Genomic DNA, 922,746 nt, shown 5'->3' with positions numbered 1-922,746 from the left:
AAACTGGGTTGGGATAAAGATCTGGACAGTCATTATGTAAGACTCCATAATACCGCAGACAATATTATTAATTGCTCTGTATCCAGCAGTGATGTAGAAAATGGCAGACCTGAACCGGATATGATTTATCTTGCGATGGAAAAATGTCAGATCCGGGATGCGGGTACGGTGATCAATATAGGCGATACCCCTTCGGATCTGCAATCTGCGCATCGTGCTCATGTAGCTTATTCGGTAGGATCACTCTATGGAACACATGCAGAACATGAACTGAATTATTATCCGTCGGATAAACTTATACATCAGCCATTGGAAATTATAGAACTTATAAAAGCCTTATAATACAGGAATTACGGCTAACAATAAAACCAGTTATGATAGACAGAAAATCATTTTTAAAAATCGGAGGACTTGGGATCACCGGTCTGCTGATAAACCCGGCATTTGCCTCTGCCCAAGCAGGTACAGATAAAGCCAGTCAAAGCATAAAGTTCGGTGTCATCACGGATCTGCATTATGACCTGATGCACGACAGTGAGAAACGGGCAGCCGCATTTATTGCAGCGATGAAACAGGAAAAACCGGATTTCATTATCCAACTGGGGGATTTCTGTATGCCCAAACCGCAGAATAAACCTTTGATGGATATATGGAACAGCTTTAAGGGAGATAAATACCATGTGTTGGGTAATCATGATACCGACGGAGGATATACCAAAGAACAGACCTTAGCGTTCTGGTCTGTTGATCGTCCTTACTATTCGTTTGATAAGAATGGTTTTCATTTTGTGGTCCTTGACGGTAACGAGAAAAGTGAAACAACCGAGATACCGGGTTATCCGCGTACAATAGCAAAGAAGCAACTGGAATGGCTTAAAGAAGATTTGAAAAAGACTTCCTTAAGGACCATAATATTCTGTCACCAGGGTCTGGAGAATACCTTAGGAGGACTTGATAACGGAATGGAGGTTCGTTATCTGTTAGAGCAGATAAACGAAAAGGCCGGGTTCAAAAAGGTCATCCTCGTATTGACAGGACATCATCATATGAATTATCATAATGAAATAAACGGAATACATTATGTACAGATCAACAGTGCATCTTACTACTGGGCCGGAGAAGAATTCAAAAGCCGCGCATTTTCAGAAGACTTTTATAAAAAACACCGGATACTACAGTACACACTGGTCTACGAGGAGCCGATCTGGGCGATGATCGATATTAACAACAAGAATAGAATCTCGATCAAAGGCAAAAAAACCAGCATGGCCGGCATACCGCTGGAACAGACAGGGATTGATATTTACAAAGATGTCTATCCCATTAGTTCGGAAATCGATTCCCGAGTACTTAAATACTAAACGACAACGCCCCTGAATAGATTTCAGGGGCGTTGTCATTTTTAGGAAATCAGCTTTTTCAGTACGATCAGTACTTTAAAACCGTCTAAAATTTATAGCTGCTATTTCATCTTAAAACAATGTACATTACCTGAAAAATCCGCTACATACATATAATGATCTGCAAGAGTTGCCTCGGCAAATACAGGCGCTCCCAATGTAATAGCCTGTACGAGTTTACCCGTCTGATCAAGCACATAAAACTGTCCGTCTGAAGCTCCGAAGTACAGATTGTTTCCTACAGCAATGACACTGCTTTCTACTGTACGAACAGGTTTATGCTGATCCGGACTGGTATAGGCTGAAGTATATACCAGCGCTTCTCCGGTATTAAACTGCCATTTTTCTTCCAGCGTCTTGAGGTCGTAACTTTTCACACCACTTACAGATGTAGGCATGATCAGTTCACCGTTTAAAAGCAGAGGCGATGCCATTACCTTAAATTCATCCTCAAAAATTTTCTTTCTAATGGTCTCTCCGCTTTTCAGATCCAGGACAAACAAACCGTTAAGTCCCGTGGTGTATACATATTCACCATCAAAACTCACACCGCCGCTTCTGAAACGAAGTCCGTCATCATTTCTCTTCCACAACAGTTTACCGGATGCAAGATCATGTGCAAATAAGCTATTCCAGTTGCTGCCTGTAAGCAGTACATCTTTTGCAATCAGCATAGATCCGGGCATCCCTTCACCGCTATTCCAATCCTTATTCTGCCAGATTACATCTCCTGTTTTGACATTTAAGGCCGACAGGTATTTACCATAACCGGTATAGTAAATACCTTTATCTATTACCCCTCCTGTTACGTACACCGGCAGCGTTCCGCCGCTAAGATCCTTTGTCCATTTAGGTTTTCCGGTTTTGACATCCAGCGCATATACATTGCCGGCACCATCCGTAGCTAACACTAGTCCTTCAGCTACGTTCAACTTATTTTTAACAGAGCTTTTTGTACGATAAGACCAGATCTCTTTTCCAGTTTTTTTGTCCAGCGCAACGATCTTGCTTTTGTCAGTCATACCGTCATCAATAGTCGCAGCCAGTACCAGATCATCCACAACAAGCGGACTTGCTTTCCATACACTCGCTCCGATATTGGCACTCCATATCAGCTGCAGAGGCTGATCAGCAACATTCCTGGCTAAGGTGAAAGGTTGTTTCTTTAATTCGCGCTCGCCGTTAGTATATACCACTTCAGTAAGCATTTCATAATTTACGCCATAAGCTACTTTGCCTAATGCCCCCTGCCCTCTCCAGTTCCAATCACTCCGTTGTTCCAGTGATTCTTTAGCGATCTGTTTTCCATGCTGGTCATAGATATACGTATGGACTCCGGTTACAGCTCTTTCACTATCATAGATATTGACATTTAACTCGAGTTTATTACCATTCAGGGTATTCGTACCAGCCGCAGCAGGACTTACTACAGCCACATGTCCTTTCAGATTAGCATATACAGGCTGCACATGAGTAACTCCGTTACTATCGATGTCAATAGCCATAAACTGACCAGCTGAATTATCGATGCCTCCTTTATTCGGAGCTCCGGTAGAGATCACATACACATTGCCTTCGCCTACGCGTTGTACAAAATTATTATGCCAGTGCCCAAACAGCCAGGCTTTCAGATTATACTGTTTGAGGTCAATCTGTTCTGTCTTACCTTTCATCACAAAATCTTTCCCTACTGCAAAGTCATGATTGATAAAGATCAAAGGCTTATTCTTATCCTTTGCAGCCAGATCCTTTTTCAGCCAGGCGATCACCTGATCCTGTGTATAGCTGGGTGCATAGTCGCCACCGGCCATAGGTGTTACCACAAAATGTGCAGGACCAGCATCAAATGAATAATAAGTAGGACCAAACAGATCCTCAAATAGTTTTTCACCATATTCCCCTTTTACGAGATCATGATTACCAACAGCGTAATAGGTAGGTCTGCGCATCAGTTCTGAATTGACCTGACGCGCATGAAACTGCATACCCGGTTCGTAACAGATGTCGCCGGTATGCATAATTAATGAAGCTCCCTGTTCACGTGCGTAATTACGGACATTGTCTATCCATTGCCCGTAGAGGGGTGTTTCAGTATCGGTAATCTGAATAAAACGTAATTTATCAGCCGATTGATTTTCATCCTTTACCAAGCTGAAGTCATATGTTTCATCCGCTTTGGAAAGTTTAATATAATGTGTTTTCCCGGCCTTATAACCCGATGGAACAGTAATGAAAAGAAAACGGGCTTTTTCATGAGGTTTAATATCAAATTTGCCATTCGCATCCGTTTTGACCATATCATATCCGTCCGATACGAGGATATCTCCTACTCCTTTTTCATTCAGATCCGGTTTCTTATTATCGTTAAGATCGATGTAAACCTGTCCGCGATACTGTGCATGTACCAGTTGAGCAGTTAAAATTGCACTGATAAGTAATATTTTTCTCATGATGACGTAGGGGCAAACTTTGCATGTGCAGCAGCTTGCTGAAAATTATTATTTTAGAATTGATTATTCGTTTTTTAATGATGCAACATACTACAAACTACACCAATTGTTTATAAATATTAAAAAATACAAAAACGAAAGGCATATATTCTGGCAAAAGTAAGCGCTGTAGTTTAGCATTACTTAAACTCAATGTTAAATAAAAAATTTTATCCCTGCAAAATAATTTTATTTTTAGTCTTTTGGATCCTCCTCTTTCTCAGATGCGGAAGTAATATGAAGATCCTGTTGCGGAAATGGGATAACAATACCTTCTTGCTGAAAGAGCTGATGTATGGTCTGCATAAGGTCACTACGGATCTGCGAAGCATCTCTCAGGCTTCGTACCCAGAAATATATATCCATATCTATAGCGCTATCAGCAAACTGATTGTACTGTACGACAGGCAAAGGAGACGTCAGAATACTTGCCTGTTTGCCAATCACAAGTAACAGTAAGTCCCGGATATGTTGAAGATCGCTGTCATAAGCTACCCGCAATACGATGTGCATGCGCTTTTTATAGCCACCCAATGTCCAGTTGATGACATGAGAATTGAGCAAATCCCCGTTGGGTAAAACAAGATCAGCCCCGTCAACAGTTGAAATAACACTGCTTCTGAAACCAATAGACTTGACTGTCCCGCCTTGTCCGCCGACCTCGATTACATCTCCCACATTGACAGGTTTTTCAAAAGCAATGATCAATCCGCTCACCAGATTATTAACCAGCGTCTGCAAACCAAATCCAACTCCTACGCCTAATGCTCCCAGGATCAGCGTAATCTTATCCATCGCTATACCTGCTGCAGCAAAGGCAAGAAAAAGTCCAAGTACAATAATCGTAATCCGGATTAGCAACAGCCAGCTACCTACTTTCAATTTTTGCTTACGTTGCCCTTCCTTGCTGTTCCATTGCTGATCAGATGCGAAATATGAAACGACTTTTGAAACGACTGTTGTGACGATCATAATAACAATAAAAGTCAACAGATTGTTGATCGAAAAAGTATAGCTTCCTAAGGTATGTTCCTGTTCGAAAAAGTTCTTTAGCGGCTCGGATATCTGCCTGAACTCGTAGAAGTTACGACCAAATAACACAAACCAGCCAATCACAAGGAAGATGTAAAAAAATGCTGGCGCCTGTGTGCCTACCCGGTTATAGTTCAGATAAAACAATCGCTGCTCCTGATGTGTATAAACCAGAGAGGCATACTGCAGGCCTTCATTAATTAACCGCACAACCCACAAAAACAGAATTGTGATGATCACACTTAACAATCCCGATACCATCAGCACTTTAGCCAGATTGTACTGGCCAAAAACAACACTGAAACATGCTGTCAGTGTAAATGCTGTCATAAGCCCTATGGGATACAATATCCATCGTTCCCGCAACTCTTCGTGTTGCTTTCTATTGATCAAGGCATACAGTCCGACACCGAAACTCCATGCAGAAATAATCAGGATAAACCATCGTTCCGGTCTGGAGGCTTGCAGAATCATATTATCCGTACACGCCAGCACAAAGAATATAAAGAGAGCCAGCCATATCTTCATCCAGTAAGCACTTATATATGTACGAAAGATAACGGAAAGTAATATACCGGAGAGTATCCACAGCAGCGCACTGAAAATAAAAGGCGGAGCCGGAAATATAAACTGAAAAATACTGCAAACAATAATAATCGCTGAACAAACCGGATGACGGATTACTAGTCCTTCTGCTTTCTTCTCTGCTTTTTCCTGTTGACTTAAGAATACCTTTTTCAAAGAAGTAAGGTAATAAGCGGAGCATAATATCAGGAAAATAAGAAAAAGCAGTTTACCCCAATGTGCTTTGAAATAAAACACCATTACTAAGTAAGCCTTATGCACAGAATAATAGAGAAGCTCAGAAAATGGACGGTCAAAAGTGTTAGGCTCCCATATATTTACAAACTCCTTATTAAAAATCCGCTCAGAGATCTCTTTCTGATAAAAGTTAATCTCTTCCATATGTGCATTCAGCCGAAACAGTTCCAGATTAATCTTCGTTTGTAAATGCTGAATATTATAAATTGCTGTCTTTAAGGATTGGGTAACAGGAGATATCTCTACTGCAACAGCACGCAACTGCTGAATATAATTAACAAGTTCTGCCGAATCTGTCGGAAACTGAAATAAGGAAGGATCATTCGACAAGGAATCCAGTGCAAAACGAAATTGTATAAGTTGAGTCTGGTACCGGTCTATTCTGTTTTTCTGAACAGCTACATCTTTTGAAAGTCCGACAAGTACATTGTAGGATGTCGTCAGGTTACGGGAAGTCTGTGCCGTTCCCAAATGATTAAAAACTCCATCACCGGCTATTTCGTGCCATTTTATAATATTATCCAGATCCGAATTTATCTGTAAGGAGTCTACACCGTTTTTAAGAAAAGCACGCGCTCGCTGATTAGTTCGCTTGATCTGCTCGAAAATCTCATTTTGACGTACCATAGCACGATCAGCATCATAATCCTTCCGGCTTCTGGCAGCCGATTGTTTTGCAAAGTCCTGCATCTGACTTACAAAATCCTTCTTCACAGCACTATCCTTCGCCAACGTATCGGTCTGCAAAGCATCTGCATACGCCCGGCAGAAAAGACTACAAAAAAGGATAATGATTATAAGCTGTTTCATATTCGGTTGGTAGATATTGCATAAAAATAAAGCATTTCATGCATATTATCTGCATCGAGAACAAGAACTTAACCTATATTTTGATAAGCAGAAGGTTTAATAATCTCTGCGGCTTTCGACGGTATAGGTAAAACTTTCTGCTCTGTAATAGCCCAGATTATATTCAATAGGACGTCCGGACTGATCATACACAAAACGCTTTCGGGATAAAATGGGATCTCCCTGATTGATTTCCAGTTTGTCTGCTATAAACTTATTTGCGGCTTTAGCGTCAATTTCTTCCTGAGAAAGATCGGCTATAATATGGTGATCCTGTTCCAGAATCTCATACAAAGGACGTTTGAAATCCTCCTCACCGGTCAATCCGACACGAGGATGAAAATAGGAAACAAAGTACACAAAAGGATCGTCCTTCTTCCCTCTCAGGCGCTCCAGTTTCAGTATCTTCTGATCTTCCTTTATATCAAAGAAATGCATAATACTTTTCTCCGGTACTACCCAGCTCACATGCAATTCAAAGTTCTTGACTTCTATTCCTCTGTTTTTCATCTCCTGTGAAAAGCTGAGCCAGTTTTTAGACTTTGAGCTGAATTTGGATGTGACGACTTTGGTACCTACTCCCTTCTTACGCACCAACAGTTCTTCATAAACCAGCTTATTGATCGCAAGGCGCAGTGTCGTACGTGAAATAGCAAGACGACGCGCCAGTTCTACTTCATTAGGTAATAACTTGCCGTCAATATACTCCGGATCCTTGATAAGTTCGCGAAGTAACATTTCGGCCTGTATGTGTAAAGGAACGGGACTCTTGTGGTCTATCTGAAGATTCATAATACGCGGATAAAATTTTCTGCTTTGCTGTTTCAATAGCTAAAGTAACATTATTTGGAGAATTAAAAAAATACACATATGTTTGTATGTATGTACATATTAAAATAACCAATGTAAATTTATGAACACACTCTTTAAACTTATTATTGCAACGGTCTCTTTGGGCGGGCTGCTTTTTGGATTTGACATGGCTGTTATTTCGGGTGCAGTACCGCTGATTAAAGCTCATTTCAATCTGACACCCGGACAGGAAGGTATGTTTGTCTCTTCCGCATTGGTAGGTTGTATTATAGGTGTGCTATTTGCCGGACGCTGGAGTGACCGCTTAGGCCGAAAATCCACGCTCGTCATTGCGGGTACATTGTTCCTGGTTTCTGCAATAGGCTGTACTTTCAGTCCGGATTTCATCTCTCTGCTGACCAGCAGATGGGTTGGTGGTCTCGGTGTGGGTATTGCGTCCATAGTTGTCCCCCTTTACATTGCTGAAATATCACCGAGTCAGTACCGTGGCCGTACAGTGACGATCTATCAGTTAGCAATTACGATAGGTATACTGGCGGCATATGTCAGTAATGCACTGGTACTAAAATATGACATCAGTATCGCTTCCGAACATTGGCGCATGATGTTTCTGCTTGGTGCAATTCCGGCCTTATTGTTATGTCTGGGACTATTTATAGTACCCGAAAGTCCAAGATGGCTCATCCTGAAGGGAAAAGAAAATATGGGATACCAGATACTTGCCCGATTAAATATAACCGACCCTATCACTCCTGTAGCTCAGGAAGAACGACAAAAAGTATCTCTTTTCTCGCCGGTCTACAGAAGAGCTTTTATACTGGGACTTTTACTTCCTTTATTTTCACAATTGAGCGGTATAAATGCCATCGTCTACTTTGGTCCGAGTATCCTGCTTCAATCCGGCCTTTCACTGGACAGTTCTGTGCAGGCACAGGTGTTTTTCGGACTGGCGAATGTGATCTTTACCTGTGTGGCCATCTGGAAAGTAGATACCTGGGGCAGAAGACCGCTGTATCTCACCGGAACATTGGGAGCTACGATCAGCTTACTGTTAACAGGCTGGTTTCTGAGTCAGGATATCCATACCTATGGTAATCTGCTCATCGTATCCATCCTTTGTTTTCTACTGTTTTTTGCCTTTTCTATAGGTCCCTTAAAGTTTGTGGTTGCGTCGGAGATATTCCCGGCGGCTATCCGTGCGCGGGCTATGGCAGTCAGTATCCTGGTCATGTGGGTTGCGGATGCCATCATCGGCCAGCTCACTCCTATCCTGCTCGATCAGTGGGGAACAGCATGGACATTCCGGGTATTTGCCATCTGCTGCGCGGTTGCCTTTATTACAGTCTATTACCTGTTGCCTGAAACCAAAGGAAAACGTCTCGAAGAAATAGAGGCATACTGGAAATCAAAAAGTAATATTAAAAAAGATAACATTCATTAGTCATATCATAACATGGAAATCGAAGTAAAAGATAACAGCGTAAACTATACTATATTACCTACACATAAAGCCAAAGGTCATATCTACAGTGGATATGATTCACTGGCCACAGCTTTGTCTGCCGAATCGCTTTATATACTTGACGGATATATCGGAGTGAACTGGCAGGAAATTGTTGAAGGGCTTGAAACTGCTTTTCGCAAAATTGCGGTAAATGTCCGTTTTATACCTTTCGAAACTGCCCTGAAAGAAACACATGAAATCGAGGATATGGTACAACCCTTTTTAGGAGGTGACGATCCTTTGTTCGGTTACAGAACTAATCTTTTCATCAGCGATTTTTACGATCTGGCAAAAATAAAAATGCTCGTACCTGCACATGCTGAAGGATTGACTATACTTTACGGTACTGGAGCAGCATGTTACGATACAAAAGCTCCTCTCGCCTACTTTGACTTGCCTAAAAATGTACTTTCTCATCGAATGCGTCAGGGTTTGGTCAGCAATCTCGGAGCAGATATTCAGGAAGACAAGAAACAGATCTACAAACGATTTTATTTTGTGGACTGGGTCGTATTGAATAAACATAAGAAAAACATACTTCCGCGGACAGCTATTATGGCTGATCAGCAGCTTACAAACCACATCACCTGGATGTATGGCAAAGACCTGCTGGATACATTGAAAGATATGTCTGCCTCCTTCTTCAGAGTAAGACCCTGGTTTGAGCCGGGTGTTTGGGGCGGACAGTGGATGAAAAAGCATATGAAACAACTGGATCAGAACGTCGAAAATTATGCCTGGTCTTTTGAGATGATCGTTCCGGAAAACGGACTGGTACTAGCTGACGGAGATCATCTTCTGGAAGTTTCCTTTGATCAGTTGATGTATACTGCCGGCGAACAGGTACTGGGTAAAGCATATAGCCGGTTTGGAGATGAATTTCCGATACGCTTTGATTTTCTGGACACATTTGACGGAGGCAACCTTTCTATACAGTGTCATCCGGGAACACAATATGCCAAAGATAAGTTTGGAGAGAATTTTACACAGGATGAGACCTATTATATTGTGGATTGTGAAGAAAATGCAGAGGTATATCTGGGCTTTCAGCACGATATACAGCCCGATGATTTCCGAAATGCATTGGAAGAAAGTTTTAAAAACAGTACGGCTATTGAAATTGAAAAGTATGTTCAGAAATTCACGGCTCAGAAACATGGTCTCTACCTGATCCCCAACGGTACGGTACACGCATCCGGAAAAAACAATCTGGTGCTGGAAATCAGCGCCACACCTTATATTTTCACATTTAAGATGTACGATTGGGTACGTCCGGATCTGGACGGGAAGCCCAGACCACTTAATATAGCACGTGCATTTGAAAATCTGGATTTTTCACGCAAAGGAAGTGTAGTACAGGATACATTAATATCCAAACCAAAGGAGAGGGTATTGGATGCCCATACAAATTATATTGATCTGCCCACTCACGAACAGCATTTCTACACGATATGCAGATACGACTTTACGGATCAGGTATATGTAGAGACAAAAGGCCAATGCCATATTCTTATGCTCGTAGAAGGATCAGCAATCGAGCTGACTACTGCAGACGGAAAACAAGAGGTCTTCCATTTTGTAGAAACTTTTGCGGTACCTGCTGCTGCCGGTTCATACAAGCTGCGTAACCTGGGTGAAAAACAGGCAAAAGTAATTGTCTCATTCGTCAAAGATGAAGCCTGTTAAATCATGTAAAACAATCACTTATAAACTATAAAAAATAATGAATAGAATAGCCTTATTAGCCTTAGCAGGTCTACTCACAGCATGTGGTTCGTCTAACGGAAAGAAAGACGCAGCTTCACTGTCCACACGTATGGAAGCGGATTCGTCTCTTCAGATCGTCAAAGATAAAGCATTGGAAATCGTTAAGTCCGGATTCAATGCCGGAGACGGATACAGTGAAGTATGGATCAGAGATTACAACACATTTATCACTGTTGCTGCAAAAGTACATCCACACGAATTAATCAAGGAGCAATTGCTTACATTCTTCCGCTTACAGGGGGAAGATGGCAATATTGCGGATGGTTTTGTCACAAAAGCAAGCCTGAAAGGCAAGCCCTCAGATTATTATACCATTACCAATGTGCTGGCTCCACAGTTTGCAGCTCATAAGAATACCGTCGAAACAGATCAGGAAACATCACTGATACAAGCTGTCCACAGATACATCAAAGCGACAAACGACACCAGCTTTCTGGAAACCAAAGTGGGTACCGCAAAGGTGAAGGAACGTATGGAACAGGCTATGGATTTTTTGATGAAGCACCGTTACAATGAAAAGTATGGCCTCCTCTGGGGAGCAACAACCGCAGACTGGGGAGATGTACAACCGGAACATGACTGGGGTGTACATCTGGATGAAAATTCTCATCTCGCTATCGACATCTATGACAATGCCATGTTCCTGATCGCATTGGACAATTATATGGATATGGTGCCTGCAGCCGCTACGAAATGGAATTCAATACGGGAGGAGATAGCAGGTAATACAATGAAATATTTATGGGATGACAAGAATCAGAAGTTTATACCCCATATTTACCTGACCAGCTCTCCGTTTGACAAAAGTTTTGATGAAAATCAGATTTACTACCACGGAGGGACAGCTGTTGCCATAGAAGCTAATTTACTGTCAAAAGAACAGATCAAAACGTCTCTTGATAAAATGATTGCTAATGTCAAAGCCTCAGGAGCGGCGACCATAGGACTGACCCTCTACCCAACCTATCCGGAGGGGTCATTTAAAAATAAAGGGATGTACCCTTACGGTTATCAGAATGGAGGTGACTGGACCTGGTTTGGCGGAAGAATGATTCAGCAACTTATCAAAAACGGCTTTGAAAAGGAAGCCTACGAACAGTTGAAACCGATGCTTGATCGCGTCATTGTCAATAAAGGCTTTTTTGAGTGGTACACCAAAGACAATAAGCCTAAAGGATCAGGAACATTCCGCGGAGAAGCGGGTGTATTATATGATGCCATTGTATTACTGGAAGAGACACAGAAGTAACAAAAAAAACAGCATCCGGTAAAACTGGATGCTATGTAACATTAAAAGATAAATACATTTAAATATTTCAAGTGTCCGGGGATTAAGTCCTGGGCACTTTTTTTTCAGGTATCTACTGGGCTACAGGAATACCTCCTGTTCCCCAGTTTTCGTTGGGTATTGGTCCCATTTCAAGTATGAGTGAACCACCTTTCAAAACCTGTGAGGCAGGAAACCAGCAGTTATCAAGTTTCACCCCATTTAATGTAGCTTTCTGAATATACTTATTCTTTTTGCTTGTATTTCTGGCTTCGATCACAAACTCTTTCCCTCTTCCGTACCGGTTACCCAGATCGACAGTTACTTTCTCATATAGCGGACTTCCTATCTCATAGATCGGATCTACTCTGGATCCTCCGTCCATCTGAAACAATCCGAGTGCATTCATCACAAACCAGGCGCTCATCTGTCCCTGATCTTCATCTCCCAGGTACGCATTAGACAAGCCATGTCCGTAATAACGATCCATAATCGCCCGACTCCATTTTTGAGTAAGCCAGGGCCGGCCCACCCAGTTAAACAGAAATGCAAAATGCATAGATTGCTGATTCCCCTGTACAACCGGATAATCCCAGTATTGATCATTCGGACCATTGAAGCGCCATTTGTAACTCTCCTCAAATCCCCACTCCAACCGTTTCAGAAATGTATCCTTGCCGATACGCCTTGCTAATCCGGGGATATCCTGTGGCACAAAAAAAGTTAGCTGCCAGGCATTTCCTTCTACATAGTGCTCGTTGGCACCTGATTTGAACGGATCAAAGTCCTTATACCAATCTCCCTTTGCATCCCGCATACGTGCGTAACCGGTCACAGTATCAATGGCATTTTTCCACCAGGATCCACGCGCTCTGAATTGATGGAATTCCTTCTCCTTATCTAAGGCTTTCGCCATCTGCGAAACAGTCCAGTCGTCAAAGCTATATTCAAGGGAATTGGAAAACCGTCCCTGATCATATGGTACGTACTGATGTTGCAGATAGGTCATCAGATCCCTGTTGCCCGCATAACCGCCTTCTACAGGAGCAGATGCTGTAGTCTGCATTTTGACCATTGCTTCAAACGATTTCTGCACATCATAATCCCGGATTCCCATCTGGTAGGCACTTACCATAAGGGGGATTTCATGCTCTGCAACCATGACCGGGATATATTCCATACCGGCAGGACCTTTAGCCAGCCAGCCATTGGCATCATACATCGCCAGCTGGGAACGCACCCATTTGCTGGACCATTCCGGTGTCACCAGATTCCAAAACTGGTTCAGGTTCCAGAACGTATTCCAAAAAGCATCACATCCGAGTGCTACATCTGTAGATCCCGGAAGTTTACGGATCTTCTCATCAGCTGATACCCAGCTTCCGTCTACATCGCTGAATGTATTTCTGCTCGCAAGAGAACGATACATATTGGTATAAAAACGCTCTTTCTGTAAGTGGTCATTTGAGTTTATAGAAATTCGGCCCAATTGTTCATTCCAAATCTTCCTGTGATGGGTATATACCTTATCGAATGACCAGCCAAATGGCTTACTGATCTCCTGTTGCAGATTCAAATCTGCATTTGCAATACTGACATAAGAGATTCCGGTTCGCAATTGTATTGTTTTATTTGTTTTGGTATCAAACTCGACATACATCCCGGCATCGGTCACTTCCGATTCATCCAGTGTTTGCTGCATCAGCACCTCCCCGTTTTTCCAATATCCGAAATTCCGGATCGGACGATCAAATTCCATTACAAAATGTACATTATACTCCTGGTCAATACCTCCTGACCATACATGCTGGGACAGTTGCCTGCTCACTCCCTCAATCCGGTAATCGCTTATTTTGGTCAGCTTTACGGCTTTGATTTTGTAATCATACTCCGTAGGCAATTGCAGATCAATCATGATCCGCCCCGTATCCGCACGATGATACGTATACTTCTGGAAGCTCGTTCGTGTTCCCGCTGTCAGTTCAGCCGTAATATCATAATCCGTCAGATCCACACGATAATACCCTAAAGGAGCCTTTTCGGTTGTCTTATCGATGCGTGATCTGTATCCGCTATCCGGATTATCCTGATCACCCATATGAATATTAAGCTTTCCTGATACCGGAAAAGTACCCAGACCTGTCATCGTCCATTCATGGATATGGCTGAATGTTCCGATAGATTCTATAGTAGGATCATATCCGGCCTGCCATCCGCTACGCTGATTATCCGGGCTTAGCTTGACCATCCCGAATGGCATCCAGGGTCCTGGGGCAATCATCCATCTGGAATGCGCCACTCCCATCATCGTGTTGACATAGTCGGCCGGACTAACGAGCTTTTGTGCCGACCGTTTCACCGTCCCTGCTCCTATTTTCAATCCGTCTGCACGGATTTCGTAACGACTTGTTTTGGAATTTTTCACTGCCGGCATAAGGGCTTCCAGCACATACCTTCCGGTATCCAGATGCTGCTTCAGAATGCTGCTTCCATCGAGCATAACCTCTAGTTGCGCATGTTCTTTCAGAGATGATACATCCACTAAAAGAGCCTGAAATTTTTTATTTCCTTTTTCTGTCTCATAATCTGCTGCAGACACGGTTTTCAACCAGGCTGTACCAGGCTTTAAAAGATTAACATGTGCCGGGCCATAGAGTGCTAAATTATCAAATATCAGCCATCCGCCCTGCAGGGTAGTCAATGTGATATGGTTTGAGCCGTCTTTCAATAGTCCCTCAGGGATTTCAATCCGAATGTTTTGGTTTTCGGCCCGGTCAAACGGACCTACCGGATTTTCGTGACCATTTCCCTTCTTTAGCAGAAAGTAGTACGGTTTACCATTGACAGAGATCTTAAATGAAGGGGCTTCTTTAGGATCAGTCTGTAAAATATTGACTTCAAAACCGAACTTATCCTGTGCAGACAGATGCCCGAGTCCAAAATCAATATTCAGAAAATGGGAACGTATACCTGCAGTTGGTCCCGTTCCTCCCCAGCTGTTGACCGGTCCGGGTAAGACATAAGGCCATTCGGTCTGACTATCAGAATGACCGATCATAAATGACCGGTCTTCAAATCCAAAATCATTCTCAATAAAGTGTTTATAACCTTCCGGAGCCAGCGCCATTCCTGCCGGACTACGATCTTGTTTTCCAATCTGCCAGATCACTTTACCACCAGGCTGTGCCATTGCCTGAAAGACAGCACCCAACAGGAAAAAAAGCAGGTAACTTATTTTAATTATTTTCACTTTAGACTGTATACACATATTTTTTCTTCTTTAATATCCCGGATTTTGCTCCAGAAGCGGATTTCGCTGTAACTCATCTGTAGGAATAGGCAACAACAGATTTTTCTCCAGAATAGTAGCTCCTTTATCATTTGCATGGCCGATCACCGCTTCAAAATTAATATTTCCGTCAGTTGTTCCTGCAGGCACCGGAAACATTCTTGTACGTTGTATATCAAACCATTGTCTTCCTTCAAATACAAGTTCGCGATACCGCTCTTTCCAGACTTCCTTGACAAACTGATCTGCCGGAAGACTTCCCAATTGCTGGCGGATAATCGCCGGATCTGTCTTCCAGTACGCCCTTGCTCTTACCTGACTGAGGTAATCCACCGCTTCTGCTGTGACACCTTCCGAAAGTGCTATCGCCTCTGCGGCCATCAACAAGACATCAGGATAGGTATATATCGGTAAATCTTTGCCTGAGGTCGCTGTCTCAAATGATGCCTGATCATCCTGCCACATATAAGGCGCAGTCGGAAAATTAAGGATCGTTCCGTTTGCCCGTTCCAGTGAGGAATGAAAAAACTGCTTTTCCTGTATACGAAGATCATCTGCAGCACCATAACCCTTCAGAAATTTAGACGAAGGACCATAAGCATTATTGGTAATCGCAAATACAGTAGCAGAAGTAGCTATCGTTGGAAAGGCCCAATGTGCATGTGTGGAAGTCGCAATTCCTACAGTAAATTCATAAGAATAAATATACTCATTGCTTACATTATCGACCAGACGCAATTTATTATAAGCTGTGCTTTTCAGGTTGACAGAGCCATCCGGATTGCGGTCATGTGCCGTAAGCTGATAAATCCCGCTCGTGATAATGGAACGTGCTACTGCCGCACTTTTAGCATATTCATTCTGCTGTAACGGATATCCGCTCATAGTCAGATAGACATCGGCCAACAGCGTTGCAGCCGTACCTTTACTTACTCTGCCTGCATTTGCGGACATGGTCTTATCCGGAAGATTTCCCTGATTGACAGCAAAAGTCAGATCCTGTACAATCAAAGCATAAACATCTTTTACCGGAGAACGTTTCACATTGATATTTTCCAGATTCTCATAAGGTTCGGTTATCAAAGGCACATCACCAAACATCCTCACCAATTGAAAATAGCCCTGTGCTCTGAAAAAATAAGCTTCTGCCAGCAATTGACTTCGCTGAATATCAGATAAACCCGGTGTTGTCGGGATGTATTTGATTGCATTATTTGATCTCGATATACCCCTGTATATGGTACTCCAGATGTCGTGAAAATAAGTAGATAAATTGGTAGCATTAAAGGTCATGTTCTGTGCATGCTGTACATGTACTTCCTGCCCCTTGAAATCATTGTCTATATATCCGGTAAGATAAGGCCCGAAGAACATCTTGGAGCCGGAATAATGAGCACCCGAACCATCATACAGCTGTGGAGCTCCATTTCGGTACAAACCGTTTACAGCGTTAGTAGCATGCTCAGGTTGCGTGAAATACTGGTTGCCGGCGAGTTCATCCTTTGGGTTTTCTTCCAGAAATTTTTTACAGGAAGTCATCATGGCAAGTGTGATGATTATTAATATTATAGTCGGTTTCATGAGTTGTTATATTAAGATTAACATAAATGTTGGATACTAAAACTGAAAGCTTGTACCTATCGTAAATGTGCGGGGTTTTGGATACTGGTGAAAAAAGATGTTTTGTCCCCATTGATTATCACCCCATGAAGTTGCTTCCGGATCATATCCTTTAAAGCTGTCCGAAGTAATCAGAAATGCATTTTGCACACTTGCATATACTCTCCAGTTCTTAAGACCCCATTTTTGCAACTGATCGTTGTGAAATGTATACCCCAGACTAATGGCATTTACACGTAAGAAAGAACCGTTTGCCACCCAATGATCATCTACTTCACTGTTTTGTCCCGAATACGGACCGTTGCGGATCTGCTGGATCATTGTATTTTGATTTTGCTCGGTCCAGCTATCGTACAATGTTCTGCGAAATCCGTTGGAATAGCCTGTACGGTCTTCTGTAGAATGAAAAAACTGCTGCAGGATATCCACTCCATATACAAACTGCATATCTACCCCAAGATCCAGTTGTTTGTATCTGAAATTGTTAATAAAGCTTCCTGTCCAGTCCGGCAACCCTTTACCGATAATGGTCCGTTCTGCACTGCGTTTGGCTTCACCGGGAATAGCACCGACTTTAGCCGCTTCTGCCGCCTCCGCAGTACCCCAGGTACCTAACCTTCTGTATCCCCAGAATGAGCTCAGACTTTCACCGACACGTAAAATAGTCTGACTGCCGGATACCCAGCTGGGACCCGGAAAAATATCTTCATTATTCGCTCCGAGTGCCTCTATCTGATTTTTATTGTATGTAAAATTCAAGGTAGATTCCCAGTTGAAGTCGGAAGTTTTGACCGGTACAGCACTTACCAACACCTCTACCCCTCTGTTCGATACAGAACCGATATTATCCCGTACAGCCATAAATCCGGTAGACGAAGGCACAGGTCTGTCCAGCAACAAATCTGTAGTCAGCTTGTGGTAGTAATCCAGCCCCAGTTTCAGACGTCTGTCAAACAAAGCCAGATCTATTCCGATATCAAATTGCTTTGATTTCTCCCATTCCAGATTAGGATTCGGAAGTCTGTTGATATAACTCTGGGATACACGTGTACCATTAATCAGAGTCGTTTCAGAAGATATGGTAGCTAATGACTGATAGGTCGGAATTTCCGTATTTCCGGTGACCCCATAACTTGAGCGCAGCTTCAGCTCATTGATGGCAGATACATCTTTCAGGAACGGTTCTTCTGAAATTACCCAACCGATACCTGCAGATGGGAATACACCGTATTTGTTATTTTCACCAAACCGTGAAGATCCGTCAATACGTCCTGTAAAAGTGAGAAGATATTTACTTTTATAGCTGTAACTTCCCCTCAGAAAGTAAGAATTCATTGCCCATCTGTCATATAATGAGCCCGGAGCACCTGGTTGACTTGCAGCCTGAATGCTATTGTAACGGAAGAAGTTATCGGAAAATCCCTTTGCTGAAATCCAGTTATTCTCCGCTCTTCTTTCCTGCCAGCTGAGACCGATCACTCCGTTGATACGATGATCTCCAAAATCCTTGTTATAATTCAGATACGTCTCTTCCTGCCAGTAAAAAGAATGTTGATTTTCTATATATGCATAACCCAGCGGAGCAGAAATATTAATCAGGTCTGTAGGATCATAATTCTGGATCAGATTATCATTTTTATCAAATCCGAATTGGGTGCGCAGATCCAGTCCCGGAAGAATATGAAAAGTCAGATAGGTATTTCCGAAAATTTGCGTGCGTTTGCGTAAGCGGTCCTGCGTAGTCAATACATGTACCGGATTCGGAATAGATTCCAATGAATATGCATCTGTGATCATCCCACTGTGTGCCCAGGTTCCGTCCGGAAATCTGACCGGAAATATCGGAGGCATTTCCAGCATAGAACGTCGGGGCATCTGATGACCTCCCTCTTCTTCAAACTCATTCCCACGGGTATAGTTTACGAGTACATTTGTACCCATAGACAACCATTTTTTAGGTTTGGCATCATAAGCCAGTTTACCATTGATCCGTTCCAGCCAGTTGTTAAGCATAATTCCTTCGGTCTTGGCATAATTCATAAAAGCTCCGAACGAGGATTTTTCACCCTTACCCAATACAGACAGCTGATGATTGTGGGACAATGCAGTACGGGTAGCTTCATCCTGCCAGTCTGTGTCATACAAGGGATTGCCCTGTGCGTCAAACAGTCTGGGATCTGAAGTTGTAAATACCGGGGCCGTGCCGGTAGGATTATATTTGCTGTAATTGTCAAAACCCCTTTTTATCACTTCCAGAAATTCCTTTGCATTCAGCAATTCCAGCTTTTTAGGTAATACCCCTATGCTCACAAAACCATCATAACCGACCACTACTCCATCTGTAGACGCGCCACGTCTGGTGCTGATCAGAATAACACCATTGGCTCCTCTGGCTCCATAAATAGCAGTAGAAGAGGCATCCTTCAAGACTTCCATACGTTCGATATCATTGGGATTTAGAAACTGCATATTCTCCATGACCACTCCGTCAATGACATATAGCGGACTTGAAGACGAATTAATCGTACCCAGACCCCGAATCAGTACACGGGGACTTCCGGTAGGAGATCCGGAATTGAGAAATACATTTACTCCGGCCACTTTGCCCTTTAAAGCTTGTAAAGCATTATTAACCGGAACATTCAGCAGTTCTTTGGAAGATACTACCGCAACCGAACCTGTAAGGTCAGATTTACGCTGCGTTCCATACCCCGTGACAACGACTTCTTCCAGTTCTTCTCCAGATGCGGATAAAAGGATACGCAGATTTCTTTGCGCTCCGATGGTAATCTCCTGAGATTTCATACCGATAAAACTGAAGATAAGTACCGCTCTTTCATCCTTCACTTCAATCTGAAACTGTCCTTTATCATCTGTAGTCGTCGCATTGGCGCTCCCTTTCTCCAGGATGCTGACACCTGTTAAAGTAGAAGACGAATTTCCGTTTTCAGAGACCATCCCTCGTATCACGAGCCCACTCTGAGCGGATGCAAGATAAGGACAGGCGAGCAAAAAGAGCAGCACTGCCCGGAAACAGGACATAAAATGTCCATACATTTTGTTTTGATTCATGGTTAGTTAGTTTAAATTGGAAAAGTATAAGTTTATGGTTATTTGATTCGTTCTGGAGATAAAAAAATGGTCTCAACACTGCACTCAAGCACATTTTAAAGAGCATAAGAGCGCAGTATCTGATACTATCAGAAATAATCGATGATGAGATTTATTTTACAGAAAACTGTAGTATTTCCCCGATTGATGTAAACAGGAATCCTCATAACATTGGTTTTTGTAATGTCGCACATTAAATGTACATACATACAAACATATTAATATATTAAAAAGATTCCAACTTTTTTTTTCATTTTTCAGTAAAACGCGGTTATGTCGTTGTTTCCGGATCTTCTGGTGAAAAAAAATCAGACACCATGTAACTTTTTATTTATTTCAAAAAACAGACATTTTTATTTGATAATTAGCAATAAAACTCTATTTTTGATCCGTTATTAATACAAACATGATTTATACTCACGTACATCATTTTCATTTCCATCATCGCCCCTGCGGCGATATGTAATTGATATGTTTCTACGTGAAGCATTTTTCCCCTTGTGTTTGAATCCTATTTATTAATAATTTACTGCTAACATTATAAAGCGTTGAAAAATCTCAAAATAGCTATCCAGAAATCGGGTAGATTAAATGAAAAATCAGTCCAATTACTCAAAAACTGCGGTTTAGATTTCGAAAACTACAAAAGTTCACTGATTACCTCTGTTGCCAACTTTCCTCTTGAAATACTGTTCTTAAGAGATGATGATATCCCCGGATATGTGGAGCAGGGTATTGCAGATCTGGGCATTGTAGGAGAAAATGTGATTGATGAATCCGAAGCACAGGTTTCTTATGTCAAACGTTTAGGTTTCGGAAAGTGTACACTCAAATTAGCGGTGCCGAAAGACAGCAAGATCGAAGATCTGAAAGACCTGAATGGCAAGGCTATTGCGACCTCATACCCTGTTATCCTGAAAAATTTTCTGGATGAATACCAGATCACAGCAGATATCCGTTTAATATCAGGATCTGTAGAGATTTCTCCCGGTCTGGGATTGAGTGACGCGATCTGTGATATCGTATCTACAGGCGGTACATTGAAAAGCAACGGTCTGAAGCCATTTGCAGATGTACGTCGCTCAGAAGCAATCCTTATCGGAAGAAAAGGTCTGGAAGATAATCTGATCCTGACAGAATTGGTGCAGCGTATAGAATCTGTACTGCTGGCCAAAGAGACCAAATATGTGGTTCTCAATGTCGAGAAAAAGAATTTACCGGCGATTACCTCTCTGCTGCATGGTGTAAAGAGTCCTACAGTCGTTCCGTTGGCCGAAGAAGGCTGGGTAGCCGTGCATACGGTTATTTCGGAAGATGATTTCTGGGAGAAGATCAATACACTGAAATCTGCAGGGGCACAGGGAATAGTAGTGATGCCGATCGAAAAGATTATCTTGTAGGTGTAATCAATAAGAGAAAACAACATGTTGAAAAAGTATAACTACAGTCAGCTATCTGCACAGGAAATTGCTGATCTGGTAGACCGTAATACAGACCCCTCATCTGCGATACAGGATACTGTCCTGCATATCATTGACGAGGTGCGCCGGCACGGAGACCGTGCATTAGTGGATTATGCGCATCAGTTTGACAAAGTCAAGCTTGAAAAACTGTATCTGGATGCGGATGATATTGACGAACTGGCTTTCACGATCAACAGAGAACAGCAACGGGCACTGGAAATTGCTTTCCAGAATATACACAAATTTCACAGTTATCAGCTAAAGCGTGAGCGTGTAGTCGAAACTATGCCCGGTGTAAAATGTTGGCGTGAGCCCCGCCCTATCGAAAAAGTAGGTCTTTATATCCCGGGCGGATCTGCTGTATTACCCAGCACACTGCTTATGCTTGGCTTACCGGCACGTATTGCCGGATGTAAAGAGATAGTGGTCTGCTCTCCTCCGCAAGCCAGTGGCAAGATCAATGGCTTTGTGGCCTATTGCCTCAAATTATTAAATATAAAACGTATATATCTGGTCGGTGGTGCTCAAGCTGTGGCAGCAATGGCCTTCGGAACAGAGAGTATTCCAAAAGTGGATAAAATCTTTGGGCCCGGAAATCAGTTTGTGACCAAGGCAAAAAGTATGCTGCAGGGTATGACAAATGTTAGCATTGATATGCCTGCAGGACCGTCTGAGGTATTGGTGCTTGCTGACGAAACGGCTAATCCGGCATATATAGCCGCAGATTTGCTGGCACAGGCCGAGCATGGAGTGGATAGTCAGGCCGTACTGGTTGCTACTTCCGACACTCTGATAGATGCCGTTAATAAACACCTGGACGAACAACTGGCGGTATTACCACGTAAAGAGATGGCACAGAAAGCATTGGAAAACTCTTACGCTATCCTGGTCGGTGACCTTACAGAAGGCATGAAATTTTCGAATGCCTACGCTCCCGAACATCTGATCATAGAGTCTGATCAATGGAAATCTATTTCCAACCAGATTCTTAATGCCGGATCTGTATTCTTAGGCCACCTGACACCGGAAAGTGCAGGAGACTATGCTTCGGGAACAAACCATACGTTGCCTACTTCAGGTTATGCGCGTTCTTATTCGGGAGTATCAGTAGACTCTTTTGTCAAAAAGATCACGTTTCAGCATATCTCGGAAGAAGGTCTATTACAGATCGGCTCTACTGTAGAAATACTGGCCGAACTGGAAGGTCTTCACGCTCATAAGAATGCGGTCAGTATCCGCAAAGGCTGATCCGGAACTTTTTCTCTTAGTTCTCTATCGAGACATATTAAAAACTTGTGCGTCTGTTCATACGATTCCGTCTGCAGACGCACATTTCTTTTCCTCTCTCTATCTCTCTCCTGTCTATTCCCAACATTTTGTATCATTATTTTGCCATTATTGTAACTTTGGGATTCTAAAATTATTGGCTCTGCTATTATAATCTTAAATTTACATCATGAGTATTTTAACGAACTATTTTGACACAGTACATAATACTGCGCCATTTTCCCAGATAAAGAATGATGACTATATTCCAGCTTTTGAAATTGCGATAGAAGCAACCCGAAAAGAGGTAGATACTATAGCACAAAATCCGGAAGCCCCCACATTTGAAAATACAGTCGCTGCCATGGCTTATTCAGGAATGACACTGGATCGCATATCCAGTATCTTCTTTAATCTGCATTCGGCCGAAACAAGTGATCAACTGGAGCAGATCGCACAGGAAATTGCACCTAAACTTTCTGAACTAAGTAACGATATCACGTTGAATTTTGATCTTTTCAAGCGTATAAAAGCGGTATATGAACAAAAAGATCAGCTGGACCTTACCACAGAGCAACAGACATTGCTGGAAAAAAGTTATAAGGACTTTGTCCGAAATGGCGCGCTGCTTAATGATGAACAGAAAGAACGCTTACGTAAAATAGACACAGAACTGTCGGTATTGAAGCTCAAATTTGGTGAGAATGTACTGGCAGAGACAAATGCTTACCAGCTTCATATCACAGATGAAAACGATCTTGCAGGACTGCCGGAAGGAAGTATTGAAGCGGCAAGAGCATTAGCACAGTCTGAAGATAAAGAGGGATGGATATTTACACTTGATTTCCCAAGTTACCTGCCTTTTGTCACCTATGCTGATAACCGTGAGCTACGCAAAGAGATCGCTGTGGCAGCAGGAAGAAAAGCTTTTCAGCAAAACGAATATAATAATGAAGAGATTGTTCTTAAAATCGTCAACTTACGTTTCCAGCGGGCGCAACTGTTAGGTTACAAGACGCATGCAGATTTTGTACTGGAAGAACGTATGGCACAGCGTCCTGAAAAAGTAGACGCTTTTCTGAAAGAATTACTAAGTAAGGCTAAGCCGGCCGCTCAGAAAGAATTTGATGAACTGGCTGCATTCGCAAAAGAAAAAGATGGTATTACTCAACTGGAAAAATGGGATGGTTCGTATTATGCTGAAAAATTAAAACAGGAAAGATTCAGCCTGGATGACGAAAAATTAAAACCTTACTTTAAACTGGAGAATGTACTGAACGGGGCTTTCGAAGTTGCAGAAAAATTGTTTGATATCTACTTCAAAGAAGTTCACAATATAGACAAGTACCATGAAGAAGTACAGACATTCGAAGTATCGGATAAGGAAGGCAAGTTAGTTGCTGTCTTTTACGCTGACTTTTTCCCGCGTAAAGGAAAACGTAACGGAGCATGGATGACATCTTTCAAACCTCAGTATGTAAAAGATGACACACAGCATCGTCCACACGTATCTATTGTCTGCAACTTCACCAGACCTACCGCTACAAAACCTTCTCTGTTAACTTTTAATGAGGTCACCACCTTATTCCATGAATTCGGACACGCTTTGCATGGAATGCTGGCGGACACGATATACCCTACACTGTCAGGCACTTCCGTTTTCTGGGACTTTGTAGAACTGCCCAGTCAGATCATGGAAAACTGGTGCTATGAAAAAGAAGCGCTCGCCCTGTTCGCCAGACATTACGAGACCGGTGAAGATATCCCGATGGATCTGGTAGAAAAAATCAAGGAAAGTGCTTCTTTTCTGGAAGGAATGGCCACGATACGCCAGCTCAGCTTTGGTATGCTGGACATGGGATGGCATGGCCATGATCCGGCACAGATCAAAGATCTGAAAGCATTCGAGACCGAGCAATTCTCAGATACACAGCTTTATCCGGATGTAAAGGAAAATGCGATGACTCCGGCATTCTCACATATCTTTAATGGCGGATATTCATCCGGGTACTACAGTTACAAATGGGCAGAAGTACTGGATGCTGATGCATTTGATTACTTCAGTCAGAATGGTATTTTTAATAAAGAAATTGCAAAAAAATTCAAGGATAATATTTTATCTAAAGGAGGTACAGAACATCCTATGGTTCTCTACAAACGATTCAGAGGACAGGAGGCTACACCTGACGCACTGTTAAAACGGGCAGGTTTACTATAGAATAAGAAAGGGCGGAAATAAATTTCCGCCCTTTCTTATTTTTTTTTGGATGGTTAAGCATCCTTTTTATCTGCATCTGTAGTAGCTGTACTTGAAGCTGCAGGCGCTGCTGCTGGTTTAGCCGCAGAAGAGGCTGTCGTTGTCTTTGCAGGAGCTGCCTTCGCTGCTGCCGGTTTAGCCGCAGAAGAGGCCGCTGTTGTCTTTGCAGAAGTTGCTTTCGCTGCTGCCGGTTTAGCTGCAGAAGAGGCCGCCGTAGTCTTTGCAGGAGTTGCTTTCGCTGCTGCCGGTTTAGCTGCAGAAGAGGCCGCCGTAGTCTTTGCAGGAGTTGCTTTCGCTGCTGCTGGTTTAGCTGCAGAAGACGCTGCCGTAGTCTTTGCCGGAGCTGCCTTGGCTGCTGCTGGTTTAGATGCAGTAGAGGCCGCCGTGGTTTTTGCAGGAGTTACCTTTGCTGCCGCAGGCTTAGCTGCAGAAGAGGCTGCCGTTGTCTTTGCAGGAACTGCTTTCGCTGCTGCTGGTTTAGCTGCAGTAGAGGCCGTAGTCTTTGCAGGAGCTGCCTTCGTTGCTGCCGGTTTAGCTGCAGATGATGCCGCAGTTGTTTTTGCAGGAGCTGCTTTTGCTTTTACTGCTTTAGTTTGAGCAGACTTCTTTTCTTCTGTTTTTTCAGGTATAACTTTATCAACAACTGATTCTACATTTGTTTTAAGTTTCCCAACAAGTGTTTTAACTTCTTTACTTAATTTTTTATAGGCTTTCTCTAGTTTCGAATCTTTTTTGCCTTTGCTCGCCTTTTTAACTTTCTTAACTTTTGCTTTTTTAGGTTTCTCCTTTTTAGCATCTAGTTTTTTCTTATCTGTCTTTTTTTCTTTTGCTACAGGAGCGCCATCTTTAGCCTTTTTGTCCTTTTTTTCTTTTGTTGGTTTTGACTTTGCCATTTTATATTTTTTTAATTTTTTATGTATATGATAATTTTATTAAAACGTAAACAATCTGACAATGAATTTGTTTGAGTCCCACAAGCGTTTATCCTTACAATATATAAATTTTTATTCGTAAATTTGTATTCTTACAATAATCAGGGGTCGACCGGAATTGACAGGATGGAGACGGTTATGTAAGCATGCAGTGCATTGTTAGTCTAGCACTTTAATCTGAACTTTCAGAATTACAACTGGCGAAGAAAACTACGCCTTAGCTGCTTAAGTTAGACTTAACATAGCTATTTGTCCCGTCAGACTCTGTTCTTTGGTCTGACATTAGGGGCATCGAACTTTAGAACTGGCAGATGTGATGTTGCTAAGCATCTGTAAGAAACAGCAAATACGAAGAACGGTACAGGTAAGCGACTCACCTTCCCTCTTCCGACAATCAAAGAGAAGCTAAGCATGTAGAAAGCGTATACAGTACCATGACTGGACGAGAGTTCGAATCTCTCCGGCTCCACAGAGAAAGGCTCAACTAAAAGTTGAGCTTTTTGTTTTTCAAAAAAGATGCAAGCCCGACAAAAGAGTTTGTAATATATTCGTGATAAACAAGAGTAAGAGGTTGTACGACCCAAGAAATCTCTCCAGATTAAAAAAATTTCCCTCAAATTACGGATTCCCGTAAAAACACAATCACCAATAACCCTACATTCGGATTTTAAACAAAACTTTAAGTACGTACTATTTGATACTAAAAAGAAGAAAATAAAATCATGTTAAAAAACTATTCTAACTTTTAATAAATAATTATTAAATTGCTCTAAATAAACAAACTATACTTAAATCAAACCCCCACAAAGTATATCTCACACTTACAGATATACTGTAAAAAGCACATTACAAACTCCTTCTTTATATCAAAATAAAGAACATACGACTTTGCATTAACTTTTTATCGTGAGGCCATAGGTTTATTTTATCATGCATATTTAAAGATTAAATAAGGCCAAACCAGAAATTATGAAAATCCTCCATACTGCAGACTGGCACATAGGTCAGCTATTTCACGAGTACGACCGCAGCTATGAACATCAACAGTTCCTGGACTGGCTGGTAACGCTATTACTATCAAAACAAATCGACGTCCTGCTCATCAGCGGAGACATATTCGACATATCCAATCCGTCAGCACAGTCCATCAGAATGTTCTACACCTTTCTGAACCAAGCCACAACTGCAAATCCGAATTTACAGATTATCATAACGGCTGGAAACCACGATTCCGCTTCCAGATTGGAAGCACCAAAACCATTGCTGCAATCCTCCAACGTCCACATCATAGGACTCGTTGAAAAAGACCCAGAAGGCAATATCGATTACGAAAAACTAATCGTACCCATACACGATACCACTGGAAATGTCAAAATACACTGCCTTGCCATACCCTTCCTGCGCATGGGCGACTATCCAGCCCTGCCAGACAGTACCAACCCCTACACCGAAGGCGTCACCGCATTATACAACGAAGCATTCAAACATGCCGAACAGAAAAAGCAAGACGGACAAAGCATCATCGCCATGGGACACCTGCACACCCATCATGCCGAAATAACCGACCTCGACAAAACCGAACGTCTCATCATGGGAGGAGTAGAATGCATACCCGCCACCGCCTTTCATCCTGACATCAAATACGTAGCGCTCGGGCACATCCACAAAGCCCAGAAAATAGGCGGAAAAGAACACATCCGCTACTCAGGTAGCCCGCTACCCATGTCCTTTTCAGAACTCAATTACAAACATCAGGTCATTATCTTCGAACTCGATCAGGAAATTAGCAACCTCGAAAGCGTAGAAATCCCTCTATTTGTACCACTACAAAGAGTTCCGCTAAGCCATCAGCCATTGCATGAAGTTATAGCCCTGTTAGAACAACTGCTGAAGAAGGATTCAGCTCCCGAAACAACTCCCTATCTCGAAGTAAGAGTATTACTCGAAGGTCCCGAACCCGCCTTACGACACAAAATAGAAACCGCACTGGCAGGCAAAAAAGTCAAACTGGCCAAAATTGATGTAAAATATCCCACTTCCACACAAGAAGCACCAGAGTTTATCACACCCGAAAAACTAAACGAGCTACAACCCGTCGACGTATTCGGTAAAACATACCAATCCAGATACAATAGCGAAGTACCCTCCGAAATCCTGCAACTTTTTCAGCAAGTAGCACAGGAAATTAATCAAGCAGCCGAATAAATGAAAATACTAGCCATACGCATCAAAAACCTCGCTTCACTGGAAGGAACTACCGAAATCGACTTTACGGCCGAACCGCTGTGCTCCGCAGGAATATTTGCCATTACCGGTGCCACCGGAGCGGGCAAATCTACCATATTAGATGCCCTATGCCTTGCCCTGTACGGCAAAACACCCCGATATCTGCAGGCAAAAGAAATAGGAATAGAAATTCGTGACGTACAAGGCAGTACCTTAAATCAAGGAGACGTACGCAGCATCCTGCGCGACGGAACAGCTGACGGATTTGCCGAAGTAGATTTTGTAGGCACAGACGCACAACACTACCGTGCCACCTGGAGTGTAAGACGTGCCCGCAATATGGCCGATGGCAACATGCAATCTGACAACATCACCTTAAAAAACATCAACACCAACACCGATATACCAGGCAAAAAACAAGAAATCCTAAACGAAATAGCACGACTTGTTGGCCTCAATTTCGAACAATTTACAAGATCCGTACTTTTGGCGCAAGGTGATTTTACCGCCTTTATGAAAGCCAACAGAGACGAAAAATCTTCCCTGCTCGAAAAACTGACGGGAACACATATCTATTCCGAAATTTCTAAAAAGATTTACGAAAAATACAAAGCAGAAGAACTCCTGCTGCGTGACCTTAATCTTCGTAAAGAAGGTATCTTTACCCTTTCGGATGAAGAACTTAAAGCACTGTCGGATGAACAAGAAACGCTGGAAACCCAAATCAAAAGTCTGGAAAAAGACATCGAAAAACTAACCGCAGAAATCAACTGGCACGAACAACTCGCCAAACTGCAAACCAGCCACGATGAAGCCCAGACTGCAGTACAACGTGCCACCGAAGCTAAAATACTAGCCTCGCCACGCAAACAAAAACTGCAAACCGTAGAGCAGGCACAGCAAACCAAAAGCTGGGCCGACGCCCTGAAACATGCACAACAGCAGCATTCCGAAAAAACAGCAACCTTTACAGCACTAAAAGCAACCCTTGCCACCCTGCAAGAGCAAAAAGAAAGCCTCGAAACACAGTTGCAACAGGCCGAAAACCATCTTTCAGAAAAAAACAAAGCGCTTACCGATGCCCTGCCCTTATTGGAACAGGCCAGAAAACTCGACACCCTGCTGGCAGAGAAAAAAGAACAGGTAGAAAAACTCAAAGAAGAAGCTCAAAATGCTTCTGAAGCAAATAATCAGCACCAAACCCTACTAACGGCCAAACAAGAAGATTTTACCAATCTTATTACTCAAATAAAAACCATTACCGACTGGAAAACAGAACACGCTGACCGTAGCCCAATTGCCGAAAATAAAGATCTCATCCTGTCCAAACTACAAGATGCCCAAAAGCTTTTGGAAATCTTGCAGCAATCAGCTACAAAACTAGCTCAATTACAGGATCAAATCCAGACCGACGAAACCCAAAAGGCAACGATGGAGTCAAATTGGAAACAGCAGTTAGAAGGCTTGGAAAATGTAAAGAAAAGCTATGATGCGCAGTCCAAAGAACTGCTATTAACCCCTATCGAAACTTTAAACCTCGATAAATCCGAAACAGACCGACAAGTAGAAAACACCATACAAGCACAAGCCCATTGGCAGCTGCTTTATACTGCCCTGACAGAATTGGAAGCACTAAACCAGAAACAACTAAAAGACCAATCTGATTATCAAACAAAACAGGAAGCCCTACAAAAACTAACCCAACAACTCCCGTTAGAAAAAGCGCAAAAAGAAACGGCTTACCAGCTCCTGCAGCAAGCACGTCTGGCATCGGCCGAAAATGTAGAAACACTTAGGGATGCTTTAGTTGATGACGAGCCTTGTCCAGTATGTGGTAGCACCAGTCACCCCTATGCCGTACATAATCCGCAATTGGAAAATGTACTGGCACAAATCGAAAAATCCTATCAGGAAAAAGAACAAACCTATCTGGCAAGCCATAGTCAGCACAGTGCCTTGGAACAGGAAAGCAACACGCTACAGCAAACCATCCAACGCCAAAGCGAAGACAGTACAGCAAAACAATCGACATTAGCAACCAAAAAGCAAGTCTGGGAACAATTCGATTGCGCTCAGGAATGCCAGGCCCTAGCCGATGCAAAAAAAGCAGACTGGATTGAAGAAAAATTACAAACCCTTAAAACCAAACAAGCCAATTTATTGGCACAGATACAGATTCATACGAGCAAAAAGCAACAACTGGATATAACCAAAACCCAACTAGAGCAACTTAAAGAAAACACAGATAGACTTGCCACCCAAATAAAAGACATCCAAAGCAAGCTTTCTGTTTATCACGAACAGCAAAGCAGCAATACAAAAGAACGAGACAAAGCTACCGCCGATTTAAGCAGTGTAGAACAGCTCCTCACACCCTATTTTACAGCACCAGACTGGATGGAAAACTGGAAAACTGCCCCTGCAATTTTCATAGAACGTATTGACACCTTTGCCCGTAACTGGAAAGAAAACACTGAAAAGCTGGAACAACACACCCGCCAAAAAGCAGCACTCGAAGCCACACTAAAAGAGCTGGAAAACCAAGCCAAAAGCCTTGCCTCAGACCTCAGCAAAAAAAAGGAAGCCTACCTTGCCCAACACAACATCCATCTGGGCTTGACCCAGCAACGCAATGCCCTATTTGCGGGACAAGCTGCTGATGAAACCGAAGCAAAACTAAAACAGGCCCTAAACGAAGCCCAGCAACAGCTCGAACATCTTAAAACAAACCAACAACAACTCAATATCAATAGCACCAAAGCCCATACCCAAAGCGATGAATTGGCTGCCACATTAAAAGCTTTGGAAACCGAAGCCCAAAACGCATTACAAAAAATGCAGGATTGGCTTAATGATTTCAATCTAAAAAACAATCAATCGCTAAACATAGAAGCACTCCACGAATTATTGGCGTTGAGCAACGATTGGATAACTACAGAGCGAACGGCTTTGCAAACCATTGATGAAGAAGTAACTAAAGCCAACAGTATTCTTACAGAACGGAAACAGGCTTTCGACAGCCATAAACAAAATCGTTTATCCGAGCGCCCGTTTGAGGAATTGAATGCCCTTAACAACATGGCCAAATCAGAAGCTGAACAAAAGAGACATAAAAAAGGAGAAAACCACTTCCAAATACAACAAAACGAAGCCAACAAAAATAAAATAGGCGACCTGCTGAAAAACATCACAGCACAAGCCACCATTACCGAAAACTGGAGTAAACTGAACGAAATCATAGGCTCGGCCGATGGTAAAAAATTCCGCCAGATTGCACAAGAATACACCCTCGATGTCTTGCTGGGCTATGCCAACATTCATTTGCAGGCACTCACCAGCCGATACAAAATCGAGCGCATCCCGTCATCTCTTGGCCTGCAGGTCGTCGATCAGGACATGGGCGATGAAGTACGTACCGTCTACTCCCTTTCGGGCGGAGAATCATTTTTGGTGTCGCTTGCCCTCGCCCTGGGCCTCGCCTCCTTATCCTCCAGCCGTATGAAAGTAGAATCTTTATTTATTGATGAAGGTTTTGGCTCGTTAGACCCTACTACGCTCAATATCGCCATGGATGCCTTAGAAAGGTTGCATAATCAGGGGCGTAAAGTGGGTGTTATCTCCCACGTGCAGGAAATGACTGAGCGAATTCCTGTGCAGATTAAGGTGAGTAAGCAGCAGAGCGGGAAGAGTAAGGTGGAAACTATTGGAAACTAAACACATATATATATCATGAGCAGAACAGCAGATTATACAATACAAGGATTTATATATCAATTCATAATAACGTTCCATGAATTATTACTTTCGTCAGAAGATACTGAAATCACCGTTGAAGGAATTATAGAAGATATTGATATCAGTAGTACTACGGGACAAGTAGCCGTTCAATGTAAATATCACGAGAGTAAGCAAAAATTTACACTCTCAAGTATTTACAAACCGGTATTGCAGATGTTTTGTCACTACAAAAATAATCCAACAGCAAATATAAATTATCGACTTCATGCACACTTCCCTAATGAAACTGTAGGTTCAGAAAAAATACTAACGAAAACTGAATTAGACTCTATATTAGATTCAAAAGCAGCAGATTTACAAAAATATATAGCTGAACTTTCTGGTTTTAATGGAGGAGATGAATTTTTGAAACGGTTCAAAGTAGAATTTGGAGCTTCTCTGTCAGATACTGAAAAAGCAGTTATTGTATGTCTTTCAAATGAAGGATTTACAACTGAAGACGCAACTGAAATATTTTATCCTAATGCAATCCATGCTATAGCCGAATTAAGCATTCAGCATGATGAACAAAAGCGAAAAATTAAGAAAGTAGATTTTTTGAAGGAACTTAAAAAGAAAAAGAAAACCGCTATAAGTAGATGGACAAAAGAACTACAAGATTATACTAAGTTTTTAAAGCAACGACGGAGACAAATAGGAGAAGTATTAAATAACAATTCTCGGAAAAGAGTTGTAATTCTAGATGCAAGTTATATAAAAGATTTTGAACGTAATATTCCATTACTAGTACAAGATTATGTAACGAAATACAATAGTAAAATACGATTAAATCAATGTCCTGTTTTTAGTCTTGTCTGTAGTGAAGATATGCTAAACAGTATATGGAAATCTCTCGATCAGAAAAAACTCACCTTAGAAAGAGGACTAGTTGCAGGTACATTTAATAGCATTCGTTTCCTTAGAGATCCTCTTAAAGTTATTAAGGATGGAACTATTGAGTTCAAGTTGAAATTATGTAATCATGAAAATGAGTTTGATTCCATAGTAAATGAAGCAGGTTTTGATGATGCAATTATTATATCTGATCAGGACTTTTCTTTTGAAAATACGATAGGTTGTAATATTGAAAAATTAAAAACGCAAGAAATAAACGAAATAAAATATTTATTATCATTAACATCTGGTTTATGAGTACAACTAAAATAGGTAAAGTATTGGAGAGTTCTCCTAACGCAATATTAATCGAAATCAATGACGAAAAGATATTTGAAACACATAAGAAAGATTTCCAAATTGGAAAGTATCTGGAAATTGATGAAGGGAATTTAAATAAAGTAATAGCAGTTATTCAGAATATAAAGTCAAATGCTTCTGATACAGGTTTGAAGTTTTTTATTCAAACACAGCCAATAGGTTATATTGAAAATGAAGAATTCCATAGAGGTAGTGCTGTTATCCCCAGCCCTACAGAGCCTGTTTCTATTGTTGAGGATTCTACCATTCAACTAATCTATGATTCTAATAAGGACTTTAACTTTCCGTTCGGAAAGCTAGTTCAAAATAAAACTATCGATCTTAAAATTGATGCGAACAAATTTTTCGGGAAGCATATAGCACTTGTTGGGTCAACTGGATCCGGAAAATCGTGCACGGTAGCAAAAATACTTCAGGATGCAGTAGGTATAGATAAAAAAAAGAATCAAAATGCCGCTCAACAAAAAAATGCACATATAATTATATTTGACATTCATTCGGAATACAAGTCTGCTTTTGATCTCCATAGTGATGAAAAATTCAATCTGAATAACCTTGATGCAGAAAGTTTGAAATTACCGTATTGGCTGATGAACTCTGAAGAATTGGAATCGTTATTTATCGAAGGAAATGAAAACAACCATCATAATCAAGTTTCACAATTCAAAAGAGCGGTCATTCTTAATAAAGAAAAACATAATCCAACTTTAAAAGACAAAGTAAATTATGATACACCTGTTTACTTTGATATAAATGAGGTCTACAACTATATCTGGAATCTTAATCATGAGGTGATAGGAAAGTTAGCTTCTGAAAATTGCCCGAAACTGAGCAATGGTACTTTGCTAACGGATCCAGAGAAGAAGGATTATTTCAATAATAAATTAGATTTTATAACCCAATCTACAGCTGCAGCGACAAAGGCTTCCAATGGAGCTTTTTATGGAGAATTCAATAGATTTATATCTAGACTTGAAACAAAACTTTCTGATAAAAGACTACATTTTATTTTAAATGCAAAAAAAGGAAGTGGGTCATCCTTTCAAACATCTGATTTTGGAGACATTCTAAAACAGTTTCTTGGTTATTTAGACAAATCAAATGTTACAATAATTGACCTAAGTGGAATTCCATTTGAAGTATTAAGCATTACAGTAAGCCTAATTTCTAGATTAGTGTTTGATTTTGCCTTCCATTATTCGAAAATTAAGCATTCAAGAGACGAACAGAATGATATTCCATTTATGATTGTTTGCGAAGAAGCTCACAATTATATTCCAAAAGCAGGTGGAGCAGAATATAAAGCTTCAAAAAAATCAATTGAGAGGATTGCCAAAGAAGGTAGAAAATATGGATTAAGTCTTATGGTTGTCAGTCAACGACCTTCAGAAGTATCAGAAACTATTTTTTCACAATGCAATAATTTCATATCCTTGAGGCTCACTAATGTTAATGACCAAAGTTATGTCAAAGCCCTAATGCCCGAAAATTCCAATGCTATTGCTGACATTCTACCCAACTTAGGTTCTGGTGAATGTCTTATCGTTGGAGATGCTACCTTAATTCCTTCAGTTGTAAAATTAGATTTACCAGATCCACAGCCTAAATCGCAATCTGTGAGATTCAAAGATGAATGGCATAAAGACTGGAAAGATGTGAGCTTTGAAGAAATTATAAAAAGATGGAAAAAAGAGGATTGATAAATCTCGCAGTAAAAATCAAAATCAAGAATAGATTAATGTATATAACATGGTAAACATAGACATACTAACTCATTTTGAAGAATCGTCAAATGAAAATGGAATAACTATTTTCACTTTAAAAGAAGCAGAAAGAAATGCTTTTTTTAATAAATTACCACAACCTTTTAGGTGTCTATATTTAACAGATGAGGACTTAGATTGGCGGACGAATGAATTTGGAACATCTAGAGCGGACGAAATAGTTGACAAGATACCGGACAACCCTACTATTATGTCAGGAGAGTTTTCGGAAATCTTATGTTATTATATTATTCCTGAGAAATATTTACCGTCCTCTCATTTAAGACCACCTAAATGGAAATGGAAAGAGAGTAAAAATAATCCAGCACATTTTACCGATGTTATTCTTTTTTCTCAGAATGACCTTGATAATCCCAGTATCGATGATAGCCTAATATCAATTGAATCAAAAGCAAGAGCTACAAGACCAACCAGCACAGAAAGCTCTCTTCAAAAAGCAATTGATGATGCTCATAAAGATTATGTAAGTCGTTTAGGGGAAAGTTTATTTCATTTAAAAACTCGTTACAAAGATGATAGAAATGCGGAAGCTGTAAACAGATTAAGTCGTTTCATGGATGCGGCTAATTATCCTACTTTCCTAAAACACTTTAAAGCAATAGCAACAGTTGACGGTTCATTTGCTGACACTCATTTAAATAATGTTACTGCAATTCCTGATGATATCAGAGATACGTTTGAAGTAATACTTATAAGAATTGAAGACTTAAGAGGAGCTTATGAGCATACTTTCACTCAAATTTTAGCAACATGATTTATCAGGAACTTAAACGATGGATTGCTCAATCTGAGTCATGGCAGGCGTTCATAGATTATAACATAGCTAATGAAGAACAAGCGAATTATACTTTCTATAATCGGCCTCAGGATTTTTACATTTCGCTTTTAACCAAATTGCAGGATATTCTTGATCAGTTTGAAGAGGAAGAATCAGATAACGTGAAAAGAGATTTGCTCTCTATAGCTAAGGGATTAGAAATATATTCGTTACAAGGGAAAAGAGAAAATTTTTCTGGCGTAAACTACAACCGAAATATGTTATATGCCGCATCATTATATTATTTGGCAGACTTTCCCGCAACTTCATTTTTATTGCTCAAACAATTTCAGCAAGAAGAATTTGAAACTAACATTGAAAAATTTATTTATTATTTCCTTTCAAGAAATTACACACGAAAGCAAAGCCAAGAAAATCCCTATTTCCAATATATAATAGAGTATCTAAGAGTAGGAAACTACGAATCAATAAGCACACTTCGAAGTATTTTTGAGAACATACTTTCTCCGGATAATCAAATAGAAAGTCATTTATTTGTGCTGACCTATATAGCAAAGTCTATCTTAAAAAAATTTTCAACCAACAATCTTTGGTACGATTTAACAGAGTATGGGAAAGAGGTAGATTGGAAAACTTACGTCAGGTTTAATATAGGAAAAAGTCCGCAAATTTGGAGCTTTTTTCCTTCCCAACAAACAGCAATTAGAAGTGGTCTATTAACTTTTGATAGAGCATTTAGCTTACAGACGCCTACAAGTTCTGGCAAAACATCTATCGCTGAATTAGTAATTTATAACGAATTATCCAGAAACCCTGATAGCAAAATACTTTATTTAGCTCCATTTAGAGCTCTCGCCTCTGAGTTAAAGAATAATTTGGGTAGAAATCTCACCTCTAAGTTGGGAATAAAGGTTAAGACTATTTATGGTGGCAATATTGTCACAGATTCTGACAGATTAAGTATTGAACAATCCAATGTTTTAATATCAACACCCGAAAAATTTATGGCAATCGAACTAGGATTATCAGGAACTCTTGATGATTTTCGAACAGTAATTTGCGATGAAGGACATTTAATAGATAATACAACTAGAGGAATCAGCTACGAGTTATTACTTTCAAGATTAAAAAACAACGAAGATGTTGATAGAAGATTTATTTTTTTATCTGCAATTATCCCCAACATAGAAGTTATAAATTCGTGGCTTGGAGGATCAGACAATGACATTGCCCGATCAAATTATAGGCCTACTGAAATAGAACTGGCATTTTTAAATCAAGTTAGTCCAAGCCACTTTAACTTGGAAGTAAATCCTAATGAAGAATTACCAATTAAATATATTCTTAATCGCTTTTTATCTTCTCAGGATTTTACCACCCAAAATGGCATCTATAATATTAGTACATTTAAATCAAAAACGGTAGCGGCTGCTCTTAAATCGTTAAATTCTGGAGCGGTTGCCATTTTTTCTCCAACCAAAGACAATAGAAGAGGGGTATCAGGCCTTGCACTGGAAGTAATAAAGCAGCTTGAAACTGAATTACCGAAACCTATTGCTTTTTGCGACATATCAGAAATAGAAAAAGTAGTAGAATATTTTAAGTACATTTTTGGAGCCGGATATTTATTGACTATTTGTGCTGAAAATGGCTTTTTATATCATCACGGAGATTTACCCCAATTCATTAGAGAATTAGTAGAAAGCACTGTTAGACGTGAAAAAGTAAAATTTCTTATCTGCACAAATACTTTAGCTGAAGGAGTTAATTTACCAATTAAGACACTTGTAATTAGTACTGCTAGACGCTATGTTAGTCAACAACAACCTGATGAACCTTTACCATTGCGAGATTTAAAAAATCTTATTGGAAGAGCAGGAAGAGCAGGAAAAGAAACAAAGGGTACTATAATAGTAGTTAACCCTAAAGATCAGTCTATACTATCTGATGTTTTAGCAAACAGAAATTTGGAAGATGTTAAAGGTTTTCTTTATTATGTAGTACAGGTAATTGAGAACTATATAACAAGAAATAGAACTTTCCTAAGTAATGAATTACTAGATCAATTAAAAGAAGCAGATTATATAGACAACTCGATAATACAGTTATTAGCAGAAGATCTACCTGTTGAAAATTTAGAACAAGAGATCAATACACTAATAGAAAACACGTTGACCTTTTATCAAAGCAATGATAATTTAAAAACAAGATTGAGAGAACTTTTTTCACTTCGTGCAGAAAGAGTAAGACCATTAATTGAAAATGGAAATATTAATTTAATTAGATACACTGGCATTCCTTTAAGATCGTTTAGTAGAATAGAAGAATTGGTTGACCACAAGCAAGATTTTTTTTCAGAAATAGAAAATCCATTAGATGGTCGTTGGATAGATTTTCTATTCGACATACTTTATCAATTTGAAGATTTCAATAATAGTATTCCTTTAGATATATCAAGAGAACAATTCATTGAAGCATTGGGCATATGGATTAAAGGTGGATGGTATTATGATGTAGCACAAGGTTTAAATTCAACGGTTGATAATGCTCTAATCTTTATAAGATTCTTAGAATATGGGTTACAAAATTCTGCAAGTTCAATAATCAAGTATATTGAATCAAAGCGTAAAGAAGATGACCAAAAGACTTCTGACACCATATTGAATTGGCCTAACTATCTTATTCATGGCGTAGATAGTAGATTAAAATTAGACTTATCAGAAATTAACATTCCAGATAGAATATTAGTTCAGCAAATAGCCAATTGGTTTATAGGAAATGGAATAGTTTATGATAATCAGGAAATGCTTAGATCAATTATTTTAAAAAATCAATTGTCATTAATTGAGTATTTAGACGGAAGAATTCCCCAAATCTCAATTGAATTGCTAAATCAATATTTTTATAGAGTTATATAACATAAATTGATGTAATAAAAGGTCTTTAAAATCTCTTCTCCATGAAAGAACTCGATCTCTATTCCGAAGCAAAACCACGCTACTATCAGCTCATCCCAAATCGAGAAGATGGGCTGATACTGCTTGCTTTATACCAAAAATACCAAAAGCAGGAATTTACGGAAGACCAGATCCTACAAATCATTAATAAAGTACTTAGCGATCTACGCGGAACCAACATCAGAGATGAAGGCAACCGAAACAACAACATCATCCTCCGTTTACAGGAATTTTTTCTGTGGCGTGACAGGAAAAGAAAAGTATATGGCTTTAAAAACTACGGAGAAGAATTTTGCCAAAAAGTATTCAAACGCCTCTCCGAAAGCTACCAACCTGCCAAAATAGAACGCTTATTCAAACACCTGCTAGACACCCTAAAAACAAGCCTTGAAAAAAGTCCGACGGAGCTGCTCATTTGGATGGACGACCATTTCAACGCCCGAAGCACCGAATTGGCACAACAAATAGAAATACTCGACCAGCAGGTAAGCGAATCGGTAGATGATTTTCGTTTCCAGATCAAACAGCCACAGGCCAACATCCTGCAAGTAATAGAAACCATCAGCACAGGACTAGACCACATCAAAAAGCACGTACATGAACTCACCACTGGATTTCAGATCACTTACGATATAGACGACATTATACAGGACATGCTCAAAGACGCCGCCAACATTGAACTTCTCGACAGCATTAATCTTGTACTGCAATACAACCAAAACGTACGCAACCATTTAGATCAGGTAAGCACTCGTATCGACAAAATAAAGCCCCGCATACGCGAATTTATCTTCGAATTTAATCAACGGGAACTCGACAGAAAAACAGATGATTTTCTGCATTATCTGCTGGACAATGCCACCTATGTCCGCGAGAACAACCAACCAAAAAAATTGATTTTTCCCGAAGAAATTGAACCCTTTAGCATCAGAGTTCCAGAATCCGTGCCTCGTTTCTATATCCTGACCGAAAGAGACTTTGCCAGAAAAGCTCCCCTTCCTCCTGCTGTAAGATCAGTAGATATAGAACAGACTAAGGAAATGATGGCCAAAAACATCGAAAAGCTCGAAATCAAAAAAAGGATACAATATTGGGCAACAGTAGCCCTCAACCAGATAGATAACGAAGGAAAGCTCGATTTCTCGCCCTTCTTTTTCAACATTCTCAACCACGAACAGCACAACTTGAACATAGCCGTACGGACAGCCCAAAAACTGGTAAAACAGTGCAATAGCTGGCAATATGAAATCACGGTAGACCAAAACGAATATCACGACCCACACTATCTAAATCTTTCACTATGGAATATGACGATACTGAAAAAGACCTAAACGTACGGTATGCGTTTATGCTCGACAAAACGGCTAAAAATACATTTGCCAAGGTAGACTATCTCCTGAAATCGGGAATGCACATACAGCGCGACTTTCCAAAACCAACTTCGCTCTATGCCTTTTTGGATAAACATTACCGAAGCCTGCAAGCTTATTATAACGATTTCTTTGAAATGCTGCTCAAAAAAGAAGGCGAAGAATGGAACACCTATTTCTATATCGACTTTCACGAAGGCACACGGGGCAAAGTCCCAACCGACAAACAATACCGAACGTACCTCAAATCGGAATACATCCTCATAGGCCTTATCTTTTTCAAAATCTACAAACTCGACGGCAACATTGAGCTCGCTAAAATATCTGATTTCATCAACCTCCTCTATCAGGAATATGACGAACTCCTCAACAAAATGCAACGTGTCGTATCGTCCATTGAAATTGATGCAGGATCAGACCTGAACGATGAGAAACTAAAAAATCTGGTCTACAAAGCCTTTGCCGAATTTGAACAACTGGGCTGGATAGCCAGAGACACAACCGACAGCGACTACTTCACCTATCAACCCTCGTTTGAAAGACTCAGAAGAATATACTACCCGCAGATAGAAACCATTGATGAAATCATAAAACGAAAAGAACATGGCTAAATTTCAACCCAAAATCTATAGTCTGTCAACCCTCAACATCAGGCAGCACTTTAACTGCGACTACCGTTTTAATGACTTCCGCACCGATTTTAGTGGCGAAAGCGGAAGCGGCAAAAGCCTGATTGCCGATTTTATTCAACTGCTTCTGGTAGGCTCCCGTGTATTCAAATCAGGAACAGAAGGCGTAAGCAATAGAGACACAAGTGGTCTTGTCCTCAAAAATAGTGGAAGCAAATACGGACGAGGCTATATTTTTATCAACATCGAGATACAAGCCCGCAAATACATCACTCTGGGAGGCTATCTGGACACCACCAGCACCCAAATGCAATTTTTCATCATACAGGCAGGCTACGATTTTGACGAAACACTCCTGCCCATGAATGAACCCCTATTTTACAAAGACCTGTTGCTGGATGGACAAATCGAAACACTGGAAAATCTGGAGAAAAGATTTTCGGAAAAAGGCTATCTCAAAGGAGTAAACAATAAAAAATACCATCACCTGCTTTTTAACAATGGCATACTCGCCGTAGACCTTAGCCAAAACCTCCAAAGCCTGAAAAGCTATGCCGCAATTATTCGAGCCTTCTCCAGAGGAAAAGGTTTTTTTACCGATTCAGACGTCCTCAAAACATTCCTGTTTGGTGACAGCGACCATAAACAGCTTGTTACCAAATACCAAGAAGAAGTACAAAACATTAATGTAGACCAACAGCAACACCAACGCCTGCTGGAAGAAATAGCCACTATTAGAAACAAAGAGCAAAAAATAGAACACGTGTTGCGGGATTTCAACACCTACAGTCAGCTGAAAAAACAATTCAGTCTGGAAAACGTCAGTTTCTGGTATCAAGAAAACGAGCGCTATGCTGCAAAACTCAACCAGGCTACGCAAGACTATCAAACCACGCAGATCAAAAGGCTCCTGACCAAAAAGAAACTGGCCAATGTTAAACTAACCGACATCAAAGACCAACATAAAATCCTTTTCGAATTAAAAAACAATAACAAAAATGCAGAGCAGGAAAAAGAAAAATTTGAAATAGAATGGCAACAAGCCAAAAAACTGCTCGATGAAAGCACCAAATACAAAGGCAGCATAGATAAAGTAAACAGCTGGCTTACCGAAGACCGACAAGATGCTGATGCCATCAGACAATGGCACCAGACAGAACGCTCCAAAATAGCAGACGCAGAAAATCTAAAAGCATTCGAAAAATTTCTTACGGAAAACAAACTGCAACAGCAATTTGAACAATCTGACTGGTACAATAACTATGCAACCGCAGGAAAATTGACTTTGCAAAAATTGAAGGACTTTGAAGAAGCTATCAGCAAACTGAACACTCAACTTGTCTTCTCAGATTTGGACAATCCAGCTTCACTGGCCCATTGGGCAATAGAACAGCTCGATTTGCCGCTCACGCTTGAACAAGAAAGCCTGCTCATCCATTTTCAACCCCTATCGCGGACAGCGCCCAATCCGCCACAAGAACGCTACCTACCCTTTCCTGAAAAACTATTTAAAGAACCGCTTACTTTCGAAGCAGACGAAAATGGATTTTGGCTGGAATTAAAAGGCATTCATGAATTTATAAGCAATGTACCCAAACAGCACCTCAACGTACCTGCCAACCAGATCAAACTGGACAGAGAACCGCTTGACGCCTTGAAACAACAGCTTAAAAATCTGGAGCAGCAACAACAAAACCTACAAAATCTAAAAGAAAAACTGGAAAGCTATCCTGCATTAGAAAAAGTAATTTCCCTTTACAAAACCAGTGAAGAGGAACTATTTACCAAAATCGATGAAATTGCAGAACTTACAGCCTCAGAACTGGAAAAATACCTATCTGTTTTTCATGATGCCGAACAACATCTAATAACTTATAAGGAGCGTAATGAAGCCCATGAAATAGCTTTTGCCAAGTATAGTCACAGTAAGCAACAAAACAAGGACAATCAGGAAAAAATTGATCAGATTGAAAGCTATATGGTCAAACAATACGGTTCAACCGACTTTGACCACCTGGCTAAGACAGAAGAAAGCGAGCTTCTCTACTTTGAAACAGACTTAGAAAACCTTATAAAAGCTGAAAAAATAACACTTCCAAAAATTCATAAAATGGAAGATGATCTGTTTAAAACCAATCCGCCTATCAACAAGCTTTACGAAATGCATAATGCCATTAATACAGAACATACAGAAGCTAAAACACGATTTGAACAGTACCAAAACAGCTACAATACCAGTATTTTTAAACTTGATGAGGCAAAGATAAAATTTGCAGGAGAGCACCATCGTGATTTTATTGCCGAGCAGGATTTGATTAAAATAGAACAACAACCAGCAGAAACACCGAGTACGGATGCTTATAGTAAATTCAAAGCCACCTACGACTCCGCCTCAGAAGAAATAGAAGACAAGACCATTTTAAAAGACTACTCCGTAGGCGTACTCGCCAACAAACTATTGCCTACCGTTTTCCCTACACAACAAATACAAGAAGAACTGATTGGCGAGCAGATTGAAAAGCGACTGACCGAACTCACAAACGATTTGCAGCGCATTGGCTCCAGAAAAATAGAAATCCTGCACAATACTTTTAAAGAATTAACTACGATCTATAACGGATATCTGACCAAGGTCCAGAAAATAAGCGACTACCTGTCAAAAAATAAGATTACAGGAGCTAATTATGCAACACTGCAACATGCACCAGCTACTGGATATCCAGACGATTGGATGAAAGTTTTCAGAAAACGACTCACCAACGAAATGCAGGAAACAGGCCTATTTGCAACAAATAACAAACAAGACATTGACGACATCATGATTAGTGTATTCCGCGAAGCAAACGGAACAAGAGAAGCTACAGTAAACGACCTGCTCAACCCACGCTCTTATTTTGATCTCCTTTTTGAAATCAAGCAAGACGGGCAAAAAAATTCGGGAAGCAATGGACAAACCTATACCGCCAATGCACTGCTCTGCCTTGCCAGACTATCACTCATTGAAGATGAAGGCCGCACGGGAATACGGATTATGCCTATTGATGAGGCAGAAGGTTTGGGAAGCAATTACGAAATGTTGCATAAACTGGCAAAAAAAGAACAGTACCAAATCGTTACCATGTCAATTGAAACTGCGGGCGACATTAATGACGAAGGACAATATATCTATATCATGCATGACAATAAAGATGCAAATGGCCTAACCTATGTGCCACCACTAGGCATCTTCCACAGAGGACAATTAACAGAAAATATCAATGAAATCTTTGAAGAAACTACATAGTAAGGATTTTACATGGCCCGTATTAAAAGCCCTGAATGACCTGTATGAAAAAAAGAAAACGACAGCGAAAATTCAACAGGTAGACTATATCCGTTACTTAATGACACAAACAGAACTGATTGCCCAAAAAAAGGGCAATAGCAATGTTCTGGTTGCAGGCGATGGCTATGAAGAATATTACGAAGCCAATTTTCAATCTGCTTACCAATACTACTACAACTTTCTTAATCAGGTAGGCATCCGACCAGACGGCGGTAAAAATTTCACCGAAGAAGATATCCGTACCTTGATGGTTATTTACGAAAGCAGGAATGAACTCAGAGGCAACCTCACAAACATAGAGGACTTTTCGGGTAAAGTGTTTGATTATGCAGGCTCAAAATATTTGAAATTCAGGAACAGCGTTCGCAACGCAGTACTGAAAATCCTGGAAATAGATGAATTTCCGCAAACCTCAAAAGACCTGCAATACAGACTGGTTGTTGATTATCCCACCCCAAAAGCCATTATACTCTGTGAAAACAAATCCTTCCTCAAACAGCCCTGGAACGCTAAAGAACTGGAAGTTAAGCTATGGCATGTGGGCGGAAACAATATCACAATTTTAGACAATATTGATGAAATGGAACTGGCATACCCAATGTATTACAGTTGCGACTGGGATTTTCATGGATTAGAAATATTCCAACGCATTAAGCGTAAACTAAAAAACCGAGGCGCAGAAATCCAAATCCTGACTCCTCCATCCCCGCACCAATACCTTCCATCAGATTCTTTCAAGCACAACAGCAGGTGGAATTACAAAGTTCCTTTTTCTGGATTAGATAAAGAGGTATTCTCATCCAACGAACAAGAAATAATAACCAAACTCATTAAAGAAGATCTGTGGATTGAAGAGGAAACGAATGTATTAAAGGATATGTATTATTATAATACACGGTTAAAATAAATCGTTTCGTATTTTCTGTTTATAATTGACTAAAATTAATAGATTCATAGTTTCTGGTTACGAACGTAATCCTTTCCTCTTTTTTGGCTTAGACACTTCCTTTGACTTGCCCACAGCACTAAGATTCTCTCCTATAAAATTTTGCTTTACAGAATTTTCATCCTTATTTTTTAGCCGTTTAAAGAAGTATAAGAGGGATATAAGGGTTCATCTGAGGGTTCATCTGAGCCTCCATCCACTCCACAAAAAAAGTCTGCAAATATAATGTTTGCAGACTTTTTGTTTATATTCTTATATATTCACGTTTACATAGCGTTATCTAGTTCATATTTATATAAATCCATCTAGAACAGAATATAATAATTCTACAATATAATCTAAGCCTCCCCTCTTTCCTATTAAAGTCTCAAGCCAATAAGCCAACAAAAAGTCTTATATTGCTTCTCATAAAAACCATTAATTATGGTTTCCCGTAAAAACACATTCGCCAATAACCTTACTTTCGGAATTTAAACAACATTTTTAAATTCTATCAGACGCAAAAAGAATCTAAAATCATATTAAAATACTATATTAATGCTTTAATCCAAGTTTAATCAGGCGATCGGTTCACACATACAATGGCTCACAAAGATCAAATACAATTATTAGAATACTGGCGCAATACCCTGGCCGATGGCTCACGTGTAGAAATAAAGGTAGACAAAACCATACACCTGCATAATCTGCCTATTGACTATGCCAAAGGCTATGTGCCTTCAGCATCTGCAGCAACATTACTCGATGACGTTGAGAAAAAACAAAACGAAGCAAAAGGCCGATCAAACAAAAATGATCCGGATTGGGAAAGATTAGAAGAAACCAGTATCCTGATAGCCCCATTCAGAGTAAGCCCCGATCCGGAATACACCATATACTCCGGAGAAACAGGCATCAGTTATCCATTCTGGATCAGAGCCCTACTCAGCAGAAGCGGATTCTTAAAACCCGATGAAGACACCTTCCCTTACATTCCACGCATACATCTGGAGCCCCAGGTAAATGAAGCCGTAAATTTTATTTTTTCGGACGTAGATAAAATAGACAGCGCATTTGCCAGACCCTTTGCAGATGAAGCAGGATGGGCTGAATATTGGAAATATATTCAAGATTGTTTCCAACTGATTACCAGAATGCAACTACAGGAATATGTTTCAGAAAACCATACCGTCAGTTTCTCAAACACCATAGTTGCCCATGAAAACCTTACAGCTGCAGCAGACGGTATCATAAAACTATACGACTACCTGATCCGTGAAAAAAAAGTACCGCCGTTATTGGAAAAACTGGTAGACAGATCCAATACAAAACTAAGATCTTTATTAACCACCAACGACTTTGAAGACACATCTGCCACTCATCTTGGTCAGATGGCACATGCCTATCCCCTCTCCATTTCACAGAGAAAATCGCTTTACCACTTCCAAACCTTACAAAAAGGCGAAGTACTAGCCGTAAACGGCCCGCCCGGAACCGGAAAAACAACCCTATTACAAAGCATCGTAGCAAACGAAGTGGTACAAAGTGCCGTAAAAGGTCATGATCCCGCAGTAATAGTAGCCTGTTCCACCAACAATCAGGCAGTAACCAACATCATAGATAGTTTTTTCAGCGTGACGCAAAAACCGGGACTGTTGTATGAACGCTGGTTGCCAAATCTGAAAGGTTTTGGACTCTATTTGCCTTCACAAAGCAAAATAGTATCCGAAGGCATACCCCATCTAAAACGTGAAAAAGGCAGGCTGAGCGGAGCACATACAGATAAAGAAAATCCTAACTATCTGGCCAATGCAGAGCAAACCTATATTGAAAAATCTCAACGTTACCTTCAGCAAGAAGGACTGAATGTTTCGAACATCACCAAACAACTACAAGCCACGCTACAACATAAACAAAAAGAGCTTCAGGAGGGCATCAAACTATGGCAACAATACAAAACAATACCGATGCTCCTTCAAAAATTAGGAGCTACAACCTCCAGCGGTTTATTCTCAGGACAAAAATTAGACGAAAAAGCACTTGACCAAATAGAAGCAAACATTAAAGACATTGAACGAAAACTCAGCGATTATCTGGATCAGGAGTCATTCTGGATAAAACTCTTTTCATTTCTACGTTTTGTAAAAGAAAAAAGAGCCATCCGACTAAAACAATTATTCCGTGAGTGTCCGGTAAATTATGACACCGTAAACTTTTATAAAATCAGTTCCTTCCACCATTTTTTTGATGAAAAGCTGCAATTAATCCAACAAATCAAAAAGCTTTCACAAGCCTGGAAAAGCTGGAAACAAAACAATAATATTAAGTCCAATCCGCCCATAGACGACGAAGGATTTAAAATGGCCGAAAACAAAAAAAAAGAAACTTTCTTCTATGATGAACTGGAAATGGGATTAAAATACGACCTGTTTTACCTCGCCATCCATTATTGGGAAGGACGCTGGATCATGGCCACCAAAGACGTGATACTGGAAGATCGGGTGTACAGAAACGGAGAAAGAGATGCCCGGAAACGCTGGCAACGCTTTGCCATGTTGAGCCCCTGCTTTGTCTCCACATTTTTCATGGCGCCCAAATTCTTTTCCTACTCAAAACTTGTCAGAAACACAGAAATAGGAAGCGTCTGGGATACACCACCCCTACTGGACTACATAGACCTGCTAATTGTAGACGAAGCCGGACAAGTTTCGCCAGAGGTAGGTGCAGCCACTTTTGCATTGGCAAAAAGAGCCTTGGTAGTAGGCGACACATTACAAATAGAACCCGTATGGAACGTACCTGCCAAAGTAGACCATGCCAACCTACATCGATACAAAGTAATAACCGATATCAATGACCAGAAATCAATAGCTAATCTACAAAGCAAAGGTTTTCTCAGTAGTGCCTGTAGTATGATGCAACTCGCCCAGAAAACCACTCCATATCAATTATATCCCGAAATGGAACGCGGTATGATGCTCACCGAACACCGACGCTGTTTTGATGAAATCATTGAGTATTGCAACCGTCTTGCCTATCATGGTCTGTTGGAGCCTAAAAAGGGTTCGGCAAAAAATAGTCCGTTTGCCCCTATGCAATTTTATGCAGTTAGCGGGACCTCCGTAATCAGAGGCGGTACAAGTCGGGCAAATTCAGAAGAAGCCACTACCATAGCCCAATGGATACTCGCTAATCAGCAGCAATTACTTAGCCATTATCAGGACATCGAAAACAATACCGCAGCAAAAGAAAAAAGACCGCTAAAGACGCTTCGCATAGCGGATATAGTAGGTATAATCACCCCTTTTACGGGACAAAAACACGAACTAGCCCTCACGTTACGCCGTGCAGGAATTAACCTCTCCGGATTGACCATAGGCACCGTACATGCCTTACAGGGAGCAGAACGTCCCGTGGTTCTATTTTCCGCTACCTATGGTACTAATGATTTGGGTAAAAGCTATTTCTATGACAGAGGCGTCAACATGCTGAATGTGGCCGTATCTCGTGCAAAAGACGTTTTTATTCTATTCGGATGTAAAGAGATATTATCGCAAAACGCTACAACTCCATCAGGGCAGTTGTATCGGTATATTGAAAGTAAAATGTAATTATTGAAATTCACATCTGTTGAGTACAGGCAGTTTTAAATCTTTGTTATTTTATATTTAATTCAAAAATACCATTTAGGATTAAAATTTCAAACCGTCTAAGAATATAGGCAATAAGCATTCGAAAGAAATTTCTTCACGCTTACACACAAAATTTACTTAATTATCAAGTATTTACCTCTTTTTTACTTATATAGGTCACGAATTGGGTCACGATTTAAACAATCATTTATTACACTTAAGGAGTGTCTCAGCCTTATACTTATTATCAGATCCAAGTTTTAGCTTAAGGTTTTTGTTTACTTAGATTGTGATACTAACTTCACCAAAAGTGCACTTAGTATCACGACCACTATTGCCACATAATCTATCGCGGTTTTCAGAGAAGACATTAAAATTAATTGGTTTTTTACGATCCTCCCCAAAGAGGCCTTCTTGAAAATTTTTACCTTTTTACCAACTCTTCTACTCCCAAAGACACTCCCAACTGTATAATGATTAGTTAATGGTATAATACATCTGGATTTTGACCGATGGAAAGGAACTTGGCTTGCCCTGCAGAAGCAGATTGTTTGGTCCAATCCAATTAATTTCTTGTAATAAAGAATATGGAAATAAGTTTTTAGGGGATGTCCAATGACCATAATGAAGATAAAAGTCTTGTAATATGCTTATCGAATTTAAATTGAGAATTATGGAAAAGAAAAACAGGCATCGATATCCAAAACAGACAAAGGAAAATGTGGTGAGTGCCATAGTGAAGGGCGAGTTATGGCTTCATGAGGCCAAAGAGAAATTTAAAATTACCCATAGTAGGACAGTTATTTCCTGGCTAAGGGAATATCTGCATGAAAAAAACATAGATCAGAAAAAAGCAGATAAATAAGCTAACTATATCAAATCGGTCTGTTTGCTAACTTAAATAGGTTCACTATATTTCAAAGGGTTTTAATTAATTTTTATAAGACAGGCAAAATTGAGACCTGAAAAAGGGCCATCGTAAAATAACGAGGCCCTGAGAAACATTATAAATAATTTACCTGAATTTTGAAGAAACGATATTAGTATCCAAATATTTCACTGAGGCTGACTTTTTTGATATTACCTACACTTGAAATATCACTTTCTTTTAGGCTGCTCTCATCTCCTACAATACAATAGACATAAGGTTTATGGCTGATTTTATCAGCATGAAAAACTTTAAGATCATTGTAAGTAAGTGTTGGTATTTTTTCAAAAATGGCTCTCCTCGGGTCTTCAGAAAGACCGCGACGCTGTGCCTGCAAGTAGCTTGAAAGAATACTGGCACCTGTGATACGCTCACTTGCCAGTGATTTCAGCAGATTTTCACGAACAGATGCTACCCCTACCTTAGATTCAGGCAATTCATTTAGGAGCGTATTCATTCCATTCACCGCATCTTTAAACTTATCGGACTGTGTCCCGATATAGGCACTCATCATTTCATAATTTTCCTTCTTTTGAGGCTGTCCATAATAAGCATACGTTGAATAAGCCAAAGCTTTGGATTCGCGAAGGGTCTGAAAAACAATACTTCCAATCCCTGCACCAAAGTATCCGTTAAAAAAGGCTATTTCTGGCATCAGATGGCGGTCAAATACTCCAGTGTTTCGGATCCAAAACACCTCTGTCTGTTTCATTGGATAATGCGCAAACAACACCATATTAGCAGCTGTTGGCTTTTCTTTGAATTTTTCTCCCTTATCCATTTTGTAATATGCGCGATTGATGTTTTTTAACGGTTTCAGATTCTTCATCAGTTCGTTAACAGGCTGAGGACCATAATATAAAATACGCGGTTTGACATTTACCAGATTATGTAATACCGCTACCAGGTCTTCTGCTTTTAGCGCATCGAGTTCCGCATCTGTTAAGGTGAAATTAAAGGGATTCTTTTCTCCATATTGTGCATAAGCCTTTAATCCTTCCATAATAGCACCCTTATTTTCTTTTGCATTTTGCCGGATTTTTTTTAGGCGGTCAATGTAAGAGTTAAAAGCAGCTTCATCGGCTACACAATGATGGAGAAGGTCATGTAATAAATCAACAGATTCGTTAAAGTTACTGTTCAATCCGGAAATACTGATCATACTCTCTTCATCACCAGTGGAAACACTAAAGTCTGAAGCAAGCTTATAAAATTCACGGCTGAATTTTTCGCTGCTCCTGGTCTTTGTTCCTAAAAATTCAAGATAACCGGTAGCAAGATCCAATAGCTTATTGTCCCATTGACCAACATCGAACTGATAGCTCAGATTAAAAAGTTCATTCTCCTGATTAGTCACAGCCAGAACATCAAGATCCCGCAATTTGAATTTTGAGATATCTTGGTTAAAATCAATCCAACGGGGTTGTATAGGCTGCTCAGGCATCGCATTGATCTGCTTTAAAAAACCTGATTCTGCAAATTGGTTTACAGTAATTGGCGTTATTGCAGGCTTAATTACTTTTACCACGTCTGTATCGATACCCTGCCGTTTATAAACAGCAATATAATTGCGATCAGAAAGATACGTATTAGCAAATTGCATAATATCCTTCTTCGTTATTTTCGACAATCGCTCTGTGTAACCTACTTCGTTTGCCCAATCGAGTTCTGAAGTAAAACTGGACAATAAATCATAAACTACACCAAGACTACTTGCCCGTTTCCTCAGCTCGGATTTTTTCTCATTGTTGACAATTGAAATAATCAAATCTTCGGAAAAATCGCCATTCTGTAATTTATGGATTTCAGCCAATAACAGTTTTTTCACATCATCCAATGTCTGCCCTTCTATTGGATTACCCTGTAGTGTAAGTATTGAATAATCTTTTAGAATTTGAGGATATGCATCAGCACCTAATAGTTTCTGTGATTTTACCAGATTGATATCTATCAAGCCAGCTGCTCCGTTTGACAGCATGCTAGCAACAAGACTGAGCATTTCTGCATCCGCACTTGCGGCACCCGGAAAACGAAATCCCATCGTCAGGTACTCAGCGGATGGCCCGGTAATCGTTATGGAAACTGGATGAGTTATAGGTTGTTCTTTTTCGAAAATATATTCAGGAACAGGCTTGGAAATCATGTAACCAAAAGCATCATCAACTCGCCTGATCACTTCATTGGGATCAAAATCACCGGACATAATAATCGCCATATTATTGGGTACATAATACGTCTCATAATAATGCTGAATCGCTTTTAATGATGGATTTTTAAGATGCTCTACCGATCCCAAAACAGTTTGTTTTCCATAATTGTTGTTCGGAAAAATGGCTTCAAACATAGCCTCGCTTACTTTTCTATCATCTTTATCCAGGCTGATATTCTTCTCTTCATAGACAGATTCGAGTTCCGTATGGAACAGCCGCAAGACTGGATTTCGAAAACGCTCAGCCTGTACGCTCAGGTATTTATCAATGACATTATTAGGAATATCTTCAATGTACACTGTCTGCTCAAAAGAAGTAAAAGCATTACTACCTTTTGCCCCCATATTGCTCATGAGTTTATCGTATTCATTAGGCAGGGCAAATTTGGAGGCTTCCCCGGAAACCAGATCTATCTGCTTATAGATCGCATTTCGCTCTACCGAATCCGTACTATGATTATACTTTTCATAGAGTGCATAGATCTGATCCAGCAGAGGCTTTTCTTTATTCCAATCCAGACTGCCATACTTGTCCGTACCTTTGAAAAGCATATGCTCGAGATAATGTGCCAGTCCGGTGTGCTCTTTGGGATCGGTTTTACTTCCTGCTTTTGTTGCGATATAGGTCTGAATACGTGGTTGCTTCGTATTTTTACTCAGAATAACCGTTAATCCGTTTTTTAATGTATAAAAACGTGATTGGGTAGGATCGTTACTGACATACCTGTAGTCATAACCTCCAGAAGAGGCAGTTTTCCATTGATAACGGGATTGCGCCCACATGGAATCAGCGAATAAGAATACAAAAGCACATAAAAGTAAAGCTTTATAGTAAATATTGGATTTCCTTATCATTCGAGTATTATTTTATTATTTTGCTCAATTCCTTTTCAATATCCTCTCCGCGTAGATCCTGTGCGATAACAATACCTTCCGGATTGATCAGGAAATTACGTGGTATCGCGCTGACGCCATATTTTAGGGCGGCATCATTTTTATATCCTTTTAGATCGCTTAACTGCACCCAGGACATTTTGTCCTCTTTGATTGCTTTTAGCCAATGCTCTTTTTTGCTGTCAATTGAAACTGCCACAACTTCAAAATTTTTGTCTTTATACTTTTGATAGATTTCATTTAGGAACGGCATTTCAGCACGACAGGGACCGCACCAGCTAGCCCAAAAATCAAGCAGCACAAACTTGCCTTTAAAAGACGACAGCGAAACTGGTTTTCCACTGTCATCGTCCATTACAAAATCAATAGCATGATTTCCAATCGCAACAGTTTTTTGTGCATTTAACTGTGTTTGAAGTGTTTTTGCTAATGACAAGCTACGGACACGCGGACTCAATTTATTGAAACGTTCTTCAAATTTTGGATTCTCCACACCCATTTGATCATTGACAACAATAAGACTGGCAAAAGAATTGGGGTTCGCATCAAGGAACTTCAGTTCAGCATCTTCTACGGCTTTGGCTGCATTACTATATTTTGGACCAAGGTCTTTGTTTGCCTCCCTGTTACCAGCTGCAGCATTTTCCATCATCTGTTTTGAAATGGCAAGTGCTTTATTTTTAAGCGGCTTCACAATATCCGATAGAACCAGATAGTCGGTCTGGACAGGACCACCTGTGATGCGGGCTTGTTTTATATTGGGCCCGGTAACCTGGAAATCTGCATTTTGAAGCATAAATTCCTGCTGATCCAGTTTATGATAGTTTTTCCAGTCCAGGGGATCCAGTTCTTTTCCAACAGCGGTCATATGCAAATCAGCACTGACCATATCACTGGCCAATGTACCTTTCAATATAAAATTACCATCCTTGACATACGTTGAATCTACGATAAACTCTTTAAGGCCATTCGGATTACTATAGCGTAAAAAGACTTTATAGCCTTCATAATCACCAGCTAACTTTCCCTGAATTGAAAAACTTTCTTGTGCATTGGCATAACATGCCGTAAGACTTATTAATATGGTTACGATTAACTTTCTCATATCTTAATATTTATTGAAATGTGATCTATTATGGGTTGCTTTTAGATACCAATACTTCCGTTAACTTTTCCTCCAGCGCTTGATGCTTCAGCTCAATGGCAATGATATTTCCCTCCGGGTCAATCAAAAAATTCTGTGGGATGCCTGTTACACCATATTGCAAGGCCGCTGCATTACGCATTCCTTTCAGATCGCTCAATTGTATCCAGGGCAATCCATCTTGCGCAATAGCCTCTAACCAAGGCTCACGTTTACTATCCAGCGAAACAGCAATAATTTCGAAGTTGTACTCTTTAAACTTCTCGTAAGCTTTAACCATATCGGGATGCAGATCACGGCAAGGGCCGCACCAGCTTGCCCAAAAATCTAGCAGCACATATTTGCCTTTGAATGAAGATAGCCTGACAGGACGCCCCTGTGTATCATTCATCTCAAAATCCAAAGCTGGTTTGCCAACTGTAACTTTCTTCGACGCTTTTAGCTGGATATCGAGTTCGCGACCCATATCGGTATTTTTTATACGATCAGTCAGAGTATTGAACAGTGACTCAAACTCAGGATTAGAGATACCCCCATTAAACAGAAGTAAATAAAGACTGACATAAGAATCCGGATGTGTCAGGATAAAATCTTTTTGTATCTTTTTTCTGGCCTCATTAAAATCAGGTGCCTCAGCACGCAATTTCGCTATTGCTACTGTATCATTGGTTCTATGAAACTGCTGCATTTTTTCTGAGAAAGATTTCATCTGTTCGTCTGGTTCTTTTGTTTGTTCTTTATACAATTGAAGATCAGCTTGTGCCGTAGTCCCGGTTATCCTTGCGGTCTTCATATTTTCGCCTTTGACCACAAATGCTTTATTTTCCAACATAAAATCCTGTTGATCAATCTCATAAAACCTTCTCCAATCGCCAGGATCGATTTCTTTTCCCACAACACTCATAGTCAAATTGGCCCTCGTCAGGTCTCTGGCTAATTTTCCCTGAAAGGAAAAAACACCATTCTTAACGAGTGTGGAATCTCTGATTTTATCCTTAACCCCTGAAGGATTCGGGTATTCGAGGATTACTTTTTTCCCTTCGTGGTTTCCGGTAAGCTTTCCTTTAATGGAAAAACTTTCCTGTCCATTGGCGCATAGCGCTGCCAGGCTAACTAATGTAGCTGTTAAATTTTTTTTCATTACACTTGATTTTAGCTAAATTTTTAAATCATTTATTTCACTATGGATTATTCTGCATACCGGGATTCTGATCCATTACCTTTTGTGGAAACCGAAGTACCATGCGTTCGGGTTTTAAATCATAGGTAGCCATGACTGCTCCCGTTTCGCTATAGAGCCTATGCGTATAATGGATATCACTGAATAAAGGGTCAACAGATAAACGGCGCATATCAAACCAACGATAGCCGCTGAGTGCGAATTCGCGGACACGCTCTGACAGAATAAATTTGAGCAATGCCAATTGTTGCCCTGCAATGGATGCCGGGACAAGGGCATTTGCTTCAGGCATCCTGTTCTTGCGCAACGCTTCCACATCGAGCCTTGCACCAGCCAAATCGCCCATCCTCGCCTTACATTCTGCCCGGAGCAAATACAGATCAGGCAGCACAACTCCATACTGAAAAGTAGTTGGCCCCATTTTCCGAAGTAGACCTGTCGGATAAGCTGGTCCATAATTTGCGGACGCGGAGTAGAATTTTAACCGGAGATCAGCGGAATCAAACAATGCAACTGTCGGCTTGTCGATGACCAGTTCATTATAGATAAAAGTCCAGAAATTACTAGACTGCTTATTATATAAGATCTCCCGATTGTTTGCTGTATTTGGATAATTAGGCCCATAAATACCCATTGGTAAAAACTCACCGCCAGGAGCCAGAGTTTTATTGTAATCATACAGGGCGATGGGAATAGCAGAATTATTCACAGCAAGCAGCGAAGCATTTAAATGCGGTAAGGCCAGGTCCGGTTTTCCCATAAAGAGATATACCTTGCCCAACAGACCCTCAGCCGCAGCCTGGGACATCCGCAGGGAATGCGTCGTTCGAGCCGGTAAATGGGGAATTGCCTTGACCAGATCATCGACAATAAAATCATAGACTTCGTGGACGGTAGCTCTGGTAAATTTCGTTTCGGTGACATCTGCCTTAGTTATAATCGGATAGCCCGGATCTGTTGCTGCCGTACTGCTACTATAGGGTTTAGCAAAATAGTTGACCAGCAAAAAATATGTCCATGCTCTTCCAGCCATTGCTTCAGCGGCTATCGATTGTTTCTGCTGTTCGGTCCCATCCGTGGCCGCAGGCAATTCATTTATAATCTTGTTATAGGTATAAATATTTCTCATCGGCATATCCATTTCTATCGCATCCTGATCGCGTTGGTAAATCACATCCTCCCAGCGGAAAAGCCGCTGTGTCCTTTGATCAGAACCATCAAAATAAGGTTGTACCGCAGCTATTTCATCACTCATAATCACTTGAGAGCTGGTACTTATATTGGAAAGATCCAGGTTGTTGAGCAGCAAGTCATAATCGGCCACCTTTTGTGCAATAAGGCGCCCCTTAGGGGTGACTTCCAGAAAGTCCTTTTTACAGGAACATACAAGAGCAACAAAAGCCATCAGGGCTATTCCTGTTTTATGTTTATTTTTCATTGTCATCTGTACTTTAAATTAAAATTTTACATTCACGCCGAATGAGACGGTTCCCTGATTGAATCGCATGCTGCGTATTCCTGAGGCTGCATCTATAAATTCTGGATCTATATCATCTTTATTGGCTTTCCACAGCATGAGGTTGGATAACTGCATACGCAGGGTAATCTGCTGCGTGTGTAGCCTTTCCAGTAGAGAAGAAGGCAGACTATAGGCTAAAGTAATGTCCCGAAGTTTGATATAAGAAGCACTTACCACATTTAAATCGCCATAAGTATAATACCCTACATCCCGTCTCGTAAAACTCAATGAGGAATTAGAGACATAAGAAGGGATCGAGGTAAGCAGCTCATCACCCGGCTGTTTCCACCTGTTGGCAAAATCACTGTGCAGATTTCCACTTGTAAGTCCTGCCCGAAGAGCATCCGAATGATAAAGCCGATATGTGTAGACCGTATTGACATCTTTGCGCATCACATGCCCCAGATTGAAGATTGCATTCGCACTCAGGCTCAACCCATTATAGGAAATGATATTCGACAAACCACCACTCCACACAGGCTGAAAGGTTCCTTTGAAAGAAACATCGTCCGCGGCGGCAGCATCACGTTCGGTTGTGACCGTCCCATCCGCAAGACGAATTCTGGGATCGCCAAGTTCGTTCAGACCGGCAAAGTTGTAAGCAAATAACGCGAAGGCGGGAAATCCTTCCACATAGTTTTGCCAGATACGGTTCATACTGGAGAAAACAGCCGATTCATCATTCAATTTAGTTACCATATTCTTATTGTAAGCAAGATTCACTACAGTGCTCCATCGAAATTTCCCTTTTGAAATGTTTAAGGTATTCAGATTAAGTTCGATTCCTTTATTCACCATATCTCCCAGATTACCTACAATACTGGAATAGCCGCTGAAGGCATTGGTAGGCAATACACCAAGCATATCGGTAGTGGATTTTTTGTAAAGATCCAGCGTACCGCTGATACGATTGTTGAATGTTGCAAAATCAACCCCTAAATTTATATTTCGGGTACTCTCCCAAGTAAGCTTTGAATTGGATGGTGTAGCAATAACGACCCCGGTTCTATTGGGCAGGAAACCATTTTGGACGGCGCGTAAAATATCCTGCGAGGCCGCAATCCCAGGATCGGGAGAGTTACCGGTCAAACCATAAGTCGCCCGCAAGGCAAGATTATCCAGCCATTTTGTATCGGCCATAAAAGACTCGCTACTTAAGATCCATTTGCCGCCAATGCTCCAGACAGGTCTGTTTTGTGCCGACTTATCCAATCCAAATAAATTACTTCGGTCCACACGAAAGCTTCCGTTTAAAGCATATCTATGTTTATAGGTATAGGCGAGATTAGCATAATAGGAAATAAACCGGGTCAAGCGCTCGCTCTGAAGAAAATTATCATTGCTCAAAAGACTGCGGTTACCAAAATTTGGCATGACCGGATTTCCTACTCCTGTGATACCAAGCGTAGCATAGTCGATGGCACCATAAGTCTGTAGTAATTCATTATAGCCCCGCACTGTACTGCCATTTGTATTTATCAGTGCTTCCTGCACCTCCTGCCCGGCCAAAGCTGTTAATTGATGTTCATCCTCATTCCAATTTTTAGTATAACTCAATAAGTTCCTGACCGTCCAGCTCTGTCTATGCTGATTACTAATCGTGTACTTCCCTCCACTAGTGGGTAGGTAGTAAATTGGGGTGGATTGGGCTGTAGGTGCGACAGTAAATTGCACGAGTTCATTCCTCACCTGGTAACTTTTGGCATCATCATACTCCTCGGTTTTACTCGTACCTTTTGTGAACCCATACGTTCCCTCAAATTTTAACCCATCCCATAACTTAATACTTGTATTTAGCACATTACGGCTCAGGAAATTGCTCCCACGGTTATAACCATAATTGACTTCTTCTAAAGGACTGTAATTCAAATTAATACGGCTTCGTTGTTCAAAATCAGCTCTGACTTCTTCACTTAACGAACCCATATAGGGTATGGACAGGTTTACACCGTTATGATCTTGCAGCAATTGATACGGATAGAAATTGTAATCAGCCATCACATTTCGTTTGCTGCTGTTAACGCCATAGGTCAGATCACTGATCAGATTGACCTGCATAAATTTTCCTATCTGTACATCCTGCCGTAGATTTAGTTTATAAGTGTTATCCTTCGCACCAGGGTAATTACTGACCAAACCGGTATAAGCTCCTGACCCGTAAAAAGAATAGATATCTCCCCCTTTTGACATCGATAACGTATGATTCATCAATGAAGCATTTCGATAAGCAAGATCTTTAATCTGCGACCTGTTGTCCAATGCGGATAGACTGTCCAAACTTGCTTTGGCCATTGCCGGGCTGATCAAACCTCTTGACAAATCATACTGAATCCTTTGATGAGGTGCTATTCCACTGCCTCCTGATGTATAAGGAAATACAGTTTCCCAGGGATAGATTTCCGGATCAAATGTCTCGATAGCGGCCTGGATAAATTCAGGGCTGTTCAGTGTCTTAAAATAAGCCAGATCGGGTTTGCCCTGAAAATTGATAAATGCGTCATAGGTAATCTTCAGTTTGCCATCAGGAGTGCCTTTTTTTGTGGTAATGACAATCACCCCATTAGAGGCTCTTGCCCCCCAGATGGATGCTGCAGTTGCATCTTTCAAAACGGTCACGTCCGCTACATCCTGTGGATTAATACTCGAAACATCATCAATAGGTATACCATCTACAACATATAGCGGATTTCTATTGGTACCAATATAAGCTGGATCATTGGGTCCCCCATTTTTATTACGCACACCAATGGTCGAAAGTCCTCGGATTAAAAATGGGTTTTGGCTTGCACCGGGCGAATTATTGACGGTCAGACCAGCTACTAAACCATCCAGACGCTGCAAGATGTTCATGCTTCCGGTCCGGTTTTCGAGAATAGTCATATTAGGCTTGGCGTAGGATCCGGCACTACGTTCTTTGGAAATCGTCTGATAGCCCGTATTGATGACCTGAACTTCCTCCAGTACCCCTACAACTTTCTGCATCTTGATCTGTCCGATATTGGAAGATGCCGATACCCTCCTTGGTTCGAACCCCACATAGGATATTAGTAAAGTTGCTTTTTCGTCAACGTCTTTGAGTGTAAATTCACCATTTGTATTGGTTCTTGTGGAATGCGTGCCCCCTATCACAGAAATAGAGGCATCCGGCAGTGGCCTGCCATTTTCATCCACAACTTTTCCGGTGATGTCAATCGGATTATTTGAGCCGGAAAAAAGATCGCTCGCTTCTTCCGGAGGTTTTCTTTTAGCCGTTTTTTCAGCGTTTAGAGAAACCTGTTTGGAGCTTGCGTCATGTGTGCTCGTAATCACGACCGATTTACCCTCAATTGAAAAGCTGAGATTTCGACCTTTAACAATGGATTGTAAGGCCTGAGTAAGGCCTACATTTTTCAGCTCCACGTTGATCGATCGATGTTGTTGTAAAATATCTTTATCTAACAAAAAGTCATATCCCGTCTGCTGTCGCATCTGTTTTACTACCCTTTCCAAAGTAGCATTTCGCTCCGATATCGTAACATGCTGCGCATACGTAGCCCCATAGGTATGCATTAATAAACATGTCATGATAAAAAAGATTAATTTCATAATCAACAATAATTTAGGTGATGACCGCTTGTGGTAAAAAATACCCAATAGCGCATTTTTTTTCATACTTTTGTCTTGGTTAGATGGTTCATAACTGATTTGTGTTGTTTGTCTTTAAATGGCATTTTCAGGTCCTGCATCATTTTTCCACATATCCGCGAGGTGGTAGGACACCTTGCGGTCTTTACAGAACTCATAATAAAATTTTAATTGGTCACTATAATTGTCCTTTCTTTAATTTTAAATTTCACCTTATTTGTTCTCTCAATTTGTCGTAACGTTGTGATCAGGTCATTTGACCTGGAGATGAATCCCCATAACTTCAGTTCTTTGGTCGTATTTTCCGTAAATTGTACTTCCATATTGTACCAATGTCCCAGGGATAACATGACTTCGGAAAGTTCCCCATCGATTTTAAAATATCCATTTTTCCAGGCAAGTATATCTTCGGTATCTTGCTCGTGAACGTCAATATTACCGAGCCGGTTAACGGCCTGTTCACCGGGTCTGATCGTCTGCTCACCTTTGGCTGTTACCACATTGACCCGACCCTCCACAAGTGTAGTCCGGACAAGTCCTTTAGATTCTGAATATGCATTGACATTAAAATGGGTTCCGAGAACGCGCACCTGTTGTGATGCTGTCGCAACAATAAACGGACTATGGTTCTTACTAATCTCAAAATAGCCCTCACCTACTAGCTTAACAATACGTTTTTTACCATTCCCAAGATCAGAACCAAAGGTCAGACTGGATCCTGCATTAAGCCAGACTTTGGAACCATCCGGCAAAACAATCTGGTAGGTTTCACCATTTCTTGTTGTAATGATATTGTTGATGGCTTCGTCTTCATTTTTTATTACAGTATTCGGGCTGTAAACAACCACTCCCTCCGCATTCTTAGAAATTGTTATCCCTTGTTTACTCAAGAGTTGCCCCACTTTAGCGTTAGATAGATCTATCACCGAACCGTCCGACATCGTCAGAGTTGCTCCGGACTCCCCTGCCTTAATTTCCGGACCAGCGTATTCGTCTACCGTGTACACCTGTTGTTTTTCATATATTTTATAAATTCCAATACTCCCAATAATGATTAAGATAGCGGCTGCATAAGCAATCCACCGTCGCTTTGGCAACATTTTTACAGGACGCTGTGGTTGTTGGTTAATTGCATTCCACATCTCCGACTTTATCCGTATAAAATCTTCCGGGGAATCAATTGCAGATTCTCCCATACGGCTGAAAGCATACCATTCTTCGACAACACATCTTTCTTTATGTGTTGCTGTGCCCGAAAGATATTTTTTCACAAGTTGTGCTCCAAGTTCCTTTTCCATAGTCGAAATGAAGATTTATAACCGTTTACTAATATTATACAGTTAAGAAAAGCTTTGGGAGTAGAAGAATTAAAAAAAAAATAAAAGTTTGTTAATAATAAGGATATGGAAAATATTAGAGGCTTAGCTACCTCGCATAAAGACCAACAGCAAGACCCCGAGAGAATGATAATCGGAGAGTCTGACTTTTAGAATTTTAAGCGCATTCTGTACTTGTTTTTTCACTGTGGATTCGCTCACATTAAGTCTTTCCGCAATTTCCCGGTGTGACAGATCTTCCAATCTGCTTAATTCAAACACCTCCCGCATCTTCGTTGGTAGTTTTGCGATTTCATCTGTGATCAAAAGCATGAGATCCTTTTCATCTAACATTTCAAGTGTTTCATCGCTTACTTGCAGGCTATACTTCCCGATTTCAGCCAAATAATCGCTCTTTGTTTTTCCCCTTTGGATATAGTTCAGTACCCTGTTGCGCGAGGCGACATATAAGTAGGAAGAAATACCGACATTATCTCTGATGAGATCTGACTTCTCCCAGATTGAGGTAAATAGATCCTGTACGAGATCTTTAGCAGCATTCTCATCACGAAGCATTTGGTTGACCTTATAATAGATCATCATGCTGTATCGATCGTAAATTTCGGCAAACGCCTCCCGATCCCTTTGCTTGAGCAAAGAAACAAGATCACTATCAGTCAAAACTTTATATTTGTCCATTTAAATTACAGAACCGCATGAAAAAATACGGGACATTAAACAACATAGGAAATATCAAAATTTGTTTATGTACTACAATAGTAGGAAAATAATATAAAATAAGTTTGATTTTTGCAATTTTAATGTTTTAGATATGGTCCTGAGTAACATCACTATGACGGTATTTTGTTTTCATAAAAAGTTTAAATAAACAGATATAACCAAGCTTTTTTATTATATTACAACAAAGTAAAACAACGATTCGATTCCTAATATTTTAAAAACAATGCTGTGTACTATAATGGGCAAGTTAATGTACAATCCAGACTTGATCTATTGAAGAGACGCCATAAAAATTTATAATATGACTAAATCACTCCTCCTCTTCTTAATCCTGATACTGGGGTACACATGTTCTTTTGCTCAGGAAAATAATGAAAAACTTATAAAATCATTTTTAAAGGATATTTATGAAACAGAAACTATTACTGATACATTTTTAGACCACTACTTTACTCAAGGCATTGATCCTGCTAAAAAAGAAAAGATTATTAATAATCTGACGAATCTAAGGAGCACAATCGTCCAAACAATTGATAAAGAAAAACTTCCCTCTCTGGAAGTAAAGAGCCCTTCTATAAAATCAGAAAATCCCAATGCTAACACAAAACCTTTTGTAATTCCATTAAATGCAGATTACAGTCTGGGATTTTGGGTGGGTGATAACAAAATCAAAACGATTCTATGGTTAAAACCGTCCGATTTTTCGACCACAATTTACTATGATGTAAACATGTAACAGATTAGACATGAAATAAATAATACAAATCCCCGTTATGATATCAGGCGACTAAGCTTTGCACCTGCCGGGCAGAAATAAATCTAACTGGCACAAACAAAGTAAGTTTCTAGATGTTAAGTAATTATGGGCTTTCAAAGTTTGGAAATCAGAGAGCTAAAAACATATTTCGAATCGCATAAAATACCGTATGAAATAATGTTGCCGAAGAACGTTCATATACGTGACGTTAAAGGTTTTATCAATGTATGTTTTGAATACATTGAGGATTGGGGAGTAGAGCTAGAAAAATGTCCATTATGGATAAAGTTATTAGAGATTAAAACGATTCTAGATTCTTCAAAATAATAAATCAGAAGATGCGAGGTTTATTTATGTAAAATAATCAGCGGGATTAATGTCCCGCTTTTTTATTTACACTACTTCTTACACCTTACAAAAGACTTCAGAAGGAAATAGCACAGTTGCTCATTTATGAAGATGTGATGAGAAAAAGCAATCCGGTAAACGGAACAGTTTTTGTTAATTCCTATGGAAAAACAGAAATGACTTTAACGCCCTATTTTTTACTTCTTTTCCACTTATCTTTTCTCCCGCATAGTAATAGCCACATTGTACAGCAGAAACCCGGTATACAAAAAAAATGGAAGATCGTTTCGGAAGAAATTACGTATCTGAATCCTGATCACAGTAGAAATGACAGTCTCAGGGGCAGAACTGATTATTCAAGGTCTGAAAAGGACACTATACACTTTCTTGTGGATGGTAAATTCAATTCAGTCGATGGGAACGGATCTTACACTTTATCGGGAGATTCGATACACATGAATATAGGAGAGGAAAAATCTTCTTTCGCATACCAAGTATCAGATTCGACCCTCACCATGAGTCAGGATTATAAAACACCATCTTATCTGAGAAGAGTGACACTTCATTTGAAAGTCCTCCAAAAATAAAAATCAGTATATAAAAAAAGCGAGGCTTAAAGCCACGCTTTTTTTATACAAATCACTGTATTAAATATAGTTAACAACTATAAAAGATAATAATCAATCATGATCACCGAAATATCCTTTTTTCCTCTCTACCAGCAAAAAGACAAGCGTTAAAGCTGAAGACAAGCAACTGCTGATAAGTATCCATTTTAGATCGACACTATCATCCCAGAAATAGGACAGCAGATAACTTACTGCAAAAAAGACAAGAAAAAAGATGAAGATATATACAAAATTTCTCATATGATCAGACTATTTTCAAGTCATTAAGATATATAATTTTTATTGGATTTTCGGATCTAGTTTTAACCACCATAATTATAAGGTGCAGAAAACTCCCCATCAGTAACAGTGATCAGACTGTTGTCATCTCCTTTCAGCACGCCACTGAATTTACCTTTTACACCCCAGTCACTTAAGCTTGTAATCGTGAGTTTAAACGAAGTACCCTCTGTACGTCCCCCACTCCAGGTAGAAGTTCCGGTGTTCGTATTGCCGTTATAGTTTTGTACAAAATAATTCGCATCCAGTTCAGGAACTAAACCTCCGGCCACTTCATATGTTTTTTCCTGAGCTCCTTCCGGAAGTACCAGACTAAATCCAAATCCGGGCGATCTTGCTATATCATCATTTTCTCTACCAGCCACCACGACAAAATGAATCAGTTTTTCAGATGGCGGATCATTTGCATTCACATGAAAAGCAAACTCTTTCAATTTACCATTGAATTTACAGCGCAGAAATACATCCTGATTATCATTATCAGGTTTACTATCACTTTTTGAACAACCCACAGACAGAGCTAAGACGGAAATAACGGAAAGCAGAAAGAAAAACTTATTTTTCATATTTTTAAATTAGATGTTAATTGTTTGCTCCGAAATTTATCAAATATCATACCCAAATAAGGTTATTTATTATTTAAGATCATTTTCCATAAATGCCATTGTACTGCCTATCCAGATCGCATCTTTTTTATTAAAGTTCACATTTACCATTTCAGCTTTAGTCATCCTTACAATATTTACTAAAATTTCTAATTCGCTACTTCCCTCCGCTTTTCCAAATAGCAGTCTGATTTCAGCTTTAGAGAATTCCCCGTTTATATCCTCAAATATCGGAGCATAGTTTACCTTTTGTTGCAGGATATAATTCTCTTTATCCTCAATTTTGTCAACATCTTCCTGAGTCGGATGTATATTTACACCGCTCCCGGCAAATGAGAAAAGTGGTTTTAACACATACTGGCTATAGTCCAGATTTTGAGGGCTCTCCTTCAAAAAATAGCTTTTGGGTACATATGCATGATTCAGCTTAGGCAGAATAAATTTAGAAACCTTAAAGAACCAGTTCGGGTGCGTTACCCATGTCACATCTACATCATCAGTAAAATGAAAATCTGTTTTCAGATCCGGAATATGATCTATTTCATCAAAGATCACCCTATTGTAAATACGGTTTACTCTTATTTTTTCACCATTGTTTTCATAGAAAAGTCGACGTCCCTCTTTGATAAGTTTAGTGAGACAAACGGTTTTTATGCCCAGAAAACTTTCCGTAACCTTAAAATCTATGGCTGTTTTCTGTTGCTCCGGATATATTTCCAGCAGAATAACATTTTCGGGATTTTCGTCTCCTACAACGATCTTTTTCAACTTTTCTATATATGCATCTAGTGGAATACGCCTTTTGAAATTATCCAGAAAAGGATATACAGAACGAAGATTCTCTTCGTACTGACGCTGAAAACCAAATAGCGAAGGGAAAGCCTGAAGTTCAATAAGCTGAGGCTCCAGCTCTCCCGATTTATTTTTGCATATTCCGAAATCAACAGACAGAAAATGACAGTGTGTATCATCTCCCGGCACAAAGGAACCAGATGGTATGGCTTTACCAAGCTCCTCTTTAGAAAAGGTATCTATCTGCTGAATAATAGATTCAGCAGCATCAAATAGTTTATTCTGAAAGGATTTATCAATGAAAACCGGACTTTCAGAAAGTCTAAAACCAATATCAGTATCCGAATACTGCTGGCAGATATCTATTAATTGCTGATACTTCTCTGATGAGAAAGCTTCATTAAATTGTTTTCTGAAATGAGCTATCATACGGTTATGTTTTTATACCAGAGAAATAGATTTGAGCACCTGTTTGGCTGCAAATGCTAAAAACCTGGGCAAAATTTCTCTTCTTGTTAATACTACTTTATCCTGATCATTAATACGATCAACAGTTTCCTGATATTTCTCCAGTCCATGATCTTCGATAATACTGTTTCTGTATTTTTCAATCTTTAGTGCTTCCATGAATCCTGTCGGATCTGCTTCCGGATGAAACTGTGTGCCGAATATTTCGTCAGAAAACCGGATAGCCATTACAGCTCTTTCCAGATCAACATGCGGCCGTATCTTTTCCAATGCGGTAATCTTCATTCCGTATTTATCAAGATGATCGGATTTAGGGCGGACAATCTGATAGGCTCTGGAATCTACAGCATAAAAAGGTTCCGGAAGATTCTTCAACATAAAATCCTGTTCCGCGTCTTCTGTTTTGTGAATAGGCATAACTCCGAAAGAGTATGATTTTCTTGGTATGACTTCTGCCAGATCCCAGTAAATACAGGCCAGCTGGAAGGAATGACAGATTAGAAACAGGTATTTTTTAGCTTCATTTTCTTTATTATGTTTCCATATTGCATTCAGAAAACGCAAAAAGCTTTCTTCCCAGGCATACCCTTCTTTATGAGGATTTCCGGGACCACCGGAGGAGATAAAAATATCAAAATCCTGAATATCCGGCATTTCATATCTGGAACGGACATCAAAAAGCTCTATGCAGACTGCATAATCTGCATCTGCCTTAAAAGCTTCTGATATATCTTTAATATTACGCATTCCCTGATTGGGGTAATTATTGTTCATATCGAGTAAAGCGATCTTCACCTCATGATTTATCATATATAAATTTTCTATTGTAGAACGATATAAAAAGCTGTTAATTCATTAATGCAAATATCAAAGCACTGATTTCTCGGTTTCGCAGATCATGTAATCGACAACCTTCTTTATGTCTCCCGTATCCTGAAAAACCGATAGCTGCCGGTCTGCTCCTGTTCCCATTTTGACAATCTGACGGGCATATTCAACTTCCTTACGGCAACCTAATCCATCTACAACATCATCTATAAAATCCAGTAATTCATCTAATAAAATCGCATAAGGGACACTTGCTTCTTTACCAAAATCTATCAGATCAGCATGTATTCCGTCTTTAGATGCTCTCCATTTATTTTCGCTGAGCAATAATCTGCGATAAGAGCGGTAACTGATATTCTGCTGGTGCATTTTATAGATCTTTGCGACTAAGGATTGCATGATCGCAGCCAGACATATTGTTTCATCGATAGTGAAAGGCATATCACAGATTCTGAACTCTATGGTCGGATAAAACGGATGTACCCGAAGATCCCACCATATCTTTTTGGCGTTATCTATTGTACCGGTTTTGATCATCAGATTGACATAAGCATCAAATTCAGCCACACTGCCAAAGTAACTGGGAATACCTGTTCGGGGAAATTTAGCAAAAACTTCCTGACGGTAGGATTTAAAACCAGTAAGACGTCCTACCCAAAAAGGCGAATTGGTAGAAAGCGCATAGACATGTGGCAGAAAATAACGCATCACATTCTGTATTCGTATTCCTTCTTCCCGATCAGGAATTCCGATATGTACATGAAGACCAAATATCAGGTTGGATCGTGCCACATCGCCCATATCGTTCACAATTTTGTTATAACGTTCCGCTTTGGTAATGATGTTGTCTTTCCAATGGGAAAACGGGTGTGTCCCACCTCCTGAAACCCGGAGTCCCTGATCGTGCGCTATTTTTACCAGTTGTCGCCGGAGTCCCGTCAGTTCTTCCCGTGCATGTTGAATATTCTCACAAATACCGGTTTCCATTTCCACCATGGATTCGTGCATTTCATGTTTCAGATTTTCACTTAAAATAGCCTTTCCGCTTTCAATAATCTTGGAAACATGTGATACCAGATCTCTGCTCTCCGCATCGATTATCTGATATTCTTCTTCTATACCTATTGTAAACTTGTGCATTTTGGTTAATTTTTTTGGTTTTACCTTCTGAGAAAAATCACTGTATTCTTATCGGATTGAATCCTTGACAAATGTTCCCCACGAGATATTCGGGTTACCGGGAGTATATTCCTTTGCCTTCTCTATGGCAAGCTTAGCAGCATGCTCCACTATCCAGGCAAAATTTTCCTCTCCCACCGAGTTTTTGTCCGCATCCGGTGCGGGATTACAAAAATCAATAGCATAGGGTATACCCTCCCGAACTGCAAATTCCACCGTATTGAAATCATAGCCTAAAGCCTGGTTCATCTTAATGGTATAGTCCTGAATAGTTTTTAGCAGATCCTTCAGCTGTTTTCCGGAATATTGAGACTGGGCAGCATATCGCAAATGGTGAGGATTCCGCGGTTCGTAAGGCATAATATGAACATATTTCTTACCTAAGCAATAAACACGGTAATAGTCCTCGAAGATGATCTCCTCCTGTACCATCATCACCAATTGATCGGTCTCTTCAAGTTTTTTCCATAAGTCTTCAGGATTTTCAACACGGTACACATTTCTCCAACCGCCTCCGTCATGGGGTTTCATATAGGCCGGGAAACCTACATAATCAAAGATATATTGCCAATCGTGTGGAAAGCTGAGGTTTCTGAATGATGTTTCAGAAGTGTTTGCAGGTCTTTCATGCGAAGGGAGCAAGACTGTCTTGGGTAACGGAATACCCAACTTACTCATTAATGCATTGTTGAAGAACTTTTCATCAGCACTCCACCAGAAAGGATTATTGATGACGTAAGTCCCATTGAGAGCCGCATTTTTGAGATAGGCTCTGTAAAATGGCACATCCTGTGATATACGGTCAATAATAACAGCATATCCATAATCTGCACCCTGTTCCAAAATGTCTATTTTTACAGGCTCAGCGATTATTTTACCTTTTCCCAATTCATTTACTTTATCAATAAATGCCCACGGAAATGTATCTTCCATTCCGAAGAGTATTCCAACTTTCTTTGCCATAACATTATATTTTTAGGTTAATTGTATTTGTTTTATTTCCTTTTTATGAAAAATAAGCCGCTATAAATCTGGGGAAGACCATCCTCCACAAGGGCCAGTCATGATCAATCCATTTGGCTTCATCATACCAGTGATCAATTCCTTTGGATCGTAAGATATCTGACATTCTCAGATTCTTATTCAGACATACATCCTGATCAGAGGTACTGAGTACAATATGCATATGACCAAACTTCCAGGAAGCATCGTTCTGCATAAATTCTTCAGGGCAATTAAAATAAACGGTGTCACTGCTGAATCCATCCATAAAATTACGGATGGAAAATGCACCAGACATAGCAATCAGATGTGACACTACATCAGGAAACCGAAAGGCAAAATTGGTAGCATGATAGGCTCCGAAGCTACATCCGGCAACAGCTACACGATGTACATTGTGGGTCTTCTGAATAAAAGGAATATACTCCAGGAAAAGAAAAAGCATATAATTTTCATAACGGGCTATTCGCTCATGTGGGGGAATATGTGTGTTGTAGAAATTGTCCTGATCCAGTGTTTCCAGATTAAAGAGTTTCACTTTACCATTTTTAGTAAAATAATTCACGGATGCATTGAGATTAAAATCAGCATTCTGAACAAAACTACCCTGAGAAGTAGGAAACATAATAACGGGGTAGCCGTAATGTCCCGTTACCTGTATATTAATAGTCCTTCCCAGCATATGGGAATAGTAGTCTGTATATTCTACTTTTGGCATATTTTCATTTTTTAAGTTAGGAAATTGGTTTAGCCTGCGGTGGCAGAATACTCAGATGATGAGTATAGATTCTTTCGGCAGCATTATCCAGAGCTTCGTTGATTTTGTCTGCAGAATCAGACCGGTACAAAAGGCTGATATGATATTCCAGATCCAGCGATTTAACGAGCTCAGCTATCCGGAAGTCCGTAATATCAGGAAATTTATCTTTTGCCAAAGCTATAATAAGTCCGGCAAAACAATCTCTTTTATAGCTAAGCTCATAACTGGATTTATTCAATACCGCAGTTTCAATCTTCACCCATTCTCTCCAAAGATTAACATGGGTTGAGACTTCTATCATATCTGCGATATGTGCTCCGCCCACCCTGCAGGAGGTTTCGAGAAAATAAAATTTCCCGTCTTCGTTTCCTTTTATAAACTCCGAATGTGTTGTCCCGTGTACAATACCAAATTTTGATAAAACCTGTTGATTTATCTTTTCGAGCGCTTTGAAGTCTTCTGAATTTTCTGCCAGTGTCTTGGTTCTGAAGACTCCTCCTTCATGAGACACAGCCATTGGCGGAGACAAATACTGAGAGCAGGAAATAAATCTGATTTCTTTGTCATAGATGAGACAATCAACATGAAAAACATCTCCCGGTTTAAACACTTCCAGCAGAAAGTGAATCCGGTCGTCATTAAGATGCTCCATAGCCTGCCACAATCCGACTGCACTGTGAATTTTTTTTATTCCGCTGGCTGAGGCTTCCGAGCGGGGCTTCAACACCCAGGGTGCGGGGTTTTCTTCCATGAATTTTGTAATAACAGCATCATTAAAAACCGGAACAAAGGGAGGAATATGAATGCCGCCATCTTTTGCCATCTGCCGCATTGCCAGCTTATCCCGGAAATATCGGTAAGTCGTTTGCCCCATCCCCTGTATTCGGAAGGTTTCCCGGATTAAGGCCGCTTTTTCCACATCGAAATCATCTAAAGCAATGACGGTATCGATTTCATGGAATTTCATAAGATAAGCGAATCCTTTGATCATGTGATCAGAATTCCAGACGGAAGGTTCAGTTTCCGGCATGTAATAGACTTCATCAATAGCATGCCAGGGCCAGTTTTTGTCTTTCAGGCTTTCAGAAGTAATCAGGATGACTTTATTGCCCAGCTTTTTGCATTCATCCATAAAGTCATAGCCCTTATAATAGCTGGAAAGGCATACAAATGTTCTCATAACTATCAGGTTTATAAGTTTTTCATAAAATCCAGTAATAGACGCACACCATATCCTGTAGCCGCTTTCTCTTTAGCATAGCCCACATTTCCGAAGCACATTGCTGCAATATCCAGATGCGCCCATCTGGGATGCTCATTAATAAAATGTTTCAGAAAAGTGGCGGCTACAATACAGTCGCCAACAGGTTTAAGGGATATATTCTTAAGATCAGCTACATCAGATTGAATCTCCTCTTCCCAATCTTCCCACAAGGGTAAATTCCAAAGACGCTGACCGGTTTTCTGTCCGGACTTGAGCAGTTGATCCTGTAATGTTTGATCGTTTGAAAAAAGAGCTCCGCATGTACTGCCAAACATTCTTACGGCACTACCTGTAAGTGTTGCCAGATCGATCAGATAATCCGTTTTGTAATTTTTTGACAGATAACTCAGTCCGTCAGCAAGTGTCAGGCGTCCTTCGGCATCTGTATCCAGGATTTCTATAGTCTTTCCGTTATAAACAGTCACTACATCACTTGGCAGGTAAGAATGATTGGAGACCGCATTATCCGTTATTGGTAATATGGCTATAATATCAACCGGAAATTTCATCTTAGCCGCAGCAATGAGAACCCCAAGTACAGCCGTAGCACCTCCCATATCACTTTTCATATAATGAAGATTTGCAGAAGGTTTGATAGAGATTCCTCCCGTATCAAATAAGACACACTTTCCCACCAACCCTACGACAGGAGCTTCCTCTGTGCCACACCTGTATTCCAAAATAGTAAAAGATGCTTCCTGACTGCTTCCCTGATTAACAGCCAGAAAAGCACCAAGACCATGAATTTCACTATCCTGTCTGTCAAATGAGGTATATTGTAAATTGTATTCCTGCGATTTCTCCTTCAAAAAAGCATTCAGCACAGTTGTTCGTTTAAAGTTAGCCGGCTTGTTTAACCAGTCCATACAGATAAACTGCCCCTCACAGATGGCTTTTATTCTAGCCAGGCTGATCTTTTGATCATCCAATCCCTCCCACTGAAACTTATCATCCCATATCGGATGCTGCGCTTCAAAAGGATATTGATAAGTTCCCAGATAGAACCCGAGCAATATATTCTCCAGACCTGTTATATCCAGCACGTCATGATGCAGATAGGTAGAAGCGGGCAATAGTTTTTCTCTGTTGTCGCCGGAGAATTTATGACCGATGTCTACCAGTACACTTTCAGAGCAGGAAGAATTGCCGATTCCCAGAAAAAAAGTTACCTCCTTTTCTGAAGCTATCACGAAACTTTCACTTTTCCTGCCCGAAAAGAACTTATCCATAGCATCGGGATAGGCAGACTTGTGTGCTATCCATGAAGCTTCGGAATAGATATAGATATGTTGAATTATCTCAGACATTTTCCTTTTCTTTAGTATATCTTTTCTTTCTCTCTATCGGATTTTCCAGTTTATCAAAAAACAGCCATTCCAACGCCCGGGGAAATTCCTGAGACCAGTAAAACTCTTCATGCTTTCCTTCCGGATGTATACTGGTTTTCACATCAAATTCTATTGATTTACTCTCTTCCCATCGGCTCATAGCAGTTTTGAACAGCTTAATACGCTTGACCATATCAGATCCTTCCAGTTCGCCACCATAGACATATACTTTGGTATAATAAGGCTGATGGAAGCTGAGCATCGGAAAATTATTATTGGGATTCAGCCACAATGATGGTGAAAACAACATCAGCTTCGAATAGACTTCCGGATATAGAAAACCACCATAAATACTGATAAGTGCGCCCAAAGAGCTACCTCCTATTCCGGTATGTTCCCGGTCTGGCAGCGTCCGGAAATGTTGATCAACATAAGGCTTCAGTGTATCTGTTATAAATCGGATATATTTCTTACCCTCCGCTTTCACTGCATACTTATTATCATCTTCAAATACGTATTCCTGTATACGAAGTTCACTGCCGTGTTCTACTGCAATAATGATGATATCACCAATTCCGTATTCGGCAAGTAGTGAAAGTTTTCTATCGATCTCCCAGTTACCGAACGGACTTTCTTCATTAAACAGATTTTGAGCATCCTGCAGATAAAGAACAGGATAACTTTTTTCTGTTGTTTCATAGTCATAAGGAAGCAGAGCCCATACTTTACGGGTTTTATTCAGTTGAGGAATGTAAAAGTTTTCGGAGATCAGCTCTATTTTGGGAAAATATTCTTCTTTAAACGGAGCCCAGTTGAGACGCCAGTCTTCCACAATATCTTCAACGACCTTTGCCTCCTTATTCACTTTCCTGTTAGGTGTGAATTGTGCATCACTATCGATTTCTACATTTTCCCAGCCACCTTTGGTAAATTTATATTCTATTTCGGATGGCAAGTTTTCGTCATTAATATCTATACAGTATCCTTCCTCAGTCTCCTGAAGACTAAAGCGCTTGTCCCTGGGATTCCAGTTATTGAAATTCCCGGTGATGAATACAGTTCTTTCATCGTTATGTTCTGTTTTCAGAAAAAACTTCATTGAAATCTTTTTATAAATGGAGTTAATTGTTTTAATAGTTATGCGTATCTATGTCAAACTATTGATTGACATATTCTACATCTTACAAAAGTTTATAATGCATTTACTGCAAAAATCTGTTTAAGCAGTTGCGGTAAAAACAACAAAACATTGTTAGTTAGCGTGTTTAAAAAAAAACTAAATAAAATAACTAAATAATGATTATAGCTAGTGTGTGAATAAAGTAAGGTATATAACCCGTTATTAGTTAGTTTAAAATATTGATAATTATATAATTAAAGAATTTACAATATAAGTTCCTTAAAGAAATATTAATCATCATTATAAATATATACAATTAATGATATTGTTTCAAACGTAATGTAATAATATTTCAATATTTGTCGTTCCAGCGCTACATTGTACGAATCAAGACATCATTAAGAGAGTATGCATTGATATTCAATACAGGTTTGGCAACTTCGTAAGTCGGTTGAAGAGTAACCTTTTAACCGGTTGAGGAAAGCTATTCCAGGAGAGATAATTAGCCTTATTAGTTATAAATCCACATCAGGACCGGTTTCTTTGCACCTCTCAATCTGGCATCAATAATTTTCATAGCCTCGTTCGAAACCGTAGGACAACCCCAACCCTCTGGACTCCCCTGCGGAAAGGTCTCTGCATCATTCATTTTTTCCCACGAATGAAATACAATTATTCTCTTTAATGCATTATCATTGGTTTTTTCAAGACCGTGCAGGATATATTTTATATTTATTCCCCAATTGCTATACCCCCTAGCCCCGATTTTATACTTTCCAAGAGAAGAAAGATGGCTTCCGTCTTTGTTGCTAAACTCTGCCTTATCTTTGGATTCATCGGAAGACCAGTTATTAAGTCCGCAACCGTGTCCGACCAGATACTCTTCCAGGATTCGCTTATTCTTAAAATCCCAGATAAAGAACCTGTTAATACCGGAATGGAGTTTCATATCAATAAGAATACAAAAGTCCGTACTGAATTTCTTCTGCTTACAGAAGGTCAGTGCTTCCTCAGCCTTTTCTTGCAACTTTACAGAATCAACTTTAGGTCTGCTGCTATCCTCTTGTACCTGTTTTGCAACCGGAGTTTCTACTTTCCTTTTATCTCCCTCCGCCTGACAATTAATCATCGTCAGCGAAACAAACAAAACCAAACCGGCAACTTTAATATTCATAATCAGAACTTTCTTTATACTTACAATATACATTATTTTAAAGACATTTATCCATTCACTCCATCTACGTTTTAATCTGCAGAAAAAAGCCTGCTCTCCATCTGGAAAATCAGGAAATATAAATATGCTGTTGTTCGAAAATTTCCCTTATATTTCATCTGTTTACTGAAGATTATGAAAGATTTAAAAAACAGCAATACAGCAACGTATATGTGGCAATACGCCAGAATAGTATTTGCTTTACTCATCATATTGGCTAAAAACACGGCTTCCCATGCCCAAACAGACTCTTCTGTTTTTAACAATAAAAAATTAGTAGAAAAGTGGATAAAAGATAATAAAGTTCCAGTCCTGGGTCTGGGTATAATTGAAAATGGAGTACTTCAACAGGCAACAGTATACGGTGATCTCAAGGAAGGGGTCGCAGCACCAAAAAACACAATTTTCAATGTCGCTTCCCTGACAAAGCCGGTAACTGCCATCGTAGCATTAAAATTAGTGAGTCAGGGTAAATGGGATCTGGATGAGCCACTCTATACCTACTGGACAGATCCTGATATTGCCCATGATCCCAGAAACAAAAAACTTACTACACGACATGTACTGAGCCATCAGACAGGTTTCCCGAATTGGCGTTGGGAGAACGAAAATGAGAAACTCGGATTCCAATTCGATCCGGGAACAAAATATCAGTATTCAGGTGAAGGTTTTGAATATCTGCGAAAAGCTTTGGAAAAAAAGTTCAGAAAATCATTGCAACAATTAGCAGATGGACTTGTATTTAAACCGGTAAAAATGTCGGATACACAATATATCTGGAACAAAAGTTTAGACAGTACAAGGTTAGCTCCAGGCTATAACGAAAAGGGTGAAATTTATCCGGTAGTAAAGAATACTACGCCCAATGCAGCAGATGATTTAATGACAACTATAGAAGATTATGGTAAATTTATGATCAGTGTTATGAATGGTGAAGGGCTAACGAAAAAAGTATTTGATGAAATGATTTCCAGACAGGTATCGACTACAAGAGGAAAACACTTTGGTCTTGGATTTGAAATTTACGATTTTAAAGATAGCACATACGCGCTATCACATGGCGGGTCAGACAAAGGGGTAAGGACAATTGTATTTATGCTTCCGGAGACAAAACAAGGCATATTGATTTTCACAAATTCGGATAATGGTGTAAACCTGTATGTGGATTTATTACAGTATTACTTAAAGGAAAAAGGTCGTGAAATAGTAGATATAGAAACCAAGAATACCCTTTAAAACTTATGAAAATAATTATACAGCGACATTTCCGGTAAGAGATGTCGCTTACTTTTTGTAGATTGACGGCTTATTTAGCTCTAAACCTAAGAAAACCTACAGTCTGAATCTATTGCAAAAATTTAATGTGACGGAGGTCTATCGGGGTCAAAAAATAAACATTCAATATCAGGTAAGTCAGATTCCTTGTTTCCTGATCAGAGAAGACAATTAAGTCATTCTGCAGATCAGGAACTGTAAAAAGCAAATGTGCCGCACAATTCTCTATATTATGTCTGAAACTACTGGTTTTTAAGCAGCAAACTCATCTTATTCTCTTATCTTTGCGGCTGATTTTAATACGAGCATATAGTGATCAATGTAAATAATATCTCCGTATCTTTTGGAGGAACAACACTTTTCAGCGATGTATCCTTTTCTATCAATGAAAATGATAAGATCGCCCTTATGGGGAAAAACGGAGCTGGTAAATCCACCTTATTAAAAATAATAGCTGGTGTAGGCAAACCTACTACAGGTAATGTGAGCGGGCCCAAAGATGCCGTAATTGCCTACCTCCCTCAACACTTGCTGACGCAGGATAATATGACCGTATTTGAAGAGACGTCAAAAGCCTTTGAAGAAGTCTACAGCATGCGGGATGAACTGGAAACACTCAACGAACAATTGAATATCCGGACAGATTATGAAACGGACGATTATATGAAACTGATCGAACGGGTCTCTGAATTAAGCGAAAAGTTCTATTCGATCGAAGAAACCAACTATGATGCTGAAGTCGAAAAAGTGCTGAAAGGACTTGGATTTGAGCGTACAGATTTCACCCGTCAGACTTCAGAATTCTCCGGAGGATGGCGTATGCGGATAGAGCTGGCCAAAATTCTTCTGAAAAAGCCGGACCTTATCCTGTTGGATGAGCCGACTAACCACATGGATATTGAAAGTATACAGTGGTTGGAGGACTTTTTGGTAAATTCGGCCAAAGCTGTTATTGTGATCTCCCATGACCGTGCATTCGTTGATAATATAACCAACCGTACCATAGAAGTCACTATGGGTAAAATATACGATTACAAGGCTAAATACAGCCATTATCTGGAATTACGTAAGGATCGCCGTCTGCATCAGTTGAAAGCATACGAAGAGCAACAACGTTTTATTGCCGATAACCAGGAATTTATTGATCGCTTCAGAGGTACTTATTCCAAGACGCTACAGGTACAGTCCCGGGTCAAAATGCTGGAGAAATTAGAGATCATTGAAATTGATGAAGTGGATACATCTGCTTTAAGGTTGAAATTCCCGCCATCACCCCGATCAGGTCAGTATCCGGTCATTGTAGAAGAGCTCACAAAATTGTATGGAGATCATACTGTATTCGAAAAAGCGTCGATGGTAATCGAAAGGGGTGAAAAAGTAGCCTTCGTCGGTAAAAACGGTGAGGGTAAGTCTACGATGATAAAAGCCATCATGGGTGAAATAGACTTTGAAGGAACATTGAAAGTTGGCCACAATGCCAAAATAGGCTATTTTGCACAGAATCAGGCAGCCTTACTGGATGAGGAGCTGACCGTTTTTGAAACTATTGATCAGATTGCTATCGGTGATGTTCGCGTCAAAATAAAGGATCTGCTGGGTGCATTTATGTTTAGCGGTGACGATACCACTAAAAAAGTGAAAGTTCTCTCTGGAGGTGAGAAAACACGTCTGGCCATGATCAAATTATTACTGGAACCGGTGAATGTATTGATACTCGATGAGCCGACCAACCATCTTGATATGAAGACAAAAGATATTATTAAGGATGCTTTACAGGATTTCGATGGTACGTTGATACTTGTATCGCATGATCGTGACTTCCTGGATGGATTGGCAAAAAAAGTTTTTGAATTTGGCAATAAGCGTGTTCGGGAGCATTTTGAAGATATCAAAGGCTTCCTGGAATATAAGAAAATGAATAGCCTGAAAGATATAGAAAAATAAGATTCAGGAAATGGCGAATAAAAATGCCCGGAGTTACAGTACTTCGGGCATTTTTTTTATTGGGGCAAAAAAGTCATAGGGTTGATCAAGAGGAGTCTGAAAAATTAATCTAAATCAGCTAATGACATCAAGAATATTATCTGTTCTTTTCCATATCTTTACATAACAAGCATACCTGCAATATTAATTATGAAAAACATACTAATCTCTCTTACACTTATCTGCGTTTTACTTTTCACATCTGCGACCGCTGAAAATAAAACACGGTTTACGGGTTGTGAAATGGCTTCCACGTATGCAGAGCTGGCTTTTATGACCTTCAAAAAAGCCTATCAGTCTACTTCCATTGAAAATGCCAAACCCCTGTTAAAAGACGGAGTCGCCAAAGCGGCAGAGGCATCGGCATATGCGATTATACCATCCTGCAACTGTGCCAATGCAAAAAATTATGCACTCAATGCAGTTACCTTTGGTAACAAAGCACTTAAAGAATCCGACCTGGAAGGTATGAAAAAATGGACTAAAAAAGCGATGGATATGTCACTGGATGTCTTAACGGCGACACCGAACTGTAAGTAATATCTCCCACAGTCAAGCTCAAAAGTCCGCATTTGAATGAATAAGATAGAATAAACGTTTGTAAAGATTCCTTCATATTCATCAGCTTCTCTTTGATTATTGAAATAGTTTTTTTTAATTTGGCGGATTGAGTGATTTATCAGTCTAAAAAGCGAAAAATAATGGAAAACAAGAAGATTGCGGTATTATACGTGGATGATGAGGAGAATAATTTGCTTTCCTTTAAGGCGACTTTTCGTCTCAAATATGACGTCTACACGGCTATAAGCGGTGCAGCTGCCATAGAAATTGTTAAAAAAAATCCTGTCAATGTTATTATTACCGATCAGCGTATGCCTGAAATGACAGGAGTAGAATTTTTAGAAGAGATTATCAAACTTGATCCGCATCCTATGCGAATCCTGCTGACGGGCTATACCGATATGGCTGCAGTCATAGACGCAGTCAATAAAGGAAAAATATTTCATTATCTGAATAAACCCTGGAGTGAAGAAGAGCTGGATCAAACAATAATACGTGCTTTTGAAGCTTATAATGAAAGAGAGAAAATAATAGAGACAAATTCACAGCTGGAAACTTCCAACGAACAACTGGAATTTCTTCTGCGTCAAAAATTACTTTCCTGACAAGTCATACGAAGACACATTACTTGCTCGGAATGATAACCTTAAATGTCGTTCCGGTGCCAAGTTCTGACTGTACATCAATTATACCCTTTAATTTCAGCAGGGCATTCTGTACATTATAGAGACCAAATCCCATTCCTTTTGCCTGATCACTACCTCTGAAAAATAATTTGAATATATCACTTATATGTTCGGAAGAGATTCCGATCCCGTTATCCACAACGGTAATTGTTGCCTCTGTTTCTGTTACGTCAACAGATAAATTCACCACCTTATTCTCTACTTCCCTGCGCTGATACTTGAAAGCATTTGACAACAGATTATGCAGAATCAGTTCCAGAATAGCTTTGTCACTTTTGAATACATGGGCTTGCTCTACGGTGATTTTAAAAGCAACTTCTTTATTCTGGGTATACATTTTATAGAACTGGGCTATATTTCCGAATAATTCTTTAAAATCTATGTCAGATAAAAACAACTCTCCTCTTCTTAACAGATAATAGTCACGTAAGCTATCAATATAAGCATCCAGACTAATCAGTGAATCGTCCATCAACCCCAACAGCTCATGAATACGTTCAATACTATCAAACTCCGAGGCAAGTCTCACCGCTGACAACACCCCTGTCAGCGGATCACGGAGGTCATGGCTCACGCTGTAAGCAAACTTATCCAGTTCGTCATAAGCCTTCTGTAGTTCTTCATTCTTGATCTCCAGCATCGAATTGGCGATATAAAACTTATCCGCCTCTTCCACTGCAGAGATAATATCTTCCTCTACCCACGGTTTACGAACAAACCTGAAAATATGTCCCTTATTCACCGCATCTATCACTGTATTCATATCAGCGTAGGCAGTTAATAAAATACGAATAGGCTTAGGAAAATCTTTCTTTATACTGTGTAAGAAGTCCACACCCAGTTCTTCCGGCATACGCTGATCACAAAAGATAATACGTATATCAGGATTGGCAAGAAGTATCTCCCGTGCTTCTGTCGTATTTGATGCTGTGAGAACAGTATAATTATATCTGAAATTAGCTTTAAAGCCAATCAGATTGTTCACTTCATCATCAATATATAATATTACGAGTTCTCTTTGCATAATTATCTATTATGGTATTTCCTCAACAACCCTATGAGCGAAGTTAATGATAATTTATCGGACATTTAGGTTTACTTTTTAATCAAATATTTTGTTGGATCGGAAGAATCAAAGTAAAAATTGTTCCCTCTCCGACTTCGGATTCGACAAGGATCTTACCGTGATGTTTAGCAATTGTATTGTAGGCTATTGACATTCCCAGTCCGGTACCTTCACCCACATCTTTAGTTGTAAAGAATGGTTCGAAGATTTTTTCCCGGATTTCTTCTGGAATACCTATGCCATTATCAGCTATTTTTATGTAAATAAAGGATTCGTCGTCATATATACCAGTCTCAATTTTTAACTTCCCACCTGCCTTATTATCAAATTTCTTGTTAATGGCATAAATCGCATTTGTCAGAATATTTAGAAATACCTGATTGAGCTTACCGGCATGACATTCTATTTTTGGCAAATCACCGTAGTTATTTTCGACTTCAACACCTTCTCTTACCAGACTATTGAGAATCACCATCGTAGACTCCAAACCTTCGTTTATATCGGCAAATTTGAGTGTATCTTCATCTACACGTGAAAATATACGCAGGCTTTTTACAATCTCAGCTGTACGGTGCGCACCATCATGCATACCTTTCAGTAGAAAATCAACTTCTGTTTTCAGATAATCTACATCTAATTCCTGTTTATAGGCTTTGATCCTTGCCTGTTTTTCACTATTGCTCAGCTCATCTGACAACGCCAGACGTTCGACTTCCTCTACCATCTCCCAGATCATCCGGATGTCGCGCTTAAGCGGTGCCACGTTAGAAGTTACGAAATTGATAGGATTATTGATCTCATGAGCCACACCAGCCGTAAGCTGCCCTAAGGAAGCCATTTTTTCAGCTTCTACCAGTTGTGACTGTGTCTCTTTCAGATGGGTCAATGTAGTCTGCAGAGATTCGTTGGATTCGGTCAATTCCAGTGTACGTTCTTCTACTTTCTGTTCCAACACTATATTCTGTTCCCGGATCAGGCGCTCGTTCTCCAAAGAAATAGCCAGTTCCCTTGCCTGAGATACTTCCTTTTCTTCTTTCAGGATATTAATACTGTAAGCCAAACCAAATGAAAGGAGAGCCATCTCTATGACGGAAGCTAATTGTACAGCATTACTTGTGAAATTATCATACTCGAGTAAACCATAATCTTTTAAAAGAAAAACGACTGACCCCAAAAGGAGAATCGTCCATCCAAACACAAAATATCTTGCCGGACGGAAACCATTGATCATGACGCGGTAAGAAATATAAAGCACGTATAAAGATGCTACCCCTGTAACGAGTTGCATACAGAGAAATGCCTGTTGCTCCAACCCGAATATCACCATAAACAAGCTTATCGTGAAAAAGATAATAAATACGCAGAAAAAACGTCTTGCTTGCGGAGCATTCTTCTTTAACTGAAGAAAAGTATAGGCAAAGAGTAGCGCACTCAGGCCGGACAGACATCCGAAAATAATAGGTCCCTTTGTTGCAAAAGACGGCCAGTCAGGCCATAAATACTGAAAGCTGTACCCTTTTATACCCATTTGCGTGATTCCGGCAGAAACGACATAAAGTACATAGTAGAGATAATCTCTTTCCCGAACGGAAAAGAAAAGAAAAAGGTTATATATCGCCATAATAAAGACAATACCGATATAAATACCACTTACCAGGTTATCTCTGTTTACCTGCGCTACAAAGCCAAGCTCATTACTGATATGGACGGGCAAGATAATCTGTTCTGTACTATTGATCCGCAGGTAAAAAACCTTCGAACTGTTTTCCGGAAGATGAATATCAAATACATAATTCGGTATCTTATATTGTCGTTTTGAAAATATAAGATGCTCCCCCAGTTTGATAGAATGATATTCACCTGAATCAGAAGGTACGAACAACTCGACCTCATCCAGTAAAGGATAAGCGATTTCAAGCAGAAGATCTGCTGCATGACCTTGATTTGTAACCGGCAGCCGCAACCAGATATCAGATGAAGAAATACCCAGATTAGGCACCTCGCTGTTTAATGCTATAAAATCTTTAGAAGCCCGGATCTCCGCAAAGGAGACCCCATCTTTGCCCATATAGCGTTCGAGACTCTTTCCAACAGTTAGCCTATGGGTAGCATCATTAATGATTACCTCAGCATAAGATTGAAAATTGCTGGCAAATACAAAGAAAGATAACAGGATAATCCACAGCCTCATCTCAGTTGCTTTATTTTACAGCTTTAGTTATAACAAGGTTCATGGAAACCGTAAAATAACCATTATTATCGGCAGCTAATAAGCTATTTATAAAATCTTCCGATTCTTCTTTTGTCAATACAGTTTTATCTACCATTTCAGCCAGTATAAGATCCAGAAATACGTAGCGGTTGGCTTCTTCCTTTGTACGGACAACCATGCAAAAAGTATCCAGCTGGATATTTCTGAAACCGTTTGCATTCAGATCCGCTGTCAGTTTATTTCCTGCCCAGCCATTATTTACTTTTTGTCCGGTCAGATAATTACGGATCTTCTGTTCTGTTGCGATATGCTGTGTATAAAAATTAAGACTGTCCCATATGGTTTCTACAACAACAAAGGGATGATCAGTTTTCAAAACACGGTATACTTCCTTAAATGTGGCTTCCGGCTCTGTTAAATGCTGAACAACACGCTCCATACGTATTCCTGCAACACTATTATTTTCAAAATCAAGCTTATCTACCCCACCCTGAACAAAATCAATGTTTTTTCTTTCACCTACGGTAGTTCTGGCATGTCCGATCATAGTCTGATCATGGTCAATACCGATAACCTGACCCTTCTCTCCTACCATATCCGCTATGTTGATAGCGTCCATACCGGTGCCACAGCCCAAATCTAAAATCACACCCTGCGGAAGATTTGCAAAAGGCGTATACGAATGAATTTTTAACTGTTTAAGAAAATCGCCCGTGTCCATCAAATAACCGGCACCATAGTGTTTATTATCCATTTATAATATATTTAAATTTCGATCATCCAGTTTATAATCATTTGGGGCATATTTCAGGTTGTTGATGACCTGCTGCAGATCCCACTGATCCAGATTTGGAATATCAATCTGATAGTGGATTTCAATCTCCTTATTGCGGAGAGTCTCCACACGCACAATATTCGAATTCCCGCGAAGCGATAAAATAGCATCTTTATTTTCCTGATCCGCCTCTGTCAGTGTATCCAGATTTCTCATAATCATCACTGTTGCCAGAAGATCCAGCTTCGGATAATAAAAAGTTCCGTTGTTGCCCACCGTTGTATCTATACGATATCCCACACTTTCGGCAAGTTTGACTGTATACGGAGCGCAAAGCGCAAATAAGGATTTGATCCCAACCTGCGTACTGATCGCCGCACCTGCTCTTGTCAGGAAGATACTTCCAATTCCATATCCTGCAATTTCCCGGGAATTCCACAAACCACAGCCTTCTCCTGTTCCCTGTTTTGCATATTGATGCACAAGATCATATACACTTGCATCCATTGCTCCTGTTGCCTGCTCTATCGGAAGCGGTTCGCTACCACCCGCTACATGAATGCGGACACCGCCATACACCCTCTCTCCATCTAATGATTCGACAATCAAAACGAAAGCAGCAGGATTGTACATCCAGTCGTTTTTAGAAGATGTAACCTTCTTTACACCTATAGCGGTCAGGACATGAGCATGCCCTTCTATAAAACGTTCACAGGTCTGTGGATCATCAATAGCACGAAATGCTCGCAATCTCACTACCGGACGTCCATCGTTAAATACTAATGCCACGGAAATGTTATAAAAATATTCAATTGAAACACAAAACTAATCAATAAATACTAAAGCTGTTACTGTTCCGAAAAATAATATGATGGTATATTCCATTTCTGTAATACTGCTTTTATTGCTCCAGTGTGAGGTACTGAATTTGACATGCAAAATCCGAAAAACACTCTCAAACCAGCAGTAAATATGCATCTGTTCTGAAGAACCGCCTAAACTTATGTATATTTGAGAGTGAACTAATACAATTACCCTATATCAATCTATGAAAACAGAAAATCTAAAAGAAATGAGCGATGAAGAATTGCTTAAAAAACAAAAACTTACAAGTACAGTAACAGGTATTCTTGCAGGAATGCTGCTTCTGCTTTTGATTTTAGCCACTTACATTTCACTCACAAAAGGATTCAGCGCATTGATCGTTATTCCTATTGCACTGTCGCCGACACTTATGATGAATTTTAAGACCGTCAAAGACATAAAGCAAGAACTGAAATCCAGAGGGCAAGCATAAACTATTTATAAGCAGATAAAAAGCATACCTTAACTAAAGATTATCATTAGATTCTTCATCTGAAATCAGTTCGCTTTATATATATCAGGCGAACTGATATTTTCGTTATTTTACTCTTCTTTTTTGACCTTGGGTGCATTATACCATTGTACAGCTTTCTGCTCTTCCCGTTTTATGAAAGAATCTTTAGCTGCATTATAATCATTCCCATCTATCCATTCTTGTGTACTCAGTTTTTCTTTAAGCACTTGATATTCTTCCCTCACAACTGCATGATTACGCAAATACTCCCTGAATGCGATATGACGGTTCCAGTGTTCGGAAGCTAAAGGTAATATATGAATATGGGCAAGACGCCATTTGTGATTGTGCAGCTCCTCAGGCACATTTGCTAAAGTGGTAATATGCACAGGCAATCCCAGCTTACCAGGAGATTGATTCAACTTTACAAAGAATCTTCTATACGGCATATCTGTATTATAATTTTCATAATAGATGTAATCCTGAGCCATCAGCAGCGCAGGAATATTATCCAGGTTTTCAGGATTCTTTAACCCGATCAGAATATCAATGATTGGTTTTGCAGACAAACCTTTGACAGAGGTACTGCCAATATGTTCAATCTGTACATCAAATTCGTTCAGATAAACCTTCAGTTCAGCTTCAAGAGCTTTAAAAGCTGTCGTCCACAATGGATTATACTTTTCAAATGTTACTTTCATATGTATATAATTGTCCTTAAAGAAATAATGAAGCAGTCAGATTATACCATCTGCAAATCTAAGATAAAGATTGGTTTGAAACTGTCTATTGATAACAGAGATAATGGAAATCGAATACAAATTCTTATAAACAGGGTCCTAAGCCATAGATTGCTGAATGCAACATGTTCTGCTGTTCTCCTCGCATTGTTATATAATACAGATTATTAATATATCATGATTACAGGCGAATATTAAATGAAACCGGACAAATTTAAGGCGGCTGTTATATTATGCTGTTAAATAACTTATATTTAATTCAATTAAGCATCTATACTATGAAAACGATAGAATTTAATCAACGAAACCTCAAGCAGGTTAAGATATTATTATTACCACTTGCTATTTACATGATCCTGTACTTTTGGCTATTGTCCGGCAATGACCGTGTGATCGAGTGGATTAATCAGTATTCAGGACCTACACTGGGTCTGGCCTTGATCTTTGCTACACCTGTATTTTTACCGTTATTTATAATTCTGGCAAGATTGAAATCTTCAACTACCGTCTCATTTGATGAAAGTAAACTGACCATTCAACTTAAAAACGGAAAGCAGGAAGAGATAAACTATTCGCAGATTCAGGTATTAAAGCTCAACCATCCACTACCTAATACACTGACAGTAATAGGATTAAACAATAAAGTGATTTATACTTTTAGACCCATGAATAACGACACTCCCAATAAAGAGATTCTGGCGGAGTTGTCACGGCATATCAACTTCAGAATAGATCTGTTAGCCCCTGTCAAATATTTTAAAGTAACATTTGAATCCAGAATATATACCAGATTATAAATCAGCTATTAACGATAAAAAACATATGAATAAATATCTGAAAGGCTGTTTAATTGTTTTCGGCGTTATTCTTCTTATTATCATGCTGATCATCGCCTGGATATGGTGGTCTTTAGAAAACAGGCAGAAGGATGCTGAACGGGACCGTGTAGAAGTGTCTGAGATGTGTGATACAGTAAAAGTGATCACAGAGCAACCCACACTGGGATTCATAAAATTTGAACCAAATGAGTTGAAGACACTTAAATTTGAAATTTTAAGAGATGGCAAATTTATAGATGAAAGAACGATCAGGACAGACTTTACAAAAAAGAATGATGATATTTTCTGGAAAGTCAATATCCCATATAAACATTTCTTCAAAACAGACACGATAGTACTGACAACTACTAACAATCTCAAATATTATATATCTGATTACCATCACTATGCCTATCTCCAGTACGGCATGTTCGGTTATCTGGGATCACACGATTGCCGGTTTAGTGAAGATTGCAAGATTAATAACCGCGTTTCAAGCGGTATTATTGATCGGATGGACGGATGGGTAGATGTGGAGAAGGCGAAGCAGATAAGCTATATTGACCCTTCTACGGATGAATTTAACGCCTTTTCGAGAAGTTTACCTGTAAAAAACAGAGACGCTGAAAATATCTTTCAGGATAACAGAGAAAATAAAACCTTATATTCTATGTATTCCTATGGTATAGAAGTAACTCCAAACGGAAGTTACTATGTATTTGCTGAAGAACTGGAAAACCGCAGAGGACATATGGATGTGATCAAGATTAACACTAAAACTGGTGCTTATAAGCGTTATAAGAACTATCCTTTTGAAAACTAATATATTAATAAAGCCTGAAAACTCTGGCTTTCAGGCTTTATCATATCAGGGATTCTGCAGCTATCCGCTACTATTCTTTCGTAAAAATAAACTCTCCTCCTCTTTGCTTCAGTACAAAGGTTTTAGTATCCGGATTAAACTCCATTACAATTCCCGCCTGATCAAACTTAAATTTGTGTTTTTCTACCGCTTCCAGTGAAAAAGAAGGTTGACCTGTAGCCTGTGCGATAAGAGTTTGATTGTTTTTCGTAACAGTAATTTTTATCGGGATCTGGGTGGAGGCATAAGTCCCTAAATAAACATCCAGATCTTCAGTGCTATTTTCATATGTCCGGAAATCAGGGATATCAAAAGGCTTATTGTAAACGGCACTCAGTGCTGCAATTGCAATATTATTATTATTAAAGTTTGATGCGTTTGACGTAAGTGCAAAAGTTACATTACCACTTTCAAAACGGGAAAATGTAGAAGAAAAACCATCTATACCACCCGAATGCCCGTATCCTTTTTTATCATAAAAGGGTACCTGAAATAAACCCAGTCCATAACCGTCTTTTATGGTTTGCATCAGTTCAACACTTTCCTTTTTCAACAGTTTTCCAGTAAAGAGAGCATCACTGAATTTTGTCAGATCTGAAGGCGTTGACAGTATACCTCCGGCTCCCAGTGGTATAGAAATATCTGTTTCAGACTCCGGTTTCCAACCCGCTTCAAAATCATAAGATTTAGCCTCATTATTTTTAACATTAATCTTGCCGCCAAGATAAGTATTGCTTAATCCGAGTGGCTTAGTAATATAGCTGGTCAAAAGTTCTGCATACGACTTTTTGAACGTTTTCTCCAGAATGAAAGTCAGCAACACAAAATTTGAATTACTATACTCCCCCTTACTATCCGGCTCAAAATCACTTCCGCCTTTTGTAATTACATCAAGCATATCCTTTTCTGACATCGCCTTTGTATTCCAGGTCAGGTAATCTGTATCGTCTGTAAAATTTTGAATACCACTTCTGTGATTTAACAAATGTCTAACAGTAATCTTATCTGCATTTTTTATTGCCGGAAAATACTTTTTAATAGTCTGGTCAAGAGATAGTTTTTTATCTTCCACCGCTTTCATTACTAACACAGTAGTAAATGTTTTGGAAATGGAACCAATTCTGTATTTTGAATTTTCATTGGCTTTGATCTTATTTTCCAGATCGATATATCCAACAGATTTAGTATACACAATTTCACCATTTTGTGCAATTGCGAGACTTCCCATAAACTTGTTATTATCCTCCAGGGCTTTGATATACAAATCAAGCTTTTCTGTGTCTATTTTTTGTGCAGATGCAAAAGACGTCAGACAAAAGACAGCTAAGTAGGTTAATGATTTTTTAAACATAATGAGTTATTTAATAGTTCTTTTTAATTGAAGTAGTAAAGTTATGAGTACATAAAAAACAAACACCAGCAGCAACATAGCCGGAATAAACCAATGACCTAATTGCTCATACTGCTGATAAGTGATTCCGTTTTCTCTGTAATAACCCAGAATAAAAATTTCGTTGGGTTTGAAGAAAAAGCCAACATTTTCGGGATCTACCAGCTTTGCACCGATGAGGAATATAAAACCAAACAGCAGCAAATATAACAGCGTGAAGATCACATAAGACACCCCGTTGCCGATATTCAATATAAGTGCTTTCAGAATATGGAGAGGATTGAATGACTTCGTTGCTTCTTCCAGTTTTTTTTCAGCGACCAAAGGCTTCAGAAAGGTTTCAGGTTGACCCAGGTTTTCCAATACATCCAGCAGTCGCTCCACTTCCCCTTTTTCGATAGCCACTGAATCGGCAATACTTTCGTAAATGTGGCTGTTAATCTCCAGCAATATCTCTTGTTGATTAGTCTTATCAAGCGATTTTGTAGCCTGCTGAATTCTGAAGATATAATCCAGATAAATCCGTTTTGAATTTTTATCCTTAAAAGCGATCTCTTTAAATTTCATATTTGATTTAAGGTTGCATTGAGGTTGTCCCAATAAGTTTTCATTTCGTTTGCAGTACTTAATCCCAAAATTGTAATCTTGTAATACTTTCTGGGAATACCGGAGTCCTGCTCTACCCATTTGGATTCTACCAGTTCTTCCTTTTTTAGTCTGTTCATCAAAGGATAAAGTGTTCCTTCAGCAATTTCAATACTGGTTCTTCTTTTTATCTCATTGATGAGGTCATATCCGTAATATTCCTTTTCATCTTTCAGAATACTTAACACTAAAAAAGACAGGGTGCCTTTCTTAAGTTGGGATATCCATTTAGTAGTAAAGTCTTCATTCATCAAACAAATATAAAACAAAATACATAGCATAACAAAGTACTATGTTTAAATATATAGCAAACAGTACAAACAAAAATCATTAACGATTGATTACCAATACAATAATTCTATACTGTCTGAATAAGCTAGCTAAAATATATAGTTACAATGAAGGTATGGACGGATTATTATTTAATAATATATAGTTTTCGGAGGCTGTTGGCAAACAGTTTATAGTGTAGATTTTTATTTTCGAAATACAGATAGGTCGTAAAAAAATCATTATCCGGTCTACTTAATGTACCGAACAATTGGCCATTTATAGTAACAGGAGTCTGTTGCCATTCTTCATCCAGATAAAACTGATCTTTAAACTTCAGCGTATCTTTACCGACGATCAGGTTAGTATAAAGATATCCCAGCCATTCATCCGATTTTGAAGCAGGTGTATTCCCACCTATAATATGTGTTAGTCTGGTCAATTTTATCTTCTCAAAATACAGTGACTCTATATTTGTACTGACATTGTCCACCCAGTCGAGTCCGTTTTCGGCCGGATGGCCAAATATGTTGTTAATAGTTTTTCCCCGGCTCCGCACATACGGATATCCTTTTTTATCCTCATTCAGATTCTCGAAAAAGATAAACCAGTCATCCCCTATTTTATAAACAATTTTTTGAAAATAGATAGTTTCCTGACCTTCCTTGCGCAGGGAATGGTCATAATCGGTATAAAATACAGAAGCATCACCCTGTATTCTGCGATAAAGTTCTATTTGCCGGCCTTCATCCCATTCGAGATTTTCATTTTGAATGATTATATTTTTTCTGGAACTGTCTCCATCGAGCGGCCATGTCTTGTAATAAGCTTGATTTGCATTGATCAGATAACCCTCAAAAAGTAATTCTTCATCTTTATAGCTTTTCTGTACGTAGCTGTACGTATCAGAAATATTCCCCGAAGGATCCAGTTTTGTAAATTCATACTTCGCAAATACATGATCCGAATTTTCCTCTCCCTTCTTTTCTCTTTTGATAATCAGATTATCATTTATCGTAAGGTAATGATCAATGTTTTCCTCGCTTTCATACAACAAGTTTATCGTTCTGCTTCCGAATTTTAAAGGCGGCTGGTTAATGTCCCGATATCCGGCATATAATGAAGGTAGTTTGTTGGAATGAAACTGATTTCTAAGCCATATATCCATATTCCAAACACCGGAATTATACATTATCAAAAACAACAGGATACCGGATACAGAGAATAGCCACGGCAGTTTGTGTATAGATTTGAAGTAATCAAAGATATAATAAAACAGAAATCCGCAAATAAATACTACAGGAGTAAAAAACATATAGGCCAATCCGTCAAGACCGCCTTTCGGTATAAAGTAAATGATAATACCATACACTACTGTAATGCCTAATGCACAAAGAAGCGCTTTTAGTACTTTTTTATGTTTCCGCTTATTAGGTGATACCTCTTCCATACGTAGAGTTTAGCTATAATTCTAAGATATAAACAAAAATTAACAACAGATTCTCCGTATTCCAACAAGATCAGTTTATTTAAAAAGTTCCAGAATCTCAGCTACACTTACCCTCCCAAAGTAAGCTGTAAGATCTGTGGAAGATAACAATTGTTCAATTTGATCAATATCATGCTTCTGGCCGGTAATTGCCGCTTCCAGTTCCTCAATAGGCTTGGACGCAAAGAAATCACCGAATATTTTAACTTTTTCTATCACCCCCTTATCTACATCCAAATGCAGTTCGATAAATCCGGCTGGTATTTTGATCGATTTTTTAAAATTATAATTAGGAGAGAAACCATAATTCCAATCCCATGTGCTATACTTCTCTGCTACCAGCTTTTCAATTCCCTGAATATCTTCCTCTGTAAACTGATAGACGCTGGCTCCTGGATTATTCTGCAACATCTCATCAATCAACAAGTGCTTTAGAACTTCAGTAGTAGTATTTTCAGGTAAATAATCAATTAAGTTAGTCACTCTTGCTCTGTTGGATTTAACCGCTTTATCTACAAATTTCAGCGGGTTTACCTTTATCGCCTCGACCAGAACATTCATCTGAGAATTAATCAAAACCGTCCCGTGCTGAATTATTTTCCCATTTTTAGAAAGCTTTGCATTGCCACTAAACTTCTTCCCATCCACCAGTAAATCATTACGCCCTTCAAGTTTTGCAGGGACATTCATCTTATTTAACAAGGCAATTACAGGTTGAGTAAACTGAGAAAAATCCATAAAATCATTTGATCCGAGCAATGTATGAAAAGAAAAATTCAGATTCCCCGTATCGTGATATACCGTACCACCACCGGACATTCTTCTCACTACCTTGATATGCTGCTCTCTGACATAATCCAGATTAATCTCCGCTAATGTATTCTGAAACTTACCCACAATAATGGAGGGGGCATTGACATATAACAGAAAAATATCTTCTTTCGGATATTTGTACAACAGATATTCCTCAGAAGCAATATTAAAATAAGCATTAGTAGAAGGTGAATCAATGATGAGCATAATACATACAGTTTTAGCAAAGTTAGCAAGTTTTTCTAAAGCACTCTCTCAGATGACTGTCATTACCCGTATATAATCTGATAAAAAAATCGCAGTTATTTTTACAATAATTGCGATTTTTTAATAGTAACAACAGGAAGTATAGATCTACAGCTCAATCTGGTAAATCCGGGATTCTGCCTCCCATGGATGATATCCCTGACCAATATATTGAAATCCATACTTTTCATAATAACCAATATGATCGGTACTGAGGTTAAGATACCGGAAACCAAATTTACGTGTATCTTCTTTTGCTCTGTCAATAAGTAAAGTAGCATATGCATGTCCCCGATGCTCTTCTGCAATATAAATGGCACATATCCAGGGATAAAGATCCATCCGGCTAATAAAATCATTGGTGATCAATCCGGCACAACCGATAATCTTCTGATCCTTTTCTAATAAATACCACTGGGGTAATTCCTGAACTGCATCTATACAGTGCGTGATACAATCTTCATAAATAACAGGGGAAACATCAGGCCATGACTGTTGCAAAAAACGGATAGCAATCTCTTTATATTCGGGATTTTCGCGTACTGATATAATGTGCATAGGGCTGTAAAATAAAACAACCACAATTATAAAGAATTTATACAGATAAATGATGGTAATTCTTAATGATCAGAAATTATGATGGTTCATATCTCTGTACATCAGGATAGCTGCATAAATAATACAAGCTATCAATCCTGTTCCCAGAATAAAAAGTAGTATCATGATAGGTAGATTAAAACAGCACTAAAATACAAAACCTAAATGAATGTATCAAGTTTGTTGCACAACAATCTTACCTCGATTCAAAAAATACTTCAGAAGAAGAAAGAGAGAGACTCTTTTAAAAAGAAAAGACACTATAGGAGACTTGTTGGGAGGGTCTCAGAAAGGCACTAATTCTGCTCTGTTCGCTCCCCCTTTATTAATAAATATCCTATAGAAACTATACATGTCACAATCACCACTGCAAAAAATGTCAACACTACAATCATTGTTTTTATATTTGTTGCAAACATAATAATATGTCATTTTTCAAACAAAAACAACACGAAATTCTGTGTAGAAATAACTCTACAGAATTTTATATTTAACAGTCTGTCTCCGCACGCAGCAACAACACCTACTGTCATTCTTAACAATTTGATCATTTTTGCTTTATCCGTTATTAATAATGAGTCAGTAGATTTGTATTAATAAATAGAATAAGGACGTTTAAATAACAGGTCATGATTAAAGATGAATTATTTGTAACAGAGGTCCTGTCAGATGGAGTAGAATTTACATTTGATGGTGACGATTATCTTTCAGGTGAAGATTAAGTAAAAAGTAACCCCGAAAGAATGACGCTTTAACAAGAGATTGTTAAAGTTTTTTTGTTTTATAGCTTTATGTTTTACGCTTATCCGAATTTCATTCCCTCCTTAATAAACATTCATTATAGATTTTTGATAAAATAAATTTAATTCAAACCTTGCATAATTAAAGTTTAAATCACATCTTTACTGATTCTCAATAAAGACAGAATTATTAACTATTGACCTTTTTTTTCATGCAAAAAATATTTTGTGTTGCTGCACTCATGCTATGCAGCATATCAGGATTTGCTCAGGATTTTTCTTTTGGAAAAATTACTAAGGAAGACCTAAACTTTAACCGAAACACAATTGACAGCAATGCCAATGCAGTAGTACTTCGCGAATACGGAAATGCCAGTATCATTATCGATCCTGCAAAAGGAGGTCTGATGCTTGAATTTTACTATCACATCAAGACCAAAATTTTCACAAAAGAAGGGTTCAGCAAAGCTGATTTTACTATACCTCTATATACATCCGGGAACTCAAAAGAAGTCATTTCCTCAATTAAAGGAGTGACATATAATCTTAACGGGGAGAAGATAGCAGAATACGATCTGGATAAAAGCAAGATCTTTAATGAGAAATCGACCAAATCCGTTGCGCTAACCAAACTGACCTTACCCAACATTCAGGAAGGCTCGATTATCGAACTTCGTTATACGATCAACTCTCCTTTTCTCTACAATTTCAGAACATGGAAATTTCAGGAAGATATACCGAAAGTATACAGTGAATTTGTTTCCAAAATACCTGAAATATGTATTTATAATCAGAATATGAGAGGGTCGTTAAGCATTTCCAAGCATAATAAGGAAAATTACAACACGGATATGCGTAGTGAAATCGGAGAAGTACACGGATCCAAAACGACCTATGGAATGGAAAATATTCCGGCCTTCATCAATGAAGATTATATGACTTCGGCAGACAACTGGCGCTCTTCCTTATCTTTTGAACTGGCCAGCTACAGAATCCCGATGGGCGCAAATTACAATTACACCAGAACCTGGGAAGACGTAGAGAAACAGCTGTATACAGATGAAGAATTCGGTGGTCAGATCAAGAAAAAAGGACTTTTTAAAGCGATTTTACCATCTGTAATAGCAGACAAAAAAACAGATCTTGAAAAAGCCAAAGCTATCCACAGTTATATCAACAAACAAATAAAATGGGATAAGACAAATGGAGTATTCACAGACAAAGGAATAAAAGATGCATTAGAGAAAAGATCCGGAAACGTGGCAGATATTAATTTAGCTCTTATTGCTGCATTAAATGCTGCAGATATTAACGCCAATCCTCTCATACTTTCCACCCGTGCCAATGGCTACCCGAATATCGCGACTCCTGTTCTATCCGACTTCAATTATGTAGTCGCGCAGGTGAATATCGATTCGACAGTCTATTATCTGGATGCTACAGAATCCATTATTCCATTTGGCAGTCTGCCTCTACGCTGCATCAACTATCAGGGTCGCTTATTTCCAAAAGGAGGCGGATCCGAATGGGTGGAACTCAAAGCAAAAGAAAAATCTACAGTTTACTATGATTTTTCAGGAAAACTGAATGACAAAGGAAAGCTAACCGGAAATCTACAGATCAGAAGACTTGGCTTTGATGCCTATAACAAGAGAAAAGAGATCCGGGAATATAACTCACTCGAAGAATATTTTGAAAAAGTAGAAGAAAATAACAGCAAAATAAACTACTTAAAATCAGATGTTACGCATATAGATAGTACAGAATATTTCTTAGTAGAGACATTTGATATTGAGATAGACAATTTTTGTTCTACCCATCAGAATGATCTCCTTTTTAATCCGCTTTTTATTGGCAAAACAAGTAAAAACCCTTTTAATCTGGAACAGCGTAATTACCCTATCGACATGGGCTCTACCATAGAAGAAGTTCTTACTATGGAAGTAGAATTACCTGAAGGATACCAACTGAAAGAAAAGCCTAAGAACGTTATTATGTCCTTACCAAATAAAGATGCAAGGTATTTTTACACGTCTAAGATGGAGGATAATAAACTCCACATCAATGTTGCTACGCAGATCAATAAACCATTCTTTATGCCTGAAGAATATTTTGACCTGAAAGAATTTTTCAGCCGGATTATTCAGTCCCAAAAACTGGAAATCACCGTATCTAAGATATAATCAAGAGATAGAGAAGGCACAAAAAAGGGATGACTTAATCAAGTCATCCCTTTTTATATTCCTATAATATTCAGGCAGCTTACCCAAAGATTTCGTTCAGCACCTTCGCCAGACGCAGTCCGCCCTTTAACAAAGCATCTTCCACTACATATTTATTATCATATATATAACGATAAGACAGATTAGAATTCTGCTCCACATCTTTATAGATTTTATTGGCTACTATATGCGTGTCGTATAACCAGGAAGCAAAATCACCCTCTGTCAGCCTTTGATTCTCCTGTTTAGTATGAATATCAAGAACATTTGCATATTCAGTATAGCTGTATTTTTCATAGTCTACCAGATTAGAATCCCATACACGATGAATATTATCCGGTTTTCCAAACCACATCACTTCAATTTTATTACCACCCAGGTCTGCTGGTCTTCCCACATGCATAGGCTGATGCGCATCTCCTATCAGATGGATCAGAAAATAAAGATTCTGTTGCATTTCTGTCAAGCCCTTATCTTTTGCTTTCAAATCAGCAGACAAACGAATTAGCTGTTTGTATATATTATTATCAGGCGACTGCTGCAGTGCGGTAGCAAACTGTTCCTTCGTCAGGTTTCCGTCTGTATTGATATAATGGAAAGGTGATGTCTCATCAAAAGCATGATCTGATTTCACAAAATCCGGCCAATTTGCCCAGTAAGCAAGATGTTGCTTTCCGATTAGTTTGGCAATATTCTTCTTTGCCTTATTAGTCAGGTGGCGCTCTGCAATTTCTGTAACGACACGGTGACCCGTCATTCCCCAACCCCACACCGATGATGTCTGAGCAAAAAATGCCAGAAGCAACAACAATTTTATTATTTTCTTCATAGTATTGAATTTATATGCAAAAATATAGATAATATGGCATTCCTATTTAAATAAATCAAAACCATATTGGGCATCATTCCAGAATTCATCCAGAGCACTTATCCGTGGTTTTAGAAAAGAAATAAGTTCCGGCCAGTCTTTTTCATTATAGATGCTAATGCCTGACACTTCCGTATAAATTCTGGATATTTTTTTTCCGTCTGCATCATAACCCTCTTTTTCCCAATTCCACTCTTCACCGAGCACCCCATGCAAAAGTTTTTTGTACTGTTCGAATTGCTCATACATAAGCAGACGAATGCCCGAATCAGGATGTGATATTTCAATCATGATCTCTGCATTTCGTTTGTCAGCGTTCATTCTGAAATAAAGATGTTTGATTCCGGTGCGGTAATTGATCCAATTAATTTTTGCACCTTCGCTATTGGGCTGTAAGCTCATAAATTGACCAAATTTGGTCCAGAATGTTTCTTTGATCCGTTTAGATTCTTCTCTTGAATACAATGTAAAGCCCTGTAATTTTTGTTCAAAACTATTGAAAAATTCAAACATATCGAAGTCCGGGACGTTATAATTATATAAACGTTACGCTATGGACAAGAAAAAATCACTACTGCTTCTATCCGCCACTGCTGTTGGCACCTTGTTATACCAGGCATTCAAGCCTGTCAAATCGGATATCAGAGGAGTCTCAAATTTTAATCTTGACAGTTACCTTGGACAATGGTACGAAATAGCCAGACTGGACTTTAGGTGGGAGAAAAATCTCAAAAATGTAACAGCAAATTACAACCTTAATGAAGATGGCAGCATTCAGGTAGTCAATGAAGGCTACGATATGCGCAAGCAGAAACAGAAGAAAAGCATAGGAAAGGCAAAATTTATGCGCGACCCGAATGAAGGGGCATTCAAGGTCAGTTTCTTCCCTCCTTTTTCAGCGGGCTATCATGTCATGAAAATAGATCCCGATTATAAGTATGCTTTGGTATTTGGCGACAACCTCAATTACATGTGGATTCTATCCCGGGAAAAATCAATCCCCGGCGATATCAAATCAATCTATCTGGATTTTGCATTACGAAGCGGATTTGAAATCCACAAACTAGTATGGACAACACAGGATTAATACCCGTCAAAAATCGGACTGAGAACGGTATAATCAAGGGTAGGATCATTCGCAAACTCAATAGACATTTCTTTCATATCTGCAACAGACATCATATTCTTAAGCCCTTTATTATATAACTGGCACAGATAAAATGCAGCATTTACTTTTTCGTCAAGTGTCAATACGGAACTGCCGACGTAAAAGTTAAGCACGGAAGTCACATAATCTCCGAAAACATCAAAGCCAAAGGCTCCTGATACATGCATGGAGTGGCGCATAAATTTTTCAAAATCAGATTTAAGCGTTGCGTAGACCGTATCTTTCATGAGGACAAAAATGCAATAAAAAATGTACTTAACCAAAAAATGGCACAGCTTAAGCCGTGCCATTACAATTAGGGTTATAGTTAATTGGTTTGGAATATCTTATTATAACTCTTCATCGTGCTGTGTAATATCCAGCCCCAGTTTTTCCTCTTCTTCATGCACACGCAGAGGTGTTATCAGATCCGTGATCTTGATCAGCAAAAGAGAACCAAAAAATGCAAACAAGGAAACGGCTATCAATGCAACGACATGCGCCAGGAATAAGCTGGTCTCCCCGAAATACAATCCGTTAGCAGTCACCACGCTGTTGACGTTGCTATTTGCAAATACACCTGTCAGCACCATACCAACCATACCCCCCACTCCATGACAAGGAAATACATCCAGCGTATCATCTATACTGGTTTTACTGCGCAAAAACACAACCAGATTACTGACTAAAGCGGCTACAAGTCCAATGACGATCGAATGCGGAATACTCACAAAACCGGCTGCCGGTGTAATCGCCACCAAACCTACGACAGCACCTATACAGGCACCCATTGCAGACGGTTTTTTACCTCTGATAATATCTACAAATATCCAGGCTATTGCAGCCACAGCAGAAGCGGTAGTCGTGGTCGCAAATGCATATGCAGCAAGACCATTTGCAGCACCAGCAGAGCCGGCATTAAACCCAAACCAGCCGAACCAAAGCAACGCTGTTCCTAATATGACATAACTGATACGAGCGGGAGAATGCGTAGGTGTTTTTCTTCCTTTCAGATATACAGCGGAAGCTAACGCAGCCCAACCTGCAGACATGTGTACTACTGTACCTCCAGCAAAATCCAAAACACCGAATTTAGCGAGTATCCCTTCTGGATGCCAGGTTGCATGTGCTAAAGGCATATAAATAAAAATACTGAACAAAATAATAAAGACCATAAACGAATTGAACCGCACGCGTTCTGCGAAAGCACCTGTAATCAAAGCAGGAGTGATAATTGCGAACTTCAGTTGAAACATAGCAAATAACACCAGTGGAACGGTAGGCAAAGCTCCCCAGGCCACATTCCCAAGCATTCCCTTCATCATATAAAAAGTACGTGGATCACCGATCACTCCTCCGATATCATCTCCGAATGCAAGACTAAATCCTACAATCACCCATAGTACCGAAATAATACACATACAGATAAAGCTTTGCATCATCGTAGAGATCACATTCTTCTTACTCACCATACCACCATAAAAGAAGGCCAAACCTGGTGTCATAATCAATACAAGAGCGGAAGATGTCAATAACCAGGCTGTATCTCCGGAATCAATCTTTATATCTGCTACATTAGTTACATCAATAGAGGGAGTTAACAAGCCTATAATAGCCAAAATTGTTAAAATAATCAATGGAACGGTTTTTTTCATAATATTTTAATTGTTTTTAATTCAAATTTTGTTAATAAATAATGGTTTTAGATGAAAAACAGATAAAAATTGATGTATAAAATTAAATTCAAAACAAATATATGATCAAAAATTTATAAATCAACAAATTATTTTAAATAATATTCATACATTTATAAAAAATCAACTCAAAATCTAACGAAAAACCACAAAACAGACAAAATAAAAATTAAATTCACCAATTATTAAACTAAAATTAGATGAAACAAGGTTTTTAGATTTAAAAAAATAAAAAAATCAACCATTTAAAACTAAAAACATGAAAAAATTAATCACTTTATCAATTATTTACTGTCTATTTCTAAATTTTACCAAAGCACAGGAAGAAAAACCCACATTATTAGGGTTAGAAATCTCAGGATCGGTAGATACTTATTGGAAATATGATTTCCAAAATCAGCCTAATATCAAAACTTACTTCACAGAAGACAATAATTCCGTATCTATAGGCATGGTAGATCTGGCACTAAAAAAGAAAACTGGCCGAGCCTCTTTCGTTGGGGAACTTTCCTTTGGCCCCAGAGGACAGTACAGATCTATCCTGAACGGAGACGGACAAGCCGGCGACGACAACAATAGTTTTCATATCCAAAACTTGTATGTATCCTATGATCTGACGGAGAAATTAAGTATGACTGCCGGATTTATGGGCACATTTGTAGGGTATGAGGTTATATGCCCATCCAACAACTTCCACTACTCCACTTCTTACCTTTTCGGAGCCGGGCCATTTCAGGATGCCGGATTAAAAGCAAACTACACATTTTCGGACAAGGTGGCCCTGATGGTAGGAATTTTTAACGACTGGAATGTTTATCAGGATTTTAACGGAGTTTCTCACTTTGGATCACAACTCAGCGTCATTCCAAATGATGCTTCGAGTTTTTACCTTAATTTTCTTACCGGATCTTCTGTAGGTGGAGCAGAGAACTACAGTTCAGGTACATTGTTAGATCTGGTTGGAAATTACAGCTTCTCTCCACGCTTCACGCTCGGACTCAATGCCACCAACTACAATCAGAAAGGTGATGCAGGCTATTCTGGAATAGCACTTTATCCGAGAATAAATATTAATGAAAACATAGGTATTGGTGTACGGGGCGAATATTTCAAAACTAAAGACTCTCCTGTATTAGCAATTGAAGAAAACGAAATATGGTCAGCAACACTAAGCGGACACCTCAGACATCATGGCTTTTCATTTATACCAGAAGTACGGTTTGACAACAGCAAAAACGAAATGTTTGTTAAAAAAGATCTGAGTCCCGCTAAAAATGCAGGACAATTCTCTATGGCACTCGTGTATGCATTCTAAATAACAAAGGCTGTCCGCATTATTCGGACAGCCTTCTTATTGTAAAATTAAATTTTCAGTTCTTATTTACGAACACTTACAGAAACCCTGCGGTCTTTGATCCTGTCAGACTCAGGTGCCTCCGCCGGATACCGGGCAATTTCAGACCCGTACCCTTCTGTACCGGCAACCTGCGTTCCCAGTCCCTGCTCCTCTAAAAATACTTTTACGGCATTTGCGCGATCCAATGACAACTTCTTGTTAAAAGCCTCATCCCCTGTCTTGTCCGTATATCCACCGATCTTAACTTTCGCATCCGGGAATACTTTTAATATAGCAGCAAGATTTAACAATTGATCTCTGCTGGCAGGCAATATCTTAGCGGTACCAGTCTCAAAATTCAGATTATCAAAATCAAACCATTTATTTTTAAGCGTATCATCCGGAAGTGCCTTATAGTCTGACTGCAGGAATTTAATCAGATTATCTTCTATTCCTCTCGGATAAGCACGAAGTTCCTGCCCGTCAGGTAATTTTAGAATTACCGGTTCCCGGCTGGACAAACCATCTGATTCATCCAATGAATCTGCCGGATTCGTCATTGATGATCTATCCTGACTATTAGCAGTAGAGTCTGCCGTACCAGCTCCATTACCAGCACAGCTTCTGCCAAATAAAAACCAAAGAGCGACAAGTACCAACGGTATCAGCACCCACCATAGCCCGCTTGATTTTTTCACTTCTCTCACAGCCTCCTGTGTATGTATAGCCGGTTCAGGATTAACTGGCGGCACAGTGAGCACAGGCGGTTCTACAACAGGAATATCCGCAGGAGGAATAGGTGTCTCTACAGCAGGACGTTGAATATCACTATCTGAAAACAGGTTACCAAAAGCTCCCAGTCCTAATCCTGCAGGCAGAGCTGCTGCAAAATTACTTTTATTCTCATTCAGTAAATTAGAAATATTGCCTGCATCCCAGTTGCTTCCATTATTAGTCAGACTGGCAAATACTGCAGGTAGTGCCGAACTCAGCAGCTTCTGAATGGTATCTGATTTAATTCCGATAAATCCGGAAATAGCAGAAACCACTGCCTCCAGTTTATCTCCAAATATACGCTGCAACAGATGCTGATGCTCAGGATGCTGACTATTTACGTCTTCTGCTGTTTCTTCAGATGAGGGTGAACGCTCAGGATTAAACCATTGCTGAAAATCAAAATTGCCAAAATGACTCTTAGCTTGCTCCAGTACAGTACTTAATCCACTTTCATTTTCGCTTTGCAAACCTAAAAACAAAGCTGGAATGACTAAATCTGTTCCCTGCTTAAGTTGAGCAGAATCCACACCTACCGATCCGGATAGCTTTGAAAGTACATCCTCATTGAAGAATGCCTTTGCGTTATTTAAGAGATTGTTTTCCATAATATTGATCCATTGTTTAATAAACTAATTAACAATCAGCAGGATAATTTGTTTTGGGATAACCCTGACCGCACTTAATATTACGTTAACACTAATGCACTATATTTGATCACTGTATTCCATTTATTAAAAACTGATACACATACTCATAACATGAAAAAACTATCTTTATTATTTGCATTATCCATCCTCAGTCTGCAGCTGGCTTTTGCCCAACAAAAACCTAAATATATTTTCTTTATGATAGGTGATGGAATGGGTTTGAATCAAGTGAATCTTACTGAAATGTATCTTGCCGAAAGAGAAGGGCGGATTGGTATTTCACCACTTGTATTTACAAGCTTTCCCGTTGCATCTTTCGCTACTTCTTATTCTACTTCAAACGGAGTAACAGACTCCGGAGCAGGTGGTACAGCACTCGCTGTAGGTCATAAAACGAAAAACGGTGTCATCGGCATGGACAGCACCAAAACAAAATCACTGAAAAGCATCGCTTATCTTGCCAAAGAAAAAGGGATGAAAGTCGGTATCACGACAAGTGTCAGTATAGATCATGCAACACCAGCTTCCTTCTATGCCAACCAACCGGATCGCGATATGTACTACGAAATTGCTGAAGATATTCTTAAATCTGATTTCGACTTTTTCGGAGGTTCCGGATTCTTAAAACCTGAACAAAACTTCAAAAAAGAAAAAGTAACTCCCATTACTCAGATTTTACAAAAGGGAGGTTATTCATTAGCTGAAGGTTACAAGGAATATGAAGGACTTAAAAATAAAGCAGGAAAAATAATATTGTCCAATAATAAGGGAGCTGATCAGGTATCCTTAAAATATGCAATTGATCAAAACACAAATGACCTGACACTTAAGCAGATTACATCAGCAGCCATTGAATCCCTGACAAAAGAAAACAACAATGGCTTTTTCCTGATGGTAGAAGGTGGTAAAATTGACTGGGCCTGTCATTCCAATGACGGAGCAACTGCTGTAAAAGAGGTATTGGATTTTAATGAAGCCGTAAAGGAAGCATTTGATTTCTATAAAAAGCATCCGGAAGAAACCCTTATTATTGTTACAGCTGATCATGAAACCGGAGGAATGACACTTGGAACGGGCAGTTCCAGATTATCTTTTAAAAATCTGGAGTTACAGAAAAAATCACAAAGCGAATTGTCTGCACAGATTTCTAAATTAAGAATTTCAAATCCTAAAACTACCTGGGAGGAGATTAAACAATTGCTTTCAGATCAACTCGGACTATGGTCTGCGATCAAAGTAAGCAAAGCAGAGGAACAGAATATGCACGAAACCTATCTTCGCAGTTTTGTAAACCATGAAACACAGGAATCCAAAAGCCTGTATGCTACTGACGATAAATTAGCGACTCTTGCTGTAAAAGTCCTGAATGATGCATCGACTCTTGGATGGGGTTCCGGTAATCATTCGGCAAGTTATATCCCGATATTTGCTATTGGAAGCGGAAGTGAATTATTCACACACAAAATGGAAAATACAGATATTCCCAAAAAAGTAGCCAGGTTATTAAATGCTCAACTGGATTAACAATATAGTCTATAAATAATAAAAGCTCCTTAATGGAGCTTTTATTATTTATTTCGGTCGTTGCAACACCTTGTTGAAGAAAAGAAATGTATTTGACATTCTTTATAATTGTAACCATCTGGGAACAATAAATTCTTCTGCCAGATGTGCAAGTTTGTATTCCTTGTAATTAAGCTGATCTACCCAGACTGCCTCTTCTAATTCTGCCTGTGGACATATTTCCTGAATTTCAGGTAATATAATTTTAAAAACATGTCCTACTACTACTGTATTAGCTTCATTCACAGCCTCAGCTTCATGTGTGCCCAGAAAAAGTAATTCTTCTCCTGCTACTCTTAATCCGGTCTCCTCTTCTATTTCTCTTATTACTGTTTTGACAGACGTCTCGCCTTCTTCTGCTTTACCGCCAGGTAACTGATAATATAAAGAACCTTTTTTACGAACAAGGAGCAATTGCTTCGCAGGATTCAGCACCATTGCAGCGCATATTTCTATTCTCTGTTTCTTCAAAGCAGATAATCCGTTATTAGTATTTTACCGGATAATCGCGCATATGCTCAAAGTGGTAGTTCGGATTAGACTTTAAACTGTCAATCAGATCAGACAACAACTTCTGCCCTTTTCTATTCTGAAACATATCATCATGCATCAGTAGCACAACATTATTGGCAGTAAATGAATCTTTCTTTTTCAATCTGTTTTTCATGCGTTGATATATTTCATTAACAGATTGTACGGGCTGTCCTGTTAGTCCGTGGATTTTCCACTCCACATCCCATCCCATGATTTCATATCCATTTGCATAAAGCAAATCTGCGGTACTGGTTCCACTCTGCAAATCAATCCTTCTTCTGTCTTTAAAATACCAGATATTACGTCCCGGCATACGGGTAATCTTATATTTCAAAGCCAGATCAGCTTCATTTTTTTCAAAATCCGAGAATGCATGATCCGGATTGCTGTAAAAAACACTGAATTTATTATTGGCATGCGTATAACTATGGTTATAGCAATCAACCAATGGATTGTTATAATATCTCAAATAATCCTTTTTGAGCCTTTTACTCATATTTGCGTGTTTACCGATCAGAAATACATTGATCTTAATATTCTTTGCTGTAGCAATGGAATCAATTGCTGAACTTCCGATCAGTGGTCCGTCATCAAAAGTCAGGTAAATGTGCTTTGGAAGGCTATCTAATTTTGCATTAATAGAGTCTCGCTGTGCCTTAGTCAGCTTTGCTTTATCAACAGGTTCTTTTTTCTTAACCGAATCTACGGTTAATGTATCTTTTTTTGTCTGAAGATCTTTTTTCTCGGGACTATGCTCTTCCTTTTTCACAACCGAATCCTGATGCTCAACAGTAGAAGTTTTTTGAGAAGACTGATTATTTCCGCAGGACTGCGTACTTAAAACAAGTACAGATAGCGCCAAAGCTGCCGCCACATTTCCAATTAATCGCATTTAATATTATTTTTTATATTAGACTTTTTAATAAAAGTTACGCAAAAATAACATATTAAATCTGACTTATCTAATTTCAAAGAAAAGTTGTTTCAAAAAACAACAAAGGAATCCTGATGTGGGATTCCTTTGTTAATAAAGCTATAAATTTATATCTGGACTAGTCATGATGACGTCCTTTATTCTTGTAGCGGTGCTTATTTCCCTTATGATTATCCTTACGGTCGTGACGATCATACCGATCCCGGTCATGACGATCCGAACGGCCTCGCCCATCTCTTAAATTTACCTGACTGTAATTACCGGAATATCTGCGATAGCGCTCATGATAATGGCTATGACGATGCCAAGGATTACGATCATTTACCACTACCTTATATGTCCTGTACATATTATAGCGACGGTATTTGCTTGGCAAGCTACCTCGGGTAACCCATCTGTTTCCATGATAATAAGTATAGCGACGATGTACAACATCATAATATACATCCATTTCCGGCATATAATAATAACGTACATAATCGTATCCTACTGGTCCCCAAAGCGGCTGATTTCCGATATTGACATTGATTCGAACCTGAGCCTGAGACGGAGTGAAAGAGAAGATCCCTCCGATAAGCAATGTAATGTAAAGTAATTTTTTCATGGAACCCTCCCTCTTTAATGTTTTTCTAATGTATGTGATTACTCTTTGCTCTTTATGACTGCATATTATTTATAAAAGATTAATCGAAAACAAAAACAAAGTGACAATACACTGATAATGTGGGTATTATTTTACTTATTTACACTCAAAACTTATTTTATCAATTTCTAACCTTATAAACTCTATTAACCTTTTCAACTCTATAAACTCCACTAGTCAACCTCTCTGCCCTGTGGGCATCTCTCCTTAAAAAGGAGAGAACAACTGTAGATCATACGGATTCCCTCTCCTTCATAAGGAGAGGGTTAGGGTGAGGTTCTGAAATTGTGTTTATTAACCCTATCAACTTCACCTAATCAACCTCTCTGCCCTGCGGGCATCTCTCCTTAAAAAGGAAAGAATAACTGTAGATCATACGGATTCCCTCTCCTTTTTAAGGAGAGGGTTAGGGTGAGGTTTTAAACTTTTATTTATAAGCTCTCCCGAAAAATCAGAATCTCTTTTAGGATAGAATAACTATGTCAAACAGTTGGCGAAGAAAGCAGTAGAGAGAATTTTTATAAAATAACTTTATTATATTTGGCTATAATCGATTATCTCTTAGGATAAGACATATGTATGGCTTATCCTGAAGTAAATAGCATCTGTATTCTCCAAATTTCTGATCTATGAAAAAGTTCTTTATTATCCTCTTTTTTCTTCTTGTCGTTCTTATCGGTGTAGTTGTGATCAAAACAATTACTTACCCATTTGGAAAAATTCCGGCTTCAGCTGATACAGATACGCAAACCGCTGTACCTGTCAGTGATTCGGCAGTATACCGTTTTGCTCAGGGTATCCGAATCCCGACGGTGTCCACAGGCTCTATGGGAACATTTAATTTTGAACCTTTTGAGCGCTTTATGGCTTATTTGAAGGAAGCTTATCCTGAAGTTCACAAAGGCACTAAGCAGTATACAGTCAATAATCAATACGGCCTGGTATTCCATTGGAAAGGCAAAAACAGTTCACTAAAACCAATTTTGTTTTTATCGCATATGGATGTAGTGCCTCCGGGTGATGCACCTGTCAAAAACAATGATTCTACAGTAATATTTAATATTAAAGACAAGCCACTACCAGCTGCAGAAGAGATAGCTAAAGAATGGTCCTATGCCCCATTTTCCGGGGCTGTCAGTGACGGGCGCGTATATGGCCGAGGCACACTGGATATGAAAAGTATGCTTTTTGCATTACTTGAAAGTATGACAGCTCTTATGAAGAATGGATATGTACCTGAAAGGGATATTTACCTGGCTTTTGGCTGTGATGAAGAAGTTGGAGGAAGTAAAGGTGCCAGCGAGATCGCTGCAGACTTCAAACGCAAAGGCCTACATTTTGATGCGGTCTATGATGAAGGGGGAATTATTATGCAAAAGGGTGCTGTAGAAGGTATTAATACAGATATTGCTTTGATTGGCTGTGCAGAAAAAGGTTTTCTGTCTGCCCGTATTAAAGTCAACGGTCTGGGTGGTCATTCTTCTATGCCTCCTCTACAGAGCGCTATCGGCAAAGCTGCAATCATTATGCAACGTCTGGAAGAAAATCAGATGAAACCTTATATTTCTCCTGTGATTGGAGATTTCTTTACGAATGTTGGAGGTGATATGAGTTTCACTACCCGCATGGCTATTGCTAACCGATGGTTACTGGAATCTGTACTTTTGAGCAAACTTACCACAAATAATGCGACAAATGCACTTGTGCGTACCACTACAGCTCTGACCATGATGGAAGGTAGTGATGGTACAAATGTTTTATCCCCACAGGTGGAATTTGTGGTCAATTTCAGAATATTACCGGGCAACACTGTCGCTGAGGTAAAAAATCATATTGCAAAAGCTTGTGAAGGTTTCGATGTCAAGGTAGAAGAAGTCGATAATACACGGGAGGCTTCTAAAATTTCCGCAACGAATACAAGGGCATATGAGGTTATGGAAAAAACTATTCGCGAAATTTATCCTCATGTATTGATTACACCCTATCTGACTGTAGGAGGAACGGACGCCTATAAGTATGAAATTGTAAGTGACAATGTGTATCGGTTTATTCCTTTTTCCATTAATACTGCTGAGCGCCAAAGTATACATAGTACCAATGAATATATCAGTATAGAAAATTACGGGCGTATGATTCAGTATTTTTCTTCAATAATGAAAAACTATGATATGAAGCAGTAAATAGTGTACATAAATCTTAGGTTCATGAAAACATTATTCCTTCTTCTTTCTAACCTTATAAACTCTATTAAACCCTATCAACTTCAGATATTAACCTCTCTGCCCTGCGGGCATCTCTCTTTAAAAAGGAGAGAATAACTATGTTAAACAGTTGGCGAGGACGCCAACTGACGCAAAAACAAATAATAAATCCACTCATTCGCGTTTGCTGGTGTCCTCACCAGCAACTGAGAAAGATGTGAAGCTTATAAACTATATTAACCTCTTAAACCCGATCAACTTCAGATATTAACCTCTCTGCCCTGCGGGCATCTCTCCTTAAAAAGGAGAGAATAGCTATATAAAACAGTTGGCGAGGACGCCAACTGACGCAAAAACAAATAATAAATCCACTCATTTGCGTTTGCTGGTGGCCTCACCAGCAACTGAAACAGATGTAAAGCTTATAAACTCTATTAACCTACTAAACCCTATCAACATCACCTATCAACCTTTCTGCCCTGCGGGCATCTATCCCTAAAAAGGAGAGAATAACTACAGATCGAACTCATCCCCTCTCCTTAACAAGGAGAAAATTAAATTTTAACTTCAATGTCAGGATTGTATTTCAATGCTTCAGTCTCTAATATTACAACCATTTGTGGTTCTCCGACCGTAAAAAAGCAGGTCTTCTCTTTGACTTTTACTCGAACAAAATAACCATTTCGTGGAGCACTTGTGGTCTTGATGGACTTGATTTCAGCCCAGGGCAACACAAGTATTCTCGCTAACTTAAATACATACAGATTAGACGATCCTATAATAAATGGTGCATTCATCATAAACTGATTGACCAATCCCAGATAATTATTTACGCTTATCATTTTTTCAAAATGTATGTTATCCAGCTCCATTATGACTTTTATATAGTTTTGGACTGTCTTTTTGAAAATCATCCAGCTAAAAAAGCAGGTTAGCAAACCTATTCCTAACATACATACAAGCAGTAAATAACTGTCTCTCATTCTGGCCTCATATCTTTCCGGATCCAGTTTACCATTAAAGCTAAGCGTATCTGAGACTGTTATGAAAAACGGCATAAAAGCTGTAATCAAAATAATTCCGATGATAACCCATTTTAGTTGTTGGTATCTGCGTATGATTTTTTTTATATAAGCATCTCTCTTCTCAGTATACAAAAAACCATTATGTGCTTCAGAAAAATTTTCGGCTACAGTTTCGTCTCCTGTACCAACACCTGAAATCTTCCAAAGAAAAGCTAAGGTGAGTACCATGACGCCAATAATGATGAGAAGTATCTGCATTTTGTTTTTCTTGAAATTATCTTTACATATATCTGAAGCTCATCAGTTCATTTCTCCGAACAGATTCAAGATTCCGATTTACCTGTTTACATTGCTCTCTAATATAAGACCCTTTGCATAATTATTTGTAACATACTCAGAAAATAATAAGGCAAATGCTGCTTATACGTGAAAATTAATAAACAAACTGAAAAAAGTACCCGGCAAACAGCATCAATACAATCAAGATCAAACTGATTAGTATCAGACTTGCATTTCGTTTTTTAATCTCTTTCCTTTTATGAAACCTAAAGGCTTCGTACATAAACAGACCAAGACTGATAATAGCTAAAGCAAGGGTCATCTGAAAAAAAGCGATTACGCCTTCGAAATTATAATCTCCGTCATCGACAACCGTATGCTCCTGGATATAATCACTGACGTAATAGATAACCAGTAACAGCAGCAACAGCAGTACTATTCGTATACCGATATATTTCATAGATTAAGGTTTTTGTCTGTTGATTTTATTAAACCGTTTCATCCAATAGATTATAAAAATGATCAAAATGCTGTATAACGTCAAAACAATAGAAAGAAGCTGAAAAAATGCTTCTCCCACAGCTTGGTTCTCTCCGGAGCAATCAACCTCGCTTCCCCATATGTCCATAACCTTTTCTCCCTCATACATACAGCTCGTACAGGCCAGATATTCGGGGACCACGAGTCCCAGATAAAAAATTAGTAAGACAGCGTATACCGTCAGCAAGAATATGAAAAGGATTTTTCTAATCATTCCACACTATTACGCTATCGGTTTCTATGTAACTGGCTTCTGTTTTCCTTGTTGGAATTATTTCTATCACCTGATCATCTGCGTATTCTTCCGGATCAAACATTTGCCTTACTTCGATTTCATAATAACCGTTATCCAGATTCATATACCAATCAGCCTGTTTTTTGAGAGGTAAGGTTTCATCATCAAACTGAGCAGCCATAGTGAGATCTGTATAGTTAACGAAATAGATCCTTCCGTTTGTCACTTCTATTTCTCTTTTGAATTCTTTATAGCTTTTCTGAGAAGAAGGTTCAGTCATTATTTGCAAAAGCCAATCCCCTCCTTCGTCACTCACCTTCCATACAATACAATGTAGATTGTTCATTTCCCGGACAAAGTGTGACTGTAATTGTTCCAGTGACCAGTCTTCATGTACAAAAGACCTGTAAGTATCATTATTTACTATTGCAAAGATGCCATCTTCATCATATACTTTTAGTTCCATTATCCGTGTATGTTTTAGCGTTTAGTTTTATTTTCTTTGTATTGCGATCAGTTCCGGTGTAAAGATTTGTGGTTCAAACTTAAGCTTTACTTCCTCTCTTTTGTCAATCCACTGCGCCCGTTTCTCTACTATAAAACGCAGACGCTGTTCTGTAGTCAGATCAGGAAGTGTGTACAGGTTAGTATGTTCTCCTTCCAGGCCTTCCATCTGTGAGTAGGTTCCTGTAATTTTTACTTTATACTTTTTTTCAAACTGTTCTATAAATACAGGATATTCCCCGATTATATCCCACATCGGATCTTTCGGACAACACCTGGATCCATAGCTTTCACGTCTGTATACAGCCGTCATCTCAGCAGGAACTAGAGGTTTTGTATACGTTATCTTTGGTTCTGCACCACTGGTCAGATAGGCACTGTCTATTTGTATCTTATCTGCATTTCGTATAATCCGGTAATAATAATGTGCTGTTGGCGGTTCTGTATATATGCTAGTTCCAAAAGTCCCAAAAATGTCCTGATCATATCTGTTTTCAGGTATAATCAGGATAAATTGCCGGATAGAAGGATAAAAGCTCAAGGGATTGCGGAATAGAGATATAGGTATCTTTTCATGCATATAGAATACATAAGTAGCATCAGACTTTTCCGACAAAGGAATATCCAGCAGATAATTGCCTGATAACTTTGCTATATGCTTCTGCTCTACAGGGATCACATGATGATACGTTTCTGCCAGCCATACCGGGCGTATACTGTCTGGCACATGATAAGACAGCATATCTATTGTATGTACAGCTTTAACGACTGATTGTGCAGGAGTATCTTTGCAACTTGTATATATGAAAATTATACAGGCACATGAAACATATTGAGCGAATAATCTCTGCATCTTACATTGAAAATTATCGGATACGCTTACCCTTCTGTATTTATTTTGATTCCGGCTTTATTAAGAAATTCGATCTGCACCTCTTTAGATTTGTCTGCAGCTTTATCGATACTTTCTTTTTTGAGAATCAATTCCTTACGGATGGCATCTCTTGACACCGAATCCTGCTCTTCTATATACTTGACCAGCAAGGGAGCGTATCCGTCTCCGATTTCTGTCATATAAGCGATTGACGCATCGTGAAATTCATTGGCGATCTCACTATGTGTCAGTTCCTGTGCTTCTGCCTTAATTTGGTTAGTATATCTACTAAGGCCTTTCACACTATTTAATGCCATATCATAAGAGATTTCGTTATTTGCTTTGCTGATATTGTATTCTCCATTCATGAGCTTTTCGTGGCTCTCATCCACTTTTTCCATACAATTCAGAAACAGGCTGGACATTTTTTCGTTATATCCATAATCGTATTTACCGCCACATGAGGTCAATACTAATAAAGCAATAATTGCTGAAAATAATGTATTCTTCATATTTTTTTAAGTTTTATACTGCAAATAACAACTTCTTATATAAAGTTGTTTAGCTCAATCAAAATTCGTTGTGCTTCTTTTATTATTCGTTTGTAAAGAAGCTTTAACCGATTTGTATAAAACATAAAAAACGCGCTACTTAAGGTTAGCGCGTTCATTATATCCTAAACATTCTCTGCTTTATGCAGGAAATCTCTATGTACGATTTCTTCTTATTGTAATTGAGTTCCAAACAATTGTACCCAATAAAAACCAGCTCCGGGTGAACGGGCTGCTCCCATTTCTTTGACATCTGCCAGCATAATGTTCTTACAGTGACCATAACTGTTTAACCAGGCTTCTACCACTTCCGCTTCTGTACGCTGTCCTCTGGCAATATTCTCTGCCGCCAGACGGTAATTGTATCCGTTATTTTTCAACCGTTGGCCAAAGGTTTCTCCTTCGGGACTTGTGTGAGAAAAGTAATTTCTTGTTTCCATATCCTGCGCATGCTTAACAGCTGTGCCGGCCAGTTTTTCATTCCAGATGAGTGCCGGTACCGCAGGCATTCTGTCCACCTGCTTAGTATCTTTGTCTGTACATTCACAGCCTCCTACTCTAACCTTATTGACCAGCTGCAGGATAAGTGTATTATCTAAATTTGTTTTAATTTCAGATTTATTTTTATCAGTCTGTGTCTGATCTTCGGTTGGCTCAGCTTCTTTATTATCTACCGATTTTTCACAGGATATTGCACAAAGCCCTAAATAAATACTCCCTAAGAGTATGAATAATCCCCTTTTGTTCATTTTGTATTGTTTCTAATAGTAAGTGTTCTTTTTTTCGGGTTTACAAACAGGCTTTGTCTCCCCCTTATTAATATGCATTATTTTGTATAAAATCAGGCCATACTCAAATTATTCAAATACTGTAACCCCAGATGCTATCTGCAGTAAGTCTGATTTTTTCAACTGCAAAGATAGAAAGGAGAATCATAATGTTGAAAAAACAATCTGTTATCCTGTATTTTTTAATAGCAGCTACAGTACAAATATCTATCCAAAATTTAAATATGTTTAAAAACAGCTTTTAACAGATCTTTATGACCACTTTAGAAAACGCTGTTTTTTATTTACATGTAACGGACAATCGGCAGAACCTGCAAAACAATAACATTTGTTAAATTTGACATATAGTTTATCAACTTTCATAGTGGAATCATGAAAAAAATAGGTTTTTTATCCTTTGGTCACTGGGCCAATCATCCTGCGTATAGCACACAGACAGCAAGTGATACCCTTCTACAGTCTATAGATCTGGCAGTAGCAGCAGAAGAGCTCGGTATAGATGGGGCTTACTTCAGGGTACATCATTTTGCAAAGCAGCTGGCTTCTCCTTTTCCTTTGCTTTCAGCTATCGGAGCGAGAACCAGCAAAATTGAGATTGGCACCGGAGTGATCGATATGCGCTATGAGAATCCGTTGTATATGGTGGAAGATGCCGGAGCAGCCGATCTGATATCGGGCGGGCGGTTACAGTTAGGTATCAGCAGAGGTTCTCCCGAGCAGGTTATCGATGGCTGGCGTTATTTCGGCTATGCACTTTCTGAGGGTGAAACAGACGCAGATATGGGACGAAGGAAAGCGTTGGAATTTCTGGAAGGACTTCAGGGAAAAGGTTTTGCTGAGCCCAACCCCTATCCTATGTTTCCAAATCCACCGGGTTTGTTACGTTTAGAACCTCATTCGGAAGGCCTCAGAGATCGTATCTGGTGGGGTGCTGCATCAAATGCCACAGCAGTGTGGGCGGCACAGAACGGAATGCTTCTTCAAAGCTCCACTCTTAAATACGATGAAAGTGGTAAGCCTTTTCATGTACAGCAGGCAGAGCAGATCAGGTTATATAAAGAAGCCTGGAAAGAAGCGGGACATACGCGCGAACCACGTGTATCGGTGAGCAGATCTATATTTGCACTGGTCAATGATCAGGATCGTTATTATTTTGGCCATGAAGCTGAAAGAGACGATAAGATCGGAATGATTGAAGCAGATAAACGGGCCATTTTCGGCAGAAGTTATGCTGCAGAACCGGATCAGCTTATCCGTGAACTGGCACAGGATGAGGCCATACAAGAGGCAGACACACTCTTGCTTACTATCCCCAATACATTGGGAGTAGAGTATAATGTACATGTACTCTCTTCTTTTTTGGAACATGTAGCTCCTGGCCTGGGATGGCGGTAATCTCGATATATGTATGGTAAAAAATCTCCGCTTTAAAACTAAGATTGTTGTTATTGGTGCCGGTCAGGCTGGTCTTTCATCAGCTTATCATCTCAAAAAAATGGGTCTGGAAATTGGCCGGGATTTTATTATTCTCGACGAAGCTCCGAATCCGGGTGGTGCATGGCAATTTAGGTGGTCCTCACTTACACTGAGTACAGTCAATAAGATTCACGACCTGCCGGGAATGTCTTTTGAAGAAACGCTGGATACTGATGAAAAGGAAGTACAGGCTAATGTCGCTGTTCCGCATTATTTTGATGCCTATGAAAAAGAATTCGGGTTGCAGGTATATCGCCCTTTAAAGGTCGAAACCGTCTATAAGCATGAAAATAGATTTTATATAGATACAACTGACACGCTTTTTTCTGCCCTGGGTATTATAAATGCCACAGGAACCTGGGAAAATCCTTATATCCCGGAATACCCGGGACAAAATTTATTTAAGGGAGAGCAGTTACATACCAAAGATTTCAGGAATGCGGATTACTTCCGGGGCAAGCATGTTGTTATTGTTGGTGGTGGTATTTCTGCCATTCAGCTACTGGATGAAATCTCTAAAGTCACTTCGACTACATGGGTTACACGCCGCCCTCCGGTATTCAGAGAAGGCCCGTTCGATGATGTTGCCGGACATGAAGCTGTAGCTATGGTGGACGAACGGGTGAGGCAGGGATTGATACCGCTGTCCGTGGTATCTGTAACCGGATTGCCCTATTCTGAAGCTGTTCGGGACATGGAAAAGCGTGGCGTACTGAATCGGTTCCCGATGTTTAGTGAGATAACGGCTTCCGGTGTAAAATGGGAAGACGGGAGAGAACAAAATGCAGACGTTATACTTTGGAATACGGGCTTCAAAGGATCGCTTGAGCACTTGAATCCGGTAGTTCCAGGAGAGGACGGTGGTGGAATCCTGATGGATGGAAGACTGGCAACCCAGGTTGCAAAAGAACCCCGGATTCATCTGGTAGGTTACGGTCCCTCCGCCTCTACAATCGGTGCAAACCGGGCGGGAGGAGCTGCTGCCAGAGAACTTATCAAGACATTAGGGTTGTAAACCCTTTCTCTGAAGAAACAGCTAAAACCAAATAAAGACGAAAGTTTATAGGTATATACATAGCCGAAAAGGATTTGTTTGCAATATTCAAGACGTAATAGTAAATTAGTAAAACCATTATTTTACAACCAAACCTAATTAAACCTTTTAGTTTATGAACATTAAACATCCTATTGTGGCTCAATTTCTATGACAAAATCTCTATAAAAAGGAATACACATACTAAAAACAACAACTAAGAAAAGCAACCTTATATCAGGAATGGATTCCTACATTAAAAAACTCAAACATATTATCCCCATATTTCTGATATCCGTAATAGCATGTACTTTAATTTTACTGCTTGGAAGATGGATTTTTACTATAAAATTTCCACTGCTTAATATTAAGGAAAGCATATGGGAGTTTTGGATCCCAATAACTCTCCCGGCAATACCCATTATATTCTGGTTAAGACAGCGCTTCCGTCCACTTATTTACAAGAGAAATAAAGATGATGGAAAAATATTTTTGATTATGCTGTGCTGGTTAACCATGACAGCAGTTTCAGCTATTACTCAGAATTATTTCACAACATCAACCGGAAAAATTAAAAGGCCGACAAGTGTAAACGAAATAACAGCTACAGACAATATACGTTACTATCAATTAGGTAATTTCAATATAGACACCACTTTTACAGGAGTTTATGTAGAAACAGACATAGGAGGAAAGTATGATCAGGACCTGAATTTTACTGCTTATTTTGTTGTACCTATAATGGATTATACCAATGCTGATTTATCCGCAATTCCCAAACATTGGTATGCAATACAATACTCTAAAAAAATCAGCAATAGCCTTAGTATGGATAAAAAAGAAAAACTATACGCTGATTTTTTCAAAAAATCTGTCAATAATATCAAAACCTACAATTTTCATAATCTTAATCATTTCGAGAAAACTCCAAAATCCGATACTAAAGAAAATTTTCAAAAAGCTATTGCATCAATTATTCGTGTTCCAATAGATGATTCCTTTATTATTTTAGAACCTCAACAGGGAAAATATGAGAATCGGAATGGCAATAAATTTATTTGGATCTTCGGATCTTTTGGTATAGGTCTGCTTATTTTACTAATTGGTCTATTAAAACCTGGTTTTAGTGAACTGGAAAGCAGGAGATTAAAAAGCACAACGACTCATAAAAAAGATGATTTTATACTTGCATTACGCTATCTGATACCCAAAGGAGATCATTTCGGAACCAGTATTATATTAGATCTCAATATTATTGTTTTTCTTGCAATGATTTTCTTTGGAGTAGATATGATGTCTCCGGATACAAATGAACTCATGAAATGGGGAGCTAACAGACGTTATGAAACCACGCATGGTGAATATTGGCGTTTATTGACGTGTGTATTTATACACGGAGGCCTTCGCCATCTCATACTTAACATGTTTGGTCTTATATTGGCAAGTATTATGTTAGAGCCACTTTTGGGATGGAAAAAATATTTTATGCTATACATATTGACAGGTATTTGCGCCAGTCTTACAAGTATATACTGGTACTCTAATACTGCAAGTATTGGGGCTTCAGGAGCTATTTTTGGTTTGTATGGTGCCATTCTAGCTCTGCTTATCTGGGATGTTGTTAAGAGTAAAAAGCCAAGTTATGGAATGCTGTTTTTTGCTATTATCTATGTAGGAATAAACTTATTATGGGGAATGATCGGAGGAATTGACAATGCAGCTCATGTAGGCGGACTCATTAGTGGGTTAATAATAGGCAGTGTACTGCTTAAAACACTGCCAGTTTCAAGTTATTCATAAATAAATTCCGGGATCTTATCTTTTATGAAGTATCTCTTTGTACAAGTCATAGTTTTCCTGATCATAACACACAAAAATAACCTCCTCAATTTGAGTTGCATTATTTAAAAATTCAGACACGGTTTGTATCGCAATTGTAGCTGCAAGATTCTTCGGAAATTTATAAATACCTGTACTTATATTTGGAAATGAAATGGATTGAACTTTATTTTCTTCTGCCAATACCAGACTATTTCTATATGCTGAAATAAGCAATGATTCTTCATTATGCTTGCCGCCATTCCATACAGGCCCGACAGTATGGATTACAAAATTAGCGGGTAGATTACCTGCAGTAGTAATAACGGCCTCTCCTACTTTACAGCCACCTTGTTTATTTCTGATTTTTTGGCATTCGTAGAGAATTTCACTACCACCCGCCTTATGTATAGCTCCGTCTACACCACCGCCTCCAAGCAGTGAAGTATTTGCAGCATTGACTATGGCATCTACTTTAATTTTAGTAATATCTCCTTTTATTAACTGAATCATTATTCTCTTTATTTCATATGAACTATACAAGCATACTCTTACTTAGGTAAAAAAATGATATTATACATCTCCATCTATACTTTTTTACATACTTCAAACATTTTTATTTCCATTCATAAGAAAGTGCTCTGACTATATTTGCAACAGCCATATCAGCTAAATTATAATGTTTTTTAATGTATGTTTGACTGGCTTTACATCCTGAAATCAGATCCTGGTTCTTCCATAGTTCGCCATCCCCTGCCTCTGTCCATATTTTGTTGAACAGATTTACTTCATCCTCTCTTAACGCATTGTCCATTAAAACAAATGCGTGGAATGTCCAGGGTTTTGACCAGTCATTAAAGCTTAATATTTTATCTTCAAGAGTTTTCATAATATGGTGAACACTCCATAAATATGCGAAAGTTTTCACAAAAAAAGCATAAATAATAATCTATCTACCCATTTATAAATAGCTTATAATTTTTATTCTAAAAAATCAGACTTCAAACAATAAGTCAGTGTCATCCAGCTGTTTTTTCCATTTGTTTATAATATATTTGGCCATTAAACAGATTTTATAAAATAAAGCGTCTAAATACCTATGAAAGCCAGAAGAGCCTTTTTCATCAGTCTTGTATCTGTTATCATCGGTTCCATACAAATGGCCTTTTTCCTGCCGGATGGTGTATCCTGTATTGATGGTACAAGCTCCTTACTGGATGGGATTTTATTCTATATGCCAATCCAGTTTACAGGTGTATTCTTACTGAGCCTGCTGAATCAGAAAACAATGGATTACTTTCTTTTGGCAGCTGTACTGTTTTTTTGGATATGGATAAATAAAGTCGAATTTACGCACAGGCACGCCTGCTGGTCTACCTACACTGATGCAGAGCTTATCAAAGCCGTATTATTAAAATCGGTCTTTACCTGCGGAGTTTCCATTGCCTTGTTAGGTGTATTTGTGAACTGGTACAACCGATTATCTGTTAAGACCGGAAACAGAGAGTAAGAATTGCCCTCTTTATTTTTTTAGGTTAGGTCTCGTTCTCGCCCATCTGTCAGCAGATCAATTATCCGTTCTGTGGGACGACCAATCACGGCCTTACCATTTCTGACAACTATAGGACGTTCTATAAGAACAGGATATTGCAGTATAATATCAATCCATTCTTCGTCTGAATGCAGAGCATCTTTAAACTTGTCCTCAAATACAGCTTCATTGCGTCTGATCAGCTCCAGAGGTTTGAGTTGAAGCATATCTAAAAGCCCGATGAGTTCCTCTTTACCAGGAACATCCTTTATATACTCCTTTATTTCTACTTCCGGTGTATATTCTTTCAGCAACTCCAGGGCAGCCCGACTTTTACTGCACATATTATTATGATATATTTTGATCATACTACGATTTAGCGGTATTGGGTTTCAAAAAATCAGATTCTTACGATGATCAAATGTATGAAAAACGGCTTAGAATGAAAAAATAGCTGGTTCGGAAGTAGGATCAGAACCAGCTAAGGAATTTTTAGTTAGTGAAAGTATTTTGTGTATACCTTATTCACAGCCGGACTAAACTGCCAGCAACCATCTCACATCATATCGATCCGTTACTTCAATCAACGATTTTGTTTCCTCATCTTTTGTCCATGAACTTGTGAAAGCTGGCATCAACTTTTCCAGAAGCAGTGTCCGGGATTGAGCATTATTACACAACAGAAAAACTGCAAGGTAATTACCTGTCTGCCGGCCTTCATCCGGTATTAAATCCGAGCCGTAAATAGAAACACTATCTGAAATCAATGAACCACTGATAACCGGAACTTTTTCAAATCCCTCCAGATGCTGTTCCATCATCTGGAATTTCAACTGCCCGCCAAAACAAGATTGATAGTAAGTCAGCGCTTCTTTACAGTTGCCGGCAAAGGAAATAAATACCCCACTTTGAAAGATATTATGTGATTGATGTAACATCTGCCGTTAAATTATGCATCCGGTATTTGTGGTTCTACAAGTCTGATCATTTTATCCAGCGATTCCTGCCAACCCAGATAGCACATCTCTACTGGTATCATATCGGGAATACCACTCTGTTCGATATGAAGCTCTGTACCACAGGAAACCTGACGTAATGAAACCGTAGTTGTCATTTCTCCCGGCAGATTGGGATCATCAAACTTATCGCTGTATTTGATAAACTGATTGGAGATAATTTCCTGATATGTACCACCAAACGAATGCCCGTGACCAGTGCTGAAATTAATAAATGTCATACGGAATTTTCCTCCGACTTTGAATTCCATTTCCTGGACAGTACATAGAAAACCATAAGGTGGTATCCAGGTGGCGTGTGCAACCGGATCTGCGAAAGCACGAAATACTTTTTCAGGACTTGCTTTAATTACCCTATGAAGGGAAACAGTGTTAGTTTTCATCTTGATTGAGATTTTAAGTATAAATATTCAATTATTATAGCTGATAACGCTATTTTACATTACTATCTTATTTTGCAGTTCTGCTATGAATAATCTTCGGATTATAACAGTAAGAAAGAATGAGTAAAGCTAATACAGCCAATGGCATGAGCATATATGCAACTACCTGATCAACATATGCATGACTGATAAATGCAAAAATCAGGCTGAATGTAAGTCCTGCATATGCCCATTCTTTTACCTTTACCGGAATAGCCGGAAGAGAGATCGCTATCACACCCAGTACTTTACAAATAATAAGTGCATAGGCAAAGTAATCCGGATAGCCTAATGGCTTTGTTCCGGCATTGACATATTGTGGTGCAAAAAGCAGGGTACCCAGTGGCATTAGACCTTCCCAAAGAATGAGAATGGCGGTAGTTATCCAGAATATTATTTTGTTCTTTTTCATAAGTATATAATTTGGTTTTTAATGCTTAAATGGCAACTGTATTCATTACTGTTGTTTGTGCGAGTTGAGATTCCATCTGTAAATCTAATAAGTGGATTCTACATATTTCGTGAAATTGCTTATTATAGCCTGCCAGCCCTGTTTCTGAAACTCGGGATCGTTCTCCGTTTCTGCATCAAAGGTTGTTGTGATTGTTGTTGTATCTCCCATACCGCTGAATAATGTACTGACTTCACGCCCGTCCGACATGGTATAACTGATCTTTTCATGCAAGTCGACCTGTTGATAAGTTCCTTCGAAATCGAAGCCAAAGCTTCCGTCTCTGGCTTCCATCCTGTTACTAAACTTACCATTCACACGAAGATCATTTTGGCTGGACGGGCAGTGCCAACTTGGATCTGCAGCATTCCATTGCATAATATCTTCAGGTGTATTCCAGGCTTTCCAGACGATTTCTACGGGAGCATTGACTGTTGTTTCTACTGTGATTTGTGGTTGTGTTTTCATTGCTTTCAATTTATCGTTTATATTGTTATTACAAAGTTGCGACAGTTTCTGGAATTCCTGACATTGTAAAAACGTCAACTTTAGGGGTAGATTACGACAAAAACTATATGTATCTTTATCTGACTAAATTAATAAACCATGCAAATTTCCGTTTTCGTCCCTCAATACGGTACAATAGAAGGTATCACCCCGGCATTCAGAACCTTTCATACAGCTAATGAATTTCTTAGTGTATTTGGTAAAAAACCTGTATTTGAAGTAGAATATGTAGGATTACAGGAATATGTACCGGCTAATAGCGGAGAATACAGTATCAGGACTAATCGCTTACTGCGGGATGTAACACGTACAGATTTGCTGATTATCCCACCTGTTTTTGGCAGTATAGAAGCAGGTATTGCCGCTAATGCAGAGGCTATTCCTTACTTTACCAGACTCCATGCACAGGGAACCAGTCTCGCAAGTCTTTGTGTAGGTGCATTTTTACTGGCAGAAACTGGATTGCTTTCCGGCAAGAAGTGCTCTACACACTGGGCATATATCAATGAGTTTAAAGAAAAATATCCGGATGTTGAAATCGAAGACGGTGCGGTAATAACAGCACATGATAATATCTATAGCAGTGGTGGTGCGAGTAGTCTGTGGAATCTGATTCTCTATCTCGTTGAGAAATATTCTGACAGGGAGACTGCAGTGTTAATAGCAAAATATTTTGCTTTGGATATCAGCAGAGACAGCCAGTCTCAGTTTGCTATTTTCAGGGGACAACGTAATCATGAAGATACCGATATCCAGAAAGTACAGGATTATGTAGAAAAGCACTATGAAGATAAGATCACGATTGATGATCTCGCAAACCTTAGTAGTATGGGGCGCAGGACCTTTGAAAGACGGTTTAAAGAGGCAACCAACAATACGCCAGTCGAATACATCCAACGGGTCAGAATAGAAGCTGCTAAAAAATTTTTCGAAGCTTCGCGAAAGAATGTATCAGAAGTGATGTATGATGTGGGATACAGCGATACAAAAGCCTTCCGGGATATTTTTAAAAAGATAACGGGGCTGACACCGATAGAGTATAGAAATAAATTTGCAAAGGTAACCAGCGAGATCTGATGATGATCAGCCCCGATTACGATGCGATCACTCATCATCCAGTCCTTTACCATCCAGAATATGCTGGTAGTATTTTTCTATCCTTGACTCTCTTGTTGAGGCTTGCTTCGCCTGATTAAAATAAAATAAATATCCCTTTTGCCGTCCGGGGGTCAGATTATGAAAAGCTTTTTCCAGTGCTGCATCGTCATCCATTGCCTGTTGAAATTCAGCTGCCACAGGATAATCAGCTGTTTTTTTCATTTCCACTTTTTTTCCTGATTGTTCAATTTCTACTGCTTCCCGAATATAATCGGCTATAACAGTTCTCAGTTCCGTGATCTGTTCGCTGTTTGTGAATCTGATTTGTCTTGCAGCCTGTACATTTGCTGTCTGTTGGATTAAAACATGTTCAGGATCTGTCATCAGAGCACCTTTATGAAATAATAATGCACAATATTCTTTGAACCCATGAATAAGGACAATATTCTTTCCATTAAAGGTATAACATGGATGCATCCATTTAAAATCTTCCAGAAGGTCTGTATTTTCAGAGATGATTTCGCGCAGTAAATGAAATTCTGTACTCCATTTTTGGTTACGCTCAAAAAAGTGTTCGGCAGCTGTATTCATAAGTATCAATTTATATTTTGTCTGACATAATTTTTCTTTCAGAAGGTCTGAAATACCAGGATATAAGGATAAGTAGTATAAAGGTAAAGGACGCAATAGCTTCTGAAAAACTATCTCCCGCAGCAATATGCGAAAGCGTTGCTCCGGACATAGCAAAAAAGAAGCCGGCATAGGCCCATTCTTTAAGTAACTTAAATTTAGGAATTAAAATAGCGATGACACCTGCTATTTTCCAGATACCCAGAATGTACATCAGGTATACAGGATAACCCAGATGTATTATTCCTTCGGCACTTTTTTGTGCTCCGGATAATTGTGCCAGACCTCCTGATAGCATTCCTGCGGCCAGTAATCCTGTAGCTGTCCAGTATGTCACCTTTTGCAATACTGAAGATTTTGCAATGTTTATTTCTCCTGTCATAATCGTATTATATAAGTTTATTACATACACTTTGCAACCTGTCATGTGCAAGACTAATCCCCTGAGCAAAAGGCATCTGCAGCAACTGATTCCGGTATGCTACCGATTTAAAAACAATCTGCATGGTAAGCCGGCTACTCTCTTCTGTTATTTTTTCAAATGAAAGGTATTCAAGCTGAACAGGAAAAGGACTGTTTTCCATCTCAAAAGTTCGTGTAATTCGTTGATTGGGGACAAATTCATGAATTGTTCCGTTTGCACGAAAGACCACATTGCCATTATGAGAGGTTTCGAAAGCATATGAGCCATGCGGCTTACTTTCCAGTTTCAACACTTTTGTCCCCATCCATTGTTCAACAATATGCGCCTCTTCATACGCTTTGAAAAGCAGATCTACAGGGAGATCAAATGTTCTTGTGATACTAATTTCCTGCTTGTTATCTTCAGCACTCACTTTTGTTTTATGTTCCATTTTATTTGGTTTTATATTGTTTCATAATGGCTTCCAGTTTATTAAAACGTTCGTCCCACATCTGACGGAATGGTTCAATAAAATCAGCTATCTCCTTCATTTTGTAAGGATTCAACTTGTAGGTAATCTCTCTTCCGCTTTGTTCAGATGTCAATAGTTCGCATTCCGTCAGAATCTGCAGGTGTCTGGAAACTGTAGGCCTGGCGGTATCAAAGTTGGAAGCAATAGCTCCTGCCGTCATAGATTGCGTTGCCACTAAAAGAAGTATGGCTCTTCTTGTCGGATCTGCAACGGCCTGGAAAACATCTCTTCTTAAGTTCATTTTATCAGTTATATAAATGTCGATGTAAAAGCTCAGGACTTCAATATGAAGCCATTTGACTACAAATATAAATGTAGCCATTTGACTACGCAAATTTTTATGAAAATAATTTTAAGGATACATTAATGTATCCCCGGAGGATTAGGCTTAGTTATAAGAAGTAATATAGGATTCTGAATATAAAAAAGAACACAGACACGACTGGCATGTCGTGTCTGTGTCAAGATTAAGGAAGGATATTTTTTCCGGAGATCCAGATATTCTCACTGCCGTACCCGGAAGGTTCGGAACTGGCGTCAATTTCTAAAAGACCTCCCCCGCTAATCTCTTCGTGCGATAACCATAAGCGTTTAATATCCTTACCGTTGAGTCTTACCCTTGCAATATATTTATTTTCATCGCCAAAATTATGTACCCTAATCTGCAAGGTATGCTCTGCTCTGTGAAGATTGATTTCCGGAAATAAAGGTACATTGAGATAGTATAACGGATGGCCGATCACAGGTTGATGCAGTCCTATGGCTGTGAGCACAAACCATCCCGACATAGCACCGGCATCATCGTCCATTGTCCGGATATAGGCTTTGGGTTCATTTTTATAAATCCGGTCTATAAAAGGATCTATTCCTCTGCTGTTGTCGTTGAAGTAATATTGGATAACTGTATCTACGGCTAGCTGATGAACCAGAGACTGATATTTCCAGGGTTTTTCACTGGCATAATACAACGTAGGAGACTGCATATCCGGTTCATTGGCTCTGTTAAAATAATGCCGATCATAGAATTCATCCAGTTGATTTGTAAATGCCTTTTTTCCTCCGGCCAGATCTACCAGTCCCCCAATATCAAAAGGTACATTCCAACGGTACTGTCTGATCGTTCCCTGATACATATTTCTTGCAGACATACGATCTACATCGTTTCGGGATAAATCTTTGAATTCTTTCTGCCAGACAGTTTTATAACTACTGGCTCTCTGTGCATAATGTATCCCCTTTTTATCAAAAAGCTGTGCCATAGCCCACATATCGTAAGCTGCTTCTAAAGCTTTATCCGGTTTTGAGAAATCAAACCGGGCTGTATCGCTCACCAATGAATCTTTTATAGCATCAAAATGGATATCGTATCCTTTATTTCTGGCATCCAGCAGCACTACTGCTGCATGTTCGGTACGAACTGAATTGGCAGGTTCATTTGGGCCGGCAAAGTCAAATTTACCGTATCGGTACAGGTCAGAAATGGATGAGACCACATCCTGATACAATTGTGGATAAAGCAGTTCTAATAAAGGCAGTTGTGTTTTATAATTATCCCATATAGCCCAGCCATGATAACGTTTTCCTTTAGCCAAGTGAATCTTTCCATCGGTACCGGAATACTGTCCGTCTGCCTCAGAGATTTGATAAGGAGACTGCAGGGTACGATAAAACAAGGAATAAAATAGTTTTTCTCTTTCAGGATTACCTTTTACTTCGATACCGGAGAGATAGGTATCCCACTGTTGAAAAGAGGCATTCCTGACATCACTGTATGAACGGCCTGTATTACGTTTAAGCGTCTCGGATGCTTTTTGTACACTGACTGCAGAAAAAGCAATCTGAAGGGTTATTTTTTCGCTGTTTTCTTCCAGATGAAGGGTTAACTGATCCCCTTTCCCCTGCCAGGTACCGGCTGAAGAAACTTTAATAGCATAATGGATCGTATAAATCCCTACTCCACATGTTGTACGTGCTCTGACCGAACCCTGGAGTATTCCGTCCGAACCGATTTGATAGGTGTTGGACACAAAAGCATTATTGAAAGCATGAGCAAGATCTAAACGGAATCCCTTCTTCCCTTTTGGAAAACTATACTCATGAATGCCAAAGTTATTATCAACAGCAAAAGTTGCTTTGATAGTATTACTTAATCCGATTTCATAAAATCCGGGGCCGGCCTGCTCAGTCACTTTTAACAACGGTTGATGATCATCCTGCTCCCCAAGAAAAGGTTTGACCAGAATCAGCCCGCCACTTCCCTTACAGCCTACTCCTTCAAATCTGTTATGTGTGAACCCCAGTATCTCTTTTGCAAGATACTCATACCCCATATGCAAGGTCGGATAGGTCTGTGGAGCAATACTCATCTGATGAAAAGCAGCTGATGCTGCAGGTGACATTTGTCCGTGGTCTCCGGAAGAGCCCAAAAACACATTTATAAGCGATGCTTTGGATTGAGCGTGTACAAATGGCTGCGAACTTAGCATCAGCAACATACAAATGGAAAACAGGCGAATAAAATTTTTCATAGATACTAAAAGCAGGTCGATCAAGACCTGCAAAATACTTTTAATTTTTAATAGTTAATAGCTTCTTTGGTAAAAAACTGCTACATCATGCTGCATAACTTTCAGGGATCCATAGGTTCATCCGGATCAATAGTCAAGGCCTCTTCACGTGGTTTGAATTCAATAATGACTTCACTGATTCGCTTACCTAATACATAGGGTACATATCCCAGTTCTCTTACGCAACGGTCAGCCATCTTCTCCACCGCATCGATATGAGGTATGCTGCTGTTAACGATTGCGTATTTGTCTGCCGGAAATCCATAATGTAGTAAGATGCGAGCTGTATTGCGCATATTAGTGGTTGTATGTCTGGCATGCGGATCAATAAGAATAGCTTCTTCCGGGACATTCAATGCCTGCATCAGATACTTTTTCATCTCTATCGCTTCTATGTAGGGAGTTTTGTAAGGATGTACACGTCCGCCGGAAACCACAATGAAAGGTGCAAGTCCCTGAAAATAACTCCGGGCAGCCATCCGGCAACGCAGCATACCACCAGGACTTATAGGCTGATCATACACCTCCGGTCCGGCTCCTAATGTCAGAAGCAGACTATAAGGATAGCGTTCAAAGTCTGTTTGTCGGATCGCATCATAAGCTTTCTTGTTTTCCAGCTGTATCAACGGTTCCAATTGTGCGGCATCCCAACGTTCATTGACTTCTAATAGCCGAACAGCTGTCCACAGGGACTCATAAAAAGCTTCTTCAGGGTTACGCACATCTTTAAGAATATCCTGCGCTACATCTTTGAGCAGATACAGATATGCTTTTTTTGTGACATCAAAAGAAATAGAATCAATCTTAGGATAGTTGGGTTTCTTTCCTCCCGCATATACATCGATAACATAATTCATAGCATTCAGATCCTGACGAAGTGCCTTTTCCAGATAAGCACGCTCTCCTGCAGACACATCCATACCATATGTGCGTGATGGAATTATTTTATTCGCGACAAAAGCTTTTAACTCTTTATTTGTTTGAAACTTCCTGCTAAAAACAGAGATAATCTTTTCCACTTCCTGTTCTTCCCATCTGAATGCCCGGAGAAAACAGGCTACATCTTTGCAATTAGCAGATTCGATATATCGCGCATGTCTTTTTTCCAACATACTGTATATATCCTGATCGGACAAAATAGTATGGGTAAGCCCGGAATCCTGCGCCAGCAGAAATGTGGCATAATAATTCTTGGCAATTACCCAATCCTGAGGTGTCTGATATGCAGAAAAATCCTGAGCTCCGGAGACATGACTAAAGCATGTCCCCAGTGTCAGCATTATTAATTTCAAAATAGTTTTCATGATTCAGAAGAACTTAATATCCTTGATTCTGATACATTTTCTCCGGATTCAGTTTGTGTTCATCAAAAGGAATCGGATAGTAGCGGTCTTTGGTCGAGATATTAGATATTTTGGCGTTGCCGTAATCAGCCTGTTCTTTCTTCTTGAAGTACGTGACCAGTTCCTGAGCATTGTAATTACGGATCAGATCAAACCAACGGTGATTTTCAAAAGCGAGCTCTACTCTGCGCTCATGCAGAATAGCATCTTTCAGGGTCGGATATTTCGTATTATAGACGGCATTAGCTTTTGAAGTTGCATAGGAAGGTAATCCTGCACGTTCTCTCACTTCATCCAGTAATACGATAGCTTCAGCATCTTTACCAAGGCGCATCTTAGTTTCCGCTAATAACAGCATGACATCGGCGTAGCGGATCAATATCCAGTCATTTCCACCAAAACCCTGTTTACCGGCATTATTACTGTTATCTCTGAATTTCGTAATAAACCAGTCATTGACCTGAGTACTTGCTGCAAATTTGATAGAAAAAGCTTTACGGATATCGTTATCCTCATAGTCTTTTACCAGATCTCTTTTGACATTTCCTCCTATCCCTGTAGATGCAAACTGCGAATTGATTGTTTCTCCTCTGGCCTGATTATTACGCGCAATACTGGAACTGTAGTTCTGATCACCTTGCAGATATTGAACCTGAAAGATCAATTCCTTACAGGTATTCTTTTTGGTTACATCAAATACATCTGCATAGGGGATTTCATTCAGTTTACCAAAGGTACGCATACCGTATGCTGCAGTCAGATGTTGTTCTGCTTTCAGAAAATTTTCATTGGTACTGCCTGCTAAGGTAGCTCCCATTGTCAGATAGACCTGACCCAATAGTGCATTGATAGCAGCCTTAGAGGTGCGACCTACGGCATATTGCCCTTGCTGATCCGGCAGATTACTGGTCAGTGCATCGGACAGGTCTGTTACTATCTGCTGATAAACGACGCTTTCTTTCTGACGAAAAGCAAGTTCATTGGCCTGTTCTTTAGTTGTAATCTCTACCGTAGACAAAGGAATATCTCCAAATTTGCGAACCATATGAAAGTACAATAAAGCACGGACGAATTTTGCTTCTGCAATATAGCGTTGTTTCACTGCCGCATCACCAAACGTTACTTTATCAATGTTGGACAATAATGTATTACAGCGTGCAATCCCGTCGTACATGGTAGACCAGTGCGTCTTGAGATAAGAATTGCTGGCCAGTATAGAAAAATCATTGAACTGAAAAGGTTCTCCAGCATTAGACTGATTGTCATCACGACCAGTATTATCCGAACGTTCTTCACTATACAGAGTGCTGGATTCGCCTATACTGCTTCCTGAACGCAGTGCCTGATAGAGTCCGTTAACGGCCAACAAGACATCATTCTCTGTTTTGAAATAGGATCCCACAGATACTGCATTCGGATCTTGCTGATTTAAAAAATCTTTTTTACAGGAAGTAATTCCCAAAAGAATAAAAGGTAATAAATATCTCTTTTTCATTAGTATATACTTTTTTATTTGAATAAAGAAATCAGGTATTAAAGATTCCTGTACTCATTTGTTATATCTTTATTAGAATGTCACTTTTAATCCCAGATTGTATGATCTGACCAGAGGATACAAACCATAGTCTACTCCCGGAGTGAGGTTACCTCGCTGGTCATAATCCGGTTCTGGATTATATCCTTTATATTTTGTGATTGTAAACGGATTATCTACACTCGCATAAATGCGGACGCCGGACAGCATAAGTTTTTGTGCTGTTTCTTTTGGCAGGCTGTAGCCCAGAATAATATTGGTCATACGCAGAAAAGATCCGTCCTGCAGGTAAAAGGAAGAAAGACGTGTACTGTTACTCTGTGTACCACCTCTGGCTGCCCGGTAGACACTACCGTTGCCCGGATTGGCAGATGATCTCCAGCGTTGTGCTACGTCGGCATACTGATTGCCGGACCCTTCCATGTTATACAGATAATAGTCATAACCATCCAGTACCTTGTTTCCTTGTGAACCATTAAAAGAAGCTCTCAGATCAAAATTCTTATAGCTGGCATTTAACGCAAATCCATAAGTAAAGTCAGGGTGAGGATTTCCGATAATACGCTTATCCTGATCATTAACAACACCATTACCGTCTACATCTTCAAAATAGAGGTCTCCCGGCTGAAGGGGATTTGTAGAAGCTGCTGAAGGTGCTACTGTCTTATAATTTTCTTCTGTAGCTATTCCCAATACTTTAAATCCGTAAAACATACCGATCGGACTTCCCTCCTGCGTGATATGGGTGATATAAGAACGTTCGGCTCCGTTAGTCATAATAGTAGAAGCTCCTCCCAGATCCAGCACTTTATTACGGTTCACATTGATATTTCCGCTAAACCCAAGTTCGAAATCATTCTTACGAATAAGGGTGGCATCGATTTGTACATCAAAACCTTTATTCTGAACCTTACTATCTGGCAGATTGGTAAAAATTGTTGTTGCCCCCGAAATGGCTGTAATAGGTTGATTAAATAAAAGATTAAAGGAACGGCTCAGATAAAAATTAGTCATTACATTCAGACGCCCGCGCAGCAAGCCCAGGTCAAGTCCTGCATTGTATTGTGATGTAGACTCCCAACCCAGATTAGGATCCCGCAGATCGTCCGGCCATAATGCTGTAGCAACCTTATCAGCAATGATAACTCCGCCCGGTGAATTGTAAGCAGTTATCGCCTTATAGTCCGGAATGTTGTTGTTTCCGCTTTTACCCCAACTTGCTCTAAACTTCATTGTAGATCCTTCACCTAACCAATTGTCGTAGAACCCTTCATTTGATACTGTCCAACCGGCAGAAACAGACGGGAAAGTTCCCCACTTACTATTAGGCCCAAACCTGGAAGAACCATCTGTACGGAAAGAGGCTGATAAGAAATATTTGGAATCGTAACTGTAGTTGACACGACTAAAATATGACTGTAAGGTCGTGATACGTTTGAATGTTTCTCCGTTGTCCTTTAACAATCTGAAATTGGAAGGATCTGCTCCTTTATTGGTGATCTCTCCGATCGCATCATTCTGGAATCCATTAGCGCGAACGGTCATCTGGTCAATATCTGTCCGCTGTGCAGAATAACCCAACAATACATTTAACTGATGTTTTTCCTGAAATGTCTTGCTGTAATTAAGAGTAGCTTCGACAAGTTTATCAATTTCGCTTCTGGTACGCGCATCGGCATAAGCAGCTGTTTTTGCAAGATCAGAGTAAGGCGCGTTGTTACCATCCGAAATACTGGTTGGACGATAGTAATCGTATTTTTCATCGTAAGTAGAAAGTCCCCCGTTGATCTTCAGATTTAACCCTTCAATAATAGAGAAATCTGCAAACGCATTATACAATCCTCTTTTTCCTCTTTTATTGTTTTTGATTTCCGTGACATAAGCCAGCGGATTTTCAGGGTTCTGTATTCCATAGTTGTTAGCTGACAGATTAGCCATTAAGTATTTGGCATAACTACCATCTTCATTATATACAGGCAAGGTAGGCAGATAAATCAAAGCTGCCATGGAAGGACTCCGGTCGTATCTCCCTGTAGTCACCTCGTTATTATCATTATAGGTAAATGACACATTGGCTCCTACGGTGAGTCGTTTACTTACTTTAGAATCCATATTGGCACGGAAGTTAAACACCTTCTGGTCTGTTCCCAGCATGATTCCTTCCTGATTCTGATAAGATCCGCTCAGGAAATAGCGGCTTTTATCATTTCCGCCATATGCGGATAAATTGTGACGTTGGAAAGGTGCATTTCTGTATAAGGCATCCTGCCAGTCTGTATCATATTTAGATGCTTTGGCTGTACCTGTCGCAAAATCATAATATTCTTCAGGAATGGTGACTGAACCTGCATTTCCTACTGCATCTACTCTGGCCTTGTTATTGTCCAGTCGTCTCTGATCAGTCCAGGTCACACCCTTCGTGGCAAGCAAATCTCTGTAGGTATTATTTCTGCCATCAATAAGCAAGTCGATAAATTCTGCAGCATTCAATACATCTATTTTCCTGGATAACTGCCCAAAACCTCCAAGTACTTCATAATCTATATTACTACGCCCCTCTTTACCGCGCTTAGTAGTAATCAAAACTACACCTCCGGCTGCTCTTGAACCGTAAATCGCTGCTGAAGCCGCATCTTTCAGGACGTCAATTGTCTCTATATCATTGGGGTTAATATTGAGATTGTTTCCTGCAGGATATCCATCGATAACATACAGCGGATCCGAACCGGCATTGATAGATCCCATTCCCCGAACTCTTATTTTAGTACCGTCATAAGGTGCACCACTGGTCTGCATCACCTGCACACCAGCTACTTTACCGACCAGTGCCTGTGAAAGTTTGGGTGAAGTCAGATTCAGTTCTTCAGCCTTTACACTGGCTATCGCTCCGGTTACATCTGCTTTGCGAACTTTCTGATACCCGATGGACACGAGCACTTCATCTAGCTGCTGACCCTCTGCTTCCAACGTAATCGTTAATCCCTGAAGGGAAGAAACAGACTGACGAACCTCCTTGTACCCTATATACCGGATAGAAATGCTGTCTCCGACTGTACCGGCAAGTGTGAAATTTCCCTTTTCGTCTGTCTGAAAACGTTGCTGTGTACGGATATTCGTAATTGTAGCTCCGGCAACAGGTTTGCCGTCGATATCTACTACTTTTCCCGAAATCTGCTGTTGATTCTTTAGCTCTATTTTCAACAGTTCGACCTTCAGGTTACTTGCTTCAGTGGTTAATGAAACTGTGGTTAATGGCAGTAGAAGCCATAATAGTTTGGTTGATTTAAAGTACATGTTTTTATTTTTTCAACTTAAAATAGATTTGAGGCAAATCTAATTCTCTCGTGTTAAGCGAGTGTTGGGTCTGGTTTATAGAATAATTAACACTTTGTTTCTGTATTAACAAATCATGAAAATTGTGTGATCAGGAAGTCTGCAGAATTAGCTAAAAACTTAATACTCTCTTAATATAAGGTATACAAAAACAGCGTAACTTTATATTGTAAGTATATGTAATACTGTAATTTAAAATATCAGCATTATGAAAACGATCGCTTATTTTTTTCAAAAGATGGTCTTCCGTCTATTTCTAACACAATTCAGCTCCTTCTATTCTCCGCTTAGGTTTCATAAAAACTAAACGGTATATTCGAAAAATGTTTGTGTTATTAACTTATCTTCAGTGTAAATGCATTTGACGAAGGAAGCCTTTGGCAAAGATTTTATCTGGGGAGTATCTACTGCTGCATATCAAATAGAAGGTGCACATAATCTGGATGGAAAGGGAATTTCTATCTGGGATAAGTTTGTCCAGAAAAAAAACAAGATATTTCAGAACCACCACGGGGAAATTGCATGTGATCACTATAACCGATACATGGATGATCTGCGTCTGATGCATAGCCTGAATATCCGTAACTATAGATTTTCTATTTCCTGGAGTCGTATTCAACCGGAAGGGTGCGGCGAAATCAACCAGGCAGGTCTGGATTTTTACAGCCGGCTTATTGATCTGTGTCTGGAGCTTGAGATTACACCATGGGTTACCTTATATCATTGGGATCTTCCTCATGAACTCGAAAAAAAAGGCGGATGGGTGAACCGGGATATAAAGGATTGGTTTGGTGAATATGTTGCCATCTGTGTAAGGCAATTCGGTGACCGTGTCAAACACTGGATGGTGCTGAATGAACCTACTGTATTCACTGCTGCAGGTTACTTCTTTGGTGTACACGCTCCCGGCAGAAAAGGTATAGATTGTTTTCTGGCGGCAGCTCATCACGCGGCTTTGGCTCAGGCACATGGAGCAAGAATTATCAAAGCGTTGCAACCGGATAGTGTTGTTGGTACTACATTTTCATGTTCTCATGTTGAGCCCTTCACAAACAAAGAAAAAGATATAATCGCTGCTAAAAAAGCAGACGTATTGCTGAACAGGTTATTTATTGAACCTTTGCTGGGGATGGGCTATCCTACGAAAGAAATCAAAATATTGAGAAGGATTGAGAAATATATCAAACCAACAGATGAAAATAACCTGAAGTTCGATATGGATTTCATCGGTATTCAGAATTATACAAGGGAAATCATACGTCATTCTTTCTTCGTTCCATTTTTACAGGCCAAAATAGTTCCTGCTAAAGAGCGTAAGGTAGAATTGACCGCGATGAACTGGGAAGTTTATCCGGAATCCATGTATCAAATGTTGAAAAAATTTCAGGCTTACGAGAATATCCCTCCTTTAATAATCACAGAAAACGGAGCTGCTTTTCCTGATCTGCAGGAAAATGAACTTGTGCACGATCATAAAAGGAAACAATACATGCAGGATATACTGCAGCAGGTACTACGTGCTAAAGAGGAAGGTGTAAATGTCAAAGGTTACTTTGTATGGACTTTTCTGGATAATTTTGAATGGGCCGAAGGATATCACCCCCGCTTTGGATTAGTGTATGTAGATTTCCTGACTCAACAACGTATTGTCAAGTCCTCCGGACACTGGTATGCCGATTTTATTAAATAAATAACTCTGCACCCAATCTTACTGTAGATATTTGCCGCATATTCATTCATCTTTTAATCATCAAAAAGAGAAGGCATTTTATATTTGTTTTCCAGATGGAGCAAAATAGTTTTATTGGCGATACCTCCTGCAAAACCAATCATTTTCCCGGATGCCCCCACGATTCTGTGACAAGGAACAATTATTGCGATCGGATTTTTATTTAATGCACCGCCTACTGCTCTTACCGCTTTGATATCGCCTAATACCCTGGCTAACTCACCATAAGTCTTCGTCTTACCGAAAGGCACATTCAACAAAGCGTTCCATACTTTTTTCTGAAATTCAGTACCTGAAAAATCAAGCGGAATATCAAAAGTTGTTCTTGCTTTTGCGAAGTATTCTTTCAGTTGCTGTTCTGTTTTTAAGAGTATAGGATTTTGATCGTTTCTTTCCGGAGTGGATAGTTTTGCTCGTGAATAGTCTTCTCCTTCCCATAAAATGGCTGCAAGTCCCGCATCCGTGGCCACAAGTCTGATTACTCCAAGTGGTGATGGCATATCTTTATACTCTGATTTCTTATTACGCTCCATTTTTAAGATTTGGTTCCCAATAGCTTTTATTCCCTATGCGATGCATAGGGTTAAATATAGAAAAGCCTTACAGGCTTCTCTTTCTTAATATTTTATCTTTATAATACCCCAATGCGAGGCATGGGGCTAAATATAGAAAAGCCTTGCAGGTTTCTCTTTCTTGATATTTTATCCATATAATACCCCAATGCGATGCATAGGCTAAATATAGAAAAGCTTGCAGGCTTCTCTTTCTTAATATTTTATCCTTATAACACCCCAATGCGAGGCATGGGGCTAAATATAGAAAAGCCTTGCAGGCTTCTCTTTCTTAATATTTTATCCTTATAACACCCCAATGCGATACATAGGGTTAAATATATAAAAGCCTTGCAGGCTTTTTCCTCTTGATATTTTGTCCTTATAACACCCCAATGCGATGCATGGGGCTAAATATTGAAAAGCCTTACAGGCTTGTCCTTCTTGATATTTTATCCTTATAACACCCCAATGCGATGCATAGGGCTAAATATAAAAAGCCCTGCAGGCTTGTCACACTTTCAAATAAAAGGCTGAAAGCCTTTCTTATACCAACCCAAGGTTTACCTTGGGGAACTAATGATCAAATTTTAGTTGCGCCCTGAAAGGGCAGCATACCTATGTCCATAAATAGTCTTCATCGAAATCAATTCCGTATTCTTTTAAAAACGCTATATATTCATCCTGAAATGATTTTGTTTTATGGTGTTCCTTTTGGTTTTCAATATACTTTTTCACCCGTCCTACTACCGATTGACTTACTGAATAACCTGCATAACCTCCTTGCCAGGCGAACTGCTGATAGTTTGCACCTTTAGATTTTATCCAGCGGCTACTGTTTCGTTTTATGTGTTCTACAAATTTTGCCAGCGCTATATTTTTTGACATTATTGCAAGAATATGGATATGATCTTGTGTACCATTGATTTTTACAGGTACAGAATCATTTTCTTTAATAATCCCACCGATATATGCATACAGTTCCTTTTCAACCTCTGGCTGGATAAGTGGCTGATTGTATTTTGTATGAAAAATAATGTGTACATACATTTTTGACAATGACTGGGACATATCTATTTATATAATGGCACTTGAAACTTATATTTATACTTCACTATAAATCAATCTGACTTCATCCCGACACACTTTATTTAGCTAATTGTATAATATCGTCTACCTCTAATATTTGTTTTGGATACCCTTTAGATACAGCATGAATCATGGCTCTTCCTACATCTGCCAGTTTCAAAGTCTTTGTTGAAATAAACGGGGCAATAAGCGGCCCCATTATTTTGTATATTAATTTTACGTTGACTTGTCCTTTTGTAGCTTTCATTATGGCCGGACGAAAATTATACTGGCCTTTAAATGGCAATCTCATCAGTTCATTTTCAGTCCGCCCCTTTACTCTTGCCCACATCACCGTCCCTTTTTCCGTACTGTCTGTCCGGTTACCGGATACGTAGATGAAAGTCATTTCAGGATTAATTACAGCCAGTGTTCTTGCAAATGGAATCACAAAATCGTAAGTCTTTTTAGTAAAGCTTTCTTCATTTTCGCCTACCGAACTTACGCCAGCACAGAAAAAGCAGCCATCGTAATCCTTTAACAAATCCGAATGATCTCCTATTTCCGAAAAATCACGTAAAATCAACTCCTTCAGCTTTGGATGCGATAACTGGTAGTTTTTTCTTCCGATTACCAATATTTCCTCTACAGCGCTGTTATCTAAACATTCAAATAGTACGCCTTCGCCTACCATCCCTGTTGCACCTGTAATAATTACTTTCATCTGTTTATAATTTGGTTTTATTAAGGTAATAAATTATCCGGTTTTTATCGTCAATTGAATTAGTTTTTGCATTCAAAAACTCTTCATCCACTTAATAAGACTTTGAATTTTCTAAATGCAGGCAACTCTTATTCATCCTTCAATATTCCCTTTTTAACACCTTCGTTAATCAGTGTTTCGGCGTATTCCCATATCTTTTCCGCACCTTCTTTTATCACACTTTTCTTTGCATACACTTTGCTGTAATTTACCCCGGGCTCATTCCATGTCCCTCCATTATTGGAACTATTTTGCAGAAGAGGCTCCAGCCTGTCCATTGCTCTTGCAAATTTAGCTTCTGCTGTCTCACCAGCTTCAAATTCTTCCCACACGGCAATAAATTCCTTTCCCTGATCTTCAGGAAGCAGTCCGAAAATACGATTGGCAGCCAATCTTTCTTCCTCTGTATTACTATGATTTTTCTGCATATCGTAGATAAATGTATCACCGGCATCTATCTCTACAATATCATGAATAAGCACCATCTTCATGACTTTCAATAAATCAATCTTTTCATTAGCATGCTGTACCAAAACCATTGCCATTAATGCAAGATGCCAGCTATGCTCTGCATCATTTTCATTCCGGTCGCTATTGAATAGCTTTGTTTTACGTTGAATATACTTGAGTTTATCAATCTCTTTAATAAAATCTATTTGCTTTAACAGTTCTGATGAAAACATATCCGGAGGGTTTTAAATAATTCTATTTGTACATGACAAAGATAAATTATTTGCAAAGATCAGTCCAAATATCTGTTATCTACCTGTAGTTATACGGATAGTATTCTTCCCATTTCCAGGGTGTGAATGTATCAGCAATCAGCGTTTCAAGGAGCTCTTTGAAAACCTTTGAACCGTTGACACTGTTGGTCATTATGATGATAGAAATTCCCTTATCTATAAAATTAATATTATAGTTTTTCCACGCATCATCTCCTCCTTCCTTGAAAAATGCTCTTCCATATTTCGTTTTCATTATTCCCCACCCCAGTCCGTAAGCCAGATGAATAGCTCTGTTGGCTGTAGTGGTTTCCATAGTAATCGGAGGAAACTGAGTCTTAGAATGAATGTCTATCTGTGGAGAAATCATTTCTTCAAAATATTTCTTCTTCAATCCGCTGCCTTGTGTGACATACGCTATAAACCGTGTATAATCTGCAAGAGTTGTGACCATAGATCCCCCTGCAACTGCTACGGTTCGCTTTTTCTTTATATTCTGCCATCCTTTTTCATTATGTCCTATAACGAGCTTATCTCCAAAATTATCATGCCATACATAACCTGATCGGGTCATACCTATAGGTCTGAAAACCTTTTCTGTAGCCAGTACATCCAGACTTTTACCGGTGATTTCCTCTACAGCTAATTGCAACAGCTTAAATCCTTCTCCGGAATACGCATATTTTGTTCCGGGCTGAAAATATATACGAATTACACCTACAGAATCAAATACAGCATTGGCATCCCGTGGATCAAACCATCTGACATTAGGTAATCCGGTAGTATGACTCAGGCACATACGTGCTGTCATCATTTTCCATCTGTCATCATTCTTTAAATCTGAAAAATAAGGATAATCAGGGACAGGTTTGCTCAAATACTGGTAAAGCGGTCTGTCCAGATCGAGTTTCTTTTCCTGCACGAGCAGCATACAAAGATATCCGAAGACTGCTTTACTAAAGGAAGCTGCATAGACAAGAGAAGTGGTGTCCATTAATTCATTTTGCAATTTGTCACGGAAGCCATATGATTTAATGAATACTGGTTTATAATCATTGAGAATGGCAATATTAAGTCCGGGTATACCCGCACTGTCCATCACCGCACGCACCTTATTGTCAATTTCGGATATGGATAGTTTAGTTTGATCTAACCGGGTAATGTATTCTTGCTGCGCATGGGAAAGCTTTATGCAGCATATGAATACAAGTAACAGGACAGATGTCTTTATACAAACTTTCAAAAACAGACTCCGGCAGAACGACAGTTCTGCGGAGAGCCTGGAGTAAAACGGGGTTACAACAAATCGCTTCATTTTCTTTTTTTATTCAAAGTTCCCGGATCATCCTGATGCTGTCAACGACAGAACGACGACATGTTGACGACAAATAAGAATATCTGCATAAAAAAAGATAACAAATGCTGTTATTCCGGCGAGTTTTCCGGAATACGTTTAAGAAAAGGGAAGTAACAGTAATAGATTGGTTTTAGATTTTTAAAGCTACGGATACCATTGAAAACACAGAGTACAACAGCACTAACAGTTGTCACAACTAATAGAAAAAATCCTGCAGGAAAATATAAAACCAGTAATATTATAGCAAATAGCATAAATATGGTGACTGTCAATTGAAAGTTTAAGGAGATACGGCCATGAAAATCATACTGTGAACTTTTTTGTTTATAGAATATCCATAGAAATAGAGGAAATAAGATATTACCAAATGGAAATATAAGCCCTGTGAGTGGTAAGAAATGAAAGAGTGAGGCGATCTCACGGGTGTACTGCTTGTTGTAATCGTTTTGCCTGATTTCAGCATTCAGCTCTTCTATGTTTATACCCAGCGCTTCGGCTATCCGTTGTAAAGTATATCCTTGAGGAATTACGTCTCCCCTTTCTATACGTTGGATTGTACGTGTCGTCAGACCTGACAATTCTGCCAGCTTTTGCTGAGTCAGCCCCTTGTCCGCTCTCCTTTGTGATAAGTTAATATTGATGCTGTTTTCTTTCATAAAGAATCATAACTCATTTAAACAAATGTAATTATATTCTTTATGAAATTATTTTATCTAAAAGCATTTGCTCTAATAGTCCAATCCCTATACACTCTTCCGATCATCAGACCGGAAAAGTGTATAGGGATAGAATCTTGGGATGTAATCACCAGCCTTACAACCATTCCTTAAATCTGCGGATATACCAGTTCTTGACAACTTGTGTCAGCAGGCAGTAACTAAACAGAATACCGATAAGCCAGGGGAAATAGGTCCATGGCAAAGGTTGCATTCCTAATGCAGATGCTATCGGTAAAAATGGGATAAGCATTCCTAACGCTATAACCAATGACGTCATTGCCACTACAGGAGCAGTAGCCCAGCTTTGTATAAAGGGAATCTTGCGTGTACGAATCATATGAATAATTAATGTTTGCGACAGTAGCCCTTCCACAAACCAACCACTCTGAAACAAAGACTGATGTGCTGGACTATTGGCTTTAAACACATAAAAAAGAACTGCAAACGTTATAAAATCAAATACAGAACTGATAGGACCTATGTATAACATAAAACGCTGTAAGCCACGGGCATCCCATTTTTTAGGTTTGGCCAGAAAATCTTTATCCATACTATCCCAGGGAATGGTAACCTGCGAAACATCATATAACAGATTCTGAACCAGAAGTTGGACAGGCAACATGGGCAGAAAAGGCAGAAATGCGCTGGCTCCCAACATGCTAAACATGTTACCGAAATTACTACTTGCAGTCATTTTGATATACTTGACAATATTACCAAACGTTCTTCTGCCGTAAATCACTCCCTTTCTCAGTATGGTAAGGTCTTTTTCCAATAAAATAATATCAGCGCTTTCTTTGGCTATATCTACAGCAGTATCCACACTGATACCCACGTCAGATTCTTTGAGAGCGGCAGCATCATTGATACCGTCACCCATAAAACCTACAGTATGTCCTTTCTCCCGGAGCACCTGTACAACTCTTACTTTCTGCATGGGACTTAGTTTGGCAAATACGGAGATATCATCTACCTGTATTTTCAGTTCTTCAGCAGACAGCAGATCAAGTTCATCACCAAGCATAATATTTCGGATCGGAATGCCGACTTCCCGACATATTTTTCGGGTTACGATATCGTTATCTCCGGTCAGCACTTTTATAGCTATACCTAATTCCTGTAAAGCTTTTATGCTGGGAGCTGCTGAAGGCTTTGGCGGATCCAGAAAACCAATAAAACCTGTCAGAATAAGTTTGTTTTCATCTTCAACAGCGTAAGTAAGCGGGTGATTGCCATCAAATTCACGTATCGCAACCAGCAGCACCCTCAATCCGTCTTCATTGAGTTCACGGGCCGTACGCAACACCTGTTTCCGCATAGTATCATTCATAGCCACAACATTATCCTGCTCTCTATGAATACTGCGATCCTCGCCAGGATCGAAAGTATGTGTACAAAGACTAAGCATCTCCTCTACCGCTCCTTTACAGATTAATAAGTGACTGCCATTTGCATTTTTAAGAACAACGGACATTCTGCGTCGCTGAAAATCAAACGGAATTTCATCAATCTTAACATAATGCTCTTCCACCTTCAGATAATCATGTAATTCCACATGCTCTAATACCGCTTTATCCAGCAGATTTTTTAAACCCATCTGATGGAAACTGTTCAGATAAGCCCATTTCAACACTTCATCATCTTCGGCTCCGTATACATTGAGATGTTTTTCTAATACAATTTTGTCCATCGTAAGTGTACCCGTCTTATCTGTACACAGGATGTCCATTGCACCTATATTCTGTATAGCATTGAGTCTTTTGACAATTACCTTACGTTTACTCATATTCAGGGCTCCCTTTGCCAGATTAGCTGTTACGATCATCGGCAACATTTCGGGTGTAAGCCCTACAGCCACTGCCACAGCAAACAGTAAGGCATTCATCCAGTCACCTTTCAACACTCCATTGATGAGAAAAATAACGGGAACCATGACCAACATAAATCGGATAAGCAGAAAACTAACCTTATTAACTCCCTTATCAAAGGCGGTTTCCGGACGTTCACCCACAATTGTTTTGCTGATCGTTCCGAAATAAGTTGAACCTCCAGTTGCCACTACTATCGCAGACGCAGAGCCACTGATTACATTAGTTCCCATAAAACAGATATTGGAAATCTCTATTGGCGAACACTTGTCGGCATGTTGTACTGGCAGCCAGTTCTTCTCAACTGGAAGAGCTTCTCCGGTAAGCATGGCTTCACTCACAAAAAGATCTTTACAATGCAATATCCTGCAATCGGCTGGTATCATATCTCCGGCTGACAGGAAAATAACATCACCCGGCACCAATTCTTCAATAAGACGTTCGTGCTTACCACTATATTTACGCAAAACAGTAGCTGTGGTCTTAACCATACTTTTTAGTTGTTCGGCAGCTCTGTTGCTTCTGTACTCCTGCACAAAACGCATCAGTACACTTATCATCATCATCGTGAATACCACTATCACCGTCTTGTAATCACGTTCTTCCGGTAAAGCCATCCATATATCCAATACAAAAGATATAAGTGCAATCACAAGTAAAATCAATATAAACGGATTAGCAAAAGCTTGTATAAGTTGTTTCAACCATGAAGGTGCACGATCATGCTGTACGACATTTTTCCCGAATCTTTGTGTTCTGTCCTTTGCTGTAGCAGATGTAATACCTTCGGCAGAACTCTCCATCATAGCATAAATAAACTGGTCTTCCTGCCTGGCGATATTATGAAGTTTAATTGCTGTTCCTTCATTCATTCCTGATCTGCTGAATGTTTCATTCGCTTTTTTTGGTACAATTATATTCTTGTTTTTCATTTTTCAATCTTTTATTACGAACCGGAATTATACTTAAAAAATAATCTTATGCAGCTAATTATATTACACATACATACTATTAAATACATTATCACTTTAACATATAGAAAATTATAAATCGCTTTGTGTGCCAATAATTTCCCAACTTACCTTTGTTACTTTTTCTTCTATAGTTAACAAACTGGCTACACGTTCCATAATGCTGTCCTGCTGTGATGCTGCATGTATCTCTGCTGTAATTATAGCTTTCTGAGGATCTTCATAATCGTCACTGCTCAATGATTTGAGCAGTAGCTTTTCATGATTGCCCAGTTGCTGGAGCAAAAGAATACGGATATGGTTTTCCACTTCGGCCCTGCAGATAATCGAAAAACGATAGTCTGTCTGAATCAGGGACGATTTGATAAAATGAGATTGTCCGATGCGCTGACCTAACGGACGCATAAGCAAATGAATCAGTACTACAAAAAAACTGAGAATAATGGCCTCCCTATATAGTCCCACTCCTACAAGTGAGCCTATGGCAGCAGAACACCATATAGTAGCAGCAGTATTAAGCCCCTGCACACTCATCCCGTCTTTCATAATTACTCCCGCACCGAGAAAACCTATACCACTGATAATATAGGAAGCGACTCTTCCGGTAGCGTCTCCACCGATACTGACTGATAAGAGGATAAAAGCAGTTGATCCAAGGGAAACTAGTGTATTGGTACGCAGACCGGCACTCTTCTGTCTCCATTGACGCTCAAAACCAATAGAAGCTCCCAATAACAGGGATAGTGCCAGACGAATAGTAAAATCGAGTGTGTTCATTGTTCTTTTGTATAATACAAACAGGAGCTTAGGTACGCTCCCTCAAGAACAGTACGGATTAAGCTGTCAGCTTGTGAATAAGATAATAGGGACCTGAATCCATGTTGTTTTATTTTTTGACGTTGCAAAAGTAAAACAGCTACTGTCAGGGAGCTGTTAGAGATCTTTTAGAAAAATATTAGAATTTCATTAGAAGGCAACTCCAAAAAGCAGAGGTTGATATTACAATTTCAGAACCTCACCCTAACCCTCTCCTTAAAAAGGAGAGGGAATTGTTTTTGCAGATACATAAAAGGTTGACAAGGGATTTTATAAGGTTTAAGAGGTTAATAAAGTTTATAAGTTTCACTTTTGTTGCAATTACGGGTTAGGAGAAATAAAAAAGGGTTCTGAAATTAATTTCAGAACCCTTCCTATTTAATATAGGATATGTTATAATTACAATCTTGATCTGCTTTGATTTCCGAATCGCACAGACAGTCCCAGTTCATGGGTACTGTTAGCGATGTAACGGTTCAAATCACTGTTCTTCAGGTTCTGCTGATAACTGTAAGCGACCCGAAGTCTGCCCAGATTGAATTCAGCCATTCCCATCAGATCTCCACGCTGTCTGTAACCTCCTCCGATACCAAATTTCTCATGAAAGAATAACATCACTGTACCATCAAACTGAACCCCTGTAACAGGACGGTAGCTCGCCAGTAAACTCGGACGGATGTACATCTGATTGTCCAGATCAAAGATCACTCCCGAGGATACGTAAAACGTATTGTCACGACCAAACTGACGCACATAGTTGGATTCCTTTGATCCGAAAATAGAACGTGGCATAGACACGCCTACATAATATCGATCAGGTCTCACTAATGACGCTGACAATCCGTACAACAATGTTCCGTATTGTTCCGTCTGAAAGGCAGGATCACCCGGATCAAGGGAGCTGTAATCTCCACGCTGCTGCGTGTAGCCCAGGTTCACTCCCAGACCAATGTATTCCTCATCTGAGATCTGAAGTGTTTTGGTAAAATTCGCCGAGGCTTCTGTACTGCGTTCAACACCGATCTTAAACTGTTTGAAATTTACACCTAAAGCAATGCCGCGATTACCAACAGCTATATTACCGTTGAACCAGATACTCTTGGGAGCTCCGTCAACTCCGGCCCATTGGTAACGGTAAAGAAGCGCTGCATCTCCTTCGCCTCCTTTCAGCAATGCATTGTAACTCGGATTCAGCATCTTCCCAAACGAACCGGAAAGCGCCGGATCGATATATTGCTGACCCAAGGCCAGGCTGACACATAGTAACGATAACGTGCCTGATATTATCTTTTTCAAGTTCATAGCCCTTGTTATTTCTGTTTTTTTATACTGTTACTCTACTAAAGAAATCCGGTGTTACAGCTCATCCTGGAGCTGCAACACAGATTTCCTCTGATTAATATCTGACAACGAAGAAGCCTTTGTCATAAACCCATTTACCGTTGATCTTTACTTCAAGCATATAGAAGTATGTACCGGCAGGGACTGCACGACTTTCCTTGTAACCGTCAAATCGGTTGCTATGGTTATCGTACCCTTTGAGTTCCTGAACCAGGTTACCGTTGGCATCAAAGATTCCGATTTTGTTCTCCGGATATTCATCTATGCCCTCGATACGAAGGTAATCGTTGATACCATCTCCGTTTGGTGAAACTGCAGGATGTACACGTACCGGTAATTTAGCTCCGTCTTCATTGCGGACACGAAGTTCACGGGTCACCGCATCAGCTGCGATATAGTTTGCATCTCCTGCCTGCTCTGCACGGATAAGGGCTAAACCTACTCCTCTCACGGTCACCTCCTGATTACCTGTAACTTCAGCAACTAAGGTATTATCACTGTAGATACGGATCGGCAGCGGGCTGTTGCTGGTAATATCAAGTGTCAATTGACCTGCATCGCGGTACACCGCAGGGATTTCTTTGAAGCTAATCACCTGTTTGGCTTTATTGATCTTCAATGTAGCCTGCAGAGAGAGGTTATTATAATTGATACCTCCGTCTATATTAGCCGTAACCGGATAGCTGCCGGCAGCTGTCTGATTATTACCGGTGTAACTCACGGTTGTACCTGAAGGAAGAGTACCAGTTACAAGAATAGATTTAGAACTTCCATCGTAAGTGAAACTGGCATCGCTTAACGTGATACCTGTAACAGTTGCCTTCGTAATGGTAAGATTGGCTCCTGTATAGGTGATCGTATAGTTAGAAGCGGTCAGATCGTTATTGCTGATCGCATACGTTCCTACATTCTCTCCTGCTGCACGTTTCAATGTTCCTGTTACTACAGTAGCCGCATCATTATTGACCATACCTGTGACTTTATAAGTCAGAGCAGGATCTGCCGTTCCAAATACTTTAGTCTTCGCATCAGCCATAACCGTTAAGTTGGCTTTAGTGATTGTAAGACTGCCATCCAGATAGGTAATGGCGTAATTTGCGGAAGTATATCCTCCCGGTGTGATGAAATAGCTACCCACATTTTTGGCCCCAATTGCCGTACCGGTATAACTTAATGCGCCCTGCAAATTTTGTTCATTTTCTCCATTTACAAAACCATTATAGCTTACACCATTACCAGTTGAATAACTTTGCGCGTCGTACATTTTATTAAAATTGTTGGCAGTAATGGTTAATGCTTTTTGTACAACATTTATATTAAAACTTACCGGGGATGCCGCGGCGTGGTTGACATCACCCGGTTGACTGGCTGTAATGGTTGCTGCACCAGCTGACAAAATTTGTACCTCCCCCGAGGCATTTACAGCAGCAACTGCCGGATTACTGCTCACATAGCTGACGATTAGCCCCGAAGAAGAAATTGCCGAAGCATTAACGTCTGCACTGCCATAGGTTAATTGCAAATTAGCGCCTGGTACCTGACTGTTGAACGTAATAACATTTGCCCCGGACTGTACAATGCTCAGCGTACCATTTTTATAGTCGAAATCGTAATTTCCAGAGGATAGTCCACCCGGCGTAATCGAATAAGTACCTGTATTAACTGCAGCCTGAGCAGTACCGCCGTAGGCTAAGTTGCCCCCTAATGCTGCCGGTGAATCGTCATTTACAAAACCATTAAAACTAACTCCGTTTCCACCAACATAGGCAATGCCATCATAGGTTTTACTGAAATCGTTTGCCGTCACTGAGAGCCTTTTCTTTGCCACCTGTAAGGTAAAACTGACAGGTGTTGCTACACCATAATTGTTATCACCCTCCTGATTTGCTGTAATGATTGCCGTTCCTGTACCCAAAATACTCACCTGACCGGTAGCACTCACCGTAGCTACAGCAGTATTGCTGCTTTGGTAGCCGGCCGGCAAGCCGCTACTGGCATTGGCCGAAGCATTCAGATCAGCATCTCCATAAGTTTTATTTAAGATACTGCCTGCTGTTTGAGCATTGAATGTTAATGTATTTACACTATTTAGCGAGATGGTTAATTGTCCGCTTACAAAATTAAGTGCATAGTTGGCAGAGGTCAATCCGCCAGGTACAATGGTATAATTACCTGTATTGACAGCTCCCTGTCCGGTACCCGTGTAAGCCAGTTTGCCGACAAGTACTGTTTGGTCTTCGCCCAGCGCAAAAGCACTGAAGCTTATTCCATTACCACCATAATAAGCAGCACCATCGTACACTTTACTGAAATTGTTGGCGGTAACTGTTAGTGCTTTTGGCGTAATGGCAGCAGTGACATTTGAGAGATCGCTAATATTTGATACTTTATAATTCCCGGCTTGTGCTCCTGTTAAAATTACATTTCCTATTGGGAGAGTAATCGTTTTTGCCGTTCCAACATCTTTGGTATTGTATTGAACTGTAGCCGAGCTTAGGCTCAATTGTACATCATCGCTATTGACCACATCGCCATTGGCCAGCATCAGGTCTATAGCCTGCACCGTTCCAGCCGTACCCGCATCGTACACTTTGGTAAACACGGCACTAGGCTTGAAACTAACCGTAACCGGTTTTTGGCTAATAGTTAAGCTGAATATTACATCTGGAGCAGGGCTAAAAGCACCATTTCCCGGCTGACTTGCGGTAATATTTACCGTGCCTGCTTTTTTGATATTCAGTTTCCACTTATTGGCATCTGCTGCATCCTGAAAAGCTTCGGCAATACTGTTATCTGCTGAGACATAACTTACCGTTAAACCAGAACTTGCTGTGGCTCCGGGTTCAAAATCAGCATCGCCATAGGTTTTTGAAACATTAGCGGCTGTAATGGTTTGTGGCTGGGTTTGCAGTTCATAAGCACCTAAGTCGATATTACTACCCATTAAGCGAGCATTACCATCTAAATCTTTGGTATTGGCATTTAAACCCACAAATAATGTTTGGTCGCCTGCATTGGCCAAATCGCTTCCTATTTTAGGCCTGTAATCTCCACCAATAGATAAAGCAGGTGAGAGCGGAGCTACAAATAGGTCTGCAGCAGTTCCGTTAAACGTAATTAGCCCTGCACCATTGGCACCCTGTACTAAGCTATTTCGGTAAACTGGCACATCAGCCCCCGAGCTGTTTACAACGCCTGAGTTATTACCAAAGACCACCGTGTTTTGCAGTTGTGGCAACGAAGTGTTTGTATTATAAATTGCGCCATTCACATTGGCCTGATTTCCACTAATGGTAACATTGGTTAAAACTGGCGACGAGTTGTTGTTATAAATGGCGGCACCATAATTAGCCAAGTTACCGCTGAACAATACATTATTGAGGACAGCAACTGCTCCTGAGCCGTTAAATATAGCACCTCCGTTTACATCAGTACTGTTTCCTGTAAAGATGACATTATTTAATGTGGCTGTTTTATTACCAAAAATGGCTAAACCACCGCCTCCGCCAAATAAGCCTTTTGAAGCATTATTACTAATGGTGACATCGGTAAATTGTACTTCCGAAGAAACATTAACAATGGCACCACCAAACCTGCCACCTGTTACCAAATTTCCCACAAAACTACAATCGGTAATTATTGGATTTGAATTGACGTTGTACATCGCTCCTGCCCCTTCATCGCCCCAGCCCTGACCTGCAATGTTAGCGCTTTTATTATTTAAGAACTTGCTTTTAGAAATGGTTGGTGCCGCTATGATGGCTCCATTAGGCGTGTTTATATAGATAGCCCCTCCCAAACCAGTTTGCACATGGTTGTTTTCAAAAACACAATTGGTAATTGTAGGGCTTGATGCGGTAATGTTCATGCCTCCACCTTGGGTTTTGAATATGTTTAAAGTGTTTACTGTCAAAATGCCACTACTACCACTGCCGCCTCTCACTACAAAACCATTTAGCTCGGCGGTACCTACATCACCTGCGGAAAGCAATACATGATATGTGTTTTCGCCATTGCCTGAAAAGCTGAGCGTTGCTCCTGCGCCTGTAACCACATCGTCATTATTAAAATCACCACTTAAAATACTCTGATTAGCTGCAATGGACAGATCTCTTTGCTGTAATGTAGTTTCGATACCTGCAAAGCCACCATATAGTTGTACATCTTTCACCAATAGAAAGGTATTATCCCGGGTTTTATCCGTACCAAAGTTTGCCCCGTCTTCAGGGCTGTATAAGGGTAGGTATTTCCCACCAGCTACCCAGATCTGCTTTACCTTACCAGGCGTAACCGCATTTAAGGTTTTGGCCATCACCAATGCATCGGCCAGTTCTGAGACGGCATTTGCCCAGCTACCGCCAAGGCCGTTACTTCCTTTTTTGACATAGAGTATGCCATTTGCATCTGGTTTGAGCACTTTAACAGTAATCTGAAACTGTTGAGAAGTACCTGCGCAACTTGTTGCACCCGGACTATAGGTTCGGAAAGCATAATCATAACTTGGAAACGACTGATAGCCAGCATTGGCATATACTTGTCCATCAGGATAGGGATTGGAAGTGGAACCTGCAATACAGTTGAGGTTATTCGTACCTGTAAACACCAGGTAATAAGTGTTGCCGGGAGTAACAGAAACCGGAGACCAAAAAACATTAACCCAAGAACTTGGAGAAGAAGCTGCCGTACCGGTGGCCAGCTGCACGCCACCGGCATTAGGCAATTTATCCCATAAGGAAATGGTTATACTTCCATTACCTCCAGTTGCATTCAAAAAAATACTCGCTCCCATAAGCGAATTGGTTACAGGCTTAAAAGATTGGGCCAGGTTGGATTGTGAAATATTTGCAGTACAATTACTTGCTATCGATTGGTCAATATCGAGTATACCTTCTGTTAATTTTGGCGTAACGGTAAGCGTTGCCGTTATCGGTTCATTAGTGGCATTTACTGTTGTAAAGGCGGGGATATTGCCTGTTCCATTGGCTGCAAGGCCTATAGCTGGGGTATTATTGATCCAATCGTAGCTTACATACCCTCCGGTAGTAGGACTGCTGAAGTTTACAGCTGCAGTATTGGTACCCGTAAATACGCTTTGGTCTTTCGGTTGTGCAACAACTGGCGTTGGGCTAACGGTATAAGTAAAGGCTTGGGTTGCCGGACTGGCACAAGACATATCATAAGTAATGATGATTTGACCATCGCCATCCTGAAAACCTTGTGTATGTTGTACCGAAATAGCCTGCGGATTGGTATAACTACTGCCACCACCGCCACTACCATAAGCTGCACCACCCCCGCCATAGTAACCGCCCCCACCACCGCCGGCAGCAGTACCGAATAAGATTCCTGCATTACCACCAAGTCCCAGTTGACCTGCAGTTGCAGCAACGTTGCCTACTTGAGTACTTTGGCCAGTTCCTGGCTCACCGCCTTGTGTTTGAGTCCCCCCTTGTCCTACCGATATACCTGTTAGGCTCCCGCATTGATTCCCTGTTCCACCCGTTAGTTCGCCACCAGCTCCGCCAGGTTCGGCAGTATTGCTACAATTATTACCAGCACCACCACCACCGCCAGCAACGATAATTCTATTTGTTAATGCCGTTCCTCCTATACGAATATCTGAAGCACCGCCACCATTAGGTTGTGCAATACTGCCACCACCGCTTCCACCACCATTATAACCGTTGCTACCACCAACCATTACGTAAATTGTTTGGCCAGGTGTAACCGGATAGTCAGCTGTAACTCTTCCACCTTTGCCTCCCAAATCATCAGGCTTCGTACCTGGCTGGTTATAGATGGCACTTGCGCCTTGCGCACCTCTTGCGTCTATTTTAATATTGGTTACCCCCGCTGGCACCACAAATGTTTGCACCGCCCCGGTATAACTAAAAGTTTGAACGGTTTCCAACTTTGGTGTAACTGTTATATTCGCCGTTAGCAGTCCTGTTCCGGTGTTTACCGCGTTAAAAGCGGGGATATTACCTCTTCCATTAGCGGCAAGGCCTATTGCCGGATTGGAATTTGTCCAACTGTATACCACATTAGCCGTACTGCTGGTAAAATTAACCGGAGCAGTGGTCGTTCCATTACAGACCTGCTTATTTTGTGGCTGGTCCATTTGCGGACATTGGCCAAAACTCAGGCGGGTGATAATAAGGAACAGTGAAAAAAGTAATTGTCTCTTCATAAGACACAAGAGTGTTTTATTCATTATAGTATTTCTTGATATCAGGTAATTTTAGACTAAAATCATTACCTAATTTCTGCAAATGAAAATGATTCTATAATGTATTTAAGCGGACAAAAAACGGACAATTGCTATTTGCAAAAAAAGGAGTATCTAAGTAAACCAGACATTTTTTAACACATATTCTTCGCTCCTTAAAAAGGATAGGAATTCGTTTTTAAGATTATCAGATTTGCGCCAGTTGGCGTCCCCGCCAACTGTTTGTTATAACTTCCCTCTCCTTCCAAAGGAGAGATGCCCGAAGGGCAGAGAGGTTGATTAATCCAGTACGGGCAATGTAACTGTAAATACTGTTCCGGTATGCGGTGAAGAAATGACAGTAATATCTCCTTTGTGAAGTGAAATAATTTTCTTGGTAAGCGGGAGTCCTATTCCGTTACCATCAGCAAACATTTTATTCTGCCCTCTAAAAAATGGGGTAAAAATATGCTGCAGGTCCTCTTCCGGGATACCAATACCCTGATCAGAAAAACGTAATGTCATGATAGTTTTTGTAAAGGAAACAGTCAGCCGGCACTGTTTATCATCTGAAAACTTACAACCATTTTCAAACAAATTGGCAAATGCAACCGTCAGCAGGTAACTATTGCCTTTGACAGATATTTGTTTATCATTTTCAAACTCCTGTTCAAAGTGAATAGATAGTCTATAATTCTTATTTACCTTTTGCACCTGCAGCTGTGCATCCAGCAAAATTTCATCCACACGTACGGGTTTAAAAGATATTTCTACAGGATCATAAGTAGCTTTTGCAAAATCCAGAAGGCTGGTAGCCAATCGACCTAGTTTTTTTGCATCGTTCAAAGTATTACGGATAACTTCCTGATATTCAGCCACACTTCTTTCACGGGAGGTAGACAACTCCAGTTCTGCAGTTATCGCAGCAAGTGGGGTACGAAGTTCATGAGCAACATTTGATACAAACTGTTTTTGCGCATCAAATGAATTTTCAAGTCTGTTCAACAGATCATTAAATGTCTCCGCCAGTTGTGTTAGTTCATCTTTGGAATGCCCAGTATCTAATCTCATATGCAGACTGGTTGTTGATATTTGACGAGCCCTTTCTGTCATTTCCTGTACAGGAGCAAATGCTCTCCGTGAAAAGAACCGACCCGCACCATAAATAAAAAGGATAGAGATCACAAAAACAGTAATACTAACCCATAACATATTAGCCAGTTTATTATAACCATACTGGTCATAGGCTGCAGCCGTAATTATATAAGTTTGTCCTTTGTATGTATGTCTGATACCTATTACCTGCCAGTCATTAAGATAAAATCGTTCTTCACCTTTATGATAAATCCGGTCAATCATTGAAAAGTCTTCTTTCACGACGTCTATATCTACCGCATCATGATATAAAAGATGGAAATCATGTTTATAGATAGCAACTTCTACCTCATTGATTATCTTACGGTTATTATGATAAATATTTTGTAAAACTTTAGCATCTACTCCTGCTTCAAAAAATAAATTAGCCTTTGTAACAGCTTCTTTTTTTAACAGATCATAAAATTCTTTTTGACGGTTTTGTTTGGCAGAAAAATACAAGACAGCCCCAAAAATCAGTAATATTGCAGCCGTGATACACGTAAATAACAGGGTTAATCTTGCTCTTGCTACCATCAGGCCTTTCTTAAGATAAATCCCATTCCGGGTTTAGTATGAATCAGTTTATGATCAAAATCCCTATCTATTTTCTTACGGAGGTAATTAATATATACATCTATAAAATTGGTACCTGTATCAAAATGCGTTTCCCATACATGTTCAGCTATATCTGATCGGGAGAGCACTTTTTCAGGATGACTTAAAAAATACTGAAGCAGGTTAAATTCTTTGGGTGTAAGTTCGATTTCCAGACCACCCCTCTTTACCATTTTGGTATTGAGATTCATTTCAAGATCATGATATCTCAACACGAAAGATGCCACACTCGCAGACTGATCCTTACGTTTCAACAAAGCACGTACACGAGCGATCAACTCCCTCGTTTCAAAAGGCTTGACCAGATAATCATCTGCTCCGGCATCAAATCCTTCAACTTTATTATCAGTAGTACCCAATGCTGTCAGCATAATAACAGGAAGATCCGGTTTCAACTGACGCACCTCTTTACACACGTCCAATCCATCCATCTTTGGCAATACAATATCCGTGATAATAAGGCTAAAATCATGCTGCAAGGCTAATTTCCTGCCAGACATTCCATCATAAGCAATCATCGTCTGAAATCCCTGTTCCTGGACAGCACGCTCAATCAGCTGTGCTACTCTGAGATCATCTTCAATAATAAGAATATCCATACTTGATTTTTTTCAACATCAAATTTCGGCATTATTCTTAATATAGACCAATAAAGTTGATATCCAAACAAATATTAGACGCGATATTCAGAAAGAATACCTGGTATAATCCTGAATATCACAGCCACACTTTCATAAATACTTATCTCTTATAAAGAGTCTAAGGCCTCCAATATCGTTTCATAGATATAAGCCAGATCTTCATCTGCTATGCAATATGGAGGAACCAGATAAATAATATTCCCCAAAGGGCGAAGCAGAATCCCTTTGTTTAGAAAATAAGGATACAGTTTTTCGTGCATATCGCTGAAATAGGAAGTTTCTTCTCCTGTTCTCCATTCTAACGCCAGAATAGTTCCCTGCTGTCTGACAACTACCACCTGAGGATGCGATTTTAACTCCATAGCAAAGCGTTCATGCTGCAATACTATCCGTTGAATATTCTCCAGCGTATGCGCTTGCAACAGAAGTTCCATACTTGCTAAAGCCGCAGTACAGGCCAGAGGACTGGCTGTAAAAGAATGACCATGAAAAAGTGCCTTTTTCTTATCATCAGAATAAAATGCTTCATATATCGCATCTGAACAGGTCGTCACCCCTAAAGGCATAGTCCCTCCGGTCAGCCCTTTAGAGAAACACATAACATCGGGATATGCAGACAAATAATCCGCAGCAAACAGACGTCCTGTACGACCAAAACCTACAAATATTTCATCCTGTATCAGCAATATACCTTTGCTACGGCAATAATCCATCAGCATACTCAAATCCTCCGGTCTATGCATTAACATTCCTGCAGCTCCCTGCACAAGCGGTTCATAAACAAAACAAGCCAGCTCATCTGCATACCGGTCTATAATGCCAAACAGTACGTTTATATTTGCTTGAGTGGGAACATCAATAAAGATAACCTCAAAGAGCATATCTGCAAAGGGAGCTGTCCATACCCCCCTTCCGCTAATAGACATAGCTCCAAATGTATCTCCATGATATGAATTCTTAAAAGCCAGTATTTTAGATCGTTTCCGATCTTGGTTATAGTGATACTGTATACATATTTTGAGTGCAACTTCTATTGCAGTAGAGCCATTATCCGTATAAAACACTTTCTGCTGAGTGGACGGAAGCAGCCTGAGCAGATTTTCAGAAAGTCTGATCGCTGGTTCATGCGTAAATCCGGCAAATATCACTTGCTCTAGTGTAAGTAACTGCTCAGAGACACGCTCAGCAATATAAGGATGAGCATGCCCGTGCAAAGTCACCCACCAGGAAGAAACGGCATCAATATAACGATTGCCTTTATCGTCGTAAAGATATGCTCCGTTTCCACGGACAATGGGTATAGCGTCTTCTGCACCTTTCATCTGCGTATACGGATGCCAGTTAACCTTTCTGTCACGCTCTTTTAATGTACCTGACATGAGCTTTCGCTTTTTTTGTTTTCCATAGGTTTCAGTCCCAGGTTCCGGAACATCTGCATATCCTCGGATACTCCCGGATTGGGCGTTACAAGCAAGGTTTCGTGTTCTCCTGTAAAAATAGAATTGGCACCCGCCATAAAACACCAGGCTTGCTCCGTCTCTGTCATCTCGATACGTCCGGCACTAAGACGCACAACGGATGCCGGCATTACAATACGGGCTGTAGCTATCATACGTACCATATCCCATATATCAACTTTAGGATTATGTTCTAATGGTGTTCCTTTAACCCTTGCCAATGCATTGACCGGAACAGATTCAGGATGCTTTGGCATAGTAGCCAATGTCAGTAACATAGAAATACGATCTTTATGGGTTTCTCCAAGGCCTATAATCCCCCCCGAACAAACAGTAATACCTGCTTTACGCACATGGTTGATTGTATTGATACGGTTATCAAACTTACGTGTCGAGATAATCTCCTCATAATACTGCTCTGAAGTATCCAGATTATGATTGTAAGCATGCAAACCTGCGTCCCTTAACCGGACAGCCTGCTCTTCAGTCAACATACCCAGTGTACAACAGACCTCAAGCCCCAGGTCATTTACACCCTTTACCATATCGATAACCCGGTCAAAATCACGGTTGTCACGAACCTCTCTCCACGCAGCAGCCATACAAAAGCGGGTAGAACCCGAATCTTTGGCTTTCTGTGCATGGGCAATAACGGTCTCCGTCGGCAACAAAGCTTGCACCTTGATGTCCGTATGATATCGGGCAGCCTGTCCGCAATAGGAACAATCTTCAGGACAGCCTCCGGTTTTGACAGATAATAAGGTACATACCTGTACTTCTGATGCACGGTGCCATTCTCTGTGTACGGTAGCTGCACGATAGACCAATTCCAGCAACGGCTGATCGTAAATTTCCTGAATCTCTTCTTTCGTCCAGTTGGTTCTGATTGCTGTATTCATAATTCTTCTCATAAATTTGTATTTTTTAATATTTCGGTGGTACGGTATATCTATTGTACCTTATAACTATGTGATCTGTTCAACCAGATCCCGACACACGCTGTCCAGTTCCTGAGAACTTAAAGATTGGAGGTCCGGTATACGTAAAATGGCTGTTGATGAATCTACTGCTTTATGGATAATCCTTTCGCTATGCGAATTGAATGACCCGTTGAGTATAAGATAACGAAGTGGAATATGACGCTGCCGGAGTGCTGCGATAGAAAGCAAACTGTGATTGATACAACCGAGGTAATCCCTGACAACAAGTGCAGCCGGAATGGATAATTTTGAAATCAGATCAATGATAAACGCTTCCTCATTGACCGGAACAAACAACCCGCCTGCACCTTCTATCACCAATGACCGGGGAGTAACCGGAAGTTTGAAATCTTCTAATGTTATCTGTAAATTTTCAGCAGCAGCTGATTCATGAGGAGAAACAGCTAATTTTAGCTTAAAACGCTCGGGGTGAATAACAGTATCGCGACCAGTCAGTTCACTTACGAGCATGCTGTCTGAATGATGGAGATCACCGGATTGTATAGGTTTCCAATAATCGGCACCCCATAATCTAACCAATACAGCTGAGCAAATAGTCTTACCTATACCTGTTCCGATTCCACTAATAAAAATCTGTTGCTTCATTCTGAAAATGCTCTTTTATTTAAATTGCTCAGTATTATCTTATAGTACACTATTAATTTCTGCGGTCAGCGCATCTATCTCTTCTTCCGTATTATACTGATGCAGACAGATACGCAGACGCTCCTGCCCTTCCCTTACGGTAGGACTATAAATAGCATAGACCTGTAGTCCGTTCTTCTGGAGCTGTTGCTGCAGATGGATCAAGACTTCATGCTGCGGAATGATAACAGCCTGAACAGGACTCAGCGGATCTGAAGCGGAAGAAATCTTCTTCTGCCTGAAATAAGCTATACGTCTTTTCAATTGAGCTGAAAGTTCAGAATGTTCATTCAAAAACGCATACCCCAATCGTATATGACGAGCAAACAGATCCGGACATGCAGTACTATAGATAAAGGCAGATGCAAAATTGACAAGGTAAGATTTGAGCAACTCCTCCCCTAATACAGCTGCACCATGTGCTCCTAAAGCCTTTCCATAGGTAATCACCGTTGCAAATACGTGCTTCTGTAAACCATAATGGTGTACCAGACCATATCCAAAGACACCAAATGCGTGTGCCTCGTCTACAATAAGCGCAGCATTGTATCGTCGGGTCAACACAACAAGCTCATTCAAAGAAGCAAAATCACCATCCATGGAGTATAAACTCTCCACCACGACGTAAATCTGACCGCTGGCTCTCCGCAGCTTATCCTCCAGGCTATTCAGATCGTTATGTCTGAATTTCCATTTTTGGGCTGCAGATAAAGCCGCTCCGTCATGCACGGATCTATGAATCAGTTCGTCCATAATAATGGTATCTCCCCGACCAGGTAAAGCAGACAGTAGCGCCAGATTGGCCATATAACCGGAGGCAAACAACAGACTTGCCGGATATCCGTGAAATACAGCAATTTCCTGTTCTGCACGCATTTTCTCAACAGAATTACCGCTGATCAGCCTGGATCCTGTAGCGCCTCCGAGAATTGACGGATCAGCATGTATCTCTTCTGACAGTTGTTTATGAAATGCAGGATTCCGAGCCAAACCCAGATAATCATTGGAAAAAAAATCAATTCCCTGCTCTGGAATCTTTAAACTCCTTAGATTACCCTTATCTGCTCTTAACTCCAGCTTATCGTTCAGAAGTTGCGAAAGATTATTTATCATGCTTTACTTCCAGCGCTATCGCTGTTACCCATTCTTCGAATAATTGCTGTTCCATATCCTGTATCTTCTTTGCATGTACTTCCCAGTCGGACGCAAAGACTTCGAGCTGATGGATCATCTCTTCCAGATGCCCCTCTTCTTCCAGAATAATAGATTTGACCATGACCTTACTCTTCGATGCATCCAATACCTGTTGATAGATAGGATATAAGTCATCTGCACGTACTTCAATAGCATAGGTTACAAACAAATAAGCCGCATACTTGAGTTCATTATCCCTTAAATCAAATGTATTTTTAAGATAGCGACAGGCATGTATATCCAATTGCTGCAAATAATGACGTGTACAGGCTGAAGCAATAAGCTCATCAGTCCTGTATGTATTACAGGTATCAACATTGGTCTTCGCAATTTGTTTTTTGAGGTAATAGGCATGCCGATGCTCTTCAGCGGCATGTTTTAGTTGTATCAGATTTACATCTGTTGTATGTTCACAGGCAGATATTTTTCGCGCTCCTGCATTTTCCATAAAGGAAAGCGTATTCAGCCATTTAGCATGAAGCATATCATTATCCACAATGTGTTGAAGTAGATTGTACATATCGATCTCTTTAATTTGGGTCAAATGTAGTATCTTGCCGGACATTAAATATGTACCAGTTTTTATATTATGGCTAGTCCGGTTAGTGTTCCATACCAAAGTTTTATTGAAATTGATCGAAATTTAGAGACTTCTGTATACTTACAGATCAGCAATCAGCTGATAAATGCTATACAAAGAGGTTTTCTGACAGCGGGAACTAAACTACCCGGCACAAGGACTTTAGGCATGTTACTACACATACACAGGAACACCATAGTAGCAGCTTATGACGAATTACATGCACAAGGCTGGGTAGAAATGCGTCCTAATCAAGGTACATTTGTCCTGGCTAAGTCCGATGATAAACCTCAGAAAATCCGGTCTGCCCAACAAAATCAACTTGCCGTATATCCTTCTTCTACAGGATATTCATTCCGGAAATCGATGTTGCTGGATAACCCGTTCGAACATTCAGCCTGTGAATATGTCTTTAATGACGGCATACCCGATATACGGCTAACACAGATAGATCATCTTTCCAGTTTATACAGTGCCAACCTGAAACGTAAGAGCAACCGTAAAAAATTAGGGTATTACAACCATGACGGAAGCGAATACTTCAAAAAGAATTTATCCAATTACCTCAATCTGTCTCGTGGTCTGCATATTTCAAAAGATAATATCCTGATCACTCGCAGCACAGAAATGAGTGTGTACATTGCTTCTGAAATCCTGTTATCCGTTGGAGAAATCGTATTAGTGGGTGAGATGAGTTATTTTTCGGTCAATATGATCTTTCAGAAATCCGGAGCACATATTATGTCTGTCCCTATAGACGAAGAAGGTATAGATGTGGATGCTGTCAGGGAAATATGTGAACGACAACAGGTGCGTATGCTATATATCACGCCGCACCACCACTATCCAACGACAGTCACCCTAAGTGCAGAGCGTCGTATCCAATTGCTGCATTTAGCCTCCCAATTTGGATTTATTATACTGGAAGACGATTATGACTATGACTTTCACTACGATAAAGCTCCGGTACTTCCCTTAGCGAGTGCTGATACTAATGGCATGGTAGTCTATATCGGTTCTTTTGGTAAATCTCTGGCACCGGGATTCCGGACAGGTTTTATCGTTGCTCCGGAAAATCTGATGACTGAAATGCGAAAACATCTGGGCATTATTGACCGGCAAGGGGATATTATGATGGAGCAGGTACTTGGTGAAATGATAGAAGAAGGAGATATTCATCGCTACCTCAAAAAGTCACTTAAAATATATCAGGAACGCAGAGATTATTTCACCTCTCTTCTGGAAGAACGGCTGCATGAATATCTGGATTTCAGAAAACCTTCAGGAGGACTTGCGGTATGGGCAACCTGGAAACAACCGATCAATCTACTGCAATTAAGCCGTTCCTGTGCCAGAAACAATCTTTTTATCCCGCGCACTTTACTATACCAAAATGCATCACTTACAGCCGCCCGATTAGGGTTCGGGCATTTTACTACAACAGAAATGGAAGAGAGTATATCCATACTTCATGACGCTGTTATATCTCTACAATAAAACTTGCCAAGTTTGACCGGACTACTCTTCTCTCCTTTCTAAGGAGAGATGCCCGCAGGGCAGAGAGGTTTGAAACTTAATAAGATAAAACGAACCAACGAAAGCGTTTGCCGGTTTCCTCACCGGCAATCTACAGAGGCACAAGCAACATGACTTGCGCCAGAAACGGAGATAATATAGAGATTTCACCGGACTACTCTTCTCTCCTTTTCAAGGAGAGATGCCCTAAGGGCAGAGAGGTTGAAGCCTGTAAGATAAAAACGAATCAACGAAACGCGTTTGTCAGTGTTCTAACCGGCAGCCTACAGAAGCACAAGCAATATGCTTGCGCCAGAAAAAACGAATAAGACCGTATGTGCTATACAGTTGGTGGGGACACCAACTGACGCATAAAAACAGTTTGTTATTATTGAAGAAGGCACAAGCAATATGCTTGCGCCAGAAAAAGCTAGTAAGACCCTAATGTGCTATAACTGCACGCAAGAGAAACCGTCTTATTTCCATAGAAAATTTTAAACAAAAGAGCCAGATTTGAACATATTCAAATCTGGCTATCACTATTCAAGAGTCTGGTAAAACGGCCAGTTACATTTTCGCATCCATTAGCTTGTCTGTTTTTACATCGCCCTTTTTAGTAGCAATCTTAATAACAAAAGGCTTCTCGGATTGGAAATCTTTAGGCAGAATAACATCGAAATACGTACTCTTATCCAGATCCAAACCGATATCACTGCGTTTCAATGTTAAAGATTGTCCATTAATTAATAAAGAAGCACTTTCAGGTATTTCCGTAGCTTTCTTATCAATCGCTATGCGCACTATATTATTAACAGGTCTGTTAAACACAGTCAGGTATACCTGGTCATTTTTACGTGTAAAGTATCCATATTTAGATGGTGCAAGTCCTGCATATTTGACACCATACACCGCTTCAGCATTAATTTTCATCCAATCTCCCAGTTCTTTCGCTAATTTATCTTCTCCGGGATGCATTTTACCATTGCCGTCAGGACCAAAGTTTAGCACAAAATTACCGCCCATGGATACAGAATGCATGAGCATATCAATAAGATCATCTGAAGTCTTGGTATATAATCCTGTCCAGTCTTTCATATACCCCCACCCATTTGGAGGAATGGTCATGACACAATCCCAGTCCCTTCCTTCCAGCCAACTGTATTCTTCAGGCAGTTTCCGCTCCCATCCCTGTTCATAATCACCTAACATATCTCCGTTGGAGTCAAAATGACGTTTTCCGAATTCATCATTCCGAAAACGGCTTCCGATAATAAGTCCGGGATGTTTTTCACGCAATTCTTTTTCCAGTTTATAAGTAAAATCATAGCTTTTGATCCAGGACTGATCCCATGTACCATCAAACCAGAATCCCTTTATCTGCGGATAGTTTTTCAATAATTCGAGCAATTGATTTTTAGTGTAGGTCAGGAACTTCGTATATTTTGCCTTTTCCTCTTCTGTTTTAGGTTCTTTACCCATATAATCAGGGTTATTCCATTCCAGAATAGAAAAATACAGATACACATCAATACCCTCTGCGGTGTAAGCATCCACTACCTGCTTTACAATATCTTTTTTATAAGGTGATTTTGTAATGTTGTAATCCGTATATTTTGTAGGCCATAAGGCAAATCCGTCATGATGTTTGGTAGTGAATATTACATATCGGGCACCCATATCTTTCGCCTGCTTTGCCCATTGTCTGGCATCAAAGTCTTTCGGATTAAACTGTTTGTAAAGATTATCATATGTATTTCTCCAATCTTTAGGTGCAGTAGTTCCGCTCCATGTACGTATCCATTCAGATGCAGCAGCGCCACCTCGTGCACTTACTCCTTCCCATTCATTTCCGGGAATAGCATATAGCCCCCAATGGATAAACTGTCCCAGACCATACTGACGAAAACGCTCCATATCCTCATCTGTACGATGAGCAGGTGTTAGTGGTCCGTATTTGACTTCGATTCTTTCTTTTGGCTTTTGTTTAGGCCCGGTCCATTGTGCATGTGCGGAAAGCGTACTGAGCAAACCTGCACCAGCCAGTAAGGCCGTATATAATTTGTTTTTCATATTCATTATTATTCAGGGTTATCGATATAGGCGCGCTGTGTTTTGTAAACAACAGGCTCCGGATTGGTCTTATTAAACGGATCAAAATAATACAGATCTGCAGCTCTGTACAGCCGGAGATGAGCGGGAAGGTAATCGCAAAAGCGTTCAAAATTCTTCACTTTATCTGTACTCCACGCTACTTCAGCCATAGCTGCAAGTCTTGGAAAAATCAAATAATCCAGTCTATTCGTATTGGTTACAGTTTCCGTCCAGAGATTCGCCTGTATTCCCAGTATCTGATCCTTGCGTACTGTCAATGAATCGTATTTTGACGGACGAAAATGATATACATCTGCAAGAGCATTGAAACCTTTTCCCCATTTACGTCCATAACGGTGATTCTCATCCTGTACAAAATCAAAATAAAGCGGAAGACGCGGACACAATATGGTAGGATATCCGTTTTGAAGGACTGTTTTCAACTGGTCCGGCTTGTCATGTCGCCACCACATCAGGATAGTCTTATCTTTGGGTAATCCGGCATCAGCCATCTCATCCCATGCTATTACCTTTGCTCCCATATTATAAACGCTATCTGCCATACGGCGCATAAAATAGGTTTCTACCTGTTTATTATCTGTCAGCTGATATTTAGTTTTCAACTCCTTAATTTGCAAATCATTATTCCAGGCTTCACTACCAAAAGAGACCTCATCTCCTCCCAGATGCAACATCCGGGCAGGAAAAAGCACATTTGCTTCTTTGAGTATATGCGTCAGATATGCGTATGTACCCTCCTTACCAGGATGGAATGTAAAATCTGGATGTTTATCATTACCACCTCCGCTATATTGCGGATAAGCACGGTTAGCCGCTGTGGCATGGCCTGGCATATCTATCTCCGGTATTACTTCAATATTACGATCTGCCGCATAGCGGACAATCTCTTCTATATCAGACTGTTGATAATACTGAGCAGCAACAGTAGCATTTGTAAACGACCCTACTCCCCCGACAAGGGTAAGTAAAGGGTAACGCAATATTTCCAGTCGCCATGCAGGTTCATCTGTCAGGTGCCAGTGAAATTTATTCAATTTGTAAAAAGCCATCCAATCGAGTAAGGATTTAACCTTTTGCTTTCCAAAGAAATGCCGGGACTCATCCAGCATAAATCCACGCCAGCCATAAGCAGGCTGATCCTTAATTTCACAATAAGGCAATTCCATTGTCTTTGCAGAATTGGTAAGGATCATCTGAAGTAAACTAACTGCTCCATATAATGCACCTTTACCTGTAGATGCACGAATTTCTACTTTATCCTTAACAATTCTGATTACATAACCTTCTTCAGATACTTTCGTATCGGACACAAAATGAATAAGTGCTTTATTGGAATCTTCACCTGCAAACCAGGTGGCAGATTTATTTTTCAGTACCTCCAGCTGAAGGTACTGCACTGCGCCTGTAAATTGTGTACTTGCCGACCAGATATGTGCAGACTGCTGTAACTTCAAAACACCGTCTCCGATCTCCACGGATTGTGGTTGCGGTATAATCCGTATACTGTTCTTTACCTGTGCAGCACATATGCATGTAAAGCATAAAAGAAAGCTAAGAATCAAATATTTACGCATAGGTACTCACAATTAGAATTTATAATCAGGTTTAACATTCTTTAAATATATCAATTATGTCCTTGAGTTCGCTTCACACAAACGTTTGCATAATTTCCGAAAACGTTATCGTGTAGCATTTGTTACATTGCTGACAGGTCATTTATTTAAAATATATCCATAAAAAAAGGACTCGTTGTGTACGAGTCCTTCTATATTATCATCAGAATGACGTCTAAAGCGCATCCGGATCATCTGTACGATAAGGTGCTTCTTCATCAAATTCCCCTTCCCACTTTGCAACCACTACGGTAGCCAGACAGTTACCAATCACATTGACAGATGTACGCGCCATATCCATCAACTCATCAATACCTAATATGGCAGCAATGACAAATACCGGAAGACCAAACTGATCTGCTGTAGCAATCAGGATAATCAGTGATGCACGAGGTACTGCTGCTACTCCTTTGGAAGTAATCATCAGGGTAAACGCAATCATCAACTGTTGTCCGAATGATAGGTGCATACCTGCTGCCTGTGCTACGAAAATAGCTGCCAAGGACAGGTAAAGTGAAGTACCATCCAGATTAAAACTATATCCTGTAGGAATGACAAAGGAAACAATACGGCGGGGAACCCCAAAACGCTCCATCGCACTCATTGCTTTAGGCAATGCAGCATCTGAACTGGTCGTCGCAAACGCAATAGATACAGGTTCCTTGATCGCATTAACAAACTTAAGAATAGGTATTTTGAGATATAATGCCACTGGAAGTAATACCAAAAGCAGGAAGAATATGAGCGCCAAATACAGTGTTGCCAGCAACATAAACAGATTCTTGAGTATATCGACTCCAAGATGCCCGACAGTATAAGCCATCGCTGCCCCCACTCCAATAGGAGCAAAATACATGATGATATTGGTAAACTTAAACATCGCTTCGGAAAGACTTTCCGTAAAATTGACCAGCGGCTTTCGTTTCTTTTCTTCAACCAGTGCCAGACCTATTCCAAACAGCACCGAGAAAACAACAATCTGTAAAACCTGATTTTCATACACTGACTTTACAATATTTTCCGGAAACAGGTCTCTGAAAAATGCGGTAAACTTAAATACACCATGTACATTTTCCGGCAAATGATCCAGAGAGTTCTGGTCCGGATTTTCCTTCTTGACGGGAAGTTCTTCATGTGGCATATGCTGTATATCTATACCTACACCTGCATGTGTAATATTGATGGCGGCCAATCCTATAAAAATAGCACAGGTAGTAGCACAAAAGAAATAAAGCATAGATTTCCAGGCCATACGACCTACCTGCTTCAAATCAGAGTGTCCCGCAATACCGTAGACTAAAGTAGCGAACAGAATAGGACCTACAATTGTTTTCACCAATTTGATAAACCCTTTGCTCAAAGGCTGTAAAGCAATTGCAAAATTAGGAAAATCTATTCCCACAAAAATCCCGAGAATCATACAGGTAAGAATCCATGAAGTGAGATTCTTACGTTGAAAAGCATTAATAACTAAAACAACCCCAACAACCCACCGAACTACCATCATTACATCAGGAGAAATACTCACCCAATTAAACTCGTAAAGAACTGTTAATATAGTGGCTATTGAAAGAACTGCAAAGGTCAAAAGACCCATTTTTGATTTAAACATTCAGTATTTATTAAGGTTATTTAATGAACAAAAATAAAAAATATGGTAGTACCGACAAATTTTATTCGCGGATTATCCTTTTTACCGCACATTGTTTTATCGCAAGTCGATAAAAACAGGACTAAATAAAAAAGGCTTATTCCGTTAGAAACAAGCCTTTTATATACAAATTAGATAAAATCTTTATTATTCGCCGTGAAGCCAGGCTTTCTTAGCCAGTAATTCTTCTTCTGTCTCTCTGATGTCTTCATCATCCACACAACAGTCTACCGGACACACTGCTGCACACTGTGGCTCATCGTGGAAACCTACACATTCTGTACACTTATCAGAGACGATATAATATACCTCATTAGACATGGCATCCTGTGTTTCGTTAGCATCCAATGTAACACCATCTCCAAAATCGATAACTCCGTCCAAAGAAGTTCCTTCCGAAAATTTCCAGCTTACTCCTGCATCATATATTGCATTATTCGGGCACTCCGGTTCACAAGCACCACAATTAATACATTCGTCTGTAATTTTAATTGCCATTTATAACCTCTCAATTATGATAAATAAACTATTTTTGCATTGCAAAGATAATACATTAGATTTTTAATCGTATAGAATTAAAGTAATATTCAGTAAGTGAATCCTTTGCTGCGACAAAGATATGACAATTTGATGTTTTTAACATATAAGAATTAAAGATTTTGACAAAAGAACAACGCATTCATGCATTTGCGGAGCTGGGAAAGCAGCTCCTGCATCCATCTTCAGAATTTACAGAGATAATGACAAGAGCTGAGACCAGAAACCCATGGTATACAGTCTCAAATGTTCAGAATGCGGTGACAGCCCTGGCAAATAATCTGACAACAGAACAACTTAACAACTGGCTCGCTCCTTACCCGGATATTACTTCTGACAAAACGGTGGGTATGGTATTGGCCGGGAATATACCTTTAGTAGGTTTCCATGACATTCTGTGTGTACTTATTGCCGGATTCAGAGCTCAGATAAAGGTGTCTTCCGATGATGCCGGACTCACTGCTGCAGTATTACAACTGCTGACTGCAATCGAGCCCCGTTTCTCCGAAACTGTACATATTGCAGACCAGCTTACAGACTTCGATCTGGTCATCGCTACAGGAAGTGATAACAGTTCCCGCTATTTTGAATATTATTTTGGTAAAAAACCACATATTATCCGCAAAAACAGAAACTCAGTAGCCGTAATTTCGGGATCGGAGACGAAAGAGCAGCTGGAAGGTCTGGGACATGATATCTTTGATTATTTCGGATTAGGATGCCGATCCGTATCTAAGATATTGATTCCGAAAGATTATGATGTAGCACATTTATTTGAAGGAATAGCATCATTTGAAGCTATACAGCATCATTATAAATATGTAAACAACTATGATTACAACAAATCATTATATCTCATCAACAGGGATAAACATTATGACAACGGATTTGTTTTGTTGAAGGAGGACTCACGTACGGCTTCTCCTCTTGCAGTTGTTTTCTATGAAGAATATGACAATATAACAGATGCAGAGAATTATCTGAATCAGCATGCTGAGCAGATTCAATGTGTCACATCGTCACTTGATCTTCAGATCAATATACCCTTATTCCGGCTAGGTGGTAGTCAGTGTCCTGCTTTGAATGATTACGCTGATGGAGTCAATACGCTGGAGTTTTTATTTGCAAACGCTTAAGTATAGCTTTATTTTAGCATTCATAAGTCAGGTTTATCAAAAAATTCTAACTTTGTATAGATATGTATATCGTTAAAGTAAAAGGAGTCGCTAAAATACCGGATTACGTACAGCTCAGAGACGATGAGTTTACGCTGCTGGCTTACTTTAGAGTCGATAGACCCGACAAATCTTTAGAAAAAATTGGCCTTGGGGATAAGGCAGCATATATTATGCAGATTGTGCAGGAGCTTCCCTTTGGTCAGATTAAGAAATTAGAATTATAAGCATAAGATGATAGGAAATACCGTAATTACGCTCAAAAACGTTGATATCTACCAACAAAAACATTTAGTTCTGTCCAATGTCAATCTCAAAATAGATCAGGGGGAATTCCTTTACCTTATCGGTCAGTCCGGTAGTGGTAAAAGTAGTTTGCTGAAGATTATCTACGGAGATCTTTACATTGGCAACGGAGAAGGAATGGTAGCAGGATTCGACCTGAGAAAGCTACATGACAATGATGTACCCTACCTCAGACGTAAATTAGGCATTGTCTTTCAGGATTTTCACCTTCTTAACGATCGTACTATCGAAAAAAATCTGGAATTTGCACTTAAAGCGACCGGCTGGACAGACAAAGGATTGATTCAGGGCAGAATGCTGGATGTACTGGAAAAAGTAGGTCTTCGTTCTAAATTAAAGAAAATGCCGCATGAGTTATCAGGTGGTGAGCAGCAGCGTGTTGTTATTGCAAGAGCACTGCTAAACAATCCTGAAATTATTCTCGCAGATGAGCCTACCGGAAACCTTGACCCTGCTACATCAGAAGAGATTGTGCTCTTATTACGTGACATCGCCTCTTCAGGTACGGCGGTACTGATGGCTACACATGATTACCAGATTATACGCAATATGCCTGCCCGCATCCTTAAGACTTCGGATGGCGCACTGCATGACAATGTGGAAATATAGTCGCACTGACGACATGACATAAAAAGACTGTAATCCGACAGTTTGTTAGTTCATTTTAATTTAAACTGACAAGCTGTCGGATTTTTTTCGTTTGGCAACAACTTTGAGCCAGCATCAGCAGGTATTTTAACAACTTAAAGTATTATTATATTCTATAGCGATCATGAGTGAAAAAGAACATATAAATGGTGAGCAGGAAGCTCCGCAAGAAGAAAATCAACCCATTGAAAACACTTCTGGTGAACAGGCAGAAAACACAGCAAATGAGGTAACATTGGAACAACAGTTAGCAAATGCACAGGATAAATACACTCGTCTGTTTGCTGAATTTGACAACTACAAAAAACGTACTTCAAGAGAGCGTGTAGAACTGATCCAATCAGCAGGTAAAGATGTTATCGCTAAATTACTATCTGTACTGGACGATTTTGACCGTGCACTGAAATCCATGGAAACAGCTCAGGATGTACAATCTGTAAAGGAAGGTATTGAGCTGGTCAATAATAAATTCAGAAAAACACTGGAACAGGAAGGATTAAAAGAGATGGATGTCATCGGACAACCTTTTGATGCAGATCTTCAGGAAGCTATCACATCAATCCCTGCTCCTTCTGCAGATCTCAAAGATAAAGTCGTGGATGTAATTGAGAAAGGTTACTATCTCAACGACAAAGTAATCCGTTATGCAAAAGTGGTAGTAGGAAAATAATAAGGAAGACGATGTCAAAAAGAGATTATTATGATGTATTAGGCGTGGCACGCGGAGCAGATGCTTCGGAGATCAAGTCTGCATACCGTAAACTGGCCATCAAATATCACCCGGATAAAAACCCGGATAATAAAGAGGCGGAAGAAAAATTTAAAGAGGCTGCTGAGGCTTACGAAATATTAAGTAATCCCGAAAAACGCCAACGTTACGACCAATTCGGTCATGCCGGTAATTCGGCTTCCGGATATGGTGGCGGAGGTATGAATATGGATGACATATTCAGCCAGTTTGGTGATATTTTCGGAGGCGGCAATCCTTTTGAAAGTTTCTTTGGAGGTGGTTCACGCGGTGGCGGTGGCAGACGTGTACAGAAAGGTACTAATCTGCGCATCAAAGTAAAACTCACATTGGATGAAATTGCCAAAGGAGTAGAGAAAAAAGTAAAAGTAAACAAACAGGTAAGCTGTACTACATGTAATGGTACGGGAGCTAAAGATAAATCTTCTTATCACACCTGTAATACCTGTGGAGGATCAGGTTCTGTAAGACGTGTCACCAATACAATATTGGGTCAGATGCAGACAACAAGTACCTGTCCGACCTGTAATGGTGAAGGTGTAGAAATCACTGCAAAATGTACAACCTGTAAAGGTGAAGGACTGACAAGAGGTGAAGAAACAATCTCTATCAATATTCCTGCAGGTGTAAGTGAAGGTATGCAGCTTTCCATGAGTGGTAAAGGTAATGCAGCTCCGAGAGGCGGTATACCGGGTGATCTGATCATTCTGGTAGAAGAAGTACCTCATGAGCAACTGAAGCGTGACGGAATAAACGTGATCTATGATCTGTATATCAACTTTGCAGATGCAGCGCTGGGTACATCTGTAGAAATTCCAACTATAGATGGAAAAGCAAAGATCAAAATCGACCCTGGAACACAGGGTGGTAAAATCCTGCGTCTGAAAGGCAAAGGTATTCCTGAAGTAAATTCTTACCACAAAGGAGATCAGCTGATCTACGTCAATGTATGGACTCCAAAGGCAGTCTCTTCAGAAGAAAAAGCTCTTTTGGAAAAACTAAGAGAATCGCCGAACTTCAAACCGCAGCCCGGAAGAAGTGAAAAATCATTCTTTGAGCGTATCAAAGAATACTTCGAGTAAGCAGATTACTATATTTAATTGAAATATAAGAGGGTATCCATTCGGGTATCCTCTTTTTTTTGTATGCTCTGACGTAAACTATTTCCCTGATTCTTCTACAGATCATGATCTGCCGGTAATTCTATTATTTCTTTATTTTGCAACAATGTTACTTTTATAAGTCGAATCAAATCAGTATTTTCGAAGATTAAGATAACTCTTAAACTTTTGAAATAACCCTTTCACCGGGAATTTTTGAAATAAGAACAGATACGATTCATATCTGCCGGTTGGCGGATAACCATTTGAAAAACAACTTGTATACATATGAAAAAACGTCTTACTTTACTTTTTATAGGCCTGGCGACTTTTAGTTTTGCTCAGGAGAGCATTACTTACCAGAAACCATCCGCTGAAATATTACAGCTTGCTGAATATGACAGACCACCTTCTGTCTCTATGGATAGCAAAAAAGAGTGGATGATCCTCTCCTACCGCCCTACCTATAAAACCCTTGAAGATCTCAGTCAGGAAGAAATGAAACTGGCCGGCCTGCGAGTGAATCCTATTACCAATATCTCGAGTACAGCTGTGTATCAATACAACCTGAAGATCAAAAGAATAAAAGACGCAACGGAAACACAGGTACAGGGACTTCCTCAACAGGCAAAAATCACCAATTTATCATTCTCTCCGGACAGAAAGACCCTAGCCTTTACAAACACCACTGCCAAAGGTGTGGAACTGTGGATCATCGAACTGGCAACAGCTCAGGCTAAAAAACTGACTTCGGATAATCTCAATGCTAATCTCGGAAGTCCTTACTCCTGGTACAGGGATTCAAAATCGCTGCTAGTAAATGTACTTCCGGCTAACAGACCTGCATTACTGGATGAGAAAAAAGATCTTCCGGCAGGACCTACCGTATCCACAAGTGACGGTAAAGTTTCTCAAAACAGAACCTATCAGGATTTGCTGAAAAACCCTAAAGATGAAACTAATTTTGAAACACTGGCTTCATCAGAACTTTTTAAAGTAGACCTGAATGGCACGACAACCAAATTTAAAAATGCTGCTATCTACACTTCCGCTTCTTTTTCTCCGGATGGCAAATACATTATGCTGACAACAATCAAAAGACCTTACTCCTATATTGTGCCGTTAAATCGCTTTCCTATGGAGAGTATCGTGTATGATATGAACGGTGAGGAAATCAAAAAAGTAAACGATGTACCTCTGACAGAGATCATGCCTAAAGGGTTTTCTTCTGTCCGCACCGGTAAACGTGCAATGGGCTGGAGAGATGATCTACCCTCAACATTATACTTTGCACAGGCGCTGGATGAAGGAGATCAGGCTAAGAAAGTAGAATATCGTGATCAGGTATTTACCTGGGATGCCCCTTTTACTTCTGAGCCTAAAGCGTTGGCTAAAACAAAAGACAGATATGCCGGTATCCTATGGGGAGATGCTACACGTGCTTTTCTGTATGAAAGCTGGTATGATACCCGCAACCGAAAGACGCATCTGCTGAATCCGCAAACCGGAGAAACGAAACTATTTAACGATCGCAATTTTCAGGATGTGTATAATGATCCGGGAAAAGTACAGACAGAACGAAATCAATATGACAGAAATGTACTTCAGATCAAAGATGGTAAAACCTACTGGATAGGCGACGGATTTACAAAAGAAGGTCAGTTTCCGTTTATAAACGAAATGGATCTTACAAACTTCGCAACAAAACGTTTATATACGTCCAACTTGAAAGATCAGAAGGAAGATATCAACGATATTCTGGATTCAAAAAAAGGCGAAATACTGGTCATGCTCCAGTCTAAAAATGACTATCCGAATTACTTCATCAAAAATATTAAAAACAATAAAGTATCAGCACTGACACAGTTTGCCAATCCTTTTGCAAGTATTAAAGATGTGCATAAGGAAGTAATCAGCTATAAACGTAAAGACGGAGTCGATCTTTCAGGTACTCTTTATCTGCCGGCTGGCTACGACAGAACAAAAAAGGAGAAACTGCCTTTACTGATCTGGGCATACCCTGCTGAATATAAAGATAAAAATACAGCAGGTATGAGTACTGCCAACCCTAATGAATTTACATTCCCTTACTATGGATCATTTGTATATTGGGTAACCAAAGGTTATGCTGTTTTGGATGATGCAGCATTCCCGATTATAGGAGAAGGAACGGAAGAACCCAATGATACTTTTATTCCGCAGTTAGTCGCCAATGCAGAGGCAGCTATCGATGCAGTGGACCAACTCGGTTATATAGATCGTAGTCGTGTGGGCGTAGGCGGACACTCTTACGGAGCATTTATGACGGCCAACCTACTGACTCATTCCAATCTGTTTGCAGTAGGAATAGCACGCAGTGGTGCATACAACAGAACATTGACACCATTCGGATTCCAGAATGAGCAACGCAATTACTGGGACGTACCTCAGGTATACAACGAGATGTCTCCGTTTATGAATGCAAATAAAATGAAAACCCCAATGTTATTGGTACATGGTGAAGCGGATAACAATCCGGGGACTTTCACCCTTCAAACAGAGCGATACTTCCAGGCATTAAAAAATCTGGGTGCTCCTGTGCGTATGTTGCTGCTTCCGAAAGAATCACACGGATACGCCGCCAAAGAAAACATCCTTCACCTCTTGTGGGAACAGGACCAATTCTTAGAAAAGTATCTTAAAAAATAATGTGATCAACTCCCGGAAGACCTCCGGGAGTTTTTTTATAGCTTCTTTTCATTTATTGACATTTGTCAATGCTTATGAATACAGAGCACTGCACTTTTGTGCCATTCAATATTAAATAATTAACAGAATGAAACAGAAGTATTTTAAATATGTCAACACTTTATTTGTTGTCATTCCAATGACCCTTATTATGGCTATTGTAGGCCTGATGCGAACGTATGGTTTTGGAGAAGAATGGTTTTTCAAATTTCTAAAATCGTGGACAACTATGCTTCCGGTTGCCTACATGGCTGCCTTTATTATTATTCCTAATGCGCGAAAAATTGCTGAAAAACTACTTATTAAAGAATAATGGAGCAAAGAACACTTACCGGTTTTGGAAATAGCAGTCAGCAACGGGTAGAGCAGGCACTTACCGATCTTCAAAAAGGAAAAGGTGTGCTGCTTATTGATAATGAAGACAGAGAAAATGAAGGAGACCTTATCTATTCAGCTCAGCACATACAACAGGAAGACATGGCTCTGATGATCCGCCATTGCAGCGGAGTCGTTTGTCTGTGTCTGACAGATCATAAAGCAGACGAACTTAATCTTCCTTATATGGTTGCGGAGAATAACAGCCTTTTTCAGACTCCTTTTACCATCAGCATAGAGGCCAGAAAAGGAGTCACGACAGGACTTTCCGCAGCAGATCGTGTTCAAACCATAAAGGCCGCTTCAGCCAGAAATGCAAAACCGGAAGATCTGGCAAGGCCAGGGCATATTTTTCCGTTAAGAGCAAGAAAAGGTGGAGTACTGGAACGTAACGGACATACCGAAGGGAGTATTGATCTTATGCTATTGGCTGGATTAGAACCGCAGGCTGTCCTCTGTGAACTTATGAACGATGATGGTAGCATGGCCAGACTCCCGCAAATCATCCGTTTTGCAATCACTCACGGATTAACGGTCTTATCAATAGAAGATATTATTTTTTACCGTAGTTTTGTCTGTGATTATACAGATAAATGAGAGAACAACTTAGCAGATACATCCAAAATACCATTAGTGTAAATACAGACGAACTTCAGACTATATTGTCTTATTTTAAACCCTTAAAACCCAAAAGGAATGAGTTGTTGCTTCTTCAGGGTGAGACCAGCCAACGGACATTTTTCGTTGGCAAAGGTTGCTTAAGGATCTACTTTATTAATGAAGACGGCCAGGAATCTACGCGCTACTTTGCCTTTGAAGATCAGTTTGCAACAGCACTGACCAGTTTTATTACAGGTGATCCTTCTGATGAATTTATACAGGCGATAGAGCATACTGAGCTTCTTTATATTAATCACAATGACTTCTATCACCTGCTGGACATTATCCCTCAGTGGGAAAAATTCTACCGCAAATACCTGGAGTTTGGGTATGTCAACAATACCCGCCGGTTACAGTCTTTTATATCCATGGACGCTTTAGACCGCTACCGTAATCTACTGATCCAAAGCCCGGTAATTGTGCGCCGATTACCTAATAAAATCGTTGCCTCTTACCTTGGTATCTCGCAGGAAACACTAAGCAGACTGAAATCCAAAGTTTAATATCAACAGTAAACTATCTTTCAGCCAATAGATCCGGAATAATAATATTTTCCGGTTTACCTGCATCATAGAGAATATTGATCTCCCCGCTACGCGGAATAAGAGGTAAATCAATAAGACTAATAATCTTCTTGTATGCAGCATACCGCAACTGACCTTTGGTATCTGTGAAAGAAACCTCGAAGCGTACTTCAGGCTGATCGTTGATCATCAGTCCTGTTTGCCTGACCTGATTAATACGGGCTATAGCCTGTGCTCCTGAATACAACAAATTCCGATCTCCTTTTTTTCCGAATATAAATTTTTTCACCAGTCTTTTATAAAGAAATACCAGCACAAGCATCGAGAATCCTGTCATAACAACGGGATGGGTGAAAGAAACAAAATGCCAGCCGTAACCTTTAGATTCACGATGGTAGAAATAGATATATAAACCTGCTATATAGGCAATGAAAAGTATCAATATCGCCACCCTGATCAGTATTCCACTTGTATTATATTGGGTGCGCTGCTCTTCCATAATAAAATAAGGCTCTTTATCAGGCTCATCATTTAAAAGAACTTTAACTTCTTTTCCTTTTTCAAACCGGTATTCATAAGGTTTGGTATCCCAAAACATCTGTTCATCCGATATAGATACTCCATTCCTGTTTTCAAACTGTAGTTTTATGCGCATCAGATTTGATTCCCTTTTATCATCGTACTTGACAACAGTACTTTCCGTAACTACAGCTCTTCTCCTGATCCCGGACTGAAAGATTCTGGAAATCTCCTGTTTCGTCCTTACATTTTTGATTAAAAACTGATTGATATAAAAAGAAAGCAGATATATCCATATAACTACCGAAAAGGCCAGAAAAACAGAACTCCACAACACCGAATTACTGGGCAACTGGGAATCATCGTAAATAGCAAGATGCAGACCTATAGGAAAAGGAATACAGAAAAATAACATGTACAGTAGCCAAAAAAGAATCATTCCCTGCTTCATAAGTATATTGTTTTACTTATAAAATAAGGATTACGGCCTTTTTGTTCTCGGCAAAATGATATTTTTCAAGCTTCAGACCGTATTCTTCTCTGTCAGGCAGTGTATTATTCTACTCCCTCCCACCATTTTTTAAATCCCTGATCCGGATCGGTAAGTCTCACCACTTCGCCTATCATCGGTGTTACCAGAGATATCCCCTTTTCAGCTGCTAATTTGGACGTACGGGACAAAGGTTCATCCCAGGGGTGCTGTGCCAGCATAAATTTGGATGAATGGACAGGAAACAATCGCTTGGTATGTAGATCTGCTGATGCTTTTATTACTTCTTCCGGCAACATATGAATAGCCTGCCATGCTTTGTTATATTGACCGTTGTCCAGCAACGCCAAGTCTATCTGGCCAAATTTATCACCGATTTCTTTAAAATGTGTATCATAGCCACTGTCTCCACCAAGATAAAGGGTCAGACTTGGTGTCTTCAATATAAAAGAAAGCCAAAGCGTATTATTACGTTTGAATCCACGGCCTGAAAAATGTCGGGTTGGCGCTGTATCCAGAGAAAAACCAGGGGCTAAAGAAATATGTTCATACCAATCCTTTTCTATAATGTGATCCACAGCGTATCCCCATTTTTCAAAATGAGCGCCGACTCCCAATCCACAGATCACCGTATCCACCTTACCTTTCAATGCAAGTATCGTTTCATAGTCCAGATGATCATAATGGTCATGTGTGATGAGTAAATAATCGATTGCCGGCATATCTTCCGGTTTATAGATATCTGCTCCTTTAAAGGCCGTGTTTGTACCCGGAATAGGCGAAGCATTACCACTGAATACAGGATCTATCAGAAAACGTTTTCCATCCAGCTGGATAAAATAGGAAGAATGACCAAACCAGACTAATACATTGCTATCAGGAGCCAGGGCATGTAGATCTGTCTTAACAGAAGGAAGGCTGTCCACAGGACGTCTTCTTGGAAAGTTCTTAAAGAGCTGGTCACTCATTACGCCAAACATACTGTAGCCTTCAGTCAGTGTAGGGGTATAATGTACATTTTGAAAGGCACCTTCTTTATAATGTGTGGATTTTGTTACTGCCTCAAGGCGTACACCGGAAGGCACCTGTCCGAAAACAGCTTTTTGCATATAAAAATAAACGGCAGCCGATACCAGAGCCACGATTATAATAAAAATAGTCATTGTCTTTTTAATAATTTTAATTGTTCTTTTCATGAAAGGGATTAAAAACCAGCAAGTCCTGTATTTAAGCTGATATAGTGTTAGTGTTCATTAGTTTTAATTATCTGTGTCCTTCTATATTGTAATCTGTCATCTAAAAGGAAGACGGTCTACCTGCTGAATTACTTTATCCGGAACCATCTTTTTTTTAATGAGCTTTCTTTATTCATTTCAGGCATTTTTAAGCTCCTTTTTTTTATCCGGATTATAACTTAAAAAGTCCTTTGAATATTATTTTGAAGGATGAAGTTAAGGTCATAAAGCTAATGAAAAAAATCACTTTTTGAAATCCGAACATATCCCTTTAAAACTCACTTATTATTAAAGAATAATACTAATTTAGCGTATCAAACAAAAGCATCATGAAAGTTCCCTTTCCTTTAATCCGTGTTGAAGAATTAAACCAGCTGTATCAGGATAAAAAAGATTTTGTACTGATAGATGCTTCTGCAGGTACTCAGGCCTTAGATCAATACCGGACCGGACACCTACAGGGAGCACTATTTATGGATCTGGAGACACAACTTGCAGCAGTACCTCAGAATGCAGCTGACGGAGGGCGACATCCTCTGCCAGAACCGAAGATCTTTGCAAATATACTATCAGAATCAGGTATACTTCCTTCACATCGTATTGTGGTATATGATGATAAAAACGGAGCCAATGCTGCTGCCAGACTATGGTGGATGCTCAAAGCAATCGGACATGAACAGGTACAGCTATTGGACGGAGGATTGCAGGCGGCAAAAAATTATGGCATTGCACTTACCAACAGCTTACCAACTCCGCTACCGGCATCCATATATCCTGCAAGAGACTGGTTGTTACCTATAGCTTCTTTCACTGAAGTACAACAGGCTTCCACCGATGACAGCTATACTATTATAGATGTACGGGATCAGGTACGCTATGATGGTATTACAGAACCTATAGACCTGATTGCCGGACACATCCCTAACGCGATCAACATTCCGTTTCACTCCAATCTGGATAGTACAGGGATATTTCGTACACCGGAGCAACTGACAGCTCAATATCAGCCTTTACTGGAATCCAAAGGAGCATCTCAACTTATCATTCATTGCGGCTCAGGGGTCACGGCTTGTCACAGCCTTCTGGCATTTGCAGCAGCAGGACTGGAAATACCTAAGCTCTATGTAGGCTCGTGGAGCGAATGGTCCAGAAACGATCTGCCCATGATTACTAAAGCCACAAATTAATCTGTTATGCAATTCAAACATGCCATTTTATCCGATCTGATCAGGATCGTTGAAATTTATAACTCTACTGTAGCATCACGTGTCGTCACTGCCGATACCGAACCGGTAAGCACCAATAGCAGAATCCCGTGGTTTGAAAAACATGATCCTGAAAAAAGACCGCTGTGGGTTCTTGAAAATGAAGAAGGTTTTATCATCGGATGGATCAGTTTTCAGTCTTTTTACGGACGTCCGGCTTATCAGGCGACTGTAGAAATCAGCATCTATCTGGATGAAGCTTACCGTGGTCAGGGGCTTGGAAAACTGGCAATTGATTACGCTATACAACAGGCGCCCGCTTATGGCATCAAAACACTTCTCGGATTTATATTCGCACATAATACAGCAAGTCTCCGCCTATTCGAGCACTTCGGCTTTGAAGAATGGGCCATGCTTCCGGATATTGCCGAACTTGATGGAATAGAACGAAGTCTTAAAATCTTAGGAAAAAAAATCTAATGATTCTCTACAACATGAATAAAGAAAACAACTATATAGAAATAAACAAATCCTCGTGGAATACTAAAACGACTGTACATATCAACTCAGACTTTTATGACGTTGAAAATTTTAAGAAGGGCAAATCATCTTTAAATGATATTGAACTGGAATTGCTCGGCGATATAAAAGGTAAGAAAATACTGCATTTACAGTGTCATTTCGGACAGGACACACTTTCACTTGCGCGTATGGGTGCAGAGGTCACAGGCGTCGACCTGTCAGATAATGCGATACAGGTGGCTCAGGAATTAGCCACCGAATTAGAGCTGACAGCACGCTTTATCTGCAGTGATGTATATGCCCTTCCTGAAGTATTAGATGAAGAGTTCGATATCGTGTATACCAGCTATGGCACTATCGGCTGGCTTCCGGATCTGGACAAATGGGCTTCTGTCATTTCAAAATTCCTGAAACCTGATGGAAAATTTGTTTTTGTCGAATTCCATCCGTTTATGTGGGTCTGGGATGACGATTTTAAGCATGTCCAATATTCTTATTTTAAAGATGGAGCTATTATAGAAAGTATAACGGGCACATATGCTGACCGTGAAGCTGATATTACGCACGAAACAGTATCCTGGAATCATGCGTTAGAAGAAGTATTCGGCAGCTTAATAGGGCAGCAACTTACTGTTACATCATTTAAGGAATACAAATATTCTCCATATAGCTGTTTTAACAATCTGGTAGAAATAGCTCCTCAGCAATTTCAGGTGAGAGGAATGGAAAATAAAATTCCAATGGTCTACTCTCTAATAGCATCAAAGCCTAAAGTATAAGCGTATAAACAGTAAAGCCACGACAAATATCGTGGCTTTGTTATTTCAGATAAGTATCAGCTTATTTTTTAGCAACTTTTACCAGCCATCCGGCATCTGTTACAGCAAAAAGTTCTCCGTTTTTACCTTCAATTACAGCACGGAAACGTTGGCCCTGATCAGCCAGCAAACGTTCTTCACCGACTACTTTATTATCTTTGATCACTAATCTGGCGATATGTGTACCACTTAATGCAGCGATAAAGAGATTATTCTTCCATTCCGGAATTGTATTGCTGCTATAGAAGGTGATTCCACTTGGTGAGATCACCGGATCATAATAATATACCGGTTGTTCAAGACCGTCTTTTTGTTGAATAGCCTCTCCTATTTTAGCTCCGCTATACTCCAGTCCGTAGGTAATAGTCGGCCAGCCATAGTTTTTACCCGGCTTCACAATATTTACCTCATCTCCACCCTTCGGTCCGAATTCTGTTTCCCAAAGATCGCCGGTTTCAGGATGCAGCGCCAGCCCCTGTACATTACGATGTCCGTACGAATAAATTTCAGGACGTGCATTCGCATTCCCTTCAAATGGATTGCCCGGGGCAGGCTTACCCTCCGGAGTGATACGGATAATCTTACCCAGTGCCGATTGCAGATCCTGTGCCTGAGGACGGGTCTCCAAATCAGAACGCTCTCCGGTACTGAAAATAATATTTCCCGTTTTGTCAAATAAAATACGTGATCCGTAGTGCAAAGTACCATTATATGCAGGAGTTGCCTGATATATAATCTGTGCATTTTGAATACTTTTTTCATCATCCGCCAGCTTACCTTTACCCACAGCAGTCAGATTCTTACCATCGACTTTATGTGAGAAAGTCCAGTACACCATCCGATTGGAAGAAAAAGACGGATCTAAAGCAATCCCCAAAAGTCCCCCCTGTCCTTTTGCATCTACCGGAGGAAGTCCGGTGATCGGCTCGCTTAGTTTTCCGTCCGCCGTCGCAATACGTAATGTTCCTTCTTTTTCTGTAATCAACAAACGTCCGTCAGGCAAGGAAACAAGACCCCATGGAGATTTGAGATCACGGCTTAAAATCTTGACTTCATATGCTGTAGCTGTCTTTACTCCTTTGATACGGGTTTGACCTACAAAAGCAGGTTTATAGTCTGTATTTGCAGGGTTCTTTTCTACAGAAGGATAAGAAGTCGTATCTGTACCGGATACTTCCTCCCCGTTTTTCGCATTCGAATTACAGGATGAGAATAAAGCTATCCCCGAAAGTAAATAAGCTAATGGAAGTTTAGTTTTCATAGTATATGCGTTGTTTAAGTAGTAAATATAAAAATTTTGACGGAAAAACAGGTTTACTATCAGAGGCTATAGAAGACTCTCCTGATAAACAGTATGTAATAATAAGTAAACGCAGTTTTACTTATATTGTTTATACCGAAGGATATTTTGCTATTAGAAGTACCTGAGTGACACCCTAATTGCAACCTCTTAAAGTTTAAAAAGGTTTATAGGAAAGTGATTTATCCGCTATTTCTTCAGCAGAAAGATATCCAGCAACTCGTCATTATCGGCTTCATATACAAAAAGACAAGAGTTCAGCGGGAGCAGCTCAGAAAAGTAAAAACTGCATATAACAAAAAAGGCAGAGAATTGATCTCTGCCTTTGGGTGGAATATGGGGCTCGAACCCACGACCTCCTGAACCACAATCAGGCGCTCTAACCGACTGAGCTAAAACCACCGTCTGATTTGATGTCACAAAAGTAGAATAAATAGCGATACTCTCCAAATGTTTTGACAAAAAAAATCCTCATTATTTTCTATCATAATGAGGATTAAGCAATTATTTTTAAATAAATATTATATCAATTCTACGCTTCTTTTCACAAAGGCGGTCAGATCAGCTCCTGTCAGCAATCCTCTTGACAATAATGCCAGATCGAAGGCTTGTTTAGCCAATTGCTCACCTTCTGCTTCAGGAGAAGTAAGAATACGTTTGATCAAAGGATGATTACCATTTACCGTTACTTTATAGTTATCCGGCAGCGTTCCGTAGAATCCCATACCTCCACCAGTCTTTGCCATATCTTTCATACGACGCATAAATTCATCCAGTGTGACAGACACAGGAGCTTCATCAGCAGACATAGCTTCCACTTCAACTTTCATATCCTGACGGCTGATCGCCTTTTCAAATAATCCTGTCGCCTGTTTAGCTTCTTCTTCAGACAAAGCCAATTCCTGTTTTTCATCTTTCTGAATCAGCTTGTCAATTACATCCGCATCTACACGTTTCAATTGTACTTTTTCACCACCTTTTTGTTCCAGATAAGAAACAAAGTGCGTATCCAAAGGACCATCCATCACAAGGACATCATAACCCTTCTGTTTTGCAGCAGAAATAAAACTGTCCTGCTGTGCTTTGTCATGCGTATACAGATAGACGATGTTACCATCTTTGTCTACTTGTATATCTTTTACTTTTTCGTAATATTCCTTGATGGTAAAGTGATCGTTGTCTGTATTTTTCAACAGGCAGAAATCAGCAGCTTTTTCTGCAAATTTCTCATCACTCAGCATACCATATTTGATAAACAGACCGATGTCGTTCCATTTTTCTTCAAAACCTTTGCGGTCTGACTTGAATATTTCCTGCAACTTATCCGCAACCTTTTTTGTAATGTAATTATTGATTTTCTTCACATTACCATCTGCCTGCAAGAAAGAGCGCGAAACGTTCAACGGAATATCAGGAGAGTCAATCACGCCATGCAGTAACATCAAAAACTCCGGTACAATATCTTTTACCTCGTCTGTAATAAAGACCTGACGGGAATACAATTTGATTTTGTTACGCTGAATCTCCAGTTCATTTTTGATTTTCGGGAAATACAAAATACCAGTCAGATTGAACGGATAATCTACATTCAGGTGAATCCAGAATAAGGGTTCATCCATAGAATACGGATACAATTCACGGTAAAAAGCAAGGTAATCTTCATCTTTTAATTCCGAAGGTGCTTTTGTCCATGCCGGATGTGTATTATTGATGATATTGTCAACCTCTACAGATTTGTATTTAGGTTTACCTTCTTCGTCCTCTCCATCAGCTTCAGAAGAAGTCTTGGTACCGAAACGGATAGGAACCGGTAAGAATCGGCAGTATTTATCCAGAATCTCCTGCAGACGAGCTTTGTTCAAAAACTCGGCAGATTCATCATTGACATGCAGGATAATATCTGTTCCTCTTTCTGTGCGAGTACCCTCAGAGATCTCATAGGAAGTACTTCCGTCACAGACCCATTTAGCGGGCTCAGCTCCATCCTGAAACGACAGTGTCTGTATTTCTACCGTATCCGCAACCATAAATGCAGAGTAGAATCCTAATCCAAACCGACCAATGATTTCATTTGCATCATTAGCTTCTTTGAATTTTTCCATAAACTCCGTTGCTCCTGAAAAAGCAATCTGGTTAATGTATTTCTTTACTTCCTCGGCAGTCATCCCGATACCTTTATCGGAGATCGTGATTGTCTTTGCAGTCTCGTCAAATTTGACATCCACCGTCAGATCACCTATCTCACTCTGATACTGTCCAAGGGAAGCCAATCTTTTGATCTTTTGAGATGCGTCTACGGCATTGGACACCAGTTCACGCAGAAAGATCTCATTATCTGAATATAAAAACTTCTTAATGACAGGGAAAATATTTTCCGTGTGTATCGAAATGCTTCCTTTTTCTGTATTCATATATACTTATTTTTATTTTATCAATTTACAGGAAAGCAACATCAAGGAATATTCCAAAAGCAGTTTTTTGACTTCCACAAGACATGTTGACAGTCTCTAATGACAAAATATCCAGAAATACTATTTAAGGAACAAAGGTTCATCCAGTTTGATCGCTATCCTGTAGGCTGCATTCATTAATCCTACATGACTGTAAGCCTGCGGAAAGTTACCCCACTGACTACCGTCTTCTTCATCAATATCTTCACTGAACAGCATCAAATGATTACCGTATTTCATCAGATTTTCGAAAATCTCCTGAGCCTCCTCAATGCGTCCCACACAAGCCAACGCCTCCACATACCAGAAGGCACAGATCAGAAATGTAGATTTAGGCTTTCCAAAATCATCCTTATGCAGATAGCGGTAAAATAATCCCTCTTCCGTTTTTAGTTCCTTTTCCAGTCCCTCCAAATGTTTTTTTGCACGTTCACTGTCCGGATGCAGATAGTGCATCATAATAAGCTGCAATGTACTGGCATCCAGATTTGAACTTCCCCTCGCACTGGTATATACCATACGCTCCTCATCATAACAGCTCTCAATATATTCAGCAGCTTTTGCCATCATCTTTTGCGCTCTTGCCATAATATCCTGATCACCGATCTGTTTGGCAATCTTCAATGCCGCAGCACTGCCGGCCCACTGAAAAAGGTTACTGTAGCAATGATGATTTTCAAAATTTCTAAATTCCCAGATACCCGCATCTTTTTCATCAATTGTCTTTTCAATGCGTTGCAGAAAATAATCCAACCAGTATCCTACTCCTGCCCGCTCTTTATAGGTAAATCGGTGATCTGTAAATAAGGGAAGTAAAGCAATGATTGCCTGGCCATATACATCATTCTGGATATGTTCATAAGCCTGGTTGCCGATCCTTACCGGCTGATTACCCTGATATCCGGATAAATAATCAAGCGTATGTTCCGTCAGTGTATGCTGACCTAAAATACCATATAACGGCTGAAGTCGCCCCTGATCAGACTGTGTGATGCCCGTAATATAGGAAGCATATTTTTCCATTTCTTCAAAATGTCCGATATACTCCAGCGCATTCAGTACATAATAACTATCGCGAAGCCAGCAATATCTGTAATCCCAATTACGTCCACTGCCCGGATGTTCAGGCAGACTGGTAGTACTTGAAGCAATAATAGCCCCCGTATCTTCATACTGGTGTATTTTCAGTGCCAAAGCAGAGCGTATTACTTCTTTCTGATAGAAATGAGGAATAGAAGCCTTCTTAATCCAATTGCGCCAGTAGCGTTTGGTATTATGAAAGAAATCCTCAGAAGTCTTGATCAATGGTGCTTCCAGAGAACTGCCATACGTGAGTACCAGATATTTTGTTTCATTGAGCGGCAAAGGCAGATCCGAAAAAAAATGACTGATGGGTACATTAGTAGTCAGTCTTATTTTTTCCTGATCATTGGTAAATTCTACATGATTGCTTCCTCTGTGGCGTTCAAACATTCCTTTACCATAATCATATACCGGCTGGCAGTTGATTCGCACACGGGGACGCCCCGATATAACCTCCACCTTCCGGATCAGCATCAACGGTTTGTAATACCTGTTGTATTGCTCATAACGGGGAGCAAAATCCGTGACCTGATAAGTACCTTCGTCTGTCGTGATGACGGTCTGTAAAATATTAGTGTTTTCAATATAAGTCTGTACACTTTCAAATGATCCCGCAGCAGGCGTAATCGAGAACTCCCCTCCTTTTTCGCGATCTAATAATCTTCCAAAAACAAACGAATTTTCAAAAGAAGGCCAACATAGCCAGTCTATATTTGTATCCTTATTAATATGTGCAATAAAAGCACAATTACCTATAATTCCTGTATTGTAAACATGTCTGTTCTGATTCATTCTTTATCTATTTTTGCAGTTCATGATATCATTCAGTAAGGGTAATACCTCCGGTTGTCCCTCTATATAATAACGTGCGGCTGAAGCTTTATTGCCTACCTTAATCGTAAATGTCTCTTCCGGAAGCGCATAAAACATATCTTCATCGGTCATATCATCACCAATGGCCAGAACAAATCCGGGCTCAAAATCCTTATAGATTTCCAGTGCAGCACGTCCCTTATTGACCTCCGAATTTTTCACTTCTATCACATCATCCCCATCCAATAACTGCACGCCATAGTTAGGGACAATATACCGCAGCCTGTCCATCAACTCCTGAGCCCGTAGCCTTCCAAGTCCTTTCTGCACCTTACGGTAATGCCAGGCTAAAGAATAATTCTTCTCCTCTACAAATGCACCGGGTGTACGATCGGCATACTTCACCATTGTTGTTTTTATAATATCCTTCCAAACAGTAGACAAGCCTTTTTTAGCTTTCCATTCCCCGTCCGGATAATTAGACCAGGCCCCATGTTCGCCCACCAGAATCATATCCCTGTCCAGAAACCATTTTTGCAGAGTCTGATGTTTACGGCCACTGATAATAACGACCAGATTTTTCGGATCTTCACTGATTTGTTCGAGAATCTGATATAGTTCGCTTGTTGGGGTTGCCTTTTCAGCCTCTTTATTAAATCCGACCAGCGTACCGTCATAGTCTAATAAAATAAGACGTTTATCTGCACTTCGGTAATTTTCACACATCTGTTCTTTGATTTTGTCACCTACTTTTCGGGACAATTCCTTAACCTGCAAATCTTTAATCTCACGGAGTCTCTCCAGAAACTGATTTACCCAATGATGAATATTAAACTTACGTACATTTTCCAGCATAGATTCCATCCGCTCAGACTGTTCTTCTTTGGTCATTTCCAATGCCTGCATCAGGCTTTGAGCGACACCATAGGCATCATTCGGATTCACAATCAGCGCATCCGGCAGCTCCCGCGCGGCACCTGCCATCTCACTTAATACCAATACCCCATGTTGCTCCGGATGACTGGCAATATATTCCTTACAGACCAGATTCATACCATCCCGTATAGGAGTTACCAGACATACATCTGCTGAAACATACAATGCGGATAACTCTTCCATCGGATAGGAATTGTAAAAGTATGCAATTGGTATCCAGTCTTCTGTACCATACATCGCATTCACTCTACCTACAGAACGGTCCACTTCATCCTTCAGCATCTTATACTGTGGCACCTGATCTCTGGATGGAACGACAAGCATATAGTAGACAACCTCTTTCATATAAGCCGGATATTCCTTAAGCAGATTTTCAAAAGCGTGAATACGTTCCAATATACCCTTACTGTAATCCAGACGATCTACGGACAGAATAATTTTGCGGTGTCTGAAATTATCTCTGATTGTCTCGGCCCGTTCCCGGATACTATTTTCCCTGGCCAGTTTTTCAAACTTACTGTTATCTATACCCATAGGATAAGCTTCTACAAACACTGTCCTGCCGCCGTGTTGCAAACTGTTGTCCTTATTTTTAGTTCCCAGAATGTGCGAACAGGCATCAATAAAATACTGCGAATCATTAAACGTATGAAATCCGATCAGATCCGCTCCCAGTAAACCATTCAGCAGTTCATTTCGCCAGGGAATCAAACGGAAAAGCTCATGGGAAGGAAAAGGAATATGTTGAAAGTAAGCAATGGAAATCTCATTCTTAAAAGCTCTTATCTGACTTGGGAGCAACATAAGCTGATAATCATGAATCCAGACTTCATCATTCTCCTGAATATAGCTTTTGATAATATTTGAAAATTTAACATTTACATTCAGATAAGTTTGCCAATTCGCTTCATCATATACTGCGTAACTCGGGCGATAATGACAAATTGGCCATAAAACCTCATTTGAAAAACCTTCATAAAAACCTTCCAGCTCCTCCTGATCAAGAAATACAGGTACAAGATTCAGTGTCCGTAACTTTTCCCTGATCTCCTCTTCTTCTGTTTCATTTTCAGGAACGATACCCGGCCATCCTATCCAGATATTTCCACCAGTATTGTAGATAGACCCTAAACCCGTGGCCAATCCTCCTTCGCTGGGCATGAAATTAAGTCCTTGATCGGTACGTTCTATTTTTATAGGAAGTCTGTTAGAAACTATGATAGTTTTACTCATTTTATTTTTTATTTTTTTGAAGCTCAAATACGATTTTGAGCAGATACATAGGTGAGAAGTTTAGGCGTATGCCAGATATACAGTAAACAACAAAACCTCATTTTTGTTTAGAATAATTGATTTTTAATATCAAAAAGGCCTTTTTTCTATTGGATTGATTCATTATAAGCTACTCCTGTTCAGTATCTTGTTTTACTGAAAAAGAATTAAAAAATCAGTTTCCCCGACAAGTCTGAAAAATATTTATGAATAAAAATTTGGATTACTAAAATAAAGTCTATAATTTTGGTAGAGTATTCAGAATTGTTCGAAACAATACCAACCGAGTGGAGTCACCACGGTGGTAAAATAATACGGGTGTCCGCCAAAATAAACGTCAGTCACGACTTATTTTAAGCCCAGGTTCTGAATACGATTTATGGTTAAACGTTTTTAATTTTAAATGGTATGTCAACACCGATTCAACTTTATCAGGATTTTTTGGAAATCTTTCAAAAGTACAGCGTACAGGAATTAATAGAAGTCAACAATCAGGATATACAGGCACATGGCCGGCCGGGTTCCAGCGGAGCTTTCCGTACGGCATTATTACACGCATTTTCGTTAAGGGGATTGGATCTTTCCAGAATAGTTTCTAAAGAAGATGGATTTACTTCTATCACTATTTCAGCACTACGGTTGGAGGATAATGTCCTTATACCTATAAATTAAAGAGTATAGCGACTGAATCTGTATTTCATACTAACATTGAGCAAAGCAAAAGATCCTTAATGCAGCTTAGCGTATGCTACAGTTAGTTTGATCGTGTGTTATTTATCTAAATACTCTTACACAGTCTAATAAACAATCTGCCTGAGCCATCATTTTTACAGCGGTCTCAGGCAGATTGATACTGTTCTCTGAAAAGTCAAGACTATAAATCTGATGCTTTACCAGCCGGGATTTTGAGTCAGATTGAGATTGACGGTAACATCTCTCTCCGGAATACCCCAAACAAATTTATTATCACCTGCAGTCACACGCTTACTTTCAAAATCAACTCCTTTCATAATCATATCCATAGATTGTGGATTTTTCCTTTCAAACCCTTCTTTCCATCTTTTTAAATCGTCTAATCTAAAACCTTCAAAAGCTAATTCCCGAAAACGTTCATCTTTGATTTCATTTAACAGCATTTGACCCGTAAGGTTTATTGGAGTCAGCCCCCTTGCTTTACGCAGCTCATTTGTGCGCTTCATGGCATCTTCCTGCTGATCAATCATATAGGATGCTTCTGCTGAGATCAGGTAGTATTCTGCTATTCTGAAAACTTTCTGTGAGTTATAATTGGTATTAAGATCAGTCATTAAAGAACGGTTCCCTGGCCACTTGTTTACAATCCGAAACCCTTCATATCTACTTCCCTGAATAAATATAGGTACTACTTTAAAATAAGCTGCCTTACGGTAGTCCGTATTACTAAATTTATCAATAACCCATTGTGAAGGCAGGAAATCAGGTCTGTAATTTCTTCCTCCGGTATTATAACCATAGAATATACTCATTGTATTTGGCCTTTCGTCAGGAGACCTTACAGCAGGTTCAAAGATAATTTCATCTTTAGTATCTTCTGACCACATTTTCAAAACACCTTCAGCTGAATTATAAAGCGTATACTTTCCGCCTTTTATGAGTTCTTCTGCAGCTGCCTTAGCTCCTTCCCAATCTTGCATATACAGCTTCACTCTGGCCTCTAATGCCCATACGGCATCAATTGTAAATCTGGTCGCTCCCTTAGTCCCCTGTACATTCTGAAGATTTGTTTTTGCTATACCTATATCCGATAATATCTGTGTATATATCTCACTTACAGTAGATCTTTTAGGCTTTAAATTTACATCAGGTTCTAATATCAGTGCAACACCCAGATCTGCCTTTGAAGTTGATGGATCGTAAGCCTTCGAAAATCGCAAGACAAGATTAAGATAGTAATATGCCCGTGCAAGATGTGCATCTCCTGTATACTGATTAAGACTTTTCTGTTCTGCCTCATTAGCAGGACTGATTTTTTTGAATCCCCTGATGGCAATATTAATATTATTTATAGCTGAATAATAATTACTATATATAGTACTTATATTACCGTCTCCGGAAAGAAAGTCGGTCCATCTGTGTGGAGCTCCGTTACGGTTACCGTAGCCAGCTGTTGCGTTCAACATATCAGCTTGTACTTCAGTAGTAAAACTATATACACCATACACGTTACCCCTCAATTGACGGTAAAATAGATTATCCCAGTTTCCGGCATCGGTTACTGATTCAAATGCGCGGGATAGATCTATTTGATCTTCAGGTAATCTCTCCACATTACATGAAATCAAACCAAACGTAATAGTCAGATATGTAATAATAGATTTGAGCTTTATCATTTGTTTCATTTTCTTATTTATTAAAATTGTAATTCAATTCCCAAAACTGACTGCTTCGTATTGGGGTTTGCTCCATATGTGACATTGGTATCAATTTCAGGATCCGGCCCTTGATATTTTGTAAAGAGCAGTAAATTTCTTCCTGTATAATAGACCCTTGTTCCTTTGAAAAATTTCATATTCTGAAATAGTGACTTGGGCAGATTATACCCAATTGTCAGCCCCTTGAGTCTTATAAAAGAAGCATTTTCTATGAGTCCGGAATCAAATTGATTCACCTGTCCATATTTTGGAAACCGGGTCTGATCGCCTGGAGCTTTCCAGTAATCGCGAACGTTACGGGATTGATTGAAGCCTGCAAAATTTGAAGCATTCTCAAAGAAATACCGATCGTTGTTAATCAGGTATTTTCCGGATGAAAAAATTAAATCTGCATTCAGATAAATACCTTTATAGCCGGATTGAAAACCAAAACCTCCATTAAACGGCGGATATCTTTTTATACCCGTACTCTGCTGCAAAGCAGAGGAGCTAAACACAGAAGTAATCCGGCCGGGATCTTTTGTTGTCTGAGAAATATCATCTCCCGGCATAAACCATTCCATCAGACCAGTTTGAGGATTTACACCAGACTGAATCGGATAGAAAAACTCGATAGGCTTCCCGACAGCCCAGCTCACCCCTGTATTAGGGATAATCCAATAATTTTTCCCCTGAAATAATTCCGTTACTTTCTGTTGTACTAGCCCCAGATTGACATAGGGACTAAAATAATAATCGGAAGATCTGACAATATCTACACTAAAACTGATATCCATCCCTCTGTTTCTGAGCGAACCTACGTTTTCAGTAATAGCAGAAAATCCAGAAGTATATGGATATGGTACATCAACCAGCATATTTTTAGTCACTCTGTTAAAAAATTCTATGTCCAGATTTAGCCTGTCAAATAGCCGTACTCCGAAACCAAAATTGGTTTTGATCTGTTCTTCCCAGGCCAGATTAGGATTACCAGGTTGAGCTATTCCCCACGAAGTCTGTCCGTCATAGATATTTGCAGAAACAGTGTTAAGGGAATTATAGTTACCTATCGCAGAATTTCCAGAAGTTCCTGCACTTGCTCTAATCTGTAATGTATTAATCCAGTCAACATCTGATAAGAATTTTTCTTTTTTCATATTCCACATACCTCCGACTGACCAGAAAGTAGCTTTCCTATTCTCCCGGCCAAACCGGGAAGATTCATCCTGCCGGAGTGTACCATCGATATAATAGGTATCATTATATCCATAACTCAACCTTCCAAAATATGAGTTATAAGCATATTGTGTTTTAGTCTGTCCAACATTCTTGTTTTTTGACCCCGCAGATAACAGTATTAAGGCATCATCTGTCAATCCCTCAACGGATGCAGAAAAATTCTGCTCATCATAATCCGAGAATTCATGCCCTCCCAGGATACCCAGTTTGTGTTTATCTTTTAAAACCAGCTTATATTCTATTGTATTGGTCAGCGTACGCGCTACTCCTTGTGTCCAGCTTTCATTACCTGTACCTTGTCGGGGTGAAGCTGCATAAGATGGCATTCGTCTGGATGAACCTCTGTAATTAAAGTAATCTATACCAGCCTGAGAACGTAGTATCAGATTCTTGATCGGTATAGCCTGAACGAACACATTCGGATTGAATTGTTGATTACGTCCTCTACTCGGATTTTTATCTGCCAGATATTTTGGTGAATATCTTCCCCAACCAGGGATCTGTTCTTCATAATATTCCTTACCATTCTTATCGTAAGGTGTGTACCAGGGTAAAGCTAAAAGAGCCAGACCTCCGTTCGTACTATTTAATGTCCATCCATTGGTTTCTCTACGGTCATACCCACCAGCTAGATTAGCACCAAGTTGTATCCAGTCATTGATATGAGATGTCACATTGCTTCTGAGCGTGATTCTGTCAAAGCCAGATCGGTACATGACTCCTTTCGCATCCATATATCCTGCCGAAATATAGTATTGTGTCCTGGCGGATCCTCCGGAAATATTCAGGTCCATCTGTTTTAGGGGTACATTTTTCTGAAAATAATAAGTATCCCATTTAAAATCATTCGGCCAGTTTTTCCTGATTTCATCGATCTCTTGCTGCGTTTTGTATTTAGTTTCTAACCAAAATTCCTGCAACTCTGAAGACGTCATTAATGTATTCTGCATTTTACGCGATGCGAGATCCGTCCAGCCGTATTGAGCTCTTGCTGTTACCGTAGCCCGGTCAGCAGCTTTTCCCTTCTTACTGGTAAAATAAATAACACCGTTAGCAGCCCGTGATCCATAGATAGAAGTTGCAGAAGCATCTTTCAGCACTGTTATACTTTCAAAATCTTCCGGATTCATCGAGACTATAGAACCTGTATTTATCGGAATTCCGTCTAATACATAGAGTGGTGTTGAACTTGCCCCCAAAGATCCCACACCCTGTAATCGTACAGATTGTGTTACGGAAGGTTCTCCCGAAGATGTAAAGACTTGCAAACCGGGAACTTTTCCCTGTAGGGTTTCCAATGCATTAGCAGACGGTTTACCCTTTATATCGTTAGTTGTCACCTGAACATAAGATCCGACAACAGATGAACGGCTCCTGCCGGCTCCATATCCAACTACTACAACCTCATCTAAAACGGATTCAGATGGCACCAAAGTAACGTTGTAGATATCCGAAGAACCAACAACAATATATTTATCTGAAAACCCTATATACTTAAAAATTAAAGTCTCACCCGGTGAAACCTGAATACTATATATTCCGCTACCATTTGTTCGTGCTCCTCTCGATGTACCCGATACGGCTACTGTGACATCAGGAAGATTTTCATCTTTAGATGATGTGACCCGGCCTGTGACGTTTTTTTCCTGTCCAAATGCAAGTGAATTAAAAAAAACGATACAGACTAAAAGATTGAATAACTTTTGTTTCATATGTAATTTAATTATGGAGTGACCACATGAAATATCCGAATCAAGCAAAACAAGTTTGTTCTATAATTTATACCCTCTGTTATCGCTGTAAAGATTTATGTACTACTCGGATATTTCATATTTTTACATTGTTAATAATTCGAAAATCTGATCATTAAAATCTAACCGGATTATCTTCCCGGAAAGACATACCCTAAAATTGAATAACTGAACTTTTTGACCAATGAATTTTAAAATCAATGCAAACCTCGGGAACAGGCAAAAGGGATCCGTGCAATCTTTTTTGTATAAAGTCGCATACTCCAAATTTTCATCGGATTAAAATAATTGGCCTAAACTTTACCGGTCCTGTTTCCCTTGTTAAGAGTAATAAGAATACATTAGGCAATAAAACATCTCCAATGTCCCGGATTTTAGTCAGTAAAAAATAAAGTCAACACTTGTATTATTCCGGATGCTTAATAATTTTCCTGTAAAGCTGTTTTAATTGATTTCTCATAACTATGGAAATAATATAGAGTGATAAAAAAGATTAATAAAAACAGAAAGCAGACTTTCTAAAGAAATAAAGCAGTTTATAAAATTGCCTTAGATAAACAATATTAGCGTGATTAAATAAAAAATAAATCTACAAAACAATGATAGACAATATTTTAATAAAATACAAATTTATTTACATCCAAAATATTAATAAACAACGAGTGATTTTCGGTAAATGAAAAAACCGGTATATATCTCTTCAGTTGCTCTTTTTACAATCAATATGGTCAGATCGTGGAGATTGACACTTGGACTTACACAAAGGGAAGTAAGTTCGGAAATCAGCCCTGGATCAGACAGCAACACCTTAGGGATAATTGAAAACAATTTTCGAACTGAAAAATATACAGACAAACACTTAAATAAGATAGCGCAATTGTTTACAAAGACCGCACATGAAATGGGGATAATCGAAGAATTTTCACTGTTTACATTTTATCCGGAACAACCTATAGAAGAATTGATGGTAGAAAAACAGGTAGTTCAAAGACCCAAAGAACTTACGCAAACCTCAACCATATTTATATTGTTGGAAGAAAAACAAGATCCATTTTTTAACGACTGGCATACAGTAGCTCAAATAGCAGCTCATTGTAGCGCTTACTCCGGGAAAAACTGGACTAACAACGATTTTACTGCTGTTATCAAAACAGCAACTGAGAAGAATAAATTAGAGCGAAAAAGTGAAACAGAATCAATTTACCGTAGACATCAATAATTTATAATATTAGATTTATCGGATTAAAGACATGCCCAAAACTAAGCAAACTCATGATCAGGTATTTCCTGCTATACTTTTTCGAAAAATTTTCATGTTTCATACCTATCGGATAGAGATCGGCTATTCCGCGTATGAATGTTCATTTCTACTGGGAAAACATGATTTTTTTATAAGAGATGCTGAAAATCCTCTGAAAACTACACATATAGATCCTGTTGACAGCAATTATCTGGCATCTATATTTGGAGAAAGTATAGAAAAATTTACCCCTGATGTGACAAAGCATGATAATTACCAATTAAAGATAACTGTCAGTCAGACTGAAAACAGGAAAACCTCCTTTCAGATTCTAATCCGGAATGAACAGTTAAGCAAATCAAATCCATTTACGCTCATAGAAGAAGAGAAACTCTGTGCCCTTCATACTACTAAATTTTTGTCCACATTAGATAGAGTAAAGGATTTTATACTCCATTTACTAAATAACGACTATTTTGATAATACTCGCACAGCATTAGACATCTATAATGAATGTCGTAAAAATGACGATTTCGGAACCAATTTCCATGTCCGGAATCTGATTAAATCTTTAAATTACTTTACCAATAAAAAAAGCGGACATGCTTTATTGAATAATGAAAGAACAAACCTGTTTTCCAGAAGATTATATTTCAAACCTTTCAATTTTGAAATCAGAGGCAACAGCAAGGTTTCAGATTTGTTTTTAAGTAAGGGAATAGCTGATTTTGAATCTGCTGTCAAATGGGTAATTCAGCTTCCCTACAAAAGAAATACAGATAAATCAGATTCTGTAATTCTATTTCAAGAATTTGCAGGAACCTGTAGTACAAAGCACGCCCTGCTTAAACGATTAGCTGATGAAAATGGTCATAACCAAATCAGACTAATGTTAGGTATCTTTATGATGGATAAGAAAAATACTCCTGCTGTTGCAACTATATTAAATAAATATAGTCTTGAATATATCCCGGAGGCACATAATTATCTCCGAATTCATAACTATATCGTTGACGCAACAGGGATTGGAGTTAATGAAACAAAATTTGAGTTGGATCTGTTAATGGAAGTTGATATTTCAGCCGATCAGATCACCGATTATAAGACAGACTTTCATCGCAGATATCTTACTGAATGGTTAGCACAAAATAACATTCCTTATTCTATAGAGGACATCTGGTATATCAGAGAAGAATGTATAAGAGCAATAGCTGAACAATAAACTTTCCTCACTGTAATATATTAAGAATAAATATAACAGAAAGAAGCCAGATTGTTCAGCAAATTTACCTAATCCTGATGCGCTAGTGCATAGAGAGCAAATGTACCTAGCCAATGACTGCCCATATAATCATCATTTGAGATATTAGGTAGCGAGAAAGCAAGATGCTCATGTCCTACCTTTTTGAGATGGTGCAACTCAGGCAAGGCCTTTGCAATACCATTAAGACAAGTGGCACGGCTGAAATTCAAACCATCCAGATGAACCAGCTTGCCGTCTGTGCGATCTTTTACGACAGCCGGCTTTAATGAAAAATCGGCTTCAAACAATTGTGGCATAAAAGTCTTTAACCAGGTTTTATACGCTGCCTGTGGCAATATTTTACTCATGACAAGCGCCTCTTCCAGACAGGGAGACAGAAAATCAGAGCCACTTGGCTCATAGGCCAGATCACAATTCTTGTCCTGAGTATATAAGCGTTTTGCATGCTCTGCCAGTATATTTTCAAACTCTTTATTGCCTACAGCTCTTGCATAGTCCAGTGAAAGCGAGAAACCAAATGCAGAATTATCATGCTGTCCGGAACGGATAGGATAGACTAATTTAGGCAGATAGGTTTGGTATCGGTCTACCAATATATCTACTAAGGGCTGTAGATTCTGCGCCCACTGCTTGGCATCCGTATCATTCCAGCTTAGCAGCTCTTCCTGCAATTTGAATAACCAGGCCCAGCCATATGTACGCTCAAAACCGAGGTTATTTTTATCCTGAAAAAAAGCCAGCTCTACCTGTACATTTTCAGGAGTGATATGTTGCTTCAGTAACTGACGATTATGACCATCTTTATCCAGATCAGGATGTGTTTTTAAAATTTTGATAACAGACCAATATCCGTGTACAGAAGAATGCCAGTCAAAACAGCCATAGAAGACAGGTCTTAATTGCTTAGGTGTTTTGAGATCCTGCTCACTACCTATCACCTGTCCGAGTTTATTCGGATACTCTGTAGTCAGACAGTGGAGAGGAAGATCCAGAATGCGCTGTGCCTGCTGCGCATCCAGCTGAATACTTTTCACAGAATCCTGAGCAGCATTATTCTTATTTTCAGTTGATTGGCAGGAAAATAGCCCAAACAAAACAGGAAGCATCAAAATAATTCGGTTCATCATTTCAAAATCATAGTTTGGCTAAATATAGTCAAATTAAGCTCATAATAACAAGACAGACTTTTAATTTGAGAAAAGGACTCTTACTTTTAGGAAAGTAAAAAAACGAACGCTATGAAATATCGGAAAATTGGAAAAAGCGATCTTCAACTATCGACTATTACTTTTGGCGCCTGGGCTGCCGGAGGATGGATGTGGGGAAGTACAGATCGTAATGAGGCTATAAAAGCGATACAAGCTGGCTTGGAAGAAGGGATGACATCTATAGATACAGCACCTATCTATGGGCAGGGCACAAGTGAAGAAATCGTTGGTGAAGCTATTAAAGGATTGTCGCGCGACAAGATTCAGATTCTGACTAAGTTCGGAATGCGCTGGGATACAGATCAGGGTGATCTTGTAGGACCCAGTAAAAACAATCAGGGACAGGATATTACAATCTATAAATATGCAGGTAAAGACAGCGTGATATACGAATGTGAGCAGTCGCTAAAAAGACTGGGAACAGATTATATTGATCTTTACCAGATTCACTGGAATGACAAAACTACAGCAATTGAAGAAACTTTTGAAGCCGTAGCCAGACTTATAGAACAAGGTAAAATAAGATATGCAGGAGTCTGTAATTATGATAAAGATCAGGTGGCAAGAGCTGCTTCTGTATGTCCAATTATTTCCGATCAGATTCCTTACTCTATGGTCAACAGAGGCATAGAAAAGGAAACCGTTCCCTACTGTATTGCTAACGATATCGGAATACTTGCTTATAGTCCTATGGAAAGAGGTCTCCTTACCGGAAAAATGAAACCCGGACAACAATTCGGAGCGGGAGACCATCGTGCTAATCTTCCGTTTTTTACAGATGACAGTATTGCCAGAACAAATGCATTTCTGAAAACGATAGAACCTATTGCAGATAAATACGATGTGACCCTCGGACAACTGGTATTAGGCTGGACAGTGGCTCAGCCCGGTATCACTATTGCACTGGCAGGGGCACGCAATGCATCACAGACTATAAGCAATGCAAGAGCGGGTGATTTGGAAATCGAACAGCAAGATATTGATACGATTACTAAAGAACTTCATACTATGCTTCCATAACCTACGTACAGGAAACATAAAAAAATCCAGACGATATATTACATTCGTCTGGATTTTTTTATTTGATATTCGACGGTTTTAAGAAGTTGGCGGTAATTTAACACGATAAATACGGTACGGAAAAGAAGTTTTATCTGTACCTCCGTTCCATTGCGGTAATCTGTTGACCTGAGCACAGGAGAAATACAGGTATCCGTCTGTACCTATACCTAAGGAATCCGGCCAGATCAACCGTGGATCCTGCACAAGCGTGATCAGTTTGCCGGCGGGTGTGAAATATTTAATACTGTAATCCAGAGAGGAAGTGATATAAATATTGCCGGCTGCATCCGCTTCCATACCGTGGCATACAGCAGTCTCTCCCATATCCTCCACATAAGAACTAAGTTGCTGTTGAGAAAGCTTATCATCTGCCAGATATTTAGTTTCTATACGATATAAATGAAGACCATTAATAGGTCTGTAATAAAAGTATCTTAAATCTTTGGTAAGTGCTATTCCATTTACATTGGACCTGAACATATTTCCGGACTTGTCCTCCATTTTTTTACCCTCATAAGTTAGCACCATACCGGAATCTGCCAAAGTCGAAAAATGATGCTGCAAAACAACCCGGCTCTTTCCACTTATAAGGTCAAGAATCACGATGGCAGCTTGCCCCGGATCCGAAAGGTAGGCCAGTTTTTTATCCGTATCCACACGCACATCATTCAGACCGGATTTGCCCTTATCCAAATCATCAAAATTAAAGACATGGAGAACCGAATCGGTATGCAAATCGATTTGCAACAGTTTAAATTGTCCGTTTTTCTTCTCACCGGATCCGTCATTTCCGAATACCGAATTCTGAGGTGCAGGTTTAGAGTCCAGTACCCACAGATGATCGTTGCCATCTACATATATATCCTGCACATTGACAAATACTTCGTCCTCATTTCCTTCTTTGCGGTTCCATTCTACATTTGGATAAGCTGTCCGCTTTCCATTCTTTACTTCTGCCAATCCCATTTCATAAGGCTCCCGCTTAGGAAAAGAAACAAAAACACGATTATCAGATGATACCGATACACCGATCGGCTGAGATTGTCCGAAGGCTGCCACAACCTCTAGGCGGTCATCTTCCGGAAGTGTACCCTGGCCCCGAGCAGGCGTTAGTGAATTCATTGTAATAGCTAAAAATATAAACGTTAAACTTCTCATTATTAATCAAACAAAGCAGTTGCAGAAATTGTTTAATTTAAAAACCAACATTTAACAAACATCAGAATCTTTGGAATAGATTTTGCAAAAATCATATAAAAACACTAATACTATAAAATTATGGGAATGATTGATTTAATTACGGGCGGCATTGGCACAAAAGTCATTACTGCACTGGCTGGAAAACTGGGTATCAGCGAGACCAAAGCTAAGTGGATGGTTGCGATTGCAGTACCCTTGATGATTGCAGCACTAAAATACAATTCCAGCAAAAAATCGGAACAAGCAGAAAGCCTGAACAATGCATTGGATAACAAACATACAGGAGATGCATTGGATCGTGTAGATCAGATTGTAGAAGATGGCCCCAGCGAGGATGATGACAAAATTATCAATCATATGTTTGGTAAAAACTCCGATCAGGTAAAAAATGAAATTGCTTCCAAGACCGGAATAAGTTCAGAAACAGTTGGTACAGTACTTTCAACTCTCGCTCCTATTGTGATGGCTTATGTAGGTAAAGAAAAAGCAGCCCAAAGTAATTCGGGCGGAATCGGAGACTTGCTGGGTGGATTGCTAAACGGGGGAGGAAATGATAATACATCGGCTAACAGTCAACAACAGCAGTCATCAGGTGGTGGTCTTGCAGATCTGGTCAGCGGATTCTTTGATAAGAATAAAGACGGAAATTTTCTGGACGATATTGCCGGAATGTTTACAAAGAAATAAAGTAAAAATGCCCCGCTTAGCGGGGCATTTTCAGTAGTATTGAAAGGCATACTTTATAAGCCTTTCTTTGGAATGTTTTATAAGGATTCCCAGTTTGTAATAATACGTTCCAGATCTCCTATATCATAAAAAGTATAATCTGCATCTTTCGTTTCCTCTTCATCATCCCCCTTCCAGCCTTCGCCTTTCAGCCAAAGCGTCTGACAACCGCAGGCCTTTGCAGGTACCATATCTTTACTGTAAGAATCTCCTATCACCAGACAGTCTGCCGCTGGCAGTCCGATCACATCCACCCCTAAAGCATAAATTGCAGGGTCTGGCTTACGCACACCTACTACTGAGGATTCTATAATCTTGTCAAAACAATTGTAAATTCCAAAATCCCGTAATACAGATGTGAGATTACCATAAAAATTTGAAACCATCACCACAGGATACTTTTCATGCAGACGATTCAGGCTCTCCGTAACACGTAGCACATTATCTTTAGCCAGTTCATATCCATCATTTGCAATAAGATCAGCCAGTTGATTATCAAGTCTGATATCCTGAGAAGCCAGATACTCAAATTGTACATTTAATTTAGCCTGAAGTACCTGAAGAAAATTAAAATCTTCCGTGATAATAGGATGAGTGGCCATTTTACGCTCCGCATATACATAAGCCTGATCAAACTGTTCCCTTGAAATTCCGGCTTCATATTTCTGATAGGATGACCAAAGCACGGCAGCCCAGTGCTGTCCGTTAGAATCTAATGTCCCTCCGTAGTCAAATATTAACCCTTCTATTTTTTTCATGTATTTAGTATTGTTTTATGTACCGGATTTCTAATTCATATGGGTCTCCATATCAGTTCTTCCGGTTCATTTAATTTCCTGATTCATTTAACTGTGCTTCTCTCTTGGTTTTGCTCCTCTTGGCAAAGCTCATCATAAGAAGACCTATAGCAATCCATACCAGCTCACGGATACGGGTTGCAATACCGATAAACACACCTACTGAAGCCTGATATCCTACACTGGCGACAGCCATAGCCATCCCCCCTTCCCGCGTGCCTAATTGCATAGGGAAAAAGAAAATCAGATTGGCAAACAGAGATGATCCGGAACTTACAATCAGACATTCGATATAAGTCATCGGAAGTCCCAATGCGTGGGCTATAAAATAAATTTCAGCACATCCAACTACACGGGCAAAAAACTCCCAGCATAAAGAGGTGTAGAAATTTCTCTTACGATCTACATATAACGACCTCACCTGATTATCTACATCTGTCAAAAGTTCGTGATGCTCCTGCTCATACAGCGCTATTTTCTTTCCTACAAAAGGCAGCTTACTAAGAGACTTCATCAGACTCACTGTAATTCCCTTTTTGTATCCTTTTGAAAACCACCACACCCCCAGCACAGCCATCAGAATAATAGTCACACACGCGATTACGACAATTTTACTTGCAGGTACAAACCAGAGAATAAGGCCTACCGATGCTACCCAGAATACAAGATGAGAAAGGATATGCATCATCGTGTACAGCAAAATAGAGGATCCGGCTTTAGAACTCCCTACATAGGGCTTCAGTTCCATAATACGGTATGGTTCTCCTCCTAGTGCCACAAAAGGTGTGATATAATTGATAGAAAAACCGGTAACAATCAATTGAAAGATTTTACCAAATGGCAGTCGTGTCTTAGGGTTATCCTTTTCCAGAAGAATATCTCTCAGAGCCATAGCATTCATCAGGTAGATGACCAGCCAGCTCAGCAGAACCGGTACAAACCACCACCCTGTCTTTTGTATATTTTCCCATATTACTTCCGGACCAAGGGAATAGACCATATAGCCCAAAGTACCAAGACCCAGAATAAAGAAAATAATTTTATAGATTTTACTCGCCATTCGAGTCTAACTTTTGAGTTTATTTACAAAGTATCCGCTTACCTTTTCCTGTCTGTTGATCATATAGATCAGAATAGGATTTAATACAAACATATCAAAGAAAAAGTATAACCACACCTCTCCTATGAAAAGCCATAAAAATAAAAAGATAACACGGGTATTGAATTGAACAATATTGGTATACTTCATTAGTGGTTTGTTCATGGTTCTGAACTCTGTCACCAATGCCTGCGGTAAACTGTCAACATACTTCGCTTTGATTAAGCCCAAAAGTTGCTGAAGGTTGGGAGATAAACGTTCCTGCATACGTGTATACCCAAGGTAACCATTCAATACAAATTTGCTGAATGCTTGTTTACTCCAGCTCATCTGATCAAATTCTGCCTGCAGATCGCGACTGTTATCCAGTTCGCTACCTGCTTTTCCTTTGATAAAATATAAGTGTACATTACGGTAATAGTCAGCCATTGCAGATTGGAAAACATGCGATACCCCGGCTAATACGCCCGGAACCCATACCCATGCAGACCATCCTTCATTCATCAGTCGCAGACATAGTGCAATATGAATGGAAGCAAACCAAAAATCACCCGCAAATCCATCTAAAATACGTCCAAAACGACTTTTATTGTCTGTCATCCTGGCCAACTGGCCATCTGCCGAATCCAGTGAATTGGCAAACACCAGTAATAACATCCCAATCACATTAATCCAAAGTGATGGATAATAAAATAAAATACCGGCTCCTACACCAAAGAAAATACTGATAATAGTAACCGCATTGGGAGTGATTCCGATCTTTGCACAGACCTGTGCTATTTTGAATCCGATCGGTCTGTAAAACCAGATGTCAATTCGTTCTTCTGTATCATTGGATTTGAGAGATTGTTCAAATGCCGTTTCTTGTTCTTCGGGAGTATTAGGATTGTTGTATACCGATGTCTCTCTTTGCATGTTGTTGAGTTGTAAAGACGTTAACGAGTAGACTACAGATAGCATCTGCAGCCTCAGCCCTGCATGGGGCAAAACTTGGCCAGTCATTCAGGTCAATAATGTGAAAATTGCCATCCGGTCCGATGATAATATCTCCACCATAGACATGAACACCCAGAATCGTGGCCGCACGGTCAGCGATTAGTTTTAATTTTTCTTCATCAAAAGGATAATGAACCGTCTCCCCATTAATCTGCTCATATACAGCATACTTGTGGTGATTATGTTCATACGGATAGAAATAGTGAAAGAATCCAGTGTCTTTTACAGCATAGAATTTCAGCAGATCGCCTACCAGATGCTCAGAGATCACCGCTTCTTTAATCCCTCTCAGTGCGTATTCATTGAGAATATATTTTGCCTCTTCAGCAGAGGACGCAAATGTCACGTCTTCTTTATGAATGGCATGAAAATCTCCCCTTTTTATCCAGACACCTTTCCCCTTTAAAGAGTTAAAAACTTCTGTAATATCAGAAGTTGTAGAGACCACATGGCTCGCCGGATAAGGAATCCCTCCTTCCAGCAATACATTGGTCATATTTTTGCGAAAACAGTTTTCTATTCCCCATCCGGAATTGATAACTGTCTTTCCTTCTTTTTCTAATTTTTGTAACCTTTTTACCAAGGTTTTGGTACGAGCCATTGTGACAATAAAATCCTGCGATACAGATTCTTTTTCCATGAATTCATCTTCATTACAAATCTCTATATCGGCACCTGTTAAAGTCAGCTTTTCACATACTTCATTAAATATGGCAGCATCATTACCTATATGATTTGGCGAGAAACGGCTCTTTCTCGTCACTCCCAAAATCTTAATCTTTTCAGCCATTTTTCGCACTAACTAAATGTGTTTTTTCTAAAAGGAATGCTTCAGCCATTTCCTTGTCTTTGAGATGATCGACATCTACGACCTTCCCAAAAATATGCCCTTTCACATTTAAATGATTAAGCAATAAATCTCTTTGATAATTACGCATCCGTGTATTCCCTTCCTCAACAGAGCGTTTCACTAACTCAATAGCATTCTTTCTCAACCCGTAAATACCACCGGATACATATTGAATATCTTCCGTATGCTGATCCTGAAAGCTCAGGATATTCTGCTGCTGATCAGTTTTTACATATAACGGACTTTCATCATCTATAAATGGAGTGATTCCCATATAAGCATCTGCATGTGCTGCTGCACGGAATCCATTCAAATAAGATGCAAAGTCTTCTTCTTTAAAAATAGTATCAGTAGTCGTCAGGCAGCAGGCTTCCCAATCCGGATTTGCCTCAATAAGCGCATGAAAACTATGAAGAGAGCTGGGTGTATCTTTTATAATCAGGCTAATGGGCACATCAAAGCTTTCTTCCGTAAGGTAAGCTTTAAGCTCAGGAGAATGATTATTGATAATAATGTGAACGACCGGAGCACCCTGATCAGCAAAAATACGGATTAATCTTGCGATCATAGGAACACCGTTAAGTGTCAATAATGGTTTTGGAAGATCGACCCCCTCCTCTTTAAGACGGGATCCTTCTCCGGCAGCTATAATAGCAAAGTGTATCATCTTCATTATTAAAAATTACCATCACCGGAAAAGTAATGGTAAGAAAGGGAGACAAATCGCCTCCCTTTGAAAAATTATATTGTCAAAATCATTATTGGATACTGTCTACCAACTCCTGGTAATAATCCAATCCCAAATGAGTAATCAAATCTTCCCCCATCATATGACGCAATGTATTCTGCAATTTCATAAGTTGTTTGAAGATATCATGTTCCGGAGGTAATCCAGGTGCTGTCTGAGGTGATTTCAGGTAGAATGACAACCATTCCTGAATACCGGACATACCCGCACGCTGAGCAAGATCAATGAATAAAGCAAGATCTAATGCAACTGGTGCTGCAAGAATCGAGTCTCTACACAGGAAGTTAATTTTGATCTGCATTTTGTAACCCATCCATCCGAAGATATCGATATTATCCCATGACTCTTTGTTGTCACCATGCGGAGGATAGTAATTGATTCTTACTTTATGGTAAAGATCACCATATAATTCAGGGTTTTTCTTAGCATCAAGAATCTCTTCCAATACCGATAATTTAGAAACTTCTTTCGTTTTAAAGTTTTCAGGATCATCCAGTACCAGACCGTCACGGTTACCCAGAATATTTGTTGAGAACCAACCTTCTACACCTAATGCTCTAGCCTGCAAACCAGGGGCAACGATTGTTTTCATCAACGTTTGTCCTGTTTTAAAATCTTTACCGGCAATAGCAACACCATTTGTCTGCGCCAGCTCTTCAATAGCAGGTACATCACAAGTCAGGTTTGGTGCACCATTTACATAAGGTACTCCTTCCATCAATGCCGCATAACAATAAATCATACTTGGCGGGATGCGCTTGTCGTCATTATCCAATGCTTCTTCCAGTTTTGCAACAGTAGAAAATGCATCATTAGTTTCGATATATCTTTCTGTAGAACCACACCATACGATCACAACGCGGTCAAGGCCATTCTGCTCTTTGAAATCACGGATATCCTTACGTGCAGCATCCGCCAGTTCACGACGGGTAGTTTCAGTTTTAATATGTGTCCCATCCAGGTTTTTGACAAAGTTTTTGTCAAAAACAGCTTTCATAGGTTTAATATTTTCCAACACCTCTTTTACCTGATCCAACTGACCTTGCTCCAATACTTTCGCTTTAGAAGCAGCAACATACACATTGTCTTCGTAAACATCCCAGCCACCAAAAACGATATCTTCCAATTTTGCCAATGGAACGAAATCTTTGATTAATGGATTTCTGTCTTCTGTACGTTTGCCCAGACGAATACGACTCAATTGAGAAACTGAACCAATAGGCAACGATAATCCTTTGTTAATAGCGGCTACACCGGCAATCAAAGTAGTAGCAACAGCCCCCAGGCCCGGAATTAAAATCCCCAACTTACCGTTGGCCTCTTTAACCTGATTTTCCATATTATTTAATAATCTATTGTTTTGTTTGTAATATTGATAACATTGTAACTAAACTTTAGGCAAGTTAAGCATTTTAGGTAATATTTTATTTATACAAATATAATATTTGACAGTTTTACCAAAAAAATAAAAAAGTCAAATTTTTATTTTTTTCCTTCCCTCAAAAATCACATTTAATAATTCATTGATAACAAAAGAAATATCCATTATTACAGGTCGTTATTATACACTATTCTCGACAAAACTAATAGTCTTTTATATTGCCAAAATCTGACAATTCCAAATACCTATAAAAGGAGCACTTTTGAGACATTCCGGTACAAATAAGAATGTTGATCCCTATTGCAGCTATTCTCACAGACCAGACATCGAATTTGCTTTGAAAAAAAAGAAAGATTTGATACCTTTGGCGCATATAACACCTATTAAGTATAAGCCTTTCAGTATGTAATGAAAGGTTTTTTTGTACGAAATGTTATTAATATAGTTAAATGGTAGAGTTAGTCAATATTTCAAAAACATTTAAGAGTAAAGGCATTTCTACAAATGCACTGGCAGATGTTTCGATAAAGATCAGCGAAGGAGAAATTTATGGAGTTATTGGAAGCTCCGGAGCAGGAAAAAGTACACTGATACGCTGTGTCAATCTACTGGAGCGACCGGATAAAGGCGCAATAGTGATTAACGGTCAAAATATTATGGTTCTTCCACAACAGCAACTTACCGTCAAAAGAAGAGAAATAGGTATGATCTTCCAGCATTTTAATTTATTCTCTTCCCGTACCGTATCTGAAAATATAGCTTTTCCGCTGGAATTGACAAGTAAGCCCAAAATATGGATCAAGGAACGGGTAAACGAATTATTACAACTTGTTGGTCTGGAATCCAAAGCAAACGATTACCCGGCAAACTTGTCCGGAGGACAAAAACAACGTGTAGCCATCGCACGTGCACTGGCCAATAACCCTTCCATTCTGTTGTGTGATGAGGCTACAAGTGCACTTGATCCGCATACGACTAAGTCTATCCTGCAATTATTAAGATCAATCAATAAAAAATTGAATCTGACAATATTGCTGATCACACACGAAATGGAAGTGATAAAGACAATTTGCGATCGTGTGGCGGTCTTAGATCATGGCAGACTCATAGAACAGGGAACAGTAGAACAGATATTCACCACTCCCAAAGAGGAGGTTACAAAACAATTCATCGCTTCATCTTTTAATGCCGAACTTCCGCAAGCAATTCAGCATAAATTGAAAGAGACAGGAAACCCGGTTGTTAAATTATTTATTACAGGTAACGAACAACAGTCTCTGCTGATTTCTGATCTGCAACGATTGTATCATACAGATGCCAAACTGATAAGTGCACAAATCGAATACATTGGTCAGTCCAATTTTGGGCTGATGTTTCTGGAACTTGGAGGAGAATCTCAGGCTATACAAGAAAGCCTGACTTATCTGAAAACTAATTATTCATCTTTTGAAATTATAGGATATGTCTGATACCATAGTTAAACTATTATTAGAGGGGACCTGGCAAACACTGGTCATGACATTTGCCTCCGGTTTCTTTGGTTTTTTATTAGGACTTCCTACGGGAATTCTTCTCTTTGTCACACGCAAAGGACAGATAATGGAAAATAGAGTTATACACCAGGTAACTTCTGTAATAGTCAATATTTTCAGATCCATTCCTTTTATTATTCTGATCGTCTGGATGATTCCCTTTACCAGAGAATTGGTAGGTACATCTATTGGTGTATCAGCAGCATTAGTTCCGCTGAGCATTGGGGCAGCTCCTTTTGTTGCCCGTCTTGTAGAAAACAGTCTGTTGGAAATTCCTGCCGGACTTATTGAAGCTGCCAGAGCAATGGGAGCGACTCATAAACAAATAATACTAAAAGTATTGTTGCCGGAAAGCTTACCCTCTATGGTCAATAATGCAACCATAACGCTGATCACTTTAGTAGGATATTCAGCCATGGGCGGAGCAGTAGGCGCCGGAGGATTAGGGCAAATAGGTTATCAGTATGGCTATATAGGATATGATGCTTTTATTATGAATGCAGTATTGATCCTCCTGATACTGATCGTATTTATACTGCAGTTTACCGGAGATTTTATCGCAAAGAAAACAAATCACAGATAATACAAATATTAAGATATGAACATACGCACAAAACACATATGTATTCTTGTTGCAGCAGTACTGACACTCAGTGCGTGTAACGGAAATAAAAAAGACAGCCAGACATTGAAAATCGGCATTGTGGCTGGTCCCGAGAAGGAAATCGCAGAGACAGCTGCAAAGGTCGCCAAAGAAAAGTACAATCTGGATGTGGAGCTGGTGACGTTCAACGACTATGTTGTGCCAAACGAAGCCCTGAATCAGGGAGATTTAGATGCAAATGCTTTTCAGCATCAGCCCTATCTGGACGAACAGTCTAAGCAGAGGGGATATAAGCTTGTTCCGGTAGCCAAGACATTTGTATATCCTATCGTAGCCTATTCCAAAAAGATCAAAAATATCAGTGAACTGCTTCCGGGACAGACTATCGTTATCCCTAACGATCCTACCAACGGAGGCAGATCTTTACTGCTTCTTCAAAAGCAAGGTCTTATCAAATTAAAAGAGAATACAGGTATTCTGCCTAAGGTCACAGATATTCTTGAAAATCCGAAACAAATCAAATTCCTGGAGCTTGAAGCACCTCAGCTACCAAGAGTATTGGATGATAAAGAAGTCTATGTCGCTATTATCAACAACACATTTGCATCTCAGGCCGGACTTGATCCGGAAAAAGACGGATTATTTGCTGAAGATAAGGAATCTCCTTATGTCAACCTGATCGTAACCCGTACAGATAATAAAGATGATGAACGCATAAAGAAATTTGTACAGGCTTATCAGTCTCCGGAAGTGGAAGAAGTGGCCCATAAAATATTTAAAGGAAATGCGGTAAAAGGCTGGTAAGAATAAGCCTGCTATATATTAAAAAATAACAAATTAACGCTGCTGCAATTGTGAAAATATTAACAATTGCAGCATTTTTTTTATATATTAGCAACTATATTTAATAAACTTCCTAATACCTTATGTCTAAAGTATATAATACATTTATTGATTACATCGAAAAGCGCAACCCTAACGAACCCGAATTCTTACAAGCTGTGACGGAGGTTGCGGAAGATCTGATCCCTTATATTGAACAACATCAACCTCAACTGTTAAAGATGAAAGTTCTGGAACGCTTAGCTGAACCTGAGCGTGTGATCTCTTTCCGTGTAACCTGGTTAAACGATAAAAACGAAATTGAGGTGAACCGGGGTTACCGTGTACAAATGAACAGTGCGATAGGTCCTTACAAAGGAGGATTACGGTTTGCACCAAATGTCAATCTGAGTATACTTAAGTTTCTGGCTTTCGAACAGGTCTTTAAAAACAGTCTGACCAGTCTTCCTATCGGAGGTGGTAAAGGAGGTTCTGATTTCAATCCGAAAGGTAAATCGGACACGGAGATTATGAAATTTTGTCAAAGCTTTATTTCCGAACTTTACCGTCATATCGGAGCAGAAACTGATGTTCCTGCCGGAGATATAGGTGTAGGAGAACGCGAAATCGGCTATATGTTCGGACAATACAAGCGTCTTCAAAACAACTTTACAGGGGTACTTACAGGTAAAGGCGCCAACTGGGGTGGCTCTTATATCAGACCGGAAGCTACAGGATATGGATTGCTATATTTTGTATCCTGTATCTATGATTACCGCAATGAAGAACTGAAAGATAAGATTGTAGCCATTTCAGGAGCAGGCAATGTAGCTTTCTATGCTGCAGAAAAAGCGATACAACTGGGAGCTAAAGTAATTACATTATCCAATAGTCAGGGCGTATTGTATGACGAACAGGGAATTACTGCAGAGAAACTGGCTTTCGTTGCCACTATAGGTCGTGATCTGGATAAATATATTTCAAAATATCCGGATGCAAAATATTATGAAGGTAAAAAACCATGGGAATTCAAGTGTGACATTGCATTACCTTGTGCTACCCAAAATGAACTGGATGGAGAAGATGCTCAAAAACTAATAGCTAACGGTTGTACCTGTGTAGCTGAAGGAGCAAATATGCCTTCCACCGCTGAAGCCATCAAACTCTTTCACAAAGCACGGCTTATCTTTGCTCCGGGTAAGGCAGCCAACGCCGGAGGTGTAGCTGTATCGGGATTAGAGATGTCTCAAAATTCGATCAGAGAGCAATGGACTAAAGAGAAAGTAGACAAAAAATTACATGGTATTATGGAAAATATCCATAGAACCTGTGTGAAATACGGTCATGAGGACAACTATATTAATTACCTGAAAGGTGCTAATATAGGCGGGTTTCTAAAAGTAGCTAAAGCAATGATTGCACAGGGGGTTGTATAACATAACCTCTGTGCGGAAAATATATAAACGTAAGCAGTTGGCGGGGACGCCAACTGACGCGTTTAAGAGTTAACAAGAATACCTTCTGACGACTCATTCAAGAATTAAAGATACAGCACTCCCCCCCATTGCGTTTTCCTCACCGGCAATATCTACTACACTTTATCGTTCTTAGCAAGAAGATCCACTGATAACACATTCAGAATAACAGCTAGGTAATTATCTCTGACGTTTGCTAGGTGTCCTCATTAGCAATATCTACCATATCAGTCTTAGTAAGAATATCAACTAATGACGCATTCAGGATAACAGATAGGAAATGAGCCATGGCGTTTGCTGAGTGTCCTCACCAGCAATATCTACTACACTTTATCCGTCTTGCTATATATTAATTATACTTTTTTACAGAGATCTATCCAATAATTGAGAGAATCGGGATTTTTCACCACATCGATACTAACAGCCCGGTCTATGGGTACGCCCATCATTAGTTTCTTAACAGGAATCTCCAGCTTCTTTCCACTCATTGTATAAGGGATATCCGGTACTGCCAGGATTTCATCGGGTACGTGTCTGGGACTATAAGTACTTCGTAGTTGTTTTTTGATCTCCGTCCGAAGTTCATCCGTAAGTTCCACTCCCGCTTTCATCTTGACATACAATGGCATAACAGAATCCCCGTTATCCAAATCAATACAGATCACAAGACTGTCTTCCACATCTTCAAACGTATTCAGCACATTATATACCTCTGCGGTACCTATACGTACTCCTCCCCTGTTTAAAGTGGCATCAGATCTGCCATACATAATGATACCGTTATTATTTCGGGTTATTTTGATCCAGTCTCCATGACACCAGACGCCAGGATATTTATCAAAATAACTTTCCAGATATTTAGCATTATCCTTATCCTTCCAAAAGTAAAGCGGCATAGAAGGCATAGGTACTTCGATTACCAGTTCTCCCACTTCATCGTATACCGCGACACCATCTTCATTATAGGCTTCTATTTTTGAACCTAACGTACGGCACTGGATTTCACCGGCAAAGACAGGCAATAATGTACTACCCGAAAGAAAAGCACTGCAGACATCCGTACCACCACTTAAAGAAACAATTTGTACATCCTTCAGCTGTCCTTGCAACCATTGGAAAGTATCCGGAGGCAAAGGAGAACCTGTGGAACCAATGGTTTTGAGTTTAATATTAAGTTCTGATAATGACAGATCCTGACAGGATGTAAAGTAGGCTGCCCCGGCACCAAGATGATCTACATGCTGATCAGCAACAAAATTCCAGATAGATTTCCGCTCCGGAAAGATAGGAGAGCCATCATAGATACACAAAGTAGCTCCAACCAGAAGAGATGAAATAGCATAATTCCACATCATCCAACCCGTAGTCGTATACCACATAAAGCGATCTCCCTCCTGTACATTTTGGTGTAAAGCCAGCGCTTTATAATGTTCAATCAAATTACCGCCTGAACTATGTGTGATTGCCTTAGGTTTTCCGGTTGTACCTGAAGAATACAGTATCCAGATAGGATGATCAAATGGAACTGGCCGAAATGTGAGAGGCTGTGCAGGATCAGCCTCCTGTATTATTAAATCCCAATCTGCCCCATTTACCATGACAAGATCGGTAATGGAAGGAATCTGTTCTTTAATGGTTACCGCAGTTTCCTGCTTATCATATTTCTTTCCGTTATAATCATAACCCGAATCTGCAAAAAGAATCCTGGGTTCAATCAAAGTAAAGCGTTCGACAATACTTGCACTTCCGAAATCAGTTGAACAACAGGACCATATAGCTCCAATAGCATTCACCGCCAAGAATATAGCAATGGTTTCTGTTGTATTATTGAGTATACCCGCTACCCGATCTCCTTCTTTAATACCCTTTCTGATCAAAAACTGTTGTATAGCACGTACCTGATCTTTCAACTGAGACCAGGATACTTCTTTAACAGGCGTCTGTTCAGCCTGATAGAGAATAGCCGGACGTTTATCTGTCTCATTGCGAAAGACATGTTCAGCATAATTGAGTGTCGCACCCCGAAACCATTCTGTACCGATAAATCCCTGTCTGGAGTATGTAATAACAGCATCAAACGGAGAATGGGATTTAAGATCGAAATACTGAAATACAGAATGCCAAAAATCTTCAGGTTCAGAAACAGACCATTTCCACAACGTTTCATAATCTCTAAAAGAAAGCTGATAACGCTCTTCAACAAAGGTTTTAAAATCGAATAATGCAGAATTTTTCTGATAATCAGCAGAAGGTGTCCAGATCAGCTCACTCATAAATATATTACACTTGGTTATGTCCCAAATGTAATGAAAAGTAACGCCAGTACAAAGTTTTTACCTATACGACATCAATTACAGTTCCATCTTCGGTCGGATGCCCGGTACATAATAAAATACGTCCGTTAGCGACTTCCCTGTCTGTCAATACTTCGTTATAATCCATTCGCACATTTCCGGATGAACATTGTGAAATACAGGTACTGCACATACCCGATTTACAGGAATAAGGCAGTTTGATTTTATTCTCTAACCCTACATCAAGAATTGTTTTGTTATAAGGTACAGACAGTTGGTGACGTTGGCCGAGAAAGTTAAGCGTAATGGAATAAGTTGTTTTATCTACTTCCTTTTCTGTTTCATCATCGTCATCTTCTTCATTTTCCGGCAACAGAAATGTCTCTCTTTTGATTTGACTGTCTGCATAGCCCATACCCAATAAAGTAAAACGGCAAAGATCCATATAAATAACAGGTCCGAAAGTGTAGAAAAGGGTATCCGTTTTGAGTTCTTCTACATATTGTTTCAAAATATCATAGATAAAATCTCTGTTCAGACGGGCTTTCATCAGGTTTTTGCTGTTTGAAAAAATCCATATGATATGAAAACGGTCCGGATAGTTTTTCTGCCAACTGTCAAGTTCTTCCAGAAAAGGCGTCTGTTCCGGAGAACTGTTGCTGTACACTAATACGATTTTGGATTTCCGTTCTCTTATTAAAGCTGTCTTCAGAATGGAAAATAACGGAGTAATGCCAATACCTGCAGCAAACAAAAACACAGTCCTTGTCGTATCAGGTACAGGTTCATATATAAATAAACCCTGAGGATCCAGTACTTCAATCTCTTCTCCGACTGTAATCTTATGATGTAAAAAACGAGAAATCTCACCGTTATCTACTCTTTTCACAGCAATACTTAAAGGTTCGTCTACATCTGGTGAACTTTTAAAGGAATAAGAGCGACGGACTTCGCGGTCTCCGAAAGTGAAAATCAGGGTTAGAAACTGCCCGGCTTTATACACAGGATAAGGCCCCGATACCGGTTCAAAATCTATAGAAATGTTATTATTCGCCTCTGGAGTTAATGCGGAAATCCGAAGTTTATGCATGTTTCAAAGATAAGATGCTTTTGAAATCCAAGCAAGTAATAAATAGGATTATAGGTTCAAAAAGTCTGTTTTGGTATAAATTCATTTAGATTCTATACCCTCTCACGTTGTATTACAGATTTAACCGAAATAGCTGTTTTCGGATTCGATTATAAAAGGAATCCCCTTTCATTTTGCAATGAAAGGGGATTCTTTATACTTGTTATTCTTTTCAGTCTTTTACAACTTACGTTTAACTTCGACTTGTTCGAAGGCTTCCACGATATCTCCGACATGAATATCATTGTATCCCTGAATATTAAGACCACATTCGTAACCTTGAGATACTTCTTTCACATCGTCTTTGAAACGTTTCAGTGAGGCAAGCTTTCCGGTGAATACAACCACACCGTCACGTACGATACGGATATCACTGTTTCGGTTGATCTTACCGTCTAATACCATACATCCGGCAATAGTACCCACTTTCGAAATTTTGAAAGTCTCTCTGATCTCGACATTCGCCACGATCTTCTCTTCCAGTTTCGGAGCCAACATACCCTCCATCGCAGATTTAAGTTCTTCAATAGCATCGTAGATGATAGAGTAAAGGCGGATGTCAATCTGCTCCTGCTCTGCAATCTTACGTGCATTTTGAGAAGGTCTTACCTGGAAACCGATGATGATCGCATCTGATGCAGAAGCCAGCAATACGTCTGATTCGGAAATCTGACCTACTGATTTGTGGATTACATTTACCTGAATCTCATCTGTAGATAAGTTTAATAATGAATCTGATAATGCTTCTATAGAACCATCTACGTCACCTTTCACAATTACATTCAGCTCTTTGAAGTTTCCGATTGCCAAACGGCGACCGATCTCTGCTAACGTAATATGTTTCTGAGCACGCATACCTTGCTCACGCTGTAACTGCAGACGTTTGTTAGCCACCTGACGTGCTTCTGACTCACTTTCCAATACATAGAATTTGTCACCCGCTGTAGGCGCTCCTGCCATACCTAATATCTGTACCGGTGTAGAAGGACCAACCTCTTTCACGCGTTCTCCGCGTTCATTGGTCAATGCTTTTACTTTACCACTATGTGATCCGGCCAGGATTGGATCTCCGACACGAAGTGTACCTCCCTGTATCAATACTGTAGTAACAATACCACGTCCTTTATCCAGAGCAGCTTCAATAACAGATCCTACAGCACGTTTTTTAGGATCGGCTTTAAGATCCAGCATTTCTGCTTCCAGCAATACTTTTTCCAGTAATAAATCTACATTCAGACCTGTCTTACCTGAAATTTCCTGACATTGGTATTTTCCTCCCCAATCTTCAACAAGGATATTCATTGCTGATAATTGTTCACGGATACGATCAGAGTTTGCTCCCGGCTTATCTACCTTGGTGAATGCAAATACAATCGGTACTCCTGCAGCCTGTGCGTGGTTGATAGCCTCTTTGGTCTGCGGCATCACACTATCGTCTGCTGCGATTACGATGATCGCAATATCTGTGATTTTAGCACCACGGGCACGCATTGCTGTAAAGGCTTCGTGACCCGGTGTATCTAAGAATGTTATTTTTCTTCCGTCTTCCAGTTTTACGGCATATGCACCGATGTGCTGCGTAATACCTCCGGCTTCACCACCTGTTACATTCGCTTTACGAATGTAATCCAGAAGGGATGTTTTACCGTGATCGACGTGACCCATTACCGTTACGATAGGAGCACGCATAATCAGATTATCCGGATTATCGACTTCCTCTAATTCTGCAACTTCTTCATCTTCCGGTTTGATGAATTCAATCTGGTATCCAAATTCATCTGCTACAATTGCTAATGTCTCTGCATCCAGACGTTGGTTGATAGACACGAACAATCCCAGACTCATACACGTAGCGATAATTTGCGTTACGGATACGTTCATCAGGTTTGCCAACTCATTTGCAGTAACAAACTCTGTTACTTTTAATACATTGGCCATCATTTCCTGTTCCAATGCAGCTTCTTCAGCATGGTGAGCGACTTCGTCACGTTTCTGACGACGTAATTTCGCACGTTGAGCAAACTTACCAGACTTACCAGCTCCACTTAAACGGGCAAGTGTAGCTTTGATTTGATCCTGGATTTCTTTTTCCGATGGTTCTTCCTTGTTTTCTACAGGCTTATTTCTACCCTTGAAATCAGGTCTGTTACCACCCGGACCTCTGTTACCCTGATAATTTCCTGGACCTCTGTTGCCCTGGTTGTTACCCGGACCTCTGTTCCCCTGATTATTACCGGGACGGTTTTGGTTATTACCTGGTCCTCTGTTACCTTGGTTGTTACCACCCTGACCGCCTTGTTGGTTTCCACCTTGCTGGTTTCCGCCTCTATTCTGATCCTGGTTGTTTCCACCGGTATTCGGACCGTTATTAGTACGCTTACGCTTACGTTTCTGATCGTTCGCATTACCTGTTGCATTGGAAGAAGATGCTACCGGTCTGTCACGGTGTGACGGTCTTGCCGTAGGCAATTCGATCTTACCGATAACTTTCGGTCCGCTTAAGCTTTCAGCACGCGCACGGATGACATCATCCTGAGGTGCTGCCGGTTTAGCGGGCTCTGCAGGTTTAACCTCTTCTTTTTTGACAGCCTGAACTTCCGGTTTCACTTCTTCCACCTTTGGTTTAGCAGGTTCCACTGGCTTCTCCGCCTGGGGAACAACAGTTTCTTTTGGAGCTTCTACTTTTTCAGCAACAACAGGCTGAACAGGCTCTACGGGTTTTTCCACGATCTTTGGAGTTTCCACTTTTACCTCTACCTTCACAGGTTCTTCTATTTTAGGAGCAACTTCGCTCTTTTCTTCTTTTTTAGGCTTTCCTTTGCCTATGCTGTCCAGATCAATCTTCCCGACGATCTTCATACCTGAAAGATGAGGATGATCCTCAGCAGGTTTCTTCTCTTCTGGCACATCAGCCTTTACCGGAGTTGGTTCTGCTGGAGCATTCTTTATCAGGATCTCCTTTACCTCTGCTGTATCTTCATTCTCCGAGACAGATTCTTTAGGCGCAGCATTGCTACTTCCAGCAGGCGACTCATCACGACGAATTTTACCAATTACGATTTGCTTTGCCTCGTCCTTAACAATTTTGTCTCCCTGAAATTCGCTCAAAAGAACATTGTACATCTCGCCCGATAATTTAGTATTAGGTTTAGATTCAACATCAAATCCCTTTTTTACTAAATAATCCACAGCGGTAGCTATACCAATATTTAGTTCTTTTGCTGCTTTTAGTAAGTTTATGCTTTTACCTTCTGTCATTTATTGTGTCCTGTAATTATAAAGTATATACAAAAATATGTTTTTTTTACATGTTACTAACAATTTATTCGAAATTGCTGAGATAATAAATTGTTAGACCGGGTTCTATTCAAACTCGGACTGTAAAACGCGAACAATTTCCTGAATGGTATCTTCTTCAAGATCTGTACGTCTTACCAACTCTTCTTCCGTAAGTGAAAGAACAGATTTAGCGGTATCCAGACCTACACGTTTCAATTCGTCAATAACCCATCCTTCGATTTCGTCGCTGAATTCTTCGATGTCCACATCCTCATCAAATTCGTCATTCTCACGATACACATCGATCTCGTAACCTGTCAGTTTACCTGCCAGTTTAATATTGTGTCCTCCACGGCCAATCGCCAGAGATACCTGATCTGATTTCAGATACACAGCTGCCGTCTTGTTGTCTTCATCAATTTTGATAGAGCTGATACGCGCCGGGCTAAGTGCACGGGTGATATATAAGGAATGGTTTGTTGTAAAGTTGATAACATCAATGTTTTCATTTCTCAACTCACGAACAATACCGTGGATACGCGATCCTTTCATACCAACACAAGCTCCTACCGGATCGATACGGTCATCATAAGATTCTACGGCCACCTTAGCACGCTCTCCCGGTTCCCGGACAATCTTCTTGATAGTAATCAATCCGTCAAAGATCTCCGGTACTTCCAGTTCAAACAAACGCTGTAAAAATGCAGGTGCTGTACGAGAGATAATGATCTTAGGATTGTTGTTCATCATATCTACCTTATGTACTACCGCACGGATGCTATCTCCTTTTTTGAAATAATCCGCAGGAATCTGTTCTGTCTTAGGCAGAATCAATTCATTACCGTCATCATCAAGGACCAGAATTTCTTTTTTCCAGATCTGATACACCTCACCGATCACTAACTCTCCTTCACGATCTTTATATTTTTTGAAAACTTCGTCTTTCTCAAGTTCCAGAATTTTAGAAACCAATGTCTGACGTGCAGCCAGAATAGCTCTGCGTCCGAAGCTTTCCAATGTGATCTGCTCAATATAATCATCACCTACTTCAAGATCTGCATCATGCTTAACTGCTTCTGCCAACTCGATCTCCAGATCATCATCTTCTGAAAATTCATCTTCCACGACTACACGTGTTCTCCAGATCTCTAAGTCACCATTATCAGGGTTGACAATTACGTCTACATTTTCATCTGTACCAAACCGTTTGCGGATCATGCTACGGAATACTTCTTCCAACACAGAGATTACCGTAGGACGGTCAATGTTTTTAAACTCTTTAAACTCCTGAAAAGAGTCAATCAAATTGATATTGCTGCTCATTTTTACTTAAATGAAATTAACACCTTAGTTTCCTTTATTTGTTCAAATGGAATCACCGACTCAACCGGAACGGCTTTCTTCCCTTTTTCTTTTTTACTTTCCTCGATTGTAATGTCGTTTTCTGTCACATTCAGAAGCTTTCCTTCTCTCTTCTCTCCCTCGTGATTCTTGACCCGGACATTACGTCCTATATTCTTCTCATACTGACGATTCAGTACCAGAGGACTGTCAATACCCGGAGAAGACACTTCAAGACGGTAAGCAGTTTCTATTACATTCTCTTCTTCCAGATGAAAACCAACATGACGGCTTATCTTTACACAATCATCAATCGCAATCCCGGAGTCCCCGTCAACAAGAATTTCAAGTACGCCATTGCCTTGCATTTTTATACTGACAATAAACAAATCCTCACGGTCTCCTATTTTTTCCAGCACTAACTCTTCAACCCGCTGTTCTACCTTTGTCTTCATCTATTACTGTTATTTTAAATCAATAAAGAATTAAAAAAGGGGGCATATGATGCCCCCTTCCTTTCAGATAGTACAAAAGTACAAAATATTTTTAAAAATCCAAAACATCTTTTTTATGCCTTATTATTATCGACTACTGCACTGATGGTTTTTTGCATTTGTGCCATCATCGAGGTCAGTGTTTCCATAGTAGGTTCGGGACTTGGCTCCGGCAGTTCAGTACTTATAAACGCCTTTGCTTTCCAGACTTCCAGAATATCATCTGAACCAACCCAGTATGCTTCATATGTCTTGTTATCGGATACCAGCTTCAATCCTTTTTCTTCTTTATATTTAAAGGCAATACGCTTATACACGACACCTTCTTCTTTAGAGACAATTATATAAGTCTGTCCGGGCTTGATGTCATGCCAGTTTTCTACATACTCCCCTATTATAACAGAGCCAGATGGCAAGGGCAACATAGAATCTCCCTTTATTTCAAAAGCACGGTATGTACCCTGATTAAACATTGGAAGTGAAAATTTAGGCAATTCGGCTACATATTCCGGATCACCATATCCATTCAGATATCCTGCACTCGCCTTGACAGGTACCAATTCAATATTTTCACGATCCTTTTGATCTACCGTTACACTAAGAACACGCAGATTGGAAGCATTACTCCGTGGAGTAGGCTTCCACTTATCATCTATAATATCGTTTGCCAGTTCATCCATCGTCAGATCAAAATATTCAGCTATTTTTTTTAGCAACTCGTATTTAGGCTCTGCTCTATCCTCTTCATACGCCCCCACCGAAGCGCGCTTAATTTCCATTAAATCAGCAAATTGCTGTTGTGTCAATCCTTTTTTCTTTCTGATGTATTTCAGATTGGAGGCGATGTTAGACATAATAATTTTTTAAATAAAATTTGTAAATACTAAAATTGTTAGTATAATTGTACTATCAAAATTAGCAAATAGATTTAGAAAAACCAAATTTATTAGCCAAAACAAGAAGAAAACATGAAAAAATACTGCATTTACATCGCCTCAGACAGCAATCGTCATCATCTTGAAGTCAATCTGACACAAGATGTACAGTCGACATATCAGGAAATGAGAACTGTTCACGCTTCTTTATTTAATCAGGTTATCAAATTAAGCAGTATTGTTTATCTTGAATATGTCGACACTTTCGAGCAGGCAGAGAAACGCAGAAAAGAACTTACCTCTCTCCCCCGCATTGTGAAAGAAAGAATGGTCAGAAAACAAAATCCAAACTGGAAAAATCTTTGTTCCCTGCATATGCCCTTAACTATCCTACATAACAAAAAAGCCGTTGCTTATCTCTCATAGATAATGCAACGGCTCCCTTTTGATTAAAACACGCTACCAACCCGGAGTGAAATTCACTCCGAACGTCCCGGATTTAGAATTTGTCTTTACGAAAGGAAAAGCATAGTATGGCTCCAGAATCATAGCTCCGAACAAATTGATCCGTAGTGAAACCCCGGCACTCATAACCGGAATCTTATAATTAGGATCATATCCCATCTCCGGAAGATTTGTATCCGGATTCACAATTACATTTCCCTTACCATCCTTTAATGGTACAATAGGTCTGTCATCCGAAGACCACACCACCTTGTTTCCTTTTGACCAGGCCAGTCCTGCATCAAAAAACAGATTTAAGTCCGAGAACAAGAATCCGGATTTTACAGCAGCCAGTTTTTCCGGCCCTGTAAACGGCAACCTTACTTCAAAATTAAATACCGCAGTACGGGATCCCATAAGATCTGATATTCTTACTTTGCCATTTCTGTCAAAATCACCACTTTCATATCCGCGGATCAGATACGGATATCCGATATAAAAAGGATAAAGTGCATTTTCATTACTGCCAAAACGCGAATAAGAATACAGTCTCGCGGCTATAGTGACAGGCTTGTAGCGGTTATACTTTCTCAGGTCAATATTGACTGCAGAAAAAGTGTAATCACCAAAATACTGCTCTACTCCCAGACGATAACGATACCCCTGTAGAGGAGCTGCAATACCGAATACAGAATTATCTCCTACCAAAGCAGTATTGACCTGTTGTACTACAAAAGGTTTCAGATTGCCAAATCCTAATTGTGAAGCCTCTTCATTACTTAGCTTACGGCGATCACCATATCCGGAATAGTAACTCTGGCGCCATTTGTCCACCCGGTAATTATATCTTACAACAGCTGCTCCGAGCTCCACTCTGTGGTGCCTGTTAAACGGATAGGCAACAAAAACATCAGCCTGTTGCTGAAAAGTACGTACTAAATAGGTATTGTATGACAACTCATCTCCATATCCAAAATCCTCAAATTCATTTGTGTTGTATCCCGAAATATATGGAATATGTGACAACGAGGCTCCCCAATTGAAGCGTCCCTTCTGATTAATATAAGCGATCTGCCCTCCGAAGTCCTGAATTTCACCATTCACATTTAAGGCCGCAAAAATCTGATTATAACCAAGAATATCCGAGAACATCCCCTGAATACCACTGGATATTCCGGCTCCGTAACGACTTCCAACAGAAACTCCAACTCCACTGTTGGCGAGATAATCGAGTTTAAACTTAGGTTTATAAGCAATCGTATTAATCTGATCATCTCCAATACGCTCAAAAGCGTTGAAATTACGCAGATTGGTATTGACAACATTCACACCGCGGCTTACCGGAGGAGGAAGCATAGCTGCATCAAAATTAACAGCCCCTGCATCTACTACAGTCCCTGTAAAATCTGAACTCTTTGCATAATATACACTGTAAGCATTATTTTTAAAATACGAATAGACGATCTCATCTGTAGCCGAGATACTCATCGCAGGAGAGTACTCTGTGATACCACTGATACCTGTAAAATAATCTGTCAATTTCTCCACCTGAGCAGATGCGACGGTGTAGCGGTACATATTACGATATCCATCCCCGTTGGACAGAAAATAGATTTGCTCTCCGTTAGAGGAAAAGTGTGGATTGAGATTATTTGCTCCCGGAAAAATGTCCAGGTTTTGAATATTTTTCGTCCGGATGTCTACTACAGCCAGATTCATAGGAATGTCTACCGACCTGCTATCTGAAGCCAGCGCTACCCGATCGGTACTGAATACAATAAATTTTCCGTCTCTGGAGAAACTGGGTTGAAAGTCAGAATATACATCATTTGTCAGCTGATTCAGTTTTTTGGTCTTCAGATTATAAATGTAAATATCACTATGTCCGTTTTTCAGACCGGAAAAAGCAACATGATCTCCATCTGCGGCCCAGGTAATATTTGTAAACTCTGTAATATCTCCCATTGCCTCTACTGAAAGTGTTTTACCGGTCAACACATCTACTGTCATTAATTTATTTTTACCTGCACTAAATACTGAAAAAGCAAACTTGCGGCTGTCAGGAGAGAAAGTACCCGCAGATTCCAAAAAACTAAACTCGTCTATATCTTTATTAGTGAGCCGGCTCCCAAGCTTCCGTATGACTTTGCCCGTGTGGGCATCTGCAAGGAAGAGGTCGATGCTGAACATATCTTTTTCAGATAGAAATGCGACATATTTGCCGTCCGGAGAAATTGCAGGTGAGACATTCATCCGACCGGAGTTGCCGGTATGGAGTATCGCTGTACCGACCGGTCTTGAAACTGTATCTTTACCGGAATTCTTATACATATTCTCCATACTGTTTTTCCACAGATTGGACATGGTCTGTGCATCATAGCCGAATACCCGCTTCATAGCAACCTCATAACCATATTTAGCCGTTTCGATAAATAATGGCATAATCACAGTATCCCCGTAGGTAGACCCGACATAAGACCAGAATGCCTGACCGTATCGGTAAGGAAAGTATTTGTAAGACTGTTCTGTCATCTGCTTAAGCGACGGAATATCTTTATTCAGATAAGCATCACGCATCCACATGGAGGTAAAGGCATCCTTTTTCCCTATAGAAAAATATTCGGCCATCCCTTCTACCATCCATAGAGGCAGATTCATAATATTCTCCAGACGGGTAGAATCGCCACCATCAATAAGTACCCGATATTGAAAGGCATGCACCAGCTCATGCCCCAGTACGTGACGTGTTTGCTGATTGATCTGCATGACCGGCATCACCACTCTCTGCTTGAATGCTTCTGTTACCCCGCCGGTACCGACACTGATCTCTCCCTGAATAGCTGTAGTTTGTTGGAATTCGGGATGATTACTGTATACAATAACAGGATTCTTCCGTAAGAAAGTATCCTGGAATACCTGCTGATGTAATTCGTACCAAACTTCGCTTTCTTTAGCCAGCCACCTGACCATACTGTCATTTTTCAGATAGTAATAGAGATCAAAATGCGGAGTTTCATAAACCTTAAAATTCAGCTTTTTGTAGCGCATTTTGTTCTGACCAAAATATTGAGCCTGACTTATGTTGGGCAACATAAAACAAAATGCAATTAAAGCGAACAGTAGCCTGGCACTGTTCGACAATTGACTACATAACGTACTTTTCATGAAGTTAAATTAATAAAAAAACAGATACCCTGACTACGTATTAATTTGGGGTCGAGTCTGTATCCAAAGCAGGTGGCTGAGGTGTGGTTACCGGCTGTTCACCGTTTTGCTCTCCTCCTTCACCTTCTAAAATTTCCCCTTCCGGAAGATCTACCGCTGTACTATCAGCACTTTCTGTCCGCTCAGGTAATCTTGGACTTTCACATTTATATTTTTTGGTTATCTCGACTGTAGGATCAGGGAATTTACCAAATGTATATCCGAGCTCCGGACGTTTGTATAATTCTTCCAGAAACATACCGAAAATTGGTAATGCAGTCTTAGAACCTTCTCCGGTGTGAGAGTTTTTGAAATGGATGCTTTGCTCATCACAACCGACCCATACACCTGTCACCAGATCTTTTGTCACACCCATATACCAACCATCTACATAATCCGAAGATGTACCGGTCTTTCCACCAATCTGATTTTCTTTTTTAAAGAGATCCCAGTCCCAAAGAGCCTGAGAAGTTCCTCCCGGTTCCTCCATACCTCCACGGAGCATATAGGTCATCAACCAGGCATTTTCTTTCGTTAGGGCTTCTTTTTCTTTCTTTTTGAATTCAGCAATTACATTTCCGTCAAAATCAACAATCTTGGATACCAGGATCGGATCCAGTCGCTTCCCTTCATTCATAAATGTAGCATATGCTCTTACCATTTCAAACACAGATACATCATTGGATCCCAGACTGACTGAAGGCACAGATTTCAGATGGCTGTCTATACCACACCTGTGTGCGGCTTCTACAACTTTATCCCAGCCTACTTCTTCCGTAATCTGAGCAGTGATAGAATTGACTGAACGTGCCATAGCCCAACGCAGAGACATTTCTCTGTAGCTAAAATTCCAGTCTGCATTTTTTGGTTCCCAATACTCTTCTACTCCGTCCTTAAGACCGGCGTAAATCCGTACAGGCTTGTCTGTATACTTATCACAAGGTGATTTTCCGGACTCCAGCGCTGCCAGATAAGCAAAAGGCTTGAAGGTAGAACCTGCCTGCCGTTTGGATTGATTGACATGGTCAAATTTATAATACTTGTGGTTGATACCCCCTACCCAAACTTTGATTTCTCCTGTTTTTGGCTCCATAGACATCATTCCGGCATTTAGCATTACGACATAATGTCTGATAGAATCCATCGTAGACAGCTCTTTCTTCTGATTACCATTCCACGTAAAGATCTCCATCTCTTTTGGTTTATTGAGATAGTAATTCACGCTATCCATGTTATTCGGATATTTTTTAACCAGCGCAGCGTAATAAGGGGTTTTCTTAGCGAGATTCTCAATAAAATTCGGGATTACATTTCCTTCTTTATCTCTCCAGGGATCTTCACTTCCCCAGGCATTCTTCAATCGCTGCTGCAAAAATTTCATCTGTTTACCCACCATTTCTTCTGCAATCTTTTGCATGCGGGAGTCAATAGTGGTATAGATTTTCAATCCGTCTTTATAGATATCAATATCATTTTCCTTGCTCCAGTCTTCCAGCCAGCGTTGCACGGCGGCTCTCAGATAAGAATCATTGGCATCCTGACGATCGACATTGTTTGTATTGAGATTCAGATCCTGCACAGAATAGGTATCTACCTGTTGTTTGGTCAGATAGCCTGCTTTTTGCATTTGAGCAAGTACTACATTTCGTCGCTGAAGCGCATTCTTAGGATTTCGCAATGGGTTATATAAAGTCGTTCCTTTCAGCATTCCGATCAGCATAGCTGATTCGTTAACGCTTAACTGACTTGGCATTTTATTAAAATATCGCAGAGAGGCCGACTTAATCCCGTAAGCATTATTACTAAAGGAGACGGTATTAAGATACATCGTAATAATTTCCTCCTTACCATATTTACTCTCCAGTTTATAAGCCGTCATCCATTCTTTAAATTTATTAACGATCAGCCCTACTCCGGGTACCTTACCTAAAATACCGGCTGAGGTATTGTAACGGGTACGGTAGAGATTTTTGGCCAGCTGCTGAGTAATGGTACTGGCTCCGCGCTTGTCACCCGTAAGTGTAGACACTATACCGGAAGCAAGTCCAAGAAAATCTATCCCATTATGCTTATAAAAACGGATATCTTCTGTAGCCACCAGGGCATTCAGAACATTGGGTGAAATACTATCATGAGGCACCGGATCACGGTCTTCTTCAAAATATCGTCCGATAAGAACAGAATCGGCAGTATAAAGCTCTGTAGAAATATTAAGGGATGGCATGACAATATCCTTTTTTGTCGGGGAATAGCCAAATAGCCAAAGAAAGTTAATCTGTACGGCACAAACAATCAGTACAATAGAATAGGCAGCGATAATAAAGTAACGCAAAAATTTATTTTTGATACCTCTAAACATGATGTAAATATGAAGAATAGTTTTGGTAAAACTGTAGTCAGACGCAATTAATTAGTAATAGTGCTTAAAAAATTAACGAATTTTAACATTTATACCAGGTAGCTTTTGAATCAAGAAGATTGGAGTTTTTTTCTCCTCAAAAAGTATACCTAAAGATGATATTTAGCAGAATAATGTTAACATTTAAATATTTATTCTCTACTTTTACAGTCAATTTAGTGACCAGAAAACATGTTGAAGCAAACTTTACAACAGAAACTTTTACAAAAACTTTCGCCACAGCAGATTCAGTTTATTAAGCTGTTGCAGGTACCTACTGTTTCATTAGATGCCCGTATCAAAGAAGAACTTGAAGAAAACCCGGCATTAGAAGACGGGAGTTTGATCAACATGAACGAACCTGTACAGGAATATCCGGATAAAGACCCTGATGAACAGTATGAAGGTGAAGATAATTCGTTCGATGAAGAGTTCAGTGTGGACGAATATATTCAGGATGATGATTTCAATGATTATGGTAATTCTTACGGAGGAGACGACGAAGAAGATCGCAAAGAAATGCCTATTGCTATTCAAAGTTCATTCTTTGAAAGTCTTCAGAACCAACTGGACTTACTGGCTTTAGATGATAAGAATTTTCTGATTGGTCAGCAGATTATTGGCAGTCTTGATGACGACGGATATCTTCGCAGACCTATTCTATCGCTTATCGATGATCTTGCCTTTTCGCAGAATGTGATTGCTGAAGAAGAGGAAGTACTCGAAATGCTGAAAATCGTACAGGATTTTGAACCTGCCGGCATTGGAGCGAGAGATCTTCAGGAGTGCCTTCTTATACAATTAAAAAAGAAAAACAACGATAATGAAGCTGTTAAAAAAGCTATTCTTGTTGTTCAGAATTACCTGGAAGAGTTCACAAAGAAACACTATGATAAGCTTGAAAAAGCATTGGGTCTTAACTCAGAAGAGCTTAAAAATATCATTCAGGAGATCCTTAAATTAAATCCTAAACCGGGAGATTCAGGAGCTGCAGCCGGAAAACAGCTTCACATTATCCCCGACTTTCATATCAGCAATAATGATGGTGTTCTTCACCTGACCTTAAACGGCCGGAATGCACCGGAATTACGGGTTTCCAGATCTTATCAGGAGATGTTTGAACATTATGAGAAAGTCGAAAAAACGGATAAGAAGATGAAGGAAGCAGTACAATTTGTGAAACAAAAACTGGATTCGGCAAAGTGGTTTATCGATGCCATTAAACAGCGTCAGCAGACATTGTTAAAAACAATGAATGCGATTATGGAATATCAATACGAATATTTCCTGACGGGCGATGACCGCATGCTTAAACCTATGATCCTTAAAGACATAGCAGATCGTATAGAAATGGATATTTCAACTGTTTCGCGTGTGGCTAATTCCAAATATGTACAGACAGAATTCGGCACTTTCTTACTTAAATCGTTTTTCTCTGAAGCTATACAAACCGATTCAGGTGAAGAGGTTTCCAATAAAGAAGTCAAGAAAATTCTGGAAGAATGTATCTCGAATGAAGATAAACGAAAACCTTTAGCAGATGAAAAACTGACTGATATTCTAAAAGAAAAAGGTTATTCTATCGCCCGCCGTACAGTAGCCAAGTACAGGGAAGCATTAAATATACCTGTCGCAAGATTAAGAAAGGAGTTGTAATCAACTCCTTTTTTCTTTTTATCACTTCGTTCTTCCTCAAATCTGATATTTTCAGTAAATTGGAGTAATTTTCAAATCTTCTATGCTAACAGAAATTATAGTAATACTTATCCTGATCCTTCTAAACGGTATTTTATCGGCTTCCGAAATAGCTATTGTATCGAGCAGAAAAGCTCGCCTACAAGCGGAGAGTGACAAGAAAAACCCGGCTGCAAAAATCGCGCTAGACCTCAAAGAACACCCTAATCAATTTCTTTCTACTGTACAGATCGGTATTACTCTTATCGGTATTCTGACAGGTTTTTTCAGTGGAGGAACGATTTCTACATTTATAGACACCAAACTTCAACTGATCCCGTTTTTTGCACCTTATAGCCAGCAACTGTCTGTTATAGTCGTCGTTATCATTATCACTTATCTTTCATTGGTCATTGGTGAACTGGTTCCTAAACGGATCGGAATGGCCATACCGGAGCGCTATGCGACGCTGATCGCTTTCCCTATGCACTTTCTGAGTAAGATCATGAAGCCTTTCGTATGGTTTTTAAGTATTTCTACAGATTTCCTGGTCAGATTACTGAACATTAAAGTCAGCAAAAATGCCGTTACTGAGGAAGAAATAAAAGCATTGGTAGATGAGGGTGTCGATAGTGGTATTATCGACAATATAGAACATGATATCGTAGACCGCCTTCTTGCCATCGGTGATAAAAAAGCAATCAACCTGATGGTTCACCGAAGTAAGATCGATTACCTGGATCTTCAGGATTCTTTTGAAGAGAACAAGAAAGTAATTACTGCTACTCAACATACTGTATATCCTGTCTGTGATGGTAATTTTGACCAGATAAAAGGTGTAGTGCATGTCAAAACATTACTTCAGCAGTATCTTAATAATGAAGAAACTGACCTATCTGCTCTTATCACTCCTATTCCATATATCAATGAAAATAGCGGTGCACTCTCTGTGCTTGAATCGTTTAGAAATTCAAAAGCAGCTCAGGCCATCGTGATTGACGAATATGGTATTCCTCAGGGAATTATCACTTTAAAAGACATCTTAACGGGTCTTGTAGGAGATTTTGAGGATTTGAATAATATTGAAAACAGCAAAATCCGCAAACGTGAAGATGGTTCATTCCTTATTGACGGACGCTATCAGCTGGACGATTTCATGGAAAGTCTGGAAGTGGGACTATCCGAAAAAGATGAAGAAGAAATCCGCAATATCACTACTGTTGCAGGTCTGGTATTCTTTTTACTGGATCGTGTACCCGAAGAAGGTGATAAGGTCGTTTATAAAAATCTTGAATTTGAAGTACTGGATATGGACGGTAACCGGATAGACAAACTTCTTGTCACCAGACTTCCTTTGTCTTCCGATCAGGATTATGAAGATTAAAAATGTCTGAAAGTCCTAAACCGATCTTTAATATTAAAGTCATTTATACTTTAGACAAAAAGGATCAGATTTGAAAATTATATTCAATCAAATCTGATCCTTTTTTAATGCTTCGCTTCCCGGATATTTCCGAAAAATCCTGTCAATTTGTACTTTTAACGATATTGATCAATGACTTGCACGAGATTGTTTTTCATGAGTAGTCCGGATTGTCTCCACACCTGCTCTCCGTCTTTAAAAAGTATAAGTGTGGGAACTCCCTGCACTTTATAATTCGAGGCAAGTGACTGATTTTTATCCACATCAATTTTGATTATGGAAAGATCTTCCCCATAATGTTTTTTGACGTCTTCCAAAATAGGAGCCAATTGCTGACAAGGACCGCACCAGGTCGCTGAAAAATCGATCAGCGCCAGCCTGTGCTTTTGTAATATTTCATTAAATGTTGCCATATACCTAAATCTTATTTCTGTTCCGTATCTTTCACTGCAGAAACAGCTCTGTAACCGCCTTCTACATTGAGAACATTATGTATACCCTTAGCGTACAATAATGATGCCGCCAGACTACTTCTGTAGCCGGACTGACATTGTAGCAGATAGGTTTTTTGCGGATCTGTATCCACGTGAAAATCCGATGTATTTAAAGGAATATGAAGTGACGTTTCTACATGGCCTTTCGCATATTCAGGAGCTGTCCGTACATCTATATATACATACTCTGTTTTCTGCATATGCTCCAGCGCCTGAGTAGCGGTCACACTGCCAATCCGTTCAACCGGTTTATGCGCTTCTGTCCATGATTCTAATCCTCCTTTAAGATAGCCTATGACATTCGTATATCCAAGGGCATGTAGTTTATCTACAATCAGTTTCTCCTGTCCCAACTCTATAACAAGAAGAAGCTTTGTATCCTTATTGGCTACAACTTTAGTCATCCAGCTATCGAATGGCCCTTCCCAACCAATATTAATACTTTTAGAAACAAAGCCCTTCAGAAAATCATCCGCCTTCCGGGTATCGATGATCAGATGTTGATCCGCTGCTCTCGCAAATTGCTCAACAGATAATGCCATACTGTCCTGCTGAGCAGCATCTGCTATACTGCTATGGCTGAATACGGACATCAGAAACATGAATATGAGTGTTATTTTTTTCATTGGTAAGTGAAGTTTAAAAACCAAGATGCTCTTATTGTTTGAAAATTTTAAAACCAGATAGTATGGTTTTAGTTATGGAGATATCAGTTGCGGTACGGTATAGCCAGTGCTTCCAGGTTTTCGATATCGCCATTATAGATATTTAAATCTACATTACCTTTTATGCCCCGAACGGATCCCTTTTCAGAAAATTGCCAAAAATCCCAGTGATCCTTCAGATCATCTATCCAGAAGTTATAATTTGCAATCCAGATGACATGATCTGAAAATTCCTTCTCCAGAAAGTCTGTAAAAAACTTATCTCCTGAATACAGAATAGGCTTGATTCCGTAATGAGCTTCTACAAATCCAAGCCAGCGCTTCAATCCTGTACGCAGACTGTCCATAGACTGATTGACAGGCATCTCCTCAATATCCAGCACCGGCGGCAGATCTCCTGCTTTCAGGTGAACTGTCTTCACAAAATTCCGGGCTTGTTTTAATGAATTTTCATTTGGTCTGAAATAATGATAAGCTCCTCTGATCTTGGCTCTGGAATTTGCTCTTTTCCAGTTTGTTTTAAATTTAGAATCCACCCCGGATTCTCCCATAGTCGCCCGGATAAAAATAAAATCTACTGGAAATTTGTCATTGATTGTATTGACTTGTACCCAATCTATATCACCCTGATATTGACTGATATCTATCCCAAATATCTTATCATCATGCTTACTCATGAGTTCGACATTACGAATGTCGTATTTCGCATCTTTCCATCCATTCTGCTCCTTACCAGAAACAACTTCCCTGATATAATAACGGATTCCTGAACGATAATGCCAACTTACAGCAAGCAACACAATGATAACAGGAATGACGATACTCCATATAAGATATACTTTTCTGTCATCCTTTACCACCTTTTTGGATGGTGCTACCCTCTTCACAGCCATTTTCGCCATGCCCTGAAATTAATGCATTACACGGATACTTTCAAATTAAATTTGAACAAATTATATTTGTCCAATGCAAGTGTATAATCCTAAAGAATGGTTCAAAGCCACCTTTTACCTCCACAAGTCGGACACCGTCCGCAAACTCCTGCCCTACCTGCTTTTAGCTGCTGTTTTTTCAGGAGGTATTGCTTATCTGGAACTTGAATATCTCAGGTTGTCGGATAAGAGCTGGATCAAAAATATTACGATTGTACACAGTTTATTGGGTTTTGCATTATCGTTGCTTCTCGTGTTCCGCACGAATACGGCTTACGACAGATGGTGGGAAGCCCGTAAACAATGGGGCACATTAACAAATATAAGCCGTACGCTGGCCTATAAAATGAACGCATTCCTGCCGGAAGATGACCATATAAACCGCTCATTCTTCAGAAAAGCAATCCCTCTCTACGCTGAACTGACACAATCTTTCCTGCGATCAGATTACACAACATATATGCTGGATGATAAGGAACATCCGGAACTGGGAAATCTGGACCTGAAAAAACATGCACCAAATCAACTGGCTGCATTGATTTTCAAAAAAGTAACTAATCTCTATAAATCAGGCATCCTATCAGGTGAACAATTTATTATCCTGAATGACGAACTGCAATCGCTGACGAATATCTGTGGGGCATGTGAACGGATTAAAAATACGCCTATTCCCCAATCATATAGCTCATTTATCAAGAAGTTTATCGTATTCTATGTATTTACGCTCCCTGTAGGCTATGTGTTTTCTATAGGTTATTTTGTTATTGCAGCGGTTCCTTTTGTATTCTACGTACTGGCTTCGCTGGAATTGATTGCTGAATCTATTGAAGATCCATTCGGAATTGATTCAGACGACTTGCCCCTGGAGAAGCTAGCAGCCAATATTAAGAAGCATTCACATGAAATTTTACATCCTTAAGCCCCTTTAAAGGCACTTAAATAAAATATTAAGCTCATTTTCAAGGGTATAAAAAATAAGTTTTGCAGAACAAATGAATATTTCTACTTTTGTCGCGGAGAGTTGGCAGAGTGGTCGAATGCGGCAGTCTTGAAAACTGTTGACTGTCACAGGTCCGGGGGTTCGAATCCCTCACTCTCCGCAAAAACCTTCATCTTTCGATGAAGGTTTTTTTATGCAGTATCCTTCCTATTTTTGATCCCAAAAATATAGAAAGCAATTACAGACTCCAATCTGAAGCGTTCCCTACTGTAAAAAACTATTCAAATAGCTTAATATTGTTTGTGTTTGCATCATCAGGCTTCTGTGCCCCTGCGAAGGTACAATCGCCAATTGTGATGGGGGTAATTCTCCAAAATCAGCACAGACAGCTCCGCCCAGCAGTTGATAAGTTTTTACCAATTCAATCTTATCCAGTCCATCATTGTCACCCGCGATCAGTAAGACGGGAGAAGTTATTCTCGCTATATTATCGTCGCCCAAATCGTAAGGTTCTCGGGCTGAAGCCATCATCTGTTCCAGAAATTTTGTCCATTTTGTTTTGTCGGGTGCTACTGCTTCATATGCAGTTTGCAAAGGCGAATTAGTAAATAATTCGGGTTTCAAACCTTTAAATGCATTAGTCACTTCCGGCATCCAGCCACTGCTTTTATAAGTGGAAGAGATAATTACTAATTTTTTAAGTCGTTTCGGGCTTTGTATGGCAAACTGATAAGCTACTGAACCCCCAAAACTGTAACCTACGACATCCGCACTTTCAATCTTAAGGTAATCCAATATTCCTTCCACATCGCTTGCTAATGCAGCACGGGATAAAATTCTATCTGAAAACGGGGTATGACCATGTCCCTGCAATTCAAGAGCAATGACTTTTCTTGTCCTGGAAAGCTCCGGAATTAATTGACCCCAATTCAAATCAATAGTCATATAGGCGCCATGAAGCAAAATTACAGGTCTGCCCTCGCCATATATTTCATAATATACTTTAGTTCCGTTGGCAGCGGCATAACCACTGTCTGTTGGTTTAATTTGTTGTCCGTGTGATGAAGATGCCATAGTCATAATGATTGTGATTAGGTATATTACAATAAGGTTTCTTTCGTAAAGTAAATTTATCATAACCTTTTCAAGTTTAGTCTTACTATTTAGTAACAATACAAAATTGGGAAACATTTTCAAATGCTATAGTATGTAAAAACGACAACATGAGGGGTAGATTCCGACAAAAAAGTTCTTTTATTTACTTTATCTAATACTATGGATAATAAAATACGTATATTATATTGTCTAAAAATTCATGCAATCAATATAAATTATAACCTGCTTAGCAAAAAACTATACAGGCTACTAAAACTTAAATATAACTACCATTTTCAAACAATACTGATATGAAACAATTATATAAATTATTGACTATCTTCTTATTTATTGTTTGCTATATATCGGTTTACGGACAAGGAACATTTACAATTACGGGTTACGGTCAAAAAATAAGAGAAGGCGACTCCCTGTTTCTCTCGTACAAGGAAAATGGCAAATTTATACAGAAGAGTACAACTGCATCGCGTCACAAATTCACGTTTACAGGCTCTGTTAAATATCCGACAAAAGCATACATTTCCCGAAATCAAAATCCTGCTTATGCTTATTTTATCACGGAAAGCATACATTTATTTTTAGAGCCGGGGAAGATTGAAATAAATAGTCCGGATACCCTCACAGGAGCTGTAGTCAGCGGAACAACATTAAACGAAACATTACAACAATTTCAAAATCAACAAGCACAACTGAAACAAAAAAAGAGACTCATAAAGGATCCGGATCAATTTACCGAGTCAGAGAAAAAAGATACTGCATTGGTCAATTACAACAAAAGAGAACTTGAAAAATTATATTACGAAGAGGCAGATAATAAACTGGAATTTGCTAAAATGAATCCGAACTCATACGTAAGCCTTGACATGCTTTATGACTTATCGCGAATTAACACCTACATTTTTAAAGTAGAAGAAGCCTATAATATACTGATAGACAGCTTAAAACAGACAGAATATGCTGCAATAATTCGAGAACGGATTAAGGCAAAAAAGAAATTAGTACCTGGAATGAAAGCCTTTGATTTTTCCATGAAAGACGTAAATGGTAATACAATCACGTTATCAGAATTCAAGGGAAAATATGTTCTTTTAGATTTTTGGGCTTCTTGGTGCGGACCTTGCAGAGATGAGCATCCTAGTCTTCTCCGCATTTATGAACACTATAAAACTCGCAATTTTACTATTCTAAGTGTATCCATTGATACAGACAAACAAAAATGGACAGAAGCAATTACTAAAGATAAACTTCTATGGACGCAGGTATCGGATTTAAACGGAAATAATAGCGAAGTGTATCAGAAATACGGTATAACTTCCATCCCTGCAAATTTTCTGATTGCTCCTGACGGAACCGTCATTGCAAAAGATCTGAAAGGAGATTTTCTAACACAGGAACTGTCAAAGATCTTCTTTAAAGAGCCTCTTTCACATCAATAATTCACAAAAATCTCTTTTTTCTTCTGCATGAATTATACTTATCTGTAGCTGTTATCAACCAATCAGAAATTCATATAACAATTTATAAGTTTACGCCTATTCAATATCATTTTTCGTACTTCTAACCATATTTTAGTTAAGAAGATCGATAAAATAAAATATATCCTTACATTCTTCCTTTATATCTTAACCTCCAGTTTACACAAATAATTCATGAAATATTTTATATTTGGGTATAAATCACACTTAAATTCATGATTGTAAGAAAAACGCTTAGTCTTACCGCTATTTTCAAATTCGCAGGTCATCACCTCTGGTGGCTGGTGAGTTATATGGTTCTGATATCCATTCTTTATAAAGTAGCCGGATGGCACTGGATTTCTATTCCCTGGCTGCCTGTATCATTAGTCGGTACCGCATTGGCCTTTTATATAGGCTTCAAAAACAACCAGTCTTACGACCGGGTGTGGGAAGCGCGAAAAATATGGGGTGCAATCGTCAACAGCAGCAGAAGCTGGGGAACGATGGTAAATGCTTTTGTATGCAACAGTACAGATGCACAGTTTACACCGAATGAGATCAGTCAGCTAAAAAAACAGCTTATCTATCGCCATATTGCATGGCTGTATACTCTTCGGGAGCAATTACTTGTTCCAACCCAATGGGAACATGTAAGCCTTCGGGGACATTTTGGTAAAATAGCCCGGAAACGTCAGGAAAGTGGCGGAGTTGGTTTGTACAAGGATTATCTGAACGAAACACAGAAACAAAATTATTTTTTTGATGATCAGGAACTCCATATTGCCGCAAACAAAGCAACCCAGCTTATCAACCTGCAATCGCAGCAACTGGCAGTATTGGAAGAACAGTCGGTCTTGCATATGCGTAAACAACTGGATCTGCAGAAAGTGCTTGCTGACTTTTACGATCATCAGGGAAGAGCTGAACGGATTAAAAAATTTCCGATACCCAGACAATATGCCAATCTGAGCTTTATTTTCAACTGTATTTTTATATTGCTCCTGCCCTTGGGGATCGTAGCAGAATTTTCAAAACTGGGAGATGCAGGAGTCTGGTTGATGATACCTTTCGGAACAATTGTAGGCTGGATCTATGTGCTGATGGAATTGATTGGGGACTATTCCGAAAATCCCTTTGAAGGTTTAGGTACGGATATCCCCATGCTTTCTATCTGCAGAACTATAGAAATTGATATGTTGCAGATGCTCGGAGAAATGGATATTCCAAAACCTATACAGCCCATCAATGATGTACTGATGTAAAAATATTTCAACTTAAAAAAGAAGCCAACGAATCCGATGCATACTTTCTTCCCTCTTATTTTGGCTATGATAGCCATCATTGTATTACTGAATATGTGGGCTACCAGACTTAAAATTGCTTACCCCATACTTCTGGTTATTGGCGGACTACTGATCAGTTTTATACCGGGATTACCGGTAGTAAGAATTAATCCCGATCTTATTTTCTTTATATTCCTCCCCCCGCTCCTGTTTGAAGCCTCGTGGTCTATATCATTTAAAGAAATGAAAAAATGGTGGCGCATCATTGGCAGCTTTGCTTTTCTTGTTGTCTTTTTCACTGCACTGTCTGTAGCTTTAGCTGCTAATTACTTTATTCCCGGCTTCACGATTGCGCTTGGATTTCTGTTAGGTGGTATCGTATCACCTCCCGATGCTGTGAGTACAGGAGCCATCACAAAATTTGTAAAGATTCCCAAATCAACATCCGCAGTATTGGAAGGAGAAAGTCTGCTGAATGATGCTTCTTCATTAATTATATTCCGCTTTGCATTAGTTACAGTAGGTACCGGACAATTTATATGGCAGCAAGCAACGCTTAGTTTTCTATGGATGGTAGTTGGCGGTGCAGGTATAGGACTCTTACTGGGCTGGCTATTTGTAAAGGCGCACAAACTCCTTCCAACTGACGCCGCATCTGACATCACTCTTACCCTCATAGAGCCTTATATAATGTATTGGATAGCTGAGCAGGTACACAGTTCGGGAGTGATGGCTGTCGTATGTGGCGGATTGTATATGTCTGCCAGAAGGTTGATATTCCTCAACAGCACCAGCCGTATCAGAGGTTACAGCGTATGGGAAAGCTTTGTGTTCATCCTCAATGGTATTGTGTTCTTTATCATAGGGCTTGAACTTCCTGAGATCGTAGAAGGTTTACGCTCCAAAGGAATCCCTTTAAGTACAGCTATCGGATATGGAGTATTGGTAACGCTTGTACTTGTTGCCGCACGCATCATTAGTGCTTATGCAGCTATGATGGCAACTTATATATTTCGCCGCAATGTCGTTCCCCGTGCATCTTCCAGAAAAAGGCAGTTACTGATGCCGTTATTATTAGGATGGACAGGAATGCGTGGTGTAGTTTCCCTGGCAGCTGCATTGTCCATACCTGTTGCTTTTGACAACGGTGAAGCATTCCCCTATCGTAATCTGATCTTATTTATTACGTTCGTAGTTATATTGCTTACTCTTGTCGTTCAAGGACTTACTCTTCCGTACTTTATAGAAAGAACCGGGGCATTCGGAGGATTTATAAATGAGGAAAAAGAAATTTCAGCCAGGCAAAAAATGAAGCAGGATCTTAAACAACATACCTATCAGTTTCTAAAGCACAAATATGATAATGAATTGAAAGGGCATGCAGGTATGGATCTCATTATGAAACATTGGGAAGAAAAGACGAAAGCCGCTGACGACAGCTGGATGAATGAAAGGACAAAAGCCATTTTCTACGAACTGCTCGAAAGTCAGCGTCAGTTTCTTACGGAATTAAATAAAGATCCGGCAGTAAATGAAGAGATCATCCGTCAGCAACTGTATCAGATCGATCTGGAAGAAGAACGATTAAGAGTTATTTAAAACATAAGATATGTCACCAAAGCAATATGTATCGGTATATATGACATCAGGATATAAACTGTTTCTCTTTGTTTTAAGTATTTGTTGTATGAGCTGTTCCTTTGATAATGCAGAACATAAGCAGAGCAGCATTATTTCAAAAATAAAATATAAGAGTGGTTCTTCGGAAGCGGATACACTATGGGTATCACAGCAGGATACAGCTGTTTTCAGAAGAGAAGAGATTATGACACATCGTCCCTGCAGCAACCCGGAATTAGAAGAGCGATTTGAATTGAGAACCCCGGTAAATGGTGCTTACTATTATATTTACGACGATCACCAGCAATTACTAATGGAAGGAAAGTATACTTTTGAATTCACTGTAGAGGGTAGTACAGTAAAAGAAGGAAACTTTTATAATTCGAAAACTTATTCTTACAAAACGAACGGAGACCTGAAGGCAATACATTACAGGGAAGATGGCAGGGATGTCAAAACAGAATCTTTTGATGGTAATAAAAGATTAAAAGAAATCTTGTACAGAGATAAAAAATCAGGAAATATCCAGAAAGTAGAAATTTACAGAAACGGAAAACTAAAAGAAACAAGGGTATATAAAAGTTTTGATACTTATACTACCATCTTGGCTGACCAGTAAAATGACGATTTAGTGCGCAGCAATGAAAAAGGAATGCAGCACTTCTGCATTCCATAGCCAATACGCAAAGTCTATATTATCAGTTTGTTTCTAATCCTGGCCCTAATTACTTACCTGTGTTGCAGCTTGTCCTGTGTAACGCTCTCCGACAATCCGGATTTCAGATGCGGCCTTCGAAAATCTGTTAAGTTCATCGGGTGTAAAGAGAATTTCTACAGCACCAATATTTTCCTGTAAATGTGCTGATTTAGTTGTTCCGGGTATAGGAACAATAAAGGGTTTCTGTGCCAGCAACCATCCCAAAGCTACCTGAGAAGCAGTCAATCCTCTTTGATTTCCAAATGTTGTCAGTAAGTCTATCATAGTCCAGTTCGCTTTGATTGCTTCGGGACTATACCGAGGTAAAGTCGCTCTGTTATCATTGCTTGCAATAAATTTCGTTCTCTCATTGATAAAACCCGAAAGATATCCTCTACACAACGGACTATACGGTACAAACCCAATACCCAGTTCTTCACATACTGCCAGAATATCTTCTTCAGGATTTCTCCACATGAGCGAATATTCACTTTGTAAAGCTGTCACAGGCTGTATGGCATGTGCTTTACGAAGATTAGATACACTCGCTTCACTCAGACCAAAATGTTTGACTTTTCCTTCCCTGATAAGGTCTTTGACAGTACCGGCAACTTCTTCTATTGGCACCTGCGGATCGACTCTATGCTGATACAGCAGATCTATATGATCTGTTCTCAGCCTTTTTAAGGATTCTTCAACAACCTTGCGGATATGAGCAGGTTTACTATTCAGTCCTGCCATGGTACCATTCTCTATATTAAAACCAAATTTGCTGCAAATAAGAACATCATTACGCAACGGCGCCAACGCTTCACCTACAAGTTCTTCGTTGATATAAGGTCCGTAGACCTCAGCGGTATCAAATAAGGTAATACCCGATTCTACAGCTTTACGAAGCAAAGAAATCATAGCCTTTCGGTCAGGCACAAAGCTGCGGTGATAATTCATTCCCATACAGCCCAGTCCTATGGAAGATACTTTAAGACTATGTGCGCCTGAACCCAGCACCCTCTGTTTAATAAGAGATGAGGGAATTGCTGCAGGACGCGGATTTAAATTATTTGCAGTATTGCCCATACTGAAAGCCGAAGTCGCAAACAGAGATGTGCCCAACGCTGCACCTGTTTTTAGAAAATTTCTTCTATCCTGATTTTTCATATGTTCTGTAATTTTAACCTATTCAAAGATCATGTTTACAGATTCTGATCCTTGTATACAGATTACGGAATTATATACCAAAATCACTGATCGGTAAGGAAATATCTATATATAAAGCAAAAGTTGACTGATTTGCAAATGAAATCAGCCAACTTATAAGCACCGGATTACCCTGAAAAACTAAAAACTCAATTATGAATATTTTAGACGATTTTTATAGCACACTCCTTTCAGAGTGATCGACATTTTTTTGTTCTGTTCCTGAATTATACCTCCATCTGTTCAGGCATCATATTTTTTGCTTCCATTTTCTCTCTCTTACGATGTCTTCTTTCGTAATGGTACCTGATCATTTTCAATTTATAGTAATCGTAAAAAGCAATAACCAGCAATACAAAACAGACCACATAAAAGGCCTTATTTCCGATATAGTTGTAAACCAGTCCACTGGTCAATCCACCAATAATATAGGCGAATAATATCGTGAGCAATAGGTGAAATTTTTGTACTAATGCCTTATTTCGACGATTTTCTCTTTTAGCAAACATCGAAACCAGAATAGCGAGATCCGTAGACAGACCCGTAAGGTGTGTCGTCTTGATTACAGAGTTGGAAATACTTGCTGTAAGACCATTTTGAAGTCCCATAGCAAACAACAACGCACCTACTAAAAATTCTGTTTCCTGTAAAGTCTCCTGATAGAAAAATTCCAGATAGATTCCTACGCCCAGTATACTGATAATCTCCAGCATGATGGGCACGGCATGCGATACGTATTGGCTCCACCTTCCTTTTCCGTGAATAATCAGACTATTGGAAACCAGACTTCCGATAAAGAAAAGTAAGATCCATAATAGTACAACCGCACCCTGATACCAATTACCCTTGGATACTTCCTGTGAAAAAACAGCATAATACCCCGTAATATTAGAGGTAAAGGAGAAAAAGACAATCACCGACACGACATTAGTCATGCCCGCTGAGAAGGCTGTCAAGCCACCCAGCCACATGTTGTCCTGTTGTGTTCTGTGATTACTATACTTTCTTAGCATAATTATTTTCTAATTCTTTTCTTTTTAAAACTATTTTTACAACTCCTTTTACTTGCAGATCCAGATTAAAATGTAACTCCATTTTATCTCTTGTCAGATTTTGAATCTGAAAACTCTCAATTTTTCTTCCGTCCTTGCGGAGTTCGAGAATATGACCCCGACCTTTGATATACCATTGCAGGCTATCTGCATCCTGTTCGGATAGAATATTTCCATCCTCTGCAAAATGCCATACATTCATATGATACGGCACCACCTGATCAAAGATTTCCAATTTCATCTGTTCATTGATATAACCGCTTTGACTACTGGTTTTATTATTGTAATCGGACTTTTCAAAATACCATCCCACTTCTTCCCATTCCCCCTGAATAAGTTTTTCAGGGCTTCTGGAAAACAAAACTCCTGTCAATGCAATCATCAACAAGGAAATAATCAATACATAATTGACCTTCGTTAATGTAGATTTACTAATACGTAACATCATATTGACTTCTAAAAAATAAATCAGCAATTTCATTCTGTTCAGCATGCTGCTTCTCTGAAAGTGAAGAGTCAGACAGTACGGATAAAAATGGCGCAGATTTCATCAAAGGACGATGAAGGTCCAGATAATGTTTATGCGTACAAGTACTGTAATGCTCTTCGTGTAATATGACTTCGTGAATATGATTTCCTTTGAGGTAGTTTCGGATATAGTTTGGATTATCGGAAGTAAGCACATCTGCATACAAGCCGCTCACCTTCTCGCCGAAACGATTTTCTATCATCTGACATCCTTTTATAAACTCTTCAGATTGTACCTTTTGCAGATACTCTTCTTTCGAGAAAATAAACAGTTCTGTCATAAGTGAACTGGAACGCATCCCATATGCGAGTACAACTTCTACCGGAGTAGCTTGCTGCTCTTCTAATACGGTAATCAGAAACTGTAAAGAATGGATGCTGAAATCCGTCGGTATCAATATTCTTTTTGCCTTTGCCATAATACTTACAAAAGTATTACAGCATTATTGCAGCAGCATTAACCGCACATTAGAAGTTCATTAGACTTTTAAGGAAGAAATTAAAATGAGATTAAAATGCTTAAAACAGATTAAAACCGGATTAAAATCAGACAAAAAGAGAAGGCAATTCGATCGTAACAGTAGTTCCCTGCCCTTCTACCGAGCTCACCCGCAGCTGACCGTTGTGCATATGTATAATGTTACGGGCAAGTGGTAAACCTATTCCGTAGCCAGAATAATTGAGCGTATTTGAGGCTCTGAAATATGGATCATAGATATGTTTTAACTCTTTTTCAGGAATACCGATCCCATTGTCTTTGATGACAATAACAACCTTATCCTTTGAAGCTCCCAAAGCGATATATGCAGTCTGGTCTGCAGAATACTTGCAGGCATTGGAGATAATATTAGAAAAGGCCAGATGCAACAAGGGAAGCACACCATTTACTTTCAGACGCATGGAATCTTCCGGCAGCAAACTGAAATCTGTTTTAATCCTGAACTTATTGTTTATTTGCTTGACCATTAATTCAGCATCCATTACGGCCTGATCGACACGCGTTGGTTTGAAATTGATTTTATTTCCTTCATAGCCCGTACGTGCCAGTAACAACAGAGCATGTGTTTTTTTCTCCAGATGTCCGGCCGCATCCATTATTCGTGTAAGTGCCGTTCTGTATTCCTCATCTGTTCTCTGCTTGGAAAGCGCGAGATCAGCTGTTACGATGATAGACGTAAGTGGTGTATTTAATTCATGCGAAGCATTACTTATAAAATTCTTCTGGGTTTCGAAAGAAGTTTCTATCCTGTTGAGCATACTGTTGAATGTGGCCGCCAGTTTATTAAGTACACTCTTGTCCTTTGATTCATTCAGTCGGAGATAAAGATTCTCTGAGCCTATAATCTCTACTTCCTTGATGATCTTATGAATAGGTTTCAGAAAAGAACGTTTCACAATCATTGAAATAACGATGATAAGCAAACAGGCAAAAAGAAGACTGATAAACAACAAATTACGAAGGTAAGCCAAATGGTGCGTATAGAAATAATTTTCAGCAGATACGCCGATCAGATAATTACGACCGTCCTTTTGGTAAATATTAGTAGAATAAAAGATTTTGCCGTCTTTAAAATTGCTAGGGCCATTTTTGCTGATCTGGCCGGACAGATCGGTCGGAAACTCTACAATAGAACGAAAGTAACCCTGCTTATCAATCTCAGCCATGAACTCTTTTTGATTAAACAGATTCTCAATGTATTCTGTCTGAAGATGCTGCTGATCTCCGCTGTGATCCGTATTTAACAAGCGTTCGGCAGCAAGTTTGCGCCGGAGCTCCAGCCGTTTATAGAAATCACTGAATGCAAAATTAGAAATAGAATAAAATATGAATGTGACAAACAGAACGGTATAAACAATCAGGATGCCAATAGAAAAGTAAAGTGTCTTGTTGTAACTGCGCATAAATTTATTTATTCATCTCCTTTGAGGACATATCCCATACCGATTACCGTATGGATCAGTTTCATGGGGCTGTGTTTTTCTATTTTACGGCGCAGGTAGTTGACATATACATCAACAACATTTGAGCCTATATCAAAATTAATTCCCCATACTTCATCCAGCAATTCGCTTCGCATAAAGACTTTTTTTGGTGATCGCATAAAAAGCTGTAAAAGACGATATTCAGTAGAAGTTAGATTGAGTTCCTCGTCATTACAGTAAGCTACTTTTTGATAATCATCAAGTTTTAATACACTATAACGATATACTTCATTTTTCATCTGGCTTTGCACAGATTTTGAAATCTCGGACTTACGGCGCAGCAGCGTTCTTATTCTTGCCTTTAACTCGATAAGTTTAAAAGGTTTTGACATATAATCATCTGCACCATTATCCAATCCAAGCACTACATTTTCGGGACTTCCAAGAGCAGTCAGCATCAGCACGGGAAGATCCGTATATCCCGAATCACGGATAGCTTTACACACATCGAGCCCGTTCATCTGAGGTAATAAAATATCCAGAATAACCAGATCAACAGCCTTTGTGCGCACTATTTCTAATGCCTTAAGACCATCCATCGCATGAATGACTTTATATCCGTCCTCTTCTAATCCCTGAATAACCAGTTCAGCGACATTTTGTTCATCCTCTACTAACAGTATTTCGTTCATTTCTTAGCTTCTTCTCTATTATTATATCTTCAACAGATACCCCAAGCTATAAAAATAATTATTTAACACTGATTTACCAATTATCCCTAACTTTTCTTTATTCTGTAAAATAAAACATAAAAAAGGGGCTTTTAACAAAGCCCCTCAATCTACTATTTTATCCTATTTCTTATCCCACCATACTTTGGACAGGAATGAATCTCCGTTAGACATCCGCTCCACTGCAGCTTTATAATTTGCTTCATTAAGCTGAGCCTCTTCTGAAGAATATATCGCTCTACGCGGAATCTTACCATTTGTAGAGCCTTGCATAGGTCCTGGAGTCAATACAGGATAACCTGTTCTTCTCCATTCTGCAAAAGCTTCAAAATTACGACCAAACAAGTGTATCCATTTTTGGGTCTGGATTTTTTCTAACCGCTGATCTGTAGATAAACCGTTAAAAGATAAAACCTGATCGATATAAGTTTGCGGAACAGTAACCATATTGTAGGGGGACACAGCAAAAGCCGCCTTCACAGCATCCTGAAATGTTTTTTCTGCATCTACCTGATCCCAACCTAATAAAGCTGCTTCTGCTCTGAAAAAAGCAACTTCAGAATAAGTAAGAGCATAACTCGGAATCGGCGCAAAAGAGATGCTAAACCAGGTTTTTGTAGAAGCGGTAGAATAATTAGCACGAATTATCTGTGCTAACTGGTTATCTGTAAGAGCAACCCCTATTCCTTCATACTTATCTGTCCCGGTACCGGCAGAGCTGGCTGTAGGGGCTGCTATCAAAGGTAATCGGGGATCATTGTAATTTTTAAGTGTGGTAACCAGGGTATTAGCCAGATAACGAATATCCGAACTACCGGTAATAAACTGACGCAACATTGGATTGTAGTTTTCGGCCTGTGCATTATTAAAAGTCGGAACCGCAGCATTATCCGCATTTGAAGTCAACAACCCATAGGGAGATGCAATAGCTTCCGTAACCGTCTTCTGTGCCAGTTGGGCATTGGCATACCGTATACGCATACCCAGTTTCAGTTTAAGAGAGTTCCCAAACTTTGCCCATTTCGCCACATTACCTCCGTAGAAAAAATCAGCCGTTCCGTAAGAATTATCTGCGGCATTTAATCTGGCAAGAGCTGCATCCAGTTGCTGAATAAGCGCCGGATAGATATCCTCCTGTTTGTCAAATGCCGGAGTTCGCTGTATCGCTCCAGCATCCTGAGTCACTGCAGAAAAAGGTATATCTCCGAATAAATCTGTCATACGTTGCCAGATATAGGTTTCATAGATTCGCGCTATCGCCAGTTTACTACGTCCTTCCGGCAAATCTTCTTTACCTTTTAATTCCTGACGGATCTGCATCAGATTTTTCAGCAAATCATAGTGCTGTGACCAGATTGCATTCTCAGGAGCTTCAATATATCTTGATGTAGGTACAATCGGACCTCCGGCCCAATGCTGTACCCATGATCCAAACTTATTATTTGGCAATTCACCGGACTCATAAAAACTGCCATCCCGAAGGGAACGCGACAACAGAAGAGCCGGATCTATTGTTGTGACAGAGGTCGGCGGTTTATTGATCTGTTCAAAATCTTTTGTACAGCTGTTTAATAGGACAGAACCGATAAATAGTCCCAAACTTATTTTATATATGTTACTACGTTTCATTTTTCCGAATATTAAAAGTTTACTGATAAATTGATTCCAATATTACGCATCATCGGTAAAGATGTAGACTCTATACCGATCGAAGAGTTATTGGTATTGAATGAAGCTGATTCAGGAGAAAATCCATCTGTTTTACGCTGAAAATAGAATAGATTGCGTCCATATACTCCGACTTTAGCGCCTTGTATATATTTCGGCGGCAGTATACCTTTTGGCAGACTGTAGGACAAACTGATTTCGCGCATAGCAATATAACTTCCGTCATTAAGCATTTCTTCGGATACCATAACTTCCTTTTCTCCGGCCACTACATTCCAGTAATCCTGAGCACGTACCTGCATCGTATTCTGTACACCTGAGTTTTTCCAGGTATTATCCGGCTGTAAAGTACCAAGATATCCCGATGCTACATAGGTACCATCACGGCCTTCGACTGTCTTATTAGATACACCGTAGATAATTTGCTCCCGGTTAGATTGAGAGAAGATCAGGCCTCCCTGACGAATATCCACCAGTGCATATAAGGCTATACCTTTGTATCGGAATGTATTGGAGAATCCGCCCAGCCATTTGGGTTGCGCATTACCCAGATCAGTAGTAACACGCCCTGCTGTACGAAGTGGCAGACCTGTATTAGGATCAATCAGTCTGTTTCCGTTTTCATCTTTGATCCAGGCAAACTGAGTACCTATAAGCTGTCCGAAAGGTTTACCTACTTCAGCTACAACATTGATCCCCCTGTCCGATCCCAGCAGAAAAATATCTACGCCGGGAGCCAGTGATTTAACCATATTGCGGTTGCGGTTGAAGTTGAAAGATGTTTCCCACTGAAACCCTCCTGCTGTTTTTACCGGAGTACCACCCAATACAAATTCTATCCCTTTATTTGAGATTTCTCCGGCATTGATACGATTTACCTTAAACATACTTGAAGGCGCAATCGGAATATCTAAGATCTGATTCTTCGTATTGGCATTGTAATAGGTAAATGAAAAATTCATACGGTTATTCAGAAACCGCATGTCAGCACCAAATTCGACAGAAGTGGTCAGTTCATTTTTCAGGTCAGGATCAGGAATTACTTCTGTAAAAGTAGCCAGCGGAATACCGCCGTGTGTATACTGATTCAGACTATAAGCTCCTGTAAGCTGATAAGGGTTACCTGAACTACCGGCTTGTGCCCATGAAGCTCTGACTTTCAGAAATGAAAGTGCTTTTGTATTGAATTTCCATATATCCGACAGAATCAAACTACCACTGACGGAAGGATAGAAAAAGGAATTGTTATTCTTCGACAAAGTAGAAGACCAATCGTTACGTGCTGAAAAATCCAGAAAAGCATAATCTTTATAGCTGATCTGTCCCGATCCGTAAACTGAATTAATCTCTGACTCAATAAGATTGAAGATATATGAATTTGTAGTGGTATTATTGATCACGTACAGATCCGGAACAATAAACTGATTACCTGTGTTTCCGGTATTTCTCATAAACCGGCTGAGATGACTGGCTCCGGCATTCAGTGAGATCTTGATATCTTCCGTCGCACTAAAACTGGAACTTAATAATGCATCCAGGTTATTTTCTCTGGACCGGATAATTTCCTCCCGGATATCGCCTTTACGATTCAAACTCTGATATGTTCCGATCGGACGGTAACGGAAACGCTGATCCGTATACAAATCCGTACCTCCGGTAGCTGTCAGTCGTAACCAGGGTGCAAACTCATACGACAGTCTTAACAAACCTATCAAACGATCACGTCTGTCTGTATTTCTGTTTTCATGTATCGTCCAGTATGGATTGGCTGTAGAACTATTCGTTGCATAGGTTTTCTCCAGTCCCTCAAATAAGTTGGAAAATCCAAGCTGATTATCAATATCATGTTTCGTCCATTTATAATCGGCCAGTACATCCATTCCCATACTTCTTGGCTGAGAAATCAGCAGATAAGCCGGATTGTCCGATGCATCAGATAATGTAGGCCGGTTAACGCCTTCCTGCATAATATAATTCGCTTTCACATCTATACTGAATTTATCCGTGATATTGGCTTGTGTGCGTAGGTTCAGACTATTTCTGTTTATAGTATTAGTCGGCACATATCCTTTGATATTTGTATTGGCATATGAGAAACGGTAGTTGATCTTTTCATTACCACCGTCTACACTCAGATCGTTTACAAATTGCTTTTCTGTGTCAAAAAAGTCGTCATAGGTATTCGGTTTTGGAGTAAAACTTAAAACATTTCCAAACTGGTCCTCATACTGCTGTCCCTCCATTTTCGCTCCCCATGAAGACCTCATCAGTCTGTCCCGGCCAGCACTCATTTTGGGCATACCCGTGTAATTGTTGGCAATAGCATCGGCCATTGTCACAATCGTACCATCGGTCTTTCTGAAATGCGTAAAATTACCATTTAAACCCTGCCCGTACACATTCTGAAAATCCGGGAGTACAAGAGCCGTACCTATAGAAAAATCACTGTTGAAATTGATATTTAAGCCTCTGCCTGCTTTTCCTGTTTTAGTTGTGATAAGAATAACACCATTTGAACCCCGCTGTCCATATAATGCAGCCGCATTAGGACCTTTCAGAACCGATATTGTTTCGATATCCTCCGGATTAATGTTACTGATACCATCGCCGTAATCTGTACCTCCGGAACTCCCTGCGGCACCGTAATTCTGATTATCAATCGGTACACCATCCACGACATACAAAGGCTGACTATTGCCGATCAATGAATTATTACCACGGATAATTACTTTGGATGAACCACCTGCTCCTGATGCTGCACGGCTCACCTGTACACCTGCGACTTTACCCGACAACGCATTAGCCACATTAGCCTCTTTCCCCTGTGTCAGTTCATTTCCTTTTAATTCGGCCACAGTATATCCCAAAGCTTTTTTCTCCCGTTTGATACCCAAAGCTGTTACCACGACCTCCTCCAGCACATCATTCCTTGATTCCAGTGTAACACTGATTGCAAGTTTGTCATTACTTTTGATGGCATAGCCTGTAAGCTCTTTTCTACTGTAACCCAATGAACTGATTACAAAAGTGTACCCTTCACCTGCAGGAATTCCTTCAAATACAAATACCCCTTCAGCATCTGTTGTACTGCTTCTACGAAAAGCCGTCAACTTGTTTTCTATCGTAATAGTAGCACCGGATATTTTCATACCCTGCTCATCACGCACCAGACCGGATACGGATGCATTCGTCTGTGCTTCCGCCATCGATACTCCGATCAGCATAGACATGGCCAAAGCACAAGACAGCTTTGGATTTAAGGATGGCCGCTTTATCCATAAGTGAAAGGTAAGCCCCATCCCAGGCATAAAAAGTCTGTTTTTTTTCATAATCTGAATCAATAAAGTTGTTACTGTAAATGTTATCGCTTATACATGAATGTTCTCTTATTCGGATTTATTTATTTCTTGTTTCAACTGTGCTCCCTTCCCATTATCATCTATCTTCAGACTCAGATGATGTAAAACAGCAATATCATTCAGAATGATCCGGTAATTGTCCGAATTCCGGTCATACTTTCCTGAAAAATGGAGTTTTTCTATACCTGCTATTGTCCAGCGTGTATCGGTACCATAGGCTCTGTCTATTTCCCTGAATACTTCCGTCAGCTTCTTATTCTTAAAGGCAAGTTGCTCTGGTTTTGCTTCCATACGAGTCCCATTTTTATCCTGCACGGGAGCTTTCGTAGGTGCTTCAGCCAACAGAGAAAGCGTAGACAGCCGAATATTTACTTCTTCTCCAGGTTTGAGTATCTGACTTATATATTGACCATTTTTATTTTCCTCATAATCTTCCACACGAATAGAGCCTTCTATCAATCGTATAGCCACCTGCTTACCTTGCCGTGGAGCATCTACGATAAACTGTGTTCCGAGTGCTGTAGTAACAAGCCGATCCGAATACACCATAAATGGCTTTGTTTTATCTTTATGAACAGAAAATTTTGCTTTTCCGATCAGCCATACCTCCCGTTTGTTTTTCCATTTAAAATTTTCGGCATAGCGCAGCTCTGCATTCGGATAAAGTAATACCGAACTGCTGTCACTCATCACTATATTCATGGGTTCATTACTCGCATTTATACGATACAGGGTAGGAACTTCTCTCTGAATTCCGGTTATAAGAGGAGACTGATCATGCCGGGTAGCACGTTCTCCCAGTGCACAAATAAGAAGCAATACGGCAGCAGCAGCCACCCTGTACAAAAATGACAAATACAGACGTGGTTGCGTCTCTTCCTCCTGTAACTGCTGAACAATCAGTTGAAAGAGATCTTCCTGCCGTGACTCATCATACGATTTATCTTCTGACCATTCTTCCCACTCTTCTTCCGGAAAAAACGCTGAGGCTTCATCACTATGCTCTGCCAGATACGTTTGTACAAAAGCATGCTCTTCAGGCGTACACTGGCCTTTTAAAAATTTATTGATTAGTTCTTTACTGATGTTCATCTGATAGGTATACGATGCCAGTACGCATACCCCCTAGTCTACAGATAAAAAAAATTAAAAAAAGAATAGCAGAAAGAATAAAGTCTTTTTGAGCACCTTCAATGCAGAAGCAATATGATTCTCTACGGTACGAACAGAGATTTGCAGACGTTCTGCGATTTGAGCATAACTCTGATGTTCAAAACGACTCAACCGGAATACAGTCTGACGTATAGGAGGCATACGATCTACTTCCTGTCTTAATCGTTCCATATTCTCGCGGTCTTCGACTTCCGTCTGATAGTGATAATCCGGAGATCCTTCCCACAAACTATCATTACGGCTGTACCGGGCAGATTGCCGCATATAATCAATCATTACCGAACGGGTAATACAGAATAATTGAGCTTCCCACTTGATATGTTTCAGATCGTATTGGCTGTTCTTCCATATTTTGATAAATACAAGTTGAACAACCTCTTCTGCTACAAAAGTTGAGCCCGTTTTTTTGAGCACATAGGCATACACACGGGTATTCCATGCTTTGTAAAGCGATTCAAAAGTGGTAAAATCAGAGGTCTGATCAGTAAAATCAGCCGACATAACTAAATATTAACGTGTGAACTGTGGCTAAAAATAGGTTTATCATTTTACCGCAATGTAAAGCGTATATTAACATTGCACTTTGCAAACATTCGAATACAGCTATGCGGCTGATATAAAGATAGAAATGATTTTTTAATTTTCCGATATTATCCCCGACTACCAAATAGTAAAAGCCAGATCATATGCTGATCTGGCCTTATATATTAAAATTCACAAAATACAGAAAATGGCTTATCACAGTCCATCTTCATAATATTTATCAGACAGGGACACTGTTCTTTACTTTCCAGCCTCCTGATTGTTGCTGAATATTCCATAGCTTCTCATATTTTCCTTTCTTACAGATAAGCTCTTCATGTGTTCCTCTTTCCAGTATAGTCGCATTCTCGAGTACAAGTATCTGTTGCGCTTTCTGAATAGTGGCCAGCTTGTGCGCAATGACAATAACGGTCCTGGATTTGACAAGTTCCTGAATAGCCTGCTGAATATAGATTTCATTTTCAGGATCCAGACTTGCCGTAGCTTCGTCCAGCAGTACGATAGGTGCATCTTTCAGCAAAGCTCTTGCAATACTGATACGTTGTTTTTGTCCACCGGACAGCATACAGCCTTTCTCTCCGACACGCGTATACATACCATTTGGAAGTTCCCATGCAAAATCCAGCACCATTGCTTTTTCAGCAGCCTCAATAATCTCTTCTGAACTGGCATGCGGCTTTCCTATCTTTATATTATTATAAATCGTATCATCAAACAGATAAACCTCCTGAAACACCTCACTGATCAGTGAATAAAATCTATCCTGATTAATATGTCGGATATCTACACCTCCTATTTTTATTGATCCGCTATTGACATCCCAGAACCGTGCGATCAATGAGGCTACAGTCGTCTTACCGGACCCCGAATGACCGACCAATGCAAGCATAGACTGCTCCGGAACATCAAATGTGAGATCACGTACGGTCATACGATCCTGATAACCGAAACTTACCTGATCAAATTCGATATCAAAACTCGTCGGAAACTCATCCCTGTCCGTTTCCATAGTAGGTTCTTCCAATACATTGATAATACGGCCGAGACTCTCATTCATATACCGCAAAGTGAGGTAATCCACCATTAATACCTTCAAAGGATTATACAGATTATAGCCCATAATCAGAAAAGTGATTAACACAGGAATACTAATGCTGCCCTGCGAAAGATAATACAATCCCAAACCTAACATAACGACAAATCCCACCTCAAAAAATACGGAAGCGGTAACAAGGAAAGGTCCGGGAACAGCTTCCAGCCGTATGCTTCTTTTTCTAAGTTCATCAAAAGCATTTTCAAGATTCTTATTCTTATCTCCTACCAAACCATAAGATTTGAGATGAAGAATTCCCTGTACATATTCCAGAAATTTAGCCCCGACACTATTCCGTGCCGCAATCTGTTTTTTTCCTAAGGAAGAAACAAGACGATTGGAAATCAGTAATACAGGGTAAATCAGGGGCAATACAGCAAGCAGGCAAAGTGCCAGACGCCAGTCGTAGGCAAACAGAAAGACAGATAAAACTGTTGTTCCGAAAACTGCGGATGCCAGATTGCCGACACTGTGTCCGAAAATTCCTTCAAAATTAGCAACATCCTGTAAAACAATACCGGCTATTTCTCCCGGGTCTTTCTGTTTAAAAAATCCCAAAGAAAACTTCTGAAGACGATTACCAAGCCTGATACGCAATTGATTGGCAAGTCCGTATACCAGCAGATTAGAACCTACCATCGTCTTCGAAGCAATAAAAAACTGGGTGATCAGCATTACACTCATCAGGGTGACAGCACCTATTACTCTGGTCATATCCGGTTGCTCAGAGAACAGCTCCCAGATAACGATCAGCAAAACACCCGAAGGTGCAGCTACAAAAATGCTGTGCACAATCTCCCAAAAAATCATTTTGCGCGTTCCTACAGGATTCAGAGCAGTCACATATCTCAAATGTTGTATCATATTATTTATACTTATATTCTATGTATTATGGAATTAAAAGACCTGACAAGCATGTCCTGAAATAGAACATGCTATCGATTACATTACAAATTCTCTGGCCCGGGTATGTGCACTCCACATACGCTGATAAAGCTCACTTTCCTGCAGCAATACTTCATGAGTACCCTCTGCTGTCAGGTTGCCTTTATCAAATACCAGTATCGAATCCACATCCGTAATTGTACTGAGCCGGTGTGCGATTATCAAAACCGTTTTATCTTTAATCAGTTCACTGAAAGCCTGTTGTATCTTATACTCACTTTCGGGATCTGCAAAAGCTGTTGCCTCATCCAGAATCAGAACCGGTGCATTTTTAAGAATAGCCCGTGCCAGTTGTATCCGTTGCTGTTCACCTCCGCTAAGGTGTACCCCATCCTGCCCGAATAAGGTATCATAACCTTCAGGAAGGGACAATATTTCTTCATGAATCTGGGCTGCCTTTGCAGCCTGCATAACTTCTTCACGAGTCTTATCCATCCCCATACGAATATTTTCATACATAGACTGCTGAAACATAAAACTATCCTGAAAAACAAAAGAGACTAACTCCATTAACTGTGTTGTAGGATATTCCTTGATATTTATTCCTCCGATACGGATACTGCCACTATGGATATCCCAAAACCGGGCTATAAGCTGTCCTACTGTACTCTTACCTGCACCTGAGGGTCCAACGAGAGCTACAACAGCATTTTCAGGAATTTTAAAACTGATATCTTTTAATACCGGAATCTTATTATCATATGCAAAGGAAACATGCTCAAATTCCAGTTCAAATGTTTGCGGGCTTTGTTTAACATCATTTTCAGGAAGTCCGTCTTCGTCCAGCAATTCATCCAGCTGCTCTACCCCACGGTTAATAACAGACAATTGCATTCCCATATTATTCAAGACAAACAATGGCTTGATATATCCGGTACCCAGTATCAAAAAAAGCAAAAGAGTCGCTAAAGTAACCCCATGATTGAAATAGAGATACAGTCCTGCAATCAGGACGGGCAACATCGCATTACTCACAAAACTTATAAAAACAGCAAAAGCCGGTGTACTGCTTTTAATCCATTCACCAACAAAAACATTAAAGCGACGAACCGTATTCCCGTATTTCTCAAAAGTCTCTGCAGATGTTCCGAATATCTTCATCACCGGAATAGCACCTACATACTCAACTATACCCGCATTCATATCTTCCAACGATTGATGATAATTGCGGATAAGTTCTTTGTTCTGACCGCCATATGCTCGGGGAATCCATATTGCCAGTATAATTAGCGGAATAAAGCTAACGAGAGCCAATCTCCAGTCCTGCGTAAACAAGAAGAAAATAGTAACAACCGGTAAGGTTACCCCTTTTACAAAATCAGGGATCTGATGTGCTATAAATGTCTCTATACGTTCCACATCATCAGCCAGTATTTTACGTAAAGCACCCGAACTTCGGTTAAAAAGATAACCAATCGGAAGTTTTCCAATCTTAGCAATTATGAATTTTCTTAATTCAAAAAGAATATTAAAGGCCGCAAGATGAGAGATGATAACGGAAATATATAGAACGGCCATACTCAGCACAGCTGTAAGAATAGCATAACGTATATACTGACCAGAAGACCCAAAATCTACTGTATCTTTTGTAAGTTCCCGCACAATATAAAAAACAAGCACATAGGGCACCAGACTCAATAGTGCATGTAAAATGGCCAACAGACCCGAAATAATCAATAGCTTCTTTTCTTTGCCCGCTATCTCCAGCAACCGGACAATTCCCTTTTTTTTCGCTTTTGCAGCTGTATCCATGTTTGATTTAATTTTTATATAACTAATCTGCTTTAGTTTATTTAGATAGATTCTAAATAATTTCATACCTTTGCAAAGGTATTATATCAGGCTATCCTGTTCATTACGCATCAGGGAGTAAAAATGCCGTATGACGGATTAATTTGCCGATTAGTACATTTTTTATACAAACAATATGGTCCTAAACCTCTATGCAGATGACATTCCGGATCTTGTACTACACAAGGACTATCCCAATGCACATCACGCCTCAGACCCACATATGAAAGAAGAGTGTCTGTATATTGATAATCTTTTTGGAAAAGGTTTTTATAAAGAAGTGTATTTTGATGGTATTCATATCGGATACGGAGATATTGCGTTCGCAAAAAAAACCAGAATCCATTTTGAAAGTGATTTTGAAACAGTCGAGATGCACTTTACATTAAGTGGTGACAGTATCACTTCTTCAGAAGATATTCAGCATCATCTTAATTTCAGCAGCAATCAGCATAATATTATTTACGCCAATAATATATCCGGTCAGATTCAATGGGAACAACAGAATTTAAAGGTATTTGAAGTCAACCTTCATCCTTCCTTTTTCAAACGTTACTTACCTGAAGAAGGCTCCCTGTTCAATTACTTTCATAATGCCATTGCAACCGGGCGTTCTACATTTCTCCATAAACATAATAACCTCATCAATCTGGAGATGTTACAGATCATTCAGGAAATCATCAACTGTGACCGCAAAGGAATTTTTAAGCGAATGTTTCTCGAGGCAAAAGTCATCGAACTCCTGCTTTTACAGCTGGAACAGATGAATTCAGGCAATTCTTCACATTCCTCACTCAAAAAGTCAGATATTGAAAAAATATATGCTGTTAGAGAATTTATTCTGCAACACATGGATCAGACCTACAGTCTCACAGACCTGGCAAGGATAGTAGGTACAAATGATTTTTTATTAAAAAAAGGATTTAAGGAATTATTCGGCACGACAGTTTTTGGCTTTTGGAATGATACCAAGATGGAAGAGGCACGTAAAATGATCCGGGATCAGCATATGAACATCGGTGAAGTTGCTGACGCTGTCGGCTACAAAAACCCTCAACACTTTACAGTTGCATTCAAACGAAGATTCGGAATTGCCCCAAGCCAGTTAAAGAGATAATCTCTTTCTGCAGTTTCACACAATGTTCCGGTAGTTTTAGATTTTATTATCTAATTTTAAAGTTCATTTATTTTGAGTAATTCCATATGGTAAAATTAGGTTATACAATACTTTACGTATCTGACGTTACAAAATCAATTCAGTTTTATGAAAAAGCTTTTGGACTGGAGCGAAAATTCATTACTCCTCAGCATGATTATGCAGAACTGATTACAGGAGAAACGACTCTTTCTTTCGCTTCCAGAGAATTAGCGGACTCCAATCTTCCTGAAGGGTTTATCGAAGCAAATCTGCAAGCGAAACCTTTTGGTATAGAAGTAGGGTTTGTTACGGACGAAATTGAAGAAGTACTTGAGAAGGCAATCACTGCCGGTGCTACTGTGGTCTCTCCCCTTACATCCAAACCATGGGGACAACAGGTGGTGTATCTGAGAGATCCTGATGGTTTCCTGATTGAACTTTGTACAGCCGTTCCACATTAAACAGACAAAAGCCTTATAACAAAAGTATGGAGAATGTTTTTTTTTAAACACCTCCATACGATTCAACAAACCACCGGAATTTTTTTAGGAGACGGACTCAATTTTATAACCCGACTTTTCTACTGCGTTTTTTATTTCACTTTCAGTCATACCATTTGTTTCTACTGTAAGTATCTTGTCTGCTGTAGAAGTATCCACCTCCCACTGCTTTATACCTTCCTCTGCATCTAAAAATGGAGTTACCTTAGCAACACAGCTGCTACATTTAATATTGGTTTTGAATTTTAATGTATCGTTCATGAGTATTATAATTTATTCTTGTACTACAAATTTCGCAACTATTTATGTATTCTGATGTACATCATTATGGTAATGATGTATAATATTATTTTTTCATTTTCAGCAAAAGACTGTTACTTACCACACTCACACTGCTGAGTGCCATTGCAGCCCCTGCAATCATCGGGTTGAGTAAAAAGCCGTTTACAGGATACAACACGCCTGCCGCCAATGGAATACCGATAACGTTATAGATAAATGCCCAAAACAAATTCTGACGGATTGTAGCCACCGTTTGTCTGGAAAGACGGATCGCTTCCGGAATCTTGGTAAGATCTGAAGAGATAATGGTCATCTTAGCCACATCCATTGCGATATCACTTCCTTTACCCATCGCTATACTGACATCTGCCTGAGCGAGCGCTGTACTGTCATTGATTCCGTCACCCACCATAGCGACGACCTTACCCTGTTGCTGAAGCTGCTTTACAAATTCAGCTTTTTCATGCGGAAGTACCTCCGCTTTATATGAAGTAATAGCTGTAGCTGCTGCAATAGCCTTAGCTGTGGCCTCGTTGTCTCCGGTGAGCATATACACGGCTATACCAGCCTGTTTCAACTCCTGAATAGCTTGAATGGATGTTTCCTTGATCTGATCTGCGATTGCAAAGAGTCCCAGGATACGCTGCTCATCCGAAAACCAAATCACAGTTTTCCATTCCTTACTCCATTTATCTGCAGTTTCAGCAATATCTTCCGGGATAAGGATTCCTTTCTCCAGCATCAGTTTACGATTACCTACATAGTAAGCCATACGCTGGTAGCTCGCTTTAGCTCCTTTCCCGGTTATACTGTCGAAATCCGAGATGGTCAACATGGTCGTATCTGCAAGATGTTTGACGACAGCATCTGCCAGCGGATGTTCAGATTGTTTTTCTATGCTAAGCAACACTTGTCTGCTATGCTGATCTTCGGTATACCAAAGACTGTCAGTGACTACAGGTTTACCCTCAGTGATTGTACCCGTTTTATCCAACACCACAGCGGTTACTTTTTTAGCCAGTTCAAGGCTTACAGCATCCTTAATCAATATCCCTTTTTCGGCGCCCTTGCCTATTCCCACCATAATAGCTGTAGGTGTCGCTAAACCCAGTGCACAAGGACATGCAATCACCAACACCGTAGCTAAGGCGATTAGTCCCTGTGAAAAACCATTATCTCCACCGACAAGAATCCAGGTGATGAACGCAATAATAGCGATCGTAATTACAATCGGGACAAAGATACCGGCGATCTTATCCACCAGTTTTTGTACCGGAGCTTTGCTACCCTGTGCTTCCTGTACCATACGGATGATCTGCGCCAGCATCGTTTCCGAACCAACTTTCTCTGCTTTAAACTGAAAGCTACCTTTCTGGTTAATTGTTCCGGCAAATACAGGTTCATTTTCCTGTTTATTTACAGGAACTGGCTCTCCGCTCAGCATGCTTTCATCTACATAAGACTTTCCGCTGATCACCAGTCCGTCTACAGCAACCTGTTCACCCGGTTTGACGAGCAGAATATTCCCTACCTGCACATTGGCGATAGGAGTGATTTGTTGCTCTCCGTTTTCCCGGATTATAGTGACGGTCTTAGGTTGCAAACCCATTAGCTTCTTAATAGCGGACGAGGTATTACCCTTAGCTTTCTCTTCCAGTAATCTTCCCAGCAGAATAAAAGTCACAATGACGGCTGCCGCTTCAAAATAGACATGACCATGAATGCCTCTATCTGTCCAAAAGGATGGGAATACAGTATTAAATACACTGAAAATGTAAGCAATTCCTGATCCCAGGGCAACCAGAGTATCCATATTGGCGGAACGATGTTTCGCTTGTTTCCAGGCATTAATGAAAAAATCTTTGCCATACCACAGGACGACCGGAGTAGAAAGAAGCCACATAACCGGATTAGCGTAAGGCATATCCATATAAAACATACCGATAATGACCACCGGCAGAGTTATAATAGCTGCTCCTATAGTTTTCCTTTTTAATTTTTTAAACTTTTCCTGGTGAATCTCCTCAAGCGTTTCTGCCTGATTGTCCTCCTCTTCTATCAAAAGATCATATCCTCCTGCCTGAACAGTTTTTTGTATTTGTTCGGGGTTAGTCATATTGGGAAAATACTCAACCACCACAGAAGTGGTCGCAAAATTTACATCTGCATGGACTATACCGGGCAGGTATTTCAATAAACTTTCCACACTGGAGGCACATGATGCGCAACTCATTTCCAGTACAGGATATGTTTTACGTGTAGTAATTACCTCATATCCGAGATTCCGGATAGCCGAAACAGACTTATTTATAATATCGGGATCATTTGCTGTAATTACAGCCCGTTGATTATTTAATTCTACCTTGTGCGTATGTACACCGGAGATTTTATCGAGTTCCTTATCTATGATAAGTGCGCCATGGTCACTTTCCACATCTGCAAGTGGAATATAAATCGGAGTTTTAGTATCTGCTGTCATGTATATTAATCTTTACGACTTGAACACTGCAAATTTCAAAAATATGTGCATTAGTTCTGTTATATAGTTGTAGCATATATGTATATTATTCTATGAAAATATTAAAAAAATGTCCATTAAAACAAGATACAGTCGGGATTTACTTCCATAAAAAAGCGTTTGATCTTTCGATCAAACGCTCCAATTAAAATTAATAATCAATATGATCTATACTGATTTTAGTTTTTTAAGGCTTCACCTACTTTTTTAGCTTTGTTTTCTACATCGCTGGCTGCTTTTTTAGTTGCATCTCCAACTTTTTCAGCAGCTTCTTTTGTTTCGGCTATTGCTTTATTAGCACCATCTTTAGTAGCTTCAACAGCATTACTTGTTGCTTTTCCTGTAGCATCTGCTGCTTTGTCTAATCCTTCTTTAATATCCTGACCAGCATCTTTCAGTGCTGTTTTAGTTTTTTCCCAAGCCGTATTTGCTTCTTCAGATGCTTTACGAGCAGCTTCTTCAGCTTTTTTGTCTCCGCGGGCAATAGCATCATCTAAATCCTTTTTAGCTTGCTCAGCTTTTGCTTTTGCATCAGCTTCAGCTTTTTGCAAATCTGCAATTGCAGCATCTACATGGTCTCCTGCAGTTATGGAATCGTGATCTGCGTGATCATGTCCCGCATGCTGATTTGATGAATTATTACAAGATGCCATAGTCAAGGCTGTAGCAACTACTGCTAAAAGTGCAATTTTTTTCATATTCAATTTAATTTAGTTTAAAGACTAAATTCAACAATTTCTGTACCAAAAATTTTACTTTTGGTAGATATTACCCTTTGCAGCCTCTAATGTATTTTTCAGTAATCCGACAATAGTCATCAACCCTACTCCACCCGGTACCGGAGTGATCCAGGAAGATTTAGGTGCTACATGTTCAAAATCCACATCACCAAACAGTTTAAAACCAGATTTTGTCTCAGTAGAATCTTCACGGTTAATACCTACATCTATCACTACAGCTCCTTCTTTAACCATATCGGCTGTCACAAAATTCTTCTTCCCGATAGCCGCAACGATAATATCAGCACGAAGCACCTCAGCTTTAAGATCTTTGGTACGGCTATGTGTCAATGTTACCGTACAATTTCCCGGATTAGCATTGCGAGCAAGTAAGATACTCATCGGAGAACCGACAATATTACTGCGTCCTACAACTACAGCATGTTTACCCGCTGTTTCGATTTTATAATAATCGAGCATCAGCATAATACCATACGGAGTAGCAGGAATAAAACAAGGTAAATTACGCTGCATACGTCCCAGATTGATGGGGTGGAAACCATCCACATCTTTACGATAATCTATAGCTTCAGTGATTTTGTCCGGATCAATATGCTTTGGCAAAGGTAATTGAACAATCAGTCCGTCAATGGTATCATCCGAATTGATCTCCTGAATTTTGGCAATCAGTTCAGCTTCTGTAATATCGACATCGTATCGGATATTCGTCGAATCAAAACCAACAAGTTCACAATTGCGCATTTTACTTGCCACATAGGTTTCACTACCGCCGTCATTACCAACGAGAATAGCGACCAGGTGAGGTTTACGCCCCGCCTGAGCTGTAAAAGCTGCAGCATCGGCTTTAATATCTTCTTTAATTTTTGCAGAAACGAGTTTTCCGTCTAAAATATTCATGTTATAATAGGAATAGGATTTTATGATGCTATTAATCTAATTTCAACACCGCCATAAATGCAGATTGCGGAATTTCGACATTCCCTACCTGACGCATGCGTTTCTTACCTTTTTTCTGTTTCTCCAAAAGTTTACGTTTACGGGAAATATCCCCTCCGTAACATTTGGCAGTAACGTCTTTACGTAAGGCACTGATGGTCTCACGTGCAATAATTTTTGCTCCGATAGAAGCCTGAATTCGAATTTCAAATTGCTGACGTGGCAACAATTCTTTCAGTTTCTCACAGATTTTCTTACCGAAATCGTATGCGTTTGATCTGTGAATCAATGAAGAAAGAGCATCCACCGGCTCATCATTCAGACGGATATCCAACTTGACCAGATCCGAAGTACGGTACCCGATTTGGGTATAATCAAATGAAGCGTATCCTTTGGAAATAGTCTTCAGTTTATCGTAAAAATCAAATACAATCTCTCCCATCGGCATCTCAAATATTAATTCGACACGATCCGATGTCAGGTAAGACTGATTTACAATGACACCTCTTTTTTGAATACAAAGTGACATAATGGGTCCGACAAACTCTGCCTTTGTAATGATGTTAGCTTTGATATAAGGCTCTTCAATAGCATCCAGTTTACTTGGATCAGGCAGATCTGAAGGGTTATGAACGAGTACTTCTTCGTTATCTTTAGTCAGATAGGCTTTATACGATACGTTTGGTACTGTCGTGATAACAGTCATATCGAATTCGCGTTCCAGACGTTCCTGTATAATCTCCATATGCAGCATTCCGAGGAAACCACAACGGAAACCAAAACCAAGTGCTGCAGAAGATTCCGGTTCAAATACCAGAGAAGCATCATTTAACTGCAAACGGTGCATAGATTCGCGTAACTCTTCGTAGTCTTCTGTATCTACAGGGTAAATACCGGCAAAAACCATTGGCTTAACCTCTTCAAATCCCTGAATGGCATTCGGACTCGGACGATCTCTGTGTGTGATCGTATCCCCCACCTTCACCTCACGGGCTTCCTTGATACCTGAAATAATATAGCCTACATCACCTGTTTTGATGACATCCTTAGGAACCTGATTCAATTTTAATGTCCCGATTTCATCCGCAAAATATTCTTTGCCGGTAGCGATAAACTTAACACGGTCACCCTTACGGATCTCTCCGTTTTCTACTTTAAAGTAGGCCATGATACCGCGGAAAGAGTTGAATACCGAGTCAAAGATCAATGCCTGTAAAGGTCCGTCCGGATCTCCAACCGGAGCAGGTACACGTTTTACGATAGCTTCTAAAATATCAGGAACTCCCAATCCGGTTTTTCCGGATGCAGGAATAATATCCTCTCTGTTTCCTCCGATCAGATCAATGATCTGGTCTTTAACTTCCTCAGGCATAGCACCCGGTAAGTCCATTTTATTTAAGATAGGAATGATTTCCAGATCATGTTCCAATGCCAGGTAAAGATTGGAAATGGTCTGTGCCTGAATACCCTGAGAAGCATCTACGATCAGTAATGCACCTTCGCAGGCTGCTATCGATCGGGAAACTTCATAGGAAAAATCGACGTGTCCGGGAGTATCAATTAAGTTTAGAATATACTCCTCACCGTCTTTTTTATAATTCATCTGAATCGCATGACTCTTGATGGTAATCCCACGCTCACGCTCAAGATCCATATTATCAAGCAATTGTGCTTGCGCCTCACGTTGACTAATGGTGTTTGTAAACTCCAGTAATCGATCTGCCAATGTACTCTTACCATGGTCAATGTGGGCAATAATACAGAAATTACGAATATGCTTCATATAAGATTTTAAAATCGCTTTTTAAACAGCAAAGATACTTTTTTCACAGCATATTTAGCCCCCAAAAGATCGTGTATAATAAGATTTTTTTACAATAGCCTGCTTTTACCCGCCCTACAAGTGATTTTTACGAAGGGGTTATGCTCTCAAAATGCTTTTTATTTCGGGTTACATTTTGAATATCCCATTGTATATCATGGGCAAATGCAACTGATCGTACAGGGCAATCTGCTATTGAGCAATAGCTGCAACATTCAGGAAGACAAGGATCTGCATGTACAAAAAATTCTGTCCGGGTAGATAATTTAGCATTTACGATGGTGTCCAGAGCTGAAATCTCGTCGTGTACCCTATCCAGTTTATAATATCGGGGCAGTGTCAGGTGACAGTCTACATGCAGCTCATTTCCATAACGCTGTACCCTCAGGTTGTGAATATCTATCCATTCTGTACGCCTGACGGAATTCAATGTATCTACGACCTCATTGACCAGTTCAAGATCCGATTCATCCATCAAGCCGCCTATTGACTTTCGTAACAACCGATAACCGTTAAATAAAATAAAACCACCTAATAATAAAGAGATGACACTGTCTAACCAGGTCAGGTGAGTCCAGGTGATAAGCAGAAGACCAATAAGGAGACCAAATGTGCTGTATGCATCGACCTGCAGGTGCTTTCCGTCCGCTTCGATAGTCAGGGATTTGAGCAATCGTCCTCTTTTAACAAGGTAAACACCTACAATAAAATTGACAAGGCCCGTTACTGCTATCAATCCTATACCTTCCGAAAGATTGAGCAATTCATTGGGAAAGAAAAGATTATAAACAGCTTTAACAAGAATAATGAGCCCCGCAATAAAGATGAGTCCGCCTTCAACAAAGACAGAGAAGAACTCTACTTTTCCATGTCCGTAAGGATGGTTTTCGTCTCTGGGCCTTGCAGACAGATAGATACTGTAAAATGCAAAGCCCGATGCGACCACATTCACGATACTTTCTGCAGCATCTGTAAATATTGCATTCGAATCTGTAATTAGATAAGCGGTAAACTTTATCAGCATCAGCACAAGACCCGTCAGCAAGGATAGAAGTACTAATCTCTTTTCTCTGGACATCATTTAAGATTTTTTTATTAAAAATGTAGTCTTCCGATTTCAGTTTTGCTCAACCATTTTTTAGCTAAAGTTTCCCCTAGACCACCAATGAAGTTAGTTTGGGTACCTTTTAGATATTTCAATTTATAAAAGTATGATAATAATTACCCAAATTAATATTAAATATCGTTTCCAATAATTTAGTTTGTTTTTGTTTACAGATAATACTTCACCTTCTATATTTTACTTCAAAAGTGTTGGAAAATATGGTAAAACTTCTTCTGCCAGTTCTTCTACAACATCTTGTAAAGGACGCTTACTGAATTGAATGCCTAAAGCAGCATGATTTACACCTGCATGTTGCCATTCATTCAGTAATTCAATAAGTCCTAACCTTCCGGTCTTTAATACAAAACCGCCATTTAACGGCGTCCTTGGAAAATAGGGATCTTCAGATAATTCTATCCATTCATTCGTCATGTGCGGTTTAAAGTGTTTGTTAGGAATAAGATTTCTCCATGCAGTTATTTTATCAGCAAGTTTTAATGTGTCATTTTTAGTTGTTGTCGATCCGGGATAAGTCATCCAGCCATCTCCATTTTTAGCAATCCATTCTAACGGTTGCTGACTTGCTCCTGTAATTAATGTTGGAATCTGTTTAGTTACAGGCTTAGGTAACAGATCAACTCCGTTCATTGATGTTAAGCTGGAATCTATTTTTGGAAAAGTCGTTTGACTTAATTGACGGAACTCTTCTAAAACTTGTCTAAATCGCTCACCTCTGCTTTCGAAAGGTATTCCAAATGCAGGAAATTCTATTGCTCGATCTCCCGATCCAACTCCAAGAACTAGCCTGTTACCAGACAGTTGATCTATTGAAGAACTAACTTTGGCCAAAGAAATTGGGTGCCAAAATGGTAAAATAATACTACCAGTCCCTAGTATTATATTTTTTGTTACGCCAGCGATATATGACAAATATGTGAACGGATCATAGACTTGTCCTACATCACCAAAATGAGGATCAAACAGTGGAATATCGCGTACCCAAATAGCTCCGAATCCTTTTTCATCCATTTGTTGAATAAGGCTTATATGAGCTGCAAAATCATTTAAATTTCCTGAATAAATACGGAGAGGGAGAAATATTCCTATCGTTAGTTTATTTGGTGAGTACAAGCGATTAAAAGCAAGGTGGTCTTTAAAATTAGATGTTTCCATATTATGATAATTTATATTGTTTTTAAAATTTTAGATATTTAGAATTTTAGATATTATTAGCTAAAAAAATATTTGTCTCTATTTAGATGTCTATTATGGTCTTCATTAAGAGTTAGTTAGTTCCCTTAAAACAAGCATAGCAGCAATAGCCCATAAATCATAGTTGACTCTTTATGTAATCTGCTAATTCCTGGATCTTTTCTTCATTACGCTTGTAATATGTCCATTGTCCTTCTCTGGTGGACTTTAAGACACCACTGTTGACCATAGAGGTGAGATAAGTAGAAGTTGTAGATTGCGAAATTCCAGCCTTTTTCTGAATCACACTCATACAAACACCGTAATCCTTAACTTCAGGTTCAATGTCCACTGCATCAAAATATTTATGAGGTTCTTTTAACCATGTTAAAATCTGTAAACGGTGCTCGTTTGATAAAATCTTGAATAACTCAACCATATCTATATATCTAAAAATATAGAAGTAAAGTAACAACTAAAAAATAGAATAATAAAATTCTGGGAGCAAAAATTTATACTTTGTTATTGCTTAGTTGTTTTTTTTACTTTGAAAGTACCAATTACCGATTTAGACTAAATTGCAGGATTATCGATTAAAGAATCTGTGCTAAATTTACAGAAAATCAGCTGTCCTGATTCTCATTTTTGAGAAAACAAAACTACGGGTTATTTTATATTTCTTAAGTTTCAGCTCATAATTATAGATTTTGATAAAATTTCCTGAATTTGTTTTTCTTTTTTCAAGAAATTAACCCATTATTTGCATTCTATATAATATCTTTGTGATACCATGAGTACAACATCAATTTTATCAGATAGGATTAATAATTTATCCGAATCAGCTACGCTAAAAATGACAAAACTTGGTCGTGAATTAGCTGCAAAAGGAGTCAATGTCATCAGTTTAAGTGTTGGAGAACCGGATTTCAATACGCCAGACAATGTTAAAGAAGCTGCTAAAAAAGCTCTTGACGAAAACTATACACGTTATTCTCCTGTTCCGGGATATCCCGAACTAAGACAAGCAATTGTCAATAAATTGAAAAATGAGAACAACCTGGATTATGATATTTCGCAGATTGTAGTTTCTACAGGGGCTAAACAATCTCTATCAAATGTATTACTGACGTTGATCAATCCGGGCGATGAGGTGATCATCCCTACTCCATATTGGGTTTCTTACTCTGAAATGGTTGTATTAGCCGAAGGAAAATCCGTATTTATAGATACTGAAATTGATCAGGATTTCAAGATTACCCCTGCCCAGTTAGAAGCAGCAATCACTCCTAAATCAAAAGTATTTATGTTCTCTTCTCCATGTAACCCGACTGGTTCAGTATACAGCAAAGAAGAGCTGGCAGGCTTGGTAGCGGTATTTGAAAAACATCCTGAAATCTACATTATATCAGATGAAATCTACGAGCATATTAATTTTGTTGATCAGCACGAATCTATAGCGCAATTTGAGAGCATTAAAGACAGAGTAATCGTAGTCAACGGTTTTTCAAAAGCATTTGCGATGACCGGATGGCGTCTTGGATATATAGCCGCAAACAAAGAGATAGCTGCAGCTAATGATAAAATGCAGGGACAGACCACTTCAGGAACTTGTTCTATTTCACAACGTGCAGGTATCGCCGCTTACGAAGGCGGACTGGAAAGTGTGAATAAGATGAAAGAAGCGTTTGCGCGCAGACGTCAGCTAGTGTATGACCTGTTGAATGATATTCCGGGAGTAAAAACAAACCTTCCTCAGGGTGCATTTTACTTCTTCCCTGAAATCAGTTCTTTCTTTGGAAAAAAAGACGGTAACGGGAATGTTATTCAAAATTCTGCAGATCTGGCATTGTATCTTTTAAATGAAGGACATGTCGCTACAGTAGGTGGTGATTCATTCGGAAACAATAATTATATCCGTCTTTCATATGCTGCTTCAGATGAAAACCTGAAAGAAGCTCTGAGAAGAATTAAGGAAGCTTTATCTAAACTTAGCTAAAAACAAAAAAGGTACTGAAAAGTACCTGTTATAACTTTTCGCCATCTCGGCCTGCGGAACAGTTTACTAAAATAAGACGCATATTTTAGAATTCTTTCCCGGTTGAAATGGCGTTTTTTTTGTGCCTGTCAAAAACAGAAACTGCTGAGCCTATTGCTGTCCCTGATCTGCAGATGGCAATGGTGGCGGCATTGATTCCTGAGGCTGATTGGCAGCAAGTTTTCCACATATACGCCTGATTATTTCAGAGAAATACGGGTAATATATCGCTCCCCAGATCTGAGTTCCTCTGAAGTGAACAGGCTGCTTATATTTTTTAAGATACGCTACCGGAACTTCAAAAGCAGAGAAATGTGCATTGGGGTCTGCCATGCAATATGCCGCTCCATCTTGTGTTATCTCATCACCAACCAGAATAGCTATAGCGCCAACTCCGGACTGTAATCCTCTGGGCCAGCCTTTATTATTATGAATAGCATAATCATAACATGCCTTTGCAAAGGATCTCATCATCAATTGCGTCATAGTACCATTCACTTCTGCAATAAATACAAAAGTATTCAGCTGTGTAGCCATCCATCGCCAGCGGAATCTTTTGACATATCCGATATGACAAGGAATGTTGCAGATGATTTCTTTAGCGAAATACATCTGCTCTTCCTTTAATATTTTTTCAGCATCTATCATAGGTAGTATTTAATTATAAATGTTTATGTATAAAAAAGTTATGCTTACTTCAGGATAATCTCCCCAGTTACCTTATCCTATTTTAAAACCGTGAGGAATTATTGCATTTTTCTTTACCACTACAATCCCGTCACGAATAGTATAGGTATCAAAATCCCCATCCGGTAAATGCGTACCTCCTTTTATATAAACATCATTTCCTATCCTACAGTTTTTATCAAGAATAGCTTTTTCAATATGGCAGTTCTCACCAACTCCTACAGGTGGCGGCGCCTGGGTGTTTGTCAACTCAATAACCTCGGTCAGATGTTCATAATAATCACAGCCCATCATATAGGTCGAATGTAACCGGGTTCCTTTTCCTATTCTGGAACGTATGCCGATAACAGATTTCTCCAGACTTTCAGCTACTATTATGCATCCGTCCGCTACGATACTATTGATCACCGTAGTCCCCGAAATCTTGGAAGGAGGCAACATCCGCGCTCTGGAAAAAATTGTGTTCTTGTCAAAGAGATTAAATAAAGGAATGTCATCCGTCAATCCAATATTAGCTTCGAAGAAAGAATCAATTGTACCGATATCTGTCCAGTATCCGTCATACTGATAGCTTAAAACATTTTTCTGTCCAATGGCGTCCGGAATAATTTCCTTACCGAAGTCCATTCCCGGGTTTTCATTCAGCAACTGATTTAGAATTCCTTTTGAAAACACATAAATACCCATAGAAGCCAGATAATTACGCCCTTGCGCTTTCATATTATCACTCACTTCAGAAGTCCAGTTCGGAAGTAATTCAGTACTTGGTTTTTCAATAAAAGAAGTAATTTCATTCCGCTCATTTGCTTTCAGTATACCAAAACCCGGAGCATCTTTTTTGGATACCGGAATGGTAGCAAGAGTGACCTCCCCTTTGTTTTGAATGTGAAAATCAATGAGCTCCGAAAAATCCATTTGGTAAAGCTGGTCACCGGAAAGAATAAGCACATAATCGTAATCTACATTTTGCAAATACTTGCGAGATCGTCTTACTGCATCGGCAGTACCTTCGTACCAGCGATCACCTTCATTCGTTTGCTCTGCAGCCAGGATATCTACAAAACCTTTGCTAAAGCCGCTAAAAATGTATGTGTTCTTGATATGCTTATTCAGCGAAGCCGAATTAAACTGGGTCAATACGAAAATCCGTATAAATCCTGAATTCAGACAGTTCGAAATAGGAATATCTACCAGGCGATATTTGCCGGCAATCGGAACAGCTGGTTTGGACCGTTCATCGGTCAGGGGAAAAAGACGCGTACCACGTCCTCCGCCCAATACTATGGATACGACTTTTGGCAACATAATCTATTTATTTATCTGGTTATATAAATGAATGTATTTTTTAGCCGATGAGTCCCATGAAAAATCAAGGGACATTATTTTCTTCCTGTTCTTATCGAACCGGGCTTTGTCTTCCGCAAAAAGGATAGCACGTTCTATACCCTCTATTGCACTTTCTACTGTTGCCTCATCGAATGAAATACCATAACCGTCCTCAGCGGTAATATCAACGACAGTATCCTTGAGTCCGCCAATTGCCCTCACTACTGGCACAGTACCGTACCGCAGTGAATATAACTGATTAAGTCCGCAAGGTTCAACACGCGATGGCATAAGCAACAAATCGGCCGATGCATAGACCCAATGTGCAAGAGATTCATCATAACCGAAAAACGCGGCAAAACGTCCTTCATAATGACCTGTTAATCCTTCTAACGATGCTCTGATTTCCTGATCGCCGGAACCTAAAATAAATATACTTAATTTTTCGTTTTTAACCTCAAATAAATTAACAATAATCTCATTTAATAAATCTGCACCCTTTTCGGTTGCAAACCTGCCTATAAACACCATTAAAGGCACTTTAGGATCTAAGCCATAGGCTTTACAAAAAGATTCTTTATTTGCCTTTTTCCCGGAAGTTACATTCCTGGCCTGAAAATGAACTTTTACAGCCGGATCCGTTTGCGGATCCCAGATTTCGGTATCAATTCCATTGACAATGCCATATCCTTTACCAGATTCATCTGCAAATAGTGACTGCAGCCCATTGGCATCTGTATATAGTTCACGGAGATATCCCTCGGAAACAGTCGTGAATGCTGTACAGCATTTGATAGCTGCTGCCAAGGGATTAATAAGTCCATCCCAATCCAGAAGCCCCCATTTCCAGGTATCAAAAGCCGGTAAAAGAATACCTTTATTCCAATTCATCCATCCCTGATATTGTCCGTTATGCACAGTAACGACTGTTTTGACTTCGCGCAAACGTTCAAAATCATTACCCCACTGTATCAAAAATGGAATAAGACCTACATGATGATCATGGCAATGCACTACATCCGGAGTCTGACCAGATTGAATCAACCAGTCCAGAAATGCATGTTGAAAGGCAATAAACTGTTCTCCCTCATCAGCATATCCGTACACATCTGCACGGTCCAGATATCCCGGTATCCGAATCATATAAAGTTCATACCCCAACACCTGGTCCTGTTCTTTCCAAATCTCATAGGCTATCGTTGCAGATCCCATTGCGAACATACCTGTCGCAATCACGGCAAAAGAGTGTTGCAGAATAAAGGGTTTATCATACCATGGCATGACCACAGACGCATGGATACCTAACCGGTTCTGGTATTTGGGCAATGCTCCCACCACATCCGCCAGCCCTCCTACTTTGGCCACAGGATAGCACTCAACACTCAGGTGAATAACATTCATCATAATCTTTAGAAATTAAAAAAATCAAACAACCGGACTTCTTGAAGACAACATTTTAGCTATTGGAACATCTTTGACAACAGCTTTTCTTTTCAGCGCTACTCCGCATAAAGGAGGAAGATCAACTGTAATAGAATACAACTGTCCCATCCAGGAAAGGTGCTCCGAAGCTGTGGTATGCACGGAAGCTCCGCTTCCAAAATATTTAAGGTCGTCCGAATTGAGAACAACCTCCCATTCTCCGGCCAATGGCACACCTATACGGAATGCCGGTCTGACCACTGGTGTCAGATTCAGGACAACAAGAATCTGATCTTCCTCGTCATAACCTTTACGAGCATATACAAAGACAGACTGATCTGCATCCCCTAATTCTATCCAATGAAATCCGGAATGCTCAAAACTGCGTTGATACAAGGCGGAATGATTTTTATAAAAGGCGTTCAGGTCTGCTACAAATGATTTCATTCCCTTATGTGGAGCATAATCCAACAGATGCCAGTCCAGCGACTGCTCTACATTCCATTCCTGCGTCTGTGCAAACTCATCTCCCATGAACAGGAGCTTGGTACCACTGAATGTGAACATGTACAGATATAATGCACGTAGATTGGCAAATTTCTGCCATTCATCGCCTGGCATTTTATAAATCAGAGACTGCTTGCCATGCACTACTTCATCATGTGAAAGTGGCAACATAAAATTTTCATGATAAGCATATACTGTAGCAAATGTCATCTTATGGTGATGATATTTTCGGTTTACAGGATCTTCTTTAAAATAGCTCAGAGTATCATGCATCCACCCCATCATCCATTTCATCCCAAACCCCAGACCTCCGGTATACGTAGGTCTGCTGACACCTGGCCAGGAGGTAGATTCTTCAGCAATGGTCTGCACATCGGGAAAGTGGCTGTAAACAGCCTCATTAAATTCTTTCAGAAAATCTACAGCTTCCAGATTTTCTCTTCCGCCAAATTCGTTCGGGATCCACTCCCCTTCTTCTCTCGAATAATCCAGGTAAAGCATAGACGCTACAGCATCCACACGTATACCATCAATGTGAAACCGTTCCAGCCAGTAAATCGCATTACTGATCAGAAATGCCCGTACTTCATTTCGGCCGTAATTAAAAATATGAGACTTCCAGTCCGGATGGAATCCTTTACGCGGATCTTCATGCTCATACAGATGTGTTCCATCAAAACGGTGGAGTCCGTGACTATCTCCCGGGTAATGGGAAGGCACCCAGTCCATAATTACTCCGATACCATTTTTATGCAACTGCTCAATCAGGTACATCAAATCCTGCGAACTTCCGTATCTCGATGAAGCAGCATAATAACCGGTGATCTGATACCCCCAAGAAGGGTAATACGGATGCTCCATGACAGGGAGAAATTCGACATGGGTAAATCCCAATTCTGTAATGTATGGAACCAGCTTATCAGCAATCTCTCTGTAATTCAGCAAACGAGCCGGATCTTGGGGATCACGCATCCAGGATCCTAAATGCATTTCGTACACCGAAAAAGGCTGGTTAAGTCCGTTATTTACATATCGTTTCTGCATCCAGTCCTCATCATCCCACTCATACCAGTTAGTCGATACAACAGAAGCTGTACTTGGCGGTATTTCCCATTGTAAAGCATAGGGATCACCTTTTTCGAGGATTTCTCCGGAATTTGCTTCTATATGATATTTATAAACCTCACCGTTTCCTATTTTCGGAATAAAACCTTCCCATATTCCGCTACCGTCCCAACGCACAAATAAGCTGTGGCTATGGGGATTCCAGCCGTTAAAGTTTCCGATAACGGATACCTTACGGGCATTTGGAGCCCAGACGGAAAAATACACACCCTCTACATGACTTACCGTAAGTACATGGGATCCGAATTTTTCATAGAGCTTATATAGCTTTCCTGCACGAAACAGGCTGACATCATAGTTCGTAAACAGCGAATAAACTTCTACCGGTTGGCTCATAATCAGTTTGGATTACATTATTGAATAATCAATTTTCTAAATTCTTTTTCAACTATTACAAAAAGACGGTTTTCACTGTCCCTTTGTATTTTGATCTCCAGTCCATCCTGAATAACTGATACGGGCTCCTGAGGTAATCCTATTAAATAGATGTGAAAATCATCGAACCGTTCAGAGTGTAATCCTTCTACATGTTGTGTAATGGTCAGCAAAGATTGTGTGCCGTCAACTATAAAATGCTTTTCAGAATAAATATTCTGCTCATAAGCGAAAGTATCACCATGATCCGCATAGATATAAGAATCTTCTTCTCCTGCTGTATAATAGACATTCAGTTGAAGGTGTTCGAGTTTTTTCTCTCCTGTATACTGCATCACAGGATATTCGGGGATCACACTTCCTGCTTTGATAAATACGGGCATTTCATCAAGCGGAGTATCAATATTATACTCCTGTCCTCCTGCAAATCCAGTGTTATCAAAATAATAGTACCAGTTTCCTTCCGGCAGATAGACGATTTTTTCTTTCTGACCGGGATGGAGAACCGGAGAAACCAGAATCTTATCCCCAAAAGCAAATTCCTCCTGACGTTGCAGATTTTTAGGAATATGCTGTTCCAGCATCGATACCGGTCTCAGTATTGGAAGACCATACTTATGCTGTTCCCAAAACACGGAATATATATAAGGCAATAACTTATATCTTAATTCAATAAATTTCTTATTGATCTTTTCCCAGTCTTCACCGAAACTCCAAGGCTCACGGTCGCGCGTATCACCGGCAGAGTGTACCCTCATAAAAGGAGAGAACACACCAAACTGCATCCAGCGGGTATACAGTTCGCCATCAGGCTCTCCTGTAAATCCACCGATATCTGTTCCGCAAAAAGAAAGTCCCGATACGGACAGACGCTGCAATTGCAGTGTTCCTATCTTAAGATGTTCCCAGGTTGCGATATTATCTCCGGTCCATACAGATGAATACCGCTGTGTACCTGAGTACGCCGCACGTGTAATCGTGAACGGGCGTTTGTTCTGATAAAGTTTTTTGAGTCCGTCATATGTTGCACGAACCATTTGCATTCCATAGATATTATGAGCTTTACGATGTGATCCGCGATGTCCCTCATAATAATGACGTACATCATCCGGGAATGTACCTCTTCCGAATACTGCAGGCTCATTCATATCGTTCCAGAATCCGGCCACTCCGTCCTCTACCAGACCTTTATAAAGTCCTCCCCACCACTCGCGTACACTTGGATTTGTAAAATCAGGAAACTGACAACGTCCCGGCCATACAAAACCTTCCATAAAATAGTCATCCCCTCTGCGGCAGAAGTATTTTTTCTCTTGTCCCTCTTTAAATACCCAATAGCTATCATCCACCTTGATACCCGGATCAATCATCACAACAGTCTTAAAACCATTAGAAGCCAGATCTGAAATCATTTTCTTCGGATTTGGAAAGTAATGTTTATTCCAGGTAAAACAACGGTAACCATCCATATAATCTATATCAAGATAGATTGCATCACACGGAATATTTCGTTGTCTGAATTGCTTTGCAACTTCTCTCACCATATTTTCAGGATAATAGCTCCATCTGCACTGGTGATAGCCTATTGCCCAAAGTGGTGGCATATAATGTGTACCGGTAATACTATGATACCGCTTTACGACATCCATCATATGAGGACCATGGATATAATAATACTGCAGTTCACCACCCTCAGACCAGAAACTGGTTCTTTCCTGATGTTCGGCTGCAAAATCAAAATATGTCTTGAATGTATTGTCGAAGAAAATACCATATGCATCCCCATCATTCACACCGATATAAAACGGAATCGTTTTATATAAAGGATCCTGATTAAAAGCATAAGAGTACGTGTCCGAATTCCAGTTTTGTATCCGTCTGCCACGCAGATTAAGGTTTGTAGCCTTATCTCCTGCTCCGAAAAATACCTCCTGATCAAAGGCATGTTTGGTACAGTAGACATAGTACCCTCCAAAATCTGCATTCTCTTCCCAGTGCATGGAAGAATAATCCGCATTAACGATTTTACTGTTGTGATCTTCAAAAGAAATCAAAAAGTCTTTCTTCTGAATCTTACAACGGACCATATTTGTCTTGACGCAGTAAAAATTTTCATCTTCTTCAATATCGAAAAGCGCTGAGTGCTGATTGATATCTGAGATTGCGTATGAAAAGTCTTCCAGAAAAGATCCTTTTGGTGCCAGTCTGACACGAATGATCTCATCACTGACAACTTTTATCTCCACTTTTGCACTACCATCTGTAAAGACGTATCCGTCTTTCTGCTTCACATAAGATGTAGCTGCTCCCAGATATTTTTTTTCAATATGCGGTAAATCCAATACCGGATTATTAACATGATGAACATTTTCGTCCAGCGATGTTTCTGTGGCGGGACTTACCTCCAGTTCTTGTGGTATTTGATCTTCTTCCATGTATATGACAAACTATTATTAAAAATTGCTGTAAAAAAAATGCTGTTATTAAGATACGAGTAATTTCCTTAATAACAGCTACATTAACAATAAAATAATTTAACTCTGCATAATTGCTTCAGTCTTTACCGACCGAAGCTATCGTAGTTATCTTCTGCATATTTTTCAAACTTTTTCAACATCTGGATATTATCCTTTTCCAAAGATGACAGTTGAGAAGAGACATCATTCGAAACAGGAACATACCATTCTACAGGGTCAAAAAACTGACGTACACCTACTTTTGTAAATGCATACCCATGTCTGGCAAATATCGTATTGCGGATAATTTCCAGATCTAATTTTTTGAGATTTTTCAATTTAGCTTCCGTTAGCTTTTCTTTGGAGGCATTGATCTTATATACGACTGGTGAAGCTGCTCTATATAAAGTAGTCACATAGGAATAGGTGGTATCTCCGTCTAATTCCGTAATCTTCTCTTGTTTTGAATTACGCCAATCCACCAACTCCATCTCGTCAGGAAGCATCAGATTAGGGTTGTATGCAAATTGCTTTTTGAGCAACTTAAAGTTTCTCTTTTTTACTTTCACCGAATTATCAAATGCTTTCCAGCTTCCGATCAGGGTATCCCCTTTTACTTTAAATTCAAATCTTCCGTCAGATTTGTTATCTCCAGGCTCATCCAGTATAAAAGAAATATTTCCTCCATTATCTTCTATTTTCCCTATTACCGGACGCATATTACCTCTTACTATATTCTGTCCGAGTACAGTATCCGCTGTGATACGCTTAATAGTCAGGTTAATTTTAGGCAGATTATCCAATGATCGCAATAACTCTTCATCCCCGGCTATCTGTGCAAATACATCATCATCGATCACAAAATCTCCAACCCAATTGCCATACAATTCTTTGTGTATTTCTTCTGCCATCTTCACACTATCTTTACTTAATGATGAAGAAGTATCATTCTGGTTCTTTTTCTTGTCCTTACAGGATGCCATGACCAGCAATCCTACACAAGCGATCAACATTATTCTTTTCATAATTATATAGATTGAATTCATTTTTATTCAGGCAATGTGTGCTACCTGATATTTCATAATTTGTTAAATTTTCTGTAAATAAACCACTCCATTATCAACAAGTTTGGCACCCAGCCCAACCAGGCGATAATCTGATAGACATCCATGGGATTGGGTTGAAAAAAATACACAATCACTACTTTCCAGTACCGCAATGTCAATGCTGAACAGGTAAGCGCAAAACTCCTGTACATAAATTTCTGATGACTGCGGACATTCCCCTTTCTAATAGTCAGTACAGCCATTAAGGTAAAGTAAAACCATAACAGTCCTAACAAAACAAATGCCACCTGTGCAGTAATCCCTCCGTTCGCATGCAAACCGATTAATATTCCGGAAGGAGCCGCCAGAAGTAAAATAATACTAACATACAGGTACCCCACAATCCTGTGAATCCTCGGGTAACGTAATAAAAAACGGGAATTGAATTGTGTGAAACCTGCAGGAAGGGCCAAAATAGCAGAACATACATGCGTATAAAAGATATACTTATACCAGGAAACATGCTGAATTTCGGTTTGTTTGATTTGCAAAAAAGCAGCATCAAGTTCAAAAAAACGATATCTCCAGGTAATTTCTGCCATCAGATAGCAGCTATAACCAAATATGAATAGCCAAAACAACTGGATCGTCAGATTTTTATAGGATGTTTCCACGTCCTAAAAATAAGATTTTATCCAATTAAAAATGAATCCGGAAATTATTTATTATTTACTTCGGATTGCCTCCACTGGATCCATATTGGCCGCCATAAACGCTGGAATCATACCTGATATCAATCCGATAAATGTGGAAAGAAAACAGGTAATAATAACCATCTTGAGACTCACCAGCACAGCAAAACCTGTTGCTAATTTAACCACAAATGCAATTCCATAAACCATGACAAGCCCCACAGCTCCACCAATAAGACAGAGTAAAATGGATTCGAAAAGGAACTGTGTAAGGATAAAATATTTTTTTGCTCCGAGCGCTTTTTGGATTCCAATCAGGTTGGTGCGCTCTTTGACACTTACAAACATGATATTGGCAATACCAAAACCTCCTACAAGGATTGAAAATATACCGATACAAAATCCAGCCAGATTGATTACGGTAAACATCTGATCCAGTTGAGCCGTGATCAGGGTTGTTTTATTAAGTGAAAAATCGTCTTCGCGTTGAGGAGCAATACGACGAATAGAGCGCATCAGTCCTTTCAACTCGCTTTCTCCTTCGTCCAGTGTGTAGGTTGGCTTGACTGTAATGACAATACTGGGATTATACTGCTCATAATTGGCCAGATTACGTCCCAGACTGAAAGGTATAAATGCAATATCGTCAGAGGAAGTATTGATCAGCATTCCGCTTCCTTCCTTTTTCAAAACACCTACCACAGTCAACTTACGTCCTAACAGAGAGATCTTCTGTCCCAACGCATTTCCGGAAGGAAACAATCCTTCGGCAATGGTTGCACCAAGCACCACGACCATCGAACCCACATTAGATTCTGTTTCTGTAAAATAGCGTCCTTCAATTATTTCAGCACTCTGTGTCTGATAATATTCATGTGTTGCAGCATTTACCGTAATATTAGTTGCACTGTTACTTTTGAATTTAGCTACGCTGTTACCGATATTAAAAACATAAGCAATATGTTCTGCGGTAGTCATTCTGCTCTTGAGCGCCAGATAATCATTATATTTCGGCTCCGGGCGATTGATATATTTCCACCAGGGAAAATCAGGACCTCCGTCCCATGGCCATTTGTCAACATATAATGTGCTGCTTCCTATTTTCCGAACGGATTCTTCAAGATTATTGCGAAGAGTATCTACGGCTGAAAAAACACCTATAATCGTCATAATACCTATAGTTACCCCCAGAAGGGATAAAAATGTCCGCGTCTTATTATCTTTAAGAGCGGAAATTGCAAAACCAAAACTTTCTTTAAGAAGTCTGAAAACGGTTATCATGTATGGCGTTAAAATCTATTCCGTAAATATAAACGAATAATTCCTGTAAAGGGGAATAATAATGTTGAAATATAATATTTTTAGTTCAGAAATGCTTAACTTTGTATGCTTTTTTAAATCCTTCTTTAAACGGAGCGGATTTGATGGCAAATCGTTATTTATTAAAATTTCAACAATAAAAAATGAAATTATCTCAATTTAAGTTCAATCTTCCAGAATCTTTGTTAGCATCTGAGCCTTCGGAACAACGTGACGAGGCACGCCTGATGGTACTTCACCGTGATAGCGGAAAAATAGAGCACAAAATTTTTAAAGATGTTTTAGATTATTTTGATGACAAAGATGTCATGATCTTAAACAATACAAAAGTATTCCCTGCTCGTATGTATGGTAACAAAGAGAAAACAGGGGCTACTATAGAGGTATTCTTACTTCGCGAGCTTAATAAGGAGTTGCGCTTATGGGATGTACTGGTAGATCCGGCTCGTAAGATCCGTGTGGGTAACAAATTGTACTTTGGTGATGATGATTTGTTGGTTGCTGAGGTCGTAGATAATACGACATCCAGAGGTCGTACTATCCGATTCCTGTTTGACGGTACAGATGAAGAATTCAGACGTAATATTGAGATTTTAGGAGAAACTCCTCTTCCGAAATACATCAAACGTAAAGCTACACCTGAAGACAAATACAGATACCAGACCATCTATGCAAAGAATGAAGGTGCTGTAGCTGCTCCAACTGCGGGTCTGCACTTTTCCAGAGAACTGATGAAACGTCTTGAATTGAAAGGTGTTGATTTTGCAGAAGTAACATTACACGTAGGTCTTGGTACTTTCCGTACTGTAGAAGTGGAGGATCTGACTAAACACAAAATGGATTCAGAGCAGTTTATTATTACGGAAGAAGCTGCACGTATCGTAAATAAAGGAATTGATAACAAAAGACGTGTATGTGCCGTAGGTACTACTTCTATGCGTGCGATCGAGTCTTCCGTATCAGCGGACAGACACCTGAAAGCTGCTTCTGACTGGACCAGTAAATTTATCTATCCTCCATACGATTTCAGCATTGCGAATTCTATGATCACAAATTTCCATACTCCGGAGTCTACATTATTGGTAATGATAGCTGCATTTGCGGGTTATGAAAATGTAATGAATGCTTATGAAGTAGCTGTAAAAGAAAAATACAGATTCTACAGTTACGGAGATGCGATGCTGATTATCTAATCGCATAAAATAATCTTATTCTGAAGCGCGAACAATATCAAACTGTTGTTCGCGTTTTTTATTTTTGTAGAACAAAGTATAGAAACATGGCTCAGCAATATGTTATAATAGTGGCAGGAGGTACAGGTAGCAGAATGAATCAGCTTTTGCCAAAGCAGTACCTGATTCTGGAGGATAAGCCTGTGCTTATGCATACTATTCAGGCTTTTTATACTTGTAAAAGCAAGCCACATATTGTGCTTGTCATCCATCCTGATATGGAGAGCTTATGGAAAGATCTGTGTCGGGACTACCATTTTGACATTCCTCATGATATTGTATACGGAGGGAGCACACGTTTCCAGAGTGTTCGTAATGGCCTTACTTATATCTGTACCCGTACGACGCAACCTTCCGAACATCTTATTGCCGTACATGATGCGGCACGTCCGCTGATCCATCCGGATATCATCGATCACGCTTATGAACTGGCTGCACTTAAACAGGCAGTAGTTGTAGCTGTAAAAAGTACAAATTCTATACGTCTGGAAAAAGAAAAAGATGGAAAACTGATCAATTCAGCTTATGACCGTGATCAGGTGTGGATGGTTCAAACGCCTCAGACGTTTAATGCGGAGCTACTTTTCAAGGCGTACCAGCAAAAGGAAAATGCTTTATTTACTGATGACGCTTCTGTGGTAGAACAATCAGGCCATCCGGTTACCTTACTGGAAGGACACCATTCAAATTTGAAGATTACCTATCCTGAGGACATCCAGATCGCCAGATTGTATCTTAATAATCTAAGGGGTTAAGCATTTCCTCTAATTATTCTCAATAAAATAACAATGATAGCTATCACCAGTAATGCGTGAATAATACCACCTGTATAATATCCTCCTATAAAGCTAATCGCCCAGATAATAACTAAAATGACCGCGATTAAATACAAAATGTTACCCATAATATTCTCCTTTAATTTTAAAATTTACATAAATAGACGTTTGTAATATTAAAACGCTACGATGTCAAAAAGGTTTGAATATGATGTTAAAAAAATCCTGTTAAAGCTTAATAGAAAGCCCGTCGTAGGCCAATTGAATATGATCAGGGAGTTCTTTGGAAACCTCTTCATGTAGTCCCAGACGATGACTGATATGTGTCAGATAGGTTTGTTTTGCATTTACTTTATTCGCAAATCCAATGGCTTCTTCCAATGTAAAATGAGAGATATGAGGTTCTTTTTGCAGGGCATTGATCACTAAATAATCGACCCCTTTCAATTTTTCAACGGATTCATCTGACACTGTTTTTGCATCCGTAATGTAGGCAAAATTATCTATACGATATCCCAGCACAGGCATTTTGAAGTGCATGACTTCTATCGGAATAATTTCTTTACCATACAAATGAAAGGATTGGCTGCCGTCAATTTCCCGAAGCTCTAATTGCGGAACTCCGGGATATTTGATATCGGAGAAAGCATAGTAGAATTCACGTTTCAGGGCTTCGTGCAGCGCCTGAGTACCGTATATGGGAATAGACTGTTTCTGTTGATAATTAAATGCTCTCACATCATCCAGACCTGCAATATGATCTTTATGAGAGTGTGTCATCAAAATAGCATCGAGATGATTAACCTCTTCTCTCAGCATCTGATATCTGAAATCAGGTCCGGTATCGATTACAATATTATTTCCCTCAAATTCGATCATCACCGAGGAGCGCAACCGTTTATTGTGAGAATCAGCAGACTGACACACCTCACAATGGCACGCAATAACAGGGACACCCTGCGAAGTTCCGGTTCCTAAAAAAGTAATTTTCAAATCGATAATTTTGTTTGCCTGATTGCCTGATAAAGCGTCCGTTGCTTCTCATCTAATACAGCCTCATCTGCCGGAATTTCATGAAGAATCTGGATCAGAGACTGAATTTTGACCTCCAGATTTGAAAATTTGTTGACCACAATAACTTTCGAATGCTGAAGCACACAGGCTCCGGTACGAAAATTACCTTTTTCATAACGCAGTTTAAATCCAAACTCTTTAAACAATGCTTCTATCTTATCTAAACTATTTTGTGTAAAAGGCAGCAAAATGTACTGTTTTAAATGAACAAACCAAGTTAATAACCTTAAAGAAGAATTCAAAACGGAATCCCAACTTTCTATTTACGAACCAGTATGACTTCCCGGATATAGCTGTCAATAAACCCGCTTCCATATGCAATCAATTGAGTAAATGCGGCAATCACACTTAAAAAGGCAACCTGCAGACTTCTGGTGGTATACAAGGCATGAAAAAAGAGAAGCAATGTATACAATCCCAATCCCCAATTGCCGATGGATGTGAGGAATAGAATAAGTCCTAATTTACCTACCAGCACAACATTCAGCAAATTCAGCAACACTAAAACGACTAAACCAACGACGAATAATGCAGGTAAAGCATGTACAGGTTTTAATTCTTTGGGGAATAATTTGTAGATATCTATCCTCCCCTTTCCAAAGAAATTTGTCTGCTTGAAAAATTGCGAAAAGCTGGTTCTTCTTTTATGATAGACGTACGCTTCAGGAATCAGTCCTACCTTGAATCCCTGTTCAATCATACGGATACTGAATTCTATATCTTCTGATCTTCTGGCCAGTTTAAACCCACCTGTACGCACCCATACTTCACGTGAGATGCCCATATTGAAGCTTCTCGGATTGAACTGACCGATGTGCTTTTTATTTCCGCGTATACCTCCGGTTGTAAAAGGACTGGTCATGGAATAACTGATGGCTTTCTGAACCGGGGTAAAAGATTCATGTGCGGCATCGGGTCCGCCAAAAGCATCGAAATGATCCCTTTGCAAACCAATGATCACCTCATGGAGATAATCGGAAGGTACAATAACATCGGAATCAAAAATGATAAAATAATCGCCCCTGGCCCGTTCAAAACCATAATTACGGGCAAACCCTTGCCCCTCATTAGGTTTGAAGTAATAATGTACATCCAGCTTATCCTGATAGCGTTCTACAATAGCTTTCGCATCCTTCTGCGAACCGTCTTCTACAATAATGACTTCAAAATGTTTATAACGCTGCCTTAGCAGCGAGTCGAGCAATTCGTCAATCTCTTGAGGACGATTGTATAAGGGAATGATAATGGAAAAGAACATGAGATTAGATTACCCGGTCTATCTGATATTTATTTCGTTCACTACCATTACGGGATACCAACTCAGCAATAAATCCGGTCAGGAATAACTGTGTACCGATTAAGATAGCGACCAACGATAAAAAGAACAAAGGCTGATCGGTAACATTGCGATACGGAGAATGATTCGCAATACTCATCAGTTTGTCCACGATAAGGTAAAAAGTAATAAAAATACCGATCAGAAAGCTGATCACTCCTATTGAACCAAAGAAGTGCATAGGTCTTTTACCGAATTTACCTACAAAATAGATGGATAACAGATCAAGAAAACCTTTGACAAACCTTCCCGGGCCGAATTTTGTGGTACCGTATTTACGGGGATAATGTTGTACAACCTGCTCCTGTATAGCTGAAAATCCAGCCCATTTTGCCAATACCGGAATGTAACGATGCATTTCACCGTACACTTCGATACTCTTAACAACATCTTTTTTATAAGCCTTTAATCCGCAATTGAAATCATGTAAATTGTCAATACCTGACATTTTACGTGTTACGGCATTAAATAGTTTTGTAGGAACTGTTTTCGTCAGCGGATCATACCGTTTTTGTTTCCACCCGGACACAAGATCTGCATCCTGACGCATAATACGGTCATAAAGTTCCGGAATTTCGTCCGGACTGTCCTGCAGATCGGCATCCATAGTGATGACAACATCACCCTGAGCAGCGGCAAAACCTACATTCAATGCTGCAGATTTACCGTAATTCCTCCGGAACTTCACCCCTATGATATTATCGCTTCCTTCTTTAAGCCGCTCAATCACTTTCCAGGAGCTGTCATTACTCCCGTCATCAACCAGAATAATTTCATATGAAAAATTATTGGCCTGCATAACCCGATCGATCCAGGCGGTAAGCTCTGGCAACGATTCTTCTTCATTAAATAGTGGAACGACTACCGAAATATCCATTTTCTATGCTAAATATCTTAACTTTTTTATCGTATTAGTTGGGATTGTTCTGATCCGGCCATGCACCATAATTTGCATTCGGATCGGTATTAGGGTCTACGTTAGGATGTTGCTGAAAAAAAGGTTTTTCTTTCTTTAAAATAGCAGCCAGAATCAGAGCTAAGACAAAATAGAAGATCATTGTAACACCAATTCCTTTGAAAAATTGCCAGAACGACATTTTTGAAATCTCCGCTTTCTGTTCATCCAGTTTTGCAATAGTTTCGTCTATCTGCGCTTCTGCGGCACCTGATTTCTCCATCATTTCGATCGTCAGGTTACTGGTATTATTGATTACTTCCTCCTGAAGAGTGGGTTCGACAAATTTTGTAAAGGCAAAAGAACCAACTGAAGAAAGAAGAGCAGCAACAGCAAACATAATGAAGATCTTTTTCAAGGCTTCAGAAAATGACCAGTATCCGCCGACACTCTTTCTGATACTCAGTGAAAATAACACCGCTACAACCAGAAAAATTACTAAGTTGAATACTGCAGAAACACCAAATAGTACCAGTAAAGAAGTTGTACTTTTAGAAATGTACATCGTTACAATCCCCAGCACAAGTGCAATAACACCAAGATACAATCCATAGGTTATGCTCTGTTTTTTACTATCTGATTCTTGAAGTGAAAGTTGGTCGGTCATAATTTATTTGTTATAGTTAATAATAATCTGATAAAGAGCTGAATCAAGCGATTTGTTTAAAGCAGCACTTTGATATTCTTCCCATTGTTTTTCAGACGGATTTGCTTCAGAAAAGAAACTCATCATAGGGTAAAATACTTCGTACAATTCGTCCTGCTTATCTACTGTTTCGGCAATTTTTGCAATCTCAGCATAACTGCTGTCCACCAGGATCTGATTAGCAATCACCTTTTCATAAATACGGTGCTCATCCTGAAATTCATCTTCATCTACAAGAAGGAATTCTTTTAAATAATCCTCCAATTCCGGTTCAATTTCATCATCAGCACACTCACGAAGATAAAGAAAAATATTAAGTAATTCAGTTCCTCTGTCGATGGTCTGATCTTCTATACTCTCCCATTCCGGCGAATCCAGATAATCTTCTTCCAGCTTCTGTACATCTTCAGAGAAGAAGTTCATCAGCAACAGATCGAAGCAGACTTCTCTCAATTCATCAAAACGCATATGATCGTCAAAAGCAGCATCCAACAGATCTACTTTTTCCAGAAAAGGTTTCTGGGCATCAAAAGCCAGATGAAGCTGGCTCAACAATTCCTGATGATCATGACCTTCGTTGGCAGCATAGGTCTCCAGACCTTGCGTCACTGCACGAGCTATTTTAACATTCATAATTGATTAATTTTTAAATATTTTACCATTATTCAATACCAGTAATACTTTACCTGTCATTTCCTGTCCGAGGAAAGGAGAATTGTCTGATTTGGATTTATTTTGTACGGCATCAAATGTCCATTTTTGTTTTGTATCAAACAATACGATGTTCGCTACCTCTCCCTCTTGCAGTACAGGAACAGCCAGACCTAAAACCTGACGCGGACCTATTGCCAGTTTATCAACAATAACCTCCTCGTCTAATCCAGCCTGTACCAGTAATGGCAGAACGGTTTGCAAACCTATAATACCATTTTTAGCGATATGGAATTCTACTTTTTTATATTCGACCTCCTGAGGTGTATGTTGAGATACAACAGCATTGATTACGCCATCTTTCAGTCCTTTTAGTAACGCTTTAATATCCTGTTTGGTACGCAGCGGAGGGTTTACCTTATAGTTACTGTCAAATCCTTCCACTTCCTTATCCGATAACACAAGATGATGTGCAGCTACATCACAAGTCACCTGCTGCCCTTTTGCTTTTGCCTTCTTAATGAGGTCAACTGCTTCAGCAGTACTGATTGTAGAGAAATGTATCGGCGATTCATTATACTCAGCAAGATAAAGATCACGGGACAGCATCAATGATTCTGCGAGATTAGGAATCCCTTTCATACCCAGATAAGTACTTACTATTCCTTCATTCATCTGATTGCCGCCTGCCATAGACTCGTCTTCCGGATGTGATATGATCAAGCCATTGAATCCTTTAGAATACAACAGAGCACGACTCATCAGACCAGCTTGTTGTACGCTTCTGTTGCCGTCACTAAAAGCTATTGCACCAGTTTGTTGCATATCATACAATTCTGCAAGCTCCTTACCTTCACGTTTCTTACTGATAGCTCCCACCGGATATACATCTACCAGATTTCCTTTTGCAGCATTGATTACCAGCGCTACTTCTGAACGGCTCTGTATAGCAGGTTCTGTATTGGGCTGAACAGCCACTCCTGTAAATCCTCCGGCAGCAGCAGCAGCTGTACCAGTCTGTATATCTTCTTTGGTTTCCAGTCCGGGTTCTCCGAAATTAACGTTAAGGTCAAAAAAACCAGGTGCTAAAAATGCTCCTTTTGCATCTACTACCGTAGCTGCAGCATCCGGTTTCTTTATTTTTTTCCCGATCTGTACGATCTTACCATTCTCAATCAATACATCCACCTCTTTGCGGTGATGCTCGTTTCCTGGCAAAATAACAGTTGCAGAAGTGATTAATAATGTACTCATGAAATTAAAATCTATTTGCTTGATGAAGTCCTGTTAAACATACAACACCTGACCTGAACATCATTTGTTTTAAACAACCATACATAAAATAAAAAATGGATTTTTCTTTTGAAAAATAAAAGAAAGGAAGATAACAAACAGTTGTAGCGAGGTGCTGCGTCATTTAGAAAACAAATGTACAAAATACTATTAAAAGAGCTACTATTGCAGGAATATTATCTTCTTATTTTTTTGTCCCCCACTGATAAGATTCCACAACGATTCCGGCCAGAGACAAGGCTCTGTCAACCACTGTCCGTGCCAATTCTTCAAAATCTTTTGGAAGACTGTAATAGGACGGACTGGCAGGGCATATAATACCTCCTGCATCGGTCACTGCCAGCATATTCTGCAAATGGATTTTACTTAAAGGTGTTTCCCGTGCAATCAGGATAAGTTTACGGCGCTCTTTAAGTATGACGTCTGCGGCACGTGTCGTCAGATCCGAAGAAGTACCATGCGCTATGCGTGCTAAAGTCCCCATAGAGCAGGGACAAATGATCATGGTCTCAAATCTCGCAGAACCAGAAGCAAAAGGTGCATAAAAATCATTTTTACTATAAAATGTAAAAGGATAATCTTCATAGGCTGTATTCTGCAATTCGTACTTCCATACATCTTTAGCATTATCAGACATTACTACTCCTATCTCTTCAAACTGATCTTTGATCCTGACCAGCGTATCCAATAATACTTTAGCATATATAGAACCACTGGCACCAGTAATCGCCACCACTATTTTATTTGACATGGTTTTTTCTATTAAATTGAAACACAAAGCTAAAAAAAAGGGTCGAATAAGAAATATTCGACCCTACATCTACCTATGAAAAACATGCCCTTGGGGAGGGCCTATACAAATGTACTTTAATTGTGGATGATTCAAAATTTTTTTAATCTTAAATTATTAAAATGTAGCCGTATAACTACAACCCTATAAATATTGTTGTATAGGTAAAAAGATACATATGTATAACAAAATCAAATTGGGAATAAATCAGCCCGATCGGACAAAAAATATCCACACTTGGAATGTTATTAACATTTCATTTTATAATTAACAATTTTTTATTTATTTCGTATCATTAAATCAAGATTCAATGAGTTTATCGGTATTAGAAGAGTATATTGAAACGGGCAACTATCAGGATTTGGAACTACTGTTACGAAACGATCCGGATCTGGTAAAGCAGAATACCAGTCATGATATTTCACCTTTAATGCTGGCCTGCTACTACAATAAGACTCAAATCGTTCAAACCATCCTAAAATACATCACTTCGATCACGATTCACGAAGCTTGTGCAGCTGGTCTTACACAACATGTAGAGGCTATAATTTTACAGAAACCGGAAATCGTAGATGAACTTTCTTCTCAGGGGTTTACTCCTTTGGGGATTGCTACACACTTCTCCAGAGAGGATATTATACGTATTCTGCTGAAAAACCATGCTGATCCGAATATTCCTTCTCAGAACGGTTACAATGTATTTCCGCTACATGCGGCACTCAATGCCAATAACAGTACAATAAGTAAAATGCTGATAGAGGCTGGTGCTTCTGTAAACGTTGCGCAATCATCAAGGATCACACCTCTGCACCTGGCCGCACAACACGGAAATATAGATCTGATTATCCTGCTTTTAGAAAACGGTGCGGATATTTCGGTAAGAAATGACATGGGACTTACAGCCTCCGACATGGCTGCTGATAAAGGATTTAAAGAAATATCGGAAATCCTTAAGGGATAACGATTAACTATCCCACAAATGCTTGCGCATTTTTTTTACGTAGGCACGAAAGTCAAGAAGCACACCTGCGAATAGATAAAAAAGAATTGGAAATCCTGCGCCAATGATCGTGGCATAGATAAAAAACAGCCTTAGTTTGGCAATAGAAATTGAGAATTTCTCGCCCAAATAAGCACATACTCCGAACGATTGCTGTTCAAAATAGTATAAAATCTTTTCTATCATGATCGTATGGGTTTTAATATCTGTAAACCTATCTGACAATCCAGACATTTTTTAAGTGCACAATAATGAGACTTTAAATGTATTAATGCCTGCGAATCTGCTGCACACAATGCCGTAACTCCGATAGCGGCAAAACTCCTGACTATGGAATTCGATTCTGCTTCCATTTCCTCTAACCATTCCATAGCTTTACAAATGTACATCTCCTGATCAAAATATTTACCATACAAAAATAATAATTGCACAATACTATTGATAATCAGTGTTCTTGAGGCCATTTCACCCATTTTAGTAGTATGCCGCACAGCAGACTTTTGTAACGTGTAATGTCTTTCCCAAAATTCAGAAAGTTTTATCTTTTCAAATAATAACTTCAGGTCTGCCAGTGTTCCCAATTCTATAATATAGGAAAATAACCCTTCCTGCTGCCGGTAAAGCGAGACAAGTTGTACAATTCGAAACGTGGGAAAATTATAGGGTCGCATACGCATAAATTTCCAACGGTTTTTATCCATTTCCGGAAGTCCATGCAGCTTTCTAAGATACTGATATTCCCCGCGAAGGTTTTCTGCATAGCTGTCTTTGAAAACTTCACTCTCTCCTAAAAAGCCTGCTATTCCCAGAAACAATGCTTCTGATTTTATTAGATCATCCCTGTACTTATGAATCAGTTTAAAAGGGATAAGCTCCGCCAGTTCCTGAAAAGTATCTGCATTGACTTTTTGTCCGAAAGCTCGCGCAAGCATAACAAAAGCCATTTTTTCAAAATCACATCCATAGCTGGTAAATTGGTTTATCAGGAGATCAGACTTAACATGAAAACGCTCGACCGCCATCCGGGATAAATATTGTCTCACCAACAGTGGATCTACATTGCTGATGTGCTTTTCACAAGGAATCCAGGCATTTGAATGGCCCATGATCATCTCATATTTTGTTATAAGATCGGATCTGATCAGAGGCTTAAGACATAATGTAGGAACAGCAGTACCGTCAGACCTGCTGACTTCCTCATCTCCATCCCATACAACGTGCAGAATAACATTGTCATAAGACTTATCCTTATCATGCCGGTGCTGGTACCAGGCTTTATCAGTGACATGCAATTCAACATGACCATTCCATTCCTCTTTGCCAATTTTTATTTTAGCATGCAAAAAATCAGGCCCTGCATTCAGATTATAATGACCTACATCCTGTATCTTAATATCGTCTTTTTGAAGCGTTTGAAGATTATATTGGTCAAATAAACGAAACCGCCAGATGAAATGAAGTAATTTTTCCGGTATTCGCATACCTTAAAAATACACATTTCTTTAAAATAAAACTAATTTTTCTTTACAATTAAATAAAAATCATCAGAAGCCACAGCGTGTTGTTCTTTCACTTCCCCTTCAATAACAGGTGCTTTTATACCATCCTCCCATAATATCTTACTTTTGATCACTCTGGCTTCATCCCATAATCCTGCATCAATAAAGAGCTGAAGGGTCTTAGCACCTCCTTCTATAATAATAGACTGTATATCCATCAGATATAGTTGATACAGGATATTCTGCGGCAGATATAAATCATAGTTTTCCAATTCGATATACTTGACACGTCCCTGCCAGTCGGTTTTCACTGCATTGAATACAATCGTGTCTGCATCTTCGGAAAAGATAGCTGCTGACTCTGGCACAGACAACTGCTTATCAATGAGGACACGTTTGGGATTACTTCCCTCCCATTCTCTCACTGTCAGTGAAGGATTATCAATCAGTGCGGTACGCGTACCTACCAGTATAGCATCTTCTTCTGATCTCCATTTATGTACAAGTTGCTTACTGGCTTCATTACTGATCCAGACTTGTTCGGATGTATTCTTTGCCATATATCCATCGGCTGTCTCTGCCCATTTGAGGATAACATAGGGTCTGTTCTTTTTGACTCGTGTAAAAAAACGTCTGTTCAGCCATAGTGCTTCCTTCTCTAACAAGCCGACTTCTACTTCTATTCCTGCCTCCTGCAAAATTCCGAGGCCTTTCCCATTCACCTGAGCGAAGGGATCCATACAGGCTATATAAACTTTCCTGAGGTTGTGCTTTACAATGAGATTGGCGCAAGGAGGTGTTTTGCCAAAGTGTGCGCAGGGCTCCAGGCTGACATACATAGCAGATTCAGACAGTAAACGGTCGGCAGAATCCGGATACTGATCCCTGACCTGTTGAATAGCGTTGACTTCTGCATGAGGTCCGCCATAGGGCGAGGTATAGCCTTCACCAATGATTTTATCCTCATGGACAATCACAGCTCCTACCATAGGATTGGGACTTACAGTACCCGCGCCAAGTAGGGCGAGTTCCAGACATCTTTGCATGTATCGCTCTTGCATATTCATATACAAAAGTATCAATTAGATGGCAGATAACAGCTATATGGTTATCTAAGAATAATTGTATTTTTGAGCTATGAACTCACTTCAATACTACGAACAATACTTTACAGATCAATTGACAAAAATATATGATCTGGAAGAGGCTAAGTCTCTGTTTTTTCTGACCCTGGAGGAAGTGACGGGTATAAACAGAATGCAATACGCTGTCCGGAACACTGAAGGTGTTACCGAAGAACAAAAGATTCAGCTGGATCGTATATTACAGGAGCTGCTAAGACGTAAACCTATTCAACATATATTGAAAAAGGCTGATTTCTATGGTGAAGTATTTGAAGTCAGTGAGTTTGTACTCATACCGAGACCGGAAACCGAAGAATTGGTACACCTGATTATAGGGCATCACCGCTCTTCCGCTGCTCCGCTAAAAATTATAGATATCGGCACCGGTAGTGGGTGTATCCCTGTTATACTGAAGAAGCATATGCCTTCTGCTCATGTCAGCGCATTGGACATTTCCAGAGAAGCGATTGCTGTGGCAAAGCGTAATGCTAAAAGTATGGAAACGGATATTCATTTTGTTAATGCTGATATTTTGGAATGGGAATACTTGTTCACAGCGCAAATGTATGATGTCATTGTCAGCAACCCTCCCTATATCACCCCTAAGGAAAAAGAGGAAATGCATAGCAATGTACTGGAATTTGAACCGCATCTCGCTCTTTTCGTAGAGGAGAGTGCACCTCTGCTCTTTTATGAAACTATTGCTTCATTTGCTTTGGTTCATTTGAAACCGTCTGGTGATCTTTATTTTGAGATCAACCAATACTATGGCCACGAAACGGCAGATATGTTAAGAAAAAAAGGATTTTCAAGAGTAGAATTGATTAAAGATATGCATGGAGCAGACCGTATGATCCATGCACGCAGATAATTTTTCAAATTAATGTTTTTAGCTTTTAGGCAGTTACATGAAAAATCAAATTTTATTGCAGGCATTATTTGGAGGATATTAACAGAAATTCTATCTTTGCATCACTTTCAGAAACGGAAACGGTTCATAAAAAGAAAGGATTCCGTAGCTCAGCTGGTAGAGCAATACACTTTTAATGTATGGGTCCTGGGTTCGAATCCCAGCGGGATCACAAAAGTTCAAAAGCCTTTCAGAAATGAAAGGCTTTTTTGTTTTTATGCTATTTGATTGTTAATAGAAGGGTCGCTAGGAAAAGCTATAAATGCACAAGCCACCTAACCCTCGGGCCCAATACACAAGACTTGCGCCATGAGAGGTTTCAATTGTATAATTTAGCTATCATTACCCGCTGTTATTTTTCTTTCTTACCCTTTTCTTAGGCTGTAATTACACGCTCTGTTTTCTGTATATTCAATTTTATGTTCAGATAGAAGCTGTACAATTATTTTGTTTGTTACATCTTCGTTAAGTCCTATTTTTTCTCCGAGGTCAATTTCATTGAGTTGACCGTCATTTTCTATGAATGCTTTGTAATATTTTTCTTTATTTTCCATAATTATATCTTTTTTGCACAGCTATCATCATGTGTGGACTAAAGGGTAAGAGATAGCTGTCGTTTTCAGTAACTTGAATAAGTTCCATTAATGTTCTTCGTTTTTTGTTATTCAGCATATTGGCAAAGTATTCTTTATCCAACCATGCCATACCCTCAACCGCATACGTATTTAGATAGGTTAAGCCTTGATTTATAAATTCATCTTTTAGCTGTTCTGGCTTATGATAAAATGCTTCTGCTAAAAGCCAAGGGAAATCATCAGGCGGATTGTGCATACCTCTTATTAATTCTTCTTTGCACATTTCGAAAAATGGTTTTTTGTGAATTAAGCCATTTAAAAGACCAACCAATGTTGATGCCGTATAATTGATGGCAAAACCCAAAATAATCCCACCATTCTTTAATACACGTTTAGCCTCACAAATGGCTAAATCTCTATCCTCCTTTTTTTGGAGATGATAAAGAGGGCCATGCAGTATGATCAGGTTTGCATAATTATCTGGAAATTCTAATTTTCGAGCTTCTCCTAAATGTATAGAAAACTTGTTTTTTAATCTATTTGCTCTGTTTTGCGCTATTTGTATATGTTTTGCAACTGGCTCTACCAAATGAACTTGATGTCCTTTTTTAGCAAGCCATTCCGAATACTTTCCCGTACCACCACCAATGTCTATTATTTTTGAAGATGAAGTTGGAATGTATTTTTCTATGAGTGATTTAATTCTTTCAAATTCAAATACTCCCATTCCTTTGTCAAGTCGAGTTTCTTCGGATGCTCTATTGTAAAATAGCTCTATGTCTCTACTTATTAACTGTTTACTATTCATTTTTATTCATCGTGTCATCACATTTCGAAATGTAGAATACACTACAAAAAGTGATATGCAATCGATTTGATAATCGTTTGTTTTGTTTAAGATTAAGAAATAAGTCGATAGGATTATCTGTGCATTAAAAATCAAAAGATTTCAATGCATTAATCACTCTGTTTTTAGAGTTGTCTTTCGAGTAAGACCAGATAATATGTTAGATATAGTATAACAGACCACAAAGATAGAAAATTTGATTAATGTTTAACGGTGAATTGGCACTAATTCACTCCTGCTGTATCAAATGCTGTAAATCGGGGTCATTCTTGATACGCTCCATTTCACTTTCCATGATATGGATAAATGCCGCTTTTTATGGCATCAATCTTCCAATAAGGAGTTCGAGTTTCGTACCAATAGGTTCACAGAGAAAGCCTCAACTTTCGTTGAGGCTTTTTACTTTTACAAGACATCCCAAAATTTGCACCAATTCCCTAAAAATAAGTGAGTAATTCGGTGAGTAAACTTAAAGGCTTCTACCCTACTCATTGAATAGTATTAAATCATTTGCCATTCCATCACTGAACATCTTGATGTTTGTATAAGTAGAATTATTGAAAAACACGAACAAATAGGCTATTAGCTTAATTGCAGGTATTGAGAGAGTGATGGTTGTTCAATTAATTCACTTACAATTGTCAAAGTGTTTTATTCGTATTTTCCTTTCCGTTTATTATAGTCCCACTGCTCAGTATTAACGTTTCACAGCTTGCCCAAGGACGGATAAAAAGGACTACTTGTCGCCACACTTCTGAAAATGTTTTATAGAAGCATTTCAGACCCATTTTTTTTGCAAATCCTTGTTAGAGCGGTAGGTGGTTTATCCATCGTAGTTCATTGCTGTTATTGTTTTGTTTTCAATTTCAATGTCCAAAATATGGTCTTGAGAAAAATCGTCACCGCCTGAAATTTCGGCATAAAGATTTCCGTTTTGTCCAACAATTATTCTTAACCTATAAATTTCTAAAGTGTCATACCAGTCTTTGTCTGCTTCTTCACCACTATCTTCACTTAATTCCTTGTTGTAAAATTCTATTAACTCTTTTTTGCAGTCGCCTAACCAAAAAATGTAGTCTATTATCTTGTCTGTAAAGTTTTCAAATTTATGTTCTCCATAAATGAAAATTTCTACTTTATCGTTCTTAACTACTTTATTGAAAATAACAACATCTTTGTCAATAATTGCAACCTTGTTTTCTTCCGTTGTAGAAACTAAAAAATCAGTTATCAAAAGTTCAGTCTTTTCATTTCGCTGTCTAAACTTTCTGATGTCCTTAATGATAAAATCATTTTTACGCGACTTGGCCTTTTCTTCCAACACATAAAGTTTAGACGTATTTTTTCTATCGGTCAAATCAGTCGCTGATTTGAAAGTTTCGTAAGCTGACTGATGAAACCCTAACAAACTGTATAAATTTGAAAGTGTCAAGTCGTCACTTTTTGTCCTGCTTGAACTTTGTAAGTCATAAAGTAAGTCATATAATTTTTCTACGCTTTCTTTTGAAGCATCAGATTTTCTGAATTCATTAGAAATTTCAATATAATCTTTCGTGAATTTTTTTTCCATATACTTCTTTCTGTTTTGTAGGGTTGGTCTGAATTACCGCTAACGGTCAGAGGCTCGCCTAAAGCGGGGATTTTTAGTGTAAAAGTTCAATAGAATTACAACTATTGAACCTTGCAATCTAAGCAATTCAATCCCGCTTTTGGTAAACCCTGTTATTCATTTATTTATATCTTTTATTTTGCCTACCTTCCAATGTGGCGTTCGACTTTTCCGCTTATATTTTATTTCTTAATCTAACCACATTACACATCCTGAATCTATTCTATATCCCCTTGCAGAATTAGTCCTGCAGGCGTTATTTGTAATGGCATCAGCATCCACCCAACCATCATTATTTTGAAGTTGCCATTCCAATCCCCATGAATTATGCACTTTAAATACATCTTTTGTTTCATGTTCTTTTTTAGCCTGTTTATAACCTGAAAGAACTAATGAATGACTCATTTTACAGTCATTGCCCTTATTCTGGGATATACAAAGTGATGATAAAAGTACAGGTTTCCCATATTTCAGGCCTTTAATAATTTGTTTTTTTACTTCATCGGGTGTTACATCCATAGAATCTAAAGGAAATGCAGCAGCACTAAAACCAGTCGGAAAATCCAAGAACTTGCAATCATTGAAAAATAAGACATATAAAAATTGGTCGAAATTATTCTTTGTAAGTGCTTTTTTTAAAGTTGACTGGTTGAAATTTAAATCAACAAAACCATTAAGTGTTATCACTTCTTCCATACAGTCCACCTCGCTAATGCTCTTCAGTCTTTCATAAACGTTTTTTAAGTAACTTAAAAACTGATCTCTTTTAACTAATCCATTTTTGCCATTTAAACTAAACTCCTTTGTTAGATTTTCAAAAGGTTTACAATCTTCTAATATTAATTGGTTTCCTGAATTAGAAAGATCATTTATTATTTCGTGCATACCTTTCCCTATATTTTGATTTGGTTGTAGTGTATTTGGTTGATCTGGAATTTGATTTGTATAAGCCATCAATCCAAAATAGGATATGGCACTGTCAGCAGGTGGATTTCTAGGATCGGGAATATCAGTCTTCCATTTTGTGTTGACATACTGTTGTAATATGGCAGCCAAACTAAATGCTTTACAATCTCCTAAATCATCCTGTGTTTTGTATGCAGGCATATTCGGTATCAAAATCTTGGAACCTGGTATTTCCTCATAAAACTCGGTTGGCTTTACAACAGCGTGGCTATAGTCATCACCTTTACACCAAATGGGTATAAAGGGGTTGGTATAGCTAAATTCATTGTTGGTGTTAATTTGTGGTATATTGTATGAATTGCTGTATATGGTTGCCGGATTTTCTGATTCGTAGCTTTCCTTTTCTTTAGTAATGAGACTTTGTTCCCAATCGTTTTTTAGGGCTAAAAACTGGTAAAATCCGTCCTTTTGTATTGTAAAGTCGTAACCAAACTGTTCAGCTAATCCTGTTTATTGGATTAGTTTTGCCTGTTGCTGGTATAAAATTTCAATTTCATTGGGGTACATCGGCATTAATCGGTGATTGATCCATTTGCCATTTTCCAAGTGTGCCCGCATCAGATAAAATCCATCAAAATTATAATGGTACAAAGTAGGCTGACCTAAATAGGATTTGCCCCAAAAGGCATAATACCCCTGTTGCTAATGGGTAAATATTTTGGTTTCTTCGCATGGCAGGCCGTCACACATCTTTACAATAAAGCCATTTACTTTTTGGTCCTTGTAAAGTTCGGGGACAAAGGCCCAATGCTCAGTATCCTGCATCTGAAGTAAACAGGGCGTTGCAAATCCATTGGTATTTTCGGAAACAAAGTATTTTCGGCCAAGATCGAGCTTTAGCCTGTTACCCATAATGCTTAATGACGATTCAAAGAACTTTGTTCCGTTATTGGCCAGTTTAAAGCGGTTGGGATTAGGTACACTCAAAAACCTATAGGATGTATTATTGGCTTTCTGCATTTCAGTACCAAAAGCCAAAATAGAATTAGGCAGCAGAATAGATCCGCTTGCCAGTAAACTGTTTTTTATAAATTTCTTTCGGTTCATAATACCTTCTAATTAATCTAACCACATCACCGTATTTGAAGCGATACGATATTGCATAGCAGATTTTAATTTAACGACATTTTGTAACAATGTATCTGCATCCACCCATCCATCATTATTCATCTTCTGCCATTCGACACCCCACGAATTATGTAATTTAAATAAGTCTTTGCACTTGGTGTTATTGTTTGTCTCACACACTTTTTTATAGCCCGAAATGACACCTGCATGTGACAATTTGCATTCATTCCCTGTGTTTTGAGATATACATAAAGAAGGCAACATCACTGGAACATTTTTATTTAATCCTTTAAGGATTTGGTTCTTAATATCTGACACACTCACATCCATTGAATCTAATGGATAACCTGCTGCCCTGAATCCAGATGGGAAATTTTCCATCTTACATCCATCAAAAAATAATGAATAAAGAAAATGATCAAATGTGTCTTTATTAAGAGCCTTATTCAGATCATTACTAGTGATATTCATACCTGAGGATTTATTAATTTCCGATATATACTCTTTATAATCAGCTTCTGCTATACTCTTTTTACTTTCGTAAATTCCTTTAAGACTGGCAAAAAACTTATCTCTTTTCTCTAATCCAGCTTTACCCGAATAACTAAAACTATTTACGAGACCATCAAATGTTTTACAGGATTCTAAAATTAATTTATTACCACTTTTAGAGAGATCATCAATGATATCACGCATACTTTTAGCATTTTCCTGATTGGGCTCAAAAGTGCCTGAACTGCCAATATTTTGATTTGTATATGCTAATAGCCCGAAGTATGAAATAGCACTGTCTGGAGGTGGATTTTTACAATCTGGAATATCACTTTTCCATTTGTGACAAGTGTAATGCTGTAAAAGTACCGCTAAAGCGAATGCTCTACATTCTCCAAGTTCATCTTGGGTTTTATAGGCTGGCATATCAGGTATTTCAATTTTAGTTCCTGCTACTTCTTCGTAAAATTCGGTTGGCTTTACAATAGCGTGGCTATAGTCATCACCTTTACACCAAATGGGTATAAAGGGGTTGGTATAGCTAAATTCATTGTTGGTGTTAATTTGTGGTATATTGTATGAATTGCTGTATATGGTTGCTGGGTTTTCTGATTCATAGCTTTCTTTATCTTTAGTAATAAGGCTTTGTTTCCAATCGTTTTTTAGGGCTAAAAACTGGTAAAATCCGTCTTTGTGTATTGTAAAGTCGTAACCAAACTGTTCAACTAATCCTGCTTGTTGTATTTGTTTTGCCTGCTGCTGGTATAAGATTTCAATTTCATTGGGGTACATCGGCATTAATCGGTGGTTGATCCATTTGCCATTTTCCAAGTGGGCCCGTATCAGATAAAATCCATCAAAATTGTAATGGTACAAAGTAGGCTGACCTAAATAGGGTTTGCCCCAAAAGGCATAATGCCCCTGTTGTTCGTGTGTAAATATTCTGATTTCTTCGCATGGCAGGCCGTCACACACCTTTACAATAAAGCCATTTACTTTTTGGTCCTTGTAAAGTTCGGGTACAAAGGCCCAATGCTCAGTATCCTGCATCTGAAGTAAACAGGGGGTTGCAAATCCATTGGTATTTTCGGAAAGAAAGTATTTTCGGCCAAGATCGAGGTTAAAACTGTTACCCATAATGCTTAATGACGATTCAAAGAACTTTGTTCCGTTATTGGCCAGTTTAAAGCGGTTGGGATCAGGTACACTCAAAAACCTATAGGATGTACTTTGGGCTTTCTGCGTTTCAGTACCAAAAGCCAAAATAGCATTAGGCAGCAGAATAGATCCGCTTGCCAGTAAACTGTTTTTTATAAATTTCTTTCGGTTCATGCCTATTTAGATGATGCTTACTATATTAAATTTATAGAAAAAAATACCCTAAATAAATAGCTACCACTAGGTATTTTATATCAAGATTAAAGAGGGCAAAATGCCTGTATATGGAGATAAAGGGATAACGGTATATAAGAACAGAAGCATAAGAGTCAAGTTTATTACTGAAGTTTAACTGGAAATCTATTGTTTAATTTGGAATCAGACTATTTGATGCAAAATACAAAAACATTTTTAGGTGATTGGTTTAGAAAAGTACTAGGGTTTATTAAATAAAATATTCACACTTACACTACATTCAAAATTTAAATTAATCAGCTTATAATCAGATTCTTTATCTATCTTTAATCAGCACTAATTATTCGTAAAAATGAAATTATTAACCTTGTCATTCCTCTTAATGACTGGCATTTTTTCTGTTGGCAGCTTAAAGACTGTAAATGCTCAGGTCAAGTATCTTAATGAATCGAAGCAGGACTTTGATAAACGTATGCAATGGTTCGTCAACGCCAAATATGGTATGTTTATCCATTTTGGTTTATACAGTCAGCTTGGCGGTGAGTATCAGGGAAAAGATATAGAAGGTTATGCGGAGTGGATACAAGCCAATGCTGACATACAAAGTCAAGAGTACGCATTATTAACGCATACCTGGAATCCAAAAAAATTCAATGCTAAGAAAATAGTCAGACTGGCTAAAGAAGCAGGGATGAAATACTTAGTCGTAACCACTAAGCATCATGAGGGTTTTTGTCTATGGGACTCACCCTATACTGATTTTGACATCGCTTCTACATCAATGAAGGGTCGGGATATTCTAAAGGAACTGGCAGATGCATGTAAGAAAGAAGGAATAAAATTCGGGACTTATTACAGTATTATTGATTGGCACCATAGTTCTCAATATCGAAACCCTGAAGGAAAGAAGAATGCTGATCATTGGTTTCAAGTTGCTATACGACCAGAGAAAAAACAAGAATACATTCAATACATGAAAAACCAGATCAAGGAATTAATTGATAATTATGATACAGATATTCTTTGGTTTGACGGTGATTGGGTCAATTGGTGGGATATGGAATCAGGACAAGAATTGTATGAATATATCCGAACCTTAAAACCTTCCATTATCATTAACAATCGTGTAGCTAAGAGAGAAGAATTTTACAGGGATTTTGGCACTCCTGAGCAGGAACATCCGGCAACAGGCTTAGATTACTATTGGGAAGCATGTTATACGATGAACAATTCATGGGGATACAAAAAGTCTGACAATGACTGGAAAACGCCTAAAGATATAGAGAATAAGCTGGAAGAGATTAATAAAAAGGGAGGGAATTTATTGCTTAATATCGGTCCGGATGGAAATGGTATTGTTCCTGCTCAAAGTGTAATGATCTTAAAAGAGGCCGGGAAACATTTAAAAGAAAAAAAGTAGTTCCAAAAGATTAGATTAAAACTACCTCCAAAAACATGTTTCGAGATAATATATGGTTTTGGAAATTAGTATGCTTGGGAAATATTTTTCTCTGCATTTAAGCATCAGTGTACATCTTATATTGGAAAAAAGTATACAGTAAGTTTACAAAATAGATATATGTTTTATTGTCAATCCTGCAAGTTGTTCTTCTGAATTCAGCTTTTTGCAGCCCTCCAGGTTCAGTTGTTCCAGTTGATTCAGATGATGAATAGTAGGTTGAAGTCTGCTTAATGCATTGCACTTCTGGAGAAAAAGCGTAGTGAGTTTGCTGCAATTTTCGAGACCTTCTATAGATTCAAATGATCCGCCAATAATACGCAGGTATTCCAGATTGACAGCATGCTTCAGAAAAGACAGGTCAGCATACTTAACACCGCCAATCAGCAATTCTTTCAAAGATGTCAACTTATCCCATCCGCTAATTTTCGGTCCATAGCTAATATTAAGTTTTTCCAGAACCGGAAATATCGACAGATCCAGATTAAATTCTCCTGCAGCACTCCAGCGCAGATTCTTTAATTCCTGCATATGCTTTAATCCGTTAATATCTGACTTTTTTGACATCGGAACCAGCCAATGAAAAGTTTCAATAAAATCTCCGTCTTTTAGAAAGTCAAAATTAACCGGCATCTTACTCCAATCTCCCTCCGTCCAGATACAAACCTCACGAATGCCATTTTCACGGGCATAATCCAATCCTTCTTCCAGATATTCATATAATATCCGTATACCCTTAAAGTGAGACATTTCGCTGTAATCTACCTTAAATTTTTCCATTAGTCTGAAACTTTACATTATACTTTTACATTACAATTTTATTCCGGATTTAGTTTTTTTGTTTTCTTCAATGCATCCTGATAGATCTTCTGAATGCTATTCTTCTGCTCCTGTTCGCAGACCTGTTTCACCGCAGGTAGCAATGTTACATTAAATTCTGTGTTCAATTTGATGATCTGGCCTAATGCAAATGCAGCACTCCATCGTACTACAGTTCCTTCATGTGCCGTATTTTCCAGCAAATTGGAAATAGGCTCCTTCAATTTTGTAGTAAACAGATGAGCAATATTCCCAATAACTTTTGCACTTTCCCACTTTACACGAGGTGCTTTCGAACGCAAGGTTTGCGTTACAAACAGCAGCATATGTTCGTCAGCAAATTCCGGATGACGTTGCGTAACATATTCCAAAGCCTCTATACAGGTTGCTTTTACCGGGTCCTTTTGATTCTCAGCAAAAACAAGAAGCTCATCAACCGTAAGTGATTTGTCTATCACCCAGTTACTGATAGTCTCTGTTTTCTCTTTAGACTTGATCTCTTTTTCTTTAAAAAGTTCTTCGATGGTCATACTTCATAATTGATTTTTACGACAAAAGATTTAGACGAATTAAATTAAGAAAAATTCAGTTCGGTAAGAACAAAAGATAAAGATTTTTACTCCTGAAACAGATCCGGTAATACGTATTCTTTTACTATTCCATAGCTGTCAGTATAATGGGCTTTTCATCTGTAACGACAAGAGTATGCTCATGTTGAACTGCAAACCCACCTTTATTACCTAACAGCGTGAATCCATCCGGTTGCTCAATAGCTAATGTAGAGTGCGTATTGATAAATGTTTCCAGAGCGACAACTGTTCCTTTTCTAAAACGTCTTCTGTCATCGGGATCTTTATAATTCAAAAGGTCAAACGGTTCTTCATGCAATGCTTTCCCTAAGCCGTGACCTCCCAGATTTTTGATGACCAGATATCCTTTTTTTCTGGCCTCGGTTTCAATATAATGACCAATTTCGTTGATCCTGACCCCTCCTTTAATACGGGATATAGCAGATAAAAGAATATTTTTTGAAGCTTCTACCAAAGGAGTATGTCCATGCACATCCTCTCCTACGACAATAGATCCGCCATTATCAGACCAATACCCGTCAAGCTCAGCAGAAACATCAATATTGATCAGGTCTCCATCCTGAAGGATTCTAGCAGGAGAAGGTATCCCATGTGCCACTTCATTATTGAGACTGATACAGGTATAACCCGGAAATCCATATGTCAATCGGGGAGCTGATTGTGCACCAAATTCTCTCAATACATTTCCACCATATTCATCCAGTTCCTGAGTCGATATGCCCGGTTTGGCATATTGCTTCATTTTCATTAAGGTCAAAGCTACTGCCTGACTTACAGCTTTCATTTTCTCTAATTCATTCTCATTGGATATAATCATATATTATTGCCTTATGGATAAGAAACAAAAATAAGAGGCAGATGTTGGAGATAAATCGTAAAATCCGGACATTTCCATCAACTTACTTTAAATTTAAGATAAGTAAGTCCTATTTAGTTTGGAAGTAATTGTAAAAGAAAGTATTTTAGATCAAAATAACCTAAATTTTGCTTTAAAATATAATACATAAATATTTCAGTGTTTCAACCACCATATATCCGTAATCTATATTAATAAAAAAATTATATGAAAAAAATAATTTCGACAAGTTTCTTTGCCTTGCTTTTATCTTTTAGTTATGCACAAACAAATACTTTCCCCCAGGACGGAAATGTAGGAATAGGCACTCTATATCCTGACAATTCCCAATTATGGGATAAAGTATTAGAACTAAAAGGACAAAACCATGCAAAACTTCTTGTAACAACAAATGCAGGAATTAAACTGGGAATGTTTAGTCATCTGGGTTTTAATGCGAAAATCGGCACAGAAAGCAATACGAATCTGACTCTTACTGCCGGATATTGGAATGATGTGATGACACTAACCACTTCAGGTAATGTTGGTATTGGTACACTCCAGCCGCAGGAAAAACTTTCTGTTAATGGTAACATAAGAGCCAAGGAAATAAAAGTCGAGAATTCAAATTGGCCGGATTATGTATTCAAACCTTCATATCAATTAATGCCTTTGAGTAGGATTGCTTATTTTATTAAGGAAAACGGTCATTTACCTGATGTACCTTCTGCAAAGGAGGTTTCAGAAAAGGGTATTGATTTAGGAGCTAATCAGGCTACATTACTCAAAAAGATTGAAGAGCTGACTTTGCATATGATTGAAATGGAGAAAAATTTAAAAAAACTAGAAGAGGAAAACCGGGAGATAAAAGAAAAACTAAAAAAATCGAATTAGCCAAGTAGTCTGATTTGTTAACTTTGTCGTGATGCCGATACATTTTTTAACTGCTATACGCTCACAAAACAAAGAAAGTTATATTCAAATTCCTCTCGACAACAGGCTTGAACGGTATGTTGAGGGTATTTATGAATTTGATGGGACTATGCTATGCAATCAAGTTGCTTTGTTCAGTGACGGCTGTCCTGCTCTGATCCTTATGCCTTCGCAATCTGATAAAGTAACGATTCAAAGTGCAGCTTTACAGATTACAATGGGTCCGGTGTGGGTCTGTGGAGGCAACATACAACAGGTCTTTTTACAATCAGCAAAGCTTAAAGGCACGATACGGATTGTTCGCTTTCATGCTCCTGCTTTCTTTCAGCTTTTCGACCTCCGATCAGATTACTTTGATTATCAACCTGCTTATGATCTGACAGAATCTACTGATCCTATTTTAAGCACATTTATACATAATTATTATCATCATGCAGATGCAAAATATCAGATAAAAAGTCTTGCAATTTTTTTATCCTGTCAACCTATTTCTGAAGTAAAAGTCCCTGCACTACTACAGGAAAGACTGGAACAAATACAGCAAAGCTCCACTCCCACTACCCTGCATATAAATTACAAATGGTGGCAACGTGCTTTTAAGAAACACTTAGGACTGGCGCCCCAACAATATGTACAGATTAACCGCTTTTTAAAGGCTTACACATTATTCGAAGCGTCTCCCTCCCTGTCGCTTAATGATGTTGCTTGTAGAATCGGTTATTATGACAGTAATCATTTATTAAAGGATTTTCATAAATACATTGGTCAATCGCCCAAAGCTTATTTCAAAACCAATGCATAAAACACTGCTTACGCTTACAACCCCAAAAGAGAAATTCACCTATTATCGTCTTTTTTATTCGGACAGCTGCAGCATCAATTTCATTAATAAATACTCTAATCCATTCCGCTGTTGTTCAGGAAAAGTAACACTTATTTCCCCTACCATCTGATCCTTAACAATCCCTTTGGAAGTAATCATTACATCACCATATCCGGCCAGCTCATCTACCTCTGTGCGCCAATCCTGTGATACGGGTATATCCATATCCCGCAGCAGTGCCGGAATACGATTGGTTTGTATTACTGCAGAAAATTTATTATCCTTTATTATCCTTTCAAAATGCTTATTTCCTACCGGTTTGGTTTTACTCTCTCTTATTCCTTCCAGATCTGTTCGGTCATTAGATACAAAAACAAGGTCTTCCTGATACATCATGTATATGGGCATATCCCGACCGCTATTTCGTTCAATTTGATAGATATCATTATTTACAACAGCCTTTTTCATAGCTACAGCCAGTTGCAGTCCTCTTACCAGCAGACGCTGATCTTTTGATGTGAACATCCATACAAAGCGTGGAACCGTTTCTTCCTTTGTACGTTTCACTTCTTTCAGATCATAGTCATTGTTGTACTCATAATCGGTATATTCTGTCTTTAGTTTTGTCACACCATTGAGCAGGACCAGATGATCGCCGGGCATTATTCTGGCTAGTGCCTGTTCATCAAAAGCAACATCCATTGCTAAAGCCAGAAAAGGAGCAATTTCAGTTTCTTTACCAAACAAATAACCGAAGCGCTTTGAGATATATTCGGGCAGTTCCTTTATGTAGGCCTCTGAATTGATATTCAAGGATAGAAACCCAACTGTTTGTGCTGTGAAATAACGGAAAAACTTAGGATTGGGCTTTTGGTTATAAATACGCCTGGCAACCTGAAGCAGATCTTTATCCAAATCTACTCTTGTCTTTAGTTTGAGTGTATGCTCTTCGAGTTGCAGATCAACAAAAGCCTGGCCATATCCATATCTGAAATAGTATGGCTTGAATCCATAGTACCAGGAGCTCATATAGGCTAATGGTAACAAACCCAGATACAGCTCATCTACATTTTTGACCCAGGCCCGCATCAATGGCATTTTTTCATGAATTACTTTTAACGTTTTTTCATCTAATCCTTTATGATCTGCCGATAATAAATTCTGCATTTCCTGATCCATCCACCGGACTTCAAGTACATTCCGGATGGAATCATTTTTTTGCTGTGCACGTTCATGTATGCGTGCTATAGAATCTGAATAATTTTTATCCTCTTCAGTCCAGATATCATTTACATTGATAGTATCGGTACTTTCTCTGTCAAAATCATATGCCTCAAACGTCACTTCTTTTTCATCACGAATATCTCCAAAAGTGATATATGAAGCAGAATCAGCTTGTTCTACAGTGGCTAAACTATCAATGCCTTCTTCTGTATAACTGTAAATTGAATCAGGTGCAGCGTCTGCTACTTTATCATAAGAACCGTTTTCTATGTAGACCGGCATTGCTGCCATATCTACATTATCTATTCCATAACGTGTTGCAACAGAATCGCTATAGAAAAAATTGGCATTGATTCCACCTGACAGAATATAGAGTACATCCTTGTTCCAGGCTAACAACGTACCGTTAATATCTCTGGCTCTCAGAAATCCGCTTTCAGTCGCTACTTTTTCAATTGTGTCAGGCAATATAGCTTCAAATTTTTCCCGGTTGTTGAGGGGCAAAATATAACCTATACAGGATATACTATCTGTATTCTTACTATACAGATAGCTATATTGTTCCAAATCTACCCCCATATCTTCCAAACTAACAGACTTTTGTCCTGTTCGCTGTTGGAAAGTATCAAAGAAATTAATCTTAATAAGCAATTCATTTAGCAATTTGGCATTGCTGTGTTTTAGAATCTCTTTTGTATTGATTACTGTTACAAAACCGGCTTCTTTGGGTATCCGTTGAGCTATTTTCTGGGCTTCTGCCTGTAGAATAATCAGAAATGTAAAACTAAAAGCTAAAATTATATTCAATCTACCATTCATATCTTACTTGTCTTTTAACAGGATGCATCATATACTGTGACACCTGACCATCTGATCAGGTGTACAATGCAGTATTTTACTATTCAACACACATACCCCATGAGGATACTAATGTATTCGCTTAGGTGCGAATCATTATGCTTCAAAGTTAGCCAATCGGCATATGCTGCACAATCCCCGAAATCAGGGATAGTCATGTACTTTGAAGTACCTCTGAAAAGAAAATTTAAAGTTCTGAATACGAGAGGACAGAGAGTCCACGCCAACTGCTTTTTATAACTTCTCTCTCCTTCCAAAGGAGAGATGCCCGAAGGGCAGAGAGGTTGACTAGTTGAGTTGATAGAGTTGAAAAGGTTAATAGAGTTTATAAGCTTACATCTGTTTCCATTGCGGGGTTAGGAAAGCAGCAAACGCAAGTGTGTCGATTTATTACATGTTTTGCGTCAGTTGGCGTCTCCGCCAACTGTTTGTTATAACTCTTCTCTACTTTGGAAGGAGAGATGCCTGAAGGGCAGAGAGGTTGACAATACAAGTTCAGAACCTCACCCTAACCCTCTCCTTAAAAAGGAGAGGGAATTGGTTTTGCAGGGACATGAAAGGTTGATTAGGGAGTTGGTAGAGTTGAAAAGGTTAATAGAGTTTATAAGCTTACATCTGTTTAAATTGCTGGTGAGGACAGCAGCAAACACAAGGAACTGGATTTACCATCTGTTTTGCGTCAGTTGGCGTCCCCGCCAACTGTTTGTTATAACTCTTCTCTCCCCTTCCAAAGGAGAGATGCCTGAAAGGCAGAGAGGTTGACTAGTGGAGTTTATAGAGTTGAAAAGGTAATAGAGTTTATAAGCTTAGGTCTGTTCCGATTGCGGGTTAGGACGGGTGCCAACGCAAGTGTGTCGATTTATTACATGTTTTTGCGTCAGTTGGCGTCCCCGCCAACTGTTTGTTATAACTCTTCTCTACTTTGGAAGGAGAGATGCCTGAAGGGCAGAGAGGTTGACAATACAAGTTCAGAACCTCACCCTAACCCTCTCCTTAAAAAGGAGAGGGAATTGGTTTTGCAGGGACATGAAAGGTTAATTAGTGGAGTTTATAGAGTTGAAAAGGTTAATAGAGTTTATAAGTTTACATCTGTTTCCATTGCTGGTGAAGGTAGCAGCCAACGCAAGTGTGTCGATTTATTACATGTTTTGGCGTCAGTTGGTGTCCCCGCCAACCGTTTGTTATAACTGTTCTCTCCTTGAAAATTAGATGGATTGGGTCGGTATAAACAGAAAAGAGGTTCTGAAATTTCAGAACCTCTTTTCTCTATTAGGATATGTTATAATTACAATCTTGATCTGCTTTGATTTCCGAATCGCACAGACAGTCCCAGTTCATGGGTACTGTTAGCGATGTAACGGTTCAAATCACTGTTCTTCAGGTTCTGCTGATAACTGTAAGCGACCCGAAGTCTGCCCAGATTGAATTCGGCCATTCCCATCAGATCTCCACGCTGTCTGTAACCTCCTCCGATACCGAATTTCTCATGGAAGAATAACATCACTGTACCATCAAACTGAACCCCTGTAACAGGACGGTAACTCGCCAGTAAACTCGGACGGATGTACATCTGATTGTCCAGATCAAAGATCACTCCCGAGGATACATAAAACGTATTGTCACGACCAAACTGACGCACATAGTTGGATTCCTTTGATCCGAAAATAGAACGTGGCATAGACACGCCTACATAATATCGATCAGGTCTCACTAATGACGCTGACAATCCGTACAACAATGTTCCGTATTGTTCCGTCTGAAAGGCAGGATCACCCGGATCAAGAGAGCTGTAATCTCCACGCTGCTGCGTGTAGCCCAGGTTCACTCCCAGACCAATGTATTCCTCATCTGAGATCTGAAGTGTTTTGGTAAAATTCGCCGAAGCTTCTGTACTGCGTTCAACACCGATCTTAAACTGTTTGAAATTTACACCTAAAGCAATGCCGCGATTACCAACAGCTATGTTACCGTTGAACCAGATACTCTTGGGTGCTCCGTCAACTCCGGCCCATTGGTAACGGTAAAGAAGCGCTGCATCTCCTTCGCCACCTTTCAGCAATGCATTGTAACTCGGATTCAGCATCTTCCCAAACGAACCGGATAGCGCCGGATCGATATATTGCTGACCCAAGGCCAGGCTGACACATAGTAACGATAACGTGCCTGATATTATCTTTTTCAAGTTCATAGTCCTTGTTATTTCTGTTTTTTTATACTGTTACTCTACTAAAGAAATCATGTGTTACAGCTCATCTGGTAGCTGCAACACTGATTTCCTCTGATTAATATCTGACAACGAAGAACCCTTTGTCATAAACCCATTTACCGTTGATCTTTACTTCAAGCATATAGAAGTATGTACCGGCAGGGACTGCACGACTTTCCTTGTAACCGTCAAATCGGTTGCTGTGGTTATCGTATCCTTTGAGTTCCTGAACCAGGTTACCGTTCGCATCAAAGATTCCGATTTTGTTCTCCGGATACTCATCTATGCCCTCGATACGAAGGTAATCGTTGATACCATCTCCGTTTGGTGAAACTGCAGGATGTACACGCACCGGTAATTTAGCTCCATCTTCATTTCGAACACGAAGTTCACGGGTAACCGCATCAGCTGCGATATAGTTTGCATCTCCAGCCTGCTCTGCACGGATAAGGGCTAGACCTACTCCTCTCACGGTCACCTCCTGATTGCCTGTAACTTCAGCAACTAAGGTATTGTCACTGTAGATACGGATCGGCAGCGGACTGTTACTGGTAATATCAAGTGTCAATTGACCTGCATCGCGGTACACCGCAGGGATTTCTTTGAAGGTAATCACCTGTTTGGCTTTATTGATCTTCAGTGTGGCCTGCAGAGAGAGGTTATTATAATTGATACCTCCGTCTATATTAGCCGTAACCGGATAGCTGCCGGCAGCTGTCTGATTATTACCGGTGTAACTCACGGTTGTACCTGAAGGAAGAGTACCAGTTACAAGAATAGATTTAGAACTGCCATCGTAAGTGAAACTGGCATCGCTTAACGTGATACCTGTAACAGTTGCCTTCGTAATGGTAAGATTGGCTCCTGTATAGGTGATCGTATAGTTAGAAGCGGTCAGATCGTTATTGCTGATCGCATACGTTCCTACATTCTCTCCTGCTGCACGTTTCAATGTACCTGTTACTACAGTAGCCGCATCATTGTTGACCAGACCTGTGACTTTATAAGTCAGAGCAGGATCTGCCGTTCCAAATACTTTAGTCTTCGCATCTGCCGTAACCGTTAAGTTGGCTTTAGTGATCGTAAGATCTGCTCCTGCATAAGTAATCGTGTAGTTAGAAGCAGCGAGATCGTTATTACTGATCGCATACGCACCTACATTTTCACCAGCTGCACGTTTCAATGTACCCGTCACTACAGTAGCGGCATCATTGTTGACCATACCTGTGACTTTATAAGTCAGCGCAGGATCTGCTGTTCCATAGACCTTAGTCTTCGCATCAGCCGTAACCGTTAAGTTGGCCTTGGTAATCGTCAGATTAGCTCCTACATAAGTAATCATGTAGTTAGAAGCGGCCAGATCGTTATTGCTGATCACATACGTACCTACATTTTCACCTGTTGCACGTTTCAGTGTTCCTGTCACAACAGTAGCCAAATCATTATTGACCAGACCTGTGACTTTATAAGTCAGCGCAGGATCTGCTGTTCCGTAAACCTTAGTTTTCGCATCAGCCGTAACCGTTAAGTTAGCTTTAGTGATGGTCAGGTTAGCTCCTGAATAGGTAATTGTGTAGTTAGAAGCGGCCAGATCATTATTACTGATCGCATACGTACCGATATTCTCTCCGGTTGCACGTTTCAGTGTTCCTGTCACTACAGTAGCCGCATCATTATTGACCAGACCTGTTACTTTATAGGTCAAGTCTGGATCTGCTGTTCCATAGACCTTAGTTTTCGCATCAGCTGTGACCGTTAAGTTAGCTTTAGTAATCGTAAGATCTGCTCCCACATAAGTAATTGTGTAGTTAGAAGCGGTCAGATCGTTGTTACTGATCGCATACGTTCCTACATTCTCACCTGCTGCACGTTTCAATGTTCCTGTTACTACAGTAGCCAGATCATTGTTGACCATGCCGGTAACTTTATAAGTCAGGGCTGGATCAGATGAACCGTAAACCTTAGTTTTCGCATCTGCTGTAACTGTTAAGTTCGCTTTAGTGATCGTAAGATCTGCATCCACATAAGTAATTGTGTAGTTAGAAGCGGTCAGATCGTTGTTACTAATCGCATACGTACCTACATTCTCTCCGGTTGCACGTTTCAATGTACCTGTTACCACGGTAGCCAGATCATTGTTGACCATGCCGGTAACTTTATAAGTCAGGGCTGGATCAGATGAACCGTAAACCTTAGTTTTCGAATCAGCCGTAACCGTTAAGTTGGCCTTAGTGATCGTAAGATCTGCTCCAACATAAGTGATTGTGTAATTATCTGCACTCAGATCGTTATTACTGATCGCATATGTACCGATATTTTCTCCGGTTGTACGTTTCAATGTTCCAGTCACTACAGTAGCTGCATCATTATTGACCATACCTGTAACTTTATAAGTCAGGGCCGGATCTGTCGTTCCGTAAACCTTAGTTTTCGCATCAGCTGTAACCGTTATGCTGGCTTTAGTGATGGTAAGATCTGCTCCAGCATAAGTGATCGTGTAATTATCTGCACTCAGATCGTTATCACTGATCGCATACGTACCGATATTCTCTCCTGTTGCCCGTTTCAATGTTCCCGATACGACAGTAGCCTCATCATTGTTGACCAAACCTGTGACTTTATAGGTCAGAGCCGGATCAGACGAACCGTACACTTTGGTTTTCGCATCAGCTGTAACTGTTAGGTTCGCTTTAGTAATGGTAAGATCTGCTCCAACGTAAGTGATTGTGTAGTTAGAAGCGGTCAGATCGTTATCACTTATTGCATATGTACCGATATTCGCTCCTGTTGCACGTTTCAGTGTTCCTGTCACCACAGTAGCTGCATCATTGTTGACCATACCTGTTACTTTATAGGTCAGAGCAGGATCATTCGCTCCGTAGACTTTTGTCTTCGCATCGGCTGTAACAGTAATAACAGCTTTTGCCACTGTTAATGTACGACTCACAGGAGTTGCAGGATTATTGTTCTGATCTCCCGCCTGTGTTGCTGTGATCGTTGTTGTACCGGATTTCAATATAGTAGCCTGATTCCCGGTAATACTTACAACTGTAGGATCCACCGCGGTATACGTGATCAATAATCCTCTGTTTGTATGTGTATCTCCGAGATCAAACGATGCATCACCATATGTTTTAGAAGGGATAGCATTGAAACTGATCTGCTGATCATATTTAAATGTGGTAAATTCTTTAACAGCTCCATAGCTAACTATTCCGTTGACAATCGCATACGCTCTGTAACGATACAGTGTATTTACTGTCAAACCACTAATATCTACTGAGAACGTACCACTTCCGCTTCCTCCTATTATTTTAATATTGGATGTTGTTGGTAATGCATTTGTTCCATAGACAATACCTTTTTCTATCACACATGCACCATTTGGAACATCACCTCCGAGCGTGACTGTCTGTGCAGCCACATCTACTGCATCAGATGTCGACACCGCCACAGTAGCAGAAGGCTCTCCGACAGTTGTAGTACGTGTTATGAAACATCCGTTATTATCTGTTATAGTAACTGTATATGTACCTGCAACCAAACCAGTCGCTGTTGCCGCTGTACCTCCGCTAGGCGCCCAACTGTAGGTAAGTGTTCCCGTTCCGCCTGATGCTAAAACAGTTGCTGTACCATTAGTTCCACCATTGCAACTTACATCTGATTTACTAATGGTCGCTGTTAAAGCAGGAGGTTCTCCAACCGTAACTGAGGCCGTTGTCTGACAAGCATTCGCATCTGTAACCGTTACCGTATAGGTTCCTGCTGCAAGACCTGTGGCCGTCGCTGCTGTACCTCCGCTTGGTGCCCAACTGTAAGTATATGAACTTGTACCACCTGTTACTGCAACAGTGGCTGTACCATTGGTGCCATTAAAGCAACTTACATCTGTTTTGGTAGCTGTTGCTGCCAAAGCTGATGCAGGTTGTCCGACAGTAACTGTACGGGTGATCTGACAGGCATTCGCATCTGTTACCGTCACCGTGTAGGTACCTGCTGCAAGACCCGTGGCCGTCGCTGCTGTACCTCCGCTTGGTGCCCAACTGTAGGTATATGAACTTGTACCACCTGTTACTGCAACAGTGGCTGTACCATTATTGCCATTAAAACAGCTTACATCTGTTTTGGTAGCTGTTCCCGTCAATGCGGCTGCAGGTTGTCCTACCGTCACTGTACGTGTAATCTGACAGGCATTCGCATCTGTAACCGTTACCGTATAGGTACCTGCTGAAAGACCTGTGGCCGTCGCTGCTGTACCTCCGCTTGGTGCCCAACTGTAAGTATATGAACTTGTACCACCTGTTACTGCAACAGTGGCTGTACCATTATTGCCATTAAAGCAACTTACATCTGTTTTGGTAGCTGTTCCCGTCAATGCGGCTGCAGGTTGTCCTACCGTCACTGTACGTGTAATCTGACAGGCATTCGCATCTGTAACCGTTACCGTATAGGTACCTGCTGAAAGACCTGTGGCCGTCGCTGCTGTACCTCCGCTTGGTGCCCAACTGTAAGTATAACCGATGGTACCACCTGACGCTACAACAGTAGCTGTACCGTTTGTTCCATTAAAGCAACTTACATCTGTTTTGGTAGCTGTTCCCGTCAATGCGGTTGCAGGTTGTCCTACCGTCACACTACGCGTAATCTTACAACTATTTGCATCTGTTACCGTCACCGTATAAGTACCTGCACTTAGTCCTGTAGCAGTAGCTGCTGTACCACCACTCGGTGCCCAACTGTAGGTGTAAGCTCCTCCACCTCCTGAAGCGACGACAGTAGCCGTACCGTTTGCACCATTAAAGCAGCTCACATCTGTTTTGGTCGCTGTCCCCGTCAAAGCGGTAGCAGGTTGTCCCACAGTTACTGTACGGGTGATCTGACAGTTATTCGCATCTGTAACCGTCACGGTATAGGTACCTGCTGAAAGACCTGTAGCTGTAGATGCCGTACCACCACTCGGTGCCCAACTGTAGGTATATGCTCCTGTTCCGCCTGACGCTACAACAGTAGCTGTACCATTGGTGCCATTAAAGCAGCTTACATCTGTTTTGGTCGCTGTACCTGTCAATGCGGCAGTAGGTTGTCCCACAGTCACTGTACGTGTAATCTGACAGGTATTCGCATCTGTAACCGTCACGGTATAGGTACCTGCTGAAAGACCTGTCGCTGTAGATGCTGTACCTCCGCTTGGTGCCCAACTGTAGGTATAACCGCTGGTACCACCTGTTACCGTTACCGTTGCTGTACCATTGCTTCCGTTAAAGCAACTTACATCTGTTTTGGTAGTTGTTGCTGCCAAAGCTGCTGCAGGTTGTCCGACAGTAACTGTACGGGTGATCTGACAGGAGTTCGCATCTGTAACTGTCACCGTATAAGTACCTGCTGAAAGACCTGTAGCGGTAGCTGCTGTACCTCCGCTTGGCGCCCAGCTATAGCTGTAAGAGGTGGTACCACCTGTTACGGAAACAGTTGCTGTACCGTTGCCTCCGCCAAAACAACTTACATCTGTTTTGGTAGCTGTTCCCGACAATGCTGCAGCAGGCTGTCCCACAGTCACAGTACGGGTAATCTGACACGCATTCGCATCTGTAACCGTCACGGTATAGGTACCTGCTGAAAGACCTGTAGCTGTCGCTGCTGTACCTCCGCTTGGTGCCCAACTGTAGGTATATGCTCCTGTTCCGCCTGATGCTACAACAGTAGCTGTACCATTACCTCCGCCAAAACAACTTACATCTGTTTTGGTAGCTGTTCCCGCCAATGCTGCAGCAGGTTCAGTAATTACAATTGTTTTATTAGCTGTACAGCCCATATTATCCGTAACTGTAACAGTATATGTACCGGCCGTAAGATTGGAAGCGGTGGCTGCTGTTCCTGCTCCCAGAGTCCAGCTGTATGTATATGGGGCTGTACCTCCGCTTGCTACTACAGTAGCACTACCTGTAGCTGTCCCCTTACATGCTACATTTAATTGCGACTGCGTATCAATAGTTATAGTAGGACACACATATTCCAGTTTCCAGGTCAATGCATCCATACACACGTAATTAAAAGGGTGTGTGGTACTGATTTCCAGTTCGTCGATAACCTTTGTACTGTTATTAGCTCCGCCAAATGTGGTGAGGTCTATAGGTGTAAATCCGTTATTTGTTGTTGTAGACTGTACAAAACCGGTAGATGCAGTAGCTGTAAAAACGGTAGCTCCGCCTAATTTACCAGTAATGGTAACAGTTCCGCTCACGTACTGTTCAGCATTATGATCTGCCAAAAAAAGATAAAACTTTTTCACCGAATAGGTAAGTCCGGCATCTATCTTAATAGAAAAACCTGTGTTTTGCCCAAAGGCAGCAAAACCGTCATTATCTATAAATTTATTATCATTTGCTGTACCGCTCCATCCTAATCCAGGATAACCATTTTGAATATCAAACGGTCCGCTCTGAGCACTAATAATAGTAAATGTCTTTCCTCCACTTGTAAAAGTCGACGCCCCTGCCGCCGCTGATTCAAATGTTTCTGTTATTTCGGTTTGCCCCCAGGCTTTTCCGAAACAGAGTATAAGGGATAACAGGAATAACAGGTATCCCTTTTTCATATCCTTGATACTTTTCAAAATTTCAATGTAATAATTGGAGCTTTTCATTCTCTTGGTTATTTATTTTTCTCAGGTATATGAAATTTATGTGTTTTGTTGTTTTATCCCACTTAACTCCCGATAGATCTCCTTATTCGTTGCGTATTGATTAGCCGGCATGAGATACTGATGATCATAAGTATGCCAGTTATTCTGCGCATCATAATTTACTATGTTTTTCGACAAGAGCTTTCCTTCCTTTAAAGCCTGACTAAGAATGACTTCCTTTCCGGCTTTGTTTTTTAATACCATCGCTCCCTTTACCTTGCCTTCAGCAGAGCTGCTAAGTATCAGATCTACACAATCTGTTTCCTGTGCGAGATCATAGCTGTTCCAGTGATTTCTGTTCATACCCAATTGGGACAGGCAAATCACCAAATCACAGTTTTCCTTCTCTTTAAGACGTTTCCCCAGTTTTTCTACGGCCTCATACGGATGACAAACTTTCACATTATGAATTTCAGCTTTTTGGGCGACTGCAATAATTCCGATTTTCTGTCCTTTAGTCTGAATAATCATATGAGGTGCTATTCTCTGTTGAAGTTTAGCATTGGAAAACTGATAATTACAGTTGATCATTGGGAAATCGATCGTGGAAAGTAAATCCGCAAGTTCCTGTTCGCCTTTGTGCAGATAAATACTACTCAGAGCAGCGGCATGAAAACCGATTTTATTCAACTTCGCTATCCGGGATTTATTTTCTGCCTTATCTGCAGAAATGTCAAATAAATTACCGGCATCCAATAAAAGTCCTAATGTTGGCTCAGCTTCTATAGATTGGAGTATTTCTTTGTATCTGCTCCAAAAGTTTATGGAAGCAAGGTCATTTGTCTGGTATATTATGAGTCTTTTATTATCAGCGAATGAACTGATTTTTTTACTGGAATTAGCTGCACCTGCAAGAGGCTTGGCAAGCAGGATACCACTCAATAGTACCGAGCTTCTTTTCAAAAACGACCGTCGCTGATTAGTCATGGTAGTTTATATTTAGGTTATTTCGTTGGAGATTCATTTTATATTCAGCTGTTAATTTCTGGCTGGAAAATATCCGTAAAGACATATTATAACATTCATCGCGATACAAGGTTGCAAATTATTATGTGGTGAGTTGCTTCCCTTTACGTCTGTACTAAAGGTTATAGTATTAGTTGCTGCTTCCAGTGCGGTATCTGCCGGAGCAGAAATAAATCCCAAAGTTGAGACAAAATTAGATCCTTGTATGTATCCCGGTCTGGCAATAGACATACCATTGACGGGTGTAGCAACTGTCGCATCTGCAGAACTGATCTTAAGCTTAGGGGCACCATTTCTGGTTACGATATGATTATGCGCATTTATTTCCGGCAAGGTCAGCATAACATTTGCAGCACCACCTTGCTCACCTATATCTCTTGGTGTAAGTCCCGGTCCCGGTCCAGCACCTATCATTGTTCTTCCCTGAAAGTCAGGAAGTCCAAATGTTGTTGTTCCGTTGCCCCCATAATAAGTACCTATAATAGAAAATAAAGCCGTATTAGTTCTGACTGCTATAAGTTGCCCTTGACAAAACGCCCAGTTTTTTGGTGCAAAGGTCCCGGCAAAAAGTCTGATTTCTCCTATTGTTCCGTCCATAATGTTATTAATTTCGTGAAGGATATATTCCTTCAGCACATATAATATAATTTGTTGTTAAAAAAGGTTGCATATTTTCGTGAGGCAAGGAGCTTCCCATCGTTCCCGTAGTCACAGTTAATCCACTCGCATTCAACGAGCTATCACTCATTGTCTTATCCGGATTAGCTGAAGTATATCCCAATGTAGGGGTACTGTCAGCCATCGGTTGCCCCAATTGTGAGCCTGTCGCTGCTGCATGAAGAGTCGCTGCTGCCGGGCTTACTTTTATCGCAAACGGAACATTTGCGGCATTCACTACTGCATTATGCGTGTGTACAGGCAATTGCGCAGACGATAATGTAACTGTCTCCGTTCCCATTACCTGTCCCAGTACAACATTTGTTAATCCAAGACCTTGCCCTGTACCAATAGGTACCCTTCCTCTGAGATCAGGTACGCCAAATGTGTTAACACCATCTCCGCCATAAGTTGTTCCTATCACTGAGTACAAAACCTGATAATCATTTATACTTAATAATTTTCCGTCACAAAAAAACCAGCCAGCCGGAGGAAAATTTCCGGCAAAACCTCTTACTTCTGCTATGTATCCTTCCATAATTTAATTTCTTGATGGATAAATTCCTTGTAAACAAATAATATAATTCATTCCTAAAGCAGGTTGAAAGTTACTGTGAGCATTATTAGTATTGCCGACAGGTGCCAATGTCAATGTCATACCTGTGAGATCTATACTTGTCGGATTTAAGCTGACTGAACCGGCCTGACTGTTGTATCCTAATGTTGGTGTTTTTGCTCTTCCTGCCGAGCGTGCGGGAGCAGCAAGTGACAGTCCGTCAATAACGGTACTCTTATCTGCAATACTTTTACTTACAGTCAGAGGTAATGTTCCGCTTATAATGACCGGATGAGAATGGGCTGGAAGATTACTTTCAAGAAGTGTAACATTTTCTGTACCCACCTTTGAACCTAAAGGTAGTGTCAGACCTGCAGTACCGAAAGCTCCTGTTCCTACCGGAATTCTGCCCCGAAAGTCAGGAAGCTGAAAGTTGGTAATTCCATTTCCTCCATACGTTGTTCCCAGTAATGAAAAAAGAGCCTGATTTGTACTAATCGCTAAAGTTTGTCCTGCACAAAAAGCCCAATACTTAGGTGCAAAGTTTCCAGCAAACAGCCGTATCTCTGCCATAGTTCCTTCCATAATATTTTTAATTTAGTTGTTGTCCTTTTACTAATCCCATTGTAAATAATTTAGATCCGGAGAAATATCCTTCCTGCATACTGACAGTCAGTATACGCAGATACGCTCCATTCCTACATGCTACAATTACTCCATACAAGCTGTCAGCATATACAATTTCACCAGCTCTATATGTAGCTTTTTCTTCCAGATTAATGATTTCAGCCTCCAGAATCCGTATTTCCTGCCTACCATAAAAAGCAGTTGCTCCTCCGTATTTAGGATTACAGGCTTGTGCCAGAGCCCGGATTTCTGAGGCTGACTGCGCTGACCAATGTATCTGTAAATCTTTCGCAGCAGGCTTTTGATCGAAAGCCTGATCAGTACTTATGTCTTGTTCTCTGCTGGTCAATGTACCTTCCTGCAATCCCTTATACCACTGCTGAATATAGCTTATGACTTCTACTCGTAGCCGGGCACTTAATAATCCATAGTTTTCGGCTGCATGCAAAGGAGTAAACGCTTCTATTACTAAAGGTCCATTATCGATAACTGCCGTCATTTTATGTATACTTATACCTATTTGCTGTTCCTGATTTTTAATCTGCCAGAATAAAGGGTCAGCCCCTTTGTAGACAGGCAAAGTACCCAGATGCAGGTTGTATATGCCATGAGGAGGAAGATCTAGAATATGCTGAGGTATGCAATAAGGAAAAGCAAAGACTAAAGCTACATCTGCTTTTATCACAGCCAGCCAATCCGCCAGTTGTTCTTTCCAGGAAGTAGTATGAATTACCTTGATATGGTTTTCACTGACTCCTGCACTGGCAAAAATCTGTTTGAAATATATCGCATTTGTATCCAGAACTGCAATCCCTGCCAGTTTATTTTCCGCAGCTAATTGTGCTGCCGCAGCAGCAGCAATATCTGTGTTACAGATCAGTCCAACGCGTATATTATTGGGAGCGGTCATCGGGTCAAATAGCTATTTGTCCATGCTGAATTTATATCTGTCAGCAAACTTAATAATGATTCGTTTCCGGCATCAGGAGGAGTAACATGATAGACTATATTCTTCTCTCCAACTGAATCATCCGCTTTAGAATTTTTCCGGTTTATCACGATATCAGCGGCCAACTCCTTTAGCTGCAATGTCCCCAATAATTCTTTAGATGAGGACTGAAGTTTCTGAACACTTTCTTCCTGACTACTGAATATATTATTAACCAGTATGGCCAGGTTCTTACCCCAATTACTATATATACTATCTACTGTATAAGCAGACAAAATTGAAGAAGTATACGCTCTTATATTTTCAGGAGTTGAAGTACCGTTATCCAGCAGAAATGGTAATCCTACTAAAGGAATATTAGCATTTGAAGAATTTGCAAACGCATCTAAAAAACGGCCGGCCTGCGCTCCGTTTAAACTGGCATATATAAAATCAGGTCTATCGTGCTCCAGTAAGTTGAATAAAGCAGTCATATCCAGACTGCCTTCCTGCGTATTTGAAAGCATATGAAACGACAGCTTACTTTCAGGGCTGTCTTGTTTCATGCCCAGATCAAACATAGCACCAAAGGCATATCCGCCATCGTAGAGATCATAAATAAACAATCCCTTTGGACCTAACGTTGAAGCAGTCCAGCGGCCCAGCGCCCATACATGTTGCCACACGGACAAACTGTATACGTACAGATAAGCATATTTTTCGGTATAAAGGGGCAGATGCTCACCCAAATGACAGGCAATAATCGGCTTTTTAAATTTTTCAGAAAGTTTAGCTATGGCTGACACTTCATGTGTCGAGAAAAAACCGATAATGAGATCGACCTCTTCAAATTCAAATAATTTGGAAACAGCTTCAGTATATCTGGCTAAGGTAGACTGCGCGACTAATTCCGTTGAAATCTGAACGTCGGATTCTTTTGTATTTTCTACAATTGACTTTACTCCGTTTTGAAAATATTTTGCAATCCGCTGTTCTGTATTTACTGGCAGGATCAAACCTATATGGAAAGAACAAACTTCTCTTTTAGCAGAAGAATGGCTATGCTCCATTACCGAATGATTATTCATATCAGGAATAAAATCGACAGACTTGTTCATATATACTCTAAGGTTAATGACCAACATTCTGAATATCAATCCAAGCATCTGTGACGCTCAGAACGATCCCGGAAAACAACGAATAGAAAAATCTATCTGTTAATGATTGGTTTGTTTTTCTATATTATATAGGTACGCGTTAATAATTTTGGTATACAAATATAATATTATTCATTTCACATAATTGCAAATTTTTATATTTTTTATTAAAAATTATTTTTACTAAAAAAATATGCAATTATACTTTCTACAATTTTACATAATTGAAGTGTTTCTGAGGGTAAAATCAGGGGGGACAAAAAGAGGACAAAAGGTAAATATATAACCTGCAACCTGTTACCAGGTCCTGCATATACAACCAGTAACTAAAATTATATCTTTATCAGGATGTAAATATAAGTTTTCACAGCAGAATCTTCCTTAATTATTCACGTATCCACTTTAACATATGCGGATAGGGAGCTACCTGATGAAGCACTGCATTTTTGATTTCGTAACAGAGTCCGTAATACTGAAGCAGCGGAGTAAACAGGTAATTACCCTGTTCAAAGTTTTCGATGAGCATGTCAGCGTCTCCCTTATATCCTTTATCATGAAAAACAAACGATGCTGGAAGATTCAGAAAGGCACAAGCCGCATAACTCCACGCTATAGCAGATAATTCATAGCCTTCCAATGCATTTTTATCTATATGCTCAAATAAGTCTCCTGATGACAGCCTTCTTTCTTCAGCAGACATCACTGCAATATGACCGGCTTCATGTAGAATATCGCCGGGGTGTAAAAGTTTTGTCCGGTCAATCAAAAGTCGGCCTTTATCAATATATATACCCGGCAAAAAGCTTTCCTGCTTATTTTTCTGCTCCAATACCGGAATCCCGATCTCATTCAGAAAATTAATAACGCGTATCGTTTCTTCCTGAAATTCAGTTTCTGCCTGGAAACTGTTCAGGTTATCTGCTGTATTGTTCATAAGTATTATAACGTATAAGATCCTTATTATCTGCCGAAGTTAATATATTGTACAAAGCGTGGATTATCAGATTTATTAGCGGTAGCGGCATGCGGAAGGGATTCTATCCACAGGATAAGATCTCCCTTTTTACCACTGATATGTTTTTCCAGATTTGCACCAGCCAGATATTGCATTGCAGCTTCCGGAGAACCATATTCTTCCAGTAACCGATCAATTTGCTTATGATACCCCGGAACAAGGCTAAATGCTCCGCCATGCTCCGGAACATCATGCAAATAAAGCAGCCCTTGTATATGATAGCGCGGACCTATTGAAAAATCAATATCCCAGTGAATACGACTTCCTCTGAAGGCGTATCCCATACTTTCGGGTGGGTTGTATCCTAATGGCAGAATATTAGGAAAGATTGCATCACTTCTGTACAGATCAGTAAATACGGCTCTGACAGCTGTATTGTTTCGGACTTTTTCCACTGCAGCACCAACTGCATCCGGCAGCATAATCCCCTGCAGAGCGTATTGTTCCTGATACCAAGTCTCCGGTTTTTCTAAATTTATGGATAATACCGAACAAATATGATCTACAACAGCATCACAGTCCTCTTCGGATACCAATCCGGAGATTTTCAGATATCCCTGTTCTTCCCAATACTTTAATTGTTCTTCTGTCAGTATTTTACTGCTATAATTTTCTGTTTTAACATCCCGCTGTATTTCCCATTCTTCAAATTTCAGGCGTGCACTCTTATAAAATTCCACACCTTTTTTACATATAATCCATTGCCTGAAACTTTCCACATCTGTATACTCGTTAAACAGAAAATTAATCGTATCAAAAAGCCCAAGCTCAAAAATAGCTAAGAACGCATTTGAAGTGCGTGCAAAAGATTCATCAGTAGCCCTGTTATGTGCTTTTCTTTCCAGATGAAATGCGGAGTAAGCCGATAGAAAAGCGAATGGTTCTTCAGACAATGGCTGTTCAGTTTTGAAATTATTGGGTTCGGAATGATTCATTTTTAACTTTACTATGTGTCAATACAAATACTTTTAACTGCGCAATACATTCTTCAGGAGGAGTATCTGCAGTATCTATTATCAGTGCAGGATTTTGTGGTAGTTCGAATGTATCGCTCACTCCTGTAAACTGATGCAGTCTATCGGGATGCTCTTCCGGCAACAGTGCCCGCTTATACAATCCTTTAGGATCCCGCTCTATAAGTGTCGGGAGATCACATTTAATATAGACAAGCTGACTGTTATACTTCAGCAAGAGGTTTCTCCCCTCTTCGTAGGGATTGATAGCAGCAACAATAACAACATCATTTTGTTTACTCAGCTCTGCAGCGACGGCCCCCAGTCTTCTTATATTCTCTATACGGTCTGCTCTGCTAAACCCCAGATCTTTACATAAGGTCGCCCGGTAAGTATCGCCATCGACTAAAGCCACCTGGTAATCATCTTTTTCCAGTGCTGTTTTGAGCATTTTGGAAAGTGTTGTCTTACCGGATCCCGAAAGGCCGGTCATTTGGATTAAAAATGCCATATTATTTTTGTGTCAACTGATTCAAGACCTGTCGATATGCCTTTTGAGTATGTTCAAATGTACTGGTATTATGCAACGGTTCCTCTGCCTGAAAAACCTGCTCCGGATATTTACTATGATGCATTAGCCTGGAACGCATTCCCTCCAGATCGCCTAATGTATTTCCAATCGCTTCATTGAAATCAGCTATCATTTCCGATACCCCCCACCCATAATCGTAGTAGTAATTGAGAGGGTGGTTCGTATCTTTTATGGTACTGATACCGAAATAGAACTGCTGCAGTACATCCGCTGTAAAGCTATCAAAGTTTTCAAAATGTCCCGGATGTACAGGTACTTTCAATAATTTCTCATTGATATAGCCCGGAATGCAATGTATTCCTCTTCTCTTTTTCTGTGAAGCTATAATAGCGTCCGGCTCTCTTGTCAAAAAATAAAATGGAACGTCCGGGTACCAGCTCCTTAAAAGATCATAAAAATGAATATGCCAGCTATCCAGCTTTATAAAGTATTTTGTCTGAAAAGCTAATCTTTTCTGCCCCATCAGTTTCACTACAGCTTTGAATAGCTGTTCCTTTAACGGCAACAGCGTAAAGTCAAATTCTTCTATACGTAATATTTCGTCCAGAATAGGTGCTTCCGGTATCACAACATTGCTGTGATCTGTGGCCAAACACTGGGAAAGTAATGTAGACCCGCAGCGCGATACATGAAATACAAATGCAGTAGGTGCTATATTCTCCAGCTCATCTGCTAGCTTCAGAATGTATTCTACAGCACTTTGCGGTTGATATTTTGAACGGTTACGCATATAGATGCGTTGATTTAGGATGGTTTCATCAAAGAAAGATTCCTGAATAATATGATCTGCAAGATCCAGCCAAAGAACTTTCCATTCGTTTTCTTCCCACTTCAGAGAATAAGGGATCCAGTTATACAACATAGCTCAATCTTCCCCTTTTAGTTGTTTGATAATCTCCCTGGCCGTATCGGTATCCATCAGTTCTAACTGAGCGATCATAGCCAACTTTGTTTTTTCATCATATACAGGTTTTTCATATGATGGTATACCGTGCTCCGCAAAGATATCATCCATATATCCATTGCTCTTTCCATCTATCACCAGATGTACCCGTACGGTATCACTTGCATTTTTGATCCAGTGCACTTTGGAAAAATCAATGTACCAGCAACTCCCCTCTTCCAGCTTCATATCTTCTCCATCCACATTAAACTGTACCAATGGATGTGTTACTACAGGAATATGCAGTCTCAAAGCTCCATCCTGATAACGACAGCCCGGATCACGATGTGGTTTGATCTCACTTCCCGGATAGAGTGCCATTAAACGTATACTTTCTTTTTCAAAATTCCAGCTGTCAATAATGGATTTTACATAAGGCATGTGCTGCAATACAGCGGTATCCTGAAAAGTATTATTTCCCGGATGTGAACGGATATCCTCTTCTTTTCCAGATTCGGATCGTAAAGAAATACATTCCCACCGCCCCTGATAATCATTGGTATTAAAGTGATCAGTCCAAACTTCTTTTAAGCAATAAGCAAGTTCCTGCTGCAACTGTGCAACATCATACTGCACATCAAATTTGATAAAGTTTTTCACGTGATATAAAATCAGGTTAATATTATTCGTCTGTCAACGGTGCTGACGAAGGATATGGTACAGCGAATTTAAGTTATTTCAGCCAATAAATAACTATTAGATAGCATAAATAATTACAGCTATATTATCCTTATGCTGACCGCAATATCAAATAGAAAAAAATCTTATGAATATTACTGTGGTAGTAATACAATTTTGGAATAAGACGTCCGGACATCAGTTGTATCTACCAGCGAAAGGTAATCATATCTGATATGCTTTTGATACTTCATAAAGTCATCAAAATCTCTGAGTTCTGATAATTTAAATGCATTATAGTAATGAATATGATCCCGGATTATATAGGCAAGACTATCATCCTCAAAAGCTATATTTTTAGTTTGTGAATAGAAGACATTTGTGTTATCCAAAATATACTGATCTCCGTTTGATAAGCGGATATACATTTTGTATTTTCCCTTTTCTTCTACGCCATCGTGTTTTTCAGCAGAATTTTCCTTCTCTGTAAAATGCTTGTTTATTTTATTAAAAAGGGATGAGTCGATCTGCAGTTTGCCGAGATCTCTGATCTGTTGTGGACTATTCTGCTCTATTTTTTCAAATTCCGGAACTTCTGCTTTATTCGTCAATGTACCTTCATTTTCATAATAAATCTCTATAATATCTTGTTTGGAGACTCCATTACAAGCAGAAAAAGAAGTAATACATAATAAAAGAACAAACAGGAAGAATGTATATTTCATAATTGATATGACTTTATATAATAACAGTAAGCAGCTTAATAGGATTAAAGATAGTTAAAATGACTCTTATGATCTGCAAGATCACAAAAACTTCTACAGTCACAATAAGAATATGCCTGTCAACAACAAAAGCCAAACCGGGTTATCCTGATTTGGCTTTTGAGGCGTTCTCTTTTCTGTTTATTCTTATGAAGTTCAACAGAATGTTATTCTTATAACCTATTTTCAGAGTTTTTCAATAATTTATCTAACTGCAGGCGAATCCGCTTATCTGATGGTCGAAGCGCATTGGCATCTACAATATTTCCCTGCGGATCAAGTAGCAGAAATCTGGGTATCTGCAGAATATTCAGAGCCTGGGATACACTTTTATGATTTTCAGGATCAGCCCAGAGCTGTATACCTTCTAATTTCTTATTATCTACAAAATCTTTCCACTTCTGCTGGTCTTTTTTACTGTCAAACGAGATACTTACGAACGTAATCGGTTTATCCTTATAGTCATGTCGCAAAGAGTCAAGAGCCGGAATCTCCTGAATACATGGGCCACACCAGGTCGCCCAGAAATCAACATAGATATACTGTCCCTTCCATTTGCTCCAGGTGATTTTATCTCCTGTAAGATTTTCAAAAACAGCCTGTGGAGCCGGATTACCTTCCAGCATTCCTTCCAGTTTACCATATTTTTCCCTGACACGTTTTGCCAGATCAGGAAACGGACTTTTTGTACCAAACTTATCGTAGAGTTTTTTCTTAAAATTCCCTGCTAATGCAAAAGCATAATACTCATACAAGGGACGCCCCGATAGTTTAGTAGCCACAAAATCTATATAATCATCATCTGTGTCTGCAAGACGATATTCTTCTTTAAAAAGATAGTCCAGAAAGTAAAAATAAGCGATCCCGTTATCATTTCCGGACTGATCCAGTGATACTTCATTCAGAAAATCATAATAACCTGCAGGAGCTGTATAATTATCTTTTCTATAGCTTTCTCTCATCTTAGGATAAAGAAGTCTGGCCAATATAGCATCGCCGTACAACACCGTTTCGCTGGCCTTTTTGAGTTGTTTGGTCAACTTATGTTTTTGAGCGAAATGGGTTAAGAATTCCTGTCTTTTCCTTCTTCTGTCTTCGACATATTCAAGGTATTGTTCCGGCGAATAGTGGAAGTAGCCAAAATAATTTTTAAGGTGTTTATCTTTATACTGGTTGAAATTCCAGTCTTCCTCATTCAGATACAGACTGTTGTCGGCATATTTACCTGTCAATTTTAATGTACCGGGGATATTCGTTGCATCAACCTGTAAAGTTTGTTTGTCGCCCGGCATCAGATAAAAATAGATCATCTGCGACCGGTTTGTATTACTGGAAACAGTCGTATCCCGGCCATCTCCCTTTTTGAGTACAAATGTTTCCTCTACAGGTGTAGTTCCTAATATCAGAAAAGCACGGGCAGGTCCGTTGATTTCAAATTCAAACCGGAATGTACCGTCTTCCGAAAGCTCTGCATTGATTTTATTTTGTGCAGCCATTACCCTGTACTCCTGCACATTCAGTTCCAGTGTTCCAGCCTTTACTCCTGATATTTTACCGGTCAGCACAGTTTTCCGGGGAGCTGCATTGCTGTTAAAAATTATCGCAATGACACAAATCAGAGATAATAGTATTCTTTTTAACATGATCGTTGGATTGTTTCGCTTATCACGAATAGGATAAAAAGTGTACCGGAAATAATTTCCGGCACACCAAGTTCTTTAGTTTTGTACCAGATTAGGATTGGTACGTAAAGCTACGTCCGGCAAAGGGAAGTAAATAGCTTTTGACTGCCATTTGGGTTTAAGTGCCGGTAATATATCGTCGGCTCTTGTTTTACCCTCCTGTCCGGTTTCACTTGGCCAGCGTCTCAGATCGAGCCAGCGGTGTCCCCACTCCCCGAACAATTCCACACGACGCTCCTGCTCAAGTGCTTTACGTAATGCCCCGGCATCATCGCCCAATGTAAGTCCTTGTAATCCTGCACGCGTACGGATAGCATTAATGTCCTCCTGTGCCAGACTCCATTTATTTTGCATCAGACGTGCCTCTGCACGTATCAGATATTGTTCTCCCAGTCGCAATACCATGGTGTATTCTTTAGCCGGAGTCACTCCTGTACGGATTTTGTATTTGTACGGATAGCGATGCGTCACACCGGCAGCAGTCGTCATACTTCCTACCCAACGGGTTAAACGCTGATCACCATTTTCGAATGCATCATACAGGTATCCCGGAATAAGGCGAAATAGCGGAGCACTGGTCGGTGCTGCAGGAACGATCAGAAATCCTTCCCATGTATTACGGCCACCGGCAGTATTTACAACCTGAAGCTGCCATATTGCTTCCTGATTATTGGCCTGAAATACTTTATCCAGATCTGCTGTCGGCAATAACTTATATTGTGTAGTACCGATAACTTCTCCGGATTCCTTTTCTGCCAGATCCCATTGTTTGGTATAGAGATAAGCACGGGCCAGCAATGCGGAAGCAGCACTTTTATTGGCACGTATACGTTCTCCGTTAGCATCTGCTTTATCTACCTGAGGATAACCCGGAAATAGTTTTTCTTTGGCATCTTTAAGGTCTTCGATAATAGCGGCATAGACTTCTGCCTGAGGTGTTCTGGGTTTAGTATTATTTTCCATCACATTTGTACCCCGAATCAAAGGTACATCACCAAAATAGTTGACCAGATAAAAATAACAGAATGCCCGTAGGAACTTCGCTTCTCCCAGCAACTGGCTTTTAACTTTAGGACTAAGATTTGTAGAAGCTTCCAACCCTTCCACACAGAGATTAGCCTGTGCAATATAAGTATAGGGCTGCGACCACAATGTAGTCACATTAGAATTGGAAGACAGTACAGCATTATTTTTAAATTCATCATATGGTGCTGAAGCTACTGCATAGACAAATTCATCTGCTGACATTGCAGGCAGTATCATTGATAGTACATTGGCAAATTGATAATTCAACTGATTCATGCGGGAAAATACGCCTGTCACAGACGCTGTAGCCGTCTTATCGTCAGAAAAAGCCAGTTCAGAAGGCATCTGATCTTTAGGAGGACCTGCGTCCAAATAGCTTTCACAAGCAGTAAGACTACAGATAATAAAGCCAATAAATATATATAGATATGATCTCATGGTCGTAATTAATAAGTGAAACGAATGCCTAAAGTATAATATTTCAATGGAGGTACTACGTAACCTCTTGTCTCGGGATCAAAACCATCATATCCAGTGATAGTAAACAGATTCTGCCCCTGTGCATACAAACTGATGCGCTGTGTCTTAAGTACTGATAGCAACGAAGTAAAATCATAACTGACCATTACATTCTTTAAGCGGATGAAAGAAGCATCTCCCCATTGTGCGTCGGAATGTCTGTAAAAGGTATTGTATGTCTTATAACCGTCATCTGTTGCTAAAGCTGCAGCTCGTGGAATATCTGTTACATCGCCCTGATTTCTCCAACGTCGCAACGCGGATTTGTCAAAATTGGCCAATGATCCCAGACTCGCAGGCGACATATATCCGAAATTCAGCATCTCTCCTTCTTGTTTTACAAATTGGAGCAGAAAACTTACATCCAGGTTTTTATACCGGAAACTGTTACTCAATCCACCGAAAAACTTAGGAAGATGTGTCCCCAATACATATTGGTCTCCAAGATTATTATCAACTTTTCCATCTCCATTCAGATCCGCAAACTGTGCAAGACCTGTCTGTGGATCTACACCTGTAAACTGAAAACCGAATACAATATCCAGGGGCTGACCAATGGCAAATCGGCCTTCCTCCCCTGACCCTACAAGTCCGGGATAAGCGACCAGTTTATTGCGTGAGATTGTCAGGTTGGCATTTGTTTTCCATTCAAAATCATCCGTTCTGTAATTGGTAGAACCAATTTCAAACTCCCAGCCTCTGTTTTCAACAATACCAGGCATATTAGCCGTATATCCGGAAAACCCGGTTTGTGGAGACAATGTTGAACTGATAAGCTGATTGTCCGATTTATTGTAATAGTGATTGATATTCAGGGTCAGCCGGCTGTTCCAGAAAGCAAGTTCCAGTCCGCCTTCCAACTTACGGTTTCTTTCCCAGCTGTATGTAGGATTGGCAACACGTGTAGGATACAAACCAGCTACTCCTCCATATGGATAATTCAGATAACTCCAGCTATCCATAAATCCATAATCTCCAATCTGATCATTACCTGTGGAACCGTAACTTCCGCGTAACTTTCCGAAATTCATAAACGGAACGGCTTCCTTAAACCAATTTTCTTCTGTAAATACCCATGCAGCGCCTACAGACCCAAAATTACCTACACGTTTGTCCGGACCAAATCGGGATGAGCCATCACGACGGAAGGTTGCATTCAGTATGTATTTGTTATTATAGTTATAGGTAGCACGTGCGAAAGCGGCCTGATATCTGTATTTGGAATAATTGAATGTACGTGGTCGGATTGTCACAGCTGCATTGATATTATCCAGTTGTGAGTCTGAAGTAAAATCTTCTGCCTGTAAAAACTGACCATCCCGTACACTTTGCTGCCATGTAGTACCTGCCAGAACATCAAAAGTCCCCTTTCCGAGTTGGTACGTGTAGCTGGCCTGTGGTTCTATGCTGTACGAAGAGATGCTGCTGTTACCAAAATAGGACATGCTTACGGTAGAGTTTTGCGGATTAAAACTTCTTTTAGGGTACATTTGCAACTGATTCAATGCGGTATGATTATAACCAACCGTAGCAGAAAGATTCAATCCTTTCAACGGGCTGTACCGTATGGTTCCGCTGGACAACAAAGCTTTATTACGGGATTCTGATTTACGATCCAGAAAAGCATATGGATTCTGTATATTTCCATACCAGTAATAATCACCTCCATCATCATAAATTGGCAAATTTGGGGACAGGTTAAAATACTGACTTATGTCGGTAGCCAATGCATCGTTCAAATCGCCTGTGTAATTAGCTGTTGCAGATATAGAAAACTTATTATCACTCGACCTGTGATTGATCGACAACATTCCGGCTCCTTTCTTATATCCATTATTTCCGGGCTGTACAGTAGTTTCATTTCTAAATGTTCCACTCATCAGGAAAGTAGTCAGCTCAGATCCTCCTGAAGCCGAAAAATTAGCTTCCGTAAGTTTACCTGTATTTCCCATTAGCAGCTTTTGCCAGTTCTGATCTTCAGTCTGATTCCATTGGAACAGATCCGGAGTTTCAGGGTCGGGAGTTCCACCGGAATTGGCAAAAGCTTCCCGGCGCAATTCCAGGTATTCAGCAGTACTTAACATTTCCAGATTATTGGATACTTTGCCTGCACCAGTGTAAGCATTAAAACTCACCTGCGTTTTACCTGTCTGTCCTTTTTTTGTGGTAATCAGAATGACTCCATTCGCTCCTCTTGATCCGTATATTGCAGTTGCATCCGCATCTTTGAGCACATCAATCCGTTCGATATCAGCAGGATTAATAGCTGCAAGCGGACTTTGTGAACCGTTATCTCCGGTGAATACATTTAAGGATTCAGAAAAATACGGCACACCATCCACAATATAAAGGGGAGCATTCGCATTTTCATTCAGGGAATTAATACCTCTTAATCTCACATTAAAGGAGGCTCCGGGCAATCCATTGGAACTGTTGACTTCAAGACCTGCAATACGCCCCTGTAAAGCTTCTAAAGGATTGTTTACCGGTGCACGTTGTATAATATCACTGGAAATACCTGCTGTAGATCCGGTACTTACGCGCTTACTTGTAGTACCATAACCGATGACTGTTACTTCATCCAGATTACCCAGATCAGGTTGAAGACGAAGTTCTATTCCTTCAGCAGATGAAGAAGTATAGGCTTGCTCAAGTAACTGATATCCGACATAAGACACAATAAGGACGGGTTGGGTGGAAGATGCTCCTGAAAATTCAAAGTAACCATTTCCGTTGGTTGATGTCACCAGATTAGTTCCTTTCAATCGCACTGTAACTCCGGCCAGTTTATTACCCTTTTCGTCGAGAATATGTCCTTTTACAGGTTGCTGTTGATTGCCCGCTGTAATTTTTTCAGCGCTGTTCCTTTCGGAATTTTCTTTTTTAATAATGATGGTTTGGTTGATCACCTGATATTGTAAATCTGTGTTTTGCAACAGGTCATCCAGGATATCTGCCAGATTGGTACGCTTACCATTTGTCTGAACAGTTTTTTGGTTGACATCACTGCTCATATAGGTAAATCTGATTTTCGTCTGCTTCTCCAGCTGACGAAGTGCATCCTTTAGTTTAAGTGTCTCCGACGGCAGAGAAGCTTTTACATCCCTTAGGTTTTGGGCGTTGGAGCTATAAGCTGCGAAGGTCGTGACACATGTCAGTATAAGGGCTAGTAAGGATATTTTCATTAATAATCTCCCATTGCACTCTTTTGGAATTAAATGCATAATTTTGATAACGATTTAGTATGACGTAACTTGTTTATTGAATCCATGAGCCATCTTCGGGGACCAGCCGGGATGGCTTAATTTCATTATAGGTCTTTCTATTTCATAAGCTGTTTTTATTTAGGTGTTAATAAATGATATAGTTTGTTTTATCTGTTTTCAAACGGCTCTCTGTGAGCGCACACAGGATCTCCAACACTTGCAAAGAGCCACTATCTTTTCGTACGGATAACGTCACAGCTTTGTCTGCAATTTCCTTTTTCTCTAATATTATTTCGATCTGATAGATGCGCTGCAAATCAAGAAGCACAGATGCTATGCTTTCGTCTTCGTATTCCAGATAACCGTCTTTCCAGTTACCCGCCATCTTATCTGTGAGGATATGTTCTTCCATTTGCTGTACTGGTGCTATGACAGGCACTCTTAATTCCTGATCTTTCTGCAATACAGCAAGTAATTTATCATTCTTACTGACTTTTACTTTGCCATTTTTAACTGCTACCATGACATCCTTCATTCCAGGATATGCTTTTACATTAAATTCCGTTCCAACTACTGTTGTACTGATGGTGCCGGTATGTACAATAAATGGCCAGTCAGCAGCTTTATGAACTTCAAAATAGGCTTCGCCGATAAGGGTAACTTCTCTGGGTTTACCTTTCTCAAAATTTTGAGGATATTCCAGACGCGATGATCCGTTCAGCCAGACTGTAGTACCATCTGCCAGATGAAGTACTTTATTCTCATCATTTGCAGCTTCTTTGATAACCTGTACATATTCCCCGTGCTTTTCGCTTTCTCTATGTCCCCATATCCGGTAAACTCCCCAGGAGAAAAACAAGACAACAAGAGCTGCCGACAGACCAACCATCCACCTTTTAATAGAAGATACACCAGATACTTTATCCGTTGTGGATTGGACTCTGTCCCTATCCGGAAGTTCCATAAGATTACCCTCCGCATCAACAAAAGTGAGAGAAGGATCTTCACGCTTCAGCTCCTCATATAATTCTTTAAGTAATATCGATAATTCGTCATCATATTGCGCACTACGAACAATATCAAAAAACTCAACAAGTTCCTGATGGGTAGCATGATTATAAAAATAACGGCGCAGCAAATAACGAATACGTGTCTTCATATGGGGTGTCTCTAAATAAAGACGGAGCAAGCCTGTCTGTGTCCTATCCGAAGAATTAATTTTTCTCCAATAAAATCACAACACGCTGTAAAACAGGAAAATAATTTTTCAGAAAGAAAGGAAATTAGAAAAAACTTTGCGAATGGATTTCATAGCGGCTGATATCTGATTTTTCACCGTATGCCTGGAAATATCAAATTCATCTGCGATTTCCTGATAATTATATCCTTCATCCCGCATCAGATAAATGGCTTTACGTTGTTCCGGAAGATTATCCACAGCCTTACGTAGAATTTCCTTGTATTCTTTGTATTCTACCGGAGGGGGCTGATTATCAACTATATTCTGCATAGATTCCCAGATAGCCTGCCTTAACCTTGCATCAGATGCCACTTTACGGAGATGATCCATAATTTTATTACGAGTCATCGTAAACAGAAAGGATTCTATAGATTTGATTTCGTGGAGCTGTTGCCGGATTTCCCAGAGTTTCAGAAATACATCATGCACAATATCATGTGCAACATGTTCGTCTTTACAGGTATTTAACGATAATCTGAAAAGGGCCTTTTCATAGGTATAGAAAACATCATTGAACAACAATCGCAAAGGTTCTTCTTCCTTTGCACGATACGTATCCCGTGATTTATTTTCATCTGACCTTTTCCCTGTTGACATAATCAAAACAAAAATAGACAATTGTTTAAAATCAATCAACATCAACCCTTAAAAGATTAAATTATATCAAAACAAACAAAGTTTAGCCTGTAATTTTACAATTATATACTTTAATCGGCTCCTTAATAAAAATAATATTCTGTTATTCACATCTGCTTTTCACTTCCTAAACCGTGAATAAAGGGTATATTCGTGGTTGATCTGAATACTATAGCATGAAAGAAGGGAAACAAAAACATTGGTCAATAGTCGAATATCTGCATGAAACCGTGACCAATACCAATATTCATATAAAAGGCACGAAAAGTTATTACAGTGCTGCATGGACAGGATCTTTTGAAGAATCTGTCGTGCGTTATCTCTATGGAGATACCTACAGTCTAAAAACCTGGGAACCACAGTGGAAAATTGATCAGCTCTATATCGGTAATTACGTATGCATCGGAGCGGAAGTCATTATCCTGATGGGTGGTAATAATACTCACCGTTCGGATTGGTTTAGCTTATATCCTTTTGTCGAAACATTGGAAACATCATATAAAACAAAAGGAGATACACATATCTGTGACGGAGCGTGGCTGGGCATACGATCGGTCATCATGCCGGGTATTCGTATTGGTGAAGGCGCTATTGTGGCCGCAGGAGCTATTGTTACTAAAGACGTAGCGCCCTATAGCATTGTCGGAGGAAATCCTGCAAAACTGATCGGTTACAGGTTTCCGGAAGAAACAATAGCAAAACTATTAGATATGCAATTGTACTCCTGGCCGGAAGAAAAGTTTGAAGCACTGAAATCTTACATCTGTGCTAGTGATATTGATCAATTGGTGAAAGCGGAGCAGGAATATAATCTCTAATACGATTGCACTATGAAAATACCTGTCATACACGGCTATATTGAAAGAAGATTGCTTATCAATTATACTGCAGATCCTGAAATTATATCAGGTATCTTACCAACCCCATTCAGACCCAAACTTTATAAAGGAAAAGCGATTGTGGGTATATGTCTGATTCGATTAAAACATATAAAACCAAAAGGACTCCCTGATATTTTAGGCATAGGATCCGAAAATGCTGCACATAGAATTGCTGTCGAATGGGATGAAGGAGATATTATTAAAGAAGGAGTATATATCCCCAGACGGGACACTTCTTCAAGGATTAATTCGATAGCAGGTGGGAGAATATTTCCGGGAAAACATCACCTTGCAACGTTTGAAGTTAAAGAAAACCTGCACGCTTATCATATTGACATCTTAAGTTCAGATCAGACCTCTGTATCTATCTCCGCAGAAATTGCGTCTGCTTTTACTAAAGAGTCGATATTCGGTACACTGGATGAAGTTGCTGATTTTTTTGAAAAGGGATGTGATGGATATTCTCCCAATGGGAAAGGTTTTGACGGATTACGGCTTCACACGTATCAATGGAAGGTAACACCTCTTACAGTAGGACAGGTATCGTCCAGCTTTTTTGAAAATCAGAGCATATTTCCAGAAAACAGTATTCGTTTTGACAATGCAATCTTAATGGAAAATATTGAGCATGAATGGCACTCTTTACCAGTCAAAATAAAGTAAATCACATTTCATCTTTAAAGAAAGTCTTATCTTGGTACAAACGGGGTAAATCCATTTCTATCTTGGTACAAGCGGCACGCCTGCACCAGCTTTTGAGGAAGAAAGCAGCTTTGCTAAAAGACTAATCCGCTGTACGGAACATACCGAACAATTTTTTGCTGGCTGTCACTAAAGCCACTACGAGAAGCCCTGCTATCAATCCGATTGATACTTCTTTTACAATGGATGGAACATTCGGAGCTATATGATGTAAATAGTCTATATTATGAACAAAAATCCCACCTGATACTAGGATTAAGGCTACCGTACCTACTACAGCAAGACATTTGATAATAATCGGAAGTGAACTCACCAGCAACTGGCCTACTTTGGACAAGAAACCTTTATTGTTAGAATGTTTGATGAGTTTATAACCGGCATCATCCATTCTCACAATCAGTGCAACGATACCATATACCCCGACTGTAGCCAGAATAGCAACAACAGAAACAGTTATAATCTGCAGTGTCAGACTTCTGTCCAATACTGTACCCAAGGCTATAATGACAATCTCTACGGAAAGAATAAAATCTGTTGTAACTGCAGATTTTATTTTAGCTTTTTCAAAATCCCCATTATTCTCCTGCCTTTCTTCAATGACTTCATGGCCTTTTTTGGAACGATGAAAAAAGTATTCAATAATTTTTTCTACTCCTTCATAAGCCAGATAAAATCCGCCCAAAACTAGTATAAACTTAATCGCTACCGGAAAAAACACATTAAGAAGCAAAGCAATGGGAACTATTATGAGTTTATTGATAAAGGATCCCTTTGTGATTGCCCATAGTACGGGCAATTCGCGTGAAGATAGAAACCCTGTCGCTTTTTCTGCGTTGACAGCCAGATCATCTCCTAATATTCCTGCAGTTTTTTGTGTAGCTATTTTACTGGTTACTGCTACATCGTCCATTAAAGCAGCTATATCATCCAAAATCGCAAAAATACCTGATGCCATGTGTTATATTTTAGTTGTACGGGTATAAAAATATAAATTAAATTCATACAACCCGTAATCTGTTTTTTCTTTCTTTCCGGAACAAAATTTCATTGCAAATGTTATTATGTACAATGAAGACTTTGATCAGTTTCCTTTTGAGTTTTATTCTGATACCCGTAGACGCTCAGACTGGTGTGTATCGTCTCAGCAATAAAAACGGGGCATCCTGTACAATAGCAGTCCGCAAGAATAATTCGCAAATAACAGGAGATGTATTTGCGTGGTGGAATACTCCGTCGGGTACACACGGCACATTTAGTGGTCAGGGTACATTGAAAAATAATGTATGCCTGCTGACCTCACAGGAGCAAAGTTCTTGCAAAATAAAACTTGACTTCGAAAAGAACAGCCTGAACGCAGTTTTTTATGATTGTATTGCTGAAAATCTGCCGGAAGATTTTAAAGGTAATTATCAGAAAATAACAACTCAAATACCTGGAGATTACCTGATCAAAACAGATAAAGCTTACTTTTATAAAGTGACCAAAAGTAATTCCCGCCTTCAGACTTATCTCCTAAAAGGTGACAAGGTACATATCGATCTTGAGAATATAATAGATGATAAATGGGTATTCATTAATTATACAAACACTTCAGGAAAAACTTCCAGCGGCTACATGCTTTGGCAGGAAATTAAGACATATCCCTGAAGACTGAAACTTACTGAGGACCTTCATTATCAAAGTCAAACGATTTTTTAATTGCCCCCCTCACGTTGATCTGACTTCCTCTGAGTAGTTCCGGATTCACCTTTCCTTGTTTTGAGGCATTAAATTTCAATATTAAGAAGCTGATTGTAGATGTAGAATCCGAAAAATAAGATACCGGAACGGTAAAATTACCATCTGCCGGTATCTTACGGATTTCTTCTTCACTATACTCGTGTATTTGTTCCAGAGGAGTAGATTTCTTGAGAAGGACACTTTTTGAAACGGACAACTCATGTATTTCTTTCAGATTATTCCATTTTATGTGAAAATCTTTCTCCCGATCAGTCTGTTTATCTGTAACAATATCTTCCTCATTTACTTCCGGAATAAGAGCTACACTGCCTAATGCGTACCATTTACCACTTAGATTTATTATCAGGTGATACCCTTTATCAACAGGAATATCAGTACTGTAATATCTGGTCTCATTAGTATAATATAAGCCTTGTCTTTTCTGAAGCTCAAGATCTACCCCATTAAGTTTGATCTGCACACTATCATTGCTAATGATATCGCCATTTTTGTCAAATAGTTTTACAGAGATTTCATTCTCATTTTTATCTGTAAGGTTTTGTGATATAGCAATATCCGCTCCTATCCATGAAAGATCTGTGATTCTTTCCTTTGACAATTTTGAACCATTACAGGACATAAACAACAAAAGACTGAAAATCAGACAAAAAAGTGATATAAGTTTTCTGTGCTTATTTTTGTGTAGGGTCATATCAGCATTTCTTTGTCAACAAAGCATATTATCAATGGATCTAAAATTAGTGATTTTGCCTGATGAATGATATATACACATATAAATTTCATAAAACTAAGAGCTCTTAAATCTGCTGCTCATAACGTATCTAAGATAAATCTGAAAATGATATTTTATACTTTGGAAGTCTGTTGCGATTTCCTTAAATACCTCATATACAACACTAATCCTAAAAATGCAAAAATCAATACGACAGGAAGAATCAATGTCACCTGAAGTACTTCCGGACCCGCGAGGTTCCTGGCTGTTGCAAATGCAGTAGCTTCCACTGAGCCCTCCACCGCAGTACTGTATTCCTGAAGATCTGCTCCTTCAGGTAAATGTCTGATGATCAAACCATCATAAAAATTACCCATAAAGATCGTATATAGAGATACGGCAAACATACCAGCTCCACCTAAAAGGTTAATTCCCAGTGCACCCGATTTAGGAATATTTTCCGCCACAAAACCAATCATTGTTGGCCAGAAATAACATACCCCAATACCAAATATAAGTGCAGCAAAAAACACAGAATTTCCGGACAATGTACTTAACAGATATAATCCGAGAGCTGCAAAAACAGCTGAAAACAGTAAAACTCCCTGAGGAGCCAGCTTTTTTACAATGGGTTTTGCAAAAGCTCGTCCCACTACCATAATACCTGTTGTAATTGTCAACAGTAAAATGGCATTGTCGGTCACATTCTTTAGCAAAAGGCTGATCCACTGGCCTGTGAATAGCTCTGTTATAGCGGTCATAAACATACAGACAAACATGAATAAAAATAAGGGACTGAAAACAGCTTTATACATATCTGCACTAGAATAGCCGGAAGATACGCGCTCCGTTACCGGAAACTCAAGTTTTAAGAAAAGGTAACCATAAATTAAAGTTGGGATCAGCATAGTGGCGACCTGAAATTGCCAGCCTATTCCCAGATGAACAAATAATGTCACCAACAGTGTTCCTATGACAATCCCTCCGGGAAACCACAAATGAAAATAATTAAGACGTGTCGTTTTTTCTTCCGGATACAATGCTGCCACTAAAGGATTACAGGCTGCTTCTACTGTTCCATTGGCAATACCAATCAATAGTGTCGAGAAAAACAAACTCCAATATCCCTGTGCGAATATGGTCAACACAATTCCTGTTAAATGGAATAAAAATGCCATGACCAGTAGACGCTTCATTCCGATGATATCTACTACAAAACCACCGACTACAATAGCAAGCGGGAATCCCCAGAATGCAGTAGCTGTAATCGTTCCGAGTTGTGTAGCATTTAACTGGAAATCTATGCCTAATTGATTCATCATTCCGGCGCGTATGCCAAAGGAAAGAGAAGTGACCAGTAAAGCCAGACAACTGGCCGTAAAAAGTTTGGTTGATTTAATAGTGCTCATAATTAGTTGTGATTAAGTTGAAGTGAAATTACAAATTTCCACAACGATTTCATTCTACAGTAAGTAAACTTTAATCACTTTATTGAAAAATATTTTTCAATAAAAACTCAACCACGAAACAAAAAGGACTTAGAAGAAATATCTTAAGAAAGATCTCTAAATGAGACTCAGATATAAACAGACTGTTTGAGAAGGACGAAACTTCTATTTTTTTAGTTGTTTACGAACACCTATGTACAAAAGTATAAGTGTAAAAAGGAGTATAAATTCTGCTGTTATCGTATAAATATCCTGATCACTCCAATGTTTTGTAAGTACAAAATCATCATATATGGCTTGTTTTATCCTCAGCTTCTCAGGAAAATCCGGAGGCATATCGTCCATCCCAAGAGGGGATTCAAAATACAGCTGTACCGTCGGGCGGTACTTTAAGAAAACACTATATTCATTGAACTCATCATCTTTACTTATTCCGACCATAAGCCAGACAATCACGACTAATAACAATGCAACAAGAAGATAAGCATTAATACCCTTATTTTTCTTTTGTGACATGCAGAATGGTTTTAATTTGTTTTTCAAATTCATCCGAATCACTCTCCGGATCATCCTCAAATGCATCTCCCAACTGATGAATAACATTGTCTTTGTCAATTCTATAAAGGATAAAATAGTTTTTCCCGGCATAAGCATAACTCAGAATAACATTATATTCAGGGAGATATTGGGCATTTGGTATCACTTCAAATCCGGGGACTTTCACCAGAGTATGTTTCTGCGGATCTTTTATATACAAATAGTATAATTCATTTGCTCCCCGTGCTCCGGTACCACCGTAGATAAGCACGTCTTCCAAACCGTCGCCATTGAAATCTTCAGACCAAAACTCAATCCATTCAGGCAGAGAAAGAAGTTCTTTCCATAATACGGTAGTTTTATTATCTGATTGTTTTTGTATGTATAATACTGTATCCTCAGCATCCGGATCAAGTGCAACCCTGACAGAAAGAACATAAGAACTATCCTCAAAAGGATAATAATCCAATACGGTATCCGCACTGACATTTATCAAATGATTGTTAACAGATGTGCCCTTACTGGTGAAACGTGTATAGTTGTTTACAGTACTTGCAGAAGCACATATAAATAAAAATAAAACACTTAAGAGAACCGGGAACTTTCGCATAATTTTTCTTAGCTAAGATTTTAATTCTGCCAGATAATATAAGTAAGTAACTTTATCAGCGTTATTTTCCTTACTGACAACACGCGCTTTCACGATAATAGTATGGTCATCTTTCCATCTGACTTCTTCTACTGCCCAGTCTTTGGTCTGAAAGCTCATCTTCTCCGATAACAGTTTTTCCGGAGCAGCTGTTTTATTGACATGTAGTATCCCCAAAAAGCAGCTGTTATTTTCATATATATAATTATAATAATACAGCAGATAATTTTCTTCAGGAGATGGTACAGGAACTTCTACAGCATCATCACCGATCGAAACAATAGCATACTGATATCCGCTTATACTATCTATGAGTATTCTGTCACTGAATCCTATATGCTCAGCTACATGTATACTATTCACCACATACATCCCTAATCCGGAAAAATAACCGGAATACTCATAACCTTTAAAATCTTCTTTGGCCCTGTCCGTATACTTCTGCAATCTGACGATTCCTTGCTTTGTAGGCAATAGCATATTCCCTTTCTCTTCCTTCAAAACTAAAGAAGTCGGCTTTATGGCTGGCTTGCATAAGTCATATTCTTCCTTTGTCGATTTTTTAAATTTGATCGTCGGCAGATTATCATAAGTATCTGCATATCCTACAGCTATCTCATTTTTCTTCTGCGCCTGAGCAGTCAGGGATATCAGTAACAATAAAATTAAAATCCTCATATTACTTAACTTTTTGTTTTAGAGTATAGTATATCTGCCCGTTTAATCGAATCAAATCAAAATTCATGCCTCTGCATACAAAATATTCAACTCTCTGTTCAGCACATTCTTCTCCTCCCCTGTTATGACTATATACTTGGTCTATCTTGAAACGCACAGTATCGCTTCCATACGCAACGGAATAGTATCGTGTACCGTTCCATCTTACACTATCTTGATTTGTGCATTGAATTTTAGATGTTTTGTAAAAATGATCTGTTTTAAGTTGATCCTGATCAGGAGTTATTATACTAATACTCCATTCGTTAGGAGCAGAAAGACTGTTAGCACTGCGAAAATTCTTATTTCCGTCCAATACCCAGGTGGTCAATTCCTTATTATTTCCTGATCTGATGCATCCGTTTTCAAATGTAAATGGGCCATCTGCGGCAGAAAATTGCGTATCTATATCCAGATTGGCTATAATCTTTCCTTCTTTGTCCACCTTATAGCTTTTATGCAACGGAGGATTTTTATTTGAACTCTCGGCTAAAACGTTAATAATAAGCTCTTTTTTTTCCGGTAAAAAATAAGGCTCACTTGCATGATGCTGTGTCCCTGCATCCAGCAGCAACTTTACTTCCACCCCATCCAGATCAAACTGATTATCTAAAGTTTGGTACAACATAAATCTTGTATCCAGATCAGGTTGCTTGATAAGTTTAGTCCAATACAGCAAAAAAATAGTGACGACAAATACTCCGGCAACACCTAATGCAAACTTTATATTACTGTAAAATAACACATTAACGTTCAGCTTTTGCAACTGAAAGGGCCACGACAACCCAATTGCCAGAATAATACTGACACCTGCTATATAAGGAAGATGTAGTCGTAAAAAATGCTTTAATAATGCGGTAAACTGATAGGAATAGCCAAAGCTGCCGATATAAAATATTCCATACCCTAACCAAAACAGCAATAGCAAAACCAGAAAAGGTTGTAAAAAACGAAATATAAGGTGAGGATAAATAATCTCTGATGCAACCAGATGAGCGGCTAATCTCACCATACCTGCACATAACAGAACGACGACAATACCAGCAATCCATCCCAATACTGCCGTCCCAAAACTCAAGAATGTCAGTTGCTGATTCGCATAATACCAATACGTAAAAGTCAGAATAAGCAATGACAAAATCACAGCCTTGATATTAGCCGGAGACATCAGGTTTTCCATTTGATTAGTTAAAAGTTTAATAAAGATAAGTGCTATCCTTCAATAAACTGTATACTCAGCATATTAAACTATCTGCACTCCAAACAGAACAACAAAAAGCTATCCAAAAAGCATACAGGAATTTGCCTGTCATCCAAATTGAGATTCCGGACTGCAAAACCGCATATTGGAATGCATAGCCGAAAAACCGGTATAGCTTAGCTTTTTGGACAGCTATTCAAACGTTTCACCTTACTCTTCCAGTCCTTTCAGAATTTTCATTTTCATTTTCCGAAGATGACTGATGCTGGTGTCATACCAATCAAATCTGAAAACCATATTATCAATGATTTCTTTAGCAAGTACTGGATTCTTTTTCTCCAACATCTGTAGCAACGTATAGTCATTAACGCCGTCACGCATAGCTTCCAGCCGGATTGATCCGTATAGCTTGTGATATCCAGGATATACAATCCAGGAGTCTCCTGCAGGAAGAATATTGCCACCTTCACTATTGATACCTGTTGTTTCCCTGTACGGATCATCATTCCAATAGTTAAGTCCCCAGTGCAAATAGCCATCTATCCCATATTTATAATTGATCCAATGCAGTAACCGAGTTTTAATCAAAGGCTGATCCAAAAAGCGGTTTGCGTAATTATCCCGGGGTGACAGACAAGTGTAGAACCATACTTCATCATCTTTCTTAAGACGTTCTTTATAAAAACTAAAATCTTTACTTAGGAAATCCAACTGCGGCACCCATAAATCGATTGTTTCTGCAAGATCTTTACTATGACAGGCCTCCATTATTCTGAAATCAGGAACGATAGATTTGACATAAGTAGCAATATCAATGTATGATTGCTTATTATCTCCTGTTGGTTCATCCGCAATATGCTGAAAGTAAATAGCAGAAAGTCCCCTTTTCTGCAAATGTTCTTGTAATGCGAGAAAGAATGCCTTGTAAAACTCTTTTGCTTTTGGATCCTGAATAGCGACATTTTCAAATTTTACACTATCGGATTCCGGGACAGGTACACGGACGACAAAGGAGCTTGCCCAATCTCCGGACCGCTGGCCAATGTGTCCCCCTTCTATACGTCCCAATACACCTGCCTTTTTAAAAATCTCTACTGTCTGATCAAAATGTCTGAAGTCAATTTTCCAATTTCCTTTTTCCAATTTATAACTTGCAAGGTCTAATGGCGAGATCAAAACTACATTCTGACTATATTCGGACATCTTATTCGCAAAGACATTTATTATTTTCCAATACGTTTCGCTATATGGCTCCACTTTATTCCCGTTATTCATCAACTTTAACCTGTCAGCACTCAAACTGTACCAATTGGTGACCCATAATTTCTGCGGTCCAAGGGTGACATTATGCACATGAATATCAAAATCTTTCTCCACACTTTTACCCTCTGCAGTCATGCTGAGCTTAACCTTGTATGTACCGGTTTTTGTAGCCTCATCTATTGGAATGCTAATGTAATATGGCTGTGCAATTCCCGCTTTCAGATCCAGAGCCTGTCCTTCCATAATCGGATCAGGATAATATCCGGAGGAAGAAATCAAGCGATCTATTCCTGCATTCGTATACTGCCTGTCAGCATGCACATAGCCTACCGGTCCGGACTTGATTCTTTTTGTTGAAAGACCGTCTGCAACAACAGTAATATTAACATTTTTGATATCTTGAGTACTTCTCAACAATACCTGAGCACTGGCCCATTCTCCTTTAGCTACATGAACCTCTTTAAAGGTATCAAAGGGATATACAGTCTCCGGCAATACCTTTTCAAGCGGATCGAGCAGCATTGCAGAAAACTGCTGAGCGAAGGATTGAAAAGAGCAAAACATGAGCAGCGAAACAACTGCCAGTAACGATTTAAGTTTCATAATTTCCTTTTATTAATATGGATAATAAATTCACAATTCAGGATCTTCATATCGAAATTATCAGGCAGAAAAAAATTTCCGCCTGATAAAATTCAACTTTCTACCAACCTGGATTTTGTTTAATTTTAGGATTAAGGGTAATCTGATCCAATGGAATCGGAGATAAATAATCACGATCCAGTTTAAATTGGAATCCATTCTTTAATCCGGCTATGTTCTGGTAATATTCTATATAGCCCTCTGCATCTACAGGTAAACTTTTGACTGCGGTAGAGGTGATTTCCGGAATTCCGGCAACTTCCCATTGCGCACGTTTTGCACCTTTGGGTTTCCGTCCGGCGAGCTTCGTTTCCATTGCTGCCCATCTGAACAAATCATCAGCTCGGTATCCCTCTGCAGCAAGCTCAATACGGCGCTCACGACGTATCTCATTGAGCAACGGACTTATATTTTGAAATTCTTGATTGGGATCTGGAGTAATATTTCCAAGATTGAGATCAGGCATATTGACCCGTCTTCTCAGCAAATTAATACTTCGATCCAGATCAGCCTGTGTAAGCTGCCCCAATTCCGCTTTTGCCTCTGCATATATGAGATAAGCTTCCGCAAAGCGGAAAATAATCTGTCCCGTGGTACCTAGATCCTGTTGTTGATTGTAGTCCGGATTATGTCCTTTATATAGCTGATATCCCGTAATTGATTTATTTTCATTTGCAACCTCAAAGGACGGATATTGAAATACTACGGGAGCCTGTCCGTTTGGTCTGTTATTCGTCAGTATATGCTGGCCGTCATTGACATAGATGGTTTGAGCTAGACGCGGATCCCGATCTGTTACCACATCTGTCAGCGTTGCATCACCTTTGTAAAGCGCACTTACAGCTATCGGTTTACCGTCCTTACAGAGGTAGGCATCTATCAGATCTTTTGTCAACCCTCTGCCGGCACCTGAATTTGAATACCGATGCCACCTGTGTCCCAGATTAAGAGCAAGACTAAAAGCACGCCAAAGCATAATCTCATTGTTAGCGCTATAGTTTACCTGATTAAACAGATTCCAGTAAGCATTTGGATCAGTCCCGAATGGAGTCAAAGCATAGCCTCCCGGATTGTCCAGTAATGCTGTAGTAACAGCTGCTGCCTTTTCCAGATATTTCTTACCATCAGATCCCTGTACAGCAAAAGGAGTCCCTTGTTGGTAGCGTTCCCATGTTCCTTCATAAAGGGCTATCCGCGCCTGAAACAACATAGCTGTTTCTTTGGTAATTCGCGATGCCTCCGCAAGTCCTTTGCTGGGAAGATAACTCACAGCCTTATCCAGATCATTCATAATAGAATCTACCACAACATTCCTTGGTAAGCGTTCGTTAAATACTTCCGGAGAAGAAGGTGTTAACGGCATATTCAGCCAGGGCAAATCACCAAAGGTCTTGAGTTTGGAAAAATAAAAATAGGCTCTGAAAAACAATGCTTCCCCAACATAGGTCTTCATATTGTCAAAAGGTTCCTGAACACGGGAGTAATTAGCGAGGAAATAGTTAACATTACGAAGTTGACTCCAGTCCGAATATGCACCATATCCACCCTCACTGCCAGGCACCACACGCTCGCCGTTCAATGCCGAATTATAACTCACGGCTATCATATTATCACTGCCATCCGCATCCAGACTATAGATCCCCATACTACCCCAGCCATTATAATTAGGCAGCATATTATTGTAAAAGTTATTGGCATATAACTTCAAATCGTTTGAAGTTTTCCAATAATCAGCGTCACTGATATTGGTTTCGGGAGTTTGATCCAGAAGATCTTTCTGACAGCTACTTAACAAAGTAAATCCCAAAACAGTCCATATTATTAATTGAATACGTTTCATTTCAAATGTGTTTAAAGTTAAAAGGAGAAATTGATACCCGCCGAATAGGTCCGCTGCAAAGGATAAATCTTGGAATCACTTATAGAGAGTTCAGGATCCATTGTTTTGATCAGACTAGTCACTGTAAACAGGTTCTCTACCCCAAAATATAACCTTGCTTTACCGAAACCGATTTTATCAAGCCACTCTTTTGGTAAAGCATATCCTACCTGCAGATTTTTTAATCGCAGATAAGCTGCATTTTGCAGATATCTTGTCTGTGTCTGTGTATTTTTTCCATTTTCATCCGTCAGGTAAAATTTAGGAAAATAACCATTCGGATTCTGCTCACTCCATCTGTCCATGTGCACATCAAAAGGTGAACTTTGCCACTCATCACCTGTAATCCCCCAGAAATAGTTAGAACCTATCCATGCATCCCGTTTGCCTATACCCTGAATAAAAAAGGACAGGTCAAAACTTTTATAGTTCAAATCACCTGTAAATCCGAAAGCATAACGTGGCGTATTGTTTCCGATAACACTACGATCACCCGGGTTAGAAACCGTATTGCTTCCGAAATCTATCTCTCCATTCCCATTCAGATCCACATAACGTACATCTCCCGGTTTCCACGTCCGGGCAGATATTTTTGTCTGCGGAACAGCAGCATCTATTTCAGCCTGATTCTGGAATAATCCATATGTGGTATATCCCCATATTTCGCCCATAGTCTGCCCTGCATACCAGGTATTGAGAAGTCCTGTCGGATTCGGATATCTGGTCACCTTACCTTTATAATCGCTCAGAGAAAGACGAGCTCCGTAACCTACTTCTCCAATTTTATCTCTCCAGCTCAGGCTCAGTTCCATACCTCTTGTTTCCATAGCGGCATTATTGACTGTCGGCGGAGTAGCTCCCAGAGTACCTGGTAATGCTTGCGCCGGTCCGGCAAAATCATCTGCTTTACGAATATACCAGTCAAATGAAGCATTCAGTTTATTCTGTAAAAAGCTCATATCCGCCCCGATGTTGAGTGTAGTAGTCGTGACCCAGGTCAGATCCGGATTAACAAGCTGAGGAGGTGTGACTGAAGCTTGCTGGTTACCTCCGAAAAGCCAGTTGGTATTTGGAGGACTGGATGTCCCCATATTTGGATAAAAGGGATACCAGACAGGATTATTCGGATCTGTGTCCAAAAATGCCTGATCACCAAGTGCTCCGTACGAACCCCGAAGTTTAAATGCAGAAACGGCTGGCAGCAGCGGTTCAAAAAATGCTTCCTTATCCAGGTTCCATCCCAACGATACACCCGGATAGAATTTCCATCTTACATCTCCAAGGAAACGGGAAGTACCGTCATAGCGCCCGTTAAATTCAAACAGATATTTTTGCTTGTAGTTGTAGTTGACACGTCCGAAAAATCCGTCAGAAGCTATTTTTCGGATAAAATCACTTATAGAGGGTGCTGGTCCGTAAGTACCTGATAAGGACGGAATATTATCTGAATACAACTGGCTGTTACTTGCTCCATATCTTTGAAACTCTGTATAATCACGTACAAAACCACCCATTACACTAAAAAAATGATCGTCGAGTTGTTTTTCATATTTGGTAAATGCATTAATAATATGATGTTGTATCCGGTAATTAGACCGGCTCAAACCATTCGGATAAGTTCCTCCGATCTGGAACTGTGACCCATCAGGACGGAGAGAATACAAAGTTTTGGTATGGGAATTCTCATCCTGAAAAGACGCATCAAAAGTATAGTTTGTTGTGGCAGTCCATCCGGGTGCCAGTTTGAAAACAAATTCACCTGTTAATAATGCCTTGTCCAGTGTGGATTTTGTCCTTCCGCCATCTAGATGTAATAGCACATCACTGGATTCTGAAAAATTGCCATCAGGATTATATAGCGGTACTGTTGGCCATTTTCTGGCAATCTGATGCATATAGTTACCTCCGGTCTTCCCACTGTAAGTATTAGGTGTATTCGTGAGTTCCTTGGAGAAACTACCTCTCCAGCTAAAATCCAGCCACTTGGCAACCGAGGTTGTTATATTCGTGCGGACATTGAATCTTTTATAGTTGTCCACACCATAATTATACATCCCTGCCCGGTCATTGTAACCCAATCCTACATAGTATGTGGTATTTTCGGAGCCACCGGAGACACCGACATTATGCTGTTGACTAAAAGCTAAATCTTTGAAATAGATTTTAAACCAATCGTTATTGGCATTACCGGCATTCCAGGTGTAATATTCATTAGCTCCAGGCGCAGTACTTGCAATAGTTTCCGTTGTCAGAGATCCATTTTGATAAGCGATAATACGATCTATGGTTTCCTGATTGAAAATCGCACTTCTGCCTCCATTTAAAGCTGCTTCATTATATAAATTGGCAAAGTCCAGGGAATTCAACATCTTAGGAAGATTAATCGGTTGCGCCCAGCTCAGATTATTATTATAGGAAATTGCAGGCTTACTGCCTTTTTTACCCTGTTTTGTAGTAATAAGAATCACCCCATAAGGAGCACTTGAACCGTAGATAGCTGCAGATGCTGCATCCTTTAATACGGAAATATTCTCTATATCATCGGGATTTAGCGTGTTGATATCGCCTCCCTGTACACCGTCAATAACGATCAACGGAGATCCGGAAGTACCTAATCCGGTAAATCCTCTTACGTTAATGCTTTGTGTAGCATTAGGTGCTCCTCCACTGTTTCCGGTGAATACATTCAATCCAGGGAGCTGTCCCTGCAATGCCTGACTGACACGCGATATAGATCTGTTTTGAAGGACTTCCCCTCCGATCTGAGATACAGCTCCTGTTACTAAGGCTTTACTTTGCTTGCCGTAGCCGACCACAACGACTTCCTCCAGATCACTGACAGACGATTTCAATACAATCTGTATTGTTCCGGTACCGGAAATGATCTTTTCCTGAGGCGCATATCCTACAGCGGTAATCAGAAGCGTTGCATTTGCAGGCGCATTGATTCGAAATTCACCGCTTTTATCTGTAGATGCGGCTATAGATGTCCCTTTGACTTTAATAGTGACACCCGCAACAGCTTCTCCCTGTTCATTGACAATACGTCCGGAGAGTTCTTGCTGGCCTATTAAAGAATTAGTTATTCTTAGCGGATTATTTTTATCAAAAAGGCTTGATGTAGTTGACGATTCCATCAGGGATAGATTCCTATCACTTGCATAAGAAGTATTTGCAAGTAACAATAAGGAAAATCCCCATGAAAAAACTTTTTTTTTCCGAATACTGACCTTATAGCCATATCCGGAGGAATAGTTAGGTGCTTTCATTTAGAACTAGATTTAACAGGTTATTGATACTACTGTTTAGCTGTTAAAATAGATCCAAGTTTGTGTGAAATTGTAATTCAGAACAGGCTGTCTAATGCGTAAACAGCGCTAAAAGTTTACCTCCTTTCATAAGTTTGATTTATCATAAAGATAGGTGGCTTTGTAAGACCAGATATCTGTAACAGGTTTATTTGTAATCATAAATATATTTAAAAAAGTTTACAATAAAAAATTAATTATCGATTTAGCAGCATAAAAAATCGTGCATAAAACTAAAATATCTTAAAAAAGTTTAATATTAATAAACTCTTAACATTTTAAAAATATAAGTTGAAATAAACAAATGTTAAAGGATGAATACTTTTTAATTTTTTATATTTCTTACTTTTACGCTATGAAAGAGCAACCCAACAATCCATTACACGGAGTTCGGCTAGATACTATTATTGAATATCTGGTTGATCATTTCGACAGCTGGGAAGGTCTGGGCAGACGTATTCCAATTCGTTGCTTTAATGAAAACCCCAGCCTGAAATCTTCTCTTACTTTTCTGCGGAAAACACCTTGGGCGCGGCAGAAAGTAGAAGATTTATATGTACAGATTACCAGTAAAAAATAACATAACTTTCTGTAGTCATTAAAGCCTTATTTGTTGGTATTTTATTTCATCGACTTACCAATGCTACAGGATAATTAGCTTGTGAATAGCAGATTATCGTTGAAGAATGTCTACCTTTGCAGCCATGAAAAAAATTGCAGACTACAGAAGACTTTTGGACGTAGATAAATCGGTTGATCTTAAAACATTAAAATCGACTTACAGAACGATAATGAAAGAATGTCATCCGGATAAATTTGTGAATGATGAAGAGGGAAGAATTGCCGCTGAGATCAAAAGTAAAGAAATGATAGAAGCATATCATTTCCTAGTAAGCATCTGCCCGGAAACAATTGAAAATCAATTACCTATATACATTGCGACTATTACAAACTCTGCTATTGCCGATTTTGACTGGAAAGCACAGGTATTGGTTATTACTTTTCATGATGGAAGTCAGTATGAATATTTTGGTGTAGCTAAGAACGATTATATTAAGTTTATTAATGCCGATTCTCCGGGACGTTTTGCAAGAAGACATATTTTTCATTCCTACCCGTACAGAAATGTATTGAAGACTTCTGAACCAGTTTAATTACCCTGTAATTCAGAATTTCAAAATTCATAAAAAAACACCTTTTAGAAAACTAAAAGGTGTTTTTTTGACATATTCCCTTCAAAAAATTTATTAACAGACAATCTGCGTTTATCCCTCTTACTACGCTGGATACTGTTTGCAATAACACCATCTCAACTTAGAAATCCTGAATTCAGCAAGAAAAAAAAAAACACATTAGACAACAAAAAGGCTGTAAAGGAAGTGCTACAAATTAAAGAACAGTATGTAGTTATATCTCTTCTAAAAAGACACAACATTCATTTAAACAAAATGAAACGTAGCTAGTGTACTACACTTGTTTTTCCCGTTTTCTTATACTTTTTATCTCCTCTATCTTCGCAAAAAATAGATTTTAAGAGAGATAAAATACCTGTATAAGAAAAGGTACAGATCTGAGGAAGGTTTCCATTATTAACATTAATATGAAAAAGCAATTATTATTATTTCTACTATCGTGTTTTGCAGTAGCAACAGGATATGCGCAGCAAAAAATCGGAGATGGATCAATCACCGGTGCATCCAATCTGCCAAATAAAGATGCCATACTTGAGCTTTCAAGTAAATACAAAGGCTTGCTTTTTTCCAGAGTAGAATTACAATCTACTACTAATCCGGCTCCATTACAGAGTAATCAGCATGTACCGGGTATGATGGTATACAATACGGCAAAGGTCGGCGATGTTTCTCCTGGTATATATTATAACGACGGAAACAAGTGGATTCCTGCCGGTAACTCTTCGGGAGCTATTAATATTACCTACAATCCTTCTACGTTTGAGATTTCATTTATAGATTCAAATGGGAATCCCGTAACGATTAATCTTAAAGATGTGGTTAAAGCTAACGAAACACTGACTACATTGGCATACGACAATGCAACCAAGATTCTGACCTACATAGATGAGAAAAATCTGCCGACTACGATCAACATCAGTTCATTGGTAACAGGTAATGAAACACTGACTGTACTCACTTACGATCCGGCTACAAACAAACTCACCTACAAAGATGAAAAAGGTGATGATAATATTCTGGACATCAGTACCCTGGTCAAAAACAACGAAACACTCACTACACTGGCATACGACAATGCAACCAAGATTCTGACCTACAACGATGAGAAGGGCAAACCAACCAATATCAACATCAGCTCACTCGTGACTGGCAATGAAACACTGACTGTACTCACTTACGATCCGGCGACAAACAAACTCACCTACAAAGACGAAGCAGGAACTATTAATACACTCGATATCAGCAATCTGGTTAAGAACAATGAGACACTGACTACACTGGCATACGATAATGCAACCAAGATTCTGACCTACACTGATGAGAAAAATCTGCCGACTAATATCAACATCAGTTCATTGGTAACAGGTAATGAAACACTGACTGTACTCACTTACGATCCGGTGACAAACAAACTCACCTACAAAGACGAAGCTGGAACTATTAATACACTTGATATCAGCAATCTGGTTAAGAACAATGAGACACTGACTACACTGGCATACGATAATGCAACCAAGATTCTGACCTACACTGATGAGAAAAATCTGCCGACTACGATCAATATCAGTACACTCGTGACTGGCAATGAAACACTGACTGTACTCACTTACGATCCGGCGACAAACAAACTCACCTACAAAGACGAAGCTGGAACTATTAATACACTTGATATCAGCAATCTGGTTAAGAACAACGAGACACTGACTACACTGGCATACGATAATGCAACCAAGATTCTGACCTACACTGATGAGAAAAATCTGACGACTACGATCAATATCAGTACACTCGTGACTGGCAATGAAACACTGACTGTACTCACTTACGATCCGGCGACAAACAAACTCACCTACAAAGACGAAGCAGGAACTATTAATACACTTGATATCAGCAATCTGGTTAAGAACAATGAGACACTGACTACACTGGCATACGATAATGCAACCAAGATTCTGACCTACACTGATGAGAAAAATCTGCCGACTAATATCAACATCAGTTCATTGGTAACAGGTAATGAAACACTGACTGTACTCACTTACGATCCGGCGACAAACAAACTCACCTACAAAGACGAAGCAGGAACTATTAATACACTTGATATCAGCAATCTGGTTAAGAACAATGAGACACTGACTACACTGGCATACGATAATGCAACCAAGATTCTGACCTACACTGATGAGAAAAATCTGCCGACTACGATCAATATCAGTACACTCGTGACTGGCAATGAAACACTGACTGTACTCACTTACGATCCGGCGACAAACAAACTCACCTACAAAGACGAAGCAGGAACTATTAATACACTTGATATCAGTACGCTAGTCAAAAACAACGAGACATTGACTACACTGGCATACGATAATGCAACCAAGATTCTGACCTACACTGATGAGAAAAATCTGCCGACTACGATCAATATCAGTACACTCGTGACTGGCAATGAAACACTGACTGTACTCACTTACGATCCGGCGACAAACAAACTCACCTACAAAGACGAAGCAGGAACTATTAATACACTCGATATCAGCAATCTGGTTAAGAACAATGAGACACTGACTACACTGGCATACGATAATGCAACCAAGATTCTGACCTACACTGATGAGAAAAATCTGCCGACTAATATCAACATCAGTTCATTGGTAATAGGTAATGAAACACTGACTGTACTCACTTACGATCCGGTGACAAACAAACTCACCTACAAAGACGAAGCTGGAACTATTAATACACTTGATATCAGCAATCTGGTTAAGAACAATGAGACACTGACTACACTGGCATACGATAATGCAACCAAGATTCTGACCTACACTGATGAGAAAAATCTGCCGACTACGATCAATATCAGCTCACTCGTGACTGGCAATGAAACACTGACTGTACTCACTTACGATCCGGTGACAAACAAACTCACCTACAAAGACGAAGCAGGAACTATTAACACACTCGATATCAGCAATCTGGTTAAGAACAATGAGACACTGACTACACTGGCATACGATAATGCAACCAAGATTCTGACCTACACTGATGAGAAAAATCTGCCAACTACGATCAACATCAGTACACTCGTGACTGGCAATGAAACACTGACTGTACTCACTTACGATCCGGTGACAAACAAACTCACTTACAAAGACGAAGCAGGAACTATTAATACGCTTGATATCAGCAATCTGGTTAAGAACAATGAGACACTGACTACACTGGCATACGATAATGCAACCAAGATTCTGACCTACACTGATGAGAAAAATCTGCCGACTACGATCAATATCAGTACACTCGTGACTGGCAATGAAACACTGACTGTACTCACTTACGATCCGGTGACAAACAAACTCACCTACAAAGACGAAGCAGGAACTATTAATACACTCGATATCAGCAATCTGGTTAAGAACAATGAGACACTGACTACACTGGCATACGATAATGCAACCAAGATTCTGACCTACACTGATGAGAAAAATCTGCCGACTACGATCAATATCAGTACACTCGTGACTGGCAATGAAACACTGACTGTACTCACTTACGATCCGGCGACAAACAAACTCACTTACAAAGACGAAGCAGGAACTATTAATACACTCGATATCAGCAATCTGGTTAAGAACAATGAGACACTGACTACACTGGCATACGATAATGCAACCAAGATTCTGACCTACACTGATGAGAAAAATCTGCCGACTAATATCAACATCAGTTCATTGGTAACAGGTAATGAAACACTGACTGTACTCACTTACGATCCGGTGACAAACAAACTCACCTACAAAGATGAAAAAGGTGATGATAATATTCTGGACATCAGTACCCTGGTCAAAAACAACGAAACACTCACCACTCTCGATTACGACAACGGAACTAAAATTCTAACCTACACTGATGAGAAGGGTAAACCAACCAATATCAACATCAGCTCACTCGTGACTGGCAATGAAACACTGACTGTACTCACTTACGATCCGGCGACAAACAAACTCACTTACAAAGACGAAGCAGGAACTATTAATACACTCGATATCAGCAATCTGGTTAAGAACAATGAGACACTGACTACACTGGCATACGATAATGCAACCAAGATTCTGACCTACACTGATGAGAAAAATCTGCCGACTAATATCAACATCAGTTCATTGGTAACAGGTAATGAAACACTGACTGTACTCACTTACGATCCGGCGACAAACAAACTCACCTACAAAGACGAAGCAGGAACTATTAATACGCTTGATATCAGCAATCTGGTTAAGAACAATGAGACACTGACTACACTGGCATACGATAATGCAACCAAGATTCTGACCTACACTGATGAGAAAAATCTGCCGACTAATATCAACATCAGTTCATTGGTAACAGGTAATGAAACACTGACTGTACTCACTTACGATCCGGTGACAAACAAACTCACCTACAAAGACGAAGCAGGAACTATTAATATGCTTGATCTTAAAAACATGGTTCAAAATAATCAAAAAGTAATAACTGTTTCTAATGGAAGCAACACCACGGTAGCAGAAACTGTTACAGGTAATGCAACAGATTACAAAGTATCCGTAAATCCGGCAACAACATTAACAACCGGAGCTGTAAAACCCGGTACTGGATTATCTGTAACAGCTGACGGAACATTATCCGTAAACACCTCGGGTACAGGAGGTATTGGTAAAACATTAACTACTGATGGTATTATTACAGTGAATGCAGCAAATTCTTTGTCCGGTTCTGTTTTGACTGCCGCAGCTTTAAGTATTGCTGATGGTTCAATTACCTCTGCAAAAATAACCGATGGAACTATTGTTAATGCTGATATTGCAAACAGCACGATTACAGAAGGCAAACTAGCCAACGCAGGCGCCAATCAGGTGTTAACTACCAGTGCTACAGGGGTGCCACAATGGGTAAACCAAAACACTTTGGAACCATGGAGAGTACAAGGAACTTCAAACGGTGCAACTACCAATACAGATAATATTTATCAGACAGGAAATGTAGCCATTGGAGCCGGTGCAACTGCTCTTACAGGAGCAGATGCTACTGCCAAACTCTTTGTCAACGGAACAATTACTACAGCATCTTCTCTTTATGCAGATTATGTATTTGAAGATTATTTTGAAGGAGCTTCTAAGCTGAACAGCGATTATACATTTAAGTCTCTGGCCGAAGTGGAGACATTTATTAATGAAAACAAGCACCTTCCAGGCGTAACAGGTATTAAAGGCCTTACTAAAAACGAAAAAGGTGAATATATTTTTAATATTTCCCAGTTAAGTGTACAGATTCTGGAAAAAGTAGAGGAATTATACCTGCACACTATTGAACAAAAGAAACAATTAGATCTTAAAAAGCAGGAAATTGATTCACTGAAAGAAACTGTAAAAAACATGAACGAACGTTTGCAGCGTATCGAACAACTGTACGGAGAAAAGCCCGCTCACATTAATGAGTAAATGGTCATGAAAAAGAAAATGAATAGTTTGAAGACATATTTGTTATTGTTGTTATGTGTATCAGGCACAATTACATTACAGGCTCAGCCGGCCGGAATCAACACCAAAAATCCGGCAGCTGTCCTGCATGTGGATGCAAAAAAAGACAATACTCCTACTCTACAGGAAACTGACGATTTTGTAGTGACATCAGGCGGAAATATAGGCATAGGAACGATCACACCCACACACAGATTAGATATCAGAGGTAAGCTTCAGATTAGAGATGGCGGAGAACAAACAGGTAGTGTACTCACTACTGATGCCACTGGTTTAGCTAAATGGAATTATCCGGCAGTGTCAAAAGCTGTCGTTAATGGAGATTTCCCCAGTGCTTCCATAAAGATAATACCGAATGGTTATACTAACCCTCCTAGAGATTCAAGGATATCCATTACACTGAGCAGAGGAAAATGGATTGTGAATGCAGGTATAACATTCACAGGGGGGAACAGAACCATCTTTCAGCGCTGCTATTTATCCTCTGATGTTAATTCAATTCAGCAAAATGGTTTTACTTTCCTGAGTCCGGCCGGTTCGCAAAGTAGCTATGGAGGACTAGTGTCCACTAACATCACTGATCCTCCCAATTCTCCCGCACAGAGAGGTTTTGTTACCGGCAGCATGACCATAGAAGTAACCGCACCGACTGTTATCATCCACCTGCTATTGCAAAATCAGCCTAGCGGTGCTTACGAATTTAATGCAAAAGATTATCTGGAAAATTACTTTTTCGCCAAACCAATAGATTGATGGCTGTTCTTTATTTCTTTAAAATAACCATAAACATCACGCTATCTGCATAAGCAAATAATACCTAATATTATTAATATTCAGCACAATGAAAACACTTAAAATTATAGCTACAGCGCTTGCTACTACCTGGTTTGCTTCCGCTTATGCACAAAATACAGGAATCAATACCAAAAACCCTCGAGCTGTTTTGCATGTCGATGGTAGTAAAGATAATAACGCCAGTGGTGCACCCACAGGAACACAGCCAGCTAACGATTTTGTCGTCACCAGTACAGGTAATGTTGGTATCGGTACGATCGCACCTACCGCAAAACTCGTTATTGATAACGGTACAGCGGGAGCGGCGATTAAGATTATAGATGGTACGCAGTTCAACGGCTATGTACTGACCAGCGATGCAAACGGAGTTGGTACATGGACACTAGTTCCTGCATTTCGCCCCACCATATTAGGAACATTTCCAGCCTCAGTAAACACTGTACATTCTAATAGTGGATCCGGTGGTTATGTAGCATCTGGTGTATCTATCACTCTTCCGCAGGGTAAATGGGCAGTAAATGCAGGAATGACTTTCAGTAACATCAGTACCGATGGTTGGGAACATTGTTATCTGTCTTCAAGCCCTGCAAGTACAGCACAGGCTGGCTTTACACATTTGGGACCGGCCGGTGTCAGCACCTGTTATGCCGGTTTGCTGCTTAAAGCGGCTAAGGCCTCCCCTACTGACACAAACGGCACAAGCTTTATATCTGGAAGTTCGATTATTGATGTAACTGCACCTGGTGGAATTACCCTATATCTCGTTTTTCAAAGATGGACAAGCGATGTTTTCCAATATGCCACCAATAATTCCGAAAATTATTTTTATGCAGTGCCCGTACAATAAAAATTGTATAACAAGAAATAAGTAATAAACAGACCTAAAAATGAAACGATATAACAGATTGGTAACAGGTATTGATAGTTTTTTATTTCTGTCCAAAGGATCAGGATCCCATAAGGTGTGCCCGAGTGTACCAGCATGCAAGAGTATGAAAAATATGGTCAAATTTTTCTTAAGTACTATACTTGGCCTGCTTAGCCTTTCTCTGCATGCTCAAAATGGCAAAAATTCCGATTTTTCAAATAACTCCTACTTTATCGTTTCTGCAGGCACATCGGATATTATATATTCCGAAAATCTTTTTATTGGTCCAAATGCCGAATGGCAGATAGACGGAGATTTATACATTTACAGTAACAAGATCTGGATTGCTCCTACAGCCAAAATTACAGGTAGTGGAAAGCTTATTCTGAAAGATCCCGGTTCAAATCCATATTATATTGGATGGGGTAATCAACCCACGCTGATAGATGCAAATAACGGAGAATTTATTTCTGTAAACATTACGATTGACAACCCGTCTAATATCAGGCTGGCTGATATAGCAGATCCCGGTTACGGTCTTACAACCGGAGTAAATAATATAGCAGCTTTAAAAGTAGCTTCCCATATCGATTTCAACGTGCAGGGCGGGGATATCCTGCTTAACGGTTTTGAACTGATTCTGGGACCTGATGCGCATTTACTGAATGCAGGCAGTATCAATACGCCCAATCAGAATATCCGCGGATATATTGTGACAGGAAATCTTCCGGGAAGCCTGCTTGTCAAAAGTCTGAAACAGGGCGAAAAATTCCTTTTTCCGGTAGGTATTGATGAAAGCAGTTACACTCCTGCAATCCTCACTCCCAAAGCAGCTGATGAAATCCATGTCGGTGTCATGGATTACAAGGCCTCTACAACAATACAGATCAAGGATACAGAGGTAGGCATGGACCGCATCTGGCATATCTATGCCAATAAAGAACTGAGAGCGGATTACACCCTGATCCATCAGGCTATCACTAACGGAAATCTATTTATAGATAGTAAAGCAGAAATTATGCAGTATTCCGGCAATGGCAATTGGATCGGCGATATCACAACGTTAGTTTCTGCAGGCATACATACCCGTCAGGATGTATTAGCCTATGCTGCACCTACACTGGATGGTACATGGGTAACGAAATTCAGTTATAAAGGTCCTGAAGCTAATGATGATATCTTTACCATCCCATATGCAGATCAATACACGAATAAAGAAAATCAGCTGCATGTTCTGCAAAATGATAACGCCGGCTCCCACCCCATAGTTGTTTCTTCCGTAAAGGTCATCACCCCACCTCAACATGGAAAGGTGACAGTCAATACAGATGGTACCGTGACCTATTCACCTGATCCCGGATACATTGGAGAAGATTCTTTTGAATATCGTATTACGGATGAATACGGACTTTCAGATACGGCACGTGTCACGGTGAACATCCAATCACGTGATCTTCATATTCCGAATGTATTTACTCCAAACGGAGATGGCATCAATGACTACTTTGAGATTATCGGATACGAATACTATGACCGCATTAGCATGACCATTGTCAACCGTTGGGGAAATGAAGTATATCGTAACAGTAAGTATGATAATAAATGGGATGGCAGCGGACTTAATACAGGAACCTATTTCTATATTATTGAAGCCATTAAAGGAAACGAGAAGCGTGTATTCAAAGGAGATGTATTGATCAAACCTCAATAGTAGTGATAATCTAAAACTACATAAGAATTATTAAAAATGAAATACAGAAAATACATAATACTCACGCTCACCGGATTACTGGGCATGTGTAAAATATATGCACAACAGAGTATTCAGTTTACGCAATACATTTTCAATTCCATGAGTGTAAACCCGGCGTATGCAGGTTACAAAGAAGAGTGGTTTGCACAGGTAGGTCTGCGTAGTCAGTGGACGGGTTGGCAAGGGGCTCCAAAAACAGGAACGGCCTCTATAGACGGTATTTTGGACGCACAGAGTAAGCGACACGCTGTAGGACTTAACGTCACAGCAGACAAACTTGGAGCGCAGTCGGCAACAGCTATCTATGGCAATTATGCCTTTCGCTTACAACTTGATAATGAGGATACGCAACGGCTCAGTCTCGGTATAGCTGGAGGTGTCACACAATACAGTCTTGACGGGAACAAGCTGGATCCGAATCAGCAGAATGACCCTACCGTACCTAAAGGTATGATATCAGATTGGGTACCGGATGTCCGGCTGGGAATTTATTATAGTAATCCGCGTTGGTATGCAGGAGTATCTGTGCAGGATCTTTTTAACGGCACAAACTCTGGTTCAGATTACCGTTTCAATCAAAATACTTCGGAGAATCTCTATCGTACAGTAAGTATGTATGTCATTTCAGGTATGTTATTCGAATTGAGTAAGGGCATTCACCTGCGACCTAGCCTCCTGCTGAAAGAAGACTTTAAAGGACCTACCTCTCTGGATCTGAATGCCATGTTTATATTCAACAGCAAATTTTGGATCGGAGCCGGATACCGTACAAGAGCCAAACTGTTTAACCGTGCTTATCAGGATCACACGGTAGACAAACTAAGCGCCATGAATGCTATAACAGGTATTGCACAGTTCTATGTAACTGATCGGTTTCGTATAGGATACTCCTATGACGCCATGCTCAACCGAATGAGCGGATTACAAAATGGCTCTCATGAAATCACATTGGGGCTGACATTCGGCAGCCGCGGGGCAAGTCAGTACCTGAGTCCACGTTTTTTTTAAGAGAAAATCAGACGGTATAACATAAAATTTAAAACGAGACCCTGATAACAGCAATAAAGATGGGAAATAAACTACATACTATATATAAACTACTCATTACCGGAATTCTGTTGACTGGAGTAATTGCGGTAAGAGGTCAGGAGCAGGTAAGTCTCAGGGGAACTGCAGATAAACTCTATCATCAGTACGAATATTACAGAGCGGCTCGTATTTATGAGAAACTTGTAGACACAAAGAAGCCACATGTTCAGGACATGGAACGTCTGGCAGAATGTTATTATCTTATGGATGATTACAGCCTCGCTCAAAACTGGTATGCCCGTATTATGAATGAAGGAAAGTTTTCGGATCGATCTCAACTCGCATATGCAGAGCTGCTAAAAAAGACAGGGAACTATGCTGGCGCAAAAGAACAATTTCATCAGTATGCGATGCGCACCGGAAAGACAAACGAAGTTGCACTTGCCATACAGGGGGCTGATTCAGCTACGGTATGGATGACAACCCCAACTTTACACAAACTGATAAACGAAGAAGACATCAATACGCGCAATTCTGAATTTGGTGTTACTCCACTCCATACAAATGTATTGTATACAGGTGAACCCGGTAGCTGGAGTGAAGGTATTTCCGGCCGCACGGGTCGTCCCTATCTTAAGGTTTATTCAGCAAGCATAGATAAGAATCAACTTAAATTATCACATCCTGCTATACTACCTGACGTATTTAATGATGCGGCATTTCATGTGGGACCTGTCGCCGTCAGTAAAGATGGAAATCTGCTGTTGGTTACCCGCACCTACCCTGGTAAAGATGCCGAAAAACAACAAGCGGGAAACTACACATTTTACAAACATAATCTGGAACTGATCATCTATACACGATCCGGAGACACCTGGTCAGCGGCTCCGTTTTCCTACAATAATATACAGCGTTATTCTACCGGACATGCCGCATTAAGCGAAGATGAGTCAACGTTATATTTTGCTTCGGATATGCCCGGAGGAATCGGTGGTGTAGATATCTGGTTCTGTCCACGTAATTCAGACGGCAGCTGGGATCAACCTGTAAATGCCGGTCCCGAAGTTAATTCAACAGGAGATGAAATGTTTCCATCTGTCTCCGGAAATATGCTGTATTATTCCAGTAATGGTTTTCCGGGTATGGGCGGTCTGGATATTTTCGTGACTGAAATAAAGGAAAATGGATTCAGTAAATCCAGAAATCTGCGTTTTCCTGTAAATTCCGCTTCAGATGATTTTTCATATGTGATTGTCAGCAAAAATAACGAATACTTTTCGGGATATATATCTTCCAACCGCATAGGTGGAAAGGGATTGGATGACATTTACTCATTTTCGTTTCAAAAACCAAAAATTCAGATATATCTGGAAGGACAAACCTTGAATAAAGCAACATCAGAGCTGATTGCATCTGTACAACTGACATTGCAGAATGAAAGAGGACAGATAATTCAAAGCAAATCAAGCAATCAAAAAGGTGAATTTAACTTTCAGGCAGATCCCGGATTATCTTATCGTATAATTGGGGAGAAAGTGGGTTTTATGGAAGATTCTATTGCTTTCACAACACCTCTACCCCATCGGGATACCTCTATCCGTCTGACCCTTCATCTGCAACCAGTGATGGAAAAAGGGACAAGTTTTGTAATGGAGAATATCTACTACGATCTGGATAAATATAATATCAGGGATGATGCCAAACCTATTCTTAATCAGCTTGTCCGGACGATGCGGGATAATCCGGGACTAAAAGTTGAATTATCAAGCCATACTGACAGCAGAGCTACAGCTAAATATAACATGAAATTATCTCAAAACAGAGCACAATCTGCTGTAGATTATATAGTAAGTCGCGGAATAGACCGAAACCGGCTTATTGCTAAAGGTTATGGAGAAACTAAATTGGTAAATAGATGTAAAGATGGTGTAAACTGCACAGAAGCACAACATCAGGCTAATCGACGTACGGAAATAAAAATACTGGAATACTAACAAATGGGGCTATCCGGCCTTTTTGGACAGCCTCATTCTTTTAAAAAAATACACATAAAAACACGAACTTTTATTTCTGTAAAAGTTCGTGTTTTTATGTATCAATGCCTATTAATCCTGTTTCTTAGCTACTTTCCTGAACGGCTTCTTTTTCCGGTGGAATTTCTTTTTCGCAGGTCGGCTTTTCGGGTCATATACAGGTCCCTCCGAAAATCCGTCAGGTAAAGGTATTTTTTCAATTTCATTACCTATCAATGCTTCAATTCTGCCAAAACGATTCTGATCTTTTGTATTGATAAACGTTATAGCTGTACCTGTGGTGGCAGCTCTGGCAGTACGGCCTACTCTATGTACATAATCTTCCGGATCCGGAGGTACATCATAATTGATCACCAGACTTATTCCCACAACATCAATCCCTCTTGATATCACATCCGTTCCGACAAGTACACTCAGACGCTTACCTTTAAACTTGTTCATGACCTCTTCACGCTGAGTCTGCTCCAGATCGGAATGAAATGCTTCAGCAGCTATTCCCTTTTTTTGCAATTCATGGGTCAGCCTTTTTACAATTTCCTTCTTAGATGCAAAAATAATAACACTGGAGTAGCTATCATCGGAGAGAATAGTTTTGATCAATTCCGTTTTTTGTTCATCGTATACCAGATAGGCCTGTTGCTTTATGCCGTCTGAAGGTTTGGATATCGCTATATTTATTTCTGTAGGTTCATGAAGAATCTGTTTGGCCAGAGAACGGATCTTTGGAGGCATAGTAGCCGAAAAAAGTAAGTTCTGACGCTTGGCTGGCAAATAACTAATAATCCGCAGAATATCTTCATAGAATCCCATATCTAACATACGGTCAGCCTCATCGAGAATAAGATGTTCCAGTTTAGAAAAATCAAATTTGCCTGATGTCATGTGAGCAATTAATCTTCCCGGAGTGGCTACAATAATGTTTACCCCTTCGCGGATTGCTCTTTTCTGCTGCTCGTATCCTATTCCGTCACCTCCTCCGTATACGGCAATAGAAGTTGCTCCTGTGAAATAAGCGAGTCCCATAATCTGCTGATCAATTTGCAAGGCTAATTCACGTGTAGGAGCTAAAATCAAGGTATTGACATGTTCCGATTTACGGACTTCAATTTTATGTAATATAGGCAAGAGATAAGATGCAGTTTTGCCCGTACCTGTCTGCGCACAGGCAATAAGGTCTTTATCTTGGAGAATAACAGGAATAGCCTGTTCTTGTATAGGAGTTGCATCAAGATAGCCCATACTGTCCAGCCCCTCCTCCAATAGAGGAGCCAAACCAAATTCGGTGAATTTCAAACTTTTATTTTATCGTTATACTGTAAAAACAGCATAATTTAGTGTTTTTTTCTCAAAGAAAGAAATTGTTAAAGCGTACATAATGGAATGGGAAAATAAAAAATCAAAAACAAACAGCTTATTACAAACATGTTAAGGTATTGGCGGAGACGCCAACACACGTAAAGAAAAACAAAGGCCGGTGCGAGAATGCCGCTCGAACCAGAATAATAAAGCCACTAACAACATGCCTGCACCAGAGAAGTAACAACGGTTAAGCTCAGTTAATTCTCTCCTTTCCAAGGAGAGATCCCGATTTATCGGGAGAGAGGTTCAAAACACTTACAAAACTAAACTTTGTTAAATTGTTGGTGAGGACACCAACACACGCAGACAAGAAAGCAAAGCTGGTGCGAGCATGACGCTCGTACCAAGGTAATAAAACGCTTAAGCCAGTCATTGCCAGTTCAGCGACACTAACAAAAACAAGATCCCTGATCTGCCGGTTGGCAGATCAGGGGATCTTTTCCTTACTTTCGTTATTCCAAAGTAATTATTTAGCCTGTACAGTCAACACCGCAGCTGTATTACCTGCGCTGACATCCACGGTCAGGACATATGTTTTTCCATCTTCCAGTGTTTTTCCTGTGACCAGTCCCAAATTGCCGGAATCTCTTCCGTTAGTTCCATTACCAATAAAGATCAGGTCTCCGGAGGTCTTTATAGCTGCAGCACCAAATTCACCACCCCATCCCTTTTGATGGAAAAATTTAAAGTTGATATTATCAATTTTGATCGTTTCCTTTCCTTTAAAGGTAATCTGATATTTCTTATTTCCGATTGGTGCCAGACAAAGCGCTTTATCTGTATTCCAGCCAACCTGATTATTCGCTACAGACGGTTTCCCTACTCCTTCTCCGATAATCCATATTGCTCCTGTTCCATCTGCTTTCAAGGAAGCATAATTACTTCCATCCAGTGCTTCGACAATAAAATATTTATTCGGAAAATTGGCTGTAATTCTATAATTACCATTTATGGCATTAAACGTCAGTTTTCCATTGCTATCTTTCGTAAAGAAATCCGGATCTATCCACCAGTCTTTAAGATCCGAAAAACCATCGATAGTTACCTGATCGCCCTTGTTTATGGTCAGATCTGTTCTGAAATTATCATCATTGACCCGATTCAGTACTTTCTGATTAATCGCATAAGCAATAATAAAGGGAGATGCTTCGTAATTAAAGGTATTAAATGCAATAGTATAGGTACCTGATGAGGAGTTGGAAAAAGGAATCAGAGAAGTAGATCCAAGCGCTATTGCATTACTTTCCCATCCAAAGTTCATTTCATTACCATTTGACCCCACTTTTGGAGCTTTGATGTATCCCTTAACAGAAAACGGAAAAACCTCTGTTGCAGCATATTGATTTGCTGCCTTTTTCTGCATCTTATATTCTTTCCCATCCGTAATCAGAGTCAGATAAGGAAAATCAGGACGACTCACAACAAGATCAAGAGACTGCTCCGTAATAGTCTTATTTATATTCTGCAGAACCAGTTTCAGTGTCGCTGTCCCATCAGGTACATTTTTGTAAAAAGGGATAAAGATCTTACCGGAATATGTACCGTTATCTTTTGTCCGTATGACCGTTTCAGATACCTGATCGTCTGTATAATACAGTTGAGCTTTAAGTGTAGATAAGGGCACAGCAGGATCAGAGACCTGTATTTCAAAAGAAAGACTATCACCAAACAAAGCCGTTTTCAGTTCTGATTTCAGCGTCATCGCCGGGTTCCCGGGAGTTAATTTTTCATCCTTTTTACAGGAGTAAAAGATTCCTATGCTATGCAGCAATAAAAATCCCGCTAATATACTTTTCTTCATGATTACTGTTATTTAGAAGTCCAACGATAGGAAACCACTGATTTTGCAGGGACCTGATAACTAAAATGATGCTTACTGTCATTCAATGTAATTGCACGGTTTTCATTTGAATTATTCAGCAACACGACAGCATAACTGCCATCTACATTCTGGAATGCAGAATACTGTAATCCATCAGCGGTATATCCGGATGCTCCAATGCGTGTCGCTCCCGGTTTTACAACCGATGACAGATGTCCGATAATGTAGTAATGAGAATTACGGGTAATCGTTTTATAATTGGCCGAGTTGATATCTACAGCACCATAGCAAGTCTGACATCCTCCCTCACGGTTTGGCCCCTTTTCTGTATCCAGCATCAGATTCCAGACAATAACCGCTCTGCTCCAATTATTGACAGTACCCAATGCCACTTCCTGCATATCTTCCATCAACCGTGTAGACAGGTTACGTCCATCATTCCATGTACCTATAGAAGTCTCTGTAAAGATCAACTCTTTATCAGGTCTTTGCTGATGAATATCCAGCAGTTCCGATTTATTACCGCCATAATTGTGATAAGCTGCTCCGGCAAAGTAAGATGCGGCTTCCTGATCTTTATAGATATTAACCGGGTAATCATTCTGACTCGCAATATTATCATAGTTATAATTATGATCGAAGGCATATATTTTTGTCTGCAGACCTGCAGCTCTCAATTGTGGTCCCAGTGCCTGTTTTACAAAGGCTTTCTGCTCCTCCCAGGTCATATACAAAGAAGCTGAATTACCTTTGTTCAACGGTTCATTCTGAGGCGTAATCGCTTCCACTTTTACCCCCTGAGCAGCCATAGCTTGTAACCATTTGACAAAGTAAGTTCCATAATTCTGATAATGCGCCGGATTAAGCTGACCTCCTGTCCATGAATTATACGCTTTTAACTCCGTCAGATTGTTTACTTTCATCCAACGGGGACTTGTCCAAGGTGATCCTATGATTTTCAGATCAGGATTAATAGCGAGTATCTCTTTTAATACCGGAATAATATAATCTTTCTCTTCCGATTGCAGTCCAAAGTTTTCTATTCCGGGAGTATCCCAGCAGGTATATTCACTCAATGAAAAATCCGAACATCCGATAGCTATACGGATGTAACTCATCCCCATACCCTCCTTATCTGAAAATGTTTCTTTCAGGAAAGCTGTCCGGTCTTCCTTTTTCATCTTCATCAGATTATAACAGGTGGATCCGGTTATTGCCGCACCAAATCCATCCATAGTCTGAAATTTGACGGCAGGATCCAATGTAATCGTATTGGGGGACATATTAAATTTGGTACTGAATGTTTTGTATTCCTTTTGGAAATCATAACTACGATTGTTGGTCGTTATATATACAGTGACATCTCCGCTTTCTGCAGAAGAAGAACCTTCGGAAGGGGTATAGCTTTCGCGGTTGCATGAGCTTATAGTCAGCAGACACGAAAACAAAAATGTTAGAATCATATACTTATTATTATACTTGTTCATCTTTGATAGAGTTAATTAATATCCCGGATTTTGTACCAGATTCGGATTTTGATCAATTGCTGCCTGCGGCACAGGTAAACGGTATGAATTTGTATTAAACGGATAAACCAGAGGTTTGCGTCCGCTGTCTTTTGCAAATACAGCATTCATAACTTCTTCCACCTTATTCAGTCTGACCAGATCAAACCAACGTTGCCCTTCAAAAGCCAGTTCCAGACGTCTTTCTTTAAGAAGAGCGGTCAACATCGTTTCTTTTGATGCTTTTGCTGCTGTGGTAAGTTTAGGCAGTCCTGCGCGAACACGAATACGATCGATGATATCAGCAGCAGCTGACAAGTCAGTACTCCCCTGCTGGATCAGCGCTTCAGCCTTCAGCAGCAATACATCTGCATATCTGTATTTGATAATACTGCTATTGGCGGAGCGCAGTTTATACATAAATGGATAATTGCTTGCCGGATAATAATTACTCCATTTGGCTACATAATACACAACAGACTGATTGAACCGTATTTGATCTCCCTCCTCCTGAAAAGCTTTGATCAGATCACGTGAAGGTGTAACCCACTTGGCCCAGGTAAAATTATTATCGTAATTGATCAGGTCACGTCCAAACATCCAGGTGGCCCAGTTACCACTTCCCGGAAAAAACTGTGCTTCCAGAATAGATTCTTTTGTATTTCGCATTTTCGCATCTGTATTTCCGGCATTCATTCCAAACAGATCACTAAAATCAGATACCAGATCAAATCCGTCTGCAGTTACAGCATCGCAGTACTGAATAGCTTTGGCATAATCACGAAGCGGTTTTTCAACATAGATCTTGGCAAGCAATGTCTTGGCTACAGATTTCGAAAACACCGTTTTGTCTGAAGCAACACTATTAGGTGCATCCTGCAGCGCAGCAAGACAGTCTTTTTCAATTTGTTGATAGGCCTCCTGCTCGGTAGCCTGCTTTGGAAAGTACTGCGGGTAGACCTCTTCGAGCGTCTCTGATGTAATGTCAGCTGCTTCTGTCGTAATCACAGGAATGCTTCCCCATATTCGTACCATATCGTACATAATCATCGCTCTGAAAATCATCGCTTCTGCTTTGTACTGCTTGCGTTCCTGTGCAGTGAGCGTATTATCGTTCACACTGTCAATGTTAACAATAAGTCGGTTTGCACGACCTATATCCTGCAAATACCGGTTCCAGTCCCGATTGACTACAGAGTTCGAACCTTCTATGGCATTATTCTCGAACGGAATAACCTCTGCTCCGGTTGTTCCGGCATACGCATTGTCCGCATGTGATTCTGCAATCAGCAACAGATCCAGATACCAGTGTTCCTGCCGGTCTCTCATCTGCTGATAAAGCGTCTTCATATGACTCAATACAGTTGCCTTATCTTTAAACACTACTTTTTTTCCTGTCTCCGTTACTCCTTCAGTGACATCTGAATAGGTATCTAACGGATCTCTGTTTAATGAGCAGGACATCATTGTACATCCCATACAGCTCAACAAGAGAATTAATATATATCTTGATATCATAACCTTAACTATTAAAATCCAACATTTAATCCGATTACAAAGGAACGGCTGTGCGGGTAAGTTCCCCAGTCAATTCCCTGTACTGCGCCATTATTTCCCCATTGATTGACTTCCGGATCCATTCCTGTATAATTTGTCCAGGTCAGCAAATTACTTGCCGATACATAGGGTTGCAGCTTGCGAATACCGATACGTCTGAGCGACTCAGATGTGATATTATAGCCAAGCGAGATATTCTTAAGACGTAGATAACTTCCGTCTTCAACGAAGTATGTAGAATTTTTGATATTAAATCCGGCTTTAGGGACATCTGTAATCTGTCCGGGGATCTGCCATCTGTCCAGCACACGTGTCGTCTGATTCTTACCATCATACATTCCCTCGGTCTCTATACGGCTGGCATTATAAATATCATTTCCATAAGCGCCTTGTATAAAAATACTCAGGTCTATATTCTTCCATGAAAAATTGTTCGTCATTCCATAGGTAAACTTCGGATTAGGATCTCCGATATAGGTCCGGTCCGAAGGAGATAATCTGCCGTCATTATTGAGATCCCGGTACATCAGCTCACCCGTTTCCGGATTTACACCATCGCTGATATACCCATAAAAACCACCCATTGAACGGCCTGGCTCATTCCGCACAACGGCTTCATTCACAACTCCGCTTGTAACAGCATCATTATAGATCTTCTGCATTTCCAGTTTCTCTAAGCGGTTACGATTAAACGAGATATTGAAATCCGTTTCCCACTTCAGTTCACCTGTCAGGTTCTTACTTCCTACAGTAGCTTCAAATCCTTTATTGATCATTTCCCCTTCGTTACGGGCAATATTACCTACGGCAGCAGAACCAGCCGGAAGTACGAGGTACATCAGCATATCCCGGGTATGTTTATAATAATAATCCAATGCAACATTCACACGACCGTTGAATACCGACAGATCCACTCCAACATTTGATTGTCTTGTTGTCTCCCACTTCAGATCGGGAGTCCGCAGATTAGCCTGAGATATGGTCGGAAGAGCATTTTGCTGACCTTCTTTGAACCATTCGATCCGGCCAATATCATACCGTTGCAAATAGGCGTAGTCCCCTATCCCCGATTGATTTCCGGTCTCTCCCCATCCTCCCCGGATTTTCAGATCATTCAGCCATTCGGTATCAGACAGAAAATCCTCTGCAGACAGTCTCCATGCAGCAGATACAGAAGGAAATATTCCCCAGCGATTGTCCGGATGTATCTTTGATGATCCGTCTGCACGCACATTTGCAGTGACCAGATATTTACTGTCAAAGTTGTACATGACACGTGCAAAGTAAGACATGATTGCCCATGCTGAAGCACCTGATCCTGTATTATTCCAGGATATTTTATTTGCTGCATTCAGTGTCTGGATCAGATCATTACGATAGTGAGAGCCATAAATGTAATTATTGGTATATTTAGAATCCGTCCATGAACTTCCCAACATAGATTCTATATTATGTTTCCCGAAACTCTTGTTATAGGTCAGGACATTATCCCAGGTGAGCACCGTATTCATATTTCGCAAATCCGCTCCTTCTCCAAACTGATTACGTCCCCAGGCAGTAGCGATAGGATCCAGAAATCTGGTATTTACAGCATTTCTTCTATCCAGCGTAAAGGAAGACTTAAAGGTCAGTTCGGGCAGAAAAGTAATCAATGCACTTCCAGTGGCTAAAAGGCGGTTTTCCTTATCTTTATTATTAGCACTTCTAGCCAGATTTTCCAGCGGGCTGGTAATATTTCCTATCCCGTAAAAATTATTATAATACTGTGCAGGATTCTCCGGATTCCAGATCGGCGCATAGGTAGGTGTATTGATAACAGACAATACCACACCGCCACGATTAGCACCTGTACCTGTAGAAATACCATTATTAGAATAATCCGAGTAGTTAACATTAGCACTTACATTCAACCACTTACGCACCTGATTATTAATATTAGCCCTGAAATTATACCGTTTAAAAAAAGCAGCGTTTAACACCCCTTTTTCGTCAACATAGCCTGCCGAAAGGAAGTATTTCAGCTTTTCTGTACCGTCAGAGATAGAAAGTTGATAATTCTGCAACTTACCGGTTTTGTAAGCCTCCTTAAACCAGTCTGTCTGGTCTTTTAGATTTGCCGGTAAAGAGACCAACCCGATTTCATTCTGCAAGTCGCGATATTGATCGGTATTGAGTACATCAAATGAATTGGCCACCACATTGTGGGTAAGCTGTGCATTCAGATCTATTTTTGCTTCACCTGCAACTCCGGACTTGGTCGATATCAGAATTACGCCATTGGCGGCTCTGGAACCATAGATCGCTGCGGAGGAGGCATCTTTTAAAATCTGCATACTTGCAATATCATTCGCAGAGAGAAAACGTATATTATCTACAGGCACTCCATCGACTACATATAACGGATCGTTACTACCATTAAAAGAAGTCGTTCCGCGCACACGGATAGACATTTCCGCTCCCGGAGTACCGTTAGGTTGTATAACCGATACTCCGGCCGCTTTGCCCTGAATGGCCTGACCGACATTCACAATCGGTCGCTGATCCAGATCTTTTGTTGATACAGAAGAAATTGCAGTAGTCACATCTTTACGTTTGGCTGTACCGTAGCCGATAACAATGACATCTTCCAGCTCATTCATGGCGGATTGCAATGCTACAGAATGTGAAGATGTAGTTGCTGTAATGTTCTGCGGATTGTAGCCGACATAAGTCACTACAAGTACAGCATTACGGGGCACTTTAAGTTCGTACCGTCCTTCCTGATCTGTCAATGTACCGTTGGAAGTCCCCTTCTGTACAACTGACACCCCCGCCAGCACCTCCTTCGTTTGTACATCTGTTATGATTCCTCTCACCGTAATACTTTCCTGTGCAAATAACACAGACTGACATAGTATCAACAGCATCATCGGAAACAGATAGATGAACGACTTACCTTTTTGGATAAAAAGCTTCATAATGTTTTGAAATTGATGATTTATTTGATTGGTTATTATTCCTCATACGATCTGCACAAAGAGCCGACCGTGATATGATCAAAGTTATAAAAGCGGGACTCCGCTTTTATGAGCATATAGTGAAAAAGTACCTGAAAACAAATACAAATAATTGAAAATAAACATATTAACAAAATAAATGTATTGCAAAAAGTACCTGTTTAAGAAGCAATTAATGATTATTCCGCACTTTAAGGCCTATTTGACGAACGATATCTTCGAAATCAGCCCGTTCTACGGCAGCCTTGTTTCGTACTTTCGTGCGGTAATTGTAGACGGTACGAAGGGAATACCGCAGAAAACCTGCGATCTTGACACTGTCTGTTATTCCTAACCGGATCAGCGCAAATATACGGAGCTCTGTATTCAGCAGTTCTCCTTTCTTAGGCCAGATCTGTTCTTCGGCAAGCAACAGACTATTAAAATCCTGAATAAAGGTAGGATAAAGATTGAGAAAAATACGGTCAAAGTTTTTATACAATTCTTCCACCTCATGTTCCACTATTCTGGTAGATTTCAACTGTTCGATCAGTGGTTTGATCTGATTATTGGAAGCCTGTTTGAGTACAGACTTCCGGAGATCTTCCATCTTATCTATGTAAGAAGAACACATATCAAAAAAACGTGCAATATATTCTTCCTTAATATGGTTAGATTCCGACAGATTCATATTGACAACGGAAAGGTCATCATTTAGGTCCTTTAACCTTTCATTTGTTTCCGATAATGCCTTCCGGGTCTTCGCCAAATGATTCATCTGTCTGTACAGATATACAATACCTGCAATCAGCACTACAGATAATACACTGATAAGAATGAGATATATTAAAAGAACCTTTTTTTGTTGTTCAATACGCTGCTGATAAGCAGCGTTGATCAAAGGATAGAAGGATGTCCCTTCAATAACACGATATCTTACATTCGAAACCATGGCATCATCTATAGCTTTCTCAATAAGCTTAAATGCCATGTCAAAATCTCCTTGTTCATAATAACTCAATGCCAGATCCTGTAAGGAAGCATTATCCCGCGTGGCATGTTCTATATCTGCACAGGCTGATACAGCATAATAATACTTCTTCTTTGGCATATCATTATTTTGCTGATAAATCAATCCTAAAAAATAAGCTGTCATGGCTTTATTTTCCAGATCATTCTGATACGTATCTAATAATTTCAGCAACATCCCTTCGGCGGCATTTCTGTCTCCTTTAAACAACGTCTGGGTAGCCTTTACGATTGCATACTGCTCAGAAGAACGGTCAAGAACAGAAAGCAAAGAATCCCGGTATAATTCACTTTGCTGATAATAGGTGCTCATATTATTACTCTGGCCGTAGTGACTGTAAAAAGAGCTGTATGTCTCATAATATGCAGGCAAAAACTTTGGATGAAGCTTATGCCGATCAATATTCTCCAACAATTTCTTTGATTCAATATAGCGACCAACAGTAGAATACAATGCGGCAAGATCAAGATCTACACGGATTCGCAATGTATCGTCTTTCAATTCATGGGCTAATCTCTGACACTTCACTACATATGCAATCGCTGAATCCGACTGAAACTTTCTGTACCCTTCATAAACCCGGTAATTAGCGTCAAAATATTTTCTTGGTTCCCGTTTAACCAATGCAGCCTGTTGCTTCAGACCAGCAATCATATCCTCTCTCTTTTTTACAAAATAATGTTGACGCCGGATCAGATCATCCAGTTTTTTCTCTACATCCGAATACGGCAAAAGATTCTGCTGTCCAAAAACATCTGCAGAAAACAAAAACATCATTGCAAAAAAGAAATATACAATACGCATTAAGGAATTAATCTTTTTGGTTACTCAATAAATGGGTCTGTGTGTATTTACAATAGGGTACTTACACGAATTCGCATCCTTTTCGATATACAATCCTGAATCTCAAGGTTTCACATCTTATAAAGGCCTATATCTACGAAAAATACGCGGAAATGCAACATAAATACATTCAAAGATAGGGATTTTACATGGAGTTTGGTTTTATTAAGTCAATAAGGAAGTATCGTAAAAATCCGGCCTCTCGTTAAAAATTAATCAACAATACAACAGCATTAAAATAATATTATCAACAAAACTTCCATTTGAATTAAATTATAGTATTTTTGTTAACGTAATAATATGAGGTTTCACATCATAAGCGGTACAAAGTAAAACTTAGGTTTGCATGCAATCTACATTATGATCTGGAGATAAATCCACAATCGAATGTCTTTTTTTAAGAAAAGGCATTTTTAATAAAAATATACTTCATGGAAGGAAGAGAACTACTGAGAACAGAAGTGGCTATTAGTTTTGTAAAAGACACTTTTTCACAACAGTTAAAACACAATTTAAATTTAATACCGATCTCCTCACCCCTGGTGGTACTGGATGGTACAGGTATCAACGATGATCTGAATGGCATAGAACGTCCCGTAGCTTTTCCAATCAAAGCACTGGAAGAGCGTCTTGCTGTTGTCGTACATTCACTGGCAAAATGGAAAAGACTACGTCTCCGTGAACTGGATATGCATGCCGGAGAAGGTATTCTTACAGATATGCGCGCATTACGCCCGGACGAAGATTATACTCCTATCCATTCGATCTACGTAGACCAGTGGGATTGGGAAAAAGTAATTTTGCCCGAACAACGTAATCTGAATTATCTTAAAGAAACAGTCCTGAGGATTTATGAATCTTTAAAATTCACAGAACATCAGGTCGAAAAACAATATCCAGCCATTAAAGCTATTCTACCGGATACGATCACTTTTATCTCTTCGGAAGAACTATTGCAAAAATATCCGTCATTCACTCCAAAAGAAAGGGAAAATGCAATAACCAAAGAATTTGGTGCTGTGTTCCTCTATGGTATCGGTGGCGAACTAAGCAATGGAAAAGCACATGACGGACGTGCGGCTGATTATGATGATTGGAGCAGTGCAAATGAAAACGGATACAACGGCCTGAATGGAGATATTCTGGTATGGAATCCTATTCTTAACAGTGCATTTGAACTTTCATCTATGGGTATACGCGTAGACAAAAAGGCATTGCAATATCAGCTCGAAATTCGGAATAACACAGAAAGAGCATCACTTACTTTTCATAAAATGCTCCTTGACGGACATCTTCCTGAATCCATAGGCGGAGGGATAGGCCAATCCAGAGTCTGTATGTTTATGCTAAAAAAATCGCATATAGGCGAAGTACAGGTCAGTATCTGGGATGAGCAGGAAAAAGAAAATCTTAGAATTCAGGGAATCAATATTCTGTAGTCTGCGGTTATAAACAGAAGGCCTGATCCGTTCAGACCTTCTGTCATTATACATAAATACAAATGACCGAAAAAGCAACATTTACCATCAGAGAATACAAGGCAGATGATCAGTCTTCTGTCATTGGATTATTACGCCTCAATACACCCAAATATTTTTCTTCTGAAGAGGAACTCGATCTGATCCATTACCTTCAACATGAAATAGACCACTATTATGTTGTGGAATCTAACGGACAGATTATCGGATGCGGAGGTATTAACTTCGCTGAAGACAAAACGGTAGGAAAAATCAGCTGGGATATTCTTCACCCGGATTTTCAGGGGCAATCCATAGGAAGTGCATTATTGAAATACCGGATAAAGGAATTACAGCAAACCTATCACATTCAGAAAATAACTGTCAGGACATCCCAACTTGTTTACAGGTTTTATGAAAAGAACGGATTCGTACTTACGAAAATAGCCAAAGATTACTGGGCTCCGGGTTACGACCTTTATAGTATGCGATACGATCCGGAAGCACTTCAAAAACAGCTTTAATAAGATTACATTATAACATTAAACGAAAAAAGGTCTTATGCAATGCAGCATAAGACCTTTTTGATAAATTCTTATATTTCTTTAGTTACTGAAATATGCTCTTACATTTTTACCTTCAACCCAGTTCATAAAAGCTTTATTCACAACTTTGTTTCCTCCCGGAGTCGGATAGTCTCCTGAAAAATACCAATCCCCTTTATGATCAGGTATAGCTGTATGCAGGTTATCCAATGTCTGGAAGATAACTTCTACATCTGCTTTTAAATGGTGAGGTTTGATGATCTTTGCAATTTCAGCTGAAATTTCTTCATTTGTAAATGGCGCATAGATTGCCTTTACATAATTCTCAATTTCTTCTTTATCTTTTGTCAGAGAAGCTACACACTTCTGATAAACTTCATCAATAATATGTGCTAGTCCACGTTGCTTTAACAGGTTAATTGCGGCCTCAAATGCTACAAACTCACCCATACGTGACATATCGATACCATAACAGTCCGGGTAACGGATCTGTGGTGCAGAAGAAACGATAACAATCTTCTTCGGATTCAAACGATCCAGGATAGTCAGAATACTCTGTTTTAATGTCGTTCCTCTTACGATAGAATCATCTATAGCTACTATTGTATCTTTATCATCTCTGACGATACCATAAGTCGTATCGTACACATGCTGTACCATATCGGTACGGTCTGCATCTTGCGTAATAAACGTTCTTAATTTAGCATCTTTTACATTTAACTTTTCAAAACGTGGCGCCATACTCAGTACTTCTTCCAGTTCTGTGTCGGAAATTTTATCTTCCCGGTTTAATAAAGCCTGTTTCTGAAGATCACGCACATATGCATTCACACCTTCAGTCATACCGTAGTATGAAACCTCGGCAGTATTAGGTATAAAAGAAAATACGGTGTTTTTGATATCGTAATTTATAGATTCCAACACCAACGGAGTCAGGAGACGGCCCAATTCTTTACGTTCCTTGTAAATATCTGCGTCAGAACCGCGGGAGAAGTAAATACGTTCAAATGAACATGATTTTTTCTCAACCGGCTGGCGAAACATCTCTTCTGTGACAGTACCATCCTTTTTCGCAATGAGTGCATGTCCTGGCTTGATTTCTTTAACACTCCCGATAGGAATATTGAAAGCAGTCTGTATTACCGGTCTTTCTGAAGCAACAACAAGTATTTCTTCATCCTGATAATAGAATGCCGGTCTGATACCTGCCGGATCACGCATAACAAAAGCATCACCGTGACCAAATATACCGGCAATAGTATATCCGCCATCCCAGGTTTTAGCAGAACGGGTTAATATTTTGGCTACATCCAGATTTTTGGCGATCAATGAACTGATCTCCACATTAGAGTAGTCTTCTTTTTTAAACTTATCAAATAACTCTTGATTTTCATCGTCCAGGAAGTGTCCGATTTTTTCCAAAACGGTTACCGTATCCGCTTTTTCTTTTGGATGCTGTCCCAGCTCATACAGCTGTTGCAGCAATTCGTCCACATTTGTCATATTAAAATTTCCAGCTACAACCAGATTACGGCTCATCCAGTTATTCTGTCTCAGGAAAGGATGACAGCTCTCAATACTGTTTTTTCCGTGAGTTCCATATCTCAAATGTCCCAAAAGCACTTCACCGGTAAAGCTTACATGCTCTTTCAGCCAGGTTGTATCTTTCGATTCTTTAGGATATGCCTTCTGAACGGCAGCAAATTTCTTCTGAACGTATTCAAAGATATCTGCCACAGCTGATGAACCCATTGCTCTGTAACGGCTGATGTAACGGTTACCAGGTTGCGTATCAAATTTGATCGTGGCAATACCAGCACCATCTTGTCCGCGATTGTGCTGTTTTTCCATTAATAGATACAGCTTATTAATCCCGTAATAGGGCGTACCGTATTTTTCCTGATAATAAGAGAGGGGTTTTAACAATCGAATAAGTGCAATTCCGCACTCGTGTTTTATAGCGTCACTCATAGCTTGATTTGATGACGCAAAGTTACATATTATTTAAGAAAATATTTCATAAAAAGTCTTTCGAAAGTTTCCGTAATGTCATTTCTTATCCAACACAAGATACCCCTGTATATCGGATGATTTACAGGGGATTGCGGATATTAGTCTTAAGCTATATTATAATTTCTCATTATGCTGAGAAAGATCAAGTCCTATTTCTTCTTCTTCTTCACTCACCCGCAACGGAGAGATCAGGTCTGTAAGTTTTAACAAAATAAAAGCCAGGATAAGGGTAAAGAGCGTCGCCCCTACCAGACCGATTACATGTGCCACAAAAAGCGTTGTCTCACCAAAAAACAATCCGTCATGCTCTACAGCTCCGTTTATCGCTTTAGTAGCGAATACTCCGGTAAGCAGCATACCCACCATTCCTCCCAATCCGTGACATGGAAACACATCCAGTGTATCATCCACTCGTGATTTAGTTCTCCAGTATACGACCATGCGGCTGATGAGTGCAGCTACAGCACCAATAATAAGGGAGTGAGGTACGGTTACAAATCCCGCAGCAGGTGTTATCGCAACAAGTCCCACTACTGCACCGATACAGGTTCCCATTGCAGATGGTTTAATACCTCTTGCCGCATCAAAAAATATCCACATCAATGCAGCAGCACCGGAAGCTGCAGAAGTAGTCGCCAGCGCTGTAGCAGCTAACGCATTAGCTCCGAAGGCCGAACCGGCATTGAAACCAAACCACCCAAACCACAGCATACCCGTCCCCAGCATTACATATGTAATACGTGCCGGATTATGTGCATGAAAATCTTTACCCTGTTTAAGATAGATCGCTGCAGCTAATGCAGTCAGCCCTGCAGACATATGTACAACTGTACCACCGGCAAAATCCAGGACACCAAGCTTGAAAAGCACACCATCCGGATGCCAGGTAGCATGCGCCAGCGGAGCATAAATAAAAATAAAAAACAAACAGATAAACAAAATATAAGAGGTAAAACGGATACGTTCTGCCACAGCACCAGTTATCAATGCAGGAGTAATAATTGCAAATTTGAGCTGATACATGGCAAATAATGTAAATGGAATTGTCGGTGCTCCCGGCCATGGTTTACCTCCTATTACATGCTCAAACATAAAATAGGTACGGGGATCGCCTATAATACCACCAAGAGAATTCCCAAATACCAGACTGAAACCGAATACAACCCATATTACTGCAACTACAGCCATACAAATAAAACTCTGCAACATCGTAGAGATTACATTCTTCTTTTTCACCATTCCTCCATAAAAATAAGCTAAACCCGGAGTCATAATCAAAACCAGAGCGGTAGACGTCAACATCCAGGCGGTATCCGCACCTGAATATTCAAAATCATTCCCACTAACAGGAACTGAAGGAAAAATCAGAGCTAAAATCAAAACCGCCACCATAAAAATCAGCGGAAAAACAGACTTTTTACTTTTCATATTTAATATTACGCTTTATAATTATCCAAAAATATACTAATTCATCAAAAAATCAACGCAAAAAGTATATTTTTTTCAAAAAAAATTCAAAAACACAATCATATTTAAAACAAAAAGCATTAATAAGAATAAAATTAGCAACAAAAAAAAGGAGACAATCAATGATCATCTCCCTTCTGAGGTAAAAACTTCTTATTCTTAAAACTGTTTGTTCAGTTTCTCCGTCAATACTGATTTTGGCACTGCTCCCACTTGTTTATCCACGATCTCTCCATTTTTGAAGAACAATAGTGCAGGAATGTTACGGATACCGAAACGTACCGAAATTTCAGGATTACTGTCTACATCAACTTTTCCAACAACAGCCTTACCTTCGTATTCTTTAGCGATTTCTTCTACAACAGGACCTACCATACGGCAAGGACCACACCATTCTGCCCAAAAATCTACCAATACCGGTTTATCTGATTTTAATACCAATTCTTCAAAATTGCTGTCTGTAATTTCTAAAGCCATAATTATCTTTTTTTTAAATAATGATTTAAATCATTATGAGTTATCTCTTTAATCCATAACAAAGATAAACAACGTCATCTGATTTTTAGTCATCAACGGGTTAAATAATACTTATGATATATCAATTCAATCTATAATTGACACCTTCAAACTGCTCGATCCCATCTAAAAATTCGTTTGTCAGGTTAATCTTAATAGTTTTTGCCGGCATCTCTATATTAAAGCCTTCCTGTACATCTACAATTTTGAATTTCAACTGACAATTGGCATCCTGTCCCTCTACCTTTGTACCGTCAATTAAATTCTTCATAAACAGTACAAATTCAGAATTGACAACCTGTAAAGGCACCTGTACTGTAAAACTTTTCGCCAGTTTTTCCCGAAGATCAGATAACAACTGAATATTTTTCAGTTCAAAACCCCAATTACCAACCTGCCTGAATCTCTCCTGCACTAAACCCCGGATCTGCACAAAGTAACCTTCCTGCAGGTAGCCTTTAAATTTGACATAATCCTCCCCGAAAACCATCATTTCAAATGAATCTGAATAATCTTCTATAACCAGTATACCAAAGGGTTTACCGTTTTTAGAAACACGATGATTTGCAGCAGCAATGATGCCACCGATAATCACCTCCTTATTTTTGATCTTATTAAACTCCAGTAACACATCCTCCTCTACTTCTGAAGCTTTAACTTTATTAATCAGCTGCAGTTCACTTACGTTATTCTGGCAGAAATGTTTAATCTCAAATTTATAATTGTCAAGCGGGTGACTGGTCAGGTAGATACCGATCACATCTTTTTCGTATTTGAGCTTTTCAATAAGTCCCCACTGCGGACACGGCGCCAGTACAGGTTCCGGAAGCTCAGCACTTCCACCTCCGCCAAACAGGCTTGCCTGCGCTGAGCTTTCATTTTCTTTGTGACGCTGACCAAACTTGACAGCTTTTTCCAGTCCGGTGGAGTTATCTCCGTCCACATGAAAATACTGCGCACGATGGGTATCCTTGAAACTATCAAATCCTCCGGCATAAGCCAGGCTTTCGAACGCTTTTTTATTAGCGGCACGAAGATCTATTCTTTTGGCCATATCAAATACGGATTTATAAGGATTGCCTTCACGTGTCTGCACAATGGTATCTACAGCTCCTGCTCCTACTCCTTTTACAGCTCCCATTCCGAAACGGATAGCTCCGATATCATTTACAGTAAACTTATAATGGGATTCATTGACATCAGGACCTAATACTTCCAGCCCCATCCGCCGGCATTCTTCCATAAAAAAGGTTACCTGCTTAATGTCATTCATATTATTGGACAGTACGGCTGCCATATATTCAGCAGGGAAATGCGCTTTCAGATAAGCTGTCTGATAAGCCACCCATGCATAACAGGTGGAGTGCGATTTATTAAAGGCATAACTCGCAAAAGCTTCCCAGTCGGTCCAGATTTTTTCCAGCACTTTAGCATTATGTCCCTTCTCTACCGCCTGCGCTACAAACTTAGGCTTCATCTTATCTAGTACAGCCTTTTGTTTCTTACCCATCGCCTTACGCAATACGTCGGCATCACCTTTTGAGAATCCGGCGAGTTTCTGCGACAGGAGCATTACCTGTTCCTGATAGACCGTAATACCATAAGTTTCTTTCAGATACTCCTCACAGGCATCCAGATCGTATACAATCGGCTCTATTCCGTGTTTACGTTTAATAAAGCTTGGGATATACTCCATTGGTCCCGGACGATACAGGGCATTCATCGCAATCAGATCGGCAAACACTGTTGGCTTGAGATCCTTCATGTGTTTCTGCATACCGGGCGACTCGTACTGGAATACACCTATCGTCTCACCACGCTGGAATAATTCATATGTTAACTGATCATCTATCGGGAAATTATCAGGATCAAGATCCAGATTATGTCTCAATTTGACGTTAGCAACTGTATCCTTAATAAGAGTTAATGTCTTTAATCCCAAAAAGTCCATCTTCAGGAGACCCGCACTTTCTACCACGGAGTTATCAAACTGCGTGACATAAAGATCAGAGTCTTTCGCCAACGAAACCGGGACGAAATTAGTGATATCATCCGGCGTAATAATAACCCCACAGGCGTGAATACCTGTATTCCGCATAGAACCTTCAAGTACTCTTGCCTGCTTGATTGTCTCGGCTTCAAGTCCCGCGCCATCAGCAAGAGAGATAAGCTTATGAACAGCTTCAAGCTCTTCAGCCCGAAGAGCTTCCTTCAATGCTTTTTCATCCATATTGAAGATCTTGCTCAGCTTGAGATTAGGAATCAGCTTGGCAATCTCATTGGCTTCTGCAAGCGGAAGATCCAATACACGGGCTGTATCTTTGATCGAAGATTTGGCGGCCATAGTTCCATAGGTAATGATCTGTGCAACCTGAGAAGCACCGTACTTATCAATTACATATTGCATGACCCTTCCCCGGCCCTCATCATCAAAGTCAATATCAATATCGGGCATGGATACACGATCCGGATTCAGGAAACGTTCAAAAAGCAAATCGTACTGAATCGGGTCGATATTTGTAATACCCAGACAATAAGCAACGGCTGATCCGGCAGCAGATCCACGTCCCGGACCTACCGAAACCCCCATATTGCGGGCTTCGGCAATAAAATCCTGAACAATAAGAAAATAACCCGGATATCCTGTCTTTTCAATTGTAGCCAGTTCAAAGTCCAGCCGCTCCCGGATATCATCTGTAATCTCTGCATATCTTTTCTCTGCACCTACATAGGTGAGATGTGCCAGATACTTGTTCTCCCCTCTTTTACCCCCATCTTCATTATCTTCCTGTACCTGGAACTGTTCGGGGATTTCAAACTTAGGCAGCAAAACATCCCTGTTGAGTTTGAAAATTTCTACTTTATCAATAATCTCCTGAATATTGACAATGGCTTCCGGAAGATCGGCGAATACCTTCTTCATTTCAGAAGCAGGCTTAAAATAGTATTCCTGATTGGGCAATCCAAAGCGGAAACCACGACCTCTTCCCTTTGGCGTAGAAAGCTTCTCTCCGTCTTTTACACAGAGTAAGATATCATGAGCATGTGCATCCGCTTTATTGACATAATACGTATTGTTCGTTCCGATGACTTTTACTTCATGCCTGCGCGCCAGAGCAACTAATGTTTCATTGACACGGTTTTCATCTTCCTGTCCGTGACGCATAACCTCGATATAGAAGTCTTCCCCAAATTGTTCTTTCCACCAGATCAGTGCTTCTTCCGCCTGATTCTCTCCGATGTTGAGTATCTTATTCGGGATTTCACCCTGTAAATTACCCGAAAGAACGATAATATCTTCTTTGTACTGTTCTACGACTTTTTTGTCAATACGCGGTACATAATAAAATCCTTTTGTATACGCTACCGATGACATTTTTGCCAGATTATGATAGCCATTTTTATTTTTAGCCAGGAAGACAACCTGATAACCATTATCTTTCCGACTCTTGTCAAGGTGATCCTCACAGATAAAGAACTCACATCCTACAATAGGTTTGACTATAATCTCAGTAGGTTCCTCTCCGTTATCTATAAGTTCCTGATTTTTGGTTTCCGCATCCTTATTATGACCGAGTACACGGCTTACAAAATGGAAAGCCCCCATCATATTTCCATGATCGGTCAGGGCTACTGCGGGCATTTTATTTTTAACAGCCGCGTCAACCAGACCTCCTATAGAAATGGTGGATTGTAAAACTGAGAATTGAGAGTGATTATGTAAATGAGCAAATACAGCATCATCCAAGGCAGCCGCAGCTTCCTCATCAATGACAATTTCATCTGCTCCTGAAGTTTGCTGACGGGCTCTGATCTCATCTGAAGCCTTTTTCAGGTTCAGATGTTTGAGACCTACCGTTTCTATCGGTCCAGGATTGTGCGTTTTAAACTCAACAAAGTATCCGGTATCCTGCTGAAGCTGATCTAATGTAAAAACCTCAAGACGTACTAATTCAAGAAAACAACGGGTCGTTGCTTCCACATCGGCGGTTGCATTGTGTGCTTCGGCAAAAGCAACTCCAAAAAGATAAGTGTGTAATTCCGTCAGATTAGGAAGTTTAAACCGACCTCCACGTCCACCGGGAAGTTTCAGCAATTCAGCTGTTACTTCCGTACAGGTATCCAGCACAGGCATTACAGCCATAGGAGACTCTACTCCGTAACGGTAGAATTCACATCCCATGATATTCACGTCAAACCCTATATTCTGTCCGACAACAAATTTGGCTTTTGCCAATGCTTCATTGAATTTAACCAGTGCTTCCTGAATCGGAATACCACGTTCCTGAGCTAGCTCTGTAGATATACCATGTATCTTTTCAGAGTCATAAGGGATATTAAAGCCATCCGGTGCGATGAGAAAATCTGCATGCTCCACCATATTTCCCATATCATCATGAAGCTGCCATGCAATTTGTATACATCTGGGCCAGTTATCGGTATCCGTAATCGGTGCATCCCATCTTTTAGGTAAACCTGTAGTTTCCGTATCAAAAATTATATACATATCGTCCTTCCTTATCCTTTTCTTACTGCGACCTGAGCAACATAAAATATACAGCTCAAAGCTTCCATGAAGTTACAAAATTACTAAAGATTTCCAGTCATCTCACTTTAAAAAATGGGATATCTTTTATCCTGTTAATCTACAATAAATTATAAGCAAAGGTTCAAGAGTTCAGAAACAAAGCCACTGCATGCAGCAAGACATCACCGATACAGCAACAAACACAGAACACACTATCTACCAACACCTTACCCCTCACCAAATAACAACTCTATGCTGACACTTGTCCCTTCACCCTCAACAGAGCTTATATCTACATTTCCTTTCATGTAGGAAGCACGCATTCTTACATTCTGCAAACCTATACCTTTCCCCTGCTGCTCTGTTTGACTGACATCAAATCCCGACCCGTTATCTTCGACAGTAATGAGAAAACCCTCATCATTCTGAAAACATTGTACGATGATTCTAGTTGCATTCCCATGACGGATAGCATTGTTTAATAATTCCTGAATAATCCTGTAAATATTGGATTGTACGCCTAGAGGAGTATCACTTTTTATCTCGTCACATTGCAAATCAATAACCAGACCTTCACGATGTAGAGATGTACATAAATCTTCTAAAGCCACTGTAAGTCCGGAACGAACTAATGTTTCAGGCATCATATTACGGGCAATATGCCTTAGCTCGCTAATACTGTTATCCAGTTGAGTACGTATATCGTTAATACTTGTTGTATCAGCTTCCGCTGCGAGTTTATATTTAATACCGACCAATGCACCTCCGAGGCCATCGTGAAGATCACGTGCCAAACGGCTTCGTTCCTGTTCTTCACCTGCCAGCATAGCCTGCGCAAATTTCAATTCCTGCTGTTGCTTTAAGATGCCAAGTTGTTGCTGTGCCTGTTTCTTGTGTTGCTTGTATAAATATATAAATACAGAGAGGACACAGAGTAATAAACAGGCACCAATACCTAATATCCAGCTAAATAAAAGCTGATTCTTTTGTTGCAGCTGCGTCTGTTGCTTTTCAGCTTCTAACTGAACTATTTTTTTCTCTTTTTCTGCTGTTTTAAATTTAATTTCAAGATCCGCTATTTCTTTCTTCGTGTTTGCTTCATAAATGCTATCCTTTAATGTTGCATGGTTCTTCATCCAGATAAGTGCATTTTTGTAGTCACCCATTTCTTTATAGGTATCAGAAAGATCCAATGCAATTTGCTGCCGGTTATTTGCCATCTCAAAAGGGATATTTTCCATTACTGTATATAACTCTTTCAGCGCAAGGGGGAATTTTCTCTGATTAAAATAGACATTAAAGTATTGATACCGGAGCGTATTCAGCTCATACGGCATATCCAGTTCTGTAGCAACAGCTATAGCTTCTTTAATATATTCTTCTGCTTTATTGTAGTCTTTTCTATGCTGATAGTACATAGATGCTGTTTCTCCCAATATGAGATGCGCAACAGATTTAGGTAAAGTGCGCAGTATGGTTTCCGCCTTCCGGATATAAGCTGTGGCTTTTTCAGACTTTTTGGATTCTACATATACACGTGCAAGATCTAACAGTATGATGGCGTATCTGTCTTTTGAAAGGTTATGCTGCTCATAATAGCGGATACTCTTTTCGTAATATTCAATCGCCTTATCGTATGTGGCTGTATTTGCAAATGCCATTCCTATGTTCCCATAGGACCGTGCAACCCATTCATAATCTTCTGCCAGTTCTGCTGCAGGAATGGCTTTTTTAATCAGTATTTCTACCATCCCTTTTTTGTCATCTTTGTGATCGAGCATCATCGCATAATTATGCCAGCTCTTGACCTGAAACTCATAGCTTTCTTTGCTTTTATGCTTAGCAAATAAAAGGGCGGCCTGCTTATATAAGTCCATACATTCCTGCGTCTCTCCATCCTTAATAAACAAATAACTTCCTTTATAAAAGGCATAGAGTGCATTCAGATAACTATTTTTTCCGCTTAATTGCCTGGCTTTCTCCAGGTATTTCAAAGATTGCAAGGTATCCTTTTGTTTGACCCAATGATTAGAAAGCAGGTAAGCAGACCGGGCTTTAACACTGTCATTAGGGGCTGTTTGCAGTACTTTCGACAGACTATCGGTATAAATTTTATATTTGTTATCCTGCGCAACAGAATATGTGTATTGGAGTAGCAGTATAATAAAAAGAAGTAGTCGTTTCATAGATAAATTTTTACAGTTGTTGAAAACTGTTGGTTTGAGTTGTTTATTTCTCGCTCTGAATCTTCAAGATAATATGATCCCCTGATATACAGAACAATTTTATTCTGATAGCGAATATAACGCTCTTCCTTTATATTATTACTAATTCTTTCTCTTAAACACTGTGTTTTTTACTATCTTTAGGTATAACAATTTTTAACCTTATGAACTTACTTTTTTTAAATATCGGAACGCAGGAGTTGATTCTCATTTTAATGCTGATCTTCATGTGCTTTATTCCAACTATTCTGATTATCATATCATTAGTTGACATCCTTAAAAGACAATTTACAGATAGTGGCGATAAAATTTTAATGATTGTACTAGTATTCTTTCTGCCTGTTATCGGATCATGTGTCTATCTCTTTTCGTTAAGACATAAGTATCCTTTAATCAAGGATCAGATCCCTGTAAAATAAAAAAGGGCAGTTTTTCAACTGCCCTTCGGTTTATATCTTTTAATATTATTTCTGATTGAGTAATACGACTTCTACACGTCTGTTCATCTGACGTCCTTCAGGAGTTTTATTATCTGCTACTGGTTTTGCCTGTCCGATTCCTTTCGTGGTAATACGACTTTCGGAGATTCCGGAATCTACTAAAAACTTCTTAACGGAAACTGCTCTTTTATCAGACAACCACAAATTATATTCCGGTGTACCTGTTGCATCTGTATGTCCGTCTACACGGATTTTTGTTTTAGAATTATCTTTCAGCAATTTAGCCAGTTTACTCAGTTCACCTTTAGATTTATCCGTCAGGTAAGAAGAGTTTGTCGGAAATAAAAAGTCAGATGATAATGAGAATTTAATTCCTTCTTCTGTTCTGGAAGCATCTTTAAATTCTTCCTTGACATTTTTCAATCCATCATCTGTGCCATCTTTTGACAGCACCGCTCCAGGATTAACAGTCAGCGCCTGTTGCTTACAGGAAAATAAGGAAACAGCACAAAATAAAATCAGTGTAAATATGTTTAATTGCTTCATGAAATGATAATTCTTTTGAATTTTATGATTTTGTTCGATAAATATAACAAAAATAGCGTAATTCCTCAATTAATTCCTGTTTATTGCGATATTTTAAGAGAAGTCATATTCAAAGACCCGCCCACCAGCTTATCGTTAAAAAATGATACTCCTTCATTAGATTGCTGTAAAGATAAAGTGTACAACAACGGAAGATAGTGCTCCGGAGTAGGGATCGCAAGCATTGCTCCTGAACCAAGTTCATCATACCGAATCAGTTTCTGATGCTCTTTGTTATCGATCAGTTTCTTGAATGTATCATTCATCTGGTACGCCCAATCATAGCCTCCTCCATTAATCATATCCCAGGAAACCATCCGGAGATTATGCACCATATTGCCGCTACCGATAATCAATACTCCTTTTTTACGTAGAGCAAGTAATTCTTTACCAAGCTCATAATGCCATGAGGGATGTTGCCTGTAATCGATACTGAGTTGTAATACCGGAATTTTCGCATCGGGATACATATATCTGACGACGGTCCAGGTTCCGTGATCCAGCCCCCAGTCATGATCGAGCTCAACCTGTGTATGCGAAATCAGCGATTTTGTTTCCATTGCCAGTTCGGGACTACCGGGAGCAGGATAATTCACAGCAAACAGTTCTTTTGGAAATCCATAAAAATCATGAATCGTCTTCGGTTTTTCCATAGCTGTCACTTTAGTGCTATCCGTATACCAATGAGCCGAAATGACTAATACTGCTTCCGGTTGAGGGATTTCTTTAGCCATACTGCTCCAGTTTCGGGAGAATTCATTGTCTTCGATCCCATTCATTGGCGAACCATGACCAACAAAAAGCACAGGCATTAATTTTGTCTGCTTTTTGAGACTATCTGAAAGATTTTTCAGATCATTTAATCCACTTATCATTTTTTCTCCGTCTTAAACAGTTTGTCTGATAACGCTTTAATTTCCGGTATCTCCCGATACAGCTCCCATATCAAGCCGGAACGCGAATTTTCTATCATTATTGCAACTGTTGCCTGATTTACAGCCAAGTATTCATCAGACACATCATTATCTTTCAGGTCTAACCACGCCCTGAACCCATATTCCGTAAACAGAATATCAGCATATTTTTCGTACAGGGTTTTCATTGCCTTCATACCGATCTCTTTATCGATAAATAGAGCTGAAGGCCCTACTGCGGGGTTAATACGTGTTAAAGAAACGGTATCTTTTACCTTATAATATCCCCATACATCCGAAAATGCTGTTCCTACTCCCATTTCATTATCTCTTCTTTTGGCAATACGGATCATATTCCGAACCTCCGTATTGTAATCGAGTAAAGAATCTTTTTTATCACGGGGATCTAAGGTATAGAACATACGATATACATCTACAAGCGGAACTCCAATATCCGGAACTTTGGTTTGCAGGCCATATTCCACAGTGTCTCTTATCATGGATCTTGACCACAGTGTCTGAGAAGTATCTGAAGAACTCTCTTCCAGCGTGACAGAATCTACAGAAGCTATTTCTCCTACAACGAATCTTGAAAAATAAGTCGGCAATTGATTACTATGGACGTGAACATTGCCAAAACCAAATGTATAGGCATCTGTAGAAACAGGATGTGTAGGTGAAGACATCGCCAATAAATACGTATTCAGACTGCTGTTGAAACCGCCTAATATATGTGACCTTTTGGTACTATCTACCGGAGACCAGCTATCCCAAAGCACATTATTATGTTCTCCTGAAGAGAATACCTTCCAGTCGATCCGTTCCCATAATGCTGTTATATTTTCGCGAAGTGCTTTTTCCTCAGCCACATCTTCTTTAAAGAAGTATTGCCGCGCAATAAGTAAAGCTTCCATCATGGCTGTGGTTGCTGTCAGACTATATTTAGGTATATGTTGTCTGTATTCTGGCAAACCTGTTCTCCCGTCAAAATATTCCGGAAAAACACCGTTTTTGTGTTGTACTTTCTTCAGAAAGTTAACCATTTTTGTGAATCGGGCCAATACGACATTCCGGTTGACAAACTTTCTTTCCGCACCCACAATCAGCGCCATTGCAGCATATCCGGATTCTCTGACTGACACAATAGCCTTATCCTTTCGGCGATATGGCATATACATACCACTGTTAAAGTCAAAATTTTCCAGAAAATAATTTATATGTGCAGCCTGCACGACGTTGAGCAGTTCCTCATCTGACAATTTCTTTGTTTTCACCTCTTTAATGGCAGAAAAAGGAGATTCAATATAATCATAATCTACCCATGCGATCTTATAATAGTACGTTTTATCTATCTCCGGCACACGATCCAGACAGCTTTGCATCTGAATCGGGCGGATCGCTACAGGCTCAAAATTCTCCTTATCCGTTGAACGGTAGATCTTGATATAACGTATACTTGGTGTCAGCGGCAATTGCCAGCTCAACAACACTTGTTTATCATATGCCTTTGCTTCAGATAAGATGGCCGGAGAAGACAATTTAACATTGGATGGATTCCTGGGTAAAAACTCAATCTGATCCAGGAGGATATGATGCGTCTTCGCTGAAGAATTTCCCTGTACAAAACTTACAGATCTGATAGCCCCTTCCTCGAATCCTTTAATCTTATCAACCGGAATTTCCACATTGACCCACATATTAGGTTCAAAATCATCAATAAAATTGGCTAGTGAAACAGGTTCAGTTTGCTTAAACCCTTGTTTCAGAAGCACTTTAGGTAATTCCTCTATTTTAGTATCTGCAGTCTGAACATACATCTTAAAAACCAAAACATCTTTTTTAGCTACCTGATAAAAAAACTTTTGACGGCTATACAAGATATCTGCTTCCCAATTGCCGGTTACAGAAGCATGGTATTTCAGAGACAAGGCGTTACCGGGAGTAAAAAAAAGAGTGTCAGACACTAACAGATGTTTGCGGACATTCTCGACCCAGCTGCCACCGGAATAATGAACTAAACTCTTTGCATAACTCCCTCCTACAAGACTATTATCAAACACAACTTCCGGATAAGTATCCGCTTTCAATGTATTAGATACCAGCAACATGCAGGTTAATATGAGATAGTAATATTTAATCATAGCAGTAAAATAAACCAAATAGTATAGATGCTTACAAAAACATGAATGTCACTTTGGATGATACAAAAATAACAAATGATATTCATATGGCGTGTCAGAGGAATGTCTACTAAAATTTTAAAATACCTAAAAATACCCTTACCTTAGCCCTCTAATTTTTCATAAAAGTACATGGAAACAACTTTTGATTTTGAAAAACCCATTGCAGATCTGCAAACACAGATAGAGAAAGTTAATCAGGTAGCTGAAAAGACTAAGGTCGACATGAGTGCGACTATACAGGATCTGGAAGCGAAACTGGAAGAAACGAAACTGCAGATCTATAATAATATGACTGGCTGGCAGAAGGTACAGATGTCCCGTCATCCTGAGCGTCCACAGACTTTCGATTATATTGAGATGATTTGTGAAGAGTTTATTGAACTGCACGGTGATCGTAATGTAAAGGATGATAAAGCTATAGTTGGTGGATTTGCATCTATTGGCGGAGAAGCTGTAATGGTTATTGGTCATCAGAAAGGAAAAAACACCAAAGAACGTCAGTTTCGCAATTTTGGAATGGCTAACCCTGAGGGATACCGCAAAGCTTTGCGTCTGATGAAAATGGCTGAAAAATTCAATAAACCGGTTATTACACTTATCGATACTATGGGTGCTTATCCTGGTTTAGAGGCCGAAGAAAGAGGTCAGGGAGAAGCCATCGCCCGTAACCTGCTTGAAATGTCCGTATTAAAAGTACCTGTTATCTGTATTGTAATCGGTGAAGGTGCTTCAGGCGGTGCATTAGGTATTGGTATAGGTGACCGTGTATATATGCTTCAAAACACCTGGTATTCGGTAATTTCACCAGAGTCTTGTTCATCAATTCTATGGAGAAGCTGGGATCACAAAGAGCGCGCAGCAGAAGCATTAAAATTAACTGCTGAAGATATGCTTGGGAACGGTTTGATTGATGGCATTATTGCTGAACCAATGGGTGGAGCACATCAGGATCCGGCTATTGCAGCTGAAAATGTAAAAACTAAAATCCTCTCGGATCTGGCTATCCTTAAAGCGAAGACAGCTGATGTATTAGTACAGGAAAGAATCGACAAATTCAGTAATATGGGTTACGTCGTAGAATAAAAGATACTTCATAACAAACAGAAAGGGGCTATCCAAAAGGTTGGATAGCCCCATTTTTATTATTTAACAAACCAATTCCCTCTCCTTTTTAAGGAGAACCTGTTCCGACTCGTCGGAAGGGTTAGGGTGAGGTTTTGCAGTTTTATAATTAACCTCTCTGCCCTTCGGCCATCTCTCCTTTAGAAGGAGAGAAAAGCTATAAAATACTGTTGGTGAGGATGCTAACTGACGCAAAACAGCTAATAAATCCAATTCCTTTCGTTTGCTGTTGTCCTAACCCGCAGTTGAAACAGATGTAAGCTTATAAACTCTATTAACCTTTTCAACTCTATAAACCCATTAGTCAACCTCTCTGCCCTTCGGGCATCTCTCCTTTAGAAGGAGAGAGAAGTTATAATAAGGCCAATAGAATTGAGGCTGTCCAAAAAAATTGGATAGCTCCATTTTTATGCGATTTAATACGCACGCCCCTTTCTTATTTCTTTCCGAATTTCAACAAACCATAAACCAAATACTATATCAGTTGTTGTACATTATGGAAATCGAATTATTTATATCAGTTTAAACATAAAATCTGTGAAAAAACTATCCCTTATTTTTCACCCTCATCTTAAAAAAGTAAACTCTCATATGCAGCGAGTAGGTATTATATGTACGCTGCTGTTCTTTCATATATCGTATTCCTTTGCACAACATGACACCACCAGCACGGTCAGACTGCGCAAAGACACGTTGGCTGGTACAGACAGTTTGAAGATAGTCCCACCTTATCAGGATCACTACGATATCAGCGATCTGTTTCGGACCATTCTTCACCCTAAACGAAAGCCAGACCGTACAAAAAGGCGGTCTCCCATTACATTGATGCCAAACGTTGCCTATAATCCGACCATCGGTGCACAGGGGGGCATAAAAGCTGTAGCCGGTAAGGTATTAGGTAATAATCCCAATACCACCATGTCTGTAGCAGCTACTTCAGCTTCTATCACGACAAAAGGCATTATGGTGTTCTACCTGAGTCATAATGTGTTCACACCGGGCAACACCTGGAATTTTCAGGGGAGTCTCGCTGCGGTACATATGGTGGCCCCTGATGCCGGCATTGGTATGAATATGAATGCATGGACAACAGAAGATGAGCGCGTCATTGCTAACCCCGACCGCAAAATATTCGGATCACGATACAATTCCTATATTTTCAATGAAAAGGTATATCGTCAGGTTGCTCACGGATTATTTCTGGGTGCCGGCGTCTCTTTCGATCTTCGAAGAAAAATAGAAGAACCACAATTGGCAAACGGGCCTACACCACCCTCTTTGTACAGCGAAAAACATGGCTTCAATCCCAAAAAATACAATTCAAACGGATTATTATTCAATGTACAATATATGACGAGGGATAATCCAAACAGGGCTTACAGCGGCATATACTCCGATGTAGGTATACGCGTCAATCAGACCTGGATGGGTAGTTCGAAAAATGCGGTACAATTGGTTACAGATTTCAGAAAATACTTTAGTTTATCTAAGAAAAATCCGGAACACGTATTAGGATTCTGGTATTGGGGTTCTTATAAGCTTAGCGGAACACTTCCCTACTTCGATCTTCCGGGAACAGGAAAAGATACAAACGTCAGAACAGGACGAGGCTATACTATCGGGTATTTCAAGGGTATATCTTTTGCTTACTCCGAAGTAGAGTACCGCTTTCCAATTACTAAAAACAAGTTTCTGAGTGGTGTGACATTTCTAAATATTCAGTCGGCAAGCGATGAGATCGGCACCGGCCTGTTTCAGCGCTGGGAGCCCGGTGGCGGTGCCGGACTACGTGTTTTATTTAATAAAGCAACCCGAACGAACCTTTGTCTGGACTATGCTTTCGGAAAATATGGAAACAGAGGCTTTTTCTTAGGTCTTAATGAAGCCTTTTAGTCCTGTATTTTATAGGCAGAGTTATGATTCTGCCTTGATTTTACTATTTTAGCGACTGCTAAACCGAAAACAGTATGCGATCTTTCCACACGTTGAGTTCCCTTTGTTTATTTTTCCTTACGAATCAGCTTGTTGCTCAGGAAACAAAACTTACAGATACCATTCTCAACAGACTTGCTCCGGTACAGATCAATGCTTATTTCGCCAGTCAACCTCTTTTATCGCTTACTTCTTCTGCAAAAACGCTGGATTCAAGACTTATTTCCAGTCAGAATAACAGTACATTTTTGACGGCAATCAATACAGTTCCGGGTATCCGTATGGAAGAGCGTTCACCAGGCAGTTACCGGTTAGCGATGAGAGGCAGCCTTATCCGATCCCCTTTTGGAGTACGCAATGTCAAGATATACCTGGATGAGTTTCCGCTGACCGATGCCGGTGGCAACACTTACTTCAATCTGGTAGATCCGGCTTCTGTAAGCAGTATACATATACTCAAGGGACCTGACGGATCTGTATATGGTCCAAATTCAGGTGGTGTAATTACGATTACCCCGAATGGCTTTAATACCGGTTCCGGAAGCTCTCTGCTGCTACAAGGTGGCTCTTACGGTTTATTTCAGGAACAGTTATCCACACAGCAACAGGTCAATCCCAACTACCGTTTTGCTATAGATCAGAGTTTTACCCGAAGTGATGGATATCGTCAAAACTCAGCATTAAATAAAAAAACTATACAGACCGCTCATCAATGGGATTATTCTGACAAAGGACAGTTAAAAGCAATTGGATTCTATGCTGATCTTGGATACAGAACACCCGGAGGCCTTACACAAGCCCAGTATGATGAAAATCTACAACTCGCCAGACCGGCAGCAGGACCAAATCCCGGCGCCGCTGATCAAAAGGCGGGAATATACAACAAGACATTCTTTGGAGGTATTTCCAACCGATACCACATCACGAAACATCTGACACATGTTGTCAGTATATTCGGCAGTCATTCGGATATCAAAAATCCTTTTATTACCAATTACGAAAAGCGCAATGAGAAAAATATGGGTATCCGTACCTACTTTTCTTATGCAGACAACAACAATCCGCAAGTACACTGGCAAATGCAATTGGGACTGGAAGCACAAAACGGGCGCTATAAAATTGACAATTATAACAATAATGCCGGCGTAGCTACTGATCCGCAAGCCAAAGATGATCTGAAAAACGGCCAGCACTTCTATTTCATACGCGGTCAGGTATTTCTTGCTCAGAAACTGACCATCGAAGGTTCCCTGGGGCTTAATTACAATACTGTTTCCTATAAAAATATATATCCAGTACTCTCTGATAAATGGGAAAAAATTGATTTTGAGAATACCTGGATGCCCCGACTGGCCCTTTCTTATCTTATCAATCCCCAAATGGCTGTACGCAGTTCGGTATCTAAGGGATTATCCGCTCCGACCATTGCAGAGGTTCGTTCTTCAGATAATCTGATCAACCGGCAACTGAATCCGGAAACCGGAACGAATTATGAAGCGGGTATCAGATGGGAGACTGCAGATCGAAGAGTTATAGCAGATCTTTCAGCCTACTATTACCGTATGGATAATGCTATTATAAGGCAGATCAGGGAGAGCGGAGCAGAATACTACCTGAATGCCGGAAAGACTGATCAGAAGGGAGTAGAAGCTGCTCTGTCAGGCTATCTTATTGCTCCCCGTACATCCGGTTGGTTACACAGTTTATCATTAGGTACTAATCTGACCTACAATGATTATAAATTTCAGGTCTACCAGATTGGAGAAAACGATTATTCAGGCAACAAACTTACAGCTGTTCCGGACTGGATATGGGTCAATCATGCAAATATTCAGTTTGATAAACGTATAGAGCTGAATATCATGCACAATTTTACCTCCCGGATCCCGCTAAACGATGCCAATACCGCTTACGGAGCTAAGTACCATTTATTACAAGCCAAACTTGCGTGGCTCTGCCCGATAAACGGAAAATTACAGATTCAGTTCTTTGCCGGAACTGATAATATTCTGGATCAGAAATACAGCCTTGGTAATGATATCAATGCATTCGGGAATCGCTTTTTTAATGCAGCCCCGGGCAGAAACTATTACGGAGGATTAAAAATTTCTTATTAACTATGCTGCTTTAGTCTGAATAATCTTATAATCCTGTCACAAAACAATAAGATAAGCGTTACATAGATCAGTTGGGAGAAAAGTACAATTTGTTCTTTTGAAATAGTTGTCCATTTTATTTCATACATATACCCTGCTGCAACGTAATTTATTACCAGGCCAAATACCGTTCCTGCGAGAAAGCAATATATTCCTTTCATCTTGTCCTTCATAATCTCCGGTGAAGTCATCTCCTGTTTCTCTATCCGGGACATCACCTGATCTTCAAAATCCGAAAAAGGCATTTTCGGAGTACTTTGCTTCATCAGTTGCTGTAAAATATCACGATCCTTTTCCATATTCTACGATTTCATTAGTTTACTTAATATTCCATGTATACGTTTGCGGGCGCGATGTAAAATAACCTTCGCGTTAGACTCCGTCCATCCTGTAATCTGGCATACATCTTTTATGCTCTCCTCTTCCAGATAAAATAAGCGTAAAGCGAGACTTTCATTAACGGGTAAGAGCTGAAGTGCCTCCTCAATGAGTTGAGTCTGCTCTTTTTGCTCCAACTGCCAAAGTGCAGCTTCATCTGCCACAGACAATTCATCCTGTTCAGACAGAGGCACAAACTCTATCTTAAGCCGTCTCAGCTTAGCAAAAGCATGATTAACCACAATTCTGTAGAGCCAGCTGCTGAATTTAGATTTACCCTGAAAGGATTTCAAAGCATGGTAGCAGCTCACGAAAGCATCCTGAACAACCTCTTCCGCAACAATCTCATTCTTTACGATGCTGATTGCTACGGAAAAGGCCATATCCTTATATGTGGTCAGAAAGTATCTGAAAGCTTCCCGGTCTCCCGCCAATATTTTATCAATATAAACTTGATCCATCCGATTCTTTAAGATGGTCTTTTATCCAGATAATTTGCGACGATCATACCCGCTCCTCCGAAAATTCCTATTATAGCCACAGGAATTGCATCAGAATGAATTTCGACATTAGATTCATTAATAATTCCTACAATCAATAAGCCTACAGCTGAAGCCACAACCACTACGCCTACTTTTAGCCAGTTAGAACCTTTAAGTTTATTATTGTAAAAATCGCTCAGATCCATCCCTCGCTCGATCAGTGCCATACGTTCTTTATGTCTGGACAGCCAGTAGAAATACAGGGATAAAAATGTACTTAAGCAAAATGCTACGATTATAGTAGCTACCATTGTTTCCTTTTCCATAATTTTTATTGTCTTTGCTCATAAGATGCAACCCAAGCTCCAAAGGTTACATTTTTTTTATTTTTTATTCCTGCGTGCTTCATACATCTCATTATCTTTGGTTCGTATGTCAAAGCAAGACCCTCGGCTTATAGATTATCATTCGGATTACCATCACTATCTGATTACGGATATCGACATGGATCGAACGGACAGGTACAGCTATTTTCAGGAGATAGACGGCACGACGAATATAGGAATTCCGATTGAAGTAGAACAGCTATCAGTAAATGAAGCCAGATTTCGGATCCGGTTATCCGAGAACGAAGAAACGGTGCTACTGAAGTACTCAAAACCTGTATTATCTATATACTGTTCCTGCCCCGAAAAACAAGGTCTCTGCCGACACCAACAAGCAGTTTTTGCAACTTTTATCCGACAGGAAGAATGGCTGACATTCTTTTCTCCGAGCCGATATCAAAAACGTTTGTCTAAGGCAGCTTTAGCTTACGGTATAGAACAGGAGGATGCTCTGCAAGAATATTTTGAACTAAGATACATCAACAATTCTATTGAAGTAACAGTTCTTAATGACCACCTTATACCACTGGATAACATAGATTTATTTAATAAAGAAACATTAAATAAATCTGGCGATCCTACAGCTACCGGCCGATTGATTATGGTCATTCGAAAGCATAAATTCTACAAACATTTACAGATTCAGCTTTTTGAATCGGAGGTTACCAAAAACGGAAAACTTAAAAATCCGATCAAACCGGTAGATACATCAGAGCGTATCTGGAAATGCAAAGATATTACGGAAAGTAAATTCTTCACTGCTATTCGTTTATTAGAACAGAATACACAGGATGCCACAGACCCTAATCTTCCAAAAGCACTGGAGGCTGTTGTACATAATCCCTTTCAATTAGATGTATTTGTACACGATGCTTCTTTGTCGGAAAATATACTGGCATCCAGTCTAAATGCCGTATTGCTGAAACAGAGCCCTGTACAAAGCAAGCTCCGTATCAGCAAAAAAGGATCGTTTCTATCTGTAGAAGGGCATCTTCTTGTAGGAAGAGAGGAAATCGCGCTGAGCGATGTAAACTTACAGTTTGATTATTTTGCACAAGTCAAACATTCTCTTTACTTTATTCATGATAAGACAGTAAGATCTCTGATACAGGTGTTCAAAAACCGCAATAATGCCCTCTGGGTTCATGCGTCCAAGTTTGATTATTTCAGAACACAAATTCTGGATCCGCTTTCTGACCAGGTATCGATAAGCTATCCGGATATACCAAAAGCAAGCAAGAAACAACTGGATCAACATCTTTATTACACGGATACTGAAGCGATTATTTATCTGGATGAATCTCAGGAATATGTCACGCTCACGCCTGTCATGCGCTATGGTGATGTGGAAGTACCTGTACGATCCAAACGGAAGATCTTTGGCATCGATGAAGCGGGGAAAAGCTATGTCGTAGAGCGACAACAGGATCGGGAAACGGCACTTTCAGGTCTGCTGATCAGACAGCATCCCTACTTTGAAGAACAGCTGAACGAGTCTTTTCTGTATTTCTATCTTCACCGCAAACATTTCCTGAATGAGGACTGGTTTCTAAATGTATTTGAGGAATGGCACAATCAGGGTATTAAGGTTATTGGCTTTGACACTTTAAAAAACAACAGTATAAATCCTTTCAAAGCAACCATCAACATTGAGGTATTAAGCGGGATCAATTGGTTCAATGTGAATATCAATGTGAGTTTCGGAAGTAAAAAGGCATCTGCCAAAAATCTGGAAAAAGCTGTGCGTAACAAATCCAAATTTGTGGTACTGGATGATGGTACACATGGCATATTGCCGGAAGAATGGCTGGAAAAGTTTAAAGAATATTTTCAGGCGGGTGAGTGGAATGAAGAGGAACAACTTCAGATCGCCAAGTCAAATTTCTATGATATTGAACGTTTGTTTGATGTATCTCAAATACATAATTCAGCTAAACAAGAAATTGACCATTTAATAAATAAAGCTAAGAATTTCAAAGATTTAAACACTGTAAATACCTCTAAACATTTCAACGGAATATTACGCAACTATCAATTAGATGGATTGAAGTGGCTCAATTTTCTGGATGATTTCAATTTTGGCGGATGTCTGGCAGATGACATGGGATTAGGCAAGACCATTCAGATTATTGCTTTTGTTCTTTCGCAGCGGGATAAGGCCGATCACAACTGCAACCTGCTCGTCCTGCCCAAGACACTACTGTTTAACTGGCAGCACGAACTGGAAAAGTTTGCACCCAGTCTACCCTATTTACTATTAGATGGTACAGACCGCATCAGAAATACCGGTGATTTTGATCGGTATGAACTCATACTGATTTCTTATCACACCCTGCTAACGGATATCAACTATTTAAAGAAATTCAGATTTAATTATATATTTCTGGATGAATCTCAACAGATTAAAAATCCAAACTCTCAACGCTATAAGGCAGCCTGCCTTTTACAGTCACGTAACCGTATCGTGATGACGGGTACGCCGATTGAAAACAGCACTATGGATCTGTATGCGCAGTTATCATTTGCGTCACCAGGCTTACTTGGCAGCAAAAAGTATTTTAAAGACGTCTTTACCACCCCGATAGATGCATTCAGCGACCGTAAGCGCACAGAAATGCTCTATAACAAGATCAATCCTTTTATCCTGAGGAGAACAAAGGCTGAAGTTGCCAGAGAGCTTCCGGAAAAGAATGAACTGATCATCTACTGTGAGATGAAACCTGCTCAACGTCGCATCTACGATCTTTATGAAAAAGAATTCAGGGAATTCATCTCTGCAACGGAAGGTGATGAAATTCGCAAAAGTCCTATGTACGTTCTGAAAGGATTGACCAAACTGAGACAAATCTGTAATTCGACCAAATTGCTGAAAACTGAAGATTTAAGTACTGAAGATAATTCAGCTAAGATAGAAACACTTATAGAACAAATTGAAGACAATATTGCCTACCACAAGATTATTGTATTTTCTCAATTTGTAAGCATGCTGCAGCTTATTCAAAAAGCATTATCCTCAAAAGGCATAGGTGCTTCTATGCTGACAGGAAAGACAAAAAACAGAGAACAGGTCGTTCACAACTTTCAAGAGCAGGAAGATAACCGGGTACTTTTAATCTCGCTCAAAGCTGGTGGTACGGGACTCAATCTTACGGCAGCAAGCCTGGTATATCTGGTAGATCCGTGGTGGAATCCTGCAGTAGAGAATCAAGCCATAGATCGTGCATACCGGATAGGTCAGCAGCAAACGGTTACAGCTATTCGTCTTATCACGCCTGACACGGTGGAGGAAAAGATGATTAAAATGCAACAAAGCAAGAATGAACTGGCTGCTGCGCTGATCGGAAAAGAAGGAAATCCGCTATTACAAAACTTCACAAAAGAACAATTGCTCAGCTTGTTGCACTAACAAGCCTGCTTTGGCTTCCGAATATTTTACCTACATTTGCGTATAAAAACAGCCCTTACAATATGATCAAAGCAGTATTTTTTGATATCGACGGTACACTATTAAGTTTCAAAACACATCTCGTTCCTGAGTCTACCGAAAAAGCCATCCGTGAATTACAATCCAGAGGAATTAAAGTAATCATCTCTACGGGTAGGTCCATCAACAGCTTAGATCATATCAGATATCTCAATTTTGATGGCTTTATCACATTTAACGGGGGTTATTGTGTCACAAAAGATGATGAGGTACTGTTTAGAAAACCTATTCCACAGGAAGATATTGAATCTCTGCTCCGTTACGCTATGAATAATGAGCCTGTTAGCTTTTCGCTCATGTCCGAAAATGAAATTTCTATCTTCCATGTCACGCCGGATATACAAAAGATGTATGACCAGCTCAATCTGCCGGTACCTATGCAGAGGAGTTACGACAACTTTGATAAAGCAACTGTTTTACAGACCAATATTTTCATTCAACCGGAAGCAGAAGAAGACTTTATGCGTACTATAATGCCCAATTCTATAGCTTCCCGCTGGACACCTCTTTTTGCAGATGTCAATCCGGTGGGTCAAAGTAAAAAGGTTGGTATAGATGTATTTGTACAACATTTCGGACTTGAACTCCATGAAACTATGTCATTTGGGGATGGTGGCAATGATATTACCATGTTAGCACATACACAAATTGGTGTGGCTATGGGCAATGCAAATCCGGAAGTAAAGGCGATAGCAGATTACATTACGGATGACGTAGACAATAATGGAATCTGGAATGCACTGAAGCATTATAATATCATCTAAAGCTGTACCGTCAGCGTTGCTTTAAAAGTATTGCTGTTACTATTGAATAAGAGATCATGACGATCCGGATACAGAAATTGTAATCTTTCTCTGAACAGCCTTATAATATCTGTACTCTGCTGATCAGCAATACGGTGATTTACTCTGTTGCTGACTTCCATAATCAGCAGCTTCGACGATCCGGTTACTTTTATTTTAACCGGATACTTTTCCATAGATGTATAGCCATTATGAAAAGCATTCTGTACAAGTGGCATTAAAAGAAAGGGATAAATAATCGCCGATGTTTCTACATAATCAGACTTGAAGCTAACATACAATTCACTTGGTCTAATTTCCTGATAAACTAAGCAGTAATCATTCAGATATTCGATTTCTTTACTAACAGATAAAGGCTCAGAATGACTTCTGGATAAACTGGTTTGCTGAAGTTTTGCAAACCGGATTTGCCAGGATTCATTCCTGTTTTCCAAACATGCGGATGTCCACAAATCCAGAAGTTTCCGATCTACCTGACATTCTAAAAACGACAACTGATTTTCAAAAGTTGACTGCTCATTCCCATCAGCCGCCGTACGATTCCATAACTTATTAAAAATCGAAGTCATATGATCTGTTATTTTTTGTATGGTCAAAATTACTTATTTCTTTTAAAAGAATCCTCAAACAACTCCGGCACCGGATTTATTCCTATCTTTTTTTCTTAATATTTAGGCAAATAAGAAAATTTTAATTATTTTGAATAAAAGATCACACAAATCGTTATTATATTCAAACCATATTTTAGGACAAAATCGAATTAGACATGAATTTGAACTCCCGTTACGAAAGCATACTTGCTGAGACTGATGTTTCCACTTTGGAAAAATTTGAAACAGATTACACATTTTTACAGCATCCTGAAAACTGGTTCAAAGGCTTGGCTCTTTTAGAAAAAAGCATTGCTCACTTCGATCAGAAGAAAGAAGCTGTTGTCAAACTTTATGAAAATCTTTTTCATGATGGGCTGGATTTCCATTCTTCATACTCACTGAATGATGAAGATTACATTTTTTACTGGAACAAGATCAATGAGGTATTAAAAAATCTGGCGACTCTCTGGCCCGAAACGTATGCACAACTGGCATTTCAATATCAGGAAGCCCGCAGGAACTTTCAAAACAAAGCCAAAGTAGAAGAATACCTGCTGGCAGCTACTCATCACGGAGCAGCCATAGGAAAGCCTGTATATGCTTATTTCCTGTATTATGATTATCTGACGCGCCAGGATAAAGAAGAAGCTACCCGCATACTGGAAGAAGACAACAGCGAATGGGGCAAATTGTACCGTGGCTATATCTATCTGGATAAAAAAACATTTGACAGCATCCCTCCTCTTTTTGAGGAATTGCAGAAAAGTACGGATACCAAAATTGTTAAGAATGGCTATATTCTGGAGGCCTGTTACTATGAATGGCAGGGGAATCCGGAAAAAGCCAAAGAAGTATTCAAGTATTGCATGGAGAACTATTTTTCGGTCTATGCAATGACCCGATACGCTTTAATTAGCTATGATAATAACCCGGAAGAATCCATGAATCTGCTGGAAAAGGCTTCGGTAAGAGGAAATATCGAAGCCATGAATAATTTAGGGCACCTGGCATTTCCTAAGGAGCAGTCTCCAAAAGAAGAATATGAAAAATCATTAAAATGGTTTACTGTAGGTGAGCTGTATGGCAATGCATTTTCAACGTATCGTCTTGCATTGATATATCTTTATGTTGAAGCTTACAAAGATACAGTCAGAGGCCTTGAATATCTGGATCAGGCATGCGAGCAGAAGCTAGCGGATGCTTTGGTAGAGAAGGCTGAAATATATCTGGATGATCAAATCGTACCCAAAGATGTAATAAATGCCCGGTTATATTTTGAAAGAGCCACAGAAGCAAATCAAAACCCTTATGCTTATTACCGCCTTGGATATCTTTATGAACTTGGAATGACCGAAGCAGGTGCACCTGAACCGGATAAAGCCCTTCCTTACTATGAAAAAGCTGCTGAGCTGAATCATTTCTACGGAAACAGCAATGCAGGCCGGCTACACCGCTACGGCGTAGGAACTGAAGTTGACAATGAAAAAGCTAAAACATACTTTGAAAAAGGATTGGAGCAGGGTAATCCCTACTGTATAACCGAGCTTGCTTTCATGTATGAAGATGGCACACTTGAAAAAGATTACGGGAAAGCTTTTGAACTATTCACTTTAGCTTCAGAAAGCAATGGTGGTTATGGATACGCCTGCTACATAAGGGGTCAGTATCTGGAATTTGGTTACCATACAAACGGTGAGACGGACCAGCAAGAGGCTGTGCGCATGTATGAAAAAGGTGCTGAATTGCAGGAAATCAACTGTATTTACGAAATGGCGCGCTGTTACCGCTACGGAATTATACATGAACAGAATCCGGATCTTGCTGTTTCATACTTTCAGAAAGCTGCTGAAGCGGGACTTCCTAAAGGTATGGTGGAATTGGCGATGTGTTACGATTATGAATTTGGAGTCAGTTTTGATGCTCAGAAAACATTCGATCTTATGAAGGTAGCTGCAGAAATGAACTATCCGTTTGCGCAATACAAGACCGGATCTTATCTGATGCATGGTAGTCTGGGCGAACCTATACTGGCTGACACAGAACAGGCACTTATATGGCTCAATAAAGCTAAAGAAAACAATCAGCCTTATGCTTTCCTTGAATTGGGAGATTATTATTTATATGATTATGATCAGCTCAATGAATACGAAAAAGCCTTGCAGCTCTATCTGGAAGCTTATAACACGTATGAAGTCATATCTGATGGACTGGGTATCTGTTATGAATACGGACTTGGCACTGAGGCTAATGCTTCGGAAGCATTTAAGTATTATGAAATAGCGGCCAATAAGAATAATAAAAATGCGATGTACAGACTTGGTAAATGCTATTTAAGTGGTACAGGTACCCGTAAAAATGAAAGTCAGGCCTATCATTGGTTTGCTACAGCTGCCAATTATGGCGATATCCCATCCCAGTTTAATGCAGGTTTATTACTGCTGAAAGGCTCAGGAGTTGCTGTAAACAAAGAAGAAGGTATAAAACTTATTCGTCAGGCAGCAGAACAAAATCATGCTGCAGCACAATTTGAACTGGGAAATTGTTACCTGATGGGTGACGGTGTGGAAGAAAGCGAACAGCAGACGATGTACTGGTATGAACTGGCCGCAGAAAATGGTCACGAGAAAGCCGAAAAAATAGTGAGAAAGTCAAAAAGATAATTCATGGAAAAAAAAGAGTCATATATTTTCCAGGTCAATCTGAAAGGGATGATTTCTCTCCTTTCAGAGCACCTGTACAGTAATCCGAATACTTTTGTACGTGAATTACTACAGAATGCAGTAGATGCAATCACAGCATTTCAAAATCTGGACGAATCGCATCAGGGAAAGATCACGGTCCATCTAGAAGACAAAAAGATGATATTCGAAGATAACGGAATCGGACTGACTGAAGCCGAAATTCATAAGTTTATTGCCGTTATCGGAGAGAGTTCCAAAAGAGACAGCATCGATGCGCAGGATTTTATCGGAAAATTTGGTATCGGCCTCCTTTCTTGTTTTGTGGTCAGCAATGAGATCGTTCTGGAAACGCGTTCAGCAATGAGTGAACAGGCAATTCGCTGGACCGGACACGCAAACGGAACATATGAGATTGAACATATCACAGAACCCCGGGCCATTGGAACACGTGTCATGCTGACGCCAAAGAAGGAATGGATCCATCTTTTTGCTTTTTCTTCTCTGGAACAGAATCTCACCTACTACGGCGATCTGCTCCCCATCCCCATCACCTGTATAGAAGGAGATCAGGAATTACTTATCAATCCTGCGGCCGGAAAATGGATGGAACATGATATCAGTAAAGAAGAATTGCTCGAAATCGGAAAAAAAACCTTTCACACCAACTTTATTGATGCTTTCCGTATTGAAGCTCCATCCGGAGGAGTAAAGGCTATAGCCTATATCCTACCCCATAAAGCACAATTTTCAAACCGTCAGCAACACAAACTGTATCTCAAAAGGATGTTTTTGAGTGATGACGACTGCAGACTGTTACCGCGATGGGCATTTTTCATCCGTTGTATTATCAACAGTAATCAGTTGCAGGCCACAGCTTCACGGGAATCATTAATGGCTAATGAGAACCTGAAAGCGACACAAAAAGAAATAGCGGAAGCTATCAAAGACTACCTGCGGAATATACGGACAATAGACAATAAAGTGTACAACGGTCTGATCAACACCCACTATCTGCATATCAAAGCGATAGCCGCAGAAGATAATGATATGCTTCGTGTGTTTCTGGATGACCTGCCTTTTGAGACGAATAAAGGATTCCGAAACTTTAAAAACATCAAAAATTATCAGGATTGCATCTATTATACACCCAATATTGATGACTTCAAACAAATGCGCAGAATTGCAGAATCACAGGGAATACTGGTGATCAATGCAGCATATACATTTGAGGAAGAGTTACTAAAAAAGGCACAATACATTGATACAGCTATTCAGGTAAAGGAAATTACACCACAAGATATCATGGCGCGCTTCCGGGATTTATCTCCCGAGCAGGAAATAGAATATGTAACCTTTATCGATAAGGCTAATGATGTGCTGAAACCTCAAAACTGTGAAGTGCTGATCAAAGCGTACGCACCTGAGGATATTCCGGCACTTTATATCACCGGTACAGATACGATCAAGTCATCATCTGTGAAAAAATCAGCGGCAAATCCTCTTAATGATATCTTAGGTTCATTCGCTGCCAAAAAGAATGAAAACAAACCCTTATTATGTCTCAACGGAAATAATAAACTGATCGGCAACCTGCTTTCCCTGAAAGACGATTATATGATCCGTTCTATTGTTCATATCTTATATGTACAGTCATTGCTTCTGGGTAAATATCCTGTCAGCGACACCGAGATGACACTATTCAACGAAGCCATTAATGACATGTTGGTCATGGGCATTGACAATTTTTTAAATATTTAGCAGACAACAACATGATCTATACATTAGAAATACAAAAACTCTTAAATAAAGCATCTTATCTGGATGATAAAAATAAAGATAAGATCAAATATTTTCTACAGGCCATACAACTGGCGGATGATAATCAGGATATTGAATGGGCATATGAACTGCGCATGCAGTTGATGGATATTGAATGGGAGCACACTGACCGCAAGAACTTTCTTCCAACATTCAGCTGGTTGCTAAATGCGTATGATGCTTCTCCTGATGAGTATGATGTCGAAGAACTCCTCTGGAAATACAAATGGATCATCAGCGAAGTGCAGTCTAACCCTGAAATCAGTCTTGCTCATATGGATAATATTATGGACGATTTCAAAAGAAGATCTGAACTTGAAGGATATAATCTCAGAGCCTATCACTCCAAATTATTGCATGAAGCAGCAGAACAGATGGATGTAGAAAAGAGTCGTTATCTGCAAAGCCAGATCAACCTTTTCCCCCGGGATGGTATCAGCGATTGTCAGGCATGTGAACTGGACAGCGAAGTGCTGACCTTACTGCAGGCTAATAATTTTGAAGAGGGGCTGAATAAAGCGCAACCTATCCTCCAGGAACAATATACCTGCGCCCGTGTTCCACTTGTAACCCGAGTGAATATTGCCTACCACGCTTTGATAAATGGCCAGCATGATATTGCACAGCAATACTTAGACCGGGTAATACAGGAATTGTCTGAACGGGAAGAAGACACCTATCTGATTAGTTCATTGGGAGATTTTATGCCGGTCATCTTTGCATTAAAACCCGAATCAGCCTGGAATTATGTCGAACAATTCATTCCATGGACATTGGATACAGATAAAAGCACAAGGTTTTTCTTTGCCAGAGGAATGGCTGAAGCATTAGCTCAACAGCAAGGTAATGAGACTATCAGCCTGAATATTCCACCGTCACACGCATTATACAGTGCGGAAAACACCTATACAGTGGATGATATTTATACTTACTATCTGGATAAAGCAAAGTTATTGGCAAAGCAATTTGACCTTCGCAATGAGAATAACAATTTCACTAATCAGATAAAAACAAGATAATACAAAAATGGCCCTGCAAAATTGCAGGGCCATTTTTGTATATACATTTACAAATATCTTACTCCAAACCGCTGACACCGCCGGAAACAACAAGTTTCATCGCATCTGTAGCAGACATATTCAATTTTTCTACTTTATCAGCCTTAACGATTACAACCTGACCGGCAAAAGAATAGGAATAAGGAAAGTAAACGATAACATCATCCGGAAGATTGAGCTTGCTCAGATCATGCTGCGTTAGAAATCCGATTTTCTTAAGCCCCATATCATTGACCGTAACCAATACCGGCTCATTGAATTTCTTGGCATCCCCGACAAAGGCTTCTGTGAAGTCCTTGATAGAGGAATATAAGGTGTTAAATAAAGGTATACGGTTAATCTGACGTGTAATCCACTGCTTAATCGGATCTGTCACAAAATTTGTGAATATAACACCTGCCAGAACTAAAATCAATATAACAGTTAAGATTCCGATACCTGGAATATACAAGGGATGGCCACTTTCATCCTCTAAGAAATGTTCAGTCAGATTCAATGTGGAATCTACAGATGCTACAATCCAGACAATCAGAAAAATTGCTCCTGCTAAAGGAACCATGACCAAGGTACCCTTGATCAGATAGTTTAAAAATCCTCTAAAAATTTTTGAAAACATGGCGTATTATACCCTAAAAAATGATTTACAAAGATGCAAAATCATCAGCGCATTATTCGTAAAAATAAACTCTTTTTACCCGTTGTGAAATATTGACCAACAATTCATATGGAATCGTACCTATACTTTTTGCAGCCTTTGAAATATCCGGAAACACAATAACTTCATCTTCTTCACTTACCCCGGTGTCCGTAACATCCAGCATACACATATCCATACAGATATCCCCTACTGTCGGAACCAGAACTCCATTGATCATCATCTTCCCTACTCCGTTACCAAACCGACGGTCATATCCATCTGCATAGCCGATCTTGATCGTTGCGATTTTACTGTCCCGACGTAATACGCCATGGCGGTTATAGCCGACTGTCTCCGATGCAGAGATATGCTTAATCTGTGTTACATTGGTCTTCAATATACCTACTGTCTGCAGGTTGAGATCCGTTCTGCTTGCCTCAACACCATACATCCCTATCCCTAAACGCACCATATCAAAATAAGCAGACGGCCAAAGCTCAATACCTGAAGTAGCTGCTATATGACGCAAAAAGCGGTATCCTAATTTATCCTGCAGTTTTTCCGTAAACTGATCCAACTTTCGGATCTGCTCAGTTGTGAAAGCATTATCCTCTGGATTAGCAGCTGAGGCAAGATGAGAGAATGCCGATTGCACTCTGACCACATCCTGTTTATTCAAGATATCAATCAGGGCATCTGCTTCGTCCGGCATAAAACCCAACCTGTGCATACCGGTATCTACCTTGATATGAATAGGAAAATTCTTTAAACCTTTGATTTTAACGAATGAAATGAAGGCATTGAGAATACGAAAACTATAGATTTCGGGTTCAAGATTATTATGCACTACGGATTCAAAAGCATTTTCATCCGGACTCATGACAACAATAGGCAATGTAATTCCTGCATTACGTAATTCCACACCTTCATCCGCATAGGCTACGGTAAGATAATCTACCTTATTAAACTGCAAGAGATTCGCAATTTCGAAACTGCCGCTTCCATAAGAAAAGGCCTTAACCATAGCCATTATTTTCACATCTTTGGGTACCAGACCACGATACACATTCAGATTATGCTCCAAAGCATTCAGATTAATCTCTAAGACTGTATCATGAGATTTTGCAACTAAAAGCTTACTGATGTCCTCAAAATGGAACTCACGTGCTCCTTTCAGTAATATAGTAGCATCCCGAAATTCCATCTCTTTAAGATTAGCAATAAAATCTGCTGTAGATACATAGCATTGAGAAGGTACCGCTAATTCTTCAGCGTATTGTTTCAGTACAGGTCCTATTAAGATCAGTTGAGTCAGATTACGGTCTGCAACCAGACGCTTGAGCTTGTTGAGATTTTTTTCATCCGTCAGGGTGACACCCGGAATATCGGATAAGATCAATATACTATTCGCATGCTGATGCTGTTGATTTAAAAAATCCAAAGCAATCTGCAGGGATACCAGATCATTGCTGTAGGAATCATCTATGACCGATGTATTATTTTTGCCGTTCTTCAATTCCAGACGCATCTCAACCGGCAACAGATTCTTGATCCGCTCAGCTATTAAAGCCGTATCGTAACCGAAACGCAACATCACCGCTACACATGTAATGGCATTTTCCATAGCGGCACTGTCGGTAAACGGAACTGAAATACCAAATGTCTTTCCTCCGTGGTATAATGTTACATATGTTTGTCCGTTCTCCGGTTTACGGATAGAATAGACTTCCAGTTGATTATCTTCCTCTTCTCCCCAGGAAAGTTTCCGCGGTTTATAGGGTATCTGCACAGCCTCCAGATATCTGGCCGGATAAATAAACGTCTCCGCATCTTTAAATAAGCGGAGCTTTTCTTCTGTTTTCTCCAGTTTAGAGGCAAATCCTTCCTGATGAGCAATACCGATATTGGTCAACACACCGTAAGTTGGCTTAATCATAGCTTCCAAACGATCCATTTCACCCACATGACTAATACCTGCTTCGATAATAGCCAGATTATATTGATTGGAAAGATCCCAAAGAGATAAGGCTACACCCAGTTGAGAATTGTAACTCTTAGGACTTCTGTAGATTTTATATTCCGGAGACATCAGCTGAAATAACCATTCCTTGACTATAGTTTTCCCGTTACTACCTGTAATACCAATGACTGGTCCCTGAAATTGTGATCTGTTATATTGCGCCAATGACTGCAGGGCTGTCCATGAATTTTCAACCCAAAGGATATTCGCATCAGGCATCTGTACTTCCTGCTCGGTATCCTTTTCCAGAATAAAATTACGTACGCCTTTATGATAAGCATCCTGAATATAAAGATGTCCGTCCTGACGTCCGGTAAAGGCAAAGAAAATACCTAATTTTTCATGTGCAATCTTTCTACTGTCATATAGCAGGTAATGAATGCTTACTTTAGTATCGGCTAAATAAGATCTGCGGGGTTTTATAATATCCTGAATCTCTGAAATCGTGTACATATTACCTCTCTTTTGGTAGATCAAAGATTGCCATTTTTTCCATAAGTTGGGTATTTTTTTAATTTTTGTAAGATGCAGGACGATGAAAAGAAAAAGAAGATACTGACAGCAGCACAGGCGAAGCTAAAAGCGGAGAGCTATTGTGCTTATCAGGAGCGTGCACAACAGGAAGTAAGAGACAAACTCTATGATTGGGGTCTGCATCAGGAGGATGTAGAGAATATTATTGTCGAGCTTATTTCGGACAATTTCCTCAATGAAGAGCGGTTTGCCCTGGCCTATGCTTCGGGCAAATTCAGAATGAAAGGTTGGGGAAAAATAAAAATCAAACAGGGTCTTACTTTCAAAAAAGTATCACCTCCTCTAATCAAACAGGCTTTAGCATCTATTGATTACGATGAATACCTTTCCCGCCTTGCAAATATCCTGCAAAAGAAAGCAGCTTCTCTAAAAGAGAGCGATCCCTATATCCGTAAAAACAAGTTGGCTCAATATGCTTCGGGAAGAGGTTATGAAAGCACAGAAATATGGGATATCCTAAAAGAAAACATAGATTGACGGTAATATGGATCATATCCTTCAAAAATAAACTTAACTTAAAATCTATGTTACGTGGATATAAACATATTTAGTATTTTCGCACGTTATTTTTTAGAAGAAGTAAATTAAGGAATATGCAGTTAACGAAGTTGGAGATAAAGGGGTTTAAAAGTTTTGGAGACAAAATAACAATCAACTTTAATGATGGTGTGACCGCTATTGTAGGCCCTAACGGTTGCGGAAAATCCAATGTGGTAGATGCTATCCGTTGGGTAATGGGTGAACAAAGTACAAGGGCGCTGCGTTCGGAAAAGATGGAAAACATTATTTTCAACGGTACTAAAAACCGTAAGCCTGCGAATCTGGCCGAAGTATCTCTCACCTTTAATAATACAAAGAATATTCTTCCTACAGAGTTCTCAACGGTGAATATTACCCGAAAACTGTATCGAAACGGAGAAAGTGAATATAGACTGAATGATGTAAAATGTCGTTTAAAAGACATCACGGATCTTTTTCTGGATACAGGTCTTGGTGCTGATACGTATTCCATCATTGAACTGAAAATGATTGATGAGATCATCAATAATAAAGATAATTCCCGCCGGAATCTGTTTGAAGAAGCCTCCGGTATATCCAAGTATAAGGTGCGCAAAAAGCAAACGCTTTCTAAACTGAAGGAAACAGAAAATGATCTTAGCCGCGTGGATGACCTTTTGTTTGAGATTGGCAAGAATCTGAAGAGTCTTGAAAATCAGGCAAAGAAAGCGGATAAATATTTCCGTCTCAAAGATGAGTATAAAGATGCCAGTGTAAGTCTGGCTTATTTTAAACTTGCAGATTTCAGTCAGGACCTGGAAAAGCTGGAAGAACAGGAAACTGCACAACAGGAAGTAATCCAGCAAAATCAATCCCAGATCGGGCTCCAGGAAACAGAACTGCAAGAAAAGAAAAAGGATATTCTTGCTAAAGAGAAAAATCTGTCCGTGCAACAAAAGAGTACGCACGAATATATCAATAAGATAAGAGCATACGAATCTGAGAAAAAGATCAAAAATGAGCAGATGCGTCATTTGCAGGAAAAAGAAACGAGGCTCAGTACCGAACTGGCAAATGATAAACAACAGCTCAATCATGCGTTCTATAATATTAAGAGACTCAATGAGGAACTCTTTGAGGAACAATCTAAATTTGACAGCATCAAAACGGATCTGGATTCAAACAAGACCGAAGTAGAAGAGCTGAGGGTACAGCAACAGTCTGCTAAAGCGAAACTAGATAGTTTTCAAAAAGAAAGAGCCGAGATTCAAAGCCGGATCTATCAGCTGGAAAAAGATATCGCCGTACTCAATATACAAAAAGATGCTCTTCAGCAGGAATCGCTGCGCAATGTCAGTGATACTGCTTCTAAAGAAACAGAATTAAATCAATTTAATATCGCTGTTGCAGATCTTGAAGGTCGGGTAGATTCTCAGCAACAACAATACGAATCCGCTATACAGTCAGAAAGCGAACTACAGCTACAAATCACTGCTACGGAGTCCGAATTACAGTCTGTAAAGGATGAACTCAACAGACAAAGTCGTATAGCGGATGCTAAACAAAACGAATACAATCTAACGAAGTCACTGGTTGACAATCTGGAAGGATTTCCCGAATCCATCCGTTTTTTACGCAAAAGTGCAGGTTGGAAAAAGCAGTTTCCGCTATTCTCTGATATTCTTTTTTGTAAAGAAGACTATCGTGTCGCAGTAGAGAATTACCTGGAGCCTATTATGAATCATTATGTAGTAGATTCTCAACAGGATGCAGTACACGCCATCCAACTATTGAGTGATGCTTCGAGAGGTAGAGCTAACTTTTTTGTTTTGGACGCGATCACGTCACATCCTAACGCTGCACCTGTTATTCAGGATGAAAAACTGATCCGGGCTCTGGATGTGATCACCGTAGAAGAAAAGTACAGAACGTTGTGTGAGATTTTACTACAACATGTTTTTATTCTGAAACACGGAGAGTCTGCCGATCTGGAAACACAGCTTCCAAAGGATGATACTATCATACTACACAAAGAGGGACGATTTGCAAAAAACAGATTAGGGCTTATGGGTGGTTCCGTAGGTTTATTTGAAGGAAAGAGAATCGGAAGAGCCAAAAACCTTGAAAATCTGGCAAAAGAGATCAAAACTTTGAACCAACAGATCGTAGAATTGCAAGACCGTGAAGTAGAACAGTCCGGTAAACTGGTATCGCTCAAAAACAATTCACAACGGGAAACTATAGATGAGTTGCGCCACCAGCTTAACCGTCTCAACAATGAACTGATATCCGTCAAAACCAAACAGGAACAGTATCAGACATTTATTACCAACAGTCATAATCGCAAGCAGGATATTGAAGATAAGATCACGACCATTACCAATGATCTGTTGACAGCAGATCCTACCCTGCAGGATCTGAAGATAGAGAACCAGAAGAGAGATCTGGAAGTACAGGATTTGCAGGAAAACTTTAATGAAATATCGGAGATCCTGACTGAAAAATCAGCTGTTTTCAATCAACAGAATATTCATTTTCATCAGCAACAGAATAAAGTATCGGGTATTCAGAAAGATCTGGAATACAGAGATGTTCAGAAAGAAACATTTGAAGTCCGTATAGAAAAGAATACTATTGAATACGAACAGGTACAACAAAGTATAAAAGATACCCTCCAGCACGTAGATCATAATGATGAGGATCTGCTGGCTATGTATGCTCAGAAAGAGTCACTGGAAAAAGGGTTACAGGAAATAGAAGAAGATTTCTATGCCTCACGCAAAATCATCAATGATCTGGAAGAAGCAATAGCACAGTCGCGCAAATCAAAAGAGCTTACCGATATGCTGATCGGTGAGATTAAAGATAAAAAGACCAAATTACAGATCGATCTGAATGCCCTTCGGGAACGTCTTTCTGTAGAATTCAATATTGACCTCAAAGACCTTCTGGAAACTGAACCTCCGGAAACAAGCCTGTCGCAACAAGCATTGCAGATGACATGCGAAAAGATCAAGAAGCAACTGGATGAGTACGGAACAATCAATCCTATGGCCAAAGAAGCCTATGATGAAATGAATGAGCGATCGGAATTCATTACGAAAGAAAAGTCTGATCTGCTGGAAGCTAAAAATTCGTTAATGGCGACTATCAAAGAGATTGATGATTCTGCCAAAGATAAATTTATGACAGCATTTACTATGATCCGTGAAAACTTTATCCGTGTATTCCGTTCTTTATTTAATGAAGAAGACAGTTGTGACCTGACTCTTTCTGATCCAGACAATCCACTGGAGTCTGATATAGACATTATTGCACGTCCTAAAGGAAAGCGTCCGCTTTCTATCAATCAGTTGTCCGGAGGAGAGAAGACATTAACTTCTACCGCACTGTTATTCTCCCTGTATCTGCTCAAGCCTGCGCCTTTCTGTATATTCGACGAGGTAGATGCACCGCTTGATGATACCAATATTGATAAATTCAACAATATTATCCGTGAATTCTCTAACGATTCACAATTTATTGTCGTATCGCACAACAAGCGTACAATAGCAAGTACAGATGTCATCTACGGTGTGACGATGGTAGAACAAGGAATATCCAGAGTAGTTGCTGTCGACCTGAGGGATGTCGCTTAAAAATAAATCTTCACTCCGCATGTTCTACAAATATGCGGGGTGAAGATTTTCTACATCAGGACCTGATTATTACTATCCTTCTCTTATTTCAATAGCCGTACGTCGTACAGATCTTTCCTTCTGTCCTTCATAATCTTGACGGTACCATATTCATGCAGATCCCGCAACGCATATAAGTCCACATCCGCGATCAGCACCATTTCAGCATTTGGAGTTGCTTCTGCTTTGATGGCATTATTGGGGAAAGCAAAATCTGACGGCGTAAATACAGCCGATTGAGAGTATTGAATATCCATATTATTGACACGAGGCAGATTCCCTACTGAACCCGCAATAGCCACATAACATTCATTTTCTATAGCACGGGCCTGAGCACAGGTACGTACACGGATATACCCGTTCTGCGTATCTGTCATAAACGGAACAAACAAAATCTGCATACCCTGATCCGCCAGTATCCGGCTCAACTCCGGAAACTCTACATCATAGCAGATCAATAACCCGATCTTACCGCAATCTGTGTCAAATACTTTGACTTCATTCCCTCCTATCATTCCGTAATATTTAGATTCATTCGGAGTAATATGGATCTTGCGATAGGAGTCTACTTTACCACTCCGGTGACAGAGATAGGAAACATTATACAGTTTATTATTCTCATAGACAGGCATAGATCCGGCTATAATATTCACGTTATAAGATACTGCGAATTGCTGTATACGATCTACAATATCATTAGTGAGCTCGGCCAGCCTTTTCATTGCTGTCCGTTCAGGAAGATCATTAAACGGACTCATCAATGGTGTATTGAAAAATTCGGGAAACATAATAAAATCTGCTCCATAGTCACTGACCGTATCGACGAAGAACTCAATCTGATCATAAAAAGCCTCCACATTATCAAAGAGGCGCATCTGCCATTGTATTAATCCAAGACGAATAGTTTGTTTGGATGTAGAAATAGAGCGGGAATCAGGTTCGTAGTAAATGTTATTCCATTCCAGTAATACCGCAAATTCCATAGAATCCATATCTTCAGGCAGATAGTTTTTCAGAATCTTCTTGACGTGGAAATCATTGGACAACTGAAACGTTAACGTCGGATCATAGATCTCTTTACGTTTTACCTTCTCAATATAGACACGAGGACTCATCTTTTCTGAATAATTATGGTAGTTAGGGATACGCCCTCCTGCTACAATACTTTTGAGATTGAGTTGTTCACACAATTCTTTACGGGAGTCATAAAGTCTTCGTCCCAGACGCAATGCACGGTGATCCGGATGCACAAAAACTTCTATACCGTATAAAGTATCTCCTTCATGTGTGTGTTTACTGAATTTTCCATCATCAATAATGTCGTAGTAACTATCGTAGATATTATTCTTTTTTGAATTAAGGATAATGGATAAAGCACAAGCGACAACATGACCATCAACCTCCACACACAACTGCCCCTCCGGAAACAAATCAATCAGATCAACGATATTCTCCCGGCTCCAGACTTCTCCCATACCCTGATAGGCTTCTTCCATGGAGTTTCTCAAATCTCTATAGTCCTTTTTGGTCAAAGGTCTTACCTGTATATCCATATATATTATTTTTTAAAATTTAATGTAAGTGAAAAGTTAAGATCAGCGATCATACATCATTCAAACAAAAAATAATGCCAACTGTTATCCTAACTTAGTATTTTTTTGAAATTAATCAACTAATTTTCACGAAAGAAAGTCTGAATATCCTGATATAGTGACCGGTACGTGTAGTTTAAAACAGATGGAAGGATAGGTCTGTTTTACAAGCAATTGCTGCCTTTATGCGGAATAAGCGCATAAAGGCAGCAAGAGATTTTTAATTATGCTTCTCCTTTTGGAGTTCCAAAATTAAGTGGCAATGTATTATCGTTGGCTTTAATAGGTCCGTTTTGCGCTTCAAAACGGTTAATATTATCTTGCAAAGCACCTAAAAGTCTTTTAGCATGTTCGGGAGTCAAAATAATTCTGGATTTGACCTTTGCCTTTGGTACACCGGGCATGATACGAACAAAATCCACAACAAACTCTGTAGATGAATGCGTAATAATAGCCAGATTGGAGTATACTCCTTCTGCTGTATCTTCCGTCAGTTCAATACTTAATTCCTGATTCTCCTGATTGTTATTTTCCATTCTTATTGTAATATGTTTAGGGTTTTATAATATAGTCTTATTATTAACTTTGGAATGTTCTGAAATCCTGTCCTTCTTCTATCGCCAGTACAGTTTCATAGATCAGCCTGATTACATTATCTACATCTTCTTTATGAATCATCTCTACTGTAGTATGCATATAACGCAGCGGTAAAGAAATCAATGCAGAAGGTACACCACCGTTAGAGTACGCAAAGGCATCCGTATCCGTACCTGTATATCTGGAGGACGCTTGTCTTTGAAACGGAATCTGATTCTGCTCCGCAACCTTGACTAACAGTTTATTCAGATTGATCTGCACTGCAGGTGCATAGGACAATACTGGTCCGCTACCACAAGCCAGGTCTCCCTGTGTAATCTTATTGATCATAGGTGTTTGTGTATCGTGGGTTACATCGGTCACAATAGCAACATGAGGTTTGATATAATCTGCAATCATTTCTGCTCCGCGAAGGCCAATTTCTTCCTGCACAGAGTTAACGATATAAAGACCAAAAGGCAATTTTTTCTTATTTTCCTTCAGCAAACGCGCTACCTCGGTGATCATGAATCCACCCGCACGGTTGTCCAGTGCGCGTCCTACATAATACCGGTCATTGAGGATCATAAATTCATCCTCATAAGTAACTACTGAACCTACGTGAATACCCAACTCCTCCACTTCTTCTTTGCTGGTACAGCCACAATCCAGAAAAATATTTTTGAGAGTAGGCGCTTCTTCCTTTTCTCCCGAACGGGTATGAATAGCCGGCCATCCGAAAACAGCTTTTACGGTTCCTTTATCTGTATGGATATTTACACGTTTGGAAGGTGCAATCTGATGATCTGAACCTCCGTTACGGATAACATAGATCAAACCATCTTTGGTAATGTAGTTTACAAACCAGGAAATCTCATCTGCATGTGCTTCTATAACTACTTTATAAGGCGCATCCGGATTGATAATTCCAACAGCAGTACCATAATTATCAATATAAGTCTTATCCACATACGGTTTCAGATAATCCAGCCACATGCGCTGACCTTCCCACTCAAAACCTGTTGGTGAAGGATTATTTATGTATTTTTCAAAAAAAGAAAGCGACTCTTTCGTCACTATCGGTGTATGTTTTTTTTCTGTTTTTTCACTTTTCTTAGCCATATTCAATTAATGATTTCAGATATTTTTACTTATACAGTAACGTCAGGGCAAAGTTAAAAAAGATAATCTGAAGTTTTCGGAATGGAAACCTGTATTCTGTTTCAATCGTATTCAAAAACAAGGATTATAATCTGCATCTTCTTCCCTGACAGCACAGTATAATACACTCTGCCGGGATGAGAATGTAAAATAATCAAAAATTCAGAATAATACGTTCTTTTCCCCAATTCTTTACGGAAAGAATAATTCTATGGATGCAGCGATCAGTTGTGTGTCCTGTTTTTAATGATGAAGATGTATTGAAAATATTACCCGTGAATCTGAAGTAAGTTTTAACTTACACAGAATAACCCTACTACAACAGAATAAGATAACACGTATTGCACTACGGTTTTCGTCTGCCTTAAAACATTTGGACAAAGCCTTTTAAAAAGGTAGAGAAATACTATCTTTACAGCATCAAAATAGTTCATAACAAATGGAAAATCTTTTCAATATAATCTACTGGGATATTCATCCTGAAATATTTAAGATCGGTTCTTTTGGATTACGTTATTATGCACTGTGCTGGCTGGCAGCATTTGCCATATCGTATGTCCTGATGTTGAAGATCTTCAAAAGAGAAGGCAAAACACAGGAGCAGCTGGATCAGTTAAGTATTTATATTTTCTTAGGAACATTAATCGGTGCCCGCTTGGGACATTGTCTGTTTTATGAGTTTGATTACTACAAAGATCATATTATGGAGATTTTCCTTCCTTTCCGCTGGGATGCAAATGGCAATTTCCAGCTGACAGGTTTTGCAGGTTTAGCCAGTCATGGCGCTGCTGTAGGGATATTGACATCAATCTATCTGTTTGCCAGAAAAACAAAAATCAATTTTATGTGGGTGGCAGATCGTCTTGTGATTGTAGTGCCAATAGCCGGTGCTTTTGTAAGACTTGGTAACTTCTTCAACTCTGAAATGATTGGCCCGCCTACAGATCTTCCCTGGGGCGTGGTATTCAAAAACATTGACAATATTCCCCGTCACCCGGGCCAACTGTATGAAGCATTGGCTTATGTAATTATTTTTATTGTGATGTGGTACCTTTACAATAAGAAAAGCATTCTCAAATCCGGATATATGTTCGGTATATTTCTGGTATTATTATTCGGTGCCCGTTTTGTTCTGGAATACTTCAAAATTGATCAGGAAGATTTCGAAAAGAACATGTTATTTAATATGGGACAGATCCTGAGTATTCCATTTATTCTTGCGGGTTTTTATCTGATCTTCCGAAAACCAAAAGAAGGTCAATCCAAATAATCATAAAAGCCCTTTTTAGCAAAAAAGGGCTTTTTTATTTTTAATATATATGCACAATTTCAGTAAATTCAAACGAAGTACTATTATTTTTATTCTGGGTCTGTTATCGGCAATCGGCCCGTTCTCTATCGATATGTATCTGCCGGCTTTTAAAACCATAGCATCGGATTTTGACACTTCTGTAGATCGCGTACAACTTTCCCTTTCTTCATTTTTTATAGGTATTGCTATTGGTCAGCTCGTATACGGACCTCTTCTTGACAAATTCGGACGTAAGAAACCACTGATTGTGGGAATCAGTCTGTATGTTTTCGCATCCATAATGTGTATTTTTTCCACTAATATTGAACAGCTGATTGTCTTCCGTTTTATACAGGCGCTAGGCAGCTGCTCTGGTATGGTCGCTTCACGGGCAATGGTGAGAGACTATTTCGGACCGCAGGAGTCTGCAAAGATATTCAGCATGCTGATGCTAATAGTAGGCATCTCTCCTATTCTGGCACCCAGTGTAGGGGCGTTTGTCATGTCACACTTTGAATGGCATATGATCTTTACCATTCTGACTGTCATGGCGACCCTTATTTTAATCAGCGTTATTTTCTTATTACCCGAATCATTTGCCGGAAATAAAAATCTTTCTTTAGCACCAAAACAGGTAACGCTTAACTTTTGGACGGTTTGTAAAAATCCTCAATTTTTGAGCTTTTGTCTCGTCAGTGCACTTACTGCATCGGCATTATACGCCTATCTGGCCGGATCACCATTTGTCATGCAGGAACTATACGGACTTACAGAATCAGAATACGGAATCGTATTTGCGATAATAGCCTCTGCACTTATACTGGCTACCCAGATCAATCGGATTGCGCTCAACAGATGGTCAAGCAGTGACATCTCTAAATTTGCATCACGCCTACAGGTGAGTATTTCCGCATTATTTATTGTTGTAACGTTAGGTGGCTGGATTACTCTTCCTACCATGGTTGGATTTATTTTTCTAATTCTTCTGGCTCAGGGATTTATTTTCCCGAATACGTCCGCATTAGCACTAGCACCATTCAAAGAACTTGCCGGAAGCGCTTCTGCATTATTGGGTTGCTTTCAAATGGGTATTGGAGCACTGGCTTCCGGAGCGGTGAGTATATTACATAACAATACTGCGCTGCCCATGGTTATCGTTATGTCTGCATGCTCGTTTTTAGGGCTTATTATATACTTATATCTGCCGAAATTACTAAAACCAGCAACTGAATAATACCAAAACGGGCTGTTCTGATAATCAGAACAGCCCGTTTCATTATGTTATTTATATTACGCCTGGATCAGTCCCTCAATAGCTAAACGATAGCCGTCCAATCCAAATCCACAAATTACACCTTTGCAGTTCTTGGCCAAATATGATTTATGCCGAAATTCTTCGCGGGCGTATACATTGGAAATATGTACCTCTATAACTGCTGTCTTTACAGCTGCAATGGCATCTCCTATAGCAACAGAAGTATGGGTATATGCACCCGCATTTAACACAATCCCATCGATATCAAAGCCTACTTCATGAATTTTGTCAATAATTGTCCCTTCTGAATTGCTCTGAAAATAGTTCAGCTCCAGTTCCGGAAACCTTTGTTTCAATGTCTCAAAATATGACTTAAAATCCTGATCTCCGTAAATACTCTTTTCCCTCACACCTAAGAGATTAAGATTCGGACCGTTGATTATTAATATTTTTTTCATGTGCTTATGCTATTCCGTAAAGATAGGTTATTCTTAGAAATCTCCATAAAAATTACGGAACGACGACCGCAGTCCTACTGAAATAACACCCGATTTTTGCGTCGGAAGATTTTCGATCTGGCGATAACGTTGGGTATATCCCACTTCAAATCTCAGATTATATTTCGGATTCAGTACATATGCAGCTCTCACATCTCCGTAGTACAGATTATTCTTGACACCCTGTCCGATCGAATTTCCATACATATTCGGGATAGTCTGATAAGATTGGAAGATATCTCCTCCCATATTGATATCCGGATTAGGGTCTGTACCAAATCTGTTATAAATCAACTGTCCTGAGAAATCAAATCGCTTCCATGAGTAATTCAGCATTCCGATAAATTCTCTGAAATTAGCTCCGGAAGGATGCGCCAGAGGTTCACCATGATTACTATAGTTAGATATAGAAGTAAAGTGCTGATAGGTGTATGGGCGTACGGTATTAAATTCTCCCAGAAAATTAAGGCTTTTCACACCAAACAGATCAAATCCACGTGCACCAAGCTGTACTCCCCACTTATTGTGGGCGTAGCCATTTCCTTTGAAAAATTCGCTTGCAGTGAACTCCCCAAGTAAGAACTGACCATATACAGTTGCATTGCGCAACACTTTATATTTGGCGTTAAGTCCCAAAAACATTTTATCCGGTGAAGAGGCATTATTAGATTCTACAGCACGCAGAAAGATTATAGGGTTAATGTAGTTAAAATCAAATCCTCTTTTACCGGCTTCATTCTGATTTGCCCAGATCACCGCCTGAAAAAAACCTACTGACAACTTATTTGTCGCATTATAATCTAAATACTGAAATGCACCCCACTTGATTCCATCCCCGAAACGGCCTCCCGAATTGAGTGAATCCACCCTCGGATTTTTGGGGTCTGTCATATAAGCCCATATCGAAGTATATTGCACATTACCAATTTTACCTTTCAGCTTAAGATGGGAATAGTTGGATGAAAAATCTGAAAGTAATAAAGAACGGTAACCGTCTCCGATAAAGTTTTTATCGTATGCCAGTGTGACCTGTAAGTAAGGATTTACATCATAAGTTGCACTTGCAGTTGCATACATCCAGTCTTTGACATTATTAGATTGTAATTTGGTAACTCCCTGTCCAGGAATTAACATATTCTGCGTCATATAAGTATCCAGATACTCTGGAAACCTTGCCTGATTCTCAAAAGCGTTGGCATAGAATGTAAACTTGTCTCCTATTGTCAGACCTGCCTGCACCCCGCGTGTATTCATCCATGTACTGCGTTTGTCTCCCATCAGATCTTTACCAATCTGAAAATCCGGCATAAAATCAAGGTAAAAAGTATGATCTTCCTTTTCTACCTGTACCAGATGTTCATTAAAAATCTTACGCATAAAGATATTGTCCGAATCTACATGCCCAACATTTTGTAAAGAGTCATATTTAGATAAAAGCTGATCCTTAAATATAAAGGGTTTGGATGAGGTAAACTCTCTGGTATCAGGAGAATAGACAAGTTCGTTGAATTTCTGATAATATTGATAAGAATATGTCTGGTTTCTGACCTGTGCTAATGCAGTATGAGATACGAGTGATAAAGGCAAAACGGCAAAGGTCCAACGCAGCCAGGGTCTGAGTAATGTGAATTTCATATATATATCAAGTTTCAACGGATTCTACAAGCAAAATCCATTCCTAACTGCAAATTAACTAAATATTATTGACTCGATTTCTGCCAATGTCAGTTTTGATAAAGCTAAAACGTATTTGCCACGCTTAAAAAGAAATATATTTTTATTATATTGCAAATTATTACAGAAACTAATTTATAACTCCACCATAATGAAACGAAGAACTTTCATTCAAAATGCCGCCCTTCTGACGTCCGGAATGATGGCCAGTAAACTTTCATTCGCCGATATGCAAAATTCATTTCCGGTAGTACGTATTGCAAAAGATAAAAGACATTTTTCCAGCAAAGTCATTGAAGATGTGATTACCGAATTCCAAAAAGGAGTTTCGAATAAAGAGATGGCATGGATGTTTAACAATTGTTTTCCAAATACATTGGATACAACTGTTTATCCGGAAAAAGATGGAAATAAACCTCTTACCTATGTGATCACGGGTGATATCGATGCGATGTGGCTTCGTGACAGCAGCGCACAGGTATGGCCATACCTCCCATTTATGAAGCAAGATAAAAATCTTCAGAATCTAATCATGGGATTAGTCCGCAAGCAAAGCAAGTGTATCATTATTGATCCTTATGCAAATGCGTTCTATAACGATCCTACTAAAAAAGGAGAATGGTTCAGTGACCATACGGATATGAAACCGGGTATCCATGAGCGCAAATGGGAAATAGATTCTCTTTGTTATCCTATCCGATTGTCTTATGCATACTGGAAGGCTACAAATGACACCACTCCGTTTGATGAGGAATGGGTGAAAGCACAGCAAAACATCTACAAAACTTTTGTAGAGCAGCAGCGTAAAGAAAGTGTAGGACCTTACAAATTCGAACGTACAACAGCCCGTGGTACAGATACCTTACAAGTAGATGGATTGGGTTATCCCGTGAAACCTGTAGGGCTGATCTGTTCCAGCTTCCGTCCATCGGATGATGCAACTATCTTCTCCTTCCTGATTCCATCGAATCTGTTTGCAGTAGTGAGCTTGAGACAATCAGCTGAAATCTTACGTACTGTAAACAAAAATACGGATCTGGCTTCCAAAATGGAGAACCTTGCCAATGAAGTAGAACAAGCTATTCAGAAATATGGTATCATAGATCACCCGCAATTTGGTCGTGTATACGCTTTTGAGGTAGACGGTTTCGGCAGTCACCTTATGATGGATGACGCCAATGTACCAAGTTTATTGGCTTTACCGTACCTTGGTGCTGTGGATGTTAATGATGAAGTATATCAGCGTACACGTAAATATATCCTTTCTGCAGACAATCCGTTCTTCTTTAAAGGAACTAAAGCCGAAGGTATCGGAGGCCCGCATATCGGTCGTGATATGATCTGGCCAATGTCTATCATCATGCGTGCATTTACTTCGACGAATGATGAAGAGATCCGCAACTGTATTCAGACGCTGGTTCATACGCATGGTGGCACCGGATTTATGCACGAATCCTTCCATAAAGATGATCCTACGAAATTCACCCGTCACTGGTTCGCATGGGCAAATACATTATTTGGAGAATTGTTGTGGAAAACTTACAAAGAAAAGCCATCTTTGCTTAAGTAAACAGAATATTCTTAAGGTAAAACGCTATTGGGAATATTCTCAATAGCGTTTTTTTATGTCAAATCCCACAGTTCATAACAGTCCTATAGGTGTATTCGATTCCGGTTACGGAGGTCTGTCTGTATTTAAAGAAATCAAAAAGGAACTTCCCGAATACGACTATATATATCTGGGCGATAATGCCCGTATTCCATATGGTAACCGCTCTTTTGAAACCGTATATCAATTTACAAAAGAATGTGTTTTTAAATTATTCGATCTGGGCTGTGATCTGGTTATCTTAGCCTGCAATACTGCCTCTGCAAAAGCATTAAGATCCATACAGCAACATGACCTTCCGCCTGGCAAGAAGGTATTAGGCGTTATCAGGCCAACAACTGAAATAATAAAAGAATATACTACTACAAATAAAATAGGAATACTGGCTACTACCGGCACGGTAAAATCAGAATCCTATAAAATTGAAATCAACAAATTCTACCCTGAAATTGAAGTTTTTCAGCACGATTGTCCTTTTTGGGTTCCTTTGGTAGAAAATAATGAAATAGACACAGAAGGCGCCCGGTATTTTGTCGAAAAAGATATTCACGAACTTCTTTCTAAATCTTCAGAAATCGATACTATAGTATTAGCATGTACACATTACCCCTTGCTGCTTCCGGTTATCAAGGAATTTGTTCCTCCTCATATTCAGATTATTTCACAAGGACCTATCGTAGCTCACAGCCTCAAAAACTATCTGGACAGACATCCTGAGGTGGAACAAAACTGTTCGAAAGGTTCTACATTGCAATTTTTCACTACAGATGATGCAGCAGGATTTGAAGAAAAGGCAGAAATATTTTTTGGACACCCGGTAAAAGCCAGTACGATAAAAGTCTGAGCTTTCAACATAATTTCAAGGTGGATCAGAAAGATCCACCTTAAAAAGATATCACAAGAAGTGATGATTTATTTGGGTTAATAATTTGCACTTTCAGACGTATTACAAAAAAATCCAATCGCTGCGATCTTCTTTTTACTTCTACGTTATTTCATGCCTCACAGGTTGTGTATTCTCCTGCAATTGCTGTTGCCCCGTAATCTTAGGAAAAGGGAATAACCCAATTTGCTGTAGTAATTGAATTTATTCCCTTTTGAGATTTATTAACCAATTACAAAAAATGTACATAACCTTCCGGAAAACTAATTACGGTCGGCCCTTCCCCAAGACTGCACATTCAAGGATAAATGGATGGTTAATAAGTTATCTCCCATTAAAGATGTTGGTTAAATACGATGTAAAAGTACAACGACACTTTCAATTTATCCCCACCCGAAAGTATAGGATTGAAAATAATAACATTTTCAAACAATTGATAATCAATATTTTAATAAAATAACACAAATTAGTCCCCCAAATAGGGACTATTGTTTCTTATTTTCAAATGGTAAAATCCATAAATCAGCGATCAGGCCAGACCTCCTATTTTCTCTTTAAATTTGAGGGCCTGAGTACGGCTTTTTATATCCAGTTTGATATAAAGATTACTGACATGATACTTGACGGTATTTAAAGAAATAAATAATTTCTCACCCAGTTCCTGATTGGACAAGCCTTCCCATAATCCCATCAATACATCCATCTCACGTTCAGTAAGCTGATAGTTTTCTTTTAAAAACACAATGGTATTTTCTTTCAGTACAACTGTTTCTTTCGCTACAGAAAGATTATCCTTCAAGTCATTCAACTGATTGAGGTAAATATTGATCTCATTTCGGCAGCGCTCATTTTCTTCCTGTAAAGCACGGGCTTTAAAAATAATCGCAAAACTGATGCTTATAATTTCAAACGCACTTACAAGCCTCAATGTGTCCATATTGAAAAAAGACAGCCATGCCTGATTGAAGTTCGTATTCAGTACAAATCCGATTCCGACAAGAAGTATAACTCCAAATGTAAGTACCAGAAAACGTGCATATACATCCTTCCGAAATTGCCTGATTGCTAAGCCTATTGCGAATAAAGTCGCAGCAAAACTTGCAATATTGACTACGCTGATAAAGCCCTTCCATTCAAAAATGACAAAAAGTATCAACCCGACAAAAGACAAAGTCATAAGCGGAGTGACCACTTTCCAATAGTTCTTAAAATTATTACGAAGATCCAGAAAATAGTAGGCGAATAAGCAAGCTAAAGAGGAAGAGAAAGGAACGGAATAGACTACAAAATGTTCCAGTACTAATTTGCCTTCCGAAAGAAAATAAAACATACCATCCTCGTAGAAAAACTCTGCAAATACGATCAGTTGAAACAAACAGTAAGTAATAAACCGTCTGTCTTTGAAAATAAGGAAGAATACAAAATTAAAGATGACAGACATAACTGCAAGTCCGTAATACAAACCAATTCCAAATAAATGGGTAGCCTCATGACGGAAAAAAGCACTCTCTTCTTTAACAACAACATGAATACCCTTGTACATGGTACTGTTACTCTTGATATAATAGACAGGTTGATCCGTTGTAAAATGAAATTGATTATATCTGGCAAAAGACTCCGCTTTAGCAGCATGGTCGCTATCTGTTACGAGAACTAATTTTCCTCGTGAATACACATATAAAGATGCATCTCTGAAATGTGGCGAAGGAATCTGGAGTATCAGCTCTTTATGAAGCTGTTCTCCGGCTAAGGTACCTTTAATCCACCAGGATTGACCTCCTATCCCATCTGCATACTGCGTTTTATCTTGATTGAGAACAGATCCAAACGTTAAAGACTGTATTTCCTGAATGACAGAAGCTGGCGCTTCAGTTTCAAGAACAGCTGCATTTACTTTAGTATGCCCCATCAAAAGAGACAACATTAAGGATAGTATAATAATGCAATACGGAAAACGGCAATTAAAAGAATAGATATCTTTCATGTAAGATTGGGTCGATTTTAATGTTTAGGGTTAAAGGCTTAAATTTAGTGTTTTTTAAATAATCCGGCCCCATCTTTTACGCTTCTCTCAAATATTTACTAACAACAAAAGCAGATTTGATACCTGCTTTTGTTGTTTCGTTTTGTACTTATATTTGGAGAACTAAAGACTTTCAATCCTTATTTTTTATAAAATAAAGCTCTGTTATACTCATAGTTCATACGCGCAATATTGATGACGGATATGCCCTGAGGGCATTCGACCTCACATGCTTCCGTATTGGAACAGTGTCCAAAAAACTCCTGATCCATCTGTTGAACCATATTTATAACCCTTTCGTTTCGCTCTTCCCTTCCCTGTGGTAATAAGGCCATATGTGCAATCTTGGCAGAAGTAAATAAGGCAGCGCTTCCATTTTTACATGTGGCAACACAAGCCCCGCAGCCTATACAGGCTGCTGCATCAAAAGCAGCTTCTGTGGACTGATGTGTCACTGGAATAGCATGTGCATCTGGAGCCTGTCCGGTATTGACAGATACGAATCCACCGGAAGATATGATACGATCGAATGCCGAACGGTCTACCTTCAGATCTTTTTTGATGGGAAAGGCATGCGACCGGAAAGGCTCTATAAAAACAGTTTCCCCATCTTTGAATGTTCTTAAATGTAATTGACAGGTTGTTGTATTTTCCAGTGGACCATGTGCAATACCATTGATCATCATACCACATTGTCCGCAGATCCCTTCTCTGCAATCGTGATCAAACTCTACAGGCTGATCATTTTCTACAATTAATTTTTCATTTAAGGTATCCAGCATTTCCAGAAAAGACATATGAGGATTAAGATTTTCCAATTCATAATCGACCAGTTTTCCTGCAGAATTACGATCTTCCTGACGCCATATTTTCAAATGTAATTTCATGTTTCGATTGTTAATAGGTTATTTATAACTCCTCACAGTAGGCTGCAAAACTTCAAATTCCAACGGTTCTTTATTCAGTATCGGATCAGCACCTTCTCCATTCCAGCCCCATGCCGAAATAAACTGATACTCTTCGTCATTACGTTGGGCTTCTCCTTCAGGAGTCTGATATTCTTCTCTGAAGTGTGCTCCGCAGGATTCCTTCCGGGTCAATGCATCATAGCACATAAGCTCCCCTATCTCCAGATAATCGGCTACTCTTCCGGCCTTTTCCAATTCGGTGTTCATAGTCGTCAGACTTCCCGGTACATGTACCCGCTCATAAAATTCTTTACGTAATTTCCGGATTTCGGCTATCGCATAATTCAGTCCCTGCTCATTCCTTGCCAGACCGCAATAGTCATAGAGGATTTTACCTAAGGTTTTGTGGTAATAATCCACAGTCCTGTCTCCTTTACTACCGATCAGACGGTCTAAAAGAGACTGAACACCTTTCTCTGCTTCTGAAAATTCAGGTAAGTCAGTCGATATTTTACCCGTATGTATATCTCCGGAAAGATAATTTGCGATGGTATAAGGGGCAATAAAATAGCCATCAACAGAAGCCTGTAACAACGAATTTGCGCCCAAACGGTTCGCTCCATGATCTGCAAAATTCGCTTCTCCCAATGCAAACAAGCCAGGAATAGTGGTCATCAATTCGTAATCCACCCACAATCCTCCCATAGAAAAGTGTGCCGACGGGGATATCATCATGGGCTCTTTGTACGCATCATATCCGGTTATCTTACGATACATATCAAATAGATTTCCATATTTCTCTTTGATCTTTTCTACACCTTGTTCTTTGATCGCCTTCGCAAAATCCAGATAGACGGCATTCTTAAGTGGGCCTATGCCATATCCTGCATCAATGCGTTCTTTGGCTGCACGGGAAGAAATATCACGAGGTGCCAGATTGCCGAATGCCGGATAGCGTCTTTCCAGATAATAATCTCTTTCTTCTTCCGGGATATCATTGGCCGGACGTCGCTCTTCTGTATCGGTCGGCACCCAGATACGGCCGTCATTACGGAGGGATTCTGACATAAGTGTCAGTTTGGACTGGTAATCTCCCGACTGAGGCAATGAGGTAGGATGAATTTGAGTCCAGCTTGGGCTCGCCATCAGCGCTCCCTTTTTGTGCGCCCTCCATATGGCTGAACCGTTGCAGCCCATCGCAAGAGTTGACAGATAATAAATTTTACCGTAGCCGCCTGTAGCCAGAATAACAGCATGTGCTGCATGACGTTCTAAAACACCGGTATCCAGATTCCGCACTATAACGCCTCTGGCCTTACCATCTGCCACTACCAGATCTAACATTTCATGTCTGGAAAACAACTGTACTGTCTTTTTACCAACTTGTCGCATCAGTGCCTGATAAGCACCTAATAACAACTGCTGGCCGGTCTGTCCTCTTGCATAAAAAGTACGGCTTACCTGTACGCCGCCAAATGACCGGTTATTAAGATAGCCGCCGTATTCTCTTCCGAAGGGTACACCCTGGGCTACTGCCTGATCAATCAGATGGAGTGAACATTCCGCCATCCGGTACACATTGGCCTCACGTGCTCTGAAATCTCCGCCTTTGAGTGTATCCACAAACATCCGGTATACACTGTCACCGTCATTTTTATAGTTTTTGGCGGCATTGACACCTCCTTGTGCTGCTACGGAATGTGCTCTTCTCGGACTGTCCTGAAAACAGAAAGATTTAACATTATAACCCATTTCTCCAAGTGAAGCAGCGATAGAACTTCCGGCAAGACCGGTTCCGATCACAATGACATCCAGTTTCTTCCGGTTGGCCGGATTGACCAGTTTAGCTGTCTTTTTATAATTTTCCCATTTGTCCTCTAACGGACCCTGAGGTATTTTAGCATCTAAATTCATCCCTAATAAGTGTTAAAGACTAATCTATTGTGAAATAAACATATACCGGCATCAGTGCAAATCCTGCACATATAATCACAGAATAAGCAATACCAGCTATTTTTAACCATTTGATATACTTAGGATGAAATAATCCCAATGTACGGATGGAACTGTATACCCCATGAATCAGGTGATAGCATAGCGCAATCATAGACAGGACATATATCAATACATACCACCATTCTCTGAAAGTTGTCACCACCAGAAGATAAAGATCTTTATGTCCGTTATTATCAAGCGGAAGTGTTCCGAATTTGTATACATACCAAAAATTCTGAAAGTGGATCACCAAGAATATCAAAATGATGGTTCCCAGAATACCCATATTACGGCTGTACCATTTACTCGCTCTTCCCCGCTTATCCTGACTATATGATCCTCCGGATTTACGATTGCGGATGGTGATGACCAATGCATCCAGCATATGCAGCAGTATACTGGCATACAGCACATAAGAAACTATTTTGATCAAAGCATTACCGGACAGAAAATGAGAATACCAGTTAAACTGCTCTCTTGCCTGCTCCGCAGGAAGAAATAGCTGCAGGTTTCCCAGAAAGTGAATAATCAGAAAAAAACACAGGAATAATCCGGTAAGGCACATGACTATTTTTTTAGACAATGTAGACAGCATATCTTTCTATTTATTAATAATAACCTATTACTTTCATCCACAATCCACCTACTGCCATATATATAATCAAGAGGACGATCCCAATCTCCAGACCTCTCAACCACCAGGCTTTAAGCTCAACATATCCGCTTCCGAAAAATACCGGAGCAGGACCATGTCCGTAATGCGTCAATACACCATAAATAGACCCCATAAATCCCAGCATCATGGCCAGAAGCATCGGAGGGATCCCTAATGACACACCTACTCCTAACAGTGCTGCGTACATCGCAGCCACATGTGCTGTTGCACTGGCGAAAATATAGTGACTAAAAAAATAGACTAGTATAATAACCGGGAACGCGACCAGCCAGTTGAGACCGCCGATCTGTACTTTGATCAAATCACTGAACCAGCCTATAAAACCCAGTTCATTTAAAGAACTTGCCATCATCACCAATACGGCAAACCATACAATGGTATCCCAGGCTCCTTTTTCTGATTTGACATCTTCCCAGGTCAGCACCGAGGTCAATAGCAACAGTGTGAGACCGACAAAAGCTGTTGTAGTCGCATCAATAGACAGTGAACCTCCGAAAATCCAAAGAACCAGCAGGATAAAGAAGGCCAATAACATCAGCCATTCATTTTTCTTTACGGGTCCCATTTCCTTCAGTTTTTCTGATGCCATTTTCGGGGCATCTCCGGTTTTCTTAAGTTCTGGCGGAAATAATTTGTATAGTACCAGAGGTACAATAAAAAAAGCAACCGCTCCGGGTACAAAACCCGCAATCGCCCAGGACATCCAGGTGATATCAATACCTAGATTTGCCGCAAACTTCTGACACATCGGATTACTAGCAGTACCCGTGAGGAACATGGAGGAAGCGATAAGGTTCATATAATAGCTATTCAGCGTAAGAAAAGCCCCAAGCTTGCGGTGAGTTTTCGGATCATCAGGCAGAGAGCCAAAACTAATTGCCATAGACTTCATAATCGGATAGATAATCCCTCCGCCTCTCGCGGTATTACTGGGGATCGCAGGAGCAAGACAGACATCAGCCAGGCCTAATCCATAAGCGAGTCCCAAAGAACTCTTTCCAAATACTTTGATAAACAGAAAGGCAATGCGATTGCCGAGACCTGTCTTGATAAATCCACGTGCAATAAAGAATGAAATTCCGATCAGCCAGATCACCTTATCTCCAAAGCCGCTGAGTGCTTTGACAATCGATGCACTGGCATTACCAGGGGCAAGTACTTGTGTTAATGCTGTAAAACCAATGGCCATCATACACATGGTTCCCATAGGAGCTGCTTTCAGAATAATACCCAGAATAGTGGCTGCAAATATGGCAAACAAATGCCATGCTTCCGGAGTGACACCTTTGGGTATAGGTATAAACCAGATAATGATCGCAACAATAAATGTAATACATACATTCTTAATGTTAATCTCCTTCATATGATTCCGTATAGTTTAGTTTTTTAAAGTCTGCTTTGTACCTGCAAAATAAACAGGTTCCCATTGTATGTAGTCGTATTTTCGATCTGGTGCTTATAGCAGTCTATCTGCATACCCACCTGAATCCGTGCACCGTAATTTTTAAGAAATTCCAGACCAAACATAGGCGTAATGGTTTCTCTCGGATTTTTATCCTTTTTGAAATTGACATCCAGGTATTCATAACGACAGGATACTTCTATTGCACTCAGATTCTTATGTTTGATTTCATACCGCAGATTTGGCAGAAAATAGATACCCCGCATCTGATAATCATTGATATCAGGAGAACGTACATCTTCCCCTAATGCAAAATACAGGTTGTGATTGACGGCTTGTTTGGCCTCTACCTGCATATCCAAAAACCAGCGGGAAGAAAGAGCGATGTTACTGGTCATATCAGCCCCCAGCGCATATACAGTTTTATGGAAAGCATCTCCGACTCCACCGTTTACACCCAGATTGACCCCATATTTACGGGATAACCCGAATACCATTCTGGACAGGTATTGTTTTCCGTTGTTATTATCAGAAATCTGATTTTTACCATTACCGTTGACAACGGATAAGGCATACTGGAAAGGCATAGTTCCAAAATGTAAGGTACCGCCTACCGAAGCACCAAGCTGAAAACTTGTCCAGCCGTTTTTACCAAATTCAAAATACTGATTGGACCAGTCTAATGATTTGATAATATCTACAGGATATGTTTCTTCTATTCCAAACCAGGGTCTGAACTGCCCTACCGTCAATGCTATTTTGGGACTAAAGGTGTATTTGAGGTATGCATTTTCCAGTACTTTTGTCTTCGGATCAGACTTAAAGTCTGCCAGATTTACTAAAGCAACAACTTCAGTACGTTTACTGATCTTGGCCTGGACCTGCGCACGCATATATTTCAATGCAAATGTGTTGTCTGTACCGGAGTGATCTGCATGATGTAAGCCTCCTACGTCTACATCTTTATTGAGACTCGTGGTGAACCTGGCCTGAAACAATCCTTTAAACTGAAATTTGGGGTAATTTTCAAAATCTTTTCCCCATGTACTGTCGGGAACCTGAGCATATATTACACGCACAGAGAGTGCATTAATTATTAAAACCAAGAAGAAAGCACATAAGACATGCATTTTCATATGAAAAAATAGATGTTTCTTCATTGTACGGTAGTTATGTTAATTGGTATTTGGTATATAAATTACAAATACAAAATGGAATTGTTTCAATTTATTTACAATTCACAAACAATCTTAATAAGAAAATATTAAAATAAGGCTATAAGTAAAGAGCGGGAATTACAGATTTTATACAAACGGAGAAGTCCGGTGTACAGCATAGCCCTAAAAGGTAATTTGGAAAAAAAAATACTTCTTAATTGGGTATTAAATTAATGGTTATCAATCTCTGCAGTTGGTTTTTCTCTATCAAGCAATACTTTCCCCCAGTCATTCAGCAACCATAAGGCTTCTACTAATTTTTCACCGATTGGTGTAAGCGAATATTCTACACGGGGAGGCAATTCCGCAAACTGCTCTTTCGTCAGTATTCCCGATTGCTCCATTTCTTTCAATTGTTGGTTCAAAACCCGCCGGTCAACCGTCCCAATACCACGTAAAAATTCACTTGGCCTTTTTTTACCTTCATTAATCTGCCATACAATAGGAATTTTCCATTTACCGCTGATAGCATTGACAGCAAATTCTAAGGGACAAATTTTCTCTATAATCGTTGATTCCTTTGTTTTCATAAAAAAGTGACTTTTTTAACTCATAGGGGTAAAATTATGCGGTATTGTCGGACTCGGAATACTTTTAAATATTTGCAAAAACAATAACATACAATATGAGTAATCTGCACGAACAAACAGCTGCGCTCCGCGCACAAATAAATGCTCAACTTCCGGTTTCCACAGTACAGGCATTTGAAGCATCATTACAGGATCTGAAAGAGCGTAAAATAGCATCCGGAATAATCCGTACCGGTGAAAAATTACCGGATTTTGAATTGCCAAATGTAACCAATAATACGATAAGTTCTAAACAACTCCTTTCGAATGGAAAACTAATTATAGTTTTTTTCAGAGGTTTGTGGTGTCCATATTGTAATCTTCAAATACGGGAGTTGAACAATAAACTGAATCTTATAACGGATAAAAATGCTACTTTAATAGCTATTTCTCCTCAATCCATATCTCACAACAATAAAATGAGGATGCAAAATAATCTTCATTTTGATCTCCTGACTGATAAGGATAATGCCTATGCCCGCAGGCTGGGTATTACTTTCGAACTACAGGATTTTGTAAAACCTTATTATGAAGAATTGGGAATTGATTTGGCAGAGTTTAATGAAAATAACTTGTACGAACTTCCTGTTCCTGCAATATTTGTAGTAGACACCGATCATACTATTATCTGTATATTTGCGGATACAGATTACACCAACAGGACAGATGCAGACCTGCTGATAGCAAAACTATGAAAGACGAAAAAAGAAAAGGGGCCAGATCTGCAAAAGACATTCCTGCAGAAGACCTGGAACAACTCAACAGCGGATCGATCCAATCCGCTAATCTGACGGAATGGCTCGCCATCGACCAGAGAATATTGCTGGTGCGCGTGCTGTCACAATTGAACAGGGAACATTATATAGTACCTGTATCCGAAGCGATAGATAAACTCCAAAAACAAACCGTAAATACCATTAATGAAACTATCGGGAATACACTTCTTGCTCTATCTGTAGCCTATTCAGATCTGCACATCCAACAGGCTTTAAAAAGCCATTACTCAGATATGGTCCGTTGCTGGGCTACCTATCTGACAGGTAGTAACGAGAATTTATCGATTGCAGAAAAACTGGAACAGATTCAGTTTTTTGCAGCAGACAGTCATTTTGGAGTAAGAGAAATTGCCTGGATGGCCGTTCGAAGCAGTATCATACAGCATCTGGAAGAGAGTATACGGGTGCTAACTGTCTGGACAGCTCATGAAAATGAAAACATAAGAAGATTTGCATCTGAATCCATCCGTCCGAGAGGAGTATGGTGTGCTCATATCGAAAGATTGAAGAAACAGCCCGAACTGGGAATGCCTGTACTCGATCAATTAAAATCGGATTCTTCTAAATATGTGAGGGACAGTGTTGGCAATTGGCTTAATGATGCCAGCAAACATAGTTCTGCATTTGTGCTGGATACCTGTTCGCGATGGAAGATTGAAAGTCCGACAAAAGAAACCCTTTACATCTTAAAAAAGGCTATGCGAACATTGAATAAACAAGGCTGATATCTTCCTAATTTTGTATATCTTAAACAGGTAAAACATCTGATTTCATATTGAAAACCAAATGGCTATTCCAACGAATAAAGAACAATTGCTAAAGGCAATTAAGAACAATTACGACAAACTACAGAAAGAGTTAACAAACATTTCTTTAGCACATACTACAATGCCTGAGCTGGAAGGACATGCTAAAGGCACTTACATGAGTATACACAATCTTGTTTCCTATCTGATTGGCTGGGGGGAGCTCGTTCTTAAATGGAACCGGAAAAAAGATCTTCAGGAGACAGTAGATTTTCCGGAGACCGGATATAAATGGAATCAGCTGGGACTACTTGCTCAAAAATTTTACAAAGATTATGAGACTATTCCTTATCCTGAATTGTTAAAACGTCTGGATACTACTGCAGGAGATATTATACAACTCATCACACGTAAAACAAATCATGAATTGTATGAAGAAGCCTGGTATGAAAAGTGGACATTGGGTCGTATGATCCAATTCAATACAGCCTCCCCATATACCAATGCAACAGCAAGAATACGTAAATGGAAAAAATTAAAAGGGACAGCAGCTCATTAATATATGCTGCTGTCCCTTTTAAATAATGACTATTCCGGAATCTGGTACTGCATACTGACAGCTATACGATTCCATCCGTTTATTGTCACAATGACCATGAGTACCTGTGCAACATACTGCTCTCCCAATAATTCTACCGCTTTGAGATAAGTTGCTTCAGAAAGTCCATGCTCATGAATCAGGGTCACTTCTTCCGTCATACTTAAAATGACACGTTCTTCTTCTGTAAATAAAGTTGTTTCCTTCCAGGCATTCAACAGAAATATACGTTGATTTGTTTCCCCTTTTTTTAAAGCATCTTTCGTGTGCATATCAAGACAAAATGCACATCCGTTAATCTGTGAAGCTCTGATTTTAATCAGTTCCAAATGTGTTTTCGACACATCCGAAGCCTGAATATATTGCTCCAAAGCTGACATTGCTTTATATCCCTGAGGCTCTAACTTTGCAATATTAATTCTCTCACTCATAATATGTTAATTAAATAATGATATATCTGTTAATGATTACAAGACAAAGTTAAGTGTTGGATCACACAAAAAACTTAAACCAGTTTAAGTTCGTTTCTTACGCCTGATCTCACTCAAATATTCAGGTGTAAAGCCCAGATAAGAAGCGATAAGATATTGGGGAATACGCTGTACAAACTGAGGATTGACAAGCTGAAAGTGATTGTAGAGTTCTTCCCGGGAAAAATCATATATATACTTGATCCTACGCTGGGATGCAGCATATGCTCTCTGATATATATGCCGAAAATAGCGTTCCACTTCCGGATAGCGGGACAGCAATTTTTCCTGCGACTCCGCATGTATGGCCAACAGAACGGTATCTTCTACAGCCTGAATATAAAATTCGGTCGGCAGCTGATGTTCATAGGCCATATTATCTGTTATCCACCAGTTCTCAATGGCAAACTGAGTCGTATGCTCGACGCCTTTTTCGTTGATAAAAAACATTCTCATACAACCGCTAAGCACAAAATAGTTGAACTTACAGACCTGACCTTCGACAAGTATATTTTCTTTTTTCTTTACTGTTTTAAGTTCAAAGAAAGATAGTATATCCTGAAATTTTTCTTCGTCAGTTACAATGAATTTCTGCAGATGTTGTTTAAATAATTCAGACATACAGATGATGTTGAGCGTGCACACCAGATACACTACCTAATCAAATATAGTCATCTCGGATTATCCGGATCTCCTATTATCTGAAAAAATTTAAAATAAGATTTATGGTGCCAGTCTTCTTGCAATCAGTACATAACCCGTTTTGCGTTTAGATTCCTCTCCACTTTTATGTGCCGTGACCGTATAAAAATAAGTCTGATCCAAACAACCTTCAGCATTCCAATCGTTCTTGTAATTATCATTCTCGTAGACTATCTTGCCATATCTGTTGTATATCTGAACCTCTATACGATCATAATACCCTGTTCCAACAACTTCGAATTCATCATTTTTCCCATCTCCGTTTGGCGTGAAGACATTAGGCACAAAGAACCCATAAGTCATGATATCTACTGTGGCAATATTAGTCCAATTGCCATTAGCATCCAATACCTGATAACCGAACTGGTCCTTTCCTGTAAAATTCAGTTGAGGAGTGTAAGATACTTTTCCGTTATTCACGACTACTTTACCATATTGTGGCAACGATACAATCTGAATAGACATGGGATCCAATGGAGCATATTCCTCAGGTTTATCATTTTTAAGCACAGGAATAATCATGGTTGTATTATAGCGCACATTAACGGTATCCGATATTGCGACAGGAACTGTTTTTACCACTTCTAAATTTACTTTTCCGGGATAAGATTCTAATTTGTTCCCATCACTGAAAACATAATAAAACTCATCCGGACCAAAATAATTATGCTGTGGCACATAGCTGATTGTACCGTCTTTTTCGATGCTGATTGTACCATATTCAGGAGCGGTAGTAATCCGGAATGAACTCACATTTACATGTGTACGCTCGAAAATATCATTTTTCAGAACTTCCATTTGTAATTTTCGGTTCTGTTTTAGTGTATAAGAATCCGACACTGCCACAGGTCTTTTCGCTATAATGATTTCAGTAGCACTGTCATTGTTGTATTCAGTCCCTGAGATATCTTTTACAACACGTCCTTTCTTACTTTCTTTTGCAAACAACAATGCTGAGTTACTGACTTTTCCTTTATCAAAATCTGCAGGGAGCAACTGATACCGGGCAACGTATTGCACAGAATCGTTAGCCCCCAGAGCAACTGAGGAAACCGAGGTTGCTGTCGTAAACAACATAGGGTCTTCCAGCTGCAGATCGTAGATTGCGAATCTGCTTTTATTCCACACTGTAAAAGTGTACTCCAGCTGATCCCCTTCAACGAATAATCCTCCGATTCCTGAACCTTTATTTGTGATTCGTTTACGCAAATATACTTCCGGAATACGGTCTATGAGTGTCACTGTAGGTTCGTCATCATCAACAGTAGAACCAGAGATATCCTTTACATCAAATCCTCTTGGGTTTTTTCCACTAACATTAGCCGTGTTTGTAATCACCCCCTTTTCAAAATCCTCCTGTGTGATCGTATACGAAAGCGTGACACTACTCTTCGCTCCTGCTGCCAGCACAGCTGGCGCCAGCATAATCTCAGCAGATCTGATAAGTGGATCCTGTATTTTAATATCTTTGACAGGTACATATCCGACATTCTCTACCTGCAGTGTGTATTGTATCGTTTCACCGACCTGCATATAGGAGTCTTTATTTTCGTCCATGAAAACCGCTGTTTTCAGCAGTGCCAATTTCCCTCTTTCGTTTAATGGCTCTAATAAAAACACCTGATTGTTGATCAGAATATTATTACAAGCTCCCCCTTTTCCATTATTGGCGCACTCTTCTTCTGCAGTATTTGGCAATAGCTTTAAAATGTCTGTAGAAGTTGCATCAGGATCTGTCATATCCGGCTTACGCATAATAGTAGCTTTGACCGGAATATATCCATAAGTCGCATCCGGAACAATATCTGCCCGTACAGTAAAAGACAGAACAATTTCTTCCTTATCTGCTAAGGTGAAATAAGCTGCATAATGGTTATTATTAAACAGAGATCCGGATATAGTGCCTGCTCCCGAAACCGGATTTACCTGCTGTATAATTACCCCTTCCGGCAATGTAAAGTGAAACGGAGCTTTGTCAACCGCAGAAGGACCGTTATTTCTCACAGTAACTACATATGTAAAGTTCTCTCCCAATTCTACCTGATTGCTGCTGGTCTCTACAGATACAACTTCCAGATCGGCTACTTTCACGGTTATATCCTGAGTTTTGATTTCAGCAATATTCAGTGCATATGCCCAGGTATCCATAGCTTTCTCATTTCCAAAGCTGAAATTACCGTAATTCTGATTATTATTCCGGTTGACAGTTGCATTCGAATATGTTCCCCAACGATGTCCGTTGATACGGCTGCTAATCCCTTCCAGATTCACTCTCGGGTCACTGTTTTCAGAAGGCATTCCTTCACTGACATTGCTGTCGTCCCAATACACAATATCAGATTCGACTGTTTGTAAATCCTCAGAAAGCAATTCAAGGATAATTCCCTGGGGATTGATCTCCATATCGATATAAGGAAAATGCACTTCTCCGCCCAGCAGTTCGACTTTGATTTTTACAGGGTATTTATCTCCTGCAGGAACAAGGTTACCACTCAGGTCACGCCCATTCCAGTACGCATTATTTATTCCCTGTTTTGCCGTAAATATAAATTGTGCATCAGGAAAGGAATGATCACTATCAATACTTGAAATCGTGATTTTATAATTGCCGGCCAGATTTGTCTTGAATTGCACCCATGCTCCTTTGCTACTTACATGATCTGCATTTCCTTCGACACCCGTTACATTTATATCACTTACCTGAGCAGTTATACGATGACGGACCAGCCATGTTTTCTTACCCGGAACAGCAGCAGGAGCCTCTGCAGGCATACTCATATCCGGCAATGTATACATCATCTTATGTGTGACCTTACCATTAACATCTGCAGCCCGTGGATCAATTACATCGGAAGAACCTGCTGCTGGCACATAATTCAAACTCTTATACACAGACTGTCCATTTGCTCCGGGAAACCCCTTATTATTGACAAATGAAGTAAAGGCTATCCCATTACTACCGTTACCATCGACCCTGTAAACGTATCCATCATCCGTCATGACATAATTTTTGCCATAGAATGCTCCATCAGCATTTGAAAGTCTGCCACTATTAATATACAGATTGAGGACATTGGTATAGACTCTACCCGGTAACCAGGCTGTATTTTCGATATTTCTGACAGATACATCCCAGGCTGCTATATACATTCCGTCTGGTTGTTCCCAATCCACACTTGCGGCAACATCAGGTAGCAGACTGCCATTATCCATATCATTATTTGCTCCTAAAGGTGAAAAGAACTCTACTTTCCAAACGCCTTCTTCATCTACAGCTACTTTATAAGGAGTATAGCCAACATCAGGTCCGTCCAGTTCTGCCCTCCGGGTTCCCTGTCCCTTATCCATAATTCTGCCTGTATTATCTGCTGTAGAAGTATAAGTTTTACCAGATGGACTGGTAACACGGATTCGTCCTTCATATATATTTTGAGCACTTGAAGCGGCGGCGATAGTCTCTCCCATACGGACATAGACAAAATGAGTACCAGGTGTCGGAAACGGGAAGCTGGTAGTGGCCTGGCCATTTTCTCCTTTGGACATCATAAAAGCCCGGTTACCCTGTACCCCTGCAGGATACAGATCTTTCGAACCATCAGCGAACGCAGAGGCTAAAAAACTCAGGAATACCAATAGAAAGCAAGCCCTCCATCTTACTCTATTCATGTTTACTTTAGGTTAACGAAGTATATGATAATCAAATGTTAAAGTAAATATAACAGTTATTTTAAATAGTGCAACGGTAATTACAAAAACAATTAGAAATTAAAGAGATTATCCATTACAAGCTTTATACTTCATTAAATATGTAGTCGAAATACTACATTAAAGTGCTGATAACAAAAAAAGTTCCGGAATTAATCCGGAACTTTCCTTATCTCTATTGATTACAGGATTATTGGACATCCCTGGATTTAATGACCCTGACTTTAGTTCCTGACGCATCGCCTTCCATCAGATACCATGTATTTGTATACGGATTAAACATAATACCCAATACACCGTTAAAACTAGCTGAAGCTGCAGGTCCATTGACACGTCCTGAGGCAGTTCCTGCAATTTCTTTTAATACCGCTGTTCCTACCGGTTGATTGACATCTGTTTTATAAAGTCTGAATGTACTCGGGCTATAGATAAACAAATCTCCATTTGGAGCAATGTCCATACCTCTGGAGCGGTATCCGCTACCTACAGCAGTAGTAGTATAGAATTTATAATTTTTTGTAGCAATATCGATTACTCCAAACCGGCTTGTATTGCCGGATACAAATAGTTTCTTACCATCAGGTGACAGTTCAAGAGCGTTTCCTAACTGATTAAACCGCGCAACACTACCGATACCTTCCACATCTCCACTTTGTGCTGTTGCACTTCCCGCAAGTAATTCTACACGATTAGTAGCCAGATCGATTCTCCGTATCCTGTTTCCTATCCATTCTGACACATACAATATATTACTATTCTTATCGATTGCCAGACCTGAAGGCCTGTTAAAGGAAGCCGCAGCGCCTATTCCATCAGCATTACCGGTACTGGCCTGACCTGCTATAGTACTTACTGTTCCGTTACCGGAAGCATCGAATGTAATTTTACGAATCCGGTTTCCTCCTGTCGCATTGTTATCGGTAAAATACAAATCTCCTTTGTTGTCGACGACAACACCCCATGCTCCGTTTGTCTTCGCATCCGCCAGGTTTCCGTCAACATAACCGGCTCCACCTGAACCGATCAACACAGAGGCTGTTCCAAATCTGTCAATCTTAACAATTTTATTTCCACTTGTTACTGCACCATCGGTGATATACGTATTTCCGCTGACAGGATCAAAAACAGCATCCTGCGGAAAACCAAAAGTTACAGACCCGGTATTGAGTTCAGAAACTTCCAGGTTGGTATAGACTGGTGTTGCATATTTTGGAGTTGTATTTTTAAACTCCAGTTCCGTATGATTATTAATAGTATTCTCGGTAATAGGGAATATCTTTTCTCCGAAAAGCGGATATTCTGTAGGGTTTACAGCGACTACTCGTGCCGATCCCCCAAGATATTCAGCATTAAACTGGATGGCAACTGTTCCTTCATTATCGAAAGTATAATCTTTAGCATCTTCATAATTTCCATTTGCTTTTTTCAGTTGTATACGGATCTTAGCATCCTGATCTGCTTTTAAAGAATAGAAATTTTTACTGTTGAAATAATAGTTAAGGGCTCTTTTTGTATTAGCCAGATTCAGATTCAGCGGCTCTTTTGTAACTATCCTCCCTTCGAGAGAGTCAAGTGTATAAAGGTTTTCATTGGCTACAGATTTGACTTTGTAATAAACCGGAAATGCAATATCCTTAAACTGTACACGGCCGTTGCCATCTGTTATCAAAGTATCTACTGCAGAGTAAGATTCTGTTGCACTCTCCCTTACAAAAAGGGCAACCTTATAATTTGCATATGGTGCTTTTGTATCCTTATCTGTTAACGTCGTTGTAATAGAAGATAACCCGAATCTTGGATGACTTTTTAGACCAATTGTATAATCCTTCTTCTCTTCAAGTACCACCTGTGCAGTATCTGCAGCATATCTTCCTGTATCCCGGATCACCACCTGTACTTTATTGGGGTATGTGATCTCATAGGAAAACCGGCCTTCGCTATCTGTACTGACTGTATCAATAAATGTCTGTGTTCCATTTGCTTTGGTTTGGCGCTGAAACAAGACTTTTACCCCTTTTAACGGATTATTATCTTCCGTATTGATCAGTTGACCAACAATCTTTCCCCGATCTACCTCCGTAGACTGATTCCATAAATCATTCTTTTTACAGGAGACAAGACTCACACCCGTAAAAAGTATCATCCACATATATATTCTTCTCTTCATATTAGGTTAATAATAGTGTCGTTATATTATAAACAAGACCAATCCCCGGATTAATTATTTAATAAACTCTGTTTCATACTTTTGCAGCCATGGAGTTCCTTCCAGATTCCAGGAAGCTACGATTGGTATTTTCAGCCAGTACAGGATATTACTCATCAGATCTTTATCATAAGTAAGGTATATATTCGGGTTTTCTTCCGTACTGCAAGACCAGGATTGTGCGAGGTTCCAGGCGAAAGGTGATCCCGGAAACAAAAAGTCGGTTTTCCCGGTATCGTCTTTTCTGTTTTTAAGTACACTTCCAGATCCTTCTCCCATCGGCCAGTATCCAAGCAATTGATTCCAATAGGTGTCTGTAGCATCCAGTTCCTGCTTACATGCAAAATCCTTGATATACTGATCCGGAAGATTTACATTATAATATGCAAGATTATTCACAAGATTACTGGAAGCACCATATGCTACTCCACTTTTACCCGGCCCAACGAAAAAGTCACCCGTACCTGTAATGTTTTTACCTGTCACATCTACAGCCGCTCCCGGTTCACCATCCTGATACACCTTACCATATCTTTTACCATTTTCCGTATACACTTTAATGGCTATGGTATGCCACTGTCCGATTACAAATGTTTTCGGAGAATAGACAAAATATAATGTACCGTCTCCCAGTATGGCTCTGAATTTATTCTCTGACGAGGCAATCATCAGATGCCAGCCTCTGGTCGCACTGTAAGCATGTGTGGTCTTACCTACAATAACGGAGTTGGTTCCGGATTTTGTAATTACTTTAACCTTACACATAATGGTATAATCGCCTGCATTCCCTACGTTGAACTGACCTGCATTTGCATTTAGGATCGTCGGATTGAATGCATTAATAGCATTTACAGTCAGGGAGTTTTTAAGATCAGGAATTTCGAATTCTTTCCCTACAATATCCGGTGAATAGTAGATAACAGGCACTTTACGTTCTTCCAGAGATGCACCGCCATAAGTATTACCGCTACCACCATGATTAGAAGTGATAATGACCAGCCAGTCTTCTTTTGCATAATCTTTACGCTTTTTAAGACCTGACAAAATCTCACCAATGTATCCGTCAGCTACCGTCACGGCCTCTTTATACATAGCACTTGACATTGAAAAAGAGCTCTTAACACCTGCTTCATTTACACCTCTAAAATTGACAACAGCCACGCCCAAATCTGTTTCATTACGTCCGAGTTTGGACAGAATACTATCCTTAGCTGCTGCATCCGAACCGACTAATACATTGCCATCAGCTAATCCAAAGAGGTTTTTTGAAATTAAAGCATTAGGAGTTACAGCATAAGATTTCATTGTTTTGCCGGATTCCAGTATACGCTGAAAAAACGTAACGAAACCTGTTCCGCTCTGAGGGTTGTTTGTACCATGCGGATCATCTTCGTCAAATTCCTCATCAAAATCATCACCCTCGATACCATGCTTATTATGCCCTACTCCACTCACAATAGTCGTCCAGGTAGAAGCATCACCGGTATTGGCATCTGCCAGTGCATTAAAGGAATATTTGCTGTTCGGCAATAAAGCTTTAATATTTGTCGGAACATCCTTTTTCAGTTCAATACCGGACAATCCGTCAACGACAATCATCAAGACTTTTCTTTCTTTCACGAACGGTGTGACAACTTCCTTCTCAAATACTAAAGGAGGATCATAATACTTCTTACAGGATGTCAGACCTGCTACCAAAAGCATCGACATCAACAGGAAATTTGTTATTCTATTACTTTTCATAATTATCCCCTTTCTTATCTATTGTTATAAAATCCTAACTCAGCTATTACCGGAAAGTCTGTGGTCACATACAAGTCCGACTTATTGACTGTAAGTCTGGCATATTTAAATGTTTCAGCGGTCTGACCACTATTGAAATACACATATTGTGTTGGAAGATCTCTTGTAACGGTGAAGGTTCCCAATGAACGCCATGATACATTATCATCACTCACTTCCAGTTTGAAATTTTTGACATGATTAGTTGAATTTGCAACCTGACGCTGCGTAAAACTGATACCACTTGCACTGATTGCATTAGTTCCGGTCTGTAAATTAATTACCCACGGACCGTTAGCGACAAAACTGTTAGCAGGGGTACAGGTTGTATTCCAGCAGGCATTCCAGAAGGTGGTCAGATTACCGTCTATTGTATTCTTAGGCTCATATGTTGTATTATAGTTGGTAGCAGTAGCTGTCCATCCGGTTTTTGCAACCTCAATAACATCATAATAAGGTTCTTCGCCTCCACTTTTGGTTACCGGATTGAATAGCCAGAATTTCTTGTTTAGTAACGGAAGTCCCAGTTGAAACTTAACGTAATTACGGGAAACATCACTTACTTTTATACCCCATCCTATCCATAAGAAAGGTTCCATATCCACTTTTGTATATTCACACAGTGCTTCGTAGAAGAAGTCAATCTTGGATTGATCATTGGCCGATTCAAATCTGGCATTACGTGCACGGGTATATAGATAAGTCATAAATTCGTATCCGTATTTTTCGAAGATCTGTGCATACATAATCAGTTTGGCATCATTATGATTTTTTGATAAAGTCGGCATATTAGCCCAAATCTTACGATTAGCATCTGTAGCATCTTTAGGCACATAGTTAATCCATTCCAATCCTGTAGGCCATACTTCCGCTATCTTGGTATGTTGACGGCCGTTAATCATGGCTACTTTAAAGCTGAATAAGTTGTTTGTCACCTCTCCGTTTCCGTCAAAACTCCATACCCGGCCCTGTTGCATATTATGTCCAAGCTCATGATATGTTCCCCAGTTTTGCGTACGAACCGAATTTACAGTCACAGCCTGACCAAAGTACTGATCATTGGCACCTGCACGTACCGGATATCCGGATACCTGCGCTACCCCTGGTTCAAACAATACATCATGTACGATACGCCATTTATTGAATGGTGCACGATGTTTGACATCAGGATTCCCCTCTGTCATACCTGTCCAGTCCCAATAGGCTTCCTTGATCATCTTATCCCAAAGTTCCATCAATTCTGTAGGGCTACTGATAGGGAATCTTTTGAGACGTTCTGTCTGTAATGTAAAAACGATACGGTTACCTTCCAGTTCAAACCACGGAACTGAAGATTTGTTAACAAGATCTTTCCATTCCTGATCGGTCATTTTCCCTAATTTGAAACTTGGCGCAAGCGTTGTTCCGGAGAAAAGAAGGTCTACAACTCTCCCCAAAGGACGCTCAGGAATAATGTATACAAGTCCTCCGTACAAATTCCGTATATAGTTTTTGCCCGGAAAAAGATCCTTGCTTACCACTATTTTTTCGTCTCTTCGCGGGAATTCGATCTTCGTACTTCCGGTATACACATGCGGACCGACCTGTGCTTTAAGACCATACACACCTTGTGGTACATCGATCACAATCAGTTCGCCTGCAGGAGCAAACATACTTGTGCTCTGCCATGCACCTGGAGCTACACTGATCCGCAGATCGGAAGGAGATACTTCTACATAATTCAGATCGATACTGACCTTATAGTTTTCTAATCTCGGTTCTGTAGTTGCTACCACTCCAGGAAACAGCCTGGCCTGCGTAATTTTCGAGTAATCGATCTTAAACCGATTTGTATCGATATTTACATTTACTGTATCTTCATATTCACCGGATGAATATCCGTTTTCAAAATTATAACCGTAGTCTTTAGAACATGAAGCTAAAGAAGCCAGTATATATAAGAATGAAAAACCGTAAAACAATTGCTTTTTCATCGTTCAATAATTATTTGTTTGAAAATATTGGAGACCAACTCTGTGCATCCAGATCGAACTGCGACACTTCTAATATCCCTAACCAGCTGTACATCATCAAAGGTGCATCTACTGTACGGATAACAAATCTTTCCAGATTATCCGGAACGGTAGGACATAAATTGCCGGCACGTTCTGAAAAACTGTTCCATACAAAAGATCCGTTGAGTATAAAGTTTCTCTTGTACGGACTTAAGTCTTTAATCTGTGTACCTTCATCATTGGCAGGCCAGTAACCGATCAGATTAGCATAATAGCTATCTTTTTGAGGCGTAGAAAGTGTAGTACATGCATTTGCAGCAATGTAATTATCCGGTAATGCAGCATTATAGATCCGGACATCTGCAATAGAATGAACAAATCCTGAATTGTCGCCATAAGATCCTTTTTGATATCCTAATTGTAATGGCATATCCGGAGAAGAAAGGTTGCGGGCAGCAAAATTGGTAAGTGTCTGCTTCAACACGCCATCTCTGAATAATTTGACTACACGATTGGTACCGTCTTTATAGATCTTGGCTGTCAGCGTGTACCAGGTATCCAATTCAAATGGTGTACTATCAAACGCATAATTGGAAGATGAGCTGCTGTTAGATACAAACCGCCAGCCGTTACCACCGTTATAAGTGAAGCTCCAGCCTACCGGAAAATTCTGAGCACTGTTCATTTTCCCCACGATAACACCATTTAATGCACTCCCTGTTTTCCCTCCTTTTCCATTCATCTCATGCACCTTAAGCTTAATCTGTATGGTATAATTACCGGCATCTGCTCCTGTTCCCATATCATATAACCGCGCATCAGTAGCTGATACAGCAGCAAAACCCGAATTACCGGTATAACGAACTGCTGAAGAGCTCCAGGCCGGATCGATGGTCTCTATGCGCTCTACCAGTTTGTAAGCAAACTGATTATTATACATCAGAACAAAATTATTGCGATCGGTTTTCGAAAACACACTTCCGTCATCCAGCCCTGGTTTCAGGGTATAAGATCCGCCGTTATTCGATGCGACGATGACTAACCATTTTTCATCTTTATAATTTGGTCTTGACTTGATTGTCTTCATCAGATCACCTAACCGCTGATCAAACTGATGCAACGCCTGAAGATACTGTTCCGAATCAGGACCATATCCATAAGCATCTCCGGCAGCTTTCACATCTTTAAAAGTAGCCACCACCAAACCTGCATCTGCATGATTCAGTTCTGTCTGAGCTCCTGTCAGTACTTCTGTATCCGTATTGACTTTTACATTCTGATCAATATCAGCAGGGTTCACAATCCCCTCTACCGTGTTATTACTGGTTACAAGAGCTGTACGCAACTTAGTATATTGCTTGATCCGTGTAAAAAGACTTGGGTATTTTGCCAGATTATTACCGGAAAGATTGGTACTGGTTATTTTATGTTTATCTTTTTCTACACCAGTCAACAGATCGGCATAAGTTGTTCCGTCATTTGGAGACGCCGCACTGACCGAGTTCCAGCTGAACATGGCATTAAAAGTCATCTCAGACAAATTGGGCATTACCCCGTAGTCTGTAGCCTGATTACCGACCACTGAACCTACCGCTCCTTCTACAATAATATAGGCCATCCGAAACTGAGATCCCTTTATATTAAGATTAGGCTCATCATCGCCAAATTGAATTTTATTTTCAAAATCCTTATTACAGGATAGCAGCCCCCATACAGCTGTAGTCAACAGCAGTAGTTGACGGCTATATTTTCTGATCGAAATTGTATTGCTATTTTTCATTTCTAAATCTCTTTAATACACCTGTTAATCAACAATCGTCATACGTACAATATTTCCGACATTAAGCTGTCCGTTGAAAGAACTGATACTTCCAACCAGCGTGATTGTTCGCTGACCCAAAGAATTGGTACCTTCCAAAGAATCATAGATACTGCCGACCAGCTTGCCTGTGTTATTATAATCCGCAGCAAGTGATCCGTCAGGATTAAGGATCAGCAGACCTTCCCGTATCACATCATTGTATTTTGTAAATGTTCCCGAAACAAGGATCAATCCATTCGAAAGCTGTGTTACATAGTTTGGTTTACCTCCGGCAAAGCCATAACTTTTGAAAGAAGGATCAACACTTCCGTCTACATTCAACACTGCAATACCATTTGCAGGTACACCATTGAATGTATTGAAGCTACCTACGACAATGTATTTATTTCTGGAGGCCGAGTAGAATATCTTCGAAATCCGGTCATCAGCTCCTGAACCGGCTGAAAAACTTGCATCATAATTACCATTTACATCAAGCCTCACAATTCGTCCGGCACTCTGACTCGCATTGAAATTGGTAAAAGAACCAACCAGCACCAGTTTGCCGTCCTTCTGCAAATAACCATCGTTAACAGTACCGTTAACACCAGCCAGTCCTTTAATCGGAAGCGTAGTTTTATTCATATAATAATTAGAATCCAACACCCCATTCATATCCATACGTACGACTTGCTTTGTCGAAAAGTAATCGGTCAGAATATTATCAAATGTGGAACGTGTATAATAATTGTTGGCATAAGACTGGAAATTGCCGATAGCCGTCACTTTATTATTCTGAACAAACGTCTTTACAACCGAAAGGTCTGTCCCTCCATTAAATGTCGGTGCGATAAGATTGCTCTTTCTCGGATCAGATGTCAGATTAAGAATAGGCACACTCGCTACATCCAGAGCACCTGTATTCGTAATACGGGTGATATTTCTGACAAGATTGATCGTATCGAAATTCGTAAATGCACCGGAAATCAAAAGCGAACCGTTGGTCAGTTCATTGATGGACAAGATGGACCCTTTTACCCCTTCGCCAAATTTCATTCCTTTTACAAAATCTCCTGAACTGGACAGTCGTGCTATACCACCAATTTTGGTAGAAGAGGAAAAACCGTTGTAATCGGTAAAATTACCTCCTATATAAATCTGTCCGTTGCTGAGTTGCTGAATTGAAAAAATTGGTCCGAGTGTACCTGTTCCGGATCTGAATGTCAGGTCAATACCCGCTTTACCTATAATTGGTAATAATGGTCCGGCAAAAATCTGTCCGTTTACGACTACGCGTACACCACCTGTACTGGCATTGGCCGGAACAGTAGACGTTACAGAAGTATCTGTAATATTGACAATACGAGCTGGAATATTATTCATAAACAACTGAATTTCTTCAGGTTTATATTTAAGCAAACCATCAATCTTAAAGGTTACATCTGTACCAGGTCTGGCTTGTGAAGGTGAGGGCAAAGCTTCTCTGAATCCAATACCCAAAGGTTCTGCGCCACCGGCATAAGGATCTGGTCCATATGTTATTTTGTCCGTACAGGAGGCCAGCAGCACAACCACGAACAAGATAATAAAGGAGTAAATTGTATAATTCTTTTTCATATCAGATCTTATTTATAATCAATACCATACTCGATCGCCAGATTGGCAAACCGGTCATATAAAAAACCAAACACATGCCTGTTGTAATTCAATACATGAACCCTTCCGTTAGTCGGCTGAATATTGGAAGAAGCCACAAAAGTATTAACCCAAGAAGATGTCGGTCGGGAATAATCCGGCACATAAGAAAGTAAAATTTGTCTTGGCCCTGCATATTTGATCACAACGCCATTGTTATTGAGATCATGATATACAGCTCCCACATTGATCGGTTGAGTTTCATTATACGTTTCGAAGATCTGCCCGCTGAAAGCGTACAATGCAGTCGTATCTACCTGACGAAAATCATTCAATCCAAAATCACCTTTAATCATATATTCAGATAAGATAGATTTCCAGACCACCGGTTTCACTTCCTGATAACTCTTGATGGTATCCTGTCCTCCTAGATAAAGAACCACATTCAGGTAGTTCAGTGCCTTACGGATCGTCGGATCGGGAGGAGCGAAAAAGGTCAGCCTGTCATTTTTAAAATTATCTTCCATCCCGGCATAGCGGATGATTTGTGTCAGCGTATCAAAGGGATCCTGTGGTTTTTGACCTTTTGAATCCAGATATTGCATCATGTTTCCATTGAATTTAGGATCATGTACACCTGAATCCGAAAAATAATCGTCTTTATTACAAGATGCTAATACAAGCAGTGCGGTAAGTATGTATAGTAAATTTTTCATATCTCTTTCTCTTATTTCCAGTATTCATTTAATGTCATAAAAGGATTGTTTTCCAACGCTTTAGGATCTATAGGCCAGGTCCAGGCTTCCTGCAGATAAGCCGAGTAAGCCATCGGATGCCATGAGTATGCAGCATCATACAACTTGCCTGTGCGTACCAGATCATAATAGTAATGTCCCTCTCCCATTAATTCCTTGCATCTCTCCCAGTAAATAGCATCCTGAAGTTTGTTGTCATAGTTATTAGCTTCCGGATAAAGACCCGCTTTAGCACGGGAACGAATCAGGTTAAGCAGCATAGTGGCCTTATCGTCGTTACCGCCCATTGCAGCCAGAGCCTCTGCCTGTAACAGAATTGCGTCTGCATAGCGAAACATAACCTGATAATTACCAATAGACTGAGCCGTATTACCAGATCCGAGGGCTAAATTGAAGAATTTGAAAAAGGTAAAATTACCATTGCCGGAAAACATAAAATTATTACCCTGTTTATCTGTAAACCAACTCTGTATCCTTCCATCGGACTCTCCTTCAGGGTATAAAGTTTTCATATATGAAGATTCATATGCTAACTCACTCTTGTCAGTTGTCGTTGCATTCAGAATGAAATAAGGTGCATGAAGTACGTGTGCGAAATAGGTCTTACGAAGACTACCATACGATTCACCATAGTTTACGTTATTCGGAATTTCAAATAATCCTTCTTTAGAACGACCATTGAAAATCTCTGCTACCCGCTCGATTGGAAGCAATTCATATGCACCATTATTCTCCAGTCTCAGTTCATCGCCAAGACGGTCTACCTGTGAGTAGTATTGATTCGCATTTGGTTTATCAAACCAGGCTAACCACATATTCAGGTGCATCATCAACGTCAAAGCAGATCCTTTCATGGCCCTTACCCCCCGATTAGCCGGATCGTCATATGTCCATGGAAGATCATCTTTTACTTTCTCCAGATCTTCAATACACTTTCTGGCTACTTCTCTGTGATCCATACGAGGCAGAGGATCCTGATTGTATGCATCCGTATAATACGGTACATTTCCGAACAATCTGAGCAATACGAAGTAAGACATACTGCGCATAAAAACAGCTTCAGCCTGATATTTACGCACTTGTGCAGGTGTGAAAGAAGGATCATTCTCCGCTACTTTTGGCACTAAGGTGTACAGGATATTGGCGGATTGTATTACTTTATAAACCGGTTTCCAATCTGCGATCTTATCCCACTCTACATTATACGTCCAGAAGCGTTCAGCATCGGTACCCGGTGTAGGACGGATTGTACTCACCAGTTCTTTAATACTTCCTCTTGAAATGATACGGATATCATTTCTATTCGGATATGTTTCCGTTTTCAGTACCGGAGCATTACGCAGATCACCCATCAGTACCAAAGGACGATCTATTCCTACCCCTACCCGGAACAGACGATATACCTCTCTGGTAAAAGTCTCTGCGTCATTCTGATCTTTCCAGAAGTTATTTCCGGAAAGGCTGTCAATCGGTTCGACATTGAGGAATTTTTTACATCCCAAAAAGCTTATTGTTACCGCTACGATAACTATATATTTAGCAATTCTTTTCCCTTTCATCTTTGACAAATTTTTCATCTTAAAACTGTACATTTAATCCCAGCGTATATGTTCTTTTATTCGGGTAACCGTCTGTTCTGTCATAGCCCATATCCGTCACGTTCTCCGGGTTGGGTCCTGAATAATTACTAAAAGTGTATACGTTATTTGCTGTTCCGTACACCCGCAGAGAGGATATTTTATAACGTTGTGTTTTTTCTCTCGGGAACGTATAGGAAAGTGTCACACTATTAATCTTCCAGTAAGATCCGTCCTCCATAAATAAAGTCTGATTAGCACGAAACGGAGTAATAATTCCCTGACGTGTAAATCCATACGGATTCGGATACGCACTTATATCACCGTTATTAAGCCAGAAATTATATTTTTCAAGAGGTAGTAAAGTTGATTTTTCAATACCATTTGTACCTCCCATCAACGGGTTACCATAAGAGTTCATCTGATTTGCCAGAGCTTCATTAATGATATCACGCTTCAAAGTAAAAGAGGTATTGATAGACAAGCTGATTCCTTTATACTGTGCGAATGTGGACAAACCTCCGATGACCTTTGGTTGTGAATTTCCGACCGTCACCAAATCATTCTCATCCAGAATATAATCACCGTTAAGATCAGTCCAGTATGGATCTCCGGCCTGGAAATAATAAACAGCTCCGTCTTTGATCATTTTATAAGGTTCACCCGTAGCCGGATTGACCGGTACCGCAGCATCTGTAGCAAATGTTCCTCGGTAATCAAACAATACATGTGACATCGTATTGCGACCCAGACGGTAAAGCGTATGAAGTTTATTATTTGCATCATACTTCAGATATTCACGGCTATTATCAGGCAGACGGGTCAATACTTCATTATTGATTGCTCCATTGAGACTGATACTCCAGTTCACTTTACTTTGATTTGATAAAGGTCTGAACATGAACGTGAACTCATATCCGTAGTTTACAAAACTGACTTCATTAGATTGTAAAGATGTAAAACCATTATGATCGGCCAGATTTCTGGACCATAACTGATCGTCTACCTGTTTGTAATAGAACTCCTGGATCGTGGTGATTCTGTTTTTCAGGAATCCAGCTTCTATCGCCAAACTTGAAGAAGTAGTGGTAGAAGGAACTAACTTACTATTGGGCATCTGATTCCAGTTGAAACCGATAGTAGGATTATTGTTGAAAGCTCCTGTGAAAATGTATCTTCCGTTTGCATCAAATACAGTTCCCGTAGGTGTAATATTCTTACCCCATCCTCCTCTGAATGAAAGATAGTCTAACCACTTGTCTGTAAAAACATCCATAAAAGGTTCCTTCGCCATATTCCAGCGAGCGGAGATTGATGGATTCTTGACCCATGGTACATCCGGACCTACAGAGGAAGATTTATCCAGACGGTAAGTAAAGTCGATAATATATTTGGAATCATACTGATAACTGAATGCTCCTGCAAAACCCGCCGAGCGTACATCTGCCAGATTGTTCAGCACACCACCCACAGCACTACCGGCATCAAATCCAAAAGGGCCTTCCAGCTGATCGTTGGGATACCCGGATTTCCGTTGTGCCTTAGCTTTGAAACTGTTAAGATTCAACTCATTAAACACATAGGTATTGATGAGGTGTTTCTCTTCTGCACCGAAAGCTTTCAGGTAAGACAATTGAAAGAGATTATACATCGAGTTACGCTGTGCATCGTAGTTATAATTCTGAGAGATATTATTATTAGCAATAGCTGGAGTAAAATTATCCGTACGATACGTGATATAGTTATAACTGAAAGAGTTCTTAGCTCTCATGCCTTTGAAAACTTCGTATTCCAGATCCACATTCGCCTTGACATCTGTAGTCCGGTTATCATTTCGTCCTTCCAGTGCAGATACCAATCCTCCTCCTACAATAGAAGAACTAGGCGCGGGCAGCAATGAAGAAGCTGAAGAAGCTTTCGCCACACCACCTTGTGTCACAGAGTTTCCACTTCCGGTCTGTTGCTCTCCAATATTACCGGACATATTTACAAAGAGTCTGAAACGATCAGATTGTCTGTACTCAGAGTTCATACTTAAGGTATAGCGACTGAATCCTGTATTCTGAATAATACCCTTTTCATTGTAATACTGACCATTGATCTTATAATTGAAGTTCTCATCCCCTCCTGAAGCATTCACATTATGCGTCTGGTTATAAGTAGGCTTGTAAAATACTTTCTGCCAGTTGGTGGAGTTATTGAAATATGGGTTCAAACTATCCGAAAGAATCTGATTGTCATAGATTTTATCCCTTCCGGTATAATAATCCACGTCATTTTCCAACACCTGATTGATACGGATTAGACGTTCATCTTTACCTCCCAATACAGATCTTAACTGCGGAGGAACACTGAAAAACTGGTTTGTTGTATATTGAATAATCGGAATTTTGGAGCGTCCTCTTTTGGTGGTAATACGGATAACCCCATATGCACCTCTGGAACCGTACAACGCTGTAGCAGCAGCATCTTTCAGAATATCCATCGATTCGATATCTTCTGGTGGAATCAACGAAATCGGACTGATACCAGTACCTCCGCTGTTGAATCCATATTGAAAATCAGTGTTATCATCTACAGGCACACCATCCACGATATAAAGCGGAGAAGTAGGTGTAAGGAATGCATCCGATCCAGTTCCTGTGGATGAAATACTATTCAGACCACGGATCAGTACGGAGGCTCTGACTCCCGGCTGTCCTGTCGTCATCTGTACGTTCATACCCGCAACCTTACCCTGAAGTAACTCTGTCACGTTAGATACCGGATTATCTTGCAGATCTTTACCGGATATAGTCACAGATGCACCTGTAAGGGTTTCACGCTTACGTTGCTGATAACCTTGTACCACTACTTCATCCAATTCATTCTCTTGCTTTTCCATGTAAATAGTAAAAACAAAAGCTTTCTTTCCGGCCAGATTTTCTGTGACAGTTTTGAAACCTGTACTGGTAAAAATTAAAATATCATCTACAGGTGCCTGGATCTTAAAAAGTCCTTTTCTGTCCGTAGACCCCAGTGCACGTTTCAATTTGGTAGAGCGTATGGTTACATCCCCCATTCCGATACGCGAACTCTGATCCTGGACAAATCCCGAAACTGATATTGTCTGTTGTCCATACAGCAGCCCGGATAACATAAAAATCAAACTTAATAGTATAAATCTTTTCATAATAATACGCATGGCTGTTAATCGTTATCAAATAATGGAGCCTCATTGGAGAAATAATAAATCATTTCCCAATCTCCTTTTTCCAGTATAGTATAGTTCATCCCGATAATTGATATTTCACGCATACCTCCAAAGGCTGTTCTGGTATAACTGAACATAGATCGTGCAAGAGCTCCGTTGTTATATTTAGTATTGATCGTCGGAACCAGAGGAATCGGGTAGGCAACATCATAGCGAACAGAAGAAGAATCTGATGCAAATGTCATATTGAAACCGTGTACCAGTTCCTCCCATTTCGTCGTATTAAACTTGGAAAGCTTGATTGGTTTAAGATCCGGATCAAGAAATTTAAAGGTTAGTGAATTTCCTTCCCCCACTTTATTAAACCATACTTTGATATCCGAACCCGCCATCAGCGTACGGGTAGAGTCGCCTCTCACACCGATTGTCATCATAGGAGATACAGATCCGTTGTCATTATAAGGCTCATAAGAGCGCTCCATTTCCGGCATTAATTTCAAATCTCTGAAAAAACGCTTTCCGCCGTTGCTGCTTACCTCTACATCAAACAGGTAACCTGAATCCGGAAATGTTTTCAGGATATTCGAATTAGCATAAGAGTGCATAATAAAATTACCGGAGTGTTCTCCGATCTCCCATAGCGGACGCATTACCGTTTCCCGTTTAGCATTGATTTGCTCCAGCGATGTTTCCTCTCCGGTATAGCGGTCTTTCCACACAGAAACCGGAAATAATTTTTGCAATTCAGGAGCCGCTTTACCTTCATGTGTACGTACTGCAGAAATGCGGAACGTAAGAGGCAAAGTAGTCTGCCCAGGGTTAAAGTTGCCCGAGAAATAGGTTGTTCTGCCTAATACCGGCTTATATTCGGTACTTGTAAAATTCATATCCAGACTGAAAGCATCCAGATCTTCAGGAAAATTTTTCTTACATCCAATACACACAATAGCAGACAAAATGACTATCGCAATTGAATTGATATATATTCTCTTCATAATTTGATTACTTATTAAAACGTGTCAGGAATTCACCAAAACCAAACTCATGTCCGTTATTCAGAATATGAACTACTCCATTTGAAGTCTTGATATTTACAGCTTGCGTTGTTGTGCGGGTCCACTGGCTCTGAAAATTGGAACCTTTGGTATCACTGTAATACACTGTTACCAATCCACCTCCTACAAATCCTGAAGACTCTTGTTTAATCCGTTGAGCATGCATATCCTGATTGTATCGGGCATTGATAAAAAGCCCGTCTACGAAAAGCATAGAATCAGTAGTCACCAGATCTTTGGAAATATACTTGCTGATCAGGGTATCCAATTGTACAGGATCCAGATCACGGATATATAACAAAGGTTTATTTTGTGTTTTCCTAACCAGATTAAGATTGGTGATAGCAGAGTGGAAAGAAGAATTGGTCGGTGCAAAAATGGTGGTTGCCGTCGTTGCAATAGAATCTCTTAATGCCGGAAATTTATTCAGCACAGTCAATAAAGAATCATACACCTGAGGTTTAGACTGAAAATATTCAATCGTATTTCCTGTGAAGATATTCTCCTTATTTTCATAGTCATAATAGCCATCTGTCTTGGCACAGCTCCATAAGGAAGCAGTGACAAGTAGCATAATGACGAATAGTATAGATTGTTGTTTCATAATTCAGGAGGTTATTTCCAATAAGGATTTTGTACTAATTCAGAATTATTTGATAATACTTCAGATGCAATCGGCCAGAAAATTCCTTTTTGATCGATAAGGATATTAAAGGCTGCATCGTTTCTTTTTATCTTTTTGTAGCGAACCAGATCGTACCATCTCCATCCCTCGCCCAATAGTTCGCGACGACGTTCGGCAAAAATTTCATCTATCAGATCGGTAGCAGAAGAAGACTCCGAAAGACCACGGCTCTTTCTTATCTGATCCAGTATATTTTTAGCCAGTTCACGCTGTCCCAGTACAGCCAGGGCTTCTGCACGAAGAAGAGCAATCTCTTCCATACGTGTAAATACAATAGCCGAACTGAATAGCGGAAGGGAACCATCCGTTCCGGAAACCCCTTCGCGGATCACTTTGATTTTACTGAATACAGGTCTCACTCCTCCGAAATCTGTAAAATAAGTTGTCTGTACCGTTCCCGCACTATTGATGCTGAAACGTACATCCCCTGCTTCGTGAAAAATCTGGATGATTTGGTCTGCAGGTATATAAATATCCGCAACAGGTTTAGAAACTAATGGCGTAGCCAACGTAAGTTGTTCTAAATGCCCTTCAAATGAAGCCTCACTTGCCGTCCATGAAAAAGGCAAGGCGACTAATTGAGAAGAGTTAGAATTGCTGAAAAATCCTTTTTCAGATGTTAAAAAAGAAGATTCCACATACGCAGCACCTGCTTTATTTGCATTTTTCAATACATAATCGGCATATACTGAAGCTTCCAGATAGTTGCCACTCCAGGCAGCCACATGTGCAAGAATAGCATTCGCAGATACTCTATTGAACAAGACACCATTCCATTTGGTCTGATCAAAGCCCATATATTTTTCAGTTGGATAGATCTCATCGAATCGTGAACCATATTGAAAAGGAAGAATTTCTGCAGCGGCTTTCAGTTCTTTCTCGGCATATGCCAATACTTCCTTCTCCGTCGATTGCTTTACCTTTGGAAAACTGCCTTCATATGACTTATCCCAGATCGGCACATCGCCCCAGGTCCGTGCCAGTAAGTAATAACAGAACCCTTTTATAACACGCATCTGTGCAACATCAATTTTATTGTTTAAGGCTGTGTATTGCTTATCGTTGTTAATGATCTCCGGAGATTTTTCTATAAACAGATTGGCAGCATTGATAACAGCATAAAATTTACGCCAGTTACTCAGTTTCTGAACTAAAGCATAAGATGAATTCAATTCACCGTTAATAATCACCTGCAGATCGCGTTTGCCTAATGAAGTAAAATCTCCATTTCTCAACTCTCCATACATCCACTGTGAATTGTTCTCTGCCAAAGCGCTGCGCAGTAAGCCATATACACCCAGCATCGACCCTCGTGCATCATTAATATCTTTCCACTTATTCTCTTCATCAACAATATGTTGAGACTCGATATCCAGCATTTTATTACAACCAACACTTACGATGGTCATTACTGCACCCAACATACATGTGGTCAGAAAACGCTTTTTAGAATATTTAATTTTCATTTTTCTTAACATAACCCAATGATTACAAGTCCATTTTAACACCCAATATGAACGTCTTCGGAATCCGCAGACCTAACCCCGTATCATATCCATAAAAATCTACTAACTCAGGATCTCTTCCTGTATACTTTGTGAGTGTCCACAGATTGCTTCCGCTCACGTACACATAAAATTTTGTAAATCTATCCTTGCTGCGGTTCATCAGTTTAGTCATATCATATCCCACTGTGAGATTTCTCAGTTTCAGGAAGGAACCGTCCTCCAGAAACATATCCTGCTCTGCCTGATAAGGCGATACCGGAGACCAGGGATTATATAGAGGATATGCTTTATCATCAAAATTTTTCTCCCAGAATGTTATATCTCTGACCGCTCCTATAGCGTTGGATTCATCCTGATTGGCAAAATCATAATAGCTCGCCGCCTGAGAATTGAGGATATCTTTTTTCAGATTGAAATAAAGAAATGCACTTATATCAAAAGACTTGTATTTGAATTGATTATAGAATCCTCCGGTGTATTTAGGAAAAATATTACCCATTAACTGGCGATCCTTATTATTAATATCATAATCTCCGTTTATATCTATCCATCTTGGATCCCCGCCTTTCATATCGGTACCATTATAAGTCAGGATTTTATAAGTAGACGGATTCACCGGTACGTCCAGATCATTATTGAAAATTCCCCGGTTCTGCAATAACCAAAAATGATCGATACGCTCCCCTACAGCCAGTTTTCGGGTTCCGATTTCAATTTCCGGAAGACCGTTTGGCAAGGCTTTCAGCTTATTATTATTATAAGAGATATTAAAGGAACTGTTCCATGAAAAATCGTTTTTAGCAGGAAGATTAAAATTCAGTGTCAGATCCATTCCTTTGTTATTGACAACCATTCCGCTTTTGCGCTCAAACTGATATCCGGACTCCGCCACGATAGGCACGTTAAAGATAGCGTCCTTATTATCTTTGTTATAAAAATCTACCCGGGCTGTAAGCATATTTTTCAAAAGAGAAACATCAAGTCCTACATTCAACATTTCTGTATAGGACCATGGCAGATCATAGCCTACCCAACCTGACTGATACGGACGGCTTAATGTTCCTAATCCATTATATGAAAACACTGCTTTATTTCCATCCCAACCCAGTTCAGACGCATACTGAGGTCCTGCCGCATCCCGGTCTGTGGTCGGAATATTTCCAAGGCGTCCATAGGAAGCTAATACTTTAAAGTAATCGAAGAAGTCAGATTTTATAACGTGATTCAGATTATAATCCGCATTGACTGCATACGATAGAAACCAACGTTCAGAAGGTTGTACAGCAGATGAGCCATCATTCCGGATCAATGCTCCGATATTCCATTCGTCTTTGCGGGTATAGTTCAGTTTTCCGTAAAATGAAGCAAGCCTGTGCTGGATCTTGTCTGAATAATAGTATGGAATAAAACCTATAGACTGCAGATAATTAGCATACTGCGAATTTCCTTCGACAACGTTTACTTTAATAAAATCGTTCGGTCCTCTGTATCCCTGAGCATAATTGTATTTTTGGGCATCAGCCTGATAATTAAATCCTCCTGTAAAACTGAAACGATCCTTATCATTCACATCATAAAAATAGTTCAGCGTATTATCAAATACCATCCGCTCATTGTAACCGAAGTAATTGGATACATAATTATTCCCAGACATCAGCGTTGAAGGCCAGAATACATTTCTTGTATTCTCATTGTAATCCATCATTAACTTCGGAGAGAAACTAAGATTCTTCAGAATGGCAAAATTCAGCGAGAAGTATCCGATAATACTGTTATTGAAATTCTCATCAATAGTCTTATCATACTCCTTCAGATACAAGCCGTACATATCTTTATTGGGAGAGATTGGCGTACTCAGATCCGGCACATAGCGTGTCTCACCAAACCTTTCGATGATCGATTTATTACGATCGCGATCCAGGCGTGTGGCATGTATCATACTGGAAATGGTCAACCATGGCAGAGGAATCATATTAATATAGAATGCCCCCTGATATCTTTTAAACTTCGCAGCATCAGCTGCTCCTGCATCTGAAGTATGTCCTGCGAAAAATCGGAAGTTAGAACGATTTCCTCCACCGACCAGACTACCGTTGAGTGAATAAATCGGAGAAGTTTTATAATACAGATCTGTCCAGTTAGAAGGACCGTAATAATTGACATTGGAAGAATCACTCAGATAAGCAGGATATGAAGCCTGCTGCAGGATATCTGCATAGCGGTCATAAAATGGTTTTCGGAAATTCTTTTCAAATTCCCCGTTTATCGTAGAGACGCTTGAAGGAGTTGCAAATCCGAAGTTTCCGTTAACATTGATACGTCTCTCCCCTGCTGATGCATTTTTGGTTGTTATATAAATTACACCATTCGCCGCTCTTGGTCCGTAAATCGCCGCAGTACTGTAATCTTTCAATACATAAATAGATTCGATATTATCCGGATCCAGTACGGTATTAATATTTGTTGCAGCTCCGACAGGTTGTATTGTATAATTTTGGATATCATACACAATTGCAGGATCCTCTGTCAGCGGAATACCATTCACAACAATCAGCGGCTTATTCTTATTGAAATCTGTCGCATGTAATACAGGTGTAGAAATACCTCTCACAGTTACCCCCTGCTTGATCGTTCCGGGTTCGCCGGAAGATTCCTGAATATACAGTCCCGCAATATTTCCCTTTAGCATCTGTTGAACAGATACAAAAGGTCTTAATCTGGCAGCTTCCATAGCGAGACTGTCCTTTCCCAGATAAGGCTTGGTCGCACTCAGGTCATAAATGAGTACTGAGTCAACTTGCGTGGTATCAACCAGCCCTTTGGAAAAATTGGTTATCCCAAAACCAGTAACTCTCTTACTTGATGCCTTAGTTCCCGGAGAAGCTGAAACGATCCCCGTCAAACATCCACCAATAAGAGAAAAAACCGTAGCAACAACGTATAATTTTTTCATTTAACGGATTTAAAAGATGAACACTTTTACCTAAAAAAACTTAGAGACTTCAAGGTTTATAATGGCTTTTCTCTTCATCAGGTTTATAGCCTTGTTAGTTCTATGTTAATTAATTGGTAGGGCAATATTATAACTATAGAATGACACCGAAGAATGTCACAAAAACACAACCGTTTGCGTAACTAACTATAACGTTTTCGTGTTTACAACACACTTTTATTTACATAAAATGAACATGTAATATTTTTATTGTTTATAAATTAAACATAAAAGAAATTGAAAGGAGCAAAAAAAAGAGGTTGCGAATAACGAAACCTCCTTTTTCTATAAATGATAGCCTTAGTTAATTTTTTGCATGCAGTGCTACCGCATAAAGTTTCATCTGTTTCACCATGGAAAGTAATCCATTGGCACGTGTCGGAGACAAATGCTCCCGTAAACCGATACGATCAATGAAATAAAGATCCGACTCCACGATCTCTTTTGGAGTATGTCCTGACAGTACTTTCACCATCAGACTGACCAGTCCTTTTGTGATAACAGCATCACTGTCCGCCTTAAAAATAATCTTGCCGTCTTCCATATCCGGATGTAACCAGACTTTAGACTGACAGCCTTTAATAGTATAATCTTCCGTCTTATATTGTTCGTCTACCAAAGGGAGTTCTTTGCCCAGTTGAATAATATATTCGTATTTCTGCATCCAATCCTCAAAGAATGAAAAATCTTCTATGAGCTCGTCTTGTATCTCGTTGATTGTCATATTTTTACCTAATTTAGACGAGCATACTTACTGCTCGCTCTACTCCCGCTACCAGCTGATCCACTTCTTCTTTTGTATTATAAAATGCAAAAGAGGCACGTACTGTTCCCGGGATCCCAAACTGATCCATAACAGGTTGTGCACAGTGATGTCCCGTACGAACAGCTATTCCCAGTTTGTCCAGAATCACACCTACATCGTAAGGGTGCACACCATCTATTACAAATGATAGTACAGAGGACTTATGATCCGCAGTACCGATAATTCTCATTCCCGGAATCGCAGACATCCGTTCTGTTGCATAAGTAAGCAACTCCTCTTCGTATTTAGCAATTTGATCGAGTCCGACAGATTCAATATAATCTATTGCATCACCCAGACAGATACCCGCTTCAATATTAGGTGTACCTGCTTCAAATTTGAAAGGCAGTTCATTAAAGGTCGTTTTTTCGAAGGTGACTTCTTTAATCATATCTCCTCCTCCCTGATATGGAGGCATAGCATTTAACAAATCTTCTTTGCCATACAGTACACCTACTCCGGTAGGACCGTACATTTTATGACCGGAGAAAACCAGAAAATCTACATCCAGCTCCTGTACATCTACGGGCAGATGCTGAATCGCCTGTGCGGCATCAACCAGCACTGGCACACCATGCTCATGAGCAATCTGTATCAGTTCTTTCACCGGATTGATCGTTCCCAATGCATTTGACACATAAGTTAAGGATACGATTTTAGTTTTTTCAGAAAAAAGTGCACGATAAGCATCCATCTCCAGCTCGCCTTTTTCATTCATAGGAATAACTTTCAATTTTGCGCCTACTTCATCGCATAACATCTGCCAGGGCACAATATTAGAGTGGTGCTCCATTGCAGATATCATGATCTCGTCATCCTTCCTGATATTAGCTTTACCAAAGCAGGTTGCTACAATATTAATAGCATGAGTAGTACCGGTTGTAATAATAATCTCATGTTCGTGAGCCGCATGAATAAAACGCTGTACCTTACGGCGTGTTACTTCAAAGGCATCTGTAGAGATCTGACTCAGGAAATGTACCCCACGGTGCACATTACTATTCATATCCGTATAATACCGAACAATAGCATCGATAACCTGCTGAGGTTTTTGTGTGGTAGCCCCATTATCCAGGTACACCAGAGGTTTGCCGTTTACTGATCTGGAAAGAATCGGAAAATCGGCCCTGATTTGGGATATATTGAAATTTTTCAAAATGTATACACGTTTATTAAAGTAGACAAAGTTAATAGTATTTGGACAAAAAATACGTCAGCACACTGTATTCTTTTGAAAATTTGATAGAATTAACGTTCTTCAAAACAATATGATTTGCATCACTTTCCAATCAAATTATGAAATTATTAAAATACAATTAATCATTATTTAGTTACCTTTGTATGCTATGCAAGAATTAAACCAACAAATACCAGAAGGATCCCGTAAAGAGGTCATGACTTATTTGGAGCCGTTCATGCTGAATGAGATGAGCGAATATTTAAAGCCTGTTGAAGAAATGTGGCAACCGGCAGATTTTTTGCCTGATGCTTCCAGAGATACATTCTTTGAAGAGGTAAGAGACTTGCAGGAAAGTGCCAAAGAACTTTCTTATGATTTAGTTGCAGTGCTTATCGGCGACACCCTTACTGAAGAAGCTCTTCCTACCTACGAATCATGGTTGACTATGGTGGATGATGTGGAAAAAAATGAGCAGGGAGGATGGATGAAATGGGTGCGTGCATGGACTGCCGAAGAAAACCGCCACGGAGATCTGTTGAATAAATATCTTTACCTTACCGGACGGGTGAACATGAAAGAATTTGAGCGTTCGGCTCAATACCTTATACAGGATGGATTTGATATCGGTACAGGAAGAGATCCCTACCGTAACTTTATTTATACCTCCTTTCAGGAAATAGCAACTAACGTATCGCACCGCAGAGTAGCCGGTTTGGCAAAAAAACACGGAGATAAACTTCTGGCAAAAATGTGTGGGGTCATTGCTTCAGATGAAGCCAGACATGCTAAAGCATACATGTCTTTTATTTCTCAGGCACTTGTGGTAGATGCAAGTGAAGTGATTCTGGCATTTGAAGATATGATGCGGAAAAAGATCGTTATGCCCGCTCAGTTTTTGAGAGAATCCGGAGAACCTCAGGGAGAGGCTTTTGCACACTTCTCTGATGCTGCACAACGTCTAGGTGTATATACCGCAATAGATTATGTAGATATCCTGAAAGAATTAAATACAGACTGGAATATTGATAAACTGACCGGACTGAATGAACAGGCAGAAAAAGCAAGAGATTATCTGCTTAAATTGCCGGATCGCCTGCTCCGATTGGCAGACCGCATGAAAACACCGTTAAAAGAATATAAATTCAAATGGATTTACGGATAAAACTTAAAAAAGCGCTAATAATTTAGCGCTTTTTTTATTTGTTAAACTATTTTATGATATTTATTAAAAAATAAACCGGATCTCAGGATGAAATACAAGCAAATACATAACAATTCTATCAATCAGATCATGCTGATTATTATAATCATCCTGATCTGCATACTTATCTTCACCAATCTATCTTACTATCTCCCTGGATTTCTGGGCGCCATTACCTTATATATTCTCTTTAGAAATGCCTATTTCAAAATGACAGAACAGCGAAAATGGAACAAATCGCTCGTCAGCCTGCTCATGGTACTTCTTACAGTTGTGTTTATTGTCTTTCCGACCTGGGGAATTATAAACTACATCACACCGGAGATGACAAATCTTGTTGGCGATAAAAATGATATTATCAAAAATTTCAATTCAATAAAAGATTATATAGCAACTGTACCTTTACTAAAAAATGTTGACCTCTCTGAAGAAGCTTTGCTGAATGTATTACAAAAACTTACCCGCTACCTTCCGAGTATTCTCAATTCTATCGCTGAAGTAGGTGTTAACCTTCTGGTATCTTTATTTGTACTGTACTTTATGCTGGTGCACTCCAAACGGATGGAATCAACTATATATCATGCTATCCCCTTTTCACCACAAAGTAAAAATGAACTGTGGACGGAGGTCAATATGATGGTCCGATCAAATGCCATTGGAATTCCCATACTGGCACTCTGTCAGGGCTTTGTAGCTATGATAGGATATTGGTTTCTGGGTGTTGACAATCCTATTCTTTGGGGAGGAATGACAGCTGTATCAACCATAATTCCGGTATTGGGAACAATGACCGTATATGTACCACTGTCTATATTCCTGTTTGCCAATGGTCAGATTGGCAATGGTATAGGACTATTGCTGTACGGATTTATTGTGATTGGTGGTATTGACAACGTGCTTCGCTTTACGATCCTCAAAAAATTGGGAGATGTCCCTCCGTTGATCACAGTATTCGGAGTATTGCTCGGATTGAAACTTTTTGGAATGCTGGGTGTTATTTTCGGCCCCCTTATTCTCTCCTCTGTAGGTGTATTACTCAAGGTCTACAGCAATGAATACGGGCGCTCCAACAGTGGGATACCTGATGCCTCAGAAGACAAAACGCAGCCCTGAAACAAATACCATTTTTGAAAAGAACAGCCTACTGTCATATAACAGTATTCTTACCTTTAAACTTATATTTTTTTCATAGTTTTGAAGCCATAATATCATTAAGAGCAATATCCATATGAATAAGAAGTTAGTTTTAGGAGCGATGAGTATGCTTACAGCAACTCTGCTTTTCTCTTGCAATTCAGAAAACAAACAAGCCACACAGACATCCTCTGAGCAGGAAGCTGCACCTTCAGCAGACCCACATGCCGGGCAGGAAGCACATACTCCCGCTCAGGCTGCTCCACCGATGACAAAAGAAATCGCAAAAGTATTACCTGCAGATTTCACATTTTACAAACTGAAATCTGGTATCAGCTTTGGAAAAGCAGATCTTGCAAAAGATAAAAACTCCGTATTCGTTCTTTTTGATCCGGGATGCAGTCACTGCCAGCATGAAGCAACTGCGCTTTCCGATAATTACGACAAAATAAAAGGGGTAAACGTTTACTTCGTTTCTATGAATGACCCTGCTTTAATGGCTTCATTTTTTGATACATTCGGACCAAAATTAAACGGTAAATCAAACGTAGAGCTACTTTATGACCGTAATCAGGAGTTTATCCAAAAATTCCATGTTCCTTCGCAATTCCCGGCTAATTATATATACGGTCCGGACGGACAGCTTAAAGAACATTGGGAAGGCGACAAAAACATTAACGAGATTATTGCAGCTTACACAAAATAACGCATGATCAATATTGCGATCAATGGATTTGGAAGGATAGGACGGCATACACTTCGAAACATTCTGCTTAGAAATGCTGGGAAACAATTGTGCGTGGTTGCTATTAATGACCTGACAGACACCAAAACGCTAGCACATCTTTTCAAATATGATTCGGTACATGGTCCTTTTCAAGGTACCGTTACGTATGATGAAAATCATCTGTTTATAAACGGACAACAGATAAAGGTCAGCAAAGAAAAAAATCCGGAGCTGCTTCCCTGGGGAGCACTTGCAATTGATATCGTTATTGAATCTACAGGACATTTTACCTCCGGAGAGCAGGCAGCTTTACACCTGAAAGCCGGAGCAAAGAAAGTTATTATATCTGCTCCTTCATCAGACAAAGAAATTCCTACTATAGTTTTGGGCATCAATGATCAGTCATTCGACTTATCAGCTCCCATACTCTCCAATGCCTCCTGTACAACGAATAATGTGGCGCCATTGGTAAAAATTCTGGACGAAAACTGGGGGATTGAAGACGGATATATTACGACCGTACATTCTATGACCGGTGATCAGAATCTCCATGATGCTCCTCATCGTGACTTACGTCGTGCACGTGCAGCCTCTTCATCCATAATACCAACAAGTACCGGTGCTGCCAAAGCCATCACCAATGTATTTCCACATTTAGAAGGCCGCCTCGGAGGTGCAGGAATACGGGTTCCGGTATTAAACGGATCCCTCACAGACTTCACCTGTACACTAAAAAAACAGACTACAGTCGAAGAAATCAATGCAAAGTTTCAAGCTGCTGCAAATGGCTCATTAAAAGAAGTATTGTATTATACCGAGGATCCTATCGTATCCGTAGATATTATAAACAATCCCTATTCATGTGTCTTTGATTCACAACTGACCTCCATTGTTGGCGGATTGGTGAAAGTAGTCGGCTGGTACGATAATGAATTCGGATATTCCAACAGACTCGTCGATCTGTTGTTAAAAATAGACTCAACAACTGCTGCAGGATAATAAACCTATAGCAGTTGTTTTCAAATTTACACCTACACCTCCCTATCTTCTATTGGTACAAGATTTCAGTTAAAGAGTTGACAAGATCCGCCCCTTAGATTTGCATTAAATCCTGGGTCCGGTGCAGGTTGCATTCCTAAATATTCAATTCTACTTTGGCCGCATAAATACGTCCCGGATCACCAAACAGGGCTATACTCTCCACCACTACAGCAAAATTATTTTTAACTTTCCCATTGAAGACCTCTTTTCCGTTAAGCCTGACTTTTACTGGTTTAGTAAAATCTACTTTATCCACATAAAGATCAATTTGTCCGGAAACGGTACCTTTCACTTCTTTTGTAGTGATATCATAGTTGTTTCCGTTTTTTTCAATTTTAAAAGATTTCCTTCCTCCCTCTTTACTCAGACCATCCAGTCTCACATACCCAAAACCTTTTCTGTAAGCACCGTCGGTATCATAATACATAAATGACAATACATCAGGATAAGTGACTCTTTTGCTTTGTTTGATCAACCAGGGAGTCACATCATAATAGTTGATACCATGCCCCTTACCAGGTTGAATGGTCACGACATGGTTAAAATAACCCGGGTTAGCCAAAGCAGCACTATCAAGCCTGTTCTTCCAGGAAATTCCCATTTCATTACGACCGAATCCGCGATCAAACTCTCCTACTTCAATGCGAACGGATGTATTTCTTAAATTCTCGATCGGAGCTGCTTCTTTAGTTTCCGGACCGGCCATAGGTCCTAATCCTGCGAAATAATCTGCATAGAAAGTTCCCATTCTAAAACTTCCGTATCCTCCTTCCGAAATCCCCAATATATATGTTCTGTCCGGGTCTATTTCATTTGAAAGTACCGCCAGTTGCCAGGCTCTCAGCCAGGTAACTTGTTGAGGCTGATAATACCATCTTCCTATTCTGTCATCTGCCATACGCGGCACAAAATAATATGCAGGACTATCCTGATAAGCATTCCCCAGTTTTTGGGCAGCCATCCATTCATAAGCGTTTGTTTCAGAATCCCATGGTCCCGATAATTCGCTGTATCCTCCGCCTCCGTGTAGATTTATAAAAAAAGGATAGCCGGAAGCAGGTTTATTTCCTTTCACAAAGGTTTTTATTTTCATGCGCTGTCCCTGTGGAATATTCCAGATAAATTCTGTTCCATCCTTGCCCGCAGGAACAAACGTTGCTAATCTATCCTTATTGGCATCCTTCCAAAGTTCCCAGATTGTTTCCTTTTCCAACTTTAAAAGATGCGTCGGAATAGTTTGATTATAATAAACAGGTTCTATTTTTTCCAGATTTTCCGTTTCCAGATTCCGTTTAAAGTAATCTAAAAAATAAGAAGAACTTGATTTTTTTAGGGTTGATTTTTGGTTTGTAATCTGTAATTCTTTTCCCTGTTGAGCATATAAATTATGCATACCATAACTTACAATAAGAAATAACAAAGCCCCTTTAAAAACTGGTTTCAATTTTCTACTCATGGATATTAATAATAGTTAGTGTTATTTGGTTTTAAACAATTATCCGTAAAAGGATAAAGCTAAGAATACTGATCATGCTCACATTTCAACATGAAATTCAGATCTATTTAGCTAATATACAGATTTTTAAAAATATCCAAAAGCTTAAATATGCTTAAAGAATTTATTACCCGAATGGATAGAGTTCCATATCACAGCGATAAGGATCCCTAAGATTTTTTACATCTCCCTCTCTACTCCCAGTCCAAACAATGCAAAATCATATTTAACCGGATCCATAGGGTCCAGTAACCGGAGATTGTCGGTAAGCTCAAGAGCCGTTTTCCAATTCACTTTATCAAGCGTAATCAACCCAAATTTACGAGCTACTCTTTCTACATGAAGATCGCACGGACAAATCAGATCCTTTGGATGAATCCGGGTCCAGATTCCAAAATCAACACCATTATTATCCTGACGCACCATCCAGCGCAAAAACATATTTATACGCTTTACAGTCGATTTTTGTACAGGAGCACTGATATGTTTTCTTGTACGTAAAGGAAAATCCGGAAGCGAGAAGAAATAAGCCTTAAAAGCATTCAGCGCTTTCTCTACTGACACTTCTTTTGCCTGCTCCTGTCCAATCAAAAAGGCATCTTCCAGAGAATCAAACACTGAAAAATGGTACTTGAAAAAGTTGATGAAATACAATAGGTCTGTATCGTTGAAGGTACGGTGTTTAAATCCCAGCAACTGTTTCAAGTCAGTCTCTTCATGCTGCCGTATAAAATCAAAAGGTGCCCCATCCATGCGCTCAATCAGCTCCCTGCATTTATTAATAATAGTCTTACGCTGTCCCCAGGCCAGAATAGAAGCAAAAAAGCCCATGATCTCAATATCCTGTTTCCTTGAAAATAAATGAGGAATACAGATAGGGTCATTAGGAATAAAACCAGGCTGGTTATACTGTTCAACCTTTAGATCCAAAAATTCTTTTATATTAAAATCAGACATGATCACGTAAAAAAAGGCTGTCTCCAATTCAGTCTCTTACCTAACAACATTTCTGTCCTATGATTGGGAAACAGATCGGCTATGAAGAGATACTTTTGAGACAGCCCTGAAAAAAAATAATATTAAGCCAATGCTTGTTTCAGATCTTCAATCAGATCATCAGCATCTTCTATCCCAACCGAGAGGCGGAGCAGATTATCGACTACACCTACCTTTTCCCGTGCTTCCTTCGGAATAGAGCCATGTGTCATAGTTGCCGGATGATTTATCAGCGATTCTACTCCTCCCAGTGATTCAGCAAGCGTAAACACCTTGAAGCGGGAAGAAATACGGAAAGTTTCCTGCATATCCGCCCCTTTCAGTACGATAGAAATCATTCCTCCGAAATCCCGCATTTGTTTTTTAGCGATCTCATGTCCCGGGTGATCTTCAAAACCCGGCCAGTAGATTGTTTCTACCTTAGGATGATTTTTCAGGAATTCAGCAACCTTACGTCCGTTAGCACAATGAGCCTCCATACGAAGATGTAAAGTCTTGATACCACGAAGTGCTAGAAAAGAATCCTGAGGGCCGGGAGTACCTCCACAGGCATTGTAGTAAAACCATAACTGTTTGTATACTTCATCATCATTCAGGATCAGCGCTCCCATGACAACATCAGAATGTCCGTTAATATATTTTGTAGCAGAATGCATTACAATATCTGCTCCCAGATCCAGGGGATTCTGTAAATAAGGAGAAGCAAATGTATTATCTACTACATATAAAGCATTGGCGGCTTTGGCAATCTGACCGATAGCTTCGATATCTGCCAGCTTCAGAGTAGGATTTGTTGGTGTTTCTACCCAGATCAGTTTTGTCTTATCCGTTATGGCAGCCTGCACAGCTTCTGCATCAGAAGTATTGACAAATTTGAAAGTAATACCATATTGTTCATATACTTTCGTAAATATACGATACGACCCGCCATACAGATCGTCACCTGTCACCACTTCATCCCCCGGTTTCAACAGTCTCAGCACACAGTCTGTAGCAGCCATGCCGCTGGCAAAAGCCAGACCGTGTTTTCCGTTTTCCAGCGCTGCCAGACAGTCTTCCAAAGCTTTACGTGTAGGATTAGTCCCGCGGGAATACTCAAAACCTTTATGATCTCCGGGAGAAGCTTGCTGATATGTAGAAGTCTGATATATAGGGGTCATCACGGCTCCGGTTGTCGGATCTGCCTGCTGACCGGCATGAATCGCTTTTGTTGCAAATTTATAAGCCATTATTCTGTTTGTTTAGTGAAATGTAAATTTATCAAAAATCTAACGGAGAAGGGAATTTAAAAGTATAATTCAGTTCATCCTGAAGTAAAGATCCGTGTACCTTTTTTTGAAAAGAATCTTCATCCCGAAAAGCTTCAGGAACAGCAAAACCATACTTTTGAGCTGAGGCTAAGATAACATCATGTTTCAGAGGATGAGCAGGAGTAACTACGTTATAAAGTCCCTTTTTAAGATCAGTAGCAAACCCCAGACAGATCAGTGCAGCTACATCTTCCAAGTGAACAAAATTGCAAAGCTGCCCCCCGGTTGTACACACCTTATGCTGGAAATATTTGGCAAAAATCCGCTCTTTGCCAAATAAGCCCCCTAAACGGTAAACAATCACCCTGCTAAGCCGCTGTACCGATTCTTCAGCCATTAACAACTTTGCATCAAGCTCATTTCTGTCCCACCCCTGCTCAAACATATTTCCGGAAACATCCGGATAAATTCCCACAGAACTGAGAAAAATAAGTTTACTATAAGTCAGTTTCGAAACAAATCCGAATACCCGATCAAATCTTTTGGCAAGAGTATCTTCACCGTGTCGCTTAGTTGCGGGTACACTAACCAGAATGTAATCAAAGCTTTCCGGAAAATTATACGGAATAGGATTGTCATCATCAAAATTATGTACAAAAGCAAAAATACCATCGGGCAACAGCCGATGGTATTTTTCTGATGTGGTAGTAGATGCCCATACTTCATGCCCTTCAGCAATCCATAATCGGGCGACATACTCACCTACCCAACCGCAACCCAATATCAGGTAACGCATATATCAGTATTTTAAAGAAGTAAAACTTCCTGTTTTCAATCAATTCTTATTAATAAGCTTTCGCAAATAAAACTCTCTTGTTAGAAGGCTTACCGGTAAATATACAGACTCCTTCTTCTTCTTTCGCATCTAAAGGCACACAGCGAATAGTTGCTTTAGTTTCTTCTTTCACACGTTTTTCAGTTTCCACAGTTCCATCCCAATGACAGGAAATAAATCCGCCTTTGTTTTCCAATACATCTTTAAATTCTTCGTAAGAATTCACTTCAGTAATATGACTATCCCTGAAAGTTAATGCTTTCTGGAAAATATTTTGTTGAATGGTATCCAGCAGGCCTTCGATCAGACCTGATAAACCTTCCTGAGAAACCGTTTCTTTAGTTTGTGTATCCCTGCGAGCCAGTTCAACAGTACCATTCTGCATATCACGTGCGCCAACTGCCACACGCAAAGGCACCCCTTTGAGTTCCCATTCTGCAAATTTGAAGCCCGGACGTTGTGTATCACGGTCATCGTATTTAACAGAAATATTTTTTGCTTTCAGCTCGGCATTTAATCCATCCACGAAAACATCGATATTTGCTTTTTCCTCATCCGTTCTGTAAATGGGAACGATCACCACCTGAATAGGTGCCAGCATAGGTGGCAACACCAATCCCTGATCGTCCGAATGCGCCATAATAAGTGCACCCATCAAACGGGTTGACACTCCCCATGAAGATGCCCAGACATGTTCCTGTTTACCTTCCTTAGACGTAAACTTGACATCAAAGGCTTTAGCAAAGTTCTGTCCCAAAAAGTGAGAAGTTCCCGCCTGCAAAGCCTTACCATCCTGCATTAGCGCCTCAATACAATAGGTATCCAATGCTCCGGCAAAACGTTCGTTTTCAGTCTTTGTACCTTTTACTACCGGAACAGCTAAATAGTTTTCTGCAAAATGAGCATATACACCCAACATTTTTTCCGTTTCTTCTATGGCTTCCTGACTTGTAGCATGAGCAGTGTGTCCTTCCTGCCACAAAAATTCTGCTGTACGCAAAAACAAACGTGTACGCATTTCCCAACGCACAACATTCGCCCACTGATTTACCAGAATCGGCAAATCACGGTAGGATTCTATCCAACCGCGGTATGTATTCCATATAATAGTTTCCGAAGTCGGTCTTACAATCAGTTCCTCTTCAAGTTTTGCGTCCTCATCAACAATAATATTTCCAGACCCGTCATTCTTCAGGCGGTAATGTGTTACTACGGCACACTCCGTTGCAAACCCTTCTACGTGAGAAGCTTCCTTAGAAAAGAAAGACTTGGGGATAAATAAAGGAAAGTAAGCATTACTGTGACCGGTATCTTTAAACATCTTATCCAGAATCGCCTGCATGCGCTCCCAGATGGCATATCCGTATGGCTTGATCACCATACATCCTCTTACCGCAGAATATTCGGCCAGATCCGCCTTGATAACAAGGTCATTATACCACTGCGAATAATCTTCTGCTCTACTTGTAATTCCTTTACTCATATATGTATTTCTTCAAAAATTTGTAACATTATGGGATTAATTTCCGTCTCCATAAGTAGTGAATGGATTAAAATCCGTAATTTTAAATTATTTTACAGGACGCGTTAAACTAATCACTTAATTTGGCGTCTAAGATAATAAATAAGACTGTAATTGTCGAAGGTTAACTGGTATGGAAATCATGAAAAAAAATAGATTATTATTCGGTGGGTTGGCAATAGCCGCGGTCATAGCACTTGGCTCCTGCTCAACCAATAAGCAAATCACCTATAGAGATGATGTCTATAATAACCAATCTAAGGCTCAGAGAGTGTATCAGAGTCCGGATTATTATTATACTGACGGAGATCAATATGCACAGGATGATTCCTATTATGCGGACGAATATTCGGACGATGAATATAATAACGGATATGATGATATGGGCGAACTGGAATATGCAAACAGAATCAACAGATTCTATTATTCTTCACCGGGCATGTCATATTACGATCCATGGTTTGATCCATGGTACGGATATAGCGGATTTGGATTAGGCCTTGGTTGGGGCTGGGGTGGCGGATGGTCACTTGGCTTTGGCTGGGGAGGTGGTTTCGGTTGGGGCGGAGGCTTCGGCTGGGGTGGCTACCCTTACTATGGCTACGGTTATCCGGGCTTCGGATGGGGTAACTACTGGGGATATAATTCCTACTATAACTCATGGGGTCATCCTTACTATGGTAACGGACATTATGCAGGCAATTACCGTGTAGCATCCAACCGTTCAACAGCTTACCGCAATAACTATTCTAATGTAAGAACTTCTTCTAGAAGTGCATCTTCAGGAAGAAGCAGCAACAGAAGCGGCATCGCTGTAAGCAGAGATGCGAATGGCAGAATCACAGGTACAAGCTCCGGAAGATCATCACGTTCGACCAGCGGCAGATCTGCGGTTAGCGGTTCTGACAGAAGCAGCTCCGGAAGATCAGGGACTGCATCCGGAAGATCCGGAACAGCAAGAGATAATAATGCGATCTACAGAGATACAAGAGATATTAACTCAGGCAGAACCAGCTCAAGACAAGGGACTTCAGAACGCGTAGCTCCATCTACCCGCTCTACATCTCGTCCGGCTGACACCAGATCAAGAGAAACATCTTCAGGTCGTTCTTCTTCAGGCAGAACATATGATCAACCGGCATCCAGACCGTCATATACACCATCACCCTCTTCGGGCAGATCTGCATCACCTAGTATGGGTGGCGGAAGCTCCAGATCAGGAGGAGGTTCATCCGGCGGAGGCTCTGGACGTTCCGGAAGACGTTAAACCATAAACAAACTTACTAATAGTCAATATGCTCTTGCGTATTGACTATTATTTTGCAATAAATACTTCATTTACGTATGAATATCAAACACTTACTACTTTCATCATTTTTCCTTTGTGGAATAATAGGAACGGCACATGCGCAATTTGAAAAAGAAGCACTTCTTTTTTCTCAGGAATATCCCGGAGGAACAGCACGTTTCAAAGGTATGGGTAATGTACAGACCGCTTTAGGAGGCGATCTGAGTTCCATATCCGGCAACCCTGCAGGTTTAGGATTTTACGGACAGTCGGACATAGGTGTCACCTTTAATTATTTTAATAATAACAGCAAGACAAACTATTTCGGTCAGTCCAACAGTCAGAATCAGGGACGCTTTTTGATTGATAACGCAGGTGTAGTCTTTCATTTTCCTTCAGCAAGAGGATTGGGAGCAGATCTGACAGAGGGATGGCTTAATTTTAATGTGGGATTGAGCTACGATAAGACTAATAATTTTCGCAACAAGATTCTGTATTCAGGAACAAATAATGAAAGCACCAAAGGGCAAACATTAGCAGATCTTATGTATACACAGGATGATACTCCTTGGGGAAAAGATTTGTATAGGTCTTTCTTTATGGAGGGCTATCCGGATATTAATGACAGAGGTTATTTTCCTCTGGCAAAAGAAGGAGCGGATAAATATCAGCAAAATAATGTTCTTGAAAAAGGAGATCGCTCAAGAACAACTCTTTCTTTCGGAGCGAATTATAGTAATAAATTCTATATAGGGGCTTCTTTCTCGATGGTTTCTTTCAAGTATGAGACGGCACAGAAGTTTACAGAAGAAGGATCTACCAAAAACAGCGAAGAAATCAGAAGTAGAAATCCAAACTCCCCGTATCTTGACCCTACTACAGCAGAAAGTAAATATGTAGGAATCAAATATGCATTGGATGATTACTACAATCAATATACAGAAGGTTCAGGAGTAGATTTTAAATTAGGTATGATATACAAACCTGCACAGGACTGGAATCTGGGATTGACTATCAAGACGCCAACCTGGATAGCTGTACAGGATAATACAAATTCCTATACGGATATCTATTATACAGGTGGAACTACTGCATTAGACCCATATAAATCAGACTCTTACAATACTGAGGATGATATCAACATCATTACGCCGTTTCAATATAGTCTGGGTATTACAAAATTTTTTCCCAGAGGTCTTATTACGGCAGATGCAGATCTGACGGACTATTCTACAACCAAATTCAGATCACCAAACCGTTATAATCCACAGATGGAAGTTGATATGGAAAAATCTGTTAAAGGGATGTACAAAGCAGCAATAAATGCCAGAATTGGTGGAGAATACCTGATCACCAATATCATAAGTGGTCGTGCCGGATTCAATTATTATGGTAATCCATATAAAAACGCAGACTACAGCCACTATACAGGTACTTTAGGTCTGGGTGTAAAATTATCCAGCTCTCTGTATATGGATGTAGCGGTAGTACACAATATGCTGAAATACTACGAAAGTCCATATACTTTTGAAGAAGTATTCTGGGAGACTCCCAATCCTGTAGCGGAAATCAAAAACAACCGCACGAATGCAGTATTGACTTTGGGTGCAAAATTCTAAATCAGAGCTTACCGCTATAAAAAAGGCTCGGATTCTGAAGAATCCGAGCCTTTTTTATACTATTCACGTTGAGCTATTTATCCCTTTAGTTCTTCTATCTTACGGACGAAAAGGTTATAATTTTCATGTTTCTCTACATATATAAGATCTCCTGCATCTATAAATCCATCCAAAGCAACCGCATCATACCATACTCCATCTATTTCTATCTTGCCGGAAGGACGGAGAACAGTCTTTGCAACACCTTGCTTATGCAAAAGGTTCGCCTTTGATACAGAAGAAGTATATCCCTGATCTGACTTTTGTTCATCTTCCAGTACAAGTCTCTTGAAGGCAGAAGATTTTAAAATATTCTTACCAAATATCACCATTAATATTACAGCCAGAAACATCGAGCCTATTACAATAAGAAAAGAATTAAACAGCATACCCGGATGTGCAAGTTTAAAATCAAAATAATCATTAGATACCATACTGAATGCTAATCCGCAGACCAGACAAATAATACCCAATATACCTGTAACCCCGAATCCCGGAATCACAAAGATCTCTAAAGCGATGAGTATAACACCTATAAAAAAGAGTGCGATTTCCCAATGTGCCGCCAATCCTTCCATATAAAGCGGAGCAAAGAATAATGCAGCTGCTATAAGTGCAACAGCCAGAGCAAATCCGATTCCCGGAGTCTGCATTTCTGCATAAATACCTCCGATAATCAAGAGAATAAGTGCTCCGCTCACGACCGGATTGATCAGAAAACCAATGATATTGTCAATCATTCCGACTTCGTGCACAGTGACAGTGGGTTTACTAATCCCTAAGTCAATAAAGATTTCTTTATTCGCGGATACTTCTGCTTTAGCCACACCAGCCTTCACCGCTTCATCTGCGGTCATGGTAAGCAATTTACCATCTGGTTTCAGGTTTGGAATGGAGACCGAAGGATCGACAAAAGCCTCTGCAATCTTCGGATCTCTGCCCTTTGCTTCAGCTGTAGCACGCATCAGTCCTCTCATATAAGATTGATATTTTTCCGGCAGCACCTCCCCTTTTGCGTCCACAACACTGGCAGCTCCTATACTTGCTCCCTTTTGCATATAGATATAATCCGACGCCATAGCAATCAAAGCTCCTGCAGATGCTGCATTATGATTAATATATACAACAGTCTTCATCGGGGAGTTAAGCAGCCTGCTTCGTATAGAATCGGCATAATTGACTGCTCCGCCAAATGTGTTTAACTCTACTAACAGATAATCCGATTTGAGCGCTGAAGCTTTTTTAGATGCTTTATCAAATGTACGCCATGCGGCCGGGCCTATTTCATCATGGATACGAAAATGATACACTTCCTGTGCCTGTAATGCTGTTATTGCAAAACATGACATCAGAAATAGTATGGTTAAAAAGGTTTTCGTAAATTTGTTCATGTATTCAATCATTGACTGGTTGAAATTTGTGTTGAGCGTAATGGTTAAATATACAATTAATAAAGTATTTGCGGAAAGTTTTTCGGATCCTATCTGGAAAATTGAAGCCGACTCCAATACCCGGATACTGGCTGTGGAAACCCGCGATCAAGAAAGTACATTGCCCGCTTTTCATGTCATCAGCTTTACGGGCACCCGATTATTAGACAACTTCCGGCTAAAAACTAAAGAATGGACGCTGGCAGATATTCAGGGAGATTATTTAATTCTCAAAAAATTAGGTACCAATACCCCATATGCAGCAGGAATTACCGTATTACACATTCCGTCGCGTACCATCACCCAACAATGGCATCAGTATTTGCTGATAGATATTTTTAAAGGTTTACTCAAAGTAAGACATCATACCATCAGTTCGGGCTTTGAAGAATATATTTCCCTTTCTACCGGCACTCCGTTACAAAAACCGGATGGTGAAATTCAGTATTGCACTAATCATATCAGCTTTCCATTAGCCTATAACGGAACCTTACCAGATTTTTTACAATCGACAGTATACGAAGATACAATGTGGATCAGCAAGGTCAGACAACGTTATCTTTGGTGCTACCATACCCGCAAGGAGGATAAATTTGACCTGAATATCTGTATATCCGATCAATACAGAGAGATACACCGGTGTTGCCTGCTGGAACAGAATTCTAAAATGATTCCTCAGCCTTATTTTCAAATTGACGATCAAATATTTCTTATGACCTATAATAAACAGGAAATTGTTTCGTATTTAGTATAATTGCATAATTTTTATCATGAACAAACTATTGAAATCATCTCTTTATAAGAAGATAGCAGTAATTGCTTTTGCTAGCTTTTCTATTTCGAATCTGCACGCATCTTCGTGGAAAACAGATTTTAGTCCAAAAGACTCTATAGGCGTTGAAAATGTCAAAGGAGAAATTTATATCCTTCATAAAGTTGAACAAAAAGACACCTATTATAAATTAGGTCGTCAATACAATGCCATAGTGAAAAATATTATGGCGGCAAACAACAGCAAGGATTTGCGTCCGGGAGATACAGTCAAAATTCCTACCGGCCGACCTTTTCAACAAACTGCTAAAGCTGTCACACAACCTGAAAAATCAAAAAACGCAGGCAATCCACAGCAGCAGACTCCTCTTACAGAATACAAAGTAGGGAAAAGTGAAACATTATATGCGATTTCCAGAAGATTCGGTGTATCTGTGGATGACATCAAAAAACTGAACAACCTGTCTTCCAATTCGCTGAAGGAAAATCAAATATTAAAAATTCCAAACAGTACTCCTACACCTCCGAAACCGGTAGAAGAACCAAAGATCGTCCTGACACCTATAGATACGACGCGTGTAGATTCTACTGAAAAAGACTCTTCCTACAATGAAATCTCTGCTAATAAATATGGCATCCGTGAGAAAAAAGAACGCGGTATTGCGGTATGGATGAGTAATCTGAATTCGGATGGAAAGAGCAACCTTGCCCTTCATAAAACAGCTCCTATCGGCACTATCCTCAAAATCACCAATCCAATGACACACAATGTCACTTACGCTAAAGTAGTCGGAAAGTTTAATGACAATGCGGAAACGGAAAATGCCATTGTCGTATTATCCAAATCTGCAGCTTCCTACATAGGTGCTTTGGATAAGCGTTTTTTGGTAGAAATAAATTATGGTGTACCTTTGGAAAATTAAACAGTATCGTATCATAAATGAATAACAAACCCTTCGTCATAGGAATCGCGGGAAGTAGCGGTTCGGGTAAAACATTTTTCTTAAATAGTTTCCTGCAACATTTCTCAAAAGATGAAATCACTCTCATCTCACAGGATGATTACTATATTCCGGCAAATACAAAGACTCAGGAAGAAAACAGATTGTACAATTTCGACATTCCAACCTCTATTGACAGATCCGCTTTTTATAGCGACATCAAGGATCTGTTTGATGGAAAAACCGTTTTTAAGGAAGAGTATACGTTCAATAATCCGGCACTTACACCCAAAATGCTGAAAATCAAACCGGCTCCCATTCTGATTATCGAAGGCCTGTTCATCTTCTACTATACAGAAGTCAATGAATTGCTGGATATGCGTATATTTCTGGATGCAGAAGAATCTGTTGCTCTGGAGAGACGATTGAGAAGAGATCTCATAGAACGTGGATACGATGAAGATGATGTACGCTACAAGTGGGTAAATCATGTCGTACCGTCTTACAATGAATATTTATTACCCTACAGAGAATTCTGTGATAAAGTAATCATCAATAACATCGATGATCCGGAACCCATCCGAATGGTGACAGATGAGATCTGTCAGGAGGTGAAAGATAAAATAAAAACAATATAAAAAAAGCGGCTAAGCCGCTTTTTTTATATGTTAGATTGATTTTCTGTTGTCATCAGAGTTTGTATCGATTAGTTTATTGTACGGATCTATTCCAACTGCGATTGGCTTTTCATTCACAATAATAGACAGTTTATTATTCACCTGACCTATCTTATGCTTCTTCACATACAATTCCTTCTGGTCTTTATTATCCTTGCTGGCTTCACCAAATACACCTACCTCAATATAATCCTGTAAAGGCAGCGATCGGATCTCTCCCTTTTTGGATGTAGAATGTGCGGCAGGATTACTGTCATCATATATCCGCTTGCCGTTTTTATCTACTCTGTACTTAGCCACCTGAAAAGCGATATCTACCTGATATTTTCCATTAGCTAACTTTTTACTCGATACATTTTCAACCTTATTTTCATAAAAAGTAATGGTCTCGAACATATCTTTTATTAAATACTGCAATGAATCAGGTGTAGCTTTTCTCAAATGGTCTACAAACTCCAGTGAAGTAGTATAAGGCGGATTTTGAAAGGCTGTCTGTTCCAGATATCCTTTTACAGTTCCGTTAAATATCGCTTCACCCAGATAATCACTCATCGCATACAATACCAGTGAACCCTTCTGGTAATGAATATACTGTTGATTCTCATTGTACATCAATGGTTTTTCACCAAGCCGTTCAGCACTTCGTCCTTTCAGATAATTATCTAATGCATCTTTCAGAAATTTGCGCATCTGCCCTTTACCGTACCGTTTCTCCAGTACTTTCAGAGAAGAATACTCCGACATACTTTCGGACATCAGTGTTGCTCCCTGCACATTTGCACCTACCACCTGATGTGCCCACCACTGATGTGCTATCTCATGCGCCGTGACAGCATAGGGATAATCTACTGCATCATGATTCTTTTCATCTACATCAGCAATAAAACCAATGGCTTCTGAAAAAGGTATGGTATTCGCAAAAGACTGAGCAAACGTGCCTCCTGTATGCGGAAATTCAATAATCCGCAATTGCCGGTGTTGATACGGACTATATTCTTTGGTGTAATAATCCAGTGAAGCTTTACTGGAAGCCAGCATGCGATCCAGATTGTATTCATGGCCCAGATGATAATAAACCTCCAGATTGACATCTTTCCACTTATCCCTTTTAACCGCATAACGCGCAGAGTTGAATGCATAAAAATTAAGCATCTCACTGTCCATCTTATACTGGTAGTATTTACGGCCATCTTTTGTCCATTCTTTCACCAGATACCCTGGAGCAATAGCCAACTGATCTTCATCTGTACCTATAGTTGCTTCAAAACGGATCCAGTCCGCATCATTGGAAATATAATTGTTCTGCCGGGCACGTTGATCCGTAGGTTTCGCCATTCTATCTTTGGCCGGTAATCCATATTTGATACGGATATCATTATCCACCAGTTCGGATTGATCAGAATAACCTATTCTTGGAAACATCATATTATTAATAAAGGTTCCATTTCCCTTTACAGGTGAATTTTCATGAATCCAGGTATTAGGTTTGTTCTTTGTTTCGAAAGTCAGCAGAACTGAATCTCCAGGTAGTAAGGGCTGCTGTAATTTATAGATATTAAAATTATACACATCATCTTCTGAAATAAGCTTCACAGGAACATTCCAGTTGAAAGTATATTCGTAATCATTATAATTAACAAATATCGTATCTATAGACTGCGCTGTTTTATTTTTGAGTACATATGAAGCTTTTGCTTCAAATGATCTGGATGAAGGAAAAAGATCCAGATTAAATTTTACGTCCACAACACGAGGTTGGGCACGGTACTGGTATTTTTTGTATTTCTTTTCCCATTGTACAGCTTGCTTTTCAATATCCAGCGCTTTGTAGTACGGATTCTTTACGTTATCCTCATAATAGATCGCTGATCCGATACTTAAAAATCCCAGCAGACATACAGCCAGTATAATACCTTTGCTTATATCAAGATTGGATTTCAACATGTTCCATCTTTCCTTTGCTCCGGAAAATATGCCTCTTCTCCAAAGTAACAACCCCGTAATCAACAGTAAAACCGCAAACAGAAACCAATAAAACTTGTAAGTCAGAAATGGCAATATAAAGCCAAAACCATCCATATCCGAATATTGCAGATTAGGGCCTTGATTAAACTTAAAGATATCCTGTTCGATTCCTGCAAAGGAAAGAAATGGCAGGCCTATATAAAGAATGAGTAATACAAAAAAGCCGCTCAGATAACTTTTAAATAAAGTATGAACAAATACAGCTAAAAAAAGCCAGATAATATTGCTTAACATACCAAAGACCATCAAGGTCATAATGTATTGTCCGATCTCAAATTTATAATACTGGTAATACGCCTGATAAGCTATACAGGTAAGGATCACAAGAAGCATCAGAAACAACTGCATCTTGATAATAGCAATGACTTTAGATAACAGTAATGTCCAGTTTGGAACCGGCGTAGAATCGATCAGACTCCCCATTCTTGAAATTTCTCCGCGATGAAGCAACAGACCTGAAAAAAGGAAAGTCAGGATCATCATGAAAAATTTGAACGTAGAGCCCGGTATCATAACCATTTTCCAGGTCACAGGATACGTAGATGTTCCAAATATTTCTCCGAAAGTAGACGCCATCAGAAGCACAAATAAAATTCCGATCAGAGATATAATCAGAAAAACCGGATTTTTAACGATATACCTGAAGTCATAATTGGAAAGAGACCATGTTGTTTTCAGGTAGTGACCTATAGAAAAACGGTAGTTTACTTTTGGCAGATCAACTTTAAAAATGCTCCCGAAATTATTCTTAGTAACCCTCTCGGACTTCTTGCTCTTGACCAGAGAAAGTCTGCTCTGTGAAAAAGAAAAGAATGTGTAAAAGCCACCAATAAATAATGCCGAAACAGCCAGCCAAATCAGTCTGTTGTAGATGACAACTCCTTCAAAAGGAAGATTATTTACGTTCTTTTCTTCGGGCGACCAATACTGGGTGTAATATGTGATAGCAGACTCTCCGAATGGGTCAAGAAGCGCACCCCAGTAACGATTGTCAACATTGCTGCTGAGGTTGTGAATCACACCTTGCAGCACCATCAGAATCAGAACGGCCACAAACCCTACATAAACATTCCGGGTTAGCGTGACCAACACCAGAATAATAGAACCGATAAAAATCAGATTGGGAATGATGAGTACAAGATAAGTCTGAAAATAAGCAAAAATATGATTAGGCCCGAGCAATTCCTGATTAATTCCGGGTACATACTGCGCGACGATAATCCCTAAAGTAGAAGATAGAACTACGATCAGAACAACCAGCAAAGACCCGAAAAACTTCCCTAAAAGGTAATCAGTCTTTGTAAAGGGATAACTGAACAGGATCGTATGAACGTTATACTGAAAATCCCGGTATATAGAAGCCCCAACAATGGTCGGAATCAGAAAATAGATCAGGGCAGACATACCATTGATCATATCACTGATGGCCAGAGGCGAGTTCATATAGGTATTGGATGAAGTAGTCGCTGTAATACCATCAAATATTCCCAGTGACATCAGCATAATCAACAACGCCAATCCAAAAAACAATGCCATATAAACATAAATAGCAGCGTTTTTGAACCATCGTTTAAATTCGAAATTAAAGATAGTACTAAACATGACGCTGATCTTTTTTAAGGGCAACAAAATAAACATCCTCCAGTTGAACCTGTGCTTTTACAAAGGTTTCATCAGGTACGCTGTCACTATAGACACGGATATTAAGCGTATTATCCTGATTGTAATTGGTTGAAATAACATTAAACTTCCCGATATATTCATCCAGTTGATCACGGCCGATAATACGTACCCAGATCTTGTCATCCAGTTGGCTGATGGTGTCCTTTGGTGTACCCTGAAGCAAAATTTTACCTCCGTTAAGGATGGCCAGTTCATGACATAATTCCCGGACATCATCCACAATATGTGTAGAGAAAATTACGGTATGATTTGTCCCGATTTCACGAAGGACATTCAGAAAACGATGGCGTTCAGCCGGGTCCAGACCCGCTGTCGGTTCATCAACAATAATTAATTTCGGGTCATTCAATAATAACTGAGCAATACCAAAGCGCTGTTTCATACCACCTGAATAACCGCTTACACTCTTATTACGCACATCCCACAGGTTAGTAACTTCCAGTACACGTTTGATAATTTTTTCACGATCCGAACCTGAGGAGATCCCTTTAAGGCGGGCAAAATATTGCAGGAGCTCCTGAGCGGAGAGGTTAGGATAAACGCCGAATTCCTGAGGAAGATATCCTAATACCTTGCGCAGTTCCATTTGATTCTGCAGCACATTAATATGATCAAATTGAATACTTCCCGAATCAGGCTTTTGTAAAGTAGCAATAGTACGCATCAGGGAAGACTTACCCGCTCCATTCGGACCAAGCAGCCCGAACATTCCCGGAGTAATCTCCAGATTGACATGATCCAGCGCTTTCACGCCATTAGAATACGTTTTACTAAGATCTTGGATTGATAAATTCATAAAGCAGTTAACTGTTAATATTTAATTGGTATCGTAATTATACATTTTGTTACAACATACATAAAAAAAATCAGACAATACGCGCTAACTCGCTGAATTGTCATATTTTAAAATATTATTTATAACAAATCTAAACAATATTTATCTTTGCAGTATGATCGATCGAGAAAATCAAATAATGCTTGATTTATGTGCCCCGGAATTACAGATGGATGATCTTCATAAAAGATTAAATCCGGCAACAGGCTTTTCTTGCTGCGTATTTAAAAAATGCTGCAAAAAATATAAAAGAGGCAGCAGATGCAAGAAATGTCCAAAAAAATAGCGGACTATTCCTCAATATAATCCAGATCCCTGGAAAAGCTTTCTTTTAATTGTGTCAGTGCAAATATGGCAATTCCCGAAAGGAGAAACACCATGAGCAAAGCTGCTGTTACGATTCCCCAAAGATCTACAAAATATCCATAGAGCAATGTGGATGGAATAAGAGCTCCCCTCACAAAGTTAGGTGCAGTAGTTGCTACCGTAGCTCTCAGGTTAGTTCCAAACTGTTCAGCAGCAATCGTCACAAAAGTCGCCCAATATCCTACTCCAAGCCCCATCAGAAAAGCCAATCCCAGAAAAGTAGGCTCTGTCAGTCCTTCACTATTCAGGTACCAGCAAGAACTTATAATGATAAGTATCTGACATATAAAAACAACTTTTTTACGGGATTTAAGCCATTGTGCCAACAGGCCGGCGATAAAGTCGCCAAGTGATATTCCTAAATAGGTAAACATAACCCCTTTTCCTGCACTCAATACTACCGGAGCCCCCAATGCCTTTCCGATTTCAGGAGACTGTGTAACCAGCACGCCTACTACAAACCAGATCGGAAGTCCGATACACATACAGTACAAATACCGCTTAAACCGTGCCGTATTATTGAACAACATCCGAAGTTGCCCTTTCTGCACATTAGCAGAATTCATATTATGAAACAGACCCGATTCAAACACTCCAACGCGCAATAACAATAGCAGTAAACCCATTCCTCCACCTACAAAATAAGCGGTACGCCAATCAAACAATTCCGCCACAAAGTAGGCCAATATAGCGCCAAGCACTCCTACACCGGCTACGATCATTGTCCCATAGCCTCTTTTCTCTTTACTCATGCTCTCACTTACGAGTGTAATACCTGCACCCAGCTCTCCGGCCAAACCAATGCCTGCAATAAAACGAACAATCCCGTATGTGGTTACATCATGAACAAATCCATTTGTAATATTCGCAACAGAATACAGTAAAATAGAACCGAAAAGAACTTTCAGTCGTCCGTATTTATCTCCGATAACGCCCCAGATCACACCTCCGATCAGCAGCCCTCCCATTTGCATATTCAACACAAATTCGCCTTTGCTTCGCATATCAGCCTCTGCGACTCCGATATCTCCAAAGGACTGCACCCTAACTATGGAAAAAATAATCAGATCATAGATATCCACAAAATACCCTAAGGCAGCTACGAAAACAATAATCCATACACGTTTATTGGGGAGCACACTTTGCTGTAGTTCAGACATGGTTTGGTTAATTTAGAAAAGCGAATTTAATATAGTTTTCATTTTAATGCAAGATATTCCCGATAAGTTCGCCTTCCTCTCATTTTTGTGCTATTTTTGTAAATACTATGCTGACATTGCGTCCCAACATGCTCAAATGGATACTCCGTAGTTATCCGCCTTTTCTATTCCAGCGGATCTGGATTCAAAAGATCCTCCCGGACTATAGCGGAGTTGATGTCAAGATATTCAGAAGCCTCTTTAATATTAATGGCAACAGAACAATATTCGGAGGTACTATATTTGCAGCCACAGATCCTTTACATCCGCTTCTCATAGATCAGATATTTAAGGCAAAAGGCTACAAAAAGACAGTAGTATGGGTCAAATCTGCACGTATAGAATATAAAAAGCCCGGAGACGGGAATCTGTATATATCCATACGCATCTCGCAGGAGGATATCAGTGAAGCTCTTCGTTCTATTCAGGATGAAGGCAAAATTGTCAAAATATTTACCATAGAGATTTATGACAAGCATCGTAATCTTTGTGCCGTTTCCAATAATGAGATATACATTCGCAATCTCCTTCATGAATCCACGCAAACATCTTCATCAGAAGAAATAAACACTTCAGAAATAAATATTAATTCCATAAACTAAAAATAATGTATATGAAAAATTTGGCTTATCTATTATTAGCAGGATCAGTTTTTGCCTTCTCTTGTCAGAATTCAGGAGATCAAAAAAAAGGTGGTGATATCGAAACTATAAAAAAAGAAGCTATCGCTATACATGATGAGATCATGCCGCAAATATCAACTTTTGATAAAAACACTGTTCGTATAGATTCAATACTGACCAATATTGCAGCATTAAAAGCTAAAAACACTGCACTTGATACTGCAGCAGCACGAACTGAATTATCTGCTCTCAAATCAAAACTGGAACAGGCAACCGGCTCTATGGAAGACTGGATGATGGAATATGCCGTAGATAGCACAAACGTAGAATACCAGCAAAAAGAACTGGAGAAAGTAAATACAATGAAAAAGCTATTTACAGATGTATCCGCAGAAAGCAAAACCATATTAGGTAAATACTAAACGACTATGAGATTACTCTATACATTGACGCTGGCTGCCGGTCTTTTTCTGTCCGCTTGTTCAGGTAATAATGCCAAACTTCCAATCTACGGAGACAGAGAAGCTGTGGAAAAGACCGTGGATGGTAAAGTCGTTATTGATACAGCATATCATACTATTCCTGCATTCAGTTTTCTAAATCAGGATAGCGTACTGATAACGGATAAGAATTTTGACAATAAAATATATATTGCCAACTTTTTCTTTACGCATTGCCCCAGCATCTGCCCTACTATGCAGCGTAATTTATTGAAAGTATACGAAAAATATAAAGGAGACGACCGCATAGCCTTTCTTTCACATAGTATTGATTTCAAATATGATCATCCGTATATATTAAAAGCATATGCTAATAAACTGGGTGTAACGAATGATCAGTGGCAATTCGTTAACGGGTCTAAAGCAGACATATATGGCATTGCTAATGATTATCTTGTATTTGCAAAAGAAGACAGTAATGTACCGGGAGGATATGATCATCAGGGATATCTGGTGATTGTCGATAAAGAAAAGCGTATCCGTGGTGCTTATGACGGTACAGATTCTGAACAGGTAGATAAATTATTAAAAGATCTGGAGATCTTATTCAAAGAATACAAGTAAGATGAAATTTTTGACCATATTGAGCTGTTTAACGGCAGTCTATCTTATCAGCCTGCTTAATGCCTGTCAACCCAATGTCAGCATTCAGACAGCTCAATATGCCGTCAATGGTCAAAAACTGTATACAACGCACTGTCAGAATTGTCACGGTGCAAAAGGAGAAGGTCTTGGAAAGCTGTATCCACCCCTTACAGATGCCAAATATTTCCGGGACAACCGCAATATATTGCCCTGCATCATAAAAAATGGTATCTCCGGACCCATAGAGATTAACGGAGAAACTTTTAATGAGAAAATGCCGGGCGTACCCGAACTGACGGAGGTTGATATCGCATATATTCTAACCTACATCACGACAACATTTGCGCAGGAGACTGAAAAATACAGTCAGGAAGAGGTTCGGACAAACCTGCAAAATTGTAAATAAGCAACCAAGATGCAATGCTTTCTTACAGCATATGTGAATTTCAATATCCGTATTGAAAACCTATATAGACAAAAATTTGCTGAGTACTTCTAATAATCTTTGGTTAGCTGTGTTTATTTATCACCCACATAATTAACCGCATATATAGTTTCATTTCCGCTCTCCCGCACAAAATCTTTATAGGAATAATTCTCACTTTTCTGATGGGAAGACTCTCTTCTCTCCAGGTAATCCTTATAAAACTTAAAGTAACTTCCCTTGGGAGATTCTTTCATTAATTCTTTATTTGACTTATCAATAACAAAAAGCATACAGGTACTTTGTACGTTATTGGGAAGATCCGGATGATGCTGATCATTCATGACGCCAAAGAAAAATATCTGGTTATCAGCTTCCCAGATACGACAGCATATCTTTTGGTCTTTGTAATAAAAGTCAGTTTTACCAAAATGCTCTGCCATAAACTCTTCTAAGGCTTTAGTTTCTTCGGTTGTATGAATATTGACCTGATAAGCCCCTATGTTTTTCTGAAGCGGATCTTCAAAAAAATCGACATAATTGGCAAAAAACAGATCTTTATTGTATCTGCTGATATTTCCGGATAACTTTACATCACCAAAAAATAAAACTGTATCTTTTTCGGAACTGAATTTTTTGATCTCTCCCTCGAGGTACGTTTTATAATCCTTAGTTTCTACACCAACACTATTCAATTGTTCTTTTTTAACCGGAAAAGACAGATTCAGTAAATTAAACTTATCCTTCTGTTTACAACTTATGAAAAATACAAATATGCTCATAAGTAGTAAAGTACAGTGCCTTAAAGCTCCTTTTACCTTTATTTTATATACATTTTTGAATAGAATCACCCGTTTCAATTTTAAGATTAAATAATTTGTTTATAAAAACCCAATCAAATATAGCTCAAAGGTGAATACCTTATATAAAGGTAATTTAATATACAGTAGAGCAATACATTCCGGTGTCTTAACTCAAAGCTAAGTTCGCAATATATAGAACCAGAATGATGTTTCATAATAACATACAGAAAAATCCGAAGGAAAAAACAGAAGTAAATACGCTTAATCAAGAGCAGATTTTGGAAGAATTAAGGGCATAAAAAAAGGTTTCCAAACGGGGAGAGTGGAAACCTTTACTAACCAATTATAAACCTAAATTATGATACTGCAAAGGTACAGCTTATTTCAATTCACTCCAAATGTTTTTTTTAAATATTTTCAGGCCTACGGTTTCTTTCTGTCAAGGTAGAGTCATTAGCAATTATTATTACTTCAAAAACAGCCAAAACGTTACAATTGGCCTATAAATAAAGAAATTGTTAAGAAATCTTAAATTCTATTAAAGATGATCTTTATAACATTATTTTGACATTTTGTGAAAGTAATTTTATCTACATTTGCTACCGAATGAACGTTCGGTTTAGAGATATAAATGAAAAAAAGGCTGCTATCTTCAATACGACTATAGCACTTATAGGAGAGCATGGATTCCATGGTACCTCAATGAGTATGATTGCAAAATCTGCTCAGGTTGCTACAGGTACTATCTATCATTATTTTCCATCTAAGGATTGTCTGATAGAAGCACTTCATCTGGAATGTAAAAAGTTTTTGAATGCACACATCTTTGAAAATATCAGTAATATTAAAGATTATAAAGAAAAATTTTTTACCATATGGAAGCGGTTTATTCATTACGGAGTAATGCAACCGGACATGTTTGGCTTTCTTGAGCAGTTCTATTCCTCTCCTTATATGGAGAATATTAAAGAAAAATACAGACATAGCGCTATTAGTGAAAACAATATACATGATTTCCTTGTTGAAGGAGTTAAATCGAAACAACTTAAAGATTTAGATATCAATATATTATTAACCTCCTACATTGGAGTCGCTACATCTACAATAAGAATCATACTATACGCAAAAGTAAATTACACAGAAACACACTTCAATCAGTTGATCCAGATTGTTTGGGATGGTGTTTCAAATGAAAATAAATATGAAGTCCAATAAAATTATATTATCCATCCTAGCCACCACTGCCCTTTTCAATTGGGCGTTTGCACAGCAAGTGCCTCAAAAGGCTACTCTGCAACAGCTTATAGATTATGCGCTGCAGAACAAAATTTCTATCAAACAAGCCGAAATAGATGAAGCCATCGGTGAGAAAGATATAGATATCTCTCTTTCCGGCTGGTATCCACAATTGGCATTGACCGGTAATTATAATCATAACCTTAAAATACCAACCAATGCTTTTGGCGGACAAACTGTTGTCATGGGACAGAAAAACTCAAGTAACCTGACGCTGCAGGCCGATCAGCAGTTACTAAATCCTGCCCTTATGCAGGCTTCTAAAGCAGCTGAACTGACCAGACTCTCCAACAAACAGAATACAGAAAATGTCCGTATCAATACTGTAGTGGACGTCAGTAAAGCATATTATGATATTCTGACAAGTGAAGAGCAGATCAACATTGTCAGGGAAAATATCATCAGACTGGACAAACAATTGAAGGATGCGCAAGTGAGATATGAAGTAGGGCTGGTGGATAAGACGGACTTCAAACGTGCCCAAATAGCGCTGAGTAATGCTAGAGCGGATGAAAAACGAACAGTTGAACTGCGCAAATATAAGTATGACTACCTGAAGCAACTTTTGGCTTTGGACATAAAAGATCCGTTGACGCTATCATTTGACAATGCGAATATGGAGACTGAAATACTTTTAGATACTACAGGAGGACTGGATAACAGTAAGCGTATAGAATTCCAGCAATTAGAAACTGCGAAAAAATTACAACAGTTAAATACGCAGTATTATAAATGGACTTACCTGCCTAGTCTTAGTGCATTTATTAATTATGGACTTGATTACCGTAATGATAAATTCGGAGACCTGTATAATGACAGCTTTCCGAGATCTACTGTAGGTCTTAATCTGACTTTTCCTATCTTCCAGGGATTTAAAAGAAAAAATCAAATCAACAAATCCCAACTTCAGGAAGCAAGGATAGATTGGGATATTCAGAATCTGAATAACCAGATCAGTACGGAGTATTCACTTGCTCAGGCTTCTTACAACGCAAATCTGAGTGACTGGAAAACATCAAAAGACAATGTTGACCTTTCCAAAGAAGTCTATAACACAATCAAACTTCAATATGATGAAGGGATCAAGACTTATCTGGATCTGATGACAGCAGAGACTGATTTAAAAACAAGTCAACTCAACTATCTGAATGCCTTATATGCATTATTGTCCAGCAAACTGGATGTTCAAAAAGCATTGGGAAATATACAAACGAATTAATCACTTAAGAAATCGACAATATCATGAATAAGAGACATTTATTAACGGCATTTTTTATTGGTTCTGCACTTGTGTGGCAATCATGTGGGAATAAGGATGCTAAACAGCAAGGCGCTGCACAGGCACCTGCTGAACGGGTAGTTCCGGTTACTACAGCTGTTGTTAACGAAGAAATTGTAACAGGTAATATTACTTATCCGGCTTCTGTCGTCGCATTGAATGAAACAGAACTACGTGCGGAAGTTAATGGTTATATCACTAATATATATGTTGCTGATGGAGCTGTTGTTTCAAAAGGCCAAAAATTATATGAAATTGACGGTATACGCTATACTGCCGCAGTAGATCAGGCAAAAGCGAATCTGAATATCGCACAGGCTAATTATGACCGTGTACAGACCGATTTGAAACGCTACGAAAAACTTGCTCAGCAGGATGCGATCGCTAAACAGACATTAGACTATGCTAAGACAGACCTGGCTAATCAACAAGCGCAGGTGGCTTCTGCAAAAGCTGCGTTGACAACAGCTAATACAAACCTGGCAAGATCAGTAATCAGAGCTCCTTTTGCCGGAACGGTAGGGATTTCACAGGTACGTGCAGGAGCATTGGTCTCTGCCGGAACTACATTACTGAATACGATCTCATCTAATGATCCTATCGCAGTAGAAATTCAGGTAAACGAAAAAGATATCAGCAAATTCACAGCACTTAGAAATAGCCACAAATCATCCGCTATTTCGTTAACCTTGCCAGATGGAACTGAATATCCTGAACATGGAACCATTCACACAGTTGACCGTGCTATTGACCCTAATACAGGAACATTAAAAGTACGGGCGGCATTCAGCAATGCAAACAGAAGTCTGGTAGCCGGCATGAACCTGACACTTAGTATAAAACAAGAGTCTGCCAGCAATGAGCTTGTTGTCCCTTACAAAGCTGTAATGGAACAACTGGGAGTCTTCAATGTATACGTAGTAGGTGACAGCAGCAAAGCTGAGATCCGTCATGTCGAACTGGGAACCAAAATTGGTGACCGAATTGTAATCAAAAAAGGAATTACTCCGGGTGATAAAGTAATTATTGAAGGAGTAATGAATCTCCAGCCTGGTGTTAAAGTAACTGAAAGTAAAGGAACAGAGAATGGTGCAGCTCCTAAAAAAGGGTAATACGATCCTCATTTAACGATTAATATATGATTTCAGAAGTTTTTATAAAAAGACCCATAACGGCAATCGTAATATCAATATTGATTACGATTCTGGGAACGATATCCGTTGCCACACTGCCGATAAGTCAATACCCTTCCATTGCTCCTCCGACAGTATCCGTTACCGCGAACTATACAGGTGCCGATGCGCAGACTGTAGAACAAACGGTAACCACTCCTATTGAGAGTCAGATCAATGGTACTCCGGGGATGATCTATATGTCCTCAAACAGTACCTCAAACGGTCAGTCGCAGATCACTGTAACCTTTGAAGTAGGTACAGATATTGATATTGCTACACTTGACGTTCAAAACCGTGTAGGTATTGCAGAACCATCCTTACCGGAAGCCGTAAGACGTCTGGGTGTAACTACACGTAAAGCAAATACAGATATCCTGATGTTGGTTTCTTTAGTTTCTCCTAAAGGAACAAGAGATGATAAGTTTCTATCCAACTATATCAACCTGTACATCAAAGATGCGATTATGCGTGTTAAAGGTGTGGGTGATGCGACTGTATTCGGACAGCCATTCTCTATGCGGGTATGGTTAGATGCAAACAAACTGTCAAACCTTGGACTTACACCTGCTGATGTATCAAATGCTATTCAGGAACAGAATATCCGTATGCCGGGAGGTAGTGTGGGTGGACGCCCTCAGGAATCTTCTACTGTATTCGAGTACCCTATCCTGACAGATGGAGATCTTTCCAATGTAGAAGACTTTGAAGACATCATTGTCAAAGCCAATACAGACGGATCTATTGTACTGTTGAAAGATGTAGCCCGTGTAGAGCTGGGACAATTCTCTTACAGTACTTCTACCAAGACAGATGGAATGGTATCTACCGGTATGATGATCAATCAGACTCCGGGAGGTAATGCCGTGGAAACAGCTGCCGGTATCTACAAAGCATTGGAGCAGTTGAAAAAATCATTCCCGGATGATGTGGATTACGTTGTCGGTTATGAAACTATTTCAGTTGTAAACGCATCTATTGAATCGGTTATTCATACCCTTTTAGAAGCCTTATTATTAGTAACGGTGGTTGTGTTTTTCTTCCTGCAGAGCTGGAGAGCAACATTAATTCCAGTACTGGCAATCCCGGTTTCTATTGTGGGAACATTTATATTCTTCCTGCTGTTTGGTTTCTCTATCAACAACCTGACGATGCTTGCATTCGTACTTGCGATTGGTATCGTAGTGGATGATGCCATCGTCGTCGTGGAAGCTGTCCAGCATTATATAGATCATTATAAGCTGGATGCTAAAGAAGCAACCCGTCGGGCGATGAAAGATATTACGGCTCCAGTTATTGCGATTGCGCTGATTCTTTCTGCCGTATTCGTTCCGGTAGGATTTATCCCGGGCATGGTAGGTAAACTCTATCAACAGTTTGCCATTACAATTGCCGTATCTGTAATGTTGTCTGCATTTATAGCTCTGACCCTTACTCCTGCCCTATGTTCATTGATGCTGAGACCAACATCCGTTAACAAAGAAGCCAGAGGATTAAATAAGTTTTTCTACAAATTCAACGTATGGTTTGAAAAAGTAACAAACAAATATTCCAAAGGTGTACAGCAATGTATCCGTAAGGCACCTCTGGTACTGATTATACTCTTATGTATTTTTGTGGGAACAGGCTGGATGTTTAATGCCAAACCTACAGGCTTTATTCCTTCAGAGGATGGTGGTATGTTCTTTGCCGGGGTTACATTACCTGAGGGAGCATCATCTGCCCGTACAAATGAGGTGCTGGACGAACTGGAAGCTGACTTAAAGAAAGATTTCCCGGAGATCAATCACGTAACAACCATTTCGGGTATCAATATCCTTAACCGTGCATTTAAACCAAATGGTGCAACACTCTTCGTTTCCCTGAAACACTGGAATGACCGTAAACGTACAGCAGCAGAGATTACCGGTGCTATTATGCAAAAATATATGGGATATCAAAAAGCCCGTATTCTTGCGGTAACACCTCCAGCAATCCCTGGTCTTGGTACATCCGGAGGTTTCTCTATGATGTTGTTAGATCAGCAAACTGTAGATATCAAAGAATTTGAGGGTGTGGTAGGTAAATTCTTAGCTGCTGCTAATCAGCGTCCTGAGATCGGTATGGCCTATACCCTGTTCAGTTCGAACTCGCCTAACTACAAACTTCACGTAAACCGTGAGCAGGCGAAAAGAATGGGGGTTCCTGTTTCTAATATCTATTCGACTATAGCGGCTTACCTTGGTAGTAGTTACGTCAATGATTTTACGAAATATGGTCGTAACTTCCGTGTGGTTACACAGGCAGATACAGCATATCGCATGGGCATAGAAGATATCAACAAACTTTATGTCCGGAATGCAGCCGGATCTTCTGTACCGATGGCTACATTAGTCAGTTATGAACTGACGACCAGTCCATCGATCGTCAATCACTATAATATCTTCAGAAGTATTGAGGTATCGGGTAGTGCGGCTCCCGGATATAGTTCCGGAGATGCATTAAAAGCATTAGAAGAAGTCGCTGCACAGACATTACCTAATGGCTATGACTATCAGTTCTCCGGATTGAGTTTGCAGGAGAAACAATCGGGATCACAGACGATTATGATCTTTGCACTCTGTATACTCTTTGTATTCTTACTTTTAGCATCCTTATATGAAAGCTGGTCAGTACCATTCTCTATCCTCCTATCTGTACCTTTAGGGGTATTCGGAGCGATTCTGACATTGATTCTGATTCCGCGACTGGATAATAATATCTTTGCTCAGATTGGTCTCGTTACGATTATCGGTCTTGCAGCTAAAAATGCGATTCTGATCGTAGAGTTTGCCAAAGAGCGTGTCGATATCGGTATGAATCTGATCGAAGCAACATTAGATGCAGTCAAATTACGTTTACGTCCGATCATCATGACATCACTTGCATTTATTCTGGGGATTATCCCACTGATGCTTTCCACTGGTGCGGGTGCTGTATCACGTCAGACAATTGGATGGACGGTATTCGGAGGTATGGCTGCAGCTACATTCTTAGCTATATTTATTGTACCTGTGCTATTTGTTGTCATTACACGTATGGCATATGGAAAGAAAAAATTAGCCGAACTTGAAGCTAATTTTGATGAAGAAAAAGCTAAAAATCTAAGTGCCCATTAAACAATTAATAGTTCTTATAGTTTGCAGAAGCCTGGTCGTTAACGATCAGGCTTCTGCTGTTTTAAGTACAGTGAAAGGTGCTAGAGTAAGGTTCTGAACTTTATCATTAACCTCTCTGCCCTTCGGGCATCTCTCCTTAAAAAGGAGAGAAAGTTATTATATCGTCTTTGCACAAGCAATCCCCTCTCCTTTTTAAGGAGAGGGTTAGCGTGAGGTTCTTAAACCTTCAAATACAATCAGATACCCCAAAAGAGATTGAATATATTGATTATCTTTAATCGAAATCAATTGTTTATGGATTCAAAATCATTTAGAAGACAACTTCGCAGAAACCAGACACCTGCAGAAGCTACATTTTGGAATTTGGTTCGTTCTCATAGACTAAATGGATTAAGATTCAGGAGACAACATACAATAGATAACTATATTGTTGATTTCTATTGTCCAGAACTAAAACTAGTTATCGAATTGGATGGAAGTATTCATGATAATCTTGGACAATCTAACTATGATTATGAGCGGGATACAAAACTAAGATCAATGGGTTATAAAGTAATCAGGATAGAAAACGAAGCAGTTTTAAAAAATCCGGAAGTAGTACTTCTGTATTTATTAGATCATATAAAGCAATCGTAATCCTCTTCTACTGTATAAAGAGAACTTATTCCGACTTGTTAGGAAGAGATTCTAAACGTATATCATTAACCTCTCTGCCCTTCGGGCATCTCTCCTTAAAGAGGAGAGAAAGTTATTATACCGTCTTTGCACAAACAATTCCATCTCCTTTTTAAGGAGAGGGTTAGGGTGAGGTTCTGAACTTTATAATTAACCTCTCTGCCCTTTAGGCATCTCTCCTTAAAAAGGAGAGAAAAATTATTATATCGTCTTTGCACAAACAATTCCTTCTCTTTTTTAAGGAGAGGGTTAGGGTGAAGTTCCTAAAAGTTAATATGGATATATACCATTTCAAAAAAATAGGCTGTATCAAATGTTTATTTGATACAGCCTATTTTTTTGATGAAAAAGAATAACTTATTTCACTGTTTTACCAATGAAAGTCTCTTCATCGGTTGTATAAATTTTATACCTGACTTCATATCCTTCCGGAGCATAGATTACAATGGGCAATCTTCCGTTGTAACGAGCCATTTTACTTTCAGAAGAAACAAACTGCTGAATTTTCTTAGCATCCGGACAAGCCATCATCGTACTACGGACACTTCCATTTGTAGTAAACACATAATAGTTGTATCCCCAGCCCTGTAAATCCTTCTCTTCAAACTGACCCGCTAAACCGTAGCTGTTACATCCGTCAGTTTCCATTACTTTTCCAACAAAAAATTCTATTTTCTTTAAGTTATCCTTATCAGAATGCGGTACATCAATGATATATTGCATCTGTCCTTTCTCCGCTTTAGGGAACATACTTACAGAAGAGCTTACAGATTGCTGTGCATATACACTTGCTGTTCCTAATGAAATCAATACTGTTAAAAGTTTAAAAAATTTTATCATAACACTTATTATTTATTATACTCTTATAACGGTTTCCGGATAGAAAAAGCTACAAAAAAAGCCGTCATATGACGGCTTTTTTTTATAATTTAAGTACTCTTTGTTTCTTATAATATTTGTTTGCTTCAGGCAGCAGTTTTTGTATATCTGAAATACGTCTGGCATCACTGGGGTGCGTACTCATAAACTCAGGAGTACCCGGGCCTTTTCCGTTTGACATTCTCTCCCAAAAACCTACTGCAGTCTGCGGATCATATCCGGCCATTGCCATAAATATCAATCCTAAACGATCGGCCTCAGATTCATTACTTCTGGAATACTTAAGCATACCTAACTGTCCTCCTACTCCATACAGTGTACCTACAACATTCTGTACGATTGCACTTTTACCTGAAGTAGCTGCACCTACAACCTGTCCTCCTGTCTGCAGCAATATCTGATTACTCATCTGTTCACTGGAGTGTTTAGCGATTGCGTGTGCAATCTCATGTCCCATTACAGTAGCCAGTCCGGCTTCATTAACAGTAATAGGCAGGATACCTGTGTAGACGGCCACTTTACCACCAGGCATACACCAGGCATTGACCTCATCACTTTGAATAAGATTAAATTCCCAGTTGAAATTATATTGATTTGCTATTCCCTGAGCAGTCAGATAGCTATTTACGGCCGCTGCTATATTGTTTCCTACTTTTTTTACCATTGCAGCATTACCTGTTCCCGTAATTACTTTTGTAGAAGCTGAACCTAAAAATTCTTTATAGGAAGCGGCAGCCTGTTGCTCTACCTGACTATCGCTGACAAGACTTAATTGTTTGCGTCCAGTCAGAGGCACTGTAGAACAGCCTGCAAGTGTAGCCCCGACTAAGAGCATGCTTGTATATTTGTATAGATTATTCATGGCGTGTTTGTTTACAGAAATACTTCTCAATTCTTGTGCCTAAAATCAAGTCTTATTTTTTTTCTTAAACAAATAAATCTTGGATTCATGCCCTTTGAGAAGTCGTTCAATATTTTTCTGATGGGTAATCAGAATAAGTGCACAAATAGCTATTCCATACAATAAAACGGAAGGAACTGATGTATGAAAAATAAAAGCAATACTAAAAGGAAAGGTAAAACCGGCAAGTATAGAACTCAGCGACACATAGTGTGTAATCAGTAAAGTGAGAATAAATACACTTACACAACATAAAGCTGCTGGTAAATGAATGGCCAGTACCATTCCAAATAAAGTGGCTACACCTTTACCACCTCTGAAGCCCGCAAAAATAGGAAACAAATGTCCCAATACAGCAATTACCCCTAAAGCCAGTTGAAAGTTAACAAATTGAGGGGCTTCCGGCATGCCTACAATAGTAGGATCCAATAAATGTGGCAGATTCGTGGCTGTCCATCCTTTTAGAATATCTATAAACATGACAGCACTACCTGCTTTTGGTCCCAATACACGAAAGGTATTGGTCGCTCCGGCATTCCCACTCCCATATTCTCTCACATCCACACCATAAAACGCCTGTCCCAACCATACAGCTGTAGGTATGGAGCCAAACAAATATGCCAATATTACGATACCTAACAGGTAAATTGAAATCATTACTTTCTTTTAATAGATAGTCCTAATATAATTAAATAAGTTTAGCTTTAAGACTTAGGTCAAGACTTTTCACGGAATGGGTCAAAGCTCCTACAGAAATATAATCCACCCCTGCTTCTGCATATGCACGTATCGTATCAATAGTAATTCCACCTGAAGCTTCCGTAACCAATCTGCCGTGAATAATATCTACAGCTTCTTTTACCTGTTGCGGTGTAAAATTATCCAACATTACGCGATCAACGGATCCGAATGTCAGTACTTCATCCAGTTCCTTAAGATTGCGTACTTCTATTTCTATTTGTATTTCTTTTCCTAATTGCTGGCGGTAACTTTCCGCAGAAGTAAGTGCTTTGGTAATACCTCCTGCATAATCAACATGATTATCCTTGATCAGAATCATATCGTATAATCCGAATCGGTGATTTACACCACCACCGATCTTCACGGCCTCTTTTTCAAGGAAACGCAACAAAGGAGTCGTCTTACGGGTATCTAAAACTTTTGTTTTTGTCCCTTCCAGTAACGAAACATACTCGTGTGTGCGGGTAGCGATTCCACTCATCCGCTGCATCACATTCAACACAAGTCGTTCAACTTTAAGGATACTATGTATGTCTCCCTGCAGATAAAATGCAATATCTCCTACCTTAACAGCATTTCCGTCCGTTAATAATGTTTTGATCTTTAAGGAAGGATCTGCTATTTCAATAAGTTTACGGGCAACTTCCACACCAGCCAGAATTCCATCTTCCTTAACCAACAATTTGGCTTCTCCCTGCTGTCCAGCGGGAATGGTTGATAATGTAGTATGGTCACCATCGCCAACATCCTCTTGTAAGGATTCCCTAACAAAAACAGCTAACTTTTCGACAAATTCTTTATCCATATTATAATAACGCACGATAAGGTAGCACGAAGATGAGGAAATAAATTAAATTCTAAAAGAAATTAACAAATCTATTTTACAGGAACAGGTTCAAACCGTATCTCTGATATATAAAGGACATCGTTATTTTCGATTAATTTAGTGAAGACCCGGTATTGTTCCCGTTGAGTCTTTAACGAAAATACATAGTATGCATTTGAAGAATTGGAATTCATTTTTTGCATAATCCGTGCAGAAGAAGGTTTATTTTGTCTGAAGAACTCATTTAATATCAATTCGGCCTGAAATTTGGAATAAACACCGTCTTCCTGTTTCACGGCAACGCTCACTGTACTGGCAAAATTCCTGGCCAGATCCTTGGAATTACCGGCCCGGAGACTACTTAAAATATCCTCCGCAATATCCTGTCCCCATCCTCTGGCAAAACTGCTCAGGAATGAAAGAACTATTGTCGCCATTATAATCCATTTCTTCATTACACGCTTATATTTAACAGAAAAATATTAATAATTAAGTAATTAAATATCAATTTAACCCAAAGACACTTTTCTCATTTTGTTGTGCACCAAAAGTATGCCATTAATTTAAAGTTCGCCAATATTAACATTTCAAATTCAAAAAACATGAATTACATTAAAAAAAAGACATATAATAAGTTATATTTGTATGTGAGTACAAAAAAAGTAGCGCTATTAATCCTGGACGGACTGGGATATGGCAAACAAGATGATTCAAATGCGGTAATAGCCGCAAATACCCCATATTTAGATTATTTATTAAAGACATACCCTAATGCTAAATTAGAAGCTTCAGGAGAAGCTGTGGGACTGCCGGAAGGACAGATGGGTAATTCTGAAGTAGGACACATGAACCTGGGTGCAGGACGTGTGGTTTACCAGGAATTGGGCCGTATACACAAAGCTGTCCGTGAAGGAGTTTTTAACACCCATACCATTATTCAGGACGCATTTAAATATGCGAAGGAGAATGGTAAGAATGTACATTTTATTGGTCTTTTATCAGACGGTGGTGTACATGCACACACCAAACATCTGAAAGGATTGTGTGACGCAGCCCAACACGCCGGGTTAACCAGTGACCAGGTTTTTGTACACGCCTTTTTAGACGGACGTGATACAGATCCAAATTCCGGTATAGGCTATGTAAAAGATCTGCAGGATTATTTAACGCATTCTACAGGTACTCTGGCTTCAGCTATAGGTCGCTATTATGCAATGGACAGAGATAACAGATGGGAACGCGTAAAGGAAACGTATGACCTGCTGGTCAATGGTACAGGCACAGCTACCCATAATATTATTGAAGCTATTCAGCAATCATATGACAACCAGATAACGGATGAGTTTGTAAAGCCTATCGTGATCACCAATGCTGACGGTACACCAAAAGCTGTGATCAAGCCGGGTGATGTTGTCATATGCTACAATTTCAGAACGGACCGTGGCCGTGAAATTACCATTGCACTTACGCAAAAGGATTTTCCGGAATATAACATGCATGCACTGGATCTTTATTACGTAACGATGACATCGTATGACGATACATTCAAAAATGTTAAAGTAGTTTTCCAAAAAGATAATCTAACTGCAACATTGGGAGAAGTATTGGAGAAAAATAACAAAACACAAACCCGTATTGCTGAAACAGAAAAGTATCCCCATGTTACTTTCTTTTTCTCCGGAGGTCGTGAGAAAGAATTTAACGGAGAACACCGTTTATTGATTCCTTCGCCAAAGGTAGCGACTTATGATTTACAACCTGAAATGAGTGCTCAGGGAATTACGGATGCTATCGTAAATGATATGGAAACACAACATCCTGATTTTATCTGTCTCAACTTTGCTAATCCGGATATGGTCGGTCACACCGGAGTATTCGAGGCTGTAGTAAAAGCTGTGGAGACAGTGGACTCCTGTACTAAACAAGTGGTAGAAAAGGGGCTTACACTGGGATATTCTTTCATTATAATTGCAGATCATGGTAATTCGGAATTTATGATCAATGAGGATGGATCTGTCAATACAGCACATACCACGAACCTTGTACCTTGTATACTGATTGATCAGGATTACAAACATGTAAAGGATGGCAAGCTTGGAGACATCGCCCCTACCATATTGAAAATATTAGGTGTAGAGATTCCGGTAGAAATGTCAGGTGATATACTGGTTAGTTAATCGTACAACATAGAAATGAATAATCTTGTATATAAAGTACTGATGGTGATAGGATGCGGTGCTTTATGCTTAACGAGCTGTAGTCAGCCTGCTTCTAAAACAAATAGCGGAAGTGACCAGTATTACTTTTCACTGGATAGTTTTTTTCGTTCCGAGACCGCAAGGTTACAAAAAGAGAATCCGCTCATATCCAAGACAGTTGCTAAGGATGATGAAGAGGAAAGCAAATCCGTAAAAATTAAGAATTGGGAGAATGAACTTTCAGCCTTTACCTCTTCAGATATCAATAAAAGGGCGAATGTAGGATTGTATAAAGTCGAAAACAGAGATTGTGATATTATCTATACAGCCTTACAACCAGGTCTCTCTGTCCAGAAGATTATTATAAGAGAAAATCATCAGGGTGAAGTGAAAGCTATTCAGATTGAAAAGATCACGAACAATATCTTATATAGCACGGAAGAAAATCTGACTTACACAGTAGATTCAGCTTATGTAATAGCTAAAAAACAACACATTAAACTGATGGGAGAGAATAGCTACCATGTATCAGGTAAATTCTAAGTCCTGATCTTTCGAGTAAAAATTTATGAGAGCCTTCCTGATCCGGGGAGGCTTTCTTATTTAATCTTAAAACTTCACCTATTGATATTCTAACTTTACTTTAATTGGACATTTTAAATAGTAATTTTATCAGCTCAAACGTCAGCTTTTGCTGATTTGCCGTCCGGCAACTGAAAAACAGAATTGAAAAACAAAAACATGAGTATTAATACAAAATCCCAACTTACTCCTTCTCTACTATGGCTCATGGCTATAGGAAGCGGACTGGTAGTCGCAAATAATTATTATAATCAACCTTTACTCGCTCTGATGGCGAAAGATTTTGATGTGTCAGAAGCCAGGATCAGCAATATCGCCATGTTGACGCAAATCGGCTATGCCTGCGGACTTCTGTTTATTGTTCCTTTGGGTGATATGGTCAGACGTCGTAATCTTATCCTGATTGATTTTATATTTATTATTGCCTCGCTTATCGGAATGGCGATGACTAAATCTGTTGACTGGTTATTTCCGTTGAGCTTTATGGTAGGTTTTACATCTGTAGTACCTCAGATTTTTGTTCCCATGGCAGCAGAACTGGCCAGTCCTGATAAAAGAAGTTCGGCTATAGGAATGGTCATGAGTGGTCTGCTGATCGGGATTTTACTATCCCGGGTTGTCAGCGGCATTATAGGGGATTATTTCGGATGGCGGGAAATGTACTGGGCTGCTGCAGGCTGTATGGTCGTATTAGGTATACTGATCGCTGTTAAACTTCCGGGAAACAGCCCATCTTTTACCGGCTCCTATAAGGACCTGATGAAGTCATTAGTCCGGTTGACACGGACACAGCCCGTATTAAGATTAGCGGCATTCAGAGGCGCAATGGGATTTGCGGGGTTCAGCGCATTCTGGACTACACTTGTTTTTCATATGGAAGGGGCTCCTTTCCACGATGGTCCTGCGGTGGTAGGTTCGTTTGGCCTCGTAGGAGCTGCCGGAGCTTTGGGTGCTGCCTTTGTAGGCAGATTTACAGGAAGATTTACTTCTTTTCAGATTATTCTGTATGCAATTATTATGATGATTGTAAGCTGGATTGTCTTTTACTTTGGCGGCTATACCTATGTGGGATTGATCATTGGAATTATTTTGGTAGATTTAGGTCTGCAATCTATGCATATCATGAATCAGTCCAGCTATTTTGCACTCAATCTCGGAGCAAATAACAGACTGAATACGGTATATATGGTCACCTATTTTATAGGCGGATCAACTGGCACCTATCTGGCTGCACAGGCCTGGAAATATCAGCAATGGACAGGTGTGGTAGTCGTTGGTACTTTCTTTACCGCATTAGCATTGGCAGCACATCTGGTATTTGATAAAAAGATTAATAATAAAACAGTATAGCATATGAAATTTGGTCAGGTAAATAATCCGGAAGATATAGATTTTTCTCTTCCTTCTACTCCTCCTGAAACACTGGAAGTATTGAGTAAGGGAGATAACAGCAAGCCATTTGAAGTGTATATTGGTTGTGCAAAATGGAATAAAACAGATCTGAAAGGCTTCTATCCACGTGGTACAAAAGACGAATTAGCGTACTATTCTACTCAATTTAACAGCATTGAGCTTAATGCTACTTTTTACAACTCTCCTTCAAAAGAACAGGTGGAGACATGGAAAGAAAAAACTCCTGCAGATTTTAAATTCTTTCCAAAAATTCCGCAATCCATCAGTCATTACAGCAGATTGCTTAACACCAGTGAGAAAGTAACCGCCTTTACAGATGCTGTTGCACTGTTTGAAGAAAAACTGGGCATGGTTTTCCTGCAGATGATTGATAATTTCAAGCCGAAAGATTTTCAGCGTCTGGAAGATTTTGTCCGTGAATTTCCGAAGGGTATTCCTCTGGCTGTCGAGGTGCGTAATGCGGAATGGTTTTCAGATCCGGAAGTGCGGGAGAAACTTTACAAGACTTTACAGCAATATCAGGTATCCAATGTATTGGTCGATACTGCAGGGAGAAGAGATATGTTGCATATGCGAATGACCACACCTACAGCATTTATCCGATATGTAGGAGCCAATCACAGCAGTGATTACAGCAGACTGGATGAATGGATAGAGGTGATCAAAAAGTGGCGTTCAGCAGGATTAGAGAAATTGTATTTCTTTATTCATCAAAATATTGAAGTGGAATCTCCCCTTCTCGCCAATCATTTTATCAAAAAACTGAATGATACCTTTGATCTGGATATCCGCAGTCCCCGAAAGAACGAATTATTTTAATGCTATTATTAGCCAAATGGTGCTGATACAAAAAAATCCTTGCTGTATTCTCAAGCAAGGATTTTTTTGTATACTGGAAGTTCGATTAACCTTCCTGCTCTAATTCTTCAAATTTCCTGAGATCTATACGTGCCCCTTCTTCATCTCCCAGCTTTTCTTTCACGGACGCCCGGTATTGGTACAGATCAGAATAATGCGGATTGAGACGTATAGCATGATCATAATCCTGCAAAGCCCCTACCCAATCTTCCATTTTCTCCAGCAGCTCTGCACGTAAGGTATAGGGATAAAAATCTTCTTCTGTGAGACTGATCCATCGGTCATAATCCAGTTTAGCTAATTGCAGATTTCCAGTCTTTTCATACAGGGTTGCACGCTCTTCAAAAACAACAGCATTATTATGCTGCAGATTTTCCGCATACCTGAAATCTTCTAAAGCCAGTTCACTCATTCCAATTGCTACAAATAATTTAGCCCGATATATATACGCCTGAAAATTATCCGGTGCTAATAAAATTGCCTTGTCAAAATCGAATAAAGCATCGTCATAGCGCAAAAGCCGGGTCTGCAATGCTCCCCGATATACATATAATTCAGCAAGTTCAGGTTGTAAGGAAATGGCAAGTGTATAGTCGTCCAAAGCTCCCCAATACGAGAATGAATATACTTTCTCCAGTGCTCTGTTGATCAAATGATTGACTTTAGAAGGTTCCTGTTTGACCAGTAGATTCAGTTCGCTCAGCTGATCATTATTATCAAGATGTTCGTGTTCGAATTCACGTTGCTCCAGCCACTCAAAAAAGGAATAATAATTGAAATCAAGTTTTTTAGCCACCTGATAATCATAAAAAGCACCCTCATCGTCTCCCATCAGAGAATTCAACAAACTGCGGCAAGCATGAAAAAAAGGCTGTTCAGCAAATTCCTCAATTCCTTTTGTATAGTAACCATGTGCTCCTTCCAGATCGTCTTTGGTATAACAGTTTATAGCTGATACCGCCAGAGAAATCGCAGGAGAATCAACCATGCTAATACGATATTCTCTTTTGTTTTCAGGTAGAGGAAACAAATATAAACCCGTCAGGAGAAAAGATATATTCTGATCCAGACCTAAATGCTTGAATTGTTTTTTCAATCTTAAAATTTGATCATCCAGGTTATCCATACTTCAAAAATACTCAAAACTTTTGTAAGAAAGCTCTTAATTCATATAAAACGAAACATGTATTGCTGCACCTGTACGCCCTTTATCATATAAATAAAAGCCTTCTCTGATCATGTTGTCCACTTCCGGAGAAGGTGCGGTAATCTCATAATAATGCACAGTATCCTTATTGTCATCTATTTCCGTTCTGCTCAGTTTGTATTGCTTGTTATCTACTATTCGCTGATAATCTTCGCCATAACCTTTTCCGAAAAATGAAGAGGTAATCCAAACCATTTTTTGGAGCAATTCGGATGTATTTTCAAATGGAATATCTGTTTCCAGATAAGCATCATATATAAAATGATTGCAACCTCCAATCATCAGTTGCAGACGGTCGCCATTACGCAGGTTGACAGTAAGCTGATGAGTAGTGGTATCCCAGCTACCTTTGAGAGCAGGATCAAATTCCAAGACAGCATCCTTTGTCAATCGTTTCATATCATTGTCGAAGATGCAGTCATCTACTGCAGTTGCTATCGTATCCTTTTTAGCTATTGAATCTGCTTTTAAGGCAACAGCCGTATCCGATTGACTTGTATTCTTAATATTACTGTTAGATTGGCACCCTGCTAAAAAGCAAATACCCGTAAGAAGAAAAGGCACTATAATTTTAAAATTCATTCCAGTCAAATGATGTAATTTTTAAATAAAAATTCCTGATTATTTATTGTACTAAACATTATTATCATTAAAATCAGTGATAAATTCATTTATCACTGATTTTAATGATAATAATGTTATATATATCGTTTTACAATGCGCAGCCTGTGCGTGTATTTATTCCAGTCCTTATTAAAAATCCCTTCAGAATCCATCTTATCAATTCTTATTTTGGCAGAGGCATGAATAATACGTTCACTATCCAACATAATACCGACATGAGTAATTCGCCCTTCTGCATTATCAAAATAGGCCAGATCTCCGGCTTTTATTTCAGGAAGAAAATCTACAGTATTCCCCTGTTCAGCCTGTTGATATGCATCTCTGGGCAATTGCAGATTAAAATGTCTGTACATTAATTGCGAGAACCCGGAGCAATCTATACCAGCCTTTGAACGCCCTCCCCACAGATACGGAACGGCTTCGTATGCACGGGATATTGCGGCTATTTCTGTCCCGAAGGAATTCGTATCCGGTTCAAATACATCACCTTCAATATTATAGTTCACAGCACCGATTTTCATTGTATTATCCTGACCGGTATACACGTAAGTGCCATGTACTAATTGTATGCGTACAAAGCCTGAAACAGCATAAGCCCCTGATAGTCCCACCAACAGACGTTTTGAAGAATAATGTGAGCTGTACTCCTCTATTGAGACATAGGCAAACTGCCCCAACTGTAACCAGCCCTCATAGCTATCGAGGTCTGTTTTTATATATGCCCAGTCTGCGGTTTCTTCCAGAACCTCAAAGCATTCTCCAAACAATAATTGTGATACCATTTCACTGCGATGTGCAGCTTCTGCCCTCAAGGGTACAATAGAAAGATTACAGATTCCAAAAGCCATAATATCAATAGTCTGTAGAACAGTACTAAACATACAGTTATCTTGATACCGTATATCTATGTTTGTTCATTGCTAAAAACAAATTATATAGATATGAAACAAAATGCTTATTTCATATGTTTTATTCCTACGAAGATAATCCTTTAAAACGAAATATTATGACTACAGTACATCCAAAATTCCAACGTGTTCTTGTAGCGATCGACGATAGTCCTTGCTCATTAAAAGCTATTGAGTATGCAAAAGAAGTTACTAAATTATTAAAAACTTCTATTGCTTTAGTTACAGTAGTTCCACCCGCGACACCAGCGAGCTATGGCGCAGATCCGCTTTTGGGACAACAACCGATTATTGTACCTGAAGTTACGGAGATACAGGAAAAATCAGCTCAGGAATTTCTGGAAAGAATAAGCCGGGAATTTGAAGAAGCGAATGAAGTTTTTGTGTTCAACAAGGTGGGCTCTGTCAAACAGGAAATCCTCTCTGTAGCACAGGAATGGGCTGCTGATCTGATTATAATGGGCTCAAATGGCCGTACAGGATTTGATCATTTTATTTCAGGAAGTGTATCTGAAGGTGTAATACGCAAATCATTATGTCCGGTCATGGTGATTCCGGGAAAAGCAGAATAAGTTACTTTTTACGTAACCGGGCCGCAAACATGGTGTCGGCCTGCTGTTCGTACCCCTTCAATGTAACCATTTCCTCGAGCTCACAGCCCAGATGTTCACAGATAAAGTTAACGACGTCCTCATTCTCTTCTTTAAAAACAGAACAGGTGATATATAACAAGGTTTTACCCGTTTTGAGGTGACGTAATACATTCTTCGCAATCTGACGTTGCAGTACGGAGAAATTAGCGATAGTGGATTCCTTAAACTGCGATATCATCTCCGGTGTTCTTCCCCATGTACCGGAACCGGAACAGGGCGCATCCAGAATGATGCCATCAAACAACTCCTTATTAAGTACCGTTAACGGATCATGTGTAAGATCAATAACCTTTTTACGGTAATTTTTGATTCCGGCCAAATCAAAACGCTCATCCAGATTACGGAGTATACTCATACGGATATCAGACACCAGTAATTTTACGGATGGATATTTATCCAGAAAAAGAAGAGCCTTTCCTCCCGATGCGGCACAGGCGTCCCACCAGCTTTCACCATCTTTTGCTTCTATCAGATCAATCGTCTTTTGGGAAGACAGATCCTGTACTTCATAAAGTCCGGATAATCCTTTCAACTGCTGCAGATTTGTTCCGTTACGTAAGGCTAATGTCTGTGGACGAACATTCTCAAATGCAACTCCTGCTTCTGTAAGGATATGTTTTACTTTAGCTTCTGATCCTCTTTTCAATCGGATAAACAGATCCGGTTGCACCAGTTGACTTTGCAGGAACAGCTCTGTATCAATAGGAGCTGACAAATGTTGTTGAAAAGGAAAGAGGTCTGAGCGGTTTATCAAATCCTGGCTAACCAAAAAATCGATCTTATCGGAAACAGAATCTCCTAATCGTGAAGTCCAGTCAGGTTTGTAATAAGAAACGACCGTACTTTCTGTTTCACACAGAAATTCAGCAAGCACAACCCGATCTGTAACCGAAAGTTGTGACGCTGCTTTACCTAACCTGAAAAAGTTATAGCAAAGCCTGGAAGTCATCCGTCTATCGGATGACCCCATCTGCTTGTTATCTTTAAAAAACTGTGTTAAAAACCTTGAGAACGGTTCTTTATTCGGATATGAAGACAGCGCACGTTCAAAATTGCGAATTTGCTGCCCTATACGTCTTTCGTTGACCTCCATTAGCTTACCCAATAGTAAGGGTTATTATTTTGATTGAAATGCACCATTACGGTACACTAAGAAACCAACAGCATTGTTGACATATCCCCATGCAGCATTATACTGGAATTTAAAGGAGTTAGACAATCCGTCAAATTCTTCACTTTCTACATGTGTGGCGTAATCTTTACCATATTTGGCAATCAGTCTTCCAAAGTATTGAGCGGCATCATACCCTTTAAATGAATATTCTGATGGCTCTACTCCATAAGTATCCTTATATGTTGTCTTAAATTTACGCACGGCAGATGAATACGAAGAAAGTACAAATGAAGAACTGATCGTTATCGAATAGTCATCAACATTACTGAATGCCTTAAAGTCAAACTTATCCCATGTCGGATGTCCGAAAATCGCAAATTTGTAAGGTGATTCCAGGTTTTTAGCATCCAGATTACTCAATAATGCTCTAAGCTGTACCGCACTTGTGGTACCTGTGACAATAATATTTTTACCTGTCTGTGTCAGTGACTGATTCAGTTGATCTATGCTCGTCACCGAACGTACATCCAGTTTTTTCTTTGCTCCTGTTATTTCTGTATCAAATCCTGTAAGGAACTGTTTGTGGTCTGCATCTCCGGTATTGTAGACAATGACAACATCTCCGGTATTGTACTCCTTGATAATCTCTTTTGCCATCTCCCGCATATGTACACGTATCGGCGGAGTAAGTGACACAAGGTTAGGATTATTAAATTCTGTAGGCATAGTAGCTGCCAGCGGCGATACCTGCAGAATTTTCCTGTTTACAGAATTTGCACCGAAAGTTTTAATCTCTTTAGGATAAACAGGACCTACAATCAATGAAGCATACTGCACATCATCGGATTTGGCAATAGCTGTAGTACGTACTACATCATCCCGGGAATCCAGCACATTTAAGGTGAAATTAGTACCTTGCTTTGCCAGATCATCTAATCCGGTCTGAAATCCCTGATAAAAGTCCAGTGCCAATGCTGCACGCTTGACATCATTTTCAGATAAAAGATTGGTATTGACAGAAGTCAGCTGGAAAGGAAGAATCAGGGCTATCTGATTTACCATAGCCCTTTTTGCTGCCGCCTTTTGCTCTGCCGGTGACAATTCTTTAACCGTAGTCTTATCTTTATCCTTTTTCTCTGTTGCAGCACCTGTATTTCCACCTTTATAATCAGGTGAACGAAGTACGCCAGTAGTCTTAGGAGAACATGATGTAACAGCCAGTAAAAGTGCTGCTAACAACAGTAAATTATTCCCACTCAATCGTTGCCGGCGGTTTGGAACTGATATCATATACAACTCTGTTGATTCCTTTAACATGATTAATGATTTCGTTAGAAATTTTTGCCAGAAGATCATATGGCAAGTGAATCCAGTCTGCAGTCATACCGTCCAATGAACCTACAGCACGCAAACTTACCACATGCTCATATGTACGCTCGTCTCCCATTACACCTACAGATTTCACCGGAAGGAATATGGTTCCTGCCTGCCATACTTTATCGTACCATCCGGATTCTTTCAGATTACGGATGTAGATATCGTCTGCCTCCTGTAAGATACGTACACGATCCGGAGTAATATCTCCCAGAATGCGTATTGCCAGTCCCGGTCCCGGAAAAGGATGTCTTCCCAGAATAGCCGGATCTACATTCAATGTTTTTCCTACTTTACGTACCTCATCCTTGAAAAGTGTTTTCAGTGGTTCTACAACCTTTAACTTCATAAAGTCCGGAAGACCACCCACATTATGATGTGATTTGATCGTCGCTGAGGGGCCTTTTACTGATATAGATTCAATGATATCAGGATAGATTGTACCTTGTCCCAACCATTTAGCCTCTACTCCTTCAGGTAATTCTTTTTGAATCTCTTTTGCCGCTTCATCAAAAACATCTATAAAGGAAGCACCAATGATCTTTCTTTTTTGTTCAGGCTCTGAAATGCCAGCCAATCTGCCATAGAATAAGTCTTTAGCATTGATTCCTTTGATATTCAGTCCCATATTTTTATACGAATCCAACACCTGCTCGTATTCGTCTTTACGCAGTAATCCGTGATCCACGAAAATACAGTGAAGATTTTCACCGATTGCCTGATGCAATAATACGCCTGCTACAGTAGAATCGACACCACCCGAAAGTGCTAAAATCACATGGTCATTACCTAATTGTTTTTTAAGGTCTGCAACTGTAGTTTCTACAAAAGCATCAGCTGTCCAGTCCTGTTCGCATCCACAGATATCAACCACAAAGTTTTTAAGCAATACCTGACCATCAGTGCTGTGTGTCACTTCAGGGTGAAACTGAATACCGAAAGTCTGTGTACCTTCTACCTGATAAGCTGCTACTCTTACTTTATCTGTACTGGCAATAATCTTAAAGTTTGCCGGAACATCTTTGATCGTATCTCCATGTGACATCCAGACCTGGGACTGTGTCGGTACTCCTACCAATAATGGATTAGCGTCATCTACAAATTGTAAATTAGCACGTCCGTACTCTCTGATTTCCGAAGGTAATACATCTCCTCCGGATTGCTGTGCAATATATTGTGCTCCGTAACACACTCCTAATAACGGGAAACGATCCTGAATAGATTTAAAATCTATTTGTGGTGCATCTTCCTGGCGTACCGAGTACGGACTCCCTGAGAAAATAACACCTTTTACTGTTTCATCAAACTCCGGAAGATGATTAAAAGGATGGATTTCGCAATACACACTTAGTTCACGCACACGTCTGGCAATCAACTGTGTATACTGTGAACCAAAATCAAGAATAATAATTTTTTCTGGCATGGGCCAAAGTTACGGATTTGTACTGAAATATGATTCTATAAAAACAATATAACGACAAAAGTAGTTTGAAATTATCTGTTTACCGCTGAGATATTTATCAGCAACATATTCAGAAAGCAGAATGGGTTTATTTTTTCTTTAAGAAAGGAAAAATACAAAAAAAGCTGCTTTAGATTTTAAAGCAGCTTTCTGCATACTCTTTTATAACTTAAATAATGCCATGTAGCACTAATTGCTGCTCCATCTCTTTCTGAAGAATCAATGCCTCTTCTCTGGCACGCTCGGCGAAGTCTTTTCCATTTGACGCATAGATAATACCACGGGTACTGTTAACCAGTAGTCCACAATCCTTATTCATACCATATTTACAGACATCTTCCAGACTTCCTCCCTGTGCACCGACACCCGGTACAAGCAGAAAATGATCCGGTGCATGCTCACGTATCTTGATAAATCCTTCACCGCGGGTTGCACCTACTACATACATAATCTGCTCGTCCGATCCCCAGGTATTTACTTTATCCAATACTTCTTCAAACAACTGTTTTCCGGAGGAATTGGTAAAATTCTGAAAATCCAGACTTCCCGGATTAGAGGTAAGTGCCAATACTATAGCCCATTTACCTTCAAAATCTAAAAATGGTGTGACCGAATCTTTACCCATATAAGGAGCAATAGTAATCGAGTCAAAGCTCATACCCGAGTTTTGCTGATCGAAAAATGCACTTGCATACATTTTTGACGTATTGCCAATATCTCCACGCTTGGCATCTGCTATACTGAAACAATCCTGAGGTAAAGCTTCCCAAGTCTTGCGCAGAGAATCCCAACCCTTTACTCCATAGCTTTCATAGAAAGCAATATTAGGTTTATACGCTACGCAAAGATCCTCTGTCGCTTCTATAATAGCTTTATTAAACGTAAAGATAGGATCTTCATTATCCAGTAAATGTTCAGGGATCTTAGTCAGATCTGTATCCAGACCTACACACAGAAATGAACGCTTTGTTTTGATTTGTTGAATGAGCGCTGCTCTGGTCATATTAAAAATTCAAAGTAAAAATTGAAAAGTAAGGAAGGATCTTATTTATTAATCAGTTCCTGTATAAAATCCACAACTTCTTTACGGCTGTAATCAGCCATTCCTTCATGTCTGGTTACTATTTCTCCTGCTTTATTCAGTATCAATGTCGTTGGAATAGAACCTCCTAACCAGGTCTGCGGAATCTCTCCTGCAGGAAAGTGTACAGGCATTGTCAGTTTTTCTTCCTGCATAAACTGCTGTGCTTTCTCTGTATCGTTTTCTATTTCTACTATCAGAAAAGCTACTTTATCGTTGTTTTTAAACTTGTCATACAGCTTTTGGATAGACGGCATTTCTGCTTTACACGGAGGACACCAGGTTGCCCAAAAATTAACAAACACCACTTTTCCTTTGAGATCATGTGTCTGAATAGTTTTGCCGGAAGCATCCACAAAAGCAAGGTTAGGTTCTCCTGCTTTAACAGCATTAGCCCCTTCTGGTATGGAGTCAGGTGTTTTCGGCACTTCAAGCTTAGGTTTGAACAGGCCTATTTTCATAAGTCCCTGCTGAAAATAAGCACGACTCGTCGGCCACACCAGCAATGCGATCAGCACAACGAAAACTACATTAATTACAATTTTTTTAGTTTTTGGATTCATCACAAAATAAATAACTTAAGCATCAAATTTTTCTAACTGTTTGAGTAAGATAGCGAAATCCTTTGGATATTCGGCCTCAAACTCATAAGACTTATCTGCAACTTTAAAACGCACCTTTTTGGAATGTAATGCAAAGCGCTTCATGATGGGTTGTTCTTCTTCGTCCTTTGACAATGTAAATCCACGCTTTTTGATTTGAGAAAGATAAACCGGTTTTCCTCTATACATACTATCTCCTACAATAGCCGCATGTTGTGTCGCCAAATGGATACGAATCTGGTGCATACGTCCCGTAATCGGTTTGCACTCCACTAACGTAAAGTGCTTAAAGTATTGTATAGAATTAAAGATCGTCTTGGCAGGTTTACCATTATATCGGTCAATGGTTACATTCTTATTTCCCTGATTAAGAATCGGGAGATCTATTTTGAGATCCTGGAAAATATGAGTTCCTTCTATAATAGCATGATAGGTTTTATCTACCCGTCTTTTTTCAAATTCTATAGAGATCAAACGGTAAGTTTCAGGGTTTTTAGCGATAAGAAGTATACCAGACGTCTCCTTATCCAGCCGATGACAAATCTGTGCCTCGGCATAGTATTTCTTAGCCAGACGCAGTATATTGACTTCTCCGCCTTCACGCTCGTCAAGCGAGGCTATAAAAGGAGGTTTATTGATTACAATAATATTTTCATCTTCATGAATGATCAGATCAGTGAACTTCGGAAATTTAAAGAGTTTAGCTTCGCTTTGCTTCATCCTGCAAATTTACAAAATACCTTTGAGATAGCTGCGATTTACCTTTGCGCATAAGGCCAACAATCATTTATTAGGGTTTTAAAACATAGTTTTGCTTAAAATTTCTATACTTTTGTTTCTTCAACAAACGAAGACATGTCTGTAAACAAAGAAATTACACGAATCACGACTTCTACCATTCAGGAATTGAAGAACCGTAAAGAGAAAATTGCGATGCTGACCGGCTATGACTATTCCATAGCACGTGCACTGGATGAGGGAGGAGTTGAAATCATTTTAGTTGGCGATTCTGCTGCTAATGTATTTGCCGGTTACGAAACTACATTGCCGATGACACTGGACAACATGATTTATCATGCTTCAGCGGTAGTAAGGGGTACCAAGCGTGCGATGGTTGTCGTAGATCTACCTTTCGGAGCTTATCAGGGCGATATCAACGATGCTTATAAGGCTGCTGTTCGCGTCATGAAAGAATCCGGAGCACATGCACTTAAACTGGAGGGTGGTGTAGAAATCATCGAAAATATCCGTAAAATAGTTGAGACGGGAATCCCGGTTTGCGGGCATCTGGGACTTACGCCACAGTCTATTTACAAATTCGGAAATTTTGGTGTAAGAGCTAAAGAGGAAGCGGAAGCAGAAAAATTAAAAACAGATGCATTAGCGCTTCAGGAAGCAGGTTGTTTTGCTGTTGTATTGGAAAAAATCCCAGCTAAGCTGGCAGCAGAAGTATCGGCTTCTTTACATATTCCTACCATAGGCATCGGAGCAGGAAACGGATGTGACGGTCAGGTATTGGTCGTAAATGATATGCTGGGATTAACAAAAGGTTTTAAACCTAAGTTTTTACGTCAGTATCTTAATTTGTATGAGGAAATGACGAAAGCCTTTGGACAGTATGTCGCTGATGTCAAATCTGTAAATTACCCGAACGAAAACGAACAATATTAATTATACTATTTAAGCAAAGATGTTCAAATTTCTGATCATACTCGGATTGATAGGACTGGTGATCTACTTTATTTCACGTAAACTATCCGGCTTAACAGCCTCTCCTTCCGGTGCCATCAGAAAGGGGCAGTTTCTGCTTATGCATACACCTACAGCTTTGATTACGAAGGTTTCAAAGAAAACATTTGTCAATGTAGGCATTGGTATCATTTTGTTACTTATTGTCGTATTGCTGGCTGTTAAGATCAAAATACTATTGTTTCTGCTGCCTATCAGTTTGTATATGATCGGACAGCTTTTTGTACTGACCAACCATGTCAAGGTTGCGCGAAATCAACAAATCTGGTTTGATCCTCAACAGGAAGAAGTTATTGTCGAAAGCCTGAATAAACAGACTATACGATTCAAGCTCATGACTGATGTCAAGGCAATTCAACAGGTAGAAGCAGTACAGCATACAAACGGAGTGGTATTTGGTTATTATCGCATGAAAACTACAGCAGGTATTGTAGAAATACCCTATCTGGTTATGAAAAACGAATCCGTTGATCAGAGCTTTACAAAGGCAGTGCATAAACACTTCTCCCCTTCTGTACAGAAAAGATTATTCCCGATTATATAAATACAGCTATCGTGAAGAAGAAAAAATAAGGGTTCATTTTAGTTAAAATGAACCCTTATTTTTTATGTTGATGAATCAGCAATTATGAATTGATTGCTTTCCAGATCATATCTTTTAGTTGAAGAATATTTTTACCGGTAATAGATGAGATAAAAATATAAGGAATATTATCCGGCACCTGAGCCTTCATTTCATTTTCCAGTTCTTCATCCAGCATATCAGATTTAGTAATCGCCAGTAATTTGGGCTTATCCATCAATTCAGGATTATAAGCTGTCAATTCCTTCAAAAGAATATTATATTCTTCAGCAATTGTGCGGTCTGTATCTGCAGGAACCATAAAAAGCAAAACTGAATTTCGCTCTATATGGCGTAAAAAACGGTATCCTAATCCTTTACCTTCCGAAGCTCCTTCGATAATTCCGGGAATATCGGCCATTACAAAAGATTTATTATCTCTGTAGCTTACAATCCCCAGATTGGGCACCAATGTAGTAAAAGGATAATTTGCAATTTCGGGTTTTGCAGCTGACACTACCGATAGCAATGTTGATTTACCTGCATTCGGGAATCCTACCAGTCCTACATCGGCCAGGACTTTGAGTTCCAGAATTACCCATTGCTCCATTCCCGGTCTTCCCGGTTGAGAAAATCTTGGTGTCTGCTGTGTTGCAGACTTAAAGTGCCAGTTCCCCAATCCACCGATACCACCTGCTGTCAGAATTTTTGTTTCACCATCTTCTGTGATATCAAACAAGACTTCACCTGTCTCAGCGTCACGTGCGATAGTACCGAGTGGCACTTCCAGTATTTCATCTTTCCCGTTAGCTCCGGAGCGCAATGCGCTACCTCCCGGATCTCCGTTGGATGCAATAATATGTTTTCTGTATTTCAGGTGGAGCAGTGTCCACAACTGACTTGTTCCTTTAAGTATAATATGCCCTCCACGGCCGCCATCACCTCCATCAGGACCACCTTTGGCAGTATGTTTATCCCGATGCAAATGCGCTGAACCAGCACCACCATGACCTGATCGGCAACACACTTTCACATAATCTACAAAATTTGATCCCTGAGCCATTTATTATACTTCGTTAAGCTAAAAAAGAAAAAATACTAATAAACTATTAGTATTGGTCAATAATTTGGGTCAGTTCCCCAAAAATAGAGTCAATATCTCCGATTCCGTTTACCTTAGAAAGCTTACTTTGAGCTTCATAATAAGGTAATACAAGAATAGTTTTTTCGAAATACTCTTCTATGCGTTTTGTCAGTTTATCTGCCGCATCATCTGCACGTCCTGAAATCTCTTGTCTCTTCGCGATACGCGCTTTTAATTCATCTTCATTGACATCCAGTGCAATTACTCCTGTGATAGAAGAATTGTTAGATTCAAGGAAGTTGTCCAAAGCCTCAGCCTGCGCTACAGTGCGCGGGAATCCATCAAAAATAAATCCTTTTGCATTCGGATTTTTTTGAATTTCTTCTTCCAGCATTGCTATCGTTACGGAGTCAGGCACTAAGTTGCCATCTGCGATGATCTGACTAACCTGTTGGCCTAATGTTGTCTGGTCTTTGATATGAGCACGGAAAAGATCACCTGTTGAGATATGCACCAATTGGTATTTATCAATAAGCTTTTGTGATTGAGTGCCTTTGCCCGCACCTGGAGGACCGAATAAAACAAGGTTTAGCATAGTTGTAATTCCGTAAAAAATAAAAGCCTAATCTTGTTTTTGATTAGGCTTGGAGTTTAACAAGTGCGCTCAAAGGGAGTCGAACCCCTAACCTCCTGATCCGTAGTCAGGTGCTCTATCCAATTAAGCTATGAGCGCGGCAACCAACACTTCCCGACTTTATGCCTGTTCTGTTTTGGTGATGCAAATATAGGGAAATTCCATCTTCACACAAATTTTTTTTCATTTTAAAGTAGAATACTCCGTCAATTGATAAGAATTACCATAATAATCCAATTGTTACATATCTGCTAAAAAGTAAGGAAATGAAAGGGAGAGGAATGATAAATAAAATGTGTGCGCTCAAAGGGAGTCGAACCCCTAACCTCCTGATCCGTAGTCAGGTGCTCTATCCAATTAAGCTATGAGCGCAGTTCCTGTGTGTCCCGGGGAAACCCCGTTTTGTTTTGGTGATGCAAATATCGTTACTTTTATCTTATTTCCAAATAAAAATATTCATTTTTAGTATCTGCAGGAATATAATTCTAATTATCTTATTGATTTTATTATATTTATGTTGAAATATTTTTTTTCATAATATACATTCCCCATACATGACAGAGCGAAACTTTAAGAGCAGCAAGATCCGAATTGGCGATATCAGTATCTCATACTATATTAAACCAGCACTAACATCAGAATCATCCGAGACTATCATTTTTATCCATGGATTTCCTTTTAATAAGAAAACCTGGAATGCTCAGCTTGAGAGTTTAGCAGACAACGTAACCGGAATCGCTGTAGATGTACGCGGGCATGGCAATACCACCGCAGGACATGGTTTCTTCAGTATAGATGTTTTTGCAAAAGACCTTGTCGTATTTATTAAAAAGTTAGATATCGAACAGGTGACCTTATGCGGTATATCCATGGGCGGATATATTGCACTAAGAGCACAGCAATTAATCCCAAACCGAATAAAAGGTCTGATCCTGTGTGATACACACGCAAGAGCTGATGATAACAAAGGGAAACAAAAAAGATTTGATTCCATTCAGGCTATTTTACAATATGGAAGAAGACCATTTGCAATAGGTTTTGTTGAAAACGTCTTCCATAAAGATACCATTCATAACAATCCTGAAGCTGTAGAATTGATTAAGAGCAGTATCCGCCGTAACAGTATAAGCAGTATATGCGCTACACAACTTGCATTAGCAAGCCGTACGGACACTCGTGATACACTGGGGGCTATTGATATTCCAACACTCCTCATCAGAGGGGCAAATGATATGATCACTCCAAAAGAACTCATGGAGGAATTAGAAACAGCTATTCCACAGGCTTCCTATGTAGAACTTGAACATGCAGGACATCTTCCAAATCTGGAGCAACCTGAACGATTCAACAGTCTGCTCCATGAATTTTTGAGAAATTTACAAATCAGATAAAGCATTTTCGGTCAGCAAAGCTCCCTTTTCGATCAGATACTCGGAGCGGTCGTAGTCCCATAGTCCTGAAATATTATGGGGTATGGTGACTACATAATCCGGCTTGTACAAAGCAATGCTTTGTGCAGCCAGTTGCCGTCTCATTGCGTAATAAGCATGCGTTAGTACACCTATTGAATTTACTTTTTCAGGCTTATTTTTTGTCTGTGCAAGTTCGGGGTCAGGCTGTCCATCCAGATTTACAGCAACTACCAGATTATGCTTGTGTTGCACATGATTAATGGGTAAAGGATTAAGTACACCGCCATCTACCAGAAACTGTTCATCAATACTAACAGCTGTAAATACAGCGGGAATTGCTATAGAAGCACGTATAGCATCATACATACTACCCGTCCGAAATATGACATCCTGCTCTTTTTTCAGATCAGTTGCGACTGCTGTATAATGTATGGGCAGATCTTCAATATTTATATCCGGTACGATCTGTTTGATTGCCTCAAAGATGCGTATACCCTTCATGACACCTGAACCAAAGTAAGTGAAATCCATAAGTCTGAAAATTTCACGTTTACTAAGGGTCTTCAGCCAATCCTGAAAATCGGATAGTTTCTGCTGTGCATATACCCCTCCTACTAACGAACCGATGGAACAACCAACAATCTCATCTATCGTATACCCTTTGGCTTCTAGTGCATGGATAACCCCAATCTCTGCAATCCCTCTGGCACCTCCACTTCCCAGAACCAAAGAAACATGTTTTTTCCTTGCTGCATTCATAACGCTAAAAATACAATATTTAAGCAGAAAGAAATTGTCATTAAAAAGTCTAAAAACAATAAAGTGTTTAAACATTTAAAAATCATTGTTACTTTTGCTAACACTGTTAACTAAATGTTTAGACATGGGAATTTCAGAACGAAGATTTCGGGAACAAGAACAACTGAAACAGCTTATCATAGAGCAGTCATGGAGTATTGTGAAAGAGGAAGGATGGGCAGCACTCTCTCTACGTAAGATTGCGGATGCTATTGAATACAGCGTACCTGTTATCTATAAGCACTTTAGCAGTAAAGATGACCTGATCGAATATTTTACGAAAGAGGGATTCCGTTTACTAGCCGGGGAGCTTGCTTCTGCTATCAGTCAGGACGATACTGCTGAATCAAAAATCCGCCATATTGCTGAAGCTTACTGGTCCTTTGCTTTTACACATCAGAAGTATTATGAGATCATGTTTGGTCTGGGTATACCAACCTGTGAAGCTATACAGACTGTACAGGAGAAAAGAAAAACTTCAGAAATTTTATTAACAGTCATTGAAGAGGCTATTTTGCAGAGTAAACGCACGGACACCGATAAGTATTTAAAAATGAAAACTTTTTGGTCTATCATGCATGGCCTTGTTGCTATTGAATTATTATCAGCCAATCAAAAATCAATCGAACCATCTGCAATACTAAAAGATGCTGTGGATGGATATATCAAATCATTAATTAATTAAACAAAAAAGATGAGTTTATTAGAACATTTAAACTGGAGATACGCTACAAAAAAAATGAACGGACAAAAGGTAGCGCAGGAAAAAGTAGATTACATTATCGAAGCAGCACGCCTCGCGCCTACTTCTTCGGGTTTGCAACCGTACAAGATCATTGCGATCTCTGATCCCGAACTGAAAGCAAAGATCCAGCCTATAGCTTACAATCAATCTCAGATTGTAGATGCTTCCCATTTATTGATATTCGCTGCTTATGATGAGTATACAAAGCAACGTGTCGATGAGGTATTTACACAACAGGAAGTTGAGCGGGGATTACCTACAGGATTTGCAGATGACTATAAAAATCAATTGTTCAGCTCGCTTTCCGCACGTGAACAACAGCAACAATTTGAGCATGCTGCACGCCAGGCCTATATCGGATTTGGTCTTGCTATTGCTGCCGCTGCAGAACAAAAAGTGGATGCGACTCCAATGGAAGGATTTGTCAATGAGCAACTGGATGATTTATTAGAGTTGAAAAAATACGGTCTTAAATCTGTTACTATCCTGGCTTTAGGATACCGTGATACTGAAAATGACTGGTTGGTAAATATGAAAAAAGTAAGAAAAGAGGTGAAGGACTTTGTGATCAGTCTGGACTAATACTTTATGAAAATGACAGAGTAAAGCTGTTCTTTTTATTAAAGAACGGCTTTACTATTCTATAAAATCAGAGAATAAAACAATTTTTCCTGATGTTTTAGATCTTATAATATTGTTCCCATCCTTTTCTCGGCGGAGGTCCGGCAAGTAAACTATTAGCGACCTTATTGTTTGTGATTTTTTTGCTTTTACGGTCAAATTCCAGTTTTGTACCCAATTTCTGAGCCAATACTCCCAAACAGAAGACCTGACTTAACGGTCCTGCAATGTCAAAAGAAGATCTTGTCTTTTCTTCTCCTTTACAGCTACGTATAAAATTAAGGAAATGATTGGATGGACTTGGAGGTATTTCAGGAAGTTTTCCGGCCATCGCCAGTGCCTTTTCCTCCGGAATAATGGATAGCGTACTACCGTGTGATCCACCTTTGAAGGTGAGATTTTTACTGTAGATAATCTTACCCGGATTAAGTTTTGCAGGTTCAATTTTACCCGTTGTCGGAGGAGGAATATTCGGATCTAATCCGGATACGCCATATCCTTCCGGTATTGGTGGCAGATTGTTGACACCATCGTACCAGGTAATATCCAGTGCCGGCATATCTCCCCGCTTAGGAAAGCGGAATGCCAGTGTAGTGGACATCGGAAAGAAAAAGTCATTATGACCATCCAGATTAACAGGATTCACCTCATAAGGCAATCCCAGATCCAGAAACTCATGTGCCGTATCCAATATATGTGCACCCCAGTCTCCCAAAGCGCCCATTCCGAAATCAAACCAGCATCTCCATTGCCCGTTGACAAAATCCTTATTAAAATCATGTCCCTGAGTTGCCATTTGCCACAATTCCCAATCTAATGTTGAAGGCGTTGGTTCTTTAGGTGGAAACGATTTGATATTTGTATCCCAGGTATGCCAACGTCTCGGAGCATTCATATGCGCTGTGATTGCTGTTACATCTTTAATAATTCCGGCTTCTTTCCAGGCTTTAAATTGAAAATAATTAGCTTCCGAATGTCCCTGATTACCCATTTGTGTAACCACTTTATTAAACTTGGTTGCCTTTTTCATCATCAATTCTACTTCCTGAAAGGTTCTTGCCATTGGTTTTTCTACATATACATGCTTTCCAAGGTCTATAGCCATCATCGTTATCGGAAAATGAGAAAAATCAGGAACTCCTATAGAAACTGCATCGATCTGATTACTCATCTTATCAAATAATTGCCTGAAATCCTGAAACCGGGGTACATCCGGAAATTTCTGAAGGATTGGAAGTGTATGCGGAGCGCCCATGTCTACATCGCACAGGGCAACAATATTGACAAGTCCTGTCTTATAAAGATCCTGAATAATTTCTGCTCCTCTGTTTCCAATACCAATACAGGCCAGATTAATACGTTCATTAGGTCTTGCTAATTTTACAGGTGCCGAAGCCGCTAAAAAAGACGGTAAAGCTATCGTAGCTCCCGACAACAGCAGACTATTGCGCAAAAAAGCCCGTCTGGAAAAAGAGTTTGTATTTTTCATGATTTAAGATTACAAGTTTATAATTAAGAGTTTGTCCAGGTTTACAGAGACAAAATTAAATTCACATCTCTAATTTAAACACTTTTTATTAATTTTATATAAAAATTCGAATAAAATTGATAATTTTATAACACCAAAATAAACTTTTTAAAGGCTTCACAATCCTAAACTATTATGACACACGCAAAATTAAGTTGTATTTCAAAAATTATTCTTGCAACCGGATGTCTGCTTGCATCCACCACATTTATCACACAGGCTCAGCAAAATAAAGCTACCTCCATTTTCGACGGTAAAACTCTTGCCGGTTGGAAAACTGTCGGAGGTAAAGCTCCCTATATTGTAGAGAATGGTGTTATCGTAGGTACGATGACAAAGAAAACACCTAATTCATTTTTAGTAACTGAAAAAGAGTATGGCGACTTTATACTGGAACTGGAGGTTAAACTTGAAGGTGACAATACCAATTCCGGCATACAGATCAGAAGCCACATTGACCCGCAGGCCAATGACGGGCGAGGCCGTATGTATGGCAAGCAGGTTGAAGTGGATCCAACCGCAAGAGCCTGGACAGGAGGTATCTATGATGAAGCGCGGAGAGGCTGGCTCTATCCGCTGGATCTCAATCAAAACGCTAAAAAAGCATTCCGTAAGAATGAGTACAATACCATTCGTATTGAAGCGATCGGTGATGAAGTGAGAACCTGGGTAAATGGTATTCCTACGGCAGCTGTTATTGACACCATTGATCAGACTGGATATATAGGTCTGCAGGTACATAATATCACAGATGCAGATGACGGCAAAAAAGTATATTTTAAAAATGTCCGGATTCAGACAGAAAACCTAAAACCAAAGGCATTTCCAAAAGATATTTATATTACAAACCTGCACCTCAACCAGCTTTCGCAGTCAGAGCAAAAAAACGGTTATAAGTTATTATTTGATGGGAAGAGCACAGCGGGATGGCATAGCGCACGAGGCAAAGAATTTCCTTCAAAAGGCTGGGAGATCAAAAACGGCAATATTTCCGTACTGCCATCTACAGGCGGTGAGTCTACAAATGGAGGTGACATTGTTACTGATGCGCAGTATAAGGCCTTTGACTTGTCTTTTCAGTTCAAGCTTTCTCCGGGAGCTAACAGCGGAGTCAAATATTTTGTCACTCTTGACGAACAAACATCAGGTTCAGCTATAGGTTTAGAATATCAGGTGCTGGATGATAAAGAACATCCTGATGCTAAACTGGGAAAAGACGGAAACCGAACACTTGCTTCACTTTACGATCTGATTACTACCAAAAAGAATGCAAGAGCTGTAAAACCAATCGGAGAATGGAATACGGGACGGGTAGTTGTTTATCCCGATAATCGGGTTGAACATTACCTCAACGGAGAACTTATGGTATCTTATGTGAGGGGCTCTAAGGAATATTTGGATCTGGTAGCAGGAAGTAAATACAAAGACTGGAAAAACTTTGGTCAGGCGCCACAGGGACATATCCTTTTGCAGGATCATGGCAACAATGTCTCTTTTCGATCTATTAAAATAAAAGAGCTGAAGTAAAAAATACACTTACATTCCATAGGCCTGCGACTGAACTCAGGTTTATGGAATGTTTCTATTTATGTTGTGTCACAATCAAAGATTGATAACAAGTAGAATTCGGCACTCTCATCAGAAGTATATTATCAATCTTCACTCCCCCTCCAAACGTGAGTCCTATACAGTAACTGTAGATATCCTGTTGCTTGATTGCACCACCACTTTTGATAGTTACTCCTGTACGTTCATTTTTACAAAAAAACTTACTTAAAATATAGCTGTATCTCACATTGAAATCTCCTCCGTCAGCAATAGCCTGCAATTGTGCTTTCAGATCATCTACTGCAACTTTCTGCACCTGATTTTCGGCCGCCAGACTATCCAGACTATCTGTTTTGGCTCCATCTATTTCTATAGTATGATAGGTATAAGATAAGGTTTTGTCCGATTTAACTTTTACACGATACCTTCCCGGTTTGGAATAGGTATACTGCGCAACCTTGCCGATAACATCTACCTTACCGCTTTCACCAAACTGCCACTGGTAGATTTCTCCCGGACCATCTACTTCCAGCCTCACCTCTTTTAGAATAGTTCCGGTTGATGGACCTGATACCTGTAAAACGCTGTCTACGACTTTAGCTACAGAATCTTTTACCGTTACAAAAAATTGTTCGTGTAGATTGTCATTGACGACCAGACGTACGACATAAGTTCCGGCTGATTTATATCTGTATTTACCATCCTGCTGCGTAGACACATCGCCATTTCCAAAATCCCAGTGCCATTTTTGTGCACCAACTGTGTTATCGATATAGATCAGATCCTGATTGAGTGTCATATCCTGATTAAAGACCTTGGCTCTGATTTTTTTTTCAGGTTCCATAAAGATCTTCATAACAAATACCGTAAGCGCAACCAATAGCACTGCTCCTACTGCACTAATGATCAGGTAGCTCTTAATATTAAATTTGTCATCAGAAGATTCTTCTCTTGTCACTATTTTACCTCCCTCAAAGGTTATAATAAGCAATAATACAGCTTATCTGCGAATATTATATGATCAGAACAGGGATCACCTGCTTTATATTTAAACAAACGAACAGTTATCCGGATTGAATTGTAGTATTACTTATATTCTATAGTTCCGCCTGCGAGTTTTTTCTCGTTACGCTGAGCCGGATTGCCATATACATGAATGATACCTCCTGCCCTTACCTGTGAATCAATAGTTTGCTTTACATTTACTTCGCATTTTCCCCCACCATTCACCGTAACTTTTGCATTTTCTGAGACCAGTGATCGTCCTTCATAATTACCTCCGAATGTCAACTGAACTTCCTGACGTGGTGATTTGCCACCCGCCTGTACAGTACCTCCTTTACTCGCACTGACTTTGATTTCCTGACCTGATACATTCAGACTTAACAACCCTCCTTCTGAAGCTGACAGATTTAGCATATTCCGGCTTAGGGCCTCATCATCATTTACCTTCACACTCGCCCCCTTCTTTGCGGTCAATTCACTGATATCATTTCCATACACTTTAATATGTATTCCCTCTCCATTCATCATGTTTAATGTATTCATTTTAAGCCGTAATGTTCCATTCTTCTGAATGACATCTACTTCATTAGACGGATTTCCTGAAATAACTACTTTATATGTACTGCTGTTAATCAGTTCAACACTGATCTTATCTGTAACTTCTACTTTGGCAAAAGGACCGACTTCTCTCGTTTGCGCCATACTCACTTTGGCCAACATAAACAAAAGGCCGATTACGATTATTTTTTTCATGTTTCTGTAATTTAAATTCTGTAGAATAATGATCTAAATGAATATTGCATTTATTATTATTCCAATACATTACGGTAAAGATAATACACTGCATATTATTCCATTCCATACGTCTGAATATAGCAAATAGTACTCCAAAAAGTATGTTTTGAAACAATTTTACGATAGGGAAACAGAAAATAAGGATTACGTTTATCTTCCCAATAGAGCCAACTCTTCATTGGTATACATATTAGCTCCTTTTAAATAATTAAAGATCAATTGCTTTACGTCATTGTCCTTCATTTTATAAAGGTTATTCATGACAAAATCTTTGTCTGTCTCTATATTATCATGGTAATTGAGAAACTTGGGAATATAAAACTGAATACATAAACGAATAAAACGCAATTCTATATTTTGTGGATTTTTCTTAATTACATCTTCCAGCACCTTTCTTCCTCCTTTAAAATAACTCATTTTTTTGAAAGGATTACCCGTATGATTAGCCATAAACATATGATATGCGGCATAATAGCCCAACTCTTCCGGGGATTTGGCATTCTTTTTCAACATCTCCAGATGGTTCTTACAAAGGTCTTCATTTTTAACACCTTTATTGAAATCTTTTCTCACCTGATCCAAATCCACTTTCTGGGCATACGCCGACTTTGCAACGATCAATAAAGCTATTAAAATGAGTTTGTGCATAATAGTTATAATTTACGTTATTAAATACGATATCATTTTCTGCGTAACGCAGAATTATAACAATATTAAGATATTGATATTTTCTAAAAGTTACGCCAGTGTAAATGTTAAATTCAAATTTCGCGCCAATCGCAGAGTACAGGCCTATTTAATAAAATCCTGATATAACACATTTACAATTTCCTTTAACATCATGTTAAATCCTGATGTTTCGGATAACCTGCACCCATTTGTAATAACGACAAAACCATATTTATGTTTTGGATTAAAGAACATGGTGCTGTATAACCCGTATGCTGAGCCTGTATGTCCCGTAAGATGTACCTGAGGGATAAGACTATCTGTACTCCAAAGTGCCAGACCATAATTTTCCTCATCACTACGTTTTGTCTGCATGGCTACTGCACTACGTTTGCTTATTATTTTTTTGCCGTTGCCATGTCCGTAATTCATGTGCATGATCATATACTGTGCAAGATCTCTTGCTGAAATTTTCATGCCCCCGGTCGGTGAAAACAAAGGAGTGGAATGTCCCAACTCATAGCTACTTATTTCTTCGCTACGCGGATTATACGCTGCAGGTTGTGGCACAAATTTGCCATCTTGATAAGCGTATAGTGTCGCAAATCTGGAACGATCCAGAGCATCAACATAATAACCTCCGTACAGATCCAACGGACGCAAGATGTGTTCTGCTACATACTTATCAAAACGCTGATCTGATATTTTTTCAATTATAGCACCCACCATATTAAAATTGAGATTACAATATTGATAGCCTTTACCGGGAGCATACGCATTGTAACTATCCGACCAGTTTTTATTCTTTTGCGGATTGATCACATCCAGATCGAAATATCCGTTTTTATCATTGATTCCTGATGTATGTGACAACAACATTTCCAATGTTATAATCTGATCCGGAAATCGGGGATTACGTACAGGAAAACCTATCAACTGACTGCAATCATCCTTTAAAGACAAACGACCGGCCTCAACAAGTTGCATAACAGCAGTAGCTGAAAATGATTTTGAGATAGAAGCGATTCTAAACAATGTAGAGTCATTCAGGACATGGTGGGTATCCCGATCCTGATATCCATAATTGTTTGTGAACACAATCTTATTATCTTTCACAACGACTGCGGCCACTCCTACTGCCTGATATTTTTCAGCAATCTGCTGAATAGATTTGGCCGTTACGGAATGCTGGGCGTAAATACTTGCTGAAGAAAAGATAAAAAGCAGAGGTAGTATAATTTTTTGGATATCGGACATAGGGTTTGGGTTATAATCTCATCTAATTTACATATTTTTATATATCTGATCGATTTTATGCTAACCATAGGCTAAAAATATGTTAAACTCTGAAACCTATTCCTATCCGGATAAATTCACGGATATCCTTCTTCGAACACGCAATTCCGGCTTCAATATGGCCAGTGATATTCATACCGGCTCTTTATTAAAGACGCTTGCTGCCTCCAAACAGAATGCCCGTTTTTTAGAACTTGGGACAGGTACAGGCTTATCTACTTCCTGGCTGTTATCCGGCATGGATGAACGTTCTGCATTGCTGTCTGTGGATCATGATCCGGCTTTTCTAACAATCGCGCAGGAATATCTGTCTTCAGATCCTCGTCTTACATTAGTACAACAGGATGCCGGAGAATGGCTTCTTGAGAATAAAGAATTAAAATTTGATTTTATTTTTGCGGATACCTGGCACGGAAAATTTCTGGAACTGGAAACATGTCTTGCTATGCTGGATAAAGGAGGCATTTACTTTATAGATGACCTCTTACCGCAGCCCAACTGGCCGGATGGACATGACCAAAAGGTTCGTCATCTGATTCGTGACCTGGACAACCGGGCTGATCTCAGCCTTACACGTCTTCACTGGTCTACTGGTGTGATCGTTGCTGTGAAAAGATAAAAAAGAACGGTAATGTTTTTTGCATTACCGTTCTTTTCTACTTTACGAAAGTTGTTCCTTTTCTGTTTGTTGCTTTTCCTTTTCTTTTTTCTCTTCAAAGCCGGAGTCAAACACGACATCCCATACAGCAGAACTTACCCCGAATCCCTTTTCAGGATCCTGATAATGGTGTAACATATGATGTTGTTTGATACGCTTCATAATACCACTTTTGAAATTGGCATGATGCATAGCATAATGAGATTCGTCATAGATAAGGTAACCAATCATAAAACCAGCAAAGAATGCAGCTAATATAAATTGATTACTAAAAAATAAGCTGAACATAAAATAAACCAGTGTTGCCAATGGAATACTTGCTGACAACGGCATGACCAGACGAAGACGATCTTTAGGATAATCGTGATGAATACCATGAAAAATCCAATGAACACGTTTTAAAAGCTTTCCTTTTGGATGATAATGAAAAACCCAGCGATGCAGGGCATACTCAAAAATAGTCCAGAAAGCGAGCCCGAAAACAAAATACCCAATATACATCCATACACCCATTTCACCTGGCCCCAGGGCCTTCCATGAAAAATAAATGATTACGGGAAGATAAAATATAATCGGTACAGAATAGTGAACCTTAGTCAATGATTCCAAAAAATCATTCTTAAACATTCGTGTGGATTCCGTAGAATTTGATATGTAATTTTTCTTTGCCATTTCCTTTTTGATAAGAATCTAAACACTAAAATTTGAACAACAAAGCTACAATTCTGACTTTATAATGAAAATCATCAAAAAGTCAGATTGTCTGCTTAATCTGCAAATATAAAGATTTATTTAAAACAAATTACCGAAGTAAGCTGTATTTGGGAATTATATAATAGAATGCCAAAATTAAATAATCTCATTTAACGGCATCCTGAGTATAACAAGCAAGAATCTGTCAGATGCAGGGAATCAATTTTAAGAAGGCTATTTTTGTCCGTAAATAAGATATTATACCATTCTTAGCAGCCATTTGATCAAAAAGCCAATTCCTATTGCCATCACAAAACTGGCCAATGTACCTACGAGTACATACTCTGTGAATTTTTTATCTTTTGCATTGGCTAAATCTCCAAATCTGAAAATTGATTTCGCTGCTAACAGAAAGCCTATTCCTTCTAAAAAATTAATATTTACAAAAAACACAATAAGAAGACGCTCAAGCACTCCTATAATCCATCCTGCATCGATCAATGAATCTTGCCTTTGGGCATTGACCTCGGCAGATTGATTCCATTTGCTGAAAAAGACACGAAGTACGATAGGAGAAACAAATGCGGTCAACAAAAATCCAATCAGAAGTATCTGTGCCTGTACAGACCATATCGAAGATATAAAACTCTCCGGAATACCATAGTGACATCCAAGTACAGCTGCAAGTACTGTCAAATGGAGTAGCTGATCAATGCTGAACAGTAATAATGGGTTGCTGTTCATTTTACGTTCCAGAGAAACCTTAAGGCTGTCAATTGCAAGGTGAGACAACACAATCACAGCTATTGCCGGCCACCAGTGTGATAAATCTCTAATAAAAAACAAACATAATAATGCAGCATGAACACCTACATGATAAAAAATATAACGGATGTGATGCGCTCTTCCATCCACCCATTTTTTTGGCTGGAAGACAAAATCGCCCAATATATGAGCTACAAATAAGATCAGTCCTGTATATAACATTTTTTAAGTATTTGTTCCGTACAATAATCGATGACACGATTTATTTTAGAATATCCTGCTTTGTTGAGTTCTGTACTTACCTGACTTTGATATTTCCGGTTCAACACTGCAGCAAGTTCATGTTGGTTCATGCCCGGATGCAGAAGGCTTACAGCAACTGCTTCAGCCATATTTTCGGTCCACCGTCCTGCAATTTCCATACTTAATTGCAGCATCAGCTCTATCCCTTCATCCAGATCTGACCAGGGACTTCTGATGGCTACAGTTTCTTTCTTCAGCGTATCAAATCGTTCTCCGGCAAATAAAAATGCATCCCCCGCTGATGTCCTCACATGTGCATCCTGATAATCGACCGTTCCGATACCCATAGTCATCCGTACATCCAGATTTTTCAGACTCTTAATCTTCGCTTTAATATAAAAAAGATGATGTATAGCCTGTTCTAATTCTACCTCTGCCTGAAAACTATCTCCTCTGTAAATATCATAACGGCTACTGATATGCTTCAATGCATCATCCAGAACCGGCATCCATATCGCTGCATCCACTTTTCTTGAATCTATCAAATCTCCTGTTATAACCGCTATTAACTTCTTGTCTTTCATAATATTGCTTACACTATCAACAAATATAGTGATAAATACAAATATCACTATATATAATGATTATTTTATTTTAAAAACAAATCATTAGGATATTTGATTTTAATTAAAGACATTTGCATACTTTCAAAAAATACATGTTATAACACTTATTTAAATATCAATTATCATGAAAAAACTATTCCCTCTTTTCATTGCATTATTTGCCGCAATGAACGTTACAGTTGCTCAGGTGAAATGGGCTGTAGACCCTGCACACACTAATGTACGTTTTACAGTTGAACATTTAGGTATCAGCTTTGTTGACGGAGAATTTAACTCATTCGAAGGTTCTGTCGATGCACCTACAAAAACGGGATTTGAGAATGCAAAGGTCGATTTCAAAATCAATGTAAACAGCATCGATACACGTATCGAAGCCAGAGACAAGCATTTGAAATCTGATGATTTCTTCAATGCAGAGAAATATCCTACTATTACATTGAAATCGGTATCCTTAAAGAAAGATAAAGCCGGCAAGTTAAAACTAGAAGCTGATCTTACTATTCGTGATGTCACTAAACGCGTTATTTTTGATGTAAAACAAAATGGTCAGAACATTACGGATCCATGGGGTAAAACACGCGCAGGTTTTACAGCTACTACTAAAATAAACCGTCTGGATTACGGGATCAAATACAATGACAAACTTCCTTCAGGAGTAGCTGCTGTAGGTTCGGATGTAACGATCACAGTGAATACTGAACTGGTACAACAATAATCCTTTCTGTCCCTTATTATAAAAAGTCTTTACTCCTGACGGGTAAAGACTTTTTTGTTTACCAAAACTAATAGAAAAACCATTTTAACGATTTAAACTATTTGCTACAACCCTCAGCGTTTATGAACAAAATTTAATATTTTTATAAGAAACGTCAATATTATGAGCCCGAAAACGAATTACTCCAAAAGGCTTCAGGCCTCTAAAAATTTCAAGATCAGTGATCATTCCACAGATATTTCAGAAGAAATTAGTGTAGATGAGGCGACAGCCAAATTAAAAGATGTACGCAAAAAACTCAGCAAATTACAGGATGTCATGTATGCTCATGATAAGTATAATGTATTGGTATGTCTGCAGGGTATGGATACTGCCGGAAAAGACAGTCTGATAAGGGAAGTATTTGCAAAGTTCAACGTAAGAGGTGTGGATGTACAAAGTTTCAAGACTCCTTCGGAAAAAGAACATCAGCATGACTATCTGTGGAGACATTATATCGCATTACCTGAAAAGGGGAAATTCGGGGTATTCAACCGTACACATTATGAAAATGTACTGGTGACACGTGTGCATCCTTCCTATTTGTTAAGTGAAAATATTCCGGACATCCGGGAAGAAAAGGATGTGACGAACGAACTATGGCAGAAACGCTATGAACAAATCAATAACTTTGAGAATCATCTTATTGAGAACGGCACTATACTTTTCAAATTTTTCCTGAACCTTAGCAAGGATGAACAGAAAAACAGACTCTTGAGAAGATTGGAAAAAGAAAAACACCAATGGAAGTTCTCACCCGGTGATCTATCCGAACGCCAGCTATGGGATAAGTACATGGAATACTATGAAGAAGCAATACAGCACACTTCTAAAAAGAAAACCCCCTGGTATATCATTCCGTCTGATTGTAAAGAAACGGCCCGTTATCTGGTCGCACAGATTATACTGGAAACATTAGAACAGTACACCGATATCAAATACCCTGAGTTAAGTGAAGAAATTCAGGGACATATAAAGAAATATAAGAATCAACTCGAAAGCGAGTAAGTTACGGGAAGACAGATGACAGGAGCTGTTGGCTACAACATTCCTGTCATTAATCCTCCGTCCAGCTGAATGGCTGTACCTGTCAGATAAGCAGCATGATCTGACGCTAGAAAAGCAACCAGCGAGGCATATTCTTCGGGCTTACCCAGTCGTTTCATTGGAATAGCATCTATTCTTTTGGCTTTTACTTCTTCAAAACTTAACTGCATCTTCCCGGCCTGAGTCTCCATGAGGCTATTTAACCTATCGGTATCAAAATAACCGGTCAAAACTGTATTTACCGTAATTTGCTGAGCTGCAACTGCTCTCGAAAGCGATTTACTCCAGCTCACCAGCGCCGTACGCATCGTATTTGAAAGTACAAGTGTATCCTGAGGTTCTTTCACAGTCATGGAAGAAACGTTAATGATGCGTCCAAACTGATTCTTTTCCATATGGGGTAATGCCTGAAGTGTGGTATACACCGCATACTGGAATAACAAATCGAAAGCCTGCTGATAATCTTCTGTTACTTTATCTTTAATTCCTCCTGCAGAGGGGCCGTTAGTATTATTGACCAGAATATCTGTTTTTCTGCTGGAGAAGAAGGCAGCAATCTTTTCTTTTGCTTCATCAAATAAACTGAAATCTACAACCAGGTGATCATGCTGTTGTCCCTGAGTCGTATCGAGTATCTCCTGCACTGCTTTTAATTTTTGTTCATTGCGGGCGACAAGTATCACACTGGCTCCACACTCGGCCAATGCAATTGCGATGGCTTTACCGATACCGGAGGTGCTTCCCCCTACCATAGCTGTTTTTCCAATCAGTGATATTTTCATAGTCCTTCGTTTATAATATTATTGTGCAATAAAGACAGGAATCTTAACTGCATGCCGCAGCTTATTTACGGTTTCTCCAAATACAAAATCTTTTACTCCTGTATGTCCGTGGCTTCCTACAATAAGGAGATCACTATCGTGTGCCAGACAAATATCTGCAATAGCTTTTACCCGGTTGTTATAACCTAATTCATATTCCACAGCATATCCTTTATCTTTAAAGAATTCCACGTACTTCATCAGGCGTTCCAGATCTTTCCGGGATTCATAATCTCCGGATTCACCTCCGGTATATTTCACGGATGCACTTTCTACAATATGCACCAGTACAAAACGGGTACTCTTATCGGATAACTGCAAGGCATACTCTACGACTTTGGTATCTGAGAAGGAGAAATCCAGCGCGACCACAATATGATGAAAAGGATTAACTTCTCTAAACACGAGTTCCTCAAACGGAGGATGTACCTCTACTGTTGTAGGTCTGCGTTTATGCCATATCGGATAGAAGAATGTCATCAGTAATAATACGGCCAATCCTATACTTCCGGAGATAAGAGCAATGGTCCACCAGATATTATCCAGTTCTTCAATCCATCCCTTTACTTCTTCATAGACCAGCTGAAAATTGAGTACAGCTATAATTATTGCAATGGTCCATGCCATTATACGCACATAGGGCTTGATTACAAATTCGCCCATCTTTTTCCGGTCACTCACAAAATGAATCAGCGGTACGACTGCAAACGCCAGCTGCATACTTAATAATACCTGACTAAAAATCAGCAATGATCCGACTTGACCTTCTCCTGCAATCAGGATAACCAGTACAGCCGGAACAATGGCCAGCAATCTGGTGATAATACGTCTGAGCACGGGACTGATACGCAACCGCAGGTATCCTTCCATTACAATCTGTCCGGCAAGCGTACCTGTCACCGTAGAACTCTGCCCTGCCAGAATAAGTGCAACTGCAAATAATTTAGATGCCCATTCGGTACCTAATGTAGTTCCCAAAAGGTGATAAGCATCTTCCAGATCAGCTACCTGATGCATCCCGTTTTTATGGAATACCGCAGCTGCAAGAATCAATATGGCTGCATTAACGAAGAAAGCCAGATTAAGGGCAATAGCACTATCGAAAAAATTATACTTTAAGGCTTTCCTGATAGACAGGCTGTCTCTCGGAATCTTGCGAGTCTGTACAAGGGCTGAATGCAGATAGAGGTTATGCGGCATTACTGTAGCTCCGATAATACCTATACTGATATATAGTGCTGCGCTGTTTGGAATAGAGGGTATAAATCCCTTTGCAACTTCTGTAAAATCGGGCTTGGCAAAAAACATTTCTACCATAAAACACATCCCGATCATAGATATCAGCCCGATAATGAACAGCTCCATCTTACGCATCCCCAGTTTCTGCAGATACAGCAACAGAAAGGTATCTGCAAAGCTGATCAACACTCCCCATAGCAGATCGATACCAAAAAGCAAATTGAGACCTATTGCCATCCCCAGTACTTCCGCCAGATCACATGCTGCAATAGCAATTTCTGCCAGTACATAGAGTGCAAAATTCATTCTTTTGGGGTAAGTCTCCCGATTACATTGGGCAAGATCCTTTCCGCGGACGATCCCGAGTCTTGCACACAGACTCTGCAGCAATAAGGCCATGATATTACTCATCAGTAAGACCCAAATCAGCGTATATCCAAACTGGCTTCCGCCGGCCAGATCTGTAGCCCAGTTACCGGGGTCCATATATCCGACACTGATCAGATAAGCCGGACCGAAAAAACTAAGAACTCGTTTCCATTTGGTTTTGCCTTTTGTCACGTCCACACTTTCGTGGATATCGGCTAAAGATTTATGTTGCGGATCATCATGCATAGTGTCAGTAGACTGCCTTATTGAAAGGTTATGTTGTAAATATAAAAATTTAACAATACAACTGACAACAGAAGATGACAAAATGAACAGGCTCTTATTTTGAAATAAGAGCCTGTCATCTATTTAATCATTTTTTGGATATCCTTCCTCATCGAGATCATCTCTCAGATCTTCATCTGTCCGGGAGAGTTCCTCATCTTTACGGGAGATCCTGAGATGATCTGCATCAGTCTCATGCATTCCTTCTTTTTCCCAGTCGTCTGCTTCCAGATCATCTTCATCCGCATATTCATCCCCGACAAAAGGATTTGAATCGTCATAGGTAGAATCATCATCTTCCGCTCCTTCTGCAAGTGTATCATAGTCTGCAGGATGATCATAATCCGGATCGTCATCATCCACATCCAGCTCGTAACTGTCCTTTTCTGTATTATAACTCAGGTTATTGGCCAGATTATCTTTTTCTTCATCTGCTTCACCTTGCTTATTGTTGTCTTCCTTATTGATCATAGTCTTATCTCCTTTCGTATAAAAGATAACAAAATGATTAGCCAAATAGTTTTTTAGATCAGGATAATAATGGATCTGTTACGGTTTCATTCCCGGATTCAATACGTCCGGCCATATGCCGTTCAAAGTTTTTATAATCAGGCAAGGTGAGTTTCAGATCGTACCAGCTTCCGGATGAGGACAGATCCAGAGATACCTGAACTTCTGTCTTGCCGGCAATCTCCCGCTCTATATTTACATCCTTATAACTTTTGGATACCAGATGTATACGTAAAGGATTCTTTCCCTGATTTTCGATCAGCACGACAGCATTTCCTGTCGCTGCTTTTGTCATACTCTTTTGTTCAGGAATTATCTTCACCAGCAATTGGGGATCTGATGATTCACCCGAAAATGCTCTGTAAAAGCCATTTGGTCCGTGTACGCGTAATACATATTTATTATCTTCAAATGAAGTTACAGGCCATTGATATTCCAGGCGGTCGTTGGCTTTAACGGCAAAATTCCAGTTTCGGCAGATTTCAGTCTGCTCTCCTTTAGACTGCATATATTTTCCGGGAGCATATACAGTAAGCGGAACACCCGCTGTACGTGCACCAAAAATAGTTGTAGAAACTTCCATATGCATAGTAAACTGCCCGCCATCCACTTTGCCAAATACATCATACTCATACGGAAGAGCTGCTGATCTTCGTTGTCCTTTCTCCTGAAGACGGTTAAATTTACTTATAGTATGTTTTTGCTGTACAGCTTTGATTTCGGCTTTTGTCAACTCTTCGAACCCTGAAGGATCCTCTTTAAACTGGGCATTATAGATATTTTCAATGTATTGATTTCTGTTTAGAAATGGAAGCTGATCTTTCGCTGACTCGAAAGGCGTAAATGCAGATGTCAGGTCCCCACATATGGTTCTTCTCCATGCACTGATATTATCCAGATGAATGGATTTATTATACTTTGCATTAATGAATTTTTCGAGGAATTGTAATGATGAGGTATGATCAAATACCTGCGAACAGACTTTACCGCCTCGGCTCCATGGGGAGACAATATACATCGGCACCCGAAATCCTAACCCTACAGGTGCTTCTCTGGCCTGCTTTTTAGGAATTCCCTGTTTCAATTCATTTTCCAGACGTACATGTTCAACTTCTGTATCTATTCCGGCAGAGCATTTACCGGTTTCAGGTTTATTATTATCCGGTATTGAAAAAGGTGGAATATGATCATAATATCCGTCATTCTCATCGTAGGTAATAATAAATATGGTTTTCTTCCAGACTTCCGGATTTTGGGTCAGAATATCCAGCACTTCAGATACATACCAGGCTCCGTACCAAGGTGCACTGGGATGATCCGAAAAATTTTGCGGGCCAGCCAGCCAGGAGACTGCCGGCAGTTTGCCGGCTTTAACATCTGCCCTGAATTGATGCAGGATATCTCCTTTTGGCACTTCTACCTCCCGCAGTTTTCCGCTTTCATTAAAGGTCAGCTTTTCTAATGAACGAAAGTCTGCATCTTCCTTATTCGTGACAAATGCACGCTGATTAAGGGATTTTTCAAATGCGCTCAGCTTGTTGTATTGCTCAGCACTATACATTTTCAATTCTTGTTCAGCTTTATTCAAAGCCTCTTGTTTATTCCTGAGACTTTCTCTTATCCTTGCAGACTCTTCCGAAGAAGAAGGACTGGCCTCTTCCAGTTTACCGATTTCTCCCGGCAGCTTCTCTACTTGTTTCCTTAAATTATCCAGATAAGAATCCTTGAATTTGACATGATATGCTTCGAAAAACTCTAAAAGATTACAACCAAAATTAGATAACCAGGAGCGCTCCTTACCTGCAAAACCTCCTCCACAACTTGTTTCGTTCTGATAAAATTTCCATGCCACTTTATTTTCTTCCAATAACTCCGGAAATGTCTTCCATGTATGCTTCCCATAAGCGTAATCATCATTACGGATATTTACTTTTTGCAAACCATCGAGTTCCTGGGTAATCTTTCCGGTCCAGAAAAAAGAACGGTTTGGAGTCGTACTGGTCATTCCTGAACAGAAATTCTGATCACAGACTGTAAATGCATCTGCAAGTGAATAATGAAAAGGAAGATCTTCGCGTGAATAATATCCCAGTGTCAGCGGCATATCTGCATATTTCTTATTCCCGGATCTTTTTGATATCAACCACTGGTCATACTTACCCCCATTAAAAGCATCTACCTGACTGGCTCTTGAATGTGGCAGGGAGCCTATCCAGGTTACTTTGCTGCCCATAAGATTTAACCGGAACGGTGCATAGGTCTTTCCAAGGTGATCTGTCTGAAACCATACCGGATTCTGATCAGGAAGCGTTACCACCCGAGGGTCATTAAATCCCCTTACACCTGACAGACTTCCGAGCGTATGATCAAAAGATCGGTTTTCCTGCATTAGAATAACTACATGTTCCGCATCCAGATAGGTACTGCCGGGATCCGGATCAATCGCTAAAGCTCTTTGAATAGATGCGGGCATAACGGTTGCAAGACCAGCTGCTCCCGAGAAAAGGATGGACTTTCGGATAAATTCTCTTCTGCTTTCCATAGAAGGTAATAAGTTGATGTATTAAAAGGTAGGATAAATCTACATATATTTTAAAAGAACATAAGGCAGGACTTTGTAATAGTTGTGTGACTGATTTTGACGTTTTTATCACAATGTGCTTTGCTAAAAATTCTATCTTTGCCCCATGAGTCAGTATGCCGTAATATTTGATATGGATGGTGTCATTTGTCACACAAATCCCTATCATGCCAAAGCCTTCGAGGCATTTTTTAATAAATATAATATCGAAAGCAGCGAACAGGAATTTCAGGATCATATGTATGGCAAGCACAACAGCTATATTATGAGCCACTTCTTTAAAAGACCTGTAGAGGGGGAAGAACTTCTGCGTCTTGAATTTGAAAAAGAAGATATGTTCAGACAGATTTATAAGTCTGAGATTACACCGATAAGCCGATTTCCTGAATTTCTGGATGAACTCAAACAGGAAGGTTTCAAAACGGCTGTAGCCACTTCGGCTCCTAAAGCCAATTTGGATCTTATTGTAGAAGGTTTGCAATTCGGCCCTAAGATGGAATCAATGCTTTCCAGTGAAAATGTCACAAAGCACAAGCCTGATCCACAGGTATATCTGTTAACGGCTGAAAGATTAGGAGTAGATCCATCACAATGTCTGGTGTTTGAGGATTCCTATTCCGGTATTTCAGCAGCTTTGAATGCAGGCATGAAAGTAGTAGGAGTACTGAGCTCACATACACGGGAACAGTTGCCACCTTGTGATGCCTACATCTCTGATTATACCGAAATAACCGCGCAGAAGGTAAAAGAGCTGATCAATAGCTGATATGCAGGAAGCCTTTGATCTGCTGCACTCTCCCTATCATTGGGCATTGTACTTCTTTTGTGCGATGCTCATCGGGATGTCCAAGACAGGTGTACAGAATATAGGTACACTTGCTGTACCTCTGTTTGCTTTTCTGTTCGGAGCGCGCTATTCTACCGGAATTGTACTGATTTTACTTTGTATGGCCGATCTGATTGCAGTGATCTATTACCGAAAACAATTCCGGTGGTCGGAGATTAAAGGAATGTTGCCTGCTGCTTTTGTCGGGCTATTGGGCGGTTTATTTCTGGCCAATAATATGGATGACCAGTTATTCCGCATATTAATGGGAATATGTATCCTGAGTGGTGTAGGCATTATGATCTGGATGGAAAAGAGTAAATCGGTCTCGAATGTAGCTGAAAAGAGCTGGTACGCTCCGCTATTTGGATTTATTGCGGGATTTTCAACTATGATCGGAAATGCTGCAGGACCGGCTTTATCGGTATATCTGTTGTCCCGAAAATTACCTAAATATGCCTTTGTCGCTACAGGAGCATGGTTTATTATGATATTAAACTACACTAAGATTCCCTTGCAATTATTTGTATGGCACAATCTTTCCTGGGCAGGGATTATTCTCAATATGTTCGCTATTCCTTTTATTCTGTTAGGTGGCTATCTGGGAATCCGTATTATAAAAGTACTTCCGGAAAAACAATTCCGGGTGCTGGTTATGGCTTTAGTAGCTGTTTCGGCCCTGCTGCTGATCATATTGTAAATTATACTTATATTTACCTATAATTAAAAAAACCTGATATTATGATTTTAATAGCCGTATTATTGCCCTGGCTTTCTTTTTTTCTGAGAGGGAAGATCTTTTCAGGTATATTATGCCTGATCCTGCAATGTACATTGATCGGTTGGCTACCTGCAGCAATCTGGGCAGTAGCTTCACGTGTAGATGGCAAAAATGAAGCGCGTATCCGTTCTATGCAACGCAATTTTAACAGATCAAATCGCTGATAACGTTGATTTTTTCAGAGCATCTGAATCCTCACCCGGATTGGAACAGGTATCAGTAGCCAACCCGGATGAGAACCTCAAACCACTATTCCAGTAGTCCTGATTAAAGTTATCTTTTCTTCTAACCTACGTGTAGTCATCAGGATTTCAGCTGTGCGATCTTATCCGCAATACGCTGGTGGTAATAATTAAACTCGTCTTTTTGCTGCCTGATAAAACTATTGTTTTCCAAAGCTCCGACTACTTTATCCATTTCCTCTTTTGAATCATAAACCATCATCCTAAATGAATTCTGGTAGTCCTTAGCCCGTGTCTGATATATTTCATCGGTAATCCATTGCTTGATTTCCAATGCCTCTTCAAATAATGAAATCAGTTGCTCTTTTGTAATTGTAGGAACTTTCTGATTATTCAGTTCTGCCAGTGCCGACACTGCATGTATAGTTTTATCCTGCAGATACTGGTCACTTTGCGCAAAATAATAGTCATGGACTTCGTCCCAGGAATTAAGTTGATCCGTTTTGAGCTGATGAATCAGCTCCTTGTATCTGGATACCGGAATTAACTGACCTCCGATATTCACCCAGTTTTCTCTTTCCCATGAAACGTCCTGCTGAAGTAGCTCAAGTGCAGGCTCCATCTGATCACTGTAAGCAGCCAATGCCGATGCACCGTAATAGCGGATCAGTTTTTTGAACAGATTATATCCCTGTCTTACTTTCATAAGCTGAACCTTTCGTTTGGAATTTTCAAAATGATCCAACAGAATATCCAGATGACTGATATCTTCATCTGACTCTAAAATTTCTGTTCCCCGCAGCATCGCTTCCTGATCTGTTAGTATTTCAGTGGAATAATAGGCCTTTGCTACTGCTACTTTCATGATCTGCAATGATTCGAAAAGTTCATTGACAGTGTCAGGTGCCAGAATATCATATTCATAATATTGCTTCTTTTCTGATCGTTTATCTCTGGCTTCGTATTTACTCGGATTGCGTGCTAAGGCATACATATTATGCAAAAACCAGTAGCCGGGTACAATAATAAGCCTGTCTTCTGTCGTATGGTTACTCACCAGAGAGAACGGGATACGAATATCCATTTCGTACAGAAAGTCTCCCTTTACAATCAGGGTATAAGATGCAAAACGGGAATTGTGTTTAAGACTCACGCACAGTCCGGGCCAGAATCCTCTTCCGGCTATAATCTCTCCGTCGGGTGAACGGGAATTATGATTGGAGCCTACTGTGGCACCGGCTGCCATATTACTTTGTCCCATAATCAGGGATGCACAGAGGAATGAATTGTTGTGATGCTGTTCATGAGCCGGAAAGATCAGGGAATTCAGCACTTCACAACAGGAAATTGTGGAATTCTCACCTAAAAAAGAATTAATCAGTCGCGCACCGTATTTTAACTGGGAATGAGCCGCAAGAATAAACCGTACAGCTTTAACTCCATAGAAGATCCTGCAGCCTTCTCCGATAATCCCGTTGACCAGCTCACAGCCCTCTCCGATCTGTGTAGGCGCAGTCTCTGAAGAATGAATGGTGACATTTTTTAATTTATTGACTCCTTTGATGTACGCTTGCCCGCCAATTCTGACGTCTTTTATAACCTGACAATTTTTGATAACTGTGCCGGTATCGATCGTACTGTATGTCCCTCTTTTGGAAGTATGACGTGCATTGGTCATTTGTTCCAGTTTGGACTGAAAGACCTCATCATCCCGATGACGTGTCCACAAATAAGCATCACTCAACAGCATTCCGTCAAACGGCCATACTTTACGCCCGCCGTTTTCATTGCGAAGCTCTAATGCGACGCGTACATCAGGAGACTCCCCGGTACGCAGAATACCATTTCCAAACTTTGCTTTTGAACTGGTCTGCATTTCATCAATATTGGAAAGGATGACCTCATCTGCAATAATAAAATAAGACATATAGGACACTTCATGAATGGCTACATGATTACCAATATCACAACTGACTATGGTCGAATGATAGATTCCTGTTGGCAGACGCAATTCCCGGTAATCCAGATAGATCGGCTCCATATCTCCGATACGATTCAGGCCGTAGAATCTGCATCCTCGAATCTGTTCGGGAATAAAATGATCTGTGACCAGGATATTGGACCAGTCATCAGCGGTATTACCATTGCTTCGCAGGATTTGAATCTGCTCTTGTGTCAGATGATGAAACCGGTCACTGCGTGGTAATTGTTCATAACGTAATTCATACTCGTCCTGTCCGGGTGCCAGATATTCGGCTTTTATAAATTGTTGTCCCAGGTTGGAAAGCTGACCTTTTTGTATTTTATTCATATAGAAGGAAAAATAAAAATCAACAAAAGCGTCCAGAATACTCATCCGGACACTTTCGCTTCTATTCACAGGGTAGTTATAGTCGTTATTCTACAGTTACTGATTTAGCAAGATTTCTGGGCTTATCTACATCCAGACCTTTTAGCACTCCCAGATAGTAGGAAAGCAGCTGCAACGGGATTACGGACAGTATTGGTGCAATAATCTCATCTGCCTCCGGCACAATCATGACCTCTTCAGATAATGTTGGTGAGATCACATCTCCTTCGGTAATGACAGAAAATACTCTTCCTTTACGTGCACGGATCTCCTGCATATTACTGACGATCTTTTCGTGATAAGCATCTTTAGTAGCTACAAATACAACTGGAAGATGCTCGTCTACCAATGCAATTGGTCCATGTTTCATTTCCGCTGCCGGATACCCTTCCGCATGCAGATAGGTGATTTCCTTTAGTTTTAATGCACCTTCGAGTGCTATAGGAAAATTGTATCCTCTTCCCAGGTACAAAAAGCCTTTAGCCGAAGTGAGTTTTTCGGCAAGACGCTCTATATCGGTATGGTTTTTCAGGACATCACTGACTTTCTGCGGTACAGCATTCAGTTCTATAAGCAGCTTCGCAAACCGCTCATCTGTGATCGTCCCTTTTATTTTAGCAATTTTGAGTGCCATCATGGTGAGCACAGTAAGCTGAGCTGTAAAAGCTTTTGTACTGGCTACACCGATCTCCGGACCGGCATGGGTATACGCTCCTGCATGTGATGCTCTTGCGATTGAAGATCCTACTACATTGACTACACCCAGGATAATCGCTCCTTTGGATTTCGCTGTCTCGATGGCGACCAGCGTATCGGCGGTCTCTCCACTTTGGGAAATAGCGATAATAACATCTCCCGGATTGATAATGGGATTGCGGTATCTGAATTCTGAAGCATATTCGACTTCAACATTTATACGGCAGAGTTCTTCAATAATATATTCAGCAACCAGTCCGGCATGCCAGCTGGTACCACAGGCTAATATGATAATACGGGGAGTCCGGATCAGTGCCTCTGCCTGTTCCTCGATCCCTTTCATATGAATATCCATCTGTACCAGATCCAGGCGCCCTCTCAGGCAATCATAGATCGTTTGCGGCTGCTCAAAGATTTCTTTGATCATGAAATGTTCGAATCCACCTTTTTCTATAGCCGAAAGTTCCAGATCAAGCTTTTGCACATATGGCGTGATCCGCTCATTGCCCAGATTTTTGAGAATCAGTTCGTCTGGTCTTACAATGGCAAGTTCATAGTCGTTGATATAAACCACTTCTTTGGTGTATTCCAACATCGGAGAAGCATCTGAAGCCAGATAATGTGCGCCTTTGCCAATACCAATAACCAGAGGACTTCCCTTGCGGGCAGCAATAATGGTATTTGGGTCATCCTCATCGATGACGAGAATAACATATGCCCCTACTACTCTTTTCAGTGCAATACGGATAGCTTCTTCCAAAGAACATTCATTATTGATCCGGATATCTTCGATAAAATTGAGCAATACTTCTGAATCGGTATCACTATGAAATTCATAGCCTTTTTTGATCAGTTCAGATTTGATCTGTGCATAATTCTCAATAATTCCGTTATGCACCAAAGCCAGTTTTCCTGAAGAAGACACATGTGGATGCGAGTTACGGTCTGACGGCTCACCGTGGGTTGCCCAACGAGTATGTCCTATTCCGATCGTCCCGCTAATATCTTTACCAAGCGCCTCTTCTTCGAGTTCGGCTACTTTTCCTTTTTTCTTATACACCCCCAGCTTTGTTTGCTGGTGAAGTGCAATTCCTGCGCTGTCATAACCTCGGTATTCCAGTCGCTTCAGCCCTTTAATAATAATGGGGTAGGCATGCTGATCGCCTACGTATCCTACAATTCCACACATAAATTGATTAATATTCTCATAAAGTCTGCCCAAAAATATAAAATTAGCGCAATCGATTGCTTAACATTAACAACTTTAATAAACTTTTAACGGATTACTCCAAATTAAGACAGTTTTTGGGGACGGAAATGTGTAACAAGGAGGGCATTCAATAAATGGAAAATCGTGTCCATTGCGTGATTTCAACAGGATATCAAATGCTGAATATCAATTTTAATATTTTGTTAAGTATGATAATAGTAAATACTTTATCTATATTGACCCCAATTTATCTGAAATTTTAAGTAAAATGCAAATACAACAAACATAATGACAAACAATACTAAACCAAATACTGGCCAGCTACCCTTTTTATTTATTTCTTTAGATAATGATTCAAATTCTTTAGTGTAAACTTTCCAAACATCATTATGAATAAAGGTGATAAATCGTATTGGATTTTTCTTCATATAATTATATGGTGACCTTCGTGTGTATTGCTCCGCTAAAGGATCCACCATATTCCATATTCTAATCACTTAGCCATCCCGATTCTCTAAGAAAAAGGTGTTATCTGGCTTTATAGTCGGATGACTATCAATATGAACTCCTTTTCTATGATTGAATTTATTCAATCAACTTCCCGTTTGTTGAAAAACGCGATTTCTTACCGTATAACCAAACATATCTTCCATCATTAAAAGGAAAATACTTTGGTATTTTTCCTGTTTTTATACACTCATCAAACCATTTTTTATATTCCAAAAAAACCAATTTAACTTTCTGAGGACAATCGTTTATCTCCACATTCTCTATATTATCATACAGTACTGGAGCAGGTGAATAATAGTCAGTATACGTTCCGTAAGCAATACGATTAACAAAATACAAAGAACTTATTTCTAGTGTATAGTATTTTGATTTTGGTGAAAACCTTATAGCCCTGGCATCGTTAGCGTAATAAACAGGAAATCCCATTCCAGGATGTCTGGTCGTATCTCCTTCAAATTTTAATAAACATTTAATCATCTCCAGTTTTTCCAAATCCGTCAGATTATTCACATATCCCTGTGTTGCACTAAAAATTACTGAATCTACATCCTTATTATATGATACTGTAAGATATGCTTTATTATCATGCATAATGATTTTTTCCACATAAGGCTGTCCTATAGAGTAGCTATTAATAAGCATAAGGGCAGTAATTAAATATAATATTCTATCTACCATACCAGATCGCATCTATGATGAAACTAACCATTTTTCATAAAAATCATATATTTTTTGAACAAGTTTTCATTTAAAATGACCTTTTCTTTAGTATGCTTATAATATGGGACGAATTGAAGGATAACCATTTATAAGCATCATTGAAAAAGAAAATAGAGCTTCTATTTGAACTTCCAATCCACGGGTTATTTGTTCCCCTACAGAAGGTCGAAATTTATAAAACTTATTACTTGTTTTAATATCGCCTACAAACGTTAAGTATTCAGCTAAAATAGATATCTTGTCTTCGAAAGAATAATTTTGAAATAATTCCCTATCATCAATAATATTAATGAATCCATTAATTGAATCAACACGAATATCCCCTTCTGTTCTAATAACATAAATTTGATCCTGAGAATTTTTTGAAAAAATCTTAAATATCATCTTTGCTCAGAAATGTAATGAACTAAACCATCTTATAAATCTTTTCTTATTAAAGTCTCAATATTATCTACATCATCTTCTCCAAGCCACATGTAATCAGAATCTTTCAAAGGCCAAGTTATATTTGAAAATCCGTTTCTTTTCATCTCTTTAAACCATTTCTTATATAATTTATAAACAGCGTCCATGTCTTTTCTCTCAAAATTACAATCTTCTCCCGTACGCCTATTTAGTATTACAGGAGATATAGCTACATTTTCATCAAATAGGTAACTTGTCAGTGAATACAATGCCTCAATTTCGACAGGAAATTTAATTTTCTCCCTTGATATTTTGAGCCTATTTTGGATTCTCCCATATGCTTGAGAATACATCCTGATACTAGGCTTATCGTTCTGATAAAAACATAGATATTCTTCTAATAATTTTATCTTTTCAGATTTTTTTAGATTGCTTTTTCTCATACGTACCCTATCATTTTCAAAAAAAAATTCTTCTGATTTATAAGGGAATGAAGCATTTATGTAATATTGGTTTTGTCCGTTTTTCTCTGTTTCTGAAACAAGAGAAAGATACTTCATATCGCTACAATTGATTGAATGTATAGAGCAACGCATTTGTAAAGCAGAAAATAATATTCCCAATGCAATCATCAAGTAAAATTTAATTATTTTGGGTCTCATTGTTTTTGAAGTAAGATTTTTTTGCAGATGTAGAACCTTTTTGAGCAATTAATCTACGACTAAGTGCCAAAGTAACCTGAGATGAAGACGCATATCCAGAACCCGCTTTCTATACTTTACCTGTAATATTGATAGTATATTTTGAATAATGTCATTTCCTTTTTGAATAGGATTAGAGGATGTAATTCAAATACTATCTCCATTAATATCAATATTTTTTATGAGGCCTAGTCCTGCATAAGAATAAGGAGAAATATCAAAATATTTCTCAACAAATCTATCCGCCGCATTCCATCTTCCAATCACAGGATCATAGAATCTGGTTCTATAGTCCAGTTCGCCGCCTAGCTCCTCCAGCTTCTCTTTCCCAACACTTGTCAGCCCACTGGCTGATAAAGATACTTACTATTTCTATATATCGGATTTGGAAATTTCTGCAAGTCAAACGAATAGTTATCATCTCTTTGTAGTACCTCCACTGCATTTGTACTCGTGTTCCGGTAGATGGTAGCTCTGATACTTGTACACGAGCGATACGCTCGTGCCAGCGGGTGGCCCAACGGAGGTTCTAAAGTTCAACTATCAACTCTACTGCAAACACATTTAACTGTATTCCACTATAAAAATTTATATAGTAAAACGATCGCCCAAAGCTATCAAACTCAGTTAGACCATTACTATTTTCAAACCGACCTCGATATAACAGGTCAATTGTCTTAAAATCATTAAGCACACCTTCATCAACAACAAATGAACAAGTCTGCATTACAGAATCAGTAAACACTAAATCAACTAGCTCATGACTGGACTCAGTTTTCATATTGACACGCTTAAAAGTAAGACGACATTCTTTATCTTCTACTTTGTACTCTAATCTAACGCATTCATAGTCATTATGCAGATCCAAATAAGTATCACCCAAGTCCACCTCTGCAATGTTTCTAAATAATTCAGATTGAGGCAAACTGATCTTTCTCTTTACTGTTTCTCTAGCCATTTTCTTACTGCTCTAATTTCTTGTTGGGTCATTGAAACGGTTTCCTTACTCGCTCTAATTATACTCTTCACCTCTACATTGACCATATTCTTATTATAAACTTGTTTATGTGGTATCTCTATTCCTGCGTGCGCTCTGCCCTTTAGATCAAATCTTATTTGCTGTTTTGGCGTTGACAACGTAACAGAATTACGCCTGCCTATTAATGTTCCTGAGATTTTTTCTGCTTGCGTAACCAAAGATGGCTTAGCAGCAACTTTAGACACATCTTGAACAACATGAGCAACATTGGAACTCTTTGACAAACTTTTAACTATATCTGCCGCAGATGATGTCACTCCTGGCGTCTTAGTTAAAGCGCACCTTTATTCTCTATTAATTTACCTTAACCAATGATTCATCGTTAATAAAAATTACTGGAGAAAAGCTTTTAGTTTCTAACAGATAATAATATTCATAGAATTCAGCTCTATTTTCAAGCTTTTTCAGTCTAGTCATATTATACCTCTCAATATAGGTTGAACCAGAATACTTAAAAGGTACAATAACTTTACCCCAAATACCGTCTATAAATGTAATACTTAACTCTTTATTTGAGTCTTTAACCTTAAAAAAAACACTTTGCTGATTCAAATAATCTTCAAAAGAATTATTCACACAGTCTTCCCATTCCAATTGTAATGGAGAATTTAACGCTTTCCGCAAAAATGTGTTTATTTCAACAGATTTAATTTCTTCCATAAAAGAAGTCGGAATAAATAAGTCATTGTGTACCGGTTGACATTCTCGCTGATAAACCGAAAAAAAACTTTCGTCTTTAAATTTTTTCAATGGAACAAACGTAAATTTACGAGGGATATCGGATCCCTTTCTTATCGTTTCTTGTTGCCCTTCAATAATTAAGTAACCTTGCACTCTTGCCTTTTCTACGGCAAAAGAAGACTCTTTTTGTTGTCCTGTCACTGTTAAGGGAATTGAGCAGATAAATAAATAGAATATAAATAAATTTTTCATATCATTTTTCTTTATAAATTGCTCCTGGGGTACCCAGATCTTTATGTTGGATAATACGCTTTACCTCTTTTGGCGATAAATACATAGACTCTAATGATTTAGGATTACTTACTCTATCCATTATCGTCCGAATACCATTACCGTTTAGAGGGATAACTATAATTGTATACTCCTGTACCACCCGCTCCAATAGTATTAGACCCTCTTCCTATTTCATTCATATTCATTTGATTCATTATACTACCTGGATCCCCATGACTTGCTCCTAAGTTATGTCCTTTCTCATGAACAAAAGTCCCTGCGATTAGTTTATTTCGATCCCCTACGGGATTACTGCATAAGGTACTTTCAATCATCTCTTTATTTATCTTAATTGTGGTTCCTGTTGCATTTCCGAAATCCCTTTTCTCGACTGCCATTACTAATTATATTTCCATATTGACGTTCTATCCCATCAATTTCAATTCTATCTTTATAAGCAATATCATGAGCACTTCCAATATCTTCGGCACCAATTTCGCTCGCTTTAAGTTCAATAACAGTGTAATATGAGTTACCATCTTTATCTATAAAACTATGAGCCTTTCCCCATTATTATATTGGGCTACAGCTGCATTTAATCCTTTGATCTGATCTTCATCTAAATCATAATAGTAATAGTTTGCTTTTACTCTAAATGGATCATCTTTAGTACCAGACCCTGTCACAATTCCATCTTTACCATTAGGATCTATAACTTTAATAGGATTATTAAAACCATAAGATTAGGGAGAATGTGCATCATACAAACTTGCATGAGGATTTACCACATTCCATCTTCCAATTACCGGATCATCCGCCAATAGGCGGACAGGTGTCATCTGGCTCCATAGTCCAGTTGGCCACCTGACTCCTCCTGCTTCTCTTTGCCAACACTTGTCAGCCCACTGGCTGATAAAGATACTTATTATTTCCATATACAGGATTTGGTGATTTCTGCAAGCCAAACGGATAGTAATCATCTCTTTGCAGTACTTCCACTGTATTTATTTGTAGTCGGATTCCGGTAGATGGTAGCTCTGATAACTTGTACACGAGCCATACGCTCGCACCAGCGGGGGGCCAACGGAGGGGGGGAATTTAAAATCTAATTTTAGAGAGTCAGTTATTTGTTGATATCCTTAGGGCCCATATTTTTATATTCTTCCTCTATTTTCTCCAGATAAAAAGAGGATTTCGGGGGTATAGTGTCATCCCCAAAAGCTTCATGAATACTATATTTTGCGTTATCATATCCCAATTCATATGCCTTAAGGAGGTAAAATTTAGAAAAATATTCGGTAAGACGATCATTACTATACATCTTTATACCATTTATAGTTATTGAGGTATTTAAGATGATATATAGATTTTCGTAAGCTTCAGGACATTGGTATTTATTTGCCATTATTAATGAATAATAATAAAGCTCATAGTTTTTTATTTGCTCAAAAAACTCTGTAGCTAACACATGATAGGCCTCAAAATCACCTTCATTAATTGCTCTTCGGCATAAAGAATCCAATGTTTTTTTGGGCAACATCTCTTGTTTAGGAGAATCAATTATCACACGATCCTGATTCCTATTGTTGCAACTATAGAATAGCCATATAAATAAACTGTATATTAATATTTTCATTAAAGCTTTTCTTTAGGTAAATTTCTTACTACTCCCGGTGCATTATAAATCGTTGAACGCTTAAACTTTAAATCACCATCTCTAAATTTTAAAAATCAGACATCTTCCTTTAGACTTTCTATTTATTTTAACAAAAACAACCTCTCCGAAATAGATAATAATGGTTAAAACATTTTTTCCACTTAATTCAACTATCTAAAAATCTTACATCTTTTATTTGAAATATAGGGAACATCACCCCGTTCAAATCTAAGAGAAAAAGTTTTTTCTTTTCAACTAATGTCATTAGCGAATGATGGACATCATCCAAATTATAATCTTGAGTTTTCCATTTAGGATTTGTCTCCATAAACTCAAATAATTTCCAGCTTGAGAATTTAATAGGGTAATCATTTGTTGGCAAGTAATCATATTCACAAATTACACCTTCTTTTTCAAGACGACAACCTGCTCCATGATAATGATATTTATATAACCCAAGTTCTCCTTTTTTTTTATTAATAAAGCTTGATTCTTCTATTCCTTTTATATCAATTAAATTTTTATAACCTTGTATAAATTCATAATAATCAATAATAATTTCTTCTATTCTCATCATTTAAATAGTCCTTTCTGTATATCTTGAACAACACTTTTAAATTTATCAAGAGCCTGTATTGTATTCAACTCTATAACATTAATAGTTTGATTATTTTGTATTGCAGCTTTAATTCTATGATGTCCATCTAAGATGTATGTTTTTCCTATATATAGGTTCTGCAAAAATATAGGGATCCTTATCTGCCATTTTCTTCGCTGTAGACGCTACTTTTTCAGCAGCCTACACACCTTCTTCAGTAGCAATCAAGGTCTTCAACTTGGTTGGATTGTATTTCAGAATTTATAACGCACCACCTCCGGAAATAAGCTCTAATCCTCCAGTCACGCCTATAGGAGCTATGCCTAAAATTTTCCCATCTGCCCCGACTCTATAGTTTATTCCGGTTTTAGTATCCTTCCATTTCCTGGCCTCTATTGTATTCCAAAATATACTAAATACATTACCTGATGGTTCTAACACATGTTTACCTTTTTTTAAATCAAAAGGTGTTTGAGGATCCTGCACTGTCTGTCCTTGCCCATCAGAAAAACTTCCATCTCCTTGATTAGTCCATGTCGACTCATTTTGAGATTTATTCCAAATATCATCAAAAAAAAGATTGTGATAACATTCCATCAGGATCAATAAACCGAATTGGATTATTGTTACCATATACATAAGACGAAAAACTACGCATTTTCTCCACCAAAGGATCCACCACATTCCATCTTCCAATCACAGGATCGTAGAATCTGACTCCATAGTCCAGTTGGCCACCTGACTCCTCCTGCTTTTCCTTCCCAACACTTGTCAGCCCACTGGCTGATAAAGATACTTATTATTTCCACCGGATTTGGGGATTTCTGTAACCCAAACGAATAGTAGTCATCTCTTTGTAAGACCTCCACTGCATTTGTTCCCGGGTTCTGGTAGATGGTAGCTCTGATATCTAACTTGTACACGAGCGATACGCTCGCGCCAGCGGGGGAATTTATTCAATCAATTTCCCGTCTTTTGAAAAACGGGATTTCTTACCGTATAACCAAACATATCTTCCATCATTAAAAGGAAAATACTTTGGTATTTTTCCTGTTTTTATACACTCATCAAACCATTTTTTATATTCCGAAAAAACCAATTTAACTTTCTGGGGACAATCGTTTATCTCCACTTTCTCTATATTATCATACAATACTGGAGCAGGTGAATAATAGTCAGTATATGTCCCGTAAGCAATACGATTAACAAAATAAAGAGCATCAATCTCTATTGTAAAATATTTGGACTTTGGAGAAAATCTAATATTATTTCTGGCATTATCTCCAAAATATAAAGGATGAACCATTCCAGGGTGTATTGTTGTATCTCCTTCAAATTTTAATAAGCATTTGATCAACTCCAATTTCTCCAAATCCGTCAGATTATTCTTGAAACCGTCAATTGCATTAAAAAATACTGTATCTATATCTTTCTTATATGATATTTTAAGGTATGCCTTATTATCTTTCTTAATAATTTTTTCCACATAGGGTTGTCCTATACAATAGCTATTAATAAACATAAGGACAATAATTAAATATAATATTCTATCTTTCATACCAGATCGCATCTATTAATTCCTGAAGGGTTGAAAGCCCGTTTTCTTTCCTAATCTTATCTATTTCTTCCTTACTTATTTTTCGAACTCCCCGAGAAACTGTTCCTGATTTAGTATTCACAACTCTATCAGACGAATTTCTTTTATAATAACTCTTATTATTCATGTTAATATTGCTTCCCATAGCTGTTACGTATCCCACATTCATTGTTGGAAGTCCTTCTCCATGATCTGCAGAAAAGTCAAATAAGCTGTTTTTCAAAACGCTGTGTACAATTCCGCCACGCCCTTTCTTTTGATCGTGAGCCATAATTAAGCTCGCATCTGCAAATGAAGAGCTTACATATCCATCATCATTTAAAATAGCATTAATTACATCTGAATTCTCAGAAATATCCTCGATAACTATATTACCTCCGGCGAGCGATAAGCCATGACAATTGCAATCAGTTCCTACATTTGATGGATCTACTTTTCCTAATCTCATCCTTTCGTTTGCGTCATATGTATAAACTTCTCTACTCATTTCTTTCAATGCATTAACAGGCCTGCCTGCATCTGTATAGATAGTTATTACTTCATATTTTATATCAGCAGAATATATTCCTCCATTACTCCCCTGTATTCCGTTAACTGTTCTGGAAACATAAGATCCTGTTGAAGTCGCTATAATATTTCCATCTTTATCCTTTAATAATTTCCCCCCTTGATCTATTACTTTGATCGGATTATTTGCAGCATATTGATAAGGACTTATTGCGACATATACTTCAGCGTATTTATCCACTACATTCCATCTTCCAATCACAGGGTCATAGAATCTGGCTCCATAGTCCAGTTGGCCACCTAATTCTTCCTGCTTCTCCTTCCCATTATAAAGATACTTATTATTTCCATATACCGGATTTGGAGATTTCTGTAAACCAAACGGATAGTAATCATCTCTTTGCAGTACCTCCACTGCATTTGTATTCGGGTTCCGGTAGATGGTGGCTCTGACATTGCCCAGATGATCCGTCAGGTTGTAGCGGTAGCTGTATGTGCCATTTGCATTCCGGTAGGCTACGCCTTCTGCGGTATGGATCAGTTCGATTACTCCGTTCTGGTATTCTATACCGCCTGCATAATCCCGCTGTCCGGTGGTATTTGCTATTTTTCGAAGTTTATTGCCACCTGCATCATACAGGTAAGTAATCGTGTTCCCTGCTCCTGTCACCTGCTGTGGTAGATTCAGGTGATTGTAGCTCAGATTCATACCCATACGATCGGTCTTTGCATTGCCGTTTTCATCATAGCTGTAACTGCCATTGATAACACCAGATACGGTATTCAACCTGTTGCCGGTATAGCTGTAGCTGATCCCGGATCCGTCACGGGTAAGTTGGGTGATATTACCCATATCATCGTAGTTCAGGATTTCAGACATGCCGGATGTGGGACTGCTTCCGTTGGTCAACCGGTTCAGTTTATCATAACTGTATACAAAGTGCTGGTTGAGGGTTGTCGTCTGCCCCCATTGCTGTTCGGAGATATTGCCGTTCCATTGTGCTGCTGCTCCTTTGACCGGATCCTGGTAACTGAGCTGCTGGCTGAAGTGAGGTGAAGTACTGCTTGTCATCCAACCCCGCTCATTGTACCGGTAATCTGTCGTATTCACTGGGTTATTTCCCTGTTGATCTGCGCCTACTGTCTTTGTCTTGAGCTGTCCGATTTCATTGTAACTGTTGGCCAGTAAGGTAATTTCTGGCTGACTGTTAATCTGTTGTCTGCTGTTGACCAGACGACCTGTATGGTCGTATTCATTAGTGGTGGTGATAGTGGTCGTCTGTCCGTTAACGGTATGTCTGCGGGTGCTGCTTTCCAGTTCTCCTGTGAAACTGTAACTGTTGTCCGTGATATCTGTACCACCAATATGGTTCTGACTCTTACTCTGGATGATCCGTCCTTCCAGATCATAATAATGCGTGGTCAGCAGCATATTACCTGTACCCAGTGTGGTGGTTTTAGTTCCCGTCAACAAGGTCCTTACCCGTCCTCCGGAAGCCTGATTTCCTGCCGGAGCTCCAAAGCTGTTCTCCGGAAAGTCATACCGGTCGTAGTAGTTGATCGTATGGTAATACGCAATATTGGTTGGAAAGACAGCATTGGTATAGCCCTGATCTGTGGTTGTCGGGGTTTCCCAAAGCCGGCCGGCTGTCTGGCCATTGCTGTTGATCTGAGCAGTCAGCGCAGCTGCACTCTCTGTACTGTTGTAGATACCAGTCATAATCACCCGGCCAAATGCATCGTATTTGCTGAACAGCCATTCCCCGGCTGCTCTGCGGTTGGCATCACGGCTCAGTACTATTTGGTCATTGGTATTATACACCAGCTCTTCTTTTCCTTTACCAGGGATCTTTTTCTCTGTTAAGCGTCTGCGTCCGTCATATTTATAGCCATAAATATATGCATCGTAGCTGGGGTCTGCAGCATCTTCACTGAACGTGTTAACAGTCACTGCAGGAGGGACCACATAGCGAAGGTCGCCGAAGTCATCGTAGACATAATGCGTCTCCAGTTTTTTACTCTCTGTTTCCCAGACCCGTTTCAGTACCACTCTTCCATCGAAGTCTTTATATTCTTCTACAGTGCCACTCCTGCCACTGCTCCAGTTCTCATCTTTGGTGGTGGTTTTGTACAGCCTGCCCGGTTGGTAATAGGTGGCTGTGGCTCCGTTTTCGGCTGCATTGAGCTGCCATAGTTTCACATCATTGGCTGCATTGGTACCGTAGTCTGTACGTACCGTATGACCTGAGCTCAGTTGCCAGGCTTCGCCCGGAGAGCCCTGAGCCTGCACCCGGTTCAGCGGGCTGTTCTCAAACTGTGTCTCTGCATAGGGATAGCCTGTTTTCCTGACGGCTGCATCCCAGCCCACAGTGGGATTATAGAAATTCATTACATCCACTCCGGCTGTGGGTTTATAGCTGCCATCCATGCTTGCCGAAGCAGCATAGGGAAGATATTTTTTGCTCTCTCTGCCGAAGCCGTCGTACTCTATATGCTGTACAATGTCCTTGTGGGTAGGGGAAGCCATCACCTGTATACTCTGTAGTGGCCGGCCCAGGCCGTCAAAGTACTGCACTGTCTGGTTCTCCTCTTCTACGGTGCGGGACTGGGATAGATTGGCTAATGTTACACCTGCCTTGCGAAAGGTGCGTGTCAGGATATAGTTCTGGTTACTACTCGGCTGGGTTTGTAAAACCGGATGTGTCTGCAGGCTGCTGCTGGTATAGATCCGTACCGTACTGCCTGAAGGAATATGGAAGCCCGGTTTCAGGGTAACACTGCCACTGGCTTTAATCTGACTCTGACCGCTGTAGCTGGTCAGGATCAGATCCGTATTCTGTCCCTTAACCGTGGATAGGGTTAGCAGGATTGATAAGGTTAATATCGTGGATAAAAGAGGTCTTTTCATAATCGGACTTATTAGGGGCGGTAATGGTAATGGTAGCTCTGTCTGAGCTGCTGAAACTGATCCAGGACATGCTGCAAGCGTTGCAGACCGTCGTATTGATAATACTCCGTCTGCCCTCTGGCATCGGTCTTACTTGTCATGCCCACTAGAGGTTTGTAGGTGTAAGAAGTAACCTGAGAACCTGGAAGATTAGAACGTAATTTGTCAGAAGCATTTTTGATAAGCCCTTCCATTTGAGATTCAGTATTCGTGCCTGAGTTTAAGTCATTAATTGTAGCCTGTGTGAGCACTGCAATTATCTCCGAATAAGTCGCATTCTTAATTTCTGCAATAGGATACTGTCCACCATACCCCCACAGATATACGCTCTGTGAATTAGACATATCCTTAAACTCTGTAGGATTTCCATAAGAATCATATAAAGAAATTTCCAGTTGTTGATATTCGTCAGCACCTCCATTCTTAGCATAAATCTTATTTATATTGACTCTGTTGTTATCAAAGTTTTTAAAAGCAATCCGCTGATCCAGCCTTTGATTAACTCCAATACTATCTGAAACAAGGACTATTTGGGTCAATTGATGCTTATTTTTTAGTAAAGATGTTTCAGCAGTCTTCAGATTTTCAGGAGCACTGGAAGAATAATATAGTAACTTACTCATAACCTTGCCCTCACTGTTCATCGTTTTGATACGCGTTGGTTTAAAATTATATAAGTCTCCGTAACTCATTATCGATTCTGTCTTGACATTGTTTGGAGAATTCAACATTATCGTAATAACAGAATCTTGACGGACCCATTTCGAAATCAGCCGATACTCATTGACATAAAAAGTTGCAGTTTTTTTAACTAAGCCATTTATATAAGGAGGCGAAGCAAATGCTATTACGTACCCTATTCCACGGATTGCATCAAATGATGGCTTGGTTCCTGGTAAAAAATGATAATTCCAAAAACTATCTTCGTCTTTAATCGAATAGGTATTTCTAACTTCTTTTATCGCTGAAAATAAACCATTATTATCGACATATGAAGTTTCTTTTAACAATAGACCATTAGCCCAATCCATACTGATTACCGGAGGTAAAGGATAAGAATATCGTCCGCCATAGTCTCCATAATAAGAAAACTCTGAATCAATCCTTATCTTTTTAGATGCATGTGACTGCAATTTAGATACAAAAGTATAACCTACGCTACTTCCTCGCACCGTATTTAGGGGATCTATACTGTTCGAATTTTGAATATAAAACTTATGCGCAACAAAATTGTCGGTATTGGCAACCAAAAAATACTTTTCCATCAGATAGGTGTACTTCGGTTTATAATTTATCTGTCCGGTAGATTTCCCGTCAATAGAATAAACATAACTTTCTACCAAGGGGGCTGGATCCATGGCGTTTGCATAACTTGTCTGTGCTTTTAACCTAAGTCCTCCCGCAAACCTGTTCCCTTCAAAATATTCTTTTGTTATCATATCATAACTCAGTGTTACATTAGTTGTTCTTGTACCGGTACTTGAAAACCGCATGGTGTAGGTTCCCGGTGTAAGGTTCAATCCAAGCGTCTGATTTTGGTAAGCTGTATAATCTGCCTGAAAACCATTGTTTCCCTGAATGGACACAATGTAATTCTGTGGGTCTTCAGGCTCGTTACCTATTCCACCTCCGGAACTGGATCCGCTTACCTGAATCTTGAGCAGAGATTGGTTAGTTGTAGCTCCCGGGGGGATTGAAAAATTTATTGTTTGAGAACTCGGGCTATTCAGATAGTGGTCAAAATGTGTTACGGTACTTGTTGTATCTTTCGTATAGTAGTCATTTGGTTCGTAGACAAAATCGGTATATCCCTTGCTAGGGTAGACAATTCTCGTCAGTATATTTGCCTGTATATAGTTGGGATCAACATCACGATTAGCTCCAGAGGTAAATCCAAATTCGGACTCAATTGGCAACAAGGTATTGTTATTCTTACCATTATAGTACCCCCAATGATCCTGCGAAAACGAATATCGACCTGGCAGATTCACCTGTTCATTATATTTAAAACTATAGATTTCACCTTGATGTTTTTTGACACTATCTAGTTTTAACCGCATAGCTTCTCCACCAGAACCAAAATAGCTATAATAAAAATTTGTATTTTGAACTACATCTGCCTTTTTTGTTTCAATCCTATCCAATACTTTTGTTCCTACAAGATCACTACGGTTTGCACCATAATGGAAGTTGACCTCTGTCCCGTCCGAGCTTAGTATCCGACTGATTACCTTTGAATTGACCGTCATATCGGTATTTATATTAATACAATCCAAACCGAAATTCTGGGTGCCTAATGGTCTGTTTCTGCTCAATGGCCGCTGAATTTTCTGTGTATAGATTAAAGAAACATATTCGAACTGAATGGTTGATCCTGTTGGAAGGGTAATAGCCGTTAATAACATTGTTTGGCCAGTAATAGAGGGTCCTGATGCACAGTTGCTCTCCAGCACCGAAAATTCAGACTCTGCAAAGGTATATTTCACTCCTTTTAAATCCGTGATTGAGATATTATTACCGAGGCCTGAATGCTCAATTTTAAAGCCGTTAAAGGGGATCGTATGCGGCTGTCCAAATTGATCAAAATAAAATTTTCCGCTATTCCCATTTATCGAATAGGAATATGTGTCTGGCTGTGTATCAATAGTCCCTTCCGCACTTCCTAATCCCAAGCGGTAAAAAACTCCACCTTCATATTCTTCTTGTTTATAAGAAAGCAGGTTTGTTAGATAATTATCTGGCAACTTAAACTCTGTAGAAGATAATGTCGCAAAACCATTATTCTGAAAATCTCCGATACCATTTACCCCAACAGATATATTGTCGTAAGCGCTCAAGGACCAGCCTAATCCAACACTGGAAGCTATTTCCTCCACTTTTATGCCACTGGCATTGTAATTTATAGAAATTGGAAACTCGTAGTCCTGCAGCTTCAAACTGAAGACCGGAATATTGATATTCGGTTTTCCTGTATACAGACCTACTGGAATATGGCTTATCCTATTAAATGCCATAACATCCGGACTTGAGGGCAAGTATTGTTTGGGATGAACATAATTTGGCTCAGAAGATTGACCATAAAGATTCCATGAGGATAATCCAAAAATTACCAGTAATAATATTTTGATTTGTTGACTTTTCATTAATTTAATGGTTTATAATAATCTGTTATTGGATAATATAATTCACAAAACAAAGGTTATTGTATTTATAGCATTCGATAATACTTGTAATAGGCACTTCCTAGCTTCAGTTTAAACTGTTGCGTTTAAATTATCGATTAGATATGTACCTATTCCATATCGATCTTATCAATTTCAATTACCTTCAAAATCGGTTCTTCCACCTTTGAAGGTCCAAATCATTTCTTAGATGACAAACTATCTGTTTTTGGCACTTTAAGGAAAGCACTTTCCGTTTTAATAAATTTTCAAAAAATCAAAATTTCCAAAATAATTTTATTTTAATTTAAACAAACACCATCAATATACAATTTATATTCTCTATACTCAAATAACGTCATTAAATTAATATTCTTTTACCACCCTAAACTCCAGTTCTGTCTGAATAGTAGTGGCATCCTGATCGTAGCGGGAATCTTCGGTTTTGAGGGTCACTCTTGACAGCAGTCCCAGCTCAGGAAGAGCTTCCAGTGCTTGTAGCTGCTGCACCAGTCCTTTGTATGTTCCGCTCACCATAATTGTTTTGCGAAGCGCTATAGTGTCGGCATCATTACTACGCTTTCCTGTAGCAGAGTTAGTATAAGAAAGGCTTATTCCGGGGTCGGTCATACCTTTACTGGCGTTCATTATAAAATTATCATTCCATTGTACAGAGTCTTTACTGTATCGGGACACTAAACTATCCAGAACACGACTTTTAAGGATCATATTCTTGCTTCCCTTACTATTATTGTCTGTTCCTGTCCCGATCTGTTGCTCCAGCCTGTTGTTCAGAGAATACGCATTCCATGTCTTGCTAAAGGCAAAGATCCAGCAGATAACAAAAGCTACTGCCGCAGCACTATATAGCAGCTTATTTTTCTTATAGTAAGATAGCTTATTCCACATGGTCGTTAAACTGAACCTGTAAAGTAAATAAAGGGTTAATCTGATTCTGGCCTGCTCCAAACTGCTCTATAGAGACTTTTTCTATCCATCCCTTCCGCTCCAGATGCCGGATCCACGCATTGAGCTGTGACAGTGACAGACACTGTCCTTTTATGAGAATACGCTGGGACAGATTTATATCATTGATTTTATTTTTACTATCAGATACCGGATTAATGGCTATACCAGAGATAACAATTGCTGAAAAATCCTGCAGGGACTGTCCTATCTGATCCAGCAACCAGGATTGCTGCACACCTCCGTTCCAACCCAGTGCTTTTATTTTCTGCTCCTGTAATTCTATTCTTTTTTGCAGCTTACTGATATCGGTCACTGTGCTCTGCTGAGCTGTAACTTGTGATTCGAGTTCCTGATTACGTCCGTAATAATAAGAGAAAACAACAGCATTCAATGCCAATAAAGTAAAAAGTAAACCGATAATAAGTAGCAGATTTTTATTGAATCGGATTTTCTCCCGCAGCTCAACGTAATCTGAGTTTACAGAATTTACGGATACAGTATAGTCTTCTTCCAGATAGTCATACATCAGACAGGAGAAACCTGCGGCATAGGCCCCCAGATATCGCTGATCTATAACCTGTGTACCTATCTTTGTTGTATATTTTTCGATAGCATCTCTGGAGTAGCTGTAAGAAAGCCATTCTTTGGTCTCTTTGTCAATCTGAATCGTATGTCCATCGACTATATAGTGCCCGTTATATTTGTTGATCTGCGACAGAACAGCGTTATATACAAAAGGCCCAATGTAAAGCTGTACCACTTCATTGCCGGAGGCCGCGATTTCCTCGATCAACTGATCTACCACATTCCTCCGTACCAATGCAATCCAGCTCATATGCTGCCCCTTATGTACAGAGTAGTAAAAGGATTCTTCCGAAAAATTAGGAAAGATTTCCAATATCTCTGCTGTGCCTATTTCGGTTGTATAATTTACCTCCTTGACAAGTACCTGTTTCCCTCCCAGCTGCAGTGCTATCGGCAGCTTAGGCTGCAGTTTCTCCGAAAGCTCCTGCCAACCGGCAGCCATACCTGTCTCCGCAATGTGCAGACTATCCTTTTCTAACTGCAATCTGCAATATTCCAAACGCACCTGATCTCCTTCCCGGGCATAAGTTATACCATAGCAGGACTGGATCTGATAGAATTGTCGGATAAATGCAGGTAGATTCACTGTCGTTAATAAATAATTGTTGGTTTGATAAAAACTACAGAAACAACTTTATTAGTGGTTTTCTCACGGCTGCTGAACAGCCATTTTAGTACGGGAATCCGTGAAAGCAAAGGCACACCACTTCCACTGCTGCTATTCTCTGTACGTTCTATACCTCCCAACACAATCATATCTTCATTCCTGGCCCGTATTATAGATTCAAACTTGCTTGTAGATGTGGGTGGAGGCTGACCATCTTTTACTGTTCCTACGAAATCAGATATATCTACTGTGATTTTGAGTGTTATCTGATCATCTCCGGATATAATAGGCTTAATATCAATATTCATATTAGCCTCTACCGGTGTAAATTGCTCCGTAGTAACCGTTGTTGTCTGTAGGGAAGGAATTACATTTTGAGTAGTAGTTTTATAATAGCGTTTACTTCCTATACTGAGTTTTGCCTGGTGTCCATTGAGTGTAGACAACTTGGGAATGGATCGCATCTCTACATTTTTGTTCGCTTCGAGTGCACTTAATGTCACATAAAAATTGGGTGTGACCCTCCCCAGATTAAAGGAGTTGTTTTTTCCCAGAAAGGATAAGAACCGGTTAATGGAACCTGCACCAAAAGTAAAATCTAGTGCCGGAAATAAAGAACCACCAGTTTGCGGAATGGAATCTGCTACTCCCATTTTTATTCCCGTCTTCACAGTATTACCTTTATTAATATCCAATAAGGTAACCTCTATCAGTACCATCGGTACGATCTTGTCCAGTTTGTGGATGTAAGCTTCGATCTCTGTAATCTGGGGAGAAGAACCTGAAAGCAGTAACATATTCTGTTCTCTGAATTCTTTAATTTCAACGTCTCGTTTCCATTCCATAGGAATCATGGTCATCATCGTATCAATAGAACGATGCTGCAACTGGATAATCTTACTTGTACGCAATCCTTCATTCTTACGGTTTCCGATCAGATAAATACCATTATCTACTCGGTACGTATACGGTGTACCCTGAAAAATCGAGCTCAAAAACTGATCAAAGCTGATATTTTTTACATTTGTCGTAATATTCCCGTCAATCTGACTGTAAAGGAAGTAATCGACATTAGCATCTTCAGATGCACGTTTTATCAGTTCACCAATAGGAGTATTAGAGGCTTGTATCGTAAACAGTTTACCTTTGTCTCCATTGCTTTTACCATATACAGCATAATTATTTGCACCCGTGTTGCCACCTCCCATCACATTCATCCCCCCTGCTCCCTGTACCTGTTGTGCTCCGGGTCTGAAACGTATATCCGTCTGACGGTCATCATTGATAAATACTTCTTCACCCGGTATCAGATTTTCTAAGACATAGACATTATCATTTGTTTTTTTATACTTCAGGCTATTGGCATATGCCAGTTTTTCAACTGCAGTCTCAAAAGGCGCTTCCGCCATATACCCTGACACCAACTTACCATTAAGGCTGACGGGCACAATAACATTCTTATTTGAAATCGAACTGATCTTCTGCGCTACCCGGGTAAGGGTATCATTCTGCAGATTATAAGTCAGTGATTCGTTGTTTACATTATATGAAATGTCCGGATCTTTGACCTTAAAGACAGGTCTGGCACCTGGCAATTTGGTAATCGACATAATACTGCCGATCACATTAATATCCAGTTGATATGTTTTAGACAGAAACAGCAAAACATTAAGTGCAGTTTCATCTCTGAAGTTATTGACAATATTAAAATTAAGCGAAGGGTCCACATTGATATTCAAGTCATTAGACTGTGCCAGTGCTCGTAAAAATTCCTGAACGGAAACTCCGGAAACGGAAAGTTTTACTTTTTTCTGCAATCCCGGAACTGAAGTTGATAATGCATAAAGCCGCTCTTCCACCCGTCTGTAACTCTCTTCGGGCTGCTGGGCATGACAGACAGAAGATAATCCGGCACAAAAAAGTATAAATAAGATAAAAATCCGAATGGACATAGTGGTTAATAATTAAATAATAATGGATATATTTCTTCTATTGTGGTTTCCTGTTGTGCAAAAAGTTCAAATGCATTTTCCCCTAATGTTTTGATTTTTCTGATTCTCAATTCGTCATCCACCTGTGTATTACCTTTCTTGATTTCTTCGGCGAGTCCCTGATCCAAAGGAATAATTTCATAAACAGCTTTACGTCCTTTAAATCCTGTATAATAACAGTCCGGACAACCTGTTGCTACAGCATGTTGTGTCAGTGTGTAATAGGGCACAAACTGCTTCGGATAGATTGCTGTATCCAATGCCTGTATCTTTTTACACTTCGGACATAATGTACGCACCAGACGTTGCGCTACTGATGTGTTAAGTGTATTCGCAATCAAAAAATTGGGAATACCCATATCCATCAGACGGGATATCGTACCCCAGGCAGAATTGGTATGAATAGTGGACAGAACAAGGTGGCCGGTAAGTGCAGCCCGGATAGCCATATTTGCGGTATCAGGATCACGAATCTCACCCACCATAATAATATCGGGATCCTGTCTCAGAAATGTCCGCAAAGCAGCACCAAACGTCAATCCTATATTTTCTTTCAACTGTACCTGATTGATTCCTTCCAGCGTATATTCGATCGGGTCTTCTATCGTCAGGATATTGGTAGTTGTCTTATTCAGGTGTTTGAGCGTAGCGTATAACGTTGTCGTTTTACCCGATCCGGTGGGTCCGCTGATCAACAGAATACCATTCGGCTTTTTGATACCGTGCAGATAGTTTTCCAGATCTTCAGGAGACATTCCTAATGAATCAATATGAATATTTGCAGCATTATTGTTCAGAAGACGGAGTACGACTTTCTCTCCATGAAGTGTAGGTAACACCGATACACGAATATCAAATTGTTCTTTCCCTTTATTATAATGTATCCTTCCGTCCTGAGGGAGTCTTTTTTCGGCTATATCCATGTTGGACAGAATTTTGATCTTATTGATCAGTGCCGGATAATCTGTTTTAGATAACACATACCGTTCGACCATCATTCCGTCTATTCTGACGCGGACTCTCCCCTTCTGTTCATAACTTTCTATATGGATATCACTGCTTTTGAGTTGTCTGGCTTCCTGAATCAGATTGTCCAGGAAATCATGATCGAAAGAAAGTGAACGGATTACGCGTTGTTCTTCAGATGTATGTTCTCCGAAATAATACGTATTCAGTAGTAAATCGATCTGTTCCGTATCACAGGCAGTCAGTTGAAATCCGGAATCAAACAACATTTCAAGCTCATTACGCAAGCCATCTTCTTCCGTCGCTTTATCATACAGAAAACGGAGCACAGCATTTTCTTTACCAACAGGTATAATCCTGTAGTGCCAGGCTACACTCCTTTGAATACTATTCAGCAACTCAGAAGATAAATTACGCCCTTCTAATAAAAGAGTATTATCTTTTTCAATCGACATTCGGTTAATAAAAATTCGGTAAAATTATTTCTCTTAAAGATAGATAATTAAAATGCTCCAATACAAATAATATCAAAAATAAAACAGCCTGCCATCCCGCTAAGGGTACAGTAATTTCCTTTTTAGTTCCCATCCTTAGTAACAGGCTCATCACTAATGCAAAGCCTAAACTCAGGACAAAGAACATAAAATATCCCCATAGGGTAAAATAAACAGCGATAGCAATAAAAAACACAACATCTCCCCATCCCAGTACGGTATCGAATATCCACTGCCAATGTCCATTCCTGATCCGGAAATAAAGTTGCAGTATCAGCAGTTGCAAAACAATAAATAGGAGATTCAACGCACTGTACAAAGACACCTCATGCCAACCGTAATCACGTATACTTATTGTTGATAATCCCAGAAAAAGTAAAGGAAAAAAATACCAGGTGACTCCCCGGTATCTGAAATCCTGATATGCAATAAGGATTAAAATCAATACAATAAAGATTTTCAGCCACATAGACTAATCCGGAGTTACTTCCCGCAGATTTTTGTCCTGATCGATCTCCCACACATTAAACGTACCGTCACCATCAAAATCCACTACAGCAGTAGCTTTTGCTATAAATGAGTTTTGCTCTGCTTTGACAATTTCAATGCGATAGTTCGCCTTTCCGTCCTTACCGTCCGTACTTAGCTTCTCCTGCACAAATCCCAGCTCTTCCAGATTTCCACTATATTTGGATTTCTCATAGAAATAATTTTGCTGTAAGGTCTGCACATGCTGTAATTGCATTTTAGCTTCCGTACTCTTGGCCTTTGTAATCAATGGCAGTAAATTAGGCAGTGCCAGCAAGATCAAAATCCCTATAATTACCAGTACAACAAGTATCTCTGTCAGGGTGTATGCTTTTAATTTATGCTGGTTAATAATCTTCATAACGGTTATTTCAAAATTTACACGAAAGGTAATAAAATATTCGGGTTCAAAAAAATAATCAATGCGATTAATTATGTTTTAGAACGTTAGAAACAGAAGATACATCTTATCCTTGCAGACCACTGTAAAGGTATCCATACCTGAGCCCTATTGACCTGTACTCACTTTTTAAGCGCAATGTAAATACTGCATACATATCGGCAGGCTCTATATCCTGTAATAACGACAAAAACAACCCCATAATTGGTTGATTACATTTTTATAATTTCAAAATACACCCTATATTTACAGAATATAGAAAATTATAATCGCCAAACTAAATTATTAATCCATATGCACAATGTCAGATTCATTATTTTACTACTATGTATAGGCATGACAACTGTCTCTAAAGCACAGGTGTACAATGATGTGGCCCGTTACGCTATTCAAGGAATTCCGCAATATGGTGTTAAAATCCAGACCAATATTCCGTTTACGCTCTCTGCTGATATGCCTACTATTAATCTGATCGGCTATAGTTATGGCGCCAAAGCTCCCATGAATCTGCAGATTAATTTTTACATCTGGCACGACAACAATGTGCTCTATTTTTACCAGCCTGTGATTTCTTCTTCCGGAGCATATACCCCTAAAATCTTATTAGCGAATGAAGGAGGAAAAGTAGTTATTTTCATTGATGATAAAGTTAATTTTCAACGGTTCTATGTAAATGCATTCTCCGGATACAATCAACCGTCATATTATCAGGGCTGGACAATTATTGATGCACCCTTGACAGGTACAGATATTGCTGAAATTTCGTACACAAACAGGTTTAAAGGAGATATTTACCTTTCCGGTGATGGAATCTGGAACAGTCAGGGTAACGTAGGAATCGGAACGATTTCCCCACAGGAAAAGCTCTCTGTCAACGGAAAAATAAGAGCTCATGAAGTTAAAGTGGAAACCGCCAACTGGCCGGATTATGTATTCTCAAAAGACTACAAGCTTATGGAACTGGATGAACTGGCTGCTCATATCCGGGAAAAGGGCCACCTTCCGAACATCCCCAAAGCGGAGGAAATAGAAAAAAATGGCGTCGCGCTGGGAGAAATGAATCGAACACTGGTAGAAAAAATAGAAGAACTGACACTCTATCTTATAAAATATGCTGAAGAGGTAAAAGAACTGAAAAAGGAAATTCAGGAATTGAAGAAGTAGGTGAATCAGTTACCCAATAATAGGGTTAGTTAGCGGATTTCACCTGGCTTTAAAGCTTCATTATTTAGTAGTACTATTGAACCAGAAGTTTGCATTGTATTAATGAATTCAAAACCTGGCCTATATCTTGTTTTTACAGGCCACGTTCTTTGTTTATTTCTGTTTCTATTTTATATAATCTATTCATTTGATTTTTATGTTATCAAGAGATAATTAGGTAATGGAGTCGTATTAAATATGCTAGCCTTAGATAACCTGATTAAACAAATTATTAAGAACAGAGATACTATGTATTAAATCCATCTCTCCTCTATATAGCATATAAACAAACACTAATACTTTAAATAAACAGCTTCTTTCTCACTTGTTGTAAAAAATCTCTCTTATTTTATAATAAGTGTTCAGTTTATTTAATTCTATTCCTAATAAAACAGCACATTTTTCTTCCCAATCATTTGGATATTTTGTTTTGAAATAATTAAACACTATATCATGAGTAGATGGATTACTAAAGTCATTCTCATTAAATCTCAAATCTTTATTCTCCTGTTTTTTATACATAACTCTCCACGAATTATACATATAAAGATAATGTAGGACAATGGAAATACTAATAAAATTTATATCCTTGAGATCAAACTCCTTTTTTTCTCTATCAATTATTAATTTATAATGATTAGAAACGACATTGAAGTTGTGCTCGATCAATTCAGCTACGTTATCAATATTTTGGTTAGAGAGAACAAGATTTTCCTTATTTGATTTTACTCTAACATTCATACCTTCGCTTGATAAGCCAAGAGTGATATTTTCTATTTTTATTTCTTTCATACATCGTTCATATCTTATTGACTTTTTAGATAAATTATTATAATTCTTATGTATTGTTACGTCATTGGCAGAACCCTTGTCTATCTTTATTCCAGAACACTTAACCTGTTTTAGAATTCGCATTTAGTAAAGATTGTTGGATATGTGCAGAGGCACACCTTTATTCGTTGCTCCTTGAAGATCGAAATGTAAGGTCTTATTAGGAGTTCTTATACTAATTAAGTTTTTCCCAACTTGTTTACTAATTGTAGCAACTTGCTCTGCAACGATAGGTACCTTCTTAGTTGCAACTTCTCCAACGTTTATAGCCCAGTTTATATAATCCACTAAATCATTTTCATTTTTGTAAGCAAACTCAACTGTCGATATAAGATTTTTCAATTATATGTAATGGTATCTTTATAGATTACATTCCATAGCGAATCAGCCCAAAAGCGTTTGTCATCAACATTGTATTTATATTTTGGTTGCCCCCTTGTATTCTTAACTTTTGACAATCGATTAAAATAGTAGTCTTTTATATCCTCTTTTGCAATAGTCAAATTGTAATAATTAATCAGACTAAATTTTTCAAACCAATTCAATGTTATTATATTACCTTCTTTTCTCTTCGCCATGTAACAATAAGCATCATAGTAAAATTCATCTTTTTTGACAGGTAATAACTGCTTTGATACGGGATTTTTTACAAGTACAAAAAAAACCATCTTATCAAAATCAGGACTATACAGAATTGTATCAAGCATTATTTTTGCTGAGCCTATATATTCCTCTTTTTTAAATGAATACGTCTTATTTTTTAGAGCATCATTCAATTTATTCAAAATTTCGACGCAATCATTGGTATACCTGATAGGATGCATATGCACAATACTTAAAAATTGCCTATCCGTACCTTCTCCCCCTCCTTTACATGTAATAAGATTAGACACAAAGACTATTACTATAAACAAACTGACAATTCTAAGTTTCAACGACATCACATTTATTGTTTTACCCATTGATTTCCATTCCATATATACTTACCCTCTTCTAGATTTCTTAAGAAACAAATAACAATAAAAATTCTACGAAAAAAAACATTACCCAAACAAAACAAAAATAACGAAACTACAACTAAAGTAAAACAGAATTTAAAATAAAAGAAATAAAAAAAACGTTAAGAGTAAATAAGAAACATCACAACCCTTACAGATGCTACATTTCAAAAAATAACCCCTTAACTATTCACCCCTATTCATCAAATTTCTTATCTTTATGAAATAATATTAACCCGAATATGAAGATACCATTCCTTATTGCTGCTATAGCTTTGTTTAGCTCATGTGCTGATTTTATAGAATACCCTTTAGAGAAGGAACAGGTAGCTCTTCTTGGTCCTGCAGACAATTTTTCTACTGCAGATACACTGATTACATTTTGGTGGGACACACATCAGGATGCCAAAGCTTACAGACTACAGATAGTAAGTCCGGATTTTGAAAAGGTCGGAAGTGATGTTATCGATACACTGGTTGCAGGAGATAAAGCCAGATTGCCACTCAAAGCAGGAGCTTACACATGGCGTGTACGGCCGGAAAATAATGGCAGCGTAGGGATTTACACTTACCGCAAGCTGGAAATCAAGGCAAAGAATTAAATGAAAAACAAGGCACTGACATATGGACTCATTATTGTAGTGATCGCACTGTGGGGCTATATTATCTACACCATATTCGCTTCAGTATCTGAAGACAACACAACTGCGGTTATACGGGCTTCAACAATAGAAAATGAAACTGTCAATCTCAACTATTACCGGATCAAAGATGATGTACTGCTGACTCTGGATTATGAAGACCCTATGCTCAGAGGCATGGATATTCCTCAGGAAAATACAGATGCACCAGCTGTAACCAGCCCTAATCCGGCTGCTTATTTTACTCCGGCTCCTGTACTTCCACAGACTAAAGTAGATTATCTGGGTTATATCGAAAATGAAAATGGCAGAAATGCAACAGCCATCCTGGCTATACAGGGCAAACAAAATATGGCCAATGCGGGAGATCAATTGCAGGGTGTAAAAGTGCTGCAGATCAAAAGCACCTTTGTAAAAGTTCAGGTAGACGGCGAATCCAAAATTATATATAAAGATGAAGATTAGAATTTATTTAACCTTGCTCGGCCTTTCTCTGGTTTTATCATCGGGAGCGCAGAAAAGACAAGAGGTACAATACAACCGTTTTACCATAAACGGTGAAGACGGGTCAAAGCAGATTTTTTTTGCGGAAGACAAAAGAATAAATTCAAAATCTGACAGAATATATTCCTGGTATGCCTCTAATAAAATAACACGTACTGCCGGAGGATTCAGCGGTAAACTTCTCGACGGAGAGTATACCCGCTATTATCCCAATAAAAATCTCGCCGAGAAAGGTATTTTTAAGTTTGGCCTTAGAAATGGTTTATGGCGTAGCTGGTCTGCTGAAGGTCTGCTGACTAAAGAATCCAACTGGGTAGAAGGTATAGAAACAGGTGCATTTGTCCAATATAACTCCGATGGCAAACAGGAAAAGAAAGGAGAACTGAAAAACGGAAAATTGCACGGTGCTATCCAGCTATTTTCCGGATCAGACAGTACATCTGTACAGTACTACAACGAAGGAAAATCCATCTCTGAGGAAGAGTACACCAACAGCAATCTATTCCGGAAGTCCGGAAGTTATCTTGGTCGTACACTCGGTAAACTGTTTAATAAAAATAAAGAACCCAAACAGAAGTAATTATGCTGAAGGCCGCAGCATTACATCTGGCAATTATTATCTCGCTGATCATAACGCTTATTCTGGGATCTATGCTTTATCTGGCCTTCTTCTTCAGAGATCAGACAGCACGATTCAACCGTTATGATCTTCTTCAACAGGAACTGGAAGCCGGCGTCACCATTATGCAAACGCTTGATTTTCCATATACCTCCGGAGACAGTGTTCTGCATTCTGTATTGTATTCCGGAGACTCCATTTCGGTGAACAAGCAGCAATGGGGAATATTTGATATCGGATATGTCAGAAGCTATATTCAAAAAGACACTCTTCAGAGAGCTTTTATGATGGGTATACCATTGCAGGATAGTCTTGTTCTGTATGTAGCGGATGAAGACCGGCCGATATCTGTAAGTGGCAAAACCGACATTGTGGGTAATGTCCAGCTTCCTAAAGCCGGAATTCATCCAGCCTATGTGGACGGCAAATATTACTCCGGACATAAAGATATTGTACAGGGAAAAAAGAAGGACAGCGAACGTCAACTTCCCAAATTACAAAAGAAACGGCTGGATCATATACAGCAATTATATGATCTGCTGGATAATGAAGATTTAGCTTCTATTCCGTCAGGCAGTTTAAAGGAATCCTTCTACAGGTCTGCAGCACAATACAGAAGTATGGAAGCACTGAAACTGACTGCAGACAGTATATCCGGACATGTCATTTTAGTAGTGGACAGCACTTTACATATCTCCTCCAATTCAGCTATTCACAATGCCATAATTGTCGCACGGTCCATCCACATTGAAAAAGGTTTTAAGGGCAGTGCCCAATTCTTTGCTTTGGACTCCATTATGGTAGAAGATGAGGTACATCTGCAATTTCCATCTGTGTTGGGGATTGTAAAATCGCCAAAAGAAGATTCAAGACCTCAGATACGTATTGGTAAGAAATGTCGTATCGAAGGAACAGTGTTCTATTATGAAGATAAACGCTCGCCTGTACCAGCTGTTGTCTCGGTAGGAAAAGAATCTATAATTTCAGGTGATATGCTTGTATACGGCATGTTGCAGTATGATAAGCCTGTACAGTTTATAGGGACTACTTATTGTTATCGTTTTCTTGTCAAAACACCGGCTTCCATTTATGAAAACTTCCTTATCGATCTGACCCTGGACCGCAAGAAATTAAGTCCTTACTACCTTCGCTCTTTTTTATGGGATCCTGCACAGAAAACAGTTTCTGCTTCACTTCTTCAGTCGCTGAACAATGGTCAATAAGATGAATATATCTTTGCGGGCATCTACTCTGGTGGAGGTGCTGATTGCATTACTGATTATTATGTCTGTATTTGCAGCAGGAATGGTTATATTCGCTAATATAAACAAAGCATCCCGAAGCCAGACACAGCAGCAGATAAAAATGCATCTCAAGGATCTGCAAAAAGAATATGAAAAGTACCCTGTCGCAACAGAAGAACATATCATCAGAGACAGTATTGCCTATACCATTCGTATTGTGGCCAATCAGGATTATCCCCGATTAAAAAGAATAACTGCTTCTGCCCGACATCCTCACAGCGATCTTATTTTGGACAGTTTAGTGGTATTAAAAGAGAACAGAGATGAATAAGGATAAGTTAAAAGCATTTACCCTGATTGAGATTACGATAGCAATGCTTATAGCAGCTGTAGTAATCGGTCTCTGCTATTATACGTTTCAACTGTTTATGAATCTGTCGCATGAACAGCAGCAAAAGAAAAATGAGCAATTTCAGGCAGAGCTTTTACAGCATCTGCTTGTCCGGGATTTTGACCATGCAAGAGCCATTTATCTGGAAGATGAACGGTTAACAATACAGGATAGCAGCGGAGAGATAAAATATACACTCTCCGCAAATCATATCTTACGAAACCAATATGATCTTCGTACAGATACTTTTCAGATGAAAGTACTGGAACACAAAGCTGAATTTGAAGGTCCCAAATTACCCGACCCAAACCTGATCAACCGACTTTCCTTACAGCTGCAGCAGGAAAAACAAACATGGAGTCAATCCTTATCTAAGAACTATACGGCACAGCAGCTGATGCGTATAGAAAATCTGCAATACTCTTTTAATTAACACGATTATGCCGAATATTGACATCTCCCAATACAAGAAAAAGAAAAAAACGACAACTGCACGACCACCTGTTACTGATCAGGAAGCAAGCATATGGTCGTTTATGAACAAGGATATCAGTTTTGGAGATGGTCAGTTACCGGATCGTAAAAAAGAAGAATTTTACCTTGAACTGAGCACGCTTCTGTTGTCGGGAGTAGACCTGAGGACATCCTTTGATCTGGTTTTACTGGAAAAAGAAAAATCCAAGAATGGAAAAATTTTTACCGGCATAAAAGATGAAGTACTGAAAGGAGATGCACTTTCTGAAGCCATACGTAAGACAGGTAAATTCAGTGATTATGAATATTACAGCATCAGGATCGGAGAAGAAACAGGCAAATTAGGGCAAGTCCTGAAAGAACTGGCTCAGTTTTATAAAAATAAGATCAGCCAGCGCCGCAAGATTGTATCCGCGCTAACTTATCCAGCTATTGTATTTTCAACTTCAATAGGAGCTGTATTCTTTATGCTGAAATTCGTTGTGCCTATGTTTGCAGATGTCTTCACCCGATTTGGTGGTCAGCTCCCCTGGATTACAGCTTTTATCCTCAAGGTTTCTAATTTTCTGGATCAGACATTCTGGGGATTTATCCTGATTGTTCTTACAGTAATGATTATTGCCTATGTCAACCGTAAGAAGCTGTGGTGGCGAAAAGGTTATGCCAAAGTACTGCTTAAATTGCCCTTGTTCGGAGATATTGTGCGTAAGATACATCTGGCCAGATTTGCCAATACCATGCGTCTGCTGGTTAGTACGAATACGCCTCTGCTGACCTCTATACAGCTCGTACAGCAAATGGCAGATTTTTATCCTATTGAGGACTCTCTACGGCAGACGGAAGGATTTATTATGCGAGGCGAATCATTACACCAGTCACTGGGTAAATTTTCCTTCTATCCGGCAAAAATCGTACAGCTGATCAAGGTTGGAGAGGAAGTAAACCGACTGGATTTTTTCTTTGAAAAAATAGCTGATCAATTGACCGAAGAAGTAGAATACCGTACCTCCACCATCTCCAATTTACTGGAACCTTTTATTATTATTTTTCTCGGATTAGTGGTCGGTCTGATTCTGATCGCCATGTACCTTCCGATGTTCCAGATGAGTAATAGTTTTTAGAATAATCAAAATGAAATTCATACTTTACTATCCTTATTTTTAAGTTTAAATAATACGTTTTATTCTCTGATAGCTCATTCTAAAGAACCAGTTATTTGTTGACATACTTAGATTGCATATTTCTATTTATCTAGACTGTGATATTCAGGAATTAAAAAACAATTTTCTGAATATCGCAAGGATTCCGGATGATTTTCATTTCAGCTGTCCTAGATAGATTAGGGTAAAAGTTATATCGGACAACAATGATTCTAACTTTTATCTTTTAACTTTCTGTTATGATATATCACGTAGCTTACATAAATTAAGATTAAATAATAATGTATTTGAAATATTCTTGAAGGGTAAAATTCCAACATTTTTTCATATAGTCTAATCTTTATGTAATCAATTCCTACATATTCTAAAAACAAAGGTTCTACAAAATCTGTTATTTTGTTTAATGATAACAGGATTAATAATGAAATAAGTATTAGACTTATTTTTATTTTAGGCAAAAACTTCACAAATATTATTTCACCAATAATAACAAAGCTAATTAAGCCAAAGAAAACTACTTTCCAAATATCCAAATTTTCCGAAAACAAAAGTGTTAAAATCTTAGATGCCTGAAAACTAAAATCAATCACTTCCCTCAATAAGAAAACAATCAAAATTCCTTTTAGCAAGATTTTATCTGACATTTCATTTTTCATCAACTTCTTAAATTTATAGTCTAATATTTCAAACTACTAATTTACTTTGCTTCTTCTTATTGTTACAAGTGGTATTCAAATACCATGAGTGTCCCCTTTTTAATTTTGTCTTTTGCTACTTTTTCTTTTTTTAAAGCTTTCCGATATTTCTTCACCAAGGTTGGAGAATTTTTAACAATATCGCCAACCAATTTCTTACCATTAGTAGGCTAATTTTATTTACTTACAAAGTTAAAATAGTTAATTAAATTAACAAAAATCACTATTTCCTTTTGTTGCATTTATAATTTCCAAAGGTGTCCAGAATTCATACCATTTCATAATAAGATCTTCATCCTTAAATTCTCCTGCATATAATGCTCCTTCTAATTCGTTTACCAAATCAAAAAAAATTAGTTTTCCAGTACGGAAATCTGCGATTGATCCAATCATTTTACGCCAAAGTCTAGATCCGAGTTTCCATTTTGTATATGTAATGGTGTTTCCTCCTACTTAAATATACCACGTAAATAAACCGACACTTTTAATAAAAAGCCGATCGTCTCTTACAGACATCATTATATGTGAAAACTGCATGTGTATTCTATCAAAGACTTACTCTTATTCCTTTCTCGACTAAAATCATATCCCACCATTTAACAGTCACTTCGTATTTTTTCTATAAAAAAAGTATTATTTCCTACAACTTTATGTGCAAAATATCCAGGTTCCATATTCGATACAGAAAGTATCGAATTGTCAAGATTGACCATTTCTTGTATAGAAACAACTCGATAGTCAGATTCTGCTGCTTCCGTATCGCCAACAAATTCCCACATTCCATCTTCTAAATGATGGTATATCCTTGTTATTTGCTCATCTTTATTCAAGACAAATAATGTCGTCAAAACGGCCTCATTTGGATCTGAAAAATAATTATACAATTCCATCATAAATTATTACTTGATTTTTTTTTAATTCTCCTCTTTGGAAATAACTCTCATGTTTGAATTAGAGTTCATTCCATTATTCTTCTTTGATTGTTTATGGTCAATATCTCTCCCTGATTTGCTGTAGGTATGGGAGTAAACGCATAATTAATTATTTCCTGACCTGTTTTAGGAGTATGAAAATACACCCCTGACGATCCACTTAAGAGCTTTTCATCCGGGCCACCCATCACAGTTCTGCTGATGGTATATATGCCGGATAGGCTCCACCCTAATCCAACCTCTGTCTCTCTCTGACTAACTTTGATCCCTGAAGCATGATAGTTTAAACTGAATGGCAGGCTCTTGCCTCCAACTGAAATTTCAAACAAAGGGATGGAAACAGGAAGTACACCAGTGTATTCTGCTGCAGGATACACCCCATACTTCCCAAGTTCTGCAGCATTTGGTGGTTGCGGATCAGGTAAACGAATTACTTCAGGCTTTTGCCCTGTCGAGCCTTGTGCTCGTGTTTCATATTGTGTTAAAAAAACACAAACAATTGAGATAACAGTGTATAAAATATGGTTACTTTTCATCAGATTCTATTTTAGGTTTATTCTGTTCAGTTGCTGCTCAATTTCAGAAATACGTTTATTCTGTTGCTGCAGCTGATTTTCCTTTTTAATAAGATGAAGTGTCAGCTCTTCTACTTTCTTAAGCAGAAGTTTATTCATCTCGCCTAATGACACCCCTTCCTTTTCGGCTTCTGCAGCCTTTGGCATATCCGGCAGGTGGCCATGTTCTTCGATGTAAGTCTGAAGCTCGGAAAGCGATCTCAACTCATAGTCTTTCTTAAATACATAATCCGGCCAGTTGGCAGCTTCTACTTTGACTTCCTGTGAACGGATTTTACCGTTTACTGCCAGATCATACTCCCGCGGGGTACTGGTTTTGATACCAACTTTTCCGGAGAAATAGGCTACATCGGCCTGACTTTTATTGATTCCCAAAAGTGCTTCTATGGTCGGCTCATTACCATCTACAACCTCTGCCCTCGGGCCATAGAAATACTGACGATCATTTGGATTAGTATCGTAATGAAGATAAGTTCTGTGTAAAGTAGTGGTGGCTAAATCAGGAAACTTAAAGTCCTGTATTTCGGCGACCTTTGTTCCTGTGACACCATCATATAAACCTCCGTAATATATTGTAGACGGATCAGCACTCCCATGAATATAGCCCACTGCCAGATACCATCTATCCAGTTCGGGTAAATCACCATACCAGAAATAAGGATTAGCATCAGGTACATTATTAAGTGTATTTACATTCCGACAACCAAAGTAACTGTGACCATCTGTAGAATTCGTTTTCTTCAACCAGACCGTAAATCGATACATTTTCCGATGATCGATTTCAAAAGGTTTGGAATTCCATCCCGCATTCGCATCATTTATTCCCCCAACTCCTTTCCATAATATTACGCGGTTACCATAGGGTCCGACACCCCATTCTCTTATACTGTTACCTGGATCTCCATGCACCTCCAAAAAAGCAGTACTACCGGTACCTGGCACCCAATCACTGAGATTTACAATGTTCTGGGCAAGGGTATAATGACAAAGCAGCATAAAAGCTATAAAACTGGTAAGAGAAAGTGTGATTTTCATATTCTATTTTTTCTGAAGTAATAACTGGTTTATCTGCACTTGTTGTGCTTCATTATTCTTTTGCATTTGCAGAATATACAGCGTCAGCTCTTCTACTTTCTTCAGTAGAAGTTTGTTCATTTCGCCTAATGACACACCTTCCTTTTCGGCTTCTGCAGCCTTTGGCATATCCGGCAGATGACCATGTTCTTCGATGTAAGTCTGAAGCTCGGAAAGCGATCTCAACTCATAGTCTTTCTTAAATACATAATCCGGCCAGTTGGCAGCTTCTACTTTGACTTCCTGTGAACGGATTTTACCGTTTACTGCCAGATCATACTCCCGCGGGGTACTGGTTTTGATACCAACTTTTCCGGAGAAATAGGCTACATCAGCCTGACTTTTATTGATTCCCAAAAGTGCTTCTATGGTCGGCTCATTACCATCTACAACTTCTGCTCTGGGACCGTAAAAATATTGACGATCATTAGCATTAGGATCATAATAGAGGTATGTTCGTTGGAAGGTCGCTGTAACATAATCAGGAAACTTAAAATCCTGTATTTCGGCGACCTTGGTTCCTGTGACACCATCGTATATACCTCCGTAATATGTTGTTGACGGATCAGCACTTCCATGAATATAGCCAACGACCAGATACCATTTATCCAGTTCGGGTAAATCACCATACCAGAAATAAGGATTAGCATTAAGTGTATTATCTAAGTTATTTACATTTGCGCAACCAAAGTAACTATAACCATCTGTTGAATTCGTTTTCTTCAGCCAGATAGTAAAGCGGTACATTTTCCGATGATCGATTTCAAAATGTCTGGAGTTCCATCCTGCATTAGCATCATTTATTCCTCCAACTCCTTTCCATAATATTACACGGTTACCATAGGGTCCGATGCCCCATTCCCGGATATTATTAGCCGGGTCTCCATTAACCTCCAAAAATGCAGTACTTCCGGTACCCGGTACCCAATCACTGAGATTTACCAGGTTCTGGGCACAGGTATAATGACAAAGCAGCATAAAAGCTATAAAACTGCTAAGAGAAAGTCTGATTTTCATATTCTATTTTTTCTGAAGTAATAACTGGTTTATCTGTGCCTGTTGTGCTTCATTATTCTTTTCCATTTGCAGAATATACAGCGTCAGCTCCTCCACTTTCTTAAGCAGCAACTTATTCATTTCCCCTAATGACACCCCTTCCTTCTCAGCTTCTGCAGCCTTTGGCATATCCGGCAGGTGGCCATGTTCTTCGATGTAAGACTGGAGCTCAGAGAGTGGCTTCAGTTCATAGTCTTTCTTAAATACATAATCCGGCCAGTTGGCGGCTTCCACTTTGATTTCTTTTGCCCGGATATTTCCATTGACGGCCAAGCGTTCTGTTGGTGTAGTTGTACCAATACCGGTATAGCCATTAGCTAATACAGTGACCTTGGAAGCCCCGTTTGTAATAATGGAAAAGGGATGATTGGTATGCGTACCGACTATACCGCCTGCAACTGCTCCATAATACCCGCTTTCATGTGACCACAGACCACTTCGCGCGACTCCTGTAGTCACCAGCATCTTGGCATGCCCTTCTCCGTTGACCTGAAATGCTCTGTCCCAACCCTCGTTATTATCAACGGAAGTCGTCCCTAAAAGCAAATGGCCATTTTCATCCAGACGCATGCGTTCGGTATTGTTATTAGTATTAAAGGATACAAATCCCCCGGTTGTAGAAACTCCTCGGTGAAAATTGATCGCATTATTGATCTGCCCGTAAAAACTATGGATAAGGGAAAAGCTCTTGCCTCCTATCACATTTGTTCCTGTACCCTGAATTCCAAGAAAAGTTCCCGATCCAGTATCATCTCCTTCTTCCAGTCGGCCAAATATAGTTCCTAAAGCACCATACTGAATATGTGTACCAACATCCAATATTGCTTTTGGAGAGGTTGTTCCTATTCCGACCGGACCTGATGCAGGAAATGTATTCTGTGCATTTGCAATGTTAACACATAAGAGTAAGTACAAACAAAATTTTAATGTTTTCATAACGGATTATTATTTATTGGATGTTAATTTTTGGAGAAGAAGTTCTAATTCCTGTTGTTTCGTCTCGATATCTCTAATTTTTTCACTTGATGTTTTTATCTCCTTATCCTTTTCTATAAGATGCAATGTCAGTTCTTCGACTTTTTTCAGCAACACCCTATTCATTTCTCCAAGAGAAACTCCATCCGTTTCAACCTGCTTAGCAGAAGGAACTTCAGGAAGATGCTTATGTGTTTTGATATAGAGCTCCAGATCTGATAAAGTTGGTAAAGTGTAACGTTCTTCAAATACATAATCCGGCCAGTTGGCAGCTTCGACTTTGATCTCCTGCGCACGGATATGACCGTTGACGGAAAGAAGTTCACCTCTGGAAACAGTTGTTCCCAATAACAATTTTCCTTTTGCATCCAGACGCATACGCTCAATATTGTTATCGGTATTAAAGGTTAAAAAACCTCCTGTCGCATCATCCCCTCTTAGAAAATTAATAGAACTATTAATGTATCCGTAAAAGGAGTGTTCAAGAGCAAAACTTTTCCATCCATACTGCGTACTGTATTGGGTACCGTATCCGCGCACGCCCAGAAAGGTACCTTCTCCTGTAACATCACCTTCAAGCAACCGGCCTAAAACCGTTCCCAATTGGCCATTATGAATATAAGGGGCAGCTACGTCCAATATCGCTTTTGGAGAGGTTGTTCCTATTCCGACCGGACCTGAAGCCGGAAAGGTATTAGTCTGTGCAAATCCCTGTGCAGACATTGTAACATAACACAGCGTAGCTATTACTCCGGTTCTGGTTAACTTTCCTAAGATAGTTTTCATGGTTTTGAAATTTAATTTTTCTTTAACGTGTCAATTTGTTTTTGCAGATCAATAATATACAGCGTTAGTTCTTCGATCTTTTTCATCATGAGCTTGTTCATCTCCCCTACCGAAAGACCGTCCTCTTCTATCACTTTGGCAGAAGGAACTTCAGGAAGATGGCCATACTGTTTAATATGATTTTCTAAGCCCTCCAGAGACTGTAATTTATACTGAGGCTTAAATACATAGTCCGGCCAGTTGGAGGCTTCTACTTTGACTTCCTGCGAACGGATCTTCCCATTAACAGCAAGATCATACTCCCGTGGGGTATTCGTTTTGATACCTACCTTACCTGAGAAATAAGCAACTTCACTCTGTCCCTTATTTATACTCAGCAGCGCTTCTATTGTCGGTTCATTACCATCTACCACTTCCAGTCTCGGAGCATAAAAATATTGACGGTCATTAATATTGGGATCATAATAGAGGTATGTACGATGATTGGTATGCCAGCTGCCAGGTAAAAATTTGAAATCAACCATATCTACCACTTTTTCTCCTGTAGTACCATCGTAAATTGCTCCAAAATGTTGAGTGGAAGGATCATCCGCAGCGTGAATGTATCCGACCAGCAGATACCAGCGATCCAGTACCGGCAGCTCCCCTTGCCAGAAGTAGGGATTATTATCCGGCACATTATCGAGTCCCGCAACAGATACACAACCAAAATAAGTAGTCCCGTCGCGTGAATTTGTTTTTTTGATCCAAACAGAAGAACGATACATTTTTTTATAATCTATTTCTACCGGGTTACTATCCCAGCCTCCGTCACCGTCAGCATTTCCTTCCGGACTCGCTTTCCAGAGTACGACCCTATTAGCATGTGGCCCGACTCCCCATTCTCTTGTATTTTCGATCGTCTGACCATTCTGATTAAACATTCCCGCTGAACCAGCTCCTGTCTTCCAGTCGGTTAGATTTAATAAATTCTGTGCATAAGATAATGATGATGACCCAGCCAGCAAGAGTCCAAATAAGTAGTATTTTATGTGCATTTTCACGTTATTTCATATTATTTTTAAGTTCATTTATCTCCTGGCGCATTTCTTTTAATTCCCTGATTTCCTTATCCTTTTCTATCAGGTATAACGTAAGCTCTTCAACCTTTTTAAGCAGCAGTTTATTCATCTCGCCCAGCGATATTCCTTCCTTTTCGGCGACCGCAGCTTTAGGTATATCCGGAAGGTGTTTATTGGTTTTAATAAATGCTTCTATTTCAGGAAGGGATGTCAGCTGATAATCTTCTTCAAATACATAGTCCGGCCAGTTGGCTGTCTCGACTTTAATTTCCTTTGCACGGATATTGCCGTTGACTTCTAACTTTTCTGCAGGATTCCGTTTTCCAAGGCCCACATTTCCTTTAAAATAACTCGACTGATCGGACAGAACATTCAGAGATTCACTGAATGTATTTCCATTTCGCATTACATAATCTTCTTCATTGGATTTTATATCAAAAATCTTCCCTCCGATTGCAGTAACATAAGGATACGCATGTTGCACCCCGTCATATACAACAGGTACAACGGAAGCGGTAGCGTTATAATAGTAATTTGTATTTCCCCGCAGCCACAATACGATTTCATTTACTTCTCCCTGAAGTGTAGCATCTGCCCATCCAGCAATAAATGACTGGTAGATACTGTTATTTTTTGAAGTACCTAATTTTACATCTAGAAAATTAGACTCATGCCCACCATTGCTTGCATGATAAACAATCGTTGCCATCACAGAACCTTTCCACAACCCTCCCTCGTGGATATTACTTCTTCCTAAATACAGCACTGTGGGTTTATGCTGATCAAAATTTCCATCTTGCCATGTGACAGGGTAAAATTTGGTTATGTCTCCGCCTATTGTTATCATTCCGGAAGACTGACCCCATGTAACCATAAACGTACACAGGAACAAAAACAACAAAATTAATCTGGACAGCATAAAATATTTTATTTTAAATTTTTATTAGTCAGGATTTCGTTTAGAAGGATTTTCATTTCCTGATTCTGTTTTTTGTACTGTTCACTCTCTTTTTTTAACTCAATCAGATACAGTGTGAGCTCTTCAATCTTTTTCATCATCAGTTTATTTATTTCTCCGACAGACAGGCCTTCTTCCGTAATTTTTTGAGCCGATGGTATATCCGGAAGGTGTTTATTGGTTTTAATAAATGCTTCTATTTCTGGGAGGGGTGTCAGCTGATAATCTTCTTCAAATACATAGTCCGGCCAGTTGGCTGTCTCGACTTTAATTTCCTTTGCACGGATATTACCGTTGACGGACAGTTTTTCCTGGGGAGTAGTGGTACCTATGCCTAGATTTCCATTACTGATATAATGATTTCCACTGCCGCTCACCATAAGATTTTTACTGGAACTTAGCGGCTTATCCAGGACCGTCTGAGCAGTAAAATTATCAATCTGTTGGGGGTTCGGAGTCAGATTTATCTTTATTTCATTAACCCATGTTAATGCTTCGACACGATTTTGCAGATACGATATTTTAACAGTATAATTGACATATTGCTGAACATCTACATATATAGGAATACCTTTATTAGCATATCCTCCCATAGAACTGGAGAGGTCATAAGGTGTGCCGAGCATCAAACGAGCATGATGTATATTTCCATAACTTTCTACAAGACTCACTTCAGGCTCTCCATAGGAAGCCCCAAAACCATAACCGATATTGATAATATACTTGTCATAAGATGGAGAATAACTGGACTGGTAAAATTCTACCACAATAGTCCCGCCCGTCTGCCAATGGTAAGAATTATATCCCAGAGCTGCTATTTCATACCGATATGCCCGCGTATCCGGTACGGAGAGAGAAGTTATTACGGTACTTTTTAACTGACTCTGGTCAAAATGTTGCTGTGCTTTGCCTGATGATAAGAGTATCAGAGATAAAAAAAGTAAAATTAAATATTTTAGTTTCATAACTACTTGTTTTCAATTTTTTGAAGCCTGTCCATAATATTTAAAAGCATCTTATCCTGAATTTCTATTTTTTTATCTTTCGCTATCAGATGTAAAGTCAGTTCTTCTACTTTCTTCAGCAGCAACCTGTTCATTTCTCCGACAGACAGACCTTCTTCAGCAATCTTCTGCGCTGGTGGTATATCCGGAAGATGTTTATTGGTTTTAATAAATGCTTCTATTTCGGGAAGGGGTGTCAGCGGATAATCTTTTTCAAACACGTAGTCCGGCCAGTTAGCTGTCTCGACTTTAATTTCCTTTGCACGGATATTGCCGTTGACTTCCAGTTGCTCTGTAGGCTTGGGTATGCCAATACCTACTTTTGCGACAGTATATGAATCAGATTGCAGTGTGTGCTCTTCTGGCAATATCTGTTTAACAGCATGAGCAGGAGGTTCTGCTTTTTCAAAAGCCGGTTGCCATTGCCCTGCCACTGATTCCAGATTTAGCACAGCATAAAAACCTGTATAATATGGAAAAACAGCATAGAAATCCCATGTATTCTGATTGGTCTGTACAATGGTCAACTCAGATATAATCTTTGTTTTTCCTGTATTATAATAAGTACCAGCACCGTAAAAATTATCGGTATGATGAATTCCGTTACTGGTTCTGAAATGAATAAAACATTCGCCATTCTGGAGAACATCTGCATTATATCCTTTTCCGCTAAGAATACTGATCCGTGCATCTGCACCTCCCTGAGGCAGGGTCAGTCTTCCAAATTTATACCATCCGGGAAGATGTTCTGAATTTCCCAGATTGAAATTCTGTGCATACACATTGGACACCAATACAGCCATAACTGCAGTTAATACGATTTGCCAGAAAATTACTCTTCTCATTTTAGTATCCTTTTGTTAGTTCGCAGCTTCTTTATTTCCTGTTGCTGACTATGGATCTGCTTCTTCATTTCTGTCTGTTCATTTTTTAACTGCTTATTGGCAACAGACAATTCTATCATATATAAAGTAAGCTCTTCAACCTTTTTGAGCAGGTCAATCTGAAGATCACCTACGTTAATACCATTCCGGTGCATCTCTGCCGCTGAAGGAATATCTGGCAGATGGCCATTTTCTTTGATAAATTGTTGCACACTCTTCAGATCCGGTAAGTTATAACCTTCTTCGAATACATAATCAGCAGTTTTTGTCGTTTCCACACGTAGCTCATGCGCTCGTACTCCACCTACTACATCCAGGCGATACTCCGGATCGGATGTCCCGATCCCAATACGTGAGTCCGCAAAAAACCGGTATGGACGTATTGCTGTATTCGCTTCGAAAACAGCTTCGGACATAGTGATTCCTGATTGCAGCGGAGCTATATAATTTTCATGGAGCAAATTCATACGGATGGTTACCGAAATATCATTTCCGATTGATGTCAGGTGGTAGACAGGGATAACGGAACGAACAGAATCAAAATCACCGATATTCCATTGTAAGGCAAGCGGTTCAGAAGCAATTGCAATCTCAGAAGACTGACTAAGATAAGTATTAACGGTTCCACCACCATATACGATATCTATTCTCTTAGATAACAGCCCACGGTTCAGTTGATAATTATATCCTCCGGTAAGGGAAACTTCTACAATACCGCTAAAGGGAAGTCCCTTTGGAATCTGAATGTAACTGACCATTCCGGATTGGTTATGCGGAAAGGAAACGGTAAAAGATTTTTCAAAAAAATGCTGAGTATATCCTGTTGAAGGCCACAACATTATGATTAACAGCATGCAGCTATAAAGCTTACTTAAATTATTCATTTTTAATTATTTATTTTTTTAAGCGCTATAATTTCTTTTTCCATTTCAGTCATTTTTTCACTCAGTTTATGAACTTCCTTATCCTTTTCAATTAAATAAAGCGTAAGCTCTTCGATCTTTTTCATCATCAGTTTATTTATTTCCCCTACAGACAGGCCTTCTTCAGTAATCTTCTGCGCCGATGGTATATCCGGAAGATGTTTATTGGTTTTAATAAATGCTTCTATTTCAGGAAGGGATGTAAGCGAGTAATCTTCTTCAAATACGTAGTCCGGCCAGTTAGCTGTCTCGACTTTAATTTCCTTTGCACGGATATTGCCGTTGACGGACAGTTTATCCGTTGGAACGTCAGTTCCTATCCCTACATTTCCTTCAGGTAATATGGTGAACCTTGCATTTCCGAATCCACTCCCATATACACCATCTCCGCCATCCTCCCATATACTAAAACTACTTGAGTCATACCCGCCACCAATGGCCCATTGTTTGGCTTTATTTCTATAACTAAATAGCAGCTTTGGGTTATCTCCAAAACCAAAATCGGTGACTAAAGCTAGTACATGTCCCCAGGCCTGTCCGCCATTTGAATGAAATATACCTGCGGAAACATTAGAAGACGGAGGTGCCACTTCCAGTTGTGTTTGCGGCTCGCTTTTGCCAATGCCCACATATCCTTTCCCATCCGTAGTAATAATTTTACGCCATGCTTCCCAACCGGCATCGTACCCGGATCTTATATAAAGATCAGCATCTGTAAAGGCTAATTCATGAGCCTTACCTCCTGAATCATCTTCCCAGCCTCTGATGCCTAAAACGGTAGAATAAAACCCAGGAGCATTTAAGCCCAGAACAGTGTTAAATTTAAAAGAAGGCTTAAGTTTAAAATTGTATTGCAGAGGAGTAGTAGGTGTACTTCTACTATCTTCCACACTTAACTCCTGCTGCCCGTATACTGCGGAAAAAGCCATACATAAGAAGACAAAACAAAATATTTTTTTCATTTTAAAATAATGTTGGGCCGACCGAAGGATTTCACTCAAGGGATGTATACTTTCTGTTTATCTGAAAGAAAAAATAAAAAACCGACTAAATATACTCCTAAGGAAGAAATTAAAAAGTGATCAGCAATTCCAATAATAAAGATTAACAGCTCTAATATAAGAAATTTTTTAAAACGAAAAGCAATTTATTATTTTCTTCATCATAAGTAAACGTATGAAGGTCAGGTATTAAGCCTGTGTTTTTTATTTATTAAATAAACGGATTTGAAATAATAGCAGGTTGCTATTTTCTTTCGGAGAGGGACTAAGGATATAATAATCGGTTTGATAAGAATAAGTCTGCCTCATAAGCTGTGGACCTTATCTGACAAAAAGCTAAAATAAAGAATATAATCCGCTTGTAAAATCAGGCAATATCTTCAAATCAACCGTAAGATAAAATGCCATCTATACCAAAGGCAACATGTTTATTTTTCTTCTTTGATTAAGATCTGATTCAGTCTTTGGATCTCTTTATCTTTCTGAATCAGATACAGTGTAAGTTCTTCTACTTTCTTCAACAAGAGCTTGTTCATCTCGCCTAATGATACACCTTCTTTTTCAGCCTGCGCTGCCTGCGGCATATCGGGAAGATGACCATACTGAAGGATAAATGTTTCTAATTCGGATAACGGCTGGAGTTTGTATTCCTGTTTAAATACATAATCAGGCCAGTTGTTCATCTCCACTTTGATTTCCTTAGCACGGATATTGCCGTTAACGGATAGCTTTTCTGACGGTTCTTCAAGGCCTATACCGACATTTCCGTTGGTTAGAATATTTAAATGTCCGGTATGGAAATGTCTTATACTGAATTTTGATCCTTGTGCTTCTGAAAACTTGACTAAGGACCATTGACCATACCCTGTACCCGATGTCCCGGGTATAGCGCCTAAGGCAATGCTGGCTGAGCCATATTGAGAACTTGGAAGCCGCAAATTTTCATTAAAATTATTACCATTCTTGTTATAAATGATGGCTGTACCATTAACTTCCAGTTCCGTACCTGGATTCAAAGTCCCCACTCCAACCTTACCATTCGTCTCCAGCAATACCCGACTCCAGGGTCTTCCGGCATCATTATCTGTCTTGCGAAAGTATAGTTGCTGATCTACAAAGCTTCCCGAAAACTGCATGGCATAGTTATTGGCCGGATTACTGTGTCTGACATCCAGCAGATGCCACCATCCTGTAGCAGAACCTGGAAAATTGACCGGTGCATTAGCTTCATAAAATCCAGAAGTCGCTCCCGCATCTCCCCGCAGCCCCGCATCATTTCTAAGTTGTGCTACTCCCGGAAAAGGTGATAAAAGGGAAGTCATTATAAATACTGCTAATTTTTTCATTATCTTTTATTCTTTAGCTGATTGATTTCGCTGGCTTGCTGATCTACTTTTTCTATAAGCATATGTACACGTTGTGACAGTATTTCCTGTCGTTTTTCTTTCTCAATCAGATGCAAGGTCAATTCTTCTATCTTTTTCATCATAAGCTTGTTCATTTCTCCAACAGACAGTCCGTCTTCTTCTATCACTTTGGCAGAAGGGACATCCGGAAGATGCTTATTGGCTTTGATAAAAGCCTCTACTTCAGCCAGAGGAATTAGTTTATAATCTTCTTCAAATACATAATCCGGCCAGTTGGCAGATTCGACTTTGATTTCTTTAGCACGGATATTACCGTTCACCGCTAAGCGTTCCGTAGGCGTAGTCGTGCCAATACCTGTATAACCATTGGATAAAATAGTGACCTTAGACACTCCGTTTGTAACAATAGAAAATGGGTGATTGGTATGTGTTCCAACCATACCGCCTGTGACAGCCCCATAATATCCGCTGTTGTGGGACCACATACCAGTTCTTATTGCATTAGTCGTTACTAATAACTTGGCATGATCAGTTCCGTTAATCTGAAGCGCCTTTTCCCACCCTTCATTATTCTCAACAGTTGTTGTCCCTATACCAATATTTCCATCCGGCTGGAAGATCATAAACGGACGATCATAGTTCTTACCGATATAAGAATAGGATTGAAATGATTTTCCTGCTGCATCGAGATACCCCATTGTTCCTAATTGAATAAAGGATTCTGAATCATCATTGTTGGAAATACGGTATCCTCTTGCCCATCCTCCGGGCACTCCGGTTCCAAAATTTGCTAGTAGATTAACACCATATGCAGGTGCATCCAAACTAATCTGTACCCTATTATCCTGTTGTGCAGAGGCCATGTGTGTAAAAAATATACTGAGGGCTATTCCTGTTGTTTTTAAAATTTTATTTTTCATTGCTTTTCTTCGAGTTTTTTAAGTCTTTGTGCCATATCGGCTAACTGTTGTTCATATTGCTTCTGAATCCTTTCCTTCTCAATCAGGTGCAAAGTCAGTTCTTCTATCTTTTTCATCATGAGCTTGTTCATTTCTCCAACAGACAGTCCATCCTCTTCTATCTTTTTAGCAGAAGGGACATCCGGAAGGTGCTTATTAACTTTGATAAAAGCCTCTACTTCAGCCAGAGGAATTAGTTTATAATCTTCTTCAAATACATAATCCGGCCAGTTGGCAGATTCGACTTTGATTTCTTTAGCACGGATATTACCGTTCACAGCTAAGCGTTCCGTAGGAGTAGTCGTGCCAATACCTACATTACCGTCTGTATTCCAGATTCCATTTTCAGGAAACATTACAACTCCATTAAAAGAGTTTTTGTATTGCAATTCGACGATCTCACTGCTACTTAATGCTTCATCAGCCGTGGCCCAACTTGTGTAATATACAGGGGTATTATTAAAACCATGCGTAAACGCATCAACAAAAAAACGTAGAAAATAGCTTTTATCATCTATAAAAATCACCACCTTCCCGTTTTCCTGAGCTAAGAATATTCTTGGTGAGTAAGAACCTGCGGTAGATACAGAAGACGCCCATACTTTAGGTAAGTTTGCATCATTATTAAAGATGTAAAACACAAGAGTTAAATCCATAACTTCACCATTCCCATAGTTGTACCCTTGAATTTTAACAGTCGGCATATCAACCTGATGCATAAAAGGAATATTGGTTTTTATTTTCACACCATGTGTCGGGACACCATTATAAGAATATTCGACTAAGTTGCGATACACCTGTGCCTGTATGGTTAATTTTGTACCTGCCAGATAGAGCATTAATAGTATACAAAAAGCCGTTTTTTTATTTTTCATCTTACTTTCGCATTAAGTTCTCTTTTAGTTGTTGTATTTCTTCCTGAAGCACAACAATTTCTTGTTTTATTCCTTTTAAGTCCCTGATCTCTTTCTCTTTCTCAATCAGATGTAAAGTCAGCTCTTCTATCTTTTTCATCATAAGCTTGTTCATCTCTCCTACAGACAGTCCATCCTCTTCTATCTTTTTAGCAGAAGGGATATCCGGAAGATGCTTATTGGCTTTGATAAAAGTTTCTACTTCTGTCAGAGACTTCAGTTTATAATCTTCTTCAAATACATAATCCGGCCAGTTGTTAGTTTCCACTTTGATTTCTTTAGCACGGATATTGCCGTTGACCTCCAGTTTTTCGGTAGCATCCCGTTTACCGATCCCGATATTTCCGGCAAAATAATTGGTAGCTTGTCCCATAACATGAATAACACCATCCGTATTGGATCCCCTCGAATTTACATACTCTTCCACACTGGTCTTGAAGGTATGCGCAGGTCCGCCTTCCTCTTGATAAGGTAATATATTTTGAACATTATCATATATTCGGGGAGATTGAGCGGCGTTAGATACATAAAAATATGTCGAAGCTCCTTTTAACCATATAATAAATTCCTTATTGTCACTATATCTAGTTGCATCCTTATACCCGGCAATAAATGGAACAATATCGACATTACCATGCCTGCCCTGATAGATATCCGTTTCAATAAAATGGGAACCATGTCCCCAAAGCATATTATGTATACGAAAACGTGCGATCATCGACCCCCTCCATTCTTCATCATAATGGGTATCTGACCGTCCGATTTCTATTACTGTAGCAACGCTGTTTCCCCAGTTATTATCCTGAAATATTACCGGATAGAATTTATCCTTGTCACCGTTCACAAAAAATGAGGTAGTAGCAACTTGTGCATCGACCAAAGTGGTTAAAACACTTATCCATAAGAATAGAACTATTGTTTTCATGTGTACTTTTTGTATTGAAATTTTAAAGATCTATTTATTTTGAATAGCTCTGAATTGCATCTTTAACGTATTCAGCTCTTCCTGTTGTGTCTGCAGCTGCTTGTCTTTCTCTATCAGATGTAAAGTGAGTTCTTCTATCTTTTTCATCATAAGTTTGTTCATTTCTCCTAGAGACAGTCCATCCTCTTCTATCTTTTTAGCAGAAGGGATATCCGGAAGATGCTTATTCGCTTTGATAAAAGTTTCTACTTCAGCCAGAGGGGTTAGTTTATAATCTTCTTCAAATACATAGTCCGGCCAGTTGTTAGTCTCCACTTTGATTTCTCTGGCACGGATATTACCGTTGACAGCTAGTTTATCCTGCGGAGTAGTAATACCAATTCCAACATTCCCGTTATCCATAATGGTAAACCTGTTGGCACAGAGGCCTCCTGAATTACATCCTGTTGCGTCATATGCCCAGAACTGCAGACTATTACCATATGCACCAGCCATGTTATATATTCTCCAGTACATGGCTGCACCATTAGCTGTTTTTGCAGGATTGCTAAGTAAAATAGTGCCTCCTATATTTGGATCAGAAACAGTAGATATTAATGTACCTTCTGCAGAGATATGCCCTTTTACATCCAGCTTTTGCTGCGGGTCATCAGTACCTATTCCGACTTTACCATTCGTCTCCAGCAATACCCGACTCCAGGGGGTAGCCGGATTATTATTTGTTTTCCGGAAGTATAAATGCTGGTCAAAAAAACTTCCCGAAAACTGCATGGCAAAGTTGTTATTAGGATTTGAGTGCCTGACATCCAGCAGATGCCACCATTCACTGGCTACACTTGGAAAATTAACAGGGATATTTGCATCAAAAAATCCGGAAACGGCTCCGGCATCACCACGCAGCCCAGCATCATTTCTGCTCTGTGACCATACGAGTATTGGAAATAAGCTTAAGGCGATTAAAAGTCCGGCAAATCTTTTCATTATCATTTATTCTTTAGTTGGTTAATTTCGTTAGCCTGCTGATTTACTTTTTCTTTCAGCATATTTACATCCTGTAAAAGTGTTTGTTGAAATGTGTCCTGTTGTTGCAGCTGCTTGTCTTTCTCAATCAGATGTAAAGTCAGCTCTTCTATCTTTTTCATCATAAGTTTGTTCATCTCTCCTACTGACAGTCCATCCTCTTCTATCTTTTTAGCAGAAGGGATATCCGGAAGGTGCTTGTTGGCTTTGATAAAAGTTTCCAATTCAGCCAGAGACTTCAGTTTATAATCTTCTTCAAATACATAATCCGGCCAGTTATTAGTCTCCACTTTGATTTCTCTGGCACGGATATTACCGTTGACAGCTAATTTATCCTGCGGAGTAGCTGTACCAATTCCTACGTTCCCGTTTGCCTTGACAGAAACCAGATTAACCCAACTAATACCAGTCGTTCTATTCCATATCTGCCATGCATCATCTACAGGTCTGACTCCATAAGCAAAAGATCCTGACTGAATATCATCCGATCCATTATAGGAAGAAATTATATCCATATTGGGGCTATCATCAGTTCTTATAATTGAAATATAGTCTTTATCATTTGTTTGATTTTTCAAAGTCAAAAATGTTTGTGGATTATTTGTTCCGATTCCGACATAGCCATTAGCATCTGTCGTAAGAATTTTCCGCCAGCCTTCCCAGCCGCTATCATATCCGGACCTTATATAAAGATTATTATCAGTAAAAGCTATTTCATGCCCTTTTCCGCCTGTGTCATCCATCCATGCACGTAATCCTAAAACGGTTGAAAAAAGACTCGGATCGTTTAACCCTAAGATGTAATTATACTTAAAACTACCTTTGAGCTTTGAATTATAATGTTGAGGTACCGATGGAATACTACGACTGTCCTCCATACTTAATTGCTGCTGACTATGTACCCCATTTATGGCCACACCTAACAGCGCAAGACAAATGATTCTTTTCATTTTTAATTGATTTTTAACGAATCTGAGAATTTCACTACTATAGCATTTCCAGTCTTTTACAAGAAAATAGTAATCCCTGTAAACACCTTTCAGGAGAAAATTAAAAATTGATCTGCAATTCCAATAACAAAGATTAACAGCCCTAATATATGAAATATTTTAAATCAAAAGAAATTTTTTACACCCATTATAATATTCAAAAATAAAACCGTAATAGATTATACCTCTGTTAGTTAACTGTTAAATAAATTGACAAAAGAACAAGAATTAAAAACCTTCACGGAAAAATCAGTTCAGATTAACCGGTACCCGGGTAATATCATATTTAGCATTTTGTAAGCGAATCAATCCGGTTGTATTATCGCAGATTTTTTCCATAACAAAAAAGCCATTCCGGAATCCGGAATGGCTTATATAAACAAATTGTAAAATAAAGGTATTCTAGTGTTTGACAGACATCTCGTCTACATAATCCTTATTCGGCTCGTAGTCAGCTTTCATTAAAGCTTCATAATCAAGCTTCTCATGCTGACCAAAGCGTTTCTGTAAACTGTCGAATATCGAATAGACAACCGGTACAATTACCAGTGTCAGGAATAAGGAGGAAAGTAACCCTCCGATAATTACGATCGCAAGACCTCTGTTCATATCTGCACCCTCACCTGTAGCTATCGCAATCGGCACCATACCGAATACCATCGCAATAGTAGTCATCAGGATCGGACGGAGACGGGCATGGTTGGCCGCGACTAATGCATCATGTGTATTGTCACCGGCGTCTTTACGCATATTGGCAAAATCGACCAATAGAATCGCATTTTTACATACCAGACCAATCAACATGATAATCCCCAGAATCGTAAAGATATTCAGAGACGTATCGGTAAGAGCCATTAACAGTAATGCTCCGATAAAAGACAACGGTACAGAGAAAATAACGATAAATGGTGTGACAAAACTGTCATACAGAGACACCATCACCAGGTAGACAAGGATAATAGATGCTAACAACGCAAATCCTAATGTACCGAAACCTTCCTGCTGGTTTTCCATATCACCACCCCACATATAACTCACTCCTGGTTTACGCGGCAACTCTTTAAATTGTGCTTCCCATTCCGTTGCAATAGTACCGGAAGGACGTCCGATAACCTGCGCCTGTATAGATACAGAAGGAGATTTGTCACGACGTTCCAATAAGGTCGGACCTGAACTGTAACTGATCGTTGCAAATTGCTCCAGACGTATTTTCTGCCCCATATTATTGATAAACAACAGGTTTCTTACGTCTTCAATATTCTTACGGTCTTCTTCTCCAAAACGGATGTTAATATCGTACTCATACTCTCCTGCTCTGAATTTACCATCTGTGTTACCACTGAAGGCAGTCTGCATGGCCATACCTACTGTAGAAAGTCCCAGACCCAGTGAATTCATCTTATCGCGGTCTACCTGCACATTGATCTCCGGGTTACCATCTTCAGATGTCAGCTTGACCTCTGTAGCCCCCTCGATCTTACGCAACTGATCAGCCGCTTTATTTGCAAATTCAAGAGCATCTTTCATATCCGAACCGATAACAGTCATTGTGATAGGTGCCTGTTCAGCTCCCATCATACCAACGGTTACTGTTTTCACTTTAGAGCCGACAAGTTCTTTTTCAAGTCCTCTCTTCAGTTTGGCACCAAAGACTTTCGTACTCTCGGTTCGTTCCTTCTGGTCTATCAGAATGACATGGATCTCGGCCTTGTATTTCGTACCGGTAGTTCCTCCCATACCATCACTCGATTGTCCGACAGTCGTAATCGTACGTTTTACTTCCTTAAATTTAGAGATATAAGCTTCAGCACGCTGAGTCATAAAGTTGGAAGATTCGATAGAAGCATCCTTATTTAGTTCCAACTGCACCAAAAATTCTCCTTTATCCGAAGACGGGAAAAACTCTCCACCTATATATCCGGCACCCACCAGACCTAAAGATGCGACAAAGACGATCAATACAATAAACAGGGTAATTACCTTATTTTTGCGGGAATCGATACACCATTTCAACAAATCCGAAATACTGTGTGTAAAAGCTGTCAGACCAGCTTCAAAACCGTGTATGATCTTACCAAAGAAAGTATGCGGATTGATATGTTCTAATTTACCAAAGCGGGAGTATAACCATGGCACTACGGTGAATGATACCAATAAAGATAATCCTGTCGCAATAATAACCGTCACACAGAACTGAGCCAGGATATTAGCAACCAGACCACTTGCCATTGCAATAGGAAGGAATACCACCACGATTACCATTGTAATCGCTGTTACTGTAAATCCGATCTCCGCCGCTCCGTCATACGCCGCTCTGATTTTACTCTTACCCATCTCCATATGCCGGTGAATATTCTCCACAACTACGATCGCATCATCCACAAGAATACCAACCACGAGACTGAGTCCCAGAAGACTCATCAGGTTGAGCGTATAGCCCATCAGATAGATACCGATAAATGTAGCAATCAGTGACAATGGAATCGCTACCATGACGACTGCCGCATCCCGTAAACTGTGCAGGAAGAATAACATGATCACACCAACCAGTACAATCGCCAGGAAGAGGTCAAACAAAACGTTATTAGCCGCTTTCAGCGTATATTCAGATGTATCATTCGCCACCAGTACTTTAATACCCTGTTCAGCATAATCCTTCTGTACCGTTTCAATTGTTGCTTTTACAAGCTTACTCACCTCTACTGCATTGGCATCAGATTGTTTTTTGACCTGCATCAGAATGGTGTTCTGCTGATCCAGACGAGCGATCTTTTCAACCTCTTTCTGACCGTCTTCGATATCTGCAATATCACCAAGTCGGATCGGAATGTCCAGAGATTGTCCTCCGCTACCGGCTGTTTTAGCCGTTATAGGCAGATTACGCATATCCTCAATAGATCTGTATTTACCGGACAGCCTGATCAGGATCTGACTACTTCTGGTCTTGACATTACCAGTAGGGAAATCCAGATTGGATGATAAGATATCCTGCTGTACCTGAGCGATACTCAATCCGTAACCTTCCATTTTCTTAGGATCTAGCGTTACTTTGATTTCACGCTCCTGTCCACCGATCATATCTACCTGTGCAACCCCGGTGATACGGGAGAAGATAGGCTGTATTTTCTTATCCAGAAGATCGTAAAGTTCTTTCTCAGACAATTTACTGGTCACGGAAAGATTCATGATAGGCATGTCATCCAGTGAAAATTTAACCAGAGAAGGTGGATCCACATCATCCGGTAAATCTTTAAGGATAGCATTTATCTTACGTTGCGCATCATTCAATGCGTAGTTGGCATCTGCATTATCATTAAGGGTAATCATGACTAATGATAAACTCTCATATGACTTTGTCTCTACACGTTTTACGTTTTCCAGGGAAGATATCGCATCCTCAATTTTCTTGGATACCGTATTCTCTACCTCAGAAGGTGAGGCTCCCGGATACACCGTCTGTACTGTAATAACGTTGACCTCAAACTTAGGAATCAACTCGTAGCTTAACAGCTTATAACTAAACAAACCACCCAGCGTAAGTATAATAAACAGTACGATGATTATACTGGGGCGCTTTATCGAGATTTCTGAAATTTTCATGAAATATCTTTTGTTTCAAACAATTATTTAATAATGCTGATCGGCGTATTGTTCAGCAAGTTGATTTGTCCACTTGTAATCACGATCTGACCTGCAGAAAGTCCGTCCAGCACTTCTACATAGTCACCGAAATTGCGTCCGGAAGTGATCGTCTTAAGGACTGCTTTATTATTTTCATTGACAAATATCTGATTGGAACTTACACTCCCAACGAATGCTGTTCTAGGGACAGTAAGTACCGGTAATAACTGATCTGCACCAAATACTGCAGTACCGTACATACCTGCACGAAGTTCATTGTTAGGATTGTTTTTTACCTCGATCTCCACAGGGAAATTAAGACTTCCGTCTGCTTTAGGAGCAATGAAGGTAATCTTTCCTTCGAAAGATTTGTCCGGATATACACTTGCTGTAATTTTGATATTCTGACCAACTTTAAGCTTTACAACATTCTTCTCGTCAACATTCACTCTTAGTTTCAACGTACCGACATTCACCAGTGAGAACATTTCAGTACCGGGAGATACATAAGTACCCGGTTCGATTTTACGTTCGTTGATTGTTCCGCTGATCCCTGCTCTTACCGTTGCATCAGAAGCATTCAGCTGCGCACTTTTCAGGTTATTCAGATCACTTTCCATTTTTAATTTGGCCTGATCCAATTGTTGCTGTGTCACACCTCCTGTCTGAAAAGCATTTTTGTATCGTTCATAATCTGCTTTAGACGTATTATAGGAAGCCTGTGCATTCTGTGTATTCACATTCAGCTTGTCTCCTACTACAGTTGCAAGTACTTGTCCTGCGGTCACAAAATCACCTTCATCAACCAGTACAGTTTTCACTCTACCCGGTGTTTCGGCAGATAATCTCATCTCTTTAAATGGCATAAATGTACCATTAGAAATATACTGGGCATTCATTTCGCGAACAGCAACAGTATCAATACGTACAGCTACCGCTGCATTCTGTTGTGCTACGATTTCAGTTTCCGCTTTATTCTTTTCTTTATTCTTATTCAAAATAAACATAATACCAGCCAGTGCTGCTACTATAATTACGATGGTTATGATTGTCCGTTTCATCTGTGGTTAATTATTCGTTGATAAGTGATTTTAAATTCCCGTTTGATTTAATAATTTGTATTTCAGCAACTTTGTAGTTCAACAAAGCTGTAGAATGATTGTTTTGAGCTTCAGCATATGCTTTTTCTGCATCCAAAAGATCTGTTAATGTAGCCAAACCATTTTTATAGTTATTCTCGACATTAGACAGGACCTCTTTTGCAAGTTCCATATTTGCCTGTTGCATATTGATATTCAGAAGGCTGTTTTTTAATTGCTTCTGTGCATTATTCGCATCGGTCATCAGACTTAGTTTTTTATCCGAAATATCCACATCCAGCTTATCGATATCGATCTGTGCCTGTCTTACTTTAGAGCGTGTCGAGAATCCGTTGAATATAGGGAAGGAAAGATTCACACCGATGGAAGCAAAATTCGCCCATACCCCATTGTTGTTAACCAATGGAAATTTCTGTCCGAAACCGGCATATCCATAGCTTGCCTGTAGAGATAAAGTCGGATAATACTGAGCTTCAATTGATTTTTTATTGAATACATTCAGTTCTCTTTGTGTAGCCAGCAATTTTATCTCCGTTCTGTTATCCAGTTGTGCTGTATCCAGATTAGCGATTTTAAGATCTATATTAAATGTACTTTTTGGCATCTGAATATCTTTATTGACATCCATACCGATCACAAATTTCAGTGCATTCTCTTTCAGCTGGATTTCATTCATCTTTTGTAATTTGGACGATTCCAGATTGTTAACTGCTACATCTGTACGGTCCAGATCTATTTTTTTAGCCAGTCCGTTTGAATATGAACCAAAGATGACATCACGTGTTTTCCGGGTACTTTTGAGATTGCTCTCTATGGTTTCCAGTTGCATTTTTGCCTGATATACATCGTAGTAACTGTTTGCTACACGCTCGATCAACTGTTCTTCCGTCATTTCATGATTGATCTGATAGAAAGCACGGGTTGTACTTGCTGCTTTCAAACCTGTAAATACCGATTGATTAAAGATCTGCTGAGTCAGTGAAACAGTTGGAGTCGCCTGCCATTTCTGGCCCATCTCGACTAATGTCGTTCCGCCTGTCTGTCCTGTAAAATCCGGAAGAGCAATTTTCTGTATAATCGGATTGTAGGTCAAACCTGCACTCAGGTTAATTTGAGGTAAAGCATTAGAACGCACTTCGCTGATCTTATTTTCTGCATTGATTACATCCAGTTTTGATTTTTTAGCATCAGCTTTATTCTGAAGCGCATACTGTATGGCCTCTTTGAGTGTCAGTTCTTCCTGAGCATGTGCAGAACCGAAGATTCCGAAGCTCAGCAGGACCATTAACAATTTGCTTATTCTATTCATATTTATATTTAGTGTGTACATAGTGATTGTCTTCTCTATTTTTTGCGCATGCCGTAGAACATAATCTCAGTGACCTCTTTCTGTCTTTCCAGGATATCATCCAGATTATCAATACTCGGATATCCCTGTATAATATTGGTCACATTTCCCATCAATCCTAGTCCCCGCATAGTATCGCTGTAATTTTTGGCCAGATAACGTGGATCCAGATCGGCCAATTCACCCTGTTCCTTAGCCTTTTCAAAGATTTGACAATATTGATCTTCATCCTGCTGAATAAGAGAATCTATCTCTAATGAAATACTCGGATCTTTGATCCAGTCTACATTTTCAAATATGTAGAACATGTAATATTTCTTTACGAAAAAGGCCCGTATATCCAGTAATCTGTTTAACAGTACCAGTACCCCTCCTTTTTCGGTATTCATAGCATCCCGTTCCACAACATCCATTTCAGCCACTATAGCCAGAATAGAATCTTTGATCAGGGAAATTTTATCAGGAAAATAGTAATAAAGATTAGCTTTTGTCAAATGCACATCATCTGCTATCTCACTCATGGTAGTTTTCGGAATACCGAAATGAGCAAAGCGTTTGAGAGCGGCTTTAACAATCTGGTTTTTCTTCTTTTGTGTATTATCCATTTTTTTATTTTTGACTTTTTACAAATCAGGGTCAAAAGTAAAAAAAGAGCAACAGAAATCAAATTCCAGAGATATAATCTTGAAAAAAGTAGTAAAAAAAGACTTTAAGATGACAATTATCCCTTGTGAAAGAAATAATTAATCTTCATGCGAAAATGCTTTATGGAATTTGCGTTTATCGAGTTTATATAATCGGGCGGCCCGATACGACACACCTTTCTGAAATTCAGAGAGTTCCTTCAGGAAGCCGTAATTGAGCATTTTTTTTCTAAAATTACGTTTGTCAAGCTTCTTTCCAAGGATAGCTTCGTAAACGAGTTGTAATTGGGTAAGGGTAAATTTTTCAGGTAATAATTCAAAAGCTACCGGACTGTATCCGATTTTGCGTTTTAATTTTTCCAGGCTGAGCTCTATAATTTGTTTATGGTCAAAAGCCAGGTCAGGAAGTTCATGTACAGAAAACCAATTGGCTTGTCGCATATAAGATGTCACCGGTTTTACTTTGATCTTGGCATGATCCAGTTGCATAAGGGCAAAATAGGCAACAGTCAGAATCCTTCCCTGCGGATGACGTTTTAATCCGGCTAATGCGGCCAGTTGCTCCATATAAATATCTTTCAACCCTGTATTTTCATACAGGATACGCTTGACGGCATCCTCCATTTCTTCGTCATTGTTTACGAAAAAACCAGGAAGAGCCCACCAATCCTTGAAAGGATATTCATTTCTTTCTGTCAATAAAACTTTTAAATAACCGTCATGGAAGCCAAATATGACGCAATCAATGGTGAAATTTGTAAACAATGCTCAATAATTTATTAGTTTAAGACTTCTAAAAGCTAGACCTGCATGAATTTACACATGCCTTATACACAAGTATCCGTTAAATATAGCAAAGTAACAAAAAAAATAATCAAAAAATTTAATAGTGTAAAAAATACACTGTATATTCGTGAAACCTGATTAAAGAAATAAACACGTGAATACAATATCAAATATAGGAGTTTTTACATCCGGAGGAGACGCACCGGGCATGAACGCCTGCATTCGTGCAGTCGTACGTACAGCTGTCTACGAAGGGAAGAAAGTGACCGGCATATACCATGGCTATCAGGGTATGCTGGATGGTACATTTATCGAAATGAACAGCCGCTCAGTGAGCAATATTATCCAAAAAGGCGGAACCATCCTCAAAACGGCAAGATGTATGGAGTTCAGAACTCCGGAAGGAAGAGCCAAAGCTTATGAAAACCTAAAAGCACAGGGCATAGATGGTTTAGTCGCCATCGGCGGTGACGGCACATTCACAGGAGCAGATTTTTTCTCCAGAGAATATGACATCCCGGTTATGTGTATACCCGGCACGATTGATAATGATCTGTATGGATCGGACTATACATTAGGATACGATACCGCTACAAATACAGTTATTGATGCTATAGATAAAATTCGTGACACTGCAGCTTCTCATGGCCGCCTGTTTTTTATAGAAGTAATGGGCCGTGATTCAGGATGCATCGCGCTTAATGCCGGTATTGCCGGAGGAGCCGAGGCCATCATGCTGCCGGAGAAAGAAACAGCTATAGACGAGCTGATTGATCTGCTGGAACGTGCAGCCTTTAAACAAAAAACTTCAACTATCGTTATCGTAGCCGAAGGGGATAAAAATGGCGGTGCATACAATGTAGCAAAGCGGGTCAAAGAAAAATTTGATTATTATGACACAAAAGTTAGTATATTAGGGCATTTACAAAGAGGGGGTTCTCCAAGTAGTTTTGACCGCGTACTGGCGAGTAGAATGGGATATGCAGCTGTAAAGCACCTCCTTCAGGGAAAAACCAGAATGACGGTAGGCCTGAGAGGAAATGAAATTATCCTGACTCCTCTGGAAGAAGCCCTCAATAACAAGGAATTTAAATTAAGTAACGATATGTTAGAGATCTCCCAGATCATGGCGATCTAGACATATTATCTATAAGCAATATGATTGCAGTCGTTTTTAGTGGATCAAGGTATGCGGATTGGCGATTGGCCGATAAGAGCCGTGTGGTCAGTGGTTTCAGAACCACAGGAATCAATTCTTATATTCAGGATGAAAGATTTATTACCCAACTCCTGAATAAGAATACGAACCTGATTAATTATGCAGAAAAAATAAAGCGCATTTATTTTTTCGGTGCGGGTGCATCGTCTCTGGAGAGACAATCCAAAATCAAAAAGGTATTCGAATCTTTCTTCAAAAATGCAAAGGTAAAAGTCAATCATGATGTACTGGCCTCTGCTATCTCGACTTTCGGAGATGAAAAAGGAATCATCGGTATACTGGGGTCCGGATCTAATGCAGCATACTATAACGGCAGGAAAATACTGAAGAACAATTTCGGAATGGGCTATATTCTGGCAGATGAAGGTTCGACAAACTGGATAGGAAGACAGCTGTTAAAAGATTTTCTAAGCGGCACTATGCCGGTAGATATCCGGGAAAAGCTATTATCCCGTTACAATCTGGACCGGAAAATCATCCTTGAAAAAGTCTATAACCATCCCAATCCCAACATTTTCCTGACCTCTTTTGCTGATTTCGTACAGGAAAACAAAGATGAACCTTATTTGTCTACTATTATAAAAGAAGGCCTGTTCTTGTATTGCGACACCTATCTTGTACCGTTAAGCGAGCGCTATCCGGATCACAAGATCAACTTTACCGGATCTGTAGCAACACATTATGCAGATTGGCTGAGAGATATAGGCGAAAATGAATTTGGTCTGGAAATCGGAACAATCATTAAGGAACCCATTCACAACTTAGTAAAATATTATTTAAATCTCAATAAAAATTAAAAAGATGAAAATTGGAATCAACGGATTTGGTCGTATTGGCCGCTTAGCATTCAGAGCTGCGATCAATCGCCAAGATGTAGAAGTAGTAGGTATCAATGACCTGGTAGAGCCAGATTATATGGCATATATGTTGAAATACGATTCAACTCATGGTAAATTTGACGGAACTGTTGAAGTAAAAGACGGTAACCTTGTTGTAAACGGAAAAACTATCCGTGTCACTGCAGAAAAAGATCCGGCTAACCTGAAATGGAATGAAGTAGGCGCTGAAGTGATCATCGAATCTACAGGTCTTTTCCTTACTCAGGAATCGGCACAGAAACACATTGATGCTGGTGCTAAAAAAGTTGTTATGTCTGCTCCGGCAAAAGACGACACTCCTACTTTTGTAATGGGTGTAAACCACAAAGAATTAAAAGCTGATCAACATATCGTTTCTAATGCATCATGTACAACTAACTGTTTAGCTCCTGTAGCAAAAGTATTGCATGACAATTTTGGAATTCTGGAAGGTCTGATGACTACTGTTCACGCGGTTACAGCAACTCAAAAAACGGTAGACGGTCCTTCAGCAAAAGACTGGAGAGGCGGACGTGGTGCTTATCAGAACATCATCCCTTCTTCAACTGGTGCTGCTAAAGCTGTAGGTCTTGTATTACCTTCTCTGAAAGGTAAATTGACAGGTATGTCTCTTCGTGTTCCTACTGCTGATGTATCTGTAGTAGACTTAACAGTACGTCTGGAAAAAGGCGCTTCTTATGAAGAAATCAAAAAAGCAATGAAAGATGCTTCAGAAGGCGAATTGAAAGGTATTCTGGGTTATACAGAAGATGAAGTAGTTTCTACTGATTTCTTAGGTGACGCACGTACTTCTATCTTCGATGCAAAAGCTGGTATCTCTCTTAACGACAACTTTGTAAAAGTTGTAGCATGGTACGATAATGAGTGGGGTTACTCAAACAAAATCGTAGATCTTGTACAAGAAGTAGGTAAATTATCGTAATCTTCGATAGGTTTACACCTTATACAACAGAAAAGGTCATGGTATCACACCATGACCTTTTTTAATTAAAGAAGGAATAATAGATGATGAAGCACAACATCACCACAATAAATCCGAATAACTTGATTTCCTTCGACTTCCTCATCATCTGTACTATAGATGCAGGAAAGATAAAAATTCCATAAACAGTGATTATTGAGTACCCACAACGATTGTAAGGGAGGAATAGACCCGGAGGGGAAGCGAGCTCATGTGCCAATAGTTATAGGATCAGCTATATGGCTTTATTTTCGATATGTTATTGTTGCAGTTACTGAAGAAAGTAACTAATAAAAAAAAGAGAGGTCGCCAAAACTCATGTTACCGTCCCTTCCGCTTTTCGGCAGAACAGGATGTTGCAACACTATCGGACAACCTCTTTTCCTTCTGTACATATTATTTCATTAAAAATCCGCCACCGATCAGATCGTTTCCTTCATAAAATACGGCTGATTGTCCGGGAGCGATTCCTTTTACATGATGTTCAAAATTCACTTTCATAATATCACCCTGTTGCGTAATAGTAGACAATGCACCGGAATCCTTGTAGCGTATTTTTGTCACAGCTTCCATAGGCTCGGAAAGACTGGCATATTTTACCAGATTAATATTACGAACATAAGCCTCCGCTCTTTCCAGTTCATGCTCTTCTCCGAGCATCACAGAGTTACTTTCAGGTAAGATCTCAATCACAAACATTGGTTTTCCCAATGCTATTCCCAGACCTTTACGCTGTCCGATTGTAAAATACGGATAACCGATATGCTGTCCTACAACGGTACCGTCAGAAAGGATAAAATTACCCGGACCTACCTTTTCATCCAGATCAGGCATTTTATGTCTTAGAAATGCTCTGTAGTCGTTATCCGGCACAAAACAGATCTCATAGCTCTCTGACTTATTCGCCAGTTCCATTTGTCCCATATCCGCAGCCATCTGACGGATTTCCTTTTTAGTAAAACTTCCCAACGGAAACTGAGTACGTGCCAGATTCTCCTGTGTCACTCCCCACAATACATAGGATTGATCCTTATTCTCGTCTCTCCCTTTAGATATCACATGACGCCCGTTTTCATGCAGGCGGATATTAGCATAATGTCCGGTAGCGATAAATTCGCAGTCCAGTTTATTTGCACGCTTGATCAGCGCTTCCCACTTGATATGTGTATTACACAATACACACGGATTTGGCGTGCGACCTGCAATATATTCATCTACAAAATTGTCGATTACATAATCTCCGAATTCATCCCGGATGTCTAATATAAAATGTGGAAATCCATAGTTTACAGCCAGTGCACGTGCATCATTGATACTATCCAGACTGCAGCAACCTGTCTCCTTGGATGAACCGCCTGAAGATGCATAATCCCAGGTCTTCATCGTGATCCCTATTACTTCATATCCTTGTTCGTGGAGCATTACGGCTGCGACCGAACTATCCACTCCACCGCTCATTGCTACTAGTACTCTTCCTCTTTTACTCATTTTAACGTATTGAAGTGCAAAGATAAGGCTTATTTCAATTGCAGCGTGTTTATTTGGTGTAATTTTATCTTAATCAAAATCAATGCTTTGTCGATTATATGTAAAATAATTGAACCGAAAAGTTTCGGAATTCAAAAAAAGAACATACATTTGCAACGCAAAGAAAAATTATTCTCTGCTGCAAAAGGTGCCATAGCTCAGTTGGTAGAGCAAAGGACTGAAAATCCTTGTGTCGCTGGTTCGAATCCAGCTGGCACCACCTTAAAATCTGACAAGAAACAGATTCAAATAAAAATCTTGGTAAGGTGCCATAGCTCAGTTGGTAGAGCAAAGGACTGAAAATCCTTGTGTCGCTGGTTCGAATCCAGCTGGCACCACACCTGAAAAGCTTCGGAACTGTCCGGAGCTTTTTTTAAAATGTTCCAATTGGGAAATTAGCTCAGCTGGTTTAGAGCACTACCTCGACAAGGTAGGGGTCACTGGTTCGAACCCAGTATTTCCCACATTCTTTTCTTAACTTCACCCTTACATGACAGAAATAGACAAAGTTGCCCTGATATATATTCAGGATCGCAGGATTCTGACCGCACGTTCAAAAGGAAAAGACAAATATTATATTCCAGGAGGTAAACGTGAAACCGGAGAGGATGATACCGCAACACTTATACGGGAAATAAAAGAAGAGCTTGATGTTGACATCATCCCTTCTTCTATCCGGTTTTGTGGCATTTTCAAAGCACAGGCCGACAGCCATCCTGAAGGGAAAATAGTCCGGATGACTTGTTATTCCGCCTTGTTTGAAGGGGAATTATCGCCTATGAGTGAAATAGAAGAGCTCTCTTTTATGTCCTCCACAGATGCAAAAAAGTGTTCAGCTGTAGATGAGATCATCTTCAGACATTTGCTGGATGAAGGATTGATTGACTAATCTTAAAGAATATCCCTGACATCCAGATTAGCTCCGTAATATTCTTTAAGTAGTCTGCCGTCTCCGTGTATCGTCCATATCTGACGGGGCTGCACCTGATCTACATAATCCAGAATATCCTGCCAGTCTACATGATCCGAAATATACAACTCTATATCATTATGCTGCTGCAAACGCTTCCATCCTGAAGCAAATGCCCGTTGCACCTTAGTGGCTCTGAAATAGCTGTTAAAAGTCATCGGAGGCACTAAATAAACCTTATCAGGCTCCCCCTGTTTCATGACCTGCCTGTTGTAAGGCTCATACTTCATAGGGAAATTACCCAACTGATCGTAGATGCGATGAAAGGGCAATATATTATGATGCACGAGTACATGCCTTTCAGGACAATGCTGATTTAAGAGTGCTGTAATCCGCTGTGCTTTACCCAGAGCATAACACCCCAATAAAATATTAAAAGGACGATCCTTGAGCTTCAGAATCTCCGCCACTGCATCCGGATGACTCACTTCCGGATTGGCAAAGGTACTTTCCGTAATCAGCACATCAGCTTTTACAATATGTAAACGTTCACATGTAGGATCTGAATCGATTTTATAATCTCCTGTGTAGAGGTAACGAATACCTTTATACTCCATCAGTATCTGTGCAGAGCCCAGAATATGCCCAGCAGGGATAAAGGTCAGTACGACTTCAGCAATGTTAAACGATTCTTCAAATCTTTTTACAAGAAAAGTATGCAGAGGTTGCTTACTGTATCGGTATTGCATAAAAGCTGCCGTAGCTTCAGTAGCTATAATCTGCGCATGTCCTTTGGTCGCATGATCACCATGTGCATGTGACACTACGTCTATACGTACAGGCTCTAAAGCGTCAATATAAAAATCTCCGTAACGGCAATAATATCCTTCTGGTCTCCGAACTAAAAAATCGGCCAGTATATCGGGCATAATTTGAATTTAAAATGTTAAAAATTGTTGATGCAAATGCAGTACCTGTGGTAAAAGAGGCTGTATGCCATCGTTGATTACGATAAAATCTGTTAGTTCAGATTTTTCTTTGTCACTCATCTGCTTACTTATTCGGTCCCTTACTTTTGCCTCATCGGTATGATCACGGGCAACGACACGGGCTATACGGATATCTTCGGGAGCTGTAACCAGTATGGTATAATCAAGCTGACGGTAAGAACCTGTTTCAAAAAGCAAGGCAGCTTCTTTTAAAGAATATGCAGCTGTCTGCTTTTCCGACCACTCCTCCCCTGCACGAATCACAGCAGGATGCACAATACCGTTCAGTAGTTTCAACTGAGCCTCATCTCCAAATACTGTTGAAGAGAGAAAAGCTCTGTTTAAAGAACCGTCTTCAAAATAGGTTTCATTTCCAAAAGTCTCTTTCAAGGCAGCCTTTACCTCTTCGCTTTTGATCATAATATCTTTAGCTTCCTGGTCAGCATTGTAAACCGGTACTCCCAATACTTTAAAAATATTACAGATAATACTCTTACCGGCACCGATACCTCCTGTGATTCCTATTTTCAATCCCATATCACTATCTTAATCTGCTTGTTTGTTATGTTTTACTATTCCTGTAGCAGGACTATTTATTTACGAATGAAAAAGTCTACATTCTGAGGTTCTACACTCACGACCTTACAATAAGGCGGTATCTTGGTCAGAATGACAGGAAGGTTAGGAACTCTGTTTTCTTCCCAGTCTTCTATATCTACCACAGCTTCAAAGTCCCGTTGCGTCCATTTATTATAGTCTTTAAGAGAGACAAGGATAATTACTTTAACCTTGGTAGGTAATGTTCTTACGGAAGTATACTTTTCGGCATTTTCGACCTTGATCGGAAGTTCCATTACTTTCTCTGTCAGCTCTCCCACCGGGATGGTCACTTCCGCATAGGCAGGATATACATTGATATTTGCTTTTTGATTACGATCCAGATACGCCATTGTACGGATATCAGCATTGATTCCCGTTCCCCGGATAGTGTCGGTTTCCCAGGACTCAATATTAGCCACATCTTCCAGGGGGCCTGTTATCGTGACGTATTCAGGCAAACTTCTGGTATCACCGATAATACCGTACTGCTTCGCAAAATCCACACTGTATACCGCTTTAATCGGCACCTTGCGCTGTGTTTGTTTAGAAAAATCGAAATATAAGGTATCCGGACTTACAGATACCACATGCTTATCATTTGGAAATTGCCTGTTGATAAAACCAATCTGATTCGAGAACACGATCCAGTTGCGATTTTTCAGTCCGCTAAGATCTACCTGAATATTAGCCGTGTCCTGTCTGAAACGTGAAAGCAGCAGTTTCCAGCCACTCATTTCGACCTTGAGACTGACCGTGTCAGACTGAAGCGGATGAAAGGCTTTATTGTCCGGAAGATTCACGTACTGAATTCCGGCCTTCATAGAATAAACGTATTTATTGGAGATGGCAAATAAAGTCCACGCAATAAAAGAAATCAGAATACATCTTAAGAAGATGGAAATTTTTCTTTTTTGGGATTTATTAAAACGTCTTAAAGCCATATGTCACAAACTTAAGCATTTTTCACCTTTGATCAGAAGATGAACAGTATTCTTCACAAAAAAGCCGCCAAATTAATATTTAGCGGCTTCCTCATCAAAGAACACTTTCGTGACTTCTTATTTATCTTTATTAGCATCATTAGCTGCTTTGGAAGCATCCAATGCAATTGCTGATTTATCAAAACGGATCTTAACTCCTGAACCTACATCAACAAGGAAAGTAGTTTCGCTTACTTCCACGATACGTCCATGAATACCAGCAGTAGTTACGACTTTAGTATTGACACCTAACTCTTCAATATATTTCTTGTGATCTTTTTGTTTCTTCATCTGTGGTCTGATCATAAAGAAATAGAAAACCACGATGATTAAAATCATTGGAAGGAATGTCATAAAACCACCGCCTGATCCACCGGCTTGTAAGAATATTGTACTTATCATTTTTGTGTGTTATTTATTTTTATTTCTGTTCTAAAATTAATTAGCTTTTTGCACTTCACCTCTTAACTGTACTGTAGAGATACCGTTGGTTGCATTAGACATGACTGTCACGATCTTCTGCTGTTTTCCAACCTGCCCTTTACTGTCAAAGGCAACTTTTACTTCACCTTTCTTACCCGGCAATACAGGTGACTTGGAGTAGTTAGGTGTAGTACATCCACAGGATGCATTTACCTCAGAAAGAATAACCGGAGCCTCACCTACATTGGTAAATGTAAATGTATGCTGCACGATTTCCCCTTCTTTAACCTGACCAAAGTCGAATGCGGTTTCTTCAAATTCAATTTTACCCAATGCTTCCTGTCCCTTTTGCTGCGTTGTATCTCCGGCAACACTATCACCCTGTGCTGCTTTTGCAACGTTTGTTTTAGTACTGTTACCACAGGCGCTTACCAGACAAGCCATTGACAATATACCTGCAAAAGCTAATTTGTTAATTTTCATTTGTATTAATCTTTTAATCCACGACCTTGTTTACGGATCCTTCCCTGCTGGTTCAGATCAGCCAATATTTTGTCTAAGATACCATTAATAAATGTATTACTTTTCAGTGTACTGAAAACTTTTGACAATTCTATGTATTCATTGATGGTTACTTTCACCGGAATAGACGAAAAATTGATCAGTTCACAGATCGCCATACGCATCAGAATAGTATCCAGCAATGCTATACGATCAGCTTCCCAGTTTTTGGTTTTAGCAGCGATCAGACTTTGATATTCTTCTCCGTAACGGATTGTATTTGCCAGCAGATCCAACACAAACTCTCTGTCATCAAGCCAGTTTTGTGTCAATTCTGCCAGTTTATTCTGTTGTGGAATCTCACTGCTGAAATTTTTAAAAGTCTTGGCGATCAAAGCCTGCAGTACTTCTTTGTCAACCGGCCAGTTGATGAATTTATCCTCAAAGGTCTGCTCAATATTAGGCGACTTCAGAATAATCTTCTTAAAGATATGTTTGATAATATCTTTTTCAGTAGCAATAGAACGGTCTTCCGACTGCAGATATTCCAGATAGATATCCGATTCCTTGAGCTGAGCAAAGATAGAGCGTACAATCTCAGGGTCAAAACTCCAGTCCACTCTATACTTCTTGACACCTTCCAGATAATCTCTGTTTTGTCTCAAGGATTCGATGAACGTATTGTTGTTCAGTCGTGTTGTCAGTGACAAATCCTTTTCTGTAGGCAAGAATTTATTCGCACGGCCTTCGGCATCGATAAGTACATACTCGGAAACCTCATCCAAAAGATTAAGCGTCCAGATGTACATTTCATACACCTCATCCACACTTTTTAAAAGTGCCTTTTCATAATTTTTGACCTGCTTGTCCGATGACAAACTGTATGCATACAATGTCTGCATCACTTTCACCCGTAGGTGTCTTCTATTTAACATAATTTATAAAGAACGATTTTTAATATAAGAACGATTGTAAATTTTCAGAAAACACTAACGCTTGATTTTCTTTACATCAGCGATACGTTGCTCGGCAATCTGATTTGCAGCGACCAGCGTAGTTATACTTTCTTCTCTTGATTTTTGAATCACCTCTCTGGTGATAGTATATATATTACGGATCAATGATTCAGTACGCTCCGAACCATATCCTTCTAACTCCGAATAACAGCTGATCAAAGCTCCTGAATTGATCAGAAAATCCGGCACATACAAGATATCATGCTCTTTCAGCATACGAGTCGTTTCCTGCTCGTTTTTCAGCTGATTATTTGCGGATCCTGCAATTATCTTACAACGCATACGCGGAACAGTTTCTGTATTGACAGTACCGCCTAATGCACATGGTGCATAGACATCCACATCCATTTCAAAACTTGTAGAATCAGTGATAGGTTCTGCTTTATACTTTGCCGCAATTTTCATTTTGCGTTCTTCAGTCATATCACTGACATACACACGGGCATTTTCGTTTCTCAGCATAGCCACCAAATGCTCACCCACACTACCGACTCCCTGTACAGCTACCTTACGGCCAGCAAGACTATCGTCACCGTAAAGCTCTTTTATAGCCGCTTTGATTCCGTAAAAAACTCCTCTTGCAGCAAAAATTGTTGTATCTCCTCCCCCGTTCAATGATTCCGGAAGACCTGCTACATAGTTTGTTTCGGTGTGAATATATTCCAGATCTTTTTGAGTAGTACCAACATCGATAGATGCGATAAAGTTACCATTCAGTCCTTCGACAAACTGCCCCAGTCTTCTCAACAGGATCTCAGTCTTGTCTGTACGGTGATTACCAATGATAATGGCACTTCCTCCGCCGAGGTTCAGGCCAGCTACAGCAGCTTTGTAAGTGATCGCTTTTGACAAACGAAGCGCATCTTCTATGGCTTCTTCAGTCGTATTGTAAGGAAGCATTCTAACTCCGCCTATCGCTGGTCCAAGGGTGGTATCATGGATAGCCACGATAGCTTTCAGACCGACTGCCTCATCATTACAGAACAATAAATTTTGATGGCCAAACTGACCCATCATTTCAAATAGCGACGCATTACTATTTTGCATAACAGATAACTCTTAAATATAGTTAAAATCAACTTTTACAAAAGTAGAAAAATAATTACACTCCACTGGATAAAAAAGCCAAATAAATGCGTTGTATTAATTAATGACAGTAATAAAACTATAGGTTCGCCAAGTTTATTGAATAATACTGTATTTTTGTTCCTGAACTATGAAGGAGCTCGCTTACCTCAATAAATATTTTTACAAATATCGCTGGAAACTTATTCCGGGAACTTTGTTTGTTATTATTTCGAATTACTTCGGTATCCTGCCGGCAAAAGTGATTCGTGTAGCCTTTGATCTCGTCAAAGAAAATATTGATCTGTTTCGTCTGTACGAAGGTTTTGACAGACAGGAGATTGTCTATCAGGTATTCGGCAGCAGTCTTTTATTTTTCGGTTGTATTGTACTGATCCTTGCTATACTAAGAGGTATTTTCCTTTTTATGATGCGCCAAACGTTGATTCTAACGTCCAGACATATTGAGTACGATCTCAAAAATGAAATATACCAGCATTATCAAAAGCTCGATTTTGCATTTTTCAGAAGAAACAATACCGGAGACCTTATGAACCGGGCTACGGAAGATGTCAATCAGGTAAGAAACTACCTCGGCCCCGGCATTATGTATGCGATCAATACGGTTGTGCTATCCATCATGATTATCTACGCCATGTATGATGTCAACCCTACATTAGCGACCTATTCCTTGTTGCCCATACCGATTTTATCTGTTATTATCCTTGTCATTAATAAAGTTATCAATCGCCGCAGTGAACGGATTCAAAGACAATTATCCCAGCTCTCTTCTTTTGTACAGGAGACTTTTTCAGGTATACGGGTAATTAAGACGTATAACCGTGAGCAGGATAAAATGAAATCTTTTGCGAAGGAAAGTAATGTGTACAGAGACACTTCTCTGGCTTTGGTAAGGATTCAGGCCATCTTCTTTCCTTTGATTGTATTTCTGATCGGATTAAGTACCATTATTACTGTATATATAGGCGGACTGGAAGTAAATAAAGGAACTATTACGGCGGGTAATATTGCTGAATTTATTATTTATGTCAACCAGCTTACCTTCCCCGCTATGTCTTTAGCCTGGGTAACTTCACTGGTACAACGTGCAGCAGCATCTCAAAAAAGGATCAATGAATTTCTAAAGACAGAGTCTCATATTAAACAAGGTCCGGTTGAAAAAACACTGGCAGGAGATATAACTGTTAAAAATATCAGCTTTACGTTTCCGGAGACAGGTATCAAAGCCATAGACAATGTTTCTTTTACGCTCTCTGCCGGTAAGACGCTGGCCATCATTGGTAAAACCGGTTCGGGCAAATCTACTCTGGCAAACCTGTTGATGCGTATGTTTGATACCGATGCGGGAACCATTACTTATGACGGAACGGATATCAGGGCGTTCGATTTTGAAAATCTGCGTTCACAGATCGGTTACGTACCACAGGAAGTCTTTTTATTTTCAGATACGATTGCCAACAACATCGCTTTTGGCCTTGATACATTTACAACAGATCAGGTCGAACAGGCCGCTAAGGATGCTGCTGTATACGATAATATCATCGCTTTTGAAGAGGGATTTGAAACCTCAATAGGTGAACGGGGTATTACCTTATCCGGAGGCCAGAAACAACGTGTCTCCATAGCCCGGGCATTAGTAAAAGAACCCAAAATTCTGATTTTTGATGATTGTCTCTCAGCAGTTGACACCAAGACAGAAGAGCAGATACTGAACAATCTGAGCCGCATTATGAAAGGAAAATCTTCTATTTTTATTGCGCACCGTATCTCAACTATCAAAAATGCGGATCATATCCTTGTACTGGATCAGGGACGCATTGTGGAACAGGGTTCACATGGGGAACTGATGGCTATGGGTGGAGAATACTACGAATTGCACGAGAAACAGCTTCTGGAAGCAATATAGTCTGACAGCTTCCTCCGGATATCAGATCTGCGGAAAGCAATAAAACCGCAATACGTCAACAGGCAACTGCATTTCTGTTTAATCTTACTATAAGTACGGCTTAGATTGCATCATTCATTCATTGGATTTCACAGCAGAGTAAATATCTGTAAGGAAGATCTCTCATGGCTCATCACTATATATTGTATCACTACAGCACTTATTTCTTTGTACACAAACGGACTATGAATGGTTCTTTATGCAGGAGTGCTGAGAACGCTCTCCTTGAAAAGTAAAATCAAGAATACCATCATCACCACGAATGTTAGAAGTTAAAACAGAACGTCTGTTTCTTATCATAACGCACAAAAAAAAGCCTTTCGGAATTCCGAAAGGCTTTTTAATGATTTTAGGCGAAGCCTTATGCTTTCTCTTCTGCAGGAATTACAGAAACATAAGATTTGTTATTTGCTTTTTTACGGAAAACTACTTTTCCATCTACTAAAGCAAACAATGTATGGTCTTTACCAATACCTACGTTCAAATCAGGGTTGTGTTGAGTACCGCGTTGGCGAACGATAATGTTACCAGCGATAGCAGCCTGACCACCAAAAATTTTGATACCTAAACGTTTACTATGTGACTCACGGCCGTTCTTCGAACTACCCGCACCTTTTTTATGTGCCATTTCTTTATCTTAATTTAAGACTAATGTCTGATTAAAAATTCAATTATAATGTAATATCTGTGATCAAGATCTTAGTGAACTGTTGACGGTGTCCGTTTTTCTTTTTGTAACCTTTACGGCGTTTTTTCTTGAAAACGATCACTTTTTCACCTTTCAAATGAGACAAAATTTTAGCTGAAATCTTAGCTCCTTCTACACTTGGCGTACCAATTGAGAATTTACCTTCATTTTCTGCTAACAATACATTGTCAAATTCAATACTAGCGCCTTCATCTCCTTGTAAACGGTGCACAAAAAGATACTGGTCTTTTACAACCTTGAATTGCTGTCCTGCTATATTTACTATTGCGTACATTGTTAATAAATTATTTATGTTTCTATTTAATGAAGGGCAAAAGTATAAACTTTTTCCCAATTTTCAAACATCTTTTATTAAAATTTCTCTACCACACTCTTACTCTGTTCTCAGGCAACACATAACTCTTGGCATTTGGCTGTATATCAAAGGCTTTATAAAAAGCTTCCATATTGTACAGCGGACCGTTTACTCTGAATTCTTCAGGACTATGTGGATCCATTTTCAGACGGAGACGCATTGTTTCGTCACGTGTTTTAATTCGCCATACCTGTGCAAATGCCAGGAAGAAGCGCTGATCAGGCGTAAAGCCATCTATTTTATCAGTAGTTTGCCCTTGTTTAGTCAGCTTGAAAGCATCAAATGCAATACTCAGACCACCGATGTCTGCAAGGTTTTCACCCAGCGTAAGCTCTCCGTTGACATGCTGGTTGTCCAGTAATGTAAATCCACTGTACAGATCGGCTACTTTTTTGGCTTTCACATTAAACTGGTCTGCGTCCGCTTTAGTCCACCAGTCGTTCAGATTACCGTCTTTATCGTACTGCCTTCCCTGATCATCAAAGCCATGTGTCATTTCATGACCTATAACTGCTCCGATGGCTCCGTAATTGATAGCATCGTCTGCATGGAAATCAAAAAACGGAAATTGAAGAATTCCGGCAGGAAAAACAATTTCATTATATGGCGGATTATAATAGGCATTCACCGTAGGCGGAGTCATCAACCATTCCGTCTTGTCTACTGGCTTACCCATCTTATTTACCATTTCCTTGTATGCATGGCGTTCTGCAGATTGGAGATTAGCGTAGTAAGTGTCTTTGCTGATCTCTACATCACTGTAATCTTTCCATTTATCCGGATAACCAATCTTTTTTGTAAATGCTTCCAGTTTTTCGATAGCTTTCTTTTTAGTTTCCGGAGTCATCCAGTCCAGCTTTTCAATACGGGTGCGGTAAACTTTCTGAAGGTTATCCACAAGGGTCATCATACGCTCTTTGGCTTCCTTCTTAAAGTATTTCTCTGCATACAGTTTTCCAACGATTTCACCCAGACTTTCATCAGCAGCACTTACCATTAGCTTCCAGCGTTCCTTCTGTTCTTTCTGTCCGTTAAGTACTTTACCGAAGAAATCAAATTTGGCATCTCTGAAGCTTTTTGGCAATGCGCTTGCGGCATCATTAAGTGCGTCCAATTTTAGTTTCTGTTTCCATACCTCTAAAGGCTCAGACTTCAAAAGCGTATTGAGTGCTACATAATACTTAGGCTGCTGAACGAGTAAGGTATCCGTTTTAATAGACAGACGCGACAAAATATCCTGCCAATTGAGGTTTGGAGTCTGTTTTTGAAAAGCGGCTACAGCAAATTTGTTATAATTCTTTACCGGATCCCTCAGTTCTACAGGGGTGAGATGGGACTTAGCGATAGCTGTTTCCAGCTTTATAATATTATCCGCATACTGCTGAGCCGATTTCTCTTCACCGCTTAGCGTAAATAATTTTACAATATAGGCTTTATAGGATTCCAGTATTTTTTTTGACTTTTCATCCTTATCCAGATAATAGCTCGCCTGCGGAAGGTTTAATCCTCCCTGCACGAAAGTAGCGGCATTTTTATTGGAAATCCTGTCATCCGAAGCTACATAAAAGTGAAACAGATCTCCGTTTCCTTCTTTAAAACCATCTGCACTGAATGCAATCAGTTCATTGATATCTTTCAGCGCATTGATCTTGCTGATCAAAGGTTCAACAGGCTTTGTACCCAGCTTTTCAATAGCCAGGGTATCCATTCCGCTGGCATAGAAGTCTCCGGCTTTTTGCGCATCTGAGCCTTTGGCGCTGTTTGCTTTAGCAGCTTCTTCCAGTATAAGATGCAGTTTGGCTGTATTCTCATCCTGCAGGACATAGAAAGATCCCCAACCTGTTTCTGAAGCAGGAATTTCTGTTTTCTTAAGCCACCCTCCATTGGCATATAAGAAGAAATTGTCTCCCGGACTAATGGTTGTATCCATACCGCTGACATCGAAAAAATTAGTTCTTACCTCTTCAGATGTAGACGTACTGTTGTTGGATTGGCAGGAGCCAAGCACAGCTAGTGCCGGCAATACCGCCCATAATTTGTTTTTGGTAATCATATGATGTGATTTAACAAAAATAAAGGTAGTGATAATTAACAAGTTGCCGCAAATGTTATCTTTTCTTTTATATTTTTATACGGATTATGCAGAAATGTTTTGGTTTATTGCCGGAAGATATTAATTTTGTGGCTCCTAACGGAGAGGTGTCAGAGTGGTCGATCGAGCACGCTTGGAAAGCGTGTGTACCGCAAGGTACCGCGGGTTCGAATCCCGCCCTCTCCGCAAAACCTTCATCAAAAGATGAAGGTTTTTTTTATGCATTGCACTTGCTATTTTTAGCAAGTAATTCCCTAACTTCATATAAAATAACCAATTAGAAATGAAGAAAGTATCCGGCTACCTGAAGGTAATTATTTTTTATATCTTCACATTGCTCATCTTTATCGGCTCCTCCACCCTTACAAAGCAAAGCTCCTTACCGGATTTACTGTCTTTAATCACTGCATCTATATTTACTTTTATTTTGATTTACTGGTTTGTACGAAGTGACAAAAGTGTACTTTCCAAAAACGGGTTAGGCTTTGATAAAAAGAGTACGGTAAGGTTTGTATCCGGATTTGGCATTGGCGTGATTATGGTGCTGCTGATGACTATAATTACCATCACATTCAGCGATGTTACTTTTACCCGATCTCAAACATTTAATCCTAATATTCTCGCCCTGAATATCCCCCTGTTTCTTTTTGTTGCTTTTCGTGAAGAGCTAGTCTTCAGAACATATATGCTTTGGAAATTAAAGACAATGACCGGACCTGTGGTTGCCATGATTATTGTCACCGTTATTTTTTGTATTGAACATCTGTTAGGTGGATATTCTGTTGTAAATGCATTCCTGGGATCTGGACTGGGCGCGATCCTGTTTGGGTTTGCTACCTTGAGAACAGGAAACATTGCACTCTCTATCGGAATTCATTTTGCCTGGAACCTAACACATTGGCTGTTTGGATTTAAGGGTAACACCGGATTTTTAACAGAAACAGTACACAAAGGAACCGAACAACAGGTTGAAACAATTGCATTTATCGGGTATATAGCAGCAATGATAATGGGAATATGTGTAGTTTATGTATTCTTTAAACCACAAAAGAACAGGGAGTATAATTAAGAGGTATGATATAGATAAGAATTTACAGATTGATTCTATCCTCTGGAAAAATCCACTATACTGGTAAACTCTGACCTAATAATCTTTCTTTGATTGAAGATGAATTTCTGAGGGATTTTTCCCATAATACTTTTTGAACTCCCGACTGAAATATTTCCGATCAGCAAATCCAACTATATAAGCAACTTCTGAAACATTTTGATTGGATTTTAATAAATCATATGCCTTTTTGAAGCGATAACGCTTAATAAAGTTATTTACAGATAAATTAGTCAGGCTCTTTAATTTTTTATAAAGTATATGTTGACTCAACCCTGTTTGTTCGGCAAGATAATCTACACTAAATAAATGATTAGAAAGATTATTTTCGATAATCTGTTCCAGATTCAGAATAAATTCCTGATCGACCTCAGAAAGATTTTTTATTGGAGAGTTATTATCCTCATAAATGAAGTTTTGTCTGTTTCTGAGGGCTATATCTAATAAATTATGGACAACAAGTATAAGGGCTTCTGGATTAAATGGTTTTTGTAAATAAATATTGGCTCCATTTCTTAATCCCTTCACAAGACTCTCCTCACTTGTATCTGCTGTAAGCAAAATAATAGGCAAATGTGCTGTTAAGACATTTGTTTTAAGTTCTTCACATAATATCAGACCATTTTTGACTGGCATCATTACATCAGATATAATCAGATCAGGTAAGAATTGTTTTGCCTTCATAATTCCTTGCTCTCCATCTTCTGCTGTAATAATTCGGTAATGAACAGCCAAGATTTCCTTGAGAACATCTATCATCTCCGTATTATCATCAACTAAAAGTAATGTGGGTCTATTGGAGACCTTTTCTATAATATGTTCAAAATGCTCTTCTACTTCAATTTCTGTATGTTCTTTGTTTGTAAATAAGATGTCTGGTAATTCAATATTGAATACAGTGTATTTCTCACTATCTATAACTACTGTATTACAGTAAATAATACCGCCATGCTGTTCAACTATACTTTTTGTAATTGCAAGACCTATTCCGGTACCTATACTATCCTGTGCTTTAGGATCCCGGTAATACTCTTCAAAAATTTTAAATTGATTATCATCTGTTATCCCTAACCCATTGTCAGCGATTGTTATTATATATTTATTGGAATGCAATTCTGCACTCAGAAAAACTGTTCCTCCTTCCTTACTGTACTTTATAGCATTTGATATTAGATTAAACAAAACTTTGTCAAATTGCTTAACGTCTAAAAGAAGTCTCCCGGGATCATCTAAATGTTTTATAGAGAAATTCAATCTTTTTGAAATGGCCAGATCTGAAAATAAATAAAAAAATTCTGACAGATATCCATTCATTGCTACAGGTGCTTGTTTTAGTACTTCCGCTCCTGCTTCAATCTTGCGATATTCCAATAATTCATTAATCAGATTCAATAATTTATCCGCGTTTTTATGGATTCTCTTGATCTTTGAGTGGATGAGTGGCATAGCACTGGTACTATAAACCAGATCCTTTAATGGCACAGTAATAAGTGTAAGAGGAGTTCTTATTTCATGGGAAATCTGAGTGAAGAAATTGATTTTTTTTGTATGCTCCTTTTTAGAATTCAGCAATAACTTTCTCTCAATTACAAAGCGGGTGACAAAAAACAACAAGGAGAACAAAATAACAATATATCCCAGAATTGCCCACCATGTAAGCCAGACCGGAGGTTGTATTCTAACATTAAATTCCAGTGGATTTACACTCCATACATTATCATTGTTAGCCGTAAAAATTTGGAATATATAATCGCCAGCCGGTACATTCATGTAGTGGGCATATGGAATTTTAGTTATATTCCACTTTTTATCAAACCCTTTAAGCCGATATTTATAATTGTTTTTTGATGATTTTATCAAATTGTCAGATGCAAATTCGAACGAAAAATTATTCTGTGTATATTTCAGGTCAACACTTGTAATAATCCTGTTAATCTTATTGTTGTCGAATATGCTAACATCATATATGCTAATGTCTGTAATATAAGGCTTCGGAACAGAAAGATTAAACCTAATCTCGCCAGGTAAAAAACAGGTCAATCCACTGTAAGTAGTAATAAATAGATCGTTATTCTTATTTTCAAAAAAACGCGAATTTTCCAGATTGTCTGAAGGAAGTCCATCTTGCTTGTTTAACAGATATTTTTTTCGTGTAGCCAGATTATAATACAGTAACCCTTTTGCGCTGCATATCCAGAGAATTTCCTCTGTTTTATAAACCTCATGCAATGCCGTATCGGGTATTTCGATAATCTTCATTAGAGAATTATGATCAAACAAGTATATCTTATCATAAACTGTTAACCATAATTGATCCTGTTTTATTAAGACATTCGTAATTGATAAGTGCTGAGTCTCCTCTAATATTCTAAATTGATTTTCATTTTCAGGCTTTACAAAAAGCTTACCCTGAGATAGAAAAAAATATTCCCTTTAGTATCCTTATCAATATAAGTTATGTATTTTCCATCTGTTTCCCTCACAGGTTCCCACCTCCCATTTGCAAAATATTTAAACAACCCCTTTTCAGATGCAACATAACTTACATCTTTATCAGGCAATATATCTCTTATGTTGTTTACACTATTGGCAATTGGCTGTCCCGGCAGAATGTTTTTAATACTATTGGCAGATAAATCAATGATTGATAAACCTCCGGCATGGAGAGTTATGTAAAGTTTATCATTAAATATCTTTAGATTTTTAACCAATTTAGAATTTAACCGGTAAGGCAGTCTGCTGCTGACACCTGTTTTTCGATTATATTTGTAGACTCCGTTTTCATCTGTGCCTATATAATAATCATCTTTATATGCAGCAATAGCACTAATGACATTACTTTCTATAGAGCTTTTGTCAGGAAATGTTTTAAAAGGAGTAAAATCCGGATAAATGGCATTGATACCTCCATAATAGGTTCCCACCCATATAATATGTTGCTTATCCACAAAAACATCATAAATAGAATTTTGGGAAAGTGATGTCTTGTCACCGGCTTTACGAACGTAATTCTTATATCGCAGATCTTCATTAAAAATTAACAGGCCACTTAGTGTGGCCACATAAATCATACTGTCTTTCGGAATTATTTTTCGAATATAATTACTTGGAAATATGCTGCTCTTGCTATCCAAAAGGTGTTTTTCCATATAACTCCCCTTAAGGATAAACAGACCGTTTGACCTGCTCCCTACCCAAAGCCTTGATTTATTATCCAGAAACAGTGTAGTTATATAATCTTGTGTTATTACAAAAGGATAGCTATCGGATCTTTTCGTCTTTTTCTTAGAAATATCCAATTCCCAAACTTCATTTTGAATTGCACAATAAAGTTTTCCGTTTTTTGTGCTCGAAAGTGCCGTTGATTTGCTTGGGATGGAGACCAGATCAAATATAAAACCATCCTGCTGAATCTGAGCGATGTATACTCCACGATCTGTAGCAATAATCATCTTTTCTCCATCAGTTTGGATATCATTAACATTTTCCTTCAAAAAGCAATGTCTTCCATTACTGTTTAAAAGAAATTTGTGCCGGTTAATATCGTATACATATATTCCGGTTTGAGTACCAATAAAGATTTGATTCAGTTTATTTATTGCTATCCGTTTAACAAAACTATTATCTATTACAGCAATAGATTTTTTGAGAGCATCTTTTATATTGAATGAATCATAATAAAATAGATTATGGTTTCCTCCGAACCATAATCTTCCGTCTGCATCCTGAGCAATAGTTAGTATCGTCTCGTTTTCAAGCAATTCTTCTTTCGTCAATTGTTGAAACTTAACTTCTTGTGTGAATCCCAGCGTCTGCAGAAATAATGACACCGCAAAGATTAGTTTATACCTGATGTACTTCATTTCAATTAGAATCTAACTTACAGCTATTTTACGGGACTTAATGAGACTCAAATATTCAATTCTGAAATTTCCCCCTCCGCGTCAGGGATTTTACCCCTTCAGCAAACTAAAATAAAATCAACTTTGACACTATAAGGCAATAGCCCTTATAACAATTGAACTCAATTCTGTAATTACATAACCTAATATAGACAAAAATGAGAAGAAGAACTATGCTAAAAGCTGCCTGTGCCACTTTAGCTTCATCTATTATTCAGAAGGCTTCAGCATCAACACGGACAATACCCAATCCGATTAAGGACCCAAATAATGAAATAGATGACCGTATGTACTGGATAAACTTAATCAGCAGAATAGCAGCCCCCATACTAACCCATATCAGTGAACAACAATTCCGTCGAAATATGCCAATGGAACTAAGCCCTAACTTCGATAACCGAGATCCTACTGTGGGATACCTGGAAGCCTTTGGACGTCTTCTGGCCGGAATGGCTCCATGGCTTGCCCTTCCGGATGATCATACATCCGAAGGAAAAATAAGAAAGCAATTCAGGAAACAAGCTTTACTGGGAATTCAATACGGAGTAGATCCCGATTCAGCTGATTATTTCACCTGGGAAACCAACACAACAAAACAGGTTTTGGCAGATGCAGCTTATCTTTCACAGGCATTTTTACGTGCACCGGGTTCTCTATGGGAACCATTACCTGAGGTAACCAAGAAAAGGGTAATTAAGGAACTGAAAAAACTGAGGTCTATTCAACCAAACGAAAGTAACTGGCTGCTTTTCGCCGCTATGCCTGAAACTTTTCTTTTTTCGATTGGTGAAGAATGTGTTCGTGAACGAATAGACTATGCCGTCAACAAATTTGATACGACATGGTATGTAGGAGACGGTTGGTATAGTGACGGACCAAAATTTGGTTTTGATCACTACAATGGTTATGTGATACATTGTATGCAGGTCGAGGCATTATATCACAATCTAAAAGCGTCTTCAAAATATAAAGACATGTATTTACGTGCATATAAACGTATGCAAAGATATGGACATCACCTCGAGAGGATGATTAGTCCGGAAGGATATTATACTGTAGTCGGACGTTCAAGCACCTATAGAAATGCCGCATTTCAGCCTTTGGCATCCTTAGCTCTGGACAAAAGGCTACCGGAAGATATATCAGAAGGTCAGGTACGTTCAGCCTTAACCTCAGTGTTGAAGAACATATTTGTTGAGAGCACTTTTAAATCTTCCGGTTGGTTAAGCATGGGGGTAGTGGGAGACAATCAGGAAAATATCGCCGACACCTATACTAATGCAGGCTCTATGTATGTGGCTTCCCTGTCATTTCTACCGCTGGGCTTACCTGCCACAGATTCATTTTGGACAAGTCCGCAGCAAGATTGGACCAGTAGAAAAGTTTTTCAAGGCCTGAAATTTCCAAAAGATTACGCAGTAAATTATTAATAATAATTATACAAAAATGAAATTCCTAATTACACTCGGCTGCTTATTAATGGTATCAGCTGCTTACAGTCAGACTACTCAGCACCATAAACTGTCACTTACCAAAGATTTTGTAGACTCTAATCTAAACAGTGCCGTAAAACAGATTAAGTACTTGGCTGAATCAACAAATACAGACGAAATTCCCACCACGTATAGCAATGGCAAGCACATAAATTTTGGAACCGGCTGGTGGTGCTCAGGGTTCTATCCAGGCACTTTACTTTATTTATACGAGTTCTCAAAAGATCCGTTTCTGATTAAGGAAGCAAAGAAAAAACTTCATTATCTGGAGAAAGAAAAAAATAATAAGACCACTCACGATTTGGGATTCATGTTGTTCTGCAGCTTCGGAAACGCCTTCCGTTTAATGCCGGATTCAACCCGTTATAAGGACATACTGGCTGAAGGAGCTCAATCTCTGGCATCCCGCTATAACAAAGTAACCAAAACAATCCGATCCTGGGATACAGGAAAAAACCGGAAGGGAGATATATGGCAGTATCCGGTAATCATTGATAACATGATGAATCTAGAATTTCTGCTTCAGATCTCTAAACTAACTCAGGACAAAAATTTAAGAGATGTAGCTATCAGCCATGCAGATGTGACATTAAAAAATCACTTCCGAAAAGACGGCAGCAGCTATCATGTGGTTGACTATGACCGTGAAACAGGAAAAGTATTGCGTAAAAACACTGCTCAGGGGGCATTTGATGAGTCAGCTTGGGCCAGAGGACAATCTTGGGCATTGTATGGGTACACCATGATGTACAGGGAAACGAAAAATAAAAAGTATCTGCAACAGGCAAGAAAAATTGCCGGATTCTACTTAAACCATCACAATTTACCCACTGATCTCATCCCATATTGGGATATGGATCAGGACAAATTAACTGTTGACAGCCCATATTACAATAACCGAAATAACCGGGATGCTTCTACCGCAGCGATTATTACATCTGCCCTCTTAGAACTATCGACTTATTCAAAAGGAAAAGAGAGTCAGAACTATATTGAAAAAGCGGAAAAAATGTTGATATCTCTTTCCGATACTTCATATAAAGCATCCTATAAAAGTGCCGGAGGATTCATTCTGATGCACAACGTAGGATCAATTCCTCATAAAACAGAAGTAGATGTACCGTTAACGTATGCTGATTACTACTATGTGGAAGCTCTAATGCGATACAAGCGAATGTTAGAAAATCGTGAGGTTATTTTAGAAATTAAAAATCAGACCACTCATTAAGGAAAAGACTTTCAACTTTTTATTAACCATAAATTATAACCAAATGAAAAGATTATTTTTAACTCAGTTCATGATGCTTTTTTTACTCTTTCTATGGATAGAGAACGGATACGCACAAGACAAAAAATTAATTCGTGGAACAGTAAGTAATAACTCAGGTAAACCCATCTCCGGAGTAACTGTTTTGTCAAAATTGAGCAGGAAATCTACTTCCACAGACGCACAGGGCAAATATGCTATTGAAAGTCCAGGTGGACAAGATATTTTAACATTCAATTCACTGGGATTTACAAGTAGAGAAGAACCTGTCAACAACAGACAGATTATAGATATCATTCTGAATGAACAGTCCAAGGATCTGGACGAAGTGGTGGTAGTAGGGTACGGTACCCGAAGCAAGCAAAATGTCGGAGGAGCTGTCATTTCTGTGGATAAAAAATTACTAAAAGACCGTCCTGTCACTAACACATTATCAGCATTGCAGGGAGCTGCACCCGGATTGGTGATTACACGTACAAACGGACAGCCGGGTCGTGAAGGCTGGACAGCCCGTATACGTGGAATTACTACTTTAGGCACTCAAAATGCACCTTTAGTCATCATTGATGGAGTAGAAGGAGATATAAACACATTGAATCCCAATGATATTGAAGATCTGACGGTACTGGAAGATGCTGCATCTGCAGCGATTTACGGAGCAAAAGCCGGCGGAGGTGTTATTGTGGTTCGTACGAAAGCCGGAAAAGCAAATCAGAAAACCTCATTTGATGTCAATTCAATGTACACCTGGAGAACTCCTTATGCACGTCCCGAATTGTTAAGCTCAAGAAGACAAGCCGAATTACAGAATGCAGGAAGCCTTTTTGCAAATCAACCCGTTCCTTTTTCAGACGAGCAGTTAGCATGGCTGGATGATCCCAATATAAATGAAGTATATAATAAAAATTCAAACTCATGGGAATATTTTTATAACAATAACATGGAAGAGATTTTGCTGCGTAAACAAAGTCCGCAAAGGAGTATAAACCTTACAGCAAGTGGGGGTAGTGATAAATCAGCATATTTATTTTCGATGGGATACCTTGATCAGCAGGGAGCATTTAAATTTGGATCTGATAGCTATAGCAGATTCAATTCACGTATCAATTACAATACTAAGTTTTCTGAAATTTTTAATCTTGATGCACGTTTGTCTTTCGCTAAAGAGAGAACCAACACTCCGCCTGTAGGAGCTGACGGCGAAGGATTAATTTATAACATTTACTCCATCCGTGCTACCAGAAATCCAATTTTTACACCGGGTACAAATGGAGCCATGTATGCCTTTATTGGCACTATCTCCAATGCCTATCCAATGTTAAAGGACGGCGGCTACGACAATGAGGATAAGTATAGTGGAAATGCAGTTCTCACTTTATCCGCCAATCAGATTCTGAAGGGGCTTGATCTGAAAGCAACCTACAGCCCGGGATTGGTACTATCCGACAGAGAGAGATTCCTCAGAACAGTTCCGCGTTATAGTATTGATAAAGATATGAAACCAATTGCCGCTGCCGCTCTTAATCCTGTAAACTCTTTGACCAAAATACGACCATACACATTAACCCAAAATTTTTTCACCACTGCTGATTATGATTTAAAGCTGAAAGCACATCATTTTCATGTTTTAGGAGGTTATGAATACAAAGAATATAAGTTTGATCAGATTCAGGCAATACAAAGGGCGCTATTACTGAATGATTTCCCCAGCTTAAACTATACCACATTAGCCAATGCAAATGTAAGTAATGTATCAGATGATATTCAGGTAAATACGTGGATATCCTATTTCGGAAGATTGTCTTATGATTACAACAAAAAATATTATGCTGAGGGTATTATAAGAAGAGATGGCAGTTCCCGACTGGCAACCGGGAATAAATTTCAGACTTTTTATTCCGGTAATGTATTCTGGCGGGCAGCTCAGGAAACTTGGTTTAAGGAGGCACTTCCCTGGATAGACGAATTTAAAATTGCCGCATCTTATGGTACCGCAGGTGGTGCACAAACATCAAATCCAAATTTAAACAATTACGATTTTCAGGCTGCGCTTTCAAGCGGTTATTACCCTTTCAATGATTCCAGAACAGCGTATTTCTTTCAGGGTGCATTACCCGCAGATGGTAAATCATGGGAAATAATCAAAACGTCTAATATCGGCTTCGATCTGGATTTTCTTAATCGCAGACTGCATATCCATTACGATTATTTCATAAAACAAAATGACAATGTATTTGTGGGTCAACAGCTGCCCGCTGTATTAGGTGTTACGCCCAATGCAGCCAATTTAGCAGCCATCCGTGTAAAGGGATGGGGAGTGCTGATCAACTGGAAAGACCAGTTTAGAGATGGAGGATATTTCGTTTCAGCAAACTTAAGTGATGATAAAAATGAAGTGATACGCTATGATGGTTCAGTATCATATGGACTGGGTATAAACCCTTCTTTACCGGGTCATTCTACAAATTCGATATATGGATACAAAGCAGACGGATACTTTGATAATGCCGAAGAATTGGCGGCTTATCCATCCAGACCGGGTACAAAGGTAGGTGATATCAAGTTGTTGGATATTAACGGAGACGGTATAATTAATCAGGGTACAAACTCTGCTGATAATCGTGGTGATCTGGTCTATCTGGGCAATACAAATCCAAGATATGTATTTGGCCTGAGTGCCGGAGTGAATTGGAAAGGTTTTGATTTTTCGGTGCTTTTTAATGGTGTCGGTAAACGCTCGATTGGTTTAAGTCCTTCTGCGTCTATTGCCTTTTATGATGGGTGGAGAATGCCATGGGCCATTCATGAAGATTACTGGAGACCGGACAATTTAAACGCAAAATTTCCAGCTATCCGTATTGGAGACAGGATAAATGATCAGGAGTCATCACATTGGGTTCAGAATGCCAGTTATATACGGTTGAAAAATATTCAACTTGGTTACACCATAACTAAAGAAGTACACCGTGTAAAACAAATGGGTGATATTCGTATATTTTTTTCCGGTCAGGATCTATGGGAAAAGACAGGGATGTGGTTTAATTATTATGACCCCGAGAATACCGACAGAGTTGGATTTAGCTATCCTTTGTGGCGTAGTTTCGCTCTTGGTCTCCATATTAATTTTTAGAATTAAGATTTTTTTAGCTTCATAAAGATATTAAAGATGAAAAAGTATATAGCAATTAAATATTACCTGTTGATTGCAGCAGGACTACTTTTTGAAAGTTGTAATAAAAATTTAGAGCAGATCTCCCAATCTGTAATAACGGATGCCATTTATTGGAAAACGTCCGCAGATTTAGTCCGGGTAACAAATTATTTATACATAAGTTTACCGGACTTTGGAACGCCTTTGGAAGACCGTTACAGCGATTTCGCTGTTAATATAACGACCACTACCATAGACCGGGTTAGTGACGGTTCAAGGGAAGTGCCGGCAAATGACGACAACTGGACAAATAACTACAGATACATCCGGGCGGCAAATAATATTATATTAAAGTCATCTTCCATTCCGGATGACCCCATGAAGACATATTGTATCGCACAAGCTCGTTTCTTCAGAGCTCTTGCTTATTCCAGACTCGTGCGCGTCTATGGAAATGTGCCTTATATAGATAGAACCATTACAGGAAGTGATGATGAAATATTATACACTTCCCGAAATGATAGAAGGGCTGTAGTAGATTCGATTTATGCCGATCTCGATTTTGCAGCTGCCAACTCTCCCCAAGCGGACGCACTTCCGGGAAGTACCACTACGTCCGGAGCTGAGGGGAGAGAATACGGCCGGATTACAAGAAGCGCAGCTCTTGCTTTGAAGTCAAGGGTAGCATTAAATGAAGGTTCCTGGCACAAGTTTCATAGTGATCCTGAATTTTCAGGTCCCAAAGAACCCGGAAAACACTTTTTGATAGCACAACAGGCTGCCCTAATGATTATGAATGAGGGAAAACATAGTCTGTATGTAAAAGATGGAGCTCTAAGCTATCAAAATCTTTTTAGATATCAGGGAGAAGGTTATACCAACAATAAAGAGAACATCTTAGTGCGTCTGTATGGACAAAATGTCTCAAACAGTATCGCTAGTCAAAGCTATATGCGGGGAGCGCTGACCGATGGTCAGAATGCAGCAACAAGAGCTTATATTTTAGAAGGTTTATATGCTGACGGCCTGCCAGCCGGAAAATCTGCTTTTGATAAAAATGGCCTGGAAACAGGATTATTGACAGATTTTGAAAATCGGGATCCACGATTACCACTAACTATATTTAAAGTAGGAGATCCGTTTGCAAGTATAAACGGAGCCACTAATTACGGTAATACCTATTATTACCATCAACAGAAATACTGGACTGGCAGTGCTGATTTCTTTCAGGCTGCTTCAGGTGGTTTATTTTTAGATTTTATCGCTATACGATATGCAGAAGTACTTTTAAATTATGCAGAAGCCACATATGAAATTAACGGAAATATTTCAGATGGAGATCTTGATATCTCTGTTAACCTGCTCAGAAATCGTGCAACCAATAATGATCCGACTAAACTACCTTTGCTGACAAATGCATTTGTTATGACCCACGGACTCGATATGCGAAATGAGATAAGAAGAGAAAGATCCATTGAGCTAGCATTTGAAGGTTTTAGATACTGGGATCTTCTTCGTTGGAAAACAGCTGAAACCGAACTGCCAAAATCCATAATTGGCCGAAAATATTTTTCAGGAATAAATTATGGAGGAGCGGGAGTTCCACAACTTCAAAATGGTTATGTGCTAATACAAAACGCGACTCAACGAAAATTCAATGTATCAAAGGATTATCTTTGGCCTCTGCCGTCCGCTCAAATTGGACTAAGTAAAGGAAGTCTGGAGCAGAATCCTAATTGGAAATAATCTCATGGAGTATTGATTTAGAAATTAGCGAAGATAAGGCATTAAGGAAACTCAAAATCCGAGATTTGATATTTCTACGCTATTTATTCTCTTCGTAAAAGTATAAAACCCGACAAAAGTTGGGTTTTATTATTTCCGGGAACTATTGGTCTGCATCGCACGATTTATTAAAAATGACAAAAGAAATAAGTACAGAGAATGCTGTCTTAAGTATTTTAGATTATTCTTTTACGAAGGCATCCCTTAAATTACAAAAATACTCCTTTAGACGTATTGCAGTGTAAAACTTATGCGTATAACTTTGTTGAAAAACTGATAAGCCCTTATTTAACCACCCACTTATGAAAAAGCTAACTACAACACTACTCTTTGGTCTTCTCTGCGTATCGTTATATGCACAGGATTTGGAACCCTTAAAAGACGAAAATGATAAAATCGCTTTCTTTGATGAAAATGAAAAAGCCGTCACTCCATTCAAATATGATGGTGTGGGATATTCCGGAGATGGCTGTTACGGAGTAAAGGCTAATGGAAAATGGGGATTTATCAATGAAAAAGGAAAAGAGATTATTCCGTTGATCTATGACGATATAATGGGGTTTAACGGAGGCTTCGCTCCTGTAGAACGAAATGGAAAATGGGGAGTGATCAATAAAAAAGGACAAGAAATTATTCCTGCAAAATATGACAATATACCTCGTATATATGAAGGACTTGCTCAAGTTGAAATAAACGATAAATGTGGCTTTCTGGACAAAACAGGAAAAGAGATTATTCCTTTAAAATATGACCTGGCTTCTGATTTTCAAAACGGATATGCTCGTGTAAGACTGAATGATAAGTGGGGACTAATTGACAAAAAGGGTAATGAAATCATTCCTCTGAAATACGATGACGTATCCGGATTCGAAAATGGTAAAGCTGAAGTTGTAGAAAATGGCAGGAAGTTCTACATAGACAAATCGGGGAAAGAAGTGAAATAGAAGTTCAGAAAAAGAATCCGTCATTGTCATTATTCCAATCAACGGTACAATTACGATGAATATAATATTAAAAAATGCAGTGTCTAAATTGGACACTGCATTTTTTATCTCCTTCCATTGGCCACAAAATATCAGACCTATAAGTTATTTAATAATTTATTAATCAATAAATACCAAAAACATTCCCTATATGTAATTTTTTTATTCTATTTTTATATAAGATTCTCACTATATCTATGTTATGATTAAATTACACTCTTACCTTATTTTGTCTTTGACTGTTCTCTCTGTAGTATCATGCAAAAAAAATGGTATCGACGAACCAAAACCACCAATAATAGAGCAGCAGGCACGTTCAAAAAAAGAGATTGTTGATTCTCTGAAAACTGACCTTGTAAAAAAGGGGTATTCCATATCCAGTCAGGTTATCAATCAGGACAGTACAAAAGTAAATTTCCGGGTTTCCCGTGCGAATAGTATAAAAGAATTCGGTGTTTTTGAACCCGGGGGTGGCTCAGACCAAAAGACATATCCGGATCTGTATACAGGCAGTGTTTTCAATGGAAATGTATTCGTAAAAGATGGTGTATATTCTACGGGATTACCCCTTGAAGGAAAAACGTTACCTCTCAATCAGGATATTGTAATTGTTGGAAAGAATAAAGTCAAGATAGCTGAAGCAAAGCAGCTGGAACTCCGAAATTCCAGTCTCAAACAGTTTCAATCTGATATATTGAGACAAATCGGTGAACCCGCTATAAATCAGCATGTAGGGGATGTATCCCTCAAAACCGGATTCTTCTCCAGTTTTACTGATGTAAAAGACTCTGTATTCTTTAACAGATCTAACATGTATTTGGACAGCTTTAAACCGGGTGTCGGATTACTGGAATACGCTCCGGATAATACACCCGTACCAGGAAAAGGTGTTTTTGCATTCTTCAGACAAGACTATTACAGTATACAAATAGATAAAACAAAGGCCGGATGGAAATTCTTAGAAGAAGAGTTAAGTAATGCTTTACAAGTGGAGCGCATGCCAATTTTTATAAATTCCATTACTTATGGACGATATGGATTTGTAACCATAGAAGGTAACCAGTCACAAGAAATAATGGCAATGCTAAATAAGGCTATTGCTAATTTTGACAGTTTATCTGAATTTGAACGTACTATTTTAAGCAAGTCCACTATACGCTGTTACTTTTTTGGAACGCCTGAAGACTGGAGATTCAGTCAATTGCTTCAGTCATCCTTAGGAAGATTACAGTTGTTTACTGAAATCATGAATCAAAAGACCTACAAATTCAGACCATTTGGAGATGCTCCAACATTCTATTCCTTTTCTTCTGTGAAAGACAATTCAGCATTTATCGGTTCTACTTTAGAGAGAGATATGGAATTTGACTTGAAGGATATTTTATAGGCTTGCTGTTTTAGCAGATAGCGAGGTTAACCTTGTATTAAAAATTAAGTCAGGGCGCTGTATTTTTCTTAAATACAGCGCCCTGACTCTTATAATAAAAACCAATCACCAATTTGTTATTCTTGGAAAAGCATTTATATATCTACTTTAGGAGATAAATCATTATAAAGGGTTTGAATACTATTTTTGAGGAAAAGTCATTTTGATAGTAAAAAATAATATTTTTAAATTAGATCATGACTAAAAACAGCTACTTGTTATTATTTATATATTGTTTATTTATTAATTACGGTTGTTCGCAAGGTAAAAAGAACGACATTGAACAAACCAGAGCTGAACTAGAGGAGTACATCGGGGAATCTGAAAATATGATCGATTTAGCACGGCTGGAGTTTAGTGTAAAACCTGTACAAGCGAATTCGAACAAAGCTTTTGACGAAAAAGACGAGCATAATTTTACAGATCAACAAACACAATATCTTTCAATAGATGATTTCCTTTCGACAGTAAATAAAGATTTTTTCATGACGACTGAAGTCGGAAAGCCAAAGAGTTTTGTCTCAATTTCACTTAATCTATTGGAAGCAAATGAATTGTTAGGATTAGGAGATGGTGTGGATGAAGTTTATGCAGTGGCGCCTCAGTTTAAACCAAGTATATTACATTTCTGGGATGGAACTTCAGCAGATGCTAAGTATAAAGCAGATAAAAATGCAGAAGAATTAGAGTATAACCATTTTCTGGTAGATGCTATAAAACCTATACGCTCTGTTGATTTTGATGTTGAGTTCAGGCATCATACTTCTACTCCTTATCGATTGGATAGTTCACATCCAAAAGTAAAAATTGGGAACGATTGGATAGAAATGAAAAACAACGCTGAAGGCGAGGTTAAATTGAGCTATCCAAAATCTTTGTCAGAGAAGCTGAATGATGTACAGGCTTTTTATAAGAACGATAGGGCATTTAAGAAATCAGGAAGTAGTTCGTACAATATTTCATCTGCACAGACCATAATATGGTTAGAAAAATCACTGCCTGTTTATAAAGAAGCAATTGCGTTAATTGATCAGCAAAAATTAAAGACAGATCAGGAAGTTGACGCCTTTTTAAAAAGTAAACTACCTAAAAAACCTGCTGAGGATGCTCAAATGGAGTTTGCAAAATATTATTTCACAGGACCTGTAAACTATATAATGGTGTATGTGAAAAATGACAAACCGCAAAATGTCACGAAAAAAGTTAACGTTAAATTGCTAAAACAAATAGAAGCAATTGGTAAAGAGGGTTATTTCACAGCCGTTGACGGAGCCGAAGAATTGAAGGGTATAGTCAATGTAAATGGCGATTGGATTATCAATCCTATTTACGATGATATTAAAGCGATGGGTGAAGAGAAATTCAGCGTAAGAGAAGGTAGAATTGGCACTCCGAAAAAATTAGATGCCAAGAACAAGAAATTCATTGATTTACTACCTTAAAAATTTAACGGGACATCTGTTATTTCCAAATTGAGCTTGTCAAATTCTTCGGAATACTTTGACAAGCTCAATGAAACAAAGCCGTGTAATTATGATTTAGTTTTCTACTGAAGTGACCATAGCTTTAATGGGGAGTATAAACAAAAAGCACAACCGCTATATTTCAGATAAATACAGCTCCAGTACAATTTTAAAAAACCAATAATCAAATCTGTTATTCCTCGAAGAGCTCCACTTCCGCGTTCTCTTCATTTATAAGAATAACATTTCCCGTAAATTTATTGTCTTCCCATACTTCAGCCAGATACTTATTATCCAGATAGGCGGGCATATCCCCACCCTCTTCCGTATTGCTATGAACATACACCAGTTTAGCGGTATCTACACGTTTTAATTTAGCCAGAAACTTCAGGTGTTCACTCTTTAGGGTAATGTTCACCAATTTCTTGGTGTCAAAAGCCTGATCTTTAAATATTACAATACTCATAAGTTTATGTATTTAGTATATTTCTTTTTGATCACTCTATATCATCTTCCGTTTCCGATCGTGAATATTGAAAAGGGCATATTCAAGGGAATGATGTTACACAATATAACAATTTCTGATGGGTTTATTTTCATAAGCAGGAAATTATTTGGGATCATCTTCCGCATTAAGTTCTTTTATATGAAAATCTTACTTATTAAAATTTATCCCATTCTTATTCCATCGATTGTAGAAATAAGGTAAAGATTGCTGAAAGCGTTCATAATCCTTATTTTCAACTTTAGTCCACCCAACCTCAGCATAGGCGGCTATACGCGGAAATGTTTGCTTATACATATCGTTTAGATCAGATATCCATTCTCCCCACATCTGACATCCCAGACCTAATATCTTAGCATGATATTGTTTATCCAGCCCCTCAGGAACAGGGTCAAAGCTATAAGCTTTTTCCAGAGAAATATCACTGTAATCCAGATAAGTAGCTTCATGATAGGAATTAACAATGTCATACCCGTTACGAGCTGCATCTTTCATCATATCGACATTACCTTTCCAAAACTGAATAATAGCTGATTTTGAAAGTTTACCTGTCACTGGTGGAGCATCCTGATTATAGTCATGTAATTTTGCACCCATAATATCATTCCATCCCATCATACGCTTATTATTTTTTTCCAGAAAATTGGAAATATCATTGGTAAACAGGAGCTGAAGATCGGCTGGCGAAGTCAATGCATGCTCTTTCATGTATGCCTGTACTTCGGGAGATTTGTTCCAATGATCATATTTCACCTCATCGCCTCCGATATGAATTACAGCAGAAGGGAACATATCTATTACTTCTTTCAATACATCGTGAAGAAATTCTATAACCTTTGGATCTGTCACATCAAATATGTCGTATTTGACACCAAAACTTGTGGGAACTTTTATAGGAAGTTTTGTAACGCCCAGCCATGGATAGGAAGCTATTGCGGCACTGGCATGTCCGGGCATCTCTATTTCCGGCATAATGTTGATATGACGTTCTTTGGCATAGGCTACAATTTCTTTTATATCTGCACGGGTGTAATGGCCTTCTAATGGTTTTCCATCATACTTCGTACTGTTCCATCCTCCTATTTGTGTTGAATCCCGTCTTCCACCAATTTTCGTGAGGTTTGGATATTTTTCAATGGCCAGTCTCCAGCCCTGATCTTCAGTCAGATGCCAGTGAAAAACATTCATTTTCAGCGCTGCCATTTCATCCAGAAGCTTTTTCACTACAGCTTTGCCTTTGTATGCACGGCCTTCATCCAGCATATAGCTCCGCCATGAAAACCGTGGTATATCACTGATGAGTACAAAGCCAACTCTGGCTACACCGGTTTCCTTTTTCACTAACTGTCTTAAAGTCTGGATGCCGTAAAAAATACCTGTTGAAGAAGGAGCTTCAATCAAAACACCTTTGTCATCGACTTACAGACGATAACCCTCAATACCCAGATCATGCTGTAATGTTTGATTAAGTAACAACCGGATACCCGCACGTTTTGCAGATGTAACCTTTGATGTTTTCACCCCCTGCTCGTCTTCTAAAATTTTTGCTATACTGGAAATCTCATTATCCAAACTCCCATTTGCGTAAATACCAATATTATTACTAATTAGATATTCACCCTGCCTTTCTGAAACAGAAGCAGGCCGCGGAATCACGTCAATAGCTTTCACGTTTGAAGATAATGCAATGACTGAAAACCAGATACAGCATATTACTTTACAAATTCTATTCATATAGTTACTATTTAAATTCTAATACCATCGGAAACTTTAAGCTTACAAAACATTTTTACCATTACTTGCAAAACATAAACACACTTCTTAACTTAGGCGATAATCACACTAAGAAAACAACAGCTTTCTTAACAAACGAATATAACCATTAATCTAAATAACAGCAAATCAAACAATTGCTGCAATTATATTGATTATGAAACCCTATTCCACTCTTTCGGACAAAGAGCTTATGGTATTGACAAAAGCAGACAATCAGCATGCTTTTTCGACACTGTATAGCCGGTATAAACAGACTTTATCAGTACATGCTTATCAGAAAACAGGAGATTTGGAGCAAGCTAAAGATCTGGTTCAGGAGCTGTTTACAAATCTATGGGACAGGCGCAGTACACTACCGGATATCATGAATGTTCAGGGATATCTGCATACCATACTACGTAATCGAATACTGGATTACATAGCACACCTCCGGGTAGAAAGTAAATACTTAGATTCTCTTCAGGAATTTATAAATACAGGTCAGTGTGTGACGGATCAACATATAGCAGAAACAGAATTTTTACTATTTATTGAACAAACAGTCAATGCATTTCCGCCCAAAATGCGCGAAGTATATTCAATGAGCAGACAGACACCCAAAAGCCACAGAGAGATAGCAGAAGAATTGGGTATTTCAGAATTTACTGTAAAAAACCATATAAAAACAGCACTGAAAATTATCAGAAGTAAATTAGATCGTTTGCTGACACTTTTGTTCTTTATCTAACAGGAGTCCTCTTCTTAAAAAAATTCGAAGCAGTATACACTTTAATCAATGATATGCACAAACTCTTCTCCTACTATAACGACCGGATACGGGAAGAATTACTCTTAAATATACATTCTATATCTTTGATCAGCTGAAAAGCTGCTACACTAAACTCCAGGCAGATACCACTTTCCAGTTCTACTTGTTTTTCTCTGTTATGAATGTATTTTAAATATTTAAGATTTACAACTACTGATCTGCTCACTCTTATAAAGTATGGATGAGACAGTTCTTCAAGAACTGTTTTAATATTTTTTTTGATAATATATACTTTCTGATTTGCCTTGATTAATTCCGTATATGCCCCTGCGGAGATACAATGCGTTATATCTGCAGCAGATATAACAATTGTTACATCTCTTTCTTTAATCAGATACCTGAAAGATTCTATATTATCCATATCATTTAAATCCGCTTATTGCTGCTTCTTTTATTAGAAAATTATCTACTTTGCTGACAACATGGTAACCACAATTGGTTTGCAGAAGAATAATGACCCCCTGAAACCATTTTTAACCATACATTTAAGAAATACATCCGGAAAATTTCACTTCCAAAGAATGCTCAATAGTTGTAATACAGCATGCAACAACTTATACTTCAAGAAAAACAGTTCATAAATGTTCGAGATAGTTATGTCCGGCGACTTATAACGTATATTTTACGGTCCTTGATTCTGAACTTCACCTCTCCCGTAAGTATCATTATATCCAGAATATCCTGAACATTGCTAAATCGTGACAACGTACCTGAGAATATTTTGCCTTTCATATCTCCTTCATAAACGACCTCTACATCATACCATCTTGAGATTTTGCGCATTACACTTTCAATATGTTCCGCATTGAAGTTAAAATAACCCTGCTGCCAGGCTAATACTTCATCAGGGTCGAATTTTTTAATTCCAATATTATCAGTATGCTTATTATAAACAGAGCTCAGCCCGGGCTTAAGCATCAGTTGTTTTTCTTTAATTTCTATCTGTACTTTGCCCTCTATCAGCGAGGTCTGCACAAACGATTCGTCGGAATAGGCAAAAACATTAAACCGGGTACCTAACACCGTAATCTTCTGATCATCGACCTGCACAATAAAGTGTTTACCATTTTGCTTTTTAACCTCAAAATAAACCTCTCCGCTGATCTCTACCTTACGCTCTGACCCGACAAAAGCTGTAGGATATCTTATTGAAGAAGCTGCATTGAGCCAGGCCATTGTACCATCAGGTAACCGAAGTTGAAACTGTCCTCCCTTTGGTGTCCGTAAAGTATGATAACGAATAGCAGAAGTAGTCTTAACGTCCTCATCTTTATATTCCAATTGCCCGTTACCCACCTTTGCCGCCACATACTTTCCGTTTCTGCTGATCTCCCCCGAAGCTGTATTTTCAAGATCAACTTGCGTACCATCTTCCAGAATAAGCATTGCCTTATCACCTCCCGGATTGATACTGTTTTTAGTTAAGGTCGATGCAGGTCTGACAGGCTCACTGCTTTTTTGCATCATCCACACTCCACCCAGAATAATTAATATGGAAGCAGCAGCAATACCCCACTTTATCCAGAAATAATTACTGTATCCTGTTTCTGAATTTTCATTCATCTCGGATAACAACTTTTTATAGATACGATTCTTTACTTCATCCGCATCCCCCATTATCGTATTATCCCATGGAATATCTACGAACTGAAAGTTATCTTTGTAGGTTTCCAATTGTTGCAATTCTTCCTTGTTGCAACTACCATTTGTATATTTTTCATACAGTTGTATATATTGTTCCTTAGATAGCATTGCTTTTCATATGAGGTTTAATATAAATAGAGCCTTTTTTAATATTATACACACATAAATATTTGATTTATTTTTTAATATTTCAAAAAAAGCTCAGGATATGTTTATTAAGGGTTCCACCTGTCATAAAGAAAGCCCGTTGCAAGCAACGGGCTGATTGTCCTTAGGACTTAGATAGTTAGTGTTCAGATTCTTTATGTTTACATGAAGCAGATCGAGCTCTGCCTTGTATTATAATTTCCAGACTGTATATGAACATAGAGACAATTTTAAGTGCACACACACATACATATTTAATTTTATTTTCATTTTTGTTCCGGGTTCTAAATTTTAGCTATATTTACAATAGTCTCATTTTAAAAATTATCACACTAAAGAAGTATACATTTTAATCCATATGCAGTCAGATAAAAAGTCATCGATCAATAATCTAATATGGACTGATCATGAACTATGGTCTGCAATTCAGACACAAGACAGCCAATCCTCTTTTACTTTACTTTTTGATAAATACTGGTCATTATTATTCCGGACAGCTTTTTCATATCTTAAAGACAAGGAACTAAGTGAAGAGATAACACATGATATTTTTTCTAATATCTGGAACAAACGTCATCAGCTGCAGATTACCTCATTTCCGGCCTATCTGCATGCTTCTGCTAGATACCATGTATATAAATGTATAAAAAATAAAGAAAAATCCCGGTTACAGTTTATGGATGATTTGTCTGTTATCAGCCGTGACACAAACTATAATATAGCAATTGATAAATTAGAATCTGAAGAACTGGATAATACTTTACGCAATATCCTGTCTAAACTTCCAAAAAGATGTCAGGAGATATTTATTATGAGTCGATTTGAAAACCTTAAGAATGAGGAAATTGCAGAAAAGCTAAAAATTTCTCAAAGAACGGTGGAAAATCAGATCACCATTGCATTGCGTCATATCAGAGAGCATTTACATAAAGCGATTATTGCCTTGCTGATTCTACTGAACCATTTGTAGAGCAGAAAGCAACCTGCCTCCAAATTTCGTAAATTAATTAAATAAATAATTTTATTACAAACAGAACGAATTCTATACAAACCACCTCTTGTTTTTATTCAATAAATTCTGTAATGTTGCATAATTAATTCTCTCACACTAACAGAGAAACATATTCTTAATATTAAACAATAAAAACACTAATGTTTAACAACTTTAGGAGATAGTGTTATGCTCTTCTTTAGCTGTAAGCAATGGTTTGCGCTGACTTTTAAATTAAAACCAGACCAATACCAGAGCGCCGGCAATGAATGGTGTACAAATACTCATATAGTTTAATCATTAATACTTTTACAGGTTTCAGTATATAGGATATGACACACAGAATAATTTCAAAATATGTCAACAAATGTCAACGAAGAATATACTGATTGCTGATAGTCATCCGGTTGCAAGATTAGGTCTTTCAACCCTTTTAGAGCAATTTCTTAACGATATCGATATTTATATAGCTGGTAATTTTGAAGAATTGCAATCTATGCTTCTTGTCGTTAAATACGATCTTCTTATTATGGAAATTGAACTTCCGAATTGTGATTGGGTTTCTATCATTGATCAGATCCTGGATATACAAAATGACCTCAAGATTATTCTCTTAAGTAAGAAAGATATTAAATTTCTAACCTCATCAAATTCTATTAAAAAGACATTTGGGTATGTATGTAAAGATCAATCCATTGAGCATATACGCGATGTGATACAGACTGTATTATCAGGAGCCAAACATTTCCGAAAAGAAAAAAGTAACAAGCGGTTTACGCTAAAAGAATCTAATAAGGACACCAAATCTATTAGTATAATATTGTCTCCCCGCGAACTGGAAGTTTCTTTTTTACTGGTAAAAGGATCAAGCATAAAGGATATAGCGAAATTACTAAACTTAAGCAAAACAGCGGTGAGCACTTATAAAATCCGGTTGTTCAAAAAACTTGGAATCAAAAACATAGCTCAACTATACAACTTACTAAATGATAAACAACAGCTCAGCTTTTACAATTGAAATGCCTTTTAATACAAAAAGCCCCGTCACCGGGGAGATGCAGGGCTTTTTAACCAATTATTAACCTAAATTATGAGTTAGATATTATTCAATATGCGTGCCAAAATTATTAAGCATCTGCAATTATTCTGTTACATTACTGCGTTTTCCTGCTTCCAATAACGGAATATTAGCTTCTGTAGGTACATAAATAATCTGACTAATAGTTCCGGCTTTCAGGGCTTCTCCAAATGCTCCAATAAATTCCTGCTTACGATACTCGGGATACTTTTGAGCAGCCTCTCCCATGATTTTAATTGCTTCCGCCTGTAAAACAGCAGCTTCCTTTTCAGCTCTGGCCTGCTCAATCAGTATCTGGCGGGATTGAGTGGCTTCTGCCAGTCGCGCTTTACCGGCCATTTCCTGCTGCCATACAGAATACTTGGGTAACCCAAACATCAATCCTACAATTACTGCAATAGCTACCACTGCAAGTAATATTAAACCTTGTATTTTCATATGTATATAATTTTCAGATTTTTCAGTTCATAAGTTAATGAACAAAAATAAGGACACAGATTGGAATTAACTATCTGTTTTTAATTCAATTTCCGCATACGGGTATCATCCTGTTCCGGTTTAAAGGTACCGGCAATTCTTGATTGCCTGTATTCCAATGGAGTACAGCCCCGGATCAGATTAAAATTGCGGTAAAAAGAAGCTTTTGAATTGAAACCACATCTCTCAACCAGATTATCTACATTATCTGTAAAATCCTGATCTTCAAGAATCCGGCATGCATATTCAATCCGGAGCAAATTTATGTGTTTGTTAAAATTGCATTTGTAATAACGGGCAAAAACCTGAGAAAGGTGATGCTTAGGAATCCGGGTATGACTGGATAATACATCCAGACTAAAGGTATTGTCCAGATACTTTTCCGTATTCAGATATTTTGTAATCTTTATTGCATAGGCCTCCATCTGCGAAATGTTCAGAGATGAACTTTTATAACTGGGATACTGCTCTTCTGTTATTTTCTTATCTGTATCAGATCTCTTCAGGAAAAGCAATCTGAAATAGTACAGATATAGAAAGCTCACCGTGATCAGAACAGGCACAAACATCAAGAAATTAGATAGATTTGTAAGCAGCATTTTAGACTCATCATCTGCATCAAATACATCGATCACCAGGACTGTCAGTGCAGACAATCCTCCGGCAGTAGCAATCCAGTACAACCCCTTTGAACGATAATGTTTACTATCCTGATGTATTGCCATATGAATCCATATGGCAATAGAATAGATAAGCCATGAACATGCAGCAATATAATCATGCAGTTCATAAAATACAGTGAGGTATGGTTTTTCAGAATCAAATACAATGATAAAGTAAAAAACACAAGCTAATCCAAACGGAACAAAATGAAAAAGATACCTGTAAGATAGTTTTTTTGTGTCTGAAATGGCGCATATCAGATATAACAGCGGTCCATACAAGAATTCAAACGGGGCGATTTTAAACATTAATACATTATCGACATATGTACTTCTGAATATTGAATTGTGTATTACATGAATTCCTGCTACGATCAACAGCCCTACTCCTACCCAGTCGAATGCTCTGCGTTCTTTCAAAGAGTAGATAAGATGCAGGGAGAGCAGACAAGCCGTCATCAACAGGGTATAAACAATATAAATCATCATGCCCATAACAAGTATTGATTACGTATATCCGGACGACAAATCCTAAATGTATGCTTCTGAAACGGTCTTGCTATATTAGGCACAGTACTTTCCTTATTTGCGTATGGATACGCAACCTGGCAAAAATTAAAATTGTACAGTCTAAATTCAGAAGTTAATATTTCCATCAGGTTGATATTCCGTCAAATGATTACATTACCATTTTTTCGGATTATTGTTTAACATGCTGTTAAAACGAATAACAAATATACCTTACCTGTCAGGATTAGGGGAATTAAAATAACGTAAGTACGCAGTAAATCAAAAAGTTGTAGCTATACAGCTACAAAATAAGATGAGAAATGTATTTCCTTTAAATAAAAAATGCAGAACCTTAATTCTGCATTTTAAAACATATCATTTTTACGGGGTTCATATACTATCACACCTGAAATATATCGGCAATACTGGCTTCTGCATATCCTGCGCTTGCAGTCATGCCTTTGCCTCCTATACAAGTCCGGATATGTATACGTTCATCGATATTGTATTCCAGAATACCGTCTTCATGTTGGGCATAAAAACCAGCCCAGCTGCTGGCAAGCTGATTGACATCAAAATTAACTATTCGCCCGGCCTCTGCTAGCATCAGCTCGTTGATACGGGAATCTAAGGAAAAACCTAAGTCATCAAATCTCGAACCAGAGGAATACTCATGTGAATCTCCAATAATAATACTGCCATCCGGAGCCATCTTAAAGAGTATATGTATGCCGTATTTCTTAAGTTCATCATAATGTGCAGGCGTAGCTATTTTACCAAAAGACGGGCAATTATCTGCAAAACTCTCATATCTTCTTATCGTAAGACCTGTCAGAATATTTCCGTTAAGACCAATATCTTTTAATGGTTTTGTGCGCATCATCTGCAATTTACTGATAACCTGTCCGCTGTTTTCAAATAATTCCTTAAAAAGGAGTTTAAATTCATATCCACAGCATAGAATTACTTTATGAGCCTGGAGTTTTTCACCGTTCGTTAATACCACTTCTGCAGTCGAACCCGTTACCGCACAATCAATAACCGGCGCATCAAATCGCAACGTATAGTTTTTAAATTTCACTTTCAGATATTCCTGTAATCTGCGAATCATCACCAGTGGTTCGACACTGAGCTCCTGTTCAAAAAACAAGGCTTCTCTTGCATACGAATCTTTTATGGCCGGGTATTTATCAGTTACCTGCTGCTTATTTAATAATTGCTGCGAATAACCCAGTGTATCATAATAGTTTTTTAGTTCATGCAGGAGTGTCTGCTCATCTTCATCAGAAGCAATATATACACTTCCGTTACTGCGTACAGAAAGATCAAATTCCTGTTGGATTTCCTGATAGATATCCAACCCTCTCACTCCATATCCAAACCATTTACCAGACATTCCGGACGGAACTACCTGACCAAAATTGCGAACAGTGGAGCCTACCGGAAAATTATCCTTTTCCAACTGGAGTACTTTTTTACCAAGCTTCAGGGCATGATAAGCATGAAAAGTACCCAGAATTCCCCCGCCAATAACAATTAAATCATAAGATTGATGTTCCATTATTCTTTTTCTTTATTAAAATTTAGTAGAAATAATACTTCGGCTGAAGTGTTCATTTACATTTAAATCCTGCGTTTGTATAAATATATTCTTTTTTGATTTTGTTTTATTTGCAAAGTAAATCCATGAAGCTATCACACAACCTGCACCTATGACAGCCATCACAAATACCAGCTGACTAAAATACATAGCCCAGCTGATTTCAACAGGGCTGAATTCCTTGATGACAAGAATTGAAAGACTTCCCAGGTATCCGATAGAATCGGCCAGATACATAATAAATCCTATATTCCCTTTTACATGAAAATTGGCAATCATACGTTCAAAGAAAATGGCATTGTAAGGGATATACGCCATGTACAGTCCCAAACCTACTGCGCTCATCCAGGCCACACCTCCGATATACTGTCTGTCAAAAAAATAAGTAGACAATCCGGCAATCAAAAATCCACAGAAAATCAACAGATGAATAAATTTAAAAGCTTTCAGATTGTCTTTTACCAATATCAAGAGACTGATTAAGATCAGCACAGCAATGGATATCAATCCATCTACCTTTGCATATATATGATTATCCTGTACATGGATCATCTGCCATATTTCGACCTCAAAATTATCCCGTATATCCCGAAGAGCTGTCAGCATCACATAGATCAAAATCGTGATAATGATTCCCGGCAGAAAAGCCATCAGAAATTTTCTGCGTTGGAGCGCATTCATAGGCTCTCTTTTGGTTCTTAGCCTTTCATCCTCTGCTGTTGGCATGGGAATCATTTCCAGACAAAATACACTGATCAGAAAGGGCAACATAAAAACTAACCCGGTACAGAATGGCATCCAGAATTCATTAATCGAAAATAACTCCATCAATGTCCGTCCTACAGTCTTGACAAATCCCGAAGCAAAGATCAGACTGACAGACATGACAGCTCCCATGAACTCTGTACTTTTACGTCCCTCCAAATAGCTGAAAACTAACCCCCAGATCATTCCTAACGGAAAACCATTGACAGCCAGACACAGGATATTATAAGGTGCGGGTATAAGTGCAAATCCAAGTAGACCCAGCCAGGAAATACCAATTAAAGTCAACAGATACTTTGCTCTGTTCTTGCCTTTCGATTCTGAAATAAAACGTATACCATAAAACTTACTGCACATATAGCCCAACATCTGTACGACAACAAGCCAAACCTTATAATCCAGTCCCAAAAATTCAGCTTCGTGAAATGTGGCTGCCGCAAAAGATTTCCGGAAGGCGTACATACTGGTATAACAGCTAAAAGCTGCCAAAGCCGCAAAAACGGAAACTATCATATAATTCCAGTTTGATGCTTTGTTTCGTAAGAACGTGAGCAGTTTCATAACTATTACCGGATAATAGGTAAGATATCGGCGATAGAATCGATAATATGTGTCGGTCCGTATGGTTCAAGCTCGCTTCGGGAAAAAGAGCCTGTAGTAATGCCAACCACATATTTACAACCTGCCTGGAGCCCCTCATTTATATCTACTTCCGTATCTCCTACTTTAGCTACTTCTTCTGCAGAATGAATTCCGAATTTATCCATCATCCTGTAAATCATATAAGGATAAGGACGCCCGGCCTCCACCTCATCGCTGGCCACCATGATATCTATTTTGTCATTCCAATCCAGTCTGTCTATGATAACCTGTGCAATATCTTTTGAAAAACCGGTATCCAGCCCGATGTGTACACCTGAAGAACGAAGCTGCTCAAAAGTTTCTTCAACGCCTGGCAAAGCTTTGATATCCGGTGATGTATGATAAAAATCCAGCATCAGCGCAACAAAATCGTCATGAATAATATCGATTAATTCATCTGTAATTTTCGTTTTATCCTGCTCATGTTTTTCCAGCATCATACGTATCGCTACAGGTTTTTTGTATCCCATAATAGGGTTTACATCTTCCACACTAACATTATAGCCTTGCTTACACATAGCCTCTGTAAATGATTGTCCAACATAATTTTTGTCTTTGACCGTAGTTCCGGCCATGTCGAATACAACGAGTTTAATTGCCATCCTTTGTTTTTATTAATACTTTGTTTTAAAAGATTCATTCAGTAGGCGCTTATTAAAAAAGCGTTTAACTGCATTTCAAAAATAAAATTCAGATATTACCTAAAAACTAAACTTTTGTTAAGTATTTGTAAACAAATAAAATTAACAAAAATGCCTTAAACAAACATTTAAACAATATTTATCCAACCAAAATGACACATAAAACCGAATATGTTTACAACTGTTAAACATAAAAAAATGCATACTCCTGACAATGTTATCTGGAATATGCATTCATTAACTATACAGGTCATCAAACCCAAGCAATTGAAAAAAATACGACTAAGCATACAGGAATCAATCTGGAAAATTATTCTGAACCGATCCCTGTAGCCTCATCAGTACTTACCACCCAAGTGTCTGTACCAGATTGCTTCCTTCCAGTACCAACTGACTATTGGCCACCGGATAATAGTAATACTTAGGTTTAACAAATTCTTTCTTTTTGTCTCGTGCTATTGTAAACATAATATGACCGCTGTTCCCGTTTTCGAGATAGATAGTCGTATTATTACCATTCGCATCTTTGAGATAGTATAACGTGATGTTCTTTAATTCTGCTTCTGTAAGATGACTTATCGGTCCTGTACTGGTCGCTGACTCCAATATGGCGATATCTACTTTACCGTCTCCGGTTACATCCATAGGTCCTAATGCTTTTACATACATTCCCTGTTGCTGATCTGCAAGCCGCTGCCCGACTTCCCATCTGAAAACATCTCTGTATCGCTGACCTTCGCATGCCAGCTCTACACGTCTTTCCCTACGAATTTCCAGGATAAGACCAATATCACCTTCATTCACATTGCTGTAATAAGCTTGTTGTTTGGGATCTATTAATGCACTCACCTGACTGAGAATCATATTCGGCATACCTACCCGGGCACGCAACTGATTGACAGATTTATCCAGATCAGCCTGATTATTCAGAATGCCCAGCTCTGCTTTTGCTTCAGCAAAAATCAATAATACCTCAGCATATCTGAATACAAATGCGTCTGTATATGCCGCTTCCCAGCTGATCATATCCGCTACTTCCGGATAAAATTTTATCTGATTGTATCCGCCTAAGGTCGGTTTAAGACGATGAGGAGCAGTAGCATTTACAGCCTGAAACCCGGGTTTCATAAATGTTTGCTCAAATCGCGGATCTCTGTTTACAAATACTTCATCAATATTTTTCGTTTTATAATCCGGCTGGTCCGTAAAGCGACTTCCGTCTTTCATCAGATAGCTCTCCATGAGTGTCTGGCTTAAAGCCCATTCGTAGTCCAGTACCGTATGCGCATTTCGTCTACGTCCCAGATCTTTATCGTAATCGATGAACAAAATGGTTTCCGGATTGGCCTGCAAATTCTGACTGATAAAAAGATCGCGGTATGCCCGATTTACTCCTCCGGTTTTACTGATCTGAAACCCGCCTTCATTTATTATTTTCTCTGATGCAGATACCGCTCTTTCCAGAAATTTCTTGTAACTGTCTTTCAAGCCCAGATAGGTATGGTATTTTCTATATGTACCTTCCTGTAATGCAAATTGTGCTAACTGAGCCAAAGCTCCCCATCTGGTAACTGTTGATTTATGTCCGTCAGGCTTTATATTCGCTGCTGCAAATTCAAGATCCGCCATAATGGAATCTACAACCAGGGCACGGCTATCTTGTTTTTTATTAAGCAGTTCACTATCTCCTGTACCCATAGTACTGCCATACCACGGTACATCATTATACGTATTGACTTTATCTATGTAAAACCGTGCTCTGAAAAATTTAGCTACTCCCACATAATGATTGACATCTTCTGCTTTTGCATTTTTTACCCGTCCGTAGTTTTCCAGAAAAAAGTTGATATTCCGAAGTCTGGTCCAACTCCATACAGCTGCATTCTGAGGTGTAACTCCTCCCCTCATTATTTCATCAATCGTACTTCCTGAATTGTAATGGGCTAAGTTGTCCGTACCTAAATCCGCAATAGGTGCATCCAGATATCCGTAAAAACCATCCGTATATGTCTTTAAATCTGTAATACTAGTAAAAAACACCTCTGGTGTAATAGATGTAGTCGGATATCTATCCATAAAATCATCATTACAGCCTGTCATCAGAGACAGTATTCCAAGCAAAGCGCCTCCTGCTATTATCTTTCTTATTATATTTTGCATGATCGTGTTCCTTTTTTAGAAAATAAAATTTAGGCCTAAAGAATAAGTTCGCTGAAATGGATAAGCCGTTCTGTCTCCTACGATTTCCGGATCCAGATAGTCCATGAGTTTGGTAAATTCAAACAGATTTTCTCCGCTTCCGAATATACGTATGCGCTCTACTCCCCATTTGTCTGTCAGATATTTGGGTAATGTATACCCTACAGTCACGTTTTTAACACGCAGATATCCTGCATTCTGGATATATTTGGTCTGCGTTGCTGCTAGTTCGATTCCACTTTGCTCAGCAACATAAGATTTTGGTCTTGGCAGATAAGCATTAGGATTTTCCGGAGTCCAGTGGTCCATATTAAATTTTGTCAGACTAGCCCACGGTTGTGCATAAATACCCCAGAAGTAATGATCTCCCCCAGACGGATAATAATTTCTTTTACCTACACCTTGCAGAAATACGCGAAGGTCAATTCCGTTCCATGCTGAAGTCAGATCTAGACCATATGTGTACCGCTGTCTGGAATTACCAATAATTTTATAATCACCGGGATTAGCAAGTGTCCAGTCGCCACGGTTTACTTTGCCATCTCCGTTGATATCCGCAAACTTCAGATCACCTGGTTCGAGTCCACGCGTTCCCGGATAAGAAGTGACATCATACTGATTCGCATGGGCTGCAATTTCTTCTTTAGACTGGAAAAATCCTAAAGTGGTCAATCCCCACATTTCTCCTATTTCCTGTCCTACGTAATAATCGTTCAGATTATTCTTGGGATTATTGTATTTTTCAATAAATGCTCTGCTGTCTGCCAGATTAAATCGTGCAGAGAAAGAAAGAGGCTTATGTCCGAGCATAAATTCTTTATTATAGCCCAACGTCAGCTCCCAGCCTTTGGTCATCAGGTCTGCTGCATTCTCAACTGGCACACCTACTCCAAGTACAATCGGTAAAACACGGCCTGCTGTCAGCATGTCTTTTGTATACCTTCTGTACATATCAAAGGATCCGAAAAAATGATTGTTAAACAGGCTGACGTCTACCCCGAAATTGGATTGTGTAATCGTCTCCCAGGTAAGTGTTGAGGATACCAAACCGGGACTACTCACAATTGGAGGACGTTTGCCATCCAGAATTACACCTGTTCCTTTTGGCATATTAGCGATATACGGATAATAATTATCCTTAAGATCCTGATTAGCCAAAGATCCGTACGAAGCCCTCAGCTTAAAATTATCAATCGTTTTTTTAAGGGGTTCAAAGAATTTTTCCTGAGAAACTACCCAAGCTCCGGAAACGGACGGATTAAATGCAAAGCGATCCTTTTTAGGGAATCTGGATGATCCGTCATACCGCAGATTAGACTCCACTATATACTTATCTTTATAGGAATAATTTAACCTTGCAAATCCTCCTCTTACCGCCCAGGCATAATCGTAGGCTCCTACAGTAGGGATTTCTCCTGTTGCCAGACCAATAGTAGGAAGAGAATTGGAAATTAACTGATCTCTGGATGCAGAAAACCCTTCATATATACGCTCTTCCTGATTAAAACCAAGCATGACCGAAAAATAATGATCTTGAATTGTCTGCTGATATTGCGAATAGATATTGTAAACATTGTAACGAGTCTCATCACTATTATTGGAAGCCATACTGTTAAAATTCTGGCGATTTAATATTCCCGGACCCGTACTAAACTGTAGTGGTAACTGATAGAAGTGACTTTTACCGGAAACTCTCCGGAATGTAGCATCTCCATTCAGACTCCAGACGCCTTTGATAAAGTCTATTTTCGCACCGAAGCTACTCTGGAAATCATTTACCCGCTTAATACTTCTTCCGCCTTCCGCAACAGCACCTATCATATTGACTCCTGCCTGCGTATACGTTCCGTCAGGATTGTAGACCATATCCAGAGAAGGCTGACGGTTTACATTATGCCAGTACAGATAGCCCTGGTCTATTGCAGACGGCTGATCATATTTATCATTTGTATACGTTGTATTATTTGATAAGGTAAACCAGTCCGTTATTTTATAATCACCTTTGGCTCTGAAGTTGTAACGGTCGTATGTATCAGGGCTAATTCTGAGCATACCGTTCTGTCTGAAATATTCCCCTGAAATATAGTAAGATGAACGTTCATTTTTTTGGGAGATACTGATATTGTTCGTATAAGAAGGCTGTGCATCTTTATAAACTTCTTTAAACCAGTCTGTGGACCCCAGATAGATATAAGCATTCGGATTCTGGGGATCTGTGATAACACGTGGCAAAGAAGGATTTTCACTTAGCTGCTTCCCATATTCCAGCATTTTCTCATCATACAGATTATACCAGGGTGCAGACATTATATTCCGGTACTTCATGACTTCGTACGGGTCATCTTCAATCTGTACAGAGCGGGTAATCGCTTTTGCAGCAAAAATAGAATTTGCAGCAATCTTAATATTTGCACTAGTCCCTGCTTTGGTAGTGACCAATACAACTCCGAATGCAGCTCGGCTACCGTAAATCGCAGCAGAAGCCGCATCTTTGAGTACCGTTACACTAGCGATATCCATTGGATTCATACGGTTCAGTTCATCATTGGTTGTAGGTACACCATCGATGACAATCAGCGGACCTCCTCCCGAAAGCGAAGTATATCCCCTCACATTGATCTCAGGAGAACTGTTGGCTCTTCCGCTGGTAGGCGTAATATTCAGATTGGCCATCGCACCCTGCAAGGCTGTTCCGACATTTGTAATCGGACGGCTATCTAAGAATTTTTCACCAATCTGGTCCACGGCTCCGGAAAGATTCACTCTTTTTTGTGTACCGTATCCTACTACAATGACTTCTTCCAGATGAGATTCTTCAGCTTCCATACGCACATTGATCTCATTTTTACCGGCTACGACTACCTGCTGGTCTTTGTATCCTATAAAACGAAACAGGAGTATTCCCTTTTCAGGAACCCGGATGGAGTACCTCCCATTGGCATCCGTTTTGGTCGAAAGACCGGCGACTCCCAATACAGATACTGTAACTCCGCGCATGACACCAGTTGAATCACTGACAACTCCGGATACTTCATTATCTGTTTTTTTTCTTTCTTTGATGACAATAGTGCCTCCCAGAATCTCGATGGCTAAATTCCGATCTTTAAGTGCACGATTCAGCACGACCCGGACATCCGATTCGGAAGCAAATACATTGACGCGCCCCGCACGCTCCAATAATTTTTCATCATAAAAGAAACGTAGCTTCGTTTGTTTGGTTATCTCCTGAAGTACATTTTCTATTCTTGCGTTTTTCATGGAAAGACTCACTTCCTGCGCATATCCTGATGCTCTGGCCCCTAGTGTACACAGCAGGACCAGAATACAAATTAACTTCATAGTTAGTAGGACTTTAAAAACAAGTGGATTTGATCGACTTCTCCAGTCAACTTGTTCTATTAATGGAGAAAAAAAATTCATAACTTTGAATTGTTAAAGGTTAAAAAATCAATAGAATTCACATTTCAATTAAAAAATTGCCTTTTTCAATACAGGGGGTGCTCCAACACCTCCTTTTTTTATTGTAAAGGCACTAAGTCAGATAGGTCAGATTCGATTCATATTTTTGTGGTTTGGGTTAATAATTCATATCATTTACTATTTCACGATGACTTTACGTCCGTCTATTTCAAATCTGCGTTGTGTTGCTGATGACAGGATATTTAATACTTCAGACAATTTTGCCTCTCTGCTGATAGCACCTTTATATGTTGTATTTACGAGTAAAGATTCGGCATTTACGATTTCAACATCGTACCATCTGGCCACCTCCTTGATAATTTCTGACAGATTATCGCTGTCAAAATAAAATTCACCACGCTGCCAGGCTGTATTTTTTTGAATATCTGCTGGGGAGACTGCTACTTCACCATCCTTTATGAGTGCTTCATTTCCGGGAGATAAGAAGGTTTCCTTTTGACCGGAAATAATCTTAACCTTTCCTTCTACAAGTGAGGTACTGATCTCATCTGTATAGGCATTCACATTAAAGCTCGTGCCCAATACTTCTATTACAGATCCGTTCAGCTCTATGCGGAAGGGTCTGTTTGCATCCTTTGCAACATCAAAATAGGCTTCTCCGGATAATTTTACTATACGCTGGTCTGAATCAAATACTGTAGGATACGACAGTACCGAGAAAGAATTAAGCCATACATTTGTACCATCACTTAAAGTCAGCTTATATTTCCCTGCTTTCGGAACTTCTACTGTCAGTAATCCGTTTTCTGCAGTCGAATGCAGGTTGTGATCACTCACCGAATCCATTGCTGTCTCACGTTTGCCATTGGGGTAAGTAATAACGGCATAAGAAGAACCGGGCATAATATCATTTTTATATTGCCCACTGGAATCCGGAATTAAAGCCGCCAGCTCCACCGTTTGGGATGTATACTTACTTTTCCAGTATATCCCAAATAACCCTCCCATGACAACAAGCATAACCGCAGCAACAAGCAGACGCTTCCAGGTAAAGAATCCTGAAGATGTTAGTGTATCTTCTTCCCGCTGTATCTGATCAAGGATTACCGACTTTGACCTTTTGAGGCTGTCGGTACTATCCTGCTCTGCAGAAGGCAGTTCATCCTCAAAAGAATAAAACCATTCTATTACCTGTTGCTCCTCTTCAGGAGTACATTGACCATTCAGATATTTCTGTAATAATTTTTTAGCCTGCTTATTGAGGTTGTCTTCATTCATACAACCTTATAACCTGACTAAACAGAGAAAAGTACCGAAGAAAAATAAAAAAAATTAAAATATTATTTGACAAGTATTCTGAGCCGTGACATGGCCAGGGAAATATTGTTTTTGACGGTTTGCTCAGAGATTGATAATTGGGAGGCAATATCTTTTATGCACATATCTTCTCCTCTGCTGAGGTTAAATATGGAGCGCATCGTGACCGGCATTTTCTGCACTTCATCTTCCAGTAATTTGGCCAGTTCCTGAGCCATTAATTTATCCTCCGTATTGTGCAGACAAATTATATCCTTTTCTGCTTTGACCTGTAATTGTTCAAAATGCTTTACCCGCTTTTCACTTTTGACCATCCAGTCGATTACTTCGTAACGTGCAGCTTTGAAGAGATAAGGATAGATCGAATCTCCTACTTCTATATTTGCACGTCTGTTCCATAATGACAGAAACACCTCCTGTAAGATATCCTCGGTATCTGTAACGGAACGTGTTCTTTTCAGGATAAAACGAAAAAGAATATCCGAGTACCTGTCAAACAAAATTGAAAAGGCTTGTGTATTGTTCTTTTTAATTGCATCGAACAATTCTTTATCAGACCACGTATTCATGACTTTCCATCCCAAATTTAAGTATTCTTTAGTGTGAAATTATGTATTATTCACAGCACAAAGTTATAATTGTAATGCTAAGCTAATGTTAAATCAATGTTTTTCCAAAAATAATTGTATACGGGCGGATGAGACCGGCGTGAGAAGTAAAACAGTAGAATATAGTTCTTTCCTTAGCCAGAATAATTATTGAAAAAGATTATGGTCAGTTGTGGCACTAAGTTTATAATGAATAACTATTTTAATGGCTGCTTAAAGATCAGGTTTTATCCTGTTCAAAAAAATACACAATCAACATACTTGCTTTTTGTGTACCCGGATTACGCGGGGAATGAGACAGTCTTCCGTCAAAGAGTATAGAATCTCCTTCTTTGAGATGTACAACCTCATTTTCAAAAATATATTCAACCTCTCCTGCCAGAATATACTTGTACTCAAAAGCCTCTGTAGTGACCATAGGACGGTTTGCATCCGGCTCTAATTCCAGAAGTACAATATCCATTGTCGAATTGACGATGGAGGTGGTAAAGATCCTTCTGTACATAAATCCCAATGCATGTTCTTTTTCAAAGGGCTCATATTGTTCTTTACGTCGAACGATAACTGGACCTAAATCTCCATCAGATGTAAATCCTTTAAAAAATTCTGTAAGGTCAATCTCCAGCGCTCCGATAATATTGATCAAAACCAATAATGAAGGAACAGTCCGGTTATTTTCAACCTGAGAAATTAAACCTTTACTCACTCCTGCTCTGTCGGCCAGATCCTGTATAGTAATACCTTTTCCTTTACGTATTTCTTTAATTCTTGAACTTATCTTGAATATGGTGTTATCTTTCATGTATGTTTAATTTATTTTTTAATACCTGCTCTTCAACCAACAGTTACATTCGCATTTGTTTACGTTTGTCAAATCTATGTTACAGGAATATTTTCATATTTTAAGGCATCTCTTCCAAACATAATAAATAAAATCAAAAAACGGGCCCTACCTGCACGCATAAAAGGCTTAATAAGAGCTAAAAAAGCCAATATTAACAGCAATTTAACATGTGGCTAACAGAAAAAAATCAACCGTTCTTTTTATTCTTCTGAAAATCAATATCATGTTCCAAAAACTATGTTAAATTGTATTTAACGCATACTATTCGGAATATACTACCCGTTATATACACAAAGATTTATTTGTCCGACCAAGTATAACAGGTGCAAATAATATATCATAAACGGAAAGCCCGGACAGTATCGATACTGTCCGGGCTGTTTATATTAGAAAGATACTGTCAATTTCTTATCCGAAAACAATGTGTCCGTCACCCAGCTCTTTAATTTTTGCGAGTGACTCTACCTGTATATCCGGAATTGCCCTTAGCAATTCTCCTCCCTTTTGAAAAGATTTTTCGATGATAAATCCCATTGCCAGCAACGTCGCTCCGGCTTCTTTGACCAGGTCATAAACACCTGAAGCAGCATTGCCGTTTGCCAGGAAATCGTCAATAAATACAACTCTGTCTGAAGGTCCCAGAAAGTCACGGCTTACACAGATATCATATGTCTTGTCCTTAGTAAAAGAGTAAACCGAAGACACCAGCATATTTTGCATAGTTTTAGGCATTGCCTTTTTAATAAATACAACAGGGAGCTCCAGCAGATACCCCAGCATAATAGCGGGTGCAATACCACTTGCTTCAATGGTGATAATCTTATTTACAGGAAGATGGCCAAAACGTCTTACAAATTCTACTGCGATCGATTTCATCAATACAGGATCCATCTGATGATTTATAAAACTATCTACTTTCAGGATACCTCCTGTAAAGCTCTGCCCGTCCTTTAAAATTCGATCTTTCAATATATCCATATCATTTACTCTATTATAGTACCTTTTATTCTTTTCTCAGGTACTTATTCGATGAAAAATGTTGCAAATATACAATAATCCAGATACGGGATTATGGATCAGGATACTTTAGCACACTTTTTGTATATCTCAGCTATTACAAATTCATCTTTGGTTTACTCGGATTATTTGATTTTGCTTTGAAATAAAAAAAAGTGGCGGTATATTGAATTAAAAAAACAGGCACATCAGGATGACTTAGCAACAGCTATCTAAATTATGAAACAAACAAAACAGGTTTATTTAACTTTTTACCTCATACTCTTATTATCTTCATGTACCTCTAAAAAGAGTCCTGAACAAACGCAAGAAAACAACAAAAAGGATTCACTGGAACAGGTAGCTAAAATGCAAAAGGAAGCCGAACGGCAAAAGCCCGTTGAAGCTGCAGATATCAATCTGAAAAAAGAGTTTCTCTATGACAAACACAGTCTGGAAGATACTTATCCATACAAGGATACTACCCGTAATTTTCAATGGGATAAGATAAAAGAACGCCTGGCATATGTCGTCAATTTTCAAAAGAAAACCGGACAATATGCTATCCTTCAGAACTATAAAAACAAAAACAGAGAAGCTCCTGTTGTCAAGCACTTTGAGCGTAACGCTTATACCCGTGTATCCGATTCTCTGGGAGTGGAGCGCTATCAGTCAGCCCCATTATATGTTGTCGGTGAAACGGACCAACCTATCCGATACGGAAGAGACGGCTCATTGGTCAGACTCATGAGCAGCGATACACTGGATATGGTCAAGATCGAAGGCATTTCATTTGACGGAATCTGGGATGTTCCCAAAAGGTATGTCAAAGCCATCAGTGATTCCACGACTTTCAATCATGTGGTAGTAGTAGATGTGCGCAATCAGAATATATGTACATTAGAAGGCTCAGGTAAGGACTGGACTATACGGAGTATGAATCCGGCCACTTCCGGCAGACATAAACCGCCTCATGCTCAGGAGACACCTGTAGGTTTGTTTATGATACAGGAACACAAGTCCAAAATGTTTTATTACAAGGACGGGACAACCACTATTGATGGCTTTGCACCTTATGCGAGCCGTTTTACCAACGGAGCATATATACATGGCATACCCGTCAATAAACCCGCTACAGCTATTATTGAATACAGTGCCTCGCTGGGAACAGTTCCCCGTTCACATATGTGTGTCCGCAACGCTTCTTCACATGCAAAATTCGTCTATAATTGGGCTAAACCCATGAATGCACTGGTCATAGTGATAGATTAACGTTATTTAACATTTTGAAAATCATATTATTACTACCTTTGTAGTGGAAAATTGTGATTTTGTGTTATGATTAGATTTTTGTATATTTTCTCGTTAGTATTGTTTACCTCGTCATCAGCATCTGTTTATACAGGTAAGCATATTGAAAAAAAAACCGTTGTAAAACCAATTAAAAAAGTATCTCCTGTTCAACAACTGTACGCCAGCATGCATCTGGAGCCTATTCTCAAATTAGAGGCTTTTGAGCAAGCTATGCGCGGACGGAGTATGTTGTCAACAGACAACAGGGACACGATGACGATTATTGATTTTACACTCCCTTCAACAGAAAAAAGACTGTACGTACTTGATCTGAAAAACAGAAAAGTACTTTATCACAGTCTGGTGTCGCATGGCCGCAACAGCGGCGAAAAATTTGCGACTTCTTTCTCCAACCGCAACAATTCGTACCAAAGCTCGCTGGGTTTTTATGTTACAGAGAAGACATATCAGGGTGGTAACGGGTATTCGCTTGTGCTGAATGGTCTGGAAGAAGGAATAAATGACCATGCAAAAGAAAGAGCTGTAGTAATGCACGGTGCTGATTATTGCAGTGAAGCGGTCATTGCCTCTACCGGACGTCTGGGTCGGAGTTATGGATGCCCGGCACTTCCGCGCGAACTTAATGCAGAGATTATCAATACAATTAAAGATGGAACACTTCTTTATATCTATGCGGATAATCAGAATTATGCAGCTAAAAGTGATGTTCTTAACCGTGAATCTTCACTGATTGCGCAAAGGGATATTGAAAACAATGAAAAACATCATTTAAATTAGCATAGCTTCTCAAGGGGTATGTTTGAAGATGTTAAAATCAATCCGATTTCAGAAATAGTCTGGACTATGGATTTATTTTAGCATCTTCTTTTTTGGATGTAATATTCCAAATAGGTCAAATTCCTCTACAGAACTATTTTCTTCACTGAAAATCGAACAGCATTTTGGGCTGTTCTGAAAGGATTTGTATCTTTAGTGCTTAACACTATGCGTATATGATCCGGCTGGTTCCGTTCCGACAATCCAACTTTGAGCAATTAATTCAAATGGTGCCAAGTGAAGAATTACTGGTACAATTTGCCGGCACTATTTTTTCATTTCCACTTACCGTTCCACAATTAGAATTCTATCTAGGTGATCCTGACAGACTTGCTTTTGCAGTCTACACGTTGTCTGAAAACAGATATATAGGTCATGCAGAATTGTACAAGAGCGAACAGCTTCAATATAAGATCTGCAGAATATTAATCGGTACATCCGAAGACAGAGGAAAGGGCTATGGTTCTGCATTGATTCATACCTTATGCAGCTATGCATTCTGCGATCTGCAGGCCGAAGACATCGAGCTAAACGTATTTGACTGGAATACGGCAGCCATACACTGTTACCAGAAGAACGGGTTCTCCTTTCGACCTGAAAAGGATAGAATCATAGCATCATCTGCCGGACAAATACTGAATTCTCTGAATATGGTATTAAAAAAAGAACTATTTAACAAATCAAATCAAGCTAACACAGATCTATCCCATGAGTGAACATTATATACAGGATGAAACTTTTGAAAGAATGGACTATACTTCCCTTGCGCTGGCAAAAAGAGAATATGACAATTGTACATTTATCAACTGCAATTTTGCGGAACAGAATCTTTCGGGATTCAAATTTATAGACTGCAGTTTTAAGCATTGTAATCTGAGTCTCGTCCTCCTGGAAAAAACAGCACTACGCGATATCCTGTTTGAGGATTGCAAAATGATAGGCATACGCTATGAAAACTGCCTTGATTTCGGACTCGCCTTTTCATTCACTCGATGTCAGTTACAGCATTCCTCCTTCTATGGACTGAATCTTAAGAAGATAGTTTTTAAGGAATGTTCCCTTCAGGAAATAGATTTTTCGGAGAGTGATCTTTCCCAGTCAACTTTTAAAGATTGTGATCTGCTAAGGGCCAGTTTTTATCATACCAATCTGGAGAAAGCCGACTTAAGATCAGCTTACAATTATTCAATCGACCCTGAAAATAATAAACTTAAAAAAGCCAGATTTTCAGTTTCAGGAATAGCCGGACTACTGGATAAATATAATCTTCAGATTGAACATTAATTGACACATATCTATTGCTTATTTGGCTATATTTGTGGCTATGGATGCAGCTGAACTAAAACAGTATTTTTCAAGCCGAGAACTACCTACCGAAATCCGAATAGCCTCACACATGGTGGTGACAAATATTCCCGAATTTTTAAGAATAAGCTTTATATGCGTGGATATGTGGGAAAAAGATGTAGAAAAATGCCCTTCGTGGGTACGTTTACAACTGCTTAAGGAAGCATTGGAATAGTGAACAATTTATCTCCCTTATTACTCTCCTGTATTTAAGAACTTATAAGAATCAAAAAAGCACGTCTTTGCAGACGTGCTTTTTTGATAAAGATCATTATGGATTAGAATCCGTAGCGTAAGCCCAACTGAAACTGGTAGGGATTGCCCGAAGGATTGACAATTCCGGAGTTGTTTACACGGTAATTGAACTGTTGTTTTGTAACATCAAATTGAGGTACAGCAGCTGTTCCTGTTTCTTTATTCTCAGGTATTCCCAATGCATACAGTGCCTGTGAACCCAAAGATTCATTGACACCCCAGTCTTTCTTAAAGAGGTTACCAAGATTAAAAATATCAGCTGATACTTCCAGTGATTGTGTACGTCCAAATTTGATTTTCTTCGCAATACGTAAATCTACAATTCCGTAGAAACCGTTTACACCGCCGTTACGCTCAGCTATTTTACCTGAATATTTCAGGATATAATCTTTGAGGCTCTGACTCGCATTCGGATTATTCAGGAGATCATTTAACCCGGCCGCAACATTGGCTGCTGTGTTGGGACTGTTCGGATCAAATATGTAAGCAAGATCGTTCGTATTAGATACAAAGTCACCGTTGATATTACCACCCGCAAGTAAGCTGTATCGTGTACCGCCGATTCCGGAGTAACGTACACCGACACTCACGCCGTAGAAAGTAGGTAAGGTACCATAGAATACCACTTTATGTCTGAACTGGCCGTTTGAATAGCTCATTTTACTCAGATCACGGGGATCATCTTTTACAGGAAGAGAAAGAGTTGCTGTATTTGCGACGTTACCATTGTAAGAAGTATTATCTTTTGTATCATTCCACGTATAACTCAATGATACAGAGCCGTCCTGAAAGTATTGATATGATCCATCCACGACTACGGCGAACTGATTGATTTTACCTTCACTGTTCAATTCCAATACACGGCCAAATTTGTTACTGATACGCCCTTGTTTCCAGTCAGCAGCACCATTTACAATTGCTGTAGCCGGCACATAAACGCCACGGTTGTCTTCATTCGCTAATCTGAAGAACGGATCTGCGACCATATTGCGGTCTACATACATGTAGTTATTACGACCTAATGTCGCAAAACCTGTCACTCCTACTTTTATACGATCATTGATGAATCGGGTGTAGGAAAGATTGGCTTTGTATACAACCGGAATCTTTGCATTATCGGAATATGTATTGATGGTTGGAACCTGAAAAGCTTCCAATGTGGGAATACTACCCGGATTCTGACGATAGGCATTAAAATCCGGTCTTGGTACATCCGCACCTCGTACGTCTACAGTTGCAAAATGCTTTCCATCAAAAGTCAGGTTGTTGATGGTCATATAGTTGTTGATGTCTGACGCAAAGATACCTGCTCCGAAACGGAGGAAGTCAGTTTTGTTTTCATTGACATCCCAGGTAAACTGTACGCGCGGTTGTACTACAAATGATTTCAGCTTATTATCAGTGCGAACTCCTACTTCAGAAAGTAACAGTTCATTCAAAGGTGAAGTCGGATAGTGGCCATAATCCAGACGAAGACCTGCTGTCATATCCAGACCTCTTGCAAGTTTGGTCTGCATCTGTCCATAGATACCGGCATTAAAGATAGATCCGGTTACCGTTGGATCAGCCATTAAAGGTACCTCACGATAGAATGCATATGGAGTCAGGTTATCAAAGTTTTGCAATGCCGTAAACTGATCACTTGGTCTGAACTGAAAACGTCCGTTAACTTCACTGCCATAAAGGGACTTCGCATGCGTATACATAAGGTCTACACCAAATGTATAGTTTATTTTATCCGTACTTAGATACACGTTATCCACCAGTTGGATTACATTATTTGTAAATCCTTCCTGCGCAAAACGGTGTCCTCCCAGCTGCACATTAGTCGCCAGAGACTTTCCGTCGACAGGAGAAGCGATATTCTCAACAATAGCTCTTGGAATATTAGCTCCCGGAAGCTGATCACCAGGGCTACTTTTTTGGTAAGTGTAGAGATGTTGTACTTTTAGTTCATTGGTCAGTCGTGGTGATAATGATGTACGCAAAGTTGCCAGCAAACTGTTATCTATGTTTTTATCATTCCCGTATGATTCAAACATATTAATAGCTGTATTATCTTCCAGTCCTAATTTGTTTCTGTCGTTGGTATAATTGTCTCGGATAGTCAATAAATTTTTCTCATTGATCTGCCAGTCTATACGTGCAAATACCGCATCTGAGCCGCGGGTTTTGTCAAATGATCCGTATTGTGCTCCTTCTCCCAGACCATATTTATTACGACCTATATTTACAAACTGATCTAAGGTAGCACGTGTAATATTAAAACGACTTTCGTCCGTTGCAGATTGTACATCAGCGATAATCAGAGGACGCGCATCTCTTTGATGATCCCAGGCTACAAAAAAATGAAGTTTATCTTTGATAATAGGACCTCCCAAAGTAAAACCATACTGATACGTAGAAAACTTATTACTGCGTTTGTTACCACGAATATCATACGGACTGGATAACCAGTCTGCACGAGCATATGTCCAGGCACTTCCGCTCAGTGTATTGGTACCAGCCTTAGTCACGGCACTCACTGTACCCCCGCCACTTCTTCCATAGGTCACATCATACTGATTGGTAACCACTTTGAATTCACGGACAGCTTCGATTGAAATAGAATATGGTGCACCACTACGGCTGGTAGTAGAACCTGCAGAAGTCGGATTTTTTGCAGTCATACCGTCGATGGTAAAGTTAGTGGATGAACCTAATTGACCTGAAAGATTATCTCCTCTGCTTAACGGCGAAAGATCCATAAGAGAAGTAAAATTACGTCCGTTCACCGGAAGTTTTGCGATATCTTTTGCAGATACAGCTGTAGCTGCTCCGAGATTCTCGATCTTATTTTTCATAGAATTGGCGGTCACATCTACGATATCCAGTGTATTACTGGATTCTTCCATCGGAATGACAACGCGAATGATATCTCCCTGATTAAGCATAAATCCGTTACGGACCTGCTCACTATATCCTACATATGTAGCTCGTACTACATAAGGGCCTCCCAACGGAAGTTCTTTAAATGTAAAATCGCCGTTAGCTGTTGTAGATGTTTTGGTGTTGAATCCTGTAGATTCGTTTCGGATCTGTACAGTCGCTCCTGCTACTGCATGTCCTGCCCCATCTGTAATCTTTCCGGAAATACTGGCTTGTGTCGTTTGTGCCATGACGTCATAATGACCCCATAACAATAAGCATAAAATAGTAAGTAAATATCCTTTCATATACATTGTTGATTGATGGGGCTAAAATAGTTGCAGCGTATTAACTTATGACCACCAATAGATTAACAAATGATTTAGAAAGTGTAAAGAAATCTTACTCCTTTTGTTTAATGAGATAAGCGCAGCGGCGAGCTCCTGCTACTATATGGCTAATACGATTTACTGATACCTGTGTACCCAGTACAGACTGAAAAGTATTAAGCTCATTATCACAGAATCCCTGACACTGTGAAGCGGCCGCACAGATAGGACAATGATTTTCGATAAACAGATATTCACCATCTGCTTCGCTTCTGTATTCGGCCATATACCCTTCCCGCTGACGAATATCGACAAGTGCTTCTATACGCGGTTCGAGACCTCTTATCCCTGTAAGATGTCGTGTGTAACGGTCCAGAATTTCTTCCCCGTTAGCTTTTATGACTTGCTCTAATGCTTTTTCGCCTAATGTCTCCCGGATAGTACGAATAAGATTAACAGTCAGATCTGCATGTGTATCCGGAAAACGGGATTGTCCTTTGGAGGTCAGTGCCCATATTTGTTGTGGACGTCCCCTTCCTTTTGATTCCGTAGTAGACTCTACCAAACCTTCATTCGCCAGTTTTAACAAATGGAAACGTGCGCCTTCAGTAGTCACTCCCATCTCTTTGGCCAAAGCAGTCAACGGAAGTGCTCCTTTGGTTTTGAGTATCCAAAGTGATTTTTCATTATCCGGCAAATTATTATTCATAATAAACAAAGTAATTATTTGGTTTAATAAACAAAGTTAATACCTTTGTTAAACAAAAACAAAATTACAAAAATTATGGCTTATCAATTACCGGCTCTGCCTTACTCATACGATGCATTAGAACCTTACATCGACAAGGCAACCATGGAAATCCACCATGACAGACATCATCAGGCTTATGTAGACAACCTGAATAAAGCTCTTGAAGGTCAGACTACTCCCGAATCTTTAACAGCTTTACTGGAAAATATCAGTAACTATTCTCCTGCTGTACGCAATAATGCAGGTGGTCACTACAATCATGAATTATTCTGGAATATTCTTTCTTCTTCGGCTCAGACACAACCACAGGGAGCACTTGCAGATGCCATTCTGGCTAATTGGGGTTCTTTAGAAAATTTCAAAGAACAGTTTGGTCAGCTCGCAATGACGCGTTTCGGCTCTGGTTGGGCCTGGTTATATGTCAAATATAATGGCAGTATTGCTATTTGTTCTACTCCTAACCAGGATAATCCACTAATGGACATTAACAGCACAGACAGAGGATTCCCGATAATGGGAATAGATGTGTGGGAGCATGCTTATTACCTAAAATATCAAAACAAAAGAGCTGATTATCTGGCTGCTTTCTGGAGTATATTAGATTGGGAAGCGGTATCCCGCAATTATGATACTATACGTGACAGAAAATCATGACAGGAGAAATTGTGAACAAGGTGCAGCAGTCAGGTATCATCGGTCTCGATCTTATGGATTATGCACCTCAGGTATCTTTTATACAACTGGACATCAAAGATATGTTGTATATGGGGATGATGCTCAAAGAGAAGGAATTCAGGGAAAAACTGCAGCAACTGGATTTCTCTATATTCAAAGGTAAAGCCGTCACTATTATGTGTTCTTCGGATGCCATCGTTCCACAGTGGGCGTATATGCTGCTGACAACGTTACTGCGCCCTTATGCATTCAGTCTATCCTTTGGTGAAGAGGATCATCACTATCAATCACTTTGGACCAACGCCATTACATCTGCCGACTTTACTCATCTCAAAGGAAAAAAGGTAGCTGTCCGTAACGATATCAAAGTCCCCGAAGGAATCTATATGGCCGTTACATCCAGATTATTACCGTTGGTTTCCGGACTTATGTATGGGGAAGTGGGAATGCCAAAAGTCATTTACAAAAAATAATAAAGGTTATGAACATACTTATTTTTAACGGGGCTCTGGAGAGAAGACCATCTTCTACCTCACATAGTATCATTCAATTTTTACAACAAACACTGGAAAAAAATGGGATCCATTCTACCGTATTCAATCTGGCAGGATCTGCCATACCTCTATTTGATTTTACTCTTTCTAAAACACCGGTCGCTGTAGAGATTATGGCGCAGCAATTCAGAGAAGCTGATGCGCATATCTGGCTCACCCCACTCTACCATGGCAGTATGACAGGAGTGATGAAGAACTGTCTGGATTGGTTAGAAATATCAGCGAAGGAACCCAAACCTTACCTGACAGACAAAATGATCGGTCTTATATCATGGGCTGATGGCGGACAGGCACTTCAGGGTATTAATGCTATGGATGCTATCGCTAAATCTTTGCGTGCCTGGCCTGTACCTTTCAGTGTACCGATCGTAAAACCGTTATTGTTTGAAGAGGGAGTGCCCGGGCAGATTACTAAAGTATACCAGCAAAAGCTGCAGCTTCTGACCCGTATTCTCATCAGCAAACAGATATCAGCAAGATCTCTGCAGGATAACGATGTTATACTTTAACATCTCTTAACATTTCGATACACACTATAGTGATTCTGACAGCGTTATAGTAGTGTAAAAAATGACTTTTCATAATTTAGGTTAATAATTGATAAGATCCTCATTCATCACCCCGGTGTTTGAGGATTTTTCATTTTTCCCTTTTGTGTCTTCACTAATAAGGGTTTCAACAGTTGGTGGGGACAGCAACTGGCTCAGGAAAGTTTCCCTATGCTAAAGATCCTTTATTTTCCATTTTCATTTGATGATGTTCTCACCAGCAAAGTAATTATTCCGTAAATCAGGTTCTAAACGCAGATCTTAAAATAAAAAAAGAGAGCCTGAAGTTAGTTCAGGCTCTCTTTGCTCATAATCCGTATCCGGGCATAACTTACTTAAAACAGTTGATATAAAGCATGTATATCCCCTTTCTTCAGCTTAATTTCCCCTTTCAAAACCGACCAGTCGGCAGTTGTTCTTATTGCACTCAAAGTGATATTTTCGATATGATTCCATGCCGATCCGGAATCCTTTTTTACAAATATTCTGTGCCAGCTATCTTCACGCAAATGCAGATAGAAGTAATTCGGCACATTATTTCTGGTATCTGTAAAGTCTGCAGGAGTTCCGGTATTTAAAGCTATCAGATCACCTTTCACCTGCTTTTTGAATTTGTAGAACATCTTTTCAGGCAGATAAGCCGCTAAATGAGGAGATGAACGTATGACAAATTGCAGATCCGGCACCTCAGCTTCTCTGACCTCCTTCTTCTCCGACATCTCAAAATTATCATCCAGATCATAGGTCACAATTGTATCGATCTGTTTTACAGGATCTTTCTTCCATTGCATATCTACATATCCCCCAAGATATTTGGAAAGTGTATCCACCGGAATCTTATGTTTCTCCAGACTGTCTTTATATTGGTTTAAAACAGGTCTGAGATCAGCGTTTAACCATCCATAGGCTACACTTGACGTATCCAGCTGACGTGCTGTTGCCTGCTCCGGTGCATGCCATAAAGCGGTATATATATTACCTTCCAGTTTGATATTCCCATTATAAAAGTTTGTCTTTACAACAGATTTATTCTGCAGATCTGTATACAGCAGATCTCCTTCCAATGCATCTAACTGCATAGATTTGGCAGTGGTGAGATTTTTAGTATTCTCTAACAGATCACGCATTATGGTAAGACGGTCTGCCGCTCCCAATCCGAATCCAACTACAAATCTGTCCTGACTGAATAAAACCGCAGAACGTTGGTTTCGTGCCTGTACAAAATAGAATTGGGTTCCTTCCACTAATACGGGTTCCAGCGCAAAATTGACTTTCAAAAATTTAGCAAAAGCCTCCTTATCTTTCAGTGACTGTATAGTATAGTAGGTATTTGGATCATTCTGTAGTGAAAACAGATAGACATTCGCCGGGATATCCCATCCGGATTCCCAGATCTTAATCCGCTCCAGGCTATCTCTTTTTGGTTCTTTTTTACCACCAAAGTAAGTGCCCGGATGAATCAATGCATTTTTCGCAAGTGAAGTCAGCATCCGGTCAACAGAGATACGGACTACAGCTTTACTCTGCACATGTATCTGTGCATCTCCCGAAGCAGATTGCCGCACAGTCAGATACCCCCACACGCCCAACACTACTACAATAATCACAACCAAAATCCATAGGAATACCTTTTTCATGCGCTTCTATCTATTTTGCTGTTTTAAGAAAAGAATCTATTGTACCCATGATAAATGAAACTGCATTCTTTCCTTTTGCCGGAAATTCGACAGACATCTCTCCACTGATCTTATTCCCTTTCATACCCGGAGAAGCAATATAAACCGGACCATATTGTTCCAGCTCATTAACCGTCTCCTGCATCTCTGATATAACAGGAACATTCAGATCTCTTAATAACTGAGGAATGCGGGATGTATTCAGAAAAGCAAGGAAACTGTTTTTCTTCAATAACTTGGTATATGTTGATCCTGCTTTTTTGTGAATTTTATTATCCCGTATATCTTTTAATTCCTGACGGTCATTTCCTACGAATACAATTCCGTTATTGATCAGTACAAACGCATTAAAATCTTGCCCTCTCTTACGTACGAATTCGTATACACCATCATTATACAGCACGACCTTTTCTTTCAGTCCGACTTTCAGCAATTGTTCAAAAATTCTGGGATCCGCAGAAGAGAACATCCACAAAAACTTAGGAAGTTCTTCCATTTTGGTACGTTCTACTGGAATACTATTATAATCTTCATCATATTCGTAATCTGTATATTTCACTTCTTCTTTGACGACACCATTCAATACAAACAGGTTATCCCCGGGAAATACTTTAGCGATCGCTTTTTCGTCCAGCAGGATATCAAATAAGGTTGTACCTAAAGTCAGTGCTTCTTTGTAATTAGGAAGAAGAGAAGCATAATAGCCTTCCATATACTTCGGCATAAACTTCAGGTAAGCTTCTGTATTGATATTTGCAGAAATCACACCAAGTGCATTTTGATCTACGTATTGGTAAAACTTAGGGTTTGGTTTTTTCTTATAAATATCTTTATAATACCGAACCAGACTCTTATCCACTTCCATATCTGCGACCAGTTGCAGTTTATTACCCTCAACAACAAGATTAGCTGTCAATTCTCCTAATCCAAACTTGAATTTGGAATCATACAACGGGTCGAATCCGGTAGTCAGATACAAGAAGTATTTTGGGAAATAGTCATTGTACAATCCTTGCACACTCTTCACCCAGATATTAGCAATCGCATTTGGATTCAGACGTTTTGCAAATCCGGTATTGGAAAAGTTATTCGCTCCCTGCGCACTAATAATGGTGGATAACCTTTGATTCATCGCCTGAGTTACAATGGCACTTTTGATAGAATCATCATGTACAACCATTTTATAATAATCCGTTTGATCCTCATCATCCTCTTCACTGTCATCATAAGGTACATCCATTACGATTTCGGGAACACCGGTTGGTGGTGTTTCTATCTCCGGAACAGCGATGACTTCAGGAGATTTAGGCGGAGATATAGGGACAGCCAGCGTTTTTTCTTCTGTGAGCTCTATAGCTTCTACTTCAGGCACCTCTTCTGCCATTACAGTATCCACCTCCACATCATCATACATATCAGCATAAGTAGTATCCGCCATTGCAGAATCTACCTCCACATCATCATACAGGTGACTCAGTCCCCTGCTTTGCAGACCATAGCGTTCTGCAATACTATCTTGCTGAAAGTACTCATCTGTAATGATTCCTGTCAGCATATACACCGTATTGTTGTCCCAGCTCACACGTGTCTCGCGATCTTTAGAATAGAATGTCTGCATTCCATCTACCATCTCGATCTTTTTATGCGCAGGGATCATAGCACTGAATTTTTTGGCATCCGCCAATGGAATCAATGCACCTATATAGTTAATACTATCGTTCTTAATGTTATAAATATAGGCCTGAGAAGAAAGATTTATTCCAAGATCCTCGATGTTCTTTACATTTCTAAAATTGCTTTCATCCATCTTTTTGAAAAATCCGGCCTTTCTCAAAGTTTCATTAAAGTCCTGAGGATTAGCAAAAGAAAAGAATTTCTTTGTATCAAGAGTGACAACCAGATTGGCATCTGCAGGTATTTTACGAACCAGATCCTGTGCATAAGCGCTTACAGAGACAGCAGTAGTCATCAATACTGTAAGCAAAAATTTCATATTCATATATTAATATTGGGTTTTTACTAAAAAATAGCGGTATTAATTCAATTGTATTCGGTTGGACAGATCTATCTGTCCGTTGATCAGATTTACGATACCTGTCTTGAGCATCACAGCTTTTTTATTAGGTGATACTTTAGCGCTGGTATTTTCCTGTTTTTTCACCGGATCTGTAAATCTGTAAATACTGGTGTAATAAGCATCTTTAAATGCGTTTTGATTTTCAGCATTCAGCTTTCCAAATTCCTTTTTTCCTTCCGGAGAGAACTTGTAATTACGTGTAAATGCTTTTTTACCGGAGTCGAAAGCATAGCTGGTATGCCCCGATACTTTAACCTTAAAATGATTAGAAAGTGTAGTTGTAAATGCATTCAATGCTTTTACATCTGTAAAGTCACATTTAATAGAGGCAATAAAGTTTGTAAAATCGACCTTTGAACTGACATTGGAGATACCGGGTGTCTGTTTTAATAGTTTGACGATGGTATTGATTTCTGTCTGAATCTTGGATTTGGATGGAATCTTTATACCATTGACCTGATCAAGCATCATCAGTGAGGATGCTTTTGTTTTGCTTTTACTCAGATTTAGTGTTGCCTGAATACTTCCGGATCCATTGGACTTTAAATCAATTTCTTCTACGATATCCAGACAGCCCGTCAGCGAAAGAGATACGACAAAAAGTATAATACAACTTACAATTCTTCTTAACATAAAAATGTGTTTCTGTTAAAGATATAAAAAATTTGGTTTTGGCCTTTAAATTCTGCATTTGAAACAGCCACAAATGAATAACAAACATCGATCCAAGTTCCTGTTTACGGAGTATAATTAGCCATTTTCAGGGATAAGGAATCATCAACCTGCCAAACCATTTACTTTCCTGATTGTTAATATGAGGTACATCACATTGAATACCTCTGCTTATGGATATTGCTTATACGTTGAAGAAAAAGGACGGGCCTGTATGGGCCTTTGCTGTACATGATGGCCATGAGGTGCATAAAGATTTGCAGCAATTACTGCATCTCTCCTCTTCAGAACGCCTGCGCGAAGAGGATCCTTACACGGCGATGCTCACAGCTATTAATGTCAGTCAGTTCATAGTAGCTACATCCCGTTTTCAGGTTGATCTGAATCGTCCTTTAGAGAATGCGATCTACCTGCATCCTGAACAGGCCTGGGGCTTACAGGTATGGAAGACGCATCCTGAGCAAAAACACATTCTTAACATACAGCATGCATATCACAGCATACTGAGCGAGATAGGTTTACTGATAGAAGAGACTATCCGGCAATACGGATATTTCATTATTTATGACATCCATAGTTACAACAGTAAACGTTCCGGTCCGGATGAGATCACGGACACACAGACGAATCCGCAGATCAATGTAGGAACTATCCATAACGATCCTAAGTGGAGACCGCTTATCAATACATTCATTTCGTATATAGAGACACAAAAGATTGACGGCAAAAAAATTGACATACGTGAAAATGTTAAATTTTCAGGCGGCAATCTGTCTAAGTGGATCAACGAACATTACGGAGCATACGGATGTGTATTGTCTATAGAATTCAGAAAAGATTTTATGGACGAATGGACAGGTGAACTGTATCCCGAACGTCTGGAAGAACTTCGTCAACTATTGGAGCGCTCTGTCGCATTCATGGTACCGGATCAAATCAATTAAAATTATGGAACAGGCTAAATCAATACAGAAAGCTATTCAGGCGATCAAACAAAAAGAGCCTGTACATATTCAGTTTGCCGGAGAGGGCAAGCTCGTCTTCAAACGGATCAATCCTTTTCTGCTGGTATACCGTATACCCGAATCCGGCAAAGATCAGATGATATCCGCTCTCGCCAAATCTGAAGTTTCGTTTCTGATTGGTAAAGAAAAGGATATGAATTTTCAAAGCATAGTAAAGCCAGTCGTACGTCAGCTTATAGAAGAATTTGGCTCCTGCCTGCTCATAGAGATATGGAGAGAAGAGGATCTGGAACAGGATATTGCCATTCATCTGTCTCAAAAGACCGCTCTTAATATTGCAGAAAAACTGCGTAAAAGCTTACAGAACAACGATGATCCGTATATTCATCTCCGAATAGATCTTCAGAAAGAAACAAAATTTCCAAAACCAGCAGGAACTGAACCTCTGATTGATCCTCAGGCTCCTGAATTTAAACAATTACTGGGACTGGGCCTCAGCATTAAACCAAGATATATAGATCACAGTACAGGTAAACCCTATCCATTGATCCTGAGAAGCTACCGCGACACTTTCTCAAGAAGCATACGCAAGAGTTTTCTTGAATTTATACGGGTTCATACTTCGATGAAAGTTTCACAGTTTAAAATGCTGGGAACTACAGAACTGCAACCTTTGGTATGGGAAATAGATCGTGCGTTAGCACAGGAAAGCCAACGGTTTGATTTCTTATTACTGGTGAGTCCTGTCAATTCACACGAGGCCTGGCTGCAATTCAGAAAAGATAAATTTATGAAGACACCCCGGTTTCAGTATCGACCAATGCCGATAGACCCTGAACTGGTGAAGCGAAATCTATATAATCTGCGTATAGAAGAGCTGGATGACCCAACGATTGCTTATCTGTTTCGTGATAAACGTAAAGAGCTGGATGCAATGATGACTATGCTCATGGATAGAGGTAATAGCGGATTCTTACATGGCAGTCTTCAGATATTCGGCAATGTGGACGACAAATTGCTCGAAACGGCAAAGGCCATTCTGGTGGTTTACGGATCGGAGGGCAAATCTGCAAATACAAATGTCGAAATGCTCAATGCACAGGAATTTGCAAAACTGGCGAGGGAAGAACTTCGTTTTTTGCAGCAACAACTCCCTGCTTTGGAAAGCGGAGTACGCGTACGGGAGGACATCTCGGGAATTATGGTCAATCGCGGAATACTTAATATCAGCACACACTACCACATAGAAAAATCACGGGCTTTGGCACTTTTGCAGCATGAAGTAGGCACACATATCGTTACTTATTTCAATGGCAAATCTCAGCCATTCAAACTCTTTAGCCTGGGAGTTCCGGGTTATGAGCAGTTACAGGAAGGTATGGCTGTATTTTCGGAGTTTATGGTTGGCGGACTTACTCCTGAAAGACTTCGTATCATTGCTGCACGCGTCGTGGCTGTACATCATATGCTTGCCGGAAATTCGTTTGTGGATACATTCTTCCTGCTTGTGGAAGATTATCTGTTCGATGAGGAAACAGCTTTTCATATGACAAGCCGCGTATACAGGGGTGGCGGCCTTACAAAGGATGCGCTCTACCTTAAAGGATTATTAGGCATTATCGAATATATCAGGCAGGGACGTAATCTGTCTGCACTGACTGTAGGTAAAATAAGGGAAGATTACATCCCTATCGTAGAAGAACTTACACAGCGTGGGCTGCTCCTTGCTCCTGTCCTCAAACCCCGTTACCTTTCAGAACCCTATCTTCACAATATCAATGCTATCACACAAGGTGGTAATATTTTCAACCTTTCAAAGTTCTAAAACACATCTATCTATATATGAAAATCGCATTTGTTATTAATCAGACACACAAAGAAGAAGCAAGCTTCACAACTACCTTGCTGGCATTAAGGGTCCTGCAGCGAGGACATGACATCTGCTATATCGGATTGGCAGATTTTGTTTATCTGGAAGAAGAAAGAGTAGCCGCTCATGCCAGATCTGTAGCTCCTTCACCGGATATCGCAGATACTAAACAGCTTCTGGAAATCCTCCGCACAACGGCCAAACTACGGATTGAGATGGACCATATTGATGTCATGTGGTTAAGATTTGATCCGGTACTCGATATGATCGGCAGACCCTGGGCTGCTACTATGGGGCTTCAGTTTGCACAGCTTGCACAAAAACAGTCTGTCTTAGTTATCAATGATCCGCATGCGTTGATTGGCGCAGAAAACAAATTGTATCTGGAAAACTTCCCGGAGGAAGTAAGACCCAAGACTATCGTAACCAGAAGCTATGAAGACGTGCTGCAGTTTTTTGAAGAACAGGATCAGCATATTATTCTCAAGCCTTTGAAAGGTTCCGGTGGGAAGAATGTATTTATGGTGAATAAGAATGAAGTCAAAAATCTAAAACAGATAGTGGAAGTAATCTGTAGGGACGGGTATCTGATTGCACAGGAATATCTGCCTGAAGCTCAAAAGGGAGATATACGTTTTTTCCTGCTGGATGGCGAACCTGTGGTTGTAAACGGGAAATATGCGAGTGTCAATCGTGTACAACAGGCTGGAGAAATCCGAAGCAATATCCATCAGGGAGCCAAAGCCCAGGTTGCGCATATCACTCCTGAAATACTGACCCTGGTAGAAAAAGTATCCGAAAAACTAAAAAATGACGGTATGTATTTTGTCGGACTCGACATCGTAGGTAATAAGATCATGGAGATAAATGTATTCAGTCCGGGTGCATTACCTCAAGCTTCTGCGCTTAATGAAGAAGACTACACAACTGTTATCATTGAAAATCTGGAGAAAAAGGTATCTTTAAACAAAAAAAATTAACATATTCTATGCTTATAAATACCTTGCAGACACTGTTTGAGCGGGATCTTCAGAAATTAAGAATAGAAATCCTCCTATATAAACATGAAGAAAACCTTTGGATTATAGACAAGGGAATTGCGAATTCTGCCGGAAATTTATGTCTCCACCTTATCGGAAATTTAAATACATATATAGGCGCAGAAATAGGCAAAACCGGATATATACGTCATCGGGAGCTGGAGTTCTCCCTTCGGGATATTCCGCGGACAGAACTCATCCGGCATCTGGATGATACGATAAAGACAGTTCACGATGCTCTGAATACATTATCTGAATCAGATCTTCATAGCGAATATCCCTTAGTGGTATTTGAGCAAAAGACATCGGTCATGTATTTTTTAGTACACCTTACTACTCATCTGGCCTATCATCTCGGTCAGATTAATTACCACAGAAGGCTACTGGATGACTGATCTTATAAAATAAAAAAAGGTAATGATAGATAATCATTACCTTTTTCTTTACTACAGGTAATCCTGTTTTAATTTTAAAACCTGTCCTTCAAAATGGATACCATCCCATCCATTGATCATAAACTGTCGGATATTCTGATGATCTGCTCCCTCAGGTGTTTCCAGCACAGCTGCATAATGTTCTGCAAATAAGGCCAGCGTCTGATCCTGTGTAAGTCCCTGATCCCGGGCAAATGCAAATATTTTGGCACTTCCCTGATTTTCGCTCACTGCGTTATGTTGCAATCCGTTTTGAAAAGCAGTTGGTGTATATTCATAACGCAGAGCAATGTAAGCCAGCACATCTGCAAATTTGGCCTGTCCGGCAGACAATTGAGCAAGTAATCCTTCCATATAATGATGTATTTTATTTATTCCCGATGCGAAGTAAAGATTTTTTGTTCTTGTAGACGAATCTACTTTGGGTGAAATTCAAATTTACTATTTTAGACGGAACGAACGAAGCGGAATCAGGAAATCAAAACAATCAATTTAAGAGCTATAATTCTGTTTTGGAGAATATATCGAAGCGCTTACGCTGTAATTTACGACTACTTTATTATAGAAGTGGAATCGGATCAGAGTCGTGGGGGGAATTACAGCGTGCGCATTCGACAATTATGAAAAAGAACTTAAAAAAAGCTTCAATAAGCCTTTTTATCAAAAAACTTGCAAGATCTGTGGGTCACAAAAACACAACAGATTACAAATTACTTTTATTTAAAAAAATTATAAATATGTTTTCATTAAATCTATATGAATTTTTTAAAAAACGAAAACAAACCTTTTAAAATAAATATTTTCACTTTATCAACATTATCAACAATATTAAAGATAATATTTTATTATTCCAAATTTGGAATAATAAAATTCACAAATATGTACTCTTTTTGATATACATGGCAGAGCAGTATATCGATAGAGAAATATTAAAGATGATTCGTGATAATCTCTGGAAGATTGCTAATGAGAAAAAAATTACACTCGAGGATATACAAGACCGAACCGGCTTCAGTTACAGTCAGGTATACCGAATAGTCAGAGGCAATAATAATATCTCCCTAAGCGGACTTATAGCTGTTTGCAGAGCGTTAGAAATTCAGCCAGTCCAACTTTTCGATTTCCAACTGGACATACCTCCCTATCTTCCTATACGCAAAAACAGGAAATAGTATTACATCCCCCAACTTATAAAATAAGTGCCTATTATACTGATTAATAACATGTAACATATCTTTTGAAATACAGAGATATTAACTGTATTTCAAGAAGTTAAACATATTCCTTTGTAACAATCTGCATTATTTTCGACCCAAACATATGATGTTTAAATTAAACATCATATGTTTGTACAGTTTTTATAAAAGGTCATGATAAAACAAAAAGAAAGACTATCAGATCAGGTGTATACACGAATCAAAGACGATATACAGAAAGGCTTATACCTGGCCGGCCATAAAATTCCCAGTGAGAGTGAGCTCATGAGTATCTATCAAGCGGGACGTTCTACGATTCGTGAATCTATCAAATCCTTAGCCCGCTCGGGTATACTTGTAGTCAAACAAGGTGACGGCACTTATATCCGGCGACTAACAGAAGAGTCTGCTATAGACGAACATTTGCGAACGGCAAATTTTGAAGAGGTGAATGATGCCCGCAAGCTATTGGAAACAGAACTCGTGCGCAGAGCCTGTATTTTTGCCACTTCAGAGCAGATTGGTCAAATAGCTCATTATCTGCAACTCCGAAAAGAGGCCATTCTCGCAGAAGATAAATCAGCCTGTATTCATGCCGATATTCAGTTTCATCTCCAGATCGCTTCTGCAGCTAATCATCATGTATTCTTTATTTTATATCAGAATTTTACACATCTAATTTCTAATTTCTTTCAGGAACGTGAACCCCGCGGAATCAGCTACTTTGCGATGAGTCATCATCTGCATGAACAGTTGTTTTCGGCCATCAAAACAAAGGATGAGCAACAAGCTCTTCATATATTGACTCACATCCTGACTCATAATCATTCATAATGACAATTCTTATCTTTTCACTTATCCTGCTTTTGGGAGCTTATTTTGCCGGTCTTTTGGGATCACTGACCGGATTAGGAGGCGGCGTTATTGTCATTCCCCTTCTTACACTGTATTTTCATGTAGATATCCGGTATGCCATAGGCGCAGCTTTGCTGGCATCTATCGCTACTTCATCAGGCGCTGCTACAGCCTATGTAAAAGAGGGTATCACTAATATCCGACTCGGAATGTTTCTGGAAATCGCTACCACGCTGGGTGCCGTCATCGGAGCACTCGTAGCGATCTATACTCCGACGAATACTATTGCGGTTCTTTTCGGGGTAGTTCTTATCTTTTCCGCTGCCATGACTTTGAGAAAGAAAAATGAGAGTGCACTAACGGAAGGAAGCAAACTGGCAGAAAAGCTCAAACTCAACAATGATTATCCTGTGAATGGTCAAAATGTCTCCTATAAGCTGACTAATGTAGCCGGAGGTTTTTCGATCATGACATTGGCAGGTGTGATATCGGGGCTACTGGGCATCGGATCCGGAGCGTTGAAAGTATTAGCGATGGATGGTGCAATGCGCATTCCGTTTAAGGTAAGTACAACGACCAGCAATTTTATGATAGGCGTAACTGCCGCAGCTTCGGCTGTAGTATATCTGCAAAGAGGATATATGGATCCGGGCATCGCTTTTCCGGTGATACTGGGTGTACTCGCCGGAGCATTCACGGGCTCTAAGTTACTCACCCGAATCAATCCTAAAGTATTACGCATCATCTTTGCTGTGGCCATCACTCTGGTCGCCATCGAGATGATATACAATGGCCTTAATCATCAATTCTAATTATATGAAAAAAATATTTTCCAAAGACTACTGGGCAGATCGGGATATCGAGATACTCGTAGGTCAGATATTAAGAATCGGTGTTATCTCTGCTTCCATAGTAGTTATCATCGGAGGTATTGTTTACCTAATTGCGCACGGGCAACAACTAGTACCGGACTATCAGCATTTTGTAGGTGAAGGTGAAGTTAATACCACAATAAGTGGCATCCTGCACGGTGTGGGCAAATTCCAGGCACCACAGATTATTCAGCTTGGTGTCGTTATTCTTATCGCCACTCCTGTTCTACGGATTATCTGCTCGCTATTTGGCTTTGTACTGGAAAGAGATCGTCTCTATATTATCATCACCTTTATTGTACTGGCAATTATCACTTTTAGTATACTGGGTGGAGTGAAAGGATAGGAAAACAATACAACCATAAAACCTCTCCCTAACCCTCTCCTTTCTAAGGAGAGGGAATTATTTAACACACGTATCTCTTCTCTCCTTCTTAAGGAGAGATGCCCGAAGGGCAGAGAGGTTAATAATAAAAACAAAATAACTCTCCCTGGCACTCTCCTTAGAAAGGAGAGGGAATTGTGTCAAAAACGGTTTTTCTTTCTACCTGGCTGCTTCTGAAAATAACAGTTCTTTTAATTTAGGGTTTGAAGGACGCGGAGCATCTACAGTAACAATTTTTCCATTTTTATCAAACACTAAAAATCTTGGAATGCCAGTGATGTTGTAATACTTAGAAAAGTCGTCATTTTCCCCGGCAAATAACTGTACTCCTCCCATATCTTCATCTCTGATCATTTTAAGCCATTTGCTTTTATCTTTGTCATCATCTACTGAAATACTTATCAGTTGAATAGGTTTTCCTATAATATCCTTTTCGAGCTGTTTTAAATACGGAAACTCTGTTCGGCAAGGACCACACCATGTTGCCCAGACATCGATCAAAACTACTTTTCCTTTAAAATCAACAAAACTAACCTGCTTATCCTCCTGATCCGGGAAGTTAAATTCAAATCCATCTGTTCCCCGCTCGTACGTTAGTAAAGGTGCTATTAAGGTTACATTTTCTTGTTTTTGTGTTCCGGTAAGCACATACTTACCAAATCTATCCGTAACAGCTTTGTACATCTTGTAATCTTTAATCCCTGCTAAATATTCCAGCACATGATCTCCCTTTAATGTGTCATTTGGAATGTAATCCAGGGCTTTAGTCAGCCCCTGATCACTTACTTTATCTCGCTCCATATTTATCCAGACTAAGGACGATAATATCTGCAAACCATATGGGTAATTATATATTTTTCGTGTATCAGCAGCTAATTCCTTTATTTTTATTTCATTATAAAAAGCACTATATTCTTCAGGACGGGGATGTACTGTCCGTGGACTGCCTACAAAACTGGTAGCATAGTTAATCAAATCCATTTCCATAATGTCACTCATTTCTCTATCGAAGGTTTTATTACCTGTAGCCTTTCCTTTAAAAAAGCTTTTAGATTTTGCGACTATAGTCTCCTGTTGCGGAAAATAATCAAGGTAAGTGCTATGTACACGTGTAAAATGAATGGCCTTTTGAAACAATGGATTAATGAAATCGAACCATTGTTTCAGCACAATATTTTCCTTTGAATTCGAGTCACCGTTAAGGATATAAGCTGTATCTGTCAGCGTTACATCCAACTGATCTCCACCTTTAAGGTAAAACCGGTAATTGCTGTTTTGTAAATATTCTTTACCTGTTCCTATTACATAAATCCCTTCGTATTCAGGATAAAAGAGAAACCCAAATTTTCCATTTTTTGCAGGTATAATATTTGCAGTTTCTACAATTCTACCCTTGCTTACCTTAAATAGCCGGACGGTACCTTTTTCTGCTGTAAGTTCTCCTCTAATGTGTACAGGAGCCACATTCTGAGCCCGGAGGCATATTGACAACGGGCTCAGAATTATAACTGTTAAGATTTTTTTAATCATTTAATATAGTTTACATTGTCACCTGTGGGATACTATCGTTTATTTTTATATTCCAGATTTTTAATTTTAGCAAAGCCACTATACTCTTTAGCATATGTATTATTTACAAAATCTCCGGTATTACTAATATTAAATTTGTAAAGTTTACCTTCACCCGCCTGATAAGTAGCTGCGACAAACTGTTTATGGTCATCCGGATAATCCACAACCAGACTGGTTGATTGTTTGATTTTGATAGCTGTTATTTCCGTATCGACAGGAAAGGTATAGACTAACCTTGATTTTTCAGCAGGCAGATCAAGCAGATAGATCTTATTGCCTACGGCATAATACATGTGGGGATATAAACCTGAAAAAGCAAAAAGCTTTGCATATTGAAGTTCGGGAGCCTCTTTTACGTCATATTTATCCGCAGCAACAACGTCTGTAAAATAAGAGGCATCTATTGTATAGACAAAGAAATGATCATCGTTATTATTTTTCATCAGACAATTAAATAAACTGCCGGAATTTGAACCAGCTCCCCCAAAAATCAATTTTTTACCGACATTGCCGGGATCAAAGGCAGATCCCGGTGCGTTTGAAAGTTCATATATTGCTGAGTAAATATGACTCAAAAAACGTTGATTCTTCGTGTCATAGAGTATGGTATAATCACCAAACGTGAAGGGGAATATATAAGGTGAAATTTCCCAGTCTCCCTTTATTGGTGCTCCAAATTTTCGGTTTGTATTATCATTGATTTGACTTAATGAATAAAACTCATTATCGTTTACCATATAAGCGGCAGCTCCTACTCTACCGTACTCATAATTCTGTACATTGACAGTGGACGGAGTAGTAAAGAACCAGTCTTTCAATTCATTGATCTTTTTAAAGCCGGCATAATTTATCTCTACTGCGTTTTTATCAGCCAAAACAAATATATGCTGAATGCCACCATAGCCCGCATTCAGTATCCGTATAGTATGACTGTTATCGGGTAGATTCTGACCATTATTGGCCATTTGATAAAGGTTATGAAACACTTCATCTCCGGTATTAATCATTGATATTTCCTGTTTTCCGGTTGGCATATCTTCCAATACCATCCAACCTTCCCCCAGTCTGGTATTGACTTCTATCCTGTATTCTTTAAAAACGGACACACCCGTTCCGGGATCTTTGACTGTATAAAGTACCGTATATCTGCCGGGAATTAATTCTATCCGCGCATCCAGATCTTTGGTATTACCAATAGGATAAGAGATATCCGGATTGGAATATGCATATGCCGACCAGGAATACAGCAGTTTACTCTCATCTTCAGCTATAGTTTGTTCGAGTTTTGGTGACAACTTCAGATTATCATATTGAAATACCGAAATGGATTCTCCGATCGTATCCGTAATTTTGATTTGATTGATTGATTTCAAATCATAATTGCCCTTATCTTTGGAGCAAGCTGCCATCAGCAAGCAGCATATTCCCAAAACTATACTAATATATTTTTTCATTGTTGTTTAATTAAAATGATCAGGGAAAAATAACCTCTTCTCCGTCTTCATCCATCAGTGGCTCATTGTGCAGCGATTCATACTCCAATAGTGCATTTTTACAGGTTTGCGCAATAAACACCATTTCACTTTCGTATTCTTCTCTGAATGCAATATATCCGGTATGCTCTATGATAAACTTGTATTTGGTATTACTGTACTTACCAAAATAAAAATCACTCCATGTAGCTGGCCGGGAAAGAAAGTTGTTAATTCTGATCAGATAAGTAAGCTGACTGACAATGCCGGGTTCGAAATCACCAGAGGCGATTATCTTTAACCACAATCTACTTTCTTTATCTTTCAGCGAGGTCGCTTTTTTCACCAATACAGGTATCCGACCTTCAAATCTGTTGACCTTAATCAGAGCCGGAAGGAGTTCGTAACTTTCTTTATCTGCCTCAGAAACTGACATCAATTCGTAGTTTACTTTGCGGTCCCGCTCTGCCGCATCGCCAATAATCCTGATCGGAATAAAAACAGTATCCATTTTGATGTCATCAGGACGAACCGCAAAGGAATAGGTAACACTGTCTCTTGTAAGAAAAGTTTCTAAATTGAGCAGGTTGGTTTTATAGATATAAACCTTAGGTTTTTGATTAAAAGACATAAGTTGATCCTTTTTACAGCTTACACATAGGTATCCGAGAAGAATCATTATCACATAGATCTGCTTTTTCATGATGTCATTATTTTTATTCAGTGGCATATTCTGTTTCATCATCAGGTAAAGGCAACACATATATTTTGCTGCTTACATCAGGGCCATAACCCTCTATTTTTAATCTGTTTTTACGTTTGTAATAATAAAACAGCTGTCCCTCCTGATAAAATTCCTTTTTATACTCTTTAAATATTTCGTTTTCAATCGCCTGATTAGTTAAATTTTTACCCAACGATGCCAAACCTCTGTTTACTCTTACTTCATTTAATAAATCTATTTTATCCGCATTGACAGTACTGGTTTCTGCACAGATGTAATACATCTCCGAGAGCCTGATCAGAGGTACTCTTTTAATGGTCGTGAAGCCGGAGTTGCTACTGATATCATCAAACCGGTATTTTACCGGATACCGCGCAGTTGTAGCCCCATCCGGCTTCCATAAAAAAAGGAATCTGTAATCGGTACTTCCGCCTGAACCCAATTCATAGCGATTATTGGTAAAACCGGAAGTATTGGTGAGGATATTATTAAAATCGACAGAGGATCTGAACAGTTGTTCATTAATATCTTTCAGATTGGCTACATAAACGGCAAACAGATGTTCGGTACTGAAAATTCTGTCAGGACTGGAATTGCTGCTGATAGAAGAAGAACTAACAAAAGGGAATATTCCTGCATCTATTACCTCTTTTGCTTTTTGATAAGCTGTGGTATGCTCATTTCTATATAAATATATTCTGGCCATAAGTCCGGTTGCAGCCCAGTAATTCATGTGGTTGCGTGTATAAGCCCTGTACATTTCACTGTGCCCGTAATAAACATTTTTGTCAGAGGCCAGTAGCTTGGCGGCTTCGCTGAGATCATCCAGGCATTCCTGCGTGAATTGCTTTACGCTTAGCACAGGCTTGACATCCATGTTAAACTCCCGGCTATAGGGAATAGATTCAGTATCCATATTATTAACCGGAACCGGCCCAAAAGCTCTTAACAGGTCAAAGTGCAGAAACGCTCTTAATGCCAGCGCTTCTCCTTTAATGATTTCAAAATTAATTCCATTAAATACATTTCTTTTCTGCTCTATTTGTTTGAGTATATTATTAAGATCAGCGATGGCTTTATAAGAAGAAATCCAAAATCCATCGATTTTACTTCTCGTGCCTATATCAAGATAATTGTAGTTTCTTGCCTGATAATAGACATGTGTATTGATGCTTACATTATAATTCTGTGCAAGTACATCCATGAGTCCCATTGTGAATTCTTTTCCATAAAGATCAACGGAGCCTAACTGGGTATAGACACCCGTCATAGCATCTTTAAAACCTTGTTCATTTTCAAACAAAACGGTCTGACTTACTTCCGTTTTGGGCTTCACATCAAGCCATTTTGTACATGCTGTACCACTGAAGATCAAGACCAGTGATAAAAGCAGATTATATATTCTTTTACGGTTCATATCAATAAGGTATTAGAATGAAGTACTTAAATTGAATGTAAAGTTTCGTGCAAAAGGATAATCAAGTCCCCGTTCGGCTTGTATACTTCCAAATCGGAGTAAGGTATTCGCCTGAAAGCCTATCCGTGTATTCCTTAATCCCCATTTAGCGGTAATTTTGTCAGGAAATAAGTATCCGAGCGACAGACTTTCAAGCTGCAAAAAGTTATCCCGCTGGACAAATCTTGAAGTCGCATTAGTGGGAGTAGTAACGGGAAACCCATCCAGATCCCGGATACCCTTAAAAAAGGTACGGTCACCCGGATTCTGCCATCTTCCCAACAGCACACGTTCATCAACATTGAGCGCCAGATTAGCATTTTCTATCCGGTCAGCCAGCGTCTGATTGTACATTTGTCCCTTCCATTGGTAATTAAAGTAAAGACTTAACTGCAATCCTTTATAACTTAAATTAGTACCCATATTCCCCCTTAGTGTGGGCAGGGCATCGCCGACAATAACCTTATCGGAAGCACTCCAGTCGTAAGTAATATCTCCGTTGGTCTTGATATAGATCTCCTGTCCGTTACTGGGATCTATTCCTGCCGAACGAACAGCCCATATAGCATTAACCGATTCTCCCTCCTGAAATCTGAGTTGAGGTCTTACCTGCTTAGGAGATCTGTCCGGATTCACTTCAGCATCATTTTCCTCGTTTGTCTTTTTCAGGGAATTGGAGATTTCCAGTATTTTATTTTGATTATGGATACCGCTTACAAATACACTCCATGTGGTAGATTTTGCCGGATTCCGGAGGAGAATAAAGTTGATATTTCCTTCAATACCCTTATTTTGCAGCCTCCCGACATTTTCTTTATAGCTGCCTACACCCAGGGAGGGAGGTGTATTGATGTCTAACAAAAGATCGTTTGTTGTCTCTATATAAGCGTCCACGCGTATACCGATCCTGTTGTTTAACAACGAGATATCAGCTCCCAGATTTTTTTTCAGGGTCTGCTGCCATTTCAGCGCTTCGTTGCCGTATCCCATCAGCGAAGCCCCCAGCATTCCTAAGTAATCTTTTGAAGTATTATACTGGTATGTACTTATTCCCATAAAGGGTGGGAACTGCTGATTGCCTGTAGTACCGACTCCCGCCCTGATCCTGAATCTGTTAATAACGTTCCCTGTTAATCCTGCTATAAACTTTTCTTCGTGAAGGTTCCACCCCAGACCCGCAGCCCAAAAAGGCGCAAATCGGTTTCTGGCACCAAATTGAGTCGATCCGTCCACATTAAAAGAAAAATCAGCAAGATAACGTTTGTTGAAGGTATAGTTCAGACTGGTAAAGGCAGAGACTCTTCTGCTGATGTTGTTTTTACCTGAAGGACGACTGTCTTTGAGATAGCTGTTTCCCAAAAATACCTCATCAAGTCTGGTATTCGGAAACCCGGTAACCGTTATACCATAACTTTCACTGGTTTGCTGAGCAGCCGATAGACCTAGCGTACCAAAAAAAAGATGCTTATTGATACTGCGGCTATAATCTGCAAAGAGACCAGCATCATATGCCATAAAACTCCCGTTATTTTTGGTATAGATTCCACGGTTAAAATATTCCGGTGAGTTAAAATCGGTAATGGTAGCGAATGCTGTATGATCGGCTGGTAAAAAAAGATCGGACTGATCCTTCTGGCTACTGATGCCCAGCTTTCCTGTTAACCTCAGGCCATTGTCAAACCGCCACTCTAACATGGTGTTATTATTAAAGCCTGTGTATTTGGAATAGTTTGCTGTCCCCAGTGTAGCATTGTACATGGGATTGGTATAAACTGTTTGAAGATACCAATACCCCGGAACCTGCGTTATTTCCAGTATCTTTCTGAGTTTGCCATTTTCATCATAGGGAGACCAATACTGATTGAGTGAAGAATAATTACCAAAACTTCCCCATGGTGATTCATCGGCACGATTAGCACTAAAGTTTAGCTGATTTCGAACCAAAAGGCCTTTCTTCCGGTACGATAAAAACATTCCGCCTTCATAATTTTTCCTGGACGAGCTCTTCATTACACCTCTGTTTGCGGTATATCCGAAATTTACACCATAGCGGACAAATTCATCTCCTCCTTCCACATACAGGGATTGTTTATTTCCTAAACCGACCTGCAGAGGCTGATACAGCCAGTAGGTATCTACTCCTCTGGCTACATCTGCTCTTCTTTTCGAATACAATTCATCGTAATAAAGCTGATTAACAGGGTTTTGATCCCGATCCCTATACCTACCTGAGGTCACTTCAAGTTCAAGTTTGTCCGAAGCATTCAGTAATTTGTAGGAGCTAAGATCCGGTCCTGTTATCTGCAGTGTTGAGGTATAGCTAAGCTGGAGTTTTCCTTCTTTAGGGCGTATGGTTTCGACGACGATTACGCCGTTTGATGCTCTCGAACCATATGCAGATGTACCCACTGCATCTTTCAGGATGGTAATACTAGCGACCCGGTTAATATCCAGATCATATATCTTTTGCAGACTCACTTCAAAACCGTCTAATATAAAAAGAGGCATACTGGGATTAGATATATAAGCAGACATAAAATCTGCTCCGGAAGAAGGAATAATGGAAGAACCTCCCTGCGTTGGAAAATTATTAGTGCCACGCAAACTGATTTGCGGAAGAGTATTAGGATTACTTCCCATCTGTATATTATCGGGCATACGAATGGCCGGGTCAAATACTTTCAGCGCCTGCAATACGTTCATGCTGTTTACATCTCTGAGTTCTTTTCCCGTCACAGTGGTAGCTGCTCCTGTAAAGTTTTCGATTGGTCTGGAATATAATCCCGTGACTACTACTCCATCCAGTTCATTACTGGTGAGCTTTAAGGTTACTGTAATAAATTTTTCAGTACCAGGTTTTATTTTATACTCCTGATATCCTAAATGCGTAAAAATTAATTCCTCATTACTATCGGAAATTCGAATACTAAATTTTCCATCAGCGTCCGTAATAGCCGTAATTTTACTGTTAGCTTGCCGGACTGTTACTCCAGCAAGAGGCTTATTATTTTGATCAGTGACTCGTCCTGTAATAGTTATCTGAGCAGTCTGCGATGGCAAAGGGAATGCAGATGACAACACTTTATCTTTAATGATAATGCTGTTATCATTAATTTCATAAGCTAACGGTTGCTTCACAAAACAGGCATCTAAAGTTTCCTCTAGTGAAGCATTGCTTACATCTACAGTTACATTTTGAGCTTTTTTCATAAGCTCTGTACTATATACAAAGTCATATCCGGTTTGCTTACCTATCTCTTTAAATACTTGGCTGAGCGGGACATTACTTTTGTGTAAGCTGATTCTCTGTGCGTAAGTGGCTGTACTGATTTGTATAAAAAATGTGGTGAACATAATTATAGTCAGATGAATACGCATCAGACATCTGTTCTTATTTATATGCCGGATCTGACATGAAACCAAATGGTCCAGATAAAATTTCATACATTTAAATTTAAATCCCTATTTTTTTGGAAAACGGGGATACGGTTAATAGTTAGTGTGATTGAGGTTGAGTTAAAGTATCAGCAGATAAAACAGCTGGATATCCCGGGCAGGATAGTCTTTCCGTTCACCTTTGATCTTTTATGTGTAAGGGATTTATAGCACCATCACCCTCCTTCCTTTTATTTTAAAGTCAACTTTCCCCGTTGATTTCAACAGATTAAGCGTTTTTATCAGCGGTCTGTTTACAGATATTTTACCGCCAAAAGTTGCTGTGTTTAATTTATCAGCATATACAACTTCAATATCATACCAGCGGGCGATTTTGCGCATGATGCTGTAGATATCCTGGTCTTCGAAACTAAATTGTCCGTTTTTCCAGGCAACAGCTTCATCGGTATCTACGTTGGACAATTGCAGGGTATTTCCGTTATAAAAGGCCTCCATTCCGGGCTTTAACAGAACATCTGCAACAGAAGCGTTGTCAGCATGTATCTTTACAGAACCTTCCAGAAGTGTTGTACGGATATAGCCATCATCCCGGTAACTGCATACATTGAAGTGTGTCCCTAAAACTTCTATAGATTGCTTTTCCGTAGTCACAATAAATGGATGTCTTATATCTTTTGCTATCTCAAAATAAGCTTCTCCTTTTAACCGTACGGTTCTCTTTTGTTTTCCGGAGAAAGACCCCGGAAAGCTTAAAGACGATTCAGCATTCAAAAACACACGTGAGCCGTCAGATAAGCGTATCTGCCATTGCCCGCCTCGGGGAGTAGATACCGTATTGTCCTGATGTTTTTCTGTAATTATATCTGGAGCAGTATAAACAATTTCTCCATCGGCAGTCTTGATAACCCTTACGCCTGATTTTTGAACCAGCTCACCTTGCCCGGCATCTTCAAGAGAGATTTGCTGACCATCAGATAAAGTCAGGATAGCCTTGTTGCCCCCCGGTTGGATAACAGGATTCTCATCTGAAGATAAAATCTCATTTTTATTAAAATACAAGAGCAAACCTGTGGTTATAAAAAACGCTAAAGATGCAGCTACTGCAATACGTTTCCAGCTTAACCCAATATTTTTAATGATCTGCCGTTTCGGTTGGATATCCATCAGGAACATCCATTCTTCAAAAGACAAGTCTTCTGTTGTTTTTGCTTGATAGCGGATATACCATGTATGCAGCAGAGACAGTTCCTCCTGTGTACATGTGTTTTCATTATATTTTCTCAGCAATTCTCTGGCTTCCTGATTTTTCATAAACAAGGTTATATACTATGGTTTTAGTATATGACGGCAATGCCCCCATGCAAGGGCTAGTCAGTTTTAAAAAAAATAACAGAAATATTCTAAGGGAGCCTCATGAAGACGTCAAAATAGTGACTATCAATATTCTAACATGTAAATAGAATTTTTGCATGTAGGTGTGGATAAGGGTTGTGGTTGAGCAACACGAGATAAAGAAGTAATGGAGATGAACTGGAAGTAGTTAAATTACATTCTTATACGATGTTATACACTCAGCTTAATATTCTTATTTTTACTTTTTGCGCTATCCGGGGTTTCTGTCTGTAAAACTCACGGTAAAAATCATTAATACCTCCCAGATCGTGATGAATAATAATATACTCTTTACGGCTGCTGTATAGTCTGATACTCCCTGTATAACCATTGTATTTGGCATGCCTGATATCCTTCCAGTGAAAGACTTTTGCTTTTCCGCGGGTATTATAACAGGTAATATGATGCTTATTATAAAGTACGGTATGTACATAGTATAATTTCAGATTATAGATTCCCAAAATACCAAACAGAATGAAGATAGTGATTGCCAATACTGCAGCAGGAGCATCGATCTTTGAATAGTCATATAATACTCCACCAACAATTCCGGCACAGATCATCAGACAACAGTATCCAAAGTACATATAAGCAGCATGCATTCGCATCTGCAATCTGTTGTCAGCTGAACGCACTGCATCAGCAGAGGTATTTATGCAACGGAAGATGAAATAACAGAGCAGCCCTGCTATTGCTATAGTCACAATGCTTTTCATAGGTTAGCATTTAGGATTAATAAATTGGAGCGCATAAACTTGAGGGTTTATGATCCGAATACAAGATAAGCAATATTATCACAGTAATTAAATATGGTAAACTAAATATTTTTACGGCAAACGAGTCATGGAAATTGAAAGTAATACTGATATATCCGGACAATTTGATACTTTTGGATGCTGATATTTGCAATCAATTATTAAATACCTATGAGTTCTTCCCAAAAAGATGTTGAACTATGGATTGAAAACTATTCCGGATCATTACTGAGACAGGCTTATTTTTTATTGGCCAATAAAGAGGATGCGGAAGATCTGGTACAGGATGTTTTTATGACAGCATTTCTGATGAAAGATCGCTATCAGGGAAAAAGCAGCCCTTTGACCTGGCTCAAAGGTATTCTAAACCACAAAGCTGCTGATCTGTACAGACGCAAATACAGAGGTAATGAAACGGTCAGCATGGACTATTTTTTTGATGAGAGCGGGGGCTGGCGCGATCAGGATGTTCAGAATCACTGGGATATCAGTACAGACACGTCTGCATCTCTTCTGGATAATGAGAATTTCAATAAATCACTTCAGGAATGTCTGCAGGCACTCCCGCAGAAATGGGGATTTCTAATCAGACAATGTTACATTCAACAGAAAAAAGCAGAAGAAATTTGTCAGGAAGTAAATATCTCAACGACAAATTACTGGAAGATTCTGCAACGAAGCCGTATGCAGCTACGAAAATGTCTCGATATCAAATGGTTTAACAACACAAATAATGCTTGACAAAATCATACATACTATCATCCTGCCCTGCAGTCAGGCAACACTGCTGGTGGAAAAGAGATTTCATATGGATATTCCCATATGGAAGAAGATACAGCTCAGCATACATCTGAAAGCCTGCAGATCCTGTAACAGCTATTCAAAGAAAGCCAGTTTTATTGAGCATGCAATTACACATTATCTCGAGCAACATGAAGGCGATTCAAAAAAGTATTTCACTGACAACAAGGACTTTATAGAAAAAGTCAAACAAAATATAAAAAAATAACTTCTTTCTGTGTCAGGATTTCCATCTGGTAGCGACTATGATTATAAAACATACAGTTATCATCAACTCATCAGAAACATGGAATCTTTAATTTCGACACCCCGCACTGGCACAACAGTCATGTACAAAGCCGGATATTTTATTTCACTGGCAGGAAGTTTTCTTATATTGCTTTGGATAGGCATTTATAAATTTACTGCTGTTGAGGCAGAGGCGATCAGACCACTGGTCGAACAACAGCCCTTACTTTCCTGGATGTACAGTATTTTTACAATACAACAGGTGTCTAACATAATAGGTATTACGGAAGTGTTACTGGCACTTGTATTGATACTTGGTATAAAATGGAGCAGATTCAGGAAAATAGCATCTATTGGTATGATTATTACATTTGCGCTTACCCTCAGCTTTCTATTCACCACTTCAGGAATGTGGAAATTAAAAGAAGGAGTCCCAACAACAGATTTTTTTATCCTTAAAGATTTGCTGTTGCTCGGATTTGGCCTTATGCTTCCTTACCTGCCGTCCCCACTGCGTACAAACTAAAAAAATCTGTTAATATTAAATCACAATACCATGAAATATAACATCATCACTTTGATAATCCTCATGCTGAGTGCAGGACTTGTAAAGAGCAAAGACACGAATTTAACGCCTCTGACAGAAGGGCGTAATACACAGGAAATTTATTTTGCAGGAGGGTGTTTCTGGGGAACGGAGCATTTTTTCAAACAAATCAACGGTGTAGAAAGTACTGAAGTCGGATATGCAAACGGAAAGACTAAAAATCCAACTTATGATATTGTTTCTCACACCAAAAGCGGATATGCGGAAACTGTAAAAGTGCGCTATGACCCGGAAAAAGTTGCACTCAAAACACTTATAGAACTCTATTTTAAAACCATTGATCCTACGAGTCTGAATCGTCAGGGTAATGATATCGGAGAACAATACAGAACAGGTATATACTATAAAGATGAAAAGGATTTGCCTGTCATCAAAACATGTATAGCCGCACTATCTAAAAATTATTTAAAGCCACTGGCGATTGAAGTAAAACCCCTGACTAATTTTTACAAAGCAGAAGATTATCATCAGGATTACCTGGACAAAAATCCACAAGGCTATTGCCACATTGATCCCGCTCTGTTTGAAATGGCGAGAAAAGCCAATCAGGACAGTACAAAGAATAAAGGTAAGGATTCAAAAAAAATCAGCACACACTAAATACTAAGAAGAAGCCTGACCGGGAACTGAAAACTCCCGTTATGTCTGACAAACATAACGGGAGTCGTTATTTTTATTTATTTTTTATCGCCATTTCACGGGCAGAAACACGATATTCTTATAATTATCTTTTTCATACAGCACACCGATCCGTTTAGCATCCAGCTGTACCAGATCGGAGTATGCAGCATAACTTCCCTTATATCCGGCAGGAGCTGTTGCAATGCGCTTATTATAAAACCAGGTTTTCCCATCATCCTCACTTACACGCACTGTCAGACTATCTCTTTGCGTTTTACTGGCAGCATTACTGAAAGCCAGCAATGAATTCGTCCCTCTCAGTGACAATACACTTCCCTGATTGACAGGGTCCGGAAGATGGGGGTCAAAATAAGTGGTATCCCAACTTGAACCTCCGTCACTACTTATGCTTATTATCCGGTTTCGCACCTGACCTTGCTGATTTCTGGAATTCATCAGTAACCGGTCTCCACTGATCTGTGCAGCAATAGACTCGTTGCCTCCTTCAGCAGGTACAGTAGCTCCCAGATGAAATGTCTTGCCATGATCATCCGTATAATAACCATGCGCCTGATAGTCTTTAAAACCAGCCTGAGGATTACCCGCAGAATGATTGGCAGATACAAAGATGCGTCCTTTGTATTTTCCGTACTCAAACTGCATGGCGTGTCCCGGAGTATTGGCATAACTTCTCCAGTCTTCTCCGGAAGTATATGCAGGATTGAATGCCGGCGCATTTGGGCGATGTACCTGAGTCGTTATATTCACTGCAGCAGACCAGGTTTTTCCCTGATCTGTCGAAGTGATGTACCAGACTTCCCGTACACCGTTACCTTTACGGATTTCCCCCTCATGATTGTTCCCTGTATTGTAAAACAAAAAGATACGTCCATTCGGATACTCCGGATCCGTCATATCCAGCACCGGAGCAGGATTGCCTGCCTGTAAGTTCCCATAATCCACTACTCTGTCCAGAGCAGACCATGTCTTTCCCTGGTCTGTACTTCTTTTCATTACAATATCGATATCTCCAAAGTCTCCGGCATGCGCAACTCTGCCTTCACTGAAGGCTAAGATATCACCATTGGCGGCCTTGATAACAGCTGGAATACGATAACTTTCGTATCCGTCCTTTCCGGATGCAAACACAATCCTCTCCTCTCCTTCTTTTGTGACTTTCGGATCAATAACGAAGGAAAGATTCATCAGAATCCCACCTGAAAGCAGCGCAATTAATAAATTTCTTTTCATAGGTTATATACGGTCTAAAACGCAAAATAAGGATTAGCTGTGTGTGCCTGATTCATAATGTTTTCCAGTTGCCTTACCTGTTCAGGATTCTCTGCGGCGACATTCTTTTTTTCGGCAGGATCTTTCTTTAGATTATATAGTTCTATGACGGTCTTTTGCTTATTCTTTACCTGTAGTTTGACAGCTTTCCAGTCTCCTGCGCGCACAGCCTGGCGGCCACCGTCTTCGTGAAATTCCCAGTATAAATAAGGATGCTGCTGTTGTGCATTTGTTTTGCCCAGCAGTGTAGGCACTAAAGATACACCATCGGTATAACGGGCTTTTCCGGCTCCTGTAATATCTAAAAGAGTAGGCATGACATCCCAGAAAGCTCCGGCAAATTTACTTGTACTGTTGGGTTTTACTTTATGAGGCCATCTGACAATAAAAGGTGTACGAATACCTCCTTCATAAAGATCCCGTTTATATCCCCTCAAACCACCTGAACTATTAAAGAAAACCGGATCTGCACCTCCCTCACGATGTGCCCCGTTATCACTGGAAAAGATGACGATGGTATTTTCCGTAAGTCCAAGGTCATCCAGTTTTTTCAATACCTGTCCTACATAGGCATCCATGCGGCTTACCATACTGGCAAATGTTGCTCTCGGTTTTTCTACTGAAGCATATCCCGCAACGGTTGCCCCGGGACCATAGTCATTACCTTTATGCGGAGTCTCCTCAAACCGCGAGGCATATTTCTGATAATGTTCATCGTCAATTCCGGATAATTCGGCATGCGGCAGTACGGTAGGAATAAACAGGAAAAATGGCTCATCCTTGTGCGCATCTATAAACCGGAGTGTCTGCTCCTGAATTAATGCAGGTGCATAGTGTACCTTATTTTTCAAATCATTTCCTTCCAGTTCCACACGCTGATCATTATGCCATAAATGAGTAGGAAAATAGCGGTGGGATTGCCTTTGACAATTGTATCCGTAAAATTCATCAAATCCCTTTTGGTCCGGCGCTCCGGTGGTGCCCACCATACCCAGTCCCCATTTACCAAAGGCACCGGTAGCATACCCCGCTTTCTGAAGCAGCTGCACAAAAGTCTGTACCGAGTCAGCAAGAGGTTGCTGCCCTTCAGGCTCAATTTCCCGGTTTCCCCGGATGTAAGTATGACCGGTGTGCTGGCCTGTCATTAATGAAGACCGTGAAGGGGCGCATACAGAGGTGCCGGCATAGAACTGTTCAAACTTCATCCCGTCCGCAGCTAAACGATCGATATTCGGGGTTTGTATCTGTTTCTGTCCGTATACACCGAGATCCCCGTAGCCTAGGTCATCGGCCAGAATAAACACAATATTCGGCTTTCTCTCCTGAGCCTTTAGTCCCATCGTGCTCAAACATAAGAAGGCAGCAGTAAGCAGCCTGATTTTTTGAAGGTTTATCATTATTTATAGGTTGGTTTTTGATTAATACTAAGGGTTACCTTGCCATTTCCATTACCTGAAAGGCTTTAAGGGGTGTTACTGTAAAAGGATGTAAAACCGCTTCATGTGCTGCTTTTTTTGCTATTTCAGCCTGAATATCCGTCACTTTTAGCGGCTTGTAAACATTCGTTGTGACATCCTGCTGAAAAAGAGTTTCAAACCAGGTACAGGCTGCCGTAAAACGTCCGTAGTCCAGATTAAGGTGGTAACCGTCTCTGGTATAATGATCTCCTATAAAACTTGTCCGCGCATTCTGTACAGCAGTACCTGCAGGAACTAATAAGTCAAAGGGAATTAGTTTGAATGCTTGCTGAGAAGTCTGCGCAATAGCTTCATACATCTTTAGCTGGCTTCTGTCATAGTTCGCAAAGCCATCATGTTTGGAATCCTGCTGATAGGCCCATGTCTGGTGCAGAATATACTTTGTAGAAGGATACCGTACATGCGCTTTTACATAAGCAAACAAAGCCGGAAGATCGGCCTGATATGTTTCATATTTTCCGGAAAGCGGACTGGCCTGCTGAAAACTGATATAATCCCAGGGCTCATCAACCAACGCATCCGATATCCGCACATCCGGAGTAACAGTCTTATTCCCGTCAGAGGTTATTTTACGATAGCTGTAAGCGGCCTTATCTTCATTTACATTGCGTACATGCAGAGATAAAGGCGCCCCTCCTATATAGAGATTGCCGATGACCATGGTTTTACCGCTAGTCTTTGCCAGTTCGTAAAGGTAATTTTCAATGCCATCTTCTGAAAAACTATTACCGATAGCTAATATTCGCAATACCCTGTCATCCAGCGGATCTTTTTGTGCCTGAACTGCAGAGGGAACCACGCTGATAAAAAAGACTAGAAAAAGGCTTAGAAAGTAATTTTGGATTGTTTTCATAGGAAGTAAAGTTATTAAATATTTAGATGAAGGAATACTTTGTACCCTGATTTTGACAATAGGTCACTTATTCTAAATTTCTCTTTTATAAATAAAAGTAATTTTATACCTTTGCACTTCCGTAAGTGCGGAGATTTTAAATTAACAAAAATATTTAACAAAATGCAACAGTACGAATCTGTAATCATTCTTACCCCGTTGCTTTCTGATGATGTTGCGAAAGAAGTAATCGCAAAATTCAAAAACATCTTAACAGAAGGCGGAGCCGAGATTGTCGCTGAAGACAATTGGGGTTTGAAAAAATTAGCGTATCCTATCCAGAAAAAAACAACTGGATTTTATCACTTAACTGAATTCAAGGCTCCAGGTGAATTAATCAGAAAAATTGAGATTGAATTGAGACGTGATGAGCGCGTAATGCGTTTCTTAACGATTGCATTAGACAAACATGCTATTGCATACAGCGAGAAAAAACGTAGCGGAGCATTCAACAAGAAAGCGGAAACTAAAACTGAGGAGGTAGCAAACTAATGGCAAACGAAAACATCCAATACGTAACTGCTCCTAAAGTAGAGGACAACCGTAAAAAATATTGCCGTTTCAAAAAGAACGGTATCAAATACATTGACTACAAAGACGCAAACTTCCTTTTGAAATTTGTGAATGACCAAGGTAAAATTTTACCTCGTCGTCTTACTGGTACTTCATTGAAATTCCAACGTAAAGTTGCTCAGGCCGTTAAACGTGCTCGTCACATCGGTTTATTACCTTACGTTACTGACTCATTAAAATAAGGAGAATACGACATGGAAATTATCTTAAAACATGATATCAAACACCTTGGCGAAAAAGACGATGTTGTCGTAGTAAAGCCGGGTTACGGTCGTAACTACTTAATTCCTCAAGGTTTCGCTGTATTGGCTACATCTTCTGCAAAGAAAGTATTAGCTGAAAACATCAAACAAGCGCAATTCAAACAAGAGAAAATTAAAAAAGATGCGACAGAATTAGCGACTAAATTAGAAGCTATCAAGTTGACAATCGGTGCTAAAGCTGGTGAATCAGGAAAAATCTTCGGTAAAGTAAACAGCATCCAGATTGCTGATGCTTTGAAAGCGCAAGGTTTTGACGTAGATCGTCGCCGCATTACTTTCGAAACTGAACCAAAATTAGTTGGTGAATATATCGCTAACTTGAACCTTCACAAAGAAGTTAAAGTTCAGGTTCCTTTCGAAGTAGTAGCTGAATAATAACTGTTATTCAACACAAAATATAAAGGAGATAACGCAAGTTATCTCCTTTTTTTATTACTTTCGGTTTCAGGTAATCCATCATTATATGCGTATCAAGACCATATTCTTATTAATACTGACCATTCTGCTCACTATTGTGCTGATGAAAAACACGGAATCGGTCAACTTTTGGATTTTCGGTGACCATAGTGTCTCCAAACTGGCTATTCTGGCTATTTTCTTTCTGTTGGGTATTATTGTGGGGTTAATCCTTGCCCGATCGGGAAAGAAAAAAGATCAGCACCCTTCTGTCTACAGTATTACAGGTGAAGCCGGAGAAACACTCCCTCCTGCTGCCAGATCACTGAGCGCAGAAGATGAAGAGTACCTCAGAAATGATTAATTAGCCAAAATGTACCGTAAAGCTATGCATGTGATCCGTATATGCATAGTCAATTTTCCCATTTGTCGTATCCACTATAGACTTGACAATTGCCAGTCCAAGGCCGGTTGATTGCTGATTTTCCACGTCCTTATAAAAACGGTCAAAGATATGCTGCGCATTAAGTGCCTTTTCTTTACCGGTATTGGCTATAGAAAATCCATTCTTCCGGATATGCACAACAATACGCCCTCCCTCATAATTATGAATATGTGCATTGCGCAGCAGATTAGAAATAAGCATCTGCGCGAGATCCGGATTAAAATCATGTATAAGCTCCTCTTCTTCCGACAGGTCTATATGTATACTTTTATGTTCCAAAAGCTCTCTGAAGGCCTCTATTTGCTTTTTCCAGAGAACATTAAAGTCTGTTGGTTCCTGATTTAAAAACTGGCGGTTATCAATTTTGGTCAGCAGTAACAGCGATTTGTTCAATCTTTTCATCCGGTCCAGCTGATTCAGTACCTCTGCCAGCTGATTTAATACTTCTTCATCTTTCTCAAAATGAGGCAATAACATTTCTACTTTTGATTGCGATATGGCCAGCGGTGTCTGCAATTCATGTGCAGCATTTTCTACAAAGTCCTTTTGCCGCTCATAGACTGCGGTATTATCATCCAGCAGCTGAGTGATTGTATTGTTCAGCTCTTTAAATTCGAGCACAGAGGTTTTGGGGGCGATAAAGGTATTTCTCTTTCCCAGTTCAAATTTTTTCAACTGATACCCCAGCTGATAGAATGGTTTCCATATTTTACTCAATATCAACTTATTGATAATAAAAATGGATATCATAACGACAACAAATAGCGTGAGAAGCGAGTACAGTAAACTGCTGATCAGATCATCTTCCTCCACCATGGAAGAGATAACCTGCAACTTGTAATATTTGCCATCGTTATCCTGAAAATAGGTTGTCAACATACGAACGATTTCAAAATCCTCTTCATTAACCATATACATCGACGTATCAGAATAGGTTTCCAGGCCGCTGATGGCGATATCTTCAGGAACAGGAATCAATCTGTAATTGCTTTCCCCAAAATCCCTCTTCTGGTACACCATTTCATCCTCGTATGCCTTATGTATAATAAGCATCTTATGATTTTCCAGGCCATCGTCAAGGCTGTCGTATACTTGATCCATCATATCCAGATAGAAGATCACCGCCCATACACTCAGGATCAGCAGCAATGCTCCGGAAAGATACAACATGGTTCGGTTCAGTAGTCTCATCTTACACGCTCATTTTATATCCTATACCGTAGATTGCCTGTATCTCCAGCTTTGCATGATGCTCTTTCAACTTTTTACGAATATTTTTAATCTGTGAATAGATAAAATCAAGATTATCGGCCATATCCGAATCGTCTCCCCATACATGCTCGGCTAATGCGGTTTTCGTGACCAGCTTATTTTTATTGAGAACAAAAAATGAAAATACATCAAATTCCTTACGGCTGAAATGCAGATCCTGATCATCGACACAGATGCTACGTGTGTCGTAATTGATCTGCAGATTATTGAGCTGAACAACAGGATTGCCGGCAAGCTGCTTACGTCGCAGTACGGCTTTGATACGGGCATTCAGTTCGGAAAGATGAAAAGGCTTGGTCAGATAATCGTCCGCACCTAGATCCAGTCCTTTTATCTTATCATCTATAGAATCTCTTGCCGAAATAATAATTGTATGTTGCTGCTCTTTCTCTCTCAACTCATCCAGCAGCGCAAGTCCGTTGCCTCCCGGCAGATTTATATCCAACAGTATACAATCATAGGTATACAGATTGATCTTTGACGAAGCCGAAGAATAATCCGAAGCTACTTCTACGACATATTGCTCTGCCTCCAAAAATTCCTGAACACTCCTCTGCAATTCGAGTTCGTCTTCCACAATTAGTATTTTCATGCTATGTTCAACTTATATTGTACAAAATAAGGGTTTAATTCTGGAAAGAAAAGGGAAATATAGCATAGCACTATCATCAGCGCAATTTTATTTAAAAAAATAAATCGCTATAAATGAATACGTTTTACTTTTTTTTATGTTTTAACAACGGTTTTCTTTGCATATATAATTTATATTCCTACCTTTGCATCACTTTCAGAAACGGAATTAGTTTCACAAAAAGAAAGGATTCCGTAGCTCAGCTGGTAGAGCAATACACTTTTAATGTATGGGTCCTGGGTTCGAATCCCAGCGGGATCACAGAAATAAGCTTCACAGAAATGTGAGGCTTTTTTTGTGCCATCTGGATTCGAACAGAAAGTTTACCGGATTGCATCGAATCAAGAAATTAATATTCCCTAAGCTCCCAATTCTGTCTTCTGACAACTTTTTATAAAATGACTCTGCCAAAGCATTAGCAGTTGGACGGATTTAAAGGGAATAAATATAACACAGCTCCCAAATCTTATCCTGTGTTGCTTTAAGTCCCAGTTGATCGAAAAATATTTTTTCATCTGATGGAAGAATGGTAAATGCATTTTCGATCAAAACCTGACATTTCTTCTTATCCTTCATTATGCTTTTATCGTTACCTGCAGCCTGTATAATTTTTAAAAAGAAAGGAAGAAAATACTGCGTATAAACTTCATATCGACGGTTCTTTATTGAAGGATGATTTAGCTCATTTTTGGAAGCTGTTAAAAGAGTTTTCAAAATGCCGCTTTCAATAAGCGTGATAATTTTAGATTCACAATTTTGAAAAAAAAGCGGATCTAATACCTGAGTGTAACCGATCTGCATTTTGATATTTGCGGACAGGTTCTCTAAACCATCGTCCGGTCTGTTTATCGGGCCTACCCATAATGTCGTTTCTAAAGAACCGTCGTTTTTATATGCACGGGCTATAACATAACAGTAATAAATATCCTCTATATTTTTACTCAATGAAACAAGATTAGGATACCAAAGCTTCTTAGGACAAGAGAAACCAAAATCGCTGATCAGGTTTCCGAATTCGGCAACCACAGAACTGAAATTATCATTACTATTTTCTTTCATTCTATTTACCCTCGTCCCCTATCTAACACCATTTAGTTTTACAAAATCCGTTAGTTTTTTATTGATAAAGCTCAGATCATCAACAGCTTTATCCTTGTCTTTATTTCTATCATAACGTGCAGTCCACGGTCTGATGCCAAACAAGTAAAATTTCAGTCCTAAGGGAGTGAGATCGCCAACAGTTATTTGTGAATCATCGGAAGCGCTTTGATCCGCTTCCAAAATAATGCGTGTGGTAAAACCATTGTCCTGAAGAAACCTGATCTGGTTCTCAAAGAAACGGTATTGTCTTTGGATATATTCTTCTGTTAAAGGCGGTGTAGATTTCATTTGTGTTACCCACCCAACCCTATTGATTACCCGATCTTTATTTTCCATCTGTTTCGCTATTTTTACCGGCAGCTTAATCTGAATAAATATAACAATTATACAGATATAAAACTCACATTTAAGTGTTTACAAAACCCAAACACTCATTAGATCGGATTTCATCAGCTTACCTACACATTTATATATTTCAATAGCCAGGCAGCCGAAATCGGGTACAACATCATATTTATTTTAATAATCCAATAAATTACCCTAATTTGTTTGCCCGATATTAAAATTATCGGGGGTTTATTTTAGTAAAGACATTAAGATGAGATCGATCGATTTAAATATAACTTACGAGCATTATACCAATATTGAAGAGTTAAGCGAGACAGACAAAAATTTATGTGATATGGCCGAGAAGGCACTGGAAAGTTCTTACTCTCCTTATTCCAAATTTAGAGTAGGTACAGCCATTCGGCTTGAATCAGGTGAGACTTTTTTAGGCAGTAATCAGGAAAATGTAGCTTATCCTTCAGGGTTATGTGCCGAACGGGTTGCGCTTTTTGCAATTGGAGTGATGCATCCGGATGGAGTAATAGAGAGTATGGCTATTACTGCTCAAACAAATGCTTTTGAAATTACCAAACCAATAACTTCTTGCGGAGCCTGTTTACAGGTAATGGCCGAATTTGAAATGAAACAGAACAGACCTATTCAGGTATTGTTTTATTGTCTTAATGGGGAAGTCTTGAAAGTTAACGGAATTAAAAGCCTGTTGCCATTTGTTTTTGTTGAAGATAGATTGATAGCAAGTCTTTAAAGCACTTAATTCATGAGATCAATCTTATGGATTATAAAACCCATGTAATTAGTAATTTCCCCTCAATTATGCTGCTACATCCGGTGGTTTTATCTGGTCATACCTTATCATTTCGAGATCCGTGATATTGAAACAACCGTTTCAGCTATGGTATTTAATAGATTTCATTTTCTAATATTTTTACAGACTTATCATCAGCATAGTTTTTTAACAACGCTATTAATTTTTCTGTGGTGGAGATCTTGTTTTTGTAGACCTTTTTCAAAAATTGCAGCATTTTTTCCTCTCCTATACTTTTTTCCAGCTGATATAACATAAAAGGCCCTTTGAAATAAGCAATCGAGTACCAGTCACTATCTCCTGTTTTCGTTTTTGAGATTTTTACAGTTTTTTTATACGCCTCTTCATATCTTTTGAGTTGTTTATGAAACATTTCATCCGGGAGCGTTTTCTCCATCCATTTCAAAGTGGAAAATTCAGCAAAAGATTCATTCAGCCAGTCTTCCCACACCCCTGTCTTTGCATTTTGCCACCACAGGTGTGCGATTTCATGAGCCATCACTTTTCGATCGACAAGACCATAATTATCCAGTAATGATAAAGAGATAAATCCTCTTCTTGCATAAGACATATCATGAGCAAAAGAATTTACTGTCACGATCAGCTTATCTGTAGCACTTTTTCCAAATCTGCTTTCATAAAAGTTGTACATCTCAAGAGACGTTTTCTGTATCTCCTCTATCTTTTCAGCGGAAAGCTGTACTCCGTAAAATTTTATTTTATTATTAGCGATACTGAATCGCTGGAATTTACCTGAAAGGACAATAGGGATATCAAAGTGGTTATTCGTATTGCTTATAATAGTGTATTCACCCTTTTTCGAAGTACACCATTAGCAATAATCTCATAATTTTGGGGTACTTTAAACTGTAATTTATACGAATAGTTTTTGTCATCAATATTTACAGGAAACCAACCAGTATAAAGGCTTAACTCAATCCATTCGGGATTATAAGCAAATATCTTACTCTCAATCTTTTCCAGAGGATAGGTATATACGATATTCAACACAAACTTTTCTGGAAATGTATTTTTAATGCTTATTTTTTTGAGATCCTCGTCAACACCATCAATTTTATAGTCTACAGATTTATTCCCGAACCGGAGCTGTTTAATATCTGCATTCTTATTGATATAGAAGTCAAGCTCATTCTTATCTGCATTTTGATAATCCATATTAAATGCTGCATTGATAATTTTCAATGAATCGATAGAGATTGTACCTTCATAATGAGTAATTTTTTGAGCCTTGCTAATAGGAAGAATTAAGATGTGTACTACTATAAGGAAGGACAGTATACTGGTTTTTACTAAATTTTTCATGAGATGGTAATTTGATGAATCTGAATCAGGTATTACATTTTAAGATAAGACGTCAAAAAAAGTGAAACTATTGCAAAGCTTATCAAAAATTCACAGGTTGTTGATAAAATGGTTCGTGGTTAGCTTTTTATTTGGAAAGATGCAATATGTAATGTAAAGCACTCCTATTTTCGTTCTTTAAATTGCTTTTTTAATGATAACTCTTCTGTCAAATCAGCTATTTCCAGGCTTTGTTTTTTTACAGCAGGAGATTAAATAATAAAAGCTCAATCATACAGCTGAGCTTTTCTGTTATATTAAAGACTTCTCTAACACATTCGCATTTTCTAGGATTCCAGTAATAGTAATAAAGGATCTAATATTTCTTCTTCAAATTCCATGACCTGCTTTTCCGAAATCTTTCCGTTACTGTAATTGGGGCTGATCTTATAATTCTTTAAAAACTGCTGCTTCTTTACACCCAGACTATAATGCCAGTTGCCTGAATCTGCATTAATAAAAATCACAGCTTCATCAAACATCATCAGCTTTCGTCGCCCAAAAGGATGATTCTCCCGATAGATAATCCGATTGTACCGGTCAAAAATGTACCGCACATTTAAGCGAAAAAGTATATCGTATAATCCATGAAGTATAAAATAGATGATTATAGCTAAACATAAGATCATACCACCTTCGCCAAGTTGCTGAGCAAACAAATTCAGTACGACAACAGCTATTAGGACTGCTACAGCATAGCATAACAGCGAGGATATAATTTTTCGGTTAGGCTGTAGAGAGATTCCGTCAGATGCATTCTCAAATCTGAGTTTATCTTTGATGTTCATCACTTATTATTTCGTCTATTTCGTTTAGTATATGTTGTATAGGTCTGGTAAAAAAGCTTTGTGCCAACTGTACCTCTTTCGTCTTTCCCTCTTTATCACAATAATTGGCGACAAGTCCCACATTCGTAGTAATAAAACCAAGCTGTAATGTTTTATGAATGGTGAAACCAGTTAAATCTGCAAAAGGAATCGTTTTAGAAGCTTTTATCAGTCCCGTTTTGGTACGGATTTCTCTTTTATCTACATTGATGATCAGGAAACTGTTTAAAATAGAAAGCATTAACAACACTGTTGTTCCTGTCATCCACCACTTAAACGAAGATTCAGGCATTGCTGTAAAACCCGCAATAGTGAACAATAAAAAGGTTCCAACCAAAGGAATATACAGCCCCCATTGCGGATTTAGTTTGTATTCGCTTCCGCTTCTTGTAAATTTTTTCATTTGTTTATTTCCTGTTTTTCAAGAGTATGATGTTAACCTACATTTGATAAAGTGTTTCCTTTGTGGCTTAGTGATCAGAAGATTTACCAAAGCCCGGTGTCTTCAACATCTTATATTGCACTCCGTGCCTGTCTGCATAAGGCATAATCATATCATGTACGCTATTATATTTTTCATCCATCAAAGCACTTTTTTCTTCTTCCAGTTCTGCAATAGCTGCATCAATTTCAGCTGCTGGTCTGCCCTCATCAATCATTTTGGCAATTCGGGGGAAATCATTTTTATAAATATCATCTGCGTACTGAAACATATCCAAAGCCGCTTTCAGTATAGGCGCTGTTTCCTCATTGGATTTAAGATCTTTCAGGTCACGGATATCATTATCAAACATATTTATATATCGGTTTTGCACATACTCCGTAGCATTCACCTTTTTCACTTCATTTTGAGGAGTAACAATAACCAGGTTTCCTACTTTCAGTTGTCCCCGAATCTCCTTAAAATGCTGTTTAAATCCGTTAGGGATTTTATTACTGTTCAGTTTTACTTTTTCAAACACTGTTTCAGGGTAACTTTTCCCTCCCAGCCCGCAGGAAATTAAACACAGAAACAGGACATATATTACATAGTATATTCTTTTCATTGATCCCCTTTTTATATTATTGATTTAAGACTTCTTCCAGTTCGTTGTACAACTGTTGTATGTTTTTCTTACTGAAAGACGAAGCCAGCTCAAAACGTTTTGTTTTATCAGCAGATTTAAATTTCACATACAAAGTAACATGGATGGGTATTCCGAAAATCCATTTGATAACCTGTATTTCTAACCTTTCAATTTCCGAAAAACTATACTGCAAAGGAGCTTGTCCCCTTACTCCTGTATCAATTCTGAAATTTTTATCATCAGGAAATATTCTGGTTTTGGAATTTCTTAAAACCACCAAAACCAACAGTAGCGAGGTAAAAGCAATAATGCTAAGACCTGTTTTTAAATGGTCGCTATAGACTACTATTACTAACCCGATAAGCCACCAGACCACAATGATGACATGAAAAAAAGAAATAAAACTTTTCAGTTTATAACCATTACCGTCCGGTGTAAGATATTTGTATGCCTGCATTATTCTGTTTGTAAAAATTTGAAGTATCCGAAAAAGGAACTGATTCCTTGTTTGAAAACAGTTCCTGTCAACAGATAATAGTTTGGCTGTTTAAGTCAATCACAACACTGCTAAAACACCCTTTTAATAAAACTTTCCCCAAATGAAAAGCGAAATTTCTCTGATCAGAAGAGAACCTATCCGATAAAAGCGAATTTATTTTCAAAAAATCCACCTATTAACGGAAGTGGCTTCTTAGCTCCATTCGAAGCATTGATAGCTCCGATAATAAGAAGCACAAGAGAAATAATACTGATATAGCTTAGTGCATAGATATGCGTAATGCTCATTACTATTTGAAGCGCAATACTCAATGCAAAAGAAAACACAATCAAACCGAGCCCCTGCTTCAAATGATATTTTGCAGCATCGTCTGCTTTTTCTTTCCCTGAAAAATAAGCAATAAGCCATCCGATTAACGTAATGTATGACAGGATTGAGATTGTTTTGTTGTCCATGATAATGTATTTGATAAAGTTTAAAATTTTGTATTTAGAATTCGTTGATTCAAAGTTGCAGGTATTTCAGCAGAAAATTTATTTTTGAATACCTACAAAACAGCTACTACAACAACATCAGGCTACTACAAAACGACTACAAAACTTTTTAAAAATTTAAAAATCAACACATTATATATTAACAGGCTATTTCAAAACCTTGACAAATCATTGCTGTGTGTCTACAATTTTTGTACTTTAACGTCATGAAAATCAACTCCTGTTTTCTATTTATAATACTGTTTTGTATTGCTACATACTGTGATGCACAAAATTCGCTTATAGACAGCTTACAGAACAGGCTGAAAAACAGAGCTGTTTCTGCTACCGAAAAATTCAGAATTTACAACGAGCTTACGGAACTGTATCGGATAAACGACAAGTATTCCTTAGCAGAAACAACGCTCCAGCAGCAACTTCTGTTAGCTAAAAATGTGGACAATTACACAGAACAAGTGAAAGCGCTGGTTCAGAGAGGGGTAATCATACTCAATAAATCGGAATACGATACGTTTCAGACAAATCTGGAAGCAACAGACAAAGCCGCAAAAAAAGCCGCTAATAAAATCGCGCAATGGTATGCCAGTTATCTCCGTATATATTATTACAACACTTTAGGAGAATATGAGAATGCCATAAAACTGGCTCAGACCATCTTACCGGAACTAGAAAAACAACCTGATGAAGTGTTGCTAAAAGCGAAACTCAACTATATCCTTTATGGCATCTATTCGGAATGGAATGATGCTGAAAATGCAACTCTGTATGCTAAAAAAGCAATAACGTTTTCTGAAATATCCGGAAATAAAAATATGCTGAGCTCTGCATACTCTGCATTAGCGGTATGCTATGCATATAAATATGAGAAAACCGGGAATATCAAAGATCTGGATGCTGTGGTGGAGATGTGTCAAAAGGCCGTAGCACTGTACCACCGTTTTCCGGGACATATTTCAGAATACACCTATGCGTTATCTTTACTGAATCTGGCAAATTATAATTTGATGTATCCGGTAATCAAACCCGCAGTACGAAAGGAAATTGAAAGTGTCTCAAATGAAATACTACGTCTTACACGAAATATATCCAACAGTCAACCCGTTCAGACGGGTGCACTTGGTATTTTGAGCAACCTGGCCATGAAGGATAATAATATTCTGCTGTCTGAACAGTACTTACTTAAGGCTGAAGCCGTAGCCATGACTCAAAACCCCATTTATTATTATACACTGCTGAGTATTGTAAGTGATCTGGCAAAATTGTATGCGAATCAGCGAAATTTTCAGAAAGCATATGAATACCAGACCAAAACTACAGAATACAACAGCCTGTTGTATAATGAAAACCAGGCTGCCACCGCAAAAAAACTGGAAGCACAGTATCAGACTCAAAAAAGGGAAGCTGAATTTCAAGCTCTGACAGAAAAGGCGGCCAGCCTGAAGCGTGAAAAACTCCTGTATATAGGATTAGGAATTATCGGTCTGGCTGGTGCATTCTTCATGTTTCGGTCATATCATTTTAAGCTACGTCTTTCCTTAGAAAGTGAGAAAAAACTGACCACTGAAAAACATGAAGCAGAAATTCAGTATAAACTGGAACAAGAAGAGAAAGCCAGGCTAAAAGCTGAACAGGAGCTGCTTACACTGAAACAAGAACAACTACAGCGTGAAGTGCTCGCAAACCAACTCCATTTGCAGCATAAAAACGAAGTTCTTCAACAGCTGGAAAGCAAATTATCCGATAAAAACATTAATATCCGGCAGGTAGTAAAAGAAGAGTATCGTATGGACAACGAGTTTGAGAAAGCCCGGTTCCGTATACAGGAGCTACATCCCGATTTCTTTAAGAATCTCAATGACAGTGCCCGGCAGAAACTGACAAACCTTGATTTAAAGTATTGCGCTTATTTTTATCTCGGTATGGAGACCAAGCAAATTGCCCATCTGCTCAATGTAGAACCCAAAAGCGTACGTATGACCAAATATCGTCTCAAACAAAAGTTTAATCTGAATGCAGAGACAGATCTTGCAGGCTACCTTAAGAATATTGTATAAAAAATCTGCAGATCATAGTCCCTTTTGGTAATTTTAAAAGGTAGGGTTAATAATCACAGATGAGAAGACTAAACAACATCATAAAATATAGTATCAGCACATTACTGGTCTTTGTTGGTATATGCCTGCTTAGCTACCACGATGATACCCATAATGATGGCAGTCTGTCATTTGGATTTCCTTTAACGATCTATGAAAAATCGGTATATGTAATGTCCTTATCCACAGGAATGATTGGTGAGTCAACTCAATTTTCTGCCTATGCACTAATTGGGGATATTATATTTGGAGGTATTATTACCCTGATCATTTTTCTTTGCTACAGATATTTAAGACAAAGAAAAACTTCAACATAAACAGGAAGTCAGCTGTTTCCATCACATTCCCGGCTCCATTAAGAGTATATTAAACCTGTGACCATCAGGATCTGCAAAGGTGAATCCATAATAATTGGAATGATCTCTCGTCATTTCATTAAAAACAGTACCTCCGGCTTGTTTCACTTTATCCGACCACTCTTTCACTTCCGAAGCTGTTTCTGCCGAAAGTGTGAATATAATTTCACTGTTGTGTATTTCGGAAGATAAGTACGTATCTATTTGGGATCCCTGTTCAAAAAAATGGATAACGAAGTCCTTATCCCCGAAAAGAAAACTGACAAGTTGAGGATTATTGCTAATCTTATTTGGTGTAAATCCCAAATATGTATAGAATTCGCGGGTGCGGTTCACATCTTTAACGCTGAAGTTAGCCCATATTTTTTTCGCTTTCATATGTCTGGATTTTGGTCAGGTAATATTCTACAAAGACTGAATAGATTTTTAAATCTCAATAAAACTACAACAACAATCAAAGTATTTTGTTTAAATAAGGTGGGTCGAAAAGACAGAGATAATCAGGATACATAAGGGTAATTCAACACTCCACTTGATTCAGGTATATTTGACTATATAATGCAAAATCCGGATGAAACAGGCTATTTCTTCAAATCTAAATTGTGTATACAACACCTTGAACTTTATAGAAAAACACTATGATCAGCTTATTTCTATTCAACAACTGGAAGATATCTCCCATTATTCATACAGAAATATTCAACGGATATTCCGCTATACGTGTGGGGAAACTATTGGTGCTTATCAAAAGAGGTTGAGGGTAGAAAATGCATACAAAATGTTACTCTACAGCGATCATTCCATTTCTGTCATTGCATTAAAGGTAGGATTTTACAATGTAGCCTCATTTTCAAAAGCTTTTAAACAACATTTTTTAATATCTCCGACCGAAGCCCGAACCGGAAAGACGCCCCTATTTACAAAAGCAGACATTTTACCCGTCGAAGCGAAACAGATTCTCAAACCGGAGATTATCTATGTTCGTCCCACACTAGTTTACTACAAAAGTTCCTTTATTAATTATATCGATACAGAGATCGAATCTCAGTGGGATACATTCTTACAATACGAATTTCCGCAGCAGGGTAATGAATTTTATGGTGTTGTTGCTGACGAACCGCTTATCAGGGAAAATCTAAACTGCAGGTACGACACCTGTTCATCACTGCAATCCCTGACAAGCAGACTGCCATCCAAGACCATTGGCGGAGGAAAATATGCGCAATTTACACATCACGGCAGATATGACACCATCGAAGATACATACAGCCAGATATATTCCGGCTGGATACTGACTGCAGGGCTACAGTTTGCTCCTACGCCAGTTATCGAAAAATATGTGAAACACCCGGACAACACGGATTCAGAAGAAGACCAGATGACTTACATATGGTTACCCTTAGATTAAAAAAATAAGTTTGTCAATTTTGGACAACAATCTGTTTTTTCAGGCTCGTAGTTTTGCCTTAACAAAATTTATAACATTAATGATGTGCAAAATGACAATCACACTTATGATCTTATCCACCCTCTTTTTATCCTGCTCAAAAGAAAGCAGCATAAAAAACCCGGTCTCTCCTATTGATTCTACAGCCCTGTACAGGATGCCGGAAGAATCAGCATTACATGAAGGTACCTGGCTGCAATGGCCACATGAACACCAATATGGCAAGACATTTCGTGAAAGGTTGGATGCCACCTGGATAGCGATGACCAAAGCTCTTGTAAAAAGTGAAAAAGTACATATAATCGTGTATGACCATACCGAACTGAAAAGAGTTACAGCATTACTACAGAAAGCTGAAGTCACGCTTACTCATGTGGATTTTACAATTGCTCCTACAGACGATGTATGGATCCGTGACAATGGACCGATCTATGTAAAAGATAAAAATGGGAAACTCTTTGTCCAGGACTGGGGATTCAATGGCTGGGGAGAAAAAGCTGACTATGAAAATTGCAACCGAATCCCGTCGCAACTGGCTGCTAATAAAAATATGCAATCCATAAACCTCAATGATATAATGATTAATGAAGGCGGAAGTGTAGAGATTGATGGAAATGGTACTTTAATGGCCTGTAAAAGCTCAGTACTTAACGAAAACCGCAATCCGGGTATGACACAGCAACAGGCAGAAACTATCTTTACCAAATATCTGGGTGCTACCCATTTTATCTGGCTGGAAGGACAAGCGGGGCTCGATATTACCGACATGCATATTGACGGATTTGCCAGATTTGCTAACAAATCTACTATTATCACAATGGCAGATGAGGATCTTTTATACTGGCAGGTACCTGAGCATGACATCACTACATTATATGACGCTGTTAGTAAGGATGGGCAGCCTTACCATTTTGTAAATGTACCTCTTACTAAACATGATGTAACAACAACATATGGAAAAAATGTCGGAAAGGCTTCCTACATCAATTATTATATTGGCAATAATGTGGTACTGGTACCCAATTATAACGATCCTAATGACGTGGTTGCCAATGCTACTATTCAAAAGCTGTATCCGGAAAGAAAAGTAATCGGCATAGATTGCCGTAATTTATTTGCCAACGGTGGTATGGTACATTGTGTCACACAACAACAACCAAAGTAGATCTGGCTGAACGGAAGGTAAATCATCATACTGAAATATCAGGTAAGTACTGTGTATTAAAATCTTAGCATCTTATTTTTATTATTATTATTTGGATTAATTAAAAATAAGGTGTTCTTTTACACAATTTTTATCAACACAACTTAATATTCATTATGAAATTATTTACTTTCCTGACCTTTTGGATAGTCAGCCTCAGTGCACTTGCCCAAACAGGTGATTTGTCCATAAGAGGTACAGTCAACACATCAGACGGACGTCCGGCACACTATGTTTCCATAACTTTGAAAGGGATCAATAAGGGTACAATTGTCGATTCCAAAGGACATTTTCAATTAAAAAACCTTCCTGCCGGAGAATACACTATCGTCGCTTCGTATATAGGTCTCCTCACACAGGAAAAGACAATCACTCTTCAATCAACTGAAGAAGAGGTGAATTTTACTCTTTTTGAAGACAGCAAAAAACTCCAGGAAATTATCATAGACGGTAGAAACCGTGTAGGAAATAAAAGCTCAGACTACGTTTCGAGAATGCCGTTAAAGGATATTGAAAATCCTCAGGTATTGAATACCGTAAGCAAAGAGATCATGGAGCAGCAGATCATCACAGATTATAAACAATCCTTACGCAATATTGCAGGTGGAGGTATTGCATATGGTTTTGTAAACAATGGCTTTGCTTATACGGTATTGAGAGGTTTCTGGACAGGTGTACGTATGCGTAATGGCGTTGCGTCCAGCAGCTGGTCCGGAATAGATCCGGCAGTAGTGGAGCGTACAGAAGCTATAAAAGGTCCTTCAGGAACCCTCTACGGCAATGCAACGACTTCATTCGGAGGACTTATTAATCTGATTACAAAACAACCTTTTGAAGGGCGTAAAACTTCAGTAGATTACACCATTGGCAGCTTTGCCTTACATCGCATTGCAACAGATATTAATACCCCATTAAATGAGGACAATTCTGTCTTATTCCGATTGAATGCAGCTTATCACAGCGAAGGAAGTTTTATGGATTGGGGATTCAATAAGCGTTATGTAGTCGCTCCCTCATTACTATACAAAGTAAATGACAAGCTGAAACTTAGTCTTGATGCAGAAATGAGCAATGCAACTATGAGCATGCTTCCCTATGTTGATTACAGCGCTTTAGGATTGAAAAATATAAAAGAGATTCCTCTCAAACATAATCAGTCTCTGGGCAGTAATGACCCTATATTCAATGGAGGTGGCGTAAACATTCTGGCAAGAGCAGAATATCAGATTTCTGAAAACTGGAAATCAACAACAGTAGCATCATTTACAGGTAATGACCTGAAAGAAGCAGTCTATACAAGAGCCAGATTCCTCTCTCCTACTGAAGTAGAACGGACCGCCAGCAGCTCCTCTACGAATGAAAACACCTACCAGTTTCAACAGTTTTTTAATGGTGATTTTAATATAGCGGGATTAAAAAATAAATTCGTACTGGGTCTCGATGTTTTTCACTATAAAAATGTAGATAAAGGATATCTGGGTGAAGAATATAAAGATGTCATCAAAATCAATGAACTCTACTCACCTCTCTCGCTGGAAAAGATAAAAGCTAAGAGACAAACATTGATAAATGGGTATCAAACCAGCCAGAATACTGTATATGCGGCATATGCATCGAGTGTAACCAATCTTACGGACAGACTTTCAGTTTTACTTGGATTGCGTGTAGACAGATTAGATAACAAAGGGACAGCAGTAATGCGGGGAGAATTTACTGGCGGTTATAAACAAACAGCTTTATCTCCAAAATTCGGTACAGTGTACCAGATTATGAAAGATAAACTAAGCGCCTTTGCCAGCTACACCAACTCTTTCCAGAATAATGCTCCTGTAAGACAACCTGACGCCTCACTGTTCAATGCCAAGCCGACAAGCGGAAATCAATATGAACTTGGGTTCAAGACAGATCTGTTCAATAACAGACTGAGTTCTACAGTAAGTTTCTTCAATATTGATATTAAAGATGCTATCCGTACAACTCAGCAGGGAGTTACCTTTCAGGACTCCAAACAGAAAAGCAAAGGATTTGAAATTGATGTGAACGCAGCTCCGGTTGACGGATTACACATTACTGCAGGATACGGTTATAACAAAAATACATTTACCGTTGTCGGTGAAGACGGAGTAGCCGTTACAAGCCGCAACTATCTGCCTGCTGACTATGCCAATCTTTGGGTGACGTATAAAATCACAAACGGTGCATTACGCAATATAGGAATCGGTGGCGGAACGAATTACGTAGGAGAAATCAACAAATACACAACAGATCCCAAAACAGATGCCTATTTTCTTACAGACGGAACGTTGTTTTACGAAGGGAGCAAAATCAGATTAGCGCTAAAAGTAAATAATATAACAAACGTCAAAATATGGGGAATCAATGATAATCCGCTACCTCCAACGAACGTAGCTGCATCTATCAAATATCAGTTCTAAGATAAATGGAATAATAAAGTGTGCATAAAATTTTATGCACACTTTAAACGATTACAAGTTTAATCAGCTTAAAAGATAACCTCCAAATCTACTTTTTTCAATCAGATCCATAACGCTATTGCTTTCGTTTTGACAAGATCTCTCAATGCTTGCATTGGCATACTTAAACTTCCACCAGGATCTTGTTTATCTCCGGTTTTTCCGGCTTCCTTTCTTAATTCATCATGCCCAGTAATATAATCCAAATCAAAGGTTCTGTTTTTTGATTTTGCCCACAATATAAAATTGATCAACGACTTCTCCTGTGCTTCTGTATATTGCTGGTATTTACCTTTTTTGTTCATCGCTTCCTGTTGTTTACAATTGATTCGATTTTCATAATTTGTCCTTTCTTTAGTTATTGGCTTTATAAGATATTGACGGAGTAAAACCCGCTTTTTCTTATTTTTTGCCATAGTTAGTGATTACATCAAGTCGGATTAGCATCCTTTGATAACCAAAAATAATGATTATCTAAAAGCAAAAAAAAACCAATTAGTAATTTCAACTTTATAAAAACCAAAAATATCCCGAAAAACAGGGATGTACAATTACAAGGAGATGTGTATTTTTGAGTATTCAAAACACTACGTTATGATAAGATATTTTATAATCCTTTTTCTGACATTATTTCTGTCATCTTGTGACATGATGGTAAGAGTAAACGGATACGTAGTCGATGCGCAGACGGGACAACCCCTTTCTGAGGTTGAATATATCGCTGAGAATACACAAAAAAGCAATATACCCTATCTTACGGATTCCACCGGACAATTTGAGTTTTATGAAATAAGAAGCGGATTTATCGGCACCAGCAAAAAAGTAAAACTAAATTTTCAAAAAGATCATTTTCAGAAACAGGCTGTCACATTGAAAGCCGGTGATAATAATGTAGTTATTAAATTAAAAAGGGAAGACGCTCCGCATTAAATCTCATAATAAAACGATCAATTGACTAATAAAATTTATTACTTTTAGGTAAGCATTAATCTCAAAAGTTGTAGATAGTATGACCGTTCATATCCGATATATAATATTATTATTTGTCTGCATTTCGCAGACTGCATATGCCCAGCATAAAGCGGAGATAATGAATTCGAAAAAAATATATGAGGGTATATGGAGAGACAACGCAAATAATAGAAATATCAGCATTTCCTACGATTCGGCTTTAACCTATGTATTGATTAATGACTGGACAGGAGGTATAGAGACCGTTAAAGACAAATCAAGGGCTGAAAATATAGATGCGTATAAAGCCTATATCAAAGGAGATAAACTTATTATGCCCGCAGAAAATGATGATCATCACGCACCGTATTGTGAAATATCTGTTTCCAAAAAAAATCTTCTTCTCTATGAATGTAACAGTATGCTCAACTTTACAGACAACTTCTTAAAAAAATCAGAAAGCATTAACACCTATACATTTGAACGAATCAAAAAGTAAAACAGATGAAGAATATAGAGTTGAAAAATTCTCCTGAATTTTTGATTTCGCAATACGAAGCCGAAAAGAAAAAACAGGCAGAAAATCAGGTTTTGAATTAGACAATAACCCTACTAAACTCACGCTAATGCTGAAAGAAAAAACAGGAAATTCTATTGCGATTACAATTTATCTTAGGAAAAATCGTTTTTGAAGGCTTTAATTTCCGGGATTTTGCAAATGAGAGTTATCTCCAATTTGAAGAAGTACAAGATCACACAGCATAACAAAAAAATACGCCCGAAGACGTATTTTTCATTTCGGTATTGCACTATAAAGCCATGCTTTATATTTACAAAACCTTAAAAACAACAATCAAACCAATCAGTTTTGTCCGGTATCATTCTGCTGCGTAGCAGAACTTTCTACTTGTTCAGGACTTTTTGTTGCTAAAAGATACAAAAGCCCACCTAAAACAATAAGACCGATTTTAATACCCCAGGCCATTCCTTCTCCCCACTGGTAGATCCACATCAATATTTTGGGTACATAATTGAAGAAACCAAGTATTACCGCCAGTATGCCGATAACAACCATAAATGAACCAATTCTTTGCATAATTATTATTTTTAAGTCAATAGTATTTTAAAATCCAAGGTGAGATATTAATCAAGAAAGGAAAATTTCTGTTCGAATATACTTCCTACTACAGGTACCGGCTTCATCTCTTCTTTTGACGCATTCACAATTCCTAAAATCCATAAAATCAATATAAAAATATTGGCGTAGGTAAGTACGGCTAATGCTGGCACAGCTATAACGACAATATTCAATACCAATCCAAGAAGGATACTTATAATGGAAATACCCAGCGATTGCTTCAGATGATAATTTACAAAGGCGTCTTTCGTTTTATCCTTGTATTGGAAATAAGCTATCAACCAACCTATAATAGTGATGTAAGAGATAATTGCAGTCGTTTTTCTGTCCATGATATTTTTTTTGATGATTAAACTTCAACAAAAGTATCGCTTCAGGCTGCTATTTAAAATCCCCGAAAACAGCTAATTTAAACAGTTTGGATTGAAAATACCGTAAAACACATTGTGTACAAGGAATAATCACACTGTCGTAACAACCTAAAAATTAAAACATTGACCAACGGAAGCAAATAAAAGTTGTACGGGTAAGACGATCTTGTTAACTTGTAGATATAAAACCAGAGTTATAAACGATCCCGATAATTTTAAAAATAAAGTATTATGAAATTAGGTGCATTTTCTGTTAGTCTCAATGTAAAAGACATTAACGTGTCAAAAGAATTCTATGAAAAATTAGGCTTTTCCGTTTTTGCAGGAAGTCTGGAAAGCAACTATCTGATTATGAAAAATGAAGGAACCCTAATCGGATTGTTTCAGGGAATGTTTGACAAAAATCTGTTGACTTTTAATCCGGGCTGGGATTCGAATGCCAAATTACTCACAAACTTTGATGATGTACGCGTCATACAGATGGCACTCAAAGAAGCCGGCATCCAGCCACTTGAAGAGGTTGATGTAAAAAGTTCAGGTCCGGCAGGATTTTTTATTGTAGATCCGGATGGCAACCCCATACTTATTGATCAGCATATCTGATGGACAGGAGAAATATGACTATTCCTTATTCTCAGGCTTATCCGCAACCAGAGATAACCAGGTAAAATTTGTCCCTTCCACTTTCTGATGGGTAAAACTATGAGGATAATCAAATCGATCAAACAGTGTATATTGTTCACTGGTATCTATACTATCAACCTTTTTTGTAAATCCAAGTTCCAGTAACTCGGTTTCCAGCAAAGTCCCACCAGGTTTTATAACACTGCTTAAGATAGTTGTTACTTTTTTAGGCTCATCGTAGTATACCAATACATACTGCAGGCTGTCATCTTTAAATGCCTGACAATAACCGGACGTATTACGGTCCTTCATATCTTGCTCCACGCTGTTTTTAAGATTGTCATCCACCAGGTAGCCTTTCTTCAGCATAAAATCAGGAAGTGTATTATAATCTGTAGTCAAAATAATCTCATGCTGAAGTTTCAGGTATTTATTTTTAAAATGGAGCTGACCATATACAAGGGAAACGGGAAAAAACAACATTATAAATAATACTGCTTTGATTCGGGAAGATATAGGTTTATTCATATAGCAGACGTAGGTATTACTGAATTGATACAACAAATTTACTTCAGACCAGATCATTAAAAAAATACTTCTTTAGAAGTATTTTTTTAATGATCATAAGATCAGATCAGCCCCTGAAGAATACTGTTTTTGATGAGTTGTGCCGTATTCTTGCAGCCTGCCTTAAACAATATATTCTGTCTGTGTTTTTTCACAGTAACCGATGCAATAAACAATTTATCGGCTATCTGATTATTACTAAGGCCCTCTGCTATCAACCTGATAATATCAATTTCACGCTTCGAGAATTTAGTATCTTTCTTCTCCTGCATATCCACATTCAAATGAATAAAAGAAGGTTCTCCATAAAGTCCGATCAGTGAAATTTTATTTGTATTCTCTTTAGCGAGATGATCAATACGTGTATGAATATTTAAAGATTTGCCAAACTTTCCGTTATCATCCAGCGTCAAAATCAGTGCCTGATGGTTGAATAACACATATCCGCTATCCTTCGTAAATGCCCTGAAACAATAACTTATTTTATAATGGAGCAACTTATCTGAACCGATATTATTATTAAAGAAATCTGCTATTTTAGACTCTGCCCTGGATACAAAATCCAGATCATCCGGGTGGACAAGCTGAAGGATATCATCGAAAGTTACAGTATCCGGATCCGATCCGTGCAGATCGTATATAGCAGGACTGATATGAGATAGGGACATATCATAGAAGTCCACGATATAATAATAAAAAGGCCCCGAACTGGTGATTGTATTGGCAAGTTCCTGAAACCCGTTTTTAGAAAAAGAAGTCGTTTTGACAGCACGGGAACTCTGCCAGATATGATGCAATTTTTGTATTTCAGTATTCATACAGCAGAGTGGTTAATAAAAATTGGATACACTAAAGTATTAATTATTTATCACTTACATCTTTCTTTTAACCGGTAATCAGAAAGAAAGTAAAATATGCTGTATGAACATCCTTATAAAACCTATTGTGCAGGCACCCATTTTTGGGCGTACAGAATTTCGTCTATCGTCTTATACAATTTTTCCAGTTCAACCGTACCGCGGTTTCCATAGTCACGGATTTTCTTTACTTTATCATTCTGATAGCGGATTTCTAAATGTACAGCAGGCAGATCCGAAACACCTCTGTTACCATAATCATCCTTCAATTCCGGAAATTGTAACTCATTAAGCTGTTTAATTATTTTGTTCAGATCACCTGTACTGATCTGCGTAGCATACTGCCCTTTAAGTCCGTTTTTCAAAAAATTATCAGCATCCAGTTGCGCAGCACCATTCTTACTGATCTTCAGTACAAAGACCGGACAGGTTCCGAAACAAGGTTTTCTGCTAAAACTGATTTCCTCAATTTCGTATTTCTTATTTGCTGAACTATCGGTTTTGTAACTTTTGCAAGAGATAAAAAGTAAAATTGTGAAAGAAAATAACAGATATTTCATATAATGTAGATATAGTAAACTATCCAAAAATAGACATAAATCCCCGGATTTACCGGGGTTTTATATACTATACTATTCGGAAACCTTATTTCCACCAATGGTAGTAATTGTGCAATCCGTCATATTCAAATCCACAACGCGGATACAACGTGTTGCCAATGGCATTAGTTTTTTCTGTTTCCAGCATCAGTCCACAGGCATCTGTCTGTTCACACCACTGCTTACATCTGTCAATCAAGGCTACTGAAAAACCTTTCCCCCGGTGCTCCGGATGAACATACAGATCACTCAAAAGCCATTGCTTTTGAAGTTTGGTATAGTGAAACAATTTATATAACTGCACAAACCCTACAGCCATCTTTCCCTCAAAAAGCAAAAATATGTGCGATTCATCATTCAGTATTCTTTCTCTCAAAAATTTCTTACCTTTTTCTACATCCGATTCCTGACGGTAAAAAACACGGTAAAGATCAAATAGTTCTGCTGCCTGATCCAGATCTTCAAGGACCACTTTTTTAATGTTGTAATTCATATTCCTATTATTTGTTATTAATTTTCAACAAACATATGCGTTATTTGGACTACCTTTGTAGTCCACAATAAAACCAATAAGTAGTCCAGTATGTTTCCGTTTGAGTCAGTCATAACAATAGAAAGAGCACACAAAAATCCGGTTTACCTGCAGATAGCAATCGCAATCAGTAAGGCTATACGAAATGGTATCCTGAAGCCGGGAGCTGCATTACCTGGTAGTAGGGAGATGGCTCAAAAACTAGGTTTGCACCGCAAAACCGTACTCGCTGCTTATGACGAACTTATTGCTCAGGATTATATAAAAGCAATTCCCCGGAAAGGAATTTATGTATCGGAACAACTTCCCCTGTTAAAACCAAAAAAATGGAACAGCGAACGCATGCATAATGCTTATGGATACCGTTTGGAAATTCCCGGCGAACATCGTGTACAACCTACTGTACAGGAAGATCACACAGCGATTCTTAAATTAATCATTGATGACGGATATCCGGATGTACGTCTCTCTCCTATTGATACGCTACTAAAATCATATCGGTTTATTCTGACTAAAAAAAATAACATCGAACAGAGTAAAGAAGACAATGCACGAGGCTCTATCCGGTTACGGGAGCAACTGAAATTATTACTTTCAGAAACGAGAGGAATAAACATTGGTAAAGAAAATATACTCATCACCCACGGTGCACAGATGAGCATCTATATTGCTGCCCACCTCCTGACCTTTAAGAATACACAGGTGATAGCAGGTGATCCCGGATATGCCACAGCAAATAAGGTTTTTACAGATATGGGAGCAACTGTGATCAGCGTACCAGTAGATAAGTATGGGCTGGATATCGATGCGATAGCACATATTTGTACACAGCAAACTATTCATTTCGTATATGTTATTCCTCACCACCATTATCCGACAACAGTCACTTTAAGTACTGAACGAAGAATGCGCTTACTGGAGCTGTCTAAATACTATAATTTTGTAATTATCGAAGATGACTACGACTACGATTATCATTATGATTCCGCACCCTATCTTCCACTTGCAAGTGCCAATCATGAAGGAAGAGTGATCTATATCGGATCATTTTCTAAGATACTCGCACCCTCCATACGCATAGGTTTTATGATTGCTCCGGGCAATTTTATCAATCAGGCCGCAAATTTCCGAAAATCCATAGATGTTGGAGGCGATATGTTTATGCAGGATGCGCTGGCTTCCCTTATTCAGGAAGGAGAACTCAAGCGTTATATTACAAAAGCAAAGAAAGCATATCACCTGAGAAGAGACCATCTGTATGATCTTATTACAAAAAAAACAAGTCCCTATGTCTCACTTAGTTTGCCCGGTGGTGGAATGGCCATGTGGGTTCAACTGGATAAAAAGATTCCTGTCCGCCAACTTCATGAAATGTTACTCCGAAACGGTATAAAAATAAAAGTCATAAACGAAGAATGGAATGCATTCCGTTTCGGTTTTGCCTCCTTAAATCAAACTGAAATAGAAGAAGTCATAGATACAATCGAAATGGCCATCCCCAAAATTATAAGCTGACAGTTGAATACTTACACATTTGCAGTCAAACTATCTTAAAATTATCAGGTTTCTCTATTTTTCCATTTGACAAACTCGTTTCTCATACAATGACCACAGGGTCGGTATCCGGATAACAGTGCCTCTTTCTCAGAAGCAAAGAAAACCCGGTTCTTACGAAGCATCCTTTTCCCGGATCCGCAAGATAGTTTACCGTATATTTTTAATTTAACATGCCCCGCAAAGCATATTTCAGCCGTCCGGATTTTACTTCTTACTTCTCCATCTTCATATATACTGTGGCGGATTGGCATCAGCTAAGTGCATCATGAAAAATAATTCCCAATGTATAGCGTTCACCACTATGCACCTCACTTACACCATGTTTCATATTAGCACGGTAATACCCCCTTGTTCCTTTCACAGGTCTGAAATTGGTCGTAAAAATCAGAATATCTCCCTTTTTTGGTTTCAATACAATAGCCTGTGACTGAGCTCTGGGTATCTGCTGCAGCAATACAAATTCTCCTCCCGTAAAATCCACCTCCGGTTCACTCAGAAAAAGAAGAATCTGCATAGGGAAATAAACTTCGCCGTACAGATCCTGATGCAGCGTATTGAATCCGCCAGGTCCGTATTTTAAAATCAGAACAGTAGCTTTAGTTTGCTGCAGATCATGGCATTGCTTCATCAGCACTTCATGTTCAGCCGGAAATTCGACCTCAATATGTAATGCACGATTCCAGGCATTAGCTACTGTTGCAAGATACGGATAAACCGTTTTTCGGATTTTTGCAATAAGGTCCGGAAGCGGATAATCAAAATACTTATACTCTCCTTTTCCAAATCGATAACGCTCCATCACTACTGTTTTCCGGTAAGCATCCGGATGGTAATAATTTGCTTTCAGCTCCTCACATTCCTGATCCGTAAGAACATCCGAAAGGACAGCATAGCCTTTATCGTGAAGCTCTGATGTAATGTGATTCCAGTTTAATTCTCCTGTTTCTTTCATCTATTATTGTTTTGATTTTATAGCACAAACATATAGAGCATCCTGTAGTAAAAAAATCCGTTTTCTGCTCTTTTAACGGCTGTTTTTTGCTGTTTTAAAATTTCCCTCCAACTGCGGATTCCGTATATTTATTCCCTTTGTTTTTAAAAGTTTTTGAGCAATTATTTGCAAGATTAAAAATCAAAAGATATATTTGCAGAGTCTTCAGCGGAAGACAACCTAATCATTATCTCTCTATATCGTAGGGTTTTGATTTATAAAGAAGTGGCGAGAGACTGGCTCAATGACCCACTGGCAACCTTCAAAAAACGTTTGAAAAGGTGCCAATTCCTGTCCGAAGCAATGTTGCTTTGGAGCATATAAATGAAAAGGCTATGAACATTACATTTTACAATTTCACATCATTCGGAACATCCTCAAAGCAGGATACCAATCCTTTGTCATACCATTCTGTGTTGTTTTCCAACCGAATGCGAATGTACAATGCGATGTGTTGCTAAGATTTTCTCTTATCCCTCAGCACGGCTATCTCACGCCTAAGACACAGGAGTGAGCAGCAACAAGTGTATTCTTTTAATCAATAATTTCATTACAATTTTAAACTCCCAAAGAAATGTCAGAAAATACAAACTTAAAATTTGAAACACTACAAGTACATGCAGGTCAGGTAGCAGATCCGACCACAGGATCCAGAGCAGTACCTATTTACCAGACAACATCTTATGTATTTGAAAATGCGGAACATGGTGCTAACTTATTTGCCCTGAAACAATTTGGCAATATCTACACCCGTATCATGAATCCGACAACAGATGTATTTGAAAAACGTATTGCTGCATTAGAAGGTGGAGTAGCAGCTGTGGCAGTCGCATCAGGACAGGCAGCCCAGTTTATTGCACTAAACAATATCCTCGAAAGCGGCGAAAATTTTGTAGCCGGATCCAACCTTTACGGCGGGACTTACAACCAGTTTAAAGTTGCTTTTAAAAGATTAGGTATAGAAGTTCGTTTTGCACAAGACAGTGAAGCTGAACAAATAGAATCACTTATCGATGACAAAACCAAAGCTATCTATATCGAGACCATCGGTAATCCGAGTTTCAACATTCCTGATTTCGAAAAAATCGCAGCTGTAGCTAAAAAATATGATATTCCTTTGATTGTAGACAATACATTTGGTGCAGGAGGTTACTTATTCAAACCATTGGAACACGGAGCACATGTAGTCGTTGAATCAGCTACTAAATGGATCGGCGGACACGGTACCAGTATTGGTGGCGTTATCGTTGACGGAGGAAATTACAATTGGGGTAATGGTAAATTCAAACAGTTTTCAGAACCTTCTGAAGGATATCACGGATTAGTTTTCGCAGATGTATTCGGTCCTGATGGTCCTTTTGGAAATATACAGTTTGCGATCAGAGCACGTGTTGAAGGTCTTCGTGACTTTGGCCCTGCCCTGTCTCCATTCAATTCGTTCTTATTGTTGCAAGGTCTCGAAACATTATCACTGCGTGTACAACGCCATGTAGATAATGCACTCGAAGTAGCACAATGGCTGGAAGCACATCCACAGGTGGAAAAAGTAAGCTACCCGGGATTAAAAAGCTCTCCATATCACAACAATGCACAGAAATACCTCAGAAACGGATTCGGAAGCGTTCTTTCTTTTGCTATTAAAGGAGACCCTCAAAAAGCAAACGAATTTATTGACAGTCTGCAACTGATCAGCCACCTGGCCAATGTCGGAGATACCAAATCTCTTATTATCCATCCTGCAGCTACTACACACCAGCAACTGAGCGAAGAAGCACAGATTGGTGCAGGAGTATATCCGGGCCTGTTGAGAATATCCGTTGGTATCGAACATATTGATGATATCAAAGCTGATCTTCAGCAAGCATTTGAAAAGATTAAATAATAAGGCTTTAAAGACTGTTCTACAGCCTGCAAAGCATATATTTTTCAAAGAATATGTAATCCCCTTCATCGGGGAAAATACAATAAAGCATAAATGAGTAGCAAAACTTTTAAATATACTGAACCATTTGTATTTGAGAACGGCAAGCAGATCGATGATCTGCAGATTGCCTACCATACCTATGGAAAGTTAAATGCGGATAGAGATAATGTCGTCTGGGTATGCCATGCCCTGACGGCAAATTCCGATGTGTTTGACTGGTGGAAAGGACTATTTGGAGAAAACGATCTCTTCAATCCCCGGGATTATTTTATTGTTTGTGCCAATGCACTGGGTTCGCACTATGGATCTTCAGGCCCTTTATCTGTCAATCCACAGACAGATCAGCCTTATTACTTGTCCTTTCCACAGTTTACAGTACGTGATATGGTACAGGCAAACCAGTTGCTGGCCGATCATCTGGAGATACAAAATATCAACATCCTGATTGGCGGTTCATTGGGAGGACAACAGGCGCTGGAATGGGCAGCTTCCGCACAGATCGACATTTCCCATCTTATAGTTGTGGCGACCAACGCCGTACACTCCCCATGGGGAATAGCCTACAATGAAAGTCAGCGGTTAGCCATCACTGCCGACCGTACCTTTTATGCCAACAAACCTGATGGCGGAGCCAAAGGACTGAAAGCAGCCAGAAGTCTGGCCCTGCTATCCTATCGTTCATATGATACCTATGCAGCTTCGCAGGAGGAATCTGACAATGAAAAAACTGATCAGTATAAGGCCTCATCTTATCAAAGCTATCAGGGTGAAAAACTGGTAAACCGCTTCAATGCGTACAGCTACTGGTTCTTATCCAAAGCTATGGACAGTCACCATCTGGGGCGTGGCCGTATTTCTGCAGCGCAGACATTACAGGAACTGAAGCAAAAAACACTGGTCATCGGTATCACGACAGATGTATTATTTCCACCGGTAGAGCAGCAATTCATTGCACAGCATATTTCAGGAGCAGAATATTATCAGCTGGATTCCCTGTATGGACATGATGGATTTTTGATCGAGACTAAAATACTGTCTTCAATCATCTCCGGGTTCCTGACAGCGGAATTTGCAGAAGATAAATCAATAGAATTAACAACAGTATAAGAATAAAGATATTTATTAAAATCAAATGAGTAAGAAGTTAACGTTAGGCATGTTTGGATTTGGGGTAGTAGGACAAGGCCTTTATGATATAATAAAAACAAAGAATTTAAATTTAGAGATCAAAAAGTTTGTGATCAAAAATGCGGACAAAAAACGTTCTCTGCCTGCAGAATTATTTACAACAGATCCGGCTGCTATACTGGATGATCCGGAAATCAATACCGTTGTCGAATTAATTGACGATGCAGAAGCCGCTTATCAATTTACAGTGACAGCTCTTAAATCCGGAAAAAATGTGGTGTCAGCAAATAAAAAGATGATTGCAACACATCTGGAAGAACTCACAGAGATCCAGCAACAGACCGGTACAAGCCTGCTCTATGAAGGAGCTGTCTGTGGAAGTATTCCCATTATCCGTAATCTGGAAGAATACTATGACAATGAACTTCTACATTCAGTAAGTGGTATCTTCAACGGATCTTCTAACTATATTCTGTCCAAGATATTCAATGAAAATCAAAGCTATGATACCGCATTGAAGAAAGCACAGGAACTCGGTTTTGCGGAAACAGATCCTACACTCGATGTAGGAGGCTACGATCCGAAGTACAAACTTGCTATTGTAGCTTCACATGCTTACGGACTATACATCAAACCGGATGACATTCTGAATATTGGTATAGATAAACTGGATCAGCAGGATATCCGTTTTGCAAAAGAAAAAGGCTACAAACTTAAACTCGTGCCATTGGCCAAAGAGATCAATAATGCACAGGTAGTGTTATATGTTCTGCCCAAATTTATTACCAAAGACAATATGCTCTACAATGTCGAGAATGAAAATAACGGCGTACTGGTAAAAGCAGCATTTGCAGACGAACAATTCTTCTATGGTAAAGGTGCGGGTGGTCATCCTACAGGCTCTGCAGTACTATCAGACATTACTGCATTGCGCTATGATTACAGGTACGAGTATAAGAAACACCTGGAAGCACAGGAACTTTCCTATAGTACAGATTATGAATTGAACGTATATTTGAGATATGAAGACGACGAACTGATTAATAAATTAAACTTTAGCTCAATCAGTGAGCGTTACTATGCCGATAACTTCAAATATGTTATTGGAAAGATCAATCTTAAGCAGATTATAACACACCTGACCGACATCAAAAAAGATGGTGTATTTATCGCTGAAATCGCATAAGAGGCAACTCACCTATAAACCAACCCGTTACTTCTGAAATGAAGTAACCATTTTTACAAAATGCGTCTCTTACAGAAGTAAAAGGCGCATTTTTATTGTATTAAAAAAGTTACAATTTAAATATTGCAGGTATGGCATTAAAATTGTAAATTCCTACGTTCACAAACTAAATTTTTATTATGAGAGCGTGGTTATTAATTTTAATGATGGGAATAGCAAATTTCGTATTTGCTCAGCATGAGACGGATGGACAAGATCATTCCACCTTAGGATATTTAGTTATTGGTCTTATACTTATAGCAGTTGTTGTTTTTACACTTTATAACAAGCAAAAACGGAGATTTAACGATTAAAATTTCCATTCATTATTGCAAGCAATAAGGGGATCAAATTTTATTTTGATCCCCTTTTGTATAAGAATTAGTCTCTTTTAAGACCAAATTTTTCTATTTTACTGTACAAATGGCTTCGCTGGATACCGATATCATCAGCCGTTTTGGAAACATTCCAACTGTTTTTATCCAGTTTGAAGTTGATAAATTCCTTTTCAGCATGATCTTTAAAGTCCTGAAAGGATTCAAAGCGTTCGAATATGCCTTTATAATCTACAGTTTTACCTGTTTCATTCCCTTCAGAAGAACCATTGGAATGATGCGCTATAGAAGGATTTGCATAAGTCAGTACATCTGCATCTGTAATCGATTTATCACTTAAGATAATCAGACGTTCTACCATATTGCGAAGCTCACGGATATTACCTGTCCACGGTAAAGATTGCAGAGCTTTCATAGCTTCCATTGTAATCTTCTTGACCGGCATATTATAGTCACCGCAGATTTCCTCACAAAAGCTGTTTGCTATAGTCGGGATATCATCCGTACGTTGTGACAAAGATGGTACATGGATAAGGATCACACTCAGACGGTGGTACAAGTCCATTCTGAAGTTGCCGGCATCAATCTCCTTCAACAGATCCTTATTAGTCGCCGCAATCACACGTACATTTACATCGATCTCTTTCTCCCCTCCTACACGCGTAATCTTATGCTCCTGTAATGCTCTTAATACTTTTGCCTAAGCAGATAAACTCATATCACCGATCTCATCAAGGAATAAAGTTCCGCCACTAGCCTGCTCGAATTTACCGATACGTTGTTTTACAGCTGAAGTAAAGGATCCTTTTTCATGTCCGAACAATTCGGACTCAATCAGTTCAGAAGGAATAGCAGCACAGTTTACTTCGATCAGCGGTAAAGATGAACGATTAGATTTTTCATGCAGCCATCTGGCAACAAGCTCTTTACCTGAACCATTCTCTCCGGTGATTAACACTCTTGCTTCTGTAGGAGCAACACGTTCTATCGTTTCTTTAATCTTGGAGATCGTATCCGAACTGCCCAGTATTTCTTTTGTTTTAGAGCTGAATACTTTCTTTTTCAGAACTTTGGTTTCTTCTACCAGTGAGCCTCTTTCCAGCGCATTACGCACTGTAATAAGGATTCTGTTCAGATCCAACGGTTTAGAAAGAAAATCATAAGCACCTTTTTTAGTTGCCTCCACAGCAGTTTCCACTGTCCCGTGACCGGATATCATAATAAAAGGAACTTCAGGTTTGAGAGTCTGCGCAAATGTAAGCGCCTCCAGACCATCCATTTTTTCCATCTTAATATCACAAAGTACAAGATCAATTTTTTCCTTTTTAAGAATTTCAAGACCGTCAAGAGCATTATCTGCATCAAAAACCTTATAATCTTCGTATTCCAAAATCTCTCTAAGCGTACTTCTTATTGCACGTTCGTCGTCTATTATTAATATTGTAGTCATATGAGGTAACTCTCTTCTATCTAATTGTCGTGTACAAATTAAGAATTTAGGGGCAATATTCAAAAAAGGAAGCAAACCTTATAAGCCGGGTTCTGTACACCGAAAAATCGGTTTTCTATCATTTATCTAGATCTGCCATTGCTGACAGACTCCATCAACCTACCCATTACGAATCTTACCGAAGTAAAAGAAGACGAGCAGCCTTCGAGTTTCGTAACCTATTTGGTCTTTCAACACTCAAGGTTTACCGTAATCCATGTCGCCATGCAATACCGTGAGCTCTTACCTCACGTTTTCACCCTTACCTCATCAAAGACAAGGCGGTATATTTTCTGTGGCACTTGCTGTCTCCGCCTGAACGGAGCCTTCCCGTTAGGAAGTGAGTTGCTCTGTGTTGCCCGGACTTTCCTCTTTCCCGAATAATCGGAACAGCGATAGAACCAGTTTGCTTCAGCAGCAAAAGTAAGACTTTTAAATGAGGAATCGTTAAGAAGAAATAAGTATTAGAAAAAATCAGAGAAGTGGTTTTTAGCTTTATTGAGCAAAAATCTGCTGCCTGTTGTCAGATTGCCTGAGCAATGGTATACGCTGATGCCCATGCCCATTGAAAATTATATCCGCCCAGCCAGCCCGTCACATCTACAGCTTCTCCGCCAAAGTACAATCCTGGGATCTTTCGGGATTCCAGAGTAGCAGGATTCAGTTCATTTGTATCTACCCCACCCCGCATTACTTCAGCCTTATCATAGCCCTTATCTCCGGCAGGCTTGACATGAAACCTGTGAATTGTTTCTACAATGAGCTTTGCATCAGCCTTACTCAGAGAAGCAATCTTGGTCGTCAATGGCAAAAATTTACCAAAAGCGTCCACCATCTTACGGGTAAAATAATCATTCAGCACCTGAGACAGTAATCGTTTCCCGCCACTGTTGCGCTCCTCTTTTATGATTTGCTCCAAACTGAATTGCGGTAATAGATCTATTGTGAATTCCTGTCCTGCACGCCAGTAGGAAGATATCTGCAGAATAGCAGGACCACTCAATCCCCAATGTGTAAACAAGATATTTTCTTCAAAACTGATCTCTTTATTATATACTCTCGAAAAAACACTATTTCCGGAAAGAGAAGCATACCATTCCGCATCTTTGCCGGTAATGGTCAAAGGAACCAGAGCAGGGGCTGTAGGCACAATCGCTAATTCAAATTTCCGGGCCAGTCTCAATGCAAAATCAGATGCACCCAACTTCTGTACCGGCAACCCTCCGCTCGCGAGAACAACCTTCGCTGCTTTCAAGTTTTTTTCTCCTGAAGGTGTATCAACAGCAATACGAAACCCTCCCTCTACCTGATCCACAGACTTTACCAGACTATCCAACCAGATATCCTGCCCGGTTTCAAACATGAGATTGGTAAATACAGCAACAATATCTTTAGCTTTATTCGTGGTCGGAAAAAGTTGACCTAATGTTTTTTCCTGCCCCGAAATGCCATGCGACTCAAAGAAACGGATCGTGTCCTCTACAGTCCAGCGCTTGAAAATACCATGCAAAAAATCCGGATTCCGGGTTACAAAGTTAGCAATCGTAGTTCCCAGATTAGTATAATTACAACGTCCTCCGCCTGAGATCAGAATTTTGGCTCCGGGTTTATTATTGCGTTCCAGAATCAGTGTCTTCTTACCCAATAAGCCTGCCTGCACAGCACACATCAGTCCGCAGGCACCCCCTCCTATGATAACAGCATCATACTGCATACTAGTAAGCGATCAGCTGGTCTTCTACAGGAATCACACGTCTTTCCTGCTGGCTTTGATACCCCAGTTCAATGATACGGATAACATCACGTGCCTGTTCAGGCTGTACAATCAACGGAGCAGTACCCCGGATAGCATCAACAACATTTCTGTAGAAATCCAGATAACTTCCCTTTTCGGAAGGAATAATCTTAGAAATATCCTCCCCGTCTTTCAGTATATTCAGTTTACCATAGATAGAAGGATCTTCTTCACCCCAATGCGGATCTTCATCCGGAAAATGTCCGGCACGCAGTAACGTCTCCTGCGGATCCACACCATTCTTTGTAAATGTGCCGTTGAGACCAAAAATCAGATAACGGGTCGTTTCTTCCTTCGCCAGCATAGAAGCCTTTAATGACACTCTCATGTCAGGATAATACAGCAACAGATCAAAACTGTCAACAGCCTGTGCACCGGAACGCTGAATAGCTAAATCTGCAAAAACAGCCGTTGGTTTTCCAAATAATTGGAGTGTCTGATCAATCTGATGAGCTCCGAGATCATAGAATATTCCCGATCCGGGCAGATTATTTTCTCGCCAGGCATTCGGTCGCAAATAGTTTCTGAACCGGTCAAACCGGCTCTCTAAGTTGACAATAGGTCCAAGTTCACCACTCTTAACGACCTTTTCAACGGTACGATAATCGGAATTAAAACGAAGATTATGATATACAGCTAATTGTAATCCCTTTGCTTTCGCCAGGGCAATTAACTCGTCTGCCTGAGTACTTGTATTCGTAAATGGTTTTTCAACAACAACGTGTTTTCCGGCCTCCAACACCTGCTTTACAAACGGATAATGCATATCATTGGAAGTCGCAATGACCACCAGCCCGATACGATCATCCGTTAAAATATCGTCTATCGTCTGCACGATTTCTACCTGCGGATATTTAGCTTGCAAAATTGCCTGCTGTTCAGGTTTACGGGCCGTTACTTTGAGTAATTCCAATTCCGATACGCCTCGCATTACAGGTGCATGAAATACCTGCCCGGAGATTCCAAATCCAACTAATCCTACACCAATCTTTTTCATTGATTACAATTATTGATACACATTATTGTTTTTCCCACCAACATGACACCAAGTACCTTGTTTGACAGAATGTATATGAAGCTCCTCTTTTGAGTAAAGGAACTTCATATACAAATTGATTACATTCTTTCCGGAACTTGTATTCCCAACAGATTCATTCCTTTTGAAATGACTCTGGCCGACGTTGCTGATAAGTGAAGACGGAAATTTTTCACCTCTTCCTCCTCTGCTTTTAGAATACTCTCCTCATGATAAAATTTATTATACAATTTGGCTACATCATAGATATAGTTGGCCAATTGTGCAGGGCTGAATTCCGTGGCAGAAGCCTCGATGACAACAGGTAAATTTCCCAGCACCTGGATCAGATCCCGCTCGTAGGATGAGATAGATGCAGGTACAGTGACTGGAGTTTCTGCCGAAAAACCGGCTTTGTTTAAGACCGATTTAATACGCGCATGTGTATATTGAATAAATGGCCCTGTATGCCCCTGAAAGTCAACCGACTCATTCGGATCAAATAACAACCGCTTCTTAGGATCGACCTTGAGCAGAAAATACTTCAATGCTCCCATGCCGATCGTATTGTATAGCTCAGCTTTTTCGGTCTCCGAGAAACCTTCTGTTTTACCCAGTTCCTCTGTCCGTTCTTTTGCAGTTTCAACCATTTCGGACATCAGATCATCCGCATCGACAACAGTTCCTTCTCTGGATTTCATCTTGCCGGAAGGCAAATCCACCATCCCGTACGAAAGGTGAAACAGACCTGAAGCCCATGGTTTACCTAATTTTTTCAGAATCAGGAACAACACTTTAAAGTGATAATCCTGCTCATTACCCACAACATAAATAGATTCATTCATCTGGAACTCGTCATATTTCAGTTGTGCTGTACCCAGATCCTGTGTAATATATACCGAAGTGCCGTCACCTCTTAGTACCAGCTTTTGATCCAGTCCTTCATCGGTCAGATCTATCCACACCGAATTGTCATCCTTTTTAAAGAAAACTCCACTGTCCAGACCTTCCTGAATAATATCTTTACCCAACAGATAGGTATTGGATTCGTAATAATATTTATCAAAATCAACTCCAAGCTGATTATACGTTTTTTCAAATCCGGAATACACCCAACCGTTCATAGTAGACCACAGCTCAATAACCTGTTGATCACCGGCTTCCCATTGCTGGAGCATTTCCTGAGCCTCACGGATGAGAGGAGCATTCTTTTTCGCTTCTTCTTCTGCCTGCCCCTGAGCTTTCAACTCATCGATCTGCTTTTTATATTCCTTATCAAAGATCACATAATATTTACCGACCAGATGATCTCCTTTTAATCCGGAAGAAGCAGGCGTTTCTCCATTTCCGAATTTCTGCCACGCAAGCATAGATTTACAGATATGAATACCTCTGTCATTAACGAGATTAGCTTTGATAACCTCATATCCGTAAGCTTTCAGTATTTCAGCGACGGAATAACCTAACAGATTATTACGTATATGCCCCAGATGCAGAGGTTTATTTGTATTCGGAGAGGAATACTCGACCATCAGTTTCTTACCGTTTGACGGAAAATATCCGAAATCAGGAGCTAATAATGTTGAATTCAGCAGATTGATCCAGTAGCTATCCGAAAGGCTTACATTGAGAAATCCTTTGATCACATTGAATCCTGATAATTCCGGAATTCGGGATTGTAAAAACTCTCCGACTTCAGTTCCTGTTTGTTCAGGAGACTTTTTAGAAAATTTAGTGATCGGAAAAACCACAATAGTGATCTGGCCTTCAAATTCCTTACGTGTTTCCTGCAATGCGATCTGGGAAGGCTGAATTTCGGCCTGATAAAGCTCGTTTACCGCTTGCACCGTATGGTCTATAAGCGCTTTTTCTATGAATTGACTCATGTAATGATTAAGTAATATTTACAACTTTCTGATACTGAACGACAAATAAATAGCATTCACTATTCAGGTATTCGCATTGAAAGCATATCTTTGCCAAAAATAATAAAAAATGCAGAGCTATCAGGAATTTCTTGACCTAAGTGTTGGTTTTCCGCAAGACGGATTCGAAATCATCGACGACGAATTGTATTTTCACGATCTGAATCTCATGGAAATGATAGAAACGTACGGGACACCGTTACGTTTTACTTATTTACCTATTGTCAGCAAAAAAATCCAACAAGCGAAAATCTTGTTTCAGACAGCAATTCTGAAACACAATTACCGCGGTTCATATAAATATTGCTATTGTACCAAATCATCGCATTTTAAGCATATAGTCGAAGAGGCATTGAAAAATGACATTCACCTGGAGACTTCATCTGCTTTTGATATGCCGATGATCGATACACTTGAAAGACAAGGAACGGTGACAAAAGATATCACGGTTATTTGTAATGGATTCAAAACGTATCAGTACAAGCAGTATATCATTGATATGATTCATGACGGATACAAGAACATTATTCCGGTACTGGATAATAAGGAAGAATTTAACTTATATGACGATGAAATCGAACTGGACGAGCCTTGTAACCTCGGTATCCGTATCGCATCGGAAGAACAGCCGGATTCTCAGTTTTATACTTCCCGATTAGGTATCCGCAGCGAAGACATTATTGATTTTTACAATAATAAGATTGCTGAGAATCCGAATTTCAGAGTTAAACTTCTGCATTTCTTCATTAATTCAGGTATTTCGGATACCCCTTATTACTGGAATGAGCTGGAGAAATATGTTACACTTTACTGTAAATTCAAAAAAATAAATCCTGAACTGGACACTTTGGATATTGGTGGAGGTATGCCTTTCAAAGATTCTCTGGTACATGATTTTGATTATGAGTACATGGTCAATGAAATCGTAAACCGAATCAAACAGATCTGTGCACACCACGAAGTGATGGAACCGGATATTATTACAGAATTCGGAAAATACACAGTAGCTGAAGCATCCGGTATCTTATATAAAGTATTAGGACGTAAACAACAGAACGACCGTGAAAGATGGTTTATGATCGACGGATCATTTATTACAAATCTACCAGATGTATGGGCGCTGAATCAGAAATATATCTTATTGCCGATCAATAACTGGGATTCAGAATACGAACGCGTCAATCTGGGAGGGATCACTTGTGACGGACAGGATTATTACAATCAGGAAGCACATATGAACTCTGTTTTCATGCCAAAAACCCGTAAAGTACAATATCTTGGTTTCTTCCATACAGGAGCATATCAGGATGTGTTGAGTGGCTACGGCGGTATTCATCACTGTTTACTACCTTCACCTAAACATGTACTGGTAAGACGGAACCGGGATGAAACATTCAACTATGAGGTATTTGGTGAAGAACAGAATTCCAAACAGGTAATGAAGTTACTGGGATATCAGTAAAATAAATAGTTATTCATGGAACAGCGGAAGTACAGAACAATACTTCCGCTTTTTTTATGCAATCAATCCGGCAATAGCAATAAATTTAAAACATCATTTTCATATAACTTAAAAAAATTGTATATTTTGGGCTTTAAATCAATTGTATCAGCATTATGAATGTACAGGTTTCTCCAAATTTCAGAAAATACGGAAAAAAATCTATTACCTCCATTATATTCTTCTCTTTTGTTTACCTTACTCTCTTACTGTCTGCTGTGGCATTGACAGTAGCCTGTGTGGCAGGTGGCATCTATATTATTATACTTCGCCCGATGATATTCACCTTTATGGTAGGAATAGGTCTTGGAAGTATTGGTTTTATGGTACTCTTTTTCCTTATCAAATTTATATTTATCCGTAATACAACAGACAGAAGTCATCTTAGAGAAATCAAGCGAACAGCATATCCGCAATTGTTCCATATGATCGATGAAATAGTAGCCGAGGTAGAGAGCCCCTCTCCAAAAAAAGTATACCTGTCTACAGAGGTAAATGCTTCCGTATTTTATGATTCCAGTTTTTGGAGTATGTTTTTTCCTATCAGAAAGAATTTACAGATTGGTGTTGGATTGATCAATGCCGTGACTCAGCAGGAGCTTAAAGCAATATTGGCTCATGAATTCGGGCATTTTTCACAGAAGAGCATGAAGGTTGGCAGTTACGTATATAATGTCAATCAGATCATTTACAACATGTTGTATAACAATACCGGCTTTGAAAGCATGATTCAGAATTGGTCCAATGCCAGTGGATATTTTGCTTTTTTCACAAGTCTGGCTGTACGTATTATTGTCGGAATCCAGTGGGTCCTAAAAAAAATGTATACCTATATCAACATCAACTACATGGCTCTGTCCCGTGAAATGGAGTTTCATGCAGATGAGATCGCAGCAAATGTAGCAGGCTCTGAAGCACTTAAACATTCCCTCTTACGTCTGGAATTTGCCAATTTTGCATTAGACAGTGTATTTACATTTTATGATGCCAAAATACCGGACAATATCAGGAGCCAGAATATCTTTAGTGAACAAGCCAGAGTAATGGAATATCTGGGAAAAGAGAACAACTACAGATTTGAACATGATCTTCCGCATATTACGATGGAAGACACAACCAAATACAACAAATCCAAATTAAACATCAAAGACCAGTGGGCTTCTCACCCCAGTATGCAGGAGCGTGCAGCAGCTCTGGATAAGCTCAACATCCATAAGGAGAATACGGTCAACAGTCCTGCATTTCTTTTATTGGAAGAACGAGAACAGTTGAGTCAGACGATTACTCAGCAATTGTTTGATAAAGTCAGTTATTCGGATGTCACCTCTACCCTCAGTCATGATGAATTCATGGAACAGTTTTGCAAAAAGCATCAACGCAATACTTTCCAAAAGATCTACAATGGATTTTACGATTACAATAACCCCGTCATTGAAGAGGCAGAAGTAAACGAAGAGTCTGAATCGGGGTATACACCTGAAGAATTGTTTTCAACTGCTCGCGCCAATACAACCTATGAACTGGTTGCTCTTGAAAATGACAAAGCTACCCTTGAAAGTTTATTACTGGAAGTACATACAATAAAAACTTTTGATTACGATCATGTAAAATATACGCTTGAGGATATACCAGAGCTTATCGAACGTATTAATAGAGAGATTGAAGAGAAAAAAGCAGAGATAATCCGATATAATAAGAATGTCTACCAATACTTTATCAAGAAGGCTGAAGAAACAGGACAGGCAGAACTCCTCAAAAAGAAATACCATGATTTCTATCAGTTGGATCAGATATTCAACGATAAATATGACTTTTACAAACAGCTTATAGAGGATACTAAATTCACCTTTCAACAGACTCCTTTCGAAGAAATAACGGCCAGACTGAGCGACCTGAGCAGAAAAGAGATCAGACTAAAAGAAGAAATGAAAACATTTCTGGAAAACCCTATGATCAGGGAAGAATTTTCAGGAAAAACACTGGAAACACTGGAAAAATATAGTTCGGCGGACAACTTATCTTATTTTGACGGAGTCGCTTACAGTGACGAAAACTTAGATCTGCTAATGAATAGTATAATTTTATATTCCAGTCTGATCTCATTCGAATATTTTGCTGCTAAAAAAGAGCTGCTGGATCTGCAGTATAATTTTATGGATCAAAACAATAAAACACCTCAGCTGAACAATTCTATTGATTCTTTATAGCGGGGTTTTACTACCTTTGATAGCATAAAAATCGAAAACAGATGAAAGAACTGGTTATTATTACTGCAACAATATTTGGGGCTTCCGGCATTATCCTGGGTGCATTTGGGGCGCATGCTTTTAAAAAATTATTAAGTGAAGAAAAATTAGCTTCCTTTGAGACAGGTGTACGTTATCAGATGTATGCAGCGCTGACATTATTGATCCTCGGTTTTAATCTTTCTTTTGATATGCCATCCGAAAGAACAGCATACTACACCATCACAGCGGGTACCCTATTGTTCTCCGTAAGCATTTACTTTCTTTCTTTTGCCGATTACTGGAAGAAGAATTTAAGGTTTTTAGGTCCGGTAACTCCACTGGGAGGATTGCTGATGATTATAGGCTGGGTTGCACTCATGATTAGGTTTATTTAGCATATCTCCATAAATAATATTATTTTTAGTCCGTAGATGGATACTATCCGCCTCAACCCGCACCACATGAAGGACCAGATTAACAACCATGTATCTGCATTAGCAGATGATATAATAACCTGGAGAAGACATCTTCACCAACACCCTGAACTTTCTTTTGAGGAATACGAAACTACCCTTTATATCACGGATAAGCTCAAGCAATTAGCTATTCCTTTCCGCTCGGTCTCGGAGACAGGTGTTATTGGTTTTATCAATGGAAACGGAAAGAGCGACAAAACGCTGGCACTGCGTGCAGATATAGATGCTTTGCCGATAACAGAAGAAAATGATGTTGTTTATAAATCACTTCATACAGGCGTGATGCATGCTTGCGGACATGATTTCCATACAGCAACCTTACTGGGTGTTGCGACCATACTTAAGAAAATGGAGCAGCAGTTAGACGGTAACATTATCCTGATCTTTCAGGCTGCTGAAGAAAAGATTCCGGGAGGTGCACAGGCAGTAGTTGCATCGGGCGTACTGGATGTGCCTAATCTGATTGGTGTGATTGGACAACATGTCTCTCCGAAAATCGAAGTTGGAAAGTTCGGATACCGTGCCGGGAAATTTATGGCATCGAGTGATGAATTGTATATAGACATCAAAGGAAAGGGAGGTCATGGTGCGCAACCGCATCTGAATATAGATCCGGTGAGTATTTCTGCACAACTTATTGTGACCTTACAGCAGATTGTATCCCGGTATGCAAATCCGGCGATCCCAACCGTACTTTCTTTTGGAAAAGTCATTGCTAACGGAGCTGCGAATGTCATACCTGATACCGTACATCTGGAGGGAACTTTCAGGACCATGGATGAATCCTGGCGGGAAAAAGCTCTCAGCCTGATGGAAAATATTATTAAAGAACTTCCGCAAACATTGGGTGCAGAAGTAAAAGTAGAAGTCCGGAGAGGATACCCGGCCTTGTTGAATAATGAATTACTGATTCAGAAAATAAAGAAAGCAGCGCTTGCTGTCTTCGCTGAAGAGCAGATCACAGATACTGATCTCTGGATGGCTGCAGAAGATTTTGCTTATTATGCAAAGCAGTATCCTGCTGCATTCTATCTGATTGGCACAAAATGCCCGGAAAAGAATCTGACAGCAGAACTACACAATCCTCATTTTAATATCGATGAGGATATTCTTCCCGAAAGTGTACGTATGATGACTAACCTGGCAGTGGCTTTGATCAACGAGTAAAACAACGTTAACTTATTATAATATACCTTCACGAAGCTGATCTGCGGCAAAGTTGGCGGCTCTCGCCGTGAGCGCCATAAAGGTCAATGATGGATTTTGCACCCCCATAGAAGTCATACAGGCACCATCCGTCACAAACACATTCGGACAATGGTGTAATTGATTATTTGCATTCAACATCGACGTCTCCGGATCCCGCCCCATCCGTACTCCTCCTACCTCATGCACTTCCAGACCCGGAGTCCGGTTGCCTGTGATCTTATGATCTGTAGGCTGAATATTTTTACAACCGGCCTTTTCTAACATGGATACCCCTTCCTTAAAAAAATCGTGCATCATCTTGTCATCATTCTCCGTATAGGCTACTGAAGTGATAAGCTGAGGAATACCATAAGAATCTCTGGCCGTGTCACTGATACGAACATGATTTTCGTAAACAGGAATGGTCTCTCCCTGTAAAGACATATATACAGACCATCCACCGGGTTGCGTCAAAGCATCTTTATAATCCGCGCCTAACTCCTGCCCTTCGAGACTTCTGCTCCATCCCGATCTGGAAGCACCCAGTGTCATCATATAGCCTCCCTGAAAATCAGCATCTTTGCTGTACAGATTCCGGAAAGATGGTACATATAGATTAGTAGGTCTTCTGCCGTAGTGATAAGCATCCTCAAATCCGTCTATGGTGGCAGAGATACGTCCTCTGTAATTGTGAAAAGCAATATAACGGCCCAGAATATCATTTTTATTTCCTAACCCTTTGGGGAAAGCTGCTGATCTAGAATTCATCAGAATCAGATTACTGTTAAGAGTAGAACTATTCAGAAAAATAACTTTAGCTTTAATCTGTTTTCTCTCCTTTGTCTTCGCATCAATAACCTGTACTGCAGAGGCCTTCTTCGAGACTTCATCATATACAATTGACTCCACTAAGGTATCTGTCATTAAAGTCAGATTACCCGTTTTTTCCGCATAAGGCAAAGTAGAAGCATTGGAACTGAAATAACCCCCAAACGGACATCCTCGCTCACAAAGTGAGCGTGCCTGACATTTCATACGACCCTGCTGACGGTGAAATTCGGTTAACTCGGCAAGATTGGCACAACGGCCTATAATGACGTGTCTGTCTTTAAAGTGCGTATTGATTTTCTCCTTTATGTACTTTTCTACCACATTCATCTCAAATGCACCGACCACCTCACTATCCGGCAGGCTATCGATGTTATCTCTGTTGCCTGAAATCCCAACAAATTTTTCGACATGGCTGTACCAGGGAGCTAAATCACTGTAGCGGATCGGCCAGTCTACCGCAAATCCGTCACGTAAAGGTCTGTTAAATTCAAAATCGCTCCAGCGTTGGGTTTGTCTTGCCCATAGCAATGACTTACCGCCGACCTGATAGCCTCTGATCCAGTCAAAAGGCTTTTCCTGAATGTAAGGCTGATCTTTATCTCTGATATAAAAATGCTGAGTCGCCTCACTGTAATTATAGTGTTTACTAATCACCGGATTCTGTTCGATCATTTCACGGGTTTTGGCATTGTGATGCGAAAATTGCCATGGATCCATATTAGCTGTAGGATAATCTTTGATGTGCTTGACCATTCTGCCACGCTCGATAACCAGTGTTTTAAATCCCTTCTCACAGAATTCCTTTGCAGCCCACCCTCCGCTTATACCTGAGCCCACTACAATCACATCAAAATCGGTGTCATTCATCATATTCGGTTTAGTACTTCTTATTTGGTTATTCTAAAATACTAAAATTCAGTTAGCTGTCACCGTCAAACTTTTGATACAATAACCTATTGCCTTAAAAGGAGAGAAAAACAGTCCGGTCAAGCCCTTAGCTATTCTATGTCGTAAGCATTAGCGTAGCGGTGCTCGTGCCTATTCAATCTCTACAATTTCTCCAGAACCTCTCTGCCCTGAGGGCATCTCTCCTTAAAAAGGAGAGAGGAACAGTTCGCTCAAACCCTTAGCTGTTCTATGGCGCAAGCATTAGCGTATCGGTGCTTGTGCCTATTCAGTCTCTACAACTTTACCAGAACCTCTCTGCCCTGCGGGCATCTCTCCTTAAAAAGGAGAGAAAACTTTCTTTGTACTGTACTTTTATCATTCTATGGCGCAAGCATTAGCGTAGCGGTGCTTGTTCTTATTCAATCTCTACAATTTCACCGGAACCTCTCTGCCCTGCGGGCATCTCTCCTTAAAAAGGAGAGAAAACTTTCTTTGTACTGTACTTTTATCATTCTATGGCGCAAGCATTAGCGTAGCGGTGCCTGTGCCTATTCAATCTCCACAATTTCACTAAAACCTCTCTGCCCTGCGGGCATCTCTCCTTACAAAGGAGAGAAAAACAATCCGGTCATGCCCTTAACTATTCTATGGCGCAAGCATTAGCGTAGCGGTGCCTGTGCCTATTCAATCTCTACAATTTCACTAAAACCTCTCTGCCCTACGGGCACCTCTCCTTAAAAAGGAGAGAAAACTTTCTTTGTACTGTACTTTTATCTCCATGTATTAAGCCTTTAATACAAATAAGAAGGCTCCGGATTAAAATCCGGAGCCTTCCATTATTTTATAAATAAAACCGCAGCTTACAGTGATCTGTAAAGCTCCAGATATCGTTCTACAGCTTCCCGCTTAGCTTCTGTTAAATGAAAATCCAGATTTTGTGTCAGATATTGCTTATAGTCTATTCCTTCGTAAACAGGAAGACCGGCTATCACATCCTCTGCATGTTCTACTCCATACTTCAGGGCTTCATTAAATTCTTCAACAAAAGATTCCGGAAGTTTCTTATTGGAAACCCACAAAGCAAAGGCAAATGGCAGCCCCGTAAAGTTTTTCCACTCTAATCCCATATCGTATACATAAGGAACTGTACCTTTCTTACCAAACGTACGATCACCGATCAATACATAAGCATCTGCTTCTCCTTCCGTAAGAATCTCCACATCCCGTTTCCAGTAATACTTCAACAGAATACGTGCGAGTCCGTTAGAAGTACGGGACTGTGGATCCAGCAGAATAGAAGATATCTGATCTGCAGGCTTCTGTGAAAAGATAAAGACAGAATCTACAGCACCTTCAGTACCAATACAAAAATCCGTATTGATATAGTATTCCGGCAGACTCAATAAAGCCGCTGTAGGGATAATCCCCATATCGACTTCATTATCAATAACACGCTGTGCACAGGCACTCGGATGATCTACACGAAGGTCTATTTTATTTTTGATGTCGGAATGATTAATTCCGTTTAAAAAAGGCAATGTATTGGTATAGGATACGGCAGATATTCTTATTTTATTCATGCTCGGCTATTTCTTCCAAATGTTTGGTATTATAATAATCTATGACATTGAACTTGCCATTTTCAAATTCAACAATATAAAGTGCGGTATTTGTATGCGGAAAATCATCCATCATACATACATCCGTATCTGTAAGGACACACATCAGAATACGCAGGGCACGTCCGTGCAGACAAACCAGAATAGTCTTTTCTTCTGCTTGATCCAGCATATAGGCAATTGCTTCCTTCTGACGCTCCACCAGTTGGTTTGGAGATTCTCCTTCATCGATATTCAGATCCAGTTCTCCACTGCGCCAGGCCTGTATGACCTTTTCAAATCCGGACATGATATCCGGAGTCTGTTCCTGACCTTCGTAAATACCCCAGCTGATCTCATCCAGTCCGATAAGCTGCTGCCATTCTATTCCCTGCTCGATAAAGGGTGCCACTGTCTGGTGAGTGCGCAATAAAGTAGAAGTGTATACCTTATCAAAGGGTACATCTTTATAAGCTTTATAAAAAGCGTCAGCTTGCTTTCGTCCGTTATCGTTAAGCGGAGAGTTAACTCCTCTTCCCTGCACGATCCCTTTGAGGTTGAGATCTGTCTGTCCGTGGCGTATAAAATAAAATGTCTTTTTCAAAAAATCAGCTGTTAAGAACCGGCAAAGCGTAATAATTTTTTTTCTTTGCAGACTCATCATCAAATACATGATCCTTATAATCCGTAACGATATGGTATAGCGTATCCCGTTCTATAGGATGGCGTCCTACATTCTTGATCAGTTCTACCAATTGTTGCGTGCTCATAGCAGGCGTCTGCTCTTCCGCTCCGGCCATACTATATATTTTGGTCGTATCATCTAATGTACCGTCAATATCATCAACCCCAAAGCTCAGTGACATTTGTGCGGTATCTCTGGAAATCATTGCCCAGTATGCTTTAATATGCGGAAAATTGTCCATGTAAATACGGGCAACAGCATAGTTACGAAGATCTTCGATAACAGAAACCTCATCCACGTCAGACATCTGGTTTTCTTTATTTCTGAATTTCAGTGGTATAAATGTTTGAAATCCGCCTGTCTTATCCTGCAATTGACGCAAGCGCTCCATATGATCTACGCGATGCCAGAATTTTTCAATATGGCCATACAGCATCGTCGCATTGGTATTCATACCTAACAAATGCGCTTGCTCATGTATATCCAGCCACTGTTCGGCAGTACATTTATCATGCGCAATCTGCTCTCTGATTTCCGGGTGAAAGATCTCTGCTCCTCCTCCCGGCATAGAATCCAGACCAGCTTCTTTAAGATATTTCATACCATCAAAGTGGCTTAATTTAGCTTTTTTGAAAATATAATAATATTCAACAGGTGTTAATGCTTTGATATGTAATTCGGGACGGTGTGCTTTGCACTTACGGAAGAAATCAGCATAAAATTCGAGGTTTTGCTTAGGTACAACACCTCCGGTTATATGCACTTCAGTGACAGGCTCGTCATCGTATTTTTTGACAATGTCGATCATAGCGTCCACATCCATTTCCCAACCTTCTTCCCGCTGTTTGATCATTCGTGAATACGAACAGAATTTACAATCGTATACACATACGTTTGTCGGTTCGATATGAAAATTTCGATTGAAATAGGTGATATCGCCGTGTCTTTTCTCCCGGATATAATTTGCTAATACCCCCAGGTAACTTAATTCTCCCTTTTCGTAGAGCAATACCCCTTCCTCAAACTCGATGCGCTCTCCTGCTACAACTTTCTCTGCAATGCGGCGCAATTCGGGGTCTAAACGGCTATCGTTGATTAAAAAATCTATTTTATGTCTAGCTTCCATTTCTCTTCTCCTATTAGACAAATGTACCAATATTAGAGTAAAAATGCGAGCAGATTCTTGTTAAAACATTCAGTTTACAAAAAGATTACTATTCACCAAACTGTTGCATATCAATAAGGCGTTTGTATAGTCCCTGTTTGATCAGCAGTTCAGAATGTGTACCATACTCTACAATCTTACCGCCTTCCACAACGACAATCTTATCCGCATTCTGAATGGTACTCAACCGGTGCGCAATAACCACAGTTGTTCTGTTTTCCATTAGTTTATACAACGCTTCCTGCACCAGTTTTTCGGATTCTGTATCCAATGCTGAAGTCGCTTCATCCAGCAACATAATCGGCGGATTTTTCAGTACAGCTCTTGCGATACAAAGGCGTTGACGCTGACCTCCGGATAATTTGGCACCACGGTCACCGATATTGGTCTGATAACCCCCTTCTGTATTCAGGATAAACTGGTGGGCATTTGCAATTTTTGCAGCAGCCTCAACCTGTTCCTGTGTAGCAGACTCGTTGGCAAAAGCTATATTATTAAAAATGGTATCATTAAACAATATGGAATCCTGATTCACCACGCCTATTAATCTGCGCAGGGATTCCTGATTGAGATCCCGCAGATCTTGACCATCAAACAATACTTTTCCACCAGTCACGTCCATAAAGCGCGGTATCAGATCGACTAATGTGGATTTACCACCACCGGATGGACCGACTAACGCAATTGTTTTCCCTTTTTCAATTGTAAGATTGATATCCGACAGCACCTTGTGTTCACCATAAGCAAAATCCACATGCTCAAAACGGATATCTGAATTGAAATTATCAACGGTAACAGCATCTGCTTTATCCACAACTTCACTTCTTTCATCGATCAGCTCCAATACACGTTCACCAGCTGCGACTCCGTTATGGATATTACTGAATGAATCGGTAATCGCTTTTGCAGGACGCATTATCTGAGAGAAAATAGCAATGTAGGCTATAAAATCTGCAGCCGGAAGATCGCCGCTTCCACTTAGCACCAGACTCCCGCCATACAACAGAATGACAGCGACCATAACTACCCCCAACAGTTCAGATACAGGAGATCCCATCTGCTGCCTGCGAACCATACGGCGCATAATATTGGCATAGCGGTGGTTTTCGTTATTAAACCTGTTCTTTACAAAATCTGTGGCATTGAAGGCTTTGATAATACGGACACCGGACAATGCTTCATCCAGATAAGTGATCATATTAGCATAGGACTGTTGTCCCTCCTGTGCCTGTGCTTTTAAGGTCTTTACTATACGTGAAATGAAAAATGCAGAAACAGGGATAACCAGCATAGAAAATAAGGTCAGCTTCGCCGATATCACAAATAGCATAATCAGATAAGCGATCAATTGCAGAGGTTCTTTAAATACAACCTGCAACGTACCTGTAACCGAAAATTGTACCACCTGTACATCTGAAGCTATCTTAGAAATTACATCTCCTTTACGTTGTCCGCTGAAATATCCCAGATGAAGATCCATAACATTGCCAAATACAGCTTTACGAAGATTCAACAATGTATGAATTCGTAAATTTTCCATGATTCGCTGAGAAAAATAACGGAAAGCATTACTGATCAATACCGAGATTACAATCACGATACAGACGATCTTCAGTGCTTCATACGGACCATATTGCTGATTAGCCCAATTGGCATAGTAATTAAAATAGCCCAGAATATCAAACATACCATCCGGCTCAACTAAAGCAGCCTTTACTTCTCCTTCCGTATTGAATAACGTGTGTAGTAAAGGAGCTAACAAAGCCAGATTAAGGGTACTGAATATGACTGTGACCAACGTACATATAATATACGGGATCGCATATTTTTCAATGGGTTTGGCAAATGAAAGTAGTCTAAAATAAGTCTTCATTTAATGTTATAAGCCAACAAAAATAGTAAAAATGTCAACCTTACGCATAAAGTTGAACATTATAATAAACAATGTTACACAATTAAGACAGGAATACAGCCTGTTTTTTTAATTCAATAACGGCAATTTAACTATTCAGATACAGCCATTATTTGTGATAGCTTCACTGCCTTTCCGTCATTCTTTTTGCTGATGTCTGCAGCTTCAATAAAAGCACAGATCTCTAATGTCTGTGCATGATCTACAGGGGGTACCTGAACGTCAAAAAAGTCAACAATTTTATGCAGAAGCGGATCATAACCTCTGAATTCTCCCAGTCTCACATTTTCCTGTTCACAATAAATTATGCCACCAAAATCATTCTTTCCGATACGCATGCCTCGCACCGTACCTATGCGTCCTCCATCCCATACACCTACAATCAGATCCGAATCTGTGGTATGTACCCGTGAAACCGATTTACAACCTGTTCCCATTGCAGCAAATAACATCTCTACACCATGAATACCATACCAAAAAAAATCAGGATGTGTACGTTCGAGGGTCGCAGGTGTAAAAACATCAGCAGCTAATACTTTTCCATATTGGCCAGCAATAACTTCTTCCATTCCACTGATATACCGCAGTGAAGATGTGGAGAACATCGGTGTATTATACTGCCCGGAAAGTTTCATAATCCTGTAAGCATCTGCATAGGAAGCAGCGATTGGTTTATCAATAAACACAGGTTTGCCGGCTTTAAGAACCTGAGTAGCCTGCTCCAGATGTAAGCGTCCGTCATTCGTTTCCAGCAGTACAGCATCCACCCTCTTCAACAATTCTGCTATTGAATTTACAATGACTACCCCATGACTTTTTACTTCTTCTATATACTTAGGTATGCGGTCTGTTGCAGAAGGAATAGTTCTTGTTCCATACGGATATGCCGCTACAACATGATAATCTCTGTACGCAGCAGGATTTGTATTGATCGCTTTGGTAAAGGCAACGGCATGGGAAGTATCCAGACCTATGATTCCGATTCGCTTACCTTTTACAGATGTTGCGGATAGCAGCTGATGTATCATCATTGCCCCCAGAACTGCACTACCAGTGCGGATAAACTCTCTTCTGCCCGATGTATTCATGTAGTTGGTTGATGTTGAATGAATGATAAATGTACAAAAAAGGAAATATGCTCCAAAAAGGAAATAGCTTTATCTGATACTTTCGTTGCGCTTTTTTATTATATTTTAGTGTAAATAGGTTCATTATTTTTACTTTAGGGTTTTCAAAACACAAATTAAAATGCAAATTAACGTTGCCAAAAGGTTGCAACAGACCGAAGAGTACTACTTCTCTAAAAAATTGAGAGAGATTGACGAGCTCAACAAAAGCGGAGCCCGCGTGATCAATTTGGGAATTGGAAGCCCCGATTTGCCTCCACATCCAGAAGTTATTCAAACCCTTCATGAGCAAGCCAGCTTGCCCAATACCCATGGTTATCAAAATTATAAAGGTAGCCCGGTATTACGCAAAGCTATTGCTGACTGGTATGAACGATATTATCGCGTATCTCTTAATCCTGAAAAAGAGGTTTTACCTTTGATCGGTTCCAAAGAAGGTATCGTCCATATTTGTATGACGTACCTGCAGGAAGGCGATGAAGTGCTTATACCTAATCCGGGATACCCGGCCTATGCTGCTGCTGTACGTCTCAGTGGTGCAACAGCTATTCCTTACACCATGACAGAGGAAAATGACTGGCTGCCCAACCTGAAAGAACTGGAGCAAACGGATCTTTCTAAAGTAAAGATTATGTGGATCAACTATCCGCATATGCCGACCGGATCGAAAGCTACTGCTTCTTTTTTTGAAGCTGTGATCGCATTTGGTAAAAAACATAATATACTGATCTGTCACGACAATCCGTATAGTTTTATTCTGAATGATCATCCGCAAAGTATTCTGGAGACAGAAGGCGCGAAAGATGTAGCAATAGAACTTAATTCCCTAAGTAAATCGTCCAATATGGCCGGTTGGAGAATAGGTATGCTATGTGCTGCAGAAGAACGTATCAATGAGATTCTGCGATTCAAAAGTAATATGGATTCAGGTATGTTTTTACCTCTTCAGCTTGCTGCTGCTAAAGCCCTTAGTCTGGATAGCACATGGTACACGGAGCTGAATGCTTCCTATCAGAAAAGAAAAGATAAAGCACTGGAATTGTTGAACCTGCTTAATTGCAGTTATCGCGAAGACCAGGTAGGTCTGTTTATATGGGCCAGAGTGCCGGAAAAGTATGCCAGCGGATATGAACTAAGCGATGAAGTCTTAAATAAGGCCCGTGTCTTTATCACTCCCGGAGGAATTTTCGGAGATGCCGGCAATGCTTATATACGGGTCAGCTTATGTGCTACAGAAGCTGTATTTGAAGAAGCCATAGCACGCATCAGGGGATAGCTTGAAAACAACTTAAGCATACAGTAGACACAAAAATCACTGTATAACAGTTGTTTAATTTTTACTTTTTTAATTATCATTTTCTAATGAACTTAGCAATTGTCGGAATCGGACTGATCGGAGGATCAGTAGCCATCCGATTGAAAGAAAAGGGAAACTTTTCTAAAATAATAGGAGTTGACAAGAGTGAATCTAATCAGAAAAAAGCTCTTCAGCTTCATCTGGTTGATGAAATCGCCTCTCTGGAAGAAGCTGTAAAAAACTGTAAGGTCATTATTCTGACAGCTCCGGTAAATGCAATTTTAGAACTTGCACCTAAAATACTGGATCTGGTCACAGATCAGGTCGTCATTGATATGGGCTCTACAAAGGAAAATATTCTCAAACTTATAGAGAACCACCCTAAAAGAGGACGTTATGTAGCCGCACACCCTATGGCAGGAACCGAATATTCAGGTCCTGAAGCTGCTATACCTGGTCTGTTTAAAGATAAAATGATGGTATATGTAGAAGCTTTCCGATCGGACGAGGATGCCTTTGAACTGGCGGATTCCATTACCGAGCAACTTGAAATGAAAACTTCCTACATGAATGCCAATGAGCATGATGTACATACGGCATATGTATCCCACATTTCTCATCTTACATCTTTTGCACTGGCACTCACGGTATTGGGGAAAGAAAAATCACAGGGTCGTATTTTTGAACTGGCCGGTTCGGGATTTGAATCTACGGTACGTCTGGCAAAAAGTTCACCAGATATGTGGACTCCGATATTCAAACAAAACAGGACAAATGTACTGGAAGTGCTGGATGAGCATATCAAACAGCTGCAACTCCTGCATAAGGCGATTGAAAAAGAAGATTATGATGAGCTGTATAAGCTGATTAAAAAATCGAATAAGATCAAAAGGATTATTAAATAAGAATAGTGCTGCAGACTTCAAACTTTGCAGCACTATCTGCTTTAGATAAATAGGAACAAAACCTCCCTACTATGCAAAGAGACCAGCCTGCCTATATTTCACTAACCGCAGACCAAAGTCATAAAATAACTATCCCTGCAGGACAGGGAAGCTTTTCTATTGGCACTAAGGGTATTTCCCAAGGTAAATATGACACCTGGGTGGAAAAAGGAGATGTAATACAATGGAATTGCTTTGATGAATTCAGAACACCTGCCGGCTCATACTGGCCGAGATTTTTCTATTATGCAGGGAATGATAACGGATTCGTTCAATGGTCAGATCAAAGACCTGTTGAAGATTTTCATTGGTTTCCATATGAACCTGTTTCAGCAGATCTGACAAACGCTGATATAGGAAATTTTTATGTTCATTCAGCAGGACAACAGGTCGAATTAACATTGGGAAGCAAGATCAGAAGACTCTACCTGTCTGGCAATCTGACACAAATACACATAAAGCATCCTACCGGGATTCCTTATCTTCATTTCTCTCCCGATACAGTAAAGACGGACACACTTCCCTATAAGTTACCTGTATTTAAGAATTTCGAACACATACCACATATTGATGTAAGTGTTCCTCCCGCAGGTCAGCCATTCGACTGTGAAAGTCTTCTGCAATTCAAAAATCTGAAATCTTTGAGTCTGAGCGGAAATCTAACAAATATGCTAGCATTGAAGGAATTGCTACATCTGGAGTCTATAGAATTAAGATATGTTCCTGATTTGGCAGATATGCCTGCACTTGCAACATGGTCTCAACTAACATATTTTATCGGATGGAATATAGAAGAAGAGGCAGGTAAAGTATTGAAAAAAGAATTACAGCAACTGAGTAAAGAAAGAGTATTTAAGTATGCTTCAGTATCCAAACTAAGAAAAAGCATCTGGTTTATAACAGAATATGGAATCCCATTTGCGGGCTGGACAGATAAAAATGCAAAACTGGCAACCAAAGCTTATAAAACAGCGCTAAAGGAAATCAGCAAGGCTAAAACAGAAGATGAGGTAAAAGATTCGGTTGTTAAAGTAATCCGGGTTATTAATTCCTTACCGGACATAGAGACCACAGAGCGTGAAGATGCGGGTCTGGCTGTAGATCAGCTTACTCAATCCTCCTCCTTAGCAATCTCAACTGAAAAAGCCAGTCAATGGTTTGACGAATACCGGGATTTCTAAGGTCTTTCAAATATTCCATAGTACAGAATTTGAATCCTGAACTATGGAATATTCATATCTACCCTACTCCTAAAAACAGACCAATAATATACAGAATAAGAATTCCCAAAAGAATAGCTCCTACAATTTTCCAAGTACTATACGGCCGGTCACCATATACCTTTCCACTGAAGGCATTGATCATAATCTGATAGTATTTCCCATTATACTTATAAGATGTCAGCCATACCGGCAGCAACACATACCGTATCCCTTCTTTACTGAAATCTGTCTGTACCGAATCGATACGCTGTTCATCACCACCTATATCATCCTGTATATATCCTCTGATCTGATAGTGCATAACCGCTTTAGCTTCGGCCATTGCCGCCTGAGGATCCAGCTGATAAGTCTGTGCTGAAAAACCACTGATATACTGTTCATTGAAAGGAACAAGCTTATCCAAATGCCAGGGTCCGAGTTTGTCACTGGAAGCCTGAGAAAGTGACTGTGAAGCACATATAGTGATATCTTTAAAGGCCACAGAGACTCTTCCGGAAGCATATCGCCAGCGTGTGCGCTGATCCTGTACTGTCGTGGTATTCCCATCCTTATCTCTTACCGTCCGCTCCACATAATAATGATCTCCCCGCTCGCCGGTATAATCGGAAACTGTATTTGCATTGAACACCCAGAAAGGAATATACACGCCCTTCAATGCATTCAAAGAGTATGTATCAAAAATTCTTTTAAAATCATTCGGCGCAAACCAGCGCTTACCTCCCCAGGTTTTAAATTGCTGATAAGCCCGCTTATTATCTATAAAAAAGGGAACCAGCGCCTGAGGCCGCACAATATGTTCGGTATGATGATCAATAACCAGAGGCGAAGAGCAAAAAGCACATTTTGCTGCGACTACATGTGAAGGCAGTGTTGTGGATGCCCCACAGTTTGTACATTTTGCAATTTCCTGCAGCTCCTCATATCGGTTGTCATTGACATCTTTTATAGAAGCAATGTAATGATCATAATCAATAGGAAAGGTAAGCGGAGGAGCATTCTCCACATTTTGCACTATCGTATTACGTGTACCACAATACGGACATAACAAATAATCTGTACCGGGTTTATAGGCCAGAGGAGCACTACAACCGGTACATTTAAATGTTTTATTTATTTCAGCAGTTTTTTCTTCAAATGCCATGAACAACGATTGAATTTGCTTAGGCGCCTGGTATCGGAGGAGGAGTCTGCTGGAACAACTGAGCAAGGTCTGTCGTCTGCGATGCTGCAATCCAATTGTCAAATCCGGCTTTCCAAACCAACATATTTGAAGTCAGTCTGCCACCTGCAATCATCTCTTTGAGCTGTGTCATATCAAATGGCCCCTCCTGCTTATTGTTGACTGCGACATAGTAAGCAACTTGCACAGGTAATGGTGGCGGAACTGCCCCTGCTTCCTGAGCAGCAGGCTGATTACCCTCAAACTTACGTTCCTGAAATACTCCGGCCATATTACCGGCCATTCCCATTCCTAGTCCGGCTCCCAGTCCGGCTCCCATCAATCCGCCACTACTTGGATTCTCAGCAGCTTTTTCCATTGCATTGGCTGCCTGATACTGTGCATATGCTCCCAAATCCCCCACAATTCCCATACTGCTGCGTTTGTCCAGCACCTTTTCCACTTCATCCGGAAGGGAGACATTTTCAATTAAGAATTTATTAAGCAGCAATCCAATTTCTTCAAATTCAGGGCTTATTTTTTGTTGAATAAGACCTGATACTTCATCATAATTAGAGGCCAGATCAAGAATCGGAATTTTGGATTCAGCTACAGCATCCATACCACGGGTAACCGCAATATTACGCAGCTGTTCATTTATATCATCTACCGTAAATGTAGGGTTGGTTGCAGAAATTGTTTTGATAAACAAGCCGGGATCTTTGACACTGAAAGCATAGTTACCAAATGCACGCAGCCGTACCGGGCCGAATTCGGCATCTCTGAGCATAATAGGATTGTTGGTTCCCCATTTCTGATTCACAAACTGTCGCAGACTCACAAAAAAAATATCTGCTTTGAAAGGACTGTTGAAACCATATTTCCAACCCTGTAAAGTCGTCATAATAGGCATATTCTGTGTTGAAAGTTCATACCGCCCGGAATAATACACATCGGCGATACGTCCCTCATTCATAAATACAGCAGCCTGACCTTCGCGTACAGTAAGCTGTGCACCCATTTTTATCTCATTCTGATAGCGTGGAAATTTCCAGACAATGGTGTCTTTGGTATCATCCACCCACTCGATGATATCTATAAATTCATTTCTGATTTTATCTAACAATCCCATATTTTTTCAAGTTTATATGGATTAAAGATAGCACTTTTACAGCATATCAAAAGAAAGATTTAACAGGTATAATAAGCTATTTTGCAGGGCTGCAATCTGCTATACTGAAGTTAAGCAAACTCTTTTATTTCGACGACCTCATCATAAATAACAGAAAAAAAACGAGCATTATCCTCTTTCGGCAATATATGCAACCCTGTCCATTTGCCATAGGCCGGCAAGGTGAGAACATTATTTTTCAAATGGAAACATGGAAGCCGGAACTGTTGCCGGCCCTTTCCTCTGACGACACATCCGGGATGCAGGTGTCCTACAATATTAAACATGTAAGCCGGCAAATCAGTGACAGGTTCGTGCGAAAACAGCAGTCCTTCAGCCAGAATATATTGTGGAATAATCTGTAAACGCGCTTCAGCCCAGTGCGTATCTACCAAAATATCATGATTACCACGGGTAAGCAAAAAACTGATTTTCGGATAGCGATGTGTAAACATAGCAAATGCTGTCCAGTCTTCATTCCAGTCGGAATGAAACAAATCTCCCAGTAATATTACCCGTTCTACTGTCAGCTCCTGCAATAACAATTCCAGGCGGCTGATTTCTTCTTCTACTTCTACAGGAGGCACAAATAATCCCTCCTTCCGAAAATGTTTCATCTTGCCCAAATGCCAGTCTGACACGACCAACAAATGATAAAAGGGAATATACAGTACTTTCTGAGGTAGTAAAAAGCAATCTAATCCATTCAATACAATCTTCTTTGCCATTACTCCAAAGTTAACTGCATTTTCAGTTTTTCCAAACGGCTTTGCCAATCTTCATTACTGTAGCGTTCGCGGAAAGATTCGGAGAAAACAGGAAAAGCGAAGGGAGTCAGCTTTTCAGGATGTGTCAATATAATACGGTGTCCGCTGATCCGGTTGAAAGCAGTCTGCATACGTCCTTCCTCCAACTGAAAATCAAATACTTCATCATAGGCCTCTCTCAACAGCAGATTATGAGGATCATAATCCTGAAATACAGAAAAAAACAAACCTGAATTAGCCTGCAGATGTTTGGTTTTCACATTCTTACCGGGAAATCCCTGAAAAACCAGTCCTGCAATCCCTGCGATATCCCTGAAGCGCCGTCTGGCCATCTCCTGCACATTGATTCCGCTTGACAGATCCGAATGCAGATGCTCGGGTGAAAATACTTTTTGCAATAAAGGAAGGGTAATATCAAATTTCGTTTCGGAGACCAGCTCGAATCCGTATTCATTTGTAGCAATACTAAAGGTCGCAGGCTGAATCTTACCCAACCTGTAAGCGATGACCTGAGACATACCTTCATGCACAAGTTTGCCTTCAAAAGGATAAACAAATAAATGGTGTCCATATCGGGTTTCCATATACTCGACCAGCAGCTCGTCTTCTACCGGCAAAGCAGAGCGAACCTTCTGTTCCTTAAAAAGAGGTTGTAAAAAGCGGATCTCTTCACTTTGATAACTCCTTTTCTGAATATGCTGAAAACTATGACGGATCGCATCTCCCAGATCGGGAGATATGGAAAAGCGTCCACCCATCCACGACGGTACTACTCCTTTCTTTTTTGTAGAAGGTTTAACGGTCACATCCATTCCTCTGGTATGCAGCAATTCCAGCTGCCTTCCGGAGAACCAAAACACCTCGCCTTCCTTCAGTCTGGAGATAAAGGATTCTTCTATGGATCCCAGATACTTGCCATTCATAAACCGAACACGCATCATGGTATCGGATACAATCGCACCAATACTGAGCCGGTGTCGCATAGCCAGTTTACGTGATGTAACTTTATACAATCCGTCAAGATATTCCAGACGGTGAAAATCGTCATAAGCTGTAAGTGATTTACCCCCGTGAATAAGCATCGCCATACATTCATCAAATTCTGACCGGGATACCGATGCATAACAGTGTGTCTGCACGATTTCTGCAAAGATCTGATCCGCATCAAATCCATCGCCTACGGCCAGTGTCATTAAATACTGGATCAGCACATCAAAGCTCCGGATATAAGGTATGCGCTGTTCGACTATATGCTCTTTTACAGCATATTTCAGCGAATCTCCTTCTATAATTTCAAGCGAATTCGTAGGTACATAATAGATTTTTGAAGTCTCATCCGGCCGGTGTCCCGAACGGCCTGCACGCTGTAAAAAACGCGCTACTCCTTTTGGAGAACCTACCTGCACCACACAATCCACCGGTCGAAAATCTACTCCCAGATCCAGACTACTGGTACAGACCACCGCTTTTAATCGGCCTTCATGTAGTGCTTCTTCTACCCAAAACCGAATCTCATCACTCAGCGAACCGTGATGGATTGCCAGTAATCCTGCAAATTCGGGGTAGTTCAGAATAATCTGCTGATACCATATTTCAGCCTGAGATCTTGTATTGGTAAATATCAGGGTCGACTGATGTGCGTTAATGATTGGAATGACCTTATCCAGTAACCGGATTCCTAAATGTCCGGCCCACGGAAATTTCTCCAGTGAATCCGGCAGAACAGTCTCGATATGAAGTTTCTTTTTAATATCTGCTTTGACCATTACACCGGTATTTTCTATACCCAGCAAGATATCCTTTGCCTCTGCCAGATTACCTATAGTAGCGGAAATGCCCCATATCTTCAATCGCGGATTGATGGCCTTAAGCCGGCTTAAAGCCAACTCTACCAACACCCCACGCTTGCTGCCTAACAATTCGTGCCATTCATCAATGACAATAAATTCCAGTGATTTGAAATACGCTGTACTGTCTTTGGATGCCAGCAGCAGATGCACACTTTCCGGTGTGGTAATCATGGCCTGCGGAGGAGTCTTACGTTGTCGCTGACGAACCGATGCAGTGGTATCACCCGTACGTAATTCAATAGTATAATCCAGATCCAGTTCTTCCGAAACTGCATTTGCAGCTTTATAGATTTCTTTGGACAAGGCCCGTAAAGGCGTGATCCAAAGGGTATGTAATTTCTTATTCTTAGCGACAGAATGATGCGCATAATAATGATCCAGAATTCCAAACCATACAGCAAATGTTTTCCCGTATCCTGTAGGGGCATTTAGCAATCCGGAATTTCCTTCACGAATAGCTTTCCAGGTTTGCTGTTGAAAACCATGAGCCTTCCATCCCTGATTATGAAACCATACGTCTGCAAACTGATTCATTTCAACGAATCGATTAAGTCCAACAAATCTTGTTTTGTATTCGCATCTTTTGCTAATTTATCCTTTCGCCATCGCAGAATCCGGGGAAACCGTAAAGCCACACCCGATTTATGCCGGCTGCTGAGATTAATCCCTTCAAATGCCAGCTCAAAGACCATTTCCGCTTTGACACTTCTTACTGGTCCGAATTTTTCAATTGTATTCCGTTTGATCCAGTTATCCATACTAATAAGTTCCTTGTCTGTCAATCCTGAATATGCTTTCGCAAAAGGTACTAATTGCTCTCCATCCCAAACAGCAAAGGTGTAATCGGTAAACAAATTTGCCCTTCGCCCATGTCCGGACTGTGCATAAATCAATACCCCGTCTATCGTCATAGGGTCCGTTTTCCACTTCCACCAGTTCCCTCTTTTCCGTCCTGTTTCATAGGGACTTGACTTGCGCTTGATCATAAGTCCCTCCGCATTATGTTCCCTTGCATGTACTCTGTAAGATGCTGCTTCCTCCCAGGCACTGAACTGTAAAGCCGGAGACAGCAACAGGACATCAGCAACACCGGGTGTATCCAGCACATGTTGCAGAAGATTACGTCTTTCCACTAATGGAAGAGCTCTCAGATCCTTCCCTTCCCATTCCAGAAGATCATAGCACACCATCACTAACGGAGCATCGGCCAATGTTTTAGCAGACAGATTTTTGCGTCCTATACGGGTCTGCATCATATTAAAGTCAAGGGGTGTGCCCTCCTTCCATGGAATAACTTCGCCATCGATCACCGTACCGTTTGGAAGCAGGTTCTTCAATTTGTGAAATTCCGGAAATTTCTCCGTCATCAGATCTTCTCCTCTGCTCCAGACAAACAGTTCGTCCTTTCGGATGATAAGCTGTCCGCGGATACCATCCAGCTTAGGCTCCAATATCCAGTCTTCGAGATCACCCAGCTCTTCTACCGAAGAATCAATAGCATAGGCCAGATAAAAGGGATAAGGGAGAAAATGCTTATCTTCATTCAGATCACTGAAAAATAAAGAATCCATCTGCTCAGTAAGCGGACTCCATTTCCCCATAAGCCGGTGCTCCACAACAGCCTCTTCCATTTCCAGATAACGGGCGAGCGCCTTTCCCACAATCTTTTTGGATACCCCAACCCGAAAATTTCCGGTCAGAAACTTATTAAAAAGAAAAAGTGCTGTGCCGGATAATTGTGTCCAATATCCCAAAATTACTTCTTTCTGTACATTTTCCGGCTGTCCATACAAGTTTATCAATTGCTGATAAATGGTATGCAATTCAAATGTAGTTTCTGTATTTGATGCCGGTAATACCAAAGCCAGACTTTCGGCAAGATCCCCCACAATGTAGTAGCTTTCATCCAGAAGCCACAGTGGAATATCGGCCAGTTCGGCAGCCCATACTTTTAACAAACTGGTCTTGACAGGACGTTTTGGTTTATTACCCATTAGCAATGCTATTCCAAACAGCTGGTCCTCCTGTCTGGCATTTATCAGATAATGATGAATGGCTTCAATTTTTTCATTTGTCCGGGTTGTACTGTCCAGTGCTTCGAAGAGTTCTACAAAATCTTTCATTCCATATCCTCCTCTTCCTGATCATGAAACAGTGTTTTGAGAACAGATGCTTTTACACCCAGATGTTCATTGACCCATTTTGAAAATACCGCTTCGTACCCATGTGTTACATACACGTGGCCGGCACCAGTTTCCTGTACAGCTGCATTAAGCTGTGACCAGTCGCAGTGATCGGACAGGACAAATCCCTGATCCACTCCTCTTCTTCTTCTGGCTCCGCGCAATTGCATCCAACCGCTGCACATGGCGATCTTGTAGGGTCTTAATTTCCGTATCCAGGGAGTATCCATTGCAGATGGCGGTGCGACAATAAGCGCACCCTTTATTGCGGATCGATCCGTCTCCGCCAGAATCCGTTGTCCCGGAAACTCGTACCCCACCTCCTGTAGTGCCTGATTAACATTCGCCACAGCTCCGTGCAGGTATATCTCACCGATAGAGGTATCCAGATGTTTTAATATATTCTGTGCCTTTCCTAGAGAATACCCCAACAATACTGTATTTAATCCTTTATCCTGATTCTGCTTCCACCAGCGGTTGATGTCTTCATACACATCAAATGCAGAAGGAAAATGATACACCGGAAGTCCAAATGTAGATTCTGTGATAAAATGATCACACTTGAGCAATTCAAAAGGTTGTGAAAGACCATCCTCACTCCATTTATAGTCACCTGTAAATACCCAGACTTCTCCCTGGTATTCCAGACGTACCTGAGCCGAGCCGATAATATGTCCTGCAGGATGAAGACTTATCTTTACCCCATTGACGGACATTACCTCACCGTATTCCATGCCGGTAACATTATTTTCTACCCCAAGACGCAGACGCAATATCGGAATACTATCCGAATGACACCAGTAGTGTCCCATCCCCCAGCGTGCATGATCACTATGTGCATGGGTAATCAGGGCATTATCAACAGGCTTCCATGGATCAATATAAATATTCGCTTGTTTACAATACAGACCTTTGCTAGTCACAGATAGTAATTTCATATAATCCCGGGCTTCCTTTCTTATGCTATATTTAATATAAGACAATAAAAGGCAGCAAATTGTTTAGGTTGTACCCCGGAATGAAGAGCAATTATGTACGTGTAAAGTTATCAGGGCGCTTGCTGGCACTAAAAATAAATACTCTACGTACACTGCAACTGGTTAGGAAACCAGTTGATGCAGCGGGCTGTAATCAAATCACGCAATAGCAAAGCAGACATCAGGAAATATGTAGTATGCGTTTGCTGCTGTCCTCACCGGCATTACAAAGAAAGTTCCTATACGTTGCTTAGAAATTTATTTTATCAATTGGTGGGGACACCAATTGACGCGGAGAGCTTATCAAATCACTCAGTAGCAAAGCAGACATCAGGAAATATGTAATATGCGTATGCTGCTGTCCTCACCGGCACTACAGAGAAAGATACTTCACCTTGCATAAAAATTTATTTTATCAATTAGAGGGGACACCAATTGACGCAACGGGCTGTAATCAAATTACACAATAGCAAAGCAGGTATCAGGAAATAAGTAGTAACGTCTGCCGCTGCCCTTACAGGCATTACAGAGAAAGCTCCTCTACGTTGCTAGAAACTTATTTTATTAATTGGTTAGGACACCAGTTGACGCAGCGGGCTGTAATCAAATCACGCAATAGCAAAGTAGACATCAGGAAATATGTATTATGCGTTTGCTGCTGTCCTCACCGGCATTACAAAAACAGGATGTAAGAACTAAAACTTCAGTTTAAGTTTCTTAAAAACAAAACTCCATAACCATATCGGCCCTATAGTGATTAACCGGATCAGACTATTACTTGATACAGGACCTGCTTCTCTTTTTGTCAAGGCGATCAGCACAGCAAGTGAAACCAGCATAATGAGTCCGGTGATCAACCATACTGCGGGGCCTCCAGCTCTTTCCAGATATTCCAGCTGAACAATAAAGAAGCTCATAATACCGATCTCAATCAGCATAGCATAAGACAACGTAGGTGCCAGACGAAGATAGGAATAAACGATAACAGCAATAAAAATTGAACCCCAGTTAAGAAAAGTATGCCATCCCATTTTGACCATAAAATCAAACTGCGGAAAAGGAATCATCCAGATCAGTCCCATTAGTCCAAAGAAAAATAAAGTTAAAAAAACAGCATACAATCCTCTGTTTTGAGGATTTGCAAACACGGTTGATAACTCTTTGAAATAAATATCTAGTGGTCTTAAGACTTCCTGAGGAACAGGGCTCGGTTTGTTTTTCTTTTTATTACTCATGAGACTCTTTTAACAGAAAGAAGCTGTCTGAAAGAATAATTCCCTCAGACAGCTCTCCTTTTTTATCTATTATTTTCTTATTTCGCGTAAGCTACAGAACGTGTTTCCCGAATGACGGTCACTTTAATCTGTCCCGGATAAGTCATTTCCGTTTGAATACGGTTAGAAATATCTGCAGCCAGAATTTCAGCCTGCGCATCTGTTACTTTTTCACTTTCAACGACAACGCGCAATTCACGTCCCGCCTGGATAGCAAATGTTTTCTCCACGCCTGGGTATGACAGCGCAAGATCCTCCAGTTCTTTCAGACGTTTGATATAGCTTTCCACTACCTCACGACGAGCTCCCGGACGGGCGCCTGAGATCGCATCACAAGCCTGTACTACCGGAGAGATCAATGAAGTCATTTCGATTTCATCATGGTGAGCTCCGATCGCATTACAAACATCAGGATGTTCTTTATATTTTTCGGCCAGCTGCATTCCTAAAATTGCGTGCGGCAGTTCAGGATTATCATCAGGCACTTTTCCAATATCATGCAACAGACCTGCACGTTTGGCAAGTTTCACATTCAATCCTAGTTCTGCTGCCATTGTTGCTGCAAAATTGGCAACTTCACGAGAGTGCTGCAACAGGTTTTGTCCGTAAGACGAACGGTAACGCATACGTCCTACCATACGGATCAGTTCGGGATGAAGACCATGTATACCCAGATCTATAGCTGTACGCTCACCGATCTCTACGATTTCATCTTCGATCTGTGTTCTTGTTTTTGCTACCACCTCTTCGATTCTCGCCGGGTGAATACGACCATCAGTCACCAGACGGTGTAAAGCAAGGCGAGCAATCTCACGGCGTACCGGATCGAAACCGGACAAAATGATAGCCTCCGGTGTATCATCTACAATGATTTCAACTCCGGTAGCAGCTTCCAGAGCACGTATATTACGACCTTCACGACCGATAATACGTCCTTTGATCTCATCATTTTCGATGTTAAAGATGGAAACGGTATTTTCGATAGCCGACTCAGTTGCTGTACGCTGAATAGTCTGAATAACGACTTTCTTAGCTTCTTTAGTTGCCGTCAGCTTGGCTTCATCTACGACATCCTTGATCTGAATCATCGCCTGAGAACGGGCTTCTTCACGTAAAGAATCAACCAGCTGATTTTTGGCTTCTTCAGCCGTTACTCCGGCAATATTTTCAAGTTGTTTGATTTGTTGAGATTTCAAATGGTCCACTTCTTCGCTTTTCTTCTCATTCAGCTCTACAAGTTTTTCCAATTGCTTTTTAGTATTGTCCAGTTCTTGTTTCTCGCGGTTCAGGTTTTCCAGCTTCTGGTTAATAGACTGCTCCTTCTGGCGGGTAGCATTCTCTTTTTGGACAATGGTATTATTACGCTGATTTACTTCTTTTTCATGCTCAGCTTTTAGTTGTAAAAACTTCTCTTTTGCTTCCAGAAGTCTTTTCTTTTTGATATGCTCCCCTTCCTGTTCTGCCTCCTTCACGATTTTCCTGGCGTTTTCATGTGCAGCTTGTTCTTGCCTTTTAAACAACATTTGCAGCACATAACGGCCAATCAGAACACCCACGACAAGGGAAACTATGATTGTGATTGCTATTATGATCTGTATATTCATTTGTTTTTATGTGTGTTATATTAGTTGATAAAAATTGTTTCTATATGTTTTGATTTAAATTTTTTGCAAAAAAAAACCGCAATTAAATATAAACGGGTACCAAGTATTATTAAACTTCCATTACACATGATTAAGCGATTGATCATGACCTAGATGGCTTACGCAAAATGGTCTACATCTTTTTTTCGCCCGTGATATTGAAGCGTTAAGTTTAAAATAGTGACAACCCGAATTTAATTGCGGCAAATTCGTAGTTACAAAGCGTTGTATAAGAACGATTTTGTTATTTATTAAAGAAACCTGTCAACAACTGATCCAGTTCATGAACAGCCTGCTCTACCCCTTCTTCGTGGTTTTGCGCATTTTTTTCGGCTTTCAACATCCCTGTTGCATATTGCAGGACACACATAGATAATAAATCCTGTTTATCCCGAACTGCATAGTTGTCTTGTAGTTCTTTTATTCTCTCATTAACCAATTTCGCTGCATGACGGATAATCTCCTCCTCACCTGCATCCACTTTCAACGGATATACCCGATCAGCGATATTTATTTTTATGGAAATATCTCCCATTTTTCCTTTGAGCTTATAGTAAACAAATGCTGTTTTTGTACTTCCTTATCTCCGTTATCTTACTTCAATAAGCCTATGCACTTGTCTATTTCTTTAACAAAATCGTTAATTTTTTGCTTCGTGTCAAGTATTTTCTCATTTATTGCGTCTTTATCCACATTCGAATCTTCCAAAGTACGCGCTACAGCAAGGGCTTTCACCTTTTCTTCTGTCTGCTTTACTTTTTCAGAGCTTGTATCCAAAGCCACCTGTAACGATTGCACTTCTAATTTAAGTAAATCATTCTCTTCCTGCAAGGCTTCACACAATTGAATTAAATTTTTCGTTTTCTCAACGATAATATTCATTTGTGTTGATAAAGATGCCATACTTATTTACTGCAATTAAAGTTATACTCCACTATTAGCGCACTACTGCGCCTAATTCTTTCTCAAAGTTAAGAATTAATTTTTGAACTATAGCGTCAATTTGTTTGTCTGCCAAAGTTTTTTCTTCATCCTGCAAAACAAAGCTTAAGGCATATGATTTCTTACCCTGAGGCAGCTTATCACCTTTATAGACATCAAAAATATTGACTTCTGTAAGCAACTTACGCTCCGTTTTAACTGCTACCTGACGGAGCTTTTCAAATGTAACAGCCTCATCAACAAGCAATGCCAGATCACGACGAACAGCCGGAAATTTGGAAACTTCCTTGTATTTAATGCTATTTTTACGAATTACTTTCAGCACCTGATCCCAGTCGAAATCAGCAAAAAACACCTGTCCGTCTACATCCGCTTTTTTCAGATTAGACTGTGCTACTGCACCAAATGCAACTAATGTTTTCTGCCCCTTTTTATATGATAATCCGTAATCGAAATAGGTAGAGTCTGTATCTACGACTTCAAGCCCCTGTATATTCAATCTGCGGATAATAGTATCCACAGCAGCTTTAATGTTGTAAAATGTAACAGGCTTCGCTTCTCCACTCCATTTTTCGCCGGTTTGTCTTCCTGCAAGAGCGAGTCCAAGATGTTGTCTTTCCTGATAACCTTCTTCCAGTAAGTGGTAAGTACGCCCGAATTCAAAGAATTTCAGATCTGTACTTTTTCTCTTCTGGTTGTAAGACACTGCTGTCAAAGCAGAAAACACCAGATTCTGACGCATTGTATCCAGATCGCTGCTTAACGGATTTAACAATTTCACGGCTGTATCCACATCATCCACATATTCAGATTTGGTCAATGAATTCGATAAAATTTCATTATAGCCATTAGCAATCAATAAATCCGCTACCTGATTCAATACCACTTCTCTGTCCGGTTTTTCCGAAGTATTTAAAGAGGCATTGATCTGCTGTTTTATCTCTATATTATTATAACCGTATATACGCAAAACTTCTTCTACAATATCCACTTCACGGGTTACATCCACTTTAAATGGAGGTACCTTTACCAGTAGTTCATGTTCATTTTCTTTTGCAACAGTTATTCCAAGAGAGGTAATGATGGAGCGAATATCTTCCTTCGGAATTGCTTTACCGATAAGACGTTGTACATTCGCATAATTGACCGTAAACTCGAACGGAGAGACCGGATCAGGATACAGGTCTGTAATCGCTGAACTCACCGTGCCTCCTGCAACTTCAAGAATCAATAATGCAGCACGTTTGAGTGCAAACTCTGTCATATTCGGATCTGTTCCTCTCTCAAAACGGAAAGAAGAGTCCGTTTTCAACGCGTGTCTTTTCGCTGTTTTACGGACAGATACGGAATTGAAATATGCGCTTTCTAAAAATATATTAACGGTAGAAGCACTTACTCCGGAATGTAAGCCACCAAATACACCGGCTATACACATTGGTTTTTCTGCATCTGCAATAACCAGATCTTCCGCGGACAAGGTACGTGCAACTCCGTCTAAAGTTGTAAAAGCTTCTCCTTCTGCAGCATTACGCACAATGACCTGCTGACCGGCAATCTGATCAGCATCAAATGCATGCAGAGGTTGTCCCAGATCATGAAGTACATAATTGGTAACATCCACAATATTGTTAATCGGACGAATACCGATAACATTCAGTTTTTCTTTCAACCAATCCGGAGATTCTTTTACTGTCACTCCTGAAATATTTACACCTGAATAACGGGGTGCAGCATCTGTATTTCTGACGGAAACTACAGTTTGCACAGCACTTCCAGCTGACTGAAATGCAGAAATATCCGGTAATGTAAATGAAGTTCTGAAAAAACCGGCCAAATCACGCGCTACTCCTAAGTGAGAAGCAGCATCAGCACGATTGGGAGTCAGACCGATTTCATAACGGTAATCATCTGTAATGTGAAAATAATCACGGGCTGTCTGCCCTACCTGTGTATCAGCAGGCAGCACCAGGATACCATCATGCGATTTGCCCAGACCAATTTCATCTTCTGCACAGATCATCCCTTCTGATACTTCACCACGAATTTTAGATTTATTGATTTTAAAAGGCTCTCCTTCCAGCGGATGCACAGTAGTTCCTACAGTAGCTACTATTACTTTTTGTCCGGCAGCTACATTCGGTGCACCGCACACGATGTGCAATAATTCTGCACGTCCTACATCCACAGTTGTAACACGAAGACGATCCGCATTGGGATGTTGTTCACAAGTCTTCACTTCCCCTACAACAAGACCTTCCAATCCTCCGGGTATGCTCTGAACCGTTTCCAACACTTCTACTTCCAGACCAATATCTGTCAAAATATGAGAGATTTGCTCAGGAGTTTTATCCTTTATATCAACAAAATTCTTTAACCAGTTATATGAAATATTCATTGTCTAATCTATATGAAGCACAAAGATAGAACTTTGTAACGAAATACGGATTCCGCAGCTGGTAAAATTTGAATAACTACGCATATGGAATGTATTATTTTTTGAGTAGATTTAGGTATTGCTTTATTATAAACTGTCCGCAATCGATAAGGTTGAGCTCTCATACGGCCGGTTCTTTGATTTAATGATTTTTACAATAACTAGCAGATGTAGCAATGACGGCTGAATGGGTTGTGAATTGCTTTCATTAGCTATCAATGATTTGTTTTTTATTGGAATAGCTGAGCTCCCTTCGGTCGGTTCTTTGATTTAATGATATTTACAACAACTTAGTGTTATGGCTAGACAGAAGGGAATTAGTTGTGAATTGCTTTCATTAGCTATTAATAATTTGTTTTTTTATTGGAATAGCTGAGCTCCCTTCGGTCGGTTCTTTGATTTAATGATATTTACAACAACTATTTTTAGTTGTCGTTTCGATTTGATTTTGTTGTGAATTGCTTTCATTAGCTATTAATGATTTGTTTTTTTTATTGGAATAGCTGAGCTCCCTTCGGTCGGTTCTTTGATTTAATGATATTTACAACAACAACAAGAGCCTTTTGTTCAGCTATGTCTTCGTTGTGAATTGCTTTCATTCTTTGATTTAATGATATTTATAACAACACCGACTGGCTCAATTAAGAGCCATTATTCGTTGTGAATTGCTTTCATTCTTTGATTTAATGATATTTATAACAACTCTGCCGCATCAACCTTTGGCCGAGCAGCTGTTGTGAATTGCTTTCATTCTTTGATTTAATGATATTTACAACAACTTCAACAAATGTTTTGAGCCGTATCTGTCGGTTGTGAATTGCTTTCATTCTTTGATTTAATGATATTTACAACAACTATAACCTTTAGCGCTTACGTTGGTTAGCTGTTGTGAATTGCTTTCATTCTTTGATTTAATGATATTTACAACAACTGAGCCGTGTTAAGGTCTTGACACTCATCTGTTGTGAATTGCTTTCATTCTTTGATTTAATGATATTTACAACAACTATATGATAGGCAATTTTGTGTAGGCCGTGTTGTGAATTGCTTTCATTCTTTGATTTAATGATATTTACAACAACCTGCAGTAACACGGTATACTTTGTGGTTTTGTTGTGAATTGCTTTCATTCTTTGATTTAATGATATTTACAACAACTTACATGGGAGCAGGTTGATATATTCAATAGTTGTGAATTGCTTTCATTCTTTGATTTAATGATATTTACAACAACATTCAAGGTGCGCAAATACGTATCGTTTGCGTTGTGAATTGCTTTCATTCTTTGATTTAATGATATTTACAACAACCGTCCAGTTTCGGCGCGCCGTTTACCCCGTGTTGTGAATTGCTTTCATTCTTTGATTTAATGATATTTACAACAACTCATACGAAGACAGTATTACGGGGCTTATCGTTGTGAATTGCTTTCATTCTTTGATTTAATGATATTTACAACAACATTTAAAGAAGGGCGCAATACGCGACTATGTTGTGAATTGCTTTCATTCTTTGATTTAATGATATTTACAACAACTTAGCGCCAGCGCAAACGCCGACGTATACAGTTGTGAATTGCTTTCATTCTTTGATTTAATGATATTTACAACAACAGTAGCTGGCGCACTAGCACCCGAAAGGGCGTTGTGAATTGCTTTCATTCTTTGATTTAATGATATTTACAACAACGTATGCTAGTGTTTCCATATACCACATAGAGTTGTGAATTGCTTTCATTCTTTGATTTAATGATATTTACAACAACGCTTAATATCGAAAAGGCCAAGGGCGAAGAGTTGTGAATTGCTTTCATTCTTTGATTTAATGATATTTACAACAACGCGTTTAGAGCGTATACACGCGTATAGCGTGTTGTGAATTGCTTTCATTCTTTGATTTAATGATATTTACAACAACACGTTGGAATAGGAACATTATCACCGGATGGTTGTGAATTGCTTTCATTCTTTGATTTAATGATATTTACAACAACGAGATTTAAGCATTCAACCAGAATAATATGGTTGTGAATTGCTTTCATTCTTTGATTTAATGATATTTACAACAACAATAACAATCATGATCCATTTAATCAAACTGTTGTGAATTGCTTTCATTCTTTGATTTAATGATATTTACAACAACGTAAACTACCAGGGAAATTGGAATCCTTCTGTTGTGAATTGCTTTCATTCTTTGATTTAATGATATTTACAACAACGAACTACGTGCGGAACTACTGAGTTGCCAGTTGTGAATTGCTTTCATTCTTTGATTTAATGATATTTACAACAACAATATAAAATTTATGAAAGGACTAAGAATTGTTGTGAATTGCTTTCATTCTTTGATTTAATGATATTTACAACAACTACCGTTTACGCGGGCGGCTGCGCTATAGTGTTGTGAATTGCTTTCATTCTTTGATTTAATGATATTTACAACAACCTTTGTATATTAACCTGCACGTTAATTTCTGTTGTGAATTGCTTTCATTCTTTGATTTAATGATATTTACAACAACCAGCGTTAGTTTTAGGAGCAAACTTATCACGTTGTGAATTGCTTTCATTCTTTGATTTAATGATATTTACAACAACTCTCTTTTCTGACCAAGGGCCTCTGTACCTGTTGTGAATTGCTTTCATTCTTTGATTTAATGATATTTACAACAACACTCTAATTGCTTCCTCATCTCATCACTTGTTGTGAATTGCTTTCATTCTTTGATTTAATGATATTTACAACAACATACCAAACCGTAAATTAATAAAAATCAAGTAGTTAAATCAAATATTAGAATAAAAAAATACGGATCATTTTGGTCCGTATTTTTTTATTTCATACCGTTTTTTAAATCCTGTTCTTTAAAACAGTTCGAGTTGTTGTGGTGTATCAGGTCGCTTACTCTTATCTTTACCTATAAAAAGTTCTATATCACCGAACTGCTTATCGGTAATGGTTAAGATCCCTATATGTCCCTTTTCGGGTAGTAGCCTCTTGATTCTTTTAACATGTACATCAGCATTTTCCCTACTATTACAATGTCTTAGATAAATAGAGAATTGAAACATAGTAAAACCATCCTGCATAATTTCTTTTCGAAACCGGGCATGAACCGCACGATCTTTTTTCGTTTCAGTAGGAAGATCAAAAAAGACTAGTATCCACAAAACTCTATATTGATTTAAACGGTTCAAAACATTAATTGACTGATTTTATTTATAAGGCTGGATAATTGATTTTTCGCACAACTCCTTCAAAACACCGTGCCAATGAAGCCGTAGTTCTGGAAACAGCGACTAATAACGGGCTTGTAATATCTTCAAACTGCACATCAATCTGGGGTAATTGCAGCAACCTCATTTTTAATGCAGTATCCAATTCATTGCAATTCAATCCTTCTGATAGCATATTATAAACCATTCGATCTACATATGGCCGATAGGGCTCCATAATATCATCAGCCAAACAATACGCATTATATTTATTTCGGTGAAAAATTCCAAAAGTTGGCAGGAGGCCAGAAGAAACCAATCCTCTGGCGACTACAGCACGTAATATAGCGTAACCGTAGTTAAGTAAGTTATTAGGCGGATCTCCTGTACGATGTCGGTTAAAATCAAAAAATTCACGAAAAATATGTTGCCAGTAATAAGCGGCAGCTCGTGCTTCGTAATTATCCGGATCACCTGAACGAACTGATTTCGCCCAGTAATACATATTATCCACTTCCAAACCCGTATCTTCCAACACTCTGGCCTGATTATAGATTTTTTGTTGAATTGTTTGTTGCCACAACTGTTTTTTTAAGGGCACAGATGCTTCTATCTGATAACGAAAGCGTTCAGATTGTGTTTGTCCCCCATCTAATGGTAATATCAGACCAGTAGGCATATGGGTACTGTCACATGAAATCACCGCTACATTATTTTGTAATAAAGCAGCAATACAACCATGCGAGATAGTAATCTGTTGATTTTCGAGAACAACCACACCAATATCTTCAATAGGCACCGTCCTTTTCTTATCTTCTCCGGGAAGATCAACAACTAATTGCCTGTTAGCATGACTCAGATAAGCCGGATTAGAAAACATTAAGGTCCGCTTGATCATGGCTTAGACTTTTGAGATATTACCTAAACGATCAATCTGCAATTTCACACAGGTTTCTTTAATCATAGATCCATCAGTAGCTCGTTCCATTTTGTTTAAAGTAGAGAATTCAGCTTTATTAACAACAGAAGTAGCAACATCTTGCCTCACAAAGAAAATCTGATTTCCCGTAAAACTTACCACTTTATATATTCTTTCACTGGAAAGCTTATTAAAATCTATCATTGAAATATTTTCTAATTCATCTTCCGACGGAACATACACTAAATCATTTGGGGACAGATAGAAATCATCAACACCTTTTAAATCAACAACCGATAATCCCTGCTTTTGTCTTTCGATAACTTCATTTAAAGGAATGGTTTCGTAGCTTCTTTTTCTATTTTTATCTTCATATACGGCAAAAAACAAATTGGTACCTTTAGCAGCCTCTACATATTTATCCTTTTTGTTTCCTGATTGCCCTAAAGGAAATTTACTTCCTAGTTCAAAAACTCTGACTTTAATAATTGGCTGATGCGCTTTTCCATCATTAAATTTTTCAATATTTTTATTCATATCTTCAATTCCTTCAGGAGAAAATGCCAGTTCGGTATTATTGTCTTTGTATTGAAGATAGTTTTTCAGTATTTTCTGGATCCCTGTATCTGTAATACTTCCTATTGTCTTCAGGTCAAAAGAGGTGTCAAGGTTTTTTCTGGTTGCTGTCAATATCTTTCCTTTCGGCACTTTTATTCTTGGCAAATCAATTTTTCCTGAAACTGTATCCTTGTGCATCGGCTTTCTTATCGCCCAATTTGTTCCGGTCTGTTCTACCCTTTCTTTTACTTTTGTACCTTCTTTTTCTACATATTTTTCATAATAGTTGGTAGCTTTATTGATAACACGCAAATTCTGTTTGAAACTCGCAATTATTGTTTCCAAGCGATTCTTAGCATCAATAGTAAAAGTCCCCCAGGGTTTCAGAAACTGTCTTGGAACTTCCCGCTCAATTTTTTCACCAGTTTGAGGATGTTTATACACTCCTTTCTCAAACTTCATCAGTTTTCTCTTCAAATCATAGCGTTTCGTATCTGATTTAGCCGATTGATTATTCAATAAATTGACGTGATCTTTTGTAGCACAAGCTATCACCAAAGCATCTAAGGCATGATGCCTGTGATCTATCCTTTTCTTTGAAAATCCTTTTGAAAATTCTACCGGAACGGTTGGTAAAAATTTCTGATAATTTTCATTCCACACTGTAAAATCTGTAGAATTTGTCAATTGATTCATTCGTTCAAAACGTGGCAAAATCAAATCATTCCAAAGATCATTCAATCCCCAGTCCTGTTTTAAGGTAGTGGTAATTTTTCCATTTCCCGGCACTATATTCTTAGAATTCACACCTTCATCCGAACCATCTTCTACCCTTACAATGTTAGAAAGAACACCCGAAATGTACTTACTGATATAACGGGTATCATTCATTTGCCGCTCAATCATCCTTTCAGGAATATCTTCTAAAAGCAGTTTATTTCTTTTACTTCGATTGTTAGCGTAATGTTTCTTTACAAAATCCTCGTAAGCATCCTGTTTTAAAATGATAACTGATTTTCCGTTTCCACATTCCACAATACTACCACCCAGCTTTTTAATAAATTCCAAACCGATATAATTATCTTTCAACTTATTCACAGCTGATTCGCAGATAATTTTATTCGTAAAGCTATCATCAAAATAACGGCTTTGCGGAATAATGTGTTCAATCTCATATTCCGGTGTAAATAATTTATTCAGCGGTATAACTTGCCCCGTATAAGGTGATTTATATTTCTGCTCCAGCCAAAGTTTGTATCTTTTGAGATCGGAAGAAGAGGGTTGTGCCGTTTTACTGATTTTCAGTATATCATCTTCAATTTCTATATCAGAATTTAAAACACCTTCTTCATAAATCTTCAGAATTTCCTGTTGCATAGGTGAAAAAGGACGGACATTCTCCACTGAATGGTCATCCATCATTTCGGCTAATAATGCTTTGATACGGAAATTGGTATTTTCGTTCTCAGAGTTTTGTCGGGTCAGCCTCTCCCTTTCTTCGGCAGGAAGTTTCATTTCTCTCCCCAGTTCAATATGAATTTCACTGAAGAAATCTTTTGCACCGTTTCCATATTTCAGCCAGATGTCTTTCACTACACGAAGCGTTTCTGTTATAACCTGCTCTACAATTGGATTCCGAAGTGAGTGTTGTTTAAATTCATTTAAAAATTCTCCCAAATCATCAGCAGAATTCCACTTGCCTAATAGTGCAGCCTCCGAATGTCTTCCATAAACAATATATTGTACTAACCACAATTGTAATCCTTGAAAATCGTTTTCAGTAGTGAGATGAACAGCCTTTTCTCTTACTTTATCTTTAAGATTTTCATCATACTCTCCTGTAATAATTTTTTGGATTCTGGATTTTGATTGTTCATTGATACTATCGTAATTCCAAAATTTCCCTATTCGCATCAAGGGCAACAATTTCTTTATAGCTTTTTCAGAAAAAGAACCGTATTCACTTTTAAAAGGTGGAAACTTTTTGAACACCTCAAAGAAAGAGCTTTCGTCCAGATTATTTTTAGATGCAAACGATTTCAGTGCTTTCTCGTATTCTGTTTTATCATTTACAGAATAGATAATATGCCAGATCTTTTGTTCAATTTCTCTTGTCAGGAAATTAGCAGAGATATTTTCTACTTTATCCAATCTCGACAAAATCATTGTTTTCGTCTCATTGCAAGGATATTTTTTATCTTCTACATAATTCCATCGATACGTCTTATCATTTAGCTTAAAATGCTTCAGCAAAGCTTTTTGGTCAACTTCTTTTCTATTGTTTAAAAATTCAAACAAACTTTCGAAATCTTTAGTCGTATTCAAAAACTCTTTTGTAACATTTGTATCATCCTCTTTTTTGTAAATATTAAGATTGTATATCCACTGCCAGACACGGAATTCCTGATAATATGGATTGGATTTGGGAATAGCTTTCAGATATTGAGTATGTTCTACTCCATTTTCATCTTTATATTTTCTAAACTCTAGAGTACAGTTTGAAATGGATGATTTCTGACTTCTCAATGGTCTTTGATAAAAAATAATATCCTCTATAAAAAGATGTACAAAATCCTTTTTACTCAATGTCAGTTGATGAGTTTCATTATTTTTATAGAGTTCACGGACGCAATCGCTGTATAAATCGTCTTGTTCTAATTCCGGATGAAATTCTTTTTGTTTTTCCAGAATTTGTTTTAACTCTGCTTTATAAAATTTCCGTTCAATAGTACGAACTAGTTTTCCTTTTATTTTTTGTTTTGGATTTTGGAGAAGAGCTTCATAGATATAGGTGCCAACTGTTTTATCGGATTTATCTATTTCCTGTTCAGTTTTCTTTTTAACAAGAGTCCAGTCATTTTCACCAGGAGCACGAAAACTTCTTTTTTCATTACCTTCTTTATCTGTTTTTACGGAACCATCATCATTCAAATCAGTCGTTACAATAAAATCTCTCGTTTTTCCCTTCCAGTCAAACAATGGTATTTTGCTGGCACGTCTGTAAACCCATTCATTTTCCAGAACCAATGAGTACCAAATATCAGATTTCCCTTTCTGCGACTCATCTGCCAGAACATCCACAATTTTCAAAGAATAAAACTCAACTAATTTATTTGGATTTTCTTCCTCTTCCTCACCTCTAAGCTGATAATATCCGCGTTTCTGATTAAAATTCAGAAGAATCCATGCTAGTTCTTCTTTTTCTATTTTTTGACTCAGTGCTTTTTTGCGGAGATAGTAAATAGTCCAGTCATAAGGGATTTTTTTGTTATCTTCTAAAAGCTGTGGCTGATAAATTTTAAAATCCGAAAGCATTTCTTCAAAAGATTTTTTGAAAATAAATCCTTCCTTATTATACACCAATTTCGGTTCGACCTCTTCTTTAAACTTTCCAAATTTCTTAGTGAAATCAATTTGTGAAGCATAATGTTCAGGAAGAAAATTTAAAACATTCAAAACCCGGTGAAGCCTTTCCCTGCGCAACAGAAATCGTTCCCGCAATCTCCTTACACTTCTGTATTTTGTGCGTTCAGCAGTTTGTGAAACAGAATTCCCTTTTCCAAAATCCCCTAAAACGTCCTGTGACATTGGGATAATCCGGCTTCCCATCCCAAGGATTTCTCCTTGTTTATTGTCAAAATCCTGTTTGATCAACGCCCAGCCAATAGAGTTTGTCCCTAAATCAAGCCCAAGTATATATTTCATAATTTATTCGCAATTTTAGTTTCTTAAATATATAAATAATAAAATACATCCTAATTACGGTTTTCCGTATTTCAAATAAAAAATATTTATTAACTTTGTCTTGAAAGCAATTCACAATAAGGATTATTCCGTTGTGCAAACATTTAGTGCCTCGACTATCTTCGGGGCTTTTTTATCCCTTTTTGCTGCTCTGGCTGCGAAATTCAACTATCTCCTTAGTTCCTTCCATTTTTTACGTTGTTATGCTATTTAAGTCAAAGGATTAACGTATTTTTGTACTTTAATTCTACAAGACAACAATTTCATAGTAATGATTCATTTCTTTGTGAACCAATCGAACACTGTTTATGCTGTTCAAACTCAAAAAGATTTATCAACCGAAGATATCTCTAAACTCAACTGGCTATTTGGCAACGCAACCAAAATTGAAAAAACCACTCTTGATGATTACTATGTAGGCCCTCGTGCTGCAATGATCACTCCGTGGAGTACCAATGCGGTGGAAATCACCCAAAATATGGCCGTTGAAGGAATTATTCGTATTGAAGAATTTCAGCCGGTGACAGCTGATTTCACTGACTTCGACCCGATGATCTCCCAAAAGTATAATGCGCTTACACAGGAAATGTACAGTATCAACATTACACCTGAGCCTATTATGGATGTGGATGATATTGCTGCTTACAACAAGCAGGAAGGTCTGGCTCTCAATCCGGAAGAAGTAGAATACCTGAACAACCTTTCGGTAAAACTGGGTCGTAAGCTGACAGATTCTGAGGTTTTTGCATTTTCGCAAGCCAACTCAGAGCACTGTCGTCATAAAATCTTTAACGGGACATTTGTAATCGATGGTGAGGCTAAACCGACTTCTTTATTCAAACTGATCAAAAAAACATCTGAAACACATCCTAATGATATCGTTTCAGCATATAAAGACAACGTGGCTTTTATAAAAGGTCCTGTTGTGACACAATTTGCACCACAATCAGCGGATAAGCCTGATTATTACACTGAAAAGGAATTTGAATCTGTAATTTCATTAAAAGCAGAGACGCACAACTTCCCGACTACTGTAGAACCCTTCTCAGGTGCTGCTACAGGATCAGGAGGCGAGATCCGTGACCGTCTGGCTGGCGGACAAGGTTCTTTACCACTGGCAGGAACAGCCATCTATATGACATCTTATTCCCGTCTCCATGAAGAGCGTCCATGGGAAAAAGCAATGCAGGAAAGAGATTGGCTGTACCAGACACCAATGGATATCCTGATCAAAGCATCCAACGGAGCTTCAGATTTCGGTAATAAATTTGGCCAGCCCCTTATTACAGGTTCTGTCCTGACTTTCGAGCATGAAGAAGATGCCCGTAAGATCGGATATGACAAAGTGATTATGCAAGCCGGAGGTATAGGTTACGGCAAACTGGATCAGGCAAAAAAACACAAGCCACAACCGGGAGATAAAGTAGTAATTCTGGGTGGTGAAAACTACCGTATCGGTATGGGAGGGGCTGCCGTATCTTCTGCAGATACCGGAGCTTTCGGGTCAGGAATCGAACTGAATGCCATTCAGCGTTCTAATCCTGAAATGCAAAAACGCGCTTCCAATGCAATCCGCGGACTGGTAGAATCCGACCACAATCCAATCGTGTCGATCCATGATCACGGAGCAGGCGGTCACTTAAACTGTCTTTCTGAATTGGTAGAAGAAACCGGTGGATTGATAGACCTGGACAAATTACCTGTCGGGGATCCTACCCTATCTGCAAAAGAAATCATTGGTAATGAATCTCAGGAACGTATGGGATTGGTTATTGGTGAAAAAGATATTGCTACTTTACAAAAGGTAGCTGACCGGGAGCGCTCACCGATGTATACTGTCGGAGATGTCACCGGTGATCACCGTTTTACTTTCGAATCCAAAACTTCGGGAGAAAAGCCAATGGATTTTGCACTGGAAGATTTCTTCGGGTCTTCTCCGAAAACCATTATGAACGACAGCACTGTTAACCGTACATATGCTGATCTGGACTATACAAAAAATGATATCCCTACTTATCTGAATCAGGTACTGCAACTGGAAGCGGTAGCTTCCAAAGACTGGCTGACAAATAAGGTAGACCGTTGTGTGGGAGGACGTGTTGCAAAACAACAATGTGCCGGCCCGCTACAATTACCGCTGAACAATGTCGGTGTCATGGCGCTGGATTACAGATCTGCTGAAGGTATTGCCACCACTGTCGGTCATTCGCCGGTTGCAGCATTGGTAGATCCGGCAGCAGCTTCACGTACAGCAATTGCTGAAGCACTTTCTAACATCGTATTTGCTCCGATCAAAAACGGACTTTCTGGTATATCGTTATCCGCCAACTGGATGTGGGCATGTAACAATGAAGGAGAAGATGCCCGTCTGTATGAAGCAGTACAGAGCTGTTCTGACTTTGCCATTGCCTTAGGTATCAATATTCCTACCGGAAAAGATTCCCTGTCCATGAAGCAAAAATATCCGAACGGAGATGTGATTGCTCCGGGAACTGTGATTATTTCTGCAGCAGGAAATTGTACAGATATCAATAAAGTCATAGAACCAGTCCTGAATAAAAATGCAGGTTCTGTTTACTATATCAATCTCTCAAAAGATACCTTCAAATTAGGGGGATCTTCTTTTGCGCAGATTTTAAATAAAGTAGGTAAGGAAGTACCGACAATCACGGATGCTGATTATTTCAAAAAAGCATTCAATACAATTCAGGAGCTTATCAAAGCGGATCAGATCGCAGCAGGACATGATGTAGGTTCCGGAGGTTTGGTTACGACTTTACTTGAATTGTGTTTCGCAGATGTAAATCTTGCTGCAAACTATGATCTGTCCGGTTTACAGGAAACAGATACGGTAAAAGCTTTGTTTAATGAAAATATCGCTGTTGTCCTTCAGGCTAAGAACAATGCTGCATTTGAAAAAGCATGTTCAGAAAACGGAATTGAAGCGGTGAAGATCGGTGAAGTTGTCGAAGGTTCATCTGTAACATTCAAGAATAATGAAGATCTGTTTACGTTCAATGTTGCAGAGACAAGAGATACCTGGTATAAAACATCATTCCTGTTAGATTCGAAACAATCTAAGAACGGCATGGCTCAGGAACGTTATACCAACTACAAAAACCAGCCGTTGAAATATGTATTTCCGGCTCATTTTGATGGTAGAAAACCCACTATTGACAATACACGTCCGAAACCAAAAGCAGCAATATTGCGTGAAAAAGGTTCAAACTCTGAGCGTGAAATGGCAAATGCCATGTATCTTGCGGGGTTTGATGTAAAAGACGTGCATATGACCGATCTGATCTCCGGTCGTGAAACATTAGATGACATTCAGTTTATCGGAGCAGTAGGCGGATTTTCTAATTCTGATGTTTTAGGTTCTGCTAAAGGTTGGGCAGGTGCATTTCTCTACAATGAGAAAGCGAAAAAAGCATTGACTGATTTCTTTGCCCGCCCGGATACATTATCTGTAGGGATATGTAACGGATGTCAGTTGTTCATGGAACTGGAACTGATCAACCCTGATCATGATGTACATGGAAAAATGCATCACAATACTTCGCAGAAACATGAGTCTAACTTTGTATCTGTAAAAGTTCAGGATAACAATTCAGTAATGTTATCTACACTTGCCGGATCAACTTTAGGTGTATGGATCTCACACGGAGAAGGTAAATTTAATCTACCTCAATCGGAAGAGCAATACCAGATCGTAGCGAAATATGCTTATGAGCAATATCCTGCTAATCCTAACGGTTCAGATTACAATACAGCTATGCTGTGTGACAAAACCGGTCGTCATCTGGTTACCATGCCACACATTGAACGTTCTGCGTTCCAGTGGAACTGGGCTTACTATCCGAATGATCGCAAAGATGAGGTATCTCCGTGGATTGAAGCCTTTGTAAATGCCCGCAAATGGATTGAAAATCAAAAATAGTCTTTCAGATATATATTGTAAAAATCTCCTCTTTAGCTTAAAGAGGAGATTTTTTTATTAAAACCTCTCCCTGACCCTCTCCTTAGAAAGGAGAGGGAATTGTTTCATCTCAAATTCTATGTAATTTATTAAATGAAAAATCGCCTATATTTATATTCATAAATCTTAACCAATAAAGATTATAAACCCTTGTCATATCAAACATTATGAAAACAAAAATCGGATTACTGATTGCCATATTGGCTCTCCTGATCAGCTGTCAGCAAAGTTCTGCACCTTCCTTAGCCTTTCATAAGAAAGGAATGATTAAAGTGACCATATTCTATCCAAAAGGGGAAGGCACGACCTTTGACATGGATTATTATATCCGCAAACATATGCCTTTAGTTCAGCGGGTGTATGGTGATGCATTAAAAGGTCTAACGATAGATAAAGGAATAGGAGGCGGATCTCCCGAAACAGCTGCGCCCTATATGGCCATGGGGCATCTGTACTTTGAAAATGTAGCAGCTTATGAAGAAGGATTAAAAAAGAACAGAGAGACCTTCGCAGCCGATTTCCCTAAATATACGAATGTTATGCCGGTCGTACAGATCAGTGAAGTGATTCAATAAAATGAAAGAGGCTGTCTTAAAAAGATCTCGCTTATATAATCTTTTAAAACAGCCTCTTGTATACCTCAGTTGATACAGGCAGCTATTATACCTGTTCCGGAGAACTTTCTTCTTGTTTCTCTGTTATTATATTTTTCTCCTTACCCAATCTCATCAGCGAAGGCGTAAAGAAAGACAGTAATCCTACTCCCACCACAACCAGTCCGAGGATAATGAAGGTAAGATTCACGCCTATGGTATCTGCTACAAAACCTGTACTTAACAATCCGACAACAGAAGGGATGACTACAATACTAAAGAACATCGAAAATACACGTCCCATCATGGCCGGATTTACCTCTTCCTGCAATACCGTCATAAAACTGGCATTGTATACTGAAGCCGCTAATCCACCAATTCCTGTAAGTACAACGAACAGTATAAATCCGGAAACCGGAAGCCAGCCGGATACCGCCAGACTAAGACCTAGCAGCATATGCATCGTATTAATAATAATGACTTTATGGATATTTGGCTTCCAGATACCCAACAATCCGCCACCGATCAGCATACCCACACCCCAGGCCATTTCAACTATACTCATTTCTATTTTGTCTCCGCCAAAATGATTGATGGTCATCAACGGAAAAAGTACTGCGACAGGCATAATACAAAAAGTAGCAATGACAGTATACAGGAACAGGTAAGAAAGTCCTCTGTTCTTACGTATTTCTTCCCATCCGAGTTTAATATCCTTCCACACTTGCTGTACACTTGCTTTGGCTTTCTCTGCTATTTCCGGATTGGGAATATGCACAAAGAGTAAGGAGGTAATTGCCACGACTGCTCCGGCAATATCCAAAAGCAACACATTTCCGATCGACATAAATCCAATTGCCAGCGCTCCAAGAGCAGGTCCTGCAATACTCGAAACAGATTGTATAATCTGATTTATACCTGCTATCCGTAACAATTCAGATGGAGGTGCAAGCATAGGAATCGCGGCCTGCATAGCCGGCATATGGAATGCAGAACCTACTGAACGCAGAGCCAGCATAACATAGATTAACAACAGACTTTCATTGCCCATATAAAAACTAACGGACATGATCAATGTACAGAATGCCACAAACCCATCTGCAAACATCATTGTTTTCTTTCGGTCCCAACGATCAATATATACACCTGCTATCGGACCGATAATAGCCTGCGGAAGCAGCCCTGCAATAGCTGCATAAGCCAATACTTCAGCAGAACCTGTTTCCAGACTCAACCAGATAATTACAGCAAAGTTGACTGCCGTACTGCTTAACAGGGAGATAAACTGTCCCACCCATATAATAGAAAATTTCTTTTTCCAGGAATTTTGCATATAAAATAATTTTGAGAATACCTTAAAAGGCACACTCTGGTCAATAAAAATAAAAAAATGATTTCCAATGTTCCGGAAACGGAAACATTGTGATAGAATTTAAAAAGAAATCCTATACCCAGCTAGGCGACAAGTCTGTCACGAAAGGTGTAAATTCTATATAATGCTGCTATCCACATGATGGTATGCGTTTAAAATATGTTGCAAATATAGTATTTTTTTCGAAATTAGAAAATAACTATTAAACACCTGTAGGAAGATACGTTTTATACTTTAAAAGCCAAAAGCCCTCACGGGCTTTTGGATAGGATAACATATGATAATCACAGGTTGTACTGAATACATCGCATTTTAGTTCTGCTGTTGTTTTTCCAGAATAAATTGATCATATGTTTGTTTACTTTCAAAATATGCGACCTCGCCATTCTCCCCGATCATGACAATATAAGCAGAAGCTTTATCCACACTTTTCATCGTTTGCGGATCTATAGCTGTACGGACAGCAGCGTCTTTTGGGATACGCTCTTTACACATATTACAGCAACCGTAATAGATCTTTCCTTCAAAATCTACCTTAATCTGTTCTTTACCCATATAGGCGTCATTGACCATACAAACTAATTCTGAAGGCACATGGTCTCCTTTTTTTACAGTCCCTGCCAACGCTATGGGTTCCCCCGGACTGTTTTCTTCTACACTTGTCCCTTTCGCAGGAGTATTGTTGTTCTGACATCCTGTTAACAGAATCAGCAGCATAGCTGATCCACTTAATATTTTTATAATTTTCATGATCTTTTGTTTTTTATATTTGAAATTGTTGTGCCTTCCTGAATTTCTTCAGAAGCTTTCAGTATAATTTGATTTCCTTCTTCCAGATCCCCGAATATTTCTACCTGATCCGGCATACTTCGGCCTTTAGAAACAGGCACTTTTTTTACTTTACCATTTTCATCTTTGAGAATGTATACCCCCAGATTACTTTCTACCAAAGCAGTTTTCGGAACAAAGAAAGTTGCTTCAGAATGCTGTAAAGGAATCAATGTCTCTGCAACCATAAAGGGCTTCAATTCCTGCTGTATATTGTTGAAGTCCGCTTCAATCTTTTCCGCACGAAGTTTCAGATCCAGCGTACCTGATTTACGGGATATTTTTGCGAAATACTTTTTCTGCGGCAGAGAACGTACGGTAAAATGAATAGTATCCCCCAGATGGAGGAAACCTGTATTTGCTTCCGGAACGGAGAGGGATAGTCTAAGCTTCTGCGTATTCTGTACAGTCAACAGGGGTTTCTCCCCTCCTTTTCCCATTGGACTCACATATGCCCCGAGATCGACGTTACGATCGGTGATAACTCCCGAAAAAGGCGCACGGATCAGCAAATAGTCTTCTATATTCTTCAATTCCTGATAGCTCGCTCTGGCCGCATTGAGTTGTGCTTCATCAGCAATTCGTCTGGCCGTGATCTGGTCCAGTGCATCACGTGAAATTGCTCCCTTTGTCTCATTTGCTTTCAGCATACGATCGTAACTCGCTTTTGTAGCTGCATAAATTGCCTCTTGTCCTTTCCACTTTTCCTTTGCAGTAGCCAGCTGAGACTGGATCTCAGGAGCTTCCAGGATTATGAGCACCTGTCCTTTGCTGACACGATCCCCTATATCCACGCGAATGTTCTTTACATAACTATTGACTTTTGCATAAAGATCCGTTTGCTGATCGGGTGACAACTCACCTGCCAGCTTCAGTCTGACGAGTGGATTGCTTTTTTGAACAGCGACTGTTTCCAGATTTTGCGGCATAGCCATTGTCATTTTTTCTGATGTTTGTTTCTCTTCTTTATTAAAGCCGGAACATGAGGTAAACAGGATTACCGAAGCCAGCATATATATTAAATTGTTCATAGGATTAACGATTAGTATTGGAGGGTGAATAATGGATACTGGATTCATCTTCAGGATCAAGTGATACGGAAGTAATACTGCTTTTTTGCTGTATCCAGCTGAACAGTAGTGGCAGCAGAATCAATACGGAAAAGGTAGACGCAAAGAGTCCGCCTACTACGGCCCTGCCCAATGGAGACACCTGATCTCCGCCTTCTCCGAATCCGATGGCCATGGGCAGCATCCCGGCTACCATTGCCAGTGTGGTCATTATAATAGGACGCATACGCAGATTAGCAGCCTGCAGTGCTGATGTGGTCGCATCTCCGGTCTGCAGGCGAAGGGTCTCTGCATTAGTAATCAGCAAGACTGCATTGGCAATAGACACGCCTACGGACATAATAATACCCATAAAAGACTGCAGGTTGAGTGTAGAGCCTGTAAGACGAAGCAGCAATAAAGAACCTAATACTACAAAAGGTACAGTAGTCAATATCACAAATGAAACTTTAAAGGATTGAAAATTGGCGGTCAACATCAAAAATATCACAAGAACTGCTATTAATAATCCGCTTAACAAACTGTTGAAAGTATCATCAAGTACAGGAGCCATTCCGGCCAGTTTGATATTGACTCCTTTGGGCAGTTCACCCAGAGACGCAATAGCGAGTTCCACATCCTTTTTCGCTCTTTCCAGATCTGCCTGATGTAAATTAGCGGTGACTGTTGTATACCCCATGGTGCCGTCATTGTAGCTTTCGCCCATTGTTTTGACAGGCGTGATAGTGGCAACATCCCCAAGGACCGGTCTGTCCGAATTTCTGGATAATGGAATATTCGCCAGCTCGTCACGGGAAGTCAGCATATGCTGAGGCATCTGTACCTGTACATCATATGCAATATACATCATCCCTCCTACCCACATATTCTTACTTGTATAACGGGAAGAAGCAGTCGTCGCAACCAGTGATCTGGCAATATCCTGAGCATCTAACCCCAGTTGAGCGGCGCGGGTACGGTCAATCTGGATTTCCAATGCCGGATAGTTCATAGACTGAGGAATTTGCTGATCACGCATGTAATCCAGTTCTTTAAGCTTAGTCAGAAGCTTATTGGCGTACATCATATTCATCTTTTTCATCATTCCCGCAACACGGATTTCAACTGGAGTATTTGCCCCCTGACTCAGTATTTTTTCCGTCAGTTCTATAGGCTCAAAAGACAATTTCAATTCGGGCATTCGCTCACGCAAATGTTTTCGGATCTTATCTTTCAACGCATCTGTATTTCCGTCTACAGACCGAAGGGCAACCTGCATCAGGGCTTCATGTGGCCCGGCATTATAGAGATAGATAGGACTCACGGCAAATGTCGAAGGATGTTGTCCGACAAAAGTGGATGAGATACTGACATTATCTTTTCCTAATAAGGTATCCAGTTCGCCCAGCACGGCTTTGATTTTTTGTTCGGTTTTTTCTATCCGTGTACCTTCGGGTGCTGTGATCCTTAGCTGAAACTGACGGGAATTTACAGATGGCAACACATCTTTTCCGATATGCATATACATAAAGGAAACAGCTATAATCGCAGCAATCATACTGAGCGAAAAGATAATTTTCTTACGCTGCATCAGCTTGGTTAAAAAGTATAAAAACCGCACTTTAAACCGGTCAAATCCACTTTCTTTCTCCTCATGTTTCTCTTTATTCTTCATCAGCCAGTTGGCCATTACAGGCACAAAAGTCTGAGACATCAGAAAAGATATGATCATGGAGAATCCTATAGCTAATGCAAGCGGCATAAATAATGCGCCCGGTATTCCAGTCATCACGACAGCCGGAGCAAACACAGCAAGAATACATAAGAGAATCAGCAGTTTTGGAAATGCTATTTCTTTACACGCATCCCAAATCGCCTGAGCCTTTGTTTTTCCCATAGCAAAATGTTGATGAATATTCTCAACAGTAACGGTACTTTCATCTACCAATATCCCGATAGCCAGTGCCAGTCCGGACAATGACATGATATTAATAGTTTGTCCGAACAGCTTTAGAAACAGTACACCTGCTATAATGGAAATAGGAATGGTCAGGATTACAATCAAAGCCGCTCGTCTGTCTCTCAGGAAAAGCAAGACCATTAATCCGGTCAGAAGTGCGCCCAATACTCCCTCTACCACCAGACTTTTCACAGCATTAATAACATATACAGACTGATCAAATTCATAGGAGATCGACACTCCTTCCGGCAGATTGCGCTGGATATCCGGAATCGCTTTCTTGAGACTGCTAACCACATCATATGTAGAAGCATTCCCAGACTTGGCGATATTAATGTAAACAGAGCGCTTGCCATCTATCAGCGCATAACCTGTCGTAATATCTGCTCCGTCTTTTACAGTCGCGACATCCCGGATATAGACATTATCAACCTGTCCTTTAAAAATCGGGATATCACCAAATTCTTCTACCGTCTTCAGGGTATTGTTGGTCGGGGTCAGGTAGTTGATATCATTGATATATACATTTCCTGAAGGAGAGGTAATATTCTGCCTGCTGATAGCTTCCACTACCTGTTCGGGAGATAGCGAATGTGTCCTAAGCTTACCCGGATCAATATTAATTTCAATCGTTCGGGGACTACCGCCAAAAGGCGGTGCTGTTGTCAATCCCGGAATAGCAATCAGGAATGGCCGGGCATTGAAATTGGCTATATCCTGAAGCTCATTATTGGTTTTCGTATCACTTCTGAATACGAGCTGCCCTACAGGTTGTGAAGAAGCATCAAAACGAATGATAAACGGAGGAGGTGCACCGGGAGGCAGGAATACCTGCGAACGGCTGGATAACGCATTGATGGACGCAATAGCTTCTCCCATGTTAGTCCCTTCATAAAAGTTTATTTTCATCAGGGTTAATCCCTGGGTATTTTTGGTTTCAATACTCTTGACCCCATTCGCAAAGAGCATCATATTCACGTACATTTTAGTGAAATATCCTTCCATCTGTTGTGGCGTATACCCGTGAAAGGAATGTGCAATATAGACTACAGGCAAGTTCATTTCAGGAAGTATATCGACCTGAACATCTTTGGTGGCCTTGATTCCAAAGAATAAAAGTCCCACTACCATTACAATAATGGAAACGGGTTTTCGCAATGCGAAACGTATTAGATTCATTTTTCCGGAATTATTTTGAACGTGAATAAAGTAACAGATGGAGATCTCCGTTTGCTGCAGACTGCAGCAGCAGAGCCTGCCAGATATTATTCTTAGCAATCTCATGCTCTATCTCTGCCCGATTGAGTGCATAGAGTGCCTGTGTAAAGTCAATCAGTGTCGTTAATCCATTTTCGTAAAGTGCGCTGTGCTGCCGATAGGCTAATGTGGCAGACTCTAACTGAATCTTCGTCTCTTTGAGGTTGTCTCTGGCATTTTCATATTGTGCATTTGCCAGTGCTTCCTGTGCCTTCAGCTCTTCATGTACACGTTCATAATCATGTCTGAAAGCTTGTGTAAGGTATTGTTGTTGCTTCTGCTTATGATTATTACGGAAAATATTACTGATGTTCCAGTTCAGATTAAACCCTACTATATAATTGGCTCTGTCAATACCTGCTCCTTTCCAGTAAGAAGAAGAATAAGCTGTATTATCCTGAACATAATTCCAGTCAAAGCCTGTACCTCTTCCCTGAATCACACCAAATGCAGACAGTGAAGGCTTTTTTGTAGCAAGGGCGACTTTTTCCTGCTCGACACTTTCATCGATTTTATGTTGCCGGAACAAAAGAACCGGATGCTGTCCGGCCGGAAGAGCGGGTGTCCTTGCTGCCGGAGGTTCCGAAGTATAATAAAGACTGTCTGTCGTATAGTGCTGAAAAGGTTCACCCATTAAAACAGACAGGTCTGTGGAATATGCCAGTACCTTATCATATGCTTTAATCTGGGCAGACTGAGCATTGGATACTTCCGCTTTGGCTAAGGAAGCATCAACTTCTGGTAGCAGACCACTGTTTGCCCGGCTTTGTGTCATTTCATAAAATACCGTCGCCCGATACAGATTTCGTTCCTGCACATATCGGAGACGTTGACTGGCGACGAGATTGAGGTAAGCGGCCCCCACTTTAATCTGATGCTGAAAAATTTCCTGGTCCAAACCGGATACCTGCACCTGATAACCGGCACGTGCCGCAGACAACTCGCTTTTGAGTCTGCCGAAAGTAAAGATATTCCAATTGATATTGGCCAGATACAATGATCCGAATGCTGAATTCCAATTCTGTTCGGCCAAAGGCATAGATGTGGATGTTACACCCAGTCCGCCATAGGCGTACATAGGACCATTCTGTGCATTTACAGAGCCGAATGACTGCTGCACCATAGCCGTTACATCCGGCAGGTACATGCTTTTACGGTAAGATACATTTTCCGAAGATGCATCTATTAAAGACTTCTTAGCCTTGATTTTTTGATAATTTTGAACGGATCGTTCTGCTGCATCAGGGAGTGTCAGCATCTGCCCTTGTACAAGGGAAGATACAAGACACAGTATCCCTGATACTATAATTTTTGGATACATATCCTATATAGTAAAATGAGACAATAAATAAATTTTATGCATGTCTTCTGCCTCCAACAGTATATGTTGACAGGCTGAGACTACTAAAGTGAATGGGTTATTGTCTAAATACGATATACGCAATGATAAATATACAGCGGAGTTGCCTGTACATAGAGGAGAGGTTGAGGATAATGCTCAAAAGCAAAAGTCAGATAAACGGAAGGCGATTCGAATACAGCTCCAAAGAAACGATGCAGAATAGCTTCGTTCCAGAATTTAAAAGACAGCTCCGTTTTGACAACCTTCTGCTGCTCCTCTGTTAACTTAAGTACTTTTGTCTCGTGCTGGCAACAGCCATCTTTTTTCTTTGTCTGTCCCTTATTTTTACTTACACAGATCGCACAAGGCTCCTCAGGGGGAATAGGTTTAGTGAAAAAGTTGGTTTCCTGAACAGTTTCTTTTTTACAGAAATGTGTCTGAATGGCTACACCAAAGGCAGACATCAGATACAGATAAGAAAGAAAAAGCAGAAATATTTTTTTCATATACGGCACAAAAATGCTCAATTATGGACGTATGGAAGTTATATTATTTCCGGTAATGATTATAGAATTTCTAAGATTCCGGCGAAGTTTCCTATATAGATTTTAGAGTCAGGAAGATTAAAACATATAAAAAACCGGCTTATAAAGCCTTAAAAGCACTTACTTTTCACATCAGCTTTCGCCATAATTCTACACATCTTTTCCATAATAATATAACAGATTGATTTTATTCTTAGGTCTTCATACCCTAATTTTGTATTTGATGTATAAAACATGGTATATCATATTTTCTGTCCTGTGGCTCGGCCTGATATTATCACCGCAGCAGGCTTTCTCCTGTGAACCCATGGAAAAACATAGTCCTGCATCCTCATCACATTGCAACTCCGATCGTAATATCAGATCCAAAAAGTCTTGTTGTAATGATCAGCAAAAACATCACGAAACAAAAGATTGTGATCAGAAATGTAGTGACCAGATCTGCCATATCCCGGCAAAATTAAACCTTTCTGCATCATCTCTTTTAACATTCAATCCACAACTTTTCGACATCAGTAAATCCGTATTCTGGAAAAATGACATGTCGATCCTGTCCGTTTCCCTATCCATCTGGCAGCCTCCCCGATTAGTTTAATCTGTAATGTATAGCCAGAAGTGTGCCCTATCTTAAGAGATGGTCCCTTCTCCGTTTACTCGTAGATGTAAAACATTATATCCACTTGTGACATTATAATATTAATTAATCTATATGGACAACATACCCTGAATCTCATAGAAGATCCCGGTATCAAAAGACAATACTGACATGAAATCACTCAAAAATATATTTTCACTGATCTTATTATTAGGAATAGCAGCTTCACCTGTGCTGGCTGCTGCACAAATCAAAAATGCAAAAACCGAAACTATCCGCATTGAAGGAAGTTCACAAGCCTGTAAAAACCTGATTGAAAAGGCAGGAAGCAAAAAGGGTGAATCTGCACTCGACTGGAATACAAATACCAAGGAGGCTTCACTCACCTACAATAGTCAGAAAACATCAAAAGACGAAGTGCTGAAACGTGTTGCTTTGGCTGGATTTGACAACGAAATGTATCTCGCACCAACAGATGTATATCAGGCACTTAGCCCCGAATGTCAATATAAAGGTGCAATAAAAACGAGTATGGCAGAATCCGGATCAAAGGATATGGATCATTCGAAAATGGATCATTCAACAACAGAGAGTACTAACGAACGTACTGCTAAGGAGTCTAAACTTGAATCTTTATACAAGAATTACTTTACAATAAAAGATGCGTTGATAAAAGGTGACAGCAAAACTGTAACAACAGCTGCTGCAAACTTAAAATCAGCAATTGCAGCCATTAAAATGGGCGAGCTGCAACCAAAAGAGCATGATATATGGATGATGGTCATGAAAGATCTTGAAAAACAGGCCGCAGCTCTTCAGTCTTCAAAGGGTTTGGATAAACAAAGAGTAGCTTTCACTGCATTATCCGAAACTGTTTATAAATTGATCAAAGCTTCTGACCCTGATTATATGGTTTACTATAACCACTGTCCGATGTACAATGACGGTAAAGGAGCGAATTGGTTAAGCAAGGAAAAAGCTATCCAAAATCCGTACTACGGATCGCAAATGCTAACGTGCGGATCAACAAAGGAGATCATTAAATAGTCAGAAGAATTAATGCATATAGCAATTCACATTATGAAAAGAATACTCATGTTATTACTGGCTCCAATACTGTTGATGGCTTGTCAATCTAATACGAAACAAAAAGATAACAATTCAGCAGATTCAACAGTACAAAATTTACCGGTAAGTTCGGATTCTGATCCGAACTTACCAATGGTCAAGGCCTATTTAAACTTGGGAAAATCCCTCTATGAACAAGATCAGGACAAAATAATGGAGACCGCAAATACATTTGCTCAGATACTCAGCTCCCAGCAACCTGACAAGCTGCCTGCAGACTCAAAGGAAGATATCAAAGATATAGTGGATAATACGAAGGAGAATATCCAACACATTATCGATAGTAAAAACAATCTTATCCATCAAAGAGAACATTATGAAATTATCAGTGAGGATATGTATGACTATATTAAATTACAAGATACAAAACATACTCTTTACAAATTTGACTGTAAACAGGGAGAAAAGCCACAGATTTGGCTTTCAGACACGAAGGAAGTACATAATCCCTATCTGGGAAGAGAGAAACAAGCATGCGGTACGCTGACAGAAACTTTAAATGAATGAAAACGACAGGAATAATTGCAGTCATTATAACCGGAGTATTTGTTGTTCTCCAGTTCATTCCTGCAAGTCCCAGAAATATTCAAAAAGATAATAACTTTAGCTTTACCATGCAGTTTTTGCCAACTGAACATGTTACTGGTTTATTAAAGACCTTCTGTTTTGACTGCCATAGTAATCATACCGAATATCCCTGGTACACAAACCTCCAGCCGGTAGAGAGCTTTATGTCTGTGCATGTAAAAGAAGGAAAAGAAAGATTAAACTTTGATGAATTAGCAACCTATAGAAAGCGTAAGAAACTAACAAAATTCAAAAGCATAATTCAGGTACTTCAAGAAAATAGTATGCCGTTGACTTCATATAAAATAATGCATGGATCCCTATCGAAATACGAACGGGACTCTTTAATTGCATATTTTGACGGGTTAATATTAAAAGAATAAAAACTATAAGTCTCAAAAGGAAACAACAAATAAAAATCTCATTTTGAGCTGTTCAGCGAATGGCTCATAATTTAAAATTTAAATGAAAAATCAACTAAGATTAATATTTATATCTCTCTTCGCTTTGTTACTTCTGCAGGAATCAGAAGCTCAGCAAGTCAGGCGTTACGATTTGTATGTAAGAGATACTATCGTAAACTATGCAGGCAAATCTAAAAGAGCGATTGCTGTAAACGGACAGATACCTATGCCGACGCTTGAATTTACAGAAGGCGATACGGCAGAGATTATCGTTCACAACGAACTGAAAGAAAATACATCCTTACACTGGCACGGTTTGTTTCTTCCGAATAAGGAAGATGGTGTCCCCTATCTGACTCAACCACAGATCGCACCCGGAACCACATTTACGTACCGGTTTCCCATTATCCAAACCGGAACACACTGGTATCATTCTCATACGGGATTGCAGGAGCAGATTGGTATGTATGGAAGTTTCATCATGAAGAAACGGGCAGATGACAAGACTTTCCGAAAAGGTATTGATGATCTGCCGGCTGTACCGCTTATACTAAGCGAGTGGACAAATCTAAATCCGGATAATGTACACCGAATGCTGCACAATGCTAACGACTGGGCTGCCATAAAAAAAGGTGCTACACAATCCTATACTGAAGCGATCAAAGAGGGAAAGCTCAAAGTAAAGCTTAAGAATGAATGGAAGCGGATGCTGGCTATGGATGTCAGTGATGTATATTATGATAAGATATTAATGAACGGTAATCCCCTTACAGATCTCAAAAGCGTAGACGGTAAACCTCTCAAAGCCGGCGATAAAGTAAGGCTTCGTATTTCTAACGGAGGTGCATCTTCTTACTTCTGGCTACGTTATGCAGGGGGAAAAATAACCGTAGTAGCCAATGACGGTAATGATGTAGAGCCTGTAGAAGTAGATCGTTTAATTATAGCCGTATCCGAGACATACGATGTAGTCCTGACTATCCCGGAAGATGGTATAGCATATGAATTTATGGCGACAACAGAAGACCGTACCAACTCGTCCAGTTACTTTATCGGAAATGGTGTAAAGCAGTTACTCTCTCCTCTTCCGCGCCTCAAATATTTTGAAGGAATGAAGATGATGAATGATATGATGAAGATGAATGGAGATCTGGATGATATGGGTATGCAGATGAGCCTTAATAAAATGGACATGAATGTGGTCATGTATCCTGAAATCACCGGAAGCAATTCAAAAAAACAAGATCATAGCCAGCACAATATGGATGCTGATCCTGACCGTTATAATGCAAATGCGTTAGGTGATATCGTGACCCTAAATTATACTATGTTGTCCTCTCCTTACAACACCAAACTTCCGGAGGATGCTCCCGTAAGGGAATTAAAATTTGTACTGACCGGAAACATGAACCGCTATGTATGGAGTATGGATAATAAAGTACTTTCGGAAACAGATAAAATACCTGTCAAAAAAGGAGAAGTATTACGTATCACGATTTATAACAATTCAATGATGCGGCATCCTATGCACTTACATGGATTTGATTTTAGGGTAATCAACGGTAAAGGTGAAAAGTCTCCCTTGAAAAATGTTCTGGACATTATGCCTATGGAAACGGATACGATTGAGTTTCTGGCTAATGAGGAAGGAGATTGGTTTTTCCACTGTCATATCCTCTACCATATGATGTCCGGAATGAACAGGGTATTTGAAGTTGGTGATTATAAAAATCCCATTTTACCGGATAAAGCCGGAGCTTATAAAATGCTGCAGAAGGAAAGCAATATGTGGCACTTTATGGCGCAGAATGATTTTGCTACCAACGGGAATGATGGTCAGGCTATGTTACAGAATGCCAGATGGAGTGTCGGAACGGAATGGAGACTGGGGTATAATGATATGCATGGCTATGAAGTAGAGACGCATGTCGGCAGATATATCGGGAAGATGCAATGGCTGATGCCTTTTGTAGGTTTTGACTGGCGTTACCGTAAGATGGGAAAAGATGAACATGAAAAAAATATGTTCGGTCAGACGAATAAGAAAGATAAAAGAGGTGCAGTCAGTTTAGGTTTTATGTATACACTGCCGATGCTGGTCAACTTTCAGGCAGAGGTCTATCATGATGGAATTGTTCGTCTGGCGGTGATGCGTGAAGATATTCCACTTTCTAAAAGATTACGTGGAGATTTTATGTACAATACAGATCAGGAGTATATGCTGGGACTTAATTATATCCTGACGAAGAATATGAGTATACGTACACATTACGACAGTGATATGGGATTCGGTGCCGGTCTGTCTCTCAATTATTAAAATTTCAATACATATATCAGGTAAAAACAAGCCCCTGAACACTTGACTACCGAAAGGTATAGTGTTCAGGGGCTATTTGTTACTGCTGAAGTTTGTTTTATCGGTCAGCTGTTACCGTTGAAACAGTTTGATCTGCCTCTATTTTTTCAGTTCACGATAGCGGTTAAGGGCTTCCAGAAAATAGTAATCTGCATAAGTCAACGGCACATCAATCTCACTGGAATGTGGCATACTGCCCACAGAATGTAACAACAGAAAACCACCATTGGTGCCTGCCTTTGCCAGATATTCATCTGAAGAAAGTGATTTAAGAATATGCTCAGATGCTTCCAGATAGGTTTTGCCTTTTTCCTGTGCATAACCGCTTAATTCAAGAAGTGCAGAAGCAACAATGGCTGCTGCTGAAGCATCGCGGTGTATTACATCATAGCGCTTGGCATCATACGCCCAATCAGGTTTATAGCCTTCCTGATTTACATTAAAATCCCAGTACGGAACTTTATCTTCAGGTAAATTAGCATGATTAAGAAAAAAATCTGCTGCATGTTGTGCGGTTGCCAGATACTTCGGATCTTTTGTTTCCCGGTACATCACTGTATACCCGTATACAGCCCAGGCCTGCCCTCTGGACCAGGTAGAATTGTCTGCAAAACCCTGATTAGTCTGCTGATGTAATACTTTACCAGAAATCGTATCATAGTCTACTACATGATAGGTGCTGTAATCCGGACGGAAATGGTATTTCATAGTCTGATCTGCATGGCTGATAGCAACTTTTTTATATTTATCATCCCCGGTCAGTTTACTCACGTAAAACAACATTTCAAGGTTCATCATATTATCGATTATGACCGGATAATTCCAAAGTGTTTTCTTGTCCCATGACATTTTTGAATTCCACGATTTGATCAATCCAACCTTTGGATTATATCGTGTCAGTGCGGACTCTGCAGACTGAATAAGAATCTTATTATAGGCATTTATTTTTGTGCTGTCTTTCAGGTTTTTTATTGCATTACCATAGGAACAATACATTACAAAACCAATGTCATGGTGCTGGGTCAGAAATTTCCCCTCTTCCAGTGCTTCTGTCCATTTTATAGCTGCTGCTTCCCACTTTGGATCTTTGTTATATTCGTATATATTCCAAAGGCTGCCCGCAAAAAATCCTCCAGTCCAGTCCCATACATCCGTACCTTTCACATTGCCGGCAGAATCCAGAGTACGCGGAAAAACGGTAATATCTTTGGAATTGTTGAGTAATACGGTGTACTGCTCTTCTGCTCTTTTGAAATCTTTAGCAACAAAATTTTCTGAGCTGGAAGAACATGCCATTGTAAGGGCTAACATAGAGAGCGCAGTGGCTTTAAATAATCGTGTCATATCGATATAATTATAATTTATTTTTTAATTGGAGATTCATCCATTCAGTTCTTATTCTGTAATATTAACTGTGACATCTTTAGTAACCTGATCCTGTCCATATATATTTGCATTGGCAGCGACAAAGGTTACTGTATATTTACCAGGCTTTGTATACACATGACTATGGCTATCCATTCGGGTGGCCATGTTTTTGAGTGCAACTCCTGTATCCGGGCTTACGGTAGTTAGATTCAGACCTGAAGTCACTGCCCATACCTGATTACTTCCTACAGCGGCTGCACCACCGGCATACTTAAGGATATTATCGGTCCCAAATATCCATGTAACCGGAGAAGATGGGAGTACTTTTACAAATTTCCATCCTGCTTCTTTTATACCCGATACCGTGAGTACCTGTCCATCGCTTGTGATGGTATTGATATTAAATGCATTGATCCACCAGCGTGGTTGTGTAGATCCCGTCACACCCGTATATTTAAAAGCAAAATAGATTGGCTTCTGAACATCTACAGTCAGACCTGTCTGTTGTAATGCCAGTAAATTGACGGTGCCGGAAGGTGCATAAGTGGCATCGTTTGACTGGATGGGTGATAGCGTAAAGGCACTTGTAATATCGATCCAATCTGATGGAATAATGTTTGCAGCGTCATATACGGCATTAAAATTTTGCGTAGCAAGTAAGCGCAAAGAATTCGGCTGCTGGGTATCAGCACCGTATCTTCTGTTTGACGCAAAAGAAAGCTGGATTACCTCGCTCTCTGCACGTGTACGATCCCGGTATATGTAACGGTGACTTTCTTCACCAGACCAGAATACCAGTTGATCCGGATTACCACTTAACACAAAACGAACAGTATCTCCAACCTTATAATTGGCTTTTTCTGTACTGACCGATAAGGATACCGGTAAATTTTCTCTTTTTTCACATGCTACCAGCAAGTAGCATAATGATAATATATATACTATCTTTTTCATATAAGTATCAACTGATTATTACCACCCCGGATTTTGTTTAATAGCATTATTCAATGAGATCTCCGCAATTGGAATAGGAAGCAGGAGATCCCGATCGGCAACATTTTTCCCAGCCAAAGACATGTATTTAACTGCTGCCGGTGCAGATGCTTCGATCTCAGTTGCAAGTGACTTCATATTAGACTGAAAGAGTCCCCAGCGGATGAGATCATATTTACGGATTCCTTCAAATGCTAATTCGCGGAAACGCTCATCACGAATGAGTTGTCTCATATCATCTTTAGTACCTATGGCTGTACTCTTATCGGATGCTTTGGCCCGGTCACGCACCTGCTTAACCGCAGCTTTGGCTTCTGCAGTAGCTCCATTGACTTCATTTTCAGCTTCCGCATACATTAACAATACATCCGAGTAACGCAGTAATGGAAAATTAATAGGCGTGTAGTTTTTATTGCGGGGCAAAACCCTTTCATATGGTCTCCGGTATTTGGCAGCATGCCGGTTTTCAATATCTGTAGCTGCATAATATACTGAATCGGTAACTTTGTTATTTACATAGGAATATTTGTAGGTAGCGATATTCCAGTCTCTGCGCAGGTCGGTATTTTCATATGCCTGATACAGTCGCTTAGTGGTTGCAATAAACCCGTAGGAATAACCATATGCCTCATCATTACATTGAATTCCGATGGCATTTCCCAGACGACCGGCTTCAAAATCTGCCGAACGATTACCTGCAAACTCAACTTCCCATATAGATTCCTGAATATTGTATTTGTCTGATGCCATATCTTTAAACAGTTTTGCATAGTCACCAATCAACGCATGCTGATAGCCAGAAGAATGCACTACTTTTCCTGACCACTCTAATGCTTTCTCATATTTGGAAACATCGTTAAGCGGAAATCCTGCCATTTTAAGGTAAACACGAGCCAGTATACCTTGTATAGCTGTCCTAGTAACCCGACCTGAATAACCATATTCATTGATGTTTTTAACCATTGCTTCCGCAGCCTCCATTTCAGAGACTACAAACGTATAGATGTCTTTTGCTGCAGTTCCTTCTATATTGACATCTGTAACAGATGCTGTCGGCAATGTTTTCAAGGGAACATTGCCCCAGTGGCTTACCAGCAGGAAATAATAATAGGCTCTCAAAAACTTAGCCTCTCCTATCGTCACTCTTTTTACCGTTTCATCCATTTGCACTTCATTGATCCGGTATAACAGTGTATTTGCTCTTTCAATACCTTCGTACAGATAGCGCCACAATGCACGCACATTACTTTCGGAAGCATCAAAATTGTAGACCGATAATCCTGCCACATAGGCACTCCGGTAATATACACCTTCATCGGAAATAGGAAGGTAAACAGACAGGTTGCTTCCGTACACTTCTTCCTTACCCAGGATATCGTATACTCCTGTCAGTCCGGCCTGTACATCGGCTTCTGTTTTATAATAGTTTTCTTTAACGATGAAAGTAGGGTCCTTATCCAGAAATTTACTACATCCCGGTAACAGGAAAACGATCACCATCAGCAGCACTGCTGTTGAAGAGATATTTTTTATCGTGATTTTCATATTTATCTTTTTAAAGTCTTACAAACCAACATTTACTCCAAATACATAGGTTTTTGGGCGAGGGTATGATGAATAATCAAAGCCCGGTGTCAAAGCCGAATAGTATACCGCTACTTCCGGATCAAAACCGGAATAATTTGTAAACGTATACAGGTTTTGAGCGGTCGCATATATACGCAAACTTCTGATCTTCAACTTACTTAACACTTTCGGATCAAAATTATAACCCAACGACACCGTTTTCAACCTGAGATAAGAGGCATCTTCCACGACACGGGATGAATAAGCATAAGGTCCCATTCCACCGACTCTAAACATCTCATTGGTTTGATTCTCAGGTGTCCATCTGTTTTCAAATGTTGCAAACTGATTGAGGTTGGTTTTGTTTCCTGCCTCAAACCAAAGCCGGTTCGCATTGACTACATCATTTCCATACGACCACTGCATAAACACATTCAGATCAAAATTCTTATATCTGAAATTGTTGGAGAATCCTCCCTGATGAATGGGATAAGCATTTCCGATCACTGTCCTGTCGTAGTTATCGACGACATTATCCCCATTCAGATCCCGGTATTTAATATCTCCGGGGCGGATATTAGATCTCGAATTGCCATTTGTAGTCACTCCGGATTTGAGCTCATATGTGCCGTTAGGCAACAGATTGAAGTCTTCATACTGGTATACTCCATCCCATATAAATCCATAAATTTGTCCGATTGGCTGTCCGATTTTTGCAATATAGAGTGGAATTGAGGTATAGTTTTGATCCCACGGAACTGTGCTTGTAATACTTTCCTGATTTTCGGTCAGAGATACCACACGGTTTTTATTGAATGCGATATTGAAAGATGAATTCCAGTTAAAGTCGGTTTTCTTTATTACATCTCCTGATAAACTGATTTCCAGACCTTGATTAGTAGTAGCACCGATATTCTTGAAAGCAGTGGAATAACCTGTACTCAGAGGCAGACTGGCATTCAACAGCAGATCTGTAGTCTTTTTCTTATAATAATCTACTGTCAACAGTAAACGTTGCTTGAATAATCCAAGATCCACCCCAATGTTAGATTGTTTGGTGCTTTCCCAACGCAGATCGGGATTAGCAATAGAACTCAGATATACGCCTTGTGTAATCGTGTTATTAAAGGGGTAATAACCATTTGTCCCTGGTCCTGTATTATCAAAACTTAACTGGGCATAGGTCGCATATTCATTAACTCTGTTATTTCCTGTCACCCCATATCCCAAACGCACTTTCGCATCTGAAAACAAGGTTTGTTCTTTCATAAAGCTTTCATTGATCAGTCTCCATGCAAATGCTGCCGACGGAAAATACCCCCATCTGTTATTTTTTCTGAATTTGGAAGAACCATCTGCCCGGTAGGAAGCGGTAAGAAGGTACTTATTCTGATAACTATAGTTTACCCGGGCCAGATAAGACATCAGTGACCATTCTGTATTCAGGGAGGTAACAGGTTGTGCAATTCCCTGACTCAAGCCAGCCAGACCCAGATTTTCATTGGGAAGCTGTATTGCAGAAAGGCCATACCGCTTCCAGATATTTTCCTGAAATGTGATACCAGTCACCGCATTCAATGTATGATCTTTACCAAATTTCTTATTATAGGTCAGCAGGTTCTCATTCAGCCAGGTATAGCTATCGGTATACATAATAGAACCGTTCACTTTATTGATACTGGCCCAGTAACCGTAACGCGTCATCGAATTATTAAAAGATTCCTGTCTCCAGTCGGTCTTGTTGATACCGCCGTTGATACGAAGTTTCAGGTCTTTGGTAAAAGCATATTCTGCATACCCATTCGCAATCAATCTGTTGTTAAAATTAGCCCGGTATTCATTTTCCGCAGACATAATCGGATTGATACGATAATCGTTACTGGCATCCACATCAGGATCTATCAATGAATTAACAAGATCGGTATCATTTCCAAATCCTACCGGACGGTATCCCCAGACACTGTACATCAGATAATTCATCGCCGAATAGGTGGCATCCGGTGCAGATGGATTAGTACCCGAAGTTTTAGTTGCAGTATACATGGCATTAACACCCACTTTGAGTTTATTGAAGGTCTGATCTAAAGTCATTTTTCCCTGATATCTTCTGAATCCTGAATTGATAATGATACCATCCTGATTAAATACATTTCCGGAAAAAGAATATTTAGTCGATTTATTTCCCCCCATTACCGATAAGGAATGATCCTGCATAGTAGCTGTTTTGAAAAGCAGATCCTGCCAGTCATTTCCGGTTGCATTACGGTAATCTTCCAGACCTTTACCCTCTCTGAAATACGTGAGTTTGATTCCGACAGAGTCAATATCTCTTTGTAATTTCACAAACTCATAAGGATTCATCAGTTCCATTTTATTGATAATCTGCTGTACACCTACATAACCGGAATAGTTGATAACCGGAGCTCCTTCCTTACCTTTGCGTGTTGTGATGAGGACAACTCCATTTGCACCTCTGGCTCCGTATATAGCTGTAGCAGAAGCATCCTTAAGTATTTCTATAGATTCGATCTCCGCAGGATTCAACACATTGGCATTTGCATCTTCCATCGGAAATCCATCAATAACATAGAGCGGTTCGTTGGATTGTGTCAGAGAGTTAGCCCCCCTTACAACAATGTTAACACCTGATCCCGGTTTACCACTTTCTGAAGTAACCTGCACACCCGCAACGCGTCCGGCAAGAGCTTCCAGAGCTGATCCTACCGGAGCCCGTTTGATATCTTCCATTTTAACGGACCCTACAGATCCGGTTACATCTTTACGCTGAACTTCTCCATAGCCTATGACAACGACTTCATCTAAAGACCGGTTATCTTTACGGAGCGTTACAGACATCGCTCCCGCACCGGGAATACGGACATCTTTGGACTCATATCCGATGTATTTAAACGTTAACACCGCATCGGTACCGGAAATCGTAAGATTAAATTTCCCCTGTGTATCGGTAACTGTACCTGCTTTTGCATTTTGCAGAGAAATAGATACACCCGGTAAAGGCTGCCGGGTTTCCTCGTCATAGACCGTCCCGGTAACGGTCCTTCCCGATTGGGCAGATCCTGTATGCCAGATCAGCATCATCAGGAACAGGCTTATTATTCGAATACTATTCATAAATATTAGTGGTTTATAGTGGTTTAATTGGTCTAATTCATAATCTGTCTCATGGTAGATCCCTGTAACTCCCGTTGCGGAAGAGATATCGTCCGGGGTTGCCCAGCTGTGCCCTGTCCTGCACTAACCGTGATCTGTGTCTCTTTATAAAGCGGATCTGCAATATCCAGAATTACCTGATTGCCGGTTTTTCTCAGCATAAAAACACAGGGCTTATCCGTTGTCAACATCAATCCTGCATGTTCAATTTTGCCAGCCTCATACATTACGCCCATAAGCAACTGATTTGCGGCATGGTATACAATCTGAGCCCGCTTTGTATTTTCGATTACCTGAGCCTGATTCTTTACCTTGGCAAATGCTTTGGCACTGGACAGGGCAGGCAATACACGGTATTCATAGTGTGCATCCTTAGGCCGTATCCCATGATCAATCCATAACTTAAATACCTCTCCTTTAACAGGTGCTGCCTCTCCTGATTTATTGATCCGTTTCCATGACCCTTCCTGTGTTTCTGCTGAAAGAAATGTTTTCTGTCCTTCTGCAATCACATATCCCGATCCATTATGCCACAACCAGGAAGCCGAAACGGGCATAGGAGCTTGTTTTTTGACTGTTGTTTTACCATCCAATTGTATGGCACCCTGTAACCAGGCCTGATTGACGGTAGTGGTAATCGGAACATCCAGATCACTGTTGATATCAGCGCCCAGACAGAGGATTTCCTGATCAAAGAAAAACCATGATTTTTTGGCTTGCACAGCATCGTAATTCATCTGGTAAGCTGTAACTCCATAGAGACTGTCTGATACTCCTCCGGCAAACTGATTATTCCCGCGCACTCCCCATTCTGTATCCATCAGTTTATCCTCTTTATGATCGGGAGATGTCGTCCCCGGAATTTTATCCCATTCCCATACGGGCATTATATTCATGTATTCTGCTCCATTCTGCTGTATATTCATGGCACCATCAGACAAGTATCTTCCATACAAATTTTCACCATTTCCGGCCTCACTTCTGTTGGTACGGTCACTTGCTGTCCGTACAGACACATGATATTCAGGACGGTTATGAAGGGTAAAATCTGCTTTCCAGAAATAACGGTGAACTGGTTTTACCTCTTTTGAAAGATTAGAAGGGTTTTCAAATTTAGCCTTCTCTGATTCGTAAGCTTTTATATTCTTACTATCGATCAGCATAGCGATATCCAGACGTTTAGGCTCATTCGTTTTCAGCAAGATATCTTTTCTGCTCACTCCTCTTCCTTCTACATTAAAATCCATGTATTTACCGCGGTGCATAGGGAGAAAAGTATGACGATAGAAACCGGTTAACAGCGCCAATTTATCCTCAGCAATAAAATAAGGTGTATTGTAAACGTATTTTAAAATTGTGAATAATCCGGTCAGATACACATTCCCATATCCTGAAATATAGAGTTGAGGACCATGTTGTAAATAAGAATAGTCATATTGCAGTCCCTCTTCTCCGTCAACTAATTGTACAGGCTGATACAGCTCGCTCAGAGAATAGCTCAGAAGTTCTTTATCTTCGGTAAGCAGTGATCTGTAAAAATAGTGCATAGCGATATCTGTTTTATTGGCGCCCGTCTTTGCTGCTGCATCACCTCTTTTCATACGTTCTATCAGCTTCTGATCAAGTTCTGCCGGTAGTTTTTTAGCTCCGTAACGGGATAATATCAACAGCACCCCCAGTTGCTGTGGTACACTGATTTCATTATGCCACCAATTGCCGCTTTTCGGATCTTTATCATACCAGAATTGATAGGCCTGTACGATAGCATTATAAAACTTAGGATCATTATAATGCTTTCCGTCCTTGTTGATATAAGACTGAATAAGAAGTGACAGTCGTGTGAGATGATCAGAAGGAGTCCATTTTGTAAAAACGACATCCGCATAATCGATATCATCCCAGCTTCCGTTTTTACTCATTTTGGCCAACATATCTTCTGCCCGCTTATCCGCACCGGCATCCGTTCGCAGGTGATCATCAACGATACGCTTACTGATCGTTCCAAAAGGATAGGTAGCCTGTGCTGAAACGGACTTGGTCAGAATCAGCACAAGAAAGCACATTATTATCTGTAGGTATTTCATAGGTAATTAAATATTAAGGATACTGGCGTTCCATCTTTCTTCCGATGACGTCCATTTTATGTTTCATAATCTGATTATAATCTCCATAGGGACTTACCCAGTGTGGATTGTCGAGACCTTGTTCCCAATGTTGCAGGAGAGCAGTCAGTTCTTTCACTTTTTGAGGCTGAGCTTCTGCCAGATCTTTAGTCTCTCCGATGTCACGGCTGAGATCAAATAACAAAGGTGATTCTCCTCTTACCTGTATAAGCTTCCACCGTTCTTTGCGAATAGCAGCTGCAACCCCTCTTCTCCAGCAGAGATACGCATGAGGTTCCTGATTATTTTTACCGCTTACAAACGGTAAAATATTTACTCCGTCCAGCTGCATGTCTGATCTTACTGTTCCTCTTGCCGCAGCAACGCAGGTAGGAACCAGATCGAGCGAACTGACCAGGCCATTGTAATCTTTACCTTCCGGTAGCTCTTTCGGCCAGTGCATAATCATTGGAACACGGATTCCACCTTCCCATTTGGAACCTTTAAGTCCTCTCAACGGACCATTATCGGCTCCGTTATTGGTAGCAGCCCCATTATCATTTAGAAAAATAAGTAATGTATTCTCCAGTTGCCCGCTTTCCTTTAGCTCAGCGACTATGCGACCGATACCGTCATCCATAGCAGACATAAGTCCCGCATAACTCCGGCGCTGAGCATCTTTAAGGTGCGCAAACTGTGCTAACTTTTGAGGTGTTGCCTCTACAGGAGTATGCACTGCATTATAGGACAGATATATGAAATATGGTTTATCCTGTTTTTGGCGAATGTAAGATATGGCTTTATCCGTAAACATATCCGTAAGGTAATAGACATCCTTTTCATCCACTTCGGTATAATCATTCAGGATCTTTTCTTCCTGCTTAATAGCCGTTCGGATAGGGAAAAAGCTACGGTGACCACCTATAAATCCAAAAAAATGATTAAATCCTTTATGCAGCGGATGATGCTTTGTCTCATTTCCCTGATGCCATTTTCCGATAGCTACTGTTTCGTATCCGTTTGACTGCATCTGATCAGCAATAGTACGAATGGTATCCGACAAACCTACATCCTGAATCTGATAGCCTTTTGCTGGTAAATCAGAGACGTTGTGTTCAAATCCGCTTCGTTGTTGATATTGTCCCATTAACAGACCTGCACGTGAGGGTGCACATACCGAAGCAGTCACATAACTGTTTGTAAAACGAATTCCTCCCTGAGCAAGGGCATCTATATGTGGAGTAGGAATATCCGGACTTCCATAACAGCCAAAGTCTTCGTATCCACCGTCGTCTGACAGAATAAGAATAATATTAGGACGCTGCTGCGCACTAACAGATCCCGTTGTCAGCATGAATAGGGTGAACAGAAAAACGATTTGATTCAAGGTTCCCATTGATCACGTCATTAAGTTTATCTACAATTTGGTCATATCGGTATAGCATACCTGTATTCCGATAGTCAAATATTCAAAGATCCGGGAAACAGAACAGGGTAATATTTTACTTTTTTAGGGTGAAAATTTTACATTATGCCTCTGTTATGCTTTATCAGCTATTTTTTAGAATAATCTGTAGGATTCTTTCCAAAATATTTTTTGAATTCTTTACTAAAATATTTTGGATCGTTGAAACCAACTTTGTAGGCAATCTGAGACACGGGCAGATCTGTCTCCTGCAGCAGCGCAGCCGCACGATTGAGACGGAGTATTTTAATAAAATCACCTATAGTCAGTCCGGTTAGTGTCTTGACTTTTTTATAAAAAGCAGTTTGCGAAACCCCCATATGTGCGATCAGATCCGTTACACGCAGATCTGCATCTTCCAGTCTGTTTTCTATATGGGATTTCAACTCTTTGAGAAAAACAGCATCTATATCCGTATAGGTTTCTTCTGAGGTAGGATTTAAGAGAGATTCTGTATATTTTTCCCTCAGGCGGTCTACATGATCCAACTGGTTGCTGATCTGCAGTAGTAAAACCTGTATACTAAAGGGTTTGATAATATATGCATTGGCTTTTGCCTCATATCCGGCTGTGATCTGCACTTCCTTGTCCATTGCAGTTAACAGAATTACAGGAATATGACTGGTTGCAGGATCAGACTTCAGTATACGTGTGAGCTCCACCCCATCCATTTTCGGCATGGATACATCAGAAATAATCAATTGCGGAAGTATCTCTAATGCCATCTGCACACCCTCTTCACCGTTTGCTGCGGTATATACATCATATTCCAGCTCCAGTGATTTGAGCAAAAAATCTGCGACATCTCTGTTGTCCTCCACAATCAGAAGGCTTCTTTTTAACTTAGGATGTATAAGGGAAAGTTCGGCAGACGGAATGCTTACCTCTGTATTATGCCGGAACATCGTATTTTCCGGACGTACAGGATAGGAGGCCGGTACAGAGGCCGGCAGTAGAATAGTAAATGTGGTTCCCTTTTGAGCTGTAGATTGAACATGGATTGTTCCTCCATGCTGTTCAACGATAGCTTTACACAGTGACAGTCCTATTCCCCAGCCTTTTTCACGCACCTGGTCACTCTGATAAAAATTCGCAAATACTTTCTCCAGATCTTCCTCAGCGATCCCCATACCTGTATCCGTGATGAAGACAGCTACTTTAGTTTGCTGTCTTTCAGCCTCTATACTGATTGATCCGCCTGCAGGTGTAAATTTGATTGCATTGACCAGCAGATTGGACATTACTTTACTGAATTGATAAGGATCGAGATAAACAGGCTCTGTAACGGTACATTTCAGGGTAAAGTGGATTCCACCTGTATGAAAAGCCTCCTGAAACAGCTCAACCTGTTCCTCTATAAAAGGCAACAACATCACTTGCTGTAATCTTAATTCCACTTTACCTTCTTCGATTTTCCGGAAATCCAGCAATTCATTGACCATCAACAAGAGGCGATCTACATTCTTTTTGATGATACCAAGGTAGTAGGATCCGGTTTCCTTTTCGCGGATCTGTTCCAACAGCTTATCCAGCGGAGCGACAATCAGTGTCAGTGGTGTACGGATCTCATGTGATATTTTAGTAAAGAAATCCAGTTTTGCCTGATAGAGACCATCCAGATCCTTTGCATACTTCTGCTGATAGAGCAGTTCATTGCTCAATTGGATCTGCCGGCGTCTGAAGCGGTCAAAAAGATATCCTCCGGAAAGCAGAATCAGTGCATAGAGCATATAAGCCCACCAGGTCTGCCACAGAGGGGGCCGAACTTTGATAGTCAATGCATACGGTTTATCCCCCCATTTACCGTCTGCATTTGTAGCATTGAGCAGCAAGGTATAATTTCCGGGAGAAAGATTCGTATAACTGGCAACGGGTTGATCCACGTTGTTCCATTCCTGATCAAAACCATCAAGTTTGTACCTGTATTTTATTTTAAACTGATTGATATAGTCAATGGAGATAAAATCTATGGTAAAATAATTCTGGTCGTAGTTGAGTGTAAGCCCGGACATCAGACTTATATCGTGATCCAGCAAATGAGTAGCATCGTCGGGATGTACAATCGTGTTGAACAGTTTGAGTGCCGAAAGCCTGATTTCGGGATTCTTAGTTTGTCCGGTAAATTGCTTCGGATTAATCTCGACAAGCCCTTTATAGGTACCGAAATACAAACGACCATCATGGGCACGGGTCGAAGCATTAAGACTAAATTCGGAAGACGGTAGTCCGTCATGTGTATCAAAAAGCTGGATATTGCCGGTTTCAGGGTTTAATCTGGCCAATCCTTTATCCGTAGCTACCCATACCATTCCCTGTTCATCAAATTCCAGAGACATTATATTGGGACTTGGCAGACCTTCCTGTAGACTCCAGCGATCAAATTTATGTGTGGCTTTATCAAATCTGTAGACACCTCCCTTATAGGTTCCGATCCATATTTCTTTGGAAGGACTTTCCCGGATACAATGGATATAAGAAGATGTAAGCCCTTCCTCTCCTATCTCATACAGTTCAAACTGAGTGGTATTCTTCCATAGCACATTTAACCCCTTAACTGTTCCAACCCAAACATTCGCAGATTGATCGATCAGGATATCCTTGATGTAATTGTTAGACAAACGGACTTTGGAGGTATCGTTAATATAAGAAAAACGTTGTTGTGTGCTGTCATAAATATTGATCCCGTTGGAAGCAGTACCAATCCAATACTTCCCGTCCGGATGTCGCTGAATGCTGCTTATGTATCCCTGATTAAGCATATGCAAGCCGGGAGAAAACGACTGTATACTTTTCCCATTCTGTTGCAGCACATCTATTCCTCCGTCAAACAAGCCTACCCATATCCGGTCTTTATCTATCCATATGGATTTGACTGTAGAAGAACGAATTTGCCCGTAAGTCCCGGATATACTTGTAAACCTTTGGGTTTTCCGGTCCAGGTAATCAAGACCGTTGCCTTCTGTCCCTATCCATAAATTGTCAAACTTATCGACTTTCAACTGACTTATCAGATCTCCGCTTAAACTATTGACATACGGATTAGCACGATATATTTTAAAGTAGGATTTGGTCGGATGAAATACGGATACACCTCCGAAATTGGTACCTAACCAAATGGATCCGTCCTTATCTTCAAATATATCTTTAATGGAATTGTCCGAAAGATTGCTGCTGTTGGAAAGATCTTTATGTATCTGATCTATACGTCCGCTTTTCAGATCCTCAATAGTCAATCCGCTCATTGTACCGATATACAATTTTCCGGATCTTTTGGAATAGATGATTTTGCGGATAATATTATTACTTAATTTACCATTCTCCTTTGTATAATTATGTATAATACCATTCCGGAGATCATATCGTATAATTCCCTTATTATCTATTCCTATGTAAAGCTGATCGTTTACGCATTCCAATGCTCGGACAAAGTAAGATCCGGAAGGATGCAATATCCCGGATTGCTCTATCTTAATTTTATGATTTTTTGGGATTTGAATTTTATTTAATCCTTTATCTGTCCCTACCCATATATTCCCTGCAACATCTTCACTGATCGTATTTACTTGCTGACCGACAAGCCCTTCCTTATCACCTATATGAATAAATTTCCGGGATTTGTTGCTTTCCAGATAACTTAAGCCTTCATTAGTTCCGAAGAATATTTTTTTATCTCTTGTAATGTAAATGCAAAGTATTGCAAATGAATGTGGCCTGCTTTTGCCAGCTACCTGATAATTAATCTGTTCAAAACGGTCTTCGGCCAGTGAATAGTAACTGAGTCCTTTCTGTGAACCAAACCAGATATTTCCGGTTTCATCTTCTTTGATACTGTAGATATAATCATTGTCTATAAGCGTGGTCGGGTCATCTGCAGTATGTGAATAATGTGAAACAGTACGACCGTCATAACGATTGAGCCCGTCTCGTGTACCAAACCACATAAAGCCCCTCCGGTCCTGCCCGATAGAAAGTACGGTACTGTTGGATAGCCCGTCTGCTACTGATAAATGGTCAAAACGGTACTGCGCGAACGATACATCAGGTAGAAATAACAGCAACAAAAAAAGATAGTATACTAATTTCGGCTTATAGGTCATAATTCAAATATAATTGAATTTCTAAATAATAGACCAAAAAGCTAAGAAGGAGCTTAAAAAAAGAGCTCCAGGTTTAGTATTTTAAGCAATGAATTAAACGTTTTCCTATCTCAAAGCCTGTGAAACCTCTAAAGGCAGGTCAGACTCCAGTATAGAAGCTCCATCCTCAAAGACCGCACGGTATTGCTCTGCTCTGGCTTCTTTGCTGCTTAACTTATCATAGGTCGGGGCTGTAGAAATCATACACATCACTGATTTGGAATGGAAAAAGTCATACATCTGCTGATTGGCTGCTTTCACTTCAGGACCGATATATACTATCATCCGGTTATAAGGCAGTCCTGACGCTTTAAACTTATCCAGTGCAGATTGATCTTTGATATGCATGGACATATACTGATCAGGGTTTTTATCCAGATAAAATTTAGCCTGATCTACATTATGCACCGTGACCCAAACCCAACTGTAAGCATTATGTTTTTTGATAATACCGGCAGTCATTTCCATAGGCAGATCTTTTTTATCAAGATTGAGGATTGTCTTTCCTTTAGCCCAGTCTATGACTTCATCCAGTGTATTGATGTGGTAAGGGGTTACATTACCGGCATGGTCTTTAAGCTTCAGCTTTTTCAGCTCCTTCCAGGTGTAATCCGATACTTTTCCTTTTCCATTTGTGACGCGCTCCAGATCAGCATCGTGCAGTAAAACGGCAATACTGTCTTTTGTAAGGCGGGGATCAATCTCAAAGATAGCGGGAGTATGTCTTAACACGGCCTCAAAAGCCGGGATAGAATTTTCAGGAAGCCCTTGCTCTATTGTCCCCCGATGTCCGCTTATTATTTTTTTACCTGGTGTATACTGAAAAGCTTTGTACATATCCCCTACCGTGTTATAATTCTGTATGTGAAGTTTTTGAGCAAAAGCATTTGAAATAGTATAACAGGTAACCAGAATCAATGGCAGAAGCAGTTTGCAATAGGTGTTCATACGTATATAGTTTATTTTTAAGGATTACAGGAATAGCCGAACCAGATATAAAGAACATATCAAACAACTCCTTCACTTGTGTTTGTACAGCCTTCACGATATGGATATTTCACAGGTATTATTCTGACAGTGAAAATAAGAATTCCAGTTTAACAAAATGTAATCTTTTTGTTTCCCTGAGATCAAGAATCTGCAGATCCTGACGATTAGTCACAGTCCTATAATTTTATACATGTCCGTAAGGATTTAAATCTTACCTTTGTTTTTTTAAAATTCATCATATGAAACCGTCCCCAAAAGAAATAAAAAAGACCCTTCATTCGCGTAATAAACATATTTCGGGTTACGATTTTCAGCGTTTAACGAAAAAAAATCCGAACCTGAGCGGATTCTTAATCACAAACCCTGCAGGGCAGGTCACTATTGATTTCGCCGATCCAAAGGCCGTATTTGAACTTAACAAGACATTATTGCTTTTACATTACGATCTGCAACATTGGGAAATTGGTAAAAACAGTCTATGTCCGCCAATTCCGGGCAGGGCGGATTATATACATTATGTCGCTGATTTACTGGCGAAAGACCACAATGGAAATATTCCCCGTGGCCCGCAGGTAAAAGTGCTGGACATAGGAACAGGAAGCAGTCTGATCTATCCGATCATCGGACATCAGGAATATAAATGGTCATTTGTAGGTACAGATATTGATGCGCAGTCTCTGCATCATGCTTATATGAACAGCTCCAAAAACGAAGCATTGAAAAAATCAATCGTTTTGAGAGAACAGAAAGATAAGGCACATGTATTTGCAGGTGTGATATTACCGGGTGAAAAATATGATCTGGTGCTCTGCAACCCTCCCTTTTATGGTTCACGGGAAGAGAACTGGAAAAGTACAACCAGGAAATTTCAGAATGTCAATAAGAATAAAGAAGCTCTTCCGGTTCAGAATTTTGGAGGTAATGCCAACGAACTTTGGTATGAAGGCGGGGAAAAAGCTTTTATCCGTACGATGATCTATGAAAGTATGGATTACCAGGCACAACTGGGCTGGTGTACAACATTAGTCGCAAACAAAGACAACCTGAAGCCTTTAGTTGCTGTTCTCGAATTTAAGAAAGCAAAAGATATCGAAATCATCAAAATGGAACAAGGCAATAAGATAAGCCGGATTCTGGCCTGGAGATGGTCCTAATTGTATACAAAAAATGATAAACTGAAGCCGCTGTTTTTATAACAGCGGCTTTTATATAGTATTGCCGGTACTTCCATATCCATTTGAAAGCAAATCGCTACCGAAAAGCTAACTCTTATCTGTTGGATTATAAAGTTCATTCATTTTGTTTATCCTCCTCGCAATCCGGGTCTGCAGATTACGGGGAGAAAGCACTTTAATGCATTCGCCGAAACCCAGGATTTCGCGTTCCAGCTCAAAATTGAGCACCACATCCAGACGAATCAATATACTCCCGTTTTCTTTACGATCCAGCAACTGCTGAGAACTATGTATGGGTTTGGTCAGTACATAATCTGCATTGTAAGCGTCCACTTCCAGGATGATCCGCTGTCCCCTGTCTTTCTCCGTCTTAGTGACACCAATGACATCAGAATAGTATCTTTCAAAATCCACCCCATCGTATTCCACAAAACCATCCTTTGCCATTTCTTGTATCTCTTTCATACGATCGAGTGCCAGTGTCAGTAACATCTTTCCTTTCCGGGGTTTACATATCATAAACCAACGGTTACGATATTCCTTCAGCAAATACGGATAGTAGACGCTTTCTGTAGGATATTGAGACTTAAAGGATTGATAACCGATCAATAAAGGGATCTTCTGTCGTATAGCCCGATGGATAACAGGAATCCAGTCCAGCCCCCGCAGCAATTTATTTCCTTCCAGCTGTATGGTACTTCTTTCCGTTTTGCCGGTTTTATGAAGACTATTTTCCAACCGGGCAATCAAATCGCTCATTTCATCAAAATAAGAAAAGCCATTAAGGTGTTTCAGTACATCAACGACTTCTTTCATTTTGTCCATATCGGCAGTTGTCACAGGAGAATTGCTGATGCTGTATTCCCGATCCGAATAACTGTAAAACTTGCGGTCTGTAACTACAATCGGTGCATTATATCCCAGCTTATCGCTTCGCATAAGTTGAATATCCGCCTGTACAGTCCGTCTGGAAATCCCGTTTGTAATTCCTTCATACTCGTACAGAGCATCGGCTACTTTTTCGATAAGATCATCCAATGTCCATTTTCGGTGCCTGTTTCGGAGGCAATCATCAATCGTTTTATAGCGTATCAGGGCGAGCTTATTAGTTGCCATACTATCAGGTTTTTTTAATGAATGGGAATATTATCGTCTATTTTGATTTTTAAAAGTAATCAATCCGCACTATATCTGCGCAATCAAACTGCGCAATAAAGCAAAAAAAAGATTTTAAAATCTAAATTTTAAAATTAAAAAACTAACAATCAGACACTTAAAACTTTAAAACAATATAACATCTATCTGCGCAAAAGCACTGCGTCATACCTCTTGCATCTTTGTATTGTCAGGTCGATGACTTGAGAAGCTCCGGAGATACAGGTTGGAATCCTGTCACCTGCGAGAGGTGTAGCTTAAAGGCATAAAGCGCCGGTTAGAAACAATAAAATTTTTAATAATTTGCATTATACAGATATGACACAACGAATTAATGGCAATGATTTACTTGCCCTGGGATATAAAGAGAACTATTCATTAGGTACAGCGCTCAAAATCAACAAGAAAAGATTAGGATTTAGCAGAGAGGAAATGTTAAACCGTTATAAAGAAATTCTGGGAGATCCGGAAGCTTTTCTGAATGACCCTATTTTTTCTCCGCTGGCTCAGGTGCTGATAGATGAAAACAATATACCTGCCGACGATACGATTCCATTGATTGAAGATCCAAAAGATTACGAGATTTATGGTTCAGAACAAATCGAGGATGGGGCCAAACATCAAATGAATATTGCGATGAAACTACCTGTAACAGTAGCAGGTGCCCTGATGCCCGATGCGCATCAGGGATACGGTCTTCCGATTGGCGGTGTACTTGCTGTAAAAAATGCGGTTATCCCTTACGGTGTAGGAGTAGATATAGGTTGCCGAATGGCTTTATCTGTTTACGATATACCTGCTGACAAGCTAACGGAAAATAAAGAAATTTTTCAGAAAGAGCTGCTTGACAATTCCCGCTTTGGTGCGGGACACGGATTTTTAAAATATCAGCGAAGCGATCACGCTGTACTGGACAATATTTTGTTTGACGAACATCCTCTGATCAGTACGCTCAAGGATAAAGCCTGGTCTCAATTAGGAACTTCAGGTGGAGGCAACCATTTTGTAGAATTCGGAATTATTGAATTCAAAGAAGCTGATACCACATTAGGAATACAGGCTGGTACTTATGTCGCTTTACTGACGCACTCCGGATCACGTGGTCTTGGTGCAACGATTGCCGCACATTACACAAAGATTGCTAAAGAGCTATGTAAATTACCGTATTCAGCGAGCAACCTTGCTTATCTTGATCTGAACAGTGAAGCCGGACAGGAATACTGGATGGCGATGAATCTTGCCGGGGATTATGCTTCTGCCTGCCACGAGATCATCCACACAAAAATGGCTAAAGCACTAGGCGCAACAGTATTGGCGAAGGTAGAAAATCACCATAATTTTGCCTGGAAAGAGAAATGGCATGAAGAAGAGGTCATTGTACACCGAAAAGGAGCAACTCCTGCAGGTAAGGGGGTACTGGGGATTATCCCGGGATCAATGACTGCACCCGGATTTCTGGTAAGAGGAAAGGGAGAACAAAACGCTATTAATTCTGCTTCCCACGGAGCAGGACGTCAGATGTCACGTACACAAGCCATCAAGACTTTATCTAAAAAAGCATGGAAAGAAATGCTAACAGACCACGGTGTAACGTTACTGGGAGCCGGAATGGATGAAGCGCCAATGGCTTATAAAAATATCCATACTGTGATGGAAGCACAGACAGATCTGATCGATGTGCTGGCTACCTTTTCACCAAAAATCGTTCGAATGGCTGATGACGGGAGCCGCGAAGACTAATCTGCTGCAATAAAAAACGGGCACTGAAAAGTGCCCGTTTTTTATTATTTAATAATTTCTTCAATCTCCCGAATTATCTTCTGTGCAATTGCTTCTGCAGCAGCTGCTGTCGGACCCTCGGAGTAAATCCGAATAATAGGTTCGGTATTAGATTTACGGAGATGTACCCATTCATTGGCAAAATCAATCTTCAGTCCATCGATAGTCGAATGATCTTCGTGTTTGTATTTTTCTTCCATTTTTGCCAGCAGATTATCAATATCTAATTCTGGTGTCAATGTGATTTTATTTTTAGACATATAATACTGAGGCAGTTCAGCACGATACTCGGACACCTTTTTACCTAATCTGGCCAGATGCGTCAGGAAGATAGCCACTCCGACCAATGCATCACGACCGTAGTGAGATGCCGGATAAATGACTCCGCCATTCCCTTCTCCACCAATCACTGCATTCACTTCTTTCATTTTGGTCACCACGTTCACTTCACCTACAGCAGCTGCAAAATATTCACCACCATGTTGGACGGTCACATCACGTAGTGCACGTGTAGATGAAAGATTAGATACCGTATTGCCTTTTGTATGCTGTAAAATATAATCTGCAACGGCCACTAAAGTATATTCTTCTCCAAACAGCTCTCCGTCTTCCATCATAAATACCAGACGATCTACATCCGGATCCACAGCGATACCCAGATCAGCAGCATTTTCTATAACAGCTTTGGAAAGATCTGTCAGATGTTCTTTAAGAGGTTCCGGATTATGTGGAAATTGTCCGTTTGGCTCGCAATGAATTTTATATACTGTCTTTACTCCCAATGCATCCAGTAATGCGGGAATAAATAATCCTCCGGTGCTGTTCACCGCATCCACGGCAACTTTAAAATTAGCATTACGTACCGCTTCTACATCCACAAGATCCAATGCCAATACATCATCTATATGTTTTTGCAGATACGAATCATTCTTTTCAACCTTGCCTAATTGTTCTACTTCTGCAAAGTCAAAATCAAGACTTTCACCCAGGCTCAGGACTTCTTTGCCTTCAGCATCATTGATAAATTCTCCTTTATCATTCAATAACTTCAATGCATTCCATTGTCCCGGATTGTGAGACGCAGTCAGAATAATTCCTCCTCCTGCATTCTCTTTCGGAACAGCTATTTCTACTGTAGGTGTCGTTGACAACCCCAGATCTATCACATCAATACCGATACTTTGTAAGGTGCCGATCACAAGATTGCTAACCATCTCTCCCGAAATACGGGCATCGCGTCCGACAACAATTTTATTATTTCCGCTTTTTTTGACAATGATTTTGCCAAATGCAGCTGTAAATTTAACTATGTCAATCGGAGTCAGACCTTCTCCTGACCGACCGCCGATTGTACCTCTAATGCCTGATATTGATTTTATTAATGTCATCTCAAATTATGTTTACCGGGTAAATTTAAGAGAATAGCTGTATATTTTATAATTAACTGTTTCTTTTTTGCTGAACTAACCGTATATTTGTTGCAACAAAGTTTCATTTGATGGAATTATTTCTGTAGGTATAAATTATTCTTACTTTTGGTATTGGTTTACCTCATACAGACACTGTTCATCATTAAATAGAAAACATGATTCAACAACTTATTGAAATTGACCAGGCTATCTTTTTAGCCATTAATCAGGGACTTAGTAATCCCTTTTTTGACTGGTTACTTCCTATTCTCAGAAACCCATATACCTGGGCTCCTTTATACTTATTCCTGGTGATCTTTTTCATTAAGACATATGGAAAAATGGGGATTCTGATCGTGGTTTTTACACTTGCAAACTTTGGTATTTCGGACGCTGTTTCTTCTCATCTTATTAAGAAAACGGTGAAACGTGTACGTCCGTGTAATGACATTGAATTCAAAGAAGAAGTCAATATCCGGGTCAGGTGTGGCTCCGGTTTTAGCTTTACTTCTTCGCATGCCACCAATCACTTTGCAATGGCCTTTTTCTGGATTGTACTTTTCCGCAGAAAATGGAAACATACACTTTGGCTGGCTATTACCTGGGCGACGCTAATCAGTGTATCCCAAATATATGTCGGTGTACATTATCCATTTGATGTCCTCTGTGGGGCACTTCTGGGAATTTGCATCGGATTACTGACCGGAAATCTGTTTAAAAAACTGAGGCCGGACTTTTTTAATTCGACTTCTCCAATAACTGAATGAGCGCAACCCTTATCATAGCAATTTTATTTATTTCCGCTTTATCCAGCGGAATCGCTGTCTTTTTTGTCAAAAGAGACAACACCAGCAACCTCAAACTGATACTTTCCTTTAGCGGGGCTTATCTGTTTGCGATCACTGTACTCCACCTGATACCACATGTATATCAGGCGTCCAATACCGACCCCGGGATTATCGGGCTTTATGTACTTGGTGGCTTTTTGTTTCAGCTTGTACTGGAACAATTTTCTCAGGGTATAGAGCACGGGCACATCCATAATCACGGACATCAGGCATTCCCTATCGGAATCATGATAAGTCTGTGTCTGCATGCTTTTCTGGAAGGAATGCCTTTAGCATCCGCCCATCAGAGTGAGCTGGTATTTGGCATTGCGATACATCATATTCCTGCAGCTTTTGCTTTGGGAAGTTTATTGCTAAACACCAAACTGACCAAAACAAAGATTAGTGTGTTCATCATTATTTTTGCAGCAATGACTCCTCTGGGATTTTTATTAAGCAAAGGTATCAGTGCAGGAGAAGTAGGAAATATTCAATTGTATTTTGATAAAATCATGGCCGTAGTTATTGGTATATTCTTACACATTTCTACGACAATACTATTTGAATCAGGTTCGGCAGATCATCATCATTTCAATAAGAAGAAAATGATTGCTGTTGCTTTGGGTGTGGCCGTATCACTGTTCAATTTCTTATTTGACAGTCATGATCATGGCGATCATCAAGGTCACGATCATACTGAACAGCATGATCATCCGCATTAATAAATAGATATCCTGAATAGCAGGTATCTAAAAAAGTGTCATTCGTTTTCAGACAAATGACACTTTTTTTATAAGCTGTTATTTCTTCTATTCTTCACCCGAACAGAGTGATCCTCTCAGTTTGTCCAGCAGATCACTTAGTTTTTCACAATCCTTTTCTTTAAAATTCTTTGGCAGGATGTCATTAAGCAGCATAACCTCTTCCAGTTCTTCCAATACCTGTAATCCCTTGTCCGTGATCAGCAAATCCACGGATCTCTTATCTCCTGAACTTTTACATCTGGAGATCAGATCCTTTGCCACCAGACGATCCATCAGTCTGGAAATGTCCGGAGTATTTGTTAACAACCGGCTTTTCAGCAGATTATTGGTTGCCGGATTCGGATATTGACCACGAAGAATACGCAGTGCATTAAATTGTTGCAAAGTAATCTGCTGCTTTTCAGCGCGCTTTTCCAGAATTTCGGTCAATTTATTCGCAGTAAAAACAAGATTAACCGTCACTTTATGCCACTCGCTTTTGAACTGTCTGACTTTTAATTCTTCCTCAATCTTCATAATTAGTCTAAATAAATTTAATACACTCAAATGACAAGGTTTCCCCCTATTTCCTCAAAACAATTACTATATTTGGGGTTTAATTGTTCATTAACTTTAAATATACAAAATGCAGCACAATAATAGCTTGGATAAATTAAAAAAAGGCGAAAGAGCAAAAATACTTAGTTACACTTCTACAGATATCCCTGCCAAATTCTTTGAAATCGGCTTTCTTCCGGGTATCGATATTGAAATAAAACATATTGCTCCGTTTAATGGTCCAATTTGTGTCAACATTCTTCAGAATAACGCCCTTATTGCATTACGCAAATCCGAAGCTAAACATATAATTGTCGAGAAATAGCATGAAGTCCCCTATAATAGCCCTGCTAGGGAATCCCAATGTTGGTAAAACATCCCTATTCAACAAAATCACAAAGTTACATCAAAAAGTCGGAAATTATCCCGGTATTACAGTAGAAAAACGTGAAGGAACGGTTAGTTATGCAAACCAAACCTATCGTGTTATCGATCTACCCGGAACCTACACGCTGTTTCCCAATTCTCTGGACGAGGAAATTGTATTCAACACCTTACATAACAAGCAAGGAAACAATTTTCCGGATCTGGTTGTAGTGGTGAGTGAGCCTACACATCTGAAACGATCCATCGTACTCTATCAACAAGCCAGAGAACTTGGTTTACCTGCTATTTTTGTAATGAATATGATCGACGAAGCCAAAACAAAAGGCATACACATCGATCTGCCAAAGTTAGAGCAATATTTACAGACTAAAGTTTATCAAACAAATGCCCGGACCGGGGAAGGTATAAATGAAGTCATCAAACAGTTTAAATTTATACCGGGAAATTATTTTGGAAGTTTAGCCATTGATGAACAGTTTCATGCTGCACTGGATGAAGCCAAAAAACTATTTCCGCTGGAAACAGAATATTCCACCTGGCAGTTTCTGGCCCAAAATAATGTAGACTTTTTATCCAACGACAAAAGAGCAGCATTAAATGATATACGTTTGAGATATAATCTTGATACGGCTATGCTGCAGAAAAGTGAATCTCTGATCCGGCATAAACTGATTGATGAAAAGTTACAAGATATTATATCCTACAATCATCAGGAGAAAAAAAGTATCACACATGGCATCGACCGTATATTATTACACCCGCTGTGGGGTTACGTTATTTTCTTCGGCCTTCTTTTCTTAATGTTTCAGGCCATATTTGCATGGGCATCTCCGCTGATGGATTTTATTGATGAGACATTTGCTTCTCTTTCTGCATACGTTCAGGAATTGCTTCCTGCCGGACCTGTTACAGGCCTTCTTACAGATGGTATCATTGCCGGTATAGGTGGTATCGTTATTTTCGTTCCGCAGATTGCTATCTTATTTCTGTTTATCTCATTGATGGAAGAGACAGGATATATGAGCCGTGTTGTTTTTCTTATGGACAGATGGTTGCGTCCATTCGGACTTAACGGTAAATCCGTTATTCCGCTTATGTCCGGAGCTGCCTGTGCTGTTCCCGCTATCATGTCTGCAAGAAATATTGAAAACAGTAAAGAACGGTTAATCACTATGCTGGTCACTCCTTTTATGACCTGTTCTGCCAGACTGCCGATCTACATAGTTATCATAGGACTTGTTATTCCGGAAACCAAATTTTTAGGATTCAACATTCAGGGTATTACTTTATTTGCGCTATACATCCTTGGTGTAGTCAGTGCGTTAGGTTCAGCCTGGTTATTAAGCAAAATGCTGAAGAGCAAACATAAGACCTTCCTGATTTTTGAATTACCGACCTATAAACTTCCTGACTGGAGAAATGTAGCCATGAATGTATGGGAAAAATCTTCCGGTTTTATTATCAATGCAGGTAAGATCATTCTTGCCATGTCCATTATTCTCTGGGTATTAGGAAGCTTCGGCCCCGGAAAATTCAATCGTGCAGAAGAAATAGTAAATCAGCAATACCCTGATGCTAGCGAAGAAGAACTGGAGAATCATATCAAATCCTTTGAGTTGGAAAACTCCTTTTTAGGTATATTAGGTACAACGATAGAACCGGCTATTGCACCATTAGGCTATGACTGGAAGATGGGTATAGGTCTGATTTCTTCCTTTGCGGCCCGTGAAGTATTTGTCAGTACGATGGCCACTGTTTACGCCCTTGGTGATACAGATGACGAATCTACCATACAAGGACAGATGCGTAAAGAGATCAACAGAAATACCGGATTGCCGGCATACAATTTTGCATCCGGAATTTCGTTATTACTTTTTTATGCCTTTGCTATGCAATGTATGAGTACCATTGCTATCGTTAAAAAAGAAACAGGTTCCTGGAAACTGACTCTTTTACAAACAGGACTCATGACAGGACTTGCATATATAGCAGCATTCATCGCTTATCAACTTTTAAAATAGACGATTATGACGAATGAAATCATACAATACAGTATCATAGCAGTTGTTTTTATTGCAGCCGTGATCTTTCTTTACCGCAAAATGAAAGGTTCATCCAAAGGAAGCTGCGGATGCTCCAAAGGAGCGTGTTGTAATGTAAACGAATCTGCAAAGCAACAATAAACAATCTACAAAGGGGGCTACGACAAGCTCCCTTTTTTTTGTATTCCTCCCTCATTTTCAAAGATCTTCCTTATTCGAAAAATATTTCTGAAAAAAAATGAATTATTTTTTGTGGAATATGGATATGCCCTGCATCCTTGTCCAAATTTCACTATTATGAAGATCGAAACAACCATAACAACAGCTCTTTTTTGTCTGTTAGCAATCACAGGAGCAAACGCACAACAATCAAAAATTGTTAAAGCAGATTTAAAAGATGTCACGCTGTATATAAATTCAGCTGAACTCAACCATCATGCGAATCTGATATTACCCATAGGTACAAGTGAAATTGTATTTACACATGTAGCCAATGGAATAGATGAAAACAGTATACAGATCGGCACGTCGCCGGACGTCACTGTTATGTCTGTACGTGCGGCCCAAAATTATATACAGACAGATGTAAAAACAGATGCTTACTTAAAAGCCGAACAGGCTTATCAAAAAGAGGAAGATATCTTCAAAACATTGCAGAATCAGAAGTCTACGGAAGAAAGTGTTCTGAAGTTATTGGAGAGTAATCAGAAAATCGCCGGAACCAATGGCAATACGACTGTGCTGGAACTTTCCAAAATGGCAGACTACTACAAAACCAAATACCTGGAAGTAAAGAATAACATTTCAGCTTTGGAAGATAAGATTACAAAGCAGAAGCAAATATTGGAAAAAGTCCAAATTCAGCTCAATGAGGTAAAAGGCCAGAATACAGGTTCAGGCGGACAGCTTATTGTACAGGTATTAAATAATAAAGCAGGCAACCAACCCTTTGATGTGACGTACCAAAGTCCGAATGCTTCATGGTATGCGTCCTATGATTTGCGTGCTGCAAATACAAGTTCACCTTTACAGATCATATACAAAGCAAATGTCACCCAGCTCACAGGTGTGGATTGGAAACAGGTACATCTTACATTAGCAACAGGAAGTCCGACTCAATATGGAATGGTACCTACATTACAACCCTGGTCTCTCTATTATCAATCCAATATGCAGCCAGGTTACTCTGCTCAACTCAGAGGAAGAGTAGCGGGCATCGCACTGGATGAGAATAGGCTTGAGGAAGTGGTAGTCGTGAATGATAAAAAAGCAAAAGCGAAAAGCAGTATCAGTGCTTATACGCAACAAGTCGAAAATCAACTTAATACCACTTTCGATATTGCTATTCCATATGATATTGCTTCTAATGGTAAACCGCATAGTGTTTCCCTGAAAGAATACAGCCATACGGCTAATTATACATATACGGCTGTTCCCCGTCTGGATCCGACAGTATATCTGATGGCAGAGCTTACAGATTATGAAAAATTGAATCTGATGCCGGGAGCCGCAAACATCATGTTTGAAAATATGATGGTGGGTAAAACAACGATCAACCCTAACAATACATCGGATACCCTGAAATTAAGTATGGGCAGAGACAAAATGATCAGCATCAAACGGGATAAAGTAAATGATCTGTCACAGACAAAAGTATTTGGAGGTAGTAAAAAACAAAGCTTCGTATACGAGATAAGCATCAAAAACAATAAGAAAAACGGTGAAACGATCCTGCTGGAAGATCAATTCCCGATCTCAACAGATAAATCTATGGAAATCACACTGGATGATGACGGTGCTGCAGAAGTAAACAGAGAGACAGGAATTCTCAGATGGAAAGTAACCGTTCCTTCGGGTACAACCAAGAAAGTCAGATTTGGATACACGATCAAATATCCGAAAGACAAGCAACTAAATATTTATTAAAAAATGATTATCTTAGAAAACCGCTGTATGTTTACAGCGGTTTTTTTAGTTTTAAACCTTTAAGTCCTTATTTTTGCAGGCATGAATAAATGTATAGCGTTAGGTGTGGTCTTTTTCTTTATTGCCGGCATCAGCTACGGGCAAAAGAAAAAGAAGAAAAAAGATAACGATTCGGATCGCTCCCCTAAACAGGAGCTTATATACGACAATATCAATTACCTGCCCAGCATACAATCTGTACAACTCTATCCGGGTACTGCTGAATCTACTCTACCTGTTATTGATCTGGAACAAAGAAATCAATTGGTATTGAGCTTTGATGATCTGCGGGCAGATATCCGCAATTTTTATTTTAGTATCGAACATTGCGATGCAAACTGGATACCCAGCAGACTTTCTCCATTGGAATATGCGGAAGGGTTCAATGAAGGACGAATAGATAATTACTCCAGTTCAAAAGCCACTTTTCAGCCATACACAAACTATCAGGTTAATTTTCCGGATGAATACGTGGGGCCTAAACTTCCCGGTAATTATCTGTTGAAAGTTTATGAAGACGCAGACAAGAGCAGGCTTATTCTGACGCGTAAGTTCTATGTGATCCGCAAACTGATGAGCTTATCGGCCAAAGTAACTCCTTCAACAATAGTAAGTTTGCGTAATAAAAATCAAAAACTGGATGTATTTGTAAAGACAGGAGCCGTCACAGTTACCAATCCACAAAGAGATTTGCGTGTAGTGGTTTTACAGAATCAACGTACAGACAATATGATGAGTCTTTCTGACCCTATGTTTGCCGGAGCAACAGAGATCAACTACAACAACAGTCAGACTCTTGATTTCAAGGGTAACAATGAATTCAGGTATGTAGATTTACGCAGTCTGAAATTAGGATCCGAACGAGTCAGCGGTATCCGTATGGATTCGCTGGTGAGAGTAGACCTTCATCCTGATGAAGATAACAGTGCTTCCACATATGCTTCCACATTTGATGAAAACGGAAAATTCTACATCCGCAATATGGATCAGCGGGAAGCTACACTCGAAGGAGATTATGCCCAGGTAACCTTTTCTTTAAAAACAGATCAGGCGATAAAAGGTGATATTTATATTGTGGGCGGATTCAACAATTACCAACGTACATCAGCCGGAAAACTGCACTACAATGAAAGTCTTAAATTGTGGCAGGTTGTATTGCCGCTAAAACAAGGATTGTATGACTACGAATACGTCCTGCAAGACACTTCAGGAAAAGTTAGCACAGATGCATTTTCAGGAAGTTTTTATCAGACAGGCAATAATTATCAGATCCTTCTGTACAACCGTAAAATAGGAACCTTCTGGGATGAGCTCCTGGGATTTGGAGAAGTCAGTATTAATAATCGTAAATAATCATACAGCAGTGGAAGAAAACACTTCAGAAAAAAAAGAGTTAAACAGAGGGTTAAAAAACCGTCATATTCAACTGATCGCCTTAGGTGGTGCTATCGGTACCGGTTTATTTTTAGGGATAGGTCCAGCTGCAGTATTAGCCGGCCCTGCTGTTATCCTGGGGTATGCAGTAGCAGGGGTTATTGCATTTTTTATTATGCGTCAGTTGGGTGAAATGGTAGTAAATGAACCTGTTTCGGGAAGTTTCAGCCATTTCGCTAATAAGTATATGGGGCCTTTTGCAGGATTTTCTTCCGGCTGGAATTACTGGTTTCTGTATATTCTGGTCAGCATGTCCGAACTTACCGCTATTGGTGTGTACGTACAATTCTGGTGGCCTGAAATCCCTTTATGGCAATCCAGTTTATTCTTTTTTATTGTTGTCAATGCACTCAATTTAGCTTCGGTCAAAGTCTACGGTGAAGCCGAATTTTGGTTTTCCATTATCAAGGTATTGGCTATAGTCGCTATGATTATTTTTGGAACGTACCTGTTATTCAGCGGTTCCGGAGGTGAACAGGCTTCTGTTACAAATCTGTGGAATGACGGAGGTTTCTTCCCGAAAGGTTGGTTATCAGAGGACGGCAAAGGTGGATTTCAGGGATTGCTGGCAGCCATGGCACTCATTATGTTCTCTTTCGGAGGGTTAGAGCTGATTGGGATTACTGCTGCAGAGGCTGAAAATCCGGAGAAAAATATCCCGAGAGCTACCAATCAGGTGATCTATCGAATATTGATTTTCTATGTTGGAGCATTGATTATTCTGTTTTCGCTGTCGCCATGGCGAAATATCACAGCAGGTAGCAGTCCGTTTGTCATGATCTTTGAAAATCTCAAAGGATTTCAGTTTTCACTGTTCGGAAATACATTTTACTTTACCTCCATCATTGCCAATGCACTTAATGTTATTGTACTGACAGCCGCTTTATCTGTATACAACAGCAGTGTGTATAGTAATAGCCGTATGTTGTATGGATTAGCCAAACAGGGTAATGCTCCCCGTTTCCTGCTCAAACTGAACAACAATCATGTCCCTATTATGGCGATATTGGTTTCAGCAGCATTTGCTGCAATTTGTATTGTGATAAACAAGCTGATACCGGAAAAGGCATTGGGAATTCTGATGTCTCTCGTTGTGTCTGCGTTAATCATCAATTGGCTGATGATTTCTATCACACATTTATACTTCAAAAAGGAAAAAATTAAAGAAGGAAAGAAAACATTATTCCCCTCCTTTCTATATCCTGTAAGTAACTATATCTGTCTTATCTTTCTGGTCGGAATATTAGCGATGATGTGGATAACAGGCCTTAAGATTTCGGTTGAACTTATTCCTATCTGGTTGATTCTGCTTTATCTGGGTTATCTGATGGTAAAGAAACGCAAAGCGAATCAGATTGAATCCTGAAAACGATACTAGTATTGATCTAAGGCTGATAATTATTGATTATCCGCCAGATATTCTTTAATATATCCGAAAAGCCTGTCCTTTGTGATAGGCTTTTCTATATATTCATTAATAAATACATAATTATGGATTTTCTGTTTATCCGTAGTGCTTGTTGATGAACTTAAGATATAGACAGGTATATGCAGTACAAAGTTTATTCCTTCCTGCATGATTTCGTCCATCATCTCCCAACCTGACAAAAAAGGCATATCGATATCCACAAAAAGAATATGCGGAAGCTTATCTTCCTCATGCTGATACAATCGAAAGTAGTTCAAAGCCTCCAGACCATTTTCGAAGACCTGAACCTGAACAGGTAATTCCGAAAAATTTTCCAGCATCTTACTGAAGATAAGTCTGAATATAATATCGTCATCAACAATAGCTATACGTAAGGTCTCTATCATATGGTTAGAATAGGTACATCCTGATGTAAATAAAAATGTACGGTAAATATACTTCCATTACCGGGTTCACTTTTGACTGTGATTTTTCCTCCCAGTGATTCTATCTGGCATCGTGTCATAAATAAGCCGACTCCTTTACTATCAAATCCTCGATGAAATGTTTTCCTGAATTTAAAAACCTGATTACCATACTTTTGAAGATCTATCCCCACACCGTTATCTTCAAAACTCAGGCATACATTATTTCGGTCCTGATATGCACGGATATGGATATGTGGACGCTTCCCTTCAACAGAATATTTTAACGCATTACTGATGAGGTTTAGCATAATACTTTCCAAATATATTCTGTAGTAGTAAATTCCTTTCACTTCAAAGTCTGTTGTTACGACCGCTTCTTTAGTTTGTATTTCAACGATAAATTGCTGAACAACCTTATTATAGATTTGATCAAAGTCACAGTAATGAAAAGGAATAGTCTGTTGGTTACGAATTTCAAGAATCTCAATCAATTCCTGTAAAATCTCTGTTAGTCCGTCACTGCTGGATTGCAACAACTGCAGATATTCCTCTTTATCATTTTCATTCTCTGCCGTCAGGATTTCCTGAATAAGCATTTTTATATTGACTACAGGTCCTCTCAGATTATGTGCTACGATCTTATTAAACTCTTCTAACTGCTGAATTTTTGTTTCGAGATCAAACATAGCGGTTTTTAACTGATTTTTCTGACGTTCCAATATTTCCACATTCTTTTTGGACAGGCTGATATCCTGTACCTGGGCAATATAAAAGATAGTGATTCCCTTTGCATCTGAAACTCTGGAAGACGTCAACAGACACCAGACATAATGTCCTTTTTTGTGCCGGTAACGTTTCTCTATCGTATAACTATCCAACTGACCCTTTCCGAGTTTTTCCAAATTCTGCACATCCATTTCCAGATCTTCAGGATGAGTATATTCATGGAAACTCAGGGTGGTTAGTTCAGCAAGTGTATACCCCAGTATTTTACATAATGTCTTATTTACTTCCAGACACACGCCTTCCTGATTAACCATAGCCATACCTATACCCGAATACTGGAAAGCCTGATTGAATTTTTGTTCATTGATTCGTGTCATTTCTTCCCGTCTTATACGCTCCGTAACATCCGAAACAATGACTGCTACCCGGTCTTCCATGAAACGGATGGGGCGGGTCTGTATTCTATACCAGTTGTCCTTATGGGAATCAAACGGAGACTGATATTCCATTTCATTAGAAATTCTTTCTGTTAAAGAATTCTGTATAAGGGCAAGAAATGATATAGCCAGATCAGCAGGGAACAATTCCTCTATGTTTTTATTCAGAAAATAATCGGGAACATAAAACAGGCTTTGGGGATCATTGACCCAATAATTGAGGATAATACCTTCAGCAGTAGCTTCGAATACAATGTCATCTAATGATGCAACCAACAGATGAAGCTGTTTTTCATTTTCTAAAGCCTTGCGGTTTACTTCCATAATCCGGCTCACATCTGAAAATGAAGTCAGGATAAAAGGAGTATTTCCAATACATATCTGTGTAACATTAAGATTGTGCCAAACCATCTGTTTATTTCCCTGAACAGATACCACAATCACATCTTTCTGTGCTACACCTGTTTCAGCAGTGATATTAACCGGAAATTTCTCATAGGAAAAAGGAATAAAATGCTCATCACAGAAAGTAGCAAACAGCTCAAAAACATTCTTTATTAAACATGATTCTTTTGGTATGTTCAGAACCCGGCTTGCCTCTTCATTCCAGAAAACCAATTTGCCATCAAGACTTGATACAACCATACCTTGAGTGGTTCCATTAAGTATAGGTAATAGTACCTCATCGACTGACAGATTTTCAAATTCCTCTGAAAGCATTCTCTCTTGTGGTTTATTATTCAATATTTAATTACCCTATTACAAAAAAGTCAGGTGTTTGAATCCAAAACTTTTTCAAGGTGGTTTAGACAGCGATCAACGATTGTTGGGGAATATCTATAATATAGTATTACATACTTATTTACATTGCAGAACTTAGAAAAAGAAAATGGATTTCTATCTAAAACATACTGAAATTCATAAAAAAGTAAATTTTCCGACAATTATATTTTAAATGTAGGTATTTCCATTATTTATTTCGGTGTTTGGCCAAATATTTTTTAAAACGGAATTATCAGACGGCGTTTGAATTACATTGTCATTTTTAAGATTGATTTTATATGCAGGCATAATAGATCCATAAATATTTATATTTTTGCACAAAATTTAAATGTCTGATTATATGGCATTCTATGCGCTTAAGCACAGAATTTCTTCGATTTCAAAACTTGTTTTCCAGTTTATTTCAGCGGAAAACAGTGGGGATGCTTTTCGCAATATTTTCACAACACTTGTACCCAGCATTATAGTCTTTTACTGCGGACATCTGGATACTGCCATTACGGTAGGTATGGGTGCATTATTATCTTCTCTTACTGATCTACCCGGCAACCGGCAGGACAAATGGAAGTCTGCAAAATGGTGCATACCCTTATTTTTTACAGCTTCATTTGCTACTGCTTACGCCATCTCTTCCGCCTGGCTCCTGCTTCCCTTACTCATTGCATCAGGTTTTATATGCGCAATGTTATCGGTATTTGGACTGCGGGTAGGAATTACCGGTACTCTAACCCTTATTCTGGTCAGTTTTGTGGTGGGTTTATGGCCTTCGCATCCGTTAACCTTCAGTATAGGAATTACTTTAGGTGCAATATGGTTTTATATGGTCAGTATTCTGCAGGCTTATATAGTACCTTACCGTTCATTACGCCATGCCATGGCTGATGGTTTTCTCAGTATGGCTGTATTGCTTCAAGCCAAAGCAAAATGTTATGATGAGCTTATTCCATTAGATAAAGCATACAGAGAACTCGGAAGATTGCATATTCAGGTAAGCGATCAACAGGAGACTATACGATTCCTTTTGCTAAGAGAAAAAAAACTGATTTATTCTGAAGAGGGAAAAGTCTGGTTGAATCAAGTCTATCAACTGATTGATCTGTATGAACTATTAATGGCTCTTGACCACGATTACGAGTCTATCCGAAAAACTCTGGAACCTACAGGCGCACTTGAACACATCCGTAAGCTGATTATCAGGATAGCCGGAGAAATAGATTTATTAGCAGCAAACTACTCCAGAAAGATATCGGATAAGCACAATAATCATATGGAGATTCCCTCATTACTGAATGGGCTTATCGCTATACGGGATAAGCAAGAGGGCGAAGCTTATTCCATTTTAAATGCGACTATACGTAATATCCAGTTGATTCTCGATTTCATTACACGTATACGATCTACATCCGATGCGAAGGTATTTGATTCGGTAAAGGAAAATGAATACCAGCATTTTCTTTCCTTGCCGCCACGCGGATGGACTGCAGTCAAAAATCAACTCAGTTTTCACTCCACGATATTTCCATTTGCCTTACGACTGGCCGTTTTATTTGGGTTAGGCGGACTATTCGGTATGCTCCTTCCGGAATACAGATATACCTATTGGATTCTGCTAACTATTGCTATTGTAGCACGACCGGGTTTTGTAACTACTCAACGCCGCAATTTCCAACGCATTACAGGTACACTTACAGGTATTCTCTTAGGAATATTGATTCTGAATCTGATTTCCAATATATCCATACTCCTTATTATAGCAGCAATATGTCTTTATGGTTTTTTCCTGTTCAACAAACCGAATTACCTGGTCAGTGTGCTGTTTATTACGGCAGGGATTGTCATTACTTTAAATAGCTATGAGGGAAATATCGACCGTATACTGGGAAGCCGTATCATATTTACGCTGATCGGATGCCTGTTGGCTGTAGCAGGTTATTTCTTTGTTCCGATAAGGCAGAAGCGCGGTATGTTAAATCTTGCTGATCTGGTCGTACAACATAATGATCAATATTTTAAAGCCGTTGAAGGACAGCTGCACGATCATCAATCTGATATATATGAGATTCGCCTGGCAAGAAAAAAAGCACAAACAGCACTGGCTTCATTTTCAGATACCATCACGCAGTTACAGAATGAACCCGGTAATAAAAAGAAAGACTGGTCTGATGCGAACACCTTTCATGCTCTTGCTTATCGCATCAATTCACTGATCGTAGGATTATCTATCAATGTTACAGTGCAAAATCAGTCAGCTGTAAAATCACAGCAACTGGAGGTACGTATTCAGGCGATACAGAATCTTCTGAATGAGCTGGATCAACTGGCAAAAAGCCTGAGGAAGACGATGTAAAACATTGTTCTGTATTCATTCCCTTTTATTATCAAGATAATTATCTCAGATTTTCAGTTGGGCAATTGAATGATATTGCAACACAAATCTCTATAAGATTTTTAAAACCAGACAGATTCTTTTATTTTTAAGGAAACTGCAGCAAGATATTTCACTAACTATTGCTGCAAAAATGATAATGATGTATATGCAGAAACGAAATTGTTGCAATCAAACGCTTGTACATTTTAAATTAACCTTTTACAACTCTTGCTCTTATCTTTTGTTACGAAATATCTAAAATACTTAGAGAATGGCGTGCAGTAATAGATTCTCAATCAGTTTAAAACCATCTATTGCACTAAATGCCACTAATTTATTACATTTGTCCGCACCCAAGCACATGAATACAAGTACAGAACATACCTACCTGCCTTTGTTAGCTAAAATCGCTAATGATGATCAGCATGCTTTTTCTGAACTGTACGATATATTTTACCCATCCTTGTCCCGGCATATTCTTCAAAAAATTGATGATAGTGCCGTAGCCGAAGATTTATTGCATGATCTCTTCCTTAGTTTATGGAAAAACAGGGAGAATTTGGTAAAAATAGAATCTCTGCCGGCTTACCTCTACTCTTCCTGTCGATATCTTGTCATTGCCTACTATAAGAAAAAAACAGCAGTAGAATATTACGATGATTTGTCTGATTATGATCTTCTTCTAGATGAGCAACCTTTGGAAGAACGCTTGCATTACCGCTATATACTGGATATTGTAGAACAGGAGATAGAGAATTTACCTGAAAAATGTAAACAGATTTTCAGACTGAGCAGAGAACAATTCAAAACAAATAAGGAAATTGCAAAAGATTTTGATATTTCCGAATCTACTGTAGAAAACCATATTAACAAGGCTATCAGACGATTAAAATCCGTTACACGTCAGTTTTTTCATCTTTTCCTATAATAGTTCAAAAAAATAAAAAAAGAAGTAGGTACTATCTCCTTCGAGTCTCACTACATATATACAACCGAACTGTAAAAGTTATCAGCTAGCAGCCGTATATTATGAAAGCAGACAAGAAGATCAGTCGTATTCTAACTAAATATTTGCGCAGGCAAGAGAGCGTTGAGGAACGCAAAACATTGTACAAATGGTATGATGAGCTCGATCATGTGCATACAGATGTCGACCCAAAGTCTTCTCAGAAACGTACAAAAGCAAAACTTCTGAAAGAAATTAATCCATCATATACCATCAGACCGCTATGGTATAAAATGGGAGCAGTAGCTGCTTTATTGCTGATCGGGTATTTTGGTTATATGTATTATAATGCCTGGAACAGTTTCACTCCTATGGATGCGCAGGAAATCGCGGCTATAGTTCCCGGAGAAAATAAAGCTACTATAACTCTGGCGGATGGTAAAATAATAGATCTGAATGAGTTGGATCAAAACCAATCGCTCACAAATGGTAGCAGACTGTTTATCATGGATTCTTCCGGTCAGGTTACATATGTCAATAAAACACCCTCTTCAAATCCGGGTAAATTAAATACACTAAAAACACCTAAAGCCGGACAATACAGTATCGTTCTTTCTGACGGCACCAAAGTATTTCTTAATGCAGAATCCAGCCTGACATACCCCGAAACATTTGGTAGCACCGATCGTATTGTCACCCTCCAGGGAGAAGGCTATTTTGAGGTAACTAAAGATCCGAACCATCGCAAGTTTATCGTAAAAACCACAAAACAAACAACAGAAGTACTGGGTACAAAATTTAACATCAATGCTTACGAAGATGAACCCTTTGTCAAAACTACCCTTGCTGAAGGGTCTGTGCGGGTAAATCCAACAAATAAAAACATCAGTCCGATAACCTTAAAACCTGACGAGCAAACTGTATTACAGGCAAATATGATACGGAGTCAAGAGGTAGATGCCAGCTATGCTATAGGCTGGACACAGGGACAGTTCTGCTTTGACGGAACCAACTCTGAAGAAGTACTTCGGCAAATTGCACGCTGGTATGATGTGGAGATCGAGTATGCCAACAAAAATGCGATCACATATAGTGGAAAAATCCCAAAAAATCTATCGCTGGATAAACTTATAAAACTACTGGAGTTCGCAGATATAAACGTACAGGCAGTGACCAATGCACAAAACAAACGAAAATTAATCATAAACTAACCTTAACTAAAAATGAAAAGAATGGAATACAACTACGAAACCAGCTAAACCAGACAGTAGCAGTAAAACAAAAAATCCGGAAAGTGCGCCAACACGATCCGGACCGATACGTTTAGCTGCTAAAAAACAGTGGCAATTGTTTTTTCTAATTATCGAATAATTAAATTTTACATCTAAACTTAACAAAGTTAATGAAAATTAATCTAAACCGTCTTTCAAAAAAAGACGAAATGCATGCTGCTATACAACGAAGCAAGGACGATACATTACCCTCCTGTCTCTTTCATCAGCTCAGCAAAATGCATGCAAATAAGACACTAACAAGTATAGTTATGAAAGTGCAAATTATAGCTTTCCTGATGGGGATAGGGCTATTACAGGTACATGCAAATTCGTATGGACAAAACATCACGTTAAAGCACAATAGTATCACGCTGGAAGGCACACTCAAAGAGTTTGAGAAACAAAGTGGTTATGTCTTTTTCTATAAAAAGGCAGATGTAAATCCTGTAAAAAACCTTTCCGTTCATCTGGAAAAAACACCTTTAAGACAGGCTTTAAATACGATCCTCAAAGACGCGGGATTCAGTTATGAATTTTTTGATAAAACTGTGGTTCTGAAGAAAAGACCTTTACAACGGCCTCAGGCAGTCATTAAGGAGAGTGTGCTCATATCGATACCTCAGCAGGTCTATATCAGAGGAAAAGTAATAGATGAAAGTGGAAAGCCTGTAGCAGGTGCTTCTGTACGATTGAAGTCAGATTCAAGAAAAGGCGTCATGACTACTCCAGATGGTGTATTTAACTTGCCGATCACTGCACAGAACGAGACAGTAATTATTTCATCTATCGGATTTAAGACAACAGAAGTAAAAGTTAAGCTGGAAGATTCCCCCATTACTGTTCGCTTGGAAAAATTGGAGCAGACAATGAAAGAAGTTGTGGTATCAACAGGTATTTTCAAAAAGGAAGATAAAAGCTTTACCGGATCCTCCAGAACGGTAACAGCCGAAGAGCTAAAGCAATTTGGCAATCGCAATCTGGTCACTTCACTACGGAATATTGACCCTTCTTTTAATATTATTGAAAGTAACTCATTTGGATCCAACCCTAACCTCATCCCGACAATAGAAATACGTGGAAATTCGAGTATTCCGAATGTGGGAGAAATTCAGAATGAATCTAATACACAACTGAACACCCCTTTAATTATTCTGGATGGTTTCCAGTCTAACTTAAGAACACTATTAGATATCAACGAAAATGATGTTTCATCCATCACCATCTTAAAAGATGCTTCAGCGACTGCCATGTACGGATCACGTGGAGCAAACGGGGTAGTTGTCATCACTACCAAATTGCCAAAGCCCGGCAGATTAAGAGTGAGTTTTGGTTCTAACCTGAATGTGGAAAATGCGGATCTTGGCGGTTATCATTTACTGAAATCAAGAGACAAACTGGAACTAGAGCGTCTGGCGGGATATTATAATTCCCCAAATGCTTCTACCGATGTTCCATTAAAACGTTATTATAATTTTATTCTGAATGAAGTAAACAGCGGTGTTGAAACCGATTGGTTAGCTCTTCCTCTGCGCACTTCTTACGGATTACGGAACAATCTTCGTCTTGAAGGTGGTGATGGTCAGTTCAGGTATTCGGCTGCGGTACAAAGCAACAATATTGCCGGAGTAATGAAAGGATCGGATAGAAATACATTCAACGGAACGATTATCCTCTCCTATACCTATCAAAATTTACTCTTCAGAAATTACCTGAATATAAACAATGCTAAAAGCAGTGAATCTCCTTATGGTGAGTTTTCAGACTATGTCAAACAAAATCCATACTGGCGTCCTTATGATGAAAACGGTAACGTAAATAAATTACTTGGAAATCCTGGAAACCGAGATTACGATCAATACTGGAGTACACTACCCACCAACCCATTGTATAATGCGACGCTGAACACATACGATAAAAACAATTCAACTAAGATTACAAATAATACTTCTGTTGAATGGCGCATTATTCCTGAATTAAATCTGCGGGCACAAATAGGAATTACCAAAGAAAACATTCAGGGAGATCGCTTCAGACCAGCCGAACACACAGCATTTGCCAATTACTCAGGAGTCGATCTGATACGAAAGGGTGATTATAAATATTCCATCGCAAACGGATTTTCTTATGACGGATCATTGAATATGGATTTCAACAAAAAAATTAAAGATGTACATGCTATCTATGCAGGTGCCAGTCTGAACATGCGACAAGACGAATTCTCGACTTATAGTTTTATTGCTGAAGGTTTCCCTAATGCTAATCTGGATTTTATCACGATGGGCTTACAGTATGCCAAAGGCGGAAAACCTACAGGTAATGAGCAATTTAACAGGGCTATCGGCTTCGTGGCGAATCTGAACTACATCTATGACAATCGTTATTTTGCTGATTTTGTATACCGCAGAGATGGTTCATCTCAGTTTGGTGCCAATCAGCGATTTGCGCCTTTCTGGTCAGCGGGTATAGGCTGGAATATTCATGAAGAGGTTTTTTTTAAGGAGAATACTAAAGTCAACAGATTAAAATTAAGAGGATCTATCGGAACTACAGGTTCTACGAATTTTAATTCATATCAGGCAATGACTACCTATGCATACTTTACGGATGACCGTTATTTCAACTGGAACGGAGCATATTTATTAGGATATGGTAATGAAGATCTTAAATGGCAGCAGGCCTTAAAAATGAATATCGGAACAGATATAGAGCTGTTCAACCGCTATTTATTGCTGAACACAGATTATTATGTAGAAACGACCCGGGATTTGGTATCCTCTGTGAATACACCTGCTTCAAACGGTTTCCCGTCTTACACAGCTAACATAGGTCGCTTACGCAATAAGGGCTTTGAAGTTCGGGCAACTGTCTTTCTTAAAAAACAGGTTGATGGATTTATGTGGTCTGTCACAGGAGCAGTCCTCCAAAACCGCAACAAAGTTATAGAAACTTCGGCAGCGTTGAAGGAAGCACAAAAAGCTATACAAAATATGCAGTCAGATGCCCGACAAATGTATGTGGAAGGCTATTCCAGTAATGCCATCTGGGTAGTCCCATCCTTAGGGATAGATCCAAGTACGGGTAAGGAGCTTTACCTTGGTGCAGATGGTAATCCGACATATACATGGAGAGGAAAGGATGTAATTGCTGTAGGTAACACAGACCCGGATTTATTTGGAAATTTCAGTACAATGATCCGTTACAAAGGTTTTGTTTTCAACACTTCTTTTCGTTACAGAATAGGCGCACAACAATACAACAGTACTCTAGTAGAGCGGGTAGAGGCGTCCAATTACAAATACAATATGGATGAACGGGTATTCTTTGAAAGATGGCAAAAGCCGGGAGATAATGTTCCGTTTAAAGGGATTACAAACACGACTCCAACCTACAAATCTTCACGTTTTGTTCAGGATGAAAACACGCTCATCATGCAAAATTTTAATATTCAATACAATTTCGCCGGAGCAGCCTGGTTGAAAAAAATGCGCTTTGAGAATATCAATATTTCAGCCGATGTAGCCGAACCGATGTATCTGTCAACCATTCGTAGAGAACGAGGCACTATTTACCCCTTCTCCAGACAATTTTCCTTAAGTATTAATGCAACATTCTAAAAAATGAAAAAGAAATTAATAATCACCTGTATGGCAGCAGTCTTTTTGGTCAGCTCCTGCAACAAGTATCTGGATGTTCTACCTAAAACACAAATACCGGAGGAGGCTCTGTTTGATTCAGAACAAGGATTTAAAGATGCATTAGCCGGTGTATATATCAATGCTAAAAATGAAAACGCATATGGAAGACATTTAAGCTACGGAGCGATTGAGAGCATTATTTCCAGTTGGGATATCTCATCAGGTACAACTGAACAACAAATTGGACTATTTAATTATCAGGATGATAGAGTTTTAGCATTGTTTAACGGCATTTTCAGTCAGCAGTACAGAACTATTGCTCATATCAATCAAATTCTGGAAAATCTGGAGTCCAGAAGAGCTGTATTGAAAACAAAGAACATGTACGAGCTTATCAAAGCAGAATGTCTGGCTATGCGCGCTTGTGTGCATTTTGATCTGATACGTCTTTATGGTCCTATGCCTCTTGAGCCTTCAAAAGGTAATCAACTGGCATATGTCACTACTTTTGGGAAAGGGCTTAACGAACATATTTCTTACGATCAGTTTAAGCTAAGAATCTTTCAGGATCTGCAGGATGCTGAAGCCTTGCTCAAGCCCTTCGATCCAATTATAAAGTATAGCCTCACAGAGCTTCGCAGACCGAATAGTGGAGATTTCTTTCCTGACGACACGTATTTTGCTTACAGACCTCTGCGTATGAATTACTATGCTGTAAAAGCACTGGAGGCAAGAGCGCATCTATGGTATGGAGAAAAGGATCTTGCGTTTGCCTCAGCAAGTGAAGTAATCGAAGCAAAGGATTCAAACGGTACGCCGAAATTCAAGCTTGGTACCGGTGCAGATTTTACAGCCAAGAATTTTGTGCTTACCGGCGAACAGATCTTTGGACTGTATGAAAATAACATGAATAAAAGCTATACAGATTATTTTGGCAGCGGTATGTATCGGAAGGGAACCACAACTACAACCATTAGCCGGGACCTCTATGGGAATACAGGAACTGATATGCGTGAGGCCTCACTATGGAATTTAATAACATTAACCAACGGTGCGAAATATTATGTTATTTCCAAATATCAGCCTCTGGAGCTCAACGCAACGTCAACCGACAATGACTACAAACAAATACCGATCTTACGGGTCAGTGAAATGTACCTGATAGCAGCAGAGGCAGCTCCATTTGCACAAGGAGTAGAATACTTCAAACAATTTCGTGCTGCTCGTAATATTTCACAGTTGGCTGTCCCTCAGAATGAGCTGGAACTGAATATCCAAATCCTTCGGGAATATAGAAAAGAATTCTACGCCGAAGGACAGGCTTTCTTTGCATTCAAACGTACAAATGCGCCCAAATCACAGATTTTATTTGTTCCAACAGCGGCTACAGTCAATTACCTTCCGCCAATGCCAACCGTAGAAATCACAAATCAATAGAAAAATGAAGAACTATACATATTTTATTATAGTTGCTTGTTTTGTTATGGCAACTATTGTCTCCTGCCAAAAGGATCAGTATTATTATTTTAATGATGTGGCAAGAATTCAGTTCGGACCGCCTCAGTATACCGGTAAAACGATATATTCAGAATACGCAGACACCACTAAGTCAGCTACTTTCTACTATGATGATAGTAATGTAAAGCTGGATACCGTATATTTTGATATATACACTATAGGTGGTATCAAGAATACAGACCGTATTTACAAAATCCAACAATTACAATTAACCGGACTTGACAATGCTGTACCGGGTAAACATTATATTCCATTTGATGATCCTTCCATTCAGCAACTCTATGTTATAAAAGCAGATTCTGTACATGCTCAGGTGCCTGTAATTCTGAAAAGAGATCCGGAATTAAAATCTAAAACATTGAATCTGGGAATCGTCGTTCAGGAAAATGAGAATTTCAAGTTTGGTGAACAAACGAAGTTATGGCGTAAACTTAGTTTTACAGACCGGTTAAGTAAACCCGATACCTGGACAGCTTCTTTTAGTCAGTATTATTTTGGTCCATACAGTGTGGTCAAACATGCCTTTATGATTGAAGTCACTAATGAACGATGGGATCAGACATTTATGTCTAACCTTCCACTAGACGTCACTAATTATTACAAATCGTTCTTAGCGACGGCCTTGATCAACTATAATAAAGAGCACCCCAATAATCCGTTAAAGGATGAAAACGGTGTCATTATTTTCTTTCCTTAATCAGCTAAATATGAAAACAACTAATTTTTTATTATATGTAATAGGAGCTGTACTCTTGTTCTCTTGTGCAAAAGACAAAAGTAATTACAGCTATACAGACGGAGAGCTGATCACTATTGAAGGACTCCGGGATAGCTATTCTCTTATTTCCCAGAAAGATACATTAAAATTGAATCCTACTATACAATCAAATAAAGAAGGAGAATTTGAATACCGATGGGGAATCTACGAGACTAATGTTCAGGGACGTACCGAACCACTGGATACCATTGCCCGTACCAAAGAACTGAATTATTATGTACAGGAGGATGCCAAAGACTGGATACTGGTATTTATGGTGCGCAACAAAAAGACCGGCTACACACAATATAAGAACTCAACATTAACAGTTAATACACAGTTTACACGCGGGTGGTATGTGCTCAAGGATGACGGAACTCAATCTGACCTTGATCTCTTCTTAACACCGGCTACTGCCCTGGCGGAAGGAAAAGTTGAAGATGTATTTAGCCTTGTTAATGGCAAAAAGATAGATGGTAAAGCCACTTCTTTAAGCTTCTTCTCGGCTTACAAAAGTACGGTAACAGGTACATTAGGTAATACTCGTGCTATTATGGTTTCAACGGAACAGGACATACAGGCGATTAATCTCAACACACTCAGAACCATCCGTAATAAAGAAAGTATCTTTTTAGGTGGTGCTCAGAGTGTAGGCCCTGCATCTGCCGTATTTATAGCCTCCACGGCCAATCATGTGATAAACAAAGGACAGCTTTATAATATTAATTCCAACTCTCCAAACTCAGGACAATTCGGAAACAGGATAATGGTAGATGCAAACAATTCTACGTACGAACTATCGAAGTTCTTCTGTACCAGTACTAATGCTGATCCCATATTATTCGACAATATTTCAAGCTCATTCGTTACGCTGGCAAATGGTTCAGGATCTTTAATGACAAACTTCTCAACAGTTGCAAATGCTCCTGTCCCGGTTAAGAATAATAATAAAACAGCATTGTATATGGGATTCAAGAATTCCGTGTATTTACCTGCTCCAAACTATTATTCACAGGTGAAAGGCTACGGAGTTTTTCAGGATAAAACAAATCTTTCGCTTAAAACTATATCCTATCTGGAACAGGACAAGTTAGTTTTAAAAATCACAAATGACACGATTGCCAGTTCCAGACAAATCTTTAATGCAACTCAGTACAGTTTACTTACGGAAGATGAAAACTTGCTCTACTTTGCAAACCGCAACCAGCAGATATACAGCTATAATCTGAGTAATAAATTTGAACAATTACAATACGCACTTCCCGCTGGTGAAGAAGTGACATTCATCCGACACCTGAAATATACATCTACTGCTGATGCCGCTTTTAACTTCAATTTTGTAATCATCGGATCCAAAACAGGCTCAAATTATAAAATCAGAATGTTCAGAAAAAATTCCGGCAACCTGGAATCTACACCTTTTCAGACACTGGAAGGAAAAGGTTCTCCAAAAAACATCATCTATATATCACCAAGAGTAGCTGAAAACACTTTTCCAAATTCATAATCTAATCTATCATGAAAAAAACACTTCTAATATTTATATCAGCCCTTTCCGGTTTAGTGACATTTGCCCAATCTCCTGTAGAAATAAAAGGTAGTCTGGAAAAAGAATTTCTTAAACCTGTCAAACTTTTTAAAGTCGTGGAAGGAAATGCGGTAGAAATTGCAACTTCCACACCTCAGGGTGAAGGCAAATTTGGTTTTATTTTCTATCCCCAATACGAAGGATTATATGCTTTAGGAACAGGAAACCCAGGCAGTCCGAATGATAATTATAAATTCTATTTCAAACCCGGAGACAAGTTATCCGTACGGTTACTGGATTCCAGTTACGTATTGACCGGAACAGAAAACAGTAAAGAAAATCAGATCCTGACCCAATGGCATGATTTTGTCTTTCCATTAGAACAAAAAGCAATCAACTTTATGAAAGTGCAGAGTACTTTCGTTGATTTCTTCCCTGATCTGGAAAATATTACGGAGAAAGCAAAAGGATTCGGACAAGGCAAATCATCCGGCAATCCTACATTCGACAAGCATCTTAAGAACTACATGAGCAGTGATCTGGCTATGTATGCAACTAACTTTTTAAGTACACCCAGATCTGCACATCCGGCTACAGATGAACTGAGCCCGTTTTATGAAACAATAAAAGCAAAAGATTTTGCAGCAACCACCCAATTGGTTTATGAAAATCCCTGGGGACGTCGTCTCCTCTCCGGTATTATAATGCTCAATATGAAACAGGAAAAGATCAAATATGCTCAAGGAATACAGGGTGTAAAAGATCAGTTTGTGTTTTTGTCAAATGACACATTAAAGGGGGATGCGGTATTAGATGCGGTAAGCAGACTGAAAACATTTGAAGCCTATAAAGAAATTATGGATCAATATGGTTCTTTCGTAGTTACACCTAGTCAGAAGAAACGTAATATGGATATTATGTCAGAGCTTGCGCAGCTAAAAGCCGGAGATGCAGGTTTGAATTTTGCATATCCGGATCCAAATGGAAAGACTGTAAAATTTGAAGATCTAAAAGGAAAAGTTGTCCTGATAGACGTATGGGCAACATGGTGTGGGCCCTGTAAAGCTGAAATTCCTTTTTTGAAAAAGCTGGAAGAAGAGATGAAAGGAACAAACCTGCAGATTGTCAGTATCTCTGTAGATGAAGCCAAAGACAAAGATAAATGGGCTAAAATGATAAAAGATGAAAATCTGGGTGGTCTTCAGTTATTTGCTTCTGGATGGGGTGATTTAGCACAATACTACAAGATTAAAGGTATTCCCCGTTTTATGATTTTCGATAAACAAGGTAAAATTGTAACAACTGATTCTCCAAGGCCTTCTAACCCGGAATTGAAAACATTATTAAACAAAATTTTGCAACAATAAACCTGGTAATGGTACAGTCTGAAAAGTGAAATTTTCTTTTCAGACTGTATTGTTTTATTAATACCAAGAAAGCATATGAATCGTATTTTTTTTAGATCAGTATTGATCTTCATGCACTTGCTCTGTTTAAACTTTGCATTTGCACAACAGGATCACAAACTAGTACAGCAAATCAGGCAGGCCTTTAAGGATAAGAATTCTGCTAATTTAAAGGCCGCTTTAGCACCTTCATTTTCTGTTGCCGGAAATACGCAAGAAGGAGCGTTGCGTTATCTGGATCATATTCTCTCGAGCTATCCGGCTCAGGATGTCAGATTTCTATCCATTAAAAAGCAAGATTCAGGACATAGAATAGCAATAGAAATCAGCAAAACAGATAAGAGCACGATACAAACAGCCTTGTATACCGACTCTGCAGATCGTATACTCTATCTGGATCTTTTTGATCAGCTCTACGGTATGAATCGCTATCAGACATCTCGCTTACGGGCTAAAATACCTTTCGAAAATCACGAGGGAACAATAATATTATCGGTAAAGATTAATGATTTTAAACGTCCTTTACGCCTGCTGTTTGATACAGGAGCCGACGGCATGGCCGTCAGCCAACAACTTGCCGATGAAATCGGACTTAAAGTAACCCGTCAGAATAATGCTTCTGTGGTAGGAGGCAATATGCAGATTCAGGTATCTGATAATAATACTATTTTCTTAGATACGCTGAAATTATCCGGTCAGGGTATTGCGATATTTCCGGAGATGCACAGGGAGACAGATGGCATCATCGGCAATAGTCTTGTAAAGCGATTTATCACAAAAGTTGATTATGATAAATCCGAATTGCTGCTCTATGATTTTGGAAATTATCAGTACGAACAAGAAGGACATACTATTCCTGTTGAAATGCCTGCTGGTTTACTTATCATCCCGGGTAATCTGGAAATCCGCCCTGGAAAATCCTATACCGGAAATTTTGTTTTTGATACAGGAGCATCCTATTCATTGATATGTTTCAGGCCTTTTGTCCGGACAAACAAACTGCTGGTTAGCGGATTTAAACCGGAGTACCAGGGCACCACAGCAAGCATGGGTATGGTCTCCCCTACTTTTACCGGACGAAGTCACAGCTTTTCTTTTTCTCATTTACCAGCAGTACCCAATTTGCCCGTTACCCTCATGGCAGGAGGAGCTAATAACGAAAACTGGAAACCAGAATTTGACGGATCGATTGGTGTACGCCTGATCAGCAGATATAATTTCACCATCAATCTCCAGAACCGGGAGATATATCTGGAGCCTAATCACCTGTATCCGTATCCTCAGGATTTTTCAATCGGCAGTTATCTGTTTGGATATGATTCGGACGGCACATTGCGTTTACTCAGTCTCGTGGGTGCCGAAGACGAGAAAGTAAAATTAACACCCGGAACAGCGATCTCAAGTATCAATGGCATTCCGACACATACTTTCTTAAAGGATAAGACTGCTCTGGAAAGCATCTTAAATCTGGAAAAGGGTACAGCTATAACTATAGAGCCAGAATCTGATACTGTTACACAATCTTACACCATCAACCGATAATATGAAAACAAATTTCAAAAAACTTCATACACTTATTATACTGATGCTCTTCAGCACAGGGTTATTAGCACAGCAGCTTAATGTTTTCAAAGGTTCATTTGATCAGTTAAAGGCCCAGGCACAAAAAGAAAACAAGCTTATTCTGGTTGATCTATACTTTGAAGGTTGTATGCCCTGCAAACAAATGGACAATGAAGTATTTCCTGATCCTAAAATCGTGTCGCTGTTAAACAAGGATTTCCTGCTTTTCAAAACAGATGTATTTAAAGAGATGGAAGGAAAGCTTTTGTCCCGCAAATACGCAGTGAGTGGTTTCCCGACTTTTCTATTGTTAGATGCAACAGGAAAATTAATCACTATGGAATCCGGCTTTTATGCCGTTGATCGTTTTGCAACATTATTAGAGACAACAAAAAAGCAGGCATCTAACAATATCTTCAAAGCTTTTGATACGGATCTGAACAAATCTTATCCGGATTTTTATTCTGCACGATATATGATGACCGGACAGAAGTTTGAATCTTCAGTCGTAAAGGAATATCTGGACAAACAATCCGACCCACTTTCTGAAGTTCCGTTTGTATGTATCCTGAACTCCAATATCTCACATTACAATCAGCTTATATACAATCATCTTCCCGAATTACTGGAGCGCTATGGTACATCCATTCTGCAAAACAAGATTACATCTATGACAAAGGCTAATATTGTGAAATTTGGTAAAAACAATCAAAAAGACAGCTTGTTAGCCACGCTGGATTATATCAGGCCCACTTACAATGAGCGTCTGTGGTCCGTATATTTACCCATATTTATTACAGATTACTACAAAAACGGTGGCCAGGCTACAGATTACATACAGCTTATAGAACAGATTAAACCTTTCGCATCATGGGACGCAGAAAGTAATGCATACGCCAGACTCATTATAGATCAGAAACAGCAAACCGAAGTTCTGAAAGCATTGGAATTAAAATACCGTACAGCGTTGAAAGAAACGACTACAAATGTCGCTGATCAATATAAATACAGTTTGATACAGGCATATCTCGGAAATAAAGAGGCTGCTATGGATCAGATTCTCAAATTAAAAAAGAGTCCGATGAATGCAGATAAAAATCCGCTGATTTCTGCACATGCAATTACGGAGCTGGAAAATGCAATTAAGAATAATACTGTAATGGCATTAGAACCAGTCAATGCATTGACAACAATTCCTTACTCCTTAAACTAAAATAACAGTATAAATCATATGAGAACTTCCTTATTCATTCTGTTACTGAGTCTCCTGACCAGTAGCCTGATGGCTCAAAATGCCACTATTATCAATGGAACTGCAGACAAAAAAGCCTACGCAAAAGTATTTCTTTACAAAGTATTGAATGGTCGTCTGGTGGAAATAGCTACGGCTACGCCAGATTCATCCGAACGCTTTGCTTTCAAATTCACACCTGAATATGAAGGATTGTACGCAGTCGGCGGATCAGATGTCCTAAGTTTACGTCATGTATTTAAATTCTATTTTAAAGGAAATGATGAACTCAACATCCGCTTAGAAAAAGCAAATTATTCACTTTCCGGTAACAATAGTCCTGAAAACATTGCACTGACAGACTGGTTCAAAGCATCTTATTCGCTATTGGATAAATCCGTCTATTGGTCCACACTAAGTACCTACATGGATTTCTTCCCGGAAGTAGAAGAAATGTATACTCAACTTGACGCAATCAAATCACGTAATAAAACGGGGAATGCTAAATTTGATGCTTTTTTTTCCAAAATAGTAGATTTTGATTTTGCCAATCTGGCTATCGGTTATCTCTATACACCTCGTTCTGCCCATCCAAGCAAAGAAGAACTTTCAGATTATTATATCCAGTTCAAATCAGATCCGTTTCTTTCGGACGACTTGTTAAAGTTTCCTTATGGAGACCGTTTGATGACCAATTTAGTGTATAAAAAAATTGATCTGGCGAGTAAACCGACTTTCGAACAACAAGTAGAAGCGATTCCTTCGGATGTTATAAAAGGACAATATGTATTAGCCCGACTTTCAGGAGCCCGCTCTTATACTGATTATCAGGAAATGTATAACCAATACAAGCAATATTTTATATTAAAGGATCAACAAGAACGTACACAAGGCATCGCTGTTAAGCTGGCTGATACGAAAGAAGGTACGCAGGCCATTGCCTTTAGCTATCCGGACATATCCGGTAAAAAAGTTTCACTGGCTGATCTGAAAGGAAAACTGGTATTGATAGATCTATGGGCAACCTGGTGCGGTCCCTGCAAAGCAGAAGAACCACATTGGGAGAAATTGAATGAACAGTTTAAAGGAAAAGATATTGCCTTTGTAGGGATATCTGTAGATCAGGACAAAAAAGCATGGGACAAATATGTTCCTGAGAAAAATCTAAAAGGTATACAACTGCATGCCGGCCCTGGAAATAATCTTTCAGCAGCCTACAAGGTAAACGGAATTCCACGTTACATGTTAATTGATAAAAAAGGAAATATTATTACGACAGACAGTCCAAGACCGAGTGACCCTAAACTTAAATCCCTGATTGAAACCTGGTTAGCCAGGTAAATTAAAAAAGGTGTCTGATAAATGACAGACACCTTTTTTTATAACACAAAGAAGAAAGAGTCAGAAACTTTACAAAACTCTAATCTTCAGCTTGATAATTCCATGTCAGCAATTTCTCCTGAAGTATTCTGGATATCTTATTAAAATATCTTTTTTGTTTATATCCCATTACCCATTGCACTCCATGCACAGCATTTGTACAAAAGATCTCATCCGCCTGGCTCATAATCTCCGGACTGATTTGCGCTTCTACCACTGCTATACCTTCATCCGCTGCCATATCCATCACTACTCTTCTCATTATCCCAGCAATACAGCCTTCTGAAATTGCAGGAGTATATAACACCTTCTCATAAAAGACAAATATATTGGACGAAAGGGCTTCACACAGATACCCTTCCTGGTTAAGTAACAATACTTCATCAAAACGATGCTTTCGCTTATGTAAGCCTGCCATGACATATATCAAAGCATTGTTTGATTTGAGTTTAGAGAGATCACTGTACGGTTTACGGTATTCGGTATATAAATCCACAATCAGACCGACCTTCTTATCCCGTAGTGATTCGGGTATACGTGCGATCTGAAGGACATAAGCCGTTTTATTAGTTTCGGGGCCATACAGTCCTCCCCCGTCACGATATACGATCAAACGGACCCGTACCTGCTGCCCCAGCATATTATTCTTACGAATCAGTTCTTCGGTCTTGGATTTGATAAAAAAGGCATCAAATCTATGTGCATCTTCCATATGTAACATACGGAGTCCTTCCTGCAAACGTTCAATATGAAAGGGCAAAAACCGGATATCCCCGTCTTTCCATAGCATAGTCTCAAACAGACCGTCACCATACCGGAAAGCTCTGTTATCTGCCGACACGATAGCGTCGGATTCCGGCACAATCTTCCCGTTGCAATTAATATATGTTGTAGACATAAAAATTCTAAATATAAATTAGTTGGTCTCCTGACCAGATGTCGTGGAGTACCCACGCCACTTCTCTAATGCTAAACGGAAATCTTCCGGTAATGGTGTTTCGAATGTTAAAAATTCTTTTGATTTGGGATGTTCAAATCCCAGAACCTGCGCATGAAGCGCCTGTCGTGGTAATAAAGCAAAACAATTCTCAACAAACTGTCTGTACTTATTGAACACAGTACCTTTAAGGATACGATCGCCGCCATATGCAGCATCATTAAATAGCGGATGTCCTATAGATTGCATATGCGCACGGATTTGATGTGTACGTCCGGTTTCCAGCTGACACTCAATCAGTGTTACATACCCTAATCTTTCCAGCACACGATAATGAGTAACCGACCATTTTCCTTTCTCCGGATCGTCATACATCGTCATCACTCTTCTATCCTTGAGGTTGCGACCGATATAACCGGTTACTGTTCCATCTTCAGCGATATCTCCCCACACCATAGCCACATATTTACGAACAATACTATGATCGAAAAACTGCTTGGCCAGGTAAGTCATAGCCCATTCTGATTTAGCGATCACCAACAGGCCACTGGTATCCTTATCTATGCGATGCACTAATCCCGGACGACCCGCATTCCCGGGCATAGTTGGCAACTGGTTGAAATGATGCGTCAATGCATTGACAAGCGTACCGGTGTAATTATTAAATCCGGGATGAACGACCATGCCTGCAACTTTATTAACAACCATTACTTCATCATCTTCAAACATGATATCCAGTGGAATATCTTCCGGATATACCTCCGTATCTCTTGGCGGATCAGGCAATACAACAGAGATAATATCAAATGGCTTAACCTTATAACTGGATTTGATAATGTTGTCATTGACCAATACAGAACCTGCATCTATTGCATTCTGAATTTTATTCCGGGAGGCGTTCTCAACCCTGTTCATTAAAAACTTATCGATACGCAGCAAAGCCTGCCCCTTATCTACTTCGATTCTTAAATGCTCGAACAACTCCTGCTCGTCCTGTTCCTGTATTGCTAAATCTTCTGCCATCGTACAAAAATAGCTGAATTCAAACAAAATCCTCTTACTTTTGTAAAAGTAACCGAATATGTTGGTCATTTGACACTACAGGCAAGGTTTAATGTTTTACAATGGAATTGACATTCAATTTTCACAGTCCTGAGGAAGAAATAATATCACCTCTTTATATTGAAAAAAATATAAGGGTCTTTGTCAAAAGGGATGATCTCATCCATCCTTATATTTCAGGAAATAAGTGGAGAAAATTAAAGTATCCACTCCAGAAAGCGCTTCAGCAAAACAAAAAAAAGGTGGTTACTTTTGGAGGAGCATGGTCTAACCATCTCCTGGCAACTGCTTGTGCGGGAGCTAAATTCGGATTCCAAACACATGGCATTGTACGTGGTGAAGAAGTAAATAATCCTGTACTTACACTTTGTCGTCTATATGGCATGACGCTGCATTTCGTCAGCCGCGATCAATATCAGGATAAAGCAGCTCTTTACCTGCAATATTTTGGAGAAGAGACCGACCAAACATTCTTTATTGATGAAGGAGGATATGGCAGAGATGCTGCAGAAGGTTGCGCCCATATTATCGGAGATCTGAAGCATGATTATGATCACATTTGCTGCGCTTCCGGCACAGGTACCACAGTAGCCGGATTACAACTGGGACTCCAAAAGATGAACCTAACTACTGTTCTGCATACTGTCCCTGTATTGAAAGGTGGAGCATTTATTCGTGATGAAGTGGAAAACCTGGGAGTCGATCCTTCCGGAATACGACTACATACAGATTATCATTTTGGAGGCTATGCCAAGACTAAACCGGAGTTACTGGACTTTATACGTGATTTCGTGTCCCGTACCGGCATTATGATTGAACCTACCTATACAGGAAAGCTGTTTTTTGCGATAGATGATCTTATCCGACAGGATTATTTTAAAGCAGAATCCCGTATTTTACTTATTCACACAGGTGGATTAACGGGGTTTTTGGGTATGTATGAACGTTTCTAAACATTACAATCTATTGCTATTCTGACTTATTTTTTGTGCTGAATTTTAATCATTCAATAACATGGATCACTTTTTCCCAAAACAATTCGTACTATACAGGCGTTTTATAACTATAATCAACAAAAAAAGTCTATGTCACAATCCTTATTCAAACAATTACATCAACAGTCTACACCTCTTTTATTAGGAAATGTATGGGATGCACATTCTGCTCAACTTGCTGAAAAAGCAGGATTTGCAGCATTAGGATCTTCCAGCCATGCGATAGCCAACCTTCTTGGTTATGAAGATGGAGAGAATATAGCCTTCGAAGAATTATTTTTTATCGTAGAACGCATTGTTAAAGCAGTTAAAATTCCTGTGTCTGTAGATTTTGAAGCAGGATATGCTAATGATCCGGCTACTGTAGCCAAATATGTGAAAAAGCTTAGCGATATAGGTGTCGCAGGTATCAATCTGGAAGATGGTCAGGTTGAAAACGGCAAACGCAGTCTTGGAAGTTCACAATTACTGGCCGACAAGATAAAGGCCATCAAATCTGTAACCGATATTTACATTAATGCCCGGACCGATACGTATGTTACCAAGCAGGAAAATGCGTTGAAGCAATCTATCGAACGTGCATTGATTTATCAGGAAGCGGGAGCAGATGGTATATTTGTACCTGTTATTGAAACAAAAGCAGATATTCAGCAATTTACAACCGAAGTAGCTCTACCATTGAACGTCTTTCTCACGCCTAACCTCCCACAATATGACGAATTGGGAGAACTTGGAGTAAAAAGACTTAGCCATGGTGCCAAGCTTTATGAATGGCTAATGAAGAAGGCTGAAGAAGAATTGGCTTCATTCAAAAAACAACCGATACTCCCAAAATAAGAACTTAAAAAAGTTCTGCATGCTCTCCATATCCAATGTATGGAGAGCGTTTTTTGTTTAAGTAAATACTCTTAAGCAATTATACCAATGTTTGGATGTTTACAAAGTGCTTATCAGGTTACATCTTTATGGTCTTCGATTTTTGTTTTCGATACTTTTGCTTGTTCTATCAATATGTTTTACAAAATCTTCTTCCACTTTTGTAAGCATATTTTTATTCAGTTCTTTATATTTTTCATACTCCATTTTAGCTTTCTCCAGAGCTTGTTTGTGACTTATTGTCCCTGCATTTTGTAAAACCTCATTACCAGTCATTTTTAGAAAATCATCTAAACGTTCAACCCAATCTTTCATATACATCGGTCTTTGGTTTAAGGCTTGTAATTCTGCAAGTTCTAAGTAAGCTGAAACAGTTCTGTTTAAAATATTTAGTTCATTTTCATCTAAATAGTTTTTTGCAATTTCGGTGTCTTGTTTAGTAGGTTTCTCACCTTTGAATGTCGTTAAACCTAAGTTTGGTTTATTAGAATCAATTCTTTTGAAAATTATTTCAGCAGCTGTATTTCCGTGAGCAGCCCAATGCATCTTATTTTGAATAGTTTGAAAAAACTGAATGGATATTTCTTGCTTTGGATCATAGTCAATACTTGTAGCATAAATATCTAAAACTTTTCTCCAAAACACTTTTTCTGATGAACGAATATCTCTGATACGAGCTAAAAGTTCGTCAAAATAATTCCCGCCTCCGGCTTGTTTTAATAATTCGTCATTAAGTGTAAAACCTTTTACAAGGTATTCTTTTAGCCGGGCTGTTGCCCATTGTCTAAATTTAGTTCCTTGATGACTTTTAACTCTGTATCCAACTGATATTATGATGTCTAAGTTGTAAAAATTAGTTGGTTTGGTAGAAAAATCGGAAATTCCGATTTTTCTAACAGAACTGCCCTCTTCAAGTTCTTGTTCTTTATAAATGTTGATTATGTGTTCATTAATTGTTGAGCGAGATTTTTGAAATAATTCTGCCATTTGCTCAATTGTCAGCCAAACAGTTTCGTTTTCAAGTCTTGTTTCTATTTTGGTTTTCCCATCTTCTGTTTGGTAAATGATAATATTGCCTTCAGCCATAATTATTTAATTTCAATTATTCTCAAATTTAGAAAAAGGACACTGAATTCATGGATAGTGGTTTGTAAATTCCTTCCATATTATCTCCACAAATATATATACAGTTTCAATCAGCTTACCTGGAGGAAATCCCTTTTAGCCATCAGGGCTTTTGTCAATTGTTTAATACTTTACCAATTTCCTCACCACTATAAGTCATTACGAAATTACTACTTGTCTGATCATCCAATGTCACACTTTTTAGATTTACAAGGTCAGAAAGAATTTTTAGAAGCTCTGATTTTACATTTATTTTAGGCTTGGAGGCACCAAATCTTTGATTGGTAATACGTAATTGTTCCAGACCTTTTGCATCCTTCAATTCGCTCAGACCGGATAAATAATTCATACTTACCAAGGATACATCTTTCAAGTTTGTCAGTTTTGAAAAATTAAAAAGATTTTTTGATTTAAGATGAAATAGCATTAAGCTTTTTAAGCTTTCAAACTCACTCAAAAATGTCAGGTCTACAATACATGGAACTTCTGAAATGACAAGTTTTTCGAGTGATTTTATATTTGGGACAGTAAAGTCTTTAGTTTTTGATTTAAAAGTATCTATAGTAAGAGATTTTATGGATAGACTTTTTATGAAATCTAAATTTTCGAGACTTCCACCTGAAATTTGCAATTCTCTCAATGTCAAACATTCGGATACTGGGGAAAAATCCTTTATGCTACCTGAGAGTGTAAGTCTTTCCAGGTGTGTAAAATTTTTCAAGAACTTCAGCGAAATCGGCTTGAAGAAAATCAGCATTAGATCCTTAATTTCTGATAAACCTCTGTCTTTAAGGATATCTAAATCTTTTACGCCGTTTGATATTTCAATTTCTAATTTGTCGGTCATTTTCTTTTTAGGTTTTTGTGTTAGTGAACTTGCAGGTCACATATAAATATACGAAACTTTGTCATAAAAACAGCCTCCATAATAGAACACTTACTCCCCCTATTCCGGTTCTTTATTTTTTCAAGTCTTCCTTTTTTTGGTTATATACCTCCATATTTATAAACTAAAAAAGCGGCCATAAATAAAGACTTTATAGCCACTTTTTACTTAATGGTCTTGGTCCATTTTTACTCAGAATTTATTTTAAAAGAACAAATCCGGATAAAAAAGTATTGCTTATTTTAAAAATTTGCTCCTGCAAATTTAAACGGAGCAGTTACTTTAAATGAGCCGGAAGATTCTCCCGAATACGTTTCATTATGAGCAACTGAAAGCTTTAATACTTTGCCCTTCTCACTAAAATCTAATTTCTTCAAATCTACCCAGAATGTATTTGGAGTCAGGACTGTTTCGAAATAATAAACAAGATTTTTATGATCCGACAATGATCTCCATCGTGTGGATGATATATTAGGTTCTTGCTCAGAAGAAATACCAAATGGAACAGAACAATTACGAATAACACTCATTACACTTCCTACAGCTACTCGGGTATCATCTGTCTGCGGTATAGCTCCGAGATAAAATTTAGCCCTCGCAAAACGATCAGCAGCACGGTTAGTACCCGGCAGCATAATGTTTCCCGGAATAGAAGACCAGTAATTGCTTAACGCTAATTGTTGATCAAACACCGGAGAGTTAGTCATCACAGTATAGGAAGGATCATGATGAATAACCAGTTTACCATCTATATACTCAAAAATTGCATTATCGCCTTTAGCATCAGATACAGAAAGATGTAAAGTTGTAAACTTATCGGTTCCTGGAATTACATCTGACACAACCACAAAATCATGCTTGCGCATCGCATTGACCACTTCTTCTACAGTAGCAAAATTATCCAGCATATACTGCGCCCAGGCAGATATAGCCAGTCCTTTCTTTCCATCTTTCGGATTAAATGTTTCATACTTTGATTCTACTAACCACAATACATTAGCAACCAATCCTTTTTCATTCATTCCGTCAGTAGTCGCAATATCAAAAGCACTGGTTATCAAACTACCGTATTGTGATGTCCACTCCAGCGAATATGCTCCTATTTCACCGTTTCGCTTCATACCTCTCGGAAAAACCCAAAGGTTAGCCGGAATATCATCCTTCCAGTCCATTGAACGGGCAGTTATTATAGTATTAGCAGGTCCTTTATAGACTAAACGTGTACATGCGTCAAGCGATGAGGGCAAAAGAGACAAACCACAAGCCAAACCCATACAAGCGAACTGAAATCGACGTAATGTTGACATTTTTTTATTTTCCATACTTTTTAATATAGTTTATTTAAATAATAGGATAAATACTAAGTTAAATCTTTTTTACTATTAAAATGTCTAAAAATATAAAAGAATAGCTATGTCTGAGGGATATCATTTACAAAGAGACAGAAAGCTTCCGGCAGCATTGCTGAACATCAGGTTTTATAGAGTAAGTAACCCCGATCAGGATGAATTACATCAAAGTATCAATTCCATTCGGACATAGCGAATATTGTTTTTGGTAAAAGTATCCCCAGTTTTTTGCATACCAAACTTTTCATAAAAGGCCATTGCATCAAGACGGGAGTTGCACCAGATCGCTTTTGCATCATAACGACGACAAAATTCAAAAACGGCAAGCAACAACTGACTCCCTATGCCTTTGTGCTGATGATTTTTTAAAACTGCAAATTTCCTGAACTGAAACAAGTCTTCATAACGAAAAACAGAAATTACTCCAACAATTTCGTCACCTAAATAGGCCGCAAAATGAGTTCCTTCAAAATCATCATCAATCTGTACATCTTTCAATGATCCATCAGGATAAAGAATACGTTGCCGAATATTCCAGGTACGCGGAGCGACTACCTGTTCAATTCGTATAGCTTGACTTTCCATAAGCATACTGTTAAAGATTCTTTACCTGCAAAAATATAAAGATTTGAGAACTACTTTACAACCTTTCCTATCGACAAACTCTTTCACTAGAATTAAAAGAGATAAAACTCGAGATCAAAAAGCAACCTGTTATTTATTTTATTAATTCTAAAAACTAAACCCTAACTTTACAACATGAAAAATTACATTCTACTTGCATTTACTTTAATCTTTTCATTTAAAATTCATGCACAGCAACAACCTGCAGCATACGCTTTAAATGAAGAGTATAACTTCTGGAATATTGATCAGGGTGCCACAGCATATGTTATAGCGGATCAGGCATACATACGGGATTATCCTAACACTACAGCCAAACTCATAGATTCAGTAACTGTAGGAACAGCCGTAAAAATCTTAAGTCCGGGATACAATGGTAATAAAGTAAAAGGATTTTCTGCACCCTGGCATGAAGTTTCCTACCAAAAGAATAATGAAACAAAAAAAGGGTTTATCTGGTTAGGATTATTGGCTTTGGGACAACAGGTAGATAATGAAGGTAATCAGTATATATTTGGTTTTGACAGATTTGTTCCTGAACGCAATGAAACACCCGCATATTATAGCTGTGATGTCAAGTTACTGGATAAGACCGGAAAATTGATCAGTAAATATAATTTTCACTATGATTACCTTGATCAAAGCTTTTTTCAGAGTAAGCTTTTACCTAACATGGGATTGGACGGTTTGAAAAATATCCTAAGACTTGAATTTGCTGGTGAAGCCTGTGGTATTCCAAGTGAGTATTATTATGTAGGCTGGAATGGCAGTGAATTTATCGACATGCCAAAGCGTTACACTGTAAGTGATGCCGGAATTTTCTATTATGAAGAAAAAATACTCTTTCCCTCCGAACATAAAAAAGAACCAAATATGGTGTACAAACTAATTGAAGAGGGACAGGCAGATGATCCGGACAAAGAAGATTCTAAACTCACGATTACAAAAAAACAGGAAACCTATATCTGGAATGGAAAAGTGTTCTCTCAATTACTGGAAATGAAGTAAAATATCTTATTACATATTATACATCCAAAGGCCCCGGCAGCAAAATACTGTCGGGGCCTTTGAATTTTGCCAAAGAGCACATATCACAGCAACAGCAATATATGTCCCAGAACCAGTAACAAGCATAAAGGAGTATAGATCCATTTATCTCTGACAGCAAAAGTAGTTTGCGTAAATCGTTTGGTAATCCCCACATATCTGAAGTCACCAATAGCACGTAGCAAAAAGATAGCACCAACAACAATAATTGCATAGCGTAATAAAGATTCCTCAATGTTCAACTGAAGAAAACCAATATACATCAGATTAACTCCCGCAAACAGAAAAAGTCCTAAAGCAACGAATAAGGTACCGCCTTTCCGTGGCACAAAGATGCGTCTTCCGTTACTATCTGTTGGTATCGTGCCCGCGATTCCCCATTCTCCGCCTAAAACCCAGTATACATGCAGAACGGCTAGAAAAACAAAAATAAATGCATTCACATATGCAGGTATAATGTCAAATATTATCATGGAAATACAAATTTTAAAATATAATATAGTAACTGCTTAATAGATCCCAATCGCCTTTAAGATGAATAATGAAATTTGATAAGGATGCGTTGGTGTTCCTGAATTTGTCACCCCAAAGCTAGCGATTTTTCATTAAGATATTTCCAATATCGTTTGGGTACATGTTGTATATGGAGTTTCATATTCTTCCGTTCCTTAATATTTACACTCTGAAAATATCTCTTCCACAAATCGTCATACAATAGTTCATTTTCATGTGCCTTATCCATTACATTTTGATCTGAAGGAATGAAATCGAAATGAACTTCTGTCACTTCTGACTTGTCATAGTAGATTCCATAATCTCGTTTCACATCATAAATAAGCCACAACTGATCCGCATATCTGTTTTTAAAATGCGAACTGATTAGTGGTAAAATATTGAAATCAGGTTCTATTCTGGCCATATATAGTCCATCCTCCATTTGTCTGAACCGCACAAAAGCTTTAAACCGGTGACGTTCGCGGGATACTGACTTCGTAATTTGCTTGAGTTTCAACACATCTTCATGTCCATAATTAGCGGATACCTTTACCTTTGATCCCAGATAATACTGAACCAGACGGAGGATCAGTAATTCTATATCATTTTGTTCGGAAAGGTAAGCGCAGTAAAGTTCCTGCACAACATCCTTCCCTGCTTTAAGAACAATTCCTTTGAGCACCCTCTCTGCTTTATTACTGTCCGTATAGACCAGATGTTTCTCCCCAAATAAATGTTGCTGAGTTGTTTCATTGTTTCTACTGATGGCATGAACATCCATCCGGTATTCATACACCTCAAAGATTAATGTCATTAATCCATACCAACTCCCGTCATATGCGATGATCATCATACTTTTTCAAACTAAAACAAGGTCAATTGTTGATTGAACATTTTTTCATATTTGGATTTGCCGGAGGTCAGAATATAGTGCTTGATTGTTTCAGCTGGCTTATCCGACCGTAAAGGCACAAATCCCTGACAGCTGATAAAATATTTAACCTTATTAACAGACACGCCTATTTTCTGAAGGTTTTCCAGACGCAATGCGCCAAACCTCCTTGCAGCTACAATTTTTTTTGCAGACGTCACACCTATACCCGGCACACGCATAATCATTTCATAAGATGCCCTGTTAATATCGACAGGAAACTGATCCATATGGCGTAATGCCCATCCAAGTTTGGGATCTATATCCAAATCCAGATGGGGATGAGTTTCATTGAGAATATCCTCTCGCTTAAATCCGTAAAATCTCAACAGCCAATCTGTCTGATACAGTCTGTTTTCACGTAATATCGGAACTTCAGAGCCTAATCCGGGAAGCCTTTTATCATTGGAAACAGGTACATAACCCGAATAATAAACACGCTTAAGGTTATAATGCTGGTAATAATGATCTGCGGTCTTCATAATATGCAGATCAGATTCTCCCGATGCCCCAATAATCATCTGCGTGCTCTGCCCGGCGGGAACAAATTTGGGGGTGGACCGGATAATTTTCTTTTCTTCTTTGGTACGGATAATTTCGTTTTTGAGATAGCCCATCGGCTTATCCATATCTGCCCTGTTCTTTTCAGGAGCCAGAAGTTTAAGCCCCTGTTCCGTAGGAATTTCCAGATTTACACTCAGACGATCTGCATACAAGCCTGCTTCGAACATCAGTTCATCGGAAGCACCGGGAATTGTTTTAAGGTGAATGTAACCATTGAAATTGTGCTCCTGTCTAAGTTTCTTTGCTATTTTTGTAAGCCGCTCCATCGTATAATCTGCATTCTTAAAAATACCGGAACTCAGGAACAGCCCTTCTATATAATTACGTCTGTAGAAATTGATGGTCAGATCCACCACTTCCTGCACCGTAAAAGCTGCGCGCTCAATATTATTGCTGCTACGGGAAACACAATACGCACAATCAAAAATACAATGATTGGTCAGGAGAATCTTCAGTAAGGAGACACATCTGCCGTCCTCCGTGTAGGTATGACAGATACCTGCTCCTGTATCGCCTAATCCGTTTTTTGTATTTTTACGATTACTTCCGCTGGAACTGCAACTTACGTCATACTTGGCGGCATCAGCCAGTATTTCCAGTTTTTGTTTTATTCGATCCGACATAAACTAATTATATTAGCAATATTACTAATTATATTAGCTGTTTCAAAATATTTTAACAGTCAATTTATTACAATATGGGCACCTGCTATTTTATTTTGCTTCAATTTCCCTGTTGACATAGGGTTGTCACCGGTATCATTACTTTTGCAGGATGACTATAATTCAAAAAGGAACAGAAGGCTCCGATCTTCTTGTAGACAACATATATAACATAGAAAAATTTGAGGGAAAAGGCGGCTGGCATTTTATTCGTCTACCGGAAATAGCGCAAGACAGGAATGCTAAATTTGGCTGGGTCAAAGTTAGCGGAACTATTGATCATTATGAAATCCGGCATTATAATCTGCAGGCCATGGGAAATGGTATATTATTTTTACCACTTAAAGCCGATATCAGAAAAAAGATAAATAAAAAAGAGGGAAATCAGGTACATGTCCGACTGTTCCGTGATAATTCGGATATAGAAATTCCGAAAGAACTCAAAGCATGTCTTACAGATGAACCTGCTTTATACAGATGCTTTATGAATCTCCCCGAAAAAGAGAGAAAATCTATTATAAAAAGAATCTGTTCTGCTACAAAAGAAGCGGATAAAATAAACCGTATTGCTCAGACCTTACAAGATCTGAGCAGAATCGCTGAATTCTAATCTTTTTATAACTGGAGAACAGGAATTTATTCGATCTCAAATACCGCCTGTATTTCTACAGCAGAATTGACCGGCAAAGAGGATGCACCAAACGTAGCACGGGCATGTTTACCTCTTTCGCCGAAAACTTTGACGGTAAGATCAGAAGCAATATTCATCAGGTCAGCGTGCTTGCTGTATCCGTCTTTCGTATTAAAAATACCGGTCAATTGCACACAACGGACTACTTTGTTGAGATCACCGTCCACAGCATTATTCAAGACAGCCAATACATTTAACATTGTCACTTCTGTAGCTCGCTTAGCCTGAGCCTCATCGATCTCTACTCCTATTTTGCCGGGATGTACAATCTTTCCTTCTTTCAAAGCGACCTGATTGATAAATACCAGATTACCCGATCTTACGAAGGGCTTATAATTACCCGCCGGAGCCGGTACTTCAGGCAAAGTAATCCCCTGGTCTTTTAACATATTATTATTTACTGCTGTTGCTGCCGCGGGCGCTTTCTCTTTTTTAACAAATGCTCCTTTCATAGCAGATGCCACTTTTGCAATAGTCTCTCCCTGCAACTGAGCAAGATAACGCTCACTTTCGCTGGGTCTTGCAACATTCTTCAAAGAGGCGAGACTGGTCGTACCTAACACGGTATTTCCCTGAGGAGTTGATTTATCTATATGTTCATAACCTCTGATACCACTGGGTACAATAATCATCCCATGCACTGCCAGACTATTCCAAAATCCCTGAATAGCAAGCTCACGTCCTGCACCACTTCCTGCAGACATAAAAACAGTGGCTGGAATACCTTCAAGACTGTGGCGCTGCCATATTTCTACAGTCTTTGACAGAAACGCACTCATACCTGTGCTGATATTACCAAAATAAACCGGTGAGCCAAAAGCAATACCATCATATGCGGAAAGCTCCTCCACGGATGCTACCGGAATATTCTTTAACAACGGATGAGCAGAAACAGCAGTCTGCTTGATTACTGCAATCGCTTTACTATTCTTTTCGATACCCTTAGCGACTTCTTTAGCCAATTCATATGTACCTCCGTTATCAGAATAGAATAATACCAAAACCTTGGTCTTATCTTCCTGCGCTTCTATATTATTTGTCATAATCATAGCCATTATCATTAAGCAAACCATTCTTCCTATTCTCATATTAATACAATTTGGTGTTTAATCTGTTTGTAAAATAAATGTACAATGCAAAGATAAGACAGGCGCTTTTATTAATTTTGCCAAAAAAGTTATGAAAAACGACACGAAATGTGGCTTATTGGAACAAAAACAAGGCGAATTTTCTGACACCATCAGCAAGCAGGCGTATGTATGGTATGAAAAAGACTGGAAACATGATGACTATGAACATACACACAGTCGTGCGCAACTCCTTTATGTAGAAGAGGGATATCAATATGTACATATGGAACAGAAGATCTACTTATTACCACAGAATCATGTGATGTGGATTCCTTCATCTGTCAGTCATCGTACCACGTCCGAAGCACAGACTGTGAATTTAATGACAGTATTGTTCCATGAAAACCAGGCGGAAGCTTTTTATAAAAACATCCATGTATTTGCTGCACCAGCTATTCTTAAGGAAATGCTTCTGTATGCACAAAAGTGGAGTCAGCAGACGGATCCGGATCCGGAGGAGGATGCTTTTCTACATGCTCTGCTCATTAGTCTGCCTCACTTTTGCAGAGAAGCGGATAGTCTTCAGATTCCTATACCTGCTGACACACGATTACTCCCTGTCTGTGCTTATATCAATATGCACTTTCACGAACAACTACAGATTCAGCAATTAAGTGAGATCGCAAATTTATCTGTACGTACATTGGAAAGGATTTTTAAACAGGAAACAGGAATTACCGTACAGAAGTATATACAGCTGATTCGTATCATCAAAAGTATAGAATTGAGCGATTCCGGAAAATATACACTCAAGCAAATCGCTTATTTGGTAGGTTACAAAAGCGCTGCAGCCTTTAGTTCAAGTTATCTTGCGATAATGAAGAAAAGGCCGGGTACTAAAAAGTAAGAATCAATGAAGGATTACCGGGTAATTGATTTCCGGAAAAAAGCCAGAACTTTTTCCTTATCATAACCTTTTCCGGCTTCCAGACTTCCACTATCATGTACATTCAACACCTGACCATTCTTGTCCAGCACAATGAAAAAAGGATAGCCTAATTTTCCGCCTTCAGGAGCATATTTCTGAAAGACTGCTTCATTTTTATTCTCCTGTGAATAGTTAAGGTGATAATACAATACGTTCTTGTCCAGCAGATCTTTGATTTCCGGAGTTTCATGAATGTAGGAATTAAAGCGCAGACACCAGATGCACCAGTTACCGCCTGCCTGAATGATGATAGTCTTATTCTCCTTTTGTGCTTTTACAACCAAAGCATCTATGTCTTTCTGAGCATCCGCTTCCGGATGATAAGGTTTCTCAAATGTTTCCTTCTCATTTGCAGACTTAGTCTGTCCAAATCCCAATTGTACGCTACAAATCATCATGGCGAACAACAATATCCTGATATTTTTCATATTAAAAATTAATGACTATCCAAATTTTATGCTCTAACTTACCGGCAACAATTTCTCAAATGCTTTACGGGCACTTCCTCTAAAATATACTTCACCGCAATAACTATAGCCAAGTTTTTCAAAAATGCGTAGCATCGCCAGATTATCGTAGTTAGTATCCACCTTGATGCTATATACTTTATTTGCAACAGCTACAGCTTCTACCTGTTGCATGATAAATGTAGCTGTGCCTTTGGTCTTAATATCCTGTGCAACTGCCAGACGGTGAACAACGGCATAAGACTGATCACTTAGCCATTTCCCTTCCAATGAATCATAAGCAGGTTCACCATCAAAGATTACAGCAACGTATCCAATAATAGCATCCTCCTGAAATAAAATGTGACCATATCCGGATTCAATATCGTGACGGATTGTATCTAAATTTGGATATCCATCCTGCCATTGCCGGCTTCCGTCCTGCTTTCTCAATTCAATAGCCTGCTGCAAAATGGTCCAGATTCTATCTATATCTGCTATTCCGGCCTGACGTAATATTGGGGTATCGCTCATACTCTATATCTGATATGGTAAATGAAAAATACAATTTTAGCAAAAGAGAAATAAAATACAGCACATATTCTGTAAAAAAGTAAATCATACAAGAACCTGAAAAACAGAAACTCAGAAAAATATGTTATATTTATAGCAAAGACTATTCTTATGAAAAAGCTCATCTTCACCGGATTATTCCTTTTATGTTTAGCAGCAGTGTCTGCACAGGTAGTTGTCAATCCTGACGGTACACATTCTGTTGTAAGCGGAAGTCATATTATAAATTCAAATGGAACCGTTTCTGCCATCCATGGCGATCATATCATTAGTTCAGATGGCAGTATTTCTGCAAAACATGGAAATCATATTATAAATTCAAACGGAACAATTTCTGCAATACATGGCAACCATATTATAAATTCAAACGGAACAATCTCTGCAATACATGGCAATCATATTATTAATATGAGCAGTGGAACTATTTCAGTAGTACAGGGAGTTTACCCGCTGCATGAGGACGGCTCACTGAATTTGTTGCAGAATAATTTGCTGCTCCCGGAAATATCTCCGTTTAATCAGAAAAAGTACAGTTTCAATCCGTTTAAAATTGTTAACTATTCAGATTCGTTACAAAATCAGGATACAACTCCGAAGAAAATCAGATCTACAAAGAGAATCAGATTATCTAAAAAGGATACGAAATAGAATTACACCATTTTACAAGTTGTAAAGCACATTTTGCACCCATGTTACGATCCTCATAGCAGATAATTTCTGTCTGGTGAAATAATACGCTGTCTTCCAAAGTAAATATTGGCTATCTTATTATTTTTAAGATTTCTTTACCCGAAAATCCCGTCATTTTTATATTTTAACCGTTTCAACAGACAGCCAAGGCAGTGACGTAATGAACAAATCGATTTCTATTTATCTTGTCAGTAGTATATTATGTATATTCTTACTATTTGTATCCCACATATGTAGAGCTCAATCTGCTATAGAAGAGGCCGAAATCCGTTACAAAAAGGCTATCCCTGAAAGTACCGATCAACTTATGCTGGCAGGAAAATATGCGCAGACGCTTTTCTTCAATAATCGTCAGGAAGAGGCTTTCCGCTTATTGGAAAAAAACATCCGGGTGGCTGAAAAGAAGAAAGACGGTCAGTATGCGGCATATCTGAACAGCATCGCTGCAATGAACAGCCGCATACTCAACAATAAAACGGCTTCTGATCAATACATAAAAAAAGCAAAACACTTTGCCAATGAAACCAGCGATATCATTACAAAAGGCTATGTGATATATTGTGAAGGTTGGTTACAAGTGCGGGATGAACAGGAAGCTTTAGCTGTAAAAAGTTTTCAGAATGCTTTAACGTTACTTGACAAAGTGCCGAATACAGAACTGGTTCTTAACCGCAAAACAGCTATATATAAAGAACTTTGTACGATATATTCCAATTGGAAAGCATATGATCTTCAAAAACAGTATGCTGAAAAAACGCTGGAGGTTGCCAAAATAAGACAAGATCCCATGAGTATCTTTGACGCATATATGCTGATGGGATATATGTATGAGCAACAGCACAAGGAGAATCGTACTGATCAAAAAGCACTAAAAGCTGCTGAACAGTATTACCTCTCCGCCATTAACACCTATCAGCAGCAAAAAAACAAGATGGCGATTCCTTCAGATCTGTCCTTTGCTGCTATAAATCTGGCCAATCTGTATATGGAGTTTTATCCGGACTCTTATAGAGAAAAATCGCTGAACTATGCAAAGCTGGCACTGGAAAAGGGAAAGGAAACACAGCAATACACCCATGTCGCAGCCGCCTACGGAATCCTGTCTGAATTCAGCCTTCAAGAAAATAAACGTGACGAGGCTAAAGATTACCTTCTGGCATCATTAGCGGCATTAATGAAGGAAAATTTTATCGATCAGGGAGTTGCTATGAGTTTATTTCAAAAGCTAACTGAACTTTACGAAGAAGAAGGAGATTACAAACAGGCAATACATTACTACAAGCAATACATTGCTGCATTTGAAGCCGTATACAATTCAGAAAAAATGGAACTGGGGCGTCGTCTGGAAGCTCAGTTTGAAAAAGAAAGACAAAAGCAACTGCTTATTCAGATGCAATTGCAGGCCGACAAAAAAGAACAGCAGCTATCCCTTATGCATGCCTTATCCGGACAGCAAATGCAGCAGCTGGAAAACATGAAACTGAATGAGGAAAACCAAAAACAACAGCTGGAGGTCGTGCAGCTGGAAGCTGAAAAAAGAGGACAGGAACTCCGGCTTTCCCGTCTGGAGACGCAACAGCGGGCTAATGAGCTTTTTTCATCCAAACAGCAACTTGACTATAAAACCCGTATCAATACTTTTTATTTCCTGTTAGTTTGCGCATTTTTCATTAGTGCCCTCCTCCTTTTATATGCGTACAGGCAGCGCTCAAAAACATTGAAACAAAACGAAAACATGCATTTGCTGGAATTGGCAAGAGAAAAACAGAACAGCAAAATATCCAATCTTACAGCGATGTTGGAAGGCCAGGAAGCAGAAAGATCCAGGCTGGCCAGGGACCTGCATGACGGATTGGGAGGACTGCTATCCGGAACAAAAATCGGACTGTCCCGTGCCAGCGAAAAAGCTGAAAAACCTGATCTCAAAAATGCGATCAGCTCCTCTCTGGATCAGATAGATATTGCTGTACAGGAACTAAGAAGAGTCGCTCATAATCTTATGCCGGAATTGCTGATAAAATATGGCCTGCAGGAAACTATCACAGAATATACAGCACGAATGTCAGGCGAAAAACTAGAGGTTTCAGCCGAATTTGTAAATTGTACAACTCCACTCAATCAGGAGCGGCAGATATTAGTATACAGAATCATTCAGGAGTTGGTAAATAATGCCATAAAACATGCAGAAGCAAGCCAGATTATTGTACAGTTATCCGAAAATGATAACAGATTGCACATAACTGTTGAAGATGATGGCAAAGGATTTGATCCGAAACAACTAAACGGTAAAAAATCTGCTGGTATGCATAATGTGGAAACCCGGCTTTCATTTTTAAAAGGAAAAATAAATATTCATTCTCAACATAATATAGGTACAACAATAGAACTGGATTTTCCACTTGATCCCAACGCTTAAGAAGTATGATAGAAATTATGATCACAGATGACCATCCAATGGTATTGGAAGGTTTAAAAAATGTACTCGCTACAGAAGACGACCTCAATCTTGCAGCCTGCTTTACAGACGGAGCGTCTCTGATAAGCGGACTAAAGAAAAAACAACCCGATATTCTGCTGCTAGACATTAACCTTCCGGATATCAACAGCATAGAACTCGTCGCTAAACTCAAATCAGCACACCCTGAAATGAAGATTATAGCGCTCAGTGTACATAACGAATTTGCCGTTATCAACAGCATGCTGACTGAAGGTGCATCAGGCTATATTCAGAAAAATGCTTCAGGAGCCGAAATCATTACCGGTATTCAGACGGTATACAATGGAGGGCGTTTTCTTTGTGCGCAGTCAAAACTCATCATGGATAAGAAGACTGCCGAAGGTCTCCGCAATGTTCCCAAAATAACGCGTCGGGAAAAAGAAATACTACAGGAGGCAGCCAAAGGTCTTACCTCAACGGAAATTGCAGATGTACTCTTTATCAGTACCCATACGGTCGAAAGTCACCGTAAAAATCTTATTGAAAAATTTAAGGTAAAAAACATCGCCTCTGTTATCGGATTAGCTTTAGAATACGGATTGATCCGGAAATAATATCCATACAATCAAAATCACTGATTTTGGGGATACTATCGCTTTTCATTTAGCTCTACTTTTGTAATGTGCCTGAATGAAAGAGGCAATCATATGTATAAACTAATTTCAAAAAACATGAAAAACATTATTTCAAAAAGTTTGCTGATGCTACCGGTTCTGTTGATTATGAGCTGTGGTGCAAAAAAAGATCCTGTAGAGTACAACAATGAACTCATGACTGTCATTAATGGTGGAGAAAAAAATATCACAGAAATGAACAGTGCAATGCAGGCAGGAGATTTCGACAAAGCAGGAAAAGTACAACAGGAATGGAGCACAGCTCTGGATAAAGATATCAAGAAAGTAGAAGAAATCGGTGATTTTAATGGTGATGCCAACCTGCAGACTGCAATTCTTACAGGATTAAAGGGATACAAAAAAATTGTTGCGGAAGACTATCCTAAACTAATTGATCTACGCAAAAACAAAAAAGAGGATCCTGCTACAGAGCAGCAATTACTGAATAATATCAACAATGCGCTGGAAGTAATGGCTAACGGTGTGAATGAAGCTTCAGGTAAATTTGAAACCGAGCACGCTAAAAAATAAACTCGTTACCAGACCATGTTAAGTGCGTTAGACATGGTCTGGTAATTTTTTGTCCCCCTTCCCTACCTCCTATCTCCTACATTACACGATTTACTTTTCTTATTGACCCTCCATTCAGATTTGTGTATCTTCACTTCATATGTTATATGTTACTTGTGCAATCATTATCCATCAGGAAAAAATTCTGATCTGTCAAAGGTCTGAGAAGATGAAATTACCCTTAAAATGGGAGTTTCCGGGAGGAAAAATAGAGTCCGGAGAAAGTAAAAAAGATTGCCTGATAAGGGAAATTAAAGAAGAATTACATCTGCATATAGAGGTAAATGAACCTTTAAAAATGGTAGAGCATCATTATACTGATTTTTCCCTGCAGTTATTTCCTTTTGTATGCAGCGTTAGAAGTGGACAACTCACTCCGCAAGAACATGCACAAGCCTTATGGGTTTCTAAACAGCAGCTGATGGACTATGACTGGGCAGAAGCAGATATTCCAATAGTGAAAGAATTCTTATTAAGTGAACTCATCTAAATGAAACCGTAATGTTATGGAATTGAGAAAAGAAATAGAGCCTCGTCTTGATATTGCAGAAAAACTTTATCCGCAGATTTTAAAGCTTATTCTCGACTATACTGATTATTGTGATGAACAGGGAGATGAAGAACTGGTCGAATACAAAAGGCTTGAACAACACTTACATCTTCTTACAGGCAAAGAAATGTCAGCATTTAACCTCTGGGAATGGTGGGAAGAAAGCGGAGCTGAAACATTGGCTTTTGACATCAGCCTACCCGACCCTGAAAAAGTAGATCATATTTCTTTGGAAGAGCTTTCGGAAATAGTACGCCGATTAAAAACTTATGAAGAGTCCGAAGACAGCTCAAATTCGTTTCATTCTATGTTTCATATACATCTTACCTTTGGTAACGGATATTTTGACAAATTCTTAAAATTAAATTTCAAAACTTATAATCCTAAACTTTTTCAACGTAATAAGGATAAAAACGGAAACTACTTTGAATACGGGATTACTGAAATAACAGATATACTATGGAATAATGGAGACTACAAAGCATAACCCTGTTTAATCCCACCTCCTTTCATCAAATTTCAACCCTTCTTCATTTCTATCCGCATATATTACCATCTTACACAGTAAAACACAGGGAATTGTCAGCTAAGCGCAACATATTTCTTCAGAGCCACGTATCTTAACAACGTTTTACCTTAATTTACAGATTATTACACTCAGATTTAAGAAAACTGACATTAATCTTTTATTTTTTGAAACCTGTGTATTGCAGTAAAGCGAGACTTTTTTTAATTTAGGACATATCTAACATGGAAAAAGTAATAATTGAAACAGAAAGATTAATAATCAGGGAACTGGAGGATTCTGATTGTAAGGGCATTTTCAGATTAGATTCTAATCCGGAAGTTCACAGATACCTCGGCGGAAAGCCGCTGACAACGGAAAAACAGGCTTCTGAAGTTATTGCTTTCATACGAAAACAATATCAGGAACATGGAATCGGCAGATGGGCCGTCATCCAAAAAGAATCCAATGAATTTATCGGATGGTCAGGTTTTAAACTGATCAAAGTCATGACGAATAATCATATTGACTACCTGGATATCGGATACCGTTTTGTTCAGGAAGCATGGGGTCAGGGTTATGCCACTGAAAGCGGAAAAGCCTGTCTGCAATATGCCAAAACAAATCTGACTCATTATCCAATCCACGCGATATCGGACATTAATAATCTGGATTCGAAAAAAGTCCTGGAAAAACTGGGGTTTGAAGCAAAAGAGATTTTTGATTACGAAAATCAACTCCACTTCTGGTATCATTTGCGCTAATCTAAAAAGATAGGACTACTTGCATTTGCTGTCCGAAAAACAGGTTTCGCACACATCAAAAACACTCCGGATAAGAATCTGTCTGTTATTGCGATGATATACGCCTCAGATCTTTAATGAATTCATCTACATAATACTCTTCTGTAGCCCATGATGTAATCAGTCGAATAGCGGAGTGTGATTTATCAATTTGCTTCCATATATAAAAATCATACTTGGTACTCAGTTCTTCGATAACAGATAAAGGAAGAACAGGAAAAATCTGATTGGTCACCGATACCGTAAGCATAGTATATTGACATTCTTTCACTGCTTCAGCTATTTTCATTGCCATAGTATTAGCATGCTGTGCAAGACTAAAGTAGAGGCCGTCCCTGAATAACTCCAGAAATTGAATTCCCAATAACCTCCCTTTGGAAAGAAGTCCTCCCTTTTGCTTGATCACAAAGTCAAAATCAGGATAAAGAGTCGGATCCGGCAGGACAATCGCCTCTCCCAATAGTCCGCCATTTTTGGTAGCACCGATATAGAATGCATCTGCAAATCGGGAGATATCCGCCAGTGTCAACTCATTTTCTTCGGCAGTAAGTGCGTGTCCCAGTCTGGCTCCGTCCAGATACAGAAGTAAGCTATTTTTACGGCAGCATGCAGATAGCTCCTGTAATTCTGTTCTTGTGTAGTGTGTTCCTATTTCTGTGGAATTAGAAATGTAAACCAATCTGGGTTTTACCATATGCGGAGCTAGCGAATGTGCGGACAGCACAGGTTCTATATCCGCAGGCTCTAATTTCCCATCTCCCTTTTCTACAGCGATTACCTTATGCCCTGTAGATTCTATTGCCCCTGTTTCATTCGCAAAGATATGTCCGGTAGTTGCACTGATCACAGCCTCGTGTGGACGTAATAAGGCCGCTATACTAATAAGATTTGCTTGCGTCCCGCCGGAAACAAAATATATAGCAGCATTTGTATTCTTCAGTTCCCTTCTTAAAATTTCTTTCGCTTCAAAACAATAACTGTCTTCACTATAACCGTTCTGTTGAATAAGATTGGTCCGGACAAGCTGATCTATAATCTGAGGATGGGCACCTTCTGAATAATCATTTTTAAAACTGTACATGCTGCAATAATATTTATATATGGGAGCAAAATTACAGTTTATATAAACAATGAGCACAATATTAAAATGAAAACCGACAGCTTCATCCTTTTATGATGCCACTGTCGGTTCTCTGTTTTTCATAGGAGTAAAATATCTCCTTAATAAACAGGTCTTTTGGGAAAACCTGTATCTCCCTAACCTAAGTTAGATTAAGATCTCTTTCCTTTAAAATAAGCATATATAGACATTGCATGGCCATGCCCCAGATCAAAGTCTGTCTTCAGCCATTCTAATACCTGTGCAGCTTTGATATCAGACTTGAGTTTTCCATTTTCTACAAAACCCATTTCCGTAGCTAAAGCTTGCAGGTCTTCAGGACTCTTTCCTGTCTTGGTTTCAATATTATCTAAATATGCTTGAAAGGACATCTGTGTTAATTTTTTATGTTAGATTAATTTCTGTTGTATCACAGGAACCAAATATAATGTCATTCCGGACTAATGTGCTTTTCATATGACAAGAAAACAAAATTTTCGTTAATATGCAACAATTCTAGATAATCAATTTATCCAGCTCCAGCAATAGATAACTAATATTCTGATTAATTGTACGCGTTGCTGATTGCATCTGATTAAGCATCGTCGCTCTGTTATGTAAGTCTTCTGCAAGATATTGACCTCCATCACTGAATATAACTGACTGATCAGCAGACGCAGTATCCCCGGCAAACTGATATTTTAACCATCTCTCTTTCATATTCTGGATTAAGGATTTTTCACCTCTGTTGGAGAATTTCTTTTCCGTAAACATATACCAGATGAATGGAGGGAAATTAGGGGATTCCAACTTTTCATGCCATACATCACGCAGCAGATTTCTTCCATGTATAAATTCTACTTTTCTGCCTTTAGGATTGAAAGTAGCCAATCCAAACCCAGCTCCCAATACCCCACCGCCAATACCTATAATATCGCTCCACATATCATTTTTGACTATTCCGCCGGCTATGGAAGTTGCAGCTCCAGCTACGATAGAATACAATATCAGCTTATTGGATTTGCCGGCATTTAAATTATCTACGAAATTTCCCATTTGTGCCACGCGCTCTCCTTCACAGTCATACTCAGCAGCAACAGCATCGAGTTCTGTCAGTGAAATACTGATTTTATTGTTAATTACGTTTTTGAGTTGAAGAATTTTCAACTGAGATGCCATTGTAGAATCACTTTTCAGTTTCATAATAGCCTCCACCTCATCCACATTACCCAAGGCATTCAATATTAAAATGCTTTGATCAGAGAAGGATTTGCGCAGTGAAACATTAGCGTTAAGAATAGAATCCGCATTATAAGACGGAACTACGTTCTTATAATCATAGATAAAAGGAGATTTGCAGTAGCTGTCTCTTAATGTCAGAATATTGCTGTTTATAGTCTTTGAACGACTCGAAGCACAAGACATTAAAAGAAGTAAAACAACATGACAGATCCAAAAATTTCTTTTCTTCATTCTTTATGTTTATAACATCAAAATAAGATCCCGCTGCAGATAATAATTCCTAATCGAAAAGTAAGATATTTTTCTAATAAACCGAATTAAATTATATAAATTCCCTAAAATATAAGGATATAGGACAACTAAATATAGTAAAAATGGAAATCAGAATAGATGAACATATCAAACTGCAACAGACATCTCCTGAACATGCAGACGGACTCTTTAAAGCCGTCGATCAGAACAGAGTTCATCTTTCTAAATTTTTACCATGGGTGAGCAATATGCAGAAAGTAACAGATTTTGATGAATATATACAATATTGCATGGATCTTTATGATCAGAAACAGGAGATCAGTTTCGTCATTTTCCTACATCAAACCATCATAGGAAGAATCGGTCTACATCATATAAATCAACCGAACAAAAGTGCGGCTATCGGATATTGGCTAAACAGAGATATGGAAGGGAAGGGAATCATCAGCCGATCATGTAAGCAGATTATTGATTTTGCCTTTACAGAGCTAGGACTAAACCGCATAGAGATAAAAGCCGCTGTAGAAAACACCAAAAGCCAGGCTATACCTGAAAGACTGGGTTTTCAAAGGGAAGGTATTTCAAGACAATCCGAGTTTGTGAATGGTATCTATCTGGATCTCGTGGTATTTTCCATATTAAAAGAGGAATGGAACCATTCTGTTAAATAAGAATGGGTGGTAAACTGACGTTTACCACTCCACTACACTAACTATAAACTATATTAAATAAAGGTTTCCTAATACATTTAAGACATTAAAGGAATGTCAGGCCTATTTTAATTTCTTCAGTTTTCTCTTATTTACGATAATTAAAATCATCCGGATTCGGCCGTATGGATTTTTTTCCTTATCAGTTCGGATTCCATCTCCATAATATCTATTCCTGTCTGTCTTGCTTTATCATGGTTTCCATACTGTTGTATATAAACAACCAACGTTTTAAAAATATTGAATTTCACAAATACATATAAATAAATTAAAAATATGTTAACAAACTAAATTTTCATAAAATATGTTTGTTTTAAAACTTTTTTAATTCAAATATCCTAAAAAATAGAATTAAAAAATACTATATTTGATAAGATTTGGATTTTATCAAACTATATGGATGTTTCAGTAATAGGATCAGGAATATCGGGTCTTGCCGCAGCCTGCTATCTGGCAAAACAAGGTCACAATGTTTCTGTTTTTGAAAAAAACAGCACTCCCGGTGGTCGTGCGCGTCAATTCAGGGAAGAAGGATTTGTGTTCGACATGGGCCCCAGCTGGTATTGGATGCCGGATATTATCGCATCCTTCTTTCAGGATTTTGATCATGAAGTTTCAGACTTTTATGATTTACAACGCTTAGATCCTTCCTATACTGTCATTTTTGATGAAATGGAATTGCCTGTACCAGCAAATATGGCGGAACTGGAAAACCTATTTGAATCGATAGAATCAGGCAGTAAACAAAAATTAAGACAGTTTATGCATAATGCAGCTGTCAAATATGAAATAGGCCTGAAGAAATATGCTACATTTCCTTCTTTCAGTGTAATGGAATATGTACAACCGGATATTTTTAAAGCATTGATGCGTCTTGACCTGCTTTCCAATATGGATAGTCATGTTAATAAGTATTTCAAAAATCCATATTTACAGAAGCTAATGAAATTTCCGGTGCTTTTCCTTGGGGCAATGCCTGACAAAATCCCGGCGATGTACAGTTTGATGAATTATGCAGATGCTTCTCTCGGTACCTGGTATCCTAAAGGGGGAATGTATAACATTATTGAAGCACAATATAAACTGGCTAAAGAATTGGGTGTGTCCTTTTATTTTGATCATGACATTAACGAGTTGCTGGTCGAAGGAAGACATGTAAAAGGATTAAGAGCTAATGATAAAACTTTTCATTCAGATTTTGTTATTGCGAGTGGGGATTATCATTATATGGAAAAGTTGCTGCCAGCTCATCTGCGCAATTACAATGATACCTACTGGAGTAAACGCCAGATGGCTCCCACCTGTCTTATCTTTTATCTGGGAATCAACAAAAAATTGGCTCTTACTCACCACACCTTATTTTTTGACAGTGATTTCAATGCTCATGCACGCTCCTTATACGATAAAGAAGAGTGGCCGAAAGAGCCTATGTTTTATGTGTGCGCTCCCTCCGTTACAGACCCTTCTGTGGCACCGGAAGGACATGAAAATCTTTTTGTGTTAATTCCGTTAGCGTCCGGACTGGAAAAAGGTATAGATGAAGTTTCAGCCTTTTATTTTGAAAATGTAATAAAGAGGATGGAATCAAGACTTCATACTGATATAATGCCCCATATCTGCTATCAAAAGAAATATACCATTAAAGATTTTAAGGAAGATTATCATGCCTTTAAGGGAAATGCCTATGGTCTCGCAAATACACTGCGTCAGACCGCATTTGGAAAACCCAGTCTTAAAAACCGCAAAGTTGACAATATGTTGTACTGTGGTCAGCTATCTGTGCCCGGACCAGGTGTACCTCCTGCCCTGCTTTCCGGTAAAATAGTTGCGGATCAGGTTGCCCGATATTTAAGTAAAACGTAATCCTTCAAAATCTTATAAACATCTACCCATGGACAATCTCAAAATCTTCAATGAACTATCCCGCTTGTGCAGCAAAAAGGTTACCCAGCTTTACAGCACATCCTTCAGTAGTGCCATATCTGTATTACATTCTGATCTGCACAGACCTGTCTATAGCATATATGGATTTGTGAGATTGGCGGATGAGATTGTTGATAGTTTTCACGGATATGATAAAAAGAGTTTACTGGACGATTTCAAAAGAGATACTTTTGGAGCTATAGCGTCCGGAGTAAGTATAAATCCGGTGCTGCATAGCTTCCAGTGGGTAGTCAATACTTATGATATTGATCATCATTATATCCATGCTTTTTTTGAAAGTATGTATGCTGACCTCGACAAGAAAGTATGGAAAGATCAAAATGAACTAAATGCTTATATTTACGGATCAGCAGAGGTTGTAGGTCTAATGTGTCTGCATATTTTCTGTGAGGGAGATCAGGAGCTTATCAAAAAACTTACTCCTTCCGCTCAGGCATTGGGAGCAGCTTTTCAAAAAGTAAATTTCATGCGTGATCTTCGTGAAGACACTTACGATCTGGGGCGAAGATATTTTCATGATATTCAGATGGACCAATTTGATAAGGATACAAAAATCAAAATTGAAGAACAGATCACAAAAGATTTTGAAGAAGCATTTAACGGGTTAATGCAACTGCCATCCAAGTCCCGATATGGTGTATTGTTAGCGTACAGGTATTACCTGTGTCTGTTCGAAAAAATAAAACGATTACCTCCGGAAAGCATATTAAATAAAAGGATCAGGGTACCTGATTATCAAAAATTATTTCTTTTACTTAGAATCAGCGTGGGAAGCCGGTTAGCAACTAATCTGGCTTAGCTAAATGATAGAATTATGATAACACCTATGGAACAAGAACTCATAACCGTCAATATCAACGATGAAGAAACAGGAGTAATATCTAAATCTCAGGCCCATCGCCTGGGAATATTACATCGTGCATTTTCAGTACTCATCTTTGACACAGAAGGAAAGATGCTCTTACAGAAAAGGGCAGATAAAAAATATCATAGCGGAGGACTGTGGACAAATGCATGTTGTAGTCATCCGAGTCCGGACGAAACAACTCTGGAGGCTGCTCACCGACGACTTCAGGAAGAAATGGGATTCGACTGCCCCTTATCTTATATGTACAAATTCCAATATTTCGCAAATCTGGATAACGACATGATCGAACATGAAATGGATCATATTTTTGTGGGCACGTATAATGGAACTATTATGCCAGATCCCGGTGAAGTTTCTTCCTACACATATATGACTTTGGATGATATTTCTTCCCGCATACAAGAGGAACCGCAGACGTTTACCATCTGGTTCAAAATTATTTTCCAGCATTACATGGATCATTTAAATACTAAATCTTAACATTATGCATTGGATTCTGGGTATTTTCCTTACACTCTTCACATTCTGTTTTATGGAGATCCTCACCTGGCTAACGCATCGCTATGTCATGCACGGCTTCTTATGGTTTCTGCACAAAGATCATCACCAGACGACTCCCGGAGCATTAGAAAAGAATGACTGGTTTGCCGTAATTTTTGCTATACCCTGTATTATTCTTTTTGAAAGAGGCAATTCAACCGATACACCATGGCTGAGTTATGTTGCAGCTGGAATTTTATTATATGGAATTGCTTACTTTCTTGTACATGATATTATTATTCATCAACGCATCAAGTGGTTTAGAAATTCGAAAAACAGCTATATAAGAGCCATGAGATGGGGCCACAAAATGCACCATAAGCATTTAAATGCTGATCCCGGCGAATCGTTTGGATTCTTATGGGTAGAAAAAAAATACAGAAATAAGATCAAAGCGGATGATGAAAGAAACCGGAAGCAACAGCATTAGTTTTGACTACATTGTGACCGGAGCTGGTCTTTCCGGTCTGAGTCTTGCCATAGCACTAAAGGATTATCTCCTTACTACAGGTAAAAAATTATTACTGATAGACCGCAGCTTTGAAGAGTATACAAACAGAACCTGGTCATTCTGGGAGGAAAATAATGGTATTTTTGACTTTCTATGTCATGCGCGTTGGCAAAAACTAAGATTATATGCAGATGACAAAGAGATTACAAGTCCTACTTCTCCCTTTACATACAAATCTATATCTTCAGAAGATTTCAGATCATATTGCTTTACTATTATTCAATCTCATCCTCAAATTACATTGGTAAAGGATGATGTAACAGATATTACTCAATCTGCCTCAAATGAGCTTATAGTAAAAACCAAATCCGGAAGATTTGCTGCAAACTACGTTTTTGACAGCCGCTTTGATCCGGCTCTTCTATCGCATTCAAACGTCAATACGCTCTGGCAACAGTTTCAGGGTTATTTTGTCAAAACAGATTTCGCAGCATTCCGTAAGGATGTAGCAGATATTATGGATTTCAGAACCGAACAACAGAATCATGTTGCGTTCTTTTATACATTGCCTTCAGATGCTAATAATGCCCTTATAGAATACACGCTATTCACTTCAGTTCTGCAAACGCCTGAGTACTTTGAAAGAAATCTGAAAAAATATCTGGATCAGCATTTAGGGAATCATCGCTATGAAATAACGAAAACGGAAGAAGGTAAGATTCCAATGACATCCTATCGTTTTCCCAGACGAAAAGGGAATATTATATATCTGGGTACTGCAGCCGGATGCAGTAAGGCATCTACAGGGTATACTTTTTATTTTATACAGAAGCAGATCGGCCAGATACTCAGTCACCTCCAAAATGAAACCCTGGATCAGTACGCTTCCTCTTCAACGTTTGACAGGTTTCATTTTTATGACCGGATTTTATTACGCATACTAAAAGATCAGCCCGAAAAAGGTCATCGTATTTTATTCAGTATGTTTCAACGGAATAACGCTACTCAGGTTTTTCGTTTCCTCCATAATGAAACTTCCCTAATGGAGGAATTAAGACTTTTTGTCAAGCTGCCTGTTTACCTTTTTTCAATATATGCTCTTAAAGAACTTTTTGGAACAAAAGTATAGCTAGTTTTCTGTGTGAAGATAATCTGTAAGCTCCTGTTTGTCTTTATGCCCGTACTGATCGTGGTGATAATGATCCAGTTTTGCCAGCAGATAGATCAGCAGCTGCCGCTCCGTCTGGTTAAGATTTCCTGATACTACATTTCCCACCATTCTCATCTTAGGCAACATATCAATAAGTACTTTTCTTCCCATAGGGGAAATTGAAATAGGCTTGGACCTTTTATCTCCGGATCGTTCGGCTTCCATAATCATTCCCATCCGCATCAATCGCTTGATTACTTCATTACCGGAAGCTTTTTCCATAATATTCTTACGGATCAATTCTGATTGCGGTAATTTGTCATAGGTAAACAGAACCATCAGGTAGGTAAATTCTTCAGGAGTCTGCAACGGAGTACCCGCAAATGCTATTTTTATATAATTTTTTGCATATCTGTATAACATGACCAAGAGTTTCCCGATATCTTCAGCTGGCATATCCCGCTCCATAATAGGTACATAGTCACCTCCTACCTGTCTGGTAACTGTGTGCTGAGAAAGACGGTTTACATGTACAAAAGATGCAAATCCTTCATATGTCAGATTTTCAGGGTACTGCGTACAATATTCGTCCAGTTGGTCGATGACCTGGATTAACAAGTTCTTAGGTATCATAGACATTATTTGCTAAATATAGTATTCAAAATTAAACAATAATAGGTTGTAAACATACTTTTATAGATTAATTCTTTCCACTTCATACAATTTATTAAGATACCTCCTCCTAAAACCTCAAACAATTGAAAACAAACATTTTAAAATAAAAACCATACCTGTACCCGCTAAAACAATAAATAAAAACCAAACATTCATATAAAAAAATAAAATAAATTTTTAGTTTAACTTATTTAAATATCTAAAATTTAGTTTTTAACCACACTATATTGATACATAAATATATACATGTATTTAAGAAAGATTTTTCTAACTAAACTCACAGAAGGTTAGTGAACATTCAAAAAATTAGCTAAGTTTAAAGTGTAAACATCTATAGACACATGAACAATTTTTCTTTTGTAAGCTACCTGACTTCTAACATTGATATAGATACCGAAAGCGTCGAACAACTGGTATCCCATTGCCGGACTATAGCTGTTAAAAAAGGAAATTATCTTCTGCGTGAAGGTGAGGTAGGAAAATATACCTATTTTGTAGAAATGGGGCTGCTTAAACAATATTCCATAGATGAAAAAGGCAAAGAGCACATCCTTCAGTTTGCTCCGGAAAATTGGTTTGTATCAGACAGAGGAAGTGTTTACTTCGGTCTTCCATCCCATTATTACATTCAGGCACTGGAAGATAGTAAAGTCATGCTGATAGAGGAAGAGTTTATTATAAAACTATCAAAAGAAAATCCTTCATTTCTGGAATTCAATAATAAGAACCTGCACAATCATATTCGTCATCTGCAAAAGAGAATCACATTATTACTTAGTGCTACTGCAGAGGAAAGATATCTTGATTTTATAAAGATATATCCTAGCCTGACCCTTCGCGTTCCTCAGACACTTATTGCTTCCTATCTTGGGATAACACCTGAAAGTCTGAGCCGTGTACGCAAAGATCTGGCGACACGAAATTTCAGACCTTTATGATTTTCTTATCATGCATCAATGGTTGCTTCTTCCTAAAGCCATAGCTTTGTCTTACAAAACAAAATCAAAAACTGATGGTTGTTATCAATAGTTGGTTTGAAATACAGATCAGTAATTTATAAAACATAAAAAAATGGAAATCAAACACGTACAGGAAGGACAAAAGGGATACTTTTCAATGATGGATCAGAATATCGAAGCAGGACGGATCACGTATACCTATGCAGGCGAAACTAAAATCATTATTGATCATACAGATGTAAATGACGAGTACAGAGGACAATCTATAGGGAAGAAGATTGTATTGGAAATAGTAGATTTTGCACGCACCAATCATATCAAGATATTACCCTTATGTCCGTTTGCCAAATCGGTATTTGACAAGACACCGGAGATCAAAGACGTATTGTTTTAATAACAACGGTTATAGATAAACAGTAGGCGGGGACGCCAACTGACGCAAAACAAATAATATAACTTACGCTGGCAACTTTAATGGAGAGAATCCTTTATTCCCCATTACACCAAAGTAACCAAGCACCCTAAAAGGGAGAGAAAACTATCCTGAAAAGTCTTTTTCTCTCCCTTTTAAGGAGCGATCGCGATTTATCGGAAGACAGGTTAGCGGATAAACTCAAAACCAGTTTATCACCCATAAAAACAATTACATATCTTGTTTTCCTGAAAGATAGTTCTTAGATTTGCTCACAGACAATTAAAAAAGGAAATGGTGTTCTTCCTTAACCAAACCGCTTTAGTAAGCTGATGACGCCTGATTGATAAATGTTAACTATTTAATCAGGAATAATTATGCTTACGAAACAACCAAAATCCATTCGTCAAAAAACTCAGATCCGCACCAGGTTATTCTTTCGGAATTATCCTACAATGCCCTATATTCTTAAATGGGTCTTTATCAGTCTTATTTTAGGGTTATCTATAGGGTCCGCTTCTGCAGGTTTTCTTATCTCACTGGAGTGGGTGACCAATTTTCGGGAGGAGCATAAATGGATCATTGCCCTACTTCCTCTAGGTGGCTTGTCTGTAGGGTTACTGTACTATTATTGGGGGAAAGATGTAGAAGCAGGTAATAATCTGCTGATTGATACGATTCATACACCTGGACAGACTATTCCGTTTAAAATGGCACCTTTTGTCTATTTAGGCACCATTATTACACATTTATTCGGAGGATCAGCAGGCAGGGAAGGCACAGCACTGCAAATGGCAGGTGCTATTGCTGATCAGTTTAGCAAACGATTAAAACTCAATCCGGAAGAACGGAAAACATTAATTATTGCAGCTGTCGCAGCAGGGTTTGGTTCCGTATTCGGTACTCCTCTTGCCGGAGCAATATTCGGAATGGAATTTTTCCTTATCGGACGGCTTCGGTATAATGCCATTTTTCCTGCGTTTGCTTCTGCGATCTGTGCCGATCTTATTACTAAATCGTGGAATGCTCATCATACCCATTACCATATAGATATTGTTCCGGATCTTTCATTTGTAAATATTATTCTGGCGGTTCTGGCTGGTGTTCTTTTCGGATTATGTGCGACAGTATTCAGTCGTACATTAAAGAAAACATCCCAACTTTTCAAATCTTATATCAGCTATCCTCCATTACGGCCTTTTATCGGAGGAATAATCGTAGCCACTGCAGTGTGGTGTATCGGCACTACCGCTTATATAGGACTTGGTATCCCCGGCATAGAAGCATCTTTTCAGCAAACAGCATTGCCCTATGATTTTGCATTGAAAATGGCTTTCACGATCCTTACCTTAGCGGCTGGATTTAAAGGAGGTGAAGTTACTCCACTCTTCTTTATCGGAGCCACCCTGGGTAGTGCATTATCCTTATTTATTCCCCTACCTCTGGGTTTACTGGCGGGAATGGGATTCGTAGCCGTATTTTCCGGTGCCACCAATACGCCACTGGCCTGCAGTATCATGGGAATAGAACTCTTCGGCGCTCAGGCAGCAGTATACATCGCTATTGCCTGCATACTGGCGTACCTGTTTTCCGGAAACACCAGTATTTACGGAAAACAGATGATAGGTGACCCTAAAAACAAAAGATTCTCTGCCCTCACAGGAAAACGGATTAATGATATCTGATACTTTCGGGTAAACTAACTTTCAACAGGAAACGAGAAAAAGAATGTGCTACCTAAGCCGGGCTTGCTCTCCAATCCTATTTTCCCCGCCTGATTTTCTATAAAATCCTTGCTGATAGCCAATCCGAGTCCCGTTCCCGATTTGGCACTTCCCGGAATCTGAAAGTAACGTTCAAAAATACGTTCCTGATATCGGGGATCAATTCCTCTACCAAAATCCTGTACAGCAAACACCAATCTGTCCTGCTCTTTGTATAGTGAAACAATCACTTCATTATGGTCCGAAGAATAGCGAATAGCATTAGTGATAAAATTGGTTAATACCCAGGCTGTTTTTTCAGCATCAACAAGGATAAAAGGAAGGTCTGGCTGCACCTGCTGTACGATTGACAGGTTTTTCTGTTCTGCCGGAATACGTGTAGTATCCACCGCATATTTCAAGATCTCCAAAGGGTCGTTAGCCTGCATATTCAATTGAATATTGCCTGTTTCGACCTGAGACATATTTAACAGTTCAGAGGTAATTTTCAGCAGCCGTTCGCTATCATCTCCGATACTTTCCAGCAATTGCTGCTGTTCATCTGTCAAGGGGCCTGTACGTTCATGTGCCAGAATATTAAGGCTCATTTTTATAGAAGATATAGGTGTTTTCAGTTCATGTGAAACGGTAGCAATAAAATTAGTCTTCGCAAAATCAAGCTCTTTGAAAGGAGTAATATTCTTCAGCATAATGACATAGCCGATCAACTCGGACTCCTGTTCTCCTGTAGGAACTACATTTATATCAATGATTTCCTTTTCAAAGTATTGTTGTTTTCCGTCAGCAGCTATTTTCACTGGCTCAGCCGAACTCTTTTCCGGACTCATCATATCTCTGATCAACAGCCTGACAAGATCATTATTAACAGCAATATCCTGAATTTGTCTGCCTTGTATAGCCGTCCATTCCAGTCCTGTGACCTTTAAGGCCTCATGATTCGCAAATAATATCTTTTTCTGTTCATCAATTCCTATGACAGGATCATGCATATTATTGATAAGTGTTTCAATTCTTGTTTTTTCTTTGAGGATAATGGCCAGATTACTGTTGGAATATTCTTCCAGTTTCTGTGCCATAGTATTAAAAGATCTGGCCAGCTCACCGAATTCGCTATGTCCTTCGAAGTGCACCCGTTCACTGTAATTCTGAGCTGCTATCTGCTTTATACTGCCGTTGAGTTCGCGTATAGGATCGGCAATATTGCCGGGCAAATTCACAAATAACACAAAAGCAATCAAAAAACAAAGCGCTCCTGTCACGGATATCCAGACAATAGCTGAAGCTGCTGTTTCATTTGCAATATCACTTTTACGTCCTATAGCTTCCATATTTAAACGCATGACTTCTGCTATGTCTTCACGGATCAGGACCTTCAGGTTAGCTGTTTGTGGATTTTGTTTCAATTCACCCAGATGGACTACAATTTGTTCCGTAGCCTCTTTCTCTCCTTTTTCAGTTTCGTTAGCCCGCTGTAACCGGAGGTTTTTCTCAAAATCAGTTAAAGCCAACGGATCCGAATCCAATTTATCCAGCGCAAGCAACATATTGCGGCCATACTCCAGTGTATTGTAATTGGCGAGTAGAATATTTTTAGTGTCTTTCTTCAGACTATTCACATAATAGGTGCTTACTCCTGCCAATAAGACGATCAGAAGAAATAAAACACCTACTCCAAAAGTCAGTTTTTGTTTAGTTCTCATATCCGTTAATATTTTCAGTCCCTGACAAACGGATGTCAAGATAAAATAATTAAATCAATATCTGCTGATGACAGTTTTTTTAATAACTCATTGAACACTCCTGTTGCCAGTATAATCCCAAATAAGGTCAGCTTCGGCTTACCTATACAGACAGTTGTAATGTTCATTTTACTCACCTGCTCCAGAATTGCATTTGGGATTTGTTTACTTTTCACCTGCAATACCTGCCCCCCCAATTCGGTTGCTAATTTAAAATTATTGATCAGCAAACGCTGTTTATCCAGTGCGATTTTATCCACGCTTTCCCGGGGAGTCTGCACATACAAGACATACCATTCTCCGCCATAATAGCTTGCCAGACGTGCTGTCTTTCGGATCACATTCTTTGCTTTCCTGGCATCACTCCCAATACAGGCCAGAAAACGATCATGTCTGACCATCATCCCTTTATGCACCACATGGTCTACCTGTCTCACCACATGTCCCGCAACTTCTTTTAATGCAAGCTGCCGCAGCTGAAGAATATGGTCACTTTGAAAAAAATTATTCAATGCAGCCTGTATCTTATCAGATGGATAGATTTTTCCTTCCTTCAGGCGTGCGATCAGATCCTCCGCTGTAAGATCAATATTGACAACTTCATCTGCCAGGGCAATAATCCGGTCGGGAACGCGCTCTCTCACCTCTATTCCGGTTATGGTCTTTATTTCCTCATTCAGACTCTCAATATGTTGTATATTGACCGCACTGATTACACTAATGCCGGCCTCCAGTATTTCCAATACATCCTGCCAGCGCTTTTCATTCTTGCTGCCTTCAATATTAGAATGAGCCAGTTCGTCTACAATCACGACCTCAGGATGGAGATTAATGACAGCCTGGACATCCATTTCTTCCAGCTCCTTGCCCTTATAGAAAGAAGTACGTCGTGCAATGACTGGCAACCCTTTTAATTGTTCTACCGTTTCCACCCTGTTGTGTGTTTCTACATAGCCGATCTTTACATCAATAGCATTTCGCATCAGCGAATGTGCTTCCTGCAGCATCCGGTAAGTCTTACCTACACCGGCACTCATACCGATGTAGATTTTAAACTTCCCTTGTTTTGATTTCCTGATCAGGGAGAGAAAATGTTCTGCATTCTTTCTTTCATTTTCCATGTCCGGTAGTGGATATACTTTATTGCAAAATATGTTAAAAACTAATAGCTAAAGCAGTAGTTGCTGTAAAGCTATTGTCTGTCACACGTTGATTACGATCGGTAAAAAGAGCATCTTTACTGTTCAGATTTCTGAGCTCCGTACGCCAGATCACATTAGACAGGATATGATAATCTATATTGACAGAATATCCAAAAGTCTGTGGGGTATCCGAAGCAATGATTACACCTTTCTTATCCTGATAATATTCACCTCTTGCTGTCAGGCTGACCCTTTCTGATGCTGCATATCGCGCCAACACAACAGGCGTATACCACACATCATAATCCTCTGATCCTTTCTTCTCCTGCTGCGCACCAATATCGAATCCGGCAGTCAGTCCGAATCGATCACTAACCTGATAGATCGCATACAGATTATGAAAATAACGCATCTGCCGTACACTGTCAGCCTGATCACTTCCGATAAATGACCCGCTGTTTAAAGTCAATCTCTCCGTAGGTTTGAATGTCAGCTGATGTCCAAAGGATACGGTGTTATTTCCGTCTACCCGTCTGATCCGCTGCCATCCGTTCAGTACAAGAGCACTCATGATCCATCGCGCATCCGGGGTAGTATATGTGATCTTCGCTCCTGTTTCAAAATAAGGTGAATTCTCTGCAAACAGACTTCTTGTCAATGCCCAGTTATCTTTACCTGTTGCGCTTTCAAAGCCCAGATGCGAGGGCATTATACCGGCATCTATCCACAGATCATGTTTTTCAGAAAGCCTCACGCCGATATTAGCTTCATATACATTTTTCATAACATCATTTTCTGCAGCATAGTTTGCACTCATATAAGTCCCGGCAGCCACTGCCAGATTGGACCGCACACGATCCGCAGAGTAAGAGGCTTTCAGATAGGCCAGATTCAGATTGACCTCATCAGACCGGTTGTGACTATACAAAAAACCAGGTCGGGTATGATTCTCAGGTCTGTTAAAATCCTGTGTATAGTAAACCTCTGCGTATCCCCCGAAACGTAATGGATTAGATTGTTCATTGGTCTGCGCACAAGCCATCTGCTTTATTCCCAAAGCACTAATCCCCATCAGCGCAGCAATTAATTTTAAAGTTGTATTCATAAGTTGATCGATGTCAGAACAGTCATTACAGTTATTTTTTACTCCGTTGATCTAAGGCTATATTCAGCTTTAGAACATTGATTTTCTCCGGACCGAGTAAGCCCCATAAAGGTTTTTCGATCTGTTGATTTACCAGCTGTTCAACTTCAGATAGCGCCAGCTTTCGGACTGTAGCTATCCGCTGAATCTGCACTTTAGCGGCCTGTACGGAAATATTCGGATCTAGACCACTTCCGCTGGCGGTAACCAGGTCTACCGGAATATCCGATTTTTTGATACCAGGATTATGTTGCATAAATGTCTCTATACGTGTCTGGACAGCTTCCAGATATTCTTTATTAGATGGACCTTTATTGCTGGCTCCTGATCCGGAAGCATTATAATCAACAGCAGAAGGACGGGACCAGAAATACTGGTCTTCTGTGAATGACTGGCCGATATTACTGTAATAGGTATGACCATTGTATTGGACAATCTCGCCCTTACCCCTATTTGGACTGATCTGAGCAAAAGCCCAGACAAGTGCAGGATAAAGGACTGTAAATAGAATAAGTGTTCCTAAAGTCAGCTTAATCGCTGGTAGAATATGTGTTTTCATTATGATTAACTTTATCAATGTATTATGAAACAATGGTGATGATAGAACCTGATATTATATAAAAAGAGATACGACTACATCTATGAGTTTGATCGCCACAAAAGGAATAAGTACCCCTCCGAAACCATACAAAAACAAATTGCGCCGCAATAAAGCAGAAGCTCCGATAGGTTTGTAAGTCACTCCTTTGAGTGCCAATGGAATCAATACCGGAATAATGATTGCATTAAAGATCACGGCAGACAGAATAGCACTCTGAGGGCTTCCTAAATGCATTATATTCAGTCCTTGCAAGGCCGGAATAGCTGTGATAAACAATGCCGGAATAATCGCAAAATATTTAGCCACATCGTTTGCGATGGAGAACGTTGTCAATGTACCACGCGTCATCAGGAGCTGCTTACCGATCTCCACAACCTCAATCAGTTTGGTTGGATCATTATCCAGATCAACCATATTTCCGGCTTCCTTTGCGGCCTGCGTCCCGCTATTCATCGCTACACCGACATCTGCCTGAGCTAAAGCAGGAGCATCATTTGTACCGTCTCCCATCATCGCGACCAACCGACCTTCTGCTTGTTCCTGTTTGATGTAATTCATTTTATCCTCAGGTTTAGCTTCTGCTATAAAATCATCCACGCCGGCCTTCTCTGCAATGAACTTTGCCGTAAGCGGATTATCACCGGTAACCATTACCGTCTTTATGCCCATCTTCCTCAACCGCTCAAAACGTTCCTGTATACCCGGCTTTATGATATCCTGCAATTCTATCACACCCATCACTTTTTCATTTTGCGAAACGACAAGTGGTGTTCCGCCGTTACCAGAGATTTGCGTAACCCGCTCTTCAATCTCCTGAGGAAAGGTGTGGCCAGCTTTCAGCACAATATTGCGGATCGCATCGGTAGATCCCTTGCGAATACGTGTATCTGTGAAATCTACCCCCGAAGTACGGGTTTCAGCTGTAAAATTGATATAATGCGGATCTTTTATCTGCAGTGTCAACGGATCCGGATTAGCCAGTTCAAGAATAGATTTTCCTTCAGGCGTATCATCCGCCATAGAGCTGAGAACTGCAGCCCGGATAAGTTGTTTCTCCTCTATTCCATCTGCTGCATAAAATCGGGTTGCTTTGCGGTTACCGATCGTAATAGTCCCTGTTTTGTCCAGTAACAGAACATCAATATCTCCGGCTGTCTCTACGGCCTTCCCCGATTTGGTGATGACATTTGCACGAAGTGCTCTGTCCATTCCCGCAATACCGATAGCAGATAATAGTCCTCCGATAGTAGTGGGAATAAGGCATACAAACAGTGCAATGAAAGAAGCTATAGTGATAGATACATTTGCATAATCTGCAAAAGGTTTCAATGTCACGGTTACAATAATAAATACCAGCGTAAATCCGGCAAGCAATATCGTCAGCGCAATTTCATTGGGTGTCTTTTGGCGACTTGCACCTTCTACCAGAGCGATCATTTTATCCAGAAAACTTTCCCCGGGTTGTGTTGTCACCTTCACTTTAATACGATCCGACAGGACTTTGGTTCCTCCGGTTACAGAGCTTTTATCACCTCCAGCTTCCCGGATCACAGGAGCAGATTCTCCTGTGATGGCACTCTCATCAATAGTCGCCAGTCCTTCGATAATTTCCCCGTCGGTCGGAATTACATCTCCAGCCTCGCAAATGAAAATATCACCTTTTTTCAGTGAAGAAGAAGAAACTGTAGTTCCATTCTCTAGTTTCGCAGGAGTCTCTTCACGGGTTTTGCGAAGACTGTCAGCCTGCGCTTTTCCTCTTGCTTCAGCAATAGCTTCCGCAAAATTGGCAAACAAAAGCGTGAAAAATAAAACCACAAACACTGTTGCATTATATCCAAAACTACCCTGTGAACGGTCTCCACTCAGCGTCCAGAGGGTGACAACCAGCATCACCAGTGTACCGACTTCTACAGTGAACATCACCGGATTCCGAAACATAAGCTTAGGATTTAACTTGACAAAAGATTGAGCAAAGGCTTCTTTTATCAGATCTTTTTGGAACAAAGATTTATTAGTTGAGTTCATATTGTTATTTATATTATAAATGAGCCTTAAAGCAAAAGAGTAATCTCTTATACGACTGTTCTGTATTGCGGCTTAGTTAAGTGAAAAATGTTCGGCGATAGGACCAAGTGTCAATGCCGGAAAGAAAGCAAGTGCTGCGACAATAACGATTACAGCAAAAACCATGAGCCCGAATGTTGCCGTATCTGTTTTTAATGTCCCCGATCCCTCAGGAATGTAATTTTTAGCGGCTAGCAAACCTGCAATAGCGACAGGGCCTATAATGGGCAGGAAACGACTCAGAATCAGGACAAATCCGGTACTGACATTCCACCACAACGTATTGTCACCCAACCCTTCAAATCCACTACCGTTATTTGCAGCAGAAGACGTATATTCATAGAGCATTTCACTGAATCCATGAAAACCCGGATTGTTCAATGTGGCCATCCCATACTCCGGGAATGCACTTGCCAGAGCTGTTCCCACCAGAATCAGGAAGGGATGCAAAAGTGCGATGATCATAGCGATCTTCATTTCGCGGGCTTCGATTTTCTTTCCCAGGAATTCCGGAGTCCTTCCGACCATCAGACCACTGATAAACACACCCAGAATAATAAAAATAAAAAAGTTCAGCAGGCCCACTCCATTTCCGCCATAGAACGCATTAATCATCATAGCCAACAACTCATTCATACCGCTGAGGGGCATAGTACTGTCATGCATAGCATTGATAGATCCGGTAGAGATCACAGTGGTCGCAATACTCCAGTAACCTGAGGCAATCGCGCCAAACCGCATTTCCTTTCCTTCTGTATTGCCCGATGAAATATCAATACCCATCCCGCTTACTGCAGGGTTACCTTTTGCTTCCAGGATAATATTCGGAATGACCAGCAGTAAGAATCCTACAGTCATAACTCCGAAAATCATCCAGGAAAGTTTTTTCCGTCTTATAAAAAAACCAAAGGCAAAGATCATAGCTAACGGAATGATCATCTGCGCAAACATCTCTGTGATATTGGTCAGATAATTCGGATTTTCAAACGGATGATTAGAATTGACTCCAAAAAAACCACCTCCGTTAGTTCCTACGTGTTTGATAGCAATAAAGCCCGCAGCCGGACCCGTAGATACATCTACTGTCTTTCCCTCCAGCGTGGTCATACTATCCTTTCCGTTGAATGTCATCGGTGTACCGTTAAAGACCAGAATCAAGGCTACAACAATAGATAACGGAAGTAAAATACGCGTACAGGATTTAACGAAAAAGTTGTAGAAATTGCCAAGTGTATCACTTCTCTTTTCGCGGAATGCCTTGAAAAGAACAACGCCAGCAGCCATGCCTGTACCAGAGCTTACAAATTGCAGAAACATCAGCCAAAATTGACTCAGATAACTTACACCGGTCTCTCCCGAATAATGTTGGAGATTACAGTTAACGACAAAAGAAATAGTCGTATTAAAAGCCAGATGTGCTGACATATTGGGATTGTTATCCGGATTTAAAGGCAGCCACTGCTGTGTCATAAGGATAACCATGCCTACCAAAAACCAAAGCATATTAATGGTCAGCAATGCAGCCATATGCTGTTTCCAGTTCATTTCCTGATACTGATCAATACCGCTGGTACGGAATATTAATCTCTCCAGCGGATTGAAAACAGGATCAAGCCATGTTTTTTCATTTCCGAAAACTTTAGCGATATATTTTCCAAAAGGTATAGCCAGAATGACCGTCAGGATAAACATAAAGACTATACCTAAAATTTCTGTGTTCATATTATTGTTTTAGATTATTTGTTGCGGCGTATAAGATATACACACCGTAAATAGATGACTTAAAATTTTTCCGGTTTGAGTAACACATAACAGATATATACAAACACCAGAATAGAGATAATAAATAATGCGGTCATGTTAATTTTCAATTATTGTTTTCAAATACACCTGTCTCAGTTCTTTTGGAAAAAATGTCAGATGTTTCTTTAGACTTTTTGGAGTTTCCTCATTTGCTATAATGCTTAGAAACTCATTTTCAATAGCATTTTTATCGTGCAATTTTCCGTTCAGATATAGAATATTGACAATCTGAGCGGCTTCAATGGCCATAGCTTGCTGTTCTTCATCACCCTGAATGTGCTGTAAAAAATAACCTGCCAGTGATTGCAAAGCGGTATAATCATCGCTGATCTGCTCATGGATGACCTGAGGAAGCCATTCACGGATTGTTTTAATAACTTTAGTTTCCATATCGCGAATGAATAATTAGATTTTATCAAAAAAATTGATGGATTTATAGAACAGCGCAAAACATATAATGCCTGCTATAATTAATAAGACTGTAAGCATGGATAAGTGTAGATATTGATACATAAATCTGAAAGATGAACCGATCAGGATCACGTAGACAAAAAGGTAGATCAACAAACGGAACGGTTTGACCTTGCTCCATCTGCCGACAATCTTTCTCTTATCCTGATAAGTACATGCGGATTTCATAATTATAATGATGAAAGTTGACGGATATAAACGGAACGTAATGAATAAGGAATCTTAGTCTCAACGGATTGCCATTCTTGCGGATGACAGATACGTTTCATTCCGTTGAATGATCGTACAAAGAGATTTTCGATGATCTCTTTCACTGCGGCATCGCTTCTTCCGTAAAGCCATCCCATAAACATCATACTCCAGCGTACCCGAGGCAGATTATGGTGCTGAAGCATATCTTTCATAAAAGTGACTACGATCTGAATAGCACCTGCGATATTCTCCCTTGAACTAAGCCTGTTAACTTCCTCACTGACTTCCGGGATCTCGGCCGAAATAAGGGGAAGCAGATCTGATTTGTGAATAATTTTCATCGGTATAAAATTTATATTATCTGATTTGGAATCCCTTATGCCAAAAGAAAGACCATTTGAATTATAAAAAAATATAACCGCCTGAAAATCAATTAAAAATATAATTTTTTCGAAATTTTAAACATAAAAAAGCCTATCATTTTGATAGGCTCATTATTAAAATGGAAGGGTTAATTTATTTATTCCTGTACAGGAAGTATGCTGATCTTCTGTTATTGTCTTAGTAAATCTGTCAGTATTTGATACCCCAAAAGATATTTCATAAATAGTATACTATATTCCGGAACAGATCCGTTGTTTTCATTTATATACTAATCTTATATTCCTCTATTTTACGGTAGAGCGTGGCAATACCAATTCCCATTAAACGGGCAGCTTCAGCTTTATTTCCCTGTGTATGGAGCAATACCTTTTGGATATGTGCCTGCTCCGCCAATGCCATAGAGAAAGGTGATTGATACAGCGATTGTCTGTCTATTCTATTAAATTCATCTGGCAGACATGTCATATCCAGTACATTTCCATCGGATACGATCACACTCCGTTCGATAATATTTTTCAATTCTCTGATATTCCCTTTCCAGGAATAGTTTTTAAGCGCATTTAAGTAATCTGATGTACATGTCACTGAACTAAGATTTGCTTTAAGGGCATATATCTGCATGTAATATTGCGCCAGTAATTCAACATCCTCTTGTCGCTCCCTCAAAGGAGGCAATGTGATCGTAAATACGGATAACCGATAGTAAAGATCACTTCGGAAATGTTCTTTTGCTATCTCTTCTTCCAGATTACGGTTAGTAGCAGCTAATATGCGTACATCCACACGTGTAGCTTTCGTGTCCCCGACTTTAAGAAATTCACCAGACTCCAGCACACGCAATAACTTAGCCTGTAAATCTATTGACATCTCTCCTATTTCGTCCAGAAATATAGTACCGGTATTTGCTTCTTCAAATAGACCCTTTTTATCTTTACTGGCTCCGGTAAAGGCTCCTTCTCTGTGACCAAACAGCTCACTTTCCAGAATTTCTCTTCCGAATGCAGAACAGTTAATAGCCACAAAAGGCTTGCTCTTCCGGTTGCTTTCATAATGGATGGCCTGTGCAAAGACTTCCTTTCCCGTACCGGTCTCTCCCAGCAGTAAAACCGTTGTGTCCATAGGAGCGACTTTCTTTCCTAAAGCCACAGCCTGTAAAACAGCTTTTGACTTGCCGATAATACTTTCAAAAGAATATTTTTTCTCAATCTTAAGCTCTAGTTGATGGACACGTTTTGCCAGAGAAGCCTTATCATATGCTTTATTCAGCAACGGAATGATCCGGTGATTATCATCCCCTTTGGTAATATAATCAAATGCACCGTTTTTGATAGCTTTCACTCCATCCGGAATATTACCATAGGCCGTTAGCAGAATGACCTCTGCCAAAGGCTGCAGGGTTTTGATTTGTGGAATAAAACTTACGCCATCCCCATCCGGCAATTTGACATCACAAAGCACCACATCATAATCTGCTTTATTCAATTGCCTGATTGCTGCCTTGAGACTATCCGCTTCCGTCACCTCGTAGCCCTCACCTTCAAGACCTATAATGCGGGCAAGAAGGGTCCGTAGTTTATGCTCATCATCGATTAACAGTACTCGTTTCACAGTTCTATAAATATAAATTTCCTGATATCCCTAATCTAAATAATTCCGTACAGCGACCCTCCCTTTTCACCCAATGCATCAACTCTGCGTTCTACTGCTTCATCTTTGATCAGTGCAGGAGCATGATGAGGTTTACTGCGTGCATCAATAATAAACGGACCTTCACATCCCCAATGTTTAAATCTGGTAAAACTCCGGATACCGTAAATATCATAGGCAGGATTACTCCTTGTGAAAGTCACCCATACAAAGTTATTGACGGTCTCTGCTGCAAAGCCGGCATCATCTGTCAATACGATCATTGGTATTCCAGTCCAGTCCAGATGAGCCACCTGCTTACACCATTCTTCAATAACGGACTGTTCCTGTTCATAATTCGTAAATACACTTCCTTCGACCATCAGTACTCCCGGTATCGCCATACGTGCATGTTGAAAAGGTCTTGCCAGCTCAAATCCGGCCGGGAGCTCCGTTGCCAGCGTTCTTTTCTGTGTTCCTGCAGCAGCAAATACTACTTTAGATCCGGCATTCAGTCCTTCTCCGGAATAATCCAGGGTATCAATTGTCGTATTTGTGTGAAAATGAATATCACGTGTCAGATCTATACGCTCTAATATATGTCTGAAAAACTGCGGGATATTATGGATATCCAGTTTAGGATTATCTTCATAAGCAGAAATAAAAAGATATTTAGCAAGACTCAATTGATTCTTTCCCAGGATCTGATTAGCAATAGTAAGGATTTCCTGGGGACGATCCACTTGTTGGTAAGGAGTATACCGTTCTGAACCAATGGCGAACAACAAAGGATGCACCCCTGCCGGATCAACCGCATTCACCGCATGTAATCCATTGATTTCCTGCGGAATTGCAGAACCTGTGATTTCATGTATTAAAGCTCCGAAACTTGTATCTTCCTGAGGAGGTCGCCCTACCACAGTAAACGACCATATCGGATCTTTCTTGTGGTATACATTGTGTACCCGCATCAACGGAAAAGGGTGTGTAAGACTATAATAACCGATGTGATCCCCAAACGGACCTTCCGGTTTATTTTCATTAGGATATACAGTTCCGGTGATCACAAAGTCTGCATCTGCAGAAATACAAAAACCTTCCTCATCATAGAAGTATCTAAATCTTCTGTTACCCAGGGCACCTGCAAAGATCATTTCAGACAAGCCTTCGGGTAGCGGCATGACAGCAGATAACGGGTGAGACGGAGGTCCGCCAACAAAAATACTCACTTTCAAAGGTATCCCAAGTTCATTTGCCTTAGTCTGATGTACCCCTATTCCTCTGTGCAACTGATAATGCAATCCAATCTCCCGGTCCGGTACATACTCATTACCGGATAATTGTATGCGATACATGCCCAGATTAGCATTCATAATACCGGGTTTGCTTACATCTTCTGTATATACCTGAGGCATCGTGACGAATGCGCCTCCATCCATTGGCCAGTTTACAATTTGCGGCAGTTTGCTGATCTGCGTTTTACCATACAGAATCGGAGCTCCGCTCTTTCGTTTCCAGGGCAGAGCGCCCAGAGCGGTCATGGAAGATCCTACATATTGAAAAGGATTTTTAAGTACAGCAGCAGGATTCATTTTGACATCCACAAGTTTTTTCAGATGATCCAAAGAATCCCGAAACATAAATTTTGAACGCTCCAGCGTACCGAAAAGATTGGAAACAGCAGGAAATTCAGAACCCTTAATACGTTCAAAAAATAAAGCCGGCCCTTCCTTGTCAAACACACGCATGTGTATAGCTGCCATCTCCAGATAAGGATCAACTTCTTCTTTTATTCGTATCAGGTGGCCATGTCTTTCCAGATCCAGCACGCATTCAGCTAAACTTTTATATCCCATAACTGTCGTATCTTGAAGATTACAAAAATAACAGAATATACCAAGTAAAGGCTTATTTTGACAGAATTATCAAAATAACAGTAACAGATTAACAATCCTGTTCAATCGCCTGTTCCAGTGGAGTGAGTTCCATGGGCATCAATTGCTGCCATTGCTGATTATCAACAATATCTTCATAACGGATAACCTGTCTGAATTCCTCAAAATCTTCACCGTTAATGTCATATAATTTTGTAAATATCGCTTTGACCAGGGGCTTGGGAAGGATAAGAGTTCGGGGAGGAGCCTGATCCGGACTAAAACGGGCATAAAGATTAAAAAAGTCACGGAAGCTCACAACAGAAGGCCCTCCCAGTTCGATTACCTTATCTGTAAATACATCCATTTTCAGCATTTTTTGTAACCAACGGATCACATCTAAAGCTGCAATGGGCTGAAAACGGATTTTAGCAATCCGGCCAACATAAGCCACTATTTTTTGCTGCTCCAGAACTTTGAATATATTATCCAGCATAGAACCCAATCCTACCGCACAGTTATTCAATACAATGGTATATTGTATCTGTTGTGCATTGAACAGATCTATTATAGGACGAAGATGTTTTTTGTCCATCAGACGTGCGACATAGGTAATACGCCAGCAGCTCTGTCTTCTTACCAGTTCGATAAAATTACGCAAAGCTACCATTTCCAGCTTGATATGAACGGGATCATTAAGGGTAGGTACCTGAGCGAAATAAATTGCAGCATCCAGATGCCTGATCTGAAAATGATCGTAATCTCCTGTTCTGCGTATCAGGTCTACAGGATACAACTGCGCCGTCACCGGTTCAGAAGTTCTGGAATAAAAGAGTTCCGTATTACGGGTTATGGCTGTCACATGCAGCTCTTGATTAGCAAGATGTGCAGCAGCTCTCTTTCCCAGATAATTGTTCAATCCGCATATCAGCACTTCTTTCATTCCGATTTGAATTTGTTTAGTAGAATGTTCCTCAATCAGTTTTTGTTAAAGAAGGAACATCCGTAGGCTATTTATGTTTAGGAAAACTTTAAATGTTACAAAACTTCTTTAAAAACTACCCGTTCAAAAAATGTCCGAATATTGTCAATTATAGCATAATTGAACTAAAACTAACCTATATAACCTAATAAATAACGTATATTTGTAGTTATTTAGAAAGATTCAACATAACAGTTGATGCGTTTAAGAAAAGTTTTATGGAAAGTAAAGTGACTCTTATTTGGTTTAGAAACGACCTTCGTTTTCATGACAATGAGATTCTTTTTGAAACAGTCAGTAAAAGTCCTATTATTATTCCTGTTTATTGCTTTGATCCCCGTTATTTTTCCAAAAAATCAAGTGGTCATCGGAAGACAGGGGTTCACAGAGCACGCTTTATTCTGGATTCTGTAAGAGAGTTGAAGGAAAAATTTGCTGCGATGGGTTGTGATTTAATGAGCTTTGTCGGCTATCCTGAAGAAATCATCCCCAGACTCGCTGCCAAATATGAAGTCAATGAAGTTTTTCACCATAGAGAGGTCGCATCACGCGAAACTATAATTTCTGAAAACGTAGAAACTGCACTCTGGAAACTTAAAATCAATCTAAAACATTTTATCGGACATACCTTATACCACAAAGAAGACCTTCCTTTTCCTATCCGTGATATCCCGAATGATTTCATGGTATTCAAAAAGAAAATAGAAAGAGAAAGCACCGTAAGACAACCCTTCCCTACTCCGGAATTGATGGTCACACATCCTCATCTGGAGAAAACAACTATACCGACGCTGGAAGAGCTTGGGTATACGGACGAGGAAATACAAGCTGCAAATAATAACCCTATTCATCTGCGCGGTGGTGAAGATGAAGCCCTTAAGAAAGTTGAAGAAGTATTATCGGGACAATTCAATGAGCAGCTTGACTATATGATGCTATCGCCATACATTGCAGCCGGCGCATTATCACCAATCTATCTTTATCATAAAATAAAAGAGGCCAAACTTGTTCTGAATAAAAAAAGGACAGAAAAATTAACTGCACAGCTGCTATGGAGAGATTATTTCCGTTTTATGCTTAAAAAATACCCAAATGTGTTCTTTAAGAAAAACGGGACAGGCAAGAACGAATATTCAAATGCCGATACCAATCCGGAAGATCTGAAAAAGTGGCAATCCGGACAGACAGGCTATGAATTTATCGATAAGGCTATGCAATTCCTGTCTCAAACTGGAAATCTGCCCTCAGACCTTAAAAAAATAGTAAGCCTGTTTTTTGTTCAGGAATATCAGGGAGACTGGAGAAAAGGCGCTTCCTATTTTGAAGATATGCTGATAGACTATGCTCCTGCTACTACATACGGATATTGGGCGCATTATGCAGGCGTGGGAACAAGTATTAAAAACAATACTCCGGCATCCTGGGAAGTACAAATGAAGAATAGTTATCCGAACGGGTTGGAAATACCATTCTTCGATCAAAATATTGTGGCTTAAATAAATAACCAAACAGCTCTAAAAGCTAAAACCGACATATTTGAAAAGTATTTGACCTGAGCAATACGGTTTTTCCAAAACATGCGTTGAAAAGGTCAATACTCTCATTATGAACTTTAAAAACATACTATTTTCTGACAAATGATTAGCCAAAACTCTTTTATAATTCCTAACTTTGGCGAAATAATACTTTTACGTTTCTAAATGGACAATTTAACATATTTGAGCAACGCCGATTCAAGCTATATTGACGGTCTGTACCAAGCTTATAAACAAGATCCGCAATCTGTTGATTTCGGGTGGCAAAAGTTTTTTGAAGGATTTGATTTTGGATTGACAGAAGAAAAAGGTGCTATCTCAGGAGAAGCAGGTGCTGCACCAGAACATTTCTTAAAAGAAATCAATGTATTGAACATGATCAACGGATACAGAGATCGTGGCCACCTGTTTACCGAAACTAACCCTGTCCGTGAACGTCGTAAATATTTTCCAGGTAAAGAATTAGAAACATTCGGTCTCTCAGAGGCTGATATGGATACCGTATTCAATGCCGGTGTTGAAGTAGGTTTAGGACCTGCCAAACTCAGAGATATCCGCCAACTGATCGAAGACACCTACTGTCGCTCTATCGGTGCGGAATTTCGTTATATCCGTAACCCGGAGAAAATCAAATTTCTTCAGGACAAAATGGAAGTGGAACGCAGCACACCAAACTTCTCATTGGATAAGAAGAAACGTATCCTGAAAAAGTTAAATGAAGCTGTAATTTTTGAAAACTTTCTGGGCACCAAATTCTTGGGTCAGAAACGCTTTTCTCTTGAAGGAGCAGAAAGTCTGATCCCGGCACTGGATTCTATTATTGAAAAAGGTTCTGAAATCGGAATACAGGAATTTGTATTGGGTATGGCTCACCGTGGCCGTCTGAATGTACTTGCCAATATCATGGGTAAATCGTACAAAACGATCTTCTCTGAATTCGAAGGTAAGATGCTGGAAGAAGATCCTGAAATCCACTTCGGAGGTGACGTAAAATATCACCTGGGATTCTCCTCAGATGTAAAAACTGATGATGGTAAATCTGTACACTTAAGTCTTGCTCCTAATCCTTCTCACTTAGAAACAGTAGATGCGATCATCGAAGGTATGGTACGCTCTAAGATCGACATGAAATATGAAGGTGATTCATCTAAGATCGCTCCGATTATGATTCATGGAGATGCAGCTGTAGCGGGACAAGGTATCGTATACGAAGTCATCCAGATGTCTAAACTGGATGGTTACAAAACCGGAGGAACGATTCATATTGTCATTAACAATCAGGTAGGTTTTACCACCAACTTTAAAGATGCACGTTCATCGACATACTGTACAGATATTGCTAAAGTAACCTTATCTCCTGTTTTCCATGTGAACGGAGATGATGTAGAAGCATTAGTATACGCTATCAACCTGGCAGTAGAGTATCGCCAAAAATATAAAACAGATGTATTTATAGATCTGTTGTGCTACAGAAGATTCGGTCACAACGAAGCTGATGAGCCTAAATTTACACAACCCCTGCTTTACAAAGCAATAGAAAAACACGCTAATCCGCGTGAAATCTATGCGCAAAAATTATTAGATCAGGGCAGTGTTGACGCCAATCTGGCAAAAGAAATGGAAAAAGAATTCCGCAGCCTGTTACAGAGTCGTCTGGATGAAGCTAAGGGATCTCAAAAATTAAATGACGAAACACCAATGTTCTCAGGAGCATGGAAAGGACTTCGTCAGGCAAAAGCCAATGACATCTTCAAAGTTGCAAATACAAAAGTAGACAAGAAGAAATTCCTGGAGCTAGCCAAACAAATCAGTACACTTCCATCGGATAAAAAATTCTTCCGCAAGATCACTAAAGTGTTTGAAGATCGTCTGAAAATGATTGAAAACAACAATTATGATTGGGCAATGGGCGAACTGATGGCCTATGCAACTCTTCTTAATGAAGGAAACCGTGTTCGTATTTCGGGTCAGGACGTACAACGTGGTACATTCTCACACCGTCATGCGGTAGTGACACTGGAAGATTCAGAAGAAAAATATGTGCCTTTGGCCAATATTGAAGGCGGAGATAAATTCAACATCTACAATTCGCACCTTTCAGAATATGGCGTCTTAGGTTTTGAGTACGGGTATGCTTCCGTCAACCCACATTCACTGACTATCTGGGAAGCACAGTTTGGTGACTTTGCAAATGGTGCTCAGATTATCTTTGACCAGTATATTTCCAGTGCAGAGACAAAATGGAGACGCTCTAACGGTCTTATTATGTTATTGCCTCACGGTTATGAAGGACAGGGCCCTGAACACTCTTCAGCACGTATAGAGCGTTACCTGGAGCTGTGTGCCAATAACAATATCATCGTGGCTAACTGTACAACTCCTGCCAACTACTTCCATCTGTTGCGTCGTCAGTTGCACAGAGACTTCCGCAAACCATTGGTAGAAGCTACCCCTAAAAGTCTGCTTCGTCATCCGAAAGCGGTGTCAACATTAGAAGATTTTACGGAGAAAGCTTTTCAGGAAATAATTGACGATCCGAATGTAACAGCGAAATCTGTAAAACGTGTTATCCTTTGTTCAGGTAAAATCTACTACGAATTATTGGAAAAACAAGAGGCAGACAAACGAAATGACGTAGCGATTGTTAGAGTAGAACAACTCTTCCCTGTAGCCTTCGATCAGATCGCTGCATTGCGTAAGAAATATGCAAAAGCAGAATTTATCTGGGTACAGGAAGAAAACGAGAATATGGGAGCATGGCCATTCTATTTGCGTAAATTCAATGGTTCAGATCTGAACCTGACTGTTATCGCAAGAGAAGAGAGCGGAAGTACAGCAACAGGGTATATGAAACAACACGCTGCCCAACAAGCTTCCATTATTAATAAAGCATTCGAATTAAAAAAATAAAACATAAAACTGCAGCTGGTCTTACCATCAGCTGTTGTTCACAAAAAGAGATTATATGAGCTTAGAAATCAAAGTACCAGCCGTAGGTGAATCGATTACGGAAGTAACCTTAGCACAATGGTTGAAACAAGATGGCGATTATGTAGAAATGGATGAAAACATCGCCGAATTGGAATCTGATAAAGCAACATTCGAATTACCTGCAGAAAAAGCCGGTATCTTGAAAATTATTGCACAAGAAGGAGATACTTTAGAAATTGGTGCTGTAGTATGTACAATCGAGGAAGGATCTGCTCCTGCCGGTGGTGGTGCTGCCCCTAAAGCAGAAGAAACCAAGGCTGCTGCACAACCTGCTGCATCTACACCTGCGCCAGCGGCTGCAGACGATGAAGATCAAAATTCATATGCTGCAGGTACAGCATCTCCTGCTGCTGCTAAAATATTAAGAGAAAAAGGAATCGATCCTGCCGCTGTAAAAGGTACAGGAAAAGATGGACGTATCACAAAAGAAGATGCTGAAAAAGCGCAGGCGGGTGCTAAACCTGCAGCAGCTCAACCAGCAACTTCAGCTCCTACTGCTACACCAGCTCCTGCAGTTGCCGGTGCACGCAACGAACGTCGTGAGAAAATGACTTCTCTACGTAAAACCATTGCTAAACGTCTGGTAGCAGTGAAAAACGAGACAGCTATGTTAACGACATTCAATGAAGTTAACATGCAGCCGATCATGGATCTTCGTGCTAAATACAAAGATACATTCAAAGAAAAACACGGTGTTGGACTTGGATTCATGTCATTCTTCACAAAAGCAGTTACAACAGCGCTAAAAGAGTGGCCAGCAGTCAATGCCCGTATTGAAGAAAACGAATTGGTATACTCTGACTTTGCAGATATCTCTATAGCTGTATCCGCACCAAAAGGATTAGTAGTACCGATCATCCGTAATGCGGAATCTCTTTCACTACATGAAATCGAGAAAAAAATCGGAGAACTAGCAGGTAAAGCCCGCGACAACAAGTTGACTATTGAAGAAATGACAGGTGGTACATTTACCATTACAAATGGTGGTGTATTCGGATCTATGATGTCTACTCCTATCATCAATGCTCCTCAGTCTGCAATTCTGGGAATGCACAATATCATCCAACGCCCTGTTGCGGAAAACGGTCAGGTTGTGATCCGTCCGATGATGTATATTGCATTATCGTATGATCACCGTATTATTGACGGACGTGAGTCTGTTAGCTTCCTGGTACGTGTAAAACAATTACTGGAAGACCCAGCAAGATTACTATTAGAAGTATAGTTCTTTTAGTTATATTTCAAAAACAATACAACAAACAGGCTATACTAACACTATAGCCTGTTTCTGTTTCCTCGTATCTTATTTGCCCAAATCTCTGTACTAATGGTTAGAAGATTCATCACGTTACTCCCTATATTACTGTTTTATTTAAATTCTTATGGCCAGGATCTCGGTTTTCAGATAGACTTTCTCGGCTACGCTGACAACAGAGAATTTAAAATCCCGTACACCGAGCCTAAAACCATATTCGGAACCCGTATATCTCCTGAACTTTACTTCAGGCTGGGAGACAACCATACCGTACATGGAGGAGTACATGTCGCTCAGGAATTCGGAGAGAAAGAGCATAACAACCCTATGGTAAGACCCATCATTTATTACAATTACAGAAATGAAAATTTTGATTTCTCCATAGGACATATTCCACGTTATGATCTGATGAAGAATACACCACGTGCTATTCTCAATGACACTCTTATCTACTTCAGACCCAATATTGAAGGGATGATGCTCGCATACAGAAACGATCATTTTCAGCAAAGACTATTTATAGACTGGACCAGCAAACAATCTGATAAATACAGGGAACGTTTTCTGGTCGGAATGAACGGAAAGGTAAGAGTTAGTGATTTTTATTTTTCGGATGATCTCATTCTATGGCATAATGCTCTTTCTGCAAACGGCAATATAGAAGAGCATATTCAGGATAATGGGGTAGGTATATTTAAACTGGGAAGCGATCTGAGTAATCACACCCCGCTGGACTCCCTTACTATAGATGCCGGAATACTTGTCGGAATAGACCGGGTAAGATCCAAATATGAATTCAGATTTCAGAAAGGCTTTACATCCACTATTTACATGGCGTACAAGAGATTTTCATTAGAGAACACCTTCTATAAAGGAGACAGTCAAAATACACCTTATGCGGACAGTCATTACAGATACAGTACATATGACCGGCTTGATGTTGGCTGGACTCCTTTTCATTCCACCAATATTCAGGGAACACTCAAACTGGCTTTACATTTTACGCCCGGGCATATAGAAAATCAGCAAATGTTTACTCTACGTTATCTTTTAAACAGAGCAATACTGTAATAAGGATTAATAATGCCGATCCTACTACTTTTTATATGTCAGCTTATTCCCGATCATACGATTGTTGTACTGCTGAATAAAGGCTTTCATTTTGGTTTCCATCGTATCCAGAACAGCAGGATGTTGCTTCAGCAAATCAGTTTTCATAAACCGGTCCTCTTTCAGATTAAATAATGTAAGCGGGCCTTTGCCATCATAGGTCATAAAATAATCCTTGTAATAGAAATTAAAAGATCCCGAGTTATTATTTACAACAAAGTTGTCATGCTGTTGTTCATCAAACCCGTTAAAACCAAATGAAAAATAAGGTTTATCATAATGAAGGTAACTGAGTACTGTTGGCATAATATCCGTTTGCTGAATCAACTTTGAAGACCTGCCTTTGAGATCTCCTCCGGGATAATAGAATATAATCGGAATCGCATATGCATTGGGCAGTGTTTTGTATTCCGGAAGATAGCTTACGGTAGCATGATCCGCACAGATTACAAATACCGTATTTTTATACCACGGCATCTTTGAAGCTGTAGCAAAAAACTCTTTCAAGGCATGATCTGTATATCCTACAGGCTCCTGTACTTCTAACGGTCCTTTCGGAAAAACACCTTTATATTTCTCCGGCACCTTAAAAGGATGATGGGAGGACAAAGAAAAGAAACTGGCAAAAAAAGGCTGTTTGAATGTATTGATCTTATTAGCCATAAACTGCATGAACGGCTCATCCCAAATCCCCCATATACCGTCAAAATCAGAATCATTATTATATTCGTTCTTACCGAAATAATTTTTGATTCCTGCCAGTCTGGTATAGGCTGAAAAACCCATACTTCCATTAGGAGCACCATGAAAAAATGCAGTTTCATACCCCTTGTCACCCAGCAATTTTGCAATACTTGTGGTTTCATTACCAGAGTAGATAGAGAGTACGAAAGGCTCTCCTACAGAAGGAATACCTGTAATCACAGAAGGTAAAGCATCTATAGATTTGCGCCCGTTTGCATAAGAATGATCAAATGTGTAAGCCTGTCCGATCAGAGAGTCCAGGAAAGGTGTATATCCCTTGTACTGCCCATTCTGAATATCTTTATTCAAGGCACCAATATGTTCCTTTGCATAACTCTCCAAAATCAGAAATACCACATTAAGTTTACGGAATGAAGCCGTATCCACGGGCTGATGAATAGTTGGGTAAACCTTCTCCAGTTCCTCCTCTTCAAAGTAATGAACAGGCTTCAGATTGACGGCCTTAAGTGTTTTCAATATAGAAAAAGGCGTATTCAGCACAATATTCATCTCCTCCGGCACTTTGACATAATCGCCGGCATTACTCAGGGTAATAGGCCGTGTACTATGCGCCCAGCCCCCACGTACTCCTCCAATAAACAGAAAGACATAAAACAACATCAGTATAAGATGAATACCTGCTGTTTTCCAACTGAACACATTAGGCTTTACAACCTTGATAAGATCATATGTCTTTGCCAAAAGATAAACCAATCCGGCAAATAATAAAACCAGATACCAGTAGCCCAGCAAAAAATCAAAGGTAAGTTTCAGCAGATTACTTTCATTGGCAAACTGATCAATTACAGTCCCTGTAGTCCTCTTTAATGTAAAAGGATAATAGGCATAATCGATCAGGTTAAGCGCTATACCTATACTGTTTGTAATGACAAATATCCACTTCGCTATCCGCTGATATGTGTTGTTGTATTTAAAAGGAACAGGAATTATATAGAGTAAAATATAAAGGATATTGAGATAAAGCAAAGCAGCAACATCAAACTTGACACCGCCTTTCATCATGATAAAAAGTTCCCCAGCACTTACATTAGGGAACAAACCAATGTTAAGCCAGTAAAAACCAATCCGCAATAATGCATAAATAAATAAAAGCAGTAAAAAACGAAACGCTATAGCTATAAAAGGAGCCACAGGATGCTTTAATGTCAATACTTTCATACCTAATACTTCAAAAATTCATCGTATACCTTTTGGTAGTACGCTTTAGCTATATTTAATAAACTATCATTTTTGGCAACAGGATAAGCTCTGTTTTGATTGTAATTGATGATTTTACCGATGTTGTCAAAACTTAAGGCCTGCTCAGGAGCGATTACCCCAAAGGCATCCTTAGAATTATAAAACGCAATCTGCGGCGTAGTCTTATTAAATAAATCCCTGCTCCAGTGATAGCGGTGAGAAGATATCCCCATCTGCTGCAATAAAGTCGCCACAAGATCAGTCTGATTACCAATACGGGAGTAAACTTTACCTCTGTATTCTGGTTTTATAACATCTCCAAAAAATAATAATGGGATATGAAAACGGTTAGGATGCGACAAATCCCATTTCTCCGACGGCAAACGGTGTCCGTGATCTGCGATCACCACAAAAAGTGTGTTCTTGTACCACTCTTTTTGTTTAGCCTTGGTAATAAAATCGTACATCACCGAATCTGTGTAGTATGCCGTGCTTCTGAATTTATCTGCATTAGTCTTATTGCCAAACTTATAACCATTCTTCAGTTCAAACGGTTCATGATTGATCAGTGTAAAGATCGTTGAAAAGAAAGGTCTCTTTTCCTTATCAAAATCTGACAGCATCCGTTTGAACACCTCATGATCATACGCTCCCCAGGACGCACGGTCAACATGATTATCAAAATTGGCATTATCTACAATCTTAGCAATGCCATGCATATACATATAAGATTTAAAATTATAAAACTCACTCTGACCACCGTGATAGAAAGAAGTATGATAACCTGCAGAATCCAGCTCCTGACCTATAGCCGGCATATTCTCATGTTTATCAATATACTTAATAATGCTTTCAGGTCCCTGAGCCGGAAAAGCACTCAGCGTACCCACCATACCCTTATCGGACCGATCTGAAGCTGAATAGATGTGATCAAAGAATACACCTTCGTGGATAAGTTTTTCGAAATTCGGAGAAATACCCTTTTCGCCCCCCATAGAAGCAACCAGATCACCAACATAGCCTTCCAAAAGAATAAGCACCACATTGGGTCTCTTATTGGTCAGTATTTCCACAGTAGAATCCGGATTTGCAGTAAAAGCAGGTTTCAAGGTTTCAGCCAAAGAAGTCTTATCCGGATAGAAGTTATACGGATTCTGCAGTTTAGTACTCCTTTTGAAATAATCCCGCAAAAGCGCCCATTGCGTATTGACTGCAGCATGATTATAAAATGTTGTTTCCGAAAAATAAGCCTTACTCGGATTTAAAGTAGCTCGTCCGTATCCACCACGGATAAACGTAAACAGGATAAAAATACAAACGGCAAATTTCAACAAATTAGGCAGTACTTTCTTCAGGTTAAAGTAATGCACCTTACCCAGCATCCAGCGATACAATTTCCATCCTACAAAAATGAAAACAATCATCCCCAGAATAGGGACAAAAATAGGAGTAGATTCAGCAGAAGCAACTGCTCCTGACGGAGATGCCCAGAAGGCATCAATAGCTCTCCGTGAAATCTTATCTCCCCACTCTCTGTAAATATTAATATTGATAAAGGTTACTACCGCGTAAACCGTCAATACACTTACCGTGTAAATATCTATCCACCTTCTCGAAAAGCGCACTTTAGGAAAAAACGAAAGTATGCTATAGAACAAAAACGGAAGCGCTACAATATAAGATACTGCAGAAAGATCTAATGAAAGTCCGTTATAGTAAATTCTGAAAATATCAGCGAAATGATTAAAGCCTATCTTCTCAAAAAAAGAGCAGATAAATAACAGGCGATCTACAAAAGTGATAAGGAGCCAAAACAAAAAATATTGAACCAAAGCCCTTACCTCATTAGTTATATCATTCATTGTTAACGTCAAATAAAAATAATGGTGCAAAAGTACACTAAATTCAGTGAGTTAATTCTGTATTAACAAAATATTATCAAAGTATGATGACTCTTTTACAAACTGATTCTTAAAATAAGTAAGGACAAATGCTTATTTTTGTATTCTTTTATTTTTTACTTACAAAAATGAGTATAGCGAAAACTTACAATCCTAAAGAAGCTGAAGAAAAATGGTACAGCTATTGGATGAATAACGGATTCTTCCGTTCGACTCCAGATGAACGTGAACCGTATACAATCGTAATGCCTCCTCCCAATGTTACCGGAGTTTTACACATGGGTCATATGTTGAATAATACGATTCAGGATGTGTTGATCCGTCGCGCACGTATGCAAGGTAAAAATGCATGCTGGGTACCGGGAACAGATCATGCATCTATTGCTACGGAAACTAAAGTCGTCGCTATGCTTAAAGAACAGGGTATTGATAAAAAATCAATCAGCAGAGAAGATTTTTTGAAATATGCCTGGGAATGGAAAGAAAAATATGGTGGCATCATCCTGAAGCAACTGGAAAAGCTGGGAGCATCATGCGATTGGGAACGTACTAAATTCACAATGGACCCTGAGCTTTCTGAAGCTGTATTAGACACCTTCATCAAATTCTATAAAGAAGGATATATCTATCGTGGGGTACGTATGGTCAACTGGGATCCTCAGGGAAAAACGGCGTTGTCTGACGAAGAAGTAATCCGCAAAGAGGTTAACCAAAAACTATACTATATACGCTATAAGGTAAAAGATTCAGACGAGTACGTAGTCATTGCGACCACACGTCCTGAAACGATCATGGCCGATTCAGCAATATGTATCAATCCCCATGATGAACGTTACCAGCATTTAAAAGGAAAAACAATACTCGTCCCACTGGTAAACCGTGAGATACCCATCATCGAAGATGAATATGTAGATATGGAATTCGGTACAGGCTGTTTAAAAGTAACACCTGCACACGATCTTAATGACTATGAACTTGGACAAAAGCACAATCTTGAGGTAATAGATATCCTGAATGATGATGGTACGCTCAACGAAAAAGCAATTATCCTAATTGGTGAAGATCGCTTCATTGCCCGTAAAAAAGTAGCAAAACTACTGGAAGAGGTGGATCAGATCGAAAAAATAGATGATTATAAATCACAGGTCGGATTTTCAGAACGTACTGATGCTGCCATAGAACCTAAGCTATCTATGCAATGGTTCTGCAAAATGGATGAATTAGCTAAACCGGCATTAGACTATGTTATCAGTGGAGAAGTGAATCTTATACCGGACAAGTTTACAGCCAGCTACAAACACTGGATGGAGAATGTCAAAGACTGGTGTATCTCCCGTCAGTTGTGGTGGGGACAACGTATTCCGGCCTGGTATAACGACAAAAATGAATGGGTAGTTGCAAAAACAGAGGAAGAAGCCATTCAGGAATTTACAAATCAAGGTAAATCAGCAGCTGGTATACGCCAGGAAGATGATGTACTGGACACCTGGTTCTCTTCCGGTCTGTGGCCTATGTCTGTATTTGACGGTGTACGTAATCCTGAAAACGAAGATTTCAACTATTACTATCCGACCAATGATCTGGTAACGGCACCCGAGATTTTATTTTTCTGGGTAGCACGTATGATGATCATGGGGCATCATTATACGGGAAAAGCACCTTTCAAAAACGTATATCTGACCGGAATTGTACGCGATAAACTGGGTCGTAAAATGTCTAAATCACTGGGCAATTCTCCGGATCCTATCGAACTGATGGAACAATATGGCACTGACGGAGTACGTGTAGGGATGCTCCTGTCCTCTCCTGCCGGAAATGATCTGATGTTTGACGTGTCCTACTGTGAACAAGGACGTAATTTTGCAAATAAGATCTGGAATGCATTCCGTCTGGTAAAAGGATGGGAAATCTCAAATGAACCCGCACCGGAAGCTGACAGAACTTCTGCGGCATGGTTTGATGCCAGATTCAATCAGGCACTGGTAGAAATCGAAGAACACTTTGCCAGCTACAGATTGTCAGACGCTTTGATGGCGACATACAAACTCATCTGGGATGATTTCTGCGCATGGTACCTGGAGCTGATCAAACCCGCTTACGGATCGCCGATTCCTGCTGAAACATTTGAAACTGTAAAAGCTTTCTTCCAGCGTGTATTAACACTGGCGCATCCGTTTATGCCATTCCTGACAGAAGAACTATGGCATGACGAACTATTCGGCACACGTGAAGCTAACGACTGCTGTATCGTCGCAGAATACCCAAAAACGGAAGCTTTTGATGAAACACTTATCAAAGAATTCAACACCGTAAAACAAGTTATATCTGAGGTAAGAAATGTACGTAATACCAAGCAGATCTCACCGAAAGTAGCTTTGCCACTGGCAATAAATGCAAATGATATCGATTTCAGGAAATACGAGGACAGCATTATCAAGCTGGCAAATATATCCGAACTGACATTTGTAAAAGAAAAGATCGCTGGTGCTGTCAGTTTTCTGGCAGGACGTGATGAGTGTTATATTGCAATGGAAAACAATATCGATGTGGATGCAGAGCGTGAACGTATCGGCAAAGAAATTGAATACCTTAAAGGTTTCCTGATCTCAGTAGACAAAAAACTCTCTAATGAACGTTTTGTCCAAAATGCAAAACCTGAAGTTGTTCAGAATGAACAAAATAAGAAGGATGATGCACAAACGAAAATCAAAATCCTGGAAGAAAGTCTCGCTAATCTAGGCTAATAATCTTTATACAGTATAATACAGAGGCTTCGTCACATGTGAACGAAGCCTCTTTTCGTTTATAAACATGGTATTTAAGCATTAAGTTCTTAAATTTAGGTTCACCTCTTATAAAAATGAAAAAGATCATTATACTTAGTCTGTTTATTCTGGGAACCCTTTCCTGCGCCTCCATACATACTGTACAAAAACTTCCGGATGGTTTTGTTTATATCCACAAACTGATTCCCAATATTCAATACGACATTCGTTATGCAGGTGACCACAACTTTACAGGAAAAAAGATCAAAAGTTATAATAAAGAAGTAGCGATTCTTTCTAAGCCCGCAGCGCGGGCGCTGAAGAATGTTCAGCTGGAACTGAACAGACAAGGTCTAGGCCTCAAGATATTCGATGCTTACCGTCCTCAGACAGCAGTAGATAATTTTAAAGAATGGGCACTGATTATAGAAGATACGCTGGCTAAGAAAGAATTCTATCCGGATATTGACAAAAAAGACCTCTTCCAATCTGGATATATCGCCGAAAAATCAGGTCACAGCAGAGGCAGTACAGTAGACCTGACAATCATCTACAGCAAGAGTAAAATAGAACTGGATATGGGAAGTCCTTTTGACTATTTTGGAACAGCTTCCCATCATGACTATTCTGATCTTACAGGCAGACAGAAAGAAAATCGCAAAATTCTAAAAACAATAATGGAAAAATACGGTTTTAAATCTTACCAGAAAGAATGGTGGCATTATACCCTTAAAGACGAGCCTTATCCGAATGAATACTTCAACTTTCCGGTAGAATAGAGCAAACAGAAAAACGTATTTCGCTATGACGACACTAACCTACAGCATTGAAATCAATGCAACACCCGAAAAAATCTGGCAAACGCTTTGGGATGAAGAAAGCTACAAAGTCTGGACACATGTATTCAGCCAGGGAAGTTATTATAAGATTTCAGATTTTAAAGAAGGAAATACGATTCACTTTCTGACTCCGCGGGGAGATGGCATGTACAGCCTGATCAACAAACTTGACTATCCGGATTATATATCGTTTCAGCATCTTGGTGAGATAGTCAATTTTGAGGAAGTTCCCAATCACGATCCGGAATGGGGAGAGTTATATGAAATATACGAACTTCATCCGGAAGGAAAAAAGACTATACTCGTAGTGAAAGTTGATACACTGACAGAATATAAAGAAAGTATGAACAAGACATTCCCTCTGGCGTTGCAGAAAGCTAAAGAAATAGCTGAACAGCCTTGAGCATGAAGAGGAAGGAATACCCTTACAACTAAAATTAATATTAATTAAATCTACCTGAAGGATTAAAAAGGAGCATCGTCCGGCATATCATTCATACGCGAAGGCATCGTGATACCTCCTCCCCCAAATCCTTCAAATGAAGTGGAAGGATTCATCGCTGATGAAGAAAATGTTGTCGGCTCCGCACCGAAACCACCGGCATCTCCCATACCTGAAAATTCGTCTTCCAGATCGACAAACTTCACGAATTTACCAACGAAACGTAAAGGAACAATACCCGTTTCACCATTACGGTGTTTTGCAATGATAACCTCCCCGACACCAGCTGTAGGACGTCCTTCCTCATCTTCGGTAAGACCATAGTATTCCGGACGATACAGGAAGAGTACCATATCCGCATCCTGCTCAATAGATCCCGATTCACGCAAATCGGAAAGCATTGGACGTTTACTGTTTCCCGGACGGGATTCTACAGCACGGCTCAACTGTGAAAGAGCCAATACCGGTATATTCAATTCCTTAGCAACAGACTTCAATGCCCGTGAGATACTACCAATTTCCTGCTCACGGTTACCTCCACCCTTGCCTTCAGATTTACCGTGCATCAGCTGCAGATAATCGACAATAACCATCTGAATATCGTGTTGCGCTTTCAGACGACGGCATTTGGCACGGAACTCAAATACGTTAAGAGCAGGTGTATCATCGATAATAAGTGGAGCCTCCGTCAGGCGCCCGATTCGGGAATGTAACTGTTGCCACTCATGATCCGCAAGGTTACCCTTTTTAAGTTTTTCCTGTTCAATTTCAGTTTCACCGGCAATAAGACGATTCACTAACTGAACCGAAGACATCTCCAGCGAGAATACCGCTACCGGCTTATTATGATCCACAGCAGCATTACGCGCTACAGACAGTACGAAAGCCGTCTTACCCATCGCAGGACGTGCCGCAATAATAACCAGATCCGAAGGCTGCCAGCCAGAAGTCATGCGATCTAAAGCGGTCAGACCGGAAGGAACCCCTGTCAGACCATCAGTTTTATCCCTCAACAATTCTAAAGAAGAAATAGCCTCACGCATAATGTCATCCATTTTACGGGAATCTCTTCTTAAATTGTTTTGGGCAATATCAAACAAACTTTTCTCCGCATGATCCAGAAGATCAAAAATATCAGCCGTCTCATCATAAGAACTATTGATAATTTCTGTCGAAACTTTAATAAGCTCTCTTTGAATATACTTTTGAGATATAATTCGGGCGTGATACTCAATATTGGCGGCAGATACTACACGGTCAGTAAGAGAAGTAATGTAATATGCTCCTCCGACCATTTCCAATGCTCCCATCTTACGTAATTCGGTGATCACTGTTAAAATATCAATGGGCGAAGTTTTCTGAAACAGGTTGAAAATAGCTTCAAAAATCTTCTGATGGGCCTCCTTGTAGAACGATTCGGCTTTCAGGATGTCAATAATCTCACTCAACGCATTCTTCTCCAGCATCAAAGCACCCAAAACAGCCTCTTCCAAATCAATTGCCTGTGGAGGCAATTTGCCCAACCCACTGACCAGATTATTGAGACGTGTCCGGCGCTCTCCGTAATTTGCCCGCTTATTGCTGTCAAATTTATTGCCTGAAAATTCGTTTTCGTTGCTCATGTTGAGGACCTGCGTTTGTTTGTCGATGATTAAATATTTTGAAATCCTTTGTTGAGAATTTTAGCTACTCTCGCATTGGGGATAACAAAAGTATAAAAAATACTTTGGGTCCAAACAAAGAGTTGTACACAGCCTTAAAAGTTGCCTCAACAATCATACTAAAAACTGTTGATACAGACCGTTTACCGCGACCTAGTTATCAACAGCAAGTGTTGACAAAATGTGAATTACTATTATAACTGCTAAATTATCAAATTGTTATGTAAATGTGGATAACTTTAGCGTTTGTTAACAACATAAAATTATACAAACTGATTTCACCTTATTAAAGCACTATATACAGCTAATCTCTGTAGCGATTAACAGTCAATGACTTATAGAATAATAATGAAAAAATATTTCTAAAACAGGACGTCACTAGCTGCAAGATAATATTGTATCTTTGTAAACTATGACAAATGAATCATCCACTTTAAAGCCATATAAAAACGCAGAAGGCGACAAAAAAACACAAGTTGCAGATATGTTCAACAATATATCCAAGACTTACGATTTTCTGAACCATTTTATGTCCTTAGGTATTGATATTATCTGGCGTAAAAAAGCAATCCGCTCTCTCAGATCGATTCACCCCCAACTTATGCTGGATGTAGCAACCGGAACAGGAGATTTTGCATTGGAATCCATTAAGATTCTAAATCCTAAAAAAATCATAGGTGTAGATATTTCGGAAGGAATGCTACAGGTAGCACAGGAAAAGATTACAAACAAAGGTCTGCAGCAGCAATTTGAAGTTCAACTTGGAGATTCAGAAAAACTGATGTTTGAAGACCATACTTTTGATGCAGTAACTGTAGCTTTCGGTGTACGCAACTTTGAAAATCTGGAACAAGGGCTTGCAGATATTTGTCGGGTACTCAAACCGGGAGGAAAGGCGGTTATTCTTGAATTTTCAAATCCTAAATCCTTCCCGATCAAACAGCTGTACAATTTTTACTTCCATAATGTCACACCATTTATAGGCAAATTGTTTTCGAAAGATAGCAGTGCATATTCTTATCTTCCGGAATCAGTGGCTAAGTTTCCCGATGGAAACCGATTTGCCGCTATTATGAAAGAAGTCGGATTTTCCGAAACAATCATACGTCCTCAGACATTTGGTGTATGTACCATTTATGTTTCTACAAAATGATAAAAAAACTCAGTTTTCTAATTGGTCTGGTTACTTTGCCCTTTTTAGTAAGTGCGCAATCTATCTCATTGCCTTTTTCATCCCGATATGACGAGAATGCTACACTCCTCTTTGGTATACAGTATTCCTATGTCAATTCCCGGTATGTCATGGGATTAAAGAAAGATTGGTCCGGCTACCCGTTAGATTATCCTGAGGGAAATATCAACGAAATAAAAGATCTGAGATCTATCAAATCAGGTGTAGGTCATGGAATGGGTGTAGGCATTCCGATGCATCTGCGAATCACAGATAATCTTTATACTACCTTAAGTCCGACATTTGTATTCATAAACAATTCCAGTATCATTTATACCGGAACAAATGACGATGGGAGTACACAAAAAACACTGACCCGAAGAACCAGACACACTACGCGATCAGAAGGAGGAACAAATTTCAATTCATTTGAATTCCCGTTAAGTCTCAAATTCCGTTCAGATGAGAAAATTCTGAAAAACAAGTTCAACCGATACAGAGGATATATGATTGCGGGAGTAAAATGGACAAAATGGAGTCAGCTAAATGATGATTATGATGCGCTGATGGCCAGTAACCAACAATCTCCTGATCCCATTATCATCAAACCGGATTATCTTTCGTGGGAAGCAGGCATAGGAGCAGATATTTTCTTTACCCACTTTAAAGTGTCTCCTGAAATTAAATTTTCTCAAAGTTTTGGTAATGTACTTGACCTGAACCATCCTCTGTCAGTTAACAACAAATTTATGCGACCGCTGGACAAAACATTGATCCGCAACGTATACTTTAGTTTGATCTTTCAATAATATTAAAAATGGAAAAAATCGCTTTTATTACAGGGGCCAGTTCCGGAATCGGTGCTGCCTGTGCTGAAGTATTAGCAAAAGAAGGCTATAACCTGCTGCTATGCGCTAGAAGAATAGACAGATTGGAGGAATTAAAACAGAATATTTCCGCTCAATATCCAGACTGCAGCATCTATATTTTCAAATTAGATGTCCGAAATGCTGAAGAAGTGCAGTTATCTATTCATAATCTGCCGGAAGAATGGAAAAATATTGATGTCCTGATCAACAATGCAGGACTCAGTCAGGGGTTGGATCCGATCCAGAATGGAGATATAGGTGATTGGGACCGGATGATCGATACAAATATAAAAGGATTGCTCTATGTGACACGTACAGTCGTACCTTTCATGGAATCCCGTAAAAAAGGCCATATTGTCAATCTAGGTTCTATTGCAGGCAAAGAGGTCTATCCAAATGGAAATGTATATTGTGCAACCAAGCATGCAGTAGATGCCCTAAATAAAGCTATGCGAATAGATTTGTTAGCTAAAGGCATTAAAGTGACCGGAATAAATCCTGGAATGGTAGAGACAGAATTCTCCGAAGTAAGATTTCACGGAGATACAGATCGGGCTGCTGCTGTCTACAAAGATATCACCCCGCTTTCCGGAAAAGATATAGCAGAAACCATCGCTTTTGTACTTTCACGCCCGGCACATGTCAATATCAATGATCTGCTGATCATGCCTGCCGCACAGGCAACAGGTACTATCGTACACAGAGGAGAAGAATAAATACAAACATTAAATATAAATAATATGGCATTAGAAGAAAAAATAAATCAGGATATCAAAGCTGCTATGATTGCGAAAGACAATGCAAAACTTCGTGGACTTAGAGCAATAAAAGCTGCTATTCTACTCGCCAAAACTGAAAAAGGCGGTAGTGAGGAATTATCTGAAGACACAGAAATCAAAGTGCTTCAGAAACTCGTAAAACAGCGCAAAGAGTCAGCAGAAATATATAAAACACAAAATCGTGAAGATCTTTATCAGATAGAAGTAGAAGAACAAAACGTCATCGAAGAATATCTGCCGAAACAACTGGATCGCACTGAAGTAGAATCCATCATCAAACAAATCATTCAGGAAACCGGAGCTTCATCTGTCAAAGATATGGGCAAAGTAATGGGTGCAGCCAATCAGAAGCTTGCAGGTCAGGCAGACGGAAGAACCATTTCCGAAGTTGTAAAAAGTTTACTTTCCTAATATGCTAAAATAGTTCAGATATGACACCAGTCTGGTTTTATAAAACATTTGATGCGCTGTCCGTTAATCAGCTCTATCAGATACTAAAGCTTCGCAATGAAGTTTTTGTCGTTGAGCAAAACTGCCCGTATCTGGATTGTGATAACAAAGATCAAAAATGTGATCACCTGTGGGCTATGATCAACAATGATATCGCAGCCTACGCCAGAATAGTACCTGCAGGCGTGTCTTTTAAAGAAGTATCCATCGGCAGAGTATTGTCTAATCCGGCATACAGGAAACAGAAAATTGGCAGAGAGCTGATGCGAAGAGCAGTAGATACGATCATGGATCAATACGGAGCAGTAGATATACGTATAGGTGCGCAGCTTTATCTTAAAGCATTCTATGAGAGCTTCGGTTTTAAGCAAGCATCAGAAGAGTACCTGGAAGATGGTATTCCCCACATCGATATGTTACGGAAACCCCAATAAAAAAGAAAAGCGCTTTAAACAAGCGCTTTTCTTTTTTATTTCTTTTTCTTAGGATTTCCATATTCACTATCTCTTTCAAAAGTGGACATGTGCCTCTCTTTCTTAACCGGATAGATATCATCAAGTGTGACCAGAATTCCTGTCTCTTCCACCTCACCGAATTCATCATTACGGGCTGTGCCAAATGATTTCATCGTTGGCGATAAATTCATGTATGTGTTGATGAGAGGAGGAATATTTTCGCCCATGCCTCTCACTTTAGAGTTTAGCAATTTATATCCTTCCTTGTAATCCAGTCCGTCGAACATACCCTCATACTGACTCATATCTGTTTTATAACCGACAGCACGAATAGGTGTCACCAACTTATCCGGATCCGGAAAATAATGCTCCATAAAATAGAGCAACAAATCTCTTGCTTCCACATTATAATGCGGATACATAGTGACCTTCCCAAATAAATACTTGATTTCCGGGTTCAGCATTACCAAAGCGCCAAGTCCGTCCCATAGATTATCCAATGAAAAGATACCTTTCCGATTATCAATTGCAGGTTGAAAACGCGGTTGCACAAAAGACCGCCCTAGTTCTATTGTATACGGAAGATACTCCGAAATAAATTTTTCCGAAAAATTAAAATAATGAGCCGTTGAAAGATTGATCACGCCATCCTTCCAACTTGCCTCTGAACATTTAATAAGACGATATCCGGCGATGATTTCTTCTTCCTCCGGATTCCAGGCGATCAATTGATCATAACAATCTTCGCTTGTATCATTTTCGTCAATATCAATAGATAAGCCCGTACCTCCGCCCGCTGCTCTGAACGTTACTTCACGTAATCGTCCAATTTCACGCATTACATTCGGCGCATTATGATGATTGATTACATAGACTTCATTATTTCCATTGTTGGTAAAGCGTACAAAAGCCTCCTTTGTAAGTTCAGCCTTTATCAATTCTTTGTCAACAGGAGCAATAATTTCTTGCATAGATTATTTTTTTACCTCAGCCATGTTATAGACCAACTGTTTCACTTCTTCTGCCCACACTTTCTCACTTTTTGATGTATCAAAATGCGTGTAGGGAATTCTTTTTCCGATCTTGATAGTTACACGGTGATTACGTTGGGCAAACATTTCATCCGGAAGATACAACATCTCCAGATTTACTTTCAAACCCAATTTCTGTCTGAGTTGAGCAAAATTATAAAAAAAGTTGGAATTCTTCCCCTCAATATACACAGGAATAATATCCTTTTTATATTTTTTTGCTTTGTTTATAAAACTCTTTTTCCATTCCAGGTCCATGATTTTTCCATTTTGCTTTCTGGAAACCAGCCCGGCAGGAAACACAAGCAAAGCATCTTCGCCTCCATAGGCCCTTTCGATCATCTCTATCCCGTTTTTACCCTGCGTACCCAATTTATTAACCGGAATAAAAAGTGGCTGTAAATTTTTAATATTCAAAAGGATGTCATTAACCAAAAATTTGACATCTCTACGATATCTTCCTACGGCATGCATGAAAGCTACACCGTCCAGTCCGCCCAAAGGGTGATTAGAAGCAAAGATCACACTATCCTCTAACGGAATATGCTCCTCCCCTTCCAATACGACTTCTACACCAAGTTCTTTCAGCAAATCATCTACAAAATCCAATCCGTACCGATCCTCAAATTTATTCATGATATAATTGATCTCATCTTCATGAATCACCCTTTCCAGATAACTGATAAACGGAGATGGAATCCATTTTGCCAGTTTAGGACTCTTTTTACGAATTACTTCTCTTACTTCAATAAACTTCTTTTGTTCTTCCTGCTGCATATAGTTGCTATAGTCGATACGCTAATGAAATGTAAAAATAGTGAAAATCCAACGCTCTTTTGTATCGTCACATAAATTTTAAATACCATATAAATACTCTTCTTACTATTTGCATATATTCACATATTGCTTAACTTCGTACAAATACCACGGTAAGATTAAACGTTTTCCTTTTTTGAGTGTTTAATATTGAAAAGCAACACGGCATATGTACATCGGTGAAATACTATCTCAAAAATTCTGTGAAGTCAGTCCTTCAGACACTGTTCAGAAGGGTTTAGACAAGGTAGGTGAATTTCACCTGTCTCATCTTCCCGTTGTTTCAAATAAAGAATACATCGGAATGATTAGTGAAGATGAACTTCTGAATCATGAAGATGAAACGGATATTATCAAAAACCTCAAACTGAATCTTGCCCCTCTGTATCTATATGAATATCAGCATGTGTATGATGCAATGCTGTATCTGACAAATTATAAAACAGAGCTGCTACCTATTCTGAATAAAGACAATCGTTATGTAGGCGTAATTACAGCACAAGACGTACTGCAGGCCCTTAACAGTTTACAATCCAATAATGAAACCGGCGCGATAATCGTACTGGAAATAGGAGCTAAAGATAATGCTTTGTCGCATATCGCTCATATTATAGAGTCGGATAATGCCAGCATTCTGAGTACCGCAGTAAAAACATTACCGGATTCATCCAAACTTGAATTGACAATAAAAGTCAACAAAACGAATATTTCATCATTAGTGGCCACACTCTGGAGATTTGACTATGTTGTAAAAGCGACATTTAATGATGGTAATGATGAAAATGACATGCAACAGCGGTACGATCTGCTTATGAATTACCTCAATATTTAGTATTAGCGTACTTTTTTCTCATCTTTGAAAAAAATTACAAATAGCAATACGGAATTGCTACAGATATAGTAAGTATGAAAATAGCGATTTACGGAAGAGAATTTAACCTTTCGGTTCTGTCGTATGTACAACAATTGTTTGACTTTTTAAAGAAAAAGGAACTGGAAATATGCATTTATGCAGATTTCTACGATTTTTTAAAAAGTAAATTTTCCTGTCCGGATAATCTAAGCACATTTACCAGTCATGAAGATATTCCCAAAGATGTAGCGTTCATGCTGAGTCTTGGAGGAGACGGGACTATGCTTTCAGCGGTTTCTATTATAAAGGATTCAGGTCTTCCTGTTGCAGGTATTAATTTTGGACGTCTTGGTTTTTTAGCCACCATCAACAAAACCGATATCGAAAAAGCACTTGTTCAGATTCTCAATAATGCCTACACGTTGCAAAAACGTGCATTGCTGACCGTAGAGTCAGATGAAGAAAAACTTTTTGAAGGAAAAAACTTCGCATTAAATGATATTACCGTTTTTCGATATGATAGTTCAGCCATGATCACGGTCAATGCCCATATCAACGGTGAACTACTGAATTCCTACTGGGCAGACGGACTAATTATTGCTACCCCTACGGGTTCTACAGCATATTCGCTAAGCTGTGGTGGTCCGATTATTATGCCCGGAAGTGGCAATTTTGTCGTTACTCCTATATCACCCCATAACCTGAATGTAAGACCGATCGTTATTTCTTCAGATTTTGAGCTGGATCTGGAAATTGAAAGCCGTACCGGAAAATACATCTTAAGCTGTGACTCACAGAGTGTCACCCTTTCTACTACTACAAAACTGAAAATAAAAAAGGCTCCATTCTTTATTAACCTTATCCGGTTAGATAAAGAAGGCTATTTCAGCACCTTAAGAGAAAAGTTGCTGTGGGGAATAGATGTGCGGAATTATTAGGAGTTTAACAGGTATTGCCTTTTGTTTTAATGTATTTTAACAACTTTTTATACAATGCTATTGATTGAAATACATTATCTTTACCGCAAAAAAACTATTTTGCAAAGACTTTTCTATAGCTTATTAGTCCTAATTTGTTTTTTCCCAATTTGTAACCTTTCTGCCCAGCAATGGGAATTAGGTGCCAATCTGGGAACAACAGGATATATGGGGGATATCAACCCCGGCAATCCGCTGTATTTCAGAAGTCTCGGAGGCGGTCTGACCGGCAAATACAACTTTAATCCCACCTGGGGAGTAAAAGGAGGCATCAACTATCTGCATCTGTTCGGATCAGATGCCAATAGCAGTAACGAACGTCAAATTCAGCGGAATCTCGCTTTTCAAAATAAAGTAGTAGAAATTTCGGCAATTGGCGAGTTCAATTTCTTCAGATTTGTTCCCGGCAAAAATAAACTGGCATACACCCCCTATATATTTGCAGGAGTAGCAGCCATCTATCACAACCCGTATGTCAAATTCAGCACAGGAGAAAAATATGATCTCCGCGATCTGCAATTGGAATATGATGCGGCTAATAATCCCGGAAAATACAGTAAATTTGCAATTGCAATACCATTTGGAGCAGGATTTAAATACAATATCAAAGGCCCGTGGAGTGTAGGAGCAGAATTAAATTATCGGGTAGTATTGTCAGATAATATTGATAACGTAAACAGAAACTATGCGACCAGTATGAAAGAAGGGATCGAACAACAGATAGATCCGCTTGTCTGGGAAAGTCTCGCAGACAGATCCGGTAACTGGGAAGCAAATAAAGGGAAACTTCGCGGAGATGGTCGTCCGCATGACGCATATATGACTTTTGGTTTGACGGTAACCTATACCTTTATCAGCCAAAAATGTTACTGGTGGTAAGCCAGCACAATTCAATAAAAACATGAATATCAAAGATAAAATTGACCGTAATAATTTGCCTAAGCATGTTGCCATCATTATGGATGGCAATGGAAGATGGGCTAAAGGATTAGGTAAATTAAGAATATTCGGACACCAGAACGGAGTGTCCGCAGTTCGGGAAGCTATGGAGGGAGCTGTAGAATTAGGTATCCCCTACCTCACATTGTATGCTTTTTCTACTGAAAACTGGAACCGGCCAAAATTAGAAGTACTTGCTCTGATGGAATTACTGGTCACTACCCTAAGTAAAGAAATCAAAACATTTCAGGATAACGGAATACGTCTCAATACGATAGGCGATATTGACAAACTACCTAAAAACTGTCGTGCGAAGCTCATAGAATCCATGGAATTAACAGCACAGAATAACACTTGTGTGCTTACACTCGCTTTGAGCTACAGTTCACAAAAAGAGATCGTCGATGCTACAAAGGAAATCTGCAAACAGGTGATGCAAGGTAACCTTGATATTGATGCTATTGATGAAAAGATTTTTGCGAATCATTTATATACCAAAAATATGCCTGACCCGGATCTGTTGATCAGAACAAGCGGTGAGCAACGTATCAGCAACTACCTGCTTTGGCAAATTGCTTATTCTGAATTGAGTTTTCTTCCAAAAATGTGGCCAGAATTTACCAGAGAAGATCTTTATGAATGTGTTTATAACTATCAGCAACGGGAAAGACGATTCGGAAAAACAAGTGAACAATTATAATCTTAATTCTTAACTTTGCACGCAAAATACCATTGTTAGATAATAATTTAGCAATATTTTCTTTTAACAAAATTTAACAACAGATTGGTGTACTTTAGCATCGATAAAAATTCATAGATGAAGCGTATAGTATTTTTAATAACTTTTATTTCTTCGGTTTATTCCTATTCTGCCCAAGCGCAAATCACCGGCAATAAACCAATTAATTTAAGTAACCCTGATGAAATTAGTTATTTGACTCCCAGAGATTATGTAATTGGCGGTGTTACAATCACAGGTACACAATACCTGGACAATGATGTATTAATCACCATTTCCAAACTGGTTGTTGGTCAGCATATCGAAGTACCAAGTGATGCTACAGCCAATGTAATTAAAAATTTAATGGCTCAGGGTCTGTTTGATGATGTACAGCTATATGCAGATCGCGTAGACGGAGACAACATCTTCTTTAACATCAGAGTGCAGGAACGTCCGCGTCTGACCCGCATTGACATCAATGGTCTGAGCAAAAGCCAGACAGAAGAAGTTCGGAAACGTCTCAATAGCAACACAGGTAAAATCGTAAATGAGAACCTGATCAATACAACTCGTTTTACCATACAACGCTTCCTGAGAGAAAAAGCCTATTTATATCCTGATATCACGACAAAAACGCTTAAAGATACTGCACAGGTAAACAATGAGATCCTTGTGGTAGACGTACAGCGCAACAAAAAGGTGAAAGTCCGTAAGATTACTTTTACGGGTAATAAAGAGTTTTCACAACGTGCATTGAGAAAGGCGCTGAAAGGGGTAAAACAAAGAGAATGGTACCGGATCTTCGGACCAGGTAAATTCAAAGATGAAAAATACAAGGAAGCTAAAGAAAAATTAGTAGCCAAATTACATGACAAGGGATATCGTGACGCAGAAATCATCAGTGATTCGGTAAAAAAATTCGATGCCAATGAAGTAACCATTGACATGGAAATCTACGAAGGTCCGAAATACTATGTAGGTAATATCAGCTGGTCAGGTAATTCTAAATATTCAGACTCTGTATTGAATATAATCCTTGGTATTGAAAAGGGAGATGTATTCAGTGAAGAAAAATTGGTCACTAAACTTTCAGGTCCCACCCGTAACAGTGATGACATTTCTTCCTTATATATGAATGACGGATACCTGACATTCTCAGTAGATCCAGTTCAGACCAGAGTATATAACGATACCATTGATTTGGAGATCCGTATGTACGAAGGAGCTCAGTACACGATCAATAATGTAATCGTTAAAGGAAATGATGTAACAAATGACAAAGTTGTATTACGTTCAATATATACTAAGCCGGGTCAGAAATTCTCGAAAGATCTGATTATGCGAAGTGTACGTGAAATTGCACAGCTTGGTAACTTTGATGAACAGAAAACAAACCCTGTACCAACTAATCTTAACCATGCTGAAGGTACAGTAGATGTGCTTTACAATGTAGCAGAAAAACCTTCCGATCAGGTAGAGCTATCAGGTGGTTACGGAGCTGGACAGATCATTGGTACCTTAGGTTTGACCTTTAATAACTTTTCTACCAGCAATTTCTTTGACAAAAGTTCATGGAAACCATTGCCTCGTGGGGACGGACAAAAGCTAAGCCTCCGTGGACAAACGTCAGGTAAACGCTACCAGTCCTATAGTTTCTCATTCTCAGATCCATGGTTAGGTGGTAAAAAGCCTATTTATTTTGGATTAAGTGCCTATACATCTAACTCTTCATATGGTGGATTCAACTACTATACAGGAGAGCAAATGGTAAGAGATTCCGAATTACAACGTATCTGGATGACAGGGGTAACGGCAACATTAGGTAAGCGTCTGGAATGGCCTGATAACTACTTCCAGATCAACACTTCATTGTCTTTCCAACGTTACAAATTACAGAATTACGGTAATTACTTCCTGTTCTCAAACGGTACAGCGTACAATATGAACATCACGCAGGAAATCAGTCGTAATTCAGTGGATGCCCCTATTTATCCGACTTCAGGTTCAAACATCAAATTCTCTGTTCAGTTGACGCCTCCATACTCTGCATGGAACAACATCAATTACAAAACAGCTCCTCAGGAAGAGAAATACAAATGGACAGAATATCACAAATGGAAATTTGATTCACAGTGGTATATCAAAATTGCGGGTAAACTGGTCCTGAAAACTCAGGCTCAATTCGGATTCTTAGGAAATTACACCAACAAAACAGAGACTTCTACTTTCGAACGTTTCAAGCTTGGGGGTGACGGTATGCAAGGATTTGACTTTCTTCAGGGTTCTGAGATTATTGCACTCAGAGGATATGCCAATGGTGTAATCATTCCGGAGAGTACACCTAACAACTTCCAGCAGATTGCCATCAACTCCGGTAGCCCTATCTATACAAAATACCAGATCGAGCTGAGACATCCTGTAATGTTAAATGATCAGGCTACAGTATTCGTAATGGCATTTGCAGAGGCAGGTAACACATGGAACAAATTCAGTGAATTCAATCCATTCAAAGTAAGACGTACTGCCGGTGTGGGTGCACGTATCTTCTTACCTATCTTTGGTATGCTGGGTATTGACTACGGTCATGCATTTGATCCGATCCCGGGATTACCTGAAAGTTCATGGAAACAAAACTTCACGTTTAGTATCATGCAAAATATGGGAGGATTTTAATTCCATTAAACTTTTTGGAATAAATATTGTCCATAACAACAAAGAGAAATGTTTAACGATTTATCTAGATAAAAATGAAAAAAATAATAGCTATTATCGCCTTTTTAACGTTGGCTACGACTGCTACATTTGCTCAACGTTTCGCATATGTGGATTCGGAATATATTCTAAAACATATTCCTGAATATGTTTCCGCACAAAAACAATTGGATGACCTTTCTGTACAATGGCAGGAACAGGTAGACGCCAAATACGGTGAAATCGAAAAATTGTATAAAGCTTATCAAAACGATCAGGTATTACTTAACGAGGACATGCGTCGCCGTAGAGAAGATGAAATCGTTAAGAAAGAAAAAGAAGCTAAAGAATTTCAGCGTCAGAAATTCGGATATGAAGGTGAGCTTTATCAGCAACGTATCCGTCTGATCAAACCTATTCAGGATCGGGTAGCAAAAGCTATTCAGGATCTTGCCAGTAATCAAGGCTTAGACATCGTATTGGATAAAGGAAATGAAGTGACATTCCTGTATGCAAATCCAAAACTGGATAAAAGTAATGAAGTCATTACTAAATTAGGATTTAAACCAGACGCAGCGCTTGTAAAATAAGTTTTTTTTATTATCATTGCGACGTGCAATTAAAAGGTATCATAGTTTTAAAAAAATAAACAATTATCTTATTCCCACAATTGGATAAGACCAAAGATTAAAATCAAAAGAATGAAAAATTTAGTAAAAAGTGCAGCATTGGCAGCGGGATTGCTTTTCTCAACTCAATTGGTAAATGCTCAACAAAAAATCGGACATATCAACTTTGGAGATATTATCTCCGGTACTACAGAATTCAAAGCTGCTCAGGATCAACTTAAAACATTGAATGACAGCAAAACTAAAGAATTGCAAGGTATGTATGCGGAATACCAAAAGAAACAAACTGATGCAAACGAAAAAATGCGCAACCGCAGCGAAGCTAACAAAGAAACTGTTGATGCGGAATTGAATACGTTAGGTACACAACTTCGTGATATCGAAACACGTATCAATGAAGTACAACGTTTAGCACAGGAAGAAGTTGGTAAAAAACAAGAAGAATTGTACCAGCCGATCGAAAGAAAAGTAATGACTGCAGTTAACGATATCGCTAAAGCAAAAGGTTATGCTTATGTATTTGATATCTCAAGCACTAATATTCCTTACTTTGCAGGTGGTGATGATTTGACTACTGAGGTAAAATCTAAGTTAGGAATCTCTACTACTGCAGCTCCTGCAGCAGCAACAACACCGGCAAAAAAATAAGACGGAAAACCTTATAATAAAAAGACAGCTCATAAATATGAGCTGTCTTTTTTGTTTAGAACTATTGTCAATTACCAACCTACCCTTCTCAGCGCCATCCCCCCTACTTAAATACTCATCCTAGTGCTTATTTAATTGTTGCAAAGAGAGAGAGAAAACAACAATTTAATCAGATCAGTATAAGTAAGGAAGCTGTGCTGAACATTTGTGCCTGGAGACTGTAAAACTCACTCACGATGATAAAAAAAGCAGCCCAGGACTTAATTTTTTAAGACTTTTCGATCATACTATATACTTCCTGCATATAAAATGATTCTGTCAGAGCCTCTACAAAGTCATCCCATTCCTCTTTTCTGAAATTGAAAACAATCTCCGGACATGGTGTATTCAATAATAGTCTGAATTCACCATCAGGAAAACTCACAAAACAATGATCGTTACCCTGACTTAATGTCGTTTCTACAAAAGTCTCAAACTGACGTCTTGTAAAAGTCAATACAAATGAAGATTGCCAAATGTAAAAGGTTTGACACTTATTGCACAGACTTACATGCGTAGTTCCTTTTTCACTCAATAAAATGGATTGACACATATGCTTAAATATCTTTTGTCTCTACTATATTAAGTCTTCCTAAACAGTATCTCCTAACGATAGGAATCTTTATGATACTTTGTTATATTTATTTAGACTCATTAAAAATAATATTCAAAACTAAAGATTCAAATCCATATCTCAAAACTATTTCTCATATATTCTTGTTTTTATTTTTCAATGTTTACAAATCATACATGCAGTTGGCTTTTATTTTTAACCATTATAAATTAAATATTATGCAAGCATAGTATTTAATTTATTTTATATTTGTGTTACACCTGATTTTGAACAGTTATGATCAGTCAAATCATTTTTAGTATTCTTTTTATTGCGGCCATAGTTTTTTTCACGGGCAATGCCCGTAAGATATGGCGCAATATACGTTTGGGAAAAAATGTAGATCGCTTCGACCGCCCGGGTGAACGGTTGAAAACCATGTTACTGGTTGCTTTTGGACAACAGAAAATGTTCAAAAAACCTCTTCCTGCCCTGCTCCATCTCTTTGTATATGCAGGTTTCTGTATTATCAATATTGAGATGATAGAAATTATAATCGATGGTATCTTCGGTACACATCGTGTACTTTCTTTTATGGGCGGTTTTTATAATTTCCTGATCTATGCTTTCGAATTATTAGCATTTAGTGTATTAGCAGCCTGTGTTATCTTTTTTATCCGCAGAAATGTATTAAAGATAAAGCGCCTGCAACAAAAGGAACTGAATAACTGGCCAAAGACAGATGCTAATCTGATTCTTATTACAGAGATACTGCTGATGGCAGCCTTTCTTTTTATGAATGCAGCAGACCACAAGCTTCAGCTGGCAGGTGTGAGTCACTATCATCAGGCGGGTTTGTTTCCGGTTAGTTCCTGGTTAATGGGTATTCTACCGGATAGTCCCTCTGCTTTGATAGCCATTGAAAGAAGCTGCTGGTGGTTTCATATCATAGGTGTATTACTATTTCTGAATTATTTGCCTGTATCAAAGCATCTGCATATCATACTGGCTTTCCCCAATACGTATTTCAGCAAGCTGGAGCCTAAAGGCAAGTTCGAAAATATGGTTTCGGTAACCAACGAAGTCAAAGCTATGCTTGATCCCTCCTTTACTCCTCCGGTTACTGATGGAATTTCCAGATTCGGAGTCAAAGATGTACAGGATCTCACATGGAAGAATCTCCTGGACGCATACACCTGTACGGAGTGCGGACGCTGTACATCAGCATGTCCGGCAAACATGACGGGTAAACTCCTTTCTCCACGCAAAATTATGATGGATACAAGAGACCGTTTGGAAGAAGTGGGTAAGAATATAGACAAGAATGGTAGCGTTGCAGAGGACAACAAGTCTCTTTTGGACACCTATATAAGCAGAGAAGAAATATGGGCTTGCACAAGCTGTAATGCTTGTGTAGAACAATGCCCGGTAAACATTAATCCATTAGAAATCATTATGGGCCTAAGACAGTATGCTGTCATGGAAGAATCCCAGGCTCCTTCCAGCATCAATGTCATGTTCGGTAATCTGGAAAACAATGGTGCTCCCTGGAAATATGCACAGGCTGACAGAGCAAACTGGGCGAATCAATAAATCATTCAACAACTATGGAAGAGCAATTACACATACCTACTGTAGCCGAATTGGCCGGAAAAGGCGAAGCTCCCGAAATATTATTTTGGGTAGGCTGTGCAGGAAGTTTTGATGAACGTGCGCAACGTATCACCAGAGATATATGTAAGATTCTGCATCATGTGGGACTCAAATATGCCATTCTGGGGACTGAAGAAAGTTGCACAGGAGATCCTGCAAAGCGTGCCGGAAATGAATTCCTGTTTCAGATGCAGGCAATGACTAATATTCAGGTACTCGACGCTTATGAAATAAAAAAAATCGTAACAGCCTGTCCACACTGTTTCAATACCCTTAAAAATGAATATCCGCAATTGGGAGGTAACTACGAAGTTATACACCATACCCAGCTGATTCAGTCTCTGATAGACGAAGGAAAATTAAAGCCAAGCGACGGACATGAGTTTAAGGGAAAGAAAATCACTTATCACGATCCGTGTTATCTGGGTAGAGCGAATGAAGTATACGAAGCTCCACGCAAGGTTCTTGAAGTACTGGACAGCCAGCTTGTAGAGCTTAAAAGATGCCGCAGCAATGGTCTTTGCTGTGGTGCAGGTGGAGCTCAGATGTTTAAAGAACCCGAACCGGGAAATAAAGACATTAATATTGAAAGAATAGAAGATGTTATAGCTTCAGAAGCACAGATAGTAGCGGCTGCCTGCCCATTCTGTATGACCATGCTTCGCGATGGTGTCAAAATAAAAGACAAAGAAGCGGAAATCCAGGTTCTGGATATCGCAGAAATCACGGTAAAAGCAAATAAACTATAAAACAAAGGCAGTTCGAAAGAGCTGCCTCTTTTATACAGGCTATTTTCTCAAACAATTACTTACTTACACGGATCCTCAATTCCTTTAATTCTTTGTGGCGGAAATAAGAATAAAAATAGGTCTTCTGGATTCATCCTTCATCTCAGGAAATTCTTCTAGTAGGACTTCTGAAGGCTTGGGTTCTGCTATTCGGTTAATCGTAAATCCAGCTGCTATGACTCCATTTAACAAGGTCTCCATTGTTCGGTGATACTTGATAACCTCATGCCCAAGAAACATTGCATTTCTTCTACCTTCCTGCTGGTAATGATCAACAGGCCAGTGCAAGCGTATACCTAGCTCATTCGTATACCAATCCTGCTCCGCTCGGGCTGTAAATATCGGATGTTCCATAGAAAAGATAAAACTCCCGCCTTTTTTCAAAAAATGATTCACTTTCTGCATAACAGTCTCCAGGTCTTTTATATAATGAAGAGCTAATGAACTTATTACTATATCAAATTCTTCCGGTGCAAAATCAATATCTTCAATGGCCATCTGCCGGTAATCAATATCGAGTCCCGCAGAATTCTCCTTTGCCTTAAGGATCATCTTTGAAGAGAGATCCACTCCAATTACATTTCTTGCTCCCTTTTGACTGGCATATATACAATGCCAGCCATATCCACAGCCCAGATCAAGCACATCTTTATTCGTAAAATCAGGAAACATTGTTTTTAAAACATGCCATTCTCCGGCGGCTTGCAACCCCTCTTTAGAACGAGGCATTTTTCCATACTCATCAAAGAATCCGTTATCATCATAAATATTCTGTTTCATAATATCCTTTTGTTTTTTGACATGTCTAAATAACAAAATATTGCAGATTAATCTTTCTAAAAAACTGCTTAAATTCATTAAATTAGAATATGAATTTGGAGTAAATTAGGTGCAGAAAATGAAAAATAAAGAGATAATATTTTTATTTCCGCTACAATACTCAACAAAGCTCTAAATCAGATTAAAAGATATTATAACTATTATGAAGGAACTTTATGCATCTTGCTTAACATATACCAACAATCTAAATGCAAGAATAGGAGGCAAACCTCCTGAAATAATCGAAAACAATATTCCTGATGATTATAAATTCTATGCTGTTATCCATCACCCGGAAAAACCAGATAAAATGCTTTCTATACTTATACATAGTAATTTTGATGTGCTTTTAGAAAACAATATTTATCCCAATATAGCTATACAGGTAATAGAACATGAGTACTCGGAAATGGGAGACAGAACAGATAAGGCTATTTCCTCACTTGGAATTCATTCCATAAGTAAGTACTCCACAGTAAACGAAAGTGATTTTTTATTTCTAAAAGCTGGAGGAGAGCCTCGTCTTATTCAACCCAAAAGTTATTATTATGAACAGTTGGAAAAGGATAATTATTCCTTCTTTTTACAGATAGAAGAAGAAGGATATGCTGAAGAATCTGACTATGTTTTTATGTATGGAGGACTGTATCTGTATAAAAACAATATATCCGAAGAAGTAATAGCCGGTTTCTGGCAATATTCTTAAATAAGATTTTGTTACATATTGCCGAAATAAACTATTACGTACTATTTTCTCATTTAATTGTTACGGTTTATTTAATATCAAAATAACATACGCCCTTATTTAATCCCACTTTTGCTATTATGGTATAAGTTCCCGATTCTGCATAGGTTGACTCGTCGTATTGCCATCTGTCGTTTAAATAAATCACATCTCCAAAATCTCATCTGATTGACTTGTCAATAGTATGATCACAGCATTGGTAACATTAAAGTTGATCTGAAAAAGATTCGCAGTAGTTTCATGGCGAACATCAACTAAAATAGATTGACCAAAACAATCTCCAATTGCGTCTTCTTCTTCTTCATCACTTCATGACGATGCTATTAGACTAAAAAGCAGAAGTATTTTTAAGCCTTTCATAAAATTGTTATTAACATGTATTCCAACTAATAACAGACAAATATAAACTCGTAAAGCACTTAGAAGTTTACGTATATATCCGTTTGGATGGAAACGGACACTCTTGACCAATATCATTGCAAATTTACAAAAAAGAAAAAGCATATGATCAAACTGAATATCTTCATTATCGCTATACTCACGATGCTGATCTGTTCCAATGTAAATGCGCAGCTTGGGAGTACTTCAAATTATAATCTCGGCATAGACCAACTCTGCAGACGATTGGATACCATAATACAAAAAAAACATATCCCTGGCCTTATGGTCGCTATTGTAAAAAAAGATAGTATTTTATTTTCAGGCGGATTTGGATACGCAGACCTTGAACAACAACTTCCTGTAGATCAACACACTCAGTTTCATTTAGCATCAATTACAAAATTTTTTGTAGCTATGGGCATACAGCAAATGGTCGCTAGCGGAAAGCTCAAACTCAACGACCGGATTCGAGATATAGCTCCGGAAATTCCTTTTTCCAATCGTTGGGAAGCCACAGACCCTGTCAGATTGGTGCACTTACTGGAACATACTGCTGGTTTTGAGGATGTACAGCTTAACAGTATGATAAATGTAAGTAAAAAAGACCTTCATGGTATAGACGCAATCAAGGCCGTCAGTAATTCACTTACAGTTCGCTGGAAGCCGGGAACTATGATGTCTTATTCTAATCCTGGCTATAATGTACTGGGTTATATTATTGAAAAAGTCTCAGGCATGCCTTGGGAAAGATATTTAACACAAAGTCTTTTTATACCGCTGCACATGCAAAACAGCCTATTTGACCGTCAAGGTATTCCCCTGCCTGAATTCGCCAAAGGGTATAACTATCAAAAGGGAAATTACAGGTCTATGCCCCTTTATAAGCTCAGCGGAAATGGAGCCAGCAGTGGACTTGTTTCAAACGCGGAAGATATGGCCAGATTTATGTATTATCTGCTTAATGGTCATCCGGACAACAGACTTCTGGATAATGTCAATCTAAATGAAATGGAAACTATCCACAGCACTCTAGCCAGCCATGCTGGACTGCAGACAGGTTATGCCTTAGGAAATGACCTTTTTCCAAATAACAAAAAAATAAGCTTCCGGGGGCATAATGGAAAAGGCGAAGGGTTCGTTTCCTGGATATTCTTTAACCGGGAAGCTGGTTTGGCATATGCCATCGCGGCCAACAGTGTAGTCAATATGTGGCCGGTTTCTGTGGAAATTGAAGACTATCTGACAGGAGACCTCTCTGCGCCCAAATTAGTTAACATGCCTATTGATAAACAAAAAACAGAGCCTTTATTGGGTTATTATCAGTTTATGAATCCGAAAAACGAACGTTGGGAATTCTATAGACGTATATTTAGCGGGATTGAATTACAGAGTGTAAGTAACGACAAGCTTATTGTCAAAAGGGATAACGGCCAAATAGACTCTCTTATTCATGTTGGTAATGCTATGTTTCGTTTAAAAGGAGATATTCTGCCATCCTTTATACTAGCCCTTGATTCCGAAGGTCATCCCTTTTTTCAGGGCTATGGCAACAGTTTCTATCGTAAAGTATCACACACTTCCATATTGGCACAAAAACTCCCAATCTACCTCGGATTAGCAGCAATTTTGATCTATGTGGTTTATAGCATGGTGGCCATATTTCTTACTCTATTTAAAAAGATGAAATTAATAGATCTTTGTATACCTCTGTTACCCATTGTCGGTACAGTCTGTTTTCTATTGGCTTACCGTATAATGGGTTTGACAGATGCCGGTCACAAAGAATTATTTGCCTCATTCAATGCAACCACCTTATCAATTTTCACGGGCATGCTCATTTTCGCTATTTTAATTGTCCTAAGCAGTTTTCTTCTCTATAAGCGTTGGTCAGGAATTGAGCGTTGGTGGTTGCGACTATTTTTAGCTTTCAATAATTTCTTCTTATGTTATCTCGTTGCACTACTAACTATAAATGGCTGGATTGGAGTGCCTATCTGGATGATGTAACTTCATCTGACAGATTATGCTTAAATTCACCATTCAAAAGGAATGTCACTGTTAATCATGATCCATATAACCTCTACATTTCATGCTTTCTCCGCCGGTGCACTTTTGCTCCTTGGCACCTTGATCATTTTGGGCGTTAACCGAACAAATGTTCATGCAGATCGCTGGTTGAGTACATTCTATTATCTGACAGCAGCCATGTTTACCCAGCTTTTTCTTGAAGGTTTTCGTGTTGACTATAAAATATTGCTACATCTACTTGAGCTTCCCCGCTGGACGATTCTTCCTTGCTTATATATGGCTATTCATTATATGGTCAGACCCTCCGCAGCAGTCAAACATTGGATCTTGCATTTTATTCCCTTTTTAGCTTTCCTTCTCCTATCAGTTATCTATCTTATGCCTGCATTTTTCAATGCAGACATAAATCCGCCACAATTACCACAGGGGTTGGTTTTTATTATTAAATATTTCTTCTTTGCGCAATGTATCTTTTATTGGATCGCCTGTTTCCGACTTCTAAATAGACATCATAAAAATATTCAGCAACTCTCTTCCTATTCCGAAAAGATTAATATGATCTGGCTAAAATATCTTTTAATAGCCGTATTATTTCTTATAATAGTGCGATTATTAGCTTTTATTCATTTAGCCTTTACCTTTACTTCTCCAATCCTATATTTCATTGGCACACTGGCCTTGGCATATGCAACCTTAACACAGCGGTCAATTTATACTGTAGAATCAGAAGAGAATCTAATGTTCGAAACCAGAAACAAAAAAGATAAAACCGAAGAAAGACTTACCCCGCAACAGGTCGAAGTATTAAAAAATAAATTGGTACAAAAAACAACAAATGAAAGACTGTATCTTGATCCCAGCCTGACACTATCAACTCTAGCCAATCAAATCGGCATCAACCCTCACGATCTTTCTTACATCATAAATAATGGATTAGAAAAAAATTTCTATCAGTTTATCAATGAACTCCGTACGGAAGAAGCAAAGAAGTTGCTCGTATCAGAAAAAGCCAAACAACTCGATATGTTTGGAATTGCAATACAAGCCGGCTTCAATTCAAGAACTACTTTTTACAGTAATTTCAAGAAAATAACCGGAGTTACACCTACAGAGTATATTAAAATCCATAACAGTAACAATTCCTCATAAATATTTTTAGGTTGAGTTTGTTCAACTGCATCCGTTCGAACATCTGATCTGTCAAAAAGATCTATTCTTGTATTATATCAACATAAAAAATTATGATACAGCGAATCAAATTACGCATTCAACCGATTTCGATCCACCAGATTACTAAGGTGACTTTGAGCCTTATTACAGGTCTATGGCTTTTAAATCCAAATTTCACTTACGCACAGGCTAAAGCAACTCGGGAATCCCCGCAGCAACAAATCCCTTTACAGGAATTTCAAGGTTACTATCAGTTGCCCAATAAAGTAGCCTTTATTTCTTTCGAACAGCAAGATGATACACTTTATGCAACTCAACTATGGGATCAAAAAAAATATCAGCTTATTCGCTCAGGTGAAAGTAACTTTTCGTCAAAGATAGAAGGGTATGCTATAGAGTTTTTAAAGGACAGTTTGGGTGATTTTAACCGAGCAAAGATTTTGAACAGGATTTTATGTCAGCGTGTATTATTTAATCCCACAAAAATTGCCACCCTCTCCTTATCCCAATTGAAACAATTTGCCGGAATATATCTGATGGCGAATGACAATAATTTAAAAATTAAAATTGAACCTTCTGCACAAGGGCTGCTTCTTACTCAATTATGGGATAATCGTATAGTATCCTTTTCTCCTCGTTCGGAATTTTTCTTTCTCAATGAAGATGGTACTTTTCCCTTGACATTTTCTTTTGCAAATGGGAAAGTAAAGCAACTGCAATGTTTCGAAAATGATCTTTGGTTAAAGGCGGATTAATTATTAATCAGATGAAAGATAATATAAGTGGAATTTTGACCTGTGGTCTCCTTATGCTGTTTTCAATTTCCCAGATATACGGACAACAAGTTGCAGACGAACAATTCAGTTATCCCATTACTGCCCCTCGTTACAGGGTAGGAAACGGTCCACTCGCATTATTTGACGAGGCACACCATAATTCCGTTACTCTGAAGGGAACGTATGCAGCTTTTTCAAATCTGTTAATTGCTGACGGATACAGACTCTTAAGCACTAAAGACAAAATTTCTTCTGACAGGTTAAGTGATGCAAAAATTTATATAAGTGTCAATGCTATGTTTGATCCTGAGAACTGGAATTTAAAACCACATTCGGCATTTTCAGAACAGGAGATAGAGATACTCAGGCAATGGGTTTATGCGGGGGGAAGTCTGTTTCTCGTGACCGATCATATGCCTTGTGGCGGGTCGGTACAGGCACTTGCTGCAACATTTGGTATTCAAGTAGTGAATGGTTTTGCCTTAAGGAAAGACGGTCGCCCAGAAATTTTTTCCAGAGACAGGAAGAGCCTCCTCTCCAATGAAATCACAAATACTTCTGGTGAAGAGATCGACAGCATTATGTGCTGGGGTGGAACAGGTTTTCTTGTACCATCCTCAGCACATGTTATATCTATGTTAAACGAGGAATATGATATTTATCTACCCGATGATGTTAATAAGATAAAAAGGTCTGTACCAGACAACATCCCTAGACTATCCGCTACGGGATTTGTAAATGGGGCATATCTACGATTCGGAAAAGGAAGAGTTGTTATATTTGGGGATGCAGCCCCCTTTTCTGCACAACTGCAAGGAATTAAAAGTGAAAAAAGAGGGATGAATCATCCTTCAGCGAAACAGAATGCACAGTTTCTGCTTAATATAGTTCACTGGCTGGATCAATAATTTTTTATCACTCTGTTTGAAAGCGAAAATAATATGATTGCTGGTCGCCAAAATTGAGACGGAGTATTTATAGGGACATTAGGTCTTGAATCAATTTAAAATAAAAGGAGACAACTAATACGAGTTGTCTCCTTAAGTGCCCAGGAGCAGATTCGAACTGCCACGCCCATTCAGGCGCCACCCCCTCAAGATGGTGCGTCTACCAATTTCGCCACCTGGGCATCTTGAGTTGCAAAAATAATCCTTTTTTCGGAACCTGCAACCTAAAAATCATCTTTTAGTAGGATGCTAATTGTTTTTTTTCAGATTTCTGCGGATCAGTGTCTGTATGATTCCATCTACCAAACCTACCCGAGGAGCTACAATAGTTTTTAAATGTCCGATCT

768 protein-coding genes, 11 tRNA genes, 2 other RNA genes, 2 pseudogenes, 1 CRISPR repeat array and 3 riboswitches (2 of these 787 running past the window's edge) are annotated in these 922,746 nt (G+C 39.4%); of the genes and pseudogenes, 299 read left to right on the top strand and 484 right to left on the bottom strand.

Annotated features, from left to right (window positions below):
- Positions 1-342, top strand: the 3' portion of a protein-coding gene (locus I6J02_RS16365; protein ID WP_201678904.1) for an HAD hydrolase-like protein. The gene continues 387 nt to the left of window position 1, outside the view; 342 of the gene's 729 nt are visible here — the last part of the coding sequence; its start codon lies beyond the left edge, outside the window; it ends in the stop codon at positions 340-342.
- Positions 343-374: 32 nt separating this feature from the next.
- Positions 375-1,361 (top strand): metallophosphoesterase family protein, encoded by a 987-nt coding sequence (locus I6J02_RS16360; RefSeq protein ID WP_201678903.1) that lies wholly within the window; start codon positions 375-377, stop codon positions 1,359-1,361.
- A gap of 101 nt (positions 1,362-1,462) precedes the next feature.
- Here I6J02_RS16360 and I6J02_RS16355 read toward each other — a convergent pair whose 3' ends face one another.
- The 3 genes from I6J02_RS16355 to I6J02_RS16345 form a co-directional block, all read right to left on the bottom strand.
- Entirely contained in the window at positions 1,463-3,850 is a 2,388-nt protein-coding gene (locus I6J02_RS16355) for a PQQ-binding-like beta-propeller repeat protein (RefSeq protein WP_201678902.1), read from the bottom strand.
- A 234-nt stretch (positions 3,851-4,084) separates the two neighbouring features.
- On the bottom strand, positions 4,085-6,553 hold the full coding sequence (locus I6J02_RS16350) for a mechanosensitive ion channel family protein (RefSeq protein ID WP_201678901.1): 2,469 nt from the start codon (positions 6,551-6,553) through the stop codon (positions 4,085-4,087).
- A gap of 96 nt (positions 6,554-6,649) precedes the next feature.
- Positions 6,650-7,384 (bottom strand): GntR family transcriptional regulator, encoded by a 735-nt coding sequence (locus tag I6J02_RS16345; RefSeq protein WP_201678900.1) that lies wholly within the window; start codon positions 7,382-7,384, stop codon positions 6,650-6,652.
- 121 nt (positions 7,385-7,505) lie between these two features.
- Here I6J02_RS16345 and I6J02_RS16340 point away from each other — a divergent pair, with 121 nt between their 5' ends.
- From I6J02_RS16340 to I6J02_RS16330, 3 genes are read left to right on the top strand one after another with little or no spacing between them, the layout of a single operon-like run.
- On the top strand, positions 7,506-8,846 hold the full coding sequence (locus I6J02_RS16340; RefSeq protein ID WP_201678899.1) for a sugar porter family MFS transporter: 1,341 nt from the start codon (positions 7,506-7,508) through the stop codon (positions 8,844-8,846).
- 12 nt (positions 8,847-8,858) lie between these two features.
- Positions 8,859-10,595: a class I mannose-6-phosphate isomerase gene (locus tag I6J02_RS16335; RefSeq protein ID WP_201678898.1), complete on the top strand. Its 1,737-nt coding sequence runs from the start codon at positions 8,859-8,861 to the stop codon at positions 10,593-10,595.
- 37 nt (positions 10,596-10,632) lie between these two features.
- The gene (locus I6J02_RS16330; RefSeq protein ID WP_201678897.1) at positions 10,633-11,925 is read left to right on the top strand and encodes an amylo-alpha-1,6-glucosidase; all 1,293 of its coding nucleotides are present in this window, start codon (positions 10,633-10,635) and stop codon (positions 11,923-11,925) included.
- A gap of 112 nt (positions 11,926-12,037) precedes the next feature.
- On the opposite strand, the gene I6J02_RS16325 is transcribed toward I6J02_RS16330, so the two are convergent.
- From I6J02_RS16325 to I6J02_RS16315, 3 genes are read right to left on the bottom strand one after another with little or no spacing between them, the layout of a single operon-like run.
- The gene (locus tag I6J02_RS16325) at positions 12,038-15,193 is read right to left on the bottom strand and encodes a GH92 family glycosyl hydrolase (RefSeq protein ID WP_236582056.1); all 3,156 of its coding nucleotides are present in this window, start codon (positions 15,191-15,193) and stop codon (positions 12,038-12,040) included.
- 30 nt (positions 15,194-15,223) lie between these two features.
- Positions 15,224-16,813, bottom strand: coding sequence for a RagB/SusD family nutrient uptake outer membrane protein (locus I6J02_RS16320; protein ID WP_201678895.1), 1,590 nt, complete (start codon positions 16,811-16,813; stop codon positions 15,224-15,226).
- A 36-nt stretch (positions 16,814-16,849) separates the two neighbouring features.
- Positions 16,850-19,924: a SusC/RagA family TonB-linked outer membrane protein gene (locus tag I6J02_RS16315; RefSeq protein ID WP_201678894.1), complete on the bottom strand. Its 3,075-nt coding sequence runs from the start codon at positions 19,922-19,924 to the stop codon at positions 16,850-16,852.
- 587 nt (positions 19,925-20,511) lie between these two features.
- Here I6J02_RS16315 and hisG point away from each other — a divergent pair.
- The 3 genes from hisG to I6J02_RS16300 all read left to right on the top strand — a co-directional run bounded on the left by hisG (position 20,512) and on the right by I6J02_RS16300 (position 24,910).
- Entirely contained in the window at positions 20,512-21,363 is an 852-nt protein-coding gene (gene hisG, locus I6J02_RS16310; protein WP_002996247.1) for an ATP phosphoribosyltransferase, read from the top strand.
- A 24-nt stretch (positions 21,364-21,387) separates the two neighbouring features.
- Complete coding sequence (gene hisD / locus I6J02_RS16305; protein WP_201678893.1) at positions 21,388-22,674, top strand: histidinol dehydrogenase; 1,287 nt, start codon at positions 21,388-21,390, stop codon at positions 22,672-22,674.
- Positions 22,675-22,882: 208 nt separating this feature from the next.
- Positions 22,883-24,910 carry a M3 family metallopeptidase gene (locus I6J02_RS16300; RefSeq protein ID WP_201678892.1) on the top strand — a complete coding sequence of 676 codons (2,028 nt, stop codon included), beginning with the start codon at positions 22,883-22,885 and terminating at the stop codon, positions 24,908-24,910.
- A 53-nt stretch (positions 24,911-24,963) separates the two neighbouring features.
- Here the strand turns inward: I6J02_RS16300 and I6J02_RS16295 are convergent, their stop codons facing one another.
- Complete coding sequence (locus I6J02_RS16295) at positions 24,964-25,842, bottom strand: hypothetical protein (protein WP_201678891.1); 879 nt, start codon at positions 25,840-25,842, stop codon at positions 24,964-24,966.
- Positions 25,843-25,985: 143 nt separating this feature from the next.
- Here I6J02_RS16295 and ssrA point away from each other — a divergent pair.
- From ssrA to I6J02_RS16230, 13 genes are all read left to right on the top strand, one after another.
- Positions 25,986-26,353: a transfer-messenger RNA gene (gene ssrA / locus I6J02_RS16290) on the top strand.
- 497 nt (positions 26,354-26,850) lie between these two features.
- Complete coding sequence (locus tag I6J02_RS16285; protein ID WP_201678890.1) at positions 26,851-28,086, top strand: exonuclease SbcCD subunit D; 1,236 nt, start codon at positions 26,851-26,853, stop codon at positions 28,084-28,086.
- Positions 28,087-31,821 carry an AAA family ATPase gene (locus I6J02_RS16280; RefSeq protein ID WP_201678889.1) on the top strand — a complete coding sequence of 1,245 codons (3,735 nt, stop codon included), beginning with the start codon at positions 28,087-28,089 and terminating at the stop codon, positions 31,819-31,821.
- 15 nt (positions 31,822-31,836) lie between these two features.
- Positions 31,837-33,036 (top strand): hypothetical protein, encoded by a 1,200-nt coding sequence (locus I6J02_RS16275; protein ID WP_201678888.1) that lies wholly within the window; start codon positions 31,837-31,839, stop codon positions 33,034-33,036.
- Positions 33,033-34,799: an ATP-binding protein gene (locus I6J02_RS16270; protein ID WP_201678887.1), complete on the top strand. Its 1,767-nt coding sequence runs from the start codon at positions 33,033-33,035 to the stop codon at positions 34,797-34,799. The genes I6J02_RS16275 and I6J02_RS16270 overlap by 4 nt, the downstream gene beginning before the upstream one ends.
- A gap of 49 nt (positions 34,800-34,848) precedes the next feature.
- Positions 34,849-35,637, top strand: a complete 789-nt coding sequence (locus I6J02_RS16265; protein WP_201678886.1) for a Hachiman antiphage defense system protein HamA — start codon at positions 34,849-34,851, stop codon at positions 35,635-35,637.
- A complete protein-coding gene (locus tag I6J02_RS16260; protein WP_201678885.1) occupies positions 35,634-38,579 on the top strand; it encodes a DEAD/DEAH box helicase in 2,946 nt (981 codons plus the stop codon). The genes I6J02_RS16265 and I6J02_RS16260 overlap by 4 nt, the downstream gene beginning before the upstream one ends.
- A gap of 41 nt (positions 38,580-38,620) precedes the next feature.
- Positions 38,621-39,949 (top strand): hypothetical protein, encoded by a 1,329-nt coding sequence (locus I6J02_RS16255; RefSeq protein ID WP_201678884.1) that lies wholly within the window; start codon positions 38,621-38,623, stop codon positions 39,947-39,949.
- Positions 39,919-40,599, top strand: coding sequence for a condensin complex protein MksE (locus tag I6J02_RS16250; RefSeq protein ID WP_201678883.1), 681 nt, complete (start codon positions 39,919-39,921; stop codon positions 40,597-40,599). Before I6J02_RS16255 ends, I6J02_RS16250 begins: the two co-directional genes overlap by 31 nt.
- The gene (locus I6J02_RS16245) at positions 40,592-43,900 is read left to right on the top strand and encodes a hypothetical protein (RefSeq protein WP_201678882.1); all 3,309 of its coding nucleotides are present in this window, start codon (positions 40,592-40,594) and stop codon (positions 43,898-43,900) included. The genes I6J02_RS16250 and I6J02_RS16245 overlap by 8 nt, the downstream gene beginning before the upstream one ends.
- Entirely contained in the window at positions 43,875-44,849 is a 975-nt protein-coding gene (locus I6J02_RS16240) for a hypothetical protein (protein ID WP_201678881.1), read from the top strand. Before I6J02_RS16245 ends, I6J02_RS16240 begins: the two co-directional genes overlap by 26 nt.
- A gap of 620 nt (positions 44,850-45,469) precedes the next feature.
- Positions 45,470-48,478 carry an AAA domain-containing protein gene (locus I6J02_RS16235; RefSeq protein ID WP_201678880.1) on the top strand — a complete coding sequence of 1,003 codons (3,009 nt, stop codon included), beginning with the start codon at positions 45,470-45,472 and terminating at the stop codon, positions 48,476-48,478.
- 694 nt (positions 48,479-49,172) lie between these two features.
- Positions 49,173-49,364, top strand: a complete 192-nt coding sequence (locus I6J02_RS16230; RefSeq protein WP_201678879.1) for a hypothetical protein — start codon at positions 49,173-49,175, stop codon at positions 49,362-49,364.
- A 175-nt stretch (positions 49,365-49,539) separates the two neighbouring features.
- Here the strand turns inward: I6J02_RS16230 and I6J02_RS16225 are convergent, their stop codons facing one another.
- The 7 genes from I6J02_RS16225 to I6J02_RS16195 all read right to left on the bottom strand — a co-directional run bounded on the left by I6J02_RS16225 (position 49,540) and on the right by I6J02_RS16195 (position 61,916).
- The gene (locus I6J02_RS16225; protein ID WP_201678878.1) at positions 49,540-52,491 is read right to left on the bottom strand and encodes a M16 family metallopeptidase; all 2,952 of its coding nucleotides are present in this window, start codon (positions 52,489-52,491) and stop codon (positions 49,540-49,542) included.
- 7 nt (positions 52,492-52,498) lie between these two features.
- Complete coding sequence (locus I6J02_RS16220) at positions 52,499-53,635, bottom strand: TlpA disulfide reductase family protein (RefSeq protein WP_201678877.1); 1,137 nt, start codon at positions 53,633-53,635, stop codon at positions 52,499-52,501.
- Positions 53,636-53,663: 28 nt separating this feature from the next.
- Positions 53,664-54,815: a TlpA disulfide reductase family protein gene (locus tag I6J02_RS16215; RefSeq protein ID WP_201678876.1), complete on the bottom strand. Its 1,152-nt coding sequence runs from the start codon at positions 54,813-54,815 to the stop codon at positions 53,664-53,666.
- A 40-nt stretch (positions 54,816-54,855) separates the two neighbouring features.
- The gene (locus tag I6J02_RS16210) at positions 54,856-56,292 is read right to left on the bottom strand and encodes a RagB/SusD family nutrient uptake outer membrane protein (RefSeq protein ID WP_201678875.1); all 1,437 of its coding nucleotides are present in this window, start codon (positions 56,290-56,292) and stop codon (positions 54,856-54,858) included.
- 18 nt (positions 56,293-56,310) lie between these two features.
- Positions 56,311-59,937 (bottom strand): SusC/RagA family TonB-linked outer membrane protein, encoded by a 3,627-nt coding sequence (locus tag I6J02_RS16205; protein WP_201678874.1) that lies wholly within the window; start codon positions 59,935-59,937, stop codon positions 56,311-56,313.
- Positions 59,938-60,164: 227 nt separating this feature from the next.
- Positions 60,165-61,295: a FecR family protein gene (locus I6J02_RS16200; protein ID WP_201678873.1), complete on the bottom strand. Its 1,131-nt coding sequence runs from the start codon at positions 61,293-61,295 to the stop codon at positions 60,165-60,167.
- Between the two features lie 123 nt (positions 61,296-61,418).
- Positions 61,419-61,916 (bottom strand): RNA polymerase sigma-70 factor, encoded by a 498-nt coding sequence (locus I6J02_RS16195; RefSeq protein WP_236582046.1) that lies wholly within the window; start codon positions 61,914-61,916, stop codon positions 61,419-61,421.
- A gap of 439 nt (positions 61,917-62,355) precedes the next feature.
- Here I6J02_RS16195 and I6J02_RS16190 point away from each other — a divergent pair, with 439 nt between their 5' ends.
- The 3 genes from I6J02_RS16190 to I6J02_RS16185 all read left to right on the top strand — a co-directional run bounded on the left by I6J02_RS16190 (position 62,356) and on the right by I6J02_RS16185 (position 63,746).
- The gene (locus tag I6J02_RS16190) at positions 62,356-62,790 is read left to right on the top strand and encodes a hypothetical protein (RefSeq protein WP_201678871.1); all 435 of its coding nucleotides are present in this window, start codon (positions 62,356-62,358) and stop codon (positions 62,788-62,790) included.
- Between the two features lie 126 nt (positions 62,791-62,916).
- Positions 62,917-63,138 (top strand): DUF6965 family protein, encoded by a 222-nt coding sequence (locus I6J02_RS21960; RefSeq protein ID WP_411028011.1) that lies wholly within the window; start codon positions 62,917-62,919, stop codon positions 63,136-63,138.
- A 137-nt stretch (positions 63,139-63,275) separates the two neighbouring features.
- A complete protein-coding gene (locus I6J02_RS16185) occupies positions 63,276-63,746 on the top strand; it encodes a hypothetical protein (RefSeq protein ID WP_201678870.1) in 471 nt (156 codons plus the stop codon).
- Positions 63,747-64,090: 344 nt separating this feature from the next.
- Here I6J02_RS16185 and I6J02_RS16180 read toward each other — a convergent pair whose 3' ends face one another.
- The 10 genes from I6J02_RS16180 to I6J02_RS16135 all read right to left on the bottom strand — a co-directional run bounded on the left by I6J02_RS16180 (position 64,091) and on the right by I6J02_RS16135 (position 74,587).
- Positions 64,091-64,633, bottom strand: coding sequence for a hypothetical protein (locus tag I6J02_RS16180; protein ID WP_201678869.1), 543 nt, complete (start codon positions 64,631-64,633; stop codon positions 64,091-64,093).
- A gap of 69 nt (positions 64,634-64,702) precedes the next feature.
- Positions 64,703-65,893, bottom strand: coding sequence for a hypothetical protein (locus I6J02_RS16175; RefSeq protein WP_201678868.1), 1,191 nt, complete (start codon positions 65,891-65,893; stop codon positions 64,703-64,705).
- A gap of 12 nt (positions 65,894-65,905) precedes the next feature.
- Entirely contained in the window at positions 65,906-66,742 is an 837-nt protein-coding gene (locus tag I6J02_RS16170; protein WP_236582044.1) for a type 1 glutamine amidotransferase, read from the bottom strand.
- A gap of 57 nt (positions 66,743-66,799) precedes the next feature.
- Complete coding sequence (locus I6J02_RS16165) at positions 66,800-67,900, bottom strand: carboxylate-amine ligase (RefSeq protein ID WP_201678867.1); 1,101 nt, start codon at positions 67,898-67,900, stop codon at positions 66,800-66,802.
- A gap of 48 nt (positions 67,901-67,948) precedes the next feature.
- A complete protein-coding gene (locus I6J02_RS16160; RefSeq protein ID WP_201678866.1) occupies positions 67,949-68,902 on the bottom strand; it encodes a RimK family alpha-L-glutamate ligase in 954 nt (317 codons plus the stop codon).
- A gap of 43 nt (positions 68,903-68,945) precedes the next feature.
- Positions 68,946-69,659, bottom strand: coding sequence for an alpha/beta fold hydrolase (locus I6J02_RS16155; protein ID WP_201678865.1), 714 nt, complete (start codon positions 69,657-69,659; stop codon positions 68,946-68,948).
- A 16-nt stretch (positions 69,660-69,675) separates the two neighbouring features.
- Complete coding sequence (locus tag I6J02_RS16150) at positions 69,676-70,881, bottom strand: acetyl-CoA carboxylase biotin carboxylase subunit family protein (protein ID WP_201678864.1); 1,206 nt, start codon at positions 70,879-70,881, stop codon at positions 69,676-69,678.
- An 11-nt stretch (positions 70,882-70,892) separates the two neighbouring features.
- Positions 70,893-72,272 carry a leucyl aminopeptidase family protein gene (locus I6J02_RS16145; RefSeq protein WP_201678863.1) on the bottom strand — a complete coding sequence of 460 codons (1,380 nt, stop codon included), beginning with the start codon at positions 72,270-72,272 and terminating at the stop codon, positions 70,893-70,895.
- Positions 72,265-73,392 carry an alpha/beta hydrolase-fold protein gene (locus I6J02_RS16140; RefSeq protein ID WP_201678862.1) on the bottom strand — a complete coding sequence of 376 codons (1,128 nt, stop codon included), beginning with the start codon at positions 73,390-73,392 and terminating at the stop codon, positions 72,265-72,267. Before I6J02_RS16140 ends, I6J02_RS16145 begins: the two co-directional genes overlap by 8 nt.
- A gap of 532 nt (positions 73,393-73,924) precedes the next feature.
- Positions 73,925-74,587, bottom strand: a complete 663-nt coding sequence (locus tag I6J02_RS16135; RefSeq protein WP_236582042.1) for a murein L,D-transpeptidase catalytic domain-containing protein — start codon at positions 74,585-74,587, stop codon at positions 73,925-73,927.
- A gap of 174 nt (positions 74,588-74,761) precedes the next feature.
- On the opposite strand from I6J02_RS16135, the gene I6J02_RS16130 reads away from it, so the two are divergent.
- The 4 genes from I6J02_RS16130 to I6J02_RS16115 all read left to right on the top strand — a co-directional run bounded on the left by I6J02_RS16130 (position 74,762) and on the right by I6J02_RS16115 (position 79,050).
- Entirely contained in the window at positions 74,762-75,862 is a 1,101-nt protein-coding gene (locus tag I6J02_RS16130) for a serine hydrolase domain-containing protein (protein WP_201678860.1), read from the top strand.
- Positions 75,863-76,213: 351 nt separating this feature from the next.
- Positions 76,214-77,845 carry an ABC-F family ATP-binding cassette domain-containing protein gene (locus I6J02_RS16125; RefSeq protein WP_201678859.1) on the top strand — a complete coding sequence of 544 codons (1,632 nt, stop codon included), beginning with the start codon at positions 76,214-76,216 and terminating at the stop codon, positions 77,843-77,845.
- A 189-nt stretch (positions 77,846-78,034) separates the two neighbouring features.
- Entirely contained in the window at positions 78,035-78,424 is a 390-nt protein-coding gene (locus I6J02_RS16120) for a hypothetical protein (RefSeq protein ID WP_201678858.1), read from the top strand.
- Positions 78,425-78,585: 161 nt separating this feature from the next.
- Positions 78,586-79,050, top strand: coding sequence for a response regulator (locus I6J02_RS16115; protein ID WP_201678857.1), 465 nt, complete (start codon positions 78,586-78,588; stop codon positions 79,048-79,050).
- A gap of 19 nt (positions 79,051-79,069) precedes the next feature.
- Here I6J02_RS16115 and I6J02_RS16110 read toward each other — a convergent pair whose 3' ends face one another.
- From I6J02_RS16110 to I6J02_RS16095, 4 genes are all read right to left on the bottom strand, one after another.
- Positions 79,070-80,155 carry a sensor histidine kinase gene (locus I6J02_RS16110; protein WP_201678856.1) on the bottom strand — a complete coding sequence of 362 codons (1,086 nt, stop codon included), beginning with the start codon at positions 80,153-80,155 and terminating at the stop codon, positions 79,070-79,072.
- Between the two features lie 82 nt (positions 80,156-80,237).
- Positions 80,238-82,388: a 7TM diverse intracellular signaling domain-containing protein gene (locus I6J02_RS16105; protein WP_201678855.1), complete on the bottom strand. Its 2,151-nt coding sequence runs from the start codon at positions 82,386-82,388 to the stop codon at positions 80,238-80,240.
- Positions 82,389-82,398: 10 nt separating this feature from the next.
- The gene (locus tag I6J02_RS16100; RefSeq protein ID WP_201678854.1) at positions 82,399-83,163 is read right to left on the bottom strand and encodes a methyltransferase domain-containing protein; all 765 of its coding nucleotides are present in this window, start codon (positions 83,161-83,163) and stop codon (positions 82,399-82,401) included.
- Positions 83,164-83,973, bottom strand: a complete 810-nt coding sequence (locus I6J02_RS16095; RefSeq protein ID WP_201678853.1) for a hypothetical protein — start codon at positions 83,971-83,973, stop codon at positions 83,164-83,166.
- Between the two features lie 259 nt (positions 83,974-84,232).
- On the opposite strand from I6J02_RS16095, the gene I6J02_RS16090 reads away from it, so the two are divergent.
- The gene (locus I6J02_RS16090; RefSeq protein ID WP_201678852.1) at positions 84,233-84,481 is read left to right on the top strand and encodes a redox-active disulfide protein 2; all 249 of its coding nucleotides are present in this window, start codon (positions 84,233-84,235) and stop codon (positions 84,479-84,481) included.
- Positions 84,482-84,591: 110 nt separating this feature from the next.
- Here I6J02_RS16090 and I6J02_RS16085 read toward each other — a convergent pair whose 3' ends face one another.
- Positions 84,592-85,203, bottom strand: coding sequence for a GrpB family protein (locus tag I6J02_RS16085; protein ID WP_201678851.1), 612 nt, complete (start codon positions 85,201-85,203; stop codon positions 84,592-84,594).
- A gap of 317 nt (positions 85,204-85,520) precedes the next feature.
- Here I6J02_RS16085 and I6J02_RS16080 point away from each other — a divergent pair, with 317 nt between their 5' ends.
- A complete protein-coding gene (locus tag I6J02_RS16080; RefSeq protein WP_201678850.1) occupies positions 85,521-86,039 on the top strand; it encodes a hypothetical protein in 519 nt (172 codons plus the stop codon).
- A 25-nt stretch (positions 86,040-86,064) separates the two neighbouring features.
- Positions 86,065-86,883: a hypothetical protein gene (locus I6J02_RS16075; protein ID WP_201678849.1), complete on the top strand. Its 819-nt coding sequence runs from the start codon at positions 86,065-86,067 to the stop codon at positions 86,881-86,883.
- Between the two features lie 70 nt (positions 86,884-86,953).
- Here the strand turns inward: I6J02_RS16075 and I6J02_RS16070 are convergent, their stop codons facing one another.
- The 6 genes from I6J02_RS16070 to I6J02_RS16045 form a co-directional block, all read right to left on the bottom strand.
- Positions 86,954-88,273, bottom strand: coding sequence for a serine hydrolase domain-containing protein (locus I6J02_RS16070; RefSeq protein WP_201678848.1), 1,320 nt, complete (start codon positions 88,271-88,273; stop codon positions 86,954-86,956).
- A gap of 6 nt (positions 88,274-88,279) precedes the next feature.
- Positions 88,280-88,879: an HAAS signaling domain-containing protein gene (locus I6J02_RS16065; protein ID WP_201678847.1), complete on the bottom strand. Its 600-nt coding sequence runs from the start codon at positions 88,877-88,879 to the stop codon at positions 88,280-88,282.
- Entirely contained in the window at positions 88,876-89,208 is a 333-nt protein-coding gene (locus I6J02_RS16060; protein ID WP_201678846.1) for a PadR family transcriptional regulator, read from the bottom strand. The genes I6J02_RS16065 and I6J02_RS16060 overlap by 4 nt, the downstream gene beginning before the upstream one ends.
- A 167-nt stretch (positions 89,209-89,375) precedes the next feature.
- Complete coding sequence (locus tag I6J02_RS16055; RefSeq protein WP_201678845.1) at positions 89,376-90,677, bottom strand: hypothetical protein; 1,302 nt, start codon at positions 90,675-90,677, stop codon at positions 89,376-89,378.
- 75 nt (positions 90,678-90,752) lie between these two features.
- Positions 90,753-91,736 (bottom strand): lipoate--protein ligase, encoded by a 984-nt coding sequence (locus I6J02_RS16050; protein WP_201678844.1) that lies wholly within the window; start codon positions 91,734-91,736, stop codon positions 90,753-90,755.
- A 147-nt stretch (positions 91,737-91,883) separates the two neighbouring features.
- Entirely contained in the window at positions 91,884-92,333 is a 450-nt protein-coding gene (locus tag I6J02_RS16045) for a GNAT family N-acetyltransferase (RefSeq protein WP_201678843.1), read from the bottom strand.
- A 991-nt stretch (positions 92,334-93,324) separates the two neighbouring features.
- Between I6J02_RS16045 and I6J02_RS16040 the strand changes: the two genes are divergently transcribed.
- Positions 93,325-95,295, top strand: coding sequence for a transglutaminase domain-containing protein (locus tag I6J02_RS16040; RefSeq protein WP_201678842.1), 1,971 nt, complete (start codon positions 93,325-93,327; stop codon positions 95,293-95,295).
- A 79-nt stretch (positions 95,296-95,374) separates the two neighbouring features.
- Here the strand turns inward: I6J02_RS16040 and I6J02_RS16035 are convergent, their stop codons facing one another.
- Entirely contained in the window at positions 95,375-96,163 is a 789-nt protein-coding gene (locus I6J02_RS16035) for a S1/P1 nuclease (RefSeq protein WP_201678841.1), read from the bottom strand.
- A gap of 42 nt (positions 96,164-96,205) precedes the next feature.
- On the bottom strand, positions 96,206-96,715 hold the full coding sequence (locus I6J02_RS16030; protein ID WP_201678840.1) for a DUF4268 domain-containing protein: 510 nt from the start codon (positions 96,713-96,715) through the stop codon (positions 96,206-96,208).
- 40 nt (positions 96,716-96,755) lie between these two features.
- On the opposite strand from I6J02_RS16030, the gene I6J02_RS16025 reads away from it, so the two are divergent.
- Entirely contained in the window at positions 96,756-97,289 is a 534-nt protein-coding gene (locus I6J02_RS16025; protein WP_201678839.1) for a lipocalin family protein, read from the top strand.
- Here I6J02_RS16025 and I6J02_RS16020 read toward each other — a convergent pair.
- Both I6J02_RS16020 and I6J02_RS16015 read right to left on the bottom strand, forming a co-directional pair.
- Entirely contained in the window at positions 97,286-97,597 is a 312-nt protein-coding gene (locus tag I6J02_RS16020; protein WP_201678838.1) for a hypothetical protein, read from the bottom strand. The genes I6J02_RS16025 and I6J02_RS16020 overlap by 4 nt on opposite strands.
- Before the next feature lie 102 nt (positions 97,598-97,699).
- Positions 97,700-99,004 (bottom strand): ammonium transporter, encoded by a 1,305-nt coding sequence (locus I6J02_RS16015; protein ID WP_002996385.1) that lies wholly within the window; start codon positions 99,002-99,004, stop codon positions 97,700-97,702.
- Positions 99,005-99,302: 298 nt separating this feature from the next.
- Here I6J02_RS16015 and I6J02_RS16010 point away from each other — a divergent pair, with 298 nt between their 5' ends.
- Entirely contained in the window at positions 99,303-100,358 is a 1,056-nt protein-coding gene (locus I6J02_RS16010) for an outer membrane beta-barrel protein (RefSeq protein ID WP_201678837.1), read from the top strand.
- Between the two features lie 62 nt (positions 100,359-100,420).
- Here the strand turns inward: I6J02_RS16010 and I6J02_RS16005 are convergent, their stop codons facing one another.
- On the bottom strand, positions 100,421-101,761 hold the full coding sequence (locus I6J02_RS16005) for a DUF937 domain-containing protein (protein ID WP_201678836.1): 1,341 nt from the start codon (positions 101,759-101,761) through the stop codon (positions 100,421-100,423).
- 153 nt (positions 101,762-101,914) lie between these two features.
- Between I6J02_RS16005 and I6J02_RS16000 the strand changes: the two genes are divergently transcribed.
- Positions 101,915-103,327, top strand: a complete 1,413-nt coding sequence (locus I6J02_RS16000; protein WP_201678835.1) for an alkaline phosphatase — start codon at positions 101,915-101,917, stop codon at positions 103,325-103,327.
- Positions 103,328-103,429: 102 nt separating this feature from the next.
- Here I6J02_RS16000 and I6J02_RS15995 read toward each other — a convergent pair whose 3' ends face one another.
- The 3 genes from I6J02_RS15995 to I6J02_RS15985 all read right to left on the bottom strand — a co-directional run bounded on the left by I6J02_RS15995 (position 103,430) and on the right by I6J02_RS15985 (position 105,438).
- Positions 103,430-103,837: an NUDIX hydrolase gene (locus I6J02_RS15995; RefSeq protein WP_236582040.1), complete on the bottom strand. Its 408-nt coding sequence runs from the start codon at positions 103,835-103,837 to the stop codon at positions 103,430-103,432.
- A 16-nt stretch (positions 103,838-103,853) separates the two neighbouring features.
- Positions 103,854-104,792 (bottom strand): polysaccharide deacetylase family protein, encoded by a 939-nt coding sequence (locus I6J02_RS15990; protein ID WP_201678834.1) that lies wholly within the window; start codon positions 104,790-104,792, stop codon positions 103,854-103,856.
- 160 nt (positions 104,793-104,952) lie between these two features.
- Complete coding sequence (locus tag I6J02_RS15985; protein WP_201678833.1) at positions 104,953-105,438, bottom strand: hypothetical protein; 486 nt, start codon at positions 105,436-105,438, stop codon at positions 104,953-104,955.
- A gap of 668 nt (positions 105,439-106,106) precedes the next feature.
- On the opposite strand from I6J02_RS15985, the gene I6J02_RS15980 reads away from it, so the two are divergent.
- Positions 106,107-107,657: a M20/M25/M40 family metallo-hydrolase gene (locus I6J02_RS15980; RefSeq protein WP_201678832.1), complete on the top strand. Its 1,551-nt coding sequence runs from the start codon at positions 106,107-106,109 to the stop codon at positions 107,655-107,657.
- Positions 107,658-108,232: 575 nt separating this feature from the next.
- Here I6J02_RS15980 and I6J02_RS15975 read toward each other — a convergent pair.
- From I6J02_RS15975 to I6J02_RS15950, 6 genes are all read right to left on the bottom strand, one after another.
- Positions 108,233-108,961: a hypothetical protein gene (locus I6J02_RS15975; RefSeq protein WP_201678831.1), complete on the bottom strand. Its 729-nt coding sequence runs from the start codon at positions 108,959-108,961 to the stop codon at positions 108,233-108,235.
- Positions 108,962-109,136: 175 nt separating this feature from the next.
- A complete protein-coding gene (locus tag I6J02_RS15970) occupies positions 109,137-109,442 on the bottom strand; it encodes a hypothetical protein (RefSeq protein ID WP_201678830.1) in 306 nt (101 codons plus the stop codon).
- A 286-nt stretch (positions 109,443-109,728) separates the two neighbouring features.
- Complete coding sequence (locus I6J02_RS15965; RefSeq protein WP_201678829.1) at positions 109,729-110,223, bottom strand: hypothetical protein; 495 nt, start codon at positions 110,221-110,223, stop codon at positions 109,729-109,731.
- A gap of 27 nt (positions 110,224-110,250) precedes the next feature.
- Positions 110,251-111,003 carry a hypothetical protein gene (locus I6J02_RS15960; protein ID WP_201678828.1) on the bottom strand — a complete coding sequence of 251 codons (753 nt, stop codon included), beginning with the start codon at positions 111,001-111,003 and terminating at the stop codon, positions 110,251-110,253.
- A gap of 137 nt (positions 111,004-111,140) precedes the next feature.
- A complete protein-coding gene (locus I6J02_RS15955; protein WP_201678827.1) occupies positions 111,141-111,647 on the bottom strand; it encodes a hypothetical protein in 507 nt (168 codons plus the stop codon).
- Positions 111,648-111,859: 212 nt separating this feature from the next.
- Positions 111,860-112,435: a CAP domain-containing protein gene (locus I6J02_RS15950; RefSeq protein ID WP_201678826.1), complete on the bottom strand. Its 576-nt coding sequence runs from the start codon at positions 112,433-112,435 to the stop codon at positions 111,860-111,862.
- A 411-nt stretch (positions 112,436-112,846) separates the two neighbouring features.
- Between I6J02_RS15950 and I6J02_RS15945 the strand changes: the two genes are divergently transcribed.
- The 3 genes from I6J02_RS15945 to I6J02_RS15935 all read left to right on the top strand — a co-directional run bounded on the left by I6J02_RS15945 (position 112,847) and on the right by I6J02_RS15935 (position 116,783).
- A complete protein-coding gene (locus tag I6J02_RS15945) occupies positions 112,847-113,869 on the top strand; it encodes an LLM class flavin-dependent oxidoreductase (RefSeq protein ID WP_201678825.1) in 1,023 nt (340 codons plus the stop codon).
- A gap of 13 nt (positions 113,870-113,882) precedes the next feature.
- Positions 113,883-114,965 carry an NAD(P)-binding domain-containing protein gene (locus tag I6J02_RS15940; protein WP_201678824.1) on the top strand — a complete coding sequence of 361 codons (1,083 nt, stop codon included), beginning with the start codon at positions 113,883-113,885 and terminating at the stop codon, positions 114,963-114,965.
- Positions 114,966-115,499: 534 nt separating this feature from the next.
- Positions 115,500-116,783: a rhomboid family intramembrane serine protease gene (locus I6J02_RS15935; protein WP_201678823.1), complete on the top strand. Its 1,284-nt coding sequence runs from the start codon at positions 115,500-115,502 to the stop codon at positions 116,781-116,783.
- 15 nt (positions 116,784-116,798) lie between these two features.
- Here the strand turns inward: I6J02_RS15935 and I6J02_RS15930 are convergent, their stop codons facing one another.
- Together I6J02_RS15930 and I6J02_RS15925 are read right to left on the bottom strand one after the other, a co-directional pair.
- Complete coding sequence (locus I6J02_RS15930) at positions 116,799-117,314, bottom strand: O-acetyl-ADP-ribose deacetylase (RefSeq protein ID WP_201678822.1); 516 nt, start codon at positions 117,312-117,314, stop codon at positions 116,799-116,801.
- A gap of 103 nt (positions 117,315-117,417) precedes the next feature.
- A complete protein-coding gene (locus tag I6J02_RS15925) occupies positions 117,418-117,690 on the bottom strand; it encodes a hypothetical protein (protein ID WP_201678821.1) in 273 nt (90 codons plus the stop codon).
- 210 nt (positions 117,691-117,900) lie between these two features.
- Here I6J02_RS15925 and I6J02_RS15920 point away from each other — a divergent pair, with 210 nt between their 5' ends.
- Positions 117,901-118,311 carry an MFS transporter gene (locus tag I6J02_RS15920; protein ID WP_201678820.1) on the top strand — a complete coding sequence of 137 codons (411 nt, stop codon included), beginning with the start codon at positions 117,901-117,903 and terminating at the stop codon, positions 118,309-118,311.
- 20 nt (positions 118,312-118,331) lie between these two features.
- Here the strand turns inward: I6J02_RS15920 and I6J02_RS15915 are convergent, their stop codons facing one another.
- The 5 genes from I6J02_RS15915 to I6J02_RS15895 all read right to left on the bottom strand — a co-directional run bounded on the left by I6J02_RS15915 (position 118,332) and on the right by I6J02_RS15895 (position 120,689).
- Positions 118,332-118,676, bottom strand: coding sequence for an ArsC/Spx/MgsR family protein (locus tag I6J02_RS15915; RefSeq protein ID WP_236582038.1), 345 nt, complete (start codon positions 118,674-118,676; stop codon positions 118,332-118,334).
- 192 nt (positions 118,677-118,868) lie between these two features.
- Positions 118,869-119,270, bottom strand: coding sequence for a glyoxalase (locus I6J02_RS15910; protein ID WP_201678818.1), 402 nt, complete (start codon positions 119,268-119,270; stop codon positions 118,869-118,871).
- Between the two features lie 11 nt (positions 119,271-119,281).
- On the bottom strand, positions 119,282-119,731 hold the full coding sequence (locus tag I6J02_RS15905) for an SRPBCC family protein (RefSeq protein ID WP_201678817.1): 450 nt from the start codon (positions 119,729-119,731) through the stop codon (positions 119,282-119,284).
- Between the two features lie 67 nt (positions 119,732-119,798).
- The gene (locus tag I6J02_RS15900) at positions 119,799-120,182 is read right to left on the bottom strand and encodes a DoxX family protein (protein WP_201678816.1); all 384 of its coding nucleotides are present in this window, start codon (positions 120,180-120,182) and stop codon (positions 119,799-119,801) included.
- Positions 120,183-120,266: 84 nt separating this feature from the next.
- The gene (locus I6J02_RS15895; protein ID WP_201678815.1) at positions 120,267-120,689 is read right to left on the bottom strand and encodes an SRPBCC family protein; all 423 of its coding nucleotides are present in this window, start codon (positions 120,687-120,689) and stop codon (positions 120,267-120,269) included.
- A 138-nt stretch (positions 120,690-120,827) separates the two neighbouring features.
- On the opposite strand from I6J02_RS15895, the gene I6J02_RS15890 reads away from it, so the two are divergent.
- On the top strand, positions 120,828-121,805 hold the full coding sequence (locus I6J02_RS15890) for a GlxA family transcriptional regulator (RefSeq protein WP_201678814.1): 978 nt from the start codon (positions 120,828-120,830) through the stop codon (positions 121,803-121,805).
- Positions 121,806-121,832: 27 nt separating this feature from the next.
- On the opposite strand, the gene I6J02_RS15885 is transcribed toward I6J02_RS15890, so the two are convergent.
- The 8 genes from I6J02_RS15885 to I6J02_RS15850 form a co-directional block, all read right to left on the bottom strand.
- Positions 121,833-122,417, bottom strand: a complete 585-nt coding sequence (locus I6J02_RS15885) for a YdeI/OmpD-associated family protein (protein ID WP_201678813.1) — start codon at positions 122,415-122,417, stop codon at positions 121,833-121,835.
- A gap of 10 nt (positions 122,418-122,427) precedes the next feature.
- Positions 122,428-122,838 (bottom strand): DoxX family protein, encoded by a 411-nt coding sequence (locus tag I6J02_RS15880; RefSeq protein WP_411028010.1) that lies wholly within the window; start codon positions 122,836-122,838, stop codon positions 122,428-122,430.
- Positions 122,839-122,845: 7 nt separating this feature from the next.
- The gene (locus I6J02_RS15875; protein WP_201678811.1) at positions 122,846-123,310 is read right to left on the bottom strand and encodes an SRPBCC domain-containing protein; all 465 of its coding nucleotides are present in this window, start codon (positions 123,308-123,310) and stop codon (positions 122,846-122,848) included.
- 1 nt (position 123,311) lies between these two features.
- Positions 123,312-123,632, bottom strand: a complete 321-nt coding sequence (locus I6J02_RS15870; RefSeq protein ID WP_201681748.1) for an ArsR/SmtB family transcription factor — start codon at positions 123,630-123,632, stop codon at positions 123,312-123,314.
- A gap of 226 nt (positions 123,633-123,858) precedes the next feature.
- Entirely contained in the window at positions 123,859-125,919 is a 2,061-nt protein-coding gene (locus I6J02_RS15865) for a glycoside hydrolase domain-containing protein (RefSeq protein WP_236582036.1), read from the bottom strand.
- 101 nt (positions 125,920-126,020) lie between these two features.
- The gene (locus I6J02_RS15860; RefSeq protein ID WP_201678809.1) at positions 126,021-127,262 is read right to left on the bottom strand and encodes a YdcF family protein; all 1,242 of its coding nucleotides are present in this window, start codon (positions 127,260-127,262) and stop codon (positions 126,021-126,023) included.
- 13 nt (positions 127,263-127,275) lie between these two features.
- Positions 127,276-128,796 carry a RagB/SusD family nutrient uptake outer membrane protein gene (locus I6J02_RS15855; RefSeq protein ID WP_201678808.1) on the bottom strand — a complete coding sequence of 507 codons (1,521 nt, stop codon included), beginning with the start codon at positions 128,794-128,796 and terminating at the stop codon, positions 127,276-127,278.
- Positions 128,797-128,868: 72 nt separating this feature from the next.
- On the bottom strand, positions 128,869-132,129 hold the full coding sequence (locus I6J02_RS15850; RefSeq protein WP_201678807.1) for a SusC/RagA family TonB-linked outer membrane protein: 3,261 nt from the start codon (positions 132,127-132,129) through the stop codon (positions 128,869-128,871).
- A gap of 394 nt (positions 132,130-132,523) precedes the next feature.
- Between I6J02_RS15850 and I6J02_RS15845 the strand changes: the two genes are divergently transcribed.
- On the top strand, positions 132,524-133,858 hold the full coding sequence (locus I6J02_RS15845) for a GH1 family beta-glucosidase (RefSeq protein ID WP_201678806.1): 1,335 nt from the start codon (positions 132,524-132,526) through the stop codon (positions 133,856-133,858).
- A 53-nt stretch (positions 133,859-133,911) separates the two neighbouring features.
- Here the strand turns inward: I6J02_RS15845 and I6J02_RS15840 are convergent, their stop codons facing one another.
- The 17 genes from I6J02_RS15840 to I6J02_RS15760 form a co-directional block, all read right to left on the bottom strand.
- Positions 133,912-134,430, bottom strand: coding sequence for a methylated-DNA--[protein]-cysteine S-methyltransferase (locus I6J02_RS15840; RefSeq protein ID WP_201678805.1), 519 nt, complete (start codon positions 134,428-134,430; stop codon positions 133,912-133,914).
- 636 nt (positions 134,431-135,066) lie between these two features.
- Entirely contained in the window at positions 135,067-135,519 is a 453-nt protein-coding gene (tnpA, locus tag I6J02_RS15835) for an IS200/IS605 family transposase (protein WP_201678804.1), read from the bottom strand.
- A 76-nt stretch (positions 135,520-135,595) separates the two neighbouring features.
- Entirely contained in the window at positions 135,596-136,240 is a 645-nt protein-coding gene (locus tag I6J02_RS15830) for an NAD-dependent epimerase/dehydratase family protein (RefSeq protein WP_201678803.1), read from the bottom strand.
- Between the two features lie 128 nt (positions 136,241-136,368).
- The gene (locus tag I6J02_RS15825) at positions 136,369-136,962 is read right to left on the bottom strand and encodes an HD domain-containing protein (RefSeq protein ID WP_201678802.1); all 594 of its coding nucleotides are present in this window, start codon (positions 136,960-136,962) and stop codon (positions 136,369-136,371) included.
- Positions 136,963-137,041: 79 nt separating this feature from the next.
- A complete protein-coding gene (locus I6J02_RS15820; protein ID WP_201678801.1) occupies positions 137,042-138,316 on the bottom strand; it encodes a serine hydrolase domain-containing protein in 1,275 nt (424 codons plus the stop codon).
- A 110-nt stretch (positions 138,317-138,426) separates the two neighbouring features.
- Complete coding sequence (locus tag I6J02_RS15815; protein WP_201678800.1) at positions 138,427-139,014, bottom strand: helix-turn-helix domain-containing protein; 588 nt, start codon at positions 139,012-139,014, stop codon at positions 138,427-138,429.
- Positions 139,015-139,171: 157 nt separating this feature from the next.
- The gene (mgtA, locus tag I6J02_RS15810) at positions 139,172-141,877 is read right to left on the bottom strand and encodes a magnesium-translocating P-type ATPase (RefSeq protein WP_201678799.1); all 2,706 of its coding nucleotides are present in this window, start codon (positions 141,875-141,877) and stop codon (positions 139,172-139,174) included.
- Positions 141,878-141,988: 111 nt separating this feature from the next.
- Positions 141,989-142,693 (bottom strand): MgtC/SapB family protein, encoded by a 705-nt coding sequence (locus tag I6J02_RS15805; RefSeq protein ID WP_201678798.1) that lies wholly within the window; start codon positions 142,691-142,693, stop codon positions 141,989-141,991.
- Positions 142,694-143,131: 438 nt separating this feature from the next.
- Complete coding sequence (locus I6J02_RS15800) at positions 143,132-144,034, bottom strand: PorP/SprF family type IX secretion system membrane protein (RefSeq protein WP_201678682.1); 903 nt, start codon at positions 144,032-144,034, stop codon at positions 143,132-143,134.
- Positions 144,035-144,128: 94 nt separating this feature from the next.
- Positions 144,129-150,263: an MBG domain-containing protein gene (locus I6J02_RS15795; RefSeq protein WP_201678797.1), complete on the bottom strand. Its 6,135-nt coding sequence runs from the start codon at positions 150,261-150,263 to the stop codon at positions 144,129-144,131.
- Between the two features lie 318 nt (positions 150,264-150,581).
- Positions 150,582-151,952, bottom strand: coding sequence for an ATP-binding protein (locus I6J02_RS15790; RefSeq protein WP_201678796.1), 1,371 nt, complete (start codon positions 151,950-151,952; stop codon positions 150,582-150,584).
- Positions 151,952-152,632: a response regulator transcription factor gene (locus tag I6J02_RS15785; RefSeq protein ID WP_201678795.1), complete on the bottom strand. Its 681-nt coding sequence runs from the start codon at positions 152,630-152,632 to the stop codon at positions 151,952-151,954. Before I6J02_RS15785 ends, I6J02_RS15790 begins: the two co-directional genes overlap by 1 nt.
- Positions 152,633-152,781: 149 nt before the next feature.
- Positions 152,782-154,053, bottom strand: a complete 1,272-nt coding sequence (gene bioA / locus I6J02_RS15780) for an adenosylmethionine--8-amino-7-oxononanoate transaminase (RefSeq protein ID WP_201678794.1) — start codon at positions 154,051-154,053, stop codon at positions 152,782-152,784.
- A complete protein-coding gene (gene bioB / locus I6J02_RS15775; RefSeq protein ID WP_201681747.1) occupies positions 154,038-155,030 on the bottom strand; it encodes a biotin synthase BioB in 993 nt (330 codons plus the stop codon). The genes bioA and bioB overlap by 16 nt, the downstream gene beginning before the upstream one ends.
- Positions 155,031-155,096: 66 nt before the next feature.
- Entirely contained in the window at positions 155,097-155,717 is a 621-nt protein-coding gene (gene bioD / locus I6J02_RS15770) for a dethiobiotin synthase (protein WP_201678793.1), read from the bottom strand.
- Between the two features lie 39 nt (positions 155,718-155,756).
- Positions 155,757-156,869, bottom strand: a complete 1,113-nt coding sequence (locus tag I6J02_RS15765; RefSeq protein ID WP_201678792.1) for an aminotransferase class I/II-fold pyridoxal phosphate-dependent enzyme — start codon at positions 156,867-156,869, stop codon at positions 155,757-155,759.
- Entirely contained in the window at positions 156,859-157,470 is a 612-nt protein-coding gene (locus I6J02_RS15760; protein WP_236582028.1) for a hypothetical protein, read from the bottom strand. The genes I6J02_RS15765 and I6J02_RS15760 overlap by 11 nt, the downstream gene beginning before the upstream one ends.
- 69 nt (positions 157,471-157,539) lie before the next feature.
- Here I6J02_RS15760 and I6J02_RS15755 point away from each other — a divergent pair, with 69 nt between their 5' ends.
- A complete protein-coding gene (locus tag I6J02_RS15755; RefSeq protein WP_201678790.1) occupies positions 157,540-159,027 on the top strand; it encodes a PLP-dependent aminotransferase family protein in 1,488 nt (495 codons plus the stop codon).
- 585 nt (positions 159,028-159,612) lie between these two features.
- Here I6J02_RS15755 and I6J02_RS15750 read toward each other — a convergent pair.
- From I6J02_RS15750 to I6J02_RS15735, 4 genes are all read right to left on the bottom strand, one after another.
- Positions 159,613-161,115 carry an alpha-L-fucosidase gene (locus I6J02_RS15750; RefSeq protein WP_236582026.1) on the bottom strand — a complete coding sequence of 501 codons (1,503 nt, stop codon included), beginning with the start codon at positions 161,113-161,115 and terminating at the stop codon, positions 159,613-159,615.
- Positions 161,116-161,123: 8 nt separating this feature from the next.
- A complete protein-coding gene (locus I6J02_RS15745) occupies positions 161,124-162,731 on the bottom strand; it encodes a beta-N-acetylhexosaminidase (protein ID WP_201678788.1) in 1,608 nt (535 codons plus the stop codon).
- Positions 162,732-162,945: 214 nt separating this feature from the next.
- Positions 162,946-164,382: a dicarboxylate/amino acid:cation symporter gene (locus I6J02_RS15740; protein ID WP_201678787.1), complete on the bottom strand. Its 1,437-nt coding sequence runs from the start codon at positions 164,380-164,382 to the stop codon at positions 162,946-162,948.
- Between the two features lie 186 nt (positions 164,383-164,568).
- Positions 164,569-164,919, bottom strand: a complete 351-nt coding sequence (locus I6J02_RS15735) for a 4Fe-4S dicluster domain-containing protein (RefSeq protein WP_201678786.1) — start codon at positions 164,917-164,919, stop codon at positions 164,569-164,571.
- 161 nt (positions 164,920-165,080) lie between these two features.
- On the opposite strand from I6J02_RS15735, the gene I6J02_RS15730 reads away from it, so the two are divergent.
- The 9 genes from I6J02_RS15730 to I6J02_RS15690 all read left to right on the top strand — a co-directional run bounded on the left by I6J02_RS15730 (position 165,081) and on the right by I6J02_RS15690 (position 173,200).
- Entirely contained in the window at positions 165,081-166,094 is a 1,014-nt protein-coding gene (locus I6J02_RS15730; protein ID WP_201678785.1) for an acyl-CoA reductase, read from the top strand.
- A gap of 62 nt (positions 166,095-166,156) precedes the next feature.
- Positions 166,157-166,360 (top strand): fructose-6-phosphate aldolase, encoded by a 204-nt coding sequence (locus I6J02_RS15725; RefSeq protein WP_201678784.1) that lies wholly within the window; start codon positions 166,157-166,159, stop codon positions 166,358-166,360.
- 7 nt (positions 166,361-166,367) lie between these two features.
- Positions 166,368-167,048 (top strand): cell division ATP-binding protein FtsE, encoded by a 681-nt coding sequence (locus I6J02_RS15720; RefSeq protein WP_002994038.1) that lies wholly within the window; start codon positions 166,368-166,370, stop codon positions 167,046-167,048.
- Positions 167,049-167,211: 163 nt separating this feature from the next.
- A complete protein-coding gene (locus I6J02_RS15715) occupies positions 167,212-167,757 on the top strand; it encodes a nucleotide exchange factor GrpE (protein ID WP_201678783.1) in 546 nt (181 codons plus the stop codon).
- 11 nt (positions 167,758-167,768) lie between these two features.
- Positions 167,769-168,917, top strand: a complete 1,149-nt coding sequence (gene dnaJ / locus I6J02_RS15710) for a molecular chaperone DnaJ (RefSeq protein WP_201678782.1) — start codon at positions 167,769-167,771, stop codon at positions 168,915-168,917.
- Positions 168,918-169,223: 306 nt separating this feature from the next.
- Positions 169,224-171,623 carry an alpha/beta hydrolase family protein gene (locus I6J02_RS15705; RefSeq protein WP_201678781.1) on the top strand — a complete coding sequence of 800 codons (2,400 nt, stop codon included), beginning with the start codon at positions 169,224-169,226 and terminating at the stop codon, positions 171,621-171,623.
- Positions 171,624-171,750: 127 nt separating this feature from the next.
- Positions 171,751-171,975 carry a DUF2798 domain-containing protein gene (locus tag I6J02_RS15700; RefSeq protein ID WP_201678780.1) on the top strand — a complete coding sequence of 75 codons (225 nt, stop codon included), beginning with the start codon at positions 171,751-171,753 and terminating at the stop codon, positions 171,973-171,975.
- On the top strand, positions 171,975-172,634 hold the full coding sequence (gene ribB / locus I6J02_RS15695) for a 3,4-dihydroxy-2-butanone-4-phosphate synthase (RefSeq protein ID WP_201678779.1): 660 nt from the start codon (positions 171,975-171,977) through the stop codon (positions 172,632-172,634). Before I6J02_RS15700 ends, ribB begins: the two co-directional genes overlap by 1 nt.
- A complete protein-coding gene (locus I6J02_RS15690) occupies positions 172,631-173,200 on the top strand; it encodes a Crp/Fnr family transcriptional regulator (RefSeq protein WP_201678778.1) in 570 nt (189 codons plus the stop codon). Before ribB ends, I6J02_RS15690 begins: the two co-directional genes overlap by 4 nt.
- A gap of 13 nt (positions 173,201-173,213) precedes the next feature.
- Here I6J02_RS15690 and I6J02_RS15685 read toward each other — a convergent pair whose 3' ends face one another.
- Positions 173,214-174,191 (bottom strand): hypothetical protein, encoded by a 978-nt coding sequence (locus I6J02_RS15685; protein ID WP_201678777.1) that lies wholly within the window; start codon positions 174,189-174,191, stop codon positions 173,214-173,216.
- 104 nt (positions 174,192-174,295) lie between these two features.
- Positions 174,296-175,426 (bottom strand): MBL fold metallo-hydrolase, encoded by a 1,131-nt coding sequence (locus I6J02_RS15680; protein WP_201678776.1) that lies wholly within the window; start codon positions 175,424-175,426, stop codon positions 174,296-174,298.
- Between the two features lie 368 nt (positions 175,427-175,794).
- On the opposite strand from I6J02_RS15680, the gene I6J02_RS15675 reads away from it, so the two are divergent.
- From I6J02_RS15675 to I6J02_RS15665, 3 genes are read left to right on the top strand one after another with little or no spacing between them, the layout of a single operon-like run.
- Positions 175,795-176,652: a sulfurtransferase gene (locus tag I6J02_RS15675; RefSeq protein ID WP_201678775.1), complete on the top strand. Its 858-nt coding sequence runs from the start codon at positions 175,795-175,797 to the stop codon at positions 176,650-176,652.
- 6 nt (positions 176,653-176,658) lie between these two features.
- A complete protein-coding gene (locus I6J02_RS15670) occupies positions 176,659-177,150 on the top strand; it encodes a GNAT family N-acetyltransferase (protein WP_201678774.1) in 492 nt (163 codons plus the stop codon).
- A gap of 14 nt (positions 177,151-177,164) precedes the next feature.
- The gene (locus I6J02_RS15665) at positions 177,165-177,971 is read left to right on the top strand and encodes a class I SAM-dependent methyltransferase (protein ID WP_201678773.1); all 807 of its coding nucleotides are present in this window, start codon (positions 177,165-177,167) and stop codon (positions 177,969-177,971) included.
- 61 nt (positions 177,972-178,032) lie between these two features.
- Here the strand turns inward: I6J02_RS15665 and I6J02_RS15660 are convergent, their stop codons facing one another.
- The 5 genes from I6J02_RS15660 to I6J02_RS15640 all read right to left on the bottom strand — a co-directional run bounded on the left by I6J02_RS15660 (position 178,033) and on the right by I6J02_RS15640 (position 185,825).
- Entirely contained in the window at positions 178,033-179,271 is a 1,239-nt protein-coding gene (locus tag I6J02_RS15660) for a PQQ-dependent sugar dehydrogenase (protein ID WP_201678772.1), read from the bottom strand.
- Positions 179,272-179,637: 366 nt separating this feature from the next.
- Positions 179,638-179,713: transfer RNA gene (locus I6J02_RS15655), tRNA-His, on the bottom strand.
- A gap of 118 nt (positions 179,714-179,831) precedes the next feature.
- A complete protein-coding gene (htpG, locus tag I6J02_RS15650; RefSeq protein WP_201678771.1) occupies positions 179,832-181,721 on the bottom strand; it encodes a molecular chaperone HtpG in 1,890 nt (629 codons plus the stop codon).
- Between the two features lie 120 nt (positions 181,722-181,841).
- Positions 181,842-183,635, bottom strand: coding sequence for a glycoside hydrolase family 15 protein (locus I6J02_RS15645; protein ID WP_201678770.1), 1,794 nt, complete (start codon positions 183,633-183,635; stop codon positions 181,842-181,844).
- 3 nt (positions 183,636-183,638) lie between these two features.
- Positions 183,639-185,825, bottom strand: coding sequence for a bifunctional alpha,alpha-trehalose-phosphate synthase (UDP-forming)/trehalose-phosphatase (locus tag I6J02_RS15640; protein WP_201678769.1), 2,187 nt, complete (start codon positions 185,823-185,825; stop codon positions 183,639-183,641).
- A gap of 288 nt (positions 185,826-186,113) precedes the next feature.
- Positions 186,114-186,207, top strand: a riboswitch (SAM-I-IV-variant riboswitch).
- A 65-nt stretch (positions 186,208-186,272) separates the two neighbouring features.
- Between I6J02_RS15640 and I6J02_RS15635 the strand changes: the two genes are divergently transcribed.
- Positions 186,273-186,536 (top strand): 5-oxoprolinase, encoded by a 264-nt coding sequence (locus I6J02_RS15635; protein ID WP_201678768.1) that lies wholly within the window; start codon positions 186,273-186,275, stop codon positions 186,534-186,536.
- 218 nt (positions 186,537-186,754) lie between these two features.
- Here the strand turns inward: I6J02_RS15635 and I6J02_RS15630 are convergent, their stop codons facing one another.
- Positions 186,755-188,242, bottom strand: coding sequence for a RagB/SusD family nutrient uptake outer membrane protein (locus I6J02_RS15630; RefSeq protein ID WP_201678767.1), 1,488 nt, complete (start codon positions 188,240-188,242; stop codon positions 186,755-186,757).
- 11 nt (positions 188,243-188,253) lie between these two features.
- Entirely contained in the window at positions 188,254-191,205 is a 2,952-nt protein-coding gene (locus tag I6J02_RS15625; protein WP_201678766.1) for a SusC/RagA family TonB-linked outer membrane protein, read from the bottom strand.
- Positions 191,206-191,920: 715 nt separating this feature from the next.
- On the opposite strand from I6J02_RS15625, the gene I6J02_RS15620 reads away from it, so the two are divergent.
- Both I6J02_RS15620 and I6J02_RS15615 read left to right on the top strand, forming a co-directional pair.
- A complete protein-coding gene (locus I6J02_RS15620; protein ID WP_201678765.1) occupies positions 191,921-192,463 on the top strand; it encodes a hypothetical protein in 543 nt (180 codons plus the stop codon).
- Between the two features lie 31 nt (positions 192,464-192,494).
- The gene (locus tag I6J02_RS15615) at positions 192,495-193,706 is read left to right on the top strand and encodes a hypothetical protein (protein ID WP_201678764.1); all 1,212 of its coding nucleotides are present in this window, start codon (positions 192,495-192,497) and stop codon (positions 193,704-193,706) included.
- Positions 193,707-193,774: 68 nt separating this feature from the next.
- Here the strand turns inward: I6J02_RS15615 and I6J02_RS15610 are convergent, their stop codons facing one another.
- Positions 193,775-194,875: a DUF2891 domain-containing protein gene (locus I6J02_RS15610; protein WP_201678763.1), complete on the bottom strand. Its 1,101-nt coding sequence runs from the start codon at positions 194,873-194,875 to the stop codon at positions 193,775-193,777.
- Positions 194,876-194,986: 111 nt separating this feature from the next.
- Here I6J02_RS15610 and I6J02_RS15605 point away from each other — a divergent pair, with 111 nt between their 5' ends.
- Positions 194,987-195,976 (top strand): aldo/keto reductase, encoded by a 990-nt coding sequence (locus I6J02_RS15605; protein WP_201678762.1) that lies wholly within the window; start codon positions 194,987-194,989, stop codon positions 195,974-195,976.
- A 78-nt stretch (positions 195,977-196,054) separates the two neighbouring features.
- Here I6J02_RS15605 and I6J02_RS15600 read toward each other — a convergent pair whose 3' ends face one another.
- Positions 196,055-197,140 carry a major royal jelly family protein gene (locus I6J02_RS15600; protein WP_236582024.1) on the bottom strand — a complete coding sequence of 362 codons (1,086 nt, stop codon included), beginning with the start codon at positions 197,138-197,140 and terminating at the stop codon, positions 196,055-196,057.
- A 162-nt stretch (positions 197,141-197,302) separates the two neighbouring features.
- On the opposite strand from I6J02_RS15600, the gene I6J02_RS15595 reads away from it, so the two are divergent.
- Complete coding sequence (locus I6J02_RS15595) at positions 197,303-197,905, top strand: DUF937 domain-containing protein (protein WP_236582015.1); 603 nt, start codon at positions 197,303-197,305, stop codon at positions 197,903-197,905.
- A gap of 77 nt (positions 197,906-197,982) precedes the next feature.
- On the opposite strand, the gene I6J02_RS15590 is transcribed toward I6J02_RS15595, so the two are convergent.
- The 6 genes from I6J02_RS15590 to I6J02_RS15565 form a co-directional block, all read right to left on the bottom strand.
- Positions 197,983-198,702: an HAD family hydrolase gene (locus tag I6J02_RS15590; RefSeq protein ID WP_201678759.1), complete on the bottom strand. Its 720-nt coding sequence runs from the start codon at positions 198,700-198,702 to the stop codon at positions 197,983-197,985.
- A 70-nt stretch (positions 198,703-198,772) separates the two neighbouring features.
- Positions 198,773-199,801: a YbhN family protein gene (locus I6J02_RS15585; protein ID WP_201678758.1), complete on the bottom strand. Its 1,029-nt coding sequence runs from the start codon at positions 199,799-199,801 to the stop codon at positions 198,773-198,775.
- A 6-nt stretch (positions 199,802-199,807) separates the two neighbouring features.
- A complete protein-coding gene (locus tag I6J02_RS15580; protein WP_201678757.1) occupies positions 199,808-200,755 on the bottom strand; it encodes a CDP-alcohol phosphatidyltransferase family protein in 948 nt (315 codons plus the stop codon).
- Positions 200,721-201,626, bottom strand: a complete 906-nt coding sequence (locus tag I6J02_RS15575; protein WP_201678756.1) for a hypothetical protein — start codon at positions 201,624-201,626, stop codon at positions 200,721-200,723. The genes I6J02_RS15580 and I6J02_RS15575 overlap by 35 nt, the downstream gene beginning before the upstream one ends.
- Positions 201,619-202,359 (bottom strand): NDP-sugar synthase, encoded by a 741-nt coding sequence (locus I6J02_RS15570; RefSeq protein WP_201678755.1) that lies wholly within the window; start codon positions 202,357-202,359, stop codon positions 201,619-201,621. The genes I6J02_RS15575 and I6J02_RS15570 overlap by 8 nt, the downstream gene beginning before the upstream one ends.
- Positions 202,360-202,444: 85 nt before the next feature.
- Positions 202,445-203,773, bottom strand: a complete 1,329-nt coding sequence (locus tag I6J02_RS15565) for an inositol-3-phosphate synthase (protein WP_201678754.1) — start codon at positions 203,771-203,773, stop codon at positions 202,445-202,447.
- A gap of 491 nt (positions 203,774-204,264) precedes the next feature.
- On the opposite strand from I6J02_RS15565, the gene I6J02_RS15560 reads away from it, so the two are divergent.
- The 4 genes from I6J02_RS15560 (at position 204,265) to gdhA (ending at position 208,209) form a co-directional block, all read left to right on the top strand.
- A complete protein-coding gene (locus I6J02_RS15560) occupies positions 204,265-205,284 on the top strand; it encodes a methionine ABC transporter ATP-binding protein (RefSeq protein ID WP_201678753.1) in 1,020 nt (339 codons plus the stop codon).
- Positions 205,277-205,930 (top strand): methionine ABC transporter permease MetI, encoded by a 654-nt coding sequence (metI, locus tag I6J02_RS15555; RefSeq protein ID WP_201678752.1) that lies wholly within the window; start codon positions 205,277-205,279, stop codon positions 205,928-205,930. Before I6J02_RS15560 ends, metI begins: the two co-directional genes overlap by 8 nt.
- Before the next feature lie 15 nt (positions 205,931-205,945).
- Complete coding sequence (gene metQ / locus I6J02_RS15550; protein ID WP_201678751.1) at positions 205,946-206,755, top strand: methionine ABC transporter substrate-binding lipoprotein MetQ; 810 nt, start codon at positions 205,946-205,948, stop codon at positions 206,753-206,755.
- Positions 206,756-206,877: 122 nt separating this feature from the next.
- On the top strand, positions 206,878-208,209 hold the full coding sequence (gene gdhA, locus I6J02_RS15545) for an NADP-specific glutamate dehydrogenase (protein WP_201678750.1): 1,332 nt from the start codon (positions 206,878-206,880) through the stop codon (positions 208,207-208,209).
- Positions 208,210-208,601: 392 nt separating this feature from the next.
- Here gdhA and I6J02_RS15540 read toward each other — a convergent pair whose 3' ends face one another.
- The 6 genes from I6J02_RS15540 to I6J02_RS15515 all read right to left on the bottom strand — a co-directional run bounded on the left by I6J02_RS15540 (position 208,602) and on the right by I6J02_RS15515 (position 217,639).
- Positions 208,602-210,521 carry an acetoacetate--CoA ligase gene (locus I6J02_RS15540; protein ID WP_201678749.1) on the bottom strand — a complete coding sequence of 640 codons (1,920 nt, stop codon included), beginning with the start codon at positions 210,519-210,521 and terminating at the stop codon, positions 208,602-208,604.
- A 64-nt stretch (positions 210,522-210,585) separates the two neighbouring features.
- Positions 210,586-211,632, bottom strand: coding sequence for a ferredoxin--NADP reductase (locus I6J02_RS15535; protein ID WP_201678748.1), 1,047 nt, complete (start codon positions 211,630-211,632; stop codon positions 210,586-210,588).
- A 219-nt stretch (positions 211,633-211,851) separates the two neighbouring features.
- A complete protein-coding gene (infB, locus tag I6J02_RS15530) occupies positions 211,852-214,929 on the bottom strand; it encodes a translation initiation factor IF-2 (RefSeq protein ID WP_201678747.1) in 3,078 nt (1,025 codons plus the stop codon).
- A 105-nt stretch (positions 214,930-215,034) separates the two neighbouring features.
- Entirely contained in the window at positions 215,035-216,273 is a 1,239-nt protein-coding gene (nusA, locus tag I6J02_RS15525) for a transcription termination factor NusA (RefSeq protein WP_002994057.1), read from the bottom strand.
- 2 nt (positions 216,274-216,275) lie between these two features.
- Positions 216,276-216,746: a ribosome assembly cofactor RimP gene (gene rimP, locus I6J02_RS15520; RefSeq protein WP_201678746.1), complete on the bottom strand. Its 471-nt coding sequence runs from the start codon at positions 216,744-216,746 to the stop codon at positions 216,276-216,278.
- A 113-nt stretch (positions 216,747-216,859) separates the two neighbouring features.
- A complete protein-coding gene (locus I6J02_RS15515; protein WP_201678745.1) occupies positions 216,860-217,639 on the bottom strand; it encodes an XRE family transcriptional regulator in 780 nt (259 codons plus the stop codon).
- Between the two features lie 114 nt (positions 217,640-217,753).
- Here I6J02_RS15515 and I6J02_RS15510 point away from each other — a divergent pair, with 114 nt between their 5' ends.
- Positions 217,754-218,086, top strand: a complete 333-nt coding sequence (locus tag I6J02_RS15510) for a hypothetical protein (RefSeq protein WP_201678744.1) — start codon at positions 217,754-217,756, stop codon at positions 218,084-218,086.
- Positions 218,087-218,119: 33 nt separating this feature from the next.
- On the opposite strand, the gene I6J02_RS15505 is transcribed toward I6J02_RS15510, so the two are convergent.
- On the bottom strand, positions 218,120-221,197 hold the full coding sequence (locus I6J02_RS15505) for a DPP IV N-terminal domain-containing protein (RefSeq protein ID WP_201678743.1): 3,078 nt from the start codon (positions 221,195-221,197) through the stop codon (positions 218,120-218,122).
- A 112-nt stretch (positions 221,198-221,309) separates the two neighbouring features.
- Positions 221,310-223,667 (bottom strand): transglycosylase domain-containing protein, encoded by a 2,358-nt coding sequence (locus I6J02_RS15500; RefSeq protein ID WP_201678742.1) that lies wholly within the window; start codon positions 223,665-223,667, stop codon positions 221,310-221,312.
- 231 nt (positions 223,668-223,898) lie between these two features.
- Between I6J02_RS15500 and rpoN the strand changes: the two genes are divergently transcribed.
- Positions 223,899-225,362 (top strand): RNA polymerase factor sigma-54, encoded by a 1,464-nt coding sequence (rpoN, locus tag I6J02_RS15495; protein ID WP_115169077.1) that lies wholly within the window; start codon positions 223,899-223,901, stop codon positions 225,360-225,362.
- Positions 225,363-225,444: 82 nt separating this feature from the next.
- On the top strand, positions 225,445-226,764 hold the full coding sequence (locus I6J02_RS15490; protein ID WP_201678741.1) for a hemolysin family protein: 1,320 nt from the start codon (positions 225,445-225,447) through the stop codon (positions 226,762-226,764).
- A 155-nt stretch (positions 226,765-226,919) separates the two neighbouring features.
- Here the strand turns inward: I6J02_RS15490 and trxA (I6J02_RS15485) are convergent, their stop codons facing one another.
- From trxA (I6J02_RS15485) to I6J02_RS15475, 3 genes are all read right to left on the bottom strand, one after another.
- Complete coding sequence (gene trxA / locus I6J02_RS15485) at positions 226,920-227,216, bottom strand: thioredoxin (RefSeq protein ID WP_201678740.1); 297 nt, start codon at positions 227,214-227,216, stop codon at positions 226,920-226,922.
- An 11-nt stretch (positions 227,217-227,227) separates the two neighbouring features.
- Positions 227,228-227,923: a rhodanese-like domain-containing protein gene (locus I6J02_RS15480; RefSeq protein WP_201678739.1), complete on the bottom strand. Its 696-nt coding sequence runs from the start codon at positions 227,921-227,923 to the stop codon at positions 227,228-227,230.
- An 83-nt stretch (positions 227,924-228,006) separates the two neighbouring features.
- On the bottom strand, positions 228,007-228,864 hold the full coding sequence (locus tag I6J02_RS15475; protein WP_201678738.1) for a glycoside hydrolase family 25 protein: 858 nt from the start codon (positions 228,862-228,864) through the stop codon (positions 228,007-228,009).
- 64 nt (positions 228,865-228,928) lie between these two features.
- Between I6J02_RS15475 and I6J02_RS15470 the strand changes: the two genes are divergently transcribed.
- Entirely contained in the window at positions 228,929-229,813 is an 885-nt protein-coding gene (locus I6J02_RS15470; RefSeq protein ID WP_201678737.1) for a bestrophin family protein, read from the top strand.
- 96 nt (positions 229,814-229,909) lie between these two features.
- Positions 229,910-229,994, top strand: a tRNA-Ser gene (locus I6J02_RS15465).
- 104 nt (positions 229,995-230,098) lie between these two features.
- On the opposite strand, the gene I6J02_RS15460 is transcribed toward I6J02_RS15465, so the two are convergent.
- Positions 230,099-230,908 (bottom strand): alpha/beta fold hydrolase, encoded by an 810-nt coding sequence (locus I6J02_RS15460; RefSeq protein WP_236582013.1) that lies wholly within the window; start codon positions 230,906-230,908, stop codon positions 230,099-230,101.
- 332 nt (positions 230,909-231,240) lie between these two features.
- Here I6J02_RS15460 and I6J02_RS15455 point away from each other — a divergent pair, with 332 nt between their 5' ends.
- The 4 genes from I6J02_RS15455 to I6J02_RS15440 all read left to right on the top strand — a co-directional run bounded on the left by I6J02_RS15455 (position 231,241) and on the right by I6J02_RS15440 (position 235,929).
- The gene (locus I6J02_RS15455; protein WP_201678735.1) at positions 231,241-232,386 is read left to right on the top strand and encodes a TlpA disulfide reductase family protein; all 1,146 of its coding nucleotides are present in this window, start codon (positions 231,241-231,243) and stop codon (positions 232,384-232,386) included.
- 254 nt (positions 232,387-232,640) lie between these two features.
- The gene (locus I6J02_RS15450; protein ID WP_201678734.1) at positions 232,641-233,669 is read left to right on the top strand and encodes a bestrophin family protein; all 1,029 of its coding nucleotides are present in this window, start codon (positions 232,641-232,643) and stop codon (positions 233,667-233,669) included.
- 66 nt (positions 233,670-233,735) lie between these two features.
- Complete coding sequence (locus I6J02_RS15445; protein ID WP_317191823.1) at positions 233,736-235,289, top strand: Na+/H+ antiporter; 1,554 nt, start codon at positions 233,736-233,738, stop codon at positions 235,287-235,289.
- An 88-nt stretch (positions 235,290-235,377) separates the two neighbouring features.
- Positions 235,378-235,929: a hypothetical protein gene (locus I6J02_RS15440; protein WP_236582011.1), complete on the top strand. Its 552-nt coding sequence runs from the start codon at positions 235,378-235,380 to the stop codon at positions 235,927-235,929.
- A 102-nt stretch (positions 235,930-236,031) separates the two neighbouring features.
- On the opposite strand, the gene I6J02_RS15435 is transcribed toward I6J02_RS15440, so the two are convergent.
- From I6J02_RS15435 to I6J02_RS15380, 12 genes are all read right to left on the bottom strand, one after another.
- Positions 236,032-237,165, bottom strand: coding sequence for an aldo/keto reductase (locus I6J02_RS15435; protein WP_236582009.1), 1,134 nt, complete (start codon positions 237,163-237,165; stop codon positions 236,032-236,034).
- 266 nt (positions 237,166-237,431) lie between these two features.
- Positions 237,432-238,217: a YoaK family protein gene (locus tag I6J02_RS15430; protein WP_201678732.1), complete on the bottom strand. Its 786-nt coding sequence runs from the start codon at positions 238,215-238,217 to the stop codon at positions 237,432-237,434.
- Positions 238,201-238,704 (bottom strand): hypothetical protein, encoded by a 504-nt coding sequence (locus I6J02_RS15425; RefSeq protein ID WP_201678731.1) that lies wholly within the window; start codon positions 238,702-238,704, stop codon positions 238,201-238,203. The genes I6J02_RS15430 and I6J02_RS15425 overlap by 17 nt, the downstream gene beginning before the upstream one ends.
- The gene (locus I6J02_RS15420) at positions 238,688-239,203 is read right to left on the bottom strand and encodes a hypothetical protein (RefSeq protein ID WP_201678730.1); all 516 of its coding nucleotides are present in this window, start codon (positions 239,201-239,203) and stop codon (positions 238,688-238,690) included. The genes I6J02_RS15425 and I6J02_RS15420 overlap by 17 nt, the downstream gene beginning before the upstream one ends.
- Before the next feature lie 127 nt (positions 239,204-239,330).
- Entirely contained in the window at positions 239,331-240,686 is a 1,356-nt protein-coding gene (locus tag I6J02_RS15415; RefSeq protein WP_201678729.1) for an ATP-binding protein, read from the bottom strand.
- Positions 240,687-240,694: 8 nt separating this feature from the next.
- Entirely contained in the window at positions 240,695-241,399 is a 705-nt protein-coding gene (locus I6J02_RS15410) for a response regulator transcription factor (RefSeq protein ID WP_003001940.1), read from the bottom strand.
- Positions 241,400-241,561: 162 nt separating this feature from the next.
- Positions 241,562-243,067: a SusD/RagB family nutrient-binding outer membrane lipoprotein gene (locus I6J02_RS15405; protein WP_201678728.1), complete on the bottom strand. Its 1,506-nt coding sequence runs from the start codon at positions 243,065-243,067 to the stop codon at positions 241,562-241,564.
- An 11-nt stretch (positions 243,068-243,078) separates the two neighbouring features.
- Positions 243,079-246,435: a SusC/RagA family TonB-linked outer membrane protein gene (locus I6J02_RS15400; protein WP_201678727.1), complete on the bottom strand. Its 3,357-nt coding sequence runs from the start codon at positions 246,433-246,435 to the stop codon at positions 243,079-243,081.
- Positions 246,436-246,492: 57 nt separating this feature from the next.
- On the bottom strand, positions 246,493-247,557 hold the full coding sequence (locus tag I6J02_RS15395; RefSeq protein WP_201678726.1) for a FecR family protein: 1,065 nt from the start codon (positions 247,555-247,557) through the stop codon (positions 246,493-246,495).
- Positions 247,558-247,611: 54 nt separating this feature from the next.
- Entirely contained in the window at positions 247,612-248,139 is a 528-nt protein-coding gene (locus I6J02_RS15390; RefSeq protein WP_201678725.1) for a sigma-70 family RNA polymerase sigma factor, read from the bottom strand.
- A 262-nt stretch (positions 248,140-248,401) separates the two neighbouring features.
- Positions 248,402-250,138 carry an ABC transporter ATP-binding protein gene (locus I6J02_RS15385; RefSeq protein WP_201678724.1) on the bottom strand — a complete coding sequence of 579 codons (1,737 nt, stop codon included), beginning with the start codon at positions 250,136-250,138 and terminating at the stop codon, positions 248,402-248,404.
- Positions 250,139-250,216: 78 nt separating this feature from the next.
- On the bottom strand, positions 250,217-251,971 hold the full coding sequence (locus I6J02_RS15380) for an ABC transporter ATP-binding protein (RefSeq protein ID WP_201678723.1): 1,755 nt from the start codon (positions 251,969-251,971) through the stop codon (positions 250,217-250,219).
- A 175-nt stretch (positions 251,972-252,146) separates the two neighbouring features.
- On the opposite strand from I6J02_RS15380, the gene I6J02_RS15375 reads away from it, so the two are divergent.
- A complete protein-coding gene (locus tag I6J02_RS15375) occupies positions 252,147-253,127 on the top strand; it encodes a helix-turn-helix transcriptional regulator (protein WP_201678722.1) in 981 nt (326 codons plus the stop codon).
- An 86-nt stretch (positions 253,128-253,213) separates the two neighbouring features.
- Positions 253,214-253,609, top strand: a complete 396-nt coding sequence (locus I6J02_RS15370; RefSeq protein WP_201678721.1) for a VOC family protein — start codon at positions 253,214-253,216, stop codon at positions 253,607-253,609.
- 84 nt (positions 253,610-253,693) lie between these two features.
- Here the strand turns inward: I6J02_RS15370 and I6J02_RS15365 are convergent, their stop codons facing one another.
- The 8 genes from I6J02_RS15365 to I6J02_RS15330 form a co-directional block, all read right to left on the bottom strand.
- On the bottom strand, positions 253,694-253,909 hold the full coding sequence (locus I6J02_RS15365) for a heavy-metal-associated domain-containing protein (protein ID WP_201678720.1): 216 nt from the start codon (positions 253,907-253,909) through the stop codon (positions 253,694-253,696).
- Positions 253,910-253,994: 85 nt separating this feature from the next.
- The gene (locus I6J02_RS15360; RefSeq protein ID WP_201678719.1) at positions 253,995-256,409 is read right to left on the bottom strand and encodes a heavy metal translocating P-type ATPase; all 2,415 of its coding nucleotides are present in this window, start codon (positions 256,407-256,409) and stop codon (positions 253,995-253,997) included.
- 218 nt (positions 256,410-256,627) lie between these two features.
- Positions 256,628-257,146 (bottom strand): hypothetical protein, encoded by a 519-nt coding sequence (locus I6J02_RS15355; protein WP_201678718.1) that lies wholly within the window; start codon positions 257,144-257,146, stop codon positions 256,628-256,630.
- 54 nt (positions 257,147-257,200) lie between these two features.
- On the bottom strand, positions 257,201-258,085 hold the full coding sequence (locus I6J02_RS15350) for a bifunctional 5,10-methylenetetrahydrofolate dehydrogenase/5,10-methenyltetrahydrofolate cyclohydrolase (protein WP_201678717.1): 885 nt from the start codon (positions 258,083-258,085) through the stop codon (positions 257,201-257,203).
- A 31-nt stretch (positions 258,086-258,116) separates the two neighbouring features.
- Entirely contained in the window at positions 258,117-259,907 is a 1,791-nt protein-coding gene (gene lepA, locus I6J02_RS15345; RefSeq protein ID WP_115169131.1) for a translation elongation factor 4, read from the bottom strand.
- A gap of 127 nt (positions 259,908-260,034) precedes the next feature.
- Positions 260,035-261,027, bottom strand: a complete 993-nt coding sequence (locus I6J02_RS15340) for a cation diffusion facilitator family transporter (protein ID WP_201678716.1) — start codon at positions 261,025-261,027, stop codon at positions 260,035-260,037.
- 219 nt (positions 261,028-261,246) lie between these two features.
- Positions 261,247-262,224 carry an LLM class oxidoreductase gene (locus I6J02_RS15335; RefSeq protein WP_201678715.1) on the bottom strand — a complete coding sequence of 326 codons (978 nt, stop codon included), beginning with the start codon at positions 262,222-262,224 and terminating at the stop codon, positions 261,247-261,249.
- Between the two features lie 157 nt (positions 262,225-262,381).
- Positions 262,382-262,681, bottom strand: a complete 300-nt coding sequence (locus tag I6J02_RS15330; RefSeq protein WP_115169134.1) for an ArsR/SmtB family transcription factor — start codon at positions 262,679-262,681, stop codon at positions 262,382-262,384.
- Between the two features lie 414 nt (positions 262,682-263,095).
- Between I6J02_RS15330 and I6J02_RS15325 the strand changes: the two genes are divergently transcribed.
- Complete coding sequence (locus I6J02_RS15325) at positions 263,096-264,238, top strand: pyridoxal phosphate-dependent aminotransferase (RefSeq protein ID WP_201681743.1); 1,143 nt, start codon at positions 263,096-263,098, stop codon at positions 264,236-264,238.
- Between the two features lie 150 nt (positions 264,239-264,388).
- Here I6J02_RS15325 and I6J02_RS15320 read toward each other — a convergent pair whose 3' ends face one another.
- From I6J02_RS15320 to I6J02_RS15285, 8 genes are all read right to left on the bottom strand, one after another.
- Complete coding sequence (locus tag I6J02_RS15320; protein WP_201678714.1) at positions 264,389-264,925, bottom strand: hypothetical protein; 537 nt, start codon at positions 264,923-264,925, stop codon at positions 264,389-264,391.
- 72 nt (positions 264,926-264,997) lie between these two features.
- The gene (locus tag I6J02_RS15315; RefSeq protein ID WP_201678713.1) at positions 264,998-266,269 is read right to left on the bottom strand and encodes a glucose-1-phosphate adenylyltransferase; all 1,272 of its coding nucleotides are present in this window, start codon (positions 266,267-266,269) and stop codon (positions 264,998-265,000) included.
- Positions 266,270-266,272: 3 nt separating this feature from the next.
- A complete protein-coding gene (locus I6J02_RS15310; RefSeq protein WP_201678712.1) occupies positions 266,273-267,694 on the bottom strand; it encodes a glycogen synthase in 1,422 nt (473 codons plus the stop codon).
- Between the two features lie 21 nt (positions 267,695-267,715).
- Positions 267,716-269,680 (bottom strand): 1,4-alpha-glucan branching protein GlgB, encoded by a 1,965-nt coding sequence (glgB, locus tag I6J02_RS15305; RefSeq protein WP_201678711.1) that lies wholly within the window; start codon positions 269,678-269,680, stop codon positions 267,716-267,718.
- A 17-nt stretch (positions 269,681-269,697) separates the two neighbouring features.
- The gene (locus I6J02_RS15300) at positions 269,698-272,154 is read right to left on the bottom strand and encodes a glycoside hydrolase family 31 protein (protein ID WP_201678710.1); all 2,457 of its coding nucleotides are present in this window, start codon (positions 272,152-272,154) and stop codon (positions 269,698-269,700) included.
- 125 nt (positions 272,155-272,279) lie between these two features.
- Positions 272,280-273,200: a YARHG domain-containing protein gene (locus I6J02_RS15295; protein WP_201678709.1), complete on the bottom strand. Its 921-nt coding sequence runs from the start codon at positions 273,198-273,200 to the stop codon at positions 272,280-272,282.
- Positions 273,201-273,253: 53 nt separating this feature from the next.
- Positions 273,254-273,895, bottom strand: coding sequence for a DUF2306 domain-containing protein (locus I6J02_RS15290; protein ID WP_201678708.1), 642 nt, complete (start codon positions 273,893-273,895; stop codon positions 273,254-273,256).
- 51 nt (positions 273,896-273,946) lie between these two features.
- The gene (locus I6J02_RS15285) at positions 273,947-275,194 is read right to left on the bottom strand and encodes an ABC transporter permease (RefSeq protein ID WP_201678707.1); all 1,248 of its coding nucleotides are present in this window, start codon (positions 275,192-275,194) and stop codon (positions 273,947-273,949) included.
- Between the two features lie 182 nt (positions 275,195-275,376).
- Here I6J02_RS15285 and queA point away from each other — a divergent pair, with 182 nt between their 5' ends.
- Together queA and I6J02_RS15275 are read left to right on the top strand one after the other, a co-directional pair.
- Positions 275,377-276,426 (top strand): tRNA preQ1(34) S-adenosylmethionine ribosyltransferase-isomerase QueA, encoded by a 1,050-nt coding sequence (gene queA, locus I6J02_RS15280; protein WP_003001878.1) that lies wholly within the window; start codon positions 275,377-275,379, stop codon positions 276,424-276,426.
- An 86-nt stretch (positions 276,427-276,512) separates the two neighbouring features.
- Positions 276,513-277,220, top strand: a complete 708-nt coding sequence (locus I6J02_RS15275) for a 2-C-methyl-D-erythritol 4-phosphate cytidylyltransferase (protein ID WP_201678706.1) — start codon at positions 276,513-276,515, stop codon at positions 277,218-277,220.
- Here I6J02_RS15275 and I6J02_RS15270 read toward each other — a convergent pair.
- The 9 genes from I6J02_RS15270 to I6J02_RS15230 form a co-directional block, all read right to left on the bottom strand.
- Positions 277,217-277,369, bottom strand: coding sequence for a lmo0937 family membrane protein (locus tag I6J02_RS15270; protein WP_003001870.1), 153 nt, complete (start codon positions 277,367-277,369; stop codon positions 277,217-277,219). The genes I6J02_RS15275 and I6J02_RS15270 overlap by 4 nt on opposite strands.
- A 100-nt stretch (positions 277,370-277,469) precedes the next feature.
- The gene (locus tag I6J02_RS15265; RefSeq protein ID WP_201678705.1) at positions 277,470-278,234 is read right to left on the bottom strand and encodes an MBL fold metallo-hydrolase; all 765 of its coding nucleotides are present in this window, start codon (positions 278,232-278,234) and stop codon (positions 277,470-277,472) included.
- Entirely contained in the window at positions 278,231-278,503 is a 273-nt protein-coding gene (locus tag I6J02_RS15260; protein ID WP_201678704.1) for a hypothetical protein, read from the bottom strand. The genes I6J02_RS15265 and I6J02_RS15260 overlap by 4 nt, the downstream gene beginning before the upstream one ends.
- Positions 278,504-278,574: 71 nt before the next feature.
- The gene (locus I6J02_RS15255; RefSeq protein WP_201678703.1) at positions 278,575-279,573 is read right to left on the bottom strand and encodes a glycosyltransferase; all 999 of its coding nucleotides are present in this window, start codon (positions 279,571-279,573) and stop codon (positions 278,575-278,577) included.
- 4 nt (positions 279,574-279,577) lie between these two features.
- Positions 279,578-280,528 (bottom strand): glycosyltransferase family 2 protein, encoded by a 951-nt coding sequence (locus I6J02_RS15250; protein WP_115169145.1) that lies wholly within the window; start codon positions 280,526-280,528, stop codon positions 279,578-279,580.
- A 34-nt stretch (positions 280,529-280,562) separates the two neighbouring features.
- Entirely contained in the window at positions 280,563-281,213 is a 651-nt protein-coding gene (locus I6J02_RS15245; RefSeq protein ID WP_201678702.1) for a DUF4199 domain-containing protein, read from the bottom strand.
- A gap of 3 nt (positions 281,214-281,216) precedes the next feature.
- Positions 281,217-281,885, bottom strand: coding sequence for a hypothetical protein (locus tag I6J02_RS15240; RefSeq protein ID WP_201678701.1), 669 nt, complete (start codon positions 281,883-281,885; stop codon positions 281,217-281,219).
- 6 nt (positions 281,886-281,891) lie between these two features.
- Complete coding sequence (locus I6J02_RS15235; protein ID WP_201678700.1) at positions 281,892-283,157, bottom strand: dihydroorotase; 1,266 nt, start codon at positions 283,155-283,157, stop codon at positions 281,892-281,894.
- Between the two features lie 223 nt (positions 283,158-283,380).
- Positions 283,381-283,947: a UbiX family flavin prenyltransferase gene (locus I6J02_RS15230; protein WP_003001849.1), complete on the bottom strand. Its 567-nt coding sequence runs from the start codon at positions 283,945-283,947 to the stop codon at positions 283,381-283,383.
- A gap of 349 nt (positions 283,948-284,296) precedes the next feature.
- Here I6J02_RS15230 and I6J02_RS15225 point away from each other — a divergent pair, with 349 nt between their 5' ends.
- The gene (locus I6J02_RS15225; RefSeq protein ID WP_201678699.1) at positions 284,297-284,947 is read left to right on the top strand and encodes an ankyrin repeat domain-containing protein; all 651 of its coding nucleotides are present in this window, start codon (positions 284,297-284,299) and stop codon (positions 284,945-284,947) included.
- 3 nt (positions 284,948-284,950) lie between these two features.
- Here I6J02_RS15225 and I6J02_RS15220 read toward each other — a convergent pair whose 3' ends face one another.
- Genes I6J02_RS15220 through ribD form a run of 3 tightly spaced genes read right to left on the bottom strand, consistent with a single transcriptional unit; the run spans position 284,951 to position 287,552 of the window.
- The gene (locus tag I6J02_RS15220; protein WP_003001842.1) at positions 284,951-285,172 is read right to left on the bottom strand and encodes a hypothetical protein; all 222 of its coding nucleotides are present in this window, start codon (positions 285,170-285,172) and stop codon (positions 284,951-284,953) included.
- Positions 285,169-286,467: a DUF2851 family protein gene (locus I6J02_RS15215; protein ID WP_201678698.1), complete on the bottom strand. Its 1,299-nt coding sequence runs from the start codon at positions 286,465-286,467 to the stop codon at positions 285,169-285,171. Before I6J02_RS15215 ends, I6J02_RS15220 begins: the two co-directional genes overlap by 4 nt.
- Before the next feature lie 32 nt (positions 286,468-286,499).
- Positions 286,500-287,552, bottom strand: a complete 1,053-nt coding sequence (ribD, locus tag I6J02_RS15210; RefSeq protein ID WP_201678697.1) for a bifunctional diaminohydroxyphosphoribosylaminopyrimidine deaminase/5-amino-6-(5-phosphoribosylamino)uracil reductase RibD — start codon at positions 287,550-287,552, stop codon at positions 286,500-286,502.
- Positions 287,553-287,622: 70 nt separating this feature from the next.
- Between ribD and prmC the strand changes: the two genes are divergently transcribed.
- Complete coding sequence (gene prmC / locus I6J02_RS15205) at positions 287,623-288,480, top strand: peptide chain release factor N(5)-glutamine methyltransferase (protein WP_201678696.1); 858 nt, start codon at positions 287,623-287,625, stop codon at positions 288,478-288,480.
- 138 nt (positions 288,481-288,618) lie between these two features.
- A tRNA-Lys gene (locus I6J02_RS15200) sits at positions 288,619-288,691 on the top strand.
- A 193-nt stretch (positions 288,692-288,884) separates the two neighbouring features.
- Here I6J02_RS15200 and I6J02_RS15195 read toward each other — a convergent pair.
- From I6J02_RS15195 to I6J02_RS15170, 6 genes are all read right to left on the bottom strand, one after another.
- Positions 288,885-289,073, bottom strand: coding sequence for a hypothetical protein (locus I6J02_RS15195; RefSeq protein WP_201678695.1), 189 nt, complete (start codon positions 289,071-289,073; stop codon positions 288,885-288,887).
- Positions 289,063-289,902, bottom strand: coding sequence for a class I SAM-dependent methyltransferase (locus tag I6J02_RS15190; protein WP_201678694.1), 840 nt, complete (start codon positions 289,900-289,902; stop codon positions 289,063-289,065). Before I6J02_RS15190 ends, I6J02_RS15195 begins: the two co-directional genes overlap by 11 nt.
- A gap of 862 nt (positions 289,903-290,764) precedes the next feature.
- Positions 290,765-291,511 carry a hypothetical protein gene (locus tag I6J02_RS15185; RefSeq protein ID WP_201678693.1) on the bottom strand — a complete coding sequence of 249 codons (747 nt, stop codon included), beginning with the start codon at positions 291,509-291,511 and terminating at the stop codon, positions 290,765-290,767.
- A 228-nt stretch (positions 291,512-291,739) separates the two neighbouring features.
- Positions 291,740-292,657 carry a hypothetical protein gene (locus tag I6J02_RS15180; RefSeq protein ID WP_201678692.1) on the bottom strand — a complete coding sequence of 306 codons (918 nt, stop codon included), beginning with the start codon at positions 292,655-292,657 and terminating at the stop codon, positions 291,740-291,742.
- Positions 292,658-293,158: 501 nt separating this feature from the next.
- Positions 293,159-293,563: a hypothetical protein gene (locus tag I6J02_RS15175; protein ID WP_201678691.1), complete on the bottom strand. Its 405-nt coding sequence runs from the start codon at positions 293,561-293,563 to the stop codon at positions 293,159-293,161.
- Positions 293,564-293,575: 12 nt separating this feature from the next.
- On the bottom strand, positions 293,576-295,408 hold the full coding sequence (locus I6J02_RS15170; RefSeq protein WP_201678690.1) for a hypothetical protein: 1,833 nt from the start codon (positions 295,406-295,408) through the stop codon (positions 293,576-293,578).
- A gap of 373 nt (positions 295,409-295,781) precedes the next feature.
- Between I6J02_RS15170 and I6J02_RS15165 the strand changes: the two genes are divergently transcribed.
- Complete coding sequence (locus I6J02_RS15165) at positions 295,782-296,849, top strand: alpha-L-fucosidase (protein ID WP_201678689.1); 1,068 nt, start codon at positions 295,782-295,784, stop codon at positions 296,847-296,849.
- 144 nt (positions 296,850-296,993) lie between these two features.
- Here I6J02_RS15165 and I6J02_RS15160 read toward each other — a convergent pair whose 3' ends face one another.
- The 3 genes from I6J02_RS15160 to map form a co-directional block, all read right to left on the bottom strand.
- The gene (locus tag I6J02_RS15160) at positions 296,994-297,668 is read right to left on the bottom strand and encodes a hypothetical protein (protein WP_201678688.1); all 675 of its coding nucleotides are present in this window, start codon (positions 297,666-297,668) and stop codon (positions 296,994-296,996) included.
- A gap of 38 nt (positions 297,669-297,706) precedes the next feature.
- On the bottom strand, positions 297,707-298,237 hold the full coding sequence (locus I6J02_RS15155; RefSeq protein WP_201678687.1) for a HEAT repeat domain-containing protein: 531 nt from the start codon (positions 298,235-298,237) through the stop codon (positions 297,707-297,709).
- 124 nt (positions 298,238-298,361) lie between these two features.
- Positions 298,362-299,114, bottom strand: coding sequence for a type I methionyl aminopeptidase (gene map, locus I6J02_RS15150; protein WP_201678686.1), 753 nt, complete (start codon positions 299,112-299,114; stop codon positions 298,362-298,364).
- 246 nt (positions 299,115-299,360) lie between these two features.
- Between map and I6J02_RS15145 the strand changes: the two genes are divergently transcribed.
- Positions 299,361-300,026, top strand: a complete 666-nt coding sequence (locus I6J02_RS15145; protein WP_201678685.1) for a hypothetical protein — start codon at positions 299,361-299,363, stop codon at positions 300,024-300,026.
- Between the two features lie 31 nt (positions 300,027-300,057).
- Positions 300,058-300,867: an AraC family transcriptional regulator gene (locus tag I6J02_RS15140; RefSeq protein WP_201678684.1), complete on the top strand. Its 810-nt coding sequence runs from the start codon at positions 300,058-300,060 to the stop codon at positions 300,865-300,867.
- A gap of 54 nt (positions 300,868-300,921) precedes the next feature.
- Here the strand turns inward: I6J02_RS15140 and I6J02_RS15135 are convergent, their stop codons facing one another.
- From I6J02_RS15135 to I6J02_RS15040, 20 genes are all read right to left on the bottom strand, one after another.
- On the bottom strand, positions 300,922-302,931 hold the full coding sequence (locus tag I6J02_RS15135) for a hypothetical protein (protein ID WP_201678683.1): 2,010 nt from the start codon (positions 302,929-302,931) through the stop codon (positions 300,922-300,924).
- Between the two features lie 1,324 nt (positions 302,932-304,255).
- Positions 304,256-305,158: a PorP/SprF family type IX secretion system membrane protein gene (locus I6J02_RS15130; RefSeq protein ID WP_201678682.1), complete on the bottom strand. Its 903-nt coding sequence runs from the start codon at positions 305,156-305,158 to the stop codon at positions 304,256-304,258.
- Positions 305,159-305,252: 94 nt separating this feature from the next.
- Positions 305,253-311,819, bottom strand: coding sequence for an MBG domain-containing protein (locus I6J02_RS15125; RefSeq protein WP_236582006.1), 6,567 nt, complete (start codon positions 311,817-311,819; stop codon positions 305,253-305,255).
- Between the two features lie 36 nt (positions 311,820-311,855).
- A complete protein-coding gene (locus I6J02_RS15120; RefSeq protein ID WP_201678680.1) occupies positions 311,856-312,785 on the bottom strand; it encodes a 5'-nucleotidase in 930 nt (309 codons plus the stop codon).
- A 51-nt stretch (positions 312,786-312,836) separates the two neighbouring features.
- Entirely contained in the window at positions 312,837-313,421 is a 585-nt protein-coding gene (locus I6J02_RS15115) for a phage tail protein (protein ID WP_201678679.1), read from the bottom strand.
- A 7-nt stretch (positions 313,422-313,428) separates the two neighbouring features.
- The gene (locus I6J02_RS15110) at positions 313,429-314,019 is read right to left on the bottom strand and encodes a phage tail protein (RefSeq protein ID WP_201678678.1); all 591 of its coding nucleotides are present in this window, start codon (positions 314,017-314,019) and stop codon (positions 313,429-313,431) included.
- A gap of 3 nt (positions 314,020-314,022) precedes the next feature.
- The gene (locus I6J02_RS15105; protein WP_201678677.1) at positions 314,023-314,622 is read right to left on the bottom strand and encodes a phage tail protein; all 600 of its coding nucleotides are present in this window, start codon (positions 314,620-314,622) and stop codon (positions 314,023-314,025) included.
- 7 nt (positions 314,623-314,629) lie between these two features.
- Entirely contained in the window at positions 314,630-315,574 is a 945-nt protein-coding gene (locus I6J02_RS15100) for a formyltransferase family protein (protein ID WP_201678676.1), read from the bottom strand.
- Positions 315,571-316,710 carry an ABC transporter substrate-binding protein gene (locus I6J02_RS15095; RefSeq protein WP_201678675.1) on the bottom strand — a complete coding sequence of 380 codons (1,140 nt, stop codon included), beginning with the start codon at positions 316,708-316,710 and terminating at the stop codon, positions 315,571-315,573. The genes I6J02_RS15100 and I6J02_RS15095 overlap by 4 nt, the downstream gene beginning before the upstream one ends.
- Before the next feature lie 424 nt (positions 316,711-317,134).
- Complete coding sequence (locus I6J02_RS15090) at positions 317,135-317,683, bottom strand: hypothetical protein (RefSeq protein WP_201678674.1); 549 nt, start codon at positions 317,681-317,683, stop codon at positions 317,135-317,137.
- Between the two features lie 26 nt (positions 317,684-317,709).
- Positions 317,710-318,699, bottom strand: a complete 990-nt coding sequence (locus tag I6J02_RS15085; RefSeq protein WP_201678673.1) for a phytanoyl-CoA dioxygenase family protein — start codon at positions 318,697-318,699, stop codon at positions 317,710-317,712.
- The gene (gene cysC, locus I6J02_RS15080; protein ID WP_201678672.1) at positions 318,677-319,228 is read right to left on the bottom strand and encodes an adenylyl-sulfate kinase; all 552 of its coding nucleotides are present in this window, start codon (positions 319,226-319,228) and stop codon (positions 318,677-318,679) included. The genes I6J02_RS15085 and cysC overlap by 23 nt, the downstream gene beginning before the upstream one ends.
- 1 nt (position 319,229) lies before the next feature.
- Positions 319,230-320,171 carry a hypothetical protein gene (locus I6J02_RS15075; protein WP_201678671.1) on the bottom strand — a complete coding sequence of 314 codons (942 nt, stop codon included), beginning with the start codon at positions 320,169-320,171 and terminating at the stop codon, positions 319,230-319,232.
- Between the two features lie 3 nt (positions 320,172-320,174).
- Positions 320,175-320,852: an aspartyl/asparaginyl beta-hydroxylase domain-containing protein gene (locus I6J02_RS15070; RefSeq protein WP_201678670.1), complete on the bottom strand. Its 678-nt coding sequence runs from the start codon at positions 320,850-320,852 to the stop codon at positions 320,175-320,177.
- 173 nt (positions 320,853-321,025) lie between these two features.
- Positions 321,026-321,595, bottom strand: a complete 570-nt coding sequence (locus tag I6J02_RS15065) for a hypothetical protein (protein WP_201678669.1) — start codon at positions 321,593-321,595, stop codon at positions 321,026-321,028.
- Positions 321,596-321,807: 212 nt separating this feature from the next.
- Positions 321,808-323,277, bottom strand: a complete 1,470-nt coding sequence (locus I6J02_RS15060) for a TlpA family protein disulfide reductase (protein WP_201678668.1) — start codon at positions 323,275-323,277, stop codon at positions 321,808-321,810.
- A gap of 75 nt (positions 323,278-323,352) precedes the next feature.
- Positions 323,353-324,780, bottom strand: coding sequence for a RagB/SusD family nutrient uptake outer membrane protein (locus I6J02_RS15055; protein ID WP_201678667.1), 1,428 nt, complete (start codon positions 324,778-324,780; stop codon positions 323,353-323,355).
- 8 nt (positions 324,781-324,788) lie between these two features.
- Positions 324,789-328,046, bottom strand: a complete 3,258-nt coding sequence (locus I6J02_RS15050; protein ID WP_236581997.1) for a TonB-dependent receptor — start codon at positions 328,044-328,046, stop codon at positions 324,789-324,791.
- Positions 328,047-328,212: 166 nt separating this feature from the next.
- Positions 328,213-329,226, bottom strand: coding sequence for a FecR family protein (locus tag I6J02_RS15045; RefSeq protein WP_201678665.1), 1,014 nt, complete (start codon positions 329,224-329,226; stop codon positions 328,213-328,215).
- Positions 329,227-329,334: 108 nt separating this feature from the next.
- Entirely contained in the window at positions 329,335-329,904 is a 570-nt protein-coding gene (locus I6J02_RS15040; protein WP_201678664.1) for an RNA polymerase sigma-70 factor, read from the bottom strand.
- Between the two features lie 215 nt (positions 329,905-330,119).
- Here I6J02_RS15040 and I6J02_RS15035 point away from each other — a divergent pair, with 215 nt between their 5' ends.
- Together I6J02_RS15035 and I6J02_RS15030 are read left to right on the top strand one after the other, a co-directional pair.
- Positions 330,120-330,761, top strand: a complete 642-nt coding sequence (locus I6J02_RS15035; RefSeq protein WP_201678663.1) for a CatB-related O-acetyltransferase — start codon at positions 330,120-330,122, stop codon at positions 330,759-330,761.
- Between the two features lie 12 nt (positions 330,762-330,773).
- Positions 330,774-331,487, top strand: a complete 714-nt coding sequence (locus tag I6J02_RS15030; protein ID WP_201678662.1) for a DUF2071 domain-containing protein — start codon at positions 330,774-330,776, stop codon at positions 331,485-331,487.
- Between the two features lie 121 nt (positions 331,488-331,608).
- On the opposite strand, the gene I6J02_RS15025 is transcribed toward I6J02_RS15030, so the two are convergent.
- On the bottom strand, positions 331,609-332,481 hold the full coding sequence (locus tag I6J02_RS15025; RefSeq protein WP_201678661.1) for a DUF808 domain-containing protein: 873 nt from the start codon (positions 332,479-332,481) through the stop codon (positions 331,609-331,611).
- Positions 332,482-332,594: 113 nt separating this feature from the next.
- On the opposite strand from I6J02_RS15025, the gene I6J02_RS15020 reads away from it, so the two are divergent.
- Complete coding sequence (locus I6J02_RS15020; protein WP_201678660.1) at positions 332,595-333,173, top strand: hypothetical protein; 579 nt, start codon at positions 332,595-332,597, stop codon at positions 333,171-333,173.
- A 10-nt stretch (positions 333,174-333,183) separates the two neighbouring features.
- Here the strand turns inward: I6J02_RS15020 and I6J02_RS15015 are convergent, their stop codons facing one another.
- The 9 genes from I6J02_RS15015 to I6J02_RS14975 form a co-directional block, all read right to left on the bottom strand.
- On the bottom strand, positions 333,184-333,864 hold the full coding sequence (locus I6J02_RS15015; RefSeq protein WP_201678659.1) for a hypothetical protein: 681 nt from the start codon (positions 333,862-333,864) through the stop codon (positions 333,184-333,186).
- Between the two features lie 248 nt (positions 333,865-334,112).
- On the bottom strand, positions 334,113-335,387 hold the full coding sequence (locus tag I6J02_RS15010) for an MFS transporter (RefSeq protein ID WP_201678658.1): 1,275 nt from the start codon (positions 335,385-335,387) through the stop codon (positions 334,113-334,115).
- Between the two features lie 204 nt (positions 335,388-335,591).
- Positions 335,592-335,942, bottom strand: coding sequence for a hypothetical protein (locus I6J02_RS15005; protein WP_201678657.1), 351 nt, complete (start codon positions 335,940-335,942; stop codon positions 335,592-335,594).
- Positions 335,923-336,573, bottom strand: a complete 651-nt coding sequence (locus I6J02_RS15000) for an XAC2610-related protein (protein ID WP_201678656.1) — start codon at positions 336,571-336,573, stop codon at positions 335,923-335,925. The genes I6J02_RS15005 and I6J02_RS15000 overlap by 20 nt, the downstream gene beginning before the upstream one ends.
- A 12-nt stretch (positions 336,574-336,585) precedes the next feature.
- A complete protein-coding gene (locus tag I6J02_RS14995; protein WP_201678655.1) occupies positions 336,586-337,290 on the bottom strand; it encodes a hypothetical protein in 705 nt (234 codons plus the stop codon).
- Position 337,291: 1 nt separating this feature from the next.
- A complete protein-coding gene (locus I6J02_RS14990; RefSeq protein ID WP_201678654.1) occupies positions 337,292-338,509 on the bottom strand; it encodes a hypothetical protein in 1,218 nt (405 codons plus the stop codon).
- A gap of 231 nt (positions 338,510-338,740) precedes the next feature.
- Complete coding sequence (locus I6J02_RS14985) at positions 338,741-340,396, bottom strand: DUF4091 domain-containing protein (RefSeq protein ID WP_201678653.1); 1,656 nt, start codon at positions 340,394-340,396, stop codon at positions 338,741-338,743.
- Positions 340,397-340,496: 100 nt separating this feature from the next.
- Positions 340,497-342,275, bottom strand: a complete 1,779-nt coding sequence (locus I6J02_RS14980; protein WP_201678652.1) for a RagB/SusD family nutrient uptake outer membrane protein — start codon at positions 342,273-342,275, stop codon at positions 340,497-340,499.
- 17 nt (positions 342,276-342,292) lie between these two features.
- The gene (locus I6J02_RS14975) at positions 342,293-345,583 is read right to left on the bottom strand and encodes a SusC/RagA family TonB-linked outer membrane protein (protein WP_201678651.1); all 3,291 of its coding nucleotides are present in this window, start codon (positions 345,581-345,583) and stop codon (positions 342,293-342,295) included.
- A 394-nt stretch (positions 345,584-345,977) separates the two neighbouring features.
- On the opposite strand from I6J02_RS14975, the gene I6J02_RS14970 reads away from it, so the two are divergent.
- The 8 genes from I6J02_RS14970 (at position 345,978) to I6J02_RS14935 (ending at position 358,773) form a co-directional block, all read left to right on the top strand.
- A complete protein-coding gene (locus tag I6J02_RS14970) occupies positions 345,978-346,202 on the top strand; it encodes a VF530 family DNA-binding protein (RefSeq protein WP_201678650.1) in 225 nt (74 codons plus the stop codon).
- Positions 346,203-346,326: 124 nt separating this feature from the next.
- Positions 346,327-346,776, top strand: a complete 450-nt coding sequence (locus I6J02_RS14965; protein WP_201678649.1) for a KTSC domain-containing protein — start codon at positions 346,327-346,329, stop codon at positions 346,774-346,776.
- Positions 346,777-347,222: 446 nt separating this feature from the next.
- Complete coding sequence (locus I6J02_RS14960; protein ID WP_201678648.1) at positions 347,223-352,295, top strand: beta strand repeat-containing protein; 5,073 nt, start codon at positions 347,223-347,225, stop codon at positions 352,293-352,295.
- Positions 352,296-352,313: 18 nt separating this feature from the next.
- The gene (locus I6J02_RS14955) at positions 352,314-353,087 is read left to right on the top strand and encodes a hypothetical protein (RefSeq protein ID WP_236581995.1); all 774 of its coding nucleotides are present in this window, start codon (positions 352,314-352,316) and stop codon (positions 353,085-353,087) included.
- 88 nt (positions 353,088-353,175) lie between these two features.
- Positions 353,176-353,976: a hypothetical protein gene (locus I6J02_RS14950; RefSeq protein WP_201678646.1), complete on the top strand. Its 801-nt coding sequence runs from the start codon at positions 353,176-353,178 to the stop codon at positions 353,974-353,976.
- 40 nt (positions 353,977-354,016) lie between these two features.
- Entirely contained in the window at positions 354,017-355,708 is a 1,692-nt protein-coding gene (locus I6J02_RS14945) for a gliding motility-associated C-terminal domain-containing protein (RefSeq protein WP_236581993.1), read from the top strand.
- Between the two features lie 36 nt (positions 355,709-355,744).
- Positions 355,745-356,758: a type IX secretion system membrane protein PorP/SprF gene (locus I6J02_RS14940; RefSeq protein WP_201678645.1), complete on the top strand. Its 1,014-nt coding sequence runs from the start codon at positions 355,745-355,747 to the stop codon at positions 356,756-356,758.
- 59 nt (positions 356,759-356,817) lie between these two features.
- Positions 356,818-358,773 carry an OmpA family protein gene (locus I6J02_RS14935; protein ID WP_201678644.1) on the top strand — a complete coding sequence of 652 codons (1,956 nt, stop codon included), beginning with the start codon at positions 356,818-356,820 and terminating at the stop codon, positions 358,771-358,773.
- 111 nt (positions 358,774-358,884) lie between these two features.
- Here I6J02_RS14935 and I6J02_RS14930 read toward each other — a convergent pair whose 3' ends face one another.
- The 6 genes from I6J02_RS14930 to I6J02_RS14905 all read right to left on the bottom strand — a co-directional run bounded on the left by I6J02_RS14930 (position 358,885) and on the right by I6J02_RS14905 (position 369,864).
- The gene (locus I6J02_RS14930) at positions 358,885-360,105 is read right to left on the bottom strand and encodes a DEAD/DEAH box helicase (RefSeq protein ID WP_201678643.1); all 1,221 of its coding nucleotides are present in this window, start codon (positions 360,103-360,105) and stop codon (positions 358,885-358,887) included.
- A gap of 532 nt (positions 360,106-360,637) precedes the next feature.
- Entirely contained in the window at positions 360,638-361,972 is a 1,335-nt protein-coding gene (locus tag I6J02_RS14925) for a DUF5125 domain-containing protein (protein ID WP_201678642.1), read from the bottom strand.
- 8 nt (positions 361,973-361,980) lie between these two features.
- On the bottom strand, positions 361,981-363,480 hold the full coding sequence (locus I6J02_RS14920; protein ID WP_201678641.1) for a glycoside hydrolase family 30 protein: 1,500 nt from the start codon (positions 363,478-363,480) through the stop codon (positions 361,981-361,983).
- A gap of 15 nt (positions 363,481-363,495) precedes the next feature.
- Complete coding sequence (locus I6J02_RS14915) at positions 363,496-365,016, bottom strand: RagB/SusD family nutrient uptake outer membrane protein (protein ID WP_201678640.1); 1,521 nt, start codon at positions 365,014-365,016, stop codon at positions 363,496-363,498.
- Between the two features lie 11 nt (positions 365,017-365,027).
- Complete coding sequence (locus I6J02_RS14910) at positions 365,028-368,012, bottom strand: SusC/RagA family TonB-linked outer membrane protein (RefSeq protein WP_201678639.1); 2,985 nt, start codon at positions 368,010-368,012, stop codon at positions 365,028-365,030.
- Positions 368,013-368,223: 211 nt separating this feature from the next.
- Positions 368,224-369,864 (bottom strand): DUF6377 domain-containing protein, encoded by a 1,641-nt coding sequence (locus tag I6J02_RS14905; protein WP_201678638.1) that lies wholly within the window; start codon positions 369,862-369,864, stop codon positions 368,224-368,226.
- Positions 369,865-370,334: 470 nt separating this feature from the next.
- On the opposite strand from I6J02_RS14905, the gene asnA reads away from it, so the two are divergent.
- Together asnA and I6J02_RS14895 are read left to right on the top strand one after the other, a co-directional pair.
- On the top strand, positions 370,335-371,342 hold the full coding sequence (asnA, locus tag I6J02_RS14900; protein WP_201678637.1) for an aspartate--ammonia ligase: 1,008 nt from the start codon (positions 370,335-370,337) through the stop codon (positions 371,340-371,342).
- Positions 371,343-371,404: 62 nt separating this feature from the next.
- Entirely contained in the window at positions 371,405-371,884 is a 480-nt protein-coding gene (locus I6J02_RS14895) for a GNAT family N-acetyltransferase (RefSeq protein ID WP_201678636.1), read from the top strand.
- A gap of 81 nt (positions 371,885-371,965) precedes the next feature.
- Here I6J02_RS14895 and I6J02_RS14890 read toward each other — a convergent pair whose 3' ends face one another.
- From I6J02_RS14890 to I6J02_RS14870, 5 genes are all read right to left on the bottom strand, one after another.
- Positions 371,966-373,876: a class II glutamine amidotransferase gene (locus I6J02_RS14890; RefSeq protein ID WP_115169203.1), complete on the bottom strand. Its 1,911-nt coding sequence runs from the start codon at positions 373,874-373,876 to the stop codon at positions 371,966-371,968.
- Between the two features lie 156 nt (positions 373,877-374,032).
- Positions 374,033-375,346, bottom strand: coding sequence for an ammonium transporter (locus tag I6J02_RS14885; protein WP_201678635.1), 1,314 nt, complete (start codon positions 375,344-375,346; stop codon positions 374,033-374,035).
- Between the two features lie 198 nt (positions 375,347-375,544).
- The gene (gene trxA, locus I6J02_RS14880; protein WP_003001286.1) at positions 375,545-375,862 is read right to left on the bottom strand and encodes a thioredoxin; all 318 of its coding nucleotides are present in this window, start codon (positions 375,860-375,862) and stop codon (positions 375,545-375,547) included.
- Positions 375,863-375,983: 121 nt separating this feature from the next.
- The gene (gene dnaE / locus I6J02_RS14875) at positions 375,984-380,408 is read right to left on the bottom strand and encodes a DNA polymerase III subunit alpha (protein ID WP_201678634.1); all 4,425 of its coding nucleotides are present in this window, start codon (positions 380,406-380,408) and stop codon (positions 375,984-375,986) included.
- Between the two features lie 248 nt (positions 380,409-380,656).
- Entirely contained in the window at positions 380,657-382,615 is a 1,959-nt protein-coding gene (locus I6J02_RS14870) for a sensor histidine kinase (RefSeq protein ID WP_201678633.1), read from the bottom strand.
- Positions 382,616-382,818: 203 nt separating this feature from the next.
- Here I6J02_RS14870 and I6J02_RS14865 point away from each other — a divergent pair, with 203 nt between their 5' ends.
- Positions 382,819-383,073 (top strand): PLDc N-terminal domain-containing protein, encoded by a 255-nt coding sequence (locus I6J02_RS14865; protein WP_201678632.1) that lies wholly within the window; start codon positions 382,819-382,821, stop codon positions 383,071-383,073.
- A gap of 45 nt (positions 383,074-383,118) precedes the next feature.
- On the opposite strand, the gene I6J02_RS14860 is transcribed toward I6J02_RS14865, so the two are convergent.
- The 3 genes from I6J02_RS14860 to I6J02_RS14850 all read right to left on the bottom strand — a co-directional run bounded on the left by I6J02_RS14860 (position 383,119) and on the right by I6J02_RS14850 (position 386,734).
- Positions 383,119-383,640: an OmpA family protein gene (locus I6J02_RS14860; RefSeq protein ID WP_201678631.1), complete on the bottom strand. Its 522-nt coding sequence runs from the start codon at positions 383,638-383,640 to the stop codon at positions 383,119-383,121.
- Positions 383,641-383,720: 80 nt separating this feature from the next.
- Positions 383,721-384,554, bottom strand: a complete 834-nt coding sequence (ygiD, locus tag I6J02_RS14855) for a 4,5-DOPA dioxygenase extradiol (RefSeq protein ID WP_201678630.1) — start codon at positions 384,552-384,554, stop codon at positions 383,721-383,723.
- Positions 384,551-386,734, bottom strand: a complete 2,184-nt coding sequence (locus I6J02_RS14850; RefSeq protein ID WP_236581983.1) for a glucoamylase family protein — start codon at positions 386,732-386,734, stop codon at positions 384,551-384,553. Before I6J02_RS14850 ends, ygiD begins: the two co-directional genes overlap by 4 nt.
- A gap of 171 nt (positions 386,735-386,905) precedes the next feature.
- Between I6J02_RS14850 and I6J02_RS14845 the strand changes: the two genes are divergently transcribed.
- From I6J02_RS14845 to I6J02_RS14835, 3 genes are all read left to right on the top strand, one after another.
- On the top strand, positions 386,906-387,859 hold the full coding sequence (locus I6J02_RS14845; protein ID WP_201678629.1) for an acetyl-CoA carboxylase carboxyltransferase subunit alpha: 954 nt from the start codon (positions 386,906-386,908) through the stop codon (positions 387,857-387,859).
- 576 nt (positions 387,860-388,435) lie between these two features.
- Positions 388,436-389,791: a BamA/TamA family outer membrane protein gene (locus tag I6J02_RS14840; protein ID WP_236581981.1), complete on the top strand. Its 1,356-nt coding sequence runs from the start codon at positions 388,436-388,438 to the stop codon at positions 389,789-389,791.
- A gap of 74 nt (positions 389,792-389,865) precedes the next feature.
- A complete protein-coding gene (locus tag I6J02_RS14835; RefSeq protein WP_201678628.1) occupies positions 389,866-391,947 on the top strand; it encodes a TonB-dependent receptor in 2,082 nt (693 codons plus the stop codon).
- Here the strand turns inward: I6J02_RS14835 and I6J02_RS14830 are convergent.
- The 3 genes from I6J02_RS14830 to I6J02_RS14820 are packed head-to-tail and all read right to left on the bottom strand — an operon-like array spanning position 391,944 to position 393,172.
- Positions 391,944-392,285, bottom strand: a complete 342-nt coding sequence (locus I6J02_RS14830) for a hypothetical protein (protein ID WP_201678627.1) — start codon at positions 392,283-392,285, stop codon at positions 391,944-391,946. The genes I6J02_RS14835 and I6J02_RS14830 overlap by 4 nt on opposite strands.
- Positions 392,286-392,288: 3 nt before the next feature.
- Positions 392,289-392,825, bottom strand: coding sequence for an RNA polymerase sigma factor (locus tag I6J02_RS14825; protein WP_201678626.1), 537 nt, complete (start codon positions 392,823-392,825; stop codon positions 392,289-392,291).
- Between the two features lie 8 nt (positions 392,826-392,833).
- Entirely contained in the window at positions 392,834-393,172 is a 339-nt protein-coding gene (locus I6J02_RS14820; protein ID WP_201678625.1) for a DUF6249 domain-containing protein, read from the bottom strand.
- 106 nt (positions 393,173-393,278) lie between these two features.
- Between I6J02_RS14820 and I6J02_RS14815 the strand changes: the two genes are divergently transcribed.
- Positions 393,279-396,638 carry a DEAD/DEAH box helicase gene (locus I6J02_RS14815; RefSeq protein ID WP_201678624.1) on the top strand — a complete coding sequence of 1,120 codons (3,360 nt, stop codon included), beginning with the start codon at positions 393,279-393,281 and terminating at the stop codon, positions 396,636-396,638.
- A 62-nt stretch (positions 396,639-396,700) separates the two neighbouring features.
- Positions 396,701-397,480 carry a Cof-type HAD-IIB family hydrolase gene (locus tag I6J02_RS14810; protein ID WP_201678623.1) on the top strand — a complete coding sequence of 260 codons (780 nt, stop codon included), beginning with the start codon at positions 396,701-396,703 and terminating at the stop codon, positions 397,478-397,480.
- Here I6J02_RS14810 and I6J02_RS14805 read toward each other — a convergent pair.
- The gene (locus I6J02_RS14805; RefSeq protein ID WP_201678622.1) at positions 397,477-398,088 is read right to left on the bottom strand and encodes a histidine kinase; all 612 of its coding nucleotides are present in this window, start codon (positions 398,086-398,088) and stop codon (positions 397,477-397,479) included. The two genes, I6J02_RS14810 and I6J02_RS14805, sit on opposite strands and share 4 nt — an antisense overlap.
- A 197-nt stretch (positions 398,089-398,285) precedes the next feature.
- Here I6J02_RS14805 and I6J02_RS14800 point away from each other — a divergent pair, with 197 nt between their 5' ends.
- The 3 genes from I6J02_RS14800 to I6J02_RS14790 are packed head-to-tail and all read left to right on the top strand — an operon-like array spanning position 398,286 to position 403,630.
- The gene (locus tag I6J02_RS14800) at positions 398,286-400,772 is read left to right on the top strand and encodes an SEL1-like repeat protein (RefSeq protein ID WP_201678621.1); all 2,487 of its coding nucleotides are present in this window, start codon (positions 398,286-398,288) and stop codon (positions 400,770-400,772) included.
- 3 nt (positions 400,773-400,775) lie between these two features.
- A complete protein-coding gene (locus I6J02_RS14795; RefSeq protein ID WP_201678620.1) occupies positions 400,776-402,551 on the top strand; it encodes an HSP90 family protein in 1,776 nt (591 codons plus the stop codon).
- An 11-nt stretch (positions 402,552-402,562) separates the two neighbouring features.
- Positions 402,563-403,630, top strand: a complete 1,068-nt coding sequence (locus tag I6J02_RS14790) for a hypothetical protein (protein ID WP_201678619.1) — start codon at positions 402,563-402,565, stop codon at positions 403,628-403,630.
- 58 nt (positions 403,631-403,688) lie between these two features.
- Here the strand turns inward: I6J02_RS14790 and I6J02_RS14785 are convergent, their stop codons facing one another.
- Complete coding sequence (locus I6J02_RS14785) at positions 403,689-404,285, bottom strand: DUF502 domain-containing protein (protein ID WP_003001351.1); 597 nt, start codon at positions 404,283-404,285, stop codon at positions 403,689-403,691.
- A 52-nt stretch (positions 404,286-404,337) separates the two neighbouring features.
- Positions 404,338-406,779 (bottom strand): bifunctional UDP-N-acetylmuramoyl-tripeptide:D-alanyl-D-alanine ligase/alanine racemase, encoded by a 2,442-nt coding sequence (locus I6J02_RS14780; protein ID WP_201678618.1) that lies wholly within the window; start codon positions 406,777-406,779, stop codon positions 404,338-404,340.
- A 72-nt stretch (positions 406,780-406,851) separates the two neighbouring features.
- On the opposite strand from I6J02_RS14780, the gene I6J02_RS14775 reads away from it, so the two are divergent.
- Positions 406,852-407,337, top strand: a complete 486-nt coding sequence (locus I6J02_RS14775) for a regulatory protein RecX (RefSeq protein ID WP_201678617.1) — start codon at positions 406,852-406,854, stop codon at positions 407,335-407,337.
- Positions 407,338-407,453: 116 nt separating this feature from the next.
- A complete protein-coding gene (gene smc, locus I6J02_RS14770) occupies positions 407,454-410,996 on the top strand; it encodes a chromosome segregation protein SMC (protein WP_201678616.1) in 3,543 nt (1,180 codons plus the stop codon).
- Positions 410,997-411,079: 83 nt separating this feature from the next.
- Here the strand turns inward: smc and I6J02_RS14765 are convergent, their stop codons facing one another.
- From I6J02_RS14765 to I6J02_RS14755, 3 genes are all read right to left on the bottom strand, one after another.
- The gene (locus tag I6J02_RS14765; RefSeq protein WP_201678615.1) at positions 411,080-412,588 is read right to left on the bottom strand and encodes a carbon-nitrogen hydrolase family protein; all 1,509 of its coding nucleotides are present in this window, start codon (positions 412,586-412,588) and stop codon (positions 411,080-411,082) included.
- Between the two features lie 263 nt (positions 412,589-412,851).
- Positions 412,852-413,163 carry a DUF3467 domain-containing protein gene (locus I6J02_RS14760; protein ID WP_201678614.1) on the bottom strand — a complete coding sequence of 104 codons (312 nt, stop codon included), beginning with the start codon at positions 413,161-413,163 and terminating at the stop codon, positions 412,852-412,854.
- A gap of 43 nt (positions 413,164-413,206) precedes the next feature.
- Complete coding sequence (locus I6J02_RS14755) at positions 413,207-414,325, bottom strand: M42 family metallopeptidase (RefSeq protein ID WP_201678613.1); 1,119 nt, start codon at positions 414,323-414,325, stop codon at positions 413,207-413,209.
- Between the two features lie 478 nt (positions 414,326-414,803).
- On the opposite strand from I6J02_RS14755, the gene lgt reads away from it, so the two are divergent.
- Positions 414,804-415,634 carry a prolipoprotein diacylglyceryl transferase gene (gene lgt / locus I6J02_RS14750; protein WP_201678612.1) on the top strand — a complete coding sequence of 277 codons (831 nt, stop codon included), beginning with the start codon at positions 414,804-414,806 and terminating at the stop codon, positions 415,632-415,634.
- Between the two features lie 49 nt (positions 415,635-415,683).
- Positions 415,684-416,889, top strand: a complete 1,206-nt coding sequence (locus tag I6J02_RS14745) for a multidrug effflux MFS transporter (RefSeq protein ID WP_201678611.1) — start codon at positions 415,684-415,686, stop codon at positions 416,887-416,889.
- A gap of 56 nt (positions 416,890-416,945) precedes the next feature.
- Here I6J02_RS14745 and aroQ read toward each other — a convergent pair whose 3' ends face one another.
- The gene (gene aroQ, locus I6J02_RS14740; protein ID WP_201678610.1) at positions 416,946-417,368 is read right to left on the bottom strand and encodes a type II 3-dehydroquinate dehydratase; all 423 of its coding nucleotides are present in this window, start codon (positions 417,366-417,368) and stop codon (positions 416,946-416,948) included.
- Positions 417,369-417,401: 33 nt separating this feature from the next.
- Positions 417,402-419,042, bottom strand: a complete 1,641-nt coding sequence (locus tag I6J02_RS14735; RefSeq protein ID WP_201678609.1) for a gliding motility protein RemB — start codon at positions 419,040-419,042, stop codon at positions 417,402-417,404.
- A gap of 190 nt (positions 419,043-419,232) precedes the next feature.
- Here I6J02_RS14735 and I6J02_RS14730 point away from each other — a divergent pair, with 190 nt between their 5' ends.
- A complete protein-coding gene (locus I6J02_RS14730; protein WP_201678608.1) occupies positions 419,233-420,651 on the top strand; it encodes a glycoside hydrolase family 125 protein in 1,419 nt (472 codons plus the stop codon).
- A 55-nt stretch (positions 420,652-420,706) separates the two neighbouring features.
- A complete protein-coding gene (gene murI, locus I6J02_RS14725; protein WP_201678607.1) occupies positions 420,707-421,534 on the top strand; it encodes a glutamate racemase in 828 nt (275 codons plus the stop codon).
- 568 nt (positions 421,535-422,102) lie between these two features.
- On the opposite strand, the gene I6J02_RS14720 is transcribed toward murI, so the two are convergent.
- The 7 genes from I6J02_RS14720 to I6J02_RS14690 all read right to left on the bottom strand — a co-directional run bounded on the left by I6J02_RS14720 (position 422,103) and on the right by I6J02_RS14690 (position 430,324).
- Positions 422,103-423,557 (bottom strand): LuxR C-terminal-related transcriptional regulator, encoded by a 1,455-nt coding sequence (locus tag I6J02_RS14720; protein WP_236581971.1) that lies wholly within the window; start codon positions 423,555-423,557, stop codon positions 422,103-422,105.
- A 179-nt stretch (positions 423,558-423,736) separates the two neighbouring features.
- Entirely contained in the window at positions 423,737-424,483 is a 747-nt protein-coding gene (locus I6J02_RS14715) for a succinate dehydrogenase/fumarate reductase iron-sulfur subunit (protein ID WP_201678606.1), read from the bottom strand.
- An 18-nt stretch (positions 424,484-424,501) separates the two neighbouring features.
- On the bottom strand, positions 424,502-426,418 hold the full coding sequence (locus I6J02_RS14710; protein ID WP_201678605.1) for a fumarate reductase/succinate dehydrogenase flavoprotein subunit: 1,917 nt from the start codon (positions 426,416-426,418) through the stop codon (positions 424,502-424,504).
- A gap of 19 nt (positions 426,419-426,437) precedes the next feature.
- Positions 426,438-427,094: a succinate dehydrogenase cytochrome b subunit gene (locus I6J02_RS14705; protein WP_201678604.1), complete on the bottom strand. Its 657-nt coding sequence runs from the start codon at positions 427,092-427,094 to the stop codon at positions 426,438-426,440.
- Between the two features lie 13 nt (positions 427,095-427,107).
- Positions 427,108-428,538, bottom strand: a complete 1,431-nt coding sequence (locus I6J02_RS14700; protein ID WP_201678603.1) for an anion permease — start codon at positions 428,536-428,538, stop codon at positions 427,108-427,110.
- Positions 428,539-428,561: 23 nt separating this feature from the next.
- Positions 428,562-429,656, bottom strand: a complete 1,095-nt coding sequence (locus I6J02_RS14695; RefSeq protein ID WP_236581968.1) for a porin — start codon at positions 429,654-429,656, stop codon at positions 428,562-428,564.
- Between the two features lie 308 nt (positions 429,657-429,964).
- Positions 429,965-430,324: a winged helix-turn-helix transcriptional regulator gene (locus I6J02_RS14690; RefSeq protein WP_201678601.1), complete on the bottom strand. Its 360-nt coding sequence runs from the start codon at positions 430,322-430,324 to the stop codon at positions 429,965-429,967.
- A 95-nt stretch (positions 430,325-430,419) separates the two neighbouring features.
- Here I6J02_RS14690 and I6J02_RS14685 point away from each other — a divergent pair, with 95 nt between their 5' ends.
- From I6J02_RS14685 to I6J02_RS14675, 3 genes are all read left to right on the top strand, one after another.
- Positions 430,420-431,058, top strand: coding sequence for a peroxiredoxin-like family protein (locus I6J02_RS14685; RefSeq protein ID WP_201678600.1), 639 nt, complete (start codon positions 430,420-430,422; stop codon positions 431,056-431,058).
- Positions 431,055-431,864, top strand: coding sequence for a DNA alkylation repair protein (locus I6J02_RS14680; protein WP_201678599.1), 810 nt, complete (start codon positions 431,055-431,057; stop codon positions 431,862-431,864). The genes I6J02_RS14685 and I6J02_RS14680 overlap by 4 nt, the downstream gene beginning before the upstream one ends.
- A 61-nt stretch (positions 431,865-431,925) precedes the next feature.
- Positions 431,926-432,444 (top strand): ClbS/DfsB family four-helix bundle protein, encoded by a 519-nt coding sequence (locus I6J02_RS14675; RefSeq protein WP_201678598.1) that lies wholly within the window; start codon positions 431,926-431,928, stop codon positions 432,442-432,444.
- 29 nt (positions 432,445-432,473) lie between these two features.
- Here the strand turns inward: I6J02_RS14675 and I6J02_RS14670 are convergent, their stop codons facing one another.
- The 17 genes from I6J02_RS14670 to I6J02_RS14590 form a co-directional block, all read right to left on the bottom strand.
- Entirely contained in the window at positions 432,474-432,914 is a 441-nt protein-coding gene (locus I6J02_RS14670) for a carboxymuconolactone decarboxylase family protein (RefSeq protein ID WP_201678597.1), read from the bottom strand.
- 84 nt (positions 432,915-432,998) lie between these two features.
- The gene (locus I6J02_RS14665; protein ID WP_201678596.1) at positions 432,999-433,574 is read right to left on the bottom strand and encodes a Crp/Fnr family transcriptional regulator; all 576 of its coding nucleotides are present in this window, start codon (positions 433,572-433,574) and stop codon (positions 432,999-433,001) included.
- A 102-nt stretch (positions 433,575-433,676) separates the two neighbouring features.
- Positions 433,677-437,321, bottom strand: a complete 3,645-nt coding sequence (locus tag I6J02_RS14660; protein ID WP_201678595.1) for an Ig-like domain-containing protein — start codon at positions 437,319-437,321, stop codon at positions 433,677-433,679.
- 229 nt (positions 437,322-437,550) lie between these two features.
- Entirely contained in the window at positions 437,551-439,527 is a 1,977-nt protein-coding gene (locus tag I6J02_RS14655; protein WP_201678594.1) for a hypothetical protein, read from the bottom strand.
- 54 nt (positions 439,528-439,581) lie between these two features.
- Positions 439,582-441,309 carry an alkaline phosphatase family protein gene (locus tag I6J02_RS14650; protein ID WP_201678593.1) on the bottom strand — a complete coding sequence of 576 codons (1,728 nt, stop codon included), beginning with the start codon at positions 441,307-441,309 and terminating at the stop codon, positions 439,582-439,584.
- Positions 441,310-441,323: 14 nt separating this feature from the next.
- Positions 441,324-443,321, bottom strand: coding sequence for a M60 family metallopeptidase (locus I6J02_RS14645; RefSeq protein ID WP_201678592.1), 1,998 nt, complete (start codon positions 443,319-443,321; stop codon positions 441,324-441,326).
- A 10-nt stretch (positions 443,322-443,331) separates the two neighbouring features.
- A complete protein-coding gene (locus tag I6J02_RS14640; protein WP_201678591.1) occupies positions 443,332-445,122 on the bottom strand; it encodes a LamG-like jellyroll fold domain-containing protein in 1,791 nt (596 codons plus the stop codon).
- 24 nt (positions 445,123-445,146) lie between these two features.
- Positions 445,147-446,760, bottom strand: coding sequence for a DUF5008 domain-containing protein (locus I6J02_RS14635; RefSeq protein ID WP_201678590.1), 1,614 nt, complete (start codon positions 446,758-446,760; stop codon positions 445,147-445,149).
- An 8-nt stretch (positions 446,761-446,768) separates the two neighbouring features.
- The gene (locus I6J02_RS14630) at positions 446,769-447,494 is read right to left on the bottom strand and encodes a hypothetical protein (RefSeq protein ID WP_201678589.1); all 726 of its coding nucleotides are present in this window, start codon (positions 447,492-447,494) and stop codon (positions 446,769-446,771) included.
- 11 nt (positions 447,495-447,505) lie between these two features.
- The gene (locus I6J02_RS14625) at positions 447,506-449,092 is read right to left on the bottom strand and encodes a RagB/SusD family nutrient uptake outer membrane protein (protein ID WP_236581958.1); all 1,587 of its coding nucleotides are present in this window, start codon (positions 449,090-449,092) and stop codon (positions 447,506-447,508) included.
- 19 nt (positions 449,093-449,111) lie between these two features.
- The gene (locus I6J02_RS14620) at positions 449,112-452,282 is read right to left on the bottom strand and encodes a SusC/RagA family TonB-linked outer membrane protein (protein WP_236581948.1); all 3,171 of its coding nucleotides are present in this window, start codon (positions 452,280-452,282) and stop codon (positions 449,112-449,114) included.
- A 17-nt stretch (positions 452,283-452,299) separates the two neighbouring features.
- The gene (locus tag I6J02_RS14615; protein ID WP_201678586.1) at positions 452,300-453,298 is read right to left on the bottom strand and encodes a DUF5007 domain-containing protein; all 999 of its coding nucleotides are present in this window, start codon (positions 453,296-453,298) and stop codon (positions 452,300-452,302) included.
- A 7-nt stretch (positions 453,299-453,305) separates the two neighbouring features.
- Positions 453,306-453,962 (bottom strand): fasciclin domain-containing protein, encoded by a 657-nt coding sequence (locus I6J02_RS14610; RefSeq protein ID WP_201678585.1) that lies wholly within the window; start codon positions 453,960-453,962, stop codon positions 453,306-453,308.
- 11 nt (positions 453,963-453,973) lie between these two features.
- Positions 453,974-455,509, bottom strand: a complete 1,536-nt coding sequence (locus tag I6J02_RS14605) for a RagB/SusD family nutrient uptake outer membrane protein (protein WP_236581931.1) — start codon at positions 455,507-455,509, stop codon at positions 453,974-453,976.
- A 22-nt stretch (positions 455,510-455,531) separates the two neighbouring features.
- Entirely contained in the window at positions 455,532-458,504 is a 2,973-nt protein-coding gene (locus tag I6J02_RS14600) for a SusC/RagA family TonB-linked outer membrane protein (protein WP_201678583.1), read from the bottom strand.
- 343 nt (positions 458,505-458,847) lie between these two features.
- Positions 458,848-459,267 (bottom strand): SufE family protein, encoded by a 420-nt coding sequence (locus tag I6J02_RS14595; RefSeq protein ID WP_003001411.1) that lies wholly within the window; start codon positions 459,265-459,267, stop codon positions 458,848-458,850.
- 13 nt (positions 459,268-459,280) lie between these two features.
- On the bottom strand, positions 459,281-460,504 hold the full coding sequence (locus I6J02_RS14590; RefSeq protein WP_201678582.1) for a cysteine desulfurase: 1,224 nt from the start codon (positions 460,502-460,504) through the stop codon (positions 459,281-459,283).
- 190 nt (positions 460,505-460,694) lie between these two features.
- Here I6J02_RS14590 and I6J02_RS14585 point away from each other — a divergent pair, with 190 nt between their 5' ends.
- From I6J02_RS14585 to gap (I6J02_RS14570), 4 genes are all read left to right on the top strand, one after another.
- Entirely contained in the window at positions 460,695-461,690 is a 996-nt protein-coding gene (locus I6J02_RS14585) for an acyl-ACP desaturase (RefSeq protein ID WP_003001415.1), read from the top strand.
- 87 nt (positions 461,691-461,777) lie between these two features.
- The gene (locus I6J02_RS14580; RefSeq protein ID WP_201678581.1) at positions 461,778-462,842 is read left to right on the top strand and encodes an AI-2E family transporter; all 1,065 of its coding nucleotides are present in this window, start codon (positions 461,778-461,780) and stop codon (positions 462,840-462,842) included.
- Positions 462,843-462,957: 115 nt separating this feature from the next.
- The gene (locus I6J02_RS14575; RefSeq protein WP_201678580.1) at positions 462,958-463,569 is read left to right on the top strand and encodes a peroxiredoxin family protein; all 612 of its coding nucleotides are present in this window, start codon (positions 462,958-462,960) and stop codon (positions 463,567-463,569) included.
- Positions 463,570-463,572: 3 nt separating this feature from the next.
- A complete protein-coding gene (gene gap, locus I6J02_RS14570) occupies positions 463,573-464,589 on the top strand; it encodes a type I glyceraldehyde-3-phosphate dehydrogenase (protein WP_201678579.1) in 1,017 nt (338 codons plus the stop codon).
- 136 nt (positions 464,590-464,725) lie between these two features.
- Here gap (I6J02_RS14570) and I6J02_RS14565 read toward each other — a convergent pair whose 3' ends face one another.
- From I6J02_RS14565 to proS, 5 genes are all read right to left on the bottom strand, one after another.
- Positions 464,726-466,087: a hypothetical protein gene (locus tag I6J02_RS14565; RefSeq protein WP_201678578.1), complete on the bottom strand. Its 1,362-nt coding sequence runs from the start codon at positions 466,085-466,087 to the stop codon at positions 464,726-464,728.
- A 219-nt stretch (positions 466,088-466,306) separates the two neighbouring features.
- Positions 466,307-467,083 (bottom strand): TIGR02757 family protein, encoded by a 777-nt coding sequence (locus I6J02_RS14560; protein ID WP_201678577.1) that lies wholly within the window; start codon positions 467,081-467,083, stop codon positions 466,307-466,309.
- Positions 467,084-467,205: 122 nt separating this feature from the next.
- Entirely contained in the window at positions 467,206-468,351 is a 1,146-nt protein-coding gene (locus I6J02_RS14555) for a cystathionine gamma-synthase (protein ID WP_201678576.1), read from the bottom strand.
- Between the two features lie 31 nt (positions 468,352-468,382).
- On the bottom strand, positions 468,383-469,168 hold the full coding sequence (locus I6J02_RS14550; RefSeq protein ID WP_201678575.1) for a GDP-L-fucose synthase: 786 nt from the start codon (positions 469,166-469,168) through the stop codon (positions 468,383-468,385).
- A 49-nt stretch (positions 469,169-469,217) separates the two neighbouring features.
- Positions 469,218-470,690 (bottom strand): proline--tRNA ligase, encoded by a 1,473-nt coding sequence (gene proS, locus I6J02_RS14545; protein ID WP_201678574.1) that lies wholly within the window; start codon positions 470,688-470,690, stop codon positions 469,218-469,220.
- A gap of 181 nt (positions 470,691-470,871) precedes the next feature.
- Here proS and I6J02_RS14540 point away from each other — a divergent pair, with 181 nt between their 5' ends.
- Complete coding sequence (locus I6J02_RS14540; protein WP_236581929.1) at positions 470,872-471,996, top strand: hypothetical protein; 1,125 nt, start codon at positions 470,872-470,874, stop codon at positions 471,994-471,996.
- 77 nt (positions 471,997-472,073) lie between these two features.
- Positions 472,074-473,636: an OmpP1/FadL family transporter gene (locus I6J02_RS14535; RefSeq protein WP_201678572.1), complete on the top strand. Its 1,563-nt coding sequence runs from the start codon at positions 472,074-472,076 to the stop codon at positions 473,634-473,636.
- A gap of 77 nt (positions 473,637-473,713) precedes the next feature.
- Here I6J02_RS14535 and I6J02_RS14530 read toward each other — a convergent pair whose 3' ends face one another.
- Positions 473,714-475,066: an NfeD family protein gene (locus I6J02_RS14530; protein ID WP_201678571.1), complete on the bottom strand. Its 1,353-nt coding sequence runs from the start codon at positions 475,064-475,066 to the stop codon at positions 473,714-473,716.
- On the opposite strand from I6J02_RS14530, the gene I6J02_RS14525 reads away from it, so the two are divergent.
- The 3 genes from I6J02_RS14525 to I6J02_RS14515 are packed head-to-tail and all read left to right on the top strand — an operon-like array spanning position 475,065 to position 477,455.
- Positions 475,065-475,859, top strand: a complete 795-nt coding sequence (locus tag I6J02_RS14525; RefSeq protein WP_236581926.1) for a DUF4905 domain-containing protein — start codon at positions 475,065-475,067, stop codon at positions 475,857-475,859. The genes I6J02_RS14530 and I6J02_RS14525 overlap by 2 nt on opposite strands.
- 16 nt (positions 475,860-475,875) lie before the next feature.
- The gene (locus tag I6J02_RS14520) at positions 475,876-476,799 is read left to right on the top strand and encodes a LysM peptidoglycan-binding domain-containing protein (RefSeq protein ID WP_201678569.1); all 924 of its coding nucleotides are present in this window, start codon (positions 475,876-475,878) and stop codon (positions 476,797-476,799) included.
- Positions 476,800-476,816: 17 nt separating this feature from the next.
- Positions 476,817-477,455, top strand: a complete 639-nt coding sequence (locus I6J02_RS14515; RefSeq protein WP_201678568.1) for a uridine kinase — start codon at positions 476,817-476,819, stop codon at positions 477,453-477,455.
- Positions 477,456-477,485: 30 nt separating this feature from the next.
- Here I6J02_RS14515 and I6J02_RS14510 read toward each other — a convergent pair whose 3' ends face one another.
- From I6J02_RS14510 to I6J02_RS14500, 3 genes are all read right to left on the bottom strand, one after another.
- Positions 477,486-481,121: an ABC transporter permease/M1 family aminopeptidase gene (locus I6J02_RS14510; RefSeq protein WP_201678567.1), complete on the bottom strand. Its 3,636-nt coding sequence runs from the start codon at positions 481,119-481,121 to the stop codon at positions 477,486-477,488.
- Entirely contained in the window at positions 481,114-481,998 is an 885-nt protein-coding gene (locus I6J02_RS14505) for an ABC transporter ATP-binding protein (RefSeq protein WP_201678566.1), read from the bottom strand. The genes I6J02_RS14510 and I6J02_RS14505 overlap by 8 nt, the downstream gene beginning before the upstream one ends.
- A gap of 329 nt (positions 481,999-482,327) precedes the next feature.
- Positions 482,328-483,563, bottom strand: coding sequence for an MFS transporter (locus tag I6J02_RS14500; protein ID WP_201678565.1), 1,236 nt, complete (start codon positions 483,561-483,563; stop codon positions 482,328-482,330).
- Between the two features lie 107 nt (positions 483,564-483,670).
- On the opposite strand from I6J02_RS14500, the gene I6J02_RS14495 reads away from it, so the two are divergent.
- Genes I6J02_RS14495 through I6J02_RS14480 form a run of 4 tightly spaced genes read left to right on the top strand, consistent with a single transcriptional unit; the run spans position 483,671 to position 485,716 of the window.
- A complete protein-coding gene (locus tag I6J02_RS14495) occupies positions 483,671-484,204 on the top strand; it encodes a DUF4442 domain-containing protein (RefSeq protein WP_201678564.1) in 534 nt (177 codons plus the stop codon).
- An 11-nt stretch (positions 484,205-484,215) separates the two neighbouring features.
- Entirely contained in the window at positions 484,216-484,647 is a 432-nt protein-coding gene (locus I6J02_RS14490; RefSeq protein ID WP_236581924.1) for a transposase, read from the top strand.
- Positions 484,648-484,653: 6 nt separating this feature from the next.
- Positions 484,654-485,289 (top strand): SCO family protein, encoded by a 636-nt coding sequence (locus I6J02_RS14485; RefSeq protein WP_201678562.1) that lies wholly within the window; start codon positions 484,654-484,656, stop codon positions 485,287-485,289.
- Between the two features lies 1 nt (position 485,290).
- Entirely contained in the window at positions 485,291-485,716 is a 426-nt protein-coding gene (locus tag I6J02_RS14480) for a c-type cytochrome (protein ID WP_201678561.1), read from the top strand.
- A 113-nt stretch (positions 485,717-485,829) separates the two neighbouring features.
- On the opposite strand, the gene I6J02_RS14475 is transcribed toward I6J02_RS14480, so the two are convergent.
- Positions 485,830-486,516 (bottom strand): hypothetical protein, encoded by a 687-nt coding sequence (locus tag I6J02_RS14475; protein WP_236581923.1) that lies wholly within the window; start codon positions 486,514-486,516, stop codon positions 485,830-485,832.
- 627 nt (positions 486,517-487,143) lie between these two features.
- Between I6J02_RS14475 and I6J02_RS14470 the strand changes: the two genes are divergently transcribed.
- The 5 genes from I6J02_RS14470 (at position 487,144) to I6J02_RS14450 (ending at position 494,057) form a co-directional block, all read left to right on the top strand.
- A complete protein-coding gene (locus I6J02_RS14470; protein ID WP_201678559.1) occupies positions 487,144-487,752 on the top strand; it encodes a TetR/AcrR family transcriptional regulator in 609 nt (202 codons plus the stop codon).
- A complete protein-coding gene (locus tag I6J02_RS14465) occupies positions 487,739-489,052 on the top strand; it encodes a TolC family protein (RefSeq protein WP_232279630.1) in 1,314 nt (437 codons plus the stop codon). The genes I6J02_RS14470 and I6J02_RS14465 overlap by 14 nt, the downstream gene beginning before the upstream one ends.
- Positions 489,053-489,075: 23 nt before the next feature.
- Positions 489,076-490,224 (top strand): efflux RND transporter periplasmic adaptor subunit, encoded by a 1,149-nt coding sequence (locus I6J02_RS14460; RefSeq protein ID WP_201678558.1) that lies wholly within the window; start codon positions 489,076-489,078, stop codon positions 490,222-490,224.
- Positions 490,225-490,250: 26 nt separating this feature from the next.
- A complete protein-coding gene (locus tag I6J02_RS14455; RefSeq protein ID WP_201678557.1) occupies positions 490,251-493,421 on the top strand; it encodes an efflux RND transporter permease subunit in 3,171 nt (1,056 codons plus the stop codon).
- Positions 493,422-493,715: 294 nt separating this feature from the next.
- Positions 493,716-494,057: an endonuclease domain-containing protein gene (locus tag I6J02_RS14450; protein ID WP_201678556.1), complete on the top strand. Its 342-nt coding sequence runs from the start codon at positions 493,716-493,718 to the stop codon at positions 494,055-494,057.
- 396 nt (positions 494,058-494,453) lie between these two features.
- Here I6J02_RS14450 and I6J02_RS14445 read toward each other — a convergent pair whose 3' ends face one another.
- From I6J02_RS14445 to I6J02_RS14425, 5 genes are all read right to left on the bottom strand, one after another.
- Positions 494,454-494,936: an ecotin gene (locus I6J02_RS14445; RefSeq protein WP_201678555.1), complete on the bottom strand. Its 483-nt coding sequence runs from the start codon at positions 494,934-494,936 to the stop codon at positions 494,454-494,456.
- A gap of 82 nt (positions 494,937-495,018) precedes the next feature.
- Positions 495,019-495,837 (bottom strand): M48 family metallopeptidase, encoded by an 819-nt coding sequence (locus I6J02_RS14440; protein ID WP_201678554.1) that lies wholly within the window; start codon positions 495,835-495,837, stop codon positions 495,019-495,021.
- 45 nt (positions 495,838-495,882) lie between these two features.
- Positions 495,883-496,533, bottom strand: a complete 651-nt coding sequence (plsY, locus tag I6J02_RS14435) for a glycerol-3-phosphate 1-O-acyltransferase PlsY (protein ID WP_003004220.1) — start codon at positions 496,531-496,533, stop codon at positions 495,883-495,885.
- 31 nt (positions 496,534-496,564) lie between these two features.
- A complete protein-coding gene (gene nadC, locus I6J02_RS14430) occupies positions 496,565-497,422 on the bottom strand; it encodes a carboxylating nicotinate-nucleotide diphosphorylase (RefSeq protein WP_201678553.1) in 858 nt (285 codons plus the stop codon).
- Between the two features lie 71 nt (positions 497,423-497,493).
- Entirely contained in the window at positions 497,494-497,898 is a 405-nt protein-coding gene (locus I6J02_RS14425; RefSeq protein ID WP_201678552.1) for a DUF4783 domain-containing protein, read from the bottom strand.
- A gap of 147 nt (positions 497,899-498,045) precedes the next feature.
- On the opposite strand from I6J02_RS14425, the gene gpmI reads away from it, so the two are divergent.
- The 4 genes from gpmI to I6J02_RS14405 all read left to right on the top strand — a co-directional run bounded on the left by gpmI (position 498,046) and on the right by I6J02_RS14405 (position 502,455).
- Positions 498,046-499,620, top strand: coding sequence for a 2,3-bisphosphoglycerate-independent phosphoglycerate mutase (gene gpmI, locus I6J02_RS14420; RefSeq protein WP_317191822.1), 1,575 nt, complete (start codon positions 498,046-498,048; stop codon positions 499,618-499,620).
- 15 nt (positions 499,621-499,635) lie between these two features.
- Positions 499,636-500,184, top strand: coding sequence for a hypothetical protein (locus I6J02_RS14415; RefSeq protein WP_201678551.1), 549 nt, complete (start codon positions 499,636-499,638; stop codon positions 500,182-500,184).
- Positions 500,185-500,382: 198 nt separating this feature from the next.
- The gene (locus I6J02_RS14410; RefSeq protein ID WP_201678550.1) at positions 500,383-501,573 is read left to right on the top strand and encodes an MFS transporter; all 1,191 of its coding nucleotides are present in this window, start codon (positions 500,383-500,385) and stop codon (positions 501,571-501,573) included.
- Between the two features lie 3 nt (positions 501,574-501,576).
- Complete coding sequence (locus I6J02_RS14405; RefSeq protein ID WP_201678549.1) at positions 501,577-502,455, top strand: DUF72 domain-containing protein; 879 nt, start codon at positions 501,577-501,579, stop codon at positions 502,453-502,455.
- A gap of 85 nt (positions 502,456-502,540) precedes the next feature.
- On the opposite strand, the gene I6J02_RS14400 is transcribed toward I6J02_RS14405, so the two are convergent.
- From I6J02_RS14400 to I6J02_RS14390, 3 genes are all read right to left on the bottom strand, one after another.
- A complete protein-coding gene (locus I6J02_RS14400) occupies positions 502,541-503,590 on the bottom strand; it encodes a tetratricopeptide repeat protein (RefSeq protein WP_236581922.1) in 1,050 nt (349 codons plus the stop codon).
- Positions 503,591-503,656: 66 nt separating this feature from the next.
- Entirely contained in the window at positions 503,657-504,283 is a 627-nt protein-coding gene (locus I6J02_RS14395) for a hypothetical protein (RefSeq protein WP_201678547.1), read from the bottom strand.
- 116 nt (positions 504,284-504,399) lie between these two features.
- Positions 504,400-505,206, bottom strand: coding sequence for a C40 family peptidase (locus I6J02_RS14390; RefSeq protein WP_236581921.1), 807 nt, complete (start codon positions 505,204-505,206; stop codon positions 504,400-504,402).
- A 125-nt stretch (positions 505,207-505,331) separates the two neighbouring features.
- Here I6J02_RS14390 and I6J02_RS14385 point away from each other — a divergent pair, with 125 nt between their 5' ends.
- The gene (locus I6J02_RS14385; RefSeq protein WP_201678546.1) at positions 505,332-505,805 is read left to right on the top strand and encodes a universal stress protein; all 474 of its coding nucleotides are present in this window, start codon (positions 505,332-505,334) and stop codon (positions 505,803-505,805) included.
- A gap of 1 nt (position 505,806) precedes the next feature.
- Here I6J02_RS14385 and I6J02_RS14380 read toward each other — a convergent pair whose 3' ends face one another.
- The 6 genes from I6J02_RS14380 to I6J02_RS14355 form a co-directional block, all read right to left on the bottom strand.
- Complete coding sequence (locus I6J02_RS14380; protein ID WP_201678545.1) at positions 505,807-506,979, bottom strand: RsmB/NOP family class I SAM-dependent RNA methyltransferase; 1,173 nt, start codon at positions 506,977-506,979, stop codon at positions 505,807-505,809.
- Between the two features lie 24 nt (positions 506,980-507,003).
- Complete coding sequence (locus I6J02_RS14375; RefSeq protein ID WP_236581919.1) at positions 507,004-508,290, bottom strand: ABC transporter substrate-binding protein; 1,287 nt, start codon at positions 508,288-508,290, stop codon at positions 507,004-507,006.
- Entirely contained in the window at positions 508,247-509,797 is a 1,551-nt protein-coding gene (guaA, locus tag I6J02_RS14370; protein WP_201678544.1) for a glutamine-hydrolyzing GMP synthase, read from the bottom strand. Before guaA ends, I6J02_RS14375 begins: the two co-directional genes overlap by 44 nt.
- Positions 509,798-510,005: 208 nt before the next feature.
- On the bottom strand, positions 510,006-510,839 hold the full coding sequence (gene pyrF, locus I6J02_RS14365; protein ID WP_201678543.1) for an orotidine-5'-phosphate decarboxylase: 834 nt from the start codon (positions 510,837-510,839) through the stop codon (positions 510,006-510,008).
- Positions 510,840-510,880: 41 nt separating this feature from the next.
- On the bottom strand, positions 510,881-511,480 hold the full coding sequence (locus I6J02_RS14360; RefSeq protein WP_201681735.1) for a TlpA family protein disulfide reductase: 600 nt from the start codon (positions 511,478-511,480) through the stop codon (positions 510,881-510,883).
- A 15-nt stretch (positions 511,481-511,495) separates the two neighbouring features.
- Entirely contained in the window at positions 511,496-512,239 is a 744-nt protein-coding gene (locus I6J02_RS14355) for an RluA family pseudouridine synthase (RefSeq protein WP_201678542.1), read from the bottom strand.
- 135 nt (positions 512,240-512,374) lie between these two features.
- Between I6J02_RS14355 and panB the strand changes: the two genes are divergently transcribed.
- On the top strand, positions 512,375-513,190 hold the full coding sequence (panB, locus tag I6J02_RS14350; protein WP_201678541.1) for a 3-methyl-2-oxobutanoate hydroxymethyltransferase: 816 nt from the start codon (positions 512,375-512,377) through the stop codon (positions 513,188-513,190).
- 19 nt (positions 513,191-513,209) lie between these two features.
- Positions 513,210-513,812 carry a hypothetical protein gene (locus I6J02_RS14345; RefSeq protein ID WP_201678540.1) on the top strand — a complete coding sequence of 201 codons (603 nt, stop codon included), beginning with the start codon at positions 513,210-513,212 and terminating at the stop codon, positions 513,810-513,812.
- A gap of 82 nt (positions 513,813-513,894) precedes the next feature.
- On the opposite strand, the gene obgE is transcribed toward I6J02_RS14345, so the two are convergent.
- The 4 genes from obgE to I6J02_RS14325 all read right to left on the bottom strand — a co-directional run bounded on the left by obgE (position 513,895) and on the right by I6J02_RS14325 (position 515,920).
- On the bottom strand, positions 513,895-514,893 hold the full coding sequence (gene obgE, locus I6J02_RS14340; protein WP_201678539.1) for a GTPase ObgE: 999 nt from the start codon (positions 514,891-514,893) through the stop codon (positions 513,895-513,897).
- Between the two features lie 46 nt (positions 514,894-514,939).
- Positions 514,940-515,509, bottom strand: coding sequence for an adenylate kinase (locus I6J02_RS14335; RefSeq protein ID WP_201678538.1), 570 nt, complete (start codon positions 515,507-515,509; stop codon positions 514,940-514,942).
- Positions 515,510-515,573: 64 nt separating this feature from the next.
- Positions 515,574-515,647: transfer RNA gene (locus I6J02_RS14330), tRNA-Arg, on the bottom strand.
- A 199-nt stretch (positions 515,648-515,846) separates the two neighbouring features.
- A tRNA-Arg gene (locus I6J02_RS14325) sits at positions 515,847-515,920 on the bottom strand.
- A 182-nt stretch (positions 515,921-516,102) separates the two neighbouring features.
- Between I6J02_RS14325 and I6J02_RS14320 the strand changes: the two genes are divergently transcribed.
- A complete protein-coding gene (locus I6J02_RS14320; RefSeq protein WP_201678537.1) occupies positions 516,103-516,939 on the top strand; it encodes an alpha/beta fold hydrolase in 837 nt (278 codons plus the stop codon).
- On the opposite strand, the gene I6J02_RS14315 is transcribed toward I6J02_RS14320, so the two are convergent.
- Entirely contained in the window at positions 516,925-517,719 is a 795-nt protein-coding gene (locus tag I6J02_RS14315; RefSeq protein WP_236581918.1) for a patatin-like phospholipase family protein, read from the bottom strand. The two genes, I6J02_RS14320 and I6J02_RS14315, sit on opposite strands and share 15 nt — an antisense overlap.
- 124 nt (positions 517,720-517,843) lie before the next feature.
- Between I6J02_RS14315 and I6J02_RS14310 the strand changes: the two genes are divergently transcribed.
- Together I6J02_RS14310 and I6J02_RS14305 are read left to right on the top strand one after the other, a co-directional pair.
- Positions 517,844-518,443, top strand: a complete 600-nt coding sequence (locus I6J02_RS14310) for a TetR/AcrR family transcriptional regulator (RefSeq protein WP_201678535.1) — start codon at positions 517,844-517,846, stop codon at positions 518,441-518,443.
- Positions 518,444-518,452: 9 nt separating this feature from the next.
- The gene (locus I6J02_RS14305) at positions 518,453-519,085 is read left to right on the top strand and encodes a nitroreductase family protein (protein ID WP_201678534.1); all 633 of its coding nucleotides are present in this window, start codon (positions 518,453-518,455) and stop codon (positions 519,083-519,085) included.
- Between the two features lie 97 nt (positions 519,086-519,182).
- Here the strand turns inward: I6J02_RS14305 and I6J02_RS14300 are convergent, their stop codons facing one another.
- Positions 519,183-520,613 carry a Gfo/Idh/MocA family oxidoreductase gene (locus I6J02_RS14300; protein ID WP_201678533.1) on the bottom strand — a complete coding sequence of 477 codons (1,431 nt, stop codon included), beginning with the start codon at positions 520,611-520,613 and terminating at the stop codon, positions 519,183-519,185.
- Between the two features lie 174 nt (positions 520,614-520,787).
- On the opposite strand from I6J02_RS14300, the gene I6J02_RS14295 reads away from it, so the two are divergent.
- Complete coding sequence (locus tag I6J02_RS14295) at positions 520,788-522,179, top strand: DUF1080 domain-containing protein (protein ID WP_201678532.1); 1,392 nt, start codon at positions 520,788-520,790, stop codon at positions 522,177-522,179.
- 55 nt (positions 522,180-522,234) lie between these two features.
- Here the strand turns inward: I6J02_RS14295 and I6J02_RS14290 are convergent, their stop codons facing one another.
- The 4 genes from I6J02_RS14290 to I6J02_RS14275 form a co-directional block, all read right to left on the bottom strand.
- Positions 522,235-523,158 carry a PKD domain-containing protein gene (locus I6J02_RS14290; RefSeq protein WP_236581917.1) on the bottom strand — a complete coding sequence of 308 codons (924 nt, stop codon included), beginning with the start codon at positions 523,156-523,158 and terminating at the stop codon, positions 522,235-522,237.
- A 128-nt stretch (positions 523,159-523,286) separates the two neighbouring features.
- Positions 523,287-523,958 carry a head GIN domain-containing protein gene (locus I6J02_RS14285; RefSeq protein WP_201678530.1) on the bottom strand — a complete coding sequence of 224 codons (672 nt, stop codon included), beginning with the start codon at positions 523,956-523,958 and terminating at the stop codon, positions 523,287-523,289.
- A 192-nt stretch (positions 523,959-524,150) separates the two neighbouring features.
- Positions 524,151-524,648, bottom strand: coding sequence for a hypothetical protein (locus I6J02_RS14280; RefSeq protein ID WP_201678529.1), 498 nt, complete (start codon positions 524,646-524,648; stop codon positions 524,151-524,153).
- Positions 524,649-524,792: 144 nt separating this feature from the next.
- Positions 524,793-525,926: a serine hydrolase domain-containing protein gene (locus tag I6J02_RS14275; protein WP_201678528.1), complete on the bottom strand. Its 1,134-nt coding sequence runs from the start codon at positions 525,924-525,926 to the stop codon at positions 524,793-524,795.
- 79 nt (positions 525,927-526,005) lie between these two features.
- Between I6J02_RS14275 and I6J02_RS14270 the strand changes: the two genes are divergently transcribed.
- On the top strand, positions 526,006-526,584 hold the full coding sequence (locus tag I6J02_RS14270; RefSeq protein WP_201678527.1) for an O-methyltransferase: 579 nt from the start codon (positions 526,006-526,008) through the stop codon (positions 526,582-526,584).
- Between the two features lie 42 nt (positions 526,585-526,626).
- On the opposite strand, the gene I6J02_RS14265 is transcribed toward I6J02_RS14270, so the two are convergent.
- The 3 genes from I6J02_RS14265 to I6J02_RS14255 all read right to left on the bottom strand — a co-directional run bounded on the left by I6J02_RS14265 (position 526,627) and on the right by I6J02_RS14255 (position 528,908).
- A complete protein-coding gene (locus I6J02_RS14265; RefSeq protein WP_313271040.1) occupies positions 526,627-527,295 on the bottom strand; it encodes a sterol desaturase family protein in 669 nt (222 codons plus the stop codon).
- 279 nt (positions 527,296-527,574) lie between these two features.
- On the bottom strand, positions 527,575-528,303 hold the full coding sequence (locus I6J02_RS14260; RefSeq protein ID WP_201678526.1) for a DUF3307 domain-containing protein: 729 nt from the start codon (positions 528,301-528,303) through the stop codon (positions 527,575-527,577).
- On the bottom strand, positions 528,285-528,908 hold the full coding sequence (locus I6J02_RS14255) for a hypothetical protein (RefSeq protein WP_201678525.1): 624 nt from the start codon (positions 528,906-528,908) through the stop codon (positions 528,285-528,287). The genes I6J02_RS14260 and I6J02_RS14255 overlap by 19 nt, the downstream gene beginning before the upstream one ends.
- A gap of 166 nt (positions 528,909-529,074) precedes the next feature.
- On the opposite strand from I6J02_RS14255, the gene I6J02_RS14250 reads away from it, so the two are divergent.
- A complete protein-coding gene (locus I6J02_RS14250) occupies positions 529,075-529,665 on the top strand; it encodes a YceI family protein (protein ID WP_201678524.1) in 591 nt (196 codons plus the stop codon).
- 162 nt (positions 529,666-529,827) lie between these two features.
- Positions 529,828-530,712 (top strand): PPK2 family polyphosphate kinase, encoded by an 885-nt coding sequence (locus tag I6J02_RS14245; protein WP_201678523.1) that lies wholly within the window; start codon positions 529,828-529,830, stop codon positions 530,710-530,712.
- 32 nt (positions 530,713-530,744) lie between these two features.
- Here the strand turns inward: I6J02_RS14245 and I6J02_RS14240 are convergent, their stop codons facing one another.
- From I6J02_RS14240 to I6J02_RS14225, 4 genes are all read right to left on the bottom strand, one after another.
- A complete protein-coding gene (locus I6J02_RS14240; protein WP_201678522.1) occupies positions 530,745-531,533 on the bottom strand; it encodes an SDR family oxidoreductase in 789 nt (262 codons plus the stop codon).
- A gap of 18 nt (positions 531,534-531,551) precedes the next feature.
- Positions 531,552-533,426: an Nramp family divalent metal transporter gene (locus I6J02_RS14235; RefSeq protein WP_201678521.1), complete on the bottom strand. Its 1,875-nt coding sequence runs from the start codon at positions 533,424-533,426 to the stop codon at positions 531,552-531,554.
- Between the two features lie 123 nt (positions 533,427-533,549).
- Positions 533,550-533,936, bottom strand: coding sequence for a hypothetical protein (locus tag I6J02_RS14230; protein WP_201678520.1), 387 nt, complete (start codon positions 533,934-533,936; stop codon positions 533,550-533,552).
- Positions 533,937-533,994: 58 nt separating this feature from the next.
- Positions 533,995-536,517 (bottom strand): phosphocholine-specific phospholipase C, encoded by a 2,523-nt coding sequence (locus I6J02_RS14225; RefSeq protein ID WP_201678519.1) that lies wholly within the window; start codon positions 536,515-536,517, stop codon positions 533,995-533,997.
- 145 nt (positions 536,518-536,662) lie between these two features.
- Between I6J02_RS14225 and I6J02_RS14220 the strand changes: the two genes are divergently transcribed.
- From I6J02_RS14220 to I6J02_RS14210, 3 genes are read left to right on the top strand one after another with little or no spacing between them, the layout of a single operon-like run.
- On the top strand, positions 536,663-537,322 hold the full coding sequence (locus I6J02_RS14220; protein WP_201678518.1) for an HAD family hydrolase: 660 nt from the start codon (positions 536,663-536,665) through the stop codon (positions 537,320-537,322).
- 1 nt (position 537,323) lies between these two features.
- Complete coding sequence (locus I6J02_RS14215; RefSeq protein WP_201678517.1) at positions 537,324-538,082, top strand: sulfite exporter TauE/SafE family protein; 759 nt, start codon at positions 537,324-537,326, stop codon at positions 538,080-538,082.
- A 41-nt stretch (positions 538,083-538,123) separates the two neighbouring features.
- Positions 538,124-538,327, top strand: a complete 204-nt coding sequence (locus I6J02_RS14210) for a YqaE/Pmp3 family membrane protein (RefSeq protein ID WP_201678516.1) — start codon at positions 538,124-538,126, stop codon at positions 538,325-538,327.
- Positions 538,328-538,466: 139 nt separating this feature from the next.
- Here I6J02_RS14210 and I6J02_RS14205 read toward each other — a convergent pair whose 3' ends face one another.
- The 26 genes from I6J02_RS14205 to I6J02_RS14090 form a co-directional block, all read right to left on the bottom strand.
- Positions 538,467-540,725 carry a DUF4954 family protein gene (locus I6J02_RS14205; protein WP_236581916.1) on the bottom strand — a complete coding sequence of 753 codons (2,259 nt, stop codon included), beginning with the start codon at positions 540,723-540,725 and terminating at the stop codon, positions 538,467-538,469.
- Positions 540,726-540,741: 16 nt separating this feature from the next.
- Complete coding sequence (gene glmS / locus I6J02_RS14200; protein WP_201678515.1) at positions 540,742-542,580, bottom strand: glutamine--fructose-6-phosphate transaminase (isomerizing); 1,839 nt, start codon at positions 542,578-542,580, stop codon at positions 540,742-540,744.
- A 606-nt stretch (positions 542,581-543,186) separates the two neighbouring features.
- Positions 543,187-543,789, bottom strand: coding sequence for a hypothetical protein (locus I6J02_RS14195; RefSeq protein WP_201678514.1), 603 nt, complete (start codon positions 543,787-543,789; stop codon positions 543,187-543,189).
- Positions 543,790-543,885: 96 nt separating this feature from the next.
- The gene (locus I6J02_RS14190) at positions 543,886-544,215 is read right to left on the bottom strand and encodes a hypothetical protein (protein WP_201678513.1); all 330 of its coding nucleotides are present in this window, start codon (positions 544,213-544,215) and stop codon (positions 543,886-543,888) included.
- A gap of 32 nt (positions 544,216-544,247) precedes the next feature.
- On the bottom strand, positions 544,248-544,898 hold the full coding sequence (locus I6J02_RS14185) for a hypothetical protein (RefSeq protein WP_201678512.1): 651 nt from the start codon (positions 544,896-544,898) through the stop codon (positions 544,248-544,250).
- Between the two features lie 186 nt (positions 544,899-545,084).
- Positions 545,085-545,234 (bottom strand): hypothetical protein, encoded by a 150-nt coding sequence (locus I6J02_RS14180; RefSeq protein WP_236582415.1) that lies wholly within the window; start codon positions 545,232-545,234, stop codon positions 545,085-545,087.
- A gap of 232 nt (positions 545,235-545,466) precedes the next feature.
- Positions 545,467-545,895, bottom strand: coding sequence for a hypothetical protein (locus I6J02_RS14175; RefSeq protein ID WP_201678511.1), 429 nt, complete (start codon positions 545,893-545,895; stop codon positions 545,467-545,469).
- Positions 545,877-546,233, bottom strand: coding sequence for a polymorphic toxin type 24 domain-containing protein (locus tag I6J02_RS14170; RefSeq protein WP_201678510.1), 357 nt, complete (start codon positions 546,231-546,233; stop codon positions 545,877-545,879). The genes I6J02_RS14175 and I6J02_RS14170 overlap by 19 nt, the downstream gene beginning before the upstream one ends.
- Positions 546,234-546,270: 37 nt before the next feature.
- Positions 546,271-546,909: a hypothetical protein gene (locus I6J02_RS14165; RefSeq protein WP_201678509.1), complete on the bottom strand. Its 639-nt coding sequence runs from the start codon at positions 546,907-546,909 to the stop codon at positions 546,271-546,273.
- Between the two features lie 137 nt (positions 546,910-547,046).
- Complete coding sequence (locus I6J02_RS14160; protein ID WP_201678508.1) at positions 547,047-547,328, bottom strand: zinc-dependent metalloprotease family protein; 282 nt, start codon at positions 547,326-547,328, stop codon at positions 547,047-547,049.
- A gap of 345 nt (positions 547,329-547,673) precedes the next feature.
- Positions 547,674-547,865: a hypothetical protein gene (locus tag I6J02_RS21820; RefSeq protein ID WP_236581915.1), complete on the bottom strand. Its 192-nt coding sequence runs from the start codon at positions 547,863-547,865 to the stop codon at positions 547,674-547,676.
- 188 nt (positions 547,866-548,053) lie between these two features.
- On the bottom strand, positions 548,054-548,566 hold the full coding sequence (locus I6J02_RS14150; protein WP_201678507.1) for a hypothetical protein: 513 nt from the start codon (positions 548,564-548,566) through the stop codon (positions 548,054-548,056).
- Positions 548,567-548,753: 187 nt separating this feature from the next.
- Positions 548,754-549,164: a DUF6896 domain-containing protein gene (locus I6J02_RS14145; RefSeq protein ID WP_201678506.1), complete on the bottom strand. Its 411-nt coding sequence runs from the start codon at positions 549,162-549,164 to the stop codon at positions 548,754-548,756.
- Complete coding sequence (locus I6J02_RS21955) at positions 549,161-549,328, bottom strand: hypothetical protein (protein ID WP_409590180.1); 168 nt, start codon at positions 549,326-549,328, stop codon at positions 549,161-549,163. The genes I6J02_RS14145 and I6J02_RS21955 overlap by 4 nt, the downstream gene beginning before the upstream one ends.
- A 118-nt stretch (positions 549,329-549,446) precedes the next feature.
- The gene (locus tag I6J02_RS14140) at positions 549,447-549,818 is read right to left on the bottom strand and encodes a hypothetical protein (protein WP_201678505.1); all 372 of its coding nucleotides are present in this window, start codon (positions 549,816-549,818) and stop codon (positions 549,447-549,449) included.
- Positions 549,754-549,915 carry an RHS repeat domain-containing protein gene (locus I6J02_RS14135; protein WP_236582414.1) on the bottom strand — a complete coding sequence of 54 codons (162 nt, stop codon included), beginning with the start codon at positions 549,913-549,915 and terminating at the stop codon, positions 549,754-549,756. The genes I6J02_RS14140 and I6J02_RS14135 overlap by 65 nt, the downstream gene beginning before the upstream one ends.
- The gene (locus tag I6J02_RS21815; RefSeq protein ID WP_236581914.1) at positions 549,836-550,108 is read right to left on the bottom strand and encodes a hypothetical protein; all 273 of its coding nucleotides are present in this window, start codon (positions 550,106-550,108) and stop codon (positions 549,836-549,838) included. Before I6J02_RS21815 ends, I6J02_RS14135 begins: the two co-directional genes overlap by 80 nt.
- Positions 550,109-550,137: 29 nt before the next feature.
- Positions 550,138-550,743 (bottom strand): hypothetical protein, encoded by a 606-nt coding sequence (locus I6J02_RS14130; protein ID WP_201678504.1) that lies wholly within the window; start codon positions 550,741-550,743, stop codon positions 550,138-550,140.
- Complete coding sequence (locus I6J02_RS14125; RefSeq protein ID WP_236581913.1) at positions 550,733-554,197, bottom strand: DUF6443 domain-containing protein; 3,465 nt, start codon at positions 554,195-554,197, stop codon at positions 550,733-550,735. Before I6J02_RS14125 ends, I6J02_RS14130 begins: the two co-directional genes overlap by 11 nt.
- Before the next feature lie 11 nt (positions 554,198-554,208).
- Positions 554,209-557,379 (bottom strand): hypothetical protein, encoded by a 3,171-nt coding sequence (locus I6J02_RS14120; RefSeq protein WP_201678503.1) that lies wholly within the window; start codon positions 557,377-557,379, stop codon positions 554,209-554,211.
- A 384-nt stretch (positions 557,380-557,763) separates the two neighbouring features.
- On the bottom strand, positions 557,764-558,306 hold the full coding sequence (locus tag I6J02_RS14115) for a hypothetical protein (RefSeq protein WP_201678502.1): 543 nt from the start codon (positions 558,304-558,306) through the stop codon (positions 557,764-557,766).
- On the bottom strand, positions 558,296-559,537 hold the full coding sequence (locus I6J02_RS14110; protein ID WP_201678501.1) for a PilN domain-containing protein: 1,242 nt from the start codon (positions 559,535-559,537) through the stop codon (positions 558,296-558,298). Before I6J02_RS14110 ends, I6J02_RS14115 begins: the two co-directional genes overlap by 11 nt.
- Before the next feature lie 5 nt (positions 559,538-559,542).
- Positions 559,543-561,510 carry a secretin and TonB N-terminal domain-containing protein gene (locus I6J02_RS14105; protein WP_236581911.1) on the bottom strand — a complete coding sequence of 656 codons (1,968 nt, stop codon included), beginning with the start codon at positions 561,508-561,510 and terminating at the stop codon, positions 559,543-559,545.
- A 5-nt stretch (positions 561,511-561,515) separates the two neighbouring features.
- Positions 561,516-562,970, bottom strand: a complete 1,455-nt coding sequence (locus I6J02_RS14100; protein ID WP_201678500.1) for a GspE/PulE family protein — start codon at positions 562,968-562,970, stop codon at positions 561,516-561,518.
- Between the two features lie 4 nt (positions 562,971-562,974).
- Positions 562,975-563,478: a hypothetical protein gene (locus tag I6J02_RS14095; RefSeq protein WP_201678499.1), complete on the bottom strand. Its 504-nt coding sequence runs from the start codon at positions 563,476-563,478 to the stop codon at positions 562,975-562,977.
- 3 nt (positions 563,479-563,481) lie between these two features.
- Positions 563,482-563,898, bottom strand: coding sequence for a type IV pilin protein (locus I6J02_RS14090; protein ID WP_201678498.1), 417 nt, complete (start codon positions 563,896-563,898; stop codon positions 563,482-563,484).
- A gap of 375 nt (positions 563,899-564,273) precedes the next feature.
- On the opposite strand from I6J02_RS14090, the gene I6J02_RS14085 reads away from it, so the two are divergent.
- Positions 564,274-565,101, top strand: coding sequence for a hypothetical protein (locus I6J02_RS14085; RefSeq protein WP_236581910.1), 828 nt, complete (start codon positions 564,274-564,276; stop codon positions 565,099-565,101).
- Between the two features lie 360 nt (positions 565,102-565,461).
- Here the strand turns inward: I6J02_RS14085 and I6J02_RS14080 are convergent, their stop codons facing one another.
- The 3 genes from I6J02_RS14080 to I6J02_RS14070 all read right to left on the bottom strand — a co-directional run bounded on the left by I6J02_RS14080 (position 565,462) and on the right by I6J02_RS14070 (position 566,948).
- Complete coding sequence (locus I6J02_RS14080) at positions 565,462-565,932, bottom strand: hypothetical protein (protein ID WP_201678496.1); 471 nt, start codon at positions 565,930-565,932, stop codon at positions 565,462-565,464.
- A gap of 123 nt (positions 565,933-566,055) precedes the next feature.
- A complete protein-coding gene (locus tag I6J02_RS14075; protein ID WP_201678495.1) occupies positions 566,056-566,313 on the bottom strand; it encodes a hypothetical protein in 258 nt (85 codons plus the stop codon).
- Positions 566,310-566,948, bottom strand: coding sequence for a hypothetical protein (locus I6J02_RS14070; RefSeq protein ID WP_201678494.1), 639 nt, complete (start codon positions 566,946-566,948; stop codon positions 566,310-566,312). Before I6J02_RS14070 ends, I6J02_RS14075 begins: the two co-directional genes overlap by 4 nt.
- A gap of 263 nt (positions 566,949-567,211) precedes the next feature.
- Between I6J02_RS14070 and I6J02_RS14065 the strand changes: the two genes are divergently transcribed.
- From I6J02_RS14065 to I6J02_RS14035, 7 genes are read left to right on the top strand one after another with little or no spacing between them, the layout of a single operon-like run.
- Positions 567,212-567,571: a hypothetical protein gene (locus I6J02_RS14065; RefSeq protein WP_201678493.1), complete on the top strand. Its 360-nt coding sequence runs from the start codon at positions 567,212-567,214 to the stop codon at positions 567,569-567,571.
- Positions 567,572-568,075: a hypothetical protein gene (locus tag I6J02_RS14060; RefSeq protein ID WP_201678492.1), complete on the top strand. Its 504-nt coding sequence runs from the start codon at positions 567,572-567,574 to the stop codon at positions 568,073-568,075.
- Positions 568,065-568,694 carry a toxin-antitoxin system YwqK family antitoxin gene (locus I6J02_RS14055; protein ID WP_201678491.1) on the top strand — a complete coding sequence of 210 codons (630 nt, stop codon included), beginning with the start codon at positions 568,065-568,067 and terminating at the stop codon, positions 568,692-568,694. Before I6J02_RS14060 ends, I6J02_RS14055 begins: the two co-directional genes overlap by 11 nt.
- Positions 568,695-568,696: 2 nt before the next feature.
- Entirely contained in the window at positions 568,697-569,956 is a 1,260-nt protein-coding gene (locus I6J02_RS14050; RefSeq protein ID WP_201678490.1) for a hypothetical protein, read from the top strand.
- A 1-nt stretch (position 569,957) separates the two neighbouring features.
- The gene (locus I6J02_RS14045) at positions 569,958-570,308 is read left to right on the top strand and encodes a type II secretion system protein (protein WP_201678489.1); all 351 of its coding nucleotides are present in this window, start codon (positions 569,958-569,960) and stop codon (positions 570,306-570,308) included.
- Positions 570,301-570,801, top strand: coding sequence for a type II secretion system protein (locus tag I6J02_RS14040; RefSeq protein WP_201678488.1), 501 nt, complete (start codon positions 570,301-570,303; stop codon positions 570,799-570,801). Before I6J02_RS14045 ends, I6J02_RS14040 begins: the two co-directional genes overlap by 8 nt.
- 7 nt (positions 570,802-570,808) lie before the next feature.
- Positions 570,809-571,963, top strand: coding sequence for a type II secretion system F family protein (locus I6J02_RS14035; RefSeq protein ID WP_201678487.1), 1,155 nt, complete (start codon positions 570,809-570,811; stop codon positions 571,961-571,963).
- A gap of 251 nt (positions 571,964-572,214) precedes the next feature.
- Here the strand turns inward: I6J02_RS14035 and I6J02_RS14030 are convergent, their stop codons facing one another.
- From I6J02_RS14030 to I6J02_RS13910, 25 genes are all read right to left on the bottom strand, one after another.
- On the bottom strand, positions 572,215-572,646 hold the full coding sequence (locus tag I6J02_RS14030; RefSeq protein WP_236581908.1) for a hypothetical protein: 432 nt from the start codon (positions 572,644-572,646) through the stop codon (positions 572,215-572,217).
- Between the two features lie 261 nt (positions 572,647-572,907).
- Complete coding sequence (locus I6J02_RS14025; RefSeq protein ID WP_201678485.1) at positions 572,908-573,090, bottom strand: hypothetical protein; 183 nt, start codon at positions 573,088-573,090, stop codon at positions 572,908-572,910.
- A gap of 203 nt (positions 573,091-573,293) precedes the next feature.
- The gene (locus I6J02_RS14020; RefSeq protein WP_201678484.1) at positions 573,294-573,590 is read right to left on the bottom strand and encodes a hypothetical protein; all 297 of its coding nucleotides are present in this window, start codon (positions 573,588-573,590) and stop codon (positions 573,294-573,296) included.
- Between the two features lie 65 nt (positions 573,591-573,655).
- Entirely contained in the window at positions 573,656-574,165 is a 510-nt protein-coding gene (locus tag I6J02_RS14015) for a hypothetical protein (RefSeq protein WP_201678483.1), read from the bottom strand.
- Positions 574,166-574,171: 6 nt separating this feature from the next.
- Positions 574,172-575,239 (bottom strand): tail fiber protein, encoded by a 1,068-nt coding sequence (locus I6J02_RS14010; protein WP_236581907.1) that lies wholly within the window; start codon positions 575,237-575,239, stop codon positions 574,172-574,174.
- Positions 575,240-575,242: 3 nt separating this feature from the next.
- Positions 575,243-576,295, bottom strand: a complete 1,053-nt coding sequence (locus I6J02_RS14005; RefSeq protein WP_236581905.1) for a tail fiber protein — start codon at positions 576,293-576,295, stop codon at positions 575,243-575,245.
- A gap of 3 nt (positions 576,296-576,298) precedes the next feature.
- Positions 576,299-577,270, bottom strand: coding sequence for a hypothetical protein (locus I6J02_RS21810; protein ID WP_236581904.1), 972 nt, complete (start codon positions 577,268-577,270; stop codon positions 576,299-576,301).
- Positions 577,271-577,279: 9 nt separating this feature from the next.
- Positions 577,280-578,095, bottom strand: a complete 816-nt coding sequence (locus I6J02_RS13995) for a hypothetical protein (RefSeq protein WP_201678482.1) — start codon at positions 578,093-578,095, stop codon at positions 577,280-577,282.
- A gap of 11 nt (positions 578,096-578,106) precedes the next feature.
- The gene (locus tag I6J02_RS13990) at positions 578,107-579,132 is read right to left on the bottom strand and encodes a hypothetical protein (RefSeq protein ID WP_317191821.1); all 1,026 of its coding nucleotides are present in this window, start codon (positions 579,130-579,132) and stop codon (positions 578,107-578,109) included.
- Positions 579,133-579,139: 7 nt separating this feature from the next.
- On the bottom strand, positions 579,140-580,075 hold the full coding sequence (locus tag I6J02_RS13985) for a hypothetical protein (RefSeq protein WP_201678480.1): 936 nt from the start codon (positions 580,073-580,075) through the stop codon (positions 579,140-579,142).
- Between the two features lie 8 nt (positions 580,076-580,083).
- The gene (locus tag I6J02_RS21805) at positions 580,084-581,079 is read right to left on the bottom strand and encodes a hypothetical protein (protein ID WP_236581903.1); all 996 of its coding nucleotides are present in this window, start codon (positions 581,077-581,079) and stop codon (positions 580,084-580,086) included.
- Between the two features lie 2 nt (positions 581,080-581,081).
- Positions 581,082-581,963, bottom strand: coding sequence for a hypothetical protein (locus I6J02_RS13975; RefSeq protein WP_201678479.1), 882 nt, complete (start codon positions 581,961-581,963; stop codon positions 581,082-581,084).
- On the bottom strand, positions 581,960-582,856 hold the full coding sequence (locus I6J02_RS13970; protein WP_201678478.1) for a hypothetical protein: 897 nt from the start codon (positions 582,854-582,856) through the stop codon (positions 581,960-581,962). The genes I6J02_RS13975 and I6J02_RS13970 overlap by 4 nt, the downstream gene beginning before the upstream one ends.
- A gap of 32 nt (positions 582,857-582,888) precedes the next feature.
- Complete coding sequence (locus I6J02_RS13965) at positions 582,889-583,887, bottom strand: tail fiber protein (RefSeq protein ID WP_201678477.1); 999 nt, start codon at positions 583,885-583,887, stop codon at positions 582,889-582,891.
- A gap of 467 nt (positions 583,888-584,354) precedes the next feature.
- Entirely contained in the window at positions 584,355-585,272 is a 918-nt protein-coding gene (locus I6J02_RS13960) for a hypothetical protein (protein ID WP_201678476.1), read from the bottom strand.
- Entirely contained in the window at positions 585,272-586,213 is a 942-nt protein-coding gene (locus I6J02_RS21800; protein WP_236581901.1) for a hypothetical protein, read from the bottom strand. Before I6J02_RS21800 ends, I6J02_RS13960 begins: the two co-directional genes overlap by 1 nt.
- On the bottom strand, positions 586,210-587,127 hold the full coding sequence (locus I6J02_RS13950; protein ID WP_201678475.1) for a tail fiber protein: 918 nt from the start codon (positions 587,125-587,127) through the stop codon (positions 586,210-586,212). Before I6J02_RS13950 ends, I6J02_RS21800 begins: the two co-directional genes overlap by 4 nt.
- 1 nt (position 587,128) lies before the next feature.
- On the bottom strand, positions 587,129-588,091 hold the full coding sequence (locus tag I6J02_RS21795) for a DUF4200 domain-containing protein (RefSeq protein ID WP_236581900.1): 963 nt from the start codon (positions 588,089-588,091) through the stop codon (positions 587,129-587,131).
- Positions 588,092-588,121: 30 nt separating this feature from the next.
- The gene (locus I6J02_RS13940; protein WP_201678474.1) at positions 588,122-589,072 is read right to left on the bottom strand and encodes a hypothetical protein; all 951 of its coding nucleotides are present in this window, start codon (positions 589,070-589,072) and stop codon (positions 588,122-588,124) included.
- Positions 589,073-589,074: 2 nt separating this feature from the next.
- Complete coding sequence (locus I6J02_RS13935) at positions 589,075-590,061, bottom strand: hypothetical protein (RefSeq protein WP_201678473.1); 987 nt, start codon at positions 590,059-590,061, stop codon at positions 589,075-589,077.
- A gap of 441 nt (positions 590,062-590,502) precedes the next feature.
- Positions 590,503-593,700, bottom strand: coding sequence for an efflux RND transporter permease subunit (locus tag I6J02_RS13930; protein ID WP_201678472.1), 3,198 nt, complete (start codon positions 593,698-593,700; stop codon positions 590,503-590,505).
- Between the two features lie 23 nt (positions 593,701-593,723).
- The gene (locus I6J02_RS13925) at positions 593,724-594,782 is read right to left on the bottom strand and encodes an efflux RND transporter periplasmic adaptor subunit (protein ID WP_201678471.1); all 1,059 of its coding nucleotides are present in this window, start codon (positions 594,780-594,782) and stop codon (positions 593,724-593,726) included.
- A 10-nt stretch (positions 594,783-594,792) separates the two neighbouring features.
- Positions 594,793-596,130, bottom strand: a complete 1,338-nt coding sequence (locus I6J02_RS13920; protein WP_236581899.1) for a TolC family protein — start codon at positions 596,128-596,130, stop codon at positions 594,793-594,795.
- Between the two features lie 35 nt (positions 596,131-596,165).
- Positions 596,166-596,774 (bottom strand): TetR/AcrR family transcriptional regulator, encoded by a 609-nt coding sequence (locus I6J02_RS13915; protein ID WP_201678469.1) that lies wholly within the window; start codon positions 596,772-596,774, stop codon positions 596,166-596,168.
- Positions 596,775-596,912: 138 nt separating this feature from the next.
- Positions 596,913-597,578, bottom strand: a complete 666-nt coding sequence (locus I6J02_RS13910) for an NUDIX hydrolase (protein ID WP_002998718.1) — start codon at positions 597,576-597,578, stop codon at positions 596,913-596,915.
- Between the two features lie 175 nt (positions 597,579-597,753).
- Here I6J02_RS13910 and pfkA point away from each other — a divergent pair, with 175 nt between their 5' ends.
- Genes pfkA through gap (I6J02_RS13895) form a run of 3 tightly spaced genes read left to right on the top strand, consistent with a single transcriptional unit; the run spans position 597,754 to position 600,618 of the window.
- Positions 597,754-598,737: a 6-phosphofructokinase gene (pfkA, locus tag I6J02_RS13905; protein ID WP_201678468.1), complete on the top strand. Its 984-nt coding sequence runs from the start codon at positions 597,754-597,756 to the stop codon at positions 598,735-598,737.
- Between the two features lie 20 nt (positions 598,738-598,757).
- Positions 598,758-599,615, top strand: a complete 858-nt coding sequence (locus tag I6J02_RS13900) for a hypothetical protein (RefSeq protein WP_002998724.1) — start codon at positions 598,758-598,760, stop codon at positions 599,613-599,615.
- Between the two features lie 4 nt (positions 599,616-599,619).
- A complete protein-coding gene (gene gap, locus I6J02_RS13895) occupies positions 599,620-600,618 on the top strand; it encodes a type I glyceraldehyde-3-phosphate dehydrogenase (RefSeq protein WP_003004380.1) in 999 nt (332 codons plus the stop codon).
- 435 nt (positions 600,619-601,053) lie between these two features.
- Here the strand turns inward: gap (I6J02_RS13895) and mnmA are convergent, their stop codons facing one another.
- Positions 601,054-602,145: a tRNA 2-thiouridine(34) synthase MnmA gene (gene mnmA, locus I6J02_RS13890; protein WP_201678467.1), complete on the bottom strand. Its 1,092-nt coding sequence runs from the start codon at positions 602,143-602,145 to the stop codon at positions 601,054-601,056.
- Positions 602,146-602,331: 186 nt separating this feature from the next.
- Between mnmA and I6J02_RS13885 the strand changes: the two genes are divergently transcribed.
- From I6J02_RS13885 to I6J02_RS13870, 4 genes are all read left to right on the top strand, one after another.
- A tRNA-Phe gene (locus I6J02_RS13885) sits at positions 602,332-602,404 on the top strand.
- A 45-nt stretch (positions 602,405-602,449) separates the two neighbouring features.
- Positions 602,450-602,522, top strand: a tRNA-Phe gene (locus tag I6J02_RS13880).
- Between the two features lie 51 nt (positions 602,523-602,573).
- A tRNA-Val gene (locus I6J02_RS13875) sits at positions 602,574-602,648 on the top strand.
- A gap of 26 nt (positions 602,649-602,674) precedes the next feature.
- Complete coding sequence (locus I6J02_RS13870) at positions 602,675-603,073, top strand: NUDIX hydrolase (protein ID WP_201678466.1); 399 nt, start codon at positions 602,675-602,677, stop codon at positions 603,071-603,073.
- 2 nt (positions 603,074-603,075) lie between these two features.
- Here I6J02_RS13870 and I6J02_RS13865 read toward each other — a convergent pair whose 3' ends face one another.
- The 7 genes from I6J02_RS13865 to I6J02_RS13835 all read right to left on the bottom strand — a co-directional run bounded on the left by I6J02_RS13865 (position 603,076) and on the right by I6J02_RS13835 (position 608,650).
- Positions 603,076-604,023: an MBL fold metallo-hydrolase gene (locus tag I6J02_RS13865; protein WP_201678465.1), complete on the bottom strand. Its 948-nt coding sequence runs from the start codon at positions 604,021-604,023 to the stop codon at positions 603,076-603,078.
- Positions 604,024-604,032: 9 nt separating this feature from the next.
- The gene (gene coaE / locus I6J02_RS13860) at positions 604,033-604,620 is read right to left on the bottom strand and encodes a dephospho-CoA kinase (RefSeq protein WP_201678464.1); all 588 of its coding nucleotides are present in this window, start codon (positions 604,618-604,620) and stop codon (positions 604,033-604,035) included.
- A gap of 56 nt (positions 604,621-604,676) precedes the next feature.
- Entirely contained in the window at positions 604,677-605,504 is an 828-nt protein-coding gene (locus I6J02_RS13855) for a hypothetical protein (protein ID WP_236581898.1), read from the bottom strand.
- 237 nt (positions 605,505-605,741) lie between these two features.
- Positions 605,742-606,065 (bottom strand): preprotein translocase subunit YajC, encoded by a 324-nt coding sequence (gene yajC / locus I6J02_RS13850; protein WP_201678462.1) that lies wholly within the window; start codon positions 606,063-606,065, stop codon positions 605,742-605,744.
- Between the two features lie 36 nt (positions 606,066-606,101).
- Positions 606,102-606,569, bottom strand: a complete 468-nt coding sequence (locus tag I6J02_RS13845; protein WP_201678461.1) for a DUF1573 domain-containing protein — start codon at positions 606,567-606,569, stop codon at positions 606,102-606,104.
- 5 nt (positions 606,570-606,574) lie between these two features.
- Positions 606,575-607,522, bottom strand: coding sequence for a transcription antitermination factor NusB (gene nusB / locus I6J02_RS13840; RefSeq protein ID WP_201678460.1), 948 nt, complete (start codon positions 607,520-607,522; stop codon positions 606,575-606,577).
- A 54-nt stretch (positions 607,523-607,576) separates the two neighbouring features.
- Positions 607,577-608,650: a Glu/Leu/Phe/Val family dehydrogenase gene (locus I6J02_RS13835; RefSeq protein ID WP_115169363.1), complete on the bottom strand. Its 1,074-nt coding sequence runs from the start codon at positions 608,648-608,650 to the stop codon at positions 607,577-607,579.
- 169 nt (positions 608,651-608,819) lie between these two features.
- Here I6J02_RS13835 and I6J02_RS13830 point away from each other — a divergent pair, with 169 nt between their 5' ends.
- The gene (locus I6J02_RS13830) at positions 608,820-610,595 is read left to right on the top strand and encodes an ABC transporter ATP-binding protein (protein ID WP_201678459.1); all 1,776 of its coding nucleotides are present in this window, start codon (positions 608,820-608,822) and stop codon (positions 610,593-610,595) included.
- Between the two features lie 400 nt (positions 610,596-610,995).
- Here I6J02_RS13830 and rpmA read toward each other — a convergent pair whose 3' ends face one another.
- From rpmA to I6J02_RS13815, 3 genes are all read right to left on the bottom strand, one after another.
- Positions 610,996-611,262 carry a 50S ribosomal protein L27 gene (rpmA, locus tag I6J02_RS13825; RefSeq protein ID WP_201678458.1) on the bottom strand — a complete coding sequence of 89 codons (267 nt, stop codon included), beginning with the start codon at positions 611,260-611,262 and terminating at the stop codon, positions 610,996-610,998.
- Between the two features lie 43 nt (positions 611,263-611,305).
- On the bottom strand, positions 611,306-611,617 hold the full coding sequence (gene rplU / locus I6J02_RS13820) for a 50S ribosomal protein L21 (protein WP_201678457.1): 312 nt from the start codon (positions 611,615-611,617) through the stop codon (positions 611,306-611,308).
- Positions 611,618-611,705: 88 nt separating this feature from the next.
- Entirely contained in the window at positions 611,706-613,751 is a 2,046-nt protein-coding gene (locus tag I6J02_RS13815) for a M13 family metallopeptidase (protein WP_201678456.1), read from the bottom strand.
- Positions 613,752-613,891: 140 nt separating this feature from the next.
- On the opposite strand from I6J02_RS13815, the gene I6J02_RS13810 reads away from it, so the two are divergent.
- A tRNA-Ser gene (locus tag I6J02_RS13810) sits at positions 613,892-613,976 on the top strand.
- A 97-nt stretch (positions 613,977-614,073) separates the two neighbouring features.
- Positions 614,074-614,859 carry a CPBP family intramembrane glutamic endopeptidase gene (locus tag I6J02_RS13805; RefSeq protein WP_201678455.1) on the top strand — a complete coding sequence of 262 codons (786 nt, stop codon included), beginning with the start codon at positions 614,074-614,076 and terminating at the stop codon, positions 614,857-614,859.
- 75 nt (positions 614,860-614,934) lie between these two features.
- Here I6J02_RS13805 and I6J02_RS13800 read toward each other — a convergent pair whose 3' ends face one another.
- The gene (locus I6J02_RS13800) at positions 614,935-616,758 is read right to left on the bottom strand and encodes a response regulator (protein ID WP_201678454.1); all 1,824 of its coding nucleotides are present in this window, start codon (positions 616,756-616,758) and stop codon (positions 614,935-614,937) included.
- 533 nt (positions 616,759-617,291) lie between these two features.
- A complete protein-coding gene (locus I6J02_RS13795) occupies positions 617,292-618,761 on the bottom strand; it encodes a two-component regulator propeller domain-containing protein (RefSeq protein WP_201678453.1) in 1,470 nt (489 codons plus the stop codon).
- A 197-nt stretch (positions 618,762-618,958) separates the two neighbouring features.
- Here I6J02_RS13795 and I6J02_RS13790 point away from each other — a divergent pair, with 197 nt between their 5' ends.
- The 7 genes from I6J02_RS13790 (at position 618,959) to I6J02_RS13760 (ending at position 630,347) form a co-directional block, all read left to right on the top strand.
- The gene (locus tag I6J02_RS13790) at positions 618,959-620,230 is read left to right on the top strand and encodes a DUF2264 domain-containing protein (RefSeq protein WP_236581896.1); all 1,272 of its coding nucleotides are present in this window, start codon (positions 618,959-618,961) and stop codon (positions 620,228-620,230) included.
- 16 nt (positions 620,231-620,246) lie between these two features.
- Entirely contained in the window at positions 620,247-621,521 is a 1,275-nt protein-coding gene (locus I6J02_RS13785; RefSeq protein ID WP_201678452.1) for a glycoside hydrolase family 88 protein, read from the top strand.
- Between the two features lie 43 nt (positions 621,522-621,564).
- Positions 621,565-624,690, top strand: a complete 3,126-nt coding sequence (locus tag I6J02_RS13780; RefSeq protein ID WP_201678451.1) for a SusC/RagA family TonB-linked outer membrane protein — start codon at positions 621,565-621,567, stop codon at positions 624,688-624,690.
- A 36-nt stretch (positions 624,691-624,726) separates the two neighbouring features.
- A complete protein-coding gene (locus I6J02_RS13775) occupies positions 624,727-626,457 on the top strand; it encodes a RagB/SusD family nutrient uptake outer membrane protein (protein ID WP_201678450.1) in 1,731 nt (576 codons plus the stop codon).
- A gap of 341 nt (positions 626,458-626,798) precedes the next feature.
- Positions 626,799-627,440, top strand: a complete 642-nt coding sequence (locus I6J02_RS13770; RefSeq protein ID WP_201678449.1) for a WG repeat-containing protein — start codon at positions 626,799-626,801, stop codon at positions 627,438-627,440.
- Between the two features lie 241 nt (positions 627,441-627,681).
- Positions 627,682-628,866, top strand: coding sequence for a thiol-activated cytolysin family protein (locus tag I6J02_RS13765; RefSeq protein ID WP_201678448.1), 1,185 nt, complete (start codon positions 627,682-627,684; stop codon positions 628,864-628,866).
- A gap of 236 nt (positions 628,867-629,102) precedes the next feature.
- A complete protein-coding gene (locus tag I6J02_RS13760) occupies positions 629,103-630,347 on the top strand; it encodes a WG repeat-containing protein (protein ID WP_201678447.1) in 1,245 nt (414 codons plus the stop codon).
- A 214-nt stretch (positions 630,348-630,561) separates the two neighbouring features.
- Here I6J02_RS13760 and I6J02_RS13755 read toward each other — a convergent pair whose 3' ends face one another.
- The 3 genes and pseudogenes from I6J02_RS13755 to I6J02_RS21790 all read right to left on the bottom strand — a co-directional run.
- Positions 630,562-630,834, bottom strand: coding sequence for a hypothetical protein (locus I6J02_RS13755; protein ID WP_201678446.1), 273 nt, complete (start codon positions 630,832-630,834; stop codon positions 630,562-630,564).
- 189 nt (positions 630,835-631,023) lie between these two features.
- A complete protein-coding gene (locus I6J02_RS13750) occupies positions 631,024-632,214 on the bottom strand; it encodes a beta-N-acetylhexosaminidase (RefSeq protein ID WP_236581894.1) in 1,191 nt (396 codons plus the stop codon).
- A gap of 9 nt (positions 632,215-632,223) precedes the next feature.
- Positions 632,224-632,607: pseudogene (locus I6J02_RS21790) on the bottom strand (glycoside hydrolase family 20 zincin-like fold domain-containing protein); the annotation flags it as partial.
- A 196-nt stretch (positions 632,608-632,803) separates the two neighbouring features.
- Between I6J02_RS21790 and I6J02_RS13745 the strand changes: the two are divergent.
- A complete protein-coding gene (locus I6J02_RS13745; protein ID WP_201678445.1) occupies positions 632,804-633,376 on the top strand; it encodes an RNA polymerase sigma-70 factor in 573 nt (190 codons plus the stop codon).
- Between the two features lie 73 nt (positions 633,377-633,449).
- Here I6J02_RS13745 and I6J02_RS13740 read toward each other — a convergent pair whose 3' ends face one another.
- Positions 633,450-633,818: a LytTR family DNA-binding domain-containing protein gene (locus tag I6J02_RS13740; RefSeq protein WP_201678444.1), complete on the bottom strand. Its 369-nt coding sequence runs from the start codon at positions 633,816-633,818 to the stop codon at positions 633,450-633,452.
- Positions 633,819-634,051: 233 nt separating this feature from the next.
- Positions 634,052-635,209 (bottom strand): FecR family protein, encoded by a 1,158-nt coding sequence (locus I6J02_RS13735; RefSeq protein ID WP_201678443.1) that lies wholly within the window; start codon positions 635,207-635,209, stop codon positions 634,052-634,054.
- Between the two features lie 397 nt (positions 635,210-635,606).
- Here I6J02_RS13735 and I6J02_RS13730 point away from each other — a divergent pair, with 397 nt between their 5' ends.
- Positions 635,607-636,218: an RNA polymerase sigma factor gene (locus I6J02_RS13730; RefSeq protein WP_201678442.1), complete on the top strand. Its 612-nt coding sequence runs from the start codon at positions 635,607-635,609 to the stop codon at positions 636,216-636,218.
- 388 nt (positions 636,219-636,606) lie between these two features.
- Positions 636,607-637,257 carry a response regulator transcription factor gene (locus tag I6J02_RS13725; protein ID WP_201678441.1) on the top strand — a complete coding sequence of 217 codons (651 nt, stop codon included), beginning with the start codon at positions 636,607-636,609 and terminating at the stop codon, positions 637,255-637,257.
- A gap of 123 nt (positions 637,258-637,380) precedes the next feature.
- Here the strand turns inward: I6J02_RS13725 and I6J02_RS13720 are convergent, their stop codons facing one another.
- The 11 genes from I6J02_RS13720 to xpt all read right to left on the bottom strand — a co-directional run bounded on the left by I6J02_RS13720 (position 637,381) and on the right by xpt (position 651,980).
- Entirely contained in the window at positions 637,381-637,755 is a 375-nt protein-coding gene (locus I6J02_RS13720) for a hypothetical protein (RefSeq protein ID WP_201678440.1), read from the bottom strand.
- Positions 637,756-637,835: 80 nt separating this feature from the next.
- Positions 637,836-638,945: a helix-turn-helix domain-containing protein gene (locus I6J02_RS13715; RefSeq protein ID WP_236581892.1), complete on the bottom strand. Its 1,110-nt coding sequence runs from the start codon at positions 638,943-638,945 to the stop codon at positions 637,836-637,838.
- Positions 638,946-639,366: 421 nt separating this feature from the next.
- Positions 639,367-640,527 carry a TIGR03364 family FAD-dependent oxidoreductase gene (locus tag I6J02_RS13710; protein WP_201678438.1) on the bottom strand — a complete coding sequence of 387 codons (1,161 nt, stop codon included), beginning with the start codon at positions 640,525-640,527 and terminating at the stop codon, positions 639,367-639,369.
- A gap of 15 nt (positions 640,528-640,542) precedes the next feature.
- Positions 640,543-641,892 (bottom strand): DUF5690 family protein, encoded by a 1,350-nt coding sequence (locus I6J02_RS13705; RefSeq protein ID WP_201678437.1) that lies wholly within the window; start codon positions 641,890-641,892, stop codon positions 640,543-640,545.
- 5 nt (positions 641,893-641,897) lie between these two features.
- Positions 641,898-642,575: an HAD hydrolase-like protein gene (locus tag I6J02_RS13700; protein ID WP_201678436.1), complete on the bottom strand. Its 678-nt coding sequence runs from the start codon at positions 642,573-642,575 to the stop codon at positions 641,898-641,900.
- A gap of 384 nt (positions 642,576-642,959) precedes the next feature.
- Entirely contained in the window at positions 642,960-644,774 is a 1,815-nt protein-coding gene (locus tag I6J02_RS13695; RefSeq protein ID WP_201678435.1) for a RagB/SusD family nutrient uptake outer membrane protein, read from the bottom strand.
- Between the two features lie 15 nt (positions 644,775-644,789).
- On the bottom strand, positions 644,790-648,152 hold the full coding sequence (locus I6J02_RS13690; RefSeq protein WP_236581891.1) for a SusC/RagA family TonB-linked outer membrane protein: 3,363 nt from the start codon (positions 648,150-648,152) through the stop codon (positions 644,790-644,792).
- A 258-nt stretch (positions 648,153-648,410) separates the two neighbouring features.
- On the bottom strand, positions 648,411-649,511 hold the full coding sequence (locus I6J02_RS13685) for a FecR family protein (protein WP_201678433.1): 1,101 nt from the start codon (positions 649,509-649,511) through the stop codon (positions 648,411-648,413).
- 62 nt (positions 649,512-649,573) lie between these two features.
- Positions 649,574-650,119 carry an RNA polymerase sigma factor gene (locus tag I6J02_RS13680; RefSeq protein WP_201678432.1) on the bottom strand — a complete coding sequence of 182 codons (546 nt, stop codon included), beginning with the start codon at positions 650,117-650,119 and terminating at the stop codon, positions 649,574-649,576.
- A gap of 259 nt (positions 650,120-650,378) precedes the next feature.
- Positions 650,379-650,960: a helix-turn-helix domain-containing protein gene (locus I6J02_RS13675; RefSeq protein ID WP_201678431.1), complete on the bottom strand. Its 582-nt coding sequence runs from the start codon at positions 650,958-650,960 to the stop codon at positions 650,379-650,381.
- Positions 650,961-651,410: 450 nt separating this feature from the next.
- On the bottom strand, positions 651,411-651,980 hold the full coding sequence (gene xpt, locus I6J02_RS13670) for a xanthine phosphoribosyltransferase (RefSeq protein WP_201678430.1): 570 nt from the start codon (positions 651,978-651,980) through the stop codon (positions 651,411-651,413).
- A gap of 258 nt (positions 651,981-652,238) precedes the next feature.
- Here xpt and I6J02_RS13665 point away from each other — a divergent pair, with 258 nt between their 5' ends.
- The 5 genes from I6J02_RS13665 (at position 652,239) to I6J02_RS13645 (ending at position 655,650) form a co-directional block, all read left to right on the top strand.
- Positions 652,239-653,270, top strand: coding sequence for a L,D-transpeptidase (locus I6J02_RS13665; protein ID WP_201678429.1), 1,032 nt, complete (start codon positions 652,239-652,241; stop codon positions 653,268-653,270).
- A gap of 66 nt (positions 653,271-653,336) precedes the next feature.
- Complete coding sequence (locus I6J02_RS13660) at positions 653,337-654,089, top strand: murein L,D-transpeptidase catalytic domain family protein (protein WP_236581890.1); 753 nt, start codon at positions 653,337-653,339, stop codon at positions 654,087-654,089.
- Positions 654,090-654,304: 215 nt separating this feature from the next.
- Complete coding sequence (locus I6J02_RS13655) at positions 654,305-654,844, top strand: GNAT family N-acetyltransferase (protein WP_201678428.1); 540 nt, start codon at positions 654,305-654,307, stop codon at positions 654,842-654,844.
- Positions 654,837-655,412, top strand: coding sequence for a pentapeptide repeat-containing protein (locus tag I6J02_RS13650; protein WP_201678427.1), 576 nt, complete (start codon positions 654,837-654,839; stop codon positions 655,410-655,412). The genes I6J02_RS13655 and I6J02_RS13650 overlap by 8 nt, the downstream gene beginning before the upstream one ends.
- Before the next feature lie 22 nt (positions 655,413-655,434).
- The gene (locus I6J02_RS13645) at positions 655,435-655,650 is read left to right on the top strand and encodes a DUF6965 family protein (RefSeq protein ID WP_201678426.1); all 216 of its coding nucleotides are present in this window, start codon (positions 655,435-655,437) and stop codon (positions 655,648-655,650) included.
- A gap of 103 nt (positions 655,651-655,753) precedes the next feature.
- Here the strand turns inward: I6J02_RS13645 and I6J02_RS13640 are convergent, their stop codons facing one another.
- Both I6J02_RS13640 and I6J02_RS13635 read right to left on the bottom strand, forming a co-directional pair.
- Entirely contained in the window at positions 655,754-658,951 is a 3,198-nt protein-coding gene (locus I6J02_RS13640; protein WP_201678425.1) for a TonB-dependent receptor, read from the bottom strand.
- A gap of 88 nt (positions 658,952-659,039) precedes the next feature.
- Positions 659,040-659,675, bottom strand: coding sequence for a helix-turn-helix transcriptional regulator (locus tag I6J02_RS13635; RefSeq protein WP_201678424.1), 636 nt, complete (start codon positions 659,673-659,675; stop codon positions 659,040-659,042).
- A 75-nt stretch (positions 659,676-659,750) separates the two neighbouring features.
- On the opposite strand from I6J02_RS13635, the gene I6J02_RS13630 reads away from it, so the two are divergent.
- From I6J02_RS13630 to I6J02_RS13620, 3 genes are read left to right on the top strand one after another with little or no spacing between them, the layout of a single operon-like run.
- Positions 659,751-660,371, top strand: a complete 621-nt coding sequence (locus I6J02_RS13630; RefSeq protein WP_236581888.1) for a superoxide dismutase — start codon at positions 659,751-659,753, stop codon at positions 660,369-660,371.
- Complete coding sequence (locus I6J02_RS13625; protein WP_201678423.1) at positions 660,368-660,865, top strand: DUF2480 family protein; 498 nt, start codon at positions 660,368-660,370, stop codon at positions 660,863-660,865. The genes I6J02_RS13630 and I6J02_RS13625 overlap by 4 nt, the downstream gene beginning before the upstream one ends.
- Positions 660,866-660,873: 8 nt before the next feature.
- Positions 660,874-661,455 (top strand): NADPH-dependent FMN reductase, encoded by a 582-nt coding sequence (locus I6J02_RS13620; protein ID WP_201678422.1) that lies wholly within the window; start codon positions 660,874-660,876, stop codon positions 661,453-661,455.
- 374 nt (positions 661,456-661,829) lie between these two features.
- On the opposite strand, the gene I6J02_RS13615 is transcribed toward I6J02_RS13620, so the two are convergent.
- Genes I6J02_RS13615 through I6J02_RS13605 form a run of 3 tightly spaced genes read right to left on the bottom strand, consistent with a single transcriptional unit; the run spans position 661,830 to position 665,880 of the window.
- Complete coding sequence (locus I6J02_RS13615) at positions 661,830-663,131, bottom strand: acyl carrier protein (RefSeq protein ID WP_201678421.1); 1,302 nt, start codon at positions 663,129-663,131, stop codon at positions 661,830-661,832.
- Between the two features lie 10 nt (positions 663,132-663,141).
- Positions 663,142-665,163, bottom strand: a complete 2,022-nt coding sequence (locus tag I6J02_RS13610) for a hypothetical protein (RefSeq protein ID WP_236581887.1) — start codon at positions 665,161-665,163, stop codon at positions 663,142-663,144.
- 42 nt (positions 665,164-665,205) lie between these two features.
- The gene (locus I6J02_RS13605; protein ID WP_201678419.1) at positions 665,206-665,880 is read right to left on the bottom strand and encodes a hypothetical protein; all 675 of its coding nucleotides are present in this window, start codon (positions 665,878-665,880) and stop codon (positions 665,206-665,208) included.
- Positions 665,881-666,092: 212 nt separating this feature from the next.
- On the opposite strand from I6J02_RS13605, the gene I6J02_RS13600 reads away from it, so the two are divergent.
- Genes I6J02_RS13600 through I6J02_RS13585 form a run of 4 tightly spaced genes read left to right on the top strand, consistent with a single transcriptional unit; the run spans position 666,093 to position 670,189 of the window.
- Positions 666,093-666,863 carry an N-formylglutamate amidohydrolase gene (locus tag I6J02_RS13600; protein WP_201678418.1) on the top strand — a complete coding sequence of 257 codons (771 nt, stop codon included), beginning with the start codon at positions 666,093-666,095 and terminating at the stop codon, positions 666,861-666,863.
- Positions 666,864-666,867: 4 nt separating this feature from the next.
- Positions 666,868-668,709 carry a flavohemoglobin expression-modulating QEGLA motif protein gene (locus tag I6J02_RS13595; RefSeq protein ID WP_201678417.1) on the top strand — a complete coding sequence of 614 codons (1,842 nt, stop codon included), beginning with the start codon at positions 666,868-666,870 and terminating at the stop codon, positions 668,707-668,709.
- A 17-nt stretch (positions 668,710-668,726) separates the two neighbouring features.
- Positions 668,727-669,734, top strand: coding sequence for an ATP-grasp domain-containing protein (locus I6J02_RS13590; protein ID WP_201678416.1), 1,008 nt, complete (start codon positions 668,727-668,729; stop codon positions 669,732-669,734).
- Between the two features lie 8 nt (positions 669,735-669,742).
- The gene (locus tag I6J02_RS13585) at positions 669,743-670,189 is read left to right on the top strand and encodes a DUF1572 family protein (RefSeq protein WP_201678415.1); all 447 of its coding nucleotides are present in this window, start codon (positions 669,743-669,745) and stop codon (positions 670,187-670,189) included.
- 51 nt (positions 670,190-670,240) lie between these two features.
- Here the strand turns inward: I6J02_RS13585 and I6J02_RS13580 are convergent, their stop codons facing one another.
- Entirely contained in the window at positions 670,241-670,582 is a 342-nt protein-coding gene (locus tag I6J02_RS13580) for a HopJ type III effector protein (protein ID WP_201678414.1), read from the bottom strand.
- Between the two features lie 545 nt (positions 670,583-671,127).
- Between I6J02_RS13580 and I6J02_RS13575 the strand changes: the two genes are divergently transcribed.
- The 4 genes from I6J02_RS13575 to I6J02_RS13560 all read left to right on the top strand — a co-directional run bounded on the left by I6J02_RS13575 (position 671,128) and on the right by I6J02_RS13560 (position 673,497).
- A complete protein-coding gene (locus I6J02_RS13575) occupies positions 671,128-671,400 on the top strand; it encodes a helix-turn-helix domain-containing protein (protein ID WP_201678413.1) in 273 nt (90 codons plus the stop codon).
- Between the two features lie 198 nt (positions 671,401-671,598).
- Positions 671,599-672,258 carry a FadR/GntR family transcriptional regulator gene (locus tag I6J02_RS13570; RefSeq protein WP_201678412.1) on the top strand — a complete coding sequence of 220 codons (660 nt, stop codon included), beginning with the start codon at positions 671,599-671,601 and terminating at the stop codon, positions 672,256-672,258.
- On the top strand, positions 672,258-673,091 hold the full coding sequence (locus I6J02_RS13565) for a sulfite exporter TauE/SafE family protein (RefSeq protein WP_201678411.1): 834 nt from the start codon (positions 672,258-672,260) through the stop codon (positions 673,089-673,091). The genes I6J02_RS13570 and I6J02_RS13565 overlap by 1 nt, the downstream gene beginning before the upstream one ends.
- A gap of 4 nt (positions 673,092-673,095) precedes the next feature.
- Positions 673,096-673,497 (top strand): DUF1634 domain-containing protein, encoded by a 402-nt coding sequence (locus I6J02_RS13560; protein ID WP_201678410.1) that lies wholly within the window; start codon positions 673,096-673,098, stop codon positions 673,495-673,497.
- Between the two features lie 198 nt (positions 673,498-673,695).
- On the opposite strand, the gene I6J02_RS13555 is transcribed toward I6J02_RS13560, so the two are convergent.
- The 7 genes from I6J02_RS13555 to I6J02_RS13525 form a co-directional block, all read right to left on the bottom strand.
- The gene (locus I6J02_RS13555) at positions 673,696-675,066 is read right to left on the bottom strand and encodes a TlpA family protein disulfide reductase (RefSeq protein WP_201678409.1); all 1,371 of its coding nucleotides are present in this window, start codon (positions 675,064-675,066) and stop codon (positions 673,696-673,698) included.
- Positions 675,067-675,098: 32 nt separating this feature from the next.
- Positions 675,099-676,562 carry a PKD-like family lipoprotein gene (locus I6J02_RS13550; protein ID WP_201678408.1) on the bottom strand — a complete coding sequence of 488 codons (1,464 nt, stop codon included), beginning with the start codon at positions 676,560-676,562 and terminating at the stop codon, positions 675,099-675,101.
- A 19-nt stretch (positions 676,563-676,581) separates the two neighbouring features.
- Positions 676,582-677,211 carry a DUF4843 domain-containing protein gene (locus tag I6J02_RS13545; RefSeq protein ID WP_236581885.1) on the bottom strand — a complete coding sequence of 210 codons (630 nt, stop codon included), beginning with the start codon at positions 677,209-677,211 and terminating at the stop codon, positions 676,582-676,584.
- A gap of 85 nt (positions 677,212-677,296) precedes the next feature.
- Positions 677,297-678,721 (bottom strand): RagB/SusD family nutrient uptake outer membrane protein, encoded by a 1,425-nt coding sequence (locus I6J02_RS13540; protein ID WP_201678406.1) that lies wholly within the window; start codon positions 678,719-678,721, stop codon positions 677,297-677,299.
- A 12-nt stretch (positions 678,722-678,733) separates the two neighbouring features.
- Complete coding sequence (locus I6J02_RS13535; protein ID WP_236581882.1) at positions 678,734-682,204, bottom strand: SusC/RagA family TonB-linked outer membrane protein; 3,471 nt, start codon at positions 682,202-682,204, stop codon at positions 678,734-678,736.
- Positions 682,205-682,360: 156 nt separating this feature from the next.
- Complete coding sequence (locus tag I6J02_RS13530; RefSeq protein ID WP_201678405.1) at positions 682,361-683,467, bottom strand: FecR family protein; 1,107 nt, start codon at positions 683,465-683,467, stop codon at positions 682,361-682,363.
- A 260-nt stretch (positions 683,468-683,727) separates the two neighbouring features.
- On the bottom strand, positions 683,728-684,264 hold the full coding sequence (locus I6J02_RS13525) for a DUF6560 family protein (RefSeq protein ID WP_201678404.1): 537 nt from the start codon (positions 684,262-684,264) through the stop codon (positions 683,728-683,730).
- 210 nt (positions 684,265-684,474) lie between these two features.
- Between I6J02_RS13525 and I6J02_RS13520 the strand changes: the two genes are divergently transcribed.
- The 4 genes from I6J02_RS13520 to msrA all read left to right on the top strand — a co-directional run bounded on the left by I6J02_RS13520 (position 684,475) and on the right by msrA (position 686,539).
- Complete coding sequence (locus tag I6J02_RS13520) at positions 684,475-685,044, top strand: sigma-70 family RNA polymerase sigma factor (protein WP_201678403.1); 570 nt, start codon at positions 684,475-684,477, stop codon at positions 685,042-685,044.
- On the top strand, positions 685,037-685,312 hold the full coding sequence (locus tag I6J02_RS13515; protein ID WP_201678402.1) for a hypothetical protein: 276 nt from the start codon (positions 685,037-685,039) through the stop codon (positions 685,310-685,312). Before I6J02_RS13520 ends, I6J02_RS13515 begins: the two co-directional genes overlap by 8 nt.
- 78 nt (positions 685,313-685,390) lie before the next feature.
- Entirely contained in the window at positions 685,391-685,858 is a 468-nt protein-coding gene (locus I6J02_RS13510) for a DUF417 family protein (protein ID WP_236581878.1), read from the top strand.
- A 30-nt stretch (positions 685,859-685,888) separates the two neighbouring features.
- On the top strand, positions 685,889-686,539 hold the full coding sequence (msrA, locus tag I6J02_RS13505) for a peptide-methionine (S)-S-oxide reductase MsrA (protein WP_201678401.1): 651 nt from the start codon (positions 685,889-685,891) through the stop codon (positions 686,537-686,539).
- Positions 686,540-686,623: 84 nt separating this feature from the next.
- Here msrA and I6J02_RS13500 read toward each other — a convergent pair whose 3' ends face one another.
- Genes I6J02_RS13500 through I6J02_RS13490 form a run of 3 tightly spaced genes read right to left on the bottom strand, consistent with a single transcriptional unit; the run spans position 686,624 to position 690,181 of the window.
- Complete coding sequence (locus I6J02_RS13500) at positions 686,624-687,811, bottom strand: sialidase family protein (RefSeq protein ID WP_201678400.1); 1,188 nt, start codon at positions 687,809-687,811, stop codon at positions 686,624-686,626.
- Positions 687,812-687,825: 14 nt separating this feature from the next.
- Positions 687,826-689,247 carry an arylsulfatase gene (locus tag I6J02_RS13495; RefSeq protein WP_201678399.1) on the bottom strand — a complete coding sequence of 474 codons (1,422 nt, stop codon included), beginning with the start codon at positions 689,245-689,247 and terminating at the stop codon, positions 687,826-687,828.
- Positions 689,248-689,281: 34 nt separating this feature from the next.
- The gene (locus tag I6J02_RS13490; RefSeq protein WP_201678398.1) at positions 689,282-690,181 is read right to left on the bottom strand and encodes a DUF4886 domain-containing protein; all 900 of its coding nucleotides are present in this window, start codon (positions 690,179-690,181) and stop codon (positions 689,282-689,284) included.
- Between the two features lie 162 nt (positions 690,182-690,343).
- Here I6J02_RS13490 and rpsF point away from each other — a divergent pair, with 162 nt between their 5' ends.
- The 4 genes from rpsF (at position 690,344) to I6J02_RS13470 (ending at position 691,816) form a co-directional block, all read left to right on the top strand.
- Positions 690,344-690,712 carry a 30S ribosomal protein S6 gene (gene rpsF / locus I6J02_RS13485; RefSeq protein ID WP_003004624.1) on the top strand — a complete coding sequence of 123 codons (369 nt, stop codon included), beginning with the start codon at positions 690,344-690,346 and terminating at the stop codon, positions 690,710-690,712.
- The gene (gene rpsR / locus I6J02_RS13480; RefSeq protein WP_002998940.1) at positions 690,712-690,975 is read left to right on the top strand and encodes a 30S ribosomal protein S18; all 264 of its coding nucleotides are present in this window, start codon (positions 690,712-690,714) and stop codon (positions 690,973-690,975) included. The genes rpsF and rpsR overlap by 1 nt, the downstream gene beginning before the upstream one ends.
- A gap of 12 nt (positions 690,976-690,987) precedes the next feature.
- Positions 690,988-691,431 (top strand): 50S ribosomal protein L9, encoded by a 444-nt coding sequence (gene rplI / locus I6J02_RS13475; RefSeq protein ID WP_002998943.1) that lies wholly within the window; start codon positions 690,988-690,990, stop codon positions 691,429-691,431.
- Between the two features lie 88 nt (positions 691,432-691,519).
- On the top strand, positions 691,520-691,816 hold the full coding sequence (locus I6J02_RS13470; RefSeq protein WP_201678397.1) for a hypothetical protein: 297 nt from the start codon (positions 691,520-691,522) through the stop codon (positions 691,814-691,816).
- On the opposite strand, the gene I6J02_RS13465 is transcribed toward I6J02_RS13470, so the two are convergent.
- Both I6J02_RS13465 and I6J02_RS13460 read right to left on the bottom strand, forming a co-directional pair.
- Positions 691,817-693,088, bottom strand: coding sequence for a sensor histidine kinase (locus I6J02_RS13465; RefSeq protein ID WP_201678396.1), 1,272 nt, complete (start codon positions 693,086-693,088; stop codon positions 691,817-691,819).
- 1 nt (position 693,089) lies between these two features.
- Complete coding sequence (locus I6J02_RS13460; protein WP_201678395.1) at positions 693,090-693,761, bottom strand: response regulator transcription factor; 672 nt, start codon at positions 693,759-693,761, stop codon at positions 693,090-693,092.
- 227 nt (positions 693,762-693,988) lie between these two features.
- Between I6J02_RS13460 and I6J02_RS13455 the strand changes: the two genes are divergently transcribed.
- Positions 693,989-694,061 (top strand) — tRNA-Lys (locus tag I6J02_RS13455).
- A gap of 171 nt (positions 694,062-694,232) precedes the next feature.
- Here I6J02_RS13455 and I6J02_RS21785 read toward each other — a convergent pair.
- A complete protein-coding gene (locus I6J02_RS21785) occupies positions 694,233-694,859 on the bottom strand; it encodes an Imm25 family immunity protein (protein ID WP_236581877.1) in 627 nt (208 codons plus the stop codon).
- Between the two features lie 18 nt (positions 694,860-694,877).
- Positions 694,878-695,237 carry a cyclopropane-fatty-acyl-phospholipid synthase gene (locus I6J02_RS13445; protein ID WP_201678394.1) on the bottom strand — a complete coding sequence of 120 codons (360 nt, stop codon included), beginning with the start codon at positions 695,235-695,237 and terminating at the stop codon, positions 694,878-694,880.
- Between the two features lie 262 nt (positions 695,238-695,499).
- On the opposite strand from I6J02_RS13445, the gene I6J02_RS13440 reads away from it, so the two are divergent.
- On the top strand, positions 695,500-695,994 hold the full coding sequence (locus I6J02_RS13440; protein WP_201678393.1) for a cytidine deaminase: 495 nt from the start codon (positions 695,500-695,502) through the stop codon (positions 695,992-695,994).
- A gap of 154 nt (positions 695,995-696,148) precedes the next feature.
- Here I6J02_RS13440 and I6J02_RS21780 read toward each other — a convergent pair whose 3' ends face one another.
- The 7 genes from I6J02_RS21780 to I6J02_RS13410 all read right to left on the bottom strand — a co-directional run bounded on the left by I6J02_RS21780 (position 696,149) and on the right by I6J02_RS13410 (position 700,264).
- Positions 696,149-696,706 carry a M1 family aminopeptidase gene (locus tag I6J02_RS21780; RefSeq protein ID WP_236581876.1) on the bottom strand — a complete coding sequence of 186 codons (558 nt, stop codon included), beginning with the start codon at positions 696,704-696,706 and terminating at the stop codon, positions 696,149-696,151.
- A gap of 143 nt (positions 696,707-696,849) precedes the next feature.
- Complete coding sequence (locus I6J02_RS21775) at positions 696,850-697,377, bottom strand: hypothetical protein (protein ID WP_236581875.1); 528 nt, start codon at positions 697,375-697,377, stop codon at positions 696,850-696,852.
- Positions 697,378-697,703: 326 nt separating this feature from the next.
- Positions 697,704-698,204: a hypothetical protein gene (locus I6J02_RS13430; RefSeq protein WP_201678392.1), complete on the bottom strand. Its 501-nt coding sequence runs from the start codon at positions 698,202-698,204 to the stop codon at positions 697,704-697,706.
- Positions 698,188-698,646 (bottom strand): hypothetical protein, encoded by a 459-nt coding sequence (locus I6J02_RS13425; protein WP_201678391.1) that lies wholly within the window; start codon positions 698,644-698,646, stop codon positions 698,188-698,190. The genes I6J02_RS13430 and I6J02_RS13425 overlap by 17 nt, the downstream gene beginning before the upstream one ends.
- Positions 698,647-698,713: 67 nt before the next feature.
- Complete coding sequence (locus I6J02_RS13420) at positions 698,714-699,289, bottom strand: hypothetical protein (RefSeq protein ID WP_201678390.1); 576 nt, start codon at positions 699,287-699,289, stop codon at positions 698,714-698,716.
- Positions 699,290-699,305: 16 nt separating this feature from the next.
- Positions 699,306-699,767 (bottom strand): hypothetical protein, encoded by a 462-nt coding sequence (locus I6J02_RS13415; RefSeq protein ID WP_201678389.1) that lies wholly within the window; start codon positions 699,765-699,767, stop codon positions 699,306-699,308.
- Positions 699,768-699,943: 176 nt separating this feature from the next.
- Positions 699,944-700,264 carry a DUF4870 domain-containing protein gene (locus I6J02_RS13410; RefSeq protein WP_201678388.1) on the bottom strand — a complete coding sequence of 107 codons (321 nt, stop codon included), beginning with the start codon at positions 700,262-700,264 and terminating at the stop codon, positions 699,944-699,946.
- Between the two features lie 245 nt (positions 700,265-700,509).
- On the opposite strand from I6J02_RS13410, the gene I6J02_RS13405 reads away from it, so the two are divergent.
- A complete protein-coding gene (locus tag I6J02_RS13405; RefSeq protein WP_236581873.1) occupies positions 700,510-702,357 on the top strand; it encodes a LuxR C-terminal-related transcriptional regulator in 1,848 nt (615 codons plus the stop codon).
- 59 nt (positions 702,358-702,416) lie between these two features.
- Entirely contained in the window at positions 702,417-702,713 is a 297-nt protein-coding gene (locus tag I6J02_RS13400; protein ID WP_201678387.1) for a hypothetical protein, read from the top strand.
- Positions 702,714-702,734: 21 nt separating this feature from the next.
- Here I6J02_RS13400 and I6J02_RS13395 read toward each other — a convergent pair whose 3' ends face one another.
- Positions 702,735-703,130: a VOC family protein gene (locus I6J02_RS13395; RefSeq protein ID WP_201678386.1), complete on the bottom strand. Its 396-nt coding sequence runs from the start codon at positions 703,128-703,130 to the stop codon at positions 702,735-702,737.
- Between the two features lie 238 nt (positions 703,131-703,368).
- Here I6J02_RS13395 and I6J02_RS13390 point away from each other — a divergent pair, with 238 nt between their 5' ends.
- From I6J02_RS13390 to I6J02_RS13380, 3 genes are all read left to right on the top strand, one after another.
- Positions 703,369-704,160 (top strand): GyrI-like domain-containing protein, encoded by a 792-nt coding sequence (locus I6J02_RS13390; RefSeq protein ID WP_236581872.1) that lies wholly within the window; start codon positions 703,369-703,371, stop codon positions 704,158-704,160.
- 91 nt (positions 704,161-704,251) lie between these two features.
- Positions 704,252-705,364 (top strand): agmatine/peptidylarginine deiminase, encoded by a 1,113-nt coding sequence (locus tag I6J02_RS13385; protein WP_236581871.1) that lies wholly within the window; start codon positions 704,252-704,254, stop codon positions 705,362-705,364.
- 155 nt (positions 705,365-705,519) lie between these two features.
- Positions 705,520-707,838 carry a TonB-dependent receptor gene (locus I6J02_RS13380; RefSeq protein ID WP_201678384.1) on the top strand — a complete coding sequence of 773 codons (2,319 nt, stop codon included), beginning with the start codon at positions 705,520-705,522 and terminating at the stop codon, positions 707,836-707,838.
- Between the two features lie 101 nt (positions 707,839-707,939).
- On the opposite strand, the gene I6J02_RS13375 is transcribed toward I6J02_RS13380, so the two are convergent.
- The gene (locus I6J02_RS13375) at positions 707,940-708,293 is read right to left on the bottom strand and encodes an N-acetylmuramoyl-L-alanine amidase (protein ID WP_201678383.1); all 354 of its coding nucleotides are present in this window, start codon (positions 708,291-708,293) and stop codon (positions 707,940-707,942) included.
- Between the two features lie 178 nt (positions 708,294-708,471).
- Here I6J02_RS13375 and I6J02_RS13370 point away from each other — a divergent pair, with 178 nt between their 5' ends.
- Both I6J02_RS13370 and I6J02_RS13365 read left to right on the top strand, forming a co-directional pair.
- On the top strand, positions 708,472-708,807 hold the full coding sequence (locus I6J02_RS13370; protein WP_236581870.1) for a carboxypeptidase-like regulatory domain-containing protein: 336 nt from the start codon (positions 708,472-708,474) through the stop codon (positions 708,805-708,807).
- A gap of 160 nt (positions 708,808-708,967) precedes the next feature.
- Positions 708,968-709,327, top strand: coding sequence for a hypothetical protein (locus tag I6J02_RS13365; protein ID WP_236581869.1), 360 nt, complete (start codon positions 708,968-708,970; stop codon positions 709,325-709,327).
- Between the two features lie 363 nt (positions 709,328-709,690).
- On the opposite strand, the gene I6J02_RS13360 is transcribed toward I6J02_RS13365, so the two are convergent.
- Complete coding sequence (locus I6J02_RS13360) at positions 709,691-709,924, bottom strand: hypothetical protein (protein ID WP_201678381.1); 234 nt, start codon at positions 709,922-709,924, stop codon at positions 709,691-709,693.
- Between the two features lie 47 nt (positions 709,925-709,971).
- Positions 709,972-710,298, bottom strand: coding sequence for a DUF4870 domain-containing protein (locus I6J02_RS13355; RefSeq protein WP_201678380.1), 327 nt, complete (start codon positions 710,296-710,298; stop codon positions 709,972-709,974).
- A gap of 270 nt (positions 710,299-710,568) precedes the next feature.
- Here I6J02_RS13355 and I6J02_RS13350 point away from each other — a divergent pair, with 270 nt between their 5' ends.
- The gene (locus I6J02_RS13350; protein ID WP_201678379.1) at positions 710,569-710,940 is read left to right on the top strand and encodes a VOC family protein; all 372 of its coding nucleotides are present in this window, start codon (positions 710,569-710,571) and stop codon (positions 710,938-710,940) included.
- An 18-nt stretch (positions 710,941-710,958) separates the two neighbouring features.
- Here the strand turns inward: I6J02_RS13350 and I6J02_RS13345 are convergent, their stop codons facing one another.
- The 4 genes from I6J02_RS13345 to I6J02_RS13330 form a co-directional block, all read right to left on the bottom strand.
- The gene (locus I6J02_RS13345) at positions 710,959-711,489 is read right to left on the bottom strand and encodes a hypothetical protein (protein WP_201678378.1); all 531 of its coding nucleotides are present in this window, start codon (positions 711,487-711,489) and stop codon (positions 710,959-710,961) included.
- 101 nt (positions 711,490-711,590) lie between these two features.
- A complete protein-coding gene (locus I6J02_RS13340; RefSeq protein WP_201678377.1) occupies positions 711,591-712,346 on the bottom strand; it encodes a LuxR C-terminal-related transcriptional regulator in 756 nt (251 codons plus the stop codon).
- 122 nt (positions 712,347-712,468) lie between these two features.
- On the bottom strand, positions 712,469-712,945 hold the full coding sequence (locus I6J02_RS13335) for a DUF6438 domain-containing protein (RefSeq protein WP_201678376.1): 477 nt from the start codon (positions 712,943-712,945) through the stop codon (positions 712,469-712,471).
- Positions 712,946-713,030: 85 nt separating this feature from the next.
- The gene (locus I6J02_RS13330; protein ID WP_201678375.1) at positions 713,031-713,477 is read right to left on the bottom strand and encodes a GNAT family N-acetyltransferase; all 447 of its coding nucleotides are present in this window, start codon (positions 713,475-713,477) and stop codon (positions 713,031-713,033) included.
- Between the two features lie 90 nt (positions 713,478-713,567).
- On the opposite strand from I6J02_RS13330, the gene I6J02_RS13325 reads away from it, so the two are divergent.
- Entirely contained in the window at positions 713,568-715,031 is a 1,464-nt protein-coding gene (locus tag I6J02_RS13325) for a PLP-dependent aminotransferase family protein (protein ID WP_201678374.1), read from the top strand.
- A gap of 44 nt (positions 715,032-715,075) precedes the next feature.
- Here the strand turns inward: I6J02_RS13325 and I6J02_RS13320 are convergent, their stop codons facing one another.
- Both I6J02_RS13320 and I6J02_RS13315 read right to left on the bottom strand, forming a co-directional pair.
- Complete coding sequence (locus tag I6J02_RS13320) at positions 715,076-715,324, bottom strand: Ada metal-binding domain-containing protein (RefSeq protein ID WP_201678373.1); 249 nt, start codon at positions 715,322-715,324, stop codon at positions 715,076-715,078.
- Positions 715,324-716,025: a 2OG-Fe(II) oxygenase gene (locus I6J02_RS13315; RefSeq protein WP_201678372.1), complete on the bottom strand. Its 702-nt coding sequence runs from the start codon at positions 716,023-716,025 to the stop codon at positions 715,324-715,326. Before I6J02_RS13315 ends, I6J02_RS13320 begins: the two co-directional genes overlap by 1 nt.
- 251 nt (positions 716,026-716,276) lie before the next feature.
- A riboswitch (SAM riboswitch) is annotated at positions 716,277-716,391 on the top strand.
- 8 nt (positions 716,392-716,399) lie between these two features.
- On the opposite strand from I6J02_RS13315, the gene I6J02_RS21880 reads away from it, so the two are divergent.
- The 4 genes from I6J02_RS21880 (at position 716,400) to I6J02_RS13300 (ending at position 720,302) form a co-directional block, all read left to right on the top strand.
- The gene (locus tag I6J02_RS21880) at positions 716,400-716,525 is read left to right on the top strand and encodes a hypothetical protein (protein ID WP_262895879.1); all 126 of its coding nucleotides are present in this window, start codon (positions 716,400-716,402) and stop codon (positions 716,523-716,525) included.
- A gap of 113 nt (positions 716,526-716,638) precedes the next feature.
- Positions 716,639-717,946 carry an O-acetylhomoserine aminocarboxypropyltransferase/cysteine synthase family protein gene (locus I6J02_RS13310; protein ID WP_201678371.1) on the top strand — a complete coding sequence of 436 codons (1,308 nt, stop codon included), beginning with the start codon at positions 716,639-716,641 and terminating at the stop codon, positions 717,944-717,946.
- Positions 717,947-718,039: 93 nt separating this feature from the next.
- On the top strand, positions 718,040-719,095 hold the full coding sequence (gene metX / locus I6J02_RS13305; protein WP_201678370.1) for a homoserine O-acetyltransferase family protein: 1,056 nt from the start codon (positions 718,040-718,042) through the stop codon (positions 719,093-719,095).
- A 25-nt stretch (positions 719,096-719,120) separates the two neighbouring features.
- The gene (locus I6J02_RS13300) at positions 719,121-720,302 is read left to right on the top strand and encodes a homoserine dehydrogenase (RefSeq protein WP_201678369.1); all 1,182 of its coding nucleotides are present in this window, start codon (positions 719,121-719,123) and stop codon (positions 720,300-720,302) included.
- Positions 720,303-720,722: 420 nt separating this feature from the next.
- Here I6J02_RS13300 and I6J02_RS13295 read toward each other — a convergent pair.
- The 5 genes and pseudogenes from I6J02_RS13295 to argS form a co-directional block, all read right to left on the bottom strand.
- A pseudogene (locus I6J02_RS13295) lies at positions 720,723-722,126 on the bottom strand (sigma-54-dependent transcriptional regulator).
- A gap of 65 nt (positions 722,127-722,191) precedes the next feature.
- Positions 722,192-722,577: RNase P RNA component class A (rnpB, locus tag I6J02_RS13290), an RNA gene on the bottom strand.
- A gap of 111 nt (positions 722,578-722,688) precedes the next feature.
- Positions 722,689-723,879 carry an NAD(P)/FAD-dependent oxidoreductase gene (locus I6J02_RS13285; protein ID WP_201678368.1) on the bottom strand — a complete coding sequence of 397 codons (1,191 nt, stop codon included), beginning with the start codon at positions 723,877-723,879 and terminating at the stop codon, positions 722,689-722,691.
- A 1-nt stretch (position 723,880) separates the two neighbouring features.
- A complete protein-coding gene (locus I6J02_RS13280) occupies positions 723,881-724,957 on the bottom strand; it encodes a Gfo/Idh/MocA family oxidoreductase (RefSeq protein ID WP_201678367.1) in 1,077 nt (358 codons plus the stop codon).
- Between the two features lie 119 nt (positions 724,958-725,076).
- Positions 725,077-726,861 (bottom strand): arginine--tRNA ligase, encoded by a 1,785-nt coding sequence (argS, locus tag I6J02_RS13275; RefSeq protein ID WP_201678366.1) that lies wholly within the window; start codon positions 726,859-726,861, stop codon positions 725,077-725,079.
- A 109-nt stretch (positions 726,862-726,970) separates the two neighbouring features.
- Between argS and I6J02_RS13270 the strand changes: the two genes are divergently transcribed.
- The 4 genes from I6J02_RS13270 (at position 726,971) to I6J02_RS13255 (ending at position 732,272) form a co-directional block, all read left to right on the top strand.
- A complete protein-coding gene (locus tag I6J02_RS13270; RefSeq protein WP_201678365.1) occupies positions 726,971-728,362 on the top strand; it encodes an arginine decarboxylase in 1,392 nt (463 codons plus the stop codon).
- A 155-nt stretch (positions 728,363-728,517) separates the two neighbouring features.
- Positions 728,518-730,608, top strand: coding sequence for a M48 family metalloprotease (locus tag I6J02_RS13265; protein WP_201678364.1), 2,091 nt, complete (start codon positions 728,518-728,520; stop codon positions 730,606-730,608).
- Positions 730,609-730,649: 41 nt separating this feature from the next.
- Complete coding sequence (locus I6J02_RS13260) at positions 730,650-731,024, top strand: DUF423 domain-containing protein (RefSeq protein ID WP_201678363.1); 375 nt, start codon at positions 730,650-730,652, stop codon at positions 731,022-731,024.
- A 66-nt stretch (positions 731,025-731,090) separates the two neighbouring features.
- On the top strand, positions 731,091-732,272 hold the full coding sequence (locus I6J02_RS13255) for a M20 family metallopeptidase (RefSeq protein ID WP_201678362.1): 1,182 nt from the start codon (positions 731,091-731,093) through the stop codon (positions 732,270-732,272).
- A gap of 15 nt (positions 732,273-732,287) precedes the next feature.
- Here the strand turns inward: I6J02_RS13255 and I6J02_RS13250 are convergent, their stop codons facing one another.
- The 6 genes from I6J02_RS13250 to I6J02_RS13225 all read right to left on the bottom strand — a co-directional run bounded on the left by I6J02_RS13250 (position 732,288) and on the right by I6J02_RS13225 (position 740,460).
- Positions 732,288-733,994, bottom strand: a complete 1,707-nt coding sequence (locus I6J02_RS13250; protein ID WP_201678361.1) for a GMC oxidoreductase — start codon at positions 733,992-733,994, stop codon at positions 732,288-732,290.
- An 878-nt stretch (positions 733,995-734,872) separates the two neighbouring features.
- Positions 734,873-735,592 carry a menaquinone biosynthetic enzyme MqnA/MqnD family protein gene (locus I6J02_RS13245; protein ID WP_201678360.1) on the bottom strand — a complete coding sequence of 240 codons (720 nt, stop codon included), beginning with the start codon at positions 735,590-735,592 and terminating at the stop codon, positions 734,873-734,875.
- The gene (locus I6J02_RS13240) at positions 735,585-736,214 is read right to left on the bottom strand and encodes a histidine phosphatase family protein (protein WP_201678359.1); all 630 of its coding nucleotides are present in this window, start codon (positions 736,212-736,214) and stop codon (positions 735,585-735,587) included. The genes I6J02_RS13245 and I6J02_RS13240 overlap by 8 nt, the downstream gene beginning before the upstream one ends.
- 4 nt (positions 736,215-736,218) lie before the next feature.
- Positions 736,219-737,421, bottom strand: a complete 1,203-nt coding sequence (gene mqnE, locus I6J02_RS13235) for an aminofutalosine synthase MqnE (RefSeq protein WP_201678358.1) — start codon at positions 737,419-737,421, stop codon at positions 736,219-736,221.
- Between the two features lie 88 nt (positions 737,422-737,509).
- Positions 737,510-739,333, bottom strand: coding sequence for an ABC transporter ATP-binding protein (locus I6J02_RS13230; RefSeq protein ID WP_201678357.1), 1,824 nt, complete (start codon positions 739,331-739,333; stop codon positions 737,510-737,512).
- A 131-nt stretch (positions 739,334-739,464) separates the two neighbouring features.
- The gene (locus tag I6J02_RS13225) at positions 739,465-740,460 is read right to left on the bottom strand and encodes a Gfo/Idh/MocA family protein (protein WP_201678356.1); all 996 of its coding nucleotides are present in this window, start codon (positions 740,458-740,460) and stop codon (positions 739,465-739,467) included.
- Between the two features lie 160 nt (positions 740,461-740,620).
- On the opposite strand from I6J02_RS13225, the gene I6J02_RS13220 reads away from it, so the two are divergent.
- The 3 genes from I6J02_RS13220 to I6J02_RS13210 all read left to right on the top strand — a co-directional run bounded on the left by I6J02_RS13220 (position 740,621) and on the right by I6J02_RS13210 (position 743,921).
- Positions 740,621-741,775, top strand: coding sequence for a pyridoxal phosphate-dependent aminotransferase (locus I6J02_RS13220; protein WP_201678355.1), 1,155 nt, complete (start codon positions 740,621-740,623; stop codon positions 741,773-741,775).
- Between the two features lie 86 nt (positions 741,776-741,861).
- The gene (locus I6J02_RS13215; protein ID WP_201678354.1) at positions 741,862-742,701 is read left to right on the top strand and encodes a prephenate dehydrogenase; all 840 of its coding nucleotides are present in this window, start codon (positions 741,862-741,864) and stop codon (positions 742,699-742,701) included.
- Positions 742,702-742,772: 71 nt separating this feature from the next.
- Complete coding sequence (locus tag I6J02_RS13210; RefSeq protein ID WP_201678353.1) at positions 742,773-743,921, top strand: hypothetical protein; 1,149 nt, start codon at positions 742,773-742,775, stop codon at positions 743,919-743,921.
- A 58-nt stretch (positions 743,922-743,979) separates the two neighbouring features.
- Here I6J02_RS13210 and I6J02_RS13205 read toward each other — a convergent pair whose 3' ends face one another.
- The 14 genes from I6J02_RS13205 to cas9 form a co-directional block, all read right to left on the bottom strand.
- The gene (locus I6J02_RS13205; protein WP_201678352.1) at positions 743,980-745,104 is read right to left on the bottom strand and encodes a hypothetical protein; all 1,125 of its coding nucleotides are present in this window, start codon (positions 745,102-745,104) and stop codon (positions 743,980-743,982) included.
- A 19-nt stretch (positions 745,105-745,123) separates the two neighbouring features.
- Entirely contained in the window at positions 745,124-746,254 is a 1,131-nt protein-coding gene (locus I6J02_RS13200; protein WP_201678351.1) for an SPFH domain-containing protein, read from the bottom strand.
- A 110-nt stretch (positions 746,255-746,364) separates the two neighbouring features.
- On the bottom strand, positions 746,365-747,021 hold the full coding sequence (gene pdeM / locus I6J02_RS13195) for a ligase-associated DNA damage response endonuclease PdeM (protein WP_201678350.1): 657 nt from the start codon (positions 747,019-747,021) through the stop codon (positions 746,365-746,367).
- Positions 747,021-749,444 (bottom strand): ligase-associated DNA damage response DEXH box helicase, encoded by a 2,424-nt coding sequence (locus I6J02_RS13190; RefSeq protein ID WP_201678349.1) that lies wholly within the window; start codon positions 749,442-749,444, stop codon positions 747,021-747,023. Before I6J02_RS13190 ends, pdeM begins: the two co-directional genes overlap by 1 nt.
- Positions 749,441-751,033, bottom strand: coding sequence for an ATP-dependent DNA ligase (locus tag I6J02_RS13185; protein WP_201678348.1), 1,593 nt, complete (start codon positions 751,031-751,033; stop codon positions 749,441-749,443). Before I6J02_RS13185 ends, I6J02_RS13190 begins: the two co-directional genes overlap by 4 nt.
- Complete coding sequence (locus I6J02_RS13180; protein ID WP_201678347.1) at positions 751,030-752,031, bottom strand: ligase-associated DNA damage response exonuclease; 1,002 nt, start codon at positions 752,029-752,031, stop codon at positions 751,030-751,032. The genes I6J02_RS13185 and I6J02_RS13180 overlap by 4 nt, the downstream gene beginning before the upstream one ends.
- A gap of 734 nt (positions 752,032-752,765) precedes the next feature.
- Complete coding sequence (locus I6J02_RS13175) at positions 752,766-753,305, bottom strand: hypothetical protein (RefSeq protein WP_201678346.1); 540 nt, start codon at positions 753,303-753,305, stop codon at positions 752,766-752,768.
- Between the two features lie 77 nt (positions 753,306-753,382).
- Positions 753,383-754,948: a ribonuclease Y gene (gene rny / locus I6J02_RS13170; protein ID WP_201678345.1), complete on the bottom strand. Its 1,566-nt coding sequence runs from the start codon at positions 754,946-754,948 to the stop codon at positions 753,383-753,385.
- A 283-nt stretch (positions 754,949-755,231) separates the two neighbouring features.
- Entirely contained in the window at positions 755,232-755,522 is a 291-nt protein-coding gene (locus I6J02_RS13165; RefSeq protein WP_002999122.1) for a cell division protein ZapA, read from the bottom strand.
- Positions 755,523-755,581: 59 nt separating this feature from the next.
- Positions 755,582-755,890 (bottom strand): hypothetical protein, encoded by a 309-nt coding sequence (locus I6J02_RS13160; protein ID WP_003004875.1) that lies wholly within the window; start codon positions 755,888-755,890, stop codon positions 755,582-755,584.
- A gap of 34 nt (positions 755,891-755,924) precedes the next feature.
- On the bottom strand, positions 755,925-758,324 hold the full coding sequence (gene pheT, locus I6J02_RS13155) for a phenylalanine--tRNA ligase subunit beta (RefSeq protein WP_201678344.1): 2,400 nt from the start codon (positions 758,322-758,324) through the stop codon (positions 755,925-755,927).
- A gap of 620 nt (positions 758,325-758,944) precedes the next feature.
- Positions 758,945-761,114: direct repeats of the CRISPR family, unit length 46 nt; unit sequence GTTGTGAATTGCTTTCATTCTTTGATTTAATGATATTTACAACAAC.
- A 116-nt stretch (positions 761,115-761,230) separates the two neighbouring features.
- Positions 761,231-761,536 (bottom strand): CRISPR-associated endonuclease Cas2, encoded by a 306-nt coding sequence (cas2, locus tag I6J02_RS13150; RefSeq protein ID WP_236581868.1) that lies wholly within the window; start codon positions 761,534-761,536, stop codon positions 761,231-761,233.
- A gap of 49 nt (positions 761,537-761,585) precedes the next feature.
- Positions 761,586-762,479 (bottom strand): type II CRISPR-associated endonuclease Cas1, encoded by an 894-nt coding sequence (cas1, locus tag I6J02_RS13145; RefSeq protein ID WP_201678343.1) that lies wholly within the window; start codon positions 762,477-762,479, stop codon positions 761,586-761,588.
- A gap of 3 nt (positions 762,480-762,482) precedes the next feature.
- Entirely contained in the window at positions 762,483-766,763 is a 4,281-nt protein-coding gene (cas9, locus tag I6J02_RS13140) for a type II CRISPR RNA-guided endonuclease Cas9 (RefSeq protein ID WP_201678342.1), read from the bottom strand.
- 310 nt (positions 766,764-767,073) lie between these two features.
- Between cas9 and purL the strand changes: the two genes are divergently transcribed.
- Together purL and I6J02_RS13130 are read left to right on the top strand one after the other, a co-directional pair.
- Complete coding sequence (gene purL, locus I6J02_RS13135; RefSeq protein WP_201678341.1) at positions 767,074-770,742, top strand: phosphoribosylformylglycinamidine synthase; 3,669 nt, start codon at positions 767,074-767,076, stop codon at positions 770,740-770,742.
- 206 nt (positions 770,743-770,948) lie between these two features.
- Positions 770,949-771,356 (top strand): EthD family reductase, encoded by a 408-nt coding sequence (locus I6J02_RS13130; RefSeq protein ID WP_201678340.1) that lies wholly within the window; start codon positions 770,949-770,951, stop codon positions 771,354-771,356.
- Positions 771,357-771,441: 85 nt separating this feature from the next.
- Here the strand turns inward: I6J02_RS13130 and I6J02_RS13125 are convergent, their stop codons facing one another.
- The 6 genes from I6J02_RS13125 to I6J02_RS13100 form a co-directional block, all read right to left on the bottom strand.
- Positions 771,442-772,707: an MFS transporter gene (locus I6J02_RS13125; protein ID WP_201678339.1), complete on the bottom strand. Its 1,266-nt coding sequence runs from the start codon at positions 772,705-772,707 to the stop codon at positions 771,442-771,444.
- 351 nt (positions 772,708-773,058) lie between these two features.
- Positions 773,059-773,496 carry a hypothetical protein gene (locus I6J02_RS13120; protein WP_201678338.1) on the bottom strand — a complete coding sequence of 146 codons (438 nt, stop codon included), beginning with the start codon at positions 773,494-773,496 and terminating at the stop codon, positions 773,059-773,061.
- Positions 773,493-774,605 carry an efflux RND transporter periplasmic adaptor subunit gene (locus I6J02_RS13115; RefSeq protein WP_201678337.1) on the bottom strand — a complete coding sequence of 371 codons (1,113 nt, stop codon included), beginning with the start codon at positions 774,603-774,605 and terminating at the stop codon, positions 773,493-773,495. Before I6J02_RS13115 ends, I6J02_RS13120 begins: the two co-directional genes overlap by 4 nt.
- A gap of 4 nt (positions 774,606-774,609) precedes the next feature.
- Positions 774,610-777,762, bottom strand: coding sequence for an efflux RND transporter permease subunit (locus I6J02_RS13110; protein ID WP_201678336.1), 3,153 nt, complete (start codon positions 777,760-777,762; stop codon positions 774,610-774,612).
- A gap of 10 nt (positions 777,763-777,772) precedes the next feature.
- The gene (locus I6J02_RS13105; RefSeq protein ID WP_201678335.1) at positions 777,773-779,161 is read right to left on the bottom strand and encodes a TolC family protein; all 1,389 of its coding nucleotides are present in this window, start codon (positions 779,159-779,161) and stop codon (positions 777,773-777,775) included.
- A gap of 104 nt (positions 779,162-779,265) precedes the next feature.
- Positions 779,266-779,688, bottom strand: coding sequence for an HYC_CC_PP family protein (locus I6J02_RS13100; protein ID WP_201678334.1), 423 nt, complete (start codon positions 779,686-779,688; stop codon positions 779,266-779,268).
- 346 nt (positions 779,689-780,034) lie between these two features.
- On the opposite strand from I6J02_RS13100, the gene I6J02_RS13095 reads away from it, so the two are divergent.
- The 5 genes from I6J02_RS13095 (at position 780,035) to I6J02_RS13075 (ending at position 784,738) form a co-directional block, all read left to right on the top strand.
- Positions 780,035-780,322: a hypothetical protein gene (locus I6J02_RS13095; protein WP_201678333.1), complete on the top strand. Its 288-nt coding sequence runs from the start codon at positions 780,035-780,037 to the stop codon at positions 780,320-780,322.
- 171 nt (positions 780,323-780,493) lie between these two features.
- The gene (locus I6J02_RS13090; protein WP_201678332.1) at positions 780,494-781,369 is read left to right on the top strand and encodes a DUF3347 domain-containing protein; all 876 of its coding nucleotides are present in this window, start codon (positions 780,494-780,496) and stop codon (positions 781,367-781,369) included.
- A gap of 33 nt (positions 781,370-781,402) precedes the next feature.
- A complete protein-coding gene (locus tag I6J02_RS13085) occupies positions 781,403-781,957 on the top strand; it encodes a DUF3347 domain-containing protein (RefSeq protein WP_201678331.1) in 555 nt (184 codons plus the stop codon).
- Entirely contained in the window at positions 781,954-782,400 is a 447-nt protein-coding gene (locus I6J02_RS13080; RefSeq protein WP_201678330.1) for a heme-binding domain-containing protein, read from the top strand. Before I6J02_RS13085 ends, I6J02_RS13080 begins: the two co-directional genes overlap by 4 nt.
- An 82-nt stretch (positions 782,401-782,482) precedes the next feature.
- A complete protein-coding gene (locus I6J02_RS13075) occupies positions 782,483-784,738 on the top strand; it encodes a multicopper oxidase family protein (RefSeq protein ID WP_201678329.1) in 2,256 nt (751 codons plus the stop codon).
- 138 nt (positions 784,739-784,876) lie between these two features.
- Here the strand turns inward: I6J02_RS13075 and I6J02_RS13070 are convergent, their stop codons facing one another.
- From I6J02_RS13070 to I6J02_RS13035, 8 genes are all read right to left on the bottom strand, one after another.
- The gene (locus I6J02_RS13070) at positions 784,877-786,121 is read right to left on the bottom strand and encodes a glycoside hydrolase family 88 protein (RefSeq protein WP_201678328.1); all 1,245 of its coding nucleotides are present in this window, start codon (positions 786,119-786,121) and stop codon (positions 784,877-784,879) included.
- Positions 786,122-786,172: 51 nt separating this feature from the next.
- On the bottom strand, positions 786,173-787,099 hold the full coding sequence (locus I6J02_RS13065) for a DUF5017 domain-containing protein (protein WP_201678327.1): 927 nt from the start codon (positions 787,097-787,099) through the stop codon (positions 786,173-786,175).
- A gap of 18 nt (positions 787,100-787,117) precedes the next feature.
- A complete protein-coding gene (locus I6J02_RS13060) occupies positions 787,118-788,683 on the bottom strand; it encodes a RagB/SusD family nutrient uptake outer membrane protein (RefSeq protein ID WP_201678326.1) in 1,566 nt (521 codons plus the stop codon).
- Positions 788,684-788,701: 18 nt separating this feature from the next.
- Positions 788,702-791,803 (bottom strand): SusC/RagA family TonB-linked outer membrane protein, encoded by a 3,102-nt coding sequence (locus I6J02_RS13055; protein WP_201681719.1) that lies wholly within the window; start codon positions 791,801-791,803, stop codon positions 788,702-788,704.
- Positions 791,804-791,868: 65 nt separating this feature from the next.
- Positions 791,869-793,959: a polysaccharide lyase 8 family protein gene (locus tag I6J02_RS13050; RefSeq protein ID WP_201678325.1), complete on the bottom strand. Its 2,091-nt coding sequence runs from the start codon at positions 793,957-793,959 to the stop codon at positions 791,869-791,871.
- Positions 793,960-793,972: 13 nt separating this feature from the next.
- A complete protein-coding gene (locus tag I6J02_RS13045) occupies positions 793,973-795,373 on the bottom strand; it encodes a sulfatase-like hydrolase/transferase (RefSeq protein WP_201678324.1) in 1,401 nt (466 codons plus the stop codon).
- A 158-nt stretch (positions 795,374-795,531) separates the two neighbouring features.
- Positions 795,532-799,539, bottom strand: a complete 4,008-nt coding sequence (locus I6J02_RS13040; RefSeq protein WP_201678323.1) for a two-component regulator propeller domain-containing protein — start codon at positions 799,537-799,539, stop codon at positions 795,532-795,534.
- Between the two features lie 105 nt (positions 799,540-799,644).
- Complete coding sequence (locus tag I6J02_RS13035; RefSeq protein WP_201678322.1) at positions 799,645-800,526, bottom strand: glycerophosphodiester phosphodiesterase family protein; 882 nt, start codon at positions 800,524-800,526, stop codon at positions 799,645-799,647.
- 281 nt (positions 800,527-800,807) lie between these two features.
- On the opposite strand from I6J02_RS13035, the gene rlmF reads away from it, so the two are divergent.
- Positions 800,808-801,722 carry a 23S rRNA (adenine(1618)-N(6))-methyltransferase RlmF gene (gene rlmF / locus I6J02_RS13030; RefSeq protein ID WP_201678321.1) on the top strand — a complete coding sequence of 305 codons (915 nt, stop codon included), beginning with the start codon at positions 800,808-800,810 and terminating at the stop codon, positions 801,720-801,722.
- A 108-nt stretch (positions 801,723-801,830) separates the two neighbouring features.
- Here the strand turns inward: rlmF and I6J02_RS13025 are convergent, their stop codons facing one another.
- Complete coding sequence (locus I6J02_RS13025) at positions 801,831-802,859, bottom strand: helix-turn-helix transcriptional regulator (RefSeq protein ID WP_201678320.1); 1,029 nt, start codon at positions 802,857-802,859, stop codon at positions 801,831-801,833.
- A gap of 357 nt (positions 802,860-803,216) precedes the next feature.
- On the opposite strand from I6J02_RS13025, the gene I6J02_RS13020 reads away from it, so the two are divergent.
- Positions 803,217-804,638, top strand: coding sequence for an RtcB family protein (locus I6J02_RS13020; protein WP_201678319.1), 1,422 nt, complete (start codon positions 803,217-803,219; stop codon positions 804,636-804,638).
- Between the two features lie 44 nt (positions 804,639-804,682).
- Here the strand turns inward: I6J02_RS13020 and glmM are convergent, their stop codons facing one another.
- Positions 804,683-806,065 carry a phosphoglucosamine mutase gene (gene glmM / locus I6J02_RS13015; protein WP_201678318.1) on the bottom strand — a complete coding sequence of 461 codons (1,383 nt, stop codon included), beginning with the start codon at positions 806,063-806,065 and terminating at the stop codon, positions 804,683-804,685.
- A 197-nt stretch (positions 806,066-806,262) separates the two neighbouring features.
- On the opposite strand from glmM, the gene I6J02_RS13010 reads away from it, so the two are divergent.
- Both I6J02_RS13010 and I6J02_RS13005 read left to right on the top strand, forming a co-directional pair.
- Positions 806,263-806,853 carry a phosphatase PAP2 family protein gene (locus tag I6J02_RS13010; RefSeq protein ID WP_201678317.1) on the top strand — a complete coding sequence of 197 codons (591 nt, stop codon included), beginning with the start codon at positions 806,263-806,265 and terminating at the stop codon, positions 806,851-806,853.
- Positions 806,850-807,635: a ZIP family metal transporter gene (locus I6J02_RS13005; protein WP_201678316.1), complete on the top strand. Its 786-nt coding sequence runs from the start codon at positions 806,850-806,852 to the stop codon at positions 807,633-807,635. The genes I6J02_RS13010 and I6J02_RS13005 overlap by 4 nt, the downstream gene beginning before the upstream one ends.
- An 87-nt stretch (positions 807,636-807,722) precedes the next feature.
- Here I6J02_RS13005 and I6J02_RS13000 read toward each other — a convergent pair whose 3' ends face one another.
- Positions 807,723-808,193: a MarR family winged helix-turn-helix transcriptional regulator gene (locus I6J02_RS13000; protein ID WP_002999220.1), complete on the bottom strand. Its 471-nt coding sequence runs from the start codon at positions 808,191-808,193 to the stop codon at positions 807,723-807,725.
- Positions 808,194-808,302: 109 nt separating this feature from the next.
- On the opposite strand from I6J02_RS13000, the gene I6J02_RS12995 reads away from it, so the two are divergent.
- The 6 genes from I6J02_RS12995 (at position 808,303) to I6J02_RS12970 (ending at position 815,408) form a co-directional block, all read left to right on the top strand.
- Positions 808,303-808,539 (top strand): ferrous iron transport protein A, encoded by a 237-nt coding sequence (locus I6J02_RS12995; protein WP_002999223.1) that lies wholly within the window; start codon positions 808,303-808,305, stop codon positions 808,537-808,539.
- A 1-nt stretch (position 808,540) separates the two neighbouring features.
- A complete protein-coding gene (gene feoB, locus I6J02_RS12990) occupies positions 808,541-810,622 on the top strand; it encodes a ferrous iron transport protein B (protein WP_201678315.1) in 2,082 nt (693 codons plus the stop codon).
- A 6-nt stretch (positions 810,623-810,628) separates the two neighbouring features.
- Positions 810,629-810,784 carry a hypothetical protein gene (locus I6J02_RS12985; RefSeq protein WP_201678314.1) on the top strand — a complete coding sequence of 52 codons (156 nt, stop codon included), beginning with the start codon at positions 810,629-810,631 and terminating at the stop codon, positions 810,782-810,784.
- Between the two features lie 156 nt (positions 810,785-810,940).
- A complete protein-coding gene (locus tag I6J02_RS12980; protein ID WP_201678313.1) occupies positions 810,941-812,569 on the top strand; it encodes a DUF4139 domain-containing protein in 1,629 nt (542 codons plus the stop codon).
- A gap of 81 nt (positions 812,570-812,650) precedes the next feature.
- A complete protein-coding gene (locus tag I6J02_RS12975) occupies positions 812,651-813,961 on the top strand; it encodes a DUF5103 domain-containing protein (RefSeq protein ID WP_201678312.1) in 1,311 nt (436 codons plus the stop codon).
- A complete protein-coding gene (locus tag I6J02_RS12970) occupies positions 813,930-815,408 on the top strand; it encodes an amino acid permease (protein ID WP_236581862.1) in 1,479 nt (492 codons plus the stop codon). The genes I6J02_RS12975 and I6J02_RS12970 overlap by 32 nt, the downstream gene beginning before the upstream one ends.
- A gap of 32 nt (positions 815,409-815,440) precedes the next feature.
- Here I6J02_RS12970 and I6J02_RS12965 read toward each other — a convergent pair whose 3' ends face one another.
- On the bottom strand, positions 815,441-815,857 hold the full coding sequence (locus I6J02_RS12965) for a response regulator (RefSeq protein ID WP_201678310.1): 417 nt from the start codon (positions 815,855-815,857) through the stop codon (positions 815,441-815,443).
- The gene (locus tag I6J02_RS12960) at positions 815,854-817,761 is read right to left on the bottom strand and encodes a PAS domain S-box protein (protein ID WP_201678309.1); all 1,908 of its coding nucleotides are present in this window, start codon (positions 817,759-817,761) and stop codon (positions 815,854-815,856) included. The genes I6J02_RS12965 and I6J02_RS12960 overlap by 4 nt, the downstream gene beginning before the upstream one ends.
- A gap of 403 nt (positions 817,762-818,164) precedes the next feature.
- On the opposite strand from I6J02_RS12960, the gene I6J02_RS12955 reads away from it, so the two are divergent.
- The 11 genes from I6J02_RS12955 to I6J02_RS12905 all read left to right on the top strand — a co-directional run bounded on the left by I6J02_RS12955 (position 818,165) and on the right by I6J02_RS12905 (position 835,391).
- Positions 818,165-820,171: an FUSC family protein gene (locus I6J02_RS12955; RefSeq protein WP_236581859.1), complete on the top strand. Its 2,007-nt coding sequence runs from the start codon at positions 818,165-818,167 to the stop codon at positions 820,169-820,171.
- A gap of 382 nt (positions 820,172-820,553) precedes the next feature.
- On the top strand, positions 820,554-821,120 hold the full coding sequence (locus tag I6J02_RS12950; protein WP_201678307.1) for an RNA polymerase sigma factor: 567 nt from the start codon (positions 820,554-820,556) through the stop codon (positions 821,118-821,120).
- A 101-nt stretch (positions 821,121-821,221) separates the two neighbouring features.
- Complete coding sequence (locus I6J02_RS12945) at positions 821,222-822,349, top strand: FecR family protein (RefSeq protein ID WP_201678306.1); 1,128 nt, start codon at positions 821,222-821,224, stop codon at positions 822,347-822,349.
- Positions 822,350-822,540: 191 nt separating this feature from the next.
- A complete protein-coding gene (locus I6J02_RS12940) occupies positions 822,541-826,026 on the top strand; it encodes a SusC/RagA family TonB-linked outer membrane protein (RefSeq protein WP_201678305.1) in 3,486 nt (1,161 codons plus the stop codon).
- 3 nt (positions 826,027-826,029) lie between these two features.
- A complete protein-coding gene (locus I6J02_RS12935) occupies positions 826,030-827,484 on the top strand; it encodes a RagB/SusD family nutrient uptake outer membrane protein (protein WP_201678304.1) in 1,455 nt (484 codons plus the stop codon).
- A 4-nt stretch (positions 827,485-827,488) separates the two neighbouring features.
- On the top strand, positions 827,489-828,262 hold the full coding sequence (locus I6J02_RS12930) for a DUF4843 domain-containing protein (protein WP_201678303.1): 774 nt from the start codon (positions 827,489-827,491) through the stop codon (positions 828,260-828,262).
- 10 nt (positions 828,263-828,272) lie between these two features.
- Positions 828,273-829,829 (top strand): PKD-like family lipoprotein, encoded by a 1,557-nt coding sequence (locus I6J02_RS12925; RefSeq protein WP_201678302.1) that lies wholly within the window; start codon positions 828,273-828,275, stop codon positions 829,827-829,829.
- Between the two features lie 11 nt (positions 829,830-829,840).
- Positions 829,841-831,217 (top strand): TlpA family protein disulfide reductase, encoded by a 1,377-nt coding sequence (locus I6J02_RS12920; protein ID WP_201678301.1) that lies wholly within the window; start codon positions 829,841-829,843, stop codon positions 831,215-831,217.
- A 75-nt stretch (positions 831,218-831,292) separates the two neighbouring features.
- Entirely contained in the window at positions 831,293-832,798 is a 1,506-nt protein-coding gene (locus I6J02_RS12915; protein WP_201678300.1) for a retropepsin-like aspartic protease, read from the top strand.
- Between the two features lies 1 nt (position 832,799).
- On the top strand, positions 832,800-834,032 hold the full coding sequence (locus I6J02_RS12910) for a thioredoxin family protein (RefSeq protein WP_201678299.1): 1,233 nt from the start codon (positions 832,800-832,802) through the stop codon (positions 834,030-834,032).
- Between the two features lie 18 nt (positions 834,033-834,050).
- Complete coding sequence (locus I6J02_RS12905; RefSeq protein ID WP_236581856.1) at positions 834,051-835,391, top strand: TlpA family protein disulfide reductase; 1,341 nt, start codon at positions 834,051-834,053, stop codon at positions 835,389-835,391.
- 79 nt (positions 835,392-835,470) lie between these two features.
- On the opposite strand, the gene I6J02_RS12900 is transcribed toward I6J02_RS12905, so the two are convergent.
- Positions 835,471-836,328 (bottom strand): aminotransferase class IV, encoded by an 858-nt coding sequence (locus I6J02_RS12900; RefSeq protein WP_201678298.1) that lies wholly within the window; start codon positions 836,326-836,328, stop codon positions 835,471-835,473.
- Positions 836,329-836,346: 18 nt separating this feature from the next.
- Positions 836,347-837,390 (bottom strand): RluA family pseudouridine synthase, encoded by a 1,044-nt coding sequence (locus I6J02_RS12895; RefSeq protein WP_201678297.1) that lies wholly within the window; start codon positions 837,388-837,390, stop codon positions 836,347-836,349.
- A gap of 101 nt (positions 837,391-837,491) precedes the next feature.
- Here I6J02_RS12895 and I6J02_RS12890 point away from each other — a divergent pair, with 101 nt between their 5' ends.
- Positions 837,492-838,382 carry a 1-aminocyclopropane-1-carboxylate deaminase/D-cysteine desulfhydrase gene (locus I6J02_RS12890; RefSeq protein ID WP_201678296.1) on the top strand — a complete coding sequence of 297 codons (891 nt, stop codon included), beginning with the start codon at positions 837,492-837,494 and terminating at the stop codon, positions 838,380-838,382.
- 132 nt (positions 838,383-838,514) lie between these two features.
- Positions 838,515-839,261, top strand: a complete 747-nt coding sequence (locus I6J02_RS12885; protein WP_201678295.1) for an isocitrate lyase/phosphoenolpyruvate mutase family protein — start codon at positions 838,515-838,517, stop codon at positions 839,259-839,261.
- 126 nt (positions 839,262-839,387) lie between these two features.
- Here the strand turns inward: I6J02_RS12885 and I6J02_RS12880 are convergent, their stop codons facing one another.
- The 4 genes from I6J02_RS12880 to I6J02_RS12865 form a co-directional block, all read right to left on the bottom strand.
- Positions 839,388-840,386, bottom strand: coding sequence for a virulence RhuM family protein (locus I6J02_RS12880; protein WP_201678294.1), 999 nt, complete (start codon positions 840,384-840,386; stop codon positions 839,388-839,390).
- 154 nt (positions 840,387-840,540) lie between these two features.
- Positions 840,541-841,272: a hypothetical protein gene (locus I6J02_RS12875; RefSeq protein ID WP_201678293.1), complete on the bottom strand. Its 732-nt coding sequence runs from the start codon at positions 841,270-841,272 to the stop codon at positions 840,541-840,543.
- A gap of 281 nt (positions 841,273-841,553) precedes the next feature.
- Positions 841,554-842,633 (bottom strand): linear amide C-N hydrolase, encoded by a 1,080-nt coding sequence (locus I6J02_RS12870; RefSeq protein WP_201678292.1) that lies wholly within the window; start codon positions 842,631-842,633, stop codon positions 841,554-841,556.
- A 192-nt stretch (positions 842,634-842,825) separates the two neighbouring features.
- The gene (locus tag I6J02_RS12865; protein ID WP_201678291.1) at positions 842,826-843,245 is read right to left on the bottom strand and encodes a GNAT family N-acetyltransferase; all 420 of its coding nucleotides are present in this window, start codon (positions 843,243-843,245) and stop codon (positions 842,826-842,828) included.
- 174 nt (positions 843,246-843,419) lie between these two features.
- Between I6J02_RS12865 and I6J02_RS12860 the strand changes: the two genes are divergently transcribed.
- Positions 843,420-844,292, top strand: a complete 873-nt coding sequence (locus tag I6J02_RS12860; protein WP_201678290.1) for a hypothetical protein — start codon at positions 843,420-843,422, stop codon at positions 844,290-844,292.
- An 83-nt stretch (positions 844,293-844,375) separates the two neighbouring features.
- On the opposite strand, the gene I6J02_RS12855 is transcribed toward I6J02_RS12860, so the two are convergent.
- From I6J02_RS12855 to I6J02_RS12845, 3 genes are all read right to left on the bottom strand, one after another.
- On the bottom strand, positions 844,376-844,804 hold the full coding sequence (locus I6J02_RS12855) for a DUF3995 domain-containing protein (RefSeq protein ID WP_201678289.1): 429 nt from the start codon (positions 844,802-844,804) through the stop codon (positions 844,376-844,378).
- Positions 844,805-844,911: 107 nt separating this feature from the next.
- Positions 844,912-845,679, bottom strand: a complete 768-nt coding sequence (locus tag I6J02_RS12850) for a TIGR03915 family putative DNA repair protein (protein ID WP_201678288.1) — start codon at positions 845,677-845,679, stop codon at positions 844,912-844,914.
- Between the two features lie 11 nt (positions 845,680-845,690).
- Positions 845,691-846,944 carry a putative DNA modification/repair radical SAM protein gene (locus I6J02_RS12845; protein ID WP_201678287.1) on the bottom strand — a complete coding sequence of 418 codons (1,254 nt, stop codon included), beginning with the start codon at positions 846,942-846,944 and terminating at the stop codon, positions 845,691-845,693.
- 151 nt (positions 846,945-847,095) lie between these two features.
- Between I6J02_RS12845 and I6J02_RS12840 the strand changes: the two genes are divergently transcribed.
- The gene (locus I6J02_RS12840) at positions 847,096-847,593 is read left to right on the top strand and encodes a DUF1905 domain-containing protein (RefSeq protein ID WP_201678286.1); all 498 of its coding nucleotides are present in this window, start codon (positions 847,096-847,098) and stop codon (positions 847,591-847,593) included.
- 26 nt (positions 847,594-847,619) lie between these two features.
- Here I6J02_RS12840 and I6J02_RS12835 read toward each other — a convergent pair whose 3' ends face one another.
- A complete protein-coding gene (locus I6J02_RS12835; RefSeq protein WP_236581855.1) occupies positions 847,620-848,717 on the bottom strand; it encodes an Atu1372/SO_1960 family protein in 1,098 nt (365 codons plus the stop codon).
- 136 nt (positions 848,718-848,853) lie between these two features.
- Here I6J02_RS12835 and I6J02_RS12830 point away from each other — a divergent pair, with 136 nt between their 5' ends.
- The gene (locus tag I6J02_RS12830; protein ID WP_201678284.1) at positions 848,854-849,651 is read left to right on the top strand and encodes an AraC family transcriptional regulator; all 798 of its coding nucleotides are present in this window, start codon (positions 848,854-848,856) and stop codon (positions 849,649-849,651) included.
- Positions 849,652-849,665: 14 nt separating this feature from the next.
- Here I6J02_RS12830 and I6J02_RS12825 read toward each other — a convergent pair whose 3' ends face one another.
- On the bottom strand, positions 849,666-850,160 hold the full coding sequence (locus I6J02_RS12825) for a thioredoxin family protein (protein WP_201678283.1): 495 nt from the start codon (positions 850,158-850,160) through the stop codon (positions 849,666-849,668).
- 33 nt (positions 850,161-850,193) lie between these two features.
- Positions 850,194-850,712 carry a GNAT family N-acetyltransferase gene (locus I6J02_RS12820; protein ID WP_201678282.1) on the bottom strand — a complete coding sequence of 173 codons (519 nt, stop codon included), beginning with the start codon at positions 850,710-850,712 and terminating at the stop codon, positions 850,194-850,196.
- A gap of 150 nt (positions 850,713-850,862) precedes the next feature.
- Here I6J02_RS12820 and I6J02_RS12815 point away from each other — a divergent pair, with 150 nt between their 5' ends.
- From I6J02_RS12815 to I6J02_RS12785, 7 genes are all read left to right on the top strand, one after another.
- The gene (locus tag I6J02_RS12815) at positions 850,863-851,399 is read left to right on the top strand and encodes a hypothetical protein (protein ID WP_201678281.1); all 537 of its coding nucleotides are present in this window, start codon (positions 850,863-850,865) and stop codon (positions 851,397-851,399) included.
- Positions 851,400-851,601: 202 nt separating this feature from the next.
- Complete coding sequence (locus I6J02_RS12810; protein WP_201678280.1) at positions 851,602-853,857, top strand: sensor histidine kinase; 2,256 nt, start codon at positions 851,602-851,604, stop codon at positions 853,855-853,857.
- Between the two features lie 5 nt (positions 853,858-853,862).
- Entirely contained in the window at positions 853,863-854,492 is a 630-nt protein-coding gene (locus I6J02_RS12805; protein ID WP_201678279.1) for a response regulator transcription factor, read from the top strand.
- 117 nt (positions 854,493-854,609) lie between these two features.
- Entirely contained in the window at positions 854,610-855,083 is a 474-nt protein-coding gene (locus I6J02_RS12800; RefSeq protein ID WP_201678278.1) for a hypothetical protein, read from the top strand.
- A 208-nt stretch (positions 855,084-855,291) separates the two neighbouring features.
- Positions 855,292-855,612, top strand: coding sequence for a (deoxy)nucleoside triphosphate pyrophosphohydrolase (locus I6J02_RS12795; protein WP_236581854.1), 321 nt, complete (start codon positions 855,292-855,294; stop codon positions 855,610-855,612).
- 16 nt (positions 855,613-855,628) lie between these two features.
- Positions 855,629-856,159: a hypothetical protein gene (locus I6J02_RS12790; protein WP_201678276.1), complete on the top strand. Its 531-nt coding sequence runs from the start codon at positions 855,629-855,631 to the stop codon at positions 856,157-856,159.
- Between the two features lie 263 nt (positions 856,160-856,422).
- Positions 856,423-856,941 carry a GNAT family N-acetyltransferase gene (locus I6J02_RS12785; RefSeq protein ID WP_201678275.1) on the top strand — a complete coding sequence of 173 codons (519 nt, stop codon included), beginning with the start codon at positions 856,423-856,425 and terminating at the stop codon, positions 856,939-856,941.
- 85 nt (positions 856,942-857,026) lie between these two features.
- On the opposite strand, the gene I6J02_RS12780 is transcribed toward I6J02_RS12785, so the two are convergent.
- The 3 genes from I6J02_RS12780 to I6J02_RS12770 all read right to left on the bottom strand — a co-directional run bounded on the left by I6J02_RS12780 (position 857,027) and on the right by I6J02_RS12770 (position 859,552).
- Positions 857,027-858,061, bottom strand: coding sequence for a threonine aldolase family protein (locus I6J02_RS12780; protein ID WP_201678274.1), 1,035 nt, complete (start codon positions 858,059-858,061; stop codon positions 857,027-857,029).
- Positions 858,062-858,252: 191 nt separating this feature from the next.
- Entirely contained in the window at positions 858,253-858,471 is a 219-nt protein-coding gene (locus I6J02_RS12775; protein WP_201678273.1) for a DUF4287 domain-containing protein, read from the bottom strand.
- 124 nt (positions 858,472-858,595) lie between these two features.
- Complete coding sequence (locus I6J02_RS12770; RefSeq protein ID WP_236581852.1) at positions 858,596-859,552, bottom strand: hypothetical protein; 957 nt, start codon at positions 859,550-859,552, stop codon at positions 858,596-858,598.
- Positions 859,553-859,695: 143 nt separating this feature from the next.
- On the opposite strand from I6J02_RS12770, the gene I6J02_RS12765 reads away from it, so the two are divergent.
- The 6 genes from I6J02_RS12765 (at position 859,696) to I6J02_RS12740 (ending at position 865,215) form a co-directional block, all read left to right on the top strand.
- On the top strand, positions 859,696-860,244 hold the full coding sequence (locus I6J02_RS12765; RefSeq protein ID WP_201678272.1) for a GNAT family N-acetyltransferase: 549 nt from the start codon (positions 859,696-859,698) through the stop codon (positions 860,242-860,244).
- A gap of 435 nt (positions 860,245-860,679) precedes the next feature.
- Positions 860,680-862,146, top strand: a complete 1,467-nt coding sequence (locus I6J02_RS12760; RefSeq protein WP_201678271.1) for a phytoene desaturase family protein — start codon at positions 860,680-860,682, stop codon at positions 862,144-862,146.
- A gap of 28 nt (positions 862,147-862,174) precedes the next feature.
- A complete protein-coding gene (locus I6J02_RS12755; RefSeq protein ID WP_201678270.1) occupies positions 862,175-863,026 on the top strand; it encodes a phytoene/squalene synthase family protein in 852 nt (283 codons plus the stop codon).
- Between the two features lie 27 nt (positions 863,027-863,053).
- Positions 863,054-863,575: an isopentenyl-diphosphate Delta-isomerase gene (gene idi / locus I6J02_RS12750; protein WP_236581851.1), complete on the top strand. Its 522-nt coding sequence runs from the start codon at positions 863,054-863,056 to the stop codon at positions 863,573-863,575.
- A gap of 4 nt (positions 863,576-863,579) precedes the next feature.
- Entirely contained in the window at positions 863,580-864,065 is a 486-nt protein-coding gene (locus tag I6J02_RS12745) for a sterol desaturase family protein (protein ID WP_201678268.1), read from the top strand.
- Positions 864,034-865,215: a lycopene cyclase family protein gene (locus I6J02_RS12740; protein ID WP_201678267.1), complete on the top strand. Its 1,182-nt coding sequence runs from the start codon at positions 864,034-864,036 to the stop codon at positions 865,213-865,215. The genes I6J02_RS12745 and I6J02_RS12740 overlap by 32 nt, the downstream gene beginning before the upstream one ends.
- Here I6J02_RS12740 and I6J02_RS12735 read toward each other — a convergent pair whose 3' ends face one another.
- Complete coding sequence (locus I6J02_RS12735; RefSeq protein WP_201678266.1) at positions 865,216-865,869, bottom strand: MarR family winged helix-turn-helix transcriptional regulator; 654 nt, start codon at positions 865,867-865,869, stop codon at positions 865,216-865,218. It abuts the gene before it with no gap.
- A 383-nt stretch (positions 865,870-866,252) separates the two neighbouring features.
- Between I6J02_RS12735 and I6J02_RS12730 the strand changes: the two genes are divergently transcribed.
- The 3 genes from I6J02_RS12730 to I6J02_RS12720 all read left to right on the top strand — a co-directional run bounded on the left by I6J02_RS12730 (position 866,253) and on the right by I6J02_RS12720 (position 868,967).
- The gene (locus I6J02_RS12730; RefSeq protein ID WP_201678265.1) at positions 866,253-866,849 is read left to right on the top strand and encodes a Crp/Fnr family transcriptional regulator; all 597 of its coding nucleotides are present in this window, start codon (positions 866,253-866,255) and stop codon (positions 866,847-866,849) included.
- 133 nt (positions 866,850-866,982) lie between these two features.
- Positions 866,983-867,264: a GNAT family N-acetyltransferase gene (locus I6J02_RS12725; protein ID WP_201678264.1), complete on the top strand. Its 282-nt coding sequence runs from the start codon at positions 866,983-866,985 to the stop codon at positions 867,262-867,264.
- 299 nt (positions 867,265-867,563) lie between these two features.
- Positions 867,564-867,631: riboswitch (Fluoride riboswitch) on the top strand.
- Positions 867,632-867,659: 28 nt separating this feature from the next.
- Complete coding sequence (locus I6J02_RS12720; protein ID WP_201678263.1) at positions 867,660-868,967, top strand: voltage-gated chloride channel family protein; 1,308 nt, start codon at positions 867,660-867,662, stop codon at positions 868,965-868,967.
- 14 nt (positions 868,968-868,981) lie between these two features.
- Here I6J02_RS12720 and I6J02_RS12715 read toward each other — a convergent pair whose 3' ends face one another.
- The 12 genes from I6J02_RS12715 to I6J02_RS12660 form a co-directional block, all read right to left on the bottom strand.
- Entirely contained in the window at positions 868,982-870,706 is a 1,725-nt protein-coding gene (locus I6J02_RS12715; protein ID WP_201678262.1) for an ATP-binding protein, read from the bottom strand.
- A 35-nt stretch (positions 870,707-870,741) separates the two neighbouring features.
- On the bottom strand, positions 870,742-871,866 hold the full coding sequence (locus I6J02_RS12710) for a sensor protein KdpD (protein ID WP_201678261.1): 1,125 nt from the start codon (positions 871,864-871,866) through the stop codon (positions 870,742-870,744).
- A 34-nt stretch (positions 871,867-871,900) separates the two neighbouring features.
- Positions 871,901-872,992: a porin gene (locus I6J02_RS12705; RefSeq protein WP_201678260.1), complete on the bottom strand. Its 1,092-nt coding sequence runs from the start codon at positions 872,990-872,992 to the stop codon at positions 871,901-871,903.
- A 31-nt stretch (positions 872,993-873,023) separates the two neighbouring features.
- Positions 873,024-873,590 (bottom strand): K(+)-transporting ATPase subunit C, encoded by a 567-nt coding sequence (locus I6J02_RS12700; protein ID WP_201678259.1) that lies wholly within the window; start codon positions 873,588-873,590, stop codon positions 873,024-873,026.
- A 54-nt stretch (positions 873,591-873,644) separates the two neighbouring features.
- On the bottom strand, positions 873,645-875,657 hold the full coding sequence (kdpB, locus tag I6J02_RS12695; protein WP_201678258.1) for a potassium-transporting ATPase subunit KdpB: 2,013 nt from the start codon (positions 875,655-875,657) through the stop codon (positions 873,645-873,647).
- Between the two features lie 72 nt (positions 875,658-875,729).
- Complete coding sequence (gene kdpA, locus I6J02_RS12690; protein WP_201678257.1) at positions 875,730-877,418, bottom strand: potassium-transporting ATPase subunit KdpA; 1,689 nt, start codon at positions 877,416-877,418, stop codon at positions 875,730-875,732.
- Positions 877,419-877,477: 59 nt separating this feature from the next.
- Positions 877,478-877,555 carry a potassium-transporting ATPase subunit F gene (locus tag I6J02_RS21950; RefSeq protein ID WP_409590533.1) on the bottom strand — a complete coding sequence of 26 codons (78 nt, stop codon included), beginning with the start codon at positions 877,553-877,555 and terminating at the stop codon, positions 877,478-877,480.
- 1 nt (position 877,556) lies between these two features.
- Positions 877,557-877,889 carry a hypothetical protein gene (locus tag I6J02_RS12680; protein ID WP_201678255.1) on the bottom strand — a complete coding sequence of 111 codons (333 nt, stop codon included), beginning with the start codon at positions 877,887-877,889 and terminating at the stop codon, positions 877,557-877,559.
- A 251-nt stretch (positions 877,890-878,140) separates the two neighbouring features.
- Positions 878,141-878,503: a hypothetical protein gene (locus tag I6J02_RS12675; RefSeq protein ID WP_201678254.1), complete on the bottom strand. Its 363-nt coding sequence runs from the start codon at positions 878,501-878,503 to the stop codon at positions 878,141-878,143.
- Positions 878,504-878,807: 304 nt separating this feature from the next.
- Positions 878,808-880,154, bottom strand: coding sequence for a sigma-54-dependent transcriptional regulator (locus I6J02_RS12670; protein WP_201678253.1), 1,347 nt, complete (start codon positions 880,152-880,154; stop codon positions 878,808-878,810).
- Positions 880,155-880,189: 35 nt separating this feature from the next.
- On the bottom strand, positions 880,190-882,028 hold the full coding sequence (locus I6J02_RS12665; RefSeq protein WP_201678252.1) for a UbiD family decarboxylase: 1,839 nt from the start codon (positions 882,026-882,028) through the stop codon (positions 880,190-880,192).
- Between the two features lie 88 nt (positions 882,029-882,116).
- Positions 882,117-882,989, bottom strand: coding sequence for a hypothetical protein (locus I6J02_RS12660; protein ID WP_201678251.1), 873 nt, complete (start codon positions 882,987-882,989; stop codon positions 882,117-882,119).
- A gap of 257 nt (positions 882,990-883,246) precedes the next feature.
- On the opposite strand from I6J02_RS12660, the gene I6J02_RS12655 reads away from it, so the two are divergent.
- From I6J02_RS12655 to I6J02_RS12640, 4 genes are all read left to right on the top strand, one after another.
- Positions 883,247-884,524 carry a deoxyribodipyrimidine photo-lyase gene (locus I6J02_RS12655; RefSeq protein WP_201678250.1) on the top strand — a complete coding sequence of 426 codons (1,278 nt, stop codon included), beginning with the start codon at positions 883,247-883,249 and terminating at the stop codon, positions 884,522-884,524.
- A gap of 204 nt (positions 884,525-884,728) precedes the next feature.
- A complete protein-coding gene (locus I6J02_RS12650) occupies positions 884,729-887,473 on the top strand; it encodes a 2-oxoglutarate dehydrogenase E1 component (RefSeq protein WP_201678249.1) in 2,745 nt (914 codons plus the stop codon).
- A 55-nt stretch (positions 887,474-887,528) separates the two neighbouring features.
- Positions 887,529-888,779: a 2-oxoglutarate dehydrogenase complex dihydrolipoyllysine-residue succinyltransferase gene (gene odhB / locus I6J02_RS12645; protein ID WP_201678248.1), complete on the top strand. Its 1,251-nt coding sequence runs from the start codon at positions 887,529-887,531 to the stop codon at positions 888,777-888,779.
- Between the two features lie 102 nt (positions 888,780-888,881).
- Positions 888,882-889,880, top strand: a complete 999-nt coding sequence (locus I6J02_RS12640) for a hypothetical protein (protein WP_201678247.1) — start codon at positions 888,882-888,884, stop codon at positions 889,878-889,880.
- Positions 889,881-889,904: 24 nt separating this feature from the next.
- Here I6J02_RS12640 and I6J02_RS12635 read toward each other — a convergent pair whose 3' ends face one another.
- On the bottom strand, positions 889,905-891,842 hold the full coding sequence (locus I6J02_RS12635; protein ID WP_201678246.1) for an LTA synthase family protein: 1,938 nt from the start codon (positions 891,840-891,842) through the stop codon (positions 889,905-889,907).
- Between the two features lie 2 nt (positions 891,843-891,844).
- The gene (locus I6J02_RS12630) at positions 891,845-893,725 is read right to left on the bottom strand and encodes an LTA synthase family protein (protein ID WP_201678245.1); all 1,881 of its coding nucleotides are present in this window, start codon (positions 893,723-893,725) and stop codon (positions 891,845-891,847) included.
- Between the two features lie 167 nt (positions 893,726-893,892).
- Here I6J02_RS12630 and I6J02_RS12625 point away from each other — a divergent pair, with 167 nt between their 5' ends.
- From I6J02_RS12625 to I6J02_RS12615, 3 genes are all read left to right on the top strand, one after another.
- The gene (locus I6J02_RS12625; RefSeq protein WP_201678244.1) at positions 893,893-896,508 is read left to right on the top strand and encodes a valine--tRNA ligase; all 2,616 of its coding nucleotides are present in this window, start codon (positions 893,893-893,895) and stop codon (positions 896,506-896,508) included.
- 116 nt (positions 896,509-896,624) lie between these two features.
- Positions 896,625-897,308 carry a M15 family metallopeptidase gene (locus I6J02_RS12620; RefSeq protein WP_201678243.1) on the top strand — a complete coding sequence of 228 codons (684 nt, stop codon included), beginning with the start codon at positions 896,625-896,627 and terminating at the stop codon, positions 897,306-897,308.
- Positions 897,309-897,333: 25 nt separating this feature from the next.
- The gene (locus I6J02_RS12615) at positions 897,334-897,771 is read left to right on the top strand and encodes an SRPBCC family protein (protein WP_201678242.1); all 438 of its coding nucleotides are present in this window, start codon (positions 897,334-897,336) and stop codon (positions 897,769-897,771) included.
- Positions 897,772-897,833: 62 nt separating this feature from the next.
- On the opposite strand, the gene dnaB is transcribed toward I6J02_RS12615, so the two are convergent.
- Entirely contained in the window at positions 897,834-899,432 is a 1,599-nt protein-coding gene (gene dnaB, locus I6J02_RS12610; RefSeq protein ID WP_201678241.1) for a replicative DNA helicase, read from the bottom strand.
- A gap of 451 nt (positions 899,433-899,883) precedes the next feature.
- Here dnaB and ubiE point away from each other — a divergent pair, with 451 nt between their 5' ends.
- The 5 genes from ubiE to I6J02_RS12585 are packed head-to-tail and all read left to right on the top strand — an operon-like array spanning position 899,884 to position 903,174.
- On the top strand, positions 899,884-900,624 hold the full coding sequence (ubiE, locus tag I6J02_RS12605) for a bifunctional demethylmenaquinone methyltransferase/2-methoxy-6-polyprenyl-1,4-benzoquinol methylase UbiE (RefSeq protein ID WP_201678240.1): 741 nt from the start codon (positions 899,884-899,886) through the stop codon (positions 900,622-900,624).
- Positions 900,621-901,451: a PorT gene (locus tag I6J02_RS12600; RefSeq protein ID WP_201678239.1), complete on the top strand. Its 831-nt coding sequence runs from the start codon at positions 900,621-900,623 to the stop codon at positions 901,449-901,451. Before ubiE ends, I6J02_RS12600 begins: the two co-directional genes overlap by 4 nt.
- An 8-nt stretch (positions 901,452-901,459) precedes the next feature.
- Positions 901,460-902,227, top strand: coding sequence for an SDR family oxidoreductase (locus tag I6J02_RS12595; protein WP_201678238.1), 768 nt, complete (start codon positions 901,460-901,462; stop codon positions 902,225-902,227).
- Positions 902,228-902,251: 24 nt separating this feature from the next.
- Positions 902,252-902,701 (top strand): GatB/YqeY domain-containing protein, encoded by a 450-nt coding sequence (locus I6J02_RS12590; protein ID WP_201678237.1) that lies wholly within the window; start codon positions 902,252-902,254, stop codon positions 902,699-902,701.
- Positions 902,702-902,721: 20 nt separating this feature from the next.
- The gene (locus I6J02_RS12585) at positions 902,722-903,174 is read left to right on the top strand and encodes a GNAT family N-acetyltransferase (RefSeq protein WP_201678236.1); all 453 of its coding nucleotides are present in this window, start codon (positions 902,722-902,724) and stop codon (positions 903,172-903,174) included.
- Positions 903,175-903,209: 35 nt separating this feature from the next.
- On the opposite strand, the gene I6J02_RS12580 is transcribed toward I6J02_RS12585, so the two are convergent.
- Together I6J02_RS12580 and I6J02_RS12575 are read right to left on the bottom strand one after the other, a co-directional pair.
- Positions 903,210-904,166, bottom strand: coding sequence for a GNAT family N-acetyltransferase (locus tag I6J02_RS12580; protein WP_201678235.1), 957 nt, complete (start codon positions 904,164-904,166; stop codon positions 903,210-903,212).
- A gap of 3 nt (positions 904,167-904,169) precedes the next feature.
- Positions 904,170-905,003 carry a 1-acyl-sn-glycerol-3-phosphate acyltransferase gene (locus tag I6J02_RS12575; protein ID WP_201678234.1) on the bottom strand — a complete coding sequence of 278 codons (834 nt, stop codon included), beginning with the start codon at positions 905,001-905,003 and terminating at the stop codon, positions 904,170-904,172.
- Positions 905,004-905,211: 208 nt separating this feature from the next.
- On the opposite strand from I6J02_RS12575, the gene I6J02_RS12570 reads away from it, so the two are divergent.
- The 7 genes from I6J02_RS12570 to I6J02_RS12540 all read left to right on the top strand — a co-directional run bounded on the left by I6J02_RS12570 (position 905,212) and on the right by I6J02_RS12540 (position 912,500).
- Positions 905,212-905,874, top strand: coding sequence for a CBS domain-containing protein (locus I6J02_RS12570; protein WP_201678233.1), 663 nt, complete (start codon positions 905,212-905,214; stop codon positions 905,872-905,874).
- A 74-nt stretch (positions 905,875-905,948) separates the two neighbouring features.
- Positions 905,949-906,833 carry an NAD kinase gene (locus I6J02_RS12565; RefSeq protein ID WP_201678232.1) on the top strand — a complete coding sequence of 295 codons (885 nt, stop codon included), beginning with the start codon at positions 905,949-905,951 and terminating at the stop codon, positions 906,831-906,833.
- Positions 906,834-906,887: 54 nt separating this feature from the next.
- The gene (locus tag I6J02_RS12560) at positions 906,888-907,751 is read left to right on the top strand and encodes a DUF6089 family protein (RefSeq protein ID WP_201678231.1); all 864 of its coding nucleotides are present in this window, start codon (positions 906,888-906,890) and stop codon (positions 907,749-907,751) included.
- A gap of 22 nt (positions 907,752-907,773) precedes the next feature.
- A complete protein-coding gene (locus I6J02_RS12555; RefSeq protein WP_201678230.1) occupies positions 907,774-908,511 on the top strand; it encodes an isoprenyl transferase in 738 nt (245 codons plus the stop codon).
- Between the two features lie 117 nt (positions 908,512-908,628).
- Positions 908,629-911,205 (top strand): outer membrane protein assembly factor BamA, encoded by a 2,577-nt coding sequence (bamA, locus tag I6J02_RS12550; RefSeq protein WP_201678229.1) that lies wholly within the window; start codon positions 908,629-908,631, stop codon positions 911,203-911,205.
- A gap of 74 nt (positions 911,206-911,279) precedes the next feature.
- Positions 911,280-911,813, top strand: coding sequence for an OmpH family outer membrane protein (locus I6J02_RS12545; RefSeq protein ID WP_201678228.1), 534 nt, complete (start codon positions 911,280-911,282; stop codon positions 911,811-911,813).
- 111 nt (positions 911,814-911,924) lie between these two features.
- The gene (locus I6J02_RS12540; protein WP_201678227.1) at positions 911,925-912,500 is read left to right on the top strand and encodes an OmpH family outer membrane protein; all 576 of its coding nucleotides are present in this window, start codon (positions 911,925-911,927) and stop codon (positions 912,498-912,500) included.
- Positions 912,501-912,768: 268 nt separating this feature from the next.
- On the opposite strand, the gene I6J02_RS12535 is transcribed toward I6J02_RS12540, so the two are convergent.
- Positions 912,769-913,092: a hypothetical protein gene (locus I6J02_RS12535; RefSeq protein WP_003005210.1), complete on the bottom strand. Its 324-nt coding sequence runs from the start codon at positions 913,090-913,092 to the stop codon at positions 912,769-912,771.
- Between the two features lie 297 nt (positions 913,093-913,389).
- On the opposite strand from I6J02_RS12535, the gene I6J02_RS12530 reads away from it, so the two are divergent.
- Positions 913,390-914,685 carry a 4Fe-4S dicluster domain-containing protein gene (locus I6J02_RS12530; RefSeq protein WP_201678226.1) on the top strand — a complete coding sequence of 432 codons (1,296 nt, stop codon included), beginning with the start codon at positions 913,390-913,392 and terminating at the stop codon, positions 914,683-914,685.
- A 14-nt stretch (positions 914,686-914,699) separates the two neighbouring features.
- Positions 914,700-915,494 (top strand): (Fe-S)-binding protein, encoded by a 795-nt coding sequence (locus I6J02_RS12525; RefSeq protein ID WP_201678225.1) that lies wholly within the window; start codon positions 914,700-914,702, stop codon positions 915,492-915,494.
- 84 nt (positions 915,495-915,578) lie between these two features.
- On the opposite strand, the gene I6J02_RS12520 is transcribed toward I6J02_RS12525, so the two are convergent.
- Positions 915,579-916,313 (bottom strand): class I SAM-dependent methyltransferase, encoded by a 735-nt coding sequence (locus I6J02_RS12520; RefSeq protein WP_201678224.1) that lies wholly within the window; start codon positions 916,311-916,313, stop codon positions 915,579-915,581.
- Between the two features lie 202 nt (positions 916,314-916,515).
- Here I6J02_RS12520 and I6J02_RS12515 point away from each other — a divergent pair, with 202 nt between their 5' ends.
- The 5 genes from I6J02_RS12515 (at position 916,516) to I6J02_RS12495 (ending at position 922,360) form a co-directional block, all read left to right on the top strand.
- A complete protein-coding gene (locus tag I6J02_RS12515) occupies positions 916,516-917,058 on the top strand; it encodes a hypothetical protein (protein ID WP_201678223.1) in 543 nt (180 codons plus the stop codon).
- A gap of 543 nt (positions 917,059-917,601) precedes the next feature.
- Positions 917,602-919,485: a serine hydrolase domain-containing protein gene (locus I6J02_RS12510; RefSeq protein ID WP_201678222.1), complete on the top strand. Its 1,884-nt coding sequence runs from the start codon at positions 917,602-917,604 to the stop codon at positions 919,483-919,485.
- Positions 919,486-919,527: 42 nt separating this feature from the next.
- A complete protein-coding gene (locus tag I6J02_RS12505) occupies positions 919,528-920,655 on the top strand; it encodes a helix-turn-helix domain-containing protein (protein WP_201678221.1) in 1,128 nt (375 codons plus the stop codon).
- 92 nt (positions 920,656-920,747) lie between these two features.
- Positions 920,748-921,431, top strand: coding sequence for a hypothetical protein (locus I6J02_RS12500; RefSeq protein ID WP_201678220.1), 684 nt, complete (start codon positions 920,748-920,750; stop codon positions 921,429-921,431).
- Positions 921,432-921,442: 11 nt separating this feature from the next.
- The gene (locus I6J02_RS12495; protein WP_201678219.1) at positions 921,443-922,360 is read left to right on the top strand and encodes a hypothetical protein; all 918 of its coding nucleotides are present in this window, start codon (positions 921,443-921,445) and stop codon (positions 922,358-922,360) included.
- A gap of 137 nt (positions 922,361-922,497) precedes the next feature.
- Here the strand turns inward: I6J02_RS12495 and I6J02_RS12490 are convergent.
- Both I6J02_RS12490 and I6J02_RS12485 read right to left on the bottom strand, forming a co-directional pair.
- Positions 922,498-922,581, bottom strand: a tRNA-Leu gene (locus I6J02_RS12490).
- 67 nt (positions 922,582-922,648) lie between these two features.
- Positions 922,649-922,746, bottom strand: the 3' end of a protein-coding gene (locus I6J02_RS12485; protein ID WP_201678218.1) for an exopolyphosphatase. The gene runs 787 nt beyond the window's last position; the window shows 98 of its 885 coding nt (coding positions 788-885); its start codon lies beyond the right edge, outside the window; the stop codon is at positions 922,649-922,651.

It is taken from the genome of Sphingobacterium spiritivorum (assembly GCF_016725325.1).
Lineage (GTDB): Bacteria > Bacteroidota > Bacteroidia > Sphingobacteriales > Sphingobacteriaceae > Sphingobacterium.
This window is presented reverse-complemented; position numbering and strand designations above follow the sequence as displayed.

Bases quoted from the DNA above. Each gene is read 5' to 3' on its own strand.
- I6J02_RS15315 (WP_201678713.1), bottom strand. From the start codon at position 266,269: ATGTTGCCAAAAGTCGTATCCATAGTATTGGGCGGAGGACGTGGTACG.
- I6J02_RS15140 (WP_201678684.1), top strand. From the start codon at position 300,058: ATGCCGATACATTTTTTAACTGCTATACGCTCACAAAACAAAGAAAGT.
- rpsF (WP_003004624.1), top strand. From the start codon at position 690,344: ATGCAACAGTACGAATCTGTAATCATTCTTACCCCGTTGCTTTCTGAT.
- feoB (WP_201678315.1), top strand. From the start codon at position 808,541: ATGAAGTCCCCTATAATAGCCCTGCTAGGGAATCCCAATGTTGGTAAA.
- I6J02_RS12915 (WP_201678300.1), top strand. From the start codon at position 831,293: ATGAATCGTATTTTTTTTAGATCAGTATTGATCTTCATGCACTTGCTC.
- I6J02_RS14760 (WP_201678614.1), bottom strand. From the start codon at position 413,163: ATGGAAAATAACAATCAGGAGAATCAGGAATTAAGTATTGAACTGACG.
- I6J02_RS15945 (WP_201678825.1), top strand. From the start codon at position 112,847: ATGAAAAAAATAGGTTTTTTATCCTTTGGTCACTGGGCCAATCATCCT.
- I6J02_RS15350 (WP_201678717.1), bottom strand. From the start codon at position 258,085: ATGAATATTTTAGACGGAAAACTCGTTTCTGCAAAAATTAAAGAAGAT.
- I6J02_RS15005 (WP_201678657.1), bottom strand. From the start codon at position 335,942: ATGTCACAAAAGAAAAATAAGGGTATTAATGCTTATCTTCTTGTTGCA.
- I6J02_RS14165 (WP_201678509.1), bottom strand. From the start codon at position 546,909: ATGAAAAATTTATTTATATTCTATTTATTTATCTGCTCAATTCCCTTA.
- I6J02_RS15685 (WP_201678777.1), bottom strand. From the start codon at position 174,191: ATGAAGCAGGGAATGATTCTTTTTTGGCTACTGTACATGTTATTTTTC.
- I6J02_RS14705 (WP_201678604.1), bottom strand. From the start codon at position 427,094: ATGCTGTCTACATTGTCTAAAAAAATAGTCATGTGCCTTACCGGATTA.
- I6J02_RS15800 (WP_201678682.1), bottom strand. From the start codon at position 144,034: ATGAACTTGAAAAAGATAATATCAGGCACGTTATCGTTACTATGTGTC.
- I6J02_RS15445 (WP_317191823.1), top strand. From the start codon at position 233,736: ATGATAGCCATCATTGTATTACTGAATATGTGGGCTACCAGACTTAAA.
- plsY (WP_003004220.1), bottom strand. From the start codon at position 496,533: ATGATTTCAATTTACCTGTTAGGTATCGTAATATTGGCATATTTGTTT.
- I6J02_RS15535 (WP_201678748.1), bottom strand. From the start codon at position 211,632: ATGCATAAACTTCGGATTTCCGCATTAACTCCAGAGGCGAATAATAAC.
- I6J02_RS16050 (WP_201678844.1), bottom strand. From the start codon at position 91,736: ATGCTCATCATTGATTCACCTTCTACTAATGCTTATTTTAATATTGCT.
- I6J02_RS13770 (WP_201678449.1), top strand. From the start codon at position 626,799: ATGAAAAAGCTAACTACAACACTACTCTTTGGTCTTCTCTGCGTATCG.
- I6J02_RS14980 (WP_201678652.1), bottom strand. From the start codon at position 342,275: ATGAAACGTATTCAATTAATAATATGGACTGTTTTGGGATTTACTTTG.
- I6J02_RS13690 (WP_236581891.1), bottom strand. From the start codon at position 648,152: ATGAAGTTAATTTGTATTCTGGTCCTGCTGTGTACACTAGGGGCCAGA.
- I6J02_RS13075 (WP_201678329.1), top strand. From the start codon at position 782,483: ATGAAAAATCAACTAAGATTAATATTTATATCTCTCTTCGCTTTGTTA.
- I6J02_RS15480 (WP_201678739.1), bottom strand. From the start codon at position 227,923: ATGAAAAAAATAACACTCATATTCATGTTTCTGATGTCCGTATTCAGC.
- I6J02_RS16085 (WP_201678851.1), bottom strand. From the start codon at position 85,203: ATGAAAGTAACATTTGAAAAGTATAATCCATTGTGGACGACAGCTTTT.
- I6J02_RS15115 (WP_201678679.1), bottom strand. From the start codon at position 313,421: ATGGACGGAACAATAGGAGAAATCAGACTTTTTGCCGGGACCTTTGCA.
- I6J02_RS12810 (WP_201678280.1), top strand. From the start codon at position 851,602: ATGAACAAATCGATTTCTATTTATCTTGTCAGTAGTATATTATGTATA.
- I6J02_RS12615 (WP_201678242.1), top strand. From the start codon at position 897,334: ATGACGACACTAACCTACAGCATTGAAATCAATGCAACACCCGAAAAA.
- I6J02_RS16110 (WP_201678856.1), bottom strand. From the start codon at position 80,155: ATGCAAAGAGAACTCGTAATATTATATATTGATGATGAAGTGAACAAT.
- I6J02_RS14870 (WP_201678633.1), bottom strand. From the start codon at position 382,615: ATGAAACGACTACTTCTTTTTATTATACTGCTACTCCAATACACATAT.
- mqnE (WP_201678358.1), bottom strand. From the start codon at position 737,421: ATGGAAGCTAGACATAAAATAGATTTTTTAATCAACGATAGCCGTTTA.
- I6J02_RS13115 (WP_201678337.1), bottom strand. From the start codon at position 774,605: ATGAACAATTTAATATATATGCTGGCTTCGGTAATCCTGTTTACCTCA.
- I6J02_RS12945 (WP_201678306.1), top strand. From the start codon at position 821,222: ATGAAAGCAGACAAGAAGATCAGTCGTATTCTAACTAAATATTTGCGC.
- I6J02_RS12855 (WP_201678289.1), bottom strand. From the start codon at position 844,804: ATGATAATATTTGACATTATACCTGCATATGTGAATGCATTTATTTTT.
- I6J02_RS15175 (WP_201678691.1), bottom strand. From the start codon at position 293,563: ATGAACCGAAAGAAATTTATAAAAAACAGTTTACTGGCAAGCGGATCT.
- I6J02_RS15840 (WP_201678805.1), bottom strand. From the start codon at position 134,430: ATGGAGCGTAATAAGAAATCAGAGTATAAAGATATGCCATCACCACTT.
- I6J02_RS13590 (WP_201678416.1), top strand. From the start codon at position 668,727: ATGAAAATCGCATTTGTTATTAATCAGACACACAAAGAAGAAGCAAGC.
- I6J02_RS12965 (WP_201678310.1), bottom strand. From the start codon at position 815,857: ATGATAGAGACCTTACGTATAGCTATTGTTGATGACGATATTATATTC.
- I6J02_RS12625 (WP_201678244.1), top strand. From the start codon at position 893,893: ATGAGTATAGCGAAAACTTACAATCCTAAAGAAGCTGAAGAAAAATGG.
- I6J02_RS15095 (WP_201678675.1), bottom strand. From the start codon at position 316,710: ATGAACAAGTCTGTCGATTTTATTCCTGATATGAATAATCATTCGGTA.
- I6J02_RS14085 (WP_236581910.1), top strand. From the start codon at position 564,274: ATGACAACTGTCTCTAAAGCACAGGTGTACAATGATGTGGCCCGTTAC.
- I6J02_RS14150 (WP_201678507.1), bottom strand. From the start codon at position 548,566: ATGAAAATATTAATATACAGTTTATTTATATGGCTATTCTATAGTTGC.
- rpoN (WP_115169077.1), top strand. From the start codon at position 223,899: ATGTTGAAGCAAACTTTACAACAGAAACTTTTACAAAAACTTTCGCCA.
- I6J02_RS12730 (WP_201678265.1), top strand. From the start codon at position 866,253: ATGAACAATTTTTCTTTTGTAAGCTACCTGACTTCTAACATTGATATA.
- I6J02_RS15915 (WP_236582038.1), bottom strand. From the start codon at position 118,676: ATGTGCAGTAAAAGTCGGGCTGCCCTGGAGTTGCTGAAAGAATATACA.
- hisD (WP_201678893.1), top strand. From the start codon at position 21,388: ATGTTGAAAAAGTATAACTACAGTCAGCTATCTGCACAGGAAATTGCT.
- I6J02_RS14060 (WP_201678492.1), top strand. From the start codon at position 567,572: ATGAAAAACAAGGCACTGACATATGGACTCATTATTGTAGTGATCGCA.
- I6J02_RS14415 (WP_201678551.1), top strand. From the start codon at position 499,636: ATGAATAATCTTGTATATAAAGTACTGATGGTGATAGGATGCGGTGCT.
- I6J02_RS15795 (WP_201678797.1), bottom strand. From the start codon at position 150,263: ATGAAGAGACAATTACTTTTTTCACTGTTCCTTATTATCACCCGCCTG.
- I6J02_RS12835 (WP_236581855.1), bottom strand. From the start codon at position 848,717: ATGACAAATAATATAGAAGCGCAGGAAGATAAGACCAAGGTTTTGGTA.
- I6J02_RS15330 (WP_115169134.1), bottom strand. From the start codon at position 262,681: ATGGTTGAGTTATTCAAGATTTTATCAAACGAGCACCGTTTACAGATT.
- I6J02_RS14045 (WP_201678489.1), top strand. From the start codon at position 569,958: ATGAATATATCTTTGCGGGCATCTACTCTGGTGGAGGTGCTGATTGCA.
- I6J02_RS13070 (WP_201678328.1), bottom strand. From the start codon at position 786,121: ATGACACGATTATTTAAAGCCACTGCGCTCTCTATGTTAGCCCTTACA.
- I6J02_RS12840 (WP_201678286.1), top strand. From the start codon at position 847,096: ATGACTATAATTCAAAAAGGAACAGAAGGCTCCGATCTTCTTGTAGAC.
- I6J02_RS14115 (WP_201678502.1), bottom strand. From the start codon at position 558,306: ATGTGGAATAAGCTATCTTACTATAAGAAAAATAAGCTGCTATATAGT.
- I6J02_RS14100 (WP_201678500.1), bottom strand. From the start codon at position 562,970: ATGTCGATTGAAAAAGATAATACTCTTTTATTAGAAGGGCGTAATTTA.
- I6J02_RS13220 (WP_201678355.1), top strand. From the start codon at position 740,621: ATGCAAATTAACGTTGCCAAAAGGTTGCAACAGACCGAAGAGTACTAC.
- I6J02_RS14720 (WP_236581971.1), bottom strand. From the start codon at position 423,557: ATGAAAGATATCTATTCTTTTAATTGCCGTTTTCCGTATTGCATTATT.
- I6J02_RS13045 (WP_201678324.1), bottom strand. From the start codon at position 795,373: ATGGGAACCTTGAATCAAATCGTTTTTCTGTTCACCCTATTCATGCTG.
- I6J02_RS13410 (WP_201678388.1), bottom strand. From the start codon at position 700,264: ATGGACAACAAAACAATCTCAATCCTGTCATACATTACGTTAATCGGA.
- I6J02_RS16155 (WP_201678865.1), bottom strand. From the start codon at position 69,659: ATGCCAAAAGTAGAATATACAGACTACTATTCCCATATGCTGGGAAGG.
- I6J02_RS15000 (WP_201678656.1), bottom strand. From the start codon at position 336,573: ATGCGAAAGTTCCCGGTTCTCTTAAGTGTTTTATTTTTATTTATATGT.
- I6J02_RS16015 (WP_002996385.1), bottom strand. From the start codon at position 99,004: ATGAAAAAAACCGTTCCATTGATTATTTTAACAATTTTGGCTATTATA.
- I6J02_RS15705 (WP_201678781.1), top strand. From the start codon at position 169,224: ATGAAAAAACGTCTTACTTTACTTTTTATAGGCCTGGCGACTTTTAGT.
- I6J02_RS13460 (WP_201678395.1), bottom strand. From the start codon at position 693,761: ATGAAAATACTAATTGTGGAAGACGAACTCGAATTGCAGAGGAGTGTT.
- I6J02_RS16160 (WP_201678866.1), bottom strand. From the start codon at position 68,902: ATGGCAAAGAAAGTTGGAATACTCTTCGGAATGGAAGATACATTTCCG.
- I6J02_RS14745 (WP_201678611.1), top strand. From the start codon at position 415,684: ATGCACAATTTCAGTAAATTCAAACGAAGTACTATTATTTTTATTCTG.
- I6J02_RS13510 (WP_236581878.1), top strand. From the start codon at position 685,391: ATGGAATCTTTAATTTCGACACCCCGCACTGGCACAACAGTCATGTAC.
- ubiE (WP_201678240.1), top strand. From the start codon at position 899,884: ATGACAAATGAATCATCCACTTTAAAGCCATATAAAAACGCAGAAGGC.
- I6J02_RS16025 (WP_201678839.1), top strand. From the start codon at position 96,756: ATGGACAAGAAAAAATCACTACTGCTTCTATCCGCCACTGCTGTTGGC.
- I6J02_RS15740 (WP_201678787.1), bottom strand. From the start codon at position 164,382: ATGTTTAAATCAAAAATGGGTCTTTTGACCTTTGCAGTTCTTTCAATA.
- I6J02_RS15275 (WP_201678706.1), top strand. From the start codon at position 276,513: ATGGCTCAGCAATATGTTATAATAGTGGCAGGAGGTACAGGTAGCAGA.
- I6J02_RS12555 (WP_201678230.1), top strand. From the start codon at position 907,774: ATGAATATCAAAGATAAAATTGACCGTAATAATTTGCCTAAGCATGTT.
- I6J02_RS14250 (WP_201678524.1), top strand. From the start codon at position 529,075: ATGAAAAAACTATTCCCTCTTTTCATTGCATTATTTGCCGCAATGAAC.
- I6J02_RS16210 (WP_201678875.1), bottom strand. From the start codon at position 56,292: ATGAAAAATAAACATAAAACAGGAATAGCCCTGATGGCTTTTGTTGCT.
- I6J02_RS16045 (WP_201678843.1), bottom strand. From the start codon at position 92,333: ATGCACATTATATCAGTACGCGAAAATCCCGAATATAAAGAGATTGCT.
- I6J02_RS16215 (WP_201678876.1), bottom strand. From the start codon at position 54,815: ATGAAAAAAAATTTAACAGCTACATTAGTTAGCCTGGCAGCGCTATGC.
- I6J02_RS14835 (WP_201678628.1), top strand. From the start codon at position 389,866: ATGCGATCTTTCCACACGTTGAGTTCCCTTTGTTTATTTTTCCTTACG.
- I6J02_RS12500 (WP_201678220.1), top strand. From the start codon at position 920,748: ATGATACAGCGAATCAAATTACGCATTCAACCGATTTCGATCCACCAG.
- I6J02_RS14585 (WP_003001415.1), top strand. From the start codon at position 460,695: ATGCAAGAATTAAACCAACAAATACCAGAAGGATCCCGTAAAGAGGTC.
- I6J02_RS12935 (WP_201678304.1), top strand. From the start codon at position 826,030: ATGAAAAAGAAATTAATAATCACCTGTATGGCAGCAGTCTTTTTGGTC.
- I6J02_RS15910 (WP_201678818.1), bottom strand. From the start codon at position 119,270: ATGTTACATCAATCACATAATATCTTTCAAAGTGGGGTATTTATTTCC.
- I6J02_RS14610 (WP_201678585.1), bottom strand. From the start codon at position 453,962: ATGAAACAACAATCTATACTATTCGTCATTATGCTACTTGTCACTGCT.
- kdpB (WP_201678258.1), bottom strand. From the start codon at position 875,657: ATGAACTCAACTAATAAATCTTTGTTCCAAAAAGATCTGATAAAAGAA.
- I6J02_RS16065 (WP_201678847.1), bottom strand. From the start codon at position 88,879: ATGAAATTTAAAGAGATCGCTTTTAAGGATAAAAATTCAAAACGGATT.
- I6J02_RS16185 (WP_201678870.1), top strand. From the start codon at position 63,276: ATGAGAAAAAGCAATCCGGTAAACGGAACAGTTTTTGTTAATTCCTAT.
- I6J02_RS16335 (WP_201678898.1), top strand. From the start codon at position 8,859: ATGGAAATCGAAGTAAAAGATAACAGCGTAAACTATACTATATTACCT.
- I6J02_RS15675 (WP_201678775.1), top strand. From the start codon at position 175,795: ATGAAAGTTCCCTTTCCTTTAATCCGTGTTGAAGAATTAAACCAGCTG.
- I6J02_RS15170 (WP_201678690.1), bottom strand. From the start codon at position 295,408: ATGAACCGAAAGAAATTTATAAAAAACAGTTTACTGGCAAGCGGATCT.
- I6J02_RS14685 (WP_201678600.1), top strand. From the start codon at position 430,420: ATGAGTAATCTGCACGAACAAACAGCTGCGCTCCGCGCACAAATAAAT.
- I6J02_RS14780 (WP_201678618.1), bottom strand. From the start codon at position 406,779: ATGTACACGATTTCAGAGATTCAGGATATTATAAAACCCCGCAGATCT.
- I6J02_RS13190 (WP_201678349.1), bottom strand. From the start codon at position 749,444: ATGAATCAGTTTGCAGACGTATGGTTTCATAATCAGGGATGGAAGGCT.
- I6J02_RS13055 (WP_201681719.1), bottom strand. From the start codon at position 791,803: ATGATGCTGATCTGGCATACAGGATCTGCCCAATCGGGAAGGACCGTT.
- I6J02_RS14495 (WP_201678564.1), top strand. From the start codon at position 483,671: ATGCTGACATTGCGTCCCAACATGCTCAAATGGATACTCCGTAGTTAT.
- I6J02_RS15475 (WP_201678738.1), bottom strand. From the start codon at position 228,864: ATGGCGAAAATGGCTGTGAAGAGGGTAGCACCATCCAAAAAGGTGGTA.
- I6J02_RS13490 (WP_201678398.1), bottom strand. From the start codon at position 690,181: ATGAAAACAATCCAAAATTACTTTCTAAGCCTTTTTCTAGTCTTTTTT.
- I6J02_RS14960 (WP_201678648.1), top strand. From the start codon at position 347,223: ATGAAAAAGCAATTATTATTATTTCTACTATCGTGTTTTGCAGTAGCA.
- I6J02_RS12710 (WP_201678261.1), bottom strand. From the start codon at position 871,866: ATGGAAAATGAAAGAAAGAATGCAGAACATTTTCTCTCCCTGATCAGG.
- I6J02_RS14445 (WP_201678555.1), bottom strand. From the start codon at position 494,936: ATGATAAAATTTTTTAAACTTTTAACAGTATTGATTTCATTAGGAACA.
- I6J02_RS14890 (WP_115169203.1), bottom strand. From the start codon at position 373,876: ATGAGTGACGCTATAAAACACGAGTGCGGAATTGCACTTATTCGATTG.
- I6J02_RS15100 (WP_201678676.1), bottom strand. From the start codon at position 315,574: ATGACCGCTCCCAATAATATACGCGTTGGACTGATCTGTAACACAGAT.
- I6J02_RS15885 (WP_201678813.1), bottom strand. From the start codon at position 122,417: ATGAATACAGCTGCCGAACACTTTTTTGAGCGTAACCAAAAATGGAGT.
- I6J02_RS15390 (WP_201678725.1), bottom strand. From the start codon at position 248,139: ATGTCGGCTGATTTTACTGATCAGACCTCTGATTTTACCACTTTTGAA.
- I6J02_RS12580 (WP_201678235.1), bottom strand. From the start codon at position 904,166: ATGCAAGAAATTATTGCTCCTGTTGACAAAGAATTGATAAAGGCTGAA.
- I6J02_RS14535 (WP_201678572.1), top strand. From the start codon at position 472,074: ATGAATATCAAACACTTACTACTTTCATCATTTTTCCTTTGTGGAATA.
- ribD (WP_201678697.1), bottom strand. From the start codon at position 287,552: ATGAATATGCAAGAGCGATACATGCAAAGATGTCTGGAACTCGCCCTA.
- I6J02_RS15360 (WP_201678719.1), bottom strand. From the start codon at position 256,409: ATGACAGCAGATACTAAAACTCCGATTTATATTCCACTTGCAGATGTG.
- I6J02_RS12975 (WP_201678312.1), top strand. From the start codon at position 812,651: ATGAATAAATGTATAGCGTTAGGTGTGGTCTTTTTCTTTATTGCCGGC.
- I6J02_RS13920 (WP_236581899.1), bottom strand. From the start codon at position 596,130: ATGAATAGAATAAGCAAATTGTTAATGGTCCTGCTGAGCTTCGGAATC.
- I6J02_RS14505 (WP_201678566.1), bottom strand. From the start codon at position 481,998: ATGAATTTATCAATCCAAGATCTTAGTAAAACGTATTCTAATGGCGTG.
- I6J02_RS15900 (WP_201678816.1), bottom strand. From the start codon at position 120,182: ATGAAAAAGAACAAAATAATATTCTGGATAACTACCGCCATTCTCATT.
- I6J02_RS15340 (WP_201678716.1), bottom strand. From the start codon at position 261,027: ATGATGTCCAGAGAAAAGAGATTAGTACTTCTATCCTTGCTGACGGGT.
- I6J02_RS13175 (WP_201678346.1), bottom strand. From the start codon at position 753,305: ATGAGTAATAAAAAGAAAAACAAACCGAGCCCTGTTCCTCAGGAAGTC.
- I6J02_RS14550 (WP_201678575.1), bottom strand. From the start codon at position 469,168: ATGCGTTACCTGATATTGGGTTGCGGTTGGGTAGGTGAGTATGTCGCC.
- aroQ (WP_201678610.1), bottom strand. From the start codon at position 417,368: ATGAAAAAAATATTAATAATCAACGGTCCGAATCTTAATCTCTTAGGT.
- I6J02_RS13660 (WP_236581890.1), top strand. From the start codon at position 653,337: ATGATTAGATTTTTGTATATTTTCTCGTTAGTATTGTTTACCTCGTCA.
- I6J02_RS14005 (WP_236581905.1), bottom strand. From the start codon at position 576,295: ATGAAAATCAGACTTTCTCTTAGCAGTTTTATAGCTTTTATGCTGCTT.
- I6J02_RS14390 (WP_236581921.1), bottom strand. From the start codon at position 505,206: ATGTTTAGTACTGTTCTACAGACTATTGATATTATGGCTTTTGGAATC.
- I6J02_RS14425 (WP_201678552.1), bottom strand. From the start codon at position 497,898: ATGAAGAAATGGATTATAATGGCGACAATAGTTCTTTCATTCCTGAGC.
- I6J02_RS16280 (WP_201678889.1), top strand. From the start codon at position 28,087: ATGAAAATACTAGCCATACGCATCAAAAACCTCGCTTCACTGGAAGGA.
- I6J02_RS15385 (WP_201678724.1), bottom strand. From the start codon at position 250,138: ATGATACAACATTTGAGATATGTGACTGCTCTGAATCCTGTAGGAACG.
- I6J02_RS13125 (WP_201678339.1), bottom strand. From the start codon at position 772,707: ATGCAAAATTCCTGGAAAAAGAAATTTTCTATTATATGGGTGGGACAG.
- I6J02_RS14035 (WP_201678487.1), top strand. From the start codon at position 570,809: ATGCCGAATATTGACATCTCCCAATACAAGAAAAAGAAAAAAACGACA.
- I6J02_RS14300 (WP_201678533.1), bottom strand. From the start codon at position 520,613: ATGAAAAATACAAACTCTTTTTCCAGACGGGCTTTTTTGCGCAATAGT.
- I6J02_RS13915 (WP_201678469.1), bottom strand. From the start codon at position 596,774: ATGGATAATACACAAAAGAAGAAAAACCAGATTGTTAAAGCCGCTCTC.
- I6J02_RS14765 (WP_201678615.1), bottom strand. From the start codon at position 412,588: ATGGATATACAGGTAAGACCTTTGACCAAAAAGGACTATAGAGATTTG.
- I6J02_RS14130 (WP_201678504.1), bottom strand. From the start codon at position 550,743: ATGAAAGATAGAATATTATATTTAATTATTGTCCTTATGTTTATTAAT.
- nusA (WP_002994057.1), bottom strand. From the start codon at position 216,273: ATGAGCAGCAATATCAATTTGATTGACTCTTTTCAGGAGTTTAAAGAG.
- I6J02_RS15450 (WP_201678734.1), top strand. From the start codon at position 232,641: ATGATTGTAAGAAAAACGCTTAGTCTTACCGCTATTTTCAAATTCGCA.
- I6J02_RS16330 (WP_201678897.1), top strand. From the start codon at position 10,633: ATGAATAGAATAGCCTTATTAGCCTTAGCAGGTCTACTCACAGCATGT.
- I6J02_RS14525 (WP_236581926.1), top strand. From the start codon at position 475,065: ATGTATTCAATCATTGACTGGTTGAAATTTGTGTTGAGCGTAATGGTT.
- I6J02_RS15760 (WP_236582028.1), bottom strand. From the start codon at position 157,470: ATGTACAATCTACTTCAACACATTGTGGATAATGATATGCTTCATGCT.
- I6J02_RS12910 (WP_201678299.1), top strand. From the start codon at position 832,800: ATGAAAACAAATTTCAAAAAACTTCATACACTTATTATACTGATGCTC.
- I6J02_RS15615 (WP_201678764.1), top strand. From the start codon at position 192,495: ATGCCCAAAACTAAGCAAACTCATGATCAGGTATTTCCTGCTATACTT.
- I6J02_RS13300 (WP_201678369.1), top strand. From the start codon at position 719,121: ATGAGTAAGAAGTTAACGTTAGGCATGTTTGGATTTGGGGTAGTAGGA.
- I6J02_RS13180 (WP_201678347.1), bottom strand. From the start codon at position 752,031: ATGAAATTACTATCTGTGACTAGCAAAGGTCTGTATTGTAAACAAGCG.
- I6J02_RS12640 (WP_201678247.1), top strand. From the start codon at position 888,882: ATGGTTAGAAGATTCATCACGTTACTCCCTATATTACTGTTTTATTTA.
- I6J02_RS14485 (WP_201678562.1), top strand. From the start codon at position 484,654: ATGAGATTACTCTATACATTGACGCTGGCTGCCGGTCTTTTTCTGTCC.
- I6J02_RS13325 (WP_201678374.1), top strand. From the start codon at position 713,568: ATGTTTCCGTTTGAGTCAGTCATAACAATAGAAAGAGCACACAAAAAT.
- I6J02_RS12585 (WP_201678236.1), top strand. From the start codon at position 902,722: ATGACACCAGTCTGGTTTTATAAAACATTTGATGCGCTGTCCGTTAAT.
- ribB (WP_201678779.1), top strand. From the start codon at position 171,975: ATGGAGCAAAGAACACTTACCGGTTTTGGAAATAGCAGTCAGCAACGG.
- I6J02_RS14640 (WP_201678591.1), bottom strand. From the start codon at position 445,122: ATGAAAAATAGCAATACAATTTCGATCAGAAAATATAGCCGTCAACTA.
- I6J02_RS14905 (WP_201678638.1), bottom strand. From the start codon at position 369,864: ATGCGTATTGTATATTTCTTTTTTGCAATGATGTTTTTGTTTTCTGCA.
- I6J02_RS12630 (WP_201678245.1), bottom strand. From the start codon at position 893,725: ATGAATGATATAACTAATGAGGTAAGGGCTTTGGTTCAATATTTTTTG.
- I6J02_RS15845 (WP_201678806.1), top strand. From the start codon at position 132,524: ATGCATTTGACGAAGGAAGCCTTTGGCAAAGATTTTATCTGGGGAGTA.
- I6J02_RS13900 (WP_002998724.1), top strand. From the start codon at position 598,758: ATGATTGCAGTCGTTTTTAGTGGATCAAGGTATGCGGATTGGCGATTG.
- I6J02_RS14730 (WP_201678608.1), top strand. From the start codon at position 419,233: ATGAAACGAAGAACTTTCATTCAAAATGCCGCCCTTCTGACGTCCGGA.
- I6J02_RS13130 (WP_201678340.1), top strand. From the start codon at position 770,949: ATGAAAACAAAAATCGGATTACTGATTGCCATATTGGCTCTCCTGATC.
- I6J02_RS16200 (WP_201678873.1), bottom strand. From the start codon at position 61,295: ATGGAAAAGGAACTTGGAGCACAACTTGTGAAAAAATATCTTTCGGGC.
- I6J02_RS12535 (WP_003005210.1), bottom strand. From the start codon at position 913,092: ATGTGTCAATCCATTTTATTGAGTGAAAAAGGAACTACGCATGTAAGT.
- I6J02_RS21960 (WP_411028011.1), top strand. From the start codon at position 62,917: ATGGGCTTTCAAAGTTTGGAAATCAGAGAGCTAAAAACATATTTCGAA.
- I6J02_RS15560 (WP_201678753.1), top strand. From the start codon at position 204,265: ATGGTAGAGTTAGTCAATATTTCAAAAACATTTAAGAGTAAAGGCATT.
- I6J02_RS14260 (WP_201678526.1), bottom strand. From the start codon at position 528,303: ATGTTATATACAGGACTGATCTTATTTGTAGCTCATATATTGGGCGAT.
- I6J02_RS15630 (WP_201678767.1), bottom strand. From the start codon at position 188,242: ATGAAACAAATGATAAAGCTCAAATCTATTATTACATATCTGACTATT.
- I6J02_RS15240 (WP_201678701.1), bottom strand. From the start codon at position 281,885: ATGAATGTTAAAATAGCTCGTGCAGTGACGCAAGGTCTGGAGACCTAT.
- I6J02_RS14210 (WP_201678516.1), top strand. From the start codon at position 538,124: ATGATTTTAATAGCCGTATTATTGCCCTGGCTTTCTTTTTTTCTGAGA.
- I6J02_RS14490 (WP_236581924.1), top strand. From the start codon at position 484,216: ATGAAAAATTTGGCTTATCTATTATTAGCAGGATCAGTTTTTGCCTTC.
- I6J02_RS14225 (WP_201678519.1), bottom strand. From the start codon at position 536,517: ATGGAAAGCAGAAGAGAATTTATCCGAAAGTCCATCCTTTTCTCGGGA.
- I6J02_RS12850 (WP_201678288.1), bottom strand. From the start codon at position 845,679: ATGATGATCATCGCATATGACGGGAGTTGGTATGGATTAATGACATTA.
- I6J02_RS14975 (WP_201678651.1), bottom strand. From the start codon at position 345,583: ATGAAAGCACCTAACTATTCCTCCGGATATGGCTATAAGGTCAGTATT.
- I6J02_RS15325 (WP_201681743.1), top strand. From the start codon at position 263,096: ATGACAAAACTTGGTCGTGAATTAGCTGCAAAAGGAGTCAATGTCATC.
- I6J02_RS15720 (WP_002994038.1), top strand. From the start codon at position 166,368: ATGATAGGAAATACCGTAATTACGCTCAAAAACGTTGATATCTACCAA.
- I6J02_RS12510 (WP_201678222.1), top strand. From the start codon at position 917,602: ATGATCAAACTGAATATCTTCATTATCGCTATACTCACGATGCTGATC.
- I6J02_RS16120 (WP_201678858.1), top strand. From the start codon at position 78,035: ATGAAAAACATACTAATCTCTCTTACACTTATCTGCGTTTTACTTTTC.
- I6J02_RS15670 (WP_201678774.1), top strand. From the start codon at position 176,659: ATGCAATTCAAACATGCCATTTTATCCGATCTGATCAGGATCGTTGAA.
- I6J02_RS12790 (WP_201678276.1), top strand. From the start codon at position 855,629: ATGGAATTGAGAAAAGAAATAGAGCCTCGTCTTGATATTGCAGAAAAA.
- bioD (WP_201678793.1), bottom strand. From the start codon at position 155,717: ATGAAGCAACAGATTTTTATTAGTGGAATCGGAACAGGTATAGGTAAG.
- I6J02_RS15285 (WP_201678707.1), bottom strand. From the start codon at position 275,194: ATGATAACCGTTTTCAGACTTCTTAAAGAAAGTTTTGGTTTTGCAATT.
- metQ (WP_201678751.1), top strand. From the start codon at position 205,946: ATGAACATACGCACAAAACACATATGTATTCTTGTTGCAGCAGTACTG.
- gpmI (WP_317191822.1), top strand. From the start codon at position 498,046: ATGAATTACATTAAAAAAAAGACATATAATAAGTTATATTTGTATGTG.
- I6J02_RS16240 (WP_201678881.1), top strand. From the start codon at position 43,875: ATGAAATCTTTGAAGAAACTACATAGTAAGGATTTTACATGGCCCGTA.
- I6J02_RS13525 (WP_201678404.1), bottom strand. From the start codon at position 684,264: ATGAAAAGCATTGTGACTATAGCAATAGCAGGGCTGCTCTGTTATTTC.
- I6J02_RS16205 (WP_201678874.1), bottom strand. From the start codon at position 59,937: ATGACATGTTTATTAATGCATACCTATGGGGCTACGTATGCGCAGCAT.
- I6J02_RS13440 (WP_201678393.1), top strand. From the start codon at position 695,500: ATGAGATCGATCGATTTAAATATAACTTACGAGCATTATACCAATATT.
- bamA (WP_201678229.1), top strand. From the start codon at position 908,629: ATGAAGCGTATAGTATTTTTAATAACTTTTATTTCTTCGGTTTATTCC.
- I6J02_RS14025 (WP_201678485.1), bottom strand. From the start codon at position 573,090: ATGATTGGATCAATCGCAGATTTCCGTACTGGAAAACTAATTTTTTTT.
- I6J02_RS14295 (WP_201678532.1), top strand. From the start codon at position 520,788: ATGACACACGCAAAATTAAGTTGTATTTCAAAAATTATTCTTGCAACC.
- I6J02_RS14795 (WP_201678620.1), top strand. From the start codon at position 400,776: ATGGAAAAAAAAGAGTCATATATTTTCCAGGTCAATCTGAAAGGGATG.
- I6J02_RS14700 (WP_201678603.1), bottom strand. From the start codon at position 428,538: ATGAAGGAGATTAACATTAAGAATGTATGTATTACATTTATTGTTGCG.
- I6J02_RS14660 (WP_201678595.1), bottom strand. From the start codon at position 437,321: ATGAATAGAGTAAGATGGAGGGCTTGCTTTCTATTGGTATTCCTGAGT.
- gdhA (WP_201678750.1), top strand. From the start codon at position 206,878: ATGTCTAAAGTATATAATACATTTATTGATTACATCGAAAAGCGCAAC.
- I6J02_RS13210 (WP_201678353.1), top strand. From the start codon at position 742,773: ATGCAAAGAGACCAGCCTGCCTATATTTCACTAACCGCAGACCAAAGT.
- I6J02_RS13665 (WP_201678429.1), top strand. From the start codon at position 652,239: ATGAAACAAACAAAACAGGTTTATTTAACTTTTTACCTCATACTCTTA.
- I6J02_RS15585 (WP_201678758.1), bottom strand. From the start codon at position 199,801: ATGGCGAGTAAAATCTATAAAATTATTTTCTTTATTCTGGGTCTTGGT.
- I6J02_RS14865 (WP_201678632.1), top strand. From the start codon at position 382,819: ATGAACTTACTTTTTTTAAATATCGGAACGCAGGAGTTGATTCTCATT.
- I6J02_RS15700 (WP_201678780.1), top strand. From the start codon at position 171,751: ATGAAACAGAAGTATTTTAAATATGTCAACACTTTATTTGTTGTCATT.
- I6J02_RS12565 (WP_201678232.1), top strand. From the start codon at position 905,949: ATGAAAATAGCGATTTACGGAAGAGAATTTAACCTTTCGGTTCTGTCG.
- I6J02_RS15065 (WP_201678669.1), bottom strand. From the start codon at position 321,595: ATGAAATATACATTCTTCCTGTTTGTTCTTTTATTATGTATTACTTCT.
- I6J02_RS13515 (WP_201678402.1), top strand. From the start codon at position 685,037: ATGCTTGACAAAATCATACATACTATCATCCTGCCCTGCAGTCAGGCA.
- I6J02_RS14080 (WP_201678496.1), bottom strand. From the start codon at position 565,932: ATGAAAGAAATAAAAATAGAAAATATCACTCTTGGCTTATCAAGCGAA.
- I6J02_RS15875 (WP_201678811.1), bottom strand. From the start codon at position 123,310: ATGGAACATAAAACAAAAGTGAGTGCTGAAGATAACAAGCAGGAAATT.
- I6J02_RS14515 (WP_201678568.1), top strand. From the start codon at position 476,817: ATGAATAACAAACCCTTCGTCATAGGAATCGCGGGAAGTAGCGGTTCG.
- I6J02_RS16220 (WP_201678877.1), bottom strand. From the start codon at position 53,635: ATGAGAAAGTTAATCGTAACCATATTAATAAGTCTTACGGCATGTTAT.
- I6J02_RS14710 (WP_201678605.1), bottom strand. From the start codon at position 426,418: ATGAATTTAGATGCTAAAATACCTCAGGGTCCGTTAGAGGACAAATGG.
- I6J02_RS16345 (WP_201678900.1), bottom strand. From the start codon at position 7,384: ATGAATCTTCAGATAGACCACAAGAGTCCCGTTCCTTTACACATACAG.
- I6J02_RS14095 (WP_201678499.1), bottom strand. From the start codon at position 563,478: ATGTGGCTGAAAATCTTTATTGTATTGATTTTAATCCTTATTGCATAT.
- I6J02_RS15195 (WP_201678695.1), bottom strand. From the start codon at position 289,073: ATGGAAAATAAAGAAAAATATTACAAAGCATTCATAGAAAATGACGGT.
- I6J02_RS14965 (WP_201678649.1), top strand. From the start codon at position 346,327: ATGAAAAAAATTGCAGACTACAGAAGACTTTTGGACGTAGATAAATCG.
- I6J02_RS15130 (WP_201678682.1), bottom strand. From the start codon at position 305,158: ATGAACTTGAAAAAGATAATATCAGGCACGTTATCGTTACTATGTGTC.
- I6J02_RS12865 (WP_201678291.1), bottom strand. From the start codon at position 843,245: ATGGAAAGTCAAGCTATACGAATTGAACAGGTAGTCGCTCCGCGTACC.
- I6J02_RS15460 (WP_236582013.1), bottom strand. From the start codon at position 230,908: ATGGCATCTTCATCACACGGACAACAAATTAAACCAACAGACAGTGGT.
- I6J02_RS13785 (WP_201678452.1), top strand. From the start codon at position 620,247: ATGAAATTCCTAATTACACTCGGCTGCTTATTAATGGTATCAGCTGCT.
- I6J02_RS15625 (WP_201678766.1), bottom strand. From the start codon at position 191,205: ATGAAACAAAAGTTATTCAATCTTTTAGTCTGTATCGTTTTTTTTAAT.
- I6J02_RS15125 (WP_236582006.1), bottom strand. From the start codon at position 311,819: ATGAAAAGCTCCAATTATTACATTGAAATTTTGAAAAGTATCAAGGAT.
- I6J02_RS13085 (WP_201678331.1), top strand. From the start codon at position 781,403: ATGAAAAGAATACTCATGTTATTACTGGCTCCAATACTGTTGATGGCT.
- I6J02_RS13970 (WP_201678478.1), bottom strand. From the start codon at position 582,856: ATGCTGTTAATCATAATGTTGTGGCCTTCAACAGGATATACTCAGCAT.
- I6J02_RS13575 (WP_201678413.1), top strand. From the start codon at position 671,128: ATGGCAGAGCAGTATATCGATAGAGAAATATTAAAGATGATTCGTGAT.
- I6J02_RS12985 (WP_201678314.1), top strand. From the start codon at position 810,629: ATGACGAATGAAATCATACAATACAGTATCATAGCAGTTGTTTTTATT.
- dnaB (WP_201678241.1), bottom strand. From the start codon at position 899,432: ATGAGCAACGAAAACGAATTTTCAGGCAATAAATTTGACAGCAATAAG.
- rplU (WP_201678457.1), bottom strand. From the start codon at position 611,617: ATGTACGCAATAGTAAATATAGCAGGACAGCAATTCAAGGTTGTAAAA.
- I6J02_RS12655 (WP_201678250.1), top strand. From the start codon at position 883,247: ATGGAAAGTAAAGTGACTCTTATTTGGTTTAGAAACGACCTTCGTTTT.
- I6J02_RS12575 (WP_201678234.1), bottom strand. From the start codon at position 905,003: ATGCAGCAGGAAGAACAAAAGAAGTTTATTGAAGTAAGAGAAGTAATT.
- I6J02_RS13020 (WP_201678319.1), top strand. From the start codon at position 803,217: ATGACACAACGAATTAATGGCAATGATTTACTTGCCCTGGGATATAAA.
- I6J02_RS15860 (WP_201678809.1), bottom strand. From the start codon at position 127,262: ATGAAAACTATTTTGAAATTAATAATGCTGACACTGGGGACATGCTTT.
- I6J02_RS12920 (WP_201678301.1), top strand. From the start codon at position 829,841: ATGAAAAAAACACTTCTAATATTTATATCAGCCCTTTCCGGTTTAGTG.
- I6J02_RS13495 (WP_201678399.1), bottom strand. From the start codon at position 689,247: ATGATAAACCTTCAAAAAATCAGGCTGCTTACTGCTGCCTTCTTATGT.
- I6J02_RS16100 (WP_201678854.1), bottom strand. From the start codon at position 83,163: ATGGATAATAAACACTATGGTGCCGGTTATTTGATGGACACGGGCGAT.
- I6J02_RS14050 (WP_201678490.1), top strand. From the start codon at position 568,697: ATGCTGAAGGCCGCAGCATTACATCTGGCAATTATTATCTCGCTGATC.
- I6J02_RS13035 (WP_201678322.1), bottom strand. From the start codon at position 800,526: ATGAACACCTATTGCAAACTGCTTCTGCCATTGATTCTGGTTACCTGT.
- I6J02_RS14065 (WP_201678493.1), top strand. From the start codon at position 567,212: ATGAAGATACCATTCCTTATTGCTGCTATAGCTTTGTTTAGCTCATGT.
- I6J02_RS13630 (WP_236581888.1), top strand. From the start codon at position 659,751: ATGGCTTATCAATTACCGGCTCTGCCTTACTCATACGATGCATTAGAA.
- I6J02_RS15215 (WP_201678698.1), bottom strand. From the start codon at position 286,467: ATGCGAATACCGGAAAAATTACTTCATTTCATCTGGCGGTTTCGTTTA.
- I6J02_RS13285 (WP_201678368.1), bottom strand. From the start codon at position 723,879: ATGCAGTATGATGCTGTTATCATAGGAGGGGGTGCCTGCGGACTGATG.
- I6J02_RS13165 (WP_002999122.1), bottom strand. From the start codon at position 755,522: ATGGGAGATATTTCCATAAAAATAAATATCGCTGATCGGGTATATCCG.
- I6J02_RS13780 (WP_201678451.1), top strand. From the start codon at position 621,565: ATGAAAAGATTATTTTTAACTCAGTTCATGATGCTTTTTTTACTCTTT.
- I6J02_RS13835 (WP_115169363.1), bottom strand. From the start codon at position 608,650: ATGCAAAATAGTAATGCGTCGCTATTTGAAATGATGGGTCAGTTTGGC.
- I6J02_RS13975 (WP_201678479.1), bottom strand. From the start codon at position 581,963: ATGAGAAGAGTAATTTTCTGGCAAATCGTATTAACTGCAGTTATGGCT.
- I6J02_RS12540 (WP_201678227.1), top strand. From the start codon at position 911,925: ATGAAAAATTTAGTAAAAAGTGCAGCATTGGCAGCGGGATTGCTTTTC.
- I6J02_RS21800 (WP_236581901.1), bottom strand. From the start codon at position 586,213: ATGAAAAATAAAATTTTAAAAACAACAGGAATAGCCCTCAGTATATTT.
- I6J02_RS15855 (WP_201678808.1), bottom strand. From the start codon at position 128,796: ATGAAAAAGAGATATTTATTACCTTTTATTCTTTTGGGAATTACTTCC.
- I6J02_RS13595 (WP_201678417.1), top strand. From the start codon at position 666,868: ATGGAACAGGCTAAATCAATACAGAAAGCTATTCAGGCGATCAAACAA.
- I6J02_RS14015 (WP_201678483.1), bottom strand. From the start codon at position 574,165: ATGAAAAGTAACCATATTTTATACACTGTTATCTCAATTGTTTGTGTT.
- I6J02_RS14790 (WP_201678619.1), top strand. From the start codon at position 402,563: ATGATCTATACATTAGAAATACAAAAACTCTTAAATAAAGCATCTTAT.
- I6J02_RS14910 (WP_201678639.1), bottom strand. From the start codon at position 368,012: ATGAAGCTTTTTATCCAAAAAGGTAAGTCGTTCATCTATCTGTTTCCG.
- I6J02_RS12545 (WP_201678228.1), top strand. From the start codon at position 911,280: ATGAAAAAAATAATAGCTATTATCGCCTTTTTAACGTTGGCTACGACT.
- I6J02_RS14690 (WP_201678601.1), bottom strand. From the start codon at position 430,324: ATGAAAACAAAGGAATCAACGATTATAGAGAAAATTTGTCCCTTAGAA.
- I6J02_RS15880 (WP_411028010.1), bottom strand. From the start codon at position 122,838: ATGACAGGAGAAATAAACATTGCAAAATCTTCAGTATTGCAAAAGGTG.
- I6J02_RS15110 (WP_201678678.1), bottom strand. From the start codon at position 314,019: ATGGAAGGATACATAGCAGAAGTAAGAGGTTTTGCCGGAAATTTTCCT.
- I6J02_RS16170 (WP_236582044.1), bottom strand. From the start codon at position 66,742: ATGATAAATCATGAGGTGAAGATCGCTTTACTCGATATGAACAATAAT.
- I6J02_RS12735 (WP_201678266.1), bottom strand. From the start codon at position 865,869: ATGATACCTAAGAACTTGTTAATCCAGGTCATCGACCAACTGGACGAA.
- I6J02_RS14040 (WP_201678488.1), top strand. From the start codon at position 570,301: ATGAATAAGGATAAGTTAAAAGCATTTACCCTGATTGAGATTACGATA.
- purL (WP_201678341.1), top strand. From the start codon at position 767,074: ATGATTCATTTCTTTGTGAACCAATCGAACACTGTTTATGCTGTTCAA.
- I6J02_RS15920 (WP_201678820.1), top strand. From the start codon at position 117,901: ATGAAAGCCAGAAGAGCCTTTTTCATCAGTCTTGTATCTGTTATCATC.
- I6J02_RS21950 (WP_409590533.1), bottom strand. From the start codon at position 877,555: ATGACCGCATTATTTATTATCTCTATTCTGGTGTTTGTATATATCTGT.
- I6J02_RS16225 (WP_201678878.1), bottom strand. From the start codon at position 52,491: ATGATAAGGAAATCCAATATTTACTATAAAGCTTTACTTTTATGTGCT.
- I6J02_RS15690 (WP_201678778.1), top strand. From the start codon at position 172,631: ATGAGAGAACAACTTAGCAGATACATCCAAAATACCATTAGTGTAAAT.
- I6J02_RS15965 (WP_201678829.1), bottom strand. From the start codon at position 110,223: ATGGAACTAAAAGTATATGATGAAGATGGCATCTTTGCAATAGTAAAT.
- I6J02_RS12995 (WP_002999223.1), top strand. From the start codon at position 808,303: ATGCAGCACAATAATAGCTTGGATAAATTAAAAAAAGGCGAAAGAGCA.
- I6J02_RS14160 (WP_201678508.1), bottom strand. From the start codon at position 547,328: ATGGCAGTCGAGAAAAGGGATTTCGGAAATGCAACAGGAACCACAATT.
- I6J02_RS16260 (WP_201678885.1), top strand. From the start codon at position 35,634: ATGATTTATCAGGAACTTAAACGATGGATTGCTCAATCTGAGTCATGG.
- I6J02_RS15680 (WP_201678776.1), bottom strand. From the start codon at position 175,426: ATGAAAAGAACAATTAAAATTATTAAAAAGACAATGACTATTTTTATT.
- I6J02_RS13205 (WP_201678352.1), bottom strand. From the start codon at position 745,104: ATGGCATTTGAAGAAAAAACTGCTGAAATAAATAAAACATTTAAATGT.
- gap (WP_201678579.1), top strand. From the start codon at position 463,573: ATGATCAATATTGCGATCAATGGATTTGGAAGGATAGGACGGCATACA.
- I6J02_RS15060 (WP_201678668.1), bottom strand. From the start codon at position 323,277: ATGTTAAAAAGAATACTATTATCTCTGATTTGTGTCATTGCGATAATT.
- I6J02_RS13935 (WP_201678473.1), bottom strand. From the start codon at position 590,061: ATGAAAAGAATCATTTGTCTTGCGCTGTTAGGTGTGGCCATAAATGGG.
- I6J02_RS14735 (WP_201678609.1), bottom strand. From the start codon at position 419,042: ATGAAATTCACATTACTCAGACCCTGGCTGCGTTGGACCTTTGCCGTT.
- I6J02_RS14825 (WP_201678626.1), bottom strand. From the start codon at position 392,825: ATGGATCAAGTTTATATTGATAAAATATTGGCGGGAGACCGGGAAGCT.
- I6J02_RS14845 (WP_201678629.1), top strand. From the start codon at position 386,906: ATGGAAACAACTTTTGATTTTGAAAAACCCATTGCAGATCTGCAAACA.
- I6J02_RS14450 (WP_201678556.1), top strand. From the start codon at position 493,716: ATGGATTCAAAATCATTTAGAAGACAACTTCGCAGAAACCAGACACCT.
- I6J02_RS14305 (WP_201678534.1), top strand. From the start codon at position 518,453: ATGAGTTTATTAGAACATTTAAACTGGAGATACGCTACAAAAAAAATG.
- I6J02_RS14405 (WP_201678549.1), top strand. From the start codon at position 501,577: ATGAAATTTGGTCAGGTAAATAATCCGGAAGATATAGATTTTTCTCTT.
- I6J02_RS14280 (WP_201678529.1), bottom strand. From the start codon at position 524,648: ATGCACAAACTCATTTTAATAGCTTTATTGATCGTTGCAAAGTCGGCG.
- I6J02_RS15420 (WP_201678730.1), bottom strand. From the start codon at position 239,203: ATGGCAAAGGCAAAAAGAATATTGATACCGACGGATTTCAGCATCCAT.
- I6J02_RS14925 (WP_201678642.1), bottom strand. From the start codon at position 361,972: ATGAAGAAAAGTATATTAGCGGGATTTTTATTGCTGCATAGCATAGGA.
- I6J02_RS14120 (WP_201678503.1), bottom strand. From the start codon at position 557,379: ATGAAAAGTCAACAAATCAAAATATTATTACTGGTAATTTTTGGATTA.
- I6J02_RS13310 (WP_201678371.1), top strand. From the start codon at position 716,639: ATGTCAGAAAATACAAACTTAAAATTTGAAACACTACAAGTACATGCA.
- I6J02_RS12925 (WP_201678302.1), top strand. From the start codon at position 828,273: ATGAAAACAACTAATTTTTTATTATATGTAATAGGAGCTGTACTCTTG.
- I6J02_RS13470 (WP_201678397.1), top strand. From the start codon at position 691,520: ATGCGTATCAAGACCATATTCTTATTAATACTGACCATTCTGCTCACT.
- I6J02_RS14920 (WP_201678641.1), bottom strand. From the start codon at position 363,480: ATGAACAAGTATAATAATAAGTATATGATTCTAACATTTTTGTTTTCG.
- dnaJ (WP_201678782.1), top strand. From the start codon at position 167,769: ATGTCAAAAAGAGATTATTATGATGTATTAGGCGTGGCACGCGGAGCA.
- I6J02_RS14935 (WP_201678644.1), top strand. From the start codon at position 356,818: ATGGGAAATAAACTACATACTATATATAAACTACTCATTACCGGAATT.
- I6J02_RS14270 (WP_201678527.1), top strand. From the start codon at position 526,006: ATGTTAAACTCTGAAACCTATTCCTATCCGGATAAATTCACGGATATC.
- I6J02_RS14615 (WP_201678586.1), bottom strand. From the start codon at position 453,298: ATGAAGAGAATATATATCAATTCAATTGCGATAGTCATTTTGTCTGCT.
- I6J02_RS21805 (WP_236581903.1), bottom strand. From the start codon at position 581,079: ATGAAACTAAAATATTTAATTTTACTTTTTTTATCTCTGATACTCTTA.
- I6J02_RS13200 (WP_201678351.1), bottom strand. From the start codon at position 746,254: ATGGGATTGTTAGATAAAATCAGAAATGAATTTATAGATATCATCGAG.
- cysC (WP_201678672.1), bottom strand. From the start codon at position 319,228: ATGGCATTTTTAATCCAAATGACCGGCCTTTCGGGATCCGGTAAGACA.
- I6J02_RS13535 (WP_236581882.1), bottom strand. From the start codon at position 682,204: ATGAAATTTTATCTGGACCATTTGGTTTCATGTCAGATCCGGCATATA.
- I6J02_RS15435 (WP_236582009.1), bottom strand. From the start codon at position 237,165: ATGAAAAATCAGGATAGAAGAAATTTTCTAAAAACAGGTGCAGCGTTG.
- I6J02_RS12520 (WP_201678224.1), bottom strand. From the start codon at position 916,313: ATGAAACAGAATATTTATGATGATAACGGATTCTTTGATGAGTATGGA.
- I6J02_RS21820 (WP_236581915.1), bottom strand. From the start codon at position 547,865: ATGGAAATAATAAGTATCTTTATCAGCCAGTGGGCTGACAAGTGTTGG.
- I6J02_RS15620 (WP_201678765.1), top strand. From the start codon at position 191,921: ATGAAAAAACCGGTATATATCTCTTCAGTTGCTCTTTTTACAATCAAT.
- I6J02_RS16005 (WP_201678836.1), bottom strand. From the start codon at position 101,761: ATGGAAAACAATCTCTTAAATAACGCAAAGGCATTCTTCAATGAGGAT.
- I6J02_RS13230 (WP_201678357.1), bottom strand. From the start codon at position 739,333: ATGAAGACTTATTTTAGACTACTTTCATTTGCCAAACCCATTGAAAAA.
- I6J02_RS13060 (WP_201678326.1), bottom strand. From the start codon at position 788,683: ATGAAAATCACGATAAAAAATATCTCTTCAACAGCAGTGCTGCTGATG.
- cas9 (WP_201678342.1), bottom strand. From the start codon at position 766,763: ATGAAATATATACTTGGGCTTGATTTAGGGACAAACTCTATTGGCTGG.
- I6J02_RS13340 (WP_201678377.1), bottom strand. From the start codon at position 712,346: ATGAATACTGAAATACAAAAATTGCATCATATCTGGCAGAGTTCCCGT.
- I6J02_RS16020 (WP_201678838.1), bottom strand. From the start codon at position 97,597: ATGAAAGATACGGTCTACGCAACGCTTAAATCTGATTTTGAAAAATTT.
- I6J02_RS14650 (WP_201678593.1), bottom strand. From the start codon at position 441,309: ATGAAAAGTAATAGAATAACAAATTTCCTGTTGATGTCGATGCTTTTG.
- I6J02_RS14480 (WP_201678561.1), top strand. From the start codon at position 485,291: ATGAAATTTTTGACCATATTGAGCTGTTTAACGGCAGTCTATCTTATC.
- I6J02_RS14540 (WP_236581929.1), top strand. From the start codon at position 470,872: ATGAAAAAAAATAGATTATTATTCGGTGGGTTGGCAATAGCCGCGGTC.
- I6J02_RS14335 (WP_201678538.1), bottom strand. From the start codon at position 515,509: ATGCTAAACCTTGTTTTATTCGGTCCTCCAGGTGCGGGCAAAGGCACT.
- I6J02_RS13040 (WP_201678323.1), bottom strand. From the start codon at position 799,539: ATGACCTATAAGCCGAAATTAGTATACTATCTTTTTTTGTTGCTGTTA.
- I6J02_RS12815 (WP_201678281.1), top strand. From the start codon at position 850,863: ATGAAAAAGCTCATCTTCACCGGATTATTCCTTTTATGTTTAGCAGCA.
- I6J02_RS14625 (WP_236581958.1), bottom strand. From the start codon at position 449,092: ATGAAAGGGAAAAGAATTGCTAAATATATAGTTATCGTAGCGGTAACA.
- I6J02_RS16190 (WP_201678871.1), top strand. From the start codon at position 62,356: ATGACTAAATCACTCCTCCTCTTCTTAATCCTGATACTGGGGTACACA.
- I6J02_RS13360 (WP_201678381.1), bottom strand. From the start codon at position 709,924: ATGCAAAGAATTGGTTCATTTATGGTTGTTATCGGCATACTGGCGGTA.
- I6J02_RS12715 (WP_201678262.1), bottom strand. From the start codon at position 870,706: ATGAGAACTAAACAAAAACTGACTTTTGGAGTAGGTGTTTTATTTCTT.
- I6J02_RS13400 (WP_201678387.1), top strand. From the start codon at position 702,417: ATGAGAAGACTAAACAACATCATAAAATATAGTATCAGCACATTACTG.
- I6J02_RS15960 (WP_201678828.1), bottom strand. From the start codon at position 111,003: ATGCTGTCTTATCATGTGCCAGACAGTATACGCCCGGTATGGCTGGCA.
- I6J02_RS12780 (WP_201678274.1), bottom strand. From the start codon at position 858,061: ATGTACAGTTTTAAAAATGATTATTCAGAAGGTGCCCATCCTCAGATT.
- proS (WP_201678574.1), bottom strand. From the start codon at position 470,690: ATGAGTAAAGGAATTACAAGTAGAGCAGAAGATTATTCGCAGTGGTAT.
- lgt (WP_201678612.1), top strand. From the start codon at position 414,804: ATGGAAAATCTTTTCAATATAATCTACTGGGATATTCATCCTGAAATA.
- I6J02_RS14635 (WP_201678590.1), bottom strand. From the start codon at position 446,760: ATGAAAAAGAATTATACAATTTACTCCTTTATTATCTTGTTCGTGGTT.
- I6J02_RS13120 (WP_201678338.1), bottom strand. From the start codon at position 773,496: ATGAAAATTATAAAAATATTAAGTGGATCAGCTATGCTGCTGATTCTG.
- I6J02_RS15145 (WP_201678685.1), top strand. From the start codon at position 299,361: ATGAAAAAAATAATTTCGACAAGTTTCTTTGCCTTGCTTTTATCTTTT.
- I6J02_RS15785 (WP_201678795.1), bottom strand. From the start codon at position 152,632: ATGGATATTCTTATTATTGAAGATGATCTCAGAGTAGCACAGCTGATT.
- I6J02_RS13225 (WP_201678356.1), bottom strand. From the start codon at position 740,460: ATGAATACATCGGGCAGAAGAGAGTTTATCCGCACTGGTAGTGCAGTT.
- I6J02_RS14575 (WP_201678580.1), top strand. From the start codon at position 462,958: ATGAATAAGAAGTTAGTTTTAGGAGCGATGAGTATGCTTACAGCAACT.
- queA (WP_003001878.1), top strand. From the start codon at position 275,377: ATGAAATTATCTCAATTTAAGTTCAATCTTCCAGAATCTTTGTTAGCA.
- lepA (WP_115169131.1), bottom strand. From the start codon at position 259,907: ATGAAGCATATTCGTAATTTCTGTATTATTGCCCACATTGACCATGGT.
- rlmF (WP_201678321.1), top strand. From the start codon at position 800,808: ATGAAACCGTCCCCAAAAGAAATAAAAAAGACCCTTCATTCGCGTAAT.
- I6J02_RS14560 (WP_201678577.1), bottom strand. From the start codon at position 467,083: ATGTCTGATTTTAATATAAAAGAATTTTTGGATCTAAAGGTTGAACAG.
- nadC (WP_201678553.1), bottom strand. From the start codon at position 497,422: ATGGATAAAGAATTTGTCGAAAAGTTAGCTGTTTTTGTTAGGGAATCC.
- I6J02_RS12675 (WP_201678254.1), bottom strand. From the start codon at position 878,503: ATGAAAATTATTCACAAATCAGATCTGCTTCCCCTTATTTCGGCCGAG.
- I6J02_RS16040 (WP_201678842.1), top strand. From the start codon at position 93,325: ATGCAAAAAATATTTTGTGTTGCTGCACTCATGCTATGCAGCATATCA.
- I6J02_RS15865 (WP_236582036.1), bottom strand. From the start codon at position 125,919: ATGAAAAATTTTATTCGCCTGTTTTCCATTTGTATGTTGCTGATGCTA.
- I6J02_RS15590 (WP_201678759.1), bottom strand. From the start codon at position 198,702: ATGAAAAAAATAGAAGGGTTAATATTTGACTACGGAGGGACATTAGAT.
- I6J02_RS15440 (WP_236582011.1), top strand. From the start codon at position 235,378: ATGAGCTGTTCCTTTGATAATGCAGAACATAAGCAGAGCAGCATTATT.
- I6J02_RS14580 (WP_201678581.1), top strand. From the start codon at position 461,778: ATGAAATACAAGCAAATACATAACAATTCTATCAATCAGATCATGCTG.
- I6J02_RS13065 (WP_201678327.1), bottom strand. From the start codon at position 787,099: ATGAAAAAGATAGTATATATATTATCATTATGCTACTTGCTGGTAGCA.
- I6J02_RS14070 (WP_201678494.1), bottom strand. From the start codon at position 566,948: ATGGAATGGAAATCAATGGGTAAAACAATAAATGTGATGTCGTTGAAA.
- I6J02_RS15870 (WP_201681748.1), bottom strand. From the start codon at position 123,632: ATGAACTTAAGAAGAGATGTTTTCCAGGCCGTTGCAGATCCGACAAGA.
- I6J02_RS15500 (WP_201678742.1), bottom strand. From the start codon at position 223,667: ATGTTTAGAGGTATCAAAAATAAATTTTTGCGTTACTTTATTATCGCT.
- I6J02_RS16080 (WP_201678850.1), top strand. From the start codon at position 85,521: ATGAAAACGATAGAATTTAATCAACGAAACCTCAAGCAGGTTAAGATA.
- I6J02_RS15580 (WP_201678757.1), bottom strand. From the start codon at position 200,755: ATGCAAAGAGAGACATCGGTATACAACAATCCTAATACTCCCGAAGAA.
- I6J02_RS15955 (WP_201678827.1), bottom strand. From the start codon at position 111,647: ATGAAGAATACATTATTTTCAGCAATTATTGCTTTATTAGTATTGACC.
- I6J02_RS13415 (WP_201678389.1), bottom strand. From the start codon at position 699,767: ATGCAGGCATACAAATATCTTACACCGGACGGTAATGGTTATAAACTG.
- I6J02_RS12845 (WP_201678287.1), bottom strand. From the start codon at position 846,944: ATGTCGGATCGAATAAAACAAAAACTGGAAATACTGGCTGATGCCGCC.
- I6J02_RS12775 (WP_201678273.1), bottom strand. From the start codon at position 858,471: ATGTCCTTTCAAGCATATTTAGATAATATTGAAACCAAGACAGGAAAG.
- asnA (WP_201678637.1), top strand. From the start codon at position 370,335: ATGGAAGGAAGAGAACTACTGAGAACAGAAGTGGCTATTAGTTTTGTA.
- I6J02_RS14175 (WP_201678511.1), bottom strand. From the start codon at position 545,895: ATGGCTAGAGAAACAGTAAAGAGAAAGATCAGTTTGCCTCAATCTGAA.
- I6J02_RS14815 (WP_201678624.1), top strand. From the start codon at position 393,279: ATGTCAAAGCAAGACCCTCGGCTTATAGATTATCATTCGGATTACCAT.
- I6J02_RS15375 (WP_201678722.1), top strand. From the start codon at position 252,147: ATGGTCCTAAACCTCTATGCAGATGACATTCCGGATCTTGTACTACAC.
- I6J02_RS13620 (WP_201678422.1), top strand. From the start codon at position 660,874: ATGAACATACTTATTTTTAACGGGGCTCTGGAGAGAAGACCATCTTCT.
- I6J02_RS14125 (WP_236581913.1), bottom strand. From the start codon at position 554,197: ATGAAAAGACCTCTTTTATCCACGATATTAACCTTATCAATCCTGCTA.
- I6J02_RS12590 (WP_201678237.1), top strand. From the start codon at position 902,252: ATGGCATTAGAAGAAAAAATAAATCAGGATATCAAAGCTGCTATGATT.
- xpt (WP_201678430.1), bottom strand. From the start codon at position 651,980: ATGGATATATTGAAAGATCGAATTTTAAAGGACGGGCAGAGCTTTACA.
- I6J02_RS12620 (WP_201678243.1), top strand. From the start codon at position 896,625: ATGAAAAAGATCATTATACTTAGTCTGTTTATTCTGGGAACCCTTTCC.
- I6J02_RS15565 (WP_201678754.1), bottom strand. From the start codon at position 203,773: ATGGAAAATCAGGTTAAAGAGGCCAACGGTAAGTTGGGGATTTTAATT.
- I6J02_RS13680 (WP_201678432.1), bottom strand. From the start codon at position 650,119: ATGAATACGTGGTCTGATAAAGAATTGTTCGATGCAATTAAAAAGAAC.
- I6J02_RS21810 (WP_236581904.1), bottom strand. From the start codon at position 577,270: ATGAAAACATTAAAATTTTGTTTGTACTTACTCTTATGTGTTAACATT.
- I6J02_RS14820 (WP_201678625.1), bottom strand. From the start codon at position 393,172: ATGGAAAAGGAAACAATGGTAGCTACTATAATCGTAGCATTTTGCTTA.
- I6J02_RS14010 (WP_236581907.1), bottom strand. From the start codon at position 575,239: ATGAAAATCACACTTTCTCTTACCAGTTTTATAGCTTTTATGCTGCTT.
- I6J02_RS15595 (WP_236582015.1), top strand. From the start codon at position 197,303: ATGATTGATTTAATTACGGGCGGCATTGGCACAAAAGTCATTACTGCA.
- I6J02_RS15225 (WP_201678699.1), top strand. From the start codon at position 284,297: ATGAGTTTATCGGTATTAGAAGAGTATATTGAAACGGGCAACTATCAG.
- I6J02_RS13555 (WP_201678409.1), bottom strand. From the start codon at position 675,066: ATGATTAAAAAAATCTTAACAGTTATAATTCTGAGCCCGTTGTCAATA.
- metX (WP_201678370.1), top strand. From the start codon at position 718,040: ATGAGTAGCAAAACTTTTAAATATACTGAACCATTTGTATTTGAGAAC.
- pdeM (WP_201678350.1), bottom strand. From the start codon at position 747,021: ATGGCAAAGAAGATTGTATTGAATGGATTAGATTGCTTTTTACTACCT.
- I6J02_RS16070 (WP_201678848.1), bottom strand. From the start codon at position 88,273: ATGTTTAAAAAATCATTAACCTACTTAGCTGTCTTTTGTCTGACGTCT.
- I6J02_RS16360 (WP_201678903.1), top strand. From the start codon at position 375: ATGATAGACAGAAAATCATTTTTAAAAATCGGAGGACTTGGGATCACC.
- I6J02_RS15025 (WP_201678661.1), bottom strand. From the start codon at position 332,481: ATGGCATCAGGTATTTTTGCGATTTTGGATGATATAGCTGCTTTAATG.
- I6J02_RS15055 (WP_201678667.1), bottom strand. From the start codon at position 324,780: ATGAGATCATATCTATATATATTTATTGGCTTTATTATCTGTAGTCTT.
- I6J02_RS14235 (WP_201678521.1), bottom strand. From the start codon at position 533,426: ATGCATGATGATCCGCAACATAAATCTTTAGCCGATATCCACGAAAGT.
- rny (WP_201678345.1), bottom strand. From the start codon at position 754,948: ATGAATATACAGATCATAATAGCAATCACAATCATAGTTTCCCTTGTC.
- I6J02_RS13720 (WP_201678440.1), bottom strand. From the start codon at position 637,755: ATGAAAATACAAGGTTTAATATTACTTGCAGTGGTAGCTATTGCAGTA.
- I6J02_RS14190 (WP_201678513.1), bottom strand. From the start codon at position 544,215: ATGATATTTAAGATTTTTTCAAAAAATTCTCAGGATCAAATTTATGTT.
- idi (WP_236581851.1), top strand. From the start codon at position 863,054: ATGGAACAAGAACTCATAACCGTCAATATCAACGATGAAGAAACAGGA.
- ygiD (WP_201678630.1), bottom strand. From the start codon at position 384,554: ATGATAAGTGGATTAAATGATCTGAAAAATCTTTCAGATAGTCTCAAA.
- nusB (WP_201678460.1), bottom strand. From the start codon at position 607,522: ATGTTAAATAGAAGACACCTACGGGTGAAAGTGATGCAGACATTGTAT.
- I6J02_RS13635 (WP_201678424.1), bottom strand. From the start codon at position 659,675: ATGAATAATAATTTGCCGGATAATGAAAAATCACTTTGGATACTCAAA.
- I6J02_RS16135 (WP_236582042.1), bottom strand. From the start codon at position 74,587: ATGAATATTAAAGTTGCCGGTTTGGTTTTGTTTGTTTCGCTGACGATG.
- I6J02_RS15235 (WP_201678700.1), bottom strand. From the start codon at position 283,157: ATGAGTACATTATTAATCACTTCTGCAACTGTTATTTTGCCAGGAAAC.
- I6J02_RS12955 (WP_236581859.1), top strand. From the start codon at position 818,165: ATGGCATTCTATGCGCTTAAGCACAGAATTTCTTCGATTTCAAAACTT.
- I6J02_RS15430 (WP_201678732.1), bottom strand. From the start codon at position 238,217: ATGCTAAGAAAGTATAGTAATCACAGAACACAACAGGACAACATGTGG.
- I6J02_RS13725 (WP_201678441.1), top strand. From the start codon at position 636,607: ATGTCAACGAAGAATATACTGATTGCTGATAGTCATCCGGTTGCAAGA.
- mnmA (WP_201678467.1), bottom strand. From the start codon at position 602,145: ATGAGTAAAAGAGGAAGAGTACTAGTAGCAATGAGCGGTGGAGTGGAT.
- I6J02_RS12515 (WP_201678223.1), top strand. From the start codon at position 916,516: ATGAAGGAACTTTATGCATCTTGCTTAACATATACCAACAATCTAAAT.
- I6J02_RS13430 (WP_201678392.1), bottom strand. From the start codon at position 698,204: ATGAACATCAAAGATAAACTCAGATTTGAGAATGCATCTGACGGAATC.
- I6J02_RS15745 (WP_201678788.1), bottom strand. From the start codon at position 162,731: ATGCGTAAATATTTGATTCTTAGCTTTCTTTTATGCTTTACATGCATA.
- I6J02_RS12875 (WP_201678293.1), bottom strand. From the start codon at position 841,272: ATGACCGACAAATTAGAAATTGAAATATCAAACGGCGTAAAAGATTTA.
- I6J02_RS13870 (WP_201678466.1), top strand. From the start codon at position 602,675: ATGACAGAAATAGACAAAGTTGCCCTGATATATATTCAGGATCGCAGG.
- I6J02_RS13760 (WP_201678447.1), top strand. From the start codon at position 629,103: ATGACTAAAAACAGCTACTTGTTATTATTTATATATTGTTTATTTATT.
- I6J02_RS14645 (WP_201678592.1), bottom strand. From the start codon at position 443,321: ATGAAAAAGCAATTGTTTTACGGTTTTTCATTCTTATATATACTGGCT.
- I6J02_RS15925 (WP_201678821.1), bottom strand. From the start codon at position 117,690: ATGAAAACTCTTGAAGATAAAATATTAAGCTTTAATGACTGGTCAAAA.
- I6J02_RS13965 (WP_201678477.1), bottom strand. From the start codon at position 583,887: ATGAAAAAAATATTTTGTTTTGTCTTCTTATGTATGGCTTTTTCCGCA.
- I6J02_RS15155 (WP_201678687.1), bottom strand. From the start codon at position 298,237: ATGACCATCGAAGAACTTTTTAAAGAAAAAGAGATCAAGTCTAAAGAG.
- I6J02_RS12830 (WP_201678284.1), top strand. From the start codon at position 848,854: ATGAAAAACGACACGAAATGTGGCTTATTGGAACAAAAACAAGGCGAA.
- I6J02_RS12635 (WP_201678246.1), bottom strand. From the start codon at position 891,842: ATGAAAGTATTGACATTAAAGCATCCTGTGGCTCCTTTTATAGCTATA.
- I6J02_RS15355 (WP_201678718.1), bottom strand. From the start codon at position 257,146: ATGAAAAAAATTGCACTTTTAGCAGTAGTTGCTACAGCCTTGACTATG.
- gap (WP_003004380.1), top strand. From the start codon at position 599,620: ATGAAAATTGGAATCAACGGATTTGGTCGTATTGGCCGCTTAGCATTC.
- I6J02_RS12805 (WP_201678279.1), top strand. From the start codon at position 853,863: ATGATAGAAATTATGATCACAGATGACCATCCAATGGTATTGGAAGGT.
- I6J02_RS15405 (WP_201678728.1), bottom strand. From the start codon at position 243,067: ATGAAACGTAGTAACATATATAAAATAAGTTTGGGACTATTTATCGGT.
- I6J02_RS15930 (WP_201678822.1), bottom strand. From the start codon at position 117,314: ATGATTCAGTTAATAAAAGGAGATATTACTAAAATTAAAGTAGATGCC.
- I6J02_RS16075 (WP_201678849.1), top strand. From the start codon at position 86,065: ATGAATAAATATCTGAAAGGCTGTTTAATTGTTTTCGGCGTTATTCTT.
- I6J02_RS14850 (WP_236581983.1), bottom strand. From the start codon at position 386,734: ATGATTAAATATTACTATCTCATATTAACCTGCATGTTGCTGGTATCT.
- I6J02_RS14985 (WP_201678653.1), bottom strand. From the start codon at position 340,396: ATGAAACTTAAATCGTTACTGGCAGTTGTTTCGCTGCTCATGTTTTGC.
- I6J02_RS14555 (WP_201678576.1), bottom strand. From the start codon at position 468,351: ATGGCTTATAAATTTGCAACAAAAGCGATTCATGCCGGTCAGCAGGCA.
- I6J02_RS16140 (WP_201678862.1), bottom strand. From the start codon at position 73,392: ATGAAGTTTTTTCTGAAAACAGAACATAACGATGAAAGAACTGTATTC.
- I6J02_RS15135 (WP_201678683.1), bottom strand. From the start codon at position 302,931: ATGAATGGTAGATTGAATATAATTTTAGCTTTTAGTTTTACATTTCTG.
- I6J02_RS15510 (WP_201678744.1), top strand. From the start codon at position 217,754: ATGAAAAAATACTGCATTTACATCGCCTCAGACAGCAATCGTCATCAT.
- I6J02_RS12705 (WP_201678260.1), bottom strand. From the start codon at position 872,992: ATGAATACAACTTTAAAATTAATTGCTGCGCTGATGGGGATTAGTGCT.
- I6J02_RS13765 (WP_201678448.1), top strand. From the start codon at position 627,682: ATGATTAAATTACACTCTTACCTTATTTTGTCTTTGACTGTTCTCTCT.
- I6J02_RS13545 (WP_236581885.1), bottom strand. From the start codon at position 677,211: ATGTCTTTTAATCAAAAACCTAAGGTTTATATCTATAAAACCAACCTG.
- I6J02_RS14320 (WP_201678537.1), top strand. From the start codon at position 516,103: ATGACAGAGCGAAACTTTAAGAGCAGCAAGATCCGAATTGGCGATATC.
- I6J02_RS14670 (WP_201678597.1), bottom strand. From the start codon at position 432,914: ATGAGTGAGAGAATTAATATTGCAAAGTTAGAGCCTCAGGGATATAAA.
- I6J02_RS13695 (WP_201678435.1), bottom strand. From the start codon at position 644,774: ATGCAAAATATAATAAGAAAGATAATAGCAGGAGGCGCTTTGCTTGGA.
- I6J02_RS15570 (WP_201678755.1), bottom strand. From the start codon at position 202,359: ATGAAGATGATACACTTTGCTATTATAGCTGCCGGAGAAGGATCCCGT.
- I6J02_RS13570 (WP_201678412.1), top strand. From the start codon at position 671,599: ATGATAAAACAAAAAGAAAGACTATCAGATCAGGTGTATACACGAATC.
- I6J02_RS13465 (WP_201678396.1), bottom strand. From the start codon at position 693,088: ATGAGACTACTGAACCGAACCATGTTGTATCTTTCCGGAGCATTGCTG.
- I6J02_RS13705 (WP_201678437.1), bottom strand. From the start codon at position 641,892: ATGAAACTGCTCACGTTCTTACGAAACAAAGCATCAAACTGGAATTAT.
- I6J02_RS15105 (WP_201678677.1), bottom strand. From the start codon at position 314,622: ATGGAAGGAACTATGGCAGAGATACGGCTGTTTGCTGGAAACTTTGCA.
- I6J02_RS15600 (WP_236582024.1), bottom strand. From the start codon at position 197,140: ATGAATTCACTAACGCCTGCTCGGGGCCAGGGTACACTTCCGGAAGAT.
- I6J02_RS15575 (WP_201678756.1), bottom strand. From the start codon at position 201,626: ATGGCTGAAAAGATTAAGATTTTGGGAGTGACGAGAAAGAGCCGTTTC.
- I6J02_RS15180 (WP_201678692.1), bottom strand. From the start codon at position 292,657: ATGCCTGCATACAAAACACAGGATGATTTAGGAGATTGTAAAGCATTT.
- I6J02_RS13520 (WP_201678403.1), top strand. From the start codon at position 684,475: ATGAGTTCTTCCCAAAAAGATGTTGAACTATGGATTGAAAACTATTCC.
- I6J02_RS14605 (WP_236581931.1), bottom strand. From the start codon at position 455,509: ATGAAAATTAAATATTCTAAAAAGCGTTTTCTGACCACATGTATGTTG.
- I6J02_RS16320 (WP_201678895.1), bottom strand. From the start codon at position 16,813: ATGAAACCGACTATAATATTAATAATCATCACACTTGCCATGATGACT.
- I6J02_RS14945 (WP_236581993.1), top strand. From the start codon at position 354,017: ATGAAACGATATAACAGATTGGTAACAGGTATTGATAGTTTTTTATTT.
- I6J02_RS12740 (WP_201678267.1), top strand. From the start codon at position 864,034: ATGATGAAAGAAACCGGAAGCAACAGCATTAGTTTTGACTACATTGTG.
- I6J02_RS14530 (WP_201678571.1), bottom strand. From the start codon at position 475,066: ATGAACAAATTTACGAAAACCTTTTTAACCATACTATTTCTGATGTCA.
- I6J02_RS14215 (WP_201678517.1), top strand. From the start codon at position 537,324: ATGCAGGAAGCCTTTGATCTGCTGCACTCTCCCTATCATTGGGCATTG.
- I6J02_RS13560 (WP_201678410.1), top strand. From the start codon at position 673,096: ATGAAAAAAATATTTTCCAAAGACTACTGGGCAGATCGGGATATCGAG.
- I6J02_RS13710 (WP_201678438.1), bottom strand. From the start codon at position 640,527: ATGGAACATCAATCTTATGATTTAATTGTTATTGGCGGGGGAATTCTG.
- I6J02_RS13855 (WP_236581898.1), bottom strand. From the start codon at position 605,504: ATGAAGGCCGGAATTCAGTACGTGAATCTTCCGGACAATAAAGCCTTT.
- I6J02_RS14680 (WP_201678599.1), top strand. From the start codon at position 431,055: ATGAAAGACGAAAAAAGAAAAGGGGCCAGATCTGCAAAAGACATTCCT.
- I6J02_RS16270 (WP_201678887.1), top strand. From the start codon at position 33,033: ATGAGTACAACTAAAATAGGTAAAGTATTGGAGAGTTCTCCTAACGCA.
- pheT (WP_201678344.1), bottom strand. From the start codon at position 758,324: ATGAATATTTCATATAACTGGTTAAAGAATTTTGTTGATATAAAGGAT.
- I6J02_RS13815 (WP_201678456.1), bottom strand. From the start codon at position 613,751: ATGATTACCAAAAACAAATTATGGGCGGTATTGCCGGCACTAGCTGTG.
- I6J02_RS13010 (WP_201678317.1), top strand. From the start codon at position 806,263: ATGATTCAACAACTTATTGAAATTGACCAGGCTATCTTTTTAGCCATT.
- I6J02_RS13930 (WP_201678472.1), bottom strand. From the start codon at position 593,700: ATGAAAATTTCAGAAATCTCGATAAAGCGCCCCAGTATAATCATCGTA.
- I6J02_RS13000 (WP_002999220.1), bottom strand. From the start codon at position 808,193: ATGAAGATTGAGGAAGAATTAAAAGTCAGACAGTTCAAAAGCGAGTGG.
- I6J02_RS15395 (WP_201678726.1), bottom strand. From the start codon at position 247,557: ATGAACATCAGTAAAGAACTAATCAATAAATTTTTAAAAGGCCAGTGT.
- I6J02_RS13260 (WP_201678363.1), top strand. From the start codon at position 730,650: ATGAAAGAACTGGTTATTATTACTGCAACAATATTTGGGGCTTCCGGC.
- I6J02_RS15160 (WP_201678688.1), bottom strand. From the start codon at position 297,668: ATGGAAAAATTTAAGGTAGATTACAGCGAAATGTCTCACTTTAAGGGT.
- I6J02_RS14355 (WP_201678542.1), bottom strand. From the start codon at position 512,239: ATGAAGCAAAGCGAAGCTAAACTCTTTAAATTTCCGAAGTTCACTGAT.
- panB (WP_201678541.1), top strand. From the start codon at position 512,375: ATGTCTGTAAACAAAGAAATTACACGAATCACGACTTCTACCATTCAG.
- I6J02_RS14885 (WP_201678635.1), bottom strand. From the start codon at position 375,346: ATGAAAAGTAAAAAGTCTGTTTTTCCGCTGATTTTTATGGTGGCGGTT.
- I6J02_RS14140 (WP_201678505.1), bottom strand. From the start codon at position 549,818: ATGGTAACAATAATCCAATTCGGTTTATTGATCCTGATGGAATGTTAT.
- I6J02_RS15320 (WP_201678714.1), bottom strand. From the start codon at position 264,925: ATGATAGATGCTGAAAAAATATTAAAGGAAGAGCAGATGTATTTCGCT.
- I6J02_RS21880 (WP_262895879.1), top strand. From the start codon at position 716,400: ATGAACATTACATTTTACAATTTCACATCATTCGGAACATCCTCAAAG.
- I6J02_RS14970 (WP_201678650.1), top strand. From the start codon at position 345,978: ATGAAAGAGCAACCCAACAATCCATTACACGGAGTTCGGCTAGATACT.
- murI (WP_201678607.1), top strand. From the start codon at position 420,707: ATGTCAAATCCCACAGTTCATAACAGTCCTATAGGTGTATTCGATTCC.
- I6J02_RS13160 (WP_003004875.1), bottom strand. From the start codon at position 755,890: ATGGCATCTTTATCAACACAAATGAATATTATCGTTGAGAAAACGAAA.
- I6J02_RS14375 (WP_236581919.1), bottom strand. From the start codon at position 508,290: ATGATATCAGTTCCAAACCGCCGGCAACGATTGAGTGGGAATAATTTA.
- I6J02_RS14955 (WP_236581995.1), top strand. From the start codon at position 352,314: ATGAATAGTTTGAAGACATATTTGTTATTGTTGTTATGTGTATCAGGC.
- I6J02_RS12720 (WP_201678263.1), top strand. From the start codon at position 867,660: ATGCTTACGAAACAACCAAAATCCATTCGTCAAAAAACTCAGATCCGC.
- I6J02_RS13270 (WP_201678365.1), top strand. From the start codon at position 726,971: ATGCAGAGCTATCAGGAATTTCTTGACCTAAGTGTTGGTTTTCCGCAA.
- I6J02_RS14860 (WP_201678631.1), bottom strand. From the start codon at position 383,640: ATGAAGCAATTAAACATATTTACACTGATTTTATTTTGTGCTGTTTCC.
- I6J02_RS13960 (WP_201678476.1), bottom strand. From the start codon at position 585,272: ATGAAAAAATTAGCAGTATTTATAATGACTTCCCTTTTATCACCTTTT.
- I6J02_RS15010 (WP_201678658.1), bottom strand. From the start codon at position 335,387: ATGAGCACTATTAAATCAACCAAACTTTTTACGGCCAGTTGTCTGGCT.
- I6J02_RS13110 (WP_201678336.1), bottom strand. From the start codon at position 777,762: ATGAATCTAATACGTTTCGCATTGCGAAAACCCGTTTCCATTATTGTA.
- I6J02_RS21775 (WP_236581875.1), bottom strand. From the start codon at position 697,377: ATGAAAAATTTAGTAAAAACCAGTATACTGTCCTTCCTTATAGTAGTA.
- I6J02_RS14510 (WP_201678567.1), bottom strand. From the start codon at position 481,121: ATGTTTAGTACTATCTTTAATTTCGAATTTAAACGATGGTTCAAAAAC.
- I6J02_RS12950 (WP_201678307.1), top strand. From the start codon at position 820,554: ATGAATACAAGTACAGAACATACCTACCTGCCTTTGTTAGCTAAAATC.
- I6J02_RS12960 (WP_201678309.1), bottom strand. From the start codon at position 817,761: ATGCTTTCAGAGGAATTTGAAAATCTGTCAGTCGATGAGGTACTATTA.
- I6J02_RS14805 (WP_201678622.1), bottom strand. From the start codon at position 398,088: ATGACTTCGATTTTTAATAAGTTATGGAATCGTACGGCGGCTGATGGG.
- I6J02_RS15985 (WP_201678833.1), bottom strand. From the start codon at position 105,438: ATGAAAAAATTACTTTACATTACATTGCTTATCGGAGGGATCTTCTCT.
- I6J02_RS16265 (WP_201678886.1), top strand. From the start codon at position 34,849: ATGGTAAACATAGACATACTAACTCATTTTGAAGAATCGTCAAATGAA.
- I6J02_RS13445 (WP_201678394.1), bottom strand. From the start codon at position 695,237: ATGGAAAATAAAGATCGGGTAATCAATAGGGTTGGGTGGGTAACACAA.
- I6J02_RS16300 (WP_201678892.1), top strand. From the start codon at position 22,883: ATGAGTATTTTAACGAACTATTTTGACACAGTACATAATACTGCGCCA.
- I6J02_RS15640 (WP_201678769.1), bottom strand. From the start codon at position 185,825: ATGAGTAAAACTATCATAGTTTCTAACAGACTTCCTATAAAAATAGAA.
- I6J02_RS14630 (WP_201678589.1), bottom strand. From the start codon at position 447,494: ATGAAAAATTTACTATACATACTTACCGCACTGCTTGTATTAGCATCT.
- I6J02_RS13925 (WP_201678471.1), bottom strand. From the start codon at position 594,782: ATGAAACGGACAATCATAACCATCGTAATTATAGTAGCAGCACTGGCT.
- I6J02_RS15750 (WP_236582026.1), bottom strand. From the start codon at position 161,115: ATGAAAAACAAATTATATACGGCCTTACTGGCTGGTGCAGGTTTGCTC.
- I6J02_RS14830 (WP_201678627.1), bottom strand. From the start codon at position 392,285: ATGGAAAAGGATCGTGATATTTTACAGCAACTGATGAAGCAAAGTACT.
- I6J02_RS14345 (WP_201678540.1), top strand. From the start codon at position 513,210: ATGTTCAAATTTCTGATCATACTCGGATTGATAGGACTGGTGATCTAC.
- I6J02_RS13005 (WP_201678316.1), top strand. From the start codon at position 806,850: ATGAGCGCAACCCTTATCATAGCAATTTTATTTATTTCCGCTTTATCC.
- I6J02_RS15975 (WP_201678831.1), bottom strand. From the start codon at position 108,961: ATGCAGATACTTCTCATCATTATTGGCGTCATGGTACTCACCTTAGCT.
- I6J02_RS12560 (WP_201678231.1), top strand. From the start codon at position 906,888: ATGCTATTGATTGAAATACATTATCTTTACCGCAAAAAAACTATTTTG.
- I6J02_RS13845 (WP_201678461.1), bottom strand. From the start codon at position 606,569: ATGAAAATTAACAAATTAGCTTTTGCAGGTATATTGTCAATGGCTTGT.
- I6J02_RS15505 (WP_201678743.1), bottom strand. From the start codon at position 221,197: ATGTTGCCCAACATAAGTCAGGCTCAATATTTTGGTCAGAACAAAATG.
- I6J02_RS13610 (WP_236581887.1), bottom strand. From the start codon at position 665,163: ATGAAATTTTTGCTTACAGTATTGATGACTACTGCTGTCTCTGTAAGC.
- I6J02_RS15250 (WP_115169145.1), bottom strand. From the start codon at position 280,528: ATGGATATTTCGGTAGTCGTTCCACTATTTAATGAAGAAGAATCGTTG.
- argS (WP_201678366.1), bottom strand. From the start codon at position 726,861: ATGAGTCAATTCATAGAAAAAGCGCTTATAGACCATACGGTGCAAGCG.
- I6J02_RS13730 (WP_201678442.1), top strand. From the start codon at position 635,607: ATGCAGTCAGATAAAAAGTCATCGATCAATAATCTAATATGGACTGAT.
- metI (WP_201678752.1), top strand. From the start codon at position 205,277: ATGTCTGATACCATAGTTAAACTATTATTAGAGGGGACCTGGCAAACA.
- I6J02_RS15365 (WP_201678720.1), bottom strand. From the start codon at position 253,909: ATGAACGATACATTAAAATTCAAAACCAATATTAAATGTAGCAGCTGT.
- rpsR (WP_002998940.1), top strand. From the start codon at position 690,712: ATGGCAAACGAAAACATCCAATACGTAACTGCTCCTAAAGTAGAGGAC.
- I6J02_RS12680 (WP_201678255.1), bottom strand. From the start codon at position 877,889: ATGGAAACTAAAGTTATTAAAACAATCCGTGAATGGCTTCCTCAGGTC.
- I6J02_RS15490 (WP_201678741.1), top strand. From the start codon at position 225,445: ATGCTAACAGAAATTATAGTAATACTTATCCTGATCCTTCTAAACGGT.
- I6J02_RS13355 (WP_201678380.1), bottom strand. From the start codon at position 710,298: ATGGACAGAAAAACGACTGCAATTATCTCTTACATCACTATTATAGGT.
- I6J02_RS13315 (WP_201678372.1), bottom strand. From the start codon at position 716,025: ATGAAAGAAACAGGAGAATTAAACTGGAATCACATTACATCAGAGCTT.
- tnpA (WP_201678804.1), bottom strand. From the start codon at position 135,519: ATGTCCCAGTCATTGTCAAAAATGTATGTACACATTATTTTTCATACA.
- I6J02_RS12765 (WP_201678272.1), top strand. From the start codon at position 859,696: ATGGAAATCAGAATAGATGAACATATCAAACTGCAACAGACATCTCCT.
- I6J02_RS13700 (WP_201678436.1), bottom strand. From the start codon at position 642,575: ATGGCAATTAAACTCGTTGTATTCGACATGGCCGGAACTACGGTCAAA.
- I6J02_RS16145 (WP_201678863.1), bottom strand. From the start codon at position 72,272: ATGTCTGAGATAATTCAACATATCTATATCTATTCCGAAGCTTCATGG.
- I6J02_RS15725 (WP_201678784.1), top strand. From the start codon at position 166,157: ATGTATATCGTTAAAGTAAAAGGAGTCGCTAAAATACCGGATTACGTA.
- coaE (WP_201678464.1), bottom strand. From the start codon at position 604,620: ATGGGATTGAAAATAGGAATCACAGGAGGTATCGGTGCCGGTAAGAGT.
- I6J02_RS13655 (WP_201678428.1), top strand. From the start codon at position 654,305: ATGATCCGGCTGGTTCCGTTCCGACAATCCAACTTTGAGCAATTAATT.
- I6J02_RS12525 (WP_201678225.1), top strand. From the start codon at position 914,700: ATGGAAGAGCAATTACACATACCTACTGTAGCCGAATTGGCCGGAAAA.
- I6J02_RS15035 (WP_201678663.1), top strand. From the start codon at position 330,120: ATGAAAGAAGGGAAACAAAAACATTGGTCAATAGTCGAATATCTGCAT.
- dnaE (WP_201678634.1), bottom strand. From the start codon at position 380,408: ATGTATATAATTTTTGATACGGAAACTACAGGTTTACCTAAAAGATGG.
- I6J02_RS14775 (WP_201678617.1), top strand. From the start codon at position 406,852: ATGCAGGACGATGAAAAGAAAAAGAAGATACTGACAGCAGCACAGGCG.
- I6J02_RS13250 (WP_201678361.1), bottom strand. From the start codon at position 733,994: ATGATGAATGACACCGATTTTGATGTGATTGTAGTGGGCTCAGGTATA.
- bioA (WP_201678794.1), bottom strand. From the start codon at position 154,053: ATGTCAGGTACATTAAAAGAGCGTGACAGAAAGGTTAACTGGCATCCG.
- I6J02_RS14275 (WP_201678528.1), bottom strand. From the start codon at position 525,926: ATGTCCGATATCCAAAAAATTATACTACCTCTGCTTTTTATCTTTTCT.
- I6J02_RS13740 (WP_201678444.1), bottom strand. From the start codon at position 633,818: ATGGATAATATAGAATCTTTCAGGTATCTGATTAAAGAAAGAGATGTA.
- I6J02_RS13095 (WP_201678333.1), top strand. From the start codon at position 780,035: ATGGAAAAACATAGTCCTGCATCCTCATCACATTGCAACTCCGATCGT.
- smc (WP_201678616.1), top strand. From the start codon at position 407,454: ATGCAGTTAACGAAGTTGGAGATAAAGGGGTTTAAAAGTTTTGGAGAC.
- I6J02_RS14810 (WP_201678623.1), top strand. From the start codon at position 396,701: ATGATCAAAGCAGTATTTTTTGATATCGACGGTACACTATTAAGTTTC.
- I6J02_RS13755 (WP_201678446.1), bottom strand. From the start codon at position 630,834: ATGAGTATTGTAATATTTAAAGATCAGGCTTTTGACACCAAGAAATTG.
- infB (WP_201678747.1), bottom strand. From the start codon at position 214,929: ATGACAGAAGGTAAAAGCATAAACTTACTAAAAGCAGCAAAAGAACTA.
- I6J02_RS12770 (WP_236581852.1), bottom strand. From the start codon at position 859,552: ATGAAGAAAAGAAATTTTTGGATCTGTCATGTTGTTTTACTTCTTTTA.
- I6J02_RS13715 (WP_236581892.1), bottom strand. From the start codon at position 638,945: ATGATGATTTATATTGTTTATACCCTGTTGATGACGGCTTGTCTGCTC.
- I6J02_RS13990 (WP_317191821.1), bottom strand. From the start codon at position 579,132: ATGCACATAAAATACTACTTATTTGGACTCTTGCTGGCTGGGTCATCA.
- I6J02_RS16195 (WP_236582046.1), bottom strand. From the start codon at position 61,916: ATGATGATCTATTATAAGGTCAACCAAATGCTTCGTGATGAGAATGCT.
- I6J02_RS15085 (WP_201678673.1), bottom strand. From the start codon at position 318,699: ATGAATCATTCCGAACCCAATAATTTCAAAACTGAACAGCCATTGTCT.
- I6J02_RS13245 (WP_201678360.1), bottom strand. From the start codon at position 735,592: ATGAATAAAATAAGAATATCTGCCGTATCCTATACCAATACATTGCCT.
- mgtA (WP_201678799.1), bottom strand. From the start codon at position 141,877: ATGAAAAACAAGAATATAATTGTACCAAAAAAAGCGAATGAAACATTC.
- I6J02_RS12795 (WP_236581854.1), top strand. From the start codon at position 855,292: ATGAAATTACCCTTAAAATGGGAGTTTCCGGGAGGAAAAATAGAGTCC.
- I6J02_RS14090 (WP_201678498.1), bottom strand. From the start codon at position 563,898: ATGAAGATTATTAACCAGCATAAATTAAAAGCATACACCCTGACAGAG.
- I6J02_RS15940 (WP_201678824.1), top strand. From the start codon at position 113,883: ATGGTAAAAAATCTCCGCTTTAAAACTAAGATTGTTGTTATTGGTGCC.
- I6J02_RS15950 (WP_201678826.1), bottom strand. From the start codon at position 112,435: ATGAACAAAAGGGGATTATTCATACTCTTAGGGAGTATTTATTTAGGG.
- I6J02_RS13735 (WP_201678443.1), bottom strand. From the start codon at position 635,209: ATGCTATCTAAGGAACAATATATACAACTGTATGAAAAATATACAAAT.
- htpG (WP_201678771.1), bottom strand. From the start codon at position 181,721: ATGAATACAGAAAAAGGAAGCATTTCGATACACACGGAAAATATTTTC.
- I6J02_RS13395 (WP_201678386.1), bottom strand. From the start codon at position 703,130: ATGAAAGCGAAAAAAATATGGGCTAACTTCAGCGTTAAAGATGTGAAC.
- I6J02_RS13830 (WP_201678459.1), top strand. From the start codon at position 608,820: ATGAAGGAGCTCGCTTACCTCAATAAATATTTTTACAAATATCGCTGG.
- I6J02_RS13380 (WP_201678384.1), top strand. From the start codon at position 705,520: ATGAAATTATTTACTTTCCTGACCTTTTGGATAGTCAGCCTCAGTGCA.
- I6J02_RS15245 (WP_201678702.1), bottom strand. From the start codon at position 281,213: ATGACCGACCAACTTTCACTTCAAGAATCAGATAGTAAAAAACAGAGC.
- I6J02_RS16275 (WP_201678888.1), top strand. From the start codon at position 31,837: ATGAGCAGAACAGCAGATTATACAATACAAGGATTTATATATCAATTC.
- I6J02_RS15980 (WP_201678832.1), top strand. From the start codon at position 106,107: ATGAAAAAGTTCTTTATTATCCTCTTTTTTCTTCTTGTCGTTCTTATC.
- I6J02_RS14520 (WP_201678569.1), top strand. From the start codon at position 475,876: ATGAACAAACTATTGAAATCATCTCTTTATAAGAAGATAGCAGTAATT.
- I6J02_RS15790 (WP_201678796.1), bottom strand. From the start codon at position 151,952: ATGGTAGCAAGAGCAAGATTAACCCTGTTATTTACGTGTATCACGGCT.
- glmS (WP_201678515.1), bottom strand. From the start codon at position 542,580: ATGTGTGGAATTGTAGGATACGTAGGCGATCAGCATGCCTACCCCATT.
- I6J02_RS16250 (WP_201678883.1), top strand. From the start codon at position 39,919: ATGGAATATGACGATACTGAAAAAGACCTAAACGTACGGTATGCGTTT.
- I6J02_RS15310 (WP_201678712.1), bottom strand. From the start codon at position 267,694: ATGATGAATGTTATTCACCTGAGTGTTGAGTGCTATCCTGTGGCCAAA.
- glgB (WP_201678711.1), bottom strand. From the start codon at position 269,680: ATGAGCCAACCGGTAGAAGTTTATTCGCTGTTTACGAACTATGATGTC.
- I6J02_RS14460 (WP_201678558.1), top strand. From the start codon at position 489,076: ATGAATAAGAGACATTTATTAACGGCATTTTTTATTGGTTCTGCACTT.
- I6J02_RS13585 (WP_201678415.1), top strand. From the start codon at position 669,743: ATGCTTATAAATACCTTGCAGACACTGTTTGAGCGGGATCTTCAGAAA.
- cas1 (WP_201678343.1), bottom strand. From the start codon at position 762,479: ATGATCAAGCGGACCTTAATGTTTTCTAATCCGGCTTATCTGAGTCAT.
- I6J02_RS15735 (WP_201678786.1), bottom strand. From the start codon at position 164,919: ATGGCAATTAAAATTACAGACGAATGTATTAATTGTGGTGCTTGTGAA.
- I6J02_RS16230 (WP_201678879.1), top strand. From the start codon at position 49,173: ATGGAAAAGAAAAACAGGCATCGATATCCAAAACAGACAAAGGAAAAT.
- I6J02_RS15970 (WP_201678830.1), bottom strand. From the start codon at position 109,442: ATGAAATATATCGGTATACGAATAGTACTGCTGTTGCTGCTGTTACTG.
- I6J02_RS16010 (WP_201678837.1), top strand. From the start codon at position 99,303: ATGAAAAAATTAATCACTTTATCAATTATTTACTGTCTATTTCTAAAT.
- I6J02_RS15185 (WP_201678693.1), bottom strand. From the start codon at position 291,511: ATGGAAAAAAAATTCACGAAAGATTATATTGAAATTTCTAATGAATTC.
- rplI (WP_002998943.1), top strand. From the start codon at position 690,988: ATGGAAATTATCTTAAAACATGATATCAAACACCTTGGCGAAAAAGAC.
- I6J02_RS14655 (WP_201678594.1), bottom strand. From the start codon at position 439,527: ATGAAGAGAAGAATATATATGTGGATGATACTTTTTACGGGTGTGAGT.
- I6J02_RS12755 (WP_201678270.1), top strand. From the start codon at position 862,175: ATGGACAATCTCAAAATCTTCAATGAACTATCCCGCTTGTGCAGCAAA.
- I6J02_RS13185 (WP_201678348.1), bottom strand. From the start codon at position 751,033: ATGAAAGATTTTGTAGAACTCTTCGAAGCACTGGACAGTACAACCCGG.
- I6J02_RS15050 (WP_236581997.1), bottom strand. From the start codon at position 328,046: ATGAAAATATCCTTACTAGCCCTTATACTGACATGTGTCACGACCTTC.
- I6J02_RS15030 (WP_201678662.1), top strand. From the start codon at position 330,774: ATGAAAATACCTGTCATACACGGCTATATTGAAAGAAGATTGCTTATC.
- I6J02_RS12880 (WP_201678294.1), bottom strand. From the start codon at position 840,386: ATGGCTGAAGGCAATATTATCATTTACCAAACAGAAGATGGGAAAACC.
- I6J02_RS14265 (WP_313271040.1), bottom strand. From the start codon at position 527,295: ATGGCAAAGAAAAATTACATATCAAATTCTACGGAATCCACACGAATG.
- I6J02_RS13330 (WP_201678375.1), bottom strand. From the start codon at position 713,477: ATGAATTACAACATTAAAAAAGTGGTCCTTGAAGATCTGGATCAGGCA.
- I6J02_RS15665 (WP_201678773.1), top strand. From the start codon at position 177,165: ATGAATAAAGAAAACAACTATATAGAAATAAACAAATCCTCGTGGAAT.
- I6J02_RS15090 (WP_201678674.1), bottom strand. From the start codon at position 317,683: ATGAACAATACAGCAGATAACCTGAACAGTTTCCAGGCAGAAACTGAA.
- I6J02_RS15300 (WP_201678710.1), bottom strand. From the start codon at position 272,154: ATGGAAGAAGATCAAATACCACAAGAACTGGAGGTAAGTCCCGCCACA.
- I6J02_RS15075 (WP_201678671.1), bottom strand. From the start codon at position 320,171: ATGTTGTATAACTGGATCCCTTATTCTCTGAAGTGGGAAGAAAACGAA.
- I6J02_RS14410 (WP_201678550.1), top strand. From the start codon at position 500,383: ATGAGTATTAATACAAAATCCCAACTTACTCCTTCTCTACTATGGCTC.
- I6J02_RS13280 (WP_201678367.1), bottom strand. From the start codon at position 724,957: ATGAAAAAGATTGGTGTAGGATTAGTTGGATTTGGAATCTCCGGGCAG.
- I6J02_RS16055 (WP_201678845.1), bottom strand. From the start codon at position 90,677: ATGGAAGAGGTATCACCTAATAAGCGGAAACATAAAAAAGTACTAAAA.
- I6J02_RS15415 (WP_201678729.1), bottom strand. From the start codon at position 240,686: ATGCGCAGTTACAACAAGACACTTTACTTTTCTATTGGCATCCTGATT.
- I6J02_RS15455 (WP_201678735.1), top strand. From the start codon at position 231,241: ATGAAACAATTATATAAATTATTGACTATCTTCTTATTTATTGTTTGC.
- I6J02_RS14715 (WP_201678606.1), bottom strand. From the start codon at position 424,483: ATGAAATTACATTTGAAAATATGGCGTCAGGAAGATCGTAATTCTGCA.
- I6J02_RS13940 (WP_201678474.1), bottom strand. From the start codon at position 589,072: ATGAAAAGATTTGCCGGACTTTTAATCGCCTTAAGCTTATTTCCAATA.
- I6J02_RS12800 (WP_201678278.1), top strand. From the start codon at position 854,610: ATGAAAAACATTATTTCAAAAAGTTTGCTGATGCTACCGGTTCTGTTG.
- kdpA (WP_201678257.1), bottom strand. From the start codon at position 877,418: ATGAACACAGAAATTTTAGGTATAGTCTTTATGTTTATCCTGACGGTC.
- I6J02_RS15660 (WP_201678772.1), bottom strand. From the start codon at position 179,271: ATGAAAACTAAACTTCCATTAGCTTATTTACTTTCGGGGATAGCTTTA.
- I6J02_RS15045 (WP_201678665.1), bottom strand. From the start codon at position 329,226: ATGAAGACACGTATTCGTTATTTGCTGCGCCGTTATTTTTATAATCAT.
- I6J02_RS15610 (WP_201678763.1), bottom strand. From the start codon at position 194,875: ATGATGAACCGAATTATTTTGATGCTTCCTGTTTTGTTTGGGCTATTT.
- I6J02_RS15805 (WP_201678798.1), bottom strand. From the start codon at position 142,693: ATGAACACACTCGATTTTACTATTCGTCTGGCACTATCCCTGTTATTG.
- yajC (WP_201678462.1), bottom strand. From the start codon at position 606,065: ATGATAAGTACAATATTCTTACAAGCCGGTGGATCAGGCGGTGGTTTT.
- I6J02_RS16035 (WP_201678841.1), bottom strand. From the start codon at position 96,163: ATGAAGAAAATAATAAAATTGTTGTTGCTTCTGGCATTTTTTGCTCAG.
- I6J02_RS13255 (WP_201678362.1), top strand. From the start codon at position 731,091: ATGAAGGACCAGATTAACAACCATGTATCTGCATTAGCAGATGATATA.
- odhB (WP_201678248.1), top strand. From the start codon at position 887,529: ATGAGCTTAGAAATCAAAGTACCAGCCGTAGGTGAATCGATTACGGAA.
- I6J02_RS13745 (WP_201678445.1), top strand. From the start codon at position 632,804: ATGAAACCCTATTCCACTCTTTCGGACAAAGAGCTTATGGTATTGACA.
- I6J02_RS15470 (WP_201678737.1), top strand. From the start codon at position 228,929: ATGCAAGTGTATAATCCTAAAGAATGGTTCAAAGCCACCTTTTACCTC.
- I6J02_RS14440 (WP_201678554.1), bottom strand. From the start codon at position 495,837: ATGAATAATCTATACAAATATACAAGCATGCTCTTAGTCGGGGCTACA.
- I6J02_RS15270 (WP_003001870.1), bottom strand. From the start codon at position 277,369: ATGGGTAACATTTTGTATTTAATCGCGGTCATTTTAGTTATTATCTGG.
- prmC (WP_201678696.1), top strand. From the start codon at position 287,623: ATGAACTCACTTCAATACTACGAACAATACTTTACAGATCAATTGACA.
- I6J02_RS14755 (WP_201678613.1), bottom strand. From the start codon at position 414,325: ATGGCTAAGAAAAGTGAAAAAACAGAAAAAAAACATACACCGATAGTG.
- I6J02_RS12980 (WP_201678313.1), top strand. From the start codon at position 810,941: ATGAAGATCGAAACAACCATAACAACAGCTCTTTTTTGTCTGTTAGCA.
- I6J02_RS15515 (WP_201678745.1), bottom strand. From the start codon at position 217,639: ATGTCTAACATCGCCTCCAATCTGAAATACATCAGAAAGAAAAAAGGA.
- rimP (WP_201678746.1), bottom strand. From the start codon at position 216,746: ATGAAGACAAAGGTAGAACAGCGGGTTGAAGAGTTAGTGCTGGAAAAA.
- I6J02_RS12905 (WP_236581856.1), top strand. From the start codon at position 834,051: ATGAGAACTTCCTTATTCATTCTGTTACTGAGTCTCCTGACCAGTAGC.
- I6J02_RS12895 (WP_201678297.1), bottom strand. From the start codon at position 837,390: ATGGCAGAAGATTTAGCAATACAGGAACAGGACGAGCAGGAGTTGTTC.
- I6J02_RS15905 (WP_201678817.1), bottom strand. From the start codon at position 119,731: ATGAAAACTAACACTGTTTCCCTTCATAGGGTAATTAAAGCAAGTCCT.
- I6J02_RS14310 (WP_201678535.1), top strand. From the start codon at position 517,844: ATGGGAATTTCAGAACGAAGATTTCGGGAACAAGAACAACTGAAACAG.
- I6J02_RS14385 (WP_201678546.1), top strand. From the start codon at position 505,332: ATGACTACAGTACATCCAAAATTCCAACGTGTTCTTGTAGCGATCGAC.
- I6J02_RS16245 (WP_201678882.1), top strand. From the start codon at position 40,592: ATGGCTAAATTTCAACCCAAAATCTATAGTCTGTCAACCCTCAACATC.
- I6J02_RS12930 (WP_201678303.1), top strand. From the start codon at position 827,489: ATGAAGAACTATACATATTTTATTATAGTTGCTTGTTTTGTTATGGCA.
- I6J02_RS13580 (WP_201678414.1), bottom strand. From the start codon at position 670,582: ATGGAAGGATTACTTGCTCAATTGTCTGCCGGACAGGCCAAATTTGCA.
- I6J02_RS14105 (WP_236581911.1), bottom strand. From the start codon at position 561,510: ATGTCCATTCGGATTTTTATCTTATTTATACTTTTTTGTGCCGGATTA.
- I6J02_RS15990 (WP_201678834.1), bottom strand. From the start codon at position 104,792: ATGCGATTAATTGGAAATGTGGCGGCAGCTTTGGCGCTATCTGTACTT.
- I6J02_RS16295 (WP_201678891.1), bottom strand. From the start codon at position 25,842: ATGGCAAAGTCAAAACCAACAAAAGAAAAAAAGGACAAAAAGGCTAAA.
- I6J02_RS15765 (WP_201678792.1), bottom strand. From the start codon at position 156,869: ATGATAAATAATCTTTCGCAACTTCTGAACGATAAGCTGGAGTTAAGA.
- map (WP_201678686.1), bottom strand. From the start codon at position 299,114: ATGATTATATCCAATGAGAATGAATTAGAGAAAATGAAAGCTGTAAGT.
- I6J02_RS12900 (WP_201678298.1), bottom strand. From the start codon at position 836,328: ATGTCTACAACATATATTAATTGCAACGGGAAGATTGTGCCGGAATCC.
- I6J02_RS16030 (WP_201678840.1), bottom strand. From the start codon at position 96,715: ATGTTTGAATTTTTCAATAGTTTTGAACAAAAATTACAGGGCTTTACA.
- I6J02_RS13565 (WP_201678411.1), top strand. From the start codon at position 672,258: ATGACAATTCTTATCTTTTCACTTATCCTGCTTTTGGGAGCTTATTTT.
- I6J02_RS13025 (WP_201678320.1), bottom strand. From the start codon at position 802,859: ATGGCAACTAATAAGCTCGCCCTGATACGCTATAAAACGATTGATGAT.
- I6J02_RS16000 (WP_201678835.1), top strand. From the start codon at position 101,915: ATGAAAAAACTATCTTTATTATTTGCATTATCCATCCTCAGTCTGCAG.
- I6J02_RS12505 (WP_201678221.1), top strand. From the start codon at position 919,528: ATGTCACTGTTAATCATGATCCATATAACCTCTACATTTCATGCTTTC.
- I6J02_RS14195 (WP_201678514.1), bottom strand. From the start codon at position 543,789: ATGGTAGATAGAATATTATATTTAATTACTGCCCTTATGCTTATTAAT.
- I6J02_RS15540 (WP_201678749.1), bottom strand. From the start codon at position 210,521: ATGAGTGAGCTGATCTGGACACCTTCTGCTGATTATCAGAAAAATTCT.
- I6J02_RS14360 (WP_201681735.1), bottom strand. From the start codon at position 511,480: ATGAATCCAAAAACTAAAAAAATTGTAATTAATGTAGTTTTCGTTGTG.
- I6J02_RS13775 (WP_201678450.1), top strand. From the start codon at position 624,727: ATGAAAAAGTATATAGCAATTAAATATTACCTGTTGATTGCAGCAGGA.
- I6J02_RS16180 (WP_201678869.1), bottom strand. From the start codon at position 64,633: ATGAAAAATAAGTTTTTCTTTCTGCTTTCCGTTATTTCCGTCTTAGCT.
- I6J02_RS14665 (WP_201678596.1), bottom strand. From the start codon at position 433,574: ATGTCTGAATTATTTAAACAACATCTGCAGAAATTCATTGTAACTGAC.
- I6J02_RS13640 (WP_201678425.1), bottom strand. From the start codon at position 658,951: ATGTATATGAAAGGATATTTACTTACTATTTTATGCTTATTGTTATGG.
- I6J02_RS14055 (WP_201678491.1), top strand. From the start codon at position 568,065: ATGAAGATTAGAATTTATTTAACCTTGCTCGGCCTTTCTCTGGTTTTA.
- I6J02_RS13105 (WP_201678335.1), bottom strand. From the start codon at position 779,161: ATGTATCCAAAAATTATAGTATCAGGGATACTGTGTCTTGTATCTTCC.
- I6J02_RS12885 (WP_201678295.1), top strand. From the start codon at position 838,515: ATGTCACAATCCTTATTCAAACAATTACATCAACAGTCTACACCTCTT.
- rpmA (WP_201678458.1), bottom strand. From the start codon at position 611,262: ATGGCACATAAAAAAGGTGCGGGTAGTTCGAAGAACGGCCGTGAGTCA.
- I6J02_RS13985 (WP_201678480.1), bottom strand. From the start codon at position 580,075: ATGCTGTCCAGATTAATTTTGTTGTTTTTGTTCCTGTGTACGTTTATG.
- I6J02_RS13050 (WP_201678325.1), bottom strand. From the start codon at position 793,959: ATGAAATACCTACAGATAATAATGTGCTTTCTTGTGCTGATTCTGACC.
- I6J02_RS12650 (WP_201678249.1), top strand. From the start codon at position 884,729: ATGGACAATTTAACATATTTGAGCAACGCCGATTCAAGCTATATTGAC.
- I6J02_RS15120 (WP_201678680.1), bottom strand. From the start codon at position 312,785: ATGACTAATCAGCGACGGTCGTTTTTGAAAAGAAGCTCGGTACTATTG.
- I6J02_RS16315 (WP_201678894.1), bottom strand. From the start codon at position 19,924: ATGAATCAAAACAAAATGTATGGACATTTTATGTCCTGTTTCCGGGCA.
- I6J02_RS14145 (WP_201678506.1), bottom strand. From the start codon at position 549,164: ATGATGAGAATAGAAGAAATTATTATTGATTATTATGAATTTATACAA.
- I6J02_RS12665 (WP_201678252.1), bottom strand. From the start codon at position 882,028: ATGGGATATAAAAGTTTAGCTGAATGCGTGCTGGATCTGGAAAGACAT.
- I6J02_RS21785 (WP_236581877.1), bottom strand. From the start codon at position 694,859: ATGAAAGAAAATAGTAATGATAATTTCAGTTCTGTGGTTGCCGAATTC.
- I6J02_RS12860 (WP_201678290.1), top strand. From the start codon at position 843,420: ATGAAAAATTACATTCTACTTGCATTTACTTTAATCTTTTCATTTAAA.
- msrA (WP_201678401.1), top strand. From the start codon at position 685,889: ATGAAATATAACATCATCACTTTGATAATCCTCATGCTGAGTGCAGGA.
- guaA (WP_201678544.1), bottom strand. From the start codon at position 509,797: ATGCCAGAAAAAATTATTATTCTTGATTTTGGTTCACAGTATACACAG.
- I6J02_RS15830 (WP_201678803.1), bottom strand. From the start codon at position 136,240: ATGAAAGTAATTATTACAGGTGCAACAGGGATGGTAGGCGAAGGCGTA.
- I6J02_RS15425 (WP_201678731.1), bottom strand. From the start codon at position 238,704: ATGATGTTACGTATTAGTAAATCTACATTAACGAAGGTCAATTATGTA.
- I6J02_RS16285 (WP_201678890.1), top strand. From the start codon at position 26,851: ATGAAAATCCTCCATACTGCAGACTGGCACATAGGTCAGCTATTTCAC.
- I6J02_RS12600 (WP_201678239.1), top strand. From the start codon at position 900,621: ATGATAAAAAAACTCAGTTTTCTAATTGGTCTGGTTACTTTGCCCTTT.
- I6J02_RS14940 (WP_201678645.1), top strand. From the start codon at position 355,745: ATGAAATACAGAAAATACATAATACTCACGCTCACCGGATTACTGGGC.
- I6J02_RS13420 (WP_201678390.1), bottom strand. From the start codon at position 699,289: ATGAAAAGAATATACTATGTAATATATGTCCTGTTTCTGTGTTTAATT.
- I6J02_RS13625 (WP_201678423.1), top strand. From the start codon at position 660,368: ATGACAGGAGAAATTGTGAACAAGGTGCAGCAGTCAGGTATCATCGGT.
- I6J02_RS12530 (WP_201678226.1), top strand. From the start codon at position 913,390: ATGATCAGTCAAATCATTTTTAGTATTCTTTTTATTGCGGCCATAGTT.
- I6J02_RS14565 (WP_201678578.1), bottom strand. From the start codon at position 466,087: ATGAGTAGAAAATTGAAACCAGTTTTTAAAGGGGCTTTGTTATTTCTT.
- I6J02_RS14255 (WP_201678525.1), bottom strand. From the start codon at position 528,908: ATGAAAGACAAGAAGTTAATAGCGGTTATAACAGGAGATTTGATAGAT.
- I6J02_RS16175 (WP_201678868.1), bottom strand. From the start codon at position 65,893: ATGATAGCTCATTTCAGAAAACAATTTAATGAAGCTTTCTCATCAGAG.
- I6J02_RS13950 (WP_201678475.1), bottom strand. From the start codon at position 587,127: ATGAAAAATAAAAAAACGGCTTTTTGTATACTATTAATGCTCTATCTG.
- I6J02_RS12820 (WP_201678282.1), bottom strand. From the start codon at position 850,712: ATGAGCGATACCCCAATATTACGTCAGGCCGGAATAGCAGATATAGAT.
- I6J02_RS16105 (WP_201678855.1), bottom strand. From the start codon at position 82,388: ATGAGGCTGTGGATTATCCTGTTATCTTTCTTTGTATTTGCCAGCAAT.
- I6J02_RS13345 (WP_201678378.1), bottom strand. From the start codon at position 711,489: ATGAATAAACCTATATCTTCCCGAATCAAAGCAGTATTATTTATAATG.
- I6J02_RS13805 (WP_201678455.1), top strand. From the start codon at position 614,074: ATGAAGAAAGTATCCGGCTACCTGAAGGTAATTATTTTTTATATCTTC.
- I6J02_RS12745 (WP_201678268.1), top strand. From the start codon at position 863,580: ATGCATTGGATTCTGGGTATTTTCCTTACACTCTTCACATTCTGTTTT.
- I6J02_RS15605 (WP_201678762.1), top strand. From the start codon at position 194,987: ATGAAATATCGGAAAATTGGAAAAAGCGATCTTCAACTATCGACTATT.
- I6J02_RS21780 (WP_236581876.1), bottom strand. From the start codon at position 696,706: ATGTACAACTTTTATGAAAGCAGATTTGGAAAAAGTGCTACAGATAAG.
- I6J02_RS14020 (WP_201678484.1), bottom strand. From the start codon at position 573,590: ATGATGGAATTGTATAATTATTTTTCAGATCCAAATGAGGCCGTTTTG.
- I6J02_RS15825 (WP_201678802.1), bottom strand. From the start codon at position 136,962: ATGTTTTCATCAGAACTGTTAAAGCAAATAGATTTTATTAAAGAGATT.
- I6J02_RS12940 (WP_201678305.1), top strand. From the start codon at position 822,541: ATGAAAATTAATCTAAACCGTCTTTCAAAAAAAGACGAAATGCATGCT.
- I6J02_RS15815 (WP_201678800.1), bottom strand. From the start codon at position 139,014: ATGAAAGAAAACAGCATCAATATTAACTTATCACAAAGGAGAGCGGAC.
- glmM (WP_201678318.1), bottom strand. From the start codon at position 806,065: ATGACATTAATAAAATCAATATCAGGCATTAGAGGTACAATCGGCGGT.
- I6J02_RS14230 (WP_201678520.1), bottom strand. From the start codon at position 533,936: ATGATCAATAAGGAAGACAACAATAAGCAAGGTGAAGCAGATGAAGAA.
- I6J02_RS15645 (WP_201678770.1), bottom strand. From the start codon at position 183,635: ATGAATCAGAACAGACATGTTTACAATACAGGAATTATAGGTAATTGT.
- I6J02_RS15255 (WP_201678703.1), bottom strand. From the start codon at position 279,573: ATGTTCTTTTCCATTATCATTCCCTTATACAATCGTCCTCAAGAGATT.
- I6J02_RS14895 (WP_201678636.1), top strand. From the start codon at position 371,405: ATGACCGAAAAAGCAACATTTACCATCAGAGAATACAAGGCAGATGAT.
- I6J02_RS16340 (WP_201678899.1), top strand. From the start codon at position 7,506: ATGAACACACTCTTTAAACTTATTATTGCAACGGTCTCTTTGGGCGGG.
- I6J02_RS13350 (WP_201678379.1), top strand. From the start codon at position 710,569: ATGAAATTAGGTGCATTTTCTGTTAGTCTCAATGTAAAAGACATTAAC.
- I6J02_RS12700 (WP_201678259.1), bottom strand. From the start codon at position 873,590: ATGAAAACACATATTCTACCAGCGATTAAGCTGACTTTAGGAACACTT.
- I6J02_RS15165 (WP_201678689.1), top strand. From the start codon at position 295,782: ATGAAATTATTAACCTTGTCATTCCTCTTAATGACTGGCATTTTTTCT.
- I6J02_RS13605 (WP_201678419.1), bottom strand. From the start codon at position 665,880: ATGTTAAGAAGAATTGTAAGTTGTATTATACTTTTTGTCGTATCTCTT.
- I6J02_RS14185 (WP_201678512.1), bottom strand. From the start codon at position 544,898: ATGAGACCCAAAATAATTAAATTTTACTTGATGATTGCATTGGGAATA.
- I6J02_RS14950 (WP_201678646.1), top strand. From the start codon at position 353,176: ATGAAAACACTTAAAATTATAGCTACAGCGCTTGCTACTACCTGGTTT.
- I6J02_RS13320 (WP_201678373.1), bottom strand. From the start codon at position 715,324: ATGCCAATCCGCCACAGTATATATGAAGATGGAGAAGTAAGAAGTAAA.
- I6J02_RS16165 (WP_201678867.1), bottom strand. From the start codon at position 67,900: ATGCACAAGTTTACAATAGGTATAGAAGAAGAATATCAGATAATCGAT.
- I6J02_RS14915 (WP_201678640.1), bottom strand. From the start codon at position 365,016: ATGATATCAAGATATATATTAATTCTCTTGTTGAGCTGTATGGGATGT.
- I6J02_RS14030 (WP_236581908.1), bottom strand. From the start codon at position 572,646: ATGTCAGATAAAATCTTGCTAAAAGGAATTTTGATTGTTTTCTTATTG.
- I6J02_RS14395 (WP_201678547.1), bottom strand. From the start codon at position 504,283: ATGAATTTTAAAATTATAGTGCCTTTTCTTCTTACGGGTATTTGCTTT.
- I6J02_RS14220 (WP_201678518.1), top strand. From the start codon at position 536,663: ATGAGTCAGTATGCCGTAATATTTGATATGGATGGTGTCATTTGTCAC.
- I6J02_RS15230 (WP_003001849.1), bottom strand. From the start codon at position 283,947: ATGTCAAATAAAATAGTGGTGGCGATTACTGGTGCCAGTGGTTCTATA.
- I6J02_RS15020 (WP_201678660.1), top strand. From the start codon at position 332,595: ATGAAGACTTTGATCAGTTTCCTTTTGAGTTTTATTCTGATACCCGTA.
- I6J02_RS13790 (WP_236581896.1), top strand. From the start codon at position 618,959: ATGAGAAGAAGAACTATGCTAAAAGCTGCCTGTGCCACTTTAGCTTCA.
- I6J02_RS15635 (WP_201678768.1), top strand. From the start codon at position 186,273: ATGTCAACACCGATTCAACTTTATCAGGATTTTTTGGAAATCTTTCAA.
- I6J02_RS16355 (WP_201678902.1), bottom strand. From the start codon at position 3,850: ATGAGAAAAATATTACTTATCAGTGCAATTTTAACTGCTCAACTGGTA.
- bioB (WP_201681747.1), bottom strand. From the start codon at position 155,030: ATGAATACAGCAATCAGAACCAACTGGACGAAAGAAGAGATTCAGGAA.
- I6J02_RS13215 (WP_201678354.1), top strand. From the start codon at position 741,862: ATGAACTTAGCAATTGTCGGAATCGGACTGATCGGAGGATCAGTAGCC.
- I6J02_RS12785 (WP_201678275.1), top strand. From the start codon at position 856,423: ATGGAAAAAGTAATAATTGAAACAGAAAGATTAATAATCAGGGAACTG.
- I6J02_RS15755 (WP_201678790.1), top strand. From the start codon at position 157,540: ATGGCTAGTCCGGTTAGTGTTCCATACCAAAGTTTTATTGAAATTGAT.
- I6J02_RS14785 (WP_003001351.1), bottom strand. From the start codon at position 404,285: ATGTTTTCAAAAATTTTTAGAGGATTTTTAAACTATCTGATCAAGGGT.
- I6J02_RS14500 (WP_201678565.1), bottom strand. From the start codon at position 483,563: ATGTCTGAACTACAGCAAAGTGTGCTCCCCAATAAACGTGTATGGATT.
- I6J02_RS13335 (WP_201678376.1), bottom strand. From the start codon at position 712,945: ATGAAATATCTGTTATTTTCTTTCACAATTTTACTTTTTATCTCTTGC.
- I6J02_RS14600 (WP_201678583.1), bottom strand. From the start codon at position 458,504: ATGAAAAAATTATACGTTGTTGCTACGGTTTTTTCTCTTATTGGTGGA.
- I6J02_RS14990 (WP_201678654.1), bottom strand. From the start codon at position 338,509: ATGGAAAACCTGATGTCTCCGGCTAATATCAAGGCTGTGATTTTGTCA.
- I6J02_RS15190 (WP_201678694.1), bottom strand. From the start codon at position 289,902: ATGAATAGTAAACAGTTAATAAGTAGAGACATAGAGCTATTTTACAAT.
- I6J02_RS13550 (WP_201678408.1), bottom strand. From the start codon at position 676,562: ATGAAAAAATATATTAGTATAGTTTTGGGAATATGCTGCTTGCTGATG.
- I6J02_RS14240 (WP_201678522.1), bottom strand. From the start codon at position 531,533: ATGAAAATATCACTGATTGGAAAAACAGCTATGGTAGGGGGAAGCACC.
- I6J02_RS14245 (WP_201678523.1), top strand. From the start codon at position 529,828: ATGAGCCCGAAAACGAATTACTCCAAAAGGCTTCAGGCCTCTAAAAAT.
- I6J02_RS15850 (WP_201678807.1), bottom strand. From the start codon at position 132,129: ATGTACTTTAAATCAACCAAACTATTATGGCTTCTACTGCCATTAACC.
- I6J02_RS13100 (WP_201678334.1), bottom strand. From the start codon at position 779,688: ATGAAAAAAATATTTCTGCTTTTTCTTTCTTATCTGTATCTGATGTCT.
- I6J02_RS13865 (WP_201678465.1), bottom strand. From the start codon at position 604,023: ATGCCCGATATACTGGCCGATTTTTTAGTTCGGAGACCAGAAGGATAT.
- trxA (WP_003001286.1), bottom strand. From the start codon at position 375,862: ATGGCTTTAGAAATTACAGACAGCAATTTTGAAGAATTGGTATTAAAA.
- I6J02_RS13675 (WP_201678431.1), bottom strand. From the start codon at position 650,960: ATGAAAGATAACACCATATTCAAGATAAGTTCAAGAATTAAAGAAATA.
- I6J02_RS16255 (WP_201678884.1), top strand. From the start codon at position 38,621: ATGAAAGAACTCGATCTCTATTCCGAAGCAAAACCACGCTACTATCAG.
- I6J02_RS12760 (WP_201678271.1), top strand. From the start codon at position 860,680: ATGGATGTTTCAGTAATAGGATCAGGAATATCGGGTCTTGCCGCAGCC.
- I6J02_RS13265 (WP_201678364.1), top strand. From the start codon at position 728,518: ATGAATGTACAGGTTTCTCCAAATTTCAGAAAATACGGAAAAAAATCT.
- I6J02_RS14470 (WP_201678559.1), top strand. From the start codon at position 487,144: ATGAACGTTCGGTTTAGAGATATAAATGAAAAAAAGGCTGCTATCTTC.
- I6J02_RS12825 (WP_201678283.1), bottom strand. From the start codon at position 850,160: ATGAAAAATATCAGGATATTGTTGTTCGCCATGATGATTTGTAGCGTA.
- I6J02_RS12890 (WP_201678296.1), top strand. From the start codon at position 837,492: ATGGAATTGACATTCAATTTTCACAGTCCTGAGGAAGAAATAATATCA.
- I6J02_RS15410 (WP_003001940.1), bottom strand. From the start codon at position 241,399: ATGAACGAAATACTGTTAGTAGAGGATGAACAAAATGTCGCTGAACTG.
- I6J02_RS16115 (WP_201678857.1), top strand. From the start codon at position 78,586: ATGGAAAACAAGAAGATTGCGGTATTATACGTGGATGATGAGGAGAAT.
- I6J02_RS15295 (WP_201678709.1), bottom strand. From the start codon at position 273,200: ATGAAAAGAATAATGTTGATCGCTTGTGTAGGATTGCTGGTCATGGCA.
- I6J02_RS14995 (WP_201678655.1), bottom strand. From the start codon at position 337,290: ATGAGGATTTTAATTTTATTGTTACTGATATCCCTGACTGCTCAGGCG.
- I6J02_RS14455 (WP_201678557.1), top strand. From the start codon at position 490,251: ATGATTTCAGAAGTTTTTATAAAAAGACCCATAACGGCAATCGTAATA.
- I6J02_RS12870 (WP_201678292.1), bottom strand. From the start codon at position 842,633: ATGGAAAATAAAAAAATGTCAACATTACGTCGATTTCAGTTCGCTTGT.
- I6J02_RS13370 (WP_236581870.1), top strand. From the start codon at position 708,472: ATGATAAGATATTTTATAATCCTTTTTCTGACATTATTTCTGTCATCT.
- I6J02_RS13530 (WP_201678405.1), bottom strand. From the start codon at position 683,467: ATGAAAAATCAGGAAGCCAGAGAATTGCTGAGAAAATATAATGAAAAC.
- I6J02_RS12660 (WP_201678251.1), bottom strand. From the start codon at position 882,989: ATGAAAGAAGTGCTGATATGCGGATTGAACAATTATCTGGGAAAGAGA.
- I6J02_RS14465 (WP_232279630.1), top strand. From the start codon at position 487,739: ATGAAGTCCAATAAAATTATATTATCCATCCTAGCCACCACTGCCCTT.
- I6J02_RS13540 (WP_201678406.1), bottom strand. From the start codon at position 678,721: ATGAACCGTAAAAGAATATATAATCTGCTTTTATCACTGGTCTTGATC.
- I6J02_RS15220 (WP_003001842.1), bottom strand. From the start codon at position 285,172: ATGATAGAAAAGATTTTATACTATTTTGAACAGCAATCGTTCGGAGTA.
- I6J02_RS15935 (WP_201678823.1), top strand. From the start codon at position 115,500: ATGACAGCAGTTTCAGCTATTACTCAGAATTATTTCACAACATCAACC.
- I6J02_RS16350 (WP_201678901.1), bottom strand. From the start codon at position 6,553: ATGAAACAGCTTATAATCATTATCCTTTTTTGTAGTCTTTTCTGCCGG.
- I6J02_RS13500 (WP_201678400.1), bottom strand. From the start codon at position 687,811: ATGAAAAGAAATTTATTAATTGCGCTGCTTTCAGGTGGGATTCTGATG.
- I6J02_RS21795 (WP_236581900.1), bottom strand. From the start codon at position 588,091: ATGAAAACAATAGTTCTATTCTTATGGATAAGTGTTTTAACCACTTTG.
- I6J02_RS13650 (WP_201678427.1), top strand. From the start codon at position 654,837: ATGAGTGAACATTATATACAGGATGAAACTTTTGAAAGAATGGACTAT.
- I6J02_RS15380 (WP_201678723.1), bottom strand. From the start codon at position 251,971: ATGGATACAGCTGCAAAAGCGAAAAAAAAGGGAATTGTCCGGTTGCTG.
- I6J02_RS14800 (WP_201678621.1), top strand. From the start codon at position 398,286: ATGAATTTGAACTCCCGTTACGAAAGCATACTTGCTGAGACTGATGTT.
- I6J02_RS12495 (WP_201678219.1), top strand. From the start codon at position 921,443: ATGAAAGATAATATAAGTGGAATTTTGACCTGTGGTCTCCTTATGCTG.
- I6J02_RS15370 (WP_201678721.1), top strand. From the start codon at position 253,214: ATGGTAAAATTAGGTTATACAATACTTTACGTATCTGACGTTACAAAA.
- I6J02_RS13600 (WP_201678418.1), top strand. From the start codon at position 666,093: ATGGATATTGCTTATACGTTGAAGAAAAAGGACGGGCCTGTATGGGCC.
- I6J02_RS13405 (WP_236581873.1), top strand. From the start codon at position 700,510: ATGAAAATCAACTCCTGTTTTCTATTTATAATACTGTTTTGTATTGCT.
- I6J02_RS15040 (WP_201678664.1), bottom strand. From the start codon at position 329,904: ATGTCAACAGGGAAAAGGTCAGATGAAAATAAATCACGGGATACGTAT.
- I6J02_RS15715 (WP_201678783.1), top strand. From the start codon at position 167,212: ATGAGTGAAAAAGAACATATAAATGGTGAGCAGGAAGCTCCGCAAGAA.
- I6J02_RS14285 (WP_201678530.1), bottom strand. From the start codon at position 523,958: ATGAAAAAAATAATCGTAATCGGCCTTTTGTTTATGTTGGCCAAAGTG.
- I6J02_RS13385 (WP_236581871.1), top strand. From the start codon at position 704,252: ATGACAATCACACTTATGATCTTATCCACCCTCTTTTTATCCTGCTCA.
- I6J02_RS14475 (WP_236581923.1), bottom strand. From the start codon at position 486,516: ATGAGCATATTTGTATTTTTCATAAGTTGTAAACAGAAGGATAAGTTT.
- I6J02_RS14675 (WP_201678598.1), top strand. From the start codon at position 431,926: ATGGCTATTCCAACGAATAAAGAACAATTGCTAAAGGCAATTAAGAAC.
- I6J02_RS13365 (WP_236581869.1), top strand. From the start codon at position 708,968: ATGAATTCGAAAAAAATATATGAGGGTATATGGAGAGACAACGCAAAT.
- I6J02_RS14380 (WP_201678545.1), bottom strand. From the start codon at position 506,979: ATGGAGGTCAACGAAAGACGTATAGGGCAGCAAATTCGCAATTTTGAA.
- I6J02_RS13795 (WP_201678453.1), bottom strand. From the start codon at position 618,761: ATGAAGTACATCAGGTATAAACTAATCTTTGCGGTGTCATTATTTCTG.
- I6J02_RS15400 (WP_201678727.1), bottom strand. From the start codon at position 246,435: ATGAAAAAAAACAGACTTTTTATGCCTGGGATGGGGCTTACCTTTCAC.
- I6J02_RS15820 (WP_201678801.1), bottom strand. From the start codon at position 138,316: ATGAAGCGATTTGTTGTAACCCCGTTTTACTCCAGGCTCTCCGCAGAA.
- I6J02_RS16235 (WP_201678880.1), top strand. From the start codon at position 45,470: ATGGCTCACAAAGATCAAATACAATTATTAGAATACTGGCGCAATACC.
- I6J02_RS16150 (WP_201678864.1), bottom strand. From the start codon at position 70,881: ATGAGAACATTTGTATGCCTTTCCAGCTATTATAAGGGCTATGACTTT.
- I6J02_RS13685 (WP_201678433.1), bottom strand. From the start codon at position 649,511: ATGAATGAAGACAACCTCAATAAGCAGGCTAAAAAATTATTACAGAAA.
- I6J02_RS14620 (WP_236581948.1), bottom strand. From the start codon at position 452,282: ATGAAAAGATTTATACTATTAAGTTTGATTTTTATGTTATCCGGGCTG.
- I6J02_RS15890 (WP_201678814.1), top strand. From the start codon at position 120,828: ATGCAAATTTCCGTTTTCGTCCCTCAATACGGTACAATAGAAGGTATC.
- I6J02_RS16130 (WP_201678860.1), top strand. From the start codon at position 74,762: ATGAAAGATTTAAAAAACAGCAATACAGCAACGTATATGTGGCAATAC.
- I6J02_RS16060 (WP_201678846.1), bottom strand. From the start codon at position 89,208: ATGAATGAAGACTTTACTACTAAATGGATATCCCAACTTAAGAAAGGC.
- I6J02_RS12570 (WP_201678233.1), top strand. From the start codon at position 905,212: ATGTACATCGGTGAAATACTATCTCAAAAATTCTGTGAAGTCAGTCCT.
- I6J02_RS13375 (WP_201678383.1), bottom strand. From the start codon at position 708,293: ATGGCAAAAAATAAGAAAAAGCGGGTTTTACTCCGTCAATATCTTATA.
- pyrF (WP_201678543.1), bottom strand. From the start codon at position 510,839: ATGACCAGAGCAGCGCTCATTCAACAAATCAAAACAAAGCGTTCATTT.
- I6J02_RS13425 (WP_201678391.1), bottom strand. From the start codon at position 698,646: ATGAAAAAATTTACAAGAAGCGGAAGCGAATACAAACTAAATCCGCAA.
- I6J02_RS13090 (WP_201678332.1), top strand. From the start codon at position 780,494: ATGAAATCACTCAAAAATATATTTTCACTGATCTTATTATTAGGAATA.
- I6J02_RS12725 (WP_201678264.1), top strand. From the start codon at position 866,983: ATGGAAATCAAACACGTACAGGAAGGACAAAAGGGATACTTTTCAATG.
- I6J02_RS14595 (WP_003001411.1), bottom strand. From the start codon at position 459,267: ATGACAATCAACGAGATACAAGACGAGCTCATAGAAGATTTTTCATTC.
- I6J02_RS15895 (WP_201678815.1), bottom strand. From the start codon at position 120,689: ATGAAAACACAACCACAAATCACAGTAGAAACAACAGTCAATGCTCCC.
- I6J02_RS12595 (WP_201678238.1), top strand. From the start codon at position 901,460: ATGGAAAAAATCGCTTTTATTACAGGGGCCAGTTCCGGAATCGGTGCT.
- I6J02_RS14315 (WP_236581918.1), bottom strand. From the start codon at position 517,719: ATGAATGCAGCAAGGAAAAAACATGTTTCTTTGGTTCTGGGAAGTGGA.
- I6J02_RS13080 (WP_201678330.1), top strand. From the start codon at position 781,954: ATGAAAACGACAGGAATAATTGCAGTCATTATAACCGGAGTATTTGTT.
- trxA (WP_201678740.1), bottom strand. From the start codon at position 227,216: ATGGCAACATTTAATGAAATATTACAAAAGCACAGGCTGGCGCTGATC.
- I6J02_RS13995 (WP_201678482.1), bottom strand. From the start codon at position 578,095: ATGAAAACTATCTTAGGAAAGTTAACCAGAACCGGAGTAATAGCTACG.
- I6J02_RS16090 (WP_201678852.1), top strand. From the start codon at position 84,233: ATGAAAACAGAAAATCTAAAAGAAATGAGCGATGAAGAATTGCTTAAA.
- I6J02_RS13615 (WP_201678421.1), bottom strand. From the start codon at position 663,131: ATGAAAAAGGTATTCCTATGGATTTTGGTTGTGATTATTGTAGTAGTG.
- I6J02_RS15335 (WP_201678715.1), bottom strand. From the start codon at position 262,224: ATGGAAACATCTAATTTTAAAGACCACCTTGCTTTTAATCGCTTGTAC.
- obgE (WP_201678539.1), bottom strand. From the start codon at position 514,893: ATGGCTCAGGGATCAAATTTTGTAGATTATGTGAAAGTGTGTTGCCGA.